This is a genomic window from Salininema proteolyticum (assembly GCF_042685645.1).
GTDB classification, from domain to species: Bacteria; Actinomycetota; Actinomycetes; order Mycobacteriales; family Micromonosporaceae; genus Salininema; species Salininema proteolyticum.
This window is the reverse complement of sequence record NZ_JBHUNX010000001.1, coordinates 3,851,846-4,756,723: the sequence shown is the minus strand read 5'-3', so window position 1 is coordinate 4,756,723 and position 904,878 is coordinate 3,851,846. Positions and strand designations below refer to the sequence as shown.

The 904,878-nt window shown below is 67.6% G+C and carries 876 protein-coding genes, 13 tRNA genes, 12 pseudogenes and 1 riboswitch (1 of these 902 running past the window's edge); of the genes and pseudogenes, 424 read left to right on the top strand and 477 right to left on the bottom strand.

What is annotated here, in order from left to right; genetic code table 11:
- Both ACFTE1_RS22270 and ACFTE1_RS22265 read left to right on the top strand, forming a co-directional pair.
- Positions 1-1,298: the 3' portion of an FtsW/RodA/SpoVE family cell cycle protein gene (locus ACFTE1_RS22270; RefSeq protein WP_380619280.1), read on the top strand. 514 nt of this gene lie to the left of the window's left edge; 1,298 of the gene's 1,812 nt are visible here — the last part of the coding sequence; its start codon lies beyond the left edge, outside the window; the stop codon is at positions 1,296-1,298.
- A complete protein-coding gene (locus ACFTE1_RS22265) occupies positions 1,295-2,785 on the top strand; it encodes a penicillin-binding transpeptidase domain-containing protein (protein ID WP_380619282.1) in 1,491 nt (496 codons plus the stop codon). Before ACFTE1_RS22270 ends, ACFTE1_RS22265 begins: the two co-directional genes overlap by 4 nt.
- A 113-nt stretch (positions 2,786-2,898) precedes the next feature.
- Here the strand turns inward: ACFTE1_RS22265 and ACFTE1_RS22260 are convergent, their stop codons facing one another.
- The 4 genes from ACFTE1_RS22260 to ACFTE1_RS22245 all read right to left on the bottom strand — a co-directional run bounded on the left by ACFTE1_RS22260 (position 2,899) and on the right by ACFTE1_RS22245 (position 6,894).
- On the bottom strand, positions 2,899-3,222 hold the full coding sequence (locus tag ACFTE1_RS22260; RefSeq protein ID WP_380619284.1) for a DUF1416 domain-containing protein: 324 nt from the start codon (positions 3,220-3,222) through the stop codon (positions 2,899-2,901).
- A gap of 22 nt (positions 3,223-3,244) precedes the next feature.
- Positions 3,245-4,093 (bottom strand): sulfurtransferase, encoded by an 849-nt coding sequence (locus tag ACFTE1_RS22255; protein ID WP_380619286.1) that lies wholly within the window; start codon positions 4,091-4,093, stop codon positions 3,245-3,247.
- A 484-nt stretch (positions 4,094-4,577) separates the two neighbouring features.
- A complete protein-coding gene (locus tag ACFTE1_RS22250) occupies positions 4,578-5,321 on the bottom strand; it encodes an LmeA family phospholipid-binding protein (RefSeq protein WP_380619288.1) in 744 nt (247 codons plus the stop codon).
- Between the two features lie 19 nt (positions 5,322-5,340).
- A complete protein-coding gene (locus tag ACFTE1_RS22245; RefSeq protein ID WP_380619290.1) occupies positions 5,341-6,894 on the bottom strand; it encodes a hypothetical protein in 1,554 nt (517 codons plus the stop codon).
- Positions 6,895-7,176: 282 nt separating this feature from the next.
- Here ACFTE1_RS22245 and ACFTE1_RS22240 point away from each other — a divergent pair, with 282 nt between their 5' ends.
- Entirely contained in the window at positions 7,177-7,890 is a 714-nt protein-coding gene (locus tag ACFTE1_RS22240; protein WP_380619292.1) for a response regulator transcription factor, read from the top strand.
- Between the two features lie 211 nt (positions 7,891-8,101).
- Here ACFTE1_RS22240 and ACFTE1_RS22235 read toward each other — a convergent pair whose 3' ends face one another.
- Positions 8,102-8,476 (bottom strand): VOC family protein, encoded by a 375-nt coding sequence (locus ACFTE1_RS22235; protein ID WP_380619294.1) that lies wholly within the window; start codon positions 8,474-8,476, stop codon positions 8,102-8,104.
- Between the two features lie 123 nt (positions 8,477-8,599).
- A complete protein-coding gene (nagA, locus tag ACFTE1_RS22230; protein WP_380619296.1) occupies positions 8,600-9,721 on the bottom strand; it encodes an N-acetylglucosamine-6-phosphate deacetylase in 1,122 nt (373 codons plus the stop codon).
- A gap of 145 nt (positions 9,722-9,866) precedes the next feature.
- Here nagA and ACFTE1_RS22225 point away from each other — a divergent pair, with 145 nt between their 5' ends.
- Positions 9,867-10,652 carry a DeoR/GlpR family DNA-binding transcription regulator gene (locus ACFTE1_RS22225; RefSeq protein WP_380619298.1) on the top strand — a complete coding sequence of 262 codons (786 nt, stop codon included), beginning with the start codon at positions 9,867-9,869 and terminating at the stop codon, positions 10,650-10,652.
- Positions 10,653-10,684: 32 nt separating this feature from the next.
- On the opposite strand, the gene ACFTE1_RS22220 is transcribed toward ACFTE1_RS22225, so the two are convergent.
- Positions 10,685-11,812: a glycosyltransferase family 2 protein gene (locus tag ACFTE1_RS22220; RefSeq protein ID WP_380619300.1), complete on the bottom strand. Its 1,128-nt coding sequence runs from the start codon at positions 11,810-11,812 to the stop codon at positions 10,685-10,687.
- A 328-nt stretch (positions 11,813-12,140) separates the two neighbouring features.
- Here ACFTE1_RS22220 and ACFTE1_RS22215 point away from each other — a divergent pair, with 328 nt between their 5' ends.
- The 3 genes from ACFTE1_RS22215 to ACFTE1_RS22205 all read left to right on the top strand — a co-directional run bounded on the left by ACFTE1_RS22215 (position 12,141) and on the right by ACFTE1_RS22205 (position 15,304).
- On the top strand, positions 12,141-13,442 hold the full coding sequence (locus tag ACFTE1_RS22215) for a nucleotide sugar dehydrogenase (RefSeq protein WP_380619302.1): 1,302 nt from the start codon (positions 12,141-12,143) through the stop codon (positions 13,440-13,442).
- Positions 13,443-13,692: 250 nt separating this feature from the next.
- Positions 13,693-14,577 (top strand): ectoine hydroxylase, encoded by an 885-nt coding sequence (gene thpD / locus ACFTE1_RS22210; RefSeq protein WP_380619304.1) that lies wholly within the window; start codon positions 13,693-13,695, stop codon positions 14,575-14,577.
- A 184-nt stretch (positions 14,578-14,761) separates the two neighbouring features.
- Positions 14,762-15,304, top strand: a complete 543-nt coding sequence (locus ACFTE1_RS22205) for a hypothetical protein (protein WP_380619306.1) — start codon at positions 14,762-14,764, stop codon at positions 15,302-15,304.
- Positions 15,305-15,376: 72 nt separating this feature from the next.
- Here the strand turns inward: ACFTE1_RS22205 and ACFTE1_RS22200 are convergent, their stop codons facing one another.
- From ACFTE1_RS22200 to ACFTE1_RS22190, 3 genes are read right to left on the bottom strand one after another with little or no spacing between them, the layout of a single operon-like run.
- Positions 15,377-15,778 (bottom strand): YbaB/EbfC family nucleoid-associated protein, encoded by a 402-nt coding sequence (locus tag ACFTE1_RS22200; protein WP_380619308.1) that lies wholly within the window; start codon positions 15,776-15,778, stop codon positions 15,377-15,379.
- Positions 15,778-16,125, bottom strand: a complete 348-nt coding sequence (locus ACFTE1_RS22195; RefSeq protein WP_380619310.1) for a YbaB/EbfC family nucleoid-associated protein — start codon at positions 16,123-16,125, stop codon at positions 15,778-15,780. Before ACFTE1_RS22195 ends, ACFTE1_RS22200 begins: the two co-directional genes overlap by 1 nt.
- A gap of 17 nt (positions 16,126-16,142) precedes the next feature.
- Complete coding sequence (locus ACFTE1_RS22190) at positions 16,143-17,075, bottom strand: hypothetical protein (RefSeq protein ID WP_380619312.1); 933 nt, start codon at positions 17,073-17,075, stop codon at positions 16,143-16,145.
- 190 nt (positions 17,076-17,265) lie between these two features.
- On the opposite strand from ACFTE1_RS22190, the gene ACFTE1_RS22185 reads away from it, so the two are divergent.
- Complete coding sequence (locus ACFTE1_RS22185) at positions 17,266-18,162, top strand: hypothetical protein (protein WP_380762885.1); 897 nt, start codon at positions 17,266-17,268, stop codon at positions 18,160-18,162.
- 123 nt (positions 18,163-18,285) lie between these two features.
- Here the strand turns inward: ACFTE1_RS22185 and ACFTE1_RS22180 are convergent, their stop codons facing one another.
- From ACFTE1_RS22180 to ACFTE1_RS22170, 3 genes are all read right to left on the bottom strand, one after another.
- The gene (locus ACFTE1_RS22180) at positions 18,286-18,681 is read right to left on the bottom strand and encodes a hypothetical protein (protein ID WP_380624443.1); all 396 of its coding nucleotides are present in this window, start codon (positions 18,679-18,681) and stop codon (positions 18,286-18,288) included.
- A gap of 18 nt (positions 18,682-18,699) precedes the next feature.
- Complete coding sequence (locus ACFTE1_RS22175; protein WP_380762882.1) at positions 18,700-19,518, bottom strand: C40 family peptidase; 819 nt, start codon at positions 19,516-19,518, stop codon at positions 18,700-18,702.
- A 324-nt stretch (positions 19,519-19,842) separates the two neighbouring features.
- A complete protein-coding gene (locus ACFTE1_RS22170) occupies positions 19,843-21,015 on the bottom strand; it encodes a PIG-L deacetylase family protein (protein ID WP_380623343.1) in 1,173 nt (390 codons plus the stop codon).
- 284 nt (positions 21,016-21,299) lie between these two features.
- Here ACFTE1_RS22170 and ACFTE1_RS22165 point away from each other — a divergent pair, with 284 nt between their 5' ends.
- The 12 genes from ACFTE1_RS22165 to ACFTE1_RS22110 are packed head-to-tail and all read left to right on the top strand — an operon-like array spanning position 21,300 to position 36,024.
- A complete protein-coding gene (locus tag ACFTE1_RS22165) occupies positions 21,300-22,634 on the top strand; it encodes an aldehyde dehydrogenase family protein (RefSeq protein ID WP_380623341.1) in 1,335 nt (444 codons plus the stop codon).
- Positions 22,631-23,167, top strand: coding sequence for a hypothetical protein (locus ACFTE1_RS22160; protein WP_380623340.1), 537 nt, complete (start codon positions 22,631-22,633; stop codon positions 23,165-23,167). Before ACFTE1_RS22165 ends, ACFTE1_RS22160 begins: the two co-directional genes overlap by 4 nt.
- Positions 23,157-24,809: a thiamine pyrophosphate-binding protein gene (locus ACFTE1_RS22155; protein WP_380623339.1), complete on the top strand. Its 1,653-nt coding sequence runs from the start codon at positions 23,157-23,159 to the stop codon at positions 24,807-24,809. Before ACFTE1_RS22160 ends, ACFTE1_RS22155 begins: the two co-directional genes overlap by 11 nt.
- A complete protein-coding gene (locus ACFTE1_RS22150) occupies positions 24,806-26,143 on the top strand; it encodes a class I adenylate-forming enzyme family protein (RefSeq protein WP_380623337.1) in 1,338 nt (445 codons plus the stop codon). The genes ACFTE1_RS22155 and ACFTE1_RS22150 overlap by 4 nt, the downstream gene beginning before the upstream one ends.
- The gene (locus tag ACFTE1_RS22145) at positions 26,140-27,198 is read left to right on the top strand and encodes a beta-ketoacyl synthase N-terminal-like domain-containing protein (protein WP_380623335.1); all 1,059 of its coding nucleotides are present in this window, start codon (positions 26,140-26,142) and stop codon (positions 27,196-27,198) included. Before ACFTE1_RS22150 ends, ACFTE1_RS22145 begins: the two co-directional genes overlap by 4 nt.
- Entirely contained in the window at positions 27,195-28,511 is a 1,317-nt protein-coding gene (locus ACFTE1_RS22140; protein WP_380623333.1) for an MFS transporter, read from the top strand. Before ACFTE1_RS22145 ends, ACFTE1_RS22140 begins: the two co-directional genes overlap by 4 nt.
- Entirely contained in the window at positions 28,504-30,603 is a 2,100-nt protein-coding gene (locus tag ACFTE1_RS22135) for an HAD-IIIC family phosphatase (RefSeq protein WP_380623331.1), read from the top strand. Before ACFTE1_RS22140 ends, ACFTE1_RS22135 begins: the two co-directional genes overlap by 8 nt.
- Before the next feature lie 2 nt (positions 30,604-30,605).
- A complete protein-coding gene (locus ACFTE1_RS22130) occupies positions 30,606-31,595 on the top strand; it encodes a ribonucleotide-diphosphate reductase subunit beta (protein ID WP_380623329.1) in 990 nt (329 codons plus the stop codon).
- Positions 31,592-32,383 carry a glycosyltransferase family 2 protein gene (locus ACFTE1_RS22125; RefSeq protein ID WP_380623327.1) on the top strand — a complete coding sequence of 264 codons (792 nt, stop codon included), beginning with the start codon at positions 31,592-31,594 and terminating at the stop codon, positions 32,381-32,383. The genes ACFTE1_RS22130 and ACFTE1_RS22125 overlap by 4 nt, the downstream gene beginning before the upstream one ends.
- Complete coding sequence (locus tag ACFTE1_RS22120) at positions 32,380-33,696, top strand: condensation domain-containing protein (protein ID WP_380623325.1); 1,317 nt, start codon at positions 32,380-32,382, stop codon at positions 33,694-33,696. Before ACFTE1_RS22125 ends, ACFTE1_RS22120 begins: the two co-directional genes overlap by 4 nt.
- Before the next feature lie 17 nt (positions 33,697-33,713).
- On the top strand, positions 33,714-35,354 hold the full coding sequence (locus ACFTE1_RS22115; protein WP_380623323.1) for a hypothetical protein: 1,641 nt from the start codon (positions 33,714-33,716) through the stop codon (positions 35,352-35,354).
- Positions 35,341-36,024 (top strand): HAD-IA family hydrolase, encoded by a 684-nt coding sequence (locus ACFTE1_RS22110; RefSeq protein WP_380762879.1) that lies wholly within the window; start codon positions 35,341-35,343, stop codon positions 36,022-36,024. Before ACFTE1_RS22115 ends, ACFTE1_RS22110 begins: the two co-directional genes overlap by 14 nt.
- Here the strand turns inward: ACFTE1_RS22110 and ACFTE1_RS22105 are convergent.
- From ACFTE1_RS22105 to ACFTE1_RS22060, 10 genes are all read right to left on the bottom strand, one after another.
- Positions 35,945-36,883 (bottom strand): methionyl-tRNA formyltransferase, encoded by a 939-nt coding sequence (locus tag ACFTE1_RS22105; protein ID WP_380623319.1) that lies wholly within the window; start codon positions 36,881-36,883, stop codon positions 35,945-35,947. The genes ACFTE1_RS22110 and ACFTE1_RS22105 overlap by 80 nt on opposite strands.
- 8 nt (positions 36,884-36,891) lie before the next feature.
- Entirely contained in the window at positions 36,892-38,688 is a 1,797-nt protein-coding gene (locus tag ACFTE1_RS22100) for an ABC transporter substrate-binding protein (protein WP_380623317.1), read from the bottom strand.
- Positions 38,689-38,790: 102 nt separating this feature from the next.
- Positions 38,791-40,590 carry an ABC transporter substrate-binding protein gene (locus ACFTE1_RS22095; protein WP_380623315.1) on the bottom strand — a complete coding sequence of 600 codons (1,800 nt, stop codon included), beginning with the start codon at positions 40,588-40,590 and terminating at the stop codon, positions 38,791-38,793.
- On the bottom strand, positions 40,587-40,775 hold the full coding sequence (locus ACFTE1_RS22090; RefSeq protein WP_380623313.1) for a hypothetical protein: 189 nt from the start codon (positions 40,773-40,775) through the stop codon (positions 40,587-40,589). Before ACFTE1_RS22090 ends, ACFTE1_RS22095 begins: the two co-directional genes overlap by 4 nt.
- Positions 40,772-41,785, bottom strand: coding sequence for an ABC transporter ATP-binding protein (locus ACFTE1_RS22085; RefSeq protein ID WP_380623311.1), 1,014 nt, complete (start codon positions 41,783-41,785; stop codon positions 40,772-40,774). The genes ACFTE1_RS22090 and ACFTE1_RS22085 overlap by 4 nt, the downstream gene beginning before the upstream one ends.
- Positions 41,778-42,821 (bottom strand): ABC transporter ATP-binding protein, encoded by a 1,044-nt coding sequence (locus tag ACFTE1_RS22080; protein ID WP_380623309.1) that lies wholly within the window; start codon positions 42,819-42,821, stop codon positions 41,778-41,780. Before ACFTE1_RS22080 ends, ACFTE1_RS22085 begins: the two co-directional genes overlap by 8 nt.
- Before the next feature lie 7 nt (positions 42,822-42,828).
- The gene (locus tag ACFTE1_RS22075; RefSeq protein WP_380623307.1) at positions 42,829-43,707 is read right to left on the bottom strand and encodes an ABC transporter permease; all 879 of its coding nucleotides are present in this window, start codon (positions 43,705-43,707) and stop codon (positions 42,829-42,831) included.
- Positions 43,707-44,708, bottom strand: coding sequence for an ABC transporter permease (locus ACFTE1_RS22070; protein ID WP_380623305.1), 1,002 nt, complete (start codon positions 44,706-44,708; stop codon positions 43,707-43,709). The genes ACFTE1_RS22075 and ACFTE1_RS22070 overlap by 1 nt, the downstream gene beginning before the upstream one ends.
- Before the next feature lie 482 nt (positions 44,709-45,190).
- Positions 45,191-45,952, bottom strand: a complete 762-nt coding sequence (locus ACFTE1_RS22065; protein WP_380623303.1) for an ABC transporter permease — start codon at positions 45,950-45,952, stop codon at positions 45,191-45,193.
- 9 nt (positions 45,953-45,961) lie between these two features.
- Positions 45,962-46,936 carry an ATP-binding cassette domain-containing protein gene (locus ACFTE1_RS22060; RefSeq protein WP_380623301.1) on the bottom strand — a complete coding sequence of 325 codons (975 nt, stop codon included), beginning with the start codon at positions 46,934-46,936 and terminating at the stop codon, positions 45,962-45,964.
- Between the two features lie 166 nt (positions 46,937-47,102).
- Here ACFTE1_RS22060 and ACFTE1_RS22055 point away from each other — a divergent pair, with 166 nt between their 5' ends.
- From ACFTE1_RS22055 to ACFTE1_RS22045, 3 genes are all read left to right on the top strand, one after another.
- Positions 47,103-47,771, top strand: coding sequence for a PadR family transcriptional regulator (locus ACFTE1_RS22055; RefSeq protein WP_380623299.1), 669 nt, complete (start codon positions 47,103-47,105; stop codon positions 47,769-47,771).
- Positions 47,772-47,857: 86 nt separating this feature from the next.
- Positions 47,858-49,588: an acetyl/propionyl/methylcrotonyl-CoA carboxylase subunit alpha gene (locus ACFTE1_RS22050; protein WP_380623297.1), complete on the top strand. Its 1,731-nt coding sequence runs from the start codon at positions 47,858-47,860 to the stop codon at positions 49,586-49,588.
- Positions 49,589-49,706: 118 nt separating this feature from the next.
- Positions 49,707-51,152, top strand: a complete 1,446-nt coding sequence (locus ACFTE1_RS22045; protein WP_380623295.1) for a GuaB1 family IMP dehydrogenase-related protein — start codon at positions 49,707-49,709, stop codon at positions 51,150-51,152.
- Between the two features lie 69 nt (positions 51,153-51,221).
- On the opposite strand, the gene ACFTE1_RS22040 is transcribed toward ACFTE1_RS22045, so the two are convergent.
- Positions 51,222-52,211, bottom strand: a complete 990-nt coding sequence (locus ACFTE1_RS22040; protein WP_380623293.1) for a C40 family peptidase — start codon at positions 52,209-52,211, stop codon at positions 51,222-51,224.
- A gap of 295 nt (positions 52,212-52,506) precedes the next feature.
- Between ACFTE1_RS22040 and ACFTE1_RS22035 the strand changes: the two genes are divergently transcribed.
- From ACFTE1_RS22035 to ACFTE1_RS22025, 3 genes are all read left to right on the top strand, one after another.
- Positions 52,507-52,833: a metal-sensitive transcriptional regulator gene (locus ACFTE1_RS22035; RefSeq protein ID WP_380623291.1), complete on the top strand. Its 327-nt coding sequence runs from the start codon at positions 52,507-52,509 to the stop codon at positions 52,831-52,833.
- Positions 52,834-52,891: 58 nt separating this feature from the next.
- On the top strand, positions 52,892-53,155 hold the full coding sequence (locus ACFTE1_RS22030; protein ID WP_380623289.1) for a heavy-metal-associated domain-containing protein: 264 nt from the start codon (positions 52,892-52,894) through the stop codon (positions 53,153-53,155).
- A 113-nt stretch (positions 53,156-53,268) separates the two neighbouring features.
- Positions 53,269-53,460, top strand: a complete 192-nt coding sequence (locus ACFTE1_RS22025; protein WP_380623287.1) for a hypothetical protein — start codon at positions 53,269-53,271, stop codon at positions 53,458-53,460.
- 137 nt (positions 53,461-53,597) lie between these two features.
- Here ACFTE1_RS22025 and ACFTE1_RS22020 read toward each other — a convergent pair whose 3' ends face one another.
- Positions 53,598-55,136, bottom strand: a complete 1,539-nt coding sequence (locus ACFTE1_RS22020) for a peptide MFS transporter (RefSeq protein ID WP_380623285.1) — start codon at positions 55,134-55,136, stop codon at positions 53,598-53,600.
- A gap of 532 nt (positions 55,137-55,668) precedes the next feature.
- Here ACFTE1_RS22020 and ACFTE1_RS22015 point away from each other — a divergent pair.
- Positions 55,669-56,295, top strand: coding sequence for a GNAT family N-acetyltransferase (locus tag ACFTE1_RS22015; protein WP_380623283.1), 627 nt, complete (start codon positions 55,669-55,671; stop codon positions 56,293-56,295).
- Positions 56,296-56,534: 239 nt separating this feature from the next.
- Here the strand turns inward: ACFTE1_RS22015 and trxA are convergent, their stop codons facing one another.
- The 6 genes from trxA to murJ all read right to left on the bottom strand — a co-directional run bounded on the left by trxA (position 56,535) and on the right by murJ (position 62,685).
- Positions 56,535-56,876, bottom strand: a complete 342-nt coding sequence (gene trxA / locus ACFTE1_RS22010; RefSeq protein WP_380623281.1) for a thioredoxin — start codon at positions 56,874-56,876, stop codon at positions 56,535-56,537.
- A 48-nt stretch (positions 56,877-56,924) separates the two neighbouring features.
- Positions 56,925-57,854, bottom strand: a complete 930-nt coding sequence (gene trxB, locus ACFTE1_RS22005) for a thioredoxin-disulfide reductase (protein ID WP_380623279.1) — start codon at positions 57,852-57,854, stop codon at positions 56,925-56,927.
- 137 nt (positions 57,855-57,991) lie between these two features.
- A complete protein-coding gene (locus ACFTE1_RS22000) occupies positions 57,992-58,741 on the bottom strand; it encodes a hypothetical protein (protein WP_380623277.1) in 750 nt (249 codons plus the stop codon).
- Entirely contained in the window at positions 58,738-59,394 is a 657-nt protein-coding gene (gene sigM / locus ACFTE1_RS21995; protein ID WP_380623275.1) for an RNA polymerase sigma factor SigM, read from the bottom strand. Before sigM ends, ACFTE1_RS22000 begins: the two co-directional genes overlap by 4 nt.
- A gap of 37 nt (positions 59,395-59,431) precedes the next feature.
- Entirely contained in the window at positions 59,432-61,003 is a 1,572-nt protein-coding gene (locus tag ACFTE1_RS21990; protein ID WP_380623273.1) for a protein kinase family protein, read from the bottom strand.
- A gap of 53 nt (positions 61,004-61,056) precedes the next feature.
- Complete coding sequence (gene murJ / locus ACFTE1_RS21985; protein WP_380623271.1) at positions 61,057-62,685, bottom strand: murein biosynthesis integral membrane protein MurJ; 1,629 nt, start codon at positions 62,683-62,685, stop codon at positions 61,057-61,059.
- 80 nt (positions 62,686-62,765) lie between these two features.
- Here murJ and ACFTE1_RS21980 point away from each other — a divergent pair, with 80 nt between their 5' ends.
- Positions 62,766-64,172, top strand: a complete 1,407-nt coding sequence (locus ACFTE1_RS21980) for a CCA tRNA nucleotidyltransferase (protein ID WP_380623269.1) — start codon at positions 62,766-62,768, stop codon at positions 64,170-64,172.
- Positions 64,173-64,188: 16 nt separating this feature from the next.
- Here ACFTE1_RS21980 and ACFTE1_RS21975 read toward each other — a convergent pair whose 3' ends face one another.
- The 6 genes from ACFTE1_RS21975 to ACFTE1_RS21950 form a co-directional block, all read right to left on the bottom strand.
- Positions 64,189-64,893 (bottom strand): hypothetical protein, encoded by a 705-nt coding sequence (locus ACFTE1_RS21975; protein WP_380623267.1) that lies wholly within the window; start codon positions 64,891-64,893, stop codon positions 64,189-64,191.
- Positions 64,894-65,022: 129 nt separating this feature from the next.
- On the bottom strand, positions 65,023-66,198 hold the full coding sequence (locus tag ACFTE1_RS21970; protein WP_380623265.1) for a hypothetical protein: 1,176 nt from the start codon (positions 66,196-66,198) through the stop codon (positions 65,023-65,025).
- A gap of 2 nt (positions 66,199-66,200) precedes the next feature.
- On the bottom strand, positions 66,201-67,232 hold the full coding sequence (locus ACFTE1_RS21965; protein ID WP_380623263.1) for a hypothetical protein: 1,032 nt from the start codon (positions 67,230-67,232) through the stop codon (positions 66,201-66,203).
- Positions 67,233-67,269: 37 nt separating this feature from the next.
- Positions 67,270-67,614, bottom strand: coding sequence for a hypothetical protein (locus ACFTE1_RS21960; protein WP_380623261.1), 345 nt, complete (start codon positions 67,612-67,614; stop codon positions 67,270-67,272).
- A gap of 11 nt (positions 67,615-67,625) precedes the next feature.
- Positions 67,626-68,018, bottom strand: coding sequence for a YbaB/EbfC family nucleoid-associated protein (locus ACFTE1_RS21955; protein ID WP_380623258.1), 393 nt, complete (start codon positions 68,016-68,018; stop codon positions 67,626-67,628).
- A gap of 1 nt (position 68,019) precedes the next feature.
- Entirely contained in the window at positions 68,020-68,307 is a 288-nt protein-coding gene (locus ACFTE1_RS21950; protein ID WP_380623256.1) for a YbaB/EbfC family nucleoid-associated protein, read from the bottom strand.
- Positions 68,308-68,613: 306 nt separating this feature from the next.
- On the opposite strand from ACFTE1_RS21950, the gene ACFTE1_RS21945 reads away from it, so the two are divergent.
- The 6 genes from ACFTE1_RS21945 (at position 68,614) to ACFTE1_RS21920 (ending at position 73,575) form a co-directional block, all read left to right on the top strand.
- Positions 68,614-68,946 (top strand): WXG100 family type VII secretion target, encoded by a 333-nt coding sequence (locus ACFTE1_RS21945; RefSeq protein WP_380623254.1) that lies wholly within the window; start codon positions 68,614-68,616, stop codon positions 68,944-68,946.
- A gap of 7 nt (positions 68,947-68,953) precedes the next feature.
- On the top strand, positions 68,954-70,423 hold the full coding sequence (locus ACFTE1_RS21940) for a hypothetical protein (RefSeq protein ID WP_380623252.1): 1,470 nt from the start codon (positions 68,954-68,956) through the stop codon (positions 70,421-70,423).
- A gap of 35 nt (positions 70,424-70,458) precedes the next feature.
- Entirely contained in the window at positions 70,459-70,779 is a 321-nt protein-coding gene (locus ACFTE1_RS21935; protein ID WP_380623250.1) for a YbaB/EbfC family nucleoid-associated protein, read from the top strand.
- A gap of 14 nt (positions 70,780-70,793) precedes the next feature.
- The gene (locus tag ACFTE1_RS21930; RefSeq protein ID WP_380623248.1) at positions 70,794-71,177 is read left to right on the top strand and encodes a YbaB/EbfC family nucleoid-associated protein; all 384 of its coding nucleotides are present in this window, start codon (positions 70,794-70,796) and stop codon (positions 71,175-71,177) included.
- A 134-nt stretch (positions 71,178-71,311) separates the two neighbouring features.
- On the top strand, positions 71,312-72,469 hold the full coding sequence (locus ACFTE1_RS21925; protein ID WP_380623246.1) for an SPFH domain-containing protein: 1,158 nt from the start codon (positions 71,312-71,314) through the stop codon (positions 72,467-72,469).
- A 35-nt stretch (positions 72,470-72,504) separates the two neighbouring features.
- Positions 72,505-73,575, top strand: a complete 1,071-nt coding sequence (locus ACFTE1_RS21920) for a hypothetical protein (protein ID WP_380623244.1) — start codon at positions 72,505-72,507, stop codon at positions 73,573-73,575.
- Between the two features lie 371 nt (positions 73,576-73,946).
- On the opposite strand, the gene ACFTE1_RS21915 is transcribed toward ACFTE1_RS21920, so the two are convergent.
- Genes ACFTE1_RS21915 through ACFTE1_RS21905 form a run of 3 tightly spaced genes read right to left on the bottom strand, consistent with a single transcriptional unit; the run spans position 73,947 to position 75,182 of the window.
- A complete protein-coding gene (locus ACFTE1_RS21915) occupies positions 73,947-74,252 on the bottom strand; it encodes a hypothetical protein (RefSeq protein WP_380623242.1) in 306 nt (101 codons plus the stop codon).
- Positions 74,227-74,919, bottom strand: coding sequence for a hypothetical protein (locus tag ACFTE1_RS21910; RefSeq protein WP_380623240.1), 693 nt, complete (start codon positions 74,917-74,919; stop codon positions 74,227-74,229). Before ACFTE1_RS21910 ends, ACFTE1_RS21915 begins: the two co-directional genes overlap by 26 nt.
- The gene (locus ACFTE1_RS21905) at positions 74,919-75,182 is read right to left on the bottom strand and encodes a hypothetical protein (RefSeq protein ID WP_380617679.1); all 264 of its coding nucleotides are present in this window, start codon (positions 75,180-75,182) and stop codon (positions 74,919-74,921) included. Before ACFTE1_RS21905 ends, ACFTE1_RS21910 begins: the two co-directional genes overlap by 1 nt.
- 592 nt (positions 75,183-75,774) lie before the next feature.
- Between ACFTE1_RS21905 and ACFTE1_RS21900 the strand changes: the two genes are divergently transcribed.
- Both ACFTE1_RS21900 and ACFTE1_RS21895 read left to right on the top strand, forming a co-directional pair.
- A complete protein-coding gene (locus tag ACFTE1_RS21900; protein WP_380762875.1) occupies positions 75,775-76,614 on the top strand; it encodes an IS5 family transposase in 840 nt (279 codons plus the stop codon).
- A gap of 648 nt (positions 76,615-77,262) precedes the next feature.
- A complete protein-coding gene (locus tag ACFTE1_RS21895) occupies positions 77,263-78,414 on the top strand; it encodes a hypothetical protein (RefSeq protein ID WP_380617568.1) in 1,152 nt (383 codons plus the stop codon).
- Positions 78,415-78,465: 51 nt separating this feature from the next.
- Here the strand turns inward: ACFTE1_RS21895 and ACFTE1_RS21890 are convergent, their stop codons facing one another.
- The 7 genes from ACFTE1_RS21890 to ACFTE1_RS21860 form a co-directional block, all read right to left on the bottom strand.
- Positions 78,466-79,185, bottom strand: a complete 720-nt coding sequence (locus tag ACFTE1_RS21890; RefSeq protein WP_380617569.1) for a hypothetical protein — start codon at positions 79,183-79,185, stop codon at positions 78,466-78,468.
- Positions 79,186-79,292: 107 nt separating this feature from the next.
- The gene (locus tag ACFTE1_RS21885) at positions 79,293-80,840 is read right to left on the bottom strand and encodes a hypothetical protein (protein ID WP_380617570.1); all 1,548 of its coding nucleotides are present in this window, start codon (positions 80,838-80,840) and stop codon (positions 79,293-79,295) included.
- Positions 80,841-81,027: 187 nt separating this feature from the next.
- Entirely contained in the window at positions 81,028-81,774 is a 747-nt protein-coding gene (locus tag ACFTE1_RS21880; RefSeq protein ID WP_380617571.1) for a hypothetical protein, read from the bottom strand.
- Positions 81,775-81,872: 98 nt separating this feature from the next.
- Positions 81,873-82,232: a hypothetical protein gene (locus ACFTE1_RS21875; RefSeq protein WP_380617572.1), complete on the bottom strand. Its 360-nt coding sequence runs from the start codon at positions 82,230-82,232 to the stop codon at positions 81,873-81,875.
- A gap of 522 nt (positions 82,233-82,754) precedes the next feature.
- Positions 82,755-84,131, bottom strand: a complete 1,377-nt coding sequence (locus ACFTE1_RS21870; protein WP_380617573.1) for a glycosyltransferase family 87 protein — start codon at positions 84,129-84,131, stop codon at positions 82,755-82,757.
- An 82-nt stretch (positions 84,132-84,213) separates the two neighbouring features.
- On the bottom strand, positions 84,214-87,183 hold the full coding sequence (locus ACFTE1_RS21865; RefSeq protein WP_380762872.1) for a transglycosylase domain-containing protein: 2,970 nt from the start codon (positions 87,181-87,183) through the stop codon (positions 84,214-84,216).
- 40 nt (positions 87,184-87,223) lie between these two features.
- Complete coding sequence (locus ACFTE1_RS21860; protein ID WP_380762869.1) at positions 87,224-87,547, bottom strand: hypothetical protein; 324 nt, start codon at positions 87,545-87,547, stop codon at positions 87,224-87,226.
- Between the two features lie 748 nt (positions 87,548-88,295).
- Here ACFTE1_RS21860 and ACFTE1_RS21855 point away from each other — a divergent pair.
- The 4 genes from ACFTE1_RS21855 to ACFTE1_RS21840 all read left to right on the top strand — a co-directional run bounded on the left by ACFTE1_RS21855 (position 88,296) and on the right by ACFTE1_RS21840 (position 92,502).
- Complete coding sequence (locus ACFTE1_RS21855; protein WP_380617900.1) at positions 88,296-88,970, top strand: PadR family transcriptional regulator; 675 nt, start codon at positions 88,296-88,298, stop codon at positions 88,968-88,970.
- Positions 88,963-90,030, top strand: a complete 1,068-nt coding sequence (locus tag ACFTE1_RS21850; protein WP_380617575.1) for an inositol-3-phosphate synthase — start codon at positions 88,963-88,965, stop codon at positions 90,028-90,030. The genes ACFTE1_RS21855 and ACFTE1_RS21850 overlap by 8 nt, the downstream gene beginning before the upstream one ends.
- A 185-nt stretch (positions 90,031-90,215) precedes the next feature.
- A complete protein-coding gene (locus ACFTE1_RS21845; protein ID WP_380617576.1) occupies positions 90,216-91,526 on the top strand; it encodes an MFS transporter in 1,311 nt (436 codons plus the stop codon).
- Positions 91,513-92,502, top strand: a complete 990-nt coding sequence (locus ACFTE1_RS21840) for a peptidylprolyl isomerase (RefSeq protein WP_380617577.1) — start codon at positions 91,513-91,515, stop codon at positions 92,500-92,502. The genes ACFTE1_RS21845 and ACFTE1_RS21840 overlap by 14 nt, the downstream gene beginning before the upstream one ends.
- Before the next feature lie 6 nt (positions 92,503-92,508).
- On the opposite strand, the gene ACFTE1_RS21835 is transcribed toward ACFTE1_RS21840, so the two are convergent.
- Positions 92,509-93,213 (bottom strand): lysophospholipid acyltransferase family protein, encoded by a 705-nt coding sequence (locus tag ACFTE1_RS21835; protein ID WP_380617578.1) that lies wholly within the window; start codon positions 93,211-93,213, stop codon positions 92,509-92,511.
- Positions 93,214-93,318: 105 nt separating this feature from the next.
- On the bottom strand, positions 93,319-93,981 hold the full coding sequence (locus tag ACFTE1_RS21830) for a bacterial proteasome activator family protein (RefSeq protein ID WP_380617579.1): 663 nt from the start codon (positions 93,979-93,981) through the stop codon (positions 93,319-93,321).
- Positions 93,982-94,316: 335 nt separating this feature from the next.
- On the opposite strand from ACFTE1_RS21830, the gene ACFTE1_RS21825 reads away from it, so the two are divergent.
- A complete protein-coding gene (locus ACFTE1_RS21825; RefSeq protein ID WP_380617580.1) occupies positions 94,317-95,183 on the top strand; it encodes an AfsR/SARP family transcriptional regulator in 867 nt (288 codons plus the stop codon).
- Between the two features lie 29 nt (positions 95,184-95,212).
- Here ACFTE1_RS21825 and ACFTE1_RS21820 read toward each other — a convergent pair whose 3' ends face one another.
- From ACFTE1_RS21820 to ACFTE1_RS21805, 4 genes are all read right to left on the bottom strand, one after another.
- The gene (locus tag ACFTE1_RS21820) at positions 95,213-95,614 is read right to left on the bottom strand and encodes a hypothetical protein (protein ID WP_380617581.1); all 402 of its coding nucleotides are present in this window, start codon (positions 95,612-95,614) and stop codon (positions 95,213-95,215) included.
- A 194-nt stretch (positions 95,615-95,808) separates the two neighbouring features.
- A complete protein-coding gene (locus ACFTE1_RS21815; RefSeq protein WP_380617582.1) occupies positions 95,809-95,976 on the bottom strand; it encodes a hypothetical protein in 168 nt (55 codons plus the stop codon).
- Positions 95,977-96,391: 415 nt separating this feature from the next.
- Positions 96,392-97,471, bottom strand: coding sequence for a helix-turn-helix domain-containing protein (locus ACFTE1_RS21810; RefSeq protein ID WP_380762866.1), 1,080 nt, complete (start codon positions 97,469-97,471; stop codon positions 96,392-96,394).
- Positions 97,471-98,175 (bottom strand): hypothetical protein, encoded by a 705-nt coding sequence (locus ACFTE1_RS21805; RefSeq protein WP_380762863.1) that lies wholly within the window; start codon positions 98,173-98,175, stop codon positions 97,471-97,473. Before ACFTE1_RS21805 ends, ACFTE1_RS21810 begins: the two co-directional genes overlap by 1 nt.
- 504 nt (positions 98,176-98,679) lie before the next feature.
- On the opposite strand from ACFTE1_RS21805, the gene ACFTE1_RS21800 reads away from it, so the two are divergent.
- From ACFTE1_RS21800 to ACFTE1_RS21785, 4 genes are all read left to right on the top strand, one after another.
- On the top strand, positions 98,680-98,817 hold the full coding sequence (locus ACFTE1_RS21800) for a hypothetical protein (RefSeq protein WP_380617585.1): 138 nt from the start codon (positions 98,680-98,682) through the stop codon (positions 98,815-98,817).
- Positions 98,817-99,881 (top strand): hypothetical protein, encoded by a 1,065-nt coding sequence (locus ACFTE1_RS21795; RefSeq protein WP_380617586.1) that lies wholly within the window; start codon positions 98,817-98,819, stop codon positions 99,879-99,881. The genes ACFTE1_RS21800 and ACFTE1_RS21795 overlap by 1 nt, the downstream gene beginning before the upstream one ends.
- Positions 99,874-100,122 (top strand): hypothetical protein, encoded by a 249-nt coding sequence (locus ACFTE1_RS21790; protein ID WP_380617587.1) that lies wholly within the window; start codon positions 99,874-99,876, stop codon positions 100,120-100,122. Before ACFTE1_RS21795 ends, ACFTE1_RS21790 begins: the two co-directional genes overlap by 8 nt.
- A gap of 176 nt (positions 100,123-100,298) precedes the next feature.
- A complete protein-coding gene (locus tag ACFTE1_RS21785) occupies positions 100,299-100,586 on the top strand; it encodes a hypothetical protein (protein ID WP_380617588.1) in 288 nt (95 codons plus the stop codon).
- 411 nt (positions 100,587-100,997) lie between these two features.
- Here the strand turns inward: ACFTE1_RS21785 and ACFTE1_RS21780 are convergent, their stop codons facing one another.
- Entirely contained in the window at positions 100,998-101,195 is a 198-nt protein-coding gene (locus ACFTE1_RS21780) for a hypothetical protein (RefSeq protein ID WP_380617589.1), read from the bottom strand.
- Between the two features lie 97 nt (positions 101,196-101,292).
- Between ACFTE1_RS21780 and ACFTE1_RS21775 the strand changes: the two genes are divergently transcribed.
- Complete coding sequence (locus ACFTE1_RS21775) at positions 101,293-101,481, top strand: hypothetical protein (protein ID WP_380617590.1); 189 nt, start codon at positions 101,293-101,295, stop codon at positions 101,479-101,481.
- A 51-nt stretch (positions 101,482-101,532) separates the two neighbouring features.
- Complete coding sequence (locus ACFTE1_RS21770; protein ID WP_380617591.1) at positions 101,533-102,030, top strand: hypothetical protein; 498 nt, start codon at positions 101,533-101,535, stop codon at positions 102,028-102,030.
- A gap of 86 nt (positions 102,031-102,116) precedes the next feature.
- Here the strand turns inward: ACFTE1_RS21770 and ACFTE1_RS21765 are convergent, their stop codons facing one another.
- From ACFTE1_RS21765 to ACFTE1_RS21660, 22 genes are all read right to left on the bottom strand, one after another.
- Complete coding sequence (locus tag ACFTE1_RS21765; protein ID WP_380617592.1) at positions 102,117-102,488, bottom strand: hypothetical protein; 372 nt, start codon at positions 102,486-102,488, stop codon at positions 102,117-102,119.
- Positions 102,488-103,279, bottom strand: a complete 792-nt coding sequence (locus ACFTE1_RS21760; protein ID WP_380617593.1) for a peptidoglycan-binding protein — start codon at positions 103,277-103,279, stop codon at positions 102,488-102,490. The genes ACFTE1_RS21765 and ACFTE1_RS21760 overlap by 1 nt, the downstream gene beginning before the upstream one ends.
- A 17-nt stretch (positions 103,280-103,296) precedes the next feature.
- Positions 103,297-103,800: a hypothetical protein gene (locus ACFTE1_RS21755; RefSeq protein WP_380617594.1), complete on the bottom strand. Its 504-nt coding sequence runs from the start codon at positions 103,798-103,800 to the stop codon at positions 103,297-103,299.
- 9 nt (positions 103,801-103,809) lie between these two features.
- Complete coding sequence (locus ACFTE1_RS21750) at positions 103,810-105,054, bottom strand: alkaline phosphatase D family protein (RefSeq protein ID WP_380617595.1); 1,245 nt, start codon at positions 105,052-105,054, stop codon at positions 103,810-103,812.
- A complete protein-coding gene (locus ACFTE1_RS21745) occupies positions 105,051-108,464 on the bottom strand; it encodes a hypothetical protein (protein WP_380617596.1) in 3,414 nt (1,137 codons plus the stop codon). Before ACFTE1_RS21745 ends, ACFTE1_RS21750 begins: the two co-directional genes overlap by 4 nt.
- Before the next feature lies 1 nt (position 108,465).
- The gene (locus tag ACFTE1_RS21740) at positions 108,466-110,361 is read right to left on the bottom strand and encodes a phage tail tape measure protein (protein WP_380617597.1); all 1,896 of its coding nucleotides are present in this window, start codon (positions 110,359-110,361) and stop codon (positions 108,466-108,468) included.
- 4 nt (positions 110,362-110,365) lie between these two features.
- Positions 110,366-110,671, bottom strand: coding sequence for a phage tail assembly protein T (locus ACFTE1_RS21735; protein ID WP_380617598.1), 306 nt, complete (start codon positions 110,669-110,671; stop codon positions 110,366-110,368).
- A complete protein-coding gene (locus ACFTE1_RS21730; protein WP_380617599.1) occupies positions 110,671-111,069 on the bottom strand; it encodes a hypothetical protein in 399 nt (132 codons plus the stop codon). The genes ACFTE1_RS21735 and ACFTE1_RS21730 overlap by 1 nt, the downstream gene beginning before the upstream one ends.
- Positions 111,069-111,503, bottom strand: coding sequence for a phage tail tube protein (locus ACFTE1_RS21725; protein ID WP_380617600.1), 435 nt, complete (start codon positions 111,501-111,503; stop codon positions 111,069-111,071). Before ACFTE1_RS21725 ends, ACFTE1_RS21730 begins: the two co-directional genes overlap by 1 nt.
- 1 nt (position 111,504) lies before the next feature.
- On the bottom strand, positions 111,505-111,846 hold the full coding sequence (locus tag ACFTE1_RS21720) for a hypothetical protein (protein ID WP_380617601.1): 342 nt from the start codon (positions 111,844-111,846) through the stop codon (positions 111,505-111,507).
- Between the two features lie 21 nt (positions 111,847-111,867).
- Positions 111,868-112,281: a DUF3168 domain-containing protein gene (locus tag ACFTE1_RS21715; RefSeq protein WP_380617602.1), complete on the bottom strand. Its 414-nt coding sequence runs from the start codon at positions 112,279-112,281 to the stop codon at positions 111,868-111,870.
- Positions 112,278-112,637 carry an HK97-gp10 family putative phage morphogenesis protein gene (locus tag ACFTE1_RS21710; RefSeq protein WP_380617603.1) on the bottom strand — a complete coding sequence of 120 codons (360 nt, stop codon included), beginning with the start codon at positions 112,635-112,637 and terminating at the stop codon, positions 112,278-112,280. The genes ACFTE1_RS21715 and ACFTE1_RS21710 overlap by 4 nt, the downstream gene beginning before the upstream one ends.
- Positions 112,637-112,969, bottom strand: a complete 333-nt coding sequence (locus tag ACFTE1_RS21705) for a phage head completion protein (RefSeq protein ID WP_380617604.1) — start codon at positions 112,967-112,969, stop codon at positions 112,637-112,639. Before ACFTE1_RS21705 ends, ACFTE1_RS21710 begins: the two co-directional genes overlap by 1 nt.
- Positions 112,966-113,523 carry a hypothetical protein gene (locus tag ACFTE1_RS21700; RefSeq protein ID WP_380617605.1) on the bottom strand — a complete coding sequence of 186 codons (558 nt, stop codon included), beginning with the start codon at positions 113,521-113,523 and terminating at the stop codon, positions 112,966-112,968. Before ACFTE1_RS21700 ends, ACFTE1_RS21705 begins: the two co-directional genes overlap by 4 nt.
- A 6-nt stretch (positions 113,524-113,529) precedes the next feature.
- The gene (locus ACFTE1_RS21695) at positions 113,530-113,757 is read right to left on the bottom strand and encodes a hypothetical protein (protein ID WP_380617606.1); all 228 of its coding nucleotides are present in this window, start codon (positions 113,755-113,757) and stop codon (positions 113,530-113,532) included.
- Between the two features lie 9 nt (positions 113,758-113,766).
- Positions 113,767-114,162 (bottom strand): hypothetical protein, encoded by a 396-nt coding sequence (locus ACFTE1_RS21690; protein ID WP_380617607.1) that lies wholly within the window; start codon positions 114,160-114,162, stop codon positions 113,767-113,769.
- Positions 114,163-114,179: 17 nt separating this feature from the next.
- Positions 114,180-115,418, bottom strand: a complete 1,239-nt coding sequence (locus tag ACFTE1_RS21685; protein ID WP_380617608.1) for a phage major capsid protein — start codon at positions 115,416-115,418, stop codon at positions 114,180-114,182.
- 102 nt (positions 115,419-115,520) lie between these two features.
- Positions 115,521-116,192 (bottom strand): hypothetical protein, encoded by a 672-nt coding sequence (locus tag ACFTE1_RS21680; RefSeq protein WP_380617609.1) that lies wholly within the window; start codon positions 116,190-116,192, stop codon positions 115,521-115,523.
- 109 nt (positions 116,193-116,301) lie between these two features.
- Positions 116,302-118,302, bottom strand: a complete 2,001-nt coding sequence (locus ACFTE1_RS21675) for a phage portal protein (RefSeq protein WP_380617610.1) — start codon at positions 118,300-118,302, stop codon at positions 116,302-116,304.
- Positions 118,302-118,532, bottom strand: a complete 231-nt coding sequence (locus ACFTE1_RS21670) for a hypothetical protein (RefSeq protein WP_380617611.1) — start codon at positions 118,530-118,532, stop codon at positions 118,302-118,304. Before ACFTE1_RS21670 ends, ACFTE1_RS21675 begins: the two co-directional genes overlap by 1 nt.
- Positions 118,533-118,542: 10 nt before the next feature.
- A complete protein-coding gene (locus ACFTE1_RS21665; protein ID WP_380762859.1) occupies positions 118,543-120,306 on the bottom strand; it encodes a terminase large subunit in 1,764 nt (587 codons plus the stop codon).
- Positions 120,272-120,766 (bottom strand): phage terminase small subunit P27 family, encoded by a 495-nt coding sequence (locus tag ACFTE1_RS21660; RefSeq protein ID WP_380617613.1) that lies wholly within the window; start codon positions 120,764-120,766, stop codon positions 120,272-120,274. Before ACFTE1_RS21660 ends, ACFTE1_RS21665 begins: the two co-directional genes overlap by 35 nt.
- A gap of 706 nt (positions 120,767-121,472) precedes the next feature.
- Between ACFTE1_RS21660 and ACFTE1_RS21655 the strand changes: the two genes are divergently transcribed.
- Positions 121,473-121,772, top strand: a complete 300-nt coding sequence (locus tag ACFTE1_RS21655; protein ID WP_380617614.1) for a hypothetical protein — start codon at positions 121,473-121,475, stop codon at positions 121,770-121,772.
- A gap of 83 nt (positions 121,773-121,855) precedes the next feature.
- Here the strand turns inward: ACFTE1_RS21655 and ACFTE1_RS21650 are convergent, their stop codons facing one another.
- From ACFTE1_RS21650 to ACFTE1_RS21555, 20 genes are all read right to left on the bottom strand, one after another.
- Complete coding sequence (locus tag ACFTE1_RS21650; RefSeq protein WP_380617615.1) at positions 121,856-122,632, bottom strand: hypothetical protein; 777 nt, start codon at positions 122,630-122,632, stop codon at positions 121,856-121,858.
- A gap of 158 nt (positions 122,633-122,790) precedes the next feature.
- On the bottom strand, positions 122,791-123,066 hold the full coding sequence (locus ACFTE1_RS21645; protein WP_380617616.1) for a hypothetical protein: 276 nt from the start codon (positions 123,064-123,066) through the stop codon (positions 122,791-122,793).
- Between the two features lie 250 nt (positions 123,067-123,316).
- Complete coding sequence (locus ACFTE1_RS21640; RefSeq protein WP_380617617.1) at positions 123,317-123,700, bottom strand: hypothetical protein; 384 nt, start codon at positions 123,698-123,700, stop codon at positions 123,317-123,319.
- The gene (locus ACFTE1_RS21635) at positions 123,697-124,050 is read right to left on the bottom strand and encodes a hypothetical protein (protein WP_380617618.1); all 354 of its coding nucleotides are present in this window, start codon (positions 124,048-124,050) and stop codon (positions 123,697-123,699) included. Before ACFTE1_RS21635 ends, ACFTE1_RS21640 begins: the two co-directional genes overlap by 4 nt.
- A 9-nt stretch (positions 124,051-124,059) precedes the next feature.
- Positions 124,060-124,854 (bottom strand): BRO family protein, encoded by a 795-nt coding sequence (locus ACFTE1_RS21630; protein WP_380617619.1) that lies wholly within the window; start codon positions 124,852-124,854, stop codon positions 124,060-124,062.
- 10 nt (positions 124,855-124,864) lie between these two features.
- On the bottom strand, positions 124,865-125,602 hold the full coding sequence (locus ACFTE1_RS21625; RefSeq protein WP_380617620.1) for an ATP-binding protein: 738 nt from the start codon (positions 125,600-125,602) through the stop codon (positions 124,865-124,867).
- Positions 125,603-125,611: 9 nt separating this feature from the next.
- Positions 125,612-126,487 carry a hypothetical protein gene (locus ACFTE1_RS21620; RefSeq protein WP_380617621.1) on the bottom strand — a complete coding sequence of 292 codons (876 nt, stop codon included), beginning with the start codon at positions 126,485-126,487 and terminating at the stop codon, positions 125,612-125,614.
- A gap of 270 nt (positions 126,488-126,757) precedes the next feature.
- Positions 126,758-127,609: a hypothetical protein gene (locus tag ACFTE1_RS21615; protein ID WP_380617622.1), complete on the bottom strand. Its 852-nt coding sequence runs from the start codon at positions 127,607-127,609 to the stop codon at positions 126,758-126,760.
- Entirely contained in the window at positions 127,602-127,979 is a 378-nt protein-coding gene (locus tag ACFTE1_RS21610; RefSeq protein ID WP_380617623.1) for a hypothetical protein, read from the bottom strand. The genes ACFTE1_RS21615 and ACFTE1_RS21610 overlap by 8 nt, the downstream gene beginning before the upstream one ends.
- On the bottom strand, positions 127,976-128,386 hold the full coding sequence (locus ACFTE1_RS21605; protein ID WP_380617624.1) for a hypothetical protein: 411 nt from the start codon (positions 128,384-128,386) through the stop codon (positions 127,976-127,978). Before ACFTE1_RS21605 ends, ACFTE1_RS21610 begins: the two co-directional genes overlap by 4 nt.
- A complete protein-coding gene (locus ACFTE1_RS21600; protein WP_380617625.1) occupies positions 128,383-128,619 on the bottom strand; it encodes a hypothetical protein in 237 nt (78 codons plus the stop codon). Before ACFTE1_RS21600 ends, ACFTE1_RS21605 begins: the two co-directional genes overlap by 4 nt.
- 475 nt (positions 128,620-129,094) lie before the next feature.
- Entirely contained in the window at positions 129,095-129,418 is a 324-nt protein-coding gene (locus tag ACFTE1_RS21595; RefSeq protein ID WP_380617626.1) for a hypothetical protein, read from the bottom strand.
- Between the two features lie 63 nt (positions 129,419-129,481).
- Entirely contained in the window at positions 129,482-129,796 is a 315-nt protein-coding gene (locus tag ACFTE1_RS21590; protein WP_380617627.1) for a hypothetical protein, read from the bottom strand.
- On the bottom strand, positions 129,793-129,915 hold the full coding sequence (locus tag ACFTE1_RS21585; RefSeq protein WP_380617628.1) for a hypothetical protein: 123 nt from the start codon (positions 129,913-129,915) through the stop codon (positions 129,793-129,795). The genes ACFTE1_RS21590 and ACFTE1_RS21585 overlap by 4 nt, the downstream gene beginning before the upstream one ends.
- Positions 129,912-130,109 (bottom strand): hypothetical protein, encoded by a 198-nt coding sequence (locus ACFTE1_RS21580; protein WP_380617629.1) that lies wholly within the window; start codon positions 130,107-130,109, stop codon positions 129,912-129,914. Before ACFTE1_RS21580 ends, ACFTE1_RS21585 begins: the two co-directional genes overlap by 4 nt.
- Positions 130,106-130,321, bottom strand: a complete 216-nt coding sequence (locus tag ACFTE1_RS21575; RefSeq protein WP_380617630.1) for a hypothetical protein — start codon at positions 130,319-130,321, stop codon at positions 130,106-130,108. The genes ACFTE1_RS21580 and ACFTE1_RS21575 overlap by 4 nt, the downstream gene beginning before the upstream one ends.
- A complete protein-coding gene (locus ACFTE1_RS21570) occupies positions 130,314-130,643 on the bottom strand; it encodes a hypothetical protein (protein WP_380617631.1) in 330 nt (109 codons plus the stop codon). Before ACFTE1_RS21570 ends, ACFTE1_RS21575 begins: the two co-directional genes overlap by 8 nt.
- Complete coding sequence (locus ACFTE1_RS21565; protein ID WP_380617632.1) at positions 130,640-130,843, bottom strand: hypothetical protein; 204 nt, start codon at positions 130,841-130,843, stop codon at positions 130,640-130,642. The genes ACFTE1_RS21570 and ACFTE1_RS21565 overlap by 4 nt, the downstream gene beginning before the upstream one ends.
- Positions 130,840-131,187, bottom strand: coding sequence for a hypothetical protein (locus ACFTE1_RS21560; RefSeq protein ID WP_380617633.1), 348 nt, complete (start codon positions 131,185-131,187; stop codon positions 130,840-130,842). The genes ACFTE1_RS21565 and ACFTE1_RS21560 overlap by 4 nt, the downstream gene beginning before the upstream one ends.
- 280 nt (positions 131,188-131,467) lie before the next feature.
- The gene (locus ACFTE1_RS21555) at positions 131,468-131,722 is read right to left on the bottom strand and encodes a helix-turn-helix domain-containing protein (protein WP_380617634.1); all 255 of its coding nucleotides are present in this window, start codon (positions 131,720-131,722) and stop codon (positions 131,468-131,470) included.
- 224 nt (positions 131,723-131,946) lie between these two features.
- Here ACFTE1_RS21555 and ACFTE1_RS21550 point away from each other — a divergent pair, with 224 nt between their 5' ends.
- The 3 genes from ACFTE1_RS21550 to ACFTE1_RS21540 all read left to right on the top strand — a co-directional run bounded on the left by ACFTE1_RS21550 (position 131,947) and on the right by ACFTE1_RS21540 (position 134,358).
- The gene (locus ACFTE1_RS21550; RefSeq protein WP_380617635.1) at positions 131,947-132,435 is read left to right on the top strand and encodes a helix-turn-helix domain-containing protein; all 489 of its coding nucleotides are present in this window, start codon (positions 131,947-131,949) and stop codon (positions 132,433-132,435) included.
- Positions 132,436-132,640: 205 nt separating this feature from the next.
- Positions 132,641-133,135 carry a hypothetical protein gene (locus ACFTE1_RS21545; protein WP_380617636.1) on the top strand — a complete coding sequence of 165 codons (495 nt, stop codon included), beginning with the start codon at positions 132,641-132,643 and terminating at the stop codon, positions 133,133-133,135.
- 11 nt (positions 133,136-133,146) lie between these two features.
- Positions 133,147-134,358, top strand: coding sequence for a tyrosine-type recombinase/integrase (locus tag ACFTE1_RS21540; RefSeq protein ID WP_380617637.1), 1,212 nt, complete (start codon positions 133,147-133,149; stop codon positions 134,356-134,358).
- 19 nt (positions 134,359-134,377) lie between these two features.
- Here ACFTE1_RS21540 and ACFTE1_RS21535 read toward each other — a convergent pair.
- From ACFTE1_RS21535 to ACFTE1_RS21520, 4 genes are all read right to left on the bottom strand, one after another.
- A tRNA-Leu gene (locus tag ACFTE1_RS21535) sits at positions 134,378-134,460 on the bottom strand.
- Positions 134,461-134,595: 135 nt separating this feature from the next.
- Positions 134,596-135,576, bottom strand: a complete 981-nt coding sequence (locus tag ACFTE1_RS21530) for an asparaginase (protein ID WP_380617638.1) — start codon at positions 135,574-135,576, stop codon at positions 134,596-134,598.
- A 10-nt stretch (positions 135,577-135,586) separates the two neighbouring features.
- A complete protein-coding gene (gene ygfZ / locus ACFTE1_RS21525) occupies positions 135,587-136,636 on the bottom strand; it encodes a CAF17-like 4Fe-4S cluster assembly/insertion protein YgfZ (RefSeq protein WP_380617639.1) in 1,050 nt (349 codons plus the stop codon).
- Positions 136,629-137,078: a Fur family transcriptional regulator gene (locus tag ACFTE1_RS21520; RefSeq protein WP_380617640.1), complete on the bottom strand. Its 450-nt coding sequence runs from the start codon at positions 137,076-137,078 to the stop codon at positions 136,629-136,631. The genes ygfZ and ACFTE1_RS21520 overlap by 8 nt, the downstream gene beginning before the upstream one ends.
- Before the next feature lie 38 nt (positions 137,079-137,116).
- Here ACFTE1_RS21520 and ACFTE1_RS21515 point away from each other — a divergent pair, with 38 nt between their 5' ends.
- Positions 137,117-137,968 (top strand): aminotransferase class IV, encoded by an 852-nt coding sequence (locus ACFTE1_RS21515; protein ID WP_380617641.1) that lies wholly within the window; start codon positions 137,117-137,119, stop codon positions 137,966-137,968.
- 990 nt (positions 137,969-138,958) lie between these two features.
- On the opposite strand, the gene ACFTE1_RS21510 is transcribed toward ACFTE1_RS21515, so the two are convergent.
- Together ACFTE1_RS21510 and ACFTE1_RS21505 are read right to left on the bottom strand one after the other, a co-directional pair.
- Positions 138,959-139,912, bottom strand: a complete 954-nt coding sequence (locus ACFTE1_RS21510; protein ID WP_380617642.1) for a serine hydrolase — start codon at positions 139,910-139,912, stop codon at positions 138,959-138,961.
- 482 nt (positions 139,913-140,394) lie between these two features.
- Positions 140,395-141,435, bottom strand: a complete 1,041-nt coding sequence (locus tag ACFTE1_RS21505) for a hypothetical protein (RefSeq protein WP_380617643.1) — start codon at positions 141,433-141,435, stop codon at positions 140,395-140,397.
- Between the two features lie 220 nt (positions 141,436-141,655).
- Between ACFTE1_RS21505 and ACFTE1_RS21500 the strand changes: the two genes are divergently transcribed.
- On the top strand, positions 141,656-143,458 hold the full coding sequence (locus ACFTE1_RS21500; RefSeq protein WP_380617644.1) for a hypothetical protein: 1,803 nt from the start codon (positions 141,656-141,658) through the stop codon (positions 143,456-143,458).
- 10 nt (positions 143,459-143,468) lie between these two features.
- Here the strand turns inward: ACFTE1_RS21500 and ACFTE1_RS21495 are convergent, their stop codons facing one another.
- Positions 143,469-143,990 carry a hypothetical protein gene (locus ACFTE1_RS21495; protein WP_380617645.1) on the bottom strand — a complete coding sequence of 174 codons (522 nt, stop codon included), beginning with the start codon at positions 143,988-143,990 and terminating at the stop codon, positions 143,469-143,471.
- A gap of 252 nt (positions 143,991-144,242) precedes the next feature.
- On the opposite strand from ACFTE1_RS21495, the gene ACFTE1_RS21490 reads away from it, so the two are divergent.
- The 10 genes from ACFTE1_RS21490 to ACFTE1_RS21445 all read left to right on the top strand — a co-directional run bounded on the left by ACFTE1_RS21490 (position 144,243) and on the right by ACFTE1_RS21445 (position 156,044).
- The gene (locus tag ACFTE1_RS21490) at positions 144,243-145,124 is read left to right on the top strand and encodes a hypothetical protein (RefSeq protein WP_380617646.1); all 882 of its coding nucleotides are present in this window, start codon (positions 144,243-144,245) and stop codon (positions 145,122-145,124) included.
- 204 nt (positions 145,125-145,328) lie between these two features.
- On the top strand, positions 145,329-146,960 hold the full coding sequence (gene groL, locus ACFTE1_RS21485; RefSeq protein ID WP_380617647.1) for a chaperonin GroEL: 1,632 nt from the start codon (positions 145,329-145,331) through the stop codon (positions 146,958-146,960).
- Between the two features lie 162 nt (positions 146,961-147,122).
- Positions 147,123-148,046: an ABC transporter ATP-binding protein gene (locus tag ACFTE1_RS21480; RefSeq protein WP_380617648.1), complete on the top strand. Its 924-nt coding sequence runs from the start codon at positions 147,123-147,125 to the stop codon at positions 148,044-148,046.
- Complete coding sequence (locus ACFTE1_RS21475; RefSeq protein WP_380617649.1) at positions 148,043-148,900, top strand: ABC transporter permease; 858 nt, start codon at positions 148,043-148,045, stop codon at positions 148,898-148,900. The genes ACFTE1_RS21480 and ACFTE1_RS21475 overlap by 4 nt, the downstream gene beginning before the upstream one ends.
- A gap of 7 nt (positions 148,901-148,907) precedes the next feature.
- A complete protein-coding gene (locus ACFTE1_RS21470; RefSeq protein ID WP_380617650.1) occupies positions 148,908-149,141 on the top strand; it encodes a helix-turn-helix transcriptional regulator in 234 nt (77 codons plus the stop codon).
- Positions 149,142-149,279: 138 nt separating this feature from the next.
- Positions 149,280-150,092 carry a BRCT domain-containing protein gene (locus ACFTE1_RS21465; protein WP_380617651.1) on the top strand — a complete coding sequence of 271 codons (813 nt, stop codon included), beginning with the start codon at positions 149,280-149,282 and terminating at the stop codon, positions 150,090-150,092.
- Between the two features lie 186 nt (positions 150,093-150,278).
- Positions 150,279-152,882, top strand: coding sequence for an ATP-dependent chaperone ClpB (gene clpB / locus ACFTE1_RS21460; protein WP_380617652.1), 2,604 nt, complete (start codon positions 150,279-150,281; stop codon positions 152,880-152,882).
- A gap of 169 nt (positions 152,883-153,051) precedes the next feature.
- Positions 153,052-153,423, top strand: coding sequence for a holo-ACP synthase (locus tag ACFTE1_RS21455; RefSeq protein WP_380617653.1), 372 nt, complete (start codon positions 153,052-153,054; stop codon positions 153,421-153,423).
- Between the two features lie 9 nt (positions 153,424-153,432).
- Entirely contained in the window at positions 153,433-154,872 is a 1,440-nt protein-coding gene (locus ACFTE1_RS21450; RefSeq protein ID WP_380617654.1) for an NAD(P)H-hydrate dehydratase, read from the top strand.
- Positions 154,873-155,087: 215 nt separating this feature from the next.
- Positions 155,088-156,044, top strand: coding sequence for a C40 family peptidase (locus ACFTE1_RS21445; protein ID WP_380617655.1), 957 nt, complete (start codon positions 155,088-155,090; stop codon positions 156,042-156,044).
- Positions 156,045-156,105: 61 nt separating this feature from the next.
- Here ACFTE1_RS21445 and ACFTE1_RS21440 read toward each other — a convergent pair whose 3' ends face one another.
- On the bottom strand, positions 156,106-156,807 hold the full coding sequence (locus ACFTE1_RS21440; protein ID WP_380617656.1) for a CDP-alcohol phosphatidyltransferase family protein: 702 nt from the start codon (positions 156,805-156,807) through the stop codon (positions 156,106-156,108).
- Positions 156,808-157,226: 419 nt separating this feature from the next.
- Here ACFTE1_RS21440 and ACFTE1_RS21435 point away from each other — a divergent pair, with 419 nt between their 5' ends.
- On the top strand, positions 157,227-158,723 hold the full coding sequence (locus ACFTE1_RS21435; RefSeq protein ID WP_380617657.1) for a glutamate--cysteine ligase: 1,497 nt from the start codon (positions 157,227-157,229) through the stop codon (positions 158,721-158,723).
- Positions 158,724-158,811: 88 nt separating this feature from the next.
- Here ACFTE1_RS21435 and rplI read toward each other — a convergent pair whose 3' ends face one another.
- The 4 genes from rplI to rpsF are packed head-to-tail and all read right to left on the bottom strand — an operon-like array spanning position 158,812 to position 160,381.
- Positions 158,812-159,276 carry a 50S ribosomal protein L9 gene (gene rplI / locus ACFTE1_RS21430; RefSeq protein WP_380617658.1) on the bottom strand — a complete coding sequence of 155 codons (465 nt, stop codon included), beginning with the start codon at positions 159,274-159,276 and terminating at the stop codon, positions 158,812-158,814.
- 15 nt (positions 159,277-159,291) lie between these two features.
- On the bottom strand, positions 159,292-159,537 hold the full coding sequence (gene rpsR, locus ACFTE1_RS21425) for a 30S ribosomal protein S18 (protein ID WP_380617659.1): 246 nt from the start codon (positions 159,535-159,537) through the stop codon (positions 159,292-159,294).
- Positions 159,538-159,556: 19 nt separating this feature from the next.
- Complete coding sequence (locus ACFTE1_RS21420) at positions 159,557-160,054, bottom strand: single-stranded DNA-binding protein (protein ID WP_380617660.1); 498 nt, start codon at positions 160,052-160,054, stop codon at positions 159,557-159,559.
- A 36-nt stretch (positions 160,055-160,090) separates the two neighbouring features.
- Positions 160,091-160,381 (bottom strand): 30S ribosomal protein S6, encoded by a 291-nt coding sequence (rpsF, locus tag ACFTE1_RS21415; protein ID WP_380617661.1) that lies wholly within the window; start codon positions 160,379-160,381, stop codon positions 160,091-160,093.
- 202 nt (positions 160,382-160,583) lie between these two features.
- Here rpsF and ACFTE1_RS21410 point away from each other — a divergent pair, with 202 nt between their 5' ends.
- The 4 genes from ACFTE1_RS21410 to ACFTE1_RS21395 all read left to right on the top strand — a co-directional run bounded on the left by ACFTE1_RS21410 (position 160,584) and on the right by ACFTE1_RS21395 (position 166,271).
- Positions 160,584-162,230 carry a fumarate hydratase gene (locus tag ACFTE1_RS21410; RefSeq protein WP_380617662.1) on the top strand — a complete coding sequence of 549 codons (1,647 nt, stop codon included), beginning with the start codon at positions 160,584-160,586 and terminating at the stop codon, positions 162,228-162,230.
- Positions 162,231-162,502: 272 nt separating this feature from the next.
- Complete coding sequence (locus tag ACFTE1_RS21405; RefSeq protein WP_380617663.1) at positions 162,503-163,759, top strand: LPXTG cell wall anchor domain-containing protein; 1,257 nt, start codon at positions 162,503-162,505, stop codon at positions 163,757-163,759.
- A 528-nt stretch (positions 163,760-164,287) separates the two neighbouring features.
- Positions 164,288-165,181 (top strand): MHYT domain-containing protein, encoded by an 894-nt coding sequence (locus tag ACFTE1_RS21400; RefSeq protein ID WP_380617664.1) that lies wholly within the window; start codon positions 164,288-164,290, stop codon positions 165,179-165,181.
- 175 nt (positions 165,182-165,356) lie between these two features.
- On the top strand, positions 165,357-166,271 hold the full coding sequence (locus tag ACFTE1_RS21395) for an MHYT domain-containing protein (RefSeq protein ID WP_380617665.1): 915 nt from the start codon (positions 165,357-165,359) through the stop codon (positions 166,269-166,271).
- Positions 166,272-166,322: 51 nt separating this feature from the next.
- On the opposite strand, the gene ACFTE1_RS21390 is transcribed toward ACFTE1_RS21395, so the two are convergent.
- The 3 genes from ACFTE1_RS21390 to ACFTE1_RS21380 all read right to left on the bottom strand — a co-directional run bounded on the left by ACFTE1_RS21390 (position 166,323) and on the right by ACFTE1_RS21380 (position 168,956).
- The gene (locus ACFTE1_RS21390) at positions 166,323-167,567 is read right to left on the bottom strand and encodes a glycosyltransferase 87 family protein (RefSeq protein WP_380617666.1); all 1,245 of its coding nucleotides are present in this window, start codon (positions 167,565-167,567) and stop codon (positions 166,323-166,325) included.
- A 9-nt stretch (positions 167,568-167,576) separates the two neighbouring features.
- Positions 167,577-167,990: an ATP-binding protein gene (locus tag ACFTE1_RS21385; protein ID WP_380617667.1), complete on the bottom strand. Its 414-nt coding sequence runs from the start codon at positions 167,988-167,990 to the stop codon at positions 167,577-167,579.
- A gap of 222 nt (positions 167,991-168,212) precedes the next feature.
- On the bottom strand, positions 168,213-168,956 hold the full coding sequence (locus ACFTE1_RS21380; RefSeq protein WP_380617668.1) for a glycerophosphodiester phosphodiesterase: 744 nt from the start codon (positions 168,954-168,956) through the stop codon (positions 168,213-168,215).
- Positions 168,957-168,994: 38 nt separating this feature from the next.
- Between ACFTE1_RS21380 and larB the strand changes: the two genes are divergently transcribed.
- Positions 168,995-169,693 carry a nickel pincer cofactor biosynthesis protein LarB gene (gene larB / locus ACFTE1_RS21375; RefSeq protein WP_380617669.1) on the top strand — a complete coding sequence of 233 codons (699 nt, stop codon included), beginning with the start codon at positions 168,995-168,997 and terminating at the stop codon, positions 169,691-169,693.
- 10 nt (positions 169,694-169,703) lie between these two features.
- Positions 169,704-170,870, top strand: coding sequence for a nickel pincer cofactor biosynthesis protein LarC (larC, locus tag ACFTE1_RS21370; protein ID WP_380617670.1), 1,167 nt, complete (start codon positions 169,704-169,706; stop codon positions 170,868-170,870).
- On the opposite strand, the gene ACFTE1_RS21365 is transcribed toward larC, so the two are convergent.
- Positions 170,871-171,110, bottom strand: a complete 240-nt coding sequence (locus ACFTE1_RS21365; protein ID WP_380617671.1) for a hypothetical protein — start codon at positions 171,108-171,110, stop codon at positions 170,871-170,873.
- A 110-nt stretch (positions 171,111-171,220) separates the two neighbouring features.
- On the opposite strand from ACFTE1_RS21365, the gene ACFTE1_RS21360 reads away from it, so the two are divergent.
- The 4 genes from ACFTE1_RS21360 to ACFTE1_RS21345 all read left to right on the top strand — a co-directional run bounded on the left by ACFTE1_RS21360 (position 171,221) and on the right by ACFTE1_RS21345 (position 174,741).
- Positions 171,221-172,366, top strand: a complete 1,146-nt coding sequence (locus tag ACFTE1_RS21360; RefSeq protein ID WP_380617672.1) for a cystathionine gamma-synthase — start codon at positions 171,221-171,223, stop codon at positions 172,364-172,366.
- 56 nt (positions 172,367-172,422) lie between these two features.
- A complete protein-coding gene (locus ACFTE1_RS21355; RefSeq protein WP_380617673.1) occupies positions 172,423-173,853 on the top strand; it encodes an amidase family protein in 1,431 nt (476 codons plus the stop codon).
- Between the two features lie 151 nt (positions 173,854-174,004).
- A tRNA-Ala gene (locus ACFTE1_RS21350) sits at positions 174,005-174,080 on the top strand.
- A gap of 364 nt (positions 174,081-174,444) precedes the next feature.
- Positions 174,445-174,741 (top strand): putative quinol monooxygenase, encoded by a 297-nt coding sequence (locus tag ACFTE1_RS21345; protein WP_380617674.1) that lies wholly within the window; start codon positions 174,445-174,447, stop codon positions 174,739-174,741.
- Positions 174,742-174,896: 155 nt separating this feature from the next.
- Here ACFTE1_RS21345 and ACFTE1_RS21340 read toward each other — a convergent pair whose 3' ends face one another.
- The 6 genes from ACFTE1_RS21340 to ACFTE1_RS21315 form a co-directional block, all read right to left on the bottom strand.
- Positions 174,897-175,091, bottom strand: coding sequence for a hypothetical protein (locus ACFTE1_RS21340; RefSeq protein WP_380617675.1), 195 nt, complete (start codon positions 175,089-175,091; stop codon positions 174,897-174,899).
- A 118-nt stretch (positions 175,092-175,209) separates the two neighbouring features.
- The gene (locus ACFTE1_RS21335) at positions 175,210-175,710 is read right to left on the bottom strand and encodes a nucleotidyl transferase AbiEii/AbiGii toxin family protein (RefSeq protein ID WP_380617901.1); all 501 of its coding nucleotides are present in this window, start codon (positions 175,708-175,710) and stop codon (positions 175,210-175,212) included.
- Positions 175,711-175,851: 141 nt separating this feature from the next.
- Complete coding sequence (locus ACFTE1_RS21330; protein ID WP_380617676.1) at positions 175,852-176,361, bottom strand: helix-turn-helix domain-containing protein; 510 nt, start codon at positions 176,359-176,361, stop codon at positions 175,852-175,854.
- 328 nt (positions 176,362-176,689) lie between these two features.
- Entirely contained in the window at positions 176,690-176,971 is a 282-nt protein-coding gene (locus ACFTE1_RS21325; protein ID WP_380762854.1) for a hypothetical protein, read from the bottom strand.
- Positions 176,961-177,668 carry a hypothetical protein gene (locus tag ACFTE1_RS21320; RefSeq protein WP_380617678.1) on the bottom strand — a complete coding sequence of 236 codons (708 nt, stop codon included), beginning with the start codon at positions 177,666-177,668 and terminating at the stop codon, positions 176,961-176,963. Before ACFTE1_RS21320 ends, ACFTE1_RS21325 begins: the two co-directional genes overlap by 11 nt.
- Positions 177,668-177,931 carry a hypothetical protein gene (locus tag ACFTE1_RS21315; protein ID WP_380617679.1) on the bottom strand — a complete coding sequence of 88 codons (264 nt, stop codon included), beginning with the start codon at positions 177,929-177,931 and terminating at the stop codon, positions 177,668-177,670. Before ACFTE1_RS21315 ends, ACFTE1_RS21320 begins: the two co-directional genes overlap by 1 nt.
- Before the next feature lie 596 nt (positions 177,932-178,527).
- Between ACFTE1_RS21315 and ACFTE1_RS21310 the strand changes: the two genes are divergently transcribed.
- Positions 178,528-178,926, top strand: coding sequence for a VOC family protein (locus tag ACFTE1_RS21310; RefSeq protein ID WP_380617680.1), 399 nt, complete (start codon positions 178,528-178,530; stop codon positions 178,924-178,926).
- A 43-nt stretch (positions 178,927-178,969) separates the two neighbouring features.
- On the opposite strand, the gene ACFTE1_RS21305 is transcribed toward ACFTE1_RS21310, so the two are convergent.
- The 4 genes from ACFTE1_RS21305 to ACFTE1_RS21290 all read right to left on the bottom strand — a co-directional run bounded on the left by ACFTE1_RS21305 (position 178,970) and on the right by ACFTE1_RS21290 (position 182,429).
- The gene (locus ACFTE1_RS21305; RefSeq protein WP_380617681.1) at positions 178,970-179,179 is read right to left on the bottom strand and encodes a hypothetical protein; all 210 of its coding nucleotides are present in this window, start codon (positions 179,177-179,179) and stop codon (positions 178,970-178,972) included.
- A 91-nt stretch (positions 179,180-179,270) separates the two neighbouring features.
- Positions 179,271-179,642 carry a hypothetical protein gene (locus ACFTE1_RS21300; protein WP_380617682.1) on the bottom strand — a complete coding sequence of 124 codons (372 nt, stop codon included), beginning with the start codon at positions 179,640-179,642 and terminating at the stop codon, positions 179,271-179,273.
- A gap of 34 nt (positions 179,643-179,676) precedes the next feature.
- Complete coding sequence (locus ACFTE1_RS21295) at positions 179,677-180,894, bottom strand: proline-rich domain-containing protein (RefSeq protein WP_380617683.1); 1,218 nt, start codon at positions 180,892-180,894, stop codon at positions 179,677-179,679.
- Between the two features lie 377 nt (positions 180,895-181,271).
- Positions 181,272-182,429 (bottom strand): cation diffusion facilitator family transporter, encoded by a 1,158-nt coding sequence (locus ACFTE1_RS21290; protein ID WP_380617684.1) that lies wholly within the window; start codon positions 182,427-182,429, stop codon positions 181,272-181,274.
- A gap of 142 nt (positions 182,430-182,571) precedes the next feature.
- Here ACFTE1_RS21290 and ACFTE1_RS21285 point away from each other — a divergent pair, with 142 nt between their 5' ends.
- Entirely contained in the window at positions 182,572-183,264 is a 693-nt protein-coding gene (locus ACFTE1_RS21285) for an aspartate/glutamate racemase family protein (protein WP_380617685.1), read from the top strand.
- A gap of 216 nt (positions 183,265-183,480) precedes the next feature.
- Here ACFTE1_RS21285 and ACFTE1_RS21280 read toward each other — a convergent pair whose 3' ends face one another.
- From ACFTE1_RS21280 to ACFTE1_RS21255, 6 genes are all read right to left on the bottom strand, one after another.
- Positions 183,481-183,915, bottom strand: a complete 435-nt coding sequence (locus ACFTE1_RS21280) for a VOC family protein (protein ID WP_380617686.1) — start codon at positions 183,913-183,915, stop codon at positions 183,481-183,483.
- 141 nt (positions 183,916-184,056) lie between these two features.
- On the bottom strand, positions 184,057-184,896 hold the full coding sequence (locus tag ACFTE1_RS21275; protein WP_380617687.1) for an ECF transporter S component: 840 nt from the start codon (positions 184,894-184,896) through the stop codon (positions 184,057-184,059).
- Complete coding sequence (locus tag ACFTE1_RS21270) at positions 184,889-186,520, bottom strand: ABC transporter ATP-binding protein (RefSeq protein ID WP_380617688.1); 1,632 nt, start codon at positions 186,518-186,520, stop codon at positions 184,889-184,891. The genes ACFTE1_RS21275 and ACFTE1_RS21270 overlap by 8 nt, the downstream gene beginning before the upstream one ends.
- Positions 186,517-187,656 carry an energy-coupling factor transporter transmembrane component T family protein gene (locus ACFTE1_RS21265; protein WP_380617689.1) on the bottom strand — a complete coding sequence of 380 codons (1,140 nt, stop codon included), beginning with the start codon at positions 187,654-187,656 and terminating at the stop codon, positions 186,517-186,519. The genes ACFTE1_RS21270 and ACFTE1_RS21265 overlap by 4 nt, the downstream gene beginning before the upstream one ends.
- Positions 187,646-188,188, bottom strand: coding sequence for a hypothetical protein (locus tag ACFTE1_RS21260; protein ID WP_380617690.1), 543 nt, complete (start codon positions 188,186-188,188; stop codon positions 187,646-187,648). Before ACFTE1_RS21260 ends, ACFTE1_RS21265 begins: the two co-directional genes overlap by 11 nt.
- 16 nt (positions 188,189-188,204) lie before the next feature.
- Positions 188,205-189,383 carry a prenyltransferase/squalene oxidase repeat-containing protein gene (locus ACFTE1_RS21255; protein WP_380617691.1) on the bottom strand — a complete coding sequence of 393 codons (1,179 nt, stop codon included), beginning with the start codon at positions 189,381-189,383 and terminating at the stop codon, positions 188,205-188,207.
- Positions 189,384-189,615: 232 nt separating this feature from the next.
- On the opposite strand from ACFTE1_RS21255, the gene ACFTE1_RS21250 reads away from it, so the two are divergent.
- On the top strand, positions 189,616-190,398 hold the full coding sequence (locus tag ACFTE1_RS21250; RefSeq protein ID WP_380617692.1) for a TetR/AcrR family transcriptional regulator: 783 nt from the start codon (positions 189,616-189,618) through the stop codon (positions 190,396-190,398).
- On the opposite strand, the gene ACFTE1_RS21245 is transcribed toward ACFTE1_RS21250, so the two are convergent.
- On the bottom strand, positions 190,338-191,030 hold the full coding sequence (locus ACFTE1_RS21245; RefSeq protein ID WP_380617693.1) for a hypothetical protein: 693 nt from the start codon (positions 191,028-191,030) through the stop codon (positions 190,338-190,340). The two genes, ACFTE1_RS21250 and ACFTE1_RS21245, sit on opposite strands and share 61 nt — an antisense overlap.
- Before the next feature lie 63 nt (positions 191,031-191,093).
- Between ACFTE1_RS21245 and ACFTE1_RS21240 the strand changes: the two genes are divergently transcribed.
- Complete coding sequence (locus ACFTE1_RS21240) at positions 191,094-191,984, top strand: A/G-specific adenine glycosylase (protein WP_380617694.1); 891 nt, start codon at positions 191,094-191,096, stop codon at positions 191,982-191,984.
- Positions 191,985-192,659: 675 nt separating this feature from the next.
- Here the strand turns inward: ACFTE1_RS21240 and ACFTE1_RS21235 are convergent.
- Positions 192,660-193,697, bottom strand: a complete 1,038-nt coding sequence (locus tag ACFTE1_RS21235; RefSeq protein ID WP_380617695.1) for an aldo/keto reductase — start codon at positions 193,695-193,697, stop codon at positions 192,660-192,662.
- Between the two features lie 94 nt (positions 193,698-193,791).
- On the opposite strand from ACFTE1_RS21235, the gene ACFTE1_RS21230 reads away from it, so the two are divergent.
- The 3 genes from ACFTE1_RS21230 (at position 193,792) to ACFTE1_RS21220 (ending at position 195,056) form a co-directional block, all read left to right on the top strand.
- Positions 193,792-194,430, top strand: a complete 639-nt coding sequence (locus ACFTE1_RS21230) for a TetR/AcrR family transcriptional regulator (protein ID WP_380617696.1) — start codon at positions 193,792-193,794, stop codon at positions 194,428-194,430.
- Between the two features lie 66 nt (positions 194,431-194,496).
- Complete coding sequence (locus ACFTE1_RS21225) at positions 194,497-194,724, top strand: hypothetical protein (RefSeq protein WP_380617697.1); 228 nt, start codon at positions 194,497-194,499, stop codon at positions 194,722-194,724.
- Positions 194,725-194,858: 134 nt separating this feature from the next.
- Positions 194,859-195,056 (top strand): hypothetical protein, encoded by a 198-nt coding sequence (locus tag ACFTE1_RS21220; RefSeq protein WP_380617698.1) that lies wholly within the window; start codon positions 194,859-194,861, stop codon positions 195,054-195,056.
- Positions 195,057-195,212: 156 nt separating this feature from the next.
- On the opposite strand, the gene ACFTE1_RS21215 is transcribed toward ACFTE1_RS21220, so the two are convergent.
- The 8 genes from ACFTE1_RS21215 to ACFTE1_RS21180 form a co-directional block, all read right to left on the bottom strand.
- Entirely contained in the window at positions 195,213-196,871 is a 1,659-nt protein-coding gene (locus tag ACFTE1_RS21215; protein ID WP_380617699.1) for a beta-N-acetylhexosaminidase, read from the bottom strand.
- 334 nt (positions 196,872-197,205) lie between these two features.
- Positions 197,206-198,225 (bottom strand): hemolysin family protein, encoded by a 1,020-nt coding sequence (locus tag ACFTE1_RS21210; RefSeq protein ID WP_380617700.1) that lies wholly within the window; start codon positions 198,223-198,225, stop codon positions 197,206-197,208.
- Positions 198,222-199,565: a hemolysin family protein gene (locus tag ACFTE1_RS21205; protein WP_380617701.1), complete on the bottom strand. Its 1,344-nt coding sequence runs from the start codon at positions 199,563-199,565 to the stop codon at positions 198,222-198,224. The genes ACFTE1_RS21210 and ACFTE1_RS21205 overlap by 4 nt, the downstream gene beginning before the upstream one ends.
- Before the next feature lie 134 nt (positions 199,566-199,699).
- Positions 199,700-200,050 carry a heat shock protein transcriptional repressor HspR gene (locus ACFTE1_RS21200; RefSeq protein ID WP_380617902.1) on the bottom strand — a complete coding sequence of 117 codons (351 nt, stop codon included), beginning with the start codon at positions 200,048-200,050 and terminating at the stop codon, positions 199,700-199,702.
- A gap of 185 nt (positions 200,051-200,235) precedes the next feature.
- Entirely contained in the window at positions 200,236-201,354 is a 1,119-nt protein-coding gene (gene dnaJ / locus ACFTE1_RS21195) for a molecular chaperone DnaJ (protein ID WP_380617702.1), read from the bottom strand.
- An 11-nt stretch (positions 201,355-201,365) separates the two neighbouring features.
- Positions 201,366-202,085 carry a nucleotide exchange factor GrpE gene (grpE, locus tag ACFTE1_RS21190; RefSeq protein ID WP_380617703.1) on the bottom strand — a complete coding sequence of 240 codons (720 nt, stop codon included), beginning with the start codon at positions 202,083-202,085 and terminating at the stop codon, positions 201,366-201,368.
- A complete protein-coding gene (gene dnaK, locus ACFTE1_RS21185) occupies positions 202,085-203,929 on the bottom strand; it encodes a molecular chaperone DnaK (protein WP_380617704.1) in 1,845 nt (614 codons plus the stop codon). The genes grpE and dnaK overlap by 1 nt, the downstream gene beginning before the upstream one ends.
- Before the next feature lie 392 nt (positions 203,930-204,321).
- Entirely contained in the window at positions 204,322-204,699 is a 378-nt protein-coding gene (locus ACFTE1_RS21180; protein ID WP_380617705.1) for a hypothetical protein, read from the bottom strand.
- Positions 204,700-205,199: 500 nt separating this feature from the next.
- Between ACFTE1_RS21180 and ACFTE1_RS21175 the strand changes: the two genes are divergently transcribed.
- The 5 genes from ACFTE1_RS21175 (at position 205,200) to ACFTE1_RS21155 (ending at position 208,070) form a co-directional block, all read left to right on the top strand.
- Positions 205,200-205,820 carry a copper resistance CopC family protein gene (locus tag ACFTE1_RS21175; RefSeq protein WP_380617706.1) on the top strand — a complete coding sequence of 207 codons (621 nt, stop codon included), beginning with the start codon at positions 205,200-205,202 and terminating at the stop codon, positions 205,818-205,820.
- Between the two features lie 201 nt (positions 205,821-206,021).
- Positions 206,022-206,393, top strand: a complete 372-nt coding sequence (locus tag ACFTE1_RS21170; RefSeq protein ID WP_380617707.1) for a hypothetical protein — start codon at positions 206,022-206,024, stop codon at positions 206,391-206,393.
- Complete coding sequence (locus tag ACFTE1_RS21165) at positions 206,380-206,832, top strand: hypothetical protein (RefSeq protein WP_380617708.1); 453 nt, start codon at positions 206,380-206,382, stop codon at positions 206,830-206,832. Before ACFTE1_RS21170 ends, ACFTE1_RS21165 begins: the two co-directional genes overlap by 14 nt.
- A 54-nt stretch (positions 206,833-206,886) precedes the next feature.
- Positions 206,887-207,516 (top strand): hypothetical protein, encoded by a 630-nt coding sequence (locus ACFTE1_RS21160; RefSeq protein ID WP_380617709.1) that lies wholly within the window; start codon positions 206,887-206,889, stop codon positions 207,514-207,516.
- 77 nt (positions 207,517-207,593) lie between these two features.
- Positions 207,594-208,070, top strand: a complete 477-nt coding sequence (locus ACFTE1_RS21155) for a GNAT family N-acetyltransferase (RefSeq protein ID WP_380617710.1) — start codon at positions 207,594-207,596, stop codon at positions 208,068-208,070.
- Between the two features lie 249 nt (positions 208,071-208,319).
- Here ACFTE1_RS21155 and ACFTE1_RS21150 read toward each other — a convergent pair whose 3' ends face one another.
- The gene (locus tag ACFTE1_RS21150; RefSeq protein WP_380617711.1) at positions 208,320-208,943 is read right to left on the bottom strand and encodes a hypothetical protein; all 624 of its coding nucleotides are present in this window, start codon (positions 208,941-208,943) and stop codon (positions 208,320-208,322) included.
- On the bottom strand, positions 208,943-211,333 hold the full coding sequence (locus tag ACFTE1_RS21145; protein WP_380617712.1) for an FtsK/SpoIIIE domain-containing protein: 2,391 nt from the start codon (positions 211,331-211,333) through the stop codon (positions 208,943-208,945). Before ACFTE1_RS21145 ends, ACFTE1_RS21150 begins: the two co-directional genes overlap by 1 nt.
- Positions 211,334-211,637: 304 nt before the next feature.
- Between ACFTE1_RS21145 and ACFTE1_RS21140 the strand changes: the two genes are divergently transcribed.
- From ACFTE1_RS21140 to ACFTE1_RS21095, 10 genes are all read left to right on the top strand, one after another.
- Positions 211,638-212,267, top strand: a complete 630-nt coding sequence (locus ACFTE1_RS21140; protein ID WP_380617713.1) for a hypothetical protein — start codon at positions 211,638-211,640, stop codon at positions 212,265-212,267.
- 119 nt (positions 212,268-212,386) lie between these two features.
- Positions 212,387-214,423 (top strand): flotillin family protein, encoded by a 2,037-nt coding sequence (locus tag ACFTE1_RS21135; protein WP_380617714.1) that lies wholly within the window; start codon positions 212,387-212,389, stop codon positions 214,421-214,423.
- 122 nt (positions 214,424-214,545) lie between these two features.
- The gene (locus ACFTE1_RS21130; RefSeq protein WP_380617715.1) at positions 214,546-219,804 is read left to right on the top strand and encodes a DNA repair ATPase; all 5,259 of its coding nucleotides are present in this window, start codon (positions 214,546-214,548) and stop codon (positions 219,802-219,804) included.
- Between the two features lie 372 nt (positions 219,805-220,176).
- Positions 220,177-221,211 (top strand): excalibur calcium-binding domain-containing protein, encoded by a 1,035-nt coding sequence (locus tag ACFTE1_RS21125; protein WP_380617716.1) that lies wholly within the window; start codon positions 220,177-220,179, stop codon positions 221,209-221,211.
- Positions 221,212-221,308: 97 nt separating this feature from the next.
- A complete protein-coding gene (locus tag ACFTE1_RS21120; RefSeq protein ID WP_380617717.1) occupies positions 221,309-222,148 on the top strand; it encodes a siderophore-interacting protein in 840 nt (279 codons plus the stop codon).
- Positions 222,149-222,228: 80 nt separating this feature from the next.
- On the top strand, positions 222,229-223,158 hold the full coding sequence (locus ACFTE1_RS21115; protein ID WP_380617718.1) for an ABC transporter substrate-binding protein: 930 nt from the start codon (positions 222,229-222,231) through the stop codon (positions 223,156-223,158).
- Between the two features lies 1 nt (position 223,159).
- Complete coding sequence (locus ACFTE1_RS21110) at positions 223,160-224,188, top strand: FecCD family ABC transporter permease (RefSeq protein WP_380617719.1); 1,029 nt, start codon at positions 223,160-223,162, stop codon at positions 224,186-224,188.
- Positions 224,185-225,261: a FecCD family ABC transporter permease gene (locus ACFTE1_RS21105; protein ID WP_380617720.1), complete on the top strand. Its 1,077-nt coding sequence runs from the start codon at positions 224,185-224,187 to the stop codon at positions 225,259-225,261. The genes ACFTE1_RS21110 and ACFTE1_RS21105 overlap by 4 nt, the downstream gene beginning before the upstream one ends.
- 269 nt (positions 225,262-225,530) lie before the next feature.
- Positions 225,531-226,178, top strand: a complete 648-nt coding sequence (locus ACFTE1_RS21100; RefSeq protein ID WP_380617721.1) for a TetR/AcrR family transcriptional regulator — start codon at positions 225,531-225,533, stop codon at positions 226,176-226,178.
- Positions 226,175-226,981 (top strand): SDR family oxidoreductase, encoded by an 807-nt coding sequence (locus ACFTE1_RS21095; RefSeq protein ID WP_380617722.1) that lies wholly within the window; start codon positions 226,175-226,177, stop codon positions 226,979-226,981. The genes ACFTE1_RS21100 and ACFTE1_RS21095 overlap by 4 nt, the downstream gene beginning before the upstream one ends.
- A 137-nt stretch (positions 226,982-227,118) precedes the next feature.
- On the opposite strand, the gene ACFTE1_RS21090 is transcribed toward ACFTE1_RS21095, so the two are convergent.
- The 4 genes from ACFTE1_RS21090 to ACFTE1_RS21075 are packed head-to-tail and all read right to left on the bottom strand — an operon-like array spanning position 227,119 to position 228,986.
- Entirely contained in the window at positions 227,119-227,439 is a 321-nt protein-coding gene (locus ACFTE1_RS21090; RefSeq protein ID WP_380617723.1) for a YbaB/EbfC family nucleoid-associated protein, read from the bottom strand.
- Positions 227,436-227,717, bottom strand: coding sequence for a YbaB/EbfC family nucleoid-associated protein (locus tag ACFTE1_RS21085; protein WP_380617724.1), 282 nt, complete (start codon positions 227,715-227,717; stop codon positions 227,436-227,438). The genes ACFTE1_RS21090 and ACFTE1_RS21085 overlap by 4 nt, the downstream gene beginning before the upstream one ends.
- 34 nt (positions 227,718-227,751) lie before the next feature.
- Positions 227,752-228,669, bottom strand: a complete 918-nt coding sequence (locus ACFTE1_RS21080) for a hypothetical protein (protein ID WP_380617725.1) — start codon at positions 228,667-228,669, stop codon at positions 227,752-227,754.
- Positions 228,666-228,986 carry a type VII secretion target gene (locus tag ACFTE1_RS21075; protein WP_380617726.1) on the bottom strand — a complete coding sequence of 107 codons (321 nt, stop codon included), beginning with the start codon at positions 228,984-228,986 and terminating at the stop codon, positions 228,666-228,668. The genes ACFTE1_RS21080 and ACFTE1_RS21075 overlap by 4 nt, the downstream gene beginning before the upstream one ends.
- A gap of 229 nt (positions 228,987-229,215) precedes the next feature.
- Between ACFTE1_RS21075 and ACFTE1_RS21070 the strand changes: the two genes are divergently transcribed.
- A complete protein-coding gene (locus ACFTE1_RS21070; RefSeq protein ID WP_380617727.1) occupies positions 229,216-229,644 on the top strand; it encodes a hypothetical protein in 429 nt (142 codons plus the stop codon).
- Positions 229,644-229,982 carry a hypothetical protein gene (locus tag ACFTE1_RS21065; protein WP_380617728.1) on the top strand — a complete coding sequence of 113 codons (339 nt, stop codon included), beginning with the start codon at positions 229,644-229,646 and terminating at the stop codon, positions 229,980-229,982. Before ACFTE1_RS21070 ends, ACFTE1_RS21065 begins: the two co-directional genes overlap by 1 nt.
- A gap of 31 nt (positions 229,983-230,013) precedes the next feature.
- On the opposite strand, the gene ACFTE1_RS21060 is transcribed toward ACFTE1_RS21065, so the two are convergent.
- Complete coding sequence (locus tag ACFTE1_RS21060; RefSeq protein ID WP_380617729.1) at positions 230,014-230,595, bottom strand: CDP-alcohol phosphatidyltransferase family protein; 582 nt, start codon at positions 230,593-230,595, stop codon at positions 230,014-230,016.
- Between the two features lie 44 nt (positions 230,596-230,639).
- Entirely contained in the window at positions 230,640-231,245 is a 606-nt protein-coding gene (locus ACFTE1_RS21055; protein ID WP_380617730.1) for a DedA family protein, read from the bottom strand.
- Between the two features lie 108 nt (positions 231,246-231,353).
- Here ACFTE1_RS21055 and ACFTE1_RS21050 point away from each other — a divergent pair, with 108 nt between their 5' ends.
- Both ACFTE1_RS21050 and ACFTE1_RS21045 read left to right on the top strand, forming a co-directional pair.
- A complete protein-coding gene (locus ACFTE1_RS21050; protein WP_380617731.1) occupies positions 231,354-232,784 on the top strand; it encodes a sensor histidine kinase in 1,431 nt (476 codons plus the stop codon).
- The gene (locus tag ACFTE1_RS21045) at positions 232,784-233,479 is read left to right on the top strand and encodes a response regulator transcription factor (protein ID WP_380617732.1); all 696 of its coding nucleotides are present in this window, start codon (positions 232,784-232,786) and stop codon (positions 233,477-233,479) included. The genes ACFTE1_RS21050 and ACFTE1_RS21045 overlap by 1 nt, the downstream gene beginning before the upstream one ends.
- Here ACFTE1_RS21045 and ACFTE1_RS21040 read toward each other — a convergent pair.
- Together ACFTE1_RS21040 and ACFTE1_RS21035 are read right to left on the bottom strand one after the other, a co-directional pair.
- Entirely contained in the window at positions 233,449-234,384 is a 936-nt protein-coding gene (locus tag ACFTE1_RS21040; RefSeq protein WP_380617733.1) for an HAD family hydrolase, read from the bottom strand. The two genes, ACFTE1_RS21045 and ACFTE1_RS21040, sit on opposite strands and share 31 nt — an antisense overlap.
- 37 nt (positions 234,385-234,421) lie before the next feature.
- Positions 234,422-235,057, bottom strand: a complete 636-nt coding sequence (locus ACFTE1_RS21035; protein ID WP_380617734.1) for a TetR/AcrR family transcriptional regulator — start codon at positions 235,055-235,057, stop codon at positions 234,422-234,424.
- A gap of 117 nt (positions 235,058-235,174) precedes the next feature.
- Here ACFTE1_RS21035 and ACFTE1_RS21030 point away from each other — a divergent pair, with 117 nt between their 5' ends.
- Entirely contained in the window at positions 235,175-235,753 is a 579-nt protein-coding gene (locus ACFTE1_RS21030) for a dihydrofolate reductase family protein (protein WP_380617735.1), read from the top strand.
- Here the strand turns inward: ACFTE1_RS21030 and ACFTE1_RS21025 are convergent.
- On the bottom strand, positions 235,738-236,373 hold the full coding sequence (locus tag ACFTE1_RS21025; RefSeq protein WP_380617736.1) for a response regulator: 636 nt from the start codon (positions 236,371-236,373) through the stop codon (positions 235,738-235,740). The genes ACFTE1_RS21030 and ACFTE1_RS21025 overlap by 16 nt on opposite strands.
- A complete protein-coding gene (locus tag ACFTE1_RS21020) occupies positions 236,373-237,602 on the bottom strand; it encodes a sensor histidine kinase (protein WP_380617737.1) in 1,230 nt (409 codons plus the stop codon). Before ACFTE1_RS21020 ends, ACFTE1_RS21025 begins: the two co-directional genes overlap by 1 nt.
- A gap of 108 nt (positions 237,603-237,710) precedes the next feature.
- Between ACFTE1_RS21020 and ACFTE1_RS21015 the strand changes: the two genes are divergently transcribed.
- The 3 genes from ACFTE1_RS21015 (at position 237,711) to ACFTE1_RS21005 (ending at position 239,976) form a co-directional block, all read left to right on the top strand.
- Positions 237,711-238,877 carry a DUF418 domain-containing protein gene (locus ACFTE1_RS21015; RefSeq protein WP_380617738.1) on the top strand — a complete coding sequence of 389 codons (1,167 nt, stop codon included), beginning with the start codon at positions 237,711-237,713 and terminating at the stop codon, positions 238,875-238,877.
- A gap of 6 nt (positions 238,878-238,883) precedes the next feature.
- Positions 238,884-239,459 carry a hypothetical protein gene (locus ACFTE1_RS21010; RefSeq protein ID WP_380617739.1) on the top strand — a complete coding sequence of 192 codons (576 nt, stop codon included), beginning with the start codon at positions 238,884-238,886 and terminating at the stop codon, positions 239,457-239,459.
- 205 nt (positions 239,460-239,664) lie between these two features.
- Positions 239,665-239,976 carry a TFIIB-type zinc ribbon-containing protein gene (locus ACFTE1_RS21005; RefSeq protein WP_380617740.1) on the top strand — a complete coding sequence of 104 codons (312 nt, stop codon included), beginning with the start codon at positions 239,665-239,667 and terminating at the stop codon, positions 239,974-239,976.
- Between the two features lie 158 nt (positions 239,977-240,134).
- Here the strand turns inward: ACFTE1_RS21005 and ACFTE1_RS21000 are convergent, their stop codons facing one another.
- The 4 genes from ACFTE1_RS21000 to ACFTE1_RS20985 all read right to left on the bottom strand — a co-directional run bounded on the left by ACFTE1_RS21000 (position 240,135) and on the right by ACFTE1_RS20985 (position 246,527).
- Positions 240,135-241,307, bottom strand: coding sequence for a mechanosensitive ion channel family protein (locus ACFTE1_RS21000; protein WP_380617741.1), 1,173 nt, complete (start codon positions 241,305-241,307; stop codon positions 240,135-240,137).
- A 117-nt stretch (positions 241,308-241,424) separates the two neighbouring features.
- Entirely contained in the window at positions 241,425-243,278 is a 1,854-nt protein-coding gene (gene glmS, locus ACFTE1_RS20995; RefSeq protein WP_380617742.1) for a glutamine--fructose-6-phosphate transaminase (isomerizing), read from the bottom strand.
- Between the two features lie 194 nt (positions 243,279-243,472).
- Positions 243,473-245,656, bottom strand: a complete 2,184-nt coding sequence (locus ACFTE1_RS20990) for an outer membrane protein assembly factor BamB family protein (RefSeq protein ID WP_380617743.1) — start codon at positions 245,654-245,656, stop codon at positions 243,473-243,475.
- Positions 245,657-245,801: 145 nt separating this feature from the next.
- Positions 245,802-246,527: a glycosyltransferase family 2 protein gene (locus tag ACFTE1_RS20985; RefSeq protein WP_380617744.1), complete on the bottom strand. Its 726-nt coding sequence runs from the start codon at positions 246,525-246,527 to the stop codon at positions 245,802-245,804.
- A gap of 195 nt (positions 246,528-246,722) precedes the next feature.
- On the opposite strand from ACFTE1_RS20985, the gene ACFTE1_RS20980 reads away from it, so the two are divergent.
- The 6 genes from ACFTE1_RS20980 to pstB all read left to right on the top strand — a co-directional run bounded on the left by ACFTE1_RS20980 (position 246,723) and on the right by pstB (position 253,726).
- Positions 246,723-248,831, top strand: coding sequence for a hypothetical protein (locus tag ACFTE1_RS20980; RefSeq protein WP_380617745.1), 2,109 nt, complete (start codon positions 246,723-246,725; stop codon positions 248,829-248,831).
- 129 nt (positions 248,832-248,960) lie between these two features.
- Positions 248,961-249,539: a dCTP deaminase gene (dcd, locus tag ACFTE1_RS20975; protein ID WP_380617746.1), complete on the top strand. Its 579-nt coding sequence runs from the start codon at positions 248,961-248,963 to the stop codon at positions 249,537-249,539.
- Positions 249,540-249,601: 62 nt separating this feature from the next.
- Positions 249,602-250,396: a mechanosensitive ion channel family protein gene (locus ACFTE1_RS20970; RefSeq protein WP_380617747.1), complete on the top strand. Its 795-nt coding sequence runs from the start codon at positions 249,602-249,604 to the stop codon at positions 250,394-250,396.
- Positions 250,397-250,750: 354 nt separating this feature from the next.
- A complete protein-coding gene (locus ACFTE1_RS20965; protein WP_380617748.1) occupies positions 250,751-250,990 on the top strand; it encodes a hypothetical protein in 240 nt (79 codons plus the stop codon).
- A 553-nt stretch (positions 250,991-251,543) separates the two neighbouring features.
- Positions 251,544-252,425: a DUF6042 family protein gene (locus ACFTE1_RS20960; RefSeq protein WP_380617749.1), complete on the top strand. Its 882-nt coding sequence runs from the start codon at positions 251,544-251,546 to the stop codon at positions 252,423-252,425.
- Positions 252,426-252,862: 437 nt separating this feature from the next.
- The gene (gene pstB, locus ACFTE1_RS20955) at positions 252,863-253,726 is read left to right on the top strand and encodes a phosphate ABC transporter ATP-binding protein PstB (protein ID WP_380617750.1); all 864 of its coding nucleotides are present in this window, start codon (positions 252,863-252,865) and stop codon (positions 253,724-253,726) included.
- Between the two features lie 90 nt (positions 253,727-253,816).
- On the opposite strand, the gene ACFTE1_RS20950 is transcribed toward pstB, so the two are convergent.
- Positions 253,817-255,262, bottom strand: a complete 1,446-nt coding sequence (locus tag ACFTE1_RS20950; RefSeq protein ID WP_380617751.1) for an aldehyde dehydrogenase family protein — start codon at positions 255,260-255,262, stop codon at positions 253,817-253,819.
- Between the two features lie 253 nt (positions 255,263-255,515).
- Between ACFTE1_RS20950 and ACFTE1_RS20945 the strand changes: the two genes are divergently transcribed.
- Positions 255,516-256,187, top strand: a complete 672-nt coding sequence (locus tag ACFTE1_RS20945; RefSeq protein ID WP_380617752.1) for a hypothetical protein — start codon at positions 255,516-255,518, stop codon at positions 256,185-256,187.
- A gap of 191 nt (positions 256,188-256,378) precedes the next feature.
- Here ACFTE1_RS20945 and ACFTE1_RS20940 read toward each other — a convergent pair whose 3' ends face one another.
- Together ACFTE1_RS20940 and ACFTE1_RS20935 are read right to left on the bottom strand one after the other, a co-directional pair.
- The gene (locus ACFTE1_RS20940; protein WP_380617753.1) at positions 256,379-256,666 is read right to left on the bottom strand and encodes a DUF3073 domain-containing protein; all 288 of its coding nucleotides are present in this window, start codon (positions 256,664-256,666) and stop codon (positions 256,379-256,381) included.
- 267 nt (positions 256,667-256,933) lie between these two features.
- A complete protein-coding gene (locus ACFTE1_RS20935; protein ID WP_380617754.1) occupies positions 256,934-258,013 on the bottom strand; it encodes a Glu/Leu/Phe/Val dehydrogenase dimerization domain-containing protein in 1,080 nt (359 codons plus the stop codon).
- Positions 258,014-258,301: 288 nt separating this feature from the next.
- On the opposite strand from ACFTE1_RS20935, the gene ACFTE1_RS20930 reads away from it, so the two are divergent.
- The 4 genes from ACFTE1_RS20930 (at position 258,302) to ACFTE1_RS20915 (ending at position 261,731) form a co-directional block, all read left to right on the top strand.
- Complete coding sequence (locus ACFTE1_RS20930) at positions 258,302-259,129, top strand: hypothetical protein (RefSeq protein WP_380617755.1); 828 nt, start codon at positions 258,302-258,304, stop codon at positions 259,127-259,129.
- Positions 259,130-259,286: 157 nt separating this feature from the next.
- A complete protein-coding gene (locus ACFTE1_RS20925; protein WP_380617756.1) occupies positions 259,287-259,532 on the top strand; it encodes a BldC family transcriptional regulator in 246 nt (81 codons plus the stop codon).
- 622 nt (positions 259,533-260,154) lie between these two features.
- Positions 260,155-260,688, top strand: coding sequence for a hypothetical protein (locus tag ACFTE1_RS20920; RefSeq protein WP_380617757.1), 534 nt, complete (start codon positions 260,155-260,157; stop codon positions 260,686-260,688).
- Positions 260,685-261,731 carry a PrsW family intramembrane metalloprotease gene (locus tag ACFTE1_RS20915; protein WP_380617758.1) on the top strand — a complete coding sequence of 349 codons (1,047 nt, stop codon included), beginning with the start codon at positions 260,685-260,687 and terminating at the stop codon, positions 261,729-261,731. Before ACFTE1_RS20920 ends, ACFTE1_RS20915 begins: the two co-directional genes overlap by 4 nt.
- On the opposite strand, the gene ACFTE1_RS20910 is transcribed toward ACFTE1_RS20915, so the two are convergent.
- On the bottom strand, positions 261,716-263,080 hold the full coding sequence (locus ACFTE1_RS20910) for a cystathionine beta-synthase (RefSeq protein WP_380617759.1): 1,365 nt from the start codon (positions 263,078-263,080) through the stop codon (positions 261,716-261,718). The two genes, ACFTE1_RS20915 and ACFTE1_RS20910, sit on opposite strands and share 16 nt — an antisense overlap.
- Positions 263,081-263,322: 242 nt before the next feature.
- Between ACFTE1_RS20910 and ACFTE1_RS20905 the strand changes: the two genes are divergently transcribed.
- The 3 genes and pseudogenes from ACFTE1_RS20905 to ACFTE1_RS20895 all read left to right on the top strand — a co-directional run.
- Positions 263,323-263,913, top strand: a complete 591-nt coding sequence (locus ACFTE1_RS20905) for a hypothetical protein (protein ID WP_380617760.1) — start codon at positions 263,323-263,325, stop codon at positions 263,911-263,913.
- Between the two features lie 212 nt (positions 263,914-264,125).
- The gene (gndA, locus tag ACFTE1_RS20900) at positions 264,126-265,532 is read left to right on the top strand and encodes an NADP-dependent phosphogluconate dehydrogenase (RefSeq protein ID WP_380617903.1); all 1,407 of its coding nucleotides are present in this window, start codon (positions 264,126-264,128) and stop codon (positions 265,530-265,532) included.
- Positions 265,533-265,640: 108 nt separating this feature from the next.
- A pseudogene (locus tag ACFTE1_RS20895) lies at positions 265,641-265,982 on the top strand (DUF4259 domain-containing protein); the annotation flags it as partial.
- A 66-nt stretch (positions 265,983-266,048) separates the two neighbouring features.
- Here the strand turns inward: ACFTE1_RS20895 and ACFTE1_RS20890 are convergent.
- Entirely contained in the window at positions 266,049-266,567 is a 519-nt protein-coding gene (locus ACFTE1_RS20890; protein ID WP_380617909.1) for a hypothetical protein, read from the bottom strand.
- A 320-nt stretch (positions 266,568-266,887) separates the two neighbouring features.
- Between ACFTE1_RS20890 and ACFTE1_RS20885 the strand changes: the two genes are divergently transcribed.
- The 4 genes from ACFTE1_RS20885 to ACFTE1_RS20870 all read left to right on the top strand — a co-directional run bounded on the left by ACFTE1_RS20885 (position 266,888) and on the right by ACFTE1_RS20870 (position 269,661).
- On the top strand, positions 266,888-267,478 hold the full coding sequence (locus ACFTE1_RS20885) for a GNAT family N-acetyltransferase (protein ID WP_380617761.1): 591 nt from the start codon (positions 266,888-266,890) through the stop codon (positions 267,476-267,478).
- Positions 267,479-267,537: 59 nt separating this feature from the next.
- Positions 267,538-268,569 carry a hypothetical protein gene (locus ACFTE1_RS20880; RefSeq protein ID WP_380617762.1) on the top strand — a complete coding sequence of 344 codons (1,032 nt, stop codon included), beginning with the start codon at positions 267,538-267,540 and terminating at the stop codon, positions 268,567-268,569.
- A gap of 75 nt (positions 268,570-268,644) precedes the next feature.
- Complete coding sequence (locus ACFTE1_RS20875) at positions 268,645-269,220, top strand: hypothetical protein (RefSeq protein WP_380617763.1); 576 nt, start codon at positions 268,645-268,647, stop codon at positions 269,218-269,220.
- 57 nt (positions 269,221-269,277) lie between these two features.
- A complete protein-coding gene (locus tag ACFTE1_RS20870; protein ID WP_380617764.1) occupies positions 269,278-269,661 on the top strand; it encodes a VOC family protein in 384 nt (127 codons plus the stop codon).
- 51 nt (positions 269,662-269,712) lie between these two features.
- Here the strand turns inward: ACFTE1_RS20870 and tsaD are convergent, their stop codons facing one another.
- The 9 genes from tsaD to ACFTE1_RS20825 all read right to left on the bottom strand — a co-directional run bounded on the left by tsaD (position 269,713) and on the right by ACFTE1_RS20825 (position 279,961).
- On the bottom strand, positions 269,713-270,756 hold the full coding sequence (tsaD, locus tag ACFTE1_RS20865) for a tRNA (adenosine(37)-N6)-threonylcarbamoyltransferase complex transferase subunit TsaD (protein WP_380617765.1): 1,044 nt from the start codon (positions 270,754-270,756) through the stop codon (positions 269,713-269,715).
- A gap of 31 nt (positions 270,757-270,787) precedes the next feature.
- Positions 270,788-271,231, bottom strand: a complete 444-nt coding sequence (rimI, locus tag ACFTE1_RS20860) for a ribosomal protein S18-alanine N-acetyltransferase (protein ID WP_380617766.1) — start codon at positions 271,229-271,231, stop codon at positions 270,788-270,790.
- A 2-nt stretch (positions 271,232-271,233) separates the two neighbouring features.
- Positions 271,234-271,881, bottom strand: a complete 648-nt coding sequence (gene tsaB, locus ACFTE1_RS20855; protein ID WP_380617767.1) for a tRNA (adenosine(37)-N6)-threonylcarbamoyltransferase complex dimerization subunit type 1 TsaB — start codon at positions 271,879-271,881, stop codon at positions 271,234-271,236.
- The gene (gene tsaE, locus ACFTE1_RS20850; protein ID WP_380617768.1) at positions 271,875-272,345 is read right to left on the bottom strand and encodes a tRNA (adenosine(37)-N6)-threonylcarbamoyltransferase complex ATPase subunit type 1 TsaE; all 471 of its coding nucleotides are present in this window, start codon (positions 272,343-272,345) and stop codon (positions 271,875-271,877) included. Before tsaE ends, tsaB begins: the two co-directional genes overlap by 7 nt.
- Positions 272,320-273,537 carry an alpha/beta fold hydrolase gene (locus ACFTE1_RS20845; protein ID WP_380617769.1) on the bottom strand — a complete coding sequence of 406 codons (1,218 nt, stop codon included), beginning with the start codon at positions 273,535-273,537 and terminating at the stop codon, positions 272,320-272,322. The genes tsaE and ACFTE1_RS20845 overlap by 26 nt, the downstream gene beginning before the upstream one ends.
- 20 nt (positions 273,538-273,557) lie before the next feature.
- Entirely contained in the window at positions 273,558-274,712 is a 1,155-nt protein-coding gene (gene alr / locus ACFTE1_RS20840) for an alanine racemase (RefSeq protein WP_380617770.1), read from the bottom strand.
- A gap of 133 nt (positions 274,713-274,845) precedes the next feature.
- Complete coding sequence (locus ACFTE1_RS20835; protein WP_380617771.1) at positions 274,846-276,450, bottom strand: alpha/beta hydrolase; 1,605 nt, start codon at positions 276,448-276,450, stop codon at positions 274,846-274,848.
- Between the two features lie 121 nt (positions 276,451-276,571).
- A complete protein-coding gene (locus tag ACFTE1_RS20830) occupies positions 276,572-277,303 on the bottom strand; it encodes a MerR family transcriptional regulator (RefSeq protein WP_380617772.1) in 732 nt (243 codons plus the stop codon).
- Positions 277,304-277,495: 192 nt separating this feature from the next.
- Complete coding sequence (locus ACFTE1_RS20825; protein WP_380617773.1) at positions 277,496-279,961, bottom strand: S8 family serine peptidase; 2,466 nt, start codon at positions 279,959-279,961, stop codon at positions 277,496-277,498.
- Positions 279,962-280,140: 179 nt separating this feature from the next.
- On the opposite strand from ACFTE1_RS20825, the gene ACFTE1_RS20820 reads away from it, so the two are divergent.
- Positions 280,141-280,752 (top strand): dihydrofolate reductase family protein, encoded by a 612-nt coding sequence (locus tag ACFTE1_RS20820; protein WP_380617774.1) that lies wholly within the window; start codon positions 280,141-280,143, stop codon positions 280,750-280,752.
- Positions 280,753-280,839: 87 nt separating this feature from the next.
- Here the strand turns inward: ACFTE1_RS20820 and ACFTE1_RS20815 are convergent, their stop codons facing one another.
- On the bottom strand, positions 280,840-281,535 hold the full coding sequence (locus ACFTE1_RS20815) for a YqeB family protein (protein WP_380617775.1): 696 nt from the start codon (positions 281,533-281,535) through the stop codon (positions 280,840-280,842).
- A gap of 518 nt (positions 281,536-282,053) precedes the next feature.
- On the opposite strand from ACFTE1_RS20815, the gene ACFTE1_RS20810 reads away from it, so the two are divergent.
- Together ACFTE1_RS20810 and ACFTE1_RS20805 are read left to right on the top strand one after the other, a co-directional pair.
- Entirely contained in the window at positions 282,054-282,308 is a 255-nt protein-coding gene (locus tag ACFTE1_RS20810) for a hypothetical protein (RefSeq protein WP_380617776.1), read from the top strand.
- Positions 282,309-282,812: 504 nt separating this feature from the next.
- The gene (locus ACFTE1_RS20805; protein ID WP_380617777.1) at positions 282,813-283,136 is read left to right on the top strand and encodes a hypothetical protein; all 324 of its coding nucleotides are present in this window, start codon (positions 282,813-282,815) and stop codon (positions 283,134-283,136) included.
- A gap of 54 nt (positions 283,137-283,190) precedes the next feature.
- On the opposite strand, the gene ACFTE1_RS20800 is transcribed toward ACFTE1_RS20805, so the two are convergent.
- The 4 genes from ACFTE1_RS20800 to ACFTE1_RS20785 form a co-directional block, all read right to left on the bottom strand.
- Positions 283,191-283,784 carry a hypothetical protein gene (locus ACFTE1_RS20800; protein WP_380617778.1) on the bottom strand — a complete coding sequence of 198 codons (594 nt, stop codon included), beginning with the start codon at positions 283,782-283,784 and terminating at the stop codon, positions 283,191-283,193.
- 71 nt (positions 283,785-283,855) lie between these two features.
- Positions 283,856-285,640, bottom strand: coding sequence for an alpha/beta hydrolase (locus ACFTE1_RS20795; protein WP_380617779.1), 1,785 nt, complete (start codon positions 285,638-285,640; stop codon positions 283,856-283,858).
- Positions 285,637-286,053 (bottom strand): hypothetical protein, encoded by a 417-nt coding sequence (locus tag ACFTE1_RS20790; protein ID WP_380617780.1) that lies wholly within the window; start codon positions 286,051-286,053, stop codon positions 285,637-285,639. The genes ACFTE1_RS20795 and ACFTE1_RS20790 overlap by 4 nt, the downstream gene beginning before the upstream one ends.
- Positions 286,054-286,253: 200 nt before the next feature.
- Positions 286,254-286,328: transfer RNA gene (locus ACFTE1_RS20785), tRNA-Asp, on the bottom strand.
- 298 nt (positions 286,329-286,626) lie between these two features.
- On the opposite strand from ACFTE1_RS20785, the gene ACFTE1_RS20780 reads away from it, so the two are divergent.
- Positions 286,627-286,704: transfer RNA gene (locus tag ACFTE1_RS20780), tRNA-Asp, on the top strand.
- Positions 286,705-287,311: 607 nt separating this feature from the next.
- Here ACFTE1_RS20780 and ACFTE1_RS20775 read toward each other — a convergent pair.
- Positions 287,312-288,406: pseudogene (locus ACFTE1_RS20775) on the bottom strand (recombinase family protein); the annotation flags it as partial.
- A gap of 206 nt (positions 288,407-288,612) precedes the next feature.
- On the opposite strand from ACFTE1_RS20775, the gene ACFTE1_RS20770 reads away from it, so the two are divergent.
- Positions 288,613-288,858 (top strand): helix-turn-helix domain-containing protein, encoded by a 246-nt coding sequence (locus ACFTE1_RS20770; protein WP_380762848.1) that lies wholly within the window; start codon positions 288,613-288,615, stop codon positions 288,856-288,858.
- Positions 288,859-289,231: 373 nt separating this feature from the next.
- Here ACFTE1_RS20770 and ACFTE1_RS20765 read toward each other — a convergent pair whose 3' ends face one another.
- The 7 genes from ACFTE1_RS20765 to ACFTE1_RS20735 form a co-directional block, all read right to left on the bottom strand.
- On the bottom strand, positions 289,232-290,068 hold the full coding sequence (locus tag ACFTE1_RS20765; protein ID WP_380617782.1) for an RNA ligase family protein: 837 nt from the start codon (positions 290,066-290,068) through the stop codon (positions 289,232-289,234).
- A 13-nt stretch (positions 290,069-290,081) separates the two neighbouring features.
- A complete protein-coding gene (locus tag ACFTE1_RS20760) occupies positions 290,082-290,903 on the bottom strand; it encodes an alpha/beta fold hydrolase (RefSeq protein WP_380617783.1) in 822 nt (273 codons plus the stop codon).
- A 138-nt stretch (positions 290,904-291,041) separates the two neighbouring features.
- Complete coding sequence (locus tag ACFTE1_RS20755; protein WP_380617784.1) at positions 291,042-291,314, bottom strand: hypothetical protein; 273 nt, start codon at positions 291,312-291,314, stop codon at positions 291,042-291,044.
- Complete coding sequence (locus tag ACFTE1_RS20750) at positions 291,311-291,646, bottom strand: hypothetical protein (protein WP_380617785.1); 336 nt, start codon at positions 291,644-291,646, stop codon at positions 291,311-291,313. Before ACFTE1_RS20750 ends, ACFTE1_RS20755 begins: the two co-directional genes overlap by 4 nt.
- Positions 291,643-292,005, bottom strand: a complete 363-nt coding sequence (locus ACFTE1_RS20745) for a hypothetical protein (protein ID WP_380617786.1) — start codon at positions 292,003-292,005, stop codon at positions 291,643-291,645. The genes ACFTE1_RS20750 and ACFTE1_RS20745 overlap by 4 nt, the downstream gene beginning before the upstream one ends.
- Positions 292,006-292,138: 133 nt before the next feature.
- Positions 292,139-292,552 carry a hypothetical protein gene (locus ACFTE1_RS20740; protein WP_380617787.1) on the bottom strand — a complete coding sequence of 138 codons (414 nt, stop codon included), beginning with the start codon at positions 292,550-292,552 and terminating at the stop codon, positions 292,139-292,141.
- Between the two features lie 165 nt (positions 292,553-292,717).
- On the bottom strand, positions 292,718-292,894 hold the full coding sequence (locus ACFTE1_RS20735; protein WP_380617788.1) for a hypothetical protein: 177 nt from the start codon (positions 292,892-292,894) through the stop codon (positions 292,718-292,720).
- Between the two features lie 719 nt (positions 292,895-293,613).
- Here ACFTE1_RS20735 and ACFTE1_RS20730 point away from each other — a divergent pair.
- From ACFTE1_RS20730 to ACFTE1_RS20675, 12 genes are all read left to right on the top strand, one after another.
- Entirely contained in the window at positions 293,614-294,480 is an 867-nt protein-coding gene (locus ACFTE1_RS20730) for a helix-turn-helix domain-containing protein (RefSeq protein WP_380617789.1), read from the top strand.
- Positions 294,477-294,977 carry a hypothetical protein gene (locus ACFTE1_RS20725; protein WP_380617790.1) on the top strand — a complete coding sequence of 167 codons (501 nt, stop codon included), beginning with the start codon at positions 294,477-294,479 and terminating at the stop codon, positions 294,975-294,977. The genes ACFTE1_RS20730 and ACFTE1_RS20725 overlap by 4 nt, the downstream gene beginning before the upstream one ends.
- Positions 294,978-295,169: 192 nt before the next feature.
- The gene (locus ACFTE1_RS20720; RefSeq protein ID WP_380617791.1) at positions 295,170-296,165 is read left to right on the top strand and encodes a hypothetical protein; all 996 of its coding nucleotides are present in this window, start codon (positions 295,170-295,172) and stop codon (positions 296,163-296,165) included.
- On the top strand, positions 296,162-296,746 hold the full coding sequence (locus ACFTE1_RS20715) for an O-methyltransferase (protein WP_380617792.1): 585 nt from the start codon (positions 296,162-296,164) through the stop codon (positions 296,744-296,746). Before ACFTE1_RS20720 ends, ACFTE1_RS20715 begins: the two co-directional genes overlap by 4 nt.
- A gap of 5 nt (positions 296,747-296,751) precedes the next feature.
- On the top strand, positions 296,752-297,678 hold the full coding sequence (gene hemC, locus ACFTE1_RS20710; RefSeq protein ID WP_380617904.1) for a hydroxymethylbilane synthase: 927 nt from the start codon (positions 296,752-296,754) through the stop codon (positions 297,676-297,678).
- 1,434 nt (positions 297,679-299,112) lie between these two features.
- Entirely contained in the window at positions 299,113-299,985 is an 873-nt protein-coding gene (locus ACFTE1_RS20705; protein WP_380617793.1) for a DddA-like double-stranded DNA deaminase toxin, read from the top strand.
- Between the two features lie 16 nt (positions 299,986-300,001).
- Positions 300,002-300,217, top strand: coding sequence for a hypothetical protein (locus tag ACFTE1_RS20700; RefSeq protein WP_380762845.1), 216 nt, complete (start codon positions 300,002-300,004; stop codon positions 300,215-300,217).
- A gap of 39 nt (positions 300,218-300,256) precedes the next feature.
- The gene (locus ACFTE1_RS20695; RefSeq protein ID WP_380617795.1) at positions 300,257-300,778 is read left to right on the top strand and encodes a peptide deformylase; all 522 of its coding nucleotides are present in this window, start codon (positions 300,257-300,259) and stop codon (positions 300,776-300,778) included.
- Positions 300,775-301,212: a hypothetical protein gene (locus ACFTE1_RS20690; RefSeq protein WP_380617796.1), complete on the top strand. Its 438-nt coding sequence runs from the start codon at positions 300,775-300,777 to the stop codon at positions 301,210-301,212. Before ACFTE1_RS20695 ends, ACFTE1_RS20690 begins: the two co-directional genes overlap by 4 nt.
- 25 nt (positions 301,213-301,237) lie before the next feature.
- On the top strand, positions 301,238-302,311 hold the full coding sequence (locus ACFTE1_RS20685; protein ID WP_380617797.1) for an MrcB family domain-containing protein: 1,074 nt from the start codon (positions 301,238-301,240) through the stop codon (positions 302,309-302,311).
- Positions 302,312-302,379: 68 nt separating this feature from the next.
- Positions 302,380-302,598 (top strand): hypothetical protein, encoded by a 219-nt coding sequence (locus tag ACFTE1_RS20680; RefSeq protein ID WP_380617798.1) that lies wholly within the window; start codon positions 302,380-302,382, stop codon positions 302,596-302,598.
- Entirely contained in the window at positions 302,595-302,897 is a 303-nt protein-coding gene (locus ACFTE1_RS20675; RefSeq protein WP_380617799.1) for a hypothetical protein, read from the top strand. Before ACFTE1_RS20680 ends, ACFTE1_RS20675 begins: the two co-directional genes overlap by 4 nt.
- Before the next feature lie 37 nt (positions 302,898-302,934).
- On the opposite strand, the gene ACFTE1_RS20670 is transcribed toward ACFTE1_RS20675, so the two are convergent.
- From ACFTE1_RS20670 to ACFTE1_RS20635, 8 genes are all read right to left on the bottom strand, one after another.
- A complete protein-coding gene (locus tag ACFTE1_RS20670; RefSeq protein ID WP_380617800.1) occupies positions 302,935-303,606 on the bottom strand; it encodes a hypothetical protein in 672 nt (223 codons plus the stop codon).
- Positions 303,607-303,702: 96 nt separating this feature from the next.
- A complete protein-coding gene (locus tag ACFTE1_RS20665) occupies positions 303,703-304,704 on the bottom strand; it encodes an ArdC family protein (RefSeq protein WP_380617801.1) in 1,002 nt (333 codons plus the stop codon).
- 52 nt (positions 304,705-304,756) lie between these two features.
- Positions 304,757-305,194, bottom strand: coding sequence for a hypothetical protein (locus ACFTE1_RS20660; RefSeq protein WP_380617802.1), 438 nt, complete (start codon positions 305,192-305,194; stop codon positions 304,757-304,759).
- 93 nt (positions 305,195-305,287) lie between these two features.
- A complete protein-coding gene (locus ACFTE1_RS20655; protein WP_380617803.1) occupies positions 305,288-305,662 on the bottom strand; it encodes a hypothetical protein in 375 nt (124 codons plus the stop codon).
- Positions 305,659-306,138 (bottom strand): hypothetical protein, encoded by a 480-nt coding sequence (locus ACFTE1_RS20650; RefSeq protein ID WP_380617804.1) that lies wholly within the window; start codon positions 306,136-306,138, stop codon positions 305,659-305,661. Before ACFTE1_RS20650 ends, ACFTE1_RS20655 begins: the two co-directional genes overlap by 4 nt.
- Positions 306,139-306,251: 113 nt before the next feature.
- The gene (locus ACFTE1_RS20645) at positions 306,252-306,668 is read right to left on the bottom strand and encodes a hypothetical protein (protein WP_380617805.1); all 417 of its coding nucleotides are present in this window, start codon (positions 306,666-306,668) and stop codon (positions 306,252-306,254) included.
- Between the two features lie 167 nt (positions 306,669-306,835).
- Positions 306,836-307,546 carry a hypothetical protein gene (locus tag ACFTE1_RS20640; protein WP_380617806.1) on the bottom strand — a complete coding sequence of 237 codons (711 nt, stop codon included), beginning with the start codon at positions 307,544-307,546 and terminating at the stop codon, positions 306,836-306,838.
- Between the two features lie 616 nt (positions 307,547-308,162).
- Complete coding sequence (locus ACFTE1_RS20635) at positions 308,163-309,131, bottom strand: hypothetical protein (RefSeq protein ID WP_380617807.1); 969 nt, start codon at positions 309,129-309,131, stop codon at positions 308,163-308,165.
- Positions 309,132-310,310: 1,179 nt separating this feature from the next.
- On the opposite strand from ACFTE1_RS20635, the gene ACFTE1_RS20630 reads away from it, so the two are divergent.
- From ACFTE1_RS20630 to ACFTE1_RS20620, 3 genes are all read left to right on the top strand, one after another.
- Complete coding sequence (locus ACFTE1_RS20630; RefSeq protein ID WP_380617808.1) at positions 310,311-311,306, top strand: DNA cytosine methyltransferase; 996 nt, start codon at positions 310,311-310,313, stop codon at positions 311,304-311,306.
- A gap of 5 nt (positions 311,307-311,311) precedes the next feature.
- Complete coding sequence (locus ACFTE1_RS20625) at positions 311,312-311,743, top strand: phage terminase small subunit (RefSeq protein WP_380617809.1); 432 nt, start codon at positions 311,312-311,314, stop codon at positions 311,741-311,743.
- 360 nt (positions 311,744-312,103) lie between these two features.
- Positions 312,104-313,456: a terminase gene (locus ACFTE1_RS20620; protein WP_380617810.1), complete on the top strand. Its 1,353-nt coding sequence runs from the start codon at positions 312,104-312,106 to the stop codon at positions 313,454-313,456.
- On the opposite strand, the gene ACFTE1_RS20615 is transcribed toward ACFTE1_RS20620, so the two are convergent.
- Positions 313,438-314,676 (bottom strand): hypothetical protein, encoded by a 1,239-nt coding sequence (locus ACFTE1_RS20615; RefSeq protein ID WP_380617811.1) that lies wholly within the window; start codon positions 314,674-314,676, stop codon positions 313,438-313,440. The two genes, ACFTE1_RS20620 and ACFTE1_RS20615, sit on opposite strands and share 19 nt — an antisense overlap.
- Before the next feature lie 74 nt (positions 314,677-314,750).
- Here ACFTE1_RS20615 and ACFTE1_RS20610 point away from each other — a divergent pair, with 74 nt between their 5' ends.
- The 30 genes and pseudogenes from ACFTE1_RS20610 to ACFTE1_RS20465 all read left to right on the top strand — a co-directional run bounded on the left by ACFTE1_RS20610 (position 314,751) and on the right by ACFTE1_RS20465 (position 337,936).
- Positions 314,751-316,175 carry a phage portal protein gene (locus ACFTE1_RS20610; RefSeq protein ID WP_380617812.1) on the top strand — a complete coding sequence of 475 codons (1,425 nt, stop codon included), beginning with the start codon at positions 314,751-314,753 and terminating at the stop codon, positions 316,173-316,175.
- Entirely contained in the window at positions 316,144-317,145 is a 1,002-nt protein-coding gene (locus ACFTE1_RS20605; protein ID WP_380617813.1) for a VG15 protein, read from the top strand. Before ACFTE1_RS20610 ends, ACFTE1_RS20605 begins: the two co-directional genes overlap by 32 nt.
- A gap of 97 nt (positions 317,146-317,242) precedes the next feature.
- Positions 317,243-318,487 carry a glycosyl hydrolase family 18 protein gene (locus tag ACFTE1_RS20600; protein ID WP_380617814.1) on the top strand — a complete coding sequence of 415 codons (1,245 nt, stop codon included), beginning with the start codon at positions 317,243-317,245 and terminating at the stop codon, positions 318,485-318,487.
- A gap of 108 nt (positions 318,488-318,595) precedes the next feature.
- Positions 318,596-319,096, top strand: a complete 501-nt coding sequence (locus ACFTE1_RS20595; protein WP_380617815.1) for a hypothetical protein — start codon at positions 318,596-318,598, stop codon at positions 319,094-319,096.
- 48 nt (positions 319,097-319,144) lie between these two features.
- Positions 319,145-320,266: a hypothetical protein gene (locus ACFTE1_RS20590; RefSeq protein WP_380617816.1), complete on the top strand. Its 1,122-nt coding sequence runs from the start codon at positions 319,145-319,147 to the stop codon at positions 320,264-320,266.
- Positions 320,220-320,675 carry a hypothetical protein gene (locus tag ACFTE1_RS20585; RefSeq protein ID WP_380617817.1) on the top strand — a complete coding sequence of 152 codons (456 nt, stop codon included), beginning with the start codon at positions 320,220-320,222 and terminating at the stop codon, positions 320,673-320,675. The genes ACFTE1_RS20590 and ACFTE1_RS20585 overlap by 47 nt, the downstream gene beginning before the upstream one ends.
- A 10-nt stretch (positions 320,676-320,685) precedes the next feature.
- On the top strand, positions 320,686-321,027 hold the full coding sequence (locus ACFTE1_RS20580; RefSeq protein WP_380617818.1) for a phage head-tail adapter protein: 342 nt from the start codon (positions 320,686-320,688) through the stop codon (positions 321,025-321,027).
- Positions 321,020-321,430, top strand: a complete 411-nt coding sequence (locus ACFTE1_RS20575; protein WP_380617819.1) for a DUF5403 family protein — start codon at positions 321,020-321,022, stop codon at positions 321,428-321,430. The genes ACFTE1_RS20580 and ACFTE1_RS20575 overlap by 8 nt, the downstream gene beginning before the upstream one ends.
- Complete coding sequence (locus tag ACFTE1_RS20570; protein WP_380617820.1) at positions 321,415-321,921, top strand: hypothetical protein; 507 nt, start codon at positions 321,415-321,417, stop codon at positions 321,919-321,921. The genes ACFTE1_RS20575 and ACFTE1_RS20570 overlap by 16 nt, the downstream gene beginning before the upstream one ends.
- Positions 321,922-322,028: 107 nt before the next feature.
- On the top strand, positions 322,029-322,892 hold the full coding sequence (locus tag ACFTE1_RS20565; RefSeq protein ID WP_380617821.1) for a phage tail tube protein: 864 nt from the start codon (positions 322,029-322,031) through the stop codon (positions 322,890-322,892).
- A gap of 8 nt (positions 322,893-322,900) precedes the next feature.
- Complete coding sequence (locus tag ACFTE1_RS20560; protein WP_380617822.1) at positions 322,901-323,242, top strand: phage tail assembly protein; 342 nt, start codon at positions 322,901-322,903, stop codon at positions 323,240-323,242.
- Positions 323,243-323,304: 62 nt separating this feature from the next.
- Entirely contained in the window at positions 323,305-323,604 is a 300-nt protein-coding gene (locus ACFTE1_RS20555; protein WP_380617823.1) for a hypothetical protein, read from the top strand.
- A gap of 16 nt (positions 323,605-323,620) precedes the next feature.
- Complete coding sequence (locus ACFTE1_RS20550) at positions 323,621-326,908, top strand: phage tail protein (RefSeq protein ID WP_380617824.1); 3,288 nt, start codon at positions 323,621-323,623, stop codon at positions 326,906-326,908.
- Positions 326,909-326,914: 6 nt separating this feature from the next.
- Positions 326,915-327,793: a phage distal tail protein gene (locus ACFTE1_RS20545; protein WP_380617825.1), complete on the top strand. Its 879-nt coding sequence runs from the start codon at positions 326,915-326,917 to the stop codon at positions 327,791-327,793.
- A gap of 2 nt (positions 327,794-327,795) precedes the next feature.
- On the top strand, positions 327,796-328,983 hold the full coding sequence (locus tag ACFTE1_RS20540; RefSeq protein ID WP_380617826.1) for a Gp37-like protein: 1,188 nt from the start codon (positions 327,796-327,798) through the stop codon (positions 328,981-328,983).
- An 84-nt stretch (positions 328,984-329,067) separates the two neighbouring features.
- The gene (locus ACFTE1_RS20535; protein WP_380617827.1) at positions 329,068-329,907 is read left to right on the top strand and encodes a hypothetical protein; all 840 of its coding nucleotides are present in this window, start codon (positions 329,068-329,070) and stop codon (positions 329,905-329,907) included.
- Positions 329,908-329,930: 23 nt separating this feature from the next.
- Positions 329,931-330,104 carry a hypothetical protein gene (locus ACFTE1_RS20530; protein ID WP_380617828.1) on the top strand — a complete coding sequence of 58 codons (174 nt, stop codon included), beginning with the start codon at positions 329,931-329,933 and terminating at the stop codon, positions 330,102-330,104.
- A 400-nt stretch (positions 330,105-330,504) separates the two neighbouring features.
- Positions 330,505-331,302, top strand: coding sequence for a peptidoglycan-binding domain-containing protein (locus ACFTE1_RS20525; RefSeq protein WP_380617829.1), 798 nt, complete (start codon positions 330,505-330,507; stop codon positions 331,300-331,302).
- Positions 331,303-331,345: 43 nt separating this feature from the next.
- Entirely contained in the window at positions 331,346-331,558 is a 213-nt protein-coding gene (locus tag ACFTE1_RS20520) for a hypothetical protein (protein WP_380617830.1), read from the top strand.
- 197 nt (positions 331,559-331,755) lie between these two features.
- Entirely contained in the window at positions 331,756-332,184 is a 429-nt protein-coding gene (locus ACFTE1_RS20515) for a hypothetical protein (RefSeq protein WP_380617831.1), read from the top strand.
- A 203-nt stretch (positions 332,185-332,387) separates the two neighbouring features.
- Complete coding sequence (locus ACFTE1_RS20510) at positions 332,388-332,690, top strand: hypothetical protein (RefSeq protein ID WP_380617832.1); 303 nt, start codon at positions 332,388-332,390, stop codon at positions 332,688-332,690.
- Positions 332,632-333,570: a hypothetical protein gene (locus ACFTE1_RS20505; RefSeq protein WP_380617833.1), complete on the top strand. Its 939-nt coding sequence runs from the start codon at positions 332,632-332,634 to the stop codon at positions 333,568-333,570. The genes ACFTE1_RS20510 and ACFTE1_RS20505 overlap by 59 nt, the downstream gene beginning before the upstream one ends.
- Positions 333,571-333,821: 251 nt before the next feature.
- A complete protein-coding gene (locus ACFTE1_RS20500) occupies positions 333,822-334,148 on the top strand; it encodes a hypothetical protein (protein WP_380617834.1) in 327 nt (108 codons plus the stop codon).
- A gap of 49 nt (positions 334,149-334,197) precedes the next feature.
- Positions 334,198-334,677 (top strand): hypothetical protein, encoded by a 480-nt coding sequence (locus ACFTE1_RS20495; protein ID WP_380617835.1) that lies wholly within the window; start codon positions 334,198-334,200, stop codon positions 334,675-334,677.
- Between the two features lie 8 nt (positions 334,678-334,685).
- Complete coding sequence (locus ACFTE1_RS20490; RefSeq protein ID WP_380762842.1) at positions 334,686-335,537, top strand: AAA family ATPase; 852 nt, start codon at positions 334,686-334,688, stop codon at positions 335,535-335,537.
- Positions 335,538-335,541: 4 nt separating this feature from the next.
- Positions 335,542-336,396 (top strand): phage antirepressor KilAC domain-containing protein, encoded by an 855-nt coding sequence (locus tag ACFTE1_RS20485; protein WP_380617836.1) that lies wholly within the window; start codon positions 335,542-335,544, stop codon positions 336,394-336,396.
- Positions 336,396-336,845 (top strand): hypothetical protein, encoded by a 450-nt coding sequence (locus tag ACFTE1_RS20480; protein WP_380617837.1) that lies wholly within the window; start codon positions 336,396-336,398, stop codon positions 336,843-336,845. The genes ACFTE1_RS20485 and ACFTE1_RS20480 overlap by 1 nt, the downstream gene beginning before the upstream one ends.
- Positions 336,802-336,993: pseudogene (locus tag ACFTE1_RS20475) on the top strand (CHC2 zinc finger domain-containing protein); the annotation flags it as partial. The gene ACFTE1_RS20480 and the pseudogene ACFTE1_RS20475, both read left to right, overlap by 44 nt.
- A 34-nt stretch (positions 336,994-337,027) precedes the next feature.
- Positions 337,028-337,699: a toprim domain-containing protein gene (locus ACFTE1_RS20470; protein ID WP_380617838.1), complete on the top strand. Its 672-nt coding sequence runs from the start codon at positions 337,028-337,030 to the stop codon at positions 337,697-337,699.
- A gap of 9 nt (positions 337,700-337,708) precedes the next feature.
- Entirely contained in the window at positions 337,709-337,936 is a 228-nt protein-coding gene (locus tag ACFTE1_RS20465) for a hypothetical protein (protein ID WP_380617839.1), read from the top strand.
- A 419-nt stretch (positions 337,937-338,355) separates the two neighbouring features.
- Here ACFTE1_RS20465 and ACFTE1_RS20460 read toward each other — a convergent pair whose 3' ends face one another.
- Positions 338,356-340,014, bottom strand: a complete 1,659-nt coding sequence (locus tag ACFTE1_RS20460) for a DUF262 domain-containing protein (protein ID WP_380762944.1) — start codon at positions 340,012-340,014, stop codon at positions 338,356-338,358.
- A gap of 920 nt (positions 340,015-340,934) precedes the next feature.
- On the opposite strand from ACFTE1_RS20460, the gene ACFTE1_RS20455 reads away from it, so the two are divergent.
- Together ACFTE1_RS20455 and ACFTE1_RS20450 are read left to right on the top strand one after the other, a co-directional pair.
- The gene (locus tag ACFTE1_RS20455; RefSeq protein ID WP_380617840.1) at positions 340,935-341,081 is read left to right on the top strand and encodes a hypothetical protein; all 147 of its coding nucleotides are present in this window, start codon (positions 340,935-340,937) and stop codon (positions 341,079-341,081) included.
- A gap of 17 nt (positions 341,082-341,098) precedes the next feature.
- On the top strand, positions 341,099-341,374 hold the full coding sequence (locus ACFTE1_RS20450; RefSeq protein WP_380617841.1) for a hypothetical protein: 276 nt from the start codon (positions 341,099-341,101) through the stop codon (positions 341,372-341,374).
- A gap of 268 nt (positions 341,375-341,642) precedes the next feature.
- Here ACFTE1_RS20450 and ACFTE1_RS20445 read toward each other — a convergent pair whose 3' ends face one another.
- From ACFTE1_RS20445 to ACFTE1_RS20370, 16 genes are all read right to left on the bottom strand, one after another.
- Positions 341,643-342,632: a helix-turn-helix transcriptional regulator gene (locus ACFTE1_RS20445; protein ID WP_380617842.1), complete on the bottom strand. Its 990-nt coding sequence runs from the start codon at positions 342,630-342,632 to the stop codon at positions 341,643-341,645.
- Between the two features lie 157 nt (positions 342,633-342,789).
- Entirely contained in the window at positions 342,790-344,058 is a 1,269-nt protein-coding gene (locus ACFTE1_RS20440; protein ID WP_380617843.1) for an ATP-grasp domain-containing protein, read from the bottom strand.
- An 8-nt stretch (positions 344,059-344,066) separates the two neighbouring features.
- The gene (locus tag ACFTE1_RS20435) at positions 344,067-344,360 is read right to left on the bottom strand and encodes a putative quinol monooxygenase (RefSeq protein WP_380617844.1); all 294 of its coding nucleotides are present in this window, start codon (positions 344,358-344,360) and stop codon (positions 344,067-344,069) included.
- Positions 344,360-345,304: an NAD-dependent epimerase/dehydratase family protein gene (locus tag ACFTE1_RS20430; RefSeq protein ID WP_380617845.1), complete on the bottom strand. Its 945-nt coding sequence runs from the start codon at positions 345,302-345,304 to the stop codon at positions 344,360-344,362. The genes ACFTE1_RS20435 and ACFTE1_RS20430 overlap by 1 nt, the downstream gene beginning before the upstream one ends.
- 9 nt (positions 345,305-345,313) lie before the next feature.
- A complete protein-coding gene (locus ACFTE1_RS20425; protein ID WP_380617846.1) occupies positions 345,314-346,537 on the bottom strand; it encodes an MFS transporter in 1,224 nt (407 codons plus the stop codon).
- A complete protein-coding gene (locus ACFTE1_RS20420; RefSeq protein WP_380617847.1) occupies positions 346,534-347,838 on the bottom strand; it encodes a hydrolase in 1,305 nt (434 codons plus the stop codon). Before ACFTE1_RS20420 ends, ACFTE1_RS20425 begins: the two co-directional genes overlap by 4 nt.
- Positions 347,835-349,088 carry an ATP-grasp domain-containing protein gene (locus tag ACFTE1_RS20415; RefSeq protein ID WP_380617848.1) on the bottom strand — a complete coding sequence of 418 codons (1,254 nt, stop codon included), beginning with the start codon at positions 349,086-349,088 and terminating at the stop codon, positions 347,835-347,837. Before ACFTE1_RS20415 ends, ACFTE1_RS20420 begins: the two co-directional genes overlap by 4 nt.
- A gap of 10 nt (positions 349,089-349,098) precedes the next feature.
- Positions 349,099-349,995: a transketolase gene (locus tag ACFTE1_RS20410; protein ID WP_380617849.1), complete on the bottom strand. Its 897-nt coding sequence runs from the start codon at positions 349,993-349,995 to the stop codon at positions 349,099-349,101.
- Positions 349,992-350,783: a 1-deoxy-D-xylulose-5-phosphate synthase N-terminal domain-containing protein gene (locus ACFTE1_RS20405; protein ID WP_380617850.1), complete on the bottom strand. Its 792-nt coding sequence runs from the start codon at positions 350,781-350,783 to the stop codon at positions 349,992-349,994. Before ACFTE1_RS20405 ends, ACFTE1_RS20410 begins: the two co-directional genes overlap by 4 nt.
- Positions 350,780-352,651, bottom strand: a complete 1,872-nt coding sequence (locus ACFTE1_RS20400; RefSeq protein WP_380617851.1) for a M20/M25/M40 family metallo-hydrolase — start codon at positions 352,649-352,651, stop codon at positions 350,780-350,782. Before ACFTE1_RS20400 ends, ACFTE1_RS20405 begins: the two co-directional genes overlap by 4 nt.
- 14 nt (positions 352,652-352,665) lie before the next feature.
- The gene (argC, locus tag ACFTE1_RS20395) at positions 352,666-353,703 is read right to left on the bottom strand and encodes an N-acetyl-gamma-glutamyl-phosphate reductase (protein ID WP_380617852.1); all 1,038 of its coding nucleotides are present in this window, start codon (positions 353,701-353,703) and stop codon (positions 352,666-352,668) included.
- Complete coding sequence (locus ACFTE1_RS20390; RefSeq protein WP_380617853.1) at positions 353,696-355,012, bottom strand: DegT/DnrJ/EryC1/StrS aminotransferase family protein; 1,317 nt, start codon at positions 355,010-355,012, stop codon at positions 353,696-353,698. Before ACFTE1_RS20390 ends, argC begins: the two co-directional genes overlap by 8 nt.
- Positions 355,009-355,635, bottom strand: a complete 627-nt coding sequence (locus tag ACFTE1_RS20385; RefSeq protein WP_380617854.1) for a DegT/DnrJ/EryC1/StrS family aminotransferase — start codon at positions 355,633-355,635, stop codon at positions 355,009-355,011. Before ACFTE1_RS20385 ends, ACFTE1_RS20390 begins: the two co-directional genes overlap by 4 nt.
- Positions 355,632-356,537, bottom strand: a complete 906-nt coding sequence (locus ACFTE1_RS20380) for a RimK family alpha-L-glutamate ligase (protein ID WP_380617855.1) — start codon at positions 356,535-356,537, stop codon at positions 355,632-355,634. Before ACFTE1_RS20380 ends, ACFTE1_RS20385 begins: the two co-directional genes overlap by 4 nt.
- Positions 356,534-356,728 carry a lysine biosynthesis protein LysW gene (locus ACFTE1_RS20375; RefSeq protein ID WP_380617856.1) on the bottom strand — a complete coding sequence of 65 codons (195 nt, stop codon included), beginning with the start codon at positions 356,726-356,728 and terminating at the stop codon, positions 356,534-356,536. Before ACFTE1_RS20375 ends, ACFTE1_RS20380 begins: the two co-directional genes overlap by 4 nt.
- A 249-nt stretch (positions 356,729-356,977) precedes the next feature.
- Positions 356,978-357,053: transfer RNA gene (locus tag ACFTE1_RS20370), tRNA-Glu, on the bottom strand.
- A gap of 310 nt (positions 357,054-357,363) precedes the next feature.
- Here ACFTE1_RS20370 and pheA point away from each other — a divergent pair.
- Positions 357,364-358,287 carry a prephenate dehydratase gene (pheA, locus tag ACFTE1_RS20365; RefSeq protein ID WP_380617857.1) on the top strand — a complete coding sequence of 308 codons (924 nt, stop codon included), beginning with the start codon at positions 357,364-357,366 and terminating at the stop codon, positions 358,285-358,287.
- A gap of 85 nt (positions 358,288-358,372) precedes the next feature.
- Here pheA and ACFTE1_RS20360 read toward each other — a convergent pair whose 3' ends face one another.
- Complete coding sequence (locus ACFTE1_RS20360) at positions 358,373-358,723, bottom strand: metallopeptidase family protein (RefSeq protein WP_380617858.1); 351 nt, start codon at positions 358,721-358,723, stop codon at positions 358,373-358,375.
- Between the two features lie 152 nt (positions 358,724-358,875).
- On the opposite strand from ACFTE1_RS20360, the gene ddaH reads away from it, so the two are divergent.
- Entirely contained in the window at positions 358,876-359,715 is an 840-nt protein-coding gene (gene ddaH / locus ACFTE1_RS20355) for a dimethylargininase (protein WP_380617859.1), read from the top strand.
- A gap of 233 nt (positions 359,716-359,948) precedes the next feature.
- Here ddaH and ACFTE1_RS20350 read toward each other — a convergent pair whose 3' ends face one another.
- Together ACFTE1_RS20350 and ACFTE1_RS20345 are read right to left on the bottom strand one after the other, a co-directional pair.
- Positions 359,949-360,509 carry a hypothetical protein gene (locus ACFTE1_RS20350; RefSeq protein WP_380617860.1) on the bottom strand — a complete coding sequence of 187 codons (561 nt, stop codon included), beginning with the start codon at positions 360,507-360,509 and terminating at the stop codon, positions 359,949-359,951.
- A 291-nt stretch (positions 360,510-360,800) separates the two neighbouring features.
- Positions 360,801-362,249, bottom strand: coding sequence for a hypothetical protein (locus ACFTE1_RS20345; RefSeq protein WP_380617861.1), 1,449 nt, complete (start codon positions 362,247-362,249; stop codon positions 360,801-360,803).
- 269 nt (positions 362,250-362,518) lie between these two features.
- Here ACFTE1_RS20345 and pdhA point away from each other — a divergent pair, with 269 nt between their 5' ends.
- The 3 genes from pdhA to ACFTE1_RS20330 are packed head-to-tail and all read left to right on the top strand — an operon-like array spanning position 362,519 to position 366,023.
- On the top strand, positions 362,519-363,688 hold the full coding sequence (pdhA, locus tag ACFTE1_RS20340; RefSeq protein ID WP_380617862.1) for a pyruvate dehydrogenase (acetyl-transferring) E1 component subunit alpha: 1,170 nt from the start codon (positions 362,519-362,521) through the stop codon (positions 363,686-363,688).
- A complete protein-coding gene (locus ACFTE1_RS20335) occupies positions 363,685-364,653 on the top strand; it encodes an alpha-ketoacid dehydrogenase subunit beta (RefSeq protein ID WP_380617863.1) in 969 nt (322 codons plus the stop codon). Before pdhA ends, ACFTE1_RS20335 begins: the two co-directional genes overlap by 4 nt.
- Before the next feature lie 11 nt (positions 364,654-364,664).
- Positions 364,665-366,023, top strand: coding sequence for a dihydrolipoamide acetyltransferase family protein (locus tag ACFTE1_RS20330; RefSeq protein ID WP_380617864.1), 1,359 nt, complete (start codon positions 364,665-364,667; stop codon positions 366,021-366,023).
- A 245-nt stretch (positions 366,024-366,268) separates the two neighbouring features.
- On the opposite strand, the gene ACFTE1_RS20325 is transcribed toward ACFTE1_RS20330, so the two are convergent.
- The gene (locus tag ACFTE1_RS20325) at positions 366,269-367,102 is read right to left on the bottom strand and encodes an MBL fold metallo-hydrolase (RefSeq protein WP_380617865.1); all 834 of its coding nucleotides are present in this window, start codon (positions 367,100-367,102) and stop codon (positions 366,269-366,271) included.
- Positions 367,092-368,027 carry an MBL fold metallo-hydrolase gene (locus ACFTE1_RS20320; RefSeq protein ID WP_380617866.1) on the bottom strand — a complete coding sequence of 312 codons (936 nt, stop codon included), beginning with the start codon at positions 368,025-368,027 and terminating at the stop codon, positions 367,092-367,094. The genes ACFTE1_RS20325 and ACFTE1_RS20320 overlap by 11 nt, the downstream gene beginning before the upstream one ends.
- Positions 368,028-368,111: 84 nt before the next feature.
- On the opposite strand from ACFTE1_RS20320, the gene ACFTE1_RS20315 reads away from it, so the two are divergent.
- Positions 368,112-368,423: a LysR family transcriptional regulator gene (locus tag ACFTE1_RS20315; RefSeq protein WP_380617867.1), complete on the top strand. Its 312-nt coding sequence runs from the start codon at positions 368,112-368,114 to the stop codon at positions 368,421-368,423.
- Between the two features lie 129 nt (positions 368,424-368,552).
- Here the strand turns inward: ACFTE1_RS20315 and ACFTE1_RS20310 are convergent, their stop codons facing one another.
- Both ACFTE1_RS20310 and disA read right to left on the bottom strand, forming a co-directional pair.
- Positions 368,553-369,410, bottom strand: coding sequence for a serine hydrolase (locus ACFTE1_RS20310; RefSeq protein WP_380617868.1), 858 nt, complete (start codon positions 369,408-369,410; stop codon positions 368,553-368,555).
- Positions 369,411-369,788: 378 nt separating this feature from the next.
- Positions 369,789-370,856 (bottom strand): DNA integrity scanning diadenylate cyclase DisA, encoded by a 1,068-nt coding sequence (gene disA, locus ACFTE1_RS20305; RefSeq protein ID WP_380617869.1) that lies wholly within the window; start codon positions 370,854-370,856, stop codon positions 369,789-369,791.
- Positions 370,857-371,046: 190 nt separating this feature from the next.
- Between disA and ACFTE1_RS20300 the strand changes: the two genes are divergently transcribed.
- Positions 371,047-371,637: a hypothetical protein gene (locus ACFTE1_RS20300; RefSeq protein WP_380617870.1), complete on the top strand. Its 591-nt coding sequence runs from the start codon at positions 371,047-371,049 to the stop codon at positions 371,635-371,637.
- A 60-nt stretch (positions 371,638-371,697) separates the two neighbouring features.
- On the opposite strand, the gene ACFTE1_RS20295 is transcribed toward ACFTE1_RS20300, so the two are convergent.
- The gene (locus ACFTE1_RS20295) at positions 371,698-372,984 is read right to left on the bottom strand and encodes an adenylosuccinate synthase (RefSeq protein WP_380617871.1); all 1,287 of its coding nucleotides are present in this window, start codon (positions 372,982-372,984) and stop codon (positions 371,698-371,700) included.
- A gap of 294 nt (positions 372,985-373,278) precedes the next feature.
- Here ACFTE1_RS20295 and ACFTE1_RS20290 point away from each other — a divergent pair, with 294 nt between their 5' ends.
- The 3 genes from ACFTE1_RS20290 (at position 373,279) to ACFTE1_RS20280 (ending at position 376,600) form a co-directional block, all read left to right on the top strand.
- Positions 373,279-374,148, top strand: coding sequence for a hypothetical protein (locus ACFTE1_RS20290; RefSeq protein ID WP_380617872.1), 870 nt, complete (start codon positions 373,279-373,281; stop codon positions 374,146-374,148).
- 236 nt (positions 374,149-374,384) lie between these two features.
- Positions 374,385-375,152, top strand: coding sequence for an SGNH/GDSL hydrolase family protein (locus tag ACFTE1_RS20285; RefSeq protein ID WP_380617873.1), 768 nt, complete (start codon positions 374,385-374,387; stop codon positions 375,150-375,152).
- Positions 375,153-375,328: 176 nt separating this feature from the next.
- Positions 375,329-376,600: a DUF4253 domain-containing protein gene (locus ACFTE1_RS20280; RefSeq protein ID WP_380617874.1), complete on the top strand. Its 1,272-nt coding sequence runs from the start codon at positions 375,329-375,331 to the stop codon at positions 376,598-376,600.
- 6 nt (positions 376,601-376,606) lie between these two features.
- Here the strand turns inward: ACFTE1_RS20280 and ACFTE1_RS20275 are convergent, their stop codons facing one another.
- The gene (locus tag ACFTE1_RS20275) at positions 376,607-378,457 is read right to left on the bottom strand and encodes a beta-propeller domain-containing protein (protein ID WP_380762839.1); all 1,851 of its coding nucleotides are present in this window, start codon (positions 378,455-378,457) and stop codon (positions 376,607-376,609) included.
- A 243-nt stretch (positions 378,458-378,700) separates the two neighbouring features.
- Here ACFTE1_RS20275 and ACFTE1_RS20270 point away from each other — a divergent pair.
- A tRNA-Gly gene (locus tag ACFTE1_RS20270) sits at positions 378,701-378,771 on the top strand.
- Positions 378,772-378,866: 95 nt separating this feature from the next.
- On the opposite strand, the gene ACFTE1_RS20265 is transcribed toward ACFTE1_RS20270, so the two are convergent.
- Positions 378,867-379,346 carry a GNAT family N-acetyltransferase gene (locus ACFTE1_RS20265; protein WP_380617876.1) on the bottom strand — a complete coding sequence of 160 codons (480 nt, stop codon included), beginning with the start codon at positions 379,344-379,346 and terminating at the stop codon, positions 378,867-378,869.
- Between the two features lie 483 nt (positions 379,347-379,829).
- Here ACFTE1_RS20265 and ACFTE1_RS20260 point away from each other — a divergent pair, with 483 nt between their 5' ends.
- Entirely contained in the window at positions 379,830-380,960 is a 1,131-nt protein-coding gene (locus ACFTE1_RS20260; RefSeq protein WP_380617877.1) for a PP2C family protein-serine/threonine phosphatase, read from the top strand.
- 135 nt (positions 380,961-381,095) lie between these two features.
- Here the strand turns inward: ACFTE1_RS20260 and ACFTE1_RS20255 are convergent, their stop codons facing one another.
- Positions 381,096-381,911 carry a hypothetical protein gene (locus ACFTE1_RS20255; protein WP_380617878.1) on the bottom strand — a complete coding sequence of 272 codons (816 nt, stop codon included), beginning with the start codon at positions 381,909-381,911 and terminating at the stop codon, positions 381,096-381,098.
- 196 nt (positions 381,912-382,107) lie between these two features.
- On the opposite strand from ACFTE1_RS20255, the gene ACFTE1_RS20250 reads away from it, so the two are divergent.
- Positions 382,108-383,949, top strand: a complete 1,842-nt coding sequence (locus tag ACFTE1_RS20250; RefSeq protein WP_380617879.1) for an acyl-CoA dehydrogenase — start codon at positions 382,108-382,110, stop codon at positions 383,947-383,949.
- Positions 383,950-384,051: 102 nt separating this feature from the next.
- On the opposite strand, the gene ACFTE1_RS20245 is transcribed toward ACFTE1_RS20250, so the two are convergent.
- Positions 384,052-384,624 carry a hypothetical protein gene (locus tag ACFTE1_RS20245; protein ID WP_380617880.1) on the bottom strand — a complete coding sequence of 191 codons (573 nt, stop codon included), beginning with the start codon at positions 384,622-384,624 and terminating at the stop codon, positions 384,052-384,054.
- Positions 384,625-384,945: 321 nt separating this feature from the next.
- Between ACFTE1_RS20245 and ACFTE1_RS20240 the strand changes: the two genes are divergently transcribed.
- Complete coding sequence (locus ACFTE1_RS20240; protein ID WP_380617881.1) at positions 384,946-385,500, top strand: GNAT family N-acetyltransferase; 555 nt, start codon at positions 384,946-384,948, stop codon at positions 385,498-385,500.
- A gap of 423 nt (positions 385,501-385,923) precedes the next feature.
- Here the strand turns inward: ACFTE1_RS20240 and ACFTE1_RS20235 are convergent, their stop codons facing one another.
- The 8 genes from ACFTE1_RS20235 to rpmH form a co-directional block, all read right to left on the bottom strand.
- Positions 385,924-386,988: a ParB/RepB/Spo0J family partition protein gene (locus tag ACFTE1_RS20235; protein ID WP_380617882.1), complete on the bottom strand. Its 1,065-nt coding sequence runs from the start codon at positions 386,986-386,988 to the stop codon at positions 385,924-385,926.
- On the bottom strand, positions 386,989-388,209 hold the full coding sequence (locus ACFTE1_RS20230) for a ParA family protein (RefSeq protein WP_449329522.1): 1,221 nt from the start codon (positions 388,207-388,209) through the stop codon (positions 386,989-386,991).
- A 99-nt stretch (positions 388,210-388,308) separates the two neighbouring features.
- Entirely contained in the window at positions 388,309-388,971 is a 663-nt protein-coding gene (rsmG, locus tag ACFTE1_RS20225; protein WP_380617884.1) for a 16S rRNA (guanine(527)-N(7))-methyltransferase RsmG, read from the bottom strand.
- 79 nt (positions 388,972-389,050) lie between these two features.
- Entirely contained in the window at positions 389,051-389,545 is a 495-nt protein-coding gene (locus tag ACFTE1_RS20220) for a Jag family protein (protein ID WP_380617885.1), read from the bottom strand.
- A gap of 267 nt (positions 389,546-389,812) precedes the next feature.
- The gene (gene yidC, locus ACFTE1_RS20215) at positions 389,813-390,868 is read right to left on the bottom strand and encodes a membrane protein insertase YidC (RefSeq protein ID WP_380617886.1); all 1,056 of its coding nucleotides are present in this window, start codon (positions 390,866-390,868) and stop codon (positions 389,813-389,815) included.
- Positions 390,869-390,881: 13 nt separating this feature from the next.
- A complete protein-coding gene (yidD, locus tag ACFTE1_RS20210) occupies positions 390,882-391,151 on the bottom strand; it encodes a membrane protein insertion efficiency factor YidD (protein WP_380617907.1) in 270 nt (89 codons plus the stop codon).
- 208 nt (positions 391,152-391,359) lie between these two features.
- Positions 391,360-391,785 (bottom strand): ribonuclease P protein component, encoded by a 426-nt coding sequence (gene rnpA / locus ACFTE1_RS20205; protein WP_380617887.1) that lies wholly within the window; start codon positions 391,783-391,785, stop codon positions 391,360-391,362.
- A 22-nt stretch (positions 391,786-391,807) separates the two neighbouring features.
- Complete coding sequence (rpmH, locus tag ACFTE1_RS20200; protein WP_380617888.1) at positions 391,808-391,945, bottom strand: 50S ribosomal protein L34; 138 nt, start codon at positions 391,943-391,945, stop codon at positions 391,808-391,810.
- Between the two features lie 843 nt (positions 391,946-392,788).
- On the opposite strand from rpmH, the gene dnaA reads away from it, so the two are divergent.
- The 10 genes from dnaA (at position 392,789) to ACFTE1_RS20150 (ending at position 405,962) form a co-directional block, all read left to right on the top strand.
- A complete protein-coding gene (gene dnaA, locus ACFTE1_RS20195) occupies positions 392,789-394,825 on the top strand; it encodes a chromosomal replication initiator protein DnaA (RefSeq protein ID WP_380617889.1) in 2,037 nt (678 codons plus the stop codon).
- Between the two features lie 785 nt (positions 394,826-395,610).
- Positions 395,611-396,753, top strand: coding sequence for a DNA polymerase III subunit beta (dnaN, locus tag ACFTE1_RS20190; RefSeq protein ID WP_380617890.1), 1,143 nt, complete (start codon positions 395,611-395,613; stop codon positions 396,751-396,753).
- A gap of 193 nt (positions 396,754-396,946) precedes the next feature.
- A complete protein-coding gene (gene gnd / locus ACFTE1_RS20185) occupies positions 396,947-397,822 on the top strand; it encodes a phosphogluconate dehydrogenase (NAD(+)-dependent, decarboxylating) (RefSeq protein WP_380617891.1) in 876 nt (291 codons plus the stop codon).
- Positions 397,823-397,942: 120 nt separating this feature from the next.
- Positions 397,943-399,085: a DNA replication/repair protein RecF gene (recF, locus tag ACFTE1_RS20180; RefSeq protein ID WP_380617892.1), complete on the top strand. Its 1,143-nt coding sequence runs from the start codon at positions 397,943-397,945 to the stop codon at positions 399,083-399,085.
- On the top strand, positions 399,078-399,488 hold the full coding sequence (locus ACFTE1_RS20175) for a DciA family protein (RefSeq protein WP_380617893.1): 411 nt from the start codon (positions 399,078-399,080) through the stop codon (positions 399,486-399,488). The genes recF and ACFTE1_RS20175 overlap by 8 nt, the downstream gene beginning before the upstream one ends.
- A 395-nt stretch (positions 399,489-399,883) precedes the next feature.
- Positions 399,884-401,842 (top strand): DNA topoisomerase (ATP-hydrolyzing) subunit B, encoded by a 1,959-nt coding sequence (gene gyrB, locus ACFTE1_RS20170; RefSeq protein ID WP_380617894.1) that lies wholly within the window; start codon positions 399,884-399,886, stop codon positions 401,840-401,842.
- Between the two features lie 138 nt (positions 401,843-401,980).
- Positions 401,981-404,407 carry a DNA gyrase subunit A gene (gyrA, locus tag ACFTE1_RS20165; RefSeq protein ID WP_380617908.1) on the top strand — a complete coding sequence of 809 codons (2,427 nt, stop codon included), beginning with the start codon at positions 401,981-401,983 and terminating at the stop codon, positions 404,405-404,407.
- On the top strand, positions 404,408-405,091 hold the full coding sequence (locus ACFTE1_RS20160) for a DUF3566 domain-containing protein (RefSeq protein WP_380617895.1): 684 nt from the start codon (positions 404,408-404,410) through the stop codon (positions 405,089-405,091).
- Positions 405,092-405,280: 189 nt separating this feature from the next.
- A tRNA-Ile gene (locus ACFTE1_RS20155) sits at positions 405,281-405,354 on the top strand.
- A 317-nt stretch (positions 405,355-405,671) separates the two neighbouring features.
- Entirely contained in the window at positions 405,672-405,962 is a 291-nt protein-coding gene (locus ACFTE1_RS20150; protein ID WP_380617896.1) for a hypothetical protein, read from the top strand.
- Positions 405,963-406,028: 66 nt separating this feature from the next.
- Here the strand turns inward: ACFTE1_RS20150 and ACFTE1_RS20145 are convergent, their stop codons facing one another.
- Positions 406,029-406,553 carry an NUDIX hydrolase gene (locus ACFTE1_RS20145; protein ID WP_380617897.1) on the bottom strand — a complete coding sequence of 175 codons (525 nt, stop codon included), beginning with the start codon at positions 406,551-406,553 and terminating at the stop codon, positions 406,029-406,031.
- A gap of 240 nt (positions 406,554-406,793) precedes the next feature.
- Between ACFTE1_RS20145 and ACFTE1_RS20140 the strand changes: the two genes are divergently transcribed.
- The 3 genes from ACFTE1_RS20140 (at position 406,794) to ACFTE1_RS20130 (ending at position 407,747) form a co-directional block, all read left to right on the top strand.
- Complete coding sequence (locus ACFTE1_RS20140) at positions 406,794-406,925, top strand: DLW-39 family protein (RefSeq protein ID WP_380617898.1); 132 nt, start codon at positions 406,794-406,796, stop codon at positions 406,923-406,925.
- 139 nt (positions 406,926-407,064) lie between these two features.
- Positions 407,065-407,137: transfer RNA gene (locus ACFTE1_RS20135), tRNA-Ala, on the top strand.
- Positions 407,138-407,351: 214 nt separating this feature from the next.
- On the top strand, positions 407,352-407,747 hold the full coding sequence (locus ACFTE1_RS20130; RefSeq protein WP_380617899.1) for a TfoX/Sxy family protein: 396 nt from the start codon (positions 407,352-407,354) through the stop codon (positions 407,745-407,747).
- An 18-nt stretch (positions 407,748-407,765) separates the two neighbouring features.
- On the opposite strand, the gene ACFTE1_RS20125 is transcribed toward ACFTE1_RS20130, so the two are convergent.
- The 5 genes and pseudogenes from ACFTE1_RS20125 to radA form a co-directional block, all read right to left on the bottom strand.
- Positions 407,766-408,602 carry a transposase family protein gene (locus ACFTE1_RS20125; RefSeq protein WP_380624886.1) on the bottom strand — a complete coding sequence of 279 codons (837 nt, stop codon included), beginning with the start codon at positions 408,600-408,602 and terminating at the stop codon, positions 407,766-407,768.
- Between the two features lie 272 nt (positions 408,603-408,874).
- On the bottom strand, positions 408,875-409,063 hold the full coding sequence (locus tag ACFTE1_RS20120; protein WP_380624874.1) for a hypothetical protein: 189 nt from the start codon (positions 409,061-409,063) through the stop codon (positions 408,875-408,877).
- Between the two features lie 117 nt (positions 409,064-409,180).
- On the bottom strand, positions 409,181-410,191 hold the full coding sequence (locus ACFTE1_RS20115) for an AarF/UbiB family protein (protein WP_380762835.1): 1,011 nt from the start codon (positions 410,189-410,191) through the stop codon (positions 409,181-409,183).
- A 97-nt stretch (positions 410,192-410,288) separates the two neighbouring features.
- Positions 410,289-410,822: pseudogene (locus tag ACFTE1_RS20110) on the bottom strand (ABC1 kinase family protein); the annotation flags it as partial.
- Between the two features lie 672 nt (positions 410,823-411,494).
- Positions 411,495-412,904: a DNA repair protein RadA gene (gene radA, locus ACFTE1_RS20105; protein WP_380624876.1), complete on the bottom strand. Its 1,410-nt coding sequence runs from the start codon at positions 412,902-412,904 to the stop codon at positions 411,495-411,497.
- Between the two features lie 109 nt (positions 412,905-413,013).
- Here radA and ACFTE1_RS20100 point away from each other — a divergent pair, with 109 nt between their 5' ends.
- The 3 genes from ACFTE1_RS20100 (at position 413,014) to ACFTE1_RS20090 (ending at position 415,686) form a co-directional block, all read left to right on the top strand.
- On the top strand, positions 413,014-413,889 hold the full coding sequence (locus ACFTE1_RS20100; RefSeq protein WP_380762832.1) for an HAD family hydrolase: 876 nt from the start codon (positions 413,014-413,016) through the stop codon (positions 413,887-413,889).
- A gap of 401 nt (positions 413,890-414,290) precedes the next feature.
- Entirely contained in the window at positions 414,291-414,650 is a 360-nt protein-coding gene (locus tag ACFTE1_RS20095; RefSeq protein ID WP_380624324.1) for an ArsR/SmtB family transcription factor, read from the top strand.
- A gap of 220 nt (positions 414,651-414,870) precedes the next feature.
- Positions 414,871-415,686, top strand: coding sequence for a hypothetical protein (locus ACFTE1_RS20090; protein WP_380624326.1), 816 nt, complete (start codon positions 414,871-414,873; stop codon positions 415,684-415,686).
- Positions 415,687-415,800: 114 nt separating this feature from the next.
- Here ACFTE1_RS20090 and ACFTE1_RS20085 read toward each other — a convergent pair whose 3' ends face one another.
- Both ACFTE1_RS20085 and ACFTE1_RS20080 read right to left on the bottom strand, forming a co-directional pair.
- The gene (locus ACFTE1_RS20085) at positions 415,801-416,850 is read right to left on the bottom strand and encodes a hypothetical protein (RefSeq protein ID WP_380624328.1); all 1,050 of its coding nucleotides are present in this window, start codon (positions 416,848-416,850) and stop codon (positions 415,801-415,803) included.
- A 279-nt stretch (positions 416,851-417,129) separates the two neighbouring features.
- Entirely contained in the window at positions 417,130-418,080 is a 951-nt protein-coding gene (locus tag ACFTE1_RS20080) for a DUF368 domain-containing protein (RefSeq protein ID WP_380624330.1), read from the bottom strand.
- Positions 418,081-418,358: 278 nt separating this feature from the next.
- Between ACFTE1_RS20080 and ACFTE1_RS20075 the strand changes: the two genes are divergently transcribed.
- The 3 genes from ACFTE1_RS20075 to ACFTE1_RS20065 all read left to right on the top strand — a co-directional run bounded on the left by ACFTE1_RS20075 (position 418,359) and on the right by ACFTE1_RS20065 (position 420,817).
- The gene (locus tag ACFTE1_RS20075; RefSeq protein ID WP_380624332.1) at positions 418,359-419,159 is read left to right on the top strand and encodes a hypothetical protein; all 801 of its coding nucleotides are present in this window, start codon (positions 418,359-418,361) and stop codon (positions 419,157-419,159) included.
- Positions 419,160-419,741: 582 nt separating this feature from the next.
- Complete coding sequence (locus tag ACFTE1_RS20070; protein WP_380624334.1) at positions 419,742-420,548, top strand: chaplin family protein; 807 nt, start codon at positions 419,742-419,744, stop codon at positions 420,546-420,548.
- 125 nt (positions 420,549-420,673) lie between these two features.
- Positions 420,674-420,817 carry a hypothetical protein gene (locus tag ACFTE1_RS20065; protein ID WP_380624336.1) on the top strand — a complete coding sequence of 48 codons (144 nt, stop codon included), beginning with the start codon at positions 420,674-420,676 and terminating at the stop codon, positions 420,815-420,817.
- Positions 420,818-420,970: 153 nt separating this feature from the next.
- On the opposite strand, the gene ACFTE1_RS20060 is transcribed toward ACFTE1_RS20065, so the two are convergent.
- Positions 420,971-422,788, bottom strand: a complete 1,818-nt coding sequence (locus tag ACFTE1_RS20060; RefSeq protein ID WP_380624338.1) for a SulP family inorganic anion transporter — start codon at positions 422,786-422,788, stop codon at positions 420,971-420,973.
- A 208-nt stretch (positions 422,789-422,996) separates the two neighbouring features.
- On the opposite strand from ACFTE1_RS20060, the gene serS reads away from it, so the two are divergent.
- Positions 422,997-424,256: a serine--tRNA ligase gene (gene serS / locus ACFTE1_RS20055; protein ID WP_380624340.1), complete on the top strand. Its 1,260-nt coding sequence runs from the start codon at positions 422,997-422,999 to the stop codon at positions 424,254-424,256.
- Between the two features lie 68 nt (positions 424,257-424,324).
- Here serS and ACFTE1_RS20050 read toward each other — a convergent pair whose 3' ends face one another.
- On the bottom strand, positions 424,325-424,678 hold the full coding sequence (locus tag ACFTE1_RS20050) for a DUF488 domain-containing protein (protein ID WP_380624342.1): 354 nt from the start codon (positions 424,676-424,678) through the stop codon (positions 424,325-424,327).
- A gap of 182 nt (positions 424,679-424,860) precedes the next feature.
- Between ACFTE1_RS20050 and ACFTE1_RS20045 the strand changes: the two genes are divergently transcribed.
- From ACFTE1_RS20045 to ACFTE1_RS20000, 10 genes are all read left to right on the top strand, one after another.
- Positions 424,861-425,724, top strand: coding sequence for an HAD family hydrolase (locus tag ACFTE1_RS20045; RefSeq protein ID WP_380624344.1), 864 nt, complete (start codon positions 424,861-424,863; stop codon positions 425,722-425,724).
- A gap of 11 nt (positions 425,725-425,735) precedes the next feature.
- Complete coding sequence (locus ACFTE1_RS20040) at positions 425,736-426,554, top strand: HAD hydrolase family protein (RefSeq protein ID WP_380624346.1); 819 nt, start codon at positions 425,736-425,738, stop codon at positions 426,552-426,554.
- Between the two features lie 186 nt (positions 426,555-426,740).
- Positions 426,741-427,655 (top strand): Rossmann-like and DUF2520 domain-containing protein, encoded by a 915-nt coding sequence (locus tag ACFTE1_RS20035; protein WP_380624348.1) that lies wholly within the window; start codon positions 426,741-426,743, stop codon positions 427,653-427,655.
- A complete protein-coding gene (gene panC, locus ACFTE1_RS20030; RefSeq protein WP_380624350.1) occupies positions 427,652-428,488 on the top strand; it encodes a pantoate--beta-alanine ligase in 837 nt (278 codons plus the stop codon). The genes ACFTE1_RS20035 and panC overlap by 4 nt, the downstream gene beginning before the upstream one ends.
- The gene (gene panD, locus ACFTE1_RS20025; RefSeq protein ID WP_380624352.1) at positions 428,481-428,903 is read left to right on the top strand and encodes an aspartate 1-decarboxylase; all 423 of its coding nucleotides are present in this window, start codon (positions 428,481-428,483) and stop codon (positions 428,901-428,903) included. The genes panC and panD overlap by 8 nt, the downstream gene beginning before the upstream one ends.
- Positions 428,904-428,914: 11 nt before the next feature.
- Positions 428,915-430,405 carry a S10 family peptidase gene (locus ACFTE1_RS20020; protein ID WP_380624353.1) on the top strand — a complete coding sequence of 497 codons (1,491 nt, stop codon included), beginning with the start codon at positions 428,915-428,917 and terminating at the stop codon, positions 430,403-430,405.
- 127 nt (positions 430,406-430,532) lie between these two features.
- Complete coding sequence (locus ACFTE1_RS20015; protein ID WP_380624354.1) at positions 430,533-432,191, top strand: L-aspartate oxidase; 1,659 nt, start codon at positions 430,533-430,535, stop codon at positions 432,189-432,191.
- Positions 432,188-433,060: a carboxylating nicotinate-nucleotide diphosphorylase gene (gene nadC, locus ACFTE1_RS20010; RefSeq protein ID WP_380624356.1), complete on the top strand. Its 873-nt coding sequence runs from the start codon at positions 432,188-432,190 to the stop codon at positions 433,058-433,060. The genes ACFTE1_RS20015 and nadC overlap by 4 nt, the downstream gene beginning before the upstream one ends.
- A gap of 3 nt (positions 433,061-433,063) precedes the next feature.
- On the top strand, positions 433,064-433,825 hold the full coding sequence (locus ACFTE1_RS20005) for a type III pantothenate kinase (RefSeq protein WP_380624358.1): 762 nt from the start codon (positions 433,064-433,066) through the stop codon (positions 433,823-433,825).
- 23 nt (positions 433,826-433,848) lie between these two features.
- Positions 433,849-434,145 (top strand): hypothetical protein, encoded by a 297-nt coding sequence (locus ACFTE1_RS20000; RefSeq protein WP_380624360.1) that lies wholly within the window; start codon positions 433,849-433,851, stop codon positions 434,143-434,145.
- 115 nt (positions 434,146-434,260) lie between these two features.
- Here ACFTE1_RS20000 and ACFTE1_RS19995 read toward each other — a convergent pair whose 3' ends face one another.
- Positions 434,261-434,776, bottom strand: coding sequence for a DinB family protein (locus ACFTE1_RS19995; protein ID WP_380624362.1), 516 nt, complete (start codon positions 434,774-434,776; stop codon positions 434,261-434,263).
- 69 nt (positions 434,777-434,845) lie between these two features.
- Positions 434,846-435,562 (bottom strand): SDR family NAD(P)-dependent oxidoreductase, encoded by a 717-nt coding sequence (locus ACFTE1_RS19990; protein WP_380624364.1) that lies wholly within the window; start codon positions 435,560-435,562, stop codon positions 434,846-434,848.
- A 58-nt stretch (positions 435,563-435,620) separates the two neighbouring features.
- On the opposite strand from ACFTE1_RS19990, the gene ACFTE1_RS19985 reads away from it, so the two are divergent.
- A complete protein-coding gene (locus tag ACFTE1_RS19985) occupies positions 435,621-436,136 on the top strand; it encodes a MarR family winged helix-turn-helix transcriptional regulator (protein WP_380624366.1) in 516 nt (171 codons plus the stop codon).
- A gap of 2 nt (positions 436,137-436,138) precedes the next feature.
- Here ACFTE1_RS19985 and ACFTE1_RS19980 read toward each other — a convergent pair whose 3' ends face one another.
- The 4 genes from ACFTE1_RS19980 to ACFTE1_RS19965 all read right to left on the bottom strand — a co-directional run bounded on the left by ACFTE1_RS19980 (position 436,139) and on the right by ACFTE1_RS19965 (position 440,231).
- Positions 436,139-437,116, bottom strand: coding sequence for a 4-(cytidine 5'-diphospho)-2-C-methyl-D-erythritol kinase (locus ACFTE1_RS19980; protein ID WP_380624368.1), 978 nt, complete (start codon positions 437,114-437,116; stop codon positions 436,139-436,141).
- An 80-nt stretch (positions 437,117-437,196) separates the two neighbouring features.
- Positions 437,197-438,045, bottom strand: coding sequence for a 16S rRNA (adenine(1518)-N(6)/adenine(1519)-N(6))-dimethyltransferase RsmA (rsmA, locus tag ACFTE1_RS19975; RefSeq protein ID WP_380624370.1), 849 nt, complete (start codon positions 438,043-438,045; stop codon positions 437,197-437,199).
- Positions 438,045-439,649 carry a peptide chain release factor 3 gene (locus ACFTE1_RS19970; RefSeq protein ID WP_380624372.1) on the bottom strand — a complete coding sequence of 535 codons (1,605 nt, stop codon included), beginning with the start codon at positions 439,647-439,649 and terminating at the stop codon, positions 438,045-438,047. Before ACFTE1_RS19970 ends, rsmA begins: the two co-directional genes overlap by 1 nt.
- Before the next feature lie 126 nt (positions 439,650-439,775).
- Positions 439,776-440,231 carry a GatB/YqeY domain-containing protein gene (locus ACFTE1_RS19965; RefSeq protein WP_380624374.1) on the bottom strand — a complete coding sequence of 152 codons (456 nt, stop codon included), beginning with the start codon at positions 440,229-440,231 and terminating at the stop codon, positions 439,776-439,778.
- Positions 440,232-440,256: 25 nt separating this feature from the next.
- Here ACFTE1_RS19965 and ACFTE1_RS19960 point away from each other — a divergent pair, with 25 nt between their 5' ends.
- From ACFTE1_RS19960 to ACFTE1_RS19925, 8 genes are all read left to right on the top strand, one after another.
- Positions 440,257-441,153, top strand: a complete 897-nt coding sequence (locus tag ACFTE1_RS19960) for a metallophosphoesterase (protein WP_380624376.1) — start codon at positions 440,257-440,259, stop codon at positions 441,151-441,153.
- 199 nt (positions 441,154-441,352) lie between these two features.
- Positions 441,353-442,696: an AAA family ATPase gene (locus tag ACFTE1_RS19955; protein ID WP_380624378.1), complete on the top strand. Its 1,344-nt coding sequence runs from the start codon at positions 441,353-441,355 to the stop codon at positions 442,694-442,696.
- Positions 442,677-443,387 carry an RloB domain-containing protein gene (locus tag ACFTE1_RS19950; RefSeq protein ID WP_380624380.1) on the top strand — a complete coding sequence of 237 codons (711 nt, stop codon included), beginning with the start codon at positions 442,677-442,679 and terminating at the stop codon, positions 443,385-443,387. Before ACFTE1_RS19955 ends, ACFTE1_RS19950 begins: the two co-directional genes overlap by 20 nt.
- A 107-nt stretch (positions 443,388-443,494) precedes the next feature.
- Positions 443,495-443,571: transfer RNA gene (locus ACFTE1_RS19945), tRNA-Pro, on the top strand.
- Between the two features lie 252 nt (positions 443,572-443,823).
- Positions 443,824-445,044, top strand: a complete 1,221-nt coding sequence (locus tag ACFTE1_RS19940; protein ID WP_380624382.1) for an NAD(P)/FAD-dependent oxidoreductase — start codon at positions 443,824-443,826, stop codon at positions 445,042-445,044.
- On the top strand, positions 445,041-445,937 hold the full coding sequence (locus ACFTE1_RS19935; protein WP_380624384.1) for an RNA polymerase sigma-70 factor: 897 nt from the start codon (positions 445,041-445,043) through the stop codon (positions 445,935-445,937). Before ACFTE1_RS19940 ends, ACFTE1_RS19935 begins: the two co-directional genes overlap by 4 nt.
- A 97-nt stretch (positions 445,938-446,034) precedes the next feature.
- A complete protein-coding gene (locus ACFTE1_RS19930; protein WP_380624386.1) occupies positions 446,035-446,442 on the top strand; it encodes a hypothetical protein in 408 nt (135 codons plus the stop codon).
- 4 nt (positions 446,443-446,446) lie between these two features.
- Complete coding sequence (locus tag ACFTE1_RS19925; RefSeq protein ID WP_380624388.1) at positions 446,447-446,749, top strand: transcriptional regulator; 303 nt, start codon at positions 446,447-446,449, stop codon at positions 446,747-446,749.
- 19 nt (positions 446,750-446,768) lie between these two features.
- Here ACFTE1_RS19925 and ACFTE1_RS19920 read toward each other — a convergent pair whose 3' ends face one another.
- The 3 genes from ACFTE1_RS19920 to ACFTE1_RS19910 form a co-directional block, all read right to left on the bottom strand.
- Positions 446,769-448,019 carry an RNA polymerase sigma factor gene (locus ACFTE1_RS19920; RefSeq protein WP_380624390.1) on the bottom strand — a complete coding sequence of 417 codons (1,251 nt, stop codon included), beginning with the start codon at positions 448,017-448,019 and terminating at the stop codon, positions 446,769-446,771.
- Positions 448,020-448,029: 10 nt separating this feature from the next.
- Positions 448,030-448,368, bottom strand: coding sequence for a YciI family protein (locus tag ACFTE1_RS19915; RefSeq protein ID WP_380624392.1), 339 nt, complete (start codon positions 448,366-448,368; stop codon positions 448,030-448,032).
- A 346-nt stretch (positions 448,369-448,714) separates the two neighbouring features.
- The gene (locus ACFTE1_RS19910) at positions 448,715-449,149 is read right to left on the bottom strand and encodes a thermonuclease family protein (protein WP_380624394.1); all 435 of its coding nucleotides are present in this window, start codon (positions 449,147-449,149) and stop codon (positions 448,715-448,717) included.
- 292 nt (positions 449,150-449,441) lie between these two features.
- On the opposite strand from ACFTE1_RS19910, the gene ACFTE1_RS19905 reads away from it, so the two are divergent.
- Positions 449,442-452,420 carry an AfsR/SARP family transcriptional regulator gene (locus ACFTE1_RS19905; protein WP_380624396.1) on the top strand — a complete coding sequence of 993 codons (2,979 nt, stop codon included), beginning with the start codon at positions 449,442-449,444 and terminating at the stop codon, positions 452,418-452,420.
- Here ACFTE1_RS19905 and ACFTE1_RS19900 read toward each other — a convergent pair.
- Positions 452,410-455,043, bottom strand: a complete 2,634-nt coding sequence (locus ACFTE1_RS19900; RefSeq protein WP_380624398.1) for a GNAT family N-acetyltransferase — start codon at positions 455,041-455,043, stop codon at positions 452,410-452,412. The genes ACFTE1_RS19905 and ACFTE1_RS19900 overlap by 11 nt on opposite strands.
- 223 nt (positions 455,044-455,266) lie before the next feature.
- Positions 455,267-456,166 carry a sigma-70 family RNA polymerase sigma factor gene (locus ACFTE1_RS19895; protein ID WP_380624400.1) on the bottom strand — a complete coding sequence of 300 codons (900 nt, stop codon included), beginning with the start codon at positions 456,164-456,166 and terminating at the stop codon, positions 455,267-455,269.
- Positions 456,167-456,286: 120 nt separating this feature from the next.
- Between ACFTE1_RS19895 and ACFTE1_RS19890 the strand changes: the two are divergent.
- Positions 456,287-456,466 (top strand): annotated as a pseudogene (locus tag ACFTE1_RS19890) (TetR/AcrR family transcriptional regulator); the annotation flags it as partial.
- Positions 456,467-456,914: 448 nt separating this feature from the next.
- On the opposite strand, the gene ACFTE1_RS19885 reads toward ACFTE1_RS19890, so the two are convergent.
- Positions 456,915-458,354 carry an FAD-dependent monooxygenase gene (locus ACFTE1_RS19885; RefSeq protein ID WP_380624402.1) on the bottom strand — a complete coding sequence of 480 codons (1,440 nt, stop codon included), beginning with the start codon at positions 458,352-458,354 and terminating at the stop codon, positions 456,915-456,917.
- A 106-nt stretch (positions 458,355-458,460) separates the two neighbouring features.
- On the opposite strand from ACFTE1_RS19885, the gene ACFTE1_RS19880 reads away from it, so the two are divergent.
- Entirely contained in the window at positions 458,461-459,024 is a 564-nt protein-coding gene (locus tag ACFTE1_RS19880; RefSeq protein ID WP_380624404.1) for a TetR/AcrR family transcriptional regulator, read from the top strand.
- Between the two features lie 158 nt (positions 459,025-459,182).
- Positions 459,183-460,454 (top strand): MFS transporter, encoded by a 1,272-nt coding sequence (locus ACFTE1_RS19875; protein WP_380624406.1) that lies wholly within the window; start codon positions 459,183-459,185, stop codon positions 460,452-460,454.
- Between the two features lie 18 nt (positions 460,455-460,472).
- Here the strand turns inward: ACFTE1_RS19875 and ACFTE1_RS19870 are convergent, their stop codons facing one another.
- On the bottom strand, positions 460,473-461,666 hold the full coding sequence (locus ACFTE1_RS19870) for an MFS transporter (protein WP_380624408.1): 1,194 nt from the start codon (positions 461,664-461,666) through the stop codon (positions 460,473-460,475).
- A 156-nt stretch (positions 461,667-461,822) separates the two neighbouring features.
- Positions 461,823-462,491: a GntR family transcriptional regulator gene (locus ACFTE1_RS19865; RefSeq protein ID WP_380624410.1), complete on the bottom strand. Its 669-nt coding sequence runs from the start codon at positions 462,489-462,491 to the stop codon at positions 461,823-461,825.
- A gap of 155 nt (positions 462,492-462,646) precedes the next feature.
- Between ACFTE1_RS19865 and ACFTE1_RS19860 the strand changes: the two genes are divergently transcribed.
- The 3 genes from ACFTE1_RS19860 (at position 462,647) to ACFTE1_RS19850 (ending at position 465,166) form a co-directional block, all read left to right on the top strand.
- A complete protein-coding gene (locus ACFTE1_RS19860; RefSeq protein ID WP_380624412.1) occupies positions 462,647-463,075 on the top strand; it encodes an SRPBCC domain-containing protein in 429 nt (142 codons plus the stop codon).
- Positions 463,076-463,339: 264 nt separating this feature from the next.
- On the top strand, positions 463,340-464,533 hold the full coding sequence (locus tag ACFTE1_RS19855) for an MFS transporter (protein ID WP_380624414.1): 1,194 nt from the start codon (positions 463,340-463,342) through the stop codon (positions 464,531-464,533).
- A 99-nt stretch (positions 464,534-464,632) separates the two neighbouring features.
- Positions 464,633-465,166 carry a GNAT family N-acetyltransferase gene (locus ACFTE1_RS19850; RefSeq protein ID WP_380624416.1) on the top strand — a complete coding sequence of 178 codons (534 nt, stop codon included), beginning with the start codon at positions 464,633-464,635 and terminating at the stop codon, positions 465,164-465,166.
- 211 nt (positions 465,167-465,377) lie between these two features.
- Here ACFTE1_RS19850 and ACFTE1_RS19845 read toward each other — a convergent pair whose 3' ends face one another.
- Entirely contained in the window at positions 465,378-465,953 is a 576-nt protein-coding gene (locus tag ACFTE1_RS19845) for a TetR family transcriptional regulator (protein WP_380624418.1), read from the bottom strand.
- Positions 465,954-466,079: 126 nt separating this feature from the next.
- Here ACFTE1_RS19845 and ACFTE1_RS19840 point away from each other — a divergent pair, with 126 nt between their 5' ends.
- On the top strand, positions 466,080-467,648 hold the full coding sequence (locus ACFTE1_RS19840; RefSeq protein ID WP_380624420.1) for a carboxylesterase/lipase family protein: 1,569 nt from the start codon (positions 466,080-466,082) through the stop codon (positions 467,646-467,648).
- Positions 467,649-467,801: 153 nt separating this feature from the next.
- The gene (locus ACFTE1_RS19835; RefSeq protein WP_380624422.1) at positions 467,802-467,963 is read left to right on the top strand and encodes a hypothetical protein; all 162 of its coding nucleotides are present in this window, start codon (positions 467,802-467,804) and stop codon (positions 467,961-467,963) included.
- A 184-nt stretch (positions 467,964-468,147) separates the two neighbouring features.
- Here ACFTE1_RS19835 and ACFTE1_RS19830 read toward each other — a convergent pair whose 3' ends face one another.
- On the bottom strand, positions 468,148-469,704 hold the full coding sequence (locus ACFTE1_RS19830) for a helix-turn-helix domain-containing protein (RefSeq protein ID WP_380624424.1): 1,557 nt from the start codon (positions 469,702-469,704) through the stop codon (positions 468,148-468,150).
- A 140-nt stretch (positions 469,705-469,844) separates the two neighbouring features.
- On the opposite strand from ACFTE1_RS19830, the gene aceA reads away from it, so the two are divergent.
- A complete protein-coding gene (aceA, locus tag ACFTE1_RS19825) occupies positions 469,845-471,149 on the top strand; it encodes an isocitrate lyase (protein ID WP_380624426.1) in 1,305 nt (434 codons plus the stop codon).
- Between the two features lie 168 nt (positions 471,150-471,317).
- The gene (gene aceB, locus ACFTE1_RS19820) at positions 471,318-472,931 is read left to right on the top strand and encodes a malate synthase A (protein WP_380624428.1); all 1,614 of its coding nucleotides are present in this window, start codon (positions 471,318-471,320) and stop codon (positions 472,929-472,931) included.
- 83 nt (positions 472,932-473,014) lie between these two features.
- Here the strand turns inward: aceB and ACFTE1_RS19815 are convergent, their stop codons facing one another.
- Entirely contained in the window at positions 473,015-473,530 is a 516-nt protein-coding gene (locus tag ACFTE1_RS19815; protein ID WP_380624430.1) for a GNAT family N-acetyltransferase, read from the bottom strand.
- Between the two features lie 221 nt (positions 473,531-473,751).
- Here ACFTE1_RS19815 and ACFTE1_RS19810 point away from each other — a divergent pair, with 221 nt between their 5' ends.
- Both ACFTE1_RS19810 and ACFTE1_RS19805 read left to right on the top strand, forming a co-directional pair.
- Positions 473,752-474,450, top strand: a complete 699-nt coding sequence (locus ACFTE1_RS19810) for a hypothetical protein (protein ID WP_380624432.1) — start codon at positions 473,752-473,754, stop codon at positions 474,448-474,450.
- Positions 474,451-475,869, top strand: a complete 1,419-nt coding sequence (locus ACFTE1_RS19805; RefSeq protein WP_380624434.1) for a peptidoglycan DD-metalloendopeptidase family protein — start codon at positions 474,451-474,453, stop codon at positions 475,867-475,869.
- Positions 475,870-476,076: 207 nt separating this feature from the next.
- Here the strand turns inward: ACFTE1_RS19805 and ACFTE1_RS19800 are convergent, their stop codons facing one another.
- Entirely contained in the window at positions 476,077-478,257 is a 2,181-nt protein-coding gene (locus tag ACFTE1_RS19800; protein ID WP_380624436.1) for a SpoIIE family protein phosphatase, read from the bottom strand.
- Between the two features lie 646 nt (positions 478,258-478,903).
- On the opposite strand from ACFTE1_RS19800, the gene ACFTE1_RS19795 reads away from it, so the two are divergent.
- Positions 478,904-480,838 (top strand): DUF7927 domain-containing protein, encoded by a 1,935-nt coding sequence (locus ACFTE1_RS19795; protein WP_380624438.1) that lies wholly within the window; start codon positions 478,904-478,906, stop codon positions 480,836-480,838.
- Between the two features lie 14 nt (positions 480,839-480,852).
- On the opposite strand, the gene ACFTE1_RS19790 is transcribed toward ACFTE1_RS19795, so the two are convergent.
- Positions 480,853-482,061 (bottom strand): ISAzo13 family transposase, encoded by a 1,209-nt coding sequence (locus tag ACFTE1_RS19790; protein WP_380762537.1) that lies wholly within the window; start codon positions 482,059-482,061, stop codon positions 480,853-480,855.
- A 99-nt stretch (positions 482,062-482,160) separates the two neighbouring features.
- Here ACFTE1_RS19790 and ACFTE1_RS19785 point away from each other — a divergent pair, with 99 nt between their 5' ends.
- From ACFTE1_RS19785 to ACFTE1_RS19775, 3 genes are all read left to right on the top strand, one after another.
- A complete protein-coding gene (locus ACFTE1_RS19785) occupies positions 482,161-486,642 on the top strand; it encodes a DUF7927 domain-containing protein (protein ID WP_380619816.1) in 4,482 nt (1,493 codons plus the stop codon).
- 114 nt (positions 486,643-486,756) lie between these two features.
- Positions 486,757-487,332, top strand: coding sequence for a hypothetical protein (locus tag ACFTE1_RS19780; RefSeq protein ID WP_380619814.1), 576 nt, complete (start codon positions 486,757-486,759; stop codon positions 487,330-487,332).
- Positions 487,333-487,405: 73 nt separating this feature from the next.
- Entirely contained in the window at positions 487,406-487,816 is a 411-nt protein-coding gene (locus ACFTE1_RS19775; RefSeq protein WP_380619811.1) for a VOC family protein, read from the top strand.
- Between the two features lie 128 nt (positions 487,817-487,944).
- Here ACFTE1_RS19775 and ACFTE1_RS19770 read toward each other — a convergent pair whose 3' ends face one another.
- The 4 genes from ACFTE1_RS19770 to ACFTE1_RS19755 form a co-directional block, all read right to left on the bottom strand.
- Entirely contained in the window at positions 487,945-488,391 is a 447-nt protein-coding gene (locus ACFTE1_RS19770; RefSeq protein WP_380619808.1) for a hypothetical protein, read from the bottom strand.
- A gap of 239 nt (positions 488,392-488,630) precedes the next feature.
- The gene (locus ACFTE1_RS19765; protein WP_380619805.1) at positions 488,631-489,062 is read right to left on the bottom strand and encodes a hypothetical protein; all 432 of its coding nucleotides are present in this window, start codon (positions 489,060-489,062) and stop codon (positions 488,631-488,633) included.
- On the bottom strand, positions 489,049-489,627 hold the full coding sequence (locus ACFTE1_RS19760; protein ID WP_380619802.1) for a hypothetical protein: 579 nt from the start codon (positions 489,625-489,627) through the stop codon (positions 489,049-489,051). The genes ACFTE1_RS19765 and ACFTE1_RS19760 overlap by 14 nt, the downstream gene beginning before the upstream one ends.
- 85 nt (positions 489,628-489,712) lie before the next feature.
- On the bottom strand, positions 489,713-489,964 hold the full coding sequence (locus tag ACFTE1_RS19755) for a hypothetical protein (RefSeq protein ID WP_380619800.1): 252 nt from the start codon (positions 489,962-489,964) through the stop codon (positions 489,713-489,715).
- A gap of 556 nt (positions 489,965-490,520) precedes the next feature.
- Here ACFTE1_RS19755 and ACFTE1_RS19750 point away from each other — a divergent pair.
- The 5 genes from ACFTE1_RS19750 (at position 490,521) to ACFTE1_RS19730 (ending at position 493,417) form a co-directional block, all read left to right on the top strand.
- Positions 490,521-490,784 carry a hypothetical protein gene (locus ACFTE1_RS19750; protein WP_380619797.1) on the top strand — a complete coding sequence of 88 codons (264 nt, stop codon included), beginning with the start codon at positions 490,521-490,523 and terminating at the stop codon, positions 490,782-490,784.
- Positions 490,784-491,437 carry a hypothetical protein gene (locus ACFTE1_RS19745; protein ID WP_380619795.1) on the top strand — a complete coding sequence of 218 codons (654 nt, stop codon included), beginning with the start codon at positions 490,784-490,786 and terminating at the stop codon, positions 491,435-491,437. Before ACFTE1_RS19750 ends, ACFTE1_RS19745 begins: the two co-directional genes overlap by 1 nt.
- Positions 491,412-491,711: a hypothetical protein gene (locus ACFTE1_RS19740; RefSeq protein ID WP_380619792.1), complete on the top strand. Its 300-nt coding sequence runs from the start codon at positions 491,412-491,414 to the stop codon at positions 491,709-491,711. The genes ACFTE1_RS19745 and ACFTE1_RS19740 overlap by 26 nt, the downstream gene beginning before the upstream one ends.
- A 215-nt stretch (positions 491,712-491,926) precedes the next feature.
- Positions 491,927-492,241, top strand: coding sequence for a hypothetical protein (locus ACFTE1_RS19735; RefSeq protein ID WP_380619790.1), 315 nt, complete (start codon positions 491,927-491,929; stop codon positions 492,239-492,241).
- A 213-nt stretch (positions 492,242-492,454) separates the two neighbouring features.
- A complete protein-coding gene (locus tag ACFTE1_RS19730; RefSeq protein ID WP_380619788.1) occupies positions 492,455-493,417 on the top strand; it encodes a lectin-like domain-containing protein in 963 nt (320 codons plus the stop codon).
- Positions 493,418-493,522: 105 nt separating this feature from the next.
- Here the strand turns inward: ACFTE1_RS19730 and ACFTE1_RS19725 are convergent, their stop codons facing one another.
- Positions 493,523-495,640, bottom strand: a complete 2,118-nt coding sequence (locus tag ACFTE1_RS19725; protein WP_380619785.1) for a SpoIIE family protein phosphatase — start codon at positions 495,638-495,640, stop codon at positions 493,523-493,525.
- A gap of 113 nt (positions 495,641-495,753) precedes the next feature.
- Between ACFTE1_RS19725 and ACFTE1_RS19720 the strand changes: the two are divergent.
- Positions 495,754-496,716: pseudogene (locus ACFTE1_RS19720) on the top strand (pirin family protein); the annotation flags it as partial.
- On the opposite strand, the gene ACFTE1_RS19715 reads toward ACFTE1_RS19720, so the two are convergent.
- The 3 genes from ACFTE1_RS19715 to ACFTE1_RS19705 form a co-directional block, all read right to left on the bottom strand.
- Positions 496,717-497,370 (bottom strand): potassium channel family protein, encoded by a 654-nt coding sequence (locus tag ACFTE1_RS19715; RefSeq protein ID WP_380619783.1) that lies wholly within the window; start codon positions 497,368-497,370, stop codon positions 496,717-496,719.
- 271 nt (positions 497,371-497,641) lie between these two features.
- Positions 497,642-498,058 (bottom strand): VOC family protein, encoded by a 417-nt coding sequence (locus ACFTE1_RS19710; RefSeq protein WP_380619781.1) that lies wholly within the window; start codon positions 498,056-498,058, stop codon positions 497,642-497,644.
- Between the two features lie 122 nt (positions 498,059-498,180).
- On the bottom strand, positions 498,181-498,669 hold the full coding sequence (locus ACFTE1_RS19705; protein WP_380619778.1) for a GNAT family N-acetyltransferase: 489 nt from the start codon (positions 498,667-498,669) through the stop codon (positions 498,181-498,183).
- Positions 498,670-499,701: 1,032 nt separating this feature from the next.
- Here ACFTE1_RS19705 and ACFTE1_RS19700 point away from each other — a divergent pair.
- Positions 499,702-500,112 (top strand): hypothetical protein, encoded by a 411-nt coding sequence (locus ACFTE1_RS19700; protein WP_380619776.1) that lies wholly within the window; start codon positions 499,702-499,704, stop codon positions 500,110-500,112.
- Positions 500,109-500,420, top strand: a complete 312-nt coding sequence (locus ACFTE1_RS19695) for a transcriptional regulator (protein ID WP_380619773.1) — start codon at positions 500,109-500,111, stop codon at positions 500,418-500,420. Before ACFTE1_RS19700 ends, ACFTE1_RS19695 begins: the two co-directional genes overlap by 4 nt.
- Before the next feature lie 66 nt (positions 500,421-500,486).
- Here ACFTE1_RS19695 and ACFTE1_RS19690 read toward each other — a convergent pair whose 3' ends face one another.
- Positions 500,487-500,681: a tautomerase family protein gene (locus ACFTE1_RS19690; protein ID WP_380619770.1), complete on the bottom strand. Its 195-nt coding sequence runs from the start codon at positions 500,679-500,681 to the stop codon at positions 500,487-500,489.
- A 162-nt stretch (positions 500,682-500,843) separates the two neighbouring features.
- On the opposite strand from ACFTE1_RS19690, the gene ACFTE1_RS19685 reads away from it, so the two are divergent.
- From ACFTE1_RS19685 to ACFTE1_RS19675, 3 genes are all read left to right on the top strand, one after another.
- Complete coding sequence (locus ACFTE1_RS19685) at positions 500,844-501,242, top strand: DUF1801 domain-containing protein (RefSeq protein WP_380619767.1); 399 nt, start codon at positions 500,844-500,846, stop codon at positions 501,240-501,242.
- A gap of 310 nt (positions 501,243-501,552) precedes the next feature.
- Complete coding sequence (locus ACFTE1_RS19680) at positions 501,553-501,975, top strand: hypothetical protein (RefSeq protein WP_380619764.1); 423 nt, start codon at positions 501,553-501,555, stop codon at positions 501,973-501,975.
- A gap of 270 nt (positions 501,976-502,245) precedes the next feature.
- Complete coding sequence (locus ACFTE1_RS19675; protein ID WP_380619762.1) at positions 502,246-502,593, top strand: VOC family protein; 348 nt, start codon at positions 502,246-502,248, stop codon at positions 502,591-502,593.
- Between the two features lie 288 nt (positions 502,594-502,881).
- Here the strand turns inward: ACFTE1_RS19675 and ACFTE1_RS19670 are convergent.
- The 5 genes from ACFTE1_RS19670 to ACFTE1_RS19650 all read right to left on the bottom strand — a co-directional run bounded on the left by ACFTE1_RS19670 (position 502,882) and on the right by ACFTE1_RS19650 (position 507,150).
- A tRNA-Arg gene (locus ACFTE1_RS19670) sits at positions 502,882-502,957 on the bottom strand.
- Positions 502,958-503,275: 318 nt separating this feature from the next.
- Positions 503,276-503,959, bottom strand: a complete 684-nt coding sequence (locus ACFTE1_RS19665; RefSeq protein WP_380619759.1) for a hypothetical protein — start codon at positions 503,957-503,959, stop codon at positions 503,276-503,278.
- Positions 503,960-504,195: 236 nt separating this feature from the next.
- Positions 504,196-505,881, bottom strand: a complete 1,686-nt coding sequence (locus ACFTE1_RS19660; RefSeq protein ID WP_380619757.1) for a DUF885 domain-containing protein — start codon at positions 505,879-505,881, stop codon at positions 504,196-504,198.
- Positions 505,874-506,827: a prephenate dehydrogenase gene (locus tag ACFTE1_RS19655; RefSeq protein ID WP_380619754.1), complete on the bottom strand. Its 954-nt coding sequence runs from the start codon at positions 506,825-506,827 to the stop codon at positions 505,874-505,876. Before ACFTE1_RS19655 ends, ACFTE1_RS19660 begins: the two co-directional genes overlap by 8 nt.
- Complete coding sequence (locus ACFTE1_RS19650; protein ID WP_380619825.1) at positions 506,827-507,150, bottom strand: GroES family chaperonin; 324 nt, start codon at positions 507,148-507,150, stop codon at positions 506,827-506,829. The genes ACFTE1_RS19655 and ACFTE1_RS19650 overlap by 1 nt, the downstream gene beginning before the upstream one ends.
- 243 nt (positions 507,151-507,393) lie before the next feature.
- On the opposite strand from ACFTE1_RS19650, the gene ACFTE1_RS19645 reads away from it, so the two are divergent.
- From ACFTE1_RS19645 to ACFTE1_RS19625, 5 genes are all read left to right on the top strand, one after another.
- Entirely contained in the window at positions 507,394-508,686 is a 1,293-nt protein-coding gene (locus ACFTE1_RS19645; protein ID WP_380619752.1) for an AI-2E family transporter, read from the top strand.
- Between the two features lie 52 nt (positions 508,687-508,738).
- Positions 508,739-510,751: an ATP-dependent DNA helicase gene (locus tag ACFTE1_RS19640; protein WP_380619749.1), complete on the top strand. Its 2,013-nt coding sequence runs from the start codon at positions 508,739-508,741 to the stop codon at positions 510,749-510,751.
- Between the two features lie 235 nt (positions 510,752-510,986).
- Positions 510,987-511,616, top strand: coding sequence for a DUF47 domain-containing protein (locus tag ACFTE1_RS19635; RefSeq protein ID WP_380619747.1), 630 nt, complete (start codon positions 510,987-510,989; stop codon positions 511,614-511,616).
- 2 nt (positions 511,617-511,618) lie between these two features.
- Positions 511,619-512,620: an inorganic phosphate transporter gene (locus ACFTE1_RS19630; RefSeq protein WP_380619744.1), complete on the top strand. Its 1,002-nt coding sequence runs from the start codon at positions 511,619-511,621 to the stop codon at positions 512,618-512,620.
- Positions 512,621-512,863: 243 nt separating this feature from the next.
- Entirely contained in the window at positions 512,864-513,556 is a 693-nt protein-coding gene (locus ACFTE1_RS19625; RefSeq protein ID WP_380619741.1) for an NUDIX domain-containing protein, read from the top strand.
- Between the two features lie 3 nt (positions 513,557-513,559).
- Here the strand turns inward: ACFTE1_RS19625 and mshD are convergent, their stop codons facing one another.
- Positions 513,560-514,507 (bottom strand): mycothiol synthase, encoded by a 948-nt coding sequence (gene mshD / locus ACFTE1_RS19620; protein ID WP_380619738.1) that lies wholly within the window; start codon positions 514,505-514,507, stop codon positions 513,560-513,562.
- Positions 514,508-514,628: 121 nt separating this feature from the next.
- Positions 514,629-516,191 (bottom strand): glycosyl hydrolase family 18 protein, encoded by a 1,563-nt coding sequence (locus ACFTE1_RS19615; protein WP_380619735.1) that lies wholly within the window; start codon positions 516,189-516,191, stop codon positions 514,629-514,631.
- 280 nt (positions 516,192-516,471) lie between these two features.
- Between ACFTE1_RS19615 and ACFTE1_RS19610 the strand changes: the two genes are divergently transcribed.
- Positions 516,472-517,185: an endonuclease V gene (locus ACFTE1_RS19610; protein ID WP_380619732.1), complete on the top strand. Its 714-nt coding sequence runs from the start codon at positions 516,472-516,474 to the stop codon at positions 517,183-517,185.
- 200 nt (positions 517,186-517,385) lie between these two features.
- On the opposite strand, the gene ACFTE1_RS19605 is transcribed toward ACFTE1_RS19610, so the two are convergent.
- The 5 genes from ACFTE1_RS19605 to ACFTE1_RS19585 all read right to left on the bottom strand — a co-directional run bounded on the left by ACFTE1_RS19605 (position 517,386) and on the right by ACFTE1_RS19585 (position 522,462).
- The gene (locus ACFTE1_RS19605; RefSeq protein WP_380619729.1) at positions 517,386-517,886 is read right to left on the bottom strand and encodes a hypothetical protein; all 501 of its coding nucleotides are present in this window, start codon (positions 517,884-517,886) and stop codon (positions 517,386-517,388) included.
- 460 nt (positions 517,887-518,346) lie between these two features.
- The gene (locus tag ACFTE1_RS19600) at positions 518,347-518,823 is read right to left on the bottom strand and encodes a hypothetical protein (protein ID WP_380619726.1); all 477 of its coding nucleotides are present in this window, start codon (positions 518,821-518,823) and stop codon (positions 518,347-518,349) included.
- Positions 518,823-519,680 (bottom strand): CdiA C-terminal domain-containing protein, encoded by an 858-nt coding sequence (locus ACFTE1_RS19595; RefSeq protein ID WP_380619723.1) that lies wholly within the window; start codon positions 519,678-519,680, stop codon positions 518,823-518,825. Before ACFTE1_RS19595 ends, ACFTE1_RS19600 begins: the two co-directional genes overlap by 1 nt.
- 98 nt (positions 519,681-519,778) lie before the next feature.
- On the bottom strand, positions 519,779-521,128 hold the full coding sequence (locus ACFTE1_RS19590; RefSeq protein WP_380619721.1) for a lipid II flippase MurJ: 1,350 nt from the start codon (positions 521,126-521,128) through the stop codon (positions 519,779-519,781).
- Positions 521,125-522,462, bottom strand: a complete 1,338-nt coding sequence (locus tag ACFTE1_RS19585) for a helix-turn-helix domain-containing protein (RefSeq protein ID WP_380619719.1) — start codon at positions 522,460-522,462, stop codon at positions 521,125-521,127. The genes ACFTE1_RS19590 and ACFTE1_RS19585 overlap by 4 nt, the downstream gene beginning before the upstream one ends.
- 195 nt (positions 522,463-522,657) lie before the next feature.
- On the opposite strand from ACFTE1_RS19585, the gene ACFTE1_RS19580 reads away from it, so the two are divergent.
- From ACFTE1_RS19580 to ACFTE1_RS19560, 5 genes are all read left to right on the top strand, one after another.
- Complete coding sequence (locus ACFTE1_RS19580) at positions 522,658-523,410, top strand: hypothetical protein (RefSeq protein WP_380619717.1); 753 nt, start codon at positions 522,658-522,660, stop codon at positions 523,408-523,410.
- Between the two features lie 56 nt (positions 523,411-523,466).
- Positions 523,467-523,844 carry a hypothetical protein gene (locus ACFTE1_RS19575; RefSeq protein ID WP_380619715.1) on the top strand — a complete coding sequence of 126 codons (378 nt, stop codon included), beginning with the start codon at positions 523,467-523,469 and terminating at the stop codon, positions 523,842-523,844.
- Positions 523,841-524,560 (top strand): class I SAM-dependent methyltransferase, encoded by a 720-nt coding sequence (locus ACFTE1_RS19570; RefSeq protein WP_380619713.1) that lies wholly within the window; start codon positions 523,841-523,843, stop codon positions 524,558-524,560. The genes ACFTE1_RS19575 and ACFTE1_RS19570 overlap by 4 nt, the downstream gene beginning before the upstream one ends.
- A 478-nt stretch (positions 524,561-525,038) precedes the next feature.
- Positions 525,039-525,215: a hypothetical protein gene (locus tag ACFTE1_RS19565; RefSeq protein WP_380619711.1), complete on the top strand. Its 177-nt coding sequence runs from the start codon at positions 525,039-525,041 to the stop codon at positions 525,213-525,215.
- Between the two features lie 240 nt (positions 525,216-525,455).
- Positions 525,456-525,902, top strand: a complete 447-nt coding sequence (locus ACFTE1_RS19560) for a hypothetical protein (RefSeq protein WP_380619704.1) — start codon at positions 525,456-525,458, stop codon at positions 525,900-525,902.
- A 533-nt stretch (positions 525,903-526,435) separates the two neighbouring features.
- On the opposite strand, the gene ACFTE1_RS19555 is transcribed toward ACFTE1_RS19560, so the two are convergent.
- From ACFTE1_RS19555 to ACFTE1_RS19465, 19 genes are read right to left on the bottom strand one after another with little or no spacing between them, the layout of a single operon-like run.
- Positions 526,436-526,618 carry a phage holin gene (locus tag ACFTE1_RS19555; protein ID WP_380619701.1) on the bottom strand — a complete coding sequence of 61 codons (183 nt, stop codon included), beginning with the start codon at positions 526,616-526,618 and terminating at the stop codon, positions 526,436-526,438.
- A gap of 11 nt (positions 526,619-526,629) precedes the next feature.
- Positions 526,630-526,884, bottom strand: coding sequence for a hypothetical protein (locus ACFTE1_RS19550; protein WP_380619699.1), 255 nt, complete (start codon positions 526,882-526,884; stop codon positions 526,630-526,632).
- 11 nt (positions 526,885-526,895) lie between these two features.
- Positions 526,896-527,687, bottom strand: a complete 792-nt coding sequence (locus ACFTE1_RS19545) for a peptidoglycan-binding domain-containing protein (protein WP_380619697.1) — start codon at positions 527,685-527,687, stop codon at positions 526,896-526,898.
- 38 nt (positions 527,688-527,725) lie between these two features.
- Positions 527,726-528,037: an H-type lectin domain-containing protein gene (locus ACFTE1_RS19540; protein ID WP_380619695.1), complete on the bottom strand. Its 312-nt coding sequence runs from the start codon at positions 528,035-528,037 to the stop codon at positions 527,726-527,728.
- A gap of 18 nt (positions 528,038-528,055) precedes the next feature.
- Positions 528,056-531,508, bottom strand: a complete 3,453-nt coding sequence (locus ACFTE1_RS19535) for a hypothetical protein (RefSeq protein WP_380619693.1) — start codon at positions 531,506-531,508, stop codon at positions 528,056-528,058.
- Positions 531,508-533,493 (bottom strand): phage tail tape measure protein, encoded by a 1,986-nt coding sequence (locus tag ACFTE1_RS19530; RefSeq protein ID WP_380619691.1) that lies wholly within the window; start codon positions 533,491-533,493, stop codon positions 531,508-531,510. The genes ACFTE1_RS19535 and ACFTE1_RS19530 overlap by 1 nt, the downstream gene beginning before the upstream one ends.
- 3 nt (positions 533,494-533,496) lie before the next feature.
- Positions 533,497-533,751: a DUF5361 domain-containing protein gene (locus tag ACFTE1_RS19525; RefSeq protein ID WP_380619822.1), complete on the bottom strand. Its 255-nt coding sequence runs from the start codon at positions 533,749-533,751 to the stop codon at positions 533,497-533,499.
- Between the two features lie 56 nt (positions 533,752-533,807).
- Positions 533,808-534,173, bottom strand: coding sequence for a hypothetical protein (locus tag ACFTE1_RS19520; protein ID WP_380619689.1), 366 nt, complete (start codon positions 534,171-534,173; stop codon positions 533,808-533,810).
- A gap of 29 nt (positions 534,174-534,202) precedes the next feature.
- Positions 534,203-534,766, bottom strand: a complete 564-nt coding sequence (locus ACFTE1_RS19515; RefSeq protein ID WP_380619687.1) for a phage tail tube protein — start codon at positions 534,764-534,766, stop codon at positions 534,203-534,205.
- A gap of 51 nt (positions 534,767-534,817) precedes the next feature.
- The gene (locus ACFTE1_RS19510) at positions 534,818-535,207 is read right to left on the bottom strand and encodes a hypothetical protein (RefSeq protein ID WP_380619685.1); all 390 of its coding nucleotides are present in this window, start codon (positions 535,205-535,207) and stop codon (positions 534,818-534,820) included.
- Positions 535,197-535,355: a hypothetical protein gene (locus ACFTE1_RS19505; RefSeq protein ID WP_380619683.1), complete on the bottom strand. Its 159-nt coding sequence runs from the start codon at positions 535,353-535,355 to the stop codon at positions 535,197-535,199. The genes ACFTE1_RS19510 and ACFTE1_RS19505 overlap by 11 nt, the downstream gene beginning before the upstream one ends.
- Positions 535,356-535,392: 37 nt before the next feature.
- A complete protein-coding gene (locus ACFTE1_RS19500; protein ID WP_380619681.1) occupies positions 535,393-535,656 on the bottom strand; it encodes a hypothetical protein in 264 nt (87 codons plus the stop codon).
- Positions 535,657-535,664: 8 nt separating this feature from the next.
- Positions 535,665-536,003 (bottom strand): hypothetical protein, encoded by a 339-nt coding sequence (locus ACFTE1_RS19495; RefSeq protein WP_380619679.1) that lies wholly within the window; start codon positions 536,001-536,003, stop codon positions 535,665-535,667.
- On the bottom strand, positions 536,000-536,929 hold the full coding sequence (locus ACFTE1_RS19490) for a hypothetical protein (RefSeq protein ID WP_380619677.1): 930 nt from the start codon (positions 536,927-536,929) through the stop codon (positions 536,000-536,002). Before ACFTE1_RS19490 ends, ACFTE1_RS19495 begins: the two co-directional genes overlap by 4 nt.
- Positions 536,926-537,618, bottom strand: a complete 693-nt coding sequence (locus ACFTE1_RS19485; protein ID WP_380619675.1) for a hypothetical protein — start codon at positions 537,616-537,618, stop codon at positions 536,926-536,928. The genes ACFTE1_RS19490 and ACFTE1_RS19485 overlap by 4 nt, the downstream gene beginning before the upstream one ends.
- A gap of 11 nt (positions 537,619-537,629) precedes the next feature.
- A complete protein-coding gene (locus ACFTE1_RS19480; RefSeq protein ID WP_380619673.1) occupies positions 537,630-538,778 on the bottom strand; it encodes a phage major capsid protein in 1,149 nt (382 codons plus the stop codon).
- Between the two features lie 12 nt (positions 538,779-538,790).
- On the bottom strand, positions 538,791-539,321 hold the full coding sequence (locus ACFTE1_RS19475) for a hypothetical protein (RefSeq protein WP_380619671.1): 531 nt from the start codon (positions 539,319-539,321) through the stop codon (positions 538,791-538,793).
- 40 nt (positions 539,322-539,361) lie between these two features.
- A complete protein-coding gene (locus tag ACFTE1_RS19470) occupies positions 539,362-540,087 on the bottom strand; it encodes a VG15 protein (RefSeq protein ID WP_380619669.1) in 726 nt (241 codons plus the stop codon).
- Positions 540,077-541,432 carry a phage portal protein gene (locus ACFTE1_RS19465; RefSeq protein WP_380619667.1) on the bottom strand — a complete coding sequence of 452 codons (1,356 nt, stop codon included), beginning with the start codon at positions 541,430-541,432 and terminating at the stop codon, positions 540,077-540,079. The genes ACFTE1_RS19470 and ACFTE1_RS19465 overlap by 11 nt, the downstream gene beginning before the upstream one ends.
- 202 nt (positions 541,433-541,634) lie before the next feature.
- Between ACFTE1_RS19465 and ACFTE1_RS19460 the strand changes: the two are divergent.
- Positions 541,635-542,162, top strand: a pseudogene (locus ACFTE1_RS19460) (WD40 domain-containing protein); the annotation flags it as partial.
- Positions 542,163-542,198: 36 nt separating this feature from the next.
- Complete coding sequence (locus tag ACFTE1_RS19455) at positions 542,199-542,990, top strand: WD40 repeat domain-containing protein (protein WP_380619828.1); 792 nt, start codon at positions 542,199-542,201, stop codon at positions 542,988-542,990.
- Positions 542,991-543,037: 47 nt separating this feature from the next.
- On the opposite strand, the gene ACFTE1_RS19450 is transcribed toward ACFTE1_RS19455, so the two are convergent.
- Together ACFTE1_RS19450 and ACFTE1_RS19445 are read right to left on the bottom strand one after the other, a co-directional pair.
- Positions 543,038-544,726 (bottom strand): Terminase, encoded by a 1,689-nt coding sequence (locus ACFTE1_RS19450; RefSeq protein WP_380619665.1) that lies wholly within the window; start codon positions 544,724-544,726, stop codon positions 543,038-543,040.
- Positions 544,716-545,165: a phage terminase small subunit gene (locus ACFTE1_RS19445; protein ID WP_380619663.1), complete on the bottom strand. Its 450-nt coding sequence runs from the start codon at positions 545,163-545,165 to the stop codon at positions 544,716-544,718. The genes ACFTE1_RS19450 and ACFTE1_RS19445 overlap by 11 nt, the downstream gene beginning before the upstream one ends.
- 130 nt (positions 545,166-545,295) lie before the next feature.
- Between ACFTE1_RS19445 and ACFTE1_RS19440 the strand changes: the two genes are divergently transcribed.
- Positions 545,296-545,757: a hypothetical protein gene (locus tag ACFTE1_RS19440; RefSeq protein WP_380619661.1), complete on the top strand. Its 462-nt coding sequence runs from the start codon at positions 545,296-545,298 to the stop codon at positions 545,755-545,757.
- A 149-nt stretch (positions 545,758-545,906) separates the two neighbouring features.
- Here the strand turns inward: ACFTE1_RS19440 and ACFTE1_RS19435 are convergent, their stop codons facing one another.
- The 5 genes from ACFTE1_RS19435 to ACFTE1_RS19415 form a co-directional block, all read right to left on the bottom strand.
- Entirely contained in the window at positions 545,907-546,410 is a 504-nt protein-coding gene (locus ACFTE1_RS19435; protein WP_380619659.1) for a hypothetical protein, read from the bottom strand.
- 223 nt (positions 546,411-546,633) lie between these two features.
- A complete protein-coding gene (locus tag ACFTE1_RS19430) occupies positions 546,634-547,596 on the bottom strand; it encodes a DNA cytosine methyltransferase (protein ID WP_380619657.1) in 963 nt (320 codons plus the stop codon).
- A gap of 51 nt (positions 547,597-547,647) precedes the next feature.
- A complete protein-coding gene (locus tag ACFTE1_RS19425; protein ID WP_380619655.1) occupies positions 547,648-547,887 on the bottom strand; it encodes a hypothetical protein in 240 nt (79 codons plus the stop codon).
- A 230-nt stretch (positions 547,888-548,117) separates the two neighbouring features.
- On the bottom strand, positions 548,118-548,978 hold the full coding sequence (locus ACFTE1_RS19420; protein ID WP_380619653.1) for a hypothetical protein: 861 nt from the start codon (positions 548,976-548,978) through the stop codon (positions 548,118-548,120).
- A gap of 79 nt (positions 548,979-549,057) precedes the next feature.
- Positions 549,058-549,258 carry a hypothetical protein gene (locus ACFTE1_RS19415; RefSeq protein WP_380762826.1) on the bottom strand — a complete coding sequence of 67 codons (201 nt, stop codon included), beginning with the start codon at positions 549,256-549,258 and terminating at the stop codon, positions 549,058-549,060.
- Positions 549,259-549,469: 211 nt separating this feature from the next.
- Here ACFTE1_RS19415 and ACFTE1_RS19410 point away from each other — a divergent pair, with 211 nt between their 5' ends.
- The 3 genes from ACFTE1_RS19410 to ACFTE1_RS19400 all read left to right on the top strand — a co-directional run bounded on the left by ACFTE1_RS19410 (position 549,470) and on the right by ACFTE1_RS19400 (position 550,919).
- Positions 549,470-549,889, top strand: a complete 420-nt coding sequence (locus ACFTE1_RS19410; protein ID WP_380619649.1) for a hypothetical protein — start codon at positions 549,470-549,472, stop codon at positions 549,887-549,889.
- Positions 549,890-549,961: 72 nt separating this feature from the next.
- On the top strand, positions 549,962-550,390 hold the full coding sequence (locus tag ACFTE1_RS19405) for a helix-turn-helix transcriptional regulator (RefSeq protein ID WP_380619647.1): 429 nt from the start codon (positions 549,962-549,964) through the stop codon (positions 550,388-550,390).
- A 130-nt stretch (positions 550,391-550,520) separates the two neighbouring features.
- Positions 550,521-550,919 (top strand): hypothetical protein, encoded by a 399-nt coding sequence (locus ACFTE1_RS19400; RefSeq protein WP_380619645.1) that lies wholly within the window; start codon positions 550,521-550,523, stop codon positions 550,917-550,919.
- A gap of 311 nt (positions 550,920-551,230) precedes the next feature.
- Here ACFTE1_RS19400 and ACFTE1_RS19395 read toward each other — a convergent pair whose 3' ends face one another.
- The 10 genes from ACFTE1_RS19395 to ACFTE1_RS19350 all read right to left on the bottom strand — a co-directional run bounded on the left by ACFTE1_RS19395 (position 551,231) and on the right by ACFTE1_RS19350 (position 556,108).
- Positions 551,231-551,779: a hypothetical protein gene (locus ACFTE1_RS19395; RefSeq protein ID WP_380619643.1), complete on the bottom strand. Its 549-nt coding sequence runs from the start codon at positions 551,777-551,779 to the stop codon at positions 551,231-551,233.
- On the bottom strand, positions 551,757-552,500 hold the full coding sequence (locus ACFTE1_RS19390; protein WP_380619641.1) for a hypothetical protein: 744 nt from the start codon (positions 552,498-552,500) through the stop codon (positions 551,757-551,759). Before ACFTE1_RS19390 ends, ACFTE1_RS19395 begins: the two co-directional genes overlap by 23 nt.
- A complete protein-coding gene (locus tag ACFTE1_RS19385; RefSeq protein ID WP_380619639.1) occupies positions 552,497-553,252 on the bottom strand; it encodes an ATP-binding protein in 756 nt (251 codons plus the stop codon). Before ACFTE1_RS19385 ends, ACFTE1_RS19390 begins: the two co-directional genes overlap by 4 nt.
- 11 nt (positions 553,253-553,263) lie before the next feature.
- The gene (locus ACFTE1_RS19380) at positions 553,264-554,373 is read right to left on the bottom strand and encodes a hypothetical protein (protein WP_380619637.1); all 1,110 of its coding nucleotides are present in this window, start codon (positions 554,371-554,373) and stop codon (positions 553,264-553,266) included.
- Between the two features lie 8 nt (positions 554,374-554,381).
- Entirely contained in the window at positions 554,382-554,696 is a 315-nt protein-coding gene (locus tag ACFTE1_RS19375) for a hypothetical protein (protein ID WP_380619635.1), read from the bottom strand.
- Complete coding sequence (locus ACFTE1_RS19370) at positions 554,693-554,935, bottom strand: hypothetical protein (protein WP_380619633.1); 243 nt, start codon at positions 554,933-554,935, stop codon at positions 554,693-554,695. The genes ACFTE1_RS19375 and ACFTE1_RS19370 overlap by 4 nt, the downstream gene beginning before the upstream one ends.
- Before the next feature lie 56 nt (positions 554,936-554,991).
- Positions 554,992-555,315: a hypothetical protein gene (locus ACFTE1_RS19365; RefSeq protein WP_380619631.1), complete on the bottom strand. Its 324-nt coding sequence runs from the start codon at positions 555,313-555,315 to the stop codon at positions 554,992-554,994.
- Positions 555,312-555,512, bottom strand: a complete 201-nt coding sequence (locus ACFTE1_RS19360) for a hypothetical protein (RefSeq protein WP_380619629.1) — start codon at positions 555,510-555,512, stop codon at positions 555,312-555,314. The genes ACFTE1_RS19365 and ACFTE1_RS19360 overlap by 4 nt, the downstream gene beginning before the upstream one ends.
- Entirely contained in the window at positions 555,505-555,768 is a 264-nt protein-coding gene (locus ACFTE1_RS19355) for a hypothetical protein (RefSeq protein ID WP_380619627.1), read from the bottom strand. Before ACFTE1_RS19355 ends, ACFTE1_RS19360 begins: the two co-directional genes overlap by 8 nt.
- Positions 555,769-555,847: 79 nt before the next feature.
- Positions 555,848-556,108 (bottom strand): helix-turn-helix domain-containing protein, encoded by a 261-nt coding sequence (locus ACFTE1_RS19350; protein ID WP_380619625.1) that lies wholly within the window; start codon positions 556,106-556,108, stop codon positions 555,848-555,850.
- A gap of 133 nt (positions 556,109-556,241) precedes the next feature.
- Between ACFTE1_RS19350 and ACFTE1_RS19345 the strand changes: the two genes are divergently transcribed.
- The 3 genes from ACFTE1_RS19345 (at position 556,242) to ACFTE1_RS19335 (ending at position 558,610) form a co-directional block, all read left to right on the top strand.
- Positions 556,242-556,820 (top strand): helix-turn-helix domain-containing protein, encoded by a 579-nt coding sequence (locus ACFTE1_RS19345; RefSeq protein ID WP_380619623.1) that lies wholly within the window; start codon positions 556,242-556,244, stop codon positions 556,818-556,820.
- A 159-nt stretch (positions 556,821-556,979) separates the two neighbouring features.
- Positions 556,980-557,507, top strand: a complete 528-nt coding sequence (locus ACFTE1_RS19340) for a hypothetical protein (RefSeq protein ID WP_380619621.1) — start codon at positions 556,980-556,982, stop codon at positions 557,505-557,507.
- A 2-nt stretch (positions 557,508-557,509) separates the two neighbouring features.
- Complete coding sequence (locus tag ACFTE1_RS19335) at positions 557,510-558,610, top strand: tyrosine-type recombinase/integrase (protein ID WP_380619619.1); 1,101 nt, start codon at positions 557,510-557,512, stop codon at positions 558,608-558,610.
- A 118-nt stretch (positions 558,611-558,728) separates the two neighbouring features.
- On the opposite strand, the gene ACFTE1_RS19330 is transcribed toward ACFTE1_RS19335, so the two are convergent.
- Together ACFTE1_RS19330 and ACFTE1_RS19325 are read right to left on the bottom strand one after the other, a co-directional pair.
- Positions 558,729-558,819, bottom strand: a tRNA-Ser gene (locus tag ACFTE1_RS19330).
- A 74-nt stretch (positions 558,820-558,893) separates the two neighbouring features.
- Entirely contained in the window at positions 558,894-559,661 is a 768-nt protein-coding gene (locus ACFTE1_RS19325) for a CPBP family intramembrane glutamic endopeptidase (protein ID WP_380619617.1), read from the bottom strand.
- Between the two features lie 398 nt (positions 559,662-560,059).
- On the opposite strand from ACFTE1_RS19325, the gene ACFTE1_RS19320 reads away from it, so the two are divergent.
- The 5 genes from ACFTE1_RS19320 (at position 560,060) to ACFTE1_RS19300 (ending at position 563,887) form a co-directional block, all read left to right on the top strand.
- The gene (locus ACFTE1_RS19320; RefSeq protein ID WP_380619615.1) at positions 560,060-560,917 is read left to right on the top strand and encodes a hypothetical protein; all 858 of its coding nucleotides are present in this window, start codon (positions 560,060-560,062) and stop codon (positions 560,915-560,917) included.
- 232 nt (positions 560,918-561,149) lie between these two features.
- Positions 561,150-561,240: transfer RNA gene (locus tag ACFTE1_RS19315), tRNA-Ser, on the top strand.
- A 562-nt stretch (positions 561,241-561,802) separates the two neighbouring features.
- Positions 561,803-562,084: a type II toxin-antitoxin system Phd/YefM family antitoxin gene (locus tag ACFTE1_RS19310; protein ID WP_380619613.1), complete on the top strand. Its 282-nt coding sequence runs from the start codon at positions 561,803-561,805 to the stop codon at positions 562,082-562,084.
- Positions 562,084-562,371, top strand: a complete 288-nt coding sequence (locus tag ACFTE1_RS19305; protein ID WP_380619611.1) for a type II toxin-antitoxin system RelE family toxin — start codon at positions 562,084-562,086, stop codon at positions 562,369-562,371. Before ACFTE1_RS19310 ends, ACFTE1_RS19305 begins: the two co-directional genes overlap by 1 nt.
- Before the next feature lie 757 nt (positions 562,372-563,128).
- Positions 563,129-563,887, top strand: a complete 759-nt coding sequence (locus ACFTE1_RS19300) for a peptidoglycan-binding domain-containing protein (RefSeq protein WP_380619609.1) — start codon at positions 563,129-563,131, stop codon at positions 563,885-563,887.
- A gap of 92 nt (positions 563,888-563,979) precedes the next feature.
- On the opposite strand, the gene ACFTE1_RS19295 is transcribed toward ACFTE1_RS19300, so the two are convergent.
- From ACFTE1_RS19295 to ACFTE1_RS19285, 3 genes are all read right to left on the bottom strand, one after another.
- A complete protein-coding gene (locus ACFTE1_RS19295; RefSeq protein WP_380619607.1) occupies positions 563,980-565,020 on the bottom strand; it encodes an LCP family protein in 1,041 nt (346 codons plus the stop codon).
- A 282-nt stretch (positions 565,021-565,302) separates the two neighbouring features.
- On the bottom strand, positions 565,303-566,193 hold the full coding sequence (locus ACFTE1_RS19290; RefSeq protein ID WP_380619605.1) for a hypothetical protein: 891 nt from the start codon (positions 566,191-566,193) through the stop codon (positions 565,303-565,305).
- A 162-nt stretch (positions 566,194-566,355) separates the two neighbouring features.
- Positions 566,356-566,748, bottom strand: coding sequence for a hypothetical protein (locus tag ACFTE1_RS19285; protein WP_380619603.1), 393 nt, complete (start codon positions 566,746-566,748; stop codon positions 566,356-566,358).
- A 193-nt stretch (positions 566,749-566,941) separates the two neighbouring features.
- On the opposite strand from ACFTE1_RS19285, the gene ACFTE1_RS19280 reads away from it, so the two are divergent.
- Entirely contained in the window at positions 566,942-567,709 is a 768-nt protein-coding gene (locus tag ACFTE1_RS19280) for a DUF4097 family beta strand repeat-containing protein (RefSeq protein ID WP_380619601.1), read from the top strand.
- Between the two features lie 140 nt (positions 567,710-567,849).
- Here ACFTE1_RS19280 and ACFTE1_RS19275 read toward each other — a convergent pair whose 3' ends face one another.
- Positions 567,850-569,127, bottom strand: a complete 1,278-nt coding sequence (locus tag ACFTE1_RS19275) for a serine hydroxymethyltransferase (RefSeq protein ID WP_380619599.1) — start codon at positions 569,125-569,127, stop codon at positions 567,850-567,852.
- Positions 569,128-569,838: 711 nt separating this feature from the next.
- Here ACFTE1_RS19275 and ACFTE1_RS19270 point away from each other — a divergent pair.
- The gene (locus ACFTE1_RS19270) at positions 569,839-571,713 is read left to right on the top strand and encodes a hypothetical protein (RefSeq protein ID WP_380762821.1); all 1,875 of its coding nucleotides are present in this window, start codon (positions 569,839-569,841) and stop codon (positions 571,711-571,713) included.
- A gap of 283 nt (positions 571,714-571,996) precedes the next feature.
- Here ACFTE1_RS19270 and ACFTE1_RS19265 read toward each other — a convergent pair whose 3' ends face one another.
- From ACFTE1_RS19265 to ACFTE1_RS19225, 9 genes are all read right to left on the bottom strand, one after another.
- Positions 571,997-572,347, bottom strand: a complete 351-nt coding sequence (locus tag ACFTE1_RS19265; RefSeq protein ID WP_380619595.1) for an Rv3654c family TadE-like protein — start codon at positions 572,345-572,347, stop codon at positions 571,997-571,999.
- Positions 572,348-572,532: 185 nt separating this feature from the next.
- Positions 572,533-572,868, bottom strand: coding sequence for a TadE family type IV pilus minor pilin (locus ACFTE1_RS19260; RefSeq protein ID WP_380619593.1), 336 nt, complete (start codon positions 572,866-572,868; stop codon positions 572,533-572,535).
- Positions 572,869-573,452: 584 nt separating this feature from the next.
- Positions 573,453-573,674, bottom strand: coding sequence for a DUF4244 domain-containing protein (locus tag ACFTE1_RS19255; protein ID WP_380619591.1), 222 nt, complete (start codon positions 573,672-573,674; stop codon positions 573,453-573,455).
- A 268-nt stretch (positions 573,675-573,942) separates the two neighbouring features.
- Positions 573,943-574,596, bottom strand: coding sequence for a type II secretion system F family protein (locus ACFTE1_RS19250; RefSeq protein WP_380619589.1), 654 nt, complete (start codon positions 574,594-574,596; stop codon positions 573,943-573,945).
- Between the two features lie 58 nt (positions 574,597-574,654).
- On the bottom strand, positions 574,655-575,278 hold the full coding sequence (locus ACFTE1_RS19245) for a type II secretion system F family protein (protein WP_380619587.1): 624 nt from the start codon (positions 575,276-575,278) through the stop codon (positions 574,655-574,657).
- Between the two features lie 62 nt (positions 575,279-575,340).
- The gene (locus ACFTE1_RS19240; RefSeq protein ID WP_380619585.1) at positions 575,341-576,480 is read right to left on the bottom strand and encodes a TadA family conjugal transfer-associated ATPase; all 1,140 of its coding nucleotides are present in this window, start codon (positions 576,478-576,480) and stop codon (positions 575,341-575,343) included.
- Positions 576,481-576,496: 16 nt separating this feature from the next.
- A complete protein-coding gene (ssd, locus tag ACFTE1_RS19235) occupies positions 576,497-577,504 on the bottom strand; it encodes a septum site-determining protein Ssd (RefSeq protein ID WP_380619583.1) in 1,008 nt (335 codons plus the stop codon).
- Positions 577,505-578,351: 847 nt separating this feature from the next.
- Positions 578,352-579,110, bottom strand: coding sequence for a hypothetical protein (locus tag ACFTE1_RS19230; RefSeq protein WP_380619581.1), 759 nt, complete (start codon positions 579,108-579,110; stop codon positions 578,352-578,354).
- Between the two features lie 172 nt (positions 579,111-579,282).
- A complete protein-coding gene (locus ACFTE1_RS19225) occupies positions 579,283-580,182 on the bottom strand; it encodes an aldose epimerase family protein (protein ID WP_380619579.1) in 900 nt (299 codons plus the stop codon).
- A 470-nt stretch (positions 580,183-580,652) separates the two neighbouring features.
- Here ACFTE1_RS19225 and ACFTE1_RS19220 point away from each other — a divergent pair, with 470 nt between their 5' ends.
- The 8 genes and pseudogenes from ACFTE1_RS19220 (at position 580,653) to ACFTE1_RS19185 (ending at position 590,077) form a co-directional block, all read left to right on the top strand.
- Positions 580,653-581,744: a citrate synthase 2 gene (locus tag ACFTE1_RS19220; protein ID WP_380619577.1), complete on the top strand. Its 1,092-nt coding sequence runs from the start codon at positions 580,653-580,655 to the stop codon at positions 581,742-581,744.
- Between the two features lie 235 nt (positions 581,745-581,979).
- Positions 581,980-584,016 (top strand): hypothetical protein, encoded by a 2,037-nt coding sequence (locus ACFTE1_RS19215; RefSeq protein ID WP_380619575.1) that lies wholly within the window; start codon positions 581,980-581,982, stop codon positions 584,014-584,016.
- A gap of 107 nt (positions 584,017-584,123) precedes the next feature.
- On the top strand, positions 584,124-585,239 hold the full coding sequence (serC, locus tag ACFTE1_RS19210; RefSeq protein WP_380619573.1) for a phosphoserine transaminase: 1,116 nt from the start codon (positions 584,124-584,126) through the stop codon (positions 585,237-585,239).
- Between the two features lie 37 nt (positions 585,240-585,276).
- Positions 585,277-586,137 carry a fructosamine kinase family protein gene (locus ACFTE1_RS19205; protein ID WP_380619571.1) on the top strand — a complete coding sequence of 287 codons (861 nt, stop codon included), beginning with the start codon at positions 585,277-585,279 and terminating at the stop codon, positions 586,135-586,137.
- Between the two features lie 307 nt (positions 586,138-586,444).
- Positions 586,445-587,497, top strand: coding sequence for a UvrD-helicase domain-containing protein (locus ACFTE1_RS19200; RefSeq protein ID WP_380619569.1), 1,053 nt, complete (start codon positions 586,445-586,447; stop codon positions 587,495-587,497).
- A 157-nt stretch (positions 587,498-587,654) separates the two neighbouring features.
- A pseudogene (locus ACFTE1_RS19195) lies at positions 587,655-589,040 on the top strand (chromosome partitioning protein); the annotation flags it as partial.
- A gap of 448 nt (positions 589,041-589,488) precedes the next feature.
- Positions 589,489-589,797: a hypothetical protein gene (locus ACFTE1_RS19190; RefSeq protein ID WP_380619567.1), complete on the top strand. Its 309-nt coding sequence runs from the start codon at positions 589,489-589,491 to the stop codon at positions 589,795-589,797.
- The gene (locus tag ACFTE1_RS19185) at positions 589,790-590,077 is read left to right on the top strand and encodes a hypothetical protein (protein ID WP_380619565.1); all 288 of its coding nucleotides are present in this window, start codon (positions 589,790-589,792) and stop codon (positions 590,075-590,077) included. The genes ACFTE1_RS19190 and ACFTE1_RS19185 overlap by 8 nt, the downstream gene beginning before the upstream one ends.
- Positions 590,078-590,152: 75 nt before the next feature.
- Here the strand turns inward: ACFTE1_RS19185 and dnaE are convergent, their stop codons facing one another.
- The gene (gene dnaE, locus ACFTE1_RS19180; RefSeq protein ID WP_380619563.1) at positions 590,153-593,686 is read right to left on the bottom strand and encodes a DNA polymerase III subunit alpha; all 3,534 of its coding nucleotides are present in this window, start codon (positions 593,684-593,686) and stop codon (positions 590,153-590,155) included.
- A gap of 451 nt (positions 593,687-594,137) precedes the next feature.
- Here dnaE and ACFTE1_RS19175 point away from each other — a divergent pair, with 451 nt between their 5' ends.
- Positions 594,138-595,292, top strand: a complete 1,155-nt coding sequence (locus ACFTE1_RS19175) for a DUF4192 domain-containing protein (RefSeq protein ID WP_380619561.1) — start codon at positions 594,138-594,140, stop codon at positions 595,290-595,292.
- Between the two features lie 341 nt (positions 595,293-595,633).
- Here the strand turns inward: ACFTE1_RS19175 and dnaB are convergent, their stop codons facing one another.
- Positions 595,634-597,067: a replicative DNA helicase gene (gene dnaB / locus ACFTE1_RS19170; RefSeq protein ID WP_380619559.1), complete on the bottom strand. Its 1,434-nt coding sequence runs from the start codon at positions 597,065-597,067 to the stop codon at positions 595,634-595,636.
- A 1,368-nt stretch (positions 597,068-598,435) separates the two neighbouring features.
- Between dnaB and ACFTE1_RS19165 the strand changes: the two genes are divergently transcribed.
- Complete coding sequence (locus tag ACFTE1_RS19165) at positions 598,436-599,260, top strand: hypothetical protein (protein WP_380619557.1); 825 nt, start codon at positions 598,436-598,438, stop codon at positions 599,258-599,260.
- 753 nt (positions 599,261-600,013) lie between these two features.
- On the opposite strand, the gene ACFTE1_RS19160 is transcribed toward ACFTE1_RS19165, so the two are convergent.
- Positions 600,014-601,429 carry a dicarboxylate/amino acid:cation symporter gene (locus ACFTE1_RS19160; RefSeq protein ID WP_380619555.1) on the bottom strand — a complete coding sequence of 472 codons (1,416 nt, stop codon included), beginning with the start codon at positions 601,427-601,429 and terminating at the stop codon, positions 600,014-600,016.
- Positions 601,430-601,704: 275 nt separating this feature from the next.
- Here ACFTE1_RS19160 and ACFTE1_RS19155 point away from each other — a divergent pair, with 275 nt between their 5' ends.
- The 4 genes from ACFTE1_RS19155 to ACFTE1_RS19140 all read left to right on the top strand — a co-directional run bounded on the left by ACFTE1_RS19155 (position 601,705) and on the right by ACFTE1_RS19140 (position 605,092).
- Positions 601,705-602,148 (top strand): fluoride efflux transporter FluC, encoded by a 444-nt coding sequence (locus tag ACFTE1_RS19155; RefSeq protein ID WP_380619553.1) that lies wholly within the window; start codon positions 601,705-601,707, stop codon positions 602,146-602,148.
- Positions 602,145-602,507, top strand: coding sequence for a fluoride efflux transporter FluC (locus ACFTE1_RS19150; RefSeq protein WP_380619551.1), 363 nt, complete (start codon positions 602,145-602,147; stop codon positions 602,505-602,507). Before ACFTE1_RS19155 ends, ACFTE1_RS19150 begins: the two co-directional genes overlap by 4 nt.
- A 336-nt stretch (positions 602,508-602,843) precedes the next feature.
- Positions 602,844-604,088, top strand: coding sequence for an aminotransferase-like domain-containing protein (locus ACFTE1_RS19145; RefSeq protein WP_380619549.1), 1,245 nt, complete (start codon positions 602,844-602,846; stop codon positions 604,086-604,088).
- 11 nt (positions 604,089-604,099) lie between these two features.
- The gene (locus tag ACFTE1_RS19140) at positions 604,100-605,092 is read left to right on the top strand and encodes a D-alanine--D-alanine ligase family protein (protein WP_380619547.1); all 993 of its coding nucleotides are present in this window, start codon (positions 604,100-604,102) and stop codon (positions 605,090-605,092) included.
- A gap of 59 nt (positions 605,093-605,151) precedes the next feature.
- Here the strand turns inward: ACFTE1_RS19140 and ACFTE1_RS19135 are convergent, their stop codons facing one another.
- From ACFTE1_RS19135 to mqnB, 6 genes are all read right to left on the bottom strand, one after another.
- Entirely contained in the window at positions 605,152-605,361 is a 210-nt protein-coding gene (locus tag ACFTE1_RS19135; protein ID WP_380619545.1) for a hypothetical protein, read from the bottom strand.
- A gap of 10 nt (positions 605,362-605,371) precedes the next feature.
- Complete coding sequence (gene yidD / locus ACFTE1_RS19130; RefSeq protein ID WP_380619543.1) at positions 605,372-605,818, bottom strand: membrane protein insertion efficiency factor YidD; 447 nt, start codon at positions 605,816-605,818, stop codon at positions 605,372-605,374.
- A gap of 9 nt (positions 605,819-605,827) precedes the next feature.
- Positions 605,828-606,664, bottom strand: coding sequence for an ATP-dependent sacrificial sulfur transferase LarE (gene larE, locus ACFTE1_RS19125; RefSeq protein ID WP_380619541.1), 837 nt, complete (start codon positions 606,662-606,664; stop codon positions 605,828-605,830).
- Positions 606,665-606,738: 74 nt separating this feature from the next.
- On the bottom strand, positions 606,739-607,131 hold the full coding sequence (locus ACFTE1_RS19120; RefSeq protein WP_380619538.1) for a cold-shock protein: 393 nt from the start codon (positions 607,129-607,131) through the stop codon (positions 606,739-606,741).
- 112 nt (positions 607,132-607,243) lie between these two features.
- The gene (locus ACFTE1_RS19115; protein WP_380619532.1) at positions 607,244-608,062 is read right to left on the bottom strand and encodes a 1,4-dihydroxy-6-naphthoate synthase; all 819 of its coding nucleotides are present in this window, start codon (positions 608,060-608,062) and stop codon (positions 607,244-607,246) included.
- Positions 608,059-608,658 (bottom strand): futalosine hydrolase, encoded by a 600-nt coding sequence (mqnB, locus tag ACFTE1_RS19110; protein ID WP_380619530.1) that lies wholly within the window; start codon positions 608,656-608,658, stop codon positions 608,059-608,061. The genes ACFTE1_RS19115 and mqnB overlap by 4 nt, the downstream gene beginning before the upstream one ends.
- A gap of 99 nt (positions 608,659-608,757) precedes the next feature.
- Between mqnB and ACFTE1_RS19105 the strand changes: the two genes are divergently transcribed.
- Positions 608,758-609,534: a DUF3027 domain-containing protein gene (locus ACFTE1_RS19105; protein WP_380619528.1), complete on the top strand. Its 777-nt coding sequence runs from the start codon at positions 608,758-608,760 to the stop codon at positions 609,532-609,534.
- 45 nt (positions 609,535-609,579) lie between these two features.
- Here ACFTE1_RS19105 and ACFTE1_RS19100 read toward each other — a convergent pair whose 3' ends face one another.
- Positions 609,580-609,849, bottom strand: coding sequence for a DUF2530 domain-containing protein (locus tag ACFTE1_RS19100; protein ID WP_380619526.1), 270 nt, complete (start codon positions 609,847-609,849; stop codon positions 609,580-609,582).
- Positions 609,850-610,216: 367 nt separating this feature from the next.
- On the opposite strand from ACFTE1_RS19100, the gene sepH reads away from it, so the two are divergent.
- The 4 genes from sepH to ACFTE1_RS19080 all read left to right on the top strand — a co-directional run bounded on the left by sepH (position 610,217) and on the right by ACFTE1_RS19080 (position 614,398).
- Positions 610,217-611,365 (top strand): septation protein SepH, encoded by a 1,149-nt coding sequence (gene sepH / locus ACFTE1_RS19095; protein WP_380619524.1) that lies wholly within the window; start codon positions 610,217-610,219, stop codon positions 611,363-611,365.
- 94 nt (positions 611,366-611,459) lie between these two features.
- Positions 611,460-612,344, top strand: coding sequence for a hypothetical protein (locus ACFTE1_RS19090; RefSeq protein ID WP_380619522.1), 885 nt, complete (start codon positions 611,460-611,462; stop codon positions 612,342-612,344).
- Positions 612,345-612,554: 210 nt separating this feature from the next.
- Complete coding sequence (locus tag ACFTE1_RS19085; RefSeq protein ID WP_380619520.1) at positions 612,555-613,862, top strand: MFS transporter; 1,308 nt, start codon at positions 612,555-612,557, stop codon at positions 613,860-613,862.
- Between the two features lie 323 nt (positions 613,863-614,185).
- The gene (locus ACFTE1_RS19080) at positions 614,186-614,398 is read left to right on the top strand and encodes a hypothetical protein (RefSeq protein ID WP_380619518.1); all 213 of its coding nucleotides are present in this window, start codon (positions 614,186-614,188) and stop codon (positions 614,396-614,398) included.
- A gap of 109 nt (positions 614,399-614,507) precedes the next feature.
- On the opposite strand, the gene ACFTE1_RS19075 is transcribed toward ACFTE1_RS19080, so the two are convergent.
- From ACFTE1_RS19075 to ACFTE1_RS19060, 4 genes are all read right to left on the bottom strand, one after another.
- Positions 614,508-615,002, bottom strand: a complete 495-nt coding sequence (locus ACFTE1_RS19075) for a hypothetical protein (protein ID WP_380619516.1) — start codon at positions 615,000-615,002, stop codon at positions 614,508-614,510.
- A 280-nt stretch (positions 615,003-615,282) separates the two neighbouring features.
- Entirely contained in the window at positions 615,283-616,335 is a 1,053-nt protein-coding gene (gene purM / locus ACFTE1_RS19070) for a phosphoribosylformylglycinamidine cyclo-ligase (RefSeq protein ID WP_380619514.1), read from the bottom strand.
- A gap of 24 nt (positions 616,336-616,359) precedes the next feature.
- Positions 616,360-617,805, bottom strand: a complete 1,446-nt coding sequence (gene purF / locus ACFTE1_RS19065; protein ID WP_380619512.1) for an amidophosphoribosyltransferase — start codon at positions 617,803-617,805, stop codon at positions 616,360-616,362.
- A 275-nt stretch (positions 617,806-618,080) separates the two neighbouring features.
- Positions 618,081-619,529 (bottom strand): carboxypeptidase regulatory-like domain-containing protein, encoded by a 1,449-nt coding sequence (locus ACFTE1_RS19060; protein WP_380619510.1) that lies wholly within the window; start codon positions 619,527-619,529, stop codon positions 618,081-618,083.
- A gap of 143 nt (positions 619,530-619,672) precedes the next feature.
- Between ACFTE1_RS19060 and ACFTE1_RS19055 the strand changes: the two genes are divergently transcribed.
- Positions 619,673-620,008 carry a sterol carrier family protein gene (locus tag ACFTE1_RS19055; protein WP_380619508.1) on the top strand — a complete coding sequence of 112 codons (336 nt, stop codon included), beginning with the start codon at positions 619,673-619,675 and terminating at the stop codon, positions 620,006-620,008.
- 26 nt (positions 620,009-620,034) lie between these two features.
- A complete protein-coding gene (locus ACFTE1_RS19050; protein WP_380619506.1) occupies positions 620,035-621,246 on the top strand; it encodes an arginine deiminase in 1,212 nt (403 codons plus the stop codon).
- Between the two features lie 99 nt (positions 621,247-621,345).
- Here the strand turns inward: ACFTE1_RS19050 and ACFTE1_RS19045 are convergent, their stop codons facing one another.
- The gene (locus tag ACFTE1_RS19045; RefSeq protein WP_380619504.1) at positions 621,346-623,016 is read right to left on the bottom strand and encodes an ABC-F family ATP-binding cassette domain-containing protein; all 1,671 of its coding nucleotides are present in this window, start codon (positions 623,014-623,016) and stop codon (positions 621,346-621,348) included.
- Positions 623,017-623,105: 89 nt separating this feature from the next.
- Positions 623,106-623,474, bottom strand: coding sequence for a hypothetical protein (locus tag ACFTE1_RS19040; RefSeq protein ID WP_380619502.1), 369 nt, complete (start codon positions 623,472-623,474; stop codon positions 623,106-623,108).
- Positions 623,475-623,685: 211 nt separating this feature from the next.
- Here ACFTE1_RS19040 and ACFTE1_RS19035 point away from each other — a divergent pair, with 211 nt between their 5' ends.
- Positions 623,686-624,291, top strand: coding sequence for a hypothetical protein (locus ACFTE1_RS19035; RefSeq protein ID WP_380619500.1), 606 nt, complete (start codon positions 623,686-623,688; stop codon positions 624,289-624,291).
- 97 nt (positions 624,292-624,388) lie between these two features.
- Here the strand turns inward: ACFTE1_RS19035 and ACFTE1_RS19030 are convergent, their stop codons facing one another.
- From ACFTE1_RS19030 to ACFTE1_RS19020, 3 genes are read right to left on the bottom strand one after another with little or no spacing between them, the layout of a single operon-like run.
- Entirely contained in the window at positions 624,389-626,047 is a 1,659-nt protein-coding gene (locus ACFTE1_RS19030; protein ID WP_380619498.1) for a CDP-glycerol glycerophosphotransferase family protein, read from the bottom strand.
- 13 nt (positions 626,048-626,060) lie between these two features.
- Complete coding sequence (locus tag ACFTE1_RS19025; RefSeq protein ID WP_380619496.1) at positions 626,061-626,768, bottom strand: SDR family NAD(P)-dependent oxidoreductase; 708 nt, start codon at positions 626,766-626,768, stop codon at positions 626,061-626,063.
- A complete protein-coding gene (locus ACFTE1_RS19020; protein WP_380619494.1) occupies positions 626,761-627,444 on the bottom strand; it encodes an IspD/TarI family cytidylyltransferase in 684 nt (227 codons plus the stop codon). The genes ACFTE1_RS19025 and ACFTE1_RS19020 overlap by 8 nt, the downstream gene beginning before the upstream one ends.
- A gap of 291 nt (positions 627,445-627,735) precedes the next feature.
- On the opposite strand from ACFTE1_RS19020, the gene ACFTE1_RS19015 reads away from it, so the two are divergent.
- The gene (locus ACFTE1_RS19015) at positions 627,736-628,638 is read left to right on the top strand and encodes a LysR family transcriptional regulator (protein ID WP_380619492.1); all 903 of its coding nucleotides are present in this window, start codon (positions 627,736-627,738) and stop codon (positions 628,636-628,638) included.
- Between the two features lie 99 nt (positions 628,639-628,737).
- On the opposite strand, the gene ACFTE1_RS19010 is transcribed toward ACFTE1_RS19015, so the two are convergent.
- On the bottom strand, positions 628,738-629,142 hold the full coding sequence (locus ACFTE1_RS19010) for a VOC family protein (RefSeq protein ID WP_380619490.1): 405 nt from the start codon (positions 629,140-629,142) through the stop codon (positions 628,738-628,740).
- A gap of 88 nt (positions 629,143-629,230) precedes the next feature.
- Between ACFTE1_RS19010 and ACFTE1_RS19005 the strand changes: the two genes are divergently transcribed.
- The gene (locus tag ACFTE1_RS19005) at positions 629,231-629,815 is read left to right on the top strand and encodes a TIGR03086 family metal-binding protein (RefSeq protein WP_380619488.1); all 585 of its coding nucleotides are present in this window, start codon (positions 629,231-629,233) and stop codon (positions 629,813-629,815) included.
- On the opposite strand, the gene ACFTE1_RS19000 is transcribed toward ACFTE1_RS19005, so the two are convergent.
- The 8 genes from ACFTE1_RS19000 to ACFTE1_RS18965 all read right to left on the bottom strand — a co-directional run bounded on the left by ACFTE1_RS19000 (position 629,801) and on the right by ACFTE1_RS18965 (position 638,812).
- A complete protein-coding gene (locus ACFTE1_RS19000; RefSeq protein WP_380619486.1) occupies positions 629,801-630,892 on the bottom strand; it encodes a TDT family transporter in 1,092 nt (363 codons plus the stop codon). The genes ACFTE1_RS19005 and ACFTE1_RS19000 overlap by 15 nt on opposite strands.
- A gap of 141 nt (positions 630,893-631,033) precedes the next feature.
- A complete protein-coding gene (locus ACFTE1_RS18995) occupies positions 631,034-634,084 on the bottom strand; it encodes a S8 family serine peptidase (protein ID WP_380619484.1) in 3,051 nt (1,016 codons plus the stop codon).
- A 400-nt stretch (positions 634,085-634,484) separates the two neighbouring features.
- On the bottom strand, positions 634,485-635,087 hold the full coding sequence (locus tag ACFTE1_RS18990; protein WP_380619482.1) for a DUF1707 SHOCT-like domain-containing protein: 603 nt from the start codon (positions 635,085-635,087) through the stop codon (positions 634,485-634,487).
- A 92-nt stretch (positions 635,088-635,179) separates the two neighbouring features.
- Positions 635,180-635,608, bottom strand: a complete 429-nt coding sequence (locus tag ACFTE1_RS18985) for a hypothetical protein (RefSeq protein WP_380619480.1) — start codon at positions 635,606-635,608, stop codon at positions 635,180-635,182.
- Between the two features lie 266 nt (positions 635,609-635,874).
- Complete coding sequence (locus ACFTE1_RS18980; RefSeq protein WP_380619478.1) at positions 635,875-636,648, bottom strand: hypothetical protein; 774 nt, start codon at positions 636,646-636,648, stop codon at positions 635,875-635,877.
- Between the two features lie 370 nt (positions 636,649-637,018).
- Entirely contained in the window at positions 637,019-637,252 is a 234-nt protein-coding gene (locus tag ACFTE1_RS18975) for a hypothetical protein (protein WP_380619476.1), read from the bottom strand.
- A gap of 96 nt (positions 637,253-637,348) precedes the next feature.
- A complete protein-coding gene (locus tag ACFTE1_RS18970; protein WP_380619474.1) occupies positions 637,349-637,579 on the bottom strand; it encodes a hypothetical protein in 231 nt (76 codons plus the stop codon).
- A 261-nt stretch (positions 637,580-637,840) separates the two neighbouring features.
- Positions 637,841-638,812, bottom strand: a complete 972-nt coding sequence (locus tag ACFTE1_RS18965) for a hypothetical protein (protein ID WP_380619472.1) — start codon at positions 638,810-638,812, stop codon at positions 637,841-637,843.
- A 427-nt stretch (positions 638,813-639,239) separates the two neighbouring features.
- On the opposite strand from ACFTE1_RS18965, the gene ACFTE1_RS18960 reads away from it, so the two are divergent.
- From ACFTE1_RS18960 to ACFTE1_RS18950, 3 genes are all read left to right on the top strand, one after another.
- The gene (locus tag ACFTE1_RS18960; protein WP_380619470.1) at positions 639,240-639,923 is read left to right on the top strand and encodes a hypothetical protein; all 684 of its coding nucleotides are present in this window, start codon (positions 639,240-639,242) and stop codon (positions 639,921-639,923) included.
- A gap of 14 nt (positions 639,924-639,937) precedes the next feature.
- Positions 639,938-641,029, top strand: coding sequence for a WXG100 family type VII secretion target (locus ACFTE1_RS18955; protein ID WP_380619468.1), 1,092 nt, complete (start codon positions 639,938-639,940; stop codon positions 641,027-641,029).
- 225 nt (positions 641,030-641,254) lie between these two features.
- The gene (locus ACFTE1_RS18950) at positions 641,255-641,650 is read left to right on the top strand and encodes a DUF6463 family protein (RefSeq protein WP_380619466.1); all 396 of its coding nucleotides are present in this window, start codon (positions 641,255-641,257) and stop codon (positions 641,648-641,650) included.
- Between the two features lie 12 nt (positions 641,651-641,662).
- On the opposite strand, the gene ACFTE1_RS18945 is transcribed toward ACFTE1_RS18950, so the two are convergent.
- From ACFTE1_RS18945 to ACFTE1_RS18930, 4 genes are read right to left on the bottom strand one after another with little or no spacing between them, the layout of a single operon-like run.
- Positions 641,663-642,724, bottom strand: coding sequence for an ABC transporter ATP-binding protein (locus tag ACFTE1_RS18945; RefSeq protein WP_380619464.1), 1,062 nt, complete (start codon positions 642,722-642,724; stop codon positions 641,663-641,665).
- Positions 642,721-643,518 (bottom strand): molybdate ABC transporter permease subunit, encoded by a 798-nt coding sequence (modB, locus tag ACFTE1_RS18940; RefSeq protein ID WP_380619462.1) that lies wholly within the window; start codon positions 643,516-643,518, stop codon positions 642,721-642,723. Before modB ends, ACFTE1_RS18945 begins: the two co-directional genes overlap by 4 nt.
- On the bottom strand, positions 643,518-644,264 hold the full coding sequence (modA, locus tag ACFTE1_RS18935; protein ID WP_380619460.1) for a molybdate ABC transporter substrate-binding protein: 747 nt from the start codon (positions 644,262-644,264) through the stop codon (positions 643,518-643,520). Before modA ends, modB begins: the two co-directional genes overlap by 1 nt.
- Entirely contained in the window at positions 644,257-644,655 is a 399-nt protein-coding gene (locus tag ACFTE1_RS18930) for a TOBE domain-containing protein (RefSeq protein WP_380619458.1), read from the bottom strand. The genes modA and ACFTE1_RS18930 overlap by 8 nt, the downstream gene beginning before the upstream one ends.
- Before the next feature lie 164 nt (positions 644,656-644,819).
- On the opposite strand from ACFTE1_RS18930, the gene ACFTE1_RS18925 reads away from it, so the two are divergent.
- Positions 644,820-645,632, top strand: coding sequence for a DUF6585 family protein (locus ACFTE1_RS18925; RefSeq protein WP_380619456.1), 813 nt, complete (start codon positions 644,820-644,822; stop codon positions 645,630-645,632).
- Here ACFTE1_RS18925 and ACFTE1_RS18920 read toward each other — a convergent pair.
- Positions 645,626-646,192: a hypothetical protein gene (locus tag ACFTE1_RS18920; RefSeq protein ID WP_380619455.1), complete on the bottom strand. Its 567-nt coding sequence runs from the start codon at positions 646,190-646,192 to the stop codon at positions 645,626-645,628. The two genes, ACFTE1_RS18925 and ACFTE1_RS18920, sit on opposite strands and share 7 nt — an antisense overlap.
- A gap of 497 nt (positions 646,193-646,689) precedes the next feature.
- Here ACFTE1_RS18920 and ACFTE1_RS18915 point away from each other — a divergent pair, with 497 nt between their 5' ends.
- Complete coding sequence (locus ACFTE1_RS18915) at positions 646,690-647,583, top strand: virginiamycin B lyase family protein (RefSeq protein WP_380619454.1); 894 nt, start codon at positions 646,690-646,692, stop codon at positions 647,581-647,583.
- A gap of 71 nt (positions 647,584-647,654) precedes the next feature.
- Positions 647,655-647,966 (top strand): hypothetical protein, encoded by a 312-nt coding sequence (locus ACFTE1_RS18910; protein WP_380619453.1) that lies wholly within the window; start codon positions 647,655-647,657, stop codon positions 647,964-647,966.
- A gap of 242 nt (positions 647,967-648,208) precedes the next feature.
- On the opposite strand, the gene ACFTE1_RS18905 is transcribed toward ACFTE1_RS18910, so the two are convergent.
- Entirely contained in the window at positions 648,209-648,922 is a 714-nt protein-coding gene (locus tag ACFTE1_RS18905) for a (2Fe-2S)-binding protein (RefSeq protein WP_380619451.1), read from the bottom strand.
- Positions 648,923-649,045: 123 nt separating this feature from the next.
- Between ACFTE1_RS18905 and ACFTE1_RS18900 the strand changes: the two genes are divergently transcribed.
- On the top strand, positions 649,046-649,807 hold the full coding sequence (locus ACFTE1_RS18900; RefSeq protein WP_380619449.1) for a GAP family protein: 762 nt from the start codon (positions 649,046-649,048) through the stop codon (positions 649,805-649,807).
- Positions 649,808-649,917: 110 nt separating this feature from the next.
- On the opposite strand, the gene ACFTE1_RS18895 is transcribed toward ACFTE1_RS18900, so the two are convergent.
- Positions 649,918-651,123 carry an FAD-dependent monooxygenase gene (locus ACFTE1_RS18895; RefSeq protein ID WP_380619447.1) on the bottom strand — a complete coding sequence of 402 codons (1,206 nt, stop codon included), beginning with the start codon at positions 651,121-651,123 and terminating at the stop codon, positions 649,918-649,920.
- 248 nt (positions 651,124-651,371) lie between these two features.
- Between ACFTE1_RS18895 and ACFTE1_RS18890 the strand changes: the two genes are divergently transcribed.
- Together ACFTE1_RS18890 and ACFTE1_RS18885 are read left to right on the top strand one after the other, a co-directional pair.
- Complete coding sequence (locus tag ACFTE1_RS18890) at positions 651,372-651,878, top strand: GNAT family N-acetyltransferase (RefSeq protein ID WP_380619445.1); 507 nt, start codon at positions 651,372-651,374, stop codon at positions 651,876-651,878.
- A 78-nt stretch (positions 651,879-651,956) separates the two neighbouring features.
- Positions 651,957-652,892 (top strand): hypothetical protein, encoded by a 936-nt coding sequence (locus tag ACFTE1_RS18885; protein ID WP_380619443.1) that lies wholly within the window; start codon positions 651,957-651,959, stop codon positions 652,890-652,892.
- Positions 652,893-653,191: 299 nt separating this feature from the next.
- Here ACFTE1_RS18885 and ACFTE1_RS18880 read toward each other — a convergent pair whose 3' ends face one another.
- Positions 653,192-654,232 (bottom strand): NAD(P)-dependent alcohol dehydrogenase, encoded by a 1,041-nt coding sequence (locus tag ACFTE1_RS18880; RefSeq protein ID WP_380619441.1) that lies wholly within the window; start codon positions 654,230-654,232, stop codon positions 653,192-653,194.
- Between the two features lie 277 nt (positions 654,233-654,509).
- Here ACFTE1_RS18880 and ACFTE1_RS18875 point away from each other — a divergent pair, with 277 nt between their 5' ends.
- Positions 654,510-661,514: a DUF5979 domain-containing protein gene (locus ACFTE1_RS18875; RefSeq protein WP_380619439.1), complete on the top strand. Its 7,005-nt coding sequence runs from the start codon at positions 654,510-654,512 to the stop codon at positions 661,512-661,514.
- Positions 661,515-661,800: 286 nt separating this feature from the next.
- Here the strand turns inward: ACFTE1_RS18875 and ACFTE1_RS18870 are convergent, their stop codons facing one another.
- Both ACFTE1_RS18870 and ACFTE1_RS18865 read right to left on the bottom strand, forming a co-directional pair.
- A complete protein-coding gene (locus ACFTE1_RS18870; RefSeq protein ID WP_380619437.1) occupies positions 661,801-662,442 on the bottom strand; it encodes a cytochrome c biogenesis CcdA family protein in 642 nt (213 codons plus the stop codon).
- Positions 662,439-663,035, bottom strand: coding sequence for a TlpA family protein disulfide reductase (locus tag ACFTE1_RS18865; protein WP_380619435.1), 597 nt, complete (start codon positions 663,033-663,035; stop codon positions 662,439-662,441). The genes ACFTE1_RS18870 and ACFTE1_RS18865 overlap by 4 nt, the downstream gene beginning before the upstream one ends.
- 99 nt (positions 663,036-663,134) lie before the next feature.
- Between ACFTE1_RS18865 and ACFTE1_RS18860 the strand changes: the two genes are divergently transcribed.
- From ACFTE1_RS18860 to ACFTE1_RS18845, 4 genes are read left to right on the top strand one after another with little or no spacing between them, the layout of a single operon-like run.
- The gene (locus tag ACFTE1_RS18860) at positions 663,135-663,596 is read left to right on the top strand and encodes a BlaI/MecI/CopY family transcriptional regulator (protein WP_380619433.1); all 462 of its coding nucleotides are present in this window, start codon (positions 663,135-663,137) and stop codon (positions 663,594-663,596) included.
- Complete coding sequence (locus ACFTE1_RS18855) at positions 663,596-664,543, top strand: M56 family metallopeptidase (protein WP_380619431.1); 948 nt, start codon at positions 663,596-663,598, stop codon at positions 664,541-664,543. The genes ACFTE1_RS18860 and ACFTE1_RS18855 overlap by 1 nt, the downstream gene beginning before the upstream one ends.
- A 46-nt stretch (positions 664,544-664,589) precedes the next feature.
- Positions 664,590-664,892, top strand: coding sequence for a trypco2 family protein (locus ACFTE1_RS18850; RefSeq protein WP_380619429.1), 303 nt, complete (start codon positions 664,590-664,592; stop codon positions 664,890-664,892).
- A 6-nt stretch (positions 664,893-664,898) separates the two neighbouring features.
- Complete coding sequence (locus tag ACFTE1_RS18845; RefSeq protein WP_380619427.1) at positions 664,899-668,639, top strand: trypsin-like serine peptidase; 3,741 nt, start codon at positions 664,899-664,901, stop codon at positions 668,637-668,639.
- 23 nt (positions 668,640-668,662) lie between these two features.
- Here ACFTE1_RS18845 and ACFTE1_RS18840 read toward each other — a convergent pair whose 3' ends face one another.
- Positions 668,663-669,796 carry a hypothetical protein gene (locus ACFTE1_RS18840; protein WP_380619425.1) on the bottom strand — a complete coding sequence of 378 codons (1,134 nt, stop codon included), beginning with the start codon at positions 669,794-669,796 and terminating at the stop codon, positions 668,663-668,665.
- 191 nt (positions 669,797-669,987) lie between these two features.
- Positions 669,988-670,183: riboswitch (cobalamin riboswitch) on the top strand.
- A gap of 103 nt (positions 670,184-670,286) precedes the next feature.
- On the opposite strand from ACFTE1_RS18840, the gene ACFTE1_RS18835 reads away from it, so the two are divergent.
- The 4 genes from ACFTE1_RS18835 (at position 670,287) to ACFTE1_RS18820 (ending at position 673,608) form a co-directional block, all read left to right on the top strand.
- Positions 670,287-670,730: an acyl-CoA thioesterase gene (locus tag ACFTE1_RS18835; RefSeq protein WP_380619819.1), complete on the top strand. Its 444-nt coding sequence runs from the start codon at positions 670,287-670,289 to the stop codon at positions 670,728-670,730.
- A 28-nt stretch (positions 670,731-670,758) separates the two neighbouring features.
- On the top strand, positions 670,759-671,664 hold the full coding sequence (locus ACFTE1_RS18830; protein ID WP_380619423.1) for a hypothetical protein: 906 nt from the start codon (positions 670,759-670,761) through the stop codon (positions 671,662-671,664).
- 646 nt (positions 671,665-672,310) lie between these two features.
- A complete protein-coding gene (locus ACFTE1_RS18825) occupies positions 672,311-672,892 on the top strand; it encodes a hypothetical protein (RefSeq protein WP_380619421.1) in 582 nt (193 codons plus the stop codon).
- A gap of 83 nt (positions 672,893-672,975) precedes the next feature.
- Complete coding sequence (locus ACFTE1_RS18820) at positions 672,976-673,608, top strand: hypothetical protein (RefSeq protein ID WP_380619419.1); 633 nt, start codon at positions 672,976-672,978, stop codon at positions 673,606-673,608.
- A gap of 26 nt (positions 673,609-673,634) precedes the next feature.
- Here the strand turns inward: ACFTE1_RS18820 and ACFTE1_RS18815 are convergent, their stop codons facing one another.
- Complete coding sequence (locus ACFTE1_RS18815; protein ID WP_380619417.1) at positions 673,635-674,150, bottom strand: hypothetical protein; 516 nt, start codon at positions 674,148-674,150, stop codon at positions 673,635-673,637.
- A 52-nt stretch (positions 674,151-674,202) separates the two neighbouring features.
- Between ACFTE1_RS18815 and ACFTE1_RS18810 the strand changes: the two genes are divergently transcribed.
- Entirely contained in the window at positions 674,203-675,339 is a 1,137-nt protein-coding gene (locus tag ACFTE1_RS18810; protein ID WP_380619415.1) for a hypothetical protein, read from the top strand.
- 113 nt (positions 675,340-675,452) lie between these two features.
- Here ACFTE1_RS18810 and ACFTE1_RS18805 read toward each other — a convergent pair whose 3' ends face one another.
- On the bottom strand, positions 675,453-675,818 hold the full coding sequence (locus ACFTE1_RS18805) for a hypothetical protein (RefSeq protein WP_380619413.1): 366 nt from the start codon (positions 675,816-675,818) through the stop codon (positions 675,453-675,455).
- 206 nt (positions 675,819-676,024) lie between these two features.
- A complete protein-coding gene (locus tag ACFTE1_RS18800) occupies positions 676,025-676,480 on the bottom strand; it encodes a hypothetical protein (protein WP_380619411.1) in 456 nt (151 codons plus the stop codon).
- Positions 676,481-676,895: 415 nt separating this feature from the next.
- Between ACFTE1_RS18800 and ACFTE1_RS18795 the strand changes: the two genes are divergently transcribed.
- Complete coding sequence (locus ACFTE1_RS18795) at positions 676,896-677,348, top strand: GNAT family N-acetyltransferase (RefSeq protein ID WP_380619409.1); 453 nt, start codon at positions 676,896-676,898, stop codon at positions 677,346-677,348.
- A 9-nt stretch (positions 677,349-677,357) separates the two neighbouring features.
- On the opposite strand, the gene ACFTE1_RS18790 is transcribed toward ACFTE1_RS18795, so the two are convergent.
- On the bottom strand, positions 677,358-678,230 hold the full coding sequence (locus tag ACFTE1_RS18790; protein WP_380619407.1) for a hypothetical protein: 873 nt from the start codon (positions 678,228-678,230) through the stop codon (positions 677,358-677,360).
- 709 nt (positions 678,231-678,939) lie between these two features.
- On the opposite strand from ACFTE1_RS18790, the gene ltrA reads away from it, so the two are divergent.
- Positions 678,940-680,172, top strand: coding sequence for a group II intron reverse transcriptase/maturase (gene ltrA / locus ACFTE1_RS18785; protein WP_380618290.1), 1,233 nt, complete (start codon positions 678,940-678,942; stop codon positions 680,170-680,172).
- A 260-nt stretch (positions 680,173-680,432) separates the two neighbouring features.
- Here the strand turns inward: ltrA and ACFTE1_RS18780 are convergent, their stop codons facing one another.
- The 4 genes from ACFTE1_RS18780 to ACFTE1_RS18765 all read right to left on the bottom strand — a co-directional run bounded on the left by ACFTE1_RS18780 (position 680,433) and on the right by ACFTE1_RS18765 (position 683,008).
- Entirely contained in the window at positions 680,433-681,161 is a 729-nt protein-coding gene (locus ACFTE1_RS18780) for a hypothetical protein (protein WP_380623532.1), read from the bottom strand.
- Positions 681,162-681,352: 191 nt separating this feature from the next.
- Positions 681,353-681,577 (bottom strand): hypothetical protein, encoded by a 225-nt coding sequence (locus ACFTE1_RS18775; RefSeq protein WP_380623534.1) that lies wholly within the window; start codon positions 681,575-681,577, stop codon positions 681,353-681,355.
- 144 nt (positions 681,578-681,721) lie between these two features.
- Positions 681,722-682,045, bottom strand: a complete 324-nt coding sequence (locus ACFTE1_RS18770; protein ID WP_380623536.1) for a hypothetical protein — start codon at positions 682,043-682,045, stop codon at positions 681,722-681,724.
- Positions 682,046-682,168: 123 nt separating this feature from the next.
- On the bottom strand, positions 682,169-683,008 hold the full coding sequence (locus tag ACFTE1_RS18765) for a helix-turn-helix transcriptional regulator (RefSeq protein WP_380623538.1): 840 nt from the start codon (positions 683,006-683,008) through the stop codon (positions 682,169-682,171).
- A 102-nt stretch (positions 683,009-683,110) separates the two neighbouring features.
- Between ACFTE1_RS18765 and ACFTE1_RS18760 the strand changes: the two genes are divergently transcribed.
- Positions 683,111-684,712 (top strand): MFS transporter, encoded by a 1,602-nt coding sequence (locus ACFTE1_RS18760; protein WP_380623540.1) that lies wholly within the window; start codon positions 683,111-683,113, stop codon positions 684,710-684,712.
- 127 nt (positions 684,713-684,839) lie between these two features.
- Here ACFTE1_RS18760 and ACFTE1_RS18755 read toward each other — a convergent pair whose 3' ends face one another.
- Positions 684,840-685,592 (bottom strand): hypothetical protein, encoded by a 753-nt coding sequence (locus tag ACFTE1_RS18755; RefSeq protein ID WP_380623542.1) that lies wholly within the window; start codon positions 685,590-685,592, stop codon positions 684,840-684,842.
- A gap of 175 nt (positions 685,593-685,767) precedes the next feature.
- Entirely contained in the window at positions 685,768-686,700 is a 933-nt protein-coding gene (locus ACFTE1_RS18750) for an EamA family transporter (protein ID WP_380623544.1), read from the bottom strand.
- Between the two features lie 71 nt (positions 686,701-686,771).
- On the opposite strand from ACFTE1_RS18750, the gene ACFTE1_RS18745 reads away from it, so the two are divergent.
- Positions 686,772-687,680: a LysR family transcriptional regulator gene (locus ACFTE1_RS18745; RefSeq protein WP_380623546.1), complete on the top strand. Its 909-nt coding sequence runs from the start codon at positions 686,772-686,774 to the stop codon at positions 687,678-687,680.
- A 33-nt stretch (positions 687,681-687,713) separates the two neighbouring features.
- Here the strand turns inward: ACFTE1_RS18745 and ACFTE1_RS18740 are convergent, their stop codons facing one another.
- Positions 687,714-688,484 (bottom strand): aminotransferase class IV, encoded by a 771-nt coding sequence (locus ACFTE1_RS18740; RefSeq protein WP_380623548.1) that lies wholly within the window; start codon positions 688,482-688,484, stop codon positions 687,714-687,716.
- A 246-nt stretch (positions 688,485-688,730) separates the two neighbouring features.
- Between ACFTE1_RS18740 and ACFTE1_RS18735 the strand changes: the two genes are divergently transcribed.
- Entirely contained in the window at positions 688,731-689,522 is a 792-nt protein-coding gene (locus ACFTE1_RS18735) for an alpha/beta fold hydrolase (RefSeq protein ID WP_380623550.1), read from the top strand.
- A gap of 100 nt (positions 689,523-689,622) precedes the next feature.
- Positions 689,623-690,399, top strand: a complete 777-nt coding sequence (locus ACFTE1_RS18730) for a DUF4097 family beta strand repeat-containing protein (protein WP_380623552.1) — start codon at positions 689,623-689,625, stop codon at positions 690,397-690,399.
- Between the two features lie 10 nt (positions 690,400-690,409).
- Here the strand turns inward: ACFTE1_RS18730 and ACFTE1_RS18725 are convergent, their stop codons facing one another.
- Entirely contained in the window at positions 690,410-693,526 is a 3,117-nt protein-coding gene (locus ACFTE1_RS18725; protein ID WP_380623554.1) for a BTAD domain-containing putative transcriptional regulator, read from the bottom strand.
- A 462-nt stretch (positions 693,527-693,988) separates the two neighbouring features.
- Between ACFTE1_RS18725 and argG the strand changes: the two genes are divergently transcribed.
- From argG to ACFTE1_RS18705, 4 genes are all read left to right on the top strand, one after another.
- Complete coding sequence (gene argG / locus ACFTE1_RS18720) at positions 693,989-695,431, top strand: argininosuccinate synthase (RefSeq protein WP_380623557.1); 1,443 nt, start codon at positions 693,989-693,991, stop codon at positions 695,429-695,431.
- A gap of 554 nt (positions 695,432-695,985) precedes the next feature.
- The gene (locus tag ACFTE1_RS18715; protein WP_380623559.1) at positions 695,986-696,585 is read left to right on the top strand and encodes a hypothetical protein; all 600 of its coding nucleotides are present in this window, start codon (positions 695,986-695,988) and stop codon (positions 696,583-696,585) included.
- 94 nt (positions 696,586-696,679) lie between these two features.
- A complete protein-coding gene (locus tag ACFTE1_RS18710) occupies positions 696,680-697,105 on the top strand; it encodes a hypothetical protein (RefSeq protein WP_380623561.1) in 426 nt (141 codons plus the stop codon).
- Positions 697,106-697,509: 404 nt separating this feature from the next.
- Complete coding sequence (locus tag ACFTE1_RS18705; RefSeq protein ID WP_380623563.1) at positions 697,510-698,736, top strand: LPXTG cell wall anchor domain-containing protein; 1,227 nt, start codon at positions 697,510-697,512, stop codon at positions 698,734-698,736.
- Positions 698,737-698,986: 250 nt separating this feature from the next.
- On the opposite strand, the gene ACFTE1_RS18700 is transcribed toward ACFTE1_RS18705, so the two are convergent.
- A complete protein-coding gene (locus ACFTE1_RS18700; protein WP_380623565.1) occupies positions 698,987-699,628 on the bottom strand; it encodes a hypothetical protein in 642 nt (213 codons plus the stop codon).
- A gap of 483 nt (positions 699,629-700,111) precedes the next feature.
- A complete protein-coding gene (locus ACFTE1_RS18695) occupies positions 700,112-700,603 on the bottom strand; it encodes a hypothetical protein (RefSeq protein ID WP_380623567.1) in 492 nt (163 codons plus the stop codon).
- Between the two features lie 85 nt (positions 700,604-700,688).
- Between ACFTE1_RS18695 and ACFTE1_RS18690 the strand changes: the two genes are divergently transcribed.
- Together ACFTE1_RS18690 and ACFTE1_RS18685 are read left to right on the top strand one after the other, a co-directional pair.
- Positions 700,689-701,294, top strand: a complete 606-nt coding sequence (locus ACFTE1_RS18690; protein ID WP_380623569.1) for a TetR/AcrR family transcriptional regulator — start codon at positions 700,689-700,691, stop codon at positions 701,292-701,294.
- A 286-nt stretch (positions 701,295-701,580) separates the two neighbouring features.
- A complete protein-coding gene (locus tag ACFTE1_RS18685) occupies positions 701,581-702,081 on the top strand; it encodes a hypothetical protein (RefSeq protein WP_380623571.1) in 501 nt (166 codons plus the stop codon).
- A gap of 160 nt (positions 702,082-702,241) precedes the next feature.
- Here the strand turns inward: ACFTE1_RS18685 and ACFTE1_RS18680 are convergent, their stop codons facing one another.
- Positions 702,242-703,519: a helix-turn-helix transcriptional regulator gene (locus ACFTE1_RS18680; RefSeq protein WP_380623573.1), complete on the bottom strand. Its 1,278-nt coding sequence runs from the start codon at positions 703,517-703,519 to the stop codon at positions 702,242-702,244.
- Positions 703,520-703,677: 158 nt separating this feature from the next.
- Between ACFTE1_RS18680 and ACFTE1_RS18675 the strand changes: the two genes are divergently transcribed.
- Positions 703,678-704,583, top strand: coding sequence for an NADP-dependent oxidoreductase (locus tag ACFTE1_RS18675; RefSeq protein WP_380623575.1), 906 nt, complete (start codon positions 703,678-703,680; stop codon positions 704,581-704,583).
- A 458-nt stretch (positions 704,584-705,041) separates the two neighbouring features.
- On the opposite strand, the gene ACFTE1_RS18670 is transcribed toward ACFTE1_RS18675, so the two are convergent.
- The 4 genes from ACFTE1_RS18670 to ACFTE1_RS18655 form a co-directional block, all read right to left on the bottom strand.
- On the bottom strand, positions 705,042-705,698 hold the full coding sequence (locus ACFTE1_RS18670) for a GOLPH3/VPS74 family protein (RefSeq protein ID WP_380623577.1): 657 nt from the start codon (positions 705,696-705,698) through the stop codon (positions 705,042-705,044).
- A gap of 241 nt (positions 705,699-705,939) precedes the next feature.
- On the bottom strand, positions 705,940-706,272 hold the full coding sequence (locus tag ACFTE1_RS18665; protein ID WP_380623579.1) for a hypothetical protein: 333 nt from the start codon (positions 706,270-706,272) through the stop codon (positions 705,940-705,942).
- A 176-nt stretch (positions 706,273-706,448) separates the two neighbouring features.
- Positions 706,449-706,997: a hypothetical protein gene (locus ACFTE1_RS18660; RefSeq protein WP_380623581.1), complete on the bottom strand. Its 549-nt coding sequence runs from the start codon at positions 706,995-706,997 to the stop codon at positions 706,449-706,451.
- Between the two features lie 471 nt (positions 706,998-707,468).
- Positions 707,469-707,879 (bottom strand): RidA family protein, encoded by a 411-nt coding sequence (locus ACFTE1_RS18655; protein ID WP_380623583.1) that lies wholly within the window; start codon positions 707,877-707,879, stop codon positions 707,469-707,471.
- An 81-nt stretch (positions 707,880-707,960) separates the two neighbouring features.
- Here ACFTE1_RS18655 and ACFTE1_RS18650 point away from each other — a divergent pair, with 81 nt between their 5' ends.
- Both ACFTE1_RS18650 and ACFTE1_RS18645 read left to right on the top strand, forming a co-directional pair.
- Positions 707,961-708,326, top strand: a complete 366-nt coding sequence (locus tag ACFTE1_RS18650) for a winged helix-turn-helix transcriptional regulator (RefSeq protein ID WP_380623585.1) — start codon at positions 707,961-707,963, stop codon at positions 708,324-708,326.
- A gap of 48 nt (positions 708,327-708,374) precedes the next feature.
- Positions 708,375-708,965 (top strand): DinB family protein, encoded by a 591-nt coding sequence (locus tag ACFTE1_RS18645; protein ID WP_380623587.1) that lies wholly within the window; start codon positions 708,375-708,377, stop codon positions 708,963-708,965.
- A gap of 169 nt (positions 708,966-709,134) precedes the next feature.
- Here the strand turns inward: ACFTE1_RS18645 and ACFTE1_RS18640 are convergent, their stop codons facing one another.
- Entirely contained in the window at positions 709,135-709,752 is a 618-nt protein-coding gene (locus ACFTE1_RS18640) for a LysE family translocator (protein ID WP_380623589.1), read from the bottom strand.
- A 118-nt stretch (positions 709,753-709,870) separates the two neighbouring features.
- Here ACFTE1_RS18640 and ACFTE1_RS18635 point away from each other — a divergent pair, with 118 nt between their 5' ends.
- On the top strand, positions 709,871-710,323 hold the full coding sequence (locus tag ACFTE1_RS18635; RefSeq protein WP_380623591.1) for an Lrp/AsnC family transcriptional regulator: 453 nt from the start codon (positions 709,871-709,873) through the stop codon (positions 710,321-710,323).
- Between the two features lie 464 nt (positions 710,324-710,787).
- Positions 710,788-711,135, top strand: a complete 348-nt coding sequence (locus ACFTE1_RS18630; protein ID WP_380623593.1) for a DoxX family protein — start codon at positions 710,788-710,790, stop codon at positions 711,133-711,135.
- Between the two features lie 102 nt (positions 711,136-711,237).
- On the opposite strand, the gene ACFTE1_RS18625 is transcribed toward ACFTE1_RS18630, so the two are convergent.
- The 7 genes from ACFTE1_RS18625 to ACFTE1_RS18595 form a co-directional block, all read right to left on the bottom strand.
- On the bottom strand, positions 711,238-711,975 hold the full coding sequence (locus ACFTE1_RS18625) for an amino acid ABC transporter ATP-binding protein (protein ID WP_380623595.1): 738 nt from the start codon (positions 711,973-711,975) through the stop codon (positions 711,238-711,240).
- Positions 711,975-712,790: an amino acid ABC transporter permease gene (locus ACFTE1_RS18620; RefSeq protein WP_380623597.1), complete on the bottom strand. Its 816-nt coding sequence runs from the start codon at positions 712,788-712,790 to the stop codon at positions 711,975-711,977. The genes ACFTE1_RS18625 and ACFTE1_RS18620 overlap by 1 nt, the downstream gene beginning before the upstream one ends.
- On the bottom strand, positions 712,787-713,602 hold the full coding sequence (locus ACFTE1_RS18615; RefSeq protein ID WP_380623599.1) for a transporter substrate-binding domain-containing protein: 816 nt from the start codon (positions 713,600-713,602) through the stop codon (positions 712,787-712,789). Before ACFTE1_RS18615 ends, ACFTE1_RS18620 begins: the two co-directional genes overlap by 4 nt.
- Before the next feature lie 429 nt (positions 713,603-714,031).
- Positions 714,032-714,514 carry a hypothetical protein gene (locus tag ACFTE1_RS18610; protein WP_380623601.1) on the bottom strand — a complete coding sequence of 161 codons (483 nt, stop codon included), beginning with the start codon at positions 714,512-714,514 and terminating at the stop codon, positions 714,032-714,034.
- A gap of 221 nt (positions 714,515-714,735) precedes the next feature.
- Entirely contained in the window at positions 714,736-715,038 is a 303-nt protein-coding gene (locus ACFTE1_RS18605; RefSeq protein ID WP_380623603.1) for a hypothetical protein, read from the bottom strand.
- Positions 715,013-715,723: a hypothetical protein gene (locus ACFTE1_RS18600; RefSeq protein WP_380623605.1), complete on the bottom strand. Its 711-nt coding sequence runs from the start codon at positions 715,721-715,723 to the stop codon at positions 715,013-715,015. The genes ACFTE1_RS18605 and ACFTE1_RS18600 overlap by 26 nt, the downstream gene beginning before the upstream one ends.
- Positions 715,723-715,986 carry a hypothetical protein gene (locus ACFTE1_RS18595; protein WP_380623607.1) on the bottom strand — a complete coding sequence of 88 codons (264 nt, stop codon included), beginning with the start codon at positions 715,984-715,986 and terminating at the stop codon, positions 715,723-715,725. Before ACFTE1_RS18595 ends, ACFTE1_RS18600 begins: the two co-directional genes overlap by 1 nt.
- Positions 715,987-717,024: 1,038 nt before the next feature.
- On the opposite strand from ACFTE1_RS18595, the gene ACFTE1_RS18590 reads away from it, so the two are divergent.
- Both ACFTE1_RS18590 and ACFTE1_RS18585 read left to right on the top strand, forming a co-directional pair.
- Complete coding sequence (locus tag ACFTE1_RS18590) at positions 717,025-717,816, top strand: trypsin-like serine peptidase (protein ID WP_380623609.1); 792 nt, start codon at positions 717,025-717,027, stop codon at positions 717,814-717,816.
- 889 nt (positions 717,817-718,705) lie between these two features.
- Positions 718,706-721,723 (top strand): S8 family serine peptidase, encoded by a 3,018-nt coding sequence (locus ACFTE1_RS18585; protein ID WP_380623611.1) that lies wholly within the window; start codon positions 718,706-718,708, stop codon positions 721,721-721,723.
- Between the two features lie 379 nt (positions 721,724-722,102).
- Here the strand turns inward: ACFTE1_RS18585 and ACFTE1_RS18580 are convergent, their stop codons facing one another.
- Positions 722,103-723,056, bottom strand: a complete 954-nt coding sequence (locus ACFTE1_RS18580; RefSeq protein ID WP_380623613.1) for an NADP-dependent oxidoreductase — start codon at positions 723,054-723,056, stop codon at positions 722,103-722,105.
- 116 nt (positions 723,057-723,172) lie between these two features.
- Between ACFTE1_RS18580 and ACFTE1_RS18575 the strand changes: the two genes are divergently transcribed.
- Positions 723,173-724,357 (top strand): GlxA family transcriptional regulator, encoded by a 1,185-nt coding sequence (locus ACFTE1_RS18575; protein ID WP_380623615.1) that lies wholly within the window; start codon positions 723,173-723,175, stop codon positions 724,355-724,357.
- Positions 724,358-724,975: 618 nt separating this feature from the next.
- Here ACFTE1_RS18575 and ACFTE1_RS18570 read toward each other — a convergent pair.
- The 9 genes from ACFTE1_RS18570 to ACFTE1_RS18530 all read right to left on the bottom strand — a co-directional run bounded on the left by ACFTE1_RS18570 (position 724,976) and on the right by ACFTE1_RS18530 (position 731,247).
- Entirely contained in the window at positions 724,976-725,365 is a 390-nt protein-coding gene (locus ACFTE1_RS18570) for a YbaB/EbfC family nucleoid-associated protein (RefSeq protein WP_380623617.1), read from the bottom strand.
- Positions 725,366-725,666: 301 nt separating this feature from the next.
- On the bottom strand, positions 725,667-726,044 hold the full coding sequence (locus tag ACFTE1_RS18565; RefSeq protein ID WP_380623619.1) for a YbaB/EbfC family nucleoid-associated protein: 378 nt from the start codon (positions 726,042-726,044) through the stop codon (positions 725,667-725,669).
- Between the two features lie 473 nt (positions 726,045-726,517).
- Complete coding sequence (locus ACFTE1_RS18560) at positions 726,518-727,006, bottom strand: hypothetical protein (RefSeq protein WP_380623621.1); 489 nt, start codon at positions 727,004-727,006, stop codon at positions 726,518-726,520.
- Positions 727,007-727,389: 383 nt separating this feature from the next.
- Complete coding sequence (locus ACFTE1_RS18555) at positions 727,390-727,776, bottom strand: hypothetical protein (RefSeq protein WP_380623623.1); 387 nt, start codon at positions 727,774-727,776, stop codon at positions 727,390-727,392.
- Between the two features lie 34 nt (positions 727,777-727,810).
- A complete protein-coding gene (locus ACFTE1_RS18550; RefSeq protein ID WP_380623625.1) occupies positions 727,811-728,572 on the bottom strand; it encodes a nucleic acid/nucleotide deaminase domain-containing protein in 762 nt (253 codons plus the stop codon).
- Positions 728,573-728,581: 9 nt separating this feature from the next.
- A complete protein-coding gene (locus ACFTE1_RS18545) occupies positions 728,582-729,298 on the bottom strand; it encodes a WXG100 family type VII secretion target (RefSeq protein ID WP_380623627.1) in 717 nt (238 codons plus the stop codon).
- Positions 729,299-729,313: 15 nt separating this feature from the next.
- Positions 729,314-729,628 carry a WXG100 family type VII secretion target gene (locus tag ACFTE1_RS18540; protein ID WP_380623629.1) on the bottom strand — a complete coding sequence of 105 codons (315 nt, stop codon included), beginning with the start codon at positions 729,626-729,628 and terminating at the stop codon, positions 729,314-729,316.
- Positions 729,628-730,020 (bottom strand): hypothetical protein, encoded by a 393-nt coding sequence (locus ACFTE1_RS18535; RefSeq protein WP_380623631.1) that lies wholly within the window; start codon positions 730,018-730,020, stop codon positions 729,628-729,630. Before ACFTE1_RS18535 ends, ACFTE1_RS18540 begins: the two co-directional genes overlap by 1 nt.
- Before the next feature lie 522 nt (positions 730,021-730,542).
- Positions 730,543-731,247, bottom strand: coding sequence for a hypothetical protein (locus ACFTE1_RS18530; protein WP_380623633.1), 705 nt, complete (start codon positions 731,245-731,247; stop codon positions 730,543-730,545).
- A gap of 199 nt (positions 731,248-731,446) precedes the next feature.
- On the opposite strand from ACFTE1_RS18530, the gene ACFTE1_RS18525 reads away from it, so the two are divergent.
- Positions 731,447-732,340 carry a hypothetical protein gene (locus tag ACFTE1_RS18525; protein ID WP_380623635.1) on the top strand — a complete coding sequence of 298 codons (894 nt, stop codon included), beginning with the start codon at positions 731,447-731,449 and terminating at the stop codon, positions 732,338-732,340.
- A 335-nt stretch (positions 732,341-732,675) separates the two neighbouring features.
- On the opposite strand, the gene ACFTE1_RS18520 is transcribed toward ACFTE1_RS18525, so the two are convergent.
- The 7 genes and pseudogenes from ACFTE1_RS18520 to ACFTE1_RS18490 all read right to left on the bottom strand — a co-directional run bounded on the left by ACFTE1_RS18520 (position 732,676) and on the right by ACFTE1_RS18490 (position 743,119).
- The gene (locus tag ACFTE1_RS18520; protein WP_380623637.1) at positions 732,676-734,127 is read right to left on the bottom strand and encodes an amidase; all 1,452 of its coding nucleotides are present in this window, start codon (positions 734,125-734,127) and stop codon (positions 732,676-732,678) included.
- Positions 734,128-734,286: 159 nt separating this feature from the next.
- The gene (locus ACFTE1_RS18515; protein ID WP_380623639.1) at positions 734,287-735,417 is read right to left on the bottom strand and encodes a M23 family metallopeptidase; all 1,131 of its coding nucleotides are present in this window, start codon (positions 735,415-735,417) and stop codon (positions 734,287-734,289) included.
- Entirely contained in the window at positions 735,414-735,938 is a 525-nt protein-coding gene (locus tag ACFTE1_RS18510) for a hypothetical protein (RefSeq protein WP_380623641.1), read from the bottom strand. The genes ACFTE1_RS18515 and ACFTE1_RS18510 overlap by 4 nt, the downstream gene beginning before the upstream one ends.
- Positions 735,939-735,940: 2 nt before the next feature.
- Positions 735,941-738,163 carry a hypothetical protein gene (locus tag ACFTE1_RS18505; protein ID WP_380623643.1) on the bottom strand — a complete coding sequence of 741 codons (2,223 nt, stop codon included), beginning with the start codon at positions 738,161-738,163 and terminating at the stop codon, positions 735,941-735,943.
- 491 nt (positions 738,164-738,654) lie between these two features.
- Positions 738,655-741,504: pseudogene (locus tag ACFTE1_RS18500) on the bottom strand (ATP-binding protein); the annotation flags it as partial.
- A 752-nt stretch (positions 741,505-742,256) separates the two neighbouring features.
- Positions 742,257-742,604: pseudogene (locus tag ACFTE1_RS18495) on the bottom strand (hypothetical protein); the annotation flags it as partial.
- 218 nt (positions 742,605-742,822) lie between these two features.
- On the bottom strand, positions 742,823-743,119 hold the full coding sequence (locus ACFTE1_RS18490; RefSeq protein ID WP_380623645.1) for a hypothetical protein: 297 nt from the start codon (positions 743,117-743,119) through the stop codon (positions 742,823-742,825).
- Positions 743,120-743,491: 372 nt separating this feature from the next.
- Here ACFTE1_RS18490 and ACFTE1_RS18485 point away from each other — a divergent pair, with 372 nt between their 5' ends.
- From ACFTE1_RS18485 to ACFTE1_RS18460, 6 genes are all read left to right on the top strand, one after another.
- A complete protein-coding gene (locus ACFTE1_RS18485) occupies positions 743,492-744,067 on the top strand; it encodes a TetR/AcrR family transcriptional regulator (RefSeq protein WP_380623647.1) in 576 nt (191 codons plus the stop codon).
- A gap of 65 nt (positions 744,068-744,132) precedes the next feature.
- Positions 744,133-744,918, top strand: coding sequence for an SDR family oxidoreductase (locus tag ACFTE1_RS18480; protein WP_380623649.1), 786 nt, complete (start codon positions 744,133-744,135; stop codon positions 744,916-744,918).
- A 130-nt stretch (positions 744,919-745,048) separates the two neighbouring features.
- Positions 745,049-746,545: a hypothetical protein gene (locus ACFTE1_RS18475; protein WP_380623651.1), complete on the top strand. Its 1,497-nt coding sequence runs from the start codon at positions 745,049-745,051 to the stop codon at positions 746,543-746,545.
- 389 nt (positions 746,546-746,934) lie between these two features.
- Positions 746,935-747,789, top strand: coding sequence for a hypothetical protein (locus tag ACFTE1_RS18470; protein ID WP_380623653.1), 855 nt, complete (start codon positions 746,935-746,937; stop codon positions 747,787-747,789).
- A gap of 233 nt (positions 747,790-748,022) precedes the next feature.
- A complete protein-coding gene (locus ACFTE1_RS18465) occupies positions 748,023-748,820 on the top strand; it encodes an Rv0361 family membrane protein (protein ID WP_380623655.1) in 798 nt (265 codons plus the stop codon).
- Between the two features lie 402 nt (positions 748,821-749,222).
- The gene (locus tag ACFTE1_RS18460; RefSeq protein WP_380623657.1) at positions 749,223-750,161 is read left to right on the top strand and encodes a hypothetical protein; all 939 of its coding nucleotides are present in this window, start codon (positions 749,223-749,225) and stop codon (positions 750,159-750,161) included.
- 52 nt (positions 750,162-750,213) lie between these two features.
- Here ACFTE1_RS18460 and ACFTE1_RS18455 read toward each other — a convergent pair whose 3' ends face one another.
- Together ACFTE1_RS18455 and ACFTE1_RS18450 are read right to left on the bottom strand one after the other, a co-directional pair.
- Positions 750,214-750,783, bottom strand: a complete 570-nt coding sequence (locus tag ACFTE1_RS18455; protein ID WP_380623659.1) for a hypothetical protein — start codon at positions 750,781-750,783, stop codon at positions 750,214-750,216.
- 10 nt (positions 750,784-750,793) lie between these two features.
- Entirely contained in the window at positions 750,794-752,788 is a 1,995-nt protein-coding gene (locus ACFTE1_RS18450; protein ID WP_380623661.1) for a SpoIIE family protein phosphatase, read from the bottom strand.
- Between the two features lie 400 nt (positions 752,789-753,188).
- Between ACFTE1_RS18450 and ACFTE1_RS18445 the strand changes: the two genes are divergently transcribed.
- From ACFTE1_RS18445 to ACFTE1_RS18430, 4 genes are all read left to right on the top strand, one after another.
- On the top strand, positions 753,189-757,586 hold the full coding sequence (locus tag ACFTE1_RS18445; RefSeq protein ID WP_380623663.1) for a HAMP domain-containing protein: 4,398 nt from the start codon (positions 753,189-753,191) through the stop codon (positions 757,584-757,586).
- On the top strand, positions 757,587-758,138 hold the full coding sequence (locus tag ACFTE1_RS18440; protein ID WP_380623665.1) for a response regulator: 552 nt from the start codon (positions 757,587-757,589) through the stop codon (positions 758,136-758,138).
- A gap of 41 nt (positions 758,139-758,179) precedes the next feature.
- On the top strand, positions 758,180-758,506 hold the full coding sequence (locus ACFTE1_RS18435; protein WP_380623667.1) for an STAS domain-containing protein: 327 nt from the start codon (positions 758,180-758,182) through the stop codon (positions 758,504-758,506).
- Between the two features lie 79 nt (positions 758,507-758,585).
- Positions 758,586-758,915 carry a gamma-glutamylcyclotransferase family protein gene (locus ACFTE1_RS18430; RefSeq protein ID WP_380623669.1) on the top strand — a complete coding sequence of 110 codons (330 nt, stop codon included), beginning with the start codon at positions 758,586-758,588 and terminating at the stop codon, positions 758,913-758,915.
- Positions 758,916-758,931: 16 nt separating this feature from the next.
- Here the strand turns inward: ACFTE1_RS18430 and ACFTE1_RS18425 are convergent, their stop codons facing one another.
- Together ACFTE1_RS18425 and ACFTE1_RS18420 are read right to left on the bottom strand one after the other, a co-directional pair.
- Entirely contained in the window at positions 758,932-759,366 is a 435-nt protein-coding gene (locus tag ACFTE1_RS18425; RefSeq protein ID WP_380623671.1) for a hypothetical protein, read from the bottom strand.
- Between the two features lie 128 nt (positions 759,367-759,494).
- Positions 759,495-760,718: a sulfotransferase family protein gene (locus ACFTE1_RS18420; RefSeq protein WP_380623672.1), complete on the bottom strand. Its 1,224-nt coding sequence runs from the start codon at positions 760,716-760,718 to the stop codon at positions 759,495-759,497.
- 216 nt (positions 760,719-760,934) lie between these two features.
- On the opposite strand from ACFTE1_RS18420, the gene ACFTE1_RS18415 reads away from it, so the two are divergent.
- The 5 genes from ACFTE1_RS18415 to ACFTE1_RS18395 all read left to right on the top strand — a co-directional run bounded on the left by ACFTE1_RS18415 (position 760,935) and on the right by ACFTE1_RS18395 (position 766,962).
- Entirely contained in the window at positions 760,935-762,455 is a 1,521-nt protein-coding gene (locus ACFTE1_RS18415) for a PrsW family intramembrane metalloprotease (protein WP_380623674.1), read from the top strand.
- Between the two features lie 625 nt (positions 762,456-763,080).
- Entirely contained in the window at positions 763,081-763,587 is a 507-nt protein-coding gene (locus tag ACFTE1_RS18410; protein ID WP_380623676.1) for a tRNA adenosine deaminase-associated protein, read from the top strand.
- Positions 763,588-763,838: 251 nt separating this feature from the next.
- The gene (locus ACFTE1_RS18405; protein ID WP_380623678.1) at positions 763,839-764,297 is read left to right on the top strand and encodes a nucleoside deaminase; all 459 of its coding nucleotides are present in this window, start codon (positions 763,839-763,841) and stop codon (positions 764,295-764,297) included.
- A gap of 177 nt (positions 764,298-764,474) precedes the next feature.
- A complete protein-coding gene (locus ACFTE1_RS18400) occupies positions 764,475-765,692 on the top strand; it encodes an LppU/SCO3897 family protein (protein ID WP_380623680.1) in 1,218 nt (405 codons plus the stop codon).
- A gap of 268 nt (positions 765,693-765,960) precedes the next feature.
- Positions 765,961-766,962 carry a hypothetical protein gene (locus ACFTE1_RS18395; RefSeq protein ID WP_380623682.1) on the top strand — a complete coding sequence of 334 codons (1,002 nt, stop codon included), beginning with the start codon at positions 765,961-765,963 and terminating at the stop codon, positions 766,960-766,962.
- 315 nt (positions 766,963-767,277) lie between these two features.
- Here the strand turns inward: ACFTE1_RS18395 and ACFTE1_RS18390 are convergent, their stop codons facing one another.
- From ACFTE1_RS18390 to ACFTE1_RS18355, 8 genes are all read right to left on the bottom strand, one after another.
- On the bottom strand, positions 767,278-768,840 hold the full coding sequence (locus ACFTE1_RS18390) for a threonine/serine exporter family protein (RefSeq protein WP_380623684.1): 1,563 nt from the start codon (positions 768,838-768,840) through the stop codon (positions 767,278-767,280).
- A 481-nt stretch (positions 768,841-769,321) separates the two neighbouring features.
- On the bottom strand, positions 769,322-770,422 hold the full coding sequence (locus ACFTE1_RS18385) for a hypothetical protein (RefSeq protein ID WP_380623686.1): 1,101 nt from the start codon (positions 770,420-770,422) through the stop codon (positions 769,322-769,324).
- A 145-nt stretch (positions 770,423-770,567) separates the two neighbouring features.
- Positions 770,568-771,239, bottom strand: coding sequence for a response regulator (locus ACFTE1_RS18380; protein WP_380623688.1), 672 nt, complete (start codon positions 771,237-771,239; stop codon positions 770,568-770,570).
- The gene (locus ACFTE1_RS18375) at positions 771,224-772,372 is read right to left on the bottom strand and encodes a sensor histidine kinase (RefSeq protein ID WP_380623690.1); all 1,149 of its coding nucleotides are present in this window, start codon (positions 772,370-772,372) and stop codon (positions 771,224-771,226) included. Before ACFTE1_RS18375 ends, ACFTE1_RS18380 begins: the two co-directional genes overlap by 16 nt.
- Positions 772,373-772,390: 18 nt before the next feature.
- Positions 772,391-774,247 (bottom strand): serine hydrolase domain-containing protein, encoded by a 1,857-nt coding sequence (locus ACFTE1_RS18370; protein ID WP_380623692.1) that lies wholly within the window; start codon positions 774,245-774,247, stop codon positions 772,391-772,393.
- Between the two features lie 254 nt (positions 774,248-774,501).
- Entirely contained in the window at positions 774,502-775,260 is a 759-nt protein-coding gene (locus ACFTE1_RS18365; RefSeq protein ID WP_380624298.1) for a dienelactone hydrolase family protein, read from the bottom strand.
- A gap of 229 nt (positions 775,261-775,489) precedes the next feature.
- On the bottom strand, positions 775,490-775,906 hold the full coding sequence (locus tag ACFTE1_RS18360; RefSeq protein ID WP_380623694.1) for a hypothetical protein: 417 nt from the start codon (positions 775,904-775,906) through the stop codon (positions 775,490-775,492).
- A gap of 269 nt (positions 775,907-776,175) precedes the next feature.
- The gene (locus tag ACFTE1_RS18355) at positions 776,176-778,269 is read right to left on the bottom strand and encodes a (Fe-S)-binding protein (RefSeq protein ID WP_380623696.1); all 2,094 of its coding nucleotides are present in this window, start codon (positions 778,267-778,269) and stop codon (positions 776,176-776,178) included.
- A gap of 684 nt (positions 778,270-778,953) precedes the next feature.
- Between ACFTE1_RS18355 and ACFTE1_RS18350 the strand changes: the two genes are divergently transcribed.
- The 4 genes from ACFTE1_RS18350 (at position 778,954) to ACFTE1_RS18335 (ending at position 783,645) form a co-directional block, all read left to right on the top strand.
- On the top strand, positions 778,954-781,968 hold the full coding sequence (locus ACFTE1_RS18350; protein WP_380623698.1) for a sensor histidine kinase: 3,015 nt from the start codon (positions 778,954-778,956) through the stop codon (positions 781,966-781,968).
- Between the two features lie 24 nt (positions 781,969-781,992).
- Positions 781,993-782,388, top strand: coding sequence for a roadblock/LC7 domain-containing protein (locus tag ACFTE1_RS18345; protein ID WP_380623700.1), 396 nt, complete (start codon positions 781,993-781,995; stop codon positions 782,386-782,388).
- Between the two features lie 284 nt (positions 782,389-782,672).
- The gene (locus ACFTE1_RS18340) at positions 782,673-783,053 is read left to right on the top strand and encodes a DUF742 domain-containing protein (RefSeq protein ID WP_380623702.1); all 381 of its coding nucleotides are present in this window, start codon (positions 782,673-782,675) and stop codon (positions 783,051-783,053) included.
- A 7-nt stretch (positions 783,054-783,060) separates the two neighbouring features.
- Positions 783,061-783,645 carry a GTP-binding protein gene (locus tag ACFTE1_RS18335; protein WP_380623704.1) on the top strand — a complete coding sequence of 195 codons (585 nt, stop codon included), beginning with the start codon at positions 783,061-783,063 and terminating at the stop codon, positions 783,643-783,645.
- A 594-nt stretch (positions 783,646-784,239) separates the two neighbouring features.
- Here ACFTE1_RS18335 and ACFTE1_RS18330 read toward each other — a convergent pair.
- The 3 genes from ACFTE1_RS18330 to ACFTE1_RS18320 all read right to left on the bottom strand — a co-directional run bounded on the left by ACFTE1_RS18330 (position 784,240) and on the right by ACFTE1_RS18320 (position 787,488).
- A complete protein-coding gene (locus ACFTE1_RS18330; protein WP_380623706.1) occupies positions 784,240-785,130 on the bottom strand; it encodes a phage antirepressor KilAC domain-containing protein in 891 nt (296 codons plus the stop codon).
- Positions 785,131-785,420: 290 nt separating this feature from the next.
- Positions 785,421-786,128 carry a hypothetical protein gene (locus ACFTE1_RS18325; RefSeq protein WP_380623708.1) on the bottom strand — a complete coding sequence of 236 codons (708 nt, stop codon included), beginning with the start codon at positions 786,126-786,128 and terminating at the stop codon, positions 785,421-785,423.
- Between the two features lie 10 nt (positions 786,129-786,138).
- Positions 786,139-787,488, bottom strand: a complete 1,350-nt coding sequence (locus ACFTE1_RS18320; protein WP_380623710.1) for a hypothetical protein — start codon at positions 787,486-787,488, stop codon at positions 786,139-786,141.
- A gap of 562 nt (positions 787,489-788,050) precedes the next feature.
- Between ACFTE1_RS18320 and ACFTE1_RS18315 the strand changes: the two genes are divergently transcribed.
- Positions 788,051-790,828: an AfsR/SARP family transcriptional regulator gene (locus ACFTE1_RS18315; protein WP_380623712.1), complete on the top strand. Its 2,778-nt coding sequence runs from the start codon at positions 788,051-788,053 to the stop codon at positions 790,826-790,828.
- A 178-nt stretch (positions 790,829-791,006) separates the two neighbouring features.
- Positions 791,007-792,212 (top strand): phytase, encoded by a 1,206-nt coding sequence (locus tag ACFTE1_RS18310; protein ID WP_380623714.1) that lies wholly within the window; start codon positions 791,007-791,009, stop codon positions 792,210-792,212.
- A 67-nt stretch (positions 792,213-792,279) separates the two neighbouring features.
- Here the strand turns inward: ACFTE1_RS18310 and ACFTE1_RS18305 are convergent, their stop codons facing one another.
- Positions 792,280-793,392, bottom strand: a complete 1,113-nt coding sequence (locus ACFTE1_RS18305; protein WP_380623716.1) for a S8 family peptidase — start codon at positions 793,390-793,392, stop codon at positions 792,280-792,282.
- A gap of 258 nt (positions 793,393-793,650) precedes the next feature.
- On the opposite strand from ACFTE1_RS18305, the gene ACFTE1_RS18300 reads away from it, so the two are divergent.
- Positions 793,651-794,415 (top strand): MBL fold metallo-hydrolase, encoded by a 765-nt coding sequence (locus ACFTE1_RS18300; RefSeq protein WP_380623718.1) that lies wholly within the window; start codon positions 793,651-793,653, stop codon positions 794,413-794,415.
- A gap of 9 nt (positions 794,416-794,424) precedes the next feature.
- On the opposite strand, the gene ACFTE1_RS18295 is transcribed toward ACFTE1_RS18300, so the two are convergent.
- Both ACFTE1_RS18295 and ACFTE1_RS18290 read right to left on the bottom strand, forming a co-directional pair.
- Positions 794,425-795,585 carry an erythromycin esterase family protein gene (locus tag ACFTE1_RS18295; protein WP_380623720.1) on the bottom strand — a complete coding sequence of 387 codons (1,161 nt, stop codon included), beginning with the start codon at positions 795,583-795,585 and terminating at the stop codon, positions 794,425-794,427.
- Between the two features lie 360 nt (positions 795,586-795,945).
- Entirely contained in the window at positions 795,946-796,281 is a 336-nt protein-coding gene (locus ACFTE1_RS18290; RefSeq protein ID WP_380623723.1) for an ArsR/SmtB family transcription factor, read from the bottom strand.
- Positions 796,282-796,447: 166 nt separating this feature from the next.
- Between ACFTE1_RS18290 and ACFTE1_RS18285 the strand changes: the two genes are divergently transcribed.
- Together ACFTE1_RS18285 and ACFTE1_RS18280 are read left to right on the top strand one after the other, a co-directional pair.
- On the top strand, positions 796,448-797,320 hold the full coding sequence (locus ACFTE1_RS18285; protein ID WP_380623725.1) for a dioxygenase family protein: 873 nt from the start codon (positions 796,448-796,450) through the stop codon (positions 797,318-797,320).
- A gap of 159 nt (positions 797,321-797,479) precedes the next feature.
- Positions 797,480-798,700 (top strand): MFS transporter, encoded by a 1,221-nt coding sequence (locus ACFTE1_RS18280; RefSeq protein WP_380623727.1) that lies wholly within the window; start codon positions 797,480-797,482, stop codon positions 798,698-798,700.
- Positions 798,701-798,994: 294 nt separating this feature from the next.
- Here the strand turns inward: ACFTE1_RS18280 and ACFTE1_RS18275 are convergent, their stop codons facing one another.
- Positions 798,995-799,489 (bottom strand): GNAT family N-acetyltransferase, encoded by a 495-nt coding sequence (locus ACFTE1_RS18275; protein WP_380623729.1) that lies wholly within the window; start codon positions 799,487-799,489, stop codon positions 798,995-798,997.
- Between the two features lie 107 nt (positions 799,490-799,596).
- The gene (locus tag ACFTE1_RS18270; RefSeq protein WP_380623732.1) at positions 799,597-800,550 is read right to left on the bottom strand and encodes a hypothetical protein; all 954 of its coding nucleotides are present in this window, start codon (positions 800,548-800,550) and stop codon (positions 799,597-799,599) included.
- A 584-nt stretch (positions 800,551-801,134) separates the two neighbouring features.
- On the opposite strand from ACFTE1_RS18270, the gene ACFTE1_RS18265 reads away from it, so the two are divergent.
- Complete coding sequence (locus ACFTE1_RS18265) at positions 801,135-802,991, top strand: HNH endonuclease signature motif containing protein (RefSeq protein ID WP_380623734.1); 1,857 nt, start codon at positions 801,135-801,137, stop codon at positions 802,989-802,991.
- Between the two features lie 88 nt (positions 802,992-803,079).
- Positions 803,080-803,292 carry a hypothetical protein gene (locus tag ACFTE1_RS18260; protein WP_380623736.1) on the top strand — a complete coding sequence of 71 codons (213 nt, stop codon included), beginning with the start codon at positions 803,080-803,082 and terminating at the stop codon, positions 803,290-803,292.
- A gap of 75 nt (positions 803,293-803,367) precedes the next feature.
- On the opposite strand, the gene ACFTE1_RS18255 is transcribed toward ACFTE1_RS18260, so the two are convergent.
- The 3 genes from ACFTE1_RS18255 to ACFTE1_RS18245 all read right to left on the bottom strand — a co-directional run bounded on the left by ACFTE1_RS18255 (position 803,368) and on the right by ACFTE1_RS18245 (position 804,851).
- A complete protein-coding gene (locus ACFTE1_RS18255) occupies positions 803,368-803,658 on the bottom strand; it encodes a hypothetical protein (protein WP_380623738.1) in 291 nt (96 codons plus the stop codon).
- Between the two features lie 198 nt (positions 803,659-803,856).
- Complete coding sequence (locus ACFTE1_RS18250) at positions 803,857-804,240, bottom strand: DoxX family protein (protein WP_380623740.1); 384 nt, start codon at positions 804,238-804,240, stop codon at positions 803,857-803,859.
- A gap of 155 nt (positions 804,241-804,395) precedes the next feature.
- Positions 804,396-804,851, bottom strand: a complete 456-nt coding sequence (locus tag ACFTE1_RS18245) for a carboxymuconolactone decarboxylase family protein (protein WP_380623742.1) — start codon at positions 804,849-804,851, stop codon at positions 804,396-804,398.
- A 76-nt stretch (positions 804,852-804,927) separates the two neighbouring features.
- Here ACFTE1_RS18245 and ACFTE1_RS18240 point away from each other — a divergent pair, with 76 nt between their 5' ends.
- Positions 804,928-805,812, top strand: a complete 885-nt coding sequence (locus ACFTE1_RS18240; protein ID WP_380623744.1) for a sigma-70 family RNA polymerase sigma factor — start codon at positions 804,928-804,930, stop codon at positions 805,810-805,812.
- A gap of 391 nt (positions 805,813-806,203) precedes the next feature.
- Positions 806,204-807,037 carry an MOSC domain-containing protein gene (locus tag ACFTE1_RS18235; RefSeq protein WP_380623746.1) on the top strand — a complete coding sequence of 278 codons (834 nt, stop codon included), beginning with the start codon at positions 806,204-806,206 and terminating at the stop codon, positions 807,035-807,037.
- A 17-nt stretch (positions 807,038-807,054) separates the two neighbouring features.
- Here the strand turns inward: ACFTE1_RS18235 and ACFTE1_RS18230 are convergent, their stop codons facing one another.
- From ACFTE1_RS18230 to ACFTE1_RS18215, 4 genes are all read right to left on the bottom strand, one after another.
- Positions 807,055-807,852 carry a hypothetical protein gene (locus tag ACFTE1_RS18230; RefSeq protein ID WP_380623748.1) on the bottom strand — a complete coding sequence of 266 codons (798 nt, stop codon included), beginning with the start codon at positions 807,850-807,852 and terminating at the stop codon, positions 807,055-807,057.
- Positions 807,853-808,148: 296 nt separating this feature from the next.
- Positions 808,149-809,279: a hypothetical protein gene (locus ACFTE1_RS18225; protein WP_380623750.1), complete on the bottom strand. Its 1,131-nt coding sequence runs from the start codon at positions 809,277-809,279 to the stop codon at positions 808,149-808,151.
- Positions 809,257-809,637, bottom strand: a complete 381-nt coding sequence (locus ACFTE1_RS18220) for a hypothetical protein (protein WP_380623752.1) — start codon at positions 809,635-809,637, stop codon at positions 809,257-809,259. The genes ACFTE1_RS18225 and ACFTE1_RS18220 overlap by 23 nt, the downstream gene beginning before the upstream one ends.
- A gap of 205 nt (positions 809,638-809,842) precedes the next feature.
- Positions 809,843-811,036, bottom strand: a complete 1,194-nt coding sequence (locus ACFTE1_RS18215) for a DUF418 domain-containing protein (RefSeq protein WP_380623754.1) — start codon at positions 811,034-811,036, stop codon at positions 809,843-809,845.
- A gap of 133 nt (positions 811,037-811,169) precedes the next feature.
- On the opposite strand from ACFTE1_RS18215, the gene ACFTE1_RS18210 reads away from it, so the two are divergent.
- Positions 811,170-811,880: a TetR/AcrR family transcriptional regulator gene (locus tag ACFTE1_RS18210; protein WP_380623757.1), complete on the top strand. Its 711-nt coding sequence runs from the start codon at positions 811,170-811,172 to the stop codon at positions 811,878-811,880.
- Between the two features lie 165 nt (positions 811,881-812,045).
- Here the strand turns inward: ACFTE1_RS18210 and ACFTE1_RS18205 are convergent, their stop codons facing one another.
- On the bottom strand, positions 812,046-813,395 hold the full coding sequence (locus ACFTE1_RS18205; protein WP_380623759.1) for an FAD-binding oxidoreductase: 1,350 nt from the start codon (positions 813,393-813,395) through the stop codon (positions 812,046-812,048).
- Between the two features lie 163 nt (positions 813,396-813,558).
- Here ACFTE1_RS18205 and ACFTE1_RS18200 point away from each other — a divergent pair, with 163 nt between their 5' ends.
- Genes ACFTE1_RS18200 through ACFTE1_RS18185 form a run of 4 tightly spaced genes read left to right on the top strand, consistent with a single transcriptional unit; the run spans position 813,559 to position 815,333 of the window.
- A complete protein-coding gene (locus ACFTE1_RS18200; RefSeq protein WP_380623761.1) occupies positions 813,559-813,822 on the top strand; it encodes a hypothetical protein in 264 nt (87 codons plus the stop codon).
- A 7-nt stretch (positions 813,823-813,829) separates the two neighbouring features.
- Positions 813,830-814,633: a hypothetical protein gene (locus ACFTE1_RS18195; protein ID WP_380623763.1), complete on the top strand. Its 804-nt coding sequence runs from the start codon at positions 813,830-813,832 to the stop codon at positions 814,631-814,633.
- A gap of 23 nt (positions 814,634-814,656) precedes the next feature.
- Positions 814,657-814,932, top strand: a complete 276-nt coding sequence (locus ACFTE1_RS18190; RefSeq protein WP_380623765.1) for a YbaB/EbfC family nucleoid-associated protein — start codon at positions 814,657-814,659, stop codon at positions 814,930-814,932.
- Between the two features lie 2 nt (positions 814,933-814,934).
- The gene (locus ACFTE1_RS18185) at positions 814,935-815,333 is read left to right on the top strand and encodes a YbaB/EbfC family nucleoid-associated protein (protein WP_380623767.1); all 399 of its coding nucleotides are present in this window, start codon (positions 814,935-814,937) and stop codon (positions 815,331-815,333) included.
- An 83-nt stretch (positions 815,334-815,416) separates the two neighbouring features.
- Here ACFTE1_RS18185 and ACFTE1_RS18180 read toward each other — a convergent pair whose 3' ends face one another.
- On the bottom strand, positions 815,417-817,285 hold the full coding sequence (locus ACFTE1_RS18180) for a serine/threonine-protein kinase (RefSeq protein WP_380623769.1): 1,869 nt from the start codon (positions 817,283-817,285) through the stop codon (positions 815,417-815,419).
- Positions 817,286-817,388: 103 nt separating this feature from the next.
- Here ACFTE1_RS18180 and ACFTE1_RS18175 point away from each other — a divergent pair, with 103 nt between their 5' ends.
- From ACFTE1_RS18175 to ACFTE1_RS18165, 3 genes are all read left to right on the top strand, one after another.
- Entirely contained in the window at positions 817,389-818,960 is a 1,572-nt protein-coding gene (locus tag ACFTE1_RS18175) for an acyl-CoA mutase large subunit family protein (protein WP_380623771.1), read from the top strand.
- A gap of 232 nt (positions 818,961-819,192) precedes the next feature.
- Positions 819,193-820,914 carry a hypothetical protein gene (locus ACFTE1_RS18170; protein WP_380623773.1) on the top strand — a complete coding sequence of 574 codons (1,722 nt, stop codon included), beginning with the start codon at positions 819,193-819,195 and terminating at the stop codon, positions 820,912-820,914.
- Positions 820,915-821,346: a roadblock/LC7 domain-containing protein gene (locus ACFTE1_RS18165; protein ID WP_380623775.1), complete on the top strand. Its 432-nt coding sequence runs from the start codon at positions 820,915-820,917 to the stop codon at positions 821,344-821,346.
- Positions 821,347-821,428: 82 nt separating this feature from the next.
- On the opposite strand, the gene ACFTE1_RS18160 is transcribed toward ACFTE1_RS18165, so the two are convergent.
- Positions 821,429-822,130 (bottom strand): MBL fold metallo-hydrolase, encoded by a 702-nt coding sequence (locus tag ACFTE1_RS18160; RefSeq protein WP_380623777.1) that lies wholly within the window; start codon positions 822,128-822,130, stop codon positions 821,429-821,431.
- 82 nt (positions 822,131-822,212) lie between these two features.
- Here ACFTE1_RS18160 and ACFTE1_RS18155 point away from each other — a divergent pair, with 82 nt between their 5' ends.
- Positions 822,213-824,000, top strand: coding sequence for a right-handed parallel beta-helix repeat-containing protein (locus tag ACFTE1_RS18155; RefSeq protein ID WP_380623779.1), 1,788 nt, complete (start codon positions 822,213-822,215; stop codon positions 823,998-824,000).
- 42 nt (positions 824,001-824,042) lie between these two features.
- Entirely contained in the window at positions 824,043-824,243 is a 201-nt protein-coding gene (locus ACFTE1_RS18150) for a hypothetical protein (RefSeq protein ID WP_380623781.1), read from the top strand.
- A 70-nt stretch (positions 824,244-824,313) separates the two neighbouring features.
- Here the strand turns inward: ACFTE1_RS18150 and ACFTE1_RS18145 are convergent, their stop codons facing one another.
- The gene (locus ACFTE1_RS18145; protein ID WP_380623783.1) at positions 824,314-824,742 is read right to left on the bottom strand and encodes a CBS domain-containing protein; all 429 of its coding nucleotides are present in this window, start codon (positions 824,740-824,742) and stop codon (positions 824,314-824,316) included.
- Positions 824,743-825,015: 273 nt separating this feature from the next.
- Between ACFTE1_RS18145 and ACFTE1_RS18140 the strand changes: the two genes are divergently transcribed.
- The gene (locus tag ACFTE1_RS18140) at positions 825,016-826,038 is read left to right on the top strand and encodes an NAD-dependent epimerase/dehydratase family protein (RefSeq protein WP_380623785.1); all 1,023 of its coding nucleotides are present in this window, start codon (positions 825,016-825,018) and stop codon (positions 826,036-826,038) included.
- A 219-nt stretch (positions 826,039-826,257) separates the two neighbouring features.
- Here the strand turns inward: ACFTE1_RS18140 and ACFTE1_RS18135 are convergent, their stop codons facing one another.
- The 4 genes from ACFTE1_RS18135 to ACFTE1_RS18120 are packed head-to-tail and all read right to left on the bottom strand — an operon-like array spanning position 826,258 to position 829,827.
- The gene (locus ACFTE1_RS18135) at positions 826,258-826,917 is read right to left on the bottom strand and encodes a response regulator (protein ID WP_380623787.1); all 660 of its coding nucleotides are present in this window, start codon (positions 826,915-826,917) and stop codon (positions 826,258-826,260) included.
- A 6-nt stretch (positions 826,918-826,923) separates the two neighbouring features.
- Positions 826,924-828,108 (bottom strand): sensor histidine kinase, encoded by a 1,185-nt coding sequence (locus ACFTE1_RS18130; RefSeq protein ID WP_380623789.1) that lies wholly within the window; start codon positions 828,106-828,108, stop codon positions 826,924-826,926.
- A gap of 13 nt (positions 828,109-828,121) precedes the next feature.
- Positions 828,122-828,895, bottom strand: a complete 774-nt coding sequence (locus tag ACFTE1_RS18125) for a hypothetical protein (protein WP_380623791.1) — start codon at positions 828,893-828,895, stop codon at positions 828,122-828,124.
- A complete protein-coding gene (locus ACFTE1_RS18120) occupies positions 828,892-829,827 on the bottom strand; it encodes an ABC transporter ATP-binding protein (protein ID WP_380623793.1) in 936 nt (311 codons plus the stop codon). Before ACFTE1_RS18120 ends, ACFTE1_RS18125 begins: the two co-directional genes overlap by 4 nt.
- 566 nt (positions 829,828-830,393) lie before the next feature.
- Between ACFTE1_RS18120 and ACFTE1_RS18115 the strand changes: the two genes are divergently transcribed.
- Positions 830,394-831,404, top strand: coding sequence for a sigma-70 family RNA polymerase sigma factor (locus tag ACFTE1_RS18115; protein ID WP_380623795.1), 1,011 nt, complete (start codon positions 830,394-830,396; stop codon positions 831,402-831,404).
- Between the two features lie 269 nt (positions 831,405-831,673).
- On the opposite strand, the gene ACFTE1_RS18110 is transcribed toward ACFTE1_RS18115, so the two are convergent.
- Positions 831,674-832,084, bottom strand: coding sequence for a VOC family protein (locus ACFTE1_RS18110; protein WP_380623797.1), 411 nt, complete (start codon positions 832,082-832,084; stop codon positions 831,674-831,676).
- Positions 832,085-832,804: 720 nt separating this feature from the next.
- Positions 832,805-833,092: a hypothetical protein gene (locus ACFTE1_RS18105; protein ID WP_380623799.1), complete on the bottom strand. Its 288-nt coding sequence runs from the start codon at positions 833,090-833,092 to the stop codon at positions 832,805-832,807.
- A 126-nt stretch (positions 833,093-833,218) separates the two neighbouring features.
- Here ACFTE1_RS18105 and ACFTE1_RS18100 point away from each other — a divergent pair, with 126 nt between their 5' ends.
- The 3 genes from ACFTE1_RS18100 (at position 833,219) to ACFTE1_RS18090 (ending at position 837,103) form a co-directional block, all read left to right on the top strand.
- The gene (locus ACFTE1_RS18100) at positions 833,219-834,019 is read left to right on the top strand and encodes a Scr1 family TA system antitoxin-like transcriptional regulator (protein ID WP_380623801.1); all 801 of its coding nucleotides are present in this window, start codon (positions 833,219-833,221) and stop codon (positions 834,017-834,019) included.
- The gene (locus ACFTE1_RS18095) at positions 834,013-834,180 is read left to right on the top strand and encodes a DUF397 domain-containing protein (RefSeq protein ID WP_380623804.1); all 168 of its coding nucleotides are present in this window, start codon (positions 834,013-834,015) and stop codon (positions 834,178-834,180) included. The genes ACFTE1_RS18100 and ACFTE1_RS18095 overlap by 7 nt, the downstream gene beginning before the upstream one ends.
- Before the next feature lie 541 nt (positions 834,181-834,721).
- Positions 834,722-837,103, top strand: coding sequence for an AAA family ATPase (locus ACFTE1_RS18090; protein WP_380623806.1), 2,382 nt, complete (start codon positions 834,722-834,724; stop codon positions 837,101-837,103).
- Positions 837,104-837,225: 122 nt separating this feature from the next.
- On the opposite strand, the gene ACFTE1_RS18085 is transcribed toward ACFTE1_RS18090, so the two are convergent.
- Positions 837,226-838,416, bottom strand: coding sequence for a PrsW family glutamic-type intramembrane protease (locus ACFTE1_RS18085; protein ID WP_380623808.1), 1,191 nt, complete (start codon positions 838,414-838,416; stop codon positions 837,226-837,228).
- A gap of 262 nt (positions 838,417-838,678) precedes the next feature.
- Between ACFTE1_RS18085 and ACFTE1_RS18080 the strand changes: the two genes are divergently transcribed.
- Positions 838,679-838,975 carry a hypothetical protein gene (locus ACFTE1_RS18080; RefSeq protein ID WP_380623810.1) on the top strand — a complete coding sequence of 99 codons (297 nt, stop codon included), beginning with the start codon at positions 838,679-838,681 and terminating at the stop codon, positions 838,973-838,975.
- A gap of 62 nt (positions 838,976-839,037) precedes the next feature.
- Here ACFTE1_RS18080 and ACFTE1_RS18075 read toward each other — a convergent pair whose 3' ends face one another.
- From ACFTE1_RS18075 to ACFTE1_RS18065, 3 genes are read right to left on the bottom strand one after another with little or no spacing between them, the layout of a single operon-like run.
- A complete protein-coding gene (locus tag ACFTE1_RS18075) occupies positions 839,038-839,676 on the bottom strand; it encodes an anthranilate synthase component II (RefSeq protein WP_380623812.1) in 639 nt (212 codons plus the stop codon).
- On the bottom strand, positions 839,627-839,962 hold the full coding sequence (locus ACFTE1_RS18070; protein ID WP_380623814.1) for a hypothetical protein: 336 nt from the start codon (positions 839,960-839,962) through the stop codon (positions 839,627-839,629). Before ACFTE1_RS18070 ends, ACFTE1_RS18075 begins: the two co-directional genes overlap by 50 nt.
- Positions 839,963-839,974: 12 nt before the next feature.
- Positions 839,975-841,069, bottom strand: a complete 1,095-nt coding sequence (locus tag ACFTE1_RS18065; RefSeq protein WP_380623816.1) for a class E sortase — start codon at positions 841,067-841,069, stop codon at positions 839,975-839,977.
- A gap of 237 nt (positions 841,070-841,306) precedes the next feature.
- On the opposite strand from ACFTE1_RS18065, the gene ACFTE1_RS18060 reads away from it, so the two are divergent.
- Positions 841,307-841,618, top strand: coding sequence for a cell division protein CrgA (locus tag ACFTE1_RS18060; RefSeq protein WP_380623818.1), 312 nt, complete (start codon positions 841,307-841,309; stop codon positions 841,616-841,618).
- 277 nt (positions 841,619-841,895) lie between these two features.
- On the opposite strand, the gene ACFTE1_RS18055 is transcribed toward ACFTE1_RS18060, so the two are convergent.
- Together ACFTE1_RS18055 and ACFTE1_RS18050 are read right to left on the bottom strand one after the other, a co-directional pair.
- Positions 841,896-843,083 carry a thiolase family protein gene (locus tag ACFTE1_RS18055; protein WP_380623820.1) on the bottom strand — a complete coding sequence of 396 codons (1,188 nt, stop codon included), beginning with the start codon at positions 843,081-843,083 and terminating at the stop codon, positions 841,896-841,898.
- Positions 843,076-843,594: a YbhB/YbcL family Raf kinase inhibitor-like protein gene (locus tag ACFTE1_RS18050; RefSeq protein ID WP_380623822.1), complete on the bottom strand. Its 519-nt coding sequence runs from the start codon at positions 843,592-843,594 to the stop codon at positions 843,076-843,078. The genes ACFTE1_RS18055 and ACFTE1_RS18050 overlap by 8 nt, the downstream gene beginning before the upstream one ends.
- A gap of 85 nt (positions 843,595-843,679) precedes the next feature.
- Between ACFTE1_RS18050 and folB the strand changes: the two genes are divergently transcribed.
- From folB to ACFTE1_RS18015, 7 genes and pseudogenes are all read left to right on the top strand, one after another.
- Positions 843,680-844,042 carry a dihydroneopterin aldolase gene (gene folB, locus ACFTE1_RS18045; protein WP_380623824.1) on the top strand — a complete coding sequence of 121 codons (363 nt, stop codon included), beginning with the start codon at positions 843,680-843,682 and terminating at the stop codon, positions 844,040-844,042.
- The gene (gene folK, locus ACFTE1_RS18040; RefSeq protein ID WP_380623826.1) at positions 844,039-844,554 is read left to right on the top strand and encodes a 2-amino-4-hydroxy-6-hydroxymethyldihydropteridine diphosphokinase; all 516 of its coding nucleotides are present in this window, start codon (positions 844,039-844,041) and stop codon (positions 844,552-844,554) included. The genes folB and folK overlap by 4 nt, the downstream gene beginning before the upstream one ends.
- A gap of 22 nt (positions 844,555-844,576) precedes the next feature.
- The gene (locus ACFTE1_RS18035; RefSeq protein WP_380623829.1) at positions 844,577-845,119 is read left to right on the top strand and encodes a DUF3180 domain-containing protein; all 543 of its coding nucleotides are present in this window, start codon (positions 844,577-844,579) and stop codon (positions 845,117-845,119) included.
- A gap of 461 nt (positions 845,120-845,580) precedes the next feature.
- The gene (locus ACFTE1_RS18030; RefSeq protein ID WP_380623832.1) at positions 845,581-846,762 is read left to right on the top strand and encodes a hypothetical protein; all 1,182 of its coding nucleotides are present in this window, start codon (positions 845,581-845,583) and stop codon (positions 846,760-846,762) included.
- A gap of 168 nt (positions 846,763-846,930) precedes the next feature.
- The gene (locus ACFTE1_RS18025) at positions 846,931-848,139 is read left to right on the top strand and encodes a hypothetical protein (RefSeq protein ID WP_380623835.1); all 1,209 of its coding nucleotides are present in this window, start codon (positions 846,931-846,933) and stop codon (positions 848,137-848,139) included.
- Positions 848,140-848,198: 59 nt separating this feature from the next.
- Positions 848,199-848,642 (top strand): annotated as a pseudogene (locus tag ACFTE1_RS18020) (SDR family NAD(P)-dependent oxidoreductase); the annotation flags it as partial.
- A gap of 148 nt (positions 848,643-848,790) precedes the next feature.
- The gene (locus ACFTE1_RS18015; protein WP_380623838.1) at positions 848,791-849,885 is read left to right on the top strand and encodes a hypothetical protein; all 1,095 of its coding nucleotides are present in this window, start codon (positions 848,791-848,793) and stop codon (positions 849,883-849,885) included.
- A 117-nt stretch (positions 849,886-850,002) separates the two neighbouring features.
- Here the strand turns inward: ACFTE1_RS18015 and ACFTE1_RS18010 are convergent, their stop codons facing one another.
- Positions 850,003-850,803, bottom strand: a complete 801-nt coding sequence (locus tag ACFTE1_RS18010) for a hypothetical protein (protein ID WP_380623841.1) — start codon at positions 850,801-850,803, stop codon at positions 850,003-850,005.
- A 253-nt stretch (positions 850,804-851,056) separates the two neighbouring features.
- On the opposite strand from ACFTE1_RS18010, the gene ACFTE1_RS18005 reads away from it, so the two are divergent.
- The 6 genes and pseudogenes from ACFTE1_RS18005 to ACFTE1_RS17980 all read left to right on the top strand — a co-directional run bounded on the left by ACFTE1_RS18005 (position 851,057) and on the right by ACFTE1_RS17980 (position 856,544).
- Complete coding sequence (locus tag ACFTE1_RS18005; protein WP_380623844.1) at positions 851,057-851,860, top strand: sugar phosphate isomerase/epimerase family protein; 804 nt, start codon at positions 851,057-851,059, stop codon at positions 851,858-851,860.
- A gap of 129 nt (positions 851,861-851,989) precedes the next feature.
- Complete coding sequence (locus tag ACFTE1_RS18000; RefSeq protein WP_380623847.1) at positions 851,990-852,910, top strand: proline dehydrogenase family protein; 921 nt, start codon at positions 851,990-851,992, stop codon at positions 852,908-852,910.
- Between the two features lie 157 nt (positions 852,911-853,067).
- Positions 853,068-855,137: a hypothetical protein gene (locus ACFTE1_RS17995; protein WP_380623850.1), complete on the top strand. Its 2,070-nt coding sequence runs from the start codon at positions 853,068-853,070 to the stop codon at positions 855,135-855,137.
- Positions 855,138-855,405: 268 nt separating this feature from the next.
- Positions 855,406-855,618 (top strand): annotated as a pseudogene (locus ACFTE1_RS17990) (helix-turn-helix domain-containing protein); the annotation flags it as partial.
- A 335-nt stretch (positions 855,619-855,953) separates the two neighbouring features.
- Complete coding sequence (locus ACFTE1_RS17985) at positions 855,954-856,055, top strand: 30S ribosomal protein bS22 (protein ID WP_081687713.1); 102 nt, start codon at positions 855,954-855,956, stop codon at positions 856,053-856,055.
- Between the two features lie 156 nt (positions 856,056-856,211).
- Positions 856,212-856,544, top strand: coding sequence for a DUF2516 family protein (locus tag ACFTE1_RS17980; RefSeq protein ID WP_380623855.1), 333 nt, complete (start codon positions 856,212-856,214; stop codon positions 856,542-856,544).
- A gap of 193 nt (positions 856,545-856,737) precedes the next feature.
- Here ACFTE1_RS17980 and htpX read toward each other — a convergent pair whose 3' ends face one another.
- From htpX to ACFTE1_RS17950, 6 genes are all read right to left on the bottom strand, one after another.
- Complete coding sequence (htpX, locus tag ACFTE1_RS17975) at positions 856,738-857,598, bottom strand: zinc metalloprotease HtpX (RefSeq protein ID WP_380623857.1); 861 nt, start codon at positions 857,596-857,598, stop codon at positions 856,738-856,740.
- A gap of 137 nt (positions 857,599-857,735) precedes the next feature.
- Positions 857,736-860,513, bottom strand: a complete 2,778-nt coding sequence (gene topA / locus ACFTE1_RS17970; RefSeq protein ID WP_380623860.1) for a type I DNA topoisomerase — start codon at positions 860,511-860,513, stop codon at positions 857,736-857,738.
- A gap of 584 nt (positions 860,514-861,097) precedes the next feature.
- Complete coding sequence (locus ACFTE1_RS17965) at positions 861,098-863,488, bottom strand: sodium-translocating pyrophosphatase (RefSeq protein ID WP_380623863.1); 2,391 nt, start codon at positions 863,486-863,488, stop codon at positions 861,098-861,100.
- A 264-nt stretch (positions 863,489-863,752) separates the two neighbouring features.
- Positions 863,753-864,202 carry an ATP-binding protein gene (locus ACFTE1_RS17960; protein WP_380623865.1) on the bottom strand — a complete coding sequence of 150 codons (450 nt, stop codon included), beginning with the start codon at positions 864,200-864,202 and terminating at the stop codon, positions 863,753-863,755.
- On the bottom strand, positions 864,199-864,546 hold the full coding sequence (locus ACFTE1_RS17955) for an STAS domain-containing protein (RefSeq protein ID WP_380623868.1): 348 nt from the start codon (positions 864,544-864,546) through the stop codon (positions 864,199-864,201). The genes ACFTE1_RS17960 and ACFTE1_RS17955 overlap by 4 nt, the downstream gene beginning before the upstream one ends.
- Before the next feature lie 123 nt (positions 864,547-864,669).
- A complete protein-coding gene (locus tag ACFTE1_RS17950) occupies positions 864,670-865,836 on the bottom strand; it encodes a glycosyltransferase family 4 protein (protein ID WP_380623871.1) in 1,167 nt (388 codons plus the stop codon).
- 431 nt (positions 865,837-866,267) lie between these two features.
- Between ACFTE1_RS17950 and ACFTE1_RS17945 the strand changes: the two genes are divergently transcribed.
- From ACFTE1_RS17945 to ACFTE1_RS17930, 4 genes are all read left to right on the top strand, one after another.
- Positions 866,268-867,806: a sugar transferase gene (locus ACFTE1_RS17945; RefSeq protein ID WP_380623874.1), complete on the top strand. Its 1,539-nt coding sequence runs from the start codon at positions 866,268-866,270 to the stop codon at positions 867,804-867,806.
- 107 nt (positions 867,807-867,913) lie between these two features.
- Positions 867,914-868,864: an NAD-dependent epimerase/dehydratase family protein gene (locus ACFTE1_RS17940; protein WP_380623877.1), complete on the top strand. Its 951-nt coding sequence runs from the start codon at positions 867,914-867,916 to the stop codon at positions 868,862-868,864.
- A gap of 120 nt (positions 868,865-868,984) precedes the next feature.
- Positions 868,985-870,013 carry an LCP family protein gene (locus ACFTE1_RS17935; RefSeq protein ID WP_380623880.1) on the top strand — a complete coding sequence of 343 codons (1,029 nt, stop codon included), beginning with the start codon at positions 868,985-868,987 and terminating at the stop codon, positions 870,011-870,013.
- Between the two features lie 135 nt (positions 870,014-870,148).
- A tRNA-Arg gene (locus ACFTE1_RS17930) sits at positions 870,149-870,224 on the top strand.
- A gap of 88 nt (positions 870,225-870,312) precedes the next feature.
- Here ACFTE1_RS17930 and ACFTE1_RS17925 read toward each other — a convergent pair.
- Together ACFTE1_RS17925 and ACFTE1_RS17920 are read right to left on the bottom strand one after the other, a co-directional pair.
- Complete coding sequence (locus ACFTE1_RS17925; RefSeq protein WP_380623883.1) at positions 870,313-871,557, bottom strand: Cmx/CmrA family chloramphenicol efflux MFS transporter; 1,245 nt, start codon at positions 871,555-871,557, stop codon at positions 870,313-870,315.
- A gap of 73 nt (positions 871,558-871,630) precedes the next feature.
- Positions 871,631-872,203 carry a TetR/AcrR family transcriptional regulator gene (locus tag ACFTE1_RS17920; protein WP_380623885.1) on the bottom strand — a complete coding sequence of 191 codons (573 nt, stop codon included), beginning with the start codon at positions 872,201-872,203 and terminating at the stop codon, positions 871,631-871,633.
- A gap of 134 nt (positions 872,204-872,337) precedes the next feature.
- On the opposite strand from ACFTE1_RS17920, the gene ACFTE1_RS17915 reads away from it, so the two are divergent.
- Positions 872,338-873,297, top strand: coding sequence for a hypothetical protein (locus tag ACFTE1_RS17915; RefSeq protein ID WP_380623888.1), 960 nt, complete (start codon positions 872,338-872,340; stop codon positions 873,295-873,297).
- Positions 873,298-873,314: 17 nt separating this feature from the next.
- On the opposite strand, the gene ACFTE1_RS17910 is transcribed toward ACFTE1_RS17915, so the two are convergent.
- The gene (locus ACFTE1_RS17910; protein WP_380623891.1) at positions 873,315-873,845 is read right to left on the bottom strand and encodes an acyl-CoA thioesterase; all 531 of its coding nucleotides are present in this window, start codon (positions 873,843-873,845) and stop codon (positions 873,315-873,317) included.
- A 102-nt stretch (positions 873,846-873,947) separates the two neighbouring features.
- Between ACFTE1_RS17910 and ACFTE1_RS17905 the strand changes: the two genes are divergently transcribed.
- From ACFTE1_RS17905 to ACFTE1_RS17895, 3 genes are all read left to right on the top strand, one after another.
- The gene (locus ACFTE1_RS17905; protein ID WP_380623894.1) at positions 873,948-874,382 is read left to right on the top strand and encodes a winged helix-turn-helix transcriptional regulator; all 435 of its coding nucleotides are present in this window, start codon (positions 873,948-873,950) and stop codon (positions 874,380-874,382) included.
- A gap of 113 nt (positions 874,383-874,495) precedes the next feature.
- Positions 874,496-875,659: an erythromycin esterase family protein gene (locus ACFTE1_RS17900; RefSeq protein WP_380623896.1), complete on the top strand. Its 1,164-nt coding sequence runs from the start codon at positions 874,496-874,498 to the stop codon at positions 875,657-875,659.
- Positions 875,660-875,798: 139 nt separating this feature from the next.
- A complete protein-coding gene (locus tag ACFTE1_RS17895; protein WP_380623898.1) occupies positions 875,799-876,578 on the top strand; it encodes a S1 family peptidase in 780 nt (259 codons plus the stop codon).
- A 144-nt stretch (positions 876,579-876,722) separates the two neighbouring features.
- Here the strand turns inward: ACFTE1_RS17895 and ACFTE1_RS17890 are convergent, their stop codons facing one another.
- Positions 876,723-877,592 (bottom strand): aldo/keto reductase, encoded by an 870-nt coding sequence (locus ACFTE1_RS17890; protein WP_380623900.1) that lies wholly within the window; start codon positions 877,590-877,592, stop codon positions 876,723-876,725.
- A gap of 259 nt (positions 877,593-877,851) precedes the next feature.
- Here ACFTE1_RS17890 and ACFTE1_RS17885 point away from each other — a divergent pair, with 259 nt between their 5' ends.
- Positions 877,852-879,081, top strand: coding sequence for a glycosyl hydrolase family 18 protein (locus ACFTE1_RS17885; protein WP_380623902.1), 1,230 nt, complete (start codon positions 877,852-877,854; stop codon positions 879,079-879,081).
- A 63-nt stretch (positions 879,082-879,144) separates the two neighbouring features.
- Here ACFTE1_RS17885 and ACFTE1_RS17880 read toward each other — a convergent pair whose 3' ends face one another.
- Positions 879,145-879,795 (bottom strand): hypothetical protein, encoded by a 651-nt coding sequence (locus ACFTE1_RS17880; RefSeq protein WP_380623905.1) that lies wholly within the window; start codon positions 879,793-879,795, stop codon positions 879,145-879,147.
- Positions 879,796-879,865: 70 nt separating this feature from the next.
- Between ACFTE1_RS17880 and ACFTE1_RS17875 the strand changes: the two genes are divergently transcribed.
- A complete protein-coding gene (locus tag ACFTE1_RS17875) occupies positions 879,866-881,608 on the top strand; it encodes a glycerol-3-phosphate dehydrogenase/oxidase (RefSeq protein ID WP_380623908.1) in 1,743 nt (580 codons plus the stop codon).
- Positions 881,609-881,856: 248 nt separating this feature from the next.
- Here ACFTE1_RS17875 and ACFTE1_RS17870 read toward each other — a convergent pair whose 3' ends face one another.
- The 3 genes from ACFTE1_RS17870 to ACFTE1_RS17860 all read right to left on the bottom strand — a co-directional run bounded on the left by ACFTE1_RS17870 (position 881,857) and on the right by ACFTE1_RS17860 (position 883,220).
- Positions 881,857-882,339, bottom strand: a complete 483-nt coding sequence (locus ACFTE1_RS17870; RefSeq protein ID WP_380623911.1) for a RidA family protein — start codon at positions 882,337-882,339, stop codon at positions 881,857-881,859.
- Between the two features lie 40 nt (positions 882,340-882,379).
- Positions 882,380-882,538, bottom strand: a complete 159-nt coding sequence (locus ACFTE1_RS17865; protein WP_380623913.1) for a hypothetical protein — start codon at positions 882,536-882,538, stop codon at positions 882,380-882,382.
- A 79-nt stretch (positions 882,539-882,617) separates the two neighbouring features.
- On the bottom strand, positions 882,618-883,220 hold the full coding sequence (locus tag ACFTE1_RS17860; protein WP_380623916.1) for a hypothetical protein: 603 nt from the start codon (positions 883,218-883,220) through the stop codon (positions 882,618-882,620).
- A gap of 189 nt (positions 883,221-883,409) precedes the next feature.
- On the opposite strand from ACFTE1_RS17860, the gene ACFTE1_RS17855 reads away from it, so the two are divergent.
- Positions 883,410-884,882 carry a menaquinone biosynthesis decarboxylase gene (locus tag ACFTE1_RS17855; protein WP_380623918.1) on the top strand — a complete coding sequence of 491 codons (1,473 nt, stop codon included), beginning with the start codon at positions 883,410-883,412 and terminating at the stop codon, positions 884,880-884,882.
- Positions 884,872-885,753, top strand: coding sequence for a menaquinone biosynthesis prenyltransferase MqnP (gene mqnP, locus ACFTE1_RS17850; protein WP_380623921.1), 882 nt, complete (start codon positions 884,872-884,874; stop codon positions 885,751-885,753). Before ACFTE1_RS17855 ends, mqnP begins: the two co-directional genes overlap by 11 nt.
- Before the next feature lie 25 nt (positions 885,754-885,778).
- Here mqnP and ACFTE1_RS17845 read toward each other — a convergent pair whose 3' ends face one another.
- The 3 genes from ACFTE1_RS17845 to ACFTE1_RS17835 form a co-directional block, all read right to left on the bottom strand.
- Positions 885,779-886,336: a hypothetical protein gene (locus ACFTE1_RS17845; RefSeq protein ID WP_380623923.1), complete on the bottom strand. Its 558-nt coding sequence runs from the start codon at positions 886,334-886,336 to the stop codon at positions 885,779-885,781.
- A gap of 101 nt (positions 886,337-886,437) precedes the next feature.
- Positions 886,438-888,360 (bottom strand): CDP-alcohol phosphatidyltransferase family protein, encoded by a 1,923-nt coding sequence (locus tag ACFTE1_RS17840; protein ID WP_380623926.1) that lies wholly within the window; start codon positions 888,358-888,360, stop codon positions 886,438-886,440.
- Positions 888,360-889,217, bottom strand: a complete 858-nt coding sequence (locus ACFTE1_RS17835; protein WP_380623929.1) for an ABC transporter ATP-binding protein — start codon at positions 889,215-889,217, stop codon at positions 888,360-888,362. Before ACFTE1_RS17835 ends, ACFTE1_RS17840 begins: the two co-directional genes overlap by 1 nt.
- 482 nt (positions 889,218-889,699) lie before the next feature.
- On the opposite strand from ACFTE1_RS17835, the gene ACFTE1_RS17830 reads away from it, so the two are divergent.
- Positions 889,700-891,193, top strand: a complete 1,494-nt coding sequence (locus ACFTE1_RS17830) for a glycosyltransferase (RefSeq protein WP_380623931.1) — start codon at positions 889,700-889,702, stop codon at positions 891,191-891,193.
- A 146-nt stretch (positions 891,194-891,339) separates the two neighbouring features.
- On the opposite strand, the gene ACFTE1_RS17825 is transcribed toward ACFTE1_RS17830, so the two are convergent.
- Complete coding sequence (locus ACFTE1_RS17825; RefSeq protein ID WP_380623934.1) at positions 891,340-892,332, bottom strand: GlxA family transcriptional regulator; 993 nt, start codon at positions 892,330-892,332, stop codon at positions 891,340-891,342.
- Between the two features lie 127 nt (positions 892,333-892,459).
- On the opposite strand from ACFTE1_RS17825, the gene ACFTE1_RS17820 reads away from it, so the two are divergent.
- Positions 892,460-893,050 (top strand): cysteine hydrolase family protein, encoded by a 591-nt coding sequence (locus tag ACFTE1_RS17820; protein WP_380623936.1) that lies wholly within the window; start codon positions 892,460-892,462, stop codon positions 893,048-893,050.
- 151 nt (positions 893,051-893,201) lie between these two features.
- Here the strand turns inward: ACFTE1_RS17820 and ACFTE1_RS17815 are convergent, their stop codons facing one another.
- The 3 genes from ACFTE1_RS17815 to ACFTE1_RS17805 all read right to left on the bottom strand — a co-directional run bounded on the left by ACFTE1_RS17815 (position 893,202) and on the right by ACFTE1_RS17805 (position 897,487).
- Complete coding sequence (locus ACFTE1_RS17815; protein ID WP_380623938.1) at positions 893,202-893,456, bottom strand: hypothetical protein; 255 nt, start codon at positions 893,454-893,456, stop codon at positions 893,202-893,204.
- A 282-nt stretch (positions 893,457-893,738) separates the two neighbouring features.
- The gene (gene recD2 / locus ACFTE1_RS17810; protein WP_380623940.1) at positions 893,739-895,976 is read right to left on the bottom strand and encodes an SF1B family DNA helicase RecD2; all 2,238 of its coding nucleotides are present in this window, start codon (positions 895,974-895,976) and stop codon (positions 893,739-893,741) included.
- Between the two features lie 65 nt (positions 895,977-896,041).
- On the bottom strand, positions 896,042-897,487 hold the full coding sequence (locus ACFTE1_RS17805) for an alanine/glycine:cation symporter family protein (protein ID WP_380624300.1): 1,446 nt from the start codon (positions 897,485-897,487) through the stop codon (positions 896,042-896,044).
- A gap of 381 nt (positions 897,488-897,868) precedes the next feature.
- On the opposite strand from ACFTE1_RS17805, the gene ACFTE1_RS17800 reads away from it, so the two are divergent.
- On the top strand, positions 897,869-898,564 hold the full coding sequence (locus ACFTE1_RS17800; RefSeq protein ID WP_380623942.1) for an exonuclease domain-containing protein: 696 nt from the start codon (positions 897,869-897,871) through the stop codon (positions 898,562-898,564).
- A 222-nt stretch (positions 898,565-898,786) separates the two neighbouring features.
- Here ACFTE1_RS17800 and ACFTE1_RS17795 read toward each other — a convergent pair whose 3' ends face one another.
- Complete coding sequence (locus tag ACFTE1_RS17795) at positions 898,787-899,677, bottom strand: hypothetical protein (RefSeq protein ID WP_380623943.1); 891 nt, start codon at positions 899,675-899,677, stop codon at positions 898,787-898,789.
- A gap of 358 nt (positions 899,678-900,035) precedes the next feature.
- Here ACFTE1_RS17795 and ACFTE1_RS17790 point away from each other — a divergent pair, with 358 nt between their 5' ends.
- The 5 genes from ACFTE1_RS17790 (at position 900,036) to ACFTE1_RS17770 (ending at position 904,849) form a co-directional block, all read left to right on the top strand.
- Positions 900,036-900,533, top strand: coding sequence for a CarD family transcriptional regulator (locus ACFTE1_RS17790; RefSeq protein WP_380623945.1), 498 nt, complete (start codon positions 900,036-900,038; stop codon positions 900,531-900,533).
- Between the two features lie 103 nt (positions 900,534-900,636).
- On the top strand, positions 900,637-901,101 hold the full coding sequence (gene ispF / locus ACFTE1_RS17785) for a 2-C-methyl-D-erythritol 2,4-cyclodiphosphate synthase (RefSeq protein ID WP_380624302.1): 465 nt from the start codon (positions 900,637-900,639) through the stop codon (positions 901,099-901,101).
- 183 nt (positions 901,102-901,284) lie between these two features.
- On the top strand, positions 901,285-902,109 hold the full coding sequence (locus ACFTE1_RS17780) for a tetratricopeptide repeat protein (protein ID WP_380623947.1): 825 nt from the start codon (positions 901,285-901,287) through the stop codon (positions 902,107-902,109).
- Between the two features lie 64 nt (positions 902,110-902,173).
- Complete coding sequence (locus tag ACFTE1_RS17775; protein WP_380623949.1) at positions 902,174-903,391, top strand: fumarylacetoacetate hydrolase family protein; 1,218 nt, start codon at positions 902,174-902,176, stop codon at positions 903,389-903,391.
- Positions 903,392-903,598: 207 nt separating this feature from the next.
- The gene (locus tag ACFTE1_RS17770; RefSeq protein WP_380623952.1) at positions 903,599-904,849 is read left to right on the top strand and encodes a glycosyltransferase; all 1,251 of its coding nucleotides are present in this window, start codon (positions 903,599-903,601) and stop codon (positions 904,847-904,849) included.
- Positions 904,850-904,878: the final 29 nt, after the last annotated feature.

Here is a 904,878-nt window from a genome sequence, read left to right as displayed (position 1 = left end):
GCATCATCCTCCCGGCCCTGCTGCCGGCCTCGATCTCCTACGCCGGCGGCGCGAAGCTGTGGATCCGCATCGGGCCGATCTCCATCCAGCCCAGCGAGTTCGGCAATATCGGCCTGATCATCTTCTTCTCCCACTACCTGGTGGCCAAGCGCGACGTCCTCACCCTGGCCGGACGGCGCTTCCTGGGCCTCCAGTTCCCCCGCGTCCAGGACCTCGTGCCCATCATGGCAGTCCTGGCCACCTCGGTGTTCGTCATGGTCTTCGAGGCGGCCCTGGGCCAGTCACTGATGATCTTCGCGGCCTTCCTGGCCATGCTCTACATGGCCACGCGCCGGTTCTCGTGGCTGGCGATCGGCCTGCTGTCCTTCGCCGGGGCGTGCGTGGCCATCTACCCGTTCTTCGCCCACCTCCAGCAGCGCGTCAAGGTCTTCCTCGACCCCTACAACCCGGAGTGGCGCGACTCGATCGGCTTCCAGCTGGTCAAGGCGCTCGACAGCATGGTCGACGGCGGACTGCTCGGCACGGGCCCCGGCGCGGGCAAGCCGAACGCGATCCCGCTGGCGGAGTCCGACTTCATCTTCCCCGCGCTCAGCCACGAACTGGGCCTCATGGCGGTCACCGCCCTGCTGCTGATGTACTTCCTGCTGATCTCGCGCGGCTTCAAGGCCTCGGTCCTGGTGCGCGACAACTTCGGGAAGCTGCTGGCCTCGGGGCTGTCCTTCCTCATCGCCTTCCAGGTCTTCGTCGTCGTCGGCGGCGCCACGGCGCTCATCCCCATGACCGGCGCGGCCATGCCGTTCCTCGCCGCGGGCGGCTCCTCGATCCTCGCGACCTGGATCCTCGTGGGCCTGCTGGTGAAGATCTCCCACGAGGGCCGCAAACCGCACCACGGCAACCAGGGCCTGCAGAAGGTCGCCGCTCCCAAGGAGTTCCTCGAGCAGCAGGCGGCCGAGAAGCGGGCCCGCGAGGCCGCCGAGGCGGCCGCGGCCGAGCGCCAGGCCACCGAGATGGTGGACCTTTCCACCCTGCGCGGCCAGACCGGGCAGCCCTCCGTGCAGTCCCCGCCGACCCGGAACGCCCCCGGCGCCCCGCCGGTCCAGTCCCCCTCGCAGCAGCATCCGACTCAGCCCGGATCCGGCCAGTACGGCCAGGTCGCCGGCCGACCCGGTTCCGTCCGGCACGGCCAACCGCCCTCGTCGCAGGGCCCCGGACCCGACCACACTCATCCGCCGCGGCAGCAGCCCCCGCCCGCCCAGGGCCGCCGTCCGCAGGACTCCGATCGGAGGGACCTCCCGTGAACCCGGCCCTACGCCGCACCGCGATAGTCTGCATAGTCTTGTTCGCGGCCCTGTTCATCCAGGTCAACCGCGTCCAGTTCTTCGAGGCCTATGTCCAGGAGGACGACTCCTGGTGCAACATCAAGTCCGAGGACTTCGACCGCATGCGCGGTTCGATCCTCGCCGGGGAGGAGCCGATCGCCGTCTTCGAGGAGTCGGAGAACGAGGCCGGCTCCCGGTACTACCGCGACTACCCGCAGGGCGAGTACTTCGGCAACGTCACCGGGTACGCCTCGATCAGCTACGGCGCCAACCACCTCGAGTGCGCCGCCAGTGAGTACCTGGACGGCTCGGCCGACCTCTTCCTCTCCGACAAGATCCTCGCCTCGCTCAAGGGTGGGGAACAGACCTACGGCAACGTCCTCACCTCGATCGACCCCGAGGCGCAGAGGACCGCCTACGACGCCATCGCGGAGGTGGCCGACGAGGGCTCCGCCGTCGCCATCGAGCCTTCCACCGGCCGGATCCTCGCGCAGGTCTCCGTGCCGGGCTGGGACCCCGGCCTGGTGTCGTCACTCGACACGGAAGCGGCTGGCGCGGAGTACGACCGGCTCAACGGCCTCGAATCCAACCCGATGCTGGACCACGCGATCAACGAGTTCGCCCCGCCGGGCTCCACCTTCAAGACCGTCGTCGCCGCCGCCTACATCGAGAAGGGCCTCGGCGACGCCGACTCCATGGTTCCGGCTGGCAACCGCTACGAGCCGCCGGGGGCGGGCCAGCCCATCACCAACGCCGCCGACCAGTGCGCGGAGTCGGAACTGCCGCTCAAGGAGGCCTTCGCGCGCTCCTGCAACACGACCTTCTCCCAGATCTGCAACGAGGAGCTCTCCCCGCGGGACATCGCCGATATGGCAGCCGAGCTGGGCTTCGAAGAGAAGTTCTCGACCCCCATCAGCAGCCTTTGGGCGTCCACCACCGGCGGCGTCGAGAAACTCGAGGACAAGGGCATCCGCGCGCAGGCCTGCATCGGCCAGAACACGGTGTCGGCCAGCACCCTGCAGAACGCGGTCATCGCCTCGACGGTCGCCAACGACGGGATCCGCATGGACCCGCGCATGCTGGACACGATCACCAACGCCGAGAACGAGACCATCCACCGCTTCGACGACGAGAAGGCCGGCCGCGCCTTCTCCAGCGACACCGCCGACGAGCTCAAGAAGATCATGGAAGAAGTCGTCACCGGCGCCAACGGCACCGGATCCAACGCCTACGTCGACGGGTTCACCACCGGCGGCAAGACCGGGACGGCCGAGCACACCGACAAGAAGGGCGACCCGCTGCCGGACCACGGCTGGTTCATCGGCTGGGGTGGTTCGGACTCCGACTCGCCGGACGTCGCCGTGGCGGTCTTCCTCCCCGAATACGGGCAGGGCGGCTCGAGTAACGCCACGGCCATCGCCGGGAAGATCATGTCCCAGGTGCTGAACAACCCGTCCGAGGCCTGACCTCTTCCCCTCGGCGCGAGAGCACCGAAGAGAAGGCCCGCAAGCAATACCGAAGGCCCCGACCATCGCGGTCGGGGCCTTCGGCGAACAATACCTAACGTGCCGATCGCGTCCTAGCGGCTCACCTCCAGCTTGTACTCGTGGAGCCCGGTGGCGACCTCGACCTCGTCGGTCGAGTCGCCGTAGCGGGACAGGGTCCGGAGGGTCCAGGCGCCGGGCGCGGCGAAGAAGCGGAACTGTCCGCCCCCGGCGGTCACGACCTCGGCGGTGAACTCGCCCGAGGAGTCCAGCAGGCGGACGTACGCGCCGTCGACCTCGGCGCCCTCGCCGTTGACGACGATGCCGGTGATGACGGTCTCGGTGTCCAGGTCGATGGACGCGGGCAGAGCGGTGCCCTGCGCGGGGGCGGCGCAGCCCGGAGTCTGTGCGATGGCCATGTGAAGGTCCTTTCTCTGCTGCTTACTTCTCGCCCGGCTCGTCGCCGAGGGCGACCGGGACGCCGACCAGCGAACCGTACTCGGTCCAGGAGCCGTCGTAGTTCTTGACGTTCTCGAAGCCCAGCAGCTCCTTGAGCGCGAACCAGGTGTGGCTGGAGCGCTCGCCGATGCGGCAGTAGGCGATGATGTCCTTGGAGTCGTCCAGTCCCGCGGCCTTGTAGAGGTCGGCGAGCTGCTCGTTGGACTTGAAGGTGCCGTCCTCGTTGGCCGCCTGGCTCCACGGGACGCTGATGGCGGTCGGCACGTGGCCGGCGCGCTGCGACTGCTCCTGGGGCAGGTGGGCCGGGGCGAGCAGGCGTCCGGCGTACTCGTCGGGGGAGCGCACGTCGACCAGGTTCTGGGCGCCGATGGCGTCCACGACGTCGTCGCGGAAGGCGCGGATGGAGGTGTCGGGCTGCTTGGCGGTGTACTCGGTGGCGGGGCGCTCGGGCAGGTCGGTCACGAGCTCGCGGGCGTCCAGCTCCCACTTCTTGCGGCCGCCGTCCAGGAGGCGGACGTCCTGGTGGCCGTACAGCTTGAAGTACCAGTAGGCGTAGGCCGCGAACCAGTTGTTGTTGCCGCCGTAAAGGACGACGGTGTCGTCGTTGGCGATGCCGCGCTCGGACAGCAGCTTGGAGAACTGCTCGGCGTCGACGAAGTCGCGGCGGACCTGGTCCTGCAGGTCCTCCTTCCAGTCGAGTTTGACCGCGCCCTTGATGTGGCCGGTGGCGTAGGCGGCGGTGTCCTCGTCGACCTCGACGAAGACGATTCCGTCGGTGTCGAGGTTCTCTTCGGCCCAGTCGGCGGTGACCAGTACGTCTTCACGTGCCATTGTATTTCCACTCCTAAGTGCATGTATGTTCAGATCCGGTGATGTCTGGCGGTGGATTGGGGCTCCGGTCCTGCTCCGGGGTCGGGCCGCGGGAGGTCGGAGAGAGTGCCTGGACCTGCGTGAGCGCCACGGCGGCAACGAAGAGGGTTCAGCCGGCGAGAGCCGGAAAGGAGGCGGATACACGTCTCCCGTGAAAAGGGAGTCCGGTGAATCGTTTGAGGCGCCCTTACTTCTGTGTCGTCGTTGAGCCGCTGCCCGCGCCCTCTCAGGTAAAGGGCGCTCCGCTCTCGGCGGAGGGCAGGCCGTCATCCGGCGACTGGCCGAGTGCCAGTCGCCTAAATCATTCGACACAGGGTGGCGGCGATGTAACAGAAGTCGATCGCACGCCGCCTCGTCAGCAAAGGCGAGCGCATGGTCCAAACCATAACAGACCCTTCCCGGGACCGCCATGGACGTTCCCGCCATGTGGATGGCGGCTTCGCGATCAGGCCGGCTCGGCGGCGGAGCGCAGCACGGTGTCCTCGCCGACCGCGGTCAGCCGCAGGCCGTCCGAGCCGACGGAGACGTCCTCCAGCCGCAGGCCGTAGGGCAGCTCGGGGATCGGCACCCGGACGTCGAGGAAGGAGGCCAGGCCCGCGATGAGCGTCTCGGCGCCGTCGGGCATCGTGCCCTCCTTGGTGTCCAGCTCTCCGGCCTGGAAGTCGATGGCGCCGTCGGACACGGCGATGGCGACGTCGGTCGAGAGCGTCAGCTCGGTGCCGAAGACGTCGGTGGTGATGTCGGCGGCCAGGCCGCCGTCCTCGCGGTGGAACTCGACCTCGTGGTCGCCGGGGACGAGGGCGGACAGGTCGTCGAGCCCGATGACCGCGGTGCCGCGCAGGTCGCGCGCGGTGATCTCGCCGGTCCCCTTCATCAGCTCGGCGGGGTCGCCCTCCACGCCCTCGGCGGTGATGTCGAAGGAGTCGAACGTCAGGGAGCTGTAGGAGACGCTGGAGAGGTCGATGTCGATGCGCTCCATGTCGCCGTCGACGACCTGGGTCAGGAAGGGGAAGCCGTGGATCTGGACGTCGACGCGGTCGCTGGACCACGCGCCGGACTCCTCGGCCCGCTGGGCCACGCTGTCGGCGATCTCGTCCTGCGCCAGGTTGGCCGCGACCCGGTCGCCCAGCACGAGGACGATTCCGAGGATGAGGAGGCCTATGAGGATGCGGCGCACGATAGTCGACATGGTGTTCTCTCCGTACGGGTCAGGTGACGATGTAGTAGGCGCTGAGGAGGTAGACGACGGGCCCGGTCATGGCGAAGGCGAAGAGGGGGCCCGCCATTCCGGTCACCGGCCACGGCGCTCCGCCGTCGCCGTCGATGCGCCTGGACGCGACTATATAGGCTACCGCCGTGTCGGCGAGGATCGCGGTCAGTGAGACCAAGAGCCCCCCGATGGCGGCGCTCTGCGGTTCGGGCCCTTCGATGACCATGCCGGCGTAGGCGGCCGCGGCCGTGCCGCACATGGTGCCCAGCACGACGCCGAAGGCCCCCCGGGGGATCTGGCGGTTGACGCGCGGGTCGGGCAGGGCGAAGTCGACGGCGCGGGCGGTCAGCAGGGCGCAACCGCCGGCGATGAGGGAGGCGTAGACGGCCGGCGGGGCCGCGCCCAGTCGCGACAGGACTATGAAACAGGAGTAGCCGAAGACCAGGACCGCCGCCAGGGACGCCGTTCCCATCGCGTCGACGGTGTTGCCGCGCTTCGGGTTCAACAGGTGGACGATCAGCGACAGCTGGGCGGCGAGCGCGAGCGCGCCGAGGAGCGGGCTGATCGAGGGCTGCGGCCACTCGACGGCGAAGGCGTTGCCCGCGAGGAGCCCCGCCCCCGCGGAGATCCAGACCGACCAGGGGCTCGTCAGGCCGCGCACCCAGGTCAGGCACACGACGGCGGCCGCCTGGGCGAGGCCGATGCCGGCGGCGTACGCCCAGCGCTCGGTCTGGGAGCCGATGACGAGTCCGCCGGTGAGGCCGATGATCAGGAGGATCGGGGGGACGCGCTGGTACCAGGGCGGCGTGGGCGGCGGGTTGGTGTGGTCGGGGGCCCGTTCCGCAAGAAGGTCCGGCTCGGGTTCGGCCTCGGTCTCCGCGAGGTTCTCCTCGGCGGGGGTGACGGTGACCGCGGGGCGCCGGGCCGGGTCGGGCCGTTCGAGGCCCCAGGCCGGCGGTTCGGCGGCGATCTCCTCGGGGGAGGGCGAGGGCCTGGGGACGAAGGACGCGGTCCGGGGGCCGTCGGCCGCCGGGGCCGGCCACGGGGCGGCCTGTGCGCCCGTGTCGTAGGGATTCGCACCGGCGCCGGTGGGCTCTGTCGACGCGCCGGTGCCGAAGGAGTCCGGGCGGGGGTCGGTGCCGTAGGGGGCGGCGAAGGAACCGGAGTCCGGCCGGGGCTCGGCGGCGGACCTGTTCCAGCCGTCGGCCGAGACGTGGGAGCCGCTGTGGCGTCCGGACGGTTCGCCGTAGGAGGCTCCCCAGGCGTCGGAGCCGCTCGCGGACCCGGGGGCGCTCCCCGGGGGGCCGGACGGCGTTTCGGGCCCGTGTGAGCCGCCCCAGGGGTCGGAGTGCCGCTCGGCGCCGTAGGGGCCGCCCCACCCGCCCGACTGGGCCTCGGTCCCGTACGAGCTTCCCCATTCCCCCGACGGCGTCTCCGAGGCGCGCGAACGGTTCCAGCCGTCGTCGTCTCGGGGGTCGTCGTGCCGGCCACTCCGGGGGTCGGCCGGCTCCCAGCCGTAGGAGTCCCAATTGCCTGAAGAGTGTCTGCCCACGGATCCAAGCCTAGACGATCGCCTCCGGGAGGCTCGGCGCTGCGCGCCCGCGTCGAGGGCCGTACCCCGATGTGGGGGACGGGAACCGCGGCGCCGGTGGACGCGGTATGTGGCGCGTTCAACCGTCCGCCGGAATATCGGCTACAATTTATAGGGATTTCACCTACCGCAGTCGCGACCGCCCGCCGATGACGCCGGGATTACCGACTCCGCGCCGCCGACGCGAGGCCGCGAGAGTCCAGGTCACCAGCGAAACCCGCCTGCCACATTCGGAGGCCGCCTGTGGAAATTCTCATTCTCACCGACTATCCGGTGCCCCAGTTCCCCGAGAACATCCTGCCCTCGATCACCCTGCTCCCCCACCACGTCCGCTACCTGCCGCGCGACGCGCGCTCCCTGCTGGAGGGACCCGCGCCGGACGTCATCGCCGTGGACGCGCGCGAGGACCTCGCCGACGCGCGCTCGACCTGCCGGATGCTGCGCACCACCGGGGTCAGCGTGCCGGTCATGCTCGTCATCAACGAGTCGGGGCTCATCACGATCCAGCCGGACTGGCAGGTGGACGACTTCCTGCTCTCCGGGGCCGGCCCGGCCGAGGTGGAGGCGCGCCTGCGCCTGGCCGTGGGGCGCCGCGAGAGCGAGAAGCTCGACAGCGCCGACATGATCAAGGTCGGCGACCTGGTCATCGACCCGGACATGTACTCGTGCAAGATCAAGGGCCAGCCGCTCGACCTGACGTACAAGGAGTTCGAGCTGCTGCGCTACCTGGCCGAGCATCCGGGACGGGTCTTCAGCCGCGAGCAGCTGCTGCGCGAGGTCTGGGGCTACGACTACTACGGGGGCACCCGGACGGTGGACGTGCACATCCGACGCCTGCGGGCGAAGCTCGGCTCGGAGCACGAGGCGCTGATCGGCACGGTCCGCCAGGTCGGCTACCGCTTCGTCCTGCCGCCTTCGACGGACAAGTCGTCATCGCCGAAGCACTCTCTCGTCTAGGCCGGGGCGGTCGCGGGTCTCCGCGCCGGCCGGCCTGGGTCTGGGCGGGCCGGTCGGTCGCCGGCGGTGACGCCGGATCCGGCTTCGCCGGCCGGCCTCCGTCCGGACGTGGCCGGTCCGCCTCACCAAGCCCCTGGTAGACGGAGGTGAACCCGGACTCTGTCCGGGCGGAGCCGGTCCATCCCGAGGGCCGGGCTCGGCCGTCCGCTCCTCAGGGCTCCATGCCGGAGTAGTCGGTCAGGCCTATGACGTTGCCCCACGGATCGGCCAGTTCGACGGCCTCGCCGCTCCCGACCCAGTACGGGTCGCCCATCGGGTGGACGCCGCGCGCCCGCAGCACGGTCACCGTCTCGGTCACGTCCTCCACCTCCAGCCAGACGCGCATCCCGACGGCGCCTCCGCGCCCGTCCACGGGCGCGGTGTGGAGGAGCAGCCCCGGGGAGGAGGGAGCGGTGTCGAAGAGGATCATGTCCCGCTCGGGGTCGTCGACGCGCGCCCGGAGGCCCAGCCGGAACCCGTAGAACTCCCGCGCCGCCGTCAGGTCTCCGACGGGGACGAGGATGTTGTCCACTGCCAATACCTTCACCGCGCCATTGGAACACGGCCGGTTAGGAAATGGTGTGCAATCAATAAAACCGAGGGGCGGAGGTCGGCCGCCCCGCCCCCACGGTTCCGCTATCAGCGCGCCCGATGGGCGCTCACCCGCGGCTCACGACTCCCCGCCGGCGGTCGGCACCCACTCGCCGCCGCGCATGACGCCGCGCAGCTCCAGGTCGTCGTCCAGCACGACGAGGTCGGCACGGCGGCCGGGCTCGATGATGCCCGCGTCGGCCAGGCCGAACGTCTCGGCCGGCACCTCGGCGGTCATCGCCACGGCGCTCTCCACCGTCTGGCCCGAGAGGCGCACCGCGTTCTGGAAGGCGTCCAGCATCGTGATCGTGGAGCCGGCGATCGCCCCGTCCTTGGTCCGCGCTGTCCCGTCCACCACGTCGACCTCCAGAGTGCCCAGCATGTACGTCCCGTCGGCCAGCCCGGCGGCGTCCATGGCGTCGGAGACCAGGTGCGTCCACGTCGGCAGGCCCGCGTCGAAGATGAACTCCATGGTGCCGTGGTGCAGGTGGACCGGGTCCGCGATCACCTCGCAGATGACGCGCTCGTCGTCCAGCAGTAGCGGGATCGGGCCCGGGTCGCGGTGGTTGAACGGCCGCATCGCGTTGCACAGGTGCGTGGCGACCTTCGCGCCCGCGTCGACGCCCGCCAGCGCCTGCTCCCACGTGGCGTCGGTGTGCCCGATGGCCACCACGATCCCGGCGCCGTCCAGGTACTCGATCGTCTCGACCGCGCCGTCCAGCTCGGGGGCGATGGTGACCATCTTGACGAACCCGCCGCCCAGCCCGACCAGGTCGCGCATCTCGTCGACGGACGGGTCGCGCAGCGCCTCGGGGTCGTGGGCGCCCTTGCGCGAGGCGGCGATGTAGGGGCCCTCGTAGTGGAGGCCCATGATCGTGCCGTCCTCCCAGAGCGGCTTGAGGCCGACAGTCGCCTCGCGGAGGAACTCCGGCGAACCGGAGACGAGGGAGGCCATGATCGACGTCGTGCCCCGCGAGGCGTGGAACGCGGCGGCCTTGCGCGCCGACTCGGGGTCTCCCCCGGTGAAGGAGAAGCCCCCGCCGCCGTGGGTGTGCGTGTCGATGAAGCCCGGCACGATCCAGCCGGAGGGCTCGCCGGCCGTCTCCTCGACTCCGGCGATGCGGTCGCCCTCGGTGACAACGGTCCCCGTCAGGGTCCCCTCTCCCGTCACTACCCGCGCATGGGGTGGGAATGTGCTCATCTACGCTCCTTTATAAGCACGGCGGCGTGCTTGACCTCACGCCGGCTGACATAATCGAACCCTAATGTGCATTGAACGCGCACCCAGGCTCCCAATACGAACAATAACGCGCGATAATTGAGCTCGGACGTCGGTTAGGAGAATAATGGACCGCTACGCAAGATGGAACACGCTGCTGGAAATCCTTGCCGAGCAAGGAAGGATCACCGTCGAAGAGGCGGCGGACAAGCTCGGGGTCTCCCAGGCGACGATCCGACGTGACTTCGACCAACTGTCCCAACAGCAGATGATCACCCGCACCCGCGGCGGGGCCGTCGCGGGCGGGATCTCCTACGACCTCCCGCTGCGGTACAAGACGGCCAAGCACGTCCAGGAGAAGCACCGGATCGGCCAGGCCGCCGCGAAACTCGTCCAGCCCGGCCAGGTGATCGCGCTCAACGGCGGGACCACCATCACCGAGGTGGCCCGCTCCCTGGCGACCAGGACCGACCTGGTGGCGACGCCGGGCTCGACGGGCCTGACCATAGTCACCAACGCACTGAACATCGCCAACGAGCTGATCGTCCGCCCGCACCTCAAGGTCGTGGTGGCCGGCGGCGTGGTGCGCCCGCAGTCCTACGAGCTCATCGGGCCGCTCGCGGCGCCCATCCTGCGCGAGATCACGCTGGACATCGCCTTCCTCGGCGTGGACGCCGTGGACTTCAAACTGGGCGCGACCTCCCACCACGAGGGGGAGGCCGCCATAAACGCCCTCATGGCCGCACGGGCCAGGAAGGTCGTCATCATCGCCGACGGCTCGAAGATCTCCGGGCACGCCTTCGCCCGCATCTGCTCGACCGACCGGATCCACACGCTGGTGACCGACCAGTCGGCGCCGCCGGAGCAGATCCGCGACTTCGAATCCGCCGGCGTGCGCGTGGTGGTGTCCTGACCCGGGCCGCGACCAGATCAGGACGGGCGACTCTACGGAGCCTCGGGGCCGCTGCCGGGCGCCGGGCGCACCGAGCGGTTCACCGTCCCCTTGCCGAGGCGCTGCGGCTCTCCGGAGCCCTTCGGCGCCGGAGCGGTGTCGGCCTGCACCGGGACGCCGGTGTGCGCCGTCCTCCCCCGGTCCCGCAGGCGCCTCACGACCCTCCAGAGCCTCCGGAAGACCTCGTACGTCCGGTACGAGCGCCCGGCCAGCAGCTTCTGCTTGAGCCCCCGCGGGTCCCAGCCCTCGGGCCGGTGCGCCTCGCAGAGCTCGTGGGCCCGGTGGAAGAAGTCGCGGCGCTGCGCGTTGCTGATGCGGTCGGTGTTGCCCATGACGATGAGCAGGTGCCAGACCATGTGCGAGAAGAGCGCCCGGCGCAGGCCCGCGTCCGCGACGCCCTCCCAGTCCTCCCACGTCCGCTCCCACTGGAGGAAGACGTCGAAGTGCTTGCGGTCCTGGGTGAGCGTGATCGAGCTGTCCGGGCGCTGGTGCCACTCGTAGCACTCCTCGAGGACGAGCCCGATCGCCTCGACGCGGCGCAGCAGGCCGTAGGTCCAGGGGATGTCGGTGTACCAGCCGCTGGGGAACGTCGGGCCGTCGTCGCTGAGGACGGTGCGCCTGGTGACCTTCGTCCACGGGGTGTGCGTGTAGGGCAGGACGCCCGGCCACTCCTCCAGGGTGAAGGAGTCGGTGCCGACCGGCGCGCTCGCGGCGAGCTCGGGGAGGCCGGCGGTGCGGACGACGCCGTCGGAGGTGATGCGGCTGTGCTGCACGAGCAGGAGGTCGGGGGCTCCCGCGCGGATGCGGTCGAGGATGAGGTCCACGGCGCCGGGGGCGACGCGGTCGTCGGCGTCGACGAACCAGACGTACTCTCCGCGCGCCTCGGCCAGGCCGCGGTTGCGCGCCGCGCCGGACCCTCCGTTCTGCTCGGTCCGCACGAGCCGCACCCGGGGGTCGGAGGCGGAGAACTCGGCGGCTATCTCGGCGGACTTGTCCGGGCTGCAATCGTCGACGACGATCACTTCGAGACTATCCGTTGAGGAAACGGTGACGGAGCGTAGGCACTGGGGCAAGAACCTGTCCGCTTTGAACACCGGTACCACTACGCTCAGAAGAGGCATGTTTCAACAGTTACTTTCCTGGGTGAGAGGGTCTGAGACCATCATGACACAGACGCCGCCGCCCGCGGCCGGACTCGGAACCCGGGATGGCGCAGGACGCGCTCCCGCGAAGACGGCATCGTCTACGCCACAGCCTCTCAGCCGCGTCTGATATTTCGGTTAATTGAACGTGGCGTGTCGGTGGAATCTGGACCAATCCAGGGCGAATTAGCTGCACAAACGTGCATCGCTCACCATTGGCGGGCCCGTCCGGGTGCTATCTTTCAGAGAGGAAGACCCTTGGGACCGCGCCGCGCGGCGCCCCTCCACCGACTGGAAAGCAGCGACCATGGTGCCCGAAATCCCGGCCGGAGCGGACGGCTCCGACGACCCCGTTGAATCCACAGTAGACCTTGTTGTCGTGGGGCTCGGCTACGTCGGGCTGCCGCTCGTGCAGGCGTCCGTGCGCGCCGGGCTGTCGGTCACCGGTTTCGACCTGAGCGAGCGCGTCGTGGACGGTCTCAATGCCGGTGTCAGCCATATCGACGACCTGTCGGACGGTGACATCGCCGAGGTTCGCGCGGGGGATTTCTCGGCGACGAGCGACCCGGCCGTGCTCTCGCGTGCCCGGGCGATCGTGGTGTGCGTGCCGACTCCGCTGTCGGAGACCGGGGGTCCGGACCTGGCCGCCGTCACCGGCGCCACCGGGACCATCGCCGACCGCCTGCGGGCCGGGACGCTCGTGGTCCTGGAGTCGACGACGTATCCGGGGACGACGGAGGAGGTCGTGCAGCCGCTGCTGGAGAAGAGCGGCCTGACCGCCGGGGAGGACTTCCATCTGGCGTTCTCTCCCGAGCGCGTCGACCCGGGCAACCCGACCTGGGGGATCGTCAACACTCCGAAGGTCGTCGGCGGCATCACGCCGGAGTGCACCGAGGCGGCGGTGGCGTTCTACTCGCGGTTCATCGACACCGTGCACCCGGCCTCCTCTCCCAAGGAGGCCGAGATGGCCAAGCTGTTGGAGAACACCTACCGGCACGTCAACATCGCCCTGGTCAACGAGATGGCCGTGTTCTGCAACGAGCTCGGCATCGACCTGTGGGAGACGATCGACCTGGCCAAGACCAAGCCCTTCGGCTACCAGGCCTTCTACCCCGGCCCCGGCGTCGGGGGGCACTGCATCCCCATCGACCCCAACTACCTCTCCTATAAGGTCCGCACGCTCGGCTACCCGTTCCGGTTCGTCGAGCTGGCCGGGGAGATCAACAACCGCATGCCCGAGTACGTCGTCTCGCGGGCGATGGAGCTGCTCAACCGCGACCGCAAGGCCCTCGCCGGGTCCAAGGTCGTCCTGTTGGGCGTGACCTACAAGCCCGACATCGCCGACCAGCGCGAGACCCCGGCGACGGCCGTGGCGCGCAAACTCATCGCCGCCGGCGCCGACCTGGCCTTCCACGACCCCTACGTCGAGTCCTGGACCGCCGGCGGACGCGACGTCGAACGCGTCGCCGACCTCGACGGGGCCGGAGCCGACCTCTACGTCCTCCTGACCCACCACAAGGAGTACGTCGACTCCCAGGCCGCCGGACTCGCACCCGTCCTCGACACCCGAGGCGTCCTCGAGTCCCGCCCGGGAATCGAAAGACTGTAATCCGACAGCACTGAACCGAAAATGAGGGAGGGCCGGACACCGGCCCTCCCTCGCTCATTCCGCGTCCCGATCGGCCCTTCAGCTGCGTCTGGCGCCGAACGCGCGGCGAACCACCCGACCGCGACCCCGATCGGGATCACCCTCCGTATTCGGTAGTAGTGGAATCAGAACCCCACCGAGAGAAAGGAGGTACACCGGAGGAAAGGAGACATAACCGCTTACGAAGACATCCACGACTAGGAGGCATTCAATGAGCACTACGTACAACGACTACTACCCGACCCGCGGCAGGACCGAGCGGCTCATCCCGCGCACGGACGACCCGGCGGTGAGGGGAGGAGTGGACGACGGACCACTCGATGCCGAACAGTTGACCGCCCACGAGGAGAAGGGCTACACGCAGATCCCCGCGGTGGCGTCCCGGACGCAGGTCGCGGAGATCAAGCGCGAGCTCGAACGGCTGGACGGCGAGTTGAGGGACGACGAGCGCGTGATCCGCGAACCGGCGTCCGACGAGGTCCGCTCCGTGTTCGACGTCCACCGGCTGTCGGACTACATCGCCGACTTCATCCGCCGCGACGAGGTCGCCGGGGTGGCGCGCCAGATCCTCGGGTCCGATGTATACATCCACCAGTCCCGCATCAATTTCAAGCCCGGTTTCGGAGGCAACTCCTTCTACTGGCACTCCGACTTCGAGACCTGGCACGCCGAGGACGGCATGCCGCGCATCCGAGCCGTCAGCCTTTCAGTGGCCCTAACGGACAACCACGACCACAACGGCCCGCTCATGATCATGCCGGGGTCCCACCGGACCTTCGTCTCCTGCGCCGGAGAGACTCCCGAGGACAACTACAAGTCCTCTCTCAAGGCCCAAGAGGCCGGAACACCCGGACACGAGTCCCTCCGGACGCTCGCCGACGAACACGGCATCGACCAGCTGACCGGACCCGCCGGGACGGGCCTGTGGTTCGACTCGAACTGCATGCACGCCTCGGCCGGCAATATCACGCCCTACCCGCGCTCGAACCTCTTCCTGGTGTTCAACAGCGTGGACAACGCCCTGGTGGAGCCCTTCGCGGCGGTCGACGCCCGCCCGGACTTCCTGGGCTCGCGCCACTGGGAACCGGTGAAGTGATCCGGACCGAGCCGGACGGGTGACGAGCGTCGAAGGCGACCGCTGGTCGCCGGCGCCGGGACACGGCCGAGCCCGCGAGGCCGCCGCTCGCCGAACGGCGGCCTCCATCGCGATTCCGCGCTTCCGCAGTCCCCCCCCCGAGACGGCGGATCCCCCATTGGCGTCCCCCTTATAGCCTGACCACATGAAAAATTCCTCGAATCCCGCGCTTATGCGCTACGCCCTCCTGCCCGTGGCGGCCATGGCGTTCGCCCTCACCGCCTGTACCGGCGACGACTCCGCCGCCAAGGACCCCGGAGGGGAGAGCGACTCCCCCGGCCCCGAACCCGAAAGCAACACCGGTACCGAGACCGGCGGCGACGCTCCCGGCGAGTCGGACGGAGACACCACGGACTCCGACGCCGGCGCAGAGGCCTCGGGGGACCCCGAGGCGGCCATGAAGGCCTGGCTCGACGGGATCCAGCAGGCCGACGAGGCCACCGCCGCCTCCCTCATGTGCGAGAGCCCCGACGGCAAGCCTGCCGAGTACCTGCGGGCCGCGGAGAACGGCACCCTTCACGACGACATCGTCGACGTGCCCGACCACGCCTTCCTCTTCAACGTGCGGTCCAACGACGGGACCACCGCGGAGGTCATGTTCGGCGTCCAGGGCGACCCCTCGAACCGGGAGCTCGGCATGTTCGAGCTCGTGGCCGAGGGCGGCGAGTGGAAGGTCTGCTCCAGCTGACCCCGGTGAGCCGGTCGCGACCGAGGAAGGGGACCTCCCGGCGGGAGGTCCCCTTCCTCGGTCGCGACCGGCTCACCGGCCGAGGTTGTCGCGAGCCCTGGCCATCGTCTCCGGCGAGATGGCGTTGCCCATGAAGGAACTCATGTCGACGTTGCCGAGCACGCGCTCGGCGACCTCGGCCTGGCGCAGGGCCCGGGTCGCGAAGGCCTCCTCCACGACCGCGATGATCTTGGGTTCGAGGTTGTTCTTGAGGCGGAGGACGCTGTCGTCGATCTCGATGCGCGTCAGCTTTCCGTCGGGCCCGAGCGCGACCTTGATCATGCCGTCCTCCGACTGGACCTCGGTGTCGCCACCGTGGCCCAACTCCTCGTTGGCCTCCACGTAGGCGGTCAGGGTCTGTTCCGCGGAGGCCCGGATCTCCTCCATCTTCGCCATGGCGTCTTCGAGCGAGCCGCGTTGGTTCCGGTCGGCCATCACTGTTCTCCCTTCGGGGCGAGTCGGGCGCGGATCGCGTCCAGGTCGGGTTCGGACGCTCCGGCGGACGCGGCGACGTCCTCGCCGAAGAGGCTCGCCTGCTCTTCCTTCATCTGGCGGTCGGCGTCGGCCAGGGCCCTGTTGAAGACCTTGACGATCTCCTCGCCCAGTTCGGCGCCCGAGCGGTTGAAGGCCCGGTGGTTGAAGTCGATGCCCTTGATCTTTCCTCCCAACGCCACCCGGACGGACAGCGAGTGGTCCTCGGCGGTGGCCTCGCCCTCGATCTCCACCGCCCTCTCCTGCATCCTCCGGACGAGGCCCTGCAGCTCTTCCTGGTTCATCGGCATGGTGTCTCCTCTATGGATCAGGCCTTCGACGCCAGGAGTCCCGTGGCCTCGCCGACCTGGGAGATGACGTCCTGGATCATGTCGAACAGCTGACCGCCGAGCTCGAAGATGCTCACGGCCGCGTTGATGATGGTGACGGCGTCCATGACCGTCATGGCGATGCTGATGCCGCGGTTCGTCGCCACGACGGGCGTCGCCAGGCCCGCGCTGCTGACCAGGGTCGGCACGTCGAAGGTCAGGAAGTTGGAGATCTGCTGGGAGATGAACTCCTTGAGCTTGTCGAAGAGGAACTTGGCCAGGAACGCGTAGGCGGCCAGCCCGATGCCGACGGCGTAGCCCCACAGGCCCGCCACCGAGATGCTGTCGGCGGCCTCTTCGAGGCGCTTCCGGGCGGCGGAGCCCGCCTTCCCCTCCCATTCGGCCAGTGCAGCCTGACCCACCTGGTTGATGTAGTCGCCGGTCTGGCTCGCCCCATCGGGGACGGCCATCCACATGTCCGCGGAGGCCTGCATCGCCCCTTCATTGCCGGTCACCAGCTGCAGCAGGTCCTCCAGCGGAGGCAGCAGCGCGAGTATGACGTCGACGAACTGGCCCACCAGCTCCGCGGGGGTGAGGGCCATGAAACCGGAGGACTCGTTGCTGGAGGCGAGGTCCTGGGCCTCTCCGAATATCTTCTGTCCCAGCTCCATGATCGCCTTGCAGGCGTCCTGGATGCCTCCCCAGTCGGTGAGGCTGTCCACCTGTGCGTCGCCGGCCCTGGAGTTGGAGGCGTTGAGGCCCGCCAGGTCTCCGCCCGTGCCGTGTGCCATCAGTTTCTCCGCGGCCTTGTTGAGGCCGCCCTCGGCGTCGACCCAGCTGCTCGCGTCCGACAGCCCGTCGCCTCCGAGGACGGAGGTGGCCGCCTCCGGCGCGTCGTCGCGCCAGCTGGGCTTCTCGATTTCGTCAGTCATACCGCCTCCAAACCTGAGAAATTTGCATGTGTTTTTTAGTATGGGGTATGTTCGCCATTCAGTCCTCGTGCGTTCTCCGTGACCGGTCGGGTCGACGGTTCGCCAAGGGCTTCGCGCGGACCGTCCGACGTTCGATCCCCGGCACTGGGGCGGTCTCGTCCCGGCCCGACCCGCATAGAGGAGCGCGACCATGGCTGATGTCTCCGCCGACCCCGACGAACTGGAGACCGGGGCCCAACAGATCCGAGACTCGAAGGACGAAGTGGACTCCCTCCTGGAGTACATGGAGGAGGCCAATCCCGACTGGTGGATGTGGGGCATGCCCGGACTGGTCTTCGCCCCGATCTACTTCGCGGGCGTGGACATGATCCGCAACCAGCTCGAAGAGGGAAAAGAAGCCATCGCCGGCGTCGCCTCCCTGGTAGAGAAATCCGCCTCCCGATACCGCGAGACCGATGAACAGATCGCCAAGGACATCGGCGAGAAAGGCGACACCGACGACGTCAAAAACCCCTCCGGCAACGGCGGAGGTGGAAACGGAGGCGGCAGCAGCAGCGGAGGCGGCGGAACCGGCGGAGGAGGCGGCGGTGGCGACACCGGGGACGAAGACGGAGGGGACTCCTCTGAGCCGGACGGATCGCTGCCCTCGGGGACGTCGGACCTGGACGACGAGCAGCTGGAGAACGTCGCCAGCATCATCGAGGCCGGCCGGGAGAAGGGCATGAGCGACGAGGCGATCGTCGTGGCCCTGTCCACCGCCATGCAGGAGTCGACGTTCTACAACCGATACAGCGACAACGTTCCAGGCAGTGAGCAGTACACCGACTCGGAGCACGGCGGATCGGACCACGACTCGGTGGGTCTGTTCCAGCAGCGGGAAGAGTGGTGGGGGCCGGTCGAGGAGATGATGGACCCCGAGCAGTCGGCCGGCAAGTTCTACGACGCGCTGGACAACGTGGACGGCTGGGAGGACATGTCGGTCACCGAGGCGGCCCAGGCGGTGCAGAACTCCGCCTATCCGGACGCCTACGCGAAGCACGAGGGCATGGCGCGTGACCTCCTCTCCTCCTACGACGAGAACAACTGACGCGGACACGGCGGGGGCGGGACCGGTCCGTCCGGCCCCGCCCCCGCCGTGTGGGTCTCCGCTTGAAGGTGTCCCGTGCGACCGTGCACGAGTTGTCCTGCTCCCGCCGTACGGGTCTCCCGGTCAGAACGGGGCCGGCAGGTCCAGCCCGCCGTCCCACTTCCATCCGCCGCTTTCGGCGACCATCGACACGCGGAAACGGTGGGCCCCGCTGCCGAGGCTCACGACCACCACGCCGGAGCCGTCCTCGCGGAAGCTCGTGCCGTGGATGTCGTAGTCGGGGTCCTTGGGATCCGCCGAGGGATCGGGAGGCGAGACGGGCCCGCTACCCGACCAGAACTCGATGTGGCGGTCCACCCGGTGCCTGGTGCCGGTGCTGAACAGCGGCTGCCAGGCCCGGTAGGCCGCGACCTTCTCCTCGGCGCTCGAACAGTTGAACTCGGCCCGGTAGAAGGCCCTCATGAAGGCCGCGAAGGCCTGCTCCAGGCCCGGGTCGACCACCGATACGTTGTCGGACATCGGACTTCACCCCTTCTGCTACTGGACCCGGCCGTAACCGGCGACCGGCTGGTTCCACTCGTCGACGTACTCGCTCACGGGCTGGGTGACGATTCCCTTGTCGGAGTTGGCCGCGTGGACCATCTGGCCGTCCCCCGCGTACATGGCGACGTGGTAGACGTCCCCGGGTTCGCCGAAGAAGAGCATGTCGCCGGGCTGCAGGTCGTCGCGGTCGATGCGCTCGGTGGCGTTGAACTGCTCCTGCGCGGTGCGGGGGAGCTTGTCTTCGCCCCATGCCTGCTGCATCAGGCCGGAGCAGTCGAAGGCGTCGGGCCCGTTTCCGCCCCACTCGTAGGGCTTGCCGTCCTGTGCCAGGGCGAAGTCCCTGGCCGCCTCGGCCGCTTCGGAGTCGGCCTGCTCGTCGGGTTCGAACGAGTCGCCTCCGCCGGAGTCGTCGCCACCGCCGCCTCCTCCGCCGGTTCCGCCGCCTCCGCTGCTGCTGCCGCCTCCGTTTCCACCTCCGCCGTTGCCGGAGGGGTTTTTGACGTCGTCGGTGTCGCCTTTCTCGCCGATGTCCTTGGCGATCTGTTCATCGGTCTCGCGGTATCGGGAGGCGGATTTCTCTACCAGGGAGGCGACGCCGGCGATGGCTTCTTTTCCCTCTTCGAGCTGGTTGCGGATCATGTCCACGCCCGCGAAGTAGATCGGGGCGAAGACCAGTCCGGGCATGCCCCACATCCACCAGTCGGGATTGGCCTCCTCCATGTACTCCAGGAGGGAGTCCACTTCGTCCTTCGAGTCTCGGATCTGTTGGGCCCCGGTCTCCAGTTCGTCGGGGTCGGCGGAGACATCAGCCATGGTCGCGCTCCTCTATGCGGGTCGGGCCGGGACGAGACCGCCCCAGTGCCGGGGATCGAACGTCGGACGGTCCGCGCGAAGCCCTTGGCGAACCGTCGACCCGACCGGTCACGGAGAACGCACGAGGACTGAATGGCGAACATACCCCATACTAAAAAACACATGCAAATCCCTCAGATCTCATGTGGCGCCCAGGCCGACTCGCCTCTTTGAGGGTCTCGGGGCGATCACCGGGCCCCGGCCGCGAACCCGCGATCCCCTCTCCAACGCCTGAAGCGCAGACCCGGCCGACGGCTCCGGTCGGGCGTGACGGCCCCGACCCGGTCATGGGCATTGGACCGCAGAGGAACGGTTCGCCTCCCGAACGAGCATGTCCGGGTGGGGGTCCCCGACCGGTTCGGTGATCGACTCCAGGGCGCGCACCGCCGCCGCGCTGTCAGTTCCGGTGGCGACCACGATCAGCGCGCCGTCGCAATGCGGATTCTCCATCGTGACCACTGCGGACTCCGACGAGCCGGCCCTTCCAGGGAACGCCGCCCAGGCGGGTCGCTCGTCCTCGATCAGCTTGGCGATCACCGGATGGTTCTGCACCGGACCGAACAGCACCACGCTGCCCTCGGACAGGGCCTTCCACGCCCCGGGCGAGACGGCATGGCTCTCCCAGAGCGGATACGAGGGGACCCAGCGGTCGAAGAACGCACGGCGCAGGCGGTCGACCGCTTCGCAGGAACGGATGTCGGGCCTGCCGTCGTCGCCTTCGGTCTGGCCGATCAGGGTCGCCGGGCCGAGTGCCATCACGGGCGCCCAGAACCTATGGAACGGGGAGTCGCTGAGCGCCAGTATCCTGGCGCTCATCTCCCCCGTCATGGCGCGCCCGCCGAACTCGAATCCCTCCGCCCGCCCGAGCCCGGCGACCCGGCCGAGGCGCTCTTCGAACTCGGCGAGACTGCGTCTCTCGATTCGCTCCGCCTGTGAGACGAAACAGCCCAGTGCCTTCCGCTTGCGGTCGCCGCGCGGGGGAGCGAGCCCGACGAAGATGTCGGGAAAGAACGCGCCGTCCTCCACCGACAGGTGGACGGCGAAGTGCAGGAGGGCCGCCTCGCGGAACGCGGCACGCGCCAGTCGGCCGGCCTCGACATGGTCGTTGTGGCTGTCGGCGGCGGAATGCGCGACGACCAGGTCGGGATCGACTCCATGCTCGGAGGCCAGGGCGCGAATGGCCGAGACGCTGTCGCCGTCGGCCCTGAGGTGCCCGTCCCGGAGTCCAGCGAAAAGGACCTGATCCGGCGGAACTCCCAGGCGCTTCGCGGACTCGACGGCCTCGGCACGACGCGTGTCGCGGTGCGGGGCATCGTCGGTGAGGATCAGAATCCATCGACGACACCCGAGTTCCCGGGCCTTCTCCAGCAGCCCCGCGGCTCCGATCTCGATGTCGTCGGGGTGCGCCCCGACGGCGAGAATCGTCATGGCGGGGGAGGGAACGGCGGTCTGGATCATGGGGGGACCTCCCGGCAAGTGCCGCACACTGCCCTTCGCAATTCCTACGTGTACAGCAAGTATTCGTAACTGTGTACATTCCACAAGGAATCCAGTTATACCACATGGTTAGGAAACCTTCTATACCCAAGAGAACCCGAGAACGTCATTGCGATGACCGTCGATATCAGGATTCCTTACTGCGATCTATTGACATTAAACTTTACTGGTGTATATTGACTACTGCCCTTACAGTTGCGACACACCAGGATTACGAACGCAGTTAGGGAGATCCGAAGACACCCATGGAGAAGAACCGTTCACCGGTCCGAACCCCCTCGGCCAGAAACGACCTCACCGACACCCCGACACCAAGGGCGGACCAACGCGCACCCGTCGCCCCCACAGCGGACGCGAACAAGTCGGACACCGCGTCGAACTACGCCTCCGCCCCGGGACCGCGCGCATCCGATATCGACGATCTCTGTCGGTCCTGGAACCTGCACCTGACCAAGCGCGAATCAGAGTTGACCCAGACCTTGACCGCAGTGGCCACACACGACAGTGCCCACGACGAACTGCGCGACGCCCAGGCCGTCCTGGACGGCGCCCCCGCCGAGATCCGAGAGCAGCGGCCCCGACGGGTCAAAAGGATCTGCGTCTTCCTTCCCTCCAACAACCTCCTCTACTCATACGTCCTCTTCGGACTCGTCCCGAGCCTGTACGCCGACGAGGTCCTGATCCGGCCGTCTGGCCGCGTCAAGGACACCGTTCTCGACCTCGACGGCATCCTCCGCGACCTCCCCGGGTCACGGGCCGCGATCGCCGACCAGACGCAGCGGCAGTTCCTCGCGACGGCCTCCGAAGCCGACATGGTGCTCTTCTCCGGCCGCTACGACAATATGCTCCGAATCCGCAAGGCCCTACCCGACTCCGTTCCCCTGCTCCACTTCGGATCGGGCCCCAACCCGATCGTGGTCGGCCCGGACGCCGACACCGGACGGGCCGCCGAGGCCGTCGTCCGCGCCCGCATGTACAACGGGGGCCAGGACTGCCTCAGCCCCGACCTGGTCATCGCCTCCCATGAGGTGATCGACGACCTGAGCGAGAGGATCGCCCGCTCGCTCAGATCGATCGAACGGTCGGACACCACCGCACGCGGCATGACCAACCCGCCCCTCTACTACGGCGACGCGTTCACCGCCGCCTCGGACTTCCTCTTCCGCCACCGCACCAGTATCGTCGGCGGCGGCCGCATAGACGTCACCGCGCAGTGGATCGAACCGACTCTCGTCCGACTCCCGGCCCTGGCCGGCGCGCACCCGCCGGAACTGTTCTCCCCCATCGTCTGTCTGGCCCCCTATAAAGAGGTCGGCCAGGTCCGCGACTGGCTGGATTCCGAATCCGAACGCGAACGCGGAATGTACGTCAGCGTGTTCGGAGAACCCGCCCTGAACGCCCCGGTCATCGGCACATCGGTCAACTGCGGACCGCGCACCGCCTTCGACGTGGAAGACGGCAACAGGCCGTTCGGAGGGTTCGGTCCGCAAGCGAGCGCACTCGCCCTCGGAGACCGGATCATCGGACGGCCCCTGCTGGCCTCGGCGGAGCTCGCCCCGACTCGCGAGGGCGGCCGATGAGCCCGACAGCCGCGGACAACCTCATCGCACGGGCCGAGGCCGAACACCGTCCGCCTCCCACCTCGGGACCGCCGGTGCCCTCCTGGTGGAGATCGGCTCCCCAAGCCGTCTCCGACGCCCTGACCGAGCTGGCGCACTTCTCCGGGAACCGCTTCCCGTCCCTGCACCTGGCCGTCTCCGACTACTGCCGCGTCAGCGCGGACGTCTACGCCCAGCGAGTCCGGGCGCGCAAGTGGCGGCTCCGGCCGTCCGCCTCCGTGGAGCTCGAACCGAGCCGCCTTCTCTCCCACTACTTCACCACGAGCGACCCCGTCGCCGCCTATCACCATTGCGGCCCTGACGACCTACGGGACGCCGTCATATCCGCCCGCGCACAGGCCGAGGGGGACAACCCGCCCGCCGTAGTCCGCGTCGTGTGCGACGAGGACTGGCTGGAGGCCCAGGCCGCCCTCGTAACGACCGCCCAGCGGTCCGGCGTATCCCGGACCGTCCCGAATCCCCTCCTGTTCCCCGGAGCCGCCGATGCCTACTGACCCGACCCCGCCCCGCTTCTGGACCTCCCTGTGCGACCACTTGGCCGCCAACGGCACCGACTTCGTCGCCGGGTTCCCCTCCGATACCCCGTCGCTGGTCGACGCCGCCTGCCTCCATTCCGAACTCACCGCCGTCGTCCCGCGCGATCAGAAGATGCTCGGGCCCATGGCGGCGGGCTACACGCACCGGACCGGTCGGCCCGCCGCGATCGAGATCTCCAGCGGTCCATCCCTGGCCAACGCGGTGACCGGGCTGGCGGAGCTCGCCTCCATGGGCCTCCCCGCCGTCGTCGTCGTCGGATCGGTGCCCGAGTCCCGTCGTGGACGCGGAGACTTCCAAGACCTGGCCCAGCGGTCCCTCCTGGAACCGCTGTCGGTCTGGTACCACGCGGTGGACGACCCGGCAGACGTGCCGTGGGCGGTGCGAACGGCGCTGTGGCAGGCCCGAGGCCCCCGCCCGGGCCTGGCGGTCCTGGACATCCCGTTTCCGGTCGGGGACGGCGACCCCGCCCCGGCTCCGACGGACGCCGCGCCGACGACGCCCCCGACGGCCGACTGCTCGCCCTCGGACGTGGACACGGCCGCCGAACTCCTGCGGAGGTCCGAACGGCCGCTCATTCTCATCGGCGGAGGCGCCCGGGCGGCCGGGGCCGGGGCAGAGTCCCTCGCCTTGGCCGAAGTCCTGGAGGCCCCGATCCTGTCGACGGCCTCGGGGCGCGGCTGCGTCCCCGAAGACCGCGACCCCTACCTGGGGTTGGCGGGCCTCTACCGCAACCCCGCGGTGGCAGAGGCCGTGGAACACGCCGACGCGGTCGTCTGCGCCGGTTCCCGGCTGGAAGAGACGGCCCGCATGAAATGGGACGGCCTCGAGCGCACCGCGCTCATCAGGATCGACACCGACCACAACGCACAATCCAGCGGTCCCGAGGCCGACGTGTTCCTCCGAGCCGACGCCCGAACCGCCTTGCGGCGGCTGACGGCGGCCCTCCCCGCGCGCGACCGGACCGCATGGCGAGCGGAACGGGTCCGGGCACGGGAGAACCTCCTCGACCGAGCCGGAGGAGGGTCCGTCGCGGCAACGCTGCGCGCCCTCACCGACGCGTACGACGACTCTCCATGGCTCCTGGCCCAGGAGAACGGATTCCACGACCTGTGGGGCTACGACTTCCCCACCCTCCACTTGGGCCGCAACGGTTCGGTCGTCACACCGGGCGAGCAGACCATGATGGGGTTCGCGCTGCCCGCCCTGCTGGGCGCGGCCATGGCCGACACCGGAGAAGACCTCGTCGCGGCCTGCGGCGACGGAGCCCTGGAAATGAGCATGCCGGCCCTTGCGACACTGCGGCGGCACCGGATCGGCGCGACCGTCCTCGTCTGGGACAACGGCGGATGGGGCTGGCCCCGCTCCGAGAGGACGGCGACCGCCCACCTGATGGACTTCGGCGAGTCCCGGACCCTGCCGAGCCTCGCGGGCATGTTCGACGCCGTTCTGGACGCCGACGACCCGACGACGAGTCTGCGCACCGCCAAGGAGAACGCGCGCAAGGGCGAACTCTCGCTGATCGCCGTCTCCGCCGACGACGCCGCCGCCCCGCCGGCAGCGGACGAAGAGTCCCCCGGACCGGAAGGAGGACACGGGTGACCGACCGGTACGCGAAACTCCGCCTGCACGTCGACGGCGAACAGGTGACCCCCTCCCACCTGGCGCGAACCGTTGATCACGCCACGCGGCTGCTGCGCGACTGCGGAGCGGAACCGGGCCGGGGCGTCCTGGCCCCGCTGTCCAACGGCGTCGCGTTCGTCGTCGCCGCGGCCGCCGCCCACCGTCTCGGCGCGCCCCTCGTACTTCGATCCCCTTACAGCCGAACCGAGGGGCTTCCCCTCGCCGCCGAGACCGACGACACCGGAAACCGTGCCGACCCCGTCGCGGTCAAGCCGCTCCGCCCCGCCGCCGATCCGTTCCCCGAAGAGACCACGCTCGTCTGCCCCACCTCGGGAAGCACCGGAGACCCCAAACTCGCCCTCTTCAACGCCGACGGGCAGGACCACCAGAACCGCGCGACCGCGGCGCGGCTCCGCTACGGGCCTGACGACGGACTGTGCCTGCCCCTGCCCCTCAACCACGCCTACGGGTTCAGCGTCATGGGCACGGCGGCGCACGCCGGAGCGTCCCTGTGGCTGGAACCCGGCGGCGGCGTCACGGCCCTGACCGCCCGCGTCAGAAACCGGGAAGTCACTTCCCTCGACGGCGTCCCCGGCCTCTACCGCACCCTGATCGGCAGGCTCCGCGACCCCGCCGGGATCCGCTCGCTCCAGGCGCTCCGCGTCCGCGGATGCGGAGGCGAGATCCTGCCGCGCGCGCTCGAGGACCGCTACCGGGACCTCGACGCGCCGCTCCACAACGGCTACGGGCTCACCGAGGCCGGCCCCAACGTGGCCGTCAACCACCGCGACCGGCCCGTCGCGGGAACCGCCGGCCCCCCGCTGGACGGCACGGAGACCCGCATAGACCCCGAGACCGGGGAACTGTCCGTCCGCTCCCCCTCCCTGTCGATCGGGTACCACGGACCCGACACGCTGCCCCTGACCGACGGCTGGCTGGCCACCGGCGACCGGGCCGAATGGAGGAACGGGGGCCTCGCCCTGACCGGACGGCTCTCGGAGAGGCTCAAGATCATGGGAGAGACCGTCATCCTCAGCGACCTCGAAGCCGCGGTCGGCTACCGCCCCCCGGTCGAGAGGACCGCACTGGCGGCCCTGCCCGACCACCGCGGCGAACAGCGCCTCCACGCTCTCGTCGAGGCGCCCGGCGACGCGGACCTCTCCGCGTGGAGCAACCACCTGCGCGCCATGCTGCCGCCCCGGCTCCGACCGCGGAGCGTTCGCCGGGTCACCGCCCTCCCCCTCCTGCCCAACGGGAAGCTCGACCGCGCCCGGATCTCGGCCGCGCTCTACGGCCGGAAGGAGGCACAATGACCGACGACCTCCGGCCGGCCCTGACCGGCATCTCCGTCGACCTACCGGGCGGCGGCGACCTGGACCGGTTGTGGACGGCGGCGTCCACCCCCCTGAACGGCGACCTGGACTTCACGCGGCAGAAGACCGCGGCCCTGGAGCGCGTGGTGGACGACGCCCTCTCCCGAGCCCGACTGGACCACGACCCGGATTCACCACCGACGGTCCTACTCTGCACCCAAGCGGCGATACCCGACACCGGCACGTCGCCGTTCTTCCAAGGGCCACCCGCCGGAGGACTGGACACCCGCCTAGGCCGACTCCCGGTCATGGCGCTCTCCCATGCCTGCGCCACAGGGGGATTCGCCATCGACCTGGCCTCGTCACTGATCCGCGCCGATCCCGGCCGCCCCGTCGTGGTCGCCGGCGCCTCCCTCCCCGACCCCGGCGAAACCCTGAGCATGGAGGCGGTCGGCGCTCTCACCGGAGACCGCGTGCGCCCCTTCGACCGACGCCGGTCCGGCATAGCCATCGGCCGAGGGGCCGCCGCCCTGAGCCTGGAAGCCGTGTCGTCGGCCCGCGCTCGCCGAGCACCCGTGCGCGCCGTCATTGGCGGTTCGGCCGTCCGGGCCGCACGGGGCAAGACCGACACCGACCAGGCATGCGCCCGGTCCGTCATCGACGAAGCGCTCGCCGGTGCCCGCACCGTGGACGCCGTGTGCGCCCACGCCACCGGCACCGTCGTCGGCGACCGCGCCGAATTCGAGGTGCTCCGCTCCTACGCCGCCGACCACCGGCGCGATGGACTGCCCGTCTACTCCGTCAAAGGGGCCGTCGGGCACCTGCTGCACACCTCCGCCCTCGTGGGAGCCGCCCACGCCGTGCTGGCGCTGGAACGCTCCGCGATCCCCGCCACCGAGGGATGCGACGAGCCCTTCGCGAACGATCCCCACCTGCGCGTGACCACCGCGGAGGAGCAGCGCCCGCTGCGGCGCCTCCTCGTCAACGCCTTCGGCTTCGGCGGAAACTACGCCTCCTTCACCGTGGAACGACCCGACCTCCTGGAGAACCCGTGAACGACACGACACTGCAGAACGGCGACCGACCCGACCCCGGACCGCCCGCACCGGTCGACGACCCGCCCGCCTCGGCGCGCTACGCCCTCTTCTCCAGCATCTTCATGATCGAACTGGGCTCCTCGGTGACCATGGTCGCCCTTCCGCTGCTCCTCCTGGACAGCTACGGCCTCAGCGTCGCCGCCGGACTCGCCTTCGCCGCCCGCATGATCCCCGGCGTCCTGTTCGGTCCCATCGTCGGCGACTTCATCGCCCGCAAAGACCCCCGCAAGGTCGCCGCCGTCAGCGCCGTCGGCGCCGCCGTCCTCGTCGCCGCCGTCCCCTGGACCACCGCCATCTGGCAGATCCAGGCCCTGGGATTCTGCATCGGCCTCTGCCACATGTTCGCCGGCCCCGCCCGCCTCGCCCTGCGGCCGCGCGTCCTGCGCAAGGGCCGGGAGCTGGAGGGCAACGGCCAACTCGTCTCCGTCGAGCGCCTGCCCGGCCTCATCGGCCCGCCGCTGGTGGGCATCGCCTGGGTGTCGGTCGGATTCCCCGTCCTGTTCCTCGCCGACGCCGCGGCCTGCCTCATCGCCGCCTTCCTCGTCTTCCTCGTCCCCGACGGCGACACCGACGCGCACGGTCGCGACGACCGCGACGACAGGCGCGACGGCCTCCTCGCAGCCCTGACATCGCCGCTGCGCAAGATCCGCATCGCCTACCGGGACAGCGTCAAAGGCATGGTCGGCGTGGTGGCGCGCGACCGCTTCCTCCTGGGGCTCACACTCACCGGCTTCTTCTATGTGGGAGCCATGGCCATGGGACGGCTCTTCCTCGTCCAGCTGGCCGATACCTCGTTCCCGACCGTCCCAGGCCTCTACGGGTACCTGCTGGGAGCCATGGCCGTCGGCGCCGTGCTGGGCGGCCTCGTCGTCGGAAAACTCCGCAAGATCCCCAACGGATGGCTCTACATCGCCGGAAACGTCCTGGAAGCCGTTGCCTGGGCGGCGGTGCTCTACGTCGGGGACCCGGTCCTCGCCCTGGGCCTGATGTTCTTCACCGGACTCACCGAAGCACTCGCCACCGCCGTGTTCTTCGCCGAAGCGCAGAAACGCATCCCCGAACGCTACGCCGGCCACTACTACGCGGCGCTGGTGCCCATCAGCGACTCGTTCGGAGTCGCCGGAGCCGTCTGCGGCGCCGCCCTGGCCGCGGTGTCGCTCAACGGAACCGCCTGGTCCATTGCCGCCCTCATCGCACTGCCCGTGATAGCGACTCTGCGCTGGTACCTACCCCGATCCAAGACCCCGACCGAACAGGGCGACCATGACTGACGAACACTTCCGGGCCAGCGAATTCCTATCGACCGTCCGCCTCGGCGACACCTGGGTGCTCACCCACACCGCGACAGGCGAACGAGCCGTCGTGGACGGCGCCCTGGGCACGGCCGTCACCGACCTGGCCCGACGCGACTCCTTCGGCCTCGAGGACATCCGCGCCGCCGTCCCAGAAGCCGACGCGCGGGGCGTCGCGGAGTTCCTCCAGCGCCGCGACCTGATCGTCCACCCCGGCCACGACGAGCGAGCCGAACTGACCGCACTCGTGTCCCGGACGGAGAAGCCCGCCGCGTTCGCCCACGGGACCCGGAGCCGCATGGCCGACACCGGCCGGCAACGCTACTGGCAACCCGACCGGATCGGCGCGGACTCCGTCCGCGAGGCCCTCCGACCGACCACCATGGTCCTCGTCGGCGGATGCACCGCCGAGTTCACCCGCGACCCGCTCGTCCGCCTGGGACTGGAACGCGGCCTCGACCTGACCGCCGTCGGCACCTGGCCCGACCGAACCGGGAAGGTCGGCAGGCTCGCGGCGGAGCACTCCCCCGACGCCACCGTCCTCCAACTGCCGATCCAGCCCTTCCTCACCGCCCTCTGGGACTCCGGCCCCCTGGCCTCGCCCGGTGAGCGGCGCGACCGGGTCCGGCAGCTCAAAGAGCGCGTCCGACGATGGGTGGACGCCCTCGCCGAGGCCCCCGGCCTCGGCATCGTCCACAACTTCGGCCCCTCCGCCCTCTCCCCTTACGGCCGCTACGAAAGCGCCGTCGAGGTCAATACCCGTGCGGTGACGGCAGAGCTCAACGCCTACCTCGACGAACTCCTGCGGGACCGCCCCGGCCTGATGCTCCTCGACGAAGAGCGCCTCGTCGCCAGGCACGGCGCGGCGCGCCTCTTCGACGACCGCCACTTCCCCTTCGGCCACCACGGCGGCTCCCTGGACCCAGAGGTCCAACGCCCCCACCAACTCCCGCTGTACGGGGAGGTACTCGCGCGCGAGTACCTCGACCTCTGGGAGGCGCACACCGCACGCGGCCGGGTCAAGTGCCTCGTCGTCGACCTCGACGACACCCTGTGGCCGGGCATCGCCGCCGAGGACGGATTCGGCTGGCTGGACCGCGACGACACCTCCACCTGGACGCACCTCGGCCTGAACCAGTCCCTCCAGCTCCTGAAATCCCGAGGCCTGCTGCTGGCCGCGTGCTCCAAGGGAACCGCCGAACGCACCCTGGAGGCCTGGGAGAAGGCCCGCCACCCGACGCTGCTGCGGCCCGAGGACTTCGTCATCGTCGACATCGACTGGACGCCCAAGTCCGGCAGGGTCCGGCGCATCGCCGAACGCCTGGGCTGCGCTGAGGAGGCCCTCGTCTTCCTCGACGACAACCCGGTCGAACGCCACGAAGTCGGCCGAGCGCTCCCCGGAGTCGGAATCCTCGACGGCCCGGTCCACTCGTTCCGGGAGACCCTCCTGAGCGACCCCGCCTTCGACCGACCCCCGCCCGGAGCCGAGGCCGCCGCGCGGACCGAGACCACCCGGGGCATGCTGGCCCGCAGCGAGGCCGGCGAAGGGCTCTCCCACTCCGAACTCGCCGCCGAGGTCCAGGCCTCCGTGGAGGTCCGGCCGGCCGCCGAACCCGACCTCCCGCGCCTGACCGAACTGTCCGAACGCACCAACCAGTTCCGAATCTCCCCGTGGCGCCCCGACCGGGCAGAACTGGGCAAGGCCGTGGCAGAGGGGCGCGTCTACACCGCCCGGGCCCGCGACCGGTACGCCGACTACGGACTCGTCGGCATGTGCCTGTTCGAGGAACGGGAAGTGCGGTCCCTGACCGTCAGCTGCAGAGTCATCGGGCTGGGAGTCGGCCCCGACCTCCTCGCCGCCGCACTGCGATCCCACGGCCTGGACCGGACAGGAGCCCAGGGAACGTTCGTCCCGACCGACCGCAACGGTCCCGCCGCACACGTGTTCACCGACACCGGCTTCCGCCGGGAGCCGGACCCCGACACCGCCGTCCGCTACCGCCTGGACGGCCCCGAGAACCTGAACGGTCCGGGGCCCCACGTCGACTACCTCCCGAAAGGAGGACGATAGCCATGCCCCGTTGGAGCACCCTGCTCGACGAAGCGACCCTGGACGAGATGTCCGAGTTGCCCGCCGAGGCGGTCATCGGCCACGCCGAGTCCACCTTCGCCTCCCGCCCCACCTACCAGACCCTGTACCGCGCCTGGGACCGGCAGCACTGGTCATCGGAGGAACTGGACTTCGAACGCGATGCCGAGCAATGGAAGAGGATCCCCAAAGCCACACGGCGCCGGCTGGAGCGGCTCATCCGGCACTTCCTCATCGGCGAGTACTCCGGGCTGGACCTCCTGGCGCCGATCTCCCTCTGCGCCCCGGACGAAGACGCCCTGCTCTACCTCGGGACCCAAGTCGGCGACGAGGCCCGGCACACCCGCCTGCTCGACCGCATCGCCCGGGAGGCGGCCCTGCTGGAGTCCGACGGACTCCGGGCGGCGCTCACCGAGTCCTGGCGCGAGGCGACCCCCGCGCAGAAGGCCTTGAACCGCTTCGAGGCCGAACTGGTCGGCTCGCTCACCTCAGGCACGGCCGGGTACGACGAATGGATGCGAACGGTCGCTGTCTTCCACCTGGTGACCGAAGGCGTCCTGGCCCTGCCCGCCCAACGGGGACTGGTCCGAACCCTGAGCGGCGGCACCATGCTCCAGAACGTCAAGGCCGGATTCGTCGCGATGACCCGCGACGAGGCCAGGCATGTGGCCTTCGGTATCGAGGCCCTGAGACGCGGAGTCGGCGCACACGGCACACCCGCGCGCGTCGACGCGACCGCCGAGTCCCTGCGCCGGGCGCTAGCACTGGCCGTCGCCGTCGAGCTGCCCGAGACCCCCACCGAGGAGGAGAGGGACGAGGCGCTCCTCTTCGCCCGGGACATGGAGGCCGAGGCCCATCGTCGTCTCCGCCTCCTCGATCTGCCGGCCGGCGTGGTCCAGTGGATCGGGTCGGGAATCGCCGACGCCGTGGAGGCCGTGGCCGCCGCACCGACCGTCGAGAGGGCCCCGGCATGACAGACCACCGTGTGGACGTCGTCACCGTGACTCGAGGCAGGCCGGACGGTCTGCGTCGAGCCATGGACTCGGTCGCCGGCCAGGTCGGCGTCTCCGTGAGGCACATCGTCGTCGGCGACGCGTGCCCTGCTCTGGCGGACGGGCGCTTCCGCGCCGAACTGCAGCGGCGTTTCCCCGCCGCGGTGGTGCACAACGAGGAGCGCCCGCCGGAAGCGTCGGGCGAGTACGTCTTCTCCAGGCTGGCCAGACTGCGGAACCTCGGCGTCGCGTTGGGAGACAACCCCTATGTGGGTCACCTCGACGACGACAACGCCTACCGCTCCGACCACCTCGCCCGCCTCGCCCAGTGCCTCGAGGACGATCCCGACGCCGGCGTGGCGCACAGCTGGCGCCGGCTGACGACCCCGGACGGCCGTGAATTCGTCCCTCGGGGGATCGACCCCTGGCAGCCGGACCCCGACGCGGCGAGGGCCTCCTACCGAGACCTGGCGAAGATCGGCGTCTTCACTCCGGGGTCACCGGTCGTCCGCGACGTATTCCGCCACGGAGACCGGCTGATAGCCCGACTCGACACCAACGAACTGCTGGTGCGCCGCACGGTGCACGAAACGATCCCCTTTCCCACCGAGTACTCCGCGGCCCGGCGCCGACTGCAGTGGAGCGAGGACTTCGCCTTCGCGGTCCGGCTCGGCAGGGAGGGGATCGGCGTCACTTGCAGCGAGCGGCCCACGGTCGACTACACCATGGGCGGGCTCTCGAACACCACTGCCACGGAGGGAACCGCGTGAACACGGAGACCGAGGACGTCATCACGGTGCACGCCGCGGAGCGGCGCCCGCAGAGCGGACCCGCGACCTGGGGACAGTACGCGATCTGGAAAGAGCTGGTCCGCAGGGGCGAGGAAGAGCACCTCTTCAACCTCGACTGGGTGGTCGACCTTCCCGAGGGGACCACCGACGACGGTCTGGCCGCGACAGTGCGCGACCTCGTCCGGCGGCAGGAATCCCTCCGGACGGTCTTCCAGGAGACCGGCGAAGGCGACGTCGTCCAGACGTCCCTCCCCTCCGCCGCCGTTCCCTGGCACCGGATGACCTCCCCGCCGGACTCGGCCGACGACGCGATTCGCCGGGCCGCCGCCGAGTCGCGAACCGTCCGGTTCCGGCACGGCAGCGAGCCGCCCTTGCGCGTCATCACGTGCGGCCCCGAGAACCGGCCCATTCGCGCGGCCCTGGTCGTCTCCCATTTGGCGACGGACTTCAACGGCCTGCGGATCCTGGCCGGCGAGTGGTCCGACCTGCTCGCCGGGAAGACTCTCGACGACCTGCCCCCCGCGACCTCCCCACTGCGGCTCGCCGAGTGGCAGGCGTCGCCCGAAGGCCTCGACCGCCGCGAAAAGTCGGCCTCCCACTGGGTGGAGTGCTTCCGTTCCACGCCGGACATGAACCCGCGCCCCGACCTGGCGGACCGGCGGGACCCGGTCTATTGGACGGGGACCCTCACCTCCCCGGCCATCGCCTCGGCCCTCACGCCACTGGCCGAGGCCAATGGCGTGAGCACGACCGCCGTCCTCCTCGCCGCGGCGGCCACCGCCCTCGGCGACGTCACCGGGTCGACGCACCCAATGTTCATGTTGATGTGCCACAACAGGACTCGTAAGCCCTTCCGCGACTGCGTCAGCCCCGTCGCGCTGGAGGGGGCCTTCGCGGTAGACCTGTCCGGCGGAGGACCGCCCTACTCGAAGGCGTGGAAAGCGTGCCTCGCCGCCTACCGCAACGCCCAGTACCACAAAGGGGAGCTCCGGAGGCACCTGTCCGAATCGGGAGCCGAACCCGCCGGGCTCAAGGGGCGGTGCTGGTTCAACGACCTCCGTTTCGAGCTCAACCCCCCGCCCGCCGAGGCCGCGACCGAGACCGCCTCCTCCTTCGCCTGGACCGCCAAAGCGCACAATCGCGGAACGGAGGACCTCGCCTTCCACGTCCGCGACTCCCCCGGAAGCGTCGAGGTCGCCCTCACCGCCCGCACGGACTATTTCGGCCCCGACGCCATCCGCGACTGCCTCGCCGTGTTCGAGTCCGTCGCCGCCGGGACCACCGCCCACTGAGAAAGAGGACCGCTGACATGCACCGACCGGACTCCGAAATCCGGCTGAGCACCGCCATCATGCACCACCCCTCCCGCACCGAGCTGATAGCCCACCTGCTCGGCAGGAGCGCCTCCCTCTCCCCGGAGGTCGTGGCCGACCCGGAGCCGGACGGGGTCCCCAGCCCGCTGCGGACGGCCAAGAGGGCGTGGGCCGCGGTCGGAGACGACGCGACGCACCACATGGTCCTCCAGGACGACGTGACGCCGGCGCCCGGCATCGCCGACCACCTCCAGGCCGTCGTGTCCCGCCATCCCGACGCGGGCATCAGCCTGTGCGTCAATTGGAACAGCCCGCACAACTCGTATCTGGTGCGGCGAGCGGCGCTCCGCGGAGCCTCCTACGCCGCGTTGACCTACCGGGAATGGGTGCCCACCTTCGGGTTCATCCTCCCGGCCGACCTGGCCCGCTCCATGGCCGCCTATCTCGCCGAGTACCCCGACGCCTACCGCGACGACGACGAACTCGTCGCGGGCTTCTGCCGGGAGAACGGCGTACCGGTCTTCGCGTGCCTGCCCAACCTCTTGGAGCACAGCGACCTCCCGAGCGTCGCCGGCAATGACGACCACGGCGAGCGCCTCTCCGTCCTCCCGTTCGACCACCGCCCGGTCCGAACGGCGCACTGGACGGGTCCGGTCGCCCCGGAGGAGACGGCCCTGCAGCGCGGCGCCCCGCGCCCCTTCGCCGTCGAGATGGCGAACTCCAGAACGTACCTGCGGTTCCTCCGCCATGAGAAGGGGGAACCTCTCGAACACCCCTTCGGTTGGCCCTGGGAGTCCTGGTCCGGGCTCGTCGGCGTCGAGCCCTCCGAGATCGCGGAATCCTTCGAGGCCTGGAGCGCGGGGCGGCCCCTTCCCGCCTCCCGGGAGACCTGCCGCGAACTGTGGGCCGCCGCTTACCTCCTCGGCCGGGACGCGGCCTCGTCGGACACGGCGGCAAAGGCCGACGGCGACATGAGGACCTCCGTCCTGCGCACCTGGATCGGCTGCGGACTCACGCCGGAGGACCGGCCGGAATCCGACGAAGAGCTGCTCGACCTGAGCTCGGCGGCGGCGCACGCGGGCGCATCCGGCGCGGACGAGTCCCCCGTGCCGCTGGTCGAGGCGTTGGCACGGCGGCATGCCGAAGCCGTGACCTCGTCCGCCCCCTCCATGCCGCCGTTGGACTTGGTGGCCACTGCCTGCCCTGAATGCGGTCGTGAGACGCCTCTGTTCGGCGCGGAGAACCTTCCCTACGAGGACGTGCGCGTCCTCTACGGCAACGCGGAGCGTTCCGACCGCCTGCGACTGCGGTTCCTCGCGTGCGAAGTGCCCGACACGAGGTCCATGGCGGGCTTGGCCGCCAAGGCGGAGCGGCTGCCCTCTCCGGTCGATCTGCGGACCAGGGGCGTGCGGACCGCCGAATCGCCGTCCGGCGGCAGAGCGCTCCTCCGCGAGATGGTGGAGGACGAGCGCCGGTGGGACGCGCTGGAAGAGGTCAAGCCGGACGCGACGCTCACCGTGCCGGCGTTCTCCCGCTCGGAGAGCTTCCTCGGTCCCCACGGCGAGGGGCGCTATGCGCCCTATCTGGACTCCGTATACCGCCGTGCCCTGGACGACGCGATTCGTGGGCTCTTCTGACATGCGCGCCGACTTCCCCTTCCACGTCTCTGCGGTGTTGTTCGACCTGGACGGCACGCTCGTCAACTCGACCGCCGCCGTCGACCGGCACACCAGGCTCTGGGCCGACCGCTGCGGCCTGGATCCCGAATGGACCATCGCCGCCACACGCGGCATCGCCGATGAGGAGTTCATACCCCGCCTCGTCCCGCACCGGGATCCCGAGGCGGAGCTGGCCTGGCTCACCGCACTGTCATGCCGGGACACGGAGGGCATCCGGCCGGTGCCGGGAGCCGACCGGACGTTGGACCGCCTCCCGCCGAGGCGGTGGGGTGTCGTGACGGCGGCGGCCCGTACGGTGGCCGCCGCCCGGATCGCCGCGGCCGGGCTCCCCGAGCCTCCGCTCCTCCTCACGGCGGAGGACGTCGGATCCGGGAAACCCGATCCGGAGGGGTACCTCAAAGGGGCCGCCGCGCTCGGTGTGCCCCCGGCCGACTGCCTCGTCTTCGAGGACTCGCCCACGGGACGCAGGGCCGGCGCGGACGCGGGAATGACCGTGGTCGCGGTGGGGGCGCCTCCTCACGATATGGAGGTCCCCCACTTGCGAGACTTCACCGAGGCCGCTGTGTCGACGTCCGCGGACGGTCGTCTCGTTCTAGCTCGACGACACCGTCGCGGCAGCCGAATCTGACGACGTCCTCCGCGGCCTCTGCGACGGTGCTCGCCTCCCCCGGCACGGTCCTGCGGACACGGCGGACCGGGATGTTCCGGCCCTCTATCGGAGCGAACGCCCGCGGGTAGGGCCCGAGCAGGGCCCTTACGAGGCGGTCCACCTCGCCGACGGACATCATGTGGTCGATGCGGCCGTCGTCGGGCCGTCGCTTCGGCCACCGGCTGGCGTCGTCGTCGGCCTGCGTTTCGGCGGGCACGCTCCGGGCGGCCAGCTGCCTCGCCAGAGCGGAGCCCGCCTCTCCGTGGACCTGCGCGAACCGGTGGAACAGCGACGAGGCCGTTTCACCGGTTCTCACCTCCAGTCCGTGCTGGGCGATCAGGGGGCCGGTGTCGGCCTGCGCCTCCAGGAAGAAGACCGACAGTGCGGTCTCCCGGCGGCCCTTGATGACCGTCCACGGGATCGGCGCCTGTCCGCGCCCGTCCGGAAGGCGGGTCGGATGCATGCCGACGCACCCCGCGGAACGACGGGGGCCGTCGTCCCGCCCGTGCAGTTCTTCGGGGAGGGCAAGGATCTCCGGATGGACCAGTCGGGACCAGCCTATGACGAGGATGAAGTGCGGTTCGTGCGAGGACAGCACGTCGGACAGTCCGATCAGGCTCCCGTCCCCGGCCTCGTGGAAGTCGGAGCCCTCCTGCTCCGCCAGGTCCGCGATCGAGCGGTACCCGACCGTTCCCCCCGCCCGGGAGGAGGGGAGGCCGATCATGACCGGAGCTTCCAGGCGCCCCGCCAGGTACTCCTCGGAGGACAGTATTCCCTCGAACGCCCGGCGTCCGAACTCGTGGCCAGTGACCAGGGCCAAGCGGGTGGAATCGTTCATCGCGCCCCCTAGGCCGGCGTCACTTTGCCCTGGAGCAGCGCGATCAAGAGCTGGTTGTCCAGAGTCGGGTTGTTGTCGGCGTAATCGTCGTCCACCTCAACGGACCCTATGTTGAGCCCTATCCGGTACCGCGAGGTGTGCTTGCCCTCCCAGATCGGAAGACGGGGCAGGTACTCGTTGAAGATCAGGGCGATCTTCCCGTTCGCGGCCAGCATTTCGTCGTAGTCCTCCGATCCGAAGGCGTCCTGGTAGATCTCGTCCACGGACACCTTCCCGAACGCCTCCGTCTCGATCCCCTCGGTTTCGACGCCCATGCCGGGTTCGCCCTTCGTCCGAAGGTTCTCGTAGAAGAAGTTCCACTCCGCGGCGCCGGAGGGCATGGGGCGCAGAGTGCTGCCCCACTGGCGGATGGCCATGTCGTACTCGCCGGAGGGAAGGATCGTGAGGAAGTCCTCCTGGGGGACGGGATTGAACTCCACGTCGAGGCCGAAGTCCTGTAGCTGCGCCGCGATGGCCGTGGCCGCGTCCGTCCAGTCCGTCCACCCCTCGGGCGCGATGAGCGTGTACTTTTTGGCCTTGCCGTCAGGGCCCGACCACGATCCGCCGTCCTTCGACCAGCCGGCCTCCTCCATCAGGCCGGCGGCTTTGTCCACATCGTACTCGTAGTAGACGAGCTCGCCGGTGTCGGACAGGATCTCCTCAGTGTGGAGGACGGAATAGCCCGAGTCGTAGTGGTTCTCAGTGTATCCGTACGACCCGACGGCGGCCTCTGCCACGGCATCGCGGTCGATGGCGTGCAGCATGGCCTTGCGGACACGGACGTCGGCGAATTCCCCATGCCGGTTGTTGTTCAAGGCGATACCGCCCCCGGAGTAGTTCGCGTGTTCCAACTCCACCACACCGTCGAGCTCCATGACGGCTTCACGGTCGTTCGGGGTGAGGACGTTGGTGGCGTAGTCGATCTCGCCGGACCGCAAGAACGGGAGGATGTCGGTGTTCCCCGCGACCCGCGCGGCCACTTCCTGAAACTTGACCTTGTCTCCGAAAAGCCCCTCCTCGTGGAGTTCGAATACGACGAGGTTGTCCGACTGCTCCTGAAAACGAAAAGGTCCGCAGCTGACCCAGTCCTCGAATGAGAGGTCGGAGAGCTCCGAGGTGAACGCCGTCTGCTCGTCCGATCCCCAGAAATCGGAACCCTTGGACATCAGATCGCCCGCTCGGTCCATGAACTCGCCGTACCGGGCGTACGAGTGGACCAATGCCGTCGCGGCTTTGTAGGCGACGCCTTCGAACACTTTGCTCAGCGCCAGTTCGACGGTGCGCTCGTCCACGACCGTGATCTCGTCGACATAGGGCCACGTGGTGTCAGAGGAATCGGCCAAGGCCCAGGCCAGCTTGAACGTCCCTGCCAGGTCGGTCGCTGTCACGGACTCCCCATCGGTCCACTCGACCCCCTGGCGGAGGACGAACGTGAGGGTCTTGGCCTGGTCGTCCACATCGACGGACTCGGCGAGCATCGGAATGTAATCCGCCGAGTTCCAGTCATAGAGCGCGGGTTTGGGGTAGAAGAGCGGTGCGATGGCCTGCTTGACCAGCAGGGCGTCATCCTCCATCGGAGGGTTCTTGTGCTGTTTCACCGGGTTCATGTCGGCGACCATGGTGAAGCGCCCTCCGCGCCCGCCGCCGGATCCCCCTCCATCGGCCTTGCAACCGGACAGTACGCCCGCCCCGGCCAGAGCAGCCGCTCCGAGGCCCGACGCCTGTACCAGCCGTCGGCGGGAGAGTTCGATTCTCTGGGACGGCATTGTCTCCACCTTTCAGTTTCGAATACATGAGTATGTCGTTAAAGGAGAAGGGGCCGGCCCAAGAAGGGTCCGGCCCCCTGTGTCGGTATAGCCCTGTGAGTGCTAGACCGGAGTCACTTTTCCGTTCAGAAGCGCGAGGACGAGCGGATTGTCCCGAGTCGGGTCGTTGTCGGCCAGGCCGGCGTCGATCTCGACCTTGCCGATGTTGTTCCCGGTCCGGTACTGCGTGAGGTGCCGGTCCTCCCAGAGAGGCAGGCGCGGCAGAGTCTCGTTGAAGATGACGGCCAGCTTCTCGTTGGCCTCCTTCAGCTTCTCCTCGTCCGGGTTGGAACTCGCGTCCTCGTAGATGTCCCGGACATTGACCTCTCCATAGGCCTCGGTCTCGACCTTCTCGGTCTCGACCCCCATCCCGGGCTCGGACTTCGTTCCGAGGTTCTCGATGAGGAAGGCGAACTCGCCCGATCCCGAGTACATCGGGCGGAAGGGGCTGCCCCAGTGGCGCATGGTCATGTCGTACTCACCGGACACCCACATGTCGGCGATGTCCGCGTGGGGAACGGTCTGGAACTCGACGTTGAGGCCGAACTCCTGGAGCTGCTTGGCGGCGGCCGTGGCGGCGTCGATCCAGTCGTTCCAGCCTTCGGGAGCGATCAGGGCGTACTTCTTGGTCTCGCCGTTCGGGTCGACCCACTTGTCGCCGTCCTTCTCCCAGCCGGCCGCCTCCATGGCCTTCGTCGCCTTGTCCAGGTCGTAGTCGTAGTAGGTGAGGCCGTCCAGGTCCGACACGAGTTCCTCGGTGTGGAGGACCGGGTAACCGGAGTCGTAGTGGTTCGGCGTGAATCCGTCCGCACCGAGCGCCACCTGGGAGATGCCGTCACGGTCCATGGCGTGCAGGATGGCCTTTCGGACATTGTAGTCGGCCAGCTCCGGGTGCCTGGTGTTGCTGAGAGCGATGCCGGCACCGGTGAGGGCCTTGTGCTCCAGCTGCTCCACACCATCGATCCCCAGCAGCGCCTCGCGGTCGCTCGGAGAGACGACGTTCGTCGAGTAGTCGACCTCTCCCGTCTGGATGAAGTTCAGAACGTCGGTGTTGCCCGCGGCCCGGGCCGCGACCTTCTCGAACATGACCTGGTCGGCGAACAGGCCGTCCGGGTTGTGGGTGAAGACCACCGTGTTGTCGTTCTGGCTCTCGAACTTGTAGGGTCCGCAGCTGATCCAGTCCTCGAAGTTCAAGTTGGCCAGGTTCGCCATGTACTCGGACTGCGCGTCCGAACCCCAGGCGTCGGTTCCCTGCTCGAAGAGCTCCCTCGCCTCGGCGATATTGTCCGCGTACCGGACCGACGAGTGGGCGGGGCGAACCGCCGCCCAGTACTCGATACGGTCGAAGTAGGTGGAGAAGGAGACCTCGACGGTCTGCTCGTCGACCACCTCGATGCCGTCGACGTACGGCCAAGTGGGGTTGTTGACGTCAGAGTTCGCCCAGTCCATGAGGAGGGCGCCCTCTACGTCGGCCGCGGTCACGTCATTGCCGTCGGTCCACTTGATCCCCTCCTTCACCTTGATCGTCAGGAGCTTGGCGTCTTCGTCCATGCTGACTTCGCCGAGCATGGGGATGTACTCGCCGGTGGACCAGTTGAAGTTGGAGATCTTGGGGTAGAAGAGGGGGGCGATGGCCTGGTAGACCAGGAGCGCGTCTTCTTCGTTCAGCGGGTTCTTGTGCTGGGCGTCCGGAGTCATGTCGGCGACCATGGTGAAGGTTCCACGACGCTCGCCGCTGCCGCCACCGCCCGGGCTGTCGGCCTTGCAGGCGCTGAGGACGCCGGCGCCGGCGACGCCGGCGGCTCCCAGGCCCGCCGTCTGCATCAGACGGCGGCGGGACATCTCGAATTTCTGAGAGGTCATTGCCTCTTCCTTTCGATCAGAATTGAAATAACACACACGATGAGAAGGAAGACCCCGAGTCCGCACGTCGCTGCGCTCAGCGTGAACTCGGCGCTTCCAGCGGGGTGGTACCACGCGGAGAGGCCGCCCAGCAGCGCCAGGAGCACTCCCATGACCATTCCGGACCGCGCGATCAGCGTGATCACGAGGCCACCTTCTCCGCCGCCTGTGCGTGATCCCGCGAGACCACGGTGCAGGCCAGTCGCCTCTTTCCGTCCAGTTCGGCCAGAGGCGGGGTCACAGTGTCGCAGTCTCCGCTCTTGAAGAGCGGGCACCGCGGGTGGAAGCTGCAGCCGGAGGGGAGATCGGTGAGATCGGGGATCTCCGCGCTGCGCAGGCCACCGGATTTATCGCCGCTCTTGGCCAACCGGGGGTCCGGCTCGCAGACGGCGGCGATGAGCGCCTTGGTGTAGGGGTGTTGCGGGTCGTTGATGATCTGGGGGGTCGGCCCCTTCTCGACGACCTTGCCCAGGTACATGACGGCTATCTCGCCGTCCCAGGCGAAGTACTTGGCGACCGCGAGGTCGTGGGTGATCATCATGAAGCCGACTCCGAGGTCGTCGCGGAGGCGGCTCATGGTGTTCAGAAGGCTGACGCGGATGGAGACGTCGAGCATCGAGGTGGGCTCGTCGGCGATGATCACCTTCGGGTCCAGAGCCAGCGCCCTCGCCACGTTCACGCGTTGGCGCTGTCCTCCCGACATCTGGTTGGGGTGTTTGTCGAGGTATGTCTCCGGCGGAGTCAGGTCCACCAGTTCGAGCAGTTCGGCCGCTCGTTGGCGCGCCTGCTTCTTGGTCGTGACCACGCGGTGCCTGCGCAATCCCGCCGTCAAACTCGAGAGGACCGTGCGGATCGGGTTGAGCGCCGCATAGGGGTCCTGGTGGATGTACTGCACGCCCATGCGGAAGTCCTTGTAGGCGGCTCCCTTGAGCGAGTAGACATCCCGTCCCTGGTACTCGACCGACCCGCCTGTGGGGCGCGCCAGTCCGGCGGCGGCCCGGGCCGTGGTGGTCTTGCCACAGCCGGACTCGCCCACGACGCAGACCACCTTGCCCGGGGTGATGTCGATATCGACACCGCCCACGGCGGGTACAGCGCCCTTGCGGGTCTGGAAGACCTGTTCGAGTCCCTTGAGTCGCAGAATCGGCTCAGGCATCGGCGTTCATCCTTCCTCGGAACTCGACCTGCTCGGAGTGCAGGCAGCGGACGGTATGGGAGAGCCCTTGGCCGCGCTCGACCAGCGTCTCGAGGGACGGTATGCCCGAACGGCACTCTCCGGTCGCGTAGTCGCAGCGGGGGTTGAAGGTGCAGCCCTTCGGCAGGGAGTCCAACCCCGGCGGGGAGCCGGGAATGGAACTGAGGTTTCGGATGTCGCCCTGAACGGGGAGGACCGCGTTGATGAGACCCGCCGTATAGGGGTGCTTCGGGTTGTAGAAGATGTCCTCGGCGTTGCCCGTCTCGATGATCCTTCCGGCGTACATGGTGGAGACGCGGTCGGCCATCTCTGCGGCGAGCCCGAGGTCGTGGGTCACGAAGATCATCGTGAACCCGAATTCCTGGCGCAGGTCGTGAAGCTGTTCGACAATGCCTCGCTGAGTCAGCAGGTCCAGCGCCGTCGTCGGCTCGTCGAGCACGAGTACCTGCGGGTCGAGGGCCAGTGCCAGGGCGATCAAGGCTCGCTGCTTCATCCCTCCCGACAGTTCGTGAGGGTAGGAGTTGAGCACTCGCTGCGGGTCCAGGCGGACTCGGTGCAGCAGCTCGGTCGCGCGCTTCTCGATATCCCTGCGGCTCAGGCGCTTGGCGCTGTGGTCCCGGAGCGTGTCCGCGAAGTGCGCACCGATCTTGATGACCGGGTTGAAGGCGTTCATCGCACCTTGGAACACCATGGCCGCCTCGGTCCAGCGGAACTCGCGGAGCTCTTTCTCGTTGAGCTTCATGATGTCGACTTCACGCCCGTCTTTGAGACGGAAGATCGCCTCGCCCTGCGGAATACGGCCGAGCTTGGGCAACAGCCGCAGCAGTCCCAGGCCGAGGGTGGTCTTTCCACAGCCCGACTCTCCCACCAGGGCCATCGACTGACCGGGATAGAGGTCGAAGCTGATGTCATCGGCGGCGACTACGCGGCTGTTCTTTCCCGTCTGGTAGGCGATCTGAAGATTCCGTACCGAGAGGATCGGCTTTTCCGAACTCATGGCTGTCCTACCTTTCCCTCAGGCGGGGGTTGAAGACCTGCTCCAACGAGCGCTGGACGGTCACCAGCGCGACGGTGAACAGAACGATCAGAAGCAGGGGTATGAGGATGTAGAGGAGGCCGGTGGTGTGAAGGAAGGCGTTCCTCTGCCAGCCCTCGTTGACCATGACACCCCAGTTGTTCTCGTTCGGCGGCAGCAGTCCCAGCACGTACATGCCGACGAGGCTGTAGATGGCCAGGTTGATCGCCTGCACGAAGCTGATGGCCAGGAATCCGACCATGTTCGGCACGATGTCGACGAAGAGGATCCGGGCCGTGCCCACCTCCTGGAGCTTCGCCGCCTCCACGAACTCGCGCTCTTTAAGCGACATGACCTGCGCTCGAATGGCGCGAGTCAGGTACGGCCAAGCGGTGAGACCGATGACGAGGCCGACCTGCCAGGGGTTCAGGTTGCCCAGGAAGGAGATCAGCAGCAACACGACGATCAGCGCCGGGATGGTGACGATCATGTCCGTTATATAGAGGATCAAGGTGTCGAACCAGCCGCGCAGATATCCGGCCAGGGATCCCAGGACGATCGCCACCACCAGTGCTATGGCGCCGGCGAAGATTCCGATCGTGATCGGCTGCAGACCCCCCAGGATGGTCTGCTGAAAGACGTCCTGGCCGAAGTTGTTGGTTCCCAGCCAGTGTTCGGAGGAAGGCGGGGCCCAGGGATTGCGCAGTACCTGCGGGTTGTCCCAGCCGACGAAGAACGGCCCGATATAGGCGACGCCGAGGACGAACGCGAGGAGCAGGGCTCCGACGAAGCCGGCCTTGGAGCGTGTCAGCCCGAGGTACATCCTTTTGGCGATCCCGGGCTCTTTCTCGGGAGCGGTGGCGGTCATTACTTGCTCTCCTTGTCACCGAGGCGGATGCGGGGGTCGAGCCGGGAGTTGAGGACGTCCACCAAGAAGTTGGCGAAGACCACCGACGCGGTGAGGAAGATGGTGAAGCCCTGCACGACCGGATAGTCCTTGGAACGGATCGCCTCGTAGAACATCTGGCCGGAACCGCGGTACTGCATGAGCTGTTCCACGACGATCGCACCGCCGACGACGGTTCCGAGCGCCAGGGCGATCTGCGGGACCACCGGCAGGAGAGCGTTGCGACCGACGTACATGGTGCGGATGCGGCCCTCTTTGAGGCCGCGGGCGCGGGCGACTGTCACATACTCCTCGCCCATGACTTCGGCGGTCGTGGACTTCATGGTGAGGATCCAGCCGCCGGCCACCGTGATGGCGTAGGCGATGATGGGGAGCATCGCGTGGTAGAGCGCATCGCCGAAGAAGGTGAGGTTGAACCCCGGTTCCACGTACAAGGAGAGTCGCCCTTGCATGCTCGCGTAGTCGAAGAGGCCGAGCGATACGGATCCGACGAGGATGATGATGGCGAGGAACAGGTAGTTGGGAACCGCGGCCATGATGCCCGCGATGGGGGTGACGATCTGGTCGACGATGCCGTTGCGCTTGTAGGCCAGGATCATGCCGATGAAGAGGCCGGCGACGATCGCGACGGTGACGCCCACCCCTACGCTGAACAGCGTCCAGGGAAGGTACTCCATGATGCGGTCGAGGACCGGTTCGGGCGTGCCGGTGAGGGTCGTCCCGAAATCCCCCTTGAAAACGCTGGTCAGATAGTCCCAGTACTGTACCAGCAGCGGTTGGTCCGGGTCGAAGTTCACCCTCGCGCGGGCGATGTTGTAGGCCCTGTCCGAGGGGGTTCCCTGCGCGATCAGGGTGGCGGCCATGGTGTCGATGGGCCCCTTGGGCATGGCGCGCAGAAGGAAGAAGACTCCAGTGATGACCAGGAAAATGGTCACCAGGGAGTGGATGAAGCGTTTGAGCACGTAGTTACGCTTGACTCGCCTCCATAGAGACGGCCTGTTCTCCCCGTGGGACGGCGGGGGCTCTTCCACCGCTGGGTCCGGAGACGTGGTTGCAATGGCCACGTTGGTACCCCTTCGTACTTGGCGATTGGCGATCACGTAATGAGAAAGAAAACTTTCTGTTTTGAACGTACCTGTGGTCGCGTGGCTCACGCCAGTGCGAGGAGGCAATCTTTATCATTCTTAACCGCTGTTGATACGGTTCCGTGACCGAAGGGGGAGGGGACCAGCGTAATCCCAGTATACGAACGGAATTCGGGCATGACCAGCACCCCGCCGGGCCTTAACTACCACTTAGTCGCCTACCGGCAGGTCGGGCGCTGTCCCCCCGATCGCGCGAGGGCCCGGTCCATGAGGCGATCGCCCAGCGCAGTCCGGGTATGAGGAAGGGCTCCCGCTCCGGTACGGAACGGGAGCCCTCCGGCTCGGTCGCGGCCCCTCGCTTAAGAGGCGGCCTTGGCGAACTTGCGGCTGGACCAGAAGAGGGCCAGCAGCGTCAGGCCGCCCAGGAAGATCCCGGCCTGCCAGATGAAGTCGCTCTGCAGGTCGCCGGCGAAGAGCGCGCGGGCGGCCTCGACGGCGTAGTAGAACGGGTTGAAGTCGGCCACGGTCTGCAGCCAGTTCGGCGCCAGGGCCATCGGCAGCATGATGCCCGAGAGCAGCATGACCGGCTGGACCACGGTGTTGAGCACGGGCGCCATGGCGTCCTCGCTCTTGAGCACCAGGGCCATGCCGTAGGAGAGGCTGCCGAGCAGGAAGGCGACCAGGACGATGATGAGCAGCATCAGCGCGAGGCCGTCCCACTGGATGGTGAGCCCGGCGATCGGCACCGACAGCAGCACCAGGGCCAGGGCCTGGATGATCGTGGTGGAGACCGTCTGCAGGACGCGCCCGGCGGCGAGGGCGACGCGGCTGACCGGGGTCACCCGCATGCGCTCGATGACGCCCTCCTTCAGCTCGGCGATGAGTCCGAAGCCGACGAAGGTCGAGCCGAACAGGGCCATCATGATGAGCAGTCCGGGGATGAAGGTCTCCATCGCGCCGTTCTCGAAGCCGGGCATGCCGCCCATGCCGTCGAGGAGGGGCGCGAAGAGGATGAGGAAGTACAGCGGCTGGATCAGCATGACGATCAGCCAGACCGGCTGTTTCAGGTTGAGCAGCATGGCCTGCCGGTAGACCAGCCACGTGTCGCGCAGGAATTTCACTGGTTTCTCCTAGGAGTTCTGGCCTTCGCGGAGGCTGCGGCCGGTCTGCATGAGGAAGACGTCGTCCAGGCTGGGGCGGTGCAGTTCGATCGACGCGGGGGCGATGTCGGCCTTGTCGAGCACGCGGAGCAGCTCGGGCACGGCGGTGGCGCCGTCGTCGACGTACATGCGCAGCTCGGCGATCCCGGTGGCCGGGTCGGCGGAGCCGAGTTCGACGTCGCGCACGAACTCCTTGGGGTCCACGAGGCCCTTGGCCTCGTCGGCCTTGCCGTTGACGCCGATGGACACGACGTCTCCGGCGACCTCGTGTTTGAGGCCCCGGGGCGTGCCCTCGGCGACGACCTCGCCGTGGTCGACGATGGCGAGCCGGTCGCACAGGGCGTCGGCCTCGTCGAGGTAGTGGGTGGTGAGGAAGATGCCGGTTCCCATGTCGCGGAGGCGGCGCACCTCGTCCCACATGTGGGCGCGGCTCTGCGGGTCGAGTCCCGTGGTGGGCTCGTCGAGGAAGACGAGCTTGGGCTCGTGGATGACGCCCAGGGCGATGTCGAGGCGCCGGCGCTGGCCGCCGGAGTAGGTCTTGCACTTGCGGTCGGCGTACTCGGAGAGCTGGAAGACCTCCAGCAGTTCCGTGGCGCGCTGCTTGGCCTTGGCCTTGGACATGCCGTAGAGGCGGGACTGCATGACGAGTTCCTCGCGCGCGGTCGAGTCGCTCCAGGTGCCGCCGCCCTGGCCGACGTAGCCGATGTCGCGGCGGACGGCGGCGGCCTGGGTCTTGAGGTCGTGGCCGACCACCTCGGCGTCCCCCTCCGTGGGTTCCAGGAGGGTGGAGAGCATCCGCATGGTGGTGGTCTTGCCGGCGCCGTTGGGGCCGAGGAGTCCGAAGACCTCGCCTTCTTTGACCCGGAGGTCGACGCCCTTGACGGCCTCGACGGTGTTCCCCCGGGACTGGAAGGTCTTCTTCAGCCCTTTGGTTTCGATGAGCATGATGGTGTTCCCTTGAAAGTCTTCTTGACGCCATAGTGACGTCATATGGAAGTCTAGCCGGATACAAAGTCCTAGTCAACTTTGACTATAAATTTTCCTCGCTTCGCCTGTCCAATGAATATGCGCGTGATGAATGGCATAGTCAACGTTGAGTTATCCTGGGACTATGTGGAAGACACGACTGCTCATCCTGGGCCTCGTCCGGTGGCTCGGACCCGTGCACGGCTACCTCATCAGGCATGAGCTCTCGTCGTGGAACATCCCCGGCATCTCGGACCTCAAGCCGGGGTCCATCTACCACGCCCTGAAGAAACTCGCCTCCGACGGGCTGGTCGAGGTCGTGGCGACCGAGTCGGTCGGCGACCGGCCGGCCCGCACGACCTACCGGGTCACCGCCGAGGGAGAGCGGGAGTTCCAGCACATGCTCCGCGAGCGCACCTGGAACTTCGAGGCCGAGGCCGACAACTTCGAGGTCACCTTCGGCTTCGCGCTGGTCCTCGGCCCGAGGGAGACGACGGCGATGCTGCGGCAGAGGGCCGACTACCTCTTCGAGAAGGCGGAGGCCGCGACGCAGACGCTGGCGTCCACGACGGCGGACTTCGACCCGGACGGCGCCGAGCGGTACATCCCGGCCCACTCGAGGGCGATGCTGCGGCGGCGCGCGGAGCTCTTCGCGGTGGACGCGGCGTGGTGCGAGGAGACGGCCGACCGGTTGGAGTCGGGGGATCTGGAGCTGCCGCCGGACGTGGACGCGGAATCGTCGGCCATGTGGCGAGAGGCGATCCTCGACGACTTTAGGAAAAAATCCACAAAAGATTCTGTGCGAACCCCATAAACTTTGTCCGTTTTATCCCGAATTTACCTCACTCTGGTGACCGTGCCGCAACGAACGGCGCCATGCCAACCATTACACTGCACGATGTGCGTAAGGTATTGATCGCCAACCGCGGCGAAATCGCGGTCAGAGTCATCCGGGCCTGCAAAGACGCCGGTCTTGAATCCGTCGCCGTCTACGCCGACGGCGACCGGGACGCTCCCCACGTCCTGCTGGCCGACGAGGCCTACTCTCTAGACGGTGTCACGGCGGCCCAGACCTACCTGGACATGGACAAAATCCTGACGGTAGCGCGCCGCAGTGAAGCCGACGCCATCCACCCCGGCTACGGCTTCCTCTCCGAGAACGCCGACTTCGCCCAGGCCGTCCTGGACGCGGAGATCACGTGGATCGGACCCTCCCCGCAGGCCATCCGCGACCTCGGCGACAAGGTCACGGCCCGCAAGATCGCCGAGAGGGCCGGAGCCCCCCTCGTGCCGGGGACCAAGGACCCGGTCGACACGGCCGACGAGGTCATCGCGTTCGCCGACGAGCACGGCCTCCCCGTGGCCATCAAGGCGGCCTTCGGCGGCGGCGGCCGCGGCCTCAAGGTCGCCCGCGAGCGCGAGGAGATCGCCGACCTCTACGAGTCGGCCGTCCGCGAGGCCGAGGCGGCCTTCGGGCGCGGCGAGTGCTTCGTCGAGCGCTACCTGGACAAGCCCCGCCACGTCGAGGCCCAGGTCATCGCCGACCAGCACGGCAATGTGATCGTGGTCGGCACCCGCGACTGCTCCCTGCAGCGCCGCCACCAGAAGCTCGTCGAGGAGGCCCCCGCGCCGTTCCTGACCGACGACCAGCGCGCCGAGATCCACAAGGCGTCCAAGACCATCTGCCGCGAGGCCGGCTACTACGGGGCGGGAACCGTCGAGTTCCTCGTGGGCCAGGACGGCACCATCTCCTTCCTCGAGGTCAACACGCGCCTCCAGGTGGAGCACCCGGTCTCGGAGGAGACGACCGGCCTGGACCTGGTCCGCTGGCAGTTCCGCGTCGCCGACGGCGACAAGCTGACGCTGACCGAGGACCCCGAGCCGAGGGGCCACTCCATCGAGTTCCGCATCAACGGCGAGGACCCGGCCCGCGGCTTCCTGCCGGCCCCCGGCACCGTCACCAAGGTCGAGTGGCCCATGGGTCCCGGCATCCGCGTGGACACCGGCGTCGAGGAGGGTTCCGTCATCGACGGGAACTTCGACTCGATGCTCGCCAAGCTCATCGTGACCGGCGACAGCCGCGAACAGGCGCTGGAGCGCTCGCGCCGCGCCCTGGACGAGCTGGTCGTGGAGGGCCTGCCGACCGTGATCGGCTTCCACCGCGCCATCGTCCGCGACAAGGCCTTCGCCGAGGACTTCACGGTCTTCACCCGCTGGATCGAGACCGAGTGGAACAACGACCTGGAGCCGATCCAGGCGGAGGCGCCGGACACCGAGAGTGAGGAGCGCACCAAGGTGCTCGTCGAGGTCAACGGCAAGCGCGTGGAGGTCTCCCTGCCCGAGACGCTGATGAAGCCCGCCGCGGCGAAGCCGCGCAAGCGCAAGGCCAAGGAGAAGTCGTCCGGGCCCGCGGCCTCGGGAGACGGCCTGGCCAGCCCCATGCAGGGCACCATCGTGAAGATCGCGGTGGAGGATGGACAAACCGTCGCGGCGGGTGATACCGTCGTTGTGCTCGAAGCGATGAAGATGGAACAACCGATCGAAGCCCACAAGTCGGGCACGATCTCCAACCTGGGCCTCTCCATCGGGGACACGGTCTCCGCCGGCGAAGCCGTCTGCGACATCGCCTGAGCCGACAACTTCACATCCAGGCGCAGCCACCCCGCGCGGGGGCTGCGCCTGTTTGTGCGCCCTGATGTGCAGACTCGTTCGCCCGCATCAGGTGGTCTCGTTGATATGAGGAAGTACTATGCACTTCGTTAAAGGCCCTGACCCGGCCACCGGCCACGATCTCACCTATTCCGACGTCTTCATGGTCCCCGCCCGCTCGGACGTGGGTTCCCGGCTCTCGGTGGACCTCTCCACCTCCGACGGGACGGGCAACACCATCCCGCTCGTCGCCGCGAACATGACGGCGGTGTCCGGCCAGCGCATGGCCGAGACGCTCGCGCGCCGCGGCGGCCTGGCCGTCATTCCCCAGGACATTCCGCTCGACGTCGTGGCCGACACGATCAACACGGTCAAGAAGCGCCCGGTCCACTGCGACACGCCGATCACGCTGCCGCCGACCGCCACGGCGGGCGAGGCGCTGGCGCTGATCCCGAAGCGCGCGCACGGCGCGGTCATCCTGGTCGACTCGGGCCACCGGCCCGTCGGCGTCGTCTCCGCCTCGGACTGCGAGGGCGTCGACCGCTTCTCGCCGCTGGCCGAGATCGCCTCGACGGACGTCATCACGCTTCCCGACGGGATCTCCGACGAGGACGCCTTCAACCGCCTCAACGAGGCCAAGGTCAAGCTGGCCCCCGTGGTCAACGTCGACGGCCGCCTCGTCGGCGTGCTCACCAAGCCCGGCGCCCTGCGCAACACCCTCTACACGCCGAACACCGACGCCAACGGGCGGCTGCGCATCGCGGTCGCCGTGGGCATCAACGGCGATGTGGAGGCCAAGGTCAAGGCCGTGTCCGACGCGGGGGCCGACCTCATCGTCATGGACACCGCGCACGGCCACCAGGGCCGGATGGTCGAGGCCGTCGGGATCGCCCGCAAGGCCGCCCCGCACCTGCCGATCGCCGCGGGCAACGTGGTGACGGCCGAGGGGACCCGCGAGCTCATCGAGGCCGGGGCCGACATCGTGAAGGTCGGCGTGGGCCCGGGCGCCATGTGCACGACGCGCATGATGACGGGTGTGGGCCGCCCGCAGTTCTCCGCGGTGCTGGAGTGCGCCGCCGAGGCCCGCCGCCTGGGCAGGCACGCCTGGGCCGACGGCGGGGTGCGTCACCCGCGCGACGTGGCCCTGGCGCTGGCCGCCGGCGCCTCGAACGTCATGATCGGCTCGTGGCTGGCGGGGACCTACGAGTCCCCCGGCGACCTGCATTACGACGCCGAGGGCAAGCCGTACAAGGAGAACTTCGGCATGGCCTCCGCGCGGGCCGTGCGTCTGCGCACCGCCGGGGACAACCCCTTCCAGCAGGCTCGCAAGGCGCTGTTCGAGGAGGGCATCTCGTCGGGCAAGATGTACCTGGACCCGACCCGCCCGGGCATCGAGGACCTCGTCGACTCGATCGTGGCCGGGGTCCGCTCCGCCGCCACGTACGCCGGGGCCGGGGATCTCGAGGAGTTCCACGAGAGGGCCCGGATCGGCATTCAGAGCGCCGCCGGGTTCACCGAGGGCGCCCCGGTGCCGCGCAGCTGGTAGCCGGACTCAGTCGAGAAGGGGGCCTCCCGCCGTGCGGCGGGAGGCCCCCTTCGTCTGTGCTCTATGGAGTTACGGGCGGCCGTAGCCGGCGATGCCCATCATGTCCATGCTCGCCACGCGGACCACGTCGCCGGTCTGCGGCGCGTGGACGACCTGGCCGTCTCCGATGTAGAGGGCGTTGTGGCCCAGGCCCTCGTAGAAGACGATGTCTCCGGGCTGGAGCTGGTCGCGGGAGACGTGGGCGACGTAGTCCCACTGCATCTGGACGCTGTGCGGCAGGGAGACTCCCGCGGTGGCCCAGGATCCCAGGACCAGGCCCGAGCAGTCCCAGGTGTCCGGCCCGGAGCTGCCCCACTCGTACGGCTCGCCCTGCTGGTCGAGTCCGAACTGGACGACGCCGGAATTGTCGCCGTTGTAGTTCGAGGTGACCGGGTCGGGCTTGTTCATCTCGTCGAGCTGGTACTGGAGGTCGCCGACCTCGCTCTCGATCTCCTCTTTCTTCTCCTCGAGCTCCTTGAGGATCTTGTCGGAGTCCTTCTTGAGCTTCTCCAGTTCCTCCTTTTTGGACTGGAGCTCGGCGGCCTTGCCGAGGTACTCGTCGAGCCTGTCCTGCTGGGCGCTGGTCAGGCTGGAGAGGTACCCGACCCTGTCGGCCAGGTCGCTGCCGTTGCCGCTGAGCACGGCGTTGACGAAGGCGGTGTCGCCGCTGATGTAGGCGTCGGCGATGATGTCGGCGATCTTCGCCTGCGCGTCGGCGACCTCTTTCTCCGCTTCCGGCAGCTCCTCCTCGATCTTCTCGATGAGCTTGTCGGCCTTCTTGAGCTCTTCGCGCTTCTCGTTGTGCTCCTCGATGACCGCGTCGAGGTCCTCGTTGCGGTCGTTGAGCTCGGACTGGATCTCGTCCTCGCTCGGCTCGGCGTGGGCGGCCGCCGGGGCTAGGAGGACGGCCCCGGCCATGAGGCCGACGGCTACGAGCCTGACGGTGCGGCGAATGCCGCTCGAGGCGGGGAACGGGTCAGCGGAGGCACGGGGGCGAGCGGTAGATTCACTGTCAAGCACTCGGAGTGCTCCTTCCTCTGACTATGCGGGAATCGTCGGCCCCCGGTCGTTCGGGGCGGGAGGCCTTCCCTCAGAAGCGGTCGCGAAGGCGAGAGGCGACCGCGTTCTGGAAACCTCTCTGAGGCTAGTCGCGCCGTTCGGGCCTTGACAAGGCCTGAGCGAGCAATTCTCAATAACTGGCACAATTTAATACGGTAGGGCGCGGCTGTGGTACGCAGGGTTCTCCCGATTCGCGCCCCGACCGACTTGCACTATACCCCCTGGGGGTATACAATCGCTCTCAGAGGAGGACTTCATGGAAGAGACGGAAGCCAAGACTTGCGAGGGCGGCGACGCCCACTACTGGTACCACGGCGACAAGGACGCGATAGTCCGGCGCCTCAAGCGAATCGAGGGGCAGGTCCGCGGCCTGCAGCGCATGGTGGACGACGACAAGTACTGCATCGACATCCTCACCCAGATATCCGCGGTCAACCGCGGCCTGCAGGCCGCGGCCGTCAACCTCCTCGAAGGCCACCTGGCCCACTGCGTCGCGGATGCCCAGACCTCCGGGGACGCCCAAGAGGCCGAAGCCAAGGTCAAGGAAGCCAGCGCCGCCGTCGCCCGCCTGCTGCGGTCCTAACGGCGACGGCACTCCCTTTCACCGATCGTGAAATAAGAGCGAAGAACAGGAGAACAGCATGGAGAGCACCTACAAGGTCGAGGGAATGAGCTGCGGACACTGCGTCACCGCCGTGACCGGAGAGCTCAAAGAGGTCGGGGGCGTCACCGGCGTGGCCGTCGACCTGGAGGGCGGCCTGGTCACGGTGACCAGCGAGAAGGAGCTGGAGCTCGACACGGTCCGCGAGGCGATCGACGAGGCCGGCTACGAGCTCAAGGGCAAGGCCGTCGACCAGGCCAAGGCCGAGGGCGGCTCCTGCTGCGGCGGCAGCTCCTGCGGCTAGTTCACCCGAACTTCACCGGGCGTCCCCGAGGGGGCGCCCTTTTCCATGCCCCCGCCGGGCGCCGCGCGCCGCCTAGCCGCTCCCGAGCGGACACGGAGAGCTATGCTCGGAGCATGGCTCACTCAGACGATGACCGCCCCGTCGAGCTCGGCGAGGACGATATCTCCATCATCCCTGACCAGACCATGGACGACACCGACCAGGGCTGGGGCGAGCGCCCCGCCCGCTCCCACCGCCGAGCGGGGAGGAAGCTCTCGGCCCGCGACCTGGAGCTCCTCGACGAGCGTCCACCGCACTGGTCGTAGACGACGAACGCGGAGCGGCCGGCGGGGACCACGGGTCCCCGCCGGCCGCTCCGCGTCTGCTTACGAGAGGGCCCGTCCTCAGGTTCCCCGCTCGCTGAGCACGGGCCGAAGGCGCCCGACGGGCCCTCGAGAAATCCCTACGACTTGGCGCCGTGCCCGACGCTGGCCAGCAGGCGTCCCAGCTTCGGCACGAAGACCAGCAGGACCGCTCCCGTGATCGCCGCGCAGGCGGCCATCACGAAGAAGAAGCCCGAGTCGCCGATCCTCGGCTGCAGCGCCGCGTAGGCCTGGCCGCCGATCGGGGTTCCCACCGCGGGGGCCAGGAACCAGACGCCCATCATCTGGCCGCGCAGCTTTTTCGGCGCGAGCGCCGAGGTCACCGACAGGCCGACCGGAGAGAGCGAGAGCTCGCCCCAGGTGATGAACAGGTAGACCAGGGCCAGCCAGGCGAGCCCGATCACGGCGCCGTCGTCGGCGGCGGCCTGCAGCCATCCCAGCAGGACGAAGGCCACGGCGATGAGGACGAGCGCCAGGGTGAACTTCTTGGCGGCGTTGAAGCGGTCGCCCAGCTTCACCCACAGCGCGGCGGCGACGCCGCCGAAGATGATGATGTAGAAGGTGTTGAAGTTCTGCGTCGCCCCGGCCGGGATCCCCATGCCGAAGACGCTCAGGTCCACCGCGTTCTCGGCGAACACCGTCAGCACGGAGCCGATCTGCTGGAACAGCATGAAGAACACGACCGCCGCGATGAAGAGCCCGACGTAGACCTTCATGCCCGTGTGCTCGGACTCGGTCATCTGGTCCTTCTGGCGGAAGATGTAGGCGAAGTAGCCGACGACCAGGACGATGCCCAGGTACGTGATGACCTGGGGGACGGTGACCGGGTTGAAGGTTCCCGACCAGATCCAGACGGCCACCGCGACGGCGGCCGCGAGGAGCCCTCCGGCGGTCCACTGGATCGCGCGGGTCCTCTCGGCGGGTTCCAGCGGCCGGCTGGGCCTGTCGCCGGGGCCCGAGACCCGCTTCCAGCCCCACATGTAGAAGGCGATGCCGATGGCCATCCCGACCGCGGCGGCGGAGAAGCCGAGGTGCCAGCGGTCCTCGCCGGCCAGGAACGGGGTGACCAGGAGGCCCAGGAAGGCGCCGAGGTTGATACCTATGTAGAACAGGGAGAAGCCGGCGTCGCGGCGGGCGTCGTCGTCCTCGTGGTACTGGTGGCCGACCAGGACGGAGATGTTCGGCTTCAGGAGGCCCGTACCGCAGATGACCAGGGCGAGTCCGGTGAAGACGAAGGCGGGCCCGTCGACCGGCACGGCCATGGAGATGTGGCCGAGCATGATGATGACGGCGCCGATGAGAACCGCCTTGCGGTTGCCGAAGACGCGGTCGGCGAGCCAGCCGCCGGGCAGGGCGGTCAGGTAGACCATTCCGGTGTAGATGGAGGCGATCGGCACGGCGACGGTCTCGTCCATGCCGAGGCCGTTCTGGGCGATGCTCGCCGTGAGGTAGAGGACCAGGATGCCCTGGAGGCCGTAGAAGCTGAAGCGCTCCCACATCTCGGTGCCGAAGAGGACCGCCAGTCCCCGCGGGTGGCCGAAGAACTTCCTGTCCAGCGTGGGGTCCGCCGCTGCGGCGTCGTCGGGTTCGCCCCGTCCGGGCGTTCCGGATCGACTCATGGGGTCATTTCTCCTCCGTGAGGTGCGCACGGTTTGTGGGCACGGTGTGTGTCGGCGGCCGTCACGCGGCCGCCGCGGGCGGCGCCGCCGTCGACTCGGGCGTCGGCGTCCCGGGGCGCCCCGGCGTTGGGCACAGGCGTCTCGGTCGATGTGGGCGCGCTCCTCCCCGGAGCGGTGACATCAGTGTGGACAATGCCTTGCCGCGAAGTTGCCCGAATGACGAAACTAGCGCCATGGGGAAAGACCCGTCCACAGCACGTAAATCACAATTGTCTTCCATATAAGAAAAATGCGGGGAACACCTCGATAAAGGCGCGATCCCCGACCGCGCCCAGTGAATATTTACACAAAATCGGTCCATTTCATACACTTCGTATTTGTGAACTCGACCAAAGTCAGTGACGTTCACGTGTATGACGCGAATGCGACAGAATGGGATTCGGTTCCCTCTCGGCCTCGCCGTGCCCGGGAGTAACCTTGACAGGTGGAGGAGCGCCGGATAGAAAACCTGAACCTGGATACTCTCAGCCGCTTGCCGCGCAAATGCCGCAACTGCGTCTTCTGGGAGCTCTCCCCCTTGTGCGCCGAAGCGGCCCTGGAGGTGGGCGACCCCGAGCTGGAGAAAGAGGCCTGGATCTCGCAGACCCTGCTGGAGTGGGGATCGTGCGGGAGGCTCGCCTTTCACGGGCGCAAGCCCGCCGGCTTCGTCGTCTACGCCTCGCCCAAGTTCGTCCCCCGCGCCGCGGAATTCCCCTCCGGCCCCGTCAGCGCCGACGCCGCCCTCGTCACGACCGTTTACGTGGTTCCCGAATTGGTGGGCAAAGGCGTTGGGCGGCAATTGATACAGGCCGCCGCGGCAGATGTCAGGCGCAAGGGGATATACGCGATGGAGGCCTTCGGGGACTCGCGCGCGGAAAAGGACGCCTGCATGGCTCCGGCCGATTTCTTCCGTTCCGTCGGATTCAAAACGGTGGCGCCCGACCGCAATTACCCGCGACTGCGGATGGAGATGCACGGCGCCATCACCCGCGAGGCCGAAGCGGCGGCCGACCACGACATGCAGACGGAGATAGACCTCCTGCTGCTCGACAGCAGCAGCATGGCCCTCGTCAAGGAGGGGACGGGATCGCCGCGCCAGAGGGGCCTCCAGGGCTTCTGAGGAGGGTTCGCCTTCGGCCTCTCCTCCCCTGCGCCCCCTACATACTCCCCTACCTACTTCCCCTACCTCCCTACGTACCTGCCTGCCTGCCTGCCTGCCTGCCTGCCTGCCTGCCTGCCTGCCTGCCTGCCTGCGACGGAGCAAAGCAGAGGCCCCCGGAGCCGAAGGCCCTCGGGGCCGATAGAGTAAAAAAAGGGGCCCCGACTCAAAGTCGGAGGCCCCTTTTCGCTTCGGGTCCGTTAGGCGATGCCAGCGAATTTCTTGATGACGGGCTTGGAGTTGGCCCCGACCATCTGGTCGGCGGGCTCGCCGTTCTTGAACAGGATCATGGTCGGGATGCTCATGACCTTGTAGTCGCGGGCGATGTTCGGGTTGGCGTCGACGTCGAGCTTGCGGATCTCGACACCGTCCTGCTCCTTGGCCAGCTCGTCGAGCAGCGGGGCGACCTTGCGGCACGGGCCGCACCAGGTGGCCCAGAAGTCGACCAGGACCGGCTTGTCGGACTTGAGGACCTCGCCCTCGAACTCGTCCTGCGTGACGGGAAGCGCCTTGCCCTCGGTGTGGGACTTGGTGGCTGCCATGATTACCTCTCCTCTGAACGGTGTGTGAAAAGCTGGGTGCCCGCGGCCCTAGGGCTGCAGGTAGTGCTCTACGTCGATCGCGGCCATGCAGCCGGTTCCGGCGGCGGTGACGGCCTGCTGGTAGTAGTGGTCGACGACGTCGCCGGCGGCGAAGACGCCGGGGACCGAGGTCTTGGTGGACTTGCCCTCGGTGACGACGTAGCCGTCGTCGTCGAGCTCCAGCTGTCCCTTGACCAGCTCGGAGCGCGGGTCGTGCCCGATGGCCAGGAACAGGCCCGTCACGCCCTCCATGACGCTCTCCTCGCCGGAGACGGTGTCCTTGACGCGGACGCCGGTGACCTTCTGGTCCTCGCCGAGGATCTCGGTGACGACGGTGTTCCACTTGACGTCGATCTTGGGGTTCTCCAGGGCGCGCTCGGCCATGACCGCGGAGGCGCGGAAGGTGTCGCGGCGGTGGAGGATGGTGACCTTCTCGGCGAACTTGGTCAGGAAGGTGGCCTCCTCCATGGCGGTGTCGCCGCCGCCCACGACCACGATGTTCTGGTCGCGGAAGAAGAAGCCGTCGCAGGTGGCGCAGGCGGAGACGCCGTGGCCCATGTACTCTTCCTCGCCGGGGACGCCGAGGCGGCGGAAGGCGGAGCCGGTGGAGAAGATGACGGAGCGGGCGTGGTACTCCTCGTCGCCGACCCAGACCTTCTTGACGGCGCCGTCGAGCTCGACGCGGGTGACGTCCTCGGGGACCAGCTCGGCGCCGAAGCGCTCGGCCTGCTTGCGCATCTCGTCCATGAGGTCGGGGCCCATGATGCCGTCGACGAAGCCGGGGTAGTTCTCCACGTCGGTGGTCTGCATCAGCGCGCCGCCGAACTGGGATCCCTCGAAGACCAAGGGCTTGAGGTCGGCGCGGGCGGCGTAGACCGCCGCGGTGTACCCGGCCGGGCCCGAGCCTACGATGATGACGTTCCTGATTTCTCCACTCACAGCTTCTCCTGGGGCTCGCGTCTGTCTTAGTCCGGCCAACGCGCTCCAACGCGCGCCTATTCCCCTCCGAGAGTGCCATGTGCGGCCGGTCACGGCCACCGCGACCACGCGTGTCAGGCGCCGGTTCACGCCCTCGGCTACTCCGAGACGTACAGCTGGTCGACCTGGCCGTCGGCGCAGGCGGGGCCGACGGCGACGGCGGTGTCCCCGCCGTTGTCGGAGAACAGGAGGAACACCACGGCGTCCTCGCCGTCGAAGGTCGCGAAGTCGGCCTTCACGGGGATGGCGTCGTAGCGTTTGAGGACGGCGTCCTGGCAGGCGCGCCACGACTCGGAGTCCTCGATGAGCGGCCGCAGCTCCAGCGGCGCGTCCTCGGAGGAGACCTCGTTCCCCGCCCTGAGTTCGCGCAGGAACGCCAGCACGTCCTCGTCGGCGGTGTAGTCGCGGCCCGAGGCGGCCAGGCGGAGGGTCTCCTGCTGCAGGGGCGACTCGGTCTCCCCGTCCAGGGCTCCCATGTCCTTGCCCTCGTCGTCGAGGCCCTTCTCGGCCTCCGGCTCGAACTCCTCGCGGTTCTCCCCGGCGACGTCGTTGACCGGTTCGTCGTCGTCCTGCAGGGCCAGCGGCATCACCACGGCGCCGACGAAGACGACCGCGAGCGCGGTCAGGGCGATGGAGGCCACGGCCATGCGGGGCCGCAGCGAGCGGAAGCGGTCGGTCCAGCGGTGCGGTTCGACGGCGGGACCGAGGTTCCCGGCCTCGGGGAGGCGGTCGAGCACGGCGTCGAGGCGGCGCTCCACGGACTCGGGGAGGGCGTCGTGGTCGCCGTCGGCCTGCCGCAGGGCGGCGGCGACGTCGTCGGGCGTCCAGGGCTGCTGGGAGGCGCTCACGGTTTCGTTCCCCTCCTCTCCGTCGCGATGTCCCTCTGTCCGGGCGGGTGTGGTGATGAGACGTCTCCGCTCTCTCCGGAGTTCCGTTCGGCGCCCGCGCTCGTGAGCCAGCTCGCCATCTTCTTCCTTCCCCGCGCGGCCCGGGACTTGACGGTGCCCGGCCGGACGGCGAGGATCTCGGCGACCTCGTCGAGCGGATAGCCGAGCATGTCGACGTAGACGAGGACGGTGCGCTGTTCGGGCGGCAGCTTCACGAGCGCCTCCCGGACGGTCAGGGAGAGGGCGATGTCCTCGTTCTCGACGGAGCCCTCGCCGGGGCTCTCGCGCGTGTTGCGCTCGGCCAGGGCGCGGCGGCGCTGGTTGGAGCGGATGCGGTCGAGGCAGGAGTTGACGACGATGCGGTGCAGCCAGGTGGAGACGGCGGACTTGCCCTTGAATCCGGAGGCGGACTGGTAGGCCTTGATCATGGCGTCCTGGAGGGCCTCGGCGGCGTCCTCCGGGTCTCCGAGGGTGCGGACCGCGACGGCCCACAACCGGGTGCGGTGGCGCCGGAAGAGCTCGCCGAAGGCCTCTCGGTCGCCTTTGATGTGGCGTGAGAGGAGTTCGGCGTCGCCCGTTTCGGGCTCGGGGCGGGCACCGGGCTGTCGGGGCATGGGCATCACCTAGGCGTCCGGCGCACCGGCGCGCCCTCTATTCGCGGACGAAAACATCTATCGAGCTCACAGTCAGTTTGTAGCCGCTGGTGGTCTGCGGCAGCGAGGTTACCCACACCACTATATACCGCGTCTTGAGCTCGCCGTCCGGACGGAGTTCGACGTTGGCCTCGGCCTCGGAGGGCGCGACGGCCTCGGAGTACTTCTCGACGATCTCCAGGTCGCCCTCGGAGCTGTCGCCGTAGTCCTCGTCGCCGGACAGGAGGCCGACCTCGGCGCCGGGGTCGTGCATTCCGACGCGGACCGAGGCGACCTCGGTCTCCTCGCCGAGGTCGACGAGGATGCCCATGCCCGGTTTGAGGTTGCCGAAGGTGGCGGGCGGGTTGTACCGGTCGGTGCTCCAGCCGGTGTCCGGGTCGTCGTCGAAGAGGTTCTCGACCCCGCTCAGCTCGTCGCGCTTCCCGTCGGGCGGGTCGACGATGCGGGCGTCGGCGGCGGTGATGTCGGCGGGGACCGGCGCCTCGGGCTGCTCGTTCTCGTCGGTGTCCTCCGACTGGGTCTCCTCCGAGCCGGCGTTCTCGGGCGGGGCCTCGGAGTCCTCGCCGAAGAGGAACACGCCGGCAAGGATGACCGCGATGACGGCCACTCCGGCGACGGCGGCCACCAGGGCGTGGCGGCGGGCGGACCCCTCCTTCTGGGAGGCCGGTGCGCTCGACTCGCGCGGGAGGAGCCCTGCCTGCGGGGCCGGCTCCGGTGCGGCGGGCGCGGGGGCGACGGCCGTCTCGTCGAGGGCCGGTTCGGCTGCGGACGCGCTCGCCGGCAGGACTTGCGTGCCGGCGAGGGCGTCGAATCCTTCACGGCCGCGCTTGTCGGCCAGTTCGCGGAAGCGGTCGGCCACCTGGGCGGCCGTGGTGACGTCCCCGGTGCCTTCGACGAGGCTGGCGGCGAGCTCGGACACCTCTTCGGAGACGTCGGGGTTGACCAGGTGGGCGGGCTGGACGCTGCCGTCCTCGGCGAGCGGTGCCGGCGACAGGATCGAGCTGGAGGGGATGACGGCGGGCCAGTACCCGGTCAGCCCCGCGTAGAGGAGGCCTCCCAGGGCGCGGACGTCGTCCTCGGCGGTGGACCCCTCCTCGTTGTACGGCTCGGTGACCATGATGCGGTCGTCCTCCGACAGCAGCAGGGTCGCCGGGTGCAGGTGCCCATGGGCGATGGCCACGTCGTGGAGGGCCGTCACCGGGTCGGCGATGGAGGCGACCAGTTCGAGGGCGTCCGGTTCCGGCAGGGGCCGGCTCTCCAGGACCGCCGAGAGCGGCTCGCCGTCGACCCATTCGCGGACGACGTAGGCGAAGCGCCCCTCGTCGACGGCGTCGTAGACCGACACCATCGAGCTGGAGACCACCCGGGAGGCGGCCACCGCGGCGTTCATCGTGGGAACGGCCTCGTCTCCGCCGGGAACCCTGATCACCAGGGCCACCGTGCGGTTGAGGATGACGTCGGTGCCGCGCCAGAGGCTGCGTTTGCCGCCGTCGCCTCCGACGTACTCGTCGAGGCGATAGCGTTGCGCGAGAAGCTCTCCGACCTCCGGCAGGTCAGCGCTGTCCGTCATTCAAACTCCCTGTGTCTATGTCGGGCTCGAGGCCCCGGCACCGAGTTTACCGGTCACCGTCCGAGTTTCGAACGCACCAGCGAGCGAAGATCGCGTACCTCATGCACTCGCAGGACCATGCACACGACCACGTATACCAGCAACGCGGCGCCTCCGAGGACGGCCGAGCTGAGGATCTGCTGGAACTTGTCGCCGAGAGGATCCGGCCACACAGTGTAACCGAGCCAGGCGACGGCCCCGCCGCAGAGGGCCGCGACGAGCATGGCGAGCTGGCCCTTGAGGATGTTGCCCATTCCCAGCAGCCCCAAGCGTTTGCGGAGTATCGCGGTGGTCAGGAACACGGAGACGACGTACGAGATCCCGTTGGCGGCGAACAGGCCGACCACCACCCACTCCATCGGCAGCAGCGCGAACGCGAAGAGGTAGAAGGCGACGCGGAAGATGATGACCGGCAGGTTGATGAGGGCCACCATGCGGGTGTCGGTCTGCGCGAAGAACGCGTAGTACTGGATCTGGCTCATGGCGAACGGCAGGAGGGCCATTCCCGCCACCGCGAGCACGTAGCCCGTCGCCGTGGCCTGGTCGTCCAGGTAGACGCCCCAGTTGAACACCGCGTACGCGGCCGGCTGGTTGAGCGCCACGAGGATGACCGCCAGCGGGATGACGAGGAAGGACATCATGCGCGTGCCCCCGGCCAGCTGCTCCTTCAGCTCCCCCCAGTTGCGGTCGTCGGCGGCCCTGGTCATGCGCGGCATGAGGGCGGTGACGATGGAGACGCCGATGATGCCGTAGACCATCATCATGATCAGGTAGGCGTTGTTGTAGACGATGGGACCGGGCACCCAGAAACCCTCGTCCTTGGCCGATCCGTAGGCCATGTTCGCGAGTTTGATGACCAGCAGGACCGACAGCTGGTTGGCCACCACGAACAGGATCGTCCACGAGGCCATCCGGGCGATCTTGCGCAGCGGCAGCTCGCGGAAGTCGAAGCGCCACTTCCAGCGGAAGTGGACCTTCTTCAGCGCCGGGAGCAGGGCCAACACCTGGATGACGATGCCCGCCAGGGTGCCGCCGCCCAGGAGCATGATCATCCCCGGGGTGATCTGGTCGGCCGTGTTGAAGGGGACCGCGCCGGTGAACACGGCCCAGAAGGCCACGCCCACCGCGATGACCACCAGGTTGTTGATGATCGGCACCCACATGGGCGCCGCGAAGTGGTCGCGCGAGTTGAGGACTCCGCCGAGGATCGCCGCCATGCCGTAGAAGAACAGGGCCGGCATCATCCAGTAGGAGAGGCTGGTGACGATCTCGCGCGGGTCGCCCGGGTCGGCCGTGAGCGCCACGACGGGGCTCGCCAGCGTCGCGACCACAGTGGCCAGTCCGAGGAGCACAAAGGCCAGTGTGAGCATCCTCTGGGTGAAGGCGTCGCCGCCGTCGAGGTCGTTCTTCCTGGCCTTGACGAACAGGGGGAGGATGATGCCCGTGAAGATACCGCCCATGACCAGCTCGAAGATCATCTGGGGGAAGAACTGGGCGGTGGTGTAGGCGTTGCCCAGGAGCGTCGCTCCCAGGGCACCGGACAGGACCACGGTCCGAGCGAAGCCGGTGATTCGGCTCACCAGGGACCCCAGTCCCATCACAATGCTCGACCGGGCTACGCCCTCTGTAGCGGTTGCGCTCACTACAGTCCTTTCTACCTGGGGTAACGTCTCAGCGGTCTGTGCCGAGGGGCACGCGGGAGAGACTGTAAACTGGTGGGGCGATGTCTGAATCTAACCACAGTGCCATCACGGTTCCCTCCCTGGCCGACGACCTGGGGCGCCTCTTCGCCGACGCCGGATACGAACTCTACCTGGTGGGCGGTCCCGTCCGGGACGCCATCCTCCGGCGCGGAGTCCACGACCTCGACTTCACGACCGACGCCCGCCCCGAGGACACCCTGCGGATACTCTCCGACGCGTGCTCCACGACCTGGACGACGGGCGCGGAGTTCGGCACCATCGGCGGCCTCTTCCGCGGAGAGCAGGTGGAGGTGACCACCTTCCGCGCCGACGCCTACGACGGAGTGACCCGCAACCCCGTCGTTGCGTTCGGGGACAATATTACCGACGACTTGAAGCGCCGCGACTTCACCATCAACGCGATGGCGGTCTCGGTGCCCGGGCACGAGTTCGCCGATCCCCACGGCGGCATAGCCGACCTCGCCCGGCGCACGATCCGGACGCCCTCCTCCCCCGAGACGTCCTTCCACGACGACCCGCTGCGGATGCTGCGCGCCGCGCGCTTCGCCTCTCAACTGGACTTCGAGATCGAGCCCGACACGCTCGCCGCCATGGAGGACCTGGCGCCGGAGCTGTCCCGGATCACCGCCGAGCGGGTCCGCGACGAGTTCACCAAGCTCATGGCCACTCCCGACCCGGTCAAGGGCCTGCGGGTCCTGGTCGACTCCGGCCTGGCCGACCGCTTCCTCCCCGAGCTGGGGGCGCTGCGCATGGAGATCGACGAGCACGCGCAGCACAAGGACGTCTACGAGCACTCTTTGCAGGTGCTGCGCAACTCGATCGCGATGGAGGAGTCCGGGCCGGACGTCCTGCTGCGCATCGCCGCCCTGCTGCACGACATCGGCAAGCCCGCCACCAAGGACGTGCTGTCCAACGGGAACGTCACCTTCCACCACCACGACGTCGTGGGCGCCAAAATGACGCGCAAGCGCATGCGGGCCCTGAAGTTCTCCAAGGCCGAGACCGAGACCGTCGCGCACCTCATCTACCTGCACCTGCGCTTCTACGGCTACGGGCAGGCCGGCTGGACCGACTCGGCGGTGCGCCGCTACGTCTCCGACGCCGGGTCCGACCTCGACCGCCTGCACCTCCTGGTGCGCTCCGACGTCACGACTCGCAACCGGCGCAAGGCCAACCGCCTCAAGGCCGACTACGACTCCTTCGAGCAGCGCATAGCGCAGATCAAGGAGCAGGAGGACCTCGCGGCCGTCCGCCCCGACCTCGACGGCAACGCCATCATGGAGATCCTCGGCGTCGGACCGGGACCGACCGTCGGCAAGGCCTGGAAGTTCCTGAAGGAGCTGCGGCTCGAAGAGGGCCCCCTGCCCCGCGACGAGGCGATAGAGCGACTCAAGGCCTGGGCCAAGGACGAGGGCCTGGTCGGCTGAGGCCGTCGGGCGCCGGCTATCCGGCGTCCAGGCCGGCCTCCTCCAGCGCTCCCTCGACGGTCGCCACCACGGAGGGGACCGTGGTCTCCGTCAGGTATTCCTCGGCTCCGTCCAGGTCCAAGTCCTGTTCCGTGCCCGCTTCGAGCACGACCCGGACCGTGAGGACGCCCGTGGCCGCGTAGACGCTGTAGGTCTCGCCGAACCCGTAGTCGCCGTGCAGGAGGAGTCCTTCGCCCCAGGCGCCCTCGACGGGCTTCTCCTCGAGGTCGCCCTCGACGTCCTCGCGCGCCTCCGCCAGCAGCCGGTCGACGTCCGCCGTCGCGTCCTCTGCGGTCGGTGCGGCCGAGACGCCGATCGACACTCTGCCGTCGATGGTCGCCTCCGCGCGCTCCGGGTCGGAGCTGAGCACCACGTTGTCCGTGCACTCCACCAACTCCTGCGGGTGTCCGATGCCCTGGTCGGCACTGACGGGACCGCCGTTGTGCGGTTCGATGCCGAAACGCTCCACGACCGCGTCGAAGTCCGCTCCGAACTTCTCGCACGCCGCCCAGCCCCGTACTTCGGCCTGCACGTCGGTATCGGCGATGTCCGCCTGCTCCGCCTCGCCCTGGGGCTGCGCCTCGTCCTCGGGGGCCGGTTCGTCCCCCGGTCCGCCACAGGCCGACAACAGGAGCGCAAGAGACGCCGCCACACCGGCGCCTCGGATGGTCTTCTTCGTCATTCCGTTTCCTCACAGTCGAAGTCGTCGGCGGGCTCGCGCCGCCCACGGAAGCTTAGTGCAGCCGCCGGCCCGGGCTCCGCAGCGACCCACAGGGCCCCGGGAGTCGTCCGGGGACCGCCGCGAGCGCCGTCAGTGGACGGTGCGTTCGGGCAGGTCGAGGTCGAAGAAGTCCGGCAACTCGCCGTCGCGTTCGACCGTCTCCGGGAAGGCGAACAGGCCGGTCGCCACAACGTCGTAGTCTTTGTCGTAGACGTCCTGCCGCGCTTCGGCCTGCACGACGACATGGACGACGCCCTCGGGCTCCACGTCCACCGTCAGGTCCTCCCAGAGGTACTCGGGCTCCCGACCCGCGTCGCCCTGCGACGCCTGCCGGGGAACTCCCAGGCGCAGTTCGTGGCGCCCGGGCGCCAGCGGCATCCAGACCCGGCCCCAGAAGGCCTCTGAAACGCCGTCTCCACTCGCGATCCTCGGCGGGCGCATCCAGTACAGCGTTCGGGGCATGAATGGCTGGCCGTGCTCTCTGAGGTCCAGGAGGTCGTATTCCTTCGCCCGGAACTCCTGATCGGCTATGCCCCACTGGAAATCGAGGACTACGCCGCTCCCGCCGGGCACCTTCTTCTCCAGGTACGGCAGCAGCGTGATCGCGCCGTGCTCCAACGGGGGCAGGACCCGCTCGGGCGCGTTCTTCTTCTGGACGTACTGGACCAGGATGAGCACGCCCGTCAGGAGGACGGCGGCCGGAAAGTACCAGAGGCCCGCCCAGAGCCAGCGGTCCGCCTCCGCGCCGTCGCCGAGGACGGTGGTCACGACGAACATGTAGAGCAGGTAGGGCAGACTCAGGATCATCGGGATTCCCAGCACCATCTGGGCGGTGAAGTGGAGCCGGCCGTGGACCCCGCCCCCGGTCGACCCCATGAACCGCTCGGAGAGGAAGACGTCCCTGCGGATCTCGTTCCTGCCGTAGCGGGTGAACTCGTCCAGCCGGTAGTCCTGTTCTTCCTCGACGTCCAGAATCCAGTAGCCCGACGTCCGCCCGCTCTGCACGGCGAAGTGGTGGCGGCCGGGTGCGAGTTCCAGCCAGACCTCCCCGATCCCCTGTGTCACGGGCCTGCCGTCCACCAGCAGCACGGGGGTGTTGGGATAGGGCGCCACCGGCGCCATGGCGGCGAAGCCGGCCCGGTCGGGGCGGCGGCTCTCCACGATGACCTGCACCCTCCCGACGCCCGGACGGCGGGCGGGCCTCTTCCACAGGGGAGCCTCGACCGCCGCCGGGTGCCGGGCGATCTTCCACTTTCCGTCGAACAAGGCTATTGCGTCTTCCATTCGACCGGTCGGCCGTTGTGGTAGAAGCTCGGGGAGTTGTCGTCGATGACGTCCTGGATCTCCTCCTCCGACTGTGACTCGAAGCCCAGGTCGTCCGGGGAGGCCGCGTTCGGGTCGTCGTCCTTGTGGTCCCTGGCCCAGTAGTTGTTCGACCCGCTCGTGACGAACGGCAGGACGTTCCTCACCTGGCCGGCCACCTCGCCGGCCTGCTCGCCGAGGTTGCCCATGTTCTTGACGTTCTTGGCCCAGCCGAGCGGGCTCTTGATCATGTTCATGTCCTTGCCGAACTCGGACATGGCCCTCTTGAGGATCCCGGCGAGGTTCTTCCCCGTCAACACCTTGGCCGAGGCCTTCAGAGTCGCCTGGGCGACGGCCTTGATCGTCCAGGTGCCGGCCGCCGCCGTGGAGGCGCCCGCGGTGGGAACGGCCGCGGCGAGCGCCGCGGTCCAGGTGATGATGAGTTCCTTGACGATCTCGGTGATGATGCCCTTGATGACCGCCATGAGGACTTCGGCGAGGAACTGGGCGGCTCCGAGCCATTTCTGGCAGGTGCCGGCCTTGATGCCGATCGCCCCGATGGCGTCGCCCAGCTCTTGCAGGCGCCCTTCGGCGGCCGTCGCGGCCTGGTCCTTCCAGTCGCCGATGCCGCCCTCGAAGATGGACTGGACCTCTTCGCCGAGCGCGTAGGCGGCCTGTTCGATGTCGGCCCAGCGGCTGATCGCGTCGTCGAAGCGCTCGGGGTTGCCCGCCACCAGGCCGAGGATGTCCTGCAGCGGTTGGATGTAGGCGACGAGGAAGTCGACGCCGTTGCCGATGAGCCACCCGAGCGGGTCGGTCACGTACCCGACGCCCTGCGCGAGCATCTCGGAGCTTGAGGCGACGACCTGGCTGATGTCGCCTTCCTCGACGCCGCTGATGATGTTCTTGCCGGTGCCCACGGCCGTGGCGCCCCAGCCGGCGTCCGTGCCGTTGGTCTGGAAGACGTCGCGCTGCGCGGGATCGTCCAATTTGTCCATTGTGGACTGGTAGTCCGAGTCTGACACGGCCTCTCCCCTATCCCGTCGGTCCGTAGGTGTGGATTTCGAGCTCGCCCTGGATGGCCGTCAGGGCCGCCACGACGCTCTCCTCGGTGCTCTCGTAGTTCCGCGCGCACATGTCCAGGCGGATGGCGTTGCCCTCCAGGGCCAGCGGCAGGTCTTCGAGGGTGGTCTCGACGTCGCTGCCGACCGTCGCCTCGTAGGCGATCCCGATGGTCAGGCCGAGGATGATCCCCCACGTGCCCGGTCCGGGGTCGGCGCCGGCGGCCGCCTCCTGGAGTTTCCTGCTGTCCTCCGCCAGTTGCCTGAGGCGGTCTCGCGCGTCGTCGATAGCCTCGATGTCCTGAACGTTGTCCGCCATGGTCGCCTCCCTTATCCGAGGTTGTCCCGCGCGCGGTCGCGCACGCCGGCCGGCATCTGGCTCTCCACGAGGTCGGAGAGGCCGATTCCCGGTGCGGCCTGTTCGGCCATCTTCGCCAGTTTCATCGCGTGGGTGCCCTGCGCCTCGCGGATGGTCTCCAGCACGACGCCGACGAGGTTGCCGCGCAGGCGGAGAGCGGAGTCGTCGATCGTGATGCCGGTTATCTCTCCGTCGCTGTCGAGGACGACGGTGACCATGCCGTTCTCGGAGGTCGCCGTCGTCTCGTCGGCGCCGTGCTCCGCTTCCAGCTCGGCAACCTTGGCGAGGGTGTCCTGGGCGTTCTTCTGGATCTGCTCTATCTTGGCCATCGCCTCGGCGAGGTCCATGGGGCGTTCCTCGGGCATGTCAGAACTCCCTCTCCTGCGGCAGACTGACGCCCATGACACGGTTCACCTCGTCGGACAGTTTCCGGTCGGCCTCGGTGCGGGCCTTGGCTATCACGTCGACCATGGCGGCGCCGAGCTCGTTGCCGGACATTTGGAAGGCGCGGTGGGAGAGGTCCATGTCCAGGACTCCTCCGCCCGGGGAGACGGTGACGGTCACCGCGTGGTCGTCCGACTGGGCCTCCGCCCGTATGTCCGCCGCGGCCTGCCTGAGGCGGGCGGCCTGGTCGTTGAATTCGTTTCCTCGCACGCGAGCATTATACGGATCGACCGGCGGTCCCCCTGGGTAGCCTCGCTGGGAGAGCTGTGCGGACACCTTGTCGGAACTCCCCTTCGGCACAGGCCCGTTACGCGGGCCCGCGCCCGTGAATGGGCGAGTTCTCCCCGGCCGTCCCCTGCTCTGGACCGCGTTGGCGCGTATCACATAAACTGCAGACTGAATATAGAACGAATCGATTCAGAGCAACGCCCCGGCTCGAGAGACCAGCGGGTATTGCCCTCCCTCGACACAGCCCGCACCTCCCCGGTGCAGCAGCGGAAGACACGGAGACCCACGATGACAGGTTTCAGCGTCGACCCGGAGCAGCTCAGGCAGTCCTCCGGCGACATCAAGCAGGCAGAAAGCGAAATAGACCAACTGGCCGAGTACGCGAAGGAGGCCGACCCCGACTGGTGGATGTGGGGGCTTCCGGGGCTCGTGCTCGCCCCTCCGTACTTCATGGTCGCCAACTTCTTCCACCAGAGCATCGCCGACGCCAAGGAAGCGGTCGACGGCGTCGCCACGGGAGTGGAGAAGGCCGCCGACAAGTACGAGGAGATCGACGAGGAGATCGCCAAGCAGGTCGGAAACATCGGCGAGACCCTCGACTCCGTGAACACCCCGAAGTAGGCGCAGAATGAGTGACTCTAATCTGACCTGGCAGGACGAGGCCCCGACCCAGGACCCGGGCCCGTTGGAGGCCGACGCCTGGAACACCGACAAGGTGGCCGACTCCGCCAAGGAGAACATCGACGGCGTCCAGGAGGGCGTGGACGCCTACAACGCCGGCAGCAACATCGTCGACGACGTCTCCAACATCAGCGTGGACACGCTCACCGACTGGGACAGCGTGACCGAGCTGGCCGGCAACATGGAAGAGAACATCTCCACGATCACCGATGCGGCCTCGGAGTTCCAGGGCATCATCGAAGAGGTTTCCGCCAACCCGGTGGAGTGGCTCGCGGGCACGATCGTGGACTTCCTCATGAACGCCTTCGACCCGCTCCAGGACCTCGTCAAGATGGTCACGGGCAACGACGAGCGCATGAACACCTCCGCGGAGATGTGGGTGTCGGTGTCCGAGGGCTGCTCCCAGGTCGGCGCCTACGTCGCCGACGCGGGCCTCGCGCCCCTCCAGGAGTGGGAGGGCGAGGCGGCCGCGGCGGCCAAGACCCGCATCCAGGAGGCCGCCGACGCGATCAGCAGCATGGGCATGGTCGCCAACGGCCTCAACTACCTCCTGCAGCTGATGGCCAAGGTCGCCACGTACCTGTACGAGTTGGTCCTCGACCTCATCAAGCAGGGCGTGCAGTGGGTGCTCGAGCGCATCGTGCCCTACATCGCCTCCAGCGTCGTCACCTTCGGCGCCGCCGTCCCGGTGGCCGTGGCCGACACCGTCCGCAAGGTCGCCCAGCTGGTCATGAAGGCCTGGGAGTGGATCAAGAAGGCGATGGACATCTTCGAGAAGGCCATGAAGGTCATCGAGGTCGTCCAGAACGTCATCGAGAAGATCCGCCCGATCATCGACTTCCTCATGAACGCCAAGACCGCCTACGACGGCGTCATGCAGGCGTGGGAGCAGAAGGACGAGATCATCGAGGGCGTCCAGACCGTCGCCGACGGCGTCCAGGACATCGCGAGCGGCAATGTCGACGAGGGCCTGACGGACATCTTCGAGGGCACCCAGCAGACGGCCGACGGCGTCAGCGAGGCCGCCGGCGGGCTGTCGGAGACTGCCGGCGCGGTAAACGACATGACCGGCGGTAACAACGACTACCTCAACAGCACCAGCGATTTCCTGAGCTCGACCTCGGACAACGCCTCCACCGTCAGCGAGCGCGCCGAGGCTGCCGAGAGCACCCACCAGGCGGTGAACGACACGGTCGAGAACGCCTCCACGGTGTACGACGGCGCCCAGAACATCATGGACGGCAACTACCAGCAGGGCTTCAACCAGGTCGCCGATGGCACGTCCGACACTCTCGGCTCCACCTCGGAGACGCTCGGCAGCGCGAATGACACCCTCGGGGGAGAGAACGAGACCCTGCAGAACGCCCAGGACCAGGTCGACACCGCCCAGGAGCGGGTCGACAACGCCCGCGGCTAGCAGGACTCGCGCGCCCCCGGCGCCCGTAATCGACAGTGAGCAGTGAAATGGACTTCAAACAGCAGTTTCAGCAGCAGTCCCGGCAGGTCGAGGAGATCGCCAAGTCGGTCGAGGCCGAGGTGAGCTCGGACGACAGCGCCGTCCGCGTCATCGTCGGCGCCGGCGGTTCCATCAAGGACATGGAGCTCACGCACCGGGCCTTCCAAAAGTCCGGCGCCGAGCTCGGCGAGTTGATCGTCGACACCCTCCGCAAGGCCGAGAGGCGCGTGCAGGAGGAGATGAGCTCGCGCATGAGCGAGGTCTTCGGACGCACGATCAGCCCCGACGACCTCGGTCGCCGGCCGCAGGACGACTAGGAAAGGAGCGACACATGAGCGACAACATCGACCGCCCCTCTCCGGAGGAGGCCATGCGGAAGCTCGAGGAGATCCACCAGGCCGCCGAGAGCACTCTCGCCGCGTTCGAGGAGTTCGACGCCGAGATGGCCGAGGCCGCCGTCGAGGCGGTGAGCGAGGACGGGATGGTCCGCGTCCGCCTCGACAGCGAGGGTTCCATCGAGGCCATCGACATCCAGGACGGCGCCCTGCGCCGTCGCGGCGCCCTGGCCGACACGATCCGTCAAGTCATCGACGAGGCCAAGGCGAAATACGCGCTCAAGGTCACGGATATGGCGCAGCGCCTCCAAGGCGGAATCGACATCGCGGGAATGGTCGAGAGGCAGATTCCCTCCGACTTGCGCAACCGGTTGCGCTGACGTTTCCGCGGAGGCCGCCCGCACCGTATCGGCGCAGGCGGCCTCCGCTTTCACACCCGGCGGAATCGGGCCGACAGAGCCATTGACCGCCATTGCTACCATGGCCTGTAGCCGTACTCGGAAGGGAATCCAGAATGGGTTTGTGGGATAAGATAACCGGTGAGTTCATTGACGTCATCGAATGGACGGATGATTCCCGGGACACGATCGTGTGGCGTTTCCCCCGCTACAACAACGAGATCAAAATGGGTGCCCAACTGACGGTCCGCGAATCGCAGATGGCCGTCTTCGTCAACGAGGGCCAGATCGCCGACGTCTACTCCCCCGGCATGTACACCCTCGAAACGGAGAACATGCCCATCCTGTCCACCCTGCAGGGGTGGAAGCACGGCTTCGAGTCGCCGTTCAAGGCCGAGGTGTACTTCGTCAACACCCGCCAGTTCACCGACTTCAAGTGGGGCACCAAGAACCCCATCATGGTCCGCGACCCCGAGTTCGGGCCCGTGCGCATCCGCGCCTTCGGCGCCTACTCCATCCGCGTCATCGACCCCGAGAAGCTCCTCAAGGAGACCGTCGGCACCGACCAGCACTTCCAGACCGACGAGATCGGCAACTTCCTGCGCGAGAAGGTCGTCGCCGCCGTCGCCCCCGCCATCGCCAAGACCCAGCTGCCGGTTCTGGACATGGCCATGCACCAGGACCAGATCGGTGACCGCATCAAGGGCACCATCTCCGGGCAGCTCAATGAGTTCGGGCTCGAGGTCCCGAACTTCACCGTCTCCAACATCTCCCTGCCCAAGAACGTCGAGGAGGCCCTCGACAAGCGCTCCTCGATCGGGATCGTCGGCGACATGAACGCCTACACCCAGTTCCAGGCCGCCAACGCCGTCGAGGAGTCGGCGAAGAACGGCGGCGCGGGCGGAGACGCCATGTCCATGGGCGCCGGCTTCGCCATGGCCCAGAACATGGCACAGACCATGGGCCAGCAGCAACAGCCCGCCCAGCCGCAGCAGCCCCAGATGCAGCAACCTCAGCAGCCGGCCCAGCCGCAGCAGCCCGCCGCCGGCCCGCCGCCGCTGCCCGGGTCCCAGCCCGAGTGGTTCGCCGGCATCGCCGGGCAGCAGGTCGGCCCGCTCGACATCCCCACCCTCCAGCAGAAGGCCGGGGCCGGGGAGATCACCCGCGAGACCCTGGTGTGGAAGAACGGCATGGGCAACTGGACCCCCGCCGGTGAAGTCCCCGAGCTGGCCACCGTCTTCGGATCGGTCCCCCCGCCCCTTCCTCCCCAATAACCCGGACAGAGAACCCCAGAGTGAGGCAGTGACCCATGGATTCCCAGGCTCAAGCCCAGCATCAGATGTACCCGTGCGACGGTTGCGGCGCGCAGCTGCAGTTCCAGCCCGGCACGACCGCCCTGCAGTGCCCTTATTGCGGGCACCAGAAGCAGATCGTCTTCGAGCAGCCCGGCAAGGTCCGCGAGCACAGCTGGGCCAAGGCGGCCGGCAAGCGCCGCCGCCCGCGCAACGAGGTGCCGGCGAACCTGTTCGTCTGCACCCAGTGCGCCGCGCACACCGAATCGGACTCGTGGTCCGACGAGTGCCAGTTCTGCGGCGCCCCGGTCGTGGTCGACCAGTTCAACCCCGACATCATCGCCCCTGAGGCCGTGGCGCCCTTCGCCGTCGACGAAAGCACCGCCAAGGGCAATCTCGGCGAGTGGATCAAGTCGCGCTGGTTCGCGCCCAACGCGCTGAAGAAGGTGCAGGGTTCGTCGAACGTCAAGAGCACCTACCTGCCGCACTGGACCTGGGACGCCAAGACCGTCACCAAGTACCGGGGGCAGCGCGGCACGCGGTACAAGACGACGGACTCCGAGGGCAAGGAGAAGACGGAGATCCGCTGGAAGCGGGTCAACGGCACCGTCAAGCGGAACTTCGACGACGTGGTCGTGCCGGCCTCTTCGCACGTTCTGCCCGACCACATGGAGAAGCTGGAGAAGGACTGGGACACCAAGGACGTCCGTCCCTACCACCCGCAGGCCATCGTCGGTCACCACACCCAGCGCTACGACGTCACCCCCGAACAGGGCTTCGAGGGCGCCAAGCAGCGTATGGACAAGATCATCAAGCGCGACATCCGCAAGGACATCGGCGGTGACCGGCAGAAGATCGACTCGTACAACACCGAGCACAACAAGGTCACGTTCAAGCTGCTGCTCCTGCCGATCTGGATCCTCACCTACATGTTCAGCGGCAAGGCATGGCAGGTCCTGGTCAACGGCCAGACCGGCAAGGTCGTCGGCGAGCGTCCGTTCAGCTGGATCAAGATCACCCTGGCCGTGATCGCCGCGCTGATCGTCATCGTCGGCGGTTACTTCCTATACAACATGTTCCAACAATGACGTGCGGTCGTCGGCGCAGAACTCACGCCGACGACCTGAACAGTACGGGGGACGGCGAAGCCGTCCCCCGTACTGCTTCCTCCGCACCGGGCCAGGGTTCCGCCTCGTCGGCCGTCCCTGCTCCTCCCCGACTCCTCCGCATGGTCCGCAATCACCAAGGGACAGCCATCCGACCTGCCCCGGAAGGCGGCAGGGCAACAGACCACGCAGCCGGTTAGACAGCGCCACGGCACCGATCCGACGGCAAGACGACGGGACATCCCGGACAGCTGGCATCTCAGTCGCGCGCTGATGTCATGGATCTCTGCCAACGACCAAGGGGGCCAGGGCACTGCCTACCCCGACCCCCTTAGCTTCTCCGTGTAGGCGTTTTAGCCCGTGCGTCTTTGCACGTGGATCATGATCGTGTCGCGGAGTTCGTTCTCCCAGTCGGTGAATGTTCGGGAGAGTTTGTACTGCTGGTCGCAGTAGATGGTGAGTTTGGCCCAGACTCCTCCTCCGCAGCAGGCGATGATGGCCGGCGCGCGTTGGGCGACGGGTGTGTCGTCGGCGTCGGTGCCTGGGTAGAGGAGGTAGACGAGTCCGGCGTCGGCGTCGTGGCGGACCTCGAACGTCTGCCCGTAGTGATCGATCGTGCCGAGGTCAGTGGTGTCAGGTGGCAAGTACAGCACGGCCACTGCCCACCTCCTGACGTTGAGGCTGCGGGTGTCGCTGCGACAGCCCGTGCGGAGATGCCTGCACCGACACTGGTTGCAGTTCGAGCTGGCGCGCTTGTTGATGTGTTTCCGCACGTGGTGAGACGTACGGATCCACGGTCCAGACTTCCTCGTGGAAGCGTGGTGGGAGGTCGGCGCCGAAGACGGCGCGGTCGATGACAGCGTAGACGCGTTGTTCGAGCGCGAACTTCAAGCGACTGTTGTCAGTGAACAGTGCGTGGCGTTTGGGGTCGGGCGACCAGTAGACCCGGCCGGGATAGCCCCAGCCCCAGTCGGCCTCCCCGACGATCAGGCGCTGTCCGCCGGGTTCGATGGCGATGATGACGCCCGTGTAGACGTCGATCTCGCGGACCTCGAACGTCCGCGCCAGAAACGACACCGCCCCCAAGACAGTCCCATCCGTGCGCACCGTCCGGGCCTTCGCCCGCCCGAACACGCGCCTGGCTGGGCGTCCGTGCCGTTGTGCTCGGCCGTGGGCCGTGTTCGCACTGGTGGCTTGGTCGGACGACTGTTGGTCGTTGTGGCCGTAGATGTTGCCGTGGTAGACGGCGAAGGCATACAGGCCGATCGCGACGACGAAGGCGATGGCGGCGTACACGTAGTCGGAATGCTCGAAAAGGGTGCTCATTAGGGGTGGACTCCTTTCGCGAAGCAGTAGGCGACGAAGTGGGAGTGGGCCCGCATGGTCTGCTCCAACAGCCAGTCGGCGACATCGTCGCGGATCGACCAACCGGGTTGAGGCAGGAGGAACCGGTCATGGGTGTGGACCATGGCGGCAGTACGGCCGTCGACGGTGATCCAGAAGATCTTGCGCGCCGCCCTGCGGACGATCTGGACCTTGCGGCCCTCGATGGTGAACGAACCGAGAGTCAAGGGCATCGAGATAGGCATGAAAAGCCTCCAAACTCCCCTGCACACCTGATTTCAGGGCAGGGGGAACTAAGGAACTGAGTCATGGACTCCCCGCCGGGAGACATGGCGGGGAGGGCACACCGCAGCTACCCCGAACACGTGAATCTGCAGCTCCACGGACGTTCAGGACAAACCAGGACACCACCAGGGTGTTCAGAGCGCACGGTGGCTAGACGCGATCGCACGATCGCGGTCAACAACGGAAAGGCGGCTGGAATCAGCCGAACAGATCAACTACGATGAGTCAGTACAGCGATCCTTTCGAGGAACGTTTGTTGTGGGCGGCTCGCCAGATCTAAGTTGGTAGCTTTCGGCTGGCGAGCCGCTATCGAAGGGGACTGGATGTCCACTGCAATCTTCGACAGACATCTGGCCTGCCGAACCGATACCCAGTGTCACCCAGCCCATATTGGGTAGTCAACCACGACACGCCGAGGCGCGCACCGAACGTCCAGAAGTGCCCAAACGTCTTAGAAGCTGTCTTTGGAGTCGGAGCCCCTGCGGCCCATAGAAAAAGAGCCTCTGGTATCAGTCTTTCTTAACCACAAGATCGACAACCCCAGAGGCTCCCTTGCATCCTACCTGCGACCCATGGCTTCACACGACCCGCACCTCCGTCTATCCGTCAGACTGCACCGATGCAGAGTGGGCTCTGATCGCCCCGCTCCTGCCGGTCCCGGCCGCCTTGAGCGGACGAGGCGGGCATGAACACCACTGTCGTCGGGCGATCGTCGACGCCATTCGGTACATCGCCGACTCCGGCACGAAATGGCGCAGCCTCCCGGTCGACTTCCCGCCGTTCAAGACCGTCTACGGGTTCTATTCGCGCTGGGTATCAGCCGGTGTGTGGGACCGCATAAACACCGTCATTCGTGAAAAGCTCCGCTACGCCACCGGGCGGAAGGCCGAACCCTCAGCTGTCTCCATCGACTCCCAGTCGGTCAAGGCTGACATGACCGTTCCGGCCGCGACCAGGGGCTATGACGGCGGGAAGAAGATCAACGGCCGCAAAAGACACATCGCCGTCGACACCATGGGCCTGATCCTGGTCGTGATGGTCACCGGCGCCGGCGTCCAGGACCGGACCGCCGCCCGCGACCTCCTGTTCGCCCTATCGCAGCGGTTCCCGACCATCGCCCGAGTCTGGGCCGATAGCGGCTACCAGAGCCCGATTGCCGACCTCGCTCGAGAGCTCTATGGATTTGTCGTCGAGATCGTTTCTAAACTGGCAGGCCAGAGAGGGTTCGTGGTACAGCCACGCCGTTGGGTGGTGGAGAGATCCTTCGCCTGGCTCATGCACCGGCGCCGACTCTGCCGTGATTACGAGCGCAAGCCCGAGCACGCCGAGGGGTTCGTGCTGGTCGCCAGCATCTTCGTCATGGCCCGACAGCTATCCAAAATGGAATCATGACCGCAGAGACGCCTTCTTAGGCCAAATCATCCCTTGAGCCCAATCGGATTTCCCTGCCACGTTTTCCATTTCAGTCTGCCCTGCTCAAATAAGCGGCGAACAGCGAAGGAACCCCGCAAACATCGATCGAGCCGACTTCCGCTGAGCTCGTGGTGCACTCAAACCTCAATGCCCAGGCCGCCAGCCGCCATACTTCATGAAATCTCCACTGCCCCAGTGCCTTGAACGCCTTCAAGATGATGAGCATGATGAACTCGGAGCACGACCGACAGTTGAGCTTCGCCAAGACTCGAGTGGCGAAATCTGACAGCCCAGACCTCCATGGAGAGCCGATCGACGATCCGTTGGTTCGAGGCACCAACGACAAGTACGCCGAAGAGTTCACGATCCCCTGTGACCACCAGATAGAAGGTTCTCAGAGTCGAACTCAACAGGGCCGACCCCTCAACTCACCTTTGATGGAGGCACGATATGAACCGCCATACTTTGAGGAAGACGCGAGCAGTACGATGGCAGAGAGCTCAGCGTCTTTCCCCACCTCCCGCTTACGAGCTTTGATGGGTTTTGCTCTGGGCAACCCCGCGCTCCGTCTGGAAGGCAGCCATCGCCGTGACTCCACGAGCTACTGACTTCATCAAGTGGCCGCGAATGTACCGCAGCAAGAGGCTCACTGGGCTTTCTCAAGCCGCTGTCAAAATCCACCAACAACACGAGGCCGGCGCCAAACCTCCTGCGACAAACTCGCCTGGCAAGCTGTCAATTCGCAGTCTTGCTCTGGGCGGCATTAAGATCATGAACGAGTTCCGTCGTCCTCGGAAGGGGGCGATCGACTCCCCGACGCCCATTCTTGCGTTGAACGACGAGCCCCTCGCCGTAGGCTTCGGCACCGCTGAAGTCGACGTTGAAGACGGCAACCACATCGTTTCGGCACAGATACAGGATTCTGAAGGCGAGTGCTGTGTAGCCGTTCCCCTTGCCGCCAAGAGTTCGAATCCGTCGATAGACTACGTGGCCCCGTACGTTGATCACCGCCGTGAGCACTTCGAACGGCCTTTGATCGGCCGGATAGGGGCGCGCGGCGTTCTACCACGAAACTGGCCTGGCACTGTTCCGCCCGGACTGGCCTTGCGGGCCTTCATGATCGCCTTGATCGTCATCGTGTTGTCCGTAGCAGCGGCTTGGGTCGGCCAAACCGTCCAGTCCCGGGCCGCCGCCTTCGTTAGCGTTATCGCGCCTGTCGTCTTCCTCGGCTCCGCGATCACCTGGTTCTCCGCAAAGTCGATCGGTCTTCGCGCTACCGCTCGTTCTGCCGGCGAGGCGAGAACTGACGAGCTGATGCAGCTCGCGCCGGTCAAGTGGGCCTCTCCTGAGCCGGGGTACCTGGTCTGGAATTGTGCGACCCTATCCGACCGCTGGCGAGAACTGGCACCTCCTACTCCCGGACGAGGGCTGATCGTCGTCGAGCAGAGCCTCACCCAGAAGCCTGATCCGTTCCCCGCCATCGCGTTGGCAAGCCAGCCACCCGTCCAGAATCGTCGATTCACCGCCGCCCCGGTCATTTCGGTCGGCGGAACAGTAATGGCGAGTGGATGGGGTACCTGGATCATCGAAGTCCCTGAAGGAACGCACAGTCTGAACGTGTCCCATGGCGAGGCCACGGAAGAGCAAGTGGTCTCCGTGTCCTCTCAGAGGCTCACAAAGACCACCGTTGCTCTATCGGTCGTCAACCACTTTTCCAATGGCCGCCACGATGCAGAGTTCACGCACGCTGACGTCGCCGTACGACTCTCCCAGGGGTAGTTTCAACGCCATCGACCGAGGAGGGCCTTGGCAAACCAAGGCTCCCAATCCCTAGTCAGTAGTCATGACCGGAATGTCGAGGTTGGATTCGACTGTCTCATTCATCTCCGGGATGACCGTGCTCATCAGGTATTCTTGGACTTCTTCAACGTCAAACGTCTCTTGATCTGACCTACCTCCATCGCCGCCGGAAAGATTTGCCCCGGTCTCCAAATCCACTCGAATAAGGTAGTCGTCATACAGTGCGTAGGCGCTGAAGGCATCGCCCTTTCCGTAGTCTCCATGCAAAAGCCGTCCCTTATTCCAATCACCCGGAATTTCGGCGTCCTCGAACAAGTCAGCCTCTTTGAAGAGCTTCATTGAATCTTGAGTGAGTTCATCGAACCTCTCAGCCGTAGCTTCCGGACTTCCGGCCGCAACCAACGCAATAGTCGTGTAACCCATCATTCCAGTACGATCAAGCTTGGCATCAGGGTCTTTCTCCCACATGACATTCGCAGTGCATTCGACAAGATCAGCCGGAGTACCTTCGCCGTAGGCGGCACTGATTCTTTCGCCTGGAATGCTGTCGTACTGATAGTGCTCAATTAGGTCGTCGAAATTGGCAGAGAAGGTCTCGCAAGGTTCCCACTGATTTATAGTGGACGCAGCATCCTCTATTTCAACCCCAGAAGACGCTTCGTCCCTGAAGGTATCATCCCAACCACTGCAAGCAGTAAGTAGCAGTGTCAAGGGCATAGCGCCCGTGGCCGCGACTTTTATACTCTTCATACTATATTCCTAGTTAATTACGGTCAGGGTAGCCAAAGGGCATTACCACAGAAAACTGCAGTGGGTGCCGAGGCTGTAGCCTCGGCACCCACTGCAGTCATTTACGTCTACGCGTACGGATCGTCGTCCTCGTCGCCGATGCCCCAGACGTCCTCGTCTTCGACGAGCCAGCCGGCCGCCTCGCCCTTGGACTCTTTGTCATCGCCACCAGGACGGCCCATGCCGCCTCCACCGCCGCCGGCCATCATGCCGCCGCCAGCGCGACCACCGCCGCCTCGACCGGCGCCAGCACCGCCACCGGCACCAGGACCGACCTTCGCACCAGCTCCACCAGCACCAGCGCCCCCTCTAGGCATTCCGGCGCCGCCGCCCATGACTCCGGCGCCTCCACCGAGGCCACCGCCGCCAAGGCCACCGCCAGCACCGCCGCCGAGACCGCTACCGCCGCCACCGATGCCTGGACGCATGCCGCCAAGGCCATCGCCACCGCCAGCCAGACCACCCGTGGGGTCGTCCACTCTCGGACGGCCATCTTCACCGAAGTCCCAGCCCTCAGGGTCATCCGGATCGCCAATACCAGGCACATCAGGGTTCGAACCCCCCGGTCCTCCCGGACCACCCGGCTTCTTAAGACCATATTCCTTGGGGGAGTCATAACCGCCAGGATCGCCAAGCCCTCCAGCGCCTGCGCCAGCTCCTCCGCCTCCAGGAGGCGGGCTTACACCGTCATATCCGCCACCACCAGCATTCGGATCCTCTTCCGAGGTCATGGTCGGGTCCTTGGCCTCAGTGGGGTCCTCATGAGTGGAGTACGAGGTGTTTGCGTTGTACTCGCGATCCTTGATGCCGCTGTTGATGTCCTGAGCCGCTTGCTCATAATCATCTTCAGCGATTTGCATCATATCTTCGTTCTCGAAGATAGCCTCTTCACGAACCTCGTCGTAAAGCTCGTCCCAGTCGGTTTCTTTCTTGTCCATCGACCGACCGCGATAGTAGGATCCCTCTTCGAGTTGCTGATTGAACTCCTGATTCGCCTGTTGACGACGCTGGGTTTCCTCTCGAATACTTTGAGTGAATTCACCCATCTCCTCAGGCTTGAACCCAACCATCTGGAGAGCATATTCAGCAGTAATCCTGTTGCAGGGACCTTCATCCCACCACGGGGGACGACAGTGCACCGCCATATCATCATTGTCACCCCAGCTTCGGAACCAGTTCGCGATCCCCCCTTCCTTCCACAGCTGTGGAGCGGGGAAAGGGACATAACCTTCTTCGCCACCTTGCTGGGAATAGATATCTGCTGATTCCCGCATAAGGTCATCTGTAATCACTTCGGCGCTGTCAGAGACCTCTTGAGCGATCTTGATGGTATCTTCGATCTTCTTCTCAAGATTGTCGTAATCATCGCCAACCCACTCTTCTGAAAGTTGGCTAGTTGCAACACGGAGGTCTCCGGGAAAGGTCGATATCTTCTGGAAAACATCTGCATACCATGAGTCCGCAAGGATGTCCAAGGCATGAACTTCACAGCCTGCAGGTCGCAGCGAACGCACAATGTTGTTGAAGATCTCAGGGTTCGGCATCGCATGACTAAGATCATGGTCAGGCCTAATATTGTCGCCACCGGCTTTTTCGCCCACGGGGATGGCAGACATGAGGTTTTCCCAAGCTTGTTCAACCTCAGTGTCATTCGCATTCGGGCAACCATCTTCACCGCAAGACTGCCCGGACGCAGACGAATGTACAGCTTCTAGCGTATCCTGATCTCCGCCATGGCCGGCAGTTTCAAGAGTGATCTCAGAATCGTCTGCCTCGAAAGTATCTTCGAATGTTGGCCCACGGTCACTCATCGATATTCACTCCCGCCTCTTGAAGACCTTTGTCGACCGTTTCCTGCATTCCAGGAACTGAAGTTTCGACCAAGTAATCCCTGACTTCATTTACCTCGAACGTGCTTTGCTCCGAACTGCCGCCATCTCCTCCAGACATATTGCTACCAGTCTCAAGAAGAACCTTAATCAAGTACGGGCCGTCAAGAACATATACTGCCCAGGTATCGCCCTTGCCGTAATCCCCATGGAGAAGTACTCCCTTGTCCCAGTCGCCCTGAATTTCGCTATCTTCGAACGTACTGTTTCGTTCATGAAGATCCCTCGAAATATTTACTAGTTCATCAAATCGTTCCGAAGTTGCTTCTGGGCTTCCCGAGGCCACTACGGCTACAGTTGTAAGACCTTGTATACCAAGTCGATCTAGTTTCGAATTGGGGTCTTTTTCCCACATAACGTTTGCCGAACACTCAACGAGGTCCGACGGAGTTCCCTCACCGTATCCCGCGCTAATGCGATCGTCTGGCAGGCCGTCATACTCATAGTGCTCGACCAGCTCGTTGAAGTTGCTGTCGAAGACTTCGCAGGGCTCCCATTCGTTGATGACCGACGATGCGCCGGACTCTCCGAAACCGTTGTTTCCGCCGTCCGAGGGGGAGCCTCCATCGTCCGATGGGTTGTCTCCGTCGCTACACGCGGACAGGAGGAACGCCGCAGACAGGGCGACTGCTGTAGCGCTCTTAACACTCTTTGTCGTCATTCTCTAATCCTTTGCGATCGGTTGGCGACGGGTGCACGGCCGTACAAATATTGAACGTAGCGGGTACGTCACAGACGACCGGAACCCACCCAGAAACGTCAGCTTCCGCCCAAGTCCTCATAGTTACCTTCGAGGTCTGCATAGGCATTGCTGAAGTCGTCGACGTTGTATTCCTCGGTCGTTTCCTGGTTCTCAATGGCTTTATTCAGAGCCTGAATCAGGCCAAAGAGAGACTGGCGGAGCGACTGAAGGTTGCCCCACATAGTCGCGTGAGAAGTTCCGTACTTCTCTGTTGCCGCGAGGCCCTCAGTGGTGGTGCCGAAAGCCGGCGCGTTCTTCAGCGCACCGTTTTTCATAGTGTCAATCGGACCGCCATCGGCTTCGAGCTCGTCAAGCCAGTAAATTAGGAAGTCTCGGTATCGGGCTACGGCGTCTGGATCGAACTTGCGCTCGGCCATCGGGGGCGCCTCCTTCGGGGAGAGAGCGGGAATACTGGATCTTTAGTGGCTGACTCGGGTGTCACGTTCAGATTAGCAGGGGGCTGCAACCCTGAAATAGGTGGTGACAGCGGGTATAAGGCCGCTATCAGAGCTTTTGCCGACGGCCGTTGAGACTTCCAGCGGCTCCACTTTTCGTTGCCGAATTGTTACCTTTGTGAGACTATGGGGCATCGGCGGCCCGTTCATCTCGCCATCTGCGGCACGATTCGCCGCCCACGGCATCTGGCAAAGCGCCTCATCGTGGCCACGAACGCCTCCGGTCATCGACGCTCCGCCACCGCACAATCGCGCCGTCGGCCGACCACTGGAGCGGAACAGCGCAACTGCCGTATTCGCGACAACTTCGTGTTGCCGTTCGGCCATCGCGCTGGTCTGGTCTACCGCCTCAGGGTCGAACCTGGGCTCATGCCGTTCCATGACAACTGAGTCCTCCACGGTTGAGTCTGCTGACCCTATTATCGGATGGTGCCGCCACCCTCGTCAAGCTGGTAGTCTCTGGGGCCCTTTGCGCAACAGCTGAACCGAGTCCTGTGTTTCAACGTTTCGGCCGCGAAGCACATCCGCGACGACGAAGGCGCAGACGACCGCCAGGGCGATCCAGCGGAAGCTCGCGGCGGCCAGGAAGAGCTCCTCGCTGATGCCCTCACTACCCGACGTGGAGACCTCCAGCATCTTCCCGTAGAACGCGAAGAAGTAGCAGAGCTCTGCCACTTGCCAGAACAAGAACAACCGCCACTGCGGCCTCGCGAGGATGAGCAGGGGCAGCACCCACAGCACGTACTGCTGCGACCACACCTTCCCTGTCAGCAGGAACGCCGCCACGACGAGGAAGCAGAGCTGCGCCAGGCTCGGTCTGGTCTTGGCGAAAAATCCGAGCGCGGCCACTCCGAGACAGCAAACGAGGAAGGCGACGAAATAGGCCGTATTGACCCAGTCGACATCCGAGAACTGGGGCAGCGCCCACGTCCCCTTGAGCACGTACCACCCGGTCCCCCAGTCGACGAACCTCTCCGAATTGAGCTCGAAGAACCGCATCCAGGAATCGGGCCAGAGGTAGGCCACGGGCCCGTTGATCAGGATCCAGACGATCGCGCCAGTGGCGAGCGTCTTGACGGTATAGACCAGTCGCCCCAGCGAAAAGCCGTCGCGGCGCAGCGCCAGAACGAGCATGGGCCCCGCGAAGAGGAGAGGATAGAACTTCGCCGCAACGGCCAGCCCGAGGAAGAGGCCGGCGATGAGCGGCCTTCGTCGCTTCCAGTAGAGGAAGAAGAACGCGGTCGCGGCAATGGCGAGCAGGTCCCAGTTGACATAGGCGGTGAAGACCATGACCGGCGCGGCGGCGAACATCATCGCGTCCCAGGGACGACGCTGGTAGCGCATCTTGTGGATCGCGGTGACGGTCAGCAGCCCGAGCACGGCGAGCGCGATGGCGTTGAGGTTGTAGAAGAGCGCCCCGCCGTTGACGCCGAGCATCTGCTCGGCGAGGAAGCCGATCTGCCCCCAGATCCCCATGAACCAGCCGGTCAGAACGGGGTACTCGACGGGGTGGTCCCGGTACGGCACGGCCCCTTCGTTGAGCCGCTCGGCACCCCAGAGGGCCCGAATATCGGTGTAGCAGGCCTCCTTGTACTGCAGATTGTCGACCCAACCGCCGTCGACACAGGGAGCCTTCTGGAACCAGGCGAGCGCGAGAACGCCGATGGCGACGGCCATCGTGACGTAATAGGGATTCCAGAACCGTCGACGGGGAGGATCGACGGCGTGGCGGCCCAGCGGTCCGCCGATGAGTTTCGAGGCCATGCGCACGAAGGGGTCGGTGCGGGAGGGCGAGACCGGCGCCCTTTCTGAAGTGCTCATCGGTATCGAGCCTAGCGGACGCGACGGGCCGGTCCGTGCCGGGAGAAGCGAAAGGGCCCGGGAGTCGCCTCCCGGGCCCTGTTCAACTGGTTAACTCGATCTGCTGGCGTGGATTGCGTGTCGCCGATTCGGTGGTGCCGGCGCTGGAGTTCTGGTCCTGGCCGCCCTCACCGTTCGTGCCCTCGCAGTCTTCGAGGAACGGGTTGCAGTCCTCGCCGCCTTCCCCGCCTTCGCCGGGCGGGTGGGACTCGTCGCCATTGCCGTCTTCGCCCCCGTTCTCACCGCCGTTTTCGCCGTCCTCGTCCTCGTTTCCGCACAGGCCGATGGCTTCGTCGAAGGCGGAGCATTCGGACGAGTCCTCGTCGTCCTTGTCCTTGTCCTTCTCTTCCTGCTCGCACTTCGGGTCGTTCTTGTGGGACTTGCAGTACGGGGAGTCGGCGCTGAGCTTGCCGTCGTCGCCCTCGATGTCGAAGGTGGTGTCCTTGCCGAAGTTGGCGGGACCGTCCCATCCGACGTCTTCGAGCTTCTTGGACTTGATGATCTTCTGCATCAGGTCGTTCCAGACCGGACCGGACAGCGTATAACCGTAGGATCCGTCCATGATCGCCCCGTCCTCGTTGAGGAGTGGGAAGGTGTCCGCGCCGGCGTTTCCGACCCAGGCGGCGATGGACATCTGCTTGATCGCTCCGGCATAGAGGGCGTGGGCGTTGGCGGTGCCGCCGAACTGCTTGGCCGCTTCCCACGTACCGGTCTTGCCGAAGAACTGGTGCGTGACCTGTCCTTCCTGACCGGCGGCGGCGTCGATCTTCGCACCGGCGAACTGGAGGTCGCGGGCGACCTCTTCCTTGATGGCCTGACGCTGATCGTAGGGCTTCTTCGGCTCGAGCTCGTTCCCGTCGCGGTCGTAGACCTTCTCGACGTAGCGGGTCTCGTTGTACACGCCGTTGTTGGCGATGGTGGCGAACATGGCCGAGAGGTCCTGCACGCTCACGCCGTACTGGCCGAACGAGATTTCCCGGTCGAACGGGAAACGCCCGGTGTCGTTGGTGAGCGGGTACCAGACCGGTTCGTTGTCGTCCGAGGCGTAGACGCCCTCGTTGGAGTTGTCCTCGTTGGCCCAGCGCAGGTAGGCCATGTCGTCGATGTTCTCCCGCTCGTCGACCGCCCACTCGCCGCTCTCGTACTGGCCCTGGCCGCGCATGGCGTACTCGACGGTCTCGCCCTTGACCCTCAGTTCGAAGACGGCGTTGAAGGTGCTGTCCTCCCAGGCCGCATTGACCGGGCGGGTCATGTTCTCGACGCCCATCTCGGCGGCGGTCTTGAGGATCTTGGTGGCGCCGAAGTGGTCGGCGATGGCGAACATCGGGGTGTTCAGCGAGTCCTCGAGGGCTGTCTGGAGCTGTACGTCGCCCGCGTCCTTGTTGCCGGCGTTGTGGACCGGGTCGCCGTTCTGGCTCTCCGGAGTCGACGCGTCGCCGTCGTCCTTGCCACGGCCCACGAACTCGCGGGGGCTGGAGCCGTCCCACCAGGATTTGAGGCTGGACTGCTCGGAGATCGCGGTGGCGACGGTGGCCATCTTGAACGTCGACGACGGCGGCTTCGCGGCGGTGGGGCCGGCGTTGTCGTAGCCGAAGCCGTCGTCTCCGCCGTAGTAGCCGAGGACGCGACCGGTGCCGGGCTCGACGACGACGACGGCGTCGGTCATGGACGGGTTGCGGTCCACGAGAGCGGCTTTTTCGTTGTCGTTCTTGTGGCGCGGCATGGCTACGGCCTTGCCCTCGTCGTCGGTGACCTTCTCGTTCTTGAAGTACTTGACGGCGGCGTCGGCCTCCGAGTCGACGACGTTGCCCTCGCCGTCAATCCAGTCACCATCGTCGTTCTTCTGCTTCTCGAGGGGGCCGCGACTGGCGGTCTCCTCGGTGAGCGCCTGGATCTCCTTGTCGATCGTGGTGACGATCGTGTAGCCGCCGGTCTCCGGCTTTTCGCCGTAGAGATCGTCCTTGGAAAGATCGTAGTGCTCTTCGAGCTCTTCGTAGATGTAGCCGTCGATCTCGTTGGTGATGAAGCCGGTGGCCTTGTCACCGCCCCAGCTGGGCGCCCTGAGATCGGCGTCGACCGCCTGGGGCAGACCCTCGTCCATCGCGGCGTCGTAGTCCTCCTTGGTCATGCCGTTCTGCTCGTGCATAGTCCAGAGGTTGCCCATGACGTACTCCCACCGGTCGGTGGCGGCTTGTTCGACCTCTTCCCCCTTAAGGACGGGGTCATAGGCGCCGTTGGGCGACTTCACCTGCATGATGATAAAGGCGGCTTCGCCCCAAGAGAGTTCGTCCACCGGCTTGTTGAAGTAGGCCTTGGAGGCGGCTCCGACGCCGACCGCGCCGCGCCCGAAGTAGGAGAGGTTCAGGTAGTGGCGGAGGATCTCGTCCTTGGAGAACTCCTGCTCGAGCTTGATGGCCATGACGGCCTCTTTGGCCTTGCGGGTGTACGACTTGTCGTCGCGGAACTTGGCCAGAGCGCCGGCGTACTGCTGGGAGATGGTCGAGGCTCCCTGCTGGTCGCCGCCGGTGAGGTTGTTGATGAAGGCGCCCATGGTGCGCTTGATGTCGACGCCGTCGTGCTCGTAGAACTTCATGTCCTCGGAGGCGACGGTGGACCACCTGACGGTTTCGGGGAGGTCGTCGGTGGAGTCGATGAGCTCGCGGAAGCGGTAGCCGTAGCCGGCCATCTCGCTCTCGCCGTCGGCGTAGAGGAAGGTGGTGTTCTCGCCGAACGGGGTGTCGTCGGGGGTCTGTATCTCTTGGAAGAACATGGCGCCGACGAAGGTCCCCGCGCCGAGGAACATGACCATGACGGCGATCAGGACCGCGTAGACGCGCTTGCGGGTCTTGGAGCGCTTTTTCTTCTTCTTGTCCTTGAGATCGTCCTCGGAGAGGGCGCCGGTACGCTTGCCGGTGACGGAGGCCCTACCGGGGCCGGATCCGGAGGGGCTGACTGAGGCGCTGCCGGACGAGGGGCCGCGCGGCGGAACTCCACCGCCGCCTCCCACGCTCACGCGCCCGGAGTTGTCGCCGCCGGGCGGCGGCACCGAGGCGCTACCGGAGCGGGGCCCGGAGGCGGGAGGAACGGACGCGCTGCCGGAACGGGGTCCGCTCGCCGGTGGAACAGAGGCACTGCCGGGGCCGGGGCCGCCCGCAGGCGGGACGGAGGCGCTTCCGGAGCGCGGGCCGTTCGCGGGGGGGCACCGAGGCGCCGCCGCGGAAGGAACCGGTCGGGGGCGGGACGGACGCGCCGCCATTGGGAACGGAGGCGCTGCCGCCGGCGGGCGAGCGACCGGTGTCGCCCGGCTGCTGTCCGCCTCCCCAGCCGTAGCCCCCTTGCGGGTCGCCCTGGCCGGGGCGGTAACCATTGTCAGTCATTCGTCTTTACCATCCACATCGGTCGTCGCCGTCCTCGCGGGCGGCGGCGGTCAGTTCGTGGTGTCCCGGCATTCGCCTGGACCCCTGTCCGGGGTGGGGCTCCTGACCGGTCGTCAGGACGGCACCCTTGTGCTCACCTGGGCTCGCGCACGGGTGGGGCACGGGAGTCTGTCACTCGCGAGGCAGTGTGCCATACCCGGCCTGGCAATCCCCTGGAAGCCGCGGGCGCTGTTAGATTCGGTTGTGATGCTACCGGGCGCCATTGTCCGACTACGGATTGTCACGCCGTGTGGGGCACGGGAATCGCGGAGGGCGCAGAGTTCCCCTACCCATTCCACGTCCTGATCGGGCGTCAGGTCGCTTCTCGTTATCGAATTGTTATTGAATTGCGCCCCAGGTGGAGTGGCAGGGCGTCTCACCGGGCGTTTTCGGCTTCGCGCTGCCCGCCAAGCTCACTCGAACGGCGACGCTATCAAGGTAGTCACTATATCCGTCCTCCGCCCGCCTCCCGAGCTTCTGTGAACGGTACTACAACAAGAGGCGACGTTCGGAGGAGGCGGGGATGGCCGATTCGGTTGACAGTGCTCGGTGGACGACGTAGGGTTCAACCATATATCGCTTCGATACATCAGGTCGATACTGGCTCGGACCCGCCACCGGACCGAGCCACGGCGCAAGCCGAGGCCTGGGCCGTCGTCCAGGCGGCCGCGGGGAGGCGATGCCGGGCCGGAAGGACGGAGAGGGGAAGATGCTCGAGCTGGCGATACTCGGCCTCCTGCACGAATCGCCCATGCACGGCTATGAGCTGCGAAAGCGGCTCCTGTCGCTCTTGGGGGCGCTGCGCGCCGCCATCAGCTACGGCTCGCTGTACCCGACTCTGAAACGTCTGCGGACCAAGGGCTGGATCGAAGAGGAGGCGCCGGCGGAGGAGGACGACACCCTTGGCCCCTCCGGCAAACGCGTTCTCTCCGGACGTCGAGCCCGCAAGGTCTATCGCCTCACTCCGGCAGGAAAGGAACATTTCGCCCAGCTCATGTGTGATTCGAACCCCGATGGCGCCGATGAGGCAATGTTCGGGGTCCACCTGGCGTTCTTCTCCAGGACGGATCCGGCCAACCGCCTGCGCATCCTGGAGGCGCGGAGGCGGCGGGTCGAGGAGCGCCGCGAAAGGCTCAACTCCGCACTGAACCGCACCGCCGAGCGTCTCGACGCCTACGGCCTGGCCCTGCAGAAGTACGGGCTGGAGACCGCGGAGCGGGAGGTGAGGTGGCTCAACGAGCTCATCGCCTCGGAGGAGGGCCGTCGGCACTCGCACAGTGATCTCGGCGACCGGCTGGTCAGTCCACGGCATGACCAATCAGAACACCTGGACGATACTGAAGGAAGCAGAAACATCAGTAAAGGAGACAAGCGCGATGAGTAAAATTCGCGTGGCCATTGTCGGCGTGGGAAACTGCGCCTCGTCACTGGTTCAAGGAGTCGAGTACTACAAGGACGCCGAGCCGGGTGACAGGGTCCCCGGGCTCATGCACGTCCAGTTCGGCGACTACCACGTCGGCGACGTCGAGTTCACCGCCGCCTTCGACGTGGACGCCAAGAAGGTTGGCCAGGACCTCTCGGAGGCCGTCACGGCCTCGGAGAACAACACCATCACCTTCGCGGAGGTCCCGCCCACTGGTGTCACTGTGCAGCGCGGCCCGACCCTCGACGGTCTCGGCCAGTACTACACCGAGATGGTCGAGGAGTCCGACCAGGCGCCGGTGGACGTGGCCCAGGCACTGCGCGAGGCGCAGGTCGACGTGGTCGTCTGCTACCTCCCGGTCGGCAGTGAGGACGCGGCGAAGTTCTACGCCCAGGCCGCGATCGACGCCGGGGCGGCGTTCGTCAACGCCCTGCCGGTGTTCATCGCCTCCGACCCGGAGTGGGCGAAGAAGTTCGAGGACGCGGGCCTGCCGATCGTCGGCGACGACATCAAGTCGCAGGTCGGCGCGACCATCGTGCACCGCGTGCTCGCCAAGCTCTTCGAGGACCGCGGAGTCCGGCTGGACCACACCTACCAGCTGAACTTCGGCGGCAACATGGACTTCATGAACATGCTGGAGCGCACCCGCCTGCAGAGCAAGAAGATCTCCAAGACCCAGTCGGTCACCAGCCAGATCCCGCACGAGATGCAGGGAGCCGACGTCCACATCGGCCCGTCGGACCACGTCCCGTGGCTGACCGACCGCAAGTGGGCCTACATCCGCCTGGAGGGCACCACGTTCGGCGACGTGCCGCTCAACGCGGAGCTGAAGCTCGAGGTGTGGGACTCGCCGAACTCGGCGGGCGTCATCATCGACGCCCTGCGCGCGGCGAAGATCGCCAAGGACCGCGGCCACGCCGGCCCGGTTCTCAGCGCCTCCTCCTACTTCATGAAGAGCCCGCCGGAGCAGTACAGCGACGAGCAGGCCCGCGACGCCGTCGAGGAGTTCATCTCCCAGTAGCGGCACCGGGTCGAAGGGGCGGTCGGAAGACCGCCCCTTTACCGTGCCCGAGGAGTGGCCCCGGACTACGGCGACCCGGTCGCGGCCGCTGGTTCTTTGCGGCCCAAAGGAAAGCCCCGCCTCTATCGGGGAACCGTTCCGCTGAAACGCTGTACAGGGACAAAGGCGCACGTTATCCTCACCTTGTGAAGACCGCCGGGCACCTGAGAAAGCTGGCCGCGAGCACCGGGTTCCGACGCCTCCTCGCCGTCCGGCTCACCTCGCAGGCCTCCGACGGGCTCTTCCAGGCCTCCCTGGCGCTCAGCGTCTTCTTCAGCCCCGACGTCCGCGCCGACCCGCTCAACTACGCGATGGCGTTCATGATCCTGGTGGGCCCCTACTCGCTCCTGGGACCGTACGTGGGCGTGGTGCTCGACCGGTTCAGCCGGCGGAACCTGACCATCGCCGCCAACCTCGTCCGCGCCGGGCTCACCCTCGTGGTCGCCGGGATCCTCCCGGCGGGCTTCGACTGGCTGTGGATCGTGTGCGCCATGGGAGTCCTGGCGCTCAATCGCTTCGTCCTGGCCGGTCTGACCGCCGCCCACCCACACGTGGTCCGCGACGATGAACTCGTGACGGCCAACTCGGTGGCCTCCACACTCGGCGCCGTCGCCTTCGGGACGGGTATCGCGGCGGCGGGCGCGGGACAGCTGCTCCACTCCGGAGTCCCCTACGCGGCCATGGCCTTCACCGCCGGCGTCGGCTACTCGGTGTCGGCGGGGATCATGCTCCGCTCCTTCGCGCGGGGCGACCTCGGCCCCGAAGAGAGGGAACGGCCCGCCACCGGACTCCTGCGCGGACTGGCCGAGACGAGCCGCGGACTGGTCGAAGGGCTCAAGTTCCTCCGCCGCGTGCCCGGACCGGCCCTGGTCATGGCGCTGCAGGGGCTCCACCGCCTGCTCTACGGCGTCGTGTTCATCGTCAGCATCGTGCTGTTCTTCGGCTTCTTCCACGACCCCAACCTCCACCCCGACGGCCAGGACTCGCTGCGGTGGCTCCTCATCCTGGCGGTTCTGGGCAACGCGGGCGTGGCGATCGCGGCGGTGGCGACGCCCCGCGCCACGCGGCTGACCGGGCCCCGCCAGTGGGTGCTGAGCCTCCTGCTGCTGTGCGCCGCGATGACGGCCATGCTCGCGGCCACCATGCGGCCGTTCATGTTCGCCGTCGCCGTCATCTTCATCAACATCGCCTCGCAGGGCGTCAAGATCACCGTGGACACGGCGATCCAGGCCGGCGTCCCCGACGACTACCGGGGCCGCGTCTTCTCCCTGAACGACACGGTCTACAACGTCGGCTACCTGACGGGACTATTCGCGGGGGCGTTCACCGTGCCCGGCGACGGGTACACCCCGCCCACGCTGGCGGCCGTGGCGGCGGCCTACGTGATCGCGTTCGGAGGGTATGGCCGACTGTCACGAATGGCGCCCCCGTACGATACAGATCATGAGCGGCGATGAGAAACACCCCGCGGGCCGCGGCGAAGAACCCGTGGCCTCGAACCCCTTCCGCACCACCCCGCCGTGGCAGCGGGAGTCGGGCGGCTGGAAGGGCGCCGTCGTCGGGATCGCGGTCCTGGTGCTGGCCCTCGGCGGCATAGCGGGCGTCGCGTACCTCGCGATGAGCGGCTCCGACGAAGGCGGCGCGGACGACGCGCTCCCCGCGAGCGGCACGTGCGGCGCGGTCGACGCCGACGACGAAGAGCCCCTGGCCGAGCGCCCGGACTTCGCCATTCCCCCGGAGCGGTCCACCGCCGTCATCGAGACCGACTACGGCAGCGTGGAAATACTCCTCTTCGGCAACGTCTCCCCCTGCGGCGTGGCCGGCTTCTCCGCCCTGGCCGGCCAGGGCTACTACGACGGCCACGACTGCCACCGGGTCCAGATCTCACCGCAGCAGCCGACGACGGTCGTCGACTGCGGCGAACCGGGCCGGGGATTCACGGACGACGCGCTGGACGAGTGGACCGGCTCGGGCGGGCCGAAGGGCCACGGGCCCGGCTGGCGCTACCAGGCCGAAGTGGACGGAGCGGGGAAACTCATGGGCGACGTGCTGGCCCTGCCCCTGGACGACGAGGGACGGGCGGGAAGCGCGTTCACCCTCGTCCGGGGAGACTCCGTGCCCAGCGGGAACCTGAGCGTCATAGGCCAGGTCGTCGACGGCTACCAGGTGCTCGACGCCATCGCGGCGAGCGTGCCCACCGAGACCTACGAGGGAATGCCGCCGCAGGCGATCACCATTCGCGGCGTGGAGATTCGGGCGATGTCGGAGGACGGGTTCCCCTCCACGGAACCGAGCGGTGAGGCAGAGAGCGCCGACCCCTCCCCCGAGAACGGGACGTCGGACGAGCCCTCCGAGTCGGAGGGAACCCGCCCCGAGGAGACCGGGTCCGAGGGCCTGCCCTCGGTCAGCGGCTGGGGGCCGACCGACCGCTGAGGACCGTCAGTCTTCCTTCTTCTCGGCGTCCTTGTCCTTGGACTTCTTGCCGGCGTTGCGCTTGGCGTACTTGTCCACGTACTCCTGGCCGGTGAGCCGGCGGATGGAGTCCATGATCTCGTCGGTCACGGTGCGCAGCACGACCCTGTCGCCCGACTGGTCGGAGAAGCGGCTGAAGTCCAGCGGCTTGCCGACCCGGACGCCGACGGGGGCGACGCGCGGCCGGGACTCCCCTATGGGGAGCACCTTCTCGGTGCCGATGAGCCCCACCGGCACCACCGGGGCGCCCGACTGGAGGGCCAGGCGCGCCACGCCGACTTTGCCGCGGTAGAGGCGGCCGTCGGGAGAGCGCGTGCCCTCCGGGAAGATCGCGAAGACCCGTTCCTTGCGCAGCACCTCGAGCGACGGCTCCAGAGACTCGGCGCTGCGCCGCCCGCCCGAGCGGTCCACGGCCACCTGCCCGAGCGCCTTGACCGTCCGAGAGACCAGCTTGCCCTTCACACCCGCTCCGGTGAAGTACTCGATCTTGGCCATGGTGGCGATGTGGCGCTTGGTCGTCAGCCCGAGAAAGTAGTGGTCGGCGACCGACAGGTGGTTGGCGGCGAGGATGACGGGGCCAGAGGAGGGAATGTTCTCCTTACCGTCGATCCAGGGCCGGTAGACCAGGTTGATCGTCGGCACGGCGGTCCACTGCAATGTCTTGTAAAGCACGTTGGCTGGCTCTCTCCGTGAGTGCTCGCCCGAACGGAGCGGGAGGGCTGAGCGGGTTGGACGGGTATCCGCTGGGTGTTCCGAGTTTAGGACACCCCGCCGGGGTCACAGGTATTGGCCGGGATGCGAGTCGTGATCCTCACCGCGGGCCTGGCGTTCCGCCATCACGGCGCGCAGCTGCGGGGGGAGGTCCTCCTCCGCGCCGGCCGGGAGGGCCTTCATGTCGCCGGTGCGCATCTGCTCCAGCTGGAGCCGCGCGGCCATCTGCTGGGCCACCAGGGCGGCCTGGATGCCGTGGAAGAGGCCTTCGAGCCAGCCGACCAGCTGGGCCTGGGCGATGCGCAGCTCCGGTTCGGTGGGCGTCTCCTCCGCGCTGAAGGGCAGCGAGAGGCGCTCCAGCTCGTCGCGGAGCTCGGGGGCCAGCCCGGACTCGAGCTCGGCGATGGAGCGCTGATGGATGTCGCGGAGGCGCTGGCGGCCCTTGGCGTCGAGGTCGGCGGAGCGGACCTCCTCGAGCAGCTGCTTGATCATGGAGCCGACGCGCATGACCTTGGCCGGTTCCGAGACGAGCTTGGCCGGGTCGGTCTCGGACTCGGCGGCCTCCGGCTCGCCCTCCTCCTCGGCGCGGGCCTCGGCATGGGCTTCGGCGACGGGATTGCCCTCGGCGTCGACGATCAAGTACTCGTCGGACTGCCCGTCGGCGTGCTGGTCCTCGCGGACCTCCCGGTCCTCGGTCTCACGGTTCCGGCGCTCGGTGCTGTCGGCCATGTGTTTCTCCCAGTGCTTTTCGGAGTGTGCCTCTACGATTCTAGTTTCCCTCATTTAGCGTAGCGGCATCCGAGTCGCGAGTCGTTCCGGCCGCGGCACGGGTCCGCACGGCCTTCCCCGATTTCGACCAGGTGGAATGCCATTGACAGAGGACCCGCGAGTCACCTATGCAACCGGTCACCGCCGGCGCTTCCCCGAGGGGGACGCCTATCGGGGGCACAACGTCCCAGTCCTCGATCAGATTCACGTTCTCCGGTAAGCGGCAACGGATTCGAGGGCCACCGCTGGTACCTTGTCCCGACGGTGAGACCCCCATTCTGGACAGGTGAGCAGTGATGGTCGAACACTACGAATTCCGACTTCTCGGACCCATTGAGGCGGATATCGACAGCAGTCCGGCGAATCTCGGGCACACCAGGCAGAAGGCCGTCTTGGCGGCCCTCCTGGTAGACCCCGGCGCCAGGGTCGGCGACTCGGAGATGTGCCACCGAATCTGGAACGACGCCACGCCTCGCACCGCGCCGCAGACGCTCCAGAGCTATGTTTCCCGCCTGCGGACGGCGATCGCCCCCTCTGGAGCGCGGATAGAGCGGATTTGCGGGGGATACCGCTGGTCGGGAGACCCGCACGCGGTCGACCTGCACCGCTTCCGCACCCTGGCGGCCCGTGCCCGCCGAGACCCGGCCGGCCGGTACGCGAGCGCGGAAGCGGCCCTGGAGCTCTGGCGCGGGGAGCCCTTCGGAGGGATCGACGCGCATTGGTTCTGGGCCCAGAGGTCGTCCCTGCACCGCGAGTACCACGAACTCTGGCTTGACAAGAACGACGGGCTCCTGGCCCGCCGCCTGCACCACCGCCTCATCCCCGAACTGGTGGCCGCGACAGAGGACCACCCTTTCGATGAAAGGCTGTCCCGCCAGTACATGACGGCTCTCTACCTCTCCGGGCGCCAGAACGAGGCCTTCGGAGAGTACCGCCGGCTGCGGGACGTTCTGCGGGACGAGCTGGGGACCGGCCCCCAGGAATCCACCGTCCGGCTCCACCGGAGCCTGTTGAGGGGAGAACTGCCCCCCGCGAGAGGAAGACGGCGCCGGAGGGGTGTCCGGTCCCTCCCCGAAACCAGGCGAGCAGGTCGCTCTGGCCGCGCGATGGCGCACTGCACCCGAGTCGTGTTGAAACGGCAGAGGCGCCGTGCCGCCTGGTGACGGCATGGCGCCTCGTGGCGATCGGCAGACTATGCGCGGTAGTAGGCCGTCTTGCAGAACTTGTCGTCTGAGTAGCTGTGGTTGTTGTTGTCCAGACAGATCTTGAACTTGTACAGGCGGTCCTCGACCATGTTGTAGTCCTTGTACGTGCGGCGTTCGCAGTTCCCGTTGCCGGGGACGTGGTAGGCGTAGATGCGCTTGCCGGTCACCGTGTCCCAGACGTATCCGACGGCCGAGTAGCCGTCGGCGTCCGAGTCGCAGACGTCCATCTGGTCACCGTAGTCCCAGAAGCGGAGGGTGCCGCCGGGGTTGTCGTCACTCGTGAAAAGGGTGTAATCGGGAGCGGCCGCAGCGGGCGAGGTGAAGGCGAAAACGGCGGCGCCGGTGGCGGCGAGAGTGCTCAGAGTCCGCAGGGTCTTCTTGAACTTCATGTGAGGTCCTTTTCTCGTCGGTTCAGTCGGACGTGTGAAAGAATAGGACCTCACCCTTGTGAATTCCGTGAGGAAAGCTTGAATCAAGCCCTTACGGTGCCGATACTTGATAGCCAGACCGCCGTCTGAGTGACGACCGCCGACAAGAAGTCGGGCGGGACGCCCAGGAATCTGGTGGCCGAAACTCCGATCGCCTACGTGTCGACCGCCACCGTCTGGGAATTGACGATCAAGTCGACACTGGGAAGATCATTCTTCCGCACCACCTGGCAGACGAGCTCGTCGACAACGGCATGCGCGTTCTCCCGATCCAAGCCGAGCATGCCGAAGAATTGAGGATATTCCCCCGGCTGAATCGCCACGACCCGTTCGACAGATTGATCCTGGCCCAGGCATTGTGCGAATCGTTGACGTTGTCGACCTCTGACGGCGTCCCGCTGGACCTGGACGAGGACTTCATACTGGACTCCAGGACATGAAAAAAGACCAGGTCGTTTAGACCTGGTCTTCTCACTCTGTGCGCGAGGTGGGAGTTGAACCCATAATCAATGGAAAATTCTCACCTCGCGCCCCAGGTCAACACCAGAAAATTAGTCCATAATCGATTGCAGTGGGGATATAGTGGGGAATTGTCCCCATGCTTTCGAGGTCGACATCTGGCTGCGCGAACCTCATTTACTGCCGCCTGGAGCCCCGCAGTCCATATCCGGTCTCAAAATAACGAGATTTGCACCACATGGAATCGTGCGGTAGATAGGCTTATCATGGCTGCTGCCACTAGACTCCCCGGATTTCGTCGAGCATGAGATACAGCGATTGGCTCCGCTTGTCTTCCGGGAGCGCCTCCAGGGCCGTCTTACCGTAGGTGAGACCGCCCTCCTTGTCGCCGCCCTTGGCGATCATCAACGCCTTGTGGAGCTCCGCGTGCGTTTCGAACCGGACCATGTTCGCCGGCCGGTGCGCCGCGATCTCCCCTTGCCACTGCTCCGCCTTCGGGTCACCGAGACGAGCGTGCAACAGACTCCCCACGACGGCGAACCGCCACCACGGATAGTTGAAGTCGGTGATCTCGTCTGTCGGCGACACGGCGTCATAGACCCGCTGGGTTTCGTCCCACGCCTCGCGTGCTTCCCGGTGGTGCCCCGACGTCGCGAGCGCGTGTGTGTATCCCATGAGGGCGTTCAGGAGACCTGCGGACGGGGCGCCGTTGGATAGTTCGATGGCTTGGCGCGCGAAGGTCAATGCTGTGGGGGTTGCGGCGCCTTCGTAGCCGAGCGCGAGGGCGGCGCGTCCGGCCACCCATATTTGGGTGTCGCGGTCGCCCGACCGTTTCGCGGCCACGGCGGCCTTGCGATACCAGCGGATCGCGTCCGCCGGCCCTTTGGTGGTTTTCCCGAAGACGACGAGCTCCTTCGCCACGACCGCCCACATTTCGGGGGCGTCGACGGCGTGCTGGAGAACGGAGAGGTCGGCGGCCAAGGTGGATTGGACGACGGAGGCGCCGGAGGTCATGTAGTCCTCGCCGAGGCGGTAGAGGTGTTCGTTCCAGTCGTCGTTGTCGGGGGTTGATCCGAGGAGGGCGTCGAAGCCACGAGTCAGGATCCGCGAGGCGGCTTCGGGTGCTATGAGCATAGCGGCGCCCCCGAGGGCGACAGTTCGTCGGCGCATGTCAGTCCTCTCCCTGTGGGCTTCCTCGTAGGCCAACAGTACGTCGTCGGGGATCGACCGTCGTCCGCATTCCATGTTGGTCACGTGCGTGACGGAGTAGCCCGTTCGTTTGGCCATGTCGGCCTGAGTGAGTGCGGCTTCGTTGCGAGTGGCTCGGAGTTGCTCGCCTAGCTCGGGGTTGCCTGCCATTACGCCTCCCAGGAGGTGGCCTCGTCGTAGTATTTCTGGGCCCATTCGGCTACTTGCTGCTCCATTGGCAATTGTGCCAGGGATGCCCGAATCAGTTGCGCCGCATCGCTTCCCTCGCCAAGCTCGCCGAGGACGCGTGCCTCTTGGATCTCCAGGAACCCTCGCGAGTGCCAGTAGACGCAGTCCGGGGGTGGGCCCTCACCGTCGACGGCGTCAATCAGGCGCGGGACTGTGTCGAGCAGTTGACGGGCGCGTCGGCGTTGGCCGATCGCGACGTTGAGGCGGGCCTGCCTGATCACGTCGTAGGCTCGTTGGGCGGGGTGTAGGAACGGGATTCGTTGCGCGAATTCGAGGCGGTGGAGGGCGTCGCCGGTTTTGCCGGTCTGTTCGAGACGGTAGGCGTCGAAGCCGATCGCGACGCGCCGTAGAAGATCGTCGCCCTCGCCCCATTGCTCGGCCTTGGTCAGGGTGGACCTGGCGGCGTTCGGTTGCCCCGTGGCGATCTCCAGCCACCCGGTGAAGATCGCCCATTGCGAAGCGATCTCCAGAACGCGCCCCTTTGGTGCCTCCTTCACGAGCGATTCGGCCAGGTCGGTCTGACCCTTCCCGATCGAGAGGACAGCGAAGGAGCCCATCTTGTCGTCCAGCCGGCGAGCGGACTGGAGGAAGTCGTAATGCGCTTCCAACGCGTCCGAGCTGGTCATATCCTTCGCCTTCCCGGGCATGGGCACGCCTGCCCTCTCGTACGCTTCCCTGATGGCGGGGGTAAGGTCTCGACGGCCGCCCTCGAAGTTGGAGAGGTGCGACCGGCTCACGAATTGTGCCACGGTCTCCAGTTTGACACCGAGGTCGAGGCGACGACGTCGTACGAGCTGCCCATAGCCCATTTGAAACCCTCTGAAACGTTGAAGAGTATTGCCCACTGAGGCGTACACCACTCATCATAGCTCTTATGGGACAGGCACAGATTACTCGCGGTGAGCTCTCGCATGACGGCACGTGGTTCGAGTGGAACGCGGTCCCCGACCGGCTCGTTGTCTGGACCTCGGACAGTAGCAGCATGGTGATGAGCGTCGACCTTGACGGCGCCCGACCCCCGCACTGGTTCGGCGAGTGGGGCCGGCCGAGCTACGACGCATGGCGGCGAGCGTTCTCCCGAGCGCTGGGCCTGGCCTTGGAAAACTACCCCCAGTTGAGAGGAATCGTCGATGGGCAAGAAGAACGCCCCCCGGGACATGGGCGAGGGTAAGCACTCAAAGGAGACACGCACGGACGGCCACAAGAAGGGCTCGCGGGGCCCGTTCGTCGACCCGAGCCAGAACAAGAAGGGCAAGCACGGTAAGTAATGATGGATCAGCACTGGAAGCGGATGCTCTCGCAGCTGAAGGACGAAGGCTACCTCCTCTCCACGCGTTGGGAGGCTGCCTTCTCCAGTGTTGACCGGGCCGTCTTCCTGCCGCCAAGGATCGACGGGGTGGAGAAAACCCACCGGTTCGAGGAGTGGCAGGAGGCGGCCTACACGCTGCAACCCATCGTCACCAAGCGCGCGACGAACGGCACGCCCATCAGTTCGTCGAGTGACCCCCGCGTCATGCTCGACATGCTGGAGTCCCTCGGCCTGGAGCCCGGCATGAGGGTCCTGGAGCTCGGCACCGGGACGGGATACAACACGGCCCTGCTCTGCGCGGTCGCCGGCACCGAGAACGTCACGTCGATCGACATTGATTCGGACGTGACCCTGTCGGCGCGCATCAACCTGTCCCGCTGTGGATACCCGGCCGTGGCGGTGACGCGAGACGGGAAGAACGGGTACGCCACCCGCGCGCCGTATGATCGCCTGATCGTCACCTACGCCGTCGACCGGCTGGAACCGGCATGGCTGCAACAGGTCGCCGACGGCGGGCTGATCGTCGCCCCGTGGGAGAACGACCTCGGCTCGCAGGTGGTCGCGCAGTTTCGGGTGCAGGGCGGCCAGGCGACCGGGCGGGCGACGGCTGAGTGCGCGTTCATGTTCGACCGCGCCGAGCACGAATCGACACGCGTTCAGAGCGCCGGGGCGTACAGCACGACCACCGCTTTCAGTCCCGAGTATTTCCGCGAGTACGCCTCGGTGGACCTCTGGATCATCGACCAGATCCCCGGGATCAGCCTCTACCCCCACGACGATGTGTACATGTTCACCCGAGGCTCCGACGTCGCGCTCCTCGGCCTCGAGGCCGGAGAGGACGACCAGTACCCCGTCATGGGCGACGGGCACCCCGGTTTCTGGAACGAGATCGAGGCCGCCTACTCGTCATGGTTCGAAGCCGGGCGCCCGTTCTACGAGGACTACCGCCTCCACTCCGACCCGTCCGGTGCGATCACCGCCGACGTGACGGCCGCCGGGCCGGAAGCGAGTTCGGATGGCTGACTCGACGTTCATTACCTATAAGGGCCAGAAGTTCGAGGTGAGCGTGCTCCGCCCCGAGGAGGACCTCACCATGGTCTCCGTCCTCACCACGGACTATCGTTTCGCCCTGTCGATCGACTTCGAGGGCCAGGAGTTGCCGACCACCACCTACGGCCTGGCAATCAAAAACCGGAGCCGGGCATGGCGAGAAGGACTCCGCCGCGAGGCGATCGTCGCCGCACAGCTCAATTCGCACCCGTGAGTAGGGGGATGGAAAAAGGGTGGGCCCCGTGCGCCGACACCACGGGGCCCACCGTATGAGACGAGGGCGCAAAATTCATCAACTATGAAAGTCACTTCGCACACGTGAGCGCGCCCCCGGGAGAGGCCGGCCGGAAACCCCGGTCGGCCCCACCACTTTAGGAAGAGACGGACAGGATGGGAACCCGCATCACGCTCCCCTGCGGTGAGTACCGCGTCCGCATGACGAGCCCCGACGTCGGGCACGTCCTCGGCGACGACGGGTACCCGATTGCCACGGCCTACGGCCCGCCGCCGTTCGTCGACGTCCTGATTCATGAGGGCGCCGACGCCCTGGCCCCACACGAGGCCCGCATCCGATACGTCATGACGCAGCAAATGACGCCCGGCCGCACGCCACCGAAGCGGCGCCTGTTTCGGAGGTTCGCACGGTGGCTCGCGCGACGCCTGCGACGCTGGTGGTGACCAGGCACCGTCGCCATGAGCAGCATTTAGGACTCGATGAGGATGGTTTTATGAAACCATGTGCGACAGTGAGTCCAGTTCATGTCCACAACCCTCATGGAGAGAACAAAGTGAAGAACTGGTTCAAAAAGTCGATGGTGGCCGGAGTCCTCGCGGTCGCTGCTAGCGCAGGTACCTTCGCGACACCCGCGGCAGCCCAACCACCGATTCACGTGGGATACTTCACAAAGAGCGTTTGCCAGGAAAAGGGAGCATGGTACGAGCGAACGTATTCGCAAGTCGATGGTTACTCGTGCACTTACACCATTATTGATGGTCGGGCACGGTGGCACCTCCAACTCTACTGATAACGAAACTGCCGAGCGCGACGACGCGCCCCCTGCCCGGGGGGTGCGTTGCTGTCAGTAGCGGCTACTCGCGGTTGCCAACCTCGGTGCGCTGACGCAAAGTCTTGACCGCGGCCATGAGCGTCGCGAGCGCGGTAAGGGACTGTGCGGTGGCTTCGGCGTAGGCGGCCTGCTCGTCGGCGTTGATGTAGCCGAACGTGCCGAGCGCGGCCAGGACGGCGGTCGCGACGGCGTACACGGCCGTGCGTTGGGTGTCGGTCATGGGATCCTCCTATAAATTAGGACGTATGTTCGATGATCGTCGCCCGCGGTATTAGACCGCCCGTAGCGCCGAGCGCCCGCAGGTCAGAGTGCATGTCATGGCCCTCCCGCAGCCCGGCGGGCGGTGGCTGGTGCGCCGAGACGCCGGCATGGACGCCGTCGAACCGTGCGAGGTCGAGTGCGAGGACGAGGCCGCAGGTATCGAGGCGGCCCGGCGGCTCATGGTCGAAACCAAGGTCCTCAGGGAGTGGGAGTACCTCGGGGCGTGGCCGCCGATCGAGTCATAGTGTTTTTCGGAAGCGCCACTAGCAGGACGCAGTCATTGTAAAGTTCAGTACATGAATACTTCACCTTCTGAAATGACGCTTGAATGCGCTATTGGTGCAGCAGTCCTGGAAAGCGCAAAAGCCGAAGATATGCTATTGGGAGTGCTTACTGGTCTCCGAGGATCATTTGAGAATGTCGGTAGAGACCAAGAGTTGACACTATTTCAAACCATAAATGAGTGTAAAAAACTTCTAGAATCACAAGGAAATCTTGACCCTAAGGCATCTACTGAGATAAGTATCTTGTTGGAAGAACTGGACGAACTGCGTGATAAGCGAAACCAAGTCATTCATGACATAGCAGCACGTGACCAGTCTTCGAGTGAAAATGAATTCGTGTGGATGCCTAGCATCTGGGCAACGCCTAGCTCTCATGATCCATTTGACATAAGTGATGTCATTAAGCTGACACAGGATTTCCGTCAGGCGTGGACTAGAATAATTGCAGTGGCAATTCAATGCTTCCCCGTCCTCGCGAAGCCAAGATATTGGGAGAACGGGGATACATAGTTAATAACAGCACATTCCTTGCAATGGCTTAACTAAAAGCACTTGAATGCATTTCAACTGCAAACTGATGTCATAAAAGGTTCTAACTAGTCGCGGGAGGCTTCGCCGTCGGCCCGATCGGTGAGCTGCCGGACCTCCGCCGCGAGTGCCGCCTCCCGCAGTTCTGCGGCTTCGAGGCGTGATCGTAGGTTGTTGAGTTCGGCGGCCATACGGTCGCCGCGCTCGCGGCTGGTGGCGAGTTCTTCCCTGTAGCGTCCGACTTCGCCGCGCGCGGCTTCGAGGTCGGTCCGGAGTTCCGCGAGGAGGTGGCCGTAGGCTTCGTAGATTTGGGTGTGGGCCTCCTCGGTGATTTGGCGGACTTGGGCACGGCGGAGGCGCCGGCCTACGTAGGCGGTGACTGCGGAGGCACCGGCCCCGGAGGCAGCGGAGCCGATCAGGGCGAGGGTGGCTGGGTCCACTAGTCAACCTCGGTGATGCGGCCAGAAATCTGGACGTCACGTGGGAGCTCCAGGACCCCATCCCGGCCGTCCGCGCCGTCCTTCCCGGCCGGGCCGCGGGCGCCGTCCTTCCCGGCGTACCGTTTTGCCATGGCCATCTGGAGTTGCCCGTAGGCCCAGCCGGTGAAGTTCTCGCCATCGTCGACGCCGGAGCCCTGGCTTTTGCGCATCGCGAGCACGGCCGCCGCGGTCTTCGGGCCGTACACGCCGTCAACTTCTCCGGGGCTGTGCCCGGCGTAGCGGAGCGCGGCCTGGAGGCCCTTGACGGCCTCGCCTTCGCTACCTACCTTGAGTCCGATCACGTCGTTTCCTCTTCCATCGTGTGCGGGGGCAGCGATGCCCCACGTGCTGGTGTCGTCGTAGGGTCCGGTCGACTGGCCGTCAGGGCCGCGGCCGACCGAGATGTGCATGTGAGCGGTGTGCGGGTTCGAGCCGTAGTATGAGCGCCAGGACCAGCCAGTGTGGATGCCGGCGATGAGCCGGTTCGCGATCACGTACTTCACGCTCGGGTGCCGGTTGTCGGGGTGGACGAGGTGATCGGTGAGCGCGTCGATGTCGACGCCTGCGCCGGGGTCGTGCGTGATGTCCATGGCGCACACGACACCCTGGGCATTCGGGTTGTGGTCGCTGGCGGTGCCTTGGTGGGCGCGGTCGCCGATCGTGCCGTCCGACCGCGTCGACCGGCCGGGCGCGAGGGCGTTGATCTCGTCGCGCAGCCGCTCCAGACTGCGCGCTAGTCTCCATGAGTTCATAGCTGGTCGGTCTCCCCTCACGCAGCGAGCCGCTGCCACGTCGCATAGCTGTTGCGGTGGATCGAAGTTTCTGACGCATCGGACGTCACCTGAGCGAACTGGAAAGTCAGCTCGCCGTCGCCGTCGACGATCAGGTCTTCCCAGATCAGAGAGGACGTGTTCGTCGTGAAGTGGTCGACGGTCTGTTCCTCGTCATCGGTCAAGACCTGGCGCCACCGCATGTCGGCGACGGTTGCGGCGTTGCCGGTCGTGGATTCGCCGTGTGATCCGATTGAGCGGTTGTACATGGTGACCGACCCGGACGTGGTGGACCAGGCCCAGCGCATGCCGCCTCCCAGCGAGGTGTACCGGACCAGGAGACGGATCTCGGTAAGGTCGTTGACGGGGACGACGATGCTGGTGTCCGTGAGCGTGGTCGACGACGCCACCGACTGTTCGGTGCCCTGAGTTACCCGGGTCGCGGCGAGCGCCTGGAGGTCGTCGGCAGTGAGCCGTTGGCCGGCGAGAAAGTTGATCGGCATGTGGGTCTCCTACGTGGTGACGGTCAGGGTGTGCCAGGCGAGTGACCGTGATCCCCGGCAGATAGATGAGGTCAATGCGATATCGCTGCCGAGGTCGTCGACGCGGAGGGTTGCATACTGGCCTCGTCCGGGGCGCCAGGAAACGTCGTACTGGCTTCCGGACGCCCCGGAGGTGGTGGCGTCGACGCTCGCACATAGTGTGATCGGCCAGCCTCCGTATGGGTTGGCGGCGCCGGAGGCGATCGCGGCGGCGTGGATGTCGGCGGTCAGCATCGTGGTGCGGCCTGACCACCCGGTGTCTGCGATCAGGTCGGCGAGTTCGGAGCGTTCAGTGGTGTGTCCGGCCCAGGAGTCGGCGTGTTCGCCGAGCCATGGTGTCGGCATGAGCCAGACGAGCGCGGCGGCGTTGGATGCGTTGAGGGTGTTTTCCAGCCAGGTCGTTTGCGTCGCCCCCAGGACGGTTGAGTCAGTCCGGTCGGAGCGGGTGTCGGAGACGACAAACAGGATCCTGCCGATGTTGAAGGAGTGGTAGATCGGGTTGGACCCGGTCCCGGCGGGAAGGTCGTATGACGGGCAGCGCTCGCGGTACACGGCGGTGACGTTGTCGCGGCCGGGGTCGGTCGAGTCTGAGTCGTTGGGTCCGAAGTCGTGATCGTCCCAGGCGTACACCCACGGCGCGTCCCGGTATAGGGCGTGACGGTCCTCGTGAAGGAAGATATCGTCCCATTGGGCGCGGAACTGCGACACGGTCGCATCGGCGGAAAGGCCGAAGGACCCGGAACCGAGGTTGTAATAGATCTCGTCGCCCAGGGAGACAATGCGGCGCCATCGTTCGGCGAGCGCGCGTTCCCGGATGGTGGCGAAGACGGGGTGGAAGCTGGAGCGATGCGGCACTTGGGTGCCGACGCCGGGGTAGGCCGGGGTGAGACCGGCGTCTCCCCACAAGCCGATGGTGAACGATGCGGGTGTCCCGGCCGGCGCCGGGTCGGTGACGAATTGGCCCGTGGTCGAGGTGTCAAGTGTGCCGGAGTCTTCCACCTGCCACCAATAGCGGGTGTCGGCGGTGAGGCCGGTGATCTCGCATGTGGCGGCGGTGTAGCCGTTGACCGTTTCGGTTGCGGTCGCTACGGCGCCGGCCATTTCGGGGTTGTCGGCGATGTGGACGCGGATGCCAGACGTGCCGTCGGTGACCTTGGCGTTGAATCGTGCGGTGGCGTCGGTGACGGCGCCGACGCACATGGATTCGACGCTCATAGCGCGATCACGTGGGGCGAGGCGAGGAAGACGCTAGTCCCGGCGGTCTGCGATTTCTCGATGCCGTTGCGAGCGCGCACGACGCGGAAGGTTTGTGGTGAGGTGGCGCCGGTGATGCCTTCGACGAGCATGGTCTCTCCTCCAATGGTGATGTCGAACGTGTCCTCTGGCCCGATCGATGCGTCGCCGTGCGCGGTCCACGGCAGGCCCGTGTCGTCGGTGAAGGTGTTTGTCGCGGTGTCCTGTTCGGCGAAGTTGGTGTCCGCGACGAGTGTTCCGGCGATGCCGTTGCGAACCTGCAGGGCGTGAATCGTCCCGTGCCATGGCGTCTGGGTACCGTCGTCGCGGGCGCCGGCTTCGAGGTCGGCGGCGCTGGCGTAAATGGATGTGGCCGATCCGGTTTGGGTGGTGCCGAGTTGTGTCCAGGAGCCGTCGATGGTTGACGCCGTCCAGAACGTCACGTCGCCGGTGGAGACGTCGAGGGTGACGCGCAGTGCGATCCGGCGCGCTTGCAGATCGGGAACAGGCACGGCGTCGGATGAGCGGGTCTCGAGTGCGCCCGAGGTGCCGTCTGTTGACCATCGGAAATGGAGGAACCCGGAGGAGTCGAAGCTGAATCGCCAGCTCCGGTCGCTCGTGGAGTCGCGGTATTTGCTGGCCATGACTTCTTCGGTGTCCGGGGCCGCCCAGGATTCGCGCGTGGCCTCCACCCGCAGGTCGATGTCGCCTGTGATGTCCAGGCTGGCGGTGTCGGGGGTCGAGGCATAGGAGCCGTCGGCGCCAGGGAGTAGGAGGCCGCGGCCGATTTCAATCCATGGTTGGTTGCCGGAGTCGGTGGCGATTACGAGGCTGGTAGTGGTGCTGTCGGCGCCCGTTGCCAATTGCGATCCAGCGGTGTCTATCCGGCCGGTGGTGTCGTGGTCGAGTTCCATGACTGTCCAAGCTTCCCCTGGTGAGCAGGTGAAATCGATGAGGTGGGTTGCTGCTGATCGGGTTTCGGTGATGGCCTCGACGAAGAGGTCCACGGGGCCTGGCGGCACCTGTGGAGGCAGGTTGGTGATGCGAATGATGTCGCCTTCGTGGAGGGCGAGGAGATCGTCTGCCAGCGTTCCCGCTATGCGCGGGTTGCGAAGGTTGAAAGACACGGTGGGCCACCGTGCGGCGTCGATGGTGCCGAGGTGTAGACGCCAGCCCGCTTGAGCGGGAAGCCGAGTGTCGCTGTCGATGACGATGTCCTCGGAATGGTCATAGACGCCCACACCGTCTGGTGGCGCGGCGATGGAGAGCGGTCCGCTCTCCTTCCGGGCAGTGTGGCTGGACCCTCCGACGCGGTTGACGGTGATGTCGTTGCGGGTAGCCTGGTCGTCCTCCACGGGCGAGAACGGGTCGGCGATCACCCCGGTGCTGTAGTCGATGACGACTTTCGGGACCTGGTTGTAGAGGCTTTTCCGGGTTCGGTATTGGATCCCGAGCGCGTCGGGTGAGTCGGTGAGGATACCCATGTCGGCGGTGGCGGCTTCCCGAAACAGATCCATGAGCGCCACGATGCGTTGGGGCCCCATGGTCTCGACAGCGTCGCTGTCGCCAATGACCCGCACGAGCGGTAGGTCCTCGTCGGAGGCCAACCGCTGCAGGCGGGTCGTCCCGGTCTCGCCTTCCCAGGCTTGGCCGGAGTTCTTGATCGTGTCCCAGATCAGGTCGACATTGTCGTTGAGAATCGTCGGGTGGCCGAAGGTAGTGCCTTCGACGTCGTTGGTCGACCCGACAAAGATCTTCGAGAAGCGCCCGTAGGTTGCACCGGAGATCGTGCCGCTCATGGTCAGCGCGGAGGGGTCGTCAATGGGGAACCATGCGAACTGCCAATCGACATCGGCGCCGTTCTGCAGCAACAGTAGGGAGATGAAGTTGGGGCGGCCGTAGAGGTCGCTGGTAACCACCTTGTTTTCGAGCTCGTTGCCGTCCTCGTCGAAGGCGATGACTCGGATTCCGTCGCCGATGGTGGAATAGATGTCCCACAGCGCAGCCGATCCGGTCGTGGCCAGCCTGAATATCAGTCTGTCCGAATCGAATCCGTCGGTCGGGATCCGCATGTAGCAGAAGAATCGTTGGTCCGTGGCCCCGGTGTAGGGAGGGACGTCGCCCAGAATCGTGGAGGCTCCGATGGTCGGCAGGGCGGCAGACGCGTTGAGCGAGTCGTCGGCGGCGAACTCGATCTCGGGGAGGTCCCGGGGTATCAGGTAGGACGAGCTGCCTGGGCGTCCTGACGTGAACCGGGTCGCTCCCGAAGGCTCCTCCAGTGGCCAGTATGCCACGACGTCATCCCTTATGGAGAGGTCGCGGAAGAGAGACGATTTAAGAGGCTTGGCGCCCTGTTGGAGCCGTCGGGTAATCCCGGCGGCGGTGACCGATACCCGCTGGTCAGCGCCCGATAGGTCCCACCGGGGCGGCCATGAGGCGACCTCGCCGACGAAGCGGGTAGCGTCATCCCGAATATAGGCGTGGCCTTCGATATCCCATTCACGGCCGGACGAGTCGGTGAAGCTCTCCGCGTCGGCGTCGAGGTCGCGAAAGTCCGCGTTGGCGACCAGCGTTCCATCAATCCCGTCGTACAGCTGGAAGGCGTAGACCCGGCCCACAAACGGCGCCACTTCCACTCCGAGGGGCCCGATGCGGCCGACTTCAACCGGTGCCGTAGACGCATGCACCGCGGTGGTGCCGGACTCGGATACCGGGTCGCCGAGTTGAGTCCAGGCACCGTCGATGGTCGGTGCCGTCCAGAATCGGACAGTCCACCCGCCCGTACCATCATCGACGTCCAAAGTTGCCCGGACCGCAAGCCGGTTCTGCGACACTGGCAATGAGACTGTGGACCGTGCGATCAGTCGGGAACCAAGCGTTCCGTCAGGTGACCACGCGAGCCACAGGTTCCCCCCGTTCTCCAGCTCCACGGCCCACGACCGGTGGTCATCGGTGGTCACGTATTTGCGCGCCAACCCGCGTGACTTTGTCGGGCGCCAGGAGTCCGGGTCGATGTCAAGGCGCACGTCGAGGTCGCTGGTGATATCGAGCGTGGAATGGTCCGGTGTGGTCGCGTAGGCCCACGGGTCGGTCCCGCCGGAAGCGTAGAGATGGCTCGCTCGGGGAATGGACCGGACTCGCAGCGGCGTGTTCCGCCCGATCAGCCCGTACAGGTCCGAGAGTGGGTTGCGGGGTGAGTAGCGGCCGAACTGGCCGGTGGCGGCCGCCGAGGCGCCGTTGTTGAGTCTAAGGGTGCAAGTCGCCGGGTCGGCGTGGTTCGCCCAGTCGCGACGGCCGCGGGTGGTGACGATCGGGTCAGCGTCACGGACGTCGGCGGTGATGTCGTTCCACGTTCCGTTGTAGCGCAGCTCCACTACAAAGTCTTCGGCCATGTCAGCTCCCTAGCACCGTTTGGACGTTGCCGCCGCGGGCGGCGATTCCTCGGCGGACCATGCGGACTAGGTCCTCGTCGCCATCGAGGCGGATGGTGATCTCCGTGGCTCCTCCTCCGAAGGCGTCCTTCGCGCCGCGTGGCAGGGGGACGACGGCCTCGTCCTGGCCGCCCTCGCCGATCATGGCGAGCGTGGGGCTGGTGACGATGCCGCCGTTGGCGAGCATCGGGATATTCGGGGTCGAGATCGTGAACCCGCCGATCTCTCCGAGTGGACCCATGTCGACGGAGGGGACGGTGAATGACAGGCCGTTCCACGCGCCGATGATCCAGTTGATCGCGGATCGGAACGCGTCCTTGATGCCGTCCCACATGCCGCTGACGGCACTGCCGATGCGCCCCGGCAGGCCGGTCACGAAGTCGACGATGCTGTTCCACTTGTCGACGATCCAGCTTTGGATGATGCTCAATGCCCCCATGACCTTGTCGGTGACCCATTCCCAGGCCATGCTGATGATGCTCGTGATCGTGTCCCAGATGGACGACGCCTTCTCCTTCAGCCAGTCCCAGGCGAGACCGATCGCTGCAACCACCTTGTCCCAGTTGACGACGAGTAGCACGATCGCGGCGATCAGGGCGACGATCAGCAGCACGATCCAGGTGATCGGGTTGGCCAGCAGCGACAGGTTCCAGGCCCATTGTGCGACCGTCGCGAGGATGACCATGCCGCGCCAGATCTTGACCGCCGCCGCGATGGTCAGCACAGCCGCGGCAGCGATCAGCAAGGCCGGCGCAAGCGGGACGATGAATTTGGCGACGTCCTCCAGGAGTGGGATCAGTGGTTCGAGCTCGCCGATGAGGTCTTGCTTGATGTCGCGTCCCAAGGCGGTGAAGGCGGTCGAGGCGTTGTCGTTCAATACCTCGCTGGCGGAGTCTGCCGCGCCGGCGACATTGTCGAGTTCGTCCTGGGTGTTGATGAGTCCGGTGAGGAACTCGGGAATGTCCTGGACCGACAGGTCCTCCAGTGGTGTGCCGAACAGCGCTATCGCCGTGTTGGCGCGGTCGCTCGGGTCCTCGATGGCGAGCAGGCCGGACACGATCTTGTCGAATGCGTCGGCGGCCTGGTCGCCCCCGGCGAGGATCCTGTTCGACATGGTTTGCGCGTCCAGGCCGATCTCATCGAACGCCTCGACTGACGACTTCGACATTTCGGTGGCGAGGACGGTGAATTCCTTGAGCGCGTCGCCGGTCTTGTCGATTTCGTACTGGCCGCCTTCTGACGCGGCCGCGAGTAGCCCGAAGGCCCGTTCGCCATCGAACCCGAGCGTGCGGAAGAACTGACTGTACTCGTCGGCGGCGTCGAGGACTTCCTCCACGAGTCCGGGCATCGTTTTTTGGCTGGCGGTGGTGATGAGGTCGAAAGCCTCGCCCATGTCGTCGGCGAGGCCCTCGGTGACCGCCTGGCCCGCTACCCGGACGGCGCGGGTCACGTCGGTCTCGAGGATTTTCGCGAGGCTCAACGCGTTGGCGCCAAGGTCGGAGAGTTCGTCGTCGGTGACGTCGCCGAGCTCGCCGGTCTGCGCGATGATCCCCCGCAACGCGGTATTGACCTCACCGATGTTCTCGCCATAAGCCTCGGCGAAGAGTTCCCCGGCGATGCCGCCGACTCGCTCCGACTCGGCGGTGGTGAGGTCGAGTTGGGCGGCGAGGAGATCGCTCGACGCTTCCTGTTCGAGCGCCTCGGCGAAGGTCACCCCGAGCCCGGCTCCCGCGGCCGCGCCCAGGGCGACGATCTTGCCCATGTGCTTGTCGACGGTACGTTCCAGGCTACCGATGCGACGTTCGGCCTGTTTCGTGTCGGCGCCGATGCGGATCATGAGCTCGTCGAGGACAGCCACGGGATCACCTCCTCTCGTCGTTGATGCCGAACGCGGCCGTGGCTTTCGCTGCCATCTCGGATCCGGTCTGCGGGCGGCGTCTCTTACCTCCCCATTGGAGGAGGAAGTCCGTCAGCTTTCGACGTCGACGCTTCTTGCCGGAGTTGGCGTCGACGATGGTCTTGGTGATCAGTGCGGCATTGTAGTCGTGTCGTTTACCGCCAAGTGGCCCATTGATTCGTTCGAACGCCATCCATTCGGTGATCTCGGCGGAGGTGAGGCGGGTGAGGAGTTCGCGGACGGAGCACCCGAGTTCGAGCGCGAGCCTCATCAGGAAGAGTCGCTCGGGGTGCTCTCGGAGTTTTTTGCCGTGTCGTCCACCGCTTCTCCGCCGAGGCCGGACAACTCGGAGGCCTTCTGGTAGAGGCGTTCGATCACCTCGGCACTCTTGCGACCGAGCTTCTCGAATTCCTTGACGGTGAACAGCTGCTTGCCGTCGGCGTCGACGAGGCAGGCACAGACGATCCGCAATTGCTGTTCCGCGAGCGCGTCGGCTTTAATGCTGACGGTCTGGCCACGCACGGCAATCGCAGTGCCGTTGATGCGGGCCCGCTGCATCCCGTCGAGACCACGGAGGCGAACGGTGCCGCCCCACTCGGGGACGTCGATGTCGGCGAGCTCGATGTCGTCGGCTTTGAGGATCGCGTCCTTGCTGAGTAGCTCTCCCATCAGGCCCCCGCGTAAGTTCGGGTCGCCTTGCCGGAAATGCGGAAGGTCGCTTCCATCTCCATCTTGTCGTCGACCGGGTAGGACTCGGACAGGCTCGTGCACAGGCCGGAGAATTCGATGGTGAGCTCGTCGGCGTCGCCGGGCAGGACCACCACCTGATAGTCGAGCAGGGCGTTCTCCTCGAAGTCGCCGTCGAGGTCTCGGTGAGTCGACTGGGCGGGGTCGTAGTTCAGCGTGATGGTGACCTCCCCGCCGTCTTTTAGGCCCTTCACGTACTCCTTGTACTGGTCCGGGGAGTCGTGGGCGGTGACCTCGATTTCCTCGCGGGATCGTTCGGGGCCGGAGATGTCGGCGATCGACGCGATCGTGACGAACGCGCCGGCGCCGGTGGAGTCGCGTTTGAACTGTGTGCCCCATGCGTCACGGCCGGCCATGTCAGATCACCATCCTGAAAACACCGACGCTCACCGAGGTGACGGCGTCGTAGCTGATAGAAGCGCGTCCGGTGGAGCCACGGAAGATGAGGCTCAACGGCACGATCGCATAGTCACCGTCGGCTACGGTAACGGCGACGTCGTCAATAGCCAGGCCCTTGACCGCGCCGGGCGTGGCGATGGTGGCCGTGTGCGACGAGGCGTCGTCGTTCTTCACGACCAGGAACATGTTCGAGGTGGCGACCTCGGCGGTGTCGCCTCCGGCAGCGGCCGAGACAAGGTCGCCGTCGAGGTCGTTTACCGGCGACGCCACGGAGACGTCGACGGTGCTGAGTGCAGCCATTGTTTCCTCCTAGATGGATGGTTAGCTGGTTTGCGTGGTCACGACGCGGAAGGTGATCGCGACGTGTCGGACGAACTGTTCGCGGGGGTCGCGCATGCGCGTCGCGCTCGCGAACCGGACGGCGACCGCGCGGTGGCCCGTGAGGGTCAACGTCTGGTGGTCGAGCACGGCCGTGGCGCGTGCAGCGCCCTGGTTGGCCTGCGTGAATCCGGCCTCCTCCGACCACACGTGCAGCGTGATCGTGCAGTCTCGGCCGAACTGGTCGTGGACGTTGTCGGGTCCCTCGGTGCCCTCGCCCATCGACACATACGGGTAGGAGACGGCATCGGTGTCATCGACGACGGAGAACCCGAGCGTTTGCGTCAGCTCCGTGTCGGCGACGAGTGCCGCATACACGGCCTGCTGGATGGAAACGGCCGGGGAGTCGGCGATCACGACAGCGCCTTGCGGACGTCGTCGGAGATCCGCCCGGCGAAGCGTCGGCGTTCGGCCTCGAATGCGGGCCGCATGAACGGCTGCGCCTCTTGTGAGGTGGTCCCGAACTCGACGAAGTGGCCGTAGAACTTCTCAACGCGGACGGTGGCGGTGAGCTTGCGGCCATCGACGCGGAACTTGATCGACTTGCGTAGGTCGCCCGATTCAACGGGGACCTCGTCCTGTGCCTCGGAGCGGACGGACTTCGCGGCGTCCCGCAGTGATCCCTTCAACGAGTCGCGGAGATCGTCGGGGAGCGCGGCGAGGCGGCGCTGGAGTTGATTGGACCCGGCGACGTCGATACGGTACTTCGGCATTAAGGCGCTCCTCTCGTTTCGATCAGCTCGACGTCGGCACGCACGTAGGCCGCTTTCGATGGCCGTATCACGGCGGTGACGCGCCAGGCGCGGCCGTCGTCATCGCCGAGCTGGTCGTCTTTGCGGACGTCTTCACCGGGCGCGAAATAGATCGGCTGCGCGTGGTCGGCCTGGGCTTGCGCGCCGTAGAGCCGTTCGGAGGCCGTGGACTGGGAGACGCGGCAGGCCTTCACGGCGAGGTCGACCATGGTGGTCGTCGAGCCGCCCGCGCCGTCGGGCACGGTGGTCGGCCGCTGGTGGGTGAGAGCCTGGTTCAGAAGGTGGCTGATCATTCGCGGACCGCGTATCGCGAGATGATGCGACGATCGGCGGCGGTGAGCTCCCCGGCGATCACGTCGGACTTGTATTTCACCTGGTAGTCACCGATTCTCTCGGATTCGACACCAGTCGGGTTCACTGCCTGTGTGGCGGCCAGGCGCCAGGCGATCCGCCGCAGGCTCAGTGGGACAGGGGCCCATCCGGCGGTGTAGACGACCTCGATCGACTGTTGAGCGGTCGGCCAGCATCCGGTGAGGTAGTGGAAAACTCCGGACTTCGACCACGTGAAGTCCTCCCCGAATCCCTCGGTGAGGACGTCGGACTCCTCCAGGAGCGTCACGGACACGACGGCGGTCACGGGCCACCGCGGCACTATGAGTTCGCGCCCGCCGGAACCATCGAGGACGACGGTATCGGTCGACTCGTCGAGAGCCTGACCGGCCTCGTCCTCGATGGCGGCAACGGCGGCGTCGAGCGCCTGCTCTGCCTCGGCCTCCTCGTCCGACCCCGACGTCGGGGCGGGCTGTCGGAGGTAGCGGTAGAACTCGGCGACCGTGGTCCACGCCATTAGGTGCTACTCCTCGGTGGGTTTCTCGGTGGCACGGCCGCGGGCCCGCTTGGTGGCCTTCCGCGTCGGCGTCGATGCCGGTTCGGTCGGCGTCTCGGCGGGGTCGCTGTCGGCGGCCACTGCGTAACGGCGGTCGATCAGAGTGCGGCCGAGTGTGCCGGGCACCGTGATCGTCTGGCCCGGTGAGGCGGTCCATTCTGGCGTGGAGTACAACGCCCGCATGGTGATTCGCATGATCCCCCCTTAGACCGGCAGCGTCCGCGGCTTGGCTTCGAGCACCGAGACGCACATGTTCACGTCGCCAGTGCCGCCACTGGTGGCCACGACGCGCAGCCACCGCTTGATGCCGTGGTAGCCGACGGTGGTCACGGTGTTGGCGCTCGGGGCGTCAGGGGCCGTGCCGTCGAGGTCGTCGGAGGCGACGGCGCTGTAGGTGTCGGGCGAGCCGGTGCCGTCGTCGTCGGCCTCCTGGACTTCGAAGGTGAAATCGTTGTTGGCGACGGTTCCGACCTGGAAGACGACCGCGGCCGCGTCGAAGCCGGCCAGGTCGACGTTCTCGCCGGTGACGGTCGCCGTGTGCTGGTCGGCGCGGATCGATTCGGCGACCGCGACGTTGTTCTTGATGTCTGTCCTGCTCATGAGTCGGCCTCCTTTCGTTACTCGTTGATCTGGAGGCGAACGAACGCCTCGGCCAGGATGGGTGCGCCGTCGGTTTCCAGCCGGCCGATGAACCCGACCTGGTTGGCCTCGGCGTACAGCTCGACGAGACGCTGCACTTCGAGAGCGAGCGAATCGGCGATCCAGTAGTGCGAGAAGTCGCCGATCATGCCCACGTAGGAGTCGTTCGCGACGGTGTTGGGCACGTATTCGGAGGCCACGTACGGCACTTCCAGGATCGTGTCGGGGCGGTCGGCGGTGAGTCCGGGCTGCCACAGGTACTGTCCGTTGGCGTCGCGGAGCTTGCGGATCTGCGCGAGGAGGTCCCGGTGGAACAGCCAGCTCGCGTTCGGCCAGTACTGGGACTTGAGCGTGTGCTTGGCGGTGATCAGGTCATCGGCGGCACCGCCGGCCGATGTCGAGTTCGAGTCGAGCACACCGCCCGTCGAGTTGATGTCGACGTCCCGTGAGGTGGGCACGCCGTCGTTGGAGGCGGTGAACAGGCCGAGCGGCTTCTTGTTGCCGTCGCCGGTCATGAACGCCTTCTCCTGGGTGACGGCGAACTTGTAGGCCAACCGGTCGCGCACGAGCGCCTCCGGGTCGACCGCGGCGCGACGCAGCAGCGTCCGCGAGATCTTGACGCGCTTGGCGAGAGGGTTGGTGCGAAACTCCCGCTTGCCGACGCGCAGGGCGTCATCCAGGCTGCCGGTGGCGACCTCGCTCGTCCAATCGGCGTCGTTCAGGTCGGTGTCGAGCGTAGGCACGCCGAGGCTCTCTCCCTGCGTCAGCTGCATGGTCGTCGCCAGGCCGCGCAGTGGCACAGCGTCGTCGACGGCCTGAATCAGGCTCGTCGAGAACTGCTGGGGAGCGACCAGGTAGCCGCCCTCGGGGTCGGACCCCATGTTCAGGGCGCGGGACTGGCGTTCGTCGAGCGACCGCATCCCACCGACGAGGTAGGCACGGAACGCGTCCACCTCGCTGGAGCCCGCCTCGGGCCTGACGGCTCGGTCGGACTGTTCGTCACTGTCGGCGCGGTCGCCGTCGAGACGCTCGGCCTCTCGCAGTCGCTCGGCCCGCCCAATTGCCGCGCTCTTACGGTCGGCGTCGTCCATGAGACGGTCATAGGTCTGTTCCTCGTCGGGCGTCATGTCGCGGCCGGCGTCGACCTCGTCCATGATCGCCTTGGCCTCAGCATGGAGCTTGGCACGCTCCTGCTGAAGCTCGCGAATCGTAGGCACGATTCCCTCCTTGTGGTGATGGTTGGATACAGCCGTGTCCGCGAGACCTGCCGGGGCCTTGCCGGGGCTGTGGTGGTCTTCCGCCAGCCGGGGCGGGAAGTCTCAGTTCGCGGCCTGCTCGAAGCGGCGTCGCCGGGCGTCGAGTGCGGGGGTCGCCGCGCGGCCGGGTTCGTCGTCCTCTTCGGCTGCGGCCTCCGAGGCGGCGGCTTCGAGGAGCGCGCTCAACGCGGTGACGGCGTCCTCGACGAGTCCCATGTTCTTCTTGGAGAGCACCTTCCCGGCGCGGTCGATGTCGATCCCGCCGAGCATGCGGGCGAGCGCGAGCGCGCGGCCGTCGTCGGCGACGGCGTCGGGGTCCATCGGCAACGGGACCACGCTGGTCTCGAACAGTTCCCACCGCGCGGGGACGCCGGCCTGGTCGATGTCGTAGGCTTCGAAGCCGACCGAGACGGCATTGAGGAACCCGCCGCGTATTTTGCGTTCGACGGTGACGGCGAAGTCGTCGCCGCGGTCGAAGACGAGATCGCCGAGGAGGCGGCCGTCATCGGCGCGGACGTTGTCGACCCGCCCGATGGGCAGGGAATCGCGGCTGCCGTAGTCGTGGCCGTACATCAGTACCGGGTTTGATTCGTAGCGGGCGAGATCGACCGTCCCCATGGCCAGGTCGAGCCCGTCGGCCTTGCGTCCCTCCGTGGCGAGGACGTAGGGTATAGGGCCGTCGTCGGCGGTCTCGATGTCGCGCACGGCGTAGCCGCGCATGTGGATGGTCGGCATTATCGGTCCCTCCCGGGCGTCCTGATTTGGCGGTCACGCGGGGCGGTCCGCTCTTGGCGTTCGTCGCGCTCGCGGTCGTCATGGTCATCGTCGCAGTGGTCGTGGTCTCTCATGCGGGCTCCACAGTGCAGTCGCAGCCCGGGTGCAAGGGCGGATGCAGCATGTCGTGTTCCAGGCGGGTCGTAGCGTCCTCGCCCATGGTGATTTCGTCGCCGGTGCCAGCGAACGGTTCGTCTATGCCGACTATGCGGCCGTCAAGGCCGACACAGGCGGGACAGTTGTCTCCTACGGCGTTCCACGTCATGCGTCGGATCCCGGCGGCCTTCCATGCCTCGCGGGAGGCGGCGTTGAGCATTTGGTGACTTTCCCATTTGGCGGTGCGGCCTGGCCGGGTATCCACCCAATGGGTCATTCGGGCGAGCACGGCCGCGGCCACATCCTCGCCGTCACGGTCGGCCCGGGAGACGACGCCGTTGAGTTCCCCGACGGCGGCCGCAGCCCGGTAGGCGATATGGGAGGAGACGTAGGCGTCCACCCAACGGTCCAGGTCGATCTCTTCGTCATGGCCGACATCAGCGGCCGCGTCGGCGGCCACCTCGGCGGCGAAGACGGTGAACACCGGCAGCCAGGCCTTCGTGGCCCGGTCGGTGACCAGGCCCTCGTACAATTCACGGACCGCGGTCATGAACGAGGCGATCGAACGCCCCGCCGCGCGGCCGCGCTCGCCGAGGTGCCGGCGAGCGAGCGAGGAGACTTCGGCCTTTTCCAGCCGCGCGGTGCGGGCGTCGGCGTCGACGATCTTGGGTTTGAACGCCTCAGCGATGCGTTCGCGGGCCGCGTGGGAGCGTCCGGCGACAAGGCGAGCCGCCGCGAGTGTGGGCTTCGACTGCTGCCCCGAGGTCGCCGTTGCCTCCCCGGCGGGGACCATGTTGAGAGGCGTCAGGTAGATATCCCCGTCGGGGACGGCGTTCATGTTCTCGCGTTCGCGGACATCGTTGGCGGACATCCAACCCCATTGGCGGGCCGTCGCGTAGGCGGCAAACCGGGCCTGTGTGTCGCCGCGCAGGAGCGAGTCGACGATGTGTTCAGCAAACAGGCCCGAACGGCGTTCGGTCGGGGTAAGCAGTGTCCTCTTAACCGACTGCTCCCAGGTGACCAGCCAGGCCATCAACGCCGAGGTGACGTAGTCGATCTGCTGCGACTCGATGTTGCTGAAGGTGGCGCGCTCCAGGTCACCGATCTTGTGCGGCGGGAGCCGTAGCCAACGGGCCAGTTCGGTCACCTGCATTTTGCGGGTCTCCAGGAACTGGGCGTCGTTGTTCGGGATCCCGATCGACTGCCACTCCAGGCCCTCCTCGAGGATCGCGACCCTCTGTGCGGCGTCGAGGCCCTGGTGGAGGTTCTCCCAATCGACCTTGAGTCGTTTGCGTGCCTCGTCGGAGAGCTTGCCTTCTTTCTTTCGCAGCACGCCCCCGGGGCGCGACCCGTTGCCGAAGAACTTGGCGCCGTAGGTCTCGGTGGCCAGGCCCAAGCCGATAGCGTTGCGGGCTAGCTCAACGATCGAATAGCCCTGGATTCCGTCCGCTCCTAGGCCCGCAATGTGCAGGACCTCGTCGGGCGCGAGTCGCGTCTGGATGCCATTCTCGGGGTCCGAGTAGCGCCACCACAAGTCGATAGTCCCGTTGCCACGGGCGATCTTCTCCGGCCAGATCCGGCCGGGATGCAGCGGCCAGAGCTCGACAACCTGGCCGGCGCCGTTGTTGACGACATGAGCGTATCCGTTGCCCCAGGTGAGGGCGTGGCCCTGGAGGGTGCGGCGGAACGTCAGGCTCGACATGAGCGGGTTCGGCTGGTCGTGGAGGATCTCGTAGAGCGGGTGGTCGTCGGCGCGTTCCTTCCCCCGGTTCATGCGGCGGTACAGCGGGAGCGGCAGTGAGGCCACGTCGTTGGCGATGACGTTCACCCCGGCGAAGAACGGCGAATAGTAGTTGGCGGTGTCCTCGTCGACCCGGACGCCAGCGGCGGTCTCGGGGCCGCCGAAGCCATCGACGAGCCACCGTTCGGGCGTGGCGAGGCTGGAGGGGGTCCAGGCGGAGCGGATGAGGCCCATCAGTCGCGTCCCCTCGCGGCCGCGTCACTGCGGACAAGGAGCGCGATTGATCCGGCCAGGCCGATACCGCCGACTCCGAGGAGTGCCACGCCGACGCCCCATAGGATGAATAGGCCGGCGGCGGTCATGAGGAGCGCGGCGGCAAAGGCGACGTCTAGGCCATCGACGGCGGCGAGCGCGCGGCGCCACCACACGTCGGGCGGGCGTCGCGCTGCAGATCGGTCGGTCATGCTCCTCCTTTCACAGGATCATCAAGCCCTGTTGCTCGTAGACGGATGAGGTGTCCTCGGCGCGTTGGCGGCCATCGATCGCGAACAGGAGCGCCGGCATACCGTCGATACGTTTGCCGGACCGTTCCCGGTCCGGCTTGACGGGGCGAATACGGTCGGGGTCGTCGCGGGGCGTCTTGCCTTCTAGGTTGTCGGCCATCCACCGGGAGACGGGATTTCCGAAGTGCCGGAACTCGCGGACTTTCAACAGACGCGTGAGTTCCTTCATCGGTTCGGTCATACGGTCGTAAGTCGTTTTCGACTCGACCATGTCCAGGCCCGTACGCTCGACGACAGCCTGCCGGACCGGCTCGCCACTCCAAAAGTCGTAGATGCACTGTTCGATCGCGAACGTGTTGCAGTCCGTTTCGATGTCGTCGTAGACCTGCTCGTAGTCGATCGTGTCGCCGTCGGTGACGGTTATCCAGCCGTCGTCGCACCATTGCTCGAACGCACCGCCTGTCGGATCGTTCAACAGCGGAATCACTGATTCGGGCGCCCAGTAGCGCCACCACAGCGCCCCGTCTTCGAACAGGCAGCACCAGGCAGTCATGTCGAGCTTGCTCGACAGGTCGAGGCCGGCCCAGCATTTCCGGCCTTCCAAGCGAGGGAGCATCCACGCCGGGTTGAGTGCCAGCTCGCCGATATTCGAGTCCCACAGGTCGAGGGAGATGTACCGGGTCGCGGTTTGGACGCGCTGGTTCGCGCGGAACTGGCGGAAGGAGTTCTCCTTCTTCCGGTCGTTGCGAGCTTCCAGTGCCTCCTCGCGGAGAGCGTTGCGGGACAGGAAATCATCGAGGGCGGGGTTCGCCCATTTCCAGTTCGCCTCGTCCCACACGTCCAGGCTCACCGGGAGGTCCGGGTGGTCGGCGTGTAGGCGGGCGAGCCGGTCGAGCTCGTCTTGCGCCCGTGGCATCTTGCGGACGAACGCGAATGCGTGCGGGGCGCGGGCGGGATCCTCGACGATCCGTTCGGCCTCGTCGATCATGTCCGCGCCGAAGGACACGGGCTCGTTGGTTTCGGTGGTCATGCAAATCAAAAGCGGTTGCGCGCGAGCGCCGACAGCAGTGCGCATCGCTGTCCACAGCGACCCGTCCGGTTGCGAGAGCACTTCGTCGAGGTAGAAGCCGTGCGGGTTGTGGCCCAGCTGGGCATCGGCGTCGGCCGAGATCACCTCGAACTGGCTCGCGGTCTGCTCATCGATCAGGCGCCGCGACGATTTGATGTGTCGCAGCCGATGCGCCAAAACCGGCGACAACTGGACCATCCGCAACGCCGGTTCGAAAACCTTCCCGGCCTGCTTCGTGTCCTTCGCCGCGCCGTAGATCTCCGCCGACTCCTCATCGTCACCGACGAGGAGGTAGAGGATGATCCCGGAGACCAGCGCGGACTTGCCGTTCTTGCGGGACATGACGATCGTGGCCGTCCGGTACCGGCGAACGTACCGGCCCCATTCGGATGACCATTGGACCTCGCCGAACAGCGGCCGCACGATCTCGAACTCCTGCCACGGCTTCAACGTGAACGCCGTGCGAGCGCTCGGGCCCTTCGTGTGGACCAGCAGGCTCGCGAAGAACTGGACGACCCGGTCGGCGCGCGGCTCGCAATAATGGGCGCCGCGGCGCTCGCAGGTCTTCGCTCGGAACGTGTACCCGCACCGGCCGCCCTTGCGGTCCTGTGGGCGCCAGCGAGTCGCGGGGTCAGCCGGAGAGAAGGTCGGCTGTCGAGTCGCCATCGTCGGCTTCACCGATCGACAGGCCCGCGCGGTCGGCCGGCGAGAGCCCGAACCGGCCCCCGACCGTCGCCATCATCGTGGCGGACTCGCGGGCGACCTGCCATGCGGGGTTGCGGCGGAGGTCGTAGACGATCGTGCCGTCCGAGAGTTCCCGGACCGGCGCCGAGCACTTGACGCCGTTCTCGTCGATCTCCACCAGGGCGTCGCGGTTGACGATCACCGCAGAACAGAAGGTCGCGAACAGGTCGACGTCCCACGCGGTGAGGACGCCTTTGCGGATCAGGTCAGGCGCGAGGCGGTCCCACACTCCGGCGGCATCGCCGGTCAACCATGCGGGCCGGGTGACCTCGGAGGAGTCGGGCTGCGGTTCGCTCGTGTTGACACGGTCGGCGCGGTCGCCGTGCAACATCTTGAGCCCGGTCGGTTTCTTCGGGCGGCCGCCCTTACCGGCTACGGTCACTGGGTCACCTCCGCTCGAGTATCAGGGCCCGTCGGTGGGGCCGGGGTGGAATCGTGGAGTTCTGTCAAAAAGTTCGCCCCCTCACCCCCGCGCGTTCGACAGCCCCCCGCGTAGAGATTCAGACGTCCCCTTCCCCTTCCGTGTGGGAGGGTGGGTGTTCTCTTCGGGGAGTGGGGGTGTTGCCGAACCCGCCGTCGTGGTGGACGGTTTTGCGGGAGTGGTGGGGTTTGCAGAGTGCTTGCCAGTTGGACCCGTCCGGGGGGTTGTTGGTGGGGTCGCCGTCGATGTGGTCGAAGTCGGTTGCGGTGCGGTCGCACCCCCGGGCCTCGCACCATGGGTGGTTGGCTAGGTAGTCGGTTCGTCGGCGTTGGTGGGCTCGCCCGTAGTGGACCGCGGTACCGGTGGCCCGGGGTGGGGGTACGTAGGGGCTGGCTCGTCGTGCGGCTTTGGTGTGTGCCTGGCACCTCCCCCCCTTGGTGGGTCGTCCGCATCCTGGTACGGGGCAGGTGCGGTTTGCCCGAGTCGGCATGGCTCGCCTCCTGAATTTGGCTGTTCGTAGGATGCAGTACTCGGGGGTATGCGATAGCGTGATTCCCATTCGCCCATGTCATGAAAGGTGTATCCGTTGTCTACTCCCACCCCTCCCGCTTCTCCTGAGCCGTCGAAGAAGCCGTCCACTCCCCAGATCATCGCTAGTGTCGCTGTGGTGGTTATCGTCCTGGTCTGCGCCATCGGATACGTGGTGAGCTTGGGCGACGATGATGAGCCTGGTGGTGATTCGACCATGGCTGAGATCATGTGCGAGGACTTCATCGAGGAACGGCTGAAGGCACCTGCGACGGCGGAGTACGAGCATTCGACTACGTTCACCAACCCGGCCTATCGAGTGACGGGGACGGTGGATTCGGAGAATGGTTTCGGCGCGATGATTCGGAGTGAGTTCACGTGCGTGGTGGAGCCGAAGGGTGAGGATGAGTGGGAGCTCGTGTCACTGGACATCGAGTGATGGACGTCTGAATACACAGTTCACGAGCCTATTACCCACCACTGTTGCACGAGGTCACGCTGTCGTCAAGGGAAACCCGGAAATCAGGCAGCGACCATTTTCGCTTGTCCCACATCGGCGAGGCGTCGGGCGTCGCCGAGTCGGTAGAGGGTGCGGCCGTGGTCGTCGTGTCCGCGTGCGGCGAGGCGGCCTCGGCTGGCCCAGGAGCGGACGGTGGATGGGGCGACGCGCGTGCGGCGCCACTGCGACAGGATCGAGGCGATGTCGCTGGCGGGCATGAGGAGGATGTCGGCGCGGTCGAGGAGGCTGCGCTGTAGCCGGTCGACGTCGTAGCGGGCGCGGCAGTCGCGGCATTGGACGGTGACGGCTCCGTGTGGGGCGGCGAGGTGGCCGGCGCATCCGTCGGTGCCGCACGCCCCGAGTTCGACCTGGGGTGTGGGTGCGTCGACGGCGCGCTGTAGGACGCCGGCGGCGTAGTGGAGCTCGTCGTGGGCCTCGTAGGCGAACGGTTGACAGCGGAGCCACCGGACGTGATCGTGGAGCCATCTCGCGAGCGCGGGGAGGTTGTCGGCGGGCTCGTCGAGGCCGCGCTGGGCGGCGACGCGGCGGGCCCACGTCGTCAGTGTGTTCCGGAGGACCCAGGCGGCCTCGGAGGCGTCGGCGTTGAACGGGAGTGGTGTCTCGGCCGAGGCGCGGCCGCCGGTGCCGTCGCTGATGCGGTCCTGGCGGGTTACGGTCACGTCGAGCTCGTCGGCGTTCGCGGCGATCCATTGGAGGCGGGTCCGGAGTCGGTCCGCGCAGTCGTGGCAGATGTAGCCGGTGTCCGCTACGGGACGCGGGCAGGTCGCGCACTCGGTCATCCCGTCAGGATCGCATAGGGGTGAGACGGGGCCGGGTGGGAAAGTGTCGCCCCCGCGCGAACCCTTGCGGGGGCGAGTGGAGTGCCGACGCCCGGCCCTGGCCGGGTTCAGTGCTCGTGGCGAGCCTACCGGCCCGGTGGGACGTTGTCACCAGGAAGTTATGCCCGTTGGCAAGCGTAGATGGATTGGGATCCCATCACTCCTGATTCATCTAGGATTTGCTGACATATCATCCTCTGAGAGGGTGCGCCTTGACTTCCGATCGCACAGGCGTTAATGCGATCAGAGGTGATGTCATAACCCCATGTTTCGAGGTAATCAATGCAGACGCTGTATGACGCCTGGGCGGCGGTTGATGTCGTCGCCATGATTCCGCCGCTGGCGATCACTGCCATGGCCCCAGTGACGACGGTCTTCTTCAGCCAGGTTTTCATTTCAGACTCCTTTGAGAGGGTTACGGTTCCTACCAGTGGCTCACTCTCCCATGAGGTTTCATAAAAACGTCCTCATTCTGTCCTGAATGTCGCCCCCGCGCGAACCCCTGCGAGGGCGAGTAGAACGCCTCCCCAGGTCTTGCCGGGTTCAGCGCTCCGGGCGAGCGTAACTTCGCAGCACGTCATTGGCACCCTGCATACGCGTTGGTAAGGCTCGGACAGTCGTGGCCCGGTGCCGACTCGCAGGAGACTACGGTTCCTCCGTGCGGGGGAATCGTGCGCCGGCCTGGACGAGCGCGTCGACCTCGGCGGTGGCCTGGCCGAGGCGGTCGGGTCGGGTGCCGCGCAGGAGCGCGAGAGCGGCGGCCTGGCGCCTGATCGACGCCTCGCTACCGGTCGGGTCGGCCGAGGCGCGGCGGGGTGTCGGGAGGCGGCGGGCCGACCATAGGGTCTGGCAGTCCTCCGAGCAGTAGTCGCCGCTGGGGCCGTCGACGGCGAGCGCGGTCCCGCAGTGGGCGCAGGCGTCGCCGGAGAGTTCCCGTGGTGCGTCGTCGGCGGGTTCGCGGGAGGCGGGCGGCCTGGCGCCGAGCATGAGCGCGAGGAGGTCGTGGTGGGTTCTGGGTGGTGTCGTCATTGGTGGTCCCCTTTCGTGGTGTGGTCGGTATCGCCCATTGCGGTTCGGTGCCGGATAGTGGCCTGGTCGCCGATGTAGTAGGCGCGGGTCGGGTTGTCCGCCTCGACGAGGATGAGCTCGCGGGCGTGCGTGATCGAGGAGGGCTCGACCAGGCGCGGTTCGGTGGCGGCGTAGGTGAGGAGTTCGAACACGGGATGGTCGACGCCGGTGACATAGGCGGGCTGGACGCGGGCCAGGCAATGTTCGAAGGGGCCGACGTGGTCGGCGTGGCCGGTCACCTCCCAGAAGGTGTCCCGGGTGGCAGTGTCCCAGGAGCGTTGTGCGGCGGGTTCGGTGTGCAGGTCGTTCATGGTGGTCTCCTATTCGGCTCGGACGCCGTCGATGGCGGGTTGTGGGGTGAGGAGGCGCCGCAGTCGCGCCACGCCGGTCATGGTGATGACGACGCGGACGGTGGTGACGCGCTCGAAGGTGCGGGGGTGGGAGTACCAGGAGGGGGCCTCGCCGACGTGGCCGGCTTTGATGGCGGACTGGTAGGCCCGCCACTCGCCGTCGCTGCCGCGGTAGATCCACCCGACTCGGTCGAGGACGGCGAATAGGCGGCGCTGCCCGATCTCGATCAGTGGATCCTGCGATAGCACTTTGGCGGCGTCGGCGACCGAGTAGTCGCCGTGAGCGCTCGCGAGGACGTCCCAGTCCTCGGCTTTCGGCTCGGCGGCGGCGAGCGCGGTGCGGGTCGCGTCGTGGGCTTCGACTTCGGTGGCGTAGGCGCGCAGTGCCTCGGGGAGGGTGCGGGGTACGTGGTCGCCGGTCGAGTAGTGGCCGGTGCGGCGGAGGGTGGGGAGGACGTCGGCGGTCACCCATTCTTGGAAGGTCTCGGCGATCTCGGTGCGGGCGCGCATGATCAGCCGGTACATCCCGGCCTCGTCAATGAGGACCGTTTGCGGGTGAAGCCCCAGGTTATGAAGGGGTACCGATTCGGTACCCTTGCGGTGACCTGCGGGAACGTGATCGGTGAGTGAACGGTTCGGGTTTCGGTACCCGAGGGCGGTCGCGACGTCACGGCCGACGAACCACGGTTGGCCGTCGATGTCGATGGTGCGGACGGCGTCGCCGGTGATGGGATAGCGGTAGGTGTGGATATCGGTGGTGGCCATGGTGATCTCCTTACGTGGTGGTGCGGCGGCGGTCGGGACCGGCGAGGGTGATGGACGTGCAGACTTCGGCGAGGCGGGACATGACCCGGTCGCCGAGGTTGGCGCGGAGGCCTTCGCGGTCTTGATTGGTCGTCCAGATGATCGGCCGGCAGGCGTTGTATCGGCCGTCGATAATGCGGTAGACGGTCTCCTCGCTCCACTCGGTGGGGCGAGCGGTCCCGAGGTCGTCGATCAGCAGCAGCGGCGTGTTGACGTACTCGGCGAGCGCGGCTTCGGAGTCGACGCCGGAGCGGGGCCGGAGGCGGGCGATGAGGTCGGTTTCGGAATAGGCAAGCCACGTGGTGGGGCGGTTGCCGGTGACGGCGGCGCGTAGGGCGCCGTAGGCTTGGTGGGTTTTCCCGGTGCCGACGGGACCGCGCAGGGCCATCCATGGGCAACGGTCGTGGTCGGTTTCCCACTGGTGGACCCATGTGGTCACGTCGGGGTGGTCGGCGGTCGCGGCCCGGTAGCGTTCGGGGAATCGCGTGTCGCATTCGGCGGCCTGGACCTCGGCGTGCCATCGGGTGATCGCGGCGTGGTCGGCCTCGGCGCGGGCGTCGATGAGGCAGTAGCGGCAGCCAACGGGCGGCTGGTCGAGGTGGACGGAGCACATGTCGGGGTTGGTGGCGCGCTCGCTGGTACGGCCCCGGTTGCGGAGGTACTTCTCGAACTGTTTAGCCACGTCGGTGACCGGTTCGGTGTCGTTCACGGCGGTCTCCTAAAGCGGCGCGTCGTAGGCGCTGGTGTCGGCGGGATCCTGGTAGGGGACGTGGCGGGCCGATCGGGCGGCGGGCGTAGGTTCGTCGTCCCAACAGCCTTGGTTGAGCCAGGTCGTGGGGTGTTTCGTGAACCGGGGATCTCGCCCGGGGTCGTCGCGGTAGCGTTCGGCGCCAGCGATGATGTCGGCGGGCGCCGTGCGCTTGATCGCCTTCGCCCAGGCCTTGCGGGCGCCGTCCTTGGACTTCTTCAGCGGGTAGGTGTCCCAGAACTTCAGCCAGTCTGGATCGCGGTCGCTGCCGGGCTTGACCCGCCGCGAACGCTCCGTCTTCGGCGGGGAGTCATCGAGGCTCAGCGGTGGGGTGTCGCGCTCCGGCGGTGCCGGTGCGCAAGATAGTTCCCCTGTTCCTCTGTTCCCCTGTTCCCCTGTTCCAGCGCCCGAATCCCTCCGAGGGCTCGGCGTGGTCTCGGCGGACTCCTCCGAGTCCCCTCCGAATCCCTGGTCAATGAGGGTGTTCGTCTCCGGGTCGAACGGTTGGCCTTCTTCGGGGCCGGGGAAGCGGGCGGCGCCGCGCTTGTCGATCTTCTGGTGTTCGGCCCATGAGGGGATCTCGAAGTAGGAGCGCCCGGCGACCTTGTAGAAGCGCACCCCGTAGACTCGGCGGACTTCTCCGAGTCCTCGGCGGAATTCCGCGACGGTCATTTCTTCGTCGCGGGGGAAGGCGAACCCCATCAGCTCGCGGGCCTCGGCTTTACCGCGGCCGGAGTCGTCGGCCCAGTTCCACATCGCGATATACAAAAGCCGCCACTCGAAGGCGAGGGTCTCGATACCTGGGGAGTCCCAGAACTCCGGTTTGATCGAACGGATACGCGCCATAACTCGGTTGACTCCTCATAGTCGGTGCAGGCGGGCCACCATGCCCGGCAATCACTCGTCGCCGACCGCGACCGGTACAGGCGGCATTTGGGGAAACGTCGCGGGCTTCCCTGTGCCTCGACGCGGTGGATGCAGGAGCCGCATCGAGGCCCCGGCGCATCCCGGTCGTCGACCGGAGGCGCGTCAGGATGCAGCCGCAAGAACCGGACCCCGTTGACGTGCGTGAGCGGATGGAACCCGCCGCGCATCGTGGCCAATTGACGTTCACGCTCACCCATGGGAGACCTCCGTTCGCGCCCGGTACAGGGCCTTGCGGACGGCCTCGATACTGATCCCCAGACGGGAGGCGATCGCCAGCTCCGACTCTCCGTTGTCGGCCAGCCAAGCGACGTCCTCCGGGACGTTCCTCGCACCCCGGAGGCGCACAGCAGCGCCGTGCGCGGTGGCGGAGGGGTCGTCGATCTCGTCGTCATCCCATGCCATAGGCGGCGCCCACCCGCGCGCGGCGGCGACGTTCCGCGAGCGCGATGCGGCGATCTTGTCGCGCCACTCCACTTGCGGCGGAGGGGTCGACCACAACTGGTCGTACAGGGACCGGACCGCTCGCGCAGTGGAGGCGGTGACGGTGTGCCGCACGTTCATGATCCGGCTGAGGCTGGAGAGGTGCATGTCCAGTCGCACCGCAAGGCGGGCCTGGGACCAGCCGATCGCGACCAGCGCTTGGAGACGACGGCGTGTGCCCGTCACGTCCACCAGTGCGGTATCGGCGACGTGGTCCACGCTGGGGCGCACCTGCAGCAGGCGGCGAGCGCTGTGCGGCCGTATGCGCTGTGTCGGCTCCCTACCGCGGGCCGGGGAACCGAACAGCAGTGTCGACACCACTGACCGGCTGACGCCGGCGAGGTCGGCGATCCGTTCCCACCCCAGCCCGGATGCCTGGAGGCGGTTCACGTGGTGGCGTATCGGCTCGGCGTCGACGTACGGCTCCCACCGTCCGTAGGCGATCTGGCGGACGCGGTCGCGCTCGTAGCGAGCGCTGGCGTCCCTGCAGGGCCTGCAGCGGCACCCGCGGCGGTAGACCCGGCGGGTCCCGTGGGCATCGCCCGTCATCGTGTTAGTCATCGTCGTCCACCTCCGTGATGTGCAGCGTCAGTTGGCCGAGGCGACGCGCGACCGTCGCACCGCGACGGATCACCAGGTCGTCCACGTGCTTGTCGTCGTCATCAGCGATCACACCGGCGTCGACGAGGCCGTCGATCGCCGCTTTGATCGTCGGGTACCGGTTCGCAGCATCGGCGCGGCGCCGGTCCGGGCGCTGCACTTCGGCAACGATCCGCACCCGCGAAAGCTGCGGGACCTTCGCGGTCTTCGCCTGCAGCCGTGCCGCGGCCCTCCACGTCCGCGTCAGGCGAGCGCGCGGCGCCCAATGGCCCCGGTCGTTCGAGGAGATCCACCCGGCCGGTGCCGGGATCGTGACGATGTAGGTCGTCATCGGCCCGCCTCCTCCCGAACCTGGGTGCGGAACCCTGCCTCGGAGTATCGCCACGGTCGGACGACCAACGGCACGTACGAGGACGTGTCGTCCGGCGGTTCAACACCCACCTGGACGGGCACTGTCTCGGGGTTCTGGCTGTCCCACAGCACCAGCCCGCGCCACCGCGCGACTCGCGGATTCCGCTGGAACTCCCCACAGCACCCGCGCTCCCCCGTCCCGCAGATGATCAACAGGTTCGCCATCGACCGCACCAACGGGTTCTGGCTGGCCCGCTTGCGCGGGATCCGGTAGTGGACGTCCCAGTCGGTCCCGCGCGCGCCGGTGATAGCGCGGCCGCAGGAGACGCAACGGCGGCAGTCGCGGCGCAAAAGTTGGTCGACGAGGCTGGCGGTCACGTTCGTCATTGCTGGGCCTCCTCGTCCTCACAGGTGAGCGCCTCGATAGCCTCGTCGAGCGTGGCGTAGCGTCCGGCGGCGTGTTGGAGTACAGCGACACAGCGGATCACGCCGCACAAGTGCCCGAGCGCTCGCACGCGTTCCATTGAGATGTCGGGGTCCCATACGGGCGGTTCGTAGCTGGCGGCGACCTCCCGAGCCTCGGCGAGCTCGCCGCCCAGCACGTCAGCTAGTGGGTTCATGTCCTGGCCTCTCGGTCTAGATGGGGCGGCCGTGGGTGTCCGGCCGCCCCGTGTGGTGGTGCGGTGTCGTGGTCAGTCGTGGGAAGCTGACGCGGTCGGGCACGGGCAGTCGACGACGAGGTCGTAGTCCCCGTACCGGGCGTGGTGATGGCAGGCCTGTAGCGTCCAATGCGTCGCTGCTTTAGCCGTGTCGCACAGTGCCTTCGAACAGCATTCGCAGTCCGGGCAGGCTGCCCCCGTGGGGCGGGCGTATACAGGCCCGAAGGGCTCGTGAAAGGGGGTCTCGCCCATCAGGTTCGGTCCTCCCGCGCGGGATTGACTGCGGTCGTGTGATCGTGGCCCGTGACCTTCCGGTCGTGCTCCATGCCCTTGCGGCAGGTAGCCATGTGGCCCTCCCAGCCCTCGGACGGACCGTCGGGGACGACACGAAGAACGAAGCACCGGCGATGGCAGTACATGCAGTAGGGCCCAGCCATCACAGGTCCTCCGCCGTGGTGTGCGCTCGCGGCATGTACAGCCAGACGACGACGCCGGTGGGGGCCGTGTCGTAGCCCTGGCTAATGCCGAACATCCTCTGCCCGCAGTCGAGGCACGTTGCGAGCCATAGGCCGGCGGCGGTGCCCTCCTCCAGGGAGTCCTCCTTGGCCACGTCGGCGTTGTCCAGCGTGCGGTAGGCCCCGTCTAGGAATTGGTCGGCCTTGGCCTGGTCGACCATGCGGTGTGGCTGGCCGCTGTCGCTTGTGGGGCACGGGGCCCCGGTGATGATGGGGAACTCGTCGGTTCCGATGTTGTGTTGCATATGGGTTACTCCTGGTCTATGTGAGGGGTGTCCGGCAGCGCCGAGCGGACACCCCACGGGCGGTTACGGTTTACGGTTCTGCTCGAACTCGACGCGGGCGCGTCGAAGGCGGCCGTCGGCGCCGAGCTCGGACTCATAGGCCCGCAGCGTGATCAGATCGGGGACGGTCATGCCGTGAACGACCCGCTCGGCATCCCGGCCGGCCTGGTCGACGGGGTCGGTCTCGAGTTGTGCGAGCGCGTCCCCGGCGGCGTCCCGGGCGACGGCCGCGCGCTCCTCGTCGGCCTCGACGCGACGGTGCCCGCGGTAGGCGACGACACCGATGGCGAGCGCGGCACCGAAGGCGGCGGCCAGGGCGCCGGTAAGTGCGGTGATCATTCGTCCACTTCTTCCTCGTTCGAGCGGTGACGGTCAGGGGCGTCGGAGCCCGGGACGACAATCCCGAAGACCACGCCGAGGACCACCACCACGGCTATGAGCACCTCGACGTTGTTCATCGGGTTTCCCCTCTCAGGTCGTCGGGGTCCACTCGGAATCCCGAAGGGCGGTTGACGTTGCGCTCGATCCACCGGCGGAGGAACTCCTCCCCGCGACGGTGGTCGCGTCGAGCGATGTCCTCCAGGACCAGAGCGACCACGAGGACGGCCACGGCGAACGCGAGGATGACGACGAGGACCACGAGACCGGTCACGCTCCCCACCTCCCCTGGGCCCGGTGGCGGCCCGGGGCGTCCGGGTCGGTCAACGCCGCGACCCCGAGCCCAGCGGCCGGCGCCGATGACAGCGCCACCACATAGGCCGGGTACGACCAGCCCGGGACGGTCAGGACGACCAGCGCGGCCAGAGCGGCGGCCAGGAGGACGGCACCCACCACGAGGAGGGCGGCAGCGAGGCGGCTATTCATCGCGGGCCCCCTCGGCGGTCCCGGCCCCATGCGGAGCGATCGTGTCGAACAGGTGCGCCAGGGCGTCACCCTGGTCGGCCTCCGCACGGGCCGCCTGCGGGGCGAGGTCGTCGAGAACCGCATCGGCCGTAGCGCGCAGCTCCTCGGCGATACGGCGAGCGCGGTGGACCCGGGTCGACCGGTCGGCCTCCGACTCGTCCTCGATAGGCGCCGAGATGGTCCGCTGTAGGCCGCCAACGAGCGCGGCGAGGTGCGCGATCCGGTTCGCCTCCGCCTCGGGAAGGACGGTGAGCTCCATCGTGTGGTCCTGGTAGGCCGTCACCGGATCACCTCCGCCGCCGGGCGGGGACGGTCGCCGCAAACGTGGCCGTCCTCGGTGTGGTCATGGATCGTCGGGGCATCGCTCGCCTGGAAATACGCGCGGAACACCTCGTGACGGTGGGCCCCGCAGGCGTACTGATAGGTCGTCTCGGTCACGATCCGGTACTGGGCCGGGGCCGTGCAGTCAAGGGCGTCGATCATGCGCGGCCACCACCCTCGTGGATGTAGACGGCCACGTACTCCACAGGCCCGAACGCGACCCCGGCGACGTAGTGGACATCGCCCCGGTGCGTATCGAAGATTTTGACCTCGGTGCCGATGGCGGCCGCGATCCGGTGGACCTCGGTCACGGCGGCGTCATGTCCGCCGAGGACCGACGGCCGTACACAGTGCTGGATGCGCGGGTGGACGTCGAACGGCACCGTGGGGTTCGCGTCGATGTAGTCGGCGAGCGCCCGGAGGCCCGCAGTTGCCTCGGCTCGGCGGCCAGGCTCACATGTCTCACAGCGGCACCAGTACCGGTGGTCTGTTACTGTCGTGTCCATCAGGAGTTCCTTTCTGTAGGTCCTGATACCGCCCTCGCCGACTGGATCTCGGCGGGGGCTTTCTGTCGTGCCGCTCCCGGAGTTGAACCGGGCCGTGGCTAACGCCTGCTCACCGTGAGCTTGCGGCTCCCGGGCAGCTACCCCCGGGATTCACCACCCGCCACCAGGAGCAACCCCGGTGCGGGAGCTGTAGATGGGGCCGCCGGTCCCCCCGAATCGCGGCGGCCCCTGCCTGGTCGGTCCCCCTGGCCAACCAGGCCCAGTGAAGTTCGTGGAGCGCTCATGCGGCACTGCGAGCGCCCTTCTTCATGAGCGCATAGGTCATCCCGTATTCGGCTGGCTTGACCTCGCCCTGTACTGCAATCGCTTGGATGTGATCGACGGTGAAGCGGACGTGCTTACCGAGGCGAGTGTGCGGCACCTCGTTCCGCGTGACGCGTTTCTGGAGCCACTCGGGCGAGACCTTCAGCATCTCGGCCGCCTCCTCCTTGGTGAAGAGCTCGAAGCCGGAGCGCTCATTCAAACGATCATTCATGGTGCCAAGCGTAGCCTAATGAACATAATGAGCGCAAGGGGCTTCCCGAAAGTTCTTTATCTGGCTTCATTGACGTGCGTCATGTCGGGTTCTTGACAACATATGGCATCATTGGGCGCTACTTGGTACCGTTCAATGAACATCCGAACGAACAGAAGGGAGGTGCAACGATGTTGACTGCGAGCGTGCAGATGCCAAACACGCCCATCCTCTATGATGGGCGTGTGACCAACTCCGAACGACGACAAAAGTTCGTTGACTGGCTGAACCATGCCGTCGACGAGCTGGCAGAGCGACACGGGTGGTCCCTAAACGAAATCGCCATCCGAGGGCAAATTTCGGTCCCCCAACTCCGGCGCTGGAGACAAGGCCTATTTGACAAGGCCCCCCGTGAGCGCACCCTCGTTCGGTTCTGCGAAGGGCTGGGACTCGATCCCCAGGAACCGACCGTGATCTTCGGGTACCGAAGTGACGTCTACGTGGATTTGCTTCGCGACGACGCGGCGGAACTCAACCCTTTCGAGGGATACTCAATTTCAGAACTGCAGGACGCAACAGTTAAGTTCCGTTACATCCTGAAGGACCCGACCCTGTCGGGAGAGCGCCGCGCCGAAATCCGCGCGATGCTCCAGGAGGCAACCACGCAGTACATGCGATCGCTCAAAACGGCTCATCCGGAGATCGAGGCCTCGCCGAAGCGCGACTCCGCGTAGCCTTCCAGACGCGTCCCTATCACCCTATTTCTGCACGTAATTGTGCAACCAAGTCCGTATGAAAACGGTGTTGTGTCCGTTACTTGACAAAGTGTGGTCTAACGGATGATCATGGAATGATTATTCGCATTTTGTGGTCATTTGATCACTTTCACCTCTTAGGAGCGTGACTGTGCAACCTAACATAGTCCCTACCCTGCACGATGTGGCCAACCAAGTTCACCAGCGCCCGGGCGTACAACTCGCTCCGGTTTTCGTTGGGATCCTGGCGCTCACAGTAACGGTCACCCTCGCGATGCTCACACCCGCTCACTCGCCGACATCGGTCATGTGGTTCATGATCGTGATTTCCGCCGAGCTTCTGACGATCGGGCTCAGCCTGCTCTGGTACGGAGTCTGCCGACTCCTGAAGCAGTACTTCACACAGCTCATTCGCGAAGTACATAAGGCCGGATCGGCTTCAGCGCGGCAAACGAAGAGCGCTACCGGCGACGATCGCCTCAACAGCGTGATCGCCGAATTCAGGGAGTTCCAAAAGAAGTCCGACGCACGCGACGCTCATCTCGAAGTGCTCGTGAAGCAGTCGAATTCTGCCATGGAGCACATCCGCGAGGGCATCATCCAGGGGATCATCCCCTCTGAACGGACTCGGGCCTACCAAAAGCCGATCCCGCATCCGGCATCCCGCCCAAGAGACTGAAAGATAACCATATGTGGGTTGAGCCCTACAAGAAGAAGTTCCGCATCCGAGACCTCATCGACGGTCGCAAGGTCACCCTCGAAACGGGGTTCGTGACAGACAAGGCCGCTAAGGCTCGCAAGAAAGCACTGGAGGTAGAGAAGGAACAGAACGGCGGCCTGAATGCCCTCGCCGGACAGGCGAACTTCGGTGAGTGGGCCGAAGGTTGGTGGCACAGCCACGAAAAGACCCTTGGGTCCTCCGAGACAAAGAGGACCGAAGGTGGCCGCTTCCGCAAGCATGTCATCGGCCGGCTAGGACATCTCAAGCTCAAGGAGATCAAGCCCGAGGTAATCCGCCATTGGCTGGATGACCTGGCCGACCCTGATGACGAAGACGAGTACAAGTCGCTCAGCACCAAGTCCATCCTGAATGTCCACGGTTATCTCTATATGGCACTCGAACGCGCCATCGTCGAGCGGATGATCCGCACGAACCCGGCTGGCGCTTCAAGGCTCCCGAAGTGGCACCGACCGGAACCGAGATTCCTCACTGACATGGAACTCGGCGCTGTAATTGGACTCCTGCCCGAGGCATGGCGCCCGCTGTTCATATTCATCTCCGGGACTGGGTGCCGTGTCGGCGAAGCCATCGGGCTGAAGTGGGACAAGGTGAACCTTGACGAAAACCAGATTCGTTTCGAAAGCCAGCTTCGGACCATCGACGGTGTTTACACGGATGTGCCGCTGAAAACCAGGTTCTCGCGGCGAACGATCAAGGCCCCTCCGACGGTGAAGCAGATCCTCAGATTGCTTCCCCGCGAACTAGACGGGTACGTCTTCCGTGGTTCGCGACACAACAAGCCCGTGTACTACAACTCGGCGCTCATGGTGTGGACGCGAGCGTTGGAGGGGACGGCGTTCGAGGGACTGAGGATCCACGATCTCCGGCATACTCATGCCGCGCAGCTCATCAAAGAGAGAAGGCCTCTCACGTCCATTCAGCGGCGCCTTGGGCACTCGTCTATCAAGATCACCAGCGACCTGTACGGCGGTCTCCTTCCGGAAGTCGAGGAGGAGACCGCGGAGGCTGCCGAAAGATCCCTGCGTTGGGTCGACCTCTCGTACCTGGGGATCGACCGCCAAAGGGGTGGGGAAAAAGGTGGGGAATTCAGTGGTTCCCACCGACGTCAAACGCCTATGAAAGCACTTCAGCGCCCACCTGTTTTACCAGGTGAGCGCTGAAATAGCTGCTCATAATCTGTGCGCGAGGTGGGAGTTGAACCCACACGTCCATTAGGACACTGCCACCTGAAGACAGCGCGTCTGCCATTCCGCCACTCGCGCGTATTCTATTCTCGATCGCCGAACCTCGGCTCGACTTCAACCATGGTAGCGAACCGTCCCCCGACCATGCCAGCGGGGGGGAGGTGTTTAGTGACGCACCCTACCCCCGCACTGGAAAACACGTGGCGAGAGGCCTCAGACGACCGGGCGGACGCGCCCGACCGGCTGACCGCCGCCGTAGATCTCGGGCCAGCAGAGGGCCTCCATGACATAGTGGGCCTCGGCGGGCGCCTTGAACCCGGCGTGCTCGCACAGGGCCCTCAGCGCCACCGGCATGGCGGCGCGGTTGTTCCCGTCGTCGATCTTGACCACCGCGGTCCCCACGCCGGGCATGGAGATCGCCTGGACGCCCTCGGCGCCGCCCTTCGCGAGCATGCCGGGGACGGCGGCCATGAGCTTCGTGTCCGCGCCGTCCGAACCTGCCACCAGCTTCGGGTGGGCGCGCATGGCGTCGGCCACCGCACGCTCCTCGGTGCCCTCGTCGGACGAGGTGAATCGGTGGAAGGCCCGGGCCAGCCCCGTGAGCCCGTAGGCGAACAGGGGCGCACCGCAACCGTCGACGCCGGTCGCGGCGATCTCCTCGCCCGTCAGCTCCTCGACGGTGCTGTACACCTGCTGCTGGAACGGGTGGTCCGGCTCCAGGTACGTGGCGAGGTCCCAGCCGTTGAGCTTGACCGCGGCCACCATCGACGAGTGCTTGCCCGAGCAGTTCATGTACACGCGCCGCGCACCCCCGCCGGAGGCGACCACACCGCGCCGGGCGGCGGGGTCGCTGGGCAGGTCGGGCGGGCACTGCAGGGCGTCCTCGCCGAGCTCGGCGCTCACCAGAAGGCTGTCGACCTCCTTGACGTGCACCTCTTCGCCGTGGTGACTGGCGGCGGCGATGGCCAGGTTCGACACCGTGGCGGGTTTCCACCCCGCGCGCAAGGCCGCCAGCGCCTGCATGGGCTTGGCCGCCGAACGCGGAAAGACCGGCGACACGACATCGCCGATGGAGTGGACCAGTTCGCCTTCGCCGTTGAAGACTGCGACCGAACCGCGGTGGAAGCTCTCAGAGAAGCCGCTGCGGACGACCTCGGCGACGAGTTCGCCGCCACAGTAGTGTTTTGTAGCCATATACGGAAGGTTAACGGGCCTCCTCGCCCGTCGCGTTTTGATCGCCGACTTTGTAAGCTGCGTCCGCCTCATCCGCTGCAACCCTTTTCAACAGCGCAAACGCAATGATTCCCTCATCGGCGTGCTGGGCGGCCGTGCCGATGGCACCGACCTCCTTCTCCCCCAGGACGACAGGCGTCCCCGGAGTCGGCGGGGTCTCCTCCGAGCCGTCCAGGTGCAGCCGCACCAGGCGCCGCGGCGGCTGGCCGAGATGGTGGACCTTGGAGACGGTCTCCTGCCCCCGGTAGCACCCCTTGTCGAGGTGGACGGCGCGCGCCAGCCACGGGTGGACCTCGTGCGGAACGGTCTTGCCGTCGGTGTCCGACCCGAACAGCGGGCTGCCCGCCGCGATGCGCAGGGCGTCGTCGGCCCACGTCCCCGCGACCGGCTGATCGGTGGGAAGCGCGTCGCGCGGAACGAGCACGTCGGCGGTGCCCTCCGCGGTCGAGTCGGTGCGCCGCGCCCAGCCGTTCTCCGTCGCCGCGCCGTGATAGAGCGAGGTGGACTCGGCCGCCAGGTCCCGCGCGGCGAACTTGGCCTCCGGAACCGGGTTGACCCGCGGCGCGTCCAGCTCCAGGCCGGGACGGCCCTTCGTGTAGACGACCAGGGCGAAACGGTCGGTGACGTCCTCGATCTCCACCTCGGTGCGGAACCGCATCATCGTGAGGAAGCGCAGGAACGCCTCGGCGTCCGACGCGGCCACGTCCAGCCACGAGACCGAGCCGTCGTCGTACATGCCCGCGTGGTGCTCGATCCGGCCCTTCGGCGTGAGCACGAGCAGCTCGGTGCCGGAGTGCGCCGGCAGCTTCTCCACGTGCTGGGTGGCCAGAGAGTGCAGCCACGCCAGGCGCGGTTCTCCGGAGACGGTGATGATGTGCCGGTCGGAGCGGTCCAGGATCGCCCCGGACTCCAGGGCCGTGCGCTGTTCGCGCAGCGGCTGCCCGAAGTGCCAGGCGCGGTCGCCCGACTCGTCGGGGACGGCGCCCTCTAGGTCCAGGTACGGGGAGCTGTGGTCAGCCATGGTGGTGGTCGTCTTTCTTCTCGATGCAGGCGGAGCAGGTGCCGAACAGTGCCACGTGGCCGATGTCCAGGACGAATCCCTTGTCCTCGGCTATGGCGTCGCGGGCGCCCGCGAACAGGGCGGGGTTGACGTCTTCGGTCTTGCCGCAACGGTGGCAGACGAGGTGGGCGTGTCCGCGCTCGCCCGCCAGGTGGTACGTGGGCGCACCGTGGGAGAGGTGGGTGTGCGTGACGAGCGCCAGCTCCTCGAGCAGGTCCAGGGTGCGGTAGATGGTGGTGATGTTGATGCCCTCGACGCGCTCGGCCACCGCGGCGTGGATCTGTTCGGGCGTGGCGTGCCCCAGGTCGGCGATCGCGTCGAGCACCAGTTGGCGCTGCGGGGTCATCCGCATACCCCTCGATCGGAGGACCGAGGCCAAATCGACGGTGCGGTAGTCAGACATGTCCTCCATCCTAATTTCCCGAACGCGACAATAGGGCCATGGCTGAAGTGACTGTAATGCTGGGCCGCGGACTCGTCCCGCCCGGTGAACCCATCATCTGCTCCGACGACCTCGGCGTCCTGCGGGGCGACGGAGTCTTCGAGACCATCAACGTGAGGGGCGGCAAGCCCTTCCTCCTCGAACAACACCTCAGGCGCATGGCGAATTCCGCCGCCGCGCTGGAGATCCCCATCCCCCGGTCGGAGGCGATGCGGGGACTGGCCGAGTCGGCCGTGGAGGAGTGGAACACCCGCTCCGAGGCCGAGGCCGCGCTGCGCCTGATCGTCACGCGCGGGCGCGAGGGCTCGAAGCACCCGACCGTCTTCGCGACGGTGAACCCGGTGGGCGAGGCTTGGAAGCGGCCGCGCCGGACGGGGGTGAAGGTCGTGTCGGCGACGCTGGGCGTGTCGGCGGCGACGCGCGCCGAGGCCCCGTGGCTCCTGGGAGGGGTCAAGTCCATCTCGTACGCGGCCACCATGAGCGTGCTGCGGTGGGCCAAGGAGCAGGGCGCGGACGACGCCCTGTGGACGTCCTCCGACGGCTACGCGCTCGAAGGGCCGACGTCTTCGCTGGTCTGGCTCGAAGGGGACGAACTCTGCACGACCTCAACGGAAACGGGGATACTTCCCGGGACGACCAGCCGGCACCTGCTGGACAGCGCAGGTTCGATCGGATTGCGCCCCAAGGAGAAGATCATCGAGGTGGAGCGTCTGGCCAAGGCCGACGCGGCATGGCTGACAAGCTCGGTCCGTGGTGTGGTCTTTATCACAGAGCTGGATGGGAAACCCGTCGCGCAACGTCCTGACATCCATGCTGAGCTGGTGAAACTCTCCGGTTTCAGCCTGGATTGATCACGATTCGGCAACGGTTTTCAGGGAACTCCCAGGTTCGACACAGGGCAGTTCCAGAGAGACCCCTCATAGTAAGAATCGTTCCGGTCACGCCGCAGAACACATCAGAAGAAACATGGGCAGTTTCTTCTCGATCTGCAGACCGCGGGCGATGTGGATTTTTCGGAATCCACGCGGCCGTGGAGACAGGAACAATCCGGGGGCACAAAACCGGTTTGGGTCATCGGGCACAACCCGACCGGTGCCATAGAAAAAAGTGGAGCTCCTCCACTTTAACGAGGGTGTGGTGAATGGGCAAGCACCACACCCTCATTTTTTGCCCTCTCGGGCTTAAGGGACTCCTATTTTCGCAGGCAGCGACCGTTTGTCACATTTTGAGAACAGCTTGACAACGATTGCCGATCGCCTCATTATCCCAGGTGAAAGCACTATTGCGGCAGTCACGCCAAGGCCTGCAGCGGGATCGCACGGAGGCCTCTTCTTCGCCCACCAGTTCGATTCTGGGGGTTGACATTCACCCGCCCGTGTTCAGCTATCCGCTTTTCGGCCGCTGCGACGCCGCGGACACAGCGGTGGGCGGGGCCGGGGTTGGCAATCCCGTCCTCTCGGCAGCTACGTCGTCGCGGTCTTCACTGCAAGCGACGCCCCGGCCGATCCAAGACCTCTCAGCGGCTTCGGCGTCGCGGTCATCACGGTTAGCGAACCCCCGTCCGCTCCAAGGCTTCGACGTCGCGACCGTCGCAGAGGACGTCGCAGAAAGTCGCGGTCGTGCTCCTGCGCATGGTTTCCCGGGAGCTACGGGTGCGACCGCAGCGGCACACCGTCGAAGCGAACGCTCGGTTTCCCGCGTTCGGCGCGGCTCGGCCTGCCGCGTTCGGAGCGGACGCTCGGTTCTCTGGGGTCGGCGCGAACACCCACCTCGCTCGGATCGGACGGTCGCGTCTCCGAGTTCGGCGCTAGCGCCAGGCCTGCCTTCTTCGGAGCGGACGCTCAGCTTCCCGCGGTGGCGGTGAGCAGCGCCCGCACTTGCGGACTGAGGCTCTCGACGGCGGCGACGCCGTCCTCCAAGCTGTCGAAACCGCTCGTCATGATCACCATCCGGACCGGCTCCTCCCCGCTCTCGGCGTCGAGGACTCCGGCGGAGTGGACCACCCAGGGGATGTCCAGGTCCGGACGCGTGTCCCAGCCGTTCTTGACCCAGTAGTCGCCCTCCGTCGCGGCGCTCACTCCCCAGTCCTGGTCGCTCTCCACCCGCGAGAGCAGGTCGAGCATGTAGTCGCGCTGCGCCTCGTCGAAGTGCTCCGAGTCGGACGACAGCATGACGTCGAGCAGGTGCAGCTGGTCGGCCGCGGTGGTCACGGTGTAGCCCCAGCGCCGGATCTCGTGCTCATGGGTGCCCTCCAGGCCGAACTTCCCATGGGCCTCCTCCAGGTCGGGGAACCCTCCCAGCACGTTGAAGAGCAGGCGGTCGGTCGCCTCGTTCTTGGACTCGGTGATCATCTCCGCCATGAGCCCGTCCACCCAGCCGGGGATCTCCTCGGGGTCGCCGTAGTGGTCCACGAGCATGGCGAGCACTTCGAGCTTGGTCAGGGACGCGCCGGAATGCTCCACCTCGGCCCCCGCGCCGCCGGTGTAGGTTCCGTCGGAGACGGCGATGGAGACGGTCGCGCCCTCGGGGAGGCCCGCGTTCTCGACGAGGCCCTCCAGTTTCGCGGAGAGCTGGTCGTTCGCCGTCTTCAGCTGCTCCTCCTCGGAGGGCATGTACTCGGAGCCGGCCAGCTCCTCGTCGGTCTTGCGCGTATAGGTCTCGCGGTCCTCGGCGCCCTGGCCCTCGGCCGGCGATTCGCGCACGACGATGATGAAGCCGGCGATGGCCACGGCCAGCACCACCGGAGCGGCCACGAAGATCCAAAAGCCGGGCCGGTGGGATTTCAAAAGGTTCACTTCTGCCACCTGAATTTCGGTTGTGCGGCTCGGCCTTCGGTAGCGGGCGGTGTCGATCGGCGACCGGGAGGCGTGCCGCGCCTGGTAGGGGAAGACTATCCGACAGCGGAGAGCGACCGAACCCCCGACTCGATCGATACCCGTCGCATCGTTGCGACCGGCGCGGCGTGAACGCCGAGGTCGAAACGGGATCGGCGTAGGCACACGGAGCACCGGGGGCCGCGCGGGGAGGCCGGGAAAAGGATCGAACACGGGATGCCGGACTGCCGTTTCGGTGGACCCCGGGCCGACTTCGGTGGGAGGGGTGCGCGGGCGGCCCCGGCGAGGAGGTGCTGGGTCTTGTCGCCGGACTGTGGTCGCACGGGAAGCGCGGGCGGCCCCGGCGAATAGGGCGGGCAGAGGAAAAGGCGGCGACCGTTCCGGTCGCCGCCCTCAACGGGTACTCGGGCCGGGCGGGAGACCCGGACCGAGAAAGGTGGTCTCTAGGCGGTTCCTCCGCGGGTCTTCAGGACGATGCGCATGACCGCGGCCGACACACCGACCAGACAGGCGATCGCGACGATGGCCAGCAGTCCGGACGCCCCGTCGGCGAGCGAGTCGGGGTCGACGGCGGCGACCTCCTCGCTCATCTTCGCGAAGTCCTCCTGAACGGCCTGGTCCTCGGCGTCGGCCGGCTCGCCGAAGCTGTACGGCTGCTCGGGCGTCCCCTCAGTCAGCGGCGATCCCTCGGACCGGTCCTCGTCGGGCTTCTCCTCGGAATCGGCCGACGCGGGCTCCCCGGCGTCGCCGGACCCGTCCTGCCCCCCGGTCGCGCCCGCGGCGCTCTCGTCCGGGGCCTCTCCGGACCCCTCGGTCCCCTCCTGGCCGTCGGCGGCTCCGTCGGAACCCTCGCCGGAGCCGTCGGACTCCTCGGGCCCGGACTCGGACGGGTCGGGCAGGTCGGCCTTGTCGTCCTCCTGCTCGGTCCCCTCGTCGGCGCCGTCCTGGTCCTCGCCCTCGTCCACGGCGGCCTCCTCGGTGACGACGACCTGGGCGGGGGCGTAGTCGGGGAAGAGCCCCTTGCACTCGGGGATCATGGCGATCTCGGCCGAGGTGTTCATGGTGAAGGTGTGGCTCTGGCCCTTCTCGATGTCGTACTGGTCCTGGCCGACGTGGAGGGTGCCCACGGTCTCCAGCTCGTTGACGTAGGTGACGTGCGTGCCGGGGGCGACTTCGAGGCTCTCGACGCTGGGCTCGGAGGTGGCGGAGAGGACGCTGAGCACGCCGCATCCGCCGGAGAAGGCGATCTCGTCGACGGCCGTCGCGGCCGGGTCGGCCATCGCGAAGCTCATCCCGGCGATGCCGCCGATGGCGAGCGCGGACCCGGCGCCCACGGCGATGCGGCTGCGGCGGCGTCGCTCGCGGGAGGCGCGCGTGGCGCGCACGCCGGGGGAGACCCGGCCGTCGTTGACCGGGTAGGGCAGCGGCGGCCGGTTGTCCGAGCTCTTGGCGTTCTGTCGGGTGTGCTTGTCGTTCTTGGACATGTGTGCGTCTCCTGGACGAGTCTCGCCCGCTCACACCGGGCCTGTGACGTTTTTGTGGTCTTAACCTGGTACAACGAGCGAGCGGGGATCCGGTAACGCCCTCGGTGGGGAAATCGGCCAGAATATACGTGATGCAGTAGCTCAGCGGAGAGCGACCCTCGAGAGGCGGAGCCCGTCCCGGGCCCCGCGAGCGGTCCCCTTCCCCAGAGAAAGGTTGTCTATGCCTGCGGCCACGGTCTCCGAAGAGCAGGACCGCTGGGAGGCCTTCGCCGCCCTCCCGGAGGACGCGCGGCGAGCGCACGAGAGGCCCTCGCGGGCGAGGAGGGTGCTGCGGCGCCTGCTCGACGGCGAGATCCTGGCGGCGATGCTCCTGTCGCTCGCGGCGGCGGCCGCCTACACCTGGCCCCTGGCGCTGAAGATCAAGGAGGGCGTGCCCTCCGACCTCGGCGACCCCATGCTGCAGACCTACACGCTGGGCTGGCTCTCGCACGCGGCCGGGGAGGGCGAGAACCTCTTCGACACCAACACCCTGTGGCCGGCGCAGGACTCGCTCCTCTTCAGCGACACCCTCCTGGGCTATCTGCCTGCCGCGCTCTTCGCCCGGGACCAGGCGAGCGCGATCGTGGTCTACAACGTGCTGTTCATCCTCGCCTTCGCCCTGGCGGCCTTCGGCGGCTACGTGCTGCTGCGCCAGCTGGGCGCGCGGGTGGCGGGCTCGGCGGTCGGCGCGGCGGTGTTCGCCTTCGCGCCGTGGAAGATCAGCCAGTTCGGGCACCTGCAGGTGCTCTCCTGCGGGGCGATCGCCCTGTCGCTGGCCATGCTGGCGCGGGGGCACGGCTGGTCGCTGCGGCACGGCTTCAAGCCGGAGCGCCAACGTCCTCTGTGGATCATCCTGGGCTGGCTGACGGCCCTGTGGCAGTTCTCCATCGGCGCGGGGCTGGGCGTCCCGTTCGTCTATCTGCTGATGATCCTCGGGCTGATCGCCCTGGCCGGGTGGTCGGTCAAGCGCCACCGCCTGAAGTGGGGGACGATCGCCGCGAACGTCCTCGGCGGCGCGGTCTTCAGCTTCGCCGTGCTGTGGCTGGCGGACAAGCACATGGCCGTCTCCGCCTCGCGCCCCGAGGCGGAGCGCAGCTGGGAGTATGTCCGCCACTTCTCCCCCGCGTGGCAGAGCTTCATCATCTCCCCCGAGGACGCGCGCTACTGGGGCGAGGCGCACGCGCCCGCGAGGGAGGCGCTGACGTGGCCGCCGGAGCAGACGCTGCTGGTGGGCTTCACCGCGATCGCCCTGGGGCTCATGGGCCTGGTGTGGTCGGCGTGGTCGCGGCGGATCCGGCTGGTGCTGGGCCTGGTCCTGGCGGCGCTGGTCGCTCTGGCGATGGGCCCGAACTTCTTGGACGGCGGGCGCTGGGCCTGGGGCCTGCTGTACGAGTACGCGCCGGGCTTCGACGCGATCCGCACCCCGGGCCGACTGGTCTTGTACATATCGCTGGTCCTGGCGATCCTGGCGGCGGGCACGGTGACCCGCCTGGCCGACCGGGCCGACCGGCTGGCCCATGACAACCGCGTGGACACGCGGTCGGCGGCCAAGGCGCCCCGGCGGGTCCACGCGCTGCTGTTCCTGCCGCTGGCGCTGATCGCCGTCGAGTCGGCCCCGGTGCTGGAGGTCCACTCGCCCCCGGTCTCGCCGGTGGCGTTCTCCGAGCTGGAGGGGCCGGTGCTGGTGCTGCCCGCGGGAGGGCACGACGGGGTGGTGCAGTTCTGGAGCCTGGACGGGTTCCCCGAGACGGCCAACGGGATCACCGCGTTCACGCCGTCCGAGTACTCGGCGGTCAAGACGGCCTCGCTGGGCTTCCCCGAGGCGGAGTCGGTGGAGGAGCTGCGGAGCCTGGGCGTGTCCACGGTCCTCGTCGTCCCCTCCTGGCTGCCGGGGACGGAGTGGGCGTCCATCGACGTGGACGCTCCACCGCTCGGGGTCGACGTGGAGCGGGTCGGAGGGGCCGCGGTCTACAGCCTGGGCTGAGGGGCGGGCCTCAGCGGTCGATGTCCTGGAAGAAGACCATCGCCCCGGAGGGCTCGGGCTCCTCGGGGCGGTGCAGAGGGGCGGCGACCATGTCGAGGGTGCGGTGCACCTTGTCGATGACCACCCGCGCCAGTCCGCGTTCCAGGGTGCCCGACTCGAGGGCGCGGAGCACGGGGAGGCGGGCGAGCTCGGCGGGGGCCAACCGCTGTCCGGCGGAGGAGAAGTCGACGAAGTGCAGGCCGGCGTCGAGGAACCTCGGCATGACGGCCTCGATGTCCCGCGGCAGCCCCAGCAGGGACCGCGAGGCGGGCGACAGCGCCCGGACGCGGGCCTCGGAGTCGATGAGGAGGCAGGCGTCGGCGCTGTTCTGGACGGCGGACTTCCACGGCACGAGGGCGGCGGGGAAGGGCGTCTGCTGCTGCCGGGGGAGCTCGGAGAGGCGCGACGTGGAGAACCGCGACCGCGCCGCGCGCGGTGAGCTGCCGTTGCCCTGCGAGAGAGAAACGTCCAGCGGAACGTTCAACTGGGTCATCGGCCCGTGAGCTCCTAGTCTGGGGTGCCTGCGTTCCAGGGTTCTGCGGGTTCGCCGTGCTGTGTCACCGCATAGGGGGAGCCGCTCGCGGTGAGCAGGCGGCTACTATGTCCGTGGACTCACGGTAACACAGAAGTTCAGGGTTGTGAATAGACGCGAGGAGCGCACGGATCCGTTCCCGCCGAGCGGGATCACGTGTCGAATCTGCCCGGACGAGGGGCGGCGGGCCGGGTTCTTCCATAGGATCGGACCATGAGCGACAATCCGTATTGGAGCGACGACGACCCGCAGAGGTTCGAGTCGCGGTCCGACCCGCTGGTCACCGACACCTTCTCCCGCTGGTGGGACGCCACCCTCGGCGTCCTGGGGCGCTCCTGGCGCTCGATGGGCATCATCCTCCTCATCGGGGTGGCGATACCGGCGTTCATCCTCAACCTCATCTCGACGTTCAGCATCGACCGGCGCTCGACCTACGACTTCGGCGACGCCATGAGCGGGAACGCCCCCGAGGTCGACCCCGGATCGGCCTCCGGACTGGGGCTGTTGGGGCTGGTGACGCTGTTCCTCTTCGCGGGGTCCGCCATGGCCGCCCACCGCACCGCGGCCGCCGAGGCGGCCGGAGGCTTCACCACGACCTCCGAGGCGCTCCGGGGCGCCTTCCGCAAGTGCTGGAAGCTCTGGCTGTGGATGATCCTCGGCAGCGTCTGCGTCACCGTCGGCTTCGTCCTGCTGGTGATCCCGGGACTGCTCGTCTCCTTCGGGCTTGCGCTGATGATCCCCGTGGCGACGTTCCAGAAGCGCGCCAACCCCTTCGGCGAGTCGTTCCGGCTCACCTTCGGCGACTTCGGCCCGGCGCTCGGGCGGCTGGTCATCGCCGTGCTCGTCTACCTCGTCATCACGTGCGTCCTGGGCATCTTCACCGGCTTCCTCTCGGAGCTGTTCCTCTCCTTCGCTCCCGTGGCCGTCGCCAACGTCCTCATCGTGGTGCTCAGCGCCCTCTACGCGGTGGTCTCGCTCATCCCGACCATGTGGATGCTCGCGGCGGTCCTCACGACATACGCCTCGGCGCGCGGCAAGCGTGAGCCGGTGTCGGCCGCGTCTCTCTCGGCCGAAGCCGCCGAGACAGTGGCGTAAGAGGCGGCGAACAGGAAAAACGGGCCCCAGTTTGGCACTCTCGACGCGAGAGTGCTATACCTGGATTGGCACTCTCGACTGGAGAGTGCCAAAACGTGATCGTGCGCGATGAGGTGGCCGTGGGCTTCGGGCCCTGGTCGTCGCGGGCTGCCGCCTCACCGTCGAACTAACGAACAGTACAGATCCGAAAGGAAGCCATCGCACATGGCCAAGCAGATCGCATTCGACGAAGAGGCTCGCCGCGGCCTGGAGAAGGGTATGAACACCCTCGCTGAGGCCGTCAAGGTCACTCTCGGACCCAAGGGCCGCAACGTCGTCCTCGACAAGAAGTGGGGCGCCCCCACCATCACCAACGACGGCGTGTCCGTCGCCAAGGACATCGAGCTGGACGAGCCCTTCGAGAAGATCGGCGCCGAGCTCGTCAAAGAGGTCGCCCAGAAGACCGACGAGGTCGCCGGAGACGGCACCACCACCGCCACGGTCCTGGCCCAGTCGCTGGTGAAGGAAGGCCTCCGCGCCGTCGCCGCCGGCGCCAACCCGATCGCCATCAAGAAGGGCATCGAGAAGGCCGTCGCCTCCGTCGTCGAGCAGCTCCACGGCCTGTCCACCGAGGTGGAGACCGAAGAGCAGATCGCCAACACCGCCTCCATCTCCGCCGGTGACACCACCGTCGGCGCCATCATCGCCGAGGCCATGGAGAAGGTCGGCAAGGAAGGCGTCATCACCGTCGAGGAGTCGAACACCTTCGGCCTCGACCTGGAGCTCACCGAGGGCATGCGCTTCGACAAGGGCTACCTGTCCGGTTACTTCGTGACCGACCAGGACCGCATGGAGGCCGTCCTCGAGGACCCGTACATCCTGATCGTCAACCAGAAGATCAGCTCCGTCAAGGACATGCTGCCGACCCTGGAGAAGGTCACCCAGACCGGCAAGCCGCTGCTGATCATCTCCGAGGACGTCGACGGCGAGGCCCTGGCCACGCTGGTCGTCAACAAGATCCGCGGAATCTTCAAGTCCGTCGCCGTCAAGGCCCCGGGCTTCGGCGACCGCCGCAAGGCCATGCTCGGCGACATCGCCGTGCTGACCGGCGGCCAGGTCATCTCCGAGGAGATCGGCCTCAAGCTCGACAGCGTCGACCTGTCCATGCTGGGAACCGCCCGCAAGATCGTCATCACCAAGGACGACACCACCATCGTCGACGGCGGCGGCGAGCAGGAGCAGATCGACGGACGCGTGGGCCAGATCCGCGCCGAGATCGAGAACTCCGACTCCGACTACGACCGCGAGAAGCTGCAGGAGCGCCTGGCGCGCCTGGCCGGCGGCGTCGCCGTCATCAAGGTCGGCGCGGCCACCGAGGTCGAGCTGAAGGAGCGCAAGCACCGCATCGAGGACGCCGTGCGCAACGCCAAGGCGGCCGTCGAAGAGGGCATCCTCCCCGGCGGCGGCACCGCGCTGGTCCAGGCCGGCGCCAAGGCCTTCGACAAGATCGACACCGCCGACGTCGACGAGGCGACCGGTGTGGAGATCGTCCAGCGCTCCCTGGGCGCCCCGCTGCGCGCCATCGCCGAGAACGCCGGCCTCGAGGGCGGCGTCGTCGTGGAGAAGGTCAAGAACCTGACCCCGGGCGAGGGCCTCAACGCGGCCACCGGCGAGTACGTGAACATGCTGGACGCCGGCATCCCGGACCCGGCCAAGGTGACCCGTTCCGCTCTGCAGAACGCGGCCTCCATCGCCGGACTGTTCCTCACCACCGAGGCAGTCGTCGCCGACCTCCCGGAGAAGGAGGCCCCCGCGGCCCCCGACATGGGCGGCATGGGCGGCGGCATGGGCTTCTAAGCAGAAGCTCCCAGCCCACCGACAGACCGCCGGGCGGCTCCCCTTTCGGGAGCCGCCCGGCGGTTTTCCGTCTCCTGAGGCCGGGACGCCGCTTGCCGGTACCGTACAACGAGATGTAGCATTCCTACTATCAATAGACGAACACCGACCAAAGGCAATAGCATGAGCACTGACCGAACAGGGGAATCCCCGGTCATCTCCGTCCGGGACCTGCGGATGCAGTACGGGGACAAGACCGTCCTCGACGGCCTCGCGTTCGACATCGCCCCCGGCGGAGTGACCGCCCTCCTCGGACCCAACGGAGCCGGCAAGACCACCACCGTCGAGATCCTCGAGGGCTTCCGCCAACCCTCGGCCGGAAAGGCCGAAGTCCTCGGCACCGACCCGCTCAAAGGCGGCGACGCCTGGCGCGCGCGCATCGGCATGGTCCTCCAGAACTGGAACGACCACGGCAAATGGAAAGTCCGCGAGACCCTCTCGTGGTTCTCCGACTTCTACCGCCCCTTCACCCAACCCTGGGACCTCGACGAACTGCTCGACATCGTCGGCCTCACCGAGCACGCCGGCCAGCGCGTCGGACGCCTCTCCGGAGGACAGCGCCGCCGCCTCGACGTCGCCGCCGGCGTCGTCGGCCGCCCCGCCCTGCTCTTCCTCGACGAGCCCACCACCGGATTCGACCCGCGCGCCAAACGCGACTTCCACGACCTCGTCCACCGCATCGCCGACATGGAGGGCACCACCGTCCTCCTCACCACGCACGACCTCGACGAGGCCGCCAAGCTCGCCGACCGCATCCTCATCCTCGCCGGCGGCAACCTCATCGCCGACGACAGCCCCGACGCGCTGGCCCGCTCCGTCTCCGACACCTCCGAGATCCGCTGGCGGGAGAACGGAGTGCTCCAGGTCCACTCCAGCGACGACGCCACCGCCTTCGTCCGCAAGCTGCTGGCCGACGAGCACGCCGACGTCCGCGACCTGGAGGTCAGCCGGGCGACGCTCGAGGACGCCTACGTCTCCCTAGTCGAGGCCTTCGAGGCCGGCCGGGCCGACGAGGCCGTCACCGCATTCCAGGAGGTCACCCGATGAACACCGCCGTCAACTCCTACCGCGCCGGAATGCGCCGGGCCAAGATCGCGCTGCGGGTCTCCCTGACCACGCCCTCCGACCTCCTCGGCTACGTCCTCCCTATCGCCATCTCGCTGACCGTGCTCTTCTTCCTGCGCAACACCGACTACGACGGGGCGGCCGTCTCCCTCGGATCCATGAGCGTCCCCAGCCTGCTGGGCATGAACCTCGTCTTCGGCGGCGTCCTCGGCGTGACCGGAGTGCTCGTCATGGACCGCACGACCGGGACCCTGCTGCGCGCCAAGAGCCTCCCCGGCGGGACCACGGGCTACCTGGTCGGCGAGATCGCGTCGATCGGCGCCTTCACCATGATCCTGTCCATCGCGTTCGCGGGCGCCGGGCTCCTGCTGTTCGACGGGCTGGTGTTCGACTCGCCGCAGAGGTGGCTGATGTTCCTCGCGATCCTCGTCCTCGGGCAGCTGTCCACCCTGCCGCTGGGGGCCGTCCTCGGCGCGCTCATCAACAACCCGCGCAACATGGGCCTGGTGACGCTGCCGATCATGGGCCTCATCGGGATCTCCGGCATCTTCTACCCCATCGCCACCCTGCCCGGCTGGGTCCAGGGCATCGGGCAGACCTTCCCCATGTACTGGCTGGGGCTGGGCATGCGCCACGCCTTCCTACCCGACTCCATGGCCGCCGTGGAGATCGGCGGCACCTGGCGGACCCCTATGATGTTCGCGGTGCTGGCCGCCTGGACGATCGCGTCCATGGCGGTGGCGCCCGTGCTCCTGCGCCGCATGGCGCGACGCGAGTCGGGTTCGGCCGTGGCCGTCCGCCGGGAGAAGATGCAGCAGATGATGACAGGTCAGTGACGGAGAGATGGCAGAGGACACCGTATACAACCGGATCGCCATGCTGCGCGCCGAAAGAGGGATCACCCGGCGCCAGCTGGCGGAGGCCCTCGGCGTGCACTACCAGACGGTGGGCTATTTGGAGCGCGGGGAGTACAGCCCCAGTCTCTTTCTGGCCCTTGCCATCGCGGAGCACTTCGAGGTCCCGGTCGAGGTGGTGTTCTCTCGCCGGCCGTTCCCCCGGCTCGGCAGCGGGGAGTGACACGGGCCGGACACAGGCAGTTTCGACGTACGTCCATTGAGCGATCGCCGTGGCGAGCGGATCCAGGTGACACCGGATCGAGTACCATCGGTGCTATATCAGACTTGCCCGACATAATCGTCCTATAGGGAGGTACCGGTGCCTACAACGACCCGGACAAAATACAGGATCCTCGTTCTGGGCTCGGGGCCGGAGGCCGACGAGGCCCGTGCCCTCGCCGAGGAGCGAGACGACGTCGCGGTGGCCGCCAAGTTCACCAAGACGGTCACCCATCTGATCGCGGACGACACCGTCAAGAAGTCCGAGCCGCGCCTGAAGAAGGCCGCCGAGACGGACGTTCCCGTCCTGAGCCCGGCCGAGTTGAGGGAACTGGTCGAGGCCGACTCCGCCGCCGCGGAGAAGGCCGAGGAGGCCGCCGAGCCCGAGGCCGCTGCCGAAGAGGCCGCCGAGGAGGCTCCGGAGGAGGAGTCCGCCGAGGTCCCCGCCCAGGCGGAGGCGCCCGAGGTCGAGGCCGGGGAGCAGACGGAGGACGCCGCCGAGTCCATTGAGGAGAAGGACGGGCGGTCCGAGGACTCGGACGAGGAGCCCGAGGCCGCCTCCGAGACCGAGGAGTCCGCAGAGACGGCGGAGCGGGTCGAGGAGAAGACCGAGACCGCCGGTGAGGAGACCGCCGAGGCCGAGTCCGCCCGCGACGCAGAGCCCGAGGCCGCCTCCGAGGAGAAGGCCGACGACGAGGCCGTTGCCGCCGACGCCGCCTCGGACGAGGACACCGACGGCGAGGACTCTGGCGACAAGGACTCCGGAACCGACGCCTCCACCGCCGAGAAGGACGCGGACGACAAGGCCGAGACCGCCGAGAAGGCCGGGGACGCCGAGCCCTCCGAGGAGCGCCGCCCCGCCGCCAAGCCGGGACTGTGGGCGAAGATCAAGAACGTCCTCGGACTCAAGTAGTCCCGCGAGCGAAGGGGTCCGCCCCTTTCGGTGAAAGGCCCAGGCGACGACGCCTGGGCCTTAATCTGTCCTGAGGCCCCGCCGGCCGGTGGGAATACTCACCCGACGTCGAAAGTTGAGTGACATGGACTCAACTTTTGGGTAGATTATTCCTCATACCAAGACGGACAGAAAAGGAAACCACCTGTGGATGTCAACCGTTTGACCACCAAGAGCCGGGAGGTCATCACCCAGGCGGCCCGCCAGGCCGCGGCGAACGGCAACGCCACCGTCGAACCCTGGCACGTGCTGGACGCGCTCATGACCGTGGACGGGTCGACCGCTCCCGGACTGCTCCAGCTGGTGGGCGTCACGCCCGGCACCGTGTCCTCCGAGACCGAGCGGCGCATCGAGCAGATGCCCTCGGCCCAGGGCGCCTCGGTCGCCGAGCCCTCCATGGCGCAGGCCAGCGTGCGCGCCATCAACGCCGCCGACCAGGCCACCTCGGACAACGGCGACGAGTACGTCTCGACCGAGCACTTGCTCGTCGGCCTGGCCACCTCCGGCGGCGAGGTCGCCACCTTCCTCACCTCGCTGGAGGCGACGCCCAAGAAGCTCGTGGCCGCCTTCCCCCAGCTGCGCGGCGGCGACCGCAAGGTGACCAGCCAGGACCCCGAGGGCTCATACAAGTCCCTGGAGAAGTACGGCGTCGACCTCACCGAGCAGGCCCGCTCCGGCAAGGTCGACCCGGTCATCGGGCGCGACCAGGAGATCCGCCGCGTCGTCCAGGTCCTCTCGCGGCGTACCAAGAACAACCCCGTCCTCATCGGCGAGCCCGGCGTCGGCAAGACCGCCATCGTCGAGGGGCTCGCGCGCCGCATCGTGGGCGGCGACGTCCCCGAGTCCCTGCGCGACCGCCGGATCATCTCGCTCGACCTGGGCAGCATGATAGCCGGGGCGCAGTACCGCGGCCAGTTCGAGGAGCGGCTCAAGTCCGTGCTCGACGAGATCCGCCAGTCCGACGGCGAGATCATCCCCTTCATCGACGAGCTGCACACCGTCGTCGGCGCGGGCAAGACCGAGGGCTCCATGGACGCCGGCAACATGCTCAAGCCGCTCCTGGCGCGCGGCGAGCTGCACATGATCGGCGCGACCACGCTCAACGAGTACCGCGAGAACATCGAGAAGGACGCCGCCCTGGAGCGGCGCTTCCAGCAGGTCTTCGTCGGCGAGCCCACCGTCGAGGACACGGTGGCCATCCTGCGCGGCCTCAAGGAACGCTACGAGGTGCACCACTCGGTGCGGATCACCGACTCCGCCCTGGTCAGCGCCTCCCAGCTCTCCGACCGCTACATCCCCGACCGCCAGCTGCCGGACAAGGCCATCGACCTCATCGACGAGGCCGCCAGCCGCCTGCGCATCGAGATCGACTCGCGGCCCGAGGAGATCGACGCCGTCGAACGGTCCGTCCGCCGCCTCGAGATCGAGGAGACGGCGCTGCAGAACGAGACCGACGACCCCGCCAGCGCCGAACGGCTCGCCTCCATCCAGAGGGAGCTGGCCGACGAGCGCGAGCGCCTCTCGGCCCTCTCCCGGCAGTGGGAGACGGAGAAGGAGCGCATCACCAAGGTCAGCGACCTCAAGGAGAAGCTCGACGACCTGCGCACCGAGACCGAGCGGGCCGAGCGCGAATACGACCTGGAGAAGGCCGCGCAGCTGCGCTACGGGCAGATCCCACAGCTGGAGGAGGAGCTGGCCCGGGCCGAGGAGGAGCTGGAGAGCGCCTCGAAGCAGGCCAAGGACGGACCCATGCTGAAGGAGGAGGTCGACTCCGACGAGATCGCCTCCGTCATCTCCGCGTGGACGGGCATCCCCGTCGGGCGCCTGCAGGAGTCCGAGTCGCAGAAGCTCCTGCGCGCCGAGGACGAGCTGGGCAAGCGCGTCGTGGGCCAGGCCGAGGCCGTCGAGGTCGTCTCCGACGCCCTGCGGCGCGCCCGGGCCGGGCTGTCGGACCCGAACCGGCCGACCGGTTCGTTCCTCTTCTCCGGGCCCACCGGCGTCGGCAAGACCGAGCTGGCCAAGGCGCTGGCGGAGTTCATGTTCGACGACGAGCACGCCACCATCCGCATCGACATGGGCGAGTACACCGAGCAGCACTCGGTCGCGCGGCTGATCGGCGCGCCTCCCGGGTACGTCGGCTACGAGGAGGGCGGGCAGCTGACCGAGCCGGTCCGGCGCCGTCCCTACTCCGTCGTCCTGCTGGACGAGGTGGAGAAGGCGCACCCGCGCGTGTTCGACACGCTCCTGCAGGTGCTCGACGACGGGCGCCTGACCGACGGACAGGGCCGGACGGTCGACTTCCGCAACGTCATCCTCATCATGACGTCGAACCTCGGCTCGCACGCCCTGGTGGACGCGAACCTGGACGAGGCCGCCAAGAGAGAGACGGTCCTGTCGGCGATCCGCTCGCACTTCAAGCCGGAGTTCCTCAACCGCCTCGACGACATCGTCGTCTTCCACGCGCTCGACGAGGAGAACCTGAAGGCGATCGTGCGGGTCCAGCTGCGGCAGCTGCAGAAGCGCATGGACTCCCGGCGCCTGGCGCTGGAGGTCGACGAGGCCGCCACCGGTTGGCTGGCCGAGCGCGGATTCGACCCCGTCTACGGGGCTCGCCCGCTGCGCCGGCTGATCCAGACGGCCATCGGCGACCCGCTCTCCCGCGAGCTGTTGGAGGGCAAGATCGTCGACGGCGACACCGTGTCGGTCACGGCCTCGCCGTCCGGCTCCGCGCTGACCGTCACGAAGGGCTGAGGCACGAGCGCCTCGAGGGGCCGCCAGACCTGGCGGAGGGTTCGACCCCATATCGTCTGAAGCGGAGCGGCGTGAGCGTCGCTCCGCTTTTCGCTGTGCGGAAGGGGGAATGCCGGACGCCGCCGGACAATCCGTGTCGATGGTCGCTCCGGCGTGGCACTCTGGAAGCATGATCGTTTCGGTGGGGATTGACGTCGTGGCGCTGCCGCGTTTCGAACACGTGGTGGATAGGACTCCGGGCATAGTAGACAGACTGTTCACCGAGGAGGAGCGGCGCCGCCCGGACGGCCGGGAGCGCAGGCTCCAGTCGCTGGCCGCCCGCTTCGCCGCCAAGGAGGCCGTGGCCAAGGCCCTCGGCGCCCCCACCGGGCTGAGCTGGCACGACTGCGAAGTGCAGTCCGACCCCACCGGGAAACCCTCGATCCTCCTGCGGGGAACCGCCGCCGAGGCGGCAGACCGCCGGAGCATCGCCCGCTGGCACGTGTCGCTGACCCACGACGGGGGCATCGCCTCCGCGGTGGTCGTGGCCGAGACGGCATAGGGAGCTGGGATGCGAGAAGTGTGGCCGGTGACGGCGGTCCGCAAGGCCGAGAGCACCGTCATGGCGTCCCTCCCGGAGGGAACCCTCATGCAGCGGGCCGCGGCGGGACTGGAAAAGGTGGCCGCCGACCTGCTCGTCAAGCATTTCGGAGGGGTGTACGGACGCAGCGTCCTCCTGCTGACGGGCATGGGGGACAACGGGGGCGACGCCCTCTTCGCCGGCGCGAGGCTCGCCGGACGCGGCGCGGCGGTCCGGGCGGTGCAGATCCTCGGCTCGCGACGCCACGAGGGAGGGCACAAGGCCCTGCGAATGGCCGGGGGCCGCTTCATCTCCCCCGAGGACGTCGGGTACCACGACCTGGTCCTGGACGGCGTCACCGGGATCGGAGGCCGACCCGGCCTGCCCATCGAGGCGGTCAACCGGCTGCGCAAGGTCCGCGCGGGAGTCACCGTCGCCGTCGACGTCCCCAGCGGGGTCAACGTCGACACGGGCGAGGCCGTCGGACAGGCCGTCCACGCCGAGCACACCGTGACCTTCGGATGCCTCAAGCCGGCGCACGTGACCGGTCCGGCCTCGGAACTGTGCGGAGAGATCCACCTGGTGGACATAGGCATCGGCCGCGCCCTGAGGCACGGCGACAGCGTCCTCTCCGTGCCGGAGGAATCCGACATCGCCGAGTGGGTTCGCCGGCCGGGCCCCGCCGACGACAAGTACACGCGCGGCGTGGCGGGCATCGCCGCCGGCTCGACCCGTTACCCGGGCGCGCCGCTGCTGGCCGCCGCGGGAGCCCAGGCGGGCCCCGCCGGAATGATCCGCTTCGCCGGAGACCAGTGGCGCCAGGTCGTCTCACGCCACCCCTCCATCGTCGCCACGCCCGGCATCGAGGAGGCCGGACGCGTCCAGGCCTGGCTGGCCGGCCCCGGCACGGGCACCGGACCCCGCGCGCTCAAGACCCTGGAGCACGTCCTGGAGGCCGAGGTGCCGACGGTGCTCGACGCCGACGCCCTGACGCTCGTCGCCAAGCACTCGCGGCTCCTCGCCGGCCGCCGTGCCCCGCTCGTCCTCACTCCCCACGACCGGGAGTACGAGCGCCTGTACGGGTCGCCGCCGGAAGGCGACCGCGCCTCCTCCGCCCTGGCGCTGGCCTCGCGGCTGAACGCCGTGGTGCTCCTCAAGGGGCACAGGACGATCGTGGCCGACCCGGACGGGTCCGTCTACGCCAACCCCACGGGCACCCCGGACCTGGCGACAGCCGGCAGTGGCGACACCCTGGCGGGGCTGCTGGTATCGCTGCTGGCCTCCGGTCTCGGCGGCGGGCGCGCCGCGGCCGCCGCCGCCTACCTGCACGGCCTGGCAGGGGAGTTCGCCGCCCGGGACGGAAGGCCCGCCACGGCCGAGGACCTCGGGGACGCCCTGAGGGACGCCGTCGCCTCCGTCCGCACGCCGTGAGATTCGGGGCGGGCGCCCGAACGAGCCCGCCCCGAATCCGTCACACCCGCCATTCCCCTTGGCGGACAAGGCTCTCACTCTCGTCTCCTGCGTGAACGGCACGACCGCCGACCGGGCGGTGCCGGGTAGGCGATATTCCCCAGGGCCGCTCTCGACCCCGTGGCCCGCGCGAGCTAGTCTCACTATTGAGAACACCCCGTTCAAGGAGTCATGACGTGAAAGCCGAGAAACGACGCCTCCGACGCGGCCTGGTCTGGTCGATCACCGCGGCCATGGGATTCACCCTCGCCGCCGGTCCCGCCTACGCCGAACGGGACGTGGACGAACTCGAGAACGAGATCGAAGACCAGCACGAGACCCTCGAAGGCAAGGTCGAGGAGCACAACAAGCTCCGCGACGAGGTCAAGGAGACCGAAGAGGCGATCGAGAAGGTCGAGAAGAAGCTCAAGCCGTACGAGGAGAAGATGGACTCCCTGCGGACCAAGCTCGCCGACTACATCGCCGAGGCCCACATCAACCAGGGCAAGGGCGAGACGGTCGCCATCCTCGAGTCCGGCTCCCCGCAGGAGTACGTCGAACGCCTCACCGAACTCGGGGCGGCCTCCCTCTACAGCTCCGAAGACCTCGCCGAACTGACCGAGACGGCCGCCGAGTACCAGGAGGAGCTCGACACGCTCTCCTCCCTCGAAGCCGACCTCGAGAAGCAGAAGTCCGAACTCGACTCCACGATCGAGCAGATCGAGAACGGCATCGACAACCTCCAGGACGAGTGGCGGACCCACCCGGGCAACCCGGTGTCGGACTACGACCTCGACTACATCCCCGGCGACCGCGGCAAGATCGTGCGCCAGGCGCTCGCGCAGGTCGGCAAGCCCTACGTCTGGGCGGCGTCCGGGCCGGACGGCTACGACTGCTCGGGACTCATGCTCGACGCCTACAACCAGGTCGGCATCTCCCTGCCCCACAACGCGGCCGCGCAGTACAACATGGTCGCGCACATCTCCAAGGACGAGCTCCAGCCGGGAGACTTCGTCTTCTACAACGGCCTCCAGCACGTGGGCATGTACATCGGCCAGGGCCTGGTCGTCCACGCCCCGACCTTCGGGCAGCCCGTCCAGGTCGTCAAGGTCGACCACGGCAACTCCTACTACGGATCGGGCCGGCTGCTCTAAGCCTCCCGCACAGAGGAAAAGGGCCCCTCGGGGCCCTTTTTCCGTATCCGGGCGAACTCGTTCAGAGGGCCGCACGGGCCGCGGCGGCGATGCTGGCCGCCAGGAAGAGGCCGTTGACCAGTCCGAATCCGGCGAGCACCCACACCATCCCGGCGGGCCAGAAGACGAGCGAGGCGCCCACGACGACGAGGATGAAGCTGTAGTCGCGCACGAGCTTCACGAGGCGCACGACCAGGCTCTCCGAGCTCACCAGGGACTGGTTCGCGTCCTCCTTGGCCATCACGGCGGTGACGAGGTTGGTCATCCACAGCGCCGAGAAGGCCGCCGACACCCAGACGGGGAAGTCCGCGTAGGCGTGGGCCACCGCGGAGATCGCGGCGACCACGCCGGTCTGCACCGCGATGTCGGCGAGGATGTCGACCCGCGCCCCGGCCGCCGAACCGGTCCCCGTGACCCGCGCCAGCTGGCCGTCGGAGCAGTCGAGCGTATAGGCCAGCTGCCACAGGAGGAAGGCGGCGATTCCCGCCGGCCACAGCGGGGCCCCCTCGGCGGCGGCCGGCAGGCGGGCGATGACGAGGACCGCCGCGCCCAGCCCGATCAGCAGGCTCAGGAGGGTCAGGTGGGTCGGTTTGAGGCGCGCCTTCCACGCCAGCCAGGCGAGAAAGGCGGCCGGCCGCTGGTTCTGCAGGGTCGCCAGTCCCCCGCCGCGGTTCTGCGCGTAGAAGTCGGCGGGACGGCGGGAGGCGGATTCTCCGGTAGACACTCCGAAAGCATAGCCGCCCCCGAAGCGCGTCCGCCGCACCGCGCCTCGCCCATGGCCGACCGCATAACGGCTCGATATCGACTCCCCGTCGTGACTCTCGGGAACCGTGTTTGGACGGACACCGGACTTTAACCGGTCTCTGTCGCCTGCCTGACACTGCAGGACATACAGCATCCCTAATATTTGGGGAACCCTGGCTAAATACAGCAAGCTCTCATGACGGATGGACGGGGGCATCGGTTAGGCGGACCCATGGCGGGCCGACCGACCCGATAGATTCCCGGTATTCCATCCAACGATGCGTCGGCGCCGCCGCGAACCGTGTCGTGGTGGCGGACCACCCCGCACTGCGCCGCGAGACCGGCGTCCCCGCACCGGGATGCGGGCTTACTGTCACCGAACCAACCCGGGAGGGATAGATGGGTGACGAAGTAACCCGGGCCGCTCTTCTCCGGAGCGACCCCGACAAGTACCTCCGTCGGCTGCAATCCTGCCGCGACGCGCTGGAGGCCATGGTGGCCGACGGCGCCATGGAGGACGAGACCCCTTTGACCGGGGTGGAGCTGGAGCTCAACCTCATCGACCGGACCGGAGGCCCCTCTTTCAACAACGACCAGGTACTCAAGCACCTGGAGACCAGCGCCGAGGAGGAGGCCTTCTACGGGGCGCAGCACGAGCTGGGAAGTTTCAACGTCGAACTCAACCTGCCTCCGCGCTTCCTCGAAGGAGGAGGGCTCTCCTGGTACGAATCCGACATGGCCGCCTCATTGGCAGAGGTGAGGCGAGCCGCTGAACTGCACGACACGGCCCTGCTGCCCATTGGAACCATACCCACGCTGTTCGCCGAGCACATAGGCCCCAAAGCCATATCGACCGCACCACGCTACCGGCTGCTCGACGAGCAGATCATGAACGCGCGCGGGGACAACATCCACCTGGACGTCACCGGCGCCGAGTCGCTGAGCTTCTCGTGCGACACCATCGCGCCGGAGGCGGCCAGCACGTCCGTCCAGTTCCACTACCAGGTGCCCGCCTCCGAGTTCGCGCACTTCTGGAACACCGCACAGGCCATATGCGGGCTCCAGCTCGCCGTCGGGGCGAACTCGCCCTACCTGCTGGCGCGCCAGCTGTGGGCCGAGACGCGCGTCATCCTCTTCGAACAGGGCACCGACACCCGGCCCTCCCACAAGCGCGCCAACGGGGCGATGCCGCGGGCCTGGTTCGGCGAGAAATGGATCGACTCCGCACTGGACCTCTTCGATGAGAACACCAAGCACTTCGCACCGCTTTTACCGATCATTGACGAGGAGGACCCTCTAGGAGATGTGGCCCGGGGCTCCGCTCCGGTCCTCAACGCGCTGCGGCTCCACAACGGAACCGTCTACCGGTGGAACCGGCCCGTCTACGACGTGGTCGACGGAAAGGCCCACCTGCGCGTCGAGAACCGGATCGTCCCGTCGGGACCCAGTCCGGTGGACATGGCCGCCAACATGGCCTTCTACTACGGACTGCTGCTCTACTTCGCCCGCGTCGGCGAACCAGTCTACCGCCGCATGGAGTTCGCGACCGCGGCGGCCAACCTGCACATGGCCTCGCGCCACGGCATCCACTGCGACCAGATCTGGCCGTCCTACGGACAGCTCCCCGCACGGGCGCTCATCGTCGACCACCTCCTGGCGCTGGCCGCCGAGGGGCTGAAGATCATGGGCGTCCACTCCCGCGAGATAGACCGCTATCTGGGAGTGGTCGAACAGCGCTGCCTGCGGGGCGTCAACGGCGCCACCTGGCAGGTGGGGAGGGTCTACGCCGGCGAGCACCGCGACCGGCTGGACCGCCGGTCGGCCCTGCGCGCCATGGCCTGCGACTACGCCGAGAACGTCGAGACGGGGCTGCCCGTCCACGAATGGAGCCTGTAGACGCGCCGAGCATGCGAGAAGGCGCCCGTCCGACGAGGACGGGCGCCTTCTCAACGCCGGTGGGCGCTCGGCCGAGCCGAGCCCCCGCCTACTTCTTCTTGGCGCGCTTGGCCGGGGTGACCTGCAGCTTGAAGCGAGCGGTCACCTCCGGGTGCAGCTTGACCTTGATGTCGTAGGTGCCGATCGACTTGATCGCGCCGGGAAGCTCCAGGCGGCGGCGGTCGATCTCCGGGCCGCCGGCCTCGGTGACGGCCTCGGCGACGTCGGCGGCGGTGACCGAACCGAACAGGCGGTCGTTGTCGCCCACGCGCGCGATGATGTGCGCGTCGGTCTTCTTCAGCTTGTCGGCCACGGTCTGGGCCTGCTCGAAGTCGTGGATCGCACGGGTGTGGCGACCGCGGACGAGCTGGTCGACCTGCTTCTGCCCGCCCTTGGTCCACGCCACGGCGAGGCCCTCGGGGATCAGGTAGTTGCGGGCGTAACCCGGCTTGACCTCGACGACGTCACCGGCCGAACCGAGCTTCGAGACTTCATTGTTCAGAATGATCTTCATTTTCGTCTCTCCCCTCTAGCGGTTCTGGCTGGTGTACGGAAGCAGGGCCATCTCGCGGGCGTTCTTGACGGCCGCGGCGATCTGACGCTGCTGCTGCGAGGTCACACCGGTGACGCGGCGAGCGCGGATCTTGCCGCGGTCGGAGATGAACTTCCGCAGAAGCGCCACGTCCTTGTAGTCGATGTAATTGATGCCCTCTTTGTTCAGAGGGTTGGGCTTCTTCTTCAGCTTCCTAACGGGAGCCGGCTTCTGGTTGGCCATTGCTGCCTTCTCTCAAGATCTAGAACGGCGGGTCCTCGTCGAAGCCGCCGCCCTGCCGGCCGCCGGAGGCGCCGGGAGCGGGGGTCGACTGGGCCCACGGGTCGTCGGCGGGTGCCGAAGGTCCTCCTCCGAAGCCACCGCGCGAACCGCCGCCGGAGGCTTTGGTCACCTTCGCGGTCGCCCACTTGAGGGACGGCCCCACCTCGTCAACGGTCATCTCGACGACAGTGCGCTTCTCGCCTTCGCGAGTCTCGTAGGAACGCTGCCTAAGAGACCCCTGGACGACCACGCGCATGCCGCGTGACAGTGATTCAGCGACGTTCTCGGCCAACTGGCGCCAGGCGCTGCATCGCATGAAGAGCGCCTCGCCGTCCTTCCACTGGCCCGACTCGCGGTCGTACGTCCGCGGGGTGCTGGCCACCGTGAACGAGGCGACTGCGGCCCCGCTCGGCGTGTAGCGCAGCTCCGGGTCGGCGGTCAGGTTGCCGACGATCGTGACTACTGGTTCTCCTGCCATGACCTTCTCCTTATCGGTCGGAGGTTTCCGGGTTTGCTACCGAATCTCCGGACGCAGCACCTTGGCGCGCAGAACGGACTCGTTGAGTCCCATCTGGCGGTCCATCTCGGCCACGGGAGCCGGCTCGGAGTGCAGGTCGATGACGGCGTAAACGCCCTCGGCGTTCTTCTGGATCTCGTAAGCCAGGCGGCGGCGTCCCCACACGTCGATCTTCTCGACGTTCCCGCCCTCGTCCTTGACGGGCTTGAGGAACTTCTCCAGCATCGGGCTCACCGCGGACTCCTCGACCTTCGGGTCGAGAATCACCATGATTTCATAGTGACGCAAGATCACTCCACCTCCTCTGGTCTCATCGGCTGCGGTCGTTCCGCAACAGGAGGGTCTTGCCGTTGCCCATCTATAGGCAACTGTCATATCGTACCTGCACGTTCGCCTCGCGGCCACTCCGTGAGGCATGACTGTGACCCTACCCCGGCAGTGTGACGTTCAACCGTCCCCCGTGCGGGTCCCACGCGCTATGTTGGAGGACGTGACAGGCGATTTCCATTACACCGACCTCCTTCCGACAGGACCCGACGAGACCCCGTACCGCCTTCTGACGACAGAGGGGATCTCGGTCACGGAGGCGGCCGGGAGGCGTTTCCTCACCGTCGAGGGCGACGTCCTGGCCGACCTGGCGGCGGAGGCCGTCCACGACATCCAGCACTACCTGCGGCCCGCCCACCTGGCGCAGCTCCGGTCGATCCTGGACGACCCGGAGGCCAGCGGGAACGACCGCTTCGTGGCCATGGACCTGCTGAAGAACGCCAACATCTCGGCCGGCGGCGTCCTTCCCATGTGCCAGGACACCGGCACCGCGATCGTCATGGGCAAGCGCGGGCAGAACGTGCTCACCGACGGGCGCGACGCCGAGCACCTCTCGCGCGGCATCCACCGCGCCTACCACGACCTCAACCTGCGCTACAGCCAGATGGCGCCGCTGACGATGTGGGACGAGAAGAACACGCGCAACAACCTGCCGGCGCAGATCGAGCTCTACGCCGACGGGGACGACGCCTATAAGCTGCAGTTCATCGCCAAGGGCGGGGGCAGCGCCAACAAGTCCTTCCTCTACCAGGAGACCAAGGCGATCCTCAACCCCGACGCCTTCATGGCGTTCATGGACGAGAAGCTGCGCTCCATCGGCACCGCGGCGTGCCCGCCCTACCACCTGGTCGTGGTCGTCGGCGGCACGAGCGCGGAGTTCGCCCTCAAGACGGCCAAGTACGCCTCCACCAAGTACCTCGACACCCTCCCCACCGAGGGTTCCGAGCTGGGCCACGGCTTCCGCGACCTGGAGATGGAGGCCGAGGTGCACAAGCTGACCCAGAACTTCGGGATCGGCGCGCAGTTCGGCGGCAAGTACTTCTGCCACGACGTCCGCGTCATCCGGCTGCCGCGCCACGGGGCGTCCCTGCCGGTGGCCGTCGCCGTCTCCTGCTCGGCCGACCGCCAGGCGATGGCCAAGATCACCGAGGAGGGCGTCTTCCTGGAGCAGTTGGAGACCGAGCCGTCGCGGTTCGTGCCCGACGTCAAGGAGGAAGATCTCGACGGGGACGTCGTGAACATCGACCTGAACCGGCCGATGGACGAGATCCGCGCCGAGCTCTCCAAGTACCCGATGAAGACGCGGGTGTCCCTGTCCGGGCCACTCGTCGTCGCGCGGGACATCGCGCACGCCAAGATCAAGGAGCGCCTCGACGCGGGCGAGCCCATGCCCGATTACCTGCGCGACCACCCGGTGTACTACGCCGGTCCGGCCAAGACGCCGGAGGGTTACGCGTCGGGTTCCTTCGGTCCGACGACCGCAGGGCGCATGGACTCCTACGTGGACCAGTTCCAGGCCGCGGGCGGTTCGTTCGTCATGCTGGCCAAGGGCAACCGCTCCAAGGCCGTGACCGACGCCTGCCACGAGCACGGCGGCTTCTACCTCGGGGCCATCGGCGGGCCCGCGGCCAAGATCGCCCAGGACTACATCAAGTCCCTCGAGGTGCTGGAATACCCCGAGCTGGGCATGGAGGCCGTCTGGAAGATCGAGGTCGAGGACTTCCCGGCCTTCATCGTCGTGGACGACAAGGGCAACGACTTCTTCGCCGCCACGAGCAAGCCGACCCTGACCATCCGCCGGAGGTCGTAGGCCTCCGATCCGGAGAGGTAACAGGACTCCCGGTCGAGTCGTGGAAGAGGGGGGCGCGCCGTTCGGCGCGCCCCCCTCTCCGCGTGCCGGGCGGACTAGTGCGGCGGCCGGACCTCATACCCGGTAAGTCCTGGTCACGACGGCATAACAGGCCGGATGCGATCGCGAAAAGGTCGCCGGACCGCTGAAACCCAAGGTTCCTTCCGATTGTTCAGTAAGGGCATGCCCGCCCTTAGAGCCCACCCCGGGCCCCTCGATACGGAAGGAATTCCTTGAAAACCACCCTGCCCCGCATCGCCCGCGGCATCGCCGCAGGCGCGGCCGGACTCGGATTGGCCGCCGCGGCGGCCGTACCGGCCTTCGCCCAGGACTCCTATCCCGAACATCTCGTTCACATCGAGGACGTCGCCGACGTCCAGCCCGGTGCGGAGTTCCCGCTGTCCGTCTCGGTGTCGGGCCTCCAAGCCGCAGACTCGGGCACCTTCTTGGAAATCCGCCCCAGCAGCCGGAACCAGTTCCTTGACGTCGACCTCTCCCCGTATGACAACTGCTCGACCGAGGCCAACGCGTGCGCCTTCCCCGATTTGAACCTCGAACCGGGCAAGGTCTACGAGGTCGCCGCGGACACTCCGGTGAACGTGGTCGTGGACGACACCGCTCCGGGGCCATGGGACACGCGCCTCTTCTCCTCCAGCCGACCCATGGACGAGAACCTTTGGTGGCGGTTCGTCGAGGTCGGCGCCGACCTCGACTTCGACTCGAGCTCCCAGCTGCGCCTAGTGGAATCCACCGGTCCTTCGTTCGAGGAGAAGGCCCAGGCCAGGATATCCATAGTCGACAATCCCTACGACATCGCGATGAAGGGAGCAGACGTCGAGGGAACCACGGGAGAGGAGAAGACCTTGGAGCTCACAGTCTCCAATGACTCCGAGACCGCCGCCCACTTCGTTGACACCCCCGGGCGCTGGTCCTCCAGCCTCCTCGTCACAGTCGACCTTCCCGACGGGCTCGCGATCGACTTCCCGGAGGGCGACGACCACTTCAGGAGCATCGACGGCACCATGTGCGACGGGAGTGGAGACTCCAACGATCTGACCTGCGAGGTGTTCCGCGAGGTCCTGCACCCCGGCGAGTCCTTCACGCTGCCCCTGCCCACCGTCATAACCGACGAGGAGGGCGGTGAGCCCGGCTCGGCGACGGTGGGCGACGGCCCGCAGTACTGGGACGAAGAACGATACGAACTGATCGACCAGCAGAACGAGGAGGCCGACTGGAAACTCGGCCGCCAGTACTTCGAGTCCGTCGAACTCGAGACGGCGAACAACACGGCGGTGTTGACCCTGAACGGCAAGGGTGCCGACGAGAACGCCGCTTCGTCTGGAGGGGACGACGAATCGGAGAGCGCCGGGAAATTGCCGGTGACCGGTTCTTCGATGACCGTCGGCATCGCCGCGGCGGCCGCCGCCCTGGCGGTCGGCGTCGGCGCGATGGTGTGGACGCGTCGCCGCAAGACCGCGGCGACGCACTAGCCGGACGAGGACTCGCTCCGAGGCGGCCCCGCCGCCCGGAGAGCCCCTCCGCTCGACCCGCCGGCGCCTTACCGGCCTCGGCGGCAAGGGAACAGAAATCGAAGGGCGGCCCGGGTGAACCCGGGCCGCCCTTCTCCTTCTGCGGTCTTCGACGGCGCGGGGCCGCACCCCCTAACGCCGATCCAATGCTGTTATGACTTCGTGACATTGTCGTTCGTCAGTGTATCACATTTAACAGAAGGCACTTCGGGTTCGACCGCGTCGGGGAAACATCGCTAGTCTTTGGGCCCACCCGCCCGCACCCCTCGCACGAACAGCGGGAGGAGCCCTTCGCACCGGCCGGATCCCCGGAAGAGAGGACCTGGAAAGGCACCCCGACCGTTGCGCTCCGGGCGCGATGCCCACGCGCCCCGGCTCCCGTCCGCGGAAGTCCGGACCAGAGTACGAAGCCGCACAAACTGTGCGACGGATTCCTCGATCCGGACGGCACTCTTCTAGATAACCTATGACGCGAGGACGGTAGACCAGATGTCTTGGGACATGCAGGCGCCGCTGGAACTGGCAGTGGCCCACCAGCAGCATTTCACTTACGGATTCATCAACCCCGCCATGGCGTTCTTCTTCTCCGTGGCCGGCTCCTATCTGGGACTCACCTGCGCCCGGTACTCCAGGGCCTCCACCGGGACCGGCTCCCGGCTGCGCTGGATCGCGCTCTCCTCGTTCGCGCTGGGCGGCATCGGCATCTGGATGATGCACTTCACCGCCATGATCGGCTTCACCGTGGACGGCATGTCCATCGCCTACGACCTTCCGCTGACGGCCCTGTCGCTGCTGATCGCGATCGCCTCGGTCGCGGCGGGCCTGTGGATCGCCGGCACCGCCGACCAGTCCTGGTACCGGCTCATCCCCGCGGGCGCCGTCTGCGGCCTCGGGGTCGCCGGAATGCACTACACCGGCATGGCGGCGATGCGCTTCCCCGGCCGCATGGACTACGACGCGGTGCTGGTCGCCGCGTCCATTGTGATCGCCGTGGTCGCCGCGACGGTCGCCCTGCGCTTCACGGCCGTCGTCTCGCGTAGGGGCAGTATGATGGCGGCGTCGGTCGTCATGGCCGTCGCGGTCTGCGGCATGCACTACACGGGCATGATGGCGATCGTCATCGAACCGAACCACGAGGTCGCCGAGGGCGGCATCGAGGCGCTCAAGCTCATCATCCCGATCCTGGTCTTCGCCGCGGCCGGCATCGTGGGCCTCATCTTCGCGGTCCTGGGAGCCCCGGGGTCGACGGCGGCCGAGGACTACCGCCCCAACGCCGAGCGCGCCTCCGGCGCCGCGCCGCACCTGTCCGTTCAACCGGGCGACCGCCAGGGTTCACCGGCCGGCTTCGAGCGCGGCACCTCGTTCGACCAACCTTCCTCGTGAGAACAAAATAACCCGAAATTCGTATATCGGACAACGACGGTGCGCACTCGGATAGGCTTCGCCCCATAGCGGCGACCGGGCGCACCGCACCGTCCGGACACCTCGGCCCCGAACCGTCCCAACGGAAAGGGCGGACGGGCCCCCGCACCGACACACCCCAGGAAGGCTCGCAGCAATGGCAGAGGTCAACCACTTCACCTACGGGTGGGTCAATCCCGCGATGGGGTTCACCTTCGCCTTCATCGGATCCCTTCTAGCCCTGGCGTGCATGAACCGGGCCCGCCAGGACACCAACCCGATCCGCTCGATCCGCAGCTCCCGCATCGGCTGGATCATCCTGGCCTCGCTGGCCCTGGGCGGCACGGCCATCTGGATGATGCACTTCACCGCCATGATCGGCTTCCGCGTCATCGGGTCCAGCATCGCCTACGACCCGTGGATGACGCTGCTGTCTCTGGTCGCGTCGATCTCCGCGGTGTCCTTCGGCCTGTTCGTGGCCGGGGCCTCCCGCAAGCGCTCGGTCGTCCGAGTGCTGGTCGCCGGCCCGCCCACGGGCGCCGGCGTCGTCCTCATGCACTACATGGGCATGCACGCGATCAACATCTCGGGCATGATCCACCACGACCGGACGTTCGTGATCGCCTCGATCGCCATCGCCCTGGTGGCGGCGACGGTGGCGCTGTTCTTCGCGCTGTGGCTGAAGGGCCGCGCCGCGCACATCACCGGCGCCCTCATCATGGCGGTCGCCATCTCGGCCATGCACTACACGGGCATGGCCGGCGTTCAGGTGACCGTCTACGACGAGGGCCGACAGCAGGTGGAGGGCATCGACCCGATCATGCTGACCATCCCGATCCTGGTGGTCGCCACGATCCTCATCATCGTCCTGCTGTTCACGCTCTTCGCGAAGCCGGGGGGCGGACCGGGGCCGAGGGATCCCCAGGGCCCCTCGGAGCCGGAGCCGGAGGTTCCCGCCGCGCCGCGTCAGAACCCGACCCCGCCGGACTCCGCGTTCGGCGCGGCCTACCCGGACGCCGAGCGCTTCAGCGTGCCGCAACAGCCGCAGTCGCCGCACATGCCGCGCTATTAGGCGACGCGCCGACCACGGCGGCGGCCCGGACCCGGGCCGCCCGGTTGGGCCTCAGCGCCACCATTCGACGATCCGCGCACCGCGCGAGGGGTCGGCCTCGAAGGCCGGCCCCTTTCGGTCTCTCAGGACCAGCCACCACCCCAGCAGGATGACGGGGTAGACGACGTAGCCGAACCGCGTGGCGGGCATGAGGAGGAAGGCCGCCGTCAGCCCCCCGGCGAGCCACAGGGCCGCCGTGGCGGCGTCGCCCGGCCGCTTCCACAGCAGTCCCGCCGCGACGGCCGCGGCGGCCAGACCCAGCAGCGCGGCGGAGACCGCCTCGCCCTGTGGGAGGTGCTGGGCGATGAGGTTGCCGGGGAACGGGGACTGGGCGGGGGAGGGCACGACGCCGTCGCCGAAGCCGAAGGAGATGGTGTTCTCCCACCAGGCGCGGGCTCCCGAGAGCCACACCGAGGCCGCCACGAGGGCCGCCAGCGGTACGGCCGTGGAGAGGTAGCCCCGGAGCCGTCCTCTGCGCCAGGCGAGGACGAACAGGACGGCCAGCAGGGGCAGTGCGAACAGCTTGAGCGAGGCCGCGAAGGCCGCGACGGCTCCCGCCAGGGCCCACCGTTCGCGGTCGGCCAGCGCGAGGGCGAGGACCATGAGAGAGGCGATGGCGATGTCGTTGGTGGACACGGTGAAGTTGAGGGCGCACGCGGGGAAGACGAGCGCGGCCTGCCAGGCGCGGATGAGGGGTCCTTTGCCCGCGCGGCCGTTGAGCAGCGCCGTCGCGCCGACGAGGGCGGCGAGGGTGACCGCGGCGAAGTAGAGGCGCGGGTCGGTCCACCAGTGCTGGCCGCCCAGGGCGGCGGGGATTCCGAAGAGCGCCATGCCGGGCTGATAGGGGTTGTAGGCGAGCAGGGGGTCGCTGGAGGCGGCGATCTGGTCGGAGGTCAGGTAGGGGCCGGTGCCGTCGAGAACGCGCCGGGCGGAGTCCTCGATGACGGGGACCTCCTCCTGGACGGGGGCCCCGGGGTCGTTGCGCCGCAGGAGCGCTCCGATGAGGGGCAGGAGCGAGACGGCAGCGATGACGCCGCCGGCCAAGAGCGCGCGGAGCTTCCAAGGGCGCGGCCACAAGCGGTAGAGCTGGAAGGCGATGAGGGCGGCGGGGAGGTAGCCGCCCACGGCGATGAATCCCCAGTCCTGGTGCGGGGGAAGGGTGGACCAGGCGGCCGTGGCGATGGCGAAGAGGGCGGCCGCGCCGTAGAGGGCGATGTCCAGGAGGACGGGTCGGGCGGTGCTGGCGCGGTGAGTCACGACTCCAGGCTAAGGGGTGGCCGCCGGTCGCGAGAGGCGAAGGGTGGCCTGAATGAAGTGGGTTCCGTCCACATTGGTGCTGGTGTGCCACGAGTCGGCGAGCTGGCTGACGAGGTAGAGGCCGCGTCCTCCCGGGGAGGAGAGGTCGATGGACCGGACGGCGGGGCGGTGCGGGGAGCCTCCGTCGGTGACGCTGACGGCGATGGCTTCGGGGGTGAGCCGGTAGGACAGCTCGATGACGCCGCCGGGCAGGGGGTCGGCGTGGCGGACGGCGTTGGTGACCAGTTCGGTGGCGATGACCATGAGGTCGGAGTTGGTCTCCTCGTCCAGGTGGAGCGGTGCGCGACGCAGCCAGCGGCGGGCCTCCGCGGGGGCGCTGGGCTGGGCGCGGAGGGTGTGGCGCGCGGAGGCGTCTGTCGTCACGGGCGCCCTCCGTTCGCTTGCGTCCTGGTATGTGTGCACTTAATAATAAACCCTGTTGACAATGTCGGCGGGCCGCTCCGAGCGAGACGGACGAGCTGGGTCGCACGCGGAGGAGCCTCTTGCGGACATAGCGTAGCCCTTCGGTGCGCGCCGCGTCCCATTATTCGCCATCGTCACCCCCTGCCTCCATCGAAAGTGCTGCGGCAGAAGCAGTTCCGTCCCTCACTGCAGTGGGCGGGGTCCGCCCAGCTCCTTCTTGAGCGCGCCCGGGCGGTCTGAGAAGACGACGTCGACGCCCTTCTCCCCCAGCACGGCGGCCCGCTCGGCGTCGTTGACGGTCCACGCGTACACGTCGTAGCCGTCTTTCTTGGCGCCTTCGAGGAACTCGAGGTCGGACTCGAGGTAGTCGACCCGCCCCGAGACTGCGGCGGCGCCCTCGGGGACCTTTCCGTAGGGGAACTCGAAGATCCACACCAGGGGCCGCTCCGGCTCCAGCCGGTGCCAGCGGGCGAGCGCGGCCTTGGAGAAGGACATGACGACGATGTCGAGGTTCGGCCACTCGCGGACCAGTTCCAAAAAGCGCTCCTCGAGCTCGCCGCCGAAGCGGGAGGGGTGTTTGAGCTCCGCGTAGAGGCGGACGTCGCGCCCGGAGGAGGCGACCAGCCGGAACAGCTCCTCGACGGTGGCGATGCGGCGGGCCTCCTCCGGCAGGGAGCCGTCGCCGCCGGGGGCGAAGTCGAGGGCCTTGAGCTGGTCGAGCGTCAGGTCGGCCACGGCTCCGGAGCCGTCGGAGGTGCGTTTGACCGTGCGGTCGTGGTGCAGGACCAGGCGGCGGTCGGCCGTCAGCCGGACGTCGAATTCCAGACCGCCGGCGTCCTCTTCCAGGGCCTGCCGGAAGGCGGCGATCGTCTGTTCGGGGTAGGTCTCGTGGGATCCCCGGTGCGCGGCAATCAGTGGAGTTGACACTCTAGAAAGATATCCGACCGGAGTGGCATTATCGACTCGTGCAGGAAAACGACCGCCGCTCCCCCGGTTTCACCGACCTCGGGGAGCTCAAGATCGACGTGGACCGCCCCCGGCGCACCGGTGCGGCGGAAGCCGTCTTCGCCGCCGGAAAGACCCCTGACCAGGTCGTCCGGGCCCTTACCGAGCTGCGGAACGCCCATCCGGAGCTGCCGGCGCTGGCCACACGGTGCGAGCCGGCGTGCCTGGAGGCGGTCAAAGCCGCCTTCGACGGGGTCACCGTGGCCGAGACCCTGGCCGTCGTGGGCGACTTCCCGGAGCCGTCCCTGGGCACGGTCGGGGTCGTCTGCGCGGGCACCTCGGACCTGCCGGTGGCCCACGAGGCGCTGTACACCTCCCGCGCCCTGGCCATGGAGACGCATCTCATAGCCGATGTCGGGGTCGCCGGCATCCACCGCCTGCTGGCCCAGGAGGAGCGGCTGCGGTCGTTCTCGGTGCTGGTCGTCGTGGCCGGCATGGAGGGCGCGCTGCCCAGCGTGGTGGCGGGGCTGACCGACCGGCCGCTGATCGCCGTGCCCACCTCGGTCGGGTACGGCGCCTCCTTCGGCGGCCTCTCGGCGCTGCTCACTATGCTGAACTCGTGCGCTCCGGGGATCACGACGGTCAACATCGACAACGGCTTCGGGGCGGCGCAGGCGGCCCTGCGCATGCTCAGACTGACCGACCAGACCAAGGATTGAGGGTTCTCAGATGATCGGATGGATCGACGCCTCGGCCGGAGCCAGCGGGGACATGTTCCTCGGCGTCCTCGCGGACGCGGGCGTCCCGCTGCCGGTCATGCAGGAGGCCGTCGACGCCCTCGGACTGCCGGAGAAGGTCGTCCTCTCCGAGGAGCCCGACGCCCGCCACGGGCTGCACGGCACCCGCGTGACCGTCACCGTGCCGGAGACGGCGAACGACCGCCGCTGGAAGTCCGTCCGCGCCCTCATCGCCGACGCCCCGATATCCCAGGGAACCAAGGACCTCGCCCTGCGCGCCTTCGGCCTCCTGGCCGAGGCGGAGGCCAGTGTCCACGGCACGAGCCCCGAAGAGGTCCACTTCCACGAGGTCGGCGCCCTCGACTCGATCGCCGACATCGTCGGCTCCGCCGCCGGCCTGAACCACTTGGGGCTGGAGAGGATCGTCTGCTCGACGGTGACCGTCGGAGACGGGACCACGCGCGGCGCCCACGGTTCGATCCCGCTGCCCGCCCCGGCCGTCGTGGCCATCGCCCGCGAACGGCGCATGCCGGTGGCCGGCGAGGTCCCCTACGAGGCCTGCACCCCCACCGGCGCGGCGGTCATCGCCGCCGCCGCCGACGACTTCGGACCCCTGCCGGGCATGGTCGTCGACCGGACGGGACTCGGCGTGGGCGTGCGCAATCCGACGCAGAAGGCCAACGTCCTGCGCCTCGTCGTGGGAGAAGGCGGACAGGCGTCTCCCCGCCCCGTGGTCATCGAAACCAATGTGGACGACATGGATCCCCGGCTCTGGCCGCCGGTCCTGTCCCGCCTGATGGAGGCCGGCGCCTCGGACGCCTGGCTGAGCCCCATAGTCATGAAGAAGGGCCGCCCGGCCCACACCCTGCACGTCCTGTGCGGGGCCGAGGACCGGGAGACCGTCGAAGAGGCGATCCTGGCGGAGACCACCAGCATCGGCATGCGCTTCTGGGAGGTCGGCAAACGCGCCGCCGAGCGCGAGTACGACTCGATCACGCTGCGGGGGCAGCAGATCGGCGTCAAAATCGCCCGGTCCGGCGGCGCGGTCGTCAACGTGAGCGTCGAGTACCGCGATGCGGCCGCCGCGGCCGAGGTGCTCGGCCTTCCGCTAAAAACCGTTCTGGCCCAAGCGGAAGCGGCCGCGGCGGAATACCTCTGACTACATCTGCTCCTCGGGCTCGGAGTCCATGAAGCCGTCGTCGTCGCCGGTGACCCTGGTGAGGTCGTCGGCCTTGGCCGTGCTCGCGGACAGGTCGACCTTGCGGTCGGCCCTGCCGTCACCGGTGAGGTCGATGCCGTCGATGACGCCGTCGCCGTCCTCGTCGATGAGACGGCCGGTCTTGTCTGAGTCGTTGTCGCGAGCGGCGGTCCTCTTCTTCTCGATCTGGTCGGTAGTCATTGCGCTATGTCCTTTCGGAAGGATAAATTCCTATATTTTGAGAGTAAGACGCCCGCGCAAACCTCCGCGTGCCGCACACCCGCCGCCCCCGGATCGGTTAGGTTTGAGCCATGCAGCCAGAATCCGGATTCTCCACTCGCGCCGTGCACACCGGCTCCGAAGCCGACCCCGTCACGGGCGCCGTCATCACACCCGTCTACGCGACCTCGACCTTCAAACAGGACGGCGTCGGCGGGCTCCGCAACGGCTACGAGTACTCGCGCTCGGCCAACCCGACCCGCACCGCGTGGGAGGAGTGCCTCGCGGCCCTCGAGAACGGGCGCCACGGCTTCGCCTTCGCCTCCGGACTGGCCGCCGAGGACACCCTGATCCGCGCCCTCCTCAAACCCGGCGACCACGTAGTCATCCCCAACGACGCCTATGGCGGCACCTTCCGCCTCTTCGACAAGGTCGCCGCGCGCTGGGGAGTCGAGTACACCGCCGTGCCCATCGACGACCCCGGCGCCCTCCTGGCCGCGTGCACCTCCGCCACGAAACTGGTGTGGATCGAGACGCCCACCAACCCGCTGCTCACCATCGCCGACATCACCGAGATCACGACGGCCCTCGCCGACCACGACCTCCACGTCGCCGTGGACAACACCTTCGCCACGCCCTACCTCCAGCAGCCGCTGGACCTCGGCGCCGACATCGTCGTCCACTCCACCACCAAGTACGTCAACGGCCACTCCGACACCGTCGGCGGCGCCATCGCCGTCAACGACGACGACCTGGCCGAGCGGATCCGCTTCCACCAGAACTCCATGGGCGCCGTCATGGGCCCCTTCGACGCCTGGCTCACCCACCGCGGCGCCAAGACCCTCTCCGTTCGCATGGAACGCCACTGCGACACCGCCGAGCGCATCGCCGCCTACCTCTCCTCGCACCCGAAGGTCGCCCAGGTCTACTACCCCGGCCTCGAGTCGCACCCCTCTCACGCCGTCGCCGCCAAGCAGATGAGCCGCTTCGGCGGGATGGTCTCCTTCCGACACAAGGACGGCGAAGAGGCCTCCGTCGAGATGTGCAACAGGGCGAAGCTGTTCACCCTCGCCGAATCCCTTGGGGGCGTAGAATCCCTCATTGAGCACCCGGCGCGGATGACCCACGCCTCGGCCGAGGGATCGGAGCTCGAGGTCCCCTCGGACCTCGTGCGGCTGTCGGTCGGCATCGAGGACGCCGAAGACCTCCTGGCGGACCTGGAACAGGCGCTAGACTAGGGGGTTCCCTCCAGCGAACACCACGACGGCCTGGCCGTCCAACGAAGGAGCAGCACGTGACCTGGGCCGGCGCAACAGCATTGGACATTGCCACCGCGGTTCGCCGCAATGACGCCACGGCCGAGGCGGTCCTCCACGACCACCTCGACCACTACAAGCGCCGGCCCGACGATTGCGTCCACAACCTGCGCCACGAAGCCGCCTCCATCGAGGCCCAGCTGATCGACACCCTCGACTCCTCGGCCGACACGGGGACCTCCAACGGCTCCACCGAGCTCTTCCCGGAGATCCCCGTGCCCGTGCCCGAGCCCGACCGCTCCGCCCTGCCCACCGCCGGAGTCCCCGTCATCACCTGCCAGCAGCTGCCCCTCGCCGGACAGGCCTCCCAACTGGGGTCGAACGCCACGTTCATCGAGTCGCCCGACCGCGACCACGAGGCCATCCGGCGCTTCAAAGGCACCGGCGCCGTCATGATAGCCACGACACGATCCTCCGAACTGGGGCTGTGGCCCGCCACCGACCAGCCCGGACAGGTGCTGCGCAACCCCCACCACCCCGAGCACAGCCCCGGCGGGCCTTCCGGAGGAGCGGCCGCCGCGCTCGCCCTCGGGCTGGCGCCGTTGGCCATCGGGCTCGACGGGCCCGCCACCGCTGGCGGAGTGCGCACCGCCGCCGCCTCGTGCGGGCTGTTCGCCTACAGTCCCGAAACCGAGGTCACCGCCACCGACCAGCCCTCTCCCGTCTGGTACGTCCACAAGCCCGGCCTCATGGCCACCACCGCCGCCGACCTGGTTCTCGGCGTCAGTACCCTCACCAACCGCGACTACAGCGCTCGCGAGGAGCCCCGCCCACTGCGCATCGCCGCCTCGACCAGCACCCCCATGCCGGGGAAGGCCGACGAGGACAACACGGCCTCCCTCTTGCAGGCCGTCCGGGCGCTCACCGACGCCGGTCACCGGACGCTTCGCGCCAAGGCCGACTGGGGGCGGCGTCTGCCCACCGTCTCCTCCGCCGTGTGGGCCACCGCGGCGTTCCACCGTTCGCGGCACTTCCGCGCCCTGCAGCGGCGGACCCGCCACCTGGCGAGCCTCGGCGCGACCCTGCACCGGCAGAACCGGATCGCCGGGCTGCTCGGCCAGGGAGAGCGTGCAAGGCGGCACATCGAGGACTGGTTCAGCGTGAACAACGTCGACCTGCTCATCACGCCCGCCCTTCCCTCCGGGCCCGCCGCCGCGCGGTCCTGGTCGGAGGCGACACTGCGGGCGAACGTCAACGGACTGGTCTCCTCAGCGGCCTTCACCGCTCCCGCCGGAGTGACCGGGTTGCCCGCCGTCGTCGTGCCGGTTGGCTCGCGGCATGACGGGCTGCCCTCCTCGGTGCAGCTGATCGGGCCGCCCGGGTCGACCTCGCGGCTGCTGGCCGTCGCCTCCCAGCTGTCGGACGTCTTCCAGCCCAGGAGGCATGCCCGCTCGGTCATTTGGGAGTAGCTTTGACCCAGGCCACATAGTGCGGACGATTGGCGCGTTTTGCCTGGTCATAATGTGTGACCGCGACCTCGCACCCCCCGTTGGCGGCCCGCTGGGAGGATGTGTAATATAGTCAGGGTCGAAGGGCGCAACGCCCGGAAGACAAGCTCACGGGGCTATGGCGCAGTTGGTAGCGCGCTTCCATGGCATGGAAGAGGTCAGGAGTTCGAATCTCCTTAGCTCCACCAGCAGAAAAGGCTCTGGGAATCACTCCCAGAGCCTTTCTTGTTACTCAGTCTGTTACTCATTACCCCTAAATGTCCTGTTCAATTACCTTGTCCAGCACCTCAGCGCCAGAAGTGGCCCCGGCCGCAACTGTTGGCGGTAGACGGTCCCCGTCATGCTGGTCTTCTTGTACCCGACCAAGTCCGCGATCAGTTCCTCGCGCACCCAATCGCCGGGCAGAAGTGAAACCAAGGGATGCCGAAACTCCTTCGTCGTCCAAGCGCTCGTGTTCCCGGCCGCCTAGATGACGCGGCTGCTCCCTTCACGTCGGAAAGGGACAATCGTCGGCCAACCGTGGTCTACTGAGAACGAGCTGAGGGAGGACCTATGACATATGCCGTCATCGCCCATTACAAATGCAGGCCTGAAGACGCCGGCCTGATTCGTTCCACGCTTGCAGTCATGCGCGAATCGGTCCGAGAGAAGGAGCCGGGGAACGTCCTGTACTTTGTGCATGAGGACGCGGAACAAGGCGAAGAGGCCAGGTTCACGCTGTACGAGCAGTTCACTGACGAGGCCGCCTTCCAATCGCACCTGGACTCGGAGCATTACGCGGAGCACATCGCAGGCCTAGTGCGGCCCATGTTGATCGAGCGCAAGGTGTGGTTCGGGCACGTCCTGTGACGTCCTTTCCCTGTCGCGGAGTCGGTGGCCGACCCGAGGACAATGGGGAGAACCGGAAAGGCTCGTCAGAACTCACGCTGAAACTCGTGGCGTTGCCAGGAGTCGCCACCGCCGCCGTAGCAGCGCCGCCCGAATCGTGAAAGCGTCGGCCGGTGTCACTGCCAACGCTCCGCCTCAATGAAGGAGCGGACCTCATCCATGGTCGCTTCGACAGGGCGCTCCGCCTCGATTCGTTGAATGACCTCCGCATTGGTGGGCCGGGCGGCTTCCTCATGGACCAGCTGCCTCAGGTAGGCAGAAAGCGAGATCCATTCACTAGCAGCGCGGTCGGCAGTGCGTTTCCACGACATGGCCAAGTTCTCTGCGATGACCCACATCAACTGGCCGCGAGCTCGGACCCTCATAGCTCCTCAAAACAAAAGGCCGGCTCTCAGTGAGAACCGGCTTCTTGTTGCCGTTCAGTCAAGTTCAGGGATTCCTGCCGTCCAGCGCATCGGCCCACTCGGCGAAATCCCGACGAACACTCTCCACGAGACCAGGATCGATGGGAATCTCATCATCATCGAATCGGCCCAGACCTCGCATCATCTGAGCAAGGACGGCAGTATCGAATCCAAGATCCACCTCTGCCGCGCGATCCAGCAACGCCTGGCGCCCGAAACGCTGGGAAAGAAGATAGACATCGGCAAAGTCACGAGCCTCGGCTCTGTCGAACAACGCGATCAGCTTCCTACCTGCCAATTCCTCCGGATCGAAAGCCGGGCCCACCGCCGTTCGAATCGGCGGCCGCGATGGAGCAACGTCCACGGCGAGGTCGATGAGCAAAGGTCCGTGTTCGGACTCCACCAGCAAACGAACGAATGTTACGCTTCCCTGGATCGTCCTCGTCGACCAGCCCCGATCCTGACAGGATGCCGTTAGCGCCTCTACTGCAGTCAGAACGCTTCCAGTGTTCACAGCGGTGAACAGGTCGAGGTCCTCGAGTCTCGCGTGACGTCAGGCCCTGGGCGATCAGTTCGTCACCAACGGTGAGGGCGAAACCACGGCTTTCCGGAAGGTCAAAGAAAATCCGGAGGACTTCAACTTGAAACCCTGTGAGGGACTCGCCTGTCATCTTCCTTTGCCACCTGTCACCAGCGGTTCCCACGCATTGCGAATAGCACCTGGCAGGACCAGCTCTTCCCACAGGTCGACCAGAAGTACTCCGTCGATGAAGCAGAGAATGTCGTCCGCTGTGCCTTCCCGGAGGACGACCTCGTACACTCGCGTGCGCTGTCTCCGGTCGGACATGTCAAAGGTGCGATCCGACCCCGACCAGCTCAGGTGCAGGGGGAGCCGCACTGACGCCATTGCATCGGCGACCGGCAATCGCGGCAACCTGCCCGGCACGGTGAAGACCCTCCCACGTGGGGATCGCATCAGGGTGAATTCGATGTCTTGATCGAGAGCCAAACCTGACCCCGCTGCCTTGAGGATGCGCTCGGTGGTCTCCAAGGTCGGCGATTTCCTGCCATGTTCATATGCCGAAAGTGAGGTGCGCGAAGTCTTCGAGCGTTTGGCCAATTCCTCTTGTGTAAGTCCAGCGGCTTGTCGGGCCTCTCGAATGATCTCTCCACCCATGATCCCTCCCGAATGTATCTGATCAGATACTATAACGTGCTAAGGAAAGTATCAAACCCTTGATGAACTGCTGATATACGCGTGAAAAGGGTAGCCAGAAGCTCCACATTTCAGAACCGATCTCTCCAACATACAGATTCTTCACAGACTTCTCGAGGCACTCTCGGGACCACTTTCCCAGGCCCTAATGACGATGCCGGACTCGTGCATAACACCGTGGCACTGGATTTACGGCAAACGAGTCCACAAACTACTTGGGCAGCCACCATGAGTTAAATGCTGGTGCCGAGGCAAAGCCTCGGCACCAGCATTTAACTCAGTTGGTCAGTCACCGATGCCGCTGTATGTGGATCATGATGGCGTCGCGGATTTCGTTCTCCCAGTTGCGAAACGTGCGGGCTTGTTTGTAGAGCTCGTCGGAGTAGAGCGTGAGTTTGGCCCAGACTCCTCCACCGCAGACGGCGATGACGGCCGGAACCCGTTGCTGGACCGGTGTGTCGTCGTCGGTCGGTTCGAGCAGGAAGACCGTGCCGGCCTCGGCGTCGTAGTGGACGTCGAAGACATGCTCGTAGTGGTGGAGCGTGCCGAGGTCGGAAGTGTCAGGCGGCAAATACAGCACGGTCACGACCCACCCCCTGACACTGCCCCTGACCCTGAGACTGCGGTCTAGGACGCGAAAGCGACGGTGACGGCGCTTGCGTCCACGCCTGCTGTGACTGAACCTGCGGTTGCCGGTGTTGTTGTGCTCGCTCGTCCGGTGAGACATACGGATCCACGGTCCAGACTTCCTCGTGGAAGCGTGGTGGGAGGTCGGCGCCGAAGACGGCGCGGTCGATGACGGCGTAGACGCGTTGTTCTAGCGCGAACTTCAGACGACTGTTGTCGGAGAACAATGCGTGGCGTTTGGGGTCGGGCGACCAGTAGACCCGGCCGGGATAGCCCCACCCCCAGTCAGCCTCCCCGACGATCAAACGCTGTCCGCCGGGTTCGATGGCGATGATGACGCCCGTGTAGACGTCGATCTCGCGGACCTCGAACGTCCGCGCCAGAAACGACACCGCCCCCAGGACAGTCCCGTCCGTACGCACCGTCCGGGCCTTCGCCCGCCCGAACACGCGCCTGGCTGGGCGTCCGTGCCGTTGTGCTCGGCCGTGGAGCGTGTTCGTACTGGTAGTTTCGTCGTGCGTGTCCGGGTCGTTGTGGCCGTAGATGTTGCCGTGGTAGACGGCGAAGGCGTACAAGCCGATCGCGACGACGAAGACGATCGCGGCGTAGACATAATCCGAGTGCTCGGAAAGGGTGCTCATTAGGGGTGGACTCCTTTCGCGAAGCAGTAAGCGACGAAGTGGGAGTGAGCGCGCATGGTCTGCTCCAACAGCCAGTCAGCGACGTCGTCCCGGATCGACCAACCCGGTTGAGGCAGGAGGAACCGGTCGTGGGTGTGGACCATCGCCGCAGTACGGCCGTCGACGGTGATCCAGAAGATCTTGCGTGCCGCCCTGCGGACGATCTGGACCTTGCGGCCCTCGATGGTGAACGAACCGAGAGTGAGTGGCATCGAGATAGGCATCAAAAAGCCTCCAAACTCCCCTGCACACCTGATTTCAGGCCAGGGGGAACTAAAGAACTGAGCTGGTGTTTACTCGCCGGGGAACATGGCGAAGTGCGGCCGTGACGGACCGAACGCGCGTATCTGCAGCTACAGGCACGTACGGGGTTGCTCAAGGACTACTTGAGCGCACGGCGACTGGACGCGATCGCACGATCGCGGTCAACAACGGAAAGGCGGCTGGAATCAGCCGAACAGATCAACTACGATGAGTCAGTACAGCGATCCTTTCGAGGAACGTTTGTTGTGGGCGGTCCGCCAGTTCTAGCGATCAAACTTGAGGCTGGCGGGCCGCTATCGAAGGAGACTGGATGTCCACTGCGATCTTCGACAGACATCTGGTCTGCCGAACCGATACCCAGTGTCACCCAGCCCATATTGGGTAGTCAACCACGACACGCCGAGGCGCGCACCGAACGTCCAGAAGTGCCCGAACGTCTTAGGCCCAATCATCCGTGAAGCCCGGCCCCGCAGATCAGGAATGCTTTCTCCATCCCAATTCCTTCGCACAGGACGCCTTGCCATACTGGTGGTCCGGCAAATGCGATGGGAAGTGAATGGCTTTGGGCCTCAAAGCAATCAGCAACTTTGACTACGCGGTTCTCCTCTGCGACGATATGGCCGCGATGAAGGCCTTCTACAGGGATGTCATGGGTTTCCAGATCGAGCACGATCAGGAGAAGTGGGTGAGCTTCCGAGTGGGTACCACTTTGTTCACGCTGCGCCCGAGAGGAAAAGGCCCGGCATGGGACGACGGTCCGGCGATTCCAGGATCCGCGTCGGTCCAACTGGCGTTCCGAGTGCCGCCTTCAAACCTGGACGATTGCCATACCGAACTACTGGACAACGACGTCGACATCGTCATGGAGCCAACGGACCTACCCGCATGGCGCCATCGGGCGATCTTCTTCCGCGATCCTGGCGGCAACATCGTCGAGATCTACGCAGAGTATTGAGCTGAGCAGGGAGGGGAGACGACAATGGTCTTCCGCCATGCGTTCAACGCAACTCCCTGTCGCTGGGTCGCGGCAGGGCAGTTCCGATGGCCAGAGAAATCAACACGGACAGGATTCCGATCCCTGTGAAGACCAGTGAACCTGGGACGCCTGCGGTCTTCGCATTGTCCACAGCCAATAGGATGGAAACGAATAGCGCGCAGGCCGCGAGCACGATGAACAGGCCTTGGAACCATCTGAGAAAACCGAGCATGATTCCATACTAGATTGATGCGTGGCCCAACCATCTATGCCTGTCCTGCAACGCTTTTAAGCCTTCTGGCTTCAATGGCCATGTCGCGGAGTCACTCCAAAATCGCACGGCCCCTCTGAGCCTCTCGCTTCGTCCTGCGATGGCTGCGAACGGCAAACCCTGCCAAGACCAGACCGACGACCACGGCTCCCGCCGGCAGAGCCACGGCTTCCCAGTCGATCTCCACTTCTTCATCCTCCGGTGCCGATTCGGCCCGGCACTCGAATGTCACGCCTTCGCCCTCGTCAGGCGACGACTGCATGGAACAGTCCTCGATCGGGTCCATGAGCGTGGAGCTCTCGGACTTCCGTTCCATGGACTGCCACTCTTGGGCCAGGAAGAAGCCTCCATAGAGCACGAGCCAGATGGCGGCGACCGCTAGCCAGATGTGGATCTTCGAATTCTTCTGTTCGGTGTCAGCCATGGAATCTTCCTCGCGAACGGACGCTCAACGCGAACTACTGATACGGATACTGTTGCGGTGGAACCGAACCGGGCTGTGGAGGTTGCCCTTGCGGATGCATGCCCTGCGGCACGTGGCCCTGCGGCGGCATAGGCTGCTGCGAGTATCCCTGTGGAGGCATGCCGGGCTGGCCTCCGGCCTGCGCCATCAGCATGACGTGGAACTGAGACGGCGTCGCCGGCGTCCAGGTCTTTCCACTGCGGGAGAAAATGAGGATCATGACGGCCACCGAGGCCAGCAGAGTGACGATCGTAGTCGCTCCCGCCAAGGTGAAGGCCTGGACCGTCGCGTCGTAGTTGTCGACATGTCCTTCTCTGAGAGTCCAGTCGGAGACACGGCGGTCGGCGAAGTCGCCCCTCTCGGCGAAACTCATGATCGTGAAGCCTGCCAGGGGAAGCATGAGCACGCCGGCGACGACGGCGCAGTAAACACGCGCCCAGAACTTGCCTTTGGTGAAGCCGATGATGCCCGGAAGCATGAGTCCTAGGACGACGGCGAAGGGAATCGCGAAGGCAAGGACGTAGTCGCTGGCGAAGAAACTGCCGTAGATCTCGTCGAAGGCGGCCGACCAGGTGCCTTCGGAGTTGTACGAGGAGGCCTCGTAGGCGATGGCGATGAGACCGCCGGCGATCAGCGGCGATATGACGATGAACCACATCAGCGCGAGGGCGGCCTTGGCCGTTTCGGGCATCCGCTCCGGCCTCTGCGGAGCGGCGACCGGAGCGGCCGGAGCCTGCATGGGCATGGCACCGGGCATCATCCCGGGAACCTCACCGCGTTCGATCCGCTTCATCAGGATGTAGGCCCGCGCCGACGGGCTGACGAGCAGGCCGAAGAAGGTACCGAAGTAACCGCCGTAGACGATACCGATCAGAAGCGGCAGTCCCTCGGTCACATCGATGGTGGCGATGCCCATGATGATCATGAGCAGGCCCATGACCATGCCGAGAATGGCTCCGACCAAGGACCAGATCCACGCCCACCGCTTGCCCCGGTTGATGTAGACGGGGTTGAGCAGGCCCTGGACGACACCGTACAGCCCGAGCACGGCGCCGATGAGGCCGAGCGGCTGCGGGTTCTCGATCAGCATCGCGATGTTCCACAGTTCCAGGAGAGCGTAGAAGACCGCGGAGATATAGAGGAGGACGACCAGGCCCTTGATGGTCCCCGGCCGGGCCGACTGGCCGGCGTCGACCGGAACCTGGCCCGGCATCGGAGCCCCTCCGGGAACCGGGTGCGCGGGACCGTAAGCCCCGGCCGGCCCCATCGGGCCGGGCGGCCCGCCGGGAGAAGCGTAGGGGCCGGGAGGCGGCTGCGGTGGATACGTCACGGGATTCCTCACGCCAGGGGGACAGTAGAACCAGTTCTCGATTCTACTCATGGGCGCCAGACGGCAATCCGCGATGGACCTGCTTGGACGGTCTGCGCCGCCGGAATCGCAAAGGGATTCGCGCGGAAGGGAAATGCCGAGTCAAGATATGGTCGGCGCCGCCCTGAGGCCGTCATCCCCGGCGATGTTCCAGGGGACGACGCCACACTGCGACCGTCAATGACGGTGGGGTTCCAGGGACCGGCGCCGTCCTGCGACCATCAGCGCCGGTGGTGTTCCAGGGGCCGATGTACACCTTCCAGCGCCGGATCGGTGTGGATGGTGGCCCTGGACAGGTGCGGAATCTCGTGCAGCAGACGGTGTTCGGCCTCGACCGCGATGGCATGCGCGTCGGTCACCGACTGGCCGGGGTCCACGCGCAACTCGATCTCGGCGTGCAGGCGGTGCCCGACCCAGCGCATCCGCGCGGAGCCGACGTCGACCACGCCTTCAGTCTCGCGCAGGGCCTTCTCCGTGCGGTCCACGATCGCCGGGTCGACGGCGTCCATCAGCCGGTGGTAGACCTCGCGCGCGGCGTCCTTGAGCACGAAGAGGATCGCCACCGCGATGAGCAGCCCGATGACGGGATCGGCCCACCCCCATCCCAGCGCCACGCCGCCCGCGCTTGCGACGACGGCGAGCGAGGTGAATCCGTCGGTGCGGGCATGGAGGCCGTCGGCCACCAGCGCCGCCGACCCGATCCGCCGTCCGACGCGGATCCGGTAGCGGGCCACGAGCTCGTTGCCCGCGAAGCCGATGATCCCCGCGAGCGCCACGGCCCACAGGAAGTCGATGTCGGCCGGGTGGCGGAAACGGTCGATCGCGGCCCACGCGGCGGCGAAGGCCGAGACGGCGATGAAGACGACGATGATGATTCCGGCGAGGTCTTCGGCCCTTCCGAAGCCATAGGTGAAGCGGCGGGTGGCGGCCCTGCGTCCCAGGAGGAACGCGATGCCGAGCGGAATGGCGGTGAGCGCGTCGGCGACGTTGTGGAGGGTGTCTCCGAGCAGGGCGATCGATCCGGTCACGACGAATACGCCGGCCTGGGTCACGGCCGTCGCCCCGAGGAGGGCCAGGGATATCCACAGGGCCCGCAGGCCCTCGCGGCTGCCCTCCAGGGCACTGTCGACCTTGTCGGCCGAGTCGTGCGAGTGGGGACGGACGAGGTGCCCGATCCGGTGCCACAGGCCGGAGCGGTGCTCGTGGCCGTGGTCGGAACCGTGCTCATGGCGGTGGTCTGCGCCGTGACCGTGGCCGGACGTTCCGTCCTGACCGGTGCCGTGTGCGTGACTGTGGCCCGAGCCGTGCTCGGTGGTGTGTGCATGGTCCGGGCCGTCGGCGTCTTCGTGGTCGTGTCCGTGGTGTTGGTGGCCGCTCATGTCGCTCTCCTCGGTGGGCATACCTGAACCGTACCACTGAATATCGACAATGGACTATATTGCAGGTGCCATGAACTGGCAATAGACAAGTTCTGGGAATGCGGTAATGCCCATTCCCGCACAGCGGTGGGACAATCGCCCCATGAAGACGATCGGGCTCATAGGCGGCATGTCCGCCGAATCCTCCGCCGACTACTACCGCTACCTCAATCATGGCGTCAATCGGCGCCTGGGCGGCCACCACAACGCCAAGAGCGTCATGGTCACCGTCGACTTCGCCGAGATAGAGCGCCTGCAGCGGGCTGGCGAATGGGACGAGCAGGGCCGCATGCTCGCCGAGGCCGCCCGGACGCTGGAGAAGGCCGGAGCCGACTGCGCGGCGCTGTGCACCAATACGATGCACCTGGTCGCCGGGCACGTCGAAGAGGCTATCTCCATCCCGCTCGTCCACCTCGTCGACGCGACCGCCGACGCGATACGGGCGGAGGGCCTGGGGAAGGTCGCGCTGCTCGGCACCGCGTTCACCATGGAGCACGGCTTCTACCAGGACCGCATGTCGCGCCACGGGATCGAGATCCTGACGCCGGGGGAGGACGGCCGCGGAGAGGTCCACCGCGCCGTCTACGAGGAGCTGACGAGGGGCGTGGTCCTGGACGCGACGCGCGAGAGGTTCCTGGAGGTCATCGAGGGCCTGCGCGAACGCGGCGCGGAGGGCGTCATCCTGGGCTGTACGGAGATCGGCATGCTCATCAAGCCCGAGCACACCGATCTCCCCGTGTTCGACTCCGCCCTCGTCCACGCCGAGGCACTGGCCGAGTTCGCGGTGGGGACCTGACCTGAGCCGAGGCACCCTCAAGTTTCGGGGAGGGAACTTGTCCGCAGTGTTGTTCGACTTCAGGCGAGAAGCCGCCGGCCGAGTTCGCGGTCGAGGCCCGAGCCAAGGCGCTGTCGGGCTCCGGGGAGGGAACTTGTCCGCAGTGTTGTTCGGCATCAGGCAGGGAGCCGGCGGCCGTCGCGGCGGGGTCTGAGCCGCGACGGCGGGCGGGCTCCTCTACATGGCGCTGAAGTCGGGAAGCGTCAGCGTCCCGTCCGCGTTCAGCGGAATCCCGGGGTTGTGCGCGATCTCCCAGGGATAGCCCTCGGGGTCGGTGAAGACGCCCGTGTAGAAGCCCAGGGGCGACTGCCGGGCCGGCTTGGTGACCGTTCCCCCGGCGCGCTCCGCCACCGCCAGGAGTTCGTCCACCTCCCCGTCCGAGCGGACGTTGTGCGCGAGGGCGACCCCGCCGAACCCGGCGGCGCCGTCGTCGTCCAGGCCGCAGTCGGCGGCCAGCTTGTCGAGGCCCCAGAGGACGAACCCGATGCCGCCCGTCTGGAAGAAGACGGTCTCTTCGATCTCCTGGCACTGCCAGCCGAGGGCCTGGTAGAAGGCTTTGGCGCGCTCCAGGTCGCGGACTCCGAGCGTGATGAGGCTGATGCGTTGCTCCATCGGCTCAGGCTATCGTCCGGCACCGACAGGCACCCGCGTTCGAGAGACTCGACGAGGAGGCGGCGAACATGAGATACACGAGCCCGTCAAATCTAGCGTTCGAACGACTCGGCCGGGGGCCGTCGGAGTCCGGCGAGCGCCTCAGCCCTCCCACCGAGCGCGTTTGGCGGCGCGGCGGAAGATCTTCAGCAACAGCGGCCCGGCGACCGCCAGGAGGATCGTCGTCGTGACGGCCCGACCGAGGTCCCAGCCCAGGGAGGTGGCCAGGCTGTAGAGGACCAGCCGCCCGAAGTTCTCACTGAAGTCGGCGCCCGGCACGTAGGCGAGCGCGCCCGTGGTGATGGTGAACGGCCAGAACGAGAGGTTGAGCAGGAGTCCGAACACCAGCGAGACGACGATGCCGTAGAGGACGAGCATTCCCAGCTCTCCGACTCGTCCGGTCCTCGTCCGCGGCCCCGGTTCGCCCGACTCCCTCCGGGCACCGGGCAGCAGCCCCGCGCCCAGGCCGATGAAGGCTGCGGCGAACATCTGGTACGGCAGCCAGGGGCCGATCCCGCCGGTCAGGAACGCCGAGGTCAGCAGGCCCGTGGTGCCCAGGAGGAAACCGAAGGCCGGGCCGAAGACCCGCCCGGCCAGGATGATCAGGAAGAAGACCGTCTCGATGCCGCCCGCGCCGGCGCCGAAGGGGCGCACGGCCGCGACCCCGGCGGACAGCACCCCCAGCATCGCGATCGCCCGCGGGTCCAGTGCGCCCCCGGCGACCTGCGTCAGCGCCACGGCCAGGACGACCGGCAGCATGAGCGCGAAGATCCATGGCGCCGTGGCGTCCTGGGTGACGGCCGATCCGGGGGCGGCGAACAGCGGCCAGACCATGGCCGCGAGTCCGAAGACCGCCGCCATCGCCAGCACCAGCGACGGCGCGACGCCCAGTTTCGCCCCCGCTCTGGGCGAGAACCGGTGCTCCTGGAGCGGCTCACTCATCGAGGGCCGCCTCCACTTCCCCAACGGTCATCCACCCGGGCAGCACCTTGGCCACCTGGGGCGCGAACATCGGCGAGGCGCCCATCATGTCGCGGGCGGGCCCCTCGGCCACGGTCTGCCCGTCCGACAGGAGGTGCACGTGGTCGGCGAACTCGGCGATGAACTCGACGTCGTGGCTGGCAAGCAGTACTGCCCCGCCCGCGGCCGTGTGCTCGTGCAGCAGCGCCGTGAGCACTCCCTTGGCGCCGTAGTCGAGTCCCCGGGTCGGCTCGTCGAGCAGTAGGAGCGGCGGCGCGGCGGTCAGGGTCACGGCGAGCGCGAGCGCGAGCTTCTGGCCCTCGGAGAGGTCCCTGGGGCTGGCGTCCGCGGGCGGCGGGACGGCGCCCGGCTCGGCGGTCACCATCTTGTGGAAGATCTTCTCGCACGTCCCCGCCGGGGCGTCGCTGTCGCCGTCCGCCTCGGCGCACTCGGCGGCGACGCTCTCGTGGTAGAGCAGGTCGGCGGGTTCGGACGGGACGAGTCCCACGAGGGCCCGCCGCGCGGGCGGTTTGAGGTCGGCGGGGTCGGTGCCGTCGAAGGACACCCGTCCCCCGGAACGCGGTCCCGTGCCCTGGACGGCCCACAGGAGGCTGCTCTTGCCGGACCCGTTGCGGCCGGTGAGGGCCGTGCTCTGGCCGCGCCGAACCGCGAGCGAGACCTCGTCGACGGCGCGGAAGTCCTTGTAGTCGACGCAGAGGCCGTCCACCTCCGCCAGGATCGGGGCGTCCTCCGCGCGCGGGTGCGGCGGCTCGGTCCCGTCGAGGCGGTCGCGCAGCGCTTCGGCGACTCTCCTCGTGTCCCGCACCGTGACCGGCAGTCCGCCGTCCGCCTTCCTCAGGTCGGCCGCCTCCGCGAGCTTGACCACGGGAGGCGCGATGTCCGTTCCGGCGAGGGTGTCCGACAGGGCGCCCGCCACGACGGAGGTGCCGCGGATGACCAGGCCCGAGTCGGCGTACTGGATGACCCTCTCCAGGCGGTGCTCGCTGAGCAGCACCGTGATGCCCAGATCGTGGACGAGACGGTGCAGGATGCTGAGCACTTCGTCCGCGCCGGCGGGGTCGAGCGCGCTGGTCGGCTCGTCGAGCACGAGGATCCGCGGCCCGGCCGTCAGGGCCGCGCCGATCGCGACCCGCTGCCGCTGTCCGGCCGAGAGGGTGGCGAGGGTCCGGCCCCGCAGTTCGGCGAGCCCCACCAGGTCCATGATCTCGGTGAGCCTCTTGCGGATGGCCGCGGAGGGGACGGCGAGCTGCTCGGCGGTGAAGGCCAGTTCGTCGACCACGTCGTCGGTCACGAAGCCGGCCAGGGGGTCCTGGTTGACGTATCCGACGAGGTCCGCGTTCTCCGCCGGGGTCGTCGTGCGTATCTCCCTGCCGCCCACGGTCACCGACCCGGTCACGGTGCCTCCGCTGAAGTACGGGACGAGCCCGTCGACCATGCGCAGCAGCGTCGTCTTGCCCGAGCCCGTCGGGCCCGTCAGCAGGCAGAACTCCCCTTCGGGGAGGCGGAACGAGACGTCCTCGAAGACGGGGTCGCCTCCGTAGCGGAAGCCGACTCCGCGGAACTCTACGGCGGTCGGTTCGGTCACCGGGACTCCTCAGAGGCGAAGAAGGCGGGGGCGGCCGCCGTGAGCACTCCCAGCACGGCGATCAGGGCGAGCGGCGGCGGGGCAAGCTCCGGGGTGGGCCACATCTGCGAGGGGGAGATGACGTTGTTGGCGATGCCTCCGGCCAGGGCGACGGCTCCGGAGGCGAGGACGGCCCAGTCGACCGGGCGGAACCGGTCGCGGCGGTAGCGCGTGTGCCGGAATCTCCGGGAGGCCGCCCGCACGGCGGTGACGCCCACGGCGGCGCCGGCGAAGAGCATCCCCCACGTCCAAAGCGCCGATTCGTACGTCAGGAGCCCGTAGGCCCCCACGAGGATCCCGGTCAGGGCGATCATGCTGAGGCCGGCCACCGTGCGCCTGTTGCGCGGGTCGACGGCCGTGGCGCGCCCGTACCCGCGGCTGGCCATGGAGGCCGCCAGGTCGAGCGACCGGTCCAGGGCGTCGGTCAGGACCGGGGCGAGCACCGTCCTCATGAACACGATGGGTCCCTTCTTCCTGCTGCCCCGCAGCTCCTTCGCCCGCCGGATGCGCTTGACGGCGCTCACCAGCTGCGGGATCAGGGCGAGGGCCACGACCACGGCGAGCGCGATCTCGTAGAGGGCGGTCGGCAGGCTCCGCAGCAGCCTCCTGGGGCTGGCCAGGGCGTTGGCCGCGCCCACGCAGATCAGCAGGGTCGCCAGTCGGAGGCCGTCGTAGAGGGCCGCGAGCGCGCCCTCGGCGGTGACCCTGCCGCCCACGCTCAGGCCGGTGTCGCCGATGTTCCACTGCGGCAGGGTGAACAGGACGGTCGTCCCCTCGGTCCCGCCGAACAGGAAGTAGAAGACGAAGCGGATGCCGACGACGGTCAGGCCGATGGCCAGGAAGACGCGCCAGGCGCCCGACCAGGGCTCGTCGCCGCGGCAGGCGGCCACGACGAGGCCGGTGACGGCGACGATGAGGAGGTTCGTCCAGGGATTGTGGCTGAGGGCGGTCACCGTCGCGAGGGCTATGGCCCATCCCCACCAGGCGGCCGGGTGGACGCTCCTCTTCCCCCGGGCGCCGTGCGGTCGGCGGGGGCCGTGGGGCCTCGGACGGAGTTCGCCGTGCCCGGGGCGGACGCGTACGGCGTCAGTCGGCATTGCGGCGGCGGACGACGATGGCGGCCGCGGCGACCAGGACGATGAGGACGGGTGCCGCGATCCACCAGTAGCCGTCGGCCTTCTCGTCGGACCGCTCGCCGACCGGGGCCGCCGCCGGGGGCCGGCTCGGCTCTGTCTCGCCGTCGCCGAACGTCCAGCCCTGGCTGGAGCCGGGGCCCGGCCTCGCCTGGGAGGGGCCGGCCTGGGCGTAGGTCCAGTCCTCGTCGCCCTCGCCGGCCGTCCAGTACGACCAGTACTCGTCCTGCGAGGGGGTCGCCGCGCAGGAGGTCTCGGGCCGTTCGTCGATGCGGCAGACCATGCCGGCCTGGCCGTTGACCTCGGTGACGGTGAAGCCCGCCTGGGTGAGCGCCTCGAGTCCGTTGCCCGGGTCGTCGGCGCAGCCGCTCGCGGTCGTGCCGTCGGGGAAGTCGACCACGACGGTCACTCCTGTGCAGGCCTGCTCTTCCGCGGCGGCGGGGAGCGGGGCGGCCACGGCGAGGGCCGCGGCCGTCAGCGCCGTCTGGAACACCATGGTCCGCCCCATAATCCTATTTCTCCGCGTGGTGGCGCTTGCTGCGCACTACGGCGAACGCGATGACCGCGCCGATGACGACGATGGCCCCGGTGATCGCCCACGGGAGCCAGGTGGCGGTCTTCTCGGCCGCCTCGGACTCCTCGGTGCCGCCGTCGGCCCGGCACTCGACGTCCGGGATTCCGCTCTCCATGGCGGAGGCGTCCAGGTCGACGTAGTTCTGGCCCGACAGGGGGACCAGGGACTGCGCGGTGGCGAGGACGCGCGGCTCCTCGCCGAACTCCTCGTTCTCCTCGGCCTGGTACTTGACGGCGCCCTCTCCGTCCTCGCCGCAGCCCAGCTGCAGCGTCAGGAGGAAGGACACGGCCTTCTCGGCCTCTTCGCGGTGCTCGCCCTGGAGGAGCGCCTGCGCGGCGACCGCCGTCGAGTTGGCGTCGCCCGCGGTGTCCTCGCTGCCGTCGGCGTTGTAGGAGCCGTCCTCGGCCTGGTTGTCCAGCAGCCACTGGACGGCCTTCTCCTTCGCGGCCGCCGCGTCGTCGCCGCCGATCACGGTCAGGGCCGACACGACGGTGCCGGTGATGTCGGGGGTCCCGGCGCAGTCCGGTCCGCCCTGCCAGCTGAAGCTGCCGTCCTCGCACTGGATTCCGGCGAGGGCGGTGCCGGTCTCCTCGTCGATCTCCTCGCCGGCCCGGTCCAGTCCGAGCACGGCCCAGGCGGTGGCCAGGGAGGAGTCGGTGGTTCCGTACAGGCCGCCGTCGGCCTTGGTGTCCGCCAGGTCCTTCTTGAGGTCGCGCTCGGCGAACTGGGACGAGTCTCCGCCCGAGGTCTCGATCGCGTAGACGAGCTTCCCGGCGCTGCCGGCGTTCATGTCGTCGCCGTCCTCGCCGCTGAAGAGGTAGCCGTCGAGGACGTCCTTGTCGCTGAACCACTGCAGCGATCCCTCGACGCGGTCTCCTCCGACGCCGGCGGCCATGAAGCCGATGGCGGCGTCCAGGGTGGTGCCCTCGCTGGGCTGTCCGCCGTTCATCCAGTAGTCGCCCTCGGCCTGTTCCGCCAGCCAGGACGCGGCGGCGTCCTTCGGAGAGTCGAAGACCTCCTCGTCCTGGGCGTGGGCGGTAGCGGGCGCGAGGACCGCGAGCGGGCTCAGGGCCAGCACGGCCAGCCCGCGTCGCCACAGGCGCGGTTCAATCTGCATGTCACGGTACCTTTCTGTCCGAACCACCTATTGAGCCTACCGGAGGCGGTGGGTCACAGACGTCCATCCCGAGCGGCCGTGCCGCTTTTCCGGTCACTCCGCTCCCGGACCCCATTCTCGCACCGGTTTCGGCCCCGGACACCGTCCGCCCGGGCGCTCCCCCACCGTACGGCCTATTCGGAGCCCCCATACGCGCCTTGACCGGGCGCGTACGGGTAGATACCGTTCAAACATGAAGCAAGCAAACATAATCAAGCCGCGGAATCCCGACGAATGGCGGATTCTCAAAGCGGCCGCCGAGACTTTTCTGGAGAAGGGGTTCACGGCCACCACCATGACCGACCTCGTCGCCTCCACCGGCCTCAACCGGGCCACGCTCTACTCCGGCTACGGCTCCAAGCACCAGATCTACATCCAGGCCATGGAGCACCTCCAGTTCGACTCCAGACCCCGGTGGGAGGCCGTCCTCTCCCTCGAGCCCGGCCCGGCCCACTCGCTCGCCTCGATCCTCTCCGCCCTGCTCGACCTCGCCCCGAAGATGTCCGACGGGGAGTTCTTCACCCGCGCCGCCGTGGAACTCGGCGATGACCCCGCCACCGCGCGCCGCATCGCCTCCTACTGGGACCACATGAAGGCGGACCTCACCGAACTGTTCAAGCGCGCCCAGAACTCCGGACAACTCCCCGAGAACCGCCGCCCCGAAGCCGCCGCCGCGCTGATCGTCACGCTCGTCCAGGGCCGCTACGTCGCCGGCGCCATCGACCCCGAGCACCGCGACGAGGACCAGGCGCAGCTCGGAAAGGCCCTGGCGGACCTGCTGTTAGAAGCGGTAACGCCCGTCGCGGGCAGAGGGGCGGGGCGTCGGCGCGCTTCCTGTCATAAGCCGCCCGAGGCTCCCGTTCCAGGTAGGGAGGACGGACCGGCCCAGTCGGCCGGAGAGTCGCCCGGCAGAGGTCACTTGAGGCGCAGGCCGGCGTCGGCCTCGCTCTCCCCCACCGCGGCCACCAGGTCGTAGTCACCGGCGGGAAGCTCCCGCCTCTCGCCCTCGCACGCCTCGTCACTGGCCTTCGCGGCGAAGTCGAACTCCACCGTCTCGCCGTCGCCGGGCTTCAGCACCGCCGTCCCCTCCGGCTCGTCGCCGCAGTGGTCGGAGGCGTAGACGATGTCGTTTCCATTGCGGGCCTGCAGAACCACCCGGTCCCACCGGATCTCGCAATCGGCCCGTTCCTCGTTGACCACCAGGACGCTGACGGGGACGGTGGTCCCCACATAGGCCTCCCGCAGCGCGGAGACGACCTGCAGGCGGACGCCGTCCTGTTCGCAGGGCTCCGGCTCCGCGGGGGACTCGCTCTCCTCCGGTTCCGGTTCCGGAGACTCCTCCGACCGGTGGGCCTGCGGCTGGGCCAGTTCGAGGTCCCGATCCTCCAGGGGGCGTTTGGTGGCGGTCGGATTCACGGGGCGGACGTGCTCGGGGTCGTCGACCGACGCCTGCTCCAGCGGCGCGGTCACCTTGTACACAGTGGCGGCGATGATGGCCACGGCCGCCACCATGCCGAGGACCATGGCCCGCCGCGCCCAGTAGGTGCCGGGCGTCTCTCCGCCCCGGCCGACCGCGGCGGCCGACACTTTCTTCCACCACTCCCGCATACCGCGTGACGGTATAACATTGCGCTGCACATCGCAGGAATTTCACGAAGGCGAGAGGGGCCCATGCCGAACAATCCGCCGAACGAGGGACTCGTCACCGTCCTCCCCAAGCGGCTCCTGCCGTGGTTCGACGCCCACAACCGCACCGAACTGCCCTGGCGGCGACCGGAAACGACGCCGTGGGGCGTGCTCGTCTCCGAGGTGATGAGCCAGCAGACCCCCGTGTCCCGCGTCGCACCCCTGTGGGAGGCGTGGATGGAGCGCTGGCCGAGCCCCGCCGACGTCGCCGACGCGGCCGGGCCGGACATCCTCACCATGTGGGGGCGCCTGGGCTATCCGCGCCGCGCCATGCGCCTGCGCGAGTGCGCCCAGGCCATCGCCGAGAAACACGGCAACGAGGTGCCCCGCGACCTGGACGAGCTCCGGGCGCTGCCGGGCATCGGCGTCTACACCGCCGCAGCCGTCGCGGTCTTCGCCTACGGGCACCGGCACCCCGTCGTCGACACCAACGTCCGGCGCGTCGTCGCCCGCCTCTCCGGGAAACCCGACTCGGGCACCGCGACCTCCCAGGCCGACCTCGACGCCTGCGAGGCCCTCCTGCCCGAGGACCAGGCGACCGCCGCCCGGCTCTCAATCGCGCTGATGGAGTTGGGCTCGCTCGTCTGCAAGGCCCGCGAGGCCGACTGCGCCTCCTGCCCCGTCGTCGACGTCTGCGGATTCGCCTACCAGGACATCCCGGAGGGACCGTCGCGGAAACGCCAGAAGTACACGGGAACCAACCGGCACGTGCGCGGGAACATCATCGAGCTGCTGCGCCAGAAGGCGCCCCGGCCCCGCTCGGAGATCGACCTCGCTTGGAAGGACGCGGCCATGGTCAACGAGGCCCTGGCCCAGCTCCTCCACGAGGGGTTGGTGGAGACCGACGAGACGGGCCTCTTCCAACTGGGGGCCTGACCGGGATCCGGCGGGGCCGGCGGGAACCGGTGAAGAACCGGTGGGATTGCTGCGGGCCCCGGTGTGGAACCGGCGGGATTAGCGCAGGCCCCGGCGGGGAACCGGCGGGACGCGTGCGAGCCCCATAGATTCGTACGGGTCGCAGGGCATCGGCGGGTGAGTGTTCCCGCCTCAAGACGGCGAGAACCGCGAACGAGCGGAGGCCCTCGGCGTCCCGCGAATGAGCAGCTGCCCGCCCTGAGCGCAAAAGAAGGCCGCTGGAGGGTGGCGCCTCTCCAACGGCTTCTTTCTGTTCGGCTGCTACCTGGCATTTCCCCCGTGATAGGCCAAGCGGCAATCATCTTGTCCGGCGGCAGTCACCACGGTCAACCCGACTCGTGGTGGCGCCGGTCGGGTTGTCGTGTCTCGCCAGACTGCCCCGGCAGAGATGACTGGTTTTTCGATCCAGCTCCGGTATGAGAACGGGCCCCAGACTCAGCCCGCCCGGTATGGACTGGAACGGTCTCCCCAATGGGATGACCCCAACCGAACACTGTTAAGTTCTTCTATTGCACGAGAATACCACCGGAGAGTGACAGCGTCACTACTTCATGAGATTAATTCGTTCCTATCTCGCCGCGTCTTGCCTGGTAGATTGCGTATTCTGGGTGCGTCTGTCCCGTCCGTCGGAATCGCTCACCCGAACAGCGGCGGGCTCACGCGGCGGAACCCGTCCTGAATGGAGTAGACCGAGGCCGGGTAAGGCGCCTGCGACGCGCTCGCCTCGTCGAGTCTCCCGATCTGGTCCGCGGTGAGGCTCCAGCCGACGGCCCCGAGATTGTCGCGCAGCTGCCGCTCGGTTCGCGCGCCGATCATCACGCCGGCGACTGTGGGACGGCCGGTCAGCCAGTTGATCGCCACCTGCGGAACGCTCTTCCCGGCCTCCTCGGCGACCTCCAGCAGGACGTCGACCACGTCGTAGAGGCGCTCCTGGTCGACGTGCGGGCTCATGTCCGCGGTCCGGTGCAGGCGGCTGGTCTCCGGCAATGGCGCGTCGCGTCGGACCGCGCCGGTCAGGCGCCCCCACCCCAGCGGGCTCCACACCAGTGTTCCCATCTCCTGGTCGAGCCCGAGCGGCATGAGCTCCCACTCGAAGTCGCGGCCGATCAGCGAGTAGTAGGCCTGGTTCGCGACGGGCCGGACCAGGCCGCGGTTCTCGGCGGTGCCGATCATGCGCATCAGCTGCCAGCCGGCGTAGTTGGAGACGCCGATGTAGCGGATCTTGCCCTGGCGGACGAAGGAGTCGAGTGTCTCCAGGGTCTCCTCGACGGGGGTGAACGCGTCGAAGGCGTGGAGCTGGTAGAGGTCGATGTGGTCGGTGCGCAGCCGGCGCAACGAACCCTCCACGGCCTTCGTCAGCCAGCGGCGGGAGGACCCGGCGTCGGCGGGGTCGCTCACGAAGGGGAGCCCGCCCTTGGTCGAGACGATCGCGCGGTCGCGACGGCCTTTGAGGGCCTCCCCGAGGACCTCCTCCGCCGCGCCGTCGGAGTAGACGTCGGCGCTGTCGAAGAGGTTCGCCCCGGCGTCGAGGCTGATGTCGATCATGCGCCGGGCGCCCTGGACGTCGGTGTCGCCCCACTCCTTGAAGAAGTCGTTCTTGCCGGCGAAGGTGGCCGTGCCGAGTCCGAGGACGGGGACGAAGAGGCCGGAGCGGCCGAGCCTGCGGGTTTCCATCTCTGAATACCTCCACTAACGGTATACTTGTTTCATTAAGCTCTGGTGCTACTGTAGCACCGAATGACCTATTAATGAAACTGGAGTACCGTTAATGCCTCAGGAACGCCCTCGTCCAGGGAAGACGCGCCCCGGCGGCAGGACGGCGGCCACCCGACGGGCCGTCCTCGACGCCACCTCCGAGATTCTCGTCGAGTCCGGCTTCTCCCACCTCGACCTGGCAGCGGTGGCCGAACGGGCCGGCGTGGGGAGGACGACCGTCTACCGGCGTTGGGGCAGCGCTGCGGGGTTGGCCGAGGACCTGCTCGAGGACATGGCGGAGACGTCACTCGGGCGAACGCGTCTAGGGGACGTTGACCGGGATCTCGAGGAGTGCGCGCTGCTGGTGCGCAAGACGCTCGCGGACCCGCGCCAGGGGCGCCTGTTCCGCTCGCTTATCGCGGCGTCGGTATGCAGCGAGGAGACCGCGGAGGCGTTGCACCGCTTCTACGCCAAGCGAGTCGGCGAATGGACGCCTTGCGTCCACGAGGCGGTCGAGCGCGGCGAACTGCCCGGCGAGGTAAGCCCGGAGCGCTTGGTGCGCACCGTGAGCGCGCCGCTGTACTACCAGTTCCTGACGACTCCGGTGGAGCTGACCGAGGAGGACGCTGTCGAGGCCGCGCAGCAGGCGCTGGCCCTGGCCAGGGCGGGCCTGTTGAACCGCCCCTGGACGGATGAGGGCCCCGGCGTCTAGTACATCCGGGGCGACCCGGAATGTCGTTGCGCCGAACCGTGCTCGAGCGGTCCTAGGATCACCGCCATGGAAGAAACACCATCGAACGGACACAGCATCTTTCTCTCCGAGGCGGCCGATCTCTTCGAGAACCTGGGCAGCATCGACCACTACGACTACTCGATACGCCTGCGGATCTCCGAGTTCTACGCGGACGTCTACTTCAGCCGGCCCATCACGGCCGAAGTCGTCGACGAGGCTTTCGCGAAGCTGAGGGAAGTGATTCTGCTCAGCGCCGGGGCACCGGGCCACTGATCCTCGACAGAGACGGCGCGGCAAGCACAATCGCGGGCGTGTCGCAACCGGTTCGCGGAAACCTCCTCCCTTACAGTGAGAATCGGCCGCCGCTGTGAGGTGGTCACCTTCTCGCGAGAGGGAGGAGGTGAAATATGAATAGTGGGAAGAACGACGAGATCAAACTGATCGCTGAGTTGTCCGAGAGGGGTTACCTCGTCTACATCTGGTACGGCTTGATGATAGTCGTCGGAGGGGACGAGAAGCTCGACATCGGATGGGCAGGAGTAAAGCCCGACGACTCCCGACGGTTCGAGGAACTCGCCGAGGGCCTTCGGGCCCAATTCAAATAACCGCTAGTCATACTAGCCTCGCCGTCGGGGTCCGTCAAGGATTCCGGCGGCGCGGCGGCCATCGATACCCCTGCTCATCAGGGATAAGGCATGAAAAGGCCGCGCGGGTCGCAGCTCCCGCGCGGCCTACCGGTAGGACGGCCTGTGCCCGACGCTCTACTCGTCGGCGGTGTAGACGAACTTCTCCTCGTCCAGTTCCATCTCCTTATAGGTGCGGTCCCAGCGCTTGCGCACGCCGCTGCCGCCCTGCTGCCACGCCTTGGGCCCCTCCAGCGGACGGTAGTTCACGCCCTGGGCCTCGAGCCGGTCGACGTGCTCCCCGGCGATGCGCTCCCCGACCGGACGCTCCGCACGAGCGTCCATGGTGCTCCAGGAGGCGTCGGCGAAGGCCGCCAGGCGCGGGAACATCGCGTACTCGGCGTCGCGCCCGGTCGGCAGGTACTCGGCCCACAGCTGGCACTGGGCGCCGAGGATCTGGCCGTCTTCCAGCCCGTCGGGGACGGGGTCCCACCCGGCGATCTTGTCCACGCTCGTCTGCCCGTGGATACGCAGGGGCTCGCGCGGGTCCTCGGACTCGTAGTGGTCGAGGTAGGTGTAGGGCTCCGGCGCGACGATGGCGTCGTGCCCCTGGCCGACGGCGCGGACGGCATAGCCCTCGTTGCGCCACACGGTGACGATCGTGTCGGACGGCGCCCCCGCTCCGAGCACCTCGTCCCAGCCGGCGATGCGGCGCCCGTACTGGGAGAGCTGCTCGGCGAAGGCGTTGGCGAACCAGCCCTGGATCTGGCGCGGGTTGTCGAAGCCCTGCTCCGCCATGAGGGAGGCGGCCGTGGGCGAGGCCGCCCACTGGTCGAGCGGCACCTCGTCGCCGCCGATGTGGATGACCGGCGAGTCGAAGACGTCGGCCACCACGGCGAAGACGTCCTCGGTGAACTTGAGGGTCTCGGCGGTGGGCTCCAGGACGTCGAAGAAGACGCCGAAGCTCGTGGCGACGGGAAGGGTCTCGCCGGTGCCGAGCTCGGGGTAGGCGGCGAGGACGGCGCGCGTGTGCCCGGGCAGGTTGATCTCCGGCACCACGGTCACATGGCGGGCGCGCCCGTAGGCGACGACCTCGCGCATGTCGTCGAGGGTGTAGTACCCGCCGTGGGGCGTGCCGTCGCCCGGCCCTTCCAAGAGGGCGTGCCCGGTGACCGTCTCGGTCCTCCAGGCCGCCACCTCGGTCAGGCGCGGGCGCGACGGCACTTCGAGGCGCCAGCCTTGGTCGTCGGTGAGGTGCAGCTGGACGATGTTCAGCTTGTGCTCCCACGCGTGGTCGATGGCGTCCAAGAGGAAGCTCTTGGGACGGAAGTGGCGGACGGCGTCGACCATGACTCCGCGCCAGCGCAGCCGGGGCTCGTCGCGGATCGCGACGTACGGCAGCGAGGCGTCCGCCGCGCCGGCCTTGCGGTAGGCCTCGGCGGGGAGGAGCTGGCGGAGGGTGGCCGCGCCGCGCGAGACGCCGGCGGGCGTGGCGCCGGAGATCGTCACGCCCGAGGCGTCGACGGTGAGGTCGTAACGCTCGTCGGCGGTCTCGGTGAGGCGGTCGGGGTCGAGGCCGCGCTCGGAGCTGAGGGCGAGGGGGGTGGACCCGGCCGGGGCGGTCTCGACGACGGGCAGGTAGTGGCCGGTGCCGGCGTGGATCAGGTGCGACAGGAGGACGCCGGTCTCGCGGTCGCGAGGGGCGGCCACGATCTCGGTGAGTGACCCGACGGGAAGGTCGCCCGCGGACTCTCGGATCTCCTTGGGCTGTGGGATGACATTGATTCGCCGCTGCATCCGGGGCTCCTAGAGGATAGACAAAATTTATTTAGTGTACTTTCTTTAGCATAACCCCGTCTTCCCGCCTTTCTCCAGCCCGGGCGGCCTCTTATTCGAAAACGGACGCAAAATTCGAATGCCCGATCCCATGGACCGGGAAGATCCCCAGCACACGGAAGCGACCGCGCGCGCACGCCGTGGGAGCGCACCCACGGAACCGGCCGGGCCGCGAGTGCGCACGCACGCTGTGGGAGCGCACCGGACGGCGTTTTCCGCCCAGCGCGGAGAAACGGCCGGGCCGCGAGCCCGCACGGTGGCGGAATGCTCGCGGCCCGGCCGGTCGGGTATCGGTCTAACGGCGGTCCGACTCGTCGTAGAAGTCGCCCATGATCTCCTCGAGGAGGTCCTCCATGGCGACGAGACCGACAACGGCGTAGCTCTCGTCGGTCACGAGGGCCAGCTGCGAGTGCTGTCGCTTCAGCAGCGCCACCGCGTCGGAGACGGTCGTGTTCGCCGGAGCCAGGAGCGGCGCGAACGCCAGGCGGCCGGCGCTCGGGTCCTCCTTGGCCGTCACCGCCTGGCGCACGTGCACCAGGCCCACGGGCTGGTCGTCCGGGCCGACCACGACCAGGCGCGAGCGCCCCGTGTCCCGGCAGACGGCCTCGATCTCCCGGCAGCGGGCCGAGGCGGGGACGGTGACGACCGTGTCCCAGGGAACGGCCACCTCCCCGACCGTCGTCTCCTGCACCTGGATGGCGTGGGTGAGGATGTCGCGCTCGGGCTGGTCGAGCAGCCCGGCCTCGGCGCTGGAGCGCAGCAGGTAGCGCAGCTCCTGCGGCGAGTGCGCCTGGGCCTTCTCGTCGGCGGGCTCCACCCCGAACAGGCGCAGCAGCCCGTTGGCCGAGACGTTGAGGAACGCGATGAGCGGACGGGCGATCCACACGAAGGCCCGGAAGGGCCAGATGAGGATCGACGCCGAGCGCTCCGGGTGGCTGATGGCCCAGGACTTGGGCATCATCTCGCCGACGACCATGTGCAGGAAGACGACGATGAGCAGAGCGATGGTGAACGCGATGGCGTGCGAGGCGCCCGAGGGCAGGCCGAGGGCGTGCAGCGGGCCCTCGAACAGGGTCGCGACGGCCGGCTCGGCGAGCGCGCCGAGCCCGACGGTGCAGACGGTGATGCCCAGCTGCGCTCCCGCGAGCATGATCGACAGGTGCCTGGTCCCGTCGAGGGCCGAGCGCGAGGCGCGGGTATTGATCTGCTCGAGCCGGTGGGCGCGGGAGGCGACGAGGGCGAACTCGGCGGCCACGAAGAACGCGTTGAGCACGAGCAGGAGTACGGAGACGGCGAGTGCGGGTCCGGGGCTCATACGGCCTCCCCCTCTCGCAGGGGCCGCATCTCGACCGCTTGCGGCACGTGCCGAGCGATGGAGACGACCAGGAGTTCGACCCTGTCGACCTGCGGGTCGGAGGTGGCGACCGGGAGGGTCACCTCGTCGTCCTTGCGGGGCAGGCGCCCCAGCTCGGACATGACGAGCCCGCCGATGGTCTCGTAGTGCTCGGACTCGGGCAGGCCGATGCCGGTGGCGTCGGCTATCTCGTCGATGCGCCAGCGGCCGGGCACGATCCACGCGCCGCCGGAGAGGGCGACCGGGCCGGCCTCGTAGCGGTCCTGTTCGTCGCGGATGTCCCCGACGAGTTCCTCGGCGAGGTCCTCGAGGGTCACGATCCCGTCGAAGCCGCCGTACTCGTCGACGACGCAGGCCATCTGGCGGTGCTGGGAGCGCATGTTCTCCAGCAGCTGCGGCAGCGGGAGCGACCCGGGGACCAGGAGGGCCGGGTCGGCAGCGGCCACCGCCGGGGTTTCGGCGCGGTCCTCGCGGGGGACCTTGATGATGTTGGACAGCCCGATGACGCCGCGGATGTCGTCGACGTCGCTGCCCAGGATCGGGAAGCGCGAGTGCCCGGTGTGGAGGGCGTCGACGGCGTCGGCGACGGTGGCGTCGGTCGGGAGGGTGTGCACGTCCACGCGCGGGGTGGAGGCCTGCTCGGCGGTGATCTCGCTGAAGTCGAGCCCGCGGTCGAGCAGCTCGGACAGTCCGGCGTCGAGGGTGCCCTCGTCGCGGGACTGGTCGATGATGTGGTGGAGGTCCTCGGCCGTGGCCGCGTGCTCCAGCTCCTCGACGGCGTGGATGCCGATGAGCCTCAGGAGCTTCGTGGAGGCCGCGTCGAAGAAGGTGATGAGCGGCCCGAAGACGGCGAGGTATATCTGGGTCGGCCGGGAGAGCCAGAGGGCCAGCGCCTCGGTGCGGGCGATGGCGAGGTTCTTGGGACCCAGCTCGCCGAGCACCATCTGGATGACGTTGGCGACGAGGAAGGACAGGACGGCGCCGATGGTGATCGAGACGCCCGCGGGGACTCCCGCGGTTCCGAAGAGGGCGGCGAGTCCCTTTCCCAGGTAGGGTTCGGCGAAGAAGCCGACGAAGAGGGCCGTGACGGTGATTCCCAGCTGGGCCCCGGAGAGGGCGAAGGAGAGCCGTCGGACGATGGCCAGGGCCCGGCGCGCCTGGGGCGCGCGGTCCGGGTCGTTGGCCATGATGTCCTGGATCCTGGAGCGGTCCACGGCGGTGTAGGCGAATTCGAGGGCCACGAAGAATCCCGTGGCGGCCGTTACGGCGAGAATGATGGCCAGACCAATGGCTATGAGCACTATGACCTGGCCTTGAGACTATGACTATCGTCCATGGAGACATTGTAAGGCCGCCGGATCCCGGGGCGCCATCCGCTTCTCGGCGCCCCCGCACGGCCGGTGCGCAAGCTCATAGGGCTCGCGGCCGCCCCGGATCAGCGGCGGCGGGGCCGCCAGACGGCGATCTCGCCGCTCTGGCGCACGGCGACCTGTTTGGTGAAGGCCTCGGCGACGGCGTGCAGCTCCGTCATCTCGGCGCGCATCCGGGCGACCTCCTCGGCGAGCGCGGCGGCCTTGGCCCTGGCCTGGTCGGCTTCCCGCTGCAGGTCGATGATGCGCTTGATGCCGGCGAGGTTGATGCCCTCGTCCTGGCTGAGGCGCTGCACCTCGCGCAGGTCGCTGACGTCGCGGGCCGAGTAGCGGCGCCCGCCGCCGGGCGTCCGGCCCGGCTCGACCAGCCCGATGCGGTCGTACTGGCGCAGCGTCTGCGGGTGCATGCCGGCCATCTCGGCGGCGACGGAGATGGTGAGGATCTTCGCCTCGTAGTCGGCGTCGCCCTCGGAGACCGTCACTTCGATGACGGTCCTGCTCTTGCGTCTCGGGGTGGCTGCCACGGTCTCTCCTCCCGTTCGGTGTCCCTTTCCAAGACACCCCGGCGCCGCCGCCCATTCCCGGGCGGCGGCGCCGGCGTCTACGGATTCTTGCCGGTGAACTCGGTCAGGTCGCGCCGGTCGGCCGGCGGCTCGACGGCCGCGTACTTCTCCAGCGCTTCCTTGGCCTCGCGGCTCAAGTCCTGCGGCACCTGGACGTCGACGGTCACCAGCAGGTCTCCCTTGCCGGGGACGCCGCGCCCCTTGACGCGCAGGACGCGTCCGGACGGCGTTCCGGCCGGGACCCTCATGGTCACCGAGTCCTCCAGCGTCGGCACCGACACCTTCGCGCCCAGTGCGGCCTCCGTGTAGGCGACCGGCAGGCGGAGGGTCAGGTTGTTCCCGTCCCGCCCGAACAGCGGGTGGTTGCGGACGTGCACGTCGACCATGAGGTCGCCGGACGGCCCGCCCCGCTCGCCGGGGGCGCCGCGCCCGGCCAGCCGGATGGTCTGGCCGTCGCGGATGCCCGCCGGGATGCGGACGGTGATGGTGCGGTCCTTGGTGACCGCCCCGGAACCGCCGCACTCCGAGCACGGCGTCGGGACGATCGACCCCGACCCTTCGCAGTCGGGGCACGTCTGCTGGAACGAGAAGCCGCCCTGGTTGACCGTGACCATGCCCGCGCCCGAACAGCGGGGGCACGTCTGCGGGCTGGTGCCCGGCGCCGCGCCCGACCCGTGGCAGGTCTCGCACGTCCCCGGGGCCCGCATGCGCAGGTCGTGGGTGGTCCCCTGGACGGCGTCGGCGAAGTCGACGGTCATGTGCGTGCGCAGGTCGTTGCCCGGTCTCGGGCCGCGGCTGCGACGCCGGGAGCCTCCGAAGAGGTTCCCGAAGATGTCGCCGAAGTCGCCGGACGACGAACCCTGGCGGAAGAGGTCCTCCATGTTGACCCCTCCGCCGCCGAATCCGCCGAAGCCTCCGCGGCCCGACTTCATCAGCTGGACCTCGTCGTACTCGGCGCGCTTCGCGTCGTCGTGGAGGACCGAGTAGGCCTCGGACACCGCCTTGAACCTGTCCTCCGCGCCCGGTTCGCTGTTGTTGTCCGGGTGGTACTGGCGCACCAGTTTGCGGTAGGCCTTGTCGATGTCCTTCTTGGAGGCGTCCGAAGGCACGCCGAGCTCGGCGTAGAAGTCCTTGTCAAGCCAGTCCTGCGATGCCATCGGTCCCCCTCCTACTCCTCGTTCTTCGGGTCATCCCCGCCCTCGGAGCCCTTCGGCTCCGCGGGCCCGTCCTCGGAGCCGGCTTCCTCGGGGGCGTCGGCGACGGCCACCATGGCGGGCCGCACCAGGCGCTCCCCGATGCGGTAGCCGCGGCGCATCACGTCGATGCACGTGGGGCCGTCCACGCTCGGGTCCTGCAGGTGCGCGACCGCCTCGTGGATCGCCGGGTCGAAGGAGTCGCCCTTCTCCCCGAACGCCTCCAGGCCCTGCTTCTCCAGGGCGGAGGCGAGGCTGTCGGCGACCGCGGCGAACGGGCCGGTGAGGTCGCCGTGCTCGCGCGCCCTGTCGAGGTCGTCAAGCACCGGCAGCAGCGCGGAGACCAGGTTGCCCACCGCGAGCTCGGCGGCGCGGGACTTGTCCCGCTCGACGCGCTTGCGGTAGTTCTGGTACTCGGCCGTCACGCGCTGCAGGTCGGCGGTGCGCTCGGACAGGCTCTTCTCCAGGACCTTGAAGGACTCCTCCATCGCGGCTCCGTCCTCTTCGGCGGCGGCCAGGATGTCGTCCACGGTCAGGGCCTCGCCCTCTTCGGGCGCGTCATCGCCCTCCGCGGAGGAGCCCCGGTCGGTCTCGGCGTTCTCGGCCCCCTCCGGGGCGGCCTCCTCGGAGCCGTTGTCGGGCTCTCCGGCGGCCGCCTCTTCGCGAGGCTCTTCGCCCTTGTTCTCGTCGCTCACTACTTCTTGTCCTTGTCGTCGTCGACGATCTCGGCGTCCACCACGTTCTCGTCGCCCTCGGCCTGGCCGCCGTCCTCGGCGCCGCCCTGCGGCTGCTCGCCGGCGGACTGCTGGGCCGCGTACATGGCGGCTCCGGCCTCCTGGCTGACCTTGGACAGCTCCTCGGTGGCGGTCTTGATCTTCTCGACGTCGCTGCCGGCCAGGGCGCTCTTGAGCTCGGTGACCGACTCGTCGAGCTTGGTCTTGGTCTCCTCCGGGATCTTGTCGCCGTTCTCGGCGACGAGCTTCTCGGTCTGGAAGACCAGCGACTCGCCGAGGTTGCGGGTCTCGGCCTCCTCGCGGCGCTTCTTGTCCTCCTCGGCGTGCTCCTCGGCCTCGCGCATCATGCGGTCGATGTCGTCCTTCGGCAGCGAGGAGCCGCCGGAGATCGTCATCGACTGGGCCTTGCCGGTGGCCTGGTCCTTCGCCGAGACGTTCACGATGCCGTTGGCGTCGATGTCGAAGGTGACCTCGATCTGCGGGACGCCGCGCGGGGCCGGCGGGAGGCCGGTCAGCTCGAAGGTGCCGAGCTTCTTGTTGTAGGCCGCGATCTCGCGCTCTCCCTGGAAGACCTGGATGAGCACGGAGGGCTGGTTGTCGTCGGCGGTGCTGAAGGTCTCCGAGCGCTTGGTCGGGATGGCCGAGTTGCGGTCGATGAGCTTGGTGAAGATGCCGCCCTTGGTCTCGATACCGAGGCTCAGCGGGGTCACGTCGACCAGCAGGACGTCCTTGACCTCGCCCTTGATGACGCCCGCCTGGAGCGCGGCGCCGACGGCGACGACCTCGTCGGGGTTGACGCCCTTGTGGGCGTCGCGGCCGATGAGGCCCTTGACCAGCTCGTTGACGGCCGGCATGCGGGTCGAGCCGCCCACGAGGATGACGTGGTCGACGTCGCCGACCTGGACTCCGGCGTCCTTGATGGCCTGCTGGAACGGCTTCTTGGTCCGCTCGAGGAGGTCGGAGGTCATCTGCTCGAACTCGGCGCGGGTGAGCGAGACGTCCAGGTGGAGCGGCCCGTCGGCGCCGGCGGTGATGTAGGGCAGGTTGATCGTCGTGTTGGCCGCGCTGGACAGCTCGATCTTGGCCTTCTCGGAGGCCTCCTTGAGGCGCTGCATGGCCATGTTGTCCTTGGACAGGTCCACGCCGTACTGGCCGTTGAAGGTCTTGACCAGGTGCTGGATGATCCGGTCGTCCCAGTCGTCGCCGCCGAGGTGGTTGTCGCCCGAGGTGGACTTCACCTGGATGAGGCCTTCGGCGATCTCCAGCAGGGACACGTCGAAGGTGCCGCCGCCGAGGTCGAAGACGAGGACCAACTCTTCCTGCTCGCCCTTGTCGAGGCCGTAGGCCAGGGCGGCGGAGGTCGGCTCGTTGATGATGCGCAGGACGTTGAGGCCCGCGATCTCGCCGGCCTCCTTGGTCGCGGTGCGCTGCGCGTCGTTGAAGTACGCCGGCACGGTGACGACCGCGTCGGTGACCTCTTCACCCAGGTAGGCCTCGGCGTCGCGCTTGAGCTTCATGAGGATGCGGGCGCTGATCTCCTGGGCGGAGTAGGCCTTGCCGTCGATGTCGATCGACCAGTCGGTGCCCATGTGGCGCTTGACCGAGCGGATCGTCCGGTCGGGGTTGGTGACGGCCTGCCGCTTGGCGACCTCACCGACGAGGACCTCGCCGTTCTTCGCGAACGCGACGATCGACGGGGTGGTGCGCTGGCCCTCCGCGTTGGTGATCACGGTGGGCTCGCCGCCCTCGAGGACCGAGACGACGGAATTGGTGGTGCCGAGGTCAATACCGACCGCACGTGCCATATTCGTTCTCCTGACTGCTTTTCTGCCAGTCCGCCGCCGGACCTCTCTCGCGTCCGGCGGCGGCTCCATGCCTTTTATTTGCTCTTGCTTCATCGCGGGACGGGGCGTGCCGTCCGGGCTCGCCCGAGCGCCTTGCGGCCCCCTGAGCTCCCGGTCCCACGCGGGGCCGTCCCTCAGTCATAATCTCAAAACTTGAGTCCGCTAGACTCAATATTGCTCGCCGGCGGTGGCGGCGTCAAGATTTTCGGGGCATTGTGAGTAACCAGACAAAGTTGAGCGGACTCCACTCAACTTTACCGGGGTGCTTCGGCAGGGTCGGCACGCCCCTGCCGCCGGGCCGTCCCCGGTGCGGAGAATACCGGCGGGGGCCGGCGGCGTCAGCCGCTTCGGCCTTACTCCCCCGCGACCTGCGCCGCGCGGTGGCAGTCGTTCAGGATTCCATTGGCCAGCTCCCAAGCGTCGCAAGGCCACTCGGACCCGCACGTCGCGCAGTCCACGCCCAGCAGCTGCTCCGGAACGTGCTCCCTCCAGAGCTTGGCGGCCAGCTCCCAGCCGACCCACTCCTCCACGCCCCGCGGGGCCTCCAGGGGAGGCGGCTGCTCCACCGAGTAGAGGCTCTCCGTCCGCTTCCTCCGTGTCCGCCGCTGTTCCGTGCGCTGCTCCGTCGCGAAACCCACCCGGGTGCCCGCCTTCCTACGGCTCTGCCGGCCGCTCTGCCATCGGTCGAGGCGCACCTCCGTGCGCCGCTGCTCTCCGTCGTGTCGAGCCACGTTCTTATCGCCTCCTAGCTGGGCCGGCGGCTTCAGAGGAATCGTCGCGGCGAGCTCCCTGGTATCGCCTTCGACGGGCGGCTCCTCGGGAACCGCCGTGCGCCCCTCGGGCGCGATGGATCTGCTGACTGTGGACAAAGAAACCGACCAACCTTCATCGCTGCCCTTCCCCGTTTACCAAGTTCCACTGTGCGCGATCCTCAACGGCCGCGCGTGGACGCCGTCCGCCCCGGGCGCTCGGCCCCGGGCGGAAACGGTGCGGCCGCTCCCCCTCCGCCGCCCGGCCGGGCGGTCGGACGGGCCCGAGCGGGCACCCGTCGTCACTTCGGATAACGAATGAATAACACTGTTGGTCACGGTCGCGGCGGGAGGCGGAGCCGCGCGGGAGAACCGTCACAGCGCCCCTTTTCTCCTGCGGCAGCACATATCCCCCTGTGACCTGGACCTTCGAGCACCACCTCCGGAAGAGTGACCCGGGCGCGCATGGAAGGATGCGGGGCATGTGGAAAAGAATATTCGCGGCCGCGCTGACCGGCCTCGTCGGCACGCTCGGCGTGTCCACGGCCGCCTCCGCCCACGCCGCGCTGCTGGAGACCAGTCCGGAGGACGGCGCCGCGCTCGACGCCGCGCCCGAGACGGTCACCTTCACCTTCAACGAGGACCTCGACCCGGACAACTCCCAGGTCGGAGCCTCCGGACCCGACGGCGACCTCGACCTGGCCGAGCCGTCGGTCGATGGGAACACGCTGACCCAGCCGATGACGTACACCGCTCCGGGCGAGTACACCGTCTCCTACCGCGTCCTCTCCGAGGACGGCCACAACGTCAGCGGCACCATCGCCTTCGAGGCGGAGTCGATCCCCGAAGCGCTGCGGGCCGACGGCGGCGAGGACACCGAGCCCACCGCCGAGCAGAGCGAGACCGCCGAAGGCCCGGACGGGGAAGCCTCCCCCTCCGAGGAATCCGCCTCCGACTCCGAGGGCGGCAACGGCATGAAGAACGGCCTGCTCGCCCTCCTCGGCGTCGTCGTGGTCGTCGCCATCGTCATCGCCTTCGTGAAGATCGTCGGCGGCAGGAAGAACGACGGCGGAGGAGACTCCGGCAGCGAGGACTCCCCCTAGCCGGCCCATCGCCCGCGCGACGGCAACGGCCGTCCGGACGGGGCGACCGTGCGCCCGGACGGAACCGCGGTCCCGGGCACAGGGCGCCCGCGGACGGGCCGAAAGAGAACGCGAGCGGTCGGGGCCGCGCGGCCCCGACGGCTCTTCACAACCGGCCCGTCCACATCCCCCTCCCTCCCGAAGAGGTAATACCGTGGTCACGTGATCGAGTGGCTGTACTACCCCGCCCTGGCCCTTTCCCTGGCCCTGGGCCTCTGGTTCCTGGTCGACACGGCCCGCTTCGCCCGCCCCGGCCGACCGCACGCGATCGGCATCGGGGTCATGGAGGCCGCCGTCCTCACCGTCATCGTCGGCGGGTTCGCCCGCGTCCCCGGCGCCCCCGGCGACGAGAAGGCCCTCTTCTTCAGCTACCTGGTCGTGGCATTGCTGGTTCCCGTTTTCGCCTACTTCTGGGGCAGGATCGACCGCAGCCGCTGGGGCATCGGCACCGTCGCCGTCGCCCCCTTCGTCGTGGCCGCCCTGCTCTTCCGCTGCAACCAGATCTGGGAGACCCACATCAATGTCGTCGGATAACCCGGACCGGAGCCTCGCCAGCGGCCCCGGACGGCTCATCGCCCTCGTCTACACCGTCTTCGCCGTCTCGGCCGGAGCCCGCGCGCTCTTCCAGGTCGGCACGAAATTCACCGAGGCGCCCCTCAGCTACACCCTCTCCACCATCGCCGCGGCCGTGTACATCGTCGCCGCCGTCGCCATCGTGCGCGGACGCCGGACCACCGCGCAGATCGCCGTGGGCATCGAACTGGCCGGCGTGCTCGCCGTCGGGGCGCTCAGCTACGCCGTTCCCTCGCTCTTCCCCGAGGCGAGCGTCTGGTCGCACTTCGGCTCCGGATACGCCTTCGTTCCGCTCCTCCTGCCGATAGGCGGAGCGATATACCTCGCACAGGTCCGCCGGCGCAGAAGCTTATACAATTCTGAAACTGCTTGTGGCGGTGGCGCGGCTTCAGTATCTTGACTCCATATCCCCTCCCCCGACCCCGCCGTACCGCACAGCGAATCGAGTCAGCGCATGACAGCCGAACCTCCCGAAACGCCGGCCTACCTCCGCTCGGGCCTCTTCGACGACGCAGAGACCGGCCGGGGAGGGGGAGACCGCTCCGTTCCGGCGGACGGGTCCGCCCCCGAACCCGAGCCCTTCGACGCGGACGGCCCGTTCGACCTCCAGCGCCTGCACGCCTACCTCCTGGCCCGCGGCACGGCCGACGGCGGCTCGCAGACGGCCTGGGGCATCGCCAACCTCCTGCGCTCGCAGCAGGACGACATGTGGAAGCGCATCGCCGAGCAGGTCGAGGACGGGGAGATCTCCTACTGGGACATCCCCATGGACGAGGACGTGCGCAGCGCGGTCGAGGAGGGCGACGACGAGACGGTCGACATGCTCCGGACCATCGCCCGCAGCGCCGACCCGACCTCGCAGTCCGGGCAGGGCGCGTCCGCCGGGCACGGCCCGAGTCCCGCCCCGGCGGACGCCGGAACGGGCGACGGCGGGGCGCGCACCTCGTCCGACCAGTGGCGTCCGGACGACGAGGAAGACGACGAGGACCCGGACTTCGACCCCGACTACCGCCCCGGGCGCGACGGCATCGACCCCGACGCGGCCGAGATGTGGGGCGTCGCCGAGGACAGCCCCTACGACTGACCGCCGTCGTTCCACCGGCGCCCCAAGGGGATCGGGTCCTTGTTATGGTGGGCACCCCCGCTTGTGAGGAGATCCCCGTGACCCTTGAGATCGACGTCGTCACCGACGAGAACCTAACGCTCGCCCTTCCGCTCATCGCCGATTACCAGCGGTTTTACGGGCAGGAGCCGGACGAGGAGCGCAACCGCGCCTTCTTCGGCGACCTGGTGGCCGACGACCGGCTCGGACTGCAGTTGATCGCGATGGACGGCGGCGAGGCCGTCGGGTTCGCGACGCTCTACTGGGTCCGCACGTCCACCCGCGCGACCGTCGACGCCCTGTTGAACGACCTCTATGTGGTGCCGGAGTACCGCGGGCGCGGAACCGAGGGCGTCGGAACGCTCCTGATGCGCGCCGCCGCGAAGGCGGCCGCGGAGCGCGGATACCCGGTCATGAACTGGGAGACCGCCCCGGACAACCACTCCGGTCAAGCGCTCTACGACCGGTTCAACCGCGAGGAGCCCGGCCGGGGCTCGCGCGAGATCTGGTACCACTACTCGTACGAGAGTGAGTAGACCACGAGTAGGCCGCGAGGGGCCGCAGGCCGGTGAGCCCGCCGGACGCGCTGCCATCCGGTGGTCGGAGGGTGATGGCCATCCCGTGATCGGGTCGCGAGGCACTCCCGTGGTCAGGGCGTGGCCAGGGTGCAACGGCCATCCCGTGATCAGGTCGCCAGGCACTCCCGTGGCCAGGGTGCAACGGCCATCCCGCAGTCAAGGCGGAATGCCCGTCCCATGACCGGCGCACGCTGGAACGGGCCCGCGTCAACCGGCGAAAGCGGCGTACGCGGCCACCGCGCACGCCGTGGCAGCTATGACCAGGCCCAGGCGGGGATTGCGCACCAGCTTCTCCGGCTCCCCGAGGCGCGGACGGGCGACGACGCCGATCGCGAGCCACCCGGCGCCGAAGGCCGCCAGCGGGAACGCCACCAGAATGGCCAGCAGGATCAGAAGGTCCACGATCCCGTCGCCCGACCACGTGCGCAGCGCGACGAGTTGGGCGGCCAAACCCGCCAGGGCCGCTCCGGCGTAGACGACGGCATTGCGCTCGTCGGAACGCCAGCGCGGCAGGAACGCCGGCCGGTGCGCCAGGTACTTGGCCTCTTCGAGGTCCCCCTCGGCGGCCCTCAGGTCGTGTTCCACAGCGTCCAACGAGTCCGGCTGCGCCGCCGCCTCCGGCCGTCCTCCCGCGGGCTTCGCCCGCGTCGCGGCGGCCAGCGCCTCCGCCGAGGCCCGGCCTTCGTCCGAGGCCGCCCGGAGCTGCTCAGCGCGCTGCGCGGAGCTCTCCATGGCGGCCCGGTGCGCCTCCGCCTGCGAGGCGGAGCGCCGGCGCACCGTGTCCAGTTCCTGAAGGGTCTGCCGGTACAGGTCGGCTGTCGTCGCGGCCATCAGAAGATCCTCTCCTCGGCGGTGCCGGACTGGTGGGGCATCGCCACGCCCTCGGGCCTCGTGAACGGGATGATGAGCCTCCCGCCGGAGTCGTCGCTGTGGCGGTCGATGAGCAGAGCCCTTCCCGCACGCGGCGACCAGTGCGAGTACTGCTGTCCGAAGTGGCCTATGAGCTCGCCTCCGGGGATCGTGCCGACGAGGCTGACCGCGCAGTCCTCCCGGCCCGCGCTGCCGCCGATGTCGTCCATGTGACGGCGGAGTGCGCGCCACCAGCCGAGGATGTGGACGCCTCTCTCCGGACCGCGGCGGAGCAGCTCGCGGAACCGGGTGAGGCCGGCGCGGTCCAGGCCGTGGTTCTCCGCCCCCCACACGGCTATGACGGTGTCGTCGGCGACGTCCTCCATCGCCTCGGCGAGCGAGGCGGCCTTCTCGACTCCCTCGGGGAGGACGGCCGCCCCCGTTTCGTCGACGGCGACGACACGGCGTTCGGGGACCAGCCCCTCGACCGCCGCTTCGAGCGTCTCCCCCAGGGCCTTGTCCGACCCCAGCAGTGCGAGGTTGCGTCCGGGCGACCGGGTGAGCGCCGGGGCGGCGATGCTGAGCCCGACGTCCACGTGCCGCCCGAGCGCGAGGCGGTCGCCGCCCTTCTCTCCGGGAAGGGCGTCGGAGAGGTGGAGCGGTTTGTACCCGTAGAAGATCCGGGGCGGGCGGGCGTCGGCGAAGGTCCGGTTCAGATTCTCGCGGACCGCGCGCATGTGGTCGTCGTCGGCGTTGGGGAAGCGGACGATCCGGTCGGCGCCCTTGGCTCCCCCCTCGGTGTTGACGACGACCTGCCCGAGGGAGAGCCCTTGGGCGGCGTTGTTGTCCGGTTCCAGGATGGTCTTCGCGCCGGGCAGGGCCACGCGCATGGGGAACTGCCCGAAGATGGAGTCCTTCTTGGCCCACAGGGACTCGATGCCGGAGAGCGTCTGGGAGGCGAGGACGAGGTGGACGCCGTAGGAGCGGCCCTTGCGCGCGATGGTCTCCAGGGCCGCGACGGCCTGCTGGGCCACGCGGTCGTTGCCGGCCAGCAGCACCTGGAACTCGTCGGCGACGCAGACGATCCGCGGATATTCCTCGTGGCGGCGCAGCGCGGCGTAGGAGGACACCCCCAGGTTCTTCATGACCTGGCTGCGCCGCACCATCTCCTGCGAGAGCGCCTCCAGGACGGCGAGCCCGTACTCGCGGTCGGACTCCACGCCCACGGCGCGCGCGTGCGGGATGTAGGTGCGGTCGCGGCCGGTGGGGATGAACTCGCTGAAGGACACTCCCTCTTTGAAGTCCAGGAGGAAGAGCGCGACGTCGCCGGGCCGGTAGCGGGTGGCGAGCCCGTAGAGCAGGTCGAGGAGGAAGACGGTCTTGCCGCCGCCGGTGCGTCCGCCGATGAGCCAGTGCGGCGTGAGGTCGTCGAAGCGGAGCGCGACGTCGCCGGAGCGGTCGCGGCCGATGCGCACCTCGAGGCCGTCGGCGGGGTCGGCGTCGCCCGTCCGCAGGGGGACGAGGTCCGAGAAGCGCAGGGTCCCCGCCTCCCGGGCGCGGTCGGCGAGGCGGGCGGCCTCCGAGGCCAGGTAGGAGGAGGACGGGACGGACGGCAGGGTCAGCGGGATCGCGTACTCCTCGCCCGTCGTCCACGGTTCCCCGGGTGGATTGTGGACGGTCGCGGAACTCTCGCCGATGTCGATCCTCGTCGCCTGCTGCAGGTCGGGGAGTCCGCAGGCGATGATCGCGACGCCGTGGGCCCTTCCGGAGTGGGCGAGCGCGTCGAGCCGCTGCCGGTGGGCGCGGGTGGGCGCCTCCCATGAGGCCACGACGAGGACCAAGCGGTCGTCGGACCGCCCGGCGATGGCCTCGGCGACCTGCCGTTCGGCCATGTCGAGGACGCGCGCCTGACCGGCGGCGTCGGTGGCGACCTCCTCCAGCACGCCGGCCTGCTGCAGGGCGGTGAAGGGCGCGAAGGCCGCTCCCAGTGCGCCGGTGTCCATGCCGACGACGCGGACGGCGCCGGGGTCGGTGCGAGCGAGGACGTGGAGGAGGGCGGTCTGGGCCAGGCCCGCCACCGCCGGGTCGCGGGCGTCGCGGGAGAGCGCGAGGTGGCCGCCCTCCCCGAAGGGGACCAGGGCGGGGACGGTCGCTCCGCTGTGCAGTGCGAAGTGCCCCACCGGAAGGCGCCAGGGATCTCCGCGCAGGTCGTCGAGGTCCAGTGAGGAGGCGGCCGCGTCCTCCGCGGCGGCCAGGCGAGGGTCGACGGGGGCCGGTTCCGCCTCGGCCCGGGCTCCGAGCCGCGCGATCCGCTCCGGGATCGCGGAGAAGGCGGACAGGGACCGTTCGAGGTGTGCGCGAAAACCCGGCACAGGCGCTCCTTCCGGACGGTGAGGACCCGACGGACTCAGGATAGTCGGTCGCCCCTCGCCCCGCGAGCACGGACGGACTTCGCCGCGGCCGGCTCGACCGGACGAACGTCCTTCGTCTTCTCCTCGCACCGAGGCGAAAGCGCGGTCACCGGCCTCATCCGCAACCTGGCCTCCGGCGCGCGCGTTCCTTATAGTGGAGTCAGGACCTCGCCGAACCGCCCGTTCGGCGAAGCCGCGGGCGCCGCCGCCTCGCGGAGCCCGGACCACTATCGCCCCTGCCCAGCACGATAAAGGATCGAGCCCGATGCGCGATTTCCTCGAGACTGCCGTCTCCTTCCCTCCCGTTGTGTTCACCTTCGGCATGATCCTCGTCGTCCTCTACTGGCTGATCGTCATGCTCGGCCTGTTCGACATAGACGCCTTCGACTCCGACGTGGACGCCGACGGCGACAGCTTCCTCTCCTCGCTGGGCTTCGGCTCGGTGCCCGCCACCGTCATCCTGAGCCTGTGGACGATCACCGGCTGGGTGGTGACCATGCTCGGCACCATCTGGCTCCGGTCCACGTCCGGAGCGACGGTGTGGATCGTCGTGGGCGGCATAGCCCTGCTCGTGGCCGGGCTGGGGCTGGGGATGCTCATCGCCCGCCTCCTGGCCGCCCCGCTGTCCAAGGTCTTCGAGGACGCCCCCGTGACGCAGCGGAGCGACCTGGTCGGCCGCCAGTGCGTCATCCGCACCGGCTCCGTCACCACCGAGTACGGCCAGGCCGACGTGAAGGACGACTCCGGCGCGGAGCACACCGTCAACATCCGACGCTCCCACCACGAGCCCGAGCCGGTCGGCGACGACGACTACGGGCGCGGAAAGACGGTTGTCATCTTCGACTATGATGACGACACGGACACGTATCTCGTGATACCCACCGACATAGACTGAGAAAGCACGTATCCCCGTGCCGCGGCATAGACGCCGGCGCTCGCTCCCTGGGCGTTGACGGCACCGTATACGATCGACAAAGCCCAACCCGCTCCCGATTATTCTTCTGAGGACATTCCATGGACGAATCCGTGATGGCCACGATATGGATCGCAGTGGCCGTTCTAGCACTGGTGGTGCTAGGCCTCTTGATATCCATCAAGCTCTTCTACCGCAAAGTGGCCCAAGGCCAGGCGATGATCATCAAGCGCATGGGGTCGTCGGTCAAGGTGTCGTTCAACTCGGCGATGGTCTTCCCGATCATCCACACCACCGAGATCATGAACATCGCCCTGAAGCCGCTGGTCATCCGGCGGCGCGGCAAGGACGGCCTGATCTGCGGCGACAACATCCGCGCCGATGTGGACATCACGTTCTTCGTGAAGGTCAACAAGATCGAAGAGGACGTCATCAAGGTCTCCGACATCGTCGGAACCCAGCGCGCCAGTGACGACGAGACCATGCAGGACCTGTTCCAGGCCCAGTTCTCCGAGGCGGTCAAGACCGTCGGCCGGCAGATGGAGTTCTCCGACCTGTACACCGACCGCGACGGCTTCCGCGACCGCATCAAGGCCATGGTCGGTCGGGAACTGTACGGCTACACGCTCGACGGCGTCGCCATCGACTACCTCGAGCAGACCCCCATGACGGAGCTGGACGCGGAGAACATCCTGGACGCCCAGGGCATCCGGAAGATCACCGAGCTGACCGCCCGCGAGTCGGTCTCCACCAACGAGCACCGCCGCAACGAAGAGCGCGAGATCAAGCGCCAGGACGTCGAGGCGCAGGAGTCGATCTTCGAGCTCGAGCGCCGCGAGGAGGAGGCCAAGATCCGCCAGGAGCGCGAGATCGAGACCCTCCGCGCCCGCGAGCACGCCGAGGTCGCCAAGGTCCGCGCCGAGGAGCACCTCAAGTCCGAGAGCGCGCGCATCGCCACCGAGGAGCAGACCGGCGTCCTCCACGAGAACCGCTTGCGCGAGATCGCCGTGGCGGAGAAGAACCGCGAGCGCGTCATCGCCGTGGAGACCGAGCGCATCGAGAAGGACCGCGTCCTCGAGGTCGTCTCCCGCGACCGCGAGGAGGAGCTCGCCACGATCGCCAAGAACAAGGAGGTCGAGGGCGAGAAGCGCGACATCGCCGAGGTCGTCCGCGAGCGCATCGCCGTGGAGAAGACCGTCGCCGAGCAGGAGGAGGCCATCAAGCGCCTCCGCGCCGTCGAGGACGCCGAGCGCCAGCGCGAGGCCACCATCATCTCCGCCGAGGCCGAGGCCCAGGAGAACCTGGTGAAGGACATCAAGGCCGCCGAGGCCGCCGAGCAGGCCTCGAAGTTCAAGGCCCGCGAGCGCATCGCGATGGCCGAGGCCGAGCAGCAGGCCGCCGAGATGGACGCCCGCGCCAAGGTCCGCCAGGCCGAGGGCGAGCAGGCCCTGGCCGCCGCCGACGGACTCGCCGCCGTGCAGGTCCGCGAGGCCGAGGCCGACGCCATCGAGAAGGGCGGGCTGGCCGAGGCCAAGGCCGCCGAGGCCCTGGGCCTCGCCGAGGCCGAGGCCTCGAAGGCGAAGGGCACCACCGAGGCCGAGGTTCTGCGCGAGAAGCTGCGCAACGAGGCCGCGGGCCTCACCGAGAAGGCCGCGGCGATGGACGCCCTGTCCAACGCCAGCCGCGAGCACGAGGAGTTCCGCCTCCGCCTGGAGATGGAGAAGGAGCTGCGCCAGGCCGAGATCGACGCCCGCCGCTCGATCGCCGAGGAGCAGGCCAAGGTCATCGCCACGGGTCTGGAGGGCGCCGACATCTCGATCGTCGGCGGCGAGACCCAGTTCTTCGACCGGGTCGCCGGCGCCGTGTCCTACGGCAAGGCCGTCGACGGCTTCATGGAGAACTCCACTGTCGCGCAGAGCATCGCCGCGAACTGGTCCAACGGTTCGACCAGCTTCTCGGAGGACCTCAAGGAGGTCCTGTCCACCGTCGGCTCGGACGAGGTCAAGAACCTGACCGTCTCGGCCGCCCTGACGAAGCTGATGCAGCGCGACGGATCCGACTCCGCCGTGTCCGGGCTGCTGTCCAAGGCCCGCGAGCTGGGAGTCGACGACAAGCCCGTCATAGAGATGACGCGCTAGCCGCGTCAGGCGGGAGGAGCGCCCTTCGCACCGGCGCTCCTCCCGTCCCTATGGCCCGGGCCCGAGGCCCGTTCCGTCCCCCCTGACACCTCCGAACCACGACCATTGCGAGGGCACCGACGATGGCAGAGGCAGCCTCCGAGCCGACGACCACTGAAGAGACCGACGAAGCCCCGAACGAGGGCGCTCTGGACCAGGGCACTTACGAAGTCCTGACCCGGCGGCTGGCGGCCCGCGCCGACGAGTTGAGCCGCCGCGCCGAGGCGCTCAACGGCGACCGGGTCGAGGCCTTCGGCTCGACCGAGCTGACGCTGCTGGGCACCGCGCGGGTGCGCACCGCGAACAACTGCGTGCCGCGGGACATGGTGCAGGTGGGCGGGAAGCTGCTCTTCGGGTACAACGTCCACATCGGGCTCCGCTCCACCACCGGGGTGTCCGACGTGTTCACCGTCTACGACTTCGCCGGCGAGGGCGGCAAGTTCGCGCTGACCGAGGCCGAGGAGACGCACCACGTCCTCGGCCAGGAGCAGTTCACCAAGGACTTCACCGAGATGTACCGGTACTACCGGGGCACGGAGCTGTACCGGATCCGGGAGACCGACTCGCGGATCCTGGCGGTCTTCACCATCGGCGACAACGCCAACGACCGGCGCGTCCTGCGCTGGCGCAACGACGGGTCGCTCGACTACATCGACAACAAGGGCGAGGCCGACGACGTCCAGCCGGCCGACCACGACTTCGAGTGGACGGTGACGACGCGCGACATGCACGTCAATGGCCGCCACCCGCACGTCTCGATCGAGGACGAGCTGTTCGTGGAGTGCGTCGGCGGTTCGCTGACGGTCAAGGTCGAGGACAACACCGCCACCGGCGAGGGCATCTACTCCGAGCCGGTGGACGAGCGGCTGCAGTCCCTGGCCGACGCCGACATCTCCTACGCCCGGGTGGGCCCGCTCCTGCTGCTGAAGATCCTCCCGTACAAGGAGCAGCGCACCCGCTACCTCCTCTACAACACGCGCACCGGGGACATCCGCCGCGTCGACGAGATCGGGTTGTCCTGCCGGGCGCTGCCGGAGGACCACGGAATCATCTTCCCCGGCGGCTACTACCTCAACGAGGGCGTCCTCAAGACCTTCCAGACCGACGACGTCGAGGGCCTCACCTTCCAGCGGGCCCTGCGCTCCCCCAACGGGGAGGACGTCCTCTACGTCTTCTACGACCACTCCGAGGGCCGCAGCCTCCTGCTGCCCTACAACCTGATCCGCAAGGAAGTCGCGGCGCCCATGAGCGTCCACGGCTACACGATCTTCGACGACGGCACCCTGCTGGCCTTCCGCGCCCAGGACGAGCCGACGCGCGTGCACACCCTGCAGATCTGGGAGTCCCCCTTCATCTCCGACGCGCGCGCCGCCGCACTGGAGGCCGAGGCCGACCACGACGCGAACCCGATCGCGCGCGTCGGCAACGCCGAGGCCGTCCGGGCCGTCTCCGACTCCCTGTCGGTGGTGCGGGCCGTCCGCGAGGCCGAACCGACGCAGGCGGTGTACGAGGCGCTGATCGCGCTGGCCACCCGCTGCGTCGACGACTACCCGTGGCTGGCCGACGAGGGCCTGCACGGGTTGAACGAGACGCTCGGCGAGATCCGCGAGACCGCCGAGTCCGTGCTCGACGAGTACGCCACGGTCACCGAGCTGACCGATCTGGCCCGCAAGAACCTCGCCGAGGCGAAGGACAAGTCGCTCAAACTGATCCGCCGCGCCCGGGGCGAGGCGCCCAAGTCCGCCGGGCAGTGGGTGGACCTGCTGACCGAGCTGCGCGGGCAGATCGGCCACGCGATCACCCTGCGCGACACCAAGTACATCGACCGCGAGGGCCTGGACGCCGTCCAGGCCGACCTGGAGGAGTGCCTCGACTCGACGGCGCGCCGCGCGGTGTCGTTCCTGGAGCGCGACGACGCCTTCGACTCCTACCACAAGGACATCGACGGGCTGTCGGCCAAGGCCGAGTCCCTGGAGACGGTCGCCGAGGCCGCTCCGGTCCTGGAGTCGTTGGCGGCCCACCAGGAGGGCCTCGACGGGCTGACGCAGGTCGTGGCGAACCTCGACATCGCCGACGCCACCGTCCGCACCGCCATCCTGGGGCGCGTCTCCGAGGTGCTGGCCGCGGTCAACCGGACCCGCGCCTCCCTGGAGGCCCGCAAGCGCTCCCTCGCCGAGGGCGAGGGCCGCGCCGAGTTCGCCGCCGAGTACGCGCTGCTGAACCAGGCCGTCACCGCCGCCCTGTCCAATGCGGACAACCCGAGCGCGTGCGACGAGCAGCTGGCCCGCCTGCTGGTGACCATCGAGAACCTCGAGACCCGCTTCGCCGACTTCGACGAGTTCGCGACCCAGCTGGAGGACAAGCGCAACGACGTCTACGAGGCGTTCACCTCCCGCAAGCAGAGCCTCCTCGACGAGGCCGCCCGCCGGGCCGGGCAGCTGGCCGACTCGGCCGACCGGATCCTGGAGGCCGTCAAGCGCCGGGCCGCCGGACTCGACACGCTCGACGAGATCAACACGTACTTCGCCTCCGACCCCATGATCGAGCGCCTGCGCAAGGTCGTCGGGGAGCTGCGCGGGCTGGACGAGACCGTCCGCGCCGAGGAGATCGAGGGGCGCATCCAGACCGCCCGCCAGGAGGCGGGCCGGGCGCTGCTGGACAACCAGGACCTCTACGACGGCGACGCGATCAAGTTCGGGCGCCACCGCCTGCCGGTGAACTCGCAGCCGCTCGACCTCACCCTCGTGGCCGAGGGCGACTCGATGGCCTTCAGCCTCGCCGGAACCGACTACCGCTCCCGCGTGGAGGACCCCGAGTTCCTGTCCACGCGCGAGTACTGGGACCAGCACCTGCCGTCCGAGAACGCCTTCCTCTACCGGGCGGCGTTCCTGGCGACGAGCCTCCTCGAAGAGCACGGCCCCGCCCGGCTCGGCTCGCAGGACCTGGCCGCGCTCTGCACGTCCGCCGCCTCCGAGCGCTACGACGAGGGCTACGAGCGCGGCGTCCACGACTCCGACGCCGCGGCGATCCTGGCCGAGCTGCTGCGCCTGCGCACCGCCGCCGGGACACTCCGCTACCCGGCCGCCTCCCGCGCCCTGGCCCGCCTCTGGTGGACCCACGGTGCGGGATCCGACCAGCGCGAACGCTTCCGCGTAGAGGCCGTCAGCCGTCACAAGCTCCAGGAGCTGTTCGGGGGCGACGCCCTCAAGGACCTCCGCGCCGAGGTCGCCGAGGCCGTCGCCGACTGGGACCCGATCCACGCCGGATCGCCCGCCTCGGCCGCCGAGTACCTCATCGAGGAACTGGCCGAGGCCTCCCGCGGCTTCGCGCTCTCCGGCCGGGCCAAGACCCTGCTCGACGGCTTCGACCGCCACCTGTCCCCCGCCGTCCGCGACGGGCTCGACAAGGACCTCGCCGCACTGGAGGACAGCCTGGCCTCGCAGTGGCATCTCGCCTACTCGTGGCTGGAGGCCTACGCCTCCCAGTCGGACGACGAGCGGTTCGACGCCGGGGACCTCCCCGAGGCCGCCGCCCACCTCGTCGCCCCGACCGACACCTACGACCTCTCGGCCGACCTCTACGGCACCGTCGAGAACCTGCTCGGGACGCACCCGACCGTCAAGGACCGGACCCTGTCGTTCCGGCTGGACGACCTCCTCGACCTCTCCCGGCACTTCCGCTCCGAGGTGCTGCCCGGCTACCGGGCCTACCAGGAGAAGCGGAGCGACCTGGTGGCGCGCCACAAGGAGTCGCTGCGGCTGGAGGAGTACAAGCCGCGCGTCATGTCGTCCTTCGTGCGCAACCAGCTGATCGACGAGGTCTACCTGGAGCTGATCGGCGCCAACCTGACCAAGCAGATCGGCGCCGGGTCCGAGGGCAACCGACGCACCGACCAGTCCGGCCTGCTCATGCTCATCTCCCCGCCCGGCTACGGGAAGACGACGCTCATGGAGTACGTCGCCGACCGGCTCGGGATGATGCTCGTCAAGGTCAACGGCCCGTCGCTGGGGCACGGAACGGTGTCGGTCGACCCGGACGAGGCGCCCAACGCCACCGCGCGCCAAGAGGTCGAGAAGATCAACTTCGCCCTCGAGTGCGGCAACAACGTGCTGCTGTACCTGGACGACATCCAGCACACCAACCCCGAGCTGCTGCAGAAGTTCATCTCCCTGTGCGACGGCACCCGCCGCATGGAGGGCGTGTGGAACGGCCGGACCCGCACCTACGACATGCGCGGGAAGCGGTTCGCCGTCTGCATGGCGGGCAACCCCTACACCGAGGCGGGGCAGAAGTTCCGCATCCCCGACATGCTCGCCAACCGCGCCGACGTGTGGAACCTCGGCGACATCCTGGGCGGCCGCGAGGACCTCTTCGCGCAGTCCTACATCGAGAACGCGCTGACGTCCAACCCCGTCACCACGCCGCTCTCGGGGCGCTCGCGCTCGGACGTCCGGCTGATCATACGGCTGGCGGCGGACGACCCGACCGCCACGCAGGACGACCTCGAACACCCCTACTCCGCGGGGGAGCTGGACCAGATCCTCTCGGTCATGCGCAAGCTCCTTCACATTCAGAAGACCGTGCTGCGCAACAACATGGCCTATATCGAGTCCGCCGCCACCGACGACGCCTCGCGGACCGAGCCGGCGTTCTTCCTGCAGGGCTCCTACCGCAACATGGCCCGCCTGGCCGAGCGGGTCGTGCCCGTCATGAACGAGGAGGAGCTGGAGGCGGTCATCGACGACCACTACCGCGGCGAGGCGCAGACCCTGGCCGCCGGCGCCGAGGCGAACCTCCTCAAACTCAAGGAACTGCGCGGCCGACTCTCCGACGAGGAGAAGGCGCGCTGGGCCGAGGTGAAGGAGTCGTTCCTCAAACAGAAGGCCCTGGGCGGCGGCTCCGAGGAGGACCCTGTCAACCGCGCCATCGGCGCGATCGGGCTGCTGTCGGACCAGGTCTCGGCCATCGGGAGCGTCATGCGCGACTATGCCGCGCAGGATCCGAAGCCCGTCGTCGTGCAGGGCTCGGCCGGATCGCCGGCTTCGGGACCCGCTCCGGCCGCCTCCTCCGTGGAGGCGAGGCCGCGTTCCGAGCAGGGCGGAGCGGCGCGGGCCGACCAGCCCGCCGCACGGCCTTCCACGCCCGCTCAGGCCTCCGCGGAGGCCGCACGGAACTCCGGCAACGACGGTGAACCTCACGAGGCCGGGATCAGGAAGCGGTCCGGCGGCGGGGAGAAGACCGTCCAACTGCGGCCGCCCGCCGAGACGGCGGCCGGGGAGCCCGACACCCACAAGTCCCAGAAGCTCTGGGGCCCGTCGTACGACGATCGCGACGCCGACTGAGTTCTTCCCAGGCGGAAGCTTGAGCGCAGCGGCCGTTCCTTCCGGAAGACGGGAGCGGCAACGAACACTGCGAAGACTGATGTGAGGGCCGGCCCCGCGCGTGACTTCCCCAAGGGTCACGCGTGGGGCCGGTTCACGTTCCGACCCGGCATTCACGCTGCCGAACAATCCATGTGCATTGCCCAATTTAAGTGATATAACTCACTAAATCACATATAATAAATATATCGGCATTGCTGCTGGTCCAACTCCACGTTGTCCCTCAGTCTCACTCACGGCCGACCGAAGGGACCGTCTCTCATGACTCCGACCGATTCGAACGGTCCGCCCCAGGCAGAATCCGGCGGATCCCAATCCTTCGCCACTGCTGGAATGGTCCTGGGCATTGTCGCCGCCTCCACTGCCTTCATTCCCGTACTCAACATCGCTTCCTACTTCCTGGCCCTCCTTGCCATCGTGTTCGCAGCTCTCTGGCTCGCCGAACAGATCCCGAAGAGAACCCCCGGACGAACGAAGTCGCTGGTAGCGGTCTACACGGCGGTCGGAGCGGCAGTAGTGTCCCTGGTGCTCCTGTCTGTCGTAGTCACCGTGTCCGACCCTCCGGATGAAGAGAGCGGGTCATCCACCACCGAAAGTACCGAGGACAGTGGCACCGTCACGACCGTCGAGCCCGGCCTCCTGATCGAGATCGCCACCGAAGACCACGGCGACAAGACCGTCTCGCTGCCGTCGGTCAAGGTTCCCGCTGACGCCGATCACTGTTGGGGCTCTCAATCCCACGAGTTCCTGACCGACCTTTTGACAGACGAGTCCATAACGGTGACCGCTCCGGACGACACGTGGGACGACGATGTCGTCCCCGCTCTCGCCGTCGAGATAGAACAAGCCGACCTGGGCGAGATGACCGTGTCCGCCGGACACGGAATCGTCTCCGAATCCGCGGCATCGGACGGAGACCTCCTACTCCGCGCACAAGCCGGCGCTAAGTTGCAAACGCTTGGACTGTGGGGAGAACCGTGCGAAGGAGACATCGAAGCGCTCTCCCCGGAAGCGGAGGAGCGCAAGGCGAAGGAGGCTGAGGAAAGGCGGAAGGCAGAGGAAGAGAGGGAAAGGGAGAGAGAAGCGGAAGAAGAGAGGGAAAGGGAAGAGGAAGCAGAGAAGGAAAGGGAGAGGGAAGCGGAGGAAAAGCTGAAGCGACAAGAGGAGGAGACCGAGGGCGGTTCCGACGGCGGGTCGAGCAATGACGGCGAGTCCGGCGACGGCGGGCAGGACGACGGTTCAGAGAGCACGGCCTATTATGAGAACTGCGACGCTGCCCGAGCGGCCGGCGCTGCACCCCTCTCTCGAGGGGACGCGGGATACGGTCGGCATTTGGACCGGGACGGCGACGGCGTCGCCTGCGAGTAGCCGCGACCGGCGACAGGTTCAGCGGCTGTTCGTTCTCCGAGGTGCGAGCGCCTCGGAGAACGCCGGCCTCCCGAACGGCTGCTACCATTGCCGCTCGATGGACCGATCACACCGAGACTCTCCGAACGTGCTCTTCAGGACGCGTGTCGCCGCCGTGCGACGGGTGTCGCCCGGTTTCCTCCGAGTGACGCTGGAGGGCTCGGACCTCGCGCGCCTCGTGCCCCGGGGACTGGACCAGCGGCTGAAGATCCTCCTCCCGGACGGCGAACTTCCCGCGTCCCTCGACGAATCGCTCCTTCCCGAAACGGAGTGGCGCCGCCGCTGGCGCGCGATCCCCGCCTCGTCGCGGCCGCCCATGCGCAGTTACACCGTCAGCGAGTCGCGCCCCGACCGGGGCGAACTGGACCTCGACTTCTTCGTGCACGCCGCGCCCGGACCCGGCAGCGGCTGGGCTTCGTCCGCGCGAGTCGGTGACAGGCTGGTGCTCTCCGCCCCCGACCGGCACCGGGACACCGGAAGCCACGGCGTGCAGTGGCGGCCCGGCAACGCGACACGGGTGCTGATCGGAGGAGACGAGACGGCCTACCCTGCGATCCGCGGCATTGTGAACGCACTGGGCCCGGATATCGACGCCGAGGTCGTCCTGGAAGCCGGCGACCCCGCCGACGCCGAGTTCCTCACCGGCGAACTGAAGACCGGACGCGTCGAGCTCGCCTTGCGGGAGAAGGGAATGCGCGGCGGCGAGGCCCTGCTCGACACGGCCGCCGGCCGACTGGCGAAGATCGGATCGGTCCTCGCCGGCGACGACGGCGGCTTCTACGCGTGGTTCGCCACCGAGAGCTCGCGGGTGTCCGCTATCCGCCACCGCGCGACGGAGGCCGGAATCGCCAGAGACCGAGTTCACGCTCAGGGCTACTGGAACGACCGACCGCGATAGGCGTAAATAAGCTTAGGCTAAGCTAACTTACCGCGCCGTCCACCCCGGGACGGCACCGCGCCGGCCACGAAGGAAGCCTCATGCACGACACGCCCCACCGCCGGACCCGCGCCGTCGGAATCGCCGCCCTGTCCGTCATCGCCGCACTGGGATTCTCGGCCTGCTCGGGAACGGGATCCTCCGAAGGGTCCAGCGACACCGAGACGCGCACCTTCTCCCACGCCAGAGGCGAGACCGAAGTGCCGGTCGACCCGCAGCGCGTGGTCGTCCTCGAACCCGTCCAGCTGGACACCGCCATGGCCCTGGGCGTCACGCCCGTCGGCGCCGCTGTCCTGAACGAGAAGACCGGCGTCCCCGCCTACCTCGGCGAAGACGCCTCCGACATCGAAATGGTCGGCACCGTCCCCGAACCGAGCGTGGAAGCCGTCGCCGCCCTGGAACCGGACCTCATCCTCGGCACCGAGTCCCGCCACTCCGCGCTCTACGACCAGCTCAGCGACATCACCGCGACGGCGTTCATGGAGACCCAGACCGACCCGTGGCAGGACAACGTCGACTTCGTGGCCGAAGCTCTGGGAGACACCGAGGGCGCCGACACACTCATGGCCGACTACGAGGCCCGCTGCGACGAGATCGCCGAGGAGTACGGCACCGAGGGCAAGACCGCACAGCTCATCCGCCCGCGCGACGCGGTCCTGACCCTGTACGGCCCCGGGTCCTTCGCCGGAGGAACCCTGGAGTGCGCCGGGTTCACGACCCCCGACCACGACTGGGAGGACATCTCCCTCGACATCTCGCCCGAGAACGTCCTCGACGCCGAGGCCGACCTCGTCCTGGTGACCACCACCGACGTCGACGACCCGTCGACCATGCCGAAGTCCGTCTCCGACAACGCCGACGCGCTGTCGAACCCGCACCTGGTCGACCGGGCCTTCTGGATCACCGGCGTCGGCCCGCTCGGAGGCATGACGGTCCTGGACGACCTCGAGAGCATCCTCGCCGAATCCTGAGATGACCACCCTTGACGCCCCGAGGCGGCGGGCCGTTCCGGCCCGCCGCCTCGTCTGGTGGACCATAGCCGCCGCCGTCCTCGCCGCCCTGGTCCTTCTCTCGATCCTGGTGGGCTCCAACCCGATCCCGCCCGGCGACCTCTGGCAGGCCCTGCTCGGCGACGGCGGCGACGAGGCCCGGTACGTCGTCTGGCAGCAGCGCCTCCCGCGCACCCTCGCGGGCATCGTCGTCGGAGTCGCCCTCGGCGCGGCCGGGGCGCTCATCCAGGCCTTCACCCGCAACCCCCTCGCCGACCCCGGCATCCTGGGCGTCAACGCCGGAGCCGCGTTCTCCGTGGCCGTCGGCATAGCCTTCTTCGGAGTCACCGCGCCCATCGGCTACGTGTGGCTCGCCTGCGGCGGCGCGCTCGTCATGACCATCGTCGTCTACACCATCGGCGGCGCCGGCGGGGCGTCGGCCGACCCGGTCCGCCTGACGCTCGCGGGCGTCGCCTTCGGCGCCGTCCTCTCCGGACTGACCACCGGCATCGCGCTCACCAACCCCGACACCTTCGACCGCATGCGCGGCTGGAACGCCGGCAGCCTGCTGGAACGCGGCGTCGACGTGGTGCTCCCGGTACTCCCGATCATCCTCGCCGGCCTCGTCCTCGCGGCCCTGGCAGCACCCGCGCTGAACTCGGTCGCACTGGGCCGCGACGTCGCGCGCTCCCACGGCATCGACGTCAAACGGATGACCGTCGTCATCATCGCCGCGACGACGCTCCTCGCCGGAGGCGCCACCGCGATCGCCGGACCGATCGGCTTCGTCGGGCTGATGGTGCCGCACGCGGTGCGGTGGACGATCGGAGTCGACCAGCGCCACATCCTCGCCGGATCCATGATCGCGGCGCCGATACTCGTCCTGGGGGCCGACATCCTCGGACGGATCGCGGTCGCCCCCAGCGAGATGCCCGCCGGCATCGTCACCGCGTTCGTCGGCGCCCCGGTGCTGATCGCGCTCGTCCGACGACGGAAGGCCAGCGCCCTATGACCGTATCCAGCACGGACAGAACGACGGCCGGTACGACCGGGCTCCACCGGGGCCGGGTGCGGATCGGCGGCGACCGCGCGCATGTGGTCGTCCACATGAGAGCGCTTCTGGTCACCATCACCGTCCTCGCGGCGACCGCCGCCCTCGCCGTCCTGGGCCTGACGCTCGGCGAGTTCCCGGTCAGCCCGGCCGAAGTCATCGGCGCGTTCACCGGACGGGTCGACGGCCTCGCCGCCACCGTCGTGCTCGAATGGCGCCTGCCCCGCGTCGCGGCGGCCGTGGTCTTCGGCGCCGCGCTCGCCGTGGCCGGCGGCGTCTTCCAGACCCTCACCCGCAACCCCTTGGCCAGCCCGGACATCGTGGGCCTGGCCAACGGCTCCTTCACCGGCATGATCCTCGCCCTCCTGCTGCTGGGCGGGAGCTGGCCGCTCCTCATGGCCGGGTCCCTGTTCGGAGGGCTGGCGGCGGCCGTCGTCATCGCCCTCCTCGCCGCCCGCGACGGGCTGCGGGGCTTCCGGTTCATCGTCATCGGCATCGGCGTCTCCGCCATGCTGGCCTCCCTCAACAGCTGGATGCTCTTGCGCGCCGACCTCGAGACGGCCCTTTTCGCGGCGGCCTGGGGAGCGGGGAGCCTCAACAACGTCACCGAGGAGACCGCGTGGCCCGCCATAGGGGTCCTCGCGATCCTCTTGGCGCTCTGCGCATTCCTGGTGAGGCCGCTGAAGCAGCTGAGCCTCGGAGACGACGTGGCCACGGCGACCGGCATCGGACTGGTCCGGTCCCGACTGGCGCTGATCGGCGTCGCCGTCGCGCTGGTGGCCGTGGTGACCACCGTGGCCGGTCCGGTCGCGTTCGTGGCACTCGCCGCTCCGCAGATCGCACGGCGGCTCGTGGCGGGAGCGGGCATTCCGCTCGCCGCCTCGGCTGCCATGGGCGGTGCCCTGCTGCTCGGGGCGGACCTCATCGCCCAGCACGCCATCCCGCTGACGGTGCCGGTCGGCGTCGTCACCGTCGTCATCGGCGGCGCGTACCTGGTGGTCCTGATTGCCCGGGAGTTGCGGACCGTGCCGTAACAGGCGAGGGCCCGAAATGGTCGCGGAACCGGCCGCGATCCACCCCGGTCGTGCCCTCGCCTTCCCTCAAGAACGACGAGGCGCTGGACGCATGGCCGTCGATCTCTCGTTCCGGCCGTCCCCGGCGGCAACGGTCTCCTTACGCTCGCGTCGGTCCGGTGACCGCCCGGGGCCTTCCTAGGAGCGCCATCCCGGAACCGGAAACTCCCGTATCATCCACCTGGATACTTTTATTATCCTTTTGGTTGATTATGTGCTACGGTCTTGGCGTGGAACCGAAAACGCCGACCCGGCGCTCTCCCGAAGCGGGCGAGCGCGTGCGCGACGCCGAGCGCACCAAGCAGAAACTCCTCGACGCCGCCCTGACGGAGTTCTCCGCCAAGGGGTACAGCGGCGCCCGCGTCGGAGAGATAGCCGCCCGGGCCGGCGTGAACAAGCAGCTGATCAGCTACTACTTCGGCGGCAAGGAAGGCCTCTACCGGGCCATGCACCGCGAGAGCCTCGAAACGGAATACGAGAACGCGAACGCGGACGTCCCGCCGGATGAACTGCTGCGCTGGTACCTCCACAACTCCCTGTCCGACCCCCGGTTCGTCCGTCTCGCCCTGTGGCAGGCCCTGTCCGGCGAGACCCCCGACGACGAGACCCAGGCCGACGTCGACATCGAGCAAGAGCGCATGAAACGGCGCCAGGAGCGCGGCGAGATCGCCGCCGACGTCGACACCGCAGCCCTACAACTGGCGCTGATGGGGATGACGTTCGCCCCCACCGCCTTCTCCCACACCGCCCGCCGGCTCTTCGGCGTCGACATCGACGACCCCGAGTTCGAACACCGCTACTTCAGCACCCTCAAGCGCATCCTCGGCGCACTGGCCGAGGGCGCCGAACACCCGCAGAAAGGAAACACCCTGCCATGACCGTCCTCGTCACCGGCGCGCGCGGAGCCATCGCGCGCAGCCTCATCCGCCAGTTGCTCGACCACGGGACCGAGGTTCGCGCGGCGAGCCGCGCCCCGGAGAACACCCCGCTTCCGGAGGGCGTCCAGTGCGTCCTCTTCGACCCCGCTGCCCCCGAGACCCTCGCCCCCGCACTGGAAGGCGTCGACAAGGTCTTCCTCTACGCCGGCCAGGAGAACGTGGGGAACGTCGTCGATGCCGCGAAGAAGAGCGGGGTCGAGCACATCGTCCTCCTGTCCTCCGCCGCCGTGTCCGGACCGGACGGAGGCGACAACGAGATCGGGCGCTCGCATCGCAAGGGGGAAGTGCCCGTTGAGGAGTCGGGCATTCCCTGGACCTTCGTCCGCCCGGCCATGTTCGCGACCAACGCGCTGTGGTGGAGGGAGTCGATCGTCGAGGAGGACCTCGTCCGAGTCCCCTACCCCGACGCCCAGGTCAACCCGATCCATGAGGGCGACATCGCCAAGGTGGCGTTCACCGCGCTCACCCAGGACGGGCATGAGGGGAAGGCGTACCTGGTGGACGGGCCGGGCCACCTGACGCAGCGCCGGCAGATCGAGCTGATCGGCGAGGCCCGCGGCAAGGACATCGCCGTGGAGGACCTGCCGCGCGCCGTGGCCGAGCAGTTCATGCCCGTCGAACTGCTCGACATGCTCGCTTCGGGAGAGGTACTGCGCTACGGCGGCACCTCGGAGGCCGTCACCGGGGAGCCGGCCCGCACCTTCGAGCAGTGGGCCGCCGACCACGCCGACGACTTCCGCTGACAGCACCGACGGAGTCCCAGCGGATCTCCGCAGGGGCGCTTGCGCCCCTGCGGAGCGTCTTCGCCCGGCGGTTCGGAAGTCCGCCGACGACCACCGGAGCGGGCCCGAGGACCGGCGGCGTCCGGGCGCTCCCCGACTCAGGCCATGTCGGGATGGCGGTCCGCCCGGCGCTCGATGTGCTCCGCCTGGGCCTTTCCAATGGTCTCCGTTATCAACGGCCCCAGCGCCTCCCCCTGCTTGAGCGCCGCCGGCGCGATGTCCAGCGCGCCGATCTCCCCGTCGCGCACCACCGTCACCGACACGTGGCCCTGCACGTCGGTCACCGTCGTCTCCATGGAGTCCACGTCGTCACGCAGCGCCTTGAGCACCTCCAGCTGTTCGGACATCGACTTGTTCAGCTCCTGAAAGTGCCGGATGGCCGCTTCGAAACCGCCGTCGCCGATCTTCCCGCCCGTCATCGTCTCCACTCCGTTTCACGATCGTCGAACAGTTCCGAGACCGCCCGCCGGTTCTCCGCGTCCGCTTCGGTTCCCGCTTCTCGAATGAGCCGCAGGATCGTCTCGCTCAGCTCGTCCGTGCCCTTGCGCAGCGCCCGGGAGCTCAGTGAGATCTCGTCGACCCTGTGGTTGGGGCCCATCCGCACCGCAACGGAACGGTCTTCAGCGGCCTCCTCGATCTCGATGCCCTCGGCGATCCGTCGGAACGCCGCGGTATCGAACAGGGGTCCCTGGCCCATATGATGTCTTCCCTTCTCTCATCCGCCGTATGGCTCACGCATCGGTCAGGAGCCCCATCAGCTCCATCATGTCGTCGAAGACCTCTTCCAGCTTCTCGGTGATGTCCTTCCCCATCATGAATATCTGGATCGCCTGGAGAATGATCGCCGTCAGTTGAACCACGACCTGGATGATCAAGATCTGAATGTCGATGGCGGCCGTGACGGCGGCTCCCCATCCCTTGGTCGCGACGTCCTTGAGCGCGTCGAAGATCGCCGCGACGAGGTTGGTGATGATCTGGTTGAAGAGGTCGATCAACCTCGTGGAGAAGTCGGCGTACACCTCGACGAGGGAGCCCAGCTGCGTGGCGACCCCGCCGGTGACGCTGATGGCGTCGATGAAGTCCTGGCTGCGCGTGATGGCGCCGGCGCCGGTATGGCCTTCCCAAGCCGGGTGTATGGTCTCGTCGGCGACCTCGCGGTAGCCCTCGGCCAGGCTGTCCAACGCGCTCGCCGCCTCCTTCCACATCGCGCCGGCGGTCTTGAGACGACCTGGATTTCCCACGACGTACCCGTACGCGTCCTCCACCGGTTGGAAGTTCTTGGTGAGGAACTCCAGCTGGGTTCCGACCACCCAGGACGCCAGCATCCCGAGGTAGTCCTGGTTCGCCAGCCCCTTGAGCTCTCCCACCAGGCCCGCCACCTCGTTGACGACGTCCAGGATGTTCGTCGCGACGGCGAACAGGTCCTGGCGCGACGCCTCTCCTTCGAACAGGCGCGACCAGGAGTCCGTCGTGTTGGAGATGGCCACCGCGGCCTTGACGACGGGACCCGCCACGGGAACGTACCCGCCGGCCGCCACGACGTTCTCTTCCAAGCTCCCGTTGAACAGGCCTTCGCCGTCGCCGACGCCCCATTCCGCCCTCTGGCCGGGCGCGTCCGACAGGTCGACGATCGGTTCGTAGTCGCTCACCGGCCGATCTCCCCGACGATCTCTTCCAACCGGGCCTCGTTCGACCGGTCGGCGGTCTCATAGGTCTCGCAGGCGGTGTCCATCAGCCTTCCCAGACCGGCCCCCGCGGGCCCGAGACCCTGGATCATGGTCCGAACCTTCTCGGCGCCTTCGTAGTATCTGTCCATGAAGGGCTCACCGATCACGCCGAAGAACGACGAGTCGCCGTCGGTGTCGGCGACGTACTCGGCCACTCCGTCGAACTCTTCGCTGATCTGCCGATATCGTTCGGCGCCGGTGCGCACTTGCTCAGTGTCTATGCTGTAACCCTCAGCCACAGGCTCTCTCCTCCCTCAGGTCTGCCGGGCCGCCGGAGGGTCGGCCCTCGCGGCACTGACATCATTGCTCGGCTCTTCATGGACTTTTCACGTACGGCAGCGCCGGTCACCGGCGGCCGACGGCAAGGCCTCCGCCGGCTGCGCGGCGCGTTCCGCCACCGGTCGGGCCGATTTCGCAAGGCGATACGATCGAGGGAACCCCTCGACCCGACCTCGAAGGACCCCTCCCGTGAAGCTCCACCATTCCCGTTCCGGTTATCTCGTCTTCGTCGCCTTCTGTGGCCTGCTGGCCGCACTCCTCGCCCGGGACGGCCGACTCTTCAGCGCCTATGGCGGATACGGCGTCCTGATCGCCGGTTTCATCGGCGGCGGCATCGCCTTTCACTTCGCGATCATGCGGAAACCGTGGGCCGAAGTGACACGGAAGGGCATCTTCCACACCGCCCGGGGCGCCCGCCGCCGCGATCGCACGTTGAGAAAGCGAGAGCGGTTCTCTGTGCACCGCGATCGCCTGTACATCGTCCACGCCGACGGAACCTGCACGAAGACCCACGTCTCCAAGCGCAGTTGCCGACGGGAGGACTGGGAGGGGCTGGCCGCCGCCCATCCGGATCGGATGAGGGGTGCCGCGCCCGCTCCCGCATCGGGCAGGTCCTGATGAGGGAGGCGAAGGCCGCCTTGGCCAGTGCCAAGGCCTCTCTTAGGGAATACTGGCCGATGGTAGTGCTCGGCCCTGCGATCACGATCGCCTTCTCGCTGGGAACCCATCCGACATGGACTGCCCGTTTCACCGGATACGCCGGCATGGCCGCAGTCTTCCTCGTCCTGGTCGTCATGGGCGGGGCGGTACGCGGTTGGCTTCGAGAGGCCGAAGCCATAACCGAGGAGAGTACGAATGCGACGGGCCCGACGGACGGCACGGACGGCACGGACGGCACGGACGGCACGGACGGCACGGACTTCGACGATCATGGCGGAAGAGGCTCCCTCGGATGACGAACCGGGCTGCGGCCCTGCGATAGAAGGGCTACAAGCCACCGTCGACGCTGACTCCGGCAAGGTCGCTCCGGTCGGCATGACGGCCGTGGTCCCCATCCTTCGGCCGCAGGAGATGCCGCAGATACCCAGCCCCCGCGACTATGTGCAAAAGGGCCGCCGCCGCGATCGCGACCTGCCCGACCGTCAGGGCCGACTCCATTCCGGGCGCTTCGCCGAGGATCGCGACCACGATGCCGACCATGGCGATCCCGGTGCGCAGCTTGCCGATGCGGCTGACATCTAGCTCGTGTTCCCGCCGCCGGAACGCGAAGACCCCGGCGACGACGAGGTCCACGGCGGGGAAGACGGCGATCGACCACCACGGCACGGTGCCGGCGGCCGCCAACGCGACAGCGATGCAGACGATCCCCACCCGGTCCGCGATCGGGTCCAGCGCCTCCCCGACCCGGCTGACCTGGCCGAGGCGCCGGGCGAGCCACCCGTCCACCCAGTCGGTGGCACCGAAGACCGCCGTCAACAGGGCGGTCTCCACCGCATGCCCGCCCGAGAGGATCAGTGCCGTGATCGGCAATACCAGCGCGAAACGGAGCAGCGTCACGAGATTGGGCACGGTCCGCCACGACGACCTCTCCGCAGTCGGGTCAGACGCCCGGCTCACGACCGCCCCCTGACCCGGCGGAACACGACGCTTCCGACGATGGCCGCCCCCGCCGCGGCCATAACGACCGCCAGAACGCCGTCGGACAGGTCCAGAAGCGTCGACCCGATCCGGGCACCGCCGAGCACCCAGAGCGCGGACCAGGCCAGCGACGCGAGGACCGTCGCCGCCGCGAACCGCCGGTAGTCGAGCCGCAAGGCCCCCGCAGCGGCCGAGACCAGGGTCCGGACTCCAGGCAGGAGGCGCGCGACGACGATGACGGGGATTCCGCGCCGCCTGACGAATCGGGTCGCCTCGTCCCACCGGTGCGCCCCGACCTTCCGCACCGCCCGCGACCCGGACAGTCTCGGCCCGAACCGCCGCCCGACCGCGTAGCCGATCTGGTCGCCGAGGAACGCCCCGGCGGCGGCGATCGGAACGGCGGCCAGCAGCATGGGCGATCCGGCCAGGGCCATCGCCGCGAGCACGATTGCGGTCTCGGCCGGAACGATGGCGCCGAGGCCGAACACGGCTTCGAGGACGGCGAGCACGAAGACGACGCCCAGTACGATCGGGCCGTAATCCCCTGCGGCGTCGAGCAGTTCAGCGATGTGGTCGAGCATGGGGCCCACGCTATGCCGATCGCGGAGGCCCCGGCAGTACCGAAAGCGAGGCGCGGTGTTCGCTTTCGTTAGTACCCGGCCCCGAACACGGCTCCTTAGGATGGAACGATGCCCGACACCCATCCCACTCCGAGACACGGGCCGCCGACCTGGCGGCGGGCCCTGGCGGCCGCGCTGGCGGGAATCCTCGTCGGCTGCGTCGTGCTGTGGACCGGCGACCAGTCACCGGTGGTCATGGCCGTCCTCGCGACGCTCGGCGGCGTGGGCGCCGTCCTGTCCCGGCTGTCCCTGCCCACGGTCACCGTCGGCGTGGCCTCGATGCTCATCACGTCGACCTTCGTCGGCCAGTTCGCGTGGTCGGACTCGATCGTCGGCCTCATGACGGGAACCTTCTACGGCTTCTGTTTCCTGGCCGCCTCCCTCGTGGCGGCGCTGGTCCGCGCCCGGAAGAGCTATGTCCGACGAGCCTGGGACCTGGCCTTCGCCGAGGCGCGCGACCATGACTCCCAGGTCGAGCGGGCCGTGGCCCGGGAACGCGAGGCGATGGCCGGCGAGATCCACGACGGCATGGGGCACCGCCTGACCCTGATAGCCGTGCAGGCCGCGCGGCTCTCCCTCGACGAGGACCTGCCGCCCCAGGCCCGGGCCGAGCTGCAGCGGATCCGCGAGAACGCCGCCTCCGCGGCCGAGGAGCTCGGCGAGACGGTCCGCCTCCTGGGCCAGAGGGACTCCAGCGTCACCGCGTCGCTCAGCGGCCTGCGGATCGACGACGTGGTCGAGAGGGCGCTCGCCTCCGGCGTCGCCGTGCGAAGCGCGGTCGAACCCGGCCTCGAGGACTCCGTCAACGACTACACGCACGCGGCCCTGTTGCGGACGCTGCAAGAGGCCCTGACCAACGCCGCGAAGCACGCGCCGGGGGCAGAAGTCCGCGTCGAGGCGAAACGGGCGGGGGAAAGGGTGCGGCTCACGGTGTCCAACGCGGTCTCCCCGCGAGGGGCGTCCTCCGATCCGACCGGCCACGGCCTGGTCGCGCTCCGGCACCGGACGACCCTGCTCGGCGGCACCCTGGAAGTGGACCGGGGCGAGGTCTTCGCCCTCACGGTGGAGTTGCCGCGCGAGGCGGTGCCCACGGACGATGCCGCCGACCGCGAGTCGTCGCGCGTCGACCGGCTGGCCGCCGAGGCGACCGAGGCCGAGCACGGCCGCCGCAAGGAGACCCGCCAGGCGTGGCTGGTGCCCCTGGCCATGGTCGCGATACTGGTGTTCGTCACGGGCGGGTACTTCGTCTACGCCAACCTCACCTCCGTCCTGCCGCCGGAGGAGTTCGAGTCCATAAGCGTCGGCGACGGCGAAGGGGAGACCGTGCGGAAGCTGCCGCCGTCGGAGATGCTGGACGCGCCGCGGTCGCTGGTGCCCGAACCCGAAGGGGCCGAGTGCAAGTACTACGAGGACGAACTGAGCTTCTTCAAACGCGTGGACGTCTACCGGGTCTGCTTCGCGGACGGCGCGGTCGTCGCGACTGATAGGGTCTTCTCCTGATGGCGAACTCCGAACAGCGCGACGGCGGCTCCGACCGCCCGACGCGAGTGCTCCTGGCCGACGACGACCGGCTCGTGCGCGAGGGAATCGCCGGGATCCTCGAGACCTCCGCCGGGATCGAGGTCGTCGCCGAGGCCTCCGACGGAGTCGAGGCCCTCGACTTGGCGCGGAGCCGGCTGCTGGACGTGGTCCTCCTGGACGTCCAGATGCCCCGCTTGGACGGCATCGGCGTCCTCGAGCGGATCGCCCGGGAGAAGCCGTCGCTTCCCGCCGCCATGCTGACGACCTTCTCCGACGAGTCCTATATCGCCGACGCGATCCGCTTGGGGGCGCTGGGCTTCTTCCTGAAATCGGACGACCCGCACCACCTAGTGGCGGGAGTCCGCGCTCTGGCGAGCGGCGGCGCCGCGTTCTCGCCGAGGGTGGCCCGGTGGCTGGTGCGCCGCCAGACCGGGGAGAGGCCGAGCCGGGCCGCCGCGTCGCGAACCGCGGTGGGGGCTCTCACGCCCCGGCAGCGCGACCTCCTCGCGGGTGTCGGACGGGGGCACTCGAACGCCCGCATCGCCGCGGACCTGCACCTGTCCGAGGGAACTGTGAAGCAGTACCTCAGGACGCTCTTCGCCGCTCTCGGCGTCGAGAACCGCGTGCGGGCCGCGATCATCGCCTACGAGGCGGGCCTCGGCTCCGAGGACTGAACACGTCTATCGTCACAGGCCAGTGGGATGGGCCGGGCCGGACGCGGGCACCGGTGCGACGCCCGCCCTAAGAAGGCCAGCCCCAACCTGTCGGCGAGGAACGCGGCGACGCCGTCGTCTGTGTTCGCGCCGATCACGCCGTCGGCGGCGGCCCGCACGTCCGGATGCGCGTTGGCCACGGCGTAGGCCTCGTCCGCGGCCTCGAACATGGGCAGGTCGTTGAGGTTGTCCCCGAAGCAGACCACGCGGTCGGCGCCGACGTGCTCCCGCAACAGCCGCACGGCGTTCCTCTTGGAGGACAGGGGGTGGTTCAGCTCCAGCCAGAATCCGCCCGGCAGGGCCGCCTCCGGGGCCAGGGCCGCTCGGACGCCGTCGACGGCGACCGCCTTCTCATAGAGCGGCTTCAGGTTCTCCTCCGAGTCGAGGACGTTCACCGCGGTCACCGCCTCCGCCAACGCCTCTCCGTACCCGTCGGCGAAGCGGAACCGGCCGTCCTCGTCCGCCCTCCGCTCGCCGAAGTAGAACCTCTCCAGCGGAGTGGACACCCGCGTGTAGCTCACGTGCTCCGCACCTCCTTTGTCCACGGAGAAGACCACCGGGCGGTGCCCGGCCTCCAGGACCGTCGCGACGAGGAGCCGGGCCAGGTCCTCAGGCAGGGTGTTCGCCCGGAGCAGGCCGCCGTCGCCCGGTACGGCGAGCAGCGCACCGTTCATGAAGGCCGCCGGAAGCGCGAGAGGCGTCCCCGCCATGACCCTGGTCGCGCTCTCACGCGAGCGAGCGGTGGCGAAGGTGAAGAGCCCGCCGTCGGCGGCGATCGCGCCGAGCGCCCTCCGTGTTCGGGCGGACAGGGCGGCGTCGCGGTTCAGAAGCGTCCCATCGAGATCGGAGACGTAGAGCGTCCTCATGGCCCCATTGTCCCCTGGGACGCGAGAGGCCGACCGCTCAGGCGGCGTTCACCGGGCCGGCCGGCTCAGAACGGGCCGGCTCCGCCGTCAGGGCCTGCAGGGTGGCCGACTTCAACAGGGCCACAACGTGATCGGGAGACACCTCGTCCCCGACCGACTGGTACGGCGTGGAGTTCATGAGGCCGAAAGCCCCGTGCGCCAGGACGCGGGCCTCTTCGGGCTTCATCCCCGGGTGCACCTCCACCAGCACGCCGACCCACTGCTCGACGTACTCGCGCTGGAGCTTGCGCACCTCGCGGCGCGCGGAGTCCGGCAGGCGGTCCAGCTCCTGGAGGTGGACGATGATGATCTCGGGCGACTCGACCGCGAAGGCCACGTGGAAGTCGACGAGCGCCTCCAGCGCGGTGTGCGGATCGGCCCGGTGCAGGGAGACGCAGCGGCGGCCGCCGGCGAGCATCCTCTCGGAGACGGGCACGAGCGCCTCGCCCAGCATCTCCTCCTTGCCGCCCTTGAAGTGGTGGTAGAGAGCCGGACCGGTGATGTTCGCGGCCGCGCCGATGTCGTCCATCGACACGCCGTGGTACCCCCGCCGCGCGAACAGCTTGACCGCGACGTCGAGGATCTCGCGTTTGCGGCGCGATCCGTTGCGGCGTCCGCTGAGCTCTGTCTCCATCGCCTCAACGGTACCCGTATCACAAGGTGAGAGAGCGTCGCGGGTGGGGAAACCGCCCGGTCGGGGACGAAGCGTCCGGCGGACATGTGAACGGACATCGCGTCCTATAGTGGTTCCATGCGAAAACTCATTTACTACGCGGCCGTGACCCTCGACGGATACGTGGCCAGCATGGAGCGCGGGGACCCCAGCGGATCCGAGTTCTTCCCCCTCTACCCCGACCTGGTCGAACACATCAAGGAGAACTACCCCGAGACCCTTCCCACCCCGACCCGGAAGGCGCTCGGCGTCGAGGACCCGGGCAAGACCTTCGACACCGTCCTCGAAGGCCGCGCCTCCTACGAGATCGGGCTCGCCCAGGGCGTCACCAACGCCTACGAGCACCTGCGCCACATCGTCTTCTCCAAGAGCCAAGAGAGCGTCGACGACAGCGTGGAGATCCGCGGCGAAGACCCGATCGAGGTCGTCCGGGAACTCAAGCAGGAACAGGGCCGCGACCTCTGGCTGGTCGGCGGCGGCAACATCGCCCACACGCTGTTCCCCGAGATCGACCGCATCATCATGAAGCGCACCCCGTCCATCATCGGCGACGGCATCTCCATGTTCAACGGCGACTTCCAGTTCGGCATGTTCAAGCCGGTGCACGGCACCGTCCTGGAATCCGGGGTCGAGGTCGCGGTCTACGACCGCGCCTGACGCGCTATGACGGCGGCCTGCACACGCGACTGGACCCCGAGCTTGGTGAGCACCCGCGAGACGTGGGTCTTCACGGTGGTCTCCTCGATGTGCAGGCTCCGCGCGATCAGCCTGTTGGAGAGGCCGTCGCCCAGCAGGTCCAGCACTTCGCGCTCCCGGCCGGTCAGGTCCGAGTAGCCGGCCGGCTCCGCGCTCGGCTCCCTCTCGGCGAAGGCCGAGAGCAGGCGCCGGGTCACGGACGGCTCGATGACGGCGTCCCCCGCCGCCACATGCCTCACGGCGTCCAGCAGCCCCTGTGCGTCGACCGTCTTGAGCAGGAAGCCCGCCGCCCCCGCCTTGAGGGCGGCGTACACATGCTCGTCCAGGTCGAAGGTGGTCAGCACCAGCACCTGGGCCAGTCTCTCCCCCGCGATGCGGCGGCAGGCCTCGATCCCGTCCACCGCGGGCATCCGCACGTCCATGAGCACCACGTCGGGCTTCTCGGTGCGCGCCAGGAGAACTGCTTCGCGGCCGTCGGCGGCCTCCCCGACCACGTCGATGTCCTCGGCGGCGTCGAGGATCATGCTCAGTCCCGCCCGGACGGCGGCCTGGTCGTCGGCTACTGCGATCCGTATGGCCATCATTCCCTTTCGTCGGAGGAGAGTCGGGAGTCCGGGAGAACCCCGTCCGCGGGCGCCGAGCGGTCCCCGACCGGCAGGCGCGCCTCCACCCGCCACCCGTCGCCGACGGGCCCGCAGCGGACGCTCCCGCCCACGGTGCGGGCCCTCTCCGCCATGCTCACTGTACCGACGCCGGTGCCTCCGGCGGCGGGAACCTTGACCGTGAAGTCGTTGCGGACCAGGAGGACGAGGTCACGCCCCTCGGCGCGGACCTCCAGCGAGGCCCGGCTGCCGGGGGCGTGCTTCATGACGTTGGTGAGCGCCTCCTGGACGATCCGGTAGGCCACCAGCTCCACCAGGCGCGGGATCTCCTCGGGCACCGCCAAGTCGACGGCGAGGTCGACTCCCGCCGTGCGAGCGGTGTCGACGACGAGGCCGAGCTGCCCGAAACCGGGCGGCGCGAGGCGCTCGTCGTCGGGAGAGTCGTCGCGCTCGTGGAGGATCCGGATCATCGAGCGCATCTCCTCCAGCGCCTTGACGCTGTTCTCGCGGATGGAACCGAGGATGGGGGCCACCGAGTCGTCCTTCGACCGCATGATGGCGGCCTCGGACTGGAAGGCCACCGCCGAGACGTGCCCCGCGATGACGTCGTGCAGGTCGCGCGCCATGCGGGCCCTCTCGGCCGCGACCGCGTTGTCCCGCGCGTGGTTGGCCGACTCCCTCTCCAGCTCGGCGCGCGTGCGCTCGGCCTCCGTGCGCTCCTTCGCGGTGCGGATCTGCAGCCCCCAGAGCAGGGGGACCAGGACGCAGCCGATGGTGAGCGACAGGGCCACCCGGGCCTCGGCGCTCTGCTCGAAGAGGAAGAGCAGGGCGATCAACAGGGCGCAGGAGCCGGTCAGGACGGCGGCGATGACCCGGGAGACGCGCCGGGGGCCGTAGGCCATGAGCGAGTAGATGAGGTCGACGGCCACGACCGTGATCGGCAGCGACGTCTCCACGAAGAAGGACGCCGCCAGCAGCGCCATGGCCGCGAAGAACGCCGCGACCGTCGCCCTCGCCCGGAAGGCGAGGACGACCGCCCCGGCACCGTACAGGGCCAGGGCCGCTCCCCACGGCGCGGTGCGCGGATCGCCCCAGGTCGTCTCCTCGACCTCCGGAATCTGGTAGAGGAGGACGAGAACGAGGTACCCGGAGATCAAGAGCCGCTCGCGCCAGGGCTCACGCGCGGCCCGAAAGAAGAGCTCCACCATCGTTCTATGGGACCACACCGGACGGGGCCCTGCGTCCTCCTAAGTGATGACCTCTGGATCATGCCGCCGCCCGACGCCGTTTCCGCCGGTCAGGAAGACACTCGAGGTATGGCGAACACACTTGACCACCCCGCCCGCATCGCGGCGCTCGACCTGTTGAGGGGCATCGCGATCGTCGGCACGCTCGCGAGCAACATCTGGGTCTTCATGAACCCGCTCGGCGCCTGGGGGCTCTTCACCGCCGCCGACTCCATGGAGTTCGCGGAACGGGCCCTGTGGGCCCTGGCCAACGGCAAGTTCCTCTCGCTGCTGGCGATCCTGTTCGGCGTCGGCATAGAAATCCAGTACCAGTCCTCCAAACGGCGCATGCAGTCCTGGTACACGCGCTACCTGTGGCGCACCGCCGTCCTGTTCATGGAGGGCCTGATCCACTACCTCCTGATCTTCGAGTGGGACGTGCTCATGGGCTACGCGCTCGTGTCGGTGCACGTGGCCTACCTGGTCACCTTGAGCACCAAGGCGATCCGGCGGTGGTTCACCGGCTTCGCGGCCGTGTCGACCGCGATCGTCGCGTTCGTGACGGTCGGAAGCCTCCGAGGAGACGGCGGCCTGGCGGTCACCGGGGCCGACACCGGGACCTTCATGCACGGCACCTGGTGGGACCAGGTCGTCGACCGCGTCCAGTACTTCGCCCTGTTCCGCATGGAGACGATCGTCCTGATCCCCTTCGCCTCGGCCATGTTCCTCGGCGGCATCCTCCTGATGAGGAGCGGATTCTTCACCGCGACGGATAAGGCCGCCGTAAGACGCCGGTGGATCTGGACCGAGGTCTGCCTGCCGATCGGAGCCGCGATCACCTTCCGCAACCTCTTCGCGGGCACGGAGTTCGCCCTGATCGACCGCTACATCGCGGCGCCGCTCATCGCCGTCGGCATCGCCGCCCTCACCGTCAACCTGGTGCAGCGGGGCAAGGCCGGACGCGGGATCGTCGGACGCGGCATGAGCAACGTGGGCAGGACGGCGCTGTCCTCCTACATCTTCCAGAACGTCGTCGCCTCCGCGCTCTGCTACGGCTGGGGCCTGGGCCTGGCGGTGAGGTGGAACGGGGCCATGCCGTGGTCGGCGGTCCTGCTGTGGGCCCTCATCTCGGTCCTGTTCATGGTCCTGAGCACGCTGTGGCTCAAGCGCTTCCGGCAGGGTCCGGCGGAGTTCGCGATGCGCCGGATCGCTCAGGCGCCGTTCCGGCACCGCCGTCCGGCCGAGGCGGGGAGGTAGCGGGACATGGGACGACCACCGGAAACGGGACCGCGCCCGCTCGGCTCCTGGTCGAGGTTCGGACGCAGCGTCTTCGGCATCGACCACCTCGGAAGCCGCTACGAGGTCGAGGTCGACTTCTTCAACACCGACAAGGACGTCTGGCTCTACGTCGACGGCGTCCTGCGGGCCTCCCGGGACTCCCGGCTCCGCTGGGAACTGCCCGACGGGTCCGAACTGCGCTTCCGCACTCAGATGCTCGGGGTGCGGGAGGCCCGGCTGAGGCTGCCTGACGGGCGGGTCCTCCCGATGGCCCCGGCGGAGAAGTCGATCGAGTACCACCGCGCCGCGCTGGCTCGCCGGAGGCCCGCCCTCAGCCGGGCGCTGGCCGCCGCCGCCTGGCTGGTGCTCCTCGCGGCCGCCGTCATCGAGGTCCCGCAGCTGTTCGCGATCGCCGCGCAGACGGACATCGGCTCGCAGTACCTGCCCGACTGGTCGCCGCCGTGGAGCCTCCCCGGCTGGGCCGACGCCTCTCTGGTCGTCGGCGGAGTCCTGGCCGGCATGGAGCGGGCCAGCAGGCTGAAGCGGGACTCGCTGCTCTGAACGGCCGACCGCCGCGGACGGCGAAGCCTTCCACGGCCCGCGGGCGAGTCCGGGAATAGGACGCTTCGCACGTCCCGGATTCGCCCGCGGCGGACCCTATGGGAAAGCTGTACGGGGGCTGAGCGTCCGACCTAGGGTTCTGAGAAATCCCTTATGCACACCTGCGCATGTGGCCCGGCCGGTGAGGGGCCGCTAGGATCGGACCATGGATATGCTCTGTCCCAAATGCCAAGGCCAGATGCGCCAGTACGAGCGCAACAACATCGTGATCGACCAGTGCACCTCCTGCCGGGGCATTTTCCTGGACAGGGGCGAGCTGGAGCACCTGCTGGACGCCGAGGCCCAGTTCAACCAGGCCCGTCAGGCGCCGCCGGCTCCGCGCTACGACGACCGTCCGCCGAAGTACCGCGAGGAGCGGCGCTACGACGACAGGCGCTATGACGACCGCCGTTACGACGACAAGCGGTACAAGAAGAAGAAAAGGGAGAGCTTCCTCGGAGAGCTCTTCGACTTCTGAGCGTGAGAGAGGGCCGGATCCCCGCGGGGGTCCGGCCCTTTCGTATGTCTCGGAAGCGCTGCGCTTCTCTGCGGTCAGAGCACTTCATCGAAGCTTCGGCGCGCGCCCGGAGTCTCGGCGCCTCTCCGGGTGCGCGCCGGTTCTGTTCTCTCTTCCGCCTAGGTCCGGAAGTCGTCGGTGGCCCCGGCGTCGATCTGCCGTTCTCGCGCGGAGTCGCGCATATGGGGGATCGAGATGACCGGCGGCTCGTCCATCCACGCGTCGGCGCCCGAGTCGTAGGTGTTGACGTGCATGCGGGGGATGCACGTGGGGTGTTCGGAGACGATCCACGAGATCATGTGCTCGCGAATGGCGCAGCGCAGATCCCACTGGTCCGAGGGGCTCCCCGCCGATACCAGGAGGCGGAGCTGCATGTACGGCCCGACGGAGGACAACACGATGATCCCGCACTTGCGGCCGTCCCACTGCGGGTGGTCTTCCAGGAAGCGCCGCAGCTCGATGCGCGCCTCGTCCACCGGCAGCCGCCAGTCCGCGTCCATGCGCACCGTCCCTATGACCTGGGGTGCGTTGCGCGTCCAGTTGACATAGGGCGTCTGCGAGAAGTACTTGGAGGGCAGCACAAGCCGCCGCTCGTCCCAGATGCGGATGACGACGTACGAGAGGGTGATCTCCTCGATCCGCCCCCACTCGCCTTCCACGACCACGACGTCCTCCAACCTGAGCGCGTCGCCGAAGGCCAGCGAGAGGCCGGCGAACATGTTGGAGAGCATGGTCTGCGCGGCGAGCGCCGCGACGACGCCGGCCACACCGGCGCCGGCGAGGACCGAGGTGCCGACGACTCGCAGCGCTGGAACGTTGAAGAGGATGATTCCGGCGGCGATGAGCCAGATGGCGGCGGCCAGCAGCCGGTACATGACGGCGATCTGGGTCCGCCGCTTCCGGCCGTCCACGTCGTGCTGGGCCAGCGAGCCCCAGCGACCCTCGACCGGGTCCTTGATCAGGGACAACAGGTTCGAGGCGAGCCAGGCGCCGGAGATGACCGTGGCGAACATGAGGATGGTCGAGAGGTCCGGGTTCCAGCCGTCGGCGTCGCCGCTCTTGAAGCTGTACCCCCAGCCGTCCTGGTGGCGTTTGACGAACAGGAGGATCTGCACGCCGCCGGTGGCCGCCATGAGCTGGGCGGGCCGCAGGGCCTTGTTGAGGACGCGCGATCTGGTCTCGGAATGGGTTCGGTGGAGGATCCACTTCACGGTGAAGCGGAGAAGGCTGACAATGGCAGCGGAGAGTACCGCTACCAGCACAATGAGCAACCAGGGTTCGTTGAGGCGCATAAGAACAGAGTAGCGACGCCACACAGAGAAGGGTGAGGGTGACTCGTGGAATGGAGACGGCCCGCCACGCCCCGCTGAAGGAAAAGGGCGCGGCGGGCCGGTTACAGGAACGGTTACTTACTCCACGGTTACGCTCTTGGCTAGGTTGCGCGGTTGGTCGATGTCATTTCCGAGGGCGCCGGCGTACTCGACCGCCAGCCGCTGCAGCGGGACCGTGGTCAGCAGCGGAGCCAGCAGCGTCGGCGACTTCGGCACGTAGATCGTGTGGTCGGCGTGCGCGGCGGTCACGTCGTCGCCCTCCTCGGCGATGGCGATCAGGCGGGCGCCGCGGGCCTTGACCTCCTGCATGTTGGAGATCATCTTGTCGTGCAGGAGGGACCGGCCGGCCGGGGAGGGCACCATGGCGATGACCGGCGTCCCCGTCTCGATCAGGGAGATCGGGCCGTGCTTGAGCTCGCCGGCGGCGAAGCCCTCGGCCTCGATGTAGGCGATCTCCTTGAGTTTCAAGGCGCCCTCCAGCGCGACGGGGTAGCCCACGTGGCGCCCGATGAAGAGCACTCGGTGGGAGGTGGCCATCTGGGCGGCCAGCTCGGTGATCTGGTCCGATCCGTCCAGGACTTCCTGGATCTTGTCCGGCATGGCCGTCAGCGAGGCCACGACGTCGGCGACCTCGTCGGCGTACATGACGCCGCGCATCTGCGCGATGTGGAGGGCCACGAGGTAGCAGGCGGCCAGCTGCGTCAGGAACGCCTTGGTGGAAGCCACGGACACCTCGATGCCGGCCCGCGTGTAGAGCACGGCGTCGGACTCGCGCGGAATGGTCGAGCCGACGGTGTTGGAGATGGACAGGACGCGGGCCTTCTGCGTGCGCGCGTGGCGCAGTGCCATGAGCGTGTCCATGGTCTCGCCGGACTGGGAGATGGCGATGACGAGCGTGGAGCGGTCGAGGACCGGGTCGCGGTAGCGGAACTCGCTGGCGAGCTCGACCTCGCAGGGCAGGCGCGTCCAGTGCTCCAGGGCGTACTTGGTGACCAGTCCGGCGTGGTAGGAGGTGCCGCAGGCGACGATGAAGACCTTGTCGATGTCGCGGAAGTCCTGTTCGGACAGGCGGACCTCGTCGAGGGTGATGTGCCCGTTGTCGTCGATGCGCCCGCGCAGGGTGTCGGCGACGACGGAGGGCTGCTGGTGGATCTCCTTCATCATGAAGGTGTCGTAGCCGTCCTTCTCGGCGGCGGTGATGTCCCAGTCGACCGAGTAGCGCTTGCCCTCGACCTCCTCGCCGTCCAGGGAGGTGACGGTCAGGCCCGCGGGCGAGATGGACACGACCTGGTCCTGGCCCAGTTCGATGGCCTCGGTGGTGTGCGAGATGAAGGCGGCGACGTCGGAGGCGAGGAAGTACTCGCCCTCGCCGATGCCCGCCACGAGCGGCGAGTTCCGGCGCGCGCCGACGATCAGGCCGGGATGGTCGGCCGCCTGGGCGAGGAAGGTGAACGAGCCCTCCAGCCGCTTGCAGACGCGGCGCATGGCGGCGGCGAGGTCGCCGTCCTCGGCGTACTCGGCGGCGAGCAGCTGCGCGGCGACCTCGGAGTCGGTGTCCGAGGCGAAGGCGGTGCCCTGGGCGGCCAGCTCGCTGCGCAGCTGGCTGAAGTTCTCGATGATCCCGTTGTGGATCAGGGCGATCCGCCCGTCTTGGGAGGCGTGGGGGTGGGCGTTGCGGTCGGAGGGGACGCCGTGGGTGGCCCAGCGGGTGTGGCCGATGGCGGAGCGGACGTCGCCCTCGGCGGCTTCGCGCCCGTCCAGTGCGGCCTCCAGGTTGGCGAGTTTGCCGGACTTCTTCCAGGTGCGCAGGCCGCCCTTGTCGGCGAGCGCGATGCCGGCCGAGTCGTAACCGCGGTATTCGAGCCGGCGCAGCCCTTCGACCGCCACGGCGACGGGGTCTTTCGCGCCGGTGTATCCGATGATTCCGCACATGTTTCGAGCCTATCGTCGTCTGATCAAATGTATTGCTCGATACTAAGTCTTTCACTCAGAACTATTGCGCGTTAGTGATCTGTTTCACTATATGGCGCCGGTCGCTTTTCCGACAGTGCGGAGCGGTCCGGACTCGAGGCCCGGCCGCGCTCCGATAGACAGCGCCCGCCTGCCAAGGCCGGGGCGCGGTCCGGTCAGTTGATGACGAGGTTCTGACGTCCCTCGTCCGGATCGTCGTAGGAGAGGACCACGGCATTGTCGTTGGAGTCCAGCCGGGCCGAGTGGCACCAGCCCTTCGGGAGGCCGTCGGACATCTCGTCGAGCGCCCGGGCCTTCTTCCCGTCGACCTCCCAGAGCGTGCACGCGGGCTTCTTCTGGTTGGAGGACTTGTCGAGGGCGGCGACGGTGCGGCCGTCGGGCAGGACGGTCACCCAGCTGCGGAGCGTCTCCGGTTCGGTGGGGCTGAAGCCCATCGGGGCGGACGCCGCCGACAGCTGGCGGCCGGTCTCGGTCGAGAAGGTGCGGACGCCCAGGCGGTTCTTGGCGTCCTTGGTGAAGCACTCGATGACCTGCACGCGCTGTTCGACCGTCGCCTCGGTGCCTCCGCCGGCCTTCCCGTCGGGCTTGCCGCCGTCGGCCCGGTCCTTGGCGTTGGCCGCGGCGACGGCCTGCGGGGTCAGCGGCGAGGTCTCGTTCGTGAAGAGCGTTCCGCCGCAGGCGGAGGTGTGGGTGGAGCCGAAGTTGACCGCCTTGCTCACCCAGTTTCGCTCCCCTTCGGCCGTGTCGATGGACACGAGGCGGTGGGTGAAGCGGCGCGCCGAGAAGGGCCCGTCGGTCAGGCGGGTCTCGCGGCGGGCGTCGACGATGACGGCGCCGTCGGTGGCGACCACGCCGTTCTCCTCGACGATGAAGGCCGGGTCGATGCGGTCCTCCCAGCGGAGCTCGCCGGTTCCCGGGTCGTACCCGTAGACCCACGAGGCCGCCTCGGGCTGTTCGGGCGAGGGGGAGCAGTCGGCGACGGCGACGAGCGTGCCGGGCGTCTGCGAGAAGCGGACGCCGCGGCAGTTCTGCGGCAGCCGCTCCCTCCAGAGGTGCCCTCCCTCGGCGGCGTAGACGGAGACGGCCGTGGTCTGCGGGTCGGACCGGTCGGCGAAGGCGTAGTGGGCGCCGTCGTAGGCGACCAGCTCGCCGGGGTTCTCGGAGAGGACCTTCTCGTCGACGAGCTTGCCGGTGGCGGTCTCGAGCACGCGCACCCCGTACTCGTCGGCGTTGTCGAACCGGCGTCCGGCCAGGGCGACCCGGCCGCGGTCGTCGTTGAACAGCGGTCCGCCGCCCATCTGCCAGTTCCAGCGCCGGTAGTGCCAGTACTCGTCGCCCGTGACCGGGTCGAGCAGTGTCACCGCCTGCGGGGTCTCCGTCCCGTCGGCGCCGTCGATGCGCAGCAGCCCGCCCGGGGCGGAGACGAAGTCCTCCACGCCGTCGTCCATGCGGGTCTGGTCGCGGAAGGATCCCAGCCCGGTGGGCACGGGGGACGAGTTGTGCTCGGCCTCGGTGTTGGCGCCTTCCGCCCACTCGTGCATGGCGGGGATGATGGCGACGGCGGCGACGGCCACGACGGTGGCTCCGACGAGGGCGGACTTCCACCGCAGCCAGCGGGTGGCCTTGACGCGGGCGCCGACGTAGCCGTCGACGACGAACTCGGAGAGCGCGATGAGGCAGCCGCCCATGACGCCGAAGGCGTAGGCGAGGGTGGCGATGCCGGCGCGGTGGCTGATGAAGCTGCCGGGCCCGGCCTCGGGCATGGCGTTGAAGGTCATCCAGCCGGCCCCCGCCGCCAGGAGGGCGGTGGCCAGGGCGATCAGGATGACGCGCACGCCCTTGAACGCGACGGAGGCGGAGATGGCGGCGCCGGTCAGCAGGAAGGTCAGCACCACCCCGAAGACGGCGGCCGGTCCCCCGGTGCCGCCGCTCATGGTCTCGGTGAAGGTGGAGACGGTCAGCAGGCACAGCCACGCCACCAGGCAGGCGACGCCCGCCGAGCGGAGCAGGTGGTGGACGGTCAGGCGGGACTCGTTCGGTTCGGGCGCGCGGGCCTCGGCGTTGCGTTGTGCGAGGTTGCGAGTGGCGACCGGTTTCGGTCGGACCGGCGCTCGGCGCGGGCGGCGCGCGGCGGGGGCCGCGTCGGGGTCGGCGTCGGATTCGCTCGGGGGGCTCGGTTCGGCGGTTTCCGCGGGATCTTCGGAGTAGTCCGGCGGCTCCGCGAACTCGGACTCGGGCGGAGGGGCGTCGACCCCGTCGTCGGGTTCGCGCCGTCCGCCGGGCCGGGAGGCGTCGGCGGGCTCGTCGGAATCGTGGGAGGGCGAGGCGTTGTCGGACATATCCCGTTTCTACAGCGGGCCCGCGTCCCGCTCGGGGATTCGGCCAAGTCGGCGCGCTCTTTTCTCGCCGCGGTCGGCCCCGCTTCCCCGTACATGTCACATCCTCGTAATTTCGCGGGCGCGACTTTTTCGACAATTCGCGCTATTAGCGAACTGACGTGCGATGACGGCGGGAGGAGGGGACCTTCCGGCGCACCCGCTCGCGCCCCAGGATCCACAGGGCCCCCACCCCGTCGCGCCAGGAGATCTTCTTCCCCTCCTCGCGCGTGCGGGCCTTGTACGAGATGGGCACCTCGAAGGGGCGGACCCCGGACTTGAGGATCTTCGCCGTCAGCTCCGCCTCCATGCCGAAGCCCCGGCTGGTGACCTTCAGGTCCAGGTACATCCGGCGAGGCAGCAGCTTATAGCACGTCTCCAGGTCCGAGATGTAGGTGTTGTACAGGACGTTCGCGGCCAGGGTGATGCCCCGGTTGCCCATCACGTACCAGAAGGAGTAGGCCGAGTGGGAGCCGAACGAACGGGATCCGTAGACCACCTCGGCCTTCCCGTCCAGCACAGGGCGCAGCAGCTTGGGCAGGTCGGAGGCCTCGTACTCGAGGTCGGCGTCGTAGACGACGATGTACTCGCCCGCCGCGGCGCGCGCCGCGGTCCGGATCGCCGCGCCCTTGCCCCGGTTGCGGTGGTGGCGCAGCAGGCGAACGCGGCCCTCGTCGGCGAACGGCTGCAGGAGCTCCCAGCTGTGGTCCCGCGAACCGTCGTCCACCACCACGATCTCTGTGTCGCAGGGGAACTGCACGGTGACGAGCTCCTTCAGCGCCCGCATGAGGCGGTGCTCCTCGTTGTAGATCGGCACCAAGATCGACAGGTACACGCTCGACTCCCCTGAACGCTGGGCGTATGTAGCTTGATTCACAATCATAACGGCCGACCGGACCGGGGAGAACACCCCACTTGCGCGGCGGTGATCCCGCCGCCCGCCCTCCCCCGCCGACGTTCCCGAGCGGCCCTTGTGCTCTCGCGAGATCACGGTCCCGAAACCCGGCCGCCGGTCCCCTAGAATGAAACCGTGCTGATTCTCCTGTGGCCGATCGCCGCGCTCGTCGTCCTCGCCTGGGCGGTGCGGCCCGACCCGGAAGGGACCGTCACAGCGCCCCTGCGACTGGCCGCCGTCCGAGCCGCCCTCCTCCTCGGCGCCGCCGGCGTCGTCGGCATCGAGGCGCTCTCCGCCTTCGGAGCACTCGGCCGAACCTCGATACTCGTCCTCTGGGGCGTCCTCACCCTCGCCGTCGCCGGCGCGGCCTGGTACCGCCACCGCACCGACCCGCGCCCGCTGGCCTCCCGCACCTGGCGGCGCACCCTCGCCACCGCCACGGCCGCCACCACCGGCCAGTGGACCGTCGGCGCCCTCATCGCCATCCTCGGCGGCAGCGTCCTCCTGCTCGTCCTCACCGGACAGCCCAACAACTTCGACAGCCAGACCTACCACCTCCCCCGCATCGAGCACTGGATCCAGAACGGCGACGTCGACGCCTACCCCACGCGAATCCACCGCCAGGTCGACATCTCCCCCGGCGCCGAGTACCTCCTCACCCACCTCCGCCTGGTCACCGGCGGCGACCAGGCCTACGCCGGGCTGCAGTTCCTCGCCGCCATCGGCTGCCTCACCGCCGCCTCCCGGATCACCGCGCAGCTCGGCGGCGGCATGGTCGCCCAGATCGCCACCGTCTTCCTCCTCTCCACCACCCCCGAAGTCCTCCTCCAGGCCACCTCCACCCAGGTCGACCTCGTCGCCGCCGCATGGGTCGCCTGCCTCGCCACCCTCGTCCTCGACCCGCCGCGGCGCAGACCCGACGGCACCGCCGCGGAGTCCGCGCTCACCGTCCTCTTCCTCGGACTGGCCCTCGGGCTCATCGCCGTCACCAAGAGCTCCGGACTCGCCGCCGCCGCGCCCCTGCTCGTCTGGTGGGGCCTCGCCCGCCTCAAACGCGACGGCGAACCCGGGCCGCCCTGCCCCTGCGACCACGGCGACGAGGAGTGCGGCCGCCCCAAACGGAAGGCCCCCGCCTACGCCCGGACCGTCGGCGCCTCCGCCCTCATCCTCGTCCTGGGCTTCCTGGTCGTCGGGCCCTTCCTCGGCCGCATGCAGACCACCTTCGGCAACCCCCTCGGCCCGCCGGCCCTCACCGAGTCCGTCGGCACCACCACCGCCGACCCCCGCCTGCTGAGCGTCAACCTCCTCAAGATCGCCCACACCGCCTACCAGGCGCCGTTCCCCCCGCTCACCGACGCCGGCACCCGGGCTGTCGAGGCCTACGCCGGCCTCCTGGGCGCCGACGTCGACGACCCCGCCATCACCTTCGGCGACACCGAGTTCCCCACCGTCTCCTGGTACCCCGACGAGGACAAGGCCGCCTTCCCCCTGCTCGGCATCGCGGCCCTCGCCGGATTCCTCTACTGCCTCCGCAGACCCCCCGACGGCCTCCCCCGCCCGGACGCGTCCCGGCGCGTCTACGCCGTCGTCGTCGCCCTCGCCGTGGTCGGCTTCTGCGCCACCGTCGCCTGGCAGCCGTGGATCAACCGGCTCCTCCTCTTCCTCGTCGTGCTCGCCGCCCCCCTCGGCGGACTGGCCGCGGCCGCCTTCATAGAGCGGACCAAGGCCATCCGGAGCCGCTCCATGGGCAGATCCGTCGCCTCCTGGACCCTCATCGCCGTGTTCGCCGGACTCGCCTCGCTCGCCGGCGTCCTCACCACCACCTACGGCTTCCCCCACCGCATCGCCGGCACCGGGTCGGTATTCGCCACCACCGAGGCCGAACAGCGCTTCCTCCGCCGCGCCGCCTGGAGGGAGCTGTACGAGGACGCCTCCGACGAGGTCGCCGCCCGCCTCAACACCGACGGCGGCGGCGACGTCGGCCTCGTCCAGGGCAACGACTCGTGGGAGTACCCCTGGTGGTACCTCCTCCGCGAACGGCTCGACCACCCCGGAGACCTGATGATCCACCCGCTACAGTCGAAAATAGACGGGACCCCGGTCACCGTGGCGGCGAAGGACATGGACGCCATCGTCTGCGCCGAGGCCATGAAGGAGTGCGAGGACTACGTCCCCGACGACTGGGAACTGCACCGCAGCGGCATCGTCGCCTACGCCCTCCCTTCCGACGCCCCGCCCCGGTAGGCGCCCGGACCGGGCCGGCACGCGGGGAGGAACGACGCCTCCGGGACGACCCGACCGAGCCCGCGCGGCCTGGACGCCCCGGGAACTACGTGCTCGGCCACAGCACCGCCGTCGGGTAGAGTTGGCGGCGTGTTGCTGAGTGATCGTGATATTGCGGACGCCGTCAAGAACGGACAGCTGGGCCTGGAGCCCTTCGAGGAGGAGCTCGTCCAGCCCTCCTCCATCGACGTGCGCCTCGACCGCCGTTTCCGCGTCTTCAACAACCAGAAGTACACCCACATCGACCCCGCCCGCCGCCAGGACGACCTCACCACCGAGGTCTCCGTCGCCGACGACGAGCCCTTCGTCCTCCACCCCGGCGAGTTCGTCCTCGCCTCCACCGTCGAGGTCGTCTCCCTCTCCGACTCCCTGGCCGCGCGCCTCGAGGGCAAGTCCTCCCTCGGCCGCCTAGGCCTCCTCACCCACTCCACCGCCGGGTTCATCGACCCCGGCTTCTCCGGGCACGTCACGCTGGAGCTGTCCAACGTCGCCAACCTTCCCATGACGCTCTGGCCAGGCATGAAGATCGGACAACTCTGCGTCTTCCAGCTCAGCTCCCCCACCGAACGCCCCTACGGCTCGGGCGCCACCGGATCGCGCTACTGGGGACAGCGGGGCCCCACCCCGTCCAAGTCCTGGCAGAACTGGAAGACGTGGCCGGTCGACTAGGTTTTCCTCTGAAATGACGTGATTCGGACCAAAGGAGACAGTAGTTGTCCTAGTCTCCCGGTATGAACATTAGTCAAAGCTTCCAGAACATGCTCGACGACGTCGTCGCGTTCCTGCCCAAGGCGCTGGCCTTCCTGGCGATCCTCATCGTCGGTTGGTTCATCGCCAAATGGATCGGCAAAGGCGTCGGCAAGCTCCTGAACAAACTGCACCTCGACTCCGCTGCGGAGAAATCGGGGCTGCGCCGCTTCACCGGCAAGTACGAGGTCTCCCAACTACTGGGCATGCTCGTCTACTTCGCCCTGGTCCTGGTCGTCCTGCAGCTGTCCTTCAGCGTCTTCGGGAACAACCCGGTCTCCACGCTGCTGAACCGCTTCGTCGGATGGCTGCCCATGCTGTTCGTCGCGGTTGTAATTACAGTCGTGGCGTTCGCCGTGGCCAACGCGGTCGGCGAACTGGTCTCCGGCACTCTCAGCCACACCACCTACGGCAACCTCCTCGGACGCATCATCCAGGGCGTCATCATCGTCGTCGGCGTCTTCGCCGCCCTCGGGCAGGCGCAGATCGCCACCTCGGTCACCGAGCCGCTCCTGTGGACCGCGCTCGCGATCATCGCCGGCGTCGCCATCGTCGGACTCGGCGGCGGCCTCATCGCCCCGATGCGCCAGCGTTGGGAGACGGTCCTGCGCACCACTGAGCGCACCGTCCGCAACGACATCGGCAAGACGGAGTCCGCCTCCTCCAGCACCGAGCAGATGGGGCGCACCTACTCCTCCTCCCGCCACGAGGGGGCCGACGTGCAGACTCCGGAGACCACCGCCCAGGAAGAGCACCACATGCCCGAGAACAGGCAGTAGCGGCTCTGCCCGAAGGGCCGACGGCACAAGAGAATACTGGATAGCGCCAGAGCGGACGGGGACCGAAGTGCCCCGTCCGCTCCGCTGTGCGCGCCCCGCCGCCCTCCCGATCCGAGACCCCGCAAACTCGAACGCGATATTCGACAATCGAGCCCGGACTCCCCGGCGTGTCGGCTTCGCTTTCCCCACGGCCTCCTCTACCGTGTACCCGGAGTTCCCACCGGGAACCACACCTCCCCGCCATCCCACCTCACCGGCAACACCGGCAGTACCCGCGCGCCCGCGAACCGCGTACCCGCCCGACACCGGTAGCGCGGCACAGCAGCATTCAAACGACAGACCCGAGGAACCGATATGCACTTGATGTCCGACACCGCCGAACTCCCGACCGTCGACTTCGACACCACCGGCCGGGGGGCTCCCGTGGAGCGCCCGATTCCCGCCGAGTGCCGCTCATGGCTCGTGATCAACCCCGCCGACCAGCTGGTCGAGGTGGGGCGACTGCTCCAGCAGCGGAGCCGCCTGCGCGAGTACGACGTGGAGCGCGAGCCCGTCCTCCCCACCCCGCCCTCGCTCATCACCATGCTGGTCTGAGCGCGGCGCCGACCGATACCGGGTTCCGTGTCCGGGAGCAGTGCCAGGTCCTGTTCCCGGTCCACGGGACCGGGACCCGTTCCGGTTCCGGCGCGACGGCGCTGCTCCCCGTCCCGACTCGCGGACTCGAGTCCGGGCGCCGTTCCCGGGACCGGACCTCGCGGTCATCGCCTGAGCCCTGTCTTCCTCCGCCGTTCACCGGCCCTACGCCGAAACGCGCCACCCGGACCCGCTCGCCGAGTCCGGCAGGGCCTCCACCGCGGGCGTCCGTCGCCCCATCCGGGACCGCCGGGACCGCCAGGACCGCCAGGACCGCCAGGACCGCCCCGATAGGCCGTACCCTCCGCCGGCGACAGCGCCTCGGACCACCGCGTTCCGGGCGACTCCCGACACTGGGACGCGGGGCCCTCCCACGGCGCGGGCGGGCCGGCCGAGACGCGCCGGAACGGCACCTCCATAGGGCCCCCTTCCTGCGGACGGACAGGTCCGACGAGTCTCATAGCGACGCCCGGTGGCCCTATGGCGCAACAGAGCGTGCTGCTAGGGTCATTGGGTGGAAGCATTTGACTCGTTCGACGGCGAAACACCGGAAGAGCCCCTGCTGGCCCCCATGCACCCGGGTTGGGTCCGCTGGCTGCCGTGCAGCATCGAGCTCTTCCGCGTCGTCCCCCACCTCGACCCGTTCCCCGCGGGCTGGTGGGACGCAGTCCAGAGCCTCGACGACATGGAACGCCCCGAGACCCAGACCGATCTCTGGTCCCAGCCGGTCTGGTGCGACCCGGGCGACATCGAGGAGTGGATCTCCACCAGCCAGCAGGACTTCGCGCACCTCGATCCCGACCTGGTCGAACAGCAGGTCCGCGACGCCTACGAGCACTCCATGCAGCTGCGCTCCGAGCGCATCCAGCGCCTGGCCGACATGTGCGCGCGCATGGAGGTCCCGGTCCCGCACACCCGCCGCGACCTGCTGGAGTTCCTCATCGCCATCGGCCTCTACCGCCGCATCGAGGGTCCGCGCTCCGACGAGAACTGGGTCGTCCCGCAGCTGTACATCAACCCGCTGGACATCCTGCCGCTGAACGGCGACGAGAGCATCGACGAGGCCACCGAGCAGCGCGAGGACTACGAGGAACTGTGCGTGATCGCCCTGCGCAAACTGGGCGGCATCGAGTTCGGCCAGGACACGACGGGCGACTACACGCTGCCGAGCGACTCGGAGCGCGTGCGCGTCTCGATAGACCAGATCGCGGAGCACGCCGAGATCCCCACGCCCGTGGTGCGCGGAGTGCTCATGGAGCTGCAGGAGGACGGCCACGTCAAGACCGGTGCCGAGCTCAAGAGCGTGCCGTTCACACAGGAGGTCGACTACACGGTCGCCTCCGCGCTCCTGCTGGACTACCCGAACGACTGGCTGGCTCCGCCCGAGCACCGCTGACTGGACGCGGCGGACCTACATGGGTTGAAGGCCGTCGAACGGACGAGGCGGACCGGCACGGGTCGAAGGCAGCCGAATAAACGAGGCAGACCACTGCGGCCCCATTTCAGGAGAGGCGCCTCCCCCGATCCGCCGTCGCCGCCCCCTGCCCGCGCTGTCCCTCCCAGCCCGCGACGCACGGATAACGCCTACCGCCGAGTCCGCCAACCCCCGACCGCCGATCCGACCGGTCGCCATCCGGACATCGGCTCCCGCCGGGCCTCGGCACTGCGATGAACTGGGTAAACGCCGACCAATTCGCGGGAAGTGCCCGAAACCGCAGAGGAACCCGGGGATTGTTCACTCCTCGTTCACCTTCATGTCCGCCGCGCGCCACCTCGGAACGATGGAATGAACGGGCAAGCAGGAATGATCCGAGTTCAATTCAGGAGTTCGACTTGAACACCACGCCAGTCACCAGCGGCACCGCCGCTCCGGCGGCGGGGCAGCAGGCCCCGGCGGTCGGATCCGTCGCCGCCACCGCCCCCGACACCATCGCTCAGCTGTCCGACGTCAGCATCTACTACGGCAGCAACCACGCCGTCCGCGACGTCGCGATGCCCATCGCCGAGAACCAGATCACCGCCATGATCGGACCCTCCGGCTGCGGCAAGTCCACGGTCCTGCGGTCCATCAACCGCATGAACGACCTCATCCCCGGCGCCCGCGTCACCGGCTCGATCACCTTCGCCGGACAGGACATCTACAGCCCCCAGGTCGACCCGATCGCGGTCCGCCGCCACATCGGCATGGTCTTCCAGAAGGCCAACCCGTTCCCCAAGTCGATCTTCGACAACGTGGCCTACGGCCTGCGCGTCAACAAGATGACCGACGGACTCCAGGACCGCGTCGAGCAGGCGCTGCGCGGAGCGGCCCTGTGGGACGAGGTCAAGGACAACCTCAAGAAGAGCGCCCTGGCCCTCTCCGGCGGCCAGCAGCAGCGCCTCTGCATCGCCCGCGCCATCGCCGTCCAGCCGCAGGTGCTGCTCATGGACGAGCCGTGCTCCGCGCTCGACCCGATCGCGACGGCCAAGATCGAAGAGCTCATGAACGAGCTGGTCAACGACTACACGATCGTAATCGTCACGCACAACATGCAGCAGGCCGCCCGCGTCTCGCACTCGACGGCGTTCTTCAGCGCCGAGCTCGACGACGCCGGCGACCGCTTCGGCCACCTGGTCGAGTTCAGCGACACGAACAAGCTGTTCTCCAACCCGGCCGACTCCCGCACCGCCGACTACATCAGCGGCCGCTTCGGCTAGCCGGACCCGTCGGCCGGACCGCCGGTTCGGCCGGGACCCGAGCGCCGGAGGCCCGGCGCGAACACCGGGACCGACTGCTCCCGAGAATCATCAGAACACGTCGGGGAGGACGAGGACGCGCTCGTACGTGTAGTCCTCGATGGCACTGTGGACGCCCTCCCTGCCCACACCCGAGTTCTTGACCCCGCCGTAGGGCATCTGGTCAGCTCGGAAGGACGGCACGTCGCCCACGACGACGCCGCCCACCTCAAGCTCGCGGTGCGCACGCATCGCGACGGCGAGGCTGTCGGTGAACACACCTGCCTGCAAACCGAACTTCGATTCGTTGATCGCCGACAGCCCCGCCTCCACATCGTCGACCTCCTCGACGACCAGGACCGGACCGAAGATCTCCTCGGCGACCACCTTCGACTTCTTCGGCACGCGCGTGAGCACCGTCGGGGCCATGTCCGCCCCGTCCGGCACGCCTCCGCCGGCCAGAACCTCGGCGCCCTCCGCCACGGCCTCCTCGACCCAGGCGTGCACCCGCTGCGCCGACTGCACGTTGATCAGCGGCCCGACCTGCGTGGCGGGGTCGAACGGGTCGCCGCCCTTGAGCCCCTGGACCTTCTCCACGAGGGCCGAGGTGAACTCGTCGAAGATCTTGGACTCCGCATAGACCCGCTGCACGGAGATGCACGACTGCCCGGCCTGGTAGTTGCCGAACGTGGCGATGCGGTCGACCGCCCAGTCCAGGCGGGAGTAGTCCGCGCAGACCAGGGCCGCGGCGTTGCCCCCGAGCTCCAGGGTCACATGCTTCCCCGGGACGGCCTGCTGGATGTCGTACCCGACCGGGACCGAGCCGGTGAAGGAGACGACCGGCAGGCGCGGGTCGGAGACCATGCGCTTGGTCAACTCGACCGAGGCCGGCAGGACCGACACGGACTCGTGCGGAAGCTTGGTCTCGGAGAGGAAGGACGCCAGCTGGAGCGCGGACAAGGGCGTGGCCGGAGCGGGCTTGACGATGACGGGACAGCCGGCGGCCAACGCCGGGGCCACCTTGTGGGCGACGAGGTTCAGCGGGAAGTTGAACGGCGTGATCCCGAGGACCGGACCGCGCGCGATGCGCCGGGTGAAGGCCATGCGCCCCGCCCCGGCGGGATCGGTGTCGAGCCGCTGCGTCGTCCCTGAGAGCCGGCGGACCTCCTCGGCCGCCCACCGGAAGGTGGAGGCGGCCCGGGAAACCTCGACCCGGGACCACATGATCGGCTTCCCGGACTCGGCGGTGATGAGCTCGGCGAGAGTCTCCGACTCCTCTTCAATGCGGCGCCGGACGTACTCAAGTGCCGCGCTCCGCTCCAGCGCGGAGGTGGCGGCCAGGTCGGGGGCGACGGCCACGGCGGCCCGGACGGCCGTCTCCACCTGGCCGGGGGTGGCCCACGAGGTGGCGCCCACGGGGGACCCGTTCCAGGGGTGTGTGACGGTGAACTCGTCCTCCCCGTGCTGGGGGCGTCCTCCCACCCAGATGGGAGCGACCGGTCTTTGGCGTAGCGGCATAGCCTTTACTGTACGGGCTCACGGCTTCCGCCCGCATGAGCACGCCTCTACCGGATAGCGGCGGAGACGGGGCGCGGGGAGCCGGGAGATGCCTGCGTCAGGCGTTAACGGCAGGAACAAATATCACTGTTTAATACGAATTTGCGAAATGGTCGGTCCCCGCCACGGAACCCCAGCTCGGGAAAGCATTCATCGCTCACGTAAAAGCCAACCTGACGGCGGACCGGTAGCGCGGACAGGGCATCATAGGACCATGAGTGATCAACAAGCAGGCGGGGGCTACCCGCAGCAGCCCGGCGGGTACCCCGGGCAGCCCTACTCCGGCCCGCAGCAGGGCTACGGCGGTCCGCAGCAGCCCGCACCCTACGCCCAGAAGCCCCCGTCGTCCTTCAGCCTGGACAAGCTGGGATTCCCGGGCATGCCCGGCATCCTCGCCCTGGCGGGAATCGGCGTCTACTTCCTCAGCGGCATCATGTACGCGCTGAGCGACTTCCCGCAGCAGATCAGCCTCGGCGGCATCCTCGGCGGAGGTTTCCTCACCCTGGTCATCCTCGCGGGACTCAGCTTCTACGTAACGAAGTTCCAGCCGCTGTGGAGGCTCGGCGCCATCGCCATCACGGCCGTCCAGTTCTCGCAGTTCCTGTACCTGCTCCTGGCCGACGAGGGAGCCGACCCGGACGCCACCCTGATCATCGGCGGCCTCCTGACCTTCACGGCGTTCGCCCTGCTCGCCGCCGCCGCGGTCCTCGCCCCTGAGGGCGGAGCCACCGCCGCTCCGGCCGCACCCGCCGCACCCGCCGCGCCGGCCGCTCCGCAGGCCCCGCAGCAGCAGTTCTCGCAGCCCTCGGGCGCGCAGCCGACCCAGCAGGTCCCGCCGCAGCAGCAACAGCAGCAGTGGCAGGGCCAGCCCGGCCAGCAGCAGTAGCGCACCGCGCACACGAAAAAGCGGTCCGCCTCCGTCCCCTCTCGGGGAAGGTGAGGCGGACCGCTTCTCTCGGTCTAGAGCTCTGACGAGCGCCCGGACTGAGGTCTAAAGCCTCCGGAACGCACGACGAACGCCGCGTTGAGGTGAAACCTGCGAGCACGCACAGGTGGGAAGAAGAGTGCCACAGGGTGTCATGGCACGGCGTCACAGTCGCGCGACCGCCTGGGAGGGCTTAAGGCCTTGCGTCCCGGCGGGAGCCAGTCGTCTTCGCGAATGTCCTCGTCTTCGTCTGCGTCGTTGTACCGCTCTGCATAGGAGGCATACGGGTCTCTCTCCTCGTGCTCCTGCACCGGCTGGTCCGGCTCACTGCCGTTACTGCTCAGCTCGCGCTCAAGCGCTCGCAGATCAGTGTTGGGTGAGTGGTACTTCAGCTTACGGGCAACCTTCGTCTGCTTAGCCTTTTGCCGGCCGCGCCCCATCTGGCTCGACCCCCTCGCACAGAAATCATCGGGAAAGCCTCGCGGCTTCCCGGAACGCTTGCAATCTCTTCGTGGCTCCTACGGTACATGCTCCCGGCGTCAGTGTGCATCCCACCCCGGTGCTTTCGTTACCGAAATCCCGCCCCAGTGGGACATAATATGCCTTATCTCACGTACCGGGTCGGAGCCGTCTACCACTTCCGACGCGCGGGCCCCGCCGCCAGGCGAGAGGCGCCCGGACCCGCGCCGCCGTAAAGGCAGAGGCCTTCAGTAGATGCGGATGCGCTGAAGGCGCCCGACCGCGTCCATCCGCTCCTCGGCGAGCGCGTCGGCGGCGGCGACCGTGGTCACCTTCTCCGACTCGGCGCGGTCGAGAATGGAGAGCGCGGTGTCGTACAGCCCGGAGACGCGGCGCTTGGCGCGCGCGAAGTCGAACGGGCCGTAGTACTCGTCGCCGACCTGGACGACGCCGCCGGAGTTGACGAGGTAGTCCGGGCAGTAGAGGATGTCCGCCTCGGTGAGGCGCTCGGCCGCGGACAGGTCCTCGAGCTGGTTGTTGGCCGCACCGCAGATGATGTCCGTCTTGAGGGTGCCGACCGTCCTCTCGTTGACCACGCCGCCGAGGGCGCAGGGCGCGTAGACGTGGAGTCCCTGTGCCATGAGCGATTCGTTGTCCTCGACCCACGTGACGGACGGGGCGTGCTCCTCGGCCCACTTCCGAGCGGCGGGGTTGATGTCGGTGGCGAGGACCTCGGCGCCGGCCTCGAGGAGGTGCCCGACGAGGTGCCGCCCGACCTTGCCGACGCCGGAGACGCCGACGCGCTTGCCGGCGAGGTCGTCGCTGCCGTAACGGTGCTTGGCGGCGGCGCGCATGGAGGTGAAGACGCCGAAGGCCGTCAGGACGCTGGAGTCCCCCGCGCCGCCGTGGTCTTCGCTCCGGCCGGTCACGTAGTCGCACTCGCGGGCGACGACGTCCATGTCCCGGACGTAGGTTCCCACGTCGCAGGCGGTGACGTAGCGGCCGTGGAGGGACTGGACGAAGCGGCCGTAGGCGCGCAGCAGGGCTTCGGACTTGTCCTTGACCGGGTCTCCCCAGATGACCGCCTTGCCGCCGCCGAGGTCCAGCCCGGCGAGGGCGTTCTTATAGGACATTCCCTCCGAGAGGCGCAGGGCGTCGCGGAGCGCGTCCTCCTCTTTCTCGTAGGGGAAGAACCGCGTGCCGCCGAGTCCGGGGCCGAGGGCGGTGGAGTGGATCGCGACGATGGCGCGGAGTCCGGATTCGGGGTCGTGGAAGAACACGACTTCCTCGTGCGCGCGCCCGCTGGTGCGGGGGTCGAATATTCCCATGGTTATGAGCTCCGTTGCTGTACTGGATTCTGTTGGACCAGTGATCGTTGTCTGCCCGTCTCCGTGGTGGGAGACTCCGGGGACGCATGGTGGCGTCCTATGAACTCAGTTTAGGCCTCCGGTCCGCGGGTGTCGCCCCTTGTCCCGGGAGTCGAGAGCGGGCGGGTCGGCCCGCCGGGCGAGGCCCGGGAGTTACCGTCGGGTAGACGTGTTGGGAGCGGTTCCGCGAGCGAGGACGGCACGCGCGCAATGCTTGTCCGTACCGGTCGGTTGTGGAAACATGGTCCTGTGTTCACACCGGTAGCCAGCTATTTCCGCGTCTACGAGCCCCTGCGCGCCTTCGACGACGCCGACTTCTGGCGCGAGTACGCCGAATCCGGCGAGGACGTTCCGACGTGGGAGGGCCCCGCGGTCATCCGCGAGCTGCTCTACTCGCGCATCGGCTGGCCGTGGAGGGAGCTTCCGGATTTCCCCCGTGAGGCGTACCTTCACCACGACCCGGAGACGCTGGTGTGCCCGTGGAACCTCAAGTACCGCATGGCGCACGTGGCCGTGGAGCTCGCGGCCATGCTCCCCGGCGCGCTCGGCGAGCGGCTCTTCCCGAGCGAGTTCACCTCCACCGCGACCGACGCCATCGCCGCCGACATCGGCCTGGACCGACACCAGCCGCCCTCCGACGTCCACGAGCGCATCGCCATCTGGACCGTGCCCCTGCGCTGGCTCGTCGCCGTGAAGCCCTCCGAGCGGGTGGTGTCGGTCGGTCCCGACGCGCGGTACCTCCTCTACCGGACGTCGATCTCCGCGGCGCGGGAGCGGATCCGGACGGTTCTGGCCGCGGCCGAGGACAACGACTGGGACGAGGAGGAGATGACCATGGCCCTCCGGCACACCCTGGAGTGGCTCAGCGGCTTCCACCGCGACTCCATGGTGGAGCTGGACTTCGGCGGGGTCACGACCCTGTGGAGCGACGAGGAGGTGCTCACCGACGACTCGGTCGAGCAGGCCTGGTCGGCGCGGCGGCGGATCGCTGCGGGGGAGATGGAGGCGGCTTTCAAGGGCCTGGAGCGCCTCCAGTTCCGGCTCAAGGAGATCCGGTGGCGGGAACGGCTCAATTAGATCCGAAGGGACCAGAGCGGGTCCTGACCGGACGAGCCCGCCCTGACCGTTAGGAGGATATTTCCGCCCGTTCTCCCTATGTCGGACATGCCGGACATCGGGGACCATCGAGGAGGAATATCGATCGGACTGCCGAGTGGGCATCGAGGAGATAATCGTGACGGCCAAGACATCTGCTCCCGCTGCAACGGAGACCCAGAACCTGCTGCTCCCCTCGGAAGTGGCCGCGCTCTTCCGGGTCGACCCCAAGACGGTCACCCGCTGGGCCAATTCCGGCCGAATCTCGGCCATCCGCACTCTCGGCGGGCACCGCCGCTTTCTCGAGAGCGAGATCATGGAGATCCTCGAGGGAGGCGAGAGGGGCCCCGGCGCCGCCATCCCCGGTCAACGACGCGGCGACTGAGGACACGAGTCCGATTCGGGACGGGCCTTCGCGGTGCGGGCTTCCAGGGGTTCGCGCCCGACCGGGGCCCGGGTTCCTAGCGCACGGCGGGAGGCCGGCGAGGACGACGTCCGCGACGGCCCTGCCCGCAGGATCCTATAGGAAGGGGCCTGTGGGAAAGGGCAGTGCGGGAACGGGTCCCGTAGGACGGGCCTTCGCCGGAAGGCGCCGTGCCGGCGGCGGTCCCGCGGACCGCGACTCCCCACACCGTTGTCGCGTCCGCTCATAAAGCTTTATCCACAACCATGTTCGGGGCGCGGTGCCCTCTTCCACGGGAGGCACTGCGCCCTCCTTCACGTCTGAAAGCGTTCGGATGCATCCGGCATCCGGCATCCGGCATCCGGCATCCGGCATCCGGCATCCGGCATCCGGCATCCGGCATCCGGCATCCGGCATCCGGCATCCGGCATCCGGCATCCGGCAAAGAATTCTCGCCTCCCGCTCCACCCGCTCCACCCGCTCCACCCGCTCCACCCGCTCCACCCGCTCTCTACTGTGGATTAAACGACCCCGGGCGAGATCGGCGGCACCGAAACGCCCCAACCACGTGATGCCGGGCCGAATTTTGTGGACACTGGAAGGCGTGGCACGCCTCCGCTCCATGACCGTCTCCGCCGCCGTCGCCGCGGTCGTGCTGCTCTTCGCCCTCGGAATCCCCCTCTTCAACAAGGCCGTCAACCCCTCCCGCGACATCTCTGGGCAACTCTTCGAACTGGGGTCGGTCTCTTTCATCGCGCCGCATGGCGCCCTCTTGCGCCCCGGCCAGTTCCGGCCCGAGGCGGGCCAGATCGAGCTGACCGTCGGCACGGCGGACGTCGTCATCTCCACCGCCGGACCCTACGATTACAGCGCGGACTACCTGGCAAGCCAACTGGAACGGCTCATGGAAGCGCGCCCGAGCGTCCGCATGACCGAAGAGCGGGCGTGCGTCGCCGCGAACGGCCTGGCGGGAGAGGGCAGCAACTTCGTGACCGAGAACGGGACCGGATTCGTGTGCGCCTTCGTCGCCGACCGGGTCCGCTCGGAGGTGACCGTCTCGGCCGTCACCCTCGACAACCAGACCGCCCAGCGGATCGACCAGCTTCTGTCCACACTGACAGTGAAAGGCGGACTGTGACGCCCGAACCCACCTCTCCGGCGCCGACGGCGGAGAACCCGCCTTCCGACGAGCCCGCGCCACCTAGCGCGACGGCCCCCTTGAGGCCCGATCCGGGCTCCCCCGCCCAGTGGACCTTCCTGACCCTGGTCGTGGCGTCGACGATCCTGCTGCTGTACTCCCTCCTTCCCGCGGCGCTGGCCTACCCGCTCGCGGGCAGCACCGCGATCGGGCTGTTCGCCCTCTTCGCCGTCCCCCTGTGGATCTTCCGCCGGAGGATCGCCGACCGCGTCGGCGTCGGCCCCGCAGCGCTGACGGCCGCCCTCCTCTGGGGAGGGACCGTGGCGGTCATGACGAGCCTGTACGGATCGGGGGCGGTGCGGGGCCTTCTGGCCGCGTCGGTGGACTCGGCCTGGGCGGAGAAGTGGGCCCCGGTGATGGGCGCGCCCGTCGTGGAGGAGACGGTCAAGGCTGCGGGCGTGGTCCTGGTGGCCGCCACCGCCTGGCAGCAGCTGCGGTCGCCCCTGGACGGCCTGTTGATCGGGGCGTTCTGCGGGGCGGGGTTCCAGATCGTCGAGGGCTACGCCTACGCGATGTCGACGGTGGTGCTGCACCGGGCGGGCGACGAGGTCCAACCGGTCGTCTCCGTGTTCATCGTGCGGGGCCTCCTCGCCGGGCTGTGGTCGCACGCGGTGTTCACCGCGATCGCCGGAGCCGGGATCGTCTACGCGATGCTGGAGAGGACGGCCCGCTCTCGGGTCACGGCCCTGGCAGCCTGCGCCTTCGCGGTGGCCTGCCATACTCTGTGGAACTCGCCGCTGCTGCGCGACGGCCTGGGCCTCGGCACGTGGGGAATCCTCGGAGGCGTACTGCTCAAAGGACTCCCCGCCGTCATCGTCGCGGTGTGGCTGACCAAGCGCCTCTTGCGGACGGGGCCGCGGACCGCCGCGGCCGCGGCGTTACCGGAGAGCGGAAGGCCGCTGCGAGAAGCAAAACCGCCCGCAGCAGGGCGGCCCCGCACGGGACCGCCGACCGCCCCGGAGTCCGCTCAGTTCTCGACGTAGTCGAGGAGGTCCTGGCGCGTCAGGATTCCGACCGGCTTCCCCTCGGCGTGGACGAACAGGGCGTCGTGATTCTGGAACACCTCGACGGCGTGGGCCACGGAGTCGCCCGCGCCGATGGTCTCCAGCGGAGCGCCCATGAGCCGCTCCACCGTGTCGTGCAGCGTGGCCTCCCCGCGGAAGAGCCGGTCCATCAGCTCGCGCTCCGCCACGGCCCCGGCCACCTCGCCGGAGGTGACCGGCGGTTCGGCCTTGAGCACCGGCAACTGGCTGACGCCGTACTCGCGCATGATGTCGATGGCCTCGCGCACGGTGTCGGTGGGGTGCAGGTGGACGAGCTCGGGGAGGTCCGGGCGCTTGCGCTCCAGGACGGCGCCCACGGTCATGTCCTGCTCCCCGGCCGTCATGAAGCCGTAGGTCGTCATCCAGTCGTCGGAGAAGATCTTGGAGAGGTAGCCCCGGCCGCCGTCCGGCAGGAGCACCACGACCACGTCGTCGGGCTCGGCCCGGCGGGCGACGGTCAGCGCCGCGACGACGGCCATGCCGGCGGAGCCGCCGACGAGCAGGCCCTCCTCGCGGGCCAAGCGCCGGGTCATCTCGAAGGCCTCGGCGTCGGTGACCTCGACGATCTCGTCGGGAAGGCCCTTGTCGTAGTTGTCCGGCCAGAAGTCCTCCCCCACGCCCTCGACGAGGTAGGGGCGGCCTGTCCCTCCGGAGTAGACGGACCCCTCCGGGTCGGCGCCGATGACGCGGACCCGCTCGGACTTCTCCTTGAGGTACTGGCCGGTCCCGCTGATGGTCCCGCCGGTGCCGATGCCGGCGACGAAGTGCGTGATCCGCCCGTCGGTCTGGTCCCACAGCTCGGGGCCGGTGGAGCGGTAGTGACTGGCGGGGTTGTCCGGGTTGGAGTACTGGTCGGGCTTCCAGGCGCCCTCGATCTCCTCCACCAGACGGTCGGAGACCAGGTAGTAGGACCGCGGGTCGTCGGGAGCGACGGCCGTGGGGCACACGACGACCTCGGCGCCGTAGGCGGCCAGGACGTTGCGCTTGTCCTCGGAGACCTTGTCGGGGCATACGAAGACGCAGCGGTAGCCGCGCTGCTGGGCGACCATGGCCAGTCCGACGCCGGTGTTGCCGCTCGTGGGCTCGACGATGGTGCCGCCGGGGCGGAGCGCTCCGGAGGCCTCGGCGGCGTCGATCATGGCGGAGGCGATACGGTCCTTGACCGAGCCGCCGGGATTGAGGTACTCGACCTTGGCGAGCACGGTGGCCTCGATGCCCTCGGCGACCGAGTTCAACTTGACCAGCGGCGTGTTCCCGATCAGATCCAGAACCGACTCAACGTATCTCATGGGTACAGACTAGGCCATGGGAGCGGTAGAGCGGCATATTGGAGGAGCGATTCCACCGATTCGAAGGGGAAGGCGCGGCGGAGCGGGCCCTCCCATCGACCGCCGGCGACGATGACTTTGTGCGCCATGGCGTCTCCTACATAGTTCATACAGCGAATCGATATGCTCATAAGACGAACCATATAAATTCCTCACACGAAGGATCGAGGACGGAGTCGCACCTCGCTGAGTAGTATGGCCTCATGGAACTCCTCCTCGCCGCGATCCTCGACAAGCTCGCCGAACGCAGGCACCGGAAACGACAGGCCGAAGTGCGGAGATCCGCCCGATCCCTCGGATTCCGGTACGCCGGGAACCCTTCGCGAGGCGAAGGGCCAGAGGGCGAGGACCTCGAAAAGGCGGTCGCGGGCATGCTCTTCCAGGAGGACGCCGAGATCAGAACCCTCCTCTACCAGGATGGAGAGCGCCGCACCGTCTTCTGCGAGGCGGGCTTCCCCGTCCCGGGAATCGAGTTCGCCCCCGAGGAGGGCCGCGAGTGGTACCAGGTGTACGCCGTCAAGCTCGACCGGGACGGCACCGCCTTCCACAACCCCACCGGATCGGCCCTGCCCACCGCCTTCCGCGGCGCGAACCTCGTCGAGGACGCGGGCGTCCGGGACCGCCTGGCGGGCCGAGAGCCTCCCCACGACGACCTCGGTTGGACCTTCGACCGCGGCTGGCTGACCGTCTACCAGCCCGGCGAACTGCGCCTCGAACACGAGTCGGAGGGCCACTACCGGCGCTTCATCGCCGACTCGCGGGAGGTCGCCGCGGCGATCGCCGACGTCCTGTGAGCGCGGAATGCCCCGCTCAGAAGGCCTCAACGAGTCCACAGCGTGAGACCCGCGACGCGGACGACCGCTAGGGGCCCTGTTGGCCGTATGCTGGAGGCCCACGGCGGACCCTTCGGCCAACGGAGCCCGGAACCGACCGCCCAACCGAGCGACCGCCTCACAGGGAGGATCGACCATTGAGTGACAAGAAAGCCGACATCGGCGTAATCGGCATGGCCGTCATGGGCTCCAACCTCGCCCGGAACTTCGCGCACCACGGGTACACGGTGGCGGTGTACAACCGCAGCCCGCAGCGCACCCGCGACATGATCGCCGACCACGGCTCCGAAGGGGACTTCCTCCCCGCCGAAAGCCTGGCGGACTTCGTCGCCTCCCTGGAGCGCCCCCGCAAGGCCATGCTCATGGTCCAGGCGGGCAAGGGCACCGACGCGGTCATCGCGGAGCTCGTCCCGCTCCTCGAAGAGGGCGACATGATCATCGACGGCGGCAACGCGCACTTCGCCGACACCATGCGCCGCGAGGCCTCCGTGCGCGAGCACGGCATCCACTTCGTGGGCACCGGCGTCTCCGGCGGCGAGGAGGGCGCGCTCAAGGGACCGTCCATCATGCCCGGAGGCTCGGCCGAGTCCTACGAGAGCCTCGGCCCGATCCTCGAGGCCGTCTCCGCCAAGGCGCCCGACGGCACGCCCTGCTGCGCGCACCTCGGCCCCGACGGCGCCGGACACTTCGTCAAGATGGTGCACAACGGCATCGAGTACTCCGACATGCAGCTCATCGGCGAGGCCTACGACCTGCTGCGCCGCGGATCGGCCATGCGTCCCGCCGAGATCGCCGACGTCTTCACCGACTGGAACGCCGGAGAGCTCGAGTCCTACCTCATCGAGATCACCGCCGAGGTCCTCGGCCACACCGACGCCGAGACCGGTCGACCGTTCGTCGACGTCGTCGTGGACCAGGCCGGGCAGAAGGGCACCGGGCGTTGGACCGTCCAGACCGCCCTCGACCTGGGCGTCCCGGTCACCGGCATCGCGGAGGCCACTTTCGCCCGCGCCCTCTCCAGCGGCACCGTCCAGCGCGAGGGGCTCAAGGGCCTGCTGGACGGGCCGAACGCCGAGACCACAGCGACTCCGAAGGAGTTCGCCTCCGACGTCAGGAAGGCCCTCTACGCCTCCAAGATCGTCGCCTACGCGCAGGGCTTCGACGAGATCCGCGCCGCCTCGGCCGAGTACGGCTGGGACATCGACCTCGGACTGCCCTCGGCTCTGTGGCGCTCCGGCTGCATCATCCGCGCCGGCTTCCTCGACGACATCACGAAGGTCTGGCGCTCCAACCCGAACCTGCCGAGCCTGCTGGCCGCGCCCGAGTTCGCCAAGATCGTCAACGAGGCCGGACCGGCCTGGCGCCGCGTCGTCGCCTTCGCCGCCTCGGCCGGCATCCCCGTGCCCGGCTTCTCCTCGGCGCTGGCCTACTTCGACAGCCTCCGCTCCAGCCGACTGCCCGCCGCCCTGATCCAGGGCCAGCGGGACTTCTTCGGCGCGCACACCTATAAGCGCACCGACAAGGACGGCGTCTACCACACCGACTGGAGCGGCGACCGCTCCGAAGAGAAGATGTCCTAGAACGAGTACGGAGGCGGGCGCCCGGTCGGATGACGGGGCGCCCGTTCTCCGTTCGCCTGTCGGTCACCGCCGGTACCCTCGTCCGGTCACCGACGAAAGGACGAGGTCATGGGAGCTTGGGGCTCGGGAGTGTTCGAGAACGACGGAGCGCTGGACGGGCTGGACGGACTGCGCGCCCACAGCCGGGAGGAGGCCGAGGACCATGTGCGCGAGACCTTCGGTACCGTCCTGGGCGAGGATTACGTCGACTCCTATGAGGCCCAGTCCGCCGTGGCGATAGCCGCCGTCCTCGCCGCACGGCACCGCCCGGAGATCGTGGACGCCGCGATCGAGCAGGCCTCCAAGGGAATCACCGTGACCGCCACCCCGGAGCTGAGGAGCATGGCGCGCGGGGCGATCGAGCGCGTCCAGAACCCGGCCGACAACGAGTGGTTCGATCTGTGGGACGAGACGGGCGAGGGCGTCGGCGAGGAGCTGGCCCGCTCCCTGGACCGGTACCGCGAAGCGTTGGCCGACTTACCGGGAGAGGCCGGCCAGCGGCTGGTCGACCTTGGAGAAGTAGCCGTCCTCGTCGGGCTCGGTCGCGACGTCGTAGGAGTAGAGGCTGCCCTCTCCGGCCTCCCCGGTGAGCACCAGGTCGTCCATGGGCGCGGGGTCGCCGGGCCGGACCGCGTCGATCTGCACCCACTCCCCCATGTCGGTCTCGTCGCAGTCGTCCGGCGGCACCGTGGCCTCGCCCCTGTCGATCTCGTCGAAGGGGTACTCGCCGCACAACCGCCACAGCGCTTCCCGCGTCTCGCCTGAGAGCAGGTCCTTCTCGCGGTCGTAGTCGCCGCCGATGACGACCGTGTAGTCCTCCTGGAACTGGATGACCGTGTCCTTGCCGTTGATCCACGTCCCGACCAGCTCCTCCACGGAGATCGGCTTCGTGGGCGGCGAGGCGTGGGCCGCGGCGCTGTTGAGGCCGCCGCATCCCGCGGCGAGCAGCACCATGGAGGAGGCGGTCACCGGCACCAGAGTGAAACGGACAGGCATGCCCTCGAGCCTAGCGCGTGCCGGTCCGTTCTTGTCGACCGCCGTCCGTGAAGAACCGGCGAAGGGAAGGGAACATCTCCCCGCCGATCGCGGAGGCGTTCTCTCGGGGCGGGCGGCTGTTCACGCGCAACGGAAATCGGATTGACCACCGTCGAATCGGTACCTACGCTGGCGCCATGGCATGGACTGGCGACGCGGACGGCGTCAAGTGGAAGAACGCCTCGGCGAACGGTGAGGCGCGTGCGTTCCGGCGCCCGGACGGCAAGGTCTACCTCCGCTGAGAGGCCGACGACGCCGACGTCCCCGACCTGCTGCGCGCGGTGGCGGAGCGCTACGGCGCCCCACTGCGCACGGTGGCCCCGGACGACCACCGGCGGCTGCGCTCCCTGACCGGCCTCGGCTTCGCCTTCGACAGGAAGGACGTCGACTGGAGGATCCCGACCGGCGGGCACCGGGGCGGAGAGGCCGACTGGACGCTGAAGCGCAGCGACGAGGTGGACCTCGACCGCCTGCGCGAGTGGGACGACGAGATGCGCCAGTACGTTCCCGGAACGCGGGGCTGGCGCTGGGACCCGGCGGAGTTCGCCGAGGAGCTCGCCGACAGCCCTCCGTACGACCCGGCGCTCTACCTGCTCGCCTTCGACCCCGACGGAGAGTTCGCCGGCATGGGGCGGACCTGGCTGAACCGCGACGGCGCGCGGATAGGCTTCGTCGGCGCCCGACCCCGGTTCCGTTCGCGAGGGCTCGGAGGGCACCTGGCCCGGCGCATGCTCGCGGAACTGGACGACAGAGGCCATACCTCCGCGTACTTCAATATCGACAGCGCGAACGCCGCGTCCACCGCCATGGCGGAGAAGATGGGCGCCACCGCCGTGGGCGCGACGTACGAACTGGTCTGGTTCGCCGACTGAGGGACCGGTTCGGCACCAGGCATTGACACAGTGGAGTCCCCTGGTACAGAATCCGAATCATGAAGAACGCCAACGTATCCACGGGAACACGACACACCTTCGGGCGTCGCGGTCTGCTTGCCGGCCTGGGCCTGGGAACCGCCGCCTCCCTCCTCGCGCCCTCCGTTTCCCGAGCCGCGGAGGGCGGCATGCCCTCCGTCATCGAGGGCACCTCGCACGAACTGCACCCCGAGGGGATCGCGTGGGACCCGCTGAGGAACCGCTTCATCCTCGGCTCCGTCCGCCACGGCAAGCTGGTGTCGGTCGACCGGTGCGGCACCGTCCGCCCCTTCGCCGACGACGGCGTCATGGTCTCGACCGTCGGCGTCCGCGTCGACCCGGCCAGGCAACGGGTCTACACGCCGTTCCAGGACGTCGGCGTGGGAACGCGCTCCACCCCTGAGACGACGGGGAAGCAGTCGGGCCTGGGGGTCTTCGACCTCTACACCGGTTCGCTGATCCACCGCGTCGACCTCTCCGCGGTGCCCGGCGGGTCCGACGGGCCGCACGGGGCCAACGACGCGGCCCACGACCCGTTCGGGAACGCCTACGTCACCGACCTCGCCGCCGGAGAGGTCTACCGGGTCGACCGGTTCGGCCGCCCCGAGCTCCTGATCGCCGACCCCGACCGGCTCGGCGCCGACGGCGCGGGCCCCAACGGGATCGTATACCACCCCGACGGATACCTGCTCGTCGTCAGCTACCGCACCGGACGGCTGTGGCGCCTGGACCCGGCCGCGCCGGGGCTCATGACCGAAGTGGAGCTGGAGGCGCCCGCCGCCGGGAGCGACGGCATGGCGTGGACGGCGGACGGCGGCCTGGCGGTGGTCTGCAACGACCTCGACGCGCCCGGAACGCCCTCGGTCGTCGTGTATCGGTCCGGCGACGGCTGGTACTCGGCGGCCGCAGAGTCCGTCCGCCCGTGGCCCGAGGAGAGCCCGACGACGGCGGTGACCACGCACTGGGGCACCTATGTCGTCGAAGGCCGGCTCGCGGGCCTGCTGGACGGCAGCGGACGCCTCTCCGACGAGTTCACGATCAGGCGCCTCTAGCCGCATTCGAAGGGGGACGGGCAGAGCAACGGTACATTTGTGAATGTACGCGTCCCCCTACAGAAAGGACACCCCATGGAAAACGGCAGCTCCACGTTCAAGAAGGCCGCCGCGATCACCGCCGTCACCGCGGGCCTGGCCGCCGGCGCCGGCGCGGCCCTGTGGCTCGCGAAGGGACGTCCCGGCGTCCGCCGCCCCGTCGAGGACATCGAGAACGGCGTCGCCTACTCCGTCCCGCAGTGGTGGAAGGACGTCGACCCGGCCGACCTGTCCGAGGGCTACACCTCCGCGGCCCGGTCCAAGAAGGACGGCGAGTCCGGCGCCGCCGTGTTCGCCTTCGGCGGCGACTCCATCGAGGGAGGGCTGGAGGAGACCACGACCGAGACCGCCATGGCCCGGGCCGAGTACTTCCGCCCCTTCGCCGAGACGACCGTCCTCGAGTCGGAGCCCTTCGGCGAGAACGGCCACCGCGTGGCCTGGGAGTCGGTCTCCGAGGAGGGCCGGACCTACGGAGTCCTGGTACAGCTTCGGACCGAGAAGCGTCCGGCGTTCGTGCTCGGCATGGCACACGACGGCGGCAGGTTGGCGAGGAAACTCGTCGACGCCACCGTCGCCACCGCGGCCCTGACCGAGGAGACGGTCGAGGACTAGCGTCCCGACGGTTCAGGCCGGTAGCGCAAACGGCGGAGGACTGGGAGACCGGAGCACATGCCTACGACCCTGCAGAATGTGGCCATCGACTGCGCGGACCCCTATGGGCTGGCGCTGTTCTGGAGCAAGGTGACAGACCGGCCGCTGCACCCCGCGTGCCAACCGGACGCCCCGGAGGCGCAGGTACTGCTGGCGGAGGGCCCGGTCCTGCACTTCAACCGGGTCGCCGAGCCCAAGACGGACAAGAACCGCCTGCACGTCTGCCTGTGCCCGGAGACGCCGCGCGACGAGGAAGTGGAGCGGCTCCTGGGCATCGGGGCCGCCTTCGTCGCCGACCACCGGAACCCCGACGGCACCGGCTGGGCCGTACTAGCCGACCCCGAGGGCAACGAGTTCTGCGTGCTCCGCAGCGCCGCCGAGCGGGAGGCGACCGAGTCCTGAGCACCGGCTCGGCGCCTCCGAACGGGCGGCCGCCGAGTCCCGGGGCGGGCCTCAGTCCCCGATGAGAATCGTGTCGACCGACAGGGAGGAGTCGGTCGGGAAGCGCAGCTCGCTCGCGGGCAGGCCGGCGCTCACCAGGTGCGACCCCAGTGCGGCTACCATGGCGCCGTTGTCGGTGCACAGGCGCATGCGCGGGTAGCGCAGGTTCAGGTCGGCCTCCGCGGTCCGCTCGTGCAGCAGCTCGCGCAGGCGGGAGTTCGCCGCGACACCGCCGCCGAGGAGAATGGTGTCGATGTCCATCTCCTGCGCGGCGAGCACGGCCTTCTTCGTCAGCACGTCGCAGACGGCCTCCTGGAAGGAGGCGGCGACGTCGTTGACGGGGATCTCGGATCCCTCACGGGCCTCGATCCAGCGGGCCACGGCCGTCTTGAGGCCGGAGAAGGAGAAGTCGTAGCGGTGCTTCTTCATGTCCTTGGCCTGGGTGAGGCCGCGCGGGAAGCGGATGGCCTCGCGGTCGCCCTCCTTGGCGGCCTTGTCGATGACGGGCCCGCCGGGGTAGGGCAGCCCGACGATGCGGGCGACCTTGTCGAAGGCCTCTCCCGCCGCGTCGTCCAGGGTCTCGCCTACATAGGAGGTCTTGAGGGCGAGGTCGTCGACGCGGATGATATTGGAGTGGCCGCCCGAGACGAGCAGCCCGATCGCCGAGCCCTCCAGCGGTCCGTTCTCGAGGGTGTCGACGGCGATGTGCGAGGAGAGGTGGTTGACGCCGTAGAGCGGGACGCCGGTGGCGGCGGACAGGGCCTTGGCGGCCCCGACGCCGACCATGAGGGCTCCCGCGAGGCCGGGACCGGCGGTGACGGCGATCGCGTCCAGTTCGGACAGGCTCACGTCGGCCTTCTCCAGCGCCCTCTGAACGGTGGGGATCATGGCCTCGAGGTGCGCGCGCGAGGCGACCTCGGGCACGACGCCGCCGTAGCGGGCCTGTTCCTCGACGGAACTGGCGACCTCGTCGGCCAGCAGTTCGTGGCCGCGGACGATACCGACTCCGGTCTCGTCGCACGAGCTCTCGATTCCCATGATCAGTGGGCCACTCATCGTTCTTCCCCTCGCGAATACGGGATTGGGTTCACAGGTCCAGGCGCATGACCGCGGCGTCGGTGCGTGTCGCCTGGTAGTAGTTGCGCCGCACGGCGATCCCCTCGAAACCGTAGGCGGCATAGAGGCGCTGTGCGGGTCCGTTGTCCACCGCGACCTCCAGGAGCACCGCCTTGCGGCCGCCGGCGACGGCCTCGGCGAGCATGTCGTCCAGCAGCGTGCGTCCGATACCCAGGCGGCGGGACTCGGCCGAGACGGCGATGTTGTTGATCCAGGCCTCTTCCGCGCCCTCGGGCAGCGCCAGCCCAGCGTATCCGACCAGTCGTCCCTCGTGCCAGGCCGCGCGGTAGCGCACCCCGGCGGCGAGCTCGGACCAGAAGGACACGGCGCTCCACGCCTCGACCCCGAAGATCTCCTTCTCCATGTCGACGACGGCGGGAATGTCCCACCAGCGGAAGCGCTCCAGCCGGGCCACGCCTACCTCTTCTGCTCGGACAGCAGTTTGGCGTCGGGGCGGCGGAGGTAGAGCGGCGTCATCTGCTCCGTCGGGGCCCCGGAGAGGATCCGCTCGGAGGCGGCCTCGGCCAGTGCGGCCGTCACGGGGTAGGCGGTGTCGGCGACGACGGGCAGCCCGATCTGGTCGGCGTAGAGCTCGGCCCCCTCTCCGGCGGCCTGCACGGCCTTCAGCTCCGGCAGGTCGGCGGGCTTGGCGACGTCGGGGTCGCCGACGCGCCGGCCGTCGCGGTACTCGGCCCAGTAGACCTCCTTGCGGCGGGCGTCGGCCGCGACCAGGGTGTCGCCGCTCGTCATACGGCCGATGCCGTCGAGCGAGCAGACGCCGTAGACGGGAATACCCCGCGCGAAGGCGGTGGCGGCGGCGGTGACCATCCCTACGCGCAGGCCGGTGAACGGCCCCGGTCCGACTCCGGCCACGACCGCTTCGAGGTCGGCCGGTTCCCGGCCGGCCTCCGCCAGGGCCTCCTGGACCATGGGGGTCAGGTTCTCGACGTGCCCGTGCCTGTCGACCAGGCGCTTCTCCGCGATCGTCGCCACGCCGGAGGCGGTGACGTCCACCAGTGCGGCCTGGACGGCGCTCGTGGAGGTGTCGATGACGAGGGTCAGCATGCGGCTCCTACGGGAAGACGGGACAGTCGCTCCGCCCAGTCTCCCCCACGGGCGATCAGTTCGACGTCCCGGCTGTCGTCGCTGTTGCGCGCCAGCGTGATCTCCAGGTGAGACTCGCCGAGGTGCTCGGCGAGGCCGGCGCCCCACTCCACGACGGTGACCGAGCGGGCCACGTCGGTGTCGAGGTCCAGGTCGTCCAGCTCGTCGAGGCCGCCGAGGCGGTAGGCGTCGACGTGGATGAGCGGCAGTCCGGCCGCTCCGGGCCGGTGGCTGCGCGCGATGATGAAAGTCGGGCTGGTGATGCGGCCGGAGACGTCGAGCCCCTCGCCGATGCCCTGGGTGAGGGCGGTCTTCCCGGCCCCGAGCGGGCCGGTGAGGATGATGAGGTCGCCGGCCTGGAGCAGCCCGGCGAGCCGTTTGCCGAATTCGTGGGTATCCTCAGCTGTCGTCGTTGTCAGCCTCACTGTTCTTCACCTCTGTCGTCTGTTCTGCGCGGCGCGGCGAGCGCCTGCGGTGCGTGGCGAACGGGCTCCACCAGCGCCGGTGGGAGCGTTTCAGGTCTTCGGGAGCGGGCGGTTCGGACTCGCCGTCGCCCTCCACCGATTTGTAGATTATCTCCAATAGTTTTTGTGAGATCTCCCAGGGTCGCTCCAATTGAGGATTGTGCCGTGCCGAGACCACGGCGACCTGGGCGTCGGGAAGGGCCCTGGCGATCTCCTTCGATCGGTCCAGAGGCGTGAGAGCGTCCTGGTCCCCGGCTGCGACGAGCACGTCGCGGTCCTTGAAGGCGGCCAGCCGGGACCGTCCGTCGAACTCGAGGATAGCGCGCACATAGCCGACCACCGTCTGTATCGGGGTCTCCCGGTTCATCCTTTCGATCAAGGTCACAAGAGAGGGCGAGGGGTGCGGCTCCGCGAAGGCCTGTTTGCGCGAGATCAGCCACACCGAGTCGCCGACCAGGCGCCGGGCCCGCTCCACCAGCTGCGGCGTCCACTGGCTGACGCGCTGCATCATCGGCAGGACCGTGCGGCGGACGCGCTGGACGGTGCGCATCGGCTTCGTGTCCACGCCGGCCAGCGGCGAGGCCGACGTGCAGAGGAGGACGGCGCCGTCGACCCGCTCCCACAGCTCGGGGAAGTCCGCGCTGAACTGCTGGACGGCCATGCCGCCCATGGAGTGGCCCACCAGGACGAGGCGCCCGGCGGGGGCGAGCGCCTCGATGACGTCGGCGAGCGTGGCGGCCAGGTCCCCGATGCCGTACTCGATGCGAGGGAGGGCGCCGGACAGGCCGTGTCCGGGCTGGTCGTAGAAGACGCCCTGCACGGCCAGGCCGTCGGCCAGCTCCCGGGCGAGCGCCTGGCGCTGGAAGTAGTAGGTCGAGGAGTTCTGGATGTACCCGTGGAGGAAGACGACCGTGACCGGAGCGTCCTCCTTGCCTATCGTCTCGACGTGGACGGAGGTTCCGTCGCGGTTCTTGACGCTGCGGATCATGTCCGTCGGCGGCATCTCGAACGGTTCGCCCGCGTAGGGGTCGTCGGGCGCGGCCTTGGCGCGTCGGGCCAAGTACTTCGGCACCGCCACTCCGGTGGCGACTCCGGCGGCCACGCCCCCTAGGACGGCGCCGGCGATTGCGGTCTTCTTCTTCCAGGAGGCCACGGCGGTTCCCTCAACTCCGTCTAGTCGATCCAGCGGCGCGGCACGCGCGTCCCTATTCCGGTGTAGATCTCGTTGCCGATGGTTCCCGACCAGCGGGCCCAGTCGTCGGCCGAGGGCGTGTCGTCGGAGAATCCGAAGAACACGACCTCGTCGCCCGCGCGGACCTCGTCGTCGCCGCAGTCGACGATGACCTGGTCCATGGAGACGCGGCCGATGACGGGCCGGATCTCGCCGCGCAACCAGACGCGGCCCGACCCGCTGGAGGCCCGGTGGATGCCGTCGGCATAGCCGATCGGGACCAGCGCGGTCGTGGTGTCCCGGTCGAGGCGGTGAGTGTGGCCGTAGCCGACGCCGGCTCCGGCCGGGTTGCGCTTCACGATGGAGACCCGGCTGCGCAGTTCCATGACCGGGCGGAGGTCGGCATCGTGGCCCGGGATCGGGTTGGAGCCGAACAGCGCGATGCCGGGGCGGGTGAGGTCGAAGTGCGTCTCGGGGTCGCCGAGGATGGCGGCCGAGTTGGCGAAGTGACGCAGGCGCGGTTCGAGGCCGATGCCCTTGGCGACGTCCCAGGCGCGGGCGAAGGCCGCCTTCTGGTACTCGTTGGCCTCTCCCAGTTCCTCCGCGCGGGCGAGGTGGCTCCACTGGGCGACGATCTCGGCCACGCCCTCGCGTTCGAGTTCGTAGAGCTTCTCGCCCAGGAGGGGCCAGTCCACCTCGGGGGAGCCTCCGCGGGTTGTGCCCGTGTCGACCTTCCAGTGGAAGCGGACCCGGCGCCCGGCCAGGCGTGCCTGCTCGGCGGCGGCCTCGGCCTGTTCGACGCTGGAGACGCCCAGGTTGACGCCCGCCTCAATGGCCGCGCGCAGCTGCTGGGTCTGAGTGGGAAGGAAGAAGACGACCATGATGGGCGTCTCGGTGATGCCGCCGCGGTGGTACAGGTCGAGCGCCTCGGCGAGGGTGGCCACTCCGATCCACTCGGCTCCGGCGCGGACTGTGCGGACCGCCGTCTCGACCAGGCCGTGGCCGTAGGCGTCGGCCTTGACCATGGCCATCATGTCCCCAGGAGCGTGGGATCGCAGCACGTTGAGGTTGTGGACGAGGTTCGCGGAGCTCAGGCGGGCCTCGGCGATCCCCTCCATCCCGACGTTCGGCGCGTAGTAACCGGTTTCACCAGACATGCCTTATAGATTACGCCTCCACGCTCGGCGCTCCGGGCAGCGATATGCCGATGTTCCACATGAAACATTTCCACCGGGGCGGAGGCGGACCCGTTCCGTCCGGCACGGGTCCGCCTCCGCGGAGGGCGGGTCGTCACCGGTTCAATCGAGCGAGCGCTTCGTCCCTCCGCCGTTGTTCGGCGCCGTCCAGGTCCAGACCCGAGGAGGCCGATCCCTCACAGACGACGTCGGTGTCCGGCATCTGGCCGTCGACGAGGTACCGTGTCGTGATGTTGAGGGCGCACGGGTTGTCGTCGTAGAGGTAGACACCGTGGCCGCTCTCCTCGACGGAGACCATGCGGGCGCGGTCGCCGAAGGCCTCGCGGGCGAGCTCGCCGCCCTTGAGCGGGGTGGCCGGGTCCAGGGTGTTCTGCAGGATCAGGATGTTCCGCGGACCCTCGTCGACGATCTCCACCGGCGGCCCGACAGAGTCGTGGCGCCAGAAGGCGCACGGGTTGACATTCGCGGCGGCCGCCCCGAACATCGGGTACTCGTACCGGTCCCAGGCCACCCGCATCCGGTAGGTCGCCGTGTTCTCGGGCCAGTCGGTGTCGTTGCACGTGTACGCGCGGAACGCGGACCACATATTGTCATAGGGCGATAGCTCCGCCGTCCCCTGCGACGCCGTCGCCGACGAGGCGGGCACGGCGAGGTCCAGATCCCCGGCGCCGCGGCGCACCCCGTCGGCGTCGCCGAGCTCGATCGACTGCCAGAACTGCGAGAGCGGCCCGTACAGACTCTCCGCGTAGAGCGACCCGAACACCGCGGCCCGGAAGTGCGCCCCGTCGAAGCCCTGGAACGGACGCTCGTCGAGGCGTTGGGCCGTGCGGAAGTAGTTCTCCCGCACCTCCTCGGGCGTCCGGCCGAGCCCGTAGGACTCGTGCCTCCGGGCCGCCCACTCGGCGAACTCGGGGAACGTCGCCTCCATGCCGAGCGCGAACCGGCGGTGCCCGTCGTCGTCGAGCGCGGTCCCTCCCACGTTGCTGTCGAGGATCATCCGGTCGCCGTTCTCGGGGAACAGGGAGGCGTAGGCGGAGCCGAGCGCGGTGCCGTAGGAGAGGCCGAAGTAGCTGACCGTGTCCTCGCCGAGGGCCTCCCGGATCCGGTCCATGTCGCGGGCGGCGTTGGCGGTCGTCAGGTGCGGGAGGATCCCCTCGGAGTCGTTCTCGGCGCACTGGTCGGCGATCGCCTTCGACGCCTCGGCCTGTTCGATGACCGCGGCGTCGTCCACCGCGTACGGCGGAAGGTTGCCGCGGTAGTCCTGGTCGACCGTGAATCCGCAGCTGACCGGCGCGGAGTGCCCCACGCCCCGCGGGTCCATGCCGATCAGGTCGTACGCGGCGAGGGCCGTGGCCGGCATCCCCAGGTCGACCAGGTCCGCCGGCTGCCGCAGCCCCGACCCTCCCGGACCGCCCGGGTTGAGCATGAGGATACCCCTCCGGGCCTCGGGATCCGTGCTCGCGATGCGGGAGATCGCGATCTCGATGGTCCGTCCGCCGGGGTCGCGGTAGTCCAGCGGAACGGTGACGGTCCCGCACTCCATCGTCTCCGCGCCTTGCACGTCGTCCGGGCATGCCGCCCAATCGACGTCGTCCGCCCCGCCGTCGCGGGCGCCCGCCGGCTCCGCCGCCGTCGTGCCCGCGAGGCCCACCACGGTCGCCACCGCCATGGCGGCTCCGATGATTCGTCGTCCTGTCATCATCACCTCTCTGTCGTTCGGCCCCGTACCGGGCCACTGAGCACAGTCCAGTCCATGCCGTAACGGCACAGTCAAGCACCGCAACGGGATCAATAGTCGAGATCACAGGGGGACGGGCGGTTCAGGCGTTGCGCGGCTCTCCGATCAGGTCGTGGAGCCGCCGCATGACGTCGAGTTGGGCCGGGTTGTACAGGTCCCTGAGCGCTTTGCCGATCGACCGGCGGACGAAGTCCCGGTCGTGCGGGGAGTCGGAGGTGTCGAGGAGGTCGGGGTACCGCTCGTTGAATTCGCGCGCGGACGGCGCGAGCCGTTCGGCCAGATCGGCGCGGGTGGCCTCGTCGGCGTCAGGGGCCAGGTCGTCAAACTCGATGTACCCGGGGCCGTCGGGAAGTTCCCGCAGCATCCTCGCGTACCGGCGGAGGCCCTCGGGGCCGAGGATCCGCGACATGACGGCCGCGAGCCGGCGGTCGGCCTCGGACATCCGGGCCTCGGCCATGCCCGGGGCGAACTCCGGAGGGAGCTCGGTCGGCACGGACTCGCGCAGGATCATGCCCAGCTCGGCGCGGGCTCTCCGCAGGCGGTCGATGGACGCGGCGAGCTCGGCGTCCAGGGCGCGCAACGCCTCCTCGGGGTGGTCGTCGTCCTCGTCGAGAGCGGCGATCCGGGGCAGGGGGACCCCGAGGTCGGCCAGGCGCTTGATCCGCAGCAGGCGGACGAGGTGGGCGACGCCGTACTGCTTATAGCCGTTGGAGAGCCGTTCGGGCTCGTCGAGGAGGCCGATGTCGTGGTAGTGCCGTACCGCCCGGAGGCTGGTTCCGGCCAGCTCGGCGATTTCACGGGTGCTCCAGGCCATCGTCGCTCCTCCGTTCGCCGGGGCGGTGCGGCCGCACTGACCCTGCCGGTGTCGAGAACAGTGAGTGCCCCTTCAGGATACGCGGTGGGTGTTGAGGTGAAAACCCTTGCGGGGCAAGCGCTGAAGTCTCTTCTTCCAACGGTGCGGGGGCCGGTGCCGCCTCTTGTCGGCGGCGCCGGCCCCCGGGACGCGTCATTCCGCGACAGTGAACTCCGGCGAGGTCCACTCCTCCCAGTCGTCTTCGCTCTCCGGGTCGCCCCCAGGGGCGACCACCCTCAACTCGGCCCTCCAGTCCCCGGCGGGCAGGTCCTCCACCGCACGGTCCAGGTCGAAGAGGAGCGGGTCGTCCGCCCCGGACGACCGGGGCAGGAAGTCCTCGACGACCTCCGCCGCGACGTCCCCCGTCTCCGCGTCTACGATGCGGACCTCGGAGCGGCGCGACTGGTACTTGAAGTAGGCCTCGAGTCCGGGAAGGCGCTCGTCCGCCGCGAAGACCCGGCCCTCGTCGACCGGCTCGGTCAGCTCGCCGTCCTCGTCCTCGGCGACCAGCCGGGGAAAGTCCTCGTGGTCGAGGACCGCAAGGTCGCCGAACCGGCCCTGGTAGCCGCTGTAGGGCACGGACCATTCGCCCCGGCCGTCGGAGGCTGTGACGTAGCCGCCGAAGAGGGAGTGCTCGGGAAGGTCGGCTCCGGGATCGAGGGTGACCTCGATCGTCGTCGACTCTCCGGCGGCGAGGGTGGCCCGCCGGGGAGAGAAGGAGACGGCGGGTTCGACGGCGTTGAACCGGACGTCGCGGATCTCCCCGTCGGTGGCGGCGGCGACCTCGTGCCCGAAGGTCAGCGAGGTGTGCACGGTGGCAGTGACGTCCACGGTGAACGTGCGCCTCCCGGTGCCGTCCCCCAGATGGATGTTCGCGGGTCCCATGAGGACCGGGGTGTCGAGCGCGCGGGCCAGGTCGACCACGCCGGCGCCGACGCGGTGGACGGACTCGTTCAGCGGGATGTCGCGGTTGCCCTCCCACTGGACGGTCTCGGCGGTGGACGTCAGGCGGGCGCGCACCTCGGCGGGAGCCATGCCGGGACGGCCCTCCAGCAGCAGGGCGACGCCCCCGGCGATGTGCGGCGAGGACATGGAGGTGCCGGACATGGACTCGTACTCGCCCTCGTCGTGCAGGTAGGTCGACCAGATGCCCCCGCCGGGGGCGGCGAGGTCGGGCTTGGCCCCGAGGTCGGGCGCGGGGCCGTAGGAGCTGAAGGACGAGGCCTGGTCGGCGCGGGGCAGGTCCACCTCGATCTCTTCGGTCGTGAAGCGGATCGAGCCCCCGACGCGCAGCTCGGCGATGTCGCGGATGTACGTTCCCGCCTCGCCGGTCACCACGGCGCCGGGCACCTCGCGGTCCTCGACGCCGCCGGCGCCGAAGGGTCCGGGCACGTTGTTGTAGACCAGGACGGCCGAGGCGCCATGGTCCACGGCCAGTTCGTACTTCGCGTCGAAGGTGCACTCGCCGCGTTCGATGACGGCGGTCCGGCCCTCGAGGTCGGGATAGTCGTCCTCTTCGCAGCCGAGGTTCTCCACTAGGGCCAAGTCGTCGAAGACGTCGCCCTCTTCGGGAGAGGGGGCGTCGCCGAGCGTGGACCAGCCGACCTCTTCCCCGTGCGGGCCGACGACGGCGCGGCTCATGCGGGCGGACGGGTTGTCGGTCGAGGCGACCGACAGGACTCCCTCGCCGACGGACGGGGCGCCGAGGGAGAACGTCCCGCTCTCGCCGGCGTTGCCGGCCGAGGCCACGACGACGGTCCCCTCGTCGACCAGGGCCGAGGCGGCGACGGCGGTCGGGTACTCGGGCCACTGGTAGGCGTAGCCGAGGGACATGTTCACCACGTCCATCCCGTCCTCGGCCGCGGCTTCCATGGCGGCGATGATGATCTCCTGGGAACTGGGTCCCTCGCAGCCGAAGACGCGGTAGGCGCCGATGGCCGCGTCGGGGGCCACCCCGGTGACGCCGCCGTCGGCGCCGACGATCCCGGCGACGTGGGTGCCGTGCCCCTGGCAGTCCATGGGGTCCTCGTCAGGCTGGGCGTCCACGCCCTCTTCGGGGTTGAAGTCGTCGCCGGTGAAGTCGTGGCCGAAGGCCACCCGGCAGCCCGGACCGAAGCATCCGCCGAGGTCGGGGTGCGTGTAGTCCACGCCGGTGTCGATGACGCCCACCTTCACGCCGGAACCGGTGATCCCGCGCCCGTGCAGGACGTCCGCCTGGGTCGTGACGGTGGCGTAGTCGAGCTCCGGCGTGCGGGCGGAGGCCGACTCCTCGACGGGGCCGGTCACGGGACGGGGGACGGCGATGTCCTCCCAGGCCCGGCCGAACGCCGCCGACTCGGTGAGCTCGTGCGCCTGGGTGGGTGTGGCCTCGATGGACACCCCGTGCCACAGGCGGTCGAAGACGCGGCGGACCTCGATGCCTCGGCTCCGGATCTCTTCCAGGCCGCTCTCGGGGTCGACGGACGGGTCGGACCAGTCCACGAGCCATATCCCCGCCTCTTCTGCGGGCGCGGCCTGGGCCGGGACGGAGGCCGGGACTATGACGGCTATGGCGAGCGCGGCCAGGAGCAGCCGGCGGAACCGGCGCGGACCGGAGCCGCGGGACGCAGGTGAGGACATGGCAGTTCCCCGCTTTCGATCGAGTGGAGTCATCCCCCACTGTGGCCGGTCGAAGCGCTGGTCCGTCACATCCGACGGCGTGTCACGCCCGCCTGTCCCCCCGGTGTCGGGCCGCGATGAATCCGGGTTCGCCGGGTCGTCTCCACAGGTAAGAAGGTCTCATCGAAAGGACTGGAACCATGGGCCGTCTCATCGTCACCGAGTTCACGAGCCTCGACGGCGTCGCACAGGCTCCCGGCGCTCCGGAGGAGGACCCCGAAGGAGGGTTCGAGTACGGCGGGTGGCAGGCCCCGCTGATGAATGCCGAGGTCGGCGGGCTCATCTACGAGCAGGCCAAGGGTATGGGCGCGCTTCTTCTGGGGCGGCGCACGTACGACATCTTCGCGGCCTATTGGCCCGAGGTGCCGGACGAGGTGGACTTCTCCGCGCTGCTCAACCGCGTCCCGAAGTACGTCGCGAGCCGCACTCTCAAGGAGCCGCTGAGCTGGCAGAACTCGAAGGTTCTCGGCGGCGGCCTGGCCGAGGGCGTAGCCGAGCTCAAGGACCGTTACGAGAGGGTCCACGTGATCGGCAGCCTCGACCTGGTCCAGTCGCTGCTCGGCCAGGGCCTGGTGGACCGCCTCAACCTCTGGGTCCATCCCGTCGTCCTCGGCGGCGGAAAGCGAGTGTTCGAGGGTGCCGCCATGCCCGCGGCGATGCGCCTGGCGCAGTCTCGGACGTTCGAGAACGGGATCGTCCAGCTCGAGTACGAACTGGACGGGAAGCCGGCCGTAGGCGATATGACCACCTAGGTGCTGAGGTCCGCACCGGCGCCGGGGCGTTCAGGCCGCGGTGCGGACCGTCCGGAACGGGACGGCCGCCCGCGATACGGACGTGCTCTATTCAGCGGTCGAAGTACCGCCGGAGCGGCGCCAGTACTGCTTCTTCTTGACTGTCTTGACGACCACGCCGTGGCTCGCCAGGTCGTCGCGGATCGAGCGCGCGTCGTCCGTCTTGTCATTCGCGATGGCGGCGGCGCGGGTCTTCAACGCCTCGTTGAGCTCCGGCGAAAGCGCTGTGGAGTTGCCCGGCCAGTACTCGAACTCCGACTCGTGCGGGTCGGAGTCCGCCCACGCGTATCCGTGCTTGCGGAACGCCGCGGCCAGCTCGTCCCAGTCCAGGTCGCAGTCCTCGCGCGCCAATTCCCCGTTGTGCTTGTCGGCCAGGACGAGCTCTTCTCCGGCGTGGACGGCGGAGGCGATGTCGTCCTTGGGGAAGGTCCGTTTCCATTCCCCGCTGGAGAGCTCGACGCCGGTGTTGGACACGGTCGCACGCAGCAACTCGTTGGCGGCGAAAGTCGCGAAGGCGAACCCGATCATCATTCCCGCCGCGATCCCGCCGGCCCAAAGGTAAGCGTCGCGGAGGCCTGTGAGGAGCTCGAAGAGGCCCTGGAAGGGGAACCACGGCAAAGAGGCGATCCACTCGGTCAGCAGAGCCAGGCCCAGGCCGAGCGCCGCCCCGACCAGGGGGATGCCTCCCCAGACGATCGCCCTGGAAGTCTTGTCTATGGTCACGGTCGTCGGTTCGGAAGCCATGGCCCTATTCTCACCTGCCGTCCGGGCATACGCGCTATACGGTCCTTGCCGAGTGACGGCCCCGCCGAAGCGGCCGAGAGCCGGGGCGGCCGACCCTTGGGGAGAATCCATTCCCATGCCATGCCCTGGTGTTTTCCTCACTGGAACTGCCACTAGACGCCGTCGCCGACACACCAGAGATGTCGTTGACTTTCCACGACACGATATACAACACTTGAAGATGCCGAGTAGCTCCGATGGCTACGCGGGGCGCCAACGGGACACGGTCCTCTTGTCGCAGCGGCTTGCCAGCATTAGCTAGCAACTACCTCTGGCAAGCCGCCTCCAACAACAATCCCCGAAGGGAGTTGATTGCACTCTCGATCGTAGTGCACCTCAAGGCTTGAATCCAGCCTCAATCCCATCATTCACGGCGCGTCATCCGTACGCGTCCATCCAACGCTGCCTTCTGCGCGCTCCTTTGCACCGAACCTTAGACTCCCCTGCCCGAAATACGCAGGGAGAAAGGGGCATTCTCCATGCCCACGATCGAGAAGAAACTCCCCTTGGACGACACGACCACAGCCCTCGTCCGCCGGGCCGCCACCAACATCCTGTGGGTGATCATCGATTCCGAATTCGCCGGGATCGTCCACCTGGACCGCGAATGGATCCGCCTGTGCGACGGCTGGTCGCTCCCCGCCGACGACCTCGAACGCATTCGCCTCGCCGCCCTCGCCACCCGCGACACCACGCCGACGCACCGCCCCCGGCCGCAAGGAGGCGAGGCATGAGCACCGAACTCCTCGCCGTCACCATCGCCGCCCTGATCTTCATCATGGCCTCGGCGATCCTCGCACCCGCTCCGACACCCGACGGCACGTCGACGACGCGCCCGCCGACTCCGCGTCCGTCACCGCGACCGCACCTCCACCAACCACCACCACCGCCGCCACAACCGAACGCCTGGGCCATACCCGTCCGCCACGACGGCCCCCGACTCGGTTCGGTCCGCTACTGCTCGCGCACATTCGAGATCCGCGCAGCTGGACCGACCATGGCCGCCGTGTCGATCCTCGAACCCGCCGGACCGCCCCTGCACCTGGCACTCCTGGACTGGGACAGCAGAAAGGCCGGCGACGTCCGATGGGCCGACACTCCGGAACGCCGCGCGCTCATCGCCGACGGCACCCGCCACGAACACTGGCTCGCGCAACGGTTCCGAGCCGTCATCGAGCACAGGGTCCACAACATCCCGCTCCCCCAGCGCTTCATCGACGAAATGAACGGACGACGCTATGACCAGCGATTACATGCCGGCCGGGACAACCGATCTCGGTATCATCACGCACGCCGGCCAAGAACTCCGCCTCCAGCTCGACCACGCCACCGGCCACGTCTACATTTTCGCGCCCGACCGCGCGAACCGTCCGATAGAGGAAAGGCCTCCGGCGATCATCGCCGACTGCCGCCGGCACCAGGCGCCCAGGGTGACCATCTACTCGGCGGAGCTCCACGAACGGTTCCGCACCGTGCCCGACTGGAAGGTCCGGCTCTGCGACAGGATCGCGCTGGCCGTGAAGCCCTACCAGAAATGCCGGTTGGCCGAAGAGACCCGATGACCGAAAAGGGCGGGCGGGCCTACGGCCCGCCCGCCCCTCTGTCCGAGAGTCCCCTCAGAGGGTTCCCTCGTAATCGACGTCCTCCTCGGCGAACGGGTCGCGCACGGGGGCGCGGTTCGCCTGGTCCTCGGGAATGCCGTCGGGGAAGAAGTCGTCCACGACGTCCTTCTCCCCGCCGGGATCGATACCCCCGACCGGAGCGATATAGGGGACCTCCCCGGGCTCGCTCTCCTTCGCGCCCCGGTAACTGATCTTCAGCGACACCCTGTCGAGCACGCGGAACCAGAGGTTGATCCCGTCCGACCGGGTCGCCATGACGCTGTAGTCCGTGGTCCCGAACCGGTCATCCTCCTGGGACTTCTCGCCGTGGATCTCGTAGCCCCGCTCCTCCCAGTGGTCGCGCAGCAGTTTGCCGAGCTCTTCGCGCACCGGCTGGGTGTGCCCGACTTCCCGGTCGAACATGTACGAGATCTCCAGATCGGTGTACCCGTCCTTGAACTCGTTGTTCACATCAGAGGTCGAGGCCCGCCACCCCCGTCCGGAGAACCCGGGGAAGTCCGGGATGGCCTCCACAGCGGCGGCCGCCTCTTCCTCCATGAGAGGAAGGGCCTCGGCCTGCGTGTAGTTGTCCTTGAATTCCTCGGGCATGTCCCCTCCTGAGCATCCTGCCAATAGTCCGATCGCGCCGGCCGTCGCTGCCAGCGCCCGCGTCAGCCTCTTCACCGGCCCACCTTCTCTTCCTGCCCGGTCACGATGTTCGCCATATTGTCCCTGGACCTGTTCCGCTCGTCCCAGTAGGCCGAGTGGTTCTCCAGGGCGCTCGTCACACCGCTGCCTCTGGTGGCGTCGCTGTGGAAGGTGTTCCCGCCGAACTCGTCCGAGATCGGGTCGGTGCCGTGGAGGAACTCCGGGGAGTACTGGATGACGTCCTCCGAGTTCGTCGACGACCATACATTGCCGGGGTCGATTCCCAGGTCCTCGGCCTTGTCCACGCCGACGCCCGGGGAACCGACGAAGACCATGTTGTCCACGTCGAGCCCCTCGTCGCGGGCGGCGATGCCGATCGCCGTCGTCCCGTACGAGTGGCCCGTGGCGGTCACGGTGGCGTCGTCCCGGCCGGTGGCGCTCAGCCCGTCGAAATAGGAGTTCATGGGTTTCGCGCCGTCCTCGGCGTACTCCTGGAACGCCGCCTCCGGTTTGATTCCTGCGCCGTTCTGGAAGGGCGCGACGTTGTCGGGGGCGTCGTAGCCGAGCCACATGACGTTGGCGGTCTCGGCGCCGCTGTCGGCCTCGTAGGCGTCATTGGCCATGGACTGCGACCGGTCGATCAAGTCCGACGCTCCGGCCAGGTCCGCGCCGGTTCCCGGGACGTACACGTTGACGTTGTCGGCGGTGTCCGGGTTGCCGATGGAGACCACCGCCTGCCCGTCCCCGGCCGACTCGTAGTCGATCAGGAAGAAGTCCTGGGAGGGGCCGTCCGGGACTCGGTGCGGGTCCTCGATCTTGTCCTGCAGCCCTTCCAGGCCGTCGCGCCGTTCGCGCAGCTCCTCGATCCGGTCGCGGAGGTCCTCGCGGTCGCCGTCGCCTATGCCGACCTTGTCGCCCAGGTCGTCGAGCCAGCCGCCCTCGGACTCCAGGCTCTCCAGCTCGCTCTCCAGGTCCTCGATCTCGCCGTCGAGGTCCTCGATCTCACGGCCCAGGGTCTCCCGGTTCGCGGTGTCGCGCACGTCGCTGGGAATGCCGTCCATCCCGCCGATGACACCGGGGTGGTCGTCGGCGAGGGCCTGGCGCTCGGCGTCGTCGAGCGAATCCCACCACTCGTTGACCTCCGCGGGGGTGGCCTCCCCGTTCTCCAGCCTCTCGGCCATCTCCCGGGCCTTGTCGCCCATCTCGTCGGAGAGCGAGTCGGCGTACGAGGGGTCGGAGAGCTTCTTCTCCAGCGACGGCGCCTCGTCGTCGATCGACTGGAACGTCGCCGCCAGCTCGTCGTCGTACTCGCGGACGCCGTCGAGCAGTTCGCGGAACTCGGCGGTGAGCGTCTCGGCCTTCTCGATCAACTCGTCGCGCTCCCGCTCCGCCTCGGGATCCGAGGCGGCCTCTTCTTCGAGGCGGTCGAGGACGCCCTGGTCGACGATGAACTCCTCGGCGCCGACACCGCCGCCCGGCGTCATGTCGGATCCCGCGCGCGAGATCAGGTCGCCGAGGTCGGTCTGCCTTTCGGCGAACCACTCCCCGGCGTCGTAGAGGTTCGTCTTGATCTTCTCGGCGTACTCCAGGTCGGCGGCGAACCGGTCCGCGTTGCGGCGGAAGTACGTGCGGGCGGCGTCCGCCGAATCGCCGTCGAACTCGTCGTTGTCGTCGTCCTTGAGGGGCGCTATGTCGCGCAGCAGGCGGTCTTCGATCTCGCCGTTGTTCTGCAGGTGCTTCGACCACAGGTCGGCGGCGTTCTCGAAGGCGCCGAAATCGGTGTCCCGCAGGGTCTCCCAGGTGATGGAGGAGCTCATCGGACCGGCACGCTCCCGCCGTCGGCCGGGCGCGCCGGCGCGGGACGCTCGGCGCCGGTGGCCTCGTAATAGTCGTCGCGGCGGTATTCCCCCACCGCGAGCGCGCCCTCCAGCTCGACGAAGTCCTGCGCGGAGTCTTCGTCGATCTCGCGGGCCTTGGCCGCGTTCGCCTCCATGAACTCGGCGCCGTCGACGAGGCGTTCGCCGAAGCCCGCCGTCCGCCGGGACCAGAAGGACGTCGCCGCCGTCAGCCCCTCCCGGAAGGCGAACTGACCGATGTCGATTCCGGCCAGTTCGTTGGACGTGTCGGAGGTGGTCTTCAGGCTGTCCTCCTGGAGTTCTTCGGCCACGGAGCGGACGCTCTCCGCGGCCGCCTCCACAGCGTCGGGGTCGATTTTCAGGGTGTCGGCCATGGGCAGAGGTTCCTTTCCAGCCGGGGTGGGCGCAGAAGGGGTGGGGCGGGGTGGTCAACACGCAGAGCGTACCCGGCACACGCCAATGGCGTCCCAGGTGGGAACGGTGACGATGGGGGATATCCGGTGGAGTCCCCGGACGGCGGGAAGAAAACAGAAAACCCGCGACCCCATTGGGATCGCGGGTTTTCACTGTTCGGCGGTCCTGACGGGATTTGAACCCGCGACCTCCACCTTGACAGGGTGGCGAGCACTCCTAACTGCTCCACAGGACCAGACAGATTTCTCTGCGTGGCGCTGACGCGCTTCATCATTTATACCAGACCTCTGCATGGGCCGATAGAGGGGTCTCTGTGACCGCCGCCTTAGCCCCCCGAAGGAATCCCAGGCAGAGGCCGCGGAAGCCCGCGATGGCACCGAGTCCGCGAATCCGACGAGTGACTGGAATTACTGGTAGAAGCCGTATTCGGCGAAAAACCGAGGGGAGACGCAGGGCACAGGAAGGGGCTTGCTATAAATAATGGGTCGCAAGGCAAGCCGCCTTCGCGAAAAAACACCGCAAGGTGAACATATGGTCCTGTGGAGCAGTTAGGAGTGCTCGCCACCCTGTCAAGGTGGAGGTCGCGGGTTCAAATCCCGTCAGGACCGCCATAGACGTCTTATTTGAACCCCTGACACCTGAAGGTGTCGGGGGTTTCTTGTTTTGGTCCTCCCATGTCTGGGAGCTGGCGAACTCAGCGAACGGCTTCACTGCCGTGGCCGTGGAGCTGGCGGTGACGACTGCTTGCGGCCCGGAGTTGTCAATGAAGAGGTCTTCGAACATGAGGCTGTTCAGCTGCTTGCGGTCGGCCTCCTCGAGCCCTCGGTAGAGCCGGTAGGGGTCGGCGAACACGTCGATGAGCCGGCGCACTCTCGCGGCGGCGGCGTCGTAGGCTTCCTGGGCGACGTTCTCGAGTCGCTGGAGTAGGCCGGCTTTCTCCGCCTTGATTTTCGTGAGTTTCTCGGTGAGGAGATCGGCCGGCCAGTCGGGGTGCCCGAGAAGGTCGACGTACTGCTTCTCGCTGTTCTTGAGTTTCGTGAGCTCCTTCTTGATCTCTTTGCGGGTCGCGGTCTTGATCTCTTCGTGCTTCGCCACGGCGGTGTCGAGGCGGGAGCGGAGCCCTTCGGTCTCCGCCGCGGTGAGCCGGATCGAATGGTAGTGCTGTTCTACGAGCTTCTCCACGACCTGGACGGGCACCGAGGGCATGTCGCATTCGTGGTTTTGGCGGCCCATACACCGGAAGTACATGTAGATTCGCCCTGTTTTCGACTTCGGAGTCTCCAAAACGAACCGGTTGCGGCATTTCCCGCACCGCAGCAGGCCTTTGAGGTAGTGGTCCCACTTGCGGGAGCGGGTGCCGCGACGTTTGAGGTCGAGGACCTCTTGGACCCGGTTGAACGTCTCGGCGTCCACGATCGCCTCGTGCTCGCCGTCGTAGGCCTCGCCTTTGTAGACGACGAGACCGATGTAGGTCTGGTCCCGGAGGATCCGTCCGATCTGTGCGCGGGAGACGACGGATCCGAGCGGGTACTTGGCGTTGGGGCGGTTCCTGAGCTTGATGACGTCACGGGCGTAGGCGTGGGCCTTGGTGAGGGAGTAGCGGCCGGTGGCGAACTCCCAGAACAGAGCGCGAATCTTCGGTGCCCGTTCCGGGTCGACTTCGACGATCGGGTACTCCTTGCCGAAGGGGTTGACCGCTCGGGCGTTGAGGTACCCGATTTTGGCGCGGCCGGGCATGCCGCCGCGCCGGGCCTTGCCGAGCATCTTGTCTCTGACGTCCTCGCCGTAGGACTCGGACTGGTAGGCGTTGAACGCGTCGATCATGTTCGCCTGGAGGCGCCCGGCCGCGGTGTTCTCGTCGGTGTGGTCGGTCGCCGAGAACAGGGTGACGCCCCGCTTGCGGAAGTCGAGCCGCACCACCGAGGCTTCTTCCATGTTCCGGAAGACTCGGTTCCGACGCCAAATGACTACGTACTGGAGGTCTTTGATGGTCTTGATGCGTTTGAGGAGGCTGCGGAATGTTGGCCTCTTGGCGATCTTCGTTCCCGAATCGCCTGGCTCGAGGTACTCGCCGACGAGCATGATCCCTTCCCGGGCCGCGGCTTCCATGTTCGTGGTGCGCTGAGTCTTGATCGACTCGCCTTCTTCGTCGGCGCCGGTCTGCAATTGCTTCTTAGTCGACACGCGCAGCAGTGCGACGCCGTAGCCCTTGACCGGGACGCCGGCGCGGGTGACCGGCGCGTCGGGATCGTAGTCGTAGGGCGTGAACCCGACAAGGTACTCCTCGTCCAGGTCGAGCCGTGGTTTAAGCATGGTCTGCATCGTGGTTCGGGTTCTCCTCTTCGTTGATCATCTTGAGGAACAGGGCGAGCCCGTCGAGGTCGAGGTCCTCGCGGCGGGGTCCGTGGATGGTGAACGCGTGAGGGATGCGGGGCGACAAAGGGGTGGGCCTCCTCAACAGGGTTTCTTGATTTGCACACCATGGTAGACTAGTTTCTTGATTTGCACAAACTGTCTGAGTGTCCAGGTGGGAGGCGATGCGGTTGCAGGGCAGTGGTTCTGATGTTGTGGAGTTGTTGATGGATCAGGAGGTGGCGGTGCGGTTGCGGGTGTCGGTGAGTACGTTGCGGCGGTGGCGGAGGGGCGGCATCGGGCCGCCGTGGGTGCGCGCGGTGGGCGGGATCCGCTATCACCCTGCGGACGTGGCGGCGTGGGTGGAGATGAATACCCATGCCACGGTCGCCGGCCGCCGGCCGGCGGCGTGATGGTGACTTCAGGGGCGGGCACGAGCCCGCCCCTTGTGGCTACCCTGCACGGAGGCGAGGCTTCGCGGTTTTCGCTGTTAGTGCGTATCGTGCTTTTTGTTCACGCTGGCGGAAGAGCCTGACCGCGCGGAGGATGTCGTGTCGCCAGCGCAGTGCGGAGGCGGTGGAGTGGCCCGGCCATCGGGAGGTGAGCCGGATGCTCACGCGGTGGCGTCCGGTGCACGCGAACGTGCCGATTGGTACACCGCGGGCGCCGGAGGCGTCCGCGAGAATCAGGGATCCCGCTTCCGCATCTGACCCGTAATGGAGGATAGCCACCGGCCCGCAGGTCGTGGCGATGACTCCGATGACGTGCTGTTGCGGGATAGGAGTTCTAGGCTTTGGCACGGTCTCGCTTCCCGTCCTCGTCGGCCAGGCGCCTACGAGTTGCCGCGTACTCCTTAAGACGCAATTTGGTGATCGTGGACCTGTCACGATGACGGATCACAACCCCTTCGGGCCGGCCCTTCGCGCCGCCGTCGAGCGCGACGTGAGTGGACGGGACGAGCTCCTGCAACCATTCCTCGGTCTCCCGCCAGCCCGCCGGAGGCAGTGACGGCAGTTCAATCTCGGGGACCATGTCGAACGGCAATGCTTCGGTGAGGGTGGCGAGGCGGTCGACGGTAGCCCAGTGGAGGTGCCGGCCGGTATCGCCGCGGAGCTCCGCAATCTCTTCGCGGTTCTTCAGGAGGATGTCTTGCTCGAACGAGGCGATATCGAAGATCCGTGCGCCGCCGGCGTGCTTGTCGCCGGTGTAGTTGCGCCACCCGGCCCCGATACCGAGCCCATACACCTCGAGGTAGACCACGGTCACTTTGTGGGCGGCGTGGACAGAACCGACGGAATCGCGGACCGCCTCCACCACGGTTTCGGCCTGGTCGATGAGGTGGCCGGCGATGCCCTCATGCGGGTTGTAGAGGCGGTCTCCTTTAGCTGCCAGGAGTTCGGTGCGGGAGCCGATCTGCCAGTCACCGCCCGGGTGGATGATGATCCTCGCGTTGGTCCCGTCGACTTTCTCAGTGCAGACCAAGCGCGAGAGGTCGGTTCTGAGTGGGGTGGCGACGACGTCGGTGTACCGGCCGCGGTCGTCCATCTCGTGGTAATAGGGGATGCTCGGGTATTTGGTGGCCGAGTTGACTCGGCCCATCCAGTCGCGAGTCGTGCTGTCCATGGCCTCTGTCCTTTCAGATCGTCCAAGCCTGGCGAATGGCCTGCCAGACCAGGGGTGTTGCATAGCGGGGTTGTTCGGTGAGCGGGGCGTGCCCGGCTTGGGGCACAGTGTGGACGTCGGAGTAGAACCGGCGCACGCCCGGCGGGGAGGGCTGTCCGTGTTCGCCGTGGAGGTAGGCGGGGCAGACGCGTTCGGTCTCGCGGCGGAGGAACTCGTCGTCGCACCAGTCGACCAATTGCGAGGCGGCGGCGTGGAGGGTGAGGGGGTCGGCGTCGGGCCAGGTACGGGCACGGTGGCGGTCGGCCGGGTCAAGGGACGCGGCGAGGTCGAGGCCGATTTTGTCGTGGTCGTAGGAGAGGTAGTCGTCGACGTCGGTCCCAGAGACACGCCGGGATATGGCGGCGCAGTCTTCACCGTAGACATTGCCCTCGATCGAGATGACCCGCGACGGTATGGCGGCCTCGCCGTCGCTGCGGCGCCGGGAGGCCCCGGCGGCCACGGCGTACCCCATGCCGGCGCCGACGAGGGTGAGCCGTTTCGGGACCCAGTTCACGGTCAGGCCGCGGACGATGTTGGCGTAGACGGTGAGGATCGACTCCGGCTCATCGAGACGGGGCGAGGCCCCGTGTCCGGGGAGGTCGACAGCGAGCGTCGTATAGGTGGGCGTGGTGCCGGCGAGGACGTTGGCGAACTGGGAACGGTCGAGGCCGAGCCCGTGGACGCAGATGACGAGGTGGTCGCCGGATCCGGCCTGGTCGTAGATGATTTTCGCCGGCGTCGGCCGGGTGCTGTAGGGGGCGAGGTCGACGAGGGTGGTCTTGGAGATGGTCTTCATGACGTGGTCCTCCGGATAGGGTGGATGTGGTGGCGGGCCGAACTATTGGTCTGGGAGGACCCGCCACCACGACCCCGGACGCCCAGCGAGCGACGCCATGGGAACAGCGTCCGGGGAGCTTCAATTCGGGTTGGCCGCCTACGCGGCCGGCGCGGCGGAGCGCAGGAGGTCGGCGATCTGAACTTCGAGATCCGGCAGAGCGCCGAACGTGGCCGTCAAAACCTCCGGATTCAGTTGCAGCGTGACCGTGGCGTTGGGGTGGCGCTCCCACGTTCCGACTTTCACGTTCGTGGCGACGCCTTTGAACGACAGCGTCCCTGTGTCGTGGTCGTCGCGGGTCACATCGAGTTCCACGAATCCGAGGAGGTCGACGGAGCCGAGATTGTTGGAGTGGTCGAGTGTGTTGGTCATAGGTATTCGTCGTTTCGTTCTAGGTAGGGGCGGACAAGATGAGCGACCGCGTCCTTGACTTCGCCGACGTACTCCCACACGTCGCCGATTTGGGCCTCGGGCTTGAGGTCGGCGCGGTGGAACCACACGCGCGGTTCAAACCAGAAATCGCAGTTCGCTTGGAACGCGACCCCGTGCTGCTCGTCGGCCGGGTCGGTGAAGTAGACCGTCCGCGTCTGCTCGTCGAGCCAGGCGACGAATTCGCCGCCGGCGACGACCCCGGAGCAGAGGCGCCGTGCGACGGCGGGAACCGGTCGGAGGGCGTAGCGGCTGGCGCGTTCAGGTCTGGTCATGGTGTCTGCCCTGGTGAATAGGTCTGATTGGAGTGGTGCCGGGCTCGCCATGCGGCAAGCCCGGCCGCAGCCTCATCGAGAAGCAAGGACCGCGTCTCCGCGCTCACGATCAGGGGTGAGAACTCGTCCACGGTCGCCTGGGCGGTGCCGACGTCCCGAATCTGCCCGGTTTTCCCCAGGAGGTAGGTGTTGAACTCCTCGGCCGACACCAGCGAGGACGCCAGGCCGTCGACCTCGTAGAGGTCGGCGGACCGGGGATCGCGGGTGTCGATGACGACGTGGATCCCGGTCCCGCGGTCGGTGTCGATCGCGGCAATCAGGCGCCGATGATCACCCAGTGACCGGTCGATAAGGCTCATAACGGTGCTTCCCCCTTGACGGAGTGAGAGGCAGGGGCGGCGGCCGTGCGGACCATGTAAAACGCACGCCACTTCCCCGCCGCCCCTGCACCCCACGGAGTGAATAAGGTCTAGGAGCGGCGTCCCCAGCGGCTCAGCGCCGCTGGGGACGCCGGTAATGGATCGCGATTCGGTCGACCAGTTCGTCAGGCATGGCCGTGCCGAACAGGGACACGTCGATCGTGATCCGCGCCAGCCGATCAAGGTCTGTTTGCAGGCGAGAGTTGGCCTGGATGAGGTTGTGGCGATAGGGGTCGTCCGACATGTCCAGCCGACGGAACCCCGCGTCGGTCCATTTGGCCCAGGCGATGACATGGCCGTGGCCGGCGTTATCGATCATGCTCACGTCAGCCTCTCCGGGCGACGTGGTCACGATCTGAACGAGGCGACCAAGAAACTCGAACGACGCCAACCGGATTGACTGGGACTCGCCCTCGTCGGCGGCCGCATGCTGGCCGACAGGCTCGGCCCCAGGTGCGAGCTCGAGGTTAGGAGAGCTACCGTTCACGGTCGACCTCCCTCACCAGGCGCGGATCGCTGATCAGCCGTGTGTACCAGTCTCGGCCCATGGCATGACGGTAGATCCGCCACACGAGCCCAAGCAAGACGCATACTGCGGCAGCAAGAGCGAATAGGACCAGCGCGAGGGCGCCTGAGATGATGAAAAGGCCGGTCATACCAGTAGTGCCCCCAGACTGTAGTAGTCGAAGGCGATGACCGCGAGGGCCGCGAGAACGGCCAGGGCGCCGATCGCGACTTTGATCCGGTAGCCCGAACCGGGAGTGACTGCAGCGAGACCTATGAAGACAAGGATCCCGATAACGATCGCTGCGGGGTTCACCAGGGCCACCCCACCATGGTCGCGAGGCGACCACGGCGAGATGAGCGGTGTTTCCGGCGACCGGAACGCGAAGTCGGGTCGACGGTGACAGGGAGAGTGTCGTGCTCCACAACCGCGGTCATGTCCTTGCGAGGCATCCAGGCTTGCAGAAAGCTGATGTCGTCGCGAGTTAGATTCGCCGTGAAGCGGAGGTGCAGAAGGCGGGTTCCGTCAGCGCGGCGCCAGATCCGCCGCACCAACGCTTCCCGGCGCCGGCACCCGAGCTCAGACCGCCAGGACTTGCCACACTCCAGACACCGGAGCCGGCCAGTGATCGTCCTGTACGGGACGTGCATCGCCATGTCTTTTTCCAGTCGAGCCCAGGCGGGGTTGAACTGTAGGATGGTAGTGCCCACGCGAGACTCCTTTCAGCTAGTTCTTGCGTGGTTACCGGCCCACCAGCAAGGTTCCAAGCTCTCTGGTGGGCCGCTCTATTTCCACTTGACTGCCTTGATCTCCGCTCTCGGTACAGCCGATCTCCAAGTCAGCCTCAGCCGCGAAAACAGACTCCGATGCCCTTCACGGATGAACCATCCAGAAGGAAGCAATCAACTCAGTCAAGCTGATGTATGAACAGTCTGGACCAAAACTTCGAGTCTTGTCAAGACGATGCCTGTTGAAATTTCAACTACGTTAGTGAGGTAGACTCGGTCAGACGACATCATTGCACTCAGAGGAGGGCGGCACACGTGGCAGAACCAAAGCAGCCGACATGGCGGGCTCGATGGCTTGGCAGCAAGCTCAAGGACCTCCGCGTGAACAAGAGCCTCAACGCAAAGCAAGTTGCCGTGCGACTCGAATGCTCGTCTGGGACAGTCAGTCACTACGAACGAGGCATTTACCCTGTGTCGACGCGACATCTACAAGTCATGCTGGACATGTACAGTGTTGGCGACCCTGAGGAACGCCGCAAGCTTCTGTCGCTCGCGGAAGATGTGGCTTCTCGAGGTTGGGTCGAGTCTCTGATCGATGTGCAGGACTTTGCCGATTATGTTTGGGCTGAATCGAAATCGGAAGTAATCGACGACTTTCAGGTTTCCGTGATTCCTGGCCTGCTCCAGGTCGAGAGCTATGCCGAAGCCCTCCTGAGCCGTGGGCCAGAGCCTCGCACGCCATCGAAGGTTAGAGAACTCGTCGAAATTCGTATGGGTCGAGCAAGTCGCCTGCTCAGTAACGACGCGCCTGCCTGCCGATTCCTACTGCATGAAGCGGTCCTCCACCAGCGTTTCGATGGCGTCGACGTACAAGTATTTGGGGATCAGCTTCGGTACCTGCTCACGCTGGCCGAACGAGACAACGTCAGCCTGCGACTGCTACCGTACAACTCGGGCTTGCACAACATGCTCGCGAGCACGACCGGGTTCACGATCCTCCAGCTCTCTGACGCTTGGCCTACCATCGCTCACGTTGAGACGCCACTTGGAGCGGTGGTTGCCGAAACGCCTGACTGTAATCAGCTAGTTGACATCTTTGACAGGATGTGGACCGGCACTGGCCTCGATGAGCGGCGTACAATTGACCTCATCGATCGGATGGTTAAGGAAGTAGAGCGATGAGAACTACCGTCTGCGATTGGGCCGATGCACGATTTGTGAAGAGCAACCGCAGCAATGGCTCTGGCGGCTCGAACTGCTACATGATTGCTGTGCAAGGATCTTACGCAGCTATTGGTGACTCGGTCCTGCCTGATGTTGGCGTGATCGAGGTTCTCCGTCAGGAGGCACGAACCTTCGTCAACCTTGCCCGGCGCGGCTATTTGTCTGCCCTCTGTCTCCGGCACCGATCTTCTCATGCTGACCTCGGCTCAGTCGCTACCAAACCAGCCGCCGGGACCGCCGTCATCACTCATCCGACCAAGGGGGCCTTCCGCCTCGAGCGGGCCCTTTGGGAACGATTCGAACTTGAAGACGGAAGCCTTTCGACGTTCGAAGTTGGAGTTTCGGATGACGGCTTGTTTGCGCTGCGCCAGGGCGATTTGGTCCAGGTATTTACGACCGACGAATCTACAGCCTTCGAGCTCGGAGCTCAAGATGGGGACTTCGCCCACGTCTAGAAGCTACTGCACACCTTGCTGTATATTCAACTTAAACAACCTGATCACGGACTCTGTGATCGCCGATATACTTGGGCGCGTTGGGAACCGTGCCCCTGAACCGAATTCACCATGGCTGTCTTATGGCCGTGGACTGGGAGCACGCCCGGATGGCTGTGGCACCACATGAAATACGACCTCATGAGGAGTGCCATGACTACCATCCCAGCGCCGCGCGCCGGCGCCTTCAATTTCCCTGCCTACGCCGGCATGCGCGACGGGGTCAACCCGACCCGCGCCCGGCAGGCGATCAGGGGCCTCTACAACCACACCGCCCTCACCCCCGGCCACCTCTCCGCGCCGCTACTCGTCCTCACCAATGACGCGGACGTCGCGCTTCCCGGCGCGACGACACTCGCCGGTATCCCGGCGCTCGTGCGCCGGTGGAAAGGCCTCGGTATCTCCGGCGTCAAGATCTTCACGGTCGGCACCTCCCGCTCCGCTGACGCAGCCGAGGCGTTGGAGGATTTGACGATGCGCCACACGATCGAGGCGGTCAAGGCGACGGCTGAGAACATGGCCGTGACGACGGAGGTGTGCGGGTGCGGGTGGACGACCTCGCACGAGTGCGTGCTTCGCCGGCCGGATGGCCGGATCGATCTCGATGCGACGATCAGGTTCTTGACGGAACTGGCCTACCGCCATGCGCAGTGGGGTGCTGATGCGGTGTCACCCACGGCCATGCTGGACGGCTCGGTCCACGAGATCCGCGCGATCCTGGACTGCGAGGACTTCGAAGACGTCTCAGTCAATCCGAACGTCGCGTTCACGACCTCCCTCTACGGCCCCTTCAAACAGGTCATGGACACCGACCCGGCGACCGGCCACCGGCGCGGGCTTCAACTAGAGACAGGGCAGGCCTGGCGGACCGGGCTCGAGGCCGCGAACCGTTGGATCAGTGAGGGCGCCGACGCGCTCACCGTCCAGCCGGTCATGACCGCGACTGATGCACTCTTCATGATCCGCATGGCCCACATGAGGCCGCTGACGGCCTACTCCACCTCGGGTGAATGGACTGCGTTCGAGGCGATGGGGACGGCGGCGACGGTGGAGTACCACGAGATGCTCGTCCGTCTCGGAGCCGACAGCATCCTCACGTTCGCGGCCGAGACGGTCGCTCAGACGTTGAACGAGGTGACGGTGCGATGAAGAACGGCCCGGACTTCATGCCCTACAAACTGGATTCCATCATCGAGGAAGCCTGGAACATCGGTTTCCGGATGTCGTGCGACGCCGGCACCGGCGGGCTCCTCGCCACGCTCGCCGCTTCGAAGCCCGGCGGGCGGTTCCTCGAGCTCGGCACCGGCGTGGGTGCCGGTACCGCTTGGATGCTCGCGGGCATGGACGCGCTCTCACACCTCACCACCGTCGAAGTGGACGAGCACGTCCAGGCGGTGGCCAAGGACCATCTTGGTTCCGACGAACGGGTGACATTCGAGCACGCCCACGCCGCAACCTGGCTGTCCTCACACGCAGCAGCCACGGACGTCGTCTATGACTTGATTTTTGTCGACTGCCGACCAGGCAAATTCCTTCACCTGGAAAAGGCGCTCGAGCTCCTGGCACCGGGGGGCCTCTACATCGTGGACGACCTCTTGCCGCAGGAGACATGGCCGGAGGATCATCAACCGCGGGTGGACGAGTTCCTCGCTCGCTGGCCGGTGGACGGTTTGGTTGCCACTCCGATGCGGTGGGCGTCCGGGATCCTCGTCGCGACGAGAGTAAATTGACATCTATGGACTCTAATCTCCTTCGCATCGCCACCCGTTCCTCCCCGATGGCTCTCGCTCAGGTCGAGCGAGTCCGCCGGGATCTCGCGGCCGTGAACCCGGCCGTGGAGGTCGAGGTCGTCCCGATCAAGACGACGGGTGACCGGTGGATGGGAGATCTTCGAGAGAAGGGCGGCAAGGGCGCGTTCATCAAAGAGGTGGACCGCGCCCTTGCCGCCGGCCTCGCGGATCTTGCCGTCCACTGCCTCAAGGACATGCCCGGCGACATCCCCGTCCCTGCCGGAATGACCATCGCCGGCTACATGACCCGCGACAGCATCCACGAAGCCCTCATCCACCCCGCCGGGCTGACGCTTGACCAGCTCCCCGCAGGGACCCGGATCGGGACCTCGTCGGTACGACGACGCGCTCAGCTCGCCGCGCACCGCCCGGACCTCGAATGCGTCCCGATGAGGGGCAACGCCAACCGCCGGTTGGAGAAGTTGTACGCCGGCGACGCCGACGCGCTCATTCTTGCCGTGTGCGGGCTCGAGCGGATCGACCGCACCGATGTGATCACCGAACAGATCGACCCGGCGGTCATGTGCCCACCGGTCGGCGCCGGCATCCTCGCACTCCAATGCCGCGAAGACGACACGGAGACTCTCGACGCGGTTGCGCCCCTGAACGACCCGACAGTCTGGCAGATCGCCACCGCTGAACGGACGTTTCTCCATGTGCTGCAGGGCAGCTGTCATTCCCCGATTGGCGGGCATGCCTGGTTCGACGACGACGGGGAGCTCCACCTGCGCGGAGAGGTCTACTCCTACGACGGCAAGAAGGAGCTCACGGCGGTTGAGCCCGCCGGGGCACTCGACCCGGCGGGATTGGGAACTTCCGTTGCTCTTGCTGTCTTGAAAGAAGGTGCACGTGACCTTCTGGATGCATTGTGACAGTGCAGCAGACGGATCGGCCGATGTAATCGCAAGATCCAAACGTAGCCATCGTAGGGACTGTGGTCCTTGGAGAATCTAAGGTCGCTCGGGAGGTCGATATTTTCGATAGCCTCGTCATGACACTGAACGTCGGTGAGTAGCAGATCGTCTTTGCTTACTCCACGAGTGACCACCTTTCGCCCGATCATTACGTCATGGAGATCAAATAGCTCAAGATCACCTGCAGATGCGTTCACAAAGATACGATCGACTCGAGTGGCAGAGACTTCTATCTCTTCGACCATTACGGTATTGAGCTGGATGCATTCTACTCCCGGGGCATGCCATGCGTGTTCAGCTGCTTTAATGAGAATCTTTTCTGCGGCCGTGTCCAGAATTCGGATTGTTCGACACTCCATTTCTGTAATAATCAAAGATCCCGAAATGCTACCTCCTGTAATCACGATTTCATGAAAGGCGCTACAACCCTTGATTATGAGGTCTCCTTCCACATGGAGATTATGTAGATTAATATCCCCAGAATCAGAGATTTTGAGCAGCTCTATGTTCGCCAGTTGAACATTTTCAATGGTAAGATCGCTTGTGCTCGAGCGCTGTATTCTGAGGTCGCGTCTCCCTGTATGCTCTCTGAAATCGGGATCAAGGATGTAGGCAAGAGCGTCCTGCCTAATCTCCATATGAGCCTGATCATCCGCAGTTATAGTACTTTTATCCGCCGGCGCATAGTGGAACCACAGGCGAGCTGATTCGACAGCACATGCACATAGTTCGGGCTGCCTTGTAAGAGCATTTTCGAGCGCTCTATGTGCAACTTCTGATGTGCTTGGCGTCGCATCTCGGATAAGAACTAGGGATTCCCAGAGATCGGCCATTGAGAGTGGGGATTTTCGATTCTGACGTCCTGTTCTTCCTGGCCGCTTCCTGTTCTTTCGTTGGCGAAAATACCGCTGAAATCGATATAGAGCATTCAGCATCAATTTTCTAATGGCATTAAGGGATTTCAGGACACTGCCGGCATGCTGGGTGCTTTTATCCCAACTCGATATAGTTTTTTCGAATTCGTCTATGTTCATAACGCTGGCTTCGTTAAGACTCCGTCGTCTCGTGGAATATGGGGCGCACTCCAAGTAAGCCGCACGTATGAACCCCCTGTGTCGCACACGTTGTGCGACGTCAAATGCACCGATCCGGTAGGATTCGGCCTGGACCTCGCCTAGGAGCCCTCTAGCTCTGGATATCGCCACGTGTGATTTGATGACTACGTAACAGGTCACAGCTTCTCTCCTGACGAGAATCCGACAGAACCACGAATAGACCCAGCTAGCTGATACGGACACCGTTCGCCACCAGGCAATCGGCACTGGCCTTGACGATATTCCCTACGCCCCGTAGGCTCCGAGCGGCGTGCCCCTTCATTGGAAAGCCATTAGTATGAGCTCGCTCGAGGATGCCAGAAACGCCACCACGGACGCCAGCGGCCGGATCAGAGAGATTACCGGCCAATTGCATGCCCTGATCCAGCAAGTCGATGAGGCGCTGAACGCCAGTCAGAACAGCCAGGCGACAACCGACGAGGCCGCCTCAATGCTCGAGACGATCGGCGTCATCGACGCCGAGCCTGCACGGCAGGCGGCCGAGAAGCTTACCGAATCGGCTGGCGGGCTTCAACAAGCGAAGTCGGTGCTTGAGGAGACCGCCGGGCAGATCACGGCCACGGGACAGATTACTGATGAAGCGCTGGCGTTGATTCAGCAGGCGATGGGTTTACTGGCCGGAACGTCGTCCCCGGCCGATCCAGGATCTCCTGGGAGCGGTCCAGCAGTCGCGCGAGTCCGGCGGATCGATGGGTTCAAACCGGCCCGACCGAACCGCGATGCCGTCGGGGAAGTTCGGAAGCTTGGGTGGCCGAAGAACTCGGCGGGCCGGACATCAGCCTGCGGCCACCTGTATGGGCCGGACGGAGCCCAGCTCAATGATCAACCGCTGCGTCCGTACCGTAAGGGGCATGGTCCCGTCCATGCTGACCTGAACGAGCCCTGGAAGTCGGACAAACACTACACGACGACGTGGCATGCGGAGACCGACGCGGCGGCGGCAATGCGCCGCCACGGCCTCGACGAGGCCGCCGTCTACCTGAACATCCCAACGTGCGGCAAGGAAAGTGCCGATCCCTACCGTTGCGACATCAACCTTCCAAAGATCATTCCCCGGGGCGCGATCCTGTATGTTTGGAGCGTCCACGAGGACGGGAGCATGTCCCGACGCAAGTACGAGGGCACGGGAGAGGCGATTATCGATGATTGACTTCGAACGTCAGCAAGTGACGCACGATCCAGAGCTTGACGCCAAGCTCCGCGCGAAGGTCGACGAACTCGACAGCCGCGCCCTGGCCGAATACGCCCACACCCTGAACCTCTTCCCTCCCGGGTGGGCAGACGGCGCGAACCCGCCCATCTCACTCGCATGGCCGGCGGACGACTTCGACAGCGATGGCGTCCTCATCTGGGACACGGCGAAAGCACCAGACGAGGAATAGAGCCATGACGTCACCATCTGAAACGATGAGCTCCTCGGGGTGGTTCAACACCCCGACCCGATCCTGTCGTCCAAGGCTGGCCACTTCGAGCTCCCTGACGATCGCAAAACCGCCATGGAGGTGATCGACAAGCTCACTGCCGCGGCGGCCGAGATCGCCCGCGTCCATGACTTCGCGAAAGGCATGGGCGTCGCCGCGCCTCAAATCGGACTTGCGCACGCCGCAGCCGTCGTCTACCAGCCCGGCAAGCCCGAGCCGATCGTGCTCCTGAACCCAACCATCATCGAGTCCAGCTCGGAAACGGACCTCCAATACGAGGGATGCCTGTCGTTCTTCGACGTCCGGTGCCGAGTGCCGCGGCCCCGCCAGATCCACGTCGAGCACGTCGATCTTGAGGGGCAGCGGCACATCACCGTCTTTGACGACGGGCTCGCCCGCCTGGTCGCCCACGAAATCGACCACCTCGACGGCATCCTCTGCCTCGACCGGCTCCCCGCCGGCGAGTCACCGATCCCGGTGAAGGAGTACAAAGGCACCGGTGCGACCTGGAGCTACAAATGAGCCAGCCGAATCCAGCCCAAACCGTGCTCAACTGGGCGCCGAAAAGTTCCAACGATGAGTTCACGAGGGAGGATGCTCACCGGCTTATCGAAGACGCCATCCGGGCGATCGAGCGGACAACCCATAAAGGCTCCATTCGCAAACACCTGCGGCTACTGCGGGAAGGACTTGACCGGGCTTGTCAGGCCGAAGGTGAGGCCGCTCCCGAGCTGTTGACGCTCCTCCGCGCGTTTATTCGGAAGCTCCACGCCTCGAATCAGGGCCGGGAATCTCAACCGAGGATCGTGGAGGACCTCGCGGCGGTGGCCGCCCACCTGTATCGAGCGGGTCCGACCGAAGACGAGCTCATGGGGGCCTTGGATCGGGACGAATACTCTATTGAGACGTGTGTTACTGCCTCCGTTCATGTCGCCGGCGGGCGCTACGATCCGTAGTCCGTAGACAGGATGGAGGGCACGCATGATCCGCGAGTTGTTCGAACAGGTCAGAAAAGCTGACTACGACTACCGAGGCAGCCATGACCAGGTAATCTTTCAGAACTTGATCGACCTCGAGCATCGCATCTCGGCCCTCATTTCAGGCCAGTACACGACCGGACGCAGCCGTGGAGTTGGGAGCCTACCAATTGGCCTCTGGGTTGCGATCTTCCATCCAGATGTCACAGAAACGGCTACCCAAGGCATCTACGTCGTGTTTCTCTTCAATGAGGACCGTACCGAGGTCACTCTTTCTCTCATTCAAGCCGTTACGGAGGCCGAGGAACGCGCCAAGTCCATGGCCCCCAGCACGAACGACCTGCTTCGACAAGAAGCGGCAACGATCCGAGAGCAGCTCTACCTCGACACCACTGGCCTCGAGCCCGCTATCAAGCTTGGCAAGGGCGGAAAGCTGCCGCAATACGAGGCGGCGAGTATTTACGGGCGCACATGGTCCCTTGACGACATGCCTTCTGACTCGGCAATCGCGGCGGAGATCGATCGATTCTTGGAACTGTATTCCGCGGCCGTAGACGTCATGGATGATGCTCTCCGTGAGGGTTCCCAGCAGATCCCGCCCCGTGATCCCAAGGTCAGGAAGAAGGAGAAGCCACGTCGGTTCAAGCCCAAGAACACGGCTGACTACCGTGTCCACATCAAGGCAGTGGAGCAGACCCGGAGCAATTCTCATGAGAAACTCATCGAGAGCCTTGGGCCGTGGACGGAGGCCCGTGGATTCGACCCCAACACCAACGTGCACCCACGGGATCTTATTCTCCACCAAGACAACGGCCCTGACCTTCTCGTGGAGGTAAAGGTCTTCCCATCCGGCCGGCCTCGCTTGGGAATTCGCGAGTCGATCGGGCAGCTCGCCGAGTACCACCATTTCCTTCATGAACCAGACGAGGACATTGAGCTCGTCGCCGCGCTCTCCGAGAATCCCGGAACTGCTTATGTGGAGCTGCTTTCTAAGCTCAACATCGCTGCGATCTGGTCCACCGGCGCAACTACTTGGGAAGGCAGCGACCTCGCCCGAGGACTTGGCCTCGTCGATTAGGTCCCGAGATCGAGGCCGGCTCACTCAGCGAGCTGGGTGCGCCGGCGTTTTAGATCCGCGATTTCCACTTGCCGTTCCACGAGCCCGGCGAGCCCTGCACCGAATGCGACGCCCGCGGGCGGCACATCGTCTCGGTGGCGCGCCCCTTCGTGTTCGAGGAGGCCGCCGACCTCATCACCAACTCCGAGCGACTCCGCTCGTTCACCGATGACCACATGGGCGCCATCGAGATGGCAGCCGAGAAGCTGCGCAGTGTCGCCCGTCCCACCTTTGAGGAGCCCCGATGACCACCGAACAGTCCCACTGGCTCGACGACAACACCGACCCCGAGCAGCACCGCCGCGAGATCCAGGGCGCGATCAACCACCACGCCGCCCGCAAGGCTGCGCCCGATAGTGCCGACGTCCTCCGCGAACTTGCCAAGGTCGAGGCCGCCCTTGCCGCCGCCGAGGAGCACCTGACGAAGCAGAACGAGGCGAATGCCGCCCTGCACCTGTCCGAGCGGGTCCTGTACTCGCCGCTGACGGTCGCCGTGGTGAACGCCCGCGAGTCCGCCACGAAGATCCGCACCCACCTGGAGACCTGATGAGATGCGAACTCGCTCGTGGCCTCAACCTAGTCGACTAGAGACCCTCCTGATCGAGATCAAGACCGGCGAGTTCGGCGAACCGGGCTCGTTGGAGTTCCATTTCGGCGATCTCCTCTTGCCGCTCCACGATCACGCAGAGCTGTTCTCGCAGTTGCCGGCGGATACGTTCGATCTCCCAGCGCCGTTCCCGTTGGCGTGACCGGATCGCCCGGCACGCCCGCGCGGCCCGCATCGGCCCGGTGATCTCGGTTCGAGTGAGCCAGTGCCGGCCGAGGAACTCGAACACCGCGGCAACCTTCCTTCGTGTCTTCACCGGCACGTCACCATACAGCGCCTCATAGGTTCCGAGCCGATAGGCGCCTTGCAGCTTCTCCAACGCGACCGAGTCCCGAGACGGGAGTTCGGCCCCGTTGACGTAGAGCTGTCCGGCCAGGTCTACCGGCCTCGGGTAGAGATTGGCCGGGTCGGTCGTGAACTCCGCACGCAGCCGACCTAGCGTGAACACGAGTTCTCCCACGTCTGGGCTGATCTCTGAGTCATTCCAGGCGGTCGGTTTGAACTCGACTGTCACCGGACCGGACACGCGCGGCCCGCGGATCTCATAGACCGTCCGCTCCCGTTCGGGGAAGTCCGTCCAGGCGAACGAGAACGCGCCGTAATCGGGATGCACGACCCTTCCGGACTTGGTGGGGTTTGTGCTGGTCATGGTACGGTGATCCTTCCTGATCAACTTGCTTAGCTGGTTTGGGAAATGGGTGGGGGAGGGTGGCCGCCTTCCCCCACCATCAACGGGCCTAGGGTTCTATCCCCAGACCGCGGACATGTCGAACAGGGTCGGTTGCGGCTTCGACTCCGTCGGCGCCTCGCCGGTTGCTTTCTTCTCCTTGGCGTCGTCGAGCTCGGCTCGTGCCGCCCGCATCCGTTCCCACGACTGGGCCGCGAGCCGCGTAGCAAGTGCCGACAGCATGCCTAGTAGCACCTCATAGCGGTCATTGGTCGAGTCGATATCGTTCGCGACGGTCACTGTTTCGACGGCCTCGTCAACCGTGGTGACGTCTCCGATTTCCTCGGCCGGCGCACGGTCGACCGTCCAGCCGGCGCGGTCGATGTAGGAAATGAGGGTGTCCAGGGGTGAGGCCGGCAGCGCCAACGGCTCCCGCTTCCCACCGTCCTTTTCATTCTTAGCCTTGCCCACCGGCTCAGTGTCCGCGATGTCGAACCACTTCGGGACGATGCGGAACGACCGCCGTTCCTGCTCGGAGGTCTCACCAGTCTTCAAGTCGGTCACGGTGACCGTTTCGATAACCGGCATCGTCAGCGCGTAGGCCTTCGAGCCCTTGACCACTCGCCGCCCCAACGCCGCCCACTGTTTGAACGTGTAAAGCGCGCGCGGCTTCGTGCCGCGGGCCTCGGCCTGTCCAAGGATCATGGAGAGGTTGCCCAGGGAGAACCGGCGAAGGTCGCCGCATTCGGTGACCATGTCCACCACGGTTGACCAGGCATCATCGGAGTTGAGGAACTCGGATACCTGGTCTTGCACCTCGGTTTCCTTGGCGCGCTTTTCGTTCTTCCAATCCTCGATTTTCTGCACCAACCGCGCACGTTGGGCCTTGGCGTTCTCTCGCTCGCCCTCGGAAGTCGCTTCGTTCTCGATGATCGCGTCCAGACGGGCTATGTCCTCCTTCCACGATGGCTTACGCGCCTTCTTCGTCTTCCCGCCGGCTGGGCGGGTCTTCGCAACGGAGTACTTACGGGGCTTGGTTGCAGTAGCCATATCGATATCCTTGCTATCAGTGATGCGCATGAATTGATGTAATAGGGCGGGGCGGACCCTTGTCCGCCCCGCTGGGGCCCGACTAAGCCGGGTCGTTGAGGAACTTGACCGTCCGGGGTCCCTCGAGGCCGGGACCGTCCGCCGCAGCGATCAACCGCAGCGCGTGCGATACACAGAACTCGAACATGGCCGGAGAGACGGCTTTACGCGCCCACTTGAGCGCCTCGCCGCCCTGTTCGTAAGCCTTCGCGATGTTCGCGTATCGGTTCAGGTGGAGCGCGGCGACGCCTTCGGCCGACACCGGTTCAGTCATATGGTCGTTAGCGACCCGGAGCCCTGTCCCGTCCTGAAAGACGGTCACCCACCACCACGCGCCACCCGCGGGCGCAACATCGTGGCGGTACTCGACTTGCCGGGGGCGCATCGCACGCACCCCGATCTGAATCGGGACCTTGTCGCCGCCGTGGCTCGGGACCTCCCAGAGCCAACGCGGCGAGGTAATCACCTCATGATCTGGCATAATCAACCTGCCAATTCTGCAAATTTCGTTGTTGTTCAGATTTGGTTTTCCGGTGTCGGGCGGGTGGCACCCCGCCCGACACCCTCGGACTATTCAGTTATTCGCCGTAGCAATCCCGGTCAGGATCGCCACGCCGGCCACGACCGCGGACGACGTGGCCAGGTCAAGGGACCGCAGCCACCATGGATCTACCGGCTTCGACCGCGCCAACGCGGCCGCGGTCCGCATGACCGCACGCTCACCCGACGACACCGGCAGCGAACCAGCCACCCGCGCCGCCTTGCTCCAGTCGGCACGCCATAGACCCGTTTTCGGGTCCAAGCTCGCCCACCGCTCGAGCGCGTCATCAGCGAACCAGCGGCGCCCGGCTGGGCAATCCAGCACGGCGGCCGCGGCGAGCCAACCATGGTCACCGTGTGCGCCTTCACGAACATCAGCGAGCACGTCAGCCTGTACGTCACCAGTCACGACGTCACCCCCACGTCACCCGCGGCGGCACAGCCGCAGTGCTCCGCGTGGAGCTCACGCCAATGTGCCGCCCAGCGGGCCGGAACGTCAGCGTTCGCGTTGACGAACAGGCCGGCCGCGTCAGGACCCGTAGAGAACTGCACGGCAGGACCACCGTTCTCCGTCCAGACGTCACGTAGCGACTCGAACCGCTCCACAACGTCAGCCGGTTCCGGCCCGGTCTCGTCGTCCACCAACGAACCGGGAACCGCGAGCCACACAAACCCGCTATAGACATGCTTCGGGCGAAACTGCCCGTCTTCGATCACGAACGCGGCTGGCGGAGTGTCGCACCAGTACCAGAGCGCCGAGCACTCCGACCGCAGCGACATCACCGATACCCGACGGGCACGTTCGACCGCCTCCCAATAGGCGTTCAGATCCATCGCAATGTGAACCCCGTCCGGGGTCTGATTAACAGTGAAAACGTTGTCCACTCTGGGACCTCCTCAGATCTCCGAGAACGGCCCCGGCAACACGCCCGGGCCGCTGCCATGTAGGCACGACCAGCCCACCCGCTTACGCGGGCGGACCAGTCAACCCCACACGGCTAGGCGGAGAACAGGGCGAACCGTTCCCGGTTCGCCTCGAGGAACTCGCGTTGCGGCTCGTCGTACTGGTTACAGATCCGCTCCGAACACTCACCCTCACAAGCGCCGCCGGCGACATGCTCGCCATCGGCGCTCAGGAAGGTCGCGAGCGTCCGCACCATCTCCTCATGCGTCGCCGGCATCGCGCCAGACCGCAAGTCATCGCCAGTGATGACCCACTCGGGAGACTTGTCCGTATCGATCAGGACCGCATACGCCCAGGTCTGACCGGCGTAGGCCTTACCGACCGTCCCGCCACCAAAAGCGGATACAGCGATCCGGACACGCGGCTCACCCTCAGCGAACTCGGGAACGTCGGCCCAATAGATCTCTTCGGGGAGCTCCTGCGGACACTCGGGTATCGTTGGGTCTTGCACAATAAAAACCTTTCGTGGGTATTTGTGCAGGTCGCGGGGAGGCTCCAACCCTCTCCGCGACCACCTCCGCAGCTCGCGGAAGCACGAGCGCGCCGGCGAGGCCGACTCACTCAAGCTCACACGAACGAAGGCGACCGGGGCGGCCGACTGGCCGCCCCGCCCAACCCTTACGGCAAGGCGTCAACCTCAGCAACCATGCGCGCTACACGCGCCGCGACCGCCTCGAGACCATGCCAAGCTCCCGAAGAAGCGCCCTCCTGAATCCAATAACACTCAACATGCTTTGAGTGCAGGTCAAACCACTTGTCTAGGCTCACCTCGAGGACGTCCATAGCGTCGAAAACCTCTAGAACGTCGTCCAGGTAAAGCCGATCGCTAGACTCGGGAATCTTCCCGAACTCTGAGAGAATCAACGTCCTAAACGCCTCACGTCCGAACTCCTCCCAGCACTCACGCCGAGTCTCGTCCTCGAGACGCGATAGATACTCGTCATCGTGTAGCGGGTAGTCAGACCCGCTGGTGATGACCTCGGCGAGCTCGACCGGTATCGACCTGGTCAAGTTCACCCGGAGGTCCCCCTCACGGTCGTCGCTCAAGGCGACATAATCACCGAACTTGTCCGCGACCCAGCGAGCATTCGCCCGCTCCGCCGCACCCTGCGGGACGCCATCGCCCCACGAGTGCACCAGCAACGAGTAATCCAACAAGTCGACCTCGCCGGCGTTCTCACCGTCGAGCGCCTCCAACAGCTTTTCGATCGCGCGTGTACTGAGGTACCCGCACGACCACGATCCGAGGTACTGCGGCCCCCACAAGTGGGCCTCGTCGCCCAGCTCGCGGACGACATCGATAACCGGTACCATGGTGGATTGATTCATCTTGGGATCCTTCCCGTTTGGGGGAGCCCGGATCGCTAGGGGTCGCGTGCTGCTACACGCGGCCCCTGTCCGCGTCCGCCTGCCCGAAGGCCGGCGGTCCAAGCTCCCTTGGCTTCACTCACTCTGTTCTGTTCTCAAACAACACGGGTCGGTTCGTCTCCCCTCACCCCGGCCGGTCACCCGTCCTAGTCGGTTCGGTTCGCCTTGCGTCCCTTGAGCTCTGGGTGACTGTGTCGCCCTCGGCTTCTATATCCACAATGTCGAGCAATTCAGGGAGTGTCAAGACTCGAGCGAAAAAATTTGAAATAGTTCCGTTGCCGCAGATCAAAAGACAATTCGAGATGGGCCTTGCGGGATCAGATTTGATGCGCTACAATCGAATCAGCTTCAAAAAAGCTAAGCAGAATCATCGGAGAATCAGGAGGTACACTTAGGACAGAGATAGGGATCCCCTTAGGGCGCCGCGAGGCAGCGGCAGGGGAGATCAGAACCCAAAGAAACACCTGATCAGAGCCCAGATCTGACCCGCATGGGGGCATGACCCCGGCGGGATTCTTTTATGCACCGCCAGTAGCTAGCAGAACAGGTTTTGCCACGGTTTTAAGCCGATCAAGGTCTACCTTTCTGATTGCCGGTCTTTCCGAATCATCCGAAGGGACCTCTTAAATGATTTTGAAAGAAACGTCGACAGCGAAGACGAAGTAGAATTCGGCAACCATTGTGTCAATCCAACGAGAGAATCAACCTGCTCTAGTCTTGCAGAAAGAGTGCGCGTCATCGCGATCTCTTCGGAAGTAATGAAGACGAAGGGCCTCTGGGGAAACGTCCTTTGCCATCGCCGGGACTTCCCCCAAACCCAAGTGTTCGGGATGCTCCCACCGTCAGCATGCTTAGCGAGAACGGAAAGCATCGTGCCATTCGCATCGAAAATGATCAGATTCGGCAGTAGACGGCCGACCGAGAACATCGAGTGTGGCGTGGTCTCCACCTCGTAACCAAGATCCTGAATTGCCAGGCGAAGTTGCGACTCCCAAAGGTACGGGTCGACTCTGCGACGTTCGTGATCGGGAAGAATCTGCTGGATTTTCGTGATGTACTTTGCGGCGACCTCTGGGCTGTCTTCGGCTGCTGATCGTTCAGCATCCTCAACCACTTTCGCCGTCAACTGTCGCTCGAAGTCCACTGCGTGCTCGCCACTTCGCAGCGCCGCGATCGGCGTCCCCTGAAGGCCGACTAGAACGAGGACTGCTCCAACGAGAACGATAGCGACGGTGCCGGCCTGGTTGTCCGAAGTCAGGACGCCGATGGACCCCACAACCGCGGCAGCAACGCCCAGGACGACGGATAGACTGCGAGCCCACCATGGCAGAATCTCGTCTGGGCGCCTTTCGGGTCGACCGTTTCGGCTGGGGCGAAAGGGGTTTCTCATGGTTATGATCGTACTGGTCCGCAGCGACGAGGAGAGACTCCAGCACAGGACAACGAGAACGTTGACGAAGACTGAATCCGCCAGCAAATCGTCGCTGCGGTAGCTGCGAGCCAGCGCGGTGTCGCCGCCCAATTGGGCGGCGACACCGGCGTTCACGATCTCGCTTTCGAGAACCCTTGCCCTACAAATTAATGTGATCTACAACTCGATTACTTGACAGACGTCGATCCTGATTTATAATCGAGCGTTAGCGAGTAGAACACGAACGCGATCTGGAGCTACGCGCCGAACGACCGCCCCCTATGGGGCGGTCAGTGAGGGCGCCGAGCACGAGAACGAGTTACGTGTTGGATAGCCGTGAGCGTTAACGTTATTGTCTGCCGTTCCGGTCTTGTTCGGTTCTGGCCCCTGGTCTTCCTGTCGTTGGGGAGCTCGCCGTCTTCGTTGTCCCACTTCGTGGGAAGTTTCAAACTATTTTCCGAGTCTGGTATGTCCGGTTTGATCGCTGATGGAGCCTAGTGATCGCTCATGCGATGACGGTCGACACTTTTCGTTCCGTTGCAACCGATTCCAGACTTGACATCGTGTTTTATACTGGAAGTAGGAGTAGAAAACGCGGCTCCACTACCGTTCCCCCATCCTCCGCTGTCGTTGACCGTCTCCGGTCGCCATCCTGATCTAGCCCTGTTTCGCTGCCGCCGTTGGCGCTCAGTTGCGTTGCCTGGAGGTGATCGCCATAGCTTGGGAAACTTCGAATCGCCGCGATCGCCTTCCGGCGAACTGGCGGCCGGTCGTTCGCCCGCTCGTACTTGCTCGTGACGGATCCCGCTGTCAGGTACCGGTGGCCGGCCGCCCGTGCGGCCGGCATGCCTCCGATGTAGACCACATCCGACCCGGAGACGATCACTCGCTCGACAACCTTCGCGCGGTCTGCCGTTGGCATCACGCCCGCAAAAGCGGATCCGAAGGCGGACGAGCGGCAGCGGCTCGCCGCCGCGCCCACGCCGCCCGGTTCCGCCGCAGCGATCCCCACCCCGGCCGAATCAGCTAAGACCCACACGACTTCCCCTCTCGGCTCGGTTTCTGAACCCCCGTCCCCGATCCTGTCGGGTTACCGAGCCTGGCCGGTTCGCGACGCCGCACCCCTCGCCCCTTGGTGCCCCTCGCTCGCCGCGAACCGGCCCCCACTTCTCCCGCTGGTTGCAGACAGCGGGTGCTCATAACTGAATACGGAACCCCTCGAGGCACCCCGGCAGGGGTGCTGGTGAACAACTGAATATTGACCCCTCAAACCGCGATGGTGAATCAGAAGCACGACCATGTTGGAGGTGGATCATGCGGATTGGTTCACTGTTCTCGGGAACGGGCGGTCTCGACCTTGGCGTCGAGGCCGCCCTTGGGGCGTCCGTGGCGTGGTTCGTGGAGAACGACCCCGCCGCCCGCGCTGTCCTCACCTCCCGGTTCCCAGCGAAGACACCCTTGTATACCGATGTCCGCCACGTTGACTGGACCGGTATCGAGTCGGTTGACGTCCTGACGGGCGGATTCCCCTGCCAAGACGTCTCCTCGCTGGGCGCCGGTGCCGGGCTCCGGCCCGGGACACGCTCGGGCTTGTGGGCCTCGTTCGCTCACGCGATCCGTGCGCTGTCCCCGTCCTTTGTTGTCGTTGAGAACGTCCGGAGGCTGTTGAATGCGACTGGAACCCACCCTGGAACGACACCCCGAGACGGGGACGTGGGAGAGCACCATGGGCGAGGCTCGGCGTTCGGGATCGTCCTCGCTGACTTGGACGACTTGGGGTATGACGCGCAATGGATGTGCGTTCGCGCCGCCGACATCGGCGCTCCCCATAACCGTGACAGGGTCTTCATCCTTGGCTCTCGCCGGGGAGCTGACGTCTCGTCGGCTGTTGCCCACGCCGGTGACTGGCTCCGGCGACACCACGAATCCGCGAGCCTGGCTGGACGCACAGCAGTCGAGGACCTCACGGGCCGGTCGGGTTCTCCCACTGGGTATCGCGGTGCTCGCCGCGCTCGATGGCTTGGACCTTACGAGCCCGCCATCCGACTCTGGGAACACGTAATCGGACGGTCTTGCCCTGAACCGGACACAGAGGGCCGGGCTGGTCGACGGCTGTCGGCTCGGTTTGTTGAATGGATGCTTGGCTTCCCCTCCGGTCACGTCACCCGCGTTCCGGACCTGTCACGCCGAGAGGCTTTCCGTCTGCTTGGCAACAGCGTTGTTCCACTTCAATCGTCGTACGCAGTGGCGGCCCTCGCTGGCCTCGCCACCATCCAACCCCGTACCGTTTCGAACTCGTCTGGGAGGTGATCACCATGGGAGAACGTGGACCTGTCCCGTCCCGGGACACTGACCTGGCTCGTCCCCGCAGCCGTAAAGGCGCGAGCGAGACCGCAGCAACCAAGGCCGAAGGGCTTCCGTCGTTCGTTCCGGACCCGGATCCGGACTGGCATCCGATCGCTCGCATGCTCTGGGACTCCCTCCCCGACTCCGGACAATCCCGCTTCTACCAGCAATCGGACTGGGCTTTTGCCTACTCGATCTGCGACGACATCTCCCACTTCAAGCGCACGAAGAAGCGCAGTGGCCAGATGTTGACCGCGATCTACTCCGCTATGTCCTCCCTCCTGGTCACCGAAGGCGACCGGCGTAGGGTCCGCATCGAGCTCGAGACTGACGAAGACGACACCGCCGATACGGCGGTCATCGCGATCGAAGACTACAAGCGACGCCTCAAGGTCGCTTGACCTCGTGAAAGAGGACCTCCCGCATCGCGGAGAGAGGGGGTGATGCCACATCCCACCCCTCACCCCCGACACTCCGCGCTTTCCCGACCCGGTCTATATCGGCCCCACCTGGCAAACCCGCCCCGATGGCTCCTGGATCCTCCCTGAGAAAACCCTCGGCTGGCAAGTTGCCGGCTGGTGCTCCGAGTACCTCTTGGCCGACAACGGCGGCCCCTGGACGTTCACCGACGAGCAACTCCGGTTCCTGCTGCACTGGTTCGCCGTCGACGACGCCGGCCGGTTCGTCCACCGCCGCGGAGTCCTGCAACGTTTGAAGGGCTGGGGCTTACCGGCAAAGACCCCCTCGCCGCAGTTCTGTCGATGGTCGAGTTCGTCGGCCCCTCCCGTGTCATCGGCTGGCACGACGGCCAACCCGTCGGCGGCCCACACCCGCGCGCGTGGGTGCAGATCGCAGCCGTAAGCAGGGACCAGACCCGCAACACCATGACCCTCTTCCCCGGCCTCCTCAGCAACAAGGTGATCGACCGCTACGGCATCAAACCCGGGATCGAGCTCCTCCGTGCCGACTCAGGGAAGAAACGACTCGAGGCCGTCACCTCCTCCTACCGCGCGCTCGAGGGCGGGCGCACGACGTTTGCCCTGCTCAACGAAACGCATCACTGGATCAGTGGGAACGCCGGCGACAAGATGTATGAGACCGTCGACGGCAACTCCACCAAAACCTCCTCCCGCTACCTCGCAATCACCAACGCCTTCCTTCCCGGAGAGCAATCGGTCGCCGAGCAGATGCGCGAAGCCCACGACCTCATCGCCGAAGGTCGGGCCGTGGAGGACGGCACGCTCTACGACTCCGTCGAAGCCGACCCCCGCACACCGCTGACCCCGGAAGCGCTCCGTGAGGTGATTCCGAAGATCCGCGGGGACGCCGAATGGCTCGACGTCGAGGCGATCATCCGATCCGTTGTGGACACAACGATCTCGCCGGCCAGGAGCCGGCGCATGTGGCTGAACCAGATCGTCGCCGACGACGAAGCGGTCTACAGCCCCGCCGACTGGGCGGCGATCGAAGTCGACGCCACGCTAGAGCCAGACGATGCGATCGTGATCGGCTTCGATGGCGGCCGCGCCGACGACGCCACCGGGCTCGTCGCCATCCGCGTCCGTGACCGGTGTGCGTTCACCCTCGAGCTCTGGCAGGCCCCCGAGGGGCCGGCCGGGGAAGGCTGGACAGTCGACCGCGACGCCGTCGACACCGCGGTGGGTGCGGCGTTCGAGACGTTCGACGTCCAGGCAATGTACTGCGACGTGGCCCTCTGGGAGTCCTACATCGACACGTGGGCTCACCAGTACGGAGGGAAGGCCGCGGTGAAGGCCTCCCCGAAGCATCCGTTTGCGTGGGACATGCGCGCCAGCCAGAAGCGGAACACGATCGCGCATGAGCGGCTCGTCCGCGCCGTCCTCGACAGAAAGCTCTCCTACGACGGCGACCGCGCCCTGCGGCGTCACGCGCTCAACGCGCGGCGCCGCGTCAACGCCTGGGGCATGTCCTTCGGCAAGGAAGCCCGGGGCAGCCGCAGAAAGGTCGACCTCTACGCTGCCTTGATGCTCGCTCATGAAGCTTGGACAGACTTGTCTCTCCGTTCGATCAGTCAGCACGACCGGATAGGAACGGTTTACTTCGTCTTATGCTACTTTCAGAAAAAGAACTTGTAGATAGGATCTCCAACCTTATCCCAGACTACTCTCAAGGATTCAGCGCCCTTTGCCGCATGGCTCAAGGCAGAGACTGAAGCCCTCAAAAGGCCTTGACGTCGCTTTTCCGGAGCCAATTGTGCTGATTCCGCAAGAAGAGACACATTATCGACAAGTTCAGCGCGGTTCTCATCTGACAAAGTCCTGTCCTCTGCTATGGCCTTTTGAAGAGAAGTGAGCGCATCAGCTATAGCTTGGTTACCAGCATGCTCGACACCTTTGATTGTCGAGTTGAGAGTGGTCAACTGTGCGGCGATCTGACTGCCATAGAACTTGTTGTCTCGGATATGCATGACTACGGGATAAGTCTCTTGAGTTCCCGTCGTTTCGTTAAATTCCACCATTCGATTCCTAAGGCCCTGAAGGTATTCGTGCGCTGGCTTGAGAAACCTGAGAGCCAACTCGTGACTCTTTTCGATGAACGGACTGGAAACCCAAGGCATCGATCGAGTTATTCGATCAAATTCACCCACGACATCAATAGTTTTGAACTGCAAAAGTGTTTCCCGGGTGGAGCTTCTCCAGTGAAGTGCCTCTACATATGGAGGATCGCCATCGTCTTCTGAGTATTTACGACCATTCTCTTCATAGAGAATCTGGGAAATGTTGAGCGCAGCGCCAATTTGGGTTTCAAGATCTCTGATAATCAGTCCAGGAGTGACATGATCTTTAAGTTCTGGGTATCTGGGCATGTTGACCGCCCAAGGAATGGAGACTAGTGGTTTAGAGGGTTCCCAATTGTAGTATGCTTCTGCAAGCCTGATAAGGCCACGGCATACTGACGATATCGCAAGTCGGTGTAGTTCAATTGAAGTATCCCTTTTTGCTTCCGGTGGCTCTGCATTTACTATCTCGGGCACCATAGTCCGGAGGTTTAGGCTCACGACTTCGAGAACATCGTCTACCCGGATGCGACTATCCTCAATCCATTGCATCCAAATCTGATCAAATTCAATATGCTGTCCCTCCAGAAACTGAAGAGCAGACAAGAACTCTGATTTTTGCGAGCAGTTCAATCTGGGGCAGTCGCACATTAGGAAACCGTGAATTTCATTTAGAGACTCGACTCGTTCGTAATGTCTCATTGCCGATTCTATTGTCTCAATTCGGTTTGACTGAACCCAATTGCAAGCAACTCTATTTGACTCAACAACTACATCATTGGTGCTAATGTTCAGCATCTTCGGGTTCCTTGGTAGACCAGGCTGATCAATGTGCATTAACTACCGTACACCGATCGCCCTGTGGAGGCATAATGAGTCCTGCTCCGGACTTTGCGAAGGCACTGTTGGAAGTATTGCACAAAGATATTGACGTACTCGATCATATTGACAGCTACCTCCACGGTGACCACGCCGACCCCTATATGCCGGCGAACGCTGATGACGAGTACCGGCTCCTCGCGAAGCGGGCGGTGTCGAACTGGTGCCCGTTGTTGGTGTCGACGCCGGCGCAGGCGATGTTCGTGGATTCGGTGCGCCGTGGGGACTCGAATGCGGAGTTTGAGCAGGATTTGTGGACGCACTGGCAGGCTTCGCGGTTGGATGCCCGTCAGTTGGCGGTGCATCGCTCCGCCCTGGCTTATGGGCACAGCTTCACCGTCACCGAGAAGCGCCGGGGCCGGTGGATCACCCGTGGCCTGTCGCCGCTGACGACCACGGCGATCTTCGACGACCCGGCCGCCGACGACGAACCCGCCGCTGCCCTTCATGTCATCACCTGGCCCTCGGAGGGCACGAAGCCCTCCCGTGGCACGGCGGTGATGTGGGACCGCCGACACCGCTACGACATCACGTTCAATTCCCTGTCGGATCCCAAGAGTGCCACCATCACCGGCAAGCGATCCCATGGTCTGCCCGAGTGCCCGGTCACCCGGTTCGCATCGACCGTCGACCTCGACGGCCGTACCACCGGCGTCCTCGCCCCAGTGATCCCTTTGCAGGACAGGATTAACCAGACGATCTTCGACTTGCTCGTGGCTCAGACCTATTCGTCGACGCAGGTCCGGTTCGCCACAGGCATGGCCCCTCCGATCAAGCGCGACCCCGAGACCGGCAAGCCGATCCTAGACCAGTCGGGCAACGAAATCCCCCTGCCAATCAATCACAATGCCCGCCGCTTCCTCTTCGCACCGGACCCGGACAGCAAATTCGGCAGTCTCCCGCCCTCACCGTTGGACGGCCTAATCAACGCCGTTGAGCTCGGCGTCCGCCACCTCTCCGCGGTCGCCCAAACGCCCCCGCACTATCTCCTCGGCCAGCTCGTGAACCTGTCTGGTGAGGCGCTTATGGCCGCGGAGACGTCGCTGTTGCGCAAGGTCACTGAGTTCCAGAACGCTTTTGGCGAGTCCTGGGAACGCGCGTTCCGGCTGGCGGCGATCGGTATGGGGCTCGAAGGCGCCGACGATGCGGACTTTTCCCTCGAGGTGCTGTGGCGGGACATGGAGATGCGTTCCCTCGCTCAATCGGCCGACGGGCTCGGCAAGCTCGCCGAATCGCTCGAGATCCCCCGACGTGGCCTGTGGACGAGGGTTCCTGGCGTGACGGATCAGGAGATTCAGTACTGGGAGAGCCTCGCCGCCGACTCTGACATGGAGAAGCGCCTCGCTTCCTTGGCCTTCGATCCGCTCGATGATGGGGGTGACGCTCGTGGCGACGCCCCCGCATCGACCGAGCCGTGAAGCCCTCGCTGAAGCCGACTGGGCTACCGAGGCCTTCCGGGCGGCGCTCATGACGCTGGGCGCTCGGGCGTTCCTTGGCGCGACCCACGTGTGGCGCGGCGTCGATGGAACGTTCGGGTCGGCGGCTCAGCGGTTGTGGGCGCGGCAGGTCGCCGTGATTATCGGCAACGCCGGCACCATCGCCCTACGGCTCGCGATCGCCTACATACAGCTCCTCCGGGCTCTCTTGACCGGCCGGACGATCATGGTCGAACGCTGGCCCGACCGGTCGGTCACCCTCGGGCAGCTGCGCGACCGGTTCGCTTCCCTGAGCGGAGGGCGCCGCTACGCGGCGCCCGACCGAGAACCCGACGGCACGTCGATCAGCCTCGACCGGATTGAAGAGATCGACCAGGCCATGCGCGACCGCCGCGAGGCCCACTGGCGACAGATCCGCGCCGCACTCGACCGCATCGACGCGGAGTCGGAAGCCGCCGAGCGCGCGAGTGCTGCAGAAGTGGAACGGATCGTGTTGAATGACGGCCGCGGGGCGATCGAGGACGTCGTCAAACGCGACGACCTCGCCCAAGGCTGGGTGAGATTGTCCAGGTCGGGCACGCCGTGTTCGTTCTGCGCCATGCTCATCTCCCGCGCCGACGCCTACAACTCGGAACAGGCCGCCGGCTTTGTGGTGAGCCCGAAAGCCAACAGGAACGTCGGGGAGCTGTACCACAACAACTGCGACTGCTACGCCGTTCCCGTCTACCACCGCGCCCAACTGGACTCGGCCCGGTTCGATCATGTCCGCCACTACCAGGCTATGTGGAGCGAGGTCCTCGACGGGCTCCGCTACACCGACAAGCCCTTGGTGTGGCGGTGGTTCGTTGACGCCACCCGTGACGCCGACCCGAGCGATGCCCGCGCCGCCTGGCGGAAATTCCTTGCGAATAACCCGAAGAAGCGCGAGAAGCTCAACAAACTCCGGGCATGACTTCGCTGTCGACCTGCCTTGTCTGCAGTCGCGGCGGCACTGGCCCGCCACCTCCCGGCGGGCGTCCCCTGTGAAACACAATCGAATAGGAGAATTCGTGGCTGACAAGTGCGAGAAGCTGCTGAATCTGCTGCGCGCGTTCGCTGAGTGCATCTGCGAGTGCGACGAGAAGCCCACTGACCCGGACCCGACCGACCCCGAGGATCCCGAAGACCCGGACCCGACCGATCCGGAAGACCCTGAAGACCCGGAGGGGCCGTCGACGCGGCTGACCGGTTTCTACCACGCCAGCTTCACGAACGAGGCCGGCGCGATGCGCCTGGCCGATGTCACTGATGAGTGGGAGACGGTCAACATCGCCTTCGCCGTGTGCCCGGGCGATGATGGCACGATCGTGTTCGAGCGCGATGACGCCGTGGTCCGCATTGAGTCGGACGAGGAATTCGCTGCTGCGGTCAAGGCTCACCAGGACCGCGGCGCGAAGGTGCTGCTGTCGCTTGGTGGTGAGCGCGGCATCGTCCGCCTCCGCTCTGAGGCCGACCGCGACCGGTTCGTCTCCTCTATCAAGAACCTGGTCGAGACCTGGGGTTTCGACGGGATTGACCTCGACTTCGAGGGATCTCTTTACCTCAACCGGTCGGACAAGGACTTCGAGAACCCCACGACCCCGGTGATCGTGAACCTCATTGCGGCCCTGCGACAGCTCGTCGAGGACCTCGGTGAGGACTTTACGATCACGATGACGCCGGAGGTCCGCAGCGTGCAGGCTGCGATCGAGGAGTACGGCGCCTCCGGTGAGGAGGACGACCAGATGCGCGGCGCTTACCTGCCGGTCATCCACGCCCTGCGCGACATCATCTCGCAGGTCAACGTCCAGCACTACAACACCGACATGATCACCGATGCCGAAGGCAACGAGTACGCCGCCGGCACCGCCGACTTCCACGTCGCCCTCGTGGATCTGCTGATCCAGGGTTTCCCCGTCGGCACCACCGGACAGACCTTCCCAGGTCTGGACGTCTCGCAGGTCGGTATCGCCCTGCCGGCGACCGCTGACGCGGCCTATTCCGGGTTCACCGAGTCCGCGACTATGGTTCAGGCTCTCGACGTGCTCACCGGCAAGGCCGACCCCGCCGAGGACGGCTACGTGCCGGCCGCGGCGTATGAGGATCTCGCCGGTCTGACGGCCTGGTCGGTCAACTGGAACCGGAAGGCCGACGGCGAGTTCACCCAGGCCTACGGGTCGTACTTCTCCGAGGACGGCACGACCGACCCGGTCGACCCCGAGGACCCGGAAGAGCCAGAGGAGCCGGGCGAGCCTGAGCCCGAGCCGCGCCTCTAACCCCACCCCCTGAATCCCTGCTGGTTGGGGCAGACCCTATTCTGCCCCAACCACTCCCTGTGCGCTCCCCAGGCGGGAGCCGTCATCTCATCCCAGGAGGACCGAGCCATGACCGACCCCAAACCCACTCCCACATCTGACGAGACAGAACCGACCCTGGCGGCCCCTTCCCCCGAGGCCAGCACTGATGCTCCCGCCACCTCCTCTGATCCGGTTGAACCGGTCGGTGATGGAGAGCTTCCGGCATGGGCTCGTACTGAACTGGACCGCGCCCGCCGCGAGGCCGCGAACTACCGCAGCCGCCTTCGCCAGACTGAAGAGTCGCTGACCGAGAACAAGAAGTCCCTCGAGGACCTCGAGAAGTCCCGTGCCGGGCTCGAGGTGGACCTGGCCCGTGCCCAGGTGGCCGGCCGCCACGCCCTCCCCGACGAGCTCGCCGCGCTTCTCACCGCGACCAGTGTCGACGAGCTCGAGAAGCAGGCCGAGACCCTCGCGAAATACACCTCGGGTACGGCGACGGCTCCGACCGGCGGTCTCGACCCCTCGGCTTCGAACGACGAGTCCGATCCGGTGGCGATCGCCAAGCAGATTCGCGCCGAACGGTACTGAACCGGGCACGACTGTTCTGTCTCCCTTCACTTATAGGAGGGAACCCCCTTGCCTACCCAACCCCATCAAATCGTCAAGCCGGAGAAATTGGCCCAGGCCGCGGCCGTGCTCCTCGAACAGTCCCTTGTCGTCCCCAATGTGTTCAACAAGCAGGGCGTCGAGGAGTTCAAGGGCGCCAAGAACGACTCGATCAACATCCGCGTCCCCGGCATCCTCCCTTACCGCACCTACGGGTGGCGCAACGACCGTTCCGAGCCGGTGAAGTTCGACGAGCTCCACGAGCGGGTCTTGACCGTCGCCTTCGGAGACGACATCTACAGCGCCGTGAAGCTCACCGACGAGCAGTCCGACTTCGACCTCATCCAGTGGACCAAGCTCTTGGACCGGCAGGTCGATGCGATCCGCCGTGGCCTTGAGGTCAAGGCGATTGATTACGCCACGGCGGCCCCGTACTCCATCACCCTCGGCGTCGATTCTTCCAAGCTGCGTGAGGGCCTGGTGCAGGCCAGGGCGCTCATGCGTCAGCTCCACACCCCCGACGGTCGCAAGACCCTCCTCGTTGGTGTCGACTGGGAGACGGCCCTGCTCACTGATGAGAAGCTCAACCTCGCCCAGAACGTGGGCGACGCCGAAGCCGTCTCGGCGCTGCGCACCGCGACCATTGGCGCCCGGTTCGGGTTCAACATCGTCGTCGCCCCGGAGCTGCCGCCGAACATGGCGATCGCCCTGGTTGACTCCGCGTTCGTCTTCGCGACCGGAGCACCCTACATCCCCCAAAGCGTGCCTTTCGGCGCCAGTGCCTCCCACAACGGAGTCTCGCTGCGATGGCTGCGCGACTACGATTCGGCCTACCTCCAGGACAGGTCCATTGTGAACACCTATCAGGGGTACCGGCACGTCTCCGACGTCCTCGTGGGGATCGACCAGGACAACCGTCAGGGCTACGTGGGCGAGCACGAGCATTTCGTGCGCGCCATCAAGTTGGTTCTCGACGGCGACTCCTCCCTCCCCGACCCCAACGGTGGCCGTCCGGACGAGGGCTTCAGCCCTGAACAGGATGCGGAGCTGGCGGCGATCACCGGCATCAAGGCCGGCGAGCCCGCAAGCGAGAGTGGTGGTGCTAGTGACGCAACCTCTGGCCGAGCTCGACGACGTTCGAGCACGTCTTGACGCCGACCTCGACGAGGTCACCGAACCATTGGCGGCCTCCGCTTTGGCGGAGGCCTCCGACCTCGCCCGCGAATACGGCCGCGACTGGGTCGACGCTGATCGCTGTCCGCGGCTCGTGCGGGGGCTCGTCGCACGAGCCACGGCACGGTTCGTCCGCAATCCCGACGGATATGCCCGTTCGAGGAGCGGGGATGAGTCGGTGGAGTGGGCCGAGGGCGCCGCCGGCGACGGCGGCGTCTTCTACACCGAACCCGAAATCCGGCTCATCCGCTCCCTCGCCGGACGTTCCGACATCCACTCTGTCGAGGTCATTGCTTGGGGAACCCGGCAGACCGACCGCACCGGCTACATCCCTGTCGAGGACGGTAAGCCGTTCCCCTACTTCGCTGATGAGTCCGAACCCTGGTGAGGAGGCAGTCATGTCGTATCAACGTCGCCGCGGTGACGTGATCACGTTCTGGCCCATGGTCGACCAGGTCAACGCCCGCGGCCATACCGTCCGCATCCCCGACAAGACGAACCCGGTGACATTCCGGGGGCATGTCACGTCGGAACGGTCGGCCGACATGGAAGTCCCCGGCCAAGGCCACATCCGCGTCGCCCAAGTAACCATCGCCCGACCCGTACCCGGCATCAACACCGGCACCCGCTTGCAGTGGGCCGGCGAGGAATGGGACGTCGTCGCACCGCCAGCCCGCCACGGCGGGCCACGGGCCACGGCGCATTGGTCCATGATCATCAGGGAGAGAACCGGTGTCTGAACCCGAACTCTACAAAGCCATCGGCGGCAAAAAGCTCGAGAAGTACATCGCCTACCTCCCCGGCGTCGGCGAGGCCATGGACTCCCACGTTTTCGAAGCCAAAGCTAGGGCTGACGCCGAGCTGGTCGAACACCGTTTCCAGGGCCACGCCCGCGTCTTCACGAAGAAAGCCAAGCTCGACCGCTACCTGGTGCTTGATGACTCCCGCGGCCTCGACGCCGCGATGTCCATCGAATTCGGCCGCAAGGAGTCTCGCGACCCCGAGACTGGGGAGGTCCTCATTACCGAGATGGAGGGCCTGTTCATTCTCCACAAAGCCATGGGTCTGGCGCGGCCGGACAAGAGGCGCGGCAAGGTCGACGTCGATCCGGACGTGGTCAAAGAGAAGTGGCGGAGGCGGTGATGTACATGTCCGGCCTGCCCAAAGAGGTCTACCAAATGGCCCAGTTCTCGCCCATCGAGGACGTCGTCCTGCCGCTGCTGCGAGAGGCATTGCCGTGGCTGGAGGTCGTCTCCCAGATGACCTTCGCCCAGTCGCTCCCGCTCATCATCGCGCGCCGCACCTACTCCGGCGCCGAAGGTGGTGACCCCCGATTCATCGACGCCGGCGACTTGGTCGTCCATACCCTCGCTGAAGGCCCCGACGGGGACGCCGACGCCGCGGTCCTTGCCGAGGCCGCCCGTATCGCGCTGTTCGATGCCTGGCGAGAGAACAAGCAGGTCCCTGGTAGGGGCTATTTGACGCGCGTGGAAGTGCGGACGCCGCCCCGCAGGGCGGCGGACTGGATCACCCCGCAAGGCCCTGTCCAATACGCCGACCTTCCCGAACTGACCTGGCGATACGAGGCGACCTACAGCATCAGTGTCCGCCGCCCCCGCCACCGGCGCCCCTAACTCGAATCCCCAGCCCTCACCATCCCCCTGAACACCATCTCTCCGCGCCTTCCTTCTCCCTGCGCTGAACACCCTCCCCCTCATACAACTTCATAGGAGTCCCCCTTATGGCTCTGCGCGACGACGCGACCCTGGTCGTCTCCGGCGGGCACATGTACACCGCCCCCGTGGGCACCGAAGCCCCTGCCGATTTCCTATCCCCCTTGTCCCCATGGGAAGAGCTTGGCCACACCAGCCTCGAGGAGATCCTCGGCTGGGAAGTCGAAGGTGGCGAAGCCACCGTACTCAGCACCTTGCAGAACAAGTCCCTTCGCACCGTTTACTCCGCTCGTACCGAGTCGCTCCCGGTCATCCTGCAGCAGTGGGACGAGGAGAGCGTCCGACTCTACATCGGACGCAATTCCGAGCGACTCCCTAACGGCATGCTCACCAACCCCATGGAACCCCAGCCGACCGAGAGAGCGTTTCTGTGCGTCCTGATCGACGGCGATGCGTACTTCGCGATCTGGGCGCCCAAAGCCGAGATCTTCCGCTCCGACGCTCCCGACTTCGGCGGCGGTGAGAGCCTCGCCGGTCTCCCGATTGCGATCAAACCGATGGGCTACGAATCCAACAAGTGGACCCTCGCCGTCACCCCACTGGGACAGTCGCGGCCGCAGGCCGAACAGGCCATTACCGGAACGCCTGGCTATTTCGCCCCCACCGGATCGACCGCGCCGGCCAGCCTCGACGAGCTGACCGCCTGGGCGGTCGCGGCCACCCCACAGGATCCGTGGAACCTCGGCGAGTACGTCGAGCTCGGCGACGCCACAGAGGCCCACTGGGACGGATACACCTGGAAAGCCGGCAAGGCGCCCGACCCCAACGACACTGAGCCCGAACCGGAACCCGAACCGGAACCCGAGCCCGAGCCGGAGCCTGAACCCGATCCGGAGTCGCAGCCCGACTCCGACCCGTTGCGAACTGAATAGGAGCCCCCATGGCCGAGCATTCCCTCGATGACATCCGCGCCGCCGCCGAAGCAAAGTACGGGTCCATGACCATAGCGGTCGGATCCAGCACCGTCGAGTTGCGCAATCCCCTCCGTCTGTCGAAGACGAAACGGAGCCACCTGACCGATATCCAGGAGCGCATGGGGGAGGAGGACGCCGATCAGGAGAGCCTCATGACCGACGCGATCCGACTCATCGCCGCCACCGAGGCCCAGGCCGACATGCTCCTGGCCGAAGTCGCCGGCGACCTCGCCGTCCTCGCGATGGTCTTCGAACGGTACGTGGAGGGAGCCCAGGTCCCGGAAGCCTCGCCCTCGCCGAACTCGTAGACGAGTACGGCGAGGCTCTTTACGTTGACCTCCTCCGCCTCTACGGGATCGACCTCACCGGCGTGATCGCCGGGGCTGGGCCGGCGCCGCGGCTGGTGTTGGAGCTGGTGCGGTGGCTGCCGGACACCGCGGCGGTCTATGCCGCCGATGCCGGCGGCCGGGAACACTACGGCTGGGGCGTCGACCGGCACATGAGAGCGGATCTCTTCGACGCGATCCAGAATTTGACGCGCGCGGCCGGTCAGTGGCGCAAGAAGCCGCCGAAGCTCCCGAAGTGGCCGCGTCCGAAACCTCCGAAGCGCCAGAAGAAGCAGGGCAAGACGTCCTTGCAGGAGTTGCACCAGCGCCTGAGCGGACTGTGAAACGGGTGGTGATCGCATGGCCGATGAGAAAGCCCGGGTCGTTGGCAAGGTCGCCATCAAGGTCGTGCCCGACACCTCCAAGTTCCGCGAATCCCTCCGCAAGGAACTGCGCAAGATCCAAGCGACGCTGGGGGATCTCAAGGTCCAGGTCCAGTTGGACAAGAAGGCCGCGAAGCAGCTGCAGCGCGACCTCCGCGACTGGGTCAAGGAGGTCTCCCCGCTGAAGGTGGATGTCCGGCCGGTGTTGACGAAGTCGCATTCGGTCGTGCGGGAACGTCTCCGCTCCCTGTCCCGGCCGCGGACGGTCGAGTACTCGCCGGTGATCAACACCGCCGCCTATGGCAAGACCGCCGCGGCGTTGTCGGGGATCCGGCTGGCTGGGGACTGGATGACCAACCTCCGCGACATGCTCAAAGACCTCGACAAGAACCTCCCCACCATTACGGCATGGTCGCTCGGGCTCGGTGGTCTGGTCGGCTGGCTGGGGTCAGCGACGAGCAACATGGCGGCGCTCAGCGCCGAGCTGGCGCGGATCGCTCCTCTCGCTCTCGCCCTGCCGGGCGCGTTCGGGGGCATGGCGATCGGCCTCGGCGCGACCGTCGCCGTGTTGAAGGATTTCAACCAGGTCATCCCCGAACTCGCCGACCAGCTCCATGACTTGCAGGACGCGATGTCGGCGAAGTTCTGGGCTCAGGCCGAGGCCCCGATCCGGTCCCTCATCGACTCCCTCCTCCCGCAGTTCTCCGCCGGCCTGCAACAAGTCTCGACTCAGCTTGGAGGCTTCTTCGGGCAGCTCGCCACGTCGCTGACGGGGAGCCTTGACGGCTCGCTTGAGGGAATGTTCGACGATCTCGCGGCCTCGATTGCGGTGGCCGCTGGTGGCACCGACGCGTGGGCCGAGGCGATCCGGATCCTCGGCGAGACCGGCGCGGGTTACCTCCCGCGCCTGGCCGCCTGGGTCACCGACATTTCCACCCGGTTCTCCGGATGGCTCGCCGCGGCCGAGGCCGATGGCTCCTTGAACGCCTGGATCAACACGGCGATCACCAACCTCGGTTTGCTGGGCTCGATCCTCGCTTCGGTCGGGAGCATCTTCGCCGGGATCGCGCAGGCCGCCGAAGCGGCCGGCGGGTCCAGCTTCGCGACGCTGAACAACTCGCTGCAGAACATCGCCGACACCGTCCATTCCCCGGCCTTCCAAGAAGGCCTCACTGGCTTTTTCGAGGGCGCACACCAGGCGATGGCGAACATCGCCGCCACCAGCGGCGCCCAGTTCAAAGACTTGCTGGTCACGCTCGGCGAGACCTCGCAGTCGGTCTTGCCGATCATCGGCGCTTCCATCGGGACGCTCGTCGGCGCGCTCTCCGAGGGCCTCGCCACCGACACTGTCCAGGCTGGGCTGCTCGATTTCTTCTCTGGCCTCCACGTCGGCATCAACGAATTGGTCACCGCTGTCGGCCCTCTGGCCAGCGCTTTCGGCCCCCTGCTCAGTCTATTGGGGACGTTCGCGGCGACCGCTGGGCCGCTCCTGTCGGGGATCCTCTCTACCCTCGCCACCGCCCTGGCCAGGGTCCTGCCTTCGCTCGAGCCGCTCGTGGAGTTCCTGGGCGGTGCCTTCCTGGCGGTCTGGAATGCCGTCTCGCCCTTGATCCTCGCCGCGGCCGACGCCTTCGGTGTGCTGATCGATGCGATCCCGTTCGACGAGCTCACCGTCATGGTCTCCGACTTCGCGTCCACGCTCGGCGAGGGGCTCGCCCCGCTAGGGGAGTCTTTCGGGTCGATCGCTGCGACCCTCGCGCCGATCGCCGGGCAGATCCTCCCGCCCCTTATCGACGCCGCCCTGGGCCTGGCCGAGGCGTTCCTGCCGTTCCTCGAGATCGCCGGAAAGCTCGTCGCCGAGGTCGTCGCTCCCCTCCTCGCGAAGTACCTGCCCAAGCTCACCGATGTCTTCACCGGCCTGATCAACGACGCCGTCATCCCCCTCGTCTCGGCCTTCGCCGACCTGGTCAACCTGCTCCTGCCGATCCTCCTGCCGGCCTTGAAGTTCATCGGGGACGTCTTGCTGGCCGATCTCACCTTCGCGTTCTCCGCCGTCGCCGACGTGATCGGCGGGGTCATGAAGATCATCACCGGCGTCATCGACATTATCGTCGGTGTCTTCACCGGCGACTGGGAAAAGGCCTGGGAGGGCGTGAAAACGATCTTCGCCGGCGTCTGGGACGTGATCGTCGGGCTGCTCAAAATAGCCTGGATCCTCCTCACCGACGTCGTCCTTGCCGGCGTCGGCAAGCTCCTCGGCCTTCTCGGGAAGCTCGTCGGGAAGCTGTTCTCCTGGCTCGGTGGCCTGCTCGGCCGGTTCTTCTCCTGGGTCGTGGAGAAACTCGGACTGGACAAGCTGTGGAACTGGTTGTCGGAATGGGCCTCCAAGCTCGGTGAATGGTTCGCCGGCCTCGGCAAGAAGTTCTGGGACTGGATCTCCGGACTGGCCTCCCGCGCCTGGGAGGGCATGAAGCGCTTGTGGGATCGGCTCGTCGCTCTCCAGGGCGAATGGGCGTTGAAGATGATGGTCAAGTTCAAGCAGTTCAAAGCCAAAGCCATCGGATGGGTCAAGGGCCTGGGTGGACGGTTGTCGAACTGGTTTTCACGTCTATGGACCCGCATCGTCGACACCGCGAAGGACTGGGCCCGCAACATGGGCAAGAAACTCCGCGACGCCAAGGATGCGATGATGAAGCGCGCCCGCGAGATCAAGTCCCTGTTGCCGAAGCGAATCCGCGAAGCCATAGACAACGCCATCGACTATGTCAAAAAGCTCCCCAAAAAAGCCAAAAAGGCCCTGGGAGACATCAAGGACACCCTCCTCGAGGCCGGGAAGAACCTGATCAGAGGGTTCCTCGCCGGTATTGAGCACATGTGGGAAGAGGTCAAATCCTCCCTCTCGGAACTGACCGACAAACTCACCGAGTGGAAGGGACCGCCGCGGCGCGACGCCGTGCTCCTCTTCGACGCCGGACAGCTGATCGTCGACGGCCTCATATCCGGACTCGAATCCCGCTACGGCCTGGTGAAGAAGTCCCTGTCAGGGTTCTCCAACGACCTCGCCTCCACCGTCATCGCCGCCCCGACCATTGCCGACGTCGCCGACCAATCCGCCGACCTGGTCGGCCGCGAAACCGCCGGCACCGACACCGCCGGCGGCGGTGAGACGAAGGTCCTCAACTACTACGCCGCACCCGGCCCAGCATTGGAGAGCCAAGAAGCGCTCTTCAGGGCTGCCGACCGGGCGGCTCGCATGAGGTGGTGACACGACATGGACCCGTTCCTCGAACTCCACGGGCCCGGCGATACCCGCATTGGGTTGAATGAGATCTCCATGCGCGGCGAGGGCTTCGAGGCCGGCCCTGGTGTGGCCGGCCTCGGCATGCCACCGGTGGCCCCGCAGTGGGTCGAGGGCGCCGGCGATGGCGCCTCCTGGCGGGGTATGCGCGCCCTACCCCGGGATATCGACATCCCCCTCCACATCACCGGAACCCATCGCGGCCGCCTCGACGCTCACCTGGGCCGGTTGACCCGGCTCCTGTCTGGTGCGATGGAACTGCGGTGGATCACCGGGCGGGAGTGGTGGAGCTTGCCGGTCTACTACACCGGCGGGCTCGACTACACCTATAGCTCCGATACCGGAGCGACCTGGATCAACACCGTCATCTCCCTCCGCTCACCGGATCCATGGTGGTCCTATTACACGACCGACGCCATCAGCGTCGGCCGACGCGAAACCGCTACGGCCGCCGCAGGATGGGGACTGCTTGACGGACACTCCCTATCCGGTCTCAGGCTCTCCCCGTCCCCGGTCTCGGGGCCGATGGAACCGCACAACACGGGTTCGGCTCCCGCGTGGTCGACGATCACCGTCACCGGCCCCGGCGCGACGCTACGCGTCTCCACCGACGCGGCCACCTGGTTCACGTGGAACGGGCGCCTGAGACGCGGCGAGGAGCTCGTGATCGACACCGAGCAGGCCACGCTCACCGACTCAGGCGGCACGTCCCGATACGGGCAACTCGCCGCCGGCCCCCGGTTCCATCCCCTCCAACCGGGACCCAACCGGCTCCTGTTCAGCTTTGATGAGACCACGCCCGCCACCGGCATCGAAATCCGGTGGCGCAAACGTGCCTGGACGGTGATCTAACCGTGTCCACCAACCCCTTCACCCTCGAGATCCGCACCAAGGACCTGGACCGCATCGCCACCCTCCCGGCCTCGGCGACGTGGACGGTGGACATGGAGATCGGCACCGTCGGGTCCTGGGAGATCCGCCTTCCCATTGAAGAGCCCGCGGCGAAAGCCCTCCAAACCCCCGGCGCCGGGATCATCCTTACCGGCCCCACCGGGCCGGTGTTCTCCGGACCGGCCACGAACCACCAATACGAAGCCACCACCACTGACCCGCACGGGATCTTGATCATCGAGGGCACTTCTGACCTCGTCCACCTCCACGACCGCCTCGTCTGGCCTAAACCGGCCAACCCCGTCACCGATCAAGCCGGAGTCTGGAGATCGGAGGGCCACACCAGCGACGTGATCGCGAACTTGGTCGATCGCAACGCCGGGGCCGGTGCCCGATCCGAGCGCCGCGTCCGTGCCCTCACGATCGCACCGGTCGACGCGTTCGGCGTCGACGATGTCGCGGTGGCGCGGTTTCACAACCTGTTCGGGCTCCTCGTCGAGCTCGCCGCCAAGGGAGACACGGTCTTCGCCCTCACCCAAATCGACCGGGAACTGGTGTTCACCCAATGGGCGCCCGATGACCGGTCAGCGACGATCCGGTGGAGCCTGGCCTCCAACGACCTCTCCGGCACGCGGGCCGCCATCACCGCACCCTCCACCACGTTCCCCGTCGTCACCTACGAGTTCACGCCCCCTGACGCCAAGAACGCGAAGGAGACCACCGCCGACGTCCCGATCCTCGCGTCCACCAAGAAGGTCGAGACGCTCTGGGGCCGGCGCATCGAGAAAACCGAGTCCACCGGGGCCGGGAACACCAAGGAAGGCGAGGCGATCGACGCCCCCGCCATCGCCAAAGGGATCGAACGCCAACGCACCGAAGCGATCACCGGGATCGTCGCCGAAGCCATCCCCCTCGAAGGAGCGCTCACGAACCTCGCACTCCCGCTGGGCACGAAAGTCGCCGTCGACATCGATGGCGTTGAGACACCAGCCGCGATCACCGGATACACGCTCACCGCCGACGACAAGGGCTTCCGCATCGAGGCGAAGGTCGGCGACGCCGCCCGCCTCCACCCTGCCCAATGGCTTGGGCGTCGCATCGCCGACCTCGCCGAACGCCTCACCCGCCTCGAACGAGGCCACCCCCGATAGAACACACCCCTGAACAGCATCAACACAAATCGGATACAGGCCCGACAACTCGGGCATCTACCCGAAAACGAAGAAGGAGCCGGCATGGCGTGGGAATCGTGGCCGTTCGACGGCCAGGAAACAACCGAAGACCAATACCGAATGCTGTTCCGCGAGTTCATGAACACCGGAGTGCTCGGCACCTGGGGAGACAACGAGCTAAGGGTGATCGCCGAGGGCGACCGGATGGGGGTCACGCTGCTGCCCGGCGCGATCTACATCCAGGGCCACTACGGCAGGCTCACCGGACGCCAGCAGATCGACATTGCCCCCGCCGGGGTGACCGAGCGGCGCGACCGGATCGTTGCCCGCCTCGACCCGGCACGCAACTCCATCGAGGCCGTCGTCCTCCAAGGCGACGCCTCAGGTGAGTACCCACCGCTCACAGAGACCGAGACCGGTATTTTCGAAACCGGCCTGGCCGGCGTGGTCGTCCGCCCCGGCGCCACGGCCATCACGAGCGAGGACATCGCGATCCACCGCGCACTGACCCACACCCGGGTCGGCCTCTGGGCCGACTCCGGGCGCCCGAACCGGCCGAAACGCTCTCAGTTGGGCTGGAACGAAACCCGTGACCGGTGGGAATACTGGCATGACCAGCAGTGGAAACTCCTTGCTCCCGACATCCAGACCGGCACCGAGCGCCTCTCGTTCTCCGGAGTCTCCTACTACAAACAGAGAGTCGAGTTCCCCGAACCGTTCAGCGGCACCCCAACGGTCACAACGAACATCAACACCGGTGCCGGCTACGCCGCCCGGTGGATCTCACGCGCCATCAACATTGGCCGCAGTGCGTTCAACCTGTTCGTCTTCGCCGCCGACGGCCGCAACGATGCGACCTGGGACGGGGGACCGGTGATGTGGCAAGCGATCTACCGCCCTTAACCCTCGACAAGAGAAGGTAACCAGTGAACCCAACTCCAAGCTGCACCACCCCCGACATCTGCGGCCAGATCGGCAACTGCGGCACGTGCCTCCTCGCCGTCTACGACGACCTCGCTGGGCAACGCGACCGCGCCGAGGCGCTCATCCAACTGGCTGCGCAAACCGGACCCACTCCTGAATCGCAGGAACGGAACTGACGTCACAGCAGTGAAACGACTGCCGCAATTGCAGCCACCACGGTGGCCACGCAGGTTATCCACGGCAAGGTCCCCGGTGACGTCGTTCTATTCGAAGGTTTGGGAGTTGAACGGCTGGGCCTCGTTATCGCCACCAGCGCAACAAGAACCACGGCCAGTAGAGAGGCGAGAACGAGCCAATTGGTCGGGAGATCATTCATGCCCCAAACGATAGGAAACACGTCTGGGCGCCCCAGAAAAGTAGAAATCCAGAACTCACAATTATGCTGCAAACCACACTAGATTCCTAACTATTGCGTGTCCGCTGTGGGCCAGGCGATCAGCGACCGCCGCGGCATTTACTAAGCAAACGCTCACCCCTTCCCCCCTACAACAACTGAATAGAGAAGAGGACCCCTGTATGTCCTGGCGACTCGCTTACTCCCTCGACCGGCTGCGCGACGAGATCAACGCGCGAGCCCCGAAACGATCCAAGAGAACGGACGGCACCATCGGCGACTCCGCCCACGCGGGAACTGCCTCCGACCACAACCCGAACTCCCGCGGCGTCGTCTGCGCCGCCGACTTCACCCACGACCCCGGCGCGGGAGCGGACATGGACGCGATCTCCGATATCCTCGTCCACCCGGGGACCCGCAACAAGCACCTGAAATACGTCATCTTCAACCGCCTCATCGCCGGCATTCACACCGGCTGGAAGTGGTGGAACTATTCAGGTTCCAACCCGCACACCAGCCACATGCACGTCTCAGTCGGCCGCGGCCCCGACGGCCGCTCGAGCGGGCCGTACGACGGACGCGAGACCTGGCATGTCGGCAAGACCAACGCCAAGCCCACGAACCCGTCGAAACCCGGCAAGAGGCCGGCACCGAAGCCGCACTACGACTTCCCGCTCCCGCGCGGCTCGTACTTCGGCTGGGCGCACTGGGGCAACGAGTCGATCTCCGGCTGGTACAACACCCGCTTCAAGGGCGTCGCCTCCCGGACCTGGCTCAAACGGTTCGCCCGCCAGCTGGAGAAGCGCGGATGGCCGGTCGGTAAGGGCAAGAAGTACCTGCGCCGCTACGGCAATGACGGCAAGTACGGCGACGAGTGGGCTGCCCTCGCCAAAGCCTTCCAGCGCGACCAAGGCCTCGCCATCGATGGGTTGATCGGCCCTAAGACCTGGACCGCGGCGTTCGAAAACCCCGTCACCTGACTGTTTCTTCAAGAAACACCCGACTGAAAGGAAGCCCCTCACCATGATCAACTCCGTCGTGGAGTTCCTCGCCCGCACCGAGGTCCGAGCGCGGATCTACCAGACCAGTGTCGGTATTGTCGCCATTCTGACAGCAGTCGGTCTCCTGACCGACGCCAACGCCGATCTCGTCATGACCGCGCTGGCCGCCCTCGGCGGCGGCGCCGGCGCCCTCGCTGCCGTCAACACCCCCACATCCAGCGATAACGACGCCTAGAGCGCATCGACATCACCCCGCCGGGCACACGGTCTAGGACCGTGTGCCCGGCTTTTTCGCGTGCCTGCGGCCACTGTGATCCAGGCGTAGAGTTAACACAGGGTTATTTGATTTGCATAAAAACGTCCTCTAGCATCAAAGTCACGAACAAGCCTTTCCAGAGCCCCTCTACTCCGAGTGCCATCAAGGAAGCTGCCATGCGCCCAACCATCATCGACCACCCAGACGACGTGCTGAAGTGGCTGCGTGAAGGCCACACCTACCCAGAAATCGGTAGGAAGTACCAGGCCGCGCATGGCGTGTATCTGTCCCCGCAGGTCATCCAGGGGTTCGCCGCGGGCAAGGGGCTCTTGCGCCGCACGAAGGTGGAGTGGACCGTCCCCTTCAAGGTCGAAGAGAAGCATAAGGGCAAGATCGAGACCCGTCTTCTGCAGGCCTATCTCCGCCGTAAGGCTGGCCTTCCTGTCTCCGGCGTGCGGCCCGAGAGGCTCGACCGGTGGCTGGAATGGCTCGAGAAGGAAAACCGCGTCGTCGCCTACGACCGGGACGAGAAAGAGCCGTATTCCTACCCCGAGCGGCGCGAGGGCATCGATACGGACGTGTGGCGCGAGCCTGACCACTGGTAATGTAACCGAGATCTCCCAGGTTTCTCGAGCTGCTGTGCCACAAGCTAAATGGGCGTCCTGTAGCGTTAGTCCGGGTCAATATTTAGTTGCCTGCGCATGGAATGCTATGTTACATGTCGCCTACTGGATGTATAATATCCGTACTCTTGGGTAGGTTCCCCCCGTGAACCCCAACCTTCTTCTGGGCGAGAGGACCTAGGGTTTTGGATGACAAAGATTTCAAACCCGCTGGGGCCGACGGCCATTCCCCGGCGGAGATTCCCCGCATCACCTCAGACAGCTGTGGACGGACCTGTCTGATCATTCCTGATGACCACGACGCCGACGACCTCGAATACCAAATTCAGCTCGCCCGCAGTCGCGGATTCTGCATCGATCTCGACAACCTCTGGATGATGGACCCCACCGACAACGGGGTCATCTACTACCTCACCAAGGAGACCTGTCTTGAAAAATCCTTCTACCACTTTGACCCCACTGGCTGCGATTGCGGAGAATGCTGGTGACGCTTGGCCCCGCAATGGACGCGGACAGCCGCTCATCATCCGCCGCGAGGGCGGCATGCCCGTCGCCTACCGCCGAGCGACGACGATCGCGAAGACGCTCTCCGATCAGTCCAATCTCATCGACTGGAAGGCCCGTCTCACGCTCGCCGGCGCCGGGGCCGATCCCCGGCTCGCCGCCGAAGCGGCGAGACTCAGCCCCGACGATCCGGGCGACAAGCGCCACCTCAACCGGCTGGCGCGCGAAGCGTTCCGCACCGCTGGAGGCGAATCGAAGAGTGAACGCGGCACGTGGCTGCACTACCTCTCCGAATGCGTCGACAAGGGCACGGAGCTGCCGTCGCACACCGACGCCGATGCCGCAGATATGCGCGCCTACGAGCAGGCCGTCAAGCCGTTGATGATGCGCCACATTGAACAGCCGGTCGTCAACCACACCTACCGGGTCGCCGGTACGGCCGACCGCATCGCCGAAGCCGACCTCACCACACCCGACGGGACGGACGCCGGCCTCATCATCGCCGACCTCAAGACCGGCAACGTGGACTACGCCGCGCTGTCCATCGCGATCCAACTAGCCGCCTATGCCCACGGAGTCAACTACGACCCGCTGCGCTGGCTGGCCAACCCTGGCCGTGAAGAGAGCCTGGCGAAGTGGAAGAAGTGCGCGTTCTCCGCCGAGCAAGCGGCCGCCTGCTACGGGCCGAGCCTCGCGGTGAACCAGAAGTGGGCGCTGGTGATCCACATGCCGGCCGGAACCGGCACCGCGCGCCTTCTGTGGGTTGACATCGCCGCCGGCTGGGAAGCCCTCCAGGTCGCCTCTGACGTGCGGGAATGGCGGTCCCGCAAAGACCTCCTTATTTTTTCTCGCTTAGTTTCTTGATTTGCACACACATTCGGGTTACGATGGTGGCCCGCTTACGGTGCTCCCCCATTTCTGTTGCACGAGACCGCATTAGAGCGAGTTTCTTGATTTGCACGTTTGGTTGAGTGCCCATAGTGAGCCAAGTTTCTTGATTTGCATACGAGGGGTGAGAGATGACGGCACCAGCGACGGTCACCGTCGAAATCGCATGTAGCACTCGGGCCGACGGCCCGCGCATCCACGTTCAAGGCGAGGGTTGGGAGGAGGTTATGAGTCAGATCGCCGCCGGGTTCGAACTCGAAGCCGGCTGGGGCGACAGGACTCCCATCGAGGTGGTCTGTGAGGCACACAAGAAGGTTCGCTCCATCGGCGGCATCGTCGACACCTTCGACGCAAAGCCCGTTGGCCAGGCCGCCCCTATAGGGGGCGGGCCTGGCGAACCGGCCGACGCTGGCCGCGTGCGTGACCTGATCGGCGCGGCGCCGTCCATCCCCGAGCTCAAGCGGGTGTGGGTCGAGCACCGCTCGGCGTTCGACACCGCGCCGGACCTGCTTGAGGCCTATAAGGCCCGCGGCCGCGCCCTCCAGAGCGCCTGAACATCAGTCCATCCCAGAGAACCCAGACCAATCAGTTAGGAGAGACCAGATGGTTTCACTCGGACGCCCCTCCCAATTCGCCTCCGGAGGCTACTTCAAACCCGCTGAAGCGACCTCGGCGGCCGCGATCCTCGTCGAGCCGACCTCAGTGGCCCGCAACGTGGAAACCACGTTCAACGACGAGGTCCAGCGCCGCGACGAGGTCACCGCCGATGTCACGATCTTCGACACCGCCGGCGACGTCGAGGCCGGTCAACCGACCCGCACCTACACGGGCGCGCGGATCGTGCAACGGCTCCTGGCCGCCGACGCGGCCGGGGCGGTGGGCCAGGCCTTCGCCGCCCGGCTGGGGCAGAAGAAGATGGGTCCGGCCACGGCCTACCGGTGGGAGGACCTCGACTCCGCCACGGAGAAGCAGGTCGCCGCCTACCTGGAGAAGCGCGGCGAGGTCAGCGCATCGTCTGAGACTGCGCCGTCGTTCGACGCGCCGGCGGCGGCGCCGAGCCTTGACGACGCGCCGCCGTTCTAGGCGGCGGATTGTTCAGCCCGGGCCAGTCATTGAGGCTCGGGGCTCAGGCAGCCGCACATCTGCCCTACGTCCCGGCCCTTCACCCGCTCTATAGCCTCGGGGTCCGGCTCCCGGCCGGTGAGGTCATCATGATCGCCGGTCGCTCGGGGACGATGAAGTCCCTCTTCTGTCTCTGGTTGGCCTACTGGCTGCGCCTGCCGGTCGTGTATTTCTCGGCCGACATGACCGCGTCGACGGTCGCGCACCGGTTGGCCGCGGCCGCCACCGGCGAACCCATGTCGACCATTCGCGAGAGCCTCCATGCCGGCTCCGCCGATCAGGCCCGGTACTCCGACGCCCTCGCGTCGGTCCCGATCTCATTCGTCTACGACTCGCCCGTCACCTGGGAGGGCGTGGACGAGACGTTGGACGCCTACGTGGAGCTGTGGGACACCTATCCCGCCGTCATCGTCGTGGACAACCTCATGGACGTCACCGGCGCCGCGGCCGACTACACCGGCCAGATGGAAGCCATGTCGGCGCTCACGGAGCTCTCCCGGGCGACCGGAGCAACGGTCATCGTCCTCCACCACGCCACGGACAAGACGCTCTCGAAGACGGACCCATGGAAGCCGCCGGCCCGCTCCGACATCAAGGGCGGACTGTCCGAGAAGCCGGCATTGTCGCTGGCGGTGTCGCACAACCCGAACAACGAGGCGTTCCTGATCGCCCCGATCAAGAACCGGCACGGCTTCGCCGACCCGACCGGCGAGACCTACGCGGCCTTGCACATCGACCCCGAACGGTGCCAGTTCTCCGCGGTCAAGCCGCTCCCCGGATCTACCAGTACTTTCACACGTTCACGAACCCATGAAAGATGACACAATGGACGAAACTCAAGCTGCAGGTATAGCGCGATACAACCCTTTCGACGAGCTCAGGCGCGTCGACCGCAACGGCGAGGACTTCTGGAGCGCCCGCGACCTGCAGGCCGCAGCAGGGTACTCCTCGTGGCAGAAGTTCACCGACGCGATCGACCGGGCCGCCGCATCGCTCGCAAATATGGGTGTTTCCCCAGGTGGCCACATACGTTATCGGCGCCGCGAACGTAAGCAGACCGTCGGATTCGGCACCCGCACCACCCAGTTCGAAGACGTCGAACTCACCCGCACCGGCGCTTATGCCGTTTTCATGAACGGCGACCCGCGCAAAGCGGAAGTCGCCATGGCACAGGGCTACTTCAACATCATGACCCAGACAGCGGAGAAACTCTCTCGGAAACTCCCCGACACCTTCGCCGAGGCCCTGCGGGAACTGGCCGACGAACACGAACAACGCCTCGTAGCCGAATCCAGGGCGCGCGAGCTGGAACCCAAAGCGATCGCGTACGACAAGTGGCTCAGCACGGACGGGCTCGCCCGGTTTCGCGACGCCGTCCGCATGCTCAAGGAAGTCTACGGACCGCAAGTCAAGGAGGCACTCGTGAAGGCGCACCTCCGCAAGTGGGGGTTGGTGGAGCAGTACGGGAACGCGGCCACCGCCAAAGCATTGAACGCCGGGTGGATGCACAACCGCGCCGGCACCAAAACCTCCGGATCCGCCTGGGTTCAGGGCCTTTTCACGAAGAAGGGCCTGGAGTACCTGTGCAAGAAATACTCCGGCGCCGGCGACGCCCGGTCCGGCTTCGTCCCAGACGGCGCCACCGACCTCGTTTTCTCCCACCGGAAGGAGAACGCCTAATGAGCGACCAGCCTCTCAAGCTCGTCAAGGCCCGCAACCGGCGCAATCGCCGCGCTGGCGCCGACTGGCAGAACAAGCTCCTCCACGAACTGCGCGCCGAAGGGTTCGACACCGAACGCCTCGCCCTGGCGGGGTCCGAGGACGAGGGCGACTTGATCATTCGCCGCCCATATGGCGAATGGGTCGTCATCGAGGCCAAAGCCGGCCAGATGTTCCCCGGAGACTTCGTCGACCAGACCATGCGCGAGAAGAACAACTTCGCCCGGCACCGGGCCATCGACCCGAGCGTGGTCTCCGGCGTCGCGATCGTCAAACGCCGCGGCCGCAAATGGCACCAGGCCTACGTCCTGACCACCGTAGAGGACTATTTCGGCCTCCAACCCCGCGCGGGACAGGCAGCCGCCGATGCACGAGAGGAGCCCGATGAGCAGGACCAAGCCGCGGCTTGAAGCCGTCCTTACCCACTACGGGCGCACCGCCGCACGAGCCCGGCAGGTGATCTCCTGCCTACTCCACGAGGACCGCAACCCCTCCTGTTCGATCGACCTCGACAAGCAGGTCTGGTTCTGCCACTCCTGCGGGGAGGGCGGCGACTCCTACACCCTGCTCGAACTGAAAGAGGAAGTCGATTTTGAGCGAGCAACATGCATTGCTGCCGATCTCGGACTCACTGAAAAAGAGCCTCGAGACGGCCTCGAGCGGCTACTGCGCTGCTCTTCAGCTCACGCCGGCCATGGACGACTATCTGACCGCCGAGCGCTGCCTGCCGCCCGAAACAGTGCGGGCCGCCCGACTTGGGTACGTTGACGAACCCGCGCCCGGCCACGTCCATGTGGCCGGGCGCCTGGCCATCCCCTACTACTGCCTCGCCAGCACCGTCACCGGGATCCGGTTCCGTTGCCTCGAGGCACACGACTGCAAAGCCATCAAATGCCCGAAATACCTGGCGATCGCCGACGTCGACACGCGCCTGTACTTCACCTACACCTACCGACGTGACCACCCCGACGTCCACGTCACCGAAGGCGAGATCGACGCCCTCACCCTCGCCAGCCTCGGCCTGAACGTGATCGGTATCCCCGGTGCGAACGCCTGGCGGCCGCGCTGGACGCGTGTCCTTGAAGGGCACCAGCGGGTGTTCGTGTGGGGCGATCCCGACGAGGCCGGTCAGAAGTTCAACAAGACCGTCACCCGGGCCGTCCGCCACGCCGTACCCGTCCCGCTCGAGGACCACGATGTCAACGGCACTCACACCGCTCTCGGCGCGGAAACCCTCCTGGAGTACCTCTCCCTCGCTGCATAGGAGACCCCCATGGCCGCGAAAACAATGGACCTTCCCGGCACTCCCCCTCACGCCTTGAGAGCCGCCTGGAGCGAGGTCCCACACGGGTACCGGGCCGCCGTGCTCACCCGCCTCGCCAACCCGACCGTGACGACCTCGTTCGTGAAGCTCGTCCTCGAACGCATCGGTTGTCGCGTCCCTCTGTCCGAGCTCGAACGCTACCGGGCCGGACTCCTCACCGCCCGGTCCACGAAATAGCCGGCGCGGCGGGCTGGATGCCCGCCGCGCCTGTCTTGCGAAGGAGCTCAGTATGGACTACGACCGACAAACAATCCAGAACCTCATCCCCTACATCTGGGACTCAGGTTACGGCGCCACCAGTGCCTCAACCCGAGCCCCAGAGCCCGACATGCCCCGATCCCGATCCGCCCCCGAACGATCTTGCACGCTCTGGGCCATGATCGCCGACGTAAGGAGCGCCTGGAAGTACGCCACTTTGTCCGATCCTGAACGCCGTATACTTCTCCTTAGGTTCGGGCTCGGTTGGGAAACAACACAAGTAGCAAGCGAACTGCGGACAACAAGAACAGTTGTCGAGGAATGCGAGTACGAGGCAGTCGCATCTCTGATCAGTTGTCTAAGCGACGGCCCCCTGGTTTTACAATGCCAGGAACAACCTAAATAAGATCATCAAGCACCTGAATTACAAATCCATTGGTTCTTTCTTCTACGGTTTCTGGCGTCCATATGTCATGCTTAAGTACCTGCATGCTCCTAGGGTAGGAAGAAACCTTTGGGCTCAGGTACTTTGACTTCTTCTCATCAAATTCCTTATTGCCAGCTGCCGAATTCTTTGATTTACTCAGTAGGACGAGATTACCCGCCGTATTGACAAGAGCCTCATGTTGCTCGTCGTTGAACCATTTTAGCCACTGGCTGTCCTTCTTGGGATTCTGTGGCATAACATGTTCAATTGATCGAGCTTCAAAATCCCGGGGCTTGTCTAGCTCAGTCACAGATATTTCTGCACGAACTAGAAGGTACTTAGCGTATCCCGAATCATACAAGTTTGAAGACCGACAAGCATCTTCAATTGCCTTCGTTTCTACTTGACCGATCTTATCGAGAAGTTCATCTGGATTTCGCGTTTGCTGAATGTGTTTCAATATGGTCGTATAGGTGCGGTATCTCTCATCCTTTCGCACGCCTCGAACCCAGTGGTCAATATACGTGCGTTCGATACGAAGCAAAAAATCGTATGCTCGCTCATTCCCATATTTATGGGCGAAATATAGAATACATGCTTGCCATTCCGAGGCGCCAAAATATCGCACCATTGCTGCCATTAGAGTTTGAAATTGGCAGTGAGCAGATTCGCCCTCATCAAGAAATGTCTTATCTTTGAATAGGCTATCATACAGATTTACATAACTTTGCAGTGTGTCAATGAAGTTGGCGCCTCTTTCCGGCCTGTCAGGCTTTCCGAAAATTCTGTTCTGGAACTCGGTGAAAACGTCATTCTGAGGTTTTTCTTTAACGTAGATTAGTCTCAGAAGATGGAAGAGCTCCTCAAACTCTTCTTCGCCCAGCTTAACTTCCATGTCATCCCATTGATTGGCATACTTTTCTCTAGCCTCATCATTTGGAACAACTTCCGGATTCAAGTTGTGGGCTTTTAGCACATCAATGCGCCTAAGCTGCTTTCCGCGGTCGTTAACAATCGTGAACAAGCGAAAGGCATTTTCGAAAGAATCCGTAATCAGCGTTATTACATTACATTGCTGAATGAGAAACATCGCGAACTGGTCCAGTTCTGTTGGACTAAGCGGCTCCATCTTTTCGCGAAATATTCTTCTTGCAATTTCAAATCTCTGACTACTGGGGGAATCGTTAATTGAATTCTTTATTGGGAACTTGGATCCTCCAATTTCTCCTGTAATAGAGTTGAGGGAGCTTTGCTCTTTTACCTGGAGTCGATTCCTCTTTTCTATGCCTTCCAGTCTTTTGGCGGGTTGAATAATTTTTTGATGCATTTCGCCGGCTAGTTCATTGTCTCCTTGTTCTTGCCCAATATCTCGAGCACAAGCAAGGAGAATACACAGCGACGTGATTCTCTGCTGGCCGTCAACGACGTCGAATGTTTCTGACGCATCATCAATCCCAACTGTGGAATTGCTATGAAGGACCAATGTCCCAAGGAAATATGGCTCGGATCTCTTGGCAATCAGAAGATCATCGATTAGTTCAACAAAATGATCTTCGTCCCACTGGAACGGGCGCTGGTAATCCGGCACTCGAAAAAAATACTCATGTGAAAATAGTTTTGATAGTGGCATCATTTCACTTCTAAGCGAGCTCTGCAAGATAGTACTTCCTTCTGTATAGGCGCTAGCAGCTACAAGCCATGAGGATGGAATGTTGCGTTGACCAGATTCTAAGGTTTGAAGTTTACTAGGTCAAGAACGGAACCCATGTGCACGGCTGAGCATTGAACATCGTCTCGTTCATCTCCCCTGACCGGGGCGTGGACCAGCCGCCTCCTGCAGCCGTTAACGGTCAGTCATTTCGGAGTCCCCGCGTCAATCTCTTCACGCTCGGCAAGCTGATGTCGTACTGCTCTGCGATCTGACGCTGTGTCACCCCTGCGATGAAGTCTAGGCGAAGCTGCTCCAGCTTCTCAGGCCCGAGCCTTTCCAGGATCGTCCTAGTCGTGCGTCGTGGCTCTGGGGCGGGCTGCCTTGGCGGGCCTTCGTTCTGGGTATCAAGTGAACCGGGGTCGGTGCGCGACATGGGTGTCAAGTGCTGTTCAAGGCGCTTGATACCTTGATCTACCTGCGGGTTAGGGTTCAAATAAGCGACTACTAGGACCGCCATAGAATCCCCATTCGAACCCCTGGAGCCCGAAGGCACCGGGGGTTTTCTGCCGCGTTCTCCGAGCCGCTATCTTTCGTGAGGGCCCGCGACCGTCTTCGCGGGAGCGCTGCGAAGCCCCGTCGAGGAAGCGCTGAACAAGCCGGACCCCGCACCGCGTTCCGAGAGGCGCCTCCCGGAGTTTCCCATCGCGATCCGAACGAATCCCGAAACCGCTTCGCGGAGAAGGGATGGGCAAGTTTGCCGGCTCCGCGGAACGGTCAAGAATGACTCTGGCCAAATTTGCCCCCCGGCCCGGCGCCAGTTTTCGCCGCTTTCCGGGGACCCCCGAAATCTCTATAAATGAAGTGAACAGGCACAACGACCTACTTCAAGGAGAATCCACATGAAGCGCACCGCCGCCATCGCCCTCGCCGCCCTCATCGCCCTCGGAGCCCTGTCCGGCACCGCGGCCGCTTCCGAAGCCACTTCCGACGGCTCCACCGACTGCCCCACCGCCGACGACTTCTCCGTGAACGTCGGCTGGTGCTGAACCGGCAGCGCCCCTGTATGCGACTATTCGCCGCCCGAGTAGATTATTCCCCCCGCACAGAGGTTCCGGAGACCAGGATCGAGGGCTCGCTGCGATTCAGCGCCACCCCCCGCGACAGGATCGAGCACAGCTTCATCAGAGTCTCCGAGTCCACTTGCCACATATTCGTCTACTCGCTCAGCGCGGACCCCGAGCGCGCGGCCGAATCAGGTATTCAACTGATTCACCGCGCGCTCGCCGCCGCGAGCGACAAGCAGGACTGGACCGTCGTCTGGGCCAAGGTCCTGCTCTGAGCGTTAGGCAGAACACCGGAGAACGTCCGTTTCCCGAACGGTGCTTTCCGGGCCGTCGGTAGAGTCGCGGCCCGGCAAAGCGCCCCACCGGCCCGAGAACCCCGGCCGACGAGTACGGAACGAGGGACCGCCGGCCGCCGGCCCCTGATCGCGGAGCACGGAGAGCGGAGTCCCGGCCGCGAAAAGCGGAGCGGCGGATCGCCGCTCGGCGAGGGAACGGGCCGACCCGCCGGAGGCGAATCGGCCCGAGATGCTCTCGAACAGTCCTTCAGGCCAGGTCGTCGGCCGATATCCAGCCCTTGGAGAGGGCCAGGGCCCCGAGGTGGAAGCGGCTGATCGCCCCCAGCCGCTCCGTCAGATTGGCGTGGATGCGCCGCACCGTCCGGAACGACACCTCCATCCGGCGCGCCACCGCCTCATCGGTCAACCCCAGCGCCCACAGCCGGAGGGCATGGCGCTCCTGAGCGGAGAGCCCCTCCTTCCTGCGGGGCCGCGTCCTGGTCAAGGGAGCGGCCTCTTTCCATTTCTCACTGAACAGGGCGATCAGTGCCTCGATGACGACCTCGTTGCGCAGCAGGAGACCTCCGGCGGTGCACAGGTCGTTGGAGAGCGGGATGATGGCCGCCTTGCCGTCGAACACGACCATGCGCAACGGCAGCGACGGCAGCGTCCGGACCTCCACCCCCTTCGACTGCATCCACTGCACGTACTCGTAGGTCTCCTCGTGGTTGCGCACGCTGTCGAGGTAGATGTCGCGATAGCGGACGCCGCGGTCGCGCAGGTCCTCCGTGACGGCCTTGGCCGCCTCGAGCGCCTCGGCGTTCATTCTTCCGGTCTGGCTGAAGTTCAGCACCTGGTCGACCGCCGCCGCTCCGAGCTCGGCGATCTTGGCGCGCACGTCGTCGCTGCCCACAAGCCGTTCGGCCTCGGGCCCGGACGTCGGAACGGATCCGCCGTACTGGGTCAGGAACTGCATCATGGCGATCCGGCTGTCCTCCAGGTCCTGGTTCCGCTGCGCCAGTTCCGCCTGGTTGCGGGCGTGGAGAGCGGGGAGGGCCAGCTCAGGGCTGTGCACTTCGACGCGGTCGTCGTCGACGTCGACCAGAGAGAGGTCGACGAGTCTTTCCAGCGCGGTCTTGACCTGGTCCGAGTCGAGTCCGAGCTTCTGTCCTATGTCCTTTACGCCGGCCTGTGGATCGGCCAGCATCAGCTGATACACCGATTGGGTGTGTTCGTCGATTCCGAGGGAATTCAGCACGTCTGTACCTTCCGATATTGGCATTCGACATGATGGTCGGAGCCTACCACGAACCGCGCGTTCCAAAGTGGTCAAAAATGACCGGTCGTGCGCACAGAGAATCCCCAGAGCCGCAGGGCCCTGGGGATTCCCGCCGTTGTGAAGCTTTCCTGAAGTCTCACTTACCGGGAGACATACGGAAGGCGATCCGCTCGTCCGCCTCCCGGCAGGCTCGCTCCGCCGCGGCGCGGTCGGCCGCGGAGGCCACCACGTAGCCTCTGTCGCATTCAAGACAAGAGTCGGTCTCGGAGACGACGTCGCCGGGGGACTTGGAGATGACGACGCCGACCTTCTCGCCCCAGAGGTCCTTGAGGTGCGGGATGATGTGGGTCGGCTTCTCCCCCTTGCGAAGCCGGATCACCTTGGCGTCGAGTCCGTCGAGGCCCTCGACGGACTCGACCGTCCCCGGCTCGGCCCGCAGGTAGCGGATCGCGGCCCCGCCCGCCGGCTCCGGGCTCTCGTCGGGGAGCTCGTCGACGCCCAGGGGAACGGTGAGGAACAGCCGGGCGGGGTCCCAGCCGGTGGAGCGGTGGACCAGTTCGGGGATCCCGGACCCGGACAGGCGGTTGTGGGTCTCCAGCAAACGCGGCCCCTGGCCGGTCAGGACGAACTCGCTGTGGGAGGGCCCGTTCTCCAGCCCGACGGCGTCGAGGATCTCGCCGGTCAGGCGGGAGAGGTCCTCCAGCGCCTTCGGGGGGAGGTCGGCCGGGGAGCTGATGGCCCACTCGACGAAGTGCTCGTTGACCTGGTACTCGCTGGTGCCGAGGACGACGTGCCTTCCGTTGTGGGAGAAGGCCTCCACCGTGGCGATGGGGCCGTCGAGGAACTCCTCGGCCAGGACCTCGCCGAAGCCGAACTCGGTGATGGCGGTGAAGGCGGAGGGGATCTGGGAGGCCTCGTCGACCATGTTGATGTGGAAGCTGCCGGCGCCCTTGGAGGGCTTGAGGACGATGCGCCCGCCGACCTCGGCCAGGAACTCCTCCGCCTCGGACACCGAGGAGACGACGCGGTAGCGGACCGGGCTGAGGCCGGCCTTCTCCAGGGCGGCGCGGGTCAGGTACTTGTCCTGGATGGTGCGGGAGACCTGCGGGTCGGTGCCGGGGAGGCCCAGCTTCGCGTTGACCTCGCCGACGGTCACGGCAGACAGCTCCGTGGTGGTGAGGATCCGGTCGAAGGGCCGTTCGCGGTGCAGCGGCTCGAGGGCCGCGAGGACCTTGTCGGTGTCGGTGATGTCGGTGGTGATGATCTGGGTGACGTGGTCTTCGGCCTCGCGCGGGTCGAACTGGCCCTCCCCGTGGAGGAGGACGACGTCGATGCCGAGCTCGCGGGCGCCGTGGACGGGCGCGGGACGGCCGCCGACGACGGCGATACGGTGTTTGAACTGCATGGTTGCTCCTAGGATTCGGTAACCGGACGGGACGGGTGGACCTCGCGGTCGACGCGGGGCAGGATCTCGGGGAGGTAGACGTCGCGGATGGCCCTCTCCTCCCCGTGGGCCTCCCACTTCTCCCGGGTGGCCCAGCGCTCGACGAGGGTGAAGCGCCGCGGCGACTCGTCGGACTGGTAGGCCTCCCAGGCGACGCAGCCGTCCTCGGCCAGGCACAGCGGCCGCATGCGGGCCAGGGCGTCGGCGACGTCGGGGACGTCGGCGTCCTCGCGGACGTCGATGGTGACGATGAGGTCGAACATCAGCGTTCCCTCCAGGCGTGTTCGGCAAGGGCGGGGAGCCACTCGGCGACGGGCCGGAACGGGAATCCGTCGGTGGCGGCCTTGTCGGAGGACAGGCCGAAGTCGGCCGGGCAGGAATAGCCCGACAGGCGCTCGTCGCCCTGGGCGTCGTCGAGCTCGAGGACCTCGGCGGTGCGCCCGGAGGCCTTCTCGAGGGCGCGGGCCACGTCGTAGACGCCGGCCAGGTCGGGCGCGCAGGCGTTGTAGACGCCCGAGGCGTTCTCGGCGGTGGCGGCCCATTCGAGGAAGGCGGCGACGTCGTCGGCGTGCACGAGGCTGGTGCGGCCCGGTTCCCGGTGGGCGACCACGGGCTCTCCCCCGGCGAGGCGCCGGACGTGGAAGTCCATCCGCCCGGTGAAGTCGCCCTCTTCGGCGAGGACGTGGGCGACGCGGGCGACCACGACGGGGACCTCGGCCCTGTCGGTCAGAGCGGCCTCGGCCTGGCGCTTGCCCTCCCCGTAGTTGGGCTCCAGGAACTCCATCGACTCCCAGTCGAGGGAGGTGTCGTAGCCGTAGCCGTCCGGGTCGAGCTGGTCCTCGCGGGCCCGGGCGTCGAAGTCCGGCGCGGCGACCTTCCAGCGGAACGTGTCGCGGTTGTAGACCTCCATGGAGGAGGTGAGCACGAAGCGCCCGGCCCGGTCGCCGAAGGCCTCGGCGGCGGCTATGGCGGCGCGCGGGTGGTAGCAGACCTGGTGCACGACGGCGTCGAAGGAGCGGCCTGCGACGGCGTCGGCCAGGGCGGCGGGGTCGTTGGCGTCGGCGGTCAGCCTCTCGACCGAGTCGCCGAAGTCGTCGCCGGCCCGCCCGCGGTTGACGAGCGTGACGGCGTGGCCGGCGTCCAGCAGTCGGCGGACCAGGAGGCTTCCGAAGAAGCGGGTTCCCCCGATGACGCAGTAGTGTCCCATGGTTCTCCTTTACGCGGCGGCGGTCTCGGGGGTCTTCTCGGCGGACTTCTCCGTGGAGGCGACCGTGATGCCGAGGCAGACGAGGGCGATGGCGGCGACCACGTACCAGTTGGCGCCGTCGATCCCGGTCCTCAGGGCGAGGTCGAACAGCAGCCCGGCCCCGAAGGCGCCGGCCATGTTGCCCGCGCTGCGGAAGAAGTGCATGGCGCCCATGGCCTTGGTGAGCTTCTCCTCGGGGACCTTCTTGGACACCCAGATGTCGAAGGCGGGGGTGAAGAGGATCTCCCCGAGGGTCACGACGAAGCAGCCGGCGATGACCCAGACGAGGGTCTGGCCCGCGCCGAAGGAGAGGAAGGCGGCGGCCATGCCCGCCAGTCCGATGGCCATGACCAGGTGCGGAGGCAGGCGGTCGTTGAGGAACTTGAACAGCGGGTACTGCAGGACGAGGATGGTCAGGCCGGTGATCCAGAACGGCGCCGAGGGCGCGAAGTCCGGGATGTGCTCCTGCATGTGCAGCGGGATCCCGACGACGAAGGACATCATGAGGAACCAGAAGACGCTGGAGAGCAGGAAGTAGCGCACCGCTCCCTTGACCTCGATGCCGCGGACGACGCCGAGGTCGAACAGGGGCGCCTTCTCCTCTTTCTCCGGCGCCGGGTCGAAGCCGTTCTTGGGGATGAACGAGCTCGCGGACAGGCAGAAGCCGATGAAGATGGCGAACACGGTGGTGAAGAGGATCTTCAGGTCGACTCCGAGCAGGAGGCCGCCGACGGCGGCGCCGCCGAACAGTCCCAGCTGGGCCGACATCTGGAAGGTGGAGAAGGCCTTGGCGCGGTGGTCCTCGGGGTAGGTGATGAGGACGTTCTTCAGGCCGGGGAAGACCGTGCCGGACCCGAAACCGACGAAGAAGGCCAGGACCACGTACATGATCACGCCGGTGGAGAAGCCCATGAGCAGCAGGGAGGTTCCCTCCAGGGCCGCGCCGGCGAAGACCACTCCCCTCATGCCGAGCCGGTCGGCGACGCCCTCGTAGGTGAAGGTCGCCAGGAGGCGGCCGACGTAGGTCATGCACATGATGAGGCCGGCCCACAGGCCGCCCTCTCCTCCGCCGATGGCGGCGACGAGGATGGGGAACCAGATGAAGTTCCCTATGTGGGCCAGCGCGATTCCGGCGTTGATGCCGAAGAGCGCCTTGCGGCGCTCTGGTGAGAGCGGTGCGGTGTCCGTGCTCATAGGACCGCCTTTCCTTTGGTCTCTGATTGGCGTATGCGGGCTATCTCCCCGGCCAGCGCGTCCCGGTCGAGGATCGTTCCCCGCACGACCGATTGCGCGGGAAGGGACCCCGGCGGGGACTCGGGCTCGAAGAGGTTGAAGGTGGCCGCCTCGCCCGCCGCGACCGGGTGTTCGCGGGCGGGCAGTCCGGCCATTTCGTTGAAGTAGTGCCAGCCGGTCACGGTCGCGGCGGCCATGAGGCCGCGGCGCAGCCCGGGGTCTCCCCCGGCGAGGTGCTCCAGTTCGCTCGCCAGGCTCCAGGCGTGGAAGGCCCCGATGTTGCCCGCGTCGCTGCCGACCAGGAGGCGGCCGCGGTCGAGGGCGGCGAGCGCGTTGCGGCGCATGGCTCCGACCGAAGCGGTGCGGACCTCCTGGAGGTTCAGCTTGATGCCGAACGGCTCGTCGATGGTCTTGGCGAACTCGAGGTTGGCCGGGTCCTGCGTCTCGGCGAATCCGGGGCGGGAGTAGGCCTCCTCGAACTGGGCGCCGGTGAGGATCATGGGCCGCAGTCCGGCGAGGGTGGAGACGAAGCGCGCGCCGTCGAGGCGGTCCCAGTCGGCGTCGCTCAGGTCGACGTCGCGGACCGAGTGCGCGAAGAGGCGGTAGCCGCGTTCGTAGGCGTGGAAGGTCTCTTCGCGCGTGTTGCAGTCGACTATGGACAACATGCCGCGTTCGGCTGCGGCCCGGACGGCGTGCTCCAGGATCCGCTCCTCGATGCGGGTGAAGCGGATGGGCTTGCCGCCGTGCTCGGCGCCCTCGGTGTACACGACCTTGAGGAAGGTCGCGCCGCGCTTCTCGTTGGAGTCGATGGCCGTGTCGACGTCGCCGGGGACGGCGGCCATGTGGACGGGCGTCGGGAACTCGACGCCGTGGCCGTAGGTCCCGTTGCCGTCGCCCATGGCGGTGACGGCGTAGCCGCAGTGGGCGACTTCGGGGTAGGGCCAGGGCGAGGCGGCCTTTCCGGCCTCCCAGGCCTCGGCGGCGACGGGGAAGCCGAAGAGGTCGACGATGCGGCCGATGCCGTAGTAGAGGTACTGCAGCGCGATGAGGCGCGGGTCGTCGCGGGTCTCGTCCCAGTTGCAGGGCAGCGAGAGGTGCGTGTGGGTCTCGGTGAAGGCCGGCCACAGCTCCATCTCGCCGCCCGCGGGCGGGCGCCCGGTCGGTTCGACCGACTCGAAGCGCCCGCCGGAGACGGCGACGGTGTAGAGGGTGTCGTCGTCCAGCGAGGGGACGGCGACGTTCTCCAGCACGCGGTCGGTCATCGCGCCACCTCTATGGACATGTCCAGCCCGATGTGGTCGAGCGCGCTGTCGCAGCGCTTGTTGACCTCTTCGCGGCTCTCGCCGGTGAAGATGACGTGGCCGATCCAGTCGAAGTTGCTCTTGGAGAGGCGGGAGACGACCGTGCCGGGCTTCTTGTAGGCCAGGGCGCTGTGGTAGCCGGGCAGTCCCTCGACGTCGGTGAAGTCGATGCCGCGGACGGTGCCGGCGACGGGGGCGCCGAACCAGTGGCCTCCGGCGATGGTCTCGCCGGGGAAGGGCAGTTCCGGCTTCTCGCCGAGGGCCTGGCGGATGACCTCCAGGTAGGCGTCGGCGCCGGAGGTGATCTCCATGAGGCTGGGGACGATGCCGCCGATGAGGCGCCCGTTGACCTCGCACAGCACCGGCCCGTCCTCCGAGAGCAGGTACTCGGTGTGGAGGAAGCCGAAGTCGACGCCCAGGTGCCGCAGCACCTTCGTGGTGGTCTCGAACAGCTCCTCGCGCAGCGGGTGGTCGTTGAAGTAGGTGGCGCCCATCTCGATGAAGTGCGGGAAGCCCGACAGGGGCCGGTCGGTGAGGCCGAGGTTGACGATCTCTCCGCCGGCGAGGACGCAGGTCTCGACGGAGATGAGCTCGCCTTCGACGAACTCCTCGATGACGATGTCGGGGATGCGGGCGACGCCGCGCCCGTAGTCCTCGACGCGGTCGAGCTCGGCGAGGTAGGCGTCGAGGTCGTCCTGGTCCTTCAGGTGCTGGACGTGGAGGCTCGCGGTGCCGTCGGAGGGTTTGGCGACGCAGGGGAAGCCGATCTCGGCGACGGCGTCGGCGACTCCGGAGGGGTCGGCGACGTGGGCGAAGCGGGGCTGGCGGATGTCCGTGCCCTCCAGGGTGAGGCGGGTGCGGTGCTTGTGCCGGGCGTTGAGGGCGGCCTCGACGTCCATGCCGGGCAGTCCCAGGTCGGCGGCGACGGCGGCGGTGTGGACGGTGTGGTACTCGCTGTAGGTGGTCACGCCGTCGACGGGGCGCTCGGCGTGGATCTCGCGGGCCAGGGCGACGAGCTTGTCGCGGTCGAAGGCGTCCTCGGACTTGATGACGGTGCAGCGCTCGTGGTCGTAGTTGCCCCGGGCCAGCGGCGAGGCGGCGAGGTAGAAGTCGGGGTCGACGGAGACGAGGGTGACGTCGTGGCCCAGGTCGAGGGCGTTGGCGATGCCGGCCATTCCGTTGGGGTTGCATTCGATCATGAGGATGTGCATGGTGTTCTCCTTAGGCGGTTTCTGCTGTCTTGGCGGCGAGCGCGGCGGGGTGGAGGCCGACCTGCGCGAGGGTCTCGGCGTGGTCGCCTCCCTGTGCGGGCCACTGGTCTCCGGCGGAGACGGAGTGGACCTCGGCTTCGGGGAGGAGGAGCGCGAGCGCTTCGGCGGCGCTGCCGGCGGTGCGGTGCTCCTCGACGACGATGAGGGTGGAGTGGTGGCGGGAGAGCTCCTTGGCGGCGGTCCGCAGGCTCTCGTTGTCCACGTAGGTCAGGACGGCGTGGGAGAGGCCGGACTCGGCCTCCCCGCACAGCCGGGCGGCCTCTTCGCCCACCGAGACGAGGCAGGCTCCCCCGGGGCGGCGGGCGGCCCATTTGACCTCGCCGGGCCCCGCGGCGTCGCCGGGAAGCGACTCGTAGGCGGCGTTGCGCCCGGTGCGGATGTAGTGGGGCCGCCCGGTCTCTAGGGCGTGGCGGACGACGGCGCGCATGTCGGCCTCGCCGTGGGGCGCGGCTATGGCGACGCCGGGGACCGTGCGGACGATCCCGATGTCCTCCAGGCTGTGGTGGGTGGTGCCGAACCACGCGCCGGACACTCCCGCGTAGGGGGCGACGACGGTGATCGGGGCACCTATGTAGCCCAGCGCGAGCTTCAGGCTCTCGGTGGCGCGCAGGGCGGCGAAGGGCGCGAAGGTGCTGATGAAGGGCCGGTATCCGGCGGCGGCAAGGCCGACGGCCATGTCGACCATGGCGCCCTCGGCGATGCCGATGTTGAAGAACCGGTCGGGGTGGGCCTCGGCGAAGGGGTGCTTCTTGCCGCCGAGGTCGGCCTCGAGGCAGATGATCCTCTCGTCCGTCTCGGCCAGGGCGGTCAGTTCGGCGCGGTAGGCGTCGCGTCCGGGCAGCGTCATCGGATCCCCTTCTTCCATTTCTCGGCGCGGGCCTTGTCGATCACGACGTAGTGGCTCGCGGCCTTGCCCTCCACGGCGCGGACTCCCTTGCCCTTGACGGTGTTCGCGACGACCGCCAGCGGCCGGGGCGAGTCGTGGGCGGCGAGGGTCCGCGTCAGCGCGGCGAGGTCGTGGCCGTCGACCTCGGCCGTGTCGCAGCCGAAGGCGGCGAAACGCTCGGCGAGGTGCGGCAGCGGCGAGATGTCGCCGACCAGCCCGTCGTTCTGGCCGCCGTTGCGGTCGACGAGGATGACGAGGTTGCCCAGGGCCCGGGCGGCGGCCACCTGGACGGTCTCCCAGATGAGCCCCTCCTGGAGCTCCCCGTCGCCGACGATGGCGACGGCGCGTCCCCCGGTTCCCTTGAGCCGCTGGGCCAGGGCCCAGCCCGCCGCGTAGGGCAGGCCGTGGCCGAGGCTTCCGGTCGGGAAAGACACGCCGGGGACCTTCGGTCCCGGGTGCCCGGTGTAGGGGTGGCCGAGGAGGCCGTAGCGCGGGGCGGGGTCCTCTTCGAGGATCCCCATGGCGTGCAGCGCGGCGTAGAGGCCGGCCGCGGCGTGGCCCTTGGAGAGGACGACCTTGGACTCCTCGTCGCGGGTGCCGTCGAGGGCGGCGATGAGGAGGTCCATGGCCGACAGGGAGCCGCCGAGGTGGCAGCCGCGTTCGGAGGCGGCCATGTCGACGACGAGGCGCCGGGCCTCCTTCGCCCTCTCCTCCAGGGCGTTCGTTCGTTCTTCCGTTGCGGTGGTCATGAGCGGTTCTCCTTCTGAGCGAACCAGTTCCGGACCGCCTCGGCGAGCACGCCGCGGGAGCGGCGGTACTCGTCGGGGTGGAGGTGCTCGTCCATGGTGTGGTCGAGGCTGGAGTCGCCGGGCCCGTAGGCGACCATCGGGACGCCTTCCCAGGTCGTGGCGAGGGTGTTCATGTCGGAGGTGCCCTTCTTGACGACGAAGCGGGGCTTGGCGCCCGCCGCGGCGAAGGACTTGGTGAAGGCCTTGACGAGCGGCCCTCCCCGCCCGCCGCGGAAGCCGGGCGTGGCCCGCAGGACCGCGACGTCGGCCCCGCGGGCCTCCTCGGCGGTCTTGCGCAGCAGTCCGACGTCCACGCCCGGGGGCACCCGGAAGTTGAGGACGGCCTCGGCCCGGTCGGACTCCCCGGCGGTGTCCACGCGCAGGTCGATGAGCGCGCTGAGCGCCTCGGGCGCGTGGCTCAGGATCTGGGCGCGGATCTCGTCGACCGCCGCCATCAAGGCGTCGGGGGCGGAGACGGCGTCCTTGCCGGCCGAGTGGCCCTTGGCCACGTCCACCGAGATCCCGAGCTTGAACAGTCCGAAGTAGCCGATCGTGAGGGTCCCCGATCCGGACGGCTCCCCTATGACGACCGCGTCGGCCGGGTAGGAGTCGCGGACGTGGAAGGCGCCCTTGGAGGAGGAGACCTCCTCCTCGACCGCGCCGACGACCGTGAGCCGGCAGCCCTCGGGCACCTCGGTCTCCTCCAGGACCTCCAGGAAGGAGGCGAGGCAGCCCTTGGCGTCGACGGTGCCGCGGCCGAACAGGGCTCCGTCCTCCCGCCACCGCACCGGCCACGGGGCCGGCACGGTGTCGACGTGGCCCATGAGCATGAGCCGGGCGGCGTCGTCCGCGGAGGAGCCCTTGACCGCCACCAGGTTCCCCGCCTCGTCCTCGAACGCCTCGACGCCCTTCTCGCGGCACCGGTCGACGAGGTAGGAGACGAGTTCGCGCTCGTCGCGCGAGACCGACGGGATGGAGGCGGCGCGGTGGAGCAGCTCGATGTCGCCCTCGGGCCTCTCGCCCGGCCAGAACCGGGTCCAGCCCTCGCGGCGCTCCATGGTGTGGGGGCCGCAGATGGCGACGTCGGCGCTGCCGTCGAGGGCGATCTCGGCGGCGCGGACCTTCTGCTTCATTCGCCCGCCCGCGTACGGCGCGCCCTCTCCCGAGTACAGGTGGGGGAGGGTGGAGTCCGGGTCGCCGGGGTCGGACAGCAGCCCGGCCGTCCCCGTCACGAGCCGCAGGTGGTCGGCGCGCATCGCGTTGGACAGCACCGCGGCCAGCACGTCGGCGTCCGCGTTGAGCGGCCCCCCGCCGTCGGACCCCGCCACCGGGGGCGAGACGCACACGGCGTCGAAGCCCTCCAGCAGCGTCGCGATCCTCGCCGTGTCGACCCGTTCGGGCCGTCCCACCCGGTGGTCGCGGACCACGCGGCTGCCTCCCGAGGCCGTGCGGACCCGCAACGGCCGGTTCGGCTCCGCCTCGACGAGGCCGCCCTGGGAGGCCACCGCCGTGAACACGCTCAGGCCCTGCTCGCGCAGTCCCTCGTCCACATTGGGGAGCGTGACGCTCTGGTAGGCGTCGACGATGTGCCCCATCTCCTCGGGCGAGCAGTAGCGGACCTTGTCGCCGCTCTTCAGCTCGAGTTCGGGGACGGTGCGCCCGATCCGGTCGTAGTGGGCGCGGATGCCCTCCGCGCCGCCGGCCACGACCAGCAGCCGGGCCCCGCGGCGGACGATCCGCGCGAGTTCGGCGAACACCTCGCCGCGCTCCAGCGTCGCGGAACCCACCTTGACCACGTACAGGGGCCTTGAAGTCCTGCCGGTGTTCACAGTCCTCGCCGAGCTCACAGTCCCACCGCCGTCCGGGGCAGGCCGGCCTCTTCGTCGAGGCCGTGCACGAGGTTGAACGCCTGCACGGCCTGGCCGGCCGCGCCCTTGATGAGGTTGTCCAGCGCCGCGACGGTCACGATCTCGCGGCCCGACACGCTCACCGACACCTCGGCGAGGTTGGAGCCGTTGACGGCCTTGAGCATCGGGAAGTCCTGCGGCTTCTTCGGCGCCGAGCGCAACCGGAGGAACGGGCGGCCCACGTACGCCTTCGCGAAGGCGCGCTTGACCTCCAGCCCCTGGCGGTCCTCCCTCAGCCGGGCGTACGCCGACACGAGGATGCCGCGCGGAGTGTCCAGGCTGTAGGTCGAGAACTGCAGCTCCGGCTGCACTCCGGTCAGCTCGGCGATCGCCTGGCTGATCTCCGGCGCGTGCCGGTGCCCGTGCGGCTTGTGCACGCGGAAGTTCCCCGCCCGCTCCGCCGGGTGCTCGCCGCTGCCCTTGCCCGAGCCCGAGGACCCGGTCTTGGCGTCCACGACCACGTGCGGCTCGACCAGGTCGTCGAGGAACAGCGGATAGAGCGCGTAGATCGAGGCGACGGCCATGCACCCGGGCAGGTTGACGAACCGGGACTCCGGAGCGCCGCCCGACAGCTCGGGAATGTAGTAGGCGAACTCGCCGCCCGCGTCGGTCGAGTCAGGGTAGTGCCTGCGCAGCTCGCCCGCGTCGCGGAGACGGAAGTCCCCGGCCAGGTTGAACACGCTCTTGGCCTGCCCGGCGACGGTGTCGAGCACCGGAGGGAGCTTGCCCGTCGGGAGGCAGCAGAACGCGGCGTCCACTTCGGGCATCTCCGCCAGCGGCCGGAACTTCTCCTTGGCCACGCCGGGATGGTTCCGCAGCCACGGGTGCACGGCGCCCACCGCGGCGCCGGCGTTGCGCTCGGCGCTGAGGAAGACGAGGTCGGCGTTGGGATGGTCGGCGAGGAGGCGGATGACCTCCCCGCCGGTGTAACCGCTCGCCCCGACCACGGCGACGGTGAGACTCTGATCAACCAAGACGCGCCGCCCTCCGGTAGGGGAGGGGATAGTCGTTCTCCTCCACGAGTTTCCGGACCGCGTCGGGCCGGCGGGCGACCTTCGCGAACGCCTCGGCGTAGCGCAGCACCCGCTCGTACTCGACCGGCGAGCGCAGCTCGCGGCAGAGCACCAGCGTGCTCTCCAGCATGCCCAGGACGTTCGGGAAGTCCTCGGGGCGGTGCTCCGCGCGCCGCTCCCCCAGGGTGAACGGGTAGCCGTTGCCGAACCCGTCGCGGCGCTGGAAGGGCAGGTGGCACGGGATGGGCGTGTTCTGCCATTCCCGCGCCGGGACGCCCTCGGCCACGAGCAGCTCGTGCACCGCCTGCTTCACCGCGTGGACCGGCAGGTCGTCCAGCCCGGCCTTCTCCGGGTGCAGTCCGACCCGGTACATGTTGTACGCGTGGACGTGGCCCTCGGGGACGTGCGGCGGGCTGAACAGCCCCGTCTCCCGCAGCGCGCCGTCCAGGATCGCGGCGTTGCGGGCGCGGACCTTGTCGTAGTACGGAAGCCGCTCCAGCTGGCTGGAACCGAAGGCCGCGGCGGCCGGGGCCATCCGGTAGTCGATGCCGTGGCGCACCAGGTAGGACCGGGCCCGCTCATAGGCCTCCTCGGTGGCGTAGAAGGCGATGCCGCCCTCGCCGCCCAGCGGGAAGTTCTTGTCGGCCATGAGGCTCTGCCCCGCCGCGTCCCCGATCGAACCCGCGACGCGGTCCCCGATCTTCGCCGAGTGCGCGTGGGAGGCGTCCTCGACCAGGGCGAGGCCGTGCCGGTCGGCCAGCGCCCGCAGGCGGGCCATGTCGGCCGGAAGGCCGTGGACGTGGACCGGCATGAGCGCCTTGGTCCTCGGCGTGACCGCCTCGGCCGCGCTCTCGGGGTCCATGCAGTAGGTGACGGGGTCGATGTCGGCGAACACCGGGATCGCCCCGGCCGCCACCACCGCCTGGGCGGTGGCGATGAACGTGAACGCCGGGACCACGACCTCGTCGCCCGGCTCCACGCCGGCGCCGACGAGGGCCATGTGCAGGCTCGACGTCCCCGAGGCCGTCGGCAGGGCGTAACCCGCGCCGACGTAGTCCCGGTAGGCCCCGGCGAAGTCGTCGACGACCTTTCCGGGGTCCTTCTTCAGGGAGAGCATCATGGTCAGGACGTCCTCCTTGGTGATCACCGGGAAGACGGTGCGGCGGACGTCCTTGCCGATCATGGCCGGCCCGTCGAACAGGGCCAGCTCGGCCCCGCGCTCGGACTCGGACGGCGGGTTCAGCGGAAGGGTTGGGAAGTCGGTCTTCATCGCGCGGCTCCTGCGGGTGTCTTGGAGGCCTGGTTGAGCCCCAGCCGCAGGCAGGCGGCGACCAGCGGGCTCAGGCGGTAGTTGAACTGGACGCCGGGAACGAGGTCGGGGTTCGACTCCTCCTGCGTCCACATGGTCCTCAGGTCGAAGGCGCCGAAGATCTTGAGCCGCTCGGCACGGGCCCAGACGCCCTCGTCGTTCGAGCACACGGCCGAGGCCGGCCCGAATCCGAGCTCCGAGAGGTCGAGCACGAGCGTGTCGGCCCGCCTCTCCCCCGCCCAGGAGCGGATCTCCCCGGCCGTCTCGGCGTCCGGGCGGAACCGCTCGAACAGCGGGGCGTCGCCTTCGGCGCCCTCCACTCCGAGCCAGGAGGCGAAGCGGCGCTCGCTCTCCTCCAGGTCCGGCAGGACCGCGGTGTCGCCGTGGCCGACTCCGTTGCCCGCCAAGGCGGCGTGCAGGCCGGCCGTCGACGAGTTGAACAGCGCCACGTGTCGGCGCCCGGTCAGCTTGCCGAGCAGGCGCTCCAGACCGGGCAGTTCCCGGTCGCTCTTCTCGATGCTCATGACCACGCCCGAGGCCATGACTCGCGTCAGGACCACGGCGGCGTCGAAACGCTCCATCATGGGTTCACTCCTCCCAGGGAGACCGGCTCGTTGTCCCGGTCGGGGTTGTCCACCAGCTTGGAGACGTACTCGGCCAGGAGGCCGGCGACGTCGACGCCGTGGATCTTCGATGACTTGGCGAACTCGGGGTTGGCGTTGACCTCCAACACCTTCAAGACGCCCTCGGCGCGGTCCTCCACGAGGTCGATCCCGTAGAAGCCCTCGCCGACCACCTCGACCACCTGCTGGCACAGGGCCTCCATCTCGGGAGTGGCCTCCACGGGCTCGACCTTCGCGCCGAGCGTGGTGTTGGTGCGCCAGCTGTCGGACACGCGGCGGAACGCGGCCACCGGAGTGCCTCCCACGACGACGACCCTCAGGTCGTGGTCGGGCTTGTCGACGTACTGCTGGACGAGGACGGGGAAGAACTTGCCCGCCGCGTCGGTGGACTCGCGTCCCCCGATCCACGCGTCGAGACAGTCGGGTCCCGTCATCCGGGTGACCCCGCGGCCCCAGGAGCCGCTGACGGGTTTCACCACGACCGGGAACCCGTAGGACTCCACGGCCTCCTGGACCTGGTCGAAGGAGAAGGCCAGGCGCGAACCCGGGTGCGGCACGCCGTGACGGGCGAAGAGCAGCGCCTGATAGCCTTTGTCCCCGCAGGTGTCTATGGACGACGCCCGGTTCAGGGTCCTGATTCCGCTGTGCTCCAGCATCTTCGCGTTGGCCAGCGCCTCCTTGTGGGAAAGGTTGCGCACCACGGCCACGCCGGGTCGATTCTTCCTGGCCAGGATCTCGCCAAAGTCTCCTGGCAGGGCGGTCTCGACGCTCAGGCCCTGCCCGCACAGTGCTTCGACCAGAAGTCGCTCTTCCGGTCGAAGCACTGTCATGGACAGGACGACGTCGGTGCGGACGTCGTTCACTCGCCCCAGTCCTCCTCGACCTCGGGGGCGAGGTCGATCCTGGTGACCGCCTCGGTCTTCTCCAGGACCTCGTGCTCTTGTCCGCACGACTCGCACTCGACTATCTCGCCCTTCTCCCAGGACTCGTGTCCCTCCAGAGCGCTGTCGCAGACCAGGCACTCGAGAGCGGGGGTAGCGGTCGTATTGCTCATGTGGGGTGTTCCCTTTCGTTCAACGGCATTCCGTGCCACCGGAACGCAAGGTGCGATCCGGCTCTGTACAACATCGTCGTCCGATCGGGGGGCGGGCGAAAGTGGCCAGTAATCGACGCCCGGGCGGGGGGCAGAACTGGCCACGAACCGCGAAGTGTCAGGCCCGTGAACAGGAGATACCGGCAGAAGAGCCAGCTTGGGGAGGGCATGAAAAAAGCCGCCCGAAGGCGGCTGGAAGAGAAGGAGGAGTGGTACCCCGTACCGGATTCGAACCGGCGTTACCGCCTTGAAAGGGCGGCGTCCTAGGCCACTAGACGAACGGGGCCCTCACGACGAGTCGTGAAGTCCCACCAAATATACGTGACCGCCTCCCACCCGTCCACTGCGGGGTCGCGGTGAGACAGCAGTCATAGAGCCCGCATCCCGCCTCCCCACGTGCGCGAACGCGCTTGGAGCAGGACTCGGGCGGACGAACCCCTCTCCGCGCGCGAACACCCCGGGGATTCGCACCCGGTTGCTGAGGCGCTTGCTGACGCCCCTCCACGCGCGGAGGCCCCGGAGCGAACGGCTTGGCCGACGACATGGCCGGCCTCGCCTCCCCACGTGCGCGAACTCGCTCCTGATAGCTTTGGTCCATGAAAATCGGCTATCTCGGACCGCGTGGAACCTTCACCGAGGCGGCGCTCAACGCCATGCCCGCCGCCTCCGGCAGCGAGAAGGAACCCATGCCCTCCATCCCCGACGTGCTCGACGCCGTCCGGTCCGGGAACCTCGACGCCGGGTTCGTGCCGGTCGAGAACAGCCACGAGGGCACTGTCAACGTCACCATCGACCAACTGCTGCACGGCGATCCGCTGCTCGTCTCCGCCGAGGCCGTCCACCCGGTGACCTTCGTGCTCGCCTCGTCCAGGCCGCGCGGCGAGATCGCCACGGTCGCCTCCCACCCCCACGCGCTCGCCCAGGTCCGCCAGTACCTGCGCCGCGAACTGCCCGACGCCGACACCGTCGAGGTGCTCTCCACCGCCGCCGGGGCCACGGCCGCCGAGACCGGCGCCGCCGACGCCTGCGTCTGCGCCCCGCACACCGCCGAGGACCACGGCCTGCCCGTCCTCGACTACGACATCGGGGACAACCCGGGCGCCGCGACCCGCTTCCTCCTCGTGCGCCGCCCCTCCGCCCCCGCCGCGCGGACTGGCAACGACGTCACCTCCCTGGCCGTCTACATTCGACACGACCAGGTCGGCGCCCTGCTCAACGTGCTCACCGCGTTCTCGGTGCGCGGCATCAACCTCACCAAGATCGAGTCCCGCCCCACCGGCGAGGGGCTCGGACGCTACGTCTTCCTCCTGGACTGCACGGGCCACATAGAGGACGCCCGCGTGGGCGACGCCCTAGCCGCGCTCCGCCGCTCCGGCGCGGGCCTGCGCTTCCTCGGCTCCTACGAGCGCCAGTGGATCGATCCGCCCCTCTCCCCGCTCCCGGGCATGACGGACGAGGACTACGACGCCGCGCAGTCCTGGCTGGACGCCCTCCGCCGCACCGGAGAGTCCGACCGCTAGGCGCTTCGGCGGGGAGACTGCGAGCGCCTCGCCCGCCGGAGCGGGCGGACGCGCTGGACGAGCCGAACGCGCCCGGTCCCGCCGCCTAGCCCCATCCCAGCTCGTGGAGCTGGTCGTCGTCGATCCCGAAATGGTGCGCGATCTCGTGCACCACCGTCGTCCGGATCTCCTCCACCAGGCCGTTGCGGCCGTCCGCGTACCGCAGGTGCGGCCCCCGGAAGATCGTGATCGTGTCCGGAAGCACCGCGCTGTAGTCGCTCCCCCGTTCGGTGAGCGCGATCCCCTCGTACAGCCCGAACAGGTCCTCCCCCGGCGGCGGCTCCTCCTCCACCAGGATCACCACGTTGTCCATCACGGTCAGAAGCTTCTCCGGAATCGAGTCGAGGGCGTCACCGACGGCCTCCTCGAACTCCTCCCGGGACATCTCAACGGCCATCCCCCAAATCTCCCACACGGCCGTTGCGGGCGGAGAACTGGTTTCCCTCCCCGCCACGCAGGAACGCGCAGCCGGGAAAAGCGCTGAAAGTCACCCCGATTCCGACCGTCCCGGCCTTCTCACACGCAACAGGTGTGCTTATGATTCTCACTATGCAGACCTATGCACGGAACAGTGCCGGACGAGGTGATTCACGAACCTTCCTGATGTGCCGCCCCTCGCACTACGCGGTGGAGTACGCCATCAACCCGTGGATGGACACCTCCCAACCGGTCGACGCCGCCCTCGCGGCGAGCCAGTGGGAAACCCTCAAGGACGCCTACCTCGCCCACGGCCACGAGGTCGTGGAGCTCGAACCCCAGCCGGGACTCCCGGACATGGTCTTCTCCGCCAACGGGGCCTTCAGCGTGGACGGACGCGTCTACGGCGCCCGGTTCCGCTACCCGGAGCGCTCCGACGAAGCGGCCTCGCACGCCGACTGGTACGCCGACCGTCCCGACGACTGGGCGTTCCACGCGCCCCGGTTCGTCAACGAGGGCGAAGGCGACTTCACGTACGTCGAGGGGCCCGGCCTGATCCTCGCCGGATGGGGCTTCCGCACCGACCCCGCCGCCCATGCCGAGGCGGGCGAGGTGCTGCGCCGCCCCGTCGTGTCGCTGCGGCTGGTCGACGACCGCTACTACCACCTCGACACCGCCCTGGCGGTGCTCGACGACCGCCGGATCTGCTACCTGCCGGAGGCCTTCTCGGCCGACTCGCAGGTCATGCTGCGCAACCTGTTCCCCGACGCCGTCATCGCCACCGAGGAGGACGGCGCCGCGTTCGGTCTGAACTTCGTCTCCGACGGGGAGAACGTCTTCATCAACGCCGAGGCGGAGGCGCTGGGCGAGAAGCTCGCCGCCGAGGGCTTCACCGTCGTGCCGATCGACCTGTCCGAGCTGAAGAAGGGCGGCGGGTCGGTCAAGTGCTGCACCGCCGAGCTGCGCCGCTGACGCTCGGCTCCCAGGCCTCCGGCCTGTCGACGACCGCCGGTTCCGGGATTCCGATCCTGGAACCGGCCTTCTTTTTCGCCGAGGGCGCCCGGGTGCCCGTCGGTCCTGCGACGGGTTGGGGTTCGTTGCCGCGTCTCCGCGCCGTACGGCGGTCTCGGGGGCGGCCGGGGTTCGGTTCGAGGGTCCGCGCCGCTCGGCCCCGTCGGGGTGCGGGCCGGGACAGCGGGGGACGGCTAGCCGCCGAAGATCCTCAGCCCGCGCTCGCGGGCCGGGAAGCCGGTCTGCGCGGGGATCGGCGGCGCGGGCGGGGCTCCGAGCAGGACCGGGTCGGGCATCGCGCCGCGCGGGTGGTCGCCGATGGGCGTGCACTCGGCCCCCGGGCGGCGGAAGACCACCGCGAGGTGCGCGTCGATGTGCCACATGCGCTTCGAGTGGCCCGCCGGCAGCCAGAAGTGGAAGTACTCCCCTCCGGCGGCGAAGCTGAGTTCGACGCCCGGACGGACCGGAACCGCCGACCACCGGAGGCGGTCGACCTCTTCGACCGGGGCGTCGAGGATGGCGCGTACCCGGTTGAGGAGTCGCGACTGGCGCGTGATGACCAGGCGGCGACCGGTGAGCATGAGGACGTGCTCGCCGCCCGAGTATCCGTCGGACCCCATGGCCGCGGTCAGGAGGATGACGCGGTCGCCGGGCGAGGAGTTCAGCCGGAGGTATGGGACGTGCCTGGTGAGCTGGGAAGAGACGAGTCCGCCTTCGGCCGAGGCGGAGAGCATTGTGCGCGAGAAAATGTCCATGTTGTTGTGGCCCCCACTCGAATCGCGTGTGAAAAATCACCCTGCTTATGTCATCTGTAACGGAAATTCGCATATGCAAGTTACGGCTTCGCGAAAAATCCCCTGTTAAGTCATCCGAACAGGTGAGGGCTTCGATCGCTCCATTGTGACGTGGAACTCCCTGGCAGTCAGGGATATCGGCGTTCCTTCGCGGACTCGCGGCGCGGCCCGCAGGAGGTGGCGGGCCGTCGGCGGCGATCGCGAGCGGGAATCGGAGAGTTGCAGATGCAGACGGGCGGCGGGGGAGGGCCGTCAGGGCGCCTCGGAGACGCCTTCGTTCGGCGCGCCCCCGTCGTCTTCGTTGGACGGAACCCCGTCTTCCGCGGGGGCGCCGCCCTCCTCCTCCGAGTCCTCGGAGGTCGCCGGATTGTCGGTGCCCTCCGCGAAGCCGGGCTCTTCGGGCTCCTCGACGGATTCGGGCGGTTCCCCCTCCGGGAACGGTTCCGGCGAGCCGGGATCCGCGCCGGAGACGGCGCCCGGGTCAGTGCCGGGAGCGGACTCCGCGACCGGTCCCCGTTCTTCGGAGGGCTCCGGTCCGGCGGGCCCGTCCGCTCGTGCGGACTCGTCCGGCGTCTGCTGGTGGCGCGGGGCGTCGGGCACCGCGACGGGCTCCGGTTCCCCAGGGGCCCCGGCCCGTTCGCGCTCCGGCGTCGGCGCCGCCTCGTCCGACACGTCTGTTCCATCGGCCTCTTCGAGGGTCCCGGGCGCCCCGGAAACCTCGGACTCGTCGAGCATCTCCCGGCTCGGAGAGGCCTCGGGCGCTTCGTCCGCCTCCGGTTCCATGAACGGCGGCGCTTCGGCCATGGGCGGGGCGGCCGGATACTCGACCTCGAGCTCGACGAAGAGCCGGGTCCGCTCCTCCTTGAGCTCCAGGCGCAGCTCGTCCTCCGAGGCCTCGACCCAGAGCCCGGACCCGCCGGGACTCCCGTCGTGGCCCCGGCCCGGATTGCCCTCGCGGTCCCCGCAGTGGCGCCCCCGCACGGGGTGCCCCGTCCGGTCGCACGGCCGCCCGTTCTCGGGCACCCGCCCGCCCTCGCCGGGATTCGAGGGGCGGGACGCCTCCTTCTCGGGCGTCAGCTTGAGCCTGGGGTTCCCGTCCGCCCTTCCGCTCTCCGGAAGGCGTCGCGCGCCGGACCCGTCGGAGCCTTCCGCTCCTCTCCCCTCCGAGCTCCCGGCCGCCTCGACGGCGTCCTTCTCCGCGTCGAGGCTCTGGCTGTCAACCGAGATGCGCGGCGGTTCGGGTTCGGACGCGGGAGGCGCGTTCGAGGGACCGTCCTCCTCCGGCAACTCCGTGTCGATCGCGCCGGGGGTCGGTGTCGGGAAAGGCGCCCAGTCGTCCATCTCGCGCAGGACGCCGAGGCCCACTCCGCCGAACGCCGCCATCGCCCCGATGGTCAGCGCCCCGAGGGTCAGGGGCACCCGTGCCCACGGCAGGGGCCCCGAACGGCCGGTTCCGTCGAGGGGGATCCGGGCGCGGCCGCTGTCGGCGACGCCCGCACGAGAGCCCTTCCCGATTCCCGTACCGGGCCGGGAGCCGCCCACGGCGGAGCCACCCGCTCCGGCGCCGCCCTCATCGGCGCGCGCCGTGCCGGTTCGGTCCCCGGGTTCGCCGGCGACGTCGCCGTCCTCGGCCCCGGTCCTGTCGGATCCTGTCCCGCCCGATCGGTCCCCACCCATCGCGGTCCGGTCTCCGCTTCGCATCAGCCACCTCCCGCGGCCTCCCGAGCCCGACCGGTGTCCATCACCCCACCGGCCGAACACTGTGGGAAACCGCTCACTAACCCAGAGGTTCTCTGGTCACACAGTTGTGTCCGACTGCCTGTGCTATGTCCGCGTATGTCCGGCAAAGCACGGTTACAAATCGCTTCTGGAAACCCACTCATTGTAATTGACCGGTGGCGGTTGTCCACAACCCCCGCCCTTCTGCGATGCTAGATGTACCGGTATCTCTTGAATTCGAGGAGGCGACCATGGGCACAGGTGAAAACTCGCCGCGTCCAACCAAGAAGAAGACGGCCAAGAGCCGTCAAAGTTCTTCCTCCAAGGCGAACGAACCTCAGTTCGTCCAACTGATCACCCCGGACGGCGAACGCCGCAAGAACCCCGACTTCGACGTCGATCTGAGCGACGACGAGTACCGCGGACTCTACGAAGACCTCGTAGTCGCGCGGAACCTCGACGCTCAGGGCACCGCCCTCCAACGCCAGGGCCACCTCGGCCTCTGGCCCTCCATGCTGGGCCAGGAGGGAGCCCAGATCGGCTCGGGCAAGGCGCTGTCGGCCAACGACCACGTCTTCCCGTCCTACCGCGAGATCGGCGTCCAGTACGCTCGCGGGCTCGACGTCATCAGCGCGTTCTCGCTGTTCCGCGGAGTAGACCTCGGCGGACGCGACGTCCACACCGACAAGTTCAACATGTACGAGATCGTCATCGCCTCGCAGACGCTCCACGCCACCGGCTACGCCATGGGCGTCACCCGTGACGGCGCCGTGGGCACCGAGGACGGCGAAGCGGTCATCACCTACCACGGCGACGGAGCCACCAGCCAGGGAGACTTCAACGAGTCCCTCGTCTTCGCCTCCGTCTTCGACGCTCCGATCGTGTTCTTCTGCCAGAACAACCAGTACGCGATCTCCGAGCCCGTCACCACCCAGTCGAAGGTCCCGCTCTCGCAGCGAGCCACGGGCTTCGGCATCCGCGACTACCGCGTGGACGGCAACGACGTCCTCGCCTGCTACGCCGTCACCAAGGACGCGCTCTCCAAGGCCCGCCTGGGAGAGGGACCCTCGCTCATCGAGGCCGTCACCTACCGCATGGCGCCCCACACGACCTCCGACGACGCCACCCGCTACCGGGACAAGGACGAGGAAGAGGCGTGGAAGGACAAGGACCCCATCACCCGCTACCGCAAGTGGCTGGAGAACGCGGGACTGGCCGACGAGGCCTTCTTCGAGTCCGTCGACGCCAAGGCCGACGAGGCCGTGCGCACCCTCCGCGACAGGGTCATCAACCTGCCGGACCCGGACGTGAGCCAGATGTTCGACCACGTCTACGTGGACAACCCGGTGGAATTGGAAGAGCAGCGCCGTGACGCGGTCGAGTTCCGCGCCTCGCTGGAGGAAGGGAGCGACGCCCGATGAGCATGACCATGATCAAGGCCCTCAACGAGGGCCTGCGCAAGAGCATGGAGACCGACGCCAAGACCCTCGTCATGGGCGAGGACGTGGGCGCCCTCGGCGGCGTCTTCCGCGTCACCGACGGCCTCAAGAAGGACTTCGGCGCCGACCGCGTCATCGACACCCCGCTGGCCGAGTCCGGCATCGTCGGCACCGCCATCGGCCTCGCCCTGCGCGGCTACCGGCCGGTGGTGGAGATCCAGTTCGACGGCTTCGTCTACCCGGCGTTCGACCAGATCGTGTCCCAGCTGGCCAAGATGCCCTACCGGTCCGGCGGCAACGTCCGCCTCCCCGTGGTCATTCGCATTCCCTACGCCGGCGGCATCGGCGCGGTCGAGCACCACTCGGAGAGCCCCGAGTCGTACTTCATCCACACCGCCGGGCTCAAGGTCGTCGCGCCGTCGACGCCGGAGGACGCCCACTGGATGATCCAGCAGGCCGTCGCCGACGACGACCCGATCGTCTTCCTCGAGCCCAAGCGCCGCTACCACTCCAAGGGCGAGGTCGCCGACAGCGCCCCGTCCGGCCTCTACGAGGCCCGCACCCTGCGCCAGGGCTCCGACGTGACCCTGATCGGCTACGGCGCCACAACCGACCAGCTCCTGGCCTCGGCCGACGCCGCCGCCGAGGAGGGACGCTCCGCCGAGGTCATCGACCTGCGCTCGCTCTCCCCGGTCGACTGGCCGGTCCTGGAGGAGTCGGTGCGCCGCACCGGCCGCGCCGTGGTCGTCCACGAGGCCTCCAAGACCCTCGGACTGGGCTCGGAGATCGCCGCGCACCTGACCGAGTCCTGCTTCTACTCTCTTGAGGCACCCGTCCAGCGGGTCACGGGCTACGATGTGCCGTATCCGGCCAGCCGCCACGAGGACGACTTCCGCCCCAGTGTGGACCGCATCCTCGACGCCGTCGACGCCACGTTCGAGTACTGAGGGAGAGGGTCATGGCTCAGGAGATAGTATTCAATCTGCCCGACCTCGGTGAGGGTCTGACCGAGGGAGAGGTCGTCAACTGGCTGGTCAAGCCAGGCGACGACGTCAAGCTCAACCAGCCCTTCGTGGAGGTCGAGACCGCCAAGGCGCTCGTCGAGGTGCCCAGCCCCTACGACGGCACCGTGAAGGTGCAGCACGTAGAGGAGGGCGTCGTCCTCGACGTCGGCTCCCCGCTGGCGACCTTCGAGGTCGAGGGCGCGGCCGCCGCCGAGGACGCCCCGGCCGAGGCGCCGGCCCAGGAGGAGGCGCCGAAGCGCACCCCCAACCTGGTCGGTTACGGAGCCTCCGAGGAGGCCCCGAAGCGCCGCCGCCGCCGCAAGAAGAACGAAGCCCCCGAGGCTCCGCAGGCCGCACCCGCGCCGACTCCGGCACCGGCGCCCGCCGCTCCGGCTCCGGCCGCCCCGACCGGTTCGCCGGTCCTGGCCAAGCCGCCGGTGCGCAAGCTCGCCAAGGACCTCGGCGTCGACCTGCACACCGTCGTCCCGACCGGGCCGAACGGCACCATCTCGCGCGACGACGTCCAGCAGGCCTCTCAGGGAGGCGCCGCGGCGCCCTCCGCCGGGTCCGCGGCTCCCGCGGGCTTCGCCGCCCAGGGCGTCCCCACCGGCGGCGAGGAGCGGATCCCGATCAAGGGCGTCCGCAAGATGACCGCCGCGAACATGGTGCAGAGCGCCTTCACCGCGCCCCACGTGACCGTCTTCTACACCGTCGACGTCACCGAGATGATGGACACGGTCAAGAAGCTCAAGCAGCACCCGGACTTCGCCGACGTCAAGGTGACGCCGTTGCTGCTGGTCGCCAAGGCCTGCATCGCCGCCGTCAAGCGCCACCCGATGATGAACGCCAAGTGGGACGAGGCCGCCGGGGAGATCGTCGTCAAGCAGGACGTCAACCTCGGCATCGCCGCCGCCACGCCGCGCGGCCTCATCGTCCCCAACGTCAAGGCCGCGCAGACGCTCAGCCTGCACGGCCTGGCCGGGGCGTTCGGCGACCTGGTCGCCACCGCGCGCGACGGGAAGACCTCCCCGGCCGACATGGCCGGCGGGACCTTCTCCATCACCAACGTGGGCGCCTTCGGCGTCGACACCGGGACCCCGATCCTCCCCCCGGGAGAGTCGGCCATTCTCGTGTTCGGCGCGGTCCGCGACCAGCCGTGGGTGCACGAGGGCGAGATCAAGGTCCGCAAGGTCACCCAGCTGGGCCTGTCCTTCGACCACCGGCTCATCGACGGTGAGCAGGGCTCCAAGTTCCTGCGCGACGTCGGCGAGTTCCTGGCCGACCCGGGCATGGCCTCGCTGGCCTGGGGCTGACGCCCGTTGAGCGATGAGGGGAGCCGGTCGGACCGGCTCCCCTCTCTTTCTGCGGTTCCCCGCTTGCGGCACCGCGGCACTCCGCACCGCGACCGTCGCCTTCACTCTCGCCTTGACCTTCGGCTGTCGCACTGCGACCTCACGGCGAACAGTTCCCGAACTCCCGCGCCGCGGACGGCGACTCCGCTCCCGCCCTCGCCTGTCGCACGGCGGAAGATCCCCTAACCTCGCACAGCGGACGGCGCTCAACCGCCGAACGTGGCGCTCTCCAAGTGGTCCAGCAGCACGAACTCCGACTCGGGGCTGGCCTCCGCGACCCGGTCCCCCAGGGCGTGGCCGCCGAGCCAGTCCACGGCCGGCTCCGTTAGCGGCTCCTCGTAGTCGTCCCAGTGCGTCGGCACCACGTAAGGCGGGTACCCCGTGGCCGCGAGGATCCTCTCCACCGGCCGCGGATAGTTCGGACTCGGCGTCTGCAGGAACAGCACCGTCGGCCGGACGCCCTCGATCTCCCTCTCGTGGAAGGCCGACGTCCCCCCGAAGAACAGCGACACGTCCCCGAAGGTCACCAGGTAGGCCAGGCTTCCTCCCTCGACCAGGTCGCTGATCGTCTTGGGCCGCTTCGGCACCCGGCCCGGGCGCATCCCCGAGAAGAGGATCGTCTTGTGCTTCCCGCCGGCGTTGTGCGAGGCGCGGAAGACCTCGACGGTGTAGCCGTCGAACTGGTAGAGCTCTCCCCCGCCGACCTCGGCCAGCTGCTCGCCCGGGACGTCCTGGGCCCGCAGGAGGTTCAGGTGCGTCTCGGTCCCCAGCACCGTGGCCCCCGTCTTGGGCGCCACATAGGGCAGGTCCGCGATGTGGTCCCAGTGGCCGTGCGTGATGAGGACGCTGTCGGCCTCGCCGATGTGCTCGTCGACGGCCGTCTCGTCGATCTCCAGCCGAGCGTCGCGGTCCCAGTCGCTCTCCTTGGTCGCGCCGGTGCGGAACCGCGTCACCCACGGGTCGACGAGGACGGTCTTGCCGTTTCCCTTGAGCTCCCAGGCGTTGGTGCCCAGCCAGCGAACGGTCACTTCAGAAGTCATGGCTCTCCAGGTGGTCGATGAGGATGAACTCGGACTGCGGGCTCGCGGCCTCCACGCGCTCGCGCATCCGGGCGACGCCGCCGCGGATGCCCTCCACGGCGGGCTCCGTGAGCGGCTCGTCGAAATCGTCCCAGTGGGTGGCTATCACGTAGGGCGGGTATCCGGTGCACTCCAGCAGCCGCTCTATGTAGTCGGGGGTGTGGCTCCCGCCGGGCTGGACGAAGACGGCCGTCGGGCGGATCCCCTCGATCTCCCGGTGGTGGAAGTTCGCCGATCCGGCGTTGAAGAACGAGACTCCGCCGAAGTCCAGCAGGTAGGTGAGGCTGCCTCCCTCCAGCAGCTCGTTGATCCGCTTGGGGCGCGGGGGCACCGAGCCCGGCCAGGAACCGCCGAAGGCGATGGTCTTGTGAGTCCTCCCCGCGGAGTGGGAGGAGCGGAAGACCTCGACGGTGAAGCCGTCGAACTTGTACAGCTCGCCCCCGGCGACCTCGGCCAGCTGCTCTTCGGGGGCGTCCATGGCGCGCAGGAAGTTCAGGTGCGACTCGTTGCCGATGACGGTGGCGCCCGTCTTCCGCGCGACGTAGGGGACGTCGCAGATATGGTCGTAGTGCCCGTGGGTGACCAGGACGCAGTCGGCTCCTCCCACGTGCTCGTCGATCGCCTCCGGGTAGACCTCGATCTTCGTCTCGGGGTCGAACTCCCCCTCCTTGTAGGTGCCCGTGCGGAACCGGCTGATCCACGGGTCGATGAGGACGGTGGCCTCGGAGGTGGTGAACTCCCAGGCGTTCGTCCCCAGCCACCGGAGGCTCACGGTCCCGGTCGGTTCGGCGCGCGCCGGCGCGGCGTTGAGGACGCTCCCGGCCAGCGCCGCCGCGCCGGCGCCCTTCCAGAGCGTCCGCCTCTTGATCTCCATTCTCGTGTCCATGCCCCTCAGTCAACCGGACTCCGGCGCGCACTGTCCAATATCAACGGCGATATGGGGCCATGACGGTATCGGTATCATGGCCGGATGGACATCATGCGCCACCTCGAGTGCTTTCTGGCGGTCGGTGAAGAACTCCACTTCGGCAGGGCGGCAGAGCGCCTCGGCATGGAGCAGCCGCCCCTGAGCCGCCGGATCCGGCGGCTGGAGGAGGAGCTCGGGGCGGAGCTCTTCGACCGCGGCGGCCGTCGGACCTCCCTCACGGCCGCCGGGCACGTGCTCATGCGCGAGGCGCCGGAGCTGCTGCGGCAGTACCGAAAGCTGCGGACGCTGGTGCAGCGCGCGGAGTCCGACGGCGAGCGCCCCGATCCGCCCAGGCCCTGGTCCGAGATCTACTGAGTCCGGCCCGCGTCCACCGTCGAGTCCGTTCCCCGGAGCGCCCGGGCCCCTCGAAGAGACCGACGGAACGGGAAGTGCGGACGTGGCGGACGGGGCGCCGCCGGGGCGCGAACGAGCCACCGCCCCTTGTCAGGCCCGGTCCACGGCCTCGGTCAGCCGGAGGGCCGTCTCGCTCATCGCCCGGAACAGTTCGCGCGGCCTTCCCCCGTTCGCCTTGACGAACACGGCGAGGGCGTGCCGCCGCCCGTCGGGCCACTCCCAGACGGCGATCTCCATGAACCACCCGGGCAGCGTCCCGGACCTGCCGAAGTGGCGGACTTCGCTGGGGGCGAGGGTGGTCAGCCTCCCGCCGGTCAGTTGGCGGCCCATCCAGCGGCGCATGTCGTCGCGGAGGGGCCGCGGTCCGTTCCACACGCGCTCCAGGAACGCGGTCATGTCCTCCGGGGTGGAGGAGTTCGTGCGGGAGGGGTCCCAGGCGCTGGTGCGGCGGAGGTCGCCGGTCTTGACGGACTTGCCGGCGAGGATGCGGGCCAGGGACTCGAGGTCGGAGACGCCCAGGTCCCGGGCCACGTCCTCCAACACCGTCCGCGGCCCTCCGACCAGTCGCGTCCGCGGCAGCCCGAGTCGGGCCGGGAGGCTCCGGAGGGAGCCCAGTCCCAGGTGTTTGACGACCATGTCGGCCGCCGTGTTGTCGGAGACCTCCATCATGAGCGCGACCAGGTCGCCGAGGCTCGCGGTGGCGTCGTGGCGGAATCCGGCGGTGCCGGTCCCGCCGAGGCGGTCGGCGGCGGTGACGCGGACGGTCTCGGCGGGGTCGATCAGCCCCTCCTCGACCTGACGGCGGAACTCCCAGGCTATGAAGATCTTCACGACCGAGACCAGGATGACCGGTTCGGTCTCGCGGACTCCCACCGTGCGGCCGGTGTCGAGGTCGCGGATGTGGGCGTGCGCGACGGCGTCGAGCGGAGTGAAGAGCGGGTCGATCACGGCGGTCTCCGATCGGTGCGGGCCCGTGCCCTGCCATTACTTCCCAGTTATTGGGACGTGAGGCAACTTACCTTTGATTCCATGGCAGGAACTGGATACGTCTGTTGTAATTGAGTGGTTGTCGCGCGACAGGGATGGTTTTCCAAGGCACGTGACCGAAGAACTTTATTCTCCTCCCACGGTGTTACGGGCGACGCCGCGCCTGAGCACCAATCGGAACCCTCCGTGGGTTCTCACAAGTCGGGGGTCTTCGACCAATGGGGTGGGTCGAAGGCCCCCGGTTTTCTTCTCATGTGAGAACCGGTCTTCGCGTGATACCGGACCCCGCATGAAACCAGGCCCCGCCCCCGACCTCCCGGCCGGTCGCGCCGACTCCCGTCAGAGGTAGCGTTCCAGAATCGACGACTCCGCGATGCGGGTCAGGCCGTCGCGAATACCGACCGCGCGGGACGGCCCCACGCCCGTCACCTGCCGCAGATCCTCCACACTCGCGCCGAGCAGCCTCGGCAGCACCTCGAACTTGCGCACCACGCGGTCCACCACCGGCTCGGGCAGCCGCGGCAGCTTCGACAGCAGCCGGTAGCCGCGGGGAGAGACGCGCTGCTCCAGCAGGTCCGGGTCCGGGTCGAAGCCCATGAGGTGGCCGATGGAACCGAGGTCGAGCAGGTCGATGGACGACATCGCGTCCACCTCCCGCAGGATGTCCGCGTGGTTCTCGAGGTCCGGAACGTAGTCCCGCACCACCAGCTCGCGGCTGCGGCCCACTCCGGCCATGAGCTCGTCCAGCTGGAGGGCCAGCAGGCGGCCGTCGGTGCCCAGCTCGATGACGTGGCCCTCGACCTCGTCGGCGATGTGGCGGGCCATCTCCAGGCGCTGGACGACCAGGACGACGTCCCGGATCGTCACCAGGTCCTCCACCTCCAGGGCGAATAGGTTGCTGGCGACCTGGTCGAGGCGCTGCTTATAGCGCTCCAGGGTCGCGAGGGCCTGGTTGGCCCGCGACAGGATCGTCGTGGACGGCTCCAGGAGGTGGTGCAGTCCCCGGAAGTACAGGCCGATGGTGTTCATCGACTGGCTGACCGAGATGACGGGGTAGCCCGTCTGCAGCGCCACCCGCTCGGCCGTGCGGTGGCGGGTACCCGACTCCCGCGAGGGGATCGCGGCGTCGGGCATGAGGTGGACCCCGGCCCGGACGATGCGGGAGAGGTCGGAGGTCATGACGACCGCTCCATCCATCTTGCACAGTTCACGGAGCCGCGTGGCGGAGAACTCCACGTCCAGTTCGAAACCGCCGGTGCTGATATGGTCGACCGTCTCATTGGACCCGAGCACTATGAGAGCGCCGGTGCGTCCGCGCAGGATCCGCTCGAGTCCGTCGCGCAGCGCCGTCCCCGGCGCCATGGTCGCGAGCGTGAGTCGCAGATCCTCGTCCGGTGCGCCTGCCACTGTGCCCTCCTCGCCTGCTGTGGACCTCCCCTCTCCGTGCCGCGGAGGGGTTCACGGGGGAGAGTGCCGTGGTCGTACACCACCTTCCCGCAGAGAACGCTACCCGGTAACCACGGCGCTGGGGATAGTGACGTCCATCTCGCGACAGTCCGTGGCACGGCGATAGAATCGCGGTGACGAGGGGAGGCCCATGAGAAGGAAGACGGAGTGGACGCAGGTCCCGCGCCGCGCGCCCCTCTACCGTCTGACCGCCCTGGCCGGGTATCTGGCCGGCGCCGCCGGCGTCTACGCGGTCATGAAGTGGCTGACCTCGGTCGAGCCCGCCGTGCTGGACTCGGGGCAGGACAACCCCGTCGTCCGGATCCCGCTCTTCCTCGCCTCACTGGCCTGCCTGGGGGCGCTCTTCTTCATCGTGCCCCTGGTGCGCCGGCCCCGCCTGGCGGCCAACCACTTCGGGCTGCGGATCCGCCCGGGGTTCACCAAGACGCTGGTCATCCCCTGGAGCAATATCGAGGAGATCGCCGCCATCACCGTGACCGGGCGGAGGCCCGTCTCCTACCTCCTCCTCGCCACGGACTCCTACCTCGGCCTGGGCGACAGGCCCAGCTTCACCGACCGGACCGTGCTGCGCGAGGCCAATCGCGCCACCGAGGGCCTCGTTTCCGGCTTCGACGTCGCCGTCCGGTGCCAGGACTTCGCCCTCTCCCCCGGCAAGCAGCTGGCCCAGCTGGCCTCCTACGCCCCCGGGCACGTGCGGATCGTCGACCGCCTCGGCGGCTGAGGGCATGGAAAAGGGGGGCGGGTCGCCCCGCCCCCCTTGGAAGTCCTTACGGCACCGGTCCTACATGATGTCGTGCCGGACCACGTTCTCCTCGCGGCCCGGGCCGACTCCGACCACGGAGACGCGAGCGCCGCAGAGCTCTTCGAGGCGCTCGATGTACGACTGCGCGTTCTTCGGCAGCTCGTCGAACTTCCGGCAGTGCGAGACGTCTTCGAACCAGCCCTCGTGGTACTCGTAGACCGGCTTCGCGTGGTGCACGTCGGTCTGAGTCATCGGCATGTCCTCGTAGACGGTGCCGTCGACCTCGTAACCCACGCAGATCGGCACGCGCTCCAGCTCCGAGAGCACGTCCAGCTTGGTGACGACCAGGTCGGTGATCCCGTTGACGCGCACGGCGTAACGGCCGAGGACGGCGTCGAACCAGCCGCAGCGGCGCCGGCGCCCGGTCGTGACGCCGTATTCTCCGCCCTTCTTCAGCAGGAACTCGCCGTGCTCGTCGAAGAGCTCGGTCGGGAACGGGCCGGAGCCGACGCGGGTGGTGTAGGCCTTGATGATGCCGATGACCGTCGAGATCTTGTTCGGCGCGATGCCCGAGCCGACGGCCGAGCCGCCGGAGGTCGGGTTGGAGGACGTGACGAACGGGTAGGTGCCGTGGTCGACGTCCAGCATGGTCGCCTGGCCGCCCTCCAGGAGCACGTTCTTGCCGTCCTCGATCGCCTTGTTGAGGACCAGGCGCGTGTCGGCGATGTAGGGCTTGAGGCGCTCGGCGTAGCCCAGGTACTCGTCCACGACCTCTTCGGCGTCGATGGCCTTGCGGTTGTAGACCTTCACCAGGATCTGGTTCTTCTCGCGCAGCACCATGTTCAGCTTGTCGCGCAGGATGCCCGGGTCGAGGAGGTCCTGGACGCGGATGCCCATGCGCGCGACCTTGTCGGCGTAGGTGGGGCCGATGCCGCGGCCGGTCGTGCCGATGCGCGACTTCCCGAGGTAGCGCTCGACGACGCGGTCCAGGGCGCGGTGGTGGGGCATGATCAGGTGGGCGTCGGCGCTCAGCTTCAGGTTCGACACGTCCACGCCGCCGGCGGTGAGCTCGTCCAGCTCGGAGATGAGGAACTTCGGGTCCACCACGACGCCGTTGGCGATCACCGGCGTGACGCCCGGTGTGAGAATCCCCACCGGGACCAGGTGGATGGCGTATTTGGTTCCGTCCGGAGTGACCACGGTATGGCCCGCGTTATTGCCCCCCTGGTAGCGGACCACATAGTCCATCTCCGCTCCCAGCAGGTCCGTGACCTTGCCTTTTCCTTCGTCGCCCCATTGCGTACCGACGACAGTGATCGCTGGCATTGCGCCTACCTTCCCGGGAAGAATCGACCCGATTACCGCCCAAGCCTAATAGGTTACCCAGTGAATCCCAAACACCCCCTGACAACACCACATATGTCGACACATTTCCGAGATGTCCCGCCTGCGCTTCCGGCCGGCGGCCCGGCCGGAAGCGCAGGCCGGAAGCCCGGGTCGGGGACTCCGGACCGGAGACCCGCCCGGCGCGGGGCCGCCGCCCGGCGCGGGGCCGTGACGGGCGTCGAACGGCGGTCGGGCGCGGTCCGGGCCGTATCAGCGGCCTTCTATGGTGAGGGCGTGAAGACTGTCGTGCTGAGCCTCGCCGAGAAGAACTGCACCTCCTCTTGCTGCGAGGGCGACTCGGACCACGCCTCCGACCCGTCGTGCGGAGTGCGCACCCAGGTCCTCCATTTCGTGGACGCCATGAAGAAGCGGGGCCTGGAGACCGAGCTGGTCACCGCCTCCGAGGTCAAGGAGGTCGACCCGTTCGTCGAGCGGACCGACGCCCGCCTCGTCGTCGCGGCCGAGTCGGACGCCCAGCTCAACGCGATCGTCTCCCGCGCCGTGCGCCGGCTGGCCCCGCCCCCGAGCGGGCGCCCCGAGGACATGCGGCGCGACCGGACCGTCCCGGACCTTCCCGCCATCGGCGTCCTCCCCCTCGCCGAGACTCCCGAGCTGGTGAAGGAGCTGGGCCTCCCCAAGGACGGCGAGGCGCTGGCCGAGGCCCTCGCCGACGGACGCGTCCTGCGCACCGACCTCCTGCGCCACGACGGAGGGGGCGTCGTCGTCAACGGCGTCCGGCTCGGCGGCGGCGACAAGCCCTGGAGCGGGCTGGTCAACCTCGACGAGTCCGTCCTCACCCAGCCCGGAGAAGTCGTCCTCGCCTGCACCGTGGCCGTCGCCGGCACCTACGGGAGGAGCGACGGCATGGAGCTGGTCGACGCCGACCCCGCCGACGGGAGGCTCGACGTGGCCGTCGCCGTCCCGGTGACCGTGGGCCGGTTCCGCAAGCGCACCCGCGTCGAGATCCGCCGCGGCCGGGGCAGGGCGGTGGCGATCACACCGACCGAGTCGGCCGTGACGGTCTCCGACGGCGTCGTCGACAAGCTCTCCCGCAAACGCACCTGGTGGATCGAGCCCCAGGCGGCGGGCTGGTACACCGTGTGACCCGGCCCTCGCTCCCGGTCGGCGGACTCCCCGCCGAACATGTGTCCGGACGCGCCACCGGCGGGTGAGCGCTTTCGAAACCCGACCCCCGAATGTCATAATCGTCGGTATCGAGGGCGCCTGACACCAGACTCCCCCGCACCGCCGAACACCGCCGCCACTCCGGGCCGCGAGGCCGACCGGGGCGGCACCCGCCGCAGACACGGTATGCGGGCCTCTCACCACCAGGAGACACTATGACGGGGAAATACTCCAGTTACGTCGCAGTAGGAGACAGCTTCACCGAAGGGGTCGGCGACCCCGCCCCGACCGGACGGCGGCCCCGCGGCTGGGCCGACCAGTTCGCCCGGGCCGCCTCGCGCGGCAACCCGGACTTCGCCTACGCCAACCTCGCGATCCGCGGCCGCCTCTTCGACGCCGTCGTGGACGAGCAGATCCCCCCGACCATGCGTCAGAACCCCGACCTCGTGTCCTTCGCCGCCGGAGGCAACGACGCGCTGCGCCCGTCCTTCCACCCGCAGCGGCTGGCCACCCGCCTCCACGAGGTCGTCCGCCTGCTCAAGGCCTCCAACGCCGAGGTCGTCCTCTTCACCTCCGCCGACGTCACCTACCACCTTCCCGGGACCTCGCTAATGCGCAAGCGCTTCGGCGCCATGAACGACATGATCCGCACCGTCGCCGACCGGCACGACGCGATCCTGGTCGACCTCTGGCCCGACGAGGCCTTCCGCAACCCGGTCTTCTGGTCCGAGGACCGCCTGCACCTGTCCACCAAGGGCCACATCCAGGTCGCGACCCGAGTCTGCGAGGCCCTCGACATCGAACCGATCCCGGAGTGGAGCGAGTCGCTCGAACCCGCCGAGTCCGCCGCCGAGGCCGCCTCCAAACTCCAATGGGCCCGCAAACACCTGGGGCCCTGGGTCAAACGCCGCCTGACCGGTCAGTCGAGCGGGGATTCCCTGGACCCCAAGCGTCCCGAGCTCTCCCCCGTCTCCGACTCCTGAGCCCCGGGAGCCCCCGTGATCCCCAAGACGATCTTCCTTCTGGCCACCATCCTTTGGGCCGCCTGGCTCTTCGGTCTACTATTCACCAAGAAGAGGAAATCCAAATAGCCCGGCGTCGTCGGCGACCGCCCCTGCCGACACTCCTGCCCAGACAGCCCGAGAGACGATGAGGAAACGTGGGACTGCTCCAACGACTACTCGGCCGTCGGGACACGCCCGACAGCGTTCCCGCCGAGACCGGATCTTCCGACGGCTCCGACGGTGACACCCCTGAAGACGGACACCGCCCGGAGCAGGACGCCTCCCAGCCCGACGCGCGCCTGCCACGCCAGTCGGCCGCCCTGGACGACTCCGCCCCGGCCGCCTCGGCGGCGGAGGACGAAACCGCCGAGGAGCCCGAGGCCCCGATAGAAGAAATAGAAGAAGAGGAGTCCGCGCCGGACGGCGAAGGCGCGGAGGAACCGCCCCCCGGCGTCATCCCCTTCCCCGTCGCCCAGGCCACCGCGCCGGACGTCCCGGCCGACCCGTCGCTCGACGAGCCCATCGTCGCCGCGTCGGTCAAGCAGAGCCCCGGCCGAAAGGCGTCCGAACCCGCCACGCCGCCAGAGGAGGAGCTGGATGCGGACGACGGGGAGATGGACGATACTGGAGCCATGTTCACTCCACCGAGGCCGAGCCGCGACCTGCTCACCCTGACCCCGCCGCCGCCTCCGCCGGACGAACAGCGCGGCGAGATACCCAATCCCGAGTCGCCCCGGCCCGCCCTGGCCGAGGCCGGAGTCTCGGTGGGGCGCTTGCAGAAGCTGGCCACCCTGCCCGCAACGACGCTGTGGGCCGCTCCGGTCAGCGCCTCGGAGGCACTCACGACGTGGCTGTCGGTCCGGCAGGCCGCCGAGCGGACCGGATGGATGCCGGTGCTGTTGGGGAGCGCCGAGGACTGGCGCGACGGCGGCGAGTCGATCATCCACGAGGGCGACGAGGAGCTGGGCCGCGCCGAGAGCATAGACCCGGCGATCGTCCTGCAGCACAAGTCCGCCGAGGCCGGCGAGCCCGCCCGCGGGGTGCCGATCCTCCAGCGCCGCAATGACACCGACTTCGACACCCCGACCCGGTCGGGGCTCCTCGGCCTGGTCCGGGCCGAGCACTCGTGGCAGATCCCCGCCCTGGTTTCCTGGAAGGGGTCCACCAACTGGGAGCTCTACGGCGCCGAGCACGCCGCGATCCTCAAACACTGGGACGAGAAGTACGACATCGACGTCATCGCCATGACCTTCGACGTCATCGAGCTGTTCGTCTCGCACCCGCCGGAGACGGACTCCGAGGCCCTGGAGGCGGCGCACGAGGCCTACGCCTACTGCCCCGACCTCCTGGACTCCGGAGTCCCCACCGTCCAGGACCTCGCCGAGCACATGATCAGGTCCCGCGCCTGGTACTTCCGCTGGACCTGATCCGCCTCACCACCGGTGGACGGTGCTGTCGGAGAGGTCGTCCAGGTTCGTGGCCACGGCGCCGCCCCGGTCCACGGTCCAGAGCGTGTCGCCGATGACGAGGGTTCGCATGGAGCCCGTCTCGAAGTAACCCTCGCCCGCCAGCTCCGTCGCGTCGATCTCGCCCGCGTCGGAGATCTCGTCGCCCTTGACCTCCAGGAGGTTCACCGAGGCGCTGTAGCCGCCGCTCCAGTCGGTGGCCGGCAGCGCCAACAGCGAGCGCGGCTCCCAGTACAGGAACGCGTGCGAGTCGAACTCGACCGACGCGTGGGAGCCGGGGTCGACGTACTGGTCGAGCACCGCCGCCTCGTCGCCGGAGACGTCGAACAGGCTGACCTGCATGCCCTCGGTGCGGCCCTGCTCGTCGGCCTCCTGCCCCACGCCCAGCAGCCGGCCGGTTCCCATGGGGTGCAGGTAGGCCGAGTAGCCGGTGATCTTCAGTTCGCCGGTGACCTCGGGGTCGCGCGGGTCGGACAGGTCGACGGTGTAGAGCGGGTCGGTCTGCCGGAAGGTGACGACGTATCCCGTGTCGCCGATGAACCGGACGGCGTAGATCCGTTCGTCCTCGCCGAGACCGCCTATCGCGGAGGCCTTCTCCAGGGAACGGTCCTCCACGGCGAAGACGGTGACCGTCGACGAGGACTTCTCCTCCGCCTCGGGCGCGAACCCGCGCGGTTCGAAGCCCCAGCGCGGCTCCTCGGTCGTGGCCACGCGGAGGTGCCCGTCGTGCTCGTTCATGGAGTACTGGTTGAGGAGGTAGCCCGGGACCGCCGCCTCGCCCACCAGGACCGGGTCGGTGCCGTTGAACGTGAAGCGGAAGATCTCCGTCTCGTCCTTGCTCTCGGGGCCGTACCAGGCGATTCCGGGACTGTGCGAGATGTACAGGGCGTCGGGGGTGCCGTAGACGGTCTGGCCGTCGGCCATGACCGTCAGCGGGTCGAAGCCGTCCCAGGAGGCGTCCACGTCCAGCGCGCCCACCGTGAGCGTCGAGCCGCCGCCGTACTCGGCGGGGACGGCTATGTCGGCGCAGGAGGGCTCCTGCTCCTCGCCGTTGGTCCGGACCGCCGGCACCCAGGAGGAGACGTCGGCGTCGGCCAGGACGTCCGCGACTGGTTCGCCGCCGGTGTAGAGCTCGACCTCGGGGGTCGAGGACACCGCCAGGCGCACTTGGCCGCCGGTGAGGCGGGCGTCGACTCCGGAGCCCTCCACGCGGACCTCGTCGCGGGGAGTCAGGTCGGACTTGTCGAACTTGGAGACGGTGTGGACCGTCCGGCCGCGGGCGTTCTCGTCGTCCATGTCGGTGAACACGACGATCGAGTCCTCCGTCAGCAGAAGGTTCGCGTTCCAGGCGCTTTCGGGGAACTCGTACTCGTGGACCACGGCGCCGGACTCGGCGTCGACCTTTCTGAGGGTGCCGCCGTGGACGCTGTAGAGGAAGTCGCCGTCCGTCTTCACCACGTCCGGTTCGTCGACGCCGGCCTCCGCGACGTTGGTCTCGGAGTACTCCTTCCCCTCGGAGCCGCCGGCGGCGTCGTCGGACGTCGCCGCTTCGGGGGCCGCCTCGAGGTCCTCGACCGCGCGGGTCCGGTCCGGCCCCCGCGCCTCGACGGCCGCGGTGACCCTGTTCGCGAGGGTCGTCATGACCTTGTCGCAGGAGTCGTAGGTCGCCAGCATCGCGGAGTCGACCCACTCCGCCGGCACCGCCGGCTCGGGGTCCGGGGTGGGGGAGGTGGAGGTGCAGGCCGCCGTGAGCGCCAGGGCGCCAGCGGCGGAGACGGCCGCCATCGACCGCCAAGGGTGTACTGTTCTGCCGTTCATACCGATGTGACGCTTGGAACAGGATTCCCGTTCCCGGTCGCGTCGCGATTTCGCCGACGTCCCGGCGTCCCAGGGTGATCGCAGGTCCCGGCCGGGTGCGGAGGCGGGCCCGTCGCGGGGCCTCGGTGTGGCCATCCCGGATTAGTGTCGGCCCGCGATTGCGGTCGCCGGAGGCGCGTAATATACTGGAGTCCGATTCCACGCCGGACGGGTTGTTTTCCCTTGAAGGTGAAGGATTCGCACGCGGATGTAGTTCAATGGTAGAACCTCAGCTTCCCAAGCTGATAGCGCGGGTTCGATTCCCGTCATCCGCTCCGAGGCGAAAGGGCCCTCCGGTTTCCGGAGGGCCCTTTCGCGTGTCCGAGTCCCTGAGGCGCCGTTCGCGGCCCCGCCGGTCCGACCCGGGTTCTCAGAGCGCCTTGCCGACGTGGACGGTGTCCTCGTACTCCGCATAGGCACCGAACGGTTCGATCGGGGTGTATCCCATCGCCTCGTACATGGCGATCGCCTCGGGCTGCTCGGGCCCGGTGAAGAGGATTACGCGGCTGCGGCCGGCGTCGCGGGCCGTGGACTCCAGGTCCTCCATGATGAGGCGCGCCAGGCCCCTCCGGCGGGCGTGCTCGCGCACGTAGATGCGCTTGAACTCGACGGTCTCGGGGTCGACCGTCTTCCACGCCCCGCAGCCGAGGGCCTCGCCGTCGGTGTCGTACGCGATGAGGAAGATCCCCTGCGGCGGGTCGAAGTCGTCGGGGTCGATCGGGCTCTGGTCGCCGTCGCCTCCGTAGCGGTTGCGGTACTCGTCCTGGATCTCTTCGCACAACTGCTGTGCGAGGGGGTTGGCGTACGGCTCCGCCTTGATCCTGATGTCGGCTTCTCTCTTGACTGGCACCTTATAAGCTTGGCACCTGACCACGGGTAGAACAAGGTTCGGAGACGTGCCCAACGCCGCCACCGGCAGTGATCCGGATTCCGCCGGCCCGGCGAGACTCAGTCAGTTCGGCGAGGCCCCGGCAGTCCGGCGGAGCTCCGCCGGTCCAGTAGGACTCGGTCGATTCGGTAGGGCACTTTCGAATCGGTGAGGATCGGTCGGCCCCGGGGCTCGCCCCCTCCCGCGTTCGGGTGCTTCGCCCCGCCCGGCCCGCCCTCCGGCTCCATACCGCCCGGAATGTCCTTTCGTCCCGGCCCCGGACCGCGTCCCTTGCGTCCGGTCCGTCCCCGCTTGGCGGGCAATGGAAAGAAATTCACCAGATCCGCCGAAATCAGTGACACCCTGAAGTGAGAGCCCCTATCCACCAACAAACTTTCTGGTAAAACCGTTGCGGTAGGGTGTACCACCCATGCGCCCGTTCACGTCGAAGGAGGAGGTGGAGCGATGGTCGTCCGGCCGGTGTCGCAAGTCCCGCCCAAGCTGTGGCTGAGCCTGTTCACCGCCACCGCCGTCGTCCTCGGGCTGACGGCGTGGGAGCTGTTCACGCACTCCTCCATCCACGCGATCTCCATCCTCATCGCGCCGCCGATGATCGTCGCCCTCTTCTTCACCTGGCCCGTCACCCTAGGCATCGGGGCCGCCTCCGTAGTGGCGGCCACCGCCATCGTCTACTCCATGCCGAATCTGGGCATACACCCCGTCCACCAGCACTGGGTGGACATCGGCCTGATCGTGATCGCGGCGCTCTCCGCCATCGCGCTCAGCGTGTCCAGGGAGAGGGGCCGGACGCGGCTGGAGGCCGCGACGGAGATCGCCGCCGTGGCGCAGAAGGCGATCATGCGGCCCCTTCCGAAGAAGACCGGCCCGTTCCTCATCGCCGCGCGCTATATCGCGCCCCAGCAGGGCACCCAGATCGGCGGCGACCTGTACGAGGTGCTGGAGACGCAGTTCGGCGTCCGGTTCATCGTGGGCGACGCCCGCGGGCACGGGTTGAAGACCGTCCGCTTGACCTCGACGGTCCTGGGGGCCTTCCGCTTCGTGGCCTTCGACCGCGCCGACCTGACGTACCTGGCCTCGGGCCTGGACCAGTCCGTGTCCCGCAACGCCACCGAGGAGGACTTCGTGACCGGCCTGCTCGGACAGGAGCGCGGCGGCACCCTGGAGCTGGTCAACGCCGGACATCCGCCTCCGCTGCTGCTCCGCAACGGGACGGTCGACTACCTGGAGACTCGGACCGTCGCCCCGCCCTTCGGGCTCGGAGGCTCCTACACCTCGGTCTCGTTCCGCCTGCGCCCGGGCGACCGGGTCCTCCTCTACACCGACGGCCTGGCCGAGGCGCGCCGCGAGGGCGAGTTCTTCCCTCTCTTCCAGCGCGCCCAGGGCCTGATCGGCCACGGCGACGTGGGGGACGCACTCGACTCCCTGGAGGACGCCGTGCGCGACTGGATCCACAACCAGGTCACGGACGACATCGCCCTCATGCTGCTCGAATACGTCCCGCAGACGGGCTCGGAGCCGCCCTCGCGCGAGGAGGCGAGGCCGGCCGGCGACGACGCGCCCGTGCAACGGCCCTAGGTGGCCTCGCACTCCCGGAGCAAGCCGAGTTCCCGGAACCGGCGGACGAATGCGCCCCGCCGGACCTCGACGACCTCGCACGCTCGCGGGCGGTCGGGAAGCAGGTGACCCGCCGCACCGCGCCGAGCGCCGGTCTCAGGCCTTCCCAGGGACCAGGCTCGCGCCGTCGCTGAACACCGCCAGGGCGCTCTCCTCGACGAGGCTCCTGGTCACGATCCGGTACCAGAGCGGGCGGCGCCGGCGGTGCCTGCCGACGTAGATCCTCCCCCGCCCGGCGCGGTCCACCTTTCCCGGCTCGACCGCGTCGAGCAGGACAGTGGCCTCGAAGGTGACGGCCGGGGCCGGAGGAGCGACTGCGACCCCGCCGTCCGTCGTCTCATCCCGGGACACGGCCCCGGGCGTCGTTGCGTGCTCGGTGGTGATCGGAGGAAGGCTGAACCCGTCAAGCTCTGACCGGCCGGACTCCCCAGGGACCTCCGTGCCGGGCGCTCCGCCGTCGCCGAGCAGCAGCGCCGAAGCGGGCGACGGGGCTCCACCCGAGGTCACGGTCTCGTCGAGGGCCGTATCCCCGGACAGTGCGGTCCCCTCGCCGAATGCCGCGGATCCGTCGGCGGGAGCGGAAACGGGGAAGGGGAAGGGAACGGGCTCCCGGGACGGCGCCGCCAGCGTGAAGAGCAGGGATCCCGCGGACGGACCCGCGTTCTTCCCGCCCGCGCCGGTACCGGGGAGTCCCCGGGCCGGCGGTGAGACGTCACCCGCGCGACCGTCGCCCTTTTCGGCGCTCTTCCAGTCGACGTCGACCGGCCGCCCCGCCGTCGCACCCCCGGGGCCCGCCGCGGGCCGACCCGCGGACTCGCCGTCCACCTCCCGAATCGCGACGTTTCCGCCGGTACGCTGGCTTGGTAGACGGACCTCCAGCCCCAATGCCGCGCTGCCTCTCTCGGTGTCCATAGCCGCTCCTTCCCGGGGGTGTTCTTCGTACAAACGACGGGTCACTAAGGTCAACGAGGCACCCGCAGGCAAGTTACGCCCGTATCAGTCGCCTTCCTGACAACTGCGCCACCGAATCACCGCCCCCGAAACTTGCCATGAGCTACTGGTGAGTAATATGATGGAGCTAACTCAGCAGTCCAATGAAGGAATCGCAATGACGCACTACCGCCACAACCTCCGTGACCTGGAGTTCAACCTTTTCGAGGTCTTCGACACCCAGAAGACCCTCGACCATCCTTCGTTCAGTGATCTGGATGTCGACGTGGCCAAGGAGATCCTCCAGCAGGTGGCCGCGATCGCCGAGAACGACCTTGCCACGAGCTACGTGGAGGGGGACCGCGCGGGCACCGACTTCGACCCGGCCACCGGCGACGTCAAACTTCCCGAGTCCGTCCGCAAGAGCTTCCGCACCCTCATGGACGGCGAGTTCTGGCGCCTCGACCTGCCCGACGAGCTCGGCGGCACCTACGCTCCGCGAGCCCTGTGGTGGTCGCTGGCCGAGCTCATCCTCGGCTCCAACCCGGCCATCTTCATGTACGCCGCCGGCCCGTCCTTCGCCACGACCATGTGGCAGGAGGGCACCGAGGAGCAGAAGCAGTGGGCGAAGATCGCCATCGAGAAGCAGTGGGGCGCCACCATGGTCCTCACCGAGCCCGACGCCGGCTCCGACGTCGGCGCGGGAGTCACCAAGGCCTATAAGCAGCCCGACGGCTCGTACCACATCGAGGGCGTCAAGCGCTTCATCACCTCGGGCGACAGCGACATCGCGGACAACATCATCCACTACGTCCTCGCGCGCCCGGTCGGCGAGGAGGGCGTCGGCGGCCCCGGCACCAAGGGCCTGAGCCTCTTCGTGGTCCCGAAGTACCACTTCGACGGCGAGACGGGCGAGCTCGGCGAGCGCAACGGCGTCTACGCCACCAACGTCGAGAAGAAGATGGGCCTCAAGGTCTCCTCCACGTGCGAGATGACCTTCGGCGAGAAGGCCCCGGCCAAGGGCTGGCTGCTCGGCGAGCGCCACGAGGGCATCCGCCAGATGTTCCTCATCATCGAGTACGCGCGCATGATGGTCGGCACCAAGGCCATGTCCGCCCTGTCGACCGGCTACCTCAACGCGCTGGACTACTCGAAGAGCCGCGTCCAGGGCGCCGACCTCCGCCGCTCGACGGACAAGACCGCTCCGCGCGTCCCGATCATCAACCACCCGGACGTGCGCCGCTCCCTGCTGATGCAGAAGGCCTACTCCGAGGGTCTGCGCGCCCTGGTCGCCTACACCGCCTCCTGGCAGGACAAGTCCCGCCTGGCCGAGATCGACGGCGAGCACGACGACGCCAAGGAGTTCGACGCGATCAACGACCTGCTCCTTCCGCTCGTGAAGGGCTGCGGCTCGGAGCGCGCCTACGAGATGCTGAGCCACGAGACTCTGCAGACCTTCGGCGGCTCGGGCTTCCTGCAGGACTACCCGATCGAGCAGTACGTCCGCGACTCGAAGATCGACAGCCTCTACGAGGGCACCACGGCGATCCAGAGCCTGGACTTCCTGTTCCGCAAGATCGTGAAGAACAACGGCGAGGCGCTCATGACCATCGCCACCGAGATCGGCGAGTCCCTCGAGGACGGCGCCGAGAACCTGGCCGGCGTCCGCGCCAAGGTCCAGCGCGCCCTCGGCGACGTCCAGGGCATCATCGCCGCCCTGCAGCCGGCGCTCATGTCCGCCATGGGCGGCGAGCCGGGCGAGGAGTTCTACACGACGGGCCTGCACTCGCGGCGCCTGCTGCTGGCCACCGGCGACCTCATGGTCGCGTGGCTGCTGCTCCGCCAGGCCGAGGTGGCGCAGGCGAAGCTCGACGGCGGAAGCGACGAGGAGTTCTACAAGGGCAAGGTCGCCACGGCGGAGTTCTTCGCCAACGAGGTCCTGCCCCGCCTGACCTCCGACCGGAAGATCGTCGAGAACTCGGACCTGACCGCCATGCACGTCTCCGAGGACGCCTTCTAGCCAAGATGTCGCCTTCCGTCCAGGACGGGAGGACCACGGCATGAGAAGAGGCCGGCGCGTTTCATGTGAAACGCGCCGGCCTCTTCTCGTCGTCGGGCCGGGTCAGTCCTCGTCCATCCAGGCGGCGATGTAGGCGAGGTCGGACTGCCACTGGCGGCGGTCGACGGGCGGGAGGATCTCGTCCCACATGGTCATGAACGGGCCCCGCATTTGCAGGTACCCGGTGGGCCGCCCGAGGAACCACTGCTGGAGGTGCGCGGTGCCGTCGCCCCAGCGGTTGACGTGGACCTGGGACACGGACTCCAGCGAGCGGACGGCGCGTTCGAGGCGCACGGTCAGCAGGCCGAGCTCGGCGGCGTGCATGCTCGACAGGTCCCCCAGGTCCAAGTGCGCGCGCGGTTCCAGGACCACCACGACGGGCAGCCCGCTGGGCTCGTGCGGGGCCTTCAGGCGCCACCGCTCATTGGACCAGAGGTAGTCCTCGTCCCGTCCCTTGCAGGAGACGCAGTCGGCCGGGTCGCTTCCCCGGCGCTCGGGTTCCCGCGGCACGGGCGGGTCGATGGGTTTGAGTCGGAAATCCCCGTGGAAGGGGAACGCGGGCCACTGAACGAACGTGGGCAGTCCGCTCTTCTGTTCCGGACGGACGGTTCCAGAGCCGTACGTCGCATTGTCCATGAACGCCCCTCGATCGGTCGCGAGTCAGTCAGAGTGCAGGAGGCTTAAGGGGTTTCGGGAGCTACCTCCCTTCACGTTACCGCACGGGCACCATGAGGGGCACCGCCGCACGGGAGGACGGCGGGTCGCGCCTCCGCGATGGACCCGGCGGGAATCCGTCCTTTCTCCGGCGCCCGTCGTGACGGATCGACGCCGTTCCCCGCGCCGATTGCCGCCAAGGCAGGTGACGGAGGCCATCTCCGGACCACCCCGGCCGCTCCGCGCGGCCCATATGCCGGGACCGGACTCGGCCCTGGTCGCAGCATCGGTCACAATAGGGGGGTGCAAACTACAGTGACTGAGACCTCGGCGCCCGACACACTGTCGGTGCTGAAGGATCCGCCGGTCACCGCCGCGCTCGTGGATGAGCTCTCACATTTGTGGGTTCGTGTCACCAACGCCGGCGGTTCCGTCGGTTTCGTCCCGCCGGTCTCCCTCGAGCAAGTGCGACCGCACACGGTTTCCATCCTGTCCAAAGTCATCGACCGCACCGACACCTTGGTCGCGATACAGAAAGGGGCCGCCGAAGTTGTCGCTTGGTGTGTACTCACATCGAACGACAGCCCGCCGCGGAGCAGCTGGCGCACGATGCGCCACGTCCAGGTGGACCCCGAACAGCAGGGCGCCGGCATCGGAGGAGTCCTCCTCTCCTCCGTCGACCGCGTCGCCAAGAACGACCTCGGCCTCCGCGCACTGAGCCTCAAGGCTCGGACGGGGACGGGCGCCGTCGATTTCTACCAGCGCCACGGCTTCCACGAAGTCGGACGCCTCCCGCGGGCCGTCGAGATCGGTCCGGACGACTGGCGCGACGACATCATCATGTGGAAGGAACTCTAGAGTTCCACTAGTCGACCGGCCCCGTGTTTCATGTGAAACACGGGGCCGTTTCTCGTTCACCCGGAACGCGGCGTTTCACGTGAAACGTAAGATCACGCCTTACCTAGATCACCCGGCAAGGAGAGCCATAGTTTCACGTGAAACACGGGGCCGCCGACCCCCCGATCTCCGACGTGGGCACCTCATCGCCCGACCGCGTCGGCTGCCCCGTCTGGAATCCGCGCCCCCATCCGTCGCCCCGGCCGCGTCCGATTCCGTGTCCGACTCGGCAGACGGGCCCGACCCTCCCGCTCCTTCGTCCGGTCTCGTCGGATACCTCGAGGACGGAAAAGCACACAGAAAAAGGGCCGCTGTTTCACGTGAAACAGCGGCCCTTTCATGACTCGGTCCGAGGAGCCGACGCGGCCCCTTGGAGACCCGGGATTACGTGTGCGTTCCGTCGAGGTGGAGCTTCTCCACGATCCGGTCCAGGTCCGCGACGGAGCCGAAATCGATCGTGATCTTCCCCTTCTTCCTCCCCCACGTCACCTTCACGCTCGTCTCGAAGTGGTCGCTCAGGCGCTCCTTGAGCTCGTCGAGCCCGGGCGCCTTCATCTGGTCGACGACCTTCTTCTTTTTCGGCGCCTCCTCTTCGAGGACCGGGTTCTCCTCAAGCTTGCACGCGGTCACGATCTCCTCGGTGTTGCGGACCGTCAGCCCCTCGCTGATGATCCGCTCGGAGATGTGCTCCTGGGTCCCCGCGTCCTCCAAGCTCAGCAGCGCCCGGGCATGGCCGGCGGTCAGCACCCCGGCCGCGACCTTCGTCTGCACCTTCGGCGGAAGCGAGAGGAGGCGGATGGTATTGGAGATCTGCGGGCGCGAACGCCCGATCCTCTTGGCCAGCTCCTCCTGCGTCACGCCGAACTCGTCGAGGAGCTGTTGGTACGCGGCGCCCTCTTCGAGGGGGTTCAGCTGGACGCGGTGGATATTCTCCAGCAGCGCCTCGCGGAGCATCTCGTCGTCGGCCGTCTCGCGGATGATCGCGGGGACTTCGCTCCACCCCAGGGCCTTCGCGGCGCGCAGGCGTCGCTCACCCATGATCAGCTCGTACCGGTCACCCGTGTTCCTGACGGCGACCGGCTGCAGCATCCCGACCTCGCCGAGCGAGGTCTTCAGCTCCTCCAGGAACTCCTCGTCGAAGTACTGGCGGGGCTGCTTGTCGTTCGCGTCGATACGGTCGACCGGCAGCAGCTGGAACTGGGCGCCGGGAACCGAGGCGAGATCGTCGGCCGCCGGGGATTCCTCCGCCGGGGCCTCCTCCTTCGGCCGCTCTGTTTCACGTGAAACGGAGGGCTTCTTTTTCTTCGCCTTCACCTTGCGCTGAGCCGGGGCGGGTTGTTCCGCAAGTTCCGGCTCGTCCTCGACCTCGTCCGCCGCCTCCGCCTCGGGGAGTCCCGTGGGAATGAGCGCCCCGAGTCCGCGGCCGAGACCGCCACGCTTTGCCGCCATCTACTTCTTCCTCTTCTTGGTCCGGGAGCCGCGCTGGGCCATCTCCGCCGCAGCCTCGACATAACGGGCCGCCCCCTTGGAGGCGGGATCGTAAGTGATGATCGACTGGCCGTATCCCGGAGCCTCCGACAGGCGGACGCTGCGGGGAACGACCGACGACAGCACCAGTTCGTTGAAGTGGCCCCGAACCTCCTTCTCGACCTGGTCGGCGAGTTTCGTTCGCTTGTCGTACATGGTCAACAGGATCGTCGAGACCTTGAGCCCCTCATTGAGGTGCGCCTTGACCAGTTCGATATTGCGCAGCAGCTGGCCGAGGCCCTCGAGGGCATAGTACTCGCATTGGATCGGAATCAGGACTTCCCGCGCGGCGACGAGCGCGTTCACCGTCAGAAGACCGAGGGAGGGAGGGCAGTCGATGAGGACGTAGTCGAGCTCCTCGTCGTAGGCGTTGAGCGCCTTCTGCAGACGGGCCTCGCGCGCGACGACGTTGACGAGCTCGACCTCGGCGCCGGCCAGGTCGATGGTCGCGGGAATGCAGAAGAGGCCGGGAATGCCGTCGACCTCGTGGGCGACCTCTTTCAACGGGGTCCCATGAACCATGGACTCGTAGATGCCCGGAGTCCCTACGCCGTGCTCGACGCCGAGCCCCGTGGAGGCGTTGCCCTGCGGATCGAGGTCGACGACCATGACGCGGTTGCCGTGGAGCGCCAGGGAGACCGCGAGGTTCACCGTGGACGTCGTCTTTCCGACGCCGCCCTTCTGGTTCGCCACCGCCATGACCCGGGTCTTGGTGGGGCGCGGCATTTTGATCTCGCCGTTGGGGTTGAGGATGCGTATGGCCCGCTGCACCTCCCAGGCGATGTCGTACTCGGGCTGCGCGGCGGGAGCCCCCTGCGCGGGGATCTCCGTCTCGTCGTGCGCCTCTGCCGGCACCGCGGACTCGTCCGGTGCTGCGTGTCTTGCCATCTGTGTGCGGCCTCCCCCGTGCGGTTCGCTGTCGCGGGGATCGTCCCCGTCGTCTTTCACGTGGCCGTCGGTAGACGGTCGGACGGCCTTCTCAAGAGTATCGCGAATCCGAAGTTCGGCAGGAGTAGGTTTCCCGAAAGAGTCGCCTGTCGGACTGCCCTTTCCGGGTCGCCCTGCGCCCTTGGGGGAATCACCGTCGCGGGGCTTGGGGGAATCACCGTCGCGGGGCTTGGGGGAATAAGTGCTCACATCGATAGACTACGTCCTATGCACAACGATCTCCACCCCGGACCGGAAAACGGCGCGGAAAAGGCGCGGCCCTGAGGACCGCGCCCACCTGCTCTTCTGAAAGTCTCAGCCTGCCTTGACGATCGAGACGACCGTCGTGGGGACCTCCAGGAACTCCCCTCCGCACGTGAGGATCTCCGGGCTCTCCCCCTTGGCCTTGCGGATCTTGTACTTGTCCCGCTCGATCTCGTCGGCGGCGCTCCTGCCCTTGAGCGCCAGCATGGTTCCGCCCGTCCGCGCCAGCGGAAGGCACCAGTTCGCCAGCTTCCCCAGCGGCGCCACCGCACGGGACACCACCACGTCGGCCTCGCCCTTCGGGTCGACTTCCTCCGCGCGCGCCCGGACGACTTCGACATTGTCGAGGCCCAGTTCCTGCACCGCCTCGAACAGGAACACGGTGCGGCGTTCCATCGGCTCCACCAGCGTCACGGAGAGATCCGGGCGGGCGATGGCGATCGGGAGGCCCGGGAGCCCGGCGCCGGAGCCGACGTCCAGGACTTCACTCCGGGAATCGATGAGCTCGGCGACCACCGCGCTGTTGAGCACGTGCCGCTCCCACAGGCGCGGGACTTCGCGCGGGCCGATCAGCCCGCGGGTGATGCCTTCCGTGGCGAGCAGGCCGACATAGGTCTCCGCTCGGGCCACGCCCTCATCGCCCCCAAAGATCGAGCCCAATGTTTCACGTGAAACACCGGGCTCTATCTCCGAGGCACTGCTCTCGTCGGTCACGAGGTGCCTTCCTTATTTCGTCTCCACGGACGTCCGCGACGGGTGCACGCGGACGCTCTCTCCCACGACGGGCTCGGCCCTACGCGGGCCGCACGACCACGCGGCGGCGCGGCTCTGCGCCCTCCGACTCGCTCTCGACGCCGTCGGTGGCGTTGATGACGTCGTGCACGGCCTTGCGCTCGAAAGCGCTCATCGGCTCCAGCTTGACGGGGCGGCCGGTGTCGAGGACCTTCTCGACGGTCCGACGGGCCACGCCGGACAGCTTGTCCCGGCGCTTCGCGCGGAAGCCGCCGATGTCCACCATCAGCCGCGAGTGCTCGCCCGTCTTGCGGTAGATCGCGAGCCGGCTCAGTTCCTGGAGGGCCTCCAGGGTGGCGCCCTTCGGGCCGATCAGGTCGCCGAGGCCGTCGCCGACGACCTCGACTTGGGGACGGTCGCCCACGACGAGTTCGTCGATGTCGCCGTCGAGGTCGATGATGTCGAGCAGGCCCTCGATATAATCGGCGGCCACCTCGCTCTGGTCAAAGAGTTCGTCTTCGGAGGTCACTTCGTCCTCCCGCACCGTTGAGGCCATAGTCGTCTCTTGTGTCCTAACGCTTCGAGTCTGTATTTATGTTCCTAATAGTATTTAACCACCGAGGGCGGGGCCGTTCGCAGGACAACCTCCCGCGGGCCGCGATCTTCACTGGACGCCGCCGTCGGGGAACCGCACTCGGAGTGTCGCCGGCCCTCGCCTTCCGGGTCGGGGAGCGCGACCCGGTTCGCGTCGTCGGGGCCGGGACCTCCCACCTCAGGCACTGGGGGCTGTCACAGAGTGTAACTCCGTGACAGCCCGCCCGCCTCAGTAGTTCTTTTTCTTCTTTTTGCCGTTGTCGGAAGAGGCGCCGCTCACCTTCTTGGCTCGCGCGATCTTCTCCTCCCGACTGAGGTTCTGACCGTTCTGGCCGGACTGCCCGGACTTGGCGCCCTTGGCCTTCTGCGGCTTCGCACCCGGCTTCGGAGCCCTCGCCTTGCGACGCTCCTCGGCCTCCTTCTGCTCCTCGAGCATTTTGTCGTGGGCCTTGGTGCCCGGCTTCGGGGGCTTCTGGTAGGTCTCGTTCTGCTTCGGCGGCGGGTACTTCCGCAGCACGTACTGCTGCTGCGCCAGCGAGAAGAAGTTGTTGAACGTCCAGTAGACGACGACGCCGATCGGGAAGAAGAGGCCCGAGAAGACCAACGTCAGCGGGATGCCGTAGAGCATCACCTTCTGCATCGTCCGCTGCGTCGGGTCGACGCTCCAGCCGGTCTTGAGGATCATCTGGCGCGTGGTCAGGAACGTCGTGGCGATCATGATCAGCATGAGGACGATCGCGACGACCTTCACGGTCACCGGGTCGGCGCCAGCCTGCGAGATGTCCGCACCGTCGGTCCGGAAGGAGGCCCAGAACGGCGCTCCGAAGATCTTGCCTTCGTGGACGAAGGAGTCGAACTGCTCGACCGTCCACCCGTACTTCTCCTTGGTGAAGTCCTCTTGCTTCGAAGGATTGACACGCTCGAGCACGCGGAACAGGGAGATGAAGACCGGGATCTGGATCAGAATCGGAAGGCAGCCCATCAGCGGGTTGGCCTTCTCCTTCTTCCACAGCGCCATCATCTCGCGCTGCAGCGTCTCCTTGTCGTTCTTGTACTTCGCCTGGAGCTCCTTGATCTCCGGGGCGAGCTTCTGCATCGCCCGCTGAGAGCGGATCTGCTTGACGAACAAGGGGAACAGGACGATGCGCAGCGTGATGACGACGAAAACGATCGAAAGCAGCCACGCCCATGAGGTGTTGAGGGCGTCCGCGCTGCCAACGACGTTGTCCCAGAGGTCGTGCCATCGCAGCAGGACCCAGGAGATCGCCGTATACAAGTAGCTCATATACAAGCTCCAGTCATGTCGGTTTCACCGGCCTTCTAGTCTTCTTCTCGGGCACCGGGTCGACTCCCCCGGGATGGAAAGGGTGGCAGCGGACCAGGCGTCGCACTGTCAACCATAGGCCACGCAACGGCCCGTGCTTCGTCAGAGCCTCCAGAGAATACGCACTGCAGCTCGGATAGAACCGGCACCGGTCGGGAATCACCGGACTGATGTACCGCCGGTAGACCTTGATGGGTGCCGCCAGAACCGCGGCCGCGCCTTTCGGAGAGCGGGCCTCTTCCAGTGAGGGCCCTTCCGGCGTGTCGCGTGCGTCCCCGTGTCCGCCGCACTCGTGCGGGGAATCGTCGACGCGTTCGGACTCCGGAGCGCCGCCGGCCGCGCTGTTCGGAGCTCCGGCGGTGCGATCGGCCGACGAGGTGCCGCCGACGGCTCGGCCCGCACTCCCGTCTCGGCCGTCCGGCCGCCGCTCGGTCGCGGAGGCCGGCGCCGGCTCATCGGCCATTCGCCGCCTCGCCTTTCCGGCCGCGTCCGCGACCTCGATGAGGTGTCACTCCGCCGTTCCCGCCGCGCCGTTTCTTGGCGGCGGCGGACTTGGCCGCGGAGTCGAGGTCGGCGCCCAGCGCCTCCCACGTTCGCTCGGCCGCGGCCGGAGTCGCCCGTACGACCACGTCGGCAGGGGGCCAGTCCCCCAACCGTTCCGCGACCAGCGCGCGGAGACGGCGTTTGACGCGGTTGCGCACGACGGCGTTGCCGACTTTCTTGGATACGACAAAACCCGCTCTGACCGGCGCTGGTTCAGCGTCCGCCGAGCGGGTGAGCCAATGGATGACAACGCCTCCACGTGCCGCTCTGCTCCCTTGTTTGAACACCCGCGCGAAGTCCGGCGGGCGGTGCAGGCGGGAGGATCGGGACAGCATGTGGGTGCCCTGCGGGCACGCCTCAGACGGTGAGGCGCTTGCGGCCCTTGTTGCGGCGTGCGTTGATGATGGCGCGACCCGCGCGGGTACGCATACGCAGCCGGAAGCCGTGGGTGCGCTTACGGCGGCGGTTGTTCGGCTGATAAGTGCGCTTGCTCACGACAGCTTCTCCCGAGACGTTGTTGATCGAGAGCCCTCCGGTCTCGCGCCATGCCGGGCTCCGGGGTGTGACCAGGTGTCACTCAGGGAGATCGGCGTGAGGCCGCGAGCGTCCTCGGACAGCTCGGATTACATAGAACTCGTCGAGTCTATCAGTAAGGTACTCCGGGCACCGCCCCCGACCACCGGGATCTATGGCACACCCTACAGAGAGGCCCCGGACGGTGCCCCGAAAGCGGGCAAGCCGTCCCGACCTGCCACGGAATGCCCGTTTCCACGGGGCTCGGGCGGCGGGTCTTCGATCGGGGGACGGGGTTCCCGGAGGCGGCCCCGACGGGCGGCCGCCTCCGTGGCGCCTCTCCGCACGGGTCGGCGTCGTGAACCCGGGCGCGGGGATCGGCTGCCGCCCCCTAGGCCTTCTTCTCCCCGCTGGAAGTCACGGCGTGGTTCCCGTGGCGGTCCATATCCCCGACGTTCCCCTCCGCCCCGGTGTCGTTCCCCTCCGTGAGAACCGACTCGTCCGCCCGCGATCGCCCGAGTGGCGGCGGTGGGCCATACTTCTAGTCCGCGACGGCGTACTCGCGCACCCTTTAGCCAGGGGCTCTTCCCTCGTTCGGGGAAGTTGTCCCCAAAGCTGTGGATAACTTGTGTCCCTGTGCTTAGGATGACGCCGACCCCGCTTGTCCCCAATCCTGTACGCCTCGTTATAACCCCTGTTCAGTCGGGTGTGAACTGCCGGACTGTCGCGTTGTTCCCACCTCTCCGGGTCGCTCGGAGGCCTGTGGATAACCTGTGGAAAACTTGACCCAAGGCGTATTGGGCCAGCGATCGACTCCGGAGGTAAATGGTGACCGACGAATATCTGACGTCCGTCTGGACCGACGTCGCCGCTGCCCTGTCCTCGCGCCTCAGCCGCCAGCAGCAGGCCTGGATGAGGCTCACCCGCCCGGTTATCTCCTCCCCGGGGATCTTCGTGATCGAGGCCCCCGACAACCTGGCCCGCTCCGCCTTCGAGACCAAGCTCCGCCCGCACCTCAACGAGGCGCTCAGCGAGCGGATGGGCCAGCCGACGCTGGTCATGGTCACCATGAAGGACCAGGACACCGGGGCCTCCCCCGCCGCCGCCAAGGGCAAGGAGAACCCGCCGACCCTGTTCGACGCCGCCTCCGACCAGCAGGCGGAGCCCCCGCCCTCCCCCGCTCCCCAGGCTCCTCCCCATCCCCAGGCTCCGAACGTCCAGGACCCGAACACCCCTCCCCCGGCACCCCGGACACAGCAGCCCTCCGCACCGCCGGCCGCGTCCACACCGCCCCCCTTGCAGACACCGGACGCGACGCGTTATCCACAGGCCCCCGCTCCGCAGAACCAGGCCTACCCCGAACCGTCGCCGCAGCCCGTCTACCAGGACCAGGGCCATCAACCTCCCGCCGCACAGCAGTACCCGTCAGCGCCTCCCGAGGACCAGGCGACTCACCCGGCCGCTCCCCCGCAGCCGCCGACGGCCGAGGCCACCGGGCAGCCGGCGTTCCCTTCCGAGCCCGCTCCCCCGCACACCTCCTACACCGTCCCGCCGGAACCGCACACGGCCACGCCGCTGGCCGAGCCGGCCGAGGAGCCCATCGAGCACGCCTACATGCCGCACACCCAGGAGCCCCCTCCCGGCGCCGTTCGCCACACCATCCCCAGCCAGCACAATCCCTCCTACCCCGCCGACAGGCCCGAGGACAGCGCGTCCTACCGCCCGACCGTCGCCCCTCCCCCGAGCGAGGACCCCGATCCCGACCGGTTGGGGACCGTCTCCCACACCACCGCGACCGGCAAGAAGACCCCCGACTCCGGCGACGGGATCAAGCGCCTCAACCCGCGCTACAACTTCGACACCTTCGTCATCGGCTCCTCCAACCGGTTCGCGCACGCCGCCTCGTTCGCCGTCGCCGAGTCCCCGGCCATGGCCTACAACCCGCTCTTCCTCTACGGCGGATCGGGACTGGGCAAGACGCACCTGCTGCACGCCATCGGGCACTACGCGGTCCGGCTGGGCACCGCCCAGGCCGTGCGCTACGTGACCACCGAGGAGTTCACCAACGAGTTCATCAACTCCGTCACCGAGAAGCGCATGCTCGCGTTCCAGAAGCGCTACCGGGACGTGGACATCCTCCTGATCGACGACATCCAGTTCCTCGTCAACAGGGAGCGGACCCAGGAGGAGTTCTTCCACACGTTCAACGCGCTCCACAACGCCAACAAACAGCTCGTCATCTCCTCCGACCGGTCGCCCAAGCAGCTGCAGACCCTGGAGGACCGCCTCCGGACGCGCTTCGAGTGGGGCCTGCTGGCGGACATCCAGCCGCCGGACCTGGAGACTCGCATCGCGATCCTCCGCAAGAAGGCCGTCCAGGACCAGCTGGACATACCCTCCGACGCCGTGGAGTACATCGCCGCCCAGATACACCACTCCATCCGCGAGCTGGAGGGCGCGCTGATCCGGGTCACCGCCTACGCGAGCCTGAACCAGAAGACGGTGGACAAGTCGCTCGCCGAGGAGGTCCTGAGCGACTACATCTCCGAGGACGGGTCGGGGCCCGAGGTGACGGTGGAGCAGATCCTGAAGGTGACCACCGAGTACTTCGACGTCTCCGAGGCCGACCTGAAGGGCACCTCGCGCTCCCGCGTGCTCGTCAACGCGCGCCAGATCGCCATGTACCTGTGCCGCGAGCTGACCGACCTCTCTCTGCCGAGGATCGGCCAGGCCTTCGGCGGGCGCGACCACACGACCGTAATGCACGCCACAAAGAAGATCCGGAAGCAGATGGCCGAGCGGCGGCCGATATTCACACAGATCGCCGAGCTGACGAACAAGCTCAAGCAGGGTGGCCAGTAAGAACGTTAAGTTATCCCCAGGGCCTGTGGACGATCGTCCACAGGCCCTTCGCTTTTTCCGCGGGCGCGGACCGGCTCGTCCACAGAGTCCTCCGGCCCTCCGGAGCCGCCGGGCTTTTCCACAGGGTGTGGACAACTCTGTGGAAAAGTTGTGGACAACCTGTGGAAGAACGACGCATTTCTGTGGACGCCGTGTGGATAACGTGTGGACGACGGAAAAAAATTGATCAGAATTCATTTTCCGTTTGTGGAAAAACGTGTGGAAAAGCTGTGGAAAACCTGTGGAGAACGGTGTGGATGAATTGTGGAAAAGACTGGGTCACACCTTGCCTGTGGATAAACAGCCGGTTTTTCCACACTCCGTCCACAGCCCGTCCACAGGGCATCAACCCCTGCCAACTGCGAAAACGGCGGTTTTCCACACTATCCACAACACCGACTACTACTACGAGAGTTATAACTAAGGAAGAAAAGTCTCTAGTAGGCTTCCGGGATCAGGCTCCCTTCGCCTCAGAGGGGAGAAAAATCGGGGCATCGAAGCGGCATTGATCTGAACGACAGGCACCCCTCCGGAATTCAGCGGCTTGAGGCGAACCGATATTCTGGACGAGGCGCCGTCGACGCGACGACACCGCCGCGGCCGCCACCCGATCGGTCGGAGATTGCCGTCGGCTCATGACAGACTCTAAAATCAGGCCTACACCTGAAGCAGACAGAAGCAGACCCTCGGCGGACCCGCTCCCGCCGCGGCGTCCCGCCCGCCGAGAACCAAGGAAGCCAAAGAGAATGAAGTTCCATGTAGAAAAGGACGTCTTCGCCGACGCGGTGTCCTGGACCGCCAAGAGCCTGCCCAGCCGTCCCAGCGTTCCGGTTCTCGCCGGCTGCCGTCTGGAGGTCACCGAAGGCCGCCTGACCATCTCCGGATTCGACTACGAGATCTCCACCCGCGTCTCGATCGACGTCACCGGCGAAGAGCCGGGCACCGCCCTCGTCAGCGGCAAGCTGCTGGCCGAGATCGTGAAGGCGCTGCCGGGCAAGCCCGTCGAGTTCACCGTCGACGGCCCCCACGCCGAGCTCGTCTGCGGATCCGCGCGCTTCACCCTGCCGACCATGCCGATCGAGGACTACCCGTCGCTGCCCTCCCTGCCGGAGCCGGTCGGGACCATCGACCCCGCCGAGTTCGCCCGCGCCGTCGGCCAGACCGCCGTCGCCGCCGGCAAGGACGAGACCCTGCCGACCATGACCGGCGTCCAGGTCGAGCTCACCGACGGCCAGATCTCCTTCCTGGCGACCGACCGCTACCGCATGGCGATCCGCGACTCCTCGTGGGAGCCCGCCGGATCCGACCTCAACGTCCACGTCCTCGTTCCTGCCAAGGCGCTGTCGGACACCGCCCGCACCTTCGCCGGCCTCCCCGGGCCGGTGACCCTCGCCGCCGACCCGGAGAACCCGACCATGGTGGGCTTCATCGCCGGCGGGCGCCAGACCACCTCGCGCGTCCTCGACGGGCAGCTGCCGCCGCTGCGCAGCCTCGTCTCCGGGTCCTACCGGACCACCCTGCGCGTCAACACCTCCGAGCTGATCGAGGTGGCCAAGCGCGTGGCACTGGTCGGCGACCGGACCTCCCCGATCCGCCTGACCTTCGACGAGGGAGGACTCGTCGTCGAGGCCGGCGGCGCCGAGGACGCCAAGGCCTCGGAGTCCATGGACTGCCTGCTCGAAGGCGAGGCCGGCAAGGTCGCCTTCAACCCGACGTACCTGCTCGACGGCCTGGGCGCGATCGACTCCCCGGTCGCGGCGTTCCAGATGAACGAGGCCGGCAAGGCCGTCGTCCTGGCCGGCGAGGCCGCGCCGGAGGCCGAGGAGGACGAGCAGGACAAGTACAACGGCTACATCTACATGCTCCAGCCGCTCCGCTGGGAGGGCTGAGGAAGCCGTCTGCGATAGCGCACCGCCGCCGGGGTCTTCGGGCCTCGGCGGCGTCGTTTCCGCGGACGCGACGGACCCGGACGCGGCGAGGGGTCCGTTGGTCACATAGTTCGCCCAATCCTGGGAAAAACGGCATTCTCCGTGGAACTCTTCTAACAGAAGGGCAGTCCAAGAGACTCGTAAGGAGAATTTCATGCAACTCGGCATGGTCGGCCTCGGAAAAATGGGCGGCAACATGAAGAAGCGCCTGGAGGACAGGGGCCACGAAGTCGTCGGATACGACCGCGATCCGGAGGTCTCCGACGTCGCGGACCTCGCCGAGCTGGTCTCGCGCCTGGACGGCCCCCGCTCGGTGTGGGTCATGGTCCCCGCCGGCGGCCCCACCCGGGACACGGTCTCCGAGCTCGCCGAGCTGCTGAGCGAGGGCGACGTCGTCGTCGACGGCGGCAACTCCAAGTACACCGACGACAAGCCCCACGCCGACCTGTTGGCCGAGCGCGGCATCGGCTTCGTCGACGCGGGCGTCAGCGGCGGCGTCTGGGGACTGGACAACGGCTACGCGCTCATGGTCGGCGGCGCCGACGAGCACGTAGCCCAGCTCATGCCGGTCTTCGAGGCGCTCAAGCCCGAGGGGGACTTCGGCTTCGTGCACGCCGGCGGCGTCGGCGCCGGGCACTACGCCAAGATGGTCCACAACGGCATCGAGTACGGCATGATGCAGGCCTACGCCGAGGGCTTCGCCCTGATGCAGAAGTCCGACGAGGTCACCGACGTCCCGGCCGTCGTCAAATCCTGGCGCGAGGGCACCGTCATCCGCTCCTGGCTCCTGGACCTGCTCGACCGCGCCCTCGAGGAGGACGCCGACCTGGAGGACATCAGGGGCTGGGTCGAGGACTCCGGAGAGGGCCGCTGGACGGTCGAGGAGGGCATCCGCCTGCGCGTCGCCCTCCCGGTCATGACCGAGTCGCTCTTCGCCCGCTTCACCTCCCGCGACCCCGACTCCGACACCATGAAGGCCGTCGCCGCCCTGCGCAACCAGTTCGGCGGCCACGCCGTGAAGCGCGAATAGGACGACGCCGGAACGACTCTCCCCCAAAGGCCCGCGCCGGTCGGCGCGGGCCTTTGGCGTGCCTCTCGCAACCCGGTCGGGGAGCGTCCGCGGCGGGCCGCACCCGGTACAATCGTCCGGGTGCACGTGGCTCAACTCGAATTGACGGACTTCCGGTCCTGGCCGCATGCCCACGTCGCCTTCGAGACCGGCCCGAACCTGTTCATCGGGCCCAACGGCCACGGCAAGACCAACCTGGTCGAGGCGCTCGTCTACCTGTCGTCGCTCCGCTCGCACCGCGTCTCCTCCGACGCGCCGCTGGTCCGGGCGGGCAGCGAACAGGCGGTCATCCGCACCGAGATCTTCCACGACGCGCGCCGCCTCCGCGCCGACCTGGCGATCATCCCGGGCCGCTCCAACCAGGCGAAGCTCAACGGGACCAAGCTGGGCCGGCCGCGGGAGCTGCTGGGCGCGCTCCGCGCCGTCGCCTTCACCCCCGAGGACCTCTCCCTGGTCCGCGGAGAGCCGTCGGTGCGCCGCCGATACCTGGACGAGGCCCTGACCGCCCGCCAGCCGCGCATGGCCGCCGTCCGCTCCGACTACGACCGCGTCCTCAAACAGCGCAACACCCTCCTGCGCACGTCCTATCTCGCCAGGAAGACCTCGGCCGCCGGCCCGGGCTCCGCCGAGATGTCCACTCTCGACGCCTGGGACGCGCACCTCGCGACCCTCGGGGGCGACCTCATGGCCGCGCGGCTGTCCGTCATCGACGACCTGGTCGAACCCATGGCCAAGTCCCACGCCGACATCGCCGACGGGCGCGGCGACCTCACCCTCGACTACCGGTCGAGCCTGGCCGAGAAGGCCGGGGCCCTGCCGCGCGACAAGGGCGAGCTGACGGAGATGCTGCACGAGGCGCTCGGCGCGGCCCGCAAGGACGACCTCGACCGGGGGACGACCACCGTCGGACCGCACCGCGACGACATGGACCTGACTCTCGGCGGCCTGCCCGTCAAGGGCTACGCCTCGCACGGCGAGACCTGGTCGGTGGCCCTGGCCATGCGCCTGGGCCTGTTCGAGCTGCTGGCCGGGGACGGGGTCGCCCCGATCCTCATCCTCGACGACGTGTTCGCCGAGCTGGACGAGCGCCGCCGCCTCCGCCTGGCCGAGTACGCGCTGGGGGCGCCGCAGACGCTCATCACCTGCGCGGTGGCCTCCGACGTCCCGCCGGGGCTCGACGGTCCGCGCTTCACCGTCCTGGAGGGGAGCGTGGAGCGTGCCTGACCGCCCCTACCGCCGGCGCCGCCCCCGCCGCCGCGTCGACCAGCAGTGGTCCGGCCCGGGGCCGGACGAGCGCGATCCGCAGACCCTGGCCTCGGTCCTGGACCGCCTCTCGCGTCAGCGCGGGTGGCGCAAGCAGGTGGCCGACCACACCGTCTTCGGCCGCTGGGAGTCGATCGTGGGGCCCGACATAGCCAACCACTGCCGCCCCGAGAAGCTGGAGGACGGCCGCCTGACGGTGGTCGCTGAATCGAGTGCATGGGCGACGCAACTGCGCCTGATGTCGCGCCAGTTGTATATATCCATAGTGAGGGCGGTGGGCTCGAAGGTGGTCCGCGAGCTCAACATCCAGGGGCCGGTCCAGCACCGCCCGAACTACGGCCCGCGCCGGGTGCGGAACCGCTGAGCACTGTGGACCGGGTCACCGGCCGGGGCGGGAATCGCGGATACGACACAAAACCTCACAGTTTGCGATCTGAGCGGAGAAGACCCTATCCGCGTGGGGGACCATGAGTGGCTGGAATCGAATGCGTGAACGGCAACACTGGGATACTGTAATGGGGAATTCTCGATGGCATGGGGTATCATTGAGCAGACATTGATGTTTGAAATATCGGACCCCGAGAAAAACGGCTCCCGGCCCGTGTCAGACGGACGGTCTAGGCTGAGGCCCGGGACCGGGGCGGCGCCCGACGGGGGAACCCCCGCGGCGCGGGTGCGCCGAGTCTTCCGATCTTTCGGCTCTGCCGGTCACCCGTCAAGACTACAGGGCCGGTTGCACGACAACAGAAGGAGTTGCCGGTGGCGGCTAACAACGAAGAAGGCTACAGCTCAGGCTCTCTGACCGTACTCGAAGGGCTGGAGGCCGTCCGCAAACGGCCCGGCATGTACATCGGGTCCACCGGTACGAAGGGACTCCACCACCTCATCACCGAGGTCTTCGACAACGCGATCGACGAGGCGCTGGCCGGATACGGAACAGAGATCGAGGTGATCCTCCTCGAGGACGGCGGAGTGACCGTCGTCGACAACGGCCGCGGCTTCCCCGTCGACCCCCACCCGAAGCTGAAGAAACCGGGCGTCGAGGTCGCGCTGACCGTCCTCCACGCCGGCGGAAAGTTCGACTCCCAGACCTACGCCGTCTCCGGCGGCCTCCACGGCGTCGGCGTCTCCGTGGTCAACGCCCTCTCCACGCAGATGAGCGTGGAGATCCACCGCGACGGCCACGTCTGGCGCCAGTTCTACAAGCACGCCGTCCCCGGACCGCTCGAGAAGGGCGAGGCCAGCGACCGCACCGGCTCCATCGTGAGCTTCTGGCCCGACGGCGACATCTTCGAGACCACCGAGTTCGAGTACCCCACGATCTACCGGCGCCTCCAGGAGTCCGCGTTCCTCAACGGGGGCATCGGAATCACCCTGCGGGACGAGCGCCCGGACCACCTCGACGAGGAGGGCGAGCCGCGCGAGGTCCGCTTCCACTACGAAGAGGGCATCGCGGACTTCGTCCGGCACCTCAACGCCACCAAGAACCCGATCCACGAGAACGTCGTCGCCTTCCAGGCCGAGGAGGACGGCATCAGCGTCGAGATCGCGATGCAGTGGAACGAGTCCTACGGCGAGTCGGTCTACTCCTTCGCCAACATGATCAACACCAAGGAGGGCGGCACCCACGAGGAGGGCTTCCGCACCGCACTGACCAGCGCGATCAACAAGTACGGGCTGGACAAGAAGTTCATCAAGACCGACAAGGAGCGCCTCTCGGGCGAGGACATCCGCGAGGGCCTGGCCGCCATCATCTCGGTCAAGCTGCGCGAGCCGCAGTTCGAGGGCCAGACCAAGGCCAAGCTCGGCAACACCGAGGCGCGCTCGTTCGTCCAGAAGGTCTGCAACGAGTGGCTGCCCGACTGGCTCGACCGCCACCCGAAGGAAGCCAAGGTCATCGTCCAGAAGTCGGCCGCGGCCGCGCAGGCCCGCAAGGCCGCGCAGCAGGCCCGCAAGCTGGCCCGGCGCAAGAGCTTCCTGGAGTCCAGCTCCATGCCCGGCAAGCTGGCCGACTGCCAGTCGACCAACCCCGCCGAGTGCGAGATGTTCGTCGTCGAGGGAGACTCCGCGGGCGGCTCGGCCAAGCAGGGCCGCAACCCGCGCACCCAGGCCATCATGCCGATCCGCGGCAAGATCCTCAACGTGGAGAAGGCCCGGCTGGACAAGATCCTCAAGAACAACGAGGTCCAGGCCATCATCACGGCCCTGGGCACCGGCATCCAGGACGAGTTCGACCTGGAGCGGCTGCGCTACCACAAGATCATCCTCATGTCGGACGCCGACGTCGACGGCCACCACATCAACACGCTGCTGCTGACGCTCCTGTTCCGCTTCATGCGCCCGCTCATCGAGAACGGATGCGTCTACATGAGCCAGCCGCCGCTGTACAAGATCAAGTGGAACAAGAAGGGCGACGTCGTCTCCTACGCCTACTCCGACGACGAGCGCGACCGCATCGTCGAGGCCGGCGTGGCCGAGGGCAAGGCCGACCCGCGCAAGTCCGACGGCGTCCAGCGCTACAAGGGTCTCGGCGAGATGAACTACCACGAGCTGTGGGAGACCACCATGGACCCGTCCCGCCGCAAGCTCCTCCAGGTGGAGCTCGACGACGCGGCCACCGCCGACGAGCTGTTCAGCGTCCTCATGGGCGAAGACGTCGAGAGCCGCCGCGGGTTCATCCAGCAGAACGCCAAGGACGTCCGGTTCCTGGACATTTGATCGATCCTCGACATCTAATCCACCCAGGGCAGAAGACCACGAGAACTTTCAAGGACGACTACAGTGCCAGACACCACGAATAACGACGGCGTGACAGCCGAGGGCGGCCGGATCGAACCGATCGGCATCGAAGAGGAGATGTCGCGCTCCTACCTCGACTACGCCATGAGCGTCATCATCGGCCGCGCCCTCCCGGACGTCCGGGACGGCCTCAAGCCGGTGCACCGCAAGATCCTCTACGCGATGTACGACTCGGGCTACCGTCCGGACCGCGGCTTCGTCAAGTGCTCGCGCGTGATCGGCGACGTCATGGGCCAGTTCCACCCGCACGGCGACGGCGCCATCTACGACACGCTCGTGCGCATGGCCCAGGACTGGTCGCTGCGCTACCCGCTGATCGACCCGCAGGGCAACTTCGGCTCCCCGGGCAACGACCCGGCCGCCGCGCACCGCTACACCGAGTGCCGCCTCGACCCGCTGTCGATGGAGATGCTCCGCGACATCGACGAGGACTCCGTCGACTTCCAGCCGAACTACGACGGCAAGACCACCGAGCCGGCCATCCTTCCGGCGCGCATCCCGCAGCTGCTGGTCAACGGCTCCGAAGGCATCGCGGTCGGCATGGCTACCAAGATCCCGCCGCACAACCTGCGCGAGGTCGCCAACGCCGTCTACTGGTGCCTCGACAATCCCGACGTCGACGAGGAGACCACGCTCGAAGAGGTCCTCAAGCTCGTCAGCGGGCCGGACTTCCCGACCGGCGCCACGATCCTGGGCCGCTCCGCCATCGAGCAGGCCTACCGGACCGGCCGCGGCTCCATCAAGATGCGGGCCGTCGTGGAGGTCGAGGAGGACCCCAAGGGCCGCGCCCAGCTGGTCGTCACCGAGCTGCCCTACCAGGTCAACCCGGACAACCTGGCCGAGCGCGTCGCGCAGCTGGTCAAGGAGGGCAAGATCGAGGGCGTCGCCGACATCCGCGACGAGTCCTCGGGCCGCACCGGCATGCGACTGGTCATCGTGCTCAAGCGCGACTCGGTCCCGAAGGTCGTGCTCAACAACCTCTACAAGCAGACCCAGCTCCAGGACACCTTCGGCGCGAACATGCTCTCGCTGGTCGACGGCGTTCCGCGCACGCTCAACCTGGCCCAGATGGTCCGCTACTACGTGGCGCACCAGATCGAGGTCATCCAGCGGCGCACCCGCTACCGCCTGCGCAAGGCCGAGGAGCGCGCCCACATCCTGCGCGGACTCTCCAAGGCGCTGGACATGCTGGACGAGACGATCAACCTGATCCGCCGCTCGCCCTCGGCCGAGGAGTCCAAGACCGGCCTGATGAACCTGCTGGACGTCGACGAGATCCAGGCGACCGCGATCCTCGACATGCAGCTGCGCCGCCTGGCCGCCCTGGAGCGCCAGAAGATCCTCGACGAACTGGGCGACATCGAGGTCAAGATCGCCGACCTCGAGGACATCCTCGCCCGGCCCGAGCGCCAGCGCTCCATCGTGCGCGACGAGCTCAAGGCCGTCGTCGACCGCTGGGGCGACGAGCGCCGCACCCACATCGTCCCCGACTCCGGCGAGGTGTCCATGGAGGACCTCATCGCCCGCGAGGACGTCGTGGTCTCCATCACCCGCGGCGGCTACGTCAAGCGGACCAAGGTGGACTCCTTCCGCTCGCAGAAGCGCGGCGGCAAGGGAGTGCAGGGCGCCCAGCTCAAGCAGGACGACATCGTCAGCCACTTCTTCGTGTGCACCACGCACGACTGGCTGCTGTTCTTCACGAACAAGGGGCGGGTCTACCGGGCCAAGGCCTACGAGCTGCCCGAGGCCAGCCGCACCGCGCGCGGCCAGCACGTGGCGAACATCTTGGCCTTCCAGCCGGACGAACAGATCGCCCAGACGATCCACATCCGCGGCTACGACGAGGCGCCGTACCTGGTCCTGGCCACGAAGAACGGGCTGATCAAGAAGTCGCGCCTGACCGACTTCGACTCCGCCCGCTCCGGCGGCATCGTCGCGGTCAACCTGCGCGACGGCGACGAGCTCGTCGCCGCCCAGCTCATCGAGCCGCAGGACGACCTGCTGCTGGTCAGCCGCAAGGCCCAGTCGATCCGGTTCACCGCCTCCGACGAGTCGCTGCGCCCGATGGGCCGCGCCACCTCCGGCGTCATCGGCATGCGCTTCGTCGGCGACGACGAGCTGCTGACCATGATGGTCGTCCGCGACAATGTGGACATCCTGGTGGCCACGTCCAGGGGCTACGCCAAGCGCACTCCCGTTGAGTCCTATCCTGTCCAGGGTCGCGGCGGTAAGGGTGTGCTGACCGCTAAGATTACTGAGAAGCGGGGCGACCTCGTGGGCGCTCTGGCGGTGACGATGGAGGACGAGCTGTTCGCCATCACCTCGGGCGGCGGGGTCATCAGAACCCCCGTGGAACCCGTGCGCCAGACTACCGACCGTAATACGATGGGGGTCAAACTCATCGATCTTCCCGACGAGGTGTCGCTGTTGGCGGTCACCAAGAGCGCTGAGGAACCGGACGACGGGCAGGAAGAAGAACTGTAGATGACGGACGCGAAAGCCACCGCCGACGCCGAGCGCGCCAAGGCCGGCGAGGCCGACGACCAGACGAAGGACATCAAGGTGAGCGACGACCAGGCCGAGGGTGCCGATGGCGCCCCGCCTGCGCAGAAGGTGCAGGCCAAGCCCGTTCCGGACGACGCCACCATGACCATCCGCCGACCGGTCGGCATGACGCCTCCGCCCACGACGGCGGAGTCGGCCGAGGACGAGTCCATGGTCGCTCCCCCCACCTCCTCGGTCCGCGTGGCCGACGCGGTGCGGGCGGCACGGGCGGCGGTTTCGCAGGCCACGGGTCGGGGGCCGCGCCGGGCGCGGCTCCGCCTGAAGAGGATCGACCCGTGGTCGGTCATGAAGTTCTCCTTCGCGCTGTCCATCGTGATCTTCGTCGTCATCGTCGTGGCGACCACGGTCCTGTACATCACGTTGGACGCCATGGGCGTCTTCTCCACGGTCAACGAGATGATCTCGACGTTCATGGCCAGCGGTTCCGACGACGGGAGCGCGGCCTTCCGGGTCACGGCCAAGGGCGTCATCGGCCTGGCGGCGATCCTGGGCGTGGTCAACATGGTGCTCTTCACCGCACTGGCCACGTTGGGGGCGTTCATCTACAACGTCTGCTCCGATCTGGTCGGAGGCATCGAAGTGACCTTGGCCGAGCGGGACTAGTCCGCTCGAACGAAGCGTTACGAGGGGCCCGGGAGCGATTCCCGGGCCCCTCGTCCTTCTCCCTGGGCGCGCCTTCCGCGTGCGCGGCTCACATCGTGACGGCGGTCCCTTATAGCCGATACCCCGTGGCGGCCGGGGATTCGGATAAGGTAATCTTTTCTCTGTTGCCGCGACCGACGGCGAAATCCCGGGTGTATAGCTCAGGTGGTTAGAGCGCAGAGCTGATAACTCTGAGGTCCCAGGTTCGAGTCCTGGTACACCCACCCGGAAGAAGAGGTCCCAGCCATTGGCTGGGGCCTTTTTCGTTCCCTGCCGGAGCGGGCCGGGGCTCCCCGGGGCACGCTATCGGGTGTAATGGCTCCGCCGGGCCGCGGCCGTCCACCCCTTCCCCGGCCTCCCCCTCCCCGCCGGAAGGCGGGCGCGGGTGCTCCGGTTCCAATGTTTTTCCAGCGCAGCGAGCCCATTCCCGTGAGTCATCGCTCTATGTAGTCGAGCAATCGCAAACAGGTCATAAATAGCCCAAACCTCAGAGGATTATCTGTGATGTAAGATACAGATCTTGACTTCTGGAGGGAGAGGCATGGGATTCTCCGAATGCGTCCACTGCGGGCTTCAGCTCGGATCTGACTGCCGCTGCGGCGAGGACACGATGCGGATCGTCTACTACACCCAGGGCGGCGCCGCCTACCACTTCGACCCGTCCTGCGAGTGGCTCGGGCACGGGCGCGAAGAGGTCGTCGGCGTGAGGCCCGGGGCGCGCTTTCCGCAGCGGCTGCCGCTGTCCGACGCGGAGATGCGCGGACTGGAGTTGTGCGGTCGGTGCCAGGAGCGGCAGGTGCGCCCCGCGCCCGCCGCCGAGGTGTTCGACTAGCCGTCAATGCCTAGTCCGGCCGTGCCGAGGGTGCGGCCGCGGCACGAGGCCCGTCGAATGCCCTGTTCATTCATCGAACGGCCCGACAGTCGAGGGCGATTCCAGTTCGACCGGGCGGGGCGGGAACGTTCCGTCGAGGGCGTCCTCGACCACCGGCAGCAGGCCGCGAGGGAACAGCGGGTACTCGGACTCCCGCAGGTCGGCGAGGCTCGACCAGCGCCCCTCGGCGATCTCCAGGCGCTCTTCCTCCTCCATTCCCGACAGGTCCGGTGCGAAGCGGGCGGTCCGCAGGAAGAAGAACGTGTCGTCGGAATGGAAGTCGACGCCGTCGTGCGTCGTCCAGACGCCGGCGGTGCGGGCGATGGGGCCGCCGAGACGGCCGGGTTCCACGGTCTGTCCGGTCTCTTCCCGCAGTTCTCGCAGGGCCGCCTCGATCGTGGTCTCGTCGGCGTCGACTCCCCCTCCCACGGCGAAGAAGTAGTGCCGCCCTTGGTCGATCAGACCGGGGCCGCGGAAGAGGAAGAGGTCGCCGCCTTCGTCGGCGATGACGACTCGGGCCGTCCGCCTGGAGGGGAGGGAGGGCTGGTTCATGAAGGCTCCTTTCGTCTCGTGCGGCCAGAATAGGGGTCACCCTCCAGGTGGAACGCGAGTGAGGCGGGCGTTACAGTGAACTGGATGCCCCCGGGCGGGCGTACCGCTTGGTGGCGACACCGATTCGTTATGCTTGTGTAAAGGTGCGATGAAGCGCCGGGAGGCGGCCGTCCAGGCGGCAGCCGACGCCCCCGTGCGACCTCATCGCCGTACCGCGTTCTCAAGAGGAGACTTATAGCTATGTGGAAGAAACTGCTGGTCGTCGCGGGCGCTGCGACGGTCGCCGTCGTGGTGGCGAAGAAGGTCAAGGCGATGAACGACGAGCGCACCCTCTGGCACGAGGCCACCACCTCCGCCGAAGAGATCCGCTGAGGACTTCAGTTGTGCAACTCACTTTCGCGTTGCCGGGCTCTCCGCTTCAAATCCCTGCGGAGATACTGGTCGAAGTGAGTTACGCTTGCGGTGCGCAAACTCAACCGCGCAGGTCGGAAGGCTTGCACATCGCATTCCAGGGGCCTTAGCTCAATTGGCAGAGCGCTGCTTTTGCAAGGCAGAGGTTAGGGGTTCGATTCCCCTAGGCTCCACGGCTGGAAGCCGACCTCCATCGGAGGTCGGCTTTCTTTGTGCTGCAAACCTTCTCGCGGGTTCCCCGGCATCGGTCCATGTCCGGCCGACCACTGCCGGCCGGCGCGGGTCGCTGCGAGGCCGCTTCAGCGCGTGGATCGCCGGTGGGACTCGGCATGTGTCGGCGCCGTCGCCGGCCCGCGTCGCACCTCTGCCGCTAGCGCCCCTCGGTGAATGGAAAGCGGACACCGAAGCCGTGGGCGGCGAAAGACAGCCGGGGCTCGGCCCGGCGGCTATCGTGAGGACATCGCATATGACGAAGTGCTGGCGGAGAGGATCGGGGAACGGCTCGAACCCCGCGGCGTCTCCTCGAAAAAGATGTTCGGGGGCCTCACTTTCCTGTGGGAGGGCCACGCATTGGCCAACATCTATAGCGAAGGCCTGATGATCCGAGTGGGCCCCGATGGAATGGACGAAGCGCTCGCGCGTCCCGGGGCCAATCCTCTCGTCTTCCGGGGCAAGGAGCAGAACGGATGGGTCCTCCTCGACGAAGAGGTCCTCGATGACGACGTCCTGGACTCCTGGTTGGAGTGGGCGTTCGAGGTGACCTCCGAACTCCCGCCGAAATGACCGCGCAAACCGGGAGCTTCATGCAAAAGCCTCTTCTGGGTGAATCGCGTACTGTTCGAGTTTCATGACGGTCTGTGAGGTTCGGTAGAGGTAGCGGAGGGGTCGGCGGTAGCCGGTGGCTAGGATTCGCCAGTTGCGCAGGTGGGAGATGCCTCGTTCCACCGCGGCGCGGTGGGATTTGATGCCGCGGTTGAACTCTCGCTCCTCCTCGGTCAGGTTGCGGTAGGCCGGTTTCCGGACTGGAGTGATGGGTACTTTCCCGATGTAGGCCTTGTCGCCGAGCATGCCGGGACCTTCAGGGCTGCAGTGGACCCTGTAGACCTTGTCAAGGCCGGTGTCGGTGAACGCGCGGGAGTCATGGACTGATCCCCGCAGCGGTGGGGAGAGTTCTATGACCCGGCCGTGGAGGGTGGCGATGGCCTGTAGATTCGCTCCGGTGTCGTGGCGTTTGCCGGAATAGAGGCCGTCGAACCACTTCCGCTCCCCGGTGGGGACGAGGAACCCGTCGACGATCAGCGCCTCGGCCAAAGCAGCGGCCCGCAGGCGCGCCATGAGGTCGTCGAGCAGGACCGACACGACCGGTTCCAGCTCCTTGATGTAGCGGGAGACAGTGGATTGGGAGACGAGGAAGTGTTCGCCAACGGCTTCTTGACAGTCGTTGCGGCGCAGGTAGTTCACGGTGACGACCACGGCCATGAACACCGAGAGGGACTTCTGGCGTCCGGTGGCCGGCTGCCACGGCCCGATCGTTCTCTCGACCCCGTGCGCGAGAGATGCCAGTTGCCTGTAGGACAGACCGGTCGTATGGTCAAGAGGAGGCAGCGCCCTGTTCTTGATCGCTTCTGTTGTTTTCATATCCCAGCGATCTCACGACGGGCGCTGCCGTCGCCGCCAGGTTCCCGACTCGCGAGTAGTCAAATCCCCTGCACACGCAGCATGCCACCCACACGAGACAATTGCATGAAGCTCCGGGGATGCCATGGCCAGCGGTTGCGGTTGCGGCTGCGAGGCGATGAGCTCCACCGGACGTTCCCTACCCGCACGCGGCGGGTAGGGATTTTTTCATGTCCGGGCCCCGGCGGCCCTCTTCTCTCCGAAACCGACTCCCCTCGCAGGGGCGGGCCGGCTCACGACCGCGTGGACCGTCCGCTCTCGTAGGTGAACTGGAAGGCCCAACGGAGGGCGGCCGAGCAGCAGCGGCTCACCTCCAGCACGGCCGAGGCCCTTCGCTCGGCGGGAGAAGCGGGTCGGAATATCGACGGCAGTGCTCTTCGCATGATCGCCTCCTGGTGCGGGAGGTTCCATTTATACCCCATGGGGGTATATTGCGTCCAGTGGGCGCGCCCGACCCCGTTGAGCGCCATGACAGGCGTCCAGGGATCCCGTGCGGGTTCGGGTTCGGGCCCGGAAGGGATCCCCGGGCCCGTCGAGCGTCAATAGGAGTCCTCGCGATGGCGGCCCGCGGCGAAGATGCCGACCAGAACGCGGAGCGCCATGACGGAGGAGATGAAGAGGAGGATGAACCCGGCGAAGTCGTACAGGCCGATGGAACTGGTCATGGCCGGCCCGTCGGGCACCCGGATGAGGAGGACGCCCATGACGCCGGTGGTGGCGGCGAGGACGGTCAGCAGGATCTGGTTGAGCCAGGAGGTGACGACGTTCCTCTCCTTGGCGTCGGCGAAGAGGCGGATGTTGACCGTCAGGCGGCCGGACTCGACAGCTCCGGCGATGCGGTCGACGCGGCGCACGAACCTCTTGGCGATGGGCAGCGCGGCGATCATCTCGGACTGCACCCTCTCCCGGAGGGCGTCGCCGTCGACCAGCTTCTGGGCGTACTGCTCGCCGTAGGACTTCGCGTGGTGCACGAGGTCGAAGCGGGGGTCGAGCGCGGTGGCGCTTCCCTCGATCGTCCCGAGGGAGCGGAACACGGCGGCGAGCTCGTTGGGCACGGAGAGCCGGAACTTCATGACGAGGCGGATCAGCTCGTTGAACATCCGCATGTCGGGCTGCCCGGCGACGTTGAGGAACCGCGCCATGAACCCGCCGAGGGCGCGCTCGAACTCGACCTGGTCTAGGTCGTCGGGCCGCGTGGTCACTTCGAGCAGGCCGTCGGAGAGCGAGTAGACGTCCTGCGAGTCCAGGGCGAACAGGATGCGCTGCAGGGACTCGCGCAGTTCCCTGTCGAGCCGGCCGACCGACCCGAAGTCGATGAATCCGAGCGATCCGTCCCCGAGCACCAGGATGTTGCCGGGGTGCGGGTCGGTGTGGAAGATGCCGTCGACCATGATCTCGTCGAGCAGCTCTCCGACGAGCACTCCGGCGATGGCGGATGAGTCCAGCCCGCGCCCGGCCAGATCCGGTCCCGCCTGGGAGAGCGAGACGCCGTCGAACCGCTCCATGACGAGGACGTCGCCCGAGGAGAGCTCGGGGAAGGCCCGCGGCACGTGGACGGGGGGACCCGCGGCCGGTGGTGGCGGCGTGAACGGCTGCCAGGTTGCCGCACTCGATGTGGAAGTCCAGCTCTTCGCGCAGGGACTCGGCGAAGCCCTCGGCGAGCTTCCGCGCCCCCATGTCGCGGCCCCAGTCGGTGTGCCGCTCCAGCTTGGAGGCGAGGCGCTGGACGATGTCGAGGTCGCGTTCCACGGTGTCGCGGATGCCCGGCCGCTGCACCTTGACGACGACCTTCTCTCCGGTGGCCAGCCGTGCGCTGTGCACCTGGGCGATGGAGGCGGCGGCGAGCGGCTCGGGGTCGAACTCGCGGAACACCTCGGCCACCGGGGCCCGCAGGGAGTTCTCGATCTGGATCCTGACCTCTTCGTAGGGGACGGGGCTGGCGCCGTCCTGCAGCTTGGCGAGTTCGTCGACGTAGACGGCGGGGAGGATGTCGCGTCGGGTGGACAGCAGCTGGCCCAGCTTCACGAAGGTCACGCCGGCCTCGTCGAGCGCGGTGCGCAGCGACACCGCGAGTTCGGCCCTCTGCTGGGGCGTCTGGTCGTTGCGGCCGCGGATGACGCCGGTCAGGCGGTGCTTGGAGAAGAGCCGGAGGATCTTGAAGTAGCGGCGGCTGCGGCGCATCCGCGCGCGGAAGTTGCTCAGCCAGGTGCGGATGGGCGGGATGGAGCCGACGGGGAGGATGGCCTCCCAGACGACGAGGATCACCATGGCGGCCAGCGGGGCGCAGGCGAGGGCGAAGACCAGGAGGGCGAGCAGGGAGGGCACGTCCTCGGCGCGGGGGTCGGGACCGGCCGCGTAGTCCTGGAAGAGGACCGGGATGAGGAGGTACTGCACGGCCGTCTGGGAGAGGGTGGCCGCGATGACCACCCTGGCGAAGGTGAAGCGGACGTTCAACAGCCGCACGGCCACGAAGGCCACCACCGCGATGTTGACCCCGATGAAGAACAGGCCGATCAGCAGGATGAAAAGGACGGACATGTCTCCGGATTCTATCCGAGGGACCCCTTTTCGTTTGGGGGAAGCCGGAAGGAGCGGAGAACCGCAGGGCGGTGCGCGGCTGGGTGGAAGACGCGCCGAATCGGCGGCGGGAGGCGCGTCGGCGGGGAGTCGTGCCGAACTGCCCGGGGCAGGGCGGGCGCGTTCCTCAGGACGCGCGACGATCCGTCCGTGGAAGGCGCTCTCGCGGAAGACTCGCACCGGAGTGTTCACGGGGCGGAGGGCGAACCTGCCGACTCGCGGGGGCCGACGGGCTCGGGAACCCGTCGGCTCGGCGGAGGCCGGGGAGGCGCCGTCTCAGCGGCCGCGCCGCGCCCAGGCCCGAGCGGCTTCGCGCTTGGCGTCGTTGATGGTCCCGACTTCGATCACGTCCATGCGCCGGGGCTTCTCGGTGACGGACCCCGCCGGCACGAGGGCGGTGGTGAAACCGAGGCGGGCGGCCTCGGCCAACCGCCTGTCGGCGTTGACCGTCCGCCGGATCTGCCCGGTGAGGGAGACCTCGCCGATGGCGACGAGGTCGGCGCTGACGGCGATCTCCCGCTCCGCGCTGACCACGGCGAGGGCGAGGGCGAGGTCGCTGGCGGGCTCGCGCACCCGCATCCCCCCGATGGTCGTCGCGTAGACCTCCCTGTCCAGCAGGGGGGTTCCGCCGCGGCGGGTGAGCACGGCGAGGATCATATTGAGGCGGGCGGTCTCCAGCCCGGAGACGGTGTGCCTCGGGATGGCCCCGTCCTTCACCGATTTGCCGACCAGGGCCTGGATCTCGACCGGGACCGCGCGGCGGCCCTCCATGGTGACCGTGACGCAGGTGCCGGGAGTGGGCTCTTCGGGGCTGTCCTCCAGGAAGAGCCCGGAGGGGTCGGGCAGGGAGACGATCCCGTCCTCGCGCATCTCGAAGCAGCCCACCTCGTCGGCCGGTCCGAAACGGTTCTTCACGCCGCGCAGGAGGCGCAGGGAGGAGTGCTTGTCGCCCTCGAAGTGCACGACGGTGTCGACCAGGTGCTCCAGCGCGCGCGGGCCGGCGATGTTGCCCTCTTTGGTGACGTGCCCGACGAGGATGGCCGTCATGTTGCGGCTCTTGGCCTCCGCGGTGATGGCCGTTGCCACCGCCTTGACCTGGGTGACGCCGCCGGGCACGCCGTCGACGTCGTTGGCCAGCACCGTCTGCACCGAGTCGAGGATCAGCAGGCCGGGGCCCACCGAGTCGACGTGGCTCAGCGCCGAGCCGAGGTCCGTCTCGGCGGCGAGGTAGAGGTCGTCGTGGAGGCTGTCCGTCCGGTCCGCGCGTCGGCGCACCTGGGAGGCGGACTCCTCCCCCGTGACGATCAGCGACCGGCCGTGGCCGGCGGCGGAGAACTGGTGCGCGCAGTCGAGCAGGAGCGTGGACTTGCCCACGCCGGGCTCGCCCGAGATGAGGACGACGCCGCCGGGGACGAGCCCGCCCCCGAGGACCCGGTCCAGCTCCACGATCCCGGTCGGGACGCTCGCGGCCTGCGCGGCCGAGACCTTCCGGATCGGTTGGGCGGCCTGGGTCGGGATGCGCCGCCCCGCGGCGGTACCTGCGTGGGACGGAATGGACGCGGGGGCCGATTCCTCCATCGTCCCCCAGGCTCCGCATTCGGGGCATCGCCCCAGCATCTTCGGCACCTGGTGCCCGCAATCGCGGCACTCGAAGCTCATCCGCGTCTTTTTGGCCATGCGGAACATCATACGGGGTGGTATGACATATCGAGAACGAAAGAAACGTTCACGTGATCGGAAAGGAGGGTTTCCCGCGATCTCACCTGTTCCCGGGGCGGGAGATTACACTGTGACCATGGTCAGGCATTCGGCTGCGTTCTTCGACCTGGACAAGACGATAGTGGCGAAGTCCAGCGCCCTGGCCTTCGGCCGTCCCCTGTTCCGCGAGGGGCTGCTGGAGCGCCGCGACGTGGTCAAGGCCGCGTACGGCCAACTCGTCTACCGTTTGGGCGGAACCGGTCCCGAGCACATGGACCGCACCCGCGACTACCTCGCCGAGCTCTCCCGCGGATGGCCCGCGCACCGGGTGCGCGCCGTCGTGACCGAGGCTTTGGGCGACCTCATCCGACCGTACGTCTACGCCGAGGCCGCGGCACTGGTCGAGGCGCACGCCGCGGCCGGCCGCGAGGTGGTGCTCGTGAGCGCCTCGGGCACCGACATAGTGGCCCCCATCGCGGAGATGCTGGGAATCAGGGAGGTGATCGCCACGCGCCTGTCGGTCGACGGGGACGGCCTCTACACCGGGGAGGTGGAGTTCTACGCGGCCGGCGAGGCCAAGGCCGGGGCCATTCGGGAGTTCGCCTCGGAGAGGGGAATCGACCTGGACGCGTCCTTCGCCTATTCCGATTCGCACCGCGACGAGCCCATGCTGCGCGCCGTCGGGCGGCCGAGGGTCGTCAACGGGGACAGGGCGTTGCGCCGCACCGCCGCCGCGGAGGGCTGGCCCGTGCTCTCCTTCAGGGCCCCGGTGCCTCTCGGAAGGCGTGTGGGACAAGGCGAGAGATCGCGCCTGCTGGGCGGTCTCGCACTGGCTTCGGTGGGGCTCTGGGCATGGCGGCGTTTGCGCTCGGCGGAGGCGAGTCGCGCATCACTTTTAGATAGTGAATTCTATCGCATTATATATGACACAAAGAGCGTGTCTATCGTTGTATCTGAATATAACCCCTGGTAGGGTCAATTCACCGGCATTCGGTCCGCGGCAGGGAAGTGGAGCCTTGAGTTGCTAATATCCAGGTATAGGACATGGGCGCATGCTCTTATGCAACGCTGGGAAAGTCGAAGGGCGCTCCGACGGTCCTGAGTCGCATGTCAACCCGCAGACCGCTGCAACGCGCGGGGAGTACCGGATAGTCTTGAGAGGCGGACGGCCCCATGCATAGTGGACGGTCCCGCCGATGTGAGGCGCGCCGCCGCAGGCTCGGACGACCGGTGGAGTGGGGCGGTTACCCTTGTTGAGCCGAACGGGTTGCCGACAACGGAATCTTAAACGAAGCTTGGATTCTGAGAATGTTCTGAGAATGTATTCAGAATGGGATCGGAATCCCGGAACTAACGCTATTGGAAGGAAACACAATGGCACGACTGACGCAAGAAGTCACGACACCGATTTCTCCGGTTGGCGGCGAGATCATTCCCGAGGATGACGCGGAGCGCATCGCCGGTGTTCTCAAGGCCCTGGCCGACCCGAACCGCCTGCGCCTCATCAGCATGATTCAGAACTCCCCCGACCAGGAGGCCTGCGTCGCCGAGCTGACCGAGCCGCTGGGCCTGTCGCAGCCGACCATCAGCCACCACCTCCGCATCCTGGCCGAGGCCGGCGTCGTCAAGCGCGACAAGCGCGGTGTGTGGGCCTACTTCCACCTGGTGCCGGAGACCATGCGCACCATCGCCGAACTCCTCACTCCTCCGAAGCGCCGCCGTTCCAGCAAGTAGCACGGTGGCGCACGCGAAGCGCGGCGCGGACACGAGAGCGGAATCCCCTGGGGGCTCGCAGTGAGCGAGCCCTTTTCTCATGCCCGCGAACGAGTCTCCCCGGGCCGGCCGGAACCCGCGGCGCGCGTCGGCGGCCGCTCTCGACCGGACGGTGGAATTCCCGCTCATCGGGCATGCCCGGTATTGCGGTCGGGTCGGAGCGGTCAATAGAATTGGCGTCATGACAGGACGACACCGCCGGCCCCGCCGCCTCTCCCACGAGGGACGGCGGCTCGTAGGGGGCGGCCTCCTGGCGGTCTTCTTCGCCGTCGTCTCCGTCTACACCCTCAATGTCGCCATCGCCCAGGTGAAGGAGTGCGACGAGGCCGTCACGCTCCACGTGGCCGCCGCGCCCGAGATGGCCCGGGTCCTGGAGGGCTACCAGTTGAACGAGACGCTCTCCGACCGCTGCATCAGCCTCGCCCTGGAGGGCCGCGACTCCGCCGACGGCCCGGGAGAGGCGGCGCACGTGTGGATTCCGGAGACCGTCCTCTGGTCCGATTTCCACGCCGCCGACGAGTCGGCGAAGCGGTGGGAGGCCTACCGCGCGTCCGTGGCCGCCGACCCGGTCGGCATTCCGGCCGACGGGAGGACGGTGCCCCGACCGCGCGACGTGAGGGTCGGCGACCCGCGCCGCGACACCGCCGCGCTGCTGTGGATCTCGACGTACGGAGTGGACGAGGACGTGGTCCGCGCGGCCGACGACCCCGAGGCGCCCGAGCTCGTCCGGCGGACGGAGCTGGACGACTCCGCGGGAGGCTTCCACCGCTTCGACGACCTCTCCGCGCCCTGGCTCTCCTACCCCATGCTGACCCCGGGGCAGATGGACGCCCCGGTCCGGTCGGCCGTGGAGACCCTGTCGGAGGAATTGGCCTCCTCGTCCTTCCGCACCGAACTGGAGGACTGGGGCTTCACCGCGCCCCGGGAGAACCCGCCGATCTACTCGGTGACGGTCGTCGACGACGTCCTGCGGGCCTGGGAGTCGTACGAGCGGTGAGCGGACGCCGACGGCCGCGGTTCGCGGCGGGCGGCCATTCCCCGGCGGGGCGGTGGATTTCGTCCGCCGAGGGATCCGGAGCCCCGGCACGGCCGTCCGGCCGGATCCGAGCGGTCAGAACTTCGCGGCGAGGGTCTGGTTCAGGACGTCGTTGAGCGCCTTCTGGGCCTCGGACTTGTCGTCGTCGGGGACCGCCACGGTGACGACGACGTGCCCGTCGACGTCCTCCCGGCCGGGCAGTCCGTCGGTGAAGAACGAGCCCTGGGCGTGCCACTCCTCGGCGAGCTGGCTGTGCTGGAAGGCGACCCTGGGATTGCCGACGTCCCGCATGGGCTGCAGCTCCATCTCGGAGCGCACCTGGCGCTTCTTCTCCTTGCCGCACCCCTCGCAGGCCGACCACTCGACGGAGAAGGTGCCGCCCTCGGGCGTCTCGCACTCGACTTCGCCGCCGTCGGAGCCGCACTTGAACTCGGCGGGGACGCGGAAGGCGACGGGCCAGCCCTCCACGGCGAAGGTCTGGGTCTTCTCGTCGTCGAACGTCTCGCCGCCCAGCGACTCGGAGGGGGCGTCCGGATTCCATTCGGGCACGCCGTCCTCCTTCTGCCCCGCGTCGGCGGCCGGCGGTCGGGCGCCTTCGTCGGAACCGGGCTTGAAGGCGGCCCACAGCATCCACGCCCCGCCGGTCAGGGCGAAGAGCAGGACGGCCGAGAGCAGGGAGAGGATCAGGGGGCGCACCATGGACTTCCGCCGGCGCTTGACGACGGCCTTGGGCGGGGCGGGCGGCATGGAGGAGATGAACTTGGTGGCGGTGCTGCCGGGGACCTGCGGCCGTGGGAGGCGTCCGGTGGCTGGCCCGAGGGCGAGGAGCCTCTCCAGGATCCGCTCGGCGCCGCGTCGGCCCTCGTCCTGGAAGACGACCACGTAGGGCTGGTCGGCGTTCAGGTCGGCTTCGAGGATGGGAGAGTCGTCGATGCCGGAGTTGGCGTGGGCCCAGGCGACGGCGTCCATGAGCATGGCGCGGCGGGAGGGGTCCTTGGACGAGCTGGAACCGAGGGTGAGGATCTCGACGGGGCGGCCTTCGCCGTCGACACCGGCGCACAGTTCGTAGGCACCTTCGACCCGGAGTGTGGAGACACCCCGGAACGGTCCGATTGTGCGGCTCATTCGCGTCCTTAACATGCCCAGCTCCACCGCGGCCACCGGAGGCCGGCGGGGCCGGGAGTGACCGGCCCGCGAGGTGGAGGTGTACGCCGCCGGGGGAGCTCTCCCCCGGTCTTCCGGTTCGACCAGTATGCCCCAGGCCTGCCAGGGTCCGCCTGCGGGGTGACGGGACGGTCGCTCTCGTCTTGGGCCGCAGGGGACCGCGATCCGGTCTCGTGCGCGGCGGAAACGTCCGCCTCCGCCGGACGGGCCGGGCGCCGGCGCCTTCGGCCCGGCCGTCCGCTAGCCCTTCCGGCGGCTGCGCGCCTCCCAGTACAGGGCGCCGGCGACGATGGCGGCTCCGGCCAGCGCGAGAACGACGGCTAGGCCGATCCCGTCGCCCGGGGCCTGGAGCGCGCCCTCCTCCGACTGCCAGGGCCACAGAGAGCGCAGCGATCCGACCATGAGCCCGGCGAGCGCCGCCATGGTCGCCTGGCGCTTGGCGTGCAGCAGCCAGTTGAGGACCTTGGAGAACAGGCCCAGCCCGATGGCCGCGCCGGCCATGTAGGTGCCGATGAAGGCGAGGTCGAGGTCGCTCAGCGCGTTCTGGACCGGTATGTAGATGCCCATGACGACCATGAGCGCCGAGCCGCTGAGTCCGGGGAGGACGAGCGCGTTGATGGCGATCATGGCGGCGAGGAAGACGTACCAGAGGGAGGGGTCGGCCACGTGCATCGCGGGGACGCTGGTGACCAGGAAGGCCAGGACGGCGGCCGCGGCGAACTGGAGCCCGTTGACCGCCGTGAAGCGGTCGGGGAGCATGCGCAGGGGGATCGCGACCGACACGGCGATCATGCCGAAGAACAGGGCGTTCATGGGGACGGGGTGGGACTCCATGAGCGGTGCGACCGTGTTGAGCGCGATGAGGAGGAACGTCAGCATGCCGGCGGCCACGGGGACCAGCAGGGGCCAGTCGAGCGCCTTGACGGCGTCCCACGCCGGCCGCATGGGGCGGCGCCGGAAGAGGGAGGCCGCGCTGAGCCTCAGGGCGTGGATGAGGTCGGAGACGGCGCCGATGAGCTGGTCGTAGATGCCGACGATGAGGGCGGTGGTGCCGCCCGAGATGCCGGGCACGGCCTCGGCGGCGCCCATGGCCCCTCCCTTGAGGAAGGAGAGGGGGGCGCTGCGCCACGGGGTCTTCTGCGGGTCCGTCACGGGTACCGGTCCGTTCTCCGTGCTCCTGTACAAAGTCACCACTTCAGTCTAGTTGGGGCGTCTCGCCGGGGCATGGGCCTCGTGACCGACATCGGAATTGACGCAGATCACAAAATCGGGACCCGCTTTGCGTTCGGCACGAACGGGATCGGCCCGAGTAACGGTCATACCGGACATTCCATCCCCGGTTCGAGAGGGCCGCTCGCGATAGGCGGACTCCGAGGGGCTTTTCATGATTTTTTTCGCGTCCATGCGTAACTCGCTCGCGAAGTCGCGCGTTAAACCGGGCGTACGACGAAAGAATTGCGAGGGAAACGTTGAAGCAGACAGCCAAACGGGCCGCGGTGGCCGTAGGGGCGCTCTCCACCGGAGTGCTGTTCCTCCCCGGCTCCTCCCAAGCCGTCGAGACCGCCGGCGCGACCGACATGTCGGGCGAGGACCGGCTCGCCCAGGCCCAGAAGGCCCTGGACCAGACGCCCTTCGGCGCCGCGCACCAGAGTCCGACCGCCGCTCTGCAGGCCACGGGGCCGCTGGTGGTCGACACCATGAAGACCTCGCTCAGGGGCGTCGGCCAGAGCGTCGACGGCGCCAAGGGCGCCGCGGTGGCCTCGGTCGAGGACCACGGGCCTCTGTTCACCCAAGCCGCCGACAGCGCCGGAGACCGCCTCGGCCTGGACGGGGCCGACGCCGGTGACGCGAGCGTCGCCGACTCCGTGCGCTCCCTGCTGGACAGGGAGGAGGGCGGCCGGTACCGGACCGAGTCGGCCAACGCCACCGCCGTTCCGATCTCCGAGGGCGACAAGACCTTCGGCGGTGCGATCGCGGGCCTTCTCGGCGCCGACGACGGCGACGGCGTTCTCAGCGAGAGCGACGAGCCGCAGGCCGACCCGATGGCTCCCGCCGCGAACGACGCGGAACCGAGCCTCCGCGACAAGGTCGCCACCTGGATCGTCCAGGTCGCCGGGCCCGAGCAGGACGCCGGAGCCTCCGTCGACGGCGCGGCCGACGCCGACGCCTCCGCAGACGCCGCCGGAGGAGTCGACGCCGACTCTGCGGCCGACGCCTCGGCCGGCGCGGACGTCTCGGCGGACGCCAATCAGATGACGTCGGCGCGCTGACGCCACGTCCACAGTTTTCTTGCGGCCCGCCACCACCGTCGCTGGCACCGCAGAACGCTGAGCGGTGCCGCCCGCGCTCCGGAGGAATCCGGGTCCGGGCGATCCGCTCAGTAAAGTCGCAGGTCGGCCACGCCGAACTCCGGTCGGTCGGCCTTGCGGCTCCCAACGGTCAGTCGTGAGACCGGCGGTTCCGGATCGGGCCGCGGCGTCGTCCTCCCCAGGTGCCGACGCAGCCCGTTTCCAGTCCCACCGGACGCGACAGGTCGCGGGGAGCAGCTCAGGTGTTCTTTGCGCCGTGGTGTTCCGCGTTCAACAGTCCCAATGGACGGCAGTTTGATGCGATATTCCACGGGGCGCCCCGGCGCATCCACCTGAGCCGGAGACTCCCCGCCCCGCCCTCCCGGGCAGGAGGGCGCGTGACCGGGTCCGACCGCGGAGACACGTGCGTCGAAACGGAGTAAGCAGCGTTTCGATCCGCGCCGCGGCGGCCCGTCGGTTCCGGCCGACCGTCCCACCACCGGCGTACGCCGGCCCATCCCTGAAAGAAAGCATGACCGAGTAGTCCCTGAAAGGTGACGGTAAGTGAACTCGAATTGGGCACGCAAGACAATGAAGACCGGCGTCGTGGCGGCCGGTGCCGTTCTCGTGGCCGGATCCGCCGGTGTCGCCAACGCGGGCGGATCGCACGGTGCGGTCGACACGCATGACCAGGTCGGAGCCCTCAACGGCAACCAGGTCGTAGCCCCCGTCCAGGCCCCCGTCAACATCTGCGGCATCGCCGCCTCCGTCCTCGGCACCGCCGGCGCCTCCTGTGAGGGCGGCGCCGAGGCCGAGATGAACGGCCCGGGTTCCGGCGACGTGACCACCTACGACAACACCGGTCTCGGCAACGGCAACCAGGCCGTCGCCCCCGTCCAGGCCCCCGTCGACGTCAGCGGCATCGCCGCGGGCGTGGCCGGCGGCGCCACGGCGGGCAGCGAGGGCGGCTCGGACGCCACCCTCGAGGAGTCCGGACGCGCCGAGGAGTCCGCGACCACGACCGGCAACGACGGCGCCCTGTCGGGCAACCAGCTGCTGGCCCCGGTCCAGGCTCCCGTCAACGCCTGCGGCAACGCCGTCGCCGTCTTCGGCGGTGCCGCCGCGGGCTGCGAGGGCGGCGCCGAGGCCGAGATGGACGGCATGGGCGGTTCCGACCTGACCACGACCGACAACGACGGCATCGGCAACGGCAACCAGGCCTACATTCCCGTGCAGGCCCCGGTGAACGTGTGCGGCAACGCCATCGCCATCTTCGGCACCGCCTACGCCTCCTGCGAGGGCGGTTCCGAGGCCGACATCGACGAGCCCCACGAGGAGAACACGAAGGGCCACCTGTCGGGAAAAAAGTAGCTGACACCGAGGAATCGGCTCGGAGCGGTGTCAGCGAGTCGAACGGGCTGACCGACACGGTCGTCCAGAGCACCGGCGGCGTGGTCGACCGCGCCGCGGGCGCACTGCCTGTGAAGGCACTGCCCGTGGACGCCGGTGCCGTGGACGCCCTGCCCGCCGCCGACGCGGCCGAGGGCGCCGTGGACGGGCTGGCGGGCGCGACCGACGGAGTTCTCTCCCAGGTCCCCGTGGTGGGAGGCGCCGCCGGCGCCCTCACCGAGAAGCTCTAGCACTTCCGGCTAGGGCCGCAAGGGTTCCGGTAGATCCGGGGAATCCGCGCACGTTCTGCGCGGGTTCCCCGGATTCTCTGCGTCCGGACCCTTCATGCCGGGTATTCCCGGCGCCGGAGCCAGGGTGCTCCTCGAACAGTGCGTCGACCCGCCTCATTCCGGGTATTCGCGGTGCCGGAGGTGCTCGTATCCCTCGCCGGCCCCCTCCCCGGGGTCGGCCTCCGCCTTCCGGGACTCCGGTCGGTCGACCGCGTCGCCGTCCAGGAGGTACGGCTTGCAGCGGTACAGGTCCTCGTCGCGCAGGTACTGGCGCGCCTCGGCGATGGCGTCCGCCGTCCGCTCCAAGAGCCTCCCCTGGCGCTCCAGGCGGTCGAACTCCCCCAGCGCGAAGCACACCTTGCGGTGCCGTTCGGGGAGCCCGGAGACCAGGACCACGACCCCGCGCCTCTCCAGGCGCCGGACGACGTCCCACAGCACCCGCGCCCCGGTGGCGTCGACCTTGCTGACCCGGGAGAGGCGGAGGACCACGACCTTCACGTCGGCGACCTCGGCGAACTGGAGCAGGAAGTTGTGCCCGGCGGCGAAGAAGAGCGGACCGTCGAGCCGGTAGGCGACGATGTGGTCCTTCAGGAGGCGCGCCTCCTCGTCTCGGTGTTCGGAGGTGTCCGGCTCCTCGCGGTTGACCTCCAGGGTCTTCGACAGCTTGTGCAGGGCGACGCCGCCTGCCAGGGCGATGCCGAGGACGAGGGCGACGATGAGGTCGAAGGAGACGGTAATGGCCGCCGTCGCCACGAGAACCGCGGCGTCGTGGCGGGTCGACGAGCAGATGGCCGTCAGGGAACTGACCTTGACCATCCGCACCGCCGTCGCCATCAGGACGCCGGCCAGGGCGCTCAGCGGGATGTGCGAGACAAGAGGTGCGAGGGCGAGCAGGAACAGGAGGAGGATCGCCGAGTGGGAGAGCGCCGCCAGCCGGGTCGTCGCCCCCGAACGGGTGTTGACCGCCGTTCGGGCGAGCGCCCCGCTGGAGGGGATGCCCCCGAACAGCGGTGAGACGAGGTTGGACAGGCCCTGCCCGAAGAGCTCGCGATCGGGGTCGTGGTGCTGGTCGACGGTCATGCCGTCGGCGACCTTGGCGGACATGAGGCTCTCGATGGCGATGAGCGTCGCGACGGCGAGCGCCCCCGTGGCGAGGTCCTTGACGAGGGCGAGGTCCAGCAGCGAGAAGGTCGGGGCGGGCAGCCCGGTCGGGAGGCGTCCGACCGTGGTCGCGTCGAGCGGGAGCGTCAGTTCGACGGTGGTGGCGAGGATGATGGCGATGATGGGCAGCGGCCAGCGGGGCTTGAGCCGTCCGCCGGCGAGGATGAGGACGACGGTGGCGGCGGTGATGGCGGCGGCGGTCCAGTCGGGGCGTTCGGCGAAGTGGGCGGCGGCCTCGCCGGCCTCGAGGATGACGTGGGTGTGGGAGCCGTTGAAGCCCAGGGCGAGGGGTATCTGCTGGATGAAGATGATGACGGCGATGCCGAGGGTGAAGCCCTCGACGACGGGTTCGGGGATGTATCGGATGAGCCGCCCGGCCCTGAGGAAGGCCAGGAGGAGCAGGAAGATCCCGGTGAGGAGTCCGACGGTGTAGACGGCTCCGGGGCCGTGGACGGCGACGATGGGGACGAGGACGACGGCCATGGTGCCGGTCGGCCCGCTGACTTGGAGGCTTGATCCGCCGAAGAGCGCGGCCACAGCTCCGGCAACGATGGCCGCCACGAGTCCGGCGGTGGCGCCGACGCCGGTGGCGACGCCGTACCCGAGCGCGAGGGGGAGGGCGACGATGGAGACGGTCAGTCCGGCGAGGAGGTCGGTGCGCCAGTGCCGGCGCGGCGCGGGGAAGTCCCGGCGGTGGGGCAGGTAGCGGGAGACGGCGGTGGCGGTGCGGCGGAGCGTGGTCCTCATGGAGGAGCGGGAAGGCGAGTTCATGGTCTTCCTTGGAGAGTCGTCGTCACGTCGGTGCGGCCCGGCGAAGGCGGCGGCTGGTTCCCGAACCCTATTTCGGGCGAAAGGGATTCGGCGGTGTGACACGGTCGTTCCCGGGCGTGTCCGATGGAGACCGTCGGGCGGCGCCGGGCCGCCACAACACCCCGTCCTGGACGGCCCGGTCACGGGGGCGGCGGGTAGCCTGGAGGGCATGATCGACATGCGAGCATTGCGAGAGAATCCGGAGATATTCCGTGCCGGCCTGGAGAAGCGCGGAGCTTCCTCTGAGGCCGTCGACTCCGCCCTGGAGGCGGACGCCTCCCACCGCAGTGCTCTGCAGAGTTTCGAGACCCTGAGGGCCGACCAGAAGAGGGTCGGCAAGGAGATCGCGAAGGCCGACCCGGAGACCCGGGAGAAGCTGCTGGCCCGCACCAAGGAGCTGGCGCAGGAGGTCAAGGACGCCGAGGCGCAGGTGGGCCAGTCGGCCGCCGCCCTCGACGCCGCCGTCAAGGCCCTGCCGAACCTCGTCTCGCCGGACGCCCCGGCGGGCGGGGAGGACGACTACACGGTGCTGCGGCACGTCGGCGAAACCTCGGTCCCCGAGAACTGCAAGGACCACTTGGAGCTGGGCACCGCCCTGGGGCTGTTCGACATGGAGCGCGGCGCCAAGACGTCGGGCTCGCGCTTCTACTACCTCACCGGCGACGGCGCCCTGCTGCAGCTGGCGATGCTGAACCTGGCGATCCAGCAGGCCACGGCGAACGGCTTCGTGCCGATGATCCCGCCGGTGCTGGTGCGCCCGGAGGCGATGGAGGGGACGGGCTTCCTCGGCGAGCACGCCGACGAGATCTACTACCTGGAGCGCGACGAGATGTACCTCGTCGGCACCTCGGAGGTCCCGCTGGCCAGCTACCACTCGGGTGAGAACCTGGGCGCGCTGGAGCAGCCGATGCGCTACGCGGGCTGGTCCTCGTGCTTCCGCCGGGAGGCCGGCTCGTACGGCAAGGACACGCGGGGCATCATCCGCGTCCACCAGTTCGACAAGGTGGAGATGTTCTCCTACTGCCGTCCCGAGGACGCCGCGGAGGAGCACGAGCGCCTGCTGGGCTTCGAGGAGAAGATGCTGGGGCTCATGGAGGTCCCCTACCGGGTCATCGACACCGCCGCGGGCGACCTGGGCACCTCGGCCTACCGCAAGTTCGACTGCGAGGCCTGGGTTCCCAGCCAGGAGCGCTACCGCGAGCTGACGTCGACCTCGAACTGCACGACCTTCCAGGCGCGCCGCCTCGAGGTGAAGTACAAGGACGAGAACGGGAAGAACGCCTTCGCCGCGACCTTGAACGGAACCCTGGCGACCACGCGCTGGCTCGTGGCGATCCTGGAGAACCACCAGCGTCCGGACGGTTCGGTGTCCGTTCCGGAGGCGCTGCGCCCGTTCCTCGGCAAGGACGAGCTGACGCCGAAGAAGTAAGGCCTCCGCTAGGCCGATATGAGGGGCCTTCGATGTTCCACGTGGAACATCGAAGACCCCTTCTTTCGTCAGCGGTGCTCCTCGAGCCATGCCTTGAGGACGAGGGCGTGGTTGCACTCGGGGTCCTTCGCCGCGTAGAGGAGGGTGACCGGCCCGTCCTTGAGCGCGTCGAGGACGGGGCGCTGGATCTCCGGGTGGCCGTCCAGTTCGCGCCGGTAGCGCCGCGAGAACTCGTCGAAGCGGTCGGGCAGGTGCCCGAACCAGATGCGCAGCTGCGCGGAGGGCGCGATGTCCTTGAGGTGCTCGACCCCCTCCAGCCGCTCCTTGGAGACACCTCGTGGCCAGAGCCGGTCGACGAGGAAGACGGCACCCCCAGAGGGGCCCCCGTAGTCGTAGACGCGTTCGAGTGCGATCTCATTCATATTCGCACTTTAGGCAACGGAACGCATCGGGGAGGGCGAATGCCTCATTTCCGCTGAATTGCACGCGTGTAGTCCTGCGGGGGCGTTTGCGCATGTAGATCGATGAGAATTCACGGTCGGTCCAGGGTGAGTTCGCTCGCGGGACTCTGTCCGTCCATGTGTCCGCGCACTATCGTTGAGTAATGTACGCATCGACACCCCAGGCCGGCCGGGAGCGCCGGCGCACCGAACCGCCGAAGATGATCGCGGTCGACGTGGACGGAACCCTGGTGGGATACCAGGAGGCCGACGTCCAACGCCCCAGCCGCGAGACAATCGCGGCCCTCAAGAGAGTCCGGGACGCGGGAGTCCCGGTCGCCATCGTCACCGGAAGGCCCATGTGGGCCGCGGTGAGCGTCGCCGAAGACCTGGAGGTCGACGGCGGCTACATCTCCGGCTCCCACGGGGCCGTGGAGTACTCCATCGCGGACCGGGCCATCTCCCGCCGCGAGTTCATCGACGCCCGCCGCGCGGTCGAGGCCTTCCGCGGAGTGGAGCCCGCCGTCGAGTTCGCCTTCGAGCGCGACCTGGACGGCTGGTACCACACCCCGGGCTTCGCCCGCGACTTCGCCGCCGACTGGGCCGGGGCGATGGACCTGGACGACCTGCTCGCCGAGCCGGTCGCCCGCATCGTCGCCCGCGTGCCCTCCGAGAACGGCTACCACGACGGCGTGCGCTGCCCCAATGCGCTGCGGCTGGTCCGGGAGGCCGGCCTCAGCCCCGACCACTACTACGTCGAGCCCGGCTACAAGGGCTGGGTGGACGTCAGCCCGCCCGGGTTGACCAAGGCCACCGGCCTGGCCGGGATCGCCGAGCGCTACGGCGTGGACGCCGCCGAGGTGGCGGTGTTCGGCGACGCCCACAACGACCTGCCCATGTTCGAGTGGGCCGGCCACGCCGTCGCCATGGGGCAGGCCGACGACACCGTCAAGGCCGCCGCCGACGAGGTGACGCTCCCCGTCTCCGCCGACGGGGTCGCCGCCGTACTCAACCGCTGGTTCCACTGAGAGGAGACCCTATGACCTCTACCGACCTTCCCCGCGTGGTCGTGACCGACATGGACGGGACCGTGGTGCGCCGCGACGAGACCGTCTCCGACCGCACCAAGGAGGCCTTCGAGCGCCTCGCCGAACGCGGCGTCACCGTCATCGCGGCGACCGGCCGCGGCCCCCGGCTCCAGGAATGGACGCTCTCCCAGATCCCCGCCGCACACCACCTGGTCATGGGCCAGGGGGCCTTCGTCTACGACACGCACGCCAACGACCGGCCCGTCCAGTTGGCCTCCCAGTACGTCTCCGGGCGGGTGCTGGCCGACGCGGTCGGCCGCATCGAGGAGCAGGTGGACAACGTCTTCCTGGTCGCCGAGTCCGCCGACCCCGACGCCCCTCTGCGGGGCGACGAGATGCCGGTGTGGCCGTGGGAGCTGCCGCGGTCGAACACCCCGCGCGAGGAGGCCCTCGCCGGGGAGTTCGTCAAGCTGTACTTCTGGCCCGAGTCGCTCGACTCGGACACCGTCCTGGAGAAGGCCTCGCCCCTGCTGGAGGGGAGTCCCGTCGGCATCACCGAGTCGGGGGTGGGCATCCTCGAGCTCGGCCCGGCCGGGATGGACAAGTGGAGGGGGATCGAGCCGATCCTCGACCGCCTCGACGCCGGCTGGCACGACGTGCTGGCCTTCGGCGACGCGATCAACGACCTCGGGATGCTGGAGCGCGCCGGGCGCGCGGTCGCCATGCCGCAGGGCCACAGGCGCGTCATCGACACCGCTCCTGAGGCCGCCCCGGGCGACAACGACCAGGACGGTGTGGCCCAGTACATCGAAAGGCTGCTGGGCGACTGATCGGTCCCGCACGACCTGCGGTTCGACGGCCGCCCCGGCCGCGGACCGCGAGACTTGTGAATAGTGACACCAACGCGTCTCCGGCTTGGCAACTTCCGAGACGGAGCGGACAATAGAGGCAGCCGCACGGCGCACGGAGCGCCGGCGGCCATGACCGGTACCTGACCAGAAAAGGACTGGATCGCCATGACAACTCCGTTCGCCCCGGCCGGGGCGGGCAGCTCCTTCGGCGCCGCGCCGCGACTCGACGTCGGCGTCGTGTCGGCCGGAAGGGTCGGCTCCGTCGTCGGAGCCGCTCTGGACCGGGCCGGGCACCGCGTCACCGCGGTCTCGGGCTCCTCCCCGGAGTCCCTCCGCCGCGCCGCCGAACTGCTCCCCGAGGCCGTGATCCGCACACCCGAAGAGGTGGCGGCCGACGCCCAGCTCCTCCTCCTCGCCGTTCCCGACACGGCCCTCCCCGAACTCGCCGAGCGGCTCCCGTTCCGCCGGGGACAGATCGTCCTGCACACCTCCGGCTCCCACGGCGCGGAGGTCCTTCGCCCGGCCATCGACGCCGGAGCGCTCGCGGCGGCGGCGCACCCCGCCATGACCTTCCTCGGAACCCGCGCCGACCTCGACCGGCTCGACGGACTCCCGTGGGCCGTCACCGCCTTCGACGAGGCCGCCCTGATCGCCGAGGCCCTCGTCTCCGAGACTGGCGGCCACGCCGAGCACGTCGCCGAAGCGCAGCGCACCCGCTACCACGCGGCGCTCGCCCACGCCTCCAACCACCTCGCCACCCTCGTCAACGACGCGCGCGGCCTCCTGGCCGACGCGGGAATCTCCGACGCCCCGCACTACCTGCGCCAGTTGACCTTCGCGGCCCTGGACAACGCCTTGGCGCTCGGCGACGACGCCCTGACCGGGCCGGTCGTCCGCGGCGACGCCGCCACCGTGGCCGCGCACCTCGACGCCGTCGGCTCCGACCTCCGCCCCGTCTACGCCGCCCTGGCCGAGCGCACCGCCGACCGCGCCCGCGCGGCCGGACGCCTCGAGGAACGGAGCGCCCGCGCGGTCAAGGACACCCTGGACGGCGCCCGGACGGGAGAGGCACGCCGATGAGCATCCCCATCGCCGACACCGTGGCCCGGCTGCGCACCGCGCGCGACGCCATGCACGGCACCGTGGCTGTCGTCCCCACCATGGGGGCCCTCCACGAAGGGCACGCCGCCCTCATCCGGGCCGCCCGCGCCGCGGCCGACAACGTCGTCGTCACCGTCTTCGTCAACCCGCTCCAGTTCCGGCCCGGCGAAGACCTCGACGAGTACCCGCGCACCCTCGAAGCCGACGCCGCGCTCGCCGAGTCCCTCGGCGCCGACCTCGTCTTCGCGCCCTCCGAGGAGGAGCTCTACCCGCGCGGACGCGAGAACGTCGTCAAGGTCCACCCGCGTCCGACCGGAGAGATCCTCGAGGGCGCCAGCAGGCCCGGCTTCTTCACCGGCGTCCTGACCGTCGTGGCCAAGCTGTTCCACCTCGTCCGCCCGCACTACGCGGCCTTCGGGGACAAGGACTACCAGCAGCTGGCCATGGTCCGCTCCATGGTCGAGGACCTCGACATGGACGTGGAGATCCTGTCCGTCGCACTCGTCAGGGACGCCGACGGGATCGCCCTGTCCAGCCGCAACGCCTACCTCAGCGCCGAAGAGCGGGCCGCCGCGCTCGCCATCCCGCGGGCCGTCGAGGCCGCGCAGGCCTCCCCCGACCCGCTGGCCGCCGCGCGCGCGGTCCTGGAGGCCGAGAGCGGCCTGGAGGTCGACTACGCGACCGTCCTCGCGCCCGACTTCGAGGCGGCCCCGGAGAGCGGGCCCGCCCGCCTCCTCATCGCGGCGCACGTCGGAACGACCCGCCTCATAGACAACGCCCCAGTGACGATCGGAGAGAGCAACGATGCTTAGAACCATGTTCAAGTCCAAGATCCACCGCGCCACGGTCACCGAGGCGGACCTCCACTACGTGGGCTCGGTGACGGTGGACGCCGACCTGCTCGACGCCGCCGACATCCTCGACGGCGAACTGGTCGCCATCGTCGACATCACCAACGGCTCGCGCCTGGAGACCTACACCATCGCCGGCGAGCGCGGCACCGGGGTCATCGGGATCAACGGCGCCGCCGCCCACCTCGTCAACCCCGGCGACCTGGTCATCCTCATCAGCTACGCGCAGATGGAGGACGCCGAGGCCCGCGCCTACGAGCCGACGGTCGTGCACGTGAACGAGCGCAACGAGGTCGTCGAGATCGACGCGAACAAGGCCGTCCCCGCGGCGGGCACGGCCGGCGACCCGTTGCCGTCCCCGCTAGCCGTGCGGTAAGTTCGAGCACTATGAGCGAAGAAACAAAGGTCCCCTCGCAGAACCACGACGCGAAGGGCACCCCCGACAAAGCCGCGGACGGCGCGAAGCAGCCGACCGACGAGCTGGTCACCACCCACCACACCATGGGAGACCTCTCCTACACGGCGACCACCGGGCGCATCGTCCTGCGCGAGGAGGTCACCGAGGAGGAGAAGTACCAGGGCCTCAAACCCAAGGCCGAGGTCTCCGTGACCGCCTACACCCTGGACGGCGGCGACGTCACCCAGCGCCCGGTCACCTTCGCCTTCAACGGCGGGCCGGGCTCCTCGTCGGTCTGGCTGCACCTGGGCGTGCTGGGGCCGCGCCGCGTCGACGCCGGCGACGTCGGCAACGTGACCCCGCCCCCGTTCGGCCTCGTCGACAACCCCGACACGCTGCTGCGCGTCAGCGACCTCGTCTTCATCGACCCCGTCTCGACCGGCTACTCGCGCCCCGCCGAGGGCGAGAAGGCCGACCCGTACCACGGCTTCCAGGGCGACCTGGACTCCGTCGCCGAGGTCATCCGCCTGTGGGCCACGCGCAACCAGCGCTGGATGAGCCCGAAGTTCGTCATCGGCGAGTCCTACGGCGGCACCCGCGCCGCCGCGCTCTCGGACCACCTGCAGAACAAGTACGGCATGTTCCTCAACGGCGCCATGCTCATCGCCCCGGCGCTGAACCTGGAGACGCTGTACTTCGTCGCGCAGGACTCGACCCTCCCCGACCCGGTGTTCCTCCCCGTCTACGCGGCCACCGCCCACTACCACGGGCTGCACCCGGACCGCACCGTCGACGAGGTCGTCGCGGAGGCGCGCGAGTTCACCGACGAGTACTTCACGGTCCTCAACAAGGGCGCCCGCGCCACCGAGGAGGAGCGCTCTGCGGCGATCACCAAGATCGCCTCGCTCGCCGGCGTGTCCGAGGACTACGTCGACCGCGCCGGCCTGCGCCTGGAGCACACGCGCTTCTACGCGGAGCTGCTGCGGCACAAGAGGCTCGTGACCGGACGCCTGGACACGCGCTTCACGGGCCCGGCCGACAACTACATCTACGAGCAGATGCCGACCGACCCGTTCTTCGCGGCGACGATGCCCGCGTTCACCGCGGCGTTCAACCACTACATCCGCGCCGAGCTGGAGTACGAGAACGACAGCAACTACCGCATCCTCACCGGCGAGGTGCACCCGTGGTCCTATAAGGAGTTCGAGGGCAAGGCCGTGGACGTGGCCCCGATGCTGGCCAACGCCATGCGCCTCAACCCGTTCCTCAAGGTCCACGTCGCCGCCGGACGCTACGACGGCGGCTGCCCGACCGAGTCGATCCACTACGCCCTGGACCAGATGCGGATCACGCCCGAGCTGCGCGAGAACATCGAGTTCAAGGAGTACCCGGCGGGCCACATGATGTACCTGCACGACGAGTCCCGCGCTCAGCAGTTGGCCGACCTGGCCGACTTCGTGCGGAGGGCCTCGAACCGATAGGGATACCGATGGACGGCCGGAGAGACGGCAATGCTTCTCACAGCAGTGGACTCCGGGGCAAAGGCGCCCCGGGGATCCCCGGATCTCCGGCCGTTCCCCTTGCACCGCAGAAGAGAAACGCCGTGACATGAACACCGACAGAACGCCGCTCATCCCCACCCGCCTCCTCGGGTCGAGCCCCTCCTGGACCGAGGACACGGACGTCGTCGTGGTCGGCTCCGGCGTCGCCGGGCTCACCTGCGCACTCAACCTCCGCGAGAGCGGGTTCCACGTCACGGTCGTGACCAAGGTCGAGATCGACGACGGCTCCACCCGCTGGGCTCAGGGCGGCGTGGCCGCCGTCCTCGACCCGTCCGACTCCCCCGAGTCGCACGCCCGCGACACCTCGGTCGCCGGCGTCGGCATCTGCGACCCCGACGCCGTGCGTGTCACCGTCTCCGAAGGGCCCGAGGAGCTCCGGCGTCTCATGGCCGCCGGCGCCTGCTTCGACCGCGATCCCGACGGCGCGCTCCAGCTGACCCGCGAGGGCGGGCACAGCGCGCGGCGCATCGTCCACGCCGGCGGCGACGCCACCGGCGCCGAAGTGCAGCGCGCCCTGCACACCGCCGTCCTCCGTGACCCGTGGATCCGCGTCATCGAGCACGCCATGGTCCTCGAACTGCTGAAGGACTCCGACGGCCGCTCCGCCGGGGTCACCCTCCACGTCCTCGGCGAGGGCGTGGAACACGGCGTCGGCTCGGTCAAGTCCCGCGCCGTCGTGCTGGCCACCGGCGGGCTCGGGCAGATCTACCAGAACACGACCAACCCGACCGTCTCCATCGGCGACGGCGTCGCGCTGGCTCTGCGGGCCGGGGCCGAGGTCGGCGACATCGAGTTCGTCCAGTTCCACCCCACGGCCTTCTACCTCCCCGAGCTGCCGGAGGGCCGCGCGCCGCTGATCACCGAGGCGCTGCGCGGCGAGGGGGCCTTCCTTCTCGACCACGACGGTGAGCGCTTCATGGTCGGCCGCCACGAGCTTGCCGAACTGGCGCCGCGCGACGTGGTCGCCAAGGCCTCGACGGCCGTCATGCGGGAGTCCGGCGAGCCGCACGTCTGGCTCGACGCGCGCCACCTGGGCGCGGACATGCTGGAGAACCGGTTCCCCACGATCACCGCCATCTGCCGCGAGCACGGCATAGACCCGGTCTCGGACCTGATCCCCGTCGCGCCCGCCGCGCACTACTCGTCCGGCGGCGTCGCCTGCGACCTGAACGGCAGCACGACCGTGTCGGGGCTCTACGTGGCCGGCGAGGTCGCGCGGACCGGTCTGCACGGCGCTAACCGCCTGGCCTCCAACTCCCTCCTGGAGGGGCTGGTCTTCTCGCGCCGCATCGCCGACCACATCGCCAAGACGCAGCCCTCCCCCGGCGACCCCGTCCTGGAGGACGAGTCCAGCGGCTCGCTGCTGCCCGACGACATCGTCCCGGCCGTCAAGGAGGCCATGACCGCCGGAAGCGGCGTCCTGAGGTCGGCCGACTCGCTGGCGGAGACCCTGCGCGGGCTCGACAGGCTCCGCGGCGGCTCGCCGCGGCCGCGCCCGGCCACATGGGAGGCCACGAACCTGTACACTTCCGCCTGCCTCGTCGCCTTCGCCGCCTCGCTGCGGCTGGAGACGCGGGGCAGCCACTGGCGCGAGGACCGTCCCGAGTCCTCGGACGTCTGGCTGGGCAACACCTACCTCCGGCTGACCGCGAACGGCCGGCTGGCGCACGAATTCCGCGAGCTCAAGGAGACCGACCGCCGATGACCTCTCTCGACCAGCGCCTGTCCGCCCTGGGGCTGGAGCCCGACGCCTCGCGGCGGGTCGTCCGGGGCTTCCTGGAGGAGGACCTGTCCGCCGAGTGGACGGACGTGACCTCCTCGTCGATCTTCCCCGCCGACGAGGTCGCCACGGCTTACCTCGTCCCCCGCCAGACCGGCACGCTGGCCGGGCTTCCGCTGGCGCACCTGGTCTTCGACGAGCTGGACGCCGCGACGGAGTTCGACTACCACGCCAAGGAGGGGGCGCGGCTCAATCCCGGCAGCTCGATCGCCTCGGTGACGGCCCCGGTCCGCACCCTCCTGTCGGGGGAGCGCACGGCCCTGAACCTCCTGTGCCGCCTGACGGGCGTGGCCACCCACACCCGCGCGTTCGTCGACCTCGTGGAGCACACGAACACGCTCGTGCTCGACACCCGCAAGACCACTCCCGGCCTGCGCTCCTTCGAGAAGTACGCGGTGCGCGCGGCGGGTGGGACGAACAAGCGCATGGGGCTCTACGACGTCGCCATGATCAAGGACAACCACAAGGAGGCGGCCGGGTCGATCACCGCCGCCTTCAACGCCGTCCGCGGGGCACACCCGGACGTCGAGATCCAGGTCGAGGTGGAGTCGCTGGAGGAGGCCCTGGAGGCCGTCGGCGCCGGCGCGGGTTTCCTGCTGCTGGACAACTTGAGCCCCAAAGAGACCGCGGAGATCGTCGAGGCGGTCGGCGACCGCTGCGACCTCGAGTCGACCGGTAACATCACTCTGGACAACGCGGGGGACTACGCGGAGACGGGAGTGGACTTCTTCTCGGTCGGCGCCCTCACCCACTCTTCACCCATTGTGGACATCGGACTGGACATGCGGGAGTAACCCATGCTGCTTTGCGTCGACATCGGCAACACCAACACCGTTCTGGCCACCTTCGACGGCGAGAAGCTCGTCCACTCCTGGAGGATCCGCACCGACCCCAAGGCCACGCCCGACGAGCTGGGGATCAAGTTCCGGGCCCTGCTGGACGGCGACGGGATCGACATCTACGGGATCTCGCTGTCCTCCACGGTGCCGCAGGCGGCCTTCGAACTGTCGCGCATGGTCGAGAAGTACTATCCGCATGCCAAGCTCATCAGCGTCGCTCCCGGCGTGAAGACCGGGGTGCGGCTGGCGATCGACAATCCCAAGGAGGTCGGTCCGGACCGCATCGCCAACACCCACGCGGCCTACCACCTCCACGGCGGCCCCTGCATCACCGTCGACTTCGGAACGTCCACGAACATCGACGTGGCCTCGGCGGAGGGCGACTTCATCGGCGGCGCCTTCGCCCCCGGCATGGAGGTCTCGCTCGACGCGCTGGCCGCGCGCGCGGCCAGGCTGTTGAAGGTGGACCTCTCCAAGCCGCGCCGCGTGGTCGGGAAGAACACCGTCGAGTGCCTCCAGTCCGGCATGATCTTCGGGACCGCCGCGCAGGTCGACGGCCTCGTCACGCGGATCAAGGCTGAGATGGGCGAGGAGCCGACCGCGGTGATCGCCACCGGCGGCCTGGCCCCGGCGGTCATCGACGAGACCACCACGATCACCCACTACGAGCCGAACCTGACCTTGATCGGGCTCCGTATGATCTGGGAGAAGAACAGCTAGCCGACTCCGACCGGGAGGATCCTTTGCCGTACACCGCCCTGTGGATCGCCGCCGCCGTGCTCGGCTTCGCCTACCTGTCCAAGGTGGTGTTCTTCGACTGGAAAGAGGACCTCTGGGACAAGGCCGAGAGCGTGCTGGCGGCCCTGGGCTTCGTCTTCTTCATCGCGATCGTGCTGGGCGTGGCCGTCATGTTCCTCGCCGGGCAGCCCTGGTTCGACTGGGGCGACCGGCATGTCAGGGGGATCGTGACCTTCTTGGTCATCGCGCTCCCCCTGTGGCTCGGCACCCGCCTGGCCGACTGGGTCCACCACCGGGTCTAGCGGTAGGCGGTGGTGTACCGGCGGGCCTTGTAGAAGTCGGCGCCGCCGCGCGTCCGGTCGGTCGACCGACTCCCCGCCGAGAGCCTCCGGCCCGCTCGGCCGGGACTCGGAGGCCCTAGAAGTACCCGACGCGGCCGTCCAGGAGTTCCCGGATCGCGTCGGCGTGGCCGGCGTGGCGGGCGGTCTCCTCGATCATGTGCAGCACCATCCAGCGCAGCGAGGCGTCCGCGACCCGGAAGTCGGGGTGGGGTGTGCCGGTCCGGTCCAGGGGGTGCTCGGCGATGATCCGGTCGGAGACGGCGCACTGGCGCTCGTACTCCTCCATCAGCTGCGGCAGGGTGAGGCCGCCGGTCAGCATGTCGGCGTCCTCGTCCTCCCGGTCGAACTGCGGTCCGTCGGCGGGGCGTCCGAGGAACATGACCTCGAACCAGGTGTTCTCGGTCCAGCGCAGGTGCGCGAGCAGGCCGGCCATGGTCATGCGGGGAGAGGAGGGGAGCACCGCTCGGTGGGCGTCTTCTTCGGACAGCCCCTCGCATTTCCAGAGGACTATGCCGCGCTGCATGTTCAGCCAGGCGACGAGCTGGGTGCGCTCGTCGGCGGTGAAGGGCGGCCGAGTACGGGATATATCCATGGTCGCCGATCCTACGGCAGGGGGCGCCGGGTCGCATCTGAGAATGGCCCGTTTCGGCCGTTCGCCTCCTCATCGCATGGTGTGCGCCCCGCCGTTGAGGTGGAGGTTCTGTCCGGTGATGTGCCGCGCCCGTTCCGAGAGCAGGAAGAGCGTCAGGTCCACGGCGTCCTCGGGGACTCCGGTGCGGCCCAGCATGGTCTGGTCCCGCAGCGCCTCCTCGCGGTCGGCGCTCAGGCGCCCGCGAAAGAACTCCGTCTCGGCGACGTAGCCGGGCGAGACGCAGTTGACGCGGACGCCCCTCGGCCCGAGGCGGTCGGCGAGTCCGACGGCATAGGAGGATACGGCGGCCTTGGCCGGGCCGTAGTAGCCCACGCCCGTCTCGGCGGCGATGGAGCCGTACAGGACGATGGAGCCGCCCGGGGCGAGCCTGTCGTCCAGGGCGGCGACGGTGAGGGCGGCCGAGGTCAGGTTGCCGGCGAGCGTTTCGGCCAGCAGGTCCGCCTCGTCCTCGAGCGACGCGGGGGCCTCGCGTCCGATCGCGGGGTTTCCTCCGGCGCAGTGCACGAGGCCTTCGACCCCGCCCTCTACCGCCCCCAACATCGCCCGCACTCCCTCGGGGGTGGAGTTGTCGCAGGCCACGGCGGTGATCTCTCCGTCGCTCGCGCGGGCGACCTCTGCGAGGGGCTCGGCGCGGCGCCCGGTGACGAGGACCCGGTGCCCTTGGCGGTGCAGCGCGGTCGCGACGGCCCTGCCGATTCCGGTTCCCCCGCCGGTGACGATGTGCATGGTTCCTCCGTTAAGGTCTAAACGATAATTGTTTAGACCTTAACATATACTGGAGGGCATGACACGAATCGACAGGGCCGAGGCCATCGCCCGAGCCTGGAGGCGTGAGCGCCCCGACCTGGACCCGTCCTCGATCGGGGTGGTCACCCGCGTCTGGCACCTGGCCAAGGTCTTCGGCGACGAACGACGGAGGCTTTTGGCGGAGAAGGACATAGAACCGTCGTTGATGAACCTGCTGGGGACGCTCCGGCGCAGCGGGGAACCCTACGCGCTCACCACGCGCGAACTGGCCGACCGCGACGCGGTGACTCCGGCTGCCATCTCCCAGCGCCTGACGCGCGCCGAGAAGAAGGGCTGGGTGACGCGGGAGCCCGCGGGCGGGCGCAGCGTCCTGGTCCGGCTCACCGACACCGGGCGCGAGGTCGTGGACGACACGGCCGGGGCCATCTTCGACTGCGAGGACGACCTCCTGCGCGCCCTGCCTCCCGAACGCCGGGAACTGCTGGCCGAACTCCTCCGGGACCTGTGTCTGGACCTGGACGACGGCTCACCCGTCGGGCAGGTGGGCGACTGAGCTCAGGCCTCCGGCCCGGCGACCGGTCCTTGGGCGGTCAGGACGGCCCGCACCCCGCCGCGCATCTTCACGCGCCTGGCCAGCGCCGAGGCGTGCTGGGCGTCGCGGGCCAGGAAGAGGACGGTCGGCCCCGATCCGGAGACGTGGGCGGTGAGGGCGCCCTCCTCCAGCCCTCCGTGCATGACGGAGGCGAGGTCGGGGCGGAGGCTCACGGCGGCGGCCTCCATGTCGTTGACCAGCAGGTGCGCCAGTTCGTCCGGTTCGGCGCGGTCGCGGTAGGCCCGGCACAGTTCGCGGATGTCGTCGGAGTAGCGGCCGATGCCGTTCTCCCGCAGGCGGTCGACTTCCTTGTAACACTCGGGCGTGGAGATCTGGGTGTGGGAGGTGGCGACGACCCAGTGGTACGACGCCTGCGTCTCCAGCGGTTCGACCTTCTCCCCGTGCCCGGTCCCCACGGCGGTGCCGCCGTAGAGGCAGAAGGGGACGTCGGACCCGAGGCCCCCGGCGAGCTGGTCCAGCTGCTCGCGGCCTATGTCGACGTTCCACAGCCGCTTGCACGCCACCAGGGATCCGGCCGCGTCGGCCGACCCTCCGGCCAGCCCTCCGGCGACGGGGATCCGCTTGCGCAGGTGGATGTCCACATCGGGTTCTACGTTCGCGTACAGCGCCAACAGCTTGGCGGCCTTGTGGGCCAGGTTGTCCTCGCCGGTGGGCAGGTCGCCGGCGCCCTCGCCCTCGATGGCCAGCGAGATGCCCGCGCCCCTCTTGCCGGGGCGGACGGTGACCGTGTCGTAGAGCGAGACGGCCTGGTAGACGGTGGTCAGCTCGTGGAGGCCGTCGGCCCGGACCGGGCCCACGCCCAAGTGGGGGTTGATCTTGGCGCCCACGTCCACGGCGACGGCGTCGCCGTCATTGCCTCTCGCAGTCTCCGACAGTCCCACGCTGCACTCCTCGTTCTCCGTTCCGGGGTACCGTCCCATTGTGGCAAGGAATTCGGGACTCCGGTCCCCGTTCGGCCATTAACGAACGGCCGTTCGTCTGCCGCCCTAGCGGATCGCCGTCACAGCGCCGCCTTGGCGTCGGCCAGGGCGATGAACTCCTCGATGGTGAGGGTCTCGCCGCGGCCGGTCGGGTCGACGCCGGCCCGGGCCATGATCGCCTCGGCGCGCTCCACACTTCCGGCCCAGTCCTTGAGGGCCTGGCGGAGCATCTTGCGGCGCTGCCCGAAGGCGGCGTCGACGGCCGCGAAGACCTCGGCCCTGTCGGCGTCGGGCGACTCGATCCGCTCGAAGGCGACCAGTCCGCTGGCGACGTTCGGCACCGGCCAGAACACCTTGGCGGACACCGATCCCGCGCGGCGGGCCTTGGTGTACCAGGCCATCTTCACGCTCGGGACGCCGTAGATCTTGCTGCCCGGCCCGGCCGTCATGCGGTCGGCCACTTCGCTCTGCACCATGACGAGCCCCTTCTGGAGACTCGGGAAGGTCTCCAGGGCGTGGAGGACGACGGGGACGGCGACGTTGTAGGGCAGGTTGGCGACCATGGCGGTCGGCTCGAAGGGCATCTGCTCGGGCGCGACGGAGGCGGCGTCGGCGCGCACCACGGTCAGCTTGGCGAACTCCTCGGGCGTCGTGCGGGCCTCCACGGTGCGGGGCAGGGCGAGGGCCAGTTTCGGGTCGATCTCGACGGCGGCCAGCTCCCCCGCCGTGTCCAAGAGCCCCAGGGTCAGGGAGCCGAGCCCGGGGCCGACCTCCATGACCTTGTCGTCGGCTCCGACGCCGGCGGCGGCCACGATGCGGCGCACCGTGTTGGCGTCGACGACGAAGTTCTGGCCCCACTTCTTCGTCGGCTTGATCTGGAGGCCGCCCGAGATCGCGCGGATGTCTCGGCTGGTGAGCAGCTGGGCCATCAGTTCTGACCTCCGGCCAGGAGGGCCTCCAGCTTGATGCCGGGGTGGTCGCTCAGGAGCGTCTGGATGCGGTACTTATTGGGCAGGCCGACGAGGTACGCGCCGTCGCGGGGCCTGGTGAAGACCTCTATGCCCGGGGCGGTCATGAGCTTCTTCGCGCCGTCGGAGTCGGTCAGGCGCGCCAGCTGGTAGGGCAGGTGGTTGATCTCGGCGGGGACGCCGAACTCGTCCTTCAGACGCGCCAGGGTCACCTCGAACTGCAGCGGTCCGACGGCCGCCAGCACGGGGATGCCGTCGCCGCGCCGCTCCGAGTAGAGGACCTGCACGACGCCCTCGGCGTCGAGCTGAGCGATGCCCTTGCGGAAGCGCTTGGCCTTGGAGGTGTCCCGCATCTCCACCGCGCCGAAGTGCTCGGGCGCGAAGGCCGGCAGCGGCGGGAACTCGACCTTGGACCCCTCGTAGATCGTGTCGCCCACCGACAGGCCCGTCGCGTTGACGAGTCCGACGATGTCGCCCGGCCAGGCATCCTCGGCCGTTCCGCGCGAGGAGCCGAACATCGTCTGGGCGTACTTGGTCGACATGGTCTTCCCGCTCTGCGCCTGGGTGACCTGCATGCCGCGGTCGAACTTGCCGGAGCAGACCCGCACGAAGGCCAGCTGGTCGCGGTGCGAGGAGTTCATGTTGGCCTGGGACTTGAACACGAAACCGGAGAAGCCGGTGTCGAGCTCGCGGGGCTTCTCCTCGACGTCCTCCCTCGCGAAGGGCGCGGGCGCGATGTCGACCAGGAGGTCCATCAGCTGGCCCACGCCGAAGTGGACCAGGGCCGCGCCGAACAGCGTGGGCGTGGTGTCCCCGCTGAGGAAGCTGGTCCGGTCGAAGTCCGCCTCGACCTCGCCGAGGAGCTCGGACTCCTCGCAGGCCCGGGCGTACTCGTCGCCGAACTGCTCCCGGGCCTCGTCCTCGCCGAGGACCTCCATCTTGGCGCCGGTGACGCCGCCGGAGTCCCTCTCGTAGCGGACCATGCCCTCGGACTTCTTCCCGCCGATGGCGATCCGCTCGACCACGCCGCGGAACTCGCCGCCGATGCCCACCGGCCACGTCACCGGGGTCGGCTTGATCCCGATGCGCTCCTCGACCTCCTCCAAGAGCTCCAGGGCGTCCTTGGCGGGGCGGTCCCACTTGTTGATGAAGGTGATGACGGGGATGCGCCGCGCGCGGCAGACCTCGAAGAGCTTCAGGGTCTGCGGTTCCATGCCCTTGGCCGCGTCGAGCAGCATGACGGCCGCGTCCACCGCCGTGAGGACGCGGTAGGTGTCCTCCGAGAAGTCGGCGTGGCCCGGGGTGTCCAGCAGGTTGACCACGCAGTCGCGGTACTCGAACTGCAGGGCCGCCGAGGTGATGGAGATGCCCCTGTCCTTCTCCATGGACATCCAGTCGGAGACGACGCCCTTGCGGTCGCCCTTGCCGTGCACGGCCCCGGCGCTCTGGATGGCGTGGCCGTACAGCGCCAACGCCTCGGTGATCGTCGACTTTCCCGCGTCGGGGTGCGAGATGACGGCGAAGGTGCGCCTGCGGGCGGCCTCCTGGGTGACCTGGGTAGACATGGATTCCTCTTTTTACGACGCGGGTAGGGGCAATGGACCGCTTTCCATCGTAACCGCCCAGCTAGGAGCCGTCACGTTCGCGCGCGCCCGTCGCCCCCGCGTCGCCGCCGCCGGAGCCCTCCCGGACTAGCCGGCCAGGCGCGCCTTGACGATCCCCGAGACCGTTTTGCCGTCGGCGCGGCCCGCCACCTGCGGTTGGAGGGCCTTCATGACCTTGCCCATATCCTTCGGCCCGGAGAAGCCGCCCTCCGCCACGACCTTGTCGACCAATTCAGTGATTTCGGTCTCGCTCAGCGGTTCCGGGAGGTAGCGGTTGATGACCTCCTCCTCGGCCCTCTCGTTCGCGGCCTGCTCCTCCCGGCCGGCGCCGTCGTAGGCCTCGGCGGCCTCCCGGCGCTGCTTGGCCTGTTTGGTGAGGACCTTGACGATGTCCGCGTCGGTGAGCTCGCGGGCCTCCTTGCCGGAGACCTCCTCGTTCCTCACCGCCGTCAACACCATCCTCAAGGTGCCCAGCGTCACTTTGTCCTGGCTCTTCAAAGCGGTGCGCATATCCGCTTCCAATCGGGTCTTCATTTCACTCACAGACAAACAATCTACTCTGGGGAGTATGAAGAAAAGCCGAGGACTGGCAGTAGCCGCAGGCGTCGGCATAGGGGCGGGCGCGCTCGCCCTGGCCTACGCCTCCCTCTACGAGCGCAATCAGTACACGCTGCGACACTTCGCCGTGCCGGTCCTGCCGGCCGCGTCGGAGCCGGTCCGCGTCCTGCACATCTCCGACCTGCACATGACTCCCGGGCAGTACCGCAAGCAGCACTGGGTGGCCTCGCTGGCGGCCCTGGACCCGGACCTCGTGCTGCTCACCGGCGACAACCTCGGCCACCCCGAGGCCCTGGACTCGGTGGAACGCTCCCTCACGCCGCTGTTCAACGCGCCGGGGGCGTTCGTGTTCGGCTCCAACGACTACTACGGTCCGGTGCCGAAGAACCCGTTCACCTACTTCAACCCCAACCGGGAGCACAAGTACGGCGAGGCCCTCCCCGTGGAGGACCTCCGCCGCGTCCTGACCTCCGGGGGCTGGTTCGACCTGAACAACAAGTCCGCCGACGCCCGGATCGCCGGGCTGCAGATGCACCTGGCCGGCGTCGACGACCCGCACTTCGACTACGACGACTACTCCGCCGTCGCCGGCCCCGTGCCGTCCGACGCGGACGTCTCCATCGGCCTGACCCACTCGCCGGAGCCGCGCGTCCTGGACGACTTCGCCGCCGACGGCTACGACTTCGCGGCCGCCGGGCACACGCACGGCGGGCAGGTCTGCGTGCCCGGCTACGGCGCCCTCGTCACCAACTGCGGTATCGACCGCAATCGCGTCAAGGGGCTGAACGGCTGGGGCGACATGTGGATGCACGTGTCGGCCGGCCTCGGCACCTCGCCGTACGCGCCGGTGCGCTTCGCCTGCGCCCCGGAGGCGAGCCTCCTGACCTTCGTTCCCAGGGAGATGTAGGGCCGCCCTTCACTCGGCTTCCAAGGTCGGATCCGCTTCGCGGATCCGACCTTTTCCTTTCGACATGCCGACCGAGTGTTGACGCCCAGTCGTCATAGTGCTTTACTTCACCAAGTGTTGCGGGAGACACTATTTTTCGTAGATTATTGACAGAAAACAGGTATGTCGCACAAGAAGTCCGTCGCCGAGGAGGCATGCCATGCTACTTGAGTTCAAGGTCAGGAACTTCGCCTCTCTCCGCGACGAGCAGAGCCTCACCTTCTTCGCTGACAGGCACCGAGAGGGCCGCAGTGAGTTCGCCGTGCCCGAGCAGAAGAAGCCGGCGCTCGCGGTGGCCGGCGTGTTCGGGGCCAACGCGGCGGGGAAGTCCAATGTCATTCGGGCCCTGGCCTGGATGCGCAACGCGGTGCTCTACTCGTTCTCCCACTGGCCGCCCGTGCCCTCTGACGGCAGGCCCGGCGTCCCCCGCGATCCGTTCCTGTTCCGGCAGGACGCCCGAGACGATTCGACCGAGTGCTCCGTCGAGTTCATCTTCAAGGGGCGCCGGTACTTCTATGGATTCGAGTGCGACGACGAGCGGATCCTGTACGAGGCCCTGTACGAGTACGCCAGCGCGAAACCCCGCTTCATCTTCCGGCGGGAGGGGGCCGACGATTTCCATTTCGGCCGCTCCTTCGAGGGGCCCAGGAAGACCAGCACGCAGATGGTCCGACCCAACAGCCTCTTCCTCTCCGCCGCCGCCGCCCAGAACCATCCGATGCTCAGAGAGGTGTACAGCTGGTTCGCCACCACTCTGCAGGTCGCCACCGACAACAACTACGCCGAGCGCCTGGACACGACCTTGCAGTGGTACCTCGATTCCGACGAACGGCACAGGAGGTTCGTCGATATCCTGCTCCGGGCCGCGGACCTGAACATCTCCGGGATCGAACGCGAAGAGGACGCCGACGACGCCGTGTGGGCCGAGGCCGTGCAGCGACTGCGCAAGGCGTTCGAGTCCATCAACACCGAAGAGGGTTTCGTGTTCCGCGAGGCTCTCGCCCCTTCGATCAGCGCCTGGCACGAGACTGACGACGGTGCTTTCAAACTGCAGCTCGGCCAGGAGTCCAGCGGATCGGTCACCTGGATTTCCATGCTGGGGCCGTTGGTCCACACACTCGCCTCCGGCGGCGTGCTGTGCGCCGACGAGTTGGACGCCCGGCTGCACCCGATCATGGTCGAGCTCGTCATCCGCCTGTTCCAGGACCCCCGGGTGAACTCCCAAGGCGCCCAGCTACTATTCAACTCACATGCTCACTACCTCCTAGGCAGGTACCCGGAGCACGGTCTGCACCGGGACCAGATCTGGTTCGCGGAGAAGGACCATCGGAGCGGAGCGTCGACCCTCTACCCCCTGACCGATTTCGAGGGTCGAAACGACCAGAACGTTGAACTGAGGTACTTCGGCGGGCGTTTCGGCGGTCTGCCGTTCATCGATGAGTCCGCGGTCGAACGTCTCAGCCGGGAGATTCAAAGAGGAGTCCATGGCCCCGCGACCGACTAAGAACTTCGATCGGAAGGCGAAGAGAAGAGCGCTGCCCCGTGTGCTCCTCTCCACCGAGGACGAGCTGCTCGGGCGGAGCTTCGCCCGCCATGTGAAGTCGGTCTTCCGGGACCGGCTGTACATAAAGGTGAACGAGAAATGCAGCGGAGAACCGCTGGGACTGGTCGAGGCCACGGCAGAGCGGCTCGCCAATGCCGAGCGGCGCAGGGAGGATCAGTACCAATCCTATTCCCTGGGCGTCTGCCTGATCGACATCGAGGCGCCGAGGAGGCACGACCGGCTGCCGGACGCGCTGTCCCTGGCCCGTGACAAGGGCATCGTCATGATCACCGCGAACCCCTGCTTCGAGATCGTTCCCCTCATGCTCTGGGGCCGTCCGGTGACGTCGCCCCTCAGCACCCGGGACGCTGAGACCCGCCTGGCCGCCGCCGACACCGGCTACGACCCTTCGCAGGCCGGGGGCAAGGACCTCGACTTCGACGATCGGCGCCCGGACCTTCGGGAACTGGCCAAACGCGCTGCGGCCTCCCGTCCGGAGGAAGGCGGGTTCGACCTGGTGGAACTCAACCCGGGGACCAACGTCGACCTTCTCATCCAGTACTGCGAAGACCCGCGGAAGACGTTCCTCCGAGGCCGCTCGAACCGGAAGTGCATCCCTGGTGAACTGGGATATCGCCGGCGCGGTCGATGAGTTTCAGATCACGGGGCCCGGTTCTCGCGCTCGCCTGCGCGTCAGGTACTATCGATGGGTACTTCAGAGAGCCCCAGGGTTCTCCTGCGGTCGAAAAATCCATATTTCGGGTTGTGGCGCAGCTTGGTAGCGCACCTCGTTCGGGACGAGGGGGTCGCAGGTTCAAATCCTGTCAACCCGACCAGAGAAAGCTTGTTCGAACCCCGGTCCTTCTCAGGGCCGGGGTTCCTTGCCGCCCGGAACCCTTTCCCGGCCTTGCGGAGACCCTGGGCGGTCCGGTCGCTCGCCTCCGGGCCGTTCGGCGACGGATGCGATGCCCGCGGTGGCGGTCGCGCCCGTATCCGGACCGCGCTTGATAGTGATCTAAGTCATAACATGTCAGGAAAGTCCGCCGCGCGGTGTCTTGTGGTCGAACCCGGAAAACGGAGGAGACATCATGACCCGGAAGCACACAGTGGTCGTCGTCGGCGGCGGGTACGCCGGAACCATGGCGGCCAACCGGCTGACGCAGCGCGACGACGTGGCCGTGAACCTGATCAACCCGCGCTCGGAATTCGTCGAGCGGCTCCGCCTCCACCAGTTCGTGAGCCGCACGGACGACGCGGAGGTCGATTTCAAGGACATCCTGTCGGAGAAGGTCAGCCTGACCGTCGACACCGCTACCCGCATCGACGCCGGCGGGCGCCGCGTGGAACTGGAGTCGGGCGGCACGCTCGGCTACGACTACCTGATCTACGCGGTGGGCAGCGGCAGCGCCGCCCCCGCGGTGCCCGGAGCGGCCGAACACGCCTATCCGCTCTCCACCATCGACGACGCGCACCGCCTGCGGACGATCGTCGACGCCGCCCCGGCGACCGCCGCGCTGACGGTCGTCGGCGCGGGCGCTACAGGCGTCGAGACCGCGTCCGAACTGGCGGAGGCGGGCCGCCGGGTCACCCTGGTCTGCGGGGGCGATCTCAACCCGTACCTGCACGCGAAGGGGCGCCGCTCCGTGGCCAAGCGGATGGCGAAGCTCGGGGTGACCGTACTCGACGGCCCCGGCACCAAAGTCGCGGAAGTGAAGGGCCGATCCGTGCTCCTCGAGAACGGCCAGGTGGTCCGCAGCGACGTGACCGTCTGGACGGCGGGTTTCGGAGTCCCCGATCTGGCCGTCCGCAGCGGCCTCACCACGGACTCCGTGGGACGCCTCGTCACCGACGAGTCGCTGGTCAGCGTCGACGACGACCGCCTCTTCGCGGCCGGGGACTCGGCGTCGCCCTCGGGCTTGCCCCTGCGGATGGCCGCCGGAACCGCCCTCCCGCTGGGCATGACGGCCGCCGACACGATTCTCAGCCGGCTGGCGGGGGAGAGTCCCGGCAAGGCGAGCATCCGCTTCACCGCCCAGTGCCTGAGCCTGGGCCGGAGCGGGGGACTCTTCCAGTTCGCCGACAAGGGCGACAACGCGATCGGTGTCCACATAGGCGGCCGAGCGGGGGCGAAGGTCAAGGAGATGGTCGTCAAGCACACCGTCGGCGCGCTAGAGGGAGAGGGGCGCAAACCCGGTTCGTACACGTGGAAGTTCAAGGACGCCAAGCGCGAAGCGCTCGTGGAGGCCGAGGGTTTCGACAAGGGCTCCGCCGCGACGGCGGACTCTGCCGGGGAGGAGGGAGGGAAATGAGCGCTCACGCCGAGGATCCGGCCACGGAGGTCTTCGTCGCCCACCGCAACCTGATCTTCACCGTGGCCTACGAGATGCTCGGCTCGGCGGCCGACGCCGAGGACGTCCTCCAGGAGACCTGGCTCAGGTGGGCCGACGTCGATCCGGATCGAGTGCGCGACGAGCGCGCCTACCTGGTCCGGATCACGACCCGCCTGTCGCTCAACCGCTTGCGCTCCCTGAAGAGGCGCCGGGAGTCGTATGTCGGGTCATGGCTGCCCGAACCGCTGCTCACCGCGCCGGACATGACGGAGAACGTCGAGCTCGCCGAGAGCGTCTCCATGGCCATGATGCTGGTCCTCGAGACGCTGTCGCCGACGGAGCGCGCCGTCTTCGTGCTGCGCGAGGCCTTCGACGTCGACTACGGCGAGATCGCCGCCGCGGTGGGCAAGTCCACCGCGGCCGTCCACCAGATCGCCCGCCGGGCCCGGCGGCACGTCGAGGCCCGCCGCCCGCGCGGGACGGTGTCCCCGGAAGAGGCCCGGGCGGCCATGGAGGCGTTCCAACGCGCCGTCGACACGAGGGATCTGCAGGGCTTCCTCGACGTTCTCGCTCCCGACGTGGTCCTGCTGGGCGACGGGGGCGGCGTGAAGAAGGCCGCGATCCATCCGGTCGTCGGCGCCGAGAAGGTGTTCCGCATGATGATGGGCGGCATCGGCACGGTCGGGGCCGCGCTCACGAGCGAGCCGACGGTGGTCAACGGTAATCCCGGTCTGGTCATCCGCTTGGACGGCGAACTGGACACCGTCGTGGCGGCGCGCATCGACGACGGCCGGATCACCGGCCTCTACGCGGTCCGCAACCCCGCGAAGCTGACCCATTTCACCGAGGAGAACCCGATCACGCTGCGATGAGACTGCCGCCGTGGGAACTTGGATCTGAAACCAGTACTTGTAACTTTTACAAGTGAATGGTAGGATACCGAATATCCCTCGGATTGGAAGGCGGGCAATGGAACGCGAACTGACACCCCGAGAGCAGCTGGCGGCCGTGGAGAGCGCCCCGGTCCTCGTGAAGGGGCCCGCCCGAAAAGTCAAGGCAGCGCACCTGCTCGGCCTGGTCGCCCTGTACCCGGTCTACGTGGCCGCCTTCGGAGTCGAGATGACCGCCCCGGTGGCGTGGGGCCTGTTCGCCCTCGCCACCGTCGTCCACCTCATCGTCCTCAGCGTGGGCGTCCACGACTCCGGCCGACGCACCACGACGAAGGTCGAGTACTTCGCCTACCACCTGACCCTGGTGCAGGGACCCCTGCCGGCTGTCATGCGCGACACGGCGTTCGGAGTCGTCCCCTCCGGCATGCTCATCGCCCTCATCCCTTCCGCGGTCTACGCGCTGTACTGTGGACTCCGTTGGAGGTGAGGGCATGACCGAGCAGCCCCGGACGCGGCTGACCAATGTCATCCACTCCCCCACCCGCCTTGCAATACTGGGCGCGTTGCGGAGCGTGGACCGGACCGACTTCGGCGATCTGCGGGACTCCCTGGAGCTGGCCGACTCCGACCTCTCGCGGCAGTTGCGGATCCTGGAGGAGGAGCGACTCATTGAAATCGCCAAGTTCCGCGTGAAGCGGAAGCCCGTGACCAGGGTGCGGCTCTCGGAGTCGGGCCGCCGCCGGTTCGAGGACTACCTGGCGGAGCTGAGGAAGGTCGTCAACTCCTCGGTGTGACAAGGCGATCGGGCCCCTCTCACAGGGACTCCGACCTCTTCCGGGCGTGGGCCCTCTCGGATTCCGATCCCGCGGCCTCGGCGGCGCGGCGGTAGGCGCCGGCGGCTTCGCCGCGACGACCGGCCCGCTCCAACAGGTCGGCCCGCGCGAGGTGGTAGGGGAAGTACGAGCGCAGCTTCGGCTCCCCGGACAGGTCGTCGAGCAGCGCCAAGCCCGACTCCGGGCCGTCGCGCATCGCCACCGCTACGGCCCGGTTGAGGCGGACGACTGGTGAGGAGTCCAGAACGGCGAGGACGTCATAGAGCGCCACGATCTGCGGCCAGTCGGTCCTCGCGAAGGACGGCGCCTCGTCGTGGAGCGCGGCGATGGCCGCCTGCACGCCATAGGGTCCCGGAGGCCCGCCGGTCAGGGCGGTCTCGGCCAGGTGAGTGCCCTCTTCGATGGAGTCCGCGTCCCAAAGTCCGCGGTCCTGGTCCTCCAGCAGGACCGGCTCCCCGCTCCGCCCCGTGCGCGTGTGCCTGCGCGCGTGGACGAGCAGCATGAGCCCCAACAGCCCCGCCGCCTCCCGCTCATCCGGCAGCAGCCGACGGAGGATCCTGCCCAGCCGCAGCGCCTCCTCGGCCAGGTCAATCCGCTGCAGGTCGTCTCCCGAACTGGCGGAATAGCCTTCGGTGAAGATCGAGTAGACGGCCTGGAGCACGCCGGGGAGTCGTTCGGGCAGCTCCGCCGGGGCGGGCGTCCGGAAGGGGATGTGGGCGGCGGCTATCTTCTTCTTGGCGCGGGCGAGCCGCTTGGCCATCGTCTCCGCCGGGACGAGGTAGGCCCTCGCGACCTCGGTAGTGTCCAGGCCCGCCAGGAACCTCAGGGTCAGAGCGCCGCGATGGTCCTCGGGGAGGGCCGGGTGCGCGCAGGTGAAGAAGAGCAGCAGCCGCTCGTCGGGCAAGCCACCGTCGCCAGCAGGGCGAGGCGCCTCTTCCCTTTCGGCCTCCGCGTGCAGGATCCCCAGACGCGCGGACAGCGCCCGGTCCCGGCGCAGACGGTCGACCGCCTTGCGGCGGGCCGTCGTCATGAGCCAGGCGCCGGGCTTTGGCGGCACCCCGTGCACGGGCCAGTGGGCGAGGGCCGCCTCGATCGCGTCCGAGGCGGCCTCTTCGGCCAGGTCGAGGTCGCCGAACCGGCGCACGAGGGCGGCCAGCAGCCGCCCGTGCTCCTCTCGGAAGACCTCGTCCATGAACGCCCGGGACTCGTTCCCGGGCACTTCTCCGGTCATGGTCCGGTCCTCAGGACTCCGCCACCGGACGCACCTCGACGGCTCCCGAGCCCCGCGATCCCGGGCACTTCGCGGCCCAGTCGAGGGCGGTGTCCAGATCCGGAACGTCGACGACGTAGAAGCCGCCCAGCACCTCGCGGGTCTCGGCGAACGGGCCGTCGGTGACGGCCTTCTTCCCGTTCTCCCCGACCCGCACCGTCGTCGTGGTGACGAGGTCGGCGAGGCGCTCGCTGGAGACGACCACTCCGGAGCCCTGGATCTCCTTGTCGAAGTCCTGCCAGGCGGAGTAGTCGCACTCGGCCTCGTTGGCCTCCGCGCTTCCGGCCTGGATCAGCAGCATGTACTTCATGGTCTCGTCCTGTCTCTCGGTGTTGCCGACGCCCTGCGGGGCGTTCCTTCATGAGTACTACGGACGGGGACCGCCCGGATGGACAACGGCGCCGGAAGAATTCCAGGGTGATGCCGGACACGCCGCATGCCCGGACGGCGGCGGCCAGGCCACCGTCCGGACACGCGGTGTGTGGCCCGCGGCGCGTCCGGTCTCGGCATGGGCGCCGGCGGGCAGAGAAGAAGGGATGGCGCGGGGCCATCCCTTCACGCGCTTCCGGGGCAGGTCCGGTCGCGCAGGGGGAAGGTCTACCGGAGCTCCCCCGGTTCGGTATCGGGTTCGTTCCCGTCGGGGAACGGTGCGGCGCTCAGTCCTCGTGGTTCTTCCACATGCCGCGCCTCTCGGCCTTCGCGAGGCGCTCGGCCTTGCGGAGCGTGTCTCCGATGGTGAGGTCCTGGTGCTTGAGGATGTAGGTGTGCGCCATGCCGTCGGCCACGGCCTGGACGGCGTAGTTGATGCCGTTCTCCATGACCACGTGGGCGAGCAGCCGGTCGTACTGGTCCCACGCCGGGTCGCCGGGGTCGGTGAAGAGGTGGACGGTCCGGCCGTCGAGCTTCTCCTTGGCGTAGACCTTGGCCTCCTCGCCCCAGTCCTCCTCCTCGCGGTAGCCGCCGGACTCGGGCGAGTTGATGCCCATGACCCGCACCCGGATCTTCTCGCCCTTCACGAAGGCGCGGAAGGTGTCGCCGTCGACGACGGATTCGACGTCGACCGTCTCGTAGAAGTCACCGGGTCCGTTCACAGGAGGTCTCTCTTTCGTTGTTCGCCGGGCCTCGCAACCGCCCAATCGTCGCACACGGGGACACGCAGGCACACAGTGCTCAGACCGTGTTCGGCATATCCATGGGCGTCGTCGGTCGAGCGCCTTAAAGGGAGTGACTAGATGCGAATTTTCATCGCGGACAAGAAGATCGGGGACCGGTGCCGTCTCCTTCCGTCATGCCAGGGGGTCACCGTCCAATATCACTTCCAAGAGCAGGTTCGGCACCTTCGCACTTGTAGTGACCATTCCGTTGCACCGTATTATTCATTGCATGAAGGACCCCCACGCCATGCCCGAATCCAGCCGGCTCACCGCCCGTCTGCTGGGGCCCGCCCGGTTTACGTGCGGAGGCGAAGAGGTCGAACTTCCGGGGTCGCAACTGCCGCAGGTTCTCGCCCTTCTGGTTCTCGGCGACGGCCGCCCCGTACCCATGGACACGCTCGTCGAGCACCTCTGGCCGGACCGGTCCGGGACGCCTACGATCCGCATGGCGCAGAACCTCCTGAGCAGGTTGCAGACCGCTCTGTCCGCGGTCGGACACGGCGGACTGTCAGTGAAGAAGCGGATGATCACCCTTCCTGATGCCGATTCGGATGCCGCCTTCCTCGAAGTTCTGGTCTCAGAAGCCCGATCGGCCCAGTCTGCGGGCGACCCTGCCACGGCCCTCGCCACCTACGACCGAGCCTTGGACCTTGTCAACGGCGACCCGCTCGAAAGCTTCGACGGGCCGGTCTTCACACACCACGCCCTGCTCCTGAGCCACCTCATCGAACAGTCCCGCACGGGGCGTATGGAGGTCCTGCTGGAAACCGGCGACTACCGGCTCGCGCTGGACGCCGCGCACAGCCTGTTGGTCGACGATCCCCTGTCCCAGCACGCGACCAAGGCCTACATGGTCAGCCGCTACCACTTGGGCGATGTCCGGGCTGCGAGCGAGGCGTACATGCAGTTTCAGAAGCGACTGGCCGACGAGCTCGGCCTGGATCCTTCGTCGGACCTCCAGGAGACGTACACCAAGATCCTGCGCGGCGAGCCGCTCGCCGCCGATGCGACGGTGAAAGCAGCGACGACCGAGGCGATCCCCCATGAGCTGCCGCCTCCCCCGGCGAACTTCGTCGGACGCGGCATCGAAACCGACAGGATCGACCGGATCCTGCGTGAGAACTCCCGCGCCGAACAGCCCACCGTCGTCGCGATCAACGGAGTCGGCGGTGTCGGCAAGTCGGCGCTGGCCGTTCACGCCGCCCACCGGGCCGTCGAACTCTTCCCAGACGGTCAGCTCTACATCAACCTCCACGGAGCCACGCCCGACGCCGAACCCGTCGAGCCCGGTCTCGCTCTGCAGAGGTTCCTCCGGTCGCTGGGGCGGCGCTCAGATGAGCGGTACTTGAACCTGGAGTTCGACAACCGGCTGGACGTCGAGGAGATTTCTGCCCGGTTCCGTACCGCCACCTCCGGCAAGAAGATCCTGGTGGTCCTTGACGACGCGCAGGACGCCAAGCAGATCCGCCCCTTGATACCCAGCGGATCCGGCTGTGCCGTCGTCATCACCAGCCGACTGGCCGTCACCTCCGTTGACAACGCTGTACCCATTGCGCTGCAGGTCCTGGAAGAGGATTCCGCCATGGACCTTCTTGCGGAGTCGACCGGGCACCGAGAGATCGGCGAACGCAGCGGGCTGCTCCGGGAGATCGCCTCATACTGCGGCGGCCTTCCCTTGGCGCTGTGTATCCTGTCGGCACGGATCAGGACCAGCTCGCCCGTTGCCCTTCCCGAGCTGCTGAATTCGCTGCGTACGGAGTCCGACAGACTGGACGAGTTCGCCGACGACGAACGCTGCTTCGCAACGAGCCTCGCAGTGAGCATCCGGGACCTGGAGTCCAGTGAGGCAGGTAGGAGTGCCGTCGATCTGTTCCGCAGCATCGGACTTCACGAGGGTACGGACTTCAGTGTCGAGGCTGCCGCGGCGATGGTCGCGCGGTCTTCCGGCGAAGTGCGCCGGCGCTTGCGTCTACTCGAAACCGCCCGGCTGGTCGTCCGAACCGAGCCGAGACGATTTCATATGCACGACCTTGTCAAGTTGTTCGCCAGGCGCCTCTCCGAAGAGCTGCCCGTGGCTCTGCGCCGTGAGGTCGTTGATCGCTTGCGGTGCTTCTATTTGCAATCTGCCAGGCTCGCTCACCGTATCCACGATGTGAAAGCCGTGGACCGAGAAATCTGCGGGGAGGACTTCGATAGCGTTCGAGCGCCATTGACGACCAAGGAGGAAGCGTACGAGTGGCTGGCGAGGGAACTGTCCAATATTCGGGACCTTTCCCGCCGGGCACTGAAACCGCCCTTCGCGAATCCGGAGTTTGCAGGCCATCTCTGCCTGCTGGCCATCGATCCACTGCTGGAGACGTACTCGAGGCTTTCCGACCTCGTTCCGCTTGCCGAGACCGCCGCCAATGCGGTCGTCGAGCCGCATCGGCCCTGGCATATACATGCTCATCTCAGTCTCTCTGAACTGCATTTGCAGTTCATGAAGTTCGATACTGCCGAAGTGCACTCCGAGGCGGCGATGAAGTCGGCAGAGGCTGTTGGAAGTCTACGGCAAGTCATGATGGTGCGGAGTTACAAGGCTCGACTCGCCATGGTCTCAGGCGATTACTCCCGGGCCATGTCGGTAATCCACCGTGTCATTCCCCAGGTTCGCCGACTCGGTTTCCTGGACCTGGAAGCCTGGCAGCACGTTTTCAAGTCCCTCATACTCGATTCCCGAGGATTTATCGACGCTGCCGTCGAGTCGAGCACGGAATCGGTCGAATTGGCCAAAAAGCAGGGCATGGCGACCGACAACGAATATAGATTTTGCGCCATCTTGAACAATCACGGTTTCCGTCTTCTGCGCACGGACAGGTGGGCCGAAGCCCATGATGTGTTCGCCGACGTCTTTTCCATCCTGGGGAATCGCGGCCAAACCAGGTCGAACATTTATGCTGAAGCACTGGTAGGCATGGGAAAGGTATATGAGGCTGGCAATCGTCGAAGCGAGGCCCGCGAGTGTTGGCGCAGCGCTGCGGACATCGCCCGGACTCTCGGTATGATCGACGAGGATCAGTGGGAAATGGTAGTGGAGTCTGACGCCCGGAACATCGACTCCCTCATTACTTCCCGGAATATCGATGCCTGGCGGGAACGCGTCCGCAAACGTCAATTGAAGAAATCCGACCAGCGAGGTGAGCGTCCGGGCCCTCCCGTCACCAAGTGAAGTCCTCCCGCCGGAGGTACATCAGACTCGCCGTTTTTTCCGGAAGCCGGACCTCTGGTCCTGAAGCGAATCCTACACTCGTAAAACGGGAGACGGCCTTGTCGTTGCGGGCGTCGGGTTCGGCCACGACGCGGTCCTTGGAGGAATCCGACAACACGTACTCGATGAAGCACCTCAGGAGGGTTCCGGTGAATCCCCGCCTTTCGCGGTCGTCGGCGGCGGGGCCGATGAATATGTGGCAACCGATGTCGCCCTCTCGGACATCGTAGTACTCTCCAACCGGGTCGGCGGACGGATCGTAGCTCTGGAACAGGGCCACGGGCATTCCGTCGAGACGGGCCAGAAATGCATGGTGCGTCTCCAACGCGTCGAGGAATTCATAGATCCCCTGTACCTCTTCCTTGGACTTCTCCCTCATGCCCCAGAACCGGGCTCGGTCCTCGGTGACCCAGCTGTGAAGAATGTCTATGTCGACCGCCGGATCGACCGGATCGAAGGTGACCTCACCGAAATCGGGTACCTTGCGTGCGTACACCGACGTCTGGCGGCGCTCTACCTCAAAGGTCTTCGCCGATTCGAACGTCAGCTTTTCCCAATCGGTCACGATGGGGATGAGAGTTCCTTCTGCCCAGAACGGGTACTGATCGCGCGCATGCACATCGCCGGGAACGCCTGAGGCTCCGAACGGGACGACCCACCGACTGTTCTCGCGATCGGACAGGTCCCAGGCCCACCGGCATACGGGAGCGCGCCCGAAGGAATCGGTCAGTCCGGGTACGGAGCTGGTGGACATCACGCAGTCGTGGTCGCCGTCTGTGCCGGAGAGCCCATCCTCTGTGAGAAGTGCACGCCAGATCAAGGGACGATGGACGTCCTTCCAGACTGTTCTTTCTTGGGCGGAAGTGGATTCCAACGCCGACCGCAGCACGGCATCCCGCTCGTCGGGCCCAACGAGACCGTTGCCATCGGCCAGGAGATTTGTCAGCACGTGTCCCATCCGGGCCCGAAGGACGAACCACGGTTGGAAGACAGAAGGAAAGCCCTCAGTCCCCGCCATGATTCCATCGAATGGGGGAAGCTTCTCTATTTCGGCTACGACCTGGGCGCGAAACCGGGCGAATAGCGCGGCTTCCCGGCTATCGCCCGACATCCGACGGTCCCAGGAGAGCAGGAGCCGACGAACCTCTTGCGCCGTCGACGAGAGGTCGTCAAGGAATTCGATGGCTGAAAGCAGAGCCCCGGACGACGGTGAGAACGTATCGGAATGGATCCGGGCCATCTCCCCTGCAGTCCACGTTTCCTGCGATTCGAGCAGGGCGCTGATGCGATCGGCGCGATCGGGAGCGGCGAACTCAACGCCCAGGGGCTCGGCGATACCGCGTTCATTGGCCATGACGTGGTGACCGGACTTCTCACAGCGCGGAAGCGGGTCGACCGTGCCCCGCCATGCAGTAGAGTCCTCCCATGCAGGTACGGGGAATAGCATATTGCGCCGATCGCGGACCGGTACGGTTCCGGCGACGCGGTGCAGTGTCCCGCCTTCGGAATCGGCTGCCATGACCACGTTGACAGGAGTTGCCCAGTCGGCCAACGCGGCGTCCACATCCGCAACCGTGGTGGAACGCAGAAGCTTGAGCAGTGCGGAGAAACCTGTGTCCTTATGCGCGCGTGTCGTGCAACGTAGGCTGAACGCTTCGCTCTCTCGTCGTCCGTCGGCGAACCCCCCTGCGACGATGGGACCACGCTTAGTCTCATAGCGTTCAAAGCGGCGAGGATCTTCGTCGGCGACTTCGACCGTCTCGATCCAGGCCCGTACGGGTTCCCAGCCTTCAGGACCTAGAGCTTCCGTACCGTCCTCGACGCGGCGCAGCTTCTCCTGATAAAGATCCTGGGTATCGGCCATGGCGTTCGTGATGCCCCAAGCGACCGATCCTGCATGGCCGAAATGCGCGACTCCGGGCACGCCGGGAACAGCCATGCCCACGACGTCGAACTCGTCACAGGAAAGTCGAACTTGTTGATAGACGCCGGGTTCTTCCAGGAACCGGTGCGGGTCTCCCGCAAGGATAGGGAGACCGCTCGCCGTGTGGTCGCCCTCGACCATCCAGCCGTTGCTGCCGGCGGTGCCTGGTCCGTCCAGTGCGAAGAGCGGCACGGCGTTCTCGCCGAGAGCATGTGCGATCTGACGGCGGAAGAGTTTGACGGGGAATCCCGCGAAGAGAATATGCGTGGAAATCCACTGGGCTAGCGGTGTCCAAGGTTTCCAACTGCCCGGCTGCGTCCCGACGCGGTCGAACTCAGGAGCGCGTGACCCGTATTGGTCGAGACCGTCGTTGATTCCCTGAACGTAGGAGTCCAGCCAGTAACGTGTTTCGCTGTCCAAATTCTCATAGGCACGACGAGCGGTGTCCGTGATCTGAGCTTCACGAGCGAAACGGTCCCAGTCGATTCCTTCGCCGCCGAGCACAGAAGCGATCGTACCCTCGGCACGGTGGCGGTCGATTTCAATCTGCCAGGCTCGGTCCTCGGCGGCGTTCCAGCCTTGGGCGTAAGCCAGTGCCGTCGCGGAGTCCGCCTTCAAATGCGGCACTCCCCAGTCGTCCCGGTGGATTTCGAAGCGCATACGACCTCCATTGACTATTAGAAGTTAGGTTAGGCTAACCTGCTGACTGCAACGTTATCCCGAATCTCGGTGCAGGGCTGGACGGCATGTTCGAAGGGACGGCGGCGTCACACGATGTAGAGGTGTTCCGCGATGAAACGCGGGCCAACCCGTTGCGGGACAGCAGCTCCCGCTCGGGTCCCGACCGGCTTCGGGATATCGGCCTTAGCCGGGCGGGAATCGCTCAGACGAGGGCGTGCTCGGCCTTCCGCAGCTTGGCCAGCGCGCCGGCCGCGATCTGGCGGACGCGCTCGCGGCTCAGCCCGAGCTCGCGACCGATCTCGTCCAGGGTGCGCGTGACGCCGTCGTCCAGGCCGTAGCGCCGCGCGAGGACCTTCGCCTCGCGCTCGGTCAGGCCGTCCATTGCTTTGCCGAGGGAGTCCCGCAGGTCGCGGTCCAGCGCCAGGGCGGCCGGGTCCGGGGCGTCGTCCGCGATGAAGAACCCGACCTCGGTCCCGTCCTCGTTGACGGGGGCGTTGAGCGAGACGGTCTCCCGCGCGTAGCGGAGCACGCCCTCTACTTTGTCCGCGTCGAGGTCGAGCGCGGCCGCCATTTCCTCGGTGGAGGGCTCGCGCCCCAGATTTCCGGCCAGTTCGGCCTTGGCGCGCAGGACGCGGCGGATGAGGTCGTGCATGTACGACGGGACGCGGATAGTCCGGCTCTGGTCGGCAAGCGCCCGGTGGACGGCCTGCTTGATCCACCAGGTGGCGTAGGTGGAGAACTTGAGTCCCCGTTTGTGGTCGAACTTCTCGACCGCGCGCATCATGCCGATGGAACCCTCCTGGACCAGGTCCATCAGGGGCAGCGCGCCGGTGGCGGCGTACTTTTTGGCGATCGAGACCACCAGGCGGAGGTTGGACTGGACCATGCGGTTCTTGGCCTCGACGCCACGGTCGGCGGCGCGCAGCAGTCCGGCCTTGTCCGCGGACGGGACGTCGGCCTCCGCCAGGCGGTTCCGGGCCTCTTCGCCGGCCGCGATGCGCCGGGCCAGTTCGACTTCCTGCTCGGCGGTGAGCAGCGGGATGCGGGAGATCGCGTCGAGGTAGGTGCGGATGGAGTCGGCGGAGTACTGGGTCGTCGTCAAGAAGCGTCTTCCTCTCGTCGGCCGGGGCGGGGTCGCCCGCCTCCGGGTCGACATAAAGTTAGCACCGACCTAAATTTATGTCAAGAAGAAATTTCGGTCGATCCTAGGTATACTGGTGCCATGGCAGAAACCGAGACCGGTCTGAGAGACCTCAAAAAGCGGCAGACCAGGGAGAACATCTCCCATAAGGCGACGGAACTCTTTCTGGAGCGCGGCTTCGACAACGTCACGATCGCGGAGGTGGCCCGGGCGGCGCAGGTCGCGAAGATGACCGTCACCAACTACTTCCCCCGCAAGGAGGACCTCGCCCTGGACCTGCAGGACGTCTTCATCGCCATGCCGGCCGAGACGATCCGGGGACGGGAGCCGGGCGAGTCGGCCTGGGCCGCCCTGCGGAGGGCCTATCTCGCCGCGGTCGCGGAGCAGAACCCGGTCATCGGCTTCTCCGGGGCCGAGTTCGCCCGCATGATCGCCGACAGCCCGGTGCTGACGGCCCGCCTCCGTGAGTTCCACGACGGACAGGAGAGGGCCATGGCCGAAGCTCTCGCCGAGGAGATGGGGGCGGCACCGGACGATCTGGAACACCGCGTGGCCGCGGCGCAGTTCGGGGCCGTTCAGCGCCTGCTGTTCGACGACACCCTGCGCATGACGCTGGCGGGTCGGCCGAACGGGGAGATCTCCGCCGTCATCGCCGACGAGACCCGCGCCGCGTTCGGCGCCCTCGAGCCCGCGCTGGGGGAGTACGCGGTCAAGCGGTTACCTGTCGCCCGCGCTCCGGTCCGACGTTGTCCCGCACGGCCTTCGAGTATCCGGAGCGGTCTCCGGCCCAGGCGGCGTAGCCGTCGGGACGGACGAGCACGGCCGGCGCGCCCGGGCTCTCGACGGCCTCGACGCGCTCCGAGCCCACGTCGCCGACGTTCACCGCGGCGAACCTTCCGCCCCGCAGTGCCTCGTAGAGCCGGCGTCCGTCCGACAGCACCAGGTCCGGCACTCGGTGGCCCACCGCCCGGTGCGCTCCGCGCGGGGCGGGGTACGAGACAGACAGCGCGGTCACCTCCGAGGCGATCTTCCTGTTGACGGCGGGGAGTTCCGCCAGCGGTACCGACGCGCTCCGCAGCAGCCGCAGGAAGGGGTTGGCCAGCTTGCCGATTCGCAGGATGGCCCCGCTGGAGCGCAGCACGGCCTCCCCGACGGGGTGCCGTTCGGACTCGTAGGTGTCGAGGAGGGCCTCGGGTGCGCCGTTGAGGACGGAGACCAGCTTCCAGGAGAGGTTGGCAGCGTCCTGCATGCCGGTGTTCAGGCCCTGCCCGCCGGCGGGCGAGTGGACGTGGGCGGCGTCCCCCGCCAGGAAGACGCGTCCGACGCGGTAGCGCTCGGCCTGGCGTTCGTCGGAGTGGAAGCGCGAGACCCAGCGCGGGTCGCGCATTCCGTAGTCGGTTCCGGTCACGTCCAGGAAGGCCCGGCGGACCTCCTCGAACTCCAGGGGCGCGAAGTCGGGCTTCTCGTGTCCCCGCCGCCACGCGAAGATGCGGTACCAGTCGTCGCCGAAGGGCGCGATGAAGGCGAGGCCGTGCTTGTTCCCCACGGCGGTGAGGGTTTCGGGCGGGCGGCCCCCGAGCTGCACGTCGGCCAGCATCATGGAGCGCAGGGCGGACCTGCCGGGGAAGCCGACGCCGAGCGCGTGGCGCACGGCGCTGTGGATTCCGTCCGTTCCCACCAGGTAGCGGGCGCGGTGCTCGATCGTCTCCCCGTCGTGCTCGACGGTGGCGGTGACGCCGTCCGCGTCCTGTTCGAGGCCGGTGAGCGCGCTGTCGTAGACCAGCCGCGCCCCGGCCCGGCGGGCGCGGTCCTCCAGGATGGGTTCGAGTTTGAACTGGGGCAGCAGCGAGGCGTGGTTGAAACGGCTCGGCAGCCGGGCGAAATCGATCATCGCGCTGCCGAAGAGGCGCAGGCGGCGGATCTTGGCGAGGCCCGCGGCCTCGGTCTCCTCGACGAGCCCGCGCGCGTCGAGGAGCTCCATGGTGCGGGAGTGGAGGACGAAGGCCCGGGAGAGGTTCGATATCTCGTGCGGCCGCTTCTCGACGACGGTGACGGAGAGCCCGGCCTCGGCGAGGTCTCCCGCGAGGAGCATTCCGGTGGGGCCCGCGCCGACGATGAGGATGTCGCTGTGCTGGGTCGGAAGGTTCATGATCGCCTCCTAAAGCGATGCCAACGTTTGTTGGCCAACATCTGTTGACTCTTACGGTAGACCCCTGTCGCGGCGAAGTCAACACGCGTTGGCATATAATTCCCCCATGGCGACGAAAGAGCCCCGGCCCCGGTCGGAGGAGACCCGGAAGCGCATCCTGGAGGCGGCGAGCCGGCAGTTCGAGCAGCGCGGATACGACAGGGCGACGATCAGATCCATCGCCTCCGAGGCGGGCATCGACCCGTCGATGGTCATGCGCTACTTCGGGAGCAAGGAGAAGCTCTTCACCTTGGCGGCGCCCATCTCGCTCCAGCTGCCGGACCTCTCCGAGGTGCCCCGCGACGAGATGGGCGAGCGCGTCGTCCGCCACTTCCTCAAGCGCTGGGACCAGGACCGCGCCCTGTTCGCCGTGCTGCGGAGCGCCGCGACCGACCCGGCCGCCGCCGAGCAGGCGCGGGGCATCTTCGCCCGCCAGCTCGTCCCGGTCGTCGCCGCGGTCGTGCCCGACCCCGACGAGGCGCTGACGAGGGCGGCGCTGATGGCCAGCCAGGTACTCGGTATCGCGCTGTGCCGCTTCATTCTCGAGATCCCCCCGGTCGTCGCGATGGGCGTCGAGGAGGCCGTGCGCTGGTACGGCCCCACGCTCCAGCGCTACTTGACGGAGGACTAGCCCCGACCCGTGCCCGTTCGCGCGGGTGGCCGTGCGCAGAAATATGGTATACCATTTTTACGCGACTGCTCCAGTTGCGGTCGTCGAGCGCAGGAGCCCCGTCCGGCGTTCGCGGGGCCTCCTGGTGTCCACCTATACGCTGGGAAGGCGATCCGTTCATGACGCGACTCTCTCCCCCGGAGCGCAGGCCGGGCCTGTCGGGCGCCCTGTCGTCGCTGCGCGGCAACCGGCCCTTCCGTCTCCTGTGGTTCTCGAACCTCTTCTACTTTGGGGGCGTGTGGACCCAGACCCTCGTGCTCGGTTGGCTCGCTTACGAACTGACGCACTCTGAGCTGCTCGTCGCCGTCTACACGGCCGCCCGCCTGGCTCCGCTGCTCCTCGGCCCCGTCGCCGGCGTCCTCGCCGACCGTTTCAACCGGGTGCGGGTGCTCCTGGCCGCCTGCGGATGGGCGACGTTCGCCGTGGGGACCGTCGCCGCCCTGACCACCCTCGACCTGCTCCCGTACTGGGCGCTCGTCCTGGGAGGACTGGCCATCGGGCTGGGTCAGGCCCCGTCCCAGCCGGCCCGCATGGCCCTGGTGCTCGAACTCGTCGGCCCCCGGAACCTGTCCAACGCCAACGCCCTGAACTCCATGGCGCTGAACATGACGCAGGTGATCGGCCCGGCGTTGGGCGGCGCGATGATCGCGGCCGTCGGCGCCCCGGCGGCCCTGTGGATCTCCACGGCCTGGTACGTGTGCTCCTTCCTGCTCATCCTCCCTCTGCGGCGCTACGGCGCGGTCGCGGGCGGCGTCGGAGAGTCGGTGCTGGGGATGGTGGCCGGCGGCCTCCGCATCGTCGGGCGCAACCGGCTGGCAGTGTCGATCCTGATGGTGACCCTGGCGGCGAATACGCTGCTGTGGCCGGTCTTCCAGTCGTTCATGCCGGTCTTCGCCGAGGAGTCCCTGAACCTCGACGCCGCCGGGCTGGGCGCCCTGCTCACCTGCGCGGGGCTCGGCGGACTGGTCGGGTCCCTGGTGATCGCGTCGCTGGGCGACTTCCGGTTCAAGGGGGCGCTGTTCCTCGTCGGCACTTCGGCGTGGGGTGTCTGCTGGGGCCTGTTCTCCCTGGCCGACAGCGCGCCCGTCGCGTTCGCGCTCATGGCCCTGGTCGGCATGTCGAGCGCCGCGTTCGGGGTCCTTCAGACGACGCTGCTGCTCATGACGACCGAACCCGCGGTCCACGGCAGGGCGCTGGGCCTGCAGGAGCTGGCCATCGGGGTCATGCCCGTGGCCGCCTTGGTCCTCGGCGCGATCGCCGAGCACGCCGGTGTTTCGCTGACCACGCTCGGGGCCAGCGTCCTGCTCGTCCTCACCCTGGGTCTCTTGATGATCCGGGTGCCCGAGCTACTGAGGTTCGGGACCGGCGCGACCCGCGAGGCGACCTCCTGACTCCAAGCCGAGGGCCCGTCAGGCGCGCCTGCCGAACCGGAGGGCGAGCCCGAGGACCACGGCGGCGCCCGCGATGACCGCGCCCATGGCGAGGAACGCCGTCGGGAAGGTCAGTGCCTCGGACAGTTGGCCGATGGCCAGGGCGCCGAGGCCGGTGCCCGCGTCGAAGCCGATGTTCCAGACCACGCTGGTCCGGGGCCGCGAGCGCTCTCCTCCGCCGGCGAACGCGTACACGAGGGTGAGGTTCTGCAGGGACCCGTAGGCGAAACCGGACGCTCCGGCGGCGGCGAGGAGCAGCCAGACGGGACCGGGCGAGGCGGCGAGCCCGAACACGGCGAAGCCCGCCGCACCGAGCAGCAGGACCGGGGCGATGAACCGGCGCGGGCCCCAGCGGTCCGCCGCTCCCCCGATCAGCCAGCGGCCCAAGGCGGCGACGCCGGTGAAGGCCGCCAGGGCCAGGGCGGCGACGGCCGGGGCGTCGACCATCTCGGCGGCGAAGGTCAGGACGGCCCCGCCTCCCGTGGTGACCAGGAGGAGGGCGACCAGCGACGGCCAGATCCGGTGCAGGAGGGCCGCCCACCCGGGCTTTTCGCCGTCGTCGTCCGGGCCGTCCTCGACGGAGCCGACGTGGCGGGCGATTCGCGACACCCACGGCAGGGCCGCGACCGGAAGGGCCCCGGCCAGCGCCACGGCGGTGAATCCCGCCGTCTCCATGGCGACGGGGGCCAGCGGGGTGAGGAGGAACTGCGGCAACGCGATCGACAGTCCGTAGGCCCCGACGGCCCGGCCCCGCGCCGACGGCGGCACCAGGAGGGACACGGCGGTGGCCCCGCCGACCGTCAGCAGGCCGAATCCGAGCCCGCGCAGGGCCGACATCGCCAGCAGCCAGTTCAGTTCGGCGAGCAGCGGCATGGCCAGGGACGGAAGACCCAGGAATAGCAGCCCGGCCGCGAAGCACCGGGCCCAGCCGAACCGGCGGGTCGCGGGGGCCACCACCAGTTGCGCCAGGACGGTGAAAAGCATCAGGACGGCGTTCACCAGCCCCGCGCCCTCGGCGCCCGCACCTATCTCCAGCGCGCGCATGGGGCCGGACGGAAGCAGCATGGCGAAGCCGGCGAATCCCAGCAGCGTCGCCGTGAGCAGCGGGAGGAAACCGGGGGCGCGCCAGACCGATCCGTCGGGCGGGGAGGCGACTACATCATCCTTGACCACGCTGTATGGTATACCATCTGTGTTCAGGCGGGGCAATGTATAAAGCGAGCGCCGTTCGTCTCAGTCCAGGGCGAGCCGTCGCCCGAACCCTGCCGACTCGCGGGCCCGTCCCGAATCACCGCTCGTCCGGCAACCGACTTCCGCCGGACGCGGTCCTCAGCCGTCGTCCTCCGCCGGGCCGCCGCGCGCGGCCTTCCGCTGGACCTGCATATTGCGGCTGCTCTCCAGGTGCTCGGCCACGAGCCCCTCCACCCGGTCGACGTCCCTCCGGGCGATCGCGTCGCACAGAGACCGGTGCTCCTCGGCGACCCGCATGAAGTCCTCGTGCTGGCCCAGCAGCCACCGCAGCCGGCTGCGCATCGTCCGCCACAGCTCCATGAGCATTCGGTTCCCGGACAGCTCCGTGACTGCCTCGTGGAAGTCGGCGGCCGCGCGCCGGGCCGCGACGCCGTCCCCCTCCCGGGCGGCGGCGAACTCGGCCGCCAGCACGGACTCCAGACGCTCCAGCCCGGCGGCGGTGTAGCGCTGCGCCGCGAGCCGGAACGTCAGCGTCTCCAGCCCGGACCGGACCTCGATCAGGTCGGCGATGTCGCTCGGCGTGAACTCGCGGACCACCGCCCACGTCCGGGGCCGGGGCGTGACCAGGCCCTCCGCGACCAGCACCTTCAGCGCGTCGCGGACCGGGACGCGGCTCACCCCGAGCTGGTCGGCGAGGTCGCGCTCCACGAGCCTGCTGCCGGGCTCCCGGACCCCGTCGAGGATCTCGTCACGAAGGCGCTCAACGACTCGAACCGACTCGGACTCGCCATCTCTTGCAACTGCCACGCGGTCATTCTCGCACGAAGACGCGCGTGCCCACAGTCCCCGACGCCCTCCCTGCACCGGTCTCGCCGCCTGTCGGCCGGCGTTCCGAATCCCCCGATTCCGGGGCACCGGCCCCGCCCGGGTGGGATCGTGATCGGGGAGGAGAGGAGGCGGACATGTCCGACATGCCCGTGATGGAAGTGGCCATGCTGATCCGCGTGAGTCCCGAAACGGCCTTCCAGGCCATGGCCGATCCGGAGGAGACGGTGAAGTTCTGGTTCACCGAGAGCACCGGGCCGCTGGGACCCGAGGCCGCCGTCGAGTGGACGTGGGGGATGTACGGGGTCACCGTCCCCGTGACGGTCACCGACTTCCAGCGGGGCGAGCGCCTCGCCTTCGTCTGGCGCGAGGGGCGGACCACCGAGTTCACCTTCGAGCCCAACGGTCCGCACACCTTCGTCCAGGTACGCGAGGACGGCATCGCGAGCGCCGAGGACCTCATGGAGACCACCGAGGGGTTCACCCTGGTCCTGGCGGGCATGAAGGCGTACCTGGAGCAGGACGTGGAGCTGGGGCTCGTCGGGGACCGCCACCCCGACTGGTGAGGAGTCCGCGAGGCCTCGCGGAAGCGCGGGCGCGGCCGGTCGTCTCGGCAACGTGCGGCCGCCGGCGCACCTGGTCTCCGCGGAACCGGGGCGAGGTCGGCGTGTGAGAGTGGTTGCAGAACTCACGGTGACTTCTTACCGATGGTGCTCCTGTTCGTCACATAGGGAATTTAGGCTGGAGTGGCGCCGTTGAAAACGGAGTTCGGTCCCGCAGCGAGGCTGAGCCGATCCCCATTAGCCACCGACCGGTCGGAGCTTCTCCCTATGCACCGTCTTCCTCTGTTCGCCATGTCCATCGGCGCCTTCGCCATCGGCACCACGGAGTTCATCGTGATGGGCGTGCTGCCCCAGATCGCCGACAGCGAGCAGGTCAGCCTCTCCACCGCCGGACTCCTCGTCGCGGCCTACGCCGTCGGAGTCGTCGTCGGAGCGCCCCTCCTGACCATCCTCACCACGCGCATCCCCCGCAAACCCCTGCTCATCGGACTCATGGCCTTCTTCGCCCTCGCCCACGTCGGATCCGCGCTCGCGCCCGACTTCGCCACCCTCCTCGGCACCCGCTTCCTGGCCGGCCTGCCGCACGGCGCCTACTTCGGCGCGGCGGCGGTCGTCGGCGCCGCCCTCGTCCCGTTCGAGAAGCGGGCCAGGGCGATCGCCTTCATCATGACCGGGCTGACCCTCGCCACCGTCGCCGGAGTGCCCGTGGCCGCCCTGGTGGTCGGCCATGTCAGCTGGCGGTTCGTCTTCGTCGCCGTCGCCGCCATCGCGGTCGTCTGCGCGCTCGCCGTGGCCCTCACCGTGCCGGACATGAACGGCCGGGTGGCCCGCACCAAGCCCTCCGACGAGGTCCGCGCCCTCAAGGACCGCCGCATCATCCTCACCCTCGCGACCGGGGCGATCGGTTTCGGCGCCATGTTCGCCTGCTACACCTACCTCTCATCCATCCTGGAGGACGTGACCGGCCTGAAGTCCCTCGGCGTCGCCGTCACCCTCGCCCTCTTCGGGCTGGGGACGACCCTGGGCAACATCCTCGGAGGCCAGCTGGCCGACCGGATGCCGTTCAAGGGCCTCTACTTCGCGTTCGGCTTCACCGCCGCCATGCTGGTGGTCCTCTACACGTCCTTGCGGCACCCGGCCCTGGCCATGGGCGGGACCTTCCTCGTCGCGCTCGGCGCCTCCATGATCGGCCCGCCTCTGCAGCGTCTCCTCCTCGACGGCGCCAACAACGCGCCCTCGCTGGCCTCGGCCCTGCACCACTCGGCCTTCAACCTGGCCAACGCGAACGGGGCCTGGCTCGGCGGCCTGGCGCTCAGCTTCGGGCTCGGGGCGGCCTCGCCGCTGCTGGTCGCCTCGGGGCTGGCCGTCGCCGGCGTGGTCCTGTCGGTGTTCCTGGCCAGGGCGCACCGCGACCCGGTCGGCCTTCCCGCGCAGAAGCGGGCGGCCCTGGCCGAGGTCTGACGGCCGCCTCGGCTCGGCGGCCTTCGGAGGAGGGGTTTCCCGCCGGAAGTGTGTAGACTTCCGGCCAGTACCGGGATCTTCGACGGGAGTGGGCGCCCTATGGCCGTGGACTGGCTCAAGATGAGACTCGACCTCGACGCGTTCGACGGCTCCGTGTTCGACTCCCTCGGACGCCGTTGCGCCCGGGCGGGAATCGAGCTCACCACCATGGCGGCGCTGGGCGACTCGCCTGAGAGCCGCCGGAGCCTGTACGAGTTGAACAAGGCCTGCTCCGCGGACATCCCGAACCGGGGAGAGTTCTTCTCGTTCGAAGAGTACGTCGCACAGCGCATAGAGACGCCTTCGTACGACCCCGAAGGGGTCGTCCTCGCCCTGGACGGCGGCGCCTGGGTCGGCATGTCGGCCGCCACGATACGTCCCGAGGGATTCGCCTTCAACGAGATGACGGGAGTCCTGCGGCCCTACCGGGGGCGCGGCCTCTCCCTGACGATGAAGGTCCTGGCCGTCGAGTACGCGCGGGAGAAGGGGGTCCGGTGGATGCGGACGTTCCTCCACCCGGACAACTCCCCCGTGATCGCGATGAACCGGCGCCTCGGATACGTCGAGGAAGACCCGGAGTCCCCCACGGCGTGACGCGATCACCGGTCGACGGCCTCAGCGCCCGGCTTTCCGGACGGTACGGCCGCCGTCCCCGTCGACGGCCTCGGCCCTTCGGGCGGTGCGGCCGCACGGCCGGAACGCCGTCCCGCCGCCGGGCTTCCTGCGACTCTTCGGGCGGCGCGGCCGCCGTCTCAGCTGACGGCAGGGGTCGGCGTCCCTCCGTCGACGGCCGGGGCCGGCGGGCTCAATCCCTCCCGTAGGAGGCGAGGCTGCCGACGCCGTCGAGGATCTCCTCGGGCGAGGGCGCGGTCTCGGGGTTCGTCAGCCACTGCATGACGACTCCGCTGACGAGCGCCAGCTGCACCGTTCCCGTCGTCCGGATCTCCTCAGGAGAGAGGGAGTCCTCGTCGATTCCGGAGGCCAGCGCGGCCATCGCGGACAGGGCGCCCGGTTGCCCCTGCCGGTAGGCGGCCATCAGCTCGGGCGACCGCTGGGCCTGGAGGAAGAGCTCGAAGCTCGCCCTCCACATCGTCGGGTTCTCGCGGATGTGGTGGATGAGCAGTTCCCAGACGGTCAGGAAGCGTTCGCGCCCCTTCTTTCCCGCCGCCTCGGCGAGCGACTCCTGGAGCGAGGCGTCCCATTCCTCCAGCGCGTCGAACAGGGCCTGCTGCAGGAGGGAGTCGCGGGATCCGAAGTGGTATCCGATGGCCGCCATGCTGACCGACGCGGCGGTCGCGATGTCCCGAACGGTCGTCCGGTCGTATCCCTTGTCCAGCAGGCATTGCTTGGCTCCTGCGAGGAGCGCGTCGCGGTTTCCCATGTCACCGAGTGTAGCAAGGCTTGCGCAGAAGTCTTATGCATTTGTCTTAGGCAAACGTCTTGCGCAATTGCCCAAATCCTTGCTACGGTCCTTTCATCAAGTGCGATCGATGAAAGGAAGAGGACAGTGAACGCAGGTAAACGAATCGCGGGAGTGCTGGCCGGCGTGCTGGCGGCCGTCGCGGCGGGAGGGGCCTCCTACGCGGGCGATCCCGGCCCGGTCCGGGTGGAGACCGACAAGGGCGTCGTCGAGGGGGTCCGGGAGGACGGGGTGCGCACCTGGAAGGGCATACCCTATGCCGCTCCCCCGGTGGGCGAACTTCGCTGGGAGGCTCCGCGTGAGGCCGCCGCGTGGGACGGGGTCCTGCCGGCCGACGAGTTCGAGGGCCCCTGCGCGCAGCCGCGGGGCAACATTCCGGGGATTCCCGGCGACGACGAGGACTGCCTGTACCTCAACGTCTACGCGCCCGAGGGCGCCGACGGGGATCTGCCGGTGATGGTCTGGTTCCACGGCGGCGGCAACACCTACGGTGCCGCGCGGCAGTACGATCCGACGCGACTGGCCGAGAACGGGGCCGTGGTGGTCACAGTGGACTACCGGCAGGGCGTCTTCGCGAACCTGACCGGCCCCTCGCTGGACGGCGACCGGGTCGAGTCGGGCAACTACGGCCTCCAGGACCAGCAGGCGGCGCTGGAGTGGGTGCGCGCCAACGCGTCCGGTTTCGGCGGCGACGAGGGCAACGTGACGGTCTTCGGGGAGAGCGGCGGCGGCTTCGACGTCTGCGCCCACCTGGTCTCCGCCTCGTCCGAGGGGCTCTTCGACCGGGCCGTCATGCAGAGCTCCCCGTGCGCGGCGCCGGACTGGGCACCGGGCCTGGAGGAGAGCCGCGCCTGGACCGGGGAGATCGCAGCGTCGCTGGACTGCGATGACGCCGAATGTCTGAGGGAGCGGTCGGCGGCCGAGCTGTTGGACGCCGCCGACGCGGTCCTCGACGAGGGCGTCGGGTTCATCGAGTACCAACCGGTGGTGGGCGGTCCCGTCATGCCGGTCTCGACCCGCGAGGCGCTGGAGGCCGGACGTGTCAACGACGCCGAGGTGCTCCTCGGGATCAACCGCGACGAGATGCAGATGATGCCGGCCGCCGAGGAGGCCGCCACCGGGACGCCCATGACCGAAGAGGACTACCGGGCCCGCCTGGAGCTCCACTTCGGCGGGGACGCGGGGTCCGTGGAGGCGGAGTACCCCGCCTCGGACTTCGACAACCCGGGCAAGGCCTACGGCGCCGTCCTCACCGACTCGGACTGGGCCCTGCCCCTGGCCGAGACGCGCGAACTGCTCGGGGAGAGGGTTCCGACCTTCACCTACCGGCTAGCCGAGGACGACACCCCGTGGTTCGCCGGCCTGGACGCGCCGTGCTGGCCCGTCGACTCGATCCACATGGTCGACGTGGCGTTCCTGTTCGACAGCCCGATCTTCGAGCCCCGCAACGCGAGGCACGACCGCCTGGCGGACGTCATGACCGAGCGCTGGACCGAGTTCGCGCGCGGCGGCGACCCGGACGGACCGGGGTCGTGGGAGCCCTACGCCGAAGACCGCGACGCGTGGGACCTCTCCTCGGACGGCGAAAGGGGGATCGACTTCGAGGACGAGCACCTCGTCGATTTCTGGGCGGGACTGCACGCGCGGGAATCCTGACCGAACCCCGAACGGTTCTCCTCTGGGGCGCAGCGCCAATGAGGTATTGCGGGATCTAAGGAATTCGATTATATTCTCTGTGCAGCGACGCCGACCGGCGTCCGGACCTTTCGCGCCGACACCTCCGGCGCGACACCTCGGAAGGGGAACACCATGAACAAGACCCGCAAACTCGGCCGCGTCACCGCCGCCGTCCTCGTCGCCGCCGCCGGAGCCGCCATCGGCGTCGCCGGCGCGAGCGCCGCGCAGGCCGCCGAGCCGAGCATCCAGTGCGACATGACCGCCAAGCCCGACCAGTGCCCCGGCCAGGGCTGATCGCGGCGGCCACCGGCCCGGACTGACCGCCTGGACCGGGCGAACCTCGCGAAGGGCCGGCCGACTCCCCCGGGAGCCGGCCGGCCCTTCGCCGCGTCCACGTCTCGGCGTGTGAAAACTCCGGCCGCAGCCGCCGTGCTCGGGCCCTACCGGTCCACCGGACTCGGCCCGGGCCCGAAGACCCCTATTTCTTCTCCTGGTTGGCCAGGAACTGGTACACCTCGGTCTCGTCGACGCCCGGGAAGGATCCGGGCGGCATGGCGGCCAGGTGCGAGGAGTTCGCCCTCGCGCTGGGCCAGACGTGCCCCGCCCAGGTCGCCGCCAGCTCCGCCGGGGGCCTCCGGCAGCAGTCCGGGTCCGGGCAGGTCGACCGCGACCGGTGCGGGGTGTCCTTGCCCCGGAACCACTTCGAGTGCTCGAACGGCACCCCGATCGACAGGGAGAACAGCCCCTCGGGGCTGGACTCGGTCCGCGCCGTGCACCAGTATGTCCCGGTGGGCGTGTCGGTGTACTGGTTGAACGCGCTGAACTTGTCCACCGCGTCGAAGACCTGCCTGCTGGTCCAGTTGCGGCAGATGGGCTGGCCCTCGATGGCGCCGGTGGGGTCCTGGGGGAAGGAGACCCCGTCGTTCTCATAGGCCTTGAAGATGACGCCGGACTTGTGGACCTTCTGGAAGTGCATGTTGATGCCCAGGTGCTCGGTGCCCAGGTTGGTGAAGCGGTGGGCGGCAGTCTCGTAGGACACCGCGAAGTTGTCGCGGAGGTCCTCGACGGCGATCTCCTTGAGCTCCATGGCCTGTTTCAGGAACTTCACGGCGCTCGACTCGGGTACGAGGAGCGCGGCGGCGAAGTAGTTGGTCTCGACCCTCTGGCTGAGGAAGGCCGCGTAGTCCTCCGGGACGGTGTGTCCGAGGACGTGGCTCCCGAGCGCCTGCAGCAGGATGGCTCTCGGGTCGTGGCTGGAGGTCTGCTTCTGCGTCAGGTAGATGCGCTTGTTGCGCGTGTCGGTCACCGACCGCGTCGAGTGCGGCAGGTCGGGGACGTGGTGGAGCGTGAAGCCCAGGTGGCGGGCCAGGTCGGAGATGGCGTGCTGGCTGAGCGGCCCCTGCGTGTAGCCGACCTTCTCCAGCAGGGCGCGGGCCTCGGCCTCGATCTCGCCGAAGTAGTTGCCCTGTTCTCTCATGCGGCGCCGCAGCTCGGTGTTGGCGATCCGGGCCTCTTCCGGGGTGGCGGCGCGGATGGTCCTCTGCCGGTCGAGTTCGCGGTGGAGCCCGACGAGCGACTCGAGGACCTCGGTCGGGATGCGGCTGGAGGGCCGCACGCCCGGCAGTCCGAGGGCGCGGTAGGTTTCGGAGCGCTGGGCGCGCTCCAGCTCGATCTCGAGCGCGATGCGGCGGTCGGGCGGCTCGGTGCCGAGCAGTTCGTCGCTGGAGACGTCGAGCGCCTGCGCCAGGGAGCGCATCAGGGAGAGCTTGGGCTCGCGCTTGCCGTTCTCGACCAGCGACAACTGCGCCGCTGAGGAGCCGACGGCGTCGGCGAGGTCGTCGAGCGTGAGGGCCCTTTTCTTCCGCAGGTAGCGGATCCTTTTGCCCAAAGCTATGAGATCCAGGCCGGAATCCCGTTGATTTGCACGATCTTCCGGTGAGCCCGCCCCCCAAGGGCCCGGGTCTACCTGGTTCTTCGCCTGGTCGGTGTGCTGGTCACGGGGCGGCGGCTGTTGCGGCCGCGGATTATTTGCCATATCTTCATTATTCGTGAAGATCGACGGATCTTTCCACCCGCACCCTCTTTAGAAACGGTGTTTTGCCTGAGAGATTGGTATTACCAGCAAGTAGTGATCGACCTTGCGCCGATCGGCTCAGCAATACGCAGGAGATGACCATGACCGAACACCGTTCCGCACGGCCGTTGACCGCCGACGAGATCCGCGCCGACTGGGAGACCGACCCGCGTTGGGCCGGCGTCTCCCGCGACTACACGGCCGAGGACGTCGTCGCCCTGCGCGGCCGGGTGCAGGAGGAGCACACGCTCGCCCGACGCGGCGCCGAGAAGCTGTGGGACCAGCTGACCGGCGAGCACGCCACGGGCGGCTACACGAACTCGCTCGGAGCGCTGACGGGCAACCAGGCCGTGCAGCAGGTCCGCGCCGGGCTGCGCGCCATCTACCTGTCCGGGTGGCAGGTCGCGGCGGACGCCAACCTGTCCGGCCACACCTACCCCGACCAGTCGCTGTACCCGGCCAACTCGGTCCCCTCCGTGGTCCGCCGGATCAACAACGCGCTGCTTCGGGCCGACCAGATCGAGTTCGCCGAGGGCAAGCAGTCGGTCGAGGACTGGCTCGTCCCGATCGTGGCCGACGCGGAGGCCGGCTTCGGCGGCCCGCTGAACGCCTACGAGCTCATGAAGGGCATGATCGCCGCCGGCGCCGCGGGCGTCCACTGGGAGGACCAGCTCGCCAGCGAGAAGAAGTGCGGCCACCTGGGCGGGAAGGTGCTCGTGCCGACCTCGCAGCACGTGCGCACGCTGAACGCCGCGCGCCTGGCCGCCGACGTCGCCGGCACGCCGTCGCTCATCGTGGCCCGCACCGACGCCGAGGCCGCCACGCTCATGACCTCGGACATCGACGAGCGCGACCGCCCGTTCCTGACCGGCGAGCGCACCGCGGAGGGCTACTTCCACGTCCGCGGCGGCATCGACCCGTGCATCGAGCGCGCCAAGAGCTACGCGCCGTACTCCGACCTGCTGTGGATGGAGACCGGCACGCCGGACCTCACCGTGGCCCGCGCCTTCGCCGAGGCGGTCAAGGCCGAGTACCCGGACCAGATGCTGGCCTACAACTGCTCGCCGTCGTTCAACTGGCGCCGCAACCTCGACGACTCCACGATCGCCAAGTTCCAGAAGGAGCTGGGCGCGATGGGCTACACCTTCCAGTTCATCACCCTGGCGGGCTTCCACGCCCTCAACTACTCCATGTTCGACCTGGCCAAGGGCTACGCCGCCGACGGCATGACCGCCTACGTCGAGCTGCAGGAGAAGGAGTTCGACTCCGAGGAGCGCGGTTACACCGCCACCAAGCACCAGCGCGAGGTCGGTACGGGCTACTTCGACCGCGTGTCGACGGCCCTGAACCCGTCCGGCTCCACCCTCGCTCTGGTGAACTCGACTGAAGAGGGACAGTTCGAGTAGCAGCCCAGGCTTCCGGGGACCGTACCTCGACTGCTCCGGCAGTGCCGGTCCCCGGCGGTCCGACAACCGCATGGCCGCGACTTCGCCGCCGCGCCGGTCGGCGACCGGCGCGGCGGCCCGGAACAATAGAAGAAACACCAGTACCGACCAATGAAGCGAGGAGTCCTCATGACACATCCCACCGTGAAGATCAACGCCCCGAGCGTCCCCCGACAGGACGAGGTCCTCACCAAAGAGGCTCTCGACTTCCTGGTCTCCCTCCACTGGCGTTTCCACGGTGAGCGCAACCGGCTGCTCCAGGAGCGCCAGAGGCGCCGCGACAGGATCTCCAACGGGGAGAACCCCGCCTTCCGCGCCGACACCAAGGACATCCGCGAGGACACCTCGTGGAAGGTCGCCCCGCTCGCCCCGGGCCTGGAGAACCGCCGCGTCGAGATCACCGGCCCCACCGACAAGAAGATGACGATCAACGCGCTCAACTCCGGCGCGAAGGTGTGGCTCGCCGACATGGAGGACGCCTCCAGCCCCACCTGGTACAACGTCATCAACGGCCAGCTCAACCTGACCGACGCCTACGAGAACCGCATCGACTTCACCAGCGAGAAGGGCAAGGAGTACAAGCTCGCCAGCGCCGACATCCGCGAGCTGCCCACCGTGGTCATGCGCCCCCGCGGCTGGCACCTGGTGGAGCGCCACATCGAGGTCGACGGCGTCCCCATGTCCGGCGGCCTGGTCGACTTCGGACTGTACTTCTTCCACAACGCCAAGCGCCTCATCGAGAAGGGCCGCGGGCCCTACTTCTACCTCCCCAAGCTGGAGAGCGCCGAAGAGGCCCGCCTGTGGAACAACATCTTCATCTACGCCCAGGACGAGCTGGACATCCCTCAGGGGACCATCCGCGCCACCGTCCTGATCGAGACGATCACCGCCGCGTTCGAGATGGAGGAGATCCTCTACGAGCTGCGCGAGCACTCGGCCGGCCTGAACGCCGGACGCTGGGACTACATCTTCTCGGTCATCAAGAACTTCCGCAACCGCGGGAGCCGGTACGTGCTGCCCGACCGCGGCGAGGTCACCATGACCCAGCCGTTCATGCGCGCGTACACGGAGCAGTTGGTTCGTGCCTGCCACCGACGGGGTGCCTCCGCGATCGGTGGTATGGCCGCCTTCATCCCCAACCGCCGAGACGCCGAGGCCAACGCCCGCGCGATGGAGGCGGTGCGGGGCGACAAGCTCCGCGAGGCCGGCGACGGCTTCGACGGCTCCTGGGTCGCCCACCCCGACCTCGTCCCCGTGGCCATGGAGGTGTTCGACTCCGAGCTGGGCGACAGGCCCAACCAGATCGACCGCCTGCGCGAGGACGTCGAGCCCGACGACAAGGCCCTGATCGACATCGAGGCCTGCAAGGGCTCGGTCACCGAGGTGGGCATCCGCGCCAACCTGTCGGTCGGCCTGAAGTACATCGAGTCCTGGCTGCGCGGGGTGGGCGCCGCGGCGATCAACAACCTCATGGAGGACGCCGCGACCGCCGAAATCTCCCGTTCGCAGGTCTGGCAGTGGATCAAGGCCGGCACCCGCACGGTGGACGGCCGGACCGTCACCCGCGAGTGGGCCTCCGAGCTGCTGGACGAGGAGTTCTCCCACGTGGACCGTTTCGAGGGCGACCGCTTCGACGACGCCCTGGAGATCCTCCGGGAGTGCTCGCTGGGAGAGGAGTACCCGACTTTCCTGACTTTGTCCGCCTACGCGGGCTATCTGGTGGATACTCAGGGTACCCGGTAGTACTGGCTGGCGCCGCTCCGGCGGGAAGCGTTCGACTTCCCGCCTCTACCAAAGGCCCGTGCGGGACTCGGTCCGGCGCGGGCTCACTCCTTTTCCAGCTCCGTCCGGTACAGGCGGAAGCCCCTGGCCTCGTAGTTGCGCTTCGCGTGAGGGCTGTCGTCGGTGCAGGTGTGGAGCCAGACGCGCCGCTTCGTCCCCTCGCCGGCCTCGTCGACCAGGTCCCAGACTCGGCGGACGCACTCGGTGAGGAAGTACTTGCCGAGGCCGCGCCCGGTGAACTGCGGCAGGAGGCCGAAGTAGACGATCTCGCCGCCGCCCTCGGGCGTCACCTCCATCTCGCAGTAGCCGGCCGGAGTACCGGCCTCGTAGAGGAGCCACAGGCGCACGTTCGGGGCTTCGGTCCGGCGCTGCCATTCCTCCGGGGACCAGACGAGGCGGTCGGTCCATTTCCAGGGGCCGCCGACGGCCCTGTAGAAGAACTCGTTCAGTGTCCCCAGCGGGATCTCGGCCCGGCGCGCTTCCACGTTCTCGCGGGGAGCCGGGGCCGGGTCGAGTTCCTCGGGGGCGGTCATTTCGAGGTACCAGACGGTGGTCGACATTCCACCACGATACGGCCGTTGCGGCGGCGGGGCAACGCGCGGAGGTCGCTTGGGCACGGCATCGCACGGACGATCCGTTGCGGCTCAGAGCCGGTTCGCGCCCCCTGTCTCGGCCCGCTTCCGCCGGGCTTGCGACGCACAGGGTCTCCGGGGACGCGAGCGGCACGCCGATACTCGGGTGAATGTGCGTCAAACCCTCCATTTCGGTGCATAGTGGCACCATGCGATTTCTGCCGCGAGGCGCTGTCCTGCTCGCCCTTCCAGCGCTGGCGCTCTCGGGTCCCCTCTTCGCCGAGGCGCCCTCGTACTCGGCTCCCGCCGCGCCGGAGGTGGCCGTCGAACTGTCCACCAGCCCCTTCGGGGCCCAGACGGGGGAACCGGTCGAGCACCGCGTCGAGGTCCTCATCGGAGCGGACGGGGAGCCGGCCGACATGGAGGTCCACTTCGAGTCCACCGCGAGCCTCGACGAGATGAAGGTCGAACTGGACGGTGCCGACTGCGACGCCGGCGCCAACGCCGCGGTCTGCCGACTGCCCGCCGGCGTCGCCGCCGACGCGGACGGGTCCCCGCTCGTCATGACGGTCACGGGCGTCCTCTCCTCGGAGGCGGCCCTCGGCATGCTGGTGAAGAACACCGCCTCGGTGCGGGGTGAGGGCATCGGCGAGGGGAACTCGGTCCAATCGGAGAACGCCTACCTGCTCGCCTCGGGGTTCGAGAAGACCTCCGAGGAGGCCGAACGGGAGGAGGCCGCCGCGGCGAAGCCCCCCGTTGAGGCCTCGGCCGGCCGGGATGCCGGTTCCGGCATACGCCAGTGGTGGCACGTGGTTCCCATTATCCTGCTGGGGGCGACAACGGTCCTCCTCGCCGCCCTCTGCGCGAGACAGGACAGTCGCCGTCATGAGATGTGGAGGAACGGCTGAATGTCGACGGGACTTATGCGAGGTCTCTTGACCGCCATCACGGCGGCGACCCTGGTGGCGGGTACGGCCCCTCCGGAGGTTCCGTCCCCGTTCCCGTGGCCGCGTCCCTCGGAGTCGGCGTCAGACGAGTCCGAGCCGCCGGGCAAGGACAAGTCCTCGGAAGAACCGACGAAGGAACCGAAGAGGAAGCCCACCGACGAGCCCTCGGACGATCCGGGCGAGGACTCCGGGGAAGACCCCACGGCCGGTCCTTCGAAAGAACCCTCCGACGGCCCCTCCGACGACGTGACCGGAGAACCGACGGACGAGCCGGCGGAGGACGATCCATCGGAGAGCCCTTCGGCGAGCTCCTCCCCGAGCCCTTCCGCGAGCCCCAGTCCCAGTCCTTCCGCCACGCCCTCCCCCGACTCCGACGCGTCGGAGGAGGACGAGAAGAAAGAGGAGAAGAAGGACGTCGAGTCCGACGAGCCCCGGCCTCCCCTCCCCTGGGAGCGGAACCCCGACTTCCGCCTGGGCGACGACTCCTACGGCCAACTGCCCCTGGAGGCCGTCAAGTCCGAGTTCGGGCGCCTGGCCGCCCGTTCCGCGCAGGTGCGCCACCGCGTCGAGTACCTCCTCGGGGTCGCCGAGCGGGCCGACGCTGACGTCGCGACCGCCAACCAGAGCCTCGTCGAAGGCGCCGAGTCGATGCTCGAACTCCTCGACGAGGCCGAGCAGCGCTGGGGCCTGCCGGAGGAGACCGCCGGAAAGGCCGTCCCGGAGCTGCTGGGAGAGATCGAGGCCGACCGGAACCTGTCCGGGCCCGAGCGCCAATGGCTCGGCGACCTGACCGGTCTGGCCGTGGAACTCTCCGACCGGATGGCCCGGACCCAGGTGTCGGCGGGCGAGGTCGTCGGCGTCGCCGAAAGGGTGCGCGCCGAGATCGACCGCCTGCGCGAGGAGGCGGAGGACCTGGCGGACAAGGTCGATCCGTCGCTGCTGGCCGAAGAGGGCGACGGCGGTGTGTGGACGGTCGACGCCCCCTTCCTCAACCCGGTCGAGGGAGCGATGGTCAGCGGCTTCGGCATGCGGCACGACCCGTATTACAAGCGCGAACAGCTCCACGAGGGACAGGACTTCGCCGTCGGCATGGGCGCCGACATCCGCGCCGCCGCGAGCGGAACCGTCGTGTCGGCCGGGAAGCAGGGCGGCTACGGTCTGCTGACCTGTATCGACCATGGACGGTTCGCCAAGCAGAGCCTCTGGACCTGCTACGCGCACCAGTCGGAGATCCTCGTGGAGGAGGGCCAGACGGTCGACTCCGGCGACGTCATCGGGGAAGTGGGCTCCACCGGCGCCTCCACCGGACCGCACCTGCATTTCGAGGTGCGCGTGAGCGGCGTGGCCGTCGACCCGCGACTCTGGCTGGCGCGCGATTAGGGCACTCTTCCGAAACGTATTGCGCATAACGAGGAAAGCATGCGCGTAGGAGGTTGAAGTGCGTTCCATCATGGCAGTAACTGCCATGTGCACTGTCCTCATCACAGTTCGAGGCGATGGGGGCGTGTTTCCGCGCCGCCGGTCGCCCGATCCGTCCGAGCGTCCTTCGCCGCGACGGTTCTCCAGGGGAACCCTGAAACGGGACGCTCAGAGAACCGCGCTCGCCGAGAACGGCCGCCGATCGACGGTGCGGGCGAGGAATGAGAACGAGGGTCCGGTTCCCTTTCGGGGGCCCGGACCTTTTAACGGGTACCGCAGTCCCCTCAGCTCGCACGCCAGAAGGGTCCGGTCGTCCTCGCTGTCCCTGGGCGAGGTACTCATGGCCGCGTCCGCGATATCCTCCAAAGAGGCCTCAGGATCATCCACCACGGACAGCAGCCTCTCCATGCCCTCGCCGACTGATACGGCGGGCGACTCGACCAGCCCGTCGCTGTACAGGAACAGCCTGGTTCCGGGCGGCGTGTCGATGCGTGTCGCGGTGTACGTCGCCCCGGGGAAGCCTCCCAGCAGGGGGCCGTTGCGCTCTTCCACGAGGTAGGGCGACTCCTCCGGCGGACAGACGATCAACGGGGTGTGCCCGGCGGAGACGAGGGTGCAGAGATGGCGCTGCGGGTCGTAGACGGCATAGAGGCACGTCGCGATGGCCAAGTCGCCGAACGTCCCGGCCAGCGCGTTCAACCGGGTCATGAGCGCCGAAGGCTCCATCCCGACGGAGTCGAAGGCCTGCACCGCCGTCCGGTAGCGGCCCATGGTGGTGGCGGCGTCGATGCCGTGGCCGATCACGTCGCCCACCACGAGCGAGACCCGGTGTCCGGGCTGGATTCCCACGTCGTACCAGTCGCCGCTGACCCGGTGGCCTTCGTGGCCTGGGTCGTAGCGGTGCGCGATGAGCGCCTCGTCCGGCTCCGGCAGTGCCGCCGGCAGGAGGTTCATCTGCAGCTTCAGCGCCGTGTCCTTGGCCTCGTGGTACATGCGGGCGTTGTCGAGCATCAGGGCGGTCCGGCTGGCGATGGTCTTGACGAACCGGAGGTCCTCCTCGCTGAAGGGCAGGTTCGCGCCGGCCCTCATGCAGGAGAGGACCCCGATGACCTTGCCCCTGGCGACGAGGGGCGCTCCGATGAAGGAGTTGACCCCTATCTCGGAGGCGGCGTGAAAGATCCACGGTGGAACGTCGATGTCGGCCAGGTCGGAGGCGTCGCGGACGAGGCGTGCCGTCTCGGTGGCGAGGATGTGCTCGACCACCGGGTCGGTCTCGTCGACCTCCTCGCTGGGGGTTCCGGCCAACCGGTCGGCGTCCGGACCTTCTATCCGGGAGTGCGAGGCGAGGACCATCAGCCGGCGCCGGTTCGGGCGCGGCCTGGTGCGCGGCGGGGCACTGGCGTGCTCGGTCAGGAGGTCGATGGTCGCCAGGTCGCAGTACTCCCCGGTGAGGACCTCGACGAGGCGGGCGGCGGCCCGTTTCTGGTCCAGCTCTTCGGAGCTGAGTTCGCCGATGAGGCCGAGGACGCGGTGCCGTTCGTGGGTGCGGGCGTTGGAGAGAACCTCCCCGCTGGAGGACGAGACGTCGTAGATGAGTCCGCACAGGGCGAGGCCCGTTCCGCTCCGGCCCTCGATCCGGTACCAGGATGCCGACCACACTTTGGCGACGCCGGGGCTGCTGCGGGCGATGCCGGGGACCATGACGCCTATGGCGGGTTCGCCCGTCTTCAGGACGGTTTTGAGCAGCTTCTGGTAGTCCTCGAAGGTCGCGGAGGCGATGACCTCGCCTATGTGGCGCCCGATGTGGTCTTCGGCGGGGAGTCCGTTGAACTCGGCGAGTTCGGCGTTGACCATGACGTACCGCAGGTGTTCGTCCAGGACCACGAGGCAGAAGGGCGCCTGGTGGAAGAGGCCGTCCAGCAGGCCGATCTGGGACTGCGTGCGGCGGGCGCTCTCGATCTCCAGGGCCTGGACGATCAGGAGGTCCTCGCCGGCCGGGAGCCGGATCCGGCGGCTGCGGATGAGGGCGTAGAGGGTTCGTCCGTCTGCCTTCTGGAGCGGGGACACTCCGGTCTCTATCCGGTCGGGGTCGCCTTCGTCGGGGAAGCGCGGAGCGTGCTCGTGGGATCCGAAGAGGAACCGGTAGTCGCGTCCGATGACGGTGGCGGCGGTGAATCCGGTGAGCCGTTCGGCCCACTCGTCGAAGTGGAAGATGTGCCCGCGGCCGTCGATGAGGATCGTGGCGACGTCGAATCCGGCCGTCACCCCGCTGGGAACCGGGGGCATTCCCTCTGGGGAGGAGTCGGATCCGTCTGTTGCCGGATCGGATGAAGCGTCTTTCCGGCGCACCTCTTCTCCTTTCCAGCGGCCTCCTCTGATTCTCCCATTTTCGCGCGTGCGGCACCGGACATGCCTGAAACGGGAATCCGGTGGGGCACGATTTCTATTCCGACGAGATCTCACAAAATGCGTCTACTTACTCAATGGACAGGCGTTCGCAAATAGTGCGCCCATTCAGGGGGTGTTCATTTAGGAGCTTCTTATCCCGCACTTACCGATAAGTAGTAGTTACTGTCAGTAATGCTGCTTCATGGAGAGTCCTGTCCATAAGGCGCCGTTCAAATAAGACGAATATTCGGCTAGGGGCTTTGATCCGGCTTCACAGGCGCTTCGGGTGATCACGGTAGATCGGATGCCGAAAAGCCGGAGAACGGGCCTTTACAGGGAGGAACGAATGCTGTCACCCAGCGGCACGAAGTCTCGGTGGAGGTGGGCGCCGGCGGCTGTGGCCGCCATGGCACTCGGCTTGGCCGTTGCCGTCACCGGAGTCTCACCGCCTGCGCTCGCACAGGCTACCGCCTCAGAGAAGACCGCGAACACCGGCACCACGTCGGCAGGCCCATGGCAGTTCCCCAGCAGTCCCGAGGGCGGTACTGCCACGGGGAGGAACACCCTACAGAGCCATGACCACCACAATCTCGGTATCCTCTTCCGCGTGGGCGACGCTGCCAACGCCAATCTGACTTGGAAACTGGACGACATCGTCGAGGTGACCGACACTCCCGACGGGACCGTCACCGACTCGAGCTTCTCCTACATCGACATCGACAGCAAAGTCTGGGTGTCGGACGTCAGGGTCTTCGACGAGACCGGCTCCGAGGTCGACCCGGCGAACGTCGTGGTCGAGTTCGAGCACCTGCAAGCTCCTGATTCGCGGATGACCACCGTCGTCCGGGACAACGGCGACGGAACCACGCTCATCAGGGTGGCGGACAGCGCGACGGCCGGGTCGTCGGGATCGACAGGACACAGCACCAGGGTGAACATTTCCGTCGCCGACGGGCTCATAGGCGGCGTGGCGTTCGAAGAGTTCCGCAATCTCACCTGGGCCGGCGACGCGGTCCGTCTGGAGGCGAACCGCGACGTGACCGTCGCCGAACAGCCGGAGCTGTCGATCGCCAAGTCCGCCTCCGCCTCGACGGCGCAACCGGGCGACACGGTCGACTACACGGTCACCGCGGAGAACCCGACGGGCGTCGACTTCACCGGCGCCGTGATCGCCGATGATCTGACGGGAGTCCTGGACGACGCCGACTATAACGACGACGCAGCCGACGGCGGCGCTGAAGGGGCCTTCGCGTTCGCCGACCCCACCTTGACGTGGACCGGAGACATAGCCGCCGGGGAGACGGTCACCCTCACCTATTCGGTGACAGTGCACGATCCCCCCGACGGCGACCTCAGCATGGACAACCTCGTCGTCGGACCGACCGAGTCCAATTGCGCTCCGGGCTCCGACGACCCGGCCTGCTCCACCACTGTGGACGTGACTACCGGCGAACCGGTCGAGTGCGCCGAGGGTAATGTGGCTCGGGCCGTCGACGGCGTCGCACAAGCGTGGACTCCAGACAGCTCGGTGCAGAACTTCCCCGGGAACTTCCCGATGAGCGCGATCAATGCGCCCGACGGCAGCGGAGTGCAGCTGTGGAGCGCAGAGGGCAACCAACTCACGCTCGACCTGGCGACCGAGGTCCCGGGCGGCAACTCTTTGGAGCTTTACCTCGCTCAGGCGTCGTCGAACTTCAGCGGCCCGGTCACGGTCAGCTCTTCCGTCGACGGAGTGACCTTCGGTGGGGAGACCACGGTGACTCCCACTTCGGTGAATCCCACTTTCGACGCGGCCGAGTACCCGGTGCCGGAGGGCGGAGCACGCTTCGTCCGATTGACCCCGCAGGTGGTGGACGGTGCAGACAGCGCAGTGCGGGTCGACGCCATCACTTACACCTACGAGTACTGCGAATGCGAAGAGACCGTGAACAATGTGGTCGACGGCGGGTTCGAGGCGTTCGAAGAGTGCAGTCTTCAGACGGGAACGTACGGCGCCTGGACCGTGATCGAGGACAGCAACCACATTTGGGGCCGCAACTGCGTACTGGGATGGCCGTCGCCGGAGGGTGTCAACTCGGTCGACCTCGATGGCGGCACCACGGGCGGCGCCATGCAGACCGTTGACGGGTTGACACCCGGCAACGAGTACAACCTGACGTTCTATATGGCCTTCAACCCTGCTGCGAACGCGCAGTCGTCCTCGATGAGGGTCACCGTCGGCGACTTCGACGAGACCTACACTTCGGCGGCCAATGCCATAGACGGGAACTTCAACCTGGTGCACGCGGTGTTCACCGCCACGGGCGAGTCGGAGGTGCTCAGGATCGAGTCTCTGACCGGCAGCGGTGACCCGTTGCTTCTCAACGGAGGCGGCACGCCCGGTTACGGCGTCGTCCTCGACGACATCCGGATAACCCCGGTGGACTGCTCGGAACTCCGTGAGCTGGCGATCGCCAAGACGGCGGCGCCGACCGAATCCGTGCTTCCGGGCGACACCGTGGACTACACGGTCACCGTGGAGAACACCGGTTCCGTCGCTTAGGGCTCTTGCATTTATTACTTGGCTGGTTGGCTTGTGGGTTGCTTGATCGTGTAGTTCCATTCCCCGTGGAACTCATGGGGTTGGAGCCCGATCTCGGCTAGGTCTTGTTTCGTGGCACGGCGTCCGGTCGCGTAGACCCGTTCGTCCAGCCAAGCGGTGACGATCAGGCCGTTCTCGGTCTCGGTTCCTCCGATACGGTCAAGAACGATCTGATAGTCCTGCAACGGCTGTCCCCGCCAATTGAGGGTCACGAACGAGAACAAGCGATGCTCGATCTTGTTCCATTTGCTGGTGCCGGGCGGGAAGTGCAGCATGACGATGTCCATCTTGAGCTCGGCCGCGAGGTCGGCCAGCTCCAGCTTCCAGAGGTTGGACCGGTAGCCGTCCGAACCGCCGGCGTCTCCGACCAGGTAGAGCCGGTCGAACCCGTCGTAGAGGTCGCGACCTTCGGCATGCCACCACTGACGGATCGTGTTGGCAGCGAACTGGGCCGTCTCACGGGAGACCCCGACGCTGATCCACCCGGTGTCGGCCCCGATGTCATAGACACCGTAGGGGATGGCTTTGGGGACGCCTGCAGGGAAGTCGTGGGCCTCAACCTCGACGGGGTTGTCTTTCGGACGCCATTCCCTGCCTCCGGCGGTGTAGTTGCCGACCAGTTCCTTGTTCTTGCAGTCGATGGACAGGACCGGATAACCCCTGGAGATAGCCCATGTGGTCTTGGTGTCGATGTACTCGAACTGGGCGTCGCGGTCGGGATGCTGGCCGCCCTCCCGGGTCTTCTTCGTTTTCTGTAGCCGGTAGCCCTGCTCGTGCAACAGGTTTGCGATGGCTTTGATCGAGGCGGTGAACCCCAGGCGCCGCAGTGCTTCGCGTAGTTCTTTGAGGCTCTTGCACGTCCATTTCAACGTGCTGGTCGGCTCGCCCCGCAAGGTCGGTTCAACCAGGGCTTCGAGTGTTTTGGTGATACCAGGCTGTTGGATTTCCAGGCGGGGCCGTCCGGCGCCGGGGGCGCGGACCCGGTCGGTGGCCTCCGCGCCGGCCTCGATCTCGGCCAGTCCGGTACGGACGGTGCTCTTTGACGCCCCTGATGCCTGCGCGACCACGGAAACGGCGCTCCTGTCGATACCAGTCTGGTCCAACGCCTGCGCCTCGGCTCCCAGGAACAAGCGCCACTGCCGCTCGTTGAGATGCGGTTTGATCAGCTCATACTTCGATGCCAAAACTTCCCGATTGACCATGCAATGTTCAACGAGCGGACAAACAAACCGACTCGCACACGACCAAGTAATTCATACAAGAGCCCTTATCCCGACGCCGAAGTGTCCGACGACCTGACCGGCGTGATCGATGACGCGACCTTTAACGCGGACGCTTCGGCCGACGCGGGGACGGTCTCCTACGCCGAGCCAGTCCTTACCTGGACCGGTGACATCGCCGTCGGCGCCACCGTCACGATCACCTACAGTGTGACCGTCGACGACCCGCCCGCCGGAGACCACAGCCTGGACAACGCCGTCACCGGTCCTCCCGGATCGACCTGCGAGGAAGGCTCGGACGATCCGGACTGCTCCAGCGAAGTGCCCGTCAAGGCCCTGGAGATCGCCAAGGTCGCCGCCACGACTTCGGCTTCTGCCGGGGACACTGTCACCTACACCGTCACGGCCACCAACACCGGCCAGGTCGACTTCACCGGTGAGACCATCACCGACGACCTGACCGGGGTCATCGACGACGCCACGTTCAACGACGACGCCTCCGCCGATGCGGGGACCGTCTCGTACGCGGAACCGACTCTGACGTGGACCGGCGACATCGCTGTGGGCTCCACGGTCACGATCACCTACACCGTCACGGTCGACGACCCGCCGACCGGGGACGACTCGCTGGACAACATGGTCGTCGGTCCGCCCGGGTCGACATGTGAGCCCGGCTCCGACGACCCCGCCTGCACCACCACGGTGCCGTTGGGCGAGCTGGACATTCTCAAGTCGTCCTCTGCGGCCGACGACCCGGTGGTCCCAGGCAGCACGATCGAGTACACCGTCACCGTGACCAACAGCGGCGGACTCGATTACGAGGGCGCCGAGGTCACCGACGATCTGACTGAGGTCGTCGACGACGCGACGTTCAACGATGACGCTTCGGCCGACGCGGGGACCGTCTCCTACACGGAGCCGACCCTGACGTGGACCGGCGACATCGCCATCGGCGAGACCGTCACGATCACCTACACCGTGACCGTGAACGACCCGCTGGAGGGCGACGGTTCGGCGGTCAACTCGGTCACCGGCCCGCCGGGATCGAACTGCCCGCCCGGGTCGACCGACCCGGACTGCACCACCACCGAGGAAATCGCCGCTCTGGACATCGCCAAGAGCGCCGACACCGAGACGGCCAACGCGGGCGACACCGTGAACTACACGGTCACCATCGCCAACACGGGTGCGGCCGACTACGAGGGCGCCGAGGTGACGGACGACCTGACCGGTGTGGTCGATGACGCGACGTTCAATGACGACGCCTCGGCCGACTCCGGAACCGTCTCCTACGCGGAGCCGATCCTGACCTGGACGGGCGACGTGGCCGCCGGCGCTACCGTGACGATCACCTACAGCGTCACCGTCACGTCGCCTATCGAGGGCGACGCGAACCTGGCGAACACGGTCACCGGTCCTCCGGGGTCGACGTGCGAACCGGACTCCGACGACCCGGACTGCACGACGAACGTGCCGCTGGCCGACCTGGAGATCGAGAAGCAGGCCGACACCGCCGAGGCGATGCCCGGCGACACCGTCGCCTACACGATCACCGTCACCAACCCGGGCCAGGCCGACTACACGGGAGCCGAGTTCACGGACGACATGTCCGGTGTGGTCGATGACGCGACGTTCAATGACGACGCTTCGGCCGACTCCGGAACGGTCGTCTTCGCCGAACCCGTCCTCACATGGACCGGCGATGTCGCGGCGGGTCAGACGGTGACGATCACCTACACGGTGACTGTCAACGACCCGGTCTCGGGCGACGGCAACCTCGCCAACGTTGTCACGGGCCCGCCCGGAACGCCGTGTGAGCCCGGGTCCGACGATCCGGCCTGTAGCCCGGAAGTTCCGGTCAAGGCACTGGACATCGTGAAGTCCTCGGACGCCACGACGGCCAAGCCGGGTGAGGATGTGGCCTACACGGTCACCATCACCAACACCGGAACTGTCGCCTATACCGGAACCACGGTCACGGACGACATGTCCGGTGTGGTCGACGACGCGACGTTCAACGACGACGCGTCAGCAGACTCGGGCGAGGTCTCCTATACGGAACCGACCCTGACCTGGACCGGTGACGTTCCTGTCGGAGGCACGGTGGTTATCACCTACACGGTGACGGTCAACGACCCGATTTCCGGTGACGGGGAGTTGGGCAACGTGGTGACCGGTCCGCCGGGATCCCCCTGTGAAGAGGGTTCCGACGACCCGGCCTGCCAACCGGAGGTGCCGCTCGCGGCGCTGGAGATCGAGAAGACTGCCGACAAGTCGACCGTGATTCCGGGTGAGGACGTGGCTTACACGGTCACGATCACCAACCCGGGCCAGGCGGACTTCACCGGAGCCGAAGTCACCGACGACCTGACGGAGGTCATCGACGACGCGGCCTACAACGACGACGCCTCGGCCGACGCCGGAGCGATCGCATACGCCGAGCCGGTCCTGACCTGGACGGGCGACGTGGCCGTCGGCGCTACCGTGACGATCACGTACACCGTCACGGTCGACTCGCCCATCACGGGTGACTCGGAGCTGGACAACACGGTCACCGGACCGCCCGGGTCGAACTGCCCGGACGGATCGACCGACCCGCGCTGCACGACGAATATCGGTGCCGCCTCGCTGGAGATTGCCAAGGTCCCCGGCTCGGAATCGACCGTGGCCGGCGCGACCGTGGAGTACACGATCACCGTCACCAACACCGGTTCCGCGGACTATCCGGACGCCGAGGTCACCGACGACCTGACGGAGGTCATTGACGACGCGGTGTTCAACGACGACGCCATGGCGGACTCGGGCGAGATCGCCTATGCCGAGCCGATCCTCACCTGGACCGGTGAGGTGGCCGAGGGGCAAACGGTGACGATCACCTACTCGGTGACCGTCAGCGAGCCCGTCGAAGGCGACCACAACCTGGTCAACATGGTCACCGGACCGCCCGGATCGACCTGTGAACCCGGTTCCGACGATCCGGCGTGCAGTCCGGAGGTTCCGGTCGGCGAGGTCGTGATCGACAAGTCCAACGACGCTCCGTCCGACGACGAACTGATTCCGGGCTCCACCGTCGCCTACACCGTGACGATGGAGAACGTCGGACAGCTCGACTACACCGACGAGGAGGCCACCGACGACCTGTCGGGCGTGGTCGACGACGCGACGTACAACGATGACGCGTCCGCCGACTCCGGCACCGTGGCCTACTCCGAGCCGACCCTGACCTGGACCGGCGACCTCGCGATCGGGCAGACCGTGACGATCACCTACTCGGTGACGGTCAACGACCCGATCTCAGGTGACAAGGTCCTGCGCAACGCGTTCACCGGAATACCCGGCTCGCGCTGCGGGGACGACCCGACCGACACCTGCGAGCACCAGACGCCCGCCGCCGAGCTGGAGATCGTCAAGTCCTCGGACAAGACGACCACCGGACCCGGCGAGGACGTGTCGTACACCGTCGCGGTGACCAACATCGGCACCGGCCCTTACACCGACGCGGTCGTCACCGACGACTTGACCGGCGTGCTGGACGACGGAAACTACAACGACGACGCCGCCGCCGACTCCGGAACGGTGTCCTATGCCGAGCCGGTGATCACCTGGGAGGGCGACATCGATCCCGGTCAGACGGTCACCATCGCCTACACGGTCACCGCCGGGGACCCGTTCCCGGCCGGCGACGGGGAGATGCTCAACGTCGTGACCGGTCCGCCGGGGTCCAACTGCGAACCCGGAGAGGACGCCGAAGGCTGTTCGACCCTGGTCCAGAAGCTGGCGCACGACTTCGGCGACGCGCCCGACTCCTTCGGCACCACGCTGGAGAACGACGGGGCCCACCACCAGATCACCGAGACGCTCGGTATCGGCGAGGATCTGCACGCCGACGAGGACGGCACGCCGCACGGCACTGCCGCCGCGCATGCCGATGACGACGGAATCGCAGGGGTTCGCGGCCTGGAACTCGGTTCCACCGAGGTCAGCCTGGACATCCAGGCGACCAACGACGGTAGTGACGACGCCGTGCTCGCCGTCTGGACCGACGTCGACATGGACGGCGACCACGTCGGAGACGACCACCTGTTCGAGCAGGTCGACGTCCCGGCCGGATCGGGAACGCAGGTCTACACCGTGACCTTCGCGACCGAACCGCTGGTGGAAGGCGAATACCACGCCCGCCTTCGTCTCTTCGGTATCGCCGAGAGCCCGGAACAGGGCGACGGCGAGCAGCCGGAGTCCGCCGAGGAAGCCGCGTCCGTCCTGGTCAACGACGATCCGATCGAAGAGCAGGACTCGGGCGTTCACCCGCCCTCGGACCGGCTCTACGACATCACGCCGACCGGGTTCGGCGGCGCCGGCGAGATCGAGGACCACTACCACACGCTCGGGGCCGCTCCCGGTGAAGAGCCAGAACCGATGCCCGTCACCGGCGCCTCGCTCAGCGGGCTCGTAGTGCTCGGCGCAGCAACCCTCCTCGGAGGATTGCTGATCATCGCCGCACTCGCGTGGACGCGTCGCCGGGAGGAGAACTCCGCCAACGAGTGACGATTCCGTGAAACGCCCATAGGGGTGGTTCGCGAAGCAGAGAGTGAGAGGGTCCGTGTTCGCCGATTCGGTGCGGACGCGGGCCCTCTTTGAACGGACAGAAGGGAAAACCGAATGAACCCCATTGAATCCAGCCCCGCTCGTCGAGGATGGCGATTCGCGTCGGCCATGGGTGCCGCCGCGCTGACCACAGTCCTGGCCGCCCCGGCCTTCGGCCAGATGTCGATCAGCATGACCGGTCAGGACGAGCCGCTCATTGAGGGGTCGGAGCGGGGACTGACCGTTTCCTTGAATAATGGACACGCCGCTGACCAGGAGATGCGCCTGGAGATGTCTGCCGGTTCCGAGATCGCCCTGCATCATGGCGATGATGTGGTTCAGGGCGAGCCGCTCGTTATCGAGGGCCTCACCGTCGCCGGTTCGGATTTGACCGAAGTTGATATTTCCGCGACGGCCGAAGACGTGCCGGAGGCCGGCAATACGGCCGTCCGCAGCTGCCTTTACAACGATGCCACGGCGCCGGTGGTCTGTACTGCGGCGATCATTCCCGTCGAGGAGTCGGCGGAGGTTGAGAGCCCGTGGACGATCGTCTGGATCGGCCTGGTGGCTGTTGCGCTGGCCTCGGTCGGAGGGTTCGTCGCGTGGAGGAAGTCGAGGGTACTGGACGACGAGGTCGCGGACGAGGCCTGAGGCTCATTCGGGCTCCGACGTTCGCGATCGCTGGAAGAATGACCAGTGAGATCGCACTTCGGAGGAGGAAGCAGTGTCCACGATTCTCAATCCTTACCTGAACTTCGACGGCAACGCCCGCGAGGCGATGGCCTTCTACCACGACGTGCTCGGGGGAGAGCTCACGATCAGCACCTACGGGGATATGGGTATGGAGGGTGAACTCAGCGAGAGGGTCATGCACTCCCAGCTCAAAACACCGGCGGGATTCACGATCATGGCGGGCGACCTGCCGCCCGACATGGAGCACAAGCCCGGGACGAACGTGAACATCAGCATCAGCGGCGATGACGGCGATGCCCTGAAGGGTTATTGGGAGAAGCTCTCAGCCCGGGGGACCGTCATGATGCCGATGGAGAGGCAGATGTGGGGCGACGAATTCGGCGCCTGCGTGGATCAGTTCGGCATCCACTGGATGGTGGACATCGTCGCCGAGGGCGAATAGAAGAGACGAGAGAAGGACAGAGGGCAGACGAAAATACGAACATATGAACAGAAAGGTCTGGACTCCGAAGGCCCATGCCGACACGGAGTCCATACCGTTTGTTTAGGGTCCTTTGTCAAAGGGAGAGCCTAATCCTCTTCCGAATCCCATTCGGCCATGATCTCATCTGCTGTCTCAAGGACCTTGTACAGATCAGCGCGGACTACCGTGCCATCTTGAGAAAGAGACCCTATCACCAGCATCTGGTAATGGACGACTTCATTTGTGGGAATATCCTCCATCAAGTGAAGTTCGCCGGAACACCCTCGAATAACACCTTCAGCGGTAAGCGGATTAAATTTAGGTTCGGCGTCTATGTACTCGTGGCGCAGACGGTTAACCAGAGTAGCAACCTTATCGCGGTTGTATTCTTCTCCAAAATATTCTTCGAGAAATGCAGTAAAAGTGGCTGCCAAGTAGTTCAAGTACGTTTGAACTTGATCTTCTGGAATTGAAGCTATGAGTTTCCTGGATTTATCAGGCGAGTGCGCTGCGACAGCCTCAACAGATTTCCTGTAGTGAAGTGGATCTGCCATACGTCTGAATCCCTTCTTCGTTTGGAACTCTGAAGGTTCTTTTGCCGCACTATTCACCGTGGCAGGAACGGTGGTTATTGCGACTATCAGTCTTTATGGTGATGCTATTGGTTCAACATCAATTTTATAGTCGCTCTTATTGCTTGACTTGAACAAGATCGCTGGCGATAGTCTGGGACCCACGTTCGAGAGCGGATCCCAGAATAATGAGGTCGAAGGTAGTGCCCTCATAGTTCCAACTACTCAGCCAGTGATTCAGCGAGAGTTACGGCATCGGCCAGGTAGGCTTCGAGGTTCGTATTCACCTGCTCAACATCATTGACGACCTTTCGGATCGACAGAATCTGGAGGCGAAACTGCTCTTCAGGCGTCACCTCGTCAAGAAGGTGCTCTTCCCCCAACATGCCGCGAAGTAGGCCTTCGAGGGCGAGCGCGGAAATCGGTGTGTCCAGTTCACGGTATCCGTAGCGCATTTCGCTGACGAACTTCTTCACTGCTTCGTGGCTCTGGTCGTGTTCGAAGACCTGTCCGATGACCGCAGCGAACATGGCCGCAACGAACGTCGCCCAGTCCTCCTGAGCGTCGTCGGGAATCTGGCTCACCAGCTCATCGCTGGGCCTGTCCAACGCGATAGCTCTCATCGTGGCTTTGAAGTGGTCACTGTGTTCCATCATTACCCTTTTTCCGTTTTCGCTTTAGTAGTCGAGATGCTGCCTCCACCGCAACCACACTTGTAACAACCACTGTCCCGATCGTGTCAGAGACTTTCACGTCGGGGTACGAAGGCCCGGACAGAATCGGCTCGGGTTGCTGTGTCGTCGCCTGGGTCTGACCTCCGGTGGGATTGTAGCGCCCTGCATCGTTGGTTGCTCCACTCGTAAGTTCCTTCGACGCCTTGGCCAAACCATCAGTCTTCTTGACTAGCCTTCGAGCGAACTGTTGAAGTTTGGTCTTTCCCTGGTCCTCGTCGGTGCCCTGGTTCTCGGCATTGAAGTGCCCCGGAGCGTTGAAGAGTTCAGGGTCGTTTCGTTCTTTTACTGTGACTGTGAAGGGCACGCCTCCACCGGGCTCCATGGCCGCTCGTACGTGGGTGGCAGCCTCTTCGGCCTTGGTTCCGAGCGCCTCGTAGAGCCCCATCATGGCCCTGTAGGTCGCTTGCGCGTCAGCCAATACCGCCGCATGATCGCGAGCGGCGACTATCGTGAAGACCTTGTGGAGTTCGCTGAGCGACTCCATGGTGCCCTGCGCAGCTCCATGAGCATCGGTAACGGCCTGTGCCAAGGACTGAATCGAACTGTGAGCCTCTTCCAGACTCATCGCACTATCCGCCCTGTGCCTGGGAGACGAGCTGCGACGCCCTCTCCGCCATTTCCTTCAGACTCGCGGTAAGTCCGACCATCTCTTCCAACGTCCGCTCAGCCTCGCGAACCACTCCGGCGTTGCCGGCGCCGATCCCTTCGAGGATGTTCGCTACCTCGCCGACGGTGTTCTTGCTGCCGTCGCAACCGGCGCTCAGTTCGTCGATCGCCTGCATATTGGCTTGAATCTGACCTTGCGCATCATCAAGGGACATAGGGGGAAAGCTCCTACTTCTCTATTCGCGATCTTTTACTCGCGTAGAGCACTGGAAGCAGGCCATCGGACACCGTTCTGGACGCTTTCGCGCACATTGAACGTTCCAACACCGACACGCCGATGTGGTTGTTGACTTACGACAAAATCTTGGGTGACACTGAGGGTTGCCGGGCGGTTCCGATGACTGCTCGGGGTCTTGAGCGGACATCCAGTTCTCTTACGACAGCGGCTCGCCAGTCTTGCGACCAAACATGCCTGGCGAGCCGCCCCAACAAACTACCCCCGAAGGGAGCGGTTGTACTGACTCATCGTAGTTGATCTGTTCGGCTGATTCCAGCCGCCTTTCCGTAGTTGACCGCGATCGTGCGATCGCGTCCAGTCGCCGTGCGCTCAAAACGACCTTGAGCAAGCCCGTATGCGTCTGTACCTGCAGATACGCGCGTTCGGTCCGTCACGGCCACGCCTCGCCATGTTCCCCGGCGAGGAAACACCAGCTCCGTTCCTTAGTTCCCCCTGCCCTGAAACAGGCGTGCAGGGGAGTTTGGAGGCTTTTCATGCCTATCTCGATGCCCTTGACTCTGGGTTCGTTCACCATCGAGGGCCGCCAGGTCCAGATCGTCCGTAGGGCGGCCCGCAAGATTTTCTGGATCACCGTCGACGGCCGCACTGCCGCCATGGTCCACACCCATGACCGGTTCCTCCTCCCCCAACCGGGTTGGTCGATCCGCGATGACGTCGCCGACTGGCTGTTGGAGCAGACCATGCGCGCCCACTCCCACTTCGTCGCCTACTGCTTCGCGAAAGGAGTCCACCCCTAATGAACTCCTTCCTCCACGAACACTCCGACTACGTCTACGCCGCCATCGCCTTCGTCGTCGCGATCGGCTTGTACGCCGTCGCCGTCTACCACGGCAACATCTACGGCCACCAAGATCAATCGACGTCCGACACGACTACCAGCACGAATGCTAGCCAGAGGCGAGCAGCTGGGCGTGTGTCGGGTCGGGCGAAAGCCCGAACGGTGCGTACGGACGGGACCGTTCTGGGGGCGGTGTCGTTTCTGGCGCGGACGTTCGAGGTCCGCGAGATCGACGTCTACACGGGCGTCATCATCGCCATCGAACCCGGCGGACAGCGCCTGATCGTCGGGGAAGCCGACTGGGGCTGGGGCTACCCCGGCCGCGTCTTCTGGTCACCCGACCCCAAACGACACGCACTGTTCAGCGACAACAGTCGCTTGAAGTTCGCGCTCGAACAACGCGTCTACGCCGTCATCGACCGCGCCGTCTTCGGAGCGGATCTACCGCCTCGTTTCCACGAGGAAGTCTGGACCGTGGACCCGTACGTCACGCCGCGATCTCAGGCGGAGGCTCCGTCGCAGTTCCAGGTCCAATGGCGCACTCCGCCCTGTCCTCGACAGAACGCCCAGTACCAGGAGGTGAGCCGTGACCGTGCTCTATCTACCGCCTGACACCACCGACCTCGGCACGCTCCACCACTACGAGCACGTCTTCGACGTCCGCCACGACGCCGACGCCGGCACGGTCTTCCTCCTCGAACCAACCGACGACGACACACCGATCCAAGAACGGGTTCCGGCCGTCATCGCCGTCTGCGGACAAGGAGTCTGGGCCAAACTCACGCTCTACTCCGACGAGCTCTACAAACAAGCCCGCACGTTCCCCGACTGGGAGAACGAAATCCGCGACGCCATCATGATCCACGTGAAACGCCGAACCAGATAGGGGATTGCACTCGGTGAATTCGGGGCCAGGGCGTAGCCCTGGCCCCTTTTCACCTGCAGAAACACTGCTGCCACGACTCCGCGAAGTCCCGTTTGGAATCGACCGGCGTCACGCCGCTGGCCTCTGTTAAGTAGGATCCTAGATGTCGATTCCAGTAGGGCAGCGACGCCCGGCGGAGTCGCTTCGGAATTGCCCAGACGAAAGAAGGTCTGCCCATGAAAGCCCGTACCCTGGCCCTCATTCCCATCGCCGCTCTCGCCGGTTTCGGCCTCGCCGCCTGCGGAGAGAAGACCGCCACGGCCGACGAGATCGCCGAATCGGCCGAGGACTCCCTGGAGGAGCAGATCGGGCAGCGCCCTGAAATCGACTGCGGTTCAGACGATGTGACGCTGGAGAAGGACAAGGTCGTCGACTGCGTCCTCACCGATCCGTCCACTGGAACTGAGTACGACACCACTGTGACCATCGTGAGCATCGACGGCAATGAGTGGAAGGGCGACGTCAAGGTCGCCGACGAGCCCCGCGAGTAGCGTACGGAACGCCCGAGGCGTAAACCTGCCTCCGGTTCCGATCACCGGCCTCGCCTCTGTCCTTTGCAGAGGAGAGGCCGGTTTCTCGTATACGGAGTCATGGTAAAGCTTTCAGTCGATATTTCTCCATTGAGGCCTGCGCCACTGTCGGGTCCGTTAGGTTGATTCTGCCTGCATATTTCACGGCCCCTACCGTGACGAAAGGACTGGACAGTGAAGAGAACATTGACCGCAGCCGGCTCAGCGCTGGCCGCCATCGCGCTCGTCGCTTCGCCCGCGACCGCGCAGGGGGAGACCATCCTCGACCGTCAGTTCCATTCGGACTCGATCGACCCGCAGTTCGTCGCGCTGGGAGAGACCTGTCTGACGGCGGCGTCCGGCGACAACCCGATGGCCTGTGAAGAGGGTCTGACCGGACCGATTCCCGAGCTCGGCGAGGAGAAGGGCTACCTCCTGCTCACCGACGAGTCGAAGTTCGCCGCCGGCGGATTCGTCTACAACGAGGCCATCGAGGCCGAGGACGGTATTCAGGTCCGCTTCGCCCAGTACCAGTACGGAGGGACGGGAGCCGACGGCATTTCCTTCTTCCTCGCCGACGGGTCCGAGAACCTGACGGATGTCGGAGCCATGGGCGGAAGCCTCGGCTACGCGCAGCACATCGACGAGCCCGGCGTCGACGGCGGTTTCATCGGACTCGGCATCGACGCGTGGGGCAACTTCTCGGCCGACACCGAGAACCGCGGCAACGGCTGCCCGGCTGATCAACGGGCGCCGTCCTTCCTCCAGGAAGAGGGCAACCGGGCTCCGGACAATGTCGCTCTGCGCGGCCCCGGAGAGGGCGACGAAGGCTACTGCCTGCTCGCCACGACCGCCACCGAGGAGGTCGTCGAAACGACCGACGACGGAACGATCTACGGCACGGACTTCCCCGACAGCGTTCGCGCCGACAGCCTCGAAGAGGCCAAGCGGCTGGTCCGCCTGACCGTGTCAGGCCACGATGAACCCCGCGTCACCGTGGAGATGGACTTCCTCAACGGCGCCGGCTGGCAGACGATGCTGGAGACGACCGTGGACCACGAGGCACCGAGCTCCTACAAGTTCGGATTCGCCGCCTCGACCGGTGCCGCCACCGACGTCCACCTCCTCCGTCACCTTTCGGTGCGGACACTGGGCTGACGCTCCTTCACACCCGAAAACGGGCGGGCGCCGCGGGACGGCGCCCGCCCTACTCACTCTGTGCCGTAAAGCCTGCCGGGGTGCCCCTCAGTATTCCAAACCCGACTATCCCCTGTGCAGGCCCCGCAGCTCGCAGATCAGAATCGTGCTGTCGTCGTGGCTGTCGACGGGGGCCACCGCCATGGCCGCGTCGGCCAGGTCGTTCAGCTCCCCGCCCGTACGATCCACCGCCGACATCAGGTTCGCGATGCCCTCGTCGAGCGTGACGGTCGGCGACTCGACGAGCCCGTCGCTGTAGAGCAGCAGCCGGGTTCCCGGCGGGGTGTCCAGGCGCGTGTTCGTGTACCTCGCGTCGGTGAATCCGCCCAGCAGCGGGCCGTTTCTCTCCTCCACCAGCCGGGCCGCTCCCTCCGGCGGGATGACGATGAGCGGCGGATGCCCGGCGGAGACCACCGAACACCGGTGGCGCCACGGGTCGTAGGACACGTACAGGCAGGTGGCCATGTTCGCCTCCCCGAACGTCTCCGCGATCTCGTTGAGGCGGGTCATGAGCGCCGCCGGCTCCAGCCCCACGGTGGTCAGGGCCTGCAGCGCCGACCGGTAGCGGCCCATGGTCGCCGCCGCCGCGATGCCGTGCCCGACGACGTCCCCGACCGCGAGCGCGACCGAGTGCCCCGGTTGGATGCTCACGTCGTACCAGTCGCCGCTGACCCGGTGGCCCTTGTGCCCCGGGATGTAGCGGTGGACCAGCTCGAACTCCTCGGAGTCGGGCAGTTCTGAGGGAAGGATGTTCATCTGGAGCAGCAGCGCGGTCTCCTTCGCCTCGCGGTACAGCCGGGCGTTGTCGAGCATCAAGGCGGTCCGGCTCGCCACGGTCTGTAGGAACTCCAGGTCGTCCTCGTTGAACCGCAGGCTCGTCCCCGTCCTCATACAGGAGAGGACGCCGATGGTGAAACCCCGCGCGATCAGGGGAACTCCCATGTACGAGTTGGCGTCGATCGCCCCGACCGCCTCCCAGACCCATCCGGGAATGTCGATGTCGTCCACGTCGCTCGCCTTCGTGACGAGCCTGGGGGTGTGGGTCTTCATGATGTGGTCGAGGAGGGGCGATCCCGGCACGGTATCGAGGTCCGGCGTCTCTACCAGCCTTTGCGCGTGCACGTCGTCGAGCACCGTGCTGGCGCCGAGGGTCCGCAGGCGAGATTCCCTGCGCCGGCGTCCCGCGTCCACTCCCACCGCGTACTCCTCGGAGACGTCGATGGCGGCCAGGTCGCAGTACTCGCGGGTGAGCATCTCCACCAGCTCCGTCGCCGACCGCTTCGGGTCCCAAGCCTGGGACTGGAGTTCGCCGACGAGGCCCAGCAGGTTCAGTTGCTGGCGCGTCCGCGCCTCGCTCAGGAAGTCGATGCGCGAGGCCGTGACGTCGTAGATGATCCCGCACAGCGCCATCTCGCGGTTCTTGAGTCCTTTGATGCGGAACCATGTCGCCGACCAGACCTTCGAGGCCCCGGGTTTTCTGCGGGAGAACCCCGTGACCTTCACGTCGATGACCGGTTCCCCGGTCCGGAGGACGCCCAGCAGCATCTTCTTGTACTCCTCGAAGTCCGAGGAGCCCACCGCGATGCTCATGTGGCGTCCGATCAGCTCGCTCGGTTCGAAACCGTTGTACTCGGCGAGGGCGTCATTGACCATGACGTACCGCAGGTGCTCGTCCAGGATCACCTGTCCCACCGGGGACTGGTGGAAGAACCCGTCCAGCATGCTCAGCTGCGTGCGCAGCTCGCGCGAGCGGTCGACGTCGACGGCCTGCATGACGAGGATGTCGGTTCCGTCGGGGAGGCTGACCGGGCGGGTCTGGACCAGGGCCGGGCGTATCGACCCGTCGGCGCGCCGCAGCGGCATCGTTCTCATGACCATCGACTCGTCGGCGCCGTCGGTTCCGTCGGCCTGCTGATCGGTGAAGTCCACGTCGGTGCCGAACAGGACGTAGTAGTCGCGCCCGATGATGGTTCCCGCGCTGAACCCGGTGAGGTGCTCCGCCCATTTGTCGAAGTGGAATATGTGGCGCCGGTCGTCGACGAGGATGGTGGCGATCTGGAGGCCCGCCGCGAACCGGGTCGGCGTGTCGGGGTCGCCGCCGTGCGCTTCTTCGTTCATGCGGGAGACGCCGTTGTCGCTGCTCATGGCCACCCCCTTCTCGTGGTCGGGTCCGGCGGCCGTCACGGGCCCCGTGCCTCCTCATGGTACGGAGGCAAGCGATCGCCCATCCCGGATATTCTCGTCCGCGGCCCGAGAAGGACTGACCATCGGCGCCCTAATCGGGCATCCTTGGACATATGAGCGGAAGCGAACCGAGTTTCGACCCTGTCCACCGGGGCGCCGAGTCTTCGACCGGCCCCGTCCGCGATCTCCTGCAGGGGCGGATGACGCCCCTCGGGGACTCGACCATGGTGCGGCGTCTCCTGCCCAACCTGGGGCGTCGTATGGTCGGGGCCTGGTGTTTCGTCGACCACTACGGGCCCGACGACATCACCGACTCGCCCGGCATGCAGGTGCCGCCGCATCCGCACATGGGGTTGCAGACCGTCAGCTGGCTGCACTCCGGCGAGGTCCTGCATCGCGACAGCCTCGGGAGCCTGCAGACCGTGCGTCCCGGCGAGCTGGGGTTGATGACGTCCGGGAAGGCCATCGCTCACTCCGAGGAGTCGCCCCGGCATCATTCCAACGATCCCGTCCTGCACGGCGCTCAACTCTGGGTGGCCCTGCCCGGCGGCGAGCGCCATACCGCCCCCGCCTTCGAGCACCACCGCGACCTGCCGGAAGTGACCGCTCCGGGGCTTTCCGCCAGGGTCATCATGGGCGAACTCGACGGAGCCCGATCCCCTGGGCGGACCTATACGCCGCTGTTCGGGGCCGACCTGTCTCTCACCGGGGGAGTGGACGTCGACCTGCCCCTCGAGGAGCAGTTCGAGTACGCCGCCCTGGCGATGGACGGCGCCTGCGAGGTCGACGGCGTCCCCGTCAAGCCCGGTGCCCTGCTCTACCTGGGAGAGGGCCGTCGCAGTCTCTCGCTACGAGCCGACGGCGACGCCTCGGTCATGCTCCTTGGCGGGGTTCCCTTCGACGAGCGGATCGTCATGTGGTGGAACTTCGTCGGGCGCTCCCACGAGGAGATCGCCGAGGCCCGCCGCGCGTGGCGGGACGGCGAACGGTTCGGCGAGGTCCACGGTTACGACGGTGATCGCCTTCTGGCCCCGAACCTGCCGCCCGGCGAGTTGAAGCTTCGCGGCCGCACCCGGTTATCCGGCCGAGCGGGCGTCCCTTCTCCAGACGCTGACCAGCCTGGCGATCACGATCGCCAGGAACAGCGCCGCCGTCACCGACTGCAGGGACGACAGCGCCCGGGCACCCACCGTCATCGGGGTTATGTCGCCGTAGCCCAGCGTGGACTGGGTCGTGAAGCTGAAGTACGACATGGCCCGCCAGTCCACGCGCTCGCCCGCTCCCGCGAACGACTCCGGCGACCCCAGCGCGACCAGGCTGTAGACCGCCGAGAACAGGGCGCCGATCAGCAGGTACGTGCTCAGTGCCGCGAGGATCAGGCCGCCGCTGCCGACCTTGCTCTTGCGGAACGTGAACACCGACAGCTCCGCTATGACCAGCGCCGTGTAGAGAGCCGCCGCCGCGAACATGACCGTCTGGCTGGTCTCGCTGCCCTGCTGGAGGGCGTGCCAGAGGACCGACACTCCGAACAGGATTCCGACCGGCGTCGCTCCCGGCGCCCGCACCTTCTCCCTCCGGGCGACGAGGGTGCTGTAGGTGATCATCACCAGGTGGAGCATCAGGTAGACGCCGGTCCACAGCCTGCCGAAGACCGTCAGGGGGTATCCGAACTGGAGGAGCGCCACTACGGCCAGCAGGACGAGCATCGACCTGGTGGTCCTGTCTCCCATGGCCTTCCCCTTCCGCGCCGGTCCCGATCATTCTGGCACCCGGGCGGCCTCCTCGCACGGGAAAGGAGGGGCCACGCCCCTCCGGACCGACTCTTCGAACAGGGAAAGGGGACAGCCCCTCCTCCGCGCCGCCTCCGAGATCGGAGAATGAGGATCGCCCCTCCTCAGCGCTGCCTCCGAGAACGAGAAAAGGAGGGCGGCCCCGTATCGGGAGCGCCCTCCGTGACCACTGCGGGTGGCCTGTACTGGAGTCTTTGTCGGTGCGTCCGCCCTACGGCTGCGGAAAGTCCATGTAGATCGGCTCCCACTGGTGGCCGTCCGGGTCGATGAAGACGCGTTGGACCATCCCTCCCTCTTTCTGCATCTCGGCGATCTCCGGGTTCGGCTCCTGTTCGCGGCCCCCGGCCGCCACGGCGGCGTCCACGATCCTGTTGACGGAGTCGGCGTCCTTCATCGCCAGCGCGTACAGGGATCCGATCGATCCGGAGGTGTCGCTGATGGGGCGGTCGATGAACTTCGCGAAGAAGTCCTTGACCAGCAGCATCACGTAGAGCTGTCCGTCCTCCACGACCACGCAGGCCGCGTTCTCGTCGGTGAAGTCCGGATTGATGGTCCACCCCAGGGCCTGGTAGAACTTCTTGGCTCGATCCAGGTCGCTGACGGGCAGATTGATGAACATCTGGCTCATGGTTCTGATCTCCTCGGTGTTCGCGGTCGTTCTGTCTGTATAGACGCCGCCGGTCACCGGGGTTCATCGTTCCGCGTGAAAAATCCGGAGGATTTCGGGACCTACCGCCGTGAGCGGCTGGTTCACAGGCGCAGGAACATAATGTGGAGGTCCGTGTAGCCCACTCGGGGGTGCTTGAAGCCTTCGGGGACCCGGGCGATCGTCTCGAAACCCAGGGAGTGCCACAGTTTCACTGCGTGGGTGTTGGCGTCGACCACCGCGTTGAACTGCATTGACCGGTAGCCGGCCCGGCGGGCCCAGTCGATGGCCGCCTCTCCGAGGGCGCGGCCGACGCCGCCGCTGCGGTAGTCCGGGTTCACCATGAATCCCGCGTTGGCGATGTGCGCGCTCTGGCCCGGGAGGTTCGGGTGTATCTCGGCCGTGCCGGCGATGGCCCCGTCGATCTCGGCGACCAGGCTGCCGCAGCCCGGGCCGTCGGACAGCCAGAAGCTCCGGATCTGCTCGCCCGGGGTGTCGGGCTCCCAGGGGAAGGTTTCGCCGGCGGCGACGATGCCGCTCATGAACGACCAGATGTGGGGCCAGTCGTCTTGGACCGCGTCTCGGATTTTCATGCCGAAACCATACCTGCGGTCGGGGGCCGGCGCGAGTTCGTTTTCACTAAAGGCTGTGGGGCATAGGAAGCGACTTCCTATGCCCCACAGCCTCAAAGGGTTGTTGAATTGAAGGGTAATGAGGGGTGTTGAGGGGTCCGGTCCCATCGGTCAGGGTCACCGATGAGACCGGTAACGGCTGGGTACTCAGCCGAAACTTAGGGGTGCAGAGGCCGGAGGGGGTTGTCGGGGTGTCGGGGTTCGCAAGGGTTGATCGGCTTCCTAATCGTCGGGGTCTCGGCGTGCCGATCCGGGTCGTCAAGGGGTCGGCGGCCTCTGCGAAAAAGACACGTCGCCGGGTTGCCGCAGGTTGCGGTTACTTCAGAAAGTTTTGAACCCGTGACCTTTTCTTTGGCGTTCCGTGATCGGCCATTCCGACCCCTGTCTGCTTACCTGGGGTTTTAATGAACAGGCTTTCTGGACGTTCTCGCTTCCGTCGGTCTTCCGACAGATTAGAACTCTGGACCGGGGTACGGCGTCCTCACGAAGATGAGGGGATGTCCCCTGAAGCCAAGAGGCGTCGTTCCAAACGGTGCAGAGCCCCCAGGAAAGACGACGCGATGCCCTGCAAGAAGTCGGTCGCTCAAGAAGGGACGACCTGTTATCTGCATCCGGGATTTCCGCGGATTCCGGAGGGAACCCGCGGTCCGCTCTACATCGCCGGATACCACGACCACCTGCTGCTCAAGAAGCCGTCGAAGAACGTTCTCCCGGATCCGCGCCCGTGGGGCGACCAGGGCCTCTCCCGACGGTTCTCCACCAATGCTCCCAGGGCGCTTCCGGACTGTTCGATTCCGCGCCTAGTTCAGCGGCTGAGGACGTTCTAGGAGCCGCAGGTGCCCCAATAGCGCTGTGGGATCTTTAGCCGGCACATCGTTCTCGTGACTGGCACCTATGGCCCGATCCTTCACTGCCGGGCAAAATCAGAGCGGTAGTCAACTTGCGCTTTTAGTAAGTGGTTGCTAGTATCGAAACAACTTGAGAGGGGCCTATATGGCGGAGAAAGTGCTTACGCCCGAGGAGCAGCTCCGGGTCATCAATGAAGCCCCGACTGCGGTCAAACAGCCTGGGGCAACGCACAAAGCCATCCAGATCGCCTGCGTTGCGATGTCGTACATCGCTTTCGTCATCACGTTCGCAGTGTCGCTCACCTGGGTCCAGGCCATCGGGCTCTATATCCTCCTGTTCACAGCGACAGTCATACTCCTGCACCGTGCTTCGCCGGTCTCCGGTCGAAGGGTCAAGACTCCTGTTGAAAAGGTCGTCTTCTGGTTCGTGCTCGCCGTGGTCGGGTACCCCGTCGTCTTCCGTGGCGGCGAGAGCCCCATGATCTTCGCAAGCACGTTCGCGCTGCTCCCCACAAGTGTGTGTGTTGTCTACATGGCGCTGAGGTGGAGGAAGTGACGACGAGTGGTCGTCCGCTGAAGGACATCCTGCCGAATGTCATCCACTCTCCAATAAGGCTGTCGATACTGGGCGTACTCAACCAAGTGGATCAGATCTACTTCAGCGACCTCAAAGGCTTGATCGGTGTTTCCGATGCCGAGCTGTCGAGGCAGCTGCGCGTTCTGGAGCAGGACCACATCGTGGCGATCTCGAAGCGTCGGGAGAATCGGAAGTCTGTGACAGTCGTCAGCCTGACCGAAGATGGCAGGTCCCGCTTCGAGGACTACCTTTCAGAGCTCAACACCATTGTGAACGGGCGCCTGTAATCTTCATCGGATAGACCGCCGAGGCACGGTATCAGATCGGCTTGACGGGCGCACTCGCCCGCCGCGCTACTTGGCGGTCGGGCCTCCCAGCGGTTTTCCTCCGATGCCCCAGTCGCCCGGGTCGGTTTCGCTGATCTTCACCCACACCTTTTCCGGGGCGATTCCCGTGACGCGGGAGTAGGCGGCCGTGACCTCGTCGATGATGGCCGCCTTCGTCTCGGCGTCGCGGCCGGTGAGCTGGTTGATCTCGATGAACGGCATGGGTTTCCTTCGTGACGGTGGAACGGGACCGTCGCAAGTATATAGACTTCTCATGAAAAGTCTGTGCTGAATGGCCCCCAGGACTGGTCCTGCCCGTCCTTTGGCCGACGTCATCCGGGCCGTTCCACGTCCGAGCGATTCGTCCGCGCCTAAGATCGGCATGTGGACGAGAAGATCACCCAGACCCTTGACAGGGTGAAGGTAAAACGGCGCAGGGCCGATGCCGGCCGTCTCGTGGAGATCATGAGCGAAGTGACGGGCGAGGAGCCTGTCCTCTGGCCCGGCAACATCATCGGTTTCGGCAGTTACCACTACAAGTACGCCAGCGGGCGGGAAGGCGATACCGTCAAGGTCGGATTCGCCCCTCGAGCCGCGGCTCTGACTCTGTACGGGCTCATTCAACGATACGGCGAAGACACCGCCGCGCTGGAGAACGACGAGCTCCTCCAGAACTTGGGAACCTTCACGACCGGCGTCGGCTGCCTCTACATCAAGTACCTCGACGACGTCGACGAGGCCGTTCTGAGAGAGCTGATCAGGAAGGGCTACGAAGCGGGTTGACTCTCGGGCTCTGGGCCATACCTCACCGCACCGAGCCAGACGACACGTGGTTCTGGCGAGATGCGACGAAGTTGTCTGCGGGCGGGTTCCCATTCTCAGTGTTACTTCGCCACCAGCCAGCTTTCTGGATCGCAGGCGCTGTGGTACCCGAATTCGACATCCCGGTTCCGACTTGCCAGTCCGTACACCTGGGCATGTAGCCTGTAGGTACTCAACTATCGTGTCTAAACACGGATACCGGTCGCTGATGCGCGACAATGGCGCCCCGAGAAAATGCGAATCTCAGACCCCCCTGAAGGATTCAACCACCATGCGTAAACTCCTCCTGCCCGTTGCTCTGTTGCCTCTGACGCTGACGGGCTGCACCGAGTCCAGCGAACCCGAAGGCAACGAATTGGACTTCACTCTAGTTCTTCAGACCTGCTTCGAATCCGCCGACTCCGAGCAGCTTGAGTGCGGGTACGACTTGCCCCTTGACGGAGGGGAAGCGAGCATTGACTGCGGGGGCGTAACCGTCTGGGAAGGGACCATGGACAACGGGAGAGGCCATGCCACGTACGAGGGTGAGGGCGAATGTGTCATCACCATCGACGACCCGCTTCTGACTGAGCCGTTCGAACGCACTTTCGAAGCGGGCCATGAAGTCGGCTTCAACGTCCCTGTCAATGAGTTCTTCATTATTCGTCGTGGCGATCCGAACGAGATTAACGACCGCACGGAGCACGATCGCTAAGTCTCGCCATTTGCCGTCGGATAGAAATCGGACGGTGGGTTCAAGCTATCGAGGATGGACACCGATTCTCAGCAGAGCGGGGCGAGCGCCAGAAAAATCCGGAGACGACGGCGACAGCGGGATTTGAGGACGTGGCGGTCCAGGTGGAAGTTTCCCCCTGGCTTCATGCCAGGCGTAGCCGTAGATCCCCTAGGGCCATGGCAAGGCCGGAATTCGGTCGCGGGTGGTCATGGCGGACTTGCTGTCCCATTCCGGTGTTAGGCTCCGCTTATGAAGATCAAAAGGGTGGTTCCCAACCTGCACGCGGAGAATCCGGACCGAAGCTTGGAAGTGCTGGGACTACTGGGATTCGAGAAGGTCATGGACCACGGGTGGATCGTGACCATGGCAGCGGGTGGCGAACACTCGCCGCAGGTGAGTGTGATGACGGAGGACGCCACGGCTCCGGTTTCGCCGGACGTGAGCATAGAGGTCGACGACGTGGAGGGGGCATACGCTCTCATGAAGGACAACGATGTGGAGATCGTTCATCCGTTGACGTATGAGGAATGGGGTGTTCACCGGTTCTTCGTCAGGGATGCCAACGGAAGGGTGATCAACATCCTGGGTCACCGCTGATCAAGCAGGTTGGCTGGCGGATTTCGACAGTACCGGCGTCTCGGGCCTGGCTGGGACGAGGTCTCGAGGGGAAGGGCCGCCGAGCCTTCTCGAAATGTCTCTGGAGTTTCTATCGGCAGAGCAATGGGGTCGAGCAGCTCAGAGCGAGGCCCTGCAGTGGGGCGGCCGGAACGGAAGCTTCTACCCGCGTAGAGTGGGATCGTCTGGAGTAATCCGGAACGGAAACGTAGCGGGTCCTGGGCAAAGAAAAAGACCTACCTGCGTTTCCGCTGGTAGGTCTCTAACCTGTGGCGCGCCCCGAGGGATTCGAACCCCCAACCTTCTGATCCGTAGTCAGATGCTCTATCCGTTGAGCTAGGGGCGCTAGCCTGTCCACCGAACGTCTCGCTCGGCAACGGAGTCAATATTACGCGACGCCGGACCGAGCCTGCAAGCGGGTCTCCATTTGTGCCTTGGGTCATGAACGGAGCTCGGTGAGGAGGTGAACGGGCAGCTCATGGCTCTGAACACTACTGAGGGGGAGTCGGGGGCGACTGCGATGCTCGTATGACCGACCGTGAAATGTCGTCGGGGACACCGACGCGACTTGCGACACTCTGGACGAAGTCCGTCCCGAGGGGAACCTTGCGGGCCGGGTTCCCGGCGGCCTCTGTTAGGGCGTTACTGAGCTAGGCGCTCCGCCTCAATCCAGCACGGCCTTCACGAAGTCGCGCCAGGCGCCGGCCAGATCGCCGCTCGAATCGTCCGCGTGGGTCGAGGCCTCCCAGACCAGCTTCTCGGCCTCGGGCACGCGCTCGTTCAGGAAGTACCGCTCGATGTACTCCTCGCGCTGCGCCGGTCCCGGATACCAGTGCCCGCCGGCGGCGAACAGTGCAACGTACGCCCGGTGGCAGGCGTCCAGCAGCAGGGACGTCCGCTCGAACGGGTCGGCGATGGATTCCAGCTGGCGCGCGACCTCCTCCTGCTCGCCCCGCACCCGCTCCAACGCGACCTGCGACAGCTGCTCGGGCAGCTCGATGACACGAGCACGAGCGGCCATGCCGTGCCCGGAGTCGTCGGCCAAGAGGATGCCGTCGGAAAAAGCCGCAAGCACCTTTACTGCCGGTGAGGACGGGTACTCCCACCCGCGCCCCTGCTCCATCTCGTCGAGCATGGCGGTGAACTCGCCGAGCGTGAAATGCTGCGTCTTCTCGAGTTCGGGGTCCGGCCTGGCCTCCGAGTCCCACACGCAGACGAGCGCGGCGTCATCGGAATCATCGTCCTGCGCGGCCTTTCCGACGGCGTAGGCGAACACCAAATCCGGATCGTTGTTCAGCTGCGCCAGCGGACCGGTGGTCAACCGCGCTACGGCCTGAGGAAGAGTCATGGAACCAGTGTGGCGGATCGGAGCCACCCCGTCCACCCGGACGAACGGAGCGATCACGCCATGACATGCGAAAAAGGCCGCCCCCTGTGGAGGGGACGGCCGGAACGGAGCTCCCCGCCCGGCCCCAGCTGCCCTTATTCTCAAGGGCGACCGAGGTGTAATCCCGGACGGGAACGGCTCCGAACTACACGATTGTCCTCAACAACCCGGCGAAAGGCCGCGAAACGGCGCGGTTCTCAGAGCCGCTTGAGCGCGTCGGCGAACGGGCCGAGACCCATGGCGCCGAGGTTGAGGGCGTCGGTGTGGAACTGCTTCAGGCTGAACTCGGAACCCTTCCGGGACTCGTAGTCCGCGCGAGCCTGCATCCAGAGGCGCTCGCCGACCTTGTAGGACGGGGCCTGCCCGGCCCAACCGAGGTAGCGGTTGCACTCGAACTGGAGCATGTCGTCCTCGACACGGCAGTGGGCGCGCATGAACTCGAACATCTTCTCCGCGTCCCACTGCTCGCCCGGACGCCAGCCGAAGGGGTTGTCCTCGGGAATGGCGAACTCGCAGTGCAGGCCGATGTCGACGATGACGCGGGCGGCGCGCATGGCCTGCCCGTCGAGCATGCCGAGCTTCCCGGCCGGGTCGTCGTCGTAGTAGCCCAGCTCCTCCATGAGCCGCTCCGAGTACAGCGCCCAGCCCTCGGCGTGGCCCGAGCAGAACATCATGGTGCGCTGGAAGCGGTTGAGCAGCTCGCGGCGGTAGATCGTCTGGCCGATCTGGAGGTGGTGGCCGGGCACGCCCTCGTGGTAGACGGTCGTCCGCTCGCGCCACTTGGAGAACAGCTCCTGGCCGGAGGGAACGGACCACCACATGGCGCCCGGACGGGAGAAGTCCTCGGCGGGGCTCGTGTAGTAGATGGCCCCGTCCTCGGTGGGCGCGAGATTGCAGTCGATGGCCCGGACCGGCTCGGGAATGTCGAAGTGCTTGTCGGCCATGTCGGCGATCGTGCTCTCCGCCAGTTCCTGCATCCAGTCGCGGAAGGCATGCTTGTCGGCCATGTTCTGGCTCGGCTGCGCGTCGAGGTACTCGATGGCCTCGTCGACGGTCGCGCCCGGCTTGATCCGCTCGGCCGTGGCGTCCATCTCGGCCTCGATGCGGGCCAGCTCCTGCCAGCCCCAGGCGTAGGTCTCCTCGAGGTCGATCTCCTCGCCGATGAAGAAACGCGAGGCGCGCTGGTAGCGCTCGCGGCCGACGGCGTCCTTGGCCGGAGCCTTCGGGGCCAGCTCGGTGCGAAGGAACTCGGCGAAGGAGGCGGTCGCCTCGCGGGCCGCGGCGGCGCCCTTCACGAGCTTCTCGCGCAGCTCCTGGGAAGGTTCCCCGCCGTCCACGGTCAGCCCGTCGACCAGGTTCCTCCAGAAGTCGTCGCCGTTGGCGCCGTTCCAGTTGTCGCAGTGCTTGGCGACCTCGTCGACCTGGAGGCGGGCGGCCACGCGGCCGGCCTCGGCCTCGGCGCGGAAGGACGCGGTGACCTGCTGAACGGCCTCGGGGAAGGCCAGGAGGCGGGCGGCGATGTTGGCGACGGCCTCCTCGGTGTCGCGCGGCATGAGGTCGAACATCTGACGCATGCCGTGCAGCGGTGAGCCGAGGACGTTCAGCTCCAGGTAGAGGTCTCCGGCGTCGTAGCGCTCCACTTCGAGGCGGACGCGCTCGAGCGTGGCCTCCTTGGCGGCGCGCTCGCGCTCGTCGGCGGGCTCCAGGGCCTCGAGGTCGGCGATGAGCCGACGCGTGCGCTCGGTGTCGGCGGCGAAGCCCTCGGGCGAGAAGTCGTCCCACTTGTCGTCCTGCGACGGGTCCCCGAGGCCGGTGGCGAAGGTGGGGTGGGCGGCGACGAAGTCCGCGACGTACTCGTCGGCGATGCGATCGATATTACTCATAGGTGGACTTTATCCGAGGCCTTCGGACCGCGGCCACCTTCTTTCCTTCGATCGCCTCGACCCATCCGCCTTGGATGCCCAGCTCGCGGAGCGCCTCGAACGACAGATCCATCCGCTCGCCCTCCCCGGGCTCCGGCGGCCATGCGGACCGCGCCTCATGCGCTTCGGTGAACCATCCGGTGAGCCGGCCGGTGTAGGCGGTCATGTCGTCGAACAGCATTCCCGCGATCGACCCGAGTCCGTTGGCGACACCGCCGAGGGCGCCGCTCAGATGCTTCATATTGCCGCGCACCATGCCGTCGAAAAGCTGAGGAGAGGAGGCGGCCACGCGGGTGGCGTCCCGGAACGAGCCCGCGCCCAAGGACAGCGCCAGCGGGTCGTCCTTGACCAGGTGCATGACGGCGGCGGCCAGCAGGTGCTCCACGTGGGAGACCCGGGCGACGGCCGCGTCGTGGGCGGCGGCGTCGACGGGGACGACCCTCGCGCCCAGGTCGACCGCCACACGGGCGACGGCCTCCCAGTCGTCGAGGGGAGTGTCCTCCTCCAGCCCGACCACCCAGGGGCGGTCGCGGAACAGGCCGGGCTCCGCCGAGTCCCACCCGGCGACCTCTTTGCCCGCCATCGGATGCGAACCGACGTAACGGGCGCGGCCCCGCATGGTCCGCAGCGGGGCCTCCTTCACCGACCCGGTGTCGGTGACGATCCCGGAGAAGACGTCCTCGGTGAACAGCGACAGGACCTCGTCGAGGCGGTCGAAGGGGACGGCCGCGACCACCAGGTCGCAGTCGCGCAGGTCCTCGGCCGAAGCGACCGGGACGGCCCACCTCTCGGCGGAGGCGAGCACGGCGGGATCGGGATCGAAGGCGAACACCTCGTGAACGGTGTCCGCCAGGCCCTGGACGACTGAGCCCCCGATGAGGCCCAGCCCGCAGACACCGACGCGCATCAGAGGTAGAGCCCCGTCTCCCCGTCGTCGACGCGCTTGGCGGCGACGGCGTGGATGTCCCTCTCCCGCAACAGGATGTAATTGGTGCCGTTCAGGTCCACCTCGGCCTTCTCGGCGGGGTCGAAGAGGACGCGGTCACCGGTCTGCACCGCGTTCACCAGCGGCCCCACGCCGACGGCCTCGGCCCAGTGCAGCCGGTGGCCGACCGAGGCGGTGGCGGGGATGACGATGCCGCCCGACGAGCGGCGCTCGCTGTCGGGGTCCTCTCGGACCAGGAGACGGTCGTGGAGGAGCTGGATAGGCAGGCCGGAGACGGTGTCCATTGGTTCTGAGCTCACGTCTCCCCAGGTTACCCGCTACGGTCCGGGGCAGCTACCGGGACCGCGCGGCGACGGGGCCGTGTCGCTCGCTACAGGAGGTATCCGGCCGCCCCGGAACGAGTTTGCTTTTGTGCGGGCGCCCGGTACCGTATTCACTATTGGTCTTCCCCATGGGAGGAACACACTACGGACGAGACGCGGATCGATCGAGCGGACGGTGACGGTATGGGACGATGGACGGCCCGGATGAGGGATATCTGGACCGGCATGCGCGCCGGCGAGCAACCGTCGGGCGCCAAGCCCCGCGTCACCGTGAAAGAGCTCGAGGAGGAGGTCCCCGAGCCGCCCGCCAAGCCCTCGTCGCCGACGAAGGCCGACGACGACAGCGTCCCGGCCGGTTTGAAGATCGGCGCCGCGTGGTCGTGGCGCATGATCGTCATCGGCGCGGCGGCCTTCGCCGTTCTGTGGTTCTTCACCAAGATCACGCTCGTCGTCATCCCCTTCGTCATCGCCTTCCTTCTGGCGGCGATGTTCCAGCCCATGGCGGCCTGGCTCATCAAGCACGGGTGGAACCGGTCTCTGGCGTCGATCCTGGTCCTGATCTCGGGACTCGCGGCGGTCGTCGGAGTGCTGACCTTCGTCGTCGACCAGTTCATCAAGGGCGTCCCGGAATTCTCCGACAAGACCATCGAAGGCATAAAGTCCATCAACGAATGGCTCCGCAGCGGTCCCTTCGGGCTCGACGCGGAACAGGTGTCCGTCTACCTCAACGACGTCGAGGCGAACCTCAACGACTGGGTCAACCAGAACCAGGACACCCTCGCCCAGGGGGCGCTAGACATCGGCGGATCGGTGCTCGGCAGCCTCGTCTACACCCTCACGAGCTTCTTCCTCATCCTCTTCTGTACTTACTTCTTCCTGCGCGACGGGCGCCCCATCTGGGAGTTCGTCACCGGTATCCTCCCGCGCAACGCCGTGGAGCCCGCCCGCTACGCCGGCGGTGCCGCCTGGTCCTCCCTGTCGCAGTACATGCGCACGATGGTCATCGTGGCCCTCGTCGACGCGGTCGGCATCGGCATCGGGCTCTGGATCCTCGACGTGCCGCTCTGGCTGCCGCTGGCCACGCTGGTCTTCCTCGGCGGGTTCATCCCGATCGTCGGTGCGACGGTGTCGGGCGCGGTCGCGGTCCTGGTCGCCCTGGTCGCCGCTCCGAACGGCTTGTGGACGGCCCTCTGGGTCCTCCTCATCGTCCTGGCCGTCCAGCAGATCGAGTCCAATCTGCTCCATCCGCTCTTGATGAGCAGAGCGGTCAAACTCCATCCGCTCGCCATCGTGCTCGGGGTTACAGCGGGCGCCGCGATCGCGAGTATCGTCGGCGCGCTCATCGCCGTCCCGATCCTCGCCGTGGTCAACGCCTTCACCCGCGCGCTGTCGCGGTACAGGGAGGCGCACAAACACGACGACGAGGAAGAGGAGGACGTCATCTCGGAAGGTGAGGAGTCCGTCTCCCGCGATGCCGAGGTCGCACCCGAGGCGTAGAATTCGGTATTCTGCCATATCCGCTCCGCCTCGACAAAGGAAATAGAGAACCTTGACCAGCCTCAGCTCCCTGGACCTGCTCGACGCCGTCATCGGACGGACCCCCTCGGGAGAGGCCAGACCGGGCCAGCGCCAGATGGCCGAGGCGGTCGAGAAGTCCGCCGAGAGCGGGCGCCACCTCATCGTCCAGGCCGGCACCGGCACCGGAAAGTCCCTGGCCTACCTGTGCGCGGCGCTGGCCTCCGGCAAGCGCGTCGTCATCGCGACGGCGACCCTCGCGCTCCAGGCGCAGCTGGTGAACGTCGACCTCCCCCGCCTGGTCAAGGCCACCGCGCCCCTCCTCGGGCGTGCCCCGACCTTCTCGCTCCTCAAGGGCCGCAACAACTACCTCTGCCACGCCAAGATGGCCGCCGACGAGGAGGAGGACGCGGGGACCCTGGAGGGAACCCAGCAGCTCAAGTGGGCCTCCTCCAGCAAGGGCTTCGCTGCCCAGGTCAAGCGCCTCTACGCCTTCGCCAACGAGACCGACTCGGGCGACCGCGACGACCTCGACCCGGGCGTGTCCGACCAGGTCTGGCGCCAGGCCTCCACCTCGTCGAGCGAGTGCCCCGGAGCGACCAAGTGCGACTGGGGCACCGAGTGTTTCTCCGAGATGGCCCGCGCCCGCGCCATGGAGGCCGACATCGTCGTCACCAACCACGCGCTGCTGACCATCGACATGTTCTCGGAGGGCACCGTCCTCCCCGAGCACGACCTCCTCATCATCGACGAGGCCCACGAACTGGCCGACCGGGCCACCTCCGCCGCCCGCGCAGAACTCTCCCCGGCGCGCCTCGAGTGGCTGGCCACGCGCAGCCGCCGCATCCTCGGCGCCGACATCGCCGGCGACTTCAACGAGGCGGCCGACCAGCTGCGCATGGCCATTGAGGACACGGGCGAGGAGCGGATCAAGAACGGCCTGCCCGAACAGCTCGACGACGCCCTCACGCTCGTGACGGCGGCGTGCAACAACGCCACGACCGTCATCAAGAACCTCGCCAAGGACGACAAGAACGCGCTCGTCACCGGGCAGATCCGCTCCGGCATCGACGAGGCCCGCGACTGCGCCGTGCGCGCCCGGGAGAACAGCGGCAACGACGTCATCTGGTGCCAGCCAAAGCCCGCGAGCCTCATCGCCGCGCCGCTCTTCGTCGGCGGGCTGCTCGCCGCGAACCTCTACGAGAGCCGCACCGTCGTCGCGACCTCGGCGACGCTGACCCTCGGCGGCACCTTCGACACCGTGGCCCGTTCCCTCGGGCTCGGCATCGCCGTTGAGGACGACGACTTCGACCCGCCCTCGCCCACCGCCCAGCCCACACCCCTGACCGGTGCCGGCGAAGCCGGCGCAAGCCGTGTGGAATGGGACGAGCTCGACGTGGGCAGCCCCTTCGACTATCGCAAGCAGGGCATCCTCTACGTCGCGAGCCACCTGCCCCGCCCGGGCAAGGACGGCTCGGCCAACGGCGCCATGGACGAACTGGTCGATCTCATCGAGGCCAGCGGCGGTGGGGCCCTGTGCCTCTTCTCCTCTCGCCGCGCCGCCGACGAGGCCGCCGACGCGCTGCGGGGGCGCGTGGACTACCCCGTCATGGTCCAGGGCGAGGAGACCCTCTCCACTCTGGTCCGCCAGTTCAAAGAGGACCGCGACTCCTGCCTCCTGGGCGTCATGAGCCTCTGGCAGGGCGTGGACGTGCCGGGCGACTCCTGCCGGCTCGTCGTCATCGACCGCATCCCCTTCCCCCGCCCGAACGAGCCGCTGACGGCGGCCCGCACCGAGGCCAGCGAGAAGCGCGGCCGCTCGGGCTTCATGGACGTGTCCGTGCCCGTCGCCGCCCAGCGGATCGCCCAGGGGGCGGGCCGCCTCATCCGTCGCTCCAGCGACCGCGGAGTGGTCGCCGTGCTCGACTCCCGGCTGGCCTCCAAAATGGGTTACACGAACTACCTTCGCAACTCGCTCCCCGACATGTGGTACTCCACCGACGGCGACAAAGTGAAGGCGGCCCTGCAGCGCCTCAACCGGTCCTGAACCCCGCGACAAAGGTGTCCTACCAGGACAGAGACCGCCTCGCGCTCTTTCGTTAACCTTTTGTTCACTGAAAGTTCGACATCGATTCGTATTGTTAAGGAACTGCGCCACATCGGCCACCTGGAATTTGAGTGGTGCTCATCCAGGTGTTACCGTCGCCTTGTTCTTGCCGCTTCGCTGCCCTGAAGCCTGTACAGTGAGTGGCGTCAATTCGAGTGAAAGATCGAGGTGCCTGGTGCGATTTTCCCTAAAGCCTCAGGATGATGCTTTCTACGGCTTCTTCAGCGACGCTGCGGAGAATCTCAAGCGCGGCGTCGCCGTCCTCGCGGAACTGGGAGACGACAAGCCGGACTTCCAGTCCATCTCCGAGCGCCTCGTCGACGTCGAACACGACAACGACGAGCTCACCCACTCCCTGTTCAACAAGATCAACACGAGCTTCGTCACCCCGATGGACCGCTCGGACATGTACATGCTGGCCGGCCGGCTCGACGACGTCATCGACAACATCGAGGCCGCCGCCAACCTCATCTACCTCTACGGGCTCTCCGACCTCCCGTCGCTGCCCCGCGAGATGATCGAACAGGTCGCCGTCCTGGAGGCGCAGGCCGCGCTCACCGCGGAGGCCATGCCGAACCTCAAGGGCCTCGACGACAAGATGCGCGAGTACTGGGTCGAGTGCAACCGCCTCGAGAACGACGGCGACCGCGCCTACCGCATGCTGCTGGTCCGCCTCTACTCCGGCGAGTACGACACGATGACGGTCATGAAGCTCAAGGAGGTCGCCGACATGCTCGAGTCCGCCTGTGACGCCTTCGAGCACGTCGCCAACGTCATCGAAGCGATCTACGTCAAGGAATCCTAGCCTTGGACACGACACTCATCGTCACCATTCTCGCCATCGGGGTGGCGCTCTGGTTCGCGTTCACCAACGGGTTCCAGGACTCCGCCAACGCGATCGCGACGTCGATCTCGACGCGGGCCCTCAGCCCCCGGGCGGCCCTCCTCATGGCCGCCGTCGGCAACTTCGCCGGCGCCCACCTGGGCGCCAAAGTGGCGAAGACCGTGGCGTCGGGCCTGGTGGAAGTCCCCGGCGAGGTCGACGGCCTGATCATCGTGATGGCGGGACTCCTGGGCGCCATCGCCTGGAACTACACCGCCACCAAGTTCGGCTGGCCCATCTCCGCCTCCCACTCCCTGTTCGGCGGCATCGTCGGCGCCACCCTCGCGGGCGGCGGCATGGTCCTGTGGGACGGCGTGCTCCAGAAGATCGTCCTCCCCACCGTGATCTCCCCGGTCGTCGGTTTCGGCGTGGGCTTCCTGGTCATGCTGTCCATCTACTGGATCTTCCGCAACGGCAACCCGGTCAAGCTCAACCGCGGCTTCCGCCACGCCCAGACGGTCTCCGCCGCCGCCATGGCCCTGGGCCACGGCATGCAGGACGCCGCCAAGGTCATGGGCGTCATCGTGCTCGCCCTCTACACCGGAGGGTGGCAGGACAGCGCCACGCACATCCCCGAATGGGTGTACATCGCGACGGCCGCCATGCTCGCCTGGGGTACCTACGCCGGCGGCTGGAGAATCATCAAGACCCTGGGCCGCAGGATCATCGACCTCAACCCGCCGCAGGGCTTCGCCGCCGAGACCGTGGCCGCGTCCGTCCTGTTCGCCAACACCTGGTGGATCGGCGCGCCGATCTCCACCACGCACACCATCACCTCGGCCATCATGGGCGTGGGCTCGGTCAACGGCAAGCGCGCCGTGCGCTGGGGCGTCGCCCGCTCCATCGTCCTCGCCTGGATCCTCACCTTCCCGGTGGCGGCGCTGGTGGGCGCGTTGGCCTACATCCCCTTCGGCCTGCTATTCTGAGAACAGGACCCGCATCGGACCGCTCGTGCAGACCCCGCCTGGAACTCTCCATCGTGGAAGTGTAATTATCTAGGGGGAACCCGGACGCAGCGAGACCGCGCGAAGGTCCCAGAGACTTCACTCAGGGGGATAAAAGGGGGGCGCTCTTCGGAGCGCCCCCCGTTTTCGTGCCCGGAGTCCGGCGGCGGGCGATTGTCCGGCGAAAAGCGATTGATCCCCGGCCGACTGCGATAGTTTGTCACTATGGCGATTCAACAGTTCGGGAAATGGGACCTGCGCGCCGCCTCCGCGACGGCGCTGCGACGTGCGGAGAACCACGAGAACCAGGGGGGCCGGCCGGCCCGCGCGGAACGCGCGGCCTCCGTCATCCTGCTGCGCGAAGCGCCTCTCCGCGTCTACCTCATGCGGCACATCACCGGCGGCCCCTTCACTGACAGCCGCACCGACGAGGTCTCCAACCGCTACGGGTTCCCCGGCGGCGTCCACAAGCCCGACGACCCCGACGTGGCCTCCACCGGAGTCCGCGAGGTCGAGGAGGAGACCGGCTCCCTGGTCGCCCTCCAGCGCGCGTGGGGCCGCTGGCTCACCTCAGAGTTCGAGGAGAGCCGCTACGACATCTGGATATACGTCGCCACCCTCGCCGAGGGCTTCCAGCCGCGGGCCAACCCGCGCGAGCCCGAGTACGCCACCTGGATGGGGCCCGAACAGGCCGTCTGCCAGTACGGCGGGCAGATGTCCATGCCGGAGGCCACGGCCCTGGCGGAACTGAGCAGCTACACCACCGTCGGCGAGGTCTTCGCCGCGGCGGAGCAGCGCCCCATGGAGCCCCTCCTGCCGAGACTCAACCGCAACGCCAGCCCGCCGCGGTTCCTCCTGCCCGGCGAAGAGGGATACCCCGGGTACGCCAGCATCGCCGAGGCGACCTCCGGCTGGTAGGCGCTACTCGAGCGGACGCTTGTACTGGACGTCCGTCCGCACCGTCTCGAAGCCCTGGTTGCGGTACAGCCGCACCGCGCGGGAGTTCGACTCGTCGACGAATAGAGTGAGGGTGGTGGCCCCGCGAGCGGCCATGTGCGCCATGCCCGCCAGGGTCAGGACCTTGCCGAGACCCGTTCCCTGGGCCGGCGGGTCGATGCCGACGACGTAGATCTCGCCGACGATCCCCGCGCCGTTCTCCGGTACCATCTTGGTCCAGTGGAAGCCCCTCAGGGCATCGCCCTGGAAGGCCAGGATGATCCCCTCGGGATCGAACCACTCTTCCTGTTCCCGCGTGATGACGTCCTCGAACGTCCAGCGGCCCTGTTCGGGATGGTCGGCGAACGCGGCCGCGTTGACCCTGACGAGCTCGTCCTCGTCAGTGCCGGGATCGAAGTGCCGCAACGAGAAGCCCTGCGGCAGAACCGCCGCGGGAGCCGAGCCCGTCGGCCACTCCCCGGCCCCCTCGGGCCAGGACTCCGGCCAGTCCATCTGCGAGGCGTCCATGCCCAGTTCGAAAAGGACCCTGTCGCGGGAGAAACCCTCCGACTCGGCCACCTTCTGGGCCGCCGAGGTGTCCCCGTGCGCCCACAGGCGCAGGAACTCCGCCTCGCCCGTCGCGGTGGTCACGAGGTCCTCCATCAGGCGGCGGCCGTGGCCCTCGCGGCGGTGGTCGGGGTCGACCGTCATCTCGGCGTGCGCGTCGCCGTCGGCGATCTCCATCTGCGCGTAACCGGTGACATCGTCGCCCGAGCCGAGGACGAAATGGTAGAAGCCGGGCCCGGGGGCCCGGTCGAGATTGAGGAGGGTCTGTTCGTTGAGCGCCTCCACGCCGTCCCTCTCCAGGGACCTCTCGGCGAGGCGGCGGATTCCGCGGACCTGGTCGTCACTGAGCGCTTCCACAAGAGCCATACCTTGACTGTACTCATATTCGGGCCCGCGGTCCCCTCATAGGACCGGGGAAGGGGAAAAGCCGCCGAATATCACGATTCGGCGGCTTTCTCCTAACCGTTGGAGAAGGTTCGGTGTCCCCTTAGGCGTAGAGGCCGTCCATGGCCCGCTCCCGGAGTTCGCCGGTGGAGTCCAGCGACGTGTTCCAGTTGAAGAGGCCTCCCAGCCCCAGGTCCACGGCCCACTGCGTCTTCCCGGCGACCGACTCGGGGGAGTCGAAGCTCCACCAGTTCTCGCCGTCCCAGCAGGTGCTGACGATGTACTCCTCGTGGTAGACCTCGTCGGCGCAGGTCTCCTTCGTGACGCGGTAGGGGCTGCCCTGGTACTCGGGGTGCGAGCCGCCGTGGGCCTGGCCGAAGCCCTCGGCCTCCGCCTCCTGCCAGACGACTGCCCACGGGAGGTAGGCGATGACCAGCTTGGACGCGTCCACGTCGCGGTCGAGGTACCAGTTCACCGAGTCCTCGATGTCGAGGCCCCCGGTGGGGCTGTACACCGCCGCGTCGGCGGACGTCGTAGCGCTCCAGTCGCCCTCGTAGTGGAAGGTCACCAGGTTGAAGTAGTCGACGTGCTCGGCGGTGCCGACCCAGTCGGCCACCTCGAGGGCGTTGTCCGCGAACGGGTTGATCGGGCCGACGAAGCTGACGATCTCGTCGCCGAAGACGGTGCGGAGCTCCTCGGCCATCAGGCGCGGGGCGTCCCAGCCGCTCTCGTCGCAAGGCGTCCACGGCAGGCAGAGGTTGGGGAACTCCCAGTCGATGTCGATGCCGTCGAACAGGCCGTCCCAGCGCGGGTCGTGGGCCAGGTCGTAACAGGACTGGGCGAACTTCTCCAGGTCCTCCATGGCCACCGCGAAGTTGGCCGAGTCGGCCTCTCCGCCGACCGACAGCACGATGTTCAGGTGCGGGTAGGCCTCCTTGAGCTTGATCAGCTGTCCGAAGTAGCCGCGGACCTCGTCCTCGGGGGTGTCGGCCACGCCGTCCACCGAGTCCTCGGCCGGGACCATGTACTCGGTGTCCCAGCTGACGCCGGTCTCCTCGTCGACTCCGCCCAACTCGCAGGTGCCCTCCTCGGAGGGGCGGGCGAAGGCGTAGTTGAGGTGGGTGAGGTTCTCGATCTGACCGGACTCGATCAGCTCGACCGGCCAGTAGTCGTCCCAGTAGGTGAAGTAGGTGCCGGAGACGGGCTCGCGGCAGGAGCCGGCCTCTTCCCAGACGCCCCAGTCGCCGGTGGTGCCGGGCTCGACGCCCTCGGTCCACCACTGGGCGCGGTAGGCGGTGCCGTTCAGGTTGGTGTACTGGCCGCGCTGGTAGGCCTCGCCGGGCATCCAGGGGCGCTCGCACTCCTCGAGGACGACGCCGCTCTCTCCGCACAGTTCGAGCGGGAGCCACGCTCCCCACTCCCCTGCGGTGTCGGGCCGGTCGTCCTCGGTCCACCAGCGGGCGCGGTACTCCCGGCCGTCGTGGTTGACCTTGTCGCCCTCGGTGTAGGTCGCATCGGAGCTCCACGGGGCCGAGCACTCCTCGGCGAGGGCGGGTGACTCCTGGGCGGTGGCCGCGGTGTCGACGGTGAGGGCGCCGAAGCCGCCGACGGCGATCGCCGCTGCCGATGCCAGAAGCTTGGGGAGCTTCTTGGTCTTCGCAGTCACAGCGATCCCCCTTTCTCATAGGCATTAAATAGGTTAGATTCTTAATCATTCATGTCTCGCTCTCCGAAGTCAAGCGGTCGGCGGGAATTCGCCCGTGTAGTGATACAAATGAGTAGATATCGAGATGCAATCTTAATCAACGGCTCGGCCGGTCGAGGCGTGATTCCCTGCGCGCCTGGCAATTGCGAATATTCCTCCGGTCCGCGTCCGGCTGCCGGATTTCCTACTCCCGACGGGACCCCGGTCGGCGCCGCGTCCGGCCGACCCCCAGAATGGCACTATGCGTCCCGCTCCACCGCCCGTCGATGCCTCCGATCCGGTTACCGTGCAGCGCTACAAGGCTTGGCAGCGCACCATGCACGACCAAGTCCGCGCCTACGGAGACCCGGACGTCGCGACCGTCGCCGGCTTCGACGTGCAGTACGGTGGCCAAGGCGAGCCCGCGGTCGCCGCCGCCGTCGTACTGTCCTATCCGGACTCTGAGATCGTCGACGAGACCGTCGTCTCGGACAGGCCCGGGACCCCCTACCGCCCGGGCCTTCTGGCGCTGCGGGAACTGCCCCTCCTGCTGGCGCTCGCCGAAACCCTGGAGACCCTCCCGGACGTGGTCTTCTGCGACGGGCACGGAGTCGGCCACCCCCGCGGTTTCGGGCTCGCCTGCCATCTCGGACTGGCGCTGGACCTGCCCGTCGTCGGGATCGCGAAGAACCCGCCCTACCGCGACGGCATCCCCGAGCCCGGTCCCGGGCGGGGCGACACCGCAGACATCGCGCCCGCCGCCGACTGGGACGAGTGCCCCGCCGGCCCGGTCATCGGGCGCAGCGTGCGGACGAGGGACTCGACCAAGCCGGTCTACGTCTCCGCCGGGCACAAGATCTCTCTCGACAAGTCCGTCGAACTCGTGCTGGGGACGGCGACGCGGTTCCGTCAGCCGGAGCCCATCCGCGCGGCCGACCGTCTGGCCCGCGCGGAGCGAAAGAAGCTGTCCGAATAGGAGTCGCAGAGAAGCCGGCCCACGCGCGGCCGCGCAGCACGGCCTCAATCCAGCCTCCACGCCCGCTCAGAAAGCCGGGGCCCACGCGCGCGGGCCGTGCGTGAGCTCAGGCGGTTAGGGCGCTTATCGACTCCATAGCCGGCCCACGCGCGGGACGCGCGTGGGCCGGTGGGGCGAACGTCGTCCTAACGCCGACATCGTCAGTGGAATGACAGGGTCGCGTCCCCGGTGTTTATCGTCTGGGAGCTCGGGCAGAGGAAGCCGCCGGAGACCAGTCCGGCAGTGAAGGACCGGTTGGCGTAGTCCCGGGCCGTTCCCTGGCGGTCCCACATGACATCGGTCGCCTGGTAGCGGCAGGAGACGAAACTCTGCTGGGCGGTGATGTCGACCAGGTCGGCCGTCGCGGTGCCGGCGGCGTCGTCGAAGTCCATCGCGGGATCGTTGTTCAGTGTCGCGGTGATGTCCCCGCTGCAGGTCAGGTTGCCGCCTGGCGGGTTGACCGAGTCTCGGTCGATGGTCAGGGAGTCGGGCGGGTTCGCGCTGGTGTCGGCGTCGCTCCAGGTACAAGTGCTGTCGCCTACGATGATCGTCCCGTCGACCTTCTGGTCGGCGAGCGTCTCCGCGGCTCCGGCCGCGGCCGACCATCCGGCCATTGCGGCGGCGGTCGCGGCGACGGCGACCAGTTTCGCTGTGCGTCTCATGAGTTCCTCCTGCGAGTGCGAGTCTTCGTCTTGTTGCGGTCCTTGGGTGTCGGTCCTTCGCGGTGCTCGGATACTGATGAGTAGATTTAAGAATATCGATATTAAGGCGAAAAGAACAGGGGTGCTGACCTGGAATGAGAGCCGTGGTTCCATGGTCGACAAGGGAATCCACGCGGCGGAGTCGCGTCGCGGCCCGGCCCGCTCAACGGGAAGCGGCCCCGTCCGAAGACGGGGCCGCTTGACGCTTTTCCTGGATGACCAGGCCATATGGCGGAGGATGAGGGATTCGAACCCTATCAACTCGAACCCTTGCCCAACCTTCAGCAAAGGTCAGGACGCCAAAAATTGAACAATGTAGACGATGGTGGGGGAATAGTGGGGAAGTAGAAGTTAATCTATTTCCCCGGTTCCCCCACCATCGCTTTATCCCCCTGAATAAGGTCTTCTACTGCGGCGGCCGCTACAGGAGCACCTGGTCGACCTCCTGGACCTTCGCGCCGGCGGGCGGAGAGTACAGCTCGGCCGGTACCTCAAGCCCCGGGAGCGAGTTCCAGGCCGTGTCGAACGTCAGGTCGCCGGCCGCACGGCGCTCGACGACGATTCGTTCCCAGTTGAGATCGAGGATCCCCTGAACTCGGGGGTTCTCCAGCAAGAATCCGCTGGTCGCCTCAAGAATACGTGTGTAGGCCCTAACACGGGCCTGCTCACCGAGCTCGTTGTCCAGGCGGAATCCCACCGTGGCCACGTCCCGGTCTCCTACGATCTCGTTGAACCTGCCCAGGTCCTCGGCCTCCGTAATGTCCGCGTCGATCTGCAAGCCGTCGACCTCGGCGAACTCCGAGCCCTTCATCTCTGCGTCCAGGGTCCTCACGAAGTAGGCAAGGAGTTCGGACGGGCTCAGCTCGGCGTTGGTCTGGAAGTTGAGCGAAATGGCCATCAGTCTTGTTCCTTGTCTGACGCGCGATCGAAGGGGAAGAAGTCTACGACTTCCCCCTCCTGGGAGATTATCTTGACTTCCCGGAGGTTTTTGACGGGCCTGGTCTCGAACCGGTGCTTCAAGTCGTCCATCGAGACAGGGGCGGTGCGGAGGTCTAGGATGATGCGGTCGGCCTGGCCCTTCTTGACCTTGAAACTGACGGCCTTGCGCACAGTGTTCACATCTGGACTCGTCGGGGCGTAGCAGTCCCAGTATTCCCCTTCGATCAGGAAGTCCGGTCGCCGCCCGTTCGGCTTCTCTGGCGGGTTCTGGACGATCTCATATCCTTCGCGCGCGATGACGATCGCCGCGCTGTTCTCGGCCTTGATCCCTGGATTCCGGTGCTTGTCGGCCTGTTGTTTCGGCATGGCGTCTGGATCAGCGGGGCCCGACGGCCGCGTATGTCGAGACTCCGAAGGTGGGGCACTCCTCGCGCTCGCCATCGCCGAGCTCTGAGGGCTGGACGTGGTGAGTAAAGCGCCAGTCTGGATTTGGGTGATGAGGCTCTGGACCTCGTCGTTCGCCGTACCTGCTGATCGCAGGGTGGTCGAGCTCTGCTCAATGAGCTGTTGAGTCTGTTCCAGGAGGCCGGAAACCTCCTCCGCCTTCGATGTGGCCGTTGCCGCCAACGAGGCTGAGCCTTGAGCCCCCAGGTTCGCGAGCGATTGGGACAGTTCTTCGACGTCGCTCCTGATGCCGCCCAGGGAGGCTTGGGCTTCGCTGGTGGCTTGTTGCTGGGCGTCGACGCCGGCGGCCGTCTCCTCAAGTTTCGACTTGAGTTCGGCGAGACGGGCAATCAATTCTTCGGTGGACGCCATCGCTTGCCTTCCAGGGGTGAGGGAACTTCGCTTGTCGGTGGTTGTGTCACATCGTACAAGCTGCCGATCTGGAGGGCGAAGAGTATTCGGCGCTCAGATCAACGAAGACGGCACCGATGCCGGAACGCCAGGTCTCCTACGAGTGCCGTAAGCAGATTGCCGATGCCCCAAGCTGCTATAAGGCCCATGCCGGTCCAAGCCGGTTGAAGGAACGCGAAGACCCCGACGCACAGAAGGATTCGCAGGAGGCTTCCACTCGCCATGACCATCGTGGGCGTTCTCGCGTCGCGCAGGGACAGGAACGCCCAGAGCTGGAGCTGGCTTATCGCATAGGGCGCCAGCGCAAGGAGGCCTATGGCGAGCACTTGGCCGGTGGCGGTGGCGTCGGCATCCGTATACCGGCCCCAACTGAATACGAACTGTGTGATGGGGATGGCGAGCACTGCGCCGACGAGGGAGGCGGGGACGGTGACGATGAGGATCAAGCGGGCGGCGCGCCGGTATCCGTCGCGGGCCTTTCGAGGTGATTCCGCCGCTTGGGCGGTTAGGTCTGGCGCGCTGGAGGTGATGATGGGGAGGGCTGCGACGCCGTAGGCCATCATGAGGATGATCCAGGCGTTGTTGTAGATCATGGGTCCGGTCGTCGAGCTGGCGCGCAGTAGACCGAGCGTTACGACTGTGCCGGCTTGGGCGATCGCGGTGTAGGCGATGACCCAGCCGAGAGTGCGAGCGAGGGCTCTGAGCCCATATCCGCGCAACGAGGGCTGCCAGGACCAGCGGTAGCCTGTGGTTCGCCGCAAGGTGAGGTAGAGCAGGAGCACCTGGAGCGCGGCCCCCATGAGCGTCGCAGTGCCGAGGACGCTGATGGTGGTGGTAGTCGAAGTGCCGGCAGGGGTGAGTAGGAGTATCGCTGCGGCGGCGATGAGGGTCAGGTTGTTGGCCATGGGGGCGATGGCCGGCACGCCGAAGACTTTATGTGAGTGGAGGCAGGCGGTGAGCGTCGCCGCCACGCCGTAGGCCGCGATCGTAGGAACGGTGAACACCGAGAGTTGAATCGCCAGGCGGTTGGCTTCGGCGGAGACGGCGGAGCCGCCCAGGAGCGGAATCACCAGTGGAAGAGTGGCCATCAGTACGATGACGACGGCGACGAAGGAGAGCGTGGAGACGCTGATGATGCGGGCGGTGAAGTCGCCTGCGTACTTGTCGCCTTTCGTCTGGGCCTTATGGAGCAGCGGTAGGAGGATGGCTGTCCCGATGCCGCCAAGGAGGATCTCGTAGACGATGCCGGGGAGCATGAGCGCGGTAGCGTAGGAGTTTCCGACGAGACCGGCTCCAAGAGCGGCACCGAGCGAGACAGTCCGTATGAAGCCGGTCGCGCGGCTGGTGAGTGTCGCCGCCGCGATACGTGCTGAGCGCGTTGCGACTGTCCGGGTGGAATCCCCTGTCATACCCCGGCGACCTGGCCGTCCAACAGCGTCGCAACTCGGAGTCGGACATCGTCGCGAACTGGATCGCGCTTTCCCTGCGGCAGTGCAGAATAGAGGCTGTGCAGTTCGCGCTGGACTCGCACCGACCGGACATGCGTCATTTCGGTGGCCATGTCTTGCGCGATGGACAGCCCGCGGCCTCTATCGCCATCATCACTGGTCAGGTGCAGCGTCGCCAAACGGAGGCGTGTGAGAGCCGCCGATCGGCCGGGACGGCTGCCCAGCGCCTCCACGGCCGTTTCGAGGTGGTCCATAGCGAGTAGTGAAGCGGTCTTCGTCTGCCTGGCGTCGAAGAGGAGCGACGCGGCGAGCCCGGTGGACGCGGACAAGGTGCCCTTGGTTCGGAAGGCTGGAACCCAACCGGGAATATCGAGGGCATTCGCGTCAAATTCTTCAGCGCAGTCCATGGCGGCCTCAACCCGATCCCGCACACCGGCGGCGTAGCCACGAGCGCCATAGGCCTCGGCCATGACGGCGTGAAGAGCACTGCGCAGATGAGGGAGGATGCGGTTATCGGCCAGAGCGATCTCTGCGTAGGAGAGCGCGTCGGTCGTCTTGCCGATGAAGACGCTGTGGCCGGCCATGTCGCAGAGCACTTGAGCCGACAGGTTCGGATCGTCGGCCTCCGTGGCCAGACGAAGACCCACCCCTAGAAGGTGGGTTGCCTGTGAGTGGTGACCGAGATTGAGCGCGATCCAGGCGGTTCGATCGGCCAAGTACGCGCTGGCCGCGGCGAGGTCCTGGCGGACTTGTTCGTTGCGGGCGTGGCGGGCCATGTTCGATGCCCATTCCAGCAGAGCGCGGCCTTCAGCTACGAGGCTGTAGCCAGCGCCTGCGGCATCCCGCCTTGTCAACAGGTCGGTGGCCTGTTGCAGTTCGAGGACATCTCTACTCGTCACCGTCGCCGGTGCCGTATGCGACGGCAGCGCCGACAGGACGGAGTCGATCGGCACGGCCGCAGCGGCCCCCGTGGCTGCCGCGATGACACTGCCGAGGAGCGTTCGTCGTTGCATGGCGTCCTCCGAATCCTCTGCCGTCGAGTTCCTCATCCTAAGAGACTTGCCTCGAGAATGGGAAGCTGCCCCCCGATCGAACTCGATGGCCACTCCAAGCGCACAACTGTAATCGTGGACCAGCATCGGAGTGACCGGGCGTTCCCCTTTTTCCACCCGAGAAAGGTGGCCCTTGTCCTTGCCGGTCTTCCTAGCGATCGCTCCAAGCGTCACGCTCGCTCTCTCGCGCTCAGCGCGGAGCCTGCCTTCGGTGTCGTAGATCTTGTCGTCAGCTTTGTTCATGCCGTCCTCCGTCGCGCAACCGTTGCGTGCCTCGTTTTCACCGTTGCGGCAACGGGGCAATAGTGACAGCCGCATCGATTCATCTGATTCTGGGATTACAGCGATGGCAGACACAGTATGGCACGCAGCGACCTAATTCGCAGCGTTCGTGTCCGCCAAGACGATCAACGGGCTCTGCCCAGAATGGAGATCGACATGAATGCCGTAGCGGAGAAGGCCGCACCATTCACCGCCGAACTTCCCAGCTTCACCTCAACCTGGAACCGGATGAACGGCATCGCCGTGACCACCGATCAGGTGACCGGGAGGGCACGGGTCACCATCGATCCGAACGAATGGTTCTTCCGGTACGAGAACCCCCAGTGGGTTCTCTGCGACTGGGAGCAGATCAAGGCCGACCTGCTCGTTCAGGTCGAGAAGTCCGATATCGCGATCGAGCAGGTCGCCCTGGACTACGTCGCCGCCAACCGCAGGGAGACGACCGATCCCGTAGAGGTCCTCAACCACGCGTGGGAGGTCTACGACTACCTCTTCCGCGACGACCTCCTCGACGACCCGGAACTCGCCTCGGTCCCGGAGGGCGCCACAACGATGCTGCGGGAGTGCTCCGTTCTCATGGCACTCAACCGGGTCGACGAAGACGGACATATCTCCATCGCCTCTCCGGCGTGGATGTTGTGCAAGGCCATGGAAGTGGTCTATGATCTCGACGAGAAGACCGCCACGGCGATGGACGAGTTCTACCACTCCGGCTGGTTCAACGAGTATCGCAGGCGCGAGTCGCTTCTCGCTCATGCTGCCCTTGGGGGCCGTCTAGTGCACGGCTGCCAGAGCGCGGCGAACATGAGCGGGGGTGTCGTCGTGCCCTACGGTGCCGACATGGCTAAATTCCGCCGGGAACTTTCTACGATGCGCCTCCCCTGGATCGAAGCGACTCTCCAGAAGTAATACGCAATCTCTGGGGCGGAGCTGTGCGTTCCGCCCCTCGAACGCACGGAGAGACCATGATGGATGCAGAAGAACCCAGCCGTATCTGGGACTCGAGGGACAACACCCGGCAGGCCGTGTCCTTGTTCCAGCACACCAACTACAACCTCGAGACAGCAGGTGCCGGGGGTGAACCCCGTCCGGAACGATGGGACGAGCCGCTCGGGGCTCTCATGTCGCTGATGGAGCAGCAGGCAAAGTTCACCGAGCTCATGCGTGAACAACTTGATCGGTGGGCGAAGTCGAATCGCCCTCTTGCTGCCGAAGATCGTGTCTCTCTGAGCGAAGCGAAGAAGCTGCTGAAGCGGGACCACGAGTCGCTCAGAAAGACCGCCGGCAACCTGCGGACGGTTCGCGCCCATCTTCAAGCGTTCGGGACCGGTCCGGAAGAATGAGCGTCCCGAACTCGCCTGCGTTCTGGAACCGGCTTGCGAACCGCGAGGTTCCTGAAGGCGAGCTGATTCCAGAACGCTGGGAGCTCTGTCAGTACCCCGGTGTCGGTCCGGGAGCCGAGATTCTCGGTGATATCGGAGGCCGCCGGGTCCTAGAGCTGGGCTGTGGAGATGGCTCCAACCTGCTCGCCCTCGCGAGGCAAGGTGCCGAGTGCGTAGGCGTTGACTTCGCTGGAGACCAGCTCAACCGAGCAAAACAGCGGCCAGGAGCTGAGGACATACTGTGGGTCGAGCGCGACGCTGCAGATTTCCTCATTGACCAGCCGGACGAGTCCTGGGACTTCATCGTCTCGATCTTCGGCGCCCTGGAGTTCTCGGATCCATTCCGAATTCTTCCGCAGGTCCGTCGAGCGCTCAAGCCGGACGGAGCACTGGTCTTTGCCACGGCGGATTCACATTGGCTGTGGCAGAGGGACCTGGTTCCAGAGCTGGTGGACAGTGAACTCCTCTGGCCCACCAGGACCATAACCGGCCTGGCCGCGTGGACGGCGATCCTACATGAGCAGCGAATGCAGGTCGTCTGGAATCGCGGGGTAGGCCCATCGGAACAGATATCCGCACACATCATCTGGGCGGAACGAGGTGGAAGGCCTCCGTTATCCCAGGTCCTCGACGACATACCGCGAGGGCGAGGCGAAACTACGGTCGCCCCCTGTTAATTCAACGCAGCTCGCCAGGATGAATTGGAAGCTCAGGCCGACGAGCCGCGATACCACGCAAGTCAACGTCGAAAGGAGCTCGCGTGGCACCTCCAATCCTAAGCCATGCCTCTGAACTGCCCGAGGTGGCAGCTCAGGCGGCATCACACGTTCCGTACAAGCCATTGCTCGGCAAACAGCGCTGCAAGCAGTGCAGAGAGCCCTGGACGAGCAAATTCGGGTGCGCCGGCCGGACCGCACTCCTGCTCATCCTGTGGGGCAAAGCCAGCGCCCAGGACCTCGCCGACTGGCGGTATTCCGAGCTGCTCTCAGGGGGCGATCTTGCCGGGCTCCAGGACTGGACTCGGCGGAAAGACGTCGTTCACCTCGTGGAGACAGAGACCGCAGTTCTCTCACACGTTCCGGAGTCGCCGGCAGCTCTCCTCGAGCCCTGCGATCCGTCAAACAACCGCCGCTCAGAGTGGGAGGCGATTGCATTATGGACACGCCTTCTATGGTGTTCGGCATGGCGGTCGGCTTCGCGGCCGGAACCGCGATATGGACTTGGCGCTATGCGAACTACCGTGTGGCCGTCCGGCACTTCGCCGCCGTCCTGGCATTCGAAGCCATCGTCGCCATCGCCTACTTCGGGTACAAGGGGGGTTGGCAGGCATGAGCTACGTACTTGCCAGCACGATCGGCCTCGTCTGCATCCTCGCATTGATCTGGGTGGTTCCCCAGATGAATGACTCCCAATCCAAGCCGCATTCTCGCCCAATGCGGTCGCATCGAACGGCGGCCCCGGCCGAAGCTGTGCTCTCGCCTGAGCCACGCGGCACGGATAGTTTTCCGCCGACACCGATCCCCGCCCCTCGACAACCTATGCCGCTGGTGCCGAGCCGAAGGGAGGGGCAGCATGACGGTTACACAACCGTCCCGCCGAGGAAGACGAACGCCACCCGCTTCGTCGGTCTCCGCTGACCTGGTCGCCGAACGGACGGCGATCGCGGACGGCAAGAGAGCGTCACAGCCAGAGGTTGGCTTCCGCCTGGCGTTCCTCGACTACATGGCCCGGTCGGTCGATGTTCGGTCCGTGGGGCCGTTCGGCGCGTCGATCCGGGTGATCGAGCCTGGCGGTGCCGAGGGCACCCTTGGGGCTGTTTCCTGGACCGGCACGCAGATCCACGCCATCGAGTGGGCCGACACCACGGTGCGCTACAGCCTGATCCCGACTGCTTCGCGAATTCAGCAGCGACTCGAAGAGAAGATTCGCGCGTACCTCGCTGGGGCACTCTGGGGCGCAGAGGTTCCCGAGGAGTTCCAGGACGGTTTCTCCCGCTTCTACAGGCCCGACGTCGCATAGCGTCGGAATCGAACGGTCTTTACTCGAATAACCAGGTGGGGGTGGGTGGCAGCCATGGCTGGCGGCTCTTCGTACGAGGGGCACGGCTGCCACCCTTCTACGCCCATTCCTGCAGGGGGCTACCGATGGACGCTCATATCGACGTTAATTTCCTCGGCCGCGATATTCGTTTCGTTGGCCGTGCGGGACATCCAGTAATTCAACTGTTCGTCTGGACTGACACGCCGAACGGCCCCACCCTAGGATCTCGGCTTGGGCATGTCGCCCACGCTTCGAGCCCAGCACCAGAGTTCTGGGTCTCCCCGAACCACTATGACTGGCTCGGGGATCGGAGCCAGCAAGGGAGGCTGAGAGACTCTGCAGTCCGTTGGTGGCGTAGCCTTGCTGGCCCGGGCGGGGCGCCTGAGTAGTGCACCGATGATCGGCCGATCGGAAGGCACACGATTTGAAACGTTCGTAGCGAAGAGGGCGTCCACCAAGGCAAGAGAAAACGTGCCCCACCCGAGACGGGTGGGGCACTGTGCGTAGAGGACTTATTTGTCGTGAGCCGGGGTGTTGGCGAGGTACAGCGCGCGTTCGCCGATGTTGAGGACGGCGCCGGCGAGTCCGAGCCAGACGGAAGCGTCAGACTCGGCGATGACGCCGTAAACGATGAGGATGGGGACGACCGCGGTGGCAATGCGGTAGATCCACGCGCGGGTGGACTGCTTTGGCATGTACTGGCCTTTCACTGGAGGAGCTGGACTAGGCCGAGGATGAGACCGGCGAGCGCAATAATTGCGGCAGCGCTGGGGAGGGGCCATTGGCGGCGTTCGAGGTTGCGGATGCGGGATTCGTGGTCGTCAAGGTCGGCGTCTCGGCGCTCATCGGCGTCGCCTCGGCGCGCGAGTTCCGCCCGCAGCGCGACGACCTCCTGTCGAAGGCCGATCAGTTCCTCGTAAAGCTCGCGGACGCCGATCTGGACGGGCTCGAGGTCGGGCACGGTGGAGATCCTTACGTGACGGGGTTATGGAAGGCCGCTCGCCACGTCTGGGGGCCGATTAGGCCGTCCACCTGGAGGTCCTGGTCCTTCTGAAAAGCGCGGGCTAGGGCGTGCCACTCGTCGCCGTACTTTCCATCCAGTCCGTAGCGGCGGAGGTAGGTTCGTCCCTTCCCTACGTTCCAGCCGCGTTTACGTAGCTGCTTTCCCCAAAGGTTGAGCCATGCGGTGGCGGGACGGCCGCTGAACTGCTCGCCGTACCACCCGGAGATGCTCTCGTTGCCCCAATGGCTCCACCCAAAATAGAATCCCTTCGGGAGGGGGTAGTCGTATTTCGGGCCCGGCGCGGGGCGCTTCGAGGGCTTGGTCCCGCCATCGTCCTTGAGATCGGCGATGTGCCAGGTTCGAGTGTTGTCGTACGGCGGGCGGGAGGAACCGTCGGGACCGCGGCCCACAGAGATGTGCATGTGGCTTGTGTGGGGATTCGATCCGTTGTACCGCACCCACTTCCACCCTGTGCTCGCGGAGGCTATGAGCTTATTCGCGATGGCATATTTGAGGCAGGGGTGCCGGTACTTCGGATGCACGAGGTGGTCGGTTAGGGCGTCGATGTCGACGCCGGCGGCGGGGTCGTGGGTTATATCGAGGGCGCAGACGACGCCGGAGTCATTGGGGTTGTGGTCGCTGCGTGTGCCTTTGTGGGCGTCGTCGCCGATCGTGCCGTCCGAACGGGTGGAGCGGCCGGGGGCGAGGGCGTTGATTTCGTCGCGAAGGCGTTCGAGACTGCGGGCGAGTCTCCAGGACATGGGGATGCTCCTGTCTGGTGGGGTGGGTGAGGTGTGGGTCAGGGCCGGTAGGTGGCCGTCCACGAGACCTGGATGTCGCTCCAGGACGTCGAGGCTCCAGAAGTGGATGCGAAGACGAAGATGGTGAAGCCGGTGGGCGAGATGTTGATGGCGCGGGAGATCCATCGCGCCGTGGGGCCGGACCCGCTGTCGATGTTGGTGGTGACGACGGGCGGGCCGGCGAAGTCGGCGGGGAAGTCCACGGCGTGGGTGTGGTTGTCCTTGTTGCTGAAGGAGATCAGTTCGGATCCGGTTTGGACGAGGGTGTCGATGTCGGAGACGCGAATGATCGCGCCGGGCTGAATGGCCATGGGGCGGGCTCCTCGGGCCTAGGGGCCGTACCGTGCGGGTTCGGCGAGAGTGACCGGGGTTTGCAGCGGGAGAATCTTACGGACGGTGCCGAGGGGTTGGACGGTGAAGACCTGGCCCGGTTCGATGACGATGAGCACGGCGTGGTTCTCGACTCCGCTGGTCCCGGGGAACGTGACTGCGGTGGTGCCGCGGTCGGGGAGCGCCGCCGTCCACGCCTGGATACGGCCAGCGCCGGTGGAGGTCCCGGAGTCGCCGACCTTCTTCCAGTTCAGCGAAGAGGGAGAGACGGACATGGTCTCGCCGTCGGAGCCCCAGGTGTGGAGAGCGATGGCGCGGCGGCCGGGGAGCGTGGCTCTTGACGTTTGGAGGGTGATGTTGTCCCCGGCGGTGATGGCGACGCGCCATTGCGTCACGCGAGGGAGGCCTCCGGTGGAGGTCAGTCCGATCGACAGCGCCGCCCAAGGCGCGGCGGCAGCGTAAGTGGCCGTCCAAGGGCCTGCGGCGCCGGGGCCGGCCGCGGCGAGCGCGACCATGCCGCGCGAGTCGTTGCCGTTGGTGCGGGTGAGCAGCTCCATGTCCTCGGGCGGGGTGTAGGCCGCGGCGTTGGGGTAGGCGCACCACGCGCCGATGACGAGTCCGAGCTCGTCCATGGTGATCGCGGGCGCGGTGTGGGTGGTGGCTCCGGGGTTGGCGACGGGAGTGACGAGTCCGGCCGCCGTGTCGGAGACGGTGCCTTCCGCGATGTCGAGGACGTCGAGGCTGACGCCACCGGTGGTAACGGTGAGGGGGCCAGCGTCGGGGTCGTGGAGGTCGGCCGGGTCGGTGGTCCAGCGGTCCTCGTAGACGGAGATGACGGCGATGCCGGTCGGGTCCTCGCCGGTGAGGTCGGCGTCGCGGTTGAGCTCGGAATAGGTTGCATCCCAGCGGGAGGCACCGGCGCTGCTGTGGTTGACGGCGTCTGGGCCGGACCAGACACCCACGCGGAAGGGCCCGGCGGGCAGACAGGCGGCCTCGCCCGTCCAGGAGGTCGGGGAGAGGCTTTCGGTGTACCCGGTGACGAGGAGGCCGACGTCCCTGTCCGGGTGCTGGGGAGGGAGGCCGGTGATGGCGAGGGTGTCGGCGAAGTCGACCGCGGACCAGGCCGCGGCGATCTCGGGCGCTACGGACAGATCTGTCGAGGCCGACGTGTATCGCATTCCCGGCCAGGTCCCCAGGTGCAACCGCCACTCGGCTAGCCGCGCAAGGTCACTGTCGCGGTGGAGATCGAGAGTCTCGGCCGTCGAGTAGCGGCCACGCGCGGAGATAGAGTCCTCGTCGGTCGCCCGGGCCGAGGAACCACCTCGGCGGGTGAGGGTGACGTCATTGCGCAAGCGCTGGTCGTCCAGGACCGGCGCGAGCGGGTTGGTGATCTGATCGGCTCCCGCGTCCAGGACAAGTGCGTGCGACCTGTTCAGTAGGGAATCACCGGTGTGGTAGACCAGGGCCGCGGCATCGCGGGCCTCGCCGAGGATCCCGCCATCGACGGCGATGGCCTTGTCCATGATCGACAAGGCGTTCCCGCGCTCCTGCGCGGCCATCGGCAGCGAATCGGCGGGGTCGCCGACGATGGTGATGGGGATGCCTGATTCGGCCGCGACGCGGGCGATGCGCTCGCCGGCGGCCTCGCCGCGATAGGCCATGTCCGCATACGCGTAGGCGTTGGCAGCTTGGGCGAATCCGGTGGTCGAGCCGGTCCCGGCGAAGACGGAGACGTGCCCAGTGACGAGGTTGTTGGCGGCGGCCGCGCCGGGGACGGCGGAGACGGAGCGGACCCATCCGGTGTAGTTGTCGATGGTCGCCGACCAGGAATTTCCTCCACCGCCGATGATGACCAGGTGCGCGGTGACCTTGAGCCCGGCGGGGTCGTCCTCGGCGGCGAGGTGGACGCGGATGGGCACGCCGATGTAGGCGGTGGAGATGTAGACGTACCGCAATGACTCTTCGACGGAGTTGGAGGAGCGGGTGTCGGCGCCCTTGAGTTCGAGGGTCGGCGTGCCGTCGACGGTGTTGAACTGGATCCAGAACTCGGACAGGGGGAAACAGGTCGTGTCGACGTGCAGGACTTCCATCGCGGCGGTGGGGAGCGAGTCGATGACGACGACGGCCGTGGCGCACCAAGCCCGGTTGCCCGCGAAATACGGCATGGTCCCCTTCCATCGAGCGCCGGCCTTCGCGACCGGGAGGAGGTCGGAGCCGAGGACGTCATCGCGCGCGGCCCAGTCCAGGCCTCGGACGGCGGCGGGGGCGACGTCGGGGAGCGGGGTGGCCGCGGTCGCCGATCCGGGCGGGTCCTCGAACGGCCAGTAGGCGAGCGGGCTCGCACCTTGGATGCGGTGGCGCAGTGGTGAAGCGAGGGGTTCGGTGGACTGCTCCAAGCGGCGGAGGATTCCGGCGACGGTGATGGCCATGGTCGACTCGCCGGGATCATCGTCGGTGGAGAGGTCGCCATGCGGCCAGACCGGAGCCCACTCGCCGACGGCTCCGTACAGACGCGTGCGCCAGTCGGGTTCTATGCGGGCGTTCCCGGTCAGGTGCCATGGCAGGCCGGCGGCGTCGGTCCAGGCGGTCGCACCTTCCTCGACGGTGGTGAAGTCGGCGTCGGCCACGGTCGGGCCGTCGATGCCGTCGCGCAGTTGGAACCGGTAGGGGCGCATGGGCTCGCGGTAGAAGTCGACGGTGGGGGAGTCGCCGACGGCGAGGACGGCGGCCGAGTCGTGGATCGATGAGGTTCCGGACTCGGTGATCGGCCGGCCGATCATGGTCCACGGCCCGTCAATTGTCGGCCCGGTCCAAAAGGTCGCAGTGTTGCCGCCGGCGCCGTTGTCCATATCGGCGGTCACGCGCACAACCTGGCGAGAGGGCAGCCCGGAGGCGATTGGCGCGGAGGACTTCCGCAACTGGCGCGGATCGGCTCCGGTCGGCGACCACGAGAATTCGAGGTAGCCACCGGCGAGGAGAAGCAGGGTCCACGCGCGGTCGTCGCCGTCGAAGTCGGCTTGGCTGGCCAGCTCGACATACGGCCGCTCTGGCCGCCAGGTCGGCCGCCAGGCCTCAAGGCGCACGTCGATATCGCCGGTGACGGCCAGTTGTTGAGCGTCGTCGGCGAGCGCGGCGTCTCCCTTCCCGGTGAGGGCGAGTGCGTTGGTGGGCGCTACGGAGATGCGGCATGGTGTGCCTTGGATGATGTTGGGCCAGTAAGGGGATGAGGGGTGGTCGGGGGTGAAACGGCCGTCTTGGTTGTCCAGTTCGAGGGTGGCGGTGCCGGGGCTGGAGCGTCCGGCTTCGCCGGAGCGGCCGCGGGTGATACTGATCTGTTGGGAGTGGACGAAGTCGGAGACGTCGGTCCAGTCGGCCTCGGCGATGGTCTCACTCGCGCTGTGTCCGAAGGCGAGCTCGACGCGCAGCGGGAGGCGATCCTCGGGCCATGCCATCAGGCCCTCCCTGGTTGGCCGAGGGTGGCCTGGACCGATCCGCCGCCGTGGGTGCGGACGGTGGAGCGCAGCCATTCCAATAGGTGGCGGTCTCCGGCGACGATCTCCACGGTCGGGCCCGCCGCTGCGACGGGGGACGTGGTGTTGAGGTCGAGCATGTTCTCCAGACGCGATAGCGGCATGACTGCCTCCGGTTCGGAGCCTTCGCCGACCACGGCCAGGGTCGCGGAGGAGACGATGCCGCCCTCGGCGAGATAGGGGATGTAGGGCACGTGCGGGATCGAGACGGACGGGAGCTTGTTCGCGCCGTCGATCAGCCAGTTGATGCCGTCGACCGCGCCGTTTATCAGGCCGATCGCCCCGTTCAGCGCCGACTTCGCACCGGAGGAGACCCCGGACCAGATATCCGACAAGAACGACTTGATATCCGAGACGATGTCCGACACGTTGTCCTTAAAGGACTGCCACTTGCGGCCCGCCCAGTCGAGCGCACTGGAGGCTCCGGAGGAGACCGCATTCCAGGCTCCGACCGCCTTGTCTCGCAGCCACTCTGCTCCGGCGACGATGCCGGACCACAGGGCGGAGGCTATGTCGGCGATCCATTTCGCGGCGGCGACCGCGGCCCCGGAGATGGCCTCCCACAGGCCGATCCAGAAGTCTCGGAAGCCCTCCGACTTATTCCACAGGAGGACGAAGACGGCGATGAGGCCGACGATCAGGCCGATGACCAGGAAAATCGGGTTGGCGTACATGGCGATGTTCCACGCCCACTGGGCCGCGGCGACGACGCCGAGGGCGATCGCCAAGGGCGTGAGTATCGGCAGGAGTGGCCGGATGCCGTCGAGCAGGCCGGTCAGGAGTGGGGCGATGTCGACAAGGGACTGACCGAGCCCGGTCTTCAGTTCGCGCTGTGTCTCGGCGAGCTGCTGGCCGAGGGAGTTCTCCATGGTGTCGGCCGTGCCCTGGGCGGCTCCGTCGACGTCGCCGAGCCCGCCTTCGGCGGCCGCGGCGGCGGGGTCGAGCGCGTAGAGCGCGTCGCCGAGGTCTTCGGCCTTGGTGCCGAACAGTTCGACGGCGGCCTGGTCGCGCAGGACGGGGTCCTCGATTGCGCGCAGTGAGTCGAGAGTGAGCTGGAGGGCATCTTCGGCGGTCTCGCCACCGGCGCCGATCTTGGCGGCCATGTCTTCGGCTTTGAGGCCGATGGACTCGAATCCGCTGGCGGTGGACTTCGACCCGTCGACGGCGCGGATGGCGAATTCCTTGAACGCGTCGGCGACGAAGTCGCTGTTTCGCGCCCCGGCCTGGAGAGCCTGGTTGACCAGCCCGAAGGATGCGGTGGCGTCGAGCCCGAGCTGGGAGAACTGGCCGGAGTACTCGGTGACCGTGTCGAGAAAGTCCCGGCCCTGGTCACCGCCGGTCTGGAATCCGCGGGTGATGACGTCGAAGGCGTCCTCCATGGAGGGCGACATACCGTTGCGCACAAGCTGGGTTGCGGACGTGACGACATCGCGGACGTCCTCGCCGAAGGTCGACGCGAGGCCTTGGGCTTGGCGGGTGAGGCGGTCGATATCCTCGCCGGTGCCCAGTTCCGAGAGGGCGCGGGAGAGGTTTCCTACGGTGTTTCCCACCTCGGCGAGGTTGGTTCCGAAACCGTCGGAGTAGACCTTCGAAGCTGTTTCGCCGGCCTCGCGGGCGGCAGCGGTGCCAAGACCGAACTGGTTGGAAAGCTGGCCTGGTAGGTCGGCCTGGGAGACGGCCTCGGCGAAGCCATCCGAGAGGAGTTGCGCTCCGCCAAAGATCGCGCCAAGGGTCAGAGCGGATTGGAAGGCGCGGCCGAAGCGTTTCGCTCCGGCGGCCCCGGCCTTGTCCGAGGCGCGTTCGGCTGCTTGCGGGAGCGCGCCCGAGAGACCGACCTCGGCCTCGCGAGCGAAGCCCTTGGTCGTGGGGATGAGCCGGACATAGCCGACGGCGACTTCGACGGCCAAGGTCTACCCCTCTTTCTCTGGCTTGCTGGGACGGTGGGGTCGCATGTGGGCGAGGATCGCCTCGACTTCTTCAGGGCTGCGTCCGGCGGCGTCGCCGTACTTCTTTCCTGGCTTCTGCGCCCAAGGCGCGATGCGCTTGGGCTGGTTGGTTCCCTTGGCTCCGTGTTTAGATCGCTGCCAATTGGCGATGCGCAGCTCGTCGACGGCCAGGGCGAGGAGGCGCTCGGTGAGGTTCCAGCCGTCGCCGCCGGCGGTGATGGAGCTGAGGGTGTGGGAGTCGAGGGTGATCGCCTGCCATAGGCCGTAGAGGTCGCCTAGCGGTGTCTGGTCCGCTTCCTCTGGCGGGATGCCGCGCGCGGCGAGGTCGGAGCGGAGGGCCGCCCAGCGCCGTGGGTCGCACCGGAGGGCGAGCCCTCTTTTCCCGACTCACCACCGTGCTCGAACCAAGCGACCATGATCTGTTTGGAGACGCCCATGGTCATGTCTTTCAGTGCCTCGTAGGCGGGGCGTCCGATGATGCGGCGGAGGGTGTCTTCGTCGCCCTGTTGGATGCGTTCGGCGTCGCGGTTGGCGACGGTGTTGACGTTGGGGATCTCGTATTCGTGCCCGTCCATGCCGATGAAGGCGAACGGGGCGTCGCTGGCGGCCTCGGCGATGCGTCGTGCGTCGATATGGGTCATCTGGGAAACGGCTCCTCGATGTAGGGGGGTTAGGCGATGTCGATGCCCCACGCGGCATCGGTCGAGTACTTCGTGAACAGGAGACCGGCGTCGTCGGGGTAGCAGGTGATGGTGATGGGGTAGGCGGTGACGTCGCCGTTGCGGTGTGGGACCTCGCCGCGCTCGGTCACTTCACCGTTGCCGATGGCGATGCGGGTGACGATCGCGCCGTCCACGATGTTGATGACGAACGACCGCGGGTCAGCTTGCGCGGGAACGACTTCGAGTTTCCACTCGTCGGTCGCATTGGTGGAGACCGAGGAGCCGGGGTAGAACAGTTCGAGGTTCGACCCGCGGGTCTGGAGGAGCGTGGCGCGGAACGTCGCGAGGGACTCGGTGCGGGAGGCGCGGACGATGGTGGCGTTCTGCCAAGCGACCTTGTTATCGACCGAGTCGTCCCAGTTCTCGGCGACGCCGTTCTCGTCGGTATAGCCGTGGCCTATGAAAGCGGCGTCAAGTGCGGTGGTGGCGTCGGCGGGCATGGTGGAGCCCTGGGGCGCGGAGAACAGTTCTCCGGTGATAGCGACGCGGACTTCGGAGGCGGTGAGCGTCAAGGGAAACTCCCTGGAGGATGCGGTGATACGGGTGTCGGGGTGCCTGTGGGGTCAGGCGGGGCCAATGGCGTCGTTGGCGCGGACGGTGAGCTCGTAGGTGGCCCAGACGCGGACCATGCCGCCGAGAGCGTCATCGGCGCTGCGGGGCGCGGCGGCCTCAGCGACGCGATAGCAGCCGGCCAGAGTTCCGGGGGCGTCCCAGATCGCCGAGCGGGCCGCGAGGGCGAGCGCCCAGGCGTCGGGTTCGGTGGTGTGCCAGGCCCATACATCCAGGCGGATGTGTTCGCGCACGGGAGGGTCGGCGCGCCCGCCGATGCGCCGCAACTGGATTAGTGGGGTTGAGGGTGGGCCGTCCTCGCCGGGAGGTCGGGAGGCGACGGTGGCGGGGGCGAGGAGTGGGCGGAGGTAGTCGCCGACGGTGGCGAGCGCGTCATTCCACATGGGCGTTTCCAGTGCCGTCGCAGTCGGTGCAGTCCACGCCGGGGGCGAAGGAGCCGCGGCCGTCGCAGCGGATGCACGGGGGCGGGTCGGTGGCGCGTCGCTGCTCGGTTCGGGTGGTGGCTTCGAGGGCGGCGGCGATGCGCTCCAAGGCGTGGGTGAGGCGGCGGGCTTGGATGTTGTCGATGTCAGTCTCCGGCGGCGTCGATCGCGGAGCCGAGGACGTGGTCGCGTTCCTCGACTTCCATGGGGACGCCGATGACGGTGGCGCCGGCGCGGCCGCGGCCGGTGTAGGTGTCGGCGACGATGCCGCCCTCGCCGTGGTCGAGGACGCCCTCGGTGCGATTGCGTACGGTCTCGGCGACGCGGTCGGCGCGCCGTTTGAGGTCGGAGCGGACCTCGTCGGACTTGAGGAGCGCCGCCATGCCGCGGCGGCGGAGTCTGAGTCTCATAGGGGTGGTTATCCTTCGACGAGTCGGAGGGTGAGCTCGTAGTGGTGGCCGCCGGCGGGAGTGTGGACGGGCCGGGGTGGGCCGTCGATGTCGAATCGCTTGGTGTCCCATTCGATGCGGTCGAATCCGCTTATGACGGTGTGGTTGGTGACCATCAGCCATTCCTGGGACTGGGCGGCGCGGCCGTCGGAGATGACGAGGGCGTGCGTGGTCTGCTGGAGCCAGGCCTGGGTCTCGGTGCGGGCGGCGGGGTTGTCGTAGTCGCGGACGATGTTGCCGTAGGCGTCGGTGGTGACGGTCGGCTCGATGACGACGACCGCGTGCGGTAGGAGGCGCTCGGGGATCATCGGCGCACTCCGATCGTCGCCGCGGTGGTTCTCCACGGGTCGAGGAGGGCGCGGTCGGCTCGCGTGAGTCCGACGGCTACACCGCCGGCGCCGGAGCCCTGTTGGAGCTGGTAGGAGTAGGCTCCGATCGTTTCGCCGACCATGCCGGGGACGAGGCTCGGGGAGAGCAGGGAGCGCAGGACCATGCCGCAGGTGACGGCGGTGATATCCGGCGGCGGGGTGGCGTGTCCGTGGTCGTAGTTGATCCGATAGGTCACGGTCACTCCAGGATCGGAGAGCCATTCGGGCAGCGAGACGAACAGGCCGCGGTCGAGCGGGTAGAGCGTGATCGTGTCGATGCCGTCGAATGTCCAGGACCCGGCTGGGAGCGCCAGGTCGGGCAGGGTCGCGGTGCCGGTGACGGCGGTGACGGAGTTGATCGCGGTGACCGGCCGCTGTGTCAGACGAATGGTGTCGCCCAAGGGGCGGCGGGTGACGACGTCGCCGACGGCACGGGTGAAGGTCTTGCGGGTGTAGGAGCGGATGAGTGCCGAGGCGTCGGCGAGGAGGACCTCGGCGCGGGCGGCTTCGGTGGCGTCGAGGGGGCGGCCGAGACGGGCCTCAAGGTCGGCGACGGTGGCGAGCGCGGTCGTGGCTGCGGTGACGGTGACCAGTTCGGTAGCAGCGACGTCCTGGCCGGAGGCGGTGCCGGTCCACTGGGCGATGTAGTCGCCGGGCGCGAGCGTGGCCGCCACGTCCCACGCCCAGGTGTAGACTCCGAGCGCCGCATGTGTTGTGGTGGTAGAGGAGTCGACCGTGGAGCCGTCGGCGGCGTTGGTGACCTCGATGGCGGGTGGCGCGTCGAGGTCGCGGTGCGGTCCGCCGACGTATTCCGTCCATTCGGAGACGAGTGTGAGTGTCTGTCCTTGTGCGACAGTCTCGGTCATGCGAGCTCCCAGGTGACGCCGTCGAGGTGGATGGTGTGGTCATCGCCTGCTCCGATGGAGGAGCCCAGCGAGATCGCCCCGGCCGGGGTGACGGTCATGGTTCGGTCCTGTGTGGAGTCGAATCCGACGGTGACGACCACGGTTCGTATGGGCCGGAACGGTGCGGGGACGGTGGCGATGGTGGATCCCGCGTTGAATCCGGTGAGCTGGGTGGTGAGGGTGCCGCGCAGCCGCGCGATGCCGTAGGCGCTCTCGCGGCGGACCTCGGCGGCGTCGGAGACGACTCCGGGCTCCAGGTCCAAGGCGGTCCAGGCGTCGACGCGCAAGGTCGCGTAGCCGTCGGCGTCGATGCGGGAGAACGGGGTGTTGCCCGCGTCGGTCCACTGCTGCAGGTCGCCGCTCTGGCGTTCGTCGCGCTGCTGGACGCGCACGGGGACCGTCGCGGGGGACCCGGGGCGGGAGCGGATCTCGCCCTTTTCGTTGAGGTATCCGGTGCGTTGGGCCTGGCCGGAGTTATTGGTCCAGTAGGTGAGGAGGGTGTCGGCGGTGTGGTCGTTGGCGGCGGTGATCTCGATGGCCGTCGCGTCGGGGTGGACGAGGTCGAACCGGAGGACCGGTCCGGCCTCGTCCACGGTGTTCACGCGATCGAGCTTTGAGGGGTCGCCGCCGATGATTCCTTTGGCGGCCATAGGTTTCCTCCTCAGGTATAGGCGGCGATCAGCTCGGCCTTCGTCATCGCCTCGGCCGTCTCAGGGCTGGTACCGGAGGCGATGGCGAAGGCGACCCATTCGGGTCTTTTCGCGCGCGGCGAGGGAGGGGCGGCGAGGCCTTCGACGGCGGCGGTGGAGGGGTCCGTCGATGCTGGTTTGGCCTCGTCCATCGCCGTTAACGGGGCCGGCGGCGGGGGCACGAGCGCGGCGAAGGGGAACTTCGTGGTGGTGGCCTGGTCGCCGGACTTGTCGGCATCGGGTGCGAGGCGGGTGGCGGGGTTGGCGCGCGTCCAGGCGACGCGGAAGACCGCGCGCCAGATCGAAGAGTCCTGTTGCATGGCGTTGAAGACGACGTTTCCGGCCGAGTCGGAGATGATCGCGTCATCGTGGCGGGTGAAGGCGATGTCCTCCCTGATGCCGACGATGGACTTCGACCAGTCGCCGTGGATGTAGTAGGCGGCGGTGGAGTCCCATGCGCCGTTGTCGACTTCCTTGAGCGGGCGGCCGTAGAGGCCGGTCTGGAGGGGTCCGGCGAGGTCGGTCTGGTAGATCGGGACGCCGTCGGCCGAGCGCAGCGTGGTCAGGTCCCATTGCGCGCCCGGCTCGCAGGCCCACCCGTTGGTGCCGAAGCCGCGCTGTTTGAGCGTCTTCGCCGACTCGGCGAGTAGGAGGGCCTTGTCCGCGCCGTCGGCGGCCTCGACGGTCTGGCCGGCGGCGGTGATGTCGGCGAGCAGGTGCGCCGGCCAGGTGGTCGGCTTGTCGACGCCGAAGAGGACCGCCGAGTCGATGGCGCGGCCCATCGCCGAGACCAGCTGCGGCCGAACTTCATCCCAGATGGGGAAGGAGTTGTCCTTGAGGTAGGCGTGCGGGATCGGGACGAGGGCGGCGAGCTCCTCGACGACAAGGTCGATTCCCTTCCACTGGGCGTCGGTCTGCTGCTTGAGGTCGGTGAAGTCGTTGGCCGACGTGCCGACCCAGTAAGCGGAGGCGAGCGCGGCGGTGGCGGGGATGCGCTGGACGCGCGTGGAGATGCGCCGAGTGTTGGACAGCGCCAGGACGGCGCTGGAGGATTCGGCCTGCTTGATGACGTCGCGGGCGAAGTCAACGGGCAGAAGGGAAGGGTTCGAATTCAGGGTCAAAGCGGTTTCCTTTTAGGAGTGTCGGCGGATCCACTCGTTCATGTCCGTCTCGGCAGTGTTGTCGTCGACCGGTGCCATGCCGAGCCCGAGCTCCTCGACCGGCGAGCGCCGCGGCTTACCGGGTGACTTGTCGGTCGAGAGCTGGGCGAGGCGCTTGGCCTGCTTTTGGAGGAGCTCTTCGTCGGCGCCGGTGAGGAACAGCTTCGCGTCCTCGTCGCCGACGCCGTGGCGGGAGGCCACCTGATAGCGCAGGGCCTCGGAGCGGGCGGTCTCGGCGTCGCGCTCGGCCGCCTGGAGCCGCTCGGAGAGCTTCTCCATCTCGCTCTTCTGGGACTCCTCGAACTCGCGGGCCTTCTCAGCCAGGGGCTCCAGTTCACGGAGCTTGCGCTGCAACGCTTTGCGTTCGTCGCGCTCGGCCTGTAGGGCTTTGAGTCCGGCCTCGCCGAGCTCGCCGTTGTCAGGTTCGGTGTCGGGTTCGGGGGCGCTGTCAGGTTCGGTGGGAGTGGATTCCGTGGACGGGCGGGTATCGGGTTGGTCAGCCATCGCGGCCTCGTTTCGTGTCGGTGCCATCGCGGCACGGGGGTCAGGTGTTTTTCTGTTCGGCGCGTAGGTTTCTCTGCCATTCGCGTACCGCATCGGGGCCTATGCGGCTGCCAGTGACGTCGTCCCACCGCTGTTGGAGGGCTTTGACGTCGTCAGGTTCGGCTTCGCGCCGGTAGACCATTTCGGCCGAGCAGGCGCAGTTGTCATGCGAGCGGAAGCGCGCCGAGCGCTTCGAGTAGGTCGCGCCTCGGGATCGGAGCATCTGGCAGAAGGCGCAGGCGCCGGCGGAGGTGACGCGCCGCCATCCCTGGATGGAGCGGTTGGTCCGGTAGGTCTGCATCGTCGTGTCGCGTCCGGCGTCGAGGACGAGGCGCTTGACCGCCCCGGCGAGGGTGCGGGACATGGTCGCGCGCGCCGTCTCGGGCGTACCGCCGCCGCGTATGTGGGTTTTGAACGCCACGGGGCCGGTGATGCGCAGGGCCTCTGCGATGCGCCGGACGTTGACCGGGACCTCGGCGGGCTCGACGTCCACGCCCTCGGCCGCGGCGTGGCCGCGCAGGTATCGGCGGGTCAGCGTGGCGAGGCCTTCGGCGACCTCGAGAACCTGGTCCGTCAGCGTCTCCTCGACGCTGGTCCACCACAGGTCGACGTCGTCGAGCCCGGCGCGCCGGGCTCCTCGGGCGATCCTGGCGGCGGCAGCTTCGGCGATGAGCGCGGCCTGACGGCGGTAGGTTGCCGTCAACGCGTTCGCGGCCTCACCTGGCACCGTCAGGTTCCTCCACGGGCGCAGCGGGTTCGCCGGATTCGAGCATCTCGGCCAGGCGGCCGGTCAGGTCGTCCTCGGCGGCCATCGCCTCCCAGCGGCGGAGGTCGGTGTCGGTGACGCCGGGGATGCGCTCCCACAGCGCGCGCGGCGGGATCTCCAGGAGCGTTGCCATCTTCCCGAGGGCGTCGGCGATCTGGGCGATGGAGCGCGGCGTGGTGTCCCTCCAGACGACCTGGCCGGAGGTGTCCTCCCACGCGGCCTGGTCGCCCATGGCGAGCGCGGCGAGGCGGAGCATCTGCTCGGCCGACTCGCCGAAAGACGTCTGGTGCTCGGTGACGTCCTGGCGATGGCCAGCCTCCAGAGCGGCGAGAGCCTCGGCCGAGATATTCGAGATGCCCGCGCCGACGATGAGGTTGTGCGGCGGGATCTGCGCGACCGAGGAGACATAGAGCAACGCCTTGTCGCGGGCGTTGAGGTAGCCCGACAGGTCCGTCTCGGAGAACTCCCCGAATTTCGTGTCGGGCGATTCGCCTTGGAAGAGCCGGTCGACCGCGGCGTTGAACGGCTCGATCGGGTTGCCGCTGGCATCTTCAGCGATCGCCATTCCGGTCACCCACTTCTGCTTGAAGGCCGCGAACTGCGCGGCCATGAGCAGCCCGAAGGTGAGCTGATTCAACTGCGCCTGAACGGGAAGCAGCGGCTCGACTTTCCCGGTGGGGCCGTCGTCCAGGTCGGCGACGGAGTCGAGGAACCGCACCAGCGGGACGACGCCGAGGCCGTGGCGGCGGTATTCGCCAGTGGCGACCCACTCCCGACTGTCCTTGTCCTTCGCCAGGGCGTATGCGGCCTCCTCGTCCCACAGGAACGCTTTGCGGCCGTGGAAGACCAGGGCGTATTCGGGCCACTGGTCGGAGACCATGTCCTCATAGGAGGCGATACAGCGCCTCGGGGAGAGCGGCGTGATGACCGGCGCCGGCCGTCCGGGGACGACCAGGGCGTAGGAGTAGCCGTATTCGATCGCCGAGCGGTAGAGGCCCGCTTGTCGGGCGTCCATGCCGTTGGCCTGCCATACCGCGTCCCACGTCGAGGAGTTCTCCGTTCCGGTCGAGGGCCGGTGCCCGTCGACGTAGAGAGCTTGTGCGAGCTGTCCGATCACCAGGCGCAGCACGTTGAACCGCGATTGCTCGATCAGGTCGCGGTATTCCTGGCTGGCTTTCTTGGGGACGTAGAGCCATTGGGCCCGGTCGCGGACGGCGTCGTGGATGTCGTCGAGCCTCTTCCGTTCGGCGGTGGAGGCCTCGATCAGGCGGTGGGCGATGGAGGTGACCGTGGAGCGGTCGAGCATGGTCGCCTCATTTCCGGTGAGATTTTGTGCGCGAACGTGTGACCTCATGTGTGGTACGGCTGGTAGTCACGCCTGACAACAGCGGGTCACTTGAGAGAAGGTCATTGGGCGGGAGGGTAAAGACTGGACTTAGACCGCTTTTGTAGAATGAATCTCACACTTCGATTGGTTCAATCGCGTTCGGCACTGAGGAGCCAGTTTCATGCCCGAGCCCCCTCATCCTTCTCGGAAAACCCTCATTGGGGGTATCGCACTCCTTGTGTCGACGGTGACGCTAGGGATCGCTGTCAATCTGCTCAGTGACCAGCTTGATCCCGTCTTGTCCCGATACCCACGCTGGTACTTGGGCGCGATTCCAGCGTTGCTGGTAATCGGCTCTATCGCTCTGTACACCTACGAACGACGACAAGGTGATGCCGAACCGAAGAAGGCAGCCCGCCAGGAGGAGCGACCACGACAGCCTAGATGGGCTGATATTCCATTGCGACAGGCAAGTCGACGAGTCCTACTAATGGGCCTGGGTTTCGGAATCGGAACATGGGCCATTCCGAAATCATGGACGTACCTCCGAGCCAAATACGACGACGCATTTGGTCCAGAAGAGCCACCACCTGTGATCTCGGGAGACGAACCAGTAAGTTCCCTGGAGTTCAGCCCTGACGGTAAAACACTTGCCATCGGCTACGAGTCGGGCGCGATTCGCCTTCATGATATGAAATCAGGGGACACCAGACAAACCTTGCACTCGCCAGGCATCGTGCATTCCATGGCATTCCACCCCGAGGGTTCACTTCTAGTAACTGCTCATGGGTCATCTTTGGGAAAGGGAGCTGTGGTCTGGAATCTGTCAGACTACAGTGAGATTGCCGTCGTAGCGGACAACAAAGTCGGGCCAGTATCGTTTACTCATGACGGCTCGCAGCTCTTGACTGGAGGAGAGCGGGCGCATTTGTGGAATACGACAACATGGGAGGAGGATGCGGAACTGTGGGAGGACACCACCGGAATCTACGAATTCTTGGCCTATTCGGTTGCCGCAAGTCCAGTTGCACCTAGTGTTGTTATCAGTGGTGGTGCGAATCTAGACGACGGCTTTTACTTCTGGGATCTCAACCATACACCCGACTACTCTGCGGGAACAGATGATCTGTCTCAATTGCAATTTAGTCCAGATGGAACTGTTCTATATGGAATAGGAACATATGGATCCTTGGAAAGGACAGTCTGGCACGGTACACTCGCCAGTTCACTAGGAAACGCCAGTATGGTGCGTGATCCTGGTGCTAAGCCCTACTCCTTCTACGCTGTCGACGTTGAAGGCGTGATTCAGTTCAGTATTAGCCACGATGGAAATCTCTTGGCGACTTCTGGTGATGATGGCATTCAGTTGTGGACTGTTGAAAATTCCAAAACGAGTACACATACGACCATCTTGAGGAAAATTTCGGGCGATGCAGCCGACTTGATAGTGTTCAGCAAATCCGAACCACTACTAGCAGGAGTTGGAGGTATAGAGGGGCGAACTTCGCAAAATGATGTCTGGGTTATAAATGTATAGTTCGAAAGTAGATATGAACTGCTCCGGTGTCCCTTGTTTCTTATGGTCTAGTTCCAGCCGACGACGCGGCCGGCGCGGCGGTGTCCGCCTCCGGCGAGGTGGCGCTTCCAGGCCGGGGAGTTGACCAGGACACGGCGGACCATACAAGCGCCGATCATGCAGACAGCGAGGTCGACCTTGCGCGGAGACTCGCGGCCTTCCTTGCCGATGCCGACGCCCCACTTGTTGGGGCGGCGGCGGGCGTTGAGGACGTGGCGGGTGAGGCGGGAGTCGCCGTCGTGGGTCAGGTCGCCCTCAAGGATGTCGGTCAGGGCGCGCTCGGTGGCCTGGACGAAGTCGCGGCCGTGGCCGCGCATGTCCCAGGCGATCGGGTGCGGGTAGCGGCCGGTGGAGGCGTCGATGACGAGCCGGTCGCCGAACTCCTGGGCCCACTCGTCGATATAGGACTCGAAGTGGGCGACGTCGGCGTGGAAGGCGACCACGTTGCGCTCCTCGAAGACCTTGCGGACGACCCGGTCGACGTCCCTCTTATCAACGCGCCAGTCCTCCCCGGCGCGGCCTTCGGGTTTCTCCCAGGCCGCCAAGGTCATGACGTGGCCGGTCTCGACGTCGCAGCCGACCAGGCCGGTCGCGTCGTCCGAGAGGCTGCCGTCGAAGAAAAGGACCATGGCCGCGTCGTCGGCGACGATGAGGTCTGTCCGTGCGCAGGCGTCCCAGTCCGGTTTGGTCACCCAGGCGTCGCGGGCGGCCGTCGGCTGGTTGAAGAAGTACCGGCGCGCGTCCTCGATGTCCTTGGTGGTGTCCCAGAACTCCGTTTCGATGATGCTGTCTAGGTCCAGGACGTCGGCGAACGGACCGTAAACCTCGCGCAGAGCGGCGCGCATCTGCTCGCGGTCGGTCATGTCGACCTCGGCCGGCGCTTCCCGGTGGTCCCACAGGTGCCGCGCCGAGCGGGCCTTGCCTTCGGCGATGAGCTTGGCTCGCTCGTGCATCGCCTCGGCCACGGAGGCCTCGCCGGTCTGGTACATAGTTGTCGTCTGGAGAATCCACGGCTGCGCCTGCTTGCGCTTGCTGAGGTTGCGGTCGACGGTGCGGTACATGGCCTTGAGTTCGGCCTTGGTGTAGAGGTGCGTCTCGTCGGCGACGACGAAGGACTCTTTACCGCCGTCCTTGGACGAGGAGGAGGCCGTTGAGGGGCGGATCTCGCCACCATCGGGGAGGATGACGCGCCCGAGTCCGGCCGCTCCGGATGGGAGGGCCTCGGAGAGCGGGCCCTGGCTGAGGTTGAAATAGACGTTGTCGTACGTGTTCGACGTCTGACCTTCTTCGGTTGCCAAACAACGGATCAGGGGGTAGGTGATGGGCTTCCCCATGGGTTCGCCGGGGGCGTAGGTGTAGCTCCAGCCGTTCCACGAAACCGTCTCGCCGCCTTCGGCGTACCCGGCGAACCGACTCGGGCCGAGGGCCTCGAAGAGGGTGATAAACGCGGCCAGCTCCGACTTCGCGCGTCCTTTAGCGCGGGAGAGGATCGCGGTGTCATAGAGACGACGGCCGTCGGCGGGCCGGAGGGCGTAGGCGTCGACGATGAACCCGCCGAACTCGCCGTCGAGCTCCAGCGCGTCGCCCTGGACGTCGCCGGGGCCGTGGACGCACCAATACTCGATCCAGTCCCACGCCAGATGGCCGAGGGAGCGGTCGCGGTCGTGGTCGGGAGCGTAGATGAGTTCACGAGGCATCGTTCATGCGCCGGCGGCGCCGCTCGGCGATATCCACAACCCCTGTGGACAACTCCTTGCCGCTCCCTTGGTTCGGGCGCTCGATCTTCATGCGAGCGCGCAGCCGGTCGACGTGGGTCGCGCCGAGCAGGGACTCATTGATCCGGATCTCCGACATGAGCCCGGTGAGCTTGCCGGGCGTATCGGCGTTCGGGAGCTCCTCGACGAGGAGGGCGATCATGTGGAGGCGCTGCCAGTCCGTGGCGATGAACGCGGCGGCCTGCGGGGAGGACCGCCATGTCTCATACCAGTCAAGGGTATGCGGAGACCACGGGGACGAATCGGGGAGCGGCGGGCTCTCGGAGGTGGTGCCGTCGTGGAGCTGTGTGCCGAACTCGGCGAGTTCGTCACGGTTGCGGCGACGGCGTGTTTTTCCTGGTGGAGGTCCATTACCTGCCACGCCATACTCTCCTTTTTAGGGATTGGCGGCTAGACTTCCGTCTTAACCGAGTTTCCGGTAAATTGTGGAGTGGGTGGCTCATTACGACACTCCGAACAGGGACATCATTTCCAGCACCCGAGGGGCTCAGTTGAAACTTCAAGACATCAACCGAATTCTGGAATCCGGAGACTCTTCCCGATGGGAATATATCCAGGGCTATCCGGCTTATCACGTCAACCTGGATATGTTGGTGGATGTGCAAATTGGAGGTGGGGAGGGAAGTCTAGAGCCCGAAAAATTTGGCCATCATTCGTGCGCTGTATACACAGAAGATGTTTCGCTCACGATGGCGTGGGGCATGGAGCCTGTCGGTGATAAGAATCCACATGACCCTGACAGCGGATGGTCCGGTATCTTTCCAGGCGAAACCATCAGATCGTTTCAAGTAGACATCTTCTTTAATGGAGCCCTCGTGAGTCGCCGCTTTGGCGCAAGCATAGGCAGTCGAGGATACGTTCCGTATCCTAAATCAAATGCGATGGGATCTCTGCTTGATCCTTCCGCGCCAATCACATGGTCGGTATCGCCACGAGAGGTTGCTCTTTTTTGAGTGGTAGATTTCCTGGAATCTGGAATAGAAGGTAGGACTGATCAACTTCTGAGTCAGTCTCAAATCTTTACCGGAATGGACGACTAAGCATCCCGTCTAAGGTCTTAACGAGTGTGGAATTTCCCCAGACCCGTACAGATTTCGAGGTGCTATGCCCTACCGTGAGGCTCCTGGCCGGAGATGGGGGTCATCCCCCACCCCTGGGCCGAACCCGCCTGTGAGCGCCGGTGTCCGCTGCGCTTGGTCGCGGTCGAGCTGGTCTCGTTGTCGCCCACAAGTCCTGGATGGCGCTCGCGTGGACGATTGCGCGGCGGTAGCTTCGCCCTCGCGGCCGCGCCTTGCCTCCCTGTGCGCCTGCGGTGGTGGTGGGTACACAGGGCGCGGAGGTTCTCCGGTCGGTGGTCGTCGGCCGGGCCGATGTGGTCGACGTCGGAGGCGACCGCGCTGCATCGTTCGGGATGGTCGGCGTCAGTCGGGTATTCCTCGGGTGAGTAGAGGCCGGCGGGGGCGTTCTTTACGGTGGTCCGGGGCCACAGGCCGTCCTCGTGTCCGCGGTTCCAGGTGCAGCGGTGGGCGTCCCGGGCGAGGATGTCGGGGCGGATCTGCGAGCGCCAGCCGGAGGGGAGGGGGCTTGTCCGCCATGGTGCAGCCATGTCTTCCCCGCTTTCGGGTGATTCCCTTCGCGGGACCGGTGGCATATGGTCAAGGTTCCAATGCAGGAAAGGAGCCGCCATATGTTGTGGCGCAAGATAGTTGGAGGCGTGTTCGTCGGCATAATCGCGCTCGCCGCATTTGCCGCGGTCATTGGCATGGCGCGATGACGAGGGTGACAGTCCAGACGACGGAGCTCCCGCAGTACTCCGGCTATCTCAGGGGCTAAGCGTCACTGCCGATCCATGCCTCGTCGTCGCAGAGCTCAGCGAGCGCGAGGTGTGCTTGCTGCGGTACGACGCCGTTGCCGAGGAGCGCGATCTGGGCGGTGCGGGAGAGGTCGGGGACGGCGGTGACGTGGCCGCGGGGCAGGCCCATCATCCACTCGATCATGTCGAGGGAGAGACGGTCGCGCTCGCCGTCGTGGTCGACGGGGTAGGGCGCGGGCCGTCCGATGACCTTCTCCCACCGCTCAAGAGCAGATCGGAATCGTCCAGGCCAGCGGCCAGGCCCAATACCGTGACGCTCAAGGGCGTCGAGGGCACTTTCTTCCCCTCCGCCTGGTAGCGGCGCTTGCGCTCCAGCCACGGGGTTAGGTACTGGTCGCACGTGAAATTCACGGTAGGAGTCGGCAGGAGTGGCGGCGATGAAGACGCGCGCTCGCCGGTGGGGCGCTCCGGCCTCGGATGCTTCCAGACAGAGCCAGCGCGCATGGTACCCGAGCTCGGCCAGGTCGGCGAGGACTGCCTCGATCGCGGTCGGGGGTCGGTCCGTCGCCATGTCTGGGTGGATGTCTCCCAGCGCGCGAAGGTGGGCTGATGCATTGAGTAGTCCTTTGACGTTTTCGATGACGACCAGGCGGGGGCGCAGTTTCTTGATGGCTTTGGCGTAGTAAGTCCACAGGGCCGAGCGGGTGCCGTCGTCGAAGCCGCGGCGCTTGCCGGCGGTGGAGAGGTCCTGGCAGGGGAAGCCGCCGGCGAGGATGTCGACGGGGGGCACTTTGCGCCATTTGATCTGGGTGATGTCGCCGAGGTTGGGGATGTCGGGCCAGTGGTGGTGGAGGACGGTGGCGGCGTTGGAGTTGATCTCGGAGTGCCACAAGGGCTGTACGTCGCCGAAGGCGGCGCGTATGCCGAGGTCGAGTCCTCCGTAGCCGCTGAAGAGTGAACCGAGGGTAAGGGGGGACATGGTTCCTTCAGGAATGGTTGGGCCTCAAAGGGGGGATGAGGCCAGAGGGGGTTATTGGGGGCACCAGGCCTTGCGGCGGGATCGGTGGCTGCGCCGGGTGTCGCGTTCGGCGGCGAGGAGGTCGTCCCACAAGTACAGGCGAGCGCCGTCGGAGTCATAGCCGACGAGCTCGACCTTTCGAGTCTTGCCCGTGTGCGGGTCTTTCCATCCTCGTGTGTGCCAAGTGATGACCGTGCTTGGTGCGACGAGGAACTGGCCGGCGGCCTGCCGGGCGGTGATGCCGATGGTCATGAGAATCCACTCCAGACATGGGAAAAGCCCCGGTGAATGGCCCCGGGGCTGGAAGTCTGCTGTGGGTAGTGTGATACTCCGTATCTTAAAACTAGGCCGTTCGCACAAATTCGGCAAGGCCCGGGGCAAAGAAAACCTTGAGAGACGATCCTCACAGGAAAGGGGGTTCGCCCTCCCCAGAAATACGAGGACGAACCCCCTATTAGCCTATCGCGCTCGCCGCTCTTCGCTCAGGCGCTTTTCTGGTCGGTGGCGTATCGGAGGTAGGCCATGATCAGATGCGCGGCCTGCGGCGCTTTGAGGTGGGCGGCGATATCGTCGGCCCAGCTCTCGGCGCCGGCGGTGTCGCCGCCTGCGAGCGCGTCCTCGGCGTATTGGACGGCGTGAATGATGAGCGGGTATTGCCCGACGGTCATCGTCCGTATGCCGGGGAGGAACATGGAGAGGACGCCGACCTCCTTTGTTGACAGCTTTCCCTCCTCGGCGAGCTTGGCGAAGGCGTCGTTGAATCCCATGGCGGCGGCCATCTTTTCGAGATCCTCGCCGGTGGGGAGGGGCAGTCTCCGGCCGGTCTTGCCGGTCGTGGCCTTGGGGCGCTTGGCGCCGGGGCGTCCGGGTTTGCGTTCCCAGGTGGGTTTCCAGCGGATGACTTCGTTCAGGGCCCAGTAGCGGCCGTTGTCGCTGACGCCGACGGGGTCGGGGAAGCCGAACAGGTTGACGATCTCCGAGGCGCGCGGGCGGGAGACGTCGAGGAGGCGGGCGATTCCGGCGAGGCCGACGAGATTTATCGGCCCGAACTCGACAAGCTCGCCGTCGTGCTCGGCGCGGTCGAGCGCACGGACGGCCGTGGCGGTGCCTTCCCCGTCGAGCTGGTCGCGCCAGACCCGCTCGGTTGCCTTAAGCGCCTCGGCTATGGCCTCGGCGAGCGCGGCAGCGGTGATGCTGCACTGCATGACCGACTCCGCCGGTCCTGTGCGGACCTGGGCGAGGCCGGGAAGCGTGCTCATGGCCTCGTCGGCCGTCTCGTCGTCAATGTGGCCGGTCAGGCCGGGGTAGGTGACCTGAATCCACCATTCGCGTTGCTGGTTCACGCTGTTCTCCTTCGTCGTTGTCCTGGGGGAGGTGGGGCGGGAGGGCCCGGAGGCCGAAGCCGGCCTCCGGGCGGATGGTTCAGGAGCTTTCTGGGAACTCCAGACCCATCCCTCGCAGTGCGTTGACCAGGTACATCCATTCGCGCGGAGTGCGCGGGGTGCGTTTCGTGATGAGTGTCTGGAAGTCCTTGACCCATACCCACGCCCCGCGTTCCGTCTGGCGGACGGCGAACCCTTGTCGGACTGCTGCGGTGATCAGTTGATCCATGCGATCGGCCACTTTTCACCTCCCCTCTTCAGTTGTCCCTCAAGCATAACTAAAACCCATAACGATGTAAAGGGTTCAAGGATGGATTCACTCTATCGTATGAACTGTGGATTTCCAGTTCAAAGGTGCTTGTATTATCTAGTTCAAGCTGTTAAACTATATACATCTGGGACGGGAAACCGCTCCGGAGTGTTTCAAACAATCAAGTGAATAGGGGGAGACAATGACTGTCTCGCACGAACCGGATCGGGTGGAGATCAACCTCCATCTGGCCATCGCCTACGGGGCGATCCTCGCTTACCTCAAGTGGTGGATCCCCGGAGAGAGGTGGCCGGAGCCCATCGAAGTCAACTCCGGGAACATCGAGCATCTGGCCCGCCGGATGCGCGCCGTTCCGACCGACCTCGAAGGGCTGACGAGGAATCTCGATTCCAGGCCGCAGGCCAAATCGGTCATCGAGGTGTCGCGCTGCTGGTGCGACCTGATCGTCACCGCCGGACTCTGGGCGACTTACAAGGGACACAGGGACCTCCACAAGCGGGAGGCCGCCCTCGCGTTCCTCATAGGAGCCACAGAGGCACTCGGAGAGGCCGTCGAGTCGCATAAGCGAGTCGAGTCGATCCTCTCCTACAGGAGACAGTAAATGAACGGGCCCAGGGAATACGCCTCCCTGGGCCCCTCCCTCCCTTGATTCCGCCACTGCCAGGATGAGGACATGACGACCTACGTGACCTATCAGGACATCGCCGACCGCTGGGGCAAGTCCCGCTCGACGGTGGTCAACAACTGGGCGACCCGCCACGGCTGGCCCGGCGAGGCCAAGACCGAAGGCCGGACGAAGTACTTCGACCTCGCCGAGATCGCCGCCTTCGTCGATGCCGAATTCAGCGCCGGCGCCGGCGACCTGTCCGGCCCCGCCGACGAGCTGGTGACCCTCCGCGAGATCGCCGAACGCGTCGGCCTCCAGGTCTCCACCCTGACCGCCTACGAGTCGCGCGGCGAACTGCCCGAGGCGGTCGGCCGACGGCGCATGGATGTCCAAGGGCCGAAAAGGAAGGTCAACCGCCTCGTCGCGCTCTACCGCCTCGGCGAGATCCGCGACGTATTGGCCGCCAAGACTCCCCGGCCCTCCCGTCGCAAGTAGCCCGAAAGAGTGAAAGGCCAGTTCAGGGCCCCAAAGCACTTGATTATCTATTCAATGCTGTTAGAATAGATATTACTGGGGCGGGGAACCGACCCGGAACGTTTCAAATCAAGTGAATAGGGGGGCCGATATGGCCGAGTTCAACCCAGTGGATTCGCTGGCAGCCGCATCTGCGGGCCTCAAAGCGATGGTGGAGAGCCTACCGGTGACGGTGGACTACAGTGCGATCGCCAAGAGGGTCAGCAACATCGACGGGAACCTCGTCAACGAGATGGACAAGCTCCGCCTCATGATCGAGGACCAGCCGATGACGGAAATGGCGCAAGTGGCCGCCATCGATCTCACCTACGCCTATCAGACGTTGGTGACCATCTGCGAGCACTACCTGGACCTCCAGGCAGAGCGAGCCGAGGGAGGCGACGACAAGTCGATTCCGGGGATGATGATCTCCTGCGTCCAGTCGGCGCGATGGCTGCACCTCTCCATTACGGGGTGCTTGGAGGCCATCGGAGAGGAACTTCGGTCATAGAAGTCCATAGATAAAAGAGGGCTCCGGGGAATACGCCTCCCCGGAGCCCTCTCTGTTTCAAACCTCGTGAATAGAGGTAAGTTCGATTCTACCCGCCGCATCTCGGCCGCCCAGGCGCTCACGAAACGGTCGAAGTCCTCCGTGCTCATCTCCCGGCTCAGCCGCGCTCGCGGAGCCCCGACCCGGCCGGAGGCCCAGATCTCCTGGCAGCTCTCCGAGCAGAAGTCAACACTGGCCGCACTGGGGCCGAGCTCGCGCTCGCATACAGGACACGTCATGCGCCCCATTGTAGGCCCCCGCATCGGCCCCGCCTATTCCTCGCGGGAGTGGTCCGGCGCGAGGCCGGAGGCATTGACAAGCAGTTCCAGCGCGACGGCCCTGGCACAGGTGACCTCCTGGCCGGCGACGGCCACGGTAGCGGTCCCGGTTCTCTCGTCGACGCCGTGGACGGCCAACTCGACAGGCCAGCCCCGCACCGCGCGGGCGGAGGCGCAATCGTGGTGCGCAGCCAACGCCAGGACACGCGCCAGTGATTCGGCCTCGACCTTGGCCAATGGCTCACCTGGGCGGCAAGAATGATACAGCGCCGCCGCGCCGGAACCGTCGGTGTGAGAGGCGATGGTCCACTTCGACGCGTCGGACACGCTCCTCCCGCACCCGCACATCGCCACCCGAGCCGGACTTCGCGCCGTCCCATGGGAACCGCGATGCGCCCGGACGTCCTCGGCGAGGAGCTGGAGTCGGCCGATGTGCGCCACCATGGCGCGCGGATCGCCTCCGGTCGCGGCGATGGCCTGTTGCGCGAGTTCGAGGGAGGCGAGGATGTCCTCGGCGTCGTCACTGGTCACGATCAGCGTCATATCGGTCTCCTTCGGGGCCTTGGAATTTGGGTCTCATGTAGGCGGCGAGCAGCTTGATCCACCGGTGGTAGTCCTCCCACGAGCCGGTGAGCCCGCATCGGCTACACGCGACGTCGTCGCCGCCGGACAGGTGGTAAAGCGCGGTCTGGTCGCAGCCAGGACAGGGGACGCCGGGGAGCATCCGGGAGCGGCGCGGCAGGTCGCCATTGAGCGCTCGCAGGTGCCCGACAGCGGCGCGCAGCTCCGCGCCCTGGTCGGCGAGAGCGTCGGCGTGGTGGCGGCAGGCCCATTCGAGGCGGTCGGACAGCCATGCGCACATCGCAGTCACTCCCAGGAGCGGGCCGTCTTCGCGGCGGCCGTCGGCCAGGACGCGGGCGGATTGCCAGTCATCGACAATCGCGGCGAGCAGTTGCGCGGCCGGGAGCCGCCCCTCCTGGTCGCCCGCGTCGCCGACGAGGGGCGCGAGGTGGGTTGCGGTGGCCGGGACAAGCTGGTCGAGCACAGCCAGGCGCGCGCCGACCGAGACGCGCCATGTCCCGCCGACGCGCTCCGTCTCCCCGCGTATGGGAGTCGCGTCCAACCGCTTCCACTGCGCGGGCAGTGCCGCGAGGTGGGAGGCGAGGCGGCCGCGGCAGTGCTCACAGACGCGCTCGCGCACCCACAGGTTCGCCTCCTCGTGACCGTAGGCGGGGCAAATGGGGCAGGCGCGGTAGTCGCTCATGCCGCCCGCCTCTGCTCGGCCGCGGCCTGGCGGCGCCGGTCGGGGCCGGTGAGGTGGACGCGCCGGCACATCTCGGCCAGGCGCGAGACGACCCGGTCGCCGAGGCGCTCGCGCAGCTCGACGGGGGTCCCGTTGCTGGTGACGATGACCGGCAGCTCGGCGGCATAGCGGCCGTCGATGACGCGAAAGACGACGTCCTCGGTCCACTCGCTGGTCTTTCCCGCTCCGAGGTCGTCGACCAGGACCAGGGGAACGGTGAGATAAGAGTTCATCGCCTTCTCGGGGTCGCGCTTGTCGCCAGGGCGGAGGGAGTCGAACATCGCCCCAGCACTCACCGCCGCCCACTTCACTGGACGCGCCCCGGTCACCGCCGCCCGCAGCGCCCCGAATGCCTGGTGTGTCTTACCAACGCCGACCGAGCCGAGGATGAGCAGGCCCGGAGGGTCCTCGCGCGCTTCCCACTCGCCGACCCATGCGGCAATCTCCGGCTCGCTCGGCTGCGCGGTGCGAAACCGCGGTGGAAACCGCGCGTCGCACTCCCCGGCCTGCACCGCCGCGTGCCATCGCGCAATCGCTTCAAGGTCGCCCTCCACACGCGCGTCGGTCAGACAGTCCGAGCAGCCGATACGCGGCTTGTCCGGATGGAAGCGGCACCGGTCGGGGTCCTCGGTGCGCCGCGGCCGCCGACGCTCGCCGCGGATGTGGCGGATGAACGGGTTGTCGGCCGGAATGCTCGACAGGTTGTCGCCCATGTGAATCACTCCTAAAAGGGCTCGTCGTACGCCGAGGGGTCAACAGGGTCGCGATACGGCTGGTGGGGCGTCCGCCCCGGTGCCGCGCCCTGGTTCTCCATCTGGAGGCGCAGCTTGTCGTACTGCTCGCGGAACTTCGGGATCGAGGCGATGTTGGAACTCCAGAAATGGTGGTTCTGACTCCAGGCCAACACCTTCAACGCCTCATCGAAAGGCCGCTTGTCCAGATCGAACAAACGCCGCGCCTCGCGCTTCCACCCCTCTGTGATCGCCGGCAACTTGCACTTGAGCGCCTTGCGATGTTCGACCAGTGCCTCGCAGATCCGCACCACGTCCTCCCGAGGAGGCTCCGGAGGACGCGCTCGCGGCCCTTTCGAGCGAGGCTCGTCGGACTCGTCGTCGGTGTTGCTCGTCGGAGGCGAGGAACGAAGAGAATTTCTTACTTGAGTTCCACTTACAGGAGGGTTTCCCCCTCCCCTAGCCCCCACCCCCGAGCCCTCGGCGAACCCTTCGGCGAAGGGTTCCCGGAAGGGTTCGCCGAACCCTTTCCCGACCCTCTCCTCCGAGGGTTCCGGCATGGGTTCACCGGAGGTTTCCTCCGAAGCTTCGCCAATGGGTAGTTCGTCCACCTCCAGCTCCTCCGGTTCATCCTTCGGGGAGGGCTCGGGGAGCTCGGCGATCATCTCAGCGAGTACCCCTTTGGCGCTGTCGGCCATCTCATCGGCGTGATGGGCGCGCAGCCGCTCCAGCTCGATCCGGAGGACCTCTTTCAATGCGTCGGAGGCAACCTCGCCCAGAGCGCGGCGGGCGGCCCGGAGGATGTTCGGTTGCTTGTGGACGCCGTCGTTGCGGACGAACGAACGGACGAGGAGCTCCTCTTCGTCATCGTCGATGGCCACGAACCCGAACCGCTCCAACGTGGTCAGAGTGCGGGTGAGCTCGACGCTCTCGACGCGCAGCTTGCGCGCCCACCGGCGCACCCGCAGGGCCAGCACGCCGCATTGCGACACGTCGGCCTGCGAGATCAGGAACAGATAGACCCGCTGGCCTTCGGCGGTGAGTAGGACGAAGTCGCGGTCGTCCCAGATTGATGTCTTGACGCGTGCTTCCGTGCGTGCCACCGGACCACCTAGGACCGCTCGTCGCAGTCGAGGCGTTCGGGGTCGGTGATCTGGAGAACGATGATGTGCGAGACGACCGCTTGCGCCCACGCGCCGCCCGCCCATGTGGGCTGGCCGGCGTCGCGCTCCTTCGCGCGCCGCTCGGCTTTGAAACGGTCCTCGATCTCGGCGAGCTGCGCCTCCATCGCGGCCGCCACGGCCCGCGCGACGTCCCGTTGCGCCCGCAGTTCTCCGGCGAGCGCGACGAGGTGGCCGATGGTCTGGGCGTACCCGGCGCACGTGCAGCCATGGCAGGTCGTTCCGGTGGTGTGGGTGTCGGTCATTGCTGAATGCCTCCGTTGTCAATGTGCTGGATGGCGGTATCAAGATCGGGATGCTCACCGAGGACGACGAGGACATGAGCGAACGCCCGCGCGGCGGCCAAGAACTGGCCGTCGAAGTAGATACGCGTGTGCGTCGGCTCGTTGCGGGCCTCGTGCTGGGCGGCGCGGGCGGCGTCGCAATCGACTGCCAGAGCCTCGCGCAGCGCCGCAAGGGCGCCGGCGGCGGTGGGGTGGTTCATCGAGCCTCCTCGGCAAGGAAGAGGGGCGGAGCTCGCGCTCCGCCCCGGTGGTGGTGTCAGGTGTTCGAGCCGGACTCGGCCGTACCGGCCCCGTCAGGCGCAATAGCGCCGAAGGCGTCGTCGAGGACGGCGGCCGCCTCGACTTGACGGTCCGACAGATCGGCGTCGATCCGCGAACGAAGCGCTTCGAGCACGTTCTCCAACTCCGCCAGGTTCACGCCGGCGTGGCGAAGAGCTGCGCTCGCGGTGAGCCGGTCAGGGTCGTCGGCCTTTGCCAGGTGCCGCCCGACCTGGCCGATCAAGGCGGACATCTGGGCCACCGCCGCGGCATACGGTGAGGCCTGCACGGTCGGGAGTTCCTGGGTGTCGTCGTGGTTCATCGCAGCCCCTCCGTCGCCGCACGGTCCGCGCCGCACAAGCGGGACGTGCCCTCGGTGCGGTGGGAGGTCGGGACGTGTCCGGCGCGGAAGCAGGCGGAGAACACCTCCAAGTGGTGGGCCTCGCAGACGTACCACTGCGATTCGAGCGTCTCCACCCGCCAGGCGGCTGGCTCGATGCAGTCGAAGACGTCATTCACCCCGACCACCACCGATCCGGAACGCGGCTTCGAATTCGGCCTCGCGCATCGCCGCGACCGTTTCGCGGACCTCCGTAAGGTGGTCGATGGCCGACTCGATGTCTGCGAGCGCCTTCTCCGAGGTATAAGCCCAAGGACTGAGGAGCCGACGACGGTCGCCACACTCGCTCATGTTCTTCAACCCCTTCTCCAGGTGCGTCGCATCGAGCCGCGCCAATCGCGCGGTCTCGCGGAGGTTGGTAAGGTTGCTTTTCATCAGGACAGCTCTCCTTTTCAACGGTTGTCCTGCCTGCTGCTTCCGGTCGGCTGTAACGGCCGGAAGCAGCTTTCGACGGCTATTTCTCTCCGGTCAGTTGCTTCTCTCTTCGCAGCTTGGCGAGCTGCATTCCGTATTCCGGCGGGGCTTCTTCGCCGTTGGCGGCGATCGCCTCGAGGTGGTCCACCGAGAACCGCACATGCTTTCCGACCCTGGTGAACGGGATCGCCCTGGCGGAGACCTTCTGCGTGACCCACGACTCGGGAACCTGGAGCCAAGCCGCTGCTTGCTCCTTGGTGCGGAGACCGGTCTGGGGCCTCTCATCTTCTCGATCATTCATGGACATGATCCTACAAAATGATCGTAATGATCGCAAGTCAGCCGTTCGGATGATTGCTTGGCCTGGGAAGATCGGGGTAAGATCGCAGTTATGGCACTGATGGGTCTATCATCGTGAAGGTTGAGGACGATAAATGATCGTTCGGATGGGGAAGGTTTTGAATGGAGGGGAGATGTTGACGAGTGTTGTGGAGGGGCTTGCGCCATCCGACTATGATTGGGGTGTGTCTGGTGTCGAGTACCGCGAGAAATTCGCGCAGTGGGTGGATGGCGTTGTCGTCGCGCTCCAGAACGAGCACCATCTGTCGATCGCTGAGATCGCTTCCCAGGCTGGAATCTCCTATCCGCAACTGAACAGGTGGCGGCGTGGAAACTTCGACAAGGCCCCGCACCAGCACAAGCTCAGGCAGTTTTGCCGGGGGCTAGGTCTTGACCCGTCTGAGCCGTTCGCGATCTTGGGGTTCGCGGCGCCGACGGGCAACCCTGATGGAGAAGAACCAGCAGGCGAAATGAACCCGTTCGACGGGACTTCGCTCGACGAGATCCGAGCTACGATCCGCCGCCTTCAGTACATCCTCCAGGACCCGCACCTGGTTGGCGGTGAGCGCAAGTCGATGGTCGACCTCCTAAACCACGCTGTCGCGCAGTATGAAGCACTCCTCCGCAAAGATGATCGATTCGTAAACGATGTCTCGAGGGTGAAGTCGGCCTAGTCGCCACGGACTGAGTTGACGTCAGTTCTCCTTTCTCCCAGTTGATCTGGGTTCCTATGAGCCACTTTAGATTCTGGTGTGTCAACTACTTGACAGAGAGTGGTTGTGCTCGCCATCATGTAATGATCGTTCATCTTTTACCCCTGAGGAGCCCCGGAGATGCATTCAGATATCAAGTCCATCCGCGAGATCGAAAGCCGAAATCACCAGCGCCCTGGGCTGCTCCAGGCGGCGACGGTAGCGACCCTCCTGGTCATCGGCATTACAGTTACCGTCGTCGTTCTCAATCCTCCGGCGACACCGAAAGCCTCCATGTGGTGGGCCGTGGGCATCAACTGCGAGGTCGTCGCGCTCGTCCATCTGCTGCTGTGGCGGGGAATCAGCTACCTCCACAGGCAGTACGCCGTCGCCGCCGATTACCAGCTCGGCCGGCGCTTCAGCTCGATGCGGCACCAGTCGGACTTCACCGCTGTCAGCCGAGTTGAGCAGTCGCTCGCTGAACTAAAACAGCACAACGCCACGCAGGACCTGGAGCGCCGCCAGCTCGAAAAGACACTCGACGAGATTTCGGGCGAGATCCAGCACCTTCGTGAAGGTCTCGCGCTGGGACGCTTCAAGGAGCTCGAAAGCTCGACCGAGGAAGGAGATCGGCCGATACCGATGTTTCCGAAACAACCGAAGGAGTGAGGATGTGGGTTGAGCCCCATAGGAACAAGTTCAGGATCAGAGACCTTGTCGACGGGCGGAAAGTCCCTGTCGAGTCGGGTTTCGCCAACAAGACCGCTGCCAAGAATCGAATGAAGGAGCTCGAAGGCGACAAGATCAAGCACGGCTCCCTGAAGCCCAACGCCGGCAAGACCAATTTCGGTCAGTGGGCGGAGGAATGGTGGAAGTCACACTCGAAGACGTTGGGGTCGAAGGTATCAGTCAGAACTGAGGGCGGCCGCGTCAAGCGCCATGTGATCGGCCGCCTCGGACACCTGACCTTCGGGCAGATCGACAGGGCCGCAATTCGCCAGTGGCTCAGCGACCTGGCCGAGCCGGAATCTGCGGACTACGACCCGCTAGGACCGAAGTCGATCCTCAATGTCCACGGCTACCTCTTTCTCGCGTTGGAGACAGCCGTGAAGGAGAACATGATCAGGGTCAACCCTGCCACCGGCAGCAAACTGCCGAAGTGGAACCGCCGGGAGCCCACGTATCTGGACGAACGGCAGCTCGCAGAAGTCCTCGGCAAGCTGCCGGTGGCTTGGAGGCCGCTCTTCCTGTTCGTCGCTGGGACCGGCTGCAGGATCGGAGAAGCCCTGGGGATGAAATGGGAGTGCCTGGACCTTGACGAGGGAACAGCCAGATTCGAGTCGCAGGTCCAGATCATCGAGGGGAAGTCTCAGGACGTTCCGCTTAAGACCAAGGCATCTAGGAGGACGATCAGCCTGCCGTCATCCCTGGTCAAGGTTCTGAAATTGCTGCCTCATGCCGCCGACGGCTATGTTTTCCGAGGCTCGCAGCTCAGTCGGCCGGCGAGGTACACAACGGCGCTGGACGTCTGGTCGCGGTCGCTCCGGAAGACCGCGTACGCGGCTCTCAGGATTCATGACCTTCGGCACTCCCATGCCGCTCAACTGATCAAGGCGAAGCGGCCTCTCACGGTGATCCAGCGGCGCCTGGGACATTCTTCGATCAAGGTCACCTCCGATACCTACGGCGGCCTGCTCCCAGAAGTCGAGAGCGACACCGCGGCGGCGGCCGAGTTGGCGCTGTCGCACGTCGCCCTCGCCGACCTCATCTAGGGGATCTGGTGGGGGAAAAGTGGGGGAACTCAACCTGAATGAACCGCTCGTAACCTACACAAGTACAAATTAACCCGCGACTATACTCCCTGTTCAGAAGCAAGTCACGGGTTAAAAGTGGCGGAGGATGAGGGATTCGAACCCTCGACAGGGGATCACCCTGAACCCGCTTAGCAGGCGGGCGCACTAGGCCACTATGCGAATCCTCCAGGACATGCCGAAGCATATCTCGGTCCAGGATACCTGCCGTCGCCGACGGGTGTGAAACGGGGTTGGCGGGGAACTAGAGCCAGCTCACCCGGTCCGCCAGGAGCTCGTACCCCGCGAAGGCCGCGATGTCGAGGGCGAAGTGGGCGGCGACGAGGGGGCCTGTTCGCTTGAAACGCAGGTAGAAAAGGGCGAAGACGACGCCCATGACGGCATTGCCGATGAAGCCCCCGAGCCCCTGGTACAGGTGGTAGCCGCCTCTGAGGAGGGCGTGGGAGAGGATGATCACCGTCGGGGACCAGCCGATCTGCCGGAGCCGTTCGACCAGGTAGCCGACGCCGACGACCTCCTCGACCAGGGCGGCCTTGAGCGCCATCAGAATGAGGACCGGGACGGCCCACCACACCTCGTTCAGGGTGGAGGCGCTGATCGAGGCGTTGAACCCCAGCTCCCGCGCCGCGAGGTAGAGGCCCAGGCCCGGAACTCCGATGGCCGCGGCCAGCCCCAGGCCCGCCAGGACGTCTCTCCCCGGTCGGCTCCGGTCGAGCCCTATCAGTCGGAAGGGGTTGCCGCGGTCAAGGTTCAGCAGGTGCAGGGCCAGCACTGCGGGAGCCAGCCCCAGCGCGAACGACGCCAGCTGCCGGGCGAGGTCCAGCCAGGGGCGCTGCTCCTCGGCGCGGGCCGCGTTCATGGCCACGGAGCTGTCGGCCAGCCCGCCGGGTTCGGTGAGGATCCCGGCGAAGGAGATGACCGACCAGATCGCCGAGGCGCCCAGGGACAGGGCGAGGACGATGGCGACTTCCTGCTTGACGGTCCGGGAGGGCAGGCGGGTCTCGACACTCATAGGGGCCAAGATAGCCCCTTCCTCTCGCCGGATTTCTCCCGCCTCGTCGTCGGCGCTGCGCGGATATCGATCGCACAGGGTGTGCGATGGCGGGAGGGACCGGCTCGGGACGATGGACACGGTACAGGCGAGGCGTCGTGATCTCCATCAATATCGGCGACGCCGCCCGATCGCGTCGCCTCCCTCTGCCGTCCTCGACCGCCTCTGCGAGATCCGCGGTTTCCGCGGCCCCGACCTCGGAAATGAATTAACCTATTGTTCCATCTGGGCCCGGTGTCCAGTTCCCGGCGCTCTTCCGCTCCGGAATTTCGGCCCGCCCAAGCTGTCGGCTAGTTGACAGATCGGCCGGATAATCAGGTAAGGTTAGGCGTACCTTATCTCTCCGAGGGGAGGCTCGCTTGAAACCCGCTTCGTCGGCCACGGTCACCCGGCCCATCGGCGACCGCTTCCCCGTGCCCGTCATCTGTCCCGCCGGCGGAGAGACCATCGCACCCCTTCAGGCCGCCGCACGGCACGTGTCCGAACTCCACGGCGACCGCCTCCTCCGCGGCATCGAATACTGGCTGCGCCCCGACCGCGAGCCCGCCGGAATCGACTGGGCCGGCGCCGAGGACCTGCTGGCCGACGAGGCCCTCCTCGATCTGCTCCTCTCCTCGCTCGACCGCACCCGCGGCGGCGCCCCGCACGTCTCGGCCTCTCTGGCCTGGAAGACCTACAGCTACTGGGTGATCGCGCCCGTCGTCTTCGGATACCTCACCGCCCGCCGCGTCCCCGCCATGGGGCTGGCCGACTTCTCCTACTCCGTCGACGCCGACCGGGACCCGCTCTTCCTGGCACGGCAGAAGACCGACCGCTTCCTCGTCCTCGGCCACGATCCCGCCCGGGCCAACCCCGGCACGACCGTCGTCGCCGACGAGGCCGAAATGCTCCGCACCATACGCGCCACCGTCTACGAGGGACACCTTTCGCTGGTCATGGATCGCATCACCGAGCGCGTCCGCCTCAGCCGCCGCCTCATGCGCGGCTCCATCGCCTCGGCCATCGCCTACACGGCCGCCGCCTTCGCGGACCTCGGCGTCGAGCCGCCCGAAGTCGCGGCCAAGACGCTGCTCGAGCTCTTCGACGTTCCCGACCTTGTCGAGATCCGCACCGACGAGCTGGGCCGGCTCCAGTACGAGCGGAAGACCTGCTGCCTGGCCCTCAACGCCGAGCGGCCCGCCGTCTGCGGCACCTGCCCCGTCTCCGGCCGCTGCTGAGCCCGCAAGTCGCGAAGCGGCCGGACCTGCCGTCCACGTCCCGCCCCGATCGGTCAGGCCTTTCACTTCTCGCCCGACCAAGGCGGGCCTTTCGCTTCCCGCTTCGGCCACCGGCCGCGCGAGCGATGGGAAGACCGCCGAGCGGATCCCGCGAGCCTACTTCCCGTCCCCCGCACAGCCGCCCGGCCGCTGACCTTTGATACTCTTCTAGGCGGCCCGAAAAGGCGCCCCTGGAGGAGTCGCATAGCGGACTAGTGCAGCGGTCTTGAAAACCGCCGTAGGGTGATTCCCTACCGTGGGTTCGAATCCCACCTCCTCCGCCATAGCAGCGAAAATATGCCCGTTACCAGCGATAACATGGTGGCGGGTTTTTTCGTGCCTTCCGTCAGAGGTCCAGCTAGGGACGGTTCAGAACCGCTCGGGCCAGCTCCTCACTTACGCGGAACCGGACTCCGCGTAAGTCGCAAGTGGATATCATGACTCAATGTGATATTAAGGCATCTCTCTGTAGTACTCACCTTCTGCTACTTTTCAAAACTTCTTCAAAACGTCCCGGATATCCCGGACGTTGGAGGTCAGGACCTATAAATCTGTCTCTTCGATCCTGGCCACATCCCGGACGCCTCCATTTCTTCAGGTGGGGCCTTGAAACCCAGCCAACTGAAACCCGCTCCTGTTTCAGCTCGTGCCTCACATCGTTCTTGCAAGCTGCCTCGGCGTTAGGTGGTGTCGGCGAGGCCGCGGCATGGAAAGGAACAAGCAGCCATGTCCGGGCTTCCTCTAACCACCCAACATGCCATATTGCCAAAATGTACAAGAAGGCGTATGATTCAAAATTGTAGAGGAGTGTGCATTGTGATTAGCCGTTCAGAACAAGGAAATGAGGTGGATGAGGTCTCGATGAGCAACGCGCGTGACCAGCTCTCCGAGCTGGCGACGCGGGTGAGCGTGGTCGGAGATCGTCTCTACCTAACCAAGAAGGGTCGGCGCATCGCCGCGCTAGTGCCCGTGGAGGACGCCGAAGCCATGGAACAGGCCGAGGATGCCTACCTGGCGCGACGGGCCGACGAGGCCCGCGCAGAGCAGGGAGACGAGCCCTATACGCCGCTGAGCGTGCTCATGGAGCACTATTCCGCCGACTTGAAAACCGATGAGGAGGCGGCCTAGTGGCCGATGACAACAACGAGGTTGGACAGTGGCGAGTCGAGGTCTCCAAGCGCGTCGAAAAGCAAATCGGCTCGCTGGACAAATCAGAACGGCGCCGGGTGCTGCTGGCATTGGACAGGCTGTCGCGCGAGCCGCGGCCGGATGGCGTGCGGAAGCTCGCCGGGCGGGACAATGAATGGCGGATCCGGGTCGGCCGGTGCCGCATCATCTATGAGATCCACGACGGCCGCCTGGTCGTTATCGTGCTGGACATCCTCAGCCGCGACAAGGCCTACAAACGCCGCTGACCAACTTCAGTAAAAAGCCCGCTCCGGCGGGCTTTTTTCATGCCCATGCACTCGTATGGGCGGCCCGTGCACCTGCCCTTCTCCTTTCCACGCGAACCCCCGGGAAATATGTATTGCCTGGCCGCGGAGCACGTCAAAAACCTACCCATTGAACTGGCGTTATACCGAGTGTGGCGGTATGGATCCCGGTCTGGACACCTGTATAGAGGCCATCGAGAGGGCTCTACAGGCGGGTCCACTACGCGGCGAGTCGCTCGGCGTGATGCCGCAAGAAGTCGGCGAAGACCTACCCGGGGCTGTGGCACGAACGGGCTGGGATCGGCGATTCGGATCGCGGAGGTCCTCGAGTGCGTCTTCGGAGACGGCGATACGGAAGTCGCGCATGCCGTCAGGGTAGTCGGGTATCGAGGGGCCTCGTTGTGTGGGGAGTCCCTTCTGAGGGGGGGCTTTTCGGCCCGGCCCTTGTAACTCGAACGGGTTGTCCACGGTCATGAACAAGACTCGGTCTTCGCTGTTCGCGAATGCCCGGTGGTGCGATAACGCCCTTGAATAGCGGTCATCCCCGACCCGCCGGAATACGACACACGGACACATCCCTGGAAATACGAGCATTTATCGGGCATACTGGCTCCTCCACCGGTGGTCCGATAATCTCTCCTCTCCTCAATCGGCCGTTGACATCCCTGGCGCGCCTCACGACGCGCGGCCCCGCCCGCCGGTCCCCGTATGACCGACCCCGAGAGACAGGAGAACACTCATGTCGTGGCGCCTCGCCAACAGCCTCGTCCGCCTCCGCGACGAGATCGACGCACTCGCCCCCGGCCGATCGAAGCGATCCGACGGGACCATCGGAGACCCCGCCCACCAGGGCACCGACAGCGACCACAATCCCAACGCGCAGAACGTCGTCTGCGCCCTGGACATCACCCACGACCCCGGTGCGGGCGTCGACATCGACGCGCTCACCGACCACCTCGTCCACCCGGACAAGCGCCACTCCAACCTGAAGTACGTGATCGCCAACCGGCTCATCGCCGGGATCCACACCGGCTGGGAGTGGTGGACCTACCGGGGCTCGAACCCGCACACGGCCCACATGCACATCTCGGTCGGCCGCGGGCCCGACGGCAGCTCCGGGCAGCCCTACGACGACGCGAACTCCTGGAAGATCGCCGATCCGGGCGGCGGAGACCCCGGCGACGGAGAGTACGGATTCCCGCTGCCCGCGGGCTTCTACTTCGGCTGGGCCCACTGGGGCGATGAGAGCATTTCCGGCTGGTACGGCGAGCGCTATGGCGGCAGGCTCGCCTCCGACTGGCTGAAACTGTGGGCCCGTCGGCTCATCGAGCGCGGCTGGGACATCGGGAAGGGGAAGAAGTACCTCACCCGCTACGGCAACGACGGCAAGTACGGCGACGAGTGGGACGTCCTGGTCCGCGCCTTCCAGCGGGACCGGGCGCTCAAGGTCGACGGGCTCATCGGCCCCGTGACGTGGGCCGCTGCCTTTAAGGACTGAGGAGGACGGGGAGGGGCCCGGTTCTCGCGCGGGAACCGGGCCCCTCCCCGTGGAGTCTCGTCGGCGGCCGTCCTCGGCGGGCGCGCCGGTGGTTACTCGTTGACCCAGTCGGGGTTCTGGGCGATCCAGTCGTCCAGCGTGTCGTTCTGGATGGCCTCCCACAGTTCGTCGGCGGCCTGCTTCTGCCCGTTCATCTCGTTCATGACGACGAAGGACTGGCTCCCGATGTCCTGTGCCTCGGAGGGGACCTTCAGCTGCTTCATGTCCTTCGGGTCGAGGCCGCGCAGGGCCACGATGAAGTCGGTCAGTTTCACTTCGCCCAGGTCGACGGTGAGGTTGGAGCCGATGCCGTCGAGCATCTCGACGGCCTTGACCGGGTCCTTGTGGTACCCCTTGTCCTTGGCCCCCTGCAGGAGGTTCATGATGGCCTGCTGCTGCATCTTCTGTCGCCCGAAGTCGCCCCAGGTGCCGTTCGCGTAGTCCTCGTCGCTGTCCCAGCCGTAGCGCTGGCGGACCAGGTCGAGCGCGTCTTCCTTGTCGTACATGTCGCAGCCGGCCGGGTAGGTCTTCTTGTCGCCGTGGATCGAGGTGATGTCGTGCCAGGGGCACAGCTCGACCTCGCCGATCAGGTCGATGAGGTCCATGAAGCCGTCGAAGTTCGCGTGGACCGCGCCGTGGAACTTCACCCCGGTCAGGTTGGTGATCGTCTGCAGGATGTTGGCCTGGGACTTGTCCCAGTCCTGGAACCGCGAGGCGGAGGAGTTGAGCTTGCCCTGGCAGGGGAATCCGGAGCCGCAGTCGGCGACTTCAACGTAGAGGTCGCGGGGTAGCGAGACGAGGTAGGTCTTGTCGAGGTCCTCGCTGATGTGGGCGATCATGACGGTGTCGGCGCGGGAGAACCCGTCGTCCTCCTTGTCCACGCCGAGGACGAGGAAGTTCAGCGGCCCCTTGATGTCGTCGGGGTTGAAGTCGGCGCGGTTCTCGCCCAAGAGGTCGGACGTCGCCACCGAGTCGTTGACCCGGTTGATCGTCAGCTGGGTGACGGTGGCGGCGCTTGCCGCCACGACCATCACGAAGGCGCCGATCCACACGAAGCTGTGGATCCACCAGGGCGCGCGACGCTTATGGGACATAGTGTCTTCTCCCTTGGTTCGACTGGGGCACCTTGCCGTGGACGGTCACGGGGACCTGGAGGAAACACGGCCTGGTCGGGCCCGAGGTTGCACCAACCTACCAGTCTCAGGGGCCCGGGAGAGGGGCGGCGGCGCGCGGTAACGGGCGGTTCCGGGTAAAACGGGCGCCCCGATGCCCGTGATCCTGTGACGGATTCCTTCCCCCGGGTGCCGTAGGACATCCATCACCGACGGAATCACTCTGTGTCGGAGAGTTGATTACTGTCGGTGTCTAATCGGGATTCAGTCCGCTCCGGGTGCCCGCCAGGCGGGAACGAGGGTCGCCTCGTGTCGGCGGCTGCCGGTCAGCAGCCAGAAGGACAGGTATATCAGCTGATAGCGCAGGTGGGTGAACTCGAGGGAGACTCGCAGTCCGGTCGTCTCGGTGCGGGCGCTCTCCACGGACAGCTCGTTGTGGAGGACGCGGTTGACGCGGTCCTTCACTCCGACGAACGCGTCGCCCGGCTTGATGTCCGGCAGTACGCAGTCGTTCCAGTCGTCGCGCTCTAGCGCCGACAGCGACGGGTAGGCGCGGGAGGCCATCGCGGAAAGGTCGAGTCGCGGGAAAGCGCTGGTCGCCGGGTACATGTTCTGCAGGGGCCGGCGGTCGCACCCGGTCTCGGTGGACTTGTCCACGTGGCGGCGGGGGCGTGCGAGCAGGGACTTCTTCGTCCAGCGGGTGTGGGAGCGGTCGGCGGTGTAGGAGAAGCGGTACTCCCCGGTCCACAGCCAGTAGGGGAGGTAGGTGGGGCGCAGTTCCTCCGGGCCCCCGCTGAGCCAGCGGCGGGGGCGGGGAATGGATTCGTAGGCGCTACCGGAGTCCACAGTAAAGGGAGTGCACCGGGCCGACGTGACGACCGACCGGGACTCGAGGCCCGCGGGAGTGTCCGCGCCGCACAGCGGGCAGGAGCCGGCGCCGGTGAAGTAGTCGTACGCGCAGGCGGGGCAGTGGTAGGACGGGAACTCCTCCGACGGCTCGTCGCAGTCGGCCAGCAGCCATTCGGGGTCGGGCGATGGTTGGCGGCCCAGGCCGGGCGAGCGGATGGTCCCGCAATGGCTGCACTCGTCGATGCAGGGCTGCGGGGGAACCCGGTTCACGGTGCCGCAGAAGGAGCAGCTGTACGTCCCTGTCACAGCTAATACCCTAGTCCCGGGTCCCCCTTTCGGGGGCGGGTTTCGGGCATCCGGGGGAGTGATCGTCGTCCGTTTCGGCGAGCCGTGCGAGAACCCGGACCCCTGTGCGGCAGGGTGATCGAGGGCACTGCGCTCCGGCGGACGCGGAACCGCGGAGCGGTGTCACCCGCCGTCGAGACGGACCTCCAGCGTCTCGGGGTTCCATCCGTTCTCCGAGTCGCGGGCCTGGACTTCGACGACCTCCACGTCCATCGGGGCATCGACGCCCTCAATGGACCTGGTGAAAGGCTGTTCGTCCTCGTGCGGCTCGGGAAACTCGGCGATCGCCATCTCCCCGCCGTCCGGGCCCACGACGCGAACGGCGTCGGCCCAGCGCTCCTCGGAGTCGTAGGCCGAGTCGACGGTGATGTGAACCGTGAAGGCTCCGTCTTCTCGGACGGCGACCGCGTCGACGACGGTGGGGTAGTCCGGTTCGGGCTCCGGCTCGGGCGGATCGTCGGTGCAGGCGGTGAGGAAGACCGGGAGGAGAGCGAGCGGGAGGAGGTTCATTCGCATTCATTCAGCCTAGAGCTCGGCGGCCAGAAGCAGAACCCCTGGGCGGCAGGGTATCGCGTAGGGGAACGGCCACTGTCCGAAGTGAGGCGCCGCGGAACGTCGAACGGTGGACGAGCCTCGGGCCCAGGGCCGTTCGCCCGGGCGCACCAGGCGGGATCCCGCTACTATGGTGCGAGGAAAGCGAGGTTCGACCATGCCGACGAGCACATCCCTCCGAAACACGGTCCTGGCGGGCGCCGTTCTGGCCGCCGGGATGCTCAGCGCCTGCGGCCCCAACGGCGCCAAGGAGACGTCCAGCGAGAGTCACGTCTACGACGAGGCGATCACGAGCATCGAGCTCGAGTCCAGCGGCGGGAACATCGAGGTGAAGGCGGGCGACGTCGACAAGGTCGAGGTCGAACGCGAGTTCCGGTGGAACGACGAGAAACCCGCCTCCGCAGAGACCGTCGACGACGGGACCCTCCGCGTCTCCACCCAGGGTTGCGGCGGACTGAACTCCAACTCCTGCTCCATCTCGTATGAGTTCACCGTCCCCCACGACGTCGACGTCGACCTGGACACCGAGGCCGGGAACATCGACCTGACCGGGCTCCAGGGCAAGGTCCTGGCGCACACCGACGCGGGCAACGTGGTCGGAACCGGCTTGGCCGCCAAAGAGGCCGAGGTCGGCACCGACGCCGGCAACGTCGACATCCGCGTGGCAGGGGAGGCCGACAAGATCGAGGCGAGCACCGACGCCGGCAATGTGACGGTCAACCTCGCCGTGCCGGCCAAAGAGGTCGAGGCGAACTCCGACGCCGGGAACGTGGCGGTCGTGGTGCCCGACGACGGGACCGAGTACAAGGTCGACGCGGGCACGTCGGCGGGGAAGATGTCGATCGAGGTTCCCGAGAACGACGAGTCCGAGCGCACCATCGAGGCGAAGACCGACGCGGGGAACGTGCGCGTCGACTTCCGGTAGGAGGACCGCGCTCCACGGGGCCCGGGCCGTCGGTCGACCCCTACCCCAGCGCCCTTCCCACACGAAACGTACGCACCGAGGGGCCCGCCGACTATCGGTCGGCGGGCCCCTCGGCTGTCAAACCAGGACTGGGCGTGGTCTTAGGACGTCGGCCAGCCCGGGATCGGGTACTTGGCGACGAAGTCCTTGATCTCGCCGGCGATGACCGGGTACTCGTCGGCCTTGTCGGACTTGCAGGCCTCGACCGTGCGGTTGATCCAGTCGGCAACGAGCTCCATGTCCTTCTCCACCATGCCGCGCGTGGTCACCGCTGCCGTGCCGATGCGCAGGCCGGACGGGTCGAACGGCTTGCGCTGGTCGAACGGGACGGTGTTGAAGTTCAGCTCGATGCCGGCCTGGTCGAGCGCCTTGGCGGCGGGCTTGCCGCCGATGCCCTTGTTGGTCAGGTCGATCAGGATCAGGTGGTTGTCGGTGCCTCCGCTGACCAGGTCGTAACCGCGGGTCTTCAGCGCCTGGGCGAGGGCCTTCGCGTTCTTGACGATCTGGTGGGCGTAGTCGCCGAACGACTCGTGGGCCGCCTCGCGTAGCGCGACGGCGATGGCGGCCGTCGTGTGGTTGTGCGGTCCGCCCTGGAGTCCGGGGAAGACGGCCTTGTCGATGGCCTTGGCATGGTCGTCGTCGCACATGATCATCGCGCCGCGAGGACCGCGCAGGGTCTTGTGGGTCGTGGTGGTGACGACTTCGGCGTGGCCGAACGGCGACGGGTGCGCGCCGCCGGCGACCAGGCCGGCGATGTGGGCGATGTCGGCGATCAGGACGGAGCCGGTCTCGCGGGCGATCTCGGCGAAGGCCGGGAAGTCGACGGTGCGGGGGATGGCCGTGCCGCCGCAGAAGATGATCTTCGGACGGTGCTCCTTGGCGAGCTCGGCGACCTCGTTCATGTCGATGCGGCCGGTCTCCTTCTCGACGCCGTAGTGCACGGCGTTGAACCACTTGCCGGTGGCGGAGACCTTCCAGCCGTGGGTCAGGTGGCCGCCCATGGGAAGGCCCATGCCCATGATGGTGTCGCCCGGGTTGGCGAGGGCCATGTAGACGGCGAGGTTGGCCGGGGAGCCGGAGTACGGCTGGACGTTGGCGTGGTCGGCGCCGAACAAGTCCTTGGCGCGGGCGATGGCCAGTTCCTCGATCTCATCGATGTACTGCTGGCCCTCGTAGTAGCGCTTGCCGGCGTAGCCCTCCGAGTACTTGTTGGTGAGGATCGAGCCGGTGGCCTCGAGAACGGACTGGGAGACGTAGTTCTCGGACGCGATGAGCCGGATCTTCTCGGACTGGCGTCGGCCCTCGTCGTCGATGAGGCGTTCGATTTCGGGATCGGCGGACGCGAGGCTCGCGGTCAAACGTTCATAAGCGTCAGTCATGTGCAAAAGTACCCTTCGGGACCGATTCCCCCTGAACAGCGGCGACTGAGCAGAGCGCGGAATCATTTTCACTGCTGGCGACCGGGCAGGTGACCATTGTTCCACCCGCAGGATAGCCGGTGCGGGGCTCTGCTCGGAACCCTGGACGCGAGCCGCGGTGAATTCGTCACTGTGTCTCGCATGCTGAGCAGGACTCGTATGGATTCGTCGCGTTCCCTGCCCGAGGGGACTGAAAGAGCCGTCGCGTTGCACGGTTCAATACCGTCTCACCTCTCGGCGCAAGACGGCTGGTCGAACAGCCGCCTACCGGCTCGCGTCAGTATCTGTATGACTGCCTCCCCGCGACGACTCCGGCAGTCGGATCGAATACGTTCGGATCGATCGGTCATATCGATCCAATATGGTCATGATCAGGCTTTGCCATCCCTGCCCGCGCTTCAACCGATCCGACCTGTACTCCCCGAAAACCATGACTGGCACAGACCGGCACGTGCATCTCCGGGTATGAGGGGAGTCGGTCGATGTCCAGACTCGTTTCTTTGGGCGTGACAGCCATTCCGCTCGTCGTGTCATCCCTTCTGCGCCGCCCCTTTTCCGGGTGCGCGGCCTCTACTCGCGGCGTCTGTTGCCGAGACGTTCGTTTCCTCCGCCGTTCTTCCCCTGAGGCCGTGTCGCCCCTCCCGATGTCCCCTTCTCTGGTGATGCCAACCAATGTCATCATCACTCCCCGATACCGAAGCGACACCCAGATGTCGACATCGGTCTATCGATATTTCGGACAGTTGGTGGCGATTGTGCTGCTCACCAAGGGATCGGATGTTTCCAATAACGGGCATGGGTGAATACAGAGAGTATCCCGGTATGGTCCTGATCATGTACACAGACTCGTCGGCATACAAACGAGTGGGAATCGGATTCGGTATCGCAGCCGCCGCGGCGCTGGCCCAAATGGGCCTCGCCTGGGGCTTCGGCCTCCTGTCCTGGTCGGACATGGATTCCGGTGCGCTCCAGTATCGCCACAGTGCGAACACCGCGTGGGTCACGTGGTTCGCTGCGGTATCCGTCGTCGTCGGAGGTATGGCCTCGGGCATGATGGGCTCGAAAGGGGAGAAGGAGTTCCCCGTTCTAGCCCGCCTGTCCGTGGTCGTCGCTTCCGCCGTCGGTGGGTTCATCACCGGACCTCTCGTCTCCCTTGCCGCTCGCCAAGGTACTGAACAGGGAGACTTCCCTATCAGCCCCATCATCTCCTCCGCCCTGGGCGCTCTCGTGGGACTCGCTCTCACGCTCATCGCACTGGGCTCCCTCGCCGTGGCCGTGAACGTCGGAGCCTCGGTGACGCTCGTCTGGGTCTTCGCCGTCCTCGACTCCTTCACCGACATCGGCCGACCCGCCGGACCCGGCAGCATACCGGCCGTGTGGGGGCAGTGGGGGCAGGACATTCCACAGCTAGAGATCCGAGGACTGACGTTCGCTCTGCCCTTCATCGCGGGTTCGTTCCTGATCGGCGCGGTCGTTGCCGGATTCTCTCGCAGCAGGCCCATATCGTCCTCCGGTTACCGGATCGCAGCGGCCAGCGGCATCGCCGGCCCCCTGGTCATCACCGTCGCCCACTTCGCCGGTGGACCGGCGGGGACGGACGCGGAGGCCATGGCGTTGCTCAATGTCGGACCGACCGCTTGCATCGCGGGCATCCTCGGTTCGCTGTTGATCTCCGCCCTGCCCCGCTCCGGCGGACAGATCGACGACCATATCGAACAGAGCACCCCCAGTGCCAATGGCAATGATGGTCGACCGAACGGTGCAGGTGAAGGCCGAGCCGAAGACGCGGACGAAACCCAACAGCTCAAAGCCCGACCGGCACACCTCGCCGGATCAGGTTTCGACGATGGCTACCGTGGCCAAGACGGCGACCAATACGGGTGGGGAGCCCACGAAGACGCGGCTGTCGCTCACATGGGCGCCGAACCCCCCATGAACCAGGACAACTCTGGCGATGACATGGCCTACGGTCGTCCGGTGGACGGTCCCTCCGCTGCAACGGGGCAGGGTGGCATCCCGGCCCAACGCGGCCCGGCCAAGCCCGACGACGGTCGTCGCGCTTCCGGCCGCAAAACTCGCAAGAAGTCGAAGAATGCGGGCGCGGACACGGCTACCAGTCCGTCGGAGGACGGTACGTTCAACGCTATGAGCGGCGCATCCGACGGAGCGGGTGCCGCCGCCCCGACCTCCAACGACGGAGAGCCTGCTTCCAAAGCAAAGCCGAAGCGCAAGTCCACGTCGCGAAAGGCTACGACGAAGCGAGGAAAACGCCAGGGCTCGAAAACGGCGGACTCTTCGGTAGAGGACGGAACTACCGGTCAGGACGAAAGCGACACGGTAGAGATGCCCGCTGACGAGACCGTCGGCTGGGTTCAAGACCTGAGGCCGGTCGGCAACCAGACCAGTTCCCCGTTTGCGGCGGATGGATCCGCGCAGGAGCATCCAGCGCCGGGGGCGGGCGAGCCCGCTGAGGGACCAGGATCCGAGGCCACGAAGGAGAAGCCTGCCAAGAAGCGCGGACTGCTCCGGAAGAAGAAAAAGGACTGATCGGACTGGCCTCCTTTCCGAGATTGGCCGACTGACAATGGTTGGCCTGTAGCGGATATGGCTGGATAATCTCGCTGGTGCGCTGGTGCGCTGGTGCGCTGGTGCGCTGGTGCGCTGGTGCGCTGGTGCGCTGGTGCGCTGGTGCGCTGGTGCGCTGGTGCGCTGGTGCGCTGGTGCGCTGGTGCGCTGCCTATACCTCTGGGTTGGGTGCGTGAGCGTACGCGGATTTTGAACGCGTCACCTTGGTGGCCTGGGCCGGGAACATCGCCGGCTCTAAGTCGGATCAATATCCGAAGGCTGGTCCTGCGCGGGAGTCCGCTTCCGCGGTCAGGACGCCGGCGTTCAAGACCGGGTCCGAATAAGATACTCGGAGCCGAACGGTGGCCTCCTCGACCGAGCAGGACTCCAACGTCGCGTCATTCTGCGAGGCCACGGAGCTAGCGGAGCCGCAGGCGTCGTCCTGCCCCAACAGAACCCGCATGGCGCCGGCCAATGCTGCGGCATCCGCCGCGACCTGGGCTTGATGCCGGAGCGATCGCGCCTGAGCGACGGATATGAGCGCGAGCGCGACGACCATGGTCGCTGATATGACGCCGATGGATAGGACAGTGCCGCTGCCTTGTTCACTGCGCATGCGGAATGGTGTCAGACTGCCTCGAATGGTGTTGCTCAGCGATGCCCTGAAAGCTCGCCACCGGCGAAGAAACAGTCCTGGGCCTGTGAAATCCCTGTTCGCGAGTAGATGAGGTATACGCAGCAGCAGGAATACCAGCATTTGATGTGGTTGCAGGTTGCGTTCGTCTGCAAGCTGCCTGGGACTCATTGGATCAGGCTCCCGTCTTGAAGATCCTGGCGAACGGACGTGGCCTCTGCGACGGTGTCGATGGACGGTGTCAGGGGGCCGAACGGGCGGACGGTAGCCCGCACCCGCACATGAACGAAGCGGTCGGACTTCTGAACGGAGACGGAGGCGCCAGGCGGACGTTGGGATTCGGTCGCGGCCTGGGGATCGTCACCGCGTGCCGCGGCCAGGGCGGCGACGTGCGCTGTATCGATGGCCTGGATCTTCGTGCCGATGGCTCCTTGGGCCCACATGGCCAGGCCGATGGTGAGGACGACCGCAAGCAGGGATACGGCCAATTCACCGGTGACCATGCCCGATTCGGTGGTGAATCGGGAAAGAAATCGTTTCAGGCGGTGCCTTTGAGAGTGGAGGGATGGCCGGGGCCCTATGAAGGCGGTGGCTCCTCGTTTGTCGGCATTCGGGGAGGCGGGTTCAGGTTCGTGCGTTGGTCGGTCGGAAGGAGCTGTCGTGGCCATTCTTTCCTCCGTGAGTCCTCGGAAGGCGGGCGTTGATTTGTTCGGTGATTCGAGCGGGACGATGCGACGGCAGGCGCGCCTTGTGCGTGAAGATCGATGTTTCCACAGGATGAGGGCTTACAGATCTCATGCGAGGGCACGTTGGCCGAGCTCGGAATCGAACTTCATTTCGCCGCCTTCGGTCGTTCGCTGATCAGGTCGCGGCGTGGGTGAGTTTCTTCGAGTGGTCGGTAGTCGCGGCTTCGCGTATTGGGCGTCCTTTGGGAGTCGGCAAAGTCCCGCAGAGTCGGGAATGCGGTTCTATGAGCCTGTTGGGAGGCAGCGGGGACCGCGGGTGCTGTCGTGAATAGGGTCGCCGCAGTCCCCGCTGCGGACAGTGAGGGGCGTTCAAGGGCCCCGGATGCAAGGTCTGACCGGATTCATGCGGAGAGGGCCCTCTGGATGAGAGACGACAACGCGCCTTGGACTCCTCCGGACGTCAAGACGTTGAGGAGGATGCCGGCGAAGGCGACGGCGGCAAGGGTTCCCACGGCGTACTCGGCCGTCGACATTCCCTCTTCGCCTCGGAGCCGTCTGGCGAATCGTGCGAGCAGTGGATGCGATCGTCGTTTGGGTCGGGGGTTCGGTTTAGGCGTGGCCATGTGCGGATTCGGACGCGGTGGTTCCTTATCGAGGATGGACATGTGAGTACCTTTCTGATAATTGCCGTGGACGTGTGGACGTGTGGACGTGTGGACGTGTGGACGTGTGGACGTGTGGACGTGTGGACGTGTGGACGTGTGGACGTGTGGACGTGTGGACGTGTGGACGTGTGGACGTGTGGACGTGTGGACGTGTGGACGTGTGGACGTGTGGACGTGTGGACGTGTGGACGTGTGGACGTGTGGACGCAAAGGGGGCCTGTTGCGGTCAGAAGTGCAACTGGCGGAGCAGGCCCATGACCGTCGGGCTTATTCCGGTGAGCGCGAAGGCGGGCAGGAAACAGAGGAAAGTCGGTGCGAGGAGGGAGATTCCGGCGCGGGCCGAACGGCGGTCGACCTCGTACCGGTGGTCTTCGAGGATGCTGTCGGCGATCTCGGCGACGGAGTCGGCCAACGCCGACCCGGTGGACTGCGATCGCTCGATGCCGGCGGCCAACCGCGATACCGCGGGCAGGCCGTGTAGCAGTGCCGCGGCATGGGACGGGCTGCTGCCGAGGCCGAGCGCCGAACCGAACCGCTGCAGTCGGAGGCCGATGTCGTCACTCCGCTTCTCACTGACGTATATGAAGGCCTCATTGACTGGTGCTCCAGTGCGGAGGGCGGCGGCGACCAGGGACAGAGCCCAGGCCCATTCCGAGGGATCCGCCTTCGGCCTCGTGGTTCGGTGGAGGAATCGATGAGAAGTCCAGCCCAGGAGACCTGCCAGGAACAGGCCGAGAAGGTCGGGGCTGAGAGCCAGGCACGTCAGGGCGATGCCTATGGGTATCAGACGCCGCATCGGTGTGGACCGGGGCGGCTCCGATTCCGGACGGGAGTGGTCGGCCGAATCGGACGTGTGGACGATGGGCCCGGTGATCGTCATGTCGCTCCTCAAAAAGTCGGTGTAATGCAGGTGGACGGTCGGCTTCGGAGACCGGTGGTCAATGCGGCCTCTCGATCGATCGGACGATGGAGTGGACCCACACCAGCCCGACGGCCTGAAGGAGGAGGCTCAACCCGAGGCAGACGTTCCCGACGGCGGTGGCGAGCAGGTAGTCGACCGGATCGGTTCCCAGGCCGTAGGCCATGCCGATCCCCAGGAAGGGCAGTGCGATCAGCAGCCCGGCCGTGGCGAGCAGCGGCGAGGCTCCGGCCTGGATGCCGGCCCGGATCCTCTTGTCGGAGCGGAAATGGTCGGCCAGGCGGCCGCAGAGATCGGCGGCCGGGATGCCCAGACGACGCGACAGGTTCCATACGTCGTCGAGGCGGCCGATGGGCAGCATCGACGGCCAGGTGCGCACGGTCCTGGAGAAGGAGTTCTTGGGCTCGGCCCCGGCGCGCAGCTCGGCGGCCAGCGTGGCGACGGAGGCGGCGGCCGCGGTGTGCTGGTGGTGGAACTCCCGCTGACGCTGGAGATAGGTGAAGGCGATGAAACCTCCGAGGCTGTAGACGGAGGCCGCGGTGAAGGCGGCGACGGCACCGTGAAGCCCGAAGAACGGGTAGGCCGTCACGCTGAGGAACAGCGCGAGGGCCGCGATCACGAGATACCCCTTGACGTTGGGCATGGGTTGGGACCTCCCGGTCGATTTCTGGTCGTACGGTGTGCGGACGGTGGACGCGAGCCGGTTCAGGCGTCGCGCTCCCTGAGCATTCTCTGGAGCTGGGTCCAGGCGGGGCGTCTTCGGCCGAAGGCGTAGGCGTCGGTGACCTCGAGTTCGCTCTCACGCCTCTGGATCAGGGAGATCTGCTCGACCCGGCGGCCGGAGCCGTGCCGACCGAGGTGGACGATCACGCGGAGCGCGGAGGCGATTTGAGCGTGGAGTCCTGGGCGGGGCACGCCCCCGGGGAGGGCGAGCGCCTCCAACCGCGCCGGCACGTCGGCGGCGGTGTTGCAGTGCAGAGTCCCCGCACCGCCCTCGTGGCCGGTATTGAGGGCCGAGAGCAGCTCGGTCACCTCGACACCGCGGCATTCGCCGACGATGATCCTGTCCGGCCGCATGCGCAGGGCCTGGCGCACGAGGGCGGCGAGGTCGACGCGGCCCCGGCCTTCCACATTGGTGAGTCGCGACTGGAGAGACAGCACATGGGGGTGCGTCGGTGCGAGTTCCCGGCTGTCCTCGACGACGATGATCCTCTCCCGCGGCGGGACGAGACTGAGCATCGAGTTCATCAACGTGGTCTTGCCGGTGCCGGTTCCGCCCGTGATCAGGAAGGCGAGCCGGGCGCTGACGATCCGCCGGAGGAGCTGGTGGGCGTCGGGGTCGATGGTGTCGTTCTCCACCAGTTCGTCCAGTCGGAAGGCCCTCTGGCGGTGGGTGCGCAGGGAGACGTAGGGGCCGTTGGAGGCCAGGGGCGGCAGGATCGCGTGCAGACGCGTGCCGTCTTCGAGCCGGACGTCGACGTAAGGGCACGCCGAATCGAGTCGGCGGCCGGCGGCCGCGGCGAGCCGGACGGCCAGTTCGCGCAGCTCGTCGGAGGAGCCGAAGACCGTCGACGTCTGCTCGAGCCCGTTGCCCCGGTCGACCCAGACGCGGCGCGGGCCGTTGACGACGACGTCGGTGACGTCGGGATCGTCGAGAAAGGCCTGGAGCCTCCCCGCACCGGTCAGGTCCGGGGCGACGGACTCGGCGAGGTCGCGAAGCCCCGCGTGGTCCGGCGGTGCCTGGTTGTCGTCGGCGAGGGCGCGGATGATGTCCTTCGGTTTCGGCCGGGACACGGCGTCGGTGGCGAGCCGGTGCCTGAGCCTGCCGAGAAGTGTCGTCTCCATGGGAATTCCTTTCGTGTCAGGCGGGGACCGCGGTGGACAGCCTCTTCTGGAACGCGGTGAGCGCGCGTCGGGAGCCGCGGGTGAGCTTGCGGCGGACGAGCTGTGCGTCGACGCGCCGTATGCGGGGGACCGTTCCCCAGACGGGGTGGGGTCCGTCGGGCTTGTCGCTGCCCTTGCGCACCACGATCCCGACGCGGTCCTGGACGGGGATGCCGTCCAGCGTGGAACGGGCGGTGGGAGCGGTGGTCCGGCTCTGGCCGGCGCACAGGAGGACCGTGTCGGCGCGGTCCCGGGCGGCGAGCGCGGCCTCGTCCGGGGCGTGGGAGATGTTGAGGTAGACGGCGTCGCAGGAGAGCCTGGCGGCGTTGATGACCGAGTCGAGGAGCCGGGGCGGAGGGGCGGACGACTGGGGGCCGTGGGACAGCACGTGGAGACCGCCGCGGCCGGGCAGCCCCTGGAGGAGCCGTTCGGGGTTCATCTCCCCGGCCGCGTCCAGGAGCGCGTTCCATCGCCATCCGGGGCTGTCGGCCAGCCCGAGCCGGTGGTCGATGCCGCCGGACGGGGTGTCGCAGTCGATGAGCAGGACGGGGCCGCGCTCGCTGCGGGCGAGGGCGAGGAGGCCGGCGAGGGTGGTGGCCCCGGCGTGGCTGTGGGTGCCCTGGACGGCGGTGACGCGTGCGTCGTCGGATCGGCGCTGGGTCCTGTCGAGCAGTTTGACGAGCGCTCTCGTCCCCTCGGGGTAGGCGACGACCTGTTCGGCGCCGAGGGCCAGGTACTGGTTCCACTGCGAGCGGGGGTCGTTCTCGCGGTGGAGGACGATCACGTTGGGGTGGGGCGGGAGCCCGAGGGAGAGGCAGGAGCGGACGCGGGGAGCGTCGACGAAGACGATCCCGGCGGCCGCCCATAGGGGGCGCGGGTCGTCGGCGCCGGTCAGGTGGGTGAGCGGGCACCCGCTGCTCTCGGCCAGGGGCGCCAGTTCGTGTGCGATGCGGTGGTTGTCGCTCAGGAGCAGGCTTGTGGTCATGGTGGTCCCTTCCCAATCGCGGAATCCGGATTGGGTTTCAGTCTCTGTGTGCGGTGGGAAAAGGTCCAGAAAAAGTTTTCGAGCCTGTGGATAAGTGGCGGATCCTGTGGATAACTTTTCGCGATAAGGCCTTCTACGTGCCCTTACATTGGCGCGGGAATGGACTGTGGAATTGGAACCGGGGATTCATGAATGGGAGCGGCGCTGGACGCAACACGCCGAGCCGCCGTGTCGCTAACGCAATTCCGGCTCACTCTGGTCGAAGATGGACCCGAGGGCGCTGCGGGTCGGGGAACCGACCGGTCCGGGGCGTTCGTCCTGGGCACGTCCGCCCGGTCGCGGCGGATCCCGGCCCGCTCGCAGGACGCGCCGTAGCGATCCCCCTTTTTTGAAGGCTTTCGGAGCCCGCCGGACCCGCCGGAGATCGGGCGGAGGCGGGGCAGGCCCGCAGCAGGCCGCCCGGTCGGCGGTCCGACGGAAAACGACAACTGTGATGGAATTCGATGTCCAAGTTTTTTAATGACGCCAGTCCGGAGTTCGCCGTCTCGATGCGCGGATACGACCGCCACCAAGTCGACGATTTCACCACCAAGCTCTACCGCTCCCTCTCGGAGAACGAGTCGCGCTACCGGGACCTGTCCACGGAGGCGCAGCAGGCCGACGAGCAACTGAGAGCGGCCGAAGAGCGCATCAGGGCCCTGGAGCGCCAGGTCAACGAGAAGGCGACGCAGATCGCCGAGCAGGAGCAGCCGACGCTGGCCGGCCTGGGTTCGCGGGTGGAGAAGATCCTCCGCGTGGCCGAGCACGAGACCGGCACCTGGCGCACCAAGGCCAAGTCCGAGGCCGATCAGATCCTCGCCGCGGCGAGGGAGGAGGCCGCCGGTCTGAAGAAGCAGGCGGAGAAGGACACGCACGAGACCCGCGCGTCCAACGAGCGCGACGTCAAGGAGATGCGCGAGCGGGCCGTGGTCGAGACGACGGAGCTGCGCGACAACGCGCGGCGCAACCACGACCTCGCGATCGACGACGCCAAGAGGGAGTGCCAGACCAACCACGGCCACGCCCGCTCGGAGGCGGAGAAGATGCGCAACGCGGCGGAGCGCGAGGTCGCCGTCCTGAAGGCCACCGCGGAGCGCGAGGTGACGGAGGTCCGAGCGCAGGCGTCGCGGGAGGCCGACGAGCACCGCGCCGCGGCGCAGCGGCTGCTGACCGAGGCCACCGAGGTCCGCAAGGCCCGCACGCAGGAACTCACCCTGCAGGAGGCCGACCGCAGGGAGCGGGCGCAGAGGGAAGAGGCCGACAGGCACCAGCAGGCGGTCGCCATGGCGCAGCGCATCGTGTCCGAGGCCGAGGAGCGCCTGGCGATCGCGGAGGAGAACGCCCGGTCTGCGGAGAACCGCGGTCTGGAGCGCCGCGATGAGGCCGAGCAGCAGGCCAGGGACGCCGAGATGCGCGCCCAGGAGACGGTGCGGACGACCCTGGCCGAGGCCAAGAAGGAGGCCGAGCGTTTGCGGCGCGACGCCACCGAGCGCGCGGAGGAGCGCGTGGGACCGCTCCAGGAGGAGGTCGCGACCCTGAAGCGCCAGCAGGAGAGCGCCGAGTCCAACCTGGGCGACCTGCGCCGCCAGCTGGGCCTGGCCTCGCAGGTCGAAGAGGAGAACCCGCTCCTGACCCTGGACAGCTCGACCTACTCGTCGCTGCCGTTCAACCCGGTGGTCGACACTGACGTGGACGCGACGCAGCAGCTGCCCATCATCGCGGCGCAGCGCACCGGGTCGTTAGTCGAAGCCGACGGGCTTGACGCCCCAGACGCCGAACCAGGCCTGGGACGGCCCCAGTTCGATGAGTCCCCGCCCGTCGTTGAAGGCGTTGGGCGGGCAGGTCATCGGCTCCACGGCGATGGATCCGCGCCGGCGCTCGCCGGAGCGGGTGTCGGAGGTGAAGAGGACGAACCAGTCGAAGGAGTCGTCCGCCCAGACCTCGACGCTCTTGCCGCCGTTGCCGACGCGCACAGTGGAGGTGCCGGAGGAGTCGCGCTCCAGCCCGGTGTAGGCGTTGTCCAGGACCAGGCCGGCCAGGTCGGTGCGGCCCTTGACCTCGCTGTCCTTGAATCCGCTGGGGATGAGGTCGCGGTCGAGCACGCACTGCTCCGACGCGTCCATCTCGACCCATCCGGAGTCGATGAGCTCGGCGTCGGGGACCTTGACATAGGGGTGGACGCCGAAGCCGAACGGCACGGTCTCGGAGCCGATGTTGGAGACGGTGTGCGCCGCCCGCAGGCCCATGGGGCCGACCGACCAGCGGGTGCGGAGGGTCAGCGGCCACGGGTAGCCCGGTCGCGCCGGCATGCCGTACTCCACGGTGACCGCGGAGGAGGTGACCTCGGTGGCCTCCCATTCGCACCATTGGACGAGCCCGTGGAGGGCCGCGTTGTGGGAGGGGTCGTTGATCGGGAGGAAGTGCTCGCCGCCGCCGAAGCCGTAGCGTCCGCCGGCGATGCGGCCGGGCCAGGGGGCGAGGAGGTGCCCGGCTGCTTCGGGGGCGATCTCTTCGTCGCTGTATCCGTCGATGACGTCCGTGCCGTTGATCTGGTAGTTGCGGAGTCCACCGCCCACCGAGGCGATCGAGGCCTCGTGGCCGCCGTAGCTGATGATCCAGGTGCGTCCTGAGAGCGCCATGGATTTCCTCCTGGAAGTCATAGGGATGCGAGCGTAGGACCGTTGCACTGAGGTTATCTCACCCCGCGGGTGCCGACTAGACCGGTAGCCTGGACGGGTAAGGCGGACTCCGAGCGCACGGGGGGTGCGGGCGGGGCGCGGCGCGGATTTCCGCGGGGCGGCGGGGCCGCCGGGAGGCGACACACCGGTGCGTGAGTGCGATATCACAATGGTTTGTCGAAACCCACAAACATCTTTAGAGGGACCTACCAGAGAAATCGGACATAACAGGCAAAACTACGCGTGAATGCGACACGAAACAGGCTCAAATTCAATAACGAAACGGTAAACACGGCCATATACGAGCAGACGGTCCCTTTTGCGAAGGGCGGAAGTTGCGGCACCATTTGCAGAACGACCTAAGCAATGACGAGACGCCCGGACGCCCCCGGTCGACCCAGTCAACACGGCACAACCTCAGGAGTACAACGATGTCTGAGTTCAAGCCCGGACTTGAAGGTGTAGTCGCCTTCGAAACCGAAATCGCCGAGCCTGACAAGGAAGGCAACGAGCTCCGCTATCGCGGTGTGAACATCGAGGACCTCGTCGCTCGGAGTACCTACGGAGACGTCTGGGGCCTGCTCGTCGACGGTCACTTCAACAACGGCCTTCCCCCGGCCGAAGCCGTCCCGGTGCCCGTCGCCTCCGGCGACACCCGGACCGACGCCCAGGCCGCCGTGGCCATGCTCGCTCCCCACTGGGGCCTCCAGCCGCTGCACGAGATCGACGACGAGACCGCCCGCGACGACCTCGCCCGCGTCTCGGCCACCACCCTCTCCTTCATCGCCCAGTCGGCTCGCGGCCAGGGACTCCCCGCCGTCCCGCAGAGCGAGATCGACAAGGCCACGACCATCACCGAGCGCTTCATGCGCCGCTGGCGCGGCGAGCCGGACCCCCGGCACGTCAAGGCCATCGACACGTACTTCATGTCCGCCGCCGAGCACGGCATGAACGCCTCCACCTTCACCGCCCGCGTCGTCGCCTCCACTGGCGCCGACGCCGCCGCCTCGATCTCCGGCGCCATCGGCTCGCTGTCCGGCCCGCTCCACGGCGGCGCCCTGGTCGGCATCCTGCGCCAGCTCAAGGACGTCGAGGCCCACGGCGACGCCCGCGGCTACGTCAAGCAGCTGATGGACGACAAGAAGCGCCTCATGGGCTTCGGACACCGCATCTACCGCGCCGAGGACCCCCGCGCCCGCGTGCTGCGCGCGATGGCCAAGGAGTTCGACGCGCCCCGCTTCGAGGTCGCCCAGGCCCTGGAGGACGCCGCGATCGCCGAGCTCAAGGAGCGCAAGCCGGACCGCGTCCTGACCACCAACGTGGACTTCTGGTCCGCCGTGGTCCTGGACTTCGCCGAGGTCCCCGAGCAGCAGCTCGTGCCGATGTTCATCGGCGCCCGCGTGGCCGGCTGGTCGGCCCACATCCTGGAGCAGAAAAAACTCGGGCGCATCGTCCGCCCCAGCGCCAAGTACGTCGGCCCCGGCTCCCGCAAGCCGGAGGACGTGCCGGGCTGGAAGGCCTAGGGCGCGCAACGACCTGAGTGTCAGTCACACGACGGGACCGGTTCGATGGACCGGTCCCGTTCTCTGTGCGGTGAACCCGGCGGTCCGCGGCTTCCCCTCCCCGCGCGGGTCGCCCGTCCGGCTGTTACTGCCGCCATGGCGCGGGGTGGAGGATGTAGGCGGTGGTGCATCTCCCGTATGCTGACGAGAGTTCTTCGCAGCGCCCCCGCTCCTAGACCTCCCGGACGGAACCCCTATGACAGAAACCGACGACGCCCCTTCCGAACCGCACCTCCGCCGCCGCACCCTCGCCGGCGCCGGGGCCGCGGGCATCGCCCTCGCGGCCATGGGAACCGACGCCGGACTGCGCCTCTGGCAGGCGGGGGAACGCGGCGGCGACGACCTCCCGCCCGTCCCGGACCGGGAAGTCCACCTCCAGATCGTCGCGCACCCCGACGACTGCCTCTACTTCGTCAACCCCCGCCTCGCCGACTACGTGGCGAGCGGATCCGGCCTCGTCACCGTCGTCCTGACCGCCGGAGAGGCCAACGGCTACAACGGCCACGGAGTGGAGGGCGCACCGGACTTCCCCGGGTACACCGCCGCCCGCGACACCGGCCTGCGGAGGGCCTACTCTCTCATGGCGACGGGACGCGACGACACTCCCTGGCACCGCACGACGGTCTCGCTCGACAGCGGGCCGGTCTGCGAATGCTGGACGCTGGAGGGGCACCCGGCCTTCCAGATCGTCTTCTTCAGCCTCTGGACCAACCTCGGACGCCTCACCCAGGAACAGGTCCGCCTCATGGAACTGTGGGAAGAGCGGCGCGACAACATGCTCGTCCTCCCGCCGGAGGGCTCCGACCTCGGCGACGGGCCCGCCGTGGAACGCCGGGGCCTCCTCGACTCGCTCGTCGAGCTCCTCGACCACTACCGGCCCGTCTCGGTCAACACGCTCGACCTCGACCCCGACTACTCGCCCGAGGAGGTCGGCGCCGCGCAGGAGGGCTACTCCGACCACATCGACCACACGGCCGCCGGGCTCTTCGCCTGGCAGGCGCTCTCCGAGTGGAGCGGCAGCGCCCTGGCCGACACGTGGCGCGGGTACTACAACCGCCACTGGCCGTCCAACCTCGGCGAGGACGACCGCGAGGTGAAGGGCGACGCCCTCAACGTCTACGCCTGGAAGGTCGGCGACTGCGACTTCGACTGGGGCTGCGGCGACAAGGTCGTCAAGGAGTGGGGCGTCGGTGACACGTACGGTCCCGCCACCCACCCCCGCTACCCCGACAACCTCGCCATGGTCCGCACCGGCGAGGGAGAGCGGTTCTTCGCCACGCGCAGCGGAAGGCTCCAGGGCGACGCCCGCGCCGGCGGGTCCGACCTAGACGGACCGCACCTCCTGCCCGGGATCGCGGCCGCGGGAGGCCGGCTCTTCGCCGTCTCCCTCGGCATCACGCCACGCCGTGACGAGCACAGCCGCGACCTCCTGGCCTTCGACGCCGCCACCCGCGAGTGGGAGAACCTCGCCAACCCCGTCGGAGCCGGAGAGGCCGCCCGCCAGGTGGGCATGCCCGCGGCCGCCTCGGACGGGGAAAGGACCCTCCTGGCCGTCCGCCACCCCGAAGGCGGGACGGCACTGCGCTTCCACGACGGGAAGGGCTGGGGCCCATGGGAGAAGGTCGACGGCGACTACCAGCACCAGACCCCCGCCGCCGTCGAGCACGGAGGACGCTTCACCGTCCTGCGCCACAATGACGCCGGAATCGACCGCATCGACTACCGCCCCGGCGGCGGAACCTCGACCGAGGAGCTCCGCCTTCCGCTTCCGGGCATGGAGGCGGAGACCCAGCCTTCGAGCGCCCTGGCCGCCGCTGTCACCGAGGACGGCCGCCTGGCCCTGGCCTGCCGCGGCGAAGGCGGCTCCGACATCCTCGTATTCCTGGAGACCGACGACGGGTGGAAGTCCACCCGCTACCTCACCGAGGGAGGCCTCTTCGCGCCGGTGCTCGCCGCTTCGCACGGCCGCCTGGCCCTGGCCGCGGACGTCGCGGGCGGAAAGGCCGCCGCGATCCTCCTCGACCCCGACGAGATCGGCCACGGCGACGCCTCCGACCGGCTCGCCGCGCAGGAGTCGACCGCCCTGGCCGGCAGGCCGCTCCTGTGGAGCAGCCGCAAGGGGTTCCGGCTCGCGGCCTTCGGATCCGACGGCCGACTCCACCACTCCTCCGTCGAGGCCGGCGAGTCCCAGTTCCCGGACATGCGGCAGTGGGTCGAAGGAGCCGACTGGTGAAGGGCTAAGCTGGTTCGCAAGTCACGGTTCACGCAACGGCGCGTCGAGCTTACGCCAACCACGAGCTGCCCACTCGTCAGTTCCCGAGGACGGGAGTGTATTCGACCATGGCCACAGCAGACATCACGATTCCCGAAGACTTGAAGCCGGCCGACGGGCGCTTCGGCGCCGGACCCTCGAAGGTCCCGGCCTCCGCCGTCAACGCGCTCGCCGAGCGCGGACTCGACACCATGGGCACCTCGCACCGCAAGAGCGCGGTCAAGAAACAGGTCAAGCGCCTCCAAGAAGGGCTAGCCGAGTTCTACTCGCTTCCCGAGGGCTACGAGGTCGTCCTCGGCGTCGGCGGCACCACGGCCTTCTGGGACGTCGCCGCCTTCAGCCTGGTGCGCACCAAGGCCCAGGCCGCGACGTTCGGCGAGTTCGGCTCCAAGTTCGCCAAAGAACTGGCCGCCCCGCACCTGGAGGCCCCGTCCGTGCGGAAGGCCGAGCCCGGCAGCGCCGCCCGCCTCGAAGCGGAGGAGGGCGTCGACTTCTACGCCACCCCGCACAACGAGACCTCCACCGGCGTCGCGGTCGACGTCCGGCGGGTCGCCGCCGAGGGCGCCCTGACCGCGCACGACGCGACCTCCTCGGCCATGGGCCTGGCCGTCGACGTGAACGAGACCGACTGCTACTACTTCGCTCCGCAGAAGGGCCTGGCCTCCGACGGAGGCCTCTGGATCGCCCTGATGAGCCCCGCCGCGCTGGAGCGCACCGAGGAGATCGCCGCCTCCGGCCGCCATATTCCGGGCTTCCTCGACCTCAAGACCGCCGTCGACAACTCCCGCAAGAACCAGACCTACAACACGCCCGCCGTCGCCACGGTCATCCTGGCCGCCGAGCAGACCGACCTGCTCAACTCGCAGGGCGGACTCGACTACGCCGTCAAGCGCTGCGCCGCCTCGGCGGAGAACCTCTACTCCTGGGCCGAGTCGCGCGACTTCGCCTCGCCGTACGTGACCGACGCGGCGCTGCGCTCCAACGTCGTCGGCACCGTCGACTTCGAGGGGGTCGACGCCGCCGAGATCGCCGCCGTCCTGCGCGCCAACGGCATCCTCGACACCGAGCCCTACCGCAAGCTGGGACGCAACCAGCTGCGCATCGCCATGTACCCGGCCGTCGACCCGGCCGACGTCGCGAAGCTGACCGAGTCGATCGACTACGTCGTCGAGAGGCTGGCGTAGCCCGGGCGCGCCCGGTGACGGAGCCAGGGGAGCGACTGTGGAACCCGTGCCGTACCGCCTGCTGCCGGAGCTCTTGCACCACCAGCGGGTGAGGTCGACGCCGATCAAGTCCGAGGCCTCGGCCTCGGCGCAGCGCCTGACGTTCGAGGACGGCTCCTCGGTGTTCGCCAAGTTCGCCTCCGGGAGCCGCCCCGGTTTCATGCGCGCCGAGTCGGAGGGCCTCGCCTGGCTGGGCGAGGCCTGCGACGCGGTGGTCGAGGTCCTCTACGCCGACGACGGCCTGCTCGTCGAGCCGTGGATCGACACCGCGGAGCCCACCGCCGGGAAGGCCCGGGACCTGGGGCACGCGCTCGCGCGCCTGCACCGTTCCGGCGCCGGATCCTTCGGGGCCCCGTGGAAAGGCTACATCGGGGAGCTGGAGATGGACAACACTCCCTCGGAGGGGCCGTGGACGGCCTGGTACGCCGAGCGCCGCCTCCTGCCCTACCTGTCCGAGTCCCGCTCCAACGGCGCCCTGGACGCCTCCGACGCGGCCCTGGTGGAGAAGCTGGTCGACCGTCTCGACCGGTTCGCCGGGCCGGAGGAGCCTCCCGCCAGGCTCCACGGCGACCTCTGGTTCGGGAACGTGCACTGGGGCGCCGACCGCGCCTGGCTGATCGACCCCTCGGCCCACGGCGGACACCGCGAGACGGATCTGGCGAATTTGCGGCTCTGGGGTGGAACGCCGTTCACGAACGAAATTGTCACCGCGTATGAAGAGTTGTTTCCTTTGGCGGACGGGTGGCGCGAGAGGATCGGAATTCACCAGCTGTACCCGCTCCTGGCCCACACCGCGCTTTTCGGGTCCTCGTACCGTCGCCCCCTCATGGACGCGGTCGAACGCTATGTCAGCGTCTGAGTCCGCGGGGCGCTCCGGGTGCGGTGCCGGTCCCTACCGGGCATCCGTTGACGCTCTTGCCCGATTATGGTGAATTCCATGTAATCTCTTTCATAAAGTTTTATTGGTCATGTTGATGCGACCGCTGGACGTCTGCAAGAATGCAATGGTGCGCCATCAACAGAGGTTCTCCCCGTCCGCGATGGCGTCCCCATTGTTCGAATGGCCGAGCGAAGCAGCGCGAGATGCGCCAGGGGGCCAGCGTCCCGCGCCGACCCGCTCGCCTCGCCGGCGATCCGGCGCCACGGGGCCGTCAAACACACCCTATGTGCCTTGGCCTGCCCTCGAAGTCGTGGTGGGCTCCCCCCATCCGGCCCGCGCCGAGGAGCCGCTCCTCGCCGGGTTCCACGAGGCCGTCCAGTCCGACCCGCTGACCACGCTCGACGCCATGCAGCGCGTCGCCGCCAGCGCCCCGGTCGGCCCGATCCTGGTCAACGCCGCGCCCGGCACCGGCAAGTCCTACCTCCTGGTGCGCCGCGTCGCCTACATGGTGACCGAGCTCGGCGTGCCCGCCTACCAGTGCGCCGTCTTCGCCGCCGACGAGGAGCGCGCCTCCGGCCTCCGCGAGGCCCTCGACGACCTGCTGGGCGACGAGGGGCGCGAGATCAAGGTCTCCGTCCCCGGCGGAACGGTGGACGCCGCCCACGTGTTCCTCGACGACCTCCCGCTCATGCCGCGGGAGTTCTTCACGCGGCTCGCCTCCGGGCGTGAAGCCGACGCCTCGGTCATGGCCACCGGCGACCCGGACTCCTTCCTGGGCGCCGACGGGGACTGGGCGGCCTTCGACGAGTTCGCCGAGCGCTTCCCCCAGTCGCACACCGTCCGCCTCTCCCGCAACCACCGCTCGCCGGCGTCGGTCCTGACCGCCATGTCGCAGCTGGTGGAGCCGATCACGCGAGTTCCCGGCCGCCTCGTCCAACCGCAGCGCGCCGTCTCGGAGGGCTGCCGCATCGGGCGCTACTTCGCCGAGGACGAGCGGGCCGAGGAGGAGTTCGCCGCCGGGGTCGTCGAAGAGCTGGCGTCCCGGGGCCTGGGCGAGGACGAGGTCCGCGTCGTCTCCTCTCCCGAGGAGGTCGACTCCCTCGGGCCGGCGGAGCCGCACACCGTCCTGCTCACCGGCTTCACGGCCGCCGCCTGGCCCGCCGACGACCTCTCGCGGCGCCGCTTCTACGTGGCGCTCAGCCGTGCCCGGGGGTCGGTGTTCATCTCGCACTCCGACCGGGGATCGCACCTGCTCGACCAGATCGACACGGGGCTGTTCGTCCCGTTCGGCTTCGTCCCGCGCAGCCAGTCCTCCCTCGAGCAGCCGCGTCTACTGTAGAGTTTCGTCTCCCTGTTCCAGGCGTCTCTGACAAAGAGGCGACAGACGGCGTTTCGGTGACTTCCTGTCGCTTCGGGCCCGAATGGGCCACAATGTGACGAGGAGGCAGCACCGAAGGGACGGCCAGATGGAACGACAGACTTCGACCCCCGAGGACGAGGAGACCGTGGCCCTGAAGAGGGAGGCGGCGCCCGTGTCCGGGCGTCGGCCCCGCCAGGGGTCAGTGGACTGGTCGCCTTTCGGGCCCTCGTCGTCGTCCGGTTCGGAGGCATCGGAGTTCCGCGCCCCCGAAGTGCCGCCGGTTCCCGACTTCGCCCCGGAGACGCCCGTGCCGTCGACCGGAGCGCGGCCCGAGGAACTGGCTCCTGGCGCGTACGACAGCGGCCCGGGGCCGGTACCCGGCAGTCCGGCGGAGGACGTCGGCGTGCGGCGCGGGGCGGTGCGCGAGGAGGTCTGGAACCCCGAGGAGAAGCCCGTCTCCCCGCCGCCTCCGGTGACTCCGCAGGAGGTCGTGCCCGCACGGGAGCCGGCGGCCGAAGACGAGTTCAGCGTCCCCTCCAGCAAAGACCTGATGGCGGCCTTCCCCGATTCGGGAGGGTTCCTCGAACCGACGCAGGTGACGGCCGACGACTTCGCCCGGCGCAGGGTGGTTCCGCCGCGAGCCCCGCTGGCCGAGGTCGGCTGGCGCGTGTGGGCGAACCGCCTGTCGATGGGAGCCCTCAACCTCGGGCCCGGGATGCGCGAGCGCGCCCGGATCCAGAGCGTGGAGAAGGTGAGACGGAACTTCGGCGGGCTGCGCCAGGTGACCGTCGTCAACCCCAAGGGCGGGGCGGGGAAGACCGTCGCGGCCCTCATGCTCGCCATGACGTTCGGGCGCCATCGCGGCGGCTACGTCCTGGCCTGGGACAACAACGAGACCCAGGGGACGCTCGGGATGAGGGCGCAGCAGGACTTTCACTTGCGCACCGTTCGCGACCTCCTGCGGGACCTCGACCATTTCCGCGGCCCGACGGGCCGGGTGGGGGACCTCTCGCAATACGTTCGCGCCCAGGGCGGCGCGATGTTCGACGTGCTGGCCTCGGACGAGTCGGCCACGGCCGGAGAGATGCTGACGGCGCGCTCCTTCGGGGACATCCGCGAGGCGGTCTCGCGGTTCTACAAGCTCATCGTCGTCGACACGGGGAACAACGTGCGGGCGGCGAACTGGCAGGCGGCCATGGACGCGACCGACCAGCTGGTGGTGACCATGTCGGCGCGCAACGACTCCGCCGAGACCGCCGCGCGCATGCTCGACCATTTGGAGCAGAGCGGGCGCAGGGAGCTGGTCCGCCAGGCGGTCACCGTGGTCAGTATGCCGGTCCACCGGCGGGACGTCGACCTTCCCGCGGTCCAGCGGCACTTCTCCGCGCGGACGCGAGTGGTTCTCCTGGCTCCGTACGAAAAGCTGATCGACTCGGGCGAGCCGATCCGATACGAGTCGCTGTCCAAGGCGTCGTCCAACGCGTGGCTGCGCATAGGCGCGTCCGTCGCGGAGGGGCTTTGACGGGGAGGGGCTTTGACGCGGAGGGGCTCTGACGCACTGTCCCGAGTGGAGTCGGATGTCCGACCGGTCGGTGAGCGGATCCGTCCATTGACACGAACGAGTGCACTGCCGCGACTTGTCAAGAACGGTGTCCAGTCATGCGAACGGGTCTCGCGCCTTACTCGCCCGTAGGCGTTTTCCCTGCAGCATAAACGGTTCGGGCAATCCGTGCGAACCGCTCGCGCCCTCGACTAGAACACTTATGCGAATAAATTCGTCTCTAGGTACGTAGTCAGATTCGTGACACTCTTGCTTAGTGCGCGCGGGGGCGATAAGTTTGATCCAAGTCACTAAGAGAGGTTGACAAAGGCCGGTAATTGAAGTGGAGTAATGGCAGCACCGCATCGGGTCCCCACTGCCGTTGCGACACCGCCCACGGCGGCCGTCCACAGTCTGCGGAGGGATCAGCATGAGCACGCCACCGATCGTCAAGGACCGTATCTACGGCGGCCCCATACTGGGGCGCTTCACGATCGTGCCCCAGGAGTACATAGTGAGCCTGGAGCCCGGCGACGCCGGCAAACTGCGGGTATTCGAGTGCGCCGCCCAGCGCTCCGGCGCTACGCCCCGATTGGTGCTCACCGTGGCGAGGCCGGACATAGGAGAGCCCGGCCTGTCCTGGCGAACGAAAGCCGAGTTGCCGGAAGGGCTCAAGGACGACATAGTCGCCCAGAGCCTCTACGTCTACAGAAGGTCGGTGGTGGACTGCAATGGATGACATGCGGAATACGGGGATCCTGGGCCTGAAGGCGCCGGAGGTCCGCGGCGACGAGATAGCGAGGATCGCCCACGAGGGAGGGGACTACCGCCTCACCCTCGACGGCATCATCCTCTACGTCAGCGACGCGGGCACCGGGGAGTGCATCGCGGCGGCCAACACCCTGCTGTGGTTCCAGCCCAACTGGCGCTGGTACGGGGAGTACCGCCTCAAACCGATCGAATGGACCGGGGCGCTGGGGGACAAGGTCTGCCAGGCGATCCGGCCCTACCGGGAATGACGTCGCCGCCCCGAGGGGCGGCGGAGGGACCGAATCCCCAGGAGCCGGGGCGGCGACGCCCCGGCGTTACCCGTCTCAGCCCACCGACACCCCGACGATGGAGCGCAGCTGCGCCGTCAGGTCGCCGCCGGGCTTGATCCGCCAGCCGGCGCCCAGTTCGAGTGTCTGCCTGCCGTGGTCGCCGGTGATCTGCAGGTGCACCGGGACCTCGCCCCGCGACGAGCGGAACGCCGTGCGCAGGTCGTAGATCAGCTCCTCGTTGACCGCCCCGGCGTCGACGCTCAGCTTGAGCGGCGCGTCCTTCTCCTCGGGGCCTCCCGAGGTGTCGAGGACGGCCATGTCGAAGGCGATCAGCTGCGGAGTGCCCTCGCGGGCCTCCAGCTTGCCCTTGACGCAGCAGATGACGTCCTCGGCGAGCACGTCGGCGACCATCTCGTAGGTGTTGGGGAAGAAGCGGACCTCGATCGTTCCGTCCAGGTCCTCGATGGAGGCCGACGCCCACAGCTTGCCCTGCTTGGTGACGCGCTTGGCGACGTTCTGCAGGATGCCCGCGACGGTGACGGTCATGCCGTCCTTCACCCCGTCGCCGTGCAGCGCCGCGATCGGCTTGTCGCTGTTGCGGGACAGCAGCTTCTCGAAGCCGTTCAGCGGGTGGTCGGAGACGTACAGGCCCAGCATCTCGCGCTCGAAGGTCAGCTTGTCGCTGCGCTCCCACTCGTCGTCGGCGATCGTCAGGTCCACCCCCATGGCCTCCGGCGCCTCCATGACGCCGCCGAAGAGGTCGAACTGGCCCTTGGCCTCCTCCTTCTTGATGGAGACCACCGCGTCGATCGCCTTCTCGTGCACCTCGGCGAGGCCCCTGCGGGTGTGGCCGAGGGAGTCGAAGCCGCCGGCCTTGATCAGCGACTCGACGCTGCGCTTGTTGCACACGGTCGCCGGGACCTTGTTCAGGAAGTCCTGGAAGTCCGTGTAGGAGCCCTCCTCCTCGCGCGCCTTGATGATCCCGGAGACCACGTTGGTGCCCACGTTGCGGACGGCCTCCATCCCGTAGCGGATGTCGTTGTCGACGGCGTGGAACATGTGGCGGGAGTCGTTGACGTCCGGGGGCATGACGGTGATGCCCATCTTGCGGCACTCGGACAGGTAGATGGCCGTCTTGTCCTTCGAGTCGCCCACCGAGGTCAGCAGCGCCGCCATGTACTCCGTCGGGTAGTTGGCCTTCAGGTAGGCCGTCCAGTACGCCACGAGGCCGTAGCCGGCCGCGTGGGACTTGTTGAACGCGTACCCGGCGAAGGGGAGCATGACGTCCCACAGCGTCTTGATCGACTCCTTGGAGAAGCCGTTGGAGACCATGCCCCCTTCGAAGTCGCCGAACATCTTCTCCAGGACGTCCAGCTTCTTCTTACCCATCGCCTTGCGGAGCACGTCCGCTTGGCCCATCGTGAAGCCCGCCAGCTGCTGGGCGATCTTCATGATCTGCTCCTGGTAGACGATCAGCCCGTACGTCTCGGCCAGGATGTCCTGCAGCGCGTCGGCCAGCTCCGGGTGGATCGGCGTCAGCTCCTGCCGCCCGTTCTTGCGGTCGGCGTAGTTGTTGTGGGAGTTGGCCTCCATCGGGCCCGGCCGGTACAGCGCGATGGACGCGATGAGGTCGGCGAACTCGGTCGGCTCCATCCTCTTCAACAGCTCGCGCATGCCGCCGCCGTCGAGCTGGAACACGCCGAGGGTGTCACCCCTGGCCAGCAGCTCGTAGGCCTTGGTGTCGTCGACCGGCAGCTTGTCGAGGTTGATCTCGTCGCCCCGGTTGAGCTTGATCGCCTCGATGGCGTCGCCGATGACCGTCAGGTTGCGCAGGCCCAGGAAGTCCATCTTCAAAAGGCCGATGTCCTCACAGCTGGGATAGTCCCAGCCGGTGATGATCGAGCCGTCCGGGCGGGCCCACATGGGGATGCAGTCGGTCAGGGGCGCGCTGGAGAGGATGACCGCGCAGGCGTGGACGCCCGCGTTGCGGATCAGGCCCTCCAGGCCGAGCGCCGTCTCGTAGACCTGCTTGACCTCGCCGTCGTTCTCGATGAGGTTGCGGACCTCGATGGCCTCCTTGTACCGCTCGTGCTTGGGGTTCATGATCCCCTCGAGCGGAATGTCCTTGGCCGCGACCGGCGGCGGCAGGGCCTTCGAGATGCGGTCGGCGATGCCGAAGCCCGCCTGGCCGTGGTGGACGCGGGCGGCGTCCTTCAACGCGGCCTTGGTCTTGATCGTGCCGAACGTGATCACCTGGGCGACGAAGTCCTTGCCGTACTTCTCCGTCGCGTAGGTGATCATCTCGCCGCGCCGACGGTCGTCGAAGTCGATGTCGATGTCGGGCATGGAGACGCGCTCCGGGTTGAGGAACCGCTCGAACAGGAGCCCGTACTCGATGGGGTCGATGTTGGTGATCTTCAGGGCGTAGGCGATGAGCGAGCCCGCCGCCGAACCGCGGCCCGGGCCGACGTAGATGCCCACGCTGCGGGCGTAGTGGATGAGGTCGGCGACGACGAGGAAGTACGACGGGTAGCCCGTCTTGATGATGACGTCCAGCTCGTACTGGGCGCGGGTCTTGTACTCGTCGGGGATGACCCCGTCGTCGAAACGGTCGACGAGCCCCTCGAAGACCTGCTCGGTCAACCAGCTGCCCTGGTCGTAGCCCTCCGGGACCTCGATCTTCGGCATGCGGTCGGTCTCGGCGTAGACCGGGTCGTAGCTCTCGATCATCTCCGCCACGAGCAGCGTGTTCTTGCAGCCCTCGGCCCAGATCTCGTCGGAGCGCTGGGCGTACATCTGCTCGGCGGAGCGCAGGAAGTAGCCCTCGCCCTCGAACTTGAAGCGCTTCGGGTCGTCCAGGGTCGAACCGGACTGGACGCACAGCAGGGCCGCGTGGGCCGGCTGCTGGTCGTTGGTGACGTAGTGGGAGTCGTTGGTGACCAGCGGCTTCAGGTTCATCTTCCTGGCCAGCTCGTACAGCTCGTCGGCCACCCGCCGCTCGACGGAGTTGCCGTGCTCCATCAGCTCCAGGAAGTAGTTCTCCTCCCCGAACATGTCACGGAAGTCGCTGGCGGCCTGGTAGGCCTCGTCGATCTGGCCCAGGCGCAGGCGCGTCTGCACCTCGCCGCCCGGGCAGCCGGTGGTGGCGATGATGCCCTCGGAGTTCGCGCCGATCAGTTCGCGGTCCATGCGGGGCTTGTAGTACATGCCCTCGAAGCTGGCGTGGGAGGACAGTTTGAACAGGTTGCGCAGGCCCCGCTCGTTGCGCGCGAGCATGGTCATGTGGGTGTAGGAGCCGTTTCCGGACAGGTCGTCGCTGCGCTGGGAGGGCTCGCCCCAGAAGACCGGCTTCTTGTGGGTGCGGTCGTGCGGGGCCACGTAGGCCTCGATGCCGATGATCGGCTTGACGCCGGACTTCTTCGCCTCGTGGTAGAAGGAGTAGGAGCCGTACATATTGCCGTGGTCGGTCATGGCGATGGCCGGCTGGCCCAGACGGTCGGCCTCGGCGAACAGGGGCTTGAGCTTAGCCGCCCCGTCGAGCATGGAGTATTCGGTGTGGACGTGGAGATGGACGAATTGCTGCGTCATATACGTCGGTTCCTCAACCTGGCCAGGAGTTCGGATTGCTCGTATCGGACCGGCCTCTTCCGGCGCTCGGGCGTGCCGCGTTCTCTACCGTCGAGAATAGGTAAAATGCCTGTTCATGGCTCACCTGGCAGTGAGTGCGCCCGAAGCGGGAGCTTCCGGGACCGATCAATCCAGTCTAAGCCCGCGGCCTCGGGGCACCAAGGGCCCGTCCGAGGGGAGTGACCGTGGTCCGAGGGGCCGGGGCGGTGCCCGGTGCCCTCCGAGAACGCGAGGTTCCGTCGCCGACGCCCGCGCGACCGGCGGTTCCCCCACCGTCTAATGTCGCCGGTCGAATACGGTGAACAGCACTGATATCACCCGAACGGGCCTAGAATCAAAAGTTGTCCACAGGTTATCCACAGGAGGAACCTACTTCTGGACCCACGCTCGCGGAGGCTCGACACTGATGGCCATGACGACAGAACTCGAAGACACCACCGTCCGCGTCTCGTCCGCCGCCGAACTCGCCGGGCTCGTGCCCTACCTCCTCTCCTACGAACCCGAGCCGCCCGCACTCGCCGTGGTGGGCCTCCGGGACGCCGCCGCGTCGCGCCGCCCGGCAGCGGCCCGGGAAACCGCGCCCGCCGACCCTCGGACCGCCGGCGACACCGCCTCGCCGCCGGACCCGGCGCGACCGGATCCGCCGCCTCAAGAGCCGGCTCTCCCAGAACCGCCGCCTCCGGCTCCGCCGTCGTCCGCTCAGGCGCGATTCGTCATGCGCCTGCCGGCGGGAACAGGACCGGGACCGGCCGACGTCGAACACTACGCCTCCATCATCCGCCACAACGGCTGTGACGCCGTCGCGTTGTTCGCCTATGGAGGCCCCGAGCTCGCCGGCCCGCTCGAAGCGCTGCGCAGCGGCCTCGAGGCCAACGCCATGCCCATTCCGGCGCGGGTCGTCGGCAGGGTGAGCCGTGGGCACCTCTATCCGGCCGCGCCCTTCGGCGAGGGCAGGCGGCAACGGATTCCCCAGGCGGGAAAGGCCGTCTGCTCGATGATCGCGCTCGGAGGGAACGTGTTCCAGAGCCGCGACGACATCGCGGACCTGTTCGAGCCGCCCGAGCCCGACGTGTTGCGGGAGGTGGACAACGAGGTGTCCCGCACCCGGCGCGACCAGGCCGAAGAGGACGCCGACGACGCCCGGGTCCGCGCTCGCGAGTACCTGAACCTGGACTATTGGCGGAGCCAGTGGCGCACGGAGCGGCAGTTGCCCGCGCCCGCCGACATCGCCGAGATCGCCCTGGGGCTGGCCGATCGCACGGTCCGCGACTGGCTCCTGGAATCGTTCGAGACGTCTTCCGACAACGACGTCGACCTCTGGATCTGGACGGCTCGGCACCTCACCGGCAGTCTGAGGGGCAATGTGGCCGCTGTGGCCGGCTTCGCGGCCTATCGTTCGGGAAACGGCGTGCTGGCCGCCGAGGCCCTCAAGTTCGCATCCGTCGCCGACCCGCACTGCATCTTGGCAGAGCTTCTCTGGCACCTGCTCTATCGTGGCATTCCACCGGAACGGCTGATCGTGAAAAGCGGTGGAAGCCCGGAACGGCCTCCTCCGGCCGCCGATTGACTCCGTTGAGCCTTCCCGACCACGACTGCGGATTCCCGCTACGGTGCCAACGCCGCGGAGTTCTCCGAGCCGTTTCCACGCCGCGGGATTGCTTCACTCGAGGTCGGCCGGGTTCCGGATCAGGATCTCCGCTGACCGTCTCACGACGGCCGAAATCGGTGCCGTCGCGGCCTCGGCGGGAAATCCCATCGGCCTAGCCGGACCGTGTCCGCCGGACACCTGTCATGTTCTGCGGACCCTCACGACTGATTCATGGATGAAGGGACCTTCATAGCCGAAAGGAGGCTGAAAACTGAGACGAGACGTTCCCGCCGATGTCGGGGACCCACCGGCAGCGAGCCCTAGATGGCCAAGTCGACGAAGCGCGAGAGGTGCAACTGCGAGGCGACGGTGACGGTGTCGGTCGCACCGTTACGGTGCTTGGCGACGATGAAGTCGGCCTCTCCCGCTCGCGGTGACTCCTTGTCGTAGTAGTCGTCGCGGTGGAGAAGGAGGACGACGTCCGCGTCCTGCTCCAAAGAACCGGACTCACGCAGGTCGGACAGTTGTGGGCGCTTGTCGGTGCGCTGCTCGGGACCACGGTTCAGCTGGGCGACCGCGATGACGGGGCACTCCACTTCCTTGGCGAGCAGCTTGAGCCCACGGGAGATCTCGGAGACCTCCTGCTGACGGGACTCGACCTTGTTCGGAGAGGTCATGAGCTGGAGGTAGTCGACCACGATCATCTTCAGATCGTGCTTCTGCTTGAGGCGCCGGGCCTTGGCCCGGATCTCCATCATGGTCATTGAGGCCGTGTCGTCGAGGAACAGCGGCGATTCGCTGATCTCGCCCATGCGGCGGACCAGGCGGGTCCAGTCGTCGTCGGAGAGGTCGCCGGCGCGCAGGACGTGCATCGGCACACGGGTCTCCGCGGAGAGCAGGCGCATGACGATCTCGAACTTGCTCATTTCGAGGCTGAACAGCGCCGCTGACATGCGGTGGTGCAGCGAGGCATGGCGGAGGAAGTCCATGGCCACGGTCGACTTGCCGAGGCCGGGGCGTCCGGCGACGATGATCAGCTGGCCGGACTGCAGGCCGGAGAGGAGCTTGTCGAGATCCTGGAAACCGGTCGGCACGCCGGTGATGAGGCCCTGGTTGTCTCCGATCGACTCGATCTCGTCGAGGGTCGGTTGAAGGAGGTCCGAGAGTATCGAGAAGTCTTCGCTCTTGCGGCGGTCGGTGACCTCGTAGACGGTCTGCTGCGACAGGTCGACCAGGTCGTCGACGTCGCGGCCGCCCTTGCCGCCGCCGTAGCCGTACTGGACGATCTTGGTGCCGGCCTCGATCAGGCGGCGCAGGACCGCCTTCTCATGGACGATGCGCGCGTAGTAGCCGGCGTTGGCCGCGGTCGGGACCATGTCGAGCAGGTCGTGGAGGTACGGTCCTCCGCCGATCTTGTTCAGGTCGCCCGAGTCGGCCAGCGCCGCGGCGATGGTGATCGCGTCGGCGGGCTCGCCGTTGGCGTACTTGTCGATGATCGCGTCATAGATGAGCGCGTGGCTCGGCTTGTAGAAGTCGGTGGTCTTGAGGACCTCGATGACGTCGGCGATCGCGTCCTTCGACAGGAGCATTCCGCCGAGCACGGACTGCTCCGCGGCGATGTCCTGGGGAGGCGTGCGCTCGAACTCGTACCCGGAGCGGTTGCCGGAAGGGGAAGACGGCGGAGGGCCGTAGGGGTCCTCCTCCGGAGGCGGCTCGAACTGCGAGTGGAGGTTACCGGTGGTGAGATCGGTCAACGGTATCTCCTCATGCCCTGGGTGTCGGTCAACGTCATTCAATGTAGCTGTGCGTCGGCGTTCGGCGAGCGCCGTTCGACGTATTGCACAACCGATCACTCGGCCGGAGCCGGGTGCCGTTCGTGTTCGCTCGGATCGGTGATCCGTGCGACCTGTCGCCCACGTCCCGCCGGCCCGCCGGCCCGTCGGGACCGCGACCGTGAGGACAGGGCGCGAAGCCCGCCTGGGCGCGGCGTCTTGGCTCCGGTGGCCGGTCGACACCGCGTTCGCGGTCTCCACGGCCACCGCGCCGCAGATCACGGTCTTGACTCCGCGATCGCTGTGCGATCGGTGGAGGTCGGTCGACCTGCTTCGCGTTCACCATGCCCGGGCTCCTGTCCGTGCGTTGACACGCTGAGCGCAGGGCCTGGTCCGTGGCCACGGTCCTCAGGACCTTGGCCGCGTGCTGCCACGGTTGGCACGAGGCCCGCTCCGCGATCACCGTCTTCGTGGCCGGTGGCCGGTGGCCGGTGGCCGGTGGCCGGTGGCCGGTGGCCGGTGGCCGGTGGCCGGTGGCCGGTGGCCGTGGCTTTAGCTTTGGCCTTGACCTCGGCTTTGGCCGTGGGGCAACGCGGTGAGCACGGGGCCTCCTCCACGATCGCCGTCCTCGGGTCCGCGTCGGTGCGCTCCCATTGCGGGTTTCGTACCCTCGCTCGCGCCTCCCTCGGAAGGGCTGCGCGTACGGCGGGCGCAATCCTACCGGACCGGGTGAACCGGCGATCATGGCTCGACCGGGCGGCCGGTGTCGTGTTCGTGTGCCCACGCAGGCGCGGACCCGGTGAGCCGGTGCCGGGGCGATCCCGACGCCATCGCGTTCTAGGCGGCGGGTACAGCCCGTGTCGCACCGGATCGCGTTCCCGGAGCCGGTCCGCGCGGGTTCCGTGAACGCACCGCCCGCGTTCTTGCGTCGGCGATGTGCTCCTCGGCTGTGGTCGAACGATCGTCGAAGGACGGACCCGGCTGTGGGGCCGGTCTCCGGAGTCCCCGGTCGGTGAGCATGGCGGGCGTTCCCCGATGAGCCGCGGATTCCTGGCCGGTGGAGGCCGGGGCAGGGAAATGACGGAACGGTCCGGGGAGCGTCAGCGTATTCGACGCTAGAGGGCAAAGTCGGGACATGCAAGTGCCGGGGTCCGGCAGCCTGTGGATAACTTGTGGATAACCTGGCCGAAGCTGTGGATAACTTGTGGACGAGCGCGGGGACCTCGGTGTTGTGGCGCGCGGTGATCAGTGTTTTCATTGTCTACAGGCTGTGGACAAAGTTTTAGTCTGGATTTTTGGTCACTGGGTGTCGATTCACCGGTTCCGGCGGCGGTGTGGAGGGGAGAGCTGATGGGCGCATCGGGTCCGCGACGGGACGGGCCGTTCGCCGGGCGCGGTCCGGACGGGTCCGGCCCCTCCGGTCAGTTCCGCGACCGGGCGTCGGGTCCGGGCGCGCGGCCGGCGAAGCAGGAGGACACTCCGCTCGCGGGCGACGAAACGCTGGGGCGGCTCTTCGCGGACGCGCCGGACGGACCGACCGCGGACCACCGGCAGGACGACGCGCCTCGGCGCCGAACGCTGGGCTCGTCGCGTACCGGAGAACCCGAAGAACATTCACCGACCGGTGGCGGCAGGGAACCGGGCGGCGGGGGTTCGGTCGACAAGTTCGGCTTCTACCACGCCCCGGAGCCCGGAGGCGCCGGCGAATCCGGTTCCAAGACCTCCCCGGAGGGCAGCCCCGGGACCCCTGCGGCTACGGGCGCGGAGACGAGGCGACGGCCGTCCAAGGGCACGTCCATGACCGTTCGCCAGGAGGAGAGCAAACGCGCCGGGGACGTCGACCGAGCGGGGGAGAGGGCCTACTGGCCGACTTTGATGGTCACGTTCCTCTGGTACGCGGTGGGCTTCGGAGCCTATCTCCTCTGGCTGCTCATAGCTCCGGTGGAGTCCTCGCTGTGCCCGTCGTCGGGCTGCTCCTTCTGGGCCCGCTTCGCCGATTCGACGGGCCGCTCGTGGGCCTGGGTGGCGTCGGCCCTCACTTCGTCGCTCTTGCTGGCGGTTCTCCTGCGGCTGCCGAAGTCGGGTTGGCGGGCCGGCGTGGCCGGCAGCGCCGCGGCGGTGCTGGGAGCGGGGCTGGTGACCGTGATCCTGCGGACCGCGGGCTGGCAGTACTGAACGGACGGCTCGGGTCAGACGACGGGCCGGGTTCCGATCTCGGGCCGGGCTGTGCCGACCTTGTCGCTAACGACATCGGACTGATGGAGAACCGCCGGGAACGGTGCCCTCTCGGCTCTCGTACGACGGGACGGGTCGGTGACCCTCCTCCGCCGCGCATGTCCGGCCCGTAGGGGCCCGGTCCGCCCGTGCGGAGTGTGCGACCGGTCGGAGGGGCGGCAGGAGGTTCGACGGTGGGCCGCGGCGGTCGGAAAGAGGCCGGTGCGGGGCGAAAGCGCGGGTTCGGTCCATTCCACAGGACACCGCAGTATGGAGATCGCATCCGCGTGGCGTGGGCGACGCCGCCGGGCTTGAGGACGCGGCGGAACTCATGGGGATCGCGCGCGCAGCGTGGACGCATCTCACGAGTTGGTGTTGCACGAGATTGGAATGGAGATCGCGCGTGGGGTGGACAGTCCGCGCAGACCTCGGGGATCGGTGAGAAAGAAGGAGAACGAGCCCGCGTGACGTGAACGGTCTGGTCGCCGCGGTAGGGAGATCGCATCCGCGTGGCGTGAACGGTCTGGTCGCCGCAGTAGGGAGATCGCATCCGCGTGGCGTGAACGGTCCCGGTCGCCGCGGTACGGGCGCCGGAGAGCGAAAACCGGCCCGTCGCACTGGGCGGCGGGCCGGAACGGCCGGATCGAGTCGGCGGCGTGGATCCGGCCGTCGGCTCGGCGGCGAATCCCACGGAGGAACCCGCCGCCGGGCCGGTCATGAGCCTGAAGAGGCTCCGACCAGGTCTTTCTCACGTCCGGAATCCTCGGCGGACTCCTCCTCGACGTCGGACTCCACCGCGGTGGGCTCGTCGAGCGGCTGCGGCGGGGCGTTGAAGACCTCGTCGTCCAGCAGCTTCTCCGAGCGGGCCACGACGACCGGGACGACCATCTGGCCGGCGACGTTGGTCGCGGTGCGGATCATATCGAGGATCGGGTCGATCGCCAGCAGGAGCCCGACGCCCTCGAGGGGCAGCCCCAGGGTGGACAGCGTCAGGGTCAGCATGACGATCGCGCCGGTCAGGCCGGCCGTGGCGGCCGATCCGACCACGGACACGAAGGCGATCAACAGGTAGTCGCCGACGCCCAGGTTGAGCCCGAAGACCTCGGCCACGAAGATCGCGGCGATGGCCGGGTAGATCGCGGCGCAGCCGTCCATCTTCGTGGTCGCGGCGAACGGCGAGGCGAAGGCCGCGTAGTTGCGGTCGACGCCCATGCGGTCGGTGACGGTGCGCTGGGCCAGCGGCATGGTGCCGACCGAGGAGCGCGAGGCGAACGCGAACTGGAGGGCCGGCCAGGCCTTGCGGAGCCACATGATCGGCGAGACGCGTCCGAAGAGGCGCAGGACGAGCGGGTAGATGACCAGCAGGACGATGAAGCAGCCGATGTAGATCGCCGCGCTGAACTTGGCCAGCGGGGCGAGCAGGTCCCAGCCGTAGGAGTACACGGCGCGGCCGATGAGGCCGGCGGTGCCGATCGGGGCGAGGCGGATGACCCACCACAGCGCCTTCTGGGTGATCTCCAGCAGGGAGGTGTTGAACTTGAGGAAGGCCTCGGCCTTCTCCCCGACCTTGACGGCGGCGGCGCCGACGACGATGGCCAGGAAGACGATCTGGAGTACGTTGACCTCGCTGAAGGCCGTCATCACGTTGGTCGGCAGGACGCCGGTGATGAAGTCGATCCAGGAACCCTGGCTCTCGGGCGCTTCGGCCGCTCCGAGGCTGGAGAGGTCGACGCCCTTGCCCGGGTTCATGGCGAGTCCCAGGCCGATGGCGACGGCGACGGCGACGAGGGAGGTGATCATGAACCAGCCGAGCGTCTTCATGACGAGCCGGCCGGCGTTGGCGAGGTTGCGCAGGTTGCCGACCGCCGCGACGATGGCCGTGAAGACCAGGACGGGGACGACGAGGAAGAGTAGTTGGACGAAGAGGCTTCCGATGGTGGTGAGGCTTTCGCCCAACCACGTCACGGCCCAGTTCCGGGCCACCCAGCCCAGCGCGACGCCGAGGAAGAGGCCGGCGAAGAGCTGGACCGAGAAGGGAATCGACTTGAGACGTTTCACTTGCGGTTCCTTTATAGGTTCAGAGTGCGCGCGAACGCGACCGCCGGGGAGCGCGGAAGAGCGGGGTGGCATGCGGGCCACCGCCCGGCGACGGGCAAGGAGAAGTGCCGGGGAGTCCCGGGAAGTTCAAGGGACGGCGGAAGAAGCGGCTAGAGTAGCCGGGCCGTCAGAGAGCCGCCGGACACAAGCGGGTAGTGACGCGGCCGTAGTCCAGATAACGGCGTCGCGTCAGCCACTTGTGCGTAACGGTGTATGACATCGTGGTCGACGGTACTCGTCGGAGGAGTGGATGGCAACGGCCTGTGAGATAGTACTCGCGGTGGTCAAGGCGGGAATAGGGTGGGCCTGTGAACGGAATCGGATGGGGTCGGGCGCTGCGCGGGGCTCCCAAGCGCGCCCTTCTGGCGGTGAGTCTGGGCGGCGTCGTCGGCGCGCTCGCGCGTTACGGGGTCAGCCTGTTGTTCCCCAAGGACCCGCACCATTTCGACGTGGCGACGTTCCTGGTCAACGTCCTCGGCGGCTTCCTGATCGGGATGCTCATGGTCTTCGCGGTCGAGTTGAGGCCCGGCACCGGGTATCTGCGCCCGTTCCTGGGCGTGGGGGTCATGGGAGGGTTCACGTCCTTCTCCGCCTACATCCTCGACATCGGCCGGGCGGTCGGCGCCGGCGAGCGGATGCTGGCGGTGACGTACGCCTTCACGACCATCGCCGGGGCGCTGGGGGCGGCGGCGCTGGGCATGTACGCGATGCGGAGGATCGACCGCCGCTTCGGCATCGGGGTCCGGGAATGACGGCCCTGTTCATCGCGTTGGGCGCGGCCGTCGGCGCCCCGGCGAGGTTCGCGACGGACAAGGCGGTGGGGCGGCTCTTCGGCCGGACCCTGCCGTGGGGGACGTTCGCGGTGAACGTGTCCGGCACTTTCCTGGCGGTGCTGGCGGCCGTGCTCATCACAGACCCCGGCTTGTACAACCTGGTGGCCGTGGGCTTCTGCGGGGCGCTGACGACCTACTCGACGCTGTCCTACGAGACCCTGGACCTCGCGGAGTCCGGAAAGTGGAGGTACGCGGTGGGGAACATCGTCGCCAATCTGGCGGGCGGACTGGCCGCGGCCTGGCTCGCCTTCTCCGTCGCGCACGTGGTCGGGGGCTGAGCGTTCGGGAAGGGCGCGGCGGCCCCGAGGGCTCGCGGCGGGACGCCTCGGCCGGCGCCGGCGAGGTCTCGTTGCCTTGGCCCGCGGCGTCTGCGGCACAGCGGTGCGGCCGCGAAGACCTCCGGACTCCTCTCCGCCGCGCGCGCAGTGACCTCCGGCACCCGGCCGATCGTAGGCCGGAAGAGCGTCGAACCTGTGATTGAAAGTCTGTCTGGACGCCTGTGACAGGAAGGTGACGGTGCGGCCGAAAGGCGGGAATCTCCCTGGTCGGAACCCCGATGGGCGCGTAGTCTTAAGGGACTTATGCCAGCCCCGTGACCTGGAGGAGGTTACCGCGTGTCCGGAACAACACTCGACGATTACACCGGTCGGTACGCAACCAGGGTTCACGGCATGGCACAGAGCGAGATCCGGGCTCTGTTCTCCGTGGCCAACCGCCCCGAAGTGGTCTCCCTGGCGGGCGGCAACCCGTTCACGGCGGCCCTCCCCTTCGACGACCTCAAGGAGATGTTCGACAAGCTCTTCTCCGACTCGGGGGCCAAATCCCTGATGTACTGCGGAGGCCAGGGCGATCCGGCGCTGCGGGAGGCGATCACCGAGGTCCTCGACCTGACGGGGATCAGCGCCTCCGCCGACGACCTGGTCCTGACGACCGGCGCCCAGCAGGGTCTCGACCTGCTCGCCCGGACGTTTCTCGACCCCGGCGACATCGTCCTCGCCGAGGGACCCACCTACGTGGGCGCGCTGGGCGTGTTCCAGGCGGCGCAGGCCGACGTCCGGCACCTGCCGATGGATGAGGACGGCCTCGTCCCGGCCGGCCTCGAAGAGGCCCTGAAGGGACTGCGCAAGGAGGGCCGCGAGGCGAAGTTCCTCTACACGGTCCCGACGTTCCAGAATCCGACGGGCGTGACCCTCTCCGAGGAGCGCCGGGAGGAGATCCTCCGTATCGCCGAGCGCCACGGGCTGCTGGTGATCGAGGACGACCCGTACTCCATGATCTCCTTCGAGGGCGAGCCTCCGGCCCCGCTGAGGGCCCGCGTCGACCGCGGCGTCATCTACCTGGGGACGGTCTCCAAGATCTTCGCCGCCGGCCTGCGCCTGGGCTGGGTCCTGGCCCCGCCGGCGGTCCGCGACAAGCTCCTGCTGGCCGTCGAGGCCTCGATCCTCTGCCCCTCTTCGCTGACGCAGGAGGCCACGAGGCGCTTCCTGACGGAGATGGAGTGGCGCCAACAGGTCAAGGTCTTCACCACCCTCTATCAGGAACGCCGCGACGCCCTCCTGGGCGCGCTCGGCGACTACATGCCGGAGGGGGCGACGTGGACCCGCCCGGGAGGCGGCATGTTCGTGTGGCTGGACCTTCCGGAGGGGCTCAACTCGAAGGACATGCTGCCCCGCGCCCTGTCGGAGCGTGTAGCCTACGTCCCGGGCACCGGCTTCTACGCCGACGGCGACGGGGCCGCCCACATGAGGCTGAACTTCTCGTTCCCCACCGCCGAAGACATCCGCGAGGGAGTCCGGCGCCTCGGGGGCGTCATCGCCGCCGAGAAGCAGCTGCGCGACGCCTTCACCGGAGAGAACTGATAGGAGTTTCCGTGGCAGACAAGGAGCCCGAGGCAAAGCCCGGCACCGCCGCGATCCTGGCCGGGGGCATGTCGTACGAGCACGACATCTCCGTGCGGTCGGGGCGCCGCGTGGCCGACGCGTTGCGCAGGGCGGGATGGAGGGTCCTGTCGTTCGACACCGACCGGACGCTCCTGGACCGGCTGGACAAGGAGTCGCCCGACGCGGTCGTGCCGCTGCTGCACGGCGCCGCGGGAGAGGACGGGGCACTGCGCGCGGTCCTGGAGACGCTGAGCCTGCCGTACGTGGGCTCGTCGGCCGTCGCGAGCCGGAGGGCCTGGAACAAGGCCGGCGCGAAGGACTACCTGTCGGCGGCCGGAGTGCCGGTCGCGCCGTCGGTCACCCTGCACCGCCAGGTCTTCTCCGACCTCGGCACGCCGCGCCTGCTGGAGGCCGCCGTCGACGCGATCGGGCTGCCCCTGGTGGTCAAGCCCGCCGCGGGCGGATCGGCCATGGGCGTGAACCGGGTGTCCTCCCCTGAGGACCTGCCCTCGGCGATGATGGCGACGTACTCCTACTGCGACGAGGCCATGGTCGAACGCTACCTGCCGGGCCGCGACATAGCCGTGACGGTGGCGGACTTCGGCGACGGGCCGGAGGCGCTGCCTCCGGTGGAGATCGAGCCGCTGTCGGGCACCAACGACTTCGCCGCCCGCTACAACCCCGGCGCCACCCGTTGGCACGCCCCGGCGCGCCTGGACGCGGAGGCCGCCGAGCGCGTCGCGAAACTGGCGGTCGACACGCACCGCGCCCTGGGCCTGAGGGACCTCTCTCGGGTGGACCTCATCGTGGGCGACGACGGCGAGGTGACGGTGCTGGAGGCGAACATCGCCCCGGGCATGACCGAGACGTCGCTGGCGCCCATGGCGATCGAGGCGGCCGGGCTGGACTTCGGCGAGGCCTGGGCGCGGCTGCTGGACAAGGCGGCCGGGCGGGGCCCGGGAGGACCCGAGCCGCTGATCTGAGGCATGGAGAAAGGGGGAGGGACTTCGCGGTCCCTCCCCCTTTCGGCGCTTTCAGACGGCTACTCGTCCTCGTGCTCGATGCGCTCGGGGATCTTCGGGGAGTGCTCCCAGTCGATCTCGCTCACGGGCATCGGGATGGGGGTGGACTCCCCGAACGGCGAGGACGCACCGATGTGGGGCGAGGTGATCTCGCCGATCTCGAGGTGTCCGGGCTGGACGATGTGGTTCTTCCCGCCGGGCACGGTCTTGGGGAGTTTCTCGTTGCTCATGCCTGCGATTCTAGCGGTCCGCTCCGGGCGCGGGAACGGGATCGCGGGTGCCGTGACGCACCCCTGGGCGGCAGTGCCAGATCCGCAGGAGGGCCAGGCGGGAGCCGGTCCACAGGCCGTAGCGGCGCACGGCGCGGTAGCCGTAGCCGGAGCAGGAGGGCACGTAGCGGCAGGTGACGTTCAGCCGGCGCGAGACGCGGCGGCGGTAGAACGCGATGGCCCGCAGGCCGAGGTCCCTGGCCCAGGGCCGGTGCGCCGCCTCGGCCCGCGCCAGGCGGTCGCCGTCGAGCCGGGCCCACACGAAGAGCGCCACCGACATGGAGAACGGGCCCGCGTCCCTGGCGCCGCCGCAGGCCGCGCCGCAGGAACGGCAGGGGCCGTCGGGGTTGCAGGCCGAGGAGGCGGGGTCGGAGCAGCCCTGCGAGCAGGCTTCCTGATAGAGAGACGGGTCGGACATGGCGGAGTGCTAGCGGTACTTCTCCGGATCGGGCAGCATTTCGTTCATCGCGCCCGATCGGAAGCCCCGCTCGTCCACGGTGACGGACGCGAAGCCCTCGACGACGGACAGGAGCTCGGGGCGGTCGCGGAGCGCGGCCACGTGCTCGGCGTCGACCTCTACCCTGGCGGAGTCCTCGCCGAGGTCGCGCACCCGCAGGTTCGCCACGGGGATCCCGTTGTCGCGCAAGTGCGAGCGGAGCGCCGCCTCGGCCTTGCCGACCCGGGTCAGGTGACCGGGGGTGATGGTGACGCCGTAGGCGATGCGGGAGGAGAGGCACGCGGCGGCGGGCTTGTCCCAGGTGGCCAGGCCCCAGTCGCGGGAGGCCGACCGGATCTCGGCCTTCGTCAGGCCGGCGTCGGCGAGCGGCGTGAGCGCTCCGGCGCGGCGCCCGGCCTCGATGCCGGGCCGGAACCCGGCGACGGTGTCGTCGGCGTTGGTGCCCGTGGCGACGTTCGCGAAGCCTTCCGTCTCCGCCAGCGGGCCGAGCACGCTCATCAGCTCGGTCTTGCAGAAGAAGCAGCGGTCCCCGGCATTGCGCCGGTAGCCCTCGCGGTCGAGCTCGTTGGTCGACGGCAGCAGGTGCCGGACCCCGAGCGAGCGGGCGAACTCCTCGGCGCCCCGGACCTCCGAGGGAGGCAGGGACGGCGACAGGGCCGTGGCCGCGGCGGCCCTCTCCGAACCCAGGGCCTTGGCGGCGGCGGCCAGGAGGAAGGCCGAGTCCGCTCCGCCTGAGAATGCCACGAGGAGGGAGTCGAGCCGTGCGAGGGAGTCGAGCAGTCTGTCAACCTTCAGCGAGCCGTCCACGCCTTACAGCCTACCCAGCGCGCTCCACCGGGCGCGGCCGAGTCCTGCCCCTCGGACGCCGGGGCACGGCCGCGTCAATCGAGCTCGTCCGCGACGGCGCGCAGGACCTCGGCGATCTTGGCGCCCACCTTCTTGTCGGGGCGGCGCCCGCGGGCCAGGGTCGGCATGATCTGCGACTCGAGGACGCCCACCATGTCCTGCAGCATGCTGCCCAGCTCTTCAGGGGTGTGCTTGGGCTGCTTCTCGGCGCCCTTGAGCACGGGGGAGTCGAGGACGTACACGCCCATGGCCTGGGCGCCCTTGCGGGTGTCGATGATGGAGAACTCCACCTTCTGCCCTTTGAGGATCTCCTCCACGCCGTCGGCCAGGGAGTCGCGATGGACGAAGACGTCCTTGCCGCCCTCGTCCTGGGTCAGAAAGCCGAACCCCTTGTCGGCGTCGAACCATTTCACTCGGCCAGTAGGCACGGCGGAACCTCGTCATCTCGTCTAGGCGTCACATCTCGCGTATGACCCTAGATTACAGTGCGGACACCTAAACGGGCCAGTGCCTTAAGGGCGCGAACAGGAGTCGCGCCGCCTATCGGGCGAGGTCGGCGGACAGCAGCCCGAGGGCCCGGGAGTCGGCGCCCATCGCGGTGAACAGGCGCTCGATCGCGGCCTTCCCCTTGTCCCCCAGATCGAGGGAGAACTCGTTGACGTAGAGGTCGATGTGCTTGCGGCACACCTCGGGATCCATCTCCTGGGCGTTGGCGGCGATATAGGAGGCGCTCGCCGAGGGGTCGGCCCACGCGTGGCGGAGCGAGTCGCCGATCGCGGCGGTGATCGGGGCGGGATCGATCTCGCGGCGGGCCACGATGGCGCCCAGCGGGATCGGCACGCCCGTAGCCGCCTCCCACCACTGGCCGAGGTCGACGGTCCGCTCCAGCCCCCACTCGCCGTAGGTGAAGCGGGCTTCGTGGATGACCAGCCCGGCGTCGTACTCGCCGGAGGCGACCCGCGGCATGATCTCGTCGAAGGGCACCACGTCGACGGCGTCCCACTCGGGCCCGTCCTCGTCGTTCCACATCGTGAACAGCGCGTAGGCGGTGGAGTAGAGCGACGGGACCGCCAGGCGCCCCCCGAGCCCCGCGCCCCGGCGCCGGAGCAGGAGGGGGCCGCAGTCGTGTCCGAGCGCGCCGCCGTTGGGCAGCAGCCGCCACTCGGGGTAGAGGCGGGCGAGGTTGCCGTAGGAGACCTTCATGAGGTTCCAGGACGGGTCGCGCCGTTCGGGGTCGTTGGTGATGTCGATGTCGGCGAAGGAGACCGCCACGTCGGGGCCGTCGACCAGGCCGTGCGTCCAGGCGTGGAATATGAAGGTGTCGTTGGGGCACGGCGAGTGCGCGAAGCGGAGGCTCACAGCCGCGACACCGCCTCGGTCAGCGCGCCGAAGGCGCCCTTCCAGTCCCACCCGGCGACGTCGCGGTCGCCGACGAAGTTGGAGACCGTGCGCACCTCGGCGAACGGGAGACCGGCCTGGCGGGCGGCCGTGGCGACGCCGAAGCCCTCCATCGCCTCGCCCAGCGCGGCGGGGAATCGGTTGGTCAGGAGCAGACCCTTGTCGGCCGTCCCCGTGATCGACGTCAGGGTGAGGATGTCGCCCCGGTAGCCCTCGACCCCTTCGGTGAGCGACGGGTCGCAGTCGACGGTCATGGACCCGAAGCCCAGCTCGTCGAGCGGCTGGAACTGGTCGGCGAGGTCCACCCCGAGGTCGGCCGCCGCCGTGCGCACCGCTATCAGCGTGTCGCCGATGTCGGCGCGTCCCTGGAACGCCCCGCACACGCCGGCGTTGACCACCGCGTCGTACTCGCCGCGGGCGAGCGCCGTGGCGGTGGAGGCGGCCGCGGCGGCGGGCCCCACGCCGGAGGTCATGACGGAGAAGCGGCCGGGGTCGGCCAGTCCGGCGCGGACGGCCTCGGCCTCGGCGTCGACGGCGCACACGATCAGGGTAGGCATGCGTCGAAACTAGCTCGCCGAAGAGTGAACCTGTGGGTTGGGCGCATCTAACACCGGCCAAGTCACGTCGCAACAGTGAGAGTGGCCTATGCTTGTGGTGTGCCAGAGACTTCTACCGCTGTTCGCAACCGCAAGCGCCGCCCCCGCCTTGACAAGGTCCTCGCGGAGGCGGTGGACCTCGCCCGCGAGGCCGCCGAGTCGACCGGCGAAGGCGTCGGCGCCCACCTGGAGACCGTCGCCGACGAGGACCGGGTGGCCACGCACTACTTCGAGTCGACCATGCCCGGCTACCGGGGATGGCGCTGGGCCGTGGTGGTGACCCGGGTCCCCCGCTCCAAGCTGGTGACCGTCTCCGAGGTCGCCATGCTGCCGGGGCCCGACGCGCTGCGCTCGCCGCAGTGGGTGCCCTGGATGGACCGGCTCACCGAGCACGAGGTCGGGGTGGGCGACATCCTGCCGACCTCGTCCGAGGACGACCGGCTCATGCCCGCCTACACCCACTCCGACGACGAGGCGGTGGAGGACATCGCCTTCGAGCTCGGGGTGGGGCGCCAGCGGGTGATGAACCGCGACGGGCGCGCCGAGGCCGCGCAGCGCTGGTACGACGGCGACCGCGGGCCGTTCGCCCCGGTGGCCGAGTCGGCGCCGAAGGACGCGCGGTGCGGGACGTGCGGCTTCTTCCTGCCCCTGGCGGGTTCGATGAGGCTGGAGTTCGGCGCCTGCGCGAACCTGTACTCCCAGGAGGACGGGAAGGTCGTCTCCGCCGACCACGGCTGCGGGGCGCACTCGCAGGTCAGTGACATTGTGGACACTTCGCCCCAGGGCGTGTACACCTCGGTGACCGTGTACAACGACGGCACCACCGAAGAGCTTTAGCCGAAACGGCTTCCCACTCCCCGCGGCCGCGCCGCGGGGAGTCTCTCATCTCCGGCGGCGCCGGTCTCGGACGTACATCGTGACCGTTCCGAGGATTCCTATGACTATGCCTATGGCGGCGCAGGTCGGCCACCATCCGCGTCCGCTCGCTTCGAGGGCCTCGCGGTTGAGGTGGACGATGATGAAGGCGATCACCCAGAGGGCCGTTCCGACGGCGAAGACCGGCACCATCGGGACTCGGGCGGGCTCGGGGCTCCGCTTCTCGGGGTAGCGCGCGGCGACGAAGGTCGGGGTCAGGAGTTCTTCTTCGGTCATCTCGCTGTGAGGGCCCGCTTCGCCTGGTTTCGATCGATCGCGGTCGTTTCGCGGCACGCAGCTAAATGTATCCCATACCGTGGCCGGGGACAAACCGGCAGTAGTCTTCGGGGGCTCCGGGGCACCGCCGGGTGCGTGACTCACGCCCTGGCGTGAAGTGTCCGGGCGATATACGGTGGAGGCCTTCCCCTTTCCCCGCACACATATGAGCGTTATTCGAATCGAGTGGCGCGGCGGAAAAGTATCGAATGTACTTCATGCTTGTGGCGCTGGGAAGGTACAGTTTAAGGCTAGAACCGGACTCGCAAGACATACAGACCAGACCAGTTCACGGGAAAGTGCCGAAAAAAGGGACGAGGTGACGGGCATGAGACCAGTGAGGTTCGTAGCCCTCTCGGATGACGGCCAAGCGCTCGTGCTCGCCGACGAGTTGGGGCGCCTGCTCGCCCTGCCGCTGGACGAGCGCGTCCAATCGGTCGTGGACATCCACCAGTCGGAGAGCGCCGGCCCCAAGATCCTGCCGCGAGACGAGAGTCCGAAGGCCGGGGCCGTGCGGCCCACCCTCAACCTTTCCCCCCGCGATATCCAGACCCGCATCCGCGCGGGCGAGTCGGCCGACGAGATCGCCATGTCGGCGGCCGTCCCCGTCGACAGGGTCCTGCGCTACGCGGGGCCGGTCCTGCAGGAGCGGGCGATGCTCGCCCAGTCGGCACGGCGCGCGAGGCTGAGCACGTCCTCGGAGAACGAGCGCATGTCCGCGGTCGTGGACGACAAGCTGGCCCAGCACGGCGTCGACCCCGACGCGGTCTCCTGGGACGCCTGGCGGCTCGAGGACGCCTCCTGGCTCGTCCAGGCCTCGTGGTCCTCGGGCAAGACGACCGCGCACGCCCGCTGGAAGCTCGACAGGACCCGCCGCAGCGTGACGCCGGACGACGAGATGGCCCAGTTCCTCTCGAGCCTGACGCCGCAGCCGCAGGCCCCCGCCCGGCCGGAGTACCCGGCGCAGCAGAGCTCCCGGCCCTCGCGCGACCCGCTCCACGGAGTGGTCGGCGAAGAGCCCGAGGAGCGGGAGTCCCAGCGGGCGCAGCAGGAGGCGCACTCGGCCGGCCTGCCCGGTTCGACCTCCGAGCAGCGCACCGCCGACGGCGGACTGCCGGGATCGGCCACGCCGGCGACCCGCGCGCCCTCGGCCGTCCCGCCGATCGAGGCGCCCGGACGGCCGCAGCGCGCCGACGACCCGCTGCGCCGCGACCGCCTGCGGGAAGTGCTGGAGCGTCCTTTCGACGTGGAGCCCTCGGAGGCGCGCGGACAGCGTCCCGCGCCCTTGGGGCTGCCCGGATCGACCGTGGCCGAGGAGCAGGAGAGCCCCGAGGTCCCGTCGCTGGCGCTCCTGCGCCCCACCGAGCACAAGGCCGAAGGCCAGGGGGCGGCGCTGGCCGGCTCCGGCGGCCGTTCCAAGCGTCCGCGCAACGAGCTTCCCGCCTGGGACGACGTCCTGTTCGGACCTTCGCGGTAGCCAACGGCCCAACGAGGCGGCGTCCGGTTATCGGGCGCCGCTTTCCGCTGTCCCGCACCATACCCCGTTTGCCGCGCCCCGGTATTTTAATCAGGTGAGTTGGAAAGACAAGATCACCAGTATGACCGACCGGGCCCGCGAGTCCGCCTCCCAGAAGACGAACGCCGTGGTGCGCCAGGGGAAGGCCGCGGCCTCCGACCTCACCATGGAGGACGTCCTGGCCCGGTTCCCCCTGCCCCACCGCCCCTTGGACCGCGAGTGGCAGGTCGGGCTCTCCACCTTCGTCACCGGCGGGCGCAAACCTCCGCGGGGGACGGGGATCCTGCTCAACAGGCTGGACATCGTCGGCGGCATCACCATCTCCCCCGACGAGATCGGGTTCGACGGGGACAACGCGAAGTGGAAGAAGGTGCGCTGCTTCCGGACCAGGACGGTGGACGACATGATCGCCACGGCCGTCAACGAGAGCATCGTCGACACCATCGCCGGCTTCCTCCCGCCCGTGCCCGGACGCGAATGGGCCGTCGAGAAGGCGTCGGGCATCTTCTTCACCCTCTTGGCGCTGTCGGCCGACAAGGCGATCAAGAACCCCGAGACGGTGGGCCGCCAGTTCATCGCGAACGTCGAGTACAAGGGGTGGATCAGGACGAAGGAGGCCGAGACCGGCCTGTTCTCGACGCCTCTGATGATGCTGCGCCCCGACCTCGAGGCCCTGATCCGCGAGGAGGCGGCCGAGCGGGCGGTCCCGATCGAGAACGCCGAACCCGAGGTGGTCTTCAAGAACGCCGAGGAGCGGGCCGCCTGGCTGTCCGAGATGAAGGAGAAGCTCACCTTCAAGCGCCGGGAGGCCGAGGAGCGGGCCGAGGGGGCGGCGCTTCCGGAGGGCGAACAGGCCGACGCCATGGAGGCGCAGGGCATCGCCCAAGAGTCGATGGGCAAGCCGATACCGCAGCGGGCGGCGCCCGGGAACGAGGGATAGACCGCGCCGTCCCGTCCGTGGCCGGGGAGTCCGGACCGCCCCGGGAAAGCGGGGCGGAGAATGGTTTCGGCCGTTGCCGGGAGGGCCGGGGACCGCCCACGGAGAGGGAGAACGGGCGGGCCCCTCCGCCTCGTGGGCCCTGCTCGGTATGGTGAGTTTCCCCTCAAGCACTGGCTAGCCGGTCGGCAAGTAAAATAAGCTGGACGGGATATGTCCCCGAAAATCGCCGAACAGCTGCACCAGACGTTCCGAGCCCTGAGCGTCTCGGAATACCGCGTCTACGCCGCAGGGCAGCTCGGCGGCACCCTCGGCTTCTGGCTCCAGACCACCGCCGTCTCCTGGCTCGTCCTCCAACTCTCCGGCGACTCCGGCCTCGCCCTCGGTGGCACCCTCGCCCTCCAGTTCGGGCCCATGCTCATGTTCGGGCTCTTCGCCGGCCGCGTCGCCGACGGCTTCGACAAGCGCAAGGTCCTCCTCCTCTCCTCCATCGGCCAGGCCCTGATCGCCGGATCCCTCGCCACGACCGTCCTCACCGGACACGCGGAGATCTGGCACGTCTACCTCGCCGTCTTCGCCTCCGGCTGCATCCAGACGATCGAGGGCCCCACCCGCCAGTCGTTCTTCTCCGAGCTGGTCGACAAGGACATGCTGCCCAACGCGATCAGCCTGGGCTCGGCGATCTTCAACATCTCCCGCATCTTCGGCCCCACCCTCGCCGGACTGCTCATCGCCCTGACCTCGACCGGCGCGGTCATCGCCGTCACCGCCGCCCTCTTCCTCTCCCCGGCGCTCGCCAACGCCGTCCTACTGCGCCGCGAACTGCGCAACCAGGCGCGGCCCACGCGCGACAACGCCGTTCTCCCGGCCCTGCGCTACCTCAAGACCCGCAAGGACATCCTCGGCGTCCTCTTCATGGTCGCCCTCATCGGCGGGTTCGCCTTCAACTTCCCCGTCACGCTCTCGCTGCTGTCCAAGACCGAGTTCGGCACGGACGCCGACGCCTTCGGGCTCCTGCTCACCTGCCTGTCGGTCGGCGCGCTCGTCGGCGCCCTCTACAGCGGGCGGCGGTACACCAGGCCCAGCGCCCACGACGTCATCTGGTCCGGACTGCTGCTCGGAGTCGGCACCACCGCCACCGGCTTCGCCCCGAACCTGCCGACGGCCGGGGTCCTGCTGGTCCCCACCGGCTTCGCCATGGTGTACTTCGCTCAGGCGGCCAACCAGCGCATCCAGATGGGCGTCGGCGGCAAGATGCGCGGACGGGTCATGGCCGTCTACATGATGATCTTCCTCGGCTCCACTCCCATCTGCGCGCCGATCGTCGGGATCGCCTCCGACATCGCGGGCGGACGGGCCGGCCTCTGGCTCGGCGGCGTCATCTCCGTCGCCGCCGGAGTGGCCGGGCTGATCGCCAAGGCCGCCTCCGACAAGGGCGGGAAACCCGGCGGAGCGCCCCTCAAAGGGCAGGCCGGGATCGAGCGGGCCCGGCGCCGCCCCGTCGCCGCGGAGAACTCCTAGGGGCCAACGGTCACAATTCGGCCCCTTTGGTTACCGATCCGTTTTGTTTTCGCATCCTTCACCTGCGCCGCAAGAGGTTGCGCGGGGTTAGAGGAATCTCGATGCCTGCTTCCGGTGGCACGTGGCCCGCCGGCCGCCGCTAGCCTGGTCGGTGTTCAATACATTCGCTCCGGCGAAAGGACCGCCGTGCCCCTCAGCCCCGTCCTGACTCGTCCTCCCGCCACCGGAGCCGTTTCCGCGGCCTGTCCGCCTTCTCGGCAGGCGGCGCCGACGAGAAGCCGGCCGGGCGCGAGGACGCCGTCGCCGGACCGGCGGCGGCTTCGGTGGCACTGTGCCTGGCGATGGACGACGGGTTCGCCGCGACCCGGTTCACCGAGTCCCTCGCCGAAGAGAGCGGGTACTCGGAGAACGGCGCGGTGAACCAGGCCTGCTTCGGCAGCGAGGCGTTCTGCGACACGCGCTCGCCCGGCCTGGAGGAGGCCTGCCCGGAGATCCCGGCCGACTTCATCGAAGCCGGTGAGGAACCGGGTTACTAGACCATCGCCCCTCGAAAAAGCGCGGGCGTCCTTTCGGGGGAGAGGCCGCCCGCGCGATGGAAAAGGAATGGGCGGGCCCGAGGGCCCGCCCATTCCGTTCGTCCGGAGCTCAGTTCTCCTTGAAGAACGTCTCGAAGTCGTCGCTGCGGTCCTCGCAGAACATCCGTCCGAAGTAGATGACCACCGCTCCGTCGCTCATGGTGAGCCGGTGGTTCTCGCTCACCCAGCGGTGGTAGGCGGGCAGGTCGTAACCGGCGTCGAGGGCCGCGCACGAGCCGGCGCCGACCGTGGCGAGCTCGTCGCCGTCCAGCCCGGCCAGGTCGTCGTCCTCGAACTTCGCCGAGTTCTCGAAGGAGGCCAGGGCCTGGTCGAAGGCCGTCCGGGCGTCGTCGTTCGCGGTGTACTCGCCGACGGCGGAGTCGTCGAGTTCGACCTCCGCCTCCTGCGCGGTGGCGTCCCCCGCCGTCGGCGAGGAGGACTCGGACGCGGTCTCGGAGGACGGATCGTCGGAACCGCCGCCCCCGCCGGTGCATCCGGCGAGCGCGAGGGCGGAGACGGCCAGGAAGGTGAGGGAGGTCGGGGCGAAGGCTTTGGGGCGGAGCATGGTGCGGTTCCTTCATCCGGGCGACGAGGCCGCCCCGGCGGCGACGTCGGGAAGATTGTCGGTGTCTGCCTCCGACGATAACAAGTAGGTGCCCGCACTACGGCCCCCTGCGAATCAGAATATGACACGGGTCTATGCGGAAATTCGCAGGTCCTGGTAGGAACGCTTGTGGCGCAGAGAAAGTGGCGTGCGACCGGTAGAATGCGCGGACGCGCCGAGGGGCCGCCCCGCGACGGCGGAACGGCCCCTCGGAAAAAGCCTCCGGAGAGGGCGGGAAGGCCTACTCGGACTTGTAGTCGCCCTCGAGGCGGACGATGTGCTCGCCCTCGGTGACCCGGCCGACGACCCACGCCTCCATGTGGCGCGCCGTCAACAGCGCCAGAGCGCGGTCGACCTGGTCCTCGGGGAGGATCGCGGCCATGCCGACGCCCATGTTGAAGGTCCGCTCCATCTCGGCGAGGTCCACGTCGGCGGTGCGCCGCAGGACGTCGAAGACGGGGTTGGGGCTCCAGGTCGAACGGTCGACGGTGGCGGTCAGGCCGTCGGGCAGGGCGCGGATCAGGTTGCCCGCGATGCCGCCGCCGGTGATGTGCGCGAAGGCGTGGACGTCGCACTCGGCGATCAGCTCCAGGCAGTCCTTCGTGTAGATGTGGGTCGGCGTCATGAGCTCCTCGCCCACGGTCCGCTGAGTGCCGAACTCGGGGACGGCCTTGTCGAGGCCCAGGCCGCCGACCTTGAGGATCTGGCGCACCAGGGAGAACCCGTTGGAGTGGACGCCGGTGGAGCGCATGGCCACGACGACGTCGCCCTCGCGGACGCCATCGGGGCCGAGCACCTTGTCGGCCTCGACGACGCCCACGCCGGTGGCGGAGATGTCGTAGTCGCTCTCGTTCATGACGCCCGGGTGCTCGGCGATCTCTCCGCCGATCAGGGCGCATCCGGCGTAGCGGCAGCCGTCGGCGATGCCCGCGGCGATATCGCTGATCCGCTCGGGGACGACCTGGCCGGTGGCGATGTAGTCCAGTAGGAACAGCGGCTCGGCACCGCAGACGACCAGGTCGTCGACGACCATGGCGACCAGGTCGACGCCGACCGTGTCGTGGATGTCGAGCTCCTGGGCGATGGCCAGCTTGGTGCCGACGCCGTCGGTGGAGGAGGCCAGCAGCGGCTTCTCGTACTTGTCCGTGTCGAGGGCGAAGAGCCCGGCGAAGCCGCCGATCCCGCCGACGACCTCGGGCCGCGTGGTCTTCTTGATGGCGGGCTTGATCGCCTCGACGGCGGCGTCGCCCTTGTCGATGCTCACCCCGGCAGAGGCGTAGGAGACTGTAGGCATGGTTTTCCTCTTAGACGGTGCTTTTTAGGCGGTACTGGTCAGCAGGTTCTTGCCGAGGTTGTCGGGCAGCTCGACGGGGTACTTACCGTCGAAACAAGCGCGGCACAGGTTGTCGGACTTCTGGCCTGAGGCGGCGGTCAGCCCGTCGAGCGAGATGTAGCCGAGGCTGTCGGCGCCGATCTGCTCGCAGATCTCCGAAACGTCGTAGTTGTCGGCGATCAGCTCTTCACGGGTGGCGAAGTCGATGCCGAGGAAGCACGGCCATTTGATGGGCGGTGAGGAGATCCGCACGTGGACCTCCTTGGCGCCCGCGTCGCGCAGCATCTTGACCTGCGCGCGCTGGGTGTTGCCCCGGACGATCGAGTCGTCGATGACGACCAGGCGCTTGCCGCGGATCTGGTCGGTCAGCGGGTTGAGCTTGAGGCGGATGCCGAGCTTCCGCAGCGAGTCGGAGGGCTGGATGAAGGTCCGGCCCACGTAGCTGTTCTTGGCGAAGCCGAGGCCGTAGGGGATGCCCGATTCGTTGGCGTAGCCCACCGCGGCGGGAATGCCGGACTCGGGGACCCCGATGACCATGTCGGCGTCGGCGGGGTACTCGCGTGCCAGCACGCGGCCCTGCTCGATGCGGGACTGGTAGAGCGTCTGCCCGTCGAAGCGGGAGTCGGGGCGCGAGAGGTAGACCCACTCGAAGAGGCAGTGCTTCGGCTCGGGCTCGGCGAAGCGGGTGGACCGCACGCCGTCCTCGCCGATGGAGAGGATCTCGCCCGGTTCGACGTCGCGGACGTAGCTGGCGCCGACGGTGTCGAGCGCGGCGGTCTCTGAGGCGACCATCCAGCCCTTCTCCAGCTTGCCCAGCACCAGCGGTCGGATGCCCTGCGGGTCGCGGGCGGCGAAGAGCCGGTCGTTGTCGATGAACACCAGCGAATAGGCGCCCTTGACCTGCGGTAGGACGTCGCTCGCGGCCTCGGCCAGGTCGGTCGACGGGTGCCCGGTGAACAGCGTGGCCAGCAGGCCGGTGTCGCTGGTCATGGAGCCGACGTCGAGGCCGTTGGACACGGCGGTGTCGAACAGCTCCGAGAGGTTGACGAGGTTGCCGTTGTGCGCCAGCGAGACCGATACGCCGCCGGTGTTGGCGCGAATGGTCGGCTGGGCGTTCTCCCAGGTCGAGGACCCGGTGGTGGAGTAACGGGCGTGTCCGATGGCGACGTGCCCCTGGAGCGGGGCGAGGGTTTTCTCGTCGAAGACCTGGGCGACCAGGCCCACGTCCTTGTAGACGACAGTGCGGTCGCCGTCCGCGACCGCCATCCCCGCGGCCTCCTGGCCGCGGTGCTGAAGTGAGTAGAGTCCGAAATAGGTCAGCTTTGAGACTTCTTCACCGGGGGCCCAGATGCCCACGACGCCGCAGGCGTCGCGCGGACCGGGGTTCGCAGGATCGATTTCCACGGTGAGACGGCCATCCCCTCGGGCCACTGGGAAACTCCTCTGTCGGGATGTTCTCGCGGAGAGAATCGGAAAAGGACTAGGACTGGGGTCGTCGGCACTCCGTCGGATTCTGTGACGCGGCCTCCCGTCAGCCTCCACTTGTAGTCTATACGAGGTTCGTCCCCCGTCCACCACCCCAAGTGAGGGGGCGGTGCAGGACACGTGTGCAATGCCTCTCCCCCTGCCGGTGAAATCGGACATGAGAGAGGGGCGGGGACACCCGAAGTGGTGAACCCCGCCCCTCTCGCCGTCCGGCGTTCCGGTTACCAGCCGCTCTGGCGGCGGTCGTCCGGCCTCTGCCAGCCGCCCTCGTCGCGGCGCGGCTGCGGTCCCGGGCCGTAGCCCGGGGCCTGCGGACCCTTGTCCTTGTCGACGGTCGGCAGGATCGTCGTCTCGTCCTTCGGGGCCTGCGGCGGCAGGCCGCCCGGCGGAGGAGGCGGCGGGGGCTGCTCGGAGCCGTACTGCGGCATGACCTGCGTCGCGGAGTTGTCGTAGCCCGGTCCGAAACTGCTCTCCTGCTGAGAGCCGTAGCCGGCGAAGTCGTCGTCGTTGACCAGCGGGCCGTTGTGGATCATGGTCGGGGCCTCGCCCTGCTGCTGCCCCGGACCGGAGGCCTGGTAGACGCCCGGACGCCCGGTCTGGGCGGCCTGGCCCTGGTGGTCCGGCGGAAGGTCGGGGAGCGGACGGTCGTCCTCGTTGTCGTCGTCATCGCCCTTGCCGCCGCGCAGCAGCAGCACGATCGCGACGATACCGCCGATGACCAGGAGAGCGCCGATGATGATCATGGCCCAGAGGGTCGGCGACATGCCGCCCTCCTCCGGCTCCTCCGCGGCGGCCGGCTCCTCGTCCTTCGGTTCCTCTTCCTTCGGCTTCTCCTCTTCGACCTTGGGGAGTCGGATCTCCTCCTCGGTCTCCTCGAAGACATTGCGGGTCACCGTCTGGGTGTCGTAGCCTTCCTTCGAGACCGTCAGGCTGATCTCGCCGGGGGCGATGTGCTTCTCCTCGTTGCCGACGAACTCGAAGACGCCGCTGGAGTCGGTGGTGGCCGTGTAGCTGTTGCCCTCGGAGTCCTCCAGCTTGACCTCGGCGCCGTCCACGGGCTCGCCGTTGTCCACGACGGTGCCCTTGACCATGGGGATGGACTCGGGCTGCGGCTCCTCGGTGCCCCTCACGGTCAGCGAGGTCGACTTCTCGGCCGGCTTGCCGTCCATCGTCGCGCTGATGACCAGCTGGCCCTGCATGACGTCCTCGGTGGTCAGCTCCGACTGGGTCGCAGGGGTGAGCGTGATGGCAAGCGCCTGTTCGCCCTTTTCGGGATTGCGGCTGCCCTGTTTCTGCGGCATGGTGAACGAGCAGGTGACCTGTGAGCCGTTGCTCTGCTGGCTGCCGGGGCAGCTGTTTCCCTGTCCGAACGACGCTGTCACGTGGGCGTCTACGCCTCCGACGGTGGCGCGGACCTCGGTAGGTGTGCCGGCCTTGCCGGTCACGATGAGGCCGATCTGCGCGGGGGTGGCGCCTTCTCCCGTCTCCAGCTGCGGGTCGTGGCCCGACTGGATCCGGACGGCGGGCTCCTGGGCCAGAGCGGACGGGGCCGCCAGCCCGGCGCCGACGACGAGTCCGGCCAGGACTGCCGTCAACAGCAGGCGCGTTCGCCTCAGCGGACGTGCGGGCACCCCGCCGGCAGGTGCTTTACCAGCGGTCGTTCGGGCCATTGCTATCCCCTCCTGGGCTCTGTCCTACCGCCCGGCCGGACGTCTGCGGTCGGGCCGCCGCCGTTCCCTCCGGGCGCGGTGGGCCGCTCGGCGAGAGTCGGCCTACCATATTATTGATCAGTATCTCCGGAGGAGAAAGACCCATGTCGACCGACCCCACCGAATTGGTCATGGCCGCGGCGGAGACGCCCGGCGACAGGACCCTGGCCAAAGACGCCGTCCGCGCCGCGCTCAAGATTCTGGCCGCCAAAGCCCCAGGACACAGCGTGGAAGTCCGGGTGCCCCCCTACGGGGCGGTACAGGCCGTCGAGGGCCCCCGGCACCGCAGGGGCACCCCTCCCAATGTAATCGAGGCCACTCCCGAGGCGTTCCTGGCCCTCGCTACCGGAAAAATCACCTTCTCCGATGCCGTGGCCAGCGGATCGGTGCAGGCCTCGGGCCCGCGGGCGGACCTGACAGACCACCTCCCGCTGATATGAAGTCGATATGAACTAGGCTCAGGGGCATGATGGACCGGAATTACGGAGTCAACAGCGAAGTCGGCGTCCTGAAGACCGTCATGCTGCACCGCCCCGGCGGCGAGCTCAAAAGGCTCACCCCGAAGAACTCGAGCACCCTCCTCTTCGACGGCCTCCCCTGGGTGGAGCGGGCCGGCGAGGAGCACGACGCCTTCGCCGGCGCCCTGCGCGACCGGGGAGTGGAAGTCCTCTACGTGCGCGAACTGCTCGCCGAGGCCCTCGCGGTCGACAAGGGCCGGGCGGCCGCCGTGGACTCGCTCTACAACGAACCCGAGACCGCACTGGAGAACCTGGTCCGCGAGTTCCTCGACACCCTCGCCCCCGAACAGCTGGCCGCGGTGCTCATCGAAGGGCTCACCAAGCAGGAGCTGCTCGACCAGTTCCCCGCCGGATCCACCGCCGAGACCTCCCTCGCCTGGCGCATGATGCGCCCCCAGGGCTTCGTCATCGCCCCGCTGCCCAACACCATGTTCACCCGCGACTCGTCGCTGTGGCTGCCGACCGGCGCCGCCGTCACCTCCCTGGCCATGCCCGCGCGCCGCCGCGAGACCGCCCTGACGAGCGTCATCTACAACTACCACCCCCGCTTCGCCGACGTCCCCCACCACTACAACCACGGACTCGAGTCCGTCGAGGGCGGCGACGTCCTGCTCATCGCCCCCGGCGTCCTCGCCATCGGCGTCGGCGAGCGCACCACCGCCGCCGGAGCGGAGCGTCTGGCGCGCAAGGCCTTCAAGACCGGCACCGTCCACGAGGTCCTGGCCGTCCCGATCGCCCAGCGGCGCGCGACGATGCACCTGGACACCATCTGCACGATGGTCGACGAGGACAAGCTGGTCATGTACGCTCCCGCCGAGCACCAGCTCTCGGCCTACCCGCTGCGGCCGGTCGGCGACGACATCGCCGTGGGCGAGGCGATGCCCTTCGTCCGCGCCGCCTCGGAGGCCAGCAAGCGCGACCTCCAGGTGATCCACACCGGCACGCTCGACCGCGTCACCGCCGACCGCGAGCAGTGGGACGACGGGAACAACACCCTCGCCCTGGCTCCGGGCCGCGTGATCGCCTATGAGCGCAACACGATCACGAACGAGAAGCTGGCCAAGGCCGGCGTCGAGGTCGTCACCATCCCTGGATCGGAGCTGGTCACCGGCCGGGGAGGGCCGCGCTGCATGTCCTGCCCGATTTGGAGGGAGGACTAGCAAGCGGAGCCTGCCCGATCTGGCGGGAGAACTGACACTCCGGGCCGGGCCCTCGGCCGGTCACGGCCGTGCCGACGACGACACGGTGACCCGAGGGCCCTACCGGACGTCCCAGACCGGTTCGTTCACCTCGGTCACCTCACCGTCCTCGCCGAACAGGACGAAGCGGTCGAAGCCGCGCGTGAACCAGCGGTCGTGGGTGACGGCCAGGACCGTCCCCTCGAACGATCGCAGGCCCGTCTCGAGTGCTTCGGCGCTCTCCAGGTCCAGGTTGTCGGTCGGCTCGTCGAGCAGGAGGCACGTCGCGCCGGCCAGTTCGAGCAACAGGATCATGAACCGTGCCTGCTGGCCGCCGGAGAGCTGCCCGAAGGCCTGCTCGGCCTGTCCCGACAGCTCGTAGCGGCCCAGGGCGGCCATGGCCCTGCCCAGGTCCAGCGAGGGGCGGTCCTCGTCGGCCTCCCACAGGATCTCGACCAGGGTCTTGGCGTCCAGCTCGGGGTGCTCGTGGGTCTGCGAGAACATGCCGGGGTACACGCGCGCCCCCAGCTTGGCCTTGCCCTCGTGCGCGACGGGGGCGACGGGCTGGGAGGACCTCACGCCGTCCTCGGGCTCGGAGCCTCCCCGGGCCAGGAGGCGCAGGAAGTGGCTCTTACCGGTTCCGTTGGCGCCCAGGACCGCCACTCGGTCGCCGTACCAGACCTCCAGGTCGAACGGGAAGGTCAGGTCCTCCAGTTCGAGGCTCTCGCAGACGACGGCCCTCTTGCCTGTCCGCCCGCCCTCCAGGCGCATGCGGATGTTCTGGTCCCGCGGCGGTTCCGGCGGCGGCCCGGCCTCCTCGAACTTCTCCAGGCGCGTCTGCGCGGCCCGGTAGCGGGAGGCCATGTCCGAGTTGTAGGCCGCCTTGTTCTTGTACATCAGCATCTGGTCGCGCAGCTGCTTGTGCTTCTCGTCCCAGCGGCGGCGCAGTTCCTCGAACCTCTCCCAGCGGGCGGTGCGGGCTTCGCGCCACGTCGAGAAGCCGCCGCCGTGGACCCACGCACCGCCGGCCTCCACCGTCACGACCTGGTCGGCGGTGTTGGCGAGGACTTCGCGATCGTGCGAGACGAGCAGGATCGTCTTCTCCGAATCGCGGACGGCCCTCTCGAGGTCCCGTTTGCCCGGCACGTCGAGGAAGTTGTCCGGCTCGTCGAGGATGAGGACCTCGTCGTCGCCCGCCAGCAGCAGATGGAGCGCGAACCGCTTCTGCTCGCCGCCCGACAGGGTCGACAGCGGCCGGTTCTTCACCTCGTCCCAGGGGGCGTGCAGGATCGAGGTGGCGACGGTGTCGCACACGACCTCATAGTCGTAGCCGCCCGCCTCACCCCAGTCGGTGATCGCCTGGACGTATGCCGCCTGTGCTTCTTGGGCGGCGTTGGACAGGCGTCCGCGCTTCTCCGCCTTGGCGACGGCCGCTTCGGCGTCGATCAGGGCCTTACCGGGGGCACGGAGGAGGGGCGGGGCCAGGCCGGCCGCCAGGAGGGCCAGGGGACGGTCGCCCTCCCTCATGCCGACCAGCTGGCGCATGCGGCCGATTCCGCCGGAGGAGGTCACCGTTCCCGAGTCGGGGGCGAGGTCGCCGCACACGAGGTTCAGGAGGGTGGTCTTCCCCGCGCCGTTGGCTCCGATCAGGGCCGCCTTGGAGCCTTCACCCACCCGGAAGGACACCTCGGAGAAGAGGGTGCGCCCGTCGGGGAGGGTGTAGGTGACGTCGGAGAGGTTGATGTAGCCCATGACGCCATTCTCGAAGGCCGGGCCCGAGGGGTCAATCGGATTTGGGCGGAGTGGGGCGCTCGCGGCGGCGAGGTGCAAGCGCCCGTAGGTCAGGAGTAGCGAGTCCTCAATTCCGCCAGGTCCTTCCTGTTGAGCAGACCGGGCAGGCGGGGCGGGATCCGTTCGGAGCTTCCGTCGGGCGCCACGATGTAGAGGTTCGGGTACTTCACCTTCAGACGGGAACCCTCGGGTATGTCGAACCGGAACCCCCACCACCGGTGCGGGAATATCAGGGCGTCCTTGGTGACGATCAGATGCGGTACGCGCCAGTGGAGGAGGCTGAGCATGATGAGGACGGCGCCGGAGGTGATCAGGCCGCCGGCCGAGCTCGTGCCGTAGGTGAGGATGCCCATGGCGACGTTCATGGCACCGGTGCATGTTATGAGTATGCGGGGGACGAGGGATGATCTCACGTTCATGTCCAGATGGTAGCAGCCACTAACCAGTCGAATCCATATGCGACTGTTCTGCTGCATGCCGCCGTCGTGTAGGTAGATCAGGGTGTTTGTTGCACAAGGCAACCGCGGCAACCATGATGTTGACCTAGTGTGCCCGTAGTGATACGTTTCCACAGTCTTGAAAATTTCTCACAATGTTTGAGAATACTTTACCCCCATAGAAAGGCAAGGCATGAAACGGAAGCTCCTCACTACGCTGGCCGCGGCAGGACTGATGACTCTCGCCTCAGCAGGCCCCGCCGCTGCGGCGACGGGCGACTTCTCCCCCTCTAAAGGTGACCACTGCGTTACGAACCTCGACACCCTCGAAACCAACTGCTACGAAACTTTCACCGAGTCGATCGCTGAAGCGACGGGCGGCATTGTGACCGACGCTCCGTCGGATCCGCTAGACGCAGTCGAAAGCAAGGCCTTCGCGGACTCCGTCAACTACGGAATGGACGCTACCCAGAGCAGCGTGGAGCCGAAAGCTGACGCGTACCTGCTTTCGGTGGAGTACGAACACCGTTACCGAGGTGGCAACGGCGGTAAAACGTGGGCTCATTATGGGACGCGCCCGTGTCTCGTAGACGGAAAGAGGGACTACCAGATAAACGACATCAGGACGCAAGTTGATCCGTGGTGGAACGACCGCATCTCCTCGTTCCAGGGGTACCACACGTGCGATGTCAACCACTACCAGCACAGCCACCAGGAAGGATCATCGACCGGCCCCAAAAAGTCCATGGACGACATGGGCTACATGAACGACCGAACGACCTCGTTGACCTGGGGCTAGTGAATCGCTGACCAGCGGTCGCCAATCTATTCCGATCACGGATTAGACCATGGACGACGTTGGGGGCTGGAGTCGATGACTCCAGCCCCCAACGCTGTCACTTCAGATACTTGTTCGCCGCGTTTATGAAGGCCTGTTCGTACTCCTCCGGCGGGAAGTCGCCGAGGTAGTGAACCTTGGCCTTTCTCCGCTCCTCGGCCAGAGGATCCTTCTCGAGCAGGTCGTCGAGCACGGATTCCATATTGGATCCGTCCCCCTCGATCCGATAGGCCGCGTAGATCAGGGAGCAACTCAAGTGGAAGTCCTCCCTTTCGAAACGCGCGTCCACGACGGCGAAGGGCTTTTCGCTGTAAAGCCAGTCGGAGACGACGGAGCTGACGTCCGAGATGAGAGCGTCGGAGGCGTCCACGCAGTCGAAGAGCGTCATATCCTCGTTCACCTCCGGACCCCACCGGTGCCGGCGCCCGCTCGCGGCCGCGTCCTGCCGCAGGAACTCCTCGACGGCCGCCTTGTGCCGCGCCGTCTCGGGGATCCTGTCCGTGTAAGGGTGCGGTCGGAAGATGACCGTGGTGCCCCGCGCCGTCAGCTCTCTGAGCATCTCGACGCCTATGCCCAGGGAGCTGTAATTGGCGTCCTCGAAGTAGCCCGCCCAGGTCGGCGCGTACAGGACCGTCGGATCGTCGATCTCGGAGATCGCCCGCTCCGTGATGTCCAGCTGTGCCACCTGTGGACGGCCGACGATGTCGAACTTCTTCTCGGGAATGTCGATACCGTTGTCGGGGTAGCGGTCCAGTCCAGCCTGTCCGGCGACGAAGATCCTGTCGAACATTGCGGTCACCGGGTTGAAGCTCGACACCTTGTCCGAGTCTCCGTGCAGCAGCTGGACGTGCGTCAGGTCCGGGAACCGCACCATGTGCGTGTTCTTGGCGGCGTTGTTGACGTAGAAGACGGCCTTCGCACCTTCGGGCAGGACCTCGTCGACCAGGCTGAGGTCGCGCGCGAAGACGATGGGCCGGTCGGTGACCTCCTGGAGCGCGTTGAAGGCCCAGGCCTCGCGGACGAGGATGAAGTAGTCGCCGTCGAGCTTCTCCAAGTGCGGCAGCCACATGGCGACCTGGAAGGACGTGCCGGCAGGCGCGGCGAAATACAGCAGGAACGACGGTCGAACCTTCTCCAGCGCTTCCTTGGTCCTGGCGGCCCGCTCGTCGATGTCGTCGATGAGCAGACCCTCCCGGCCGACCAGCTTCAGCGCCGCGACCGCCGCGGCGGGAGCGAATCCGAGCAAGGCGACGGGAGCGAACGGCGCGGTCTCGGGAATGAACGCCGGGACCTGCAGTGCTATAAGCACCGCGGTGGACATGTAGTACATCGAACCAGGTGTGAACAGGGCCCTCTGTTCCGAACCCGGCAGTGACGCCGTGTCGAAGCGCTCGATGCGCATGGCTCGGCCGATGTACGGCTCGGCCGCCAAGGCGAGGTACACCAGGAGGATCGTCGCCGACAGGAGGGCCGGCGGCTGTTCGCCCGCGGAAGCGAAGGCGACGAGCGGCGTGAGGGCGAAGACGATCCGCCCCACCTTGTAACTGCCGGGCCGGTACTTCGGATCGGGTTTGAGGAATAGCGCCGCCGCGGCCGCCGCCAGTACCGGGGCCGCGAACGTACCGGGCAGGAACAGCAGCGAGGCGATGGTCGCCAACGGCAGCAGGACCCGCGTCAGTTTGCGCACCTTGCCCAGGTGTTTGAGAATTCCTGTCACAGGGGTCGTCTTTCTACTGTCGCACCACGAGGTTCTGGCTGTCGATGTAGGGACCGACTTCGGACGCCAGCATGTCGATCACCCCGGCGACGTGTTCGGGCTGCATGATCGTGGACGGATCCTCGTCGGGCGCCAGCGTCCTGCGCAGGTCCGTGGCGCACCGGCCGGGGGAGATGCAGACGACGCGCGTGTCGAAGATGGCCAGCTCGGCCTTCATCGCCTCGCTCATGTTGATCATGGCGGCCTTGGAGGCGCCGTAGGTCAGCCATCCGGGGCGACCGCCCATTCCGGCGGTGGAGGCGATGTTGACGATCAGGTCGAAGCGGTTTCCCTGCTGCAGCAGCTCCTGCACGATGGTGAACGGCGCGTAGACGTTGACCTGCATGGTGCGCTCGAAGTCGCCGAAGTCGATCTGCTGGATCGCGCAAGGGGCGGTGTAGCCGGCGTTGTTGACCAGGATGTCGATCTTCCCTGCGAGGGCCATGGCCTCATGGAGGAAGCCGACGATCTTGGCGCGGTCGGCCAGGTCCACGGTGAAGGGGACGATCTTCTTGCCGTGGGGGTTGTCGCTCGAGAGCCGCTCTTGGAGCTTGTCGAACTCCTTGGACTCGCGGGCGACGAGGACGATCGTGTCGACATCGTTGTCGCCGTAGAAGAACTTCTCAACGGTGGAGGCTCCGATGCCCTTGGAGGCCCCCGTGACCATCATGGTCCTAGTCATTGTCGGTGTTCCTTCCCATGAGAAAACCGACCAGCTTGACATCGGTCGGGGTGGTCACTTTGATGTTCTTGTCGTCGCCTTCGATGTATCCGACCTTGAAGCCGTTGGCGGCCAGCAGGGTGGCGTCCTCGGTGAACTGGGTGCCCTTGGCGGCGGCCTCGGCATGGGCGGCCAGGAGGTCCTCCTTCGAGAACTTCTGGGGCAGTTGCACGTTGCGCAGCCGGTCGCGGTCGAGCGAACCGGTGACGAGGGTCGAGTCCGGGTCGACGGGAGCGACGGTGAACGAGATCGGGATCATGTACCCGACGTTGTCGGCCTCGGCCTCGATCAGGTTCTCGAAGTCGTCGGCGCCGATCATGGGCCGGGCGGATTCATGGATGATGACCGACGAGTTCTCGGCGTGCGGGAGCATGGCCGCCACCGATTCGTGGCGGGTGGATCCGGCCGGCACGTACACGACCGGTGTCCGGATGGCGTAGTCCTCCACCAGGCGCTGGGTCGGTTCGAGGAACCCGGGGGGATAGTTGAAGACGATCTGGGTTATTTCCTCGACGGCGTCGGCCGCTATGAGGGAGTAGACGGCCATGGGGCGTCCATCAATTTCTATGAACTGCTTCGGGTGGCCCGCTGCGGCACGCGACCCGATCCCTCCGTTCAACAGGAGAAGGGTATGCATCGCTGTCTTCCTTTCGGGGCGATAGGGGTGTTCGAGGGGGCCGGGGCCCTGGGGGAGGCGAGATCCGGCATCCCTGATATTAACACTGATTGAATTAAAGGTGAATTTACCTACCGCGCAGGGTCTTTCCGCTGCAAGTCGTATGGACGCCAGGCACCGTTACGTTGAGAATGCGCTCACGGCGCCATTCTCAGGAAATTGCGGAGGGTGATGGATCGATACATTCTCGAGGAAATTCCGTCCGCGGGCGGAACGAGATCCGCGTGCGCGGAATGGGGATAGTCTTAGGCTATGGCTCTCTCACCGCGCGTTCCCGACCTGGCCAGCCTGGAACTGCTGACCACAGTGGGCTCCACCGGCGGCATCGGAGCGGCGGCTGCCGAGCTGGGCATCAGCCAGCCCTCCGCCAGCCACAGGATTCGCACCATGGAGAGGCTCGTCGGAGTCCAGCTCCTGCAGCGGACTCCGCGGGGGTCGCGGCTGACCTCCTCCGGGGCGCTCCTGGTCGAGTGGGCGACGACGGTCGTCGAGGCGGCGAGCGTGCTGGACGCGGGAATCGACGCGCTCCGCGATCAACGGGACGCCCACCTCGCGGTGTCGGCCAGCCTGACGATCGCCGAGTACCTCCTCCCGCGCTCCCTGGCGGAGCTGCGCCGCACCCGGCCGGAGACGACGGCGACCCTGACCGTCGAGAACTCGCACGACGTGGTCGACGCGGTCGAGGGCGGCCGCGCCGACGTCGGCTTCATCGAGGGGCCGCGGGCGCCGAGGGGCTTCTCCACGAGGACGATCGGCTCGGACGACCTGGTCGTCGTGGTCGCCCCCGGCCATCCCTGGTCCCGCCGGTCGAGGCCGTTGCAGCCCCGGGAGTTGGCGGCGACGCCGTTGATCAGCCGCGAGGCGGGATCGGGTACCCGCGCGGCGCTGGAGAAGGCCTTGGAGAAGTGGGCCGCCCCGGCCGAGCCGCTCTTGGAGCTCTCGTCGACCATGGCCGTCAAGGCCGCCGTGGCGCAGGGAGGCGGTGCGGCCGTGTTGAGCTCCCTGGCGGTGCAGGCGGAGGTGGAGTCGGGGCGTTTGGCGGTGGTGCCGGTGGAGGGGCTCGATCTGAGCAGGAGGCTTCGGGCCGTGTGGAACAAGGGAGCCCGGCTGCGTGGACCGGCGGCCGACCTGCTGGCGCGGTTGACGCACGGATAAGGCGAGCGGACAACGTCGGGACGGGAGCCCGTGTCCTCCCGCTCGGGGTGCCGACGCACGGTCGGACGGCCCCGTGCGGACGGGCGTCTTCCCGGCAGGTCAGCCCTGCTCGCTCGCGGCGAACGACGCCAGTTCTTCGGGAGTGAAGGCCCGGAGGACGCAGAACTCGTTGCCCACCGGGTCCGCCATGACGGTCCACGAGCCGCCCTCCTGGCCCACGTCCACCCTGGTCGCGCCCATCCGTTCGGCGCGGGCGATCTCGGCGGCCTGGTCGTCGGGGCGGAGGTCCAGGTGGAGGCGGTTCTTGACCGCTTTGCCCTCGGGGACCTTCAGGAAGAGGATGTCGGGGGAGACGCCGTCCTGGGGGCTGCCCTCCGGCGGTTCGAGGACGGTTTCCTCGTCGGTCTCGTGCGTGATCCTCCATCCGAGGAACTCGGCCCACCAGGCGCCGAGGGTCTTTGGGTCTTCGCAGTCCACGCAGATGCATTGCCATGTCAGTGCCATGGCAGGACTCTAGCAGCGAAGGGTTCGGGCCGCCATCGCTTTATCCGCTGTTCTTGCCTTGGGGCGCAGGCGGGTTTAGGATGCGGGAATGAGCGATGAACTCATCGGCGGACTCGAAGGGTCCCAGAAGGCCTTCGCCGGCGCTCTCGACGCGCTAGGCGCGGACGAGTGGGGTGCTGCGACGCCGTGCGAGGGATGGACCGTCCGGCATCTGGTCGCCCACCTGGTCGACGGCGACCGCATGTTCCGCGGGCTTCTCGTCGGGGAACGGGCGGGGATCACCGCCTTTCCCGACGTCGTCCCGCTGGAGGAGTTGGAGGTCGACCCCGCGGCCGTCTACCGCGCCGCGGCCCGGGAAGTCCTGGCGGAGTTCCGCCGCCCCGGAGTCCTGGAGAGGCCCTTCCGCTTCGGCGGCGGGGAGATGCCCCTGTCCGTCGGCGCGCAGATGCGCTTGGTCGACCTCGTCGGGCACAGCTGGGACTTGGAGCGGGCCACGGGCCGAGCGGTCGCCCTTCCCGACGGGGCCGTGGAGCGGACGCTGGTCTTCCTCCGCCGGACCGAGGGGAGCATCCACCGCGGACCGAAGGGCTTCGCGGAGGCCGAACCGGTCCCGGACGGCGCCTCCCCGATGGAGGAGATCGCCGCGATCCTGGGGCGCTCAGCCGGCCAGTAGCGCCCTGGTCCGGATGCCGCGCACGGTCCGGAACGCCACCGTCGCCCACGCTCCCAACAGGAATGCGTACAGCAGCAGAGCCAGACCGTCGATCGCGGCCAGCCCCGTGGCCTTCGCCAGATAGGCCGCCCCGGTCACGCATGTTCCCACCGGGAAGGTGAAGGACCACCAGGTGAGGGCGAAGGGCAGTCCGCCGCGCCGGGCGTGCAGGGTCGTCAGGGCCGCCACCGCGATCCACGTGAGCGCGAAGCCCAGGACGGGGATTCCAAAGACCAGGGAGAAGACCGTGAGCGCGCCCGACAGAGCGGAGTCGACCACGCCGGAGGAGTACTCGGCGAGATTGCCCGAGGCGGTCACCGACTGCCCCAGGGGCCCCAGGACGATCCACATGGTCGGGACAGTGGCTGCGGCTCCCATGCCGTGGTGCGCGAACCGGCTCCACACCTGCGGCAGGATCACCAGGGTCGCCATCAGGCTCACCCCGAACATGGCGTAGCAGGCGACGAGGAGGGTCTGCTGGGCCTGCCCGGCGGGCAGGTGGGGGATCAGGGCCGCCCCGGTGGCCGCCGAGACCATGGGCGGCACGACGGGCATGAGCCAGCCGGCGAAGGCCGCGTCCCTGTCGAGGTCGTGGCGGGTGAACATCAGGTACGGCACCGCGACGGTAGTGCACAGGCCCGCGATGGTGCCGAGCGTCCACAGCACGGCCGAGGCCGCCGTGGCGGCGGTGGAACCGATCAGCGGCGGGGCGAAGAGCAGGAATCCGTAGCCGACGGTCATGAGCGCCATGGGAGGCGCCCCGTAGAACTGCATCATGACGGGGTTGGCATGGTGCGAGAGCGCCTTCTCGCGGTGGAGGCCGAAGTGCGCGGCGAAGGCGGCGGAGACGACCAGCAGCCAGAGGGTCGCCAGCGCCCACACGGCGGTTCCCGCGCCCTCGGTCCAGGCGCCGAGGTGGGGAAGGGAGACGAGCGCGTTGGCGATGATTCCGGTCCCCATCACGGAGGCGAACCAGTTGGGGCCGACGTTGGCGACGAGGTCGGCCGGGCGGGAGCGGGGAGCAGCGAGAGTGGCCATGCCCCAAGGCTGCTCCTCCGGGCGGGGGGCCGGTAGTCCCGCCGTTGCGGGGAGGTCATAGCCATCCGCTATGGCCGGGCACGGAAAACGGGGCCGGGCCCGAAGGCCCGACCCCGAATCTCTAGGGTTCACCAGTGGTGGCTAGTTGCGGACGTTCACCAGGGTGGTGGAGACGCCGCCCTTCCCGTCGGTGTAGTTGAGGGCGCCGAACCAGCGGCCCTCTCCGACGTTCCAGGTGTACTCGTTGGAGAAGTCTCCGCCGGAGGTCACCGGGAAGGAGCTCGGCTCCAGTCCCGCGTTGCCCTCGTCGCCCTGGACGGCCCAGGCGTTGAGCGTCGCGTCGACCGGGTCGACGGGGCCGCCGTAGAAGTCCACGAAGACCACGTAGTAGCCGCCGCCGGACAGGGTCACGATCTCGTCGGAGCCGCCCGCGGCGGAGGATCCGACCAGTGCGGCCGAGCCGTCGTCGAAGACCTGGTAGACGAAGACGTCGAGGTCGGTGCCCTCGGGAACCTGGTCGTTGAACGTGGCGAACCGGGTGAGCTCGGAGCCGGTCGTGTCGATCGCGAAGGCCTTGGTGTGCGGGCCCTCGGCCGGGTTGGCGGTGTCGAAGCTCGAGCCGTCGGCGTCCTGCAGGGTCGCGGCGTGCTCGTCGGCCTTGGTCAGCCCGACGACCTCGGTCTCCATGGTGCCGTCGAAGGAGGAGCGGCCCTCCAGCTCGACGGAGCCCTCGGCACCCTCCAGGTGGACCTCCGCGGCGACGGCCGCGGTGATCGGCTGGACGGCGATCGGGGAGGAGACCTCGTGGCCGCGGTTGTCGCGCAGCTTGAGCGATCCGAAGGCGTACTCGCCGTTCTCGGCGCCGTTGGACTTGATCGTCAGCTTGTAGTCGGCGGTCTCGCCCGGCTTCACGATCAGGACGCGCTTGTCGATGGAGATGTCGATGCCCTCGGGGGCGTCGATCTCCGGGAAGTACACGCCCATCTTGTCGCTGACGTTGGTGACGGTGCGGTCGACCTCGACGGAGCCGGCGAGGCCGTCGATCTTCACCGAGGGGGAGTTGAGGTCCCACGGGTCGATCGAGGCCCAGGTCGGGTCGTCGCTGTCGCACAGCTCGGCGATGCCCTCGACGAACTGGCCCTGGCCGATGGAGCACATGTACTTGATCCAGTCGACGGCGTCGGAGTCGTAGGTCAGGCCCGGCTCGAACATCTCGGTCGGGTCGACGTGGCCGGCGCCGTAGTCGAACGGCGTGGCGGGCTCGTCCTCGCCCTGGCGGGTGATCGGGTCGCCCGCGTTGTTCGTCGTGTAGGCGGTGGTCATCATGGCGGACTTGATCTCCATCGGAGTCCAGTCCTCCTCGGCGCCCTTCAGGAGCGCGCCGAGGCCGGCGATGTGCGGGCTGGACATCGAGGTGCCCTGCATGAGGCCGTAGTCGTTGCCGTTGGCCCACTCCGGGTATCCGGCGAGGATCTGCACGCCCGGAGCGGTGATGTCCGGGGTCAGCAGGTTGCCGTCGGGAACGTTCGACGGTCCGGCCGAGGAGAAGTCGGCGACCTGGGGAGCGGTCTGCTTCCCGGTGCCGGTCTCGACGGAGATCTCGGCGCCGTCGGTGCCGCGCACGAACTCTTCGAGGGCCAGGCCGTCCTCGTGGAGGACGTGGACCATCGGGACCTCGTAGACCTGGGCGAGCAGGTCGGTCGAGCTGTCGGGCTGGTTGAGCACGACGAAGCCGGTGCCGCCGGCGGAGGTGACCTCCTCGGCCATCTCGGCGAACGCGATGCCGCGGTCGCAGAGGACGGCCTTGCCCTCGACCTTGGACGGGTCGAGCGTGCCGCTGGTGCAGTGCCTGCCGGTGGCGGGGTCGGCCCCTTCGGCCAGGGCGTCCTTGGCGCTCACGGCCTCCCAGGTCTGGGAGGAGGTGAAGGCGCCGGCCTCGACGGTCTGGCCGCCGAAGGTCAGCGAGCCGGCGAAGGTGCGCTCCTGGGTGGAGGCGGCCACGGTGGTCGTCCACGGGTAGTTGTGGGCGACGGTGCTCGGGGTCGGGCCCGAGTTGCCGGCCGAGTTGGAGACGAACACGCCCGAGGCGGCGGCGTTGAAGTACGCCAGCGCGACGGGGGTGATCACCGAGGACCGCGAACCGGAGATCGAGAAGTTGATGACGTCCACGCCGTCGAGGACGGCCTGCTCGATGGCCGCGACCGAGTTGGACGAGGCGCACGAGTCGGACTCGCGCCAGCAGACCTTGTAGGCGGCGGTGCGGGCGGCGGGGGCCATGCCGGAGACGGTCGTGAACGGCTCGCCGTCCATCTCGACCTCGGTCTCGTAGTTGCCCGCGGCGGTGGTCATGACGTGGGTGCCGTGGTTGACTTCCTCACGCGGGGAGGCGAAGCCGTTGTCGGCCTCTCCGAGCGTGTCGAAGTAGCGGGCGCCGATCACCTTGTTGTTGCAGGTGACGTTGTTGGCGGCGTCGGGGTCTTCGCCCTCCTCGCACTCGCCGTTCCACTTGGCGTCGATGACGTCCTGGTCGGGCCGGGGCTCGGGCAGCGGCTGCAGCGACGGGTTCTCGGGCCAGAAGCCCGTGTCGATGATGCCGATGATGACGCCCTCGCCGGCCGACTCCGGGTCGCCGAACCGGTCGCTCCAGGCGTTGCCGTTCTCGCCCTCGAGGCCGAGGAACTCGGCGGAGGCGTCGGTGTCGACCTTCAGCATCTCGTCTTTGTAGAGGCCCTTGACGCGGTCGTCCTTGGAGAGGGCGACGGCCTCGTCGGCGTCGATGTAGGAGGCGAAGCCGTTGAAGGTGGCGGAGTACTCCGCGTCCTGGGCCAGGCCGTAGTCGGAGGCGACGCCGTCGCGCTCGGAGTCGATCGCGGACTGGACCTTCGAGGCCTCGTCGGACTCGAAGTCGATGCCGGTCCGGGTGAGGGAGGGGTCTTCTTCGGTGAGCTGCTCGATGATGGAGGGCGTCTCCATCTGGACGATGTAGCGTCCGGAATCCAGCTGTTCCTCGTCGCCCGCGACGTTGTCGTCGACGGCGGCGGTGAGGTCGGTTCCGAATGGATCAGGTTCTTCGGCGAATGCTGGGGTGGCGATCAGGCCCGCGGTCAGCGCCGAGGCCGCGGCTGTCGCGCCGAGTAGCTTCGCTCGTCTTGTGGTGGCGTACCGGTGGAACACCGTTGGTACAGCTCCCATGTATCGAGCTCCTTCGGTTCTGGGGCACAGCGATAAACGCTGTTTGTGATTCTGCCGAGTCTAAAGGCGCGTAACGTGATATAGATCCAACGGTTATGAATATTCTTATGGAACGTGATCGAACCGTTATAAAAGCAGGTAATCGTGATCGCGAAAAGATATCGACGTAGGTCGAAGCACAATGCGTGACGAGGGATGACGCCGAGGGAAACGCCGCGGGAACGGCCCATTGCGGAGGCGGCGAGAACGGTTGCGCCTCCGGACCGGGGGACTAGCAGAGGGTGGCGACGCCCGTCCATAGGGGAAACCCTTGCGCGGGCCGGGCCGGTTTCAAGCCTGGGTCGGTGGCAGGCGCCCGGGTGGCCGGATCCTCCACCGGAGACTAAACCTCGACCGGAGACTAGAACCTCCACCAGAGGAAGCGGCGCTCCCGACGTATCTTGACATTGCCCATGTGGGCTTTGCCGCTCAGGTTCACGATCTTGACCGCGCGCTCCCCGTTCTTGGTGGCGGCGCAGTTGTTGGTGACATTGCCGGCCACCGCGTCGACGCTCTCCGTCGCGATCCAGTCGGAGGGGAGGATGACTGTCACGTTGCCCATGTGGCTCTGCACCTCGACGTCCACGCGGTCGTAGGCCACCCGGGCCTGCCGGAAGTCCATGGTCACATTGCCCATGTGACTGACGGCCTTCACATTCCGGCCGACGACCCACTCGCCGCGCATCTTCTTCGAACCCATCGCCGCGTGCAGTTCGACCGTCTCGTCGGGGGTGACGAGCGAGGTGTCGTGCCCGAGCGGCTCGACCTCGCCGGTCGGGATGTCGTCGAGGAGGCCCTGCACGTCGGCGACCGTCCTGGCCCCGTGGGCGCGCGAGGCGCGCTCGTCGAACTCGCCGAGGTCGATGTAGCCCTCTTCCAGCGCGCTCTGGAGATGCTGGACCAGCTTCTCGCGGTCGGCGTGCGAGAGCCTCATGGAGCCCTGGCGGCGCGGTTCCTCACTCATCTGGGGTCTACCTCTGGTCTCGGGTGTTCGCGGGTGCTCGACCCCATGATACGCCGCGTCTCGGGGAGCGGGACCGACTGATGCCGGTGAATCTAGTCGGCGGCACGCAGGCGGCGCGGGCGATAGACCAGCCCGCCGTTGCACCAGTCGTCGTACTGGAAGAGTTTGGGCCGCGACATCAGCGCCCGCGTATTGCCCCGCCATAGCTGCACGTAGTCGTCGCCGATCTCCTCCGCGGCCGTGAGCAGCTTCTCCAGGCGCTTCAGGGAGTGGACCCGGTACTTCGTGCGGACCGCGCTGGACGAGTAGATGTACAGCACGTGGAGGGCGAAGGAGCGTTTCGGGCACAGCGGGTCCCCCGCCAGGGCCAGCCACGTGGACATGAGTTCGTCCTCGGCCAGCAGCAGGTCCCACTGCCTGCCCTCCGGGGCGGGGGCCTCGGGGTCCATCGCCCAGGAGCGGATCTCGTCGGCGGTGGGGATCACCGGGTTCGCGAACCCCTGGAATGGCTCAGTCTCCACCGTCTCCATCTGTTCTCTCCGCCTTCCTGCCCTCATGTGAGGGCCCCGTACATCTTAGCGGTCCGGGGCCATGGGGTGACGCGTCGTTTTCCGGCGGCCGGAGCGGGCCGCGGGCTCGGGGGATAGAGCCCTCACACTGTATCGGTGCTGGACATCACAGGAAGGGGGCGGTGAGGTGAAGGTGGGGAGGACCGGCCGCGGCCCGCTGTGGCGGGCCGGTGCGGGCTTCGTCTTGACGGCCGGTCCGGGAGGTCCGGCTCCGCCCGCTACAAGGGCTTGTCGTCGCAGACCTTCCACTCGCCGTCCTCGTCGACGGCGGTGATCACATTGGTGATCTCGTCGTGGAGCGGGGAGCCCTGGGGGAGGCCCTGGTAGCCGACCTGGATCTCGCCGTACACGTCCCGCGAGGCGAAGTACGTCGTCTCGTAGGAGTCGAACTCGGCGATGGGGTCGAGGTCCTCGTAGTACTCGACTTCGAACTCCAGGTAGGAGGAGGGCTCCGAGCACAGCATCTCGCCCATCGCGTCGGCGTCCGCGTCGGCCTTCGCGATCAGGTACTGCAGGGCGGCGTACTCGGGCGAGCCGACCTGGAGCTCGTCCTTGGTGCGGAAGTCCGACCACCCGCCCTCGTTGTCGCCGCCGATCTCTTGCTCCGGCTCCTCCTCGTCCTCGCTCGGGGCGTCGGGGTCGGCCTGCTCGCTGGTGTCGTCGCCGCCTCCCTGCTGGTCGCCGCCGTCGTCCTTGAGCCATTTGGGGACGACGATGATCGCGCCGATGCCGAGCACGAGCACGAGGCCGACGATCGTGGCGAGGACGAGCATGAGCTTGGACCGGTTGTCCTGGCCTCCGGGGCCCCCGGCCGGCGGGAACTGCTGCCCTCCCGGCGGCGGGCCGTACCCGCCACCGGGAGGCGAGGCGTAACCGCCGCCGCTGTAGCCGCCGGGCGCGGTGGGCGGCAGGGACTGCGGGTAGGAGGGCTGGCCGGGAGGCTGGTTCTGCGAGGCATGGGGATCGTACCCGCCACCGGGGGGATAGGACATCTTCCCTACCTTAAATGAGGTCGGCTGCCATGGCGGGCAGCCGATGCGCGGACAAGTGGGAGCCTTCTGGAAACTCTCTCCATGATCGTATCCCGGGTGGGCGAGCGAACACCGCACCCCTCCCCGTACGGGTCGGCGGTTACGCAGCGGATGGACCCGGGCAAAGACGGACTTCGGGAAGGGGTCGGCCGGTTTCGTTGGGCGCGAAGAAACATGGATATGCGTGCGCGGAATTGCGCCGTGCGGATGGAAAGCCGTCCCTTGTGCGGCGGCGGGTCGCCGGAACGCGGTGCCGGGGGAATCGGACTCGGGCGGCCGGGGGAGGATTCCTTTCGGCACTCCGAACTCGGTCAGATGGGGGAGGGGGAGCCTATTCGCTCCTCTTCTCGGCTCCTTCGTCCGCCGTCCTGTCTGCGGGGGCTTCCTGCCCTTCACTGCCCGGTCTGGGAATCGACGGCGGCCGGTCCGCCTTGGGCGACCTGCGGTTGACGAACGTCCAGACGACGTACGTGATGAGCGCCGCGAGAGCCGCGAAGGCGACGATGCCGAAGCTGACCAGGAGGAAGCCTTCGGTGACGTTGAGGGCGGTGGATTGCGGGCTCATTCCACCACTATAAGGCTTTCAGACAAGCGTCTCAACGGGTCGGCGGCGTTGGCTTTGTGTTCTACGGGGGCGTGTTCATTTCCTGGGAATGGTTCTTCAGGTTGTCGGGAAACGGACCATTTCCCAGACCAGGACGGCACCCAGGATCATGATGGCGAGGGTCAGGGCCGCGACGAATATGGCCGCGAAGCCGTCGCGTCGTCGCGGCGGCGGGGGCAGTTCTATATCGACGATCGTATTGCGGTCGAGAGACAGGTCGAATCCGGGGCGCTCGCGCCGGCGGAGGTCGTTTCGTGCGGACAGGCTTTCAGAGTGCGATCGCTTCATGAGCGGTGTCCTTCTCTGGGGGCGTTGGTCACTGCATGTGAGTATATAAGACCTTACCGACAGATCGGGGAATGGCGCTGTCATTCATCCGACACCCGGTGTCGCCCGGGCGCGGGGGCTCAAGTGGTGCCGCTCTTCGTGGGTGCGGGGGCTCAGGCGGTGCCGCTCTTCGTGAGCACGGGGGACTCAGGTGGTGCCGCTCCTCGTGAGCGAGGAGGGGACCAGTGTCGCCCCGGGCGGGGAACTCGCCGTCGAACGCTCTCAGTCCTCGTCGCCGCGCATCCGCAGGGTCACTCGCCGCAGGACGTCGGCCTCGTCCACCTGTTCGTTCACGTCGAGCGCGTGGATCCGCCACTGCAGGGTCTTGCGGTAGTTCTCCCGGTGCCGCGCCGGATCGGCGTCGTACATGCGGCGGGCGCACTCCAGGGCCCGGCGGGAAGGGTCGAGGAGCGCGCGCAGCGGCTTCTTCGCGCTCAACCGCAGCGTCAGGTGGAAGTAGTACACGGCCGTCAGGTCCGTCCCCCAGTGGAAGTTGGACGAGAACAACCGCAGGTAGTGCGCCGTGGCAAAGTCGAGATGCTCCTCGGCCGGCTCCTTCTCGTTGCGGCGCAGCAGCTTCTTCGCCTCGCGCAGCTCCTCGTCGGCGACTCTCGGCAACTCCGTGGAGGGCCGCCCCGTCATGTCCTCGTACGGGAAGGCGGCCTCCAGCTCGGAACCCAGGGACTCCGGCGCCGCCTCGTAGCAGTACTCGGCCATGCGGCGGAGTGCCTCGGCGCAGGGCGGGCGGAAGATCGGGGACACCTGGGAGGCTAGTTGCCCGAACCTCTTCACGGCCTCCCGGGCCGATTCGAACGCGCGGCGGGGAGCGCCCATCTCGTAGAGCCATTCCGCGCGGGCGGAGTACAGCGCGGCGAGGTCCTCGGTGGCGCCCTTGACGCGCCGGTCCTCCCAGGCGCGGTAGATGTCCACGAACGGAGCCGACTCGGCGACGGCGTCGGCATGGCGGTCGAGGCCCGCGAGGCAGGTGCAGCGCAGGGAGACGGCCTTGGCGTAGAAGATCGAGTTGGCGTCGACGGCGGTCGCCGGGGCCGGGTCCGCGAGGGAGTCGGCGCTCGCTAGCGCCTGGTCTATGTGGACGAGGGCCTCATGGAAGTTCCCGCACTCCGAGAGCAGCGCGGACATTTCGTAGTCGCCTGCGCCGGGCGTTTCGTAGACACCGGGAAAATCGATCATCTACAGGAATGTAACTAAGTTGTATCTGTCTGTCCACCCTCACAATGTCGCGTTTCCGCCGCGTGTCTTGCCGGAGGGCCGGGATTGTGCTAATTGCCGGGTTCGGTGGGGCAGAGGCCCACGATACGACAGTGGCAGCCGCGGCCGATGGTTCGGGTTGCGCCAGTGAGTTGTCGGGTATCCGACAGGGTTTCTCCTTGAGGGAGGGGAAAATGCGGTCGCTCCCGACGGTGCGGAGGGGGCGGCCGGCTCACGGGCCGGACTCGGCCCGGCCGGAGGGGCCGAAGGGCGGCGCGGGAACGGTGCAGGGGCGGCCGTATCCCCTTGTGGCGGACTGGTATTAGAATTTAACTCTAGATTTTGAACGGCGCATTGCGATGTTTGACTGGCATCTCCATAATCGGAAATGACGAGCAGGAGGGGGAGGATGAGCGATTCGAGCGATTCCACCGGGCACGACGGGCAGGGGAGTCAGGGCCAGGGCGCCTATGACGTCATCGGAGCCCAGGTCACCAATGCCGGGGAGCTGGTAGGCGATCAGGTCGGCGAGGCGCAGCAGCAGGTCGACGACCAGGTGGAGGACACCCAGGAGGAGGTGAGCGAGTCGGGCTTCCAGTTCGGCGCGAACTTCAGCCTCCGAGTCGGAGACGCCTCGTTCGTCTACCGCGAGGAGGACGACAAGTTCGAGGTCGTCCTCGGGGGAACCACACTCCTCGTCGTGGACGCGCAGGTCATCACGGGCTTCATCGAGCGCCTGACCGGGCTGACGCTGGACTTCGAAGAGGTCATCTCCCAGTTCGGCCAGGGGGTGGCCTACGACGGCGTGGACCCGCGCCCCGAGGCCAAGGGCAACAGCCGCCAGGTGCAGGGCGACGACCTCAGCCTCGGCAATTTCGACGACGCGGTGAGCCTCCGCAAGAAGTACTACGAGGACTTCTATCTCGCCTGGGGCGACCAGGCCATGCGACTGCGCCACGCCTTCGAGGTCACCGGCGAGACGGCGGCCCGGGTGCGCGACAAGTACGAGGAGAGCGAGGAGGAGTCGGACCGGGTCTTGAAGCAGACCGAGGACATGGTCTACGACCTGCCCAGCTTCAAGAACCGCGACTGACTCGGAGGAAAGACGTGACCGGCAAGGGCAAAGACTTCTACAAGGACCAGTACACGCACGACCAGCTGTGGGAGTCGCTCATGAAGGGCGACCCCGACGAAGTGTCGTTCGCGCCCGCGCTGTGGCAGCGCCTGGGCGACGGCATGGACATGGCGAAGGACGAACTCAACGGGCTCGTCGCCGAGCTGACCAAGGGGTGGGAGGGCGAGGCGGCCGACGCCTTCACCGAGGAGATGCAGCGGATCATCTCCTACTGCACCGAGCGGAGCGCCGAGATCGCCCAGATCGAGCCGAAGATCATCGAGCCCCTGGCCACGAGTCTCACGCGGGCGCAGAAGGAGGCGAACAAGACGGGAGACCTCGGCGAGTTCAGCCTCGACCCGCAGTACAACCTGACTTTCGAGGAGTTCGTCGAGCGGCGCTCGATGGAGTTGGGCATCGAGGACGACGAGGACGCCCAGAGGACCCGCCGTCCGCGCTTCGAGAAGGAGTACGGGGAGTACGAGGAGGACCGCCACGACCGGATGGCCACCGTGGTCGGGGACCTGGGAGACGACTACTCCGAAGTGGAGGACGACTCGGACACGTCGGGTCGGCCGCCGGACGGCGACCCGGGCCTGCCGGGGTCCGACTCTTACGAGAGGGAGGACTTCACCCGCGGACGGGAGAAGCCGGACTTCTCCACGCCGAAGCCCCGCCGGGACGAGGACGACGACGGTTCGGACTCCTTCGGCGACGGTTCGTGGGGAGGCTCCGGCTATGGCGGGGACGGTTCGGCCGGAGGCGGTCTGGCCGGGTCCTCCGGCGGTGGTTCGGGGCGTTCGGCATATCCGGGTTCGGGCGGAGCGGCGGGCGTGGTGTCCGGCGGAGGCGACCAGTCGCGCGGCGGAGCGGGCATGACCGGCCCGTCCAGCGCGGGATCGGGCACCGGATCGGCCGGGCCGCGGATGGCGGCGACTCCGGGCGGCGGTGCTCCCGTGCAGCAGTCGGGGGAGTCGAAGGACCGCAAGTCCAGCGACAATCTGATCAATGACAGCTTCTTCTGGATAGAGCAGGACGACGACGAGGAGTTGGACGACTTCGACCCCACCCGGGAACAGTACTGACCGCCGTCCGCGCCGTCGGGGAGGCCTCGGCGCCTCCCCGGGGGTGGGCCGAGGTCGTCACCGTCGTTCCCGCCGAGGCGTGAGGCCTGCGGCCGGGCGGCTTCGACGTCCCTTCTCTCGGGGCCGCGTTGTTGCCGGGAAGTCGTCTTCCCTCCCCCGCCAGGGGGATCGAGTCGCCCTCGCCAGGGGAGGCGGCGTCCTCGCGGCTGCGGAACCGTGGGAGGCATGAAGAAGTCCAAGCTCACGATCGCCGCCGGGGTCTCGGCGTCGCTGATCGCCGTCGTCCACACCGTCGTGTTCACGTTCCATCCCTATTGGAGCGACTGGCTCTCCGGCGGTTTGAGGGACGGGGAGGCCGACTTCGAGTCGGTGGCCGTATTCTGGGCGCTGCCGGGCGGTTTCGTCGTTCCGCTGTTCCTTCTGGGGCTGCTGCTCGTGCGGATGGGGAGACGGGGCGAGCCCGTCCCGTTCTACGTTCCCGCCGGGCTGGCGGCCTGGGTCGCCTTCTGCGTGTACCTTCTGGGGCCCAGCGGGTTCCTGCTGGCCCTCGTTCCCCTCACCTTGCTCGTCCTGGCCCGGGTCAGGACTCCCCGCCCGGCCGACGAGCGCGTGTCGGCATGAGGCCGGCGGGTCTCAGTCCGGGTAGACGTGCACCTCTTGGGCCTTCACCGACGCCCACACCGTCAGTCCCGGCTCCAGCGCCAGGCTGCCGGCCGCCGCCGGCGTCACGTCGGCGGCGACGTCGACGGGACCGGTCAGGTTGACGCGCAGGCTGTCTCCGTGCCGGTAGAGGCTCGTGACGGTCGCCTCCCAGGTGTTGCGCGGGCTGCCTTCCGGTCGTTGCGGATACAGGGCGACCGCGCTGGGCGGGAAGGCGGCGAACACGGGTCCGTCGACCTTCTCCGCCCCCTCCAGAGGGAACCCGCCGCCGATCCTGACTGCCGTGCCCTCGCCGGTCCCGGCGAACAGGTTCAGCCCCACCAGTTTGGCGACGTACTCGGTGCGAGGGCGCGAGGTGATCTCGGGTCCGCTGCCGGACTGGACCACGCGTCCGTCCTCGATGACCAGCAGGCGGTCGGCGAGGATCAGGGCGTCGATCGGGTCGTGGGTGACGAGCACGGCCGCGCCCTCGTGCTCGCCGAGCTGCCGGTGCAGTTCCGCGCGCGTCTCCAGCCTCGTGGCCGCGTCGAGGGCCGCCAGAGGCTCGTCGAGCAGCAGGAGGGTCGGTTCGAGGGCCAGGGCCCGGGCCAGCGCCACGCGCTGGGCCTGGCCGCCCGAGAGCCGGCGCGGCTTCCGGTCGGCGAAGTCGGCGAGGCCGACCCGCTCCAGCGCCCGGCGCGCGATCGCGCGGGCCTCCGCCTTCCCCTTGCCCTTCCTCCTCGGGCCGAAGGCCGCGTTGTCGAGGGCCGTCATGTGGGGGAAGAGGAGGTACTCCTGGAAGACCACGCCTATGGTGCGGTCCTGCGGCGGGACCCAGACGTCGGTCTCGGGGCGGTCGAACTCGCGCCCTCCCACGGCCACATGGCCTTCCGAGAGGGGCAGCAGCCCGGCGACGGCGCGCAGGGCCGTGGACTTGCCGGCCCCGTTGGGGCCCAGGAGCGCGATCGTCTCGCCGGCGCCGGCCTCCAGGGGCACGTCGAGTTCGAACTCCCCGCGGCGGACCACCAGGCGCGCGTCCAGTGCTTTGTCCGTCATGAGGGGTTCAACCACCTGTTCTTCAGTCCCACGAGGGCCGCGACGCTGACGGCCAGGAGGATCAGGCTCAGCACCAGGGCGGCCTCCAGGTCGGTCTCCAGCGCCATGTAGACGGCCAGGGGCATAGTCTGCGTCCGTCCGGGGAAGTTGCCCGCGAAGGTGATCGTGGCCCCGAACTCGCCCAGCGCGCGGGCCCAGCAGAGGACGGCGCCCGCGATGACGCCGGGCGCGGCCTGGGGCAGGGTGACTCTCGTGAAGGCGGTCCAGCGGTCGGCCCCGAGCGTCGCGGCCGCCTCCTCGAAGCGGACGTCGGCGCCGCGCAGCGAGCCCTCCACCGATATGACGAGGAACGGCATGGCCACGAAGACCATCGCCAGGACCACTCCCGCGGTGTTGAACGCCAGCGAGACGCCGAACCAGCTCTCCAGCAGCGATCCCACGGGGCCCTTGCGGCCGAAGACGAGCAGCAGCGCCACGCCGCCCACCACGGGAGGGAGCACGAGCGGCACGGTCACCAGCGCCCGCACGAACCGTTTGCCGCGGAACTCGACTCGGGCCAGTATCCACGCCAGCGGGACGCCCGCGGCTATGCTCGCGAGCGTCGCGACGGTGGCCGTGGAGACCGACAGCCACAGGGCCTCCAGCACCGCCGGCTCGGTCAGGCGCCGGGGCAGCGTAGTCCACGGCGCCTCGACGACCAGCCCCGCCAGGGGCAGCGCCAGGAACAGCAGCCCGAGGACCGCCGGCACCAGCATGGGGAGCGGCACTTGTCGCCTCTGTGCGGCCTTCCGCATCAGGGCGCTCCGAATCCGTGCTCGGCGAGGATCTCCCGGCCCCCGTCGGACAGGACGAACCGGGCGAACTTCTCCGCGGCCTCGCCGTCGGCCGCGCCGACCAGGGCGGCGACCGGGTACTCGTTCACCGCGGCCTCCGCCTCGGGGAACTCGACGTAGTCCACCCCGTCCCCCGCGGCGACCGCGTCGGTCAGGTAGACGAGCGCGGCGTCCACTTGGCCCAGCGTCACCTTCGCGAGCGTGGCCTTGACGTCGCGCTCGTAGGTCTCGGGCACCACGTCCGCCCCGGCGAGGTCCAGGACCTCTTGCGACGCCCGGCCGCAGGGCACCTCCTCGGCGCACAGCGCGACGGGGACACGCGCCAGGTCCTCCAGGCTCTCGATGTCCTCCGGATTGCCCGCCGCGGTCGCGATGACGAGGCTGTTGGAGGCGAAGACCTCCGGCGACTCGGCGTGGCCGCCGGCGGTCACCTTGTCCATGTTCTCCGTGTCGGCCGAGGCGAAGACGTCGGCGGGCGCCCCCTGGTCGATCTGGGCGGCCAGGGTCGAACTGCCGGCGAAGTTGAACTCGACCGCGACGCCCTCCCGCTCTTCGAAGGCCTCGCCCATCTCCTGGAAGGCCTCCGTCAACGACGCGGCGGCGAACACCGACACGGACTCCTCGTGCGAGGAGCAGCCCGCCGCGGCCGCCAGGGCCAGGACGCCGACCCCGGCCGCGAACCGGCGTCCGATCGACACTTCACCCATGCCGCTCGTCCTTCTCCACGACCACGGCCGTCGACTTCACCACGACGACCGCCGCCGAACCGACCTCCAGGCCCAGGTCCTCCACGGCCTCCCGGCTCATGAGCGACACCATGCGGTGCGGCCCCGCCTGCACGTCTACCTGCGCCATGACCTGGTCTTTCGTTACGTCCGTCACGATGCCCCTGAGGCGGTTGCGCGCCGAGCTGAGTCCCGCGCGCCCGTCGGAGCCCTCGGCGCGCTCCCTCAGGAAGGCGGCGAGGTCGGCGCCCTCGACCATGCGCCGACCGTGCGAGCGCTCGGCCGGCAGCCTCCCGCCGTCGACCCAGCGGCGGACGGTGTCGGGGCTGACGCCGAGGACCTCGGCGGCCTCGCCTATGCGAAAGGTCGTCATAACACCGGATTCTACAATCGCAGATACCAGCTCACAAGCGTCAGAATCTACGAAAATGCGAGCCCATCGTTCGTAGGAACCCTCGAACGCCAGGACAGGCGGCCCCCACCGGCCGGGAAAGCACCGCCGCATAGAATCCAAGCGTCCCCCTACCGAGGAGTGCCATGACCGACCTGGAAACGATCGCGGACCGCCACGACCTGGGGCCGCACGTCGCGACACTCGACGCCTACCGCTCCGGGGCCGCCGGCACCATCGCCGCCGCCACCGTCCTGACCGCCGCCGTCTCCGTCCCCCTGGGTTTCCTCGCCGAGTATTTGTGGGGCGTCGCCCCATGGTCCGCCGTCCTCCCCGCAGCGGTCATCGCCCTGACCGTCTACGGCTTCGGCCGCTGGGCCTTCCGCACCATCCGCGACGACCAGACCCGCCTGCACCTCTACGAGAACGGCGTCGTCGTCCAGCGGCGCTCCGCCGTCTCGGCGTTCCCGGCCCATGACACCGCCCTCTACAGCCACACCCGCGAACACCAGGGGCGCAAAGAAAAGTACGACCTGCACCAGTGCGTCCTGAGGCGCGGGGACGGGACCGCCGCCGTCCTCGGCATGAGCTCCAGCCTCCACATCCGCCTGCGGGGAGAGGACCTGGTCCCCAAGGGCTCGCTCACCGCCTCGGTCGAGTTCCGCGAGTTCGACGAGTGGGTCCCCGCGATCGAGAAGGCCCTCGGCGACTCCCGCCTGCCCGCACTCGAAGAGGCCTTCGACCAGGGCGAGAGCCTGGAATTCGGGCCCCTGTCGGTCTCCCGGGACCGCGTCCGCGGAGACGTGGAGTCGTTCTCCCGGGAAGAGGTCGACCGCGTCTCCGTCGACGACGACACCGTCCGGGCCGTCATCGGGGACGAGTCCCGCGACCTCACGGACACGGCGGCGCCGCTCATTCCCGACCTCTACCTCTTCCTGCGGTTCGCGGCCCGTCAGTAGAAGGACCGCCCCCTCTCGACGGCCGGGGGCACCGCCGGGCTCTCCGGCCTGTCGAGCTCCTTGCGGCGCGCCTCGCGGATCTTCCGCTCCTGCACCTCGATCGGAAGCCGGCGGAACCGGTCGCGGTAGATCTTCCCCGCGGCGAAGGCCACCAGCAGCGCCGGGGCGGCGGGGAGGTAGAACGGCTGGAACAGCAGCTCCCACGGGATCGCGTCCGGATGCTCCTGCTCGTACCGGCGCAGGCTGTGGGCGGTGGCCAGGAGCATGAGGACTCCGTAGGAGACGGCGAAGGCCGTCAGGCTCGCGTCCATCGAGTCGACCGCGATCTTCCGGCTCTGGGCGCGGGCGGACCGGCGTTCCCCGTCCTCGCTCTCCCAGCGGGCCCTGACGATCCGCTCGAACTCCGCGCGCTCGCGGGCCTCTTCGTCCCTGTCCCTCCTCGGCTTGGGGTTTATCTTGCCCGCCAGCCAGAACGAGGCGAGGATCGAGGCGACGAGGATCAACGCGCTCACCCCCGGCCACACCAGGGTCATGATCAGGAGCGTCAGCCATTCCATCATCGTCCGCCCCCGTTCTTCATTCTCAGTGCGAAGGCGGTCAGCACGGTCGCGGTTATGATGGCCAGACCGAAGATGCCGCTCGCCGCCCAGCCCATGACCACTAGATCCCAGCTCATGAGATGTTCCTTCCGGGGTAAGCGATAATCCCATATTCACAAGTGTAGTGGCCTGGGCGACATTCCCCGCCGTCGAGGCACGGTGAATTCCCACGTGGTCGGCAGTATTCTTATGCACTGCAACGACATTGGTATGCACATGGATACCCGCTATGAACAATAGGACTTGCCGCCCTTACCGAGAAGCCTCGGGATAATGCCGGTGAATGTATTGATCGTATAGGGGGACATCGAGTATGCTTATCGCCGGATGACAATCGAGTCACCGGAGCGGCACGGGCGCGCCTTATCCCCCGCGCTCCCGTGCCGCACACCCCGGCGGCCCCTCGACCGTAGAATCAGTGCGGCACACCGTATTCCATCCCCGGCCAGGAGAACGCCATGTCTGAAGTCCACATCGCAGAGACCGCAGTGTCCGACGAAGCCTCCGGACCCTACGCCCTTGCCACGGGTCCGGACGGGGCCCTGTGGTTCACACTCGTGCACCGGGGGAGCATCGGTCGCCTGGTCCCCGGCGGCGAGCCGACGCTGTATCCCATAGGGCCGCAGTCCCGCCCCACCGTCATCACGCCCGGCCCCGACGGCGCGCTCTGGTACACCGGGTACGGGTCCCACACCGTCGGCCGCGTCTCCACCGACGGAGAGATCACCGAGTTTCCCCTTCCCACAGCCGAATGCGGCCCCTTCGGCATCACCTCCGGACCGGACGGGGCCCTGTGGTTCACCGAGACCGCCGCCGGGCGGATCGGCCGCATCACCACCGACGGCGAGGTCACCGAGTTCGCCCTGCCGAACGCCGAGGCCTTCCCTTCGGCCATAGTCCCGGGGCCCGACAGCCGCCTGTGGTTCACCATGAACCAGGCCAACGCCATCGGAGCCGTCGACGTCTCCGGCGCCGTCGAGGTCCACGAGCTTCCCACCGAGGCCGCCGCCCCCGTCGGCATCACCGCCACGGACGACGCCGTGTGGTTCGTGGAGATCGGTGCCGGCCAGATCGGCCGCGTCACCGCCGACGGCAAGGTCGCAGAGTTCCCGTTGCCCGACCGCGCCTCCCGACCGCACGCCATCGCGCCGGACGCGTCGGGAACTCTGTGGTTCACCGAGTGGGGCGCGAACCGCGTCGGCCGCTTCGACTCCTCGGGAGGCCTGTCGGTCCACGACCTCCCTACCCCCGGCTCCGAGCCGCACGGGATCGCCCTCGGCCCCGACGGGGCGATGTGGGCCGCGTTGGAGATCGGTTCCCTGGCCCGGATCTCGGACGTTACCGGTGCGTAAGCCCCATCCGGGGGCGTCCGCGAGCCCCGCTCTGGTTAAATGAGGGCAGCCCATGAAACACAGGAGTAGTCATGAGACGACGACGGCCCCAGACGGACGCGCCGAACACTTGCCCGCATGACGGCACTCCGGTCCAGCAGTCGCCCCGCTATCCGAAGGCGCTCTGCAGAGGCTGCGTCGACAGGGCGACCGATCTGGAAGGACGCCCCGTCCAGATGGGGAACACCCATCTCAGCGGCGGCTTCCAGGCCCTGCACATCGACGACAGGACCGTGTGCGACCAGGTCACCGAGGACGGCCTCGTCCTCGTCGACGGAGTGCGGTTCCGGGCCGGCGAGGCCCGTTTCGGCGGGGTGGTCCTCCAGCCCGAGGACTCCGCCTGAACCGGCTCGGCGGCGCCCGCCGCTGACCGACCCGCCCCGCGCTCGCCCCATCCCGGTGCGGTGGCGGGTTTTTCTCGCCCGATGATCGGCAGGAGAGCCCGCCGACCTTCGGGAGTCCGGACTGTCCACCGGCGTGATGTGGTCACGCCCCATTCCGCCGCAGTTCGATACGACTACCGTCGGCGGCCGTGCCCCGGCCCCGGGACCTAGCCCTGTCGCCCTTCACGCGCGGAGAACGCGGCTCACCGTCGATCCGGATGGCGTCGGCGCCATTCGGCCAGATGCCCGGGCAGCTCGGCGTCGGTGATCCGGGGACACACAGGGGCGCAGACCTCTTCCCCCGGAACCTTGTACCAGAGGCAGCAGGACGTCCACAGCCCGGTGACCGCCCCGTCGAAGCGGGTCCATCGCGGGCCCGGGGTGGGAAACTCCGCGAGCGCCAGCACTCTTTCGGCCTCTCGCGAAGCCTCCATCGCGGCCGTTCCCAGTGGTGGGCGGGGCAGGAACGCGTTGGCGAAGACGTCGGTGACGTGGGCCCAAAGACCGCGCGCGCCGATACGGGTGTGCGGAGCGAGCGCGGCCACCAGGTCGGCGCCGAAGGAGTGGACCGCCCCGGCCAGCGCTCGGCCGCCGTCGGAAGGCGGGATCGGATCGAAGTCGGTGAAGGAGACAGCGTCGTAGCGGTTCTGTCCGTTGAATCTGAACGCGATGGAGTCGCCGTAGGCCGGCAGCACGCCGTGTTCGCGCCACGCCCATACGGCCGGACGCGCGTAGAGTCCGGCGAGGACGCAGATGTTGTATCCGGTCGAGGCGTCGAACGAGCATCCGAGGGTCTCGGCGAAGGCGTCGAAATGCCGGACGAGGAGGCCCTCGAGCATGTCTCCGAGGAAGTACCAGGACTCGTCGGGAGAGGGCGCGAGGACCCTGGCCCCGATGTCCGGAGGAAACGCGATCACGATTGCGATCCTACTTGCCGGACGCTTCCGTTCACTGAGTCCTCCTTCCGAAGGACCCCGCGGGCGTCCAAGATGCATCCTTTGGCCGACGACCTGGTCTTCCAGGGCCGATAGGCTACTCTCATGGACCTTGCCATGGCCGGCGTGCTAGCCGCGCTCGCACTCATCGACTCGACGAGTTTCGGCACTCTGCTGATTCCGATCTGGCTCCTGCTCGCGCCCGGTGGAGTCCGGGTGAGCAGGATGCTCGCCTATCTCGGCACCATCGCCGCCTTCTACTTCCTGGTGGGCGTCGCCATCGCGCTGGGAGCGGGCGCCTTCCTGACGGAGATCGCCGGCCTGCTGGAGACCACCGCCGTCATATGGGCGCAGCTGGTCCTGGGCGTCGGACTCTTCCTGCTGAGCTTCCTCCTCGACAAGCGCCAGAAGCGAAAGCAGGACAGTGGCCGTCTGGCCCGCTGGAGGGAAAGGGCGATCGGCGTCGAGCCCGTCGGCGGGGCGTCCGGAACGGTCACGACCGCGCCCCGGACGGGGACCCTGGCGTCCCTGATGGGGCTGGCCTTGGCGGCCGCCGCCATCGAGGTCGCGTCCATGCTGCCCTACCTGGCGGCGATCGGCATGATCACCTCCGCCGGTTTCGGCGTCGCCCAGACGGGGCTGACCTTGGCCGTGTACTGCGCGGTCATGGTGCTTCCGGCGCTGGTGCTCCTGGCCGGACGCCAGGTGGCCCGGCGTCAGGTCGAGCCGCTGTTGACGCGGCTGAACGACTGGATGACGAAGCACGCCGCCGGGGCCGCCGCGTGGGTCGTGGGCATAGCGGGATTCCTCCTGGCCCGGGACGCCGCCATGCGGCTGGGCCTCATCGAGCAGCTCTTCAACCGCTGAGGGCGAGTGGGCGAGGCGGCGAACGCCGGCAGGGGCCGTGATGGGAAGTGAACTGCTCGGCGGACTCTCACCGCTCGGCCGCCACCGTCTTCCGCCGCCATGCTGCCGTGTCAGCGTCTCTCGTAGTCCTTGACGGGAAGGGAGTCGAAGAACCGGATGCTCGCGCCGTTCATCTTCATCAGGCCCCGACGGATCGGGCCCGGCATGGCGGTGACCAGGCGGGCGCCGTTGACCAACGCCCACGACCCGAAGCGCGAACCGGGAATGATGCTCTTCGCCGCGCCGCGCGCGAAGGATCGGGACTTTTCGACGGCCTCGGCCATGGCGCGCTCGTAGGCCGGGTAGGCCTTGGTGTGGTCGCCGCCCGCTTCGGCCAGTTCTCCGGCGAGGACGTAGGCGCCGTACACGGCCAGGCTCGTGCTTCCTCCGACGGCGGGACCGGGGCAGTAGCCGGCGTCGCCGACGAGGCTGACACGTCCCTTCGACCACGTCTCCATGGACAGCTGGGTGATCGAGTCGAAGTAGAACGCCGGGGTGCCGTCCAGCTCCGTCAGCCACCTGTCGACTTCGGGGTGCCGGTCGGCGAACCGCTCGCGGACGAAGTCCTTCTGGAGCGGGATGTCCTTGCGCTGGTAGTCCAGCGGCCGTTCGGTGCGGAACAGGAAGACGGCCCTCGCGTCGTCGAGGTGCTCGGCGCCGTAGACGCCCGTCAGGAGCCCCGCCTCGGTGTACACCTTGTACATTCCCGGCTCGCCGAAGTCGCGCGGGACGGACTGGACGGCCAGGTAGGCGCCGAGGAAGGAGCTGTAGTCCGATTCCGGGCCGAAGGCGAGGCGGCGGACGTTCGAGTGCAGGCCGTCGGCGCCGATCACGAGGTCGAACTTCCTCGTCGGACCGTTGTCGAACGCCACCTCGCCGTCCTCGGCGATCTCTGAGATGGAGTCGGAGAAGACGTATTCGACGTCGTTCCGGGCGGTGTCGAAGTAGATCCCGCTGAGGTCGTCGCGCATGATCTCGACGTGCTTGTCGGAACCGGCTTCGTAGATCTTTCTCAAGTCGATGTGGCGGGCGGGGCGGTCGTTGCGGAGGACGGCCATGTCGTCCGTACCAGTGGCCAGGTCCTTGACTGCCGCGCCCACTCCCATTCTTTCGGAGATCTCCATGGCGGGGCCGTAGAGGTCCACGGCGTGGCCGCCGGTCTTCCGCAGTTCAGGCGCTTTTTCGACGACGGTGACGTCGAATCCATACCGGTTCAGCCAGTAGGCGAGGACGGGGCCGGCAATGCTGGCCCCGGAGACGAGTACCTTCACATCCATTCTCCGATCGTTGGTCTCCTCATCCTATTCCGTTGCAGACACGACGCAATGACCCCGGCCAAAGAGCTTTTCAACCGTCCGGTGAAAGACAGCGCTCGGTCGGCGTCGTCTCCGCCCCGGACGTCGAGAAGTCCATGGACAATCGCTGTTCCGTTGGGCGCTCCGATGCTCTGACATCGAATGGCGTTCGAAGGTTCACGACCGAAAAACCGCTTGTCGTTCACCAAATCCTTTCGGAGACTGTTCCCATGCGATTGAGAAGCGCCGTTGACGGCGACCTGCCGCTCTTTCAGCGGATCGAAAGAGCGGCGGGAGAGATGTACCGGGCGATCGGCATGGAGGAGATCGCCGACGACGAGCCACCGACCCTGGAAGTCCTCTCCGAGTACCGGCGGGTCGGCCACGCCTGGGTGGCCGTCGATGACGGCGACCTCCCAGTGGCGTACTTGATCGCCGAGCGCATGGACGACGCCCTGCACATAGAGCAGGTGACCGTGCATCCGGACTACACACGCCGTCGCATCGGCCGGTCGCTGCTGGACCACGCGGCCACCGTCGCCGAAGAAGAGGCGCTGGAAGCCCTGACGTTGACCACTTTCAAGGACGTGCCCTGGAATGCGCCCTACTATGCCGCGTGCGGATTCGCCATGGTGGCAGACGGGGACTTGACGCCCGGACTCCGCGCGATCCGCGAACGCGAGGCCGCTCATGGCCTGGAACGTTGGCCACGGGTCTGCATGCGCCGGCACCTCTGAGCCTACGAGTGGAAGTAGTTTCCGTCGTTCATCGTAGAATCCTCCCTACCCCGCCAAGCGACCGGAAGGCAGGCCGCCATGTCATCTGTCCCCCGCACTCCGAGAGACGGTAGCGCTGCGACCGACCTGTCCGGTCACAACCCGCCTCCGAAACGCAATCGCTTCGGATGGAGGGACCTCAAGGGCCCGCGCGAGGTCGTGATAACCGGAGAGGGGTTGAAGCGTCTCGGCGGTCCCGGCCGCACGGTGATCATGGACAAGGTCGGCACCACGGCGTACATGGAGCCGACACCCGTGATCGTCAAGGCCCGGTCCGGCGGCTGGATCGAACCGCCCGAGGGCGGTTCCCCGGCCTATGTGGCGCGGCATCTGAAGGTGAGGGCCGGCGACTGGAATCCGCTGGCCCGCAATGTCGTCCCTCGCGGGCACGTCTACCTCGTCTCGGATACCGGAGAGCCGGACTCGAGCACGCTGGGTCTCTGCCCGATGGAGGAGGTGGTCGGCATCCTCACGCGGGTCAAAGGCCCCGAATCACCTGCCGGGACCGGCTCCGAAGGGTCCGGAACACCGGCGAGTCCCGGTCAGGAGGGGCGCGCGTCCTACCGCCGGAAGCTGTATCTCCCCCACTGGTTCGCGCCGTCTCTCGGGGGTGTCACCGCGCTGGTGATCCTGGCGGTGCAGTACTTCGCCTCCGCACTGTCGTACGGCTCCTTGGCGGTCGCCGCGGCCATAGGGGCCCTCATCGGTCTCAGTGCGCTGGTGTTCGAGTTCCTGCCCTTCGCCGTCGTCACGGAGTACTGCCTGTTCCTTCGCGACCGCCACGGTTCGATGATGGTGGAGCGCGCCCTCGACGACGACGAGCGCTTCGTGCACGACGGCAAGAGGCTGTACGTGGAGAAGGCGGACCTGTCGCTGGAGAAACTGAACGTAGGCAGGTGGACCGCCACGAACGGGAGCTGGCGGCGCCTGACCGGAGAGGTGCCGTTCGTCCGGCCCCGGTCCGCCGTTCAGTGAACTCTAATGATGTCCGGCGCCGTCTTTCCTTGACACTCGGGCACCTCTGACTACTATATAGTGTAGTACTCCATTGGATAGGGGCACGGCGCCTGCGATGCACGGCAGAGACGAGGACGCACAGGGTATACGGTTCCTCTTACCGGATAGCGTCTACCGCCGGCGTATCGGATCGGGCCGGTTTCGTGTGCTGAGCCGGCCCCACCGGTCGGCGCCCTGTCCCGGGTGGGGAGGCGGTGCGGCCCAGTATCGTTCGGCAGAGGCCGCACCGCCCCGCACTCCCGTGCCGGGCGCGATCGTCATCCGTTCGGCAGGATGACGGCCCGCCCCATGATCTCTCCCTTATGGAGCTTCTCGTAGGCCGCTGGGGCGTCGTCGATGGAGAACGTCTCGACGTGCACGTCAACGGCACCGTCGCGGGCGAGGTCGAAGACCTCGATCATCTCGTCGCGCGAACCCCAGTACGGCGACGTCACCGACACCTCGTAGGGCAGGGCGCCGAATCCGACGCCCAGGGTGCCCCCGCCCAGGCCGACGATCGTGACGTCGCCTTCCACCGCGGCGCACTGGCCGGCGATCTTCGTGGTGGGCGGGGCGCCGACGAAGTCGAGGACGACCTCGGCTCCGACGCCGCCCGTCAGCTCCCTGACCTTGGCCGGGGCGTTCTCGTCGGAGAGGATCGCCTCCTGCGCGCCGACCCTCTTCGCCAGTTCCAGCTTCTCCTCGGTGACGTCCAGGGCGATGACGCGCGCGGCCGTCATGGCCCGCAGCAGCTGCACGCCAACGTGCCCGAGCCCGCCGGTGCCGATGACGACGGCGGTGCTGCCGGGCACCAGCTTGGGCAGCGAGAGCTTGATCGCGTGGTACGGGGTCAGGCCGGCGTCGGTCAGCGGCACCGTCCGCACCGGGTCGAGGTCCTTGAGCGGCACGAGGTGTCGGGCGCTGTCGACGACCATGTACTCGGCCATCGCTCCGGGCGCGCCGAGCCCGGGCGGGTGGATGCCCTCCGTGGCGGCGTTGAGGCAGTAGTTCTCCTTGCCGGCGGCGCACTTGGTGCAGCGTCCGCATCCCCAGGGGCCGTAGACGGCGACGGACTCGCCCGCTTCCACTCCGGTGACTCCGGCGCCGAGCTCCGCGACGATCCCGGCGCCCTCGTGGCCGAGGGTCAGGGGCAGCGGGAAGGGGATCTGGTCGGCGGGCCAGGACATCACGGCGATGTCCGAATGGCAGACTCCGGCGGCGGTGACCTTGAGGAGCACTTCGCCCGGCCCCGGTACGGGCTTGGGGATCTCGACGACTTCCGGCGATCCGCCGGCTTCGCGGTACTGCACGGCCTTCACGGCATTGTTCCCTTCTCGAGCGGAGGAACCCTCGCCCTCTTATCCACGGGCGGGAGGTCTGTATTTAGAACGTAACACCGCGTAGTTACCGAAGGCCGTGGATGTGAGGCGATGATCGGAAGATCACCGACTCCGGCCTCGAGCTCGACGGCATTTCGCCCCGGGCTTCCCTTATGGGTGAAAAAGACGGGTATTCGCCCGTTTAGGCGTGTCGGGGTCCGGCCGTTGACATAATCCACTCCGGACATATACGCGGAGAGGAGCCGGTGACGCCGTGATGAGAGAGACGAAGCAGAGACTCCGACTCTGGTCGAAGGCGCTCCTGGCGGCCCTGGCCGCGGTGGGCCTCCTGATCGCCCCGGCCGCACCGGTGCTGGCGCAGGAGCAGGCGTTCTTCTTGGTCGTCAAGACCGCCTCGACGGACACGGCCCAGCCGGGCGAGGTGTTCACCTACACCGTTCAGATCAGCTGCACCGGCACCGACGGCTGCGTGGGGGCGACCCTGGTCGACGAGGTCCCTTCCGAGTTCCAGATCGCGGGCACCCCGCAGGTCAGCGGCGTCGACGCCGAAGTGACTGTAGACGGCCAGACGGTCGAGGCGACCTTCACCGAGCCGCTCGACACGCCGCCGGGTTCGCAGGGGATGCCCGGCGGGTCGACCGCCGAGGTGCAGATCCCCGTCCGAGTGGACCCCGACCTCCCCTACTCCGCCAACGGTATTCCGGTCACCAACACCGCGACGGCCGACGGCGGCAACGCCGACCCCAGGAGCGACACCGCCGACGTCACCCCGGTCGTGCCTCTGGAGCTGGCGACCACGGCGTCCAAGAGCATCGAGCCGGGCCAGGCCGTCGCCGAGCCGGGCACGCCCCTGACGGCGACGATCGGCGCGGCCAATGACTCCAACGCCGAGGTCGACCACCTCCGGATCACCGACCCGGCGGACCCGGAGGCCTCCCCGACCCCCTTCGACTACCTGGAGTTCTCCGGCTTCGGCACGGTGACCTTCCCCGAAGGCGCCGACCAGGTCCAGGTCGACGTCTGGAACGGCACGGAGTGGGTCGAGGGAACGCCCGGCGCCACGGCCGAGCTCCCCGACGGCGTCGCGGCCGAGGACGTGCGCGGCGTGCGGTTCACCTTCTCCAACTCCGCGGGCACGCCGATCCCCGTCGACGCCGAGGGGAGCGTGGAACTCGACCTCGTCCAGCGCGACACCGTCACCGAGCTGACCGAGCAGACCACCGTCGCCAACACAGCCGCCGCCGAGGTCGCACTCGGCGACGAGACCGCCTCCGACGAGGCGAACGCCGACTATGTCATCGTGCCGCCGGAGATCACCGCGCAGGCCTCCAAGTCCTTCGACCCCGACTCCGTGCCGGCCGGCGAGCCGAGCACCGCGACGCTCACTGGCGTGAACGCCGGAACGCCGGTGGACACCATGACGATCACCGAGCCCGCCGAAGGCGCGGACAACCCGTTCGAGGACGGGCTGACCTTCACCGGCTTCGCCGACGGCGTCGTCTGGCCCGAGGGCGCCACGTCGGCCACGGTCACCTACACCTATGCCGACGGCACGACCGAGGAGCTCGACGCCGCCAAGGCCGACACCCTGCCGCCGCCCTCCGAGGGGCAGACCGTCACCGGCTTCACCGTCGTGTTCTCCGGCGACATCGCCTCGGGTGCCGAGGCGATCGTTCCATTCACTGTGGACACCGATGCCGACCAGGTCGACGAGGAGGTCGTCCACGGCAACCAGGTCGCCGTGGACGTCGCCGCCGGGGCGGTCACCGACTCGGCCACGGCCGACGCCTCGCTGACCACGATCGCCGCGCGCCTGGCGGTCGACGTGGAGAAGAGCATGGTCCCCGACGACATCCTCTCCATCCCCGGAGAGACGGCCGTCGTGGAGCTGCCGGCGTCCATCGAGCCGTTCCCGGCCTCGTCGACCGACGCGGAGCACCTGATCGTCCAGGACCCGCCGAACCCCGGCTCGGAACCGGACGAGTTCTGGAACTCCTTCGACGCCGCCGCCATCACCCAGACGGCGATCCCGGCGGGCGCGACCCTGACCGTCTACTACTGGGACGGAAGCGAATGGGTCGTCCTGCCCGGCGCCGAGGACCTGCCCGGGCCCGACGTGGTGAACATTCCGATCGACCCGAGCCTCCGCGACGACATCCAGGGCCTGCGCTTCGACTACTACGACCCGGAAGGGTTCCCGCCGGGGACGAGCGTGCAGCCGAACTTTACCGTCGCACTGCGCGACCAGCTGCGCGACGGGTCGGGAGACGCGGCCGGACCGGAGGCGACTATCCCGAACTGCGCGGGCGCGACCGCGACGGCCGGCGACGTGGAGGGCAGCGCCGAGACGCCCGACCCGTGCCCGACGATCCACCTGGAGCCGGTCACGCCCGGGGAGGGCGACCTGATCGACAAGAACTTCGTCGAGCCAGAGCCCGGCGCGGGCAACACCGTGACGGCCCGCTCCGGCGACCGGATTGACGCCCAGCTGCACTGGTCGACCGGCGGCTACACGGGCCTCGACGAGGTCGTCGTCTCCGATGTGGCCGATCCGGCGACCACGGCCGTGTCCGACTCCTACTTCGACGCCTTCGACCTGGTGGCCGTCCCGGCGATCTCGGCGGCCCAGGACCCGTGGCTGACCTACGACGCGGTCGACCGCGTGGAGCTGTACAACGGCTCGGACTGGGTGAAGGCCGCGAACGATCCGTGCCCCGACGCCTGCGACGGGACCTTCCCGGGCCTGACGCTCACCGGCGCCGAGCAGGAGTCGGCCACCGGCGTCCGCCTGGTCTACGTCGAGAGCCCCACCAGGGCCGACCGCATCGGCACCGACCCGACGCTGCCGCAGGTCGGCTCCGGCGTCTCGCGGTCAAGCGGGAACGACCGACTGGTGACGCTGACCTTCGAGGTCCGCGACCTGGCCCGCGACCCGCAGACTGATCCCGACCCGGTGCTCGGCTCCCGCGACTACAACGTGGACGGGATTGCCGGAGAGGTGCTCGACACCGCGAGTGCCACCGGGTTCACCGACGGGGAGCAGATCGCCCGCGACACCGCCGAGGACGACGTTCTCATCGTCGACGTTCCGCTCAATGTGGACGTCACCAAGGACTGGACCGGGGGGCCGCTCGGCATCCCGCCGGAGGGCACCGACCCCGCCGACTACCCGTCCGGGCGCGTCTCCATCACCGCGGAGAACACCACGGCCGCCGAGGTCGACTCGCTGACGATCACCGAACCGAACGCCGAGGACCCGTTCGACGTGTTCGACCTCAAGGACATCGTCACCATCGGAGTCCCCGAGGGCGCCACCGGCACCGAGGTGACGCTCACCGACTCCGCCGGGACGGGGCGGACGCTCACTCGCGAAGAGGCTCTGGCGCTCGGTGAGGCCGACCTGGCCGACGTCGTCGCCATGGAGGTCGTCCACACCGGACGCATAGCGGCCGGAGCGGAGGCCCGCCTGGTCCTCGACACGAGGTTGCGAGCCGAACACCGCTCCACCGGCGACCCGGTGACCACCGCCGACTCGCCGGTCTCGGACGACACCGAGGCCGCCGTGGCCGACCTCGGCGGCACCAAGGACGACTCGCCGACCGCGACCGACGGCGCGACGATCGAACTGGCGGACATCGACATCTCGGTCGAGGCCGGCAAGTCCTTCGACCCGGACGCGATCACCGAGCCCTCCGCCGGACCGGTCACCATGACCGTCACCGGGAAGCCCGGCGGGACCACTCGCACGAACCTCATGACGCTCACCGATGACGAACCGCGCCTGTGGAACCAGTACGACTTCTCCGGGTTCGGCGACTTCTCCTTCACCGCGCCCATCGACCGGGTGCGGGTCGACGCCTACACCGGCGGCACCTTCACCGAAGGGCCCGGAGGGGTGACGGTCACCGGCGGCTCCTGGACCGAGGGGACGCCCGGCACCGAGCTCGCCCTGCCGGACGGCGTGGCCGAGGGCGACGTGCAGGGCCTGCGGTTCACCTTCACCCGCGCCGACGGGGCCATCTGGGAGAACCCGAACGACCCGCTCCAGGCCGTCCCGGTCGAGCTGACCCGCCGCGACGCCCTCCGTTCCGGCGGACCGGTCCTGCCCGACCTGGAGTCCAACGACCCGGCTCCCGGCGAGACCGACCCCGGAGTCGCGACCAACACCGTCCAGGCGCTCGCCGAAGGAGCGGTGACCGTCGACGGGCAACCGGTCAGCGCGACCGACGAGGCCGAAGCGGCCGTCCTGTACCGCCACGCCCGCAACGGCGTCGCGGTCGTCAAGCTCGCCGACGGCTCCTCTGACGGGGGCGTCAAACCGCCCGGGCAGTCCTTCCCGTACACGCTCCAGGTCACCAACACCGGGGACAGGGCGATCGTCGACCCGGTCGTCACCGACGTCCTGCCCGTCGACGCCGACGGCGAACAGCTCATGTTCGACCCGGAGGAGAACCCTGGCGGCGAGGGGGCCTTCTCCTACACGTTGGAGGGCGACGCGCCCGACCCGGCGAACGGCGAGGCCATGCCGACCGATCCCGCCGACGTCACCACGGACGTCACCGGGGACGTGGAGCGGATCGAGTTCACCTTCCCCGCGGGGACGGTCCTGGAGGTCGGCCAGACCTACGCCATCACCGTCGAGCTCATGATCCGTCCCGGCCTGGCCGGCGACACGGTGCTGGACAACAGCTTCGGCGTCACCGGCGACCGGCCGTGGGACGAGTGCGACGGAACGCTCGACCCCGACACCGGTGAGTGCCGCGCCGAGGCCTCGGTCAAGGTCTCCACGACCGCTTCCCTGCGCGGCCGGAAGTCCGTGCGGGCCGTCGACGACGAGCTCGGCGTGCACAAGACCGACGAGGACGCCGCCTGTGCGCCCAACGCCGACGGCTTCTACACCGGACCGTGCGTGCCGATCACCAAGCCCGGCGGCGACGAGGTCTGGAGGACCTCGATCGTCAACACCGGCAACGTGGCCATGACCGACCTCATCGGGGTCGACCAGCTGCCCGCGCCCGGCGACACCGGCGGCATCAACCCGAACCCGCGCGGCTCGGAGTGGAAGGCCCTGTTCGAGGGCACGATGGAGGTCGTCAGCGACCTTCCCGACGGGACCGACGTCCGCTTCTGGTGGACCGACGACCCCGATCCGTGCGTGTCCATCGACGGCTGCGACCCCGACGCGTGGACCCTGTTCCCCGAAGACGGGGGGCCGGCGTTCACTGACGACATCCTCGACTCCGTGACCGGGGTCCGCTACTGGATCGCGTTCCCGGAAGCCGAGCCGTTCCAGCCGACGGACGTCTTCCAATGGGAGGTCACCACGACCACGCCGGCCTACTCGGACACCGCGGGGCCCGACACGATCGCCTGGAACACCGAGGCGCACGCCGCGCTCACGGTGGAGCCGGGCGACGGCCCGAACGGGCAGGGCGTGGTGCTCCCCGCCGAGGGCAACCGCGTCGGCGTCGCGCTCGCGACCGGTCACATCGCCATCAGCAAGGAGGTCACCGGAGACGGGGCGGACTTCGCGCCCGGCGAGTTCGACCTGACGCTCCAGTGCACCTCCGCCGTGGGCACCCGCGTCGAGGCCGACGTCCCGCTGGGGGACGAGGCGGACCAGACTGTGGTCCCGGGCGAGGCCACGGTGGTCGACGACCTGCCTTACGGCGCCGAGTGCACCGTCACCGAGGACGACGCGGCCGGGGCGACCTCGTTCACCGCGACGACCGAGACGGTGGCGAGGGACGAGGACGACCCGGCGGTCATCACCGTGGAGAACGTCTACGACCTGGCGGGGCTCAGGGTCGAGAAGGTCGTCGAGTCCGACGCGGTCGACGCCGACGGGAATCCGATCGACTACGGTCCCTTCACCGTCGAGGTCGCGTGCTCGTTCCTCGGCGATCCGGTCTACGCCGACGGTTACAGCGCTGACGACCCGATGGGCGCGGAGTTGTCCGATGGCGAGAGCGCCGAGTTCACGGGCCTGCCGGCCGGGGCCGAGTGCACCGTCACCGAGACCGACGCCAAGGACGCCGAGGTCGCCATGAGCACCGTGACCGACGGCGGCGACCCCGTCGAGACCGACGGGCCGAGCACCACGGTCGTGCTGGAGCCGGACACGCACGGCGGCACGGTCAACGTCACGACCGTCGCCAACTCCTACGGCGCCGGCGGCATCGCGATCCGCAAGCACGTCTTCGGGGCCGGGGCCGACCCGGTCGACGAGGGGCCGTTCACCATCGAGGTCGTCTGCACGCTCGACGACGCGACCGGGTCCCGCGTGGTCTGGGAGGGCGAGTTCGTCCTCGGCGGCGGAGGGCCGCTCGAAGCGGGCGCGGAGAACATCGCGGAAGGCGCCGTCTGCGTCGGCACGGAGACCGGCGACGGCGGAGCGGTCCTCGCGACCGTCCTGCCGCGCGGCGTGACCGTGGGAGACGGCGAGACGGTGACGCTCCACGCGGTCAACGTCCTCACCGCCGGAGAGATCCAGGTGGTCAAGGAGGTCACCGGCGAGGGCGCCGAGCTCTACGGCGCCGGGCCGTTCGAGGTGCGCCTGGAGTGCACCTTCGACACCGGCCAGGGCGTCGTGCCCGTCGACGTTCCCGGCGGCGCGATCCGGCCGCTCACCGTCGACGAGCCCGCCGTCTACGAGGGCCTTCCGACCGGCTCGGACTGCGTGCTCTCCGAGACCAAGACCGGCGGCGCCACCGAGGTCGTCATCAGCGGGGGCGCGGACGACGGCGACACGGTGACCGTTCCGGGCCGCGACACGGCGGAGATGAAGGTGGAGAACCGCTTCGACACCGGCGGGCTGTCGGTGGCCAAGCTCCTGGCCGGAGACGGCGCCGGGGACCACGGGGACGACGTCTACACCGTCCGCCTCTCCTGCACCCGACTCGTCGACGGATCCAGAGTGGACGTCGAGATTCCGGGCGGCGCCGAGCGCGCGATCGGGGCAGGCGGCACCGTCGTCTACGGCGACCTGCCCGCCGACGCCGACTGCCTGCTGGAGGAGACCGACGACGGAGGGGCCGACGAGAAGGCCGTATCCGTCAACGGCTCCGACGGGGGCGAGTTCGCCGTGGCCGCCTGCGACGAGGACGCCTGCGACTCGGCCGAGGTGACCAACACCTGGTCCGGCGCGGCCCTGCCGGTCACCGGTTCGGTCCTGGCCGACCTGGCCTGGGCGGCCGTCGCGCTGACGGTCCTCGGACTCGCGCTGACCGCGTACGGGAACCGCCGGAGCCGCCGCGAGTGACGACGCGGGGTTGGGCGGTCAGCCGTCCAACCCCTCTCAGCCGCCGACGGATCCGGGGTCGGTTCCCGAGGACAGGGGCACCTGTTCGTAAAGGGGCCGCCCCGGACTTGCGTCCTCTCCGGGGCGGCCCCGGCCGGTTCGACCGGCCGTTCGGCGAATCCGGGTCGAGCCGAAGACCCGGACCCGCCTCACAGCCAGATCTCGCCGACGCCGAAGGTGGCTACCAGCCACGTGGTGAAGGTGCGCCACAGGCCTGTCGTCAGCATGAGGCCGACGACCACGAGCATCACGCCGCCGGCGGCGTGATGGCCTTCCCGTGGCGCCGGAAGAATCCGAGCGCCCTTGTCGCGGCGTCCATCCCCAGCGCCATGAGGACGAACGGTATTCCCAGTCCCAGGCAGTAGGCGACGATGAGCGCCAGGCCCCTCGCGGTGCCGCCCTGCACGAACGACAGCCCGGTCACCGCGGCGAGCACCGGAGAGATGCACGGGATCCACGAGATCGCGAAGACCGCGCCGAACGCCGGGGCGCCGGCCAGGCCCGCCGCCGGGCGCCACTTGACCTGGAATCCCCGTCCGAAGGGGATGGCGCCCATGTAGACGAGCCCCATGGCGATCATGAGGACGCCCACCGCGGCCTCGATGGCCGGACCGTACTCCAGTAGGCCTCGCCCGAGGGTCTGCAGAGCGAAGATGGTGGAGGTGAAGACGAAGGTGAAGCCGGCGGTGAACAGCAGCGCCGCCGCGAGCGCCCGCCTCCTGCCGTGGCCCTGCTCGATCTGGTCGCCGGTCATGCCCGTCATATAGGACATGTAGCCGGGCATGAGCGGCAGGACGCAGGGGGAGAGGAAGGACAGGAACCCGGCGGCCAGGGCGATGCCGAAGGCGAAGAGGAGGGGCCCGGAGGTGACGATCTCGGCCGGGCTCATTCCGCCAGGACCTCCTCGATGTCCGCTATGAGGTCGTCGCGGGTCAGTCCGCCGCGCCAGATGCTGTAGACGAGGCCCTGCCTGTCGATGACGATGGTGACGGGGAAGGTGTTGGGCGAGACGCCGTACTCGGTGAACTGCATGGTGGTCCTGCCCGGCGGGTCGTAGATCGACGGGTAGGGGACCTTGTGGCGCTTCTCGAAGGCCTTGGCCGGGTCGAGCTGGTCGCGGGAGTTGACGCCGATGAGGTGCACGGGCTCGTCGGCGAAGTGCTCGTTCACGGCCACCAGTTCGGGGGCCTCCTTGACGCACGGCGGGCACCACGAGCCCCAGTAGTTGACGACGATGACGTCCCCGGCCGCGTCGGCGGTGTCGAGGGGCTCTCCGTCGAGGGTCTCCCCTTGGAGGACGGGCGCCTCCATGCGGTCGGCCGGGTCCTTCCACGTGAGGTCGGTGCCGTCGCCGGTGTAGTAGCGGCTGCGGTTGAGCTCGTTGGCCTTGTTGGTGTACCGGGGGTCCTCTCCGTCGTCGCCGCATGCGGCCAGGAGGCCTACGGGGACGACGCTGAAGAGCGTCCGTCGGGCGATGCGCACGGCGGCCCTCCTTCCTCGGCGGCGCGGGCCGCCGGAACGGAACTACTATGACGAATAGTAATAAGGGGTCGCGAACCCCGACCCACGGCCCGCCGTAATGTGACTCCCCGCATCACCGCACCCGGAGCCGCTCCGCGAAGCGCCGCTTATAGTGGAGTCGGGACGGCGACCGCCGACCCGACGAGAGAGGAGAGGGCCCTGATTCACCTCGGAGAGCTGGAAGCGGCCGTCATGGAGAGCCTCTGGAGCGCGCCCGGCCCCCAGACCGTGCGCCAAGTGCTCGGCACCCTGGACCGGGACCCCGAGCCCGCCTACACCACGGTCATGACCGTCCTCGACAACCTCTACCGCAAGGACATGACCACCCGCGAACGCCAAGGCCGCGCCTGGGCCTACCGCCCCGCGCAGAGCCGCGCCGAGTACGACGCCTCCCGCATGGCCGAAGTCCTCGACTCCTCCAGCGACAAGGAGGCCGTCTTCCTCAAGTTCGTCGACTCCATCTCCACCGACGAGATCGCCCAGCTCCGCACCCTCCTCGACGAGACCGGCCGGAGCGAGTGATGACCGCCGCGGTCGCGCTCCTGGCCTTCGCGCTCGCCCTCGGCTGGGCCGCGCCCCGCCTCCTCGCCCGCCTGCCGCACCTCGACGCGCACCCCCGCCTCGCGCTCACCGCCTGGTTCACCTCCGCCGCGGCCTTCCTCCTCGCCCTGCCCGCCGCCGGAGTCATGATGGTCTACCCCATGACCCGCTACGACTTCAACCGCGGTGGCATCGTCGAAAACTGCCTCGCCGCCCTGCGCGACCTCTACGGCCCCACCGGAGGCACCGTCGTCGCCGCGGTCTCCGCCGCCCTCGTCGTCGTCCCCGCGGCCCGCTTCGCCACCTCCCTCGCCGCGGCCGCCGCGACCTCCCGTACCACTAGCCGCTCCCACCGCCGCTGGCTCGACCGCGCCGCCGACTGGGACCCCGCGCTCGGCGTCCACGTCGTCCCCGACGGGCGCCCCGCCGCCTACTGCCTCCCCGGCGCCGACCGGCAGATCGCTGTCACCAGCGGGGCCATCGACGCCGTCGACACCGCCTCGCTCCGGGCCGTCATCGCCCACGAGCGGGCGCACCTCGGCGGCCACCACCACCTCCCCGCCGGACTCGCGCAGACGATCGCCGACACCGTCCCCGGCGTCCCGCTGCTCGCCCGCCTCCCGGAGCGCGTCGGGCACCTGCTGGAGCGCTGCGCCGACGACGTCGCCTCCCGCACCGTCCCCGCCCGGGACATCGCCCGGGGCATCGTCGCCTTCGCGGAGGCCGGCGTCACCGCCCCCCGCACGGCGCTGTCCGCCGGAGGGGGGCTCGCCGTGTCGCGAGTCCGACACTTGGTGGCCGACACCCGGAAGCTGGGCCGGCGGACGGCCCTCGTCGCCACCGCCGCCTCCGCCCTTGTCCTGGCCTTTCCCGTCGCGCTCGCCGCCTCCCCGGCCGCGAAGCTCATCGAACTCTCCTGCTTTCCCTGAACCGCGCTCGCCTCTACGGCGAGACGCAAGCCACTACCATGGGGCCATGGCGAATCCATCGATACCTCTCAAAGACGCGATCTCCGCACTGCGCAACGACCTGGTGGAGTCGCTCGACGACGCCGACGACTCCCTGGGACTGCGCGTCAAGGAGATCCACCTGGACCTCGCCGTCGAGACCACCTCCTCGGCCGGCGGAAAGGCCGGGGTCAGCCTGTGGAAGGTCGTCGACGCCTCCGCCTCGGCCGATCGGGCCAAGGCCTCGACGCACCGGCTTTCGCTGACCATCGAACCGCTCACCAGGGACGAGGACGGGGAAGGACCGCTCGATCTCGCCGGAGAGGTCTAGGGCGCCATGGCCGGACCCGACTACTACCGGCCGCCGGCGAACGTCGTCCGGGTCGACGTCTGGGCCGACGACGCGGACGCCGAGAACCCGAGCCACGTGATGACCGGAGTCCTCGTCGCCCCCGACCACGTCCTCACCGCCTCCCACCGCGCGGCGACAGCCGCGCGCCTCGCAGTCGATGACCGCGAAGCAGTGGTCCGCCCGCTGCCGGGGGTGGACGCCGCACTGCTCGAACTCGACCGTCCGATCGAGACCGGCGCCGCCACCGTCGCCGCGGCCTATCCGGTCGACGCCTACCTCAACGGCGCCCGCGTCGTCGGATATCCGATCGCCAGCAAGACGTCCGACGCGAAGCCCCTGGAGACCATCGAAGGCACCGCCACAGTGAGCACGGCGGAAACCGTCGCCTTCGACGTGCTGCACCGGACGACCTCCGAACCCAAGGGGTGGACCGGACTGTCCGGCGCGCCCGTCATGGACGGCGACGGTTCTCTCGTCGCCATCGTCAACCAGAAGCACGTCGGCTGGCAGGACCGCCTGAACGCCGTCTCCGCCCCGGCCATCGCCCGGGCGATCCGCCAGACCGGAATCGGCCTCGACTTCGAACCGGTGACCCCCGTCGCCGGCCCCTTCCTCCACCGCGCCCCGCCGCACCCGTCCGACCTCCAGGGAAACGACCTCGAGCTCCTCAGGGACTCCAATGAGGCCGTACCGTTCGTCTGCGACGAAAACCGACGCGTGATCCTAGACGACCTGGACGAATGGTGCCCGAAGGCATACCCCGCGGCGCCCGACGTGTCCGTGCGCGTCCTCCACGGCCCCGCGGGCGTCGGCAAGTCCCGCCTCGCCACCGAATGGGGCCGCCGCCTGACCGCAGGCGGCGCATGGGAGTTCCAGTTCGCCGACACGAGAAGCGCCCGGCGGATCCTGAGCGAGTGGAACCCCGACAGGCCCACCGTCCTCGCCGTGGACTACGCCGAGCACTCCGCGGACCGCCTGAACCGACTCCTGCACAACCTCCTCGACCTCCGATCCCGCCGCGGCCTGCACGCGTCGGTCCGCCTGCTTCTGCTCAGCCGCACCGACATCGAACTGGACACCCTGTTCGGGGGCCCCGGCCTCCCGCCCACGCCCGAGACCGGCTCCCTGGCACTGGAACCGTTCGACGACACTACCGCTCAACAGGTACTCCGCGCGGCGCGTGCCTCCTACGGCGAGATCCACGGCCGCGAACAGGCCGTCGCACCGGCCTCTCCCACCGAGTTCCGACTCCCGCTGGAGATTCTGGTCGCCGCACTCCTCGAAGTCCAGGGCGACTCCGTCGACCAGGACGAACCCGGCGACCGGCGCGAGAACCTCCTGCGGCGGCTCGTCCACCGGGAGACCCGGCGCTACGGCCTGTACCGCGACGCCGACGGCAACGGACTGCCCCCGCAATGGCGGAAGTGCGTCGCCCGGCTCGCCACCGCCGTCACCCTGACCGAGCCCACACGGGAAGTCCTGCTCGCTCAGGCCGAACACCTCCCAGGCCTGGACGACCTGACATCCGCCGACCGCGAGTACCTGGTCGACGTTCTCTCCGGGCTCTACACCGTCGGCGAAACCGACGGCCGATTCCGGGCGATCGAACCGGACGCGGTCGCCACCGCCTTCGTCCGCCACCACGGCGACTTCGCCGCGATAGCGGCCGCGTGCCTCGAGTCCGGCGCGGTGTACGACGAGGAGGCCGAACGCATGGCCTTCTTCCTCGACATCCTCGCGGACGACGCCCCGGGATGCGTCGACGCGCTCGCCGCCGAGGTGGACGCCCTCCCCGTCGACACCTCGCGAAGCCCCGCGGGCAACTACCGTCTCTGGGGCACGCTGTCGGCCCTCGGCCGCCACGACCGCCTGGAGTCCGCCCTCATCCGGCGCCTGCACGCGGTGGAGAAGGAACGCAAGGACCTCGACTCCCTCTACCTGCCCTGGTACGTTTTCTTCGCGATGCGGGCCACCGCGGACCTCGTGGAACGCGGCGACCGCGACAAGGCCGAGGAAGTGCTGGAGTCCGCTGTCTCCGTGCGGGATCGGTACCGGAGAGAGGGAGGCTTCGACGAGTCGCGGGAATGGCTCCTCCAATTGCTGGTCGAAGAGGTCCGCTCGCGAAGCCCGCTGGGCGACCGCGAGAAGTCGTCCGCCGCGCTGGAACAGTGCCTGCGAGCCGTCGAGCACGCGGCGGACGCGGGCGACGCGGACCTTCCCGAGCTGCTCCAACTCGTGGACTTCATGCACACCGCCCTGTCCGGAAGCGGACACGCCTCGGACGCCGCGCACCTCTCCGCGGCCATGGTCACTCTGGTCGCCAAGTGCGAATTCCCGTCCGAGGACGACAAACGCCTGGCCGTGGCGCGAAACCAGCTCCAGTACGCGGTCGACCTGGCGCTCGCGCGACGCCATGTGATCGCGGTTCGGGCCCTTCTGGACAGCCTGGAGCTCATCGAGGACATGGAGGAGGACGATCGCGTCTTCGACGTCAAGGCGCACGGCGAGGCACTGCTGTTGCTCACCGCCACCCGCGTGTCGCCGGAACTGTCCTTCGACGAGGTGGCGGCGCGGGCGGCCCATATGGGCGCCCGGGGGTCGGCGGAGGAACGGTGGGGAAGCCCGGGGTTCCTGTTCCTCGCCATGGCCCTGGCCGGCGTCGCCGAACACAGTCCCTCGGCAGACCGCGAGAGACGCGAAGAAACGGCCCGGGGCGCGATCAGTTTGACCTTTTTGGCGCGAGATGCCCACCGGCACGGCCTGAAACGCCTTGACAGGCAGATCGCGCGCTTCGACGGCCTGATCGAGAGCATCCTCGACTCGCAAGGCACGCCCGCCGACCTCCACGGAGCGGACCGAAAGGAACTCGAACGGGCCGGACACCAGCCGCAACCCGGGTCGGAGGGCCTCGGCTTCCCCGAAGAATGGCGCTCGCGCAACGAGTTGCGGAACAGGGCCTTGACCGCCATCATCGCGACCGTCGTCGGATCGGCGCTCATCCTGATACCACCGTTCGAGCAGGAATACCTGTACCGCCTGCAGAACACGATCCCCCTCCTGTGCATCGTCGTCGTGATCTGGAACGTCTGGTTCAAGAGGCCCTCACAGTTCCGGCAGCTAGCCGACGAGCTCAAGGCGATGAACGAGGACATGGAGGAACTCAACGCTTTCACGAGGCGAAGCTCCAAACCGGGAGAGGAGGACGGCCCCGCATCGTTGCTGCGGTCGCGTCCGCCCGGGTTCGCGGAGCGCCTGTTGCGGAAGAACCTGACCATCACCGACTACCTGGCCGGCGACCACTTCGGCGTGCCGTTGAACGAGGCCTGGCCGCTGGAACGGCGGCAGGCGGCCTACACCCGGTGGGTGGTCCGGCTGGGGCCCGTCAGCTACTTCGCCGTGTACGCCCTCGGCGTGGCGGCAGTGCCGTTGACGATATTCGGCGGATTCGGAATCCCCGCGTGGTTCGCGTTCGCCTACCTGCCCTTCTTCCTCCTGCACCTTCTCGTCGGTGGGAACCTTCCACGGGTGCGGCGCCTCCGCCAGAGCGGCTACTCGGAGCGGGCGGCGCAGATCATCTTCACCGTAGGGGCGTCGGACGGGGAACGCCGGGCGTTCGACCACCGCATGTTCCACTTCGCCGGACGCCTGCCGATGGTGCCGATCGTGATGACCGGGTTCGCCGTCGTCTCCGTCGCCAAGCTGGTCGAGTACTACGCCGGAGTGTGACCGCTCCGGTCGGCGCCCCTATCTCAGTCGAACAGCGCGAAGGCCCTCTGCGGGACGGCCCCGTCGCCGAACGTCAGGAAGGCCCCGCCCGCCGCGAACCCCGACGCCCCGGGAGCGGCCGCCAGCGCATGGACCCCCACCGCCGAGTCGGCATGTGGATTCCAGTCCCGCAGCCCGCCCGAAAGGTCCACGGCGAAGAGCTTCCCCCGCCGCACCTTGCCCGCGTAGCACTCGCCGACGGCGGGCGCCTTCATCCGGCAGACGCGGTCGAAGTGGCCCCCGGCGACGACGGTGTCCCCGTCGACGGCCACGGCCTGCAAACCGCCGTCGGCCGCCACCGACCACTTCAACCGCCCCGACGTCGAGTAGGAGACGAGGCTGCCGCCACGCCCGTCGACGGCCAGGTAGAGCGATCCCTCATGGACGGTCAACTGGTACGCGAGGGCCGTCAGGCCCGGACGGAAGGAACCGTCGGCCCGCCCGGTCTCCCGGTCGACGGCGGCGAAGTGCCGCAGCGAGGAGTCCCCGTCGACGGACCGGAACGCGCCCACGGCGTAGAGGCGATCGCCGTCCGAGGCGAGGTCGCGGATCGCCCCGTCCTCCACCGACGGCGTGAACGCCTCCACGGGCGCGCCCGAGTCGGCCGACACCGCGGCCAGTCTCGGGGACGGCTCGCCCGCGACCTGGCCGAACCGGCCGCCCAGGTAGACCGTGTCGCCGGCCGGCTCGATCGCGAACACCGCCCCCGAAGGGCGGGGCCGCCAGCCCGTGTCGACCTCGCCGGTGGCCAGGTCGAACCGCGCGGCCTTGGGCAGGTAGTGCCCGTCGATCCGGCGGAATTGCCCGCCGATGTAGAGGTGGTCGCCGGTGGCGGCGACCTCGTGCACGGTGCCGTCGATGTCGGCGCGGAAGGGCAGGAGGCGGCCTGTCGCGGCGGACACGGCCGCGAGGTGGTCGCGGCGGCGGTACACGCCGTCGGTGTCCAGGCCGTGGGTGAACTCTCCGGCGGCGAAGACCCGGTCTCCCGCGTAGGCGACCTGGAGGACCTCCCCGTTGAACGACGCGCTCGCGCGGGGCGCCTCCTCGGCCGCGGACGCGGGCGAGGCGATGAGGACCGTGGCCAGGACAGAGGTCAGAGCGATCAGAATGCGACTCATACCTCCCGATTCTGGTCCACAAAGTCCGGCAGTGGTGGGAGGCGACGCGTGTCCGAGCGAATTTCAACCGTTCGCGCCGGCCGATCCGCCCGGACGGCAGACCGAGACCTCCCGTTCCCAGCGCGCTCTGCGGGGCGCCCCGGCCCGCGCGACCGACGAACGTCATATTGTCCCTCCCCGCCCGCCTGGATAGACTCGGAGCCACCGGCGGTCCGACGACGGACTGAAAGAGGGAATCCGGTGGGAATCCGGAGCTGCCCCCGCAGCGGTCAGCGGGAACGACCTCCGCCAGAGGCACTGGGCTGAAGCCCGGGAAGCGGCGGACAGTAGGACTGCTTCGTGCAGGCGCCCGCGAGCCCGAAGACCTGCCGCCGGTGCGTGCGGAGATCCCGTACGCCTGACGACTACTTCGAGGGGAAGCAAGTTGACCTCCATCGACACGCTCGCGGCGAAGCCTGTCCGCGAATCAGAGCTGACACTCTCGCAGATCATGAGCGACCACGAGACCAACCTGATGGGCACTGTGCACGGCGGGATCATCATGAAGCTGGTCGACTCCGCCGCCGGGGTGGTCTCCGCCCGCCACTCCGGGGGTTACGCGGTGACCGCGACCATGGACGAGATGGCCTTCCTGGCGCCGGTGCGCGTCGGCGACATCGTCCACCTCAACGCCCGGCTGAACTGGGCGGGCGAGACGTCCATGGAAGTCGGCGTCCAGGTGACGGCCGACCGTTGGGACTCCTCGGTGCCGCCGGTCCACGTCGCCACCGCCTATCTGGTCATGGTGGCCGTGGACGAGGCCGGCAAACCGCGCCGGGTGCCGCCGGTGACGCTCGAGACCGGCGATGACGAGCGCCGTTTCAACGAGGCGGAGATCCGGCGTCGCCACCGACTGGCCAAGCGCGCGGAGATCCGCGACTCCCGCAAGGGCTGATGTCGTGCCCTGCTGAGAGAATGGGGCCATGGAGCCTGAAGACCTCTCCCAGTGGGGCTTGCACGCCTTCGCCCTCGGGGCCAGGAGCACCCCGCACGATGTCGTGGGGATGGACGGCAACGGCGTCCTCCTCAACGCCCTGAGGTACTGGAGCACGGCGGAGGACCTCCGCCGAAGGGGGTTCACGGCGGTGGAGAGCCGTCTGCGGCTCTTCGAGCTCTACCGCCTGGTCCACCGTGACGGGGACCGCTTCAAGGTGTCCTTCCCCGTTATCGGAGGCGACGCGACGGGCCGCGTCCGGAGTCGCTCGGGGGAGATGGCCAGGGAGCTCGCGGCCCGGACGGGGGACACCGTCGCCGCCATGGCGGAGGAACTCCGCGAGGACGGCTTCCCGAATCATGTGTATCCCGTCGTCTTCGGCTATGCCGTCGACGGCCTTCTCTGGGACGGGCTTCGCCGGGAAGGGGCGGTGCCGGACACGGGTCTCAGTGTGGAGCGGCCGTTGTGGAACGGCGCCTTCTGGGCGGTGTATCCGCCGCGTGAGGGAGCGGCCGGAGTCAACGAGGAACACCGCGAAGGCCGGACCCTCGTCATAGTCTGGACGCGGGAGACCGTGCCCGCCGTTCGCGAGAGCATGGCTTCCGGAGAGATTCGGCGTTGGCGCGAGGGCGGCGAGCTCCCCGTGCCCGCGATCGGGCCGTCGCACCGGCTCCACGGCCTCGCGGTCGAGCTCTGCGCTCCTATCGCGCAAGCCTTGTCGGAGGAACCGGTCTTGGACGGCCTGGGCGACCTCGACCATCGGGAGTGGACCCTGGTTCTCGCGCACGAACTCGTCTGGGACCTCATGGAAGCCTGGACGGACGAGGGGCTTATCGAACCTTGGCGGCCCGACGGCGGGATCTCCCAGCTCGTGGAGCGCATTGACGGTGAATGATTCCGGTGCTGCCGCGGGGGCCGCCCGCCATACGTCCATCCGCGATGACGAGATTCCGCGATTTGACCCGATGAGGGGCCGCCGCTTCCTCTACGCTTGGTGACCCCGGACTCCATCCAGGGAATTCCATCCCCCGTTCGAGTGAAGCGACACAGTCTTCGCCGCATAGAAGGTCTGTCGGCATGTCGACAGGCTTCGGGCCGTAACCTTTCCCGGGTGTTAAACGCGACACGAGCACAGTTACTCGGTTTACGAATGGCCCCTGGGGGATCGGGCGGAAACCATACGGCCATACTGCCTTTCCGTCCTGCCTCGATATCTTTCTACGCAAAAGTAGTAATGGACTGATCACTACTGAACCCCCTGGCCGTCAGGCACATTGGGCTAATGTGACCGAATACGAAGACGGCTTGCGTCGTCGTTTCGCCACTGCTACAGTCGATTTCCGTGGCGGTCCGTGGGCGCCACGTCGGGGATTCCACGCAAATGCCCTTTCCCTGTCGTCCGGAATGGCGGGCGCGGCGGCAATCAGGCCCCACAGGGGCCTTTCCACGAGATCTCAGCACAGGACAAGTCAACCGATGTGGGATACGGGAATTCACTCCACTCGGGTGGCGCGTGGCACCCCGGTGGAGAAGGAGGACCGTTGTCGACCGCAGGCATCAAGACCCGCAAGTCCCTGTCCCAGCGCGCCCGCAGGGCCCGCGAGCTCTTCGGAATCCGCCGCCACCCCGACGCCGTCAGGATGGTGCGCGACTATCCTGGACTCCTCCACGGCGCCAACCTGCTCCTCGGCAGGGGCGAGTCCGACCGCCCGCATGCCCTCGCCTACCGCTACCACTGGATGCCGGGCTCGGACATGGCCGAGGATCCGCCGCACCTCTTCATCTCGCACAACGGGCCCGTTCCGCCCACGGCGGGCACCCCGCTCGCGCTGATCAGGCCCGCGGCGTACTCGCGCCTCGATGACGCCGCGACCACCCATCTGACCATCCTCGAGATCGCGGACCTCGGACTCGAACTCGACCTCGGGTTCGGACGCTCCTTCGCGCCGCGCTGGGAGATGATCGTCCCCGCCGGCGCCCTCTGCGACGGGGAGGATCGGCGCGCCCAGGAGATCCTGCTTTCGCCCTACCTGCTCCACCTGGACGTCGACCGGCTCCGCCGCACCGACCGTCTTTCCTATGAGGATGCCCTTCGGCAGCTCTCCCGTTTGGAGCAACGGTGACCGCCTCTCGCGGTCGCGCCTCCCGCCTCAGCGGATTTCGCCCAGCACATTCTTTTAGTTCGGCTTACAGTGAAAGGAAGACCGTGGACGACTGCGCCCCTTCCGGCGACCGTCATATGGCCGAGAAACCGGCGAGCCCTCTCGACGAACTGACCCGTCCCCGCTCGGTCGCCCCTCGCGACGGGATCGGGCGCCGGGCCCCCTCCCTGCTGTCCCTTCTGCATTCCAATGTGGCCGAAGCTGCCCGCGCGTCCGCGGGCGAGCGTTCGGCCGACTTGTCACCCGCCTTGTTCCATGCGCTCCACACGCAGTCGGCGGAGTGGGCCGAACGAGTCGGTCTTCCTCTGGACACGACGCAGGGCGCTCCGGTCACCGCCCTGTCGATGCTGCTGCGCGACATAGCGGCCAAGGTCGACCCGGAGCCCGTCCTCGGCGTCGAGTTCGAGCGGTTCCTGACGCTCTGGTGCGATCGCATCCTCGCCGCGCTTTTCCCGCACGAGTTCTCGCTGACCCGGCGGTCCTCGCCGATGTGCCCTTCCTGCCACAGCCTGCGATCACGGTGCGACCGCGACGGCGAGCAGATCCGCGTCCACGCCGGGAGTGAATGGAGCGTTCAGAACGGACGGCGGTCCGGTCCCCGCTGCGTCTCCTGCGAGGACGCGTGGACGCTGCCGCAGGAGGGCGCCGGCCTGCACTGGCGCGCCCGGTCGACCTGACCGCTCCCGCCGTTCGAACATCGGCGTCATTCCACGCTGGTGAGGCACGTGACCGGGATGATCGTGGGATAGGTGTACGATTCCTCGGCGACGACCTCGTCGTTGACGGTGATTCGGCAGGTCACCGTTCCGGTTCCCTCGATCTCCTCCTCGTCGGGGATGGCGCCCTTCTCGCAGGCGCCTCCTTCGAGGGCGCGGCCGCCGCAGCCGGCGCCTTCCACGGTCAGGGTGACGAATGGCTTGTCGCCGTTCAGCTCGAAGGTCTCCGACCACGGGGACATGGACGCCAGATCCCGCTCGGACTCGAAGCCCATGGACTCCTCTCCGTCGGAGAAGGCGTGTCCTGAATACGAAATCGTCATCGGGAAGCCGTAGTCGGACTCGGCCTCGAGGACGACGGTCTGCTCCGGGCCCGCCTTCTCCTCCGGAGGGTCTTCCTTCTCCTCTTCCCCGCACGCGGCGGCGGTGAGGAGTAGCGTGGCGGCGGCCCCCGCCGCCAGTGCCCGGCGGCTGTTTCGCGCAAACGAACTAGTAATCGACATGCCTCATTTTACCGGGTGTGTGCTAGGGCACCAGGCGGATACAGTGAGCAGTATGAGAAATAGAAATACCTTCCATTTTTCGAGGGCCGGTCGTTCGGCCTCCGCCCTCGTCGTACTCACCGTGGGCGCCCTGGTCGCCGGGTGCACGAGTGGAACCGGAGGCGACGATGCCGAGAGGCTCGAAGCCACGGCCCCGGAATTGGAGGGCTCTCCGGCCATCCAGTACACCGGGAGCCTGGACGGCCCGGACGGCGACGGCCCCGCCGGCGAGGGGCCTGTCGAAGTGGACATCGAGGTCACCAACACCGGTGAGGCGATGGGGACCCTCACCGCTCCGGACGGCGAGGAGTTCGACTACCTCGCCATGGACGGCGACGAGTTCGTCTGGAGCGAGTCGGGCTCCTGGGGAAGCCTGGGCATAGAGGTGGAGGATCCCGGCATGTACGAGGGGATGCCCCTCATGCTGCCCGCCGACGCCCTGGGGCTCAACCTGTCCGACGTGCTGGCGCCGCCCGCCGTCGCCGCTCGGATCGAGGAGGCGTTGTCGAACGGGGACGCCTCGGTCGGCGACACAGTGGACGTCGACGGCCGCAGCGCCGTACCCGTCACCGTCGAAGACGCCACGTACTACTTGGCGGAGGACGACTCGGACGGCCTCTCCCTCTTGCGGATCGAGTTCGGCGAGGCCGCCGCCTTCGGGGCCGGCGTCTTCCTGCTCCTGCCTATCGCCCGCGAACGCGGGGAGAAGTTCTACTACGACTTCCGGGAGAAGCTGGAGACGGTCGAGAACGCCGCCGACCCGAAGATCCACGTGGCCACCAAGGAACTGCGCAATCCGAACGTCTGCTCCCCGACCGCCTGCACCTTCGTCCTGCGGGTCACCATCACCTATCTCGGTTCGGCTTCGAACGCCGACGGGGCGGCTATCGTCGAGTACACCTTCGACGTCACTCGGGACGGGGTGCAGGTGGACTCCTCGGGCTGCGCGGGGTCCGTGACGATCGGCTACAACAAGTCCGCCGACCTCACATGCAATGCCACGGCGCCGAACCCGCCCGCCGGCAACCGCACGTTCGAGTTCCTGGCCGACCCGCACCTGACGGTCATCGTGCTCGACGAGGAGGAGTACCGGGACTACCTGCAGAAGGAGGCGGACAACCGGGAGAAGGTCTTCGCGATGTACGACTAGCGGATGTCGCGAAGTCGCTCAATACTTGTGCTCTGACGCAAAGGAGCCCGCCGCGGTGCGGGCGGACTCCGGATCTCACCTATGGAGTGTCATGGCCTGGGCATCTGTGCGGGCTATTTCCAGCCGGTGCCGAGGAACTTGACGCATTCCCGGGCGAAGTACCACCCGGACTTGGACTCCCTCCAGTAGGTGCTGCTGCCTCCGGTGCAGTCGGTGTAGGTTCCGCCGGAGACGGACTCGCAGTACCCGTGGATGGTGAATCCCTTCGAGGCGTAGAACTCGCTGGGCGCCGAGGTGTCGGGCCGAGTGCGGAAGTTCAGTCCGCTGGAGATCACTTCGTAGGAGCACTGGGTGAGATTCGGGGCGACGTCGGAGGAGTCAGTCGTCGACCGGGTCGGTTCCACGGCGGTGGCGGGTGCGCCGGCGAGCGCGATCATCGCGCCGACGGCGGCGAGGGCGATCAGTAGGCGTTTCTTCATCGTCAAGGTCTCTCCTGGGGATCGATGGGGTTCGACCAGTCGAGAATCTCACCCAAATGCGACGAAGGCAAACCCCAAATCATTGCGAGGCAAGAGAAACCGATTCGATTGGGGGAAACGGGGGTGAGCGGGTGCCGGAAGGGACGGTGAACATGGCGAAAGTCGGGGTTTCGACGTGTCGGTCCGGTGGCCCTCCGACGGCCCGTTCACATGTCGATGAGCCCGAGGCCCTGCAGTTTCTGGTCATAGACGGGGCGGACGTGAACGCGATGCGCAGATCCGGGGCGTCGCGTGACTCCGTCATAGAGCACCGCCTTTCCCGTGGCCCAGACGGCAGCGGCGATGAGGGCCATGAAGGCGGTCCAGATGCCGATTCCGTCGTTGTACTCCATCTCGGCCAGGACGAGGAGGTCGACGGTGGCGGCGGCGGTCGCCAGCAACGCCAGGCCGATCTTGCGGGTCTTCGCGGCTCGTACGCTTCGGACGGCGAAGGCGACGGGGCGGCGGCAGTGGGGGCATTTGAAGCGGTGCTCGATCGGGGGAGCGCCCTTGGCCGGACGGCGGGCTTCGCGGTAGGCCGCTGTGGTTCTCCTTCCGAACCAGGTGGTCTCGACGCAGTAATAGCGAAGCTGGATCCGCGAAGGGTGGACACGGAGGAGCATGTTTCGATCGTAGGGTGACGTACCTGCGATGACGATATCTTATAGAAGAATTTTCTAGTATAAAGAGGTGAACGACTGGCGCGGATTGCCGGTTCGATTAACAGGGGGCTTTAGTTCTAGAGGGTTGAAGTGCCGGGAACCGACTCCATTGGTTCGAAATCGGGTGGAAGGACCTCTTGGCCCTCTGGGGGGCGGCGGCCATCTCTGCGAGGACCTGCGAGCAGTCGCGCCGCGTCGCTTCACCCCGTCTCGTTTCTGAATTCTCACGAATACAGCTGCGGGGGTGCGATATACAATCCCCTCTGAAGGCCCGTCGTGAACGGTCGGGAAGGTCGAGCCCAACCTGACTTCTTCCGGCGGCTACGAACACCACGGGAGCCCCTCGCCGGCGGGCGGCCCGCAAGAAGGAGAACCCATGACCGACATCGACATCCGCCGCGCCGTGGAGGCCGACATCGCCCCTATCGTCGCCATGCTGACCGATGACGCGATCGGCTCGACGCGGGAGTCCCCGGACGACCTGAGCGCCTACCGGTCCGCCTTCGCGGCGATCGACTCCGACCCCTCGGAGTTCCTGGCCGTGGCCGAACGGGACGGCGAGATCGTCGGTACGCTCCAGCTCTCCTTCCTGCCGGGCATGTCCCGGGGCGGAGCCCTGCGAGCGCAGATCGAGGGCGTGCGCGTCGCCGGCACGGCGCGGGGCCAAGGCTTGGGCGGTACGCTCATCCGCTGGGCCGTGGACGAGGCGCGCCGACGCGGCTGCGTCCTGGTCCAACTGACGTCCGACAAGAAGCGGTCGGACGCCCACCGCTTCTACGACCGCCTGGGCTTCGAGGCCACCCACGAGGGTTATAAGCTCGCCCTGTGATCGACGGGCCTAACGGTCCTCGTCGGGGAAGGCGGATCTGTCGTCGGCGACGGAGTTGATGGCATCGGCGATCTCGCGCCAGTGGACTCGCCTGCTGCCGGGCTTCTTCCGTTCGGGGCGTTCCTCCGCACAGCCACGGCATTTGTGCGACGCCTCCTCGGTGGGAACACCGCAGGTCCAGCACGTGTACCGCCTCCGAGGCGTTTCGCCGTCGCCGCGCGGAGGCCGCCTCTTGGCGATCAGGCCCATCCGGTGCTTAAGGACGCCGAAGGGATGCTTGACGTCGTCGGTGCGTTCCCCGACGGCCTTGGCGAGGGCCGCCGCCGTCCATCCCGCCTCCGTGAGGGGCTCTACGAGCGCCGCGAGGCGGTTCAGCCCGTCGCCCCGGATCTCCCACCGCTCACCGAGCAGGAGTGTGGCTTCGGAGTGCGTGCGGTGCGCTGATTCCGGTTCGTCCCCAATGCCCAACGCCGCAGGGGAATCGCTCGGTTCGGCGTGCCTTTCGGCGGCAGGGGCGTCGTTCGACTTGTCGACTGTCGGCTGGCGCGGAATAGCCTGTTCGCCGGATTCGACGGCTGGGACTGGCCCGGTCGCCGTCCTGCCGAGTGGCCTGTGCCGACCCAGGATCTTGTCCATCAGGAGGGTGAAGGCGTTCGGCCGGTTGTGGCGTCGGTGGCGGACGATGAGTCCGGCCTCGACGAGGTCGGCGACGGCCCGCTGCAATGTGCGCACGGACATGCGGGCGGCCTTCGCCAGCAGCGAGTTCGGTGTGCGGGGGACGCGGCCCTCGGCATCGGCGTAGGTGCTGAGGGCGAAGAGGAAGGTTCCGGCTCGGCCGTCGACGGGGAGGTCGCGGCATGCAGCCACTAGGGTCTCGTTCATGGTACGATCGATCCGCTTTCTAGCCTGCTGCGCAGGCTTTTTGGTGCGGGCGTCCAGGTATGTTTGGTGACATAGGGCCTGGGCGCCCTTTTCGGTGTGCCACGGACTCGAAGGTGGTGATGTAACTGTTTTCGAGGTGCTGTGTAGCTGATGGAGGTTGGCCCTCCGAGATCGCCTTTCGGGAGGGGGTCTCAAACCGGCGTATGCTGCATGACCGGTAACGGGACTGTGGTGAGCGATACGTTTAGAAGGCAGCGTTGAGCTGTCAGGTGGGGACTGCGGAGACGTTGCGTGAAATCCAGTGTCAGAGACTCTGGCTGGGGCCCTGTTTGAAGCGTCGAAAAGCGTTGAACTGATGTCAAAACCGGCCTGTCGAAAAGAGGCTGGGAGGAGTCTGGCAGAAACCCGTTTACTGGCCAGGCGGCATCCGGCGTAAAGGGGGCGTGAACGCAGTCTGCTGCGGCTGCATGGAACGTGGGAAGATCCTCGCTCGATGCGAAGGGAGTGTTCCGAGCCTTAGCCGGCGAGGAATCGAGTACCGATGCGGGCAGGGGATTGCGGACGGTCTCGTAGTAGTGGCGAACCTCTTGCTGGCGCGGTGGGAGTGGAGCGAAGGGGACCGGCAATACAGATTCAGATTACTGGGTCAACCAGCGATGGGAGGAACCCCGTGAGTGAATCACGGTCAGCGACCGGGAAGCCTTTTGACGTGTCCCGGGAGGAGGTATGGGCCGCCTGGTTGGCGGTGGCCCGTAACGGCGGAGCCGCCGGAGCCGACGGCGTGGGGATCGACGATTTCGGTCGTGATGCGAAGACACTGCAGGGAGGCCTGTACAAGATCTGGAATCGCATGGCGTCGGGATCGTATTTCCCTAAGCCGGTTCGGTCGGTGTCCATACCGAAGCCCGCAGGCAGTGGTCGGCGGGTTCTCGGCATACCTGTTGTGGCCGACAGGATCGCTCAGACGGTGGTGGCGAAGCGTGTTGAGGAGGTGGTGGAACCTCTGTTTCACTCCGACTCCTACGGGTTTCGACCGGGCCGTTCAGCGAAGGAGGCCGTGAAGGTTTGCCGGGATCGGTGCTGGTCACGGTCTTGGGTGGTCGATGTTGATATCGCCTCGTTCTTCGACGAGGTGGACTGGAACCTGCTGGTGAAGGCGGTGGAGGCCCTTGGGCTTCCGTCTTGGGTGGTGCTTTATGTGCGCCGCTGGCTGGCCTGCGAGGTCATCGATGCCGACGGGGATGTTGCACCGCGTGAACGGGGGCTGGCGCAAGGGGGACCGGTCTCGCCGGTGTTGGCGAACCTGTTCCTGCACTGGGCGCTGGATTCCTGGCTGGAACGTGCCCATCCGATGGTCATGTTCGAGCGTTACGCCGATGACGTGGTGATTCACTGCGTTTCGCAGCGTCAGGCGGAGAAAGTCCTGGCTTCGCTGGAGGTGAGGATGACCGAGGTGGGTTTGCGGCTCCATCCGGAGAAGACTCGTATCGTCTACTGCGGAAATGACCGCGACGTTCGATGGAGTGGCCCGCGGTCGTTTACTTTCCTGGGGTTCGATTTCCGGTGCAGGCCGGGAGGATGGCGCCGGGACGGGGAGCGGATGACGACGTTTTCGCCTGCTGTCAGTAGAGCGGCGCGTAAACGGATGTCGCAGGTGATGCGGTCTTGGCGGATCGGCAGGCGAACCGATCGGGGGTTCGATGAGATCGCCCGGTTGGTCAACCCGATCGTTCGGGGCTGGATGAACTATTACGGGTCATTCGGTCGCTCCGAGCTCTATCCGCTTCTGGGACAGTTGAACGCGATGCTGGCGAAGTGGGTGAGGAAAAAGTATCGACGGTTTCGGAGCTGGAAGCGGTTTATCCGCCGCTGGTGTCAAGTCGTCGAGGAGTACCCCGCCTATTTCGAGCATTGGCGTTGGGTGACGAGAATGGCACGCTGACCGGTGTTGCAGGAGCCGGATGACGCGAGAGTGTCACGTCCGGATCTGTGGGAGCGCGGCGGGGAGGTTCCGCCGCGCCACCCGACTGCGTTCTTCGTATACAACGAGGGCCGTTGCGGGCGGGTTACGGCTTGCGCGTGATTTTTCGAGATTCCCTTGCGGGCGGCACTTTCATGTCCTTGCGCGTGGACCGGTACCGGTAAGAGAACCAATGGGGACCTATAGGTGCGCAGCCGCCTGACATGTCACGGCGGTGGGCCCTACACCGGGCGGGAGGGGCGCGGGCGCGAGTACTTCCACCAGAGCCCGGCCTGGAAGGACAGCGCCAGCGCGATCAGCCAGCCGGCGAGGGCTCCCCAGAAGAGGGACGGCCGATCGGACTCGCTCATGAGGTCCCATTCGTAGCCGACGGGGTCCCACGAGTCCTCGTCGACCCGGATCTCCAGGCCCACCATGTCGCCGACGGCGACGGGATGGCGGGACAGGAGCGTGACCGTCACCGGCTCGGCCGGGGCACCGGGTTCACTGTCGCCCCGTGCGGTCTGAGTGCCGGATTCTCTGTCATCCCGAGTACCGGGCGCACCGGACCCGTTGTCACCTTGGGAGGTCGGCACCCCGTCGTCGACTGCGACGGTCGCCTCGCACCGGTGCAGCCACCACAATTCCCATGCGCCGCTGTGGCAGGGCCCCTCTTCGATCACGACGCCGATGTACTCGGGTATTGGGTCGGGTCCGTTGAATCTCAAGGAGATGCCGAACCCGAGGAACGCCGGCAGGAAGAGGCCGAGCATAAGGATGATGAACCGGGGCGTGGCCGGCCCTGAGGCGTTCGGATTGTGTTCGGCCCGACGGACCCAGGCCGTGACGGATTTCTGAGAGGGCCAGCGGACGACCTTGGCGAAGAACCAGGCGACCGTCCATATGACGGCCAGGCTTATAAGGACGGTGACCAAGGCCAGGAGGACTGAGGGAAGGAAGTGGTCGGGCATGGCGGTCCCTTGTTCTCGAGGGCGAGGGGCTCGGACGGCCCATCCTCTCTCGCACCATAGCGGAATTTCCCCTGCGGCGCACCATCGCGAGATCCGTCAGGGGAATTAGGTTTCAGACATCGCCGATGGGCAAGGGGCTGACGGTTATCCGGCACTACGGGCGGGCATTCTCTAGGTGCGTCGAGGACGTGTCAGCCGTCGTCGGTCGGACGCGGCAGCATTGGACTGATGGCCAACGAGACCAGTGCCGCAGCGACCGCCAACCAGATGAAGCTCGAGGATTCAGGGTTTGCCATTGAGAACGTCAGCGGACCGTCGCCGTATGAAGCGAAGAGGCCGTTCCACAATGCCAGGAGAACCGATGCGATGGATATCAGGACGAATAGTCCGCGGACGAAGGTTAGCAGTTGTCGCATACGGAGCACGGTATCGGATGAACTCCCCCGGCTCGGTTCAAGTCGGAGCGATGTGCGGTTCTCCCTTTAACTGCGGGCTCCGATTCGGCGAGGTGTGGACGCCCTGTCGGGGAGCGTACGCCTGGTTCCCTTCCCACCGACGGTTCAGCCGCTCCTCTGCGTGTCCTTCCTGCGGAAGAGCCTTGTGAAGAACGCGGTGATTCTGTAGATGAGAACGGTCTGTATCACTCCGGCGACCAGCATTGTCCCGATGGCGTCAGCGGTTCCCCGGACGCTGATGTCGAGCATGCTCCTCAGGGACACCAGTACGCCGGAAATCGGATAGCAGGCGAAGAAGAGGTGCATGCCCGGCGAAATGGCGTAGGGCCCGTTGATGACGTCGCGGATCTCCAGGTAGGTGCCGTACATGACGAGTAGTGCGTACACGCCCGCGATCCAGACGGCCGGGCGTTTCAAAAGAGAGGTCATCCCGACATGATACCGAGTATGCGCTCATGGTTCGAAAGTCGGACTTGTTTTAGTCTGAACACCAACGCGCGCTGTGGAACGACACCTCCCAGCGAATCGGCGGCGTTCCGGCCTTACGCCTTTCTAAACGCTGTCCAGGAGCTTCAACGCATCGCTCGACGCCGGATCCCCGGGCGTGTAGACCTCCAGGCGGTGGTCGGGGCAGTCGGGCTGGAGCCAGACCTGGTACTCCAGATCCACATCCCCGATCTCCGGGTGCCGCAACCGCATCGGACCGGCCGTGCAGTCGGCCACGTCCCCCGTCGCCCACAGCGACGTGAAGTCCGGGCTGCGCATCGCCAGCCCGCCGATCAGCTCGGCCAGACGGGCGTCGGTGGGGTACCGTCCAGCGGTCAGACGCAGGTACCCCGCGTGCGTGTGGGCGAGCTCCTCCCAGTTCCGGTACAGGTTCCGGTGCCGCTCGTCCAGGAAGAACATGTGCGGGATCGACGGCCGCGTCTCTTCTTCGAACGGCGCCTGGAAGCTCAGGTGGCCCGCCATGAGCGCATGTCCCGCGCGGTTCCACGCCAGAACGTCGCCCCGGCGGCCCAGAACGACGGCCGGAAGGCTGTCGTGCAGGGAGTGCAGGAGCGTCATGACGCGCGCGTCGGGCGTCTCGGGCTCGGGCCGCCGCAGCCGTGGCTCGGCGGGGTGACGGGAGAGGTTCCGCAGGTGCGTCGCCTCGGCGTCGCTCAGGCGCAGGACACGGGCGAGCGCGTCCAGTACCTGGTCGGACGCGGTGCCGCGGTGGTCCTGCTCCAAACGCGTGTAATAACCGACGCTCATGCCCGCCAGCTGCGCCAGCTCTTCGCGGCGAAGTCCAGGCACCCGACGCGAGGTGCCGAAGGGACGCAGCCCTACGGCGTCCGGCGTGACGCGGTCGCGGCGGCTCTTGAGAAATGCTCCGAGGCTGTCGATATTCACGCTTCCCACTCTAAGCCGGATCGGTCCGGCCTGCCTGCACCTGTCAGGTGTACCCACGACAGAGGCTGGTACCCGTCCCGGAACGCGGCGAAGATCGTTGGCATGAGCGAAAAACCTGATGCCCGCGCCGCTTCGGCGGCCGAGGGCCGCGCCCCGGCCCGAGCCTGGATCGGCCTTCTCGTCGTCCTCGCCCCCGTCCTCCTCGTGTCCATGGACGGCTCCGTCCTCTATCTGGCCATGCCGTCGGTCACCGAGGCTTTGGGGCCGACCGCGGACCAGGCGCTGTGGATTCTGGACATCTACGGCTTCATCGTCGGTTCCCTGCTGATCGCTTTCGGCAACCTGGGCGACCGTTTCGGCCGCCGACGCTTCCTCATCGCCGGAGCGGCGGTGTTCGGCGCGGCCTCGGCCGCCGGGGCGTTCGCGACCTCCCCCGAGATGCTCATCGGAGCGCGGTTCCTGATGGGGCTGGGAGGGGCGACGCTGCTGCCCTCGGCCATGGCGGTGGTCAGCGAGCTGTTCCCCAACCCGCGCCTGCGGGCCCGGGCCATCGGCATCTTCGCGGCCACCTTCGCCGCCGGTTTCGCGGTGGGGCCCGTCATCGGCGGTTTCCTGCTCAACCGTTTCGAGTGGGGCTCGGTCTTCCTGATCAACCTGCCCGTGGTGGCGGTGTTCCTGGTCGCCGCTCCGCTGTTGCTGTGCGAGGTCCGGCCCGAACGGCCGGGACGCGTCGACGTGTTGAGCATCGTCCTCTCCTCCGGTGGCCTCCTCATGTCCGTCTACGCGGTCAAGGAGCTGGCCGCCTACGGGTTCTCGCTGCCCGTCGCGGCCTTCGGGGTCGGGGGCGTCATCCTGCTGACCTGGTTCCTGCGGCGCCAGAGCGGGCTCGAGAACCCGCTGGTCGACGTCCGGTTGTTCAAGGAGCGCGTCTTCGCCGTGGCCGTGATCATCGGCGCCCTGTCCCTGGTCGCATGGGCCGCCGGCGCCTACCTCACCGGGATCTACCTGCAGTCCGTCCTGGGCCTGCCGGTGCTCACCGCCGCCCTGCTGGCGCTTCCCGGCGCCGCCGTGCTGATCGCGATGTGCGTGTACACCCCCGCCCTCTCCGAGCGCATCGGGAAGCGGGCCTCCATCGCCACCTGCCTCTTCACCATCGCCGGCGGACTGGCGCTTCTGTTGGCCACCACGGAGTCCGGCGGCATCGGCTGGTTCATCGCCTCCACGGTCGTGGCCGGGTTCGGGTACGGGATCTCCTTCGCGCTGGTGGCCGACACGGCGGTCGCCGCCGTCCCGTCCGAGAGGGCCGGTTCGGCAGCCGCCATCGCCGAGACGTCCAACGAGATCGGCGCCGCGCTCGGCATCGCCCTCCTCGGCTCCACCGCCGCATTGGTGTTCCGCCTGGTCGGGCCGGATGTCGCCCCGACTCTCGGCGAGACCCTGGCGGCCGACGGGGTGGCGTCGGCCGTGGCGGACCAGGCGAAGCAGGCGTTCATGACCGGGATGCACGCGTCGATCGGGCTGGCCGTGATCCTGTGCGCCGCGACGGGAATCCTCGCCCTGTACTGGATTCCGAAGGACGGTGCCGTTGAGACCGGGGCTGAGACTGAAGCCGAGACCGAGGCCGGTCGGGACGGTGTCACCGACGCGCCCCTGTCCGACGCAGTCGAAGAGCCTCGCCTCGCGGCGGCCGGAGACGGGCGGTGACCTGATCGCGGCACCTGGGAGGGGATTCCGTCGCGCTATGGGCGGCGATCCGATCCCGGGCCGCTGTCACGGTTTCCGACGGCGAGCGCCAGCTGTGCGCTCGCCGTCGTTCTGCGCCGCAGGGGCGCTACTCCGCGAGCAGCCCTTCGATCCTCTCGGTGAAGGCGGGCGCCCACGTGGCGGCGAGCCAGTCGGCGAACTCGTCATAGGTGAAGGAGTACGAGGAGTAGTCCTCGGCGCTTCCGCCGTCGTACCATTCCTGCTCCTCCAGGACGCCCGCGTTCTCCGAGGCGGCCGCCTTGCTCGCGAGGCTGTCGCGTCCGAGGCGGACCTCGACGTTCAGCATCCAGTCGTCGAACAGGACGTTCAGGAAGGTGGTGTTCGAGGCGGGCTCGTCCCAGGACGACTCGGTTCCGACCAGGCCGACCTGGTGCGAGTCGTTGCCGAGGGGGACTTCGACGACCTTGGCGTCGTCCTGTTGGGCGACGTAGTCCTCGGACTGGCCCTTCATGTTGTCGTACCGGGCCTTGAGGTCCTCCGGGTCGGCGTCGGCCCAGACGCTCACGCGGATCTCGGCGTCCGGGGAGGGCGAGACGCCCGGGTACTCCGACACCACGGTCTCGGCCGAGCAGGAGGATCCGTAGTCGAGGAGTTCGTCGTCGATGGCGGCCGTGCCGTCCGACAGCCCCTGGAACCCGGTGAACTCGGCGAATCCGGCGAAGTCGCCGAAAGCCTCGCAGGGTTTCTCCCAGGACTTGACGGTGTCCAGCGTGTCGTCTGCGGGGCTCTCGCCGGAGCCTTCGGATTCGCACGCGCTCAGGCCGACGGTGAGGACTGCCGCGGCCGCGACGGCGGCGGTCTGCCGAAAGGGGGATCTCATGGAAGTTCCTTGTCTTTAGCCGGGACAGGAGTTCTCAGTCGGCAGTATAGGGTGGCGGCGTTCACATCGTCGGGCAGCCGGGCGATCAATGAAGCAGACTACCGGTCGCCCAAGACGATTCGCCCGGCACGGGTCTTCAGCGTCAGGGGATCCGAGGGCCCGTGCCGGGCGGAGGCTAGTCGCCGACCGGCACCGCCTTCTTGTCCTCTGGAAGCGGTTCCGGATCGGCGGGTCGCGGTGTCGCTCGGCGCCGCATGCTGCCGTAGAGCACTCCGCCGACGATGAAGACGCCGCCGACGATCTCGGGGACGGTCACCGTCTCGCGGAGGATCACCCACGCGGCCGTCATGCCCACGACCGGCACCAGCATGGAGAAGGGGGCGACCACGCCGGCCGGGTGCCGGGCCATGAGCCACGTCCAGACCCCCGAGCCAACGACCGTGCCGATGACGACCGTGTAGGCCAGCCCCACGAGCGCGGCGACGGCCCCGGGCTCGCCGAAGTCGGTCAGCGAGGTGGCGATTCGCGCGGGACCTTCGGCGATGAGCGCCAAGGCGAGCATGGGGATCGGCGGGACGACCGTCATCCACAGCGTCAGGTGCAGGGGGTTCTCCGGCCTGGCCTGGCGGTTGCTGATATTGCCGATCGCCCAGCCGAAGGCTCCGGCCAGGGTCAGCAGGAACGGGAGGACGCTGGCGTTCTCCGCGCGGGACCAGCCGACGAGGGCCAGACCGCCGACGGCGACGAGGATTCCCGCCATCTGGCGGCCGCTCACCCTCTCCCGTAGGAAGGTCGCGCCGAGGAGCACCGTGAACGGGCCCGAGGCCTGCAGGACCAGTGAGGCCAGACCGGCGGGCATGCCGGCGGACATGCCCCAGTACAGGAAGAGGAACTGCAGGGTGCCGAATCCCAGTCCGTAGCCGATCAGCCAGCGCGTGGGCACGTTCGGTCGCGGGACCAGGAGGATCGTCGGAACGGCGATGAGCGCGAACCGCAACGCCACCAGGAATATCGGGGGGAAGTGCTGCAGGGAGGCGTCGATGGCGATGAAGTTCAGGCCCCACATGAGGGCCACGGACATGGCTAGGAGAACGTGACGGAACGGCATGTCCCCATGCTGAGCGCTCCCATACTTAAGCACAAACGAAATTTACTACAACTACTTTGTAGTATTGCTACATGGACGTCCATCACCTCGAGCTCCTCCGCGAGTTCGCCCTGCGCGGGAGCGTCACTGCCGTGGCCGAGGCCACTTACCGAACGCCTTCGGCCGTCTCCCAGCAGTTGAAGGCCGCGCAGCGCGAGTTCGGGATGGCCCTGGTCGAGCCCGACGGCCGCGGGCTGCGGCTGACCGAGGCCGGCCGCGTCCTCGCCGAGGGCGGGGCGTCGGTCGCCGCCGCCGTGGAACGCGTGCGGGCGCAATGGGACTCCTTCCGGGGCGAGCCTTCGGGAACGGTCACCGTCGCGTCCCTGCCCAGCGCCGCGACCTTCCTGATGGCCCCGGCCCTGCGCGATTTGGAGGACACGTCGATCACGGTGTGCTGCAGCGACTTCGACATAGCCGAGGCCGAGTTCGCCGGGCTCGCGGCGGACAGCGACATCGTCATCGCGCACAGCTTCACCAGCGTCCGCCCCGCCGGAGCCGAGGGGCTGACCGTCGTTCCCCTGGTGAGAGAGCCCCTGGACATAGCCATGGCCGCCGAGCATCCCCTCGCCGCGCAGGACTCCGTCAGCCCCGGGGACCTGGTCGACTCCGACTGGATCGGTGTTCCGCTGGGGTTCCCGTTCGACACCGTGCGGCAGGCGGTCGAACGCGTGACCGGCGCCGAGCTGCGGGTGGTCCAGCGTCTCAGGGACAACCGGCTGATCGAGTCCCTGATCGCCGGAAGCCGCCGCATCGCGGTGCTGCCCAGGTTCACCACTCCCGTGGACGGGGGAGTGGTGCTGCGGGAGTTGGCGGAGATCCCGTCGCGGCGCCATATCTCCGCCGTGATGCGCCCCGACAAGGCCGAGCGCTTGGCGGTGCGGCGAGTCCTAGAGGCCGTTCAGCGGGCGGCGGCCGAAGTTGAACGCCCCGCGCGGGGGTAGGCGAGACGCTGAGCCGCACGGCCACCCGGGGATTCAGACGGCCTCGATATCCTCCCAGTCCCTGCTCTCCAGAGCGCCGTTCACCAGCTCCATCAGTCCCTCGTCCACCGGAAGTGGGCGCCCGTCCAACCCTTCTACCGCCGAGATCCCCAGCGAGTTGCAGGCGAACATGCCGTGGAAGGAGCGGATCTCACCGAGCCCGACCGGCCTGCGGGTCTGGGGAACGCCCTTGCCCTCCAGGCCTTCCCGGATGAGGGCCATCGTGATGCCCGGAAGCTGGGGAGCCTCGGGCCAGACCACGGCCGCGCCGTCCCAGAAGCCCACGTTCGCGATCGCGGTCTCGCTGACGAGGCCCTTCTCCGTCGCGAAGAGGGCGTCGTTGAAGCCTTCCGCCCGGGCCTTCCTGCCGTAGTAGGTCTGCGCGAAGGTGCCCGTGTGTTTGACGTGGGGAGCGGGGCGCACATGGGCGACGGTCATAAGCCGCAGCGGACCTCCCGCCTCCGCCGGCTCGTCGGCGCTGGCCCACACCACCAGGTCGGGATTCCCGCCGAAGACGGTCACCCGTATCGACGCGTCCCGCCGCCCGGCCAGGGCTCCAACCACCGCGTTCCGGACGCCCTCCTCGGGAACGGACCGGCCGAACAGCTCCTCGGAGGACACGGCCAACCGCTCCAAGTGCTTCGCGAACCCGCGGGCTCGGCCTCCCCTCACCTGCATCGAGGTGAAGTGCCCGAAGTTCCCCAGGGCCAGGCCCTCCAGGTCCTCTGGCGAAGCGGTCCGCCATCCCGACTGCGCGGTGGTCATGTCGTGCACCCCTGTCTCACTCGATCCTCTCGGCAGTCTCGCACGGTCCCCGACGGCGCCCGCGACGCCCTCCCTTTCAGCCGCCCACTCGCCGGAGATTCCCGCTGACCTGCTGTTTTCAGAAGGACCGTCACCGTGACAGGAACCGTGACAGCGCGGGGAAAGCCCGGTGAAAGGGCCTCGGGAGACCGTGGTGTCAACACGGAAACAGCCGCGAAGGCCACCCGCCGACACAGGAGGAACACCATGACCCGCCACCTCAGGATCCCCGTCGCCGACACCGTCCTGGACGCCGAGGACACCGGCGGACCCGGACGCCCCGTCATCTACCTGAACGGCGCCTACGCCGGCCGCCGCCACTGGCGTCCCGTCACCGCCGAGCTCGGCACCGAGTTCCGCCACATCACCTACGACGCACGGGCTCGCGGCAAGTCGGAGCGGTCGGAGGACTACTCCTTCGAAGCGATGCTCACCGACATCGACGCCGTCCTCGAGGCCACCGGAGTAGAGCGGCCGCTGCTCGTCGGCTGGTCCTACGGCGCGACGCTGGCGGCCTACTGGGCCGAGCGGAACCCGGGGCGCGCCGCCGGAGTGGTGTGCGTGGACGGGGCCATGCCGTTCGGCCTGACCGGCGAGGAGGGCCGCGAGCGCATCCGCAAGACCTTCCACGGGATGCGGTGGCTGCTGCCGCTGGTCCGGCCTCTGGGCCTGGCCGCCAAGATGACCGCCGCGCAACACGCCGACGTCAACATCGACGTCAACGAGAAGGGCGCCGCGATCGCCCCCGTCCTCGAACGCGTCACCTGCCCGCTGCGGTTCGTCCTCGCCACGGGCGGCAACCTCGGCGGCGGCGAAGAGGAGATGGAGGCGGGGCGCGCCTCGCTCGAACCGGTCCTCGCACAGAACCCGAACCTCGCCGTCTCGGCGAAGGTCCCCAGTAACCACTCCCAGATCCTGCGCAGGGACTTCCGCGCCATCGCCGACGCCGTCCGCGAGGTGGCCGGGGCCGACGCCCGGAGGAACCCGTCCGGCCGCTGACGCGACCGACACGAACCAGAAGACCCACGCCGCGTGTCCCACCGCGAGGGACTCGCGACCAACCGACCACCCGCACAGACCGAAAAAGGAAGACACCGCCATGCAGACTTTCTACACTCCCGCCCCGATCTCCGCGACCGTCGACATCGTCCTCGGCGACGTCCACTTCATAGCCGGCGACCGCGACGAGACGGTCGTCGAGGTCCACCCGGTCGACCCGTCCCGCGAACTGGACGTCGAGGCCGCCGAGAAGGTGGATGTCGACTTCTCCGGCGGCGTCCTCACCGTCGAGCACCCCAAGCTCCGCACCATGTTCGCCAAGAAGTTCGGTGCGGTGAGGGTGCGGGTGGAACTGCCGACCGGATCGGACGTCCGGGCCGGCACGGCGCAGGGCGAGCTCCTCTCCCAAGGCCGGGTCGGGGCATGCCGGCTCAAGACCGCGATCGGCGACATCCGGGTCGGACGGGCCTCGACCGCGGGATTGAGGACCTCCGGCGGCAGGGTCGTCCTCGACCACGCCACCGACCGGACCGACGTCACCGGCAACGGGGACGTCCGCATCCGTCGAGTCGACGGCGACGCCGCGGTCAAGAGCCTCGGCGGCGACATCGCCGTCGGCGAGATCGGCACCGGCACGGTCGACCTGAACGCCGTCGTCGGCGCAGTAGAGGTCGGCGTCCCCGAAGGCACCGCCGTCCGGCTGGACGCCAAGTCCTCGACCGGCCGAGTCCGCAACGGACTGGAGACCGTCGGAGCCCCCGAACCCGCCGACCGCACCGTATCGGTCCGCGCCCGCTGCAACGGCGGCGACATCACCGTCCACCGCTCGGCCCGCCACACGGAACAGCACGGGACCCCGGTCCGGAACCGGGTTTGAGCGGCCCGCCTCAGCCGCCTAGCGCGGCCTCGGCCAGCTCCCGCCAGTCCCGCTCCCGCCCATCGCGAACCGCCTCGGCGAACACGGCTTCGCCGAGGCGGCTCCGCGTCCCGTCCAAGATCCGGCCGGCGTCGGGCCGCGAGCGGTCCGGCATGCCCCGCACGCCGTCGCTCGCTGCGACCAGGCGCACGGCCATCTCGTCGTTCCCCCGCCGCACGGCGAGGTCCGCGATCCCGACCATCGCCTCGGCGATCATCGGACGGTAACCCAGATCCGCGGCTATCCGGAACGCCTCGGCCCGGTGGGCGCGCGCCTGGTCGAGATCCTCGGCGAGATAGCCGCGCAGATTCTCGGCAACGGAGTGGACGCCCGTCAGCCCTCCTCCCGGCCTCGTCGGAATCTCCGTCAACTGATCGCGTGCCCGGTCCGGTTCCCCACGCAGGTACGCCAGGTGCGCGTTCGCGAGCGCCAGCTCGGCCAGCGTGTCCGGCCAGGCGATCCCGTCGGCGTACCGTCGCGCCCGGTCCATGGCGGCAGTGCTGGAGCGTTCGTCGCCGAGCAGCCAGTACAGCTGGGCCTGACGGGCCAGCAGACCGACGACCTCCTCGGTGGCACCGACCTCCGTCAGCGCCGCGACGGCCTCCCCGTTGTGGTCGCACGCGCTCGCGAAGTCGCCGCGTGCGGCGATCCTGTCGGCCAGAAGAGCCAGGGCCGACGCGGTGCCCCACCGGTCGCCCAGCGCGCGGAACCCGGCGAGCGACTCCCGAATGTCACTGTCTACATCGGTCTCGTCTGCGGCCAGGGCGAGGCGCATCCGGGCGCGGGTCAGCCGGGCCTGCGCGCGCACCCAGGGGTCGTCGTCGACGATGAGCGGTTCGAACGCGGGCAGGAAGTTCTCCGGCTCTCGCAGCATCCGTTCCAGGAGTGCGGAGAAGCCGATCAGCGGGTGGCGGCGCTCGCTGAGGCGCGCGTAGCGGTGCGCCTCCTCGATCCACTCCCGCGCCTGGTACTGGTCGCCGTCGTATCCGGACGACAGGAACGTCGTCACGATGCCGTAGGCCAGGGCCCGCACGTCGTCGGGCACCTCTCCGGGCAGGGAGGCCGCCGCGACGGCCAGCTCGGTGCCCTCGCCCCGGTGCCCGCTCAGGAACCAGTACCAGCCGGCGGCCGCGGCCAGGCGCATCGCCCCGTGGGCCTCGCCCCGGGCGATCGCCGCGCGCAGGGCCGCGCTCATGTTGTCGTGTTCGACCTCCAGCGCGGCCAGCCATTCCAGCTGTTCGGCGCGGCGCAGGTGCGGGTCGGCGGCCTCGGCCAGGTCGGTGGCGAACTCCAAGTGCGCCCGCCGGGCCTCCTCGGCCTCTCCGGACTCGTCCAGGCGCTGTGCCGCGTACTCTCCGATGGTGTTGAGCATCCGGTAGCGCGGCGCGCCTTCGCCCTGTGTGCGGAGCAGCGACTTCTCGGCCAAGGAGGTCAGGAGGTCGAGGGCGTACTCGCCGTCCGGGCACACCCGTTCGGCCGCTTCCAGGCTCACCCCGCCGGTGAACACCGAGAGGCGCCGCAGCAGGGCGCGTTCGGCCTCGCTCAGGAGGTCCCAGCTCCAGTCCACCACCGCGCGCAGCGTCCGGTGGTGGGGGAGGGCCGTGCGGCTGCCGCCGGTCAGCAGGCGGAACCGGTCGTCGAGCCGGTCCGCCAGCTGCTCGACCGACATGGTGCGCAGTCGGGCCGCGGCGAGTTCGATGGCCAGCGGCATTCCGTCAAGTGCGCGGCAGATCCGCTCCATCGCCGACCGGGTCCGCTCGTCGGTTCCGATGTTCCTGCGCACCGCCTCGGCGCGGTCGCGCAGCAGGCGCACGGCGGGCGAGTCGGAGGGATCGTCGCGCTCACCGGGCAGTGCGAGCGGCTCGATCTGCCACAGCGTCTCGCCGGTGATGCCGAGCGGTTCCCTGCTGGTGGCGATGATCCGCAGTCTCCGGCACTCTCCCAGCAGACGGTCGGCGAACTCGGCGGCGGCCTCGATCACGTGCTCGCAGTTGTCCAGGACCAGGACCATCACGCGGTCCCGCACGGCCGCGACGAGCCGGTCCGCCGCGTCCCCGCCGGACTCGGCGCCCTGCAGCGACTGGTCGCGCAGGCCGATCGCCGTCAGGGTCGCCTGCGCCAGATCGCCGCCCTTCGTGAGCGGGGCGAGTTCCACCAGCCACGCCCCGTCGGGGAGATCGCCCAGCATCGCCCGCGCGGTCTCCACGGCCGTTCGCGTCTTGCCGGATCCACCCGCCCCCGTCAGGGTGACCAGGCGGTGCCTCGCGGCCAGATCGGCGAGCTCCGCGACGTCGTCCTCCTTGCCCACGAAGGTGGTCAGCTCGGCTCGCAGGTTCGTCCTGCGGTTCTCCGGCGGTCCGCCGACCTCGCCGCGCAGCAAGGCGGTGTGCAGGGCCGACAGGTCGGCCGAGGGGTCGGTGCCCAGTTCGTCGGCCAGCCGCTCGGACAACTGGCGGTAGACCGTCAGGGCCTCGGCGCCCCGGCCCGACTCGGCGAGGGCGCGCATCAGCGCCGCTACGAAGCCCTCCCGCAGCGGATACTTCGCGACCAGGTCGGTCAGTTCCGGGATGAGGTCCGCGCCCCGGCCGAGGCGGACTTCGGCGTCCACGCGGTCCCCGAGCACGGCGAGGTACCGCTCGCCCAGCCCCGCGACGGCGGCGTCGAACGCCCTGCTGCCCAGCAGGGAGACGCCTTCCAAGGGGGCCCCGCGCCACAGGTCCAGCGCCGCTCGCAGGAGGTCCGCCCGCTCCGCCCCCTCGGCGCTGCGGGCCCGGGTGACGAGGTCTTCGAAGCGGCCCACGTCCACCGTCTCGGGCCCGGCCGTCAGCCGGTAGCCGCCGGACTTCGCCTCGACAGCGTCGTCCGGCAGGGCTTTGCGCAGCCTGGACACCAGGACCTGCAGGGCGTTCACCGCGTCCGCCGGCGGGTCCTCGCCCCAGACCCAGTCGACCAGCCGCTCTCGCGGGACGACGCGGCCGGGTTCCAGGGCGAGCGCCGCCAGGAGTGCGCGCAACCTGTCGCCGGGGACCTTGACGGGGGTTCCGTCGTCGGCCTGGACTTCGAATGAGCCGAGCAATCCTATTCGCACACTTGCAATCTAGTCGGTCCTACTCGGTAGGGGCAAGGCGGTGGAAGGAGCGGTGAACCGCGTCGGCGCGGCTCACCGCCCTGGCCTCAGCGGGGAGGGCACCGATCCGGCGCGGCGGCCCTCCGCCCGACCCCTCAAGTCCATTCGGGGAAGCCCGCCAGGCCGAGAATCGCCCGTCCCACCGGCCTCCTCCGCGCCGGTATGCGGTGAGACCTGGGAATGTCCGGATAGCGGGACGGTCCGGTCAGCCGGAGGAGGAAAGCGGGGAGCCTATCTGTCGCTCCATCGTTCCAACCGGTGGGACAGGGGAAGAATAGGGTTCTGACCAGTGAATCTTGATGCCGTCCATGCCGCGACGGTGGCCACGCGGATGGCCGTCGCCCGGCGCCGCCACAGAAATGTGAGCCATGACTCAGGAATCATGTATTGCATAATAATTCTGACAAGCGCATACTAATACTCATGTCGAAAGTTCTCTCCGCTCTGCCAGTCGGTGAACGCGTCGGAATCGCCTTCTCCGGCGGTCTCGATACCTCGGTGGCGGTCGCCTGGATGCGCGAAAAGGGCGCCGTTCCCTGTGCCTACACCGCCGACATCGGCCAGTACGACGAACCTGACATCGCCTCGGTGCCCGGCCGCGGCGCCGACTACGGCGCCGAGATCGCCCGTCTGGTCGACTGCAAGGAAGCCCTCGTCGAAGAAGGCCTCGCGGCCATCGCCTGCGGCGCCTTCCACACCCGCTCCGGCGGGCGCACCTACTTCAACACCACCCCGATCGGACGGGTCGTCACCGGCACGCTCCTCGTGCGCGCCATGATGGAGGACGACGTCCAGATCTGGGGTGACGGCTCCACTTACAAGGGCAACGACATCGAGCGGTTCTACCGCTACGGACTGCTGGCCAACCCCCAGCTGCGGATCTACAAGCCGTGGCTGGACCCGGCCTTCGTCTCCGAGCTCGGCGGCCGCGCCGAGATGTCCGAATGGCTCACCGAGCGCGGACTCCCCTACCGCGACAGCAAGGAGAAGGCCTACTCCACCGACGCCAACATCTGGGGCGCCACCCACGAGGCCAAGGCCCTGGAACACCTCGACGTCGGCATCGAGCAGGTCGACCCGATCATGGGCGTGCGGTTCTGGGACCCCGAGGTCGAGATTCCCTCCGAAGACGTCACCATCGACTTCGAACAAGGACGTCCCGTGGCCATCAACGGCAAGGAGTTCGGCTCCGCCGTGGACCTCGTCCTGGAGGCCAACGCCATCGGCGGCCGCCACGGACTGGGCATGTCCGACCAGATCGAGAACCGCATCATCGAGGCCAAGAGCCGCGGCATCTACGAGGCCCCGGGCATGGCGCTGCTGCACCACGCCTACGAGCGGCTCGTCAACGCCATCCACAACGAGGACACCGTCGCCCAGTACCACAACGAGGGCCGCCGCCTGGGCCGCCTGCTCTACGAGGGCCGGTGGCTCGACCCACAGTCGCTGATGATCCGCGAATCCCTGCAGCGCTGGGTCGGCGCCGCCGTCACCGGCTCCGTCACCCTGCGGTTGAGGAGGGGTGAGGACTACTCGATCCTCGACACCTCGGGGCCGGCCTTCAGCTACCACCCGGACAAGCTGTCCATGGAGCGGACAGAGGACTCCGCCTTCGGACCGCTCGACCGCATCGGCCAGCTGACCATGCGCAACCTCGACATCTCCGACTCGCGCTCGCGGCTGGAGCAGTACGCCGAAATCGGCCTCGTCGGCCAGACGAAGCGGATCGGCGCGGCCCAGGCCGCGTCGACCGGTTTGATCGGCGCGATGGACTCGGGCGGAGCGGTCGCCATCGCCTCTCGCGGCGAGGCTCCCGGCCAGGAGGAGTTCCTCGACGCCGCGGCCATGGAGTCGGGCAACGACTGAACAAACGTCTGGACCAGTCCCAACGGCGGCCCGCCCGGCATCGTGAATGCCGGGCGGGCCGCCGTCTGCGTGCCCGGCGGAATTTTCGGCGGCAAGGTCGCCGTGGAATCTCCTGAGCTCCACGAGAACGGGGTCCCCGAGCTCAGCCCGGATTCATGAGGACGCGTGCCCTGAAGGTTCTCGAAGTGACGCCCGAAGTGGAGGCCCCGTGCCCCTGCCGGGCACCGCCTCCACGGCTGAAACAGGTTCATAGGCTGGAAATCGGCCTTCGGAACATGCGCGAACTCGGTGGGTCCTGTCGCGGACGTGTGCGGCCTGAAATCCAAAGAGCGAGAGGGAATCGGCGATGGCGGTGAGTCGTGCGGCCGGGTTGACGTCGCATCTGTGCCGACCGATCGGCCAGTGGTGAAACTAACTCAGTATGTAGATCATTGATCTCGCGATGATCACGGCACCTACGATGTTCCGGGTTGTGAAACAACCTTAAGAGATGGACACTGCGTTGCACCGCACTGCCCATCCCCGAAACCACTGCCTCCAATGATGAGAAAGGCATGACAGTGGAAGCGAACATCGTATCGCGCACGTCCCCCGCCGTGCGCTGGATAGTGCTATCAATCACCGCTCTGTTCGGTGCATCTCTCGCCGCCGGCCTGATCGGTGCCCCTGCTCAGGCCGGCGAGCTGGAATCCGAGTACACGAACGAGGAGGTGGACCTTCTCGCCGAGTACCTCGAGTTCCTCCACGAGCCGGGAGTTATCGGCGAGAACGGCGAGCTCAACCGGGACGCCATCGTTGACCGCTATGGCCAACAGGTCGCCGACGACATGGAGGCCGGGATCGCCTCGGCCGAAGATCTGGGCCGTGAGGCCGAGGAGCCGATCGATTCGGAGCAACCGGTTCTGCGCGGTTGGAAGGCCTACGGTCTCTGCCTGCTGGGCGGTGTGATCGGCGGTCCGGTCGACAAGCTCGTCAAGGTGTGGAAGTCCGTCGAGACGGATGCCAAGAAGAAGAAGTGGAAGTCCGTGGCGTCGAAGATCGCCAAGGAGGCTTCCAAGCGCGGGCTGAAGGTCCTCGTCAAAGGCGGAGTCGCCGGCTTGGCGGCGACACTGGCCATTTACGGGGTCAAGTGCACGCCCACCATCTTCGCCTGATCGGCCAATAGGTCAGTGAACAGCGACCTTCGAGGCGGCCGTATCGGCCGCCTCGAAGGAACTCCCCGAACTTCTATTTTCCCGAGGATGGACCATGACCGATCGGACTCGCCCATCGACATCGCCGGCAAGCTGGGCCATGGCAGTCGGGTCCACGGTCGTCGCTTCGATGACCGTATCCGCCCAGATGCTCTTCGACGCCGCCGTATGGACGCAGATCGTACTACTGGCAGTGGGCCTTGCTGCGGCTTTCTGCTGGCACGCAGCGAGCCGACGCGTCGGCCGGGATCCGAGTAGTCCGTCATTGACCGCGAAGGTCATCACCCGGTTCGCGGACACCGCTGTCGGTTCCGTGATCGCCGCGTTCGGACTCGGAATCGCCTATGGCATCGAATCAACCGGGTTCGGCGTCAGGGTTCTGCTCACCGTATGGTTCGTCGGGTGGATCGCCGGCGCTCAGCTCGCGTACCTCGGAATACGGCACCGGACTCAGATCCAGAATCCCGCCGGGCAGCGGTAACGGCAGTCGCGGCCATGTCACCGGAGGAACGTTCTTCGGTGCCCCTCCGCTGTCCAGCCGTCTCGACAAGGGGATGGCGCGTCGCGCTGGCCGTCGTCATTCGGAGCTCGTTACCTGATGTCTGCGCCGTTTTTCGCGACCTCGGTTTGAACAGCATCGGCGTCAAGTCGCGCCGCGAGTTCTCGGGTATTCACGAGAACTCGCGGCGGTGTTCATCGCGTAGAGGAATGTTCTCTGCCGTCCGGCAGGGGTTTCCGACTGGTAGGTCACTGTGGGATCTCGACTTCGACACGAAACGGGATTTCCGCAACCGGTGCGCTCACGGGGGCGTGTTTCCAGCGTAGTACACGAAAAGGGCGCCTTTCCCTGAAGGCTCCCGCAGATACCCCAGAATTGGAACCCCATTGTCTCTTAGAAATTCCACCCTTATCCGGAGCGGTGCCGCCTGCGGTGCGGCCCTTCTCGCCCTCAGCACCGCGGCCCCGGCCTTCGCCCAGGACTCCGGCGAGGTCGACAATGACCTCCCCGAACGCGTCCTCGAGTTCTCCGACCTCGAAGGCGCCCTTCAGGAGACCTCCGACCCCGCCTTCTTCGGCGACGGCCAGGAAGTCTCGGTGAGCGACTACTTCCTCGGCGAGGACCACGGTTTCGAGTTCGAGCTGGACGCCGAGGGAATCGTCTCCCTGGAGGCCGGCGCGGCGGCCGACTGCGGCGTCGAAGGCGCCATGATCTCCTGCACCGGCATCGTCGACGGACCCGACTTCCTCCTCAACGCCGGTGAGGACGCCGAGCCCGGCGCCACCGTCGGATACACGTTCTCCGTCGAGGCCGACGGCGAGGAGGTCGCCGTTCAGACCGGCACCATCACCGTCGAGTCCAAGGACGGGGAAGAGCTTCCCGACCCCGAACTGCCCGACCCCGAGGAGGGCGAGGACGGTGAAGAGGACGACGAGCTCAACCGGCCCTACCTCTTCGGCTACCTCGACCACGAGTTGACGAACGCCAACCCGGGCGAGACGGTCACCGCCGGCCCCCAGGTCCGCGTCTACGAGGAGAACACCTCGTTCGACGACCGCGCCGGCACGATCGTGCACTTCTCCAACTCGATCGACCTCGACGAGTACGTCCTGGGCGAGAACTACTGGGACGAGGCCCTGACCGGCAACGTGGAGGTCGCGGCGGACTACGACAACTGCCGGACCACCGATTACGGCGCCGCCTGCGTCATCACGGACTTCGACCCCGAGGTCGGCAAGACTTACGCCCCCTCCGAGTCGACCCCGGTCCAGTACAACGTGCTGAACGCCGTCGGCGACAACGAGATCGCCGCCTACGTCGCCTACGACTTCAGCGAGTCCGACCTGGAGGGTCTGACCGAGTACGTCGACCTCGAGGGCGGCAACCAGTTCCAGCTCACCGAGGTCGCCGAGGACGAGCAGATCTCCGACGACTACTTCTTCACCTCCGAGGGCTGGATCTACTTCTCCGGCGACGTGAAGGACATCGCCGAGAAGCTGCCGACCACCGGTAACGACCAGACCTGGATCATCGTCTCGGCCTCGGCCGCGCTGATCGTCGGAGTGGGCGCCGTTTGGATGGCCCGCCGCCGGAAGGTCGCCGCCGAGCACTAAGGCGTATTGAGCGCCAGAGCGCAGGGGTTCTCAGAACCCCGGTGAAAACGCGAGACCGCGGGGCATGGGAGGTTGACTCCCATGCCCCGCGGTTTTGTCGTTTCCGGTGTGAACCGGCATTCGACGGTCTCAGCCTCCGGCGCCACCGGCTTTCACCCATGATCGAGGCGGCCGTTCTTGCGCCAGCTCCGCCCGACGTCCGTGCATTCGTCAGGTACTCGCGCACGTCACCGTTTTCGGAGCTTCCTCGTCATCCACCCGCTTCGTCACGGTACTCGGGGAACACCAGTGCACGGGGCCGATTGAACCACAGGATCATCCAGGCGAACAGCGGATACAGAAGGCAAGCGGCGATGCCGACGGCGATCGTGGGATAGACCCACCAGTCCGGCATGCCCAAGGTGCCACCCAGGTACGCCATCCCGAAGAGCATTCCACCGACGGGGAGGAGGGCCGCCACGCGCCCCAGACGTCTGTCGTCCCGGGCATCCGTGGTGAACAGGGCCCGATGTCTCATGGCCGGCCTGTGTGCGAACACGCCAGCTCTCCATCGCCGGACCTTTGCCGCCAGCCAACCGGCGGCAGTTCCACACATCAAGAGGGCGTAGACGACATGGATTGTGGTTTCACCTCCCCAGTAGCCGTCTTCCGCGGCGAGAAGTACGACTCCGGCGGCGAAAATCAGGATGCCGAGACCTCCGGAGAATAGCCCGGCCTTCCGGGCTTCGCGGATCTGCTCGGCTGTTTCCGCCTTGGGCCACGGCCATAGGGGTGACTCTCCCTTCGACCCGCGTATGGTCACGAAGGCCAAGAGGGCGAGGCCGGAGCCGATGACGAGTATGCCGACAAGGGTGCCGTCGCCGACAGAATTGGGGGCTGCTACGGGGTTCATGGGGAGTCTAACGTTCTGCGGCCGAGCCGGAAGAAAGCGTTTCACATGCCGACAATCGCCATCTGCCCCAATAGGTGAGGTAGTTGATCAGCCATAAAGGAACTATCGGCCAGGGCAGTGTTCCCACGGGCGTATGCGAGGACGGCGGTACGTTCTGTCCGATTTCTCGGCGCATCTTGAAACTCCGTCTCTCCGTACTGGCTGAATGGGATGAGAGGTGCTGACCTGGCGATGCGCGATCGAGCGTGTCGATACGCCGTGGTTGCGAAGTAGAGCCGGGTTCTATTGAATTCCCGTCAATAGTCGTTCTAGCCCGGCGTCGATGAGCATTCCGGGGCACACCGAGCAGGGGTGGGGGAGGACAGCCCAGTGCTTTGGGCATTGGTGCGTCGGTCGGCCGACGGTGTGCCGTCCTGACATTCGGGGATCGGTTTCCGTCGGCCGTTGCCTGTTCGGAGGTTCAGCGGCGGCGAAGGTCGTGGCTCACCGCCGGGCCGCCTTCCCGGAGCGGAGTTTCTCGTAGGTGTCGCGCAGTAGACCCGGTGCGAGACTGCGGTGGACCGGAGAAAGCCTGGTCCAGGTGCGCTCGCCTTTCGGCGTCAGGTAGCGCATGAAGACCGCCAGGGACGCCTCTTGGTCGTTGACGTGGAAGATCATCTGGTCCTCGAGTATCGGGCCGGACGCCTCGAGGCGGATCCATTCGTCCGTCTTCTCGGCGATGCGGGCGCCGGAGACGTGGTCGGGAGAGGCCCTCCAGTGGAGGCGCAGTTTGAGCTGGACGCGGAAGATGAAGGCCGCTTGCCAGCTGGGCCGGTCGCCGAAGGCGGCGCGCGCCCACTGCTCGGCGGTCCACCGTGAGGTGCCGTCGGCGGTGAGGGTGAACGCGTCGGCGTAGTCGAATTCGTCCCAGCTGCTGATGGAGAGGATCTCGTTCGGAATTTCGTGTCGTTGTCGAACGGGCAGGTCGGTTTCCATGTGCTCTCGTCCTTTCGGAGGGGCGCCGTCGGCGGCGCCTGACCCGAACATAACATACGTACACGACTGTATGTAAGATAGAGGCATGACCGAGACGAGGGAGCCCGTCCGCCGCACTCAGGCAGAGCGGCGACGGCGGACGCGGTACGCATTGTTGGAGGCGGCCGCCAGGCTTTTGTCGGCCGATGGGTATCCCAACCTGCGGCTGGCCGAGGTGGCGGCGAATGCCGGAGTGACGCGCGGAGCGCTCTATCACCAGTTCGACGGCAAGGAGGACCTCGCGCTGGCGGTGGTGGAGTGGGTGAACGAGACGTGGACGGCGGAAGTCGCGGTCCCGGCCGCTGAAGAGACGGGTCCCGTCGCGTGGATGGAGGCGTTGGCCAGGGGGCATGCCGTCTACTGTCGAAGAGATGTCGCCGGGGTGATGATGACTCTGCGGGTGGAGTTCCTGGGGAAGGACAGCCCGGTCGGGCGCAGGATCACCGAACTGGTCGGAGACCTGATTTCGCAAACCGCCGACCGTATCGACGAGGGGCGGAAGGCCGGTGTGATTCCACCGGGACCGCCTGCGGCGGAGGTGGCCGAGGCGTTCTTCGGTGCTCTCGAAGGCGCCATGATCCCTCTGGCGGGAAAGGCTCCGCATGACGAGACGGTCGCGGTGAGGATCGTCCGGGGGCTGCTGGGAGTGTAGGCGATTGCGTCTGCCGTGGACACGGGTTCGGCGAGCTTTTCCGAGCCGTTCCAAGACGAATCCCTCTGTACGGGCGAACCTTTGTGCGTGCGGCGCTGCATGTCCCGCCTCGAACGGGTTCGTGGAGGCAGTACTCCTGTCACATGCGGAGCCCGTGACCGACGGCCGACCTGCCTGCGGATTCGAGATCGAGTGTCGGGCCGAAGTTCGCCGCAGGGCATTCCAGGGGCCATTGTGAATCGTGTGCATGAGATCGCCATGGAACATACTTGCTAACATGGCCCTCATGTTCGAAAGCAAAACCCTTCGCGGCGTCGCCGCCGCAGCCATCGCAGTCGCCGGACTGGCGTTCACCCCGACGACCGCCCATGCCGGCACCTACCCCTATGCCGGACTCGACGAATGCATGAGCGACAGGGGATTCCCCGCGCCTGGAGCCGAGGGCAACGGGACCATTTTCATCAGAGGCGTGGCCGTCCACTACACCGCCTCCCGCGAGGTCAAACGCGAAGAAGGCGTGGTCACGACCGAGTTCGAGCTGACCACCAGCCTCACTGACGGCGAAGCCCGCCACGTTAATTTTCCGGTGGACGCCTTCATCGGATGGTACGACGGGGAGAGCAACCACAAGCTCGGTTGGCAAGGAGCCGAGCAGACTTACTGGGTCGAGGGAGATCTCGAACCCGGCGGGTACATCGTCCAGAAAGAGCGCATCGACATGCCGATCGACGCCTACGACAGCCTTCCCACCCCCAACCTCTGCCTCCGCGAAGCGCAGTGGGGCTGAATAGACTCGTCTAGAACGTCCGGCCCGGCCGAGAGGCCGGGCCTGACGTTTGCCAAGGCACTCTTCGGCTCTCGACCACGGCGTCTTCGCCGATTCCCGCTTTCCGGTGTCTGACTCCCAGTCCGAAGCGAATATGGCCGCCCACCGAGCCGCCTTTGATCTACGCCGCCGCTCTGCTCGGCCTCTCCAGGTGGTCCCTCGCGAGCGCGGCGGCCTGTCCGCGCGAGGAGACCTCCAGCTTCGCCAGGATGTTCCGGACGTGGAACTTGACGGTGTGCTCGCTGAGGTTCAGCCGTCGGGCGATCTCCCGGTTGCGCAGGCCCTCGGAGATTCCGGTGAGCACCTCGATCTCGCGCGCGTGCAGGTCCTCGACGGGCCCGACGGCCGGCGGCTCGCCCATGTCCAGCGGCAGGATCGCGGTGACCGTCGTGCCCCAGCCCGGCACCGAGTCCACCTCTATCTCGCCTCCGATGGCGGACACTCGCTCGTCCGACTTCTCGACGGTCCTCGGGTCTCCCACCGCGTCGGGGGCGTCGTCGCGGACGGTGACCTGGAGAGCCTTGTCCTTCAGCCTCCAGGCGGCGCGAACTCGGGTCGTGTCGGCGCGGTCGAGAGAGGCCAGCACGAACCGGTGGGTGAAGGATCGGGCCACGTGGGCGAGGTCGCGGGGGAGCAGCCGGACGTCGTCGGGGCCGGACAGGTCGAGTGCCGTGTCGCCGTGGCGGGCCATGGGCGCCAGTTGGTCGGCGAGGACCGCGAAGGCGTCGTCGGCGGCCTCGGCCGTCAGCTCGTCGTCTCGCTCGGAAGACTTGCGCAGGTCGAGCAAGGCGTTCGTGGCCAGGTTCTCCGCGTCGCGTCGGGCGGTGCCGTCGGGGAGTCGGCGGGAGCGCAGTACCGCCAGCATGGCCGACAGGGTCGTGGCGTGGGTCTGTTCCATGTCCGCGATGGCACGTGAGCGGGCGGCCGCGATTGCCAGGTTGCTCGGAATGTGGTCGGCCGGAACGGCGTCGGCCATGCGGGCCGTGGCGGTGCCGACGACGTTCCACAGCCGTGCCGTCAGCGCCAAGTCCGATTCGGTCGGGTCCTTCGCGCCGGCGGTGACGAGTACCAGTTGCGCCCCTGTCTCAGCGGATTCGGTGAGGACGATGCGCCTGGTCTCGCCGCCGATGACGTCTTCGCGAACGATGGCGGCGCCCGGCACGGCCAGCTCGGAGAGGTGGGACAGCTCAACGCTGGTCACCGGACCGGTGATCGCGGCCTCGCCGCTGAGTTTGACGGGTTCGCGCGGGCAGTCGGGGGTGCGCATGATCGCGGCCCGGTGGGGGACGAGGTCGGCGACCACTTGGGAGAAGGTGGTGAGTTGGCTGGGGAGTGAGGCCGCCAGGATCTGGTCGACCGCGTCGAGCGCCCAGAGAAGGTCGGTCCGGTCTCGGTTCATGTCAGTAACGGTACGCCGGTGGAGTTCCGAGCGCACTCGCCTTTGGGATGGCCAAGACTGCTCGTTCGGTCAGGGCGGTTCCGTTCGGACGCGCTGAGAATGGATGACATGGCCCGCTACGGCGGGAATTGCCAACGAGATCCACGAGGAGATGCGAGATGCGTGCAGTCCAGTTCAATGAGTTCGGTTCGGCCGACGTGCTGCGGGTGAACGAGATCGACAAGCCGGAGCCGGGGCCCGGTCAGGTGCGGGTCGCGGTCCGTTCGGCGAGCGTCAATCCTGCCGACTGGAAGATCCGCTACGGGTATATGGAGGAGGTCTTCCCCGTCGAGTTCCCGCATATTCCCGGTCTCGACCTGGCCGGTGTCGTGGACGCCGTCGGCGAGGGGGCCGATTTCGCCGTCGGGGACGAGGTCTTCGGCTGGGGCGACTCGGGATCATATGCTGACTATGCGCTGGCGAGTGCGCTGGCCCTGAAGCCGGAGGGGTTGTCCTGGGCGGATGCCGCGGCTCTGCCGGTCGGCGGGGAGACCGCTCTGCGGGTACTGGGACAGCTTGACGTCTCCGCCGGGGAGACCGTACTCATCCACGGCGCGAGCGGGGCGGTCGGAAGTCTGGCGGTTCAACTGGCGGTCGCGCGCGGTGCCACTGTCATCGGTACGAACAGCGAGGCGAACGACGACTATGTCAGGTCACTCGGGGCGGTTCCGGTCCGTTACGGGGACGGATTGGTCGACCGTGTCCGCTCCGCCGCGCCACAGGGAGTCGACGCGGTCTTCGACGCCGCCGGTTTCGGAGTGCTCTCCGATGCGGTGGAGTTGCGCGGCGGTACCGACCGAATCGTCACCGTCGCCGATCCCAGTGCGTTCGAGCGCGGTATCGCCTTCAGCGGCGAGATGAATCGGAGTCCGCAACTACTGGCCGAGCTGGCGGACCATGTCGTGGCCGGGAAGCTGCGGATCACGCACTCGGAGAGCTACCCGTTGGAGAAGGCGGCCGAAGCGCACCGGTTCAGCGAGACTGGGCACAGCAGGGGCAAGATCATCCTTGAGGTGAGCAGCTGAGCGCTACGCGGTTCGCGGGGCTGATACGGCTCCGCGAACCTCCGGCGAGGCATTGATGGGCGAATCGCTTGTGCCCGAGGGCGATCGCGGATGGGAGTCCATGCGGTGGCCCGTACAGTGGAGGCGTGACTTCCGGTGCGAACCTCACGGCTACTTCGAACTCCGAATCGATCCAACACCGTGCGGACTCAGATCTCGAAGGGCCGTATACGATTCACAGGGAGCGCCCGGTGCGTAGAAGCGGAGTTCTTCGACTGTTAATCGGGTTGTCGCGGGTTCGAATCCCGCACCGCCGTCGGCGGTTAGCTCAGGGGTAGAGCGCCTATAGGGCCGCTTCGCCATGATCTCGGGCGCTCCTCAACGCACTGGCGACTGCCGGCTCGGCGCGAACTCGTCAGAGAGACACCTCCATAGCAAATGTCTATGGCAAGTGGAAGGCCGGCAGGTCTCCTATCATGTCAGGCGCCCGTGGCGCCCAAAGCGGCAGACGTAAAGGCCGCCTTCAACTCCGACAGCAGCTTCGACATCGCCGGACTGATCCTCGCGTCCGTGCGGATCTCCTCCGCGCGGATCTTCAATACCCTCTTCTTCGCCGACGGGAAGAGCTTGGGCAGGACGGCGATCGTGTTCATTGTGGCCGTCAGGGCCGCTGTCCGCTCGTCAGGAACGTCGCCCTCCAGCAGGCAGCGTCTCAACGCCTCGACCACCGGCGTCTCAAAGTCGTTGGCACCCGGAGTGTAGGTCGTGGCGGTGAAGATCTTCAGGACTTTGCGGCGGTTCTCTGTGAGTGCGTTCTGCTCCTTCAGCCGTTCGTACAGGGTCTCTCTGTAGGTCTTCGTGTCGTTCCACCTCGACCCGGCCGGAATCTTGCGCATGGCGACCCCTGCCGGGCAGTTGTCCACTCGGTCGACGGCCGCCTTCAGCATTGGGTCGGCCGGCTCTACGGACGTCCTGGCGAGCACGCTCGGCGACCCGGAGAGCTTTACGGCGCCCTGGGCGATCAGTTCGGCGACGAAGGCTGCCTCCAGCGCGAAGTCAACGCGGGTGGACTCCACCAGCGGCTTCCCCGTTTCGTCGTCGAGGAGCAGGAGAAGTGCGGCTTCGGGGAGGATCATGGGCGCCCTTTCTGGGTCTGGTGTTGGTTTCAGCGCTTTACACCGAACCAGAAGGCACTTCTTCTTTGCCCTTGTCCCTCAGGAGATGAGGCGTTCACAACCTCTCGGGGTCATATAGCTGGGTCTCGGGAGGCTCGAGCAGAGCCTCCCTCTGAGAGAGGACGACACTGCCGTGTTCGCTGATCTCTTCCCTGGTGATTCGGGTGTCGCAGGGAATTCGGATTCGTTGCCATGTCGTCGCTTACTCCCAAACCTCGCTCTGCGGCGGATTGCCGTCCCACTGAAAGATCCATTCGATCGTCGCCTCGTCCGGAAGTCCTTCGCGTCCGTCGGTGATCTCCCGCATCCGGGTTTCCGCCTCTGCCAGGCTGATCGGGTCGTAGAGGTTCTCGTTCTCCGGTTTCGCCATCCACCGGCCGATGCCCACGGGGTCGTATACCCATCCTTGCTGACGACGGCTCCACAGCATCGCTCCCAGCCCTTCCTGTGAGAGCACCATGACCGACGCGGGAGTCCGTTCCGATTGGCGCGGTGACAGCCTCGGGTTGAAGTACCTCAGGTAGTAGGCGAACATCCGTCTCCTTCGCATGCCAGGTCAGCGCCCGGACATCGCTCCTATCTGAATCGCATAGGTTGAGTGTGCCACTCGCAGTCATCCTTTGGGCGCTGTCGTACCCTGTTCAGCGTACTGGCCTGCGCCGGTGCGGCCGTTCTATGCAGGAGGGACTGGCCATGGCGTTGTGACGCCCGTTAGCAGGCGGTGCCCGTGCCGGCTGCTTGGCGTGTGGCGATGGTGCCCCTATCCCATGTCGGGGCCATCCCCGGCTCTCGGAAGTCCATGTCGGGCTTCAATGCTGCTTGTCCGGATCCGATGCCCATGTAGGTGAACAGTTGGCAGTGTTCGGTGTCTTTCATCGTCATCCGTACCGTGCCGGTGACGCCCTCCTCGGCCGGGAAAACGTCTATGACTCCGAATTCCGAGGTGATGCCGACATCGCGCTGATCGCAGTCCCCGTCTTCATCGCAGAGCTCGATAGTGCCGCTGAGCATGAAGACGGCGCCATTGCTGAAAAGGGACACGACCGCGTCGCCGTCGATGGAGTCCTCGTCGAGTTCCCAGCTCGACGAGGCGATGTAGCAGTCGCAGTCTTCGGAGTACGAGTAGACGGCGTCTTCGATCTGTATGGCGTCGTCGGGCCAATCAGTATTGGTCGGTATTTCTGCCCAAGAGAACAGCAGGAGGATTATCGCCATGGTGGTGGCCGCTCCGATGCCTTTGCTGGAAAATGGGGATCGCATGTGGCCTTCCTGGGCTAGGAGTTTGCGCCGAGCATACCGAGGGTTCAGTGTCGTAGTGAAGCGGGTGGTCTCCTTCCCGACTCCGTTCCAGGATTCTTTCCGGCAAGTCGTTCAAGGCCAGGGGAATTTATGTTCTTCACCGCGACTCTGGTCAGCCGTGCGGTGGACGGTGGGCGAGACCCCGGCGGAGCGCTGGCGTTCGGGGTGCGCCAAGGAACCGGGTGAATTCGATGACTTCTGGCTTGTGGGAAGATGCCCTCTGTAGGCGGTCATTGCCGACCACCGGGACCGAACAATCCGATCTGGACTTGATCGCAAGGTCTGAAGAATGCAACAGGCGGTGCGGATTGCCTCTTCTGCGCCGCCTGCAACACTTCCTATGAGCTGAGCTGAGCTGAGCTGAGCTGAGCTGAGCTGAGCTGAGCTGAGCTGAGCTGAGCTGAGCTGAGCTCAGCAGTAACTTGAACCGCCTCAGTCAAGGACGGCGTACGCTTCCACTTCGACGAGTACGTCCGGCTCGAAGAGGTAGTCGACACCGATGGCCGACAACGGCGGCAACGGCCGCGGAATCCCCAGCTCCTCCGTCACCCGGTCGATTCCGGCCATGAACTCCTCGTACATCTCCGGCTGCCAACCGGTCACGTAGAACCTCAGCCGCACGACGTCGGCGAAACCGGCCCCGGCCCAGGCGAGGCCGCGAGCGGTATTGCGCAACGCCTGCGCCATCTGACCGGCCAGATCGCCCGTGGCGACTTTATTTCCCTCGCCGTCGCGGGCGATCTGCCCTGCGACGTGCACATGCCTCGTACCGGTGGCGACGGAGACGTGGTGGTAGGGAACGGGCTGGAACATGCCTTCGGGATTGAACGTTTCGACTGCCATGAGCGGTCCCTTCATTCGCGTTTCAACTGGTATCTGATTTATACCTAGTAACAGGAGGGAACTTCAACTAGACTAATTATCATGGCCGATACCTCCCAGAGTCCGCAGCTGACTCCCGAGCACCGCGAGCTGCTCGACCAGATCCTCGACAAGTGGTCCTTGCAGGTGCTCGACGAACTGTGCGGAAGATCGTTGCGCTTCAACGAACTGCGCCGAGCCATCCCGGTGGTGACACAGAAATCGCTCACGACGACGCTGCGGCGCCTGGAGCGCAACGGAATGGTCGATCGCGTAGTGGTCAGCACGCGTCCCGTCGCCGTCGAATACCGCATCTCGCCGCTCGGCAAGACCCTCCAGGACCTGATCGACGCGCTGTTGGCCTGGAGCACCGAGCGCCTCCCCGAGATCGACAGCGCGCGGGCCCGGTTCGACCGGGAACACGCCTGACGGCCTCTCGCGGGAACCGCTGTCGGACCCGACTGCGAAACTGGGTCGATGAGCGACAACGAAGTCAAGGCCCACCTGCTCCGCTACCTGCAGGCCGGGCACGACGCCCTGCTGTGGAAACTAGACGGACTGGGCGAGTACGACCTGCGCCGCCCCATGACGGACACCGCCACGAACCTGCTCGGCCTCGTCAAACACGTCGCCGCCACCGAGGCGGGCTACTTCGGCGAGGTCTTCGGGCGCCCCTTGACCGAACCCCTGCCGTGGACGTTCGACGAGGAGGACCCCAACGCGGACATGTGGGCCGAGGCCGACGAGTCCACTGAGTTGGTCAAGAGCGTCCTCCGCAGGGTCCAGGCTCACACCGCCACCGTGGTCGAGGAGCTCGATCTCGACACCGTCGGCCGAGTCCCCTGGTGGCCGGACGAGAGGGCCGACGTCACCCTGCACCAGATCCTCGTCCACATGATCGCGGAGGTCCACCGCCACGCCGGCCACGCGGACATCGTCCGCGAGAACATCGACGGGGCCGCGGGCATGCAGAAGGGCAACGACAACCTGCCGATGAACGAGCAGGAGGCCTGGGCCGAGCATCGGGCGAAGGTCGAGCGGGCGGCCAGGGAAGCCTCCGACCGCTGAACGAGAGCAAGAGGCCGCGAACGAACCGGCGGGGGTTGTGCTTCCGCCGGTCGCCAACGGGTGCGACGAAACTGATCGGCGCTCATCGACAATCGGCGAGCGCACATCACCCCGGCTTAAAGAGCTGACCGAATCCACGTGGCCTTCCCAGGCGCCGAAGCCGTCCGGGTCAGGCGATCAGCGGTTCGGCGATCAGCGCGACGCTGATGCCGATCATGGCCACGCCCGAAGCACGCGAGACGACCTTCGCCGTTGCGGGGCGTGTTGACAACACACGGCGAGCGCCCACGCCCACGGCCGCGTAGATCACGGCGCACGAGGCGATGTGGATGAGGCCGAGGAAGACGATCTGCACGCTGATCGGCCACGGTCCCGACGGATCCGTGAACTGCGGCAGGATCGCGAGGAACAGCAGGTACACCTTCGGGTTCAACCCACTCACGCCCATGCCCTTGAACGCCTGTCGCCAAGGGGACGACGCGTCGGGTTCTCCGCCGGCGCGGGGGACGGCGGGCTTCGCGAAGGTCGTGGCCCCCAGCCACAGGAGGTACGCCGCACCGGCGACGGTCAGCCAGGTGAGCGCATGGGGTGATTCCGCGACGAAGGCGCCCACTCCGGCGGCCACGACGAGTGTGGCGGCGAGGTGTCCGGTCAGCATGCCGCCGACCGAGGGGACGACCGACCGGTGGCGCAGCCCGGCGGTGATGGCATAGGCCCAGTCGGCTCCCGGGGTACAGACCAGGAGGAAGGAGGTGACCCAGAAGGCAACGGCGGCGGCGGAGTCCACGGCTGTCCCTTTCATATTCCAAGAAATCAGTGTGTGCAGAGCAAGATTAGTGCTGTTCGCGAGGGAGAAGATTGCAAAGAATGGCAGATAGTGCTGTATAAGGGGTAAAATTTCCCCCGTGGACGCACTGGATAAGAAGATTATTGCCGAACTGCAGTTGGACGGCCGCCTGACGGTCACCGAACTGGCCGCCCGGGTGAACCTGAGCGTCTCGCCCTGTCACCGGCGGCTGCGCGAGCTCGAAGAGTCGGGGGCGATTCGGGGCTACCGCGCCATCGTCGACCTGAACTCGATGGGGCTTTCCTTCGAGTCACTGGTCTTCGCGACCCTGAGGTGGGAGGACCGCGACACCGTTCCCGAGTTCGAGGAGGCGGTCGCCTCGGTTCCGCAAGTGGTGCAGGCGGAGCGGTTGTTCGGCGAGCCGGACTACCTTCTGCGAGTGGTGACCGCCGACCTGGAGGCGTTCCAGAAGGTCTATGACGAACAGCTGGCGACCCTGCCCGGCGTCCAGCGGTTGACCTCGACCATTGTCATGAAGCGCCTCGTGGAGGACCGGCCGCTGAAGTCCTGACGGCCGAATCGGCGGCGGGAACGATCGTCATGGTGAACTCTCGTCCGGCTCGGTGAGGGTCGACATCAAGGTTCGGTGCCGCGTCGGAACTAGTCGCGGCCTGTGAGCTGCCATGACTCCCAAGGCCGGGGAGTTCCCAGCGGCGGCCGCTCGTACTGAGCGCTCTGGTTGGAGGCTAGGCCCGGGCGAGGACGGCCTGTGCGTCGACGGCATAGAACGAGTGTCGAAGTCGAAGGCTCCGACCGGGCGAGGACGGCCTGGGCGGCGGCACGGATCGAGCGCCGTGGCCGGAAGCTCGGCCCGCGCGAGGGCGGCGTGCATGGCAACCGTGCGGAGCGAACTTGGCGCCGCACCTCCGCCGGCGGCCGTTTGGCGGGCGTCACATGCCGGTGCTGTCAGGTTTTCCACCTCTGCCCGGTCAGGAGGTCGAAAGCGTTCCCGGATTATTAAAACTGAGGTGTCCCATGACCATCGCCTACATCATCGTCACTGTCGCCGCCGCCCTCTGGGTCGGGTTCTCGGCGTACTCGCTTCTCACCAAGGCGGCCTTCGTAACCGACGCGCTCGAGGAGTACGGCGTCCCCCGGTCGTGTTGGAACTGGCTGGGGTGGGCCAAGGCCGCCGGTTCGGTGGGGCTCCTGGCCGGGCTCTTCGTTCCCTACATCGGGTTCGCCGCCGCGATCGGACTGATCGCCTACTTCACGGGCGCGGTGATCACCGTTCTGCGAGCGCGCTCGTACAAGACGGTGGCCTTCCCGATCCTGTACCTGGTCCCGGTCGCCGCAGCGCTCACCCTCGGTGTGTTGGCCTAGGTGAACGGTCGGTTCACGAAGCGGGGCGCGCGATGGCGAGCCCCGTAGTTCCTGTGCGTGAGGGCGACGGCGAAAGACCGGTCCGGGACTCGGCGAGCCCTCCTATGCTTCCAGGATCCTTTGCAGGAAGCTGCGCGCCCGATCGGACTGCGGATTCTCCAGCACCTCTCCGGGCGGCCCCTGTTCGACGATGACGCCGTCGTCCATGAAGACGACCCGGTCGGCGACCTCCTTGGCGAAGGCCATCTCGTGGGTCACGACGATCATGGTCATTCCCTCGTCGGCGAGTCGGCGCATGACGCGCAGGACCTCGCCGACGAGCTCGGGGTCGAGCGCCGAGGTGGGCTCGTCGAAGAGCATGAGGTCCGGCTCCATGGCGAGCGCCCTGGCTATGGCGACGCGCTGCTGCTGCCCGCCGGAGAGCTTGGAGGGGTACTGGGCGGCCTTCTCGGCCACGCCGACCTTCGTCAACTGGGCCAGGGCGATACGGTCGGCCTCCTCGCGCGGGCGTTTCAGGACCTTCCGCTGCGCGATGGTGACGTTCTCCAGCACGGTCATGTGCGGGAACAGGTTGAACTGCTGGAACACCATGCCGATTGACCGCCGCGCCACGTCCAGGTTCGCGTCGGGGTCGGTCAGGTCGAAGTCGTCGACGACCACCCGCCCATCCGTGGGCTGTTCGAGCAGGTTGATGCAGCGCAGCAGGGTGGACTTGCCCGAACCCGACGGGCCGATGACGCAGACGACCTCGCCGCTCTCCACCGTGAGCTCGATGCCCCGCAGCACTTCCAGCTTGCCGAAGTACTTGTGCAGGTTCTGAAGGGCGACTTGATCGGGCATCAGCGCGTCTCCAACTGTCGGGCCTCGAGCCGGCGGACGATGAGGCTGAGCGGGACGGTGATGAGCAGGTACGTCGCCCCGGCGACGATGAACGGCGTCGAGTTAGCCATCCGCGTGGCCATGTCCGAGCCGAACTTCGTCAGCTCGGCGGTCGCCAGCGTCACCCCCATGACGTAGACGAGGGAGGAGTCCTTGGCCAGCAGGATGAACTCGTTGGTCAGCGGCGGTATGACGATCCGGATCGCCTGCGGGATCACGATGGTGACCAACGCCCGCGTCCGGCCCATGCCCAGCGACCGGGCGGCCTCCATCTGCCCCTTCGGCACCGCCTGGATGCCGGCGCGGAACGTCTCGGCGAGGTAGGCCGCCGCGACGAGCCCGAGGCCGATCGCCACCATGCCGTAGGTGCCCATGGGGTAGCGGAACCCGGGGAACGCCGTCGGTACGCCGAACGCCAGCACCAGGAAGACCAGGATCGCGGGCAGCCCGCGGAAGACCTCCACGTAGAGTTTCGACAGCCACCGGTTCGCCGGCACGGACGACAGCTGCATGACCGACAGGAGCAGGCCGAGGACGAAGCCCACGACGTAGCCCGAGACGGTGTAGATGACGGTGTTGACCAGGGCGATCGAGAACAGTTCCGGAAGCATCAGCACGGCCACCTCGCCGTTGAGGAACTGCTCGGCGATCGAACCCCAGTCGGCCACGACGGCGACCGCTAGGACGGCGCCCACGAGGACCGTGTACTGAATCCCCTGGCCTATACGCTGTTTCTTCCTCGGGCTGAGCCCGGGGTGGACGCGGTACTCGGTCATGACCCGGCCGGCTCGGTGCCGAACCACTTCTCGTAGATCTCGTCGTACTCGCCCGACTCGCGGACGTCGGCGAGCGACTTGTTGACCGCGTCGACCAGTTCCCGCTCGGCGTCCTTCTTGAACGCGAAACCGTACTGTGCGCCGGTGTCGACCTCGCCGTCCATGGCGAACTCGGCGGAGACGGCGTCGTCCCGCAACCATTCGTTGATGACGGGCACGTCCTGCAGGATGACGTCGATCGTGCCGGACCTGAGCGCCTGGAGGAGCTTGCCGGAGTCGTCGAACTGGGTCGGGTCGACGCCGTTGTCGAGCGCGTAGTCGAGGTTCGTGGTGCCGACCTGGACGCCCAAGGTGAGGTCCTGGTCCTTGACCTGGTCGATGCTCGTTATCGGCGCGTCGACGGGGCTCATGAAGGCGAGGACTTCGTCGAAGTACGGATCGGAGAAGGTGAGGTTCTTTTCGCGCTCTTCGGTGATCGTCATGCCGGCCGCCGCAATGTCGCAGGTGCCGCCCGCCATGGCGGCGCCGGACTTGATGGGGTCGAACTTGATGTCGACGATGGTCCGTTCGACGCCGATCTCCTCGGCGGCCCGGTCCATGAGGTCCATGTCGAAGCCGACCACATTGTCGTCGTCGTCCCGGAACTCGAAGGGGACGTAGGGAAGGTGGGTGCAGACGGTGAGTTTGCCGTGCTGCACGAGGTCGAGGGTGTAGCCCTTGTCGGTCGTGGTCGGCTCGGTGGAGCCGCCGCACGCCGCCAAAGCCAGCACTGCGACGGCTGCCAGGCTCGATTTCCGGACGGGCGCGTTCATTCGGACTCCTCTTCGCGGGTCGGAACATGACTCGTCTCCGCATCGACGGGGACACGGGTCGGCAGTGGGCTCATCCCCTGATGGTAGGCCTGGCAGCCGTTCCGATGTGGTGTTTCAGCGGCTTTGCCGAGCTGCCGGGGAAAGTACGGAGGAGGAGCGTGTGGATTGAGCGGAGCAGGATGAGTCCAGGCCGGGGTGAGCAAGCGGGGGTAGCAGGGGGGAGAAAGGGGGCGATCGTCGGCACTGGAAGGACGTCCATGGGAGAGGGACTCGGGGAATGGGACGACGCAGAGTGTTGGATGTTCGATCCGCTGGCGGGAGCGGAGTCAGAGAGGCGAATCCGAACTGAGGGAATGACGCGACGTGAGAGCAGTCGGCCGCCCGGACCGTATGCCGCGTGGCACCGGACCGGGCGGCCGGTTCACGACGTTATGACGTGCGTTCGTGCACGATCTCGCCAAGGCCCGAGTCGGCGAACAGGATGGTGTCCGCCTCGACGTCGTAGCGGAACTCTTTCACTAGTTCCGATCCGGAATCGTCCACCTTGCCGATGAAATAATGTGGATCCTTCGACCCGAGTGTGATGGACCCTTCGTGCGGGCCCCGGACACTGGCTCCGGAGCGGAGGACGGCGGTGCCGTCCTCGTTGATGGTCAGCTCGGAACCGTGTGGTCCCACAACGTCAGTGGATGCCTCCCATGTCCCGACGAGGACTTCCATACGAGGGTCGGTGAAGGATTCGGACTCCCAGGGATTGGGCGAACCGTCGTCATTCTCTGTTCCGTCGGTGGAGCTGCTCGATCCGTCGGCGGCGCCCTGGTCGTCGGAATCCTGCCCGATCGTGCAGCCGGTCATCCCCAGGACGGCTGTGAACAGTCCCAATAGCCAGATGGGCGTTCTCTTGCGTTGCATGCAGTTCTCTCCGTCTGCTCGTGCCGGTTCGTTACATTTCAATGTATGGGGAACCTGCCAGGGCTCTTTGCAACGGAGAGAACGGGTTCTGGGAGGTTGGAGTCGGCTACGGTGCCGAATGCCCTGTGGCGTGCGGTCGAGAGTTGGTACTGCAATGGCGGTCCGATCCATATGCCGATGGGCGTGAGGGGCGACGGGCAAAGCCCGTCGCCCCTCAACGATCAGGCCATTCTTTGTACGAGGATGGCGATGGCGTCGCGGAGTTCGTTCTCCCAGTCGGTGAATGTTCGGGAGAGTTGGTACTGCTGGTCGCAGTAGATGGTGAGTTTGGCCCAGACTCCTCCGCCGCAGCAGGCGATGATGGCCGGCGCGCGTTGGGCGACGGGTGTGTCGTCGGCGTCGGTGCCTGGGTAGAGGAGGTAGACGAGTCCGGCGTCGGCGTCGTGGCGGACTTCGAACGTCTGCCCGTAGTGCTGGATGGTGCCGAGGTCGGTGGTGTCAGGCGGCAAATACAGCACGGCCACTGCCCACCTCCTGATGTTGAGGCTGCGGTTGAGGACGCGACGGCAGGCGCGTTCGGTCTTGTCCGTGGCGCTGTGCCTGTGGCACTGTTAGTGGTTGCCGGTGTTGTTGTGTTTCTGCTCGTGGTGAGACGTACGGATCCACGGTCCAGACTTCCTCGTGGAATCGTGGTGGGAGGTCGGCTCCGAAGACGGCGCGGTCGATGACGGCGTAGACGCGTTGTTCGAGTGCGAACTTCAGGCGACTGTTGTCAGTGAACAGTGCATGGCGCTTCGGATCAGGCGACCAGTAGACGCGGCCGGGGTAGCCCCAACCCCAGTCCGCCTCACCGACGATCAGGCGGTCTCCGCCGGGTTCGGTGGCGATGATGACGCCGGTGTAGACGTCGATCTCGCGGACCTCGAACGTCCGCGCCAGAAACGACACCGCACCCAGAACGGCCCCGTCCGTACGGACAGTCCGGGCTTTCGCCCGCCCCGACACACGCCCGGCAGGTCGTCTGTGCCGTTGGGCTTGCCCGTGGCTCGTGTCCGTGCTGGTGGTTTGGTCTTGTGTTTCCTGGTCGTTGTGGCCGTAGATGTTGCCGTGGTAGACCGCAAAGGCGTACAAGCCGATCGCGACCACGAAGGCGATCGCGGCGTACACGTAATCCAAGTGCTCGGAGAACTGAGTGATGAAGGAGCTCATTAGGGGTGGACTCCCTTCGCGAAGCAGTAGGCGACGAAGTGGGAGTGGGCGCGCATGGTCTGCTCCAGCAGCCAGTCGGCGACGTCGTCGCGGATCGTCCATCCGGGTTGGGGGAGGAGGAACCGGTCGTGTGTGTGGACCATCGCGGCGGTACGGCCGTCGACGGTAATCCAGAAGATCTTGCGAGCGGCCCTGCGGACGATCTGGACCCTGCGGCCCTCGATGGTGAACGAACCCAGAGTCAAGGGCATCGAGATAGGCATGAAAAGCCTCCAAACTCCCCTGCACACCTGATTTCAGGGCAGGGGGAACTAAGGAACTGAGTCATGGACTCCCCGCCGGGGAATGTGGCGAGGCGTGTTGTTGGCAGGACGCGGTAGACGGACGGCATCGCGAATAGACGCGATCGCCCGAACGCGCGTTACTACGGGAAGGCGGCTGGAATCAGCCGGTCAGATCAACTACGATGAGTCAGTAGAACCGCTCCCTTCGGGGGGTTGTTTTTGGTGGGCGGCTCGTCAGTTCGAGGTACCAAACTTGAAGGCTGGCGAGCCGCTATCGAAGAAGACTGGATGTCCACTGCGATCTTCGACAGACATCTGGTCTGCCGAACCGATACCCAGTGTCACCTAGACCATATTGGGTAGTCAACCACGACACGCCGGGGTGCGCATCGAACGTCTAGAAGTGTCCGAACGTCTTAGGCCCATTCATTCCAAGGGTCCAACAGTGTGTGAAATCGAAATCCACAAAGCACGTCGTTATGGCCAAGGCTTCCCCGAGGGAATCGGAATCCACGCGCGTTCTGTTCCCTTGCCAGGCAAGGAAATAGGGTCACATTGCACGCTATTTCCTTGCCGGAACTGTAAATAGCCTTCCCTAACCGGAACTGCGCCCGGGTTTGCACGAGCAAGACGGAGAGGGGCGGCGCGCCACGCGGCCGAAAGTTCATCAGTGAACTGCAAGGGCTGCTTACGGAAGGCGTACGCGTTGCGTATTTCAAGGGCTCGGACCGCTCTGGTCACCGAGGGTTGCGGTTAACGCTTTCGTCTGGGACGGTTGCTGATTCACGCATGCAAGCCACGGAGGTAGATCTCTGAATGCTACGTAAATCCCTTGCGCGAATCGCGTCCGCTGCGCTTTCGGCCGGTGTCGGCGCCATCTTCCTCACCGCACCCGCTCAAGCTGAAGAGGCCGGCGGCGATGCGATCCAACCCTCTTCTCCCACAACGAACTCGGAATCTCACGCCGTCTCCCAGGAGAACGAGTCCGACGTCCAAGCGGTCTGGACCGACGAACGAATGGCAGACGCCATCACCCTCGACAAGCCCGCGAATCCCGCCCCTCGAACCGATCTGGACGTGGAGCCCCAGGACACTCCCGAAGCCGAGCCCGAGACCCTGTCCGAGCCGGTCGCACCGCTGGAAGACTCGGTGGCACCAAAAGCGGTGTACCGTAGTCCGGCCATCGGCAAGGTCTTCTTCCACAACCCCGACGACGGACTGGATTACGTCTGCTCCGGGTCGGTCATCAACAGCCCGTCCAAGAACGTCGTGTCGACGGCCGGGCACTGCGTTCACAACGGCGACGGCGGAGGCTGGATGGAGGACTGGACCTTCGTCCCCGAGTACGACAAGGGAAACCGGCCTTACGGCACCTGGGAATGGCAGACCATGACCACCTTCCAGGGCTGGACCGAGGACGGATCCTACGACTGGGACGTCGCCTTCGTCAACATGCAGCAGCTGAACGGCTCCGAGATCGTGAACGTCACCGGCGGGCACGGGATGATCGTCAACGACTCCAAGGAGGTCGACGTGACCATCTTCGGTTACCCGGCGGAGGACCCGTTCGACGGCGAGTCCCAGATGTACTGCGAGGGAACGACGTACCCCCGCTGGTTCACCAGTCAGATCGGCTTCGACTGCCTCATGACGGGCGGATCCTCCGGAGGCCCGTTCCTCCAGGATTACAGCAACGACAACCTGCTGGGATACCTCAACGGGGTCATCAGCAACGGGCCGCCGGAGACCAGCTACAGCAAGTACTTTGACGACGACGTCAGCGAGCTGTTCAATGGGATCAAAGGCTGACGGACGAGGAGGTACGCGGTGTCCGCACGAATAGTGGCAGTCGTAGGAGGTCTGGCGGTAGTCGGCCTGCTAGCCGTCCTGTTCTTCATGTGGCGATCGTCGAATCCCGGCGGCCCGTCGGACTGTCCGGACCCGTCTCAGGCGGTCTCCACGGAGAACCCCGGTGACGAGGCGACCGAGATACAGTCCGGCAAGCCGATGCCGAAGGGCGGTCTAAAGTCCGGGGACGGCGATTGCGACTAGGTCGGATCCACCGCATTACATGATCGTGGGGCACCGCAGTTCGTTGCGGTGCCCCACGACTGACCGCGCGCTGGTTCGCCGAGGAGGCCGGCGGAGTCTCGCCGCCGCAAGGAGGGGGTCCCATACAGGGGCCGTATCGGGGTGCGACCGCTCTTCAGGGCAATCCTGGTCTGGCCCGCTGCCAGCGTTCGACGAGCACTCCAGGTGCGAACGCGATATATCTGCATCGGACGCGACTCCGTCCCCTTTCGGCCCGGCTCGCTACTTAAGAAGGCCAGGCCCCGCTTGACTTCGGACCTCGGAGGCCCACTCGCCTTCACCGATCCGGACACTTCGCCAGAAAAGATGCCCTGACTATGCGGAATCCATTCTCGTCCGAACAAGTTAGACCGTGGGTCACGGCTGAATGCTCGGAAAACGCCTTCGGCAGTCGCTCACGGCCGTAAACGCGTCCGTTTCAGAGTCTACTGCTTGATATTCGTAGGACATATTTACTCACAGGAAAGATAAGTAATTCCATACTCCCTGGTACATAGGGTACCCCTGAGGGCATTCCCTATTTACATGAACTTCCTCCATGTTTAGGATCGCCAACGCGCGTCATTTACATGCACTTGACGTGGATCTACGATTTGGAGAATTCCCGATGATTCGACCACCCCGGTTGCGACGCCGTAAAGCGGCGCTTGCGACGACGGCGACGGTGGCATTGCTGGGCGCCACCGCGCTGTCGGTCAATGCAGTGTTCGCCGAAGAGAACGGACCCTCGACCCACACGTTCGAAGGCGGACGCTACATCGTCCAGCTGGATGACGAACCCGTGGCCACCTATGACGGCGACGTCAGCGGCTACGAGGCCACGGCGCCGGAAGAAGGCGAACGCCTCGACGGCGAGACCGCCGAAGCCGACCGCTACCGCGACTTCCTGGCTGAGCGGCGCGCAGAGGTGCTGGACGAGGTCCCGAGCGTGGAGACGGAGAAAGAGCTCGACACCGTCTTGAACGGTTTCGTTGCCCAGCTCTCGGCCGATGAAGCGGTCGCCCTGTCGAAGGCCTCCGGCGTCGACCGCATCTGGCGCGACGAGGCACGCACCCCCGACACCAGCAACACCCCCGACTTCCTCGGAATGACCGGCGAAGGCGGCGTCTGGGAGGAGAAGTTCGGCGGCCGTGAGAACGCGGGCGAAGGCGTGATCGTCGGAGTCCTCGACACGGGTATCTGGCCCGAGAACGAGTCCTTCGGCGAGCTTCCCGAGCCCCGCCCCGACCAGGACGTCATCGACTCGAAGTGGAAGGGCGAGTGCGTCGAAGGCGATGACAGCGCCGAGAACAACGTCAGCTGCAACAACAAGCTGATCGGCGCCCGCTACTACGACAGCGACGACTTCATCGGGAACTTCCCCGACCTGAACTACGCCTCGCCGCGAGACGCCGGCGGACACGGTTCGCACACCGCCGGAACGGCGGCGGGCAATTACGGAGTTGACGCAGGCGAGTACGGCGAGGTTTCCGGCATGGCTCCCGCCGCCCGCGTGGCCGCCTACAAGGTGTGCTGGGAGAACGGCGCCCAGGGAAGCTGCTCCAGCGCCAACACCGTCGCGGCCGTCGAAGACGCCGTCAATGACGGTGTCGACGTCATCAACTACTCCGTCGGAGGCTCGCGCGAGTACGTCGTCGACTCGGTGAACCTGGCGTTCTTCAACGCCGCCGCCGCGGGCGTCTTCGTCGCCGCCTCGGCCGGCAACTCCGGTGCCGACGGGCCGAGCACGGTGGCGCACAACAGCCCCTGGATCACCACGGTGGCCGCCAGCACCCACGACCGGTTCTTCGACGCGACCCTCACCCTGGGCGACGGAACCTCCATCACCGGCGCCGGAAAGGGCGAAGCGGTTCCCGAGACCGCCGCCGTTCTCGCGAGCGAGGTCGGCAAGGACGGCGTCGACGCGAAGAAGGTCACCGAGTGCCACAAGGGATCGCTCGACCCGGAAAAGGTCGACGGTCTTATCGTCGCCTGCGCGCGCGGCAGTGTCGCCCGAGTCGAGAAGAGCCAGGAAGTGGCCGACGCCGGCGGTGTGGGCATGATCCACTACAACGTCGAGGGCGGGGCCAATGACATCGCTCCCGACTCCCACGCCGTACCCACCATCCACGTCGAAGCGAAGCACGCGGACACCATCACGGACTACCTGTCCAGCGCCGACGAGCCCACCGTCGCCCTGGGCGCCGGTGAGCAGGTCAGCGCCAAGGCGCCCCAGATGGCAGGGTTCTCGTCCTACGGACCGGCGCTTGCCGGCGAAGGCGACCTGCTCAAGCCCGACATCACAGCCCCCGGCGTCGACGTCGTCGCCGCGGTCTCGCCGACCGGGAACGACGGTCACGACTTCGCCTCGTACCAGGGCACGTCGATGTCCAGCCCGCACATCGCTGGTCTAGCCGCGCTCATGGTCGGCGACAACCCGGAATGGTCTCCCATGACGGTCAAGTCCGCCATGATGACCACCGCCTACCAGAACGACAACCGGGACGAGCCGATCCAGCGCGCCGGCGAGGACGCCACGCCGCTCGACTACGGAGCGGGCCACGTCGCGCCCGGAGACATGTTCGACCCGGGTCTCGTCTACGAGTCCGGCGCCGAGGACTGGCTGGCCTACGGCTGCGCGCTCGGCCAGATCCAGCTCGTCGACGAGGTCTCCTGTGAGACCGTCGAAGAGATCGACCCCAGCGACCTGAACTACCCGTCGATCTCCGTGGGAGAACTCGCCGGGGAGCAGACCATCGTCCGCGAGGTCACCAACGTCTCCGACGAGACCAGCACCTACGAGCCGAGCGTTGAGGCGCCCGAGGGCTTCGAGGTCTCGATCAACAAGAAGTCGATCAAGCTAAAGCCAGGCAAGAGCAAGAAGTTCAAGGTGACGATCACCCGTACCGACGCCGCCTACGGCGAGTACGCCTTCGGTTCGGTGACCTGGAAGGACTCGGACGGCCACGAGGTTCGCAGCCCCATCGCGGTCAAGCCCGTTCCCGTCGCCGTCGCGAACGAGGTCCACGGGGACGGCACCGACGGCGGCATCGACATCGCCGGCGTCTCCGGTTACACGGGCACCTTGAACACCGAGGTCTCCGGACTCACCGCGAGCACCGTCGACGAGTTCACCCTGTCGAACCCGGAGGGCGGCAGCTTCCCGGCGGACGACCCGCAGGAGAACGACCACGTCAAGGCGGTCGAGGTCACCGTGCCGGAGGGCGCGCACAGCAGGTTCGCCACGTTCCAGTCCGACCAGGCCGAGAACACGGATCTCGACCTGTTCGTCTACCGCAAGGGAGCGGACGGGCTCGAGCTCGTCGGTGCGTCGGCCGCGGCCTCCTCCGACGAGGCCGTGACGCTCGATGGCCGGGACGACGAGACCACCTACGTCGTGTTCGTCGACCTCTGGGGCGGCCCCGCGTCCGAACAGGTCAAGTTCCACTCGTGGATCGTCGACGCCGATGAGGGCAACACCGCCGTCGAGCCGGCGTCCTCGGACGTCTCCGTCGGAGAAGCCTTCAGCGTCAACGTCGCCTGGACCGGTCTCGAGACCGGCGAGCGCTACCTCGGAGCGGTCACCTACTCGAACGGTGACGGGACTGCCCTGTCCTCCACCATGGTGAACGTGACGACCGGTTGATTTAGCCGGATCCAGCAGAAACCGTTAAGCGTGTGCGGCCTCCTTGCGGGGGCCGCACATTCTCTCTGGCCGGAGTGCTCCCTCCGACAGGTCCTCGGAATCTCGAAACAGGCCTGGAACGGCTTGGCCGATCGCGTGTGAGGGAAAAACTGCGTGCCTTCACTAAGACCTGAAGCGTCATGGTTCGAGGCCGGCCAGGGCTCAACCACCTTGATCCGGCTCGGAACGCCGCGTCGTCACTCTGAGGCGCCGTTAGAACCGAGGCCTCGCCTCTGGGGTACAAGAGGCAGAGCCCGCACCTGAACACACCTGAGATGCTTCCAGCTCGGACTCCCCGTAGCGCAATGGCTCGGCGGCTCTGCCAGAGAGCCGACGGGCCTCACTTCTCCAGGTCGAAGACCAGCTTGCCGACGGTGCTTCCGGAATCCACGGCCCGGTGCGCCTCGGCGGCCTTTTCCAAGGCGAACACCCCGCTCACCACCGGCCGCAGACTCCCGGCCTCGACCATCTCGGCGATGTCCCGCAAACCGCCGAGGTCCGGCTCCACGATCATGAACCCGTGGCGGACCCTCCCCTCATCTTCCCGATCGAGCGCCTCCATGCCGCGTTTGATGCTCACCACGATCCCGCCGTCCGCCACGACCTTCGCCGACCGCCGAGCGCAGTCGCCGCCGAGCGGGTCCAGCACGACATTGACGTCGGACACAACCTGGGAGAAGTCCACTTCCCGGTAGTCCACCGCCTCATCGACCCCGAGCTCCTTCAGCATCGCGTGCTTCGGCGCGCTCGCCGTCGCGATCACATGGGCGCCCCTGGCTTTCGCGATCTGAACCGCCAGGTGCCCCACGCCCCCGGCCGCCGCGTGAATCAGAACGCGCTGTCCCGCTCGGACATCGGCGAAGTCGACCAATGCCTGCCTCGCCGTCAGACCGGCCAACGGCAGAGCCCCGGCCTCGACATGGCTCAACGACTCCGGCTTCTTCGCGAGATGGCGCGCCGGAGCGACCACGTAATCCCCGTGCGCCTCAGCGAACTCCGGAAAGCGCGGCATGCCGAAGACCTCGTCGCCGACCTTGTGGAAGGCCACCCCCAGGCCGACCTCCTCGACCACCCCAGAGACATCCCATCCCAGCGTGAACGGGGGCACCTGGCCCGGCAGCTCGGCATGGTCCCGCGATTTGGCGTCGACCGGGTTGAGTCCCGCCGCTCTCACCTGCACCAGAACCTCGCCCACACCCGGAACCGGGCGCCTCTCCTCCGCGACCTCCAACACCTCAACGCCACCGAAGTCGCTTTGCACGACCTTGCGACCAGACGCCTTCGTCCCCATCATCCAAATCCCTTCTCGCACCTGAATTCCAGTTCCGGCGATCGCCGGAGGACTCCAGTCTCACCGAATCAAGGTCCCATCGGCGTGGCCTGAAGGCCGCTATTTGATAGAATCGGGCCATGTCTCCCCACCGTGTCGCGGTCCTCGCCCTCGATAACGTAGTCCCGTTCGACCTCGGAATCCCCGACCGGGTCTTCTCCGCCGCGACCCCCTCCGGCAAACCGCTCTACACCGTCGAGACCTGCGGCCTCGGCGGTGCTCCCATCGCTGCCGGTGGACTCACCCTTCACCCGGCCCACGACGAGAACCTCCTCGCCGAGGCTGACACCGTAATCCTCGCCACCACCCACACCTCCCCCGACGGCCTGCAGCCTCCGACCGCCCCACCGGGGCTCGCCGACGCTCTCGGGCAGATACGGCCCGGCGCGCGCATCGTCTCGTTCTGCAGTGCTGCCCTCCTCCTCGCCGAGATCGGACTCCTCAACGGCTGCAGAGCCACCACCCACTGGGTCCTCACTGACCATCTCCGCCGCTATCCCGACATCACCGTCGTCGAGGACGTGCTCTACGTCGACGAAGGCGACATTCTCACTTCCGCCGGCGCCGCCGCAGCCATCGACCTCTGCCTCCACCTCATCCGGCGCGACCACGGCGGCGAGATCGCCAACCAGGCCGCGCGCCGCTGCGTCGTCTCCCCATGGCGCGAAGGCGGACAAGCCCAATTCATCGACCAGCCCGTCCCTCTCCACACCGACACCTCCACCGCCCCCACCCGTCAATGGCTCCTCCAGACTCTCGCCCAACGCCACACCGTCGACGGCATGGCCGACAACGCCCACATGAGCCGCCGAACCTTCACCCGCCGCTTCCGCGACGAGACCGGCACCAGCCCCCTCCAATGGCTGCAACGCCAACGGATCGAGCGTGCCCGCGAACTCCTCGAATCCACCGACCTCTCTGTGGACCGGGTCGCCGTCGACGTCGGGTTTGGCACAGGAACCGCACTGCGCCAGCGATTCCGCACCGACATCGGCATCAGCCCGACCGCCTACCGCAGTCGCTTCCGACACCAAGCCTTAATACGTCAGCCGCAGGTCGTGTTAGAGCGGCTGACGTATTACCGCCGGTCGACCGTCCGCACTATTGACGAATACCGCAAGTGCCAGGCCGAATACTTCGACCTGGCACTCCCGGCGCATTCATGTGAATCAGTGTCTAAGGCAGAGCCCCATCCAAAAGAGATCCCTGGAATTCGATCAGTTGACGTTGCCTTTCGGTTGCGGGAGGGCCGTCGCCAACAATGATGTTGGGCTCAGGGTCTAGGGCGCCCTCGGCCTCGTAGAATTCCGACAGAGCCTCCATCACACGGTCAGAGTTCAACTCGGGACCCGTGTCATCGGCGGCCATGAGGACACCGGACAACATGTACCTCGCAGTAGTGTTCTCCGGTTCATCGACCAGGTCCCAGACTTCGTCCAGATAGTCGTCGGTGCACAGCACGGCCCCTTCTCCGCGTGTCAGGGATTCGCGTGCCCGTCGCATGAAATCGTCGAAGGCCGACCGGGACCTATCCGGCATTCCAGGTTCACGCAGGAACTCGGCGGCCCATTCAGCTGCCTCGATGACGATCTTCAACCGCAGAGACGGTTCTATGTCTTCTATATGCCTTCTATATGGCCTGAGGACACGATCCCAGGAATTCAACTCTGCCCCGAATCAGGAGGTTCGCCATTCGTGGCGCCGTTAACGTGAACGTTCACCATTGTATCAACTCTCCACCGCAATCCACATAGCTCTTAATGAGGGCCATCTTGTGTACTCGAATCCAATATCGATACAGATCGTGAGCGTGAATATGGCACCGCGAGGTCAGTAGTCCTCGTACCAAGTTGAGGTCGCGGGCAATTCGTTCGGATGAATGACTAGTCGGAATCTGACACGGGCATCGTACGCTGGCGAAAGCCTTTGGCAATCGCTTTGCCGGCCTGGCTGTCCTTTCCTAGCGCCTCCGTGATAGCCTCCTGCGCCTGCTCGACGAGCGAGCTCTGCGCATTGCGATAGGCTTCGAGGATGGCCTGTTCGTTCTCCTCTGGCCGGTTCCGTCGGAACCCTTCGCTCAGGCTGACCTCCGTTATGGCCCCCTGAGAACTCAAAGTGAACTCGACATTCCCCTTGGCGTCCTTGGCTGACGCGGAGATCTCCTTGAGAGCGTCGCCGGCGACTTGCGCGTCGTTCGCCAGCGCTTGAGTGCGCTGCTTTATGTCCTCAAGGTTCCGTTTGGCGCCTGGAGTGTCATCGATCTCGAAGTCCATTTCCGCTCCCGAAGCTCGTCGAAGTCTTGGTGTTCGCACTAGCACGCTTGGCGTGCAGCCGTTTTCACATGAGGGATGATACTAGAAGACGTTCACGGCGAAAACCGTCGGCAATGAGCCGGTCTGGAATATCTCCCCGGACGGACGTGTCGGGGCACACCTGCCCCGTTCCCGCTCGAAGTACGTTTCCCGTGTGGACAGCTATCTGAAAGTGTCAGTGCGCAACGCGATTCGAGGCCGATCGCAAGCCGAAATGCGCAAGGATCGCTCCCAGGAAACGCCGATTTCACTCGCCAGGGACTTAACCGGTGGGGAGCCGTTGACGTATTCCTTCGATCATGGCTCGGCCGGTGGGGGACTCATCTCCCAGGGTACTCGAAACGGCTTCCCTCGCGCGGTCCAGCAGTTGCGTCCCCGCTGCGCGGTAGGCTTCGATGATCGCTCGTTCGGTATGCCTGGTGGACTGGCGCTGAGCGGCAGTGGACAGCTTGACGGAAGTCATGGAACCGTTGGCGTCCAGGCTGATTTCGACTGTTTCATTGGCGTCGGATCCCGTGGCTGTCAGCCGCTGAATGGCGGTGCCTGCGGCCTGGGTGTCTTCTGCCAGTTTGTCGGCTCGCTGCTTCCAGTCCCGAAGATGCTGCTTGGCCTCCTCGGGGTTTGAGATCGAGAAATCCATTACTAACGCTCCTATGGTTGTCTATTCCGTTGGTGCGCAGCACTAGTAGCTGTTCACTGCCGGTCGCATCGCCCAGTATAAGGCAAACGCCTCGAATCGCCGAGCGGTGCACGGACCCCAACGGACCGAAACAGTCTTCATTCTCTTCAGCTTCCGCTGGATCGGAAGCTCTTTCTGGACAGGTCTACGCATCCCATGCTCGGACTCCCACGCCAGGTGGATCCCACTGGAACCACCGAAGGTTGTTCTGTCAAGAGCAGGCCTGGGTCTTCTGCGCTTCCGTCACGAGTCCGTCCACATCTCCTGAATGTGCTGGTGTGCTGTCTGCTCCGTCCGTACCCAAATGCCGACTGTCCCTCGTGTCGGGCCTGTTCGAGGGGTGCCACCATTTAAGTCACAGTGGCACCCTCATCCCAGGAGTCCGTTTCGAAAAAGCGATGGTCGTCCGGGTTAGATGATCGTTCTGTGTGGCACTATGACAAGAATGAGTCCAGAATCGCCTTCTGGTGATCGAGCATAGCCTGCTCACGTGCCGTGGCGACCTGTGGCTCGCCGACCATGATTCCGCTAGCGCTTGACCGAGAACTCTCCGCCTCATAGCAGTAGGCAAAGATCTTCATGAACTCCTCGGCCTCAATTTCATCGCTATAGATGTCGAGGCAGAATTCCAGTGATCGGATCAAGTAGTTGACGCCGTTTTCGGTGCCCATCTCCAGAAAGCGGGTGGCTCTGGGGATCCAGTCTTCGGGCACGTCCGCGATCGTTTCGCCTGAGTTCACCGCAGACCTGCAGACACTCAGGGTTGACTCAACGAACTCCCGCTCAGAACGGGATTCTATAGGTGACTCAAAGCCGGTGATGGTCCACTCGATGAGATCGACCGCCGATCGAAATCTGTCGCGCTCAGAAATGTCCTCAACTCGGTCCTCATATGGCTCAATCTGTGCGTCCCAAGGATGCATACCTGCTCCTTCGCTCGTAGGTGGGCCCGCAAGATTGAGGAGTGCATGCTATGGCCTATTCTACTGGCCGCCCGTCGCCTTTGACCTGGACGGCGGTGAAGGAACGTTCCTATCCGGCCAATCGTCCAGCGATGCGGGCGGTCATACGCGACCTTCCAGGGTCCGTGGCGACTGGACCAAACACTTGGGCGTTCCGGACCGCAGCTTCCAGAGAACCACGTTGTGGAAGGCGCGGTGATAGGCCACCGGTCACATAACCAACGTTGTCAGGATGGAGAGCCTCAATCGATTCCCTGGCAATATCTGTCAATTCCCGGTATTTTAGCGAGTGACATACTGTGCCTCAACGTGATCCTCGGGAAAAGCTCTAGCGCAAGAGGTCATCACGATATTTCTACGCTCAGAACTTCCAGGATATATGGAGAGAAGTCTTCGTCGGTTTCTTCCGCCACGATACCAGATTCACTGAGCACCTCCGCAACTCTCCGAATTGCGACTTCCTTGGAATCTCCCAGCCAACCGATACTGGAGTCGGACAATTGCCTGGCAGTGATGGCACTTTTGGCGGCGTCGATATCTTTGCGCGGCGAGGTCCACGAGATAAAGACGCCGCGATCGCTGCCGCTGGACTCCACAATTATCTCCGCCCGACCGAAGGATGTAGGAACCGGACTGTAACTCCATGGAATTCCCGCCGCGTCGAGAACCTGAGTCACTGCGGTGGATATTTGGTCGAGCTCTTCTTTACTTGCATTTTCAAATCCCGACATGACTGTCTACTCCTATTTGGTATCGAACGCGCAACTACAGCAAGCCATGGAATCTAAGTCTATCATCCTGCAAGGCATCGAGTTGTGCTGCATTGAGTTTCTTGACCCATTCACGGTCGGCTGGACTCCAGTCGGACGTATTCCTGTCCGTGGAGTCGAAGTATTCCGAAGTCCAGGAAATATTTGCGTTCTCGTCCATCGGGGGAGGGACGTTCGGGTTCTCGAACATATCCTCGCAACGGCAGCACGGCTGCCTTTCCGAGTACATCTCGGTCATCCTAAATCTATCATTCCCTTCTCTGCCCTCATTCATCGATTCGAGCTGATCCCTTAGGTTGGCCTCGGCACACTTGTTCTTGCCGCTTTGGTCTGCAATGTATTCTTTGTTTCCATTGCCGTCCTCTACATACGCTCCAGCGACATTCCTATTCTTTCCTGGTTCGAGAAAGGAAGTGCCGTCATCTTTGTCTCTCCTGTTGCGGTAGTTAGCGACCCTCTCAGGAAGGCCTTCAGAGCCATAGTCAACCTGAGTTCCGTAATCGCGTCCGTAGTAGTCTCTTGCCTGCTCTTTCAGGCGGGGGTCCACATCGTTGAATTCGTTCTGAGTGACCTCGGATTTCCTCGCTCTGAAAGTCTCGATATCCTGACGTACGACATCTCCGTCACCCGTTCGATTATTGCCGGGCAATCCAGTTCTTCGGGGCCTTCGCGGAGAATCTGCATCAGGTCTCCTGATATGAAACGCTAGTTCGCTGAGAAGAAAACAAGCTATCAGACCACGTTTGAAAAATCTCATGAGGATTACCTATCCGTTGAGGAGATCGATCAGGGCTGTAATGCTGGTAACGAGTCCCATGAGCCAGCCGAATATCCTCCCGACCCACATGGTGATCTTGGCGGCTGCTTGGGGCGCTACCCATGCTGCCCCGATGCCGGCAGTCAAAGCGACCTGTGCCAGCCACGAAACGAGCGAGCCCACGCACTCGGCAATGAAGTCGCGAACGAAGTCCCGCACCATGGTGACAAGCTCGCCGGCACCTCTGGTGGAAGTGGCTAGAGACAAGGCTGTACTGCCGACACCTGCTAGAACTGCAGCATTGCCCTCTCCCATTTCCTTGTAGTTATCCGCTGCCTCGCCCTCCCACTCAGAGACGTCGGATTCAACCATGGCTGCCATCTCCTCGGACATGGCGAAGAGCTCGTTGGCGATGTTCTCCCATGTCATCGCATGGGATTCCACGAGATCGGGATTGCCGGCCAAGGAGTCAAGAGCCTCCTTCAACGGCTCCACCTGTTCCATGATCCATCCGACGCCCATCGACGCTAGGGATCCGAACGGATCGATGGCCATGCTGGCGACTTCTAGCCCAGCTCCGATTCCTGCCACAGCAGAATCGATCCAGTTGCCGGATTCGATCGCAGTTGCTAGTCCAGTGAAGCTGTCTACGATACTGATGTCGGTCGTAGGGGGCTTATTGGCCTCAACATCATCGAGGTCGGCGACAAGTGGATTGTCAGACATCGAGAGTGCCTCCCTTCACAGTTCCTTGAGAATGGCATCGAAAGAATTGCCCACTGCAGTATCAGTGTCCTCATATTGCGTGGCTACATGATTCAATGCCTGAGCAAGAAGATCGAGGTTCTCCTCGGCGAGATCGGTCAAGTCCGTCTGATCGTCGTGATGCCACTGGAGAATTGGAGGGAGAAACTGGCATAGGATCCCGAAAGCCTCATCGTCCTGTTGAACCTGGTTCATGGCATCTTTGATGGCCTGGAAACGGTCGCGTAGCTGATCTATCCGGGCGGCGTGATTGCGTAGGTCGTCGGGTTCGACTTGGATGCCGTCTGCCATCAGACTTGACCTCCTTGTACTGGTCGAGTATCCCGCTCGAAGGGCAGAATCACCGCACCTCTGGCGTCCGTGCTATGGCGCAAGGTGTCGTCGACAGTCTGTTGCGCAGAAGGAACCAAGGTCCCCTGAGTCGCGCGATAGATCTCGAGATCGGCCGCTTCGTTCTGTTCGCGGCGCCGTCTGATGAGGCTATCGCCGAGGTTGATTCCGTGGAAAGCTACTGGCGACATCAGCATGGTTTCGGTGTTGCCGCCCGGATTCTCAGCCGGCCCCACGATCTCGTTGAGCGCTCCGTCGGTCGCCTGAGCCTCTATGGTGAGAGCCTGCATGCACTGCTGCCGGCTTTCAAAAGTCTCCTCAACGCTAGGACTGTCATAAATCTCCAAGCCCATCTCAGCTCCTGAAGTCAGTTGTCCTTTGCACGTGGATTTACTAGTCCCATTGGGGCACACCACGTTCCAACATTTTCAGGGTACATACCCGTTGCAACCATGAGGAGCCGCATTTTGACAGAATCCAGCTAGGCTGAGGGACGTCAGTGTTCGTACAGTCGTAGGAACCTACACGCATCGTGGTAGCGAGGGTTTCTGCCCGGCCTGGTAGATCCCGACGCAGCCAGCAGGGTAGGGGCATCGTGTGGGGACGCATAATGGCGGTTCTGGCCAGGGCATGGCCGCTGTCGGCGTTATCCGCAACCTTCGCCAGAGCCGTTGGGCGCGTAGCTCTCTGGAGTCAGTTGCACAACCACCTTCAGGATCATGCCATGCGAAACAGGTTCGGTTGCTGAACGTGATCTAAAGGTGGCTCGGGAGTGAGGACAGCCTTGAATGGTGAGGAGACTTGCGAAAGAGTGGGCGAGTGAACCCGCTGGATCGGGTCACTCGCCCATTAGAAGTTCGTGGCCGGGTTTCGGGCTACCTGCACCGCTCGTACCGAGCGTGCCACTTGGTCCAGGTCTTGGAGGTGACGGCCGAGAAACGGTCATCGATCGCCCAGCGGACGAATCTGGCCTTCGCCGCCTCATCCGGGCATGGGCTCGTCTCGATCAAGTTGACTAGACGGTCGTAGAACTCGCGTGTGTCGACTTGCCGGGCGACGGAGGTGTAGGCCCAGTCTCCGCAGCGGTAGGGCCTGGCGAGAGCGTCGAAGATCAGGTCGCCGATGGTCTCGCGGAGGTTCTCGGGCACTCCGTACAGCGAGAAGTACTGGAGGACGCCTTCCTTGGTCGCCCAAGGAGTGCGAATCTGCAGGTTGTACCAGGAGTCGGGGTGCTGATTCTCCCACTGGAGGAAAAGCACGGCATACGGGATGAACTCCTCGGCGTCGGGGCCTATCGGGTCCTCGAAGAAGCGGCCGACGATGCGGCTGAAGAGTCGCGGCGCCGCCTGGCAGGCGGCGTCTTGGGCCTGCTGGTAGGCGAGGTCGTCGGAGGGCACCCTGACGGAATTCTGGATAGTGCGGTCCCAGGCCTCGTAGAGGCGGTCCAGGGCTTGCTGGGCCTCCCAGAACTGCTCGCGCTGGATGGCTTCAGCGGCCTTGCGGGCAGCCGGGTCGTCGGAGATCAGGTCGAAAGCCCATTCGAAGTCTTCAGGTTCTGGTTGGAACATCTCGGGGGCCATTGGCGGGGATCTTCCTATCAGTGGGTGTGCATATACCAGGGGGTATGGAAATGCGAGTCTACACGGTATGCCGGGTGAAATGGAAGGGCCATGTGGGAAACAACCTTTGACGAATGGAAATTCGGTCACTTCGTGGGATTAGCATGCAAGGCACGATGATAAGGTGCATATGTAGCCGCACGGTCGATGAAGGACGAGCATGGGCAGCCGCAAGGATCAAACGGACACTGAGGCCGAAAACCTGACACCCCAAGAATCATTGGACGATCCTCCAAGAAATTGGCGACGGGTTGGTGCGATGGCCGGCGTCTGGGGCGTCGTGCTCGCGATAGGCGCCTGGGTAGGCCCGGGCTTCGCCGCCGGAGGAGAGAAAGCCGAGGAAGACAAGCCGGTCACTGAACAGGCGCCGAAGTCCCCATCGGTTGCCGCATACCGGTATCTGAAGTTCGGGACACTCGGACAGACGGATTCGGTCGCCGTCTGCGAAGGTTCGGACCCTGACGTGTCAATCGGAGACTTGCAGAACCTGGCAGCTGACTTCGAAGAGAAATACGGTAAGTCCCCGTTTCCGGAAGTGGAAGTCGTCGACGATAGCGAATCTGACGGACGTCATATCGCGGATAGGGTTTTGCGGCTTGAGAATGGCGCTTCGGAAAAGTACGAAATGACGGTCACCGTCAAAGAGGCGGAGAACGGATTCTGTGTGGAGAACGCTGAGTACGGTAATGGCTCAACGGAAGGCGGAGACCCGGGAGCCACCGTTGAGCCGGATAAGCTGGCGGTCGACTATTTGACCAGATTGTACTGGGACCGAAGTGTTTCGGACGCTGCGGAGCTTCAATGCGACGGTGAGTACGAGGGTGTGGATGCTCAGGAACTGGTCGACGCCATCACCGCCCAAGTTGAGAACAAGGAGGCTTCGAGCCTTGCGGGCAGCGGATTCGAGGTGAACGGCGGGACTGCCACGGTTTCGAGAGACCTGGAAATCCAAGAAGGGGCGCAGGTCAGGACTGAGTCTTTCACCGTTGGGATCGATATGGCCAGCAGCTGTGTGGTGTCTTTGCAGGGTGGAGAGGGATTGCTCGGAGAGTGATTTATGATCTCGGAAGACTCGTCGGTCTTGACTCCTTTTGGCTCGGACCACACCCGTGTTCTTAGTGCTAAGTCGGCCGACCTGACTCGTTGGCGAGTCGGTTGCTCCCCTCCGTCAGAAGGCGCGTTGGACAAGGTGTCTAGTCGCGCCGGAATTTGAAGGAGCTTATCGACAGCTGCTTCCGCATCAGACGCGAAGCCTTCGTATCTGATGCGGAAACGATCCGTCCATCGGGGCGATCGGCCAGTCGGCATGACTGCAGGCCGCGAAGGTTGAGGTCCTAGCACTAACTCGTCACCAGCACCCCACTTTTGACGGACTTCCGGGAGTGCGCTTTACCTCGGAGCCTGGAACCCGCCGATCTTCTGCTCAAGCAATTCGGCGAGCCGCAGCGGGGTGCGGTCCTCGAACATCGGACCGATGAGCTGTACTCCCACCGGTAGGCCCTCAGGGGACCGGTCCGCTGGTATAGCGGTGGCGGGCAGGCCTGGCATGGAGGCCAGGCCTGCCCAGACGAGCTGGTCGAAATACGCGTGCTCGGCGCCGTCGATAGCTATGCGGCGTTGAAACAGATCGGGGTCGTGGTCGTGCGGGAATGCCGGAGTCGGCGTGATCGGGCCGACCACGGCGTCGAATTCCTCGAAGAACTGCCGCCAGGTGTGACGGTGAAGCTCGCGAAGGTTGTACACCTGAGTCCAGTCGCGATGGCTGAACACCATCCCGCGCAGCCGCGCCGCGTCGAGACTCTGGTCGTCCTCGCTCAATTCAGTTGCTTGGGCTTGTAGTTCCTGATACTCCTCGATCGGGAAACGCGCGACGGAGCCCGAGACCAACAACTGCATGTAGATCGTCGCGGCCTCGGCCAGATCGGGCAGTAGCGTGCTGTGCCGTTCGACGCGGGCGCCGCCGTCGACTAGAGCGTCAGCCACACGGTTCACCCCGGCCTGTACAGCGGACCCTGTCGGAATGAACGGATGCTCGTCGAGGACTAGCACCCGGAAATCGCTCAACCGCTGATGGCGTGCGGGCGGCAGCGTGAGAGTGTGCGCCTTGCCGGACGTCAGTGGATCCGGCCCGGCCATGACGTCGAGCAGAACCGTGAGGTCGCGGGCCGTACGCGCCATCGGACCGACGACGGCCATATCGAAATCTGTTGGCAACGGCGGTGCCGGCGGCGCGACCATACCGCGGGTCGCCGCCAGCCCGAGTGTCGGTTTGTGGGCATAGACGCCGCAGAAATGCGCGGGCGTTCGCAGCGAACCGGCGAGGTCGGAACCGATGGACAGCGCACCGAAACCGGTGGCCAGGGCCGCAGCCGATCCGCCGGAGGACCCGCCCGACGTGCGATCGTGGTCCCACGGGTTGTTGGTGGTGCCGTAGATGTCGTTGAAGGTCTGGATGTCCTGGAGTCCCACGGGCACATTGGTCTTACCGAGCACCACGGCGCCGGCGGCCCGGAGCCGCGACACCTGTACCGCGTCCTCAGTCGGCGTATAGTCCCATTGTTGCGGCATGCCCCAGGTCGTAGGCAGGCCGGCGATGTTGTAGGACTCCTTGACCGTCACCGGAATACCGAGCAGCGGTCCGTCCTCGCCACGAGCGCGCGCCTGATCGGCCTGGTGCGCGGCGGCCCGTGCACGGTCGAAGTCCGGCACACAGATCGCGTTGATCAACCTGTCGTCTCGTTCGATGCGAGCAATTGCCTCGTTGGTCAGTTCCACCGATGTCACGTCACCGGTTCTCATAGCGGTCGAGAGGTATTCGGCCGTCGCAAATTTCCACTTCATGAAACCGAACGTAACGACCTCTGGAACAGGCCACAAAATACGAATTTGCACAACAGTACGGAGATCTCAATCCATTATGGTGCTCACTGGTCGCGGATTTTCGCGTGCCTCTGGAACGGGCGAATGTCCGGCGAAAGCTACGAAGTCACACAAGTGACCTCAACCCATCGCGGCGCCGACCTGCTTCATGAAGGGAACGGGATCGACGGCCCCGCCGGGGCTGTCATCGCCATTGACATGCACTTCATAGTGCAAATGGGGCCCTGACGAGTTGCCGGACGATCCGATTTCCCCGAGCTGTTCGCCGGCCTGGACCATGTCGCCTTCCTTGACCTTCGGTTGGCTGTTCATGTGGCAGTAGCGGGTGATGTAGCCGCTGCCGTGCTCGATGTCGACGTACCAGCCGCAACCGATGATTGCCGGACTTCCGTCCACATCACAGGAATAGGGATCTCCGGATGGCGTGTAGGCGTTGCATACGGAGGTGACGACCCGGCCGCTGGCGGCCGCGTAGATGGGCATGCCGCGATTCGCCATGATGTCGACGCCGTGGTGGTCGGGTCGGAGTGCCGAGCGGAATCCGGAACCCACCTCGCCGTCGGGAACGGGCGACGTCCAGCCTAGGGCCGAAACATCACCGGGACCGGCGCATTCACCGAGGTTGACCGAGACCGCCGAGACCCGGCCGCCGCCACCGGTGATGACATTGACGATCTCTCCGGCCTTGGCCTCGTGCTTGGCATAGGCGTCGGGAAAGGCAGAGATCTGCACTCTCTGCGCCGCCCTGGTCAACGCCATGCTCTCCCAGCCGTCGATCTTCTGGAGCTTTTCGTAGAACTTCTTGGACGAGTAGACGGGGTCCATGATCTCCTCGACCGTTCCCCAACCCATACTGGGCCGCTGCTGGAACAGGCCCAACGAGTCGTGGTCATTGGCCTCGCCCAGGTTTCCGAGGTTGGTGAGCCTGGACTCCTGCATGGCCGTCGCGACCGCGATGACCCAGCCCCGTGCGGGAATCTCCATCTCCTGTCCGACGGAGACGATGATCGCCGCGTTCTGGACCTGCTCCTCGCTATATGGGGCGACGGCCGAGAACTCGGCGTCGGGATCGATCTCGGTTTCATTGCCACAGCCGATCCAGTAGGCGTCGAAGGAATCGGGGTCCTCCGAGCCGCCTGTCAGGACTTGAACGAGAGTGAAGACCAGGCCCACACAGCAGAGTCCTGCCACGCCGGCGGTCGTCAGCCAAATACGGCGGCGGAGCTTTCCCGAAGCCGAGCTTCCGATCATTGATCCGGGACCCAATCGATCCCGACGATGACCGGGCTGCGGCCGTAGTCGCCCAGGTTCTCCATCATGAGCAGGCTGAGAGTGCCGTTGTCCAGTTGTACGGTGACCTTCTTGCCGTCGATGGCGGGTTCTCCCACCACTTCACGGGCCGGGAGGTTCTCAGGCTCGAATCCGAGCAGAGACTCACGGAGGTCGGTGGTGATGAAGGGGTTCATGGCCGCGAGCCACTCGTAATTGCTCTTTCCTTCGACGTCCAGGTATACGTCCAGGAAGTCATTGGCGACTCCGATCGCCTCATCCGGCAGTGAAGTCGGAGCGGTATTGAACGCCACGGAGTCGTCGCCCAGCTCGTCTCCGTAGCTCGACTCGGTGTCGGAGCTACTCGCCTCGCTGTCGCGCTGGTCGTTGGTGAGCGGACCCGAAACCCGTTTATCCACAGTGAACAGAACAGCGCCGACGAGCACGATGATGCCCACGACGATTCCGTATCGACTGGTGGCGAGCTTCAGGACAGTCTTCACTGCTAACCTCCGCTGGGACGGTAGACGTCGTTACGGGCAGCACTGGAGCTTTGACCCGGTGCTTGGAACCCTGTCGGCCTAGAATCCCTTACGGCAGAGCTCTGGTCAACCCCGGTTCGTCCGGATTCCCCGGCTTGTCCGGAATTTTGACCTCCGAAAGTTCTCGTTTCCGGACGCCGCTCGTTCTGCTCGCGCATCTTGCTCACGTTGTCGTTGATGTCCTCGGTATCGCGAGCTTGACGCCGGGCGGCGTTGTCCCGGTCCTCGCTGCGGCCGAGAAGAGTGTCCTTGGCCCCCTGGGCTCCTTGCATGGAGGCAAGTCGACGGAACGGACGCAATAGCATCCAGGCGGCGAGCCCTACGAGTGCGATGAGGACGATCTGGAGCCATGACGGAAGATTGGCCTGCAGAATCAGCGACGCCGCATAGAGGTACACAACTGCCGCAACGGCGAAGACCATGACGTTGATGATCGATGCCAGGACAATGTTCACCAGTCTCTTGAACGGACCGCCCGCTGGTTTGAGAAGGGCGATAGTGCCGATGATCGGGAGGGCGATCACGGCGAACCTGACGACCATGAACCCCAGGATGATGAGAAAAGACGAGGTCAGGTCGAACAGGGAGAAGAAGACCGCTGTCAGAAGGGCCAGAAAGGCCGTTCCGGTCCGTTCCCAGGCGCGCTCGCCGATCAAGGCGGAATACGCTTCGGGGTCCTCTTTCTGGATCTGCGCCGCCAGGTTTCGCCAAGCGGTCTGCTTCTCTTGGAGGATCTCCTCGCGGAAGCTGGGGTCGTCCTCCGCCTGGCGCTGTTCGGTCCAGGTCATGGCCTGAGCCCAGTAGAGCGCCGGACCGTACTTGTAGGCGGTGTTGGCGTTCTGGACGACCGGGTTTCCGTCCTCGTCCTCCTCGTCGGTCGGGTCGTACTCGCTGCCCTGGCCGACCATCGAGCGCAACCAGTTCTCGTAGAGGACCTTGTCCACGACCATGTCGGAGGCCTTGATGGCTCCGCTTCGGGTGTCGATGCAGCGGTGGGGGTTGTTCTCCTTGCGCTCTTCGTATTCCTCGTCGGAGTAGTTCGCCCCGTTGAGGCAGCCCTCCGCCTGCTCGTCGGGGAGCATTCCGGTGGAGACGTTCAGTCCCGTCGTCAGGCCTTTGTCGGCCCAGCCGGCGGCCTCTGTGGGCCACTTGGCCACCGCGATTACGAGGACCATGATCAAGGCGGCCCAGGCCGTCGTGGTGACCGCCGTGCTCATCTCGGCCTGGCGCGAGCGCCAGAGGAGGTAGACGCCCACGATGGCGAGCGTGACGGCTCCGAAGACGGAGAAGACGCGCTCGTAGACGGCCGTGGTGCCGTTCTCCAGGAACTCGTTCGACCAGCCCCACATGGTGCCCGGCTCCCAGGCGTACTGGCGCATGGAGTTGGAGGCGCCGGTGGTGGCCGTCGCGAGGTTGAACTGGAGGTTGGCCATGGAGTTGGCGGCGTCGGCGCCGTTGGGCAGCGTCAGGATGTCCACGCAGGTGCCCGCCACCGACGGGGCCTTGGAACCGTACATCGGAAGCTGGTACCCGGCATAGCCGTACTTGGTGTACATGCCGAGCGCTTCGTTCTTGTCGCTGTCCTTGGTCGGCTCGGCGAACCAGCCGGCCATGCCGCTCTCGGGGCTGGAGGCCTTGGGCGGTTCGGCGCATTCGACCTCGGGAGCGTCGGGCAGGCTCTCCAGGCAGTCCCACCACTCGTTGTGCCACTGCCAGTCCGTGCACTGGTCGCCGGCGGCCTGCTGCGTGCCGGGCCCGTCCTCGTCCTGGTCGGCGTTGTCCTCGCCGTCCTCGTCGGGCGTCTCGTCCTGGTTCGCGCCGGGCGGGGGCGACTGGTCGCCGCCCGGCTCGTCCGTCTGATCGTCGGCGGGGTCGGGGCTCTGCTGGGCGTTGACCTCGTTGTCCTTGGGGCGCCCCGGTTCGGCGTTGGTGCCGTTCTTGTCCGAGGTCGTCTCTTCGCCTGAGGGCTCGGTCGAGGGTGACTGGAAGTCGCCGGGATCGAGCGTGTCCTCATTGGCTACCAGGAGAAACTCGGAGGACTCTGATCCGCCGAAGAATGGCGAGTATTGCTCGTTGTCGGCTACCGGACTAGACTGGAACGTGCGGCCCTGGTCGTCGGAGATCGTTGTGGCAGCGGAAGAACCCGGCGACGCATCAGGGCCGTCCACGCTTTCTGATCCGGACATGGAAAATGCCTTGGCGGCCACCACTGGTACGAACACCAGAAGAACCAGCAGAAAGGCCACCAAGGCATATGAAGGCCAGGTTGGTCGCATTCCCCCCGGAAAGGATTCTTCATAGCGCTTAAACCCTTGACCAACCCGGCTGGATTCCATCTTTGCACACCCGGTACCCGGATTGCAATCAACACGCCCGATTTCGTCCACTTCTTTTTCGCGGGCGTGATCACGCCGTTTGCCTTGGGGCACAAGAGCGAGGAAGGTTCGGAGGCGTTGAGTCGGATTCACGATCCCGATCCTTCCGAGTTGTCTCCGGTGCGCGGAGGCAGACCCATGTCCACGGTGACGCCTTGGGATCCCCGACGCTGGTCTATCTCCGCGTCGGCTTCCTTCTCCAGCTGTTCGAGCACATTGCTCCCGTCGTACGAGGGCGCCGGATCCGGCGGCGACTGGGGCTTGCGCTGCGGCTTGGGGTCGGCGGGCGGCGCCTTGGGCTCGGCCCCCGGAGTGGTGTCCAGGTGGTCGAGAAGCCCTCGGACCCAGGAGAAGTCCGCCCGGATCCGCTGCACTCTTCCGTCCACGTCGCGCATGATGAACTCACGATAGGGAAGCCGCTGGGAATTGTCGACATCGATGGCCGACAGGGAGGCCAGCACGTCCTCGTAGCCGACGCCCGTGGGCACGCGGAGCATCCGCAGCGCGTCCTCGGCGATGTCGGTGTCCTCGGCGATGCGCCCGACGAAGACGTTGGAGACGAGGTTCTGCACGTCGAGGCCCAGGATGTCCTTCGGGTTCTGCGAGGCCACCAGGGCGCCCAGGTTCCACTTGCGGGAGTCGCGGGCGAGGCGGACGAGGAAGCTGCGCCCGGAGCGCCACCCCTCCATGAAGTGCGCCTCGTCCAGGCCGACGAGCTTGCGCCGGTTGATGTCCGTCCCGTAGGCGCGGCGCACGGCGAGCCGGTGGGCGGTGTGCAGCATGGGCAGGGCCAGAGCCTCTTCGGCGCTCCAGTACTCGCGCTCGATGCCCAGGTCGGGCAACCGCAGACCGGACATGGTGATGACGGTCAGGGCGGTGTCGTCGTCCAGGACTCCCTCGCGGGGATTGCCGAAGAACAGCTTCGCCAGGGGCATCTCGGCGGTGTCGAGGAGCAGGGCGGCCAGTTCGGCCCCGTCGTCGCGCCGATCGCCCTCGGCGTCCTGCAGGCACTCGACGATGTCCTCCAGCGCGCTGGACTCCTCGGCCGGCACGTACCGCGCCGCGTGGCGCAGCAGGCGGGCCGTGGAAGCCTCACGGGCCACCTGGGGCGGCAGGAGCATCGAGCAGATGTCCTGCACCAGCATGCGCCGCTCGGACTTGGCCCCGGACAGCGCGATCTCGTACTCGCGGTCGCCCTCGGGGCTGTCGGCGAAGTGCTCGCGCTTCGGGCTCGGGATGAGCGCGTAGGGCGCGAGCGTGCCGTACTCGGAGCCGGTCAGGTTCAGGACGCGGCTGTAGGGCTTCATCTCGGGCATCTCGCAGAGCTTGGCGAGCGGCCCCGACGGGTCGAGCAGCGTCACCTGGACGCCGCGCCGAGCGGCCAGGTACCCGAGGGCACCCATGAGCGTCGACTTGCCGCCGCCGGGCTCGGCGACGAAGACGGAGAGCCCCGACTTCTCGCGGACCTCGGTGGCGAAGTGGAGGTCGAGGAACACCGGGCGCCGCGACGTGCCGGACGTGTGCCCGATCAGGTCGCCGCGGTGGTCGCCGACGGCGCTCCCCGCCTGGGGCAGGCCGGCGGCGAAGAGCTTGACGGGCATGCGCCGGACGTACCCGGTCGAGGCCAGCGGCTCGCCGGGCACGAACTCGCGCGCCAGCATGTCCTGGTTCTTCGGGTGCTGCACGGAGATCCGCATGTCCCGCTGGTACATCTGGATCAGCGACCGGGTCCGCTCCAGGCACTCCTCCTTGGTGGAGGCCGAGACGGCGATCCGGTGCCAGCCGTGGGCGCGCGCCGCCTCGATGGGCAGGCCGGTGGTCATCTCGTCGCCGACGACCAGGGCCCGCTCGGCCAGGCGCTGCAGCTCGGGCGGCGCGTCCAGGGCGTGGTCGCTGTAGTCGTGCTGCTGGGAACGGATCATCCGCAGCCGGTGGTCGAGATCCCGGAACGCCTCGCCGGCGCCGAGGATGTCGACGCGCGAGGAGATCTCCAGCGGCCACGGGCAGCGCTCGTGGAAGTGCAGCCACGGCTCGTGGCGCTGGGGGATCTCCAGCTCCTCCATGCGCCCGATCGTGACCACGGCTGTATGCGTCTCCTCGCCGGTCAGGCGGTTGACGAGCTTGACGGTGGAACCGTAGGGCGAGCGGTAGCGCTCGATCTGCTCGGTGAGCGCCAGGGTGTCGCCCAGCTCCCACTCGCCGCCGAGGCCGGAGACGAAGGCCGGCGGCTCCATGCCGAGGGCGACGGAGCGGTAGATGAGCCACTCGATCTGCTGCGTCGAGGCGCGGCGGGCGCGCACGCCGAAGGACCCGAGGATCTCGTCGAACTGCTGGCAGCGCTTCTCGACGCGCTCGCGCTCGGAGAGCGTGGACCCCTTGCCGAACATGCGCGCGACCTTGTCGCCCCACTGCTCGAACACGCCGCGCCGGGCGAAGGTTATCCCCAGGTACGTCTCCCCCTCGGCGTGGGCGAGGGAGTGCAGGTGCTTCTGGGCGGCCACGAGGTGGTCGCCCCAGGACGTCCCGCCGGGGACCCCGCGCAGGGGGTTCGGCGTGTTCTCGTCGACCTTGCGGGCCCAGTCGGAGGCCGGGAACGGACGGGTGGTGCGCCGCAGGTGGATGCGCATCCCCGCCAGGGAGGCGTACTGCTCGGAGATGGCGGTGATGAGCGCTTCGCGCTCCGGGTCCGGACGGAAGGACCAGCGCATGCCCGGCACGACGTACCACGCGGTCACCGTCTGCGGAGTGAACACGACGTTGCCGGAGATCTCGGAGAGCGAGAGCTCGCGCGTCGGATGCTTGCTCGAGTCCTTCTCCATGGGGGAGAGGACGCGGCGCGGCTTGGGCTCCTTCGGCTTGCCCTTCCCGGAGGACTTGTCGACCGGCACGAGCGCCTGCGAGGGATCCTCTTGACGCCGTTGGACATGAGGAGGCCTCGGTTGCGAGGAGATGGCGTCGAGTTGCGCCTCCACGTCCGGGGGAAGGCCCCGATTCGCCTGTGGATAATTCAAGCCCCGTGGGCCGGGCGAACCCCCAGGTTGTGGATAACCCTGACCCTCCGAAGGCGAGTTATCCACAGGACGCGGCGGAGTCTGCGGTCGGGGCTGCGACACGGCCGTATCCTGGAAAGGTGCGGGTATCGCGGAATTTTCGCTGGTCGGATCGGGTGAATATCCGGCCGGCGGAGTGAACTGCGAGGCCGCGGGCGATCCCTGCGAGTTATTCACAGAGTTATCCACAGGCTGGCCCGACTGCTGTGGATAACTTGTGGATGACTGTGGATAACTTCCCGGCACCTGTGGATAACCCTGTGGAGAATCCGATTGCCGGGCGTCACTATGCGCAGGTGGGCCCGAGTCCGACGGTGACCCGTCGCTGTCGTCATGTGACACAGGGGAGTCATGAGAGTCACCGGCGTCCCTGTGACGCGAAGCATCCTGCGGCGAAGCCGAGACGGGCCCGTGTTGCGCCGGAGCGTCGGAGGAACCGTTCGACCGAGAGCGTGACGCGCTCGCGGACGGCTTGAACAACGCGTCGACCAACGCCGTCGTGTCGTCGAGATCGTCCAGGGCCTTCGGCTGCTTGGCGCGCTCGCGGTCGCGCACCCGCGCCGACGGTCGCGGCGCCGAGAACTTCGCGACGGGGCCCTCGGCCCCGCCCTCAGTTCCCGCGCTCTTCTCAGGCTCGTCGCTCATCGGGCACCCCTATTGGTTCGACTGGCAGTGATGTCCGGCATGCCCGGCACGGGGACGGTCATGACGGATCCCGGTCCGGCCGGCGCGGACGCCATCCGGGGGCGGGCGGCGCGCCGCGCGGCGGCCGCGTGGCGCTTCTGGCGCAGCACCGTGGCCTCGGCGAGGCTCTGGCGCTGGTCTTTGCCCAGGGGCGGCTCCACGATGACGGGGCGGAGCCGGACCTTCCGGGCGGTGAACGTGGGGAGGGGGGCTGTCGCGGCGGCGCCGCGGGTACGGCGCCAGTCGGTCAGCGCGGTGCGGATGACCGCCCGGGCCGGCCGGTCGGAGTCGACGAACTTGAAGACCACCGACGTCGAGACGAGGGCGAGCGCGATCTCGATGGAGGGAAAGAGATCCACGGTGCCCGTGGCGAGCCAGCGCAGGAGCATCATGGTGGCGAGGAGGAGCGCGAAGACGCCGTATTGCGCGTAGGGCAGGTGGAACGGCAGCGTGTAACCGGGCGGGCCGAGATAGAGGAGTCGCGCTCGGTAGATGTCGTCGTCGGTTCGCAGCTTCATCGCTGGGGTGGATCCTCCCTGTCATGGGTCCGGTCGCCTGGTTCGAGGAGTAGGGCGGGCGGCCCTCTTGCGGCGGACGGCGAGCGGGCTCCCGGGCGCGAGAGGAGTCCTCGCCAAGGGTCCCTGTCGGGCGACCGGCAGGGGTCCGCGCGGCCTTTCGGCCCGGGTTCCGGTTCGCCGTCCTCAGTCAGTATTCAGGTGTGGGGCCGCTCGCGCGGCTAATCCCCGCTCTCGGTGAACATGACGTCCACTAGGGAGCCGCCGAAGGCGATCAGCAGTCCGGCGCCGGCGATGAACGCGATCCCGAGGATGGCGATCGTGGAGGAGGTCAGCACCCTGCTCACCTCGCCCTTGTTGGCGCGGGCGATGAAGATGATGCCGAGGATGGCCAGGAGGATGGGGGCGATCTTGGACAGGAAGAAGCCGATAATGCCGCTCGTGTCGAGTTCGGCTCCCTTGTCGTCCTGTGCCAGGAGCTGGGCTTCGGAGGCTGCCAGCCACAGGGTTTCTTTCATCAGCGAGTCCTTGTCCGCGAAGTGCCGCCGTGCCGGGGCACGGTGGCGACGATCGTTCACTTGTACTGTCTCCCAAGGCGCGCTCGCACCTCACCTACATCATAAGGCTCCCTCACTCGAGAAGTCGATATCGTCACCGACTTAAGACGCGGAGCGATCGGGTGTGCGAAGATCGGCCCTTATGTGGTGGACTCTGTCGTCAATCTGACAACCTCAAGGGTCCCAAGGAGGTCGGTGAGTGTTCCTCGCGTCCCGCTGGGTAGGACGCGTTCCCGCGATCGGGTTCTTAAGGATGAGTGAATTTCACTGTCCGGGAACGCCATGTCGCAAAAGTTCTAGACCCCTGGGTCAAGAACGGGTAGCGTCGAGGGCATGGGACGACCCCGGGAATTCGACACCGACGCCGTACTGGCCAAGGCCCTGGACGTGTTCTGGGAGAACGGCTACGGAGCCACCTCCCCGGCGCGGCTGGCCGAGGCCATCGGCCTGGGCAAGGGCAGCCTCTACCACTGCTTCGGCTCCAAGCGGCAGCTGTTCGACCGGGTGCTCGACCTGTACGACGCCCAGGGCGAGGAGCTCACCAAGGAGCTGCTCGCCAAGCACGGCACGGCGAAAGGGGCCCTGCGCGGCTACCTCCGCTTCCTCGTCGAGTCCGACCTCGCCGGCCCCGTCCGGCGCGGCTGCCTCGCGGTGAACACGGCCAACGAGCTCGCCCCGCACGACGAGGCGGCCCGGAGGAAGGTCAAGCGCATGCAGGACAAGACGATCGCCGTCATCGCCGAAAGGCTCGCCGAGGGCCGGGCGGCGGGCGACGTGCCCGCCGGCCTGGACGTAGAGGCCTACGCCGAGTACGTGATGACGGTCGTCGGCGGACTCCGCGTCATGGCCCGCACCAGCGGGAAGGCCGTGCTCTTCCGCGTCGTGGACACCTCCCTGCACGGAATCTAGAACCGCCCGCGGCAGCGGGCACCGCACACCCCGATATTTGAACTGAAGGTCAAGAAAGGAACACCATGGACCTCGGACTCGAAGGAAAGACCGCCATCGTCACCGGAGCCAGCCGCGGCATCGGACTGGCCACCGTCAAGGAGCTGAAGAAGGAGGGCGTCCGCGTCGTGGGCGCCTCCCGCACCATCCCCGCCGAACTGGAAGAGGCCGCGGAGGCGACTGTGTCGGCCGACCTCTCGACCCCCGAAGGAGCGGCCGCGGTAGTGGAGGCCGCCGAGAAACTCGGCGGCGTCGACCTCCTCGTCAACAACGTCGGCGGAGGCGACGCGGCCGACCTGGAGCTCGGCGGCATCCTCGACACCGACGACGGGCAGTGGAAGAAGATGCTCGACCTCAACCTCTACAGCGCGGTGTGGACGACCAAGGCCGCCCTGCCCTCCCTCCTGGAGCGCCGGGGCGCCATCGTCACCGTCTCCACCATCAACTCCCGCGTCCCGGCCGGATCCCCGGTCGGATACGGCGAGTCGAAGGCCGCCCTCTCGGCGTTCACCAAGCGCCTCAGCGAGGAGTTCGGGCCGAAGGGCGTCCGCGTCAACACCGTCTCGCCCGGCGTCACCCTCACCTCCCTGTGGCAGGGCGAGGACTCCTTCGGCGCGAAGGTCGCCGAAGGCAACGGCGCCACCCTCGACCAGCTCCTCGAGGCGCTCCCCGAGCAGTTCGGCATCAGCACCGGGCGCCTCGCCGAGCCGGAGGACATGGCCGCCACCATTGCCTTCCTGCTCTCGGAGAGGGCCGTCGGCATCCACGGAACCGACGTCGTCGCCGACGGAGGAACGCTGAAGCACTGGTAGAGCACGGACGAACGGGGCGCCGGGCGCGATCGCCCGGCGCCCCTTCGCCTTCGCCGACCTGTACGGGTGTGCTACGCCTGAGTACCGTGGAGGGAGACCCTCGGCACAACTCCCCATCGGAGGCGGCACCATGAGCGAAGGAAGAAGCACCGACCGGCCCGACCGCGCGACCTACCAGGTGATCGCGGCACCCCCGGTTCCGGACCCCGACCCGTCCGTGGAGGAATACCTCGGCCTGGCCGCCTGCGGCCACGACCGGTGCGTCAACTCCCTGGCGGTGAGCGTCGAACGCCCCTGGCTCGAACTCATGACCGCCGTGCCGGTCTCCGGACAGCGGATCACCCCCATGGACGGCGGCATGAAGATGCCCGCGGCCGACGTCCTCGGCGACTTCGTGAAGGCCCTGCGCCCCGAAGACCAGGACGCCTGCTCTCTGGAGGCGACCTCCGAGGCCTGGAAGGCCATGGGCGAGACCCTCGCGGAGATGGCGTCCACCATCAAAAGCGGCCTCGCCGACCTCGGAGGAGGCTGGAGCGGCGTCGACTTCGACCTCTTCGACGACTCCGTCTCCATGCTGGTGCAGCAGCTGCAGAGCGCGGCCTTCGAGATCACCGAAGAGGACGGCATGGTCGCTCAGCTCGACGCCCTCGTCGAGTCGATCGGCCGGGCCCAGACCGACGAGGGCACTCCCTACCCGCCCGTCGGACTGTCCCCCTTGGACGACCGCCTTTTCGGAGGGCGCGTACACGTCCGGGCCCCCTACACCGCGACGTGCAAGACCGAGGAGAGCGACTCGATGGAAGAGGCCGCCGAACTGGCCGGCTTCACCCCGAACGTCGTCGGCGAGGCCGCCGACTGGGTCGAGAGCCGAGCCGAGCACAAGTACGAAGAGGGCAACTCGCCCGAGACGGCCGAACAGCTCGGCCAGGTCCCCGGCTGGTACACCGCCGACAGGGCCCGCGAAGAGGCCGAGGCGGAGTTCGAGAACCGCTGGAGCGAAGGCGGAGTCGAGGCCTACGAGAAGTTCCGCGAACGCGCCGAGGGCCTGGAGAGAGAGGTGCGGGCCAGGTGCCGTTACGCGGACGAGGCCCTGCGGGAGTTCACCCCGTCCACGACGCCCCTCGCCGGCGCATGGTGGTCGGAGGTCGAACGCGAACCCTACCCGGGGCTTGAGAAGGCCGCGACGCGCGGCGGCGGGAATCCCCCGCAGATCGAGGACTACACCGACCCCACCGCGAACCCCGACGACCTCGTCGACGACAACCCCGAAGTGTTCGAACGCGACTGGGAAGGCGGCGGAGGTGGCGCCGGCGCCGGTGGCGGCGGCCTGGCCGGAGGAGGCGGAGCGGGCTCGGTCTCGCCGGGAGGCCTGTCGTCCGGCGGAGCCGGACAGGGCGGGCCCGGAGGCGGGCCGGGGGCCGGAACCGGCGCCGGGATGGCGGGCGCCGGAGGCGCCGGAACGGCCGGAGTCGGAGGCGCGGGCGGCATGATGATGGGCGGAGGCGGCGGCATGGCCGGCGCGCCCGGCGGCGCCGACGGCAACAGCGAGGGCGAGGCCGCCAACTGGCTGGTCGAAGAGGACAACGTCTGGGGCGTCGAAGACGAGGACGACGACCCCTACGCCTGAAGGGGGCTGTTGGTGAAGGGACGAATCTCCTTCGGAAGCACGGTCTTCATTCAGCGCGACCCGGTAGCTACCTCAAGGGGCTCGTCTGGTTCGCCCGTTGCCCAACAGCACCCTGAAGGGGCGCGACTCCGGGCCGGCGAGCGGCGTCGGTCTTCGCACCCGGGACCCGCACACATCGCTCACCTACTGTTACTACTCACATGCGAACGGCCGCGCCCGTTATGCGACCCGACCCCGTGTAGTTGAATGGCTCTCCGGTTCCCCCGTCGAGACCCGGGAGAAAACCTCCTGTCCGAACCAGTGACAGGCCCGGCCCGGAAGGCCATAATCAGTACTAGTCCGGCCTCGCCCGGCCGGACGCACCGTACCCCGCACCAAGGGAGGCCACCATGGACGTCATCGACGCGAACAGCACCCTCGTGGCAGTCGTCGCCGGCGTGTCCCTCGTTCTGGCCCTCGCGCTCGCCGCCTTCTCCTCCATCGCCCTGGGGAAGGTGAGGGCCTCGGAGAAATGGCCGACGGCGACGCCCCCTCCGGTGGGCCACAACCTGGCCCTGACCGCCACCGTCGCCGCCCTCGTCGTCATCGCCTTCTCCGCGGGCGCGCTGTCGCTCGTGTACCTGGCGACCGCGTCCGGCATGACCGCACGCGTGCTGATCGCCCTGGGCGCCGCACTCTTCTCGCTCATAGCCGGGGCGGTCGTCATCAACCTCGTCGCCGGACGACACGAGATGCGCGCCCTGACCGACATCCCCGAGATCGAGCCGCAGGCCGCCCCGCCGCCGCTGCCGGTCTCCGCCGACCCCTCCCCTTATCAGATCCCCGACAACATCGCCCGCCCCGTGGACAACGGCGGCGACAACTACGAGGCCTTCTCGGAGCGGAGCCTGGGCCTGGGGGAGTACGCCTCGGGCGCACCGGCCTTCGAGGCCACGCCGCCCGGACCGAGGACCGGGGAGTTCCCGGCGTACACGAGCCAACCGCAGTACGGCGGTGCCCCGTCGGCGCAGGCGACCCGGCAGACGGTGCCGACCATCCCGACCGACACGCAGCCCGGCTGGGTGTTCCGCGACCGGTCCACCGGCGCCTACTACGCCGCCGTCAAGCAGTCCCGGGGCGGGGTCAGCCTGCTGGCCCTGTCGGATTTCACCGTCGCGAGGACCGCGGCGCTCGTCGGGCCGCTCGATCTGGTCGGCAGCGTGGAGACGAGCGTCTGGCCGATGGAGCGCGAAGAAGAGGACTGACGCGGCACCGGCGACCGGGCGGGACACCGAACAGAGCTCCGACGGCACTCGGGAGACCCGTGCCGATGGCGCACTCCGGCAGGCAGCTCGCGGCGACAACTGCCGTGTGCCAAGGGGAGTCGCGAGGAGAAGACCAGCTTGTCATCCGGGGAGGTACGGGGGAGGCGAGACCGTGGGCGGAGTGGCACAATTGCGTCGTAATCACAACGTAGACGCATTCGCGAAGGGGTGCCATGACCTATCCACCTCCCGGAGGGCAGCCACCGGGACAACCGCCGAACGGGCAGCCGGGTTATGGCGGCCCCCAGCAACCGCCCTACAACCCGTCGCCGCAGCAGCAACCCGGATACGGGGCGCCGCAACAGCAGCCGGGCTACGGTCCGCCGCAGCAGCCGGGGTACGGCCAGACGCCGCCACCCGGATACGGCGCTCCCGGCCAGCAGCCGGGAATGCCTCCCCAGCAGGGCATGCCCCCGCAACAGCCCGGGATGCCGCCCCAGCAGCCCGGAATGCCCCCGCAGCAGCCGGGGATGCCGCCCCAGCAGCCAGGCGGCTACGGGCAGCCCGGTATGCCGCCTCCGCCGCAGCAGAAGTCGAAGAAGGGCCTCTTCATCGGCCTGGGCGCCGGCGCGGTCGGCGTCATCGCCGTCGTCGTCATCCTCATCGTGGCCCTGGGCGGAGGCGGTGTTGACAAGAACGGCAGCGCCGAGGACTTCGCCGCCTCGGTCATCGACTCGATGAACGCTGAGGACTATGAAGCCCTTGTCGACGCGGCGTGTGAAGCCGACAAGGAGGAGGCGAAGGAGAGCCTCGAAGGCTTCGACCCGAGTTCGCAAGAGGGCATGGAAGACATCGAGACCACCGTTGAACTCTCCCTCGGCGCCGTCCAAGAGGACGGCGATTCGGCAACCGCCGAGGTCAACATCGATTCGAGTGCGACCTACCAAGGTGAGACGCAGGAGCAGAGCACCACTGTGACCTACGAGCTCACCAAGGAGGACAGCGGCTGGTGCATTAGCGGGACGTCCTGATCGCATTGAGAGAACAACGGCCCGTCCAGTATCGGACGGGCCGTTGTTCTCGGCGAGAACGGGTGGCGGGCCATGGCGGATCTTTGCCCGGCGGTGTCGGGAACTTCGTGGAGTCGACCATGGAATACGGGAGCGCGAACGGCGCGCCGGCTCAGGTCGCCGCGGAGCGCACATCGGCCGTTGAAGCGGCGCAACGGCCGCCGACATCGCCCCTAGCCCCGGGATCTGACGAGGGAGCCCAACAGCCGGTGCCTGAGCTGTTCCTCCTGACCTGTTCGCGAAATCAACGGCCCGTTCCGCATCGAAATAGCCCTTCCGATTGGCAGGAACCCGGGAGAAAACCATGGCGAGAGTTTGTCACGATAGGGATGGAGACATCGACGAACACCGGAGGGAAACACCATGGCCTACCCACCTCCCGGCGGATATCAGCCGGACCCGTCCCAGGGGCAGCCGCCCCAGCAACCCGGCTACGGTGCTCCCGGCCAACCGGGCCCCGGAATGCCCGGCTCCCAACCCCAGCAGCCGGGCGGATACGGTGCCCCGCCCCCGCAACCCGGCCCCCCTTCGCAGCCCGGTTACGGCGCACCGACCCCGCAGCCGGACTACGGCCAACCCCCGCAGCAGCCCGGTTACGGCGCCCCCGGCCAGCCCGGAGGCTACGGCCAGAACCCGCCCGGACAGCCGCCGGGAATGCCGCCCCAGCAACCCGGATACGGCCCCTACGGACAACCCGAGCAGCCCAAGAAGTCCAACGCCGGCGTCATCATCGGCATCGTGGCGGTCCTGGTCCTCGCCGGCGGAGGAGTCGGCGCCTACTTCCTCCTGCAGGACGACGGCGACACCGACTCCGCCAGCGATTCGGTCGACGAGTCCGCCGACGAGGACGTGAACCTCGACGAGGAAGAGGGCGAAGAGGACACGACCGAGGAGAACGGATCCGAGACCGACAGCGGCCCCGAAGCCGAGGTCGCGGAAGTCGCGGAGGCCTACTTCTCCGGCTACTACACGAGCATGAAGGCCAACGACATCGACGCCGCCTACGACGCACTGCTCGCGGGCACCTGCAGCGACCTGCACGGCAGCGTCGAGGACAACCGCGAGAACGACAAGGACACCACCAAGGGCATCGAGTGGACCTGGACGGGCACCTACACCGTCGAACCGCCCGAAGTGACCGGCACCGAGGCCACTGTCACCGCACAGGAGAAGGTCACCTACACCCCGGAGGGCGGGGAGGCCCAGGCGTCGGACAACACCACCGTCCTGAACCTGCGCGACGACGAGACCGACGGCTGGTGCATCTACAACGGCACCTCGACCCCGAACTCGGAGGCCTGACGGCCCCGGTTCAAGGACGACTCCGCGTCACGGACCGGGAACACCGGAAACCCTAGAGCGGTCGGCACTCCGTGGAGATCCGGCCGCTCACCGCCGGCAGCGACCCCTCCGCCTCGTCCAGCGACAGGTTCACCTTCAGATAGCGGTCCGTGCGGCCCGACCACGAACTGTCGAAACCGTTGCCGTCCGCGCCGAACTCCCCGACGAGAAGGTCCTCGACCGAGTCGAAGGCCTCCCGCGAGTTCTCCGGAAAGGCCTTGAACTCCCACACCGCCTCGGCACTGTCGCGCACAGGCGTGACCTTGCACGACTCCTCCACCGAAGGCAGCCAGTAGAGCCGGTAAGACGGCTCCTCGTCGACGGGCGCCGCCGGCACCTCGGAGTCCTCCAACTCCACCGCCTCCTCCGTCCAGCGGCCCAAGTCCTCCGAGATCGCCTCCACGAGCTCCTCGCCGTCCTGGCGCGCCTCGCCTATGCCGATCTGCTCCCGCACCGTCGGGTCCGAGGGCAGGAACATGAGCACGACCAGCACCACGCCCCACAGCACGACGAAGCCGCCGATCAGAAGCTTGGCGCGGCGGGAAACCCCCGTCAAGGCCGGTTGGCGGGAATAGTCGTCCACAGAGTCTCCGTCAAGCGTCGCAGCGGATCACGAGAATCGCGATGTCGTCCCGGGGCGGGTCGGTGGAGTAGTCCTTCACGGCCTCCACGAGGGTCGAGGCCAAGTCCTGGGCGGGCGATCCCGCCCTGTTCTCCAGCACCGACACGATACTCTCCCCGCCGAACATGGTGCGGCCGTTGCGCCGCTCGGTCACGCCGTCGGTGTACAGGATCAGCGAGTCGCCCTTGCTCATCTCCACGTCGACCGGCTTCACCTTCACATCCGGCAGCAGCCCGATGGCCGTGCCCGAGCAGCCGATCCACTCGTGGGTGCCGTCGGCGCGCAGCAGCAGCGGATGGTCGTGCCCCGACAGCGACACCGAGAGGCTCAAACCCGGCGAGGTGCGGCGGGCGAACGCGCTCGCGAGCGTCGCGTAGCGGTTGTCGTCCTGCTTGTCCAGGAGCGTGTTGTTCAGAAGCTGCAGGGCGTGCGGGAGCGGCGAGCCGTCCTGGGCCATGACGCGCAGAACGTCGCGCACCACGCCCGTCAGGGCCGCGGCCCGGGCGCCCTTGCCGCAGACGTCCCCTATGGCGATCCACAGCCTGTTGTCGTCCAAGGACATCGCGTCGTAGAAGTCGCCGCCTACCTCGGTGCCGAAGGCGACGGCCGGGAGGTACTCCGCGGCGAAGCTGACGCCCTCCAGCTCGGGGAGGTTGCGCGGCATGAGGGCCGTCTGCAGTTCGTGGGCGATGCGCGTCCGCTCCGAGAGCACGCGCGCGTTCTCCAGCGCGAGGCTGGAGCGCTTGGCCAGGTCGGTGATGATGTCGCGCTCGGCGGGAGTGTGCTGCCCGCGCGCCGGATAGCCCACCGCCAGGACGCCGAGCGGCTTGAGCCGCGCCGTCAAGGGGATCGCCGTCCCGTTGAAACCGCGCGGGGCCGGAAGCTCCAGGCCCGTGAAACTCGTGCGCTCCATGGACACCGAGAAGTCGGACGCCGCCTTGCGCAGCCGCGAGTCCAGCTCCTCCACCTGTCCCTCGTCGACGTGGACGGAGTTGGTCAGCACCAGGTCGCCGTTGGCGTCGACGGTGTACAGCGCCGCCCACTGCCCCAGGCGGGGAACGAAGAGCTGGGGTATGAGCGCGGCGGTCAGCTTGTCGTCCAGCGAGTGCGCCAAGAGCTCGGAGGAGCCGGCCAGGAACGTCAACCACCCGGAGCGCTGCCGCTCCTGCTCGCGCAGCCGGTCGATCTCGATCGCCAGCGCGCACCGCTCGGCGGCCAGGGCGATCACGGCCGCCGAGTTGGTCGACCGGATCCCCGTCAGCACGATCCGCCCCTCCTCGGGAGGAGTCAGCGGCAGCGGGAACGCCGTGCTCTCGCCCCGGGCGACGCCGACCGAGGCGAGCACCTGCTGGGACGAGTCGCGCGAGGTGACCTCCACGCGCACCGACCTGGCACCGGTCGCCTCGCCCAGGCGCTGGATGAGCTCCTCGAGCGTCTCGTTGAGGTCCAGCCGGCGCTGCGTGTGCGGATCGACGGTGAACAGGGCCGCCAACTGGGCGGCGTCCAGCGTCGTGACCTCGGGGGCCGTGTCGGGGAGGGCGTCGGAGTGGTCCTCGGCCGTGGGGGAGGGCCGCGCCTCGGAGTCGAGGCGGAACCAGATGGACTTCCCGGCCTTGTCGTGGGTCGTGCCCCAGGCGCTGGCGAAACGGTCCACCAGGAGGAGGCCGCGCCCGCCCTCGGCGGAGATGTCGGGGAGGACCGGGTCGTCGGTGGTCAGGCCGCCGGAGCGGAAGTCGGTCACGCGGACGGTCACCGACACGTCGTCGGCGCTCACGGTGATCCCCACGTCCGTGCGGGCGTGGACCACGCCGTTGGTCGCCAGTTCGGTGGTCAGGAGGAGGGCCTCGTCGAGCAGGTCGAGGTGGCCCGTCTCCGTCATGACCTCGCGGACGAGGGCGCGCGCAACAGCCGGTGAACGGTCGTCCACGGGCAGTTGGATGCGTCGGGTGGTCTCCCTGCTGCTCACCTCTCCAGTGTAAGACCGCGCGGCCGGGGCCCCCGAGCGGAGGGGCGGCCGTCGCGGGCCGGAGAATCGGGCGCCGACCACCCCGGAGGCGGAAACGGGAACCGTGAAGTAAGGTGGGGCACACTCCTCCGGCCGAAGATGTGACATGGGGAATATGCGCCGTATCGCCTCCGGTATTCCCCCGGTGACCGCTTAGACATCACTGCGTCACCAGGGTTTCCAATCGGGGCCCGAGTATGACACCCTAGAAAGTCGAGACGCATGTCCCCAGGATCCAGGTCAGAGCGCGTCGGCGGCCGTTTCGCCGCCTTTCGGGCCCGGTCACGCCCCAGCGCCCGACCGAGCGAACGCGCCCTGGATCCCACCTTCGACAAGGCCCGAGGTCTTTAGGAGACTGACCATGACAGATGCGGTACCGGCCTCCGCCGCCGCGACCGAGGCCGAACACTCAGAGGGCGACCTCCGTGAGCTGGCCGAGGCGCTCGCCCGGATGGAGAAGGGCGACTTCAGCGTGCGCATGGCGCGTCGCCCCGGACTCGTCGGCGAGGTCATCGACCGCTTCAACGCCGTCGCCGAGCAGGCCGACCGGCAGAAGCGCGACATCGCCCTGATCACCCGCGTCGTGGGCCGCGACGGCCGCTGGACCTCCAAGCTCGACATCGAGCACCTCGACGGCGACTGGAAGGCCTCGGCCGAACAGATCAACGACCTGATCGACCAGCTGGTCCGACCGATCTCCGAGCTGTCGCGAGTCATCCAGGCGGTCGCCGAGGGCGACCTCAGCCGCGAGGCCGACCTGACCTACGAGGGCCGCGAACTGCGCGGCGAGTTCCTCCACCTCGGCGAGACGGTCAACCGCATGGTCTCCTTCCTCCGCGAGTTCGCGGGCGAGGTCACCCGTGTGGCGAAGGAAGTGGGCACCGAGGGCAAACTGGGCGGACAGGCCGAGGTCATGGGCGTCTCCGGCGTCTGGCTGCAGCTGACCGACTCGGTCAACACCATGGCGTCCAACCTGACCGAGCAGGTCCGCTCGATCTCCACTGTGACCCAGTCCATCGCGGCCGGCGACCTGAACCGGCGCATCAACATCTCGGCGCGCGGCGAGGTCGCGGTCCTGGCCGAGACGATCAACTCGCTGACCGAGACGCTGCGCATCTTCGCCGGCGAGGTCACGCGTGTGGCCCGAGAGGTCGGCACGGAGGGCCGCCTGGGCGGCCAGGCCGACGTGCCGGGAGTGGCCGGCACGTGGAAGGACCTCACCGACAACGTCAACTCGATGGCCTCCAACCTGACCACCCAGGTGCGGAACATCTCCTCGGTCGCCACCGCCGTGGCGCAGGGCGACCTGACCCGCAAGATCACCGTCGCCGCCCAGGGCGAGATCCTGGAGCTGAAGAACACCGTCAACACGATGGTCGACCAGCTGTCCAACTTCGCCGACGAGGTCACGCGCGTGGCCAAGGAGGTCGGCACCGAAGGGCAGCTGGGAGGCCAGGCGCAGGTCTTCGGCGTCTCGGGCACGTGGCGCGACCTGACCGAGAACGTGAACCAGCTGGCGCGCAACCTGACCGACCAGGTCCGCAACATCGCCAAGGTGACCGAGGCGGTCGCCCAGGGCGACTTCAGCCAGAAGATCACCGTCGACGCCTCGGGCGAGATCCTCGGCGTCAAGAACACGGTCAACACGATGGTCGACCAGCTCTCGGCGTTCGCCGCGGAGGTCACCCGTGTGGCCAAGGAGGTCGGCTCGCAGGGCCAGCTGGGCGGGCAGGCCAACGTCCAGGGCGTCTCGGGCATCTGGAAGGACCTCACCGAGAACGTCAACCTCATGGCCTCGAACCTGACCGCGCAGGTCAGGAACATCTCCGACTTCGCCACGGCCGTCGCCGAGGGCAACCTGAACAACCAGATCACCGTGGACGCCCAGGGCGAGATGCTCCAGCTGAAGAACACCCTGAACTCCATGGTGGGCCAGCTGTCGAAGTTCGCCGACGAGGTCACGCGTGTGGCCAAGGAAGTGGGCACCGACGGCAAGCTGGGGGGCCAGGCGAACGTGCCGGGCGTCTCGGGGATCTGGAAGGACCTCACCGACAACGTCAACTCGATGGCCTCCAACCTGACGGCGCAGGTCAGAAACATCTCCGAGTTCTCCTCCGCGATCGCCGCCGGCGACCTGTCGGGGCAGATCACGGTGAACGCCCAGGGCGAGATCCTCGAACTCAAGAACACGCTCAACTCCATGGCCGGGCAGCTCTCCCAGTTCGCCTTCGAGGTCACCCGAGTGGCCCGCGAAGTCGGCACGGAGGGCAAGCTGGGGGGCCAGGCGAACGTGCCGGGCGTCTCGGGGATCTGGAAGGACCTCACCGACAACACCAACTCCATGGCGTCCAACCTGACCGCCCAGGTGCGAAACATCTCCTCGGTGACCACCGCGGTCGCCCAGGGCGACCTGACCGGGCAGATCACCGTCGACGCGCAGGGCGAGATCCTGCAGCTGAAGAACACCGTCAACAAGATGGTCAGCCAGCTGTCCGGCTTCGCCGACGAGGTCATCCGCGTCGCCCGCGAGGTCGGCGTGGAGGGCAAGCTCGGCGGCCAGGCCAACGTCGCCGACGCCTCCGGCTCCTGGCTGGCGCTCACCGAGAACGTCAACTCCCTGGCCGGAACCCTGACCACCCAGCTGCGCGCCATCGCCAACGTGGCGCACGCGGTGGCCAGCGGAGACCTGACCCAGTCGATCGACTTCCCCGCGGCCGGCGAGATCGCCGACCTGACGCAGTCGATCAACCACATGATCCAGGCGCTGCGCCAGAAGACCGCCGACGGGGCCGACGCCGACTGGCTGAACTCCAACCTCGCGCAGGTCTCCGGACAGCTCCAGGGGCACCGCAACATCGAGGACGTCACCGCGATGATCCTCGAGACGGTCACCCCGCTGATCGAGGCGCAGGCCTCCACCTTCTACGTCCGCGACGAGAGCGTCGACGGGCAGGTCGTCTTCCGGCTCGCCGCCGTCTACGGCCGCAACGAGCCGCAGGCGCGCTCCGAGATCTACGAGAACGAGGGCCTGGTCGGCCAGGCGGCCTCCTCGAAGCGGACCATCCTGCTCGACGACATCCCCGACGGGTACATGGACATCAGCTCCTCGCTCGGCTCCGCGCCGCCCAAGAGCCTCGTCATCCTGCCCGTCCAGTTCAACGACAAGGTCCGCGGCGTCATCGAGGTGGCGAGCTTCAACGAGTTCTCGCCCCTGCACCGCCGCTTCCTGGACAACCTCGCGGCGAACATCGGCGTCGCGCTCACCACCATCGAGGGCAACATCCGCACCGAGCTCCTGCTCAAGGAGTCCCAGCGCATGGCCCAGGAGCTCCAGCAGACCGCCGAGCAGCTCCAGGTGACCAACGCCGACCTCGAACAGCAGACCCGCCTGCTGGCCAAGCAGAACCGCACCGTCGAGGACAAGAACCGAGAGGTCGAGGCCGCCCGCCGCGACATCGAGGCGACGGCCCAGGAGCTGGAGCGGGCCTCCCGGTACAAGAGCGAGTTCCTCGCCAACGTCAGCCACGAGCTGCGCACGCCGCTCAACTCGCTGCTGCTGCTGGCCAAGCTCCTCACCGAGAACCCGGAGAGCAACCTCAACGAACAGCAGGTCAACTTCGCCAAGACGATCTGGAACGCCGGGCGCGACCTGCTGACGCTCATCGACGACATCCTGGACCTGTCCAAGATCGAGGCCGGGCGCATGGACGTCACCACCGGGGCGGTCAACCTGGAGGAGGTCTTCACCGACCTCGAGGCGACCTTCCGCCCGCAGGTGGAGGACAAGGGCCTCGACTTCGGGCTCACCATCGACCAGGCCATGCCCGCCGAGATCGTCACCGACTCGCAGAAGCTCCAGCAGGTGCTGCGCAACCTCCTGTCCAACGCCGTCAAGTTCACCTCCGAGGGCTCGGTGAGCCTGGAAGTCGCCGTCCTCGACCGCAACCCGCAGCCGGGGGTGGAGAGCCTGAAGGGCGCCGAGAAGATCTTCGCCTTCCGCGTGCACGACACCGGCATCGGCGTCCCCGACGACAAGCGCAACAGCATCTTCGAGCCCTTCCGCCAGGCCACCAGCGGCACGCAGAAGCAGTACGGCGGCACGGGGCTGGGGCTGTCGATCTCCAGCTCGCTGTCCGAGATGCTCGGCGGCACCGTCTTCATCGAGCACACCAGTGAGGACGGCTCGACGTTCACGCTGCTGGTGCCCGGCGAGTCCGCCACCGGGGCGCACCGCCCGGCGCCGACCGAGCAGAAGGCGCTGCCGCAGGGGGAGACGATGATTCTCGGCGAGGAGACCACCACCGTCCAGCACGACCTGGAGGGCACGGAGATCCTCATCGTCGACGACGACATCCGCAACGTCTTCGCGCTCACCGCGGCGCTGGAGCGCCACGGCCTGATCGTCCACTACGCGGAGAACGGCCGCGCCGGCATCGAGGAGCTCCAGGACAACCCGGAGACCTCCATCATCCTCATGGACTCGATGATGCCGGTCATGGACGGCAGCCAGACCACGCGCGCCCTGAGGTCCATGCCGGAGTACCGGTCGATCCCGATCATCTTCCTCTCCGCCCAGGCGCAGACCGAGAACCAGCAGAAGGCCATCGACGACGGCGCCGACGCGTACCTGACCAAGCCGGTCGACCTCGACCGGCTGCTGGACACCATGAACCGGTTCTCCGCCGCCGGCGACCCCCGCGGGTCGGAGCAGTCCGGGGAGGACGACAATGGCAGTGACAGCCCGACCGAAAGGGATTAAGTGAGTACCGCTCGAGTCCTCCTGGTCGACGACAGGAACGAGAACCTGGTCGCCCTGGAAGCCATCCTCCAGGGGCTCCCCGTCGAATGCGTCGTCACGCGCTCCGGCGAAGAGGCCCTGCGGCAGTTGCTGCGCGGCGAGTTCGCCGCGATCCTCCTCGACGCCCAGATGCCCGGCATGGACGGCTTCGAGACCGCCGGCCACATCAAGCAGCGCGAGCGGACCCGGCACACGCCGATCATCTTCCTCACCGCCGCCGACCGCGACAGCCACCTCGAGATGCGCGGCTACTCGGTCGGCGCGGTAGACTACATCACCAAGCCCTTCGACCCGTGGATGCTGCGCACCAAGGTCAAGGTCTTCATCGACCTGTGGAACCGGGGCGAAGAACTCCGCGAGACCCACGAGCACCACCTCCGGCTGCAACAGCGCCACCGGGAACTGGCCGACCGGCTCAGCCAGGCCGGCGCACAGGTGGCCAAGCTCCGGGCCGAGCACCCCGACCTCGACCTGGACGAGCTGGAGCGGCTGGTCCGGGCGGCAGCGGAATAGACGAGGCCTCGACAGGCGCAAGCGGAAAGACGGTGGACCCAGTGGACGCTCAGCGATTGGACGCCAAGACGGTCGTACGGGACGAGGCCGAGACCGTCGTGGCCGTCAGCGGAGAGCTCGACCTGCAGACGAAGGACATCCTCAAGGACGAGGTGGAGACGGCCCTCTCCGGAGGGACGCACCGGCTCGTGCTCGACCTGGAGGGCGTCACGTTCTGCGACTCGACCGGGCTGGGGACCCTCGTCGTGCTCAACCGGACCGCCACCAAGGCCCGGGCCGTCATGATCCTCACCGGCGTCGGCGACTTCCTGCGCCGCCTGCTCAACGTCACCGGCACCTCGGACCACTTCATCATCCGCAACAAGTGACCCCGCGCCTCCGACGAGGCGGGTCACAGGAGCCCCGGGCGGCCGGGCGCCCTATCGGGACTCCTGTTCCACTGGTGCGATGCACCTGCTCTTCTCCTATGGAACCCTCCGCCAGCCCGAGGTCCAGCGCGCCGTGTTCGGCGGCGAGGTCGCCGGCGAGGACGACGCCGTCGTGGGCCACCGGCTCGGCGAGATCACCGTCGACGACCCGCGCGTGGTCGAGCTCAGCGGAAAGTCCGTGCACCTCATGCTGATCCCCGACGAGGAGGCCGGAGAGGTATCCGGCACCCTCTTCCGCCTCACCGACGAGCAGCTGGCCCGGGCCGACGACTACGAGGTCGACGCGTACGAGCGCGTAGAGGTCCCGCTGCGCTCCGGGCGCACCGCCTGGGTCTACGCGCTCGCCTGACCGGGCCCCGCGGGCCTCAGCAGTCGCCGCTGTTGAAGTAGACGTCGCTCAGCCAGTGCGGCGGGCGCGGCATGGCCCATTCGAAGACCCGGTAGGTGGCGATGCACACGGAGCCGTCGGCGACGCCCGTCTCGGCGTGGACCTTGAAGACGGCCGAGTCGCCGTTGTCGATCGTGGCGTGCTGCTCGGCCTCCTCCCGGACCTCCTCCCCGGTGGCGGCGTCGTGGGCCACCGTCGCGGTGTAGGCCGTGACCTCGCTGTAACCCCAGGGGTTTCCGTCGCAGGTCACCTCGAAGGCCAGCGTGGAGCCGGCCTCGGTGTAGGAGTAGTCGACGACCTCGTCGAACTGGCAGTAGGGGCCGTCCTCCGCCTCCGCGGCGGACGCGGGGGAGACGGAGAGGAGGCCGGCGGCGAGGGCGCCGGCTCCGGCGGCGAGGATGCGGAGTTTCATGGGGCTCCTTCTTCCTGGTGGGGTGGAAAGGGAAAACGGCGCGGTCTCCCGCGCCGTCCTGATCCTACTGTGATCCACACCAATAATTCAAGATGTTCAACTATGTTGATTTATGATCGCCAGGAGGCTCAGAGCGTGTTCTGATTGAGGCTCTGCACCAGGCGGTTGTAGTCGCCGAACGCCGAGGAGACCTCGTCGGCAGTCAGGCCGTAGTCCGTCAGCTGGTACTCGTGCCGGCGCATCTTCTTGGGGCGGTCCAGCTCCTCCTCCAGCAGGGCCCGGTCGGCGTCGGTGAAGGACGCGCCCAGCTTCCGGTAGAGGTTCGGGACCATCTTGTGCGGGTCGGCCATGAGCTGGTGGTAGGGCAGGTCGATGACCGACCCCGCCGGCAGGTCCAGGCGCGTCTGGCGGCCCCGCTCGATGTCGTGGGTGAGGATGTCCAGCCACATGCGGCCGATCCCGTGCAGGTCGATGTCCTTCACGTGGATGCCGTGGGCCGTCTCCGCCAGCGAGCACATCGACGCCATGACCGTCTCCGGCTCGCGGTGCGTCCAGACGATCTGCGCGCCGGGGAAGACCTTCATGATCTCGTCCAGGTGCGCGAGATGGCCGGGGTACTTCATGACCCAGCGGCGCGGTTGGTCGCCGTGCTGGAGCACCTGGAGGCACATCTTCAGGTACTGGAGGTCCTCCGTCATCTCCCGGGCACGCAGCCACTCCCAGTAGGGCTTCATGGTGGCCGTGCACAGGTGCGCCCACGTGTGCGGGAGGATCATGATCGTCTCCTCCGGCAGCTCGGCGCGCACCGGGTGGATCACGTCGAAGGCGGGGGAGAACTTGGGCAGCATCGCCAGGTCCTTGGCCGTCTTGCGGATCGCCGCCGCGCTCGTCTTCCGGTCGGCCCGGAGGTGGGTGTACTTCATCTCCCACATCAGCGGGCCGCGGTGCTGCGGCGAGCGCGCCAGGATGCGGTGCGTGAGCGAGGTGGCGGTGCGGGGCAGCCCGACCACGAAGACGGGGCGCTCGACGGGCTCCCGGGCGAGCTCGGGGCGGTCGCGGTGCAGGCGGGTGATCCGCAGCCAGTTCTCCCAGCGGATCTTGGCGTCCTCGAACTGGCCGATCCAGCCCAGGGAGCGGAATCCCGGCGTCTCGCAGAACTTCTCCAGGAGGAAGCCGTAGTCCTCGATGAAGCGGCGGTCGGCGGCGGTCAGGTCCCCGGCGCCCGCCTTCTCGGCGATGTCGACGGCCGCGTCGGCCCACACCGACCGGGCTCGGGAGGGATCCTTGCGGACGCGGGCCATGGGGGCCAGAAGGGTGTCGACCAGGCGGGCCTTCCGGGTGAGACGTTCCATCATTCTCCTTATGCGTCAAGGCCGGGGGAGCGAAAGCGGTCTATTTCCAAGGGTTACTCGGGCAGTATATTCCCTACGGAGACTTAACGAATCGTACGGGTAAACGATCCCGATCCCTGTGTGGCCGCAATCAGAGTGAGGGAGCGGTCGCACAGGCGAGTGACCGCCCACTACCCTGGGAGGAACAAGCGACCGCCAGGACGAACAGGTGACAGCATGACGGACCGCCCCGAGCCCGCCGCAACCGGCGGCACATCCGCCGAAGGAGCACCGGCCCAGGCCGCCCCGGCCCCCGCCGCGCCGCCCCCGCCGACGGGAAAGAAGGCGGCAAGGGCCCCGCTCGCCTTCATGGCGCTGCTCGCGGCCGAAATCGCCGCCGTCGCCGTCCTCTGGACCGGCTTCGGATACTCCGAATCCGACGTCCTCTGGGTCTTCGGCACCGTGCTCGCCGTCTTCACCCTCCAGACCGCCGGCGCCCTCATCGGCGTCCGCGCCCTCCGCCCGTCCTGGAAACTCCTCGTCTCCACCCAACTGCTCCTGTTCGGGGCCGGCGTGATCACCTACAGCATCGTCGCCGGCGCCGGAGCCAAGGCCGCCGGCGTCGGCCTCGTCGCCGCGCTCGTCCCCGCGCCGCTCCTGGTCGGCTCCTTCCTCTGGCTCTCCCGCCACCGCCACCACGGATGGAAGCCCCTGACCTTCGCCTTCCTCTGGGGAGCCGCCGTCTCCACCGCCGTCTCCATGGTCGTCAACACCGGCGCGGCCTACTACTTCCGCGAGAACGGCATCAGCGAGAACTGGGCCGCCGTCGCCTCCGCCCCCGTCATCGAAGAGATCACCAAGTTCCTCGCCCCCCTGGCGATCCTCCTCTTCGCCTCCCGCCACATCCGCAACGGCCTCGACGCCCTCGTCTTCGCCGGACTCTCCGCCGCCGGCTTCGCCATCGTCGAGAACGTCCTCTACGCCTCCGGCACCTACCTCAGCGGCCCCTCCATCTACGGCGAGGGCACCGGCGGCGCCAGCGTCACCCTCCTCGTCATCGTCCGCGGCATCCTCACCATGTTCGCCCACCCCCTCTTCACCTGCACCGTCGCCTTCGGCATGGCCAAGGCCGTCGGCAAACCCGCCGGACGCCGCCTCCTGTGGTCGCTGACCTGCCTCCCCTTCGCCATGGGCCTGCACGCACTCTGGAACTGGTCAGCCGTGTTCGGCGCCCAGCACGGCATGGCCGACCTCTTCTTCTCCGTCTACGTCGCCCTGCTCATGCCACTCTTCTTCGGCCTTCTCGGCTACGCGCTCGCCGTCCGGGCCAAGGTCGCCAAACTCACCTACCAGCGCCTCCAGGGCTTCGTCGCCAGCGGGCACGTCGCCCCGCCCGAAGCGGCCATGCTCGCCTCCTACAACCGCCGCGCCCGCGCCCGCGCCTGGGCCCGCCGCACCGGCGGGTCCCCCGGCGAGAAGGCCATGAAGCGCTTCCAGCGGCTGGGCGACGCCGTGGCCGACGGAACCGCGTACGGGACCACCCGCGAGGAGCTGACCGCGCGCCTCACCGAGATGAACGAACTCCGGCGCGGGCACTTCCTCGCCGACCCGACCATGCCCGTCACCGTCTGGGACGGCCGCTCCTACCACGTGACCTTCCCCGACGCGAAGGTCCGCGAGGTCTCCGGGCAGGGCCGCGACCTCATGCCGATCCCCGTTTCCGCCGAAAGCGTTCACCGGGCCGCCTATGGCGCATAATGGCGATATGACCCGCACAGGCCCACCCGAGCACAACGGGAGTCCGCACAGCCCGCCGACCGCTCCGAGCGCCGCGGGCCCGACCCGCGCGCAAGCCGGCCCACCGGTCGGCTCCGGCGGCCCCGCGTGGCCGTCCACACCGCCGGGACACGCCGCGCCGGCCGCACCGATGCGGCCGCAGTGGCGGGAAGTCCATCCCGTGCGGCCCGCCCAGATCGCCGCCGGCGCAGCGGTATCCGTCATCTTCATCGGAGCTTCGCTCGCGGTTCTCCACGGCGTCGTGGCACTCACATTGGTGACGTTCACCGCGAGTGGCATTCTCGGGGCGGCATCTCTTCTCCTCGCGCGCTACGGTGTCCGAGGAGCGGCGGCGGGTACGGCAGTCGTAGCGGGGACCGCGGCCGCAACATCAGCAGCCGCCGCAGCCGTCGGCCTGGCACTCGCTACCATGACGTAGCCGCAGAACCCGACATCCGGTCGGGGCACCTCCAGAGGCCGAGAACCCACCACAGGACGCCACGCCGGCAAACCGGCCTGAACGTGTGTCTGTACGAGGGAATCGGTCCTGACGAACGGTAATCTTTGACTTTGTAACACCGCATATACCAGAAAACGGGGGAGAGAAGTGTCCTACTTCGCTGTTGCCGTCGCAAAAAACGGCGACGACTGGGAAGCCACGGAGGTCGACCTCGATGAGGTCGGCGACGTGGAAGACGCCGCAGACGTCCTGCGCGACAGCTACCCAGACGCCGAGACGGCCCTGCTGTTCGTCGACGCCGACGACGAGTACCTCACCATACTCCGCCTCGATGAGGGAGACGGCCTGCGAGTCTTCAGCTCCGACAGCGAGTACGCCGACGCCTCCCGCCTCGGCGAGGCGCTCCTCGGGGACCTCGAGCCCGAAGAGGAGGACAACATCGACACGGACGACGAGGAGGACATCAGCTCCAAGCCGACCGAGCTGGACGCCGAGCCCGTCGGCGAGTCCGACCTCCTGTCCGACCTCGGTATCTCCGGCGCGACGCTGCTGGCCCTGTGCGCCAAGGAGGGCATGATGCCCTCCGACGTGATGGCCGAGCTGGCCGAGGCGGCCGGATTCGACGAGGTCCTGGAGACCGCCCAGGGCGCTTGACGCGGGGCGGCCCACGGCCGCACCCCCGCGACGCCGTTCTCGCGGCCCGGCGTGCAGGAGCGCGGAGCCGAGAACCCGGTGAACCGGGACGCAAGAACCCTGGGCGCCGAGCCTAGAGGCCGGCTCCACGCCGCCCGGACGCACCGAGCCCCTTCCGGCTCCACCGCTTCCGCGGACGGCGCCACCTCACGAGACCGCCCGCCGCACCGCAGACGGCGGCGCCGTTTCCCGACACCCATGGAGGCCCCAGTTTGAACGCCCGGCACCGCGTCCACGAAGAGTGGATGCGCCTCGCCCTGCGCGAGGCGGCGGACTCCGGGCCCGACGTCCCCATAGGGGCCGTCGTCCTCGACCCCCGGGGCCGCGTCCTCGCCGCCGATAGGAACCGCCGCGAGGAACTGGCCGACCCCACCGCCCACGCCGAGATCCTCGCCCTGCGCCGTGCCGCGGCCGCGTGGGGCGACGGATGGCGGCTGGAGGACTGCACACTCGTCGTGACGGTCGAACCCTGCGCCATGTGCGCGGGGGCGGCCGTCAACTCCCGCATCGAGCGGATCGTCTTCGGCGCGTGGGAACCGAAGACCGGCGCCGTGGGGTCCCTGTGGGACGTTCCCCGCGACCCCCGGCTCAACCACGTCCTCGAAGTCTACGGCGGCGTCCTGGAAGACGAGGCCGCCGAACTCATGCGGTCCTTCTTCGACCGGCCCTGAGCCTCCCGCGGAACCGGCCCTCTCCCAAGGAGAGAGCCCGCGGCGTCGTCCCCGGCCGTGACCGGGACCGACCCCCGGGGCCGTCCGACCGCGCCCTATTGCGGGCAAGCCCCATACTGGAGGTCTGATTATTTCTCCCGACCTGCGAAGGCAGGCGCCCGAACCGCGGAGGACACAATGACCTACCAGCCCCCCGGACCGTACCCGCCCGAACCGACTCCCGGCAGCGGGCCCGGATCCACCGGCGGAAACGGATACCACTACGACCCCACCGGGCCCGGTGCGCCCTATGGGAACGGAGGGACGCAGCCCGACCCCTACGCCGCGCCGGGCGGAGCTCCCGGCTCCTACGGCGGCGGCCCGTACAGCGCCCCCGGCGGACAACCCGGCCCCTACGGCACCGACCCCTACGGATCGCCCGGACCCTATGGAGCGCAGTCCGACCCGTACGAGGCCCAGCCGCCCGCCGGGCCGCCCCCGGGATTCCCGTCCACCGACCAAGCGGCGTACGGAGGGCCGGCACCTTCACCGGGCAGCGGCAACGGCACCGTCATCGCCGTCATAGCGGTCGTGGCAGTCCTCCTCCTGGGTGGAGGCGGCATCGCCGCGTACTACCTCACCAACGACGACGACTCCAGCGCGAGCCCCTCTGCGGCCGGCGCCCAGTCCGACTCCGACGGAAACGGCTCGGAGGACACGGACCTCTCCGACGAGACGGTGGAGGACGACCCGATCCTCAACGCCACCGCGGGGGACTGCTTCACCAACAACGGGTCCGAGACCTCGCCCGACCTCGTCGAGGCCACGTGCGGGACAGGCACCTTCAGCGTCCTCGAAGTGCGCAACGGAACCGACGGCTCCGTGTGCGAGGGCAACCCGGAATTCGACTACTACGCGAGCTACCCGTCCGACGACGTCCTCCTGTGCCTGACCTACGACTACGGAGGCGACGCCTACCACGCCCAGGTCGACGACTGCGTCTACGGCGCCAGCTCGGGGGACGACTGGAACAAGACCGACTGCCAGACAGGCGCTTTCCGCGTCCTCGAACGCTTCGACGGACAGACCGACGAGAGCGCCTGCACCCAGGGGACCTACTACAACTACTACATGACCTTCTCGGTCTCGGAACCCTACCTCAGCCGACTGCTGTGCATGTCGTTCATCTACCCCGACGACGCCGGGTACGCCACCAAGGACAACTGCCTGAACATGACCGGCGACCCGTCCTCGGCGTCCTTCGAGTTCGTCGACTGCGACAACGCCAACGTCTACGTCACCGGACGGACCAACGAGTTCAACGCGCAGAGCTTCTGCGGCAACCACGGCTGGACGACCTGGGAGTCCTACGACTTCGACGACATGGCCTACACCGTCTGCTGGGCGTACACCTGAGCCCGGCTCGACAGAGGGCCGGCCGGCTTCCCGCCACCGGTCGGCCTCTCACCGAAGCGGACCCTCGGAGGAACCGATGACCCACCCGTCCCCCGGCCAGAACCCGCCTGAGCCCGTGCCCGGAGCGGGAAACGGATCACCGGGAGAGGCACCGGGATCGGCTTCGGGGGATGCTTCACAGTCTGAGTCGGGACCGGCTTCGGGACAGGGGCTGGAAACCGGGAACGCCGACGGCCACGACCTCTACTGGGGAGCGGACGGATCCTCGGTGCACAAGCAGTACTATCTGGCGGCCGAGTACAACGGCGGCGGGCCACTCGGACCGGCGGCGAATCCAGGTCTCGGCCGCGGTGCCCCGTCACCGGGATACGAGGGCACCGCCCAGTTCGGACATGGGGCCCCGCCACCGGGTTTCGAAGGTACCGCCCAGCCCGGCCACGGCGTTCCGCCGCAGGAATCTGAAGGCACCATCCAGTTCGGCCACGGCGTTCCGCCGCAGCCCGGCACCGTGCCTACCGGTACCCGCACCCCGAACGGCCCACTCGCCCATGGAGAGTACGCCGAGCCCCGGAAGAACGGGATCAAGCGGCCCGTCGCCTTCGTCGCGGCCTTCGCACTGGCCGTCGTCTTCGCGGGCGGCCTCCTGGTCCACCTCCTCGCCGATAACGGAAGCGACGGATCCGGGGCCTCCGCCTCCTCTTCGGACGGCCTCTTCCCCAACGAAGGCGACTGCATCTCCGAGATCGTCCTACAGGAAAGCGGGTGGTCGCTCTCCGACGGCTCCGCCCTCGTCGACTGCGACTCCGAAGCGGCCGTGTTCGACGTCGAAAAGTCCTTCCCGACCGTCGAAGGGGAAGTGCTGGGCGCCGACAACGGCGCGCAGGCGGCGAAATCGATCTGCGGCGAGGACTATTTCCAGAACTATCCCGGCGAGTCGTGGAACTGGTTCCTGCGCGAAGCCAGCGGCGGCGCGATCGTCTCCGCCGTCTGCGTCGAGGCCCGCGCCGATGCCGTGTTCGAGGACGCCTCCGTTCCGAGGATCCCGGACGTGGGCGATTGCTTCCTCGATGAGAACGAGTGGCGGGTCGCCGATTGCGGATCGCCGGACGTGTTCGGCGAAGTGGTCGAATGGGGCGACGCCGCGGACTATCCCGGAGCGCAGAGCAATGACAAAGGCAAGATCGACGAGCTCTGCAAGGACGCCGACGAGTACTGGTACGGGCGCGACATCGACGGAACCTGGCTGTACATCCTCTGCGTCAAGACTTGACCGCCGAGAGCGGTGCACCGAGCGGCATCGTCGCCGCTCCCGCACACCTGCTCGGCCGAAGCGTCTTCCTCCCGACGAACCGATCGGCCGAACTCTCGCCCGTCTGAATCCGCTGGCTGACCCGCGCGGCTGAACTCTCGCCTGCCTATATCCGTTAGCCGACTCTCTCGGCTTGGCCCCGGCCTTCCTGTGGGGCTGCCGGTGGACCCTCTCGGCCTGACTCTCGGCCTCCCGGAGTCGCTGGCGGATCCTCTCGGAGGTGGCCCCGAAACCACCACCCGGCATTGACCATCCGCCTTCTACCGCGCCGGTCGCCTAGTCGTCGCCCCGGCGGCGACGCCGACCCCCGCGCAACCAGTAGCCCTTCGGTTCCTTTCCAACTCCGCCATGCCCGCCTTCTTCCCGTCCGAAGAGCTCCTCCTCAGCGGTCGAGCCGGCGTGGGCCCCTCCAGGAAGTTCACCCGCCGAACTTCCCGCGAACCCCTCGGGACCGTCGGCCGGCACCGGCAGGAACTTGTCCGTGATCCGCTTGAAGGTCGGCAAGGCCCTGTCGAAGGACAGCACGATACCCAGCCTGGTCTGCGTCAGGCTCGAACCGACCAGCACTCCCAGCGCGATCGACATGACCGTGACCAGGGCGGTGATGACATCGTAGATGCCCGCGTCGATGCCGACCTTGGTCACGAACTCCGAAACCCCGGCCAGACCCAGTGCGCCCGGCACGACGAGCCAGAACGCTGGAAAGAAGGTCACCTGCGCGGGAGGCCCCGACTTCTGCTGCTCGATCGAGTAGGTCACGAGCGGGAGGATGAGACCCGCCAGGAAGGCTCCCAGCAGCGTCGAACCGAAGATCTGCCCCGTGTACATCGCCAGCCAGACCGCGTACAGGGAGATCAAGACCCAGATGATCGAGTGCTTCGGAGCGGACAGGAAGAAGTAGTAGCCCATTCCCGTCACGGCCACTCCCAGCCAGGCGACCCATTGGCCGATCGGCTGTTCCTGGATCGGCGAGTACTCCGGCGACATGAGCTCGTAGCCGATGAAGATGCCGAAGGCCAGCAGGAACAGCACGTTGAACGCGTACATCATGCGCGCCGAGCCGGCCATGATGGAGCCGGTCGCCAACTCCATGGTCCCGATCGTCAGCGCCGCCCCCGGCAGGTAGATGATCAGCGGGGGAATCAGCAGTTTGATCGGATCCCCGCCGGTCATGGCGTCCGGCAGTGAGAACGCGATGATCGTGACCATAGTTCCGGAGACGACGGGCAGAGCCAGCGACAGGGTCTGGAAACGGAACGAGATCATGTGGGTCAGGCCGACGATGAGCCCGAGCAGGGCGTACGTACCCACCACCGCGATGGGCGGGTTCCGGGTCAGACCGAGCCCCACGGCGAGCAGCGCGCAGCCGAGCACCATGACGAGCGGGCTGAACCGCGGCGGCTTCTTCTGGATCTCCCGGAGCCGCCGAAGCCCGATCGTCGGGTTCAGCTTTGTCTCCTCGGCCTCCTTGATCAGGCTGTAGAGGTCCGCGATCTGGTCCAGGCGCAGCGTCGTCGACGGCGTGGCGGCGAAGTCCGTCGACATGTTGCCGTCGGGCAGCTCGATGCGGACGAACACGCCGGCCGGCAGGACGAGCACCTCGATGTTCATTACGCCGTACGCGTGCGCCAACTGGCTGAGCTGGGTCGTCGCCTTGGTCGTGGAATCGCCGCTGATGCTGAGCATGATCCCGACCGAGCGCAGGAAGTCGATCAGGTCCCTGGGCGGAGGCGGCGGTCCTTTCGGCTCGTCGCCGTCGGCGGAGGGACTGCGGCTTCCAGTGCCCAGATACTGGCGCGCACGGTCGAAACTCTGACCGAACTTCTGCCAGACCGACATTCTCCACACCTGTTCCATGGCTCCGCGCTGCGACCGACGGGGCTGTCGTGCGAGGCGAGCAGTTCTTGGTCCTGTGCCTCGACCCCACCGTGGATTTTATGTCCGACGGTGGACGACGATGCTCGAATAGGCTAATCGTGCACACGTTCGAGTAACGTCGGCCGCGGCAGCGATGCGAGAGCGGAGTCGCCGGTGAAATCGTTCCCGAACAGGCTCAGTATCCATGGAAGGATCTCAGCGATCGGTCCTAGCGCTTTGGTACCAGCGCTTCGGTCCCGGCGATCGGGTCCCCTGGTCGGTTTCCCGCGTCCTGGTCATAGCGGTCGGACCTCTCCTATGCGAAGGTCTGAGTTCGAAAGTCAGAGCGCGGCCGCGGGCCGCCTGGCGCTGGGGCCTGCGGAAACCGGGTGACTGGAGCGGGCGCCTCCGGGTGGAGACCGCGCCACCGCCTCCCAACCTGTCGTCGCTGTCGTCAGTAGTTTCACGGCCTTTCGATCGCTCCTTCCACGCCGATTCCCTTGCTGGGCCCAACGGTGCGCCCAGTGCCGGTCACTTCGCTGCTCCGCTCGCTGTTCCGCAGGCGGGCGATGTAGTCGATGCGCTGGGCCAGAGCCTGCTTCTGCTCGTCCGTGCGAACCCACCCCCGGCTCATCAGCGCCCCGGCGACGCTGCGCAGGAGATTCCTCGGCTTGGACATGACATCGCGCCACCGTGCGACGATGACCTCCCAGCCGAGGTCGGTGAGCTCTCCGCGCCGCCCTCGGTCGAGGACGACGTCCGTCAGCCGCGAATGCAGCCTCCTGCCGTCGTACTCCACGGCCACCTCGTACTCCTCCCACGCGAAATCCAGGCGGACGTACGGGAACTCCCGTCCGGTCTCCACATCGAACTGCGGAGTGGGAGTCGGAAGCCCGATGTCGAGGAACAGGCAGCGGCACCAGGACTCCATGAACGACTCCGACCAGGGAATCGCCCGTCGTGACAGGGTGACGACGCGGTCCTTCACACGCTGCGGCAGATCGGCGTCCTTGACCAGCTCCCGCACGGAGTAGGCGTGGAGGTCCACGGCACGGAAGCTGTCGGCGGCTGCCTGGGCCTCCACTCGGGGCACGGTGCTCAGCAGGTCGATCGCCGTCTGATCGAGCGTGGTCGTATGGACTTCTCCTCTCGTCGAAATCAGCGGGTCGCCGTTCTCCGGCCACTCGTAGAGGAGAAGCGGGCTGTCGGGTTCGCGCAGCGCCTCGTAGCGTTCTCGCTCCCCCGGAGGGACCAGCACTTCTAGCGGCCAGGTGTGGTCGTAGTGGGCCGGCGGGAACAGGTCGTGGCCCATGAGCTTCGCGGCGGTGCGGCGGGTGAAGACCGGTTCGTCGGCGCCCAGCCGATCGGACAGGTCGTAGGCGCGGTAGAGAGTCGGGTCGAGGGGCCCGGCAGCGGGGAGCAGGGACCGGTAGAGGTCCAAGTCCGGCCAGTAGGTGGGAGCGGCGGAAGTGTCGAACGGATTGGTCCCGACCGGTCGAGCGGTGGCGTCCGGAACGTCAACGGAGTCGGTCCGGAGCGATGTCGTGCTTTGAATGGAGCTCATCCGAACAGAATGTGCGACCGAGAACAACGTAGGCAAGAGTCGGCTTCTCGTAATAATGAGGACCGTCCGAAGCGTCTAGAAGCGGTTCTCTGCCAGAAGGAAGGACGGGCTCCAAGCGACGCGGGGCGCTCGAGAGGGACCGGTTTCAGCCGGGAGAGTACCCTGGACGGTCCGGCACGACCAGTCCCGACTCGTAGGCCGCGACGACCGCCTGGGTCCGGTCCCTGAGCCCCAGTTTGAAAAGCAGCTTCGAGATATGGGTCTTGACAGTGTGGGCGCTGACGTGCTCGGCCGCCGCGATCTCGGTGTTCGACAGTCCGCGGGCCACGAGAACGAGGATCTCGCGTTCCCTCTCTGTCAAGTCCGGCAGGGCTCCGACGTTGCCCCTCCTGGCACGGCGGTCGACCGCGTCGGCTATCAAGCGGCGTGTGACACTGGGAGCCAGGAGCGCTTCCCCGGAAGCAACGACCCGCACCGCGTGCACGAGGTCGTCACGGCGGCCGTCCTTCAGAAGGAACCCCGCCGCCCCCGCCTCCAGCGACCGGTACACGAAGTCGTCGTTGTCGAACGTGGTCAGCATGACCGCCCGCGCGTCGGACTCGTTCCGCAACCTCCGCAGGACCTCTATACCGTCCATGTCCGGCATGCGGATGTCCAGCAGGACGACGTCCGGTTCGGTCCGGCGCACCACCTCGACCGCCCGAGCGCCGCCGTCGGCCTCACCGACGACCTCCATGTCCTCCTGCGCGTCGATGATGAGCGAGAAGCCCGACCTGACCAGCTCCTGGTCGTCCACGACCACTACCCGCACGGCCACGGCGACTCCGGAATCTCGGCCTCGACGCGGAACCCGCCCGTCGGGGCCGGACCGGCCCGGAACCACCCGCCGAGCGACTCCACCCGTCCGCGCAGATTGCGCAGCCCGTTCCCCACCGACATCTCTTCCACGACCCCATTGTCCTCCACGGTGATCCGCAGGCCGACCCCGTCGCCGGCCACTGACACCTCCGACACCGTTCCCTTCGAATGCCTCAGAAAGTTCGTCAAAGCCTCTTGGACCACTCGGTAGGCCACGGCCCCTTCCTCCGCCGACCCGCGTCCACGTGAGAAGGCGACGAGCCTGACCGTCCTCTCACCGGCTTCGTCGGTCCTCTTCACCAGTTCCGGGATGTCGTCCGTTCCCGGCGGTGTCTCCGTCTGCCACAGGTCCACGAGCGAACGGACCTGGTCCATGGCCGTTCGCCCCGTGTCCGCTATGGCGTCGAACGCCGCCACCGCCCTTTTCGGGTTCTTCTCAACCGCCAGTGGACCCGACTCGGCTTGGACCACCATGAGACTGACCGTGTGGCCGAGGACGTCGTGCATCTCCCTGGCGATGCGCTCGCGTTCCCTCAGCGCCGCCCGCTCGCTCTCCCTCTCGCGCTCGCGCCTCTCCCGTTGGGCGATCTCCTTCCTGCCGGCGATGTGCCGGCCGAGAAACCAGGCCGTTGCCATCAGAACAAGGGAACGGGAGGCCGTCTCGAGGCTCGGCGGGCGGAGGACCACGTCGACGGCCTGGAAGAACGCCGCCGAGGCCAGGAGGGCAGCGCCCCAGCGGCGTACGGTTCTCGATCGGCTCTCGGCGACCGTGTAGACCGCGACCAGTGTCCCGTAAGGGACCGGTTGCGGGGCCTGGTCGGGGTCGGACAGGATGTAGAGTCCCATGCCGAGGAGGACCAGCGCGAGCACGGCCACCGGGTGGGCGCGGCGCCAGAGCAGTGGCAGGGCCATGAGCAGGACCGGGAGGTACTGCCATACCGTCCAGCCCGTCTCCGGAGCCGATTCCCTCACCGTGACCAGGAACGGCAGCGAATGCGCCACCAGAACGGCGAGTGCGATTCCCCCGTCGACGGCCCATCGCGGTGCTCGTTCGGTAATCAAATCGGCTTCCAACCCTCCCCTGACTCTCATGCGTCCTCCTCGCCGGCCCTACAGGAACGGCAGACTCAGAATGTTGTACTCCGCGCAGGCGAGCGTGAAGGCCACCGCTCCCAGCGTCGCGGCCGCGTAGGACACCCGGCCCATGACCGATCCTTGCCGCTTCGCCAAGGCCCTCACGGCGAACACGACCTGCACGACGGTGACCGGCAAGGTCAGGGCCGCCAGGATCAAAGCGGCGACCAGCAACGGATCGGCGGTCAACAGGGCGACGGTGAAGGCGCCCTTGCTTTCGGCCAGCACCGCGCCAATGGCAATGAACGCTGTGACCAGGGCGGCGTTCACCCACGGCACGATCCACCGGGGTGCGGCGCGGCGGTGCCATGCGGCTATCGGCACACCTACCAGAACCAGCAGTACCGAGGCCAGGGCCGCTGCCAGCAGCACACGGTACAAGGTCGGATTCTGGAACCATTCGACGCGCTCGTAACCGATGACATGGCCGTCCAGGGCGAAGGTGTCCCGATCGATGAACGTCAACCGATGAAAAGTGCCTTCCCGAACGTATCGGCCCTCGCCCACCGGCGTCCAGGTGACTTTCTTACCGAAGAGGCCTTCCGTAACCAGGCTTCCTTCTTCGCCGGTCGCCACGGTCACCGGGCCGTCCACGAGAGGCCGAAAGCGGATGAATCCGTTGCGGCTGGTCCTGCTGCTGATAAAAGTGCCCTCGTACTGCTCGGAATCGGCGGTGACCGCCTCCTCCTCCGGTGCCTCCAGCGCAGGCAGGTGCTCGGCGATGACCTCTTCCAAGAGATCGACCGGCCCGATGCCGCCTCCCTCGTCGCTGTCGGCGTTCGAGGCGATGTGGAATCCGATCCCCAGGTCGGGGATGATCGCCATGCCGGTGTGGAATCCGGGCAGGTCGCCCGCCTTGAACCACACCGAACGGCCCGCGACGGACGTCTGCTCCCAGCCGAACCCCATGGCGCTGAACTCCGGTGCGTTTCGGAACTGCGGGGAGAGCATCCGCTCGGCGACACCGTCTCCCAGGCGCGGGTCGCGGGCCATCATCGCCGCCAGGTAAACGGCCATGTCGTCGCCCGACGCGACAGGCCCTATTCCCACCGGGAACAGGGCCCCGTAACGCATTTCGGTCGGCCGCTTGCCGTCTCGCCCGATAATGTACCCGGTGGCGACGTCGCGCTCGGTCTCCTCGTCGTAGGGCACCGCCGCCGAGGAGGCCCCCATCCCCAACGGCTCGAAGACGTTATCCTCCAGATACTTCGCGAACGGCATGTCCGTCACGCACTCCACGATGTACGCGGCGAGCGCGAATCCGTAGTTGTCGTACGATACGAGCTTGCCCGGCGGGCGAACCCGTTCCGGCTGCTTCTCCTCCAGTTCTTCTCCCAGAGGCGTCACCGGGCCCGATTCCACGCCCATGCCGATGAAATGGTCCTCGTCGAACCCGCCTGTGTAGGTCAACAGGTTCCGCACCGTCACCGGCCGGCCAGGGTAGGCGTCCTCGATCCGGAAGCCCTCCAGGTACTCGTTGACATCGGCGTCTAGGTCGACCGCGCCGTCTTCCACCAACTGCAGTACCGCCTGGGCGGTGAACAGCTTCGCCTCCGATGCCAGTGAGAACCGCGTGGTCTCGGGGTCCACCTTCTCCCCGCCGTCGATGTCGGCGACGCCGAAGCCTTCCGAGTGAAGGACCCCCTCCTCGGAGACGAGCGATACCGCCACGCCGGGGACGTCCCTGGCCTCCATCTCCCGTTCGACGTATCCGCGCATCGTGTCCCAGACGCCGTCGTCCTCGGCCTTCGCCGGCGCTGCCGCCAGCGGTGCCAGTGCCGTGGCCGCCAGGGCGGCCCATGCGGCCAGTCTTCTCCGTACTCGACTTTCCATGCGGTCCACGTTCGCTCGGGCACCGTCTCGGCCGCATCGCCCGCAGTTCCTATTTCCCCTCTTCCCCAGGAGAACCATGCCCGCTTAACAGAAACAGCGGACCGGCGGTGCTCGTCTGGCCGCTCGTCACCTCTTGCTCCGCGAAGGACGGTCTTGAGACAGCGGGACACGACGGTATCCGAGGGGCGTCGCGCACGGCGCCTCGAACACGTCTGTCCGGGACGAGGCGCCGCACGACTGGGCCGGGGCCTGGATCAGGCCGTTCCGTGGCCCTTCAAGGCGCGATCGAGTAGAGGCAGCAGGTCGTCCCAGTGGCGCCGCAGACCGTCCGGGCTGAACGCCTCGGTGTCGGCCATGGTGAAGCCGTGGGCGGCTCCGGGATAGATTTCCGAGGTGTACTCGACGCCGGCGGCGTTCAAGGCCTCGTTGAGCTCGGCGAACACCTCAGGCGTCATGTCGCCGTCGGCGTTTCCGAGAAGGACCTCTGCCTTGATCCGCGAGAAGGACCTGTGGGGACTGTCCGGATCGTCGGTGACCAGCGGGCCCCCGTGGAACCCGGCCACTGCGGCCACCCGGTCGGCGTGGGTCGCCGCCGTGCGCATCGCCAGCATCCCGCCGATGCAGTACCCGGTCACTCCGACCGGTCCGCCGCTAACTTCGGACCGGGAGCCGAGAAAGTCGAGGAAGGCGTCGGCATCGCTCTTGATCTGGTCGACGGTGTACGCGACCACCAGGGGAATCAGCTTCTCGATGAGTTCGGGACGGTGCTCCGCGCTGATGAACTCGGGAAGTTCGATTACCGGCGCCGGGCCGTGCCGGTAGAGGACGTTGGGGACGAGCACGTAGTACCCGTGCGCGGCCAGTTCGGCGGCCATCTCTCGCAGGACCGGCCGGAGGCCGAAGGCGTCCATGTACATCAGGACGCCGGGATGCGGCTCGCCGTCGTCGGGGTAGGCCGCGAAGGCGTCGGCTCGGCCGTCTCGGGTGGGAATCTGCAGGGTCGTGATCGGAATGGCGAATCGGCCTCTCTGTGTCGGGTTCGATGCGGTGTCGCCTGGTGATCGGCAACGGCCGCAGGGCGAACCGCTAGAACATTAGCACCGCCGATCGCCGGGCGCCACGTGTTCGCCTAGGCGCTCGCCGTACCCGGGGGCGGTTGGGTGGCCGGTCCCGTGAGCCGTGGTCGACGGCGAATCCGGCCGGTCGGGGCCCGGCGTAGCCAACGGCACTGGGCGACCGCGGTCAGATGGCCGTCACATCGTGGCGGCGGAAGAACGCGGCGAAGAAGGCGGTGACGATGCCGGCGAGGGTCACGATGCCGAAGCAGGAGGAGAAGACCATCTTCACCGAATGGTGGTCGCGGAAAGTCTCGTGGGCGAGGATGTACACGTCGGCCAGGCCGCTGACGACGGAGACCGCGCAGACCAGGTAGATCCACGGAGTGGTCGACGACTGTCTGGCGGCGATGACGCCGAGTATGAGGATCGCGGCCAGGGAGCTCACGGCGAGCGCGAGGTAGACGTCGGCGCCGATCTCGACGCTTTCGGCGTCGGCGCCGCGGATGAGCAGGTAGTCGCTGACCAGGTAGCCGATCTTCGCGACCAGCATGGACCAGAGGACGACGAGCATGAAGCGGTGGAATCCGCCGGATCGGGGCATGGGTGGCTCCAGGTGTCGGGGGAATCGGTGAACGGTCCCTTCGGGGGCGTCGGAACTCGCCAATGATAGTGCAGGCGGTCTACTTCAATATCTTTGGGCGCCAGGGTGACCGGAGCTAAGTCAGTAGCTCGGGGCGATGCGGGTGCCAGAGCGACCGGGGCGAAGGCGGTGAACCAGGGCTAAGCCGGTGGCCCCGGGGGCGACGAGGGCATAGAGAAAGGGCCGCGCTCCCGTAGGAGCACGGCCCTGGAGACAGAGCGGCGGGACGCCTAGTTCTGCTGGCGGGCCAGCAGCTGGGCGACGTCCACGACCTCGACGTCGTCCTCCTTGCCGGCGTCGGCGACGCCGTCACGGAGCATGGTCGAGCAGAACGGGCAGCCGACGGCGACGGTCTTGGCGCCGGTGCCGATGGCCTCGTCGGCCCGCTCGCGGTTGACGCGCTTACCGATGGGCTCTTCGAGCCACATCCGGCCGCCGCCGGCGCCGCAGCAGAACGACTCGGTGCCGCTGCGGGGCATCTCGGTCAGGTTGTCGTCGCCGATCAGCTCGCGCGGCGGCGTGAAGACGCGGTTGTGGCGACCCAGGTAGCAGGGGTCGTGCCAGGTGACGTCCTTCTGCTCGAGCTGCTTGAGCTTGCCTTCGGAGACGAGCTGGGCGAGCAGCTGGGTGTGGTGGACGACCTCGTAGGAGCCGCCCAGATCCTCGTACTCGTTGCCGATGGTGTTGAGGCAGTGCGGGCAGGTCGCGATGATCTTCGTGGCCTTGACCTCGTTGAGCGTCTCGATGTTCTGCTCGGCCAACATCTGGTACATGAACTCGTGCCCGATGCGGCGGGCGGAGTCGCCGGTGCAGGTCTCGGCCTCGCCGAGGACGGCGAACTTGACGCCCGCGGTGTGCAGCAGCGTGGCGACGGCGCGAGCGGTCTTCTGCGCCTTCGGGTCGTAGGCGCCGGCGCAGCCGACCCAGTAGAGGTACTCCCAGTCCCCGCCCTCTTCGGCGAGCGGCACCTCGAACTCGAGCTCCTTGGCCCAGTCGAGGCGCTTGTTCGGCGCCTCGCCCCAGGGGTTGCCCTTGTTCTCGAGGTTGCGCATCATCGTCTGCCCCTCTTCGGGGAAGTCCGACTCCATCATGGTCTGGAAGCGGCGCAGGTCGAGGATGGTGTCGACGTGCTCGATGTCGACGGGGCACTGCTCGACGCAGGCGCCGCAGGTGGTGCAGGACCAGAGGACGTCGGGGTCGATGATCGACCCGATGATCTGGGTCGTCTCGTGCGTCTCGCCCTTCGCGGCGGCGGCCTTGAGGTACGGGGCCTCCTGGTAGAGGTGGTCGCGCAGGTCGGTGACGAGCTTCTTGGGCGAGAGCGGCTTGCCCGTGTTCCAGGCGGGGCACTGCGACTGGCAGCGGCCGCACTCGGTGCAGGTGGAGAAGTCGAGGAGGCCCTTCCAGGTGAAGTCGGTGAGGACGCCGACGCCGAAGGGCGTCTCTTCGGGGTCGTCCTTCTCGAAGTCGATGGGCCGTCCGTCGGCGAGCATCGGCTTGGCCGGGCCGAGCGCGACCTCGCCGGTGGCGTTGCGCTTGAAGTAGATGTTGAAGAACGCCGTGATGCGGTGCCAGCCGATGCCCATCGTCGGGTTGAGGGCGATGATGAGGAAGAAGGTCCACGACACGAGGATCTTGAACCCGGCGATCAGGGTGATGCCGGTGAGGGCGCCGGACTCGGAGAGCCCGCCGTAGAGGCCGGACAGCGCCGAGGAGATCGGGGAGGCCCAGGTCTTGTCGGTGGCGCCGGCGGCGAACTCGAGCGAGCGGATCCCGAAGTAGCAGGCGACGATGAGGAAGATGGTCGCCTCGATGTAGAACGCCTGCCACTGGGTGGAGTTCTCGAATCGGGACCGCGATTTGCGCTGACCTGCCTCGGAGGCCTCGCCTTCGGGCGGCACCTTCTTATTGGAGGGCTGGTTCAGCATGCGGATGGTGAAGAGGGTGATGATCCCCAGGCCGGTGAGGACCGCGATGAACTCGCTGGCCATCATCCATACGCCCCAGTGGCCGACGAGCGGCAGCGTCCAGTGGGGGTTGAGGACCTCGAAATAGGCGGTCAAGAGGATCGGGAAGAGCGAGAAGAAGCCGATGAAGACGACCCAGTGGGCCGCTCCGACCAGGCTCCACTGGAGCATCCTGGTGTGACCCAGGGTCTCCCGGGCCAGGGTTGTCCACCGGGCCTTCTTGTCGTCGCTGCGGTCCTCTTTCTGCCCGAGGCGAACTGTCGCCAGCATGTCGACGCAGGCGCGGGCGAACAGCCAGATGGCGACGCCTGTGTAGGCGAACGCTATCAGCGCTGTGACGATCTGGACGGCTCCCATTGACGTCCTCCCTTGGGTTGATATAGGGCGGTGGTGTCTGTTGCTCAGACTATATGTTACCCATGAGTAATTTATCGCGCTACTCAGGTCACACTCATTCTCTGTGCGGGTGAATCCGGACTTGAGGCCTGTGCGCGGGGATGTCGGGTCTGACACGCGATTTCCCCTGGAAAGAGGGGTAGCGCGAACGTTGTTTGATCGTGACCAGACTGGTATCGCTCCGAGACCTGACAGGGAGTGATGAGGGATAGTGCAGTATCGATATGGCTGCCTGTTCGGGGGAGATCAACGCTCCGCCAAAGGGATTGAGTTTGACGGCGAACGGTTGAATACAGAGTATTTTAATGCCGGTTTTGCATAGTTTTACGGTGGTTTCCTTACCCCCTGTGTTCGGATCCGAGAGGCTGATCGAACTTCTGAGCGCCCCTGGTTAAAGTCAGGAACCTTGGTCATGATGGAATTTGCAGGGTTCCCGCCACTGGAGCGTCCTCGATGCCCTTCTGAAGAGCGAGGGCGAGCCTCCTAGTGCCCCAAGGGAACCCCTGGAAACAGCAGTCGTGCGACCCGGCTCTGCCCAGACGATTGAGACCGCCCCAGGAGGCAGTACAGGTGAGTAAACGCAGCTCAAGTCGCAAGGCTTCAGCGGTGAAGCGGGGAGCCCTCGGCTTCCCGCGCATCTCGGATATGAGAATCAGGTCCAAACTGGGCCTGATCCTGCTGATCCCGCTGATCGTCCTCGTAGCCGTCGCCTCGCTCCGCCTGTACGACCTCACGAACAAGGCCGTCGCCGCCGACGACATGGTCAACCTGGTGGAGTTCAACGACATCACCGCGGAACTGCGGTACAACCTCCAGAAGGAGCGCTCCGAGCTCGTCACGTTCATCCGCGCGAACACCGTCAAGGGGTCGATCCGCGAGCTGAACCCGGACGACTACACCGCCGAGGCGATCGAAGAGCTCGTCACCGTCTCGGACGAGTCGCTCGAGGACTTCCGCGAGGCCGGACAGAACCTGGCGCTGGCCAACGGCGAGATCGAACGGCGCATCCAGCTGGTCACCGACTCCCTGGAGACGATCAACCGCGTCCGCGACCGGGCCATCGAACAGCCCAAGACGACCTCGATCGCGTCGACCTCCCGCGTCTACCAGAACGTCATCACCTCGCTGGTGACCATCACCGACGTCTCGGCGCGCATCGTCACCGACGCCGAGATCGCCCGCCAGCTGCAGGTCATGGCGTCCGTGACCGACATCCTCGAGCAGACCGAGGAAGAGCGGTCGATGGCGATCAACGTCGGCGACAAGAACACCTTCCCCAACAACGGCCGAGCCCGCGACTTCGCGGTGCGCGCCAACGAGAGGGAGAAGGCGCAGGAGGACTTCCAGCGTCTGGCCGACCGCCAGGAGCAGCAGGACTTCTACTTCGGTGAGAACGGCCTCGAGACCGACGCCGCCAAGACCGCGCTCGACTTCGAGTCCGACACCAAGGCCGCCACGACCGAGACCCAGCTGAACGTCTCCGCCGACCTCCTGGCCTCGTACGACGCCATCCTGGAGGGCGGCGCGGCCTTCATCGAGTCGGTCTCCCAAGACACCCAGACCCAGGCGGAGGGCAACCTCCAGTCGCAGATCTTCCAGCTGCTGCTGGAGACCATCGTCATCCTCGTCGCGCTCATCATCGCGACCCTGGTCGCCCTGATCATCGCCCGCAACATGGCCACCGGCCTGAAGCGCCTGCGCGAGGGCGCGCTGGACGTGGCGCACGTGAGCCTCCCGCAGGCGGTGGCCCAGATGAGGAGCCAGGAGGGCCTGGGCAACCGGACCCCCGAGGAGGTCGCCAACGAGGCCGGCAAGGCCATCGACATCGACCAGCGCGACGAGATCGGCAACGTCGCCCAGGCGTTCAACATCGTCCACACCGAGGCGATCCGCATCTCGGCCGAGCAGGCCGCCCTGCGGTCCAACGTCTCGACCATGTTCATCAACCTCGCCCGCCGCTCCCAGGGCCTCGTCGACCGCCTCATCGGCCACCTCGACGAGCTGGAGCGCGGTGAAGAGGACCCGGACCGCCTCGCCGAGCTGTTCAAGCTCGACCACCTGGCGACCCGAATGCGCCGCAACGACGAGAACCTCCTGGTTCTGGCCGGGGCCGACTCCTCACGCCAGGAGCGCCACCCGGCGGAGATCGGCGACATCCTCCAGGCCTCGCAGTCCGAGGTCGAGCACTACACGAGGATCGAGTTCGGCCAGTGCCACGGCGACCGCGACGTGAAGCCCGCGGCGGTCAACGACGTCGTCCACCTCGTCGCCGAGCTGATGGACAACGCCACCTCCTTCTCCCCGCCCGACTCGCAGGTCCTGGCGGAGGCCGTCCCGACCAAGGTCAACGGCCCCACGCCCGGCGACGCGATCCGCGTGAGGGTGATCGACTCCGGCATCGGCATGTCGGAGAACCAGATCGAGCAAATCAACGAGCAGCTGTCGACCGACACCGGCTCGGTGGACATCACGACGTCGAGGATGATGGGCCTCGTCGTGGTCGCGCGCCTGGCGCAGCGCCACGGCATCAAGGTCAGCCTCCACGCCGGCGCCGAGCGCGGCATCATCGCCGAGGTCATCGTCCCCGAGTCGATCCTCACCGAGCCGAAGTTGCGCCAGCGCCCGCTGGAGAACACCGGCAACATCCCGGCCATCCCGGACACGCCCGCGGGCATGTTCGGCTCCCAGCCGGCCCCGGTGTCCCCGCCGATGAACGCGGGCTTCGGGAACCACTCGGTCAGCTCCGACTCCTACGGCTCCCAGGGCCTGGGCGGCCAGACGCAGGGCATTCCGGCCCAGCGCGAGCCGCAGGTGCCCGCAGAGCCCCCGGTGGACCCGGGCATGATGTTCCGCCCCGGCGGCATGTCCGAGCCGACCCCGGAGGGCGAGGAGCGCCCCATGGAGGTCACCGGCGAGATCGTCGCCTCGGAGAACATCGCCCTGCCGAAGATCCAGCTGGAGGCCGCGCCCGAGCCGGCGCCGCCGTCGTGGATGGACACCGCCTCGAACACGGGCACCAACGAGCCCCGCGAGGCCGGCGGCCGCATCTCCGCGATCGACGAGACCACCGAGCTCCCCATCTTCCGCGAGGCCGAGTCGGCCTGGTTCAAGGCCACCACTCCGGCGCCGCAGCCGGCCGAGACCGAAGCGGTCAAGGGCCTGCCCGAGTCGCTTCCCTCGGGTGAGGAGGCCGGGACTTCACAGGGTGAGTCCGACTCGGATAGAGTCGAGGTGGACGAGAAGACTACGACCACGAGTGGGGAAGACATGTCCCAGCCTTGGCTGAGCGGCGCCGCGGGCGACCCGGAACCCGCCGCCGACTCCCAAGGGGCGCCAGAGGAGGCCTCCGCCCCGGAGGAGGTCCACCGGCGCCGGATCGGAGGGTCCCAGGGCGCGGCGGACGTCTCGGACGACGCCTACTCTTGGCGTACGGCCGCTGACAGCGCCTGGGAGCGCGTCGACTCGGCCCTGTCGACCGAGGAAGACGACGAGACGACCAACGGGCTGCCCAAGCGCCGGCCCGGCGCGAAACTGCTGCCCGGCGGTGTCACTGAACCGCAAGAGACTGTCAGTGCCCAGAAGCGCAACCCCGAAGGAATCCGTGGCCTGCTGAGCGCCTACCACCGCGGCGTGCAGCGCGGCCGGGGCAGTGACAACTAGGTCCCAATTAAGGAGCACACATACATGAGCACTGCTGGAACGACGCCCCAGGACTTGGGGTGGCTGCTGGCCGGATTCGCCGAACGGGTGCCCGGCGTCGCGCACGCCGTCGCCGTCTCGGCGGACGGACTCCTGTTGGCCTCTTCTCGCGACCTTCCCCGGGACCGGGCCGACCAGCTCTCCGCCGTCACTTCGGGCCTCGTCTCGCTCACCCAGGGCGCCTCGCGCTGCTTCGAGGGCGGGGCGGTCCTCCAGACCGTTGTGGAGATGGACCACGGATTCCTCTTCCTCATGTCCATCAGCGATGGATCCTCGTTCGCGGTTCTGGCGTCTAAGAACTGCGACGTCGGCCAGGTGGGCTACGAGATGGCCCTGCTGGTCGACCGAGTCGGCCAGGCGCTGACGCCGAACCGCCGCTAGAAGGAGGAGCCGCACTCTCGTGCCCGGCGCACCCCCGGTGCGACGCAACGAATCAGGCGTGACGCACCATAGAGGGGCGATATCCTGCGGGAACCGCCCCGGGGGACGGAGACCGCACCCCGGCGGTCTCAGGACCAGCCCGAGAATCAAACTCACACGTTTGATACAAATTAGCTAGAAGTAAATACCATTTTGTGGTTGACGAACAACGGACTGCAAATCCCGGACACCCCTGCCAGAGTCTTCAACGGCGGGAACCGAGGGGCAGCGGTTGGAGGTAAACAATGGTCTTCGGTGGTGGAGAGGAGCCTACCGGCTCGCTCGTGCGGCCCTACGCGGTGACGCGAGGCCGTACACGACCGCAACTGGAAATCGCCTTGGAAGCCCTCATTGAGACGACCATGCGTGGTCGCTCCGGTGAATTCCTCGGTGGCAGAGAACAACAAGCGATAGCCCACCTGTGCGGAGGCGGGCTCCAGTCGCTTGCCGAAATCGCCGCCCGCATGGAAGTGCCGATCGGGGTTGCCCGCGTGCTCGTGGCCGACATGGCCGCCAGCGGCCTGCTGGCCGTGCACGAACCGACCGCTTTCTCTCAGGACTCCGCCGACGGCGGCGTCGGAACCGACCTTCTTGAGCGCGTGCTCTCAGGACTCAGGAGGCTGTAGTAACTAAATGAACGCTCCCGCGAACAACTCCCGCGTCACCAGCGCCAAGATCGTAGTGGCCGGCGGATTCGGAGTCGGAAAGACCACCCTGGTGGGTTCCGTCTCCGAGATCACCCCGCTGACCACCGAGGCGATCATGACGTCGGCCTCCGAAGGAGTCGACGACAACAACCTGGTGCCGGACAAGGCGACGACGACAGTCGCCATGGACTTCGGTCGTATCACGATCGACTCCGAACTGATTCTGTACCTCTTCGGAACACCCGGCCAGAACCGCTTCTGGTTCATGTGGGACGAGCTGGTCCGCGGTGCCATCGGCGCCGTGGTCCTGGTCGACACCCGCCGCCTGGCCGACTGCTTCTCCGTCGTGGACTTCTTCGAGCACCGCAAACTGCCCTACGTGGTGGCCGTCAACTGCTTTGACGGAAAGCAGCTGCACGACCTGGAGGACATCCGCGAGGCCCTCCAGGTCTCCCCGGACGTGCCGATCATGTACACCGACGCCCGCAACAGGGAGTCGACCAAGCAGGTCCTCATCAAATTGGTGGAATTCGTCCTCTCCATGCGCCGCACCCGCACCGTCGGCGTCTAGGACGAGAAGAGAAGCAGAGAAAGCGCGACGAGCGTCGGCGAGAGGCGGCGGGCCGGTGGGCCCGCCGCCTCTCGCCGTTTTCGAGCGCGCCGCGTTCGCGCGGTGGGTACAGCATCGCCGCCGACGCCAGCCAACGCGAGGCCGTGCGCGCAGTGTGCGCACGGTGGACACTACATCCGTCTACGCCCGGTCCTGGCCGTTTCCGTGCGCGCGGCGTTCGTGCGGCTTGCGCGGACGGACGGACGATCGGCGCTGTGCCGGCGGACGGTGCGGGTGTGCGAGGACGGGTGAGTCCGCGCCCGCCCGGTGACGACGTCGGCCTCGTAGGCGGCCCCTGCGCCTCGGAAGGGTCCGAAGGCGGGGCCCGAGGACCGATCAGAGCGGAAAGTCCGCCAGGCTGCCCCCTGCCGGGGCCGCGGCACCGTCGGTGGACGGGGCCGCCGGCCGGCGCGCGTTGCGAACGGCGCGCCGACCGGAATTCCGCGGACTAACGCTCCCCGCGACCTCTCGCTCGGACTAACGTTCCCCGCTCCCCCTTGCGCGGACTACTGCTCCCCGCGTTCCCTCGCTCGGACTACTGCTCGCCCAGGTCCCTCACGCGGCCCGCTGGTGCGGCAGCCTGGGACGGCGCCTTGCGAGCTTCGTCCGCAGATCGGCCAGCCCCTTGGGCGTCACGCGGATCTGCGGCGCGGCGATGATCCGCTCCCCGGAGACGGGGTGCTCGAAGGACCGGACCCGCTCCACGAGCCGGCCGTTGTCCACGGCCGACTGGTAGGCGCGCCAGGCGTGGTCCTCCTCCTGCGAACGGTAGATCCACCCGAACCGCTCCAGCGCGGCGAACAGCCGGTGCTGGCCGATGAGGATCCGCCTGTCCCGCGAGAGGATCTTGGCGGCGTCGCCCACCGCCACGTCGCCCCGCGTGGACGCCAGGGAGTCCCAGGCGCGGGCGGCCGGCTCGAGCCGGTCCATGTGCAGGCCCTGCTTCTCCAGCCCCCGGGCCTGGCGGGCGGCCAGCTCCAGGGCCTCGGAGAAGGACTTGGGGATCTGCCCGGCGTACGGAGTCTCCGACGCCTGGGTGGCGGTGGTGAAGTACGCCTGCGCCGAGGCGACCTCGCGGCGGCGCGGATCGCCGTTCATGGCCACCAGATAGGCGGCGTAGCGGGTCAGGCGGACGTCCCTGTCGCGGGTGCGGGAGGGGAGGCCCTCCGGCGCGTCGTCCGGCACGGCCTCGTCGAAGAGCGGGTTCGTGCCGACCTCCTTGAAGTGGTCGAGCGAGTTCACGCCCGAGGCCTGGCAGGAGATCATCGCCCGGGAGACGGGCTCCGGCGAGGACGGGTCCGCCCCGAGGAGGGGCAGCAGCTCGGAGGCGAGCCAGTAGTCCCCGTCGGGGTCCCGATGGCGGGCCTGCTCGAACGGGGAGGTGTCGACGGGAAGGTCGTCGTGTGCGGTGTCCGATCCGGTGTACGGGGCTCCGGTGTTGCTCATGCTAAGGTGAACCTCCTGGGTCAGCGCTTGGCCTGGGGCACTCCATCGAAGGCGGCCCGCGAGTTGTGGAAGGCGAGCGGACGCGCCGGAGTGCCTGGTGAAGGACCGGCGACAAGTCGGTCCTTATCTCTTTATTATAGGGCATGGCGGCGACATTTTCCCTTGTCGCAAGGCCTGTTTCGAACAAATTTTCGATGATTTCCCCGGGGTGGAACGCCTTTCGCCGGGCAAAGGAGAACCGCCGGGGCGCAGGGCCCTCGGCGGTCGGGGAAGTCGGATTCCAGACGGGCTCAGCGCCAGTCGACGGCCTCTCCCATCTTCCCGACGACCGAACGCCAGGCGATGGCGGTCTGCTCGGTGGAGGCCTTCTTGATCTTCCGGTTGGCGCGCACGGCCTTCAGCCCGCCCTCCACACTGTCGCGCAGATGGTTGTCGAGCTGGTCGAGCGGCGAACCGGGGTCCAGCGCGTCGGAGACGCCCTCCAGGTCGCAGACGTAGGCGACGTCCCGAGCGATCTCGCCGGCGGCGATGAGCTCCTCGTGGTTCCACGTGCCCTGGCGCAGGTCGGGGACGATGGAGGACAGGTCGTACACGTCGGCCTCGTCGGCCTCCACATGCGAGGCCTCCAGGTCCTCCTGGAGCTTCCCGTACTCCTCCAACCAGGCCAGCTCCGAGTCGTCGTTCTCCCGGACGTACTTCACCAGGTCCTCGGGGTCCTCGAACACCAGCAGCTTGCCCTTGCGCGCCAGCATCACCGGAACCTCCTCCGGCTCGGCGTCATTGGCGTCGAAGTCCATCTCGTCCGGGTCCGGGTTGTCAGTGGACTCCGGGTCGTCGGACACGGGAGGGTCGGAGAGGTTCCCCTTCCAGTTGGGCAGGGTGTCGGACATCCGGTAAGCCCGGAGCGTGTAGCCCGAGCGCGTGCCGACTGCCAACTCGACGGGGTCGATGCGCAGGTCCTCCCAGAACTGGGCGACCTCTTTGCTGCGTTCCTCCATGGTTCCCTTCCTAGGCTATGCCGAGAAGCCCGGTTATCTCGGTCGACAACGCCTCCACGCTAGCGCGGGCGCGCTCGCGCGCGACGGGGAGGTCGGGAACGGGTTCCTCGCGCACCTCCAGCCGGACCGACAGCGAAGGCCCGCATTCGAACGCCGCCGAGAATCCGGGGCCCGTCAGGCGCATCCCGTCCCCGGCCGACCGGGTGACCGGCGCGTCGAGAAGCTTGTCGCACTTGGCGATCCGGCGCAGGTACATGTCGCACTCCGACGGCGGCACGTCGAACTCCACATGAGAGGTGAGGTGGACGCCGTGCTCGGCGGCCAGCTCGTCCAGCCGGTCGAGAACGGTGCGCAGCTGGGCGGCCATGCCCGCGGCCACCTCCGTCAGCACCAGGGCGGCGGCCAGCCCGTCCGGGGACGACCCGAACGCGTTGTGCCGCAGGCGCGGCCCGGTGGCGAAACGGTACACCGGGGCGTCGCCCGTGGAGAAGCCCCGGATGAGGCCGTGGTCGGAGACGTAGGACCCCTCCCGCTCCTTGCGCCGCCAGTGGTCGGCCAGCAGCAGGGCGAGATCGGCCGGAGAGAGCTCCCGCCACTCCTCGTCGTCCCGGACGCTCGCGGTGCACGACGACCCGTCCGGCGCCAGGTCCAGCAGGAGCTCGGCGTCAGCGGCCTCGGTGAAGGGCCCGAAACCCGCCTCCTCCAGCGCCGAGGCTAGGAGCGGCGACGACGAGTGGAAGGGGATGATCTTCGGGTCGTACGGGTCCACGAGCCGCACTTGCGAGGCCAGGTACTCCTCCGGCTCGGGCTCGGACACCCGGGGGACCGGGCCCTGTGGGATCTCGGTGAGCGGGCCCAGGTTCTGCACCGAGAGCGACAGGCTCCGCAGGGAAGGGCCGTTCACCACCCGCACCCCCGAAACGGACGGGTCGTCCAGGCCCCCGGTGATCAGGACCGCCACGGCGTCCCTCGCCCGGGCCTCGTGCGAAACATAGGGAGAGGTGACAGGGTGGCCGAAAAGGACCGCCCGCGCGCCCGCCCCGGTCAGCGTCCGGGCCGCCTCCAGTGCCAGGTCGAAGCCGCGCGGCCGGTCGTCATAGCCGACCAGGACGAGATCGTCCTCCGACAGCTCCTTGGCCAGCGCCGCCGCCGTCGCCCTGACAGTGGCCAGATTGATGCCGTTGGGGCCGGCGCGCAGCGGCCCGTGGAAGCAGTGCGGAGCGGCAAAACGGTCCCGCAGCTCGGCGGCGCTCGCGGGAAGCCGGTCCAGAAGGCGATAGAGCTCCTCACGGCCCCCGGGATCGGGGTCGTCGGTGATCCAGGTGAAGATGGCGGTTCGCAGGCCTGCTATATCGTCCATGCACCGATCTTTCCACAAGAGAACCCTCCGTGTGGGCCCGTTGGAAGGAGACGGGACGGCTCACAGGGCACCGCCCGCGAAGGGCCGGAGCGGGACCGGACCGGCTGGACGGGGTAGCCGTCCGCGGAGTCTCGGCCAGGGGCGAGCGGGCCGTCCGTGGGACACGGCGTCCAGCATCTCGGGGTTCGGGTCTCGGTCAGGGACGCGCGGGCCGCCCCTCGCCGCCCGCGGACCGGTCGCCACAGGCCTGGTCTCCACGAACCCCGCCGCCCGCGCACCGGTCGCCACGAGCCTGTCCGCGGCCCTCGGCGGCGGGTCCGAGCCGTCATTATACGGCCGTACGCCCTCGTGACGCGTTTATGACGGATTTGTGAAACCGCGCCCTAGGGTAGACCCTGCATTCGCCCGAAAGGTTCAACTCCCCCTTTCAGGCCCGTGGAGCGGCGTGGCCGCCCACGGGCCTGTCACCCCCTGGGGTTGAGCCGACTGTGAGCGCTCCCTATATTGAGAAAGTACGACACTTTGTCAAGGGGGCGATTCCACTGTGCGACTGCATGTGCGCATGCTCGGAACATTTGCGGCCACAGTGGATGGCAAGGAAGTCCCCCTGTCGGGGCGCCAAGAACCGACAGTGCTCGCCTACCTGGCCGTACACCGCGGACGCCCCGTAGCGCACTACCGCCTCTCCGAACTCCTCTGGCCCGGAGAACAGCCCGAGACGGTCGCACGCCAGATCTCGAACCTCATGTCCCGCCTCAAGGGCAAGCTCAAGAAGGCCGGATTCGAGGCGCTGTCCAACCGCAACCGCACCTCCACCCTCACCGACGTCGACACCGACGTCGAAACCGCGGACCACTACGCGCTGAAGGCCAAGCGCGCCTCCAGGGAAGGCGACTCCGACGGCGTCGCCGACCAGGCCGGCCGCTTCCTCGACACGGTCCCCGACCACCCCCTCGAAGCCTTCGACGGAGAAGAGTTCCGCGCCGAGTCCCAACGGCTCCAAGGACTCGCCGAAGAGATGCGCTACCTCGTCGCCGCCGCCCTGGGCGCCAAGGCCCGCTGGCGCGAGGCCCAGACCGTCACCTCCCGGCTCATCGAGTCGAACCCTTACTCCGGCAAGGCCGTCCGCCTCCACATGAAGGCCCTCCACTTCGGAGGGGACAAGGCCCGGGCCCTGGCGGTCTTCGACGGCCACCGCGAACGCCTAGCCGAGGAGATGGGCGTCGACCCCGACCCCGAGACCCGCGAACTCCACACCGCCGTCCTCCGCGAGGAACTGCCCCCCGAAGGCGAACCGGAACAGGCCGTCCCCGTCCCCCGGGAGCTCCCCGCCAAACACCACGGCTTCGTCGGCCGCGACGGAGAACTGGAACAGCTGGAGGAAGTCCTCACCCACCACCACGGCCACGCCCGCGTGGCCCTCCTCAACGGCCCCGGCGGCATGGGCAAGTCCGCGCTCGCCGTCGAGGCCGCCCACCGCATCGCCTCCGCCTTCCCCGACGGAGAACTGTACATAGACCTGCGCGGCCACACCCCCGGAATGGAGCCTCTGGACACCACCGAGGCCCTGCAGCGGCTCATCCGGTCGCTGGGCGGCACCGTCTCCGAGAACGAGGCCCTGGAGGAGACGGCCGCGCGGTTCCGGACGGCGGTGGGGGACAAGGCCGTCCTCCTGGTGCTGGACAACGCCTCCGACACCGAGCAGATCCGCCACCTCCTGCCGGGCAGCGAACGCTGCGCCGTCCTCGTCACCAGCCGCCGACCCCTCGCCATCCTCGACGCCTGCTGCTCGATCACACTGCAGCCCATGGATTCCGGCGTGTCCCGGCGCCTCCTGGAGAGCATCCTCGCCTCCTCCCGCGCCGCCGACTTCGGCCACCTCGTCGGCCGCGTCGAGGAGGCCTGCTCCGGAATGCCGCTGGCACTGGGCATCGCGGGGGCCAAGTGCCGCAGCCTGAGCGCTCGCGGCATGGCCCGGCTGGCGGCGAAGCTGGAGTCGGAGCGCCAGCGGCTCTCGGCTCTCGAACTGGGCGACCTGGCCGTGCGCGCGTCGGTGGCCGCGGGACTGGACGAGCTGTGGGACCAGTACGGCGGCGAGTCGACGACGGTGCGCACCATGATGTGGGCGGGCCTCTTCCCCGGCAACGACTTCTCCGCCGAGCCGGTGGCGGCCATGGCCGGATCGGACGAGGAGGAGGTCGAGGACGCCCTGGAAGAGTTGCGCGAGGCGCAGCTGGTCGAGGAGTTCCGCGACCGGTGGCGCCTGCACGACCTGGTCCGCCTCGTCGTCCGCGAGGAGGCCGAGAAGCGCCTCGGGGAGGACGCGATCGCCGCGGGCTACGAGCGGCTGCGCGAGCGCTACGAGACGGTCCTGGAGGACGCCGTCCGCCTCGAGTACCCCTCGACCTGGCTGCTGGACGTGAAGAAGGACGGCGCGAACGCTTTCGCGGACGAGACGGAGGCCCGCGAGTACCTCGTCGGCGAGATCGACAACATGGTGGCGCTCCTCGACTCCCGGCAGATGCGCGACATGCCCGCGGAGTCCGCGGTCCGCTTCGCGCGCCTGGCCTTGCGGGCGACGTACCCGATCCACCGCGAGGACCTCGGCGTCTCGATCGCGTCGGGCGCCGCCGAGCGCCTGGCCGAGATCGAGGAGCCCCGCAGCCGGTACGACGTGCTCAACGGCCTGGCCGTGGCGTTGAAGAACCGCGACGACTTCGCCGGGGCCGCCGAGGCCATGCTCAGCGCCATCCCCTGCGTCCGGGAGGACGGCAGCGCCCGCATGCGCACGCACTTCCTGGTGCGCATGGCGATGTTCCACTACAAGCTCGACGACGTCGTGAAGACGGAGATCCTCCTGCGCCTGGCCGAGCCCGTGGCCGAGAGGGAGGGCATGACCCAGGCCTTCGGCACCATCCTGCAACTGGGGTCGCGGGTGAGCGAGGCCCGCGGCCTGACGGACGAGGCGGTGCGCCGGGCCCGGTCGTACCTGCGGTTGAGCGAGGAGTCCGGGCACGACCGGCGGACGGCCCTGGCCAAGAACAACCTCGCCTACCGCCTGGTCCGCGCCGGCCAGGCGGGGGAGGCCTGGGAGCTGTTCTCCGAGACCGACGAGTTCTACCGCGCTCTCGGCAAGCCCGGACAGCTGGACTACGCCGAAGTCCTCTGGGGGATGGGGGAGTGCCGTGCGGCGGAGGGGATGAGGCCCGAGGCGCGGGAGCACAAGGAGGCGGCCGTGTCGATCCTCTTCGAGGCGGGCAAGATGACCGACCGCGAGTACCGGGCCTTCCACGAGGACGAGGACCCGGCGATCCCCGCCTACCTCTCCAAGCTGGTCTGACGGGAGGCATGGGTCCGGGGCGCGCCGCCGGCGTGAGCCGGGGAGTTGCGCGCCGGTGTGAGCTGCGAGCGTGCATGGCGGCCCTGAGTGAGGAGTGTTCGTCCCGGATTCACCGTGGATTCACGGCATGCCGACATACTGAGGTGCGTCATATCCCATGTGCCAGAAGGAGTTGCATATGATGCGCCCAGTCATGGCGGCCTGCGCCTGCGCCGTCGTCCTCGCCCCGGCCGCCGCCGGGGCAGCGGAGTCCGGGCCGATGGACCCGTTCCACCTGGAGGCCTCGGCCGCGGCGGAGACGTCCCCGGTCTTCGAGGCCGACGGGGCCGACGCCGACGACCCGGCCGTGTGGGTCCACCCCGAGGACTCCTCCCGCTCCGTCGTCTACGGGACGGCCAAGGAGGGAGGCCTCTACGCCTACGGACTGGACGGTTCGGAGCTTCAGCACCTCCCGGCCGGAGAAGGTGGCCGCTACAACAACGTCGCGGTGGTGACCGGATTCGAGCTGGACGACCGCGAGGTCGACCTGGCCGTCGCCTCCGACCGCGGCCGGGACACGGTGGCGGTCTGGGAGATCGACCGCGAGACCGGCCTGCTCACCGACGTGTCCGCCCCGGGCCTCGACTGGGTCTTCTCGGACAGCGCCGAAGAGGTCGCCGAGCGGCACACCGCCTACGGGCTCACCGCCTGGAGCGACGACGGAGACGCCTACGTCCTCGTCACACAAGCCGACGAGACCGCCGTGGCCCTGCTCGAACTGGACGACGAGGACGGACGCGTCTCCTACGAGCACGAGGCCGAGCTGTCGCTGCCCGACGAGTTCACCCTCCCCGACGGGACGGAGTGGAGCCCCTGCACCGACCCCGGCGAGTACGCCCACGCCGAGGGCCTGGCCGTGGACGAGTCCGGCGAGACCGCTTACATCGCACAGGAAGCGGTCGGAATCTGGGAGGTCCCCGCCGACCTGGACGAAGAGCCGGAGCTGCTCGACACGGTGGCCGAGTTCGGCGTCCCGGCCGAGTACGATCCGGTCGAGGACGACTGTGTCGCGGGTGAGGACCCCGGTTTCGGCGGCGAGCACCTCTCGGCCGACGTCGAGGGCCTGGCCGTGGCCGGAGACGAGCTCTTCGCCTCCAGCCAGGGCAATGACGTCTTCGCCGTCTACGGCCTCGACTCCGGTGAGTTCGAGCGGTCGTTCGCGATCGTCGACGGCGAGGCCGCCGACGGCGCGCAGCACACCGACGGCCTGACCGTGGCCGCCGGGCCCGTGGGGCCGTTCCGCGAGGGCCTCCTGGTCGTCCAGGACGGCGACAACACTCCCGAGGGGACGGACGAGTCGAGCACGAACTTCAAGTTCGTGCCGCTGCAGAAGGTGCTCGGCTGATCGCGGTCTCGGGCCTGCTCCGGGGAGCCGGCCCGAGTTCCGGGGCCGGCCCGAGAGACGGAACCGGTCAGGCGCAGGTGTCGACGCGGGTGTAGAGGAACCGGTCAGGACCCTGCGGGTTCTGCACGGCCCCGGCCGTCGCGTTGTCGACGATCCAGTCGTGGACCTCGCCGGCCGTCTTCTCCGGGTGGCACGACAGGTAGATCGCCACGGCGCCAGCCGCGTGCGGGGCGGCGAAGGACGTGCCGCTGACGGTGTTGACACCGTCGCCCCACGGTACCGTGATGCCCACGGCCGGGGCGAAGAGGTCCACGCAGTCGCCCCAGTTGGCGAAGCTCGCGCGCCGGTCGGCGGTGTCGGTGCCGGACACGGTGATCGCCTCCGGGATGTTCGCGGGGGTGTAGCCGCAGGCGTCGGCGTTGGAGCCGCCGGCCGCGACCGTGTAGGAGACGCCCGAGGCGATCGAGTTCTGAACGGCCTCGGTCAGGGCCGTGTGCCCGGCCGGGCCGCCCAGGCTCAGGTTGGCGACCGAGGGCCCGTCGGCGTTCTCGGTGATCCACTCGACGGCCGCGATGACTCCGGCGAGCGTGCCGGCGCCGTTGCAGTCCAGGGCCCGTACGGGAACGATCGTGGCCGCCTTGGCGACGCCGAACTCCTCTCCGGCGATGACGCCCGCGACGGCGGTCCCGTGCCCGTTGCAGTCCTCGGTGCCGTCGCCGTCACCGATGAAGTCTGCTCCGGGCGCGACCCGGCCCCCGAACGTGGGGTGCACGGCGTTGACGCCGGTGTCGAGCACGTAGGCGTCGACGCCCTCTCCGTCGCCGTCCCAGACGTACTCGTCGTCCAGGATCGGCCCGCGCTGGTCGACTCGGTCGAGGTTCCACGGGGGCGAGGGTTGGGATCCGCTGCCCTCCAGCATTATCGGCCGGTCGGGCTCGACCGCGGCCACGCGGGGGTCGTCGGCCAGGCGGGCGGCCTCGGCGGGGCTCAGCTCGGCGTAGTAGCCGTCGATGATCGTGTAGGGGCGGATGTCCTCAGCCCCGTGGGAGGTCGGGTCCATGGCCGCGCCGTCCTCGAGGCTGACGATGTAGCCTCCGGACTCGGCAGCGGAGGCCGGGGCCGCGAGGGCGGCGGCGACTCCCAGCGCGCCCAGGGCGGTGAACAGTCTGGTCTTCTTCATGGCGGGGTCCCGTCCTTTCGATCGGCGATCCCCGGCGGGGTCCTACGCCGGGAGGCGCCCCAGAGTATAGGTGATCATCGATGAATTGGGGACCCCTTGCCGGGGTGGACGAACCAGAGTTGTTCGGCGAATGGGCGGCTCGGTGGCGGTTGCAGGCCCTTGACCAGAGGACTCGATCGCGACTGCGACCCCCTCAGCCGGCGCCGAAGCTCAGGCAAATTCCTTGCCGAATTTCGCTCCAGGCCGCAGCATTGGGACATGCCAGACCACGAATCCGCCCTCGCCCTCACCGTCCTCGGCACCGCCACACCGTTCCCGGCGCCCGACGATCCCTGCTCCGGATACCTGTTGAGCCACAGGGACACCCGCATCTGGGTGGACGCCGGAAGCGGCACACTCGGCGAACTGCAGCGCCACACGACACTGGAAGACCTGGACGCCATCTGGATCTCGCACCTCCACGTCGACCACTGCGCCGACCTGGCGACCCTGGTCTACGGCCTGCTGTTCTCCAATATCAGCCGCGACCCGATCCCGTTGTACGGCCCGCCGGGGACCATGGAGAGGCTCAGGCACTTTCTGACGAACAAAGAGACGCCCGCCCCAGTGGAAAAGGCCTACGAGTTCCACGAGCTGCACGACGGCCACCGGACGCGGATCGGCGAGGTCACGCTGACGACGAGGAGCGTCGAGCACGACATGCCCGCCTTCGGGCTCCACGCCGAGGCGGACGGGATGTCGCTGGTCTACTCGGGCGACACGGTCCCCTGCGACGCGTTCACCGAGCTCGCGTCGGAGTGCGACCTGCTGTTGTGCGTGGCGGACGGCTACGTGAACACGGACCTGCTGTACAGCCCTGTGCAGGCCGGGGAGACGGCGAGGCGGGTGCGCGCCGGCAGACTCGTGCTCACCCACGTTGGCAGGTTCATCACCAAGGAAGAGGCGGTCGCCGACGCCGCGAAGGCGTTCAGCGGGCCGGTCGAGGCCGCTCGGACCGGCCGGACCTATCTGCCAGGGCGGTAGTCCGCCCCGCTATCGGACGAACTCCGTTTCGCTGATCTCCGGAACGAAGGTCAGGAAGTCCGCCGTCTCCTTCAGCGACCGGACTTCCACACGGTGCGCGGCGTCCTCGGCCGGATCGTAGACACCGGCGATGATCCTGACCTTGGCGGTGCGATCGGCCCACCCGCCATCGGGAGCGAACCGGAGGTCCAAGGCCAGACCGTCGGTGCCGGCGTCCAGCAAACCCCTCTCCGCGTAGTCCGCCGGAGGCACAGGGATCCTCATGCCGCCGCGGATCGTGCCGTGCCCGAACGCCATGAGAACCGACAGGTAGCCGCCGCCGAAACACTCGCGCAGGCGGCTTCCCGCGCTTCGGAAGTACGCGTCGGGCTTCACCGCGGTCTCCATGGCGGTCATGACGCCCGTCAGCGCCACGCCGTCCAGATAGACGATCTTCTCGCCGCTCTGCTCCCGATAGCCGATGACGCGCTCGGCGACGGACCGCGACAGCTCGTGAAAGTCGAAGGACGCGGCCACCGAAGTCTCGTGATAAGCGAGAATGAGGCCCGCCGTGTCCAGGACGGGGTTCCTCCCGCTCGGCGTCGGCAGGGCTTCCAGGAGTTCCACCGCCTCCCTCGCCCGGTCGGCGAACGGCCGTCCCGGATGGGTCCCGTGGTGAATCTGCAAGTGCTCGGCTGTGTCGTGTGCGGTGCGAATGACACCGTAGAGTTCCTCCAACCGGCCCGCGACGACCGGATCCGAGTCCCGCGCGAAATCGAGGACCTCGTCGTAGTGGCGCGGTTCGGCGGTGGCCGGTCTGTTGCCTTTGACGCGCACGGGATCTTCGGGCCGCCCGTCGTTGAAGGCGCGGATCCAGACCAAGAGGTCCTCCACGGACCGGCTCTGGTTGGGCTTCCATGCGGACTTGACCACGTCGCGGACGTCGTTCCGCCTTCCCCCGGCGAAGTCGTCCATCCGGCCGGCGACCCCCGCGTCGTCCGGGACGACGAGTATCCGATAGCCGGCCTCTAGCACGAGCCGCTGAAAGAGGACGTTCCTCTGCCGGTCAATCTCGGCCGCCTCGCGGGTCGTCTCTCCGATTCCGATCACGGAGGCTTCCCTTGCGGCCATCACGATGTCGTCGGTGTCGCCCAGCGGGCGCGCGTTCTCCTCGATCCAGGTCCGGTCCATGTCAGTCTCCTCAAGCCGGTCTACGGGTTGTGCCCCTTAGAAGGTTAGGAACGAGACGACTGGGACGGCATCCGTCGATCGACCGGAATCCGGCGAGCGGCGTGTCGTTCGGTCGAAAGCCACCTTGGCGAAGAAGGCGTCGCGGCGCGACGGTTCCGCCGGGAAGGGCTTTCTCCGTCTCCGCCGGTGAGGACTGAATCGGACCGCTCCGTCCCAGGCCCTGGCCGAACCGCACTGCGGGCGGTCGGGAGCAGGAGGCTCCCGCTTTCGCCGAGTCCGGCGCTCGCGCGCTGTACGACTCCTAGACCGGCTCGGAGGGCTCCCCGGTTGGCCAACGTCCAGCCTAGACCGGCACCCCTCCTAGACGGGCTCGGAGGGCTCCCACTCCTCGACGAGGCCCAGCAGGCCCGGGAAGCGGGCGTCGAGGTCCTCGACCCGGACGCTGTTGCGCCGCTCCAGCCCGATCTGGCGCTGCCGGATGACACCGGCCTCGCGCAGCACTTTGAAGTGGTGCGAACGGGTGGACTTCGGCCGGTCGACGGCGAACCAGCCGCACGGCTTCTCCTCGCCTCCGGCGTCCAGGTGGTAGGCGCGCACGATGCTGAGCCGGAGCGGGTCGCTCAGGGCGCCCAGCACCTTCTCCAGGCGCATCTCCTCTCGGGAGGGCTCGGGCAGGATGCCGTCTCGGGGTGCCATGGTCGGGCCTCTTCTCGATGGGTCCTCAGTTCGAAAATAATCGTACTAGGCGTTCGCAGGGGCGGCGAATCCGCGGTTTACATAGATAATTCTCACTGTATTCATGGCGGGCGCATAGGAACCGCTCGCACCATGAGGGGGACTGCCTGAGAGGGGAGAAAACGCGATGACCGATCGCGATACGCCTGCTTATGAGGGCCGCGCCTACCACCGGCCCGATGAGAACCTGTTCGACCAGGGACTGTCCTTCGGCCTCAAGACCCTGGTGAGCCGCCGGAGAATGCTCGGCCTCGCCGGCGCGGGGGCCGTCGCCGCCGCAGGTCTCGCCGTCCACGGCACCGGCGCCGCCGCCTCGCCGTCGGCGAGCCCGCCGGGCACGCGGGTGCCCGAGGAGATACCCGAGGAGATGGCCGGGCCCTATCCCGGCGACGGGTCGAACGGCCCAGACATTCTCGAACGAAGCGGTGTCGTGCGAAGTGACGTCCGGTCCAGCGTCCAAGGCGGCGGAGTCGCCCGGGGCGTGCCCATGACGATCGAGATGACCGTCTACGACATGGCCGCGGGGAACGCCCGGTTCGAGGGAGCAGCGGTCTACATCTGGATGTGCGACAAGGACGGCGGGTACTCCATGTACACGAGGGGCCTCGAGCACGAGACCTACCTGCGCGGAGTCCAGATCGCCGACGCCGACGGGACCGTGGCCTTCACGGCCGTCTTCCCCGGCTGCTACCCGGGGCGCTGGCCCCATGTCCACTTCGAGGTCTTCCCCGACGCCGCCTCGATCGTCGACGTCGACAACGTCATCGCCACGTCGCAGATGGCCCTCCCGGAAGACGTCTGCCGGACAGTCTACCGGCAGCCCGGCTATGAGAGGTCCGCGTGGACCTTCCCGTACGTCTCGCTGGAGACGGACATGGTCTTCCGGGACGACGGCGCGGCGCACCAGATGGCGGCGGTCAACGGAGATCCCTACGGCGGGTACGCCGCCACGCTGCCGGTGGGTGTGGACACCGGGACGCCGCCCGGCCATCCCGGATAGTTGGTCCGATACGGGAGGCTGCCCGATGGGGGAGATTGCCCGACGGGGGAGGTGGACCGACGAGTCCGAGGCGGCCACCAGTTCGAAAAAATTCGTACAACGTGCTAGTGTTCGACAGTCGAAGCATTGCGAATTTTTTCGAACTAGAGAGGTCCTTCCATGGCCGTCTCCCCCGCCGTCGCCGAGAATCCCCCGGCGACAGCCCCCACCGCATGGATCTGGGCCGCCGCATGGCCCATCGCCGCCGTCTTCATGCTCGCCAACGCCGCCACGCCCCTCTACACCGTCTGGCAGGCAGAACTGGGCTTCACCGACGGGACGCTCACCGCCGTCTTCGTCGCCTACATGCTGGGCATGGCACTGTCGCTCCTCGTCTCGGGCATCGCGTCCGATCGGCTGGGGCGCAAGAAAGTACTGGTGCCGGCATTGATACTGGCACTGGTCGCCGACGCGGCCTTCGCCTTCGCCCACTCGGTGACGGCCCTGATCGTCGCGCGGATCCTGGCGGGAATCGCCAGCGGGGCCGTGGTCTCCGCCGGCGCCGCAGCCGTCACGGACATCGCCGGGCCCTCCCGGAAAAGGCTCGGGGCCCTCGTCGGCGCCATCGGAATCGCCGTGGGCACCGGTCTGGGGCCGCTCATGGGAGGAGTCGTCTCCGAGACCCTCCCGGGGCCGACGACCGGAGTGTTCGTCATCGAAGCGGGACTCCTCGCCACCGCGATGGCCGTGTTGATCGCGCTCCCTCTGCGAAACCAGGGTGGAAGCACGGAGACGAAATGGGTACGCGTGCCCCGGGTCCCGGCCAACGCAAGGCGCAGCCTGCTGCTCGCCGTGGCCGTCGTCGGACCCGGACTGACGACGACGTCATTCGTGCTGTCGCTGGAGCCCTCGCTGCTGGCCGAGGTCCTGGGAACGGACAACCGGATCGTGGGCGGAGCCATCGCGGTCATCGCCTTCACGGCCGCCACCGTCGCACAGTTGACGCTGAAGCAGGTCCGGGTGCGGGTCCTGTTGCTCATCTCTGCGTCGAGCACCGTGGCATGCATGGGAGTCGTGGCGGCCGCCGTCCAGGCTCAGACCGTGGTCCTGTTCGTCCTGGCGGCGATCCTGGCCGGAACGGCGTACGGGCCGGGCATGCTCGGCGGACTGGCGTTGATGAACCGGGACGTGCCCGGAGCGAGGTTGGCGGAGGCCAACGCGGCGTTGAATATCAGCGCCTATTCCGTGGCCGGAGTGCTCTCGCTCGTTGTTGGATTCCTCAGCGACGCGATGGGGTTGAGCGGGGCCGTGGCGGTGTTCGCCGCCCTGCTCATGGCTTTGGCGGTCATGGCGGGTCTGAGCGTGCAGATGCACAGGGCGCATCCCGCCATGGCCGATTGAAGGAGCGCGGACGCTTGCGACCGCGGCGGCAAGGAGTCGGGTTTTGATGGTCGGGTGTCGGGTGTCGGGTGTAGCGTACCGGGACTCGGGCGTTGAGAGTCGGTGACTGGTGACTGGTGACTGGTGACTGGTGACTGGTGACTGGTGACTGGCAACTGGCAACTGGCAACTGGGATTCGGGACTCGGGCGTAGAGCGCCGGGAGCTGGGCGCTGAAAACCGGGAGCTGGGACTAGAACGCCGAAGGTAGCGGGGTGACGAGTGCGAGGACGCGCTCGCGACCCCGCTGCCAGTGTCATTTCAATCGGAGCTCCATCAGCACATCGGCACGAGCGTAGTAGTCCTCGACCGGGAGCGCGTCACGGCTGACGCGGGTGAACCCCGCTTCCTCGTAGAGGTGCACGGCCGGAGCCAAGGCGGAGTTCGTCCCGAGAAAGACTCGGACGGCGCCCAGCTCGCGTGCTCTCCGCACAGCGGCGGCGACCAGGTCCCGACCGATGCCCCGTCCCTGAGCGACGGGGCTCACGCCCATCTTCGACAGTTCGAAAACGCCGCTCGGGTAGGGGATCAGCGCGACACAGCCGACGGTGGCTCCGCCGAGACGGGCCATCAGGACGTCTCCGCCGTGGGCGATGACGCGCCCGCGGGGGTCGTCGAGTAGCTTTCGGTCCGCTTCGATCAGCGTGAAGAACTTCGTTATCCACTCTTCGTTGATGGATCGGAAGGCTTCGGCGTCCTCATCGGAGCTGAGCGAGTCAATGGAGAGTTCGGCATCGGGTGGAGTCGTCATTGATCCATAGTGCGTCACCGGCCGCGACCGTGTTCTGAAGTCGCGTCCTGAAGAAGAGGAACTTCACGTGCGGAAGGCAGACGGTAGGGGACCGGGATCGGCCATGTTCAGGACCGTTCGTCGACGCACTTGAAATCGCCTGGGGCCTTGCACAGTACGACGCCGAGCGTCGCCGAGTTCTGCCATGAGAGGGACATGACGTCAGTGCCCGTGTAGTAGTAGTCCTTTCCGAGCATGAGCCAGGTGTCCTGAGGCGAGATCGGACCAGTCAATTCCACTCCCTTCTCATTGCGCTCGGGTCCACCGGACACCCAGTCCACGGGAGCGCAGCGGTTGACGTAGAAGGGGATTTTGGGACTCGTCCAGGCCGGGGCGAGCCGGTGGAGCGTGAGCGGCATGTAGGACAGACTGTCGCAGTCTCCGGAACGGGCTGCCTGGAACATCGGAGAGCGCAGGTGCGACCAGGTCCGGCCGTCCGGATCATCGGCGAGACCGGTGAGGCCTATGCTGTCGACGTCGACTCTGTCCTGAACGTTCGGCGTCCAGTTCACCTGACGGACGGCGTTGATGTACTCGCCGCCGGTCTTGCGGTCGTGGCCGTACACCTGCTGTGCGCATAGTTCCCCGGTCTGGCGCTCACCGGCGAACGGAGTTGGAAATTCGAGGTAGGCGCACACGGTAGTCATGGTTTCGGGTAGGACGTCATAGCGGAACTCAATGTCATGCCTCATTCGATAGGCGTTCTCGCTGACCGTGATGTCGAGGCCCGTCGGCTCGATGCCGTCCTGCCAGCGGAGCGTCACCTGTCCTCCCAGGTCCGGCGCGTCGAACTGTGCCTCATGGCTGGCCGCATCGAGATCGGGGCGCACTTTCCAGGCGAAATCCGGCCGGTGGTCCTGGAACGCGTCGGACACCTCAGCGCGGAGCCGGATCTCCTTCGCGGCGACCGACCAGGTCTCCACCTCGTCCTGATTTAGGAGGTGCGGGATGGTGAACGCTGCGACCACGGCTATGGCGGTCAACGGAACGAGGAGGTATTTCTGCAAGGGGGAGAGGTGCATGCGGCCATGGTAGGCGTATGGGCGGTCGAGGATCGAAGAGAGCTCTCGACCGGGACCTGGATCGTGGGAACCTGGCCTATAGCGTTGTGCGAGAGCGTATTCTGCCGACCCGTGTGGTCTATCCAATTTGAATTCGGGTGCGACTTCCCGATGGGGCTTGTTCGAATCAGCGACAAGGGTATCGATGAGATCCCGCTGGGTTTGCGGCGCAGCCTTTCGCGGAGGGATTTAATTCGACAATTCGGGTGTTCCCGGCAACGATGATGGCATTAGTCACCAGGAAATACATCTTGTATTCCAAAAGTTAAATGAGTACTTGTAGTTCTGTCGGCTAAATGACCGAATAATCCATCATATACGTCGAAATGACGGTTCCATTATGTCAGTGGAGCGTTCTAAGATGTAGGCATATCGAATGAGTGCATGCTGTTGGAAAGGGGGTGAAGAGATTGGCTCACAACGTGATTCATAGGGACGGAGGATCTCCCTGTGACGAGCGTTCGGGCACGGATTCGCCGCGCCCCACGGTCGTTGGGTCCGGGGCGCCCCGCATGGAGGCGGCACAACGGCGCGCAGTCGACGACGTGACCCTCCAGCTGAAGCGCAATGCACGCTCGCAGCGATTGCTGGAGGTGCAGGCGTTGAAAATAGTCCTGACCGCGTCGCGGAAGGACGTCCCGGTGATGAACGACGGAATCCGCGCCTTGCGTGAATGGTTGGCGGGCTTCGATCTCCACCCCGCAGTCGCGCACAACATTGCCACGATCGTTACCCGAGCCCCCAAGTATCCGCTGTTGGTGAAGGCCGCAGTGGAGGGCGAGGCTGGGATTTGCGCGGTGGCACGGGCCATCACCACGATCGAGTCCGGCGGCAACGCACTGCGGCATCGTATCCGCGCCCCGTTCCGCGAGGGGCCGGTCATTTCTCCCTACGATGGCGATCAGGCCTGTGAGACCCCTGAAGAGTTGATCCTCGAACACTGCAGATATGCGGGCGTCGCCGAACTGTCCGATCATCTGCGCCATGTCAAGACCACGTTGGTCGATGAGCTTGCCGCGGCCGAGAACCAGTCGCAGAAGGCACTGCAGTACGTGAATCTCAACCCCGCCGAGGGGGACATGTTCTATCTGGAGGGCCGTTTGGACTGGGAGACGGGCACCCTCATGGGCAAGCTGTTCCGCACCGCGATAGCTCCTCCCCGCCAGGATGACGTGGACGCCGACCGCGTGCTGCCGGCACAAGCCTACCGCAATGCCGAAGCGCTGCACCAGGCCATAGCGTCGTACGCGTCCAAGTCGGATGCCAAGCGCCGTCACGGGCACACCGCGCAGTTGAACTTGACGGCGGATCTTGCGACGATGCGGATGGGCGGTCCCGAGAGCAGCCAGAAGTACGATCGGCCGATACGGCTTGAGGGGAAGCCGATCGCTCTGTCCCATGCTCGCCGCCTGGCCTGCGAAGCGGCTGTTCTTCCGGTCGTATTCGACTATGGGACGGGCGAAGTCGTGGAATTGGGTCGTAGGAGACGGCTGCCCAACGAAGCTTTGAGAACGAAACTGGAGCTCGAGCAACCGAGCGGATGTGCCTGGCCTGGATGTACTATCCCGGTTGAATGGCTGGAGTGCCACCATATTCGGCACTGGATCGACGGCGGTCCCACGGACTCCGCGAACTCCGCCCTGTTGTGCCGCTTCCACCATGGCCGGATACATACCGGCCGGTGGGAGATCGCGAAGACCGGTCCCGGCCGATTCCGAATCCGGCAGGCGGCGACCGGTCACGATCTCCATGCGAAGCGCTGGGTCGATCCTCCGGCTCGGCGGCGCAGAAAGCACCGTACTCCGATCAGGCTGAAGGCCGAGGAGACGATTCGCGAGTATGATGCGCTTCCGGTCGACCTTCTGCCGGAAGAGATCGCACCGAGCCTGCGTTCGGAGATCGCTTTGGCGATTGAGGAGACCGAACGCCGCCGCAGTGACCGCGAGTTGCGGGTTCTGCGTGAGCGCATTAGCCGACGCAAGGCAGAGCAGCCTGTTATTGAGCATGAGCATGAGCATGAGCATGAGCATGAGCATGAGCATGAGCATGAGCATGAGCATGAGCATGAGCATGAGCATGAGCACGGCCAACCTGGGCACAGTGGTTTCGTGGAGTCCGATCCAGGAAAAGGCGGTTGTAAGGACTTCGGTTGTAAGGACAGTAGTTCCGGGAATATTCGTGCCGAAATCGGTGGGCCGGAGATCGGTGGCTCGGAGGGCACCGGTGCTGCTCGTGGGCTCAGGGACGAGCCGACCGCGAGTGGTAGAGGCAGATTCGGGGGCGGACGAGCAGACATTGACGTTACCGGCGCCACAGGACGACCGCGAAGGCAAAGGATCGTTCGCCGGTCGGCTGCAAGGGAGTCGCGAACCGGACGGCAGAGGGGCCGATCGCCCGGGTGATCGGATTGAACTGGCTCGTGTAAAGAGCCAGGCCAGTCACACAATGCCTTCCGGAATGAATGGTTCGCTTCCGGCCGGAGGTAGTACCTTGCTGGTGCTGGTGCTGGTGCTGGTGCTGGTGCTGGTGCTGGTGCTGGTGCTGGTGCTGGTGCTGGTGCTGGTGCTGGTGCTGGTGCTGGTGCTGGTGCTGGTGCGCTCTCTCCATGGGCAGAATCCCTCCTGTTCTAGGGTGGGATGGTCTGATGCGTGCTTCGGAGATCTCATGTGGGCTCCCAATGTGAGCTCCGGATGTAACTTGTGAACACGGCTTTCGGGCGGGACCTCCGGCTGCGGTCTCCCGCAGTCGACTGGGCGCCTTATATCGAGGCCGGTGCCCTTACTCTGCCTCTGGAGTTTCCGACGGTCCCAGATCCTTCTCCAGGCGCACCGCTTGGATCTGCAGGATCCGCCCGAGCCCCTCCATGAGTCCCGCACCGATGAGGATGATGACGAACAGCGTGAACGCCCCGGCCCCTCTACCGCCGAACAGGGCGAACACTAGGACGGCGATCCCAATGACAATGACTATGGAACGCGCGTCGCACAAGTCGCTTCCGGTCTTTGCAGCACGGGCCACGAGTTCCCTACGATCGTCGTCGCCGAACGGGGGCTTGAACTTCTTCGCCATGCGCAACTGCCTTTCGGGGGATCGGGCGTGTCTTGCTCCCGTCAGCGTACCGAACCCCTCGGAACTTCGAGCTAGGCCGCATCCCGAAGGTCTCCCCTGAGCCACGTGTCTCCGAGACACCGAAACCCGAGGTGCGCAGTGCCAGGAGTGATGAACATGGTCGAGCCGTCCGAAACGGCCTCGGTTCCTTCCTCCTGATCAGCCGATGAACGATTCGGGGCCGAATCGGCCCCAGGCGACGAAGACGGCCATTGCCATGTAGATCAGATCGGGCGCCATGGTTCCCCTCTCGCCACGACGGAAGCGCATGGCCGCCGCGCAGGCGAACAGCAGGGCAACGCATGAGGCGGTAACGGGGACCAGCACCGGCGCGATGTCGAGTACGGCCGGCAGGATCAGACCCCCGACGGCCAGCAGTTCGAGAGCGCCGATGATCCTGAGGGACCTGGGGCTGAAGTCCATGACCCATTCCGCGGCCTTCCCCTTGGAGGCGATCGTCTCCCTGGGCACGAACATTTTGGAGGTGCTGACCAGAAGCACCGTGGCCAGCAGTCCGGTGACTATCCATAGAGCGAGGTTCACGAGATGTTCCTTTCGATACGGGGCGTTGACGTGGTGTGTGATCACCGACGGCATGAGTTCGGATCAGCAGCGGTCGACAAGAGCGACCGCGGTTGAACCGTTCGGCGGTGCGGAGGCCGAGCCGTCCGCACCACCGAACGAAGACCTCTATGGCGTCACAGGGCTTGACCTGCGGGCAGTCGGATGGGGACGTTGAGCCGATTGGCCAGATTGGTCATTCCGATCATCAAGAGGATCGCGGACAGCTGCTCCTCGTTGAAATTGCCGGCGGCCGCGTCCCAGACTTCGTCGGAGACGGAATCGGGCCGGTCGGCGATCCGGGTGGCGGACTCGGTGAGCGCCAGGGCGGCGCGTTCGGCCTCGGTGAACAGCGGCGACTCGCGCCAGACCGCGACGGAGTGGAGCCGCTCGTCGGACTCGCCGTTCTTCTTCGCCTTCTGGACGCCGAAGTCGACGCATGCGGCGCATCCGTTGATCTGGCTGGCGCGCATGTGGACCAGCTCGAGCGTGCTCTCCGGCACGTCGGTGGAGTTGATGACCTTGACCAGACCGTTGACGGCGCTCTGGGTCTCGGGCAGGACGAAGGCCGGGTGCTTCATACGAGGTTCCATGGTTAAATATCTCCGTGTTCCGTGTTGGGTTCGAGCTTTCACTTCTATGACGGACGGCGACGGAGGAACCAGACAGATGGCCGAAGAAAAAGATTTCACCACGCGATTCGAAGAGCACCGGGGCCGCATGCGAGCGGTGGCCTACCGGATGCTGGGCTCCCTGAGCGAAGCCGACGACGCCGTGCAGGAGGCCTGGTTGAAGGCCTCCCGGGCTGACACTGGAAACGTGGAGAACCCGGCCGGGTGGCTGACGACGGTGATAGGCCGCGTGTGCCTGGACATGCTGCGGTCCCGCAAGTCGAGGCGGGAGGACTTCACCGACGGCCAGGGTTCCGAACCGGCGGTGCGACTGCTCCGCCGCGCCGACCCCGAAGAGGAGGCGCTGTTGGCCGACTCGGTTGGCCTGGCCCTCCTGGTGGTCTTGGACGCTCTGTCCCCGGCCGAGCGGCTGGCCTTCGTGCTGCACGACATGTTCTCGGTGCCCTTCACCGAGATCGCACCTATCGTGGAGCGCACCCCGGAGACCACACAGAGGCTCGCAAGCCGGGCCCGGCGGCGGGTGCGGGGGCGAACGAGTGTGGACGACGGCGATCGCATGAAGCGCTACCAGGCTGTGGACGCGTTCCTGCGGGCGGCGAGAGACGGCGAGTTCGAAGCGCTGCTGTCATTGTTGGACCCGAACGCGACGTATCGTCCGGACGAGACGGCCTTCCGCATCGGCGGCGTCGGGGAGGTCAGCGGCGCCAGGAACCTCGCGGAGCTGCTCTCCGGTCAGGCCGATCCTGCGCGTCCGGTGTTCTTGGACGGCGAGGTCGGCGTGGTCGTGGCGCCGCGCGGCAAGCTGTTGGCCGTGTGGAGGCTCGTCTTCGACGGAGGTCTCATCACCGAGATCAACGCGGTGGCCGGACGGGAAGAGCTGGCGGAGGCCGAACTGGCGGTGCCCGATCGAGAAAATGGGTGACCGGCCGTTCGGCGTAGGGACCGACCTGCTTCAGGTGCCCAGTGCGTGGCGGTGAACGACGACCGTTCGGGTTCCGGGGGCATGCCGATCCCGCGCCCTGGCGGCAGAGGTTGAAGGCCCGGGTCCCCTCCCATTCGGGGGAGGCGACCCGGGCCACGACAGGCGCGGTCGTCGCTCCCTGTGCACCTCAGGCGATCAGCACTGTGCGGTCCGATCGCGACACGTGGGCTTCGCCGCGGCAATTGGGAGAATGACCAGTGAAGTCCTAAATAGACTATTTTGGACGGTCACAGCGGCAAGGGCGCGCTGCGGAGACAGCGGGCGATCAAGAGTCGGACGCAGGTCGGCGAGGATGGGCTCGGGGCCGGCTTCGCGGCACTAGAATCAGGGTATGAACGACGTCGGCTATATATCCCAACTGCGCCGCTACCCGGTCAAGTCCCTCCTCGGCGAACGAGTGCGAACGGCGCGCGTCGACGAGTCCGGCGTCCAGGGCGACCGCCGCCTGGCGCTGCTGGACCGCGAGACGGGAAAGGTCGTCAGCGCCAAGCAACCCCGCCTCTGGCGGGAGGCCCTGCTGATCCGGGCCCGCGACGAGGACGGCGTGGTATTCGTCGAACTCCCCGACGGCGCCAAGTTTCGCCTCGACGACCCCGGCTCCGAAAGACTCCTCTCCGACCACCTCGGCCGCGACGTCGCCGTCATTCGCACGCCCCCTTCAGAGGCGACCATCGACCGCGCCGACCCGGACGAGGTTCTGGCCCAGGGCGTCACCGCGAAGGTCGACGCTCTGGTGTCCCATCTCGGGGCGGCCGCGCCGGCCGGCACCTTCTTCGACTTCGCGCCGCTCCACCTGTTCACCTCGGCGACGCTCGACCACCTGAAAGCCGAAGCGGGACTGAACGAAGCGGACGTCATCCGATACCGCCCCAATCTCGTCATCCAGGGAGACCTGGAGCCGTACGGAGAGAACTCCTGGGCGGGCCGCAGGATCGTGATAGGCGACGTCCGCCTGCGCGTCATCGCACGGACGCCGCGCTGCTCGGTGCCGACCCTCGACCACGGCGGATTGGGACGGAACACCGGTGCGCTGCGCTCGCCGGCCCGGGAGAACCGGGTCGAGCCGCTGGACGGAATGGACCCCGAACCTTGCGCCGGAGTGTACGCGCAGGTCGAGGTCGGCGGCGAGATGAGCGAAGGGACGCCCGTCTCACTGGGCGGATGACGCGGGCCGTTTGACATTCAGCCCGCGATCCCGGAAATGAACCTTCCGAGATCGAAGTGCTCGCGGACGCGCTCGGCGGCGGTCTCCGCCATCTGGGTCGTGCCCGGGCTGCGGGTGAACTTCCTTCCCAAGTCGGTGACGAACAGGCCCCTGTGGACGAACCAGTCGCGCTCGAACAGGATCCGGTCGGCGCCGTCCGCGGCCACTAGGCGCTCTGCGAACTCCGGGGCGTCGGTGAAGACCGTGGGCCCGTAGTCGGCGTTCGGTTTTACCGGCTCGAGGAATCGCTTCACCTTGCCCTCCAGGCTCTTCCCCATGGTCTGCAGCACCTTGGGGGCCTTGGACTCCCTCTCCGGCGGTTCGTACTTCCGCCCGTGGACCATGGCGTAGTCGTGCCACTCGGCGAACCAGGGGCTGGGGATCCCCTTCATCTCGTGGGTCTCGAAGTGGGCGCAGCGAACCAGGCCGGGCAGAGGCGTGGGGAGCGTGCTCATGATCAACCGCGTCTGGTTCCCGGCGACCTCTACATGGCAGGTCTGGAACGGGACGCCGTCGAGAACGGCCGAGTACCACTGCAGGAACATGAATTTCGGGTCGAAGTCCGCCAGGTGCGCGCCGAAGAGCCCCGCCTCGGGGTACTTCTTCAACTTCCGCGCCTTCAACCGGTGCACCGGCTTGGTTCCAAGCTCCTTGGCCAGGTTCTCCCAGCCGCCTCCGGGCTCGGGCATATCGCCCGTCGCGATGTCCACGGCGGCGTCGGCCATCATGCCGGCGCCCCGACCGGTCGTCTTCGTCATCTTCCTGTAGGTGTACATTGCGCTCCCACGTGGGTCATGATCGTACTTTGAACTGCCATATAAGTAGTCGCTTGCGGACACTCTCGGGAGCGGTTCCCGAGTCCTGGCCCTAGCCGGGACCTCCGGCGGTATCGAGGAGCGTCGGCCCGGGAGGTGTCAGGTGAGGACCGCCGGCCGCCGAAGGCGGCGCCGTACGATCGGTCCGTTCCGGCGCCCCGGCCCTTCGGGTTCTCCCTGCTTCTGCGCGCTCCGCTCCCCGCCTCGCCGGTCCCGCACCTGGCACCGGGCCTACCGCGATGCGATAGAAGGGCGACCTAGAGTTTGGTGATTCCCAGGGACATGTCGGGGATGTTGATCATCTCTGCGATATAGGGCCCGAAAATCTGCATCAACTCCTGGACCATCTGGATGAGGTCCATGAACTTCTGGAAGATTCGGATCGCCTCCTGCACCGCCTGGATGGCGTCGAAGACCAGTGCGGCGATCTTCACGACGACCATGGCGACGATGGCGGGGGTCGTGGCTCCGAATGTCGCGATGGCAGAGGCGACCGAGGGGAGGATCGACTTGATGACCCAGGAGACGCCCTGGGCGATGAGGTCTTCCACGTAGCCGCGAATCGCCTTAGCGACTGTGGCGGCCATGCTGAGAATCCCATTGAGAACGGCTGTGAGGTATCCCATTCCGGAGACGAGGAGGCTCATCTCCAGGACTCTGGCACGCGCGTTCTCGGCGGCTTGACCGTCCCAGTCGGAGAGTTCGGCGTCCACGATGCTCTGTATGTGGTCCGCGATCGGGTCCATGGCGTCGCCGGCCTGCTTCCACATCTCGGCGGACGTCTTCATCCGACTCTCATTGCCGGTGACTACTCCGAGGACGTCCTCGAGCGGCTGGAAGGTCGAGATGAGGAAGTCCACCAGGGTGCCGACGAGGAACTGGAGCGGATCGAAACCGAGGTTCTTGAGCCCCCACTTCTTGAGCGCCCCGTTGCTCTGCTGGTCCGCGTCGATCACATCGGTCTTGATTTTTCCGTAGGTGTTCTTGATGCCGTCCCAGTCGAGCTTGAAGTCGGCCGTGTACCGGCCCGAGCGAGCTTGGTCCCGCAACTGGTTGGACGCGTTGTAGAACTCCTCGCCCTTCTGGAAATAGTTATTGACGGAGTCGCCGGCCTTGTTTCTGAGCCAGCCGTTCTCGTCGCCCTTGATGAGAGAGCCGGCGTCGAACTTGTCGTTGACGAAGCCCTTGGTGTAGTTCATCAGGGCGGAGTTGACGAAGCCCCCGGGGCGGTTGGGCGTAAATCCCTGCTGGTCGAGTACGTACAGCGCGCCATCGTCCGCGTGGACGTTGTCGCCCTGCCAGTCCTCTCCGAACCCCCCTTGCTGCGGGAGGTTCTCGGAGTTCTGGAAGTCGATCATCTGGCTGTCAGTAGTCTGATCCCGGTCCATAAGGGTCTTTCTTCTGGTTCGATGAGGTGAATTTGTCGACGGAGCCTTCGGCTTCGACGAGCAGGCCGGCGAACTTCTCTCCGACGATGGAGTCGATATCGGTGTAGTTCCCGGACGTGCCGTCCAGTCGGCCTGCCAGTCCTTCGATGCCCTGCCCGACTTCTTCCATGAGCGTGCGCCAGCCTTCGGCGGCGAGGAAATACGGGCCCGCGAACATCAGACCGGGAAGGCCCCACATCCACCAGTCGGGGTCGGCCTCCTCGGAGTACTGGGAAGCGCTCTCGGTGTAATCGATCGCCTCCCGCAGTTTCGCCGCGGCGGCATCGAGCTTTTCGGGGTCGGCGTTGAATCCGGTCATGGCGCGATCTCCTGATCGGGGAATGGGTCGGTTCCGCACACAACCATAGAATATTCGCGCAAGCGGTCTGGCGGAGAGCCCGAAGGGAAAGGGGGAGACGGGTTCGTCACCCGGCGCGGTGATGGCGAAACGGCGCTGAGGGCCGTCGCACGCGGTCTCGGCCCCATGGGGCCGAGACCGCGCGGATTCCTCTCCGATGTTTCCGTCAGAGTCTCGCCCTCCCGTAGGTCACTCGGCGGAGCAGGGCTTCGGCCGGCCCGCGTAGCCGTTTGCGCCGCAGGAGTTCCGCTCCGGTCAAGGTCACCAGCCACACTCCGATGCCGCAGACGAGCCCAACCAGGAGGGGCGAGTCCGACCGCTCGGCGAGGTCGATGGCGAACGGCATGGTCAGCGCCAGCCAGGCGAAGGACTGGAACAGGTATCCGCTGAGGGAACGCTGCCCGAGCGCGGCCACGGCGTTCACCACGGGCCCGCGCCTCTGCCCGATGCGCAGGGCCAGAAGTGCGAATATCGCGGCATAGGCCAGCCCGCCGAAGGTGCCCGTGGTCTCGTACAGCATGCGTGCCCAGGAGGCGGCCTCCTTGTTGGTCGTCGCGAGGCCCGCGGAGAGGAGGGACATGGGAAGGGCGCCGAGGACGCTGACGGCCAGGCCTCCGGCGGCGACGGTCTGGAGACGGCGCTTGTGCGGAGCCGGGTTCTCCAGGATCCGGTGGCGGGCGGCCCACGCACCGATCCAGACCATGAAGATCAGCGACAGGAACATGAGCGTCTGGACCGGCCAGTGCGCGACGTTCTCCCCGACAAACTCGCCGTAGGTCTCCGGCTTGGGGGCCGGGTCGGCGCGGAACGGCACGCCGGAATCGCCGGGGCCCCACGCGCTCAGCGTGAAGAACGCGTAGGCGGCGATAACCGCGCCCGCCAGTGCCAGGTACCAGGGCGCGAGGCGGTGCACCCTGTCCGACCGGTTCAGCAGTGTCAGGGTGAAGACCAGTCCCAGGATTCCGTAGGCGCCGAGGATGTCCCCGGAGAGGAGGAGGGTTCCGTGCAGCGCCCCGAGGGCGAGGAGGGCGGCACTGCGGCGCAGGAGGATCGCTCGGGCTCCCCGCCGGTCGACGCCGGCCCGCTCCTGGCGCCGGGCCAGTTGGACGATGCCGTACCCGAACATGAGCGCGAAGAGGGGGAAGGATCGGGCGTGCACGAAGGAGAGCAGGAACATGTTGACCGGGCCCTCTACTCCGGTCGGCTCGGGTTCGAGTCCGGGGGTGGCCGAGAGGGCCGTTCCCGTGCCGTGGGCCATGGCGATGAAGAGGAGCATTCCTCCGCGCGCCAGGTCAGGGGCGAGGGCTCTCTCCGTAGGTCGGCTGGTCGTGCCCCGGACCGGGGCTTCTGTCGTCTGCATGGTGTTCTCCCGGTGAAGTGGTATCGCTAATTACTATATCAGAGAAACTATCCAAAGGATAGTAATATCTGTGTCATACTGTGCCTGCGAGTCCGAGTGGCGGCGAGGATCGGAGGGGCGGATGGAGCGCAGGGTGCCGGAAGAACTGGCCCGGCTGTGGAGAATCCCGGCGGAGTCGAAGAAGGGCCGACCGGCCAAGCTCGACACCTGCACCGTCGTGAGCGCGGCGGTGGCCCTGGCCGACGCCGAGGGAATGGACGCGGTGACCCTGCCCCGCGTCGCCGCCGACCTGGGCGTCACCAAGATGTCCCTGTACCGCTATGTCGGGTCGAAGGACGAGCTGCTCGTCCATATGCAGGACCACGCCTTCGGGCCCGCTCCCGAACGCGGTGACGCCGGATGGCGCGAAGAGCTGAAGAACTGGGCGTTCGCCCAGGCAGAGGTGATGGCGGAGCACCCGTGGCTGATGGACCTGCCGGTCTCCGGCCCGCCCCGGGGCCCGAACGCGATCGACTGGCTGGACGCGGCACTGTCCGCTCTGCGGGGCACCGGCCTGGGGGTGAGCGAGAAGCTCGGAATCGTGACCGTGGTCAGCACGTATGCCCGCTCCTCCCGGCAGATGAGCGCCGAGATGGCCTCCGAACGAAGCGCGGGAACGGAGCAGGTGGAAGCGGAGCGGGAATGGCAGGCCGCCCTGTTCGAGCTGGTGGACCCGGAACGCTACCCCGAGGCGGCCGGGCTGATGGCCGAGCCCGTTTTCGAGCCGGCGGGGGAGGACGCGGAGTTCCTCTTCGGGCTCGACCTGATTCTGGACGGTGTCGCGGTCATCGCCGACGAGAAGTAAGAGAACCGCTCCAGGGCACGGACCCTGTTCGAGAGGCGGCGAGGCCCCTGGGAAACGGGCCGAGGTGCCGGGTCGGCAGGAGGCGATCGTGTGTGAACGCGGCCCCGGAAGCGGGCCGCCGAAGTCCGTCGATATGGTCCCCGGCGGCCGTACAAGGGGCCGGGCTCAGGCGAGGACCTTGCCGGGGTTGAGGATTCCCTTCGGGTCGAGGGCCTTCTTGATGGCCTTCTGGACGTCCAGGTTCGCCTCGTCCACCTCGCGCTCCATCCACTCGCGCTTGAGGACCCCCACGCCGTGCTCCCCGGTGACCGTGCCGCCCAGCGACAGGGCCAGGTCCAGGATCTCGTCGAAGGCCGCGCGCCCCCGCTCTATGCGGTCGTCGCCGACGACGATGTTGGGGTGGAGGTTGCCGTCGCCGGCGTGCGCGACGACGCCGATCACCACGTCATGGCGGGCCGCGACCTCCTCCACCCCGGCCAGCGCCTCGGCCAGCCGGGATCTCGGGACGGCGATGTCGTCGACGAGGATGCCGCCCTTCCTCTCGATGGCGGGCAGCGCCATCCGCCGGGATTCCAGGAGCGCGTCGGCCTCGGCGGCGTCGGTGGCCCGGTAGACCTCGCTCGCCCCTGCCGCGGCGCAGAGTTCTTCGGCCCGGGCCAGTTCGGCGTCGGGGTCGGAGTCGGCGCCGATGAGCAGGAGCGCGGCGGCGTCGGTGGGCAGTCCGGAGGGGCGCATGTCCTCGATGGCGCGCAGGTGGACCTGGTCGATCAGCTCCATGAGGCTGGGCTGCAGGCCGGAGGACATGATGGCCGCTACGGCGTCTCCGGCGGCCGCGATGGACGGGAAGACGGCGGCCAGCGTGAGCCGTTGGGCGGGAACGGGGCTGAGTCGCACCGTCGCCTGGGTGATGACGCCGAGGGTTCCCTCGGAGCCGGTGAAGAGGCGGACGAGGTCGTAGCCGGCGACGCCCTTGACGGTCTCGGTGCCGCAGCGCATGACGCGCCCGTCGGCGAGGGCGACCTCGAGCGCGCGGACGTATTCGGCGGTCACGCCGTACTTCACGCAGCACATCCCGCCGGCGGCGGTGGCGATGTTGCCGCCGATGGTGGACTCCTGCCACGAGCCGGGGTCGGGCGCGTAGCGCAGGCCGTGGGGTTCGGCGGCGCGCGAGATGTCGGCATTGACGACACCGGGCTCGCAGACGGCCAGGCGGTTGACGGGGTCGAGGGAGAGGATCCGGTTCATGCGGGAGAGGTTCAGTAGCAGGCATCCGTCGGTGGCGGTGGCGCCGCCGCAGAGGCTGGTGCGCGCTCCCTGGGTGACGACCGGGGTGCCCGCCTCGTGGGCCGAGCGCAGGACGGTGGAGACTTCGGCGGTGGAGGAGGCGCGGACGAGGGCGAGGGGTCGGCCCGCCTCGGCCAGGGGCGTCTGGTCGCGAGAGTGGGCCGCGAGGATGTCGGGGTCGGTGACGGCGTCGACGCCTCGGTCGCGCAGGAGGTTCAGGATTTGGCTCATAAGATGAATTGTGCCGCATAGGAAGTTGTTACGGAGCGTTAGCCCAGGTCGCGACTTCGGAGATGGACCAGGCACTCTACCCTGGCGTAAGGGGGCCCGGAATCCCTTGTGGCGCGTCCGGAACTACCGATTCGATTGGACACGAGACGAAGAGAGAAAACGCATGTCAGGATTCAGCGTCGATCCGGAAGTTCTCGAAGGGGCGGCCAAAAAGCTCCGCGAGGCGATGGACTACACCGACAAGGCCATCGGCTACTCGGAAGAGGCGGACCCGGACCTGTGGATGCGGGGCCTGCCCGGCGTCGCTTTCAAGCCGATCTCCGAGCACATCCGGCCGGTGGTCGACGAGGACCTGGCCGACTGGGGAGGAGAGGCGGGCTCCAACGACGTGCCGGACATGACCCTTCCGACTCTGAAACTCGGATAGGACGCGAATGCTGAGCAGACCGCGCACGATTCAAGACAAGGCGCACAAGGTCCTGGACGTCGTCGGGGACCTCGCCGACGGTACCCTCCCCGACCTGAGAAAAAACCGACGTTCGAAGAGCAAGACCTGGACCGACTTCGTCGTCCGACACGGCGGGGCGCCGCCGGCGAAGGTCAAACTTAAATCCACCGAGGGCGATCCGCCCATCGGCTCCGTCCTCACGATGTTCCGCGACTGGGGTGTGCGGACGAAGAAGGGGACTGGGTGGCCGCAGTTCACCTATAAGGGCACCACGATTCAGCGCGTGAACGTGCAGACCGGTGACGACTCGGTCTTCCTTCGCTTCTCCCGTGTGCCGCAGGGGCTCCCCGGGGCGTTCCGGCACTTCCTGTTGGACGACCGCGACATCACGTCGCGCCATGTCAACCCCTGGAACCAGGAATGGCGCCGATACCATGCCGTTCCCGGCCGGTTCGACGAAAACGCGGAGGAGGGGCCGGACCAGTCCGTGTTGAAGGCGGCGGCCCGGATGATACTGGGGGAAGCCCCCAAGATACTCCGTGGGCCGAGCGTATACAGTGAAGATGAGACTTATGCTCGCGAACTCGCCGAGTCCGCGCGGCGGTCGGGCGACCACCGGCTGTTCGAGACGGACTGGTTCCATGCCAACGGCCTCTTCTTCACCGTCCGGATGAGGAACCACATCGCCGAGAGATACTCGGTGGACACGTACGCGGAAGCTGAAGTCTCCGAACACCTCTCCCTGACCAGGCTCTTCCTGGAACCGAGCTCAAAGGCTCCCGAATCCTGAACCGACTCGAGGACTGACGCAACATGACCGACCGCAACAGCGATATCAATCGCATGGCCTTGCGCGCGCAGGAATTGGCACAGACCAAGACCGTAGAACTGACCAGTGACGACCATTCCATCCGCGTGGTGGCCGCTCCGGGCGGCGGCGTCAAGGAACTGGAGTTGAACCACCGCGCCTACGGAATGTCCGGCGCCGAGCTCGGCCCTAGGATCCTGGCGCTTCTCCAGGAGGCGCAGCAGCGCGTGGACGACGAGCTTCAGGACGAGATCGCCGCCGTATTCACCGAGGAGGCCTGACCGTGTTCGAGCGTGGAAAGAACTACAACCCCGAGGAGATGCTGGCCAAGCTCGACAAGATGCAGCGCCAGGCCGAGGAGACTCTGTCCAAGTTCGAGGAGTTCCAGAGCAGCCTCGGCGATGCCGACGTCAGCATCACCAGTGACAACGGGATGGTCACGGTGGAATTGGACGGCGAAGGACGCTTGTCGGGTCTGGAACTCGCGCCTGACGCCACTCGGCTGAAGGGCAATCTGGCCCCGTTGATTCTGCAGACGATCCACGATGCTCAGGCGACCTTCGGGGAGAAGATGACCCAGACGGTCGAGCAGATGCTGCCCGACCTGGACATCAACGGGATCATGAGCCAGTTCCGCTCGCCCGAAGCGCGGGACAAGGCCAGGGAGAACCTGAACGACTGACCGCCGGCGTCTGACCGTCAACGGCGAGAGGGGGACCGGAGCGATCGCTCCGGTCCCCCTCTCCGCGTTCGGTGCGCGGTCCCTCAGCCGGTCCGCTCATAGGACTCGAGGCCCTGCTCGAAGGCCTGCGCGGAGACGTCGTCGTACTCGGTCGACCCGGACACGTAGACGCCCCAGGACAGTCCGTCGGCGTCGACGGCCAGTGCGAAGAGGTTGCGGTACTCGACCCCGTCCTCGCCGGTGTTGGTGAACTCGACGAGGTACCCGTCCATGCCGGCGACCTGGGCGGCCTCGGAGCGGACCTCTTCGCCGCCCTGGGCCTGCATGACTCCGACAAGGTAGTCCTGGGCGGTCTGGCCCTCGTGGCCGAGGGAGTTGTTGTAGAAGCGGATCCAGTGGTCGGCGTTGGCGGGGTTGACGAAGGAGTTGTAGTACGTGCCGTCCTGGCCCTGTTGCCAGATGTTGGGGTAGTCGGCGCTGTAGCCCTCGCCGGAGAAGGTCTCGGTGGCCAGCGGCTCGCTCTCGTCCTCCGAGTCCTCGCCGCCCTCGTCGTCGGTCGGCTCGTCGCTCTCGGCCTGTTCGTCGGACGGGGGGTCGGTCGGCTCGCCGCCGCCCTCTCCTCCCGTGAGGAGCTTGTAGCCGAAGTACCCGCCGCCGGCGAGAACGAGGATCAGGACCAGCGCGAAGACGAGGCCCTTCCGGCTCTTCCGGGGCTCGTCGTCGAAGTCGTCGTCGCGGGTGCGGTGGGAGCCGGCGTCACCCGCGGGCGGGGGAGGGGGCGGCTCTTCCACGCCGTGGGCGGCGGTGTGGGCGCCGGTCTTGATCAGTCCGGTCGCGCCGTTGGCGAGCGGCCCGGACAGGAGCGAGGAGAGCTCGTGCCGCGCCTCGTTGAGGGTGCACCGCGCCTGCGGGTCCTTCTTGAGCATCGACCCCAGCAGCGGAGTGAGCTCGCCGGCGTTCAGAGGGCTCTCCGGCGGGTCGTTGACCACCGCGCGCATTGTCGAGATGACGTCCCCGCGGTGGAAGGGCGGTCGGCCCTCGCACGCGGCGTAGAGGGTGACGCCCAGGGAGAAGACGTCCGAGGCCGGCTCGGCCCGTCCGCCGACGGCGCGTTCGGGGGCGATGTAGTGCGCCGAGCCCAGCACCTTGCCCGGGGCGGTGCCGCCGGACACCGAGTGCTGCTGCGCGGCGCCGAAGTCGGTGAGGATGCACCGTCCGTCCGCGGTGATGAGCACGTTGCCGGGCTTGATGTCGCGGTGGATGATGCCCGCCTCGTGGGCGGCCTGGAGGGCACCGGTCAGGGCGAGGCCGATCTTGGAGCTCACGCGGAGCGGGAGCGGCCCGTCTGACTCGAGGATCTCGGCCAGCGAGCGGGCCTGCAGGAGCTCCATGACGATCCACGGGACGTCCTCGTGCTGGACGACGTCGAAGACGCGGATGACGGAGGGGTGCGAGATGCCCGCGGTGATCTGGGCTTCGCGCATGGAGCGCTCGATCAGCTGCTGCCGTTCCTCGGCGGGGATCTCCGCCGGCAGCGTGACGGCCTTGATGGCCACGTCGCGCTGCAGGGTCGTGTCGAGACCGCGCCACACGGAGCCGTTGCCGCCGCGGCCGATCATCTGGTCGAGGCGGTAGCGCCCGCCGATCATGTCGCCGGGCTGGGACTGCGCCGGGCCGAAACCGCCCGGGCGGGCCGCCTCGAAACCGCCGAAACCCTGGTCCGGGGCCGAGTCGGTGAAGCGGGGGTCGTAGGGCCGAGCGTCGGGAGGCCCCGCCGAGGGCGCGCCCAGTCCGGCGGGCCCGTCCTGTCGCGGGTAGGCGTTGGAGGAATCCGGTGTCACGCTGCGTGACGTCTGGTTCCACGAGGCGGTCTGGAAACGGCTCCCGAACGCGCCCGAACCGTGCTGGCGATCCCTGGGCCCGGGTTCGTTCGGGTCGTCAAAGTACGACATGGTTCCTATATCTCCTCACCACATCACCCTACGATGTGGTTTCTAACCGCCGGGGGCAGCCGCCACTGTCACTGTACGATTCCGTGTCTATAAGATCAAGGCCATGGACCGAGACGTACAAAGTCGTACAGGGGTTCCGATCGAACCGCTCTATGAATCTTATAAGCGGGAGCCCGAGCTGGGGAAGCCCGGCTCCTACCCGTTCACGCGCGGGGCCTACCCTACCATGTACACGCAAAAGCCGTGGACGATGAGGCAGTACGCCGGCTTCGCGACCGCCGTCGAGTCCAACACTCGCTACCGAGAACTGCTCGCCAACGGCTCCACCGGACTCTCCGTCGCGTTCGACCTTCCCACCCAGATGGGTTACGACTCGGACGCGGCGATCGCCTCGGGGGAGGTGGGCAAGGTCGGCGTCGCCATCGACTCGCTGGACGACATGCGGATCCTCTTCCGCGACATCCCCCTCGACCAGGTCTCGACGTCGATGACGATCAACGCGCCCGCCTCGGTGCTCCTCCTGCTCTACCAACTGGTCGCGGAGGAACAGGGCGTCAGCGGCGACAAGCTGAAGGGCACCATCCAGAACGACGTGCTCAAGGAGTACATCGCGCGGGGCACCTACATCTTCCCGCCCGAGCCGTCCCTGCGCCTCATCTCCGACACCTTCGCCTACTGCGCCGACCAGATGCCGCAGTGGAACACGATCTCCATCTCCGGCTACCACATGGCCGAGGCCGGCGCCGACGCCGGACAGGAACTGGGCTTCACCCTGGCCAACGGGATCGAGTACGTCAACGCCGCCCTGGAGGCCGGCCTCGACGTCGACACGATCGCGCCGCGCCTGTCCTTCTTCTTCGTCGCCCGCTCGACCCTGCTGACCGAGGTCGCCAAGTTCCGCGCCGCCAGGCGCCTGTGGGCCAAGGTCATGAAGGAGCGCTTCGGCACCGACAACCCCAAGAGCCAGCGCCTGCGCTTCCACACCCAGACCGCCGGAGTCGAACTCACCGCCCAGCAGCCCGAGGTCAACCTCAGCCGCGTCACCATCCAGGCGCTGGCCGCGGTCATGGGCGGCACGCAGTCGCTGCACACCAACAGCTTCGACGAGGCCATCGCGCTGCCCACCGACAAGAGCGCCCGCCTGGCCCTGCGCACCCAGCAGGTCATCGCCTCCGAGACCGACCTGACCGACACCGTCGACCCGTTCGCCGGATCCTACGTCGTGGAGACGCTCACCGACGAGATCGAGGAGCAGGCCGAACAGCTCATCGAGGCGGTCTTCGCCCACGGCTCGGCCGTCAAGGCCATCGAGGCCGGCTTCCAGAAGACCGAGATCGAGAAGACCGCCTACGCCGCGGCGCAGCGGATCGACCGCGGCGAACAGGTCATCGTCGGCGTCAACAAGTACGCCATGGACGGCGAGGAGCCCTACAGCCCGCTGCGGGTCGACCCGGAGCAGGAGGCCTCCCAGAAAGAGTCCGTCCGGGCGACGCGCGCCGGCCGCGACGAGGAGGAGGCCGCGAAACGCCTCGCCGAGCTGAAGGACGCGGCCCGGGGCACCGGCAACATCCTCTACCCGATGAAGAAGGCCCTGGCGGCCAAGGCGACCGTCGGCGAGGTGAGCGGAGCGCTGGCCGACGTCTGGGGCCGGTACACGCCCCCCGAGACGTTCTAGGAGAAGGCCGGGCCGCCACCGAAAGCGGTCCGGCCCCTCCGGAATGAGCTTTTTCTGTGTACCGGACTATGTGTCCGCATACCCTTCGAAGTGATGTTCTAAAGTCAAAGACGTGGGGAAGGCCGCCGTGCGCACAATCAGACCGTTCGGACGGTGGCATCGGCGACGTTCATAGGCGATCCTTGAAGACAGCCCGAGCGCGCCACGAACGAACACGGAAGGGGCATCAGACGTGCAAGTCTTTTGCGGCATAGCCACCGCCACGCGGGAGGGCGACGAACCCGTCTGCGCGGTAGCGCTGGTCAACGCGAGCGGGACCCTGCTGGCATCGGACTCCTTCCACGACGACATACGAGGCTACGCGCGCTTCCTGGACCTGGCCCACCCGCACACCGGATTCCCCATGGTCACCTCCGACCCCGACAGCCTCACCGCCGACCTCGCGCACACCGGCGGGCACCACGTCGTCTACGGCGACACGCCCTACGGCAGCGGAGACGAGATCGACCACGCCATCGCCCTGGCCCGGTCCCTCGCCACCGGCGAGATCACCCTCGCCGGAGACAACCACGAGACGACCACCGCCGCCCTCCGCCCCCTCCTGACCACCCTCGCCGAGGCCGTCCACGCCCGCCGCTCCGCCATCGACACCCTCACCAGCCTCCTGCGCGCCGTCTTCCCCGCCGCGCTCGCCGCCTGGGACGACCCGGGCGACCCCGGCGCCGTCGCCATACTGACCCGCATGCCGCAGCCCGGCGCCCTCAAGACCATCTCCACCGGCGACCTCGCCACCGACCTGGCCACCATCGCCGACCCCACCCACGTCGCCGCCCTGGCCGGGGCGCTCACCCAGGCCATCAAGGAGATCGGCGGGGGCGACGACTCGACCGTCGCGCCGTCCATCTCCGCCACCGCCGAGGCCGTCGCCGTCTGGGACCGCTCCATCGAGGGCCTCACCGCGCTCCTCCAGACCCGGCGCGTCAACGGACAGCGGAAGAACACCAAGTCCACCGAGAAGCCCGAGGCGCGCCCGAACATCCCCATCCCCAACGACCTCCCGCCGCGCTCCGAGCTGCGCTCGCTCGACCCCGCCACGGGCGTCATGCCCGTCATCGAGCAGAACGAGGCGCTCGCGGAGCAGGCGACGGACTCCCTTCCCGCCGAGCCGGTCCCGGAGCCCGAGCACGACGCGGCCGGGCAGGAGCGGGCGGAACAGCCGCCGGCGGAGCCCGAGCCGTCCGAGGCCGCCGACGAGGAGTCGTCGCCCGCGCCGGGCGGTGAAGAGGGCACGGCGACCGTCGCCCTGCGTCCGGGCCGCGCCCGGTCGAGGTCCTTCCGCCGCCGGTCCGGAGACGGGGGCCGCGAGCCCTATCCGTCGGTGGACCCGGCCGAGGGCGAGCGGTCCGGCGAGATGCCGATCCTGGAGCGCCCGGGCCCCGAACCCGCCGAGAACCGTCGGCCGGAGGCCGCCGAGGGCGCCCCCGCGGGCCGGAAGCGGTCGGGACCGAAGCCGTCCCCGTCGGTCGAGAGCGCGCCCTCCGGGTCGGAGGACGTCCTGTCCGCGGCGAACCTGCCCTTCGTCGAAGACGGCGCCGACGACGGGCTCATGATCTTCAGCCAGACCCGGACCGCCTGGTTCCAGCGTCCCGACGAGGACGACGAGACCCAGGAGTGGACCATGCCCTCCGACGAGGAGTGGCGGACGGTCGCGGAGCTGACCGAGACGCCCCGCCAGGCCGACACGACGTCGTCGGGGCTGCCGAAGCGCGAGCCGCAGGCCAACCTGCTGCCCGGCGCCGTCCTGGCCGGCGATCCAGTGCCCGTCGAGGCGGCCGACCGCGACCCGGAGCTTCTGGCGCACAACACGTCCGGCTATTTCCGCGGCTGGGGCCGGGCGCGCTCGGGGGACCAGAATTCCGCCAATGCCACGACTTCCGCAAGGATGGCCCAGTAGATGACCGCCGATCTCGGAGTATACGAACGATCCCTGTCCATGCTGCTGGGCTCCCTGGTGGCCCGCACGCCCGGACTGTCCCACGCCGTGCTGGTCAGTGTCGACGGACTGCCCCTGGCGGTGTCGACCGGACTGCCGCGCGACCGCGCCGACCAGTTGGCCGGCATAGGGTCCGGTCTGCTGTCGATGGGCGAGGGCACGGCCCGTGCCATGGCCCAGGGACCGACGCAGCAGGTCGTCGTCGAGATGGCCGAGGGCATCCTGGTGTCCTCGCCGGTGGGCCCCCAGATCTGCCTGACGGTCCTGGCCGTCGCCGAGTGCGACCGCGAGGTCCTCGGCTACGAGATCGGCCAGTTCACCATGCAGGTCGGGCCGCTCCTGGCCGAGGCCCTGCACAACACCGGATCGCACCCGGTCATCCAGCCGAACTGACTCAGTGAAGGGCGGGCCCGTCGGGGCCCCGCCTCTTTCACTGTCCTGCGCCGCTGCGCGCGTCCCAGCCCTGCGGGGCCTCTCAGTCGAGGCTTCCGGCAAGGGCGTTGAGGCGGTCGGCCGTGTTCTGGGTGATCGGCTCGCCGTGGCCGGGGCAGAGCACCGCGGGCCACAGCCGGGCCAGGGCCTTGACCGACTCGCGGAGCCGCTGCGGGTCGGTGTTGAAGACGCCGGCGGACGGCCCGTCCGGGCCGACGTTGGCGACCGTGTCGCCCACGAGGAGGACGTTGGGGTCGGTCAGGTGCAGGGAGATCGATCCGGGGGTGTGCCCGGGCATGTGGTAGACGTCGAGGATCCCGGCGATCTCGAAGCTCTCCCCGCCCTCCAGCCGGTCGTCCACGGCCACCGTCGGAGTGTCCTGTTTGACCTCGTCGGGCAGGGAGTCGAAGAGGGCCTGCTCCTCGGACGGCAGTCCGGGCAGGACCTGCGGGGTCTTTCCCTCCAGGACGTCGGCGTCCAGGCTGTGCGCGTGGAGCTCGGTGTTCTCCCACTCGGCCAGTTCGGCGGCGGCGCCGGCGTGGTCGACGTGCCAGTGGGTCAGGAAGACGTGCTGGAGGTCGGCCTTGGTGTGCCCCAGCGACTCCAGGGCGGCGGCGATGGCGGTCGAGGATCCGGGGACACCGGTGTCGACCAGGGTCAGGTTGTTGGCCTCGTTCCACAGGTAGGCGGAGGTGTGGCCCAAGGGGATCTCGTACAGGTCGGCGACCAGCTGGCGAACAGTCATAGAGCGAGGGTATATCCCCGGGGAAGCTTTGGGGGCCAAAGGGATGGTTTACGGTGTGGCGGAGATCCCATAGACTGGGGGCATGACTCGTCGTGCCCCGGCGGTTGCCGCCATTGCCCTGGCCTGCGCGTTCGCCGTTCTGGCGCCCGCGGCTCCGGCGCGTGCGGACGACGCCCGCCGGGTCGTGTGCGACACGGACGAGGCGGAGTTCGAGAAGAGGAACGACGAGATCTCCTACAGCCTCCGTTTGGAGAACAGGCAGCTGTTCCGCGAGTGCCTCGCCCAGGACGCCCAGGACTTCGCCACCGTCGTGGCCGGGGCGGAGGACGGCGACGAGATCGTCGTCCTGCCCGGCCAGTACACCGTCGCGGAGACCGTGGTCCTGGAGGGCCGCAAGGACCTCCGCCTGCGGGGCGGCGGGGACGACCCCGGGGACGCGGTCCTGCAGGGCGGCTTCGACCTGGAGCACCTGGTGGTCCTGGACGGCGTCTCCGACGTGAGCGTCGAGGCCCTGGCCTGGCGCGGCGCGACGGAGTCGGCCCTCAAGGCGGAGTCCTCGACGGGGGTGAGGCTGGAGGGGCTCCGGGCTGACCGCAACGGCCACCACGGGTTCGAGGCGGTGGACAGTGATGTGTCTATCGTGGACACCTACGTCGGCGAGAACCCGGGCAGCGGCATCCGGCTGACCCGGTCCTCCGCGTCGGTGCGGGAAGTCGTGGCCGAGCGCAACGCCGTCGGCCTGACGGCGTCCGAATCCGAGGGGGTGTCGCTTCGCGACAGCGAGGTCCGCAAGAACGCCGTGGGCGTCCGGATCGAGGACTCGAGCGACGTGGAGGTCGGCGGGCTGGCCCTCTCCGAGAACAACATCGCCGCCGGCGGAGACGCCGACTGCGACTCCCCGCTCTTCGCCGCGCCGACCCGGACCGAGCCCGGCATCTGCGGCAACCTCGGCGGCAGGGCTGGCGTCGGCCTGTGGATCCACTCCTCCCGGGACGTCGCTGTGACCGACTCGCACATCTGGGGGCACAACGGCGAGGCCCTCGTGCTCACCGGCGACCTCATAGAGGGCGGCACGAACGAACGCGTCTCGGTGACCGGCACGGCCTTCGGGCAGCGTCCCACCAAGGCCCTGCAGCACAACAGGTCCGACATCTGGTGGGACGGGCGCGGCAGCGACCTGTGCTTCGACGCGGGCGACCTCGCCGAGACCCGGCCGGCCTCCCTGCCCGGCTGCGACGCTCCCCTGGGAGAACGCCTCGTCGGCGATCCCGAGTCCGCCCTCAAGTCCCACTGGTGCGCCGAACCGGACTTCACCTCCCCGCAGCCCTTGTGCGACTGGCTGGGCGCCTCCGCGACCGACCGCGTCGAGCTCCGCCTGGCGATCGTCCTCGGCATGGCCGTCCTGGTCCTGACCGGACTGGGCTGGCTGGCCTCCGCCCGCACGAACGAGCCGCCGGCCTTCACCGCGCTGAGCACCTCGACGCTGCTCCTGCTCGGGGCCGTCCTCCTCCTGGTCTCCTCGGCCTGGTCGACCCGCTCGGACTACGAGTCGCTGGGCCTGGCCATGTGGGCGCTGTCCTGGCTGCTGGCCGCACGCCTGTGGCGGCGGTCGGGGCTGCGCACCCTGGCGGCGTTCACGGCGCTCATGGCAGCGTTCCTGCTGGTGGACGCGGTGGACCGGGCGGTGTGGATGATCCCGTTCCTGTCGTTCTCCCCGGGCTGGGCCTGGGCGGTCCTCGCACCGCTGTGGCTCCTGGTGCTCCTGGGCTCCCTGTTCAAACCCCGCAGGGCCGAACCCGAAGTGCCGCAGCAGAGGACGGAGGAGCCGCTGGAGCACAACCGGTTCGCCTGGGAGGCATTCCGCGGCTGACCGGCGGTTCCGCGAACGGCTCCGAACGCGTAAGCTGTCTACATGGCTTGGACATGGACATTCGAGAACGCCGACGGCGACACCCTGCCGGTCGACCAGCCCTCCCACGACAACCAGGGCGACGCCGAGACGTGGCTCGGGGAGGTCTGGAGGGAACAGACCGACGCCGGGGCGCAGACGGCCGTCCTCTACGACGACGAGCGCGAGGTCTACCGGATGAGCCTCGAACCCTCCGAGAACTGAAGGAAGACGTGCGGGGAGCCGGTGGCGCGGCCACCGGCTCCCCGCACGTTCCGTCCTCCGGCCGGGTCCGTCAGCTGTTGGGCGGAGCGCCCGTCACCCGCTGGACGAACTCGGATATCTCGCCTTCGTTCATGTGCTGGGCGATGTCGGCCTCGGAGATCATCCCCACCAGGCGCTTCTCGGCCAGGACCGGGACGCGGCGGATGCCGTTGTCCTCCATGACGCTCAGGCAGTCGCTCATGTCGGCCTCGGCGTCGACCCAGACGAGGTTGCCGTTGGCCAGCTGGCCCGCGGTGACGCCGCTCGGATCGCGGCCCTCGGCGACGCACTTGACGACGATGTCGCGGTCGGTGATGATGCCGTGCAGGCGCTGGTCGTTGCCGCAGATCGGCATGGCCCCGACGTGCATCTCCCTCATGTGCATCGCGACGTCGGCCAGCGTCTCGTTCGCGTCGCAGCATTTCGCTTCGCCGCTCATGATTTCCCTGGCGGTGGTCATGTCCTTCCCCTCCTGGAATGCCGCACTGGGCGGCGGTCGGTGTCTAGCGTGCGGTTCGAACGCCGCCAGTCTGAGCCGCGCCCCGAGTTCGGGAAGCGGGTTCACTTGAATTGCCCGGGGTTCCACCGTCGCCGGAGTGGCGGCGGGCGCGGACGAATCACACGCGTGTCATTACCGACCCCCGCGTGGTTTGCCCCGTCTGACACCCTCCGGGCATTTTCGCTCTACGCGAGAAAGTTTGGCCCTCATCACCATCCGGAGCAGGATCGGGACATGAAGATGCTAGTTCTGGGAGGCACGGCCTACCTGTCGAAGAAGACGGCCGAAACGGCGATCGCACAAGGCTGGGACGTCACCGTCGCGGCCCGCGGAGAGAGCGGCGAACCGCCGCGGGGAGCGGAATTCCTCCGCGTCGACCGGTCCGAACCCGACGGGCTCGACGCCCTGGGCGACCGGGAGTTCGACGTCATCGTCGACGTCTCCCGCATACCCCTGCACGTCAAACGCGCCGTCGAGGCCCTGGCCGACCGGACCCGGCATTGGGTGTTCGTCTCCAGCATCAGCGTCTACAACGACTACGCGACGCTCAACGACAGCCTCCACGACCCCGCCCCCGACGACCGCGGCGAAGTCACCCCCGAAACCTACGGCCCCGACAAGGTCGCCTGCGAGAACCTCGTCCGCGACCGCCTCGGCGACCGGTCCGCCGTCCTGCGCGCCGGCCTCATCGTCGGCCCCGGCGACCCCAACGACCGCCTCGGCTACTGGACCCTGCGCACCGCCGAGGGCGGCCCCATGCTCGCGCCCGGCAGGCCCGGCCGCCCCGTCCAGTGGATCGACGTCGCCGACCTCGCCGACTGGATCCTCCGCGTCGGCGAGAAGGGCACCTCCGGGACGTACGACGCGATCGGGCCCGTCGTCTCCATGGCCGAGTTCCTCGAGACCGTCCGCAGCGCCATGCCCTCCTCCAAGCAGGCGGTGTCGGTCTGGGCCGACGCGGACTTCCTCACCGAGAAGGGCGTCAACCACTGGGCCGGGCCCGACTCCCTGCCCCTGTGGCTGCCCGACGACTACACCTTCATGCTGATGCGGCCCTTCGGCCCGGCCAAGGACGCCGGACTCCGGACCCGGTCCCTGGCGGAGACCGTCCTGTCCTGGTGGAAGGGCTACCTCGACAATCCCGACGTCCGCCTGGCGGCCGGTTTGACCCGGGAGAAGGAGGGGGCGGTCCTCGGGGCGCTGCTGCAGCGCAACCGCACGTGGGAGGTTCCGGCGCCGAAGACCGGGAAAGAGTGACCGCGCAGGGCCGGTCCGGGGCACCCCGGGGTCGGCCCGCGCAGTGCCGGTCTCCGCGCGCCCCGAGAAGAGCATCGCCGACAGCCTGATGGTCGGCCCGCGCAGGGCCGGTTTTCGTGGGGCCGGCCTTCGCCGTGAACGCCGGGTTCGGCGGCACCGCGGAATCGGGTCGCACCGCCGGATCGACCCGGGCCGTGAACGCGGTCGCGGAGACTCCGCTCAGCCGCGCGGCTCCACCAGGCCCGTGTCGTAGGCGAAGATGACCGCCTGCACGCGGTCGCGGGCCCCGATCTTGGCGAGGATCCGGCCCAGGTGCGTCTTGACCGTCGACTCGGCCAGGAACAGCTCCTCGGCGACCTCGCCGTTCGTCCTGCCCTCCGCCACCAGCCGCAGCACCTCGCGCTCGCGATCGGTCAACTGGTCCAGCTCTCGGGGCGCGGAGGCGTTCTCGTCGGGCAGGTGCCCCACGAACTTGTCCAACAGGCGGCGCGTCAGCGACGGGGCCACGACCGCGTCGCCGCCGGCGATGGAGCGGACGGCCGCCAGGAGCTCCTCGGGTCGGGCGTCCTTCAGCAGGAAGCCGCTGGCCCCGGCGCGCAGCGCGGAGTAGACGTACTGGTCGATGTCGAAGGTCGTCAGGACCAGCACACGCGTGCGGCCCCCGGAGGCGACGATCCGCTCGGTGGCGGTGATGCCGTCGACCCCGGGCATCCGGATGTCCATGAGGACGACGTCGGGGCTGCGGTCGGCGACCAGGCGGACGGCCTCGGCACCGTTCTCGGCCTCGCCGACCACCTGGATGTCCTCCTGGCTCTCCAGGAGCATGCGGAAACCCATGCGCTGCAGGGACTGGTCGTCGGCGATGACTACTGTCGGCATGCGGTGCTATTCCTTCGGATGGGGAAGTCGGAGACTCACGGCCCAACCGCCGTTCGGCGAGGGGCCCGCTTCCATTGTGCCCCCGAAGGCCTTGGCGCGCTCGGCCAGTCCCGTCAGTCCCCGGCCGGCGTCGGCCGAGGTCGCGAGCAGGCCGCCGTTGGCGACCTCCAGGTAGAGGTCCTCTTCGCGGTAGGTGAGGGACACGGAGGCGGAGATGCCCGGCGCGGTGTGCTTGAGGACGTTGGTCAGAGCCTCCTGGACCGTCCGGTAGAGGACCAGCTCGCGGCCCTTGTCCAGGTCCCAGGGCGTGCCGGAGACGGTGTGGTGGACGCTGCGGCCGGTCGCGCGGACGCGGTCGATGAGCTCGTCGATGTCCGACAGCCCGGGCTGCGGGTTGAGCTCGGCCTCCTCCTCGACGTCGTCGTCACGCAGGACGCCGAGGACGCGCCTGAGCTCTGAGAGGGCCTGGCGGCTGGTGTCTGAGATGGCCTCGAGGGCCTCCTGCGCCTGCCCGTGGCTGCCGGCCCTGGCGGCGAAGGTGCCGCCGTCGGCAAGCGCGTTAACCACGGCGAGGTTGTGGCCGATGATGTCGTGCATCTCGCGGGCGATGCGGTGGCGCTCGTCCATGGCGGCCTGCTGGACGGCCTGCTGTTCCACGGCCACGACGTGCTCGCGTTTGGTGGCGATGAGGAGCCCGAGGACGACGATGAAGCCGTTGCCGAAGACGCTGGCGACGAGGGACCCGAGCAGCTCCCACCAGCTCCACTCGGCGTTGACGACCACGGCCTGGAGGATGGACACGATCGTGGCGATGCCGAAACTGATCGCGATCTTCCACCACGGGCAGCGCAGGGAGACGTTGAACAGGACCAGCAGCAACGCTATGCCGGCAGCCAGCTGGGCGTTGACGCTGCTGCTGAAGACGCTCAGCAGCAGCGGCACCACGATGATCAGCTGGGTGCGGAACGGGCGCCGCCTCCTCCACAGGAGGGGGATGCCGAGAGCCAGGATGACCAGCATGGTCGGCACGGAGAAGGTGCCGAAATGCTGCGCCCACACGAAGATCTCGGCCAGGACGATGATAAGCCACCAGACCCCGACGACCGCGGTGTCCCACACGAGGGGGCGGCGGCTGTCGAACTCCCACATTCTGCGGAAGAGCGACTTCTTCGAGGTCTGGTGGCCGGACATGGTGTCCAAACTATTACACGTCGCGCTTCTTGAGGGACACGCAGGCGATAATCCCCAACACGAGCACCCAGAGCCCCATGCCCATGTAGGACTGGCCGGAGGTCAGCTCGCCGAACCCGAAGACGGGCGCGTTGGGCAGGTTCATGGGCGACCACTGGACGATGTCGGCCATGCCGTCCCACGGGATCAGGCGCAGCAGGTCGGGCATGAGCACGACGACTCCGATGAAGAAGGCCAGCGATCCGGCGGTGTTGCGCAGGATGAACCCGATCATCACGGCGATCAGCGCGAAGAAGACCGTGGCGGCAGTGCCGTGGAACAGCGGCTCCAGCGTGCTCGAGGCAGTGAGGGACAGGTCCTGGAAGGCCGAAAGGTCGGAGACGAGCTTCGCCGTCACCAGCATGGCGAAGTTGAGGACCACGAAGTAGACCGTGACGGTCACCGCCGTGAGCAGGGACTTCGCGAACAGGACGGGCAGGCGCTTCGGCACGGCCGACATGGTGGTGCGGATGGAGCCGGTGCCGTACTCGCCGGTCACGGTCGTGATGGCGTGCAGGGCGATGACCAGGCCCAGCATGAGCGACCCGGACAGGATCGCCGTGGCCGGGTCCGTGGGCGCCTCGGAGCTGAGGGTGGCGTTGAGGACGGTGATGCCGATCCCCAGGGCCGCGATGATGGAGTAGACGATCCAGGCGGCCTTGACCGTCCAGGTCTTGCCGAACTCGGCGTGGACGATTCCGCTGAAGCGGACCCGGTAGTCGTTGGTCGGTACGGCGGCGGCGGTCATGCGCTGACTCCTTGCTGGGCGATCTTCGTGGCGTCCTGGGACTTGTACTCGACGGTCCCGGCGGTGAGGTTCATGAAGACCTCCTCCAGGGAGGACTTCTCGGTGGACAGCTCGTGCAGGACGAGCCCGTTGGCCGCGGCGGCGCGGCCGACGACCGGCGCGTCGAGGCCGGTGATGGACAGGGTCTCCTTGTCCACCTCGGTGACCGTCACGTCCGGGCCCTGCAGCGCGGACTTGAGGCGCTGGGCGTCGGGCGACACCACGCGGACGGCGTTGGCGCCCTGGTCGAGGAACTCGTTGACCGACGCGTCGGCGAGCAGGCGGCCCTGCCCGATGACGATGATGTGGTCGGCGATGAGCGAGAGCTCGCTCATCAGGTGCGAGGACAGGAAGATCGTGCGGCCCTGGTCGGCCAGGCCACGCAGCAGCTCGCGCATCCACTTGACGCCCTCGGGGTCGAGGCCGTTGACCGGCTCGTCGAGGATCAGCGTCTTCGGGTCGCCCAGGAGGGCCACGGCGATGCCGAGGCGCTGCCCCATGCCCAGGGAGAACCCGCCGGCGCGCTTCTTGGCAACCGCGGTGAGGCCGACGAGGTCGATGACCTCGTCGACCCGGTCGCGGCCGATGCCGTGGGTGCGGGCGATGGACATCAGGTGGGAGTAGGCGCTGCGGCCGGGGTGCGCGGCCTTGGCGTCGAGGAGGGCTCCCACCTCCGTCAGCGGGGCGCGGAAGTCGCGGTAGTCCTGTCCGTCGACCGTGACGCTGCCGGAGGTGGGGGTGTCGAGCCCGATTATGGAGCGCATCGTGGTGGACTTGCCCGCTCCATTGGGGCCGAGGAACCCCGTGACCTGGCCGGGCTTGACGGTGGCCGTCAAGTTGTCGACCGCGGTCTTCTTCCCGTACCGCTTGGTGAAGTTCTGGATTTCGATCATGCCACCGAAGTTACGGGCCGCGAAGCCGCTTCACATCGGTCCCGGGGCTCAACCTGGACCGGCGGAGTAGTACCGCAGTATGACTTTGGCGGACGTCCCAGGTAGGAGGCTCGCCCGCCCCGGGATGGACGCCGTGGGCGCCTACACGCCCGACGTCCCCGACCGGGAGGTCCGCCGGCCCGGTGCGGACCTGCCCTGAACAGCAGTTTCACGGCCCGACCGAGGGGCGGCGCGGCCCGGACCGCACCAAAGACCCCTCGGAACTGTGGGACCACGGTCCCGAGGCCCGGACCGCACCGCTGTCCCGCAGTCCTGGGGCGGTCCGACAGCCCTTGGACAAGCCGGCCGCCCTGGGGGCGGTCCCACAGCCCTTGGACAAGTCCTCCGCAATGGGACAGGCACACCGCCCTGGGACAGGCACACAGGCCAGGGGCGGGACCGCCGGACTGGGACAAGCCGGCCGCCCTGGGGCGGGCCCGGAACGCCTGCGTCGAAACGGGTTCCGGAGCGGGCCGGGCGCGTGCGCGGCCCTGGCCAATGTCGGTGGCTTAGGTCATAATGACGCCATGAGTATCGACACCGCCGAATTCGAACCGTACCGCCGGGAACTGCGCGCGTACGCCTACCGCATGCTCGGCTCCGCCTCCGAGGCCGAGGACGCCGTACAGGAGACTTTCATCAAGGCCTGGAAGCGGTCCGAGTCCTTCGAAGGGCGCTCCAGCCTGCGCACCTGGCTCTACAAGATCGCCACCAATGTCTGCCTCGACATGTCGAAGGCCGTGCAGCGCCGCATCCGGCCCATGGACCTCCGCTCGGCCGGCAGCCCCGACCAGAACCCCTTGGAGACGATGAACCCCGAGGCCACCTGGCTCACCCCGGCCCCCGACTCGTGGATGGCCGACCCGAGCACCTCGGCGGAGTCGCGGGAGTCGGTGCGCCTGGCGTTCGTTTCCGCGGTGCAGCACCTCCCCGCACGGCAGCGCGCCGCTCTCATCATGCGCGAAGTCCTGGCCTTCTCCGCCAAGGAGACGGCCGACACCCTGGACCTCAGCGCCAGCGCGGTCAACAGCGCACTCCAGCGGGCGCGCGCGACGATGGAGGAGGTCCGCTCCGTCTCTCCCACTCCGCAGGTAGCCGCGAAGAGCCGCTCCGGGGCGGGCGCCTCCGAGCCGTCCGGCGACCCCGACGAGGACGGCGAGTCCGACGCCGAACTGGCGGAGTCGTACGCGAAGGCCTTCGAGGCCTTCGACATCGACCGGCTGAAAACGCTGCTGCACCGCGACGTCGTCATGTCCATGCCCCCGCTCGAACTCTGGCTGCGCGGACCGCGGCACTTCGGCGAGTTCCTGCACGGGCCGGGCAACGCCTGCGAGGGCTCGAAGCTGGTGCCGATCTCGGCCAACGGCAGCATCGCCTTCGGCCACTACAAGCCCTCGGGCAACGACGACGGCCTCCTCACGCCGTGGTCGATCACCGTTCTGGAGACCGAGGGAGGCGTCATCACGGGCCTGAACTACTTCCTGGACACCCAGACCCTGTTCCCGCTGTTCGACCTGAAACCCACGCTGGCCGCGTGACACCCGGCCGCGAGCGTCCCCGAGGCCGGTCCCGGGGGCCTCGCGGCCGTTCACAGACGCCGTCGGCGGGAATGGCGCTGGTGGAGCGGACGTGGGGCGCTCGCGGGCCACTGAGCCGGCCGCGGGGGCCTCGCGGCCGTTCACAGACACCGTCGGGGAAGAAGGGGCGCTGATGCAGTGGACGCCGGGCCTGCCGTGCGGACTCCGAGTGGTGGTACGGGTGCGGCGCACTCGTCCTGAACCCACCCGTTCAGGTGAAATCCGCTCGTTCACTCCATGGGCAGGTAGAACGGTTCCCACTGGTGCCCGTCCAGATCCAGGAACGAGCGGGAGTACATGCCGACCCTGGTCTCGGCGGCCCTCTTGTCGGGGTTTCGTTCTTCGCTCCCGCCGGCCGCCAAGGCGGCCTCTGCCAGCCGGTCCACCTCTCCGCGGTCGGTGAAGGCCAGGGCGTAGGCCGCATGGGAGTGGTGCTCGCTGTCGCCCAGTGGGCGCAGCATCAGCGTTCGGTACCACTTGCGCGTCAGCAGCATCAGGTAGATGCGGCCGGGGTCGACGACCACGCACGCGGCGTTGTCGTCGGTGAACATCTGGTTGATCGACCAGCCCAGGGACTCGTAGAACCACTTGGAGCGGTCCAGGTCGGTCACCGGCAGGTTGATGAAGATCGGTACGCCCACGGATGCAGCCTTTCGCCATCGCCTTTGCCCATGAAGACGACACGAATCGGTGGGACTCATCGGTTCGGCGCGAACGGGTTCGCGAGGCCGCTTCGGAGAAGGAGCCCGACTGGAGCGTGGAGGCCCGGCCTTGCCCGGCAGGCAATCGCTCGGGCCCGTTCATCGGCAAGTTTCGGCAGTGGCGGGGAAACCCGGGTCCGGCCCGGCGCCCATCACACTGGGGCGTTTACCGGCAAGCTACGGCAGCGGCGGGGGAAGCTCGGTCCGGCCCGGCGCCCATCACACTGGGGCGTTTACCGGCAAGCTACGGCAGCGGCGGGGAAACCCGGGTCCAGCCCGGCGCCCTCCCCCGGCCGTCCGGGGGAGTTTATTGGCGGGGTCCTCCCTGTGTCGGTAGGGAGGACCCCGCGAGCCCGACCTGGTCCCCACAACCGGACGGGCCCTCACTCTGCAACAGCGAGGTCTATTCAGCAGCGGCCGACCGGGCGAGGCCCTGTCGGTACCGAGACGTCGTGTCCTGTCGCCTCGTCCGGCGTGAGGACCGGAACGACGGTCACGTCGCTCCATCTCCGTGCGGCTCCGCGCAGAGGCGCCTCGGGCGCCCGCTGCGCGAGGTGGAGGGGCGCTATGCCCCGTCGGCGGACGGCAGGCCCGCACTGCGGCGGCATGCCCCGCAACGGTCCAGGCCGGCCATCGCGCGCTCCAGGTCCCGTCCGAGCGTCAATTCCGGTGCGAATGAGTCGCGCTCCGGTAGAGGCGCATGGCGTTCCTCCTGATGGTCCGGCGAGTCTCCTGTGCACTGTCGGTGTAGTAGCACCAGTGCTCGTCGGGCCGGGCGGCCTCGGGGTCCGGCATGTGCAGCACTCGGACCGGTTGTGCTCCGAAGTCGGTCTGGAACACCGTCAGCCGTCCAGAGTCGAGCGCGACGGTGAATTCAGCGTTGAAGATCCGGAAATCTCCTATGCTGGGGCCGCCGATGAACCGCCTTTGGGGCGCCGTGCTGGTCATAAGAAGAACTCTAGGCGTCTCTAGCTGGCATTTCAATGCTGTCGGGTCCACTACATTATCGGCATCCACTGGTAGGTATGGTTTTAGGTGCGCAACTTGATCGACATGAGTTGATTGGGGGATTGGGTGGGACAATCTAAGTTGCTGGCGTGGGCTCTCGCGACTGAACTTCGCGCACTCCGTGATGAGACCGGCCTTTCGCTGGCTCGCGCGGGAGCGCTTCTGGAGAGGTCGAGTGAGTCCGTCCGCAAATGGGAGACAGGAGAGAACGCACCGGACAGTCTGTCGATTGACGGTATCGCGAGAAGATATAAGCAGAGTGACGATTACCGACGGTATTTGCTGGCGTTGAGAAGGGAGAGGGACTCCCTCAACTTCTTCTCCCGCCATGTATTCGAGCCCCGGATACTGTTCCTGGCGGAACAGCGCTATCCGCTCATGCGGAAGTTCGAACCGATGTACATTCCGGGCGTTCTGCAGATCAAGGAGTACCACTACTCGGATATCACGCGCGACGACAGAGTCGCGCGGGATCGGGTGGCGACGGTCTGGAGTCTGATCGAGGACCGCCAGAAGGTGCTTTTCAACCGCTCCGACCTGCGGGTCGAGATCGTTATCGGGCAGGCGGCGCTGCAGTTCATGGAGGGCCACGCCTGCCGCGACGACCAGATCGAGCGGCTCCGCGAGGCCGTGGACAGGGGTTGGAGCATTCAGGTGATGCCCACTCCCAACGGCCTCATGAAGTCGGGCTTCGATTTGTATCTGTCGGAAAGGGAACAACGCGGTCCCTACGCGCCGTCATTCGCTTATTACGAAGCGCCTGATACTAGTGAATATGTGGAAGAACCGAGCCGTGTAGAAAATTACGAGGCTCTGTTTGATACCGTGCAGAGGCTGTCAAAGCCGTTGGAGGAGTACCTATGTTGAGTCGAGAATGGAAGAAATCCAGCCGTTCCACACAGGGCGGCAACTGCGTCGAGGTCCGCCTCGGCGACCGCGGGGGCGTTGAAGTCAAAGACTCCAAACTCGCCGACAGCCCGATTCTGCCGGGCTCGGCCGCCGACTGGCGCGCGGTCCTGGGACGCTGATCGAAGCGGCCGCCCGCGGGTGGGGCGACTTCGAACAATGAACCGATAACAACCGACACGAACCGACGTGAACCGACACAGCGGGCGGTGTTCCGGGGCTTTCCCGGGACACCGCCTGTTCTCCGTCGCCGCGGCGGCCGGAGCCCGTACCGGGAGTCCTCCCGTGCCCTTGAGTGAGAAGCGCCTGCGGGGATGGAGCACGGGCGGAAGGCGACCGGACATCCGTACCCTTTGGCGAGAAGCGCCCACGGGGAAGGAACACCGCCGGAAGGCGACCGGACACCCGCTCTCGTGTGTGAAAGGCACCCGAACGGGAACGGAACGGCCCGGGACTTTCCCGCGCCACATCGGGACGACTCCCGCACGGCGATCGGGCCCCGCCGGAGCGCCGTCCGTCGGCGGGTGGAAGAACCACCGCCCCGGCATTGAGCCGGCCGCCGTCCGGGATGTGAGGATTCCGAGAGTATGGGAATCGCCATAGGGGGCCCGCCTCCCTGCGGGCACGGTGCTGCGGGCGGCCGAGACCTTCTACCCTAGAAGGGTGACCTCGATCGAACTCATCGCCACGCGCGCCCGCGCCGGGCTGGAATCCCGCCGCGGCATAGTCCGCATCCACCCCGAGGTGTTCACCGCGCTGGGCCTCCAGCCGGGCGACGCCGTGACCATGAGCGGCACCTCCACCACCTCCGCCATAGCGCTCGAGGCCGAGGCCCGCTCCTCGCGCCGCTCCCTCCACGCCGACGACCTCGTCCTCGGCAATCTGGGCATCCGCGAGAACTCCCCGGTCGCGATCGGCCCCGCAGACCTGGCCGCCGCCGACACCGTGACCGTCAACGCCGCCGCGAACATCATGGTCGGCGTCGACACCGAGACGCTCCGGCACGCTCTTCTCTCCAAAGTGGTCACCGAGGGTGACGACATCTCCCTGCTGCCGATGGAGATCGGCGACAACTCCCTGGCCGGACCCACCCGCCGGACGCTGAACAACACCCTCGGCATGGGCTGGACGTCCCTGCTCATGTCCGTCGTCGACACCTCTCCCGACGGGCCGGTCATGATCACCAACGACACGCTCGTGCAGTGGGACCGCCCCGTCGAACGCGAGAGGCGCGTCGACCTGCCGGGCAGGGGCGTCTCGGTCGACCTCGACCGTCCACGCCGGACCGAACCGACCATCACGCGCGGCCCCGCCCCCGGCACGCGCGACCTGACCGACGCCACGCCGCGCTCCGGCACCCTGTCCGACGCGACACCGTCCTCGCCCGCCACCCGCGCCATCGGTGCCGGAGGCGCCGCCTCCGCCGGCCGGGGCCGGGGAACGGACGCCGACCCGCGCCTCCGCGACACCGTCGACGCCGCCGAACTCGGCTCCATCCCCTACGGCGACCTCGTCGGGAACCGCCGCCCGGCCGAAGAACTCCACGAACTTCTCGACCTGGCCTTCCGCCACAGCGAAGTCCTCAACGTCGTGGGCACCTCCGTGCGCCTCGGCATCGTCCTCACCGGCCCCTCCGGCAGCGGAAAGTCCACCATCGTCCGCTCCATCGCCGACGACCTCGGCGTGAGCCTCTTCGAACTCAACGGACCCGACCTGGCCGCCGTCGACGCCAACAGCGCCGCCTCCCAGCTGCGCTCGGCCCGCGACTCGATGCGCGGCCAGGGCATCCTTCTCCTGCGCAACGTCGACGCCATCGTCCCCGACGGCACCCCGACCTCCCTGGCCACCATGTTCACCCGCCTCGCCGAGGAAGTCCTGGCCCAGGGCAACGCCGTGGTCTGCACGACCACCAACGTCGAGAAGGTCGGCGCCGACCTCCGCTCCACGCTCGACCACGAGGTCGTCGTGGACATGCCCGACTCCAGGGCCCGCACCGAGCTCATCGGCTACCTCACCCGCGGCATGAGGATCGGCGAGGACGTCGACCTCGCCGCGGTATCCGCCAAGGCCCAGGGCTACGTCCCCGCCGACCTGGCGGCGGTCGTGAGGGAGGCCGGCGTCCGAGCGGCCCTGCGCGCCAAGGACGGCGGGGCGACCGCGCTGCAGACCGAGGACCTGGAGACGGCCCTCGGGACCGTCGGGCCCAGCGCCCTGGCCGACGACCGGGTCGACCTCGGCGGGCTCACCCTGGCCGACGTCGGGGGCATGGAGGACCTCAAACAAAGCCTCACCGAGACCGTCCTCTGGCCGCTGACCTACCCCGACTCGTTCACGCGCCTCGGCATTGAGCCGCCGCGCGGCATGCTCCTCTACGGGCCTCCCGGCTGCGGAAAGACCTTCATCGTCCGAGCCGTCGCGGGCGAGGGCCACGCGAACGTGGTCAGCATCAAGGGCTCCGAACTGCTCAACAAGTGGGTCGGCGAGTCGGAGCGCAACGTGCGCGACCTCTTCCGCCGGGCCCGCACGGCCTCGCCGACGCTCATGTTCTTCGACGAGCTCGACGCGCTGGCGCCCGTGCGGGGCCACGGAACCGACGGCGGCACGGCCGACCGCGTCGTGGCCTCCCTGCTGACGGAGCTGGACGGGGCGGAGGCCCTGCACGACGTCGTGGTCGTCGGCGCCACCAACCGACCCGACATGATCGACCCGGCGCTGCTGCGCCCCGGCCGGATGGAGCGGCTGGTGTACGTGCCGCCGCCGGACGCCGTCGGCCGCGCCGACATCCTCCGCTCCAGTGCCAAGAACGTCCCCTTCGCCGACGACGTGGACCTGGACGCCGTCGCCGAGGAGCTGTGGCTCTACTCGGCGGCCGACTGCGCGGCGCTGGTGCGCGAGGCGGCCCTGACGGCGATGCGCGAGAGCCTGGAGGCCTCGCTCGTCACCATGGCGCACCTCGAGAGCGCCCGCGAGCGCGTCCGCCCGAGCCTGGACGTGCAGCAGCTGGAGTACCTGGAGCAGTTCGCCGAGCAGCGCAAGCAGATGTAGAGGGGCCCGGGTCCTCCCGACTCGCGGGTGGATCCGGGCCGTATCGGAGTGAGGCCTCTGCGGCGGAGGGCACCGGGGGGGAGGCCGCGCAGTTCCGGTTCTCGCCGGCTGACGCGGCCCGGTCAGTGCGGGGTCTTCTGCCTCGCGGCGAACTTCTTCCGCAGCGCCTCCTTCCTGAGACGCTCGGCCGCCTGTTCGTCCTCGTCGCCCACGGCCTCGGCGTATCCGAGGACGGCGCGCTGGGTCTCCTTGGCGGCCTTGTGGTCCATCTCGTTCCATTCGGGGTTGCGGTGCCGCTCGAACGGCGTCTCGAACGCCCGCGGGTCCATGCCGGTGTGCGTGCGGTCGGCGACGTGCTCGAACCAGGTCCGCTCCTCCCGCAGCGAGTAGGCGATCAGGCCTCCGATGATGACCAGCGAGCCGATGGCGATGTACATCCGGGCGAGGATGGACTCGTTCAGCGGGATCGCGGTGACCATCTCCGTGAGCCAGTGGAGGGCGGAGGCGGTGACGAACAGGAGGGCGCCCATGCCCAGGCGGCTGAGGGCGCTCTTCTCCTTCTCCATCATCCACCAGGACACGCCCATGGCGGCGATGGCGGTGAAGGCCATGTGCGCCCACGGCATCGCCAGGACGCCCTGCACGAACACGTCTCCGGCCATGTCCCGGACGACGGTGCCGGCACTGGCGCCTCCGTCGGCCAGAGCGTTGGCGCGGTCGGCCGTGCCCTGCCATTCGACGACGGCGGTGAATCCCGAGGCGAGCAGCAGCGCGCTGACCAGGGCGGCCATCGGACGCCGGAACAGGACCGGGGCTATGCCGGCCAGCAGCACGACGCCCAGCAGTTTGACCGCCTCGTGCGGGACTGCCGTGGCGTAGCTTTCGGTGTGCTCGCCCGTCAGCGGTTCGAGCCAGCCGTTCATGAGCGACACGAGCGGCACGACCATGACGGGTACGACGATCACGCCCCATGCGAGTGCGGCCAGCCGGGTGGTGGTCGGCATGGCGGAGAAGTAGTCGATCTTGTCGATCAGCCACGCGATCACGACCAGCCAGAGCAGCCACAGGGCGGCGGCGCCGAGGTTCACGGCCAGTCGTCCCTCGGAGAACGCGGAGATCCATGCGGGGACCGCGAAGACGATGGAGAAGACGAAGAAGGCGCAGAGGATCCAGAAGGCCGGGTGGCGCGGCTGCAGCATTCTGCTCGCCCCGGTGGGCCGCCGGCCCCAGACGTGGACTTCGCCGGTGGTGTGGAGTGGTGTTCTGTCGGTGGTCATGATGGCTCCGTAATCGACGGTGTCCTGTCTCCTCATTGTAGATTTATCTCGGGTTTCACCTGCGAAAACGAGCGGAACTCTCGGGGCGTGGGGTCCGATCGGGACGCTATCGGGCGCCGGGTCCGGACCGGGGGCTCGGCAAGGCGCGCAAGAGGACGCGTGCGCGGCCCGCGCGCCCGGGCGTGCCGCCGTGGGCCGTTTCGCTGCGGAGACACTGTTTCGAGGACTATCGTCGGATCAATAGGTAACCGTCCCTCTTTGACCGGAATCCGGCGGGCCCCGCCGGGGAGAGGCGACCATGAGCATTGCGAGAGCGGACCTGCCGGCCGAGTTTCCCGACGCGCGCGTCCTGGGGAGGTTCGGGGACGACACGCGTCCGATGGTCGCCACCTGCCCCTCCGACGGTCCCGGGTCGGTCTTCGTCTACACCGAGTTTCCGGGGAGGAGGCCTCGGCTCGTGTGCGTCCTGTCCGGGCTGGGCACGGAGGAGCCGTCCTCGACGTGGTGGCCCTGTCAGGAGTTGACGGGCATGGCCATACGGCAGTGGGTGGAGTACGAGGCCTATCGGCTGTTCGTGAGGACTCTGGGCGCCTGAGCGGGATCGGGCGCCCTCTTTCTCGCCCGATTCGGCTTCTTGCCCGTTTCAGCGCCGGGCGGCTACAGGCTCGCGGCCCAGTTGCGCAGCAGCCGGTGGCCCTCGTCGGTCAGGATCGACTCGGGGTGGAACTGCACGCCCTCGACGGCCAGGCTGCGGTGGCGCAGGCCCATGACGGTGCCGCCGGCCGTCGACGCCGAGATGACCAGCGGGGCGACCACGCCGGCGGGGTCGACGGTCAGGGAGTGGTAGCGCGCGGCCGTCGTCGGATTGGACAGGCCGCGGAAGACGCCTCCGCCGTCGTGGTAGACCTCGGAGGTCTCGCCGTGCCGCAGTTCCGGTGCGCGGTCGACCACCGCGCCCCAGTGCTCGGCGATGATCTGGTGCCCGAGGCAGACGCCGAGGACGGGGATCCGCCCGGCGAAGCGCTCCAGGACGCGGTGGCCCACGGCGGCGGCGCTCGGGTGGCCCGGTCCGGGGGAGAGCAGGATCCCGTCGGGGCGGTCGGCCTCGACGGCGTCCAGGTCGGTGTCCTCGGCACGCTCCAGGGTCACGCCGGCCCCGTAAGAGCCGAGGTATCCGGCGATGGTGTGCACGAAGGAGTCCCGGAAGTCGACGATGCGGATCGCCGGACTCGAGACGTCGGTTGCCTCAGTTGTTATCTTCGTATTCCTCTTGCAGTCGGCGGCCTTCTTCTTCATCGGCCGTCTCGTAGTCTTCGGGGTCGAAATTCGAGTCCGGGCAGGTCAAACCCGGAGTGCAGTCCTCGTCCGCGTCCTCCCCGTCCTCGCCCTGCGGCGGAGCCAGGTCGCCGGCCGGCCCGTTGTCGGACAGGCCCGGATCGACGTTGCTCCAGGGCATGTGGGGTTGGACGGCGGGGAACACGGCGAACCACAGCAGCGCGAAGGCTCCCGCGGCCAGGCCGAGCATGCCGACCAGCTTGCCGGGGACGCCGCCGGGGATTCTGCGCCAGATCCAGGAGTACACCTAGGGCTCCTTTCAGGACTGGAGGGCCTCTTCGGGCAGTTCGCCCTCCGGGTTTCGGTCGTAGGTCGCGGTGAGGTTGCTGTAGACGACGTAGCGCTCGTAGTTGTCCCACAGCGGGTGGCAGGTGAACAGGGTCAGCCAGTAGTCGTCGTCGCCGGGCTCGGCGCCCGCGGCGCGGGGCACCGGCGCCGTCACGTCCAGCTGGGTGTCCTCGACGATCTCGTGCTTCTCCACGGTGTAGACGTAGAACTTGTCCTTGGTCTCGATGACGACGTTGTCGCCCGACTCCAGGTCGCGGATCTTCTGGAAGATGGCGGGGATGTTGTGCCCGGCCAGGGTGAAGTTGCCCTGCTGGCCCGGCATGGCCCCGTCCAGGTAGCGGCCCGGGGCGTACTCGATGTCGGCCAGGTCCGTGCCCTCGACCAGGACCCACGGCTCGGGGCGGATCCTCGGGGCCCACATGCGGGCGAAGGCGTCTCCGAGTTCGGGGACGGGGTCCGCGTCCTCGCCCTCTTCCTCCTGCTGCTGCCAGATGTTCTCCAGGTCGGCCGCCATGTCCTCCTGCTCGCCCTCAACCTTGGCGCTGACGCCCCAGAACTCGTAGGCGGTGAAGAGCATGACGATGACGCCGAAGGTCAGCAGCAGCTCGCCGGCCCCCCGGACCACCTTGCGGACCGTGTCGCCGCCTCCGGAGGGGTCGCGGTGGCGCTTGACCGCCATCGAGTCGGCCGGCTCGGCGGACGACTCGCCGTCGATGGGGGGAAGGATGGCCGTCTCGTCGGGGCCGGGGACGAGGCCCTGCGGCTCCGAACCGGGCGACGCCGGCGAGGCGGCGTTGCCGGTCGGCAGCATCATGGTCTCGTCGTCGAGGCCGTCCGAAGCGTTGTCGGAGGGGGTCCCGGCGGGGCCGGGGCGGGGGGTGTTCCGTCCGTGGCGGGGGTTCTGCGGGTCGGGGGCGCCGCCCGCGCCGGGGCGCGAGCCGCCCCGTCCGTCCGAGGGGGGCCGCGGCGGGTTCGCGCCGCCCGGAGAGCCGTCGGCCGGCCTGGGGCGCGGTGACGGCTTACGCGGCTCGTCAGGCTCGGAGTCGCCGTCTTGGAAACCGGTCATGGTGTTCGGCCTTCTCCTCTCCAAGGTGCGTCAGGGGCGGGCTTCCCATAAATGTACTCCCATCCCACTCGGTCCAACGGCGGACGGTGACGGCTGGTGACGGTCCTACCCGGCATTCACCCGTTCGAACAGAGCGGGAGCTCGCACAGGGGGACTCCGGCGCCGGGGCTTCGTGGCGGTGGACTGCCTCTGCACGTACGGTACGCTGTAGGCGTCAGTTGAGAAGGAGAAATCGCGATGCCCAAGTCTCGAGTCCGCAAGAAGAAGGTCTACCAGTCCAAGAGCGGATCGACCTCCTCCACCGGAGACCACTACGAGCCGAGCCCGACCTGGGTCCCCGTCACGGCCGTGTCGCTGATCGTATTCGGCATCGCCTGGCTGGTGACCTACTACCTCTCGGGCCAGCAGTACCCCGTGGCCGTATGGCAGAACTGGAACCTGGCCGTCGGATTCGTGGCCATGGTGATGAGCCTGTTGATCCTCTCCCGTTGGAAGTTAGGGAGTGACCGCTCGGGTCCGCCGCGGCACGGCGTCCGCGGGGCCGACTGAAGAAGCAGAGCCCGTGCCGCCCGCTGGCGCCGGTGTGCCCGAAGCACGGCGGCGCCGGCGAGCGGCACGGTCCGACGTTCTGCGAAGCGCCTGAGTCCCCGGCAGCGTCGGCGGATCCCCGCGAGGACCGCCGCCGGACGCCGGGACGGGGCCGGGAACGCGCCGGCCGGCCTTGACGGCGGGGCGGGCGCGGACACCGAACCCCCGATCCCGTGATCAGCCGCTTCCAGGGTCTCCGGCACCCGCCTTCCGGCGGCCGAACCCCCGACCGCCGTGATCAGCCGTTCGTGCCGGTACTGGGCGCCGCGTAGAGCTCGTAGACGGTCGCATTGGCCATTCCCCCGCCTTCGCACATCACCTGCAGGCCGTAGCGCTCGCCGGTGTCCTGCATGTAATGCAGCATCGAGGTCGTCAACCGGGCGCCCGTCGCCCCGAGCGGATGCCCCAGCGCGATCGCCCCGCCGCGCGGGTTCAGCAGCCTGGCGTCGGCCTCGTCGTCCATCCGGAACGCCTTCTGCCACATCATGGGGATCGGCGCGAAGGCCTCATTGACCTCGAAGATCCCGAAGTGGTCCAGGGAGATCCCGGTGCGCTCGAGGATCTTGCGGGTGGCCGGGACGACCCCGTCCAGCATCTTCACCGGGTCCGAGCCGACGGCGACGTGGTCCACGACCCGGGCCATCGGCTCGATCTTGAGCCGGTGGGCGCTGCGCTCGCTCATGACGACCACGGCCGCCGCCCCGTCGGAGATCTGCGAGGCCACCCCGGCGGTGATCGGCCCGTCGGGGCTGAACGCCGGCTTGAGACCCGCCAGCTTCTCCAGGGACGTCTCCCTGATCCCCTCGTCGGCGCGGAAGTCCCCGATCGGGACGATCTCCCGGTCGAAGGCGCCGGTGTCGCGGGCGGAGGCGGCCTTGACATGGCTCTCCAGCGCGAACCGCTCCATCTCGGCGCGGGTCACGTCCCACTCGGCGGCGATGAGCTCGGCGCCGACGCCCTGGTTGAAGGGCAGGGGCGCGGAGGCGTCCACCTTCTCGGCGTAGCGCCCGCGGAGCGTGTCTCCGTAGGGGAACTGGTCGCCCTGGCTGGATCCCATGGGAACCCGGGACATCGACTCGACGCCGCCGGCCACGACCACGTCGGCCAGCCCGGAGGACACCAGGGCGGTCGCGAAGGCGATCGCCTGCTGGCTGGAACCGCACTGGCGGTCCACTGTGGTGCCGGGGATCGACTCGGGCCATCCCGAGGCGAGGGCGATGTTGCGGGCGATGTTCCACGACTGCTCGCCGACCTGCGAGACGCAGCCGACGATCACGTCGTCGACCTCCCCCGGCTCGATCCCGACGCGGTCCAGGGCCGCCTGGAAGACCGGTACGGCCAGGTCGACGGGGTGGACGTGCGCGAGGGACTTGCCCGCCCTGGCGACGGGCGAGCGGGCGGCCGAGGCTATGACGGCGTCAGGCATTGGCGAACACCGGCGTGATCAGGCCGCGGGCCAGGACGTTGAAGGTGATGTTGAAGGAGCCGAAGGCCATCGAGGCGTCGGCCGGCACCTCCAGCTTCCGGCCCAGGGCGTGGACGGCGAAGATGTAGCGGTGCGGGTAGTCCCCGGGCGGCGGGGCGCAGCCGGCGTAGCCGACGGAGCCCGAGTCGGTGCGGAGCTGGACGACGCCGGCGGGCATGTCCTGGGCGGCCCCGGTGTCCAGGGAGGTCGTGGACGGGTCGAGGTCGAGGGCCATCCAGTGCCACCAGCCCGATCCGGTGGGGGCGTCGGGGTCGAAACAGGTCACGGCGAAGGCGGCCGTCTCGGCGGGGAAGCCCGACCAGGACAGCTGCGGCGAGACGTCGCCCCCGGCGGCGGTGTGCTTCGCGGGCACCGTCTCCCCGTCGGCGACATCGGACGACGTCACCTCGAACGACGGGACGGCGGGCAGAAAGTCGTACGGCCACGGGGCCTTCGGGCGATCCAACGACATGCGTTACCTCCTAAGCGCGGCTTTGCGTGCAAGTCCACGATACCGCCGTCCTGACACGCGCCGCCCGGTCCGATAGTCTTTAGACGTGTCAGCTGATGTCATCTCACTCAAGGGCCTGCGCGTCTTCGGCTACCACGGCGTGTACGAGACCGAGCGCTCCGCGGGCCAGGAATTCCTCATAGACGCGGACCTCCACGTGTCCACGGCGAAGGCGGCGGCCTCCGACGACGTCGCCGACACCGTCCACTACGGCGACCTCGCCGACCGGATGGTCGCGGTGGTCGCGGGCGAACCGGTCGCCCTGATCGAGACCCTCGCCGAGCGGCTGGCGGCGCTGTGCCTGGAAGAGGCGGGAGTGGAAAGGGCCGCGGTCACGGTGCACAAGCCCGACGCGCCCATCCGCCACCAGTTCTCCGACGTCTCCGTCCGGATCGAAAGGTCGCGATGAGCGTCCGGCTGCTGCTGAGCCTCGGCGCGAACCTCGGCGAGCGGGAGGAGACCCTGCGGTGGGCGCTGGAACGCCTTCGGCCGTCGGAGGTCTCCTCCTTCTATTACACGCCCCCGTGGGGAGACCCCGACCAGCCCGACTACGTGAACGTCTCGGCGTTCGTGGAGAGGGAGGGCTGGGGCGTCGAAGACTGGTTCGCCCACACCCGCGACCTGGAGGCCGAGGGCGGACGGGTGCGGGACCCCGAGCGCCGGTTCGGGCCCAGGACCCTGGACATCGACCTGATCGCGGCCTGGGAGGACGGGGAGCCGGTCACCAGCGACGACCCGCGCCTGACGCTCCCGCACCCGCGCGCCCGCCTCCGGGTGTTCGTGCTCGCTCCCTGGCTGGAGATGCGCGGCGACGCCGAGCTTCCGGGGTACGGTTCAGTGGAGCGGCTGTTGGCGAGCGATGAGCTGGCCGCCGACCGGAAGACGATGCGCAAGGGGCCCGCGGCCCCGCCTTCCGCCTGAGATGAGACGAGGACCTGACCAGATGCCGAAGAAAGAGCCGACGCCCTCCCTGAGGCCGACCGCTCCGGGTTCGATCGCGATTGCGGGCCTGCTGAGCCTGTCGGTCAGCTACGTGGCCGTCTCCCGCTGGTACGGGCAACTGCCGCGCCTGGAGTGGTTCAACGCCGCGGCGATCGTCGTCATCGCGATCCTCCTGGGGTTCCTCGCGTGGCGCACTCACCGGCAGATCCACCCGCCGGCCCCCAAGGCGGAGGAGGGAACCCCGGCGTGGAAGGCGGAGAGACCGACCGAGCCGGTCAACCCGCTACTGACGGCGAGGGTGGCGGTGCTCGGCAAGGCGAGCGTCTTCGGCGGCGCCATCCTGATGGGCCTCTACGGCGCGTTGTCGCTGTACCTGTGGCTGCAGAGCTCCCGGCCCACCCCGGCCATCCGACACGACACCCCGAACGCCGTGGCCGGGTTCATCGCCTCGGCCCTCCTGTTGGCGGCGGCGCTGTGGCTCGAGTACTCCTGCCGCGTTCCCCCGGAGGACGACGAGGACGGCGGCACGCCCGCGTCCGGCTAGTAGCACGGCCCTCTGCGGCAGCGCGGACCGGAGAACCCCTGCGGGGGAGTCGCGGCGGACGGCCCTCCGCGTGTTCTGGACTCCCGAGAGGACCGAGGCCTTCCGGTGCGTTCTCCATCTATGGGCACTGACGCGACCAAGGCCCTCCAGCACGTTCTCCTTCCACGGGAACCGAGCGGACCGGCGCCTTCCGGTGCGCTCACCGTGCGGCGGGCATTGAGCGGATGCCTCCCCGACGTGGGTCTGAGCCCGAGATGTAGCGGCGAACAGTCTTTCCGGATGCCCGGTTCCACGCGGAGCGCTCAAACGAGTACGCGGGGACGTGGAGGAGCCGGTAGCGCGGAGTAACGGGATATGGTGGGTTCTTAACTTGACTCCGGGAGGCGACAAAAACCCTCTCCCCAGGGGGTTCGCCGGGTTCCGGAGTCGCGGCCATATCAACCGATCACTAGGGATCTATTGTGGACGACAAGCCGCATACTCGCTCCAACGACCGCCTGGGCATTCACTTCGCCTGGGAGGCGGGGCTCTTCCTCTGCTCCGCCGGTCTGCTCTTCGCGCTCCTGCGCTCCGCCACCGGGCCCTTCGCCGACGCCGGCTGGGCCGGATTCGCCCTAGCCCTGGCCCCCGTGCTCCTGGCCGCCACGGCCACCGCCGCCTCGATGCGCGTCGGCGCCGTCAACCTCGCCGCCGGCCCCATCGCCTTCTTCTCCGGATGGCTCTTCATCGACGCCTCCGGATCCGGGCTCGCCATCGCCCTCGGCATGAGCCTCGGCGCCGCCTTCTTCATGGGCGTCGCCACCGCACTGCTCAACACCTGGCTCCGCATCCCCTCCTGGGCGACCAGCATCGTCCTCGGCGGCAGCCTCATCCTCATCGCACGCGGCACCCCCTCCACCTTCATGGCCGCCACCCTGCAGAGCAAGGCCGTGTACGCGGCCCTCGGTGCGGCCGTAGGCCTCTCGCTGCTGCTGGGATTCGTCGGCGCCGTGCCCAGCCTGCGCGACAAGCTGCAGGCCAACCGCGACACCGCCGGCGACGACTGGCGTCCCCACCCGTGGATCACCGTCCTCGGCGTGATCCTGTCGTGCCTGGCCGCCGGGGGAGCCGGCGTCGTCTTCGCCTGGGGCTCCAGCACGGCCGACGCGGCCGTCCTGGTGGACCCCGTGGAGGTCGGCCTGGCCGCCTTCGCCGCGGCACTGCTGGGCGGCACCTCGCCCTTCGGCCGCCGCGGCGGGTTCACCGGAACCTTCCTCGCCTCCACGGCCATCCTGGCCGCCATGTGGTTCGCGGAGTCCCGCGGCTGGTTCGACCCGCTGTGGGTCGCGCTGGGCGCCATCGTGTTCGGCTTCATCGTCAGCCGCTTCATCGAGACGTGGAACAGCGCCGAGGAAGAGGAGGCCTCGCAGATCGAGCGGGCCGGAGACGTCGACGACCTGAAGGAGGACGACACCACCGTCCTGCCGGCCCCACGCTCGGAGCTGGGCAGCGGGTCCGGCGGCGACGACGACTTCGCCGCCATGGCCACCGGAACGAACCTCTTCGGCGACGCGCCCGGGGCGGACACCGGCTCGCAGAAGCCGGTCGACCCGTTCGGCGAGGTCCCGGCGAGTTCGGGCAAGTCCTTCAATTTCCGCCGGTGAGGCGGTTTGAGGGCGATTGCCCGGTGTGGACGCCGATTACTACGCTATCGTCAAGGCCCCAAGGCACCGACGAGACCGGGAGTAATAAGGACCATGACCTTGCCGCCCAATTCCTCGTCCCCGGAACCTGAGAGGTCCGGGGACGAGGGGGACGCGAGCCCTCCGCCCATGACTCCGCCCTCCGGGACGGAGAGCACCGAGCCGATCCCCGCCGGCGGGATCGGCGGAATCCTGCCCCCGGTGGAGGACGAGGCGCCCGAAGAGCCGGAGGACAAAGGGCCGAGGGACCGCCTGCTCCCGCAGTTCGTCTGGGAGGCGCTCCTCTTCATCGGAGCGCTCTTCGCCGCCGGAGCGGTCTTCGTCGACGACGAACTCCTCTCCGGCGTGAACAACATGGACATCGCGATCTCACTGGGACTCATGCTGGGAGTCGTGACGGTCTTCGGGCTGTCGCTGCGCTACGGCGTCCCCGCCGTGGCGGGACTCGTCTTCCTGGTCCTCATACCGTCCTTCTCCACGGTCCTCATCGGGGACAATCCGTGGCTGGGACTGGCGTGGATCGCCGCCTACGCCCTCGCTGCGACGCTGGTCTTCGCGTTCCTGACCTATGCTTTGCGGGTGACCGCGTGGCTGTCGTCGTTCATCGTGGCCGCCATGATGTTCGTGCCGGTCTACTTCACGGCGGAGATCGAAGAGATCCCGTCCGTCGGCGGCCGGCCCGAACCGTTCCTCCTCAACGGCGCCTGGTGGGTGCCGATCGCATTCGCGGCCCTGGCCGTCCTCAAGGGGCTCGCGTCCCTGTCGGACGGCGTCCGCGACCGCATGGAGTCCTCGGCCCTGGCCGCCAGGGGGGACGCGAACCGCGAGGGCTCGGGCATCGCCATGGGCATCCTCGCCTATTTCGGGGCGACCCTGTTCCTGGGCGTCGTCGCCTGGCTGGCGTACAACGTCCGGCTGGAGAACAGCCCCCGCAACGTCGTCGGCGACTCGCTGCTGCAGGCCTTCAACTCGCTGACCGGATCGGTCTTCGAACTGCACGGCCTCTATCTCGGACTGCTTCTGCCCGTCCTCGCCATGTCCCTGATCGCGGGAGTGTCGGTCAACGGCCGCCGCGGGCCGGTGACCGGCGAGGTCTGGTCCGTGCTCCTGGTCTGGGGCGCGGCGATGCTCTGGAGCGACCACCTCGCCCGGTCCTTCGACGTCATGGACCCGGGCGCCTCCCAGGTCCGGGACATCGGATGGACACAGGTGCTGCTGTTCGGGGCCCTGATCCTCGGCTTCATCGTCTCCGCTTCCCTGAACGCGCTCGGCAGGCCGAAGAAGGCTCCGGAGAACGGCGAGCAGGGCGTCGGATCGTTCGAGTCCGACCCGTTCTGAGGGGTCGAGCTCCGCGCTTTGCGAGAAAGGCCCGCCCCCGCCGGGGGAGCGGGCCTTTCATGTGTCCCCGATCACTTCCGATGGAGTCTGACACCGGTGTCAGGCCGTACGGTCTCCGCATGGCAACGATCAAGAATGAGAACCAGAAGCCGCTGAGCGGTAGGAAGGCCGTCCTCACCGGCGGTACCACGGGCATGGGCCTCGCCATCGTCGAGCACCTGATCGATCGGGGCGCGGAGGTCGTCTTCACCGGGCGCGACGCGAAGCGCCTGGAGAAGGTCGCCGACGTGTTGGACACCCCGGCGGCGCACCCGTTCGCGGCGGACGCCACGAGCCTGAGCGACTTGGACGGGCTGGCGGAGTACGTGGGCGAGAGGTTCGGCGGGGTCGACTACCTCTTCGTCAACCAGGGCCTGGCCGAGTTCCAGACCCTGGAGGAGGTGACGGAGGAGTCCTGGGACGCGATCTTCGACGTCAACGCCAAGGGCTCCTTCTTCACCGTCCAGAAGCTGTCCCCTCTGCTGGAGGAGGGCGGCGCCGTCGTCTTCACGACGGTGTCCAACGACGAGACCTTCCCCGGACTGAGCGGCGGAGTGGACGCGGGCGCCTACGATGACCGTCGATACTGCCGTCGACTCCTGGAGACGCCAAATGACGTTCCCCCAAGACCAGTCGCCCCCGGACACCGACAGGACCGCGGCGCTTCCCCTGGCCGTCGCCCCCTCGTTCGAACCGCCGGAGGTCACCGAACCGGACCCCGAACCGCCCAAGGACCGCCTGGCTCCCCAGCTGGTCTGGGAGGCGGTCCTCTTCCTCGCCGCCGCCGGACTGGCGGCGGCGGCCGTAATCCGCGACGACGTCGTCGCGGACATGGACAAGACGGCCTTGGCGACGGGCCTCGGCCTACTGGTGGGCCTGGTGGTCCTGTTCGGGGCCTCGATCCGTTTCGGCGTTCCGGCGCTGGCGGGACTGAGCCTCCCCGGCATGCTCGCCTTCGACGGCGACTTCCTACCCTCGCAGCCGCCCCTGATCGGCCTCGCCATGGTCGCGGGCCTCGGACTGGCCGCGGCCCTCGTTTTCGGGCTGCTGGTGAACGTCCTCAAGGTGAACGGGTGGCTCGCTGCCTTTATGGCCGCGGCCCTGGTCTACGGCGCCTACCGGTGGGTCGACCACCCGTCGGCGCCCCAGGGCGAGCGCGGTGCCGAGACGCTCGGCCTCAACGGCGACTACTGGGTGCCCGCGCTCTTCCTCGTCCTCGCGGTCGCCCTGGGCCTGCTCTTCACCCGCGAACCCGTCCGCGACCTCATGAGCTCGTCGGCGGCGAAGGGGAGCACGGTGACCGGGCTACTCGTCCACACCGGCGCGACGGTCGGCATGGGCGTCGTCGGATGGCTCGCCCACAACCTGGACTCGGCGGTCGTCCACTCGGCCGCGGAGTCGCCCGCGGCATGGGACACGCAGTACTCGGCTCTGTTCGGCTACCAGGGCTTCTACGGGCTGCTGGCGGTCGCGCTGCTGGCGGGCGTCTGCGTCAACGGCCGGAGGGGTCCGGTGACCGGCGAGGTCTGGGCGGTCGTCGCCGTCTGGGCCGGCGCCCTGCTCATGAGGCCGTACGACTTCGGCTTCACCACCGAGACCGGCAACGACCACGTCCCGGCCGCCACGTTCACGCTCGCGGTCCTGCTCCTCGGAGTGGTGGTCTCGTCGGTCCTGGACCGCCTGGGCGAACCGAAGCGGCTGACCTAGCTCTTCGCGCGACGGGGCCCGCCCGGAGGGCCGGACTCGCGAGTCTCGGCTGGACCCGGACTATCCGTGCGACGGGGCCCGCCCCTCAGGGGCACGGGACCGCGCCTCGGCCGGGCCCTAGCCCTTGGCGCGCCCGGGCATGCCGAGGTTGACAGCGCCCGGGTCGGCCGGGTGCGGGGCCGTGAGGCCCCTCTCAACGGCCCGCGCGCAGATCTCCGAGAGCCGCTCGTACGCGGGCGCGCCGATCAGCTCGGTCAGCTCCGCTTCGTGGGACTCGTAGACGCGCTCGGCCGACTGGTGGGCCAGCTTCGCGTCGGTGCACCACCAGTCGAAGTCGTGACCGCCCGGCCCCCACGAGGCCCGGTCGAACTCGTCGAGGATCGTCACCGGCGTGACCGACCCGTCGGCCCGGTCGATGCTGGTGAAGTCCCGTTTGATCGGCAGCTGCCAGCACACCTCGGGCTTGTACTCGAGCGGGTGGACCCCGTCGCGCATGGCCTGCTGGTGCAGGGCGCAGCCGGGCCCGGTCGGGAAGCCCTCGCGGTTGTGGAAGACGCAGGCCCCGTCGACGACGGCGGTCTTGATGGCCGGCTCCTCCTCGCCCTCGTCGTTCTCGAGGGTGTCCTCCTCCAGCGACTCGTGCCAGTCGCGGTGGAGCTGCCACGTCTCCGGGGTCAGCTTCTTCGCTACCTCCTGGACCCGGACGAGGTCCTCCTCGTCGGTGAAGAACGCCCCGTGCAGGCAGCAGCCGTCGGCGGGCTGTCCGGCGTCGATACCGGGGCAGCCCTGGCCGAAGATGCAGCCCCACCGGGACGTCAGCCACGTCAGGTTGGCGCGGATGACGGTCTCTCCGTCGGCGGGATCGTAGAACTCGACCCATTCGCGGTCGAAAGTCGCGTCCACCTCGTCGTTTGTCACCCGTCAAACATACTCCGCGACGGTCCGTGCGGCGATGGAACACGCGGTGGAGACGCCCGGGAGAGGGACGGAAAGGGTGAGTGGGAGGCCCCACCCCGCCGCGGCGGGAGCGGTGAGTCCTCCCACCGCGGCGGGGATCCACGGAGACGACGGGGTGGTGGGAGCGCCTCCTCGCACAGGGTTGCGAACCGGGTCTTCCCGCAGCACAGCACGACCCGTGCCCGCGGCCGGATCGCGTGCGTATCCTAGGGGAGTGAGCGCCACGGCTAAGAACGACAGGGCACAAGTGCTCCTCTCGACCACGTCCGTCTACCCGGAACCGACCGCGGTGGGCTTCGAGATGGCGGCCGAACTGGGCTACGACGGGGTGGAGCTCATGGTCTTCACCGACCGGGTCAGCCAGGACCCGGCCGCCGCGGCCCGTCTCGCGCGGCACTACGGCTCGCCGATCAAGGCGCTGCACGCCCCGTGCCTCCTGGTGACGCAGGGCGTCTGGAGCCGCGACCCGTGGATGAGGCTGCGAAAGAGCGCGGCGGTCGCCGAGGACCTGGGCGCCACCACGGTCGTCATCCACCCTCCCTTCGCCTGGCAGCGCAATTACGCCAAGAACTTCGCGACGGTGATCAAGGGCCTCGCCGCCCGGCACCCGAGCGTGACCATCGCGGTGGAGAACATGTTCCCCATCAAGGTCGGTCCCCGGAAAGTGGGCGCCTTCAAACCGCACTGGGACCCGACCATCGAGGGGTACGACGCGTATACCCTGGACCTGTCGCACTGCGCGGCGAGCGGTGCCGACGCCCGCGAGATGGCCGGCCGCATGGGCTCCGGCCTGCGCCACCTCCACCTCGCCGACGGGGTCGGTCCGGGCGTGGACGAGCACCGCGTCCCCGGTCGGGGAGAGCAGCCCTGCGCGGAGATCCTGCGGGGATTCGCGGAGCGCGACTGGGACGGACAGGTCACATTGGAAGTGTCGACGAGGAAATGTCCGTCACGTGAGGACCGCCTCGAAGACCTATACGAATCTTTGAAATTTGCGAGAAAACACCTCGGGCACTAGACAAAAATAAAGAAAACGCCCATTTGGACTTTGGAATTGTAGGATAATTATCCGTTTTGATCACATGTTCTCGCTCACGACACGAACCCTCGCCGTCCGCAGTCGGTTCGCTGGCGATAATCTTCTTATATGTTGCGTTCTGTAATTCTTGCCGCCGCTCGATCAAAGAAGATGGAGCGGGTCGTAGGAGCCGCGCCCGTTACACGTTCGCTTGTCAAGCGCTTCGTCGCCGGGGAGACCACCGCCGAGGCCGTGGCCGTGGCCCGCGAGCTCGCCTCACAAGGCCTGCTCGCCACTTTTGACTACCTGGGGGAGGACACCACCTCGCCGGAGCAGGCCGACGCCACCCGCGACGAGTACCTGCGCCTCCTTGCCGCGTTGAAGGCCGAGGGCCTGTCCCACATGGCCGAGGTGAGCCTCAAGCTCTCCGCCCTCGGGCAGATGTTCGACGAGGAGTCCTCCTACGCGCGTGCGCATGAGATCGCGACCGCCGCGGCCGACGCCGGCACCACGGTGACCGCCGACATGGAGGACCACACCACGACGGACTCCACCCTCGGCATCGTGGAGCGGATCCGCCGCGACTTCCCCGAGTTCGGCACCGTGCTGCAGTCCTACCTGCGCCGCACGGAGGACGACTCGAAGGCCCTGGCCTACAAGGACAGCCGCATCCGCCTGTGCAAGGGCGCCTACAAGGAGCCCGAGACCGTCGCCTTCCAGCGCAAGATCGACATCGACCGCTCGTACGTGCGCTGCGTCAACGCCCTGATGGCCGGCGAGGGCTACCCGATGCTGGCCACGCACGACCCGCGTCTGGTGGAGATCGGCATCGACCGCGCCCGCTGGTACGACCGCGAGCCGCAGGACTTCGAGTTCCAGATGCTCTACGGCATCCGCCCGCAGGAGCAGCTGCGCCTGGCCGGCGAGGGCTACCGCGTGCGCGTCTACGTGCCCTACGGCGACCAGTGGTACGGCTACCTGATGCGCCGCATGGCGGAGCGCCCGGCGAACATGATGTTCTTCGCCCGCTCGCTGGCGACGAAGAAGTAGACACCTTTCCGACTTTCCAGGGGCGGGCGGCGTAAGCCGCCCGCCCCTTCCCCTCTGCCGGGAAGGGTTACAGTCCGTTCCAATTCGCTTGCGGGGAACCTGGACACGCCGGAAGGGGGAGGAGGTCTGCCGGGTCGCCGTCGATTACCATGTGAGCATGACTCATCCCCCGCGTCCGTCCTCGAACCCGCGCCCCGAACCGGTGCCGGCGGACCAGGCGCGAACCGTCGACGGTCCCACCGAGGGACGCGAGCGGCCCGACTCCCTCGCGGGCAAGCTCCCCGAACCGGCCACCGACACCACCTCAGGCCTCCCCCCGATCGCCGAAGTGGACCCCGCCCAGGGGGAGAGGCTGCACGCCGGCATGGAGACCGAGCCGAAGGCCGCGGAGCTCAAGTCCGAAGACGGGCCCCGAGTCCCTCCGACGACGCCCACCGGCGAGTTCCCCGTGATCGAGTCCGACCCGCTGCATGAGGGGCCGGCGCAGCCCAGCCCCCAGTCTCTGCGCGCGAGGAGCTCGGGGCCGTCCTCCGCGCGGCATCCCGGATCCGTTCCGGCACAGCAGTCCGGAGCCGTCCCCGCCCAGAACTCGGGAGCGCTCCCGGCGCAGCGGTCCGGTTCCGTTCCGGCGCGGCAGGCCCCGAACCCGGCCGGCCCCGCACGGCCCGACGCCCAGCACGCCCCCGACCCCGTGAACCAGATGCCTGTGAACCAGAATCCCGCCCGCCCGAATCCGCATGCCGTGAACCCCAACCCCGTCGAGATGGCGGCACCGGCGCCGAACCAAGCGCCCCCGGCGGTGCCGAACCAGGCTCCCCCGGCGGTGCCGTACGCGCCCGTGCAGCCCGGCGGCCCGCACCCGCCGATGCCCCCGGGCGCCCAGCCTCCCTACGGCTGGGGTCCGCCGCAGCAGCCGCAGCCTCCTAAGAGGAGGTACACGGCCCTCGTCCTCTCCCTGACGCTCATGCTCGTCGCCGCGGTGGCCGGCGGTTACGTCTACGTCGACCGGACCGACCCCTTCGAGGAGAAGACCGGCACCATCGCCTTCGGGTCCGAGATGGCGCCCCGCTACCCCGGCCCCGACGCCGACGCCGCCGAGATGCGCGACTACGTGCGCGACAGCGCGGCCTACACGCTCAACCGGCAGAGCCACGCACTGCTGGAGGGCGACAAGGAGGGCTACCTGGAGCCCTTCGGGGGCGGCGTGTCCGACTTCGCCGGGATGCTCTACGAGAACCTGGCCGTCATGGGTGTCAGCCGCTACGAGTGGCACGTCAACAACCCGGTCCCGACGGGCGAGGAAGGCGTCTACGACATCCGCGCCCGCGTCTCGCAGTGCTTCAGCGAACCGGTCGAGGAGTGCTGGCCGATCGACGCCGTCTACGACACCGAGTGGACGGCCGCCGACGACGAACTCACCATCTCCGCCTTCGAGTTCGACGAGAACGACATGTGGCGCCCGATGCCCTGGGAGGAGGAGCCCCTGGCGGCTCTGGGCGGTTCGCGGACGCTGACGGTCGTGCCGCAGCGCCTGGCCGACGAGCTGTCGACCTACCAGTCTCTGTCCGAAGAGGGCGCCGAAGTGGCCGACCCGTGGGCGCGTTGGGAGCGCCCCGACCGCTACCTGGTCTTCTACGCCGACAGCGCGGCGTTCGAGACCTGGTTCGGCGGCATGGAGGACGGCGCCGGCGACGTGCTCGGCTACGCCGCCGTGATGGAGGGCACCGTGGAGGAAGAGCCGCGGGGCTCGGCGAGTATCACCGTGATGGGCGTCGACAACGCCTACGGTATGGACGACCTGCGGTCCACCGTCCGCCACGAGCTGGGCCACGCCGCGACGCGGTGGGCCGCCGACAATCCGGCGGCGCGCAACGACGCCTGGTGGATCATCGAGGGCATCGCCGAGTACATCGACCAGGGGACCGCGGACATCAGCACCTACCTGAGGGCCGCCGGCATGAGGGAGTACGTCGACGACGGCCTCTGCGACAGCGGCATCGAGCCCTCGGGCCGGGACAGCGGCGCGGTCACGAGCGCCAAGTACGGCTGCGCCTACATCGCGGTCTGGTACTTCCTCGAGGAGTACGGCGATGAGAAGTTCGAGGAACTGTTCGCCGCGGCCGCCCGCGAGGGACAGTCGCTGGAGAAGAACGTGGAGGGAGTCCTCGGAGTCTCCCACGAGACGCTGATGAAGGAGATCGGAAAGCATATTCGGTCGGTGCTCTGAATTCACACCCGCAACACGCGTATCGCCGGTATCAAAGGTCTCGATTCAACAACAGATCGACAACCGACTCACCGCCGCCCTTGTCGCCGGAGAGAGACTCGCGTAACATGATCTGTGTCTCAGTCCAGTAGAATTCCACGATATGGACCCCGGAAGCGCTTTCCGGATCGGGTTCTCTGACGGGGACTCCGGACGCGGCCCCTGCAGCGCGGGCAACGGCGCCCACCGTCCGGGGAAAGGACCACCCCGAGGAAGGACGGCGACCTTCATGACCACCGACCCCAGCGAATACCTCCACTACCAGATACTCCAGGAACTAGAGGCGTTGGAGGACGTCAAGTTCTTCACCGTCCAGGAGATAGCCGGCTTCATGCAGGTCTCCAAGATGACGGTCTACCGGCTCGTGCGCAACGGCGAGATACAGGCCATGCGCGTGGGGCGCTCGTACCGGGTGCCCCACGACGCGCTGAAGTCCTACATCGTCAACAGCATCGACGCCATGCGTCCGACGCCGCCCAAGGCCGAGCACGAGATCGTGGACGTCGAGGATGGGCCGCTCGCCGAGCGCGCCTGACGTCCGGCCGCGCCGCCCCGGCCGGTCCGGGGCGGCGGAGGACCGGCCGTGCCACACCCAGTCCCGCCGGTCGGCTGCGACGGCGCCGTGCCCTGCCCGTCTGACGACGTCCGCGGGGCCCGGGGGAGGGGTTGTGACGGATGTGGCGTGCGGTATGCCTCCCTGTCGATGGGCCGACTACCGCGTTATCCTGGGAGAGCTGTATAAAAAGGCTCAAGAATCAATCGGTAAGGACTGAATGTATGGGTTCCGTTATCAAGAAGCGCCGCAAGCGTATGGCTAAGAAGAAGCACCGCAAGCTCCTTCGCAAGACTCGCGTGCAGCGTCGCAAGCTCGGCAAGTAACGACGGACCCGACTTCGGCCCGAGCTCAAGGCTTTCACCGCCGGTCGCCCTTCCGAGGGGGTCGGCGGTTTCGCGTACCCGGAAACGGGCCGAGTCCCCAAGGCGGGGGACCGAATGCCGCGACGGGGCTGCGGCGCCCTGAGTACACTGGTGGGCATGGAACCGTCAACGGACCTCATCGCCGCCCCGATGGCCCTCGTGATCACCAGCTACTTCTGGTACGCCTTCGGCATCCTCTCCGCCATCCTGGCCCTCTTCGCGCTGGTCCACTGCGCGGTTCAGAAGCCCAAGGCCTTCGAGGCCATCGGCACGCTCTCCAAGGGCACCTGGGTGGGAATCCTCGTCCTGGCGGTCTTCTTCACCGCGATCCTCGGCAGCCGCGGGGGCGGGGGACTGGGCATCTTCGGCTTCCTGGCGCTGTGCGCCAGCCTCATCTACCTCCTGGACGTCCGCAAGGGCATCAAGGAGATCGGCGGTTCCGCTTATTAAGAGGACGGCGCGGCGACGGCGTCGCCGGCTCCTCTAGCGGACCGGCGCGCCCGGGCCGCTTTCGCGCCTGGTTCCCGGGCTGCATCCCCGCTCGGTTCCCGGGCTGCATCCCCGGCCCGAATCCCCGCCCGGTTCCCGGGCTGCATCCCCGTCCGGCTCCCGGACTGCTATCCCGCCCGCTTCCCAAGACCTGTCAGCGAACGCCGCCGGCCATGGCGCGCAGGCGCTTGACCCGCTCCTCGGTGGGCGGGTGCGTGGAGAACAGGTTCGCCAGCCCCCTGCCGCGGAAGGGGTTCTCGATCATCATGTGGGCCTCGTTCGAGACGGGGCCGTCGGGGCGGGCCGGGCTCCTGTCGACGCCCGCGGAGATCTTCTGCAGCGCGCTGGCGAGGGCCAGAGGGTCCCCCGTCAGTTCGGCGCCGGACTGGTCGGCCTGGTACTCGCGCGAGCGGCTGATGGACATCTGGATGACGCCCGCCGCGATCGGGCCGAGGATCATCGTCAGGAGCAGGACCAGCGGGTTCGGTCCCTGGCGGTCGTTGCCTCCGAGCGGGATGAACCAGGCGATATTGGCCAGCATGGTGATGATCGAGGCCAGGGCTCCGGCGACGGAGGAGATGAGGATGTCGCGGTTGTAGACGTGGGAGAGCTCGTGGCCCAGGACGCCGCGCAGCTCGGCGGGGGTGAGGATCTCCAGGATCCCCTGGGTGCAGGCCACGGCCGCGTGCTCGGGGTTGCGGCCCGTGGCGAAGGCGTTGGGCTGCCGCGTGGGCGCGATGTAGAGCCGCGGCATGGGCTGTCCGGCGCGCTGGGACAGCTCCCGCACGATGGCGTACAGCTGGGGAGCCTGCTGCTCGGTCACCGGCTGGGCCCTCATGGACCGCAGCGCGATCTTGTCGCTGTTGAAGTAGGCGACCGCATTGCCGATGACGGCGATTCCCGCGGCGATGACCACGCCCGTGGAGCCCCCGAAGGCGTATCCGATGGCGATGACCAGGGCGGACATGGCGCCGAGCAGGACGGCGGTCTTGAATCCGTTGCGGTGGGAATGCATGTGTGCTCCTCTGGTCACTCTGCGTGTCGATATTGCCATCGTACAGCGCGGAGCAGCAGGTCAAGGAGCGTCGGGAGAGAGCCCGAGACAGCGTCAAGGGGCCGTTCACAGCGAACGGCCCCTTCATGGAAGGCGCGTCAGGAGGACTTCTTGGCCGCCTTTTTCGCGGCCTTCTTCGTGGTCTTCTTCACGGCCTTCTTGGCAGTTTTCTTAACCGCCGCCTTCTTCTTCGAGGCCGCTTTCTTGGCGGTCTTCTTGGCGGCGGACTTCTTGGCCGTCTTCTTCGCGGCCGCCTTCTTCGCCTTCTTGGCGGGCTTCTTCCCGCCCCCGGCCGCGATCTTCTCGCGGCGCTCCGAGAGCAGCTCGGCGGCGCGGTCGATGGTCATGGCCTCGATGGTGTCGGTCCGGCGCAGCGAGGCGTTGGTCTCCCCGTCGGTCACGTACGGTCCGAAGCGCCCGTCCTTGACCGTCACGTCCTTGGACGTCACCGGGTCCTTGCCCAGCTCCTTGAGCGGAGCCGAGGCGCGCGCCTGGCGCCCGCGCCGCTTGGGCTCGGCCAGGAGCTTCTTCGCCTGCTCCATGGTCAGTGTGAACAGCTGGTCCTCGGACTCGAGCGACCGGTAGTCGCGCTTCTTGACCACGTAGGGGCCGTGCGGCCCGGCGCCGGTGCGGATCTCCTCGCCGTCTTCGTCGACCCCCACCAGGCGCGGCAGGGTCAAGAGCTTGACGGCGTCCTCGAGCGAGAGCTCCGAGAGCTTCTGGTCGGACAGCAGCGAGGCTGACTTCTCCCCCGAGGTCACGTAGGGGCCGTAACGGCCGGTCTTCGCGTACACGGGCTCGCCGGTCTCCGGGTGCTCGCCCAGCTCGCCCTCGGCCGATCCGAGCTCGTAGAGCTCCTCGACCTTGGCGCGCGTCATCTCGTCGGGCGCCAGCGACTCGGGGATCGAGACGCGCTCTCCCGGCTCGCCCTCCTCGCGCTGCTTGTCGGTGGCGCGCTCCAGGTAGGGCCCGTAGCGTCCCACGCGGACGACGACCTTGCGGCCCTCCGCGTCGGTGTACAGCGGGATCGAGTTGACGCCGCGGGCGTCGATCTCCCCCAGCTCCTGGTCGACGAGCGTCTTGAGGCCGCCCGAGGCCGAGATGGTGCCCTCGGCGCCCTCTCCTCCGAAGTAGAAGGAGCGCAGGAAATTCACTGAGTTGGAGGCGCCGGCGGCGACCTCGTCGAGCTCGTTCTCCATTCCGGCGGTGAAGTCGTAGTTGACCAGTTGCGGGAAGTGCTTTTCCATGAGGCCCGCGACGGAGAACGCCAGGAACGACGGCACCAGCGCCTGGCCGCGCTTGAAGGCGTAGCCGCGGTCCTGGATGGTCTGCATGATCGAGGCGTACGTCGAGGGGCGCCCGATGCCCTTCTCCTCCAGGAACTTCACCAGGCTCGCCTCGGTGTAGCGGGCGGGCGGCTGCGTGGTGTGCCCGACGGGGAGGATCCCGTTCTCGGAGAGGCTCTGCCGCTCGGAGAGCTCCGGCAGGCGGGTGTCGCCCTTCTCGTCGTCCTCGTCGTCGCCGTACGAGTAGGCCTTGAGGAAGCCGGGGTTGACGATGGTCTTGCCCGAGGCGGTGAAGTCGACCTCTTCCTGCGAGGAGGACGTGGCGCGAGCGCGCACCGAGGTCGAGTTGCCGGTCGCGTCGACCATCTGGCTGGCGAGGGTGCGCCGCCAGATGAGGTCGTAGAGCCGGTACTCCTCGGGGGAGAGGCGGGACTTCAGGGAGTCGGGCGTCTGGAAGTTGTCGCCGGCGGGGCGGATGGCCTCGTGCGCCTCCTGGGCGTTCTTGACCTTCCGCGCGTACCGGCGGGCCTCGGGCGAGACGTACTTCTCGCCGAACAGTTGCCCGGACTGGCGGCGCGCGGCGCTGATCGCCGTGTCCGACAGGTTGGTCGAGTCGGTCCTCATATAGGTGATGAAACCGTTCTCGTACAGCCGCTGGGCGACGCGCATGGTCTGCGCCGAGGACAGGCGCAGGCGCCGCGAGGCCTCCTGCTGGAGCGTGGAGGTGATGAAGGGGGCGTAGGGGCGGCGCCGGTAGGGCTTCTTCTCGACGCGCAGGACGGTGAACCCTCGTCCGGACAGGCGCTCGGCCAGCCCGCGCGCCCCGGCCTCGTCGAGGGCGATGACGCCGCCCTTGGACTGGCCGGTGGCGGCGTCGAAGTCCTTGCCGGAGGCGATCTTGTCGCCGTCGACGGCGACGCTGGTGGCCTTGAAGGACTCTCCGTCGGCCGTCACGAGGCGCGCGGTGAGGTCCCAGTAGTCGGCGGCGTGGAAGGCCATGCGGGCCCTCTCGCGCTCGACCAGGATGCGGGTGGCGACCGACTGGACCCGGCCGGCCGACAGGCGCGGCATGACCTTCTTCCACAGCACGGGGCTGACCTCGTAGCCGTAGAGGCGGTCGAGGATGCGGCGCGCCTCCTGGGCGTCGACGAGGTTCTGGTTCAGCTCTCGCGGGTTGGCCACGGCGTCGGCGATCGCCGACGGGGTGATCTCGTGGAAGACCATGCGGCGCACGGGGATCTTCGGTTTGAGCGTCTCCAGCAGGTGCCAGGCGATGGCCTCGCCCTCGCGGTCCTCATCAGTGGCGAGGTAGAGCTCGTCGGCCTCGGCCATCTCGTTCTTGAGCTGCTTGACGTGGTCCTTGCGGTCGGGGTTGACGATGTAGAGCGCCTTGAAGTCGTGCTCGGTGTCCACGCCGAGGCGCGACCACGCCTTGTCCTTGTACTTGGCGGGGATCTCCTTGGCCGAGCGGGGCAGGTCGCGGATGTGCCCGAGCGAGGAGTTGACGATATAGTCCGGCCCCAGATACGAGCCGATCGTCTTTGCCTTCGCCGGGGACTCCACGATCACCAGCCTCTTGGGGTCAGCCACGGTCCACCTCTACTTTGTCGGTCGCTGAGAGAACTGCCCGGGACACGATGTGCGCATGCGTTTCCTCGGGTACCTCGGTTACGGTAGCGCATTCGACAAGCGCTGTCGTTGACAAACGCGGGTGCGGGGCGTCCGAGAGCAGTCTCGGACAGTCCGGAAACAGGGGCAAACCGGACAAAATGATGGAGATAGAGTGCTGTAAATCATATTGCCGGGCTCGATCGGGTGTGCCTGGGCACGGCTCCCGCGTCCAGACGCCCCCTGCCGGGGCATCGCGCCCGGAGCCCGCCGTCCTGGCGTCTCCGTCGGCGCCTCTCGCTCGAACGCCAACCCCGGACGTCCTTTCGGGCGACTCCGCGAATCCTGCCGTCTCGGAGCCCCTCTTCGAGACCCTTTCGGGGGCCTCTCATGGACCCGTAGTCCCGGCGTCCCTCTTCGCGGCCCTTTCGGGGCGCCTCCCCCGAGCCCCGTCGTCCAGACGCCCCCTTTTCGCGGCCCTATATATAAGGTGCGGGGAGGTTCCCGGGCGCTCCCGGGAACCTCCCCGTCGGTCGTCGGCCGTCGGTCGTCGGCCGGTCAGGGCCCTACTTGGAGGCCTTGACCGCCTCGCCGTTCTCGGCCTCGTCTCCGGCGTCGTCCTTCTTCCCGTCCTCGGCGCGCTGGCCGGGGGCGGAGTCCGGGTCGGTCACGCTTTTGGCGGCCCCGTTCCCGGAGCCCTCCTCTCCGACCAGCACCGAGCGCCGCTTCGTGACGATGATGGCCCCGGCCAGGACGGCCAGGGCGATCCCCGCGAAGACGTAGCGCAGGGGCGAGTCGTCGGTGACGGTGTAGGCCACCACGGCCGGGGCGATGATCAGGCTGACGAGGTTCATGACCTTCAGCAGCGGGTTGATCGCCGGTCCGGCGGTGTCCTTGAACGGGTCTCCGACGGTGTCGCCGATGACCGCCGCGGCGTGGGCCTCAGAACCCTTGCCCCCGTGGTTGCCGTCCTCGACGTCCTTCTTGGCGTTGTCCCAGGCGCCGCCCGAGTTGGCCAGCATGATGGCCATGAGCACGCCGCAGGCGATCGCTCCGGCCAGGTAGGCGGCGAGCGGCCCGACGCCGAGGCCGAAGCCCACGGCGATGGGCGCCATGATAGCCAGCAGTCCCGGCGTCGCCAGCTCGCGCTGGGCGTCGCGGGTGCAGATGGAGACGACGCGGCCGTACTCGGGGCGCTGCTCCCCGGTCATGATGCCGGGGAAGCGGGCGAACTGCTCGCGCACCTCGGTGACGACGGCCGCCGCCGAGCGGGCCACGGCGTTGATCGCGAGTCCGCTGAAGAGGAACACGACGCTGGCGCCGATGATGAATCCGACGATGTTGGCCGGGTCGGCCAGGTTGAGCGCGGCGACCAGGGCCGAGCCGGAGAGTCCGGCGCCGGCGACGGCGTCGGTGTAGGCGCCGAACAGCGCCGTCGCGGCGAGGACCGCGGTGGCGATGGCGATGCCCTTGGTGACGGCCTTGGTCGTGTTGCCGACCGAGTCGAGGTCGGTGAGCAGCTGGTTGCCGTCCTCGTCCACGTCTCCGGACATCTCAGCGATGCCCTGGGCATTGTCGCTGATGGGCCCGAAGGTGTCCATGGCGACGATGACGCCGACGGTGGTCAGCAGGCCGCAGCCGGCCAGGGCCACGGCGAAGAGGCTCAGGATGCCGCCCCCGCCGAGCAGGAACGCTCCGAAGACCGCCGCGGCGATGGTCAGGCCGGTGTAGACGGCCGACTCGAGGCCGAGGCTGAAGCCCGAGAGGATGTTGGTCGCCGCTCCCGTGCGGGTGGAGGCGGAGACGTCCTTGGTGGGCTTGTAGCGCGCGTCGGTGTAGTAGCCGGTCAGCATCATGATGACCATGGCCAGCACGATGCCGATGGCGACGGAGCCGATCGCGAGGATCTGCGGTGAGACCGGAGCGGTGTAGCCGGTGCCGATCGCGCCCCAGGTTCCGGGCACGAACATGAAGACCACGGCCGCGGCCAGCAGCGCCGCGAGCAGGGCGGAGATGTAGAAGGCGCGGTTGATCGCCGTCAGACCCGAGGCGTCGGTGGGGCGCAGGCGGGTGATGACGACGCCGACGATGGCGCAGACGATGCCGACGGCGGCGACGATGATCGGCAGGACCAGGCCGGCCTCGCCGAAGGCGGCGCGGCCGAGGATGAGGCTGGCGACCAGGACCACGGCGTAGGACTCGAAGAGGTCCGAGGCCATGCCGGCGCAGTCTCCGACGTTGTCGCCCACGTTGTCGGCGATGGTGGCGGGGTTGCGCGGGTCGTCCTCGGGGATGCCCTGCTCGACCTTGCCGACCAGGTCGGCTCCGACGTCGGCGGCCTTGGTGAAGATGCCGCCGCCGACCCGCATGAACATCGCCAGCAGGGCCGCGCCGAAGCCGAAGCCCTCCAGGACGATCGGCGCGGTGGACTGGTAGGCCAGGACGACGATGCAGGCTCCCAGGAGCCCGAGGCCCACGGTGAGGAAGCCGACGACGCCGCCGGTGCGGAAGGCCAGGCGCATGGCCCCGGCCCGCTCGCCTATGCGGGCGGCCGCCGCGACGCGCAGGTTGGCGCGGGTCGCGAGGGTCATGCCGGCCCAGCCGATGAACGAGCTGAAGGCCGCTCCGACGATGAAGAATCCGCTGCGGCCCAGCCGTTCGCTCCAGCCCGCGTCGTCACCGACGGGGAGGAGCAGGAGCAGGACCACGGCGACGACGGTGAAGATCGCCATCGTGCGGAACTGCCGTTTGAGATAGGCCGAGGCGCCCTCCTGGACGGCCCCGGCGATGTCGCGCATCTTCTCCGTTCCGGTGTCGGCGGCGAGAATGCTCTTGACCAGCGCCCCGGCGAAGCCGAGGGCGACGAGGGCAAGTACCGCCGCCAGAATGATGAAGGTCACATGGGATTGTGACAGGCTGATCGCGTTCTCGTCGCCATTGGCGAGCAACGTAACCATTGACGCTGTCCTCCTTGAAGTTCGGGTACAGTGTCCGGCCGCCGCGCGGGCTGTGCTCCCTTCCGGAGGGTCGCAGGGAGCAGGCCGGCATGTGCGGAGTGTACTGGGAGGACCGCGGCCGATATGGGACAGGTCATGTCGCAGGGCGTCGAATGAGATAGATTCACGTCGAACGCTAGAATGCGAACATATGAGCGATGGATATGTATCTATTTAGGAGGGTGTCGAACCCTTCTGCGCAGGGTCTTCTCTGTGGGGCGCCGACTACTCCGCGTCGGGGGAGTCCTTGGCCCGCAGCGGCCAGCGCATGAGCACCGTGGAGCCCCGCTCGCCGTCCCCCGGGGTCACCCGGAAGTCCGCGACCAGGTTGGACAGCACGACGAGGGTCAGATCCTCCGAAGAGGAGTCCTCCGTCGCCGGCGGCAGGTGGTCGCCCGGCTGGAGGACCGGCGTGCGCGAGTCCTGCGCATTATCGGTGACTTTGACCATGAAATGATCACCAATCGAAAAGCCAACGTGCACAAGGTCCTTGAGGTGCGCCTGGCGGTGGCGCAGAATGGCGCGCGTGCACGCCTCCCCGGTCGCCTGCTGGATCTCGTCGCGGCTCATCGCGTCCACGCCCGACTGCGAGGCCACGTCGGCTGCGACCAGCCTCGCCGCCCGGACGTACGCGGCGGCTGGGGTGAAGGAAAAGGAGATCTCGACCGTGTTCATTCTGCGTCCGGCACGCTCTTCCGGACGTCCAGCACCACGTCGAGCCCCGTCAGCTGCAGGAGCTTCTCGATGCGCTTGTTGGTCGCCACGACGACCAGGTGGCCGCCCAGCCGCGTCAGGCTGCGCCGCGCGCCCACCAGCACGCCCAGACCGGTGGAGTCGCAGAACTCGACCTGGGACAGGTCCACGGCGAGGAGGTCGTGTCCCCCCGACACCGTCTGGTTGATGGCCTCGCGCAACTGGGGCGCCGTGTACATGTCGATCTCGCCGCTCACGGCGATGACAGCGTACGGGCCTGAAGTCGAGAGTTTGAGACCCAGCTCGGGTTCAGTGCCTGCGTCCATGAGCACCTCGCATCCCTGGTTCGGCATTAGGGGCGTCGCCGTCGACCGCGACATGCCCAATTGTGGCATGGAAAAGCCGCCTGCACCACGTGAGGGGTCGGTTACTCAACCGGTCACAATAGATCAAACCCCGGTCAGTTCCCCGTATATCTCCACCAGTCGGCGCAGCGCGACCTCCGGGGAGAACACCTGTTCATACCGTCTCCGTGCCGCGCTCGCATACGTGCCCACCTGCGCGTACGTCTCCTCCAGTGCCCGGGCGAGAGCGGCCGGCGAAGGATCCGCCACCACGCCGGACGGCGCGTCGGTGTGATCCCCGACGATGAACGGAGCACCACCCATTCGAGTGGCCGTGACGGCCCTTCCGGCCGCCAGCGCCTCCAGGCCCGAGGTCGGCAGGATGTCCTCCCAGATCGACGGGACGACCACGGCGGCGGCCCCCTCCAGGAGCCCCGCCATCCCCTCGCGGTCCTGCGGCCCGACGTAGCGGACCTCTCCGGCGTTCGCGGCCCGCTCGACGACCTCCCGCAGAGGGCCGTCCCCGGCGATCGTCAACGTCGCGCCGGACTCCCTCCCCACCCGGCTCCACGCGTCCAGCAGCAGCTCGACTCCCTTCTCGGGAACCAGGCGCGCGCCGAACAGGAAACCCTCGCCCAGCGGCTTCGGCTCTCCCGGATCGGGCATGGCGTTCGGCTTGACCCGGATCCGGTCCTCCTCCATGCCGATCGACCGGAGGTAGGCGGCCATGTTGTCGGTCAGGGCCACGAAGCGGTCCACGCGGCGCCACACGTCGCGGTTGACCCCCAGCGAGGTCGCCATGACCGCGCTCTGCGCCCGCGAGCCCCGGTAGCAGGCGTGCAGCACGCCCGGGCCCTTCCAGCGCTTGCCGTGGCAGTCGTGGCAGTCGTGCCCGTCGCGGAAGTAGAGCCCGTTGAGGCAGTCGTGCCGGTAGTTGTGGATCGTCTGCACGACCTTCACGCCGTGCCGGTGCGCCGTGTCCACCACGGCGGGCGACAGGAGCGGATAGACGTTGTGGACGTGGAGGATGTCGGGCCGCTCGCGCTCCAGCAGGTGGCCCAGCTCCTTCTGGACGCCGCGCGCGTAGACCGGCGACAGCGCCAGCGAGGCCTTCTTCGCGGCCGACATCCCCGCGATCTCGTCCGAAGAGCGCAGGAACGGGACGACCTCGACGCCGGCCTCCCGCAGCGCGCCGATCTCGTAGTCCACGATCACGTTCTCGCCCGAGGGCTGAGCCGAGGCATAGCGGTTGTGCGCGATGACGACCTTCACGGTGTTCCTTCCCAGAGCCGCCAGGGCTCCAAATTCCGAGGGCGATGCAAGACGGGGGCGAGTGCACGCCCCGCGGCGCCGGGATCGCGTCCGGCCGAGCGCGCACCAGCGGAGGCAACGCTCCGTCACCGGCGGACTCCGGTCCAGGCCGCGCCCGGGCCGGGAGGCGGAGCACGGCGGGAAACGCCGGGTAGACTCTAATGGTCGTCGAGCACTCCAGCGGGCGCGACCGGTAAGGCCCGCCTCGTCAGGGGTGTAGTTTATCGGAGTACCCGGCCGCCCGAGCGGCACCGGTCCCCGTGGAGCAGCGCTCGGCAGGCCGAGGAGGCGCTCCGGAGGGCGGGCGCCGCGCCGCCGCCCGATCTCCCGGGCGGGACCACGGAGGACCGCGCGGACGCCTCGGCCGACACCCGAGCGAAGGCGGAGACCGGATGGCCGAAACGATACAGACGGGACATCAGTTGAGCAAACCTGAGGACACCGGCAAGGAGCCCCCCGAGGAACTCTCCACCAACGGCGTCATACGCTCCGCCTGGAAACGCCACGCCCAGGCCGTCAACTGGCACCACTCCTACCGTGTCGCACTCGTCTTCGCCGACCTCTTCGCCGCCCTCTCCGCGACCGCCATCGCCGTCTGGTTCACCGACACCCCCTACGCCGGCTTCGAGGAGATCGACGGCTCCCTCGACCCGATGTACTACATCCTGACCTGGATCGGCATCCCGCTGGGATGGATCCTCATCCTCTGGGGCAACAGCGCCTACGACCGCCGCTACCTCGGCTTCGGCACCGACGAGTTCAAACGCGTCGTCCGCTCCAGCTTCATCATGCTGGGACTGGTCTCCTTCCTCGCCCTGTCGTTCAAGACCGACGTCTCCCGCGCCACCGTCGCCGTCGGGCTCCTCGCCGCCGCCCTCCTCATAGCGGGCATACGCTGGATCCTCCGGGCCCTCCTCTACCAGGCGCGCGCCCGGGGCCGCGCCGTCCAACGCGTCCTCCTCATCGGCTCCTACCCCGAGACGCTCGAGGTCTACCGCGTCATCACGCGCTCCCCCTCCGCCGGGCTCAAGCCGATCGCCATCTACGTCACCGAGGGCGCCTCCGCGGTCCGCGGGCTCGACACCCCCGTCCCCGTCTACGCCTCCTCCGACATCGTCTCTGTCGCCGAACGCGTCAAGGCCGACACCCTCGCCGTCTGCGGACGCGCCTCCACCAAGCCCGGCGACCTGCGCCGCCTCGCCTGGCAGCTCGAAGGCTCCGGACGCGACCTCATGGTCGCCCCGCAGCTGACCGACATCGCCGGGCCCCGCGTCCACATCCGCCCCGTCGAGGGCCTACCCCTCCTCCACGTCGAAGAGCCCACCATCTCCGGCATGAGCTGGCTGGCCAAGAACATCCTCGACTTCACCGCCTCCCTCCTCGGGCTCATCGTCATCTCCCCGCTCCTGCTGGTCACCGCCCTGCTGATCAAGCTCGACAGCCCCGGGCCGGTCTTCTTCCGCCAACCCCGCGTCGGCCGCGAGGGCGAGACCTTCCTCTGCTGGAAGTTCCGCACCATGTACATCGACGCCGAGGAGCGCCAGGCCGCCCTCATGATGGAGAACGAGTCCGACGGCCTCCTCTTCAAGATGAAGGACGACCCCCGGATCACCCGGATCGGAAAATTCCTAAGACGGACCTCGATCGACGAGCTGCCCCAGCTGATCAACGTGCTCAAGGGAGAGATGAGCCTGGTCGGACCGCGACCGCTGCCCGCCGAGAACGGAGACTTCCTCGGCGACGTGCGCCGCCGCCTCCTCGTCCGGCCCGGCATCACCGGCCTCTGGCAGGTGTCCGGCCGCTCCGACCTGTCCTGGGACGACGCCGTCCGCCTGGACCTCTACTACGTCGACAACTGGTCGCTCACCACGGACCTCCAGATCCTCCTGCGGACAGTGAGCGCGGTCATGAAGTCGAAGGGCGCGTATTGAGCACCCGCTATAGTTGCCTGTGGAGCGGCGCCCGAAAGCTCCGGTACCATCGAAGGTTTCCACCCCCGGAACCCCGACAAACGACCATTTGAACAGTTGAGGAAGACATGGGCAAGTTCGAGAACGGCAGTCGAGTGCTCGTCACCGGGGGAGCGGGATTCATCGGATCGCACCTGGTCGACGAGTATCTGGCCAGAGGCTGCTCGGTGACGGCCGTGGACAACTACTGCACCGGCAGTCCGAAGAACCTCGCGTCCCACCCGGGGCTGACCGTGGTCGAGGCCGACGTCTCCGAAGGCCTCCCCCTCCCCGAGGAGCCCTACGACCTCGTCCTGCACTTCGCCTGCCCCGCCTCGCCGGTCGACTTCGAGACCCTCCCCGTCGAGATCCTCAAGGTCGACAGCGCCGGGACCTTCCACGCCCTCGACCGCGCCAAGCGCGACGGCGCGCGCTTCCTCATGGCCTCCACCTCCGAGGTCTACGGCGACCCGCAGGTCCACCCGCAGCCCGAGGAGTACTGGGGCAACGTCAATCCCAACGGGCCGCGCTCCTGCTACGACGAGGCCAAGCGCTTCTCCGAGGCCGCGACCTTCACCTACCGCCGCCAGGGGCTCGACGCCGCCATCGTCCGCATCTTCAACACCTACGGGCCCCGCAACCGACCCGACGACGGGCGCGTCATCCCCAACTTCATCAACAAGGCCCTGGCCGGCGAGCCGCTGCCGATCTACGGGACCGGCGAGCAGACCCGGTCCATCTGCTACATCGACGACCTCGTCTCCGGCATCACCGCGCTCGCGGAGTCGGGCGAGGCCGGGCCGGTCAACCTCGGGTCGGTCTACGAGCTGACCGTCAAGGACATCGCCGACACGATCGTGCGCCTCACCGGATCGCAGTCCGAAGTGGAGTACCATCCCGCGCGCGAGGACGATCCGGAGCGGCGCCGCCCGGACCTCGCCAAGGCGCGGGAGCTCCTCGGTTACGAGCCCCAGATCTCCTACGAGGCGGGGCTGAAATCGACGATCGACTACTTCCGGCAACTGGCCGCGACCCCTTAAAGTGGATCTATGAGTCGAAACTCAGGCAGAGTCTCAGGCAGCGCGTCCGTACCTTCGGGACCGCAGCGAAGCCGCTATGGGGACCGCGGAGGCTATCCGCCGCAACAGGGCGGGGCCCGCGTGGGCCCGGCGCCCTCGCCGGACGGGCCGACGCGCCGCGGGCTGATCGGGTCCGGCATCGGGCTCGTCGCCTCGCTCGTCGCCGGCGGATTCGGGCTGCGGTACTGGAATCTCGCCGACAAGGCCAATGACGACCTCAACCGCGCCTTCGACCTCGACGAGATCCCCAACCGCCCGCCGGAGGGCGCCTCGGGCGCGATGAACATCCTCGTGCTGGGCAACGACAGCCGCCAGGACGACGACTCGGGCCGTTCCGACACGGCGATCCTCATGCACGTGGACGCCGCGGGAAAGAGTGCTTACGGCGTCTCCATCCCGCGCGACCTGTGGGTGCACATTCCCGAGGACCCGAACGCGGAGTACTCGGGTGCCGAGGCGAAGTTCAACGCCGCCTACGCCTGGGGCGGGGCGAACCTGACCGTTCAGACCCTGGAGGAGTACACGCAGGTCCGCGTCGATCACATCGTCGAGATCAACTTCAACGGCCTCATCGAGGTCGTCGACGCCGTCGACGGTGTGACGATCGATGTGGAGGCCGCCGACGCTCCGAACTACTACGACGAGACCGGAGTGACCTCCATCCACGGGGAGCACCGTTTCTTCTCCAAGGGGCCCATGGAGATGAACGGCGAGGAGGCCCTCGACTACGTCCGTCAGCGCAAGCAGTGGCAGCGGGGGGACTTCGCCCGTATGCAGCACCAGCAGCAGCTGATCACGGGCATCATGAACTCGGCCGTCTCGCTCGGCGTCCTGTCCTCTCCTGCGCGGCTGACCGAGTTCATCGAGTCCATCTCCGGGGCAGTCAAGGTCGACCAGGGCTTCGACGTCATATCGACCGGCGTGCGCCTGATCAATATCCGGCCGAAGGACATCCAGTTCTTGACCAGTCCCAACCTGGGCAGCGGGAATATGAACGGCCAATCGGTCGTCATTTCGGACGACGACCTGGCACCCGTGCTCTACGAAGCCGTCCGCGACGACACCGTGGGAGATTTCCTGGAGGAGTATCCGGACGTTGCCAAGAACTAGGCTTCGCGGTCTCGCCGGGTACGGTGCGGCCCGTCGCCAGGAGCGGTGACCTGTGGGCCGGAAGCCCCAGGGCGCCGAGCCATGGGTCGCAGTGCGGCTTGTATACTTGTCTCCGCGTCGGTTTTCCGGCGCGTTGCCTCAGTAGCTCAGGGGATAGAGCACCGCTCTCCTAAAGCGGGTGTCGCAGGTTCGAATCCTGCCTGGGGCGCCAGACCCGATGCCCGGCGGCGTCTCACCGCCAGAACACGACCTCAAAGAGGGCCGGATCCCGTTCAGGGACCGGCCCACTTCTCATCTCCTCAAACTCCGACCGGGACCGGCTCTTCCGACTTGCCTTCGCCGCCTTTCTCGCCTTCCTCGGCAGCGGCATTCGCGCGGCGCTCCAGCACGTGTCCCCACAGGCCCAGCAACAGCGCCCCGGACGCCATGGCTACGCCGACCCAGGGCACGGCCGCATAGCCGAACCCGGACCCGATCACCAGCCCGCCCAACCAGGGCGCCAAAGTGTTGCCGATGTTGAACACCGACGTCACCGAGGCCCCCGCCAGGGTCCGGGCCTCGCCGGCCAGCGTAAAGACCCGCACGCTCACCGCCGGGTTGGAGGCCATCCCGAAGACGCCCATGAAGAAGACGGACGCGACCACCATGGCGGGTTCGGCGGCGCCCACGGCGACCAGTCCAGAGGTGACGATGACTCCGGCCATCCCCGCGTACAGGGTGGCGAAGGGATGCTCGTCGGCGACCCTGCCGCCCACGGTGATCCCTATGAGGCAGCCGAGCCCGAACAGAGCCAGCACCGCCGGAACCCATCCTTCGGCCAAACCGGTGGTGTCAGTCAGCATGGCCCCCAGGTAACTGAAGGTGGCCATCATCGAACTGAAGCTCAGCGCGACGGCCCCGTAGGCGACCCAGAGGGGCAGGCTCGCCATGGCGCGCAGTTCGTTTCGGATCCGGGGCGCCGGTCCTCCCCGGGCAATGGAGGGAACGGCGGTCAGCACCCCGACGAAGGCCAGCGCCGTCAGTGCGGCGACGGCCCAGAACGCCGCCCTCCAGTCCGCGTACTGGCTGATCAGGGTCCCCGCAGGCACTCCGAGGACGGTGGACACCGTCACCCCGGCGACCACGATCGCCAGGGCCTTGGCGCGTGAGGCCGGCGCGACCATGGCCGAGGCGGCCACCGTCGCGACCCCGAAGAACCCGGCGTAAACGAGGGCTCCGAGGATCCGGGTGGCCAGAAGGACCTCGTAATCGAGAACCAGGGCCCCGACGATGTGGGCGAGGACGAACACGGCCAGGAACGACAGCAGGGTGAGACGGCGGGGCAGGCGCAGGGTCGCCAAGGCGAGGACGGGGGCTCCGACGACCATGCCGAGCGCGAAGGCGGAGATCAGCAGCCCGGCGTCGGGGATGGAGACGCCGAGGTCGGCGGCCATGTCGGGGAGCAGCCCGGCGAGCATGAACTCGGAGGTGCCCATGGCGAAGATTGCCAGACCGAGGATGTAGACGGCCGGAGGTATCGCCTGTTTGCGTTCGGTTTGCGGCACAGCGGTGTTCCTTTCTGTAATGAACAGTCCAAAATTGGGGTACGAAAAGAGGGCGATCTCGGGGAGCGGCCGGTCAGAGCACTCGCAAGGCGTTGTCTGCGATGCCTTCCAGGACGGAGGGGTCGGCACCGCCGCGCTGGGCGACGATGGTCCCGCTGACGGCGGCGATGACGAAGTGGGCGGCGGAGTCGGCGTCCCGGTCGGAGTCGATCTCCCCGGAGGCCTTGCCGGCCTCGATCGCGGCCTTGAGCGCAGCGTGGCGGCGGTCGTAATCGCGTCGCAGGGCGGCGGCCACGTCGGGGTGGCGCGGCGCCATCTCGATCATCGAGTGCACGACCAGGCAGCCGGTCGGGTCGCCGTCGGGCGGCGCGGCAGCCTGTTCGAGAAGGGCGCGAAGCCGGCCTCGAAGGGGGCGCGGCTCGTCGAGGACCGCCACGATGTTGTCGGTGCGCAGGCGCATGTAGTGTTCGAGGGCTCGCGTGAACAGCTCGTGCTTGCTCTTGAAGGTGTTGTAGATGCTGCTGCGCCCCAGGCCCGTGGCCTCCACGAGGTCCTGCGTGGACGTGGCCTCGTATCCCAGCTCGATGAACGTGCGCATGGCGGACCGGACCGCGCGCTCCTCGTCGAATTCCTTCGGTCGTGCCATGGGGAGAGCCTAGCATGTTTTGGAATCAATGGTCTAAAATAGTGTCGACGCCTTGCGGGGCGTGAGGAGGTTCCCGTCGCGTTCAAGCTACAGTGGAGCCGACCCCCGGAACCCCGAAACTCCTACGGATCCTGATGAGCCACAACCGTGTGCCGCGCTACTGCGCGATCGCGTACGTTACCGTTGTCATCCTCTTGCTGGGCTACGGTGTCGCGTCCAGCACTCTGAAGATGGACGAAACGACCACTTGGGTGGCCGAGGCCGACGACATCCTCGCGGCCGCCGAACCCTTGGACGGCGACTTCGGCGAACCCGACTTCGAGTGGGACGCGCCGACCGCGGACGTGCCCGCACGCAAGGCCGTCCTGGAAGCACCTGAACTAGGCGGTGAAGTGGAGATCGCCTGGCAGGAGGGCATAGCCCCCTCGAGGATCTCCATAGAGCGAAAGGACAACGCCTTCCGCCTCCGCGAGACGATTGCCATCGACTACGAGACCGACCCCGAGGCGTTGGAGCGGGTCTGCCTGACAGTCTCCTCGAGGTCCGCGCTGGACGACGGGCGCAACGAAGTTTCCGCCTGCGCCGCGCAGTTCTACGGTTCGGATGAGAAGGGCAGGCGTAAAGCCGTACGCGCCTTGAGGGAGGCGCTGTGGACGCCGCCAGGCGTCGACGGCATCCTCGACGGCTTCACGATGGCCGGGCGGGCGGAGGATCCAGCAGGAGAACTGTGGTGGGTCGGCACCGATCCCGCCAGCCATCTGCGCTTTTGGGAGCACCAGGGAACCTCTCCCTGCGACCCCCTGCTCGATTACGGAGTGGGTTTCGACGGCGGTACCCGCCACTATGAACGCGAGGCGCCGGTGCACCCGTACTACATCGACGAGTGCCGGGACGCATTCACGGTGCAGGGCGATGACAGCCGAGGCGCCGCGATTACCGAGTTCGACGGCGAAGGCGGTCCGGAGTGGTTCTCCACACTCAAGTACTACAACTACGCCGGCCCGGACCGCGAAACCGTTCAGTGGGAGGACACGCTCACGATAGCCGCGGTCGAGTGCCGGGCTCCGAAGGACTTCGCCTGCACCGAGCACTGATCGAGCGGGAACGCGGGTCAAACCTGAGCGGTGCTCCGAACGGACGCGTTCTCCGACCAGTCGCGGACCCAGTCGGGCAGCCGGACGGACTCCGGCACGCCGCCGATCAGCTCCTCCAGCTCCTCCTGCGACACCGTCCCGCCCGACTTCTTCAAGAAGCGCGCACGGACGACGGCCTTGGCGTACACCGTCTCTCCCACGCAGAAGGTCTGTTCGAGATAGGTCGACTTCTCGTCCACGCCGAGCACGCGGCTGTAGAGCTCGAACCGCTGCCACAGCTTGAGCGACCTCCGGTAGGAGATCGTCTGGGCGGCTACGACGGGGTACCACCCGGCGGCGGACACCTTCTTCGCGAACCCGGACCGCACCATCAGGTCCACGCGGCCGAGGTCCATGAGCGTCAGGTACTTGCCGTTGTTCATGTGCCGCAGGACGTCCAGGTCCGTGGGGGCGACGCGGAACGGCGTCCTGGCCGTGTCCCACACGCCGAGCCGGCCCCGGCTCTTCGAGCGGAGCATGAGCCACAGCATGCGCAGGTACAGGTTCATGTCGTCACCGGGGCCTCTCACCAGCTGGCATCAATAAACTGAAGTCAGATGGAAGAATGCTAACATGACCGCCTGTCGATGCCACAGAGGCAAGGAGCGGAGATGGCGGAGGAGAACGGCCCCGAGGACTGCCCCATCGAGAGGGCCATGCGGATCATCGGCTCCCGCACCAGCATGCTCGTCATCCGCGAGGCGTTCACCGGGGTCAGCCGCTTCGACGACTTCACCGCGGCCCTCGGCGTCTCTCCGGCGACCGTCACGGCGAAACTGAACGCCCTGGTGGACGCCGGAATCCTCAAGCGGCAGGCCTATCGCGAACCCGGATCCCGCACCCGGCAAGAGTACGTGCTGGACGAGGCCGGCCTCGAACTCGCGCCCATCGTCCTCGGCCTGTACCAGTGGGGGCGCCGCCACGCCGGTGGGAGATCGCCGCGCAGGGCCTTGCACGAGGCGTGCGGCGAGGAGGTGGACGTGGGAATGCGCTGCTCCGGCGGCCACGACGTCGGCTGCGACGAGCTCGACATCCGCAAGGCCTGACTTCGCCGTTCGAAGCCGCCCGGCCGTTCCGGTCATCTGACGGATGCGGCTTAAGTCATCGGATCCATAGCCTGGAAAGCGGAAACACCACCGCATGAGGCCAGGAGGACACCATGACCGACGCACAGAACTGGGTCAGCGCCAACGCGAGGCCCCTCGGAGACTTCGGACCCGTCATCGCCGCCGCGCAGGACGCCGCCGTCGTCGGGATCGGGGAGAACACCCGCGAGGCCGCCGAGATCGACCACCACCGCATCCGCCTCGCCCGGGAGCTGGTGGAGCACGCCGGGTACCGGGTCATCGTGGTTCCCGACAGCGCCAATGTCGGCGAGCGCATGGACGAGTACGTCCTGGGGAGCCGGTCCGACCTGCGGGAGATCGTCCTGTCGGGCTGGCTGCCCAATCGCACCAAGGCGACCGAGGGCCTGCTGGAGTGGGTCCGCGCCTTCAACGAGGGGAATGAAGGGGACCCGGTGCGGATCGTCGGCAACGGTCCGCGGCAGGCCGAGCCCGCCGACTACGACGCGGTCCTCGCTTACGCGGAGAAGGCCGACCCGGAGGCAGCGTCGGCCATCGCGAAGCTCTACGACGTCATCCGCACCGCGCACGAAGTCAATGAGCACATCCAGATCCACAAGGGCGTCCACCCGGGTCGCCCGTTCTCCGAGTCGGCGGAGGAGGCCGCCGTGCTGGTCGGGCGCCTCCCCGACGGCGAGGGGAAGGACGAGGCCAGGGGCAGGGCCGGCCTGATCGGCGAGTTCCACGGTGCCTCGGTCGCGGCGCAGCAGAACTTCAACGACATGACCAGGGGTATCGCCGACCGGATTCTGAAGGCGCACGAGGAGTCGGGTCGGAAGGTCGTCTACATGGACGGTTTCGCGCTCACCGGCGTCGTGTCGGATGTCGAGGTCGCCGTGAAGCCGGGGGAGAGGTTCTCAGGAGCGGGCAAGTGGCTGCGCGACCGCTTCGGCGAGCGCTATGTCTCGGTGCTCTTCGCGTTCGGGCGGGGGACGATCCGCGACGGCATGCGGGTCCCGATCGCTCAGGAGGGCAATGTGGAGCGCGCTCTCGTCGACGCCGGAGCCGGAGACGTCCTGTTGCCGTTCCGCGGCACGGACGGCGCCTGGGCGGACGGTTCGTTCGGGCTGCGGGTCGTGGCGGGCATCTACGAGCCCGAGGACGACGAGAAGTTCAGCATGGACATCGCCTCGCTCCGCGAGTCGGTCGACTACCTGGGCTTCGTGGACACCGTCAGCGAGACGGCCCTGCTGGAGTAACCGGTAGGTGTTCTGTACTAATCCGTTGTGCCACAGGAGCGTACGATTAATCCAAGAATGGCAACATATCGTTCCGTTGTGCAGGCCGGGATCCATTTTCCGTGCTGTGCAACGGAACGAATCGGCAGAACAGGACACCATGAAACGAACCCGAGCACTGGCGGCCTTCATTGCGCTGCTCTTCTCGCTGACCCTGGGCCTCGCGCATCCGGCGCAGGCCTCGACCGACGGGGACTTCTCCGCCAAGATCGTCGGAGGCGGCGAGGCCGCCGAAGCGCCCCCGTGGATCGCCGCCCTCTACTCCGGCACGAGCTTCCGCTGTACGGCCAGTCAGATCGCGCCGGAGTGGATCCTCACGGCCGCGCATTGCGTCGACGAGTCGGTGACGGACTACTCGGTCCGGATCGGCTCCCTCGACAGGACCCAGGGCGGCATCATCCTCGAAGTGGTGGAGGTGAACCGCCACCCCGACTACCCCGCCTACGAGGACGGCACCCTGACCGACCGCCGTCCCGACCTGGCGCTGCTGCGCCTGGCCGAGCCTTACGGCGACACCTTCCCGGAGCTGGCGACCGCCGAGGACCTGCAGACGGGCGCCTACTCGACCTTCTACGGCTGGGGCGCTACCAAACCGGACTGGACCGAGCTCAGCGACGTGCTGAAGTACGGCGAGGGCGACTACCGCGCCAACCCGTTCAGCTGGGAGGACGTCTACGGCATCTTCGGCGACGAGGCGGCCGTGGCCGGCGGCGACTCCGGCGGTCCGGCGCTGGTCCGGTCCGCGGTGAGCGACGAGCTCGTCATCATCGGAGCGACCTGTTGCGGCTACCGCCCGACGACCGAAGGGAACGGCTGGGCCGGCGGCTGGACGTCCGTCGTCTACTACGACGACTGGCTGACCGGCGTCATGAACTCCTGAGGCCGGTGAGGGCGGCCCCGTTCGCACCGGGACGAGGTGCGAACGGGGCCTTGCGCGTTCCGCGGGCGGTGCCTGCGACGCGGTCCCGCCGTCCACCGTGGCGCGGGGGACTGCCGCCGCTGCGGCCACCCGTCCGGCAGCGGCCTAGGCGGCGTTGGAGAGCGCTTCGAACTCCTCGTCGCTCAAGGTAACCTCGGCGGCGCGGATGTTCTCCTCCACGTGCGCCACTTGCGAAGTGCCGGGGATCGGCAGGATCACCGGGCTGCGGCGCAACAGCCACGCGAGGGCCAGCTGGGCCGGCGAGGAGCCGTGCTCGGCAGAGATCTTGCCGAGCGCCCCGTCGGGGCGGGCGAGGCCGCCGGTGGCGATGGGGAACCACGGAATGAACCCGATCCCCTCGGCCTCGCAGTAGTCCACGACGTCCTCGGACTGGCGGTCGGCCAGGTTGTAGAGGTTCTGAACGGTCGCGATGCGGGCGATCTCCCTGGCGCGCTTGATCTCGTCGACGGAGACCTCGGAGAGGCCTATGTGCTTGATCTTGCCCTCCCGCTGGAGGGCGACGAGCTCGCCGAGCTGCTCCTCGAGCGGGACCAGGGGGTCGATGCGGTGCAGCTGGTACAGGTCGATGCGCTCCAGGCCGAGGTGGCGGAGGCTCAGTTCGCACTGCTGCCGGAGGTACTCGGGCCGTCCGACGGACCGCCATTCGCCGGGGCCGGTGCGGGCGAGCCCGGCCTTGGTGGCGACGACGAGGTCGTCGGCGTAGGGGTGGAGCGCCTCCTTGATCAGCTTCTCACTGGTGAAGGGGCCGTAGGAGTCGGCGGTGTCGATGAAGGTGACGCCCATGTCGGCGGCTCGGCGCAGCACGCGGACCGCCTCGGCGGGGTCCTTCGGGTCGCCCCAGACGCCGGGTCCGGTCAGCTGCATGGCGCCGTATCCCAGTCGGTTGACGGGAAGGCTCCCGCCGATCGCGAAGGATCCGGAGGCCTCCGCGGGCCGGTTCGGGTCTGTGCTCATTGGCTGTTTCCTCTCGGTGGACGTGATGCGGAGGGCCGCATCGCCTCTGGTGGAACGCTGCTCCGGGGCCACCCTATCGCACGGAGGGGGCCGGGCCAACCTCTTCGGGGAGCAGGGCGCCCTGGTCGGGGCGGGGACCGAGCGGCGGGCGAGACCGATCAGTGGACAAGTATGAATGCGCATCAATGCCCCTATTGAAAACAATAAAGTTTGTTGGGTATGATGCGGGGACATCGAATCCGGACGATATGGGGGAGAGATGCAAACGACGAAGGCCAAGGGGCTCCGCGGGCGCCGCAGGCTGGCGGTGCTCGCCACGACGATGGGCCTGGCGCTGGCCGGGGCGGTCGCCGTCCCGCTCATGGGGGCCTCCGCACAGGAGAACACCGCCTGCACCGAGCCCGCGTGGGACGCGGGGGCGGTGTACCTCGGAGACGACGTCGTCAGCCACGGCGACCGCGCCTACCGGGCCAAGTGGTGGACCCGGGGCGAAGAGCCCGGGACCACGGGCGAGTGGGGCGTCTGGGAGGACCTCGGCGCCTGCGGCGGCGACCCGGACCCGACCAGCCCGGACCCCACCGACACCACCCCGCCGGACCCGAGCGGCGACCAGGAGGTCGTCGGCTACTGGCACAACTGGGACGAGGCCGGAACGGGCATCCGCCTCTCGGAGGTTCCCCAGGAGTACACGATGATCCACGTGGCCTTCGCCTTCGAGGACCCGACCCGCCCCGGCGGCATCAGCTTCGACCTGGAACAGGACTTCATCGACCAGGGCTACACCGAGGCCGACTTCAAACAGGACATCGCCGACCTCAAGGCCCAGGGCCGCGAAGTGGTCATCTCCATCGGAGGCGCCAACCACACCGTGGAGGTCGACAGCGAGGCGAAGGCGGACAACCTCGCCCGGACGACCCTGGAGCTGATGGACGAGTACGGCTTCGCCGGCATCGACATCGACCTGGAGCACGGCATCCACGCCCAGTACATGGAGATGGCGCTGCGCCAGATCCACCAGGGCTCGGGCGGCTCGTTCGTCTACACCATGTCCCCGCAGACGGCCGACTTCGCGAGCCCGGACAAGGAGTACCGCAAGCTCGCCACCGCCACCAAGGACATACTCACCCTGGTCCACATGCAGTACTACAACTCCGGCACCATGTTCGGATGCGACGGGGAGATCTACGCCCAAGAGACGGTCGACTTCCTGACCGCTCTGGCGTGCATCCAGATCGAGGACATGGGCCTCGATCCCACCCAGGTCGCCTTCGGCCTCCCCTCCATCCCCGACTCGGCCCCGGCCGGCGGGTACATGGACCCGAACGACATCGTCAAGGCCATCGACTGCCTCGAGACCGGCGCCAACTGCGGCTCCTTCGTTCCCTACCAGCCCTACGGCGAGATGGGCGGAGCGATGACCTGGTCGATCAACTGGGACCTGACCAACGGCTACGACTGGGGCACGACTCTGGGAGCGCGCCTGAACTAGCCGCCGCGAAAGACCTTCTCCGATGAGTGCAGGGGGCGCCGTCCCACGGGGCGGCGCCCCTTCTCACGCCTCGGGGTCCTCCTCCTCGGGCTCCGCCTTGTCGGAGCGGTACTTGACGACCAGCCACGTGGAGAAGGCCAGGATGGCCCCGGCCAGGACGATCGGCACGATCCGCCAGTTGTGGTCGATCCAGGTGAACAGGTCGACGTGCCGGGCGGTGGGGTCGGCGAGGACCACGGCCACGAAAGCCGCCGTCAGGATGCCGAAGCCGGCGAGGACGCCGCGCTTGACCCATCCGTTGAGCCCCAGCCGCCGCTGGATGACCATGGAGGCGGAGAAGATCCGCTTGGCGCGCAGGATGCGCATCGAGCCTATGAGGGAGATGAGCCGCAGGATCTGGCCGCCGCCGAGGGCGAACGCCAGCGTGATGAAGGTCAGCAGGCAGACGAGGATCGTCCATTTGTGGGTGGCCAGCCAAACCCGCTTGTTGTGGGCGGCCAGCAGGAGGATGGCCGTCTCCGCCCACAGCACCGCCCCGGCGGACCAGCCGAGGACCAGTCCGGCCACGCGGAACTCGCCGTCGTTCCAAATCGTCAGGAACACGGCCGGTATCGATGCGAGGGCGGCGACGATCACAGGCCACGTCAACCGGTCTTCTATTCTCTGGGCGAAGCGGGTGACGTGGGCGAGCGTCGGTCGGGAGGATTGCGCCACAGTAGTAGATTATCGTCTGCTTCTGGACGGAACAAGGCCAGACTCGCGGGGAGCGGATTAGGCTGTAATCATGCGTACACTCCCGTCTTGGACCAGGTCGCACGCCGGACAACTCTCGCCTCAGCGGCGCGCGACGGAGTGGGGCCGGGCCCGGTCGCAGGAGTACGACGTCGTGATCGTCGGAGGCGGGATCACCGGCGCCGGCTGCGCCGTCGACGCGGCTTCCAGAGGGCTCTCGGTGGCGCTGGTCGAAGCGAGGGACTTCGCCTCGGGCACCTCCTCGCGATCGTCCAAACTGGTCCACGGCGGTCTGCGCTACCTGGAGCAGCTGGACGTCTCGCTCGTCCACGAGGCCCTGACCGAGCGCGGACTCCTCATGTCGCGGATAGCCCCGCACCTGGTCCACCCCCTCCCGTTCCTCCTGCCGGTGAAGAACCAGGCCCAGCGCCTCTACTACGGAGCGGGCCTGATGGCCTACGACACGCTGGCCTCGATGAACCGGTGGGGCCGGGGCGTCCCCCACCACCGGCACTTCGGCCGGGCCGAGACCAAGAGGATGTTCCCCGACCTCTCCGACGAGTACGCCGGATCGATAGGCTACTTCGACGCCCAGACCGACGACGCCAGGCTGGTGACGACCCTGGCGCGCACCGCCGCCGGCCTCGGCGCCTCCGTACTGTCCAGCGTGGAGGCGCTGGACCTCGAGCGGGACGGTCAGGGCATCAGCGGAGTGAACGTCCTCGACGTGGAGAGCGGCGAGCGCCTCACCCTCCGTTCGCGAAAGGTCGTCAGCGCGGCCGGGGTGTGGAGCGACGAGGTGGCCTGCCTCGCCGAGGGCAGCACGGGGATCAATGTGGAGGCCTCCAAGGGCGTCCACCTCGTCCTGCCCCGGGAGGCGATCGACGGGAGCACCGCGATCATCGACCGGACGCCCTGGAGCGTCCTCTTCATCATCCCCTGGGACGGCCACTGGATCATCGGCACCACCGACACGCCCTGGAACCTGGAGCTCGCCCACCCGGCCGCGTCGGCCTCCGATGTGGCCTACCTCCTCGAGCAGGCGAGCGAGACCCTCGACAAGAGGGTCGGCATCGAACAGGTGGAGGGCGTCTACGCCGGACTGAGGCCGCTGCTGAAGGGCGAGAGCGACGACACCTCGCGGCTCTCGCGCACGCACGCCGTCGTCCAGCCCGAACCCGGATTCACCGTGGTCGCCGGGGGAAAGCTGACCACCTACCGCGTCATGGCCAAGGACACCGTGGACAAGGCCTTCGCCGGAGAGGACGTGCCCGAGTCGCGGACCGATCAGCTGCCCCTGCTGGGGGCCGACGGATTCGCCCACTACAAGGCCCAGGCAGCGTCGCTGGCCGCGCGCTCGGGCCAGAGCGAGGACATGGTCGTCCGTCTGCTGCACCGCTACGGCAACCTCGCGGTGGAACTGCTCGACCTGGCCAAGCGCCAGCCGCAGCTCGCCCGACCGCTCCCCGGCCAGGATCAGTACCTGCGGGTCGAGGCCGTCTACGCGGCCCGGTCGGAGGGCGCCCTCCACCTCGACGACGTCCTCACGAGGAGGCTGCGGCTGTCGATCGAGTCCGCCGACAGGGGAACCGACGCGGCCTACGACGCCGCGGGCCTGGTCGCCACCGTGCTCGGCTGGGACGAGGAGCGCCAGGACAGGGAGGTCGAGGCCTATATCGAGCGCGTGGCGGCCGAACGGCGCTCGCAACAGCAGCCCGACGACGACGCGGCCGAGCAGGCGCGCCTGATGGCGGCGGAGATGCGCGCCGTCGAGCCCTTGAGGACTTGCGCCTGATCGGGGCCGGCGACGGGGCGGGGGACGTGAACACGTTTCCCGCAAAGGGACCGGCGGAGGCGCTGAGACGCGAGAACGTGTGCCCGAACGGTCCCTCCGCGAACGACTGCGTGTGTCCGAACGCGACCTGTGAACGACAGCGTGCACCCGAACGGGCCCTCCGCGAACGACAGCATGTGCCCGAACGGGACCACTGAACGGCGAGGGGCGGCGGGATCGGCCGACCCCGCCGCCCCTCGCGAACGGACCTAGATGAGGATGCCTTCGCCGCCGCCCTTGACCTGGACGATCAGCTCGACCTCCACGGGAGCCCCCAGCGGCAGCTCGGAGACGCCCACCGCGCTGCGCGCGTGGGTCCCGGCCTCGCCGAAGACCTCGCCGAGGATCTCGCTGGCGCCGTTGACGACCTTGGGCTGGTCGTTGTAGCCCTCGGCCGAGGCCACGAAGCCGGTGACCTTGACGACGCGCTCCACGTGCTCCAGCTTGACGATCGAGGCGACCGCCGCCAGCCCGTTGAGCGCGCACGTGCGCGCCAGGTCGTAGGCGGTCTCGGTGTCGACGTCCGCGCCGACCTTGCCGGTCGCGACGAGCGAGCCGTCCTTCATCGGCAGCTGCCCGGAGACGTAGACGTAGTTCCCGCTGCGGATGGCGGGCTGGTAGGACGCCACGGGCGGAACGACCTCGGGGAGGTCGATCCCCAGGCGGTCGAGGGCCTTCTTGACCTCGGACACGGTGCGGTCCCCTTCTCTCGTAGGAACGGGCGGATTCGGTCTAGTCTTGCTTCTCGCGCTTGAAGTAGGCCACCAGCTGGTCCTGGTTCTGGCCCGGCAGGACCGTCACCAGCTCCCAGCCGTCCTCGCCCCAGGTGTCGAGGATCATCTTGGTGTTGTGGATGAGCAGCGGAGCCGTCGCGTATTCCCATTTCGTCATGGTCTTACCTTAACCGGGCGTCCGGGCCTCCGACGGCCGCGGCCGGGCCGCCCCGACGACAGGCCACAACCGGCCGGGATCAGCCGTCGGCGGACGCCCGGCGACGCCACCAGAACACGGCTCCGGCCGCCGCGGCCGCGGCGAACACCGACACGAGTCCGACCCAGAACCAGCGGTACCCGTCGCCGGCCCGCTGTTCGTCCTCCAGCCGCTGCCAGGCCGAGGAGCACGAGCGGACTCCGCCGGCACCCTCCTGGACGCACACGGTGGAGGAGAACTGGAGCGACCCCTCGGCCGGCTCCGGCCTGCCGGGCTGCTCGACGGCCACGAGGCGCCCCGACTCGACCTGCTCGGCGCTGCCGGCGGCCACGGTGTGCCGGATGACCGCCTCGCCGTCCTCCTCCAGGGGCACCTCCCAGACGACCTGACCGCCCTCGGGGCGGCCCTCCGGCTCGGCGCCGACCGGTTCGAAGCTGGCCGGCAGCATCTGGACCACGCGCGCGGACTCCACCTCCTCCGGGGAGGAGACGGTGATCGTGTAGGTGACCGTCTCTCCCGGCTCCAGCGCCTCGGACTTGTCGGGAGCCACGTGCACCTCGAAAGGCGAGTCGGCGGCCCGCGCGGGGGCGGACAGGGCGAACGCCGAGGCCAGAGCGCCGGCGAGCAGGACGGTCTTGAGCATAGCGCTCACTGTAGCGGCCGAGGCCCTCGCGCGGCGGGTTTTCGCAGTTCCCCGGCCCCCGAACAGGCGCTGGGCCGTCGGCGCGGCCCGGCCCGGCGCCCCGCCGCGGGACGTCGCTCGGTCACAGGGTGTGGCGGGCTTTCCCCGTTGTGTCCGTCGGAGGTCGCCGCCGGAGGATAGGGCGCCATAATGGGGGACGTGGCACCGAAGTTTCCCTTTAGCGACCTGCAGTCCTATCTCGCCGCCCTCGAGGCGGACGGGCAGCTCAAGCGCGTCACCGCGCCGGTCGATCCCACCTTGGAGGTCACCGAGATCGTCAACCGCGTCATCGCGGCCGGCGGTCCGGGCCTGCTGTTCGAGAACCCGACCCGGGGCCGGATGCCCCTCGCGATCAACCTCTTCTCCACAGAGGAGAGAATGGCGAAGGCGCTGGGCGTCAAGAGCCTCGACGAGATCGGCCGCCGCATCGGCGAGCTCGCCAAGCCGGACCTGCCCGTGGGCTGGTCCGGAGTCAAGGACGGGCTCGGCAAGCTCATGCAGCTCAAGAGCGTCCCGCCGAAGAAGACCCGCAAGGCCCCCTGCCAGGAGGTCGTCTACCGCGGATCCGACGTCGACCTGGGCCTCCTCCCCGGACTCCAGGTCTGGCCCGGCGACGGGGGGATCTTCCACAACTTCGGGCTCGTCCACACCAAGCACCCCGAGTCGGGCAAGCGCAACGTCGGCCTCTACCGGCTGCAGCAGCACGACGAGCGGACCCTGGGCCTGCACTGGCAGATCCACAAGAACTCCCGCGACCACTACGCCGCCGCGGAGAAGCGCGGCGAGCGCCTGCCGGTCGCCATCGCCATCGGACCGGACCCGGTCCTGGCCTACGCCTCCACCGCGCCGCTCCCCGCTGATATCGACGAATATCTCTTCGCGGGCTTCCTCAGCGGCCAGCGCGTCGAGATGGTCGACTGCGTCTCCGTGCCGCTCCAGGTCCCGGCCAACGCGCAGATCGTCCTGGAGGGCTGGGCGGAGCCCGACGAGCGGATCCCCGAGGGCCCGTTCGGCGACCACACCGGCTTCTACACGCCGGTCGAGGACTTCCCCGCCATGCGCATCGAGGCCATGACCATGCGCAAGAACCCCGTCTACCACACGATCATCACCTCGCAGCCGCCCCAGGAGGACGGCGGCCTCGGACTGGCCACCGAGCGGATCTTCCTGCCGCTGTTGAAGATCATCGTCCCCGACATCGTCGACTACCACCTCCCGGAGGCCGGGGTCTTCCACAACTGCGCGATCGTCTCGATCGACAAGAAGTACCCGAAGCACGCGCAGAAGGTGATGAACGCCGTCTGGGGCGCGCACATGATGAGCCTCACCAAGCTCGTCATCGTCGTCGACTCCGACTGCGACGTCCAGAACCTCAACGAAGTCGCTTGGCGCGCTTTGGGGAACACCGACTACAGCAGGGACCTGCTCCTCACCGAGGGCCCCGTCGACCACCTGGACCACGGCTCCTACCACCAGTTCTGGGGAGGCAAGGCCGGGATCGACGCGACCGCCAAGTGGCCGGAGGAGGGCTACACTCGGGGATGGCCCGACATGATGACCATGACCGCCGCGATCAAGGCGACGGTCGACGAACGCTGGAGAGAATACGGCCTTGACGACTGAAACCGCCCCCGCCAACCCGGTCAAGTCCTTCCTCGACCTGGTGAAGTTCGAGCACTCGGTGTTCGCCCTGCCCTTCGCCTACCTGTCGACGCTCACCGTGATGAGCCTCGAGAGCGCCTTCTCGTGGGGCGTGTTGTGGTGGGTGACGCTGGCGATGGTGTCCGGGAGGACCCTCGCCATGGCGGCCAACCGGATCATCGACCGCAAGGTCGACGCGGAGAATCCGCGGACGGCGGGCCGGGAGCTGGTGACCGGGGCGGTGAGCCTGAAGACCGCCTATTGGGGCTGCGCGGTGTCGCTGGCGGTGTTCCTGTTCTCGGCGGCGATGCTCAATCCGCTGTGCCTGGTCCTCTCGCCGCTGGCGGTGGTCCCGCTGATCGTCTACCCGTACGGCAAGCGCTTCACCGACTATCCGCACGCCATCCTGGCGCTAGCGCAGGCCGTCGCCCCGGTGGGGGCGTGGCTCGCGGTGACGGGGACGTTCGCGGGGTCCGGTCCGGCGTGGGTGCTGGGCGCGGCCGTGGGCCTGTGGATCGGCGCCTTCGACCTGATCTACGCCTGCCAGGACGTCGAGGTCGACCGCCGGATCGGGGTGCGCTCGACGCCTGCCCGCTGGGGTGTGGCGGCCGCGCTGCGCGCCTCGACGGTCTCGCACGTGGTCACCGTCGGCCTGTTCGCCTGGTTCGGCCTGCTGGCCGGCGTCGGGGCGTTCTACTGGACCGGCCTGGTGATCGTGGCGGGCATCCTGGCCTACGAGCACGCCATCGTCAAGCCGGACGACCTGAGCCGGGCCAACCGGGCCTTCTTCGCCGCCAACGGCTATGTGGCGATCGCCCTGTTCGTCTTCGGGCTGCTCGACCTCTACGTCTGAGCGACCGAGTTCGACGGCCCACCGCTCAGGCGGTGGGCCGTTTCGCTTCCCTCCACAGGGCCAGTTCCTGGGCGACGCCCAGGCCGGCCGTCAGGAACATGAGGATGACTCCGGCCAGCCCGGCGGGGGTGAGGTCCGGTTTCTGCGGCTCGACGATCGAGGGCTTGGACAGCAGGACGGCGGCCAGGGCGACGGCCATGACGGCCACCAGGGTCGGCACGGCGCGGGCCAGCGGCTGGAACGAGAGCGCGACGAGGGCGGCGACGAAGATCAGGTACATGCCGAAGCCGAGCATGGTCGCCGTCGTGTGGGTCGCGCCCTCTAGGAACGTCCGGTACTCGATGAGCCTTCCGTCGACCGTCTGCGGCTCGTATAGCGGGAACGGAGCGAGGACGAGGAACATGACGGCCACGGCCGAGTAGACGCGGCTGAAACCGGCGTAGCGGCTCTTGAGGAGGAGCTTGCGGACCTCGGGCGGCGGAATGCGGATCCCGCCCGAGGGAGTTCCCGCGAGCTGCTGCGGAGGTACGTGGCGCGGCCCCGGGGGAGAGGAGGGGCCGGGCGCGTGGTGGTAGTGGGTCAAGGTCGATCACTGCTCACGATCCGGGGTGGAACTGTCGCCCTCAGCATAGACGCAAGAACGGGAAGGGGCAAAGCCCCTTCCCGTTACACGTCTCCGGTGCCCTACACCAGGACGGGCGTCTCCTTGGGCTTGGACGTGGCCCGCATGCCGCCGACGGCGGCGGCCAGGAAGGTGCAGGCGCTGTAGACGGCCAGCGCGAGGAAGACGACCGTGGCGACCAGTGCGTCTCCCAAGGACACGGCCACGGCGGAGGCTCCGATCGCCAGCAGCGAGCGGACCGGCCAGCCCAGGCCGTAGGCGCGGTTGGAGACCGGCGAGGCGGCCTTGTCCAGCCCGGCGGCCAGGTCGTAGAAGTACAGCGCGATGACGAAGACCAGCGCGTACACGGCCGGCAGCGGCACGTCGGCGGCGAGCCCGGCGGCGATGATCGCACCGAACTCGACGGCGCGCAGCCCTGCCGGGATGAGCCAGTCGTACATGAACGTGTGCCTGCCGCGGGCCCCGGCCAGAGCGCAGGCCACGGCCGCCAGCGCGATGCCGAGTGTCAGGAACGGGTCGGCGCCGAACGCGCCCAGGGCGGTCGCGGCGGCTGCCGCCAGGACGCCGACGACGACGGTCGCCAGCGGCGGCCACTTGAGCCCGAGCGGGGCGAGCAGTCCGTCGTCGCGGTGGACGGCCCGGTCCGGGCGGTCCAGGGCGGCGGCCCGCGCGGCCAGGGTCCGCACCAGACGCCCGGCGCTGGTGTAGGCCAGCGCGAACAACTGCCAGGACAGGAGGACGATCAGGCCGACCTGCGGCCCCCAGACGAGGGCGGCGACGGCGAGTACGGCCCACCGGTCGCCGACTCCGGCGACGATGGTGCGCTTCGCCCAGTACAGGAAGGAGCGGTGGGCGCTCATGACGCTGTTGGAGGCGGCCTCCAGCTTCGCGCCGAGCGCGGAGCCGGTGGAGCTGGCCAGCCGCGTCCCCTCCCCGCTCGCGTGGTTCTGGGCGCGCTTGACCACAGCGGTGTCCAACTGGACGGCGTACCAGGTGTCGGCGGTGTGCCGCACCGTCTGCACGACTATGGCGGCCAGGGCGACTCCCCAAGCCGCGTGGCCGTCCTGGGTCGCCCCCCAGGCGAGGCCCGCGTAGATCACGTACTCCTTGCCGCGGTCGGCCATCATGTCGAGCCATCCGCCGAAGGAGGAGAACTGCTGCGTGAACCGGGCCAGCTGCCCGTCGACGCAGTCGAAGACGAAGCTGAAGTACATCAGGGCCGCGGCCAGGAGGTACCAGGGGGAGAACCCGGTCGCGAAGATCCCCGCCGAACCGAGCGCGAAGGCGATCGACCACCAGGTGATGGTGGTCGGCTTCAGGCGCGTCTTCTCGGCGAGCCGGACCAGCAGCGGGCTCCAGGAGGAGACGGCGTAGGTCGCGAAGAGGTCGTCGTCGGCCTTGACGGCGTTGGACAGGCGCCAGGCGCGCAGGTCCACCGCGTCGGCGGCGTCGCGGACCTCTTCGGCCTGGGCGACGGTGGACGCCAGGGCGTAGGGCAGGCCGCCGTTGCGGTACGAGGTGACGGCGACGCCCTCGCGGGACATCGACTCCAGCACGGCGAGGCCGAGGTCGGACTGGCCGCCCTGCTCGCCCCAGCGGCCGGACATGGCCTTGCGCTGGGCGCCGGAGACCTTGACGAGGCCGCCGTAGTACAGCGTCGAGGGTCCCTCCTGGACGACCAGGCCGCGGTCGACGACCAGCGTCGGCGCTTCGGCCTCGTCGGTGCCGACGAGGACTCCCGAGCGGCGCGACGAGTCGGCCAGGACGGTGTTGACGGTCGTGTCGCTCGCGACCAGGCGCGCGTCGACCAGGTAGAGGTGGCCCTCGCCGGACTCGGCGAGGTCGGCGAAGTCGGACCAGCCCCCGGACAGGACCTCGACGCGGTCCACGCCCGCGTCGGTCAGCTGGCGCTCCAGCCGGTGGCGGAGGGATTCGCCGTCGGAGAAGAGCAGGTGCGAGTCATCGACAATGACGGCGGTGCGCACTAGCCCGCCTTCATGTCGACGACGCCGGCCGCGGCCGCCTGGGCGGCCTCCGCCTCCGCTTTCGCCTTGTTGCGGGCCGCGACGCGGGCACGCTTGCGCTTCTGCTCGGCCTGCTTGGCGTCGGTGTCGGCGTCGTAGGACTTGAGGGCCTCGTCGACCGTGCCGTCCGTGATGACCTCGCCCTTGCTCAGGTAGATGCCGCGCTTGCAGTAGCGGCGCAGGTCGCCGGGGGAGTGGGAGACGAACACGAGGGTGCGGCCCTCGTCGAGCAGGCTCTGGATGACGACGCGGCACTTCTCCTTGAAGGCGCGGTCGCCGACGGCGAGGGCCTCGTCGACTAGGAGGATCGGGTGCGGCAGCTGGGTGATCAGGGCGAATCCGAGGCGGACCTTCATACCCGAGGAGTAGTGCTTGACCGGCGTGTCGATGAAGTCCTCGAGCTCGGCGAAGTCGACGATGTCGTCGAACTTGTCGCGGATCTCCTTGCGGGACATGCCGTGCATGGAGCCCACGAGGTTGACGTTCTCACGGCCGGTCAGGTCGCCGGAGAAGCCCGCGGACAGGGCGATCAGCGGGGCGACGCGGCCCTCGCGGCGCACGTAGCCCTCGTCGGGGATGAGGACGCCGGTGATGAGGCGCAGCAGCGTCGACTTTCCGGTGCCGTTGGAGCCGATGATGCCGACCGATTCGCCGGGGAAGATGTCGAAGTTGACGTGCCTCAACGGCCAGAAGTCCTGGCCAGGGGTGTTATCGTGCTTGGAGCGGCGCACCAAGAGGTCTTTGAGGCGGCCTTTCTTCTTTGATCCCTTGGGGAAAAAGATCCCTAGGTCGCGAGCCTGAATGATGGGCTCTATCACGACGTCCTCCCACAATCTGCCGGCAGCCGGAAATAAAGTCTCAGCCGCCAGTTTAGCCTTTTTCAGGGGGTGACCGCCCACGCCCCTCGGTGAGATGGTGACCGCCGCGGGGGCCGCGACCGTCTGCCCCTACCGCTCTCACCGGCTCGTGTCCCCTCCGTGACCCGCCGTGTCGAGTTCGCCTCGGATCCGGCTCGGCAGGCCGTAGAGCCGTTGACGTGCGCCATAACGGGCGACGCGAGTCACAGTCCGCGACCGGTCGGGGAGGGCCTCGCCGACGTCCGGGGCCCGCTTCCGCTCCGCGGCGGCGACGGTGGAAGGCGGACGGGACCGTGACGGGGATCCCTCCTGAACTTCCGCCCAACTCAAGGGAAACCGCCGGTGCGCTCGAGCGACCGGAGCCCATGACCTGGGAGTACCTCGTTACAGGCGCGCGACGTCGGTGCCCCGCCCGGCGCCGACCGGGGTATGCTCACTCCATAATGCCTGTTGAAGACCATGCCCGACCCCTCCGCCTCAAAGGCAACGACTGGAGTCCCGTTCCCGAGCCCGAACTGCGGGAATGGTCGCCCCGACTGAAGGCCTCCGTCGTCCTGCCCGCCTACGGCGCCCAGGAGAAGCTCGACCTCGCGCTGGCCGCCCTGGCCGCGCAGGACTATCCCTCCGACCTGACCGAGGTCGTCGTGGTCGACGACCACTCCGACCCGCCTCTGGCCCTGCCCGAAGTCCGGCCCGACGACACCCGCCTGATCACCTCGGAGGCCGGAGGCTGGGGGTCAGGGCACGCCATGAACGCCGGGATCGCCGCCGCGACGGGCGACGTCGTGGTGCGCCTGGACTCGGACATGGTGCCCTTCCGCGACCACGTCTCCGCCCACCTCTGGTACCACCACCACTGCGACTACCTGGTCGTCCTGGGGCACAAGCGCTTCGTCGCCTGGGACCCGGAACGCCACGGAGCGGCCGAGGTCCGCGACGCGGTGGCCGCCGGGGAGGCGGCGGAGCTCTTCGACGAGTCCCAGCCGCACTGGATCGAGAACTACATCGGCGACCACGACCGGCTGCGCCACACCTCCTCGGACCTGTTCCGCGTCTTCACCGGCGCGACCCACTCGGCGCGCAAGGACCTGCTCGACCGTGCCGGCGGCTACGACGCGGACCTGAAACTCGGCTCGGACACCGAGATCGGCTACCGGCTCATCCAGGCCGGCGCGGTCTTCGTCCCCGACTCGGCCTCCTCGTCGTGGCACCTGGGGCTCGGGCAGATGAAGACCGACGGCGACGCCGGCCGCGTCCAGCGCCTGCCGTACCTGACCCAGCGCATCCCGCTCTACCGGCACCGCCGCGTCTCGCCGTCCCGCGTCTGGCGGGTTCCGCTGGTGGACGTCCGAGTGGACTTCCCCGAGGGGACGACCGTCGACCAACTGGACGACCTCGTCGCGCCGCTGCTGGGCGGATCGGTCGGCGACATCCGCGTGACCGTCGTGAACCCCGCCCCGCAGGAGGCCGGCAGCCGCGGCAAGGTGCTCGGAGCCGACGGCAGCCACTGGCCACTGGTCGAGGAGCTCTACTCCGGAGAACCGCGCGTCGTCCTGGCCGCGGAGCCGGCGGACGACCCGGCCGTCCCCTTCACGCTGCACTGGCGTCGGGGGAAGGCCGCGAAGGACACCGTGAAGACACTGGTGGACAGGATGGAACGGGACCGGCTCGGCGTCCTGGACGCCCTCGGCGCGGCCGAGGCGACCATGGTCCGCACGGCGGCCCGCTCGCGGGCGCGGCTCGTCGGGGCCGAGGACGAGCACGCGGCCCTGGGGGAGCTGTGGGGCTCGGGCTCCATCGACCTGCGGGAGCCGGCCGACGAGGCGACCGTCTACCGCCCGCACGTGCGCGGCGAGAACAGCGGCGTGCGGAGGCTGGCCCGGAACATGCTCAGCGCCGGCCAGAGGCAGAGGATCAAGAGGCTCCTCGGGCGGTGAGCTCCCCGCTTCGACGGTCCCCATGCGCTGGTGTCAAGGAGCTGGGCTTCGACCCCTCCCGCACGTTCGCGGGCGCCCTGTCCCATACGTTGGCGTCAAGGGACCGGGCCGCTGTGCGGTGATCTTCCCGCTCCGCCGCGGGTCCGTCAGCGCGGGACCGACCGGAACCTCTCGCGGTACTCGGCCGGAGTGGTGTCCAGCCTCCTGCGGAACGCCCGCGTCAACGTGTCCGTCGTGGCGAATCCGCTGGCCTTGGCCACCCGCTCCAGGGTGTCGTCGCCGGTCTCCAACCGGTGGCGGGCCACCTCGACCCGGGCCGACTCCAGGTAGGCCGCCGGGGTCGTCCCCAGTTCCGACTTGAAGATCCGCGTCAACTGGCGCTCGCTGACGTGCGCCTCGGCGGCCAGGTCGGCGATGGTGAGAGGGTCGCGGAGGCGGCGGGCGATGAACTGGCGCAGGTCCTCCACGCGGCGGGTGGTCGACACCGGTTCCAGGGGCACGCTGAACTGGCTCTGCCCGCTGGGGCGCTTGAGGTACATGACCAGGTGGCGTGCGACGCGGAGGGCGACGGACTCGCCGAAGTCATCGGCCACCAGGGCGAGGGAGAGGTCCAGGCACGAGCTGATCCCCGCCCCGGTCCAGACCTCGCCGTCGCGGATGAAGATCGGGTCGGCGTCCACGTCGACGGACGGGTGCTCTTCGGCCAGCTGCTTCGCGGTGGACCAGTGGGTGGTCGCCCTCCTGCCGTCCAGCAGCCCCGCGGCGGCGAGGATGTGGGCGCCCACGCAGATCGAGGCCACGCGGCGCGAGCGGGAGGCCAGCCTCCTCACCCAGTCGACCACGACCGGATCGCAGACGGCCCGGACCCGGCCGCCGTCCGCCGCCTCGGCGGCGCCGGAGACTATGAGCGTGTCGATGCTCCAGCCGGCTACCTCCTCGAAGGTCCTGTCCGGCACCACGCGAACGCCCGCGAACGTCCTCACCGGGTCCATGGACTCCGCCGCCAGGACCACGCGGTGGCCGGAGTTCCCTTCCATCTCGCGGTTCAACACCGCGAAGACCTCCGGCGGTCCCGTCACGTCGAGCAGGTCCACTCCGCCGAAGAGCACGATGACGACGGTTCTCTCCACAGGTTCCACAGGCCCTCCCACCAGCCGATGTCTGTATCTGCATGTTACATGACATTGCAGACACGGCCACTCCGCCGTAGCGTGGGAACCGGCCGCGGATCAGCGGTCTAGAACCCATCTCACCAGGAGTGACACCATGCCCAACAAGACCCTGCGCGAAATCTCCGGCCTCGACGCGGCCGTGCCGGCCCTCGCCGACTCCACCCTGATCCTCGTGGACTACCAGAACACCTACACTCGCGGGGTCATGGAGCTCGACGGCTGGGAGGCCGCCCTCGACGCCGGCGCGGAGTTGCTGGCCAAGGCTCGCGAAGCCGGTGCCCCCGTCATCCACGTCGTCAACGACGGCGGCGAGGGAACGCCTTACGACATCAGGGCCGAGATCGGGCGGATCCACCCGGCCGTCGCGCCGGTCGACGGAGAGGAGACCGTGGTCAAGACCGCGCCGGACTCCTTCCACGGCACCGACCTCGGGGACCTAGTCGACAAGGCGGGCAACGAGAACGTCGTCATCGTCGGCTTCATGACACACATGTGCGTCACGTTCACCGCCCAGGGCGCGTTCCTGCGCGGCAACAAGGCCACCGTGGTCGCCGACGCCTGCGCGACCCGGGCCCTGGCGACCGACGTGGCCGAAGTGTCGGCCGAGCAACTGCACGGGAGCGCCCTCGCCACGATCGCGGACGTCTACGGCGTGGTCGTGCCCTCGCACGAGCGGATGTCCTAGGCGGAGACCACATCCGCCGAGTGATTCGGAGGCCGGGTCCGCTCGGCCTGTGCTCGCCGATGGGCGGAACCTCGTGCGGTCCCTGACTGATTTCGGCGGTCAGAGCCGTTCTCTCGGCAGGGAGGAGCTCCTCGGACGCCGGAGCCCGGGCTCAGCCGTTCTCGGCGGCCGCGACGTTCGCGGCGGCCTCGTCGCAGCCCTGGTCGAACTGCGCCAGCGATGTGATGGCGTTCTCGACGGACTCGGCGGCCATGCGGACCGGCTGGGCGTTAGCGGCGCCGATGCCCTCGAGCTGGCCGGCCAACTCCTCGGCCGTCTGCTTGGCCTCGGCGGCGTTGGCCTTCAGCTCGTCGGACTGCTGCTTGAGGGCCTGCAGGCGGCCCTGGAGCTCGGAAAGCTGGGACATGGGGGCGGTCCTCCCGGGATAGTTGGTCTGAGACTACCCCGAGGGTAGCCGAAGACGGTGAACCGCAACAGGTTCAGGGACGGGCCCGCCGGCGCCGGACCGGTCCGCGGCCTGTAGCGCCCGGATCGGCGTCCTCCGGTCCGCGGCCCGGAGCGACCTCCGGCGGGCGGCCTTCCCGATCCGCCCACGTCCGCGCGTTCCGGCGCGCCCGGGCCGGACAGACCGGAGCGGCCTCTCGGAGCGGCGCACGGAGGGAACCGGCGGGCCTCGGCGCCACGGGACTCAGCCGTCGGTCCGGGAGAGCCGGTAGGTGAGGCCCGTGTGCCGTTTGCCCGTCCCCTTGGCCTTCACGGCGATCTGCACGGCCTTCTTCGACCCGACGAGCACCACGAGCCTCTTGGCGCGGGTGATCGCGGTGTAGAGCAGATTCCGCTGCAGCATCATGTAGTTAGCGGTGGACAGGGGGATCACCACGGCCGGGTACTCGCTTCCCTGGCTGCGGTGCACGGTGATCGCGTAGGCGTGGGCCAGCTCGTCGAGCTCGGAGAAGTCGTAGTCGACCTCCTCGTCCTCGTCGGTGCGGACGGTGGCGCTGTGGGCGACGGAGTCGATCCCGGTGACCACCCCGACCGTCCCGTTGAAGACCCCCGACCGCCCCTTCTCGTAGTTGTTCCGCAGCTGGATGACCTTGTCTCCCGGCCGGTAGATCCGTCCGCCGTAGACCTTCTCGGGGAGCCCCTCGCGGTGCGGCGTCAAGGCCTCCTGCAGGAGGCGGTTCAGGTTCCCGGCGCCGGCCCCGCCCCGGTGCATGGGCGTCAGCACCTGGACGTCGCGGACGGGGTGGAGGCCGAACCTCTGCGGAATGCGCCGGGCGACTATGTCGACCACGTTCTCGGCCAGGGACTCGGAGTCCTCGTTGGCGAAGAAGAAGAAATCGGAGTACCCCTTCAACTCCGGCGCCTGTCCTTTGTTGACGGCGTGCGCCCCCGTCACGATCCCCGACTCGGCGGCCTGTCGGAAGACCTCCGTCAACCGCACCCGGGGCACGGCGGGCGCGTCGAGGATGTCGCGCAGGACCTCGCCGGCGCCGACGGACGGCAGCTGGTCGACGTCGCCGACGAAGAGCACGTGCGCGCCGGGCGGAACGGCCTTCAGCAGCTTATTGGCGATGATCGTGTCCAGCATGGACACCTCGTCGACGACGAGCAGGTCCACGTCGAGGGGGTTGTCCTTGTCGTAGGCCGCGTCGCCGCCCGGACGCAGCGCCAGGAGGCGGTGGATCGTGGTGGCCTCGTGGCCGGTCAGCTCCGCCAGCCTCTTGGCGGCCCGCCCGGTGGGGGCGGCCAGCATGACCTTGGCGCTCTTGGCCTCGGCGAGCGCGACGATGGAGGAGACGGTGAAGCTCTTGCCGCAGCCCGGCCCTCCGGTGAGGACGGCGAACCGTTCGGTCAGTGCCAGCCGCACGGCCTCGGCCTGCTGCTCGGCCAGGGCGGCGCCGGTCTTCCGCCTGAGCCAGTCGAAGGCCTTGTCCCACGGTGCCGCGGAGAAGGACGGCAGCCTGTCGGCCGAGGCGGACAGGAGCCGGAGGACGGTCGCGGCCAGTCCGCTCTCGGCGTGGAAGAACGGCGCGAGGTAGCGGGCGGGCGTGGTTCCCGCCGCGGAGGGCAGGTCCTCGGCCTTGACGTGCTCGCCCTCGGCCACCAGTTCCGCGAGGGCGTCCTCGATCGGCGCGTTGTCCAGTTCGAGGAGGGTGGCGGTGTCGGAGACGAGGTTCGGGCGGGGGAGGAAGCAGTGCCCGGAGTCGGAGGCCGAGGACAGGCAGTACTGGAGCGCGGCCTTGACGCGGTCGGGGGAGTCGTGGGGGATGCCGACGGCCCGGGCGATCGAGTCGGCGGTCTTGAACCCGATGCCCCAGATGTCGTTGGCCAGGCGGTAGGGCTCGTTCTTGACCACGCCGATGGAGGCGTCGCCGTACTTCTTGTAGATCTTGACCGCCAGCGACGTGGTGACGTCGACCGACTGGAGGAAGAGCATGACCTCCTTGATCGCCCGCTGCTCCTCCCAAGCGGCGACGATGGTCTTCGTGCGCTTGGGGCCCAGGGTGGGCACTTCGATGAGCCGTTCGGGGTCCTCGTCGATGACGGTGAGGGTGTCGGTGCCGAAGTGCTCCACGATCCGCTCGGCGGTCTTCGGGCCGATGCCTTTGATCAGACCGCTGCCCAGGTATTTCTCGATGCCCTGGACGGTCGCGGGGAGGACGGTGCGGTACGACCAGACCTCGAACTGGCGGCCCCATCGGGGGTGCGAGGTCCAGCGGCCGGTCACCGACAGGCTCTCGCCGACCTGGGCGCCGAGCAGGGGCCCGACGAGCGTGACGAGGTCGGCGGACCCGTCCACGCCCCCTTTGGCGACGGTGTAGCCGTTCTCCTCGGAGCTGAACGTGATCCGCTCCAGGACGACGTCCACCGTCTTCCCGCCCGGCCTCGCCTCCGGGCCGCCCTCGGACTCCACTGCGGTCATGGGAAGAGTTTAGGGCCCGCCGGCGACATCGCCGGCGGGCCCCTTTTTTCACAGAGGGAGAATGCCTACTTCGGCGCGGCGGCGTCGGTGGGCAGCAGACGCCAGTCGGGCCGGGAGAAGAACTGCTTGGTCTCCTTGGCGATGATCGGGCTCAGCAGGAGCAGGCCGATCAGGTTGGGCAGGGCCATGAGGCCGTTGAAGACGTCCGAGATGGCCCAGATGGTGGACAGGTTCGCGACGCAGCCGATGAACACCATGATGGTGAACGCCGTCCGGTAGACGAGTTTGACGTGGTCGCCGGAGGTGAAGCGCTCCAGGCACTTCTCTCCGTAGTAGGCCCAGCCGAAGATGGTCGACATGGCGAACATGGCGACGGCGACGGTGACCAGGAGGCTGCCGGTGGTGCCGAGGGTGGCCTCGAAGGCGTTGCGGGTGAGTTCGGCGCCCGAGATCAGCTCCTGCTCCCCGTCGGCGTTCTCGGCGGTGTCGCCGAAGACGCCGGAGACGAGGATGGTCAGGCCGGTGAGGCTGACGACGATGATGGTGTCGATGAACGTCTGCGTCATCGAGACGGTCGCCTGCCGGGCGGGGGCGTCGGTCTTGGCGGAGGCCGCGGCGATGCCGCCGGTTCCCAGCCCGGACTCGTTGGAGAAGATGCCGCGCGCCACGCCGTAGCGGATGGCCATCATGATGCCCACGCCGGCGAAGCCTCCGACGGCGGACGAGGTGGAGAAGGCGCTGCGGAAGACGTCGCCGAGGGCCCCGCCGAGCTGGTCGACGTTGAGGACCAGGACCGTCAGGGTGCCGCCGATGTACAGCACGATCATGGCGGGCACGAACAGCGAGGTGATGCGCCCGATCCACTTGATGCCGCCGAGGATGACCAGGCCGGCGACGATCATGAGCACGACGCCGACGGTGGAGGGGGCGATGCCCTCCCAGTGGCCGGTGACGGTCTCGGCGACCGCGTTGGCCTGGGTGGCGTTGCCGATGCCGAAGGAGGCGACCACGGCGAAGCCGGCGAAGGAGATGCCGAGGATGGAGCCGAGGCGCTTCTTGGTGCTCTCGCCCATGTACGTGAGGTCGCGCATGCCCCGGGTCAGGTACTGCTGCGGTCCGCCGGACTTCTCGCCGGCGGCGTTGGAGACGCGGTACTTGACGCCGAGGAGGGCCTCGGAGTACTTGGTGGCCATGCCGAGGAGGCCGGTGATCCACATCCAGAACAGGGCGCCGGGGCCGCCGAGCGTGAGCGCGGTGGCGACGCCGGCGATGTTGCCGACGCCGACCGTGGCGGCCAGCGCGACCGAGAGGGCCTGGTAGTGGCTGATGTCGCCTTCGGTCTTCGAGCTCTCGTGGCGCTTGAAGAAGGCCAGCCACAGGCCGTAGAACAGGCGGCGGAACTGGATTCCGCCGAGTACAGAGGTCAGGTACGCCCCGACGAGGAACAGGAGCGGGACGAGCAGGAACGGTCCCCACACGAACTCGCTGGCGGACCCCACGAGGCCGGCGATGGGCTCGGTGGCGTTATTGACCCATTCCTCCACGTTGGATCCGATTCGGTCTAGAAAATCCACAACTCTCCTGGGGTGGTTCGGACGGGCGCCGGTCGGGCGTCCATCGCATTCGGGCACAAGCGAAATGATGGCGTTTAGGCCGCACGAACTCGCCGTTAATATCAGCCTCGACACTCATCGCACCAAAAAAGTGGTACCCATCATATTAGCGGCGCCACCGGCGTAATCAAGGGGCCCGCGCGGAATGACTTTTCGGACATCCGCGAGTGGCGAAGGGCCGGTCACCGTGCGCGACCGGTGCCGGATCCGGTAGGCACCGCCCGACACCCGCGGGCCGGCGCCGGGCCCGTGACGGACCCCGGCGTTAGAGTCGAGGACATGGCAGACAACAGCATCGCGTCCAAGGCGTGGTACGCCGGACCGCTCATGGGCTTCGACACCGAGACCACCGGCGTGGTCCCCCGCGAGGACAGGATCGTCCAGGCCGCCGTCACCACGGCCGAGGAGGACCGCACCTGGCTGATCGACCCCGGGGTGTCCATCGACCCGGCCGCGGTCGCGATCCACGGCATCACCGACGAGAAGGTCCGCACCGAGGGGACCGCCTCCCCCGAGGCCCTCGCCGAGATCGCCGACAGCCTCCGGAAGGCGGTCGACGAGCGGATCCCCGTGGTCGTCTACAACGCCCCCTTCGACCTCACACTCCTGCACTACGAGCTGGAGCGCCACGGGATCCCGCCGGTGGACTTCGCGAACCTCCTGGTCGTCGACCCGCTCGTGCTCGACAAGCAGATGGACCGCTACCGCAAGGGCAAGCGCAAACTGGGAATGGTCGCCTCGCACTACGGCGTCCGGCTCTCCGACGCCCACGCCGCGCTCGCCGACGCCAAGTGCTCGGTGGAGCTGGCGCGGATCATAGGCGAGCGATTCGCCGACCTGGCGGACCTCAGCCCGGAGGACCTCTGCGAGCGCCAGAGGGACTGGTACCGGAAGGACAAGGAGCGCTTCGAGGCGTGGCTGCGCTCGCAGGGGCGCGAGGCGCAGATCGACACCCGGTGGCCGCTGGCCCTGTAGCGTCCGGGAACGGGGCGGACCCGTGGGTCCGCGCGGTGGTTCCGGACGCTCGGAAGAAGCGCGGGGCGCTGACGCGCGGCCTCGGAGGCCCGGCGGTGGCATCGGCCAGCGCACGGAAGAAGGGGGCTCCCTCGCGAGGGAGCCCCCTTCTTCCGTGCGCGTTCTTCGAACGCGGGGTCTCCGAGGCGGCCCGAAGGCAGCTCGGAGACGTTTCGCCGAGTCTTAGTGCGCGCCCATGCCGGGCGTGTCGACCTCTTCGGTCTCGTGCTGCTCCATGGGCTGGCCCACCGGGAGCGTCACCTCGACCTTCTCCTGGGTCTCGACCTTGTCGCCCTTCTCGTCGATCGTGACGACGTCGAAGGTGAAGGTGATGTCGATGTGCTGGCCGGAGGCCAGGGGAGCCTTCAGGCCCTCGAGCTGGAGGTAGCCGGGGGACTTCTCCTGGCCGAGGGAGTTGACGTCCAGGCGGACGTAGTCGCGCGCGGCGACGGTCACCTCGATCGAGTCCGAACCGGACGCGGCCTGCTCGGTCTCGCCGGCCTGTTCCGTCTGCCCGGTCTCGTCGGCGTCGGAGGCGGACTCGTCCGTCTCCCCGCTCTCTTGAGACTCGTCGGCGGAGCCCTGCTCGCCGTCTTCGGCGGTCTCGTCCTGGGCGGTGTCGCCCTCGGCGTTCTCGCCTTCGGCACCTTCGGCGGTGTCGCCCTCAGTGCCCTCCTCCTGCGGAGCCTCGTCCTCGGAGGTGTCCTCGGCCTGCTCCTCGGAGCCGGCCGACTCGTGCGCCTCCGACGAGACGAACGTGATCTTCTCGGCGACCTCGGGGTCCACCTCGGCGTCGATCAGAGTGGACTCGGAGTTGGGGCCGCTGGAGAACCACACGCGCAGGGGAGCGCTGTCGCCCTCGGCGTAGCCCCCGGGGGAGATGAATTCGACCTGGAGGTCGCGGAGAGAGACGGGACCCGCCTCGGCGTTGACCCCGGCGATCGCCGTCTGCTTCTCTTCAGTCTGGGCGCCCAGGCTGGTACCGCACGCGGTCAGCCCGAGGCTGGCAGCGGCGGCGATGGCGAGCGCGGCCGTCCGCTTCGCGAGACGGCGTTTGGATGTTCGGGTTGCCACCGTCGGTTCCTCCTTGGAAATCTAGGCACTACGGGTAGCGTAAAGGACGCGGTGCGGCGGGGTTTACCGACGTGCCCCGAATGGCGTGGCGGCCACTACAGGACGCGGGGAGGGCCTCGCGAGACATGCACACCTGTCTCAGAGTAATCGATCACATGCGTTTTGATCTGGGGGTTCGTTTTCATCGGCGTTCCAGGTCGGCTCCGGTCCCGTGTTAGGCTAGACACAGCGAAATGGCAGCATCGCTTCCTCCGGCTCCCTCGTTTTCAAGGGACGCGCGTCGGCGCGCGATCCGGGCTCTGTGCCCGGGTGCAAGTCCGGCGAGGGCCGTTGCTGCGCTGAAAGGGGTTTCGATCCTATGGGTTTTAGTGTTGGTGAAACCGTTGTCTACCCCCATCACGGGGCGGCGCTCATCGAAGCGGTCGAGACGAAGGTCATCAAGGGAGTACAACAGGAATATCTGGTCCTCCGAGTCGAACAGGGCGACCTGACGGTCAAGGTGCCCGCCAAGAACGTCGAAATGGTCGGTGTCCGCGAAGTCGTCGGCACCGAGGGCCTCACCGAGGTCTTCGACGTGCTCAAGGCGCCCTACACGGAAGAACCCTCCAACTGGTCGCGGAGGTACAAGGCCAATGTCGAGAAGGTGGCCTCCGGCTCCCCGGTGAAGATCGCCGAGGTGGTCCGCGACCTGTGGCGGCGGGAGAACGACCGCGGCCTGTCGGCGGGCGAGAAGCGCATGCTCTCCAAGGCCCGCGACATCCTCGTCGGCGAGATCGCGCTCGCCGAGCACTGCGACAAGACCAACGCGGAAGTCGTCCTCGACAAGATCCTCGTCTCCGAGGCGTCGATCGACTAGCCGTTCTGTTACCTTTCCGGACGTGACAGACCCGTACCAGACTCCGCCCGCAGAAGGCGGGGCCACCTTCGAGGCTTCCCCCTACCCTCCTCCGCCGCTGTCGATCGGGCACGGAAGCGACGTCCACCGCTTCGACTCCGACACGCCCTGCCGCCTGGCCTGCCTGGACTGGCCCTCCTCACCGGGCCTGGCGGGGCACTCCGACGGCGACGCGGCGGCCCACGCGGCCTGCGACGCGATGCTCACGGCGGCGGGGCTGGGGGACCTCGGGGCGAACTTCGGGGCCTCCCGGCCCGAATGGGCCGGAGCCTCCGGAGAGGCCCTGCTGCGGGAGACCGTCCGCCGTCTCGGCGAGACGAGGTGGCGAGTCGTCAACCTCAGCGTCCAGATCATCGGGGAGCGTCCCAAGATCGCGCCGCGCCGCGCCGAGGCGGAGAAGGCCATGACCTCCGTCGTGGGCGCGCCCGTGCGCATTTCGGCCACCACCACCGACGGCCTGGGATTCACCGGGCGCGGAGAGGGCCTCGCGGCCACGGCCACGGCGCTGCTCTACTCCGTCCCGGCCTGACCGGACGCCGTACGATTTGAGGACGGGCCGGCGCGCCCGGACCGAAAGCTCACCCGACCGGGGGAACCCGCCGCCCCGGCCGCACCGACGATGAGGCCGGGCAGGACGCCGGCACCGCCGAAACCGCGACCGGAGGAACGGGCCGGCCCCGGCCCGACAGCCACCGAACCGGAGGACGACCCAGTGGACGAAGACCACACCCGCCGCAGCGCCGACGAGTACGTCCAGCGAGGAGAGGTCTTCTACGACCTCGACCGCATCCCCGAGGCCGGCGAGGAGGCCGACGCCGCGCTCGCCGTCGACGCCTTCCACCCCGGGGCCAACGCCCTCGCCGGCACGATCGCCCTGTCCGAGGGCGACGCCGACAAGGCCCTCACGCTCGCCTCGACCGCCCTCGGCATGGACCCGTTCCACCCCCGCGCCGCCCAGGTGCGCGCCTACGCGCTCGCCGACCTGGGCCGCAAGGACGAGGCGCGTCAGGCCGCCGCCTCCCTGCTCGAGATCGACCGCGGCTCCTGGAGCGCCAACGTCCACTACGCGCTCATCATGCGCCGCGCCGGGGCCCCCCAGGAGGCCCTCGACGCCGCGTGGGACGCCGTCCGCCTCGCACCCGACGAGACGCGCACCCACCTCGCGCTGGCCTCCATCGCCGAGAGCCTCGACCTCGACGACCTCGCCCGGCGGGCCCGCCAGGCGGCCCGCGACCTCGACGCCGAGACCGTCACCCCCGCCACGGTGCGCCGGGAGGAGGAGAAGGCCCGGAAGGCCTCCTCGGTCCTCAACCGCCGCCCGAACCCGCACACGCCGGTCTACCGCTACGGCACGCCGCGGCTGGAGTCGTTCCTCCTCGGCACGGCGGGCGTCTTCGGCTTCGTCACCCTCATCGGCTTCACCATGCCGCCCGCCGGGCGTGCGCTCTTCGCCGGAATCGCCCTGGCCTGCGCGATCGGCTGGTATTTCGCCAAGCGGCGCCGCTCGGAGTTACCTCCCGCCGCCGTCGGTCGTTAACCCTGTGTCCCTCCGGGGCGGGCCGCCGGCCCGCACCGGGCCAGCACGATCGACAGGAGACGCCATGAGCAGCTGGGTCGCCGGCGCCGACGAAAGCCACTACAACGAGCACAACCTCCCCATCGGAGTCTTCTCCACCCAGGACGACCCCAATCCGCGCATCGGGGCGCGGATCGGTGACAGCATCCTCGACCTGCACCGGGCCGTCCTCTCAGGCGACTGCCAGACCTGTCCCTCCTGCACCGCGCTGCGCGAGCCGGCGCTCAACCGCTTCCTCTCCATGGGCAAGCCCGTATGGCAGGCCGTCCGCACCCAGATCCACCAGGCCGTCACCGAGCCCGCGCTCGAGGAGTTCGCGGTCAACTGGATGACCCCGCTCTCCCAGGCGACCATGCACGCGCCCCTGGTGGTGACCGACTTCGTGGACTTCAACTCCTCCGAGGCCCACGCGGCGAACCTGGGCCGCCTGCGCCGCGGGGGCGCCAGCCTCCTGCCGCCCGGCTGGAAGAACCAGCCGCAGGGTTACACCGGGCGCACCTCGGCGATCTACCCCTCCGGCATGGACGTCACGCGCCCGGTCGGCTTCCGCCGCGACCACACCGGGACGGTCCAGTACGGGCCCAGCATCGCCCTGGACCTGGAGGCCGAGGTCGGCTTCATCGTCGGGGGCACCACCGAGCCCGGCGTGACGGTCGGTCCGGACTCCTTCTCCGAGAACGTCTTCGGCGCGGTCCTGCTCAACGACTGGACCGCCCGCGACTTCGGCACCGAGGACAACGTGGCCACCGGCCCGTTCAACTCCAAGAGCTTCGCGACCTCCATGAGCGCGTGGATCACGCCGATCGAGGCCCTCGACGCGGCCGTGGCCATGGCGCCCGCGCAGGACGGCCAGGCCGCCCCGCACCTCAAGGAGTCCGACCGCTTCGGCTACGACATCGAACTGGCCGTGTCCATCAACGGGACGGTCGTCTCGCGGCCCCAGTTCGGCGACAACTACTGGACCCCGCCGCAGCTGATGAGCCAGCTGACCTCCAACGGGGCGCCGCTGCGCGCCGGCCTGCTCTTCGGCTCGGGAGCCGTGTCCGGAGCGACCCGCGAGCAGTGCGGCTCCCTGTTGGAGATGACCTGGTCGGGCCAGGAACCCCTCCTCGTCGACGGGGGGACCCGCCTCTACCTCGACGACGGCGACGACGTCAGCGTCACCGCCACCGCCCCCGGGCCGCAGGGCACCAGGATCGCGCTGGCGGAGGTGCGGGCCACCGTCCAGCCGGCCCAGGTTTAACGCATTCGAGAGATATACGAAACGTATTCCCGGTATGCAATTACATGCTAGTCTTCGCTTGACCATGAGCGCGACACGGGAACCGGGACGCCCGCCCGGCGGTGGTCCCGCCGCCGGGCCCCGGCCCTCGCCCGGCGGCGGCCGCCGGAGGGCCGCGCACGGTCCCACCGGGAAACCTCACACGAGACCCCTGCGGAGACGACGACCATGAAGATCACATTCGCCATCCGCCACGCCTACGGGCTCGGCGGCACCGTCAAATGCACCATCGACTCCGCCAACGCCCTGGCCGAGCGGGGACACGACGTCACGCTGCTCTCCCTGGTGCGCCAGCGGACCGAGCCCCGGTTCCCGATCCACCGGAAGGTGTCGGTGCGGGCCCTGTGGGACCGGCGGCGCCGGAGCGACGGCGGCGAGACGCTCTCCGCGAAGGACAAGGACCTCAGCCAGACGCCGTCGGCGACGCTCGTCGACGGCGTCAACGCCCTCAAGATGCCCACCGCCAGCGCGCTCTACGACGTCCGCCTCGCGAAGTTCCTCAGGCGGCACCGGGCCGACGTCGTCATCGGCACGCACGTGGGCATCAACCTGCTCCTCGCCCGGGCCGAGAACCGCCGCGCCGCCCACCTCGGCCAGGAGCACCTCTACTACTCCCAGTACCACCGGCCGGTCAAGGCCGCGATCAAGGAGCACTACACCGGCCTCGACGGCGTCGTGACCCTCACCGAGCTCGACGCCGACGACTACCGGAGGGCCCTGCCGGAACTGTCGGGGAAGCTGTGGACGATCCCCAACTCCGTGCCGCGCAACGACCTGCCCCGCGGCGAGACCGAGGCGCCCTTCGTCATGGCCGCCGGCCGCCTCGCGCCGGGCAAGCGCTTCAACGTGCTCATCCGCGCCTTCGCCGCCCTGCGCCAGAGCCACCCCGAATGGCGGCTGCGCCTCTACGGGGACGGCCCGGAACGGCGGGCGCTGGAGAAGACCGCCGCCGACGAGGGCGTCCTCGACCGGGTCGACTTCATGGGCACCGTCGCCCCGCTCGAAGCGGAGTGGGTCAAGGCCACCGTCGCGGTGTCCGCCTCCCGCATGGAGTCCTTCGGGCTGACGCTCGTCGAAGCCATGGCCGCCGGGACGCCCCTGGTGTCCTCCAACGTCGAGTACGGGCCCATGGAGTTCATCGAGGACGGACGCAACGGCATCCTGGTCGAGCCCGACGACCCCTCCGCGCTCGCGCGGGCCCTGGCCAGGACGATGGACGACCCGGCCCTGCGGGCGAGGCTCGCCGCCGGAGGGCGCGAGACCGCCGCGAGGTTCGAGCCCGCCGCGGTCGTCGACAAGCTCGAACGCCTGCTGGAAGATCTCGCCGGGAGAGCCCGGAACACCGGGATACTGAGACCGCGCGGGCGATTCTCCCGCCTGTTCCGACCCGGGGCCGCCCGGGATCCGCTCATGCCTTGACCCGCACGGTAAGGCGGCAGCCCGGCCGA

Coding starts and splice junctions, on each gene's coding strand:
- ACFTE1_RS22260 (WP_380619284.1), bottom strand. CDS start 3,222: ATGGCCATCGCACAGACTCCGGGCTGCGCCGCCCCCGCGCAGGGCACC.
- ACFTE1_RS22255 (WP_380619286.1), bottom strand. CDS start 4,093: ATGGCACGTGAAGACGTACTGGTCACCGCCGACTGGGCCGAAGAGAAC.
- ACFTE1_RS22250 (WP_380619288.1), bottom strand. CDS start 5,321: ATGTCGACTATCGTGCGCCGCATCCTCATAGGCCTCCTCATCCTCGGA.
- nagA (WP_380619296.1), bottom strand. CDS start 9,721: ATGAGCACATTCCCACCCCATGCGCGGGTAGTGACGGGAGAGGGGACC.
- ACFTE1_RS22225 (WP_380619298.1), top strand. CDS start 9,867: ATGGACCGCTACGCAAGATGGAACACGCTGCTGGAAATCCTTGCCGAG.
- ACFTE1_RS22220 (WP_380619300.1), bottom strand. CDS start 11,812: ATGCCTCTTCTGAGCGTAGTGGTACCGGTGTTCAAAGCGGACAGGTTC.
- ACFTE1_RS22215 (WP_380619302.1), top strand. CDS start 12,141: ATGGTGCCCGAAATCCCGGCCGGAGCGGACGGCTCCGACGACCCCGTT.
- thpD (WP_380619304.1), top strand. CDS start 13,693: ATGAGCACTACGTACAACGACTACTACCCGACCCGCGGCAGGACCGAG.
- ACFTE1_RS22205 (WP_380619306.1), top strand. CDS start 14,762: ATGAAAAATTCCTCGAATCCCGCGCTTATGCGCTACGCCCTCCTGCCC.
- ACFTE1_RS22200 (WP_380619308.1), bottom strand. CDS start 15,778: ATGGCCGACCGGAACCAACGCGGCTCGCTCGAAGACGCCATGGCGAAG.
- ACFTE1_RS22195 (WP_380619310.1), bottom strand. CDS start 16,125: ATGCCGATGAACCAGGAAGAGCTGCAGGGCCTCGTCCGGAGGATGCAG.
- ACFTE1_RS22190 (WP_380619312.1), bottom strand. CDS start 17,075: ATGACTGACGAAATCGAGAAGCCCAGCTGGCGCGACGACGCGCCGGAG.
- ACFTE1_RS22185 (WP_380762885.1), top strand. CDS start 17,266: ATGGCTGATGTCTCCGCCGACCCCGACGAACTGGAGACCGGGGCCCAA.
- ACFTE1_RS22180 (WP_380624443.1), bottom strand. CDS start 18,681: ATGTCCGACAACGTATCGGTGGTCGACCCGGGCCTGGAGCAGGCCTTC.
- ACFTE1_RS22175 (WP_380762882.1), bottom strand. CDS start 19,518: ATGGCTGATGTCTCCGCCGACCCCGACGAACTGGAGACCGGGGCCCAA.
- ACFTE1_RS22170 (WP_380623343.1), bottom strand. CDS start 21,015: ATGATCCAGACCGCCGTTCCCTCCCCCGCCATGACGATTCTCGCCGTC.
- ACFTE1_RS22165 (WP_380623341.1), top strand. CDS start 21,300: ATGGAGAAGAACCGTTCACCGGTCCGAACCCCCTCGGCCAGAAACGAC.
- ACFTE1_RS22160 (WP_380623340.1), top strand. CDS start 22,631: ATGAGCCCGACAGCCGCGGACAACCTCATCGCACGGGCCGAGGCCGAA.
- ACFTE1_RS22155 (WP_380623339.1), top strand. CDS start 23,157: ATGCCTACTGACCCGACCCCGCCCCGCTTCTGGACCTCCCTGTGCGAC.
- ACFTE1_RS22145 (WP_380623335.1), top strand. CDS start 26,140: ATGACCGACGACCTCCGGCCGGCCCTGACCGGCATCTCCGTCGACCTA.
- ACFTE1_RS22135 (WP_380623331.1), top strand. CDS start 28,504: ATGACTGACGAACACTTCCGGGCCAGCGAATTCCTATCGACCGTCCGC.
- ACFTE1_RS22130 (WP_380623329.1), top strand. CDS start 30,606: ATGCCCCGTTGGAGCACCCTGCTCGACGAAGCGACCCTGGACGAGATG.
- ACFTE1_RS22125 (WP_380623327.1), top strand. CDS start 31,592: ATGACAGACCACCGTGTGGACGTCGTCACCGTGACTCGAGGCAGGCCG.
- ACFTE1_RS22115 (WP_380623323.1), top strand. CDS start 33,714: ATGCACCGACCGGACTCCGAAATCCGGCTGAGCACCGCCATCATGCAC.
- ACFTE1_RS22105 (WP_380623319.1), bottom strand. CDS start 36,883: ATGAACGATTCCACCCGCTTGGCCCTGGTCACTGGCCACGAGTTCGGA.
- ACFTE1_RS22100 (WP_380623317.1), bottom strand. CDS start 38,688: ATGCCGTCCCAGAGAATCGAACTCTCCCGCCGACGGCTGGTACAGGCG.
- ACFTE1_RS22095 (WP_380623315.1), bottom strand. CDS start 40,590: ATGACCTCTCAGAAATTCGAGATGTCCCGCCGCCGTCTGATGCAGACG.
- ACFTE1_RS22085 (WP_380623311.1), bottom strand. CDS start 41,785: ATGCCTGAGCCGATTCTGCGACTCAAGGGACTCGAACAGGTCTTCCAG.
- ACFTE1_RS22080 (WP_380623309.1), bottom strand. CDS start 42,821: ATGAGTTCGGAAAAGCCGATCCTCTCGGTACGGAATCTTCAGATCGCC.
- ACFTE1_RS22075 (WP_380623307.1), bottom strand. CDS start 43,707: ATGACCGCCACCGCTCCCGAGAAAGAGCCCGGGATCGCCAAAAGGATG.
- ACFTE1_RS22060 (WP_380623301.1), bottom strand. CDS start 46,936: ATGCTCATCGAAACCAAAGGGCTGAAGAAGACCTTCCAGTCCCGGGGG.
- ACFTE1_RS22055 (WP_380623299.1), top strand. CDS start 47,103: ATGTGGAAGACACGACTGCTCATCCTGGGCCTCGTCCGGTGGCTCGGA.
- ACFTE1_RS22045 (WP_380623295.1), top strand. CDS start 49,707: ATGCACTTCGTTAAAGGCCCTGACCCGGCCACCGGCCACGATCTCACC.
- ACFTE1_RS22035 (WP_380623291.1), top strand. CDS start 52,507: ATGGAAGAGACGGAAGCCAAGACTTGCGAGGGCGGCGACGCCCACTAC.
- ACFTE1_RS22030 (WP_380623289.1), top strand. CDS start 52,892: ATGGAGAGCACCTACAAGGTCGAGGGAATGAGCTGCGGACACTGCGTC.
- ACFTE1_RS22025 (WP_380623287.1), top strand. CDS start 53,269: ATGGCTCACTCAGACGATGACCGCCCCGTCGAGCTCGGCGAGGACGAT.
- ACFTE1_RS22020 (WP_380623285.1), bottom strand. CDS start 55,136: ATGAGTCGATCCGGAACGCCCGGACGGGGCGAACCCGACGACGCCGCA.
- trxA (WP_380623281.1), bottom strand. CDS start 56,876: ATGGCAGCCACCAAGTCCCACACCGAGGGCAAGGCGCTTCCCGTCACG.
- sigM (WP_380623275.1), bottom strand. CDS start 59,394: ATGCCCCGACAGCCCGGTGCCCGCCCCGAGCCCGAAACGGGCGACGCC.
- ACFTE1_RS21990 (WP_380623273.1), bottom strand. CDS start 61,003: ATGACGGACAGCGCTGACCTGCCGGAGGTCGGAGAGCTTCTCGCGCAA.
- ACFTE1_RS21980 (WP_380623269.1), top strand. CDS start 62,766: ATGTCTGAATCTAACCACAGTGCCATCACGGTTCCCTCCCTGGCCGAC.
- ACFTE1_RS21975 (WP_380623267.1), bottom strand. CDS start 64,893: ATGACGAAGAAGACCATCCGAGGCGCCGGTGTGGCGGCGTCTCTTGCG.
- ACFTE1_RS21965 (WP_380623263.1), bottom strand. CDS start 67,232: ATGGACAAATTGGACGATCCCGCGCAGCGCGACGTCTTCCAGACCAAC.
- ACFTE1_RS21960 (WP_380623261.1), bottom strand. CDS start 67,614: ATGGCGGACAACGTTCAGGACATCGAGGCTATCGACGACGCGCGAGAC.
- ACFTE1_RS21955 (WP_380623258.1), bottom strand. CDS start 68,018: ATGCCCGAGGAACGCCCCATGGACCTCGCCGAGGCGATGGCCAAGATA.
- ACFTE1_RS21945 (WP_380623254.1), top strand. CDS start 68,614: ATGACAGGTTTCAGCGTCGACCCGGAGCAGCTCAGGCAGTCCTCCGGC.
- ACFTE1_RS21940 (WP_380623252.1), top strand. CDS start 68,954: ATGAGTGACTCTAATCTGACCTGGCAGGACGAGGCCCCGACCCAGGAC.
- ACFTE1_RS21930 (WP_380623248.1), top strand. CDS start 70,794: ATGAGCGACAACATCGACCGCCCCTCTCCGGAGGAGGCCATGCGGAAG.
- ACFTE1_RS21925 (WP_380623246.1), top strand. CDS start 71,312: ATGGGTTTGTGGGATAAGATAACCGGTGAGTTCATTGACGTCATCGAA.
- ACFTE1_RS21920 (WP_380623244.1), top strand. CDS start 72,505: ATGGATTCCCAGGCTCAAGCCCAGCATCAGATGTACCCGTGCGACGGT.
- ACFTE1_RS21910 (WP_380623240.1), bottom strand. CDS start 74,919: ATGAGCACCCTTTTCGAGCATTCCGACTACGTGTACGCCGCCATCGCC.
- ACFTE1_RS21905 (WP_380617679.1), bottom strand. CDS start 75,182: ATGCCTATCTCGATGCCCTTGACTCTCGGTTCGTTCACCATCGAGGGC.
- ACFTE1_RS21895 (WP_380617568.1), top strand. CDS start 77,263: ATGTACCGCAGCAAGAGGCTCACTGGGCTTTCTCAAGCCGCTGTCAAA.
- ACFTE1_RS21890 (WP_380617569.1), bottom strand. CDS start 79,185: ATGAAGAGTATAAAAGTCGCGGCCACGGGCGCTATGCCCTTGACACTG.
- ACFTE1_RS21885 (WP_380617570.1), bottom strand. CDS start 80,840: ATGTCTGCCATCCCCGTGGGCGAAAAAGCCGGTGGCGACAATATTAGG.
- ACFTE1_RS21880 (WP_380617571.1), bottom strand. CDS start 81,774: ATGACGACAAAGAGTGTTAAGAGCGCTACAGCAGTCGCCCTGTCTGCG.
- ACFTE1_RS21875 (WP_380617572.1), bottom strand. CDS start 82,232: ATGGCCGAGCGCAAGTTCGATCCAGACGCCGTAGCCCGATACCGAGAC.
- ACFTE1_RS21870 (WP_380617573.1), bottom strand. CDS start 84,131: ATGAGCACTTCAGAAAGGGCGCCGGTCTCGCCCTCCCGCACCGACCCC.
- ACFTE1_RS21860 (WP_380762869.1), bottom strand. CDS start 87,547: ATGACTGACAATGGTTACCGCCCCGGCCAGGGCGACCCGCAAGGGGGC.
- ACFTE1_RS21855 (WP_380617900.1), top strand. CDS start 88,296: ATGCTCGAGCTGGCGATACTCGGCCTCCTGCACGAATCGCCCATGCAC.
- ACFTE1_RS21850 (WP_380617575.1), top strand. CDS start 88,963: ATGAGTAAAATTCGCGTGGCCATTGTCGGCGTGGGAAACTGCGCCTCG.
- ACFTE1_RS21840 (WP_380617577.1), top strand. CDS start 91,513: ATGAGCGGCGATGAGAAACACCCCGCGGGCCGCGGCGAAGAACCCGTG.
- ACFTE1_RS21830 (WP_380617579.1), bottom strand. CDS start 93,981: ATGGCCGACAGCACCGAGCGCCGGAACCGTGAGACCGAGGACCGGGAG.
- ACFTE1_RS21825 (WP_380617580.1), top strand. CDS start 94,317: ATGGTCGAACACTACGAATTCCGACTTCTCGGACCCATTGAGGCGGAT.
- ACFTE1_RS21820 (WP_380617581.1), bottom strand. CDS start 95,614: ATGAAGTTCAAGAAGACCCTGCGGACTCTGAGCACTCTCGCCGCCACC.
- ACFTE1_RS21810 (WP_380762866.1), bottom strand. CDS start 97,471: ATGGCAGGCAACCCCGAGCTAGGCGAGCAACTCCGAGCCACTCGCAAC.
- ACFTE1_RS21805 (WP_380762863.1), bottom strand. CDS start 98,175: ATGACCAGCTCGGACGCGTTGGAAGCGCATTACGACTTCCTCCAGTCC.
- ACFTE1_RS21800 (WP_380617585.1), top strand. CDS start 98,680: ATGGGCAAGAAGAACGCCCCCCGGGACATGGGCGAGGGTAAGCACTCA.
- ACFTE1_RS21795 (WP_380617586.1), top strand. CDS start 98,817: ATGATGGATCAGCACTGGAAGCGGATGCTCTCGCAGCTGAAGGACGAA.
- ACFTE1_RS21790 (WP_380617587.1), top strand. CDS start 99,874: ATGGCTGACTCGACGTTCATTACCTATAAGGGCCAGAAGTTCGAGGTG.
- ACFTE1_RS21785 (WP_380617588.1), top strand. CDS start 100,299: ATGGGAACCCGCATCACGCTCCCCTGCGGTGAGTACCGCGTCCGCATG.
- ACFTE1_RS21780 (WP_380617589.1), bottom strand. CDS start 101,195: ATGACCGACACCCAACGCACGGCCGTGTACGCCGTCGCGACCGCCGTC.
- ACFTE1_RS21775 (WP_380617590.1), top strand. CDS start 101,293: ATGGCCCTCCCGCAGCCCGGCGGGCGGTGGCTGGTGCGCCGAGACGCC.
- ACFTE1_RS21770 (WP_380617591.1), top strand. CDS start 101,533: ATGAATACTTCACCTTCTGAAATGACGCTTGAATGCGCTATTGGTGCA.
- ACFTE1_RS21760 (WP_380617593.1), bottom strand. CDS start 103,279: ATGAACTCATGGAGACTAGCGCGCAGTCTGGAGCGGCTGCGCGACGAG.
- ACFTE1_RS21755 (WP_380617594.1), bottom strand. CDS start 103,800: ATGCCGATCAACTTTCTCGCCGGCCAACGGCTCACTGCCGACGACCTC.
- ACFTE1_RS21750 (WP_380617595.1), bottom strand. CDS start 105,054: ATGAGCGTCGAATCCATGTGCGTCGGCGCCGTCACCGACGCCACCGCA.
- ACFTE1_RS21745 (WP_380617596.1), bottom strand. CDS start 108,464: ATGGCCGAAGACTTTGTAGTGGAGCTGCGCTACAACGGAACGTGGAAC.
- ACFTE1_RS21735 (WP_380617598.1), bottom strand. CDS start 110,671: ATGAGGCTCGCGCTCGAACTCGGGTGCTCCGTCCGCGAACTCCTCACC.
- ACFTE1_RS21730 (WP_380617599.1), bottom strand. CDS start 111,069: ATGGGAGAGCTACTCAGCAAGGACGCGATCCTCAAAGCCGACGACATC.
- ACFTE1_RS21725 (WP_380617600.1), bottom strand. CDS start 111,503: ATGGCCGGCCGTGACGCATGGGGCACACAGTTCAAACGCGACTCCACC.
- ACFTE1_RS21720 (WP_380617601.1), bottom strand. CDS start 111,846: ATGGCTGCACTCAGCACCGTCGACGTCTCCGTGGCGTCGCCGGTAAAC.
- ACFTE1_RS21710 (WP_380617603.1), bottom strand. CDS start 112,637: ATGCCGAAGTACCGTATCGACGTCGCCGGGTCCAATCAACTCCAGCGC.
- ACFTE1_RS21705 (WP_380617604.1), bottom strand. CDS start 112,969: ATGATCAGCCACCTTCTGAACCAGGCTCTCACCCACCAGCGGCCGACC.
- ACFTE1_RS21700 (WP_380617605.1), bottom strand. CDS start 113,523: ATGGCGTGGACCACGGTCGCCGAGTTCTACCGCTACCTCCGACAGCCC.
- ACFTE1_RS21695 (WP_380617606.1), bottom strand. CDS start 113,757: ATGCGAATCACCATGCGGGCGTTGTACTCCACGCCAGAATGGACCGCC.
- ACFTE1_RS21690 (WP_380617607.1), bottom strand. CDS start 114,162: ATGAGCAGGACAGACATCAAGAACAACGTCGCGGTCGCCGAATCGATC.
- ACFTE1_RS21680 (WP_380617609.1), bottom strand. CDS start 116,192: ATGCCGACCATCCACATGCGCGGCTACGCCGTGCGCGACATCGAGACC.
- ACFTE1_RS21675 (WP_380617610.1), bottom strand. CDS start 118,302: ATGGGCCTCATCCGCTCCGCCTGGACCCCCTCCAGCCTCGCCACGCCC.
- ACFTE1_RS21670 (WP_380617611.1), bottom strand. CDS start 118,532: ATGACCGACCGATCTGCAGCGCGACGCCCGCCCGACGTGTGGTGGCGC.
- ACFTE1_RS21665 (WP_380762859.1), bottom strand. CDS start 120,306: ATGGCGACTCGACAGCCGACCTTCTCTCCGGCTGACCCCGCGACTCGC.
- ACFTE1_RS21650 (WP_380617615.1), bottom strand. CDS start 122,632: ATGACCGAGTGCGCGACCTGCCCGCGTCCCGTAGCGGACACCGGCTAC.
- ACFTE1_RS21645 (WP_380617616.1), bottom strand. CDS start 123,066: ATGAAAACCTGGCTGAAGAAGACCGTCGTCACTGGGGCCATGGCAGTG.
- ACFTE1_RS21640 (WP_380617617.1), bottom strand. CDS start 123,700: ATGACGACACCACCCAGAACCCACCACGACCTCCTCGCGCTCATGCTC.
- ACFTE1_RS21635 (WP_380617618.1), bottom strand. CDS start 124,050: ATGAACGACCTGCACACCGAACCCGCCGCACAACGCTCCTGGGACACT.
- ACFTE1_RS21630 (WP_380617619.1), bottom strand. CDS start 124,854: ATGGCCACCACCGATATCCACACCTACCGCTATCCCATCACCGGCGAC.
- ACFTE1_RS21620 (WP_380617621.1), bottom strand. CDS start 126,487: ATGGCGCGTATCCGTTCGATCAAACCGGAGTTCTGGGACTCCCCAGGT.
- ACFTE1_RS21615 (WP_380617622.1), bottom strand. CDS start 127,609: ATGACTAACACGATGACGGGCGATGCCCACGGGACCCGCCGGGTCTAC.
- ACFTE1_RS21610 (WP_380617623.1), bottom strand. CDS start 127,979: ATGACGACCTACATCGTCACGATCCCGGCACCGGCCGGGTGGATCTCC.
- ACFTE1_RS21605 (WP_380617624.1), bottom strand. CDS start 128,386: ATGACGAACGTGACCGCCAGCCTCGTCGACCAACTTTTGCGCCGCGAC.
- ACFTE1_RS21600 (WP_380617625.1), bottom strand. CDS start 128,619: ATGAACCCACTAGCTGACGTGCTGGGCGGCGAGCTCGCCGAGGCTCGG.
- ACFTE1_RS21595 (WP_380617626.1), bottom strand. CDS start 129,418: ATGCAACACAACATCGGAACCGACGAGTTCCCCATCATCACCGGGGCC.
- ACFTE1_RS21590 (WP_380617627.1), bottom strand. CDS start 129,796: ATGATCACCGCACTTACCGGCGCCCTGGCCGCCGCCTTCGGTGCCGCG.
- ACFTE1_RS21585 (WP_380617628.1), bottom strand. CDS start 129,915: ATGAACAACGTCGAGGTGCTCATAGCCGTGGTGGTGGTCCTCGGCGTG.
- ACFTE1_RS21575 (WP_380617630.1), bottom strand. CDS start 130,321: ATGAATAGCCGCCTCGCTGCCGCCCTCCTCGTGGTGGGTGCCGTCCTC.
- ACFTE1_RS21565 (WP_380617632.1), bottom strand. CDS start 130,843: ATGATCGACGCCCTTGACTGCACGGCCCCGGCCCAGTACCGGATCGTG.
- ACFTE1_RS21560 (WP_380617633.1), bottom strand. CDS start 131,187: ATGGACACGACAGTAACAGACCACCGGTACTGGTGCCGCTGTGAGACA.
- ACFTE1_RS21555 (WP_380617634.1), bottom strand. CDS start 131,722: ATGAATGATCGTTTGAATGAGCGCTCCGGCTTCGAGCTCTTCACCAAG.
- ACFTE1_RS21540 (WP_380617637.1), top strand. CDS start 133,147: ATGTGGGTTGAGCCCTACAAGAAGAAGTTCCGCATCCGAGACCTCATC.
- ACFTE1_RS21530 (WP_380617638.1), bottom strand. CDS start 135,576: ATGGCTACAAAACACTACTGTGGCGGCGAACTCGTCGCCGAGGTCGTC.
- ygfZ (WP_380617639.1), bottom strand. CDS start 136,636: ATGGCTGACCACAGCTCCCCGTACCTGGACCTAGAGGGCGCCGTCCCC.
- ACFTE1_RS21520 (WP_380617640.1), bottom strand. CDS start 137,078: ATGTCTGACTACCGCACCGTCGATTTGGCCTCGGTCCTCCGATCGAGG.
- ACFTE1_RS21515 (WP_380617641.1), top strand. CDS start 137,117: ATGGCTGAAGTGACTGTAATGCTGGGCCGCGGACTCGTCCCGCCCGGT.
- ACFTE1_RS21505 (WP_380617643.1), bottom strand. CDS start 141,435: ATGTCCAAGAACGACAAGCACACCCGACAGAACGCCAAGAGCTCGGAC.
- ACFTE1_RS21500 (WP_380617644.1), top strand. CDS start 141,656: ATGCCTGCGGCCACGGTCTCCGAAGAGCAGGACCGCTGGGAGGCCTTC.
- ACFTE1_RS21495 (WP_380617645.1), bottom strand. CDS start 143,990: ATGACCCAGTTGAACGTTCCGCTGGACGTTTCTCTCTCGCAGGGCAAC.
- ACFTE1_RS21490 (WP_380617646.1), top strand. CDS start 144,243: ATGAGCGACAATCCGTATTGGAGCGACGACGACCCGCAGAGGTTCGAG.
- groL (WP_380617647.1), top strand. CDS start 145,329: ATGGCCAAGCAGATCGCATTCGACGAAGAGGCTCGCCGCGGCCTGGAG.
- ACFTE1_RS21480 (WP_380617648.1), top strand. CDS start 147,123: ATGAGCACTGACCGAACAGGGGAATCCCCGGTCATCTCCGTCCGGGAC.
- ACFTE1_RS21475 (WP_380617649.1), top strand. CDS start 148,043: ATGAACACCGCCGTCAACTCCTACCGCGCCGGAATGCGCCGGGCCAAG.
- ACFTE1_RS21470 (WP_380617650.1), top strand. CDS start 148,908: ATGGCAGAGGACACCGTATACAACCGGATCGCCATGCTGCGCGCCGAA.
- ACFTE1_RS21455 (WP_380617653.1), top strand. CDS start 153,052: ATGATCGTTTCGGTGGGGATTGACGTCGTGGCGCTGCCGCGTTTCGAA.
- ACFTE1_RS21450 (WP_380617654.1), top strand. CDS start 153,433: ATGCGAGAAGTGTGGCCGGTGACGGCGGTCCGCAAGGCCGAGAGCACC.
- ACFTE1_RS21435 (WP_380617657.1), top strand. CDS start 157,227: ATGGGTGACGAAGTAACCCGGGCCGCTCTTCTCCGGAGCGACCCCGAC.
- rplI (WP_380617658.1), bottom strand. CDS start 159,276: ATGAAGATCATTCTGAACAATGAAGTCTCGAAGCTCGGTTCGGCCGGT.
- rpsR (WP_380617659.1), bottom strand. CDS start 159,537: ATGGCCAACCAGAAGCCGGCTCCCGTTAGGAAGCTGAAGAAGAAGCCC.
- ACFTE1_RS21420 (WP_380617660.1), bottom strand. CDS start 160,054: ATGGCAGGAGAACCAGTAGTCACGATCGTCGGCAACCTGACCGCCGAC.
- ACFTE1_RS21400 (WP_380617664.1), top strand. CDS start 164,288: ATGTCTTGGGACATGCAGGCGCCGCTGGAACTGGCAGTGGCCCACCAG.
- ACFTE1_RS21395 (WP_380617665.1), top strand. CDS start 165,357: ATGGCAGAGGTCAACCACTTCACCTACGGGTGGGTCAATCCCGCGATG.
- larC (WP_380617670.1), top strand. CDS start 169,704: ATGATCGGATGGATCGACGCCTCGGCCGGAGCCAGCGGGGACATGTTC.
- ACFTE1_RS21365 (WP_380617671.1), bottom strand. CDS start 171,110: ATGACTACCGACCAGATCGAGAAGAAGAGGACCGCCGCTCGCGACAAC.
- ACFTE1_RS21360 (WP_380617672.1), top strand. CDS start 171,221: ATGCAGCCAGAATCCGGATTCTCCACTCGCGCCGTGCACACCGGCTCC.
- ACFTE1_RS21345 (WP_380617674.1), top strand. CDS start 174,445: ATGACATATGCCGTCATCGCCCATTACAAATGCAGGCCTGAAGACGCC.
- ACFTE1_RS21340 (WP_380617675.1), bottom strand. CDS start 175,091: ATGTCGTGGAAACGCACTGCCGACCGCGCTGCTAGTGAATGGATCTCG.
- ACFTE1_RS21330 (WP_380617676.1), bottom strand. CDS start 176,361: ATGGGTGGAGAGATCATTCGAGAGGCCCGACAAGCCGCTGGACTTACA.
- ACFTE1_RS21320 (WP_380617678.1), bottom strand. CDS start 177,668: ATGAGCACCCTTTCCGAGCACTCGGATTATGTCTACGCCGCGATCGTC.
- ACFTE1_RS21315 (WP_380617679.1), bottom strand. CDS start 177,931: ATGCCTATCTCGATGCCACTCACTCTCGGTTCGTTCACCATCGAGGGC.
- ACFTE1_RS21310 (WP_380617680.1), top strand. CDS start 178,528: ATGGCTTTGGGCCTCAAAGCAATCAGCAACTTTGACTACGCGGTTCTC.
- ACFTE1_RS21305 (WP_380617681.1), bottom strand. CDS start 179,179: ATGCTCGGTTTTCTCAGATGGTTCCAAGGCCTGTTCATCGTGCTCGCG.
- ACFTE1_RS21300 (WP_380617682.1), bottom strand. CDS start 179,642: ATGGCTGACACCGAACAGAAGAATTCGAAGATCCACATCTGGCTAGCG.
- ACFTE1_RS21295 (WP_380617683.1), bottom strand. CDS start 180,894: ATGCCGGGCCAGGTTCCGGTCGACGCCGGCCAGTCGGCCCGGCCGGGG.
- ACFTE1_RS21290 (WP_380617684.1), bottom strand. CDS start 182,429: ATGAGCGGCCACCAACACCACGGACACGACCACGAAGACGCCGACGGC.
- ACFTE1_RS21285 (WP_380617685.1), top strand. CDS start 182,572: ATGAAGACGATCGGGCTCATAGGCGGCATGTCCGCCGAATCCTCCGCC.
- ACFTE1_RS21280 (WP_380617686.1), bottom strand. CDS start 183,915: ATGGAGCAACGCATCAGCCTCATCACGCTCGGAGTCCGCGACCTGGAG.
- ACFTE1_RS21275 (WP_380617687.1), bottom strand. CDS start 184,896: ATGAGTGAGCCGCTCCAGGAGCACCGGTTCTCGCCCAGAGCGGGGGCG.
- ACFTE1_RS21265 (WP_380617689.1), bottom strand. CDS start 187,656: ATGCCGACTGACGCCGTACGCGTCCGCCCCGGGCACGGCGAACTCCGT.
- ACFTE1_RS21260 (WP_380617690.1), bottom strand. CDS start 188,188: ATGGTGTTCCAGACGGCGCTGACGGCCGCGGCCCTCGCCGTGGCCGCC.
- ACFTE1_RS21255 (WP_380617691.1), bottom strand. CDS start 189,383: ATGCAGATTGAACCGCGCCTGTGGCGACGCGGGCTGGCCGTGCTGGCC.
- ACFTE1_RS21250 (WP_380617692.1), top strand. CDS start 189,616: ATGAAGCAAGCAAACATAATCAAGCCGCGGAATCCCGACGAATGGCGG.
- ACFTE1_RS21245 (WP_380617693.1), bottom strand. CDS start 191,030: ATGCGGGAGTGGTGGAAGAAAGTGTCGGCCGCCGCGGTCGGCCGGGGC.
- ACFTE1_RS21240 (WP_380617694.1), top strand. CDS start 191,094: ATGCCGAACAATCCGCCGAACGAGGGACTCGTCACCGTCCTCCCCAAG.
- ACFTE1_RS21235 (WP_380617695.1), bottom strand. CDS start 193,697: ATGGAAACCCGCAGGCTCGGCCGCTCCGGCCTCTTCGTCCCCGTCCTC.
- ACFTE1_RS21230 (WP_380617696.1), top strand. CDS start 193,792: ATGCCTCAGGAACGCCCTCGTCCAGGGAAGACGCGCCCCGGCGGCAGG.
- ACFTE1_RS21225 (WP_380617697.1), top strand. CDS start 194,497: ATGGAAGAAACACCATCGAACGGACACAGCATCTTTCTCTCCGAGGCG.
- ACFTE1_RS21220 (WP_380617698.1), top strand. CDS start 194,859: ATGAATAGTGGGAAGAACGACGAGATCAAACTGATCGCTGAGTTGTCC.
- ACFTE1_RS21215 (WP_380617699.1), bottom strand. CDS start 196,871: ATGCAGCGGCGAATCAATGTCATCCCACAGCCCAAGGAGATCCGAGAG.
- ACFTE1_RS21210 (WP_380617700.1), bottom strand. CDS start 198,225: ATGAGCCCCGGACCCGCACTCGCCGTCTCCGTACTCCTGCTCGTGCTC.
- ACFTE1_RS21200 (WP_380617902.1), bottom strand. CDS start 200,050: ATGGCCGGCATGCACCCGCAGACGCTGCGCCAGTACGACCGCATCGGG.
- dnaJ (WP_380617702.1), bottom strand. CDS start 201,354: ATGGCATCGCAGGACTGGCTTGACAAGGACTTCTACGCCGAGCTCGGC.
- dnaK (WP_380617704.1), bottom strand. CDS start 203,929: ATGGCACGTGCGGTCGGTATTGACCTCGGCACCACCAATTCCGTCGTC.
- ACFTE1_RS21175 (WP_380617706.1), top strand. CDS start 205,200: ATGTGGAAAAGAATATTCGCGGCCGCGCTGACCGGCCTCGTCGGCACG.
- ACFTE1_RS21165 (WP_380617708.1), top strand. CDS start 206,380: ATGTCGTCGGATAACCCGGACCGGAGCCTCGCCAGCGGCCCCGGACGG.
- ACFTE1_RS21160 (WP_380617709.1), top strand. CDS start 206,887: ATGACAGCCGAACCTCCCGAAACGCCGGCCTACCTCCGCTCGGGCCTC.
- ACFTE1_RS21150 (WP_380617711.1), bottom strand. CDS start 208,943: ATGGCCGCGACGACAGCCGACCTGTACCGGCAGACCCTTCAGGAACTG.
- ACFTE1_RS21140 (WP_380617713.1), top strand. CDS start 211,638: ATGCGCGATTTCCTCGAGACTGCCGTCTCCTTCCCTCCCGTTGTGTTC.
- ACFTE1_RS21135 (WP_380617714.1), top strand. CDS start 212,387: ATGGACGAATCCGTGATGGCCACGATATGGATCGCAGTGGCCGTTCTA.
- ACFTE1_RS21130 (WP_380617715.1), top strand. CDS start 214,546: ATGGCAGAGGCAGCCTCCGAGCCGACGACCACTGAAGAGACCGACGAA.
- ACFTE1_RS21125 (WP_380617716.1), top strand. CDS start 220,177: ATGGTCCTGGGCATTGTCGCCGCCTCCACTGCCTTCATTCCCGTACTC.
- ACFTE1_RS21120 (WP_380617717.1), top strand. CDS start 221,309: ATGGACCGATCACACCGAGACTCTCCGAACGTGCTCTTCAGGACGCGT.
- ACFTE1_RS21115 (WP_380617718.1), top strand. CDS start 222,229: ATGCACGACACGCCCCACCGCCGGACCCGCGCCGTCGGAATCGCCGCC.
- ACFTE1_RS21110 (WP_380617719.1), top strand. CDS start 223,160: ATGACCACCCTTGACGCCCCGAGGCGGCGGGCCGTTCCGGCCCGCCGC.
- ACFTE1_RS21105 (WP_380617720.1), top strand. CDS start 224,185: ATGACCGTATCCAGCACGGACAGAACGACGGCCGGTACGACCGGGCTC.
- ACFTE1_RS21095 (WP_380617722.1), top strand. CDS start 226,175: ATGACCGTCCTCGTCACCGGCGCGCGCGGAGCCATCGCGCGCAGCCTC.
- ACFTE1_RS21090 (WP_380617723.1), bottom strand. CDS start 227,439: ATGACGGGCGGGAAGATCGGCGACGGCGGTTTCGAAGCGGCCATCCGG.
- ACFTE1_RS21085 (WP_380617724.1), bottom strand. CDS start 227,717: ATGGGCCAGGGACCCCTGTTCGATACCGCGGCGTTCCGACGGATCGCC.
- ACFTE1_RS21065 (WP_380617728.1), top strand. CDS start 229,644: ATGAGGGAGGCGAAGGCCGCCTTGGCCAGTGCCAAGGCCTCTCTTAGG.
- ACFTE1_RS21055 (WP_380617730.1), bottom strand. CDS start 231,245: ATGCTCGACCACATCGCTGAACTGCTCGACGCCGCAGGGGATTACGGC.
- ACFTE1_RS21050 (WP_380617731.1), top strand. CDS start 231,354: ATGCCCGACACCCATCCCACTCCGAGACACGGGCCGCCGACCTGGCGG.
- ACFTE1_RS21045 (WP_380617732.1), top strand. CDS start 232,784: ATGGCGAACTCCGAACAGCGCGACGGCGGCTCCGACCGCCCGACGCGA.
- ACFTE1_RS21040 (WP_380617733.1), bottom strand. CDS start 234,384: ATGAGGACGCTCTACGTCTCCGATCTCGATGGGACGCTTCTGAACCGC.
- ACFTE1_RS21035 (WP_380617734.1), bottom strand. CDS start 235,057: ATGGAGACAGAGCTCAGCGGACGCCGCAACGGATCGCGCCGCAAACGC.
- ACFTE1_RS21030 (WP_380617735.1), top strand. CDS start 235,175: ATGCGAAAACTCATTTACTACGCGGCCGTGACCCTCGACGGATACGTG.
- ACFTE1_RS21025 (WP_380617736.1), bottom strand. CDS start 236,373: ATGGCCATACGGATCGCAGTAGCCGACGACCAGGCCGCCGTCCGGGCG.
- ACFTE1_RS21020 (WP_380617737.1), bottom strand. CDS start 237,602: ATGGTGGAGCTCTTCTTTCGGGCCGCGCGTGAGCCCTGGCGCGAGCGG.
- ACFTE1_RS21015 (WP_380617738.1), top strand. CDS start 237,711: ATGGCGAACACACTTGACCACCCCGCCCGCATCGCGGCGCTCGACCTG.
- ACFTE1_RS21010 (WP_380617739.1), top strand. CDS start 238,884: ATGGGACGACCACCGGAAACGGGACCGCGCCCGCTCGGCTCCTGGTCG.
- ACFTE1_RS21005 (WP_380617740.1), top strand. CDS start 239,665: ATGGATATGCTCTGTCCCAAATGCCAAGGCCAGATGCGCCAGTACGAG.
- ACFTE1_RS21000 (WP_380617741.1), bottom strand. CDS start 241,307: ATGCGCCTCAACGAACCCTGGTTGCTCATTGTGCTGGTAGCGGTACTC.
- glmS (WP_380617742.1), bottom strand. CDS start 243,278: ATGTGCGGAATCATCGGATACACCGGCGCGAAAGACCCCGTCGCCGTG.
- ACFTE1_RS20990 (WP_380617743.1), bottom strand. CDS start 245,656: ATGTCCGACAACGCCTCGCCCTCCCACGATTCCGACGAGCCCGCCGAC.
- ACFTE1_RS20970 (WP_380617747.1), top strand. CDS start 249,602: ATGAACATTAGTCAAAGCTTCCAGAACATGCTCGACGACGTCGTCGCG.
- ACFTE1_RS20965 (WP_380617748.1), top strand. CDS start 250,751: ATGCACTTGATGTCCGACACCGCCGAACTCCCGACCGTCGACTTCGAC.
- ACFTE1_RS20950 (WP_380617751.1), bottom strand. CDS start 255,262: ATGCCGCTACGCCAAAGACCGGTCGCTCCCATCTGGGTGGGAGGACGC.
- ACFTE1_RS20945 (WP_380617752.1), top strand. CDS start 255,516: ATGAGTGATCAACAAGCAGGCGGGGGCTACCCGCAGCAGCCCGGCGGG.
- ACFTE1_RS20940 (WP_380617753.1), bottom strand. CDS start 256,666: ATGGGGCGCGGCCGGCAAAAGGCTAAGCAGACGAAGGTTGCCCGTAAG.
- ACFTE1_RS20935 (WP_380617754.1), bottom strand. CDS start 258,013: ATGGGAATATTCGACCCCCGCACCAGCGGGCGCGCGCACGAGGAAGTC.
- ACFTE1_RS20910 (WP_380617759.1), bottom strand. CDS start 263,080: ATGAGATACGTTGAGTCGGTTCTGGATCTGATCGGGAACACGCCGCTG.
- ACFTE1_RS20905 (WP_380617760.1), top strand. CDS start 263,323: ATGGAACTCCTCCTCGCCGCGATCCTCGACAAGCTCGCCGAACGCAGG.
- gndA (WP_380617903.1), top strand. CDS start 264,126: ATGGCCGTCATGGGCTCCAACCTCGCCCGGAACTTCGCGCACCACGGG.
- ACFTE1_RS20890 (WP_380617909.1), bottom strand. CDS start 266,567: ATGCCTGTCCGTTTCACTCTGGTGCCGGTGACCGCCTCCTCCATGGTG.
- ACFTE1_RS20880 (WP_380617762.1), top strand. CDS start 267,538: ATGAAGAACGCCAACGTATCCACGGGAACACGACACACCTTCGGGCGT.
- ACFTE1_RS20875 (WP_380617763.1), top strand. CDS start 268,645: ATGGAAAACGGCAGCTCCACGTTCAAGAAGGCCGCCGCGATCACCGCC.
- ACFTE1_RS20870 (WP_380617764.1), top strand. CDS start 269,278: ATGCCTACGACCCTGCAGAATGTGGCCATCGACTGCGCGGACCCCTAT.
- tsaD (WP_380617765.1), bottom strand. CDS start 270,756: ATGAGTGGCCCACTGATCATGGGAATCGAGAGCTCGTGCGACGAGACC.
- tsaB (WP_380617767.1), bottom strand. CDS start 271,881: ATGCTGACCCTCGTCATCGACACCTCCACGAGCGCCGTCCAGGCCGCA.
- alr (WP_380617770.1), bottom strand. CDS start 274,712: ATGTCTGGTGAAACCGGTTACTACGCGCCGAACGTCGGGATGGAGGGG.
- ACFTE1_RS20835 (WP_380617771.1), bottom strand. CDS start 276,450: ATGACAGGACGACGAATCATCGGAGCCGCCATGGCGGTGGCGACCGTG.
- ACFTE1_RS20830 (WP_380617772.1), bottom strand. CDS start 277,303: ATGGCCTGGAGCACCCGTGAAATCGCCGAGCTGGCCGGAACCAGCCTC.
- ACFTE1_RS20825 (WP_380617773.1), bottom strand. CDS start 279,961: ATGTCCTCACCTGCGTCCCGCGGCTCCGGTCCGCGCCGGTTCCGCCGG.
- ACFTE1_RS20820 (WP_380617774.1), top strand. CDS start 280,141: ATGGGCCGTCTCATCGTCACCGAGTTCACGAGCCTCGACGGCGTCGCA.
- ACFTE1_RS20815 (WP_380617775.1), bottom strand. CDS start 281,535: ATGGCTTCCGAACCGACGACCGTGACCATAGACAAGACTTCCAGGGCG.
- ACFTE1_RS20810 (WP_380617776.1), top strand. CDS start 282,054: ATGCCCACGATCGAGAAGAAACTCCCCTTGGACGACACGACCACAGCC.
- ACFTE1_RS20805 (WP_380617777.1), top strand. CDS start 282,813: ATGACCAGCGATTACATGCCGGCCGGGACAACCGATCTCGGTATCATC.
- ACFTE1_RS20800 (WP_380617778.1), bottom strand. CDS start 283,784: ATGCCCGAGGAATTCAAGGACAACTACACGCAGGCCGAGGCCCTTCCT.
- ACFTE1_RS20795 (WP_380617779.1), bottom strand. CDS start 285,640: ATGAGCTCCTCCATCACCTGGGAGACCCTGCGGGACACCGATTTCGGC.
- ACFTE1_RS20790 (WP_380617780.1), bottom strand. CDS start 286,053: ATGGCCGACACCCTGAAAATCGACCCCGACGCTGTGGAGGCGGCCGCG.
- ACFTE1_RS20765 (WP_380617782.1), bottom strand. CDS start 290,068: ATGGACAGCACGACTCGCGACTGGATGGGCCGAGTCAACTCGGCCACC.
- ACFTE1_RS20760 (WP_380617783.1), bottom strand. CDS start 290,903: ATGAAGACCATCTCCAAGACCACCCTCGTCGACCTCGCCCCCTACAGC.
- ACFTE1_RS20755 (WP_380617784.1), bottom strand. CDS start 291,314: ATGACCAACACACTCGACCACTCCAACAATCTCGGCTCCGTCGACCTC.
- ACFTE1_RS20750 (WP_380617785.1), bottom strand. CDS start 291,646: ATGACCAGACCTGAACGCGCCAGCCGCTACGCCCTCCGACCGGTTCCC.
- ACFTE1_RS20745 (WP_380617786.1), bottom strand. CDS start 292,005: ATGAGCCTTATCGACCGGTCACTGGGTGATCATCGGCGCCTGATTGCC.
- ACFTE1_RS20725 (WP_380617790.1), top strand. CDS start 294,477: ATGAGAACTACCGTCTGCGATTGGGCCGATGCACGATTTGTGAAGAGC.
- ACFTE1_RS20720 (WP_380617791.1), top strand. CDS start 295,170: ATGACTACCATCCCAGCGCCGCGCGCCGGCGCCTTCAATTTCCCTGCC.
- ACFTE1_RS20715 (WP_380617792.1), top strand. CDS start 296,162: ATGAAGAACGGCCCGGACTTCATGCCCTACAAACTGGATTCCATCATC.
- hemC (WP_380617904.1), top strand. CDS start 296,752: ATGGACTCTAATCTCCTTCGCATCGCCACCCGTTCCTCCCCGATGGCT.
- ACFTE1_RS20705 (WP_380617793.1), top strand. CDS start 299,113: ATGAGCTCGCTCGAGGATGCCAGAAACGCCACCACGGACGCCAGCGGC.
- ACFTE1_RS20690 (WP_380617796.1), top strand. CDS start 300,775: ATGAGCCAGCCGAATCCAGCCCAAACCGTGCTCAACTGGGCGCCGAAA.
- ACFTE1_RS20685 (WP_380617797.1), top strand. CDS start 301,238: ATGATCCGCGAGTTGTTCGAACAGGTCAGAAAAGCTGACTACGACTAC.
- ACFTE1_RS20675 (WP_380617799.1), top strand. CDS start 302,595: ATGACCACCGAACAGTCCCACTGGCTCGACGACAACACCGACCCCGAG.
- ACFTE1_RS20670 (WP_380617800.1), bottom strand. CDS start 303,606: ATGACCAGCACAAACCCCACCAAGTCCGGAAGGGTCGTGCATCCCGAT.
- ACFTE1_RS20665 (WP_380617801.1), bottom strand. CDS start 304,704: ATGCGCATCACTGATAGCAAGGATATCGATATGGCTACTGCAACCAAG.
- ACFTE1_RS20660 (WP_380617802.1), bottom strand. CDS start 305,194: ATGCCAGATCATGAGGTGATTACCTCGCCGCGTTGGCTCTGGGAGGTC.
- ACFTE1_RS20640 (WP_380617806.1), bottom strand. CDS start 307,546: ATGAATCAATCCACCATGGTACCGGTTATCGATGTCGTCCGCGAGCTG.
- ACFTE1_RS20630 (WP_380617808.1), top strand. CDS start 310,311: ATGCGGATTGGTTCACTGTTCTCGGGAACGGGCGGTCTCGACCTTGGC.
- ACFTE1_RS20625 (WP_380617809.1), top strand. CDS start 311,312: ATGGGAGAACGTGGACCTGTCCCGTCCCGGGACACTGACCTGGCTCGT.
- ACFTE1_RS20620 (WP_380617810.1), top strand. CDS start 312,104: ATGGTCGAGTTCGTCGGCCCCTCCCGTGTCATCGGCTGGCACGACGGC.
- ACFTE1_RS20615 (WP_380617811.1), bottom strand. CDS start 314,676: ATGCTGAACATTAGCACCAATGATGTAGTTGTTGAGTCAAATAGAGTT.
- ACFTE1_RS20610 (WP_380617812.1), top strand. CDS start 314,751: ATGAGTCCTGCTCCGGACTTTGCGAAGGCACTGTTGGAAGTATTGCAC.
- ACFTE1_RS20595 (WP_380617815.1), top strand. CDS start 318,596: ATGACCGACCCCAAACCCACTCCCACATCTGACGAGACAGAACCGACC.
- ACFTE1_RS20580 (WP_380617818.1), top strand. CDS start 320,686: ATGTCGTATCAACGTCGCCGCGGTGACGTGATCACGTTCTGGCCCATG.
- ACFTE1_RS20565 (WP_380617821.1), top strand. CDS start 322,029: ATGGCTCTGCGCGACGACGCGACCCTGGTCGTCTCCGGCGGGCACATG.
- ACFTE1_RS20560 (WP_380617822.1), top strand. CDS start 322,901: ATGGCCGAGCATTCCCTCGATGACATCCGCGCCGCCGCCGAAGCAAAG.
- ACFTE1_RS20550 (WP_380617824.1), top strand. CDS start 323,621: ATGGCCGATGAGAAAGCCCGGGTCGTTGGCAAGGTCGCCATCAAGGTC.
- ACFTE1_RS20545 (WP_380617825.1), top strand. CDS start 326,915: ATGGACCCGTTCCTCGAACTCCACGGGCCCGGCGATACCCGCATTGGG.
- ACFTE1_RS20535 (WP_380617827.1), top strand. CDS start 329,068: ATGGCGTGGGAATCGTGGCCGTTCGACGGCCAGGAAACAACCGAAGAC.
- ACFTE1_RS20525 (WP_380617829.1), top strand. CDS start 330,505: ATGTCCTGGCGACTCGCTTACTCCCTCGACCGGCTGCGCGACGAGATC.
- ACFTE1_RS20520 (WP_380617830.1), top strand. CDS start 331,346: ATGATCAACTCCGTCGTGGAGTTCCTCGCCCGCACCGAGGTCCGAGCG.
- ACFTE1_RS20515 (WP_380617831.1), top strand. CDS start 331,756: ATGCGCCCAACCATCATCGACCACCCAGACGACGTGCTGAAGTGGCTG.
- ACFTE1_RS20500 (WP_380617834.1), top strand. CDS start 333,822: ATGAGTCAGATCGCCGCCGGGTTCGAACTCGAAGCCGGCTGGGGCGAC.
- ACFTE1_RS20495 (WP_380617835.1), top strand. CDS start 334,198: ATGGTTTCACTCGGACGCCCCTCCCAATTCGCCTCCGGAGGCTACTTC.
- ACFTE1_RS20485 (WP_380617836.1), top strand. CDS start 335,542: ATGGACGAAACTCAAGCTGCAGGTATAGCGCGATACAACCCTTTCGAC.
- ACFTE1_RS20480 (WP_380617837.1), top strand. CDS start 336,396: ATGAGCGACCAGCCTCTCAAGCTCGTCAAGGCCCGCAACCGGCGCAAT.
- ACFTE1_RS20465 (WP_380617839.1), top strand. CDS start 337,709: ATGGCCGCGAAAACAATGGACCTTCCCGGCACTCCCCCTCACGCCTTG.
- ACFTE1_RS20460 (WP_380762944.1), bottom strand. CDS start 340,014: ATGCCACTATCAAAACTATTTTCACATGAGTATTTTTTTCGAGTGCCG.
- ACFTE1_RS20455 (WP_380617840.1), top strand. CDS start 340,935: ATGAAGCGCACCGCCGCCATCGCCCTCGCCGCCCTCATCGCCCTCGGA.
- ACFTE1_RS20450 (WP_380617841.1), top strand. CDS start 341,099: ATGCGACTATTCGCCGCCCGAGTAGATTATTCCCCCCGCACAGAGGTT.
- ACFTE1_RS20440 (WP_380617843.1), bottom strand. CDS start 344,058: ATGCAGTTCAAACACCGTATCGCCGTCGTCGGCGGCCGTCCCGCGCCC.
- ACFTE1_RS20435 (WP_380617844.1), bottom strand. CDS start 344,360: ATGTTCGACCTCATCGTCACCATCGACGTCCGCGAGGACGCCGACGTC.
- ACFTE1_RS20430 (WP_380617845.1), bottom strand. CDS start 345,304: ATGGGACACTACTGCGTCATCGGGGGAACCCGCTTCTTCGGAAGCCTC.
- ACFTE1_RS20425 (WP_380617846.1), bottom strand. CDS start 346,537: ATGAGCACGGACACCGCACCGCTCTCACCAGAGCGCCGCAAGGCGCTC.
- ACFTE1_RS20420 (WP_380617847.1), bottom strand. CDS start 347,838: ATGACCGACCGCGTGCTGGAGAACGTCGCCGTCCCCTCGCTGGACGAC.
- ACFTE1_RS20415 (WP_380617848.1), bottom strand. CDS start 349,088: ATGCACATCCTCATGATCGAATGCAACCCCAACGGAATGGCCGGCATC.
- ACFTE1_RS20410 (WP_380617849.1), bottom strand. CDS start 349,995: ATGACGCTGCCCGGACGCGACGCCTACCGCGCCGAACTGACCGCCCTG.
- ACFTE1_RS20405 (WP_380617850.1), bottom strand. CDS start 350,783: ATGACCACCGCAACGGAAGAACGAACGAACGCCCTGGAGGAGAGGGCG.
- ACFTE1_RS20390 (WP_380617853.1), bottom strand. CDS start 355,012: ATGAAGACCGACTTCCCAACCCTTCCGCTGAACCCGCCGTCCGAGTCC.
- ACFTE1_RS20385 (WP_380617854.1), bottom strand. CDS start 355,635: ATGATGGAGCGTTTCGACGCCGCCGTGGTCCTGACGCGAGTCATGGCC.
- ACFTE1_RS20375 (WP_380617856.1), bottom strand. CDS start 356,728: ATGAGCAATACGACCGCTACCCCCGCTCTCGAGTGCCTGGTCTGCGAC.
- pheA (WP_380617857.1), top strand. CDS start 357,364: ATGAAAATCGGCTATCTCGGACCGCGTGGAACCTTCACCGAGGCGGCG.
- ACFTE1_RS20360 (WP_380617858.1), bottom strand. CDS start 358,723: ATGGCCGTTGAGATGTCCCGGGAGGAGTTCGAGGAGGCCGTCGGTGAC.
- ddaH (WP_380617859.1), top strand. CDS start 358,876: ATGCAGACCTATGCACGGAACAGTGCCGGACGAGGTGATTCACGAACC.
- ACFTE1_RS20350 (WP_380617860.1), bottom strand. CDS start 360,509: ATGGACATTTTCTCGCGCACAATGCTCTCCGCCTCGGCCGAAGGCGGA.
- ACFTE1_RS20345 (WP_380617861.1), bottom strand. CDS start 362,249: ATGCGAAGCGGAGACCGGACCGCGATGGGTGGGGACCGATCGGGCGGG.
- pdhA (WP_380617862.1), top strand. CDS start 362,519: ATGGGCACAGGTGAAAACTCGCCGCGTCCAACCAAGAAGAAGACGGCC.
- ACFTE1_RS20335 (WP_380617863.1), top strand. CDS start 363,685: ATGAGCATGACCATGATCAAGGCCCTCAACGAGGGCCTGCGCAAGAGC.
- ACFTE1_RS20330 (WP_380617864.1), top strand. CDS start 364,665: ATGGCTCAGGAGATAGTATTCAATCTGCCCGACCTCGGTGAGGGTCTG.
- ACFTE1_RS20325 (WP_380617865.1), bottom strand. CDS start 367,102: ATGACTTCTGAAGTGACCGTTCGCTGGCTGGGCACCAACGCCTGGGAG.
- ACFTE1_RS20320 (WP_380617866.1), bottom strand. CDS start 368,027: ATGGACACGAGAATGGAGATCAAGAGGCGGACGCTCTGGAAGGGCGCC.
- ACFTE1_RS20315 (WP_380617867.1), top strand. CDS start 368,112: ATGGACATCATGCGCCACCTCGAGTGCTTTCTGGCGGTCGGTGAAGAA.
- ACFTE1_RS20300 (WP_380617870.1), top strand. CDS start 371,047: ATGAGAAGGAAGACGGAGTGGACGCAGGTCCCGCGCCGCGCGCCCCTC.
- ACFTE1_RS20295 (WP_380617871.1), bottom strand. CDS start 372,984: ATGCCAGCGATCACTGTCGTCGGTACGCAATGGGGCGACGAAGGAAAA.
- ACFTE1_RS20285 (WP_380617873.1), top strand. CDS start 374,385: ATGACGGGGAAATACTCCAGTTACGTCGCAGTAGGAGACAGCTTCACC.
- ACFTE1_RS20275 (WP_380762839.1), bottom strand. CDS start 378,457: ATGAACGGCAGAACAGTACACCCTTGGCGGTCGATGGCGGCCGTCTCC.
- ACFTE1_RS20260 (WP_380617877.1), top strand. CDS start 379,830: ATGGTCGTCCGGCCGGTGTCGCAAGTCCCGCCCAAGCTGTGGCTGAGC.
- ACFTE1_RS20255 (WP_380617878.1), bottom strand. CDS start 381,911: ATGGACACCGAGAGAGGCAGCGCGGCATTGGGGCTGGAGGTCCGTCTA.
- ACFTE1_RS20250 (WP_380617879.1), top strand. CDS start 382,108: ATGACGCACTACCGCCACAACCTCCGTGACCTGGAGTTCAACCTTTTC.
- ACFTE1_RS20245 (WP_380617880.1), bottom strand. CDS start 384,624: ATGGACAATGCGACGTACGGCTCTGGAACCGTCCGTCCGGAACAGAAG.
- ACFTE1_RS20235 (WP_380617882.1), bottom strand. CDS start 386,988: ATGGCGGCAAAGCGTGGCGGTCTCGGCCGCGGACTCGGGGCGCTCATT.
- ACFTE1_RS20220 (WP_380617885.1), bottom strand. CDS start 389,545: ATGGCCTCAACGGTGCGGGAGGACGAAGTGACCTCCGAAGACGAACTC.
- yidC (WP_380617886.1), bottom strand. CDS start 390,868: ATGAGCTACTTGTATACGGCGATCTCCTGGGTCCTGCTGCGATGGCAC.
- rnpA (WP_380617887.1), bottom strand. CDS start 391,785: ATGCTGTCCCGATCCTCCCGCCTGCACCGCCCGCCGGACTTCGCGCGG.
- dnaA (WP_380617889.1), top strand. CDS start 392,789: ATGGTGACCGACGAATATCTGACGTCCGTCTGGACCGACGTCGCCGCT.
- dnaN (WP_380617890.1), top strand. CDS start 395,611: ATGAAGTTCCATGTAGAAAAGGACGTCTTCGCCGACGCGGTGTCCTGG.
- gnd (WP_380617891.1), top strand. CDS start 396,947: ATGCAACTCGGCATGGTCGGCCTCGGAAAAATGGGCGGCAACATGAAG.
- gyrA (WP_380617908.1), top strand. CDS start 401,981: ATGTCGCGCTCCTACCTCGACTACGCCATGAGCGTCATCATCGGCCGC.
- ACFTE1_RS20160 (WP_380617895.1), top strand. CDS start 404,408: ATGACGGACGCGAAAGCCACCGCCGACGCCGAGCGCGCCAAGGCCGGC.
- ACFTE1_RS20150 (WP_380617896.1), top strand. CDS start 405,672: ATGGGATTCTCCGAATGCGTCCACTGCGGGCTTCAGCTCGGATCTGAC.
- ACFTE1_RS20145 (WP_380617897.1), bottom strand. CDS start 406,553: ATGAACCAGCCCTCCCTCCCCTCCAGGCGGACGGCCCGAGTCGTCATC.
- ACFTE1_RS20140 (WP_380617898.1), top strand. CDS start 406,794: ATGTGGAAGAAACTGCTGGTCGTCGCGGGCGCTGCGACGGTCGCCGTC.
- ACFTE1_RS20130 (WP_380617899.1), top strand. CDS start 407,352: ATGGAAAGCGGACACCGAAGCCGTGGGCGGCGAAAGACAGCCGGGGCT.
- ACFTE1_RS20125 (WP_380624886.1), bottom strand. CDS start 408,602: ATGAAAACAACAGAAGCGATCAAGAACAGGGCGCTGCCTCCTCTTGAC.
- ACFTE1_RS20120 (WP_380624874.1), bottom strand. CDS start 409,063: ATGGGGTATAAATGGAACCTCCCGCACCAGGAGGCGATCATGCGAAGA.
- radA (WP_380624876.1), bottom strand. CDS start 412,904: ATGTTCCGCATGGCCAAAAAGACGCGGATGAGCTTCGAGTGCCGCGAT.
- ACFTE1_RS20100 (WP_380762832.1), top strand. CDS start 413,014: ATGGTCAGGCATTCGGCTGCGTTCTTCGACCTGGACAAGACGATAGTG.
- ACFTE1_RS20095 (WP_380624324.1), top strand. CDS start 414,291: ATGGCACGACTGACGCAAGAAGTCACGACACCGATTTCTCCGGTTGGC.
- ACFTE1_RS20090 (WP_380624326.1), top strand. CDS start 414,871: ATGACAGGACGACACCGCCGGCCCCGCCGCCTCTCCCACGAGGGACGG.
- ACFTE1_RS20085 (WP_380624328.1), bottom strand. CDS start 416,850: ATGAGCCGCACAATCGGACCGTTCCGGGGTGTCTCCACACTCCGGGTC.
- ACFTE1_RS20060 (WP_380624338.1), bottom strand. CDS start 422,788: ATGAACTCGCCTTCCCGCTCCTCCATGAGGACCACGCTCCGCCGCACC.
- serS (WP_380624340.1), top strand. CDS start 422,997: ATGATCGACATGCGAGCATTGCGAGAGAATCCGGAGATATTCCGTGCC.
- ACFTE1_RS20050 (WP_380624342.1), bottom strand. CDS start 424,678: ATGAATGAGATCGCACTCGAACGCGTCTACGACTACGGGGGCCCCTCT.
- ACFTE1_RS20045 (WP_380624344.1), top strand. CDS start 424,861: ATGTACGCATCGACACCCCAGGCCGGCCGGGAGCGCCGGCGCACCGAA.
- ACFTE1_RS20040 (WP_380624346.1), top strand. CDS start 425,736: ATGACCTCTACCGACCTTCCCCGCGTGGTCGTGACCGACATGGACGGG.
- ACFTE1_RS20035 (WP_380624348.1), top strand. CDS start 426,741: ATGACAACTCCGTTCGCCCCGGCCGGGGCGGGCAGCTCCTTCGGCGCC.
- panC (WP_380624350.1), top strand. CDS start 427,652: ATGAGCATCCCCATCGCCGACACCGTGGCCCGGCTGCGCACCGCGCGC.
- panD (WP_380624352.1), top strand. CDS start 428,481: ATGCTTAGAACCATGTTCAAGTCCAAGATCCACCGCGCCACGGTCACC.
- ACFTE1_RS20020 (WP_380624353.1), top strand. CDS start 428,915: ATGAGCGAAGAAACAAAGGTCCCCTCGCAGAACCACGACGCGAAGGGC.
- ACFTE1_RS20015 (WP_380624354.1), top strand. CDS start 430,533: ATGAACACCGACAGAACGCCGCTCATCCCCACCCGCCTCCTCGGGTCG.
- nadC (WP_380624356.1), top strand. CDS start 432,188: ATGACCTCTCTCGACCAGCGCCTGTCCGCCCTGGGGCTGGAGCCCGAC.
- ACFTE1_RS20005 (WP_380624358.1), top strand. CDS start 433,064: ATGCTGCTTTGCGTCGACATCGGCAACACCAACACCGTTCTGGCCACC.
- ACFTE1_RS19995 (WP_380624362.1), bottom strand. CDS start 434,776: ATGGATATATCCCGTACTCGGCCGCCCTTCACCGCCGACGAGCGCACC.
- ACFTE1_RS19990 (WP_380624364.1), bottom strand. CDS start 435,562: ATGCACATCGTCACCGGCGGGGGAACCGGAATCGGCAGGGCCGTCGCG.
- ACFTE1_RS19985 (WP_380624366.1), top strand. CDS start 435,621: ATGACACGAATCGACAGGGCCGAGGCCATCGCCCGAGCCTGGAGGCGT.
- ACFTE1_RS19980 (WP_380624368.1), bottom strand. CDS start 437,116: ATGGGACGGTACCCCGGAACGGAGAACGAGGAGTGCAGCGTGGGACTG.
- rsmA (WP_380624370.1), bottom strand. CDS start 438,045: ATGGCCCAGCTGCTCACCAGCCGAGACATCCGCGCGATCTCGGGCGGC.
- ACFTE1_RS19970 (WP_380624372.1), bottom strand. CDS start 439,649: ATGTCTACCCAGGTCACCCAGGAGGCCGCCCGCAGGCGCACCTTCGCC.
- ACFTE1_RS19960 (WP_380624376.1), top strand. CDS start 440,257: ATGAAGAAAAGCCGAGGACTGGCAGTAGCCGCAGGCGTCGGCATAGGG.
- ACFTE1_RS19955 (WP_380624378.1), top strand. CDS start 441,353: ATGCTACTTGAGTTCAAGGTCAGGAACTTCGCCTCTCTCCGCGACGAG.
- ACFTE1_RS19950 (WP_380624380.1), top strand. CDS start 442,677: ATGGCCCCGCGACCGACTAAGAACTTCGATCGGAAGGCGAAGAGAAGA.
- ACFTE1_RS19940 (WP_380624382.1), top strand. CDS start 443,824: ATGACCCGGAAGCACACAGTGGTCGTCGTCGGCGGCGGGTACGCCGGA.
- ACFTE1_RS19935 (WP_380624384.1), top strand. CDS start 445,041: ATGAGCGCTCACGCCGAGGATCCGGCCACGGAGGTCTTCGTCGCCCAC.
- ACFTE1_RS19930 (WP_380624386.1), top strand. CDS start 446,035: ATGGAACGCGAACTGACACCCCGAGAGCAGCTGGCGGCCGTGGAGAGC.
- ACFTE1_RS19925 (WP_380624388.1), top strand. CDS start 446,447: ATGACCGAGCAGCCCCGGACGCGGCTGACCAATGTCATCCACTCCCCC.
- ACFTE1_RS19920 (WP_380624390.1), bottom strand. CDS start 448,019: ATGACCGGAGAAGTGCCCGGGAACGAGTCCCGGGCGTTCATGGACGAG.
- ACFTE1_RS19915 (WP_380624392.1), bottom strand. CDS start 448,368: ATGAAGTACATGCTGCTGATCCAGGCCGGAAGCGCGGAGGCCAACGAG.
- ACFTE1_RS19905 (WP_380624396.1), top strand. CDS start 449,442: ATGAAGGACCCCCACGCCATGCCCGAATCCAGCCGGCTCACCGCCCGT.
- ACFTE1_RS19900 (WP_380624398.1), bottom strand. CDS start 455,043: ATGCGCTTCGAAATCCACCGGGACGACTGGGGAGTGCCGCATTTGAAG.
- ACFTE1_RS19885 (WP_380624402.1), bottom strand. CDS start 458,354: ATGAACCTTCCGACCCAGCACAGCGACATCCTCATCGTCGGCGCGGGC.
- ACFTE1_RS19880 (WP_380624404.1), top strand. CDS start 458,461: ATGGCGACGAAAGAGCCCCGGCCCCGGTCGGAGGAGACCCGGAAGCGC.
- ACFTE1_RS19875 (WP_380624406.1), top strand. CDS start 459,183: ATGACGCGACTCTCTCCCCCGGAGCGCAGGCCGGGCCTGTCGGGCGCC.
- ACFTE1_RS19860 (WP_380624412.1), top strand. CDS start 462,647: ATGTCCGACATGCCCGTGATGGAAGTGGCCATGCTGATCCGCGTGAGT.
- ACFTE1_RS19855 (WP_380624414.1), top strand. CDS start 463,340: ATGCACCGTCTTCCTCTGTTCGCCATGTCCATCGGCGCCTTCGCCATC.
- ACFTE1_RS19850 (WP_380624416.1), top strand. CDS start 464,633: ATGGCCGTGGACTGGCTCAAGATGAGACTCGACCTCGACGCGTTCGAC.
- ACFTE1_RS19845 (WP_380624418.1), bottom strand. CDS start 465,953: ATGGGAAACCGCGACGCGCTCCTCGCAGGAGCCAAGCAATGCCTGCTG.
- ACFTE1_RS19835 (WP_380624422.1), top strand. CDS start 467,802: ATGAACAAGACCCGCAAACTCGGCCGCGTCACCGCCGCCGTCCTCGTC.
- ACFTE1_RS19830 (WP_380624424.1), bottom strand. CDS start 469,704: ATGGCAAATAATCCGCGGCCGCAACAGCCGCCGCCCCGTGACCAGCAC.
- aceA (WP_380624426.1), top strand. CDS start 469,845: ATGACCGAACACCGTTCCGCACGGCCGTTGACCGCCGACGAGATCCGC.
- aceB (WP_380624428.1), top strand. CDS start 471,318: ATGACACATCCCACCGTGAAGATCAACGCCCCGAGCGTCCCCCGACAG.
- ACFTE1_RS19815 (WP_380624430.1), bottom strand. CDS start 473,530: ATGTCGACCACCGTCTGGTACCTCGAAATGACCGCCCCCGAGGAACTC.
- ACFTE1_RS19810 (WP_380624432.1), top strand. CDS start 473,752: ATGCGATTTCTGCCGCGAGGCGCTGTCCTGCTCGCCCTTCCAGCGCTG.
- ACFTE1_RS19805 (WP_380624434.1), top strand. CDS start 474,451: ATGTCGACGGGACTTATGCGAGGTCTCTTGACCGCCATCACGGCGGCG.
- ACFTE1_RS19780 (WP_380619814.1), top strand. CDS start 486,757: ATGAACCCCATTGAATCCAGCCCCGCTCGTCGAGGATGGCGATTCGCG.
- ACFTE1_RS19770 (WP_380619808.1), bottom strand. CDS start 488,391: ATGGCAGATCCACTTCACTACAGGAAATCTGTTGAGGCTGTCGCAGCG.
- ACFTE1_RS19765 (WP_380619805.1), bottom strand. CDS start 489,062: ATGGAACACAGTGACCACTTCAAAGCCACGATGAGAGCTATCGCGTTG.
- ACFTE1_RS19760 (WP_380619802.1), bottom strand. CDS start 489,627: ATGGAGTCGCTCAGCGAACTCCACAAGGTCTTCACGATAGTCGCCGCT.
- ACFTE1_RS19755 (WP_380619800.1), bottom strand. CDS start 489,964: ATGTCCCTTGATGATGCGCAAGGTCAGATTCAAGCCAATATGCAGGCG.
- ACFTE1_RS19750 (WP_380619797.1), top strand. CDS start 490,521: ATGCCTATCTCGATGCCCTTGACTCTGGGTTCGTTCACCATCGAGGGC.
- ACFTE1_RS19745 (WP_380619795.1), top strand. CDS start 490,784: ATGAACTCCTTCCTCCACGAACACTCCGACTACGTCTACGCCGCCATC.
- ACFTE1_RS19735 (WP_380619790.1), top strand. CDS start 491,927: ATGAAAGCCCGTACCCTGGCCCTCATTCCCATCGCCGCTCTCGCCGGT.
- ACFTE1_RS19715 (WP_380619783.1), bottom strand. CDS start 497,370: ATGGGAGACAGGACCACCAGGTCGATGCTCGTCCTGCTGGCCGTAGTG.
- ACFTE1_RS19710 (WP_380619781.1), bottom strand. CDS start 498,058: ATGAGCCAGATGTTCATCAATCTGCCCGTCAGCGACCTGGATCGAGCC.
- ACFTE1_RS19705 (WP_380619778.1), bottom strand. CDS start 498,669: ATGAAAATCCGAGACGCGGTCCAAGACGACTGGCCCCACATCTGGTCG.
- ACFTE1_RS19700 (WP_380619776.1), top strand. CDS start 499,702: ATGGCGGAGAAAGTGCTTACGCCCGAGGAGCAGCTCCGGGTCATCAAT.
- ACFTE1_RS19690 (WP_380619770.1), bottom strand. CDS start 500,681: ATGCCGTTCATCGAGATCAACCAGCTCACCGGCCGCGACGCCGAGACG.
- ACFTE1_RS19680 (WP_380619764.1), top strand. CDS start 501,553: ATGCGTAAACTCCTCCTGCCCGTTGCTCTGTTGCCTCTGACGCTGACG.
- ACFTE1_RS19675 (WP_380619762.1), top strand. CDS start 502,246: ATGAAGATCAAAAGGGTGGTTCCCAACCTGCACGCGGAGAATCCGGAC.
- ACFTE1_RS19665 (WP_380619759.1), bottom strand. CDS start 503,959: ATGACTCTTCCTCAGGCCGTAGCGCGGTTGACCACCGGTCCGCTGGCG.
- ACFTE1_RS19660 (WP_380619757.1), bottom strand. CDS start 505,881: ATGAGTAATATCGATCGCATCGCCGACGAGTACGTCGCGGACTTCGTC.
- ACFTE1_RS19655 (WP_380619754.1), bottom strand. CDS start 506,827: ATGCGCGTCGGTGTCTGCGGGCTGGGCCTCATCGGGGGCTCAGTCGTC.
- ACFTE1_RS19650 (WP_380619825.1), bottom strand. CDS start 507,150: ATGGACACCGTCTCCGGCCTGCCTATCCAGCTCCTCCACGACCGTCTC.
- ACFTE1_RS19645 (WP_380619752.1), top strand. CDS start 507,394: ATGAGGGATATCTGGACCGGCATGCGCGCCGGCGAGCAACCGTCGGGC.
- ACFTE1_RS19625 (WP_380619741.1), top strand. CDS start 512,864: ATGGCGATTCAACAGTTCGGGAAATGGGACCTGCGCGCCGCCTCCGCG.
- mshD (WP_380619738.1), bottom strand. CDS start 514,507: ATGGCTCTTGTGGAAGCGCTCAGTGACGACCAGGTCCGCGGAATCCGC.
- ACFTE1_RS19610 (WP_380619732.1), top strand. CDS start 516,472: ATGCGTCCCGCTCCACCGCCCGTCGATGCCTCCGATCCGGTTACCGTG.
- ACFTE1_RS19605 (WP_380619729.1), bottom strand. CDS start 517,886: ATGAGACGCACAGCGAAACTGGTCGCCGTCGCCGCGACCGCCGCCGCA.
- ACFTE1_RS19600 (WP_380619726.1), bottom strand. CDS start 518,823: ATGGCCATTTCGCTCAACTTCCAGACCAACGCCGAGCTGAGCCCGTCC.
- ACFTE1_RS19595 (WP_380619723.1), bottom strand. CDS start 519,680: ATGGCGTCCACCGAAGAATTGATTGCCCGTCTCGCCGAACTCAAGTCG.
- ACFTE1_RS19590 (WP_380619721.1), bottom strand. CDS start 521,128: ATGACAGGGGATTCCACCCGGACAGTCGCAACGCGCTCAGCACGTATC.
- ACFTE1_RS19585 (WP_380619719.1), bottom strand. CDS start 522,462: ATGAACAAAGCTGACGACAAGATCTACGACACCGAAGGCAGGCTCCGC.
- ACFTE1_RS19580 (WP_380619717.1), top strand. CDS start 522,658: ATGAATGCCGTAGCGGAGAAGGCCGCACCATTCACCGCCGAACTTCCC.
- ACFTE1_RS19575 (WP_380619715.1), top strand. CDS start 523,467: ATGATGGATGCAGAAGAACCCAGCCGTATCTGGGACTCGAGGGACAAC.
- ACFTE1_RS19570 (WP_380619713.1), top strand. CDS start 523,841: ATGAGCGTCCCGAACTCGCCTGCGTTCTGGAACCGGCTTGCGAACCGC.
- ACFTE1_RS19565 (WP_380619711.1), top strand. CDS start 525,039: ATGGACACGCCTTCTATGGTGTTCGGCATGGCGGTCGGCTTCGCGGCC.
- ACFTE1_RS19560 (WP_380619704.1), top strand. CDS start 525,456: ATGACGGTTACACAACCGTCCCGCCGAGGAAGACGAACGCCACCCGCT.
- ACFTE1_RS19555 (WP_380619701.1), bottom strand. CDS start 526,618: ATGCCAAAGCAGTCCACCCGCGCGTGGATCTACCGCATTGCCACCGCG.
- ACFTE1_RS19545 (WP_380619697.1), bottom strand. CDS start 527,687: ATGTCCTGGAGACTCGCCCGCAGTCTCGAACGCCTTCGCGACGAAATC.
- ACFTE1_RS19540 (WP_380619695.1), bottom strand. CDS start 528,037: ATGGCCATTCAGCCCGGCGCGATCATTCGCGTCTCCGACATCGACACC.
- ACFTE1_RS19535 (WP_380619693.1), bottom strand. CDS start 531,508: ATGGCATGGCCCGAGGATCGCCTCCCGCTGCGCGTCGAGCTCGCCTTC.
- ACFTE1_RS19520 (WP_380619689.1), bottom strand. CDS start 534,173: ATGACCCATATCGACGCACGACGCATCGCCGAGGCCGCCAGCGACGCC.
- ACFTE1_RS19510 (WP_380619685.1), bottom strand. CDS start 535,207: ATGTGGAATGACGCGCTCGCCACCGTCGGCGACTACCTCCGCCCACTC.
- ACFTE1_RS19500 (WP_380619681.1), bottom strand. CDS start 535,656: ATGAGACTCAGACTCCGCCGCCGCGGCATGGCGGCGCTCCTCAAGTCC.
- ACFTE1_RS19495 (WP_380619679.1), bottom strand. CDS start 536,003: ATGATCCCCGAGCGCCTCCTACCGCACGCGGTCGTCGTCATCGAGCCG.
- ACFTE1_RS19490 (WP_380619677.1), bottom strand. CDS start 536,929: ATGACCGAGACTGTCGCACAAGGACAGACACTCACACTCGTCTCCGAA.
- ACFTE1_RS19485 (WP_380619675.1), bottom strand. CDS start 537,618: ATGGCCGCCAAAGGAATCATCGGCGGCGACCCCTCAAAGCTCGATCGC.
- ACFTE1_RS19475 (WP_380619671.1), bottom strand. CDS start 539,321: ATGGCTGACCAACCCGATACCCGCCCGTCCACGGAATCCACTCCCACC.
- ACFTE1_RS19465 (WP_380619667.1), bottom strand. CDS start 541,432: ATGCTCGACCGCTCCACGGTCACCTCCATCGCCCACCGCCTGATCGAG.
- ACFTE1_RS19455 (WP_380619828.1), top strand. CDS start 542,199: ATGGCATTCCACCCCGAGGGTTCACTTCTAGTAACTGCTCATGGGTCA.
- ACFTE1_RS19450 (WP_380619665.1), bottom strand. CDS start 544,726: ATGCCTCGTGAACTCATCTACGCTCCCGACCACGACCGCGACCGCTCC.
- ACFTE1_RS19435 (WP_380619659.1), bottom strand. CDS start 546,410: ATGGCTGCACCATGGCGGACAAGCCCCCTCCCCTCCGGCTGGCGCTCG.
- ACFTE1_RS19430 (WP_380619657.1), bottom strand. CDS start 547,596: ATGTCCCCCCTTACCCTCGGTTCACTCTTCAGCGGCTACGGAGGACTC.
- ACFTE1_RS19425 (WP_380619655.1), bottom strand. CDS start 547,887: ATGACCATCGGCATCACCGCCCGGCAGGCCGCCGGCCAGTTCCTCGTC.
- ACFTE1_RS19410 (WP_380619649.1), top strand. CDS start 549,470: ATGACTGTCTCGCACGAACCGGATCGGGTGGAGATCAACCTCCATCTG.
- ACFTE1_RS19405 (WP_380619647.1), top strand. CDS start 549,962: ATGACGACCTACGTGACCTATCAGGACATCGCCGACCGCTGGGGCAAG.
- ACFTE1_RS19400 (WP_380619645.1), top strand. CDS start 550,521: ATGGCCGAGTTCAACCCAGTGGATTCGCTGGCAGCCGCATCTGCGGGC.
- ACFTE1_RS19395 (WP_380619643.1), bottom strand. CDS start 551,779: ATGACGCTGATCGTGACCAGTGACGACGCCGAGGACATCCTCGCCTCC.
- ACFTE1_RS19390 (WP_380619641.1), bottom strand. CDS start 552,500: ATGAGCGACTACCGCGCCTGCCCCATTTGCCCCGCCTACGGTCACGAG.
- ACFTE1_RS19385 (WP_380619639.1), bottom strand. CDS start 553,252: ATGGGCGACAACCTGTCGAGCATTCCGGCCGACAACCCGTTCATCCGC.
- ACFTE1_RS19375 (WP_380619635.1), bottom strand. CDS start 554,696: ATGACCGACACCCACACCACCGGAACGACCTGCCATGGCTGCACGTGC.
- ACFTE1_RS19370 (WP_380619633.1), bottom strand. CDS start 554,935: ATGAACCACCCCACCGCCGCCGGCGCCCTTGCGGCGCTGCGCGAGGCT.
- ACFTE1_RS19365 (WP_380619631.1), bottom strand. CDS start 555,315: ATGAACCACGACGACACCCAGGAACTCCCGACCGTGCAGGCCTCACCG.
- ACFTE1_RS19355 (WP_380619627.1), bottom strand. CDS start 555,768: ATGAAAAGCAACCTTACCAACCTCCGCGAGACCGCGCGATTGGCGCGG.
- ACFTE1_RS19350 (WP_380619625.1), bottom strand. CDS start 556,108: ATGAATGATCGAGAAGATGAGAGGCCCCAGACCGGTCTCCGCACCAAG.
- ACFTE1_RS19345 (WP_380619623.1), top strand. CDS start 556,242: ATGATCGTTCGGATGGGGAAGGTTTTGAATGGAGGGGAGATGTTGACG.
- ACFTE1_RS19340 (WP_380619621.1), top strand. CDS start 556,980: ATGCATTCAGATATCAAGTCCATCCGCGAGATCGAAAGCCGAAATCAC.
- ACFTE1_RS19335 (WP_380619619.1), top strand. CDS start 557,510: ATGTGGGTTGAGCCCCATAGGAACAAGTTCAGGATCAGAGACCTTGTC.
- ACFTE1_RS19325 (WP_380619617.1), bottom strand. CDS start 559,661: ATGAGTGTCGAGACCCGCCTGCCCTCCCGGACCGTCAAGCAGGAAGTC.
- ACFTE1_RS19300 (WP_380619609.1), top strand. CDS start 563,129: ATGTCGTGGCGCCTCGCCAACAGCCTCGTCCGCCTCCGCGACGAGATC.
- ACFTE1_RS19295 (WP_380619607.1), bottom strand. CDS start 565,020: ATGTCCCATAAGCGTCGCGCGCCCTGGTGGATCCACAGCTTCGTGTGG.
- ACFTE1_RS19285 (WP_380619603.1), bottom strand. CDS start 566,748: ATGCGAATGAACCTCCTCCCGCTCGCTCTCCTCCCGGTCTTCCTCACC.
- ACFTE1_RS19280 (WP_380619601.1), top strand. CDS start 566,942: ATGCCGACGAGCACATCCCTCCGAAACACGGTCCTGGCGGGCGCCGTT.
- ACFTE1_RS19275 (WP_380619599.1), bottom strand. CDS start 569,127: ATGACTGACGCTTATGAACGTTTGACCGCGAGCCTCGCGTCCGCCGAT.
- ACFTE1_RS19270 (WP_380762821.1), top strand. CDS start 569,839: ATGTCATCATCACTCCCCGATACCGAAGCGACACCCAGATGTCGACAT.
- ACFTE1_RS19265 (WP_380619595.1), bottom strand. CDS start 572,347: ATGCGCAGTGAACAAGGCAGCGGCACTGTCCTATCCATCGGCGTCATA.
- ACFTE1_RS19260 (WP_380619593.1), bottom strand. CDS start 572,868: ATGGTCACCGGTGAATTGGCCGTATCCCTGCTTGCGGTCGTCCTCACC.
- ACFTE1_RS19255 (WP_380619591.1), bottom strand. CDS start 573,674: ATGGCCACGCCTAAACCGAACCCCCGACCCAAACGACGATCGCATCCA.
- ACFTE1_RS19250 (WP_380619589.1), bottom strand. CDS start 574,596: ATGACGATCACCGGGCCCATCGTCCACACGTCCGATTCGGCCGACCAC.
- ACFTE1_RS19245 (WP_380619587.1), bottom strand. CDS start 575,278: ATGCCCAACGTCAAGGGGTATCTCGTGATCGCGGCCCTCGCGCTGTTC.
- ACFTE1_RS19240 (WP_380619585.1), bottom strand. CDS start 576,480: ATGGAGACGACACTTCTCGGCAGGCTCAGGCACCGGCTCGCCACCGAC.
- ssd (WP_380619583.1), bottom strand. CDS start 577,504: ATGACCACAAGCCTGCTCCTGAGCGACAACCACCGCATCGCACACGAA.
- ACFTE1_RS19225 (WP_380619579.1), bottom strand. CDS start 580,182: ATGGCGCTCTCAGGACGCACCTGGATCATCAGCTACGGCGGCCACGAG.
- ACFTE1_RS19220 (WP_380619577.1), top strand. CDS start 580,653: ATGTCTGAGTTCAAGCCCGGACTTGAAGGTGTAGTCGCCTTCGAAACC.
- ACFTE1_RS19215 (WP_380619575.1), top strand. CDS start 581,980: ATGACAGAAACCGACGACGCCCCTTCCGAACCGCACCTCCGCCGCCGC.
- serC (WP_380619573.1), top strand. CDS start 584,124: ATGGCCACAGCAGACATCACGATTCCCGAAGACTTGAAGCCGGCCGAC.
- ACFTE1_RS19190 (WP_380619567.1), top strand. CDS start 589,489: ATGAGCACGCCACCGATCGTCAAGGACCGTATCTACGGCGGCCCCATA.
- ACFTE1_RS19185 (WP_380619565.1), top strand. CDS start 589,790: ATGGATGACATGCGGAATACGGGGATCCTGGGCCTGAAGGCGCCGGAG.
- dnaE (WP_380619563.1), bottom strand. CDS start 593,686: ATGACGCAGCAATTCGTCCATCTCCACGTCCACACCGAATACTCCATG.
- ACFTE1_RS19175 (WP_380619561.1), top strand. CDS start 594,138: ATGACGACAGAACTCGAAGACACCACCGTCCGCGTCTCGTCCGCCGCC.
- ACFTE1_RS19165 (WP_380619557.1), top strand. CDS start 598,436: ATGGGCGCATCGGGTCCGCGACGGGACGGGCCGTTCGCCGGGCGCGGT.
- ACFTE1_RS19160 (WP_380619555.1), bottom strand. CDS start 601,429: ATGCCACCCCGCTCTTCCGCGCTCCCCGGCGGTCGCGTTCGCGCGCAC.
- ACFTE1_RS19150 (WP_380619551.1), top strand. CDS start 602,145: ATGACGGCCCTGTTCATCGCGTTGGGCGCGGCCGTCGGCGCCCCGGCG.
- ACFTE1_RS19135 (WP_380619545.1), bottom strand. CDS start 605,361: ATGAGCAACGAGAAACTCCCCAAGACCGTGCCCGGCGGGAAGAACCAC.
- yidD (WP_380619543.1), bottom strand. CDS start 605,818: ATGTCCGACCCGTCTCTCTATCAGGAAGCCTGCTCGCAGGGCTGCTCC.
- mqnB (WP_380619530.1), bottom strand. CDS start 608,658: ATGCCTACCCTGATCGTGTGCGCCGTCGACGCCGAGGCCGAGGCCGTC.
- ACFTE1_RS19100 (WP_380619526.1), bottom strand. CDS start 609,849: ATGACCGAAGAAGAACTCCTGACCCCGACCTTCGTCGCCGCGCGCTAC.
- sepH (WP_380619524.1), top strand. CDS start 610,217: ATGAGACCAGTGAGGTTCGTAGCCCTCTCGGATGACGGCCAAGCGCTC.
- ACFTE1_RS19085 (WP_380619520.1), top strand. CDS start 612,555: ATGTCCCCGAAAATCGCCGAACAGCTGCACCAGACGTTCCGAGCCCTG.
- ACFTE1_RS19075 (WP_380619516.1), bottom strand. CDS start 615,002: ATGCTCCGCCCCAAAGCCTTCGCCCCGACCTCCCTCACCTTCCTGGCC.
- purM (WP_380619514.1), bottom strand. CDS start 616,335: ATGCCTACAGTCTCCTACGCCTCTGCCGGGGTGAGCATCGACAAGGGC.
- ACFTE1_RS19060 (WP_380619510.1), bottom strand. CDS start 619,529: ATGGCCCGAACGACCGCTGGTAAAGCACCTGCCGGCGGGGTGCCCGCA.
- ACFTE1_RS19055 (WP_380619508.1), top strand. CDS start 619,673: ATGTCGACCGACCCCACCGAATTGGTCATGGCCGCGGCGGAGACGCCC.
- ACFTE1_RS19050 (WP_380619506.1), top strand. CDS start 620,035: ATGATGGACCGGAATTACGGAGTCAACAGCGAAGTCGGCGTCCTGAAG.
- ACFTE1_RS19045 (WP_380619504.1), bottom strand. CDS start 623,016: ATGGGCTACATCAACCTCTCCGACGTCACCTACACCCTCCCCGACGGG.
- ACFTE1_RS19040 (WP_380619502.1), bottom strand. CDS start 623,474: ATGAACGTGAGATCATCCCTCGTCCCCCGCATACTCATAACATGCACC.
- ACFTE1_RS19035 (WP_380619500.1), top strand. CDS start 623,686: ATGAAACGGAAGCTCCTCACTACGCTGGCCGCGGCAGGACTGATGACT.
- ACFTE1_RS19025 (WP_380619496.1), bottom strand. CDS start 626,768: ATGACTAGGACCATGATGGTCACGGGGGCCTCCAAGGGCATCGGAGCC.
- ACFTE1_RS19020 (WP_380619494.1), bottom strand. CDS start 627,444: ATGCATACCCTTCTCCTGTTGAACGGAGGGATCGGGTCGCGTGCCGCA.
- ACFTE1_RS19015 (WP_380619492.1), top strand. CDS start 627,736: ATGGCTCTCTCACCGCGCGTTCCCGACCTGGCCAGCCTGGAACTGCTG.
- ACFTE1_RS19010 (WP_380619490.1), bottom strand. CDS start 629,142: ATGGCACTGACATGGCAATGCATCTGCGTGGACTGCGAAGACCCAAAG.
- ACFTE1_RS19005 (WP_380619488.1), top strand. CDS start 629,231: ATGAGCGATGAACTCATCGGCGGACTCGAAGGGTCCCAGAAGGCCTTC.
- ACFTE1_RS19000 (WP_380619486.1), bottom strand. CDS start 630,892: ATGGCCACTCTCGCTGCTCCCCGCTCCCGCCCGGCCGACCTCGTCGCC.
- ACFTE1_RS18995 (WP_380619484.1), bottom strand. CDS start 634,084: ATGGGAGCTGTACCAACGGTGTTCCACCGGTACGCCACCACAAGACGA.
- ACFTE1_RS18990 (WP_380619482.1), bottom strand. CDS start 635,087: ATGAGTGAGGAACCGCGCCGCCAGGGCTCCATGAGGCTCTCGCACGCC.
- ACFTE1_RS18980 (WP_380619478.1), bottom strand. CDS start 636,648: ATGTCCTATCCCCCCGGTGGCGGGTACGATCCCCATGCCTCGCAGAAC.
- ACFTE1_RS18975 (WP_380619476.1), bottom strand. CDS start 637,252: ATGAGCCCGCAATCCACCGCCCTCAACGTCACCGAAGGCTTCCTCCTG.
- ACFTE1_RS18970 (WP_380619474.1), bottom strand. CDS start 637,579: ATGAAGCGATCGCACTCTGAAAGCCTGTCCGCACGAAACGACCTCCGC.
- ACFTE1_RS18965 (WP_380619472.1), bottom strand. CDS start 638,812: ATGATCGATTTTCCCGGTGTCTACGAAACGCCCGGCGCAGGCGACTAC.
- ACFTE1_RS18960 (WP_380619470.1), top strand. CDS start 639,240: ATGAGCGATTCGAGCGATTCCACCGGGCACGACGGGCAGGGGAGTCAG.
- ACFTE1_RS18950 (WP_380619466.1), top strand. CDS start 641,255: ATGAAGAAGTCCAAGCTCACGATCGCCGCCGGGGTCTCGGCGTCGCTG.
- ACFTE1_RS18945 (WP_380619464.1), bottom strand. CDS start 642,724: ATGACGGACAAAGCACTGGACGCGCGCCTGGTGGTCCGCCGCGGGGAG.
- modB (WP_380619462.1), bottom strand. CDS start 643,518: ATGCGGAAGGCCGCACAGAGGCGACAAGTGCCGCTCCCCATGCTGGTG.
- modA (WP_380619460.1), bottom strand. CDS start 644,264: ATGGGTGAAGTGTCGATCGGACGCCGGTTCGCGGCCGGGGTCGGCGTC.
- ACFTE1_RS18930 (WP_380619458.1), bottom strand. CDS start 644,655: ATGACGACCTTTCGCATAGGCGAGGCCGCCGAGGTCCTCGGCGTCAGC.
- ACFTE1_RS18925 (WP_380619456.1), top strand. CDS start 644,820: ATGACCGACCTGGAAACGATCGCGGACCGCCACGACCTGGGGCCGCAC.
- ACFTE1_RS18920 (WP_380619455.1), bottom strand. CDS start 646,192: ATGATGGAATGGCTGACGCTCCTGATCATGACCCTGGTGTGGCCGGGG.
- ACFTE1_RS18915 (WP_380619454.1), top strand. CDS start 646,690: ATGTCTGAAGTCCACATCGCAGAGACCGCAGTGTCCGACGAAGCCTCC.
- ACFTE1_RS18910 (WP_380619453.1), top strand. CDS start 647,655: ATGAGACGACGACGGCCCCAGACGGACGCGCCGAACACTTGCCCGCAT.
- ACFTE1_RS18900 (WP_380619449.1), top strand. CDS start 649,046: ATGGACCTTGCCATGGCCGGCGTGCTAGCCGCGCTCGCACTCATCGAC.
- ACFTE1_RS18895 (WP_380619447.1), bottom strand. CDS start 651,123: ATGGATGTGAAGGTACTCGTCTCCGGGGCCAGCATTGCCGGCCCCGTC.
- ACFTE1_RS18890 (WP_380619445.1), top strand. CDS start 651,372: ATGCGATTGAGAAGCGCCGTTGACGGCGACCTGCCGCTCTTTCAGCGG.
- ACFTE1_RS18885 (WP_380619443.1), top strand. CDS start 651,957: ATGTCATCTGTCCCCCGCACTCCGAGAGACGGTAGCGCTGCGACCGAC.
- ACFTE1_RS18875 (WP_380619439.1), top strand. CDS start 654,510: ATGAGAGAGACGAAGCAGAGACTCCGACTCTGGTCGAAGGCGCTCCTG.
- ACFTE1_RS18870 (WP_380619437.1), bottom strand. CDS start 662,442: ATGAGCCCGGCCGAGATCGTCACCTCCGGGCCCCTCCTCTTCGCCTTC.
- ACFTE1_RS18855 (WP_380619431.1), top strand. CDS start 663,596: ATGACCGCCGCGGTCGCGCTCCTGGCCTTCGCGCTCGCCCTCGGCTGG.
- ACFTE1_RS18850 (WP_380619429.1), top strand. CDS start 664,590: ATGGCGAATCCATCGATACCTCTCAAAGACGCGATCTCCGCACTGCGC.
- ACFTE1_RS18845 (WP_380619427.1), top strand. CDS start 664,899: ATGGCCGGACCCGACTACTACCGGCCGCCGGCGAACGTCGTCCGGGTC.
- ACFTE1_RS18840 (WP_380619425.1), bottom strand. CDS start 669,796: ATGAGTCGCATTCTGATCGCTCTGACCTCTGTCCTGGCCACGGTCCTC.
- ACFTE1_RS18835 (WP_380619819.1), top strand. CDS start 670,287: ATGAGCGACCACGAGACCAACCTGATGGGCACTGTGCACGGCGGGATC.
- ACFTE1_RS18830 (WP_380619423.1), top strand. CDS start 670,759: ATGGAGCCTGAAGACCTCTCCCAGTGGGGCTTGCACGCCTTCGCCCTC.
- ACFTE1_RS18815 (WP_380619417.1), bottom strand. CDS start 674,150: ATGTCGATTACTAGTTCGTTTGCGCGAAACAGCCGCCGGGCACTGGCG.
- ACFTE1_RS18810 (WP_380619415.1), top strand. CDS start 674,203: ATGAGAAATAGAAATACCTTCCATTTTTCGAGGGCCGGTCGTTCGGCC.
- ACFTE1_RS18805 (WP_380619413.1), bottom strand. CDS start 675,818: ATGAAGAAACGCCTACTGATCGCCCTCGCCGCCGTCGGCGCGATGATC.
- ACFTE1_RS18800 (WP_380619411.1), bottom strand. CDS start 676,480: ATGCTCCTCCGTGTCCACCCTTCGCGGATCCAGCTTCGCTATTACTGC.
- ACFTE1_RS18795 (WP_380619409.1), top strand. CDS start 676,896: ATGACCGACATCGACATCCGCCGCGCCGTGGAGGCCGACATCGCCCCT.
- ACFTE1_RS18790 (WP_380619407.1), bottom strand. CDS start 678,230: ATGAACGAGACCCTAGTGGCTGCATGCCGCGACCTCCCCGTCGACGGC.
- ACFTE1_RS18780 (WP_380623532.1), bottom strand. CDS start 681,161: ATGCCCGACCACTTCCTTCCCTCAGTCCTCCTGGCCTTGGTCACCGTC.
- ACFTE1_RS18775 (WP_380623534.1), bottom strand. CDS start 681,577: ATGCGACAACTGCTAACCTTCGTCCGCGGACTATTCGTCCTGATATCC.
- ACFTE1_RS18770 (WP_380623536.1), bottom strand. CDS start 682,045: ATGACCTCTCTTTTGAAACGCCCGGCCGTCTGGATCGCGGGCGTGTAC.
- ACFTE1_RS18760 (WP_380623540.1), top strand. CDS start 683,111: ATGAGCGAAAAACCTGATGCCCGCGCCGCTTCGGCGGCCGAGGGCCGC.
- ACFTE1_RS18755 (WP_380623542.1), bottom strand. CDS start 685,592: ATGAGATCCCCCTTTCGGCAGACCGCCGCCGTCGCGGCCGCGGCAGTC.
- ACFTE1_RS18750 (WP_380623544.1), bottom strand. CDS start 686,700: ATGCCGTTCCGTCACGTTCTCCTAGCCATGTCCGTGGCCCTCATGTGG.
- ACFTE1_RS18745 (WP_380623546.1), top strand. CDS start 686,772: ATGGACGTCCATCACCTCGAGCTCCTCCGCGAGTTCGCCCTGCGCGGG.
- ACFTE1_RS18740 (WP_380623548.1), bottom strand. CDS start 688,484: ATGACCACCGCGCAGTCGGGATGGCGGACCGCTTCGCCAGAGGACCTG.
- ACFTE1_RS18735 (WP_380623550.1), top strand. CDS start 688,731: ATGACCCGCCACCTCAGGATCCCCGTCGCCGACACCGTCCTGGACGCC.
- ACFTE1_RS18730 (WP_380623552.1), top strand. CDS start 689,623: ATGCAGACTTTCTACACTCCCGCCCCGATCTCCGCGACCGTCGACATC.
- argG (WP_380623557.1), top strand. CDS start 693,989: ATGTCGAAAGTTCTCTCCGCTCTGCCAGTCGGTGAACGCGTCGGAATC.
- ACFTE1_RS18715 (WP_380623559.1), top strand. CDS start 695,986: ATGACAGTGGAAGCGAACATCGTATCGCGCACGTCCCCCGCCGTGCGC.
- ACFTE1_RS18710 (WP_380623561.1), top strand. CDS start 696,680: ATGACCGATCGGACTCGCCCATCGACATCGCCGGCAAGCTGGGCCATG.
- ACFTE1_RS18700 (WP_380623565.1), bottom strand. CDS start 699,628: ATGAACCCCGTAGCAGCCCCCAATTCTGTCGGCGACGGCACCCTTGTC.
- ACFTE1_RS18695 (WP_380623567.1), bottom strand. CDS start 700,603: ATGGAAACCGACCTGCCCGTTCGACAACGACACGAAATTCCGAACGAG.
- ACFTE1_RS18690 (WP_380623569.1), top strand. CDS start 700,689: ATGACCGAGACGAGGGAGCCCGTCCGCCGCACTCAGGCAGAGCGGCGA.
- ACFTE1_RS18685 (WP_380623571.1), top strand. CDS start 701,581: ATGTTCGAAAGCAAAACCCTTCGCGGCGTCGCCGCCGCAGCCATCGCA.
- ACFTE1_RS18680 (WP_380623573.1), bottom strand. CDS start 703,519: ATGAACCGAGACCGGACCGACCTTCTCTGGGCGCTCGACGCGGTCGAC.
- ACFTE1_RS18675 (WP_380623575.1), top strand. CDS start 703,678: ATGCGTGCAGTCCAGTTCAATGAGTTCGGTTCGGCCGACGTGCTGCGG.
- ACFTE1_RS18670 (WP_380623577.1), bottom strand. CDS start 705,698: ATGATCCTCCCCGAAGCCGCACTTCTCCTGCTCCTCGACGACGAAACG.
- ACFTE1_RS18665 (WP_380623579.1), bottom strand. CDS start 706,272: ATGTTCGCCTACTACCTGAGGTACTTCAACCCGAGGCTGTCACCGCGC.
- ACFTE1_RS18660 (WP_380623581.1), bottom strand. CDS start 706,997: ATGCGATCCCCATTTTCCAGCAAAGGCATCGGAGCGGCCACCACCATG.
- ACFTE1_RS18655 (WP_380623583.1), bottom strand. CDS start 707,879: ATGGCAGTCGAAACGTTCAATCCCGAAGGCATGTTCCAGCCCGTTCCC.
- ACFTE1_RS18650 (WP_380623585.1), top strand. CDS start 707,961: ATGGCCGATACCTCCCAGAGTCCGCAGCTGACTCCCGAGCACCGCGAG.
- ACFTE1_RS18645 (WP_380623587.1), top strand. CDS start 708,375: ATGAGCGACAACGAAGTCAAGGCCCACCTGCTCCGCTACCTGCAGGCC.
- ACFTE1_RS18630 (WP_380623593.1), top strand. CDS start 710,788: ATGACCATCGCCTACATCATCGTCACTGTCGCCGCCGCCCTCTGGGTC.
- ACFTE1_RS18625 (WP_380623595.1), bottom strand. CDS start 711,975: ATGCCCGATCAAGTCGCCCTTCAGAACCTGCACAAGTACTTCGGCAAG.
- ACFTE1_RS18620 (WP_380623597.1), bottom strand. CDS start 712,790: ATGACCGAGTACCGCGTCCACCCCGGGCTCAGCCCGAGGAAGAAACAG.
- ACFTE1_RS18615 (WP_380623599.1), bottom strand. CDS start 713,602: ATGAACGCGCCCGTCCGGAAATCGAGCCTGGCAGCCGTCGCAGTGCTG.
- ACFTE1_RS18610 (WP_380623601.1), bottom strand. CDS start 714,514: ATGCAACGCAAGAGAACGCCCATCTGGCTATTGGGACTGTTCACAGCC.
- ACFTE1_RS18600 (WP_380623605.1), bottom strand. CDS start 715,723: ATGAGCTCCTTCATCACTCAGTTCTCCGAGCACTTGGATTACGTGTAC.
- ACFTE1_RS18595 (WP_380623607.1), bottom strand. CDS start 715,986: ATGCCTATCTCGATGCCCTTGACTCTGGGTTCGTTCACCATCGAGGGC.
- ACFTE1_RS18590 (WP_380623609.1), top strand. CDS start 717,025: ATGGCAGACGCCATCACCCTCGACAAGCCCGCGAATCCCGCCCCTCGA.
- ACFTE1_RS18585 (WP_380623611.1), top strand. CDS start 718,706: ATGATTCGACCACCCCGGTTGCGACGCCGTAAAGCGGCGCTTGCGACG.
- ACFTE1_RS18580 (WP_380623613.1), bottom strand. CDS start 723,056: ATGATGGGGACGAAGGCGTCTGGTCGCAAGGTCGTGCAAAGCGACTTC.
- ACFTE1_RS18575 (WP_380623615.1), top strand. CDS start 723,173: ATGTCTCCCCACCGTGTCGCGGTCCTCGCCCTCGATAACGTAGTCCCG.
- ACFTE1_RS18570 (WP_380623617.1), bottom strand. CDS start 725,365: ATGGACTTCGAGATCGATGACACTCCAGGCGCCAAACGGAACCTTGAG.
- ACFTE1_RS18565 (WP_380623619.1), bottom strand. CDS start 726,044: ATGGATTTCTCGATCTCAAACCCCGAGGAGGCCAAGCAGCATCTTCGG.
- ACFTE1_RS18560 (WP_380623621.1), bottom strand. CDS start 727,006: ATGCATCCTTGGGACGCACAGATTGAGCCATATGAGGACCGAGTTGAG.
- ACFTE1_RS18555 (WP_380623623.1), bottom strand. CDS start 727,776: ATGTCGGGATTTGAAAATGCAAGTAAAGAAGAGCTCGACCAAATATCC.
- ACFTE1_RS18550 (WP_380623625.1), bottom strand. CDS start 728,572: ATGAGATTTTTCAAACGTGGTCTGATAGCTTGTTTTCTTCTCAGCGAA.
- ACFTE1_RS18545 (WP_380623627.1), bottom strand. CDS start 729,298: ATGTCTGACAATCCACTTGTCGCCGACCTCGATGATGTTGAGGCCAAT.
- ACFTE1_RS18540 (WP_380623629.1), bottom strand. CDS start 729,628: ATGGCAGACGGCATCCAAGTCGAACCCGACGACCTACGCAATCACGCC.
- ACFTE1_RS18535 (WP_380623631.1), bottom strand. CDS start 730,020: ATGGGCTTGGAGATTTATGACAGTCCTAGCGTTGAGGAGACTTTTGAA.
- ACFTE1_RS18530 (WP_380623633.1), bottom strand. CDS start 731,247: ATGGCCCCCGAGATGTTCCAACCAGAACCTGAAGACTTCGAATGGGCT.
- ACFTE1_RS18525 (WP_380623635.1), top strand. CDS start 731,447: ATGGGCAGCCGCAAGGATCAAACGGACACTGAGGCCGAAAACCTGACA.
- ACFTE1_RS18520 (WP_380623637.1), bottom strand. CDS start 734,127: ATGAAGTGGAAATTTGCGACGGCCGAATACCTCTCGACCGCTATGAGA.
- ACFTE1_RS18515 (WP_380623639.1), bottom strand. CDS start 735,417: ATGATCGGAAGCTCGGCTTCGGGAAAGCTCCGCCGCCGTATTTGGCTG.
- ACFTE1_RS18505 (WP_380623643.1), bottom strand. CDS start 738,163: ATGTCCGGATCAGAAAGCGTGGACGGCCCTGATGCGTCGCCGGGTTCT.
- ACFTE1_RS18490 (WP_380623645.1), bottom strand. CDS start 743,119: ATGAAAGAAACCCTGTGGCTGGCAGCCTCCGAAGCCCAGCTCCTGGCA.
- ACFTE1_RS18485 (WP_380623647.1), top strand. CDS start 743,492: ATGGGACGACCCCGGGAATTCGACACCGACGCCGTACTGGCCAAGGCC.
- ACFTE1_RS18480 (WP_380623649.1), top strand. CDS start 744,133: ATGGACCTCGGACTCGAAGGAAAGACCGCCATCGTCACCGGAGCCAGC.
- ACFTE1_RS18475 (WP_380623651.1), top strand. CDS start 745,049: ATGAGCGAAGGAAGAAGCACCGACCGGCCCGACCGCGCGACCTACCAG.
- ACFTE1_RS18470 (WP_380623653.1), top strand. CDS start 746,935: ATGGACGTCATCGACGCGAACAGCACCCTCGTGGCAGTCGTCGCCGGC.
- ACFTE1_RS18465 (WP_380623655.1), top strand. CDS start 748,023: ATGACCTATCCACCTCCCGGAGGGCAGCCACCGGGACAACCGCCGAAC.
- ACFTE1_RS18460 (WP_380623657.1), top strand. CDS start 749,223: ATGGCCTACCCACCTCCCGGCGGATATCAGCCGGACCCGTCCCAGGGG.
- ACFTE1_RS18445 (WP_380623663.1), top strand. CDS start 753,189: ATGACAGATGCGGTACCGGCCTCCGCCGCCGCGACCGAGGCCGAACAC.
- ACFTE1_RS18430 (WP_380623669.1), top strand. CDS start 758,586: ATGCACCTGCTCTTCTCCTATGGAACCCTCCGCCAGCCCGAGGTCCAG.
- ACFTE1_RS18425 (WP_380623671.1), bottom strand. CDS start 759,366: ATGAAACTCCGCATCCTCGCCGCCGGAGCCGGCGCCCTCGCCGCCGGC.
- ACFTE1_RS18420 (WP_380623672.1), bottom strand. CDS start 760,718: ATGGAACGTCTCACCCGGAAGGCCCGCCTGGTCGACACCCTTCTGGCC.
- ACFTE1_RS18415 (WP_380623674.1), top strand. CDS start 760,935: ATGACGGACCGCCCCGAGCCCGCCGCAACCGGCGGCACATCCGCCGAA.
- ACFTE1_RS18400 (WP_380623680.1), top strand. CDS start 764,475: ATGACCTACCAGCCCCCCGGACCGTACCCGCCCGAACCGACTCCCGGC.
- ACFTE1_RS18390 (WP_380623684.1), bottom strand. CDS start 768,840: ATGTCGGTCTGGCAGAAGTTCGGTCAGAGTTTCGACCGTGCGCGCCAG.
- ACFTE1_RS18385 (WP_380623686.1), bottom strand. CDS start 770,422: ATGAGCTCCATTCAAAGCACGACATCGCTCCGGACCGACTCCGTTGAC.
- ACFTE1_RS18375 (WP_380623690.1), bottom strand. CDS start 772,372: ATGAGAGTCAGGGGAGGGTTGGAAGCCGATTTGATTACCGAACGAGCA.
- ACFTE1_RS18370 (WP_380623692.1), bottom strand. CDS start 774,247: ATGGAAAGTCGAGTACGGAGAAGACTGGCCGCATGGGCCGCCCTGGCG.
- ACFTE1_RS18360 (WP_380623694.1), bottom strand. CDS start 775,906: ATGCCCCGATCCGGCGGATTCCACCGCTTCATGCTCGTCGTCCTCTGG.
- ACFTE1_RS18355 (WP_380623696.1), bottom strand. CDS start 778,269: ATGGGAGCCGTCCAGATCGTCACAGCGCTGATAGCGTTCGCCTACACA.
- ACFTE1_RS18350 (WP_380623698.1), top strand. CDS start 778,954: ATGAGAATCAGGTCCAAACTGGGCCTGATCCTGCTGATCCCGCTGATC.
- ACFTE1_RS18345 (WP_380623700.1), top strand. CDS start 781,993: ATGAGCACTGCTGGAACGACGCCCCAGGACTTGGGGTGGCTGCTGGCC.
- ACFTE1_RS18340 (WP_380623702.1), top strand. CDS start 782,673: ATGGTCTTCGGTGGTGGAGAGGAGCCTACCGGCTCGCTCGTGCGGCCC.
- ACFTE1_RS18335 (WP_380623704.1), top strand. CDS start 783,061: ATGAACGCTCCCGCGAACAACTCCCGCGTCACCAGCGCCAAGATCGTA.
- ACFTE1_RS18330 (WP_380623706.1), bottom strand. CDS start 785,130: ATGAGCAACACCGGAGCCCCGTACACCGGATCGGACACCGCACACGAC.
- ACFTE1_RS18325 (WP_380623708.1), bottom strand. CDS start 786,128: ATGGAGGAACGCAGCAAAGAGGTCGCCCAGTTCTGGGAGGACCTGCGC.
- ACFTE1_RS18320 (WP_380623710.1), bottom strand. CDS start 787,488: ATGGACGATATAGCAGGCCTGCGAACCGCCATCTTCACCTGGATCACC.
- ACFTE1_RS18315 (WP_380623712.1), top strand. CDS start 788,051: ATGCTCGGAACATTTGCGGCCACAGTGGATGGCAAGGAAGTCCCCCTG.
- ACFTE1_RS18310 (WP_380623714.1), top strand. CDS start 791,007: ATGATGCGCCCAGTCATGGCGGCCTGCGCCTGCGCCGTCGTCCTCGCC.
- ACFTE1_RS18305 (WP_380623716.1), bottom strand. CDS start 793,392: ATGAAGAAGACCAGACTGTTCACCGCCCTGGGCGCGCTGGGAGTCGCC.
- ACFTE1_RS18300 (WP_380623718.1), top strand. CDS start 793,651: ATGCCAGACCACGAATCCGCCCTCGCCCTCACCGTCCTCGGCACCGCC.
- ACFTE1_RS18295 (WP_380623720.1), bottom strand. CDS start 795,585: ATGGACCGGACCTGGATCGAGGAGAACGCGCGCCCGCTGGGCGACACC.
- ACFTE1_RS18290 (WP_380623723.1), bottom strand. CDS start 796,281: ATGGCACCCCGAGACGGCATCCTGCCCGAGCCCTCCCGAGAGGAGATG.
- ACFTE1_RS18285 (WP_380623725.1), top strand. CDS start 796,448: ATGACCGATCGCGATACGCCTGCTTATGAGGGCCGCGCCTACCACCGG.
- ACFTE1_RS18280 (WP_380623727.1), top strand. CDS start 797,480: ATGGCCGTCTCCCCCGCCGTCGCCGAGAATCCCCCGGCGACAGCCCCC.
- ACFTE1_RS18275 (WP_380623729.1), bottom strand. CDS start 799,489: ATGACGACTCCACCCGATGCCGAACTCTCCATTGACTCGCTCAGCTCC.
- ACFTE1_RS18270 (WP_380623732.1), bottom strand. CDS start 800,550: ATGCACCTCTCCCCCTTGCAGAAATACCTCCTCGTTCCGTTGACCGCC.
- ACFTE1_RS18255 (WP_380623738.1), bottom strand. CDS start 803,658: ATGGCGAAGAAGTTCAAGCCCCCGTTCGGCGACGACGATCGTAGGGAA.
- ACFTE1_RS18245 (WP_380623742.1), bottom strand. CDS start 804,851: ATGGAACCTCGTATGAAGCACCCGGCCTTCGTCCTGCCCGAGACCCAG.
- ACFTE1_RS18240 (WP_380623744.1), top strand. CDS start 804,928: ATGGCCGAAGAAAAAGATTTCACCACGCGATTCGAAGAGCACCGGGGC.
- ACFTE1_RS18235 (WP_380623746.1), top strand. CDS start 806,204: ATGAACGACGTCGGCTATATATCCCAACTGCGCCGCTACCCGGTCAAG.
- ACFTE1_RS18230 (WP_380623748.1), bottom strand. CDS start 807,852: ATGTACACCTACAGGAAGATGACGAAGACGACCGGTCGGGGCGCCGGC.
- ACFTE1_RS18225 (WP_380623750.1), bottom strand. CDS start 809,279: ATGGACCGGGATCAGACTACTGACAGCCAGATGATCGACTTCCAGAAC.
- ACFTE1_RS18220 (WP_380623752.1), bottom strand. CDS start 809,637: ATGACCGGATTCAACGCCGACCCCGAAAAGCTCGATGCCGCCGCGGCG.
- ACFTE1_RS18215 (WP_380623754.1), bottom strand. CDS start 811,036: ATGCAGACGACAGAAGCCCCGGTCCGGGGCACGACCAGCCGACCTACG.
- ACFTE1_RS18205 (WP_380623759.1), bottom strand. CDS start 813,395: ATGAGCCAAATCCTGAACCTCCTGCGCGACCGAGGCGTCGACGCCGTC.
- ACFTE1_RS18200 (WP_380623761.1), top strand. CDS start 813,559: ATGTCAGGATTCAGCGTCGATCCGGAAGTTCTCGAAGGGGCGGCCAAA.
- ACFTE1_RS18195 (WP_380623763.1), top strand. CDS start 813,830: ATGCTGAGCAGACCGCGCACGATTCAAGACAAGGCGCACAAGGTCCTG.
- ACFTE1_RS18190 (WP_380623765.1), top strand. CDS start 814,657: ATGACCGACCGCAACAGCGATATCAATCGCATGGCCTTGCGCGCGCAG.
- ACFTE1_RS18180 (WP_380623769.1), bottom strand. CDS start 817,285: ATGTCGTACTTTGACGACCCGAACGAACCCGGGCCCAGGGATCGCCAG.
- ACFTE1_RS18175 (WP_380623771.1), top strand. CDS start 817,389: ATGGACCGAGACGTACAAAGTCGTACAGGGGTTCCGATCGAACCGCTC.
- ACFTE1_RS18165 (WP_380623775.1), top strand. CDS start 820,915: ATGACCGCCGATCTCGGAGTATACGAACGATCCCTGTCCATGCTGCTG.
- ACFTE1_RS18160 (WP_380623777.1), bottom strand. CDS start 822,130: ATGACTGTTCGCCAGCTGGTCGCCGACCTGTACGAGATCCCCTTGGGC.
- ACFTE1_RS18155 (WP_380623779.1), top strand. CDS start 822,213: ATGACTCGTCGTGCCCCGGCGGTTGCCGCCATTGCCCTGGCCTGCGCG.
- ACFTE1_RS18150 (WP_380623781.1), top strand. CDS start 824,043: ATGGCTTGGACATGGACATTCGAGAACGCCGACGGCGACACCCTGCCG.
- ACFTE1_RS18145 (WP_380623783.1), bottom strand. CDS start 824,742: ATGACCACCGCCAGGGAAATCATGAGCGGCGAAGCGAAATGCTGCGAC.
- ACFTE1_RS18140 (WP_380623785.1), top strand. CDS start 825,016: ATGAAGATGCTAGTTCTGGGAGGCACGGCCTACCTGTCGAAGAAGACG.
- ACFTE1_RS18135 (WP_380623787.1), bottom strand. CDS start 826,917: ATGCCGACAGTAGTCATCGCCGACGACCAGTCCCTGCAGCGCATGGGT.
- ACFTE1_RS18130 (WP_380623789.1), bottom strand. CDS start 828,108: ATGTCCGGCCACCAGACCTCGAAGAAGTCGCTCTTCCGCAGAATGTGG.
- ACFTE1_RS18125 (WP_380623791.1), bottom strand. CDS start 828,895: ATGACCGCCGCCGCCGTACCGACCAACGACTACCGGGTCCGCTTCAGC.
- ACFTE1_RS18120 (WP_380623793.1), bottom strand. CDS start 829,827: ATGATCGAAATCCAGAACTTCACCAAGCGGTACGGGAAGAAGACCGCG.
- ACFTE1_RS18115 (WP_380623795.1), top strand. CDS start 830,394: ATGAGTATCGACACCGCCGAATTCGAACCGTACCGCCGGGAACTGCGC.
- ACFTE1_RS18105 (WP_380623799.1), bottom strand. CDS start 833,092: ATGACCAGCACGGCGCCCCAAAGGCGGTTCATCGGCGGCCCCAGCATA.
- ACFTE1_RS18095 (WP_380623804.1), top strand. CDS start 834,013: ATGTTGAGTCGAGAATGGAAGAAATCCAGCCGTTCCACACAGGGCGGC.
- ACFTE1_RS18085 (WP_380623808.1), bottom strand. CDS start 838,416: ATGAGGAGACAGGACACCGTCGATTACGGAGCCATCATGACCACCGAC.
- ACFTE1_RS18080 (WP_380623810.1), top strand. CDS start 838,679: ATGAGCATTGCGAGAGCGGACCTGCCGGCCGAGTTTCCCGACGCGCGC.
- ACFTE1_RS18075 (WP_380623812.1), bottom strand. CDS start 839,676: ATGAAGAAGAAGGCCGCCGACTGCAAGAGGAATACGAAGATAACAACT.
- ACFTE1_RS18065 (WP_380623816.1), bottom strand. CDS start 841,069: ATGACCGGTTTCCAAGACGGCGACTCCGAGCCTGACGAGCCGCGTAAG.
- ACFTE1_RS18060 (WP_380623818.1), top strand. CDS start 841,307: ATGCCCAAGTCTCGAGTCCGCAAGAAGAAGGTCTACCAGTCCAAGAGC.
- ACFTE1_RS18055 (WP_380623820.1), bottom strand. CDS start 843,083: ATGCCTGACGCCGTCATAGCCTCGGCCGCCCGCTCGCCCGTCGCCAGG.
- ACFTE1_RS18050 (WP_380623822.1), bottom strand. CDS start 843,594: ATGTCGTTGGATCGCCCGAAGGCCCCGTGGCCGTACGACTTTCTGCCC.
- folK (WP_380623826.1), top strand. CDS start 844,039: ATGAGCGTCCGGCTGCTGCTGAGCCTCGGCGCGAACCTCGGCGAGCGG.
- ACFTE1_RS18035 (WP_380623829.1), top strand. CDS start 844,577: ATGCCGAAGAAAGAGCCGACGCCCTCCCTGAGGCCGACCGCTCCGGGT.
- ACFTE1_RS18025 (WP_380623835.1), top strand. CDS start 846,931: ATGACTCCGCCCTCCGGGACGGAGAGCACCGAGCCGATCCCCGCCGGC.
- ACFTE1_RS18015 (WP_380623838.1), top strand. CDS start 848,791: ATGACGTTCCCCCAAGACCAGTCGCCCCCGGACACCGACAGGACCGCG.
- ACFTE1_RS18000 (WP_380623847.1), top strand. CDS start 851,990: ATGTTGCGTTCTGTAATTCTTGCCGCCGCTCGATCAAAGAAGATGGAG.
- ACFTE1_RS17995 (WP_380623850.1), top strand. CDS start 853,068: ATGACTCATCCCCCGCGTCCGTCCTCGAACCCGCGCCCCGAACCGGTG.
- ACFTE1_RS17985 (WP_081687713.1), top strand. CDS start 855,954: ATGGGTTCCGTTATCAAGAAGCGCCGCAAGCGTATGGCTAAGAAGAAG.
- ACFTE1_RS17980 (WP_380623855.1), top strand. CDS start 856,212: ATGGAACCGTCAACGGACCTCATCGCCGCCCCGATGGCCCTCGTGATC.
- htpX (WP_380623857.1), bottom strand. CDS start 857,598: ATGCATTCCCACCGCAACGGATTCAAGACCGCCGTCCTGCTCGGCGCC.
- ACFTE1_RS17965 (WP_380623863.1), bottom strand. CDS start 863,488: ATGGTTACGTTGCTCGCCAATGGCGACGAGAACGCGATCAGCCTGTCA.
- ACFTE1_RS17960 (WP_380623865.1), bottom strand. CDS start 864,202: ATGAACACGGTCGAGATCTCCTTTTCCTTCACCCCAGCCGCCGCGTAC.
- ACFTE1_RS17955 (WP_380623868.1), bottom strand. CDS start 864,546: ATGGACGCAGGCACTGAACCCGAGCTGGGTCTCAAACTCTCGACTTCA.
- ACFTE1_RS17945 (WP_380623874.1), top strand. CDS start 866,268: ATGGCCGAAACGATACAGACGGGACATCAGTTGAGCAAACCTGAGGAC.
- ACFTE1_RS17940 (WP_380623877.1), top strand. CDS start 867,914: ATGGGCAAGTTCGAGAACGGCAGTCGAGTGCTCGTCACCGGGGGAGCG.
- ACFTE1_RS17920 (WP_380623885.1), bottom strand. CDS start 872,203: ATGGCACGACCGAAGGAATTCGACGAGGAGCGCGCGGTCCGGTCCGCC.
- ACFTE1_RS17915 (WP_380623888.1), top strand. CDS start 872,338: ATGAGCCACAACCGTGTGCCGCGCTACTGCGCGATCGCGTACGTTACC.
- ACFTE1_RS17910 (WP_380623891.1), bottom strand. CDS start 873,845: ATGAACCTGTACCTGCGCATGCTGTGGCTCATGCTCCGCTCGAAGAGC.
- ACFTE1_RS17905 (WP_380623894.1), top strand. CDS start 873,948: ATGGCGGAGGAGAACGGCCCCGAGGACTGCCCCATCGAGAGGGCCATG.
- ACFTE1_RS17900 (WP_380623896.1), top strand. CDS start 874,496: ATGACCGACGCACAGAACTGGGTCAGCGCCAACGCGAGGCCCCTCGGA.
- ACFTE1_RS17895 (WP_380623898.1), top strand. CDS start 875,799: ATGAAACGAACCCGAGCACTGGCGGCCTTCATTGCGCTGCTCTTCTCG.
- ACFTE1_RS17890 (WP_380623900.1), bottom strand. CDS start 877,592: ATGAGCACAGACCCGAACCGGCCCGCGGAGGCCTCCGGATCCTTCGCG.
- ACFTE1_RS17885 (WP_380623902.1), top strand. CDS start 877,852: ATGCAAACGACGAAGGCCAAGGGGCTCCGCGGGCGCCGCAGGCTGGCG.
- ACFTE1_RS17875 (WP_380623908.1), top strand. CDS start 879,866: ATGCGTACACTCCCGTCTTGGACCAGGTCGCACGCCGGACAACTCTCG.
- ACFTE1_RS17865 (WP_380623913.1), bottom strand. CDS start 882,538: ATGACGAAATGGGAATACGCGACGGCTCCGCTGCTCATCCACAACACC.
- ACFTE1_RS17860 (WP_380623916.1), bottom strand. CDS start 883,220: ATGCTCAAGACCGTCCTGCTCGCCGGCGCTCTGGCCTCGGCGTTCGCC.
- ACFTE1_RS17855 (WP_380623918.1), top strand. CDS start 883,410: ATGGGGGACGTGGCACCGAAGTTTCCCTTTAGCGACCTGCAGTCCTAT.
- ACFTE1_RS17830 (WP_380623931.1), top strand. CDS start 889,700: ATGCCTGTTGAAGACCATGCCCGACCCCTCCGCCTCAAAGGCAACGAC.
- ACFTE1_RS17820 (WP_380623936.1), top strand. CDS start 892,460: ATGCCCAACAAGACCCTGCGCGAAATCTCCGGCCTCGACGCGGCCGTG.
- ACFTE1_RS17815 (WP_380623938.1), bottom strand. CDS start 893,456: ATGTCCCAGCTTTCCGAGCTCCAGGGCCGCCTGCAGGCCCTCAAGCAG.
- recD2 (WP_380623940.1), bottom strand. CDS start 895,976: ATGACCGCAGTGGAGTCCGAGGGCGGCCCGGAGGCGAGGCCGGGCGGG.
- ACFTE1_RS17800 (WP_380623942.1), top strand. CDS start 897,869: ATGGCAGACAACAGCATCGCGTCCAAGGCGTGGTACGCCGGACCGCTC.
- ACFTE1_RS17790 (WP_380623945.1), top strand. CDS start 900,036: ATGGGTTTTAGTGTTGGTGAAACCGTTGTCTACCCCCATCACGGGGCG.
- ACFTE1_RS17775 (WP_380623949.1), top strand. CDS start 902,174: ATGAGCAGCTGGGTCGCCGGCGCCGACGAAAGCCACTACAACGAGCAC.
- ACFTE1_RS17770 (WP_380623952.1), top strand. CDS start 903,599: ATGAAGATCACATTCGCCATCCGCCACGCCTACGGGCTCGGCGGCACC.